Annotated in this window: 679 protein-coding genes, 11 tRNA genes, 2 other RNA genes, 5 pseudogenes and 1 riboswitch (1 of these 698 cut by a window edge); of the genes and pseudogenes, 389 read left to right on the top strand and 308 right to left on the bottom strand. The window is 54.4% G+C overall.

The genetic code is table 11. The features are described 5' to 3' along the window. From E6C51_RS00290 to E6C51_RS00320, 7 genes are all read left to right on the top strand, one after another. A protein-coding gene (locus E6C51_RS00290) for a hypothetical protein (RefSeq protein ID WP_190234642.1) crosses the window boundary here: on the top strand, positions 1-169 show its 3' portion. The gene continues 146 nt to the left of window position 1, outside the view; 169 of the gene's 315 nt are visible here — the last part of the coding sequence; its start codon lies beyond the left edge, outside the window; it ends in the stop codon at positions 167-169. Between the two features lie 152 nt (positions 170-321). Beyond that, complete coding sequence (locus tag E6C51_RS00295; protein ID WP_190234643.1) at positions 322-1,500, top strand: phosphoserine transaminase; 1,179 nt, start codon at positions 322-324, stop codon at positions 1,498-1,500. Between the two features lie 81 nt (positions 1,501-1,581). After that, positions 1,582-3,177 (top strand): phosphoglycerate dehydrogenase, encoded by a 1,596-nt coding sequence (serA, locus tag E6C51_RS00300; protein WP_190234644.1) that lies wholly within the window; start codon positions 1,582-1,584, stop codon positions 3,175-3,177. Positions 3,178-3,559: 382 nt separating this feature from the next. Further along, a complete protein-coding gene (locus E6C51_RS00305; protein WP_190234645.1) occupies positions 3,560-4,975 on the top strand; it encodes a cytochrome ubiquinol oxidase subunit I in 1,416 nt (471 codons plus the stop codon). Next, positions 4,965-5,969, top strand: a complete 1,005-nt coding sequence (gene cydB / locus E6C51_RS00310) for a cytochrome d ubiquinol oxidase subunit II (RefSeq protein ID WP_146932898.1) — start codon at positions 4,965-4,967, stop codon at positions 5,967-5,969. The genes E6C51_RS00305 and cydB overlap by 11 nt, the downstream gene beginning before the upstream one ends. Then, positions 5,969-6,088, top strand: coding sequence for a DUF2474 domain-containing protein (locus E6C51_RS00315; protein WP_146932900.1), 120 nt, complete (start codon positions 5,969-5,971; stop codon positions 6,086-6,088). The genes cydB and E6C51_RS00315 overlap by 1 nt, the downstream gene beginning before the upstream one ends. Positions 6,089-6,193: 105 nt before the next feature. Further along, positions 6,194-7,171, top strand: a complete 978-nt coding sequence (locus E6C51_RS00320) for a Tim44 domain-containing protein (protein WP_190234646.1) — start codon at positions 6,194-6,196, stop codon at positions 7,169-7,171. Between the two features lie 64 nt (positions 7,172-7,235). Here E6C51_RS00320 and E6C51_RS00325 read toward each other — a convergent pair whose 3' ends face one another. Next, entirely contained in the window at positions 7,236-8,189 is a 954-nt protein-coding gene (locus E6C51_RS00325; RefSeq protein ID WP_146933816.1) for a sugar-binding transcriptional regulator, read from the bottom strand. 135 nt (positions 8,190-8,324) lie between these two features. Between E6C51_RS00325 and ung the strand changes: the two genes are divergently transcribed. From ung to E6C51_RS00345, 4 genes are all read left to right on the top strand, one after another. Further along, positions 8,325-9,026: a uracil-DNA glycosylase gene (gene ung / locus E6C51_RS00330; protein ID WP_190234647.1), complete on the top strand. Its 702-nt coding sequence runs from the start codon at positions 8,325-8,327 to the stop codon at positions 9,024-9,026. A 60-nt stretch (positions 9,027-9,086) separates the two neighbouring features. After that, positions 9,087-10,514, top strand: a complete 1,428-nt coding sequence (locus E6C51_RS00335; protein ID WP_190234648.1) for an aldehyde dehydrogenase family protein — start codon at positions 9,087-9,089, stop codon at positions 10,512-10,514. Positions 10,515-10,519: 5 nt separating this feature from the next. Beyond that, a complete protein-coding gene (locus tag E6C51_RS00340) occupies positions 10,520-10,909 on the top strand; it encodes a RidA family protein (protein WP_190234649.1) in 390 nt (129 codons plus the stop codon). A gap of 233 nt (positions 10,910-11,142) precedes the next feature. Then, a complete protein-coding gene (locus E6C51_RS00345) occupies positions 11,143-11,634 on the top strand; it encodes a histidine kinase (RefSeq protein WP_146932910.1) in 492 nt (163 codons plus the stop codon). A gap of 9 nt (positions 11,635-11,643) precedes the next feature. On the opposite strand, the gene E6C51_RS00350 is transcribed toward E6C51_RS00345, so the two are convergent. From E6C51_RS00350 to E6C51_RS00375, 6 genes are all read right to left on the bottom strand, one after another. Beyond that, a complete protein-coding gene (locus tag E6C51_RS00350) occupies positions 11,644-12,225 on the bottom strand; it encodes an NAD(P)H-dependent oxidoreductase (RefSeq protein WP_190234650.1) in 582 nt (193 codons plus the stop codon). Between the two features lie 180 nt (positions 12,226-12,405). Beyond that, positions 12,406-13,812 carry an FAD-binding oxidoreductase gene (locus E6C51_RS00355; RefSeq protein ID WP_190234651.1) on the bottom strand — a complete coding sequence of 469 codons (1,407 nt, stop codon included), beginning with the start codon at positions 13,810-13,812 and terminating at the stop codon, positions 12,406-12,408. Positions 13,813-13,815: 3 nt separating this feature from the next. Beyond that, complete coding sequence (locus E6C51_RS00360; RefSeq protein WP_190234652.1) at positions 13,816-15,126, bottom strand: cytosine deaminase; 1,311 nt, start codon at positions 15,124-15,126, stop codon at positions 13,816-13,818. After that, positions 15,126-15,929, bottom strand: coding sequence for an ABC transporter permease (locus E6C51_RS00365; protein ID WP_190234653.1), 804 nt, complete (start codon positions 15,927-15,929; stop codon positions 15,126-15,128). Before E6C51_RS00365 ends, E6C51_RS00360 begins: the two co-directional genes overlap by 1 nt. Continuing rightward, positions 15,929-16,744, bottom strand: coding sequence for an ABC transporter ATP-binding protein (locus E6C51_RS00370; RefSeq protein WP_407920757.1), 816 nt, complete (start codon positions 16,742-16,744; stop codon positions 15,929-15,931). The genes E6C51_RS00365 and E6C51_RS00370 overlap by 1 nt, the downstream gene beginning before the upstream one ends. A 232-nt stretch (positions 16,745-16,976) precedes the next feature. After that, on the bottom strand, positions 16,977-17,981 hold the full coding sequence (locus tag E6C51_RS00375; RefSeq protein WP_190234655.1) for an ABC transporter substrate-binding protein: 1,005 nt from the start codon (positions 17,979-17,981) through the stop codon (positions 16,977-16,979). Positions 17,982-18,163: 182 nt separating this feature from the next. Here E6C51_RS00375 and E6C51_RS00380 point away from each other — a divergent pair, with 182 nt between their 5' ends. Continuing rightward, entirely contained in the window at positions 18,164-19,135 is a 972-nt protein-coding gene (locus tag E6C51_RS00380; protein WP_146932925.1) for a LysR family transcriptional regulator, read from the top strand. Here E6C51_RS00380 and E6C51_RS00385 read toward each other — a convergent pair. Then, on the bottom strand, positions 19,120-19,920 hold the full coding sequence (locus tag E6C51_RS00385) for a creatininase family protein (protein ID WP_190234656.1): 801 nt from the start codon (positions 19,918-19,920) through the stop codon (positions 19,120-19,122). The two genes, E6C51_RS00380 and E6C51_RS00385, sit on opposite strands and share 16 nt — an antisense overlap. A gap of 310 nt (positions 19,921-20,230) precedes the next feature. Here E6C51_RS00385 and E6C51_RS00390 point away from each other — a divergent pair, with 310 nt between their 5' ends. Continuing rightward, complete coding sequence (locus E6C51_RS00390; RefSeq protein WP_190234657.1) at positions 20,231-21,010, top strand: metallophosphoesterase family protein; 780 nt, start codon at positions 20,231-20,233, stop codon at positions 21,008-21,010. A gap of 12 nt (positions 21,011-21,022) precedes the next feature. On the opposite strand, the gene E6C51_RS00395 is transcribed toward E6C51_RS00390, so the two are convergent. Further along, on the bottom strand, positions 21,023-21,919 hold the full coding sequence (locus E6C51_RS00395; RefSeq protein ID WP_190234658.1) for a DMT family transporter: 897 nt from the start codon (positions 21,917-21,919) through the stop codon (positions 21,023-21,025). Here E6C51_RS00395 and E6C51_RS00400 point away from each other — a divergent pair. The 3 genes from E6C51_RS00400 to E6C51_RS00410 all read left to right on the top strand — a co-directional run bounded on the left by E6C51_RS00400 (position 21,918) and on the right by E6C51_RS00410 (position 25,794). After that, the gene (locus E6C51_RS00400; protein ID WP_190234659.1) at positions 21,918-22,172 is read left to right on the top strand and encodes a hypothetical protein; all 255 of its coding nucleotides are present in this window, start codon (positions 21,918-21,920) and stop codon (positions 22,170-22,172) included. The genes E6C51_RS00395 and E6C51_RS00400 overlap by 2 nt on opposite strands. Before the next feature lie 58 nt (positions 22,173-22,230). Further along, a complete protein-coding gene (locus tag E6C51_RS00405; RefSeq protein ID WP_146932933.1) occupies positions 22,231-23,529 on the top strand; it encodes an adenylosuccinate synthase in 1,299 nt (432 codons plus the stop codon). A 171-nt stretch (positions 23,530-23,700) separates the two neighbouring features. Continuing rightward, the gene (locus E6C51_RS00410; RefSeq protein ID WP_190234660.1) at positions 23,701-25,794 is read left to right on the top strand and encodes a hypothetical protein; all 2,094 of its coding nucleotides are present in this window, start codon (positions 23,701-23,703) and stop codon (positions 25,792-25,794) included. A gap of 265 nt (positions 25,795-26,059) precedes the next feature. Here the strand turns inward: E6C51_RS00410 and E6C51_RS00415 are convergent, their stop codons facing one another. Continuing rightward, a complete protein-coding gene (locus E6C51_RS00415) occupies positions 26,060-27,286 on the bottom strand; it encodes an MFS transporter (RefSeq protein ID WP_230987002.1) in 1,227 nt (408 codons plus the stop codon). Between the two features lie 182 nt (positions 27,287-27,468). Here E6C51_RS00415 and E6C51_RS00420 point away from each other — a divergent pair, with 182 nt between their 5' ends. Beyond that, positions 27,469-28,731 (top strand): arsenic transporter, encoded by a 1,263-nt coding sequence (locus E6C51_RS00420; RefSeq protein ID WP_190234661.1) that lies wholly within the window; start codon positions 27,469-27,471, stop codon positions 28,729-28,731. Positions 28,732-28,783: 52 nt separating this feature from the next. On the opposite strand, the gene rpoH is transcribed toward E6C51_RS00420, so the two are convergent. Both rpoH and E6C51_RS20105 read right to left on the bottom strand, forming a co-directional pair. Continuing rightward, a complete protein-coding gene (gene rpoH, locus E6C51_RS00425; RefSeq protein ID WP_146932939.1) occupies positions 28,784-29,686 on the bottom strand; it encodes an RNA polymerase sigma factor RpoH in 903 nt (300 codons plus the stop codon). A 378-nt stretch (positions 29,687-30,064) separates the two neighbouring features. Next, a complete protein-coding gene (locus E6C51_RS20105) occupies positions 30,065-30,316 on the bottom strand; it encodes a hypothetical protein (RefSeq protein ID WP_230987003.1) in 252 nt (83 codons plus the stop codon). Between E6C51_RS20105 and E6C51_RS00430 the strand changes: the two genes are divergently transcribed. After that, positions 30,315-31,937 carry a putative bifunctional diguanylate cyclase/phosphodiesterase gene (locus tag E6C51_RS00430; RefSeq protein ID WP_230987004.1) on the top strand — a complete coding sequence of 541 codons (1,623 nt, stop codon included), beginning with the start codon at positions 30,315-30,317 and terminating at the stop codon, positions 31,935-31,937. The genes E6C51_RS20105 and E6C51_RS00430 overlap by 2 nt on opposite strands. Before the next feature lie 98 nt (positions 31,938-32,035). Here E6C51_RS00430 and E6C51_RS00435 read toward each other — a convergent pair whose 3' ends face one another. Further along, complete coding sequence (locus E6C51_RS00435) at positions 32,036-33,061, bottom strand: RluA family pseudouridine synthase (RefSeq protein WP_190234663.1); 1,026 nt, start codon at positions 33,059-33,061, stop codon at positions 32,036-32,038. 87 nt (positions 33,062-33,148) lie between these two features. Between E6C51_RS00435 and E6C51_RS00440 the strand changes: the two genes are divergently transcribed. Further along, positions 33,149-33,529, top strand: a complete 381-nt coding sequence (locus E6C51_RS00440; protein ID WP_146932946.1) for a hypothetical protein — start codon at positions 33,149-33,151, stop codon at positions 33,527-33,529. Positions 33,530-33,866: 337 nt separating this feature from the next. On the opposite strand, the gene E6C51_RS00445 is transcribed toward E6C51_RS00440, so the two are convergent. After that, positions 33,867-35,699 carry a methyl-accepting chemotaxis protein gene (locus E6C51_RS00445; protein ID WP_230987005.1) on the bottom strand — a complete coding sequence of 611 codons (1,833 nt, stop codon included), beginning with the start codon at positions 35,697-35,699 and terminating at the stop codon, positions 33,867-33,869. 396 nt (positions 35,700-36,095) lie between these two features. On the opposite strand from E6C51_RS00445, the gene E6C51_RS00450 reads away from it, so the two are divergent. Continuing rightward, a complete protein-coding gene (locus E6C51_RS00450) occupies positions 36,096-36,935 on the top strand; it encodes a TrmH family RNA methyltransferase (RefSeq protein ID WP_190234665.1) in 840 nt (279 codons plus the stop codon). Here E6C51_RS00450 and E6C51_RS00455 read toward each other — a convergent pair. The 3 genes from E6C51_RS00455 to E6C51_RS00465 all read right to left on the bottom strand — a co-directional run bounded on the left by E6C51_RS00455 (position 36,932) and on the right by E6C51_RS00465 (position 38,856). After that, positions 36,932-37,267, bottom strand: coding sequence for a hypothetical protein (locus E6C51_RS00455; RefSeq protein ID WP_190234666.1), 336 nt, complete (start codon positions 37,265-37,267; stop codon positions 36,932-36,934). The two genes, E6C51_RS00450 and E6C51_RS00455, sit on opposite strands and share 4 nt — an antisense overlap. Next, positions 37,264-38,004, bottom strand: a complete 741-nt coding sequence (locus E6C51_RS00460) for a hypothetical protein (RefSeq protein ID WP_146932954.1) — start codon at positions 38,002-38,004, stop codon at positions 37,264-37,266. Before E6C51_RS00460 ends, E6C51_RS00455 begins: the two co-directional genes overlap by 4 nt. Before the next feature lie 261 nt (positions 38,005-38,265). Then, entirely contained in the window at positions 38,266-38,856 is a 591-nt protein-coding gene (locus tag E6C51_RS00465; protein WP_190234667.1) for a DUF1134 domain-containing protein, read from the bottom strand. A gap of 282 nt (positions 38,857-39,138) precedes the next feature. On the opposite strand from E6C51_RS00465, the gene chpT reads away from it, so the two are divergent. Together chpT and E6C51_RS00475 are read left to right on the top strand one after the other, a co-directional pair. Beyond that, positions 39,139-39,816 (top strand): histidine phosphotransferase ChpT, encoded by a 678-nt coding sequence (gene chpT / locus E6C51_RS00470; RefSeq protein WP_146932958.1) that lies wholly within the window; start codon positions 39,139-39,141, stop codon positions 39,814-39,816. A gap of 382 nt (positions 39,817-40,198) precedes the next feature. Next, a complete protein-coding gene (locus E6C51_RS00475; protein WP_146932960.1) occupies positions 40,199-40,558 on the top strand; it encodes a response regulator in 360 nt (119 codons plus the stop codon). Between the two features lie 268 nt (positions 40,559-40,826). Here E6C51_RS00475 and ctrA read toward each other — a convergent pair whose 3' ends face one another. After that, positions 40,827-41,528: a response regulator transcription factor CtrA gene (gene ctrA / locus E6C51_RS00480; protein WP_146932962.1), complete on the bottom strand. Its 702-nt coding sequence runs from the start codon at positions 41,526-41,528 to the stop codon at positions 40,827-40,829. Positions 41,529-41,971: 443 nt separating this feature from the next. Here ctrA and E6C51_RS00485 point away from each other — a divergent pair, with 443 nt between their 5' ends. Then, complete coding sequence (locus E6C51_RS00485; protein WP_146932964.1) at positions 41,972-42,322, top strand: flagellar export protein FliJ; 351 nt, start codon at positions 41,972-41,974, stop codon at positions 42,320-42,322. A gap of 636 nt (positions 42,323-42,958) precedes the next feature. On the opposite strand, the gene sciP is transcribed toward E6C51_RS00485, so the two are convergent. From sciP to cysC, 4 genes and pseudogenes are all read right to left on the bottom strand, one after another. Then, entirely contained in the window at positions 42,959-43,234 is a 276-nt protein-coding gene (gene sciP, locus E6C51_RS00490) for a CtrA inhibitor SciP (RefSeq protein WP_075639715.1), read from the bottom strand. Between the two features lie 580 nt (positions 43,235-43,814). Further along, positions 43,815-44,852 carry a DUF2793 domain-containing protein gene (locus E6C51_RS00495; protein ID WP_190234668.1) on the bottom strand — a complete coding sequence of 346 codons (1,038 nt, stop codon included), beginning with the start codon at positions 44,850-44,852 and terminating at the stop codon, positions 43,815-43,817. 132 nt (positions 44,853-44,984) lie between these two features. Next, positions 44,985-45,767, bottom strand: coding sequence for a 3'(2'),5'-bisphosphate nucleotidase CysQ (gene cysQ, locus E6C51_RS00500; protein WP_190234669.1), 783 nt, complete (start codon positions 45,765-45,767; stop codon positions 44,985-44,987). A 95-nt stretch (positions 45,768-45,862) separates the two neighbouring features. Next, a pseudogene (gene cysC / locus E6C51_RS00505) lies at positions 45,863-46,396 on the bottom strand (adenylyl-sulfate kinase); the annotation flags it as partial. Positions 46,397-47,131: 735 nt separating this feature from the next. On the opposite strand from cysC, the gene E6C51_RS00510 reads away from it, so the two are divergent. From E6C51_RS00510 to E6C51_RS00560, 11 genes and pseudogenes are all read left to right on the top strand, one after another. Next, positions 47,132-48,034, top strand: coding sequence for a branched-chain amino acid ABC transporter permease (locus E6C51_RS00510; protein WP_146932972.1), 903 nt, complete (start codon positions 47,132-47,134; stop codon positions 48,032-48,034). Between the two features lie 63 nt (positions 48,035-48,097). Further along, positions 48,098-49,426 (top strand): annotated as a pseudogene (livM, locus tag E6C51_RS00515) (high-affinity branched-chain amino acid ABC transporter permease LivM); the annotation flags it as partial. Next, a complete protein-coding gene (locus E6C51_RS00520) occupies positions 49,426-50,301 on the top strand; it encodes an ABC transporter ATP-binding protein (protein ID WP_146932976.1) in 876 nt (291 codons plus the stop codon). The pseudogene livM and the gene E6C51_RS00520, both read left to right, overlap by 1 nt. After that, positions 50,301-51,029 carry an ABC transporter ATP-binding protein gene (locus E6C51_RS00525; protein ID WP_146932978.1) on the top strand — a complete coding sequence of 243 codons (729 nt, stop codon included), beginning with the start codon at positions 50,301-50,303 and terminating at the stop codon, positions 51,027-51,029. Before E6C51_RS00520 ends, E6C51_RS00525 begins: the two co-directional genes overlap by 1 nt. A 21-nt stretch (positions 51,030-51,050) precedes the next feature. After that, positions 51,051-51,407, top strand: coding sequence for a DUF6867 family protein (locus E6C51_RS00530; RefSeq protein WP_190234671.1), 357 nt, complete (start codon positions 51,051-51,053; stop codon positions 51,405-51,407). A 241-nt stretch (positions 51,408-51,648) separates the two neighbouring features. Then, the gene (locus E6C51_RS00535) at positions 51,649-52,767 is read left to right on the top strand and encodes a branched-chain amino acid ABC transporter substrate-binding protein (RefSeq protein WP_146932983.1); all 1,119 of its coding nucleotides are present in this window, start codon (positions 51,649-51,651) and stop codon (positions 52,765-52,767) included. Positions 52,768-53,027: 260 nt separating this feature from the next. Then, positions 53,028-53,792, top strand: coding sequence for a septum site-determining protein MinC (minC, locus tag E6C51_RS00540; protein ID WP_190234672.1), 765 nt, complete (start codon positions 53,028-53,030; stop codon positions 53,790-53,792). A gap of 133 nt (positions 53,793-53,925) precedes the next feature. Next, the gene (gene minD / locus E6C51_RS00545) at positions 53,926-54,741 is read left to right on the top strand and encodes a septum site-determining protein MinD (protein WP_146932987.1); all 816 of its coding nucleotides are present in this window, start codon (positions 53,926-53,928) and stop codon (positions 54,739-54,741) included. Continuing rightward, positions 54,738-54,998 (top strand): cell division topological specificity factor MinE, encoded by a 261-nt coding sequence (gene minE / locus E6C51_RS00550; RefSeq protein WP_190234673.1) that lies wholly within the window; start codon positions 54,738-54,740, stop codon positions 54,996-54,998. Before minD ends, minE begins: the two co-directional genes overlap by 4 nt. Positions 54,999-55,194: 196 nt before the next feature. Then, positions 55,195-56,574 carry a hypothetical protein gene (locus E6C51_RS00555; protein ID WP_190234674.1) on the top strand — a complete coding sequence of 460 codons (1,380 nt, stop codon included), beginning with the start codon at positions 55,195-55,197 and terminating at the stop codon, positions 56,572-56,574. Beyond that, positions 56,561-56,752 (top strand): type II toxin-antitoxin system PemK/MazF family toxin, encoded by a 192-nt coding sequence (locus E6C51_RS00560; RefSeq protein ID WP_407920758.1) that lies wholly within the window; start codon positions 56,561-56,563, stop codon positions 56,750-56,752. The genes E6C51_RS00555 and E6C51_RS00560 overlap by 14 nt, the downstream gene beginning before the upstream one ends. 228 nt (positions 56,753-56,980) lie before the next feature. Here E6C51_RS00560 and E6C51_RS00565 read toward each other — a convergent pair whose 3' ends face one another. Together E6C51_RS00565 and E6C51_RS00570 are read right to left on the bottom strand one after the other, a co-directional pair. Further along, complete coding sequence (locus E6C51_RS00565; RefSeq protein ID WP_190234675.1) at positions 56,981-57,913, bottom strand: response regulator; 933 nt, start codon at positions 57,911-57,913, stop codon at positions 56,981-56,983. After that, positions 57,906-61,286 carry a hybrid sensor histidine kinase/response regulator gene (locus E6C51_RS00570; RefSeq protein WP_190234676.1) on the bottom strand — a complete coding sequence of 1,127 codons (3,381 nt, stop codon included), beginning with the start codon at positions 61,284-61,286 and terminating at the stop codon, positions 57,906-57,908. Before E6C51_RS00570 ends, E6C51_RS00565 begins: the two co-directional genes overlap by 8 nt. Between E6C51_RS00570 and E6C51_RS00575 the strand changes: the two genes are divergently transcribed. After that, a complete protein-coding gene (locus E6C51_RS00575; protein WP_190234677.1) occupies positions 61,285-61,542 on the top strand; it encodes a hypothetical protein in 258 nt (85 codons plus the stop codon). The genes E6C51_RS00570 and E6C51_RS00575 overlap by 2 nt on opposite strands. Positions 61,543-61,576: 34 nt before the next feature. After that, positions 61,577-62,401, top strand: a complete 825-nt coding sequence (locus E6C51_RS00580) for an aspartyl/asparaginyl beta-hydroxylase domain-containing protein (RefSeq protein ID WP_146933001.1) — start codon at positions 61,577-61,579, stop codon at positions 62,399-62,401. A 342-nt stretch (positions 62,402-62,743) separates the two neighbouring features. On the opposite strand, the gene E6C51_RS00585 is transcribed toward E6C51_RS00580, so the two are convergent. The 3 genes from E6C51_RS00585 to E6C51_RS00595 all read right to left on the bottom strand — a co-directional run bounded on the left by E6C51_RS00585 (position 62,744) and on the right by E6C51_RS00595 (position 66,408). Next, complete coding sequence (locus tag E6C51_RS00585) at positions 62,744-65,284, bottom strand: HWE histidine kinase domain-containing protein (protein WP_190234678.1); 2,541 nt, start codon at positions 65,282-65,284, stop codon at positions 62,744-62,746. Further along, positions 65,271-65,858 (bottom strand): biliverdin-producing heme oxygenase, encoded by a 588-nt coding sequence (locus E6C51_RS00590; RefSeq protein WP_190234679.1) that lies wholly within the window; start codon positions 65,856-65,858, stop codon positions 65,271-65,273. Before E6C51_RS00590 ends, E6C51_RS00585 begins: the two co-directional genes overlap by 14 nt. Positions 65,859-65,949: 91 nt before the next feature. Then, positions 65,950-66,408, bottom strand: a complete 459-nt coding sequence (locus E6C51_RS00595) for a DUF5680 domain-containing protein (protein ID WP_190234680.1) — start codon at positions 66,406-66,408, stop codon at positions 65,950-65,952. 207 nt (positions 66,409-66,615) lie between these two features. Between E6C51_RS00595 and urtA the strand changes: the two genes are divergently transcribed. The 13 genes and pseudogenes from urtA (at position 66,616) to ureC (ending at position 78,584) form a co-directional block, all read left to right on the top strand. After that, positions 66,616-67,905, top strand: a complete 1,290-nt coding sequence (gene urtA / locus E6C51_RS00600) for an urea ABC transporter substrate-binding protein (protein ID WP_190234681.1) — start codon at positions 66,616-66,618, stop codon at positions 67,903-67,905. A 364-nt stretch (positions 67,906-68,269) separates the two neighbouring features. After that, positions 68,270-69,868, top strand: coding sequence for an urea ABC transporter permease subunit UrtB (gene urtB, locus E6C51_RS00605; RefSeq protein WP_407920765.1), 1,599 nt, complete (start codon positions 68,270-68,272; stop codon positions 69,866-69,868). Further along, positions 69,865-71,016 (top strand): urea ABC transporter permease subunit UrtC, encoded by a 1,152-nt coding sequence (gene urtC / locus E6C51_RS00610; RefSeq protein WP_146933009.1) that lies wholly within the window; start codon positions 69,865-69,867, stop codon positions 71,014-71,016. The genes urtB and urtC overlap by 4 nt, the downstream gene beginning before the upstream one ends. Further along, entirely contained in the window at positions 71,013-71,768 is a 756-nt protein-coding gene (gene urtD, locus E6C51_RS00615) for an urea ABC transporter ATP-binding protein UrtD (protein ID WP_146933011.1), read from the top strand. Before urtC ends, urtD begins: the two co-directional genes overlap by 4 nt. Before the next feature lie 186 nt (positions 71,769-71,954). Continuing rightward, complete coding sequence (gene urtE / locus E6C51_RS00620; RefSeq protein ID WP_190234682.1) at positions 71,955-72,650, top strand: urea ABC transporter ATP-binding subunit UrtE; 696 nt, start codon at positions 71,955-71,957, stop codon at positions 72,648-72,650. Positions 72,651-72,826: 176 nt separating this feature from the next. After that, complete coding sequence (locus E6C51_RS00625) at positions 72,827-74,005, top strand: alpha/beta hydrolase family esterase (protein ID WP_190234683.1); 1,179 nt, start codon at positions 72,827-72,829, stop codon at positions 74,003-74,005. A 78-nt stretch (positions 74,006-74,083) separates the two neighbouring features. Then, positions 74,084-74,851 (top strand): urease accessory protein UreD, encoded by a 768-nt coding sequence (locus E6C51_RS00630; RefSeq protein ID WP_190235060.1) that lies wholly within the window; start codon positions 74,084-74,086, stop codon positions 74,849-74,851. 39 nt (positions 74,852-74,890) lie between these two features. Beyond that, positions 74,891-75,193, top strand: coding sequence for an urease subunit gamma (locus E6C51_RS00635; RefSeq protein ID WP_146933017.1), 303 nt, complete (start codon positions 74,891-74,893; stop codon positions 75,191-75,193). A gap of 4 nt (positions 75,194-75,197) precedes the next feature. Further along, positions 75,198-75,452: a DUF1272 domain-containing protein gene (locus tag E6C51_RS00640; RefSeq protein ID WP_190234684.1), complete on the top strand. Its 255-nt coding sequence runs from the start codon at positions 75,198-75,200 to the stop codon at positions 75,450-75,452. 18 nt (positions 75,453-75,470) lie between these two features. Next, positions 75,471-75,776 carry an urease subunit beta gene (locus E6C51_RS00645; protein WP_146933021.1) on the top strand — a complete coding sequence of 102 codons (306 nt, stop codon included), beginning with the start codon at positions 75,471-75,473 and terminating at the stop codon, positions 75,774-75,776. Beyond that, positions 75,773-76,177 carry a lysozyme inhibitor LprI family protein gene (locus tag E6C51_RS00650; RefSeq protein WP_190234685.1) on the top strand — a complete coding sequence of 135 codons (405 nt, stop codon included), beginning with the start codon at positions 75,773-75,775 and terminating at the stop codon, positions 76,175-76,177. The genes E6C51_RS00645 and E6C51_RS00650 overlap by 4 nt, the downstream gene beginning before the upstream one ends. A 10-nt stretch (positions 76,178-76,187) precedes the next feature. Then, positions 76,188-76,823 (top strand): annotated as a pseudogene (locus E6C51_RS00655) (glycosyltransferase family 29 protein); the annotation flags it as partial. Between the two features lie 48 nt (positions 76,824-76,871). Next, positions 76,872-78,584, top strand: a complete 1,713-nt coding sequence (gene ureC / locus E6C51_RS00660; protein ID WP_190234687.1) for an urease subunit alpha — start codon at positions 76,872-76,874, stop codon at positions 78,582-78,584. Positions 78,585-78,696: 112 nt separating this feature from the next. Here the strand turns inward: ureC and E6C51_RS00665 are convergent, their stop codons facing one another. Next, complete coding sequence (locus E6C51_RS00665; protein WP_190234688.1) at positions 78,697-79,983, bottom strand: glycosyltransferase family 4 protein; 1,287 nt, start codon at positions 79,981-79,983, stop codon at positions 78,697-78,699. Between the two features lie 608 nt (positions 79,984-80,591). Here E6C51_RS00665 and E6C51_RS00670 point away from each other — a divergent pair. The 4 genes from E6C51_RS00670 to ureG all read left to right on the top strand — a co-directional run bounded on the left by E6C51_RS00670 (position 80,592) and on the right by ureG (position 83,098). Beyond that, the gene (locus E6C51_RS00670) at positions 80,592-81,128 is read left to right on the top strand and encodes a peroxiredoxin (RefSeq protein WP_146933825.1); all 537 of its coding nucleotides are present in this window, start codon (positions 80,592-80,594) and stop codon (positions 81,126-81,128) included. Between the two features lie 158 nt (positions 81,129-81,286). After that, entirely contained in the window at positions 81,287-81,739 is a 453-nt protein-coding gene (gene ureE / locus E6C51_RS00675) for an urease accessory protein UreE (RefSeq protein ID WP_190234689.1), read from the top strand. A 6-nt stretch (positions 81,740-81,745) separates the two neighbouring features. Then, positions 81,746-82,417 (top strand): urease accessory protein UreF, encoded by a 672-nt coding sequence (locus E6C51_RS00680; protein WP_190234690.1) that lies wholly within the window; start codon positions 81,746-81,748, stop codon positions 82,415-82,417. 69 nt (positions 82,418-82,486) lie between these two features. After that, positions 82,487-83,098 (top strand): urease accessory protein UreG, encoded by a 612-nt coding sequence (gene ureG, locus E6C51_RS00685; RefSeq protein WP_146933035.1) that lies wholly within the window; start codon positions 82,487-82,489, stop codon positions 83,096-83,098. Between the two features lie 166 nt (positions 83,099-83,264). Here the strand turns inward: ureG and E6C51_RS00690 are convergent, their stop codons facing one another. From E6C51_RS00690 to E6C51_RS00745, 12 genes are all read right to left on the bottom strand, one after another. Then, positions 83,265-83,954: a Crp/Fnr family transcriptional regulator gene (locus E6C51_RS00690; RefSeq protein ID WP_230987036.1), complete on the bottom strand. Its 690-nt coding sequence runs from the start codon at positions 83,952-83,954 to the stop codon at positions 83,265-83,267. A 489-nt stretch (positions 83,955-84,443) separates the two neighbouring features. Further along, complete coding sequence (locus E6C51_RS00695; RefSeq protein ID WP_190234691.1) at positions 84,444-87,731, bottom strand: efflux RND transporter permease subunit; 3,288 nt, start codon at positions 87,729-87,731, stop codon at positions 84,444-84,446. 12 nt (positions 87,732-87,743) lie between these two features. Further along, positions 87,744-88,940: an efflux RND transporter periplasmic adaptor subunit gene (locus tag E6C51_RS00700; RefSeq protein ID WP_230987007.1), complete on the bottom strand. Its 1,197-nt coding sequence runs from the start codon at positions 88,938-88,940 to the stop codon at positions 87,744-87,746. 312 nt (positions 88,941-89,252) lie between these two features. Further along, positions 89,253-90,245: an ABC transporter substrate-binding protein gene (locus E6C51_RS00705; protein ID WP_190234692.1), complete on the bottom strand. Its 993-nt coding sequence runs from the start codon at positions 90,243-90,245 to the stop codon at positions 89,253-89,255. Between the two features lie 45 nt (positions 90,246-90,290). After that, positions 90,291-91,160, bottom strand: coding sequence for an ABC transporter permease (locus E6C51_RS00710; RefSeq protein WP_190234693.1), 870 nt, complete (start codon positions 91,158-91,160; stop codon positions 90,291-90,293). After that, positions 91,157-92,032, bottom strand: coding sequence for an ABC transporter permease (locus E6C51_RS00715; protein ID WP_190234694.1), 876 nt, complete (start codon positions 92,030-92,032; stop codon positions 91,157-91,159). Before E6C51_RS00715 ends, E6C51_RS00710 begins: the two co-directional genes overlap by 4 nt. After that, positions 92,029-92,499 carry an endonuclease domain-containing protein gene (locus tag E6C51_RS00720; RefSeq protein ID WP_230987008.1) on the bottom strand — a complete coding sequence of 157 codons (471 nt, stop codon included), beginning with the start codon at positions 92,497-92,499 and terminating at the stop codon, positions 92,029-92,031. Before E6C51_RS00720 ends, E6C51_RS00715 begins: the two co-directional genes overlap by 4 nt. A 151-nt stretch (positions 92,500-92,650) precedes the next feature. After that, positions 92,651-93,439 (bottom strand): ABC transporter ATP-binding protein, encoded by a 789-nt coding sequence (locus E6C51_RS00725; RefSeq protein WP_190234695.1) that lies wholly within the window; start codon positions 93,437-93,439, stop codon positions 92,651-92,653. Between the two features lie 103 nt (positions 93,440-93,542). Beyond that, complete coding sequence (locus E6C51_RS00730) at positions 93,543-94,013, bottom strand: hypothetical protein (protein ID WP_190234696.1); 471 nt, start codon at positions 94,011-94,013, stop codon at positions 93,543-93,545. A 1-nt stretch (position 94,014) separates the two neighbouring features. After that, positions 94,015-95,469, bottom strand: a complete 1,455-nt coding sequence (gene hydA / locus E6C51_RS00735) for a dihydropyrimidinase (RefSeq protein WP_190234697.1) — start codon at positions 95,467-95,469, stop codon at positions 94,015-94,017. 223 nt (positions 95,470-95,692) lie between these two features. Further along, positions 95,693-96,097 carry an endonuclease domain-containing protein gene (locus tag E6C51_RS00740; RefSeq protein ID WP_230987009.1) on the bottom strand — a complete coding sequence of 135 codons (405 nt, stop codon included), beginning with the start codon at positions 96,095-96,097 and terminating at the stop codon, positions 95,693-95,695. Between the two features lie 185 nt (positions 96,098-96,282). Further along, complete coding sequence (locus E6C51_RS00745) at positions 96,283-97,536, bottom strand: Zn-dependent hydrolase (protein WP_190234698.1); 1,254 nt, start codon at positions 97,534-97,536, stop codon at positions 96,283-96,285. Positions 97,537-97,825: 289 nt separating this feature from the next. Between E6C51_RS00745 and E6C51_RS00750 the strand changes: the two genes are divergently transcribed. Then, positions 97,826-98,464: a TetR family transcriptional regulator C-terminal domain-containing protein gene (locus E6C51_RS00750; RefSeq protein WP_146933057.1), complete on the top strand. Its 639-nt coding sequence runs from the start codon at positions 97,826-97,828 to the stop codon at positions 98,462-98,464. Here the strand turns inward: E6C51_RS00750 and E6C51_RS00755 are convergent, their stop codons facing one another. Continuing rightward, on the bottom strand, positions 98,465-99,400 hold the full coding sequence (locus tag E6C51_RS00755; RefSeq protein ID WP_190234699.1) for a DMT family transporter: 936 nt from the start codon (positions 99,398-99,400) through the stop codon (positions 98,465-98,467). Between E6C51_RS00755 and E6C51_RS20205 the strand changes: the two genes are divergently transcribed. Continuing rightward, complete coding sequence (locus E6C51_RS20205; protein WP_269141795.1) at positions 99,399-99,521, top strand: hypothetical protein; 123 nt, start codon at positions 99,399-99,401, stop codon at positions 99,519-99,521. The two genes, E6C51_RS00755 and E6C51_RS20205, sit on opposite strands and share 2 nt — an antisense overlap. Here the strand turns inward: E6C51_RS20205 and E6C51_RS00760 are convergent, their stop codons facing one another. From E6C51_RS00760 to E6C51_RS00770, 3 genes are all read right to left on the bottom strand, one after another. After that, positions 99,522-102,233: a putative bifunctional diguanylate cyclase/phosphodiesterase gene (locus E6C51_RS00760; protein ID WP_190234700.1), complete on the bottom strand. Its 2,712-nt coding sequence runs from the start codon at positions 102,231-102,233 to the stop codon at positions 99,522-99,524. It lies immediately after the preceding gene. 413 nt (positions 102,234-102,646) lie between these two features. Next, the gene (gene preA / locus E6C51_RS00765; RefSeq protein ID WP_190234701.1) at positions 102,647-103,960 is read right to left on the bottom strand and encodes an NAD-dependent dihydropyrimidine dehydrogenase subunit PreA; all 1,314 of its coding nucleotides are present in this window, start codon (positions 103,958-103,960) and stop codon (positions 102,647-102,649) included. Positions 103,961-103,973: 13 nt separating this feature from the next. Then, the gene (locus E6C51_RS00770; protein ID WP_190234702.1) at positions 103,974-105,335 is read right to left on the bottom strand and encodes an NAD(P)-dependent oxidoreductase; all 1,362 of its coding nucleotides are present in this window, start codon (positions 105,333-105,335) and stop codon (positions 103,974-103,976) included. A gap of 345 nt (positions 105,336-105,680) precedes the next feature. Here E6C51_RS00770 and E6C51_RS00775 point away from each other — a divergent pair, with 345 nt between their 5' ends. Together E6C51_RS00775 and E6C51_RS00780 are read left to right on the top strand one after the other, a co-directional pair. Next, the gene (locus E6C51_RS00775; RefSeq protein ID WP_230987037.1) at positions 105,681-106,031 is read left to right on the top strand and encodes a DUF2325 domain-containing protein; all 351 of its coding nucleotides are present in this window, start codon (positions 105,681-105,683) and stop codon (positions 106,029-106,031) included. A 13-nt stretch (positions 106,032-106,044) separates the two neighbouring features. After that, a complete protein-coding gene (locus tag E6C51_RS00780) occupies positions 106,045-106,299 on the top strand; it encodes a hypothetical protein (RefSeq protein WP_190234703.1) in 255 nt (84 codons plus the stop codon). 53 nt (positions 106,300-106,352) lie between these two features. On the opposite strand, the gene E6C51_RS00785 is transcribed toward E6C51_RS00780, so the two are convergent. The 4 genes from E6C51_RS00785 to E6C51_RS00800 form a co-directional block, all read right to left on the bottom strand. Beyond that, positions 106,353-106,727, bottom strand: a complete 375-nt coding sequence (locus E6C51_RS00785; RefSeq protein WP_190234704.1) for a DUF423 domain-containing protein — start codon at positions 106,725-106,727, stop codon at positions 106,353-106,355. 5 nt (positions 106,728-106,732) lie between these two features. Then, positions 106,733-107,125 carry a group II truncated hemoglobin gene (locus E6C51_RS00790; protein ID WP_146933074.1) on the bottom strand — a complete coding sequence of 131 codons (393 nt, stop codon included), beginning with the start codon at positions 107,123-107,125 and terminating at the stop codon, positions 106,733-106,735. 167 nt (positions 107,126-107,292) lie between these two features. Continuing rightward, positions 107,293-109,380: a glycogen debranching protein GlgX gene (glgX, locus tag E6C51_RS00795; RefSeq protein WP_190234705.1), complete on the bottom strand. Its 2,088-nt coding sequence runs from the start codon at positions 109,378-109,380 to the stop codon at positions 107,293-107,295. Between the two features lie 263 nt (positions 109,381-109,643). Next, positions 109,644-110,567, bottom strand: coding sequence for an alpha/beta hydrolase family protein (locus E6C51_RS00800; protein ID WP_146933078.1), 924 nt, complete (start codon positions 110,565-110,567; stop codon positions 109,644-109,646). A 414-nt stretch (positions 110,568-110,981) separates the two neighbouring features. Here E6C51_RS00800 and E6C51_RS00805 point away from each other — a divergent pair, with 414 nt between their 5' ends. The 3 genes from E6C51_RS00805 to E6C51_RS00815 are packed head-to-tail and all read left to right on the top strand — an operon-like array spanning position 110,982 to position 114,221. Next, entirely contained in the window at positions 110,982-112,391 is a 1,410-nt protein-coding gene (locus E6C51_RS00805; RefSeq protein ID WP_190234706.1) for a circularly permuted type 2 ATP-grasp protein, read from the top strand. 5 nt (positions 112,392-112,396) lie between these two features. Then, complete coding sequence (locus E6C51_RS00810; protein WP_146933832.1) at positions 112,397-113,338, top strand: alpha-E domain-containing protein; 942 nt, start codon at positions 112,397-112,399, stop codon at positions 113,336-113,338. 10 nt (positions 113,339-113,348) lie between these two features. Further along, complete coding sequence (locus tag E6C51_RS00815) at positions 113,349-114,221, top strand: transglutaminase family protein (RefSeq protein WP_190234707.1); 873 nt, start codon at positions 113,349-113,351, stop codon at positions 114,219-114,221. Here E6C51_RS00815 and E6C51_RS00820 read toward each other — a convergent pair. Beyond that, positions 114,204-115,043, bottom strand: coding sequence for a LysR family transcriptional regulator (locus E6C51_RS00820; RefSeq protein WP_146933085.1), 840 nt, complete (start codon positions 115,041-115,043; stop codon positions 114,204-114,206). The two genes, E6C51_RS00815 and E6C51_RS00820, sit on opposite strands and share 18 nt — an antisense overlap. A 101-nt stretch (positions 115,044-115,144) precedes the next feature. On the opposite strand from E6C51_RS00820, the gene E6C51_RS00825 reads away from it, so the two are divergent. Together E6C51_RS00825 and E6C51_RS00830 are read left to right on the top strand one after the other, a co-directional pair. Next, positions 115,145-116,116: a quinone oxidoreductase family protein gene (locus E6C51_RS00825; protein ID WP_190234708.1), complete on the top strand. Its 972-nt coding sequence runs from the start codon at positions 115,145-115,147 to the stop codon at positions 116,114-116,116. Positions 116,117-116,188: 72 nt separating this feature from the next. After that, positions 116,189-116,650: a hypothetical protein gene (locus tag E6C51_RS00830; protein WP_146933089.1), complete on the top strand. Its 462-nt coding sequence runs from the start codon at positions 116,189-116,191 to the stop codon at positions 116,648-116,650. A 106-nt stretch (positions 116,651-116,756) separates the two neighbouring features. Here E6C51_RS00830 and E6C51_RS00835 read toward each other — a convergent pair whose 3' ends face one another. Next, positions 116,757-117,215 (bottom strand): MarR family winged helix-turn-helix transcriptional regulator, encoded by a 459-nt coding sequence (locus E6C51_RS00835; protein WP_230987010.1) that lies wholly within the window; start codon positions 117,213-117,215, stop codon positions 116,757-116,759. 319 nt (positions 117,216-117,534) lie between these two features. On the opposite strand from E6C51_RS00835, the gene E6C51_RS00840 reads away from it, so the two are divergent. Beyond that, positions 117,535-117,611: transfer RNA gene (locus E6C51_RS00840), tRNA-Arg, on the top strand. Positions 117,612-117,867: 256 nt separating this feature from the next. On the opposite strand, the gene E6C51_RS00845 is transcribed toward E6C51_RS00840, so the two are convergent. The 4 genes from E6C51_RS00845 to E6C51_RS00860 form a co-directional block, all read right to left on the bottom strand. Beyond that, a complete protein-coding gene (locus E6C51_RS00845; RefSeq protein WP_190234709.1) occupies positions 117,868-118,188 on the bottom strand; it encodes a hypothetical protein in 321 nt (106 codons plus the stop codon). 332 nt (positions 118,189-118,520) lie between these two features. Next, positions 118,521-119,123, bottom strand: coding sequence for a DUF2026 family protein (locus tag E6C51_RS00850; RefSeq protein ID WP_190234710.1), 603 nt, complete (start codon positions 119,121-119,123; stop codon positions 118,521-118,523). An 84-nt stretch (positions 119,124-119,207) separates the two neighbouring features. Beyond that, the gene (locus E6C51_RS00855) at positions 119,208-120,587 is read right to left on the bottom strand and encodes a DEAD/DEAH box helicase (protein ID WP_186827714.1); all 1,380 of its coding nucleotides are present in this window, start codon (positions 120,585-120,587) and stop codon (positions 119,208-119,210) included. 421 nt (positions 120,588-121,008) lie between these two features. Next, entirely contained in the window at positions 121,009-121,332 is a 324-nt protein-coding gene (locus E6C51_RS00860; RefSeq protein WP_146933101.1) for a hypothetical protein, read from the bottom strand. A 274-nt stretch (positions 121,333-121,606) separates the two neighbouring features. On the opposite strand from E6C51_RS00860, the gene E6C51_RS00865 reads away from it, so the two are divergent. Further along, positions 121,607-125,248, top strand: coding sequence for a PAS-domain containing protein (locus E6C51_RS00865; protein WP_230987039.1), 3,642 nt, complete (start codon positions 121,607-121,609; stop codon positions 125,246-125,248). Here the strand turns inward: E6C51_RS00865 and mnmD are convergent. Beyond that, positions 125,240-125,962: a tRNA (5-methylaminomethyl-2-thiouridine)(34)-methyltransferase MnmD gene (mnmD, locus tag E6C51_RS00870; RefSeq protein WP_190234712.1), complete on the bottom strand. Its 723-nt coding sequence runs from the start codon at positions 125,960-125,962 to the stop codon at positions 125,240-125,242. The two genes, E6C51_RS00865 and mnmD, sit on opposite strands and share 9 nt — an antisense overlap. On the opposite strand from mnmD, the gene E6C51_RS00875 reads away from it, so the two are divergent. The 4 genes from E6C51_RS00875 (at position 125,961) to E6C51_RS00890 (ending at position 131,157) form a co-directional block, all read left to right on the top strand. Further along, a complete protein-coding gene (locus E6C51_RS00875) occupies positions 125,961-127,160 on the top strand; it encodes an NAD(P)/FAD-dependent oxidoreductase (protein ID WP_190234713.1) in 1,200 nt (399 codons plus the stop codon). The genes mnmD and E6C51_RS00875 overlap by 2 nt on opposite strands. Positions 127,161-127,267: 107 nt before the next feature. After that, positions 127,268-127,975 (top strand): DUF1045 domain-containing protein, encoded by a 708-nt coding sequence (locus E6C51_RS00880; RefSeq protein WP_146933109.1) that lies wholly within the window; start codon positions 127,268-127,270, stop codon positions 127,973-127,975. A gap of 129 nt (positions 127,976-128,104) precedes the next feature. Then, complete coding sequence (gene puuE / locus E6C51_RS00885) at positions 128,105-129,025, top strand: allantoinase PuuE (RefSeq protein ID WP_190234714.1); 921 nt, start codon at positions 128,105-128,107, stop codon at positions 129,023-129,025. Positions 129,026-129,354: 329 nt separating this feature from the next. Beyond that, a complete protein-coding gene (locus E6C51_RS00890) occupies positions 129,355-131,157 on the top strand; it encodes a sensor domain-containing diguanylate cyclase (protein ID WP_190234715.1) in 1,803 nt (600 codons plus the stop codon). Between the two features lie 85 nt (positions 131,158-131,242). On the opposite strand, the gene E6C51_RS00895 is transcribed toward E6C51_RS00890, so the two are convergent. Both E6C51_RS00895 and E6C51_RS00900 read right to left on the bottom strand, forming a co-directional pair. Then, entirely contained in the window at positions 131,243-132,289 is a 1,047-nt protein-coding gene (locus E6C51_RS00895; RefSeq protein WP_190234716.1) for an NAD(P)-dependent alcohol dehydrogenase, read from the bottom strand. A 333-nt stretch (positions 132,290-132,622) separates the two neighbouring features. Beyond that, positions 132,623-134,446, bottom strand: coding sequence for a methyl-accepting chemotaxis protein (locus E6C51_RS00900; protein WP_190234717.1), 1,824 nt, complete (start codon positions 134,444-134,446; stop codon positions 132,623-132,625). 227 nt (positions 134,447-134,673) lie between these two features. Here E6C51_RS00900 and uraD point away from each other — a divergent pair, with 227 nt between their 5' ends. Continuing rightward, positions 134,674-135,168: a 2-oxo-4-hydroxy-4-carboxy-5-ureidoimidazoline decarboxylase gene (uraD, locus tag E6C51_RS00905; RefSeq protein ID WP_146933119.1), complete on the top strand. Its 495-nt coding sequence runs from the start codon at positions 134,674-134,676 to the stop codon at positions 135,166-135,168. A gap of 97 nt (positions 135,169-135,265) precedes the next feature. Here the strand turns inward: uraD and E6C51_RS00910 are convergent, their stop codons facing one another. Continuing rightward, a complete protein-coding gene (locus E6C51_RS00910; RefSeq protein ID WP_146933121.1) occupies positions 135,266-135,445 on the bottom strand; it encodes a DUF2735 domain-containing protein in 180 nt (59 codons plus the stop codon). Between the two features lie 402 nt (positions 135,446-135,847). On the opposite strand from E6C51_RS00910, the gene E6C51_RS00915 reads away from it, so the two are divergent. From E6C51_RS00915 to E6C51_RS00930, 4 genes are all read left to right on the top strand, one after another. Next, entirely contained in the window at positions 135,848-136,882 is a 1,035-nt protein-coding gene (locus E6C51_RS00915) for a glutamine synthetase beta-grasp domain-containing protein (RefSeq protein ID WP_146933123.1), read from the top strand. A 264-nt stretch (positions 136,883-137,146) separates the two neighbouring features. Beyond that, complete coding sequence (locus tag E6C51_RS00920) at positions 137,147-137,647, top strand: ureidoglycolate lyase (protein WP_190234718.1); 501 nt, start codon at positions 137,147-137,149, stop codon at positions 137,645-137,647. Then, positions 137,644-138,000 (top strand): hydroxyisourate hydrolase, encoded by a 357-nt coding sequence (uraH, locus tag E6C51_RS00925; RefSeq protein WP_146933127.1) that lies wholly within the window; start codon positions 137,644-137,646, stop codon positions 137,998-138,000. Before E6C51_RS00920 ends, uraH begins: the two co-directional genes overlap by 4 nt. Before the next feature lie 2 nt (positions 138,001-138,002). Then, on the top strand, positions 138,003-138,752 hold the full coding sequence (locus E6C51_RS00930) for a metallophosphoesterase family protein (RefSeq protein ID WP_190234719.1): 750 nt from the start codon (positions 138,003-138,005) through the stop codon (positions 138,750-138,752). Between the two features lies 1 nt (position 138,753). Here E6C51_RS00930 and guaD read toward each other — a convergent pair whose 3' ends face one another. From guaD to E6C51_RS00965, 7 genes are all read right to left on the bottom strand, one after another. After that, positions 138,754-140,058 carry a guanine deaminase gene (gene guaD / locus E6C51_RS00935; RefSeq protein WP_190234720.1) on the bottom strand — a complete coding sequence of 435 codons (1,305 nt, stop codon included), beginning with the start codon at positions 140,056-140,058 and terminating at the stop codon, positions 138,754-138,756. Further along, positions 140,058-141,290, bottom strand: a complete 1,233-nt coding sequence (puuD, locus tag E6C51_RS00940; RefSeq protein WP_190234721.1) for a urate hydroxylase PuuD — start codon at positions 141,288-141,290, stop codon at positions 140,058-140,060. Before puuD ends, guaD begins: the two co-directional genes overlap by 1 nt. 104 nt (positions 141,291-141,394) lie before the next feature. Next, positions 141,395-142,300 (bottom strand): LysR substrate-binding domain-containing protein, encoded by a 906-nt coding sequence (locus E6C51_RS00945; protein ID WP_190234722.1) that lies wholly within the window; start codon positions 142,298-142,300, stop codon positions 141,395-141,397. 383 nt (positions 142,301-142,683) lie between these two features. After that, a complete protein-coding gene (gene xdhC / locus E6C51_RS00950) occupies positions 142,684-143,478 on the bottom strand; it encodes a xanthine dehydrogenase accessory protein XdhC (RefSeq protein WP_190234723.1) in 795 nt (264 codons plus the stop codon). Continuing rightward, entirely contained in the window at positions 143,478-145,814 is a 2,337-nt protein-coding gene (gene xdhB, locus E6C51_RS00955; RefSeq protein ID WP_190234724.1) for a xanthine dehydrogenase molybdopterin binding subunit, read from the bottom strand. Before xdhB ends, xdhC begins: the two co-directional genes overlap by 1 nt. A 282-nt stretch (positions 145,815-146,096) precedes the next feature. Beyond that, a complete protein-coding gene (gene xdhA, locus E6C51_RS00960; RefSeq protein WP_190234725.1) occupies positions 146,097-147,563 on the bottom strand; it encodes a xanthine dehydrogenase small subunit in 1,467 nt (488 codons plus the stop codon). Between the two features lie 49 nt (positions 147,564-147,612). Then, positions 147,613-148,383, bottom strand: a complete 771-nt coding sequence (locus E6C51_RS00965) for a 3-hydroxybutyrate dehydrogenase (protein WP_190234726.1) — start codon at positions 148,381-148,383, stop codon at positions 147,613-147,615. Between the two features lie 311 nt (positions 148,384-148,694). Here E6C51_RS00965 and glpK point away from each other — a divergent pair, with 311 nt between their 5' ends. The 8 genes from glpK (at position 148,695) to der (ending at position 158,021) form a co-directional block, all read left to right on the top strand. Continuing rightward, on the top strand, positions 148,695-150,188 hold the full coding sequence (gene glpK, locus E6C51_RS00970; protein WP_190234727.1) for a glycerol kinase GlpK: 1,494 nt from the start codon (positions 148,695-148,697) through the stop codon (positions 150,186-150,188). 177 nt (positions 150,189-150,365) lie between these two features. Continuing rightward, positions 150,366-151,412, top strand: coding sequence for an LLM class flavin-dependent oxidoreductase (locus E6C51_RS00975; protein ID WP_190234728.1), 1,047 nt, complete (start codon positions 150,366-150,368; stop codon positions 151,410-151,412). A gap of 33 nt (positions 151,413-151,445) precedes the next feature. Beyond that, the gene (gene map, locus E6C51_RS00980) at positions 151,446-152,201 is read left to right on the top strand and encodes a type I methionyl aminopeptidase (protein ID WP_146933151.1); all 756 of its coding nucleotides are present in this window, start codon (positions 151,446-151,448) and stop codon (positions 152,199-152,201) included. Positions 152,202-152,317: 116 nt separating this feature from the next. Then, a complete protein-coding gene (locus E6C51_RS00985) occupies positions 152,318-153,523 on the top strand; it encodes a YbfB/YjiJ family MFS transporter (protein ID WP_190234729.1) in 1,206 nt (401 codons plus the stop codon). 96 nt (positions 153,524-153,619) lie between these two features. Next, on the top strand, positions 153,620-154,870 hold the full coding sequence (gene sbmA / locus E6C51_RS00990) for a peptide antibiotic transporter SbmA (protein WP_190234730.1): 1,251 nt from the start codon (positions 153,620-153,622) through the stop codon (positions 154,868-154,870). 166 nt (positions 154,871-155,036) lie between these two features. Beyond that, positions 155,037-155,615, top strand: a complete 579-nt coding sequence (locus E6C51_RS00995; RefSeq protein ID WP_190234731.1) for an NnrU family protein — start codon at positions 155,037-155,039, stop codon at positions 155,613-155,615. Positions 155,616-155,866: 251 nt separating this feature from the next. Beyond that, a complete protein-coding gene (locus E6C51_RS01000) occupies positions 155,867-156,538 on the top strand; it encodes a tetratricopeptide repeat protein (RefSeq protein ID WP_146933159.1) in 672 nt (223 codons plus the stop codon). 49 nt (positions 156,539-156,587) lie between these two features. Next, positions 156,588-158,021 carry a ribosome biogenesis GTPase Der gene (gene der / locus E6C51_RS01005; RefSeq protein WP_190234732.1) on the top strand — a complete coding sequence of 478 codons (1,434 nt, stop codon included), beginning with the start codon at positions 156,588-156,590 and terminating at the stop codon, positions 158,019-158,021. 45 nt (positions 158,022-158,066) lie between these two features. Here der and E6C51_RS01010 read toward each other — a convergent pair whose 3' ends face one another. After that, positions 158,067-159,134 carry a glycosyltransferase family 4 protein gene (locus E6C51_RS01010; protein WP_190234733.1) on the bottom strand — a complete coding sequence of 356 codons (1,068 nt, stop codon included), beginning with the start codon at positions 159,132-159,134 and terminating at the stop codon, positions 158,067-158,069. A 246-nt stretch (positions 159,135-159,380) separates the two neighbouring features. On the opposite strand from E6C51_RS01010, the gene bglA reads away from it, so the two are divergent. Both bglA and E6C51_RS01020 read left to right on the top strand, forming a co-directional pair. Beyond that, positions 159,381-161,045 (top strand): beta-galactosidase BglA, encoded by a 1,665-nt coding sequence (gene bglA / locus E6C51_RS01015; protein WP_190234734.1) that lies wholly within the window; start codon positions 159,381-159,383, stop codon positions 161,043-161,045. A gap of 132 nt (positions 161,046-161,177) precedes the next feature. Next, on the top strand, positions 161,178-163,004 hold the full coding sequence (locus E6C51_RS01020) for a M23 family metallopeptidase (RefSeq protein WP_190234735.1): 1,827 nt from the start codon (positions 161,178-161,180) through the stop codon (positions 163,002-163,004). A gap of 64 nt (positions 163,005-163,068) precedes the next feature. Here E6C51_RS01020 and E6C51_RS01025 read toward each other — a convergent pair whose 3' ends face one another. From E6C51_RS01025 to E6C51_RS01070, 10 genes and pseudogenes are all read right to left on the bottom strand, one after another. After that, positions 163,069-163,842: a potassium channel family protein gene (locus E6C51_RS01025; protein WP_407920759.1), complete on the bottom strand. Its 774-nt coding sequence runs from the start codon at positions 163,840-163,842 to the stop codon at positions 163,069-163,071. Next, positions 163,829-164,077 (bottom strand): DUF2442 domain-containing protein, encoded by a 249-nt coding sequence (locus E6C51_RS01030; RefSeq protein WP_190234736.1) that lies wholly within the window; start codon positions 164,075-164,077, stop codon positions 163,829-163,831. Before E6C51_RS01030 ends, E6C51_RS01025 begins: the two co-directional genes overlap by 14 nt. After that, positions 164,058-164,303: a DUF4160 domain-containing protein gene (locus E6C51_RS01035; RefSeq protein WP_190234737.1), complete on the bottom strand. Its 246-nt coding sequence runs from the start codon at positions 164,301-164,303 to the stop codon at positions 164,058-164,060. Before E6C51_RS01035 ends, E6C51_RS01030 begins: the two co-directional genes overlap by 20 nt. Positions 164,304-164,380: 77 nt before the next feature. Continuing rightward, a complete protein-coding gene (gene ade / locus E6C51_RS01040; protein ID WP_190234738.1) occupies positions 164,381-166,075 on the bottom strand; it encodes an adenine deaminase in 1,695 nt (564 codons plus the stop codon). Between the two features lie 114 nt (positions 166,076-166,189). After that, on the bottom strand, positions 166,190-167,065 hold the full coding sequence (locus E6C51_RS01045; RefSeq protein ID WP_190234739.1) for an aldose 1-epimerase family protein: 876 nt from the start codon (positions 167,063-167,065) through the stop codon (positions 166,190-166,192). A gap of 951 nt (positions 167,066-168,016) precedes the next feature. Then, a complete protein-coding gene (locus tag E6C51_RS01050; RefSeq protein WP_146933181.1) occupies positions 168,017-168,334 on the bottom strand; it encodes an ArsR/SmtB family transcription factor in 318 nt (105 codons plus the stop codon). 372 nt (positions 168,335-168,706) lie between these two features. Next, positions 168,707-169,189, bottom strand: a pseudogene (locus tag E6C51_RS01055) (HugZ family pyridoxamine 5'-phosphate oxidase); the annotation flags it as partial. 290 nt (positions 169,190-169,479) lie between these two features. After that, a complete protein-coding gene (choV, locus tag E6C51_RS01060) occupies positions 169,480-170,529 on the bottom strand; it encodes a choline ABC transporter ATP-binding protein (protein WP_146933185.1) in 1,050 nt (349 codons plus the stop codon). Further along, a complete protein-coding gene (gene choW, locus E6C51_RS01065) occupies positions 170,526-171,371 on the bottom strand; it encodes a choline ABC transporter permease subunit (protein ID WP_146933187.1) in 846 nt (281 codons plus the stop codon). The genes choV and choW overlap by 4 nt, the downstream gene beginning before the upstream one ends. 80 nt (positions 171,372-171,451) lie before the next feature. Continuing rightward, a complete protein-coding gene (locus tag E6C51_RS01070; protein WP_146933189.1) occupies positions 171,452-172,420 on the bottom strand; it encodes a choline ABC transporter substrate-binding protein in 969 nt (322 codons plus the stop codon). 301 nt (positions 172,421-172,721) lie between these two features. Between E6C51_RS01070 and E6C51_RS01075 the strand changes: the two genes are divergently transcribed. Together E6C51_RS01075 and E6C51_RS01080 are read left to right on the top strand one after the other, a co-directional pair. Continuing rightward, a complete protein-coding gene (locus E6C51_RS01075) occupies positions 172,722-173,303 on the top strand; it encodes a thymidine kinase (protein ID WP_190235065.1) in 582 nt (193 codons plus the stop codon). A 128-nt stretch (positions 173,304-173,431) separates the two neighbouring features. Beyond that, on the top strand, positions 173,432-174,541 hold the full coding sequence (locus E6C51_RS01080) for a DUF2333 family protein (protein WP_146933191.1): 1,110 nt from the start codon (positions 173,432-173,434) through the stop codon (positions 174,539-174,541). Between the two features lie 172 nt (positions 174,542-174,713). Here the strand turns inward: E6C51_RS01080 and E6C51_RS01085 are convergent, their stop codons facing one another. Further along, a complete protein-coding gene (locus E6C51_RS01085) occupies positions 174,714-175,247 on the bottom strand; it encodes a PAS domain-containing protein (RefSeq protein WP_190234741.1) in 534 nt (177 codons plus the stop codon). A 17-nt stretch (positions 175,248-175,264) separates the two neighbouring features. Then, positions 175,265-175,942, bottom strand: coding sequence for a helix-turn-helix transcriptional regulator (locus tag E6C51_RS01090; RefSeq protein WP_230987011.1), 678 nt, complete (start codon positions 175,940-175,942; stop codon positions 175,265-175,267). Positions 175,943-176,503: 561 nt separating this feature from the next. Between E6C51_RS01090 and E6C51_RS01095 the strand changes: the two genes are divergently transcribed. Next, a complete protein-coding gene (locus tag E6C51_RS01095; protein ID WP_190234742.1) occupies positions 176,504-178,171 on the top strand; it encodes a formate--tetrahydrofolate ligase in 1,668 nt (555 codons plus the stop codon). A 58-nt stretch (positions 178,172-178,229) separates the two neighbouring features. Here the strand turns inward: E6C51_RS01095 and E6C51_RS01100 are convergent, their stop codons facing one another. Then, a complete protein-coding gene (locus E6C51_RS01100) occupies positions 178,230-179,150 on the bottom strand; it encodes an extensin-like domain-containing protein (RefSeq protein WP_190234743.1) in 921 nt (306 codons plus the stop codon). 80 nt (positions 179,151-179,230) lie between these two features. Then, positions 179,231-181,102 (bottom strand): methyl-accepting chemotaxis protein, encoded by a 1,872-nt coding sequence (locus tag E6C51_RS01105; protein ID WP_190234744.1) that lies wholly within the window; start codon positions 181,100-181,102, stop codon positions 179,231-179,233. A gap of 343 nt (positions 181,103-181,445) precedes the next feature. Between E6C51_RS01105 and E6C51_RS01110 the strand changes: the two genes are divergently transcribed. The 4 genes from E6C51_RS01110 to queF all read left to right on the top strand — a co-directional run bounded on the left by E6C51_RS01110 (position 181,446) and on the right by queF (position 185,705). Then, a complete protein-coding gene (locus E6C51_RS01110; RefSeq protein ID WP_190234745.1) occupies positions 181,446-183,635 on the top strand; it encodes an anthranilate synthase in 2,190 nt (729 codons plus the stop codon). Further along, complete coding sequence (locus E6C51_RS01115) at positions 183,632-184,150, top strand: GNAT family N-acetyltransferase (RefSeq protein ID WP_330999735.1); 519 nt, start codon at positions 183,632-183,634, stop codon at positions 184,148-184,150. The genes E6C51_RS01110 and E6C51_RS01115 overlap by 4 nt, the downstream gene beginning before the upstream one ends. Positions 184,151-184,329: 179 nt before the next feature. Further along, the gene (locus E6C51_RS01120) at positions 184,330-185,244 is read left to right on the top strand and encodes a cation diffusion facilitator family transporter (RefSeq protein ID WP_146933205.1); all 915 of its coding nucleotides are present in this window, start codon (positions 184,330-184,332) and stop codon (positions 185,242-185,244) included. Then, positions 185,241-185,705, top strand: coding sequence for a preQ(1) synthase (gene queF / locus E6C51_RS01125; RefSeq protein WP_190234746.1), 465 nt, complete (start codon positions 185,241-185,243; stop codon positions 185,703-185,705). Before E6C51_RS01120 ends, queF begins: the two co-directional genes overlap by 4 nt. A gap of 180 nt (positions 185,706-185,885) precedes the next feature. Here queF and E6C51_RS01130 read toward each other — a convergent pair whose 3' ends face one another. Beyond that, positions 185,886-186,686 (bottom strand): DUF2076 domain-containing protein, encoded by an 801-nt coding sequence (locus E6C51_RS01130; protein ID WP_190234747.1) that lies wholly within the window; start codon positions 186,684-186,686, stop codon positions 185,886-185,888. Between the two features lie 155 nt (positions 186,687-186,841). Continuing rightward, entirely contained in the window at positions 186,842-187,414 is a 573-nt protein-coding gene (locus tag E6C51_RS01135; RefSeq protein WP_146933211.1) for a HupE/UreJ family protein, read from the bottom strand. 186 nt (positions 187,415-187,600) lie between these two features. Between E6C51_RS01135 and E6C51_RS01140 the strand changes: the two genes are divergently transcribed. Together E6C51_RS01140 and E6C51_RS01145 are read left to right on the top strand one after the other, a co-directional pair. Then, the gene (locus tag E6C51_RS01140) at positions 187,601-189,052 is read left to right on the top strand and encodes a protein adenylyltransferase SelO (protein WP_190235067.1); all 1,452 of its coding nucleotides are present in this window, start codon (positions 187,601-187,603) and stop codon (positions 189,050-189,052) included. A gap of 436 nt (positions 189,053-189,488) precedes the next feature. Continuing rightward, positions 189,489-190,934: a methyl-accepting chemotaxis protein gene (locus E6C51_RS01145; RefSeq protein WP_146933214.1), complete on the top strand. Its 1,446-nt coding sequence runs from the start codon at positions 189,489-189,491 to the stop codon at positions 190,932-190,934. A 94-nt stretch (positions 190,935-191,028) separates the two neighbouring features. Here E6C51_RS01145 and leuA read toward each other — a convergent pair whose 3' ends face one another. The 7 genes from leuA to E6C51_RS01180 form a co-directional block, all read right to left on the bottom strand. Then, entirely contained in the window at positions 191,029-192,732 is a 1,704-nt protein-coding gene (leuA, locus tag E6C51_RS01150) for a 2-isopropylmalate synthase (protein ID WP_190234748.1), read from the bottom strand. A 329-nt stretch (positions 192,733-193,061) separates the two neighbouring features. Then, positions 193,062-194,246, bottom strand: coding sequence for a benzoate/H(+) symporter BenE family transporter (locus E6C51_RS01155; protein ID WP_190234749.1), 1,185 nt, complete (start codon positions 194,244-194,246; stop codon positions 193,062-193,064). Between the two features lie 103 nt (positions 194,247-194,349). Next, on the bottom strand, positions 194,350-194,787 hold the full coding sequence (locus E6C51_RS01160; protein ID WP_190234750.1) for a DoxX family protein: 438 nt from the start codon (positions 194,785-194,787) through the stop codon (positions 194,350-194,352). An 11-nt stretch (positions 194,788-194,798) separates the two neighbouring features. Then, complete coding sequence (locus tag E6C51_RS01165; protein ID WP_190234751.1) at positions 194,799-195,554, bottom strand: HvfC/BufC N-terminal domain-containing protein; 756 nt, start codon at positions 195,552-195,554, stop codon at positions 194,799-194,801. Between the two features lie 7 nt (positions 195,555-195,561). Beyond that, a complete protein-coding gene (gene bufB / locus E6C51_RS01170) occupies positions 195,562-196,416 on the bottom strand; it encodes an MNIO family bufferin maturase (protein WP_190234752.1) in 855 nt (284 codons plus the stop codon). Between the two features lie 90 nt (positions 196,417-196,506). After that, a complete protein-coding gene (locus E6C51_RS01175; RefSeq protein ID WP_190234753.1) occupies positions 196,507-196,785 on the bottom strand; it encodes a BufA1 family periplasmic bufferin-type metallophore in 279 nt (92 codons plus the stop codon). 27 nt (positions 196,786-196,812) lie between these two features. Then, positions 196,813-197,088, bottom strand: coding sequence for a BufA1 family periplasmic bufferin-type metallophore (locus tag E6C51_RS01180; protein WP_190234754.1), 276 nt, complete (start codon positions 197,086-197,088; stop codon positions 196,813-196,815). Positions 197,089-197,283: 195 nt separating this feature from the next. Between E6C51_RS01180 and E6C51_RS01185 the strand changes: the two genes are divergently transcribed. Next, the gene (locus E6C51_RS01185; RefSeq protein ID WP_190234755.1) at positions 197,284-197,841 is read left to right on the top strand and encodes a sigma-70 family RNA polymerase sigma factor; all 558 of its coding nucleotides are present in this window, start codon (positions 197,284-197,286) and stop codon (positions 197,839-197,841) included. Next, positions 197,838-198,473, top strand: coding sequence for an NrsF family protein (locus E6C51_RS01190; RefSeq protein ID WP_190234756.1), 636 nt, complete (start codon positions 197,838-197,840; stop codon positions 198,471-198,473). The genes E6C51_RS01185 and E6C51_RS01190 overlap by 4 nt, the downstream gene beginning before the upstream one ends. A 72-nt stretch (positions 198,474-198,545) precedes the next feature. Here E6C51_RS01190 and E6C51_RS01195 read toward each other — a convergent pair whose 3' ends face one another. The 3 genes from E6C51_RS01195 to E6C51_RS01205 all read right to left on the bottom strand — a co-directional run bounded on the left by E6C51_RS01195 (position 198,546) and on the right by E6C51_RS01205 (position 200,925). Continuing rightward, positions 198,546-199,130 (bottom strand): ATP-dependent Clp protease proteolytic subunit, encoded by a 585-nt coding sequence (locus E6C51_RS01195; RefSeq protein WP_190234757.1) that lies wholly within the window; start codon positions 199,128-199,130, stop codon positions 198,546-198,548. A gap of 364 nt (positions 199,131-199,494) precedes the next feature. Continuing rightward, positions 199,495-200,448, bottom strand: coding sequence for a flagellin N-terminal helical domain-containing protein (locus E6C51_RS01200; protein ID WP_230987012.1), 954 nt, complete (start codon positions 200,446-200,448; stop codon positions 199,495-199,497). A 216-nt stretch (positions 200,449-200,664) separates the two neighbouring features. Continuing rightward, positions 200,665-200,925, bottom strand: coding sequence for a hypothetical protein (locus E6C51_RS01205; protein WP_146933237.1), 261 nt, complete (start codon positions 200,923-200,925; stop codon positions 200,665-200,667). 164 nt (positions 200,926-201,089) lie between these two features. On the opposite strand from E6C51_RS01205, the gene hemF reads away from it, so the two are divergent. From hemF to E6C51_RS01220, 3 genes are all read left to right on the top strand, one after another. Continuing rightward, positions 201,090-202,004 (top strand): oxygen-dependent coproporphyrinogen oxidase, encoded by a 915-nt coding sequence (gene hemF / locus E6C51_RS01210; protein WP_190234758.1) that lies wholly within the window; start codon positions 201,090-201,092, stop codon positions 202,002-202,004. Between the two features lie 195 nt (positions 202,005-202,199). Beyond that, entirely contained in the window at positions 202,200-202,472 is a 273-nt protein-coding gene (locus E6C51_RS01215) for a hypothetical protein (RefSeq protein ID WP_190234759.1), read from the top strand. A 174-nt stretch (positions 202,473-202,646) separates the two neighbouring features. Further along, entirely contained in the window at positions 202,647-202,838 is a 192-nt protein-coding gene (locus E6C51_RS01220) for a DUF1059 domain-containing protein (RefSeq protein WP_190234760.1), read from the top strand. Positions 202,839-202,898: 60 nt separating this feature from the next. Here E6C51_RS01220 and E6C51_RS01225 read toward each other — a convergent pair whose 3' ends face one another. Genes E6C51_RS01225 through E6C51_RS01235 form a run of 3 tightly spaced genes read right to left on the bottom strand, consistent with a single transcriptional unit; the run spans position 202,899 to position 205,416 of the window. Continuing rightward, positions 202,899-204,161, bottom strand: a complete 1,263-nt coding sequence (locus tag E6C51_RS01225; protein ID WP_190234761.1) for a CCA tRNA nucleotidyltransferase — start codon at positions 204,159-204,161, stop codon at positions 202,899-202,901. Further along, positions 204,158-204,802, bottom strand: coding sequence for a CoA pyrophosphatase (locus E6C51_RS01230; protein WP_190234762.1), 645 nt, complete (start codon positions 204,800-204,802; stop codon positions 204,158-204,160). The genes E6C51_RS01225 and E6C51_RS01230 overlap by 4 nt, the downstream gene beginning before the upstream one ends. After that, positions 204,799-205,416 carry a DUF1285 domain-containing protein gene (locus E6C51_RS01235; protein WP_190234763.1) on the bottom strand — a complete coding sequence of 206 codons (618 nt, stop codon included), beginning with the start codon at positions 205,414-205,416 and terminating at the stop codon, positions 204,799-204,801. Before E6C51_RS01235 ends, E6C51_RS01230 begins: the two co-directional genes overlap by 4 nt. A 156-nt stretch (positions 205,417-205,572) precedes the next feature. On the opposite strand from E6C51_RS01235, the gene E6C51_RS01240 reads away from it, so the two are divergent. Genes E6C51_RS01240 through E6C51_RS01260 form a run of 5 tightly spaced genes read left to right on the top strand, consistent with a single transcriptional unit; the run spans position 205,573 to position 213,387 of the window. Next, positions 205,573-206,586, top strand: a complete 1,014-nt coding sequence (locus tag E6C51_RS01240; protein WP_190234764.1) for an AAA family ATPase — start codon at positions 205,573-205,575, stop codon at positions 206,584-206,586. A gap of 16 nt (positions 206,587-206,602) precedes the next feature. Beyond that, positions 206,603-207,559, top strand: coding sequence for a DUF58 domain-containing protein (locus E6C51_RS01245; RefSeq protein ID WP_190234765.1), 957 nt, complete (start codon positions 206,603-206,605; stop codon positions 207,557-207,559). Beyond that, positions 207,559-210,372, top strand: a complete 2,814-nt coding sequence (locus tag E6C51_RS01250) for a DUF4159 domain-containing protein (protein WP_190234766.1) — start codon at positions 207,559-207,561, stop codon at positions 210,370-210,372. The genes E6C51_RS01245 and E6C51_RS01250 overlap by 1 nt, the downstream gene beginning before the upstream one ends. Before the next feature lie 31 nt (positions 210,373-210,403). Beyond that, positions 210,404-212,476: a hypothetical protein gene (locus E6C51_RS01255; RefSeq protein ID WP_190234767.1), complete on the top strand. Its 2,073-nt coding sequence runs from the start codon at positions 210,404-210,406 to the stop codon at positions 212,474-212,476. Positions 212,477-212,517: 41 nt separating this feature from the next. Then, positions 212,518-213,387 (top strand): MBL fold metallo-hydrolase, encoded by an 870-nt coding sequence (locus tag E6C51_RS01260; RefSeq protein ID WP_190234768.1) that lies wholly within the window; start codon positions 212,518-212,520, stop codon positions 213,385-213,387. Here the strand turns inward: E6C51_RS01260 and E6C51_RS01265 are convergent. After that, complete coding sequence (locus E6C51_RS01265) at positions 213,384-213,953, bottom strand: GNAT family N-acetyltransferase (protein WP_190235069.1); 570 nt, start codon at positions 213,951-213,953, stop codon at positions 213,384-213,386. The genes E6C51_RS01260 and E6C51_RS01265 overlap by 4 nt on opposite strands. Positions 213,954-214,202: 249 nt before the next feature. On the opposite strand from E6C51_RS01265, the gene E6C51_RS01270 reads away from it, so the two are divergent. Continuing rightward, positions 214,203-215,162, top strand: a complete 960-nt coding sequence (locus E6C51_RS01270; RefSeq protein WP_190234769.1) for a glutathione S-transferase family protein — start codon at positions 214,203-214,205, stop codon at positions 215,160-215,162. Here the strand turns inward: E6C51_RS01270 and E6C51_RS01275 are convergent. Continuing rightward, entirely contained in the window at positions 215,154-215,648 is a 495-nt protein-coding gene (locus E6C51_RS01275; RefSeq protein WP_230987013.1) for an NUDIX domain-containing protein, read from the bottom strand. The genes E6C51_RS01270 and E6C51_RS01275 overlap by 9 nt on opposite strands. A 36-nt stretch (positions 215,649-215,684) precedes the next feature. On the opposite strand from E6C51_RS01275, the gene E6C51_RS01280 reads away from it, so the two are divergent. Then, entirely contained in the window at positions 215,685-216,596 is a 912-nt protein-coding gene (locus E6C51_RS01280) for a metallophosphoesterase family protein (RefSeq protein ID WP_190234770.1), read from the top strand. A gap of 1 nt (position 216,597) precedes the next feature. Here E6C51_RS01280 and E6C51_RS01285 read toward each other — a convergent pair whose 3' ends face one another. From E6C51_RS01285 to E6C51_RS01295, 3 genes are all read right to left on the bottom strand, one after another. Next, complete coding sequence (locus tag E6C51_RS01285; RefSeq protein ID WP_190234771.1) at positions 216,598-217,944, bottom strand: HD-GYP domain-containing protein; 1,347 nt, start codon at positions 217,942-217,944, stop codon at positions 216,598-216,600. A 223-nt stretch (positions 217,945-218,167) separates the two neighbouring features. Then, positions 218,168-219,562 carry a cell envelope biogenesis protein OmpA gene (locus E6C51_RS01290; RefSeq protein ID WP_190234772.1) on the bottom strand — a complete coding sequence of 465 codons (1,395 nt, stop codon included), beginning with the start codon at positions 219,560-219,562 and terminating at the stop codon, positions 218,168-218,170. A 282-nt stretch (positions 219,563-219,844) separates the two neighbouring features. After that, positions 219,845-220,306 carry a tRNA (cytidine(34)-2'-O)-methyltransferase gene (locus E6C51_RS01295; RefSeq protein WP_146933267.1) on the bottom strand — a complete coding sequence of 154 codons (462 nt, stop codon included), beginning with the start codon at positions 220,304-220,306 and terminating at the stop codon, positions 219,845-219,847. A 359-nt stretch (positions 220,307-220,665) separates the two neighbouring features. Between E6C51_RS01295 and E6C51_RS01300 the strand changes: the two genes are divergently transcribed. Together E6C51_RS01300 and E6C51_RS01305 are read left to right on the top strand one after the other, a co-directional pair. Further along, positions 220,666-222,522: an ABC transporter ATP-binding protein gene (locus tag E6C51_RS01300; RefSeq protein WP_190234773.1), complete on the top strand. Its 1,857-nt coding sequence runs from the start codon at positions 220,666-220,668 to the stop codon at positions 222,520-222,522. A 290-nt stretch (positions 222,523-222,812) separates the two neighbouring features. Then, complete coding sequence (locus E6C51_RS01305; RefSeq protein ID WP_407920760.1) at positions 222,813-224,684, top strand: ABC transporter ATP-binding protein; 1,872 nt, start codon at positions 222,813-222,815, stop codon at positions 224,682-224,684. A gap of 13 nt (positions 224,685-224,697) precedes the next feature. On the opposite strand, the gene E6C51_RS01310 is transcribed toward E6C51_RS01305, so the two are convergent. Further along, positions 224,698-225,675: an endonuclease/exonuclease/phosphatase family protein gene (locus tag E6C51_RS01310; protein ID WP_190234774.1), complete on the bottom strand. Its 978-nt coding sequence runs from the start codon at positions 225,673-225,675 to the stop codon at positions 224,698-224,700. Between the two features lie 648 nt (positions 225,676-226,323). On the opposite strand from E6C51_RS01310, the gene petA reads away from it, so the two are divergent. From petA to E6C51_RS01330, 4 genes are all read left to right on the top strand, one after another. After that, entirely contained in the window at positions 226,324-226,926 is a 603-nt protein-coding gene (gene petA, locus E6C51_RS01315; RefSeq protein WP_407920761.1) for a ubiquinol-cytochrome c reductase iron-sulfur subunit, read from the top strand. A 13-nt stretch (positions 226,927-226,939) separates the two neighbouring features. After that, positions 226,940-228,208 (top strand): cytochrome b, encoded by a 1,269-nt coding sequence (locus tag E6C51_RS01320; protein ID WP_190234775.1) that lies wholly within the window; start codon positions 226,940-226,942, stop codon positions 228,206-228,208. A 26-nt stretch (positions 228,209-228,234) separates the two neighbouring features. Beyond that, entirely contained in the window at positions 228,235-229,089 is an 855-nt protein-coding gene (locus tag E6C51_RS01325; RefSeq protein WP_146933277.1) for a cytochrome c1, read from the top strand. Positions 229,090-229,310: 221 nt separating this feature from the next. Next, on the top strand, positions 229,311-229,853 hold the full coding sequence (locus E6C51_RS01330) for an adenine phosphoribosyltransferase (protein WP_190234776.1): 543 nt from the start codon (positions 229,311-229,313) through the stop codon (positions 229,851-229,853). Between the two features lie 51 nt (positions 229,854-229,904). Here the strand turns inward: E6C51_RS01330 and E6C51_RS01335 are convergent, their stop codons facing one another. The 5 genes from E6C51_RS01335 to ychF form a co-directional block, all read right to left on the bottom strand. After that, a complete protein-coding gene (locus E6C51_RS01335; RefSeq protein ID WP_146933281.1) occupies positions 229,905-230,384 on the bottom strand; it encodes a glutathione peroxidase in 480 nt (159 codons plus the stop codon). Position 230,385: 1 nt separating this feature from the next. After that, positions 230,386-230,865 carry a MaoC family dehydratase gene (locus E6C51_RS01340; RefSeq protein ID WP_190234777.1) on the bottom strand — a complete coding sequence of 160 codons (480 nt, stop codon included), beginning with the start codon at positions 230,863-230,865 and terminating at the stop codon, positions 230,386-230,388. Beyond that, on the bottom strand, positions 230,862-231,326 hold the full coding sequence (locus tag E6C51_RS01345; protein WP_190234778.1) for a MaoC family dehydratase: 465 nt from the start codon (positions 231,324-231,326) through the stop codon (positions 230,862-230,864). The genes E6C51_RS01340 and E6C51_RS01345 overlap by 4 nt, the downstream gene beginning before the upstream one ends. A gap of 137 nt (positions 231,327-231,463) precedes the next feature. Then, on the bottom strand, positions 231,464-232,957 hold the full coding sequence (locus tag E6C51_RS01350; protein ID WP_190234779.1) for a hypothetical protein: 1,494 nt from the start codon (positions 232,955-232,957) through the stop codon (positions 231,464-231,466). A 180-nt stretch (positions 232,958-233,137) separates the two neighbouring features. Then, positions 233,138-234,241 carry a redox-regulated ATPase YchF gene (ychF, locus tag E6C51_RS01355; protein WP_146933290.1) on the bottom strand — a complete coding sequence of 368 codons (1,104 nt, stop codon included), beginning with the start codon at positions 234,239-234,241 and terminating at the stop codon, positions 233,138-233,140. Positions 234,242-234,381: 140 nt separating this feature from the next. Here ychF and clpS (E6C51_RS01360) point away from each other — a divergent pair, with 140 nt between their 5' ends. After that, positions 234,382-234,693, top strand: a complete 312-nt coding sequence (gene clpS, locus E6C51_RS01360; RefSeq protein WP_146933292.1) for an ATP-dependent Clp protease adapter ClpS — start codon at positions 234,382-234,384, stop codon at positions 234,691-234,693. 18 nt (positions 234,694-234,711) lie between these two features. Here the strand turns inward: clpS (E6C51_RS01360) and E6C51_RS01365 are convergent, their stop codons facing one another. The 6 genes from E6C51_RS01365 to E6C51_RS01390 form a co-directional block, all read right to left on the bottom strand. Then, complete coding sequence (locus tag E6C51_RS01365) at positions 234,712-235,140, bottom strand: PACE efflux transporter (RefSeq protein ID WP_190234780.1); 429 nt, start codon at positions 235,138-235,140, stop codon at positions 234,712-234,714. A 149-nt stretch (positions 235,141-235,289) separates the two neighbouring features. After that, positions 235,290-235,745, bottom strand: a complete 456-nt coding sequence (locus E6C51_RS01370; RefSeq protein WP_190234781.1) for a GNAT family N-acetyltransferase — start codon at positions 235,743-235,745, stop codon at positions 235,290-235,292. A gap of 1 nt (position 235,746) precedes the next feature. Next, positions 235,747-236,472: an aminoacyl-tRNA hydrolase gene (gene pth, locus E6C51_RS01375; protein ID WP_190234782.1), complete on the bottom strand. Its 726-nt coding sequence runs from the start codon at positions 236,470-236,472 to the stop codon at positions 235,747-235,749. Between the two features lie 65 nt (positions 236,473-236,537). Then, positions 236,538-237,296, bottom strand: coding sequence for a substrate-binding periplasmic protein (locus E6C51_RS01380; protein ID WP_190234783.1), 759 nt, complete (start codon positions 237,294-237,296; stop codon positions 236,538-236,540). Between the two features lie 50 nt (positions 237,297-237,346). Beyond that, positions 237,347-239,719: a putative bifunctional diguanylate cyclase/phosphodiesterase gene (locus E6C51_RS01385; RefSeq protein WP_190234784.1), complete on the bottom strand. Its 2,373-nt coding sequence runs from the start codon at positions 239,717-239,719 to the stop codon at positions 237,347-237,349. A gap of 247 nt (positions 239,720-239,966) precedes the next feature. After that, positions 239,967-240,566, bottom strand: coding sequence for a 50S ribosomal protein L25/general stress protein Ctc (locus tag E6C51_RS01390; protein ID WP_146933302.1), 600 nt, complete (start codon positions 240,564-240,566; stop codon positions 239,967-239,969). Between the two features lie 292 nt (positions 240,567-240,858). Here E6C51_RS01390 and E6C51_RS01395 point away from each other — a divergent pair, with 292 nt between their 5' ends. The 3 genes from E6C51_RS01395 (at position 240,859) to E6C51_RS01405 (ending at position 243,923) form a co-directional block, all read left to right on the top strand. Next, positions 240,859-241,815 (top strand): GAF domain-containing protein, encoded by a 957-nt coding sequence (locus tag E6C51_RS01395; protein WP_146933849.1) that lies wholly within the window; start codon positions 240,859-240,861, stop codon positions 241,813-241,815. Between the two features lie 135 nt (positions 241,816-241,950). Beyond that, positions 241,951-243,465 carry an aldehyde dehydrogenase gene (gene adh / locus E6C51_RS01400; RefSeq protein ID WP_146933304.1) on the top strand — a complete coding sequence of 505 codons (1,515 nt, stop codon included), beginning with the start codon at positions 241,951-241,953 and terminating at the stop codon, positions 243,463-243,465. 86 nt (positions 243,466-243,551) lie between these two features. Further along, positions 243,552-243,923 (top strand): DUF779 domain-containing protein, encoded by a 372-nt coding sequence (locus tag E6C51_RS01405; protein ID WP_146933306.1) that lies wholly within the window; start codon positions 243,552-243,554, stop codon positions 243,921-243,923. A 143-nt stretch (positions 243,924-244,066) separates the two neighbouring features. Here the strand turns inward: E6C51_RS01405 and E6C51_RS01410 are convergent, their stop codons facing one another. The 7 genes from E6C51_RS01410 to lgt form a co-directional block, all read right to left on the bottom strand. Then, complete coding sequence (locus E6C51_RS01410; protein WP_190234785.1) at positions 244,067-244,900, bottom strand: hypothetical protein; 834 nt, start codon at positions 244,898-244,900, stop codon at positions 244,067-244,069. A 424-nt stretch (positions 244,901-245,324) separates the two neighbouring features. Further along, positions 245,325-246,260 carry a ribose-phosphate pyrophosphokinase gene (locus tag E6C51_RS01415; protein ID WP_190234786.1) on the bottom strand — a complete coding sequence of 312 codons (936 nt, stop codon included), beginning with the start codon at positions 246,258-246,260 and terminating at the stop codon, positions 245,325-245,327. A 215-nt stretch (positions 246,261-246,475) separates the two neighbouring features. Continuing rightward, the gene (locus E6C51_RS01420) at positions 246,476-247,408 is read right to left on the bottom strand and encodes a hypothetical protein (protein ID WP_190234787.1); all 933 of its coding nucleotides are present in this window, start codon (positions 247,406-247,408) and stop codon (positions 246,476-246,478) included. 181 nt (positions 247,409-247,589) lie between these two features. After that, a complete protein-coding gene (locus tag E6C51_RS01425; protein ID WP_190234788.1) occupies positions 247,590-248,741 on the bottom strand; it encodes a M24 family metallopeptidase in 1,152 nt (383 codons plus the stop codon). Beyond that, positions 248,738-249,535 carry a peptidoglycan editing factor PgeF gene (pgeF, locus tag E6C51_RS01430; RefSeq protein WP_190234789.1) on the bottom strand — a complete coding sequence of 266 codons (798 nt, stop codon included), beginning with the start codon at positions 249,533-249,535 and terminating at the stop codon, positions 248,738-248,740. The genes E6C51_RS01425 and pgeF overlap by 4 nt, the downstream gene beginning before the upstream one ends. Before the next feature lie 13 nt (positions 249,536-249,548). After that, positions 249,549-250,649: a class I SAM-dependent methyltransferase gene (locus tag E6C51_RS01435; RefSeq protein ID WP_146933318.1), complete on the bottom strand. Its 1,101-nt coding sequence runs from the start codon at positions 250,647-250,649 to the stop codon at positions 249,549-249,551. Between the two features lie 126 nt (positions 250,650-250,775). Continuing rightward, positions 250,776-251,615 (bottom strand): prolipoprotein diacylglyceryl transferase, encoded by an 840-nt coding sequence (lgt, locus tag E6C51_RS01440; RefSeq protein ID WP_186827721.1) that lies wholly within the window; start codon positions 251,613-251,615, stop codon positions 250,776-250,778. A 199-nt stretch (positions 251,616-251,814) separates the two neighbouring features. On the opposite strand from lgt, the gene E6C51_RS01445 reads away from it, so the two are divergent. From E6C51_RS01445 to E6C51_RS01460, 4 genes are all read left to right on the top strand, one after another. Beyond that, a complete protein-coding gene (locus E6C51_RS01445) occupies positions 251,815-252,075 on the top strand; it encodes an accessory factor UbiK family protein (protein WP_190234790.1) in 261 nt (86 codons plus the stop codon). 482 nt (positions 252,076-252,557) lie between these two features. Then, a complete protein-coding gene (locus tag E6C51_RS01450; protein WP_075639890.1) occupies positions 252,558-253,058 on the top strand; it encodes a type III secretion system chaperone family protein in 501 nt (166 codons plus the stop codon). A 2-nt stretch (positions 253,059-253,060) separates the two neighbouring features. Next, positions 253,061-253,867, top strand: a complete 807-nt coding sequence (gene proC / locus E6C51_RS01455; protein ID WP_190234791.1) for a pyrroline-5-carboxylate reductase — start codon at positions 253,061-253,063, stop codon at positions 253,865-253,867. Positions 253,868-253,881: 14 nt separating this feature from the next. Next, the gene (locus E6C51_RS01460; RefSeq protein ID WP_146933851.1) at positions 253,882-254,223 is read left to right on the top strand and encodes a tRNA-binding protein; all 342 of its coding nucleotides are present in this window, start codon (positions 253,882-253,884) and stop codon (positions 254,221-254,223) included. 110 nt (positions 254,224-254,333) lie between these two features. Here the strand turns inward: E6C51_RS01460 and E6C51_RS01465 are convergent, their stop codons facing one another. The 4 genes from E6C51_RS01465 to E6C51_RS01480 all read right to left on the bottom strand — a co-directional run bounded on the left by E6C51_RS01465 (position 254,334) and on the right by E6C51_RS01480 (position 257,534). Then, a complete protein-coding gene (locus E6C51_RS01465) occupies positions 254,334-254,915 on the bottom strand; it encodes a DUF1349 domain-containing protein (protein WP_190234792.1) in 582 nt (193 codons plus the stop codon). Between the two features lie 64 nt (positions 254,916-254,979). Continuing rightward, entirely contained in the window at positions 254,980-256,359 is a 1,380-nt protein-coding gene (locus E6C51_RS01470; protein ID WP_190234793.1) for an ATP-binding protein, read from the bottom strand. A 4-nt stretch (positions 256,360-256,363) separates the two neighbouring features. Continuing rightward, positions 256,364-257,065: a response regulator gene (locus tag E6C51_RS01475; protein WP_146933329.1), complete on the bottom strand. Its 702-nt coding sequence runs from the start codon at positions 257,063-257,065 to the stop codon at positions 256,364-256,366. A 4-nt stretch (positions 257,066-257,069) separates the two neighbouring features. Beyond that, positions 257,070-257,534 (bottom strand): MarR family winged helix-turn-helix transcriptional regulator, encoded by a 465-nt coding sequence (locus E6C51_RS01480; RefSeq protein WP_146933853.1) that lies wholly within the window; start codon positions 257,532-257,534, stop codon positions 257,070-257,072. 385 nt (positions 257,535-257,919) lie between these two features. On the opposite strand from E6C51_RS01480, the gene E6C51_RS01485 reads away from it, so the two are divergent. Then, positions 257,920-258,105 carry a hypothetical protein gene (locus tag E6C51_RS01485; protein WP_146933331.1) on the top strand — a complete coding sequence of 62 codons (186 nt, stop codon included), beginning with the start codon at positions 257,920-257,922 and terminating at the stop codon, positions 258,103-258,105. 85 nt (positions 258,106-258,190) lie between these two features. Continuing rightward, positions 258,191-258,838 carry an MBL fold metallo-hydrolase gene (locus E6C51_RS01490; protein WP_146933333.1) on the top strand — a complete coding sequence of 216 codons (648 nt, stop codon included), beginning with the start codon at positions 258,191-258,193 and terminating at the stop codon, positions 258,836-258,838. A 74-nt stretch (positions 258,839-258,912) separates the two neighbouring features. On the opposite strand, the gene E6C51_RS01495 is transcribed toward E6C51_RS01490, so the two are convergent. The 3 genes from E6C51_RS01495 to E6C51_RS01505 all read right to left on the bottom strand — a co-directional run bounded on the left by E6C51_RS01495 (position 258,913) and on the right by E6C51_RS01505 (position 261,020). Beyond that, on the bottom strand, positions 258,913-259,128 hold the full coding sequence (locus tag E6C51_RS01495) for a cold-shock protein (protein ID WP_075639898.1): 216 nt from the start codon (positions 259,126-259,128) through the stop codon (positions 258,913-258,915). A gap of 444 nt (positions 259,129-259,572) precedes the next feature. Beyond that, positions 259,573-260,463, bottom strand: a complete 891-nt coding sequence (locus tag E6C51_RS01500) for a DMT family transporter (protein ID WP_190234794.1) — start codon at positions 260,461-260,463, stop codon at positions 259,573-259,575. A gap of 146 nt (positions 260,464-260,609) precedes the next feature. Beyond that, positions 260,610-261,020, bottom strand: a complete 411-nt coding sequence (locus E6C51_RS01505; protein ID WP_190234795.1) for a hypothetical protein — start codon at positions 261,018-261,020, stop codon at positions 260,610-260,612. Between the two features lie 344 nt (positions 261,021-261,364). Between E6C51_RS01505 and E6C51_RS01510 the strand changes: the two genes are divergently transcribed. Further along, complete coding sequence (locus tag E6C51_RS01510) at positions 261,365-262,567, top strand: pyridoxal phosphate-dependent aminotransferase (protein ID WP_190234796.1); 1,203 nt, start codon at positions 261,365-261,367, stop codon at positions 262,565-262,567. A gap of 186 nt (positions 262,568-262,753) precedes the next feature. On the opposite strand, the gene E6C51_RS01515 is transcribed toward E6C51_RS01510, so the two are convergent. Next, positions 262,754-263,980: an OpgC family protein gene (locus tag E6C51_RS01515; RefSeq protein ID WP_190234797.1), complete on the bottom strand. Its 1,227-nt coding sequence runs from the start codon at positions 263,978-263,980 to the stop codon at positions 262,754-262,756. Positions 263,981-264,166: 186 nt separating this feature from the next. Continuing rightward, on the bottom strand, positions 264,167-265,258 hold the full coding sequence (locus E6C51_RS01520; protein ID WP_146933341.1) for a calcium:proton antiporter: 1,092 nt from the start codon (positions 265,256-265,258) through the stop codon (positions 264,167-264,169). 254 nt (positions 265,259-265,512) lie between these two features. Here E6C51_RS01520 and E6C51_RS01525 point away from each other — a divergent pair, with 254 nt between their 5' ends. Next, a complete protein-coding gene (locus tag E6C51_RS01525) occupies positions 265,513-265,785 on the top strand; it encodes a DUF2188 domain-containing protein (RefSeq protein ID WP_146933343.1) in 273 nt (90 codons plus the stop codon). Here E6C51_RS01525 and E6C51_RS01530 read toward each other — a convergent pair. Then, positions 265,773-266,666: a LysR family transcriptional regulator gene (locus tag E6C51_RS01530; RefSeq protein ID WP_190234798.1), complete on the bottom strand. Its 894-nt coding sequence runs from the start codon at positions 266,664-266,666 to the stop codon at positions 265,773-265,775. The genes E6C51_RS01525 and E6C51_RS01530 overlap by 13 nt on opposite strands. A 115-nt stretch (positions 266,667-266,781) precedes the next feature. Between E6C51_RS01530 and E6C51_RS01535 the strand changes: the two genes are divergently transcribed. After that, on the top strand, positions 266,782-267,750 hold the full coding sequence (locus E6C51_RS01535; RefSeq protein WP_210234980.1) for an NAD-dependent epimerase/dehydratase family protein: 969 nt from the start codon (positions 266,782-266,784) through the stop codon (positions 267,748-267,750). Positions 267,751-267,802: 52 nt separating this feature from the next. Here the strand turns inward: E6C51_RS01535 and E6C51_RS01540 are convergent, their stop codons facing one another. The 4 genes from E6C51_RS01540 to trxB form a co-directional block, all read right to left on the bottom strand. Further along, entirely contained in the window at positions 267,803-268,918 is a 1,116-nt protein-coding gene (locus tag E6C51_RS01540; RefSeq protein ID WP_146933347.1) for an alkene reductase, read from the bottom strand. A gap of 47 nt (positions 268,919-268,965) precedes the next feature. Beyond that, positions 268,966-269,208, bottom strand: coding sequence for an ArsR/SmtB family transcription factor (locus E6C51_RS01545; protein WP_407920766.1), 243 nt, complete (start codon positions 269,206-269,208; stop codon positions 268,966-268,968). A gap of 668 nt (positions 269,209-269,876) precedes the next feature. After that, a complete protein-coding gene (locus E6C51_RS01550; RefSeq protein ID WP_075640336.1) occupies positions 269,877-270,773 on the bottom strand; it encodes a LysR family transcriptional regulator VtlR in 897 nt (298 codons plus the stop codon). A gap of 25 nt (positions 270,774-270,798) precedes the next feature. After that, the gene (trxB, locus tag E6C51_RS01555) at positions 270,799-271,773 is read right to left on the bottom strand and encodes a thioredoxin-disulfide reductase (protein ID WP_146933351.1); all 975 of its coding nucleotides are present in this window, start codon (positions 271,771-271,773) and stop codon (positions 270,799-270,801) included. Between the two features lie 235 nt (positions 271,774-272,008). Here trxB and E6C51_RS01560 point away from each other — a divergent pair, with 235 nt between their 5' ends. Further along, entirely contained in the window at positions 272,009-272,476 is a 468-nt protein-coding gene (locus E6C51_RS01560) for an Lrp/AsnC family transcriptional regulator (protein ID WP_075639908.1), read from the top strand. Positions 272,477-272,567: 91 nt separating this feature from the next. Here E6C51_RS01560 and E6C51_RS01565 read toward each other — a convergent pair whose 3' ends face one another. From E6C51_RS01565 to carB, 5 genes are all read right to left on the bottom strand, one after another. Beyond that, positions 272,568-273,371, bottom strand: coding sequence for a glycosyltransferase family 25 protein (locus E6C51_RS01565; protein ID WP_190234800.1), 804 nt, complete (start codon positions 273,369-273,371; stop codon positions 272,568-272,570). A 22-nt stretch (positions 273,372-273,393) separates the two neighbouring features. Beyond that, the gene (locus tag E6C51_RS01570) at positions 273,394-274,476 is read right to left on the bottom strand and encodes a glycosyltransferase family 4 protein (RefSeq protein WP_190234801.1); all 1,083 of its coding nucleotides are present in this window, start codon (positions 274,474-274,476) and stop codon (positions 273,394-273,396) included. A gap of 16 nt (positions 274,477-274,492) precedes the next feature. Then, positions 274,493-274,969, bottom strand: coding sequence for a transcription elongation factor GreA (gene greA, locus E6C51_RS01575; protein WP_146933358.1), 477 nt, complete (start codon positions 274,967-274,969; stop codon positions 274,493-274,495). 198 nt (positions 274,970-275,167) lie between these two features. Further along, positions 275,168-276,334, bottom strand: a complete 1,167-nt coding sequence (locus E6C51_RS01580) for a permease (RefSeq protein WP_190234802.1) — start codon at positions 276,332-276,334, stop codon at positions 275,168-275,170. A 175-nt stretch (positions 276,335-276,509) separates the two neighbouring features. Continuing rightward, a complete protein-coding gene (gene carB, locus E6C51_RS01585) occupies positions 276,510-279,992 on the bottom strand; it encodes a carbamoyl-phosphate synthase large subunit (RefSeq protein ID WP_146933362.1) in 3,483 nt (1,160 codons plus the stop codon). 286 nt (positions 279,993-280,278) lie between these two features. Here carB and E6C51_RS01590 point away from each other — a divergent pair, with 286 nt between their 5' ends. Then, a complete protein-coding gene (locus E6C51_RS01590) occupies positions 280,279-280,992 on the top strand; it encodes a DUF1868 domain-containing protein (protein ID WP_190234803.1) in 714 nt (237 codons plus the stop codon). A 40-nt stretch (positions 280,993-281,032) separates the two neighbouring features. Here the strand turns inward: E6C51_RS01590 and E6C51_RS20110 are convergent. Next, positions 281,033-281,884, bottom strand: a pseudogene (locus tag E6C51_RS20110) (phosphatase PAP2 family protein); the annotation flags it as partial. Between the two features lie 222 nt (positions 281,885-282,106). Here E6C51_RS20110 and E6C51_RS01595 point away from each other — a divergent pair. The 4 genes from E6C51_RS01595 to E6C51_RS01610 all read left to right on the top strand — a co-directional run bounded on the left by E6C51_RS01595 (position 282,107) and on the right by E6C51_RS01610 (position 286,102). Beyond that, positions 282,107-282,778, top strand: coding sequence for a glutathione S-transferase (locus E6C51_RS01595; protein ID WP_190234804.1), 672 nt, complete (start codon positions 282,107-282,109; stop codon positions 282,776-282,778). 116 nt (positions 282,779-282,894) lie between these two features. Continuing rightward, positions 282,895-283,803 (top strand): KPN_02809 family neutral zinc metallopeptidase, encoded by a 909-nt coding sequence (gene ypfJ / locus E6C51_RS01600; protein ID WP_190234805.1) that lies wholly within the window; start codon positions 282,895-282,897, stop codon positions 283,801-283,803. A gap of 307 nt (positions 283,804-284,110) precedes the next feature. Further along, positions 284,111-285,508, top strand: coding sequence for an MATE family efflux transporter (locus E6C51_RS01605; protein ID WP_146933372.1), 1,398 nt, complete (start codon positions 284,111-284,113; stop codon positions 285,506-285,508). 12 nt (positions 285,509-285,520) lie between these two features. Continuing rightward, positions 285,521-286,102 carry a VC0807 family protein gene (locus E6C51_RS01610; protein ID WP_190234806.1) on the top strand — a complete coding sequence of 194 codons (582 nt, stop codon included), beginning with the start codon at positions 285,521-285,523 and terminating at the stop codon, positions 286,100-286,102. Positions 286,103-286,185: 83 nt separating this feature from the next. Here E6C51_RS01610 and carA read toward each other — a convergent pair whose 3' ends face one another. Continuing rightward, the gene (carA, locus tag E6C51_RS01615; RefSeq protein ID WP_190234807.1) at positions 286,186-287,406 is read right to left on the bottom strand and encodes a glutamine-hydrolyzing carbamoyl-phosphate synthase small subunit; all 1,221 of its coding nucleotides are present in this window, start codon (positions 287,404-287,406) and stop codon (positions 286,186-286,188) included. A 311-nt stretch (positions 287,407-287,717) separates the two neighbouring features. Here carA and E6C51_RS01620 point away from each other — a divergent pair, with 311 nt between their 5' ends. Then, a complete protein-coding gene (locus E6C51_RS01620) occupies positions 287,718-288,173 on the top strand; it encodes a GatB/YqeY domain-containing protein (protein WP_190234808.1) in 456 nt (151 codons plus the stop codon). A gap of 36 nt (positions 288,174-288,209) precedes the next feature. On the opposite strand, the gene E6C51_RS01625 is transcribed toward E6C51_RS01620, so the two are convergent. Together E6C51_RS01625 and E6C51_RS01630 are read right to left on the bottom strand one after the other, a co-directional pair. Next, positions 288,210-288,545, bottom strand: coding sequence for a BrnA antitoxin family protein (locus tag E6C51_RS01625; protein WP_146933380.1), 336 nt, complete (start codon positions 288,543-288,545; stop codon positions 288,210-288,212). Positions 288,546-288,564: 19 nt separating this feature from the next. Beyond that, on the bottom strand, positions 288,565-288,798 hold the full coding sequence (locus E6C51_RS01630) for a BrnT family toxin (protein WP_146933382.1): 234 nt from the start codon (positions 288,796-288,798) through the stop codon (positions 288,565-288,567). Positions 288,799-288,944: 146 nt separating this feature from the next. Between E6C51_RS01630 and dnaG the strand changes: the two genes are divergently transcribed. The 4 genes from dnaG to E6C51_RS01650 all read left to right on the top strand — a co-directional run bounded on the left by dnaG (position 288,945) and on the right by E6C51_RS01650 (position 295,269). After that, positions 288,945-290,954, top strand: coding sequence for a DNA primase (gene dnaG / locus E6C51_RS01635; protein WP_190234809.1), 2,010 nt, complete (start codon positions 288,945-288,947; stop codon positions 290,952-290,954). Between the two features lie 595 nt (positions 290,955-291,549). Further along, positions 291,550-293,595: an RNA polymerase sigma factor RpoD gene (gene rpoD, locus E6C51_RS01640; protein WP_146933387.1), complete on the top strand. Its 2,046-nt coding sequence runs from the start codon at positions 291,550-291,552 to the stop codon at positions 293,593-293,595. Between the two features lie 163 nt (positions 293,596-293,758). Then, the gene (locus E6C51_RS01645) at positions 293,759-293,992 is read left to right on the top strand and encodes a methionyl-tRNA formyltransferase (RefSeq protein ID WP_230987014.1); all 234 of its coding nucleotides are present in this window, start codon (positions 293,759-293,761) and stop codon (positions 293,990-293,992) included. 161 nt (positions 293,993-294,153) lie between these two features. Beyond that, entirely contained in the window at positions 294,154-295,269 is a 1,116-nt protein-coding gene (locus E6C51_RS01650) for a DUF930 domain-containing protein (protein ID WP_190234810.1), read from the top strand. A gap of 109 nt (positions 295,270-295,378) precedes the next feature. On the opposite strand, the gene E6C51_RS01655 is transcribed toward E6C51_RS01650, so the two are convergent. Further along, entirely contained in the window at positions 295,379-295,984 is a 606-nt protein-coding gene (locus E6C51_RS01655; protein WP_190234811.1) for a LysE/ArgO family amino acid transporter, read from the bottom strand. Between the two features lie 85 nt (positions 295,985-296,069). Here E6C51_RS01655 and E6C51_RS01660 point away from each other — a divergent pair, with 85 nt between their 5' ends. From E6C51_RS01660 to E6C51_RS01680, 5 genes are all read left to right on the top strand, one after another. After that, a complete protein-coding gene (locus E6C51_RS01660) occupies positions 296,070-296,948 on the top strand; it encodes a LysR family transcriptional regulator ArgP (protein ID WP_190234812.1) in 879 nt (292 codons plus the stop codon). Between the two features lie 206 nt (positions 296,949-297,154). Then, positions 297,155-297,694, top strand: a complete 540-nt coding sequence (locus E6C51_RS01665) for a heme NO-binding domain-containing protein (RefSeq protein WP_190234813.1) — start codon at positions 297,155-297,157, stop codon at positions 297,692-297,694. Continuing rightward, positions 297,691-299,283, top strand: a complete 1,593-nt coding sequence (locus E6C51_RS01670) for a putative bifunctional diguanylate cyclase/phosphodiesterase (protein ID WP_190234814.1) — start codon at positions 297,691-297,693, stop codon at positions 299,281-299,283. The genes E6C51_RS01665 and E6C51_RS01670 overlap by 4 nt, the downstream gene beginning before the upstream one ends. Before the next feature lie 12 nt (positions 299,284-299,295). Beyond that, a complete protein-coding gene (locus E6C51_RS01675; RefSeq protein ID WP_190234815.1) occupies positions 299,296-299,721 on the top strand; it encodes a secondary thiamine-phosphate synthase enzyme YjbQ in 426 nt (141 codons plus the stop codon). A 199-nt stretch (positions 299,722-299,920) separates the two neighbouring features. Next, positions 299,921-300,403: a hypothetical protein gene (locus tag E6C51_RS01680; RefSeq protein ID WP_190234816.1), complete on the top strand. Its 483-nt coding sequence runs from the start codon at positions 299,921-299,923 to the stop codon at positions 300,401-300,403. Positions 300,404-300,730: 327 nt separating this feature from the next. Here E6C51_RS01680 and E6C51_RS01685 read toward each other — a convergent pair. Beyond that, positions 300,731-300,806: transfer RNA gene (locus tag E6C51_RS01685), tRNA-Ile, on the bottom strand. Positions 300,807-300,967: 161 nt separating this feature from the next. On the opposite strand from E6C51_RS01685, the gene E6C51_RS01690 reads away from it, so the two are divergent. Beyond that, entirely contained in the window at positions 300,968-301,714 is a 747-nt protein-coding gene (locus E6C51_RS01690) for an SIMPL domain-containing protein (RefSeq protein WP_146933634.1), read from the top strand. A gap of 146 nt (positions 301,715-301,860) precedes the next feature. Here E6C51_RS01690 and E6C51_RS01695 read toward each other — a convergent pair whose 3' ends face one another. From E6C51_RS01695 to E6C51_RS01705, 3 genes are all read right to left on the bottom strand, one after another. Then, on the bottom strand, positions 301,861-302,505 hold the full coding sequence (locus E6C51_RS01695; protein ID WP_146933636.1) for an outer membrane protein: 645 nt from the start codon (positions 302,503-302,505) through the stop codon (positions 301,861-301,863). A 398-nt stretch (positions 302,506-302,903) separates the two neighbouring features. After that, positions 302,904-303,554: an outer membrane protein gene (locus tag E6C51_RS01700; RefSeq protein WP_146933638.1), complete on the bottom strand. Its 651-nt coding sequence runs from the start codon at positions 303,552-303,554 to the stop codon at positions 302,904-302,906. A 222-nt stretch (positions 303,555-303,776) separates the two neighbouring features. Next, positions 303,777-304,673: a DMT family transporter gene (locus E6C51_RS01705; protein ID WP_190234817.1), complete on the bottom strand. Its 897-nt coding sequence runs from the start codon at positions 304,671-304,673 to the stop codon at positions 303,777-303,779. Positions 304,674-304,794: 121 nt separating this feature from the next. On the opposite strand from E6C51_RS01705, the gene E6C51_RS01710 reads away from it, so the two are divergent. Together E6C51_RS01710 and E6C51_RS01715 are read left to right on the top strand one after the other, a co-directional pair. Further along, positions 304,795-306,204, top strand: coding sequence for an aminotransferase-like domain-containing protein (locus E6C51_RS01710; protein ID WP_407920762.1), 1,410 nt, complete (start codon positions 304,795-304,797; stop codon positions 306,202-306,204). Positions 306,205-306,351: 147 nt separating this feature from the next. Beyond that, on the top strand, positions 306,352-307,161 hold the full coding sequence (locus E6C51_RS01715) for a thermonuclease family protein (protein WP_186827734.1): 810 nt from the start codon (positions 306,352-306,354) through the stop codon (positions 307,159-307,161). Between the two features lie 24 nt (positions 307,162-307,185). Here E6C51_RS01715 and E6C51_RS01720 read toward each other — a convergent pair whose 3' ends face one another. Together E6C51_RS01720 and E6C51_RS01725 are read right to left on the bottom strand one after the other, a co-directional pair. Continuing rightward, positions 307,186-307,710 carry an FUSC family protein gene (locus E6C51_RS01720; protein WP_210234981.1) on the bottom strand — a complete coding sequence of 175 codons (525 nt, stop codon included), beginning with the start codon at positions 307,708-307,710 and terminating at the stop codon, positions 307,186-307,188. 116 nt (positions 307,711-307,826) lie between these two features. After that, the gene (locus E6C51_RS01725) at positions 307,827-307,964 is read right to left on the bottom strand and encodes a hypothetical protein (RefSeq protein WP_186827735.1); all 138 of its coding nucleotides are present in this window, start codon (positions 307,962-307,964) and stop codon (positions 307,827-307,829) included. 76 nt (positions 307,965-308,040) lie between these two features. On the opposite strand from E6C51_RS01725, the gene E6C51_RS01730 reads away from it, so the two are divergent. Then, positions 308,041-308,265 carry a hypothetical protein gene (locus tag E6C51_RS01730; protein WP_146933644.1) on the top strand — a complete coding sequence of 75 codons (225 nt, stop codon included), beginning with the start codon at positions 308,041-308,043 and terminating at the stop codon, positions 308,263-308,265. Between the two features lie 202 nt (positions 308,266-308,467). Continuing rightward, on the top strand, positions 308,468-308,938 hold the full coding sequence (locus tag E6C51_RS01735) for a hypothetical protein (protein ID WP_146933646.1): 471 nt from the start codon (positions 308,468-308,470) through the stop codon (positions 308,936-308,938). 170 nt (positions 308,939-309,108) lie between these two features. Here E6C51_RS01735 and E6C51_RS01740 read toward each other — a convergent pair whose 3' ends face one another. Next, positions 309,109-310,365: an AGE family epimerase/isomerase gene (locus E6C51_RS01740; RefSeq protein WP_146933648.1), complete on the bottom strand. Its 1,257-nt coding sequence runs from the start codon at positions 310,363-310,365 to the stop codon at positions 309,109-309,111. A gap of 154 nt (positions 310,366-310,519) precedes the next feature. Here E6C51_RS01740 and metH point away from each other — a divergent pair, with 154 nt between their 5' ends. Then, the gene (gene metH, locus E6C51_RS01745) at positions 310,520-314,293 is read left to right on the top strand and encodes a methionine synthase (protein WP_190234818.1); all 3,774 of its coding nucleotides are present in this window, start codon (positions 310,520-310,522) and stop codon (positions 314,291-314,293) included. A 105-nt stretch (positions 314,294-314,398) separates the two neighbouring features. On the opposite strand, the gene E6C51_RS01750 is transcribed toward metH, so the two are convergent. Then, complete coding sequence (locus E6C51_RS01750; protein WP_190234819.1) at positions 314,399-315,409, bottom strand: ATP-binding protein; 1,011 nt, start codon at positions 315,407-315,409, stop codon at positions 314,399-314,401. A 143-nt stretch (positions 315,410-315,552) separates the two neighbouring features. Between E6C51_RS01750 and E6C51_RS01755 the strand changes: the two genes are divergently transcribed. Further along, on the top strand, positions 315,553-315,885 hold the full coding sequence (locus E6C51_RS01755) for a type II toxin-antitoxin system PrlF family antitoxin (protein WP_190234820.1): 333 nt from the start codon (positions 315,553-315,555) through the stop codon (positions 315,883-315,885). Positions 315,886-315,888: 3 nt separating this feature from the next. Continuing rightward, the gene (locus E6C51_RS01760) at positions 315,889-316,392 is read left to right on the top strand and encodes a type II toxin-antitoxin system YhaV family toxin (protein ID WP_190234821.1); all 504 of its coding nucleotides are present in this window, start codon (positions 315,889-315,891) and stop codon (positions 316,390-316,392) included. 9 nt (positions 316,393-316,401) lie between these two features. On the opposite strand, the gene E6C51_RS01765 is transcribed toward E6C51_RS01760, so the two are convergent. Next, on the bottom strand, positions 316,402-317,565 hold the full coding sequence (locus E6C51_RS01765; RefSeq protein WP_190234822.1) for an acyltransferase family protein: 1,164 nt from the start codon (positions 317,563-317,565) through the stop codon (positions 316,402-316,404). 162 nt (positions 317,566-317,727) lie between these two features. On the opposite strand from E6C51_RS01765, the gene hisC reads away from it, so the two are divergent. After that, on the top strand, positions 317,728-318,780 hold the full coding sequence (hisC, locus tag E6C51_RS01770; RefSeq protein WP_190234823.1) for a histidinol-phosphate transaminase: 1,053 nt from the start codon (positions 317,728-317,730) through the stop codon (positions 318,778-318,780). 6 nt (positions 318,781-318,786) lie between these two features. Here hisC and E6C51_RS01775 read toward each other — a convergent pair whose 3' ends face one another. The 7 genes from E6C51_RS01775 to E6C51_RS01805 all read right to left on the bottom strand — a co-directional run bounded on the left by E6C51_RS01775 (position 318,787) and on the right by E6C51_RS01805 (position 327,570). After that, positions 318,787-320,616 carry a heavy metal translocating P-type ATPase gene (locus E6C51_RS01775; protein WP_190234824.1) on the bottom strand — a complete coding sequence of 610 codons (1,830 nt, stop codon included), beginning with the start codon at positions 320,614-320,616 and terminating at the stop codon, positions 318,787-318,789. Between the two features lie 94 nt (positions 320,617-320,710). Further along, positions 320,711-321,580: a protein phosphatase 2C domain-containing protein gene (locus E6C51_RS01780; protein WP_146933659.1), complete on the bottom strand. Its 870-nt coding sequence runs from the start codon at positions 321,578-321,580 to the stop codon at positions 320,711-320,713. 235 nt (positions 321,581-321,815) lie between these two features. Then, on the bottom strand, positions 321,816-323,558 hold the full coding sequence (locus E6C51_RS01785) for a methyl-accepting chemotaxis protein (RefSeq protein ID WP_190234825.1): 1,743 nt from the start codon (positions 323,556-323,558) through the stop codon (positions 321,816-321,818). A gap of 149 nt (positions 323,559-323,707) precedes the next feature. Beyond that, positions 323,708-324,766, bottom strand: a complete 1,059-nt coding sequence (locus tag E6C51_RS01790; protein WP_190234826.1) for an ABC transporter ATP-binding protein — start codon at positions 324,764-324,766, stop codon at positions 323,708-323,710. Positions 324,767-324,772: 6 nt separating this feature from the next. Beyond that, positions 324,773-325,561, bottom strand: a complete 789-nt coding sequence (locus E6C51_RS01795; RefSeq protein WP_190234827.1) for an ABC transporter permease — start codon at positions 325,559-325,561, stop codon at positions 324,773-324,775. Further along, positions 325,558-326,427, bottom strand: coding sequence for an ABC transporter permease (locus tag E6C51_RS01800; RefSeq protein WP_190234828.1), 870 nt, complete (start codon positions 326,425-326,427; stop codon positions 325,558-325,560). The genes E6C51_RS01795 and E6C51_RS01800 overlap by 4 nt, the downstream gene beginning before the upstream one ends. An 81-nt stretch (positions 326,428-326,508) precedes the next feature. Next, on the bottom strand, positions 326,509-327,570 hold the full coding sequence (locus E6C51_RS01805) for an ABC transporter substrate-binding protein (protein ID WP_407920767.1): 1,062 nt from the start codon (positions 327,568-327,570) through the stop codon (positions 326,509-326,511). A gap of 849 nt (positions 327,571-328,419) precedes the next feature. On the opposite strand from E6C51_RS01805, the gene E6C51_RS01810 reads away from it, so the two are divergent. From E6C51_RS01810 to E6C51_RS01820, 3 genes are all read left to right on the top strand, one after another. After that, on the top strand, positions 328,420-329,991 hold the full coding sequence (locus E6C51_RS01810) for an amino acid permease (protein ID WP_190234829.1): 1,572 nt from the start codon (positions 328,420-328,422) through the stop codon (positions 329,989-329,991). Between the two features lie 224 nt (positions 329,992-330,215). Then, positions 330,216-331,361 (top strand): iron-containing alcohol dehydrogenase, encoded by a 1,146-nt coding sequence (locus E6C51_RS01815; protein ID WP_190234830.1) that lies wholly within the window; start codon positions 330,216-330,218, stop codon positions 331,359-331,361. A gap of 165 nt (positions 331,362-331,526) precedes the next feature. Further along, positions 331,527-332,243, top strand: a complete 717-nt coding sequence (locus E6C51_RS01820; RefSeq protein ID WP_146933676.1) for a ParA family protein — start codon at positions 331,527-331,529, stop codon at positions 332,241-332,243. 69 nt (positions 332,244-332,312) lie between these two features. Here the strand turns inward: E6C51_RS01820 and E6C51_RS01825 are convergent, their stop codons facing one another. Beyond that, entirely contained in the window at positions 332,313-333,719 is a 1,407-nt protein-coding gene (locus tag E6C51_RS01825; RefSeq protein ID WP_230987015.1) for a L,D-transpeptidase family protein, read from the bottom strand. A 171-nt stretch (positions 333,720-333,890) separates the two neighbouring features. Between E6C51_RS01825 and E6C51_RS01830 the strand changes: the two genes are divergently transcribed. From E6C51_RS01830 to E6C51_RS01845, 4 genes are all read left to right on the top strand, one after another. Further along, positions 333,891-334,724 carry a DUF4432 family protein gene (locus tag E6C51_RS01830; protein ID WP_190234831.1) on the top strand — a complete coding sequence of 278 codons (834 nt, stop codon included), beginning with the start codon at positions 333,891-333,893 and terminating at the stop codon, positions 334,722-334,724. A 61-nt stretch (positions 334,725-334,785) separates the two neighbouring features. Further along, on the top strand, positions 334,786-335,121 hold the full coding sequence (locus tag E6C51_RS01835) for a TIGR01244 family sulfur transferase (RefSeq protein ID WP_146933680.1): 336 nt from the start codon (positions 334,786-334,788) through the stop codon (positions 335,119-335,121). A 35-nt stretch (positions 335,122-335,156) separates the two neighbouring features. Further along, positions 335,157-335,498 (top strand): RidA family protein, encoded by a 342-nt coding sequence (locus tag E6C51_RS01840; RefSeq protein ID WP_190234832.1) that lies wholly within the window; start codon positions 335,157-335,159, stop codon positions 335,496-335,498. A 194-nt stretch (positions 335,499-335,692) separates the two neighbouring features. After that, the gene (locus E6C51_RS01845; RefSeq protein ID WP_190234833.1) at positions 335,693-336,574 is read left to right on the top strand and encodes an AraC family transcriptional regulator; all 882 of its coding nucleotides are present in this window, start codon (positions 335,693-335,695) and stop codon (positions 336,572-336,574) included. A gap of 268 nt (positions 336,575-336,842) precedes the next feature. On the opposite strand, the gene E6C51_RS01850 is transcribed toward E6C51_RS01845, so the two are convergent. The 3 genes from E6C51_RS01850 to E6C51_RS01860 all read right to left on the bottom strand — a co-directional run bounded on the left by E6C51_RS01850 (position 336,843) and on the right by E6C51_RS01860 (position 340,527). Beyond that, entirely contained in the window at positions 336,843-338,495 is a 1,653-nt protein-coding gene (locus tag E6C51_RS01850; RefSeq protein WP_190234834.1) for a thiamine pyrophosphate-binding protein, read from the bottom strand. Between the two features lie 35 nt (positions 338,496-338,530). Further along, on the bottom strand, positions 338,531-339,502 hold the full coding sequence (locus tag E6C51_RS01855; RefSeq protein WP_190234835.1) for a DMT family transporter: 972 nt from the start codon (positions 339,500-339,502) through the stop codon (positions 338,531-338,533). Between the two features lie 101 nt (positions 339,503-339,603). Continuing rightward, complete coding sequence (locus tag E6C51_RS01860; protein WP_190234836.1) at positions 339,604-340,527, bottom strand: alpha/beta hydrolase; 924 nt, start codon at positions 340,525-340,527, stop codon at positions 339,604-339,606. Positions 340,528-340,607: 80 nt separating this feature from the next. Here E6C51_RS01860 and E6C51_RS01865 point away from each other — a divergent pair, with 80 nt between their 5' ends. The 5 genes from E6C51_RS01865 to metF all read left to right on the top strand — a co-directional run bounded on the left by E6C51_RS01865 (position 340,608) and on the right by metF (position 347,734). Further along, a complete protein-coding gene (locus tag E6C51_RS01865; RefSeq protein ID WP_190234837.1) occupies positions 340,608-341,348 on the top strand; it encodes a ribonuclease T2 family protein in 741 nt (246 codons plus the stop codon). A 129-nt stretch (positions 341,349-341,477) separates the two neighbouring features. Beyond that, entirely contained in the window at positions 341,478-343,127 is a 1,650-nt protein-coding gene (gene ettA / locus E6C51_RS01870) for an energy-dependent translational throttle protein EttA (RefSeq protein ID WP_146933694.1), read from the top strand. 181 nt (positions 343,128-343,308) lie between these two features. After that, positions 343,309-345,648 (top strand): methyl-accepting chemotaxis protein, encoded by a 2,340-nt coding sequence (locus E6C51_RS01875; protein ID WP_190234838.1) that lies wholly within the window; start codon positions 343,309-343,311, stop codon positions 345,646-345,648. A 155-nt stretch (positions 345,649-345,803) separates the two neighbouring features. Beyond that, positions 345,804-346,805, top strand: a complete 1,002-nt coding sequence (locus tag E6C51_RS01880) for an ArsR/SmtB family transcription factor (RefSeq protein WP_146933698.1) — start codon at positions 345,804-345,806, stop codon at positions 346,803-346,805. Continuing rightward, positions 346,805-347,734, top strand: a complete 930-nt coding sequence (gene metF / locus E6C51_RS01885; RefSeq protein WP_190234839.1) for a methylenetetrahydrofolate reductase [NAD(P)H] — start codon at positions 346,805-346,807, stop codon at positions 347,732-347,734. The genes E6C51_RS01880 and metF overlap by 1 nt, the downstream gene beginning before the upstream one ends. Positions 347,735-348,326: 592 nt before the next feature. On the opposite strand, the gene E6C51_RS01890 is transcribed toward metF, so the two are convergent. The 6 genes from E6C51_RS01890 to E6C51_RS01915 all read right to left on the bottom strand — a co-directional run bounded on the left by E6C51_RS01890 (position 348,327) and on the right by E6C51_RS01915 (position 354,724). After that, positions 348,327-349,343 (bottom strand): GlxA family transcriptional regulator, encoded by a 1,017-nt coding sequence (locus E6C51_RS01890; RefSeq protein WP_190234840.1) that lies wholly within the window; start codon positions 349,341-349,343, stop codon positions 348,327-348,329. Next, positions 349,340-349,906 (bottom strand): isochorismatase family protein, encoded by a 567-nt coding sequence (locus E6C51_RS01895; RefSeq protein WP_190234841.1) that lies wholly within the window; start codon positions 349,904-349,906, stop codon positions 349,340-349,342. Before E6C51_RS01895 ends, E6C51_RS01890 begins: the two co-directional genes overlap by 4 nt. Positions 349,907-350,499: 593 nt before the next feature. Then, complete coding sequence (locus E6C51_RS01900; protein WP_146933706.1) at positions 350,500-351,690, bottom strand: lytic murein transglycosylase; 1,191 nt, start codon at positions 351,688-351,690, stop codon at positions 350,500-350,502. A 179-nt stretch (positions 351,691-351,869) separates the two neighbouring features. Further along, positions 351,870-352,688 (bottom strand): glycoside hydrolase family 25 protein, encoded by an 819-nt coding sequence (locus tag E6C51_RS01905; protein ID WP_146933708.1) that lies wholly within the window; start codon positions 352,686-352,688, stop codon positions 351,870-351,872. A 111-nt stretch (positions 352,689-352,799) separates the two neighbouring features. Continuing rightward, positions 352,800-353,480: a class I SAM-dependent methyltransferase gene (locus tag E6C51_RS01910; RefSeq protein ID WP_230987016.1), complete on the bottom strand. Its 681-nt coding sequence runs from the start codon at positions 353,478-353,480 to the stop codon at positions 352,800-352,802. Continuing rightward, positions 353,477-354,724, bottom strand: a complete 1,248-nt coding sequence (locus tag E6C51_RS01915) for a DUF3419 family protein (RefSeq protein WP_190234842.1) — start codon at positions 354,722-354,724, stop codon at positions 353,477-353,479. Before E6C51_RS01915 ends, E6C51_RS01910 begins: the two co-directional genes overlap by 4 nt. Before the next feature lie 165 nt (positions 354,725-354,889). On the opposite strand from E6C51_RS01915, the gene E6C51_RS01920 reads away from it, so the two are divergent. Further along, positions 354,890-356,269 carry a serine hydrolase domain-containing protein gene (locus E6C51_RS01920; protein ID WP_190235078.1) on the top strand — a complete coding sequence of 460 codons (1,380 nt, stop codon included), beginning with the start codon at positions 354,890-354,892 and terminating at the stop codon, positions 356,267-356,269. 31 nt (positions 356,270-356,300) lie between these two features. On the opposite strand, the gene E6C51_RS01925 is transcribed toward E6C51_RS01920, so the two are convergent. The 3 genes from E6C51_RS01925 to E6C51_RS01935 form a co-directional block, all read right to left on the bottom strand. Then, positions 356,301-357,269 carry a transglycosylase SLT domain-containing protein gene (locus tag E6C51_RS01925; protein ID WP_190234843.1) on the bottom strand — a complete coding sequence of 323 codons (969 nt, stop codon included), beginning with the start codon at positions 357,267-357,269 and terminating at the stop codon, positions 356,301-356,303. Between the two features lie 115 nt (positions 357,270-357,384). Then, positions 357,385-358,020 carry a hypothetical protein gene (locus E6C51_RS01930; RefSeq protein WP_190234844.1) on the bottom strand — a complete coding sequence of 212 codons (636 nt, stop codon included), beginning with the start codon at positions 358,018-358,020 and terminating at the stop codon, positions 357,385-357,387. Positions 358,021-358,074: 54 nt separating this feature from the next. After that, positions 358,075-359,289, bottom strand: coding sequence for a pyrophosphate--fructose-6-phosphate 1-phosphotransferase (locus E6C51_RS01935; RefSeq protein ID WP_146933716.1), 1,215 nt, complete (start codon positions 359,287-359,289; stop codon positions 358,075-358,077). Between the two features lie 460 nt (positions 359,290-359,749). Here E6C51_RS01935 and E6C51_RS01940 point away from each other — a divergent pair, with 460 nt between their 5' ends. The 17 genes from E6C51_RS01940 (at position 359,750) to murB (ending at position 378,034) form a co-directional block, all read left to right on the top strand. Beyond that, positions 359,750-360,487 carry a J domain-containing protein gene (locus E6C51_RS01940; protein ID WP_146933718.1) on the top strand — a complete coding sequence of 246 codons (738 nt, stop codon included), beginning with the start codon at positions 359,750-359,752 and terminating at the stop codon, positions 360,485-360,487. Further along, positions 360,484-361,242: an N-acetylmuramoyl-L-alanine amidase gene (locus E6C51_RS01945; RefSeq protein WP_190234845.1), complete on the top strand. Its 759-nt coding sequence runs from the start codon at positions 360,484-360,486 to the stop codon at positions 361,240-361,242. The genes E6C51_RS01940 and E6C51_RS01945 overlap by 4 nt, the downstream gene beginning before the upstream one ends. A 261-nt stretch (positions 361,243-361,503) precedes the next feature. Beyond that, on the top strand, positions 361,504-362,061 hold the full coding sequence (locus tag E6C51_RS01950) for a lytic transglycosylase domain-containing protein (protein WP_190234846.1): 558 nt from the start codon (positions 361,504-361,506) through the stop codon (positions 362,059-362,061). Between the two features lie 110 nt (positions 362,062-362,171). Beyond that, positions 362,172-363,365, top strand: a complete 1,194-nt coding sequence (locus tag E6C51_RS01955) for an NAD(P)/FAD-dependent oxidoreductase (RefSeq protein ID WP_190234847.1) — start codon at positions 362,172-362,174, stop codon at positions 363,363-363,365. Positions 363,366-363,415: 50 nt separating this feature from the next. Next, an RNA gene (rnpB, locus tag E6C51_RS01960) (RNase P RNA component class A) lies at positions 363,416-363,815 on the top strand. 406 nt (positions 363,816-364,221) lie between these two features. Next, positions 364,222-364,662 (top strand): division/cell wall cluster transcriptional repressor MraZ, encoded by a 441-nt coding sequence (gene mraZ / locus E6C51_RS01965; RefSeq protein ID WP_190234848.1) that lies wholly within the window; start codon positions 364,222-364,224, stop codon positions 364,660-364,662. A 14-nt stretch (positions 364,663-364,676) separates the two neighbouring features. After that, positions 364,677-365,702 (top strand): 16S rRNA (cytosine(1402)-N(4))-methyltransferase RsmH, encoded by a 1,026-nt coding sequence (gene rsmH, locus E6C51_RS01970; RefSeq protein WP_190234849.1) that lies wholly within the window; start codon positions 364,677-364,679, stop codon positions 365,700-365,702. A gap of 3 nt (positions 365,703-365,705) precedes the next feature. Next, positions 365,706-366,077 (top strand): cell division protein FtsL, encoded by a 372-nt coding sequence (ftsL, locus tag E6C51_RS01975; RefSeq protein ID WP_190234850.1) that lies wholly within the window; start codon positions 365,706-365,708, stop codon positions 366,075-366,077. Further along, a complete protein-coding gene (locus E6C51_RS01980; protein WP_146933732.1) occupies positions 366,077-367,825 on the top strand; it encodes a peptidoglycan D,D-transpeptidase FtsI family protein in 1,749 nt (582 codons plus the stop codon). The genes ftsL and E6C51_RS01980 overlap by 1 nt, the downstream gene beginning before the upstream one ends. Before the next feature lie 63 nt (positions 367,826-367,888). Then, positions 367,889-369,349: a UDP-N-acetylmuramoyl-L-alanyl-D-glutamate--2,6-diaminopimelate ligase gene (locus tag E6C51_RS01985; RefSeq protein ID WP_190234851.1), complete on the top strand. Its 1,461-nt coding sequence runs from the start codon at positions 367,889-367,891 to the stop codon at positions 369,347-369,349. Next, entirely contained in the window at positions 369,346-370,791 is a 1,446-nt protein-coding gene (locus tag E6C51_RS01990; RefSeq protein WP_269141802.1) for a UDP-N-acetylmuramoylalanyl-D-glutamyl-2,6-diaminopimelate--D-alanyl-D-alanine ligase, read from the top strand. The genes E6C51_RS01985 and E6C51_RS01990 overlap by 4 nt, the downstream gene beginning before the upstream one ends. Positions 370,792-370,851: 60 nt before the next feature. Continuing rightward, a complete protein-coding gene (mraY, locus tag E6C51_RS01995) occupies positions 370,852-371,952 on the top strand; it encodes a phospho-N-acetylmuramoyl-pentapeptide-transferase (protein ID WP_146933736.1) in 1,101 nt (366 codons plus the stop codon). A gap of 7 nt (positions 371,953-371,959) precedes the next feature. Further along, positions 371,960-373,369: a UDP-N-acetylmuramoyl-L-alanine--D-glutamate ligase gene (gene murD, locus E6C51_RS02000; RefSeq protein ID WP_190234852.1), complete on the top strand. Its 1,410-nt coding sequence runs from the start codon at positions 371,960-371,962 to the stop codon at positions 373,367-373,369. A gap of 1 nt (position 373,370) precedes the next feature. Beyond that, positions 373,371-374,525 (top strand): putative lipid II flippase FtsW, encoded by a 1,155-nt coding sequence (gene ftsW / locus E6C51_RS02005; protein ID WP_146933740.1) that lies wholly within the window; start codon positions 373,371-373,373, stop codon positions 374,523-374,525. Positions 374,526-374,528: 3 nt separating this feature from the next. Further along, complete coding sequence (murG, locus tag E6C51_RS02010; RefSeq protein WP_190234853.1) at positions 374,529-375,617, top strand: undecaprenyldiphospho-muramoylpentapeptide beta-N-acetylglucosaminyltransferase; 1,089 nt, start codon at positions 374,529-374,531, stop codon at positions 375,615-375,617. A gap of 30 nt (positions 375,618-375,647) precedes the next feature. Then, positions 375,648-377,063, top strand: a complete 1,416-nt coding sequence (gene murC, locus E6C51_RS02015; RefSeq protein WP_190234854.1) for a UDP-N-acetylmuramate--L-alanine ligase — start codon at positions 375,648-375,650, stop codon at positions 377,061-377,063. After that, on the top strand, positions 377,060-378,034 hold the full coding sequence (murB, locus tag E6C51_RS02020) for a UDP-N-acetylmuramate dehydrogenase (RefSeq protein ID WP_190234855.1): 975 nt from the start codon (positions 377,060-377,062) through the stop codon (positions 378,032-378,034). Before murC ends, murB begins: the two co-directional genes overlap by 4 nt. A gap of 92 nt (positions 378,035-378,126) precedes the next feature. Here murB and E6C51_RS02025 read toward each other — a convergent pair whose 3' ends face one another. After that, entirely contained in the window at positions 378,127-379,431 is a 1,305-nt protein-coding gene (locus E6C51_RS02025) for an MFS transporter (protein WP_190234856.1), read from the bottom strand. 272 nt (positions 379,432-379,703) lie between these two features. On the opposite strand from E6C51_RS02025, the gene E6C51_RS02030 reads away from it, so the two are divergent. The 10 genes from E6C51_RS02030 to ligA all read left to right on the top strand — a co-directional run bounded on the left by E6C51_RS02030 (position 379,704) and on the right by ligA (position 393,718). Then, positions 379,704-380,630 (top strand): D-alanine--D-alanine ligase, encoded by a 927-nt coding sequence (locus E6C51_RS02030; RefSeq protein ID WP_190234857.1) that lies wholly within the window; start codon positions 379,704-379,706, stop codon positions 380,628-380,630. After that, complete coding sequence (locus tag E6C51_RS02035; RefSeq protein ID WP_230987017.1) at positions 380,618-381,571, top strand: cell division protein FtsQ/DivIB; 954 nt, start codon at positions 380,618-380,620, stop codon at positions 381,569-381,571. The genes E6C51_RS02030 and E6C51_RS02035 overlap by 13 nt, the downstream gene beginning before the upstream one ends. Then, a complete protein-coding gene (gene ftsA, locus E6C51_RS02040; protein ID WP_146933754.1) occupies positions 381,568-382,896 on the top strand; it encodes a cell division protein FtsA in 1,329 nt (442 codons plus the stop codon). The genes E6C51_RS02035 and ftsA overlap by 4 nt, the downstream gene beginning before the upstream one ends. Positions 382,897-383,003: 107 nt before the next feature. Then, on the top strand, positions 383,004-384,770 hold the full coding sequence (ftsZ, locus tag E6C51_RS02045) for a cell division protein FtsZ (protein WP_146933756.1): 1,767 nt from the start codon (positions 383,004-383,006) through the stop codon (positions 384,768-384,770). 560 nt (positions 384,771-385,330) lie between these two features. After that, the gene (gene lpxC / locus E6C51_RS02050) at positions 385,331-386,287 is read left to right on the top strand and encodes a UDP-3-O-acyl-N-acetylglucosamine deacetylase (protein WP_190234859.1); all 957 of its coding nucleotides are present in this window, start codon (positions 385,331-385,333) and stop codon (positions 386,285-386,287) included. Positions 386,288-386,518: 231 nt separating this feature from the next. After that, the gene (locus E6C51_RS02055) at positions 386,519-387,391 is read left to right on the top strand and encodes an outer membrane protein assembly factor BamD (protein ID WP_146933760.1); all 873 of its coding nucleotides are present in this window, start codon (positions 386,519-386,521) and stop codon (positions 387,389-387,391) included. A 40-nt stretch (positions 387,392-387,431) separates the two neighbouring features. Further along, on the top strand, positions 387,432-389,105 hold the full coding sequence (recN, locus tag E6C51_RS02060; RefSeq protein WP_190234860.1) for a DNA repair protein RecN: 1,674 nt from the start codon (positions 387,432-387,434) through the stop codon (positions 389,103-389,105). Positions 389,106-389,199: 94 nt separating this feature from the next. After that, entirely contained in the window at positions 389,200-390,648 is a 1,449-nt protein-coding gene (locus E6C51_RS02065) for a phospholipase D-like domain-containing protein (RefSeq protein WP_190234861.1), read from the top strand. A 26-nt stretch (positions 390,649-390,674) separates the two neighbouring features. Next, positions 390,675-391,499 carry an endonuclease/exonuclease/phosphatase family protein gene (locus E6C51_RS02070; protein ID WP_146933766.1) on the top strand — a complete coding sequence of 275 codons (825 nt, stop codon included), beginning with the start codon at positions 390,675-390,677 and terminating at the stop codon, positions 391,497-391,499. Positions 391,500-391,561: 62 nt separating this feature from the next. Beyond that, positions 391,562-393,718 carry an NAD-dependent DNA ligase LigA gene (gene ligA / locus E6C51_RS02075; RefSeq protein ID WP_190234862.1) on the top strand — a complete coding sequence of 719 codons (2,157 nt, stop codon included), beginning with the start codon at positions 391,562-391,564 and terminating at the stop codon, positions 393,716-393,718. A 119-nt stretch (positions 393,719-393,837) separates the two neighbouring features. Here ligA and E6C51_RS02080 read toward each other — a convergent pair whose 3' ends face one another. Continuing rightward, positions 393,838-394,245 (bottom strand): tautomerase family protein, encoded by a 408-nt coding sequence (locus E6C51_RS02080; protein WP_190234863.1) that lies wholly within the window; start codon positions 394,243-394,245, stop codon positions 393,838-393,840. A 95-nt stretch (positions 394,246-394,340) separates the two neighbouring features. Here E6C51_RS02080 and E6C51_RS02085 point away from each other — a divergent pair, with 95 nt between their 5' ends. After that, positions 394,341-395,231, top strand: a complete 891-nt coding sequence (locus E6C51_RS02085) for a LysR substrate-binding domain-containing protein (RefSeq protein WP_190234864.1) — start codon at positions 394,341-394,343, stop codon at positions 395,229-395,231. A gap of 31 nt (positions 395,232-395,262) precedes the next feature. On the opposite strand, the gene E6C51_RS02090 is transcribed toward E6C51_RS02085, so the two are convergent. Continuing rightward, entirely contained in the window at positions 395,263-395,706 is a 444-nt protein-coding gene (locus E6C51_RS02090) for a YkgJ family cysteine cluster protein (protein ID WP_230987018.1), read from the bottom strand. A 331-nt stretch (positions 395,707-396,037) separates the two neighbouring features. Here E6C51_RS02090 and E6C51_RS02095 point away from each other — a divergent pair, with 331 nt between their 5' ends. Beyond that, positions 396,038-397,699, top strand: a complete 1,662-nt coding sequence (locus E6C51_RS02095; protein ID WP_190234865.1) for a BCCT family transporter — start codon at positions 396,038-396,040, stop codon at positions 397,697-397,699. A gap of 265 nt (positions 397,700-397,964) precedes the next feature. Here E6C51_RS02095 and E6C51_RS02100 read toward each other — a convergent pair whose 3' ends face one another. Then, on the bottom strand, positions 397,965-399,959 hold the full coding sequence (locus tag E6C51_RS02100; protein WP_190234866.1) for a DEAD/DEAH box helicase: 1,995 nt from the start codon (positions 399,957-399,959) through the stop codon (positions 397,965-397,967). A gap of 192 nt (positions 399,960-400,151) precedes the next feature. Continuing rightward, positions 400,152-400,691 (bottom strand): GNAT family N-acetyltransferase, encoded by a 540-nt coding sequence (locus tag E6C51_RS02105; RefSeq protein ID WP_146933772.1) that lies wholly within the window; start codon positions 400,689-400,691, stop codon positions 400,152-400,154. Between the two features lie 252 nt (positions 400,692-400,943). Here E6C51_RS02105 and E6C51_RS02110 point away from each other — a divergent pair, with 252 nt between their 5' ends. Then, positions 400,944-401,591 carry a 3'-5' exonuclease gene (locus E6C51_RS02110; protein ID WP_190234867.1) on the top strand — a complete coding sequence of 216 codons (648 nt, stop codon included), beginning with the start codon at positions 400,944-400,946 and terminating at the stop codon, positions 401,589-401,591. Between the two features lie 68 nt (positions 401,592-401,659). Next, positions 401,660-402,151 carry a CreA family protein gene (locus tag E6C51_RS02115; RefSeq protein WP_190234868.1) on the top strand — a complete coding sequence of 164 codons (492 nt, stop codon included), beginning with the start codon at positions 401,660-401,662 and terminating at the stop codon, positions 402,149-402,151. A gap of 498 nt (positions 402,152-402,649) precedes the next feature. On the opposite strand, the gene E6C51_RS02120 is transcribed toward E6C51_RS02115, so the two are convergent. From E6C51_RS02120 to E6C51_RS02130, 3 genes are all read right to left on the bottom strand, one after another. Next, positions 402,650-402,991 carry a hypothetical protein gene (locus E6C51_RS02120; protein ID WP_190234869.1) on the bottom strand — a complete coding sequence of 114 codons (342 nt, stop codon included), beginning with the start codon at positions 402,989-402,991 and terminating at the stop codon, positions 402,650-402,652. A gap of 353 nt (positions 402,992-403,344) precedes the next feature. Next, positions 403,345-403,812 carry a chemotaxis protein CheW gene (locus E6C51_RS02125; RefSeq protein WP_146933780.1) on the bottom strand — a complete coding sequence of 156 codons (468 nt, stop codon included), beginning with the start codon at positions 403,810-403,812 and terminating at the stop codon, positions 403,345-403,347. 2 nt (positions 403,813-403,814) lie between these two features. Further along, positions 403,815-405,803, bottom strand: a complete 1,989-nt coding sequence (locus tag E6C51_RS02130; protein ID WP_190234870.1) for a methyl-accepting chemotaxis protein — start codon at positions 405,801-405,803, stop codon at positions 403,815-403,817. A 341-nt stretch (positions 405,804-406,144) separates the two neighbouring features. Between E6C51_RS02130 and E6C51_RS02135 the strand changes: the two genes are divergently transcribed. Both E6C51_RS02135 and E6C51_RS02140 read left to right on the top strand, forming a co-directional pair. Further along, complete coding sequence (locus E6C51_RS02135; RefSeq protein WP_146933784.1) at positions 406,145-406,744, top strand: SCO family protein; 600 nt, start codon at positions 406,145-406,147, stop codon at positions 406,742-406,744. Between the two features lie 184 nt (positions 406,745-406,928). Continuing rightward, complete coding sequence (locus tag E6C51_RS02140; protein ID WP_146933786.1) at positions 406,929-407,801, top strand: 50S ribosomal protein L11 methyltransferase; 873 nt, start codon at positions 406,929-406,931, stop codon at positions 407,799-407,801. Between the two features lie 211 nt (positions 407,802-408,012). On the opposite strand, the gene E6C51_RS02145 is transcribed toward E6C51_RS02140, so the two are convergent. Beyond that, the gene (locus E6C51_RS02145; protein WP_186827737.1) at positions 408,013-408,168 is read right to left on the bottom strand and encodes a hypothetical protein; all 156 of its coding nucleotides are present in this window, start codon (positions 408,166-408,168) and stop codon (positions 408,013-408,015) included. 384 nt (positions 408,169-408,552) lie between these two features. Here E6C51_RS02145 and E6C51_RS02150 point away from each other — a divergent pair, with 384 nt between their 5' ends. Then, positions 408,553-410,391, top strand: a complete 1,839-nt coding sequence (locus E6C51_RS02150) for an aminopeptidase P family protein (RefSeq protein ID WP_190234871.1) — start codon at positions 408,553-408,555, stop codon at positions 410,389-410,391. A gap of 128 nt (positions 410,392-410,519) precedes the next feature. Here the strand turns inward: E6C51_RS02150 and E6C51_RS02155 are convergent, their stop codons facing one another. From E6C51_RS02155 to E6C51_RS02165, 3 genes are all read right to left on the bottom strand, one after another. After that, entirely contained in the window at positions 410,520-410,729 is a 210-nt protein-coding gene (locus E6C51_RS02155) for a hypothetical protein (protein WP_146933791.1), read from the bottom strand. 342 nt (positions 410,730-411,071) lie between these two features. Beyond that, positions 411,072-411,377 (bottom strand): AzlD family protein, encoded by a 306-nt coding sequence (locus E6C51_RS02160; protein ID WP_190235081.1) that lies wholly within the window; start codon positions 411,375-411,377, stop codon positions 411,072-411,074. Positions 411,378-411,379: 2 nt separating this feature from the next. After that, positions 411,380-412,090, bottom strand: a complete 711-nt coding sequence (locus E6C51_RS02165) for an AzlC family ABC transporter permease (protein ID WP_190234872.1) — start codon at positions 412,088-412,090, stop codon at positions 411,380-411,382. Between the two features lie 164 nt (positions 412,091-412,254). On the opposite strand from E6C51_RS02165, the gene E6C51_RS02170 reads away from it, so the two are divergent. Further along, complete coding sequence (locus tag E6C51_RS02170; protein ID WP_190234873.1) at positions 412,255-412,503, top strand: DUF2164 domain-containing protein; 249 nt, start codon at positions 412,255-412,257, stop codon at positions 412,501-412,503. 26 nt (positions 412,504-412,529) lie between these two features. Here E6C51_RS02170 and panB read toward each other — a convergent pair whose 3' ends face one another. The 3 genes from panB to pncA form a co-directional block, all read right to left on the bottom strand. Next, on the bottom strand, positions 412,530-413,357 hold the full coding sequence (gene panB, locus E6C51_RS02175; RefSeq protein WP_190234874.1) for a 3-methyl-2-oxobutanoate hydroxymethyltransferase: 828 nt from the start codon (positions 413,355-413,357) through the stop codon (positions 412,530-412,532). A 24-nt stretch (positions 413,358-413,381) separates the two neighbouring features. After that, positions 413,382-414,242, bottom strand: coding sequence for a pantoate--beta-alanine ligase (gene panC, locus E6C51_RS02180; RefSeq protein WP_190234875.1), 861 nt, complete (start codon positions 414,240-414,242; stop codon positions 413,382-413,384). An 84-nt stretch (positions 414,243-414,326) separates the two neighbouring features. Further along, positions 414,327-414,971: a bifunctional nicotinamidase/pyrazinamidase gene (pncA, locus tag E6C51_RS02185; RefSeq protein WP_190234876.1), complete on the bottom strand. Its 645-nt coding sequence runs from the start codon at positions 414,969-414,971 to the stop codon at positions 414,327-414,329. 308 nt (positions 414,972-415,279) lie between these two features. Between pncA and E6C51_RS02190 the strand changes: the two genes are divergently transcribed. Continuing rightward, entirely contained in the window at positions 415,280-417,613 is a 2,334-nt protein-coding gene (locus tag E6C51_RS02190; protein WP_190234877.1) for a glucose/quinate/shikimate family membrane-bound PQQ-dependent dehydrogenase, read from the top strand. A gap of 160 nt (positions 417,614-417,773) precedes the next feature. Next, positions 417,774-418,055 (top strand): DUF6074 family protein, encoded by a 282-nt coding sequence (locus E6C51_RS02195; protein ID WP_230987019.1) that lies wholly within the window; start codon positions 417,774-417,776, stop codon positions 418,053-418,055. Between the two features lie 21 nt (positions 418,056-418,076). On the opposite strand, the gene E6C51_RS02200 is transcribed toward E6C51_RS02195, so the two are convergent. From E6C51_RS02200 to E6C51_RS02210, 3 genes are all read right to left on the bottom strand, one after another. Then, entirely contained in the window at positions 418,077-418,505 is a 429-nt protein-coding gene (locus E6C51_RS02200) for a type II toxin-antitoxin system VapC family toxin (protein ID WP_190234878.1), read from the bottom strand. Next, entirely contained in the window at positions 418,502-418,750 is a 249-nt protein-coding gene (locus tag E6C51_RS02205) for a type II toxin-antitoxin system Phd/YefM family antitoxin (protein WP_190234879.1), read from the bottom strand. The genes E6C51_RS02200 and E6C51_RS02205 overlap by 4 nt, the downstream gene beginning before the upstream one ends. A gap of 70 nt (positions 418,751-418,820) precedes the next feature. Continuing rightward, positions 418,821-421,487 (bottom strand): ATP-dependent helicase, encoded by a 2,667-nt coding sequence (locus E6C51_RS02210; protein ID WP_190234880.1) that lies wholly within the window; start codon positions 421,485-421,487, stop codon positions 418,821-418,823. A gap of 293 nt (positions 421,488-421,780) precedes the next feature. Between E6C51_RS02210 and pstS the strand changes: the two genes are divergently transcribed. The 6 genes from pstS (at position 421,781) to E6C51_RS02240 (ending at position 430,858) form a co-directional block, all read left to right on the top strand. Next, positions 421,781-422,833 carry a phosphate ABC transporter substrate-binding protein PstS gene (pstS, locus tag E6C51_RS02215; RefSeq protein WP_190234881.1) on the top strand — a complete coding sequence of 351 codons (1,053 nt, stop codon included), beginning with the start codon at positions 421,781-421,783 and terminating at the stop codon, positions 422,831-422,833. A gap of 90 nt (positions 422,834-422,923) precedes the next feature. Continuing rightward, positions 422,924-423,889: a phosphate ABC transporter permease subunit PstC gene (pstC, locus tag E6C51_RS02220; RefSeq protein ID WP_190234882.1), complete on the top strand. Its 966-nt coding sequence runs from the start codon at positions 422,924-422,926 to the stop codon at positions 423,887-423,889. Positions 423,890-423,899: 10 nt separating this feature from the next. Beyond that, positions 423,900-424,748 (top strand): phosphate ABC transporter permease PstA, encoded by an 849-nt coding sequence (gene pstA / locus E6C51_RS02225; protein ID WP_146931050.1) that lies wholly within the window; start codon positions 423,900-423,902, stop codon positions 424,746-424,748. Between the two features lie 28 nt (positions 424,749-424,776). Next, the gene (gene pstB / locus E6C51_RS02230) at positions 424,777-425,586 is read left to right on the top strand and encodes a phosphate ABC transporter ATP-binding protein PstB (protein ID WP_146931305.1); all 810 of its coding nucleotides are present in this window, start codon (positions 424,777-424,779) and stop codon (positions 425,584-425,586) included. Between the two features lie 158 nt (positions 425,587-425,744). Continuing rightward, positions 425,745-427,154 carry an FAD-binding oxidoreductase gene (locus E6C51_RS02235; protein WP_190234883.1) on the top strand — a complete coding sequence of 470 codons (1,410 nt, stop codon included), beginning with the start codon at positions 425,745-425,747 and terminating at the stop codon, positions 427,152-427,154. An 80-nt stretch (positions 427,155-427,234) separates the two neighbouring features. Further along, on the top strand, positions 427,235-430,858 hold the full coding sequence (locus tag E6C51_RS02240) for an AsmA family protein (protein WP_190234884.1): 3,624 nt from the start codon (positions 427,235-427,237) through the stop codon (positions 430,856-430,858). 34 nt (positions 430,859-430,892) lie between these two features. Here E6C51_RS02240 and E6C51_RS02245 read toward each other — a convergent pair whose 3' ends face one another. The 4 genes from E6C51_RS02245 to ssrA form a co-directional block, all read right to left on the bottom strand. Beyond that, positions 430,893-431,111: a ribbon-helix-helix domain-containing protein gene (locus E6C51_RS02245; RefSeq protein ID WP_146931041.1), complete on the bottom strand. Its 219-nt coding sequence runs from the start codon at positions 431,109-431,111 to the stop codon at positions 430,893-430,895. A gap of 72 nt (positions 431,112-431,183) precedes the next feature. Then, positions 431,184-431,396, bottom strand: coding sequence for a DUF4169 family protein (locus E6C51_RS02250; protein ID WP_146931039.1), 213 nt, complete (start codon positions 431,394-431,396; stop codon positions 431,184-431,186). A gap of 11 nt (positions 431,397-431,407) precedes the next feature. Further along, positions 431,408-431,914, bottom strand: coding sequence for an SspB family protein (locus E6C51_RS02255; protein ID WP_190234885.1), 507 nt, complete (start codon positions 431,912-431,914; stop codon positions 431,408-431,410). Between the two features lie 161 nt (positions 431,915-432,075). After that, positions 432,076-432,466, bottom strand: a transfer-messenger RNA (tmRNA) gene (gene ssrA, locus E6C51_RS02260). A gap of 175 nt (positions 432,467-432,641) precedes the next feature. Between ssrA and E6C51_RS02265 the strand changes: the two genes are divergently transcribed. The 6 genes from E6C51_RS02265 to E6C51_RS02290 all read left to right on the top strand — a co-directional run bounded on the left by E6C51_RS02265 (position 432,642) and on the right by E6C51_RS02290 (position 438,902). Beyond that, positions 432,642-433,436, top strand: coding sequence for a thymidylate synthase (locus tag E6C51_RS02265; RefSeq protein ID WP_146931033.1), 795 nt, complete (start codon positions 432,642-432,644; stop codon positions 433,434-433,436). Between the two features lie 147 nt (positions 433,437-433,583). Beyond that, positions 433,584-433,940, top strand: coding sequence for a DoxX family protein (locus E6C51_RS02270; RefSeq protein ID WP_230987020.1), 357 nt, complete (start codon positions 433,584-433,586; stop codon positions 433,938-433,940). Positions 433,941-434,110: 170 nt separating this feature from the next. Continuing rightward, complete coding sequence (locus E6C51_RS02275) at positions 434,111-434,815, top strand: dihydrofolate reductase (protein WP_190234886.1); 705 nt, start codon at positions 434,111-434,113, stop codon at positions 434,813-434,815. A gap of 343 nt (positions 434,816-435,158) precedes the next feature. Then, the gene (gene hflK, locus E6C51_RS02280; RefSeq protein WP_146931024.1) at positions 435,159-436,277 is read left to right on the top strand and encodes an FtsH protease activity modulator HflK; all 1,119 of its coding nucleotides are present in this window, start codon (positions 435,159-435,161) and stop codon (positions 436,275-436,277) included. A 1-nt stretch (position 436,278) separates the two neighbouring features. Next, positions 436,279-437,199, top strand: coding sequence for a protease modulator HflC (gene hflC / locus E6C51_RS02285; protein WP_146931021.1), 921 nt, complete (start codon positions 436,279-436,281; stop codon positions 437,197-437,199). A 194-nt stretch (positions 437,200-437,393) separates the two neighbouring features. Continuing rightward, positions 437,394-438,902 carry a Do family serine endopeptidase gene (locus tag E6C51_RS02290; RefSeq protein WP_146931018.1) on the top strand — a complete coding sequence of 503 codons (1,509 nt, stop codon included), beginning with the start codon at positions 437,394-437,396 and terminating at the stop codon, positions 438,900-438,902. A gap of 65 nt (positions 438,903-438,967) precedes the next feature. On the opposite strand, the gene E6C51_RS02295 is transcribed toward E6C51_RS02290, so the two are convergent. Beyond that, on the bottom strand, positions 438,968-439,534 hold the full coding sequence (locus E6C51_RS02295) for a GNAT family N-acetyltransferase (protein WP_190234887.1): 567 nt from the start codon (positions 439,532-439,534) through the stop codon (positions 438,968-438,970). A gap of 7 nt (positions 439,535-439,541) precedes the next feature. Further along, positions 439,542-440,432: a phosphoserine phosphatase SerB gene (gene serB / locus E6C51_RS02300; RefSeq protein WP_190234888.1), complete on the bottom strand. Its 891-nt coding sequence runs from the start codon at positions 440,430-440,432 to the stop codon at positions 439,542-439,544. Between serB and miaA the strand changes: the two genes are divergently transcribed. The 4 genes from miaA (at position 440,431) to E6C51_RS02320 (ending at position 443,068) form a co-directional block, all read left to right on the top strand. After that, a complete protein-coding gene (gene miaA, locus E6C51_RS02305) occupies positions 440,431-441,324 on the top strand; it encodes a tRNA (adenosine(37)-N6)-dimethylallyltransferase MiaA (RefSeq protein WP_190235082.1) in 894 nt (297 codons plus the stop codon). The two genes, serB and miaA, sit on opposite strands and share 2 nt — an antisense overlap. Positions 441,325-441,428: 104 nt before the next feature. Next, entirely contained in the window at positions 441,429-441,689 is a 261-nt protein-coding gene (locus E6C51_RS02310; RefSeq protein ID WP_146931006.1) for a hypothetical protein, read from the top strand. Between the two features lie 142 nt (positions 441,690-441,831). Next, on the top strand, positions 441,832-442,266 hold the full coding sequence (locus tag E6C51_RS02315) for a MarR family winged helix-turn-helix transcriptional regulator (RefSeq protein WP_146931003.1): 435 nt from the start codon (positions 441,832-441,834) through the stop codon (positions 442,264-442,266). Between the two features lie 55 nt (positions 442,267-442,321). Next, entirely contained in the window at positions 442,322-443,068 is a 747-nt protein-coding gene (locus E6C51_RS02320; protein WP_190234889.1) for an SDR family NAD(P)-dependent oxidoreductase, read from the top strand. Positions 443,069-443,144: 76 nt separating this feature from the next. Here E6C51_RS02320 and E6C51_RS02325 read toward each other — a convergent pair whose 3' ends face one another. Then, on the bottom strand, positions 443,145-445,082 hold the full coding sequence (locus E6C51_RS02325) for an ATP-binding protein (protein ID WP_230987021.1): 1,938 nt from the start codon (positions 445,080-445,082) through the stop codon (positions 443,145-443,147). A gap of 341 nt (positions 445,083-445,423) precedes the next feature. Here E6C51_RS02325 and E6C51_RS02330 point away from each other — a divergent pair, with 341 nt between their 5' ends. Both E6C51_RS02330 and ilvN read left to right on the top strand, forming a co-directional pair. Continuing rightward, on the top strand, positions 445,424-447,226 hold the full coding sequence (locus E6C51_RS02330; protein ID WP_190234891.1) for an acetolactate synthase 3 large subunit: 1,803 nt from the start codon (positions 445,424-445,426) through the stop codon (positions 447,224-447,226). Positions 447,227-447,241: 15 nt separating this feature from the next. Next, on the top strand, positions 447,242-447,814 hold the full coding sequence (gene ilvN, locus E6C51_RS02335; RefSeq protein ID WP_146930993.1) for an acetolactate synthase small subunit: 573 nt from the start codon (positions 447,242-447,244) through the stop codon (positions 447,812-447,814). Positions 447,815-447,887: 73 nt separating this feature from the next. Here the strand turns inward: ilvN and E6C51_RS02340 are convergent, their stop codons facing one another. Both E6C51_RS02340 and E6C51_RS02345 read right to left on the bottom strand, forming a co-directional pair. Further along, entirely contained in the window at positions 447,888-448,646 is a 759-nt protein-coding gene (locus E6C51_RS02340) for an SDR family NAD(P)-dependent oxidoreductase (protein ID WP_190234892.1), read from the bottom strand. Positions 448,647-448,648: 2 nt separating this feature from the next. Next, positions 448,649-449,272, bottom strand: coding sequence for a DUF4334 domain-containing protein (locus E6C51_RS02345; protein ID WP_210234982.1), 624 nt, complete (start codon positions 449,270-449,272; stop codon positions 448,649-448,651). 192 nt (positions 449,273-449,464) lie between these two features. On the opposite strand from E6C51_RS02345, the gene E6C51_RS02350 reads away from it, so the two are divergent. Next, the gene (locus E6C51_RS02350; protein WP_146930987.1) at positions 449,465-449,737 is read left to right on the top strand and encodes a hypothetical protein; all 273 of its coding nucleotides are present in this window, start codon (positions 449,465-449,467) and stop codon (positions 449,735-449,737) included. 370 nt (positions 449,738-450,107) lie between these two features. Beyond that, positions 450,108-450,500, top strand: coding sequence for a hypothetical protein (locus E6C51_RS02355; protein WP_190234893.1), 393 nt, complete (start codon positions 450,108-450,110; stop codon positions 450,498-450,500). A gap of 22 nt (positions 450,501-450,522) precedes the next feature. Here the strand turns inward: E6C51_RS02355 and E6C51_RS02360 are convergent, their stop codons facing one another. Further along, on the bottom strand, positions 450,523-451,368 hold the full coding sequence (locus tag E6C51_RS02360; RefSeq protein WP_190234894.1) for an aldo/keto reductase: 846 nt from the start codon (positions 451,366-451,368) through the stop codon (positions 450,523-450,525). A 170-nt stretch (positions 451,369-451,538) separates the two neighbouring features. On the opposite strand from E6C51_RS02360, the gene E6C51_RS02365 reads away from it, so the two are divergent. The 5 genes from E6C51_RS02365 to E6C51_RS02385 are packed head-to-tail and all read left to right on the top strand — an operon-like array spanning position 451,539 to position 454,989. Then, positions 451,539-452,132, top strand: coding sequence for a LysE family translocator (locus E6C51_RS02365; protein ID WP_190234895.1), 594 nt, complete (start codon positions 451,539-451,541; stop codon positions 452,130-452,132). 14 nt (positions 452,133-452,146) lie between these two features. After that, entirely contained in the window at positions 452,147-452,779 is a 633-nt protein-coding gene (nthA, locus tag E6C51_RS02370) for a nitrile hydratase subunit alpha (protein WP_230987022.1), read from the top strand. Then, on the top strand, positions 452,776-453,435 hold the full coding sequence (gene nthB / locus E6C51_RS02375; protein WP_190234896.1) for a nitrile hydratase subunit beta: 660 nt from the start codon (positions 452,776-452,778) through the stop codon (positions 453,433-453,435). The genes nthA and nthB overlap by 4 nt, the downstream gene beginning before the upstream one ends. Beyond that, the gene (locus E6C51_RS02380; RefSeq protein ID WP_190234897.1) at positions 453,422-453,799 is read left to right on the top strand and encodes a nitrile hydratase accessory protein; all 378 of its coding nucleotides are present in this window, start codon (positions 453,422-453,424) and stop codon (positions 453,797-453,799) included. Before nthB ends, E6C51_RS02380 begins: the two co-directional genes overlap by 14 nt. A gap of 59 nt (positions 453,800-453,858) precedes the next feature. Next, a complete protein-coding gene (locus tag E6C51_RS02385; protein ID WP_190234898.1) occupies positions 453,859-454,989 on the top strand; it encodes an ATP-dependent DNA helicase in 1,131 nt (376 codons plus the stop codon). On the opposite strand, the gene E6C51_RS02390 is transcribed toward E6C51_RS02385, so the two are convergent. Then, positions 454,986-455,678 carry a MerR family transcriptional regulator gene (locus E6C51_RS02390; protein ID WP_190234899.1) on the bottom strand — a complete coding sequence of 231 codons (693 nt, stop codon included), beginning with the start codon at positions 455,676-455,678 and terminating at the stop codon, positions 454,986-454,988. The genes E6C51_RS02385 and E6C51_RS02390 overlap by 4 nt on opposite strands. Before the next feature lie 122 nt (positions 455,679-455,800). Between E6C51_RS02390 and E6C51_RS02395 the strand changes: the two genes are divergently transcribed. Further along, positions 455,801-456,394 (top strand): hypothetical protein, encoded by a 594-nt coding sequence (locus tag E6C51_RS02395; RefSeq protein ID WP_190234900.1) that lies wholly within the window; start codon positions 455,801-455,803, stop codon positions 456,392-456,394. Between the two features lie 52 nt (positions 456,395-456,446). Beyond that, complete coding sequence (locus E6C51_RS02400; protein ID WP_190234901.1) at positions 456,447-457,199, top strand: pyridoxine 5'-phosphate synthase; 753 nt, start codon at positions 456,447-456,449, stop codon at positions 457,197-457,199. Between the two features lie 9 nt (positions 457,200-457,208). Here E6C51_RS02400 and E6C51_RS02405 read toward each other — a convergent pair whose 3' ends face one another. Continuing rightward, the gene (locus E6C51_RS02405) at positions 457,209-458,084 is read right to left on the bottom strand and encodes an SDR family oxidoreductase (protein WP_190234902.1); all 876 of its coding nucleotides are present in this window, start codon (positions 458,082-458,084) and stop codon (positions 457,209-457,211) included. Positions 458,085-458,219: 135 nt separating this feature from the next. On the opposite strand from E6C51_RS02405, the gene E6C51_RS02410 reads away from it, so the two are divergent. After that, a complete protein-coding gene (locus tag E6C51_RS02410) occupies positions 458,220-458,630 on the top strand; it encodes a winged helix-turn-helix transcriptional regulator (protein WP_146930957.1) in 411 nt (136 codons plus the stop codon). A gap of 49 nt (positions 458,631-458,679) precedes the next feature. Here the strand turns inward: E6C51_RS02410 and E6C51_RS02415 are convergent, their stop codons facing one another. From E6C51_RS02415 to E6C51_RS02425, 3 genes are all read right to left on the bottom strand, one after another. Next, entirely contained in the window at positions 458,680-459,900 is a 1,221-nt protein-coding gene (locus E6C51_RS02415) for an MFS transporter (protein WP_190234903.1), read from the bottom strand. A gap of 58 nt (positions 459,901-459,958) precedes the next feature. After that, positions 459,959-460,579: a TetR/AcrR family transcriptional regulator gene (locus E6C51_RS02420; protein ID WP_146931290.1), complete on the bottom strand. Its 621-nt coding sequence runs from the start codon at positions 460,577-460,579 to the stop codon at positions 459,959-459,961. Positions 460,580-460,654: 75 nt separating this feature from the next. After that, positions 460,655-461,368, bottom strand: a complete 714-nt coding sequence (locus E6C51_RS02425; protein WP_190234904.1) for an aspartate/glutamate racemase family protein — start codon at positions 461,366-461,368, stop codon at positions 460,655-460,657. A 172-nt stretch (positions 461,369-461,540) separates the two neighbouring features. Between E6C51_RS02425 and E6C51_RS02430 the strand changes: the two genes are divergently transcribed. Next, a complete protein-coding gene (locus E6C51_RS02430; protein ID WP_186827662.1) occupies positions 461,541-462,005 on the top strand; it encodes an Lrp/AsnC family transcriptional regulator in 465 nt (154 codons plus the stop codon). Between the two features lie 66 nt (positions 462,006-462,071). Here the strand turns inward: E6C51_RS02430 and E6C51_RS02435 are convergent, their stop codons facing one another. Continuing rightward, positions 462,072-462,269 (bottom strand): hypothetical protein, encoded by a 198-nt coding sequence (locus E6C51_RS02435; protein WP_190234905.1) that lies wholly within the window; start codon positions 462,267-462,269, stop codon positions 462,072-462,074. A gap of 377 nt (positions 462,270-462,646) precedes the next feature. Between E6C51_RS02435 and E6C51_RS02440 the strand changes: the two genes are divergently transcribed. Both E6C51_RS02440 and ilvC read left to right on the top strand, forming a co-directional pair. Next, positions 462,647-463,270 carry a TetR/AcrR family transcriptional regulator gene (locus E6C51_RS02440; RefSeq protein WP_186827673.1) on the top strand — a complete coding sequence of 208 codons (624 nt, stop codon included), beginning with the start codon at positions 462,647-462,649 and terminating at the stop codon, positions 463,268-463,270. 61 nt (positions 463,271-463,331) lie between these two features. Continuing rightward, positions 463,332-464,351 (top strand): ketol-acid reductoisomerase, encoded by a 1,020-nt coding sequence (ilvC, locus tag E6C51_RS02445; RefSeq protein ID WP_190234906.1) that lies wholly within the window; start codon positions 463,332-463,334, stop codon positions 464,349-464,351. Between the two features lie 264 nt (positions 464,352-464,615). On the opposite strand, the gene E6C51_RS02450 is transcribed toward ilvC, so the two are convergent. Then, on the bottom strand, positions 464,616-465,620 hold the full coding sequence (locus E6C51_RS02450) for a MerR family transcriptional regulator (RefSeq protein WP_190234907.1): 1,005 nt from the start codon (positions 465,618-465,620) through the stop codon (positions 464,616-464,618). A 328-nt stretch (positions 465,621-465,948) separates the two neighbouring features. Here E6C51_RS02450 and E6C51_RS02455 point away from each other — a divergent pair, with 328 nt between their 5' ends. From E6C51_RS02455 to E6C51_RS02485, 7 genes are all read left to right on the top strand, one after another. Then, the gene (locus E6C51_RS02455) at positions 465,949-467,625 is read left to right on the top strand and encodes a methyl-accepting chemotaxis protein (protein WP_190234908.1); all 1,677 of its coding nucleotides are present in this window, start codon (positions 465,949-465,951) and stop codon (positions 467,623-467,625) included. 127 nt (positions 467,626-467,752) lie between these two features. Then, positions 467,753-468,979 (top strand): aminotransferase-like domain-containing protein, encoded by a 1,227-nt coding sequence (locus tag E6C51_RS02460; RefSeq protein ID WP_190234909.1) that lies wholly within the window; start codon positions 467,753-467,755, stop codon positions 468,977-468,979. Positions 468,980-469,098: 119 nt separating this feature from the next. Further along, positions 469,099-469,854: an NUDIX hydrolase gene (locus tag E6C51_RS02465; protein WP_190234910.1), complete on the top strand. Its 756-nt coding sequence runs from the start codon at positions 469,099-469,101 to the stop codon at positions 469,852-469,854. 76 nt (positions 469,855-469,930) lie between these two features. Further along, positions 469,931-470,848 (top strand): PhzF family phenazine biosynthesis protein, encoded by a 918-nt coding sequence (locus E6C51_RS02470; RefSeq protein WP_190234911.1) that lies wholly within the window; start codon positions 469,931-469,933, stop codon positions 470,846-470,848. 136 nt (positions 470,849-470,984) lie between these two features. Then, positions 470,985-471,060: transfer RNA gene (locus E6C51_RS02475), tRNA-Lys, on the top strand. A 13-nt stretch (positions 471,061-471,073) separates the two neighbouring features. Further along, positions 471,074-471,149: transfer RNA gene (locus E6C51_RS02480), tRNA-Lys, on the top strand. A 449-nt stretch (positions 471,150-471,598) separates the two neighbouring features. Next, a complete protein-coding gene (locus tag E6C51_RS02485; RefSeq protein WP_190234912.1) occupies positions 471,599-474,034 on the top strand; it encodes a mechanosensitive ion channel family protein in 2,436 nt (811 codons plus the stop codon). Between the two features lie 60 nt (positions 474,035-474,094). Here E6C51_RS02485 and E6C51_RS02490 read toward each other — a convergent pair whose 3' ends face one another. Next, positions 474,095-474,889, bottom strand: a complete 795-nt coding sequence (locus E6C51_RS02490) for a class I SAM-dependent methyltransferase (protein WP_190234913.1) — start codon at positions 474,887-474,889, stop codon at positions 474,095-474,097. 87 nt (positions 474,890-474,976) lie between these two features. On the opposite strand from E6C51_RS02490, the gene E6C51_RS02495 reads away from it, so the two are divergent. The 6 genes from E6C51_RS02495 (at position 474,977) to E6C51_RS02520 (ending at position 482,969) form a co-directional block, all read left to right on the top strand. Further along, positions 474,977-475,747, top strand: coding sequence for a helix-turn-helix transcriptional regulator (locus E6C51_RS02495; protein ID WP_146930915.1), 771 nt, complete (start codon positions 474,977-474,979; stop codon positions 475,745-475,747). 199 nt (positions 475,748-475,946) lie between these two features. Further along, entirely contained in the window at positions 475,947-478,460 is a 2,514-nt protein-coding gene (locus E6C51_RS02500) for a GcvT family protein (protein WP_146931287.1), read from the top strand. Between the two features lie 156 nt (positions 478,461-478,616). Beyond that, positions 478,617-479,450 carry a response regulator gene (locus E6C51_RS02505; protein ID WP_146930912.1) on the top strand — a complete coding sequence of 278 codons (834 nt, stop codon included), beginning with the start codon at positions 478,617-478,619 and terminating at the stop codon, positions 479,448-479,450. A 386-nt stretch (positions 479,451-479,836) separates the two neighbouring features. Further along, entirely contained in the window at positions 479,837-481,189 is a 1,353-nt protein-coding gene (locus E6C51_RS02510) for a diguanylate cyclase (protein ID WP_230987024.1), read from the top strand. 95 nt (positions 481,190-481,284) lie between these two features. Beyond that, positions 481,285-482,211 (top strand): ABC transporter ATP-binding protein, encoded by a 927-nt coding sequence (locus E6C51_RS02515; protein WP_146930909.1) that lies wholly within the window; start codon positions 481,285-481,287, stop codon positions 482,209-482,211. After that, entirely contained in the window at positions 482,208-482,969 is a 762-nt protein-coding gene (locus E6C51_RS02520) for an ABC transporter permease (protein WP_190234914.1), read from the top strand. Before E6C51_RS02515 ends, E6C51_RS02520 begins: the two co-directional genes overlap by 4 nt. Here E6C51_RS02520 and E6C51_RS02525 read toward each other — a convergent pair. The 3 genes from E6C51_RS02525 to E6C51_RS02535 form a co-directional block, all read right to left on the bottom strand. Beyond that, positions 482,966-483,673 carry a retropepsin-like aspartic protease family protein gene (locus tag E6C51_RS02525; RefSeq protein ID WP_190234915.1) on the bottom strand — a complete coding sequence of 236 codons (708 nt, stop codon included), beginning with the start codon at positions 483,671-483,673 and terminating at the stop codon, positions 482,966-482,968. The genes E6C51_RS02520 and E6C51_RS02525 overlap by 4 nt on opposite strands. Beyond that, positions 483,670-483,876 carry a DUF1289 domain-containing protein gene (locus E6C51_RS02530; protein WP_190234916.1) on the bottom strand — a complete coding sequence of 69 codons (207 nt, stop codon included), beginning with the start codon at positions 483,874-483,876 and terminating at the stop codon, positions 483,670-483,672. Before E6C51_RS02530 ends, E6C51_RS02525 begins: the two co-directional genes overlap by 4 nt. Before the next feature lie 108 nt (positions 483,877-483,984). After that, complete coding sequence (locus E6C51_RS02535; RefSeq protein ID WP_190234917.1) at positions 483,985-484,770, bottom strand: adenosylcobinamide-GDP ribazoletransferase; 786 nt, start codon at positions 484,768-484,770, stop codon at positions 483,985-483,987. Positions 484,771-485,015: 245 nt separating this feature from the next. Here E6C51_RS02535 and cobT point away from each other — a divergent pair, with 245 nt between their 5' ends. From cobT to exoR, 11 genes are all read left to right on the top strand, one after another. Then, positions 485,016-486,038 carry a nicotinate-nucleotide--dimethylbenzimidazole phosphoribosyltransferase gene (cobT, locus tag E6C51_RS02540; protein WP_190234918.1) on the top strand — a complete coding sequence of 341 codons (1,023 nt, stop codon included), beginning with the start codon at positions 485,016-485,018 and terminating at the stop codon, positions 486,036-486,038. Positions 486,039-486,056: 18 nt separating this feature from the next. Then, complete coding sequence (locus E6C51_RS02545) at positions 486,057-486,443, top strand: diacylglycerol kinase (RefSeq protein ID WP_146930891.1); 387 nt, start codon at positions 486,057-486,059, stop codon at positions 486,441-486,443. A gap of 18 nt (positions 486,444-486,461) precedes the next feature. Further along, the gene (locus E6C51_RS02550) at positions 486,462-486,704 is read left to right on the top strand and encodes a hypothetical protein (protein WP_146930888.1); all 243 of its coding nucleotides are present in this window, start codon (positions 486,462-486,464) and stop codon (positions 486,702-486,704) included. Positions 486,705-486,976: 272 nt separating this feature from the next. Next, the gene (locus E6C51_RS02555; protein WP_190234919.1) at positions 486,977-489,976 is read left to right on the top strand and encodes a glycoside hydrolase family 99-like domain-containing protein; all 3,000 of its coding nucleotides are present in this window, start codon (positions 486,977-486,979) and stop codon (positions 489,974-489,976) included. A 241-nt stretch (positions 489,977-490,217) separates the two neighbouring features. Beyond that, positions 490,218-490,291, top strand: a tRNA-Cys gene (locus tag E6C51_RS02560). Positions 490,292-491,105: 814 nt separating this feature from the next. Further along, the gene (locus E6C51_RS02565) at positions 491,106-493,430 is read left to right on the top strand and encodes a methyl-accepting chemotaxis protein (protein ID WP_210234983.1); all 2,325 of its coding nucleotides are present in this window, start codon (positions 491,106-491,108) and stop codon (positions 493,428-493,430) included. Between the two features lie 362 nt (positions 493,431-493,792). Continuing rightward, positions 493,793-494,446, top strand: a complete 654-nt coding sequence (locus tag E6C51_RS02570) for a protein-L-isoaspartate O-methyltransferase family protein (RefSeq protein ID WP_146930880.1) — start codon at positions 493,793-493,795, stop codon at positions 494,444-494,446. 150 nt (positions 494,447-494,596) lie between these two features. After that, positions 494,597-495,373 carry a PopZ family protein gene (locus E6C51_RS02575; protein WP_190234920.1) on the top strand — a complete coding sequence of 259 codons (777 nt, stop codon included), beginning with the start codon at positions 494,597-494,599 and terminating at the stop codon, positions 495,371-495,373. 125 nt (positions 495,374-495,498) lie between these two features. Then, positions 495,499-498,342: a valine--tRNA ligase gene (locus tag E6C51_RS02580; protein WP_190234921.1), complete on the top strand. Its 2,844-nt coding sequence runs from the start codon at positions 495,499-495,501 to the stop codon at positions 498,340-498,342. Positions 498,343-498,906: 564 nt separating this feature from the next. Further along, the gene (locus tag E6C51_RS02585) at positions 498,907-500,139 is read left to right on the top strand and encodes an OmpP1/FadL family transporter (protein ID WP_146930871.1); all 1,233 of its coding nucleotides are present in this window, start codon (positions 498,907-498,909) and stop codon (positions 500,137-500,139) included. Positions 500,140-500,733: 594 nt separating this feature from the next. Next, the gene (gene exoR / locus E6C51_RS02590) at positions 500,734-501,510 is read left to right on the top strand and encodes an exopolysaccharide production regulator ExoR (protein ID WP_190234922.1); all 777 of its coding nucleotides are present in this window, start codon (positions 500,734-500,736) and stop codon (positions 501,508-501,510) included. Positions 501,511-501,521: 11 nt separating this feature from the next. Here the strand turns inward: exoR and xth are convergent, their stop codons facing one another. Further along, positions 501,522-502,319 carry an exodeoxyribonuclease III gene (gene xth / locus E6C51_RS02595; RefSeq protein WP_146930865.1) on the bottom strand — a complete coding sequence of 266 codons (798 nt, stop codon included), beginning with the start codon at positions 502,317-502,319 and terminating at the stop codon, positions 501,522-501,524. Between the two features lie 178 nt (positions 502,320-502,497). Between xth and E6C51_RS02600 the strand changes: the two genes are divergently transcribed. Further along, the gene (locus E6C51_RS02600) at positions 502,498-503,994 is read left to right on the top strand and encodes a nucleobase:cation symporter-2 family protein (protein ID WP_190234923.1); all 1,497 of its coding nucleotides are present in this window, start codon (positions 502,498-502,500) and stop codon (positions 503,992-503,994) included. Positions 503,995-504,038: 44 nt separating this feature from the next. Here the strand turns inward: E6C51_RS02600 and erpA are convergent, their stop codons facing one another. Beyond that, on the bottom strand, positions 504,039-504,371 hold the full coding sequence (gene erpA / locus E6C51_RS02605; RefSeq protein ID WP_146930859.1) for an iron-sulfur cluster insertion protein ErpA: 333 nt from the start codon (positions 504,369-504,371) through the stop codon (positions 504,039-504,041). A gap of 204 nt (positions 504,372-504,575) precedes the next feature. Between erpA and E6C51_RS02610 the strand changes: the two genes are divergently transcribed. From E6C51_RS02610 to E6C51_RS02670, 13 genes are all read left to right on the top strand, one after another. Continuing rightward, on the top strand, positions 504,576-505,793 hold the full coding sequence (locus tag E6C51_RS02610) for a deoxyguanosinetriphosphate triphosphohydrolase (protein WP_146930856.1): 1,218 nt from the start codon (positions 504,576-504,578) through the stop codon (positions 505,791-505,793). A gap of 63 nt (positions 505,794-505,856) precedes the next feature. Beyond that, the gene (argS, locus tag E6C51_RS02615; RefSeq protein ID WP_190234924.1) at positions 505,857-507,614 is read left to right on the top strand and encodes an arginine--tRNA ligase; all 1,758 of its coding nucleotides are present in this window, start codon (positions 505,857-505,859) and stop codon (positions 507,612-507,614) included. Positions 507,615-507,680: 66 nt separating this feature from the next. Beyond that, entirely contained in the window at positions 507,681-510,326 is a 2,646-nt protein-coding gene (locus E6C51_RS02620) for an SPOR domain-containing protein (RefSeq protein ID WP_190234925.1), read from the top strand. 232 nt (positions 510,327-510,558) lie between these two features. Then, positions 510,559-511,575 (top strand): beta-N-acetylhexosaminidase, encoded by a 1,017-nt coding sequence (gene nagZ / locus E6C51_RS02625; RefSeq protein WP_190234926.1) that lies wholly within the window; start codon positions 510,559-510,561, stop codon positions 511,573-511,575. Next, complete coding sequence (locus E6C51_RS02630) at positions 511,575-512,444, top strand: segregation and condensation protein A (RefSeq protein WP_146931278.1); 870 nt, start codon at positions 511,575-511,577, stop codon at positions 512,442-512,444. Before nagZ ends, E6C51_RS02630 begins: the two co-directional genes overlap by 1 nt. Positions 512,445-512,448: 4 nt before the next feature. Further along, positions 512,449-513,165 (top strand): SMC-Scp complex subunit ScpB, encoded by a 717-nt coding sequence (gene scpB, locus E6C51_RS02635; protein WP_190234927.1) that lies wholly within the window; start codon positions 512,449-512,451, stop codon positions 513,163-513,165. Positions 513,166-513,323: 158 nt separating this feature from the next. Then, entirely contained in the window at positions 513,324-513,518 is a 195-nt protein-coding gene (locus E6C51_RS02640; protein WP_146930842.1) for a twin-arginine translocase TatA/TatE family subunit, read from the top strand. Positions 513,519-513,612: 94 nt separating this feature from the next. Beyond that, positions 513,613-514,212, top strand: coding sequence for a Sec-independent protein translocase protein TatB (tatB, locus tag E6C51_RS02645; RefSeq protein ID WP_146930840.1), 600 nt, complete (start codon positions 513,613-513,615; stop codon positions 514,210-514,212). A gap of 36 nt (positions 514,213-514,248) precedes the next feature. Beyond that, the gene (gene tatC / locus E6C51_RS02650) at positions 514,249-515,067 is read left to right on the top strand and encodes a twin-arginine translocase subunit TatC (protein ID WP_190234928.1); all 819 of its coding nucleotides are present in this window, start codon (positions 514,249-514,251) and stop codon (positions 515,065-515,067) included. 106 nt (positions 515,068-515,173) lie between these two features. Then, the gene (gene serS / locus E6C51_RS02655) at positions 515,174-516,457 is read left to right on the top strand and encodes a serine--tRNA ligase (protein WP_190234929.1); all 1,284 of its coding nucleotides are present in this window, start codon (positions 515,174-515,176) and stop codon (positions 516,455-516,457) included. 78 nt (positions 516,458-516,535) lie between these two features. Next, complete coding sequence (gene surE / locus E6C51_RS02660) at positions 516,536-517,306, top strand: 5'/3'-nucleotidase SurE (RefSeq protein ID WP_190234930.1); 771 nt, start codon at positions 516,536-516,538, stop codon at positions 517,304-517,306. Next, the gene (locus E6C51_RS02665) at positions 517,303-517,956 is read left to right on the top strand and encodes a protein-L-isoaspartate(D-aspartate) O-methyltransferase (protein ID WP_146930827.1); all 654 of its coding nucleotides are present in this window, start codon (positions 517,303-517,305) and stop codon (positions 517,954-517,956) included. The genes surE and E6C51_RS02665 overlap by 4 nt, the downstream gene beginning before the upstream one ends. Positions 517,957-518,140: 184 nt before the next feature. Further along, positions 518,141-519,718 carry a LysM peptidoglycan-binding domain-containing M23 family metallopeptidase gene (locus E6C51_RS02670; protein WP_190234931.1) on the top strand — a complete coding sequence of 526 codons (1,578 nt, stop codon included), beginning with the start codon at positions 518,141-518,143 and terminating at the stop codon, positions 519,716-519,718. Between the two features lie 111 nt (positions 519,719-519,829). On the opposite strand, the gene E6C51_RS02675 is transcribed toward E6C51_RS02670, so the two are convergent. Beyond that, entirely contained in the window at positions 519,830-520,699 is an 870-nt protein-coding gene (locus E6C51_RS02675; protein WP_190234932.1) for an ATP-binding protein, read from the bottom strand. A gap of 207 nt (positions 520,700-520,906) precedes the next feature. Here E6C51_RS02675 and yajC point away from each other — a divergent pair, with 207 nt between their 5' ends. The 5 genes from yajC (at position 520,907) to E6C51_RS02700 (ending at position 526,025) form a co-directional block, all read left to right on the top strand. Continuing rightward, positions 520,907-521,248, top strand: coding sequence for a preprotein translocase subunit YajC (yajC, locus tag E6C51_RS02680; RefSeq protein ID WP_146930818.1), 342 nt, complete (start codon positions 520,907-520,909; stop codon positions 521,246-521,248). A 169-nt stretch (positions 521,249-521,417) separates the two neighbouring features. After that, positions 521,418-523,976, top strand: a complete 2,559-nt coding sequence (secDF, locus tag E6C51_RS02685; RefSeq protein WP_146930815.1) for a protein translocase subunit SecDF — start codon at positions 521,418-521,420, stop codon at positions 523,974-523,976. 3 nt (positions 523,977-523,979) lie between these two features. After that, positions 523,980-524,366, top strand: coding sequence for an Mth938-like domain-containing protein (locus E6C51_RS02690; RefSeq protein WP_190234933.1), 387 nt, complete (start codon positions 523,980-523,982; stop codon positions 524,364-524,366). A 4-nt stretch (positions 524,367-524,370) separates the two neighbouring features. Further along, positions 524,371-525,237 carry a phytoene/squalene synthase family protein gene (locus tag E6C51_RS02695; protein ID WP_190234934.1) on the top strand — a complete coding sequence of 289 codons (867 nt, stop codon included), beginning with the start codon at positions 524,371-524,373 and terminating at the stop codon, positions 525,235-525,237. 329 nt (positions 525,238-525,566) lie between these two features. After that, a complete protein-coding gene (locus E6C51_RS02700; protein ID WP_407920763.1) occupies positions 525,567-526,025 on the top strand; it encodes a hypothetical protein in 459 nt (152 codons plus the stop codon). 45 nt (positions 526,026-526,070) lie between these two features. On the opposite strand, the gene trmFO is transcribed toward E6C51_RS02700, so the two are convergent. The 3 genes from trmFO to E6C51_RS02715 all read right to left on the bottom strand — a co-directional run bounded on the left by trmFO (position 526,071) and on the right by E6C51_RS02715 (position 528,435). After that, positions 526,071-527,537 carry a methylenetetrahydrofolate--tRNA-(uracil(54)-C(5))-methyltransferase (FADH(2)-oxidizing) TrmFO gene (trmFO, locus tag E6C51_RS02705; protein ID WP_146930806.1) on the bottom strand — a complete coding sequence of 489 codons (1,467 nt, stop codon included), beginning with the start codon at positions 527,535-527,537 and terminating at the stop codon, positions 526,071-526,073. A gap of 201 nt (positions 527,538-527,738) precedes the next feature. Continuing rightward, on the bottom strand, positions 527,739-527,882 hold the full coding sequence (locus E6C51_RS02710) for a DUF1127 domain-containing protein (RefSeq protein WP_146930803.1): 144 nt from the start codon (positions 527,880-527,882) through the stop codon (positions 527,739-527,741). A gap of 403 nt (positions 527,883-528,285) precedes the next feature. Beyond that, entirely contained in the window at positions 528,286-528,435 is a 150-nt protein-coding gene (locus E6C51_RS02715; RefSeq protein ID WP_075640204.1) for a DUF1127 domain-containing protein, read from the bottom strand. A 691-nt stretch (positions 528,436-529,126) separates the two neighbouring features. Here E6C51_RS02715 and E6C51_RS02720 point away from each other — a divergent pair. From E6C51_RS02720 to tig, 4 genes are all read left to right on the top strand, one after another. Beyond that, a complete protein-coding gene (locus E6C51_RS02720) occupies positions 529,127-530,233 on the top strand; it encodes a DUF2157 domain-containing protein (RefSeq protein ID WP_269141803.1) in 1,107 nt (368 codons plus the stop codon). Next, positions 530,223-530,801 (top strand): GDYXXLXY domain-containing protein, encoded by a 579-nt coding sequence (locus tag E6C51_RS02725; RefSeq protein WP_190234936.1) that lies wholly within the window; start codon positions 530,223-530,225, stop codon positions 530,799-530,801. The genes E6C51_RS02720 and E6C51_RS02725 overlap by 11 nt, the downstream gene beginning before the upstream one ends. Before the next feature lie 193 nt (positions 530,802-530,994). Further along, positions 530,995-531,079: transfer RNA gene (locus E6C51_RS02730), tRNA-Leu, on the top strand. A gap of 263 nt (positions 531,080-531,342) precedes the next feature. Continuing rightward, a complete protein-coding gene (tig, locus tag E6C51_RS02735) occupies positions 531,343-532,803 on the top strand; it encodes a trigger factor (RefSeq protein ID WP_190234937.1) in 1,461 nt (486 codons plus the stop codon). 293 nt (positions 532,804-533,096) lie between these two features. Here the strand turns inward: tig and E6C51_RS02740 are convergent, their stop codons facing one another. Beyond that, entirely contained in the window at positions 533,097-534,410 is a 1,314-nt protein-coding gene (locus tag E6C51_RS02740; protein ID WP_330999741.1) for a voltage-gated chloride channel family protein, read from the bottom strand. A gap of 86 nt (positions 534,411-534,496) precedes the next feature. Then, positions 534,497-534,573: riboswitch (Fluoride riboswitch) on the bottom strand. 249 nt (positions 534,574-534,822) lie between these two features. Between E6C51_RS02740 and E6C51_RS02745 the strand changes: the two genes are divergently transcribed. Together E6C51_RS02745 and E6C51_RS02750 are read left to right on the top strand one after the other, a co-directional pair. Then, positions 534,823-536,556: an ABC transporter permease gene (locus E6C51_RS02745; RefSeq protein WP_146930787.1), complete on the top strand. Its 1,734-nt coding sequence runs from the start codon at positions 534,823-534,825 to the stop codon at positions 536,554-536,556. A 68-nt stretch (positions 536,557-536,624) separates the two neighbouring features. After that, on the top strand, positions 536,625-537,935 hold the full coding sequence (locus E6C51_RS02750; protein ID WP_146930784.1) for an ABC transporter ATP-binding protein: 1,311 nt from the start codon (positions 536,625-536,627) through the stop codon (positions 537,933-537,935). A gap of 20 nt (positions 537,936-537,955) precedes the next feature. Here the strand turns inward: E6C51_RS02750 and E6C51_RS02755 are convergent, their stop codons facing one another. The 4 genes from E6C51_RS02755 to E6C51_RS02770 all read right to left on the bottom strand — a co-directional run bounded on the left by E6C51_RS02755 (position 537,956) and on the right by E6C51_RS02770 (position 542,268). Next, on the bottom strand, positions 537,956-538,165 hold the full coding sequence (locus E6C51_RS02755) for a hypothetical protein (RefSeq protein WP_146930781.1): 210 nt from the start codon (positions 538,163-538,165) through the stop codon (positions 537,956-537,958). Between the two features lie 230 nt (positions 538,166-538,395). Then, on the bottom strand, positions 538,396-538,605 hold the full coding sequence (locus E6C51_RS02760) for a cold-shock protein (RefSeq protein ID WP_146930777.1): 210 nt from the start codon (positions 538,603-538,605) through the stop codon (positions 538,396-538,398). A gap of 376 nt (positions 538,606-538,981) precedes the next feature. After that, positions 538,982-540,385, bottom strand: coding sequence for a Si-specific NAD(P)(+) transhydrogenase (gene sthA / locus E6C51_RS02765; protein WP_146930774.1), 1,404 nt, complete (start codon positions 540,383-540,385; stop codon positions 538,982-538,984). 263 nt (positions 540,386-540,648) lie between these two features. Next, positions 540,649-542,268: an ABC transporter substrate-binding protein gene (locus E6C51_RS02770; RefSeq protein WP_230987025.1), complete on the bottom strand. Its 1,620-nt coding sequence runs from the start codon at positions 542,266-542,268 to the stop codon at positions 540,649-540,651. 420 nt (positions 542,269-542,688) lie between these two features. Here E6C51_RS02770 and E6C51_RS02775 point away from each other — a divergent pair, with 420 nt between their 5' ends. Then, the gene (locus E6C51_RS02775) at positions 542,689-543,867 is read left to right on the top strand and encodes an aminotransferase (protein WP_190234938.1); all 1,179 of its coding nucleotides are present in this window, start codon (positions 542,689-542,691) and stop codon (positions 543,865-543,867) included. Positions 543,868-544,019: 152 nt separating this feature from the next. Here E6C51_RS02775 and E6C51_RS02780 read toward each other — a convergent pair whose 3' ends face one another. The 4 genes from E6C51_RS02780 to E6C51_RS02795 form a co-directional block, all read right to left on the bottom strand. Next, on the bottom strand, positions 544,020-544,286 hold the full coding sequence (locus tag E6C51_RS02780; RefSeq protein ID WP_190234939.1) for a hypothetical protein: 267 nt from the start codon (positions 544,284-544,286) through the stop codon (positions 544,020-544,022). 102 nt (positions 544,287-544,388) lie between these two features. Continuing rightward, positions 544,389-545,246 carry a RadC family protein gene (gene radC / locus E6C51_RS02785; protein ID WP_190234940.1) on the bottom strand — a complete coding sequence of 286 codons (858 nt, stop codon included), beginning with the start codon at positions 545,244-545,246 and terminating at the stop codon, positions 544,389-544,391. 3 nt (positions 545,247-545,249) lie between these two features. Next, a complete protein-coding gene (gene map, locus E6C51_RS02790; protein ID WP_146930759.1) occupies positions 545,250-546,086 on the bottom strand; it encodes a type I methionyl aminopeptidase in 837 nt (278 codons plus the stop codon). 89 nt (positions 546,087-546,175) lie between these two features. Further along, on the bottom strand, positions 546,176-547,069 hold the full coding sequence (locus E6C51_RS02795; protein ID WP_190234941.1) for a LysR family transcriptional regulator: 894 nt from the start codon (positions 547,067-547,069) through the stop codon (positions 546,176-546,178). Positions 547,070-547,176: 107 nt separating this feature from the next. Between E6C51_RS02795 and E6C51_RS02800 the strand changes: the two genes are divergently transcribed. Continuing rightward, entirely contained in the window at positions 547,177-548,175 is a 999-nt protein-coding gene (locus E6C51_RS02800; protein ID WP_190234942.1) for a YeiH family protein, read from the top strand. Here E6C51_RS02800 and sfsA read toward each other — a convergent pair. Beyond that, the gene (sfsA, locus tag E6C51_RS02805; protein WP_190234943.1) at positions 548,165-548,887 is read right to left on the bottom strand and encodes a DNA/RNA nuclease SfsA; all 723 of its coding nucleotides are present in this window, start codon (positions 548,885-548,887) and stop codon (positions 548,165-548,167) included. The genes E6C51_RS02800 and sfsA overlap by 11 nt on opposite strands. A gap of 5 nt (positions 548,888-548,892) precedes the next feature. After that, positions 548,893-550,725, bottom strand: coding sequence for a PHA/PHB synthase family protein (locus tag E6C51_RS02810; protein ID WP_230987045.1), 1,833 nt, complete (start codon positions 550,723-550,725; stop codon positions 548,893-548,895). Between the two features lie 367 nt (positions 550,726-551,092). Between E6C51_RS02810 and E6C51_RS02815 the strand changes: the two genes are divergently transcribed. From E6C51_RS02815 to recJ, 4 genes are all read left to right on the top strand, one after another. Then, complete coding sequence (locus E6C51_RS02815) at positions 551,093-551,476, top strand: hypothetical protein (RefSeq protein ID WP_190234945.1); 384 nt, start codon at positions 551,093-551,095, stop codon at positions 551,474-551,476. A 252-nt stretch (positions 551,477-551,728) separates the two neighbouring features. Further along, positions 551,729-552,946: an LL-diaminopimelate aminotransferase gene (locus tag E6C51_RS02820; protein WP_146930741.1), complete on the top strand. Its 1,218-nt coding sequence runs from the start codon at positions 551,729-551,731 to the stop codon at positions 552,944-552,946. Between the two features lie 75 nt (positions 552,947-553,021). Then, on the top strand, positions 553,022-554,344 hold the full coding sequence (locus E6C51_RS02825) for a homoserine dehydrogenase (protein ID WP_190234946.1): 1,323 nt from the start codon (positions 553,022-553,024) through the stop codon (positions 554,342-554,344). 89 nt (positions 554,345-554,433) lie between these two features. Further along, positions 554,434-556,236 (top strand): single-stranded-DNA-specific exonuclease RecJ, encoded by a 1,803-nt coding sequence (gene recJ, locus E6C51_RS02830; RefSeq protein ID WP_190234947.1) that lies wholly within the window; start codon positions 554,434-554,436, stop codon positions 556,234-556,236. Between the two features lie 105 nt (positions 556,237-556,341). Here the strand turns inward: recJ and E6C51_RS02835 are convergent, their stop codons facing one another. The 6 genes from E6C51_RS02835 to gloA form a co-directional block, all read right to left on the bottom strand. Further along, positions 556,342-556,731, bottom strand: a complete 390-nt coding sequence (locus E6C51_RS02835; RefSeq protein WP_190234948.1) for a hypothetical protein — start codon at positions 556,729-556,731, stop codon at positions 556,342-556,344. 119 nt (positions 556,732-556,850) lie between these two features. Next, positions 556,851-556,925 (bottom strand) — tRNA-Glu (locus E6C51_RS02840). A gap of 185 nt (positions 556,926-557,110) precedes the next feature. Continuing rightward, a tRNA-Glu gene (locus tag E6C51_RS02845) sits at positions 557,111-557,185 on the bottom strand. Positions 557,186-557,441: 256 nt separating this feature from the next. Then, a tRNA-Glu gene (locus E6C51_RS02850) sits at positions 557,442-557,516 on the bottom strand. A gap of 238 nt (positions 557,517-557,754) precedes the next feature. Next, the gene (locus tag E6C51_RS02855) at positions 557,755-558,582 is read right to left on the bottom strand and encodes a hypothetical protein (protein ID WP_190234949.1); all 828 of its coding nucleotides are present in this window, start codon (positions 558,580-558,582) and stop codon (positions 557,755-557,757) included. Positions 558,583-558,773: 191 nt separating this feature from the next. Further along, positions 558,774-559,214, bottom strand: a complete 441-nt coding sequence (gene gloA / locus E6C51_RS02860) for a lactoylglutathione lyase (RefSeq protein ID WP_146931269.1) — start codon at positions 559,212-559,214, stop codon at positions 558,774-558,776. 387 nt (positions 559,215-559,601) lie between these two features. Here gloA and E6C51_RS02865 point away from each other — a divergent pair, with 387 nt between their 5' ends. From E6C51_RS02865 to E6C51_RS02890, 6 genes are all read left to right on the top strand, one after another. Next, positions 559,602-560,180 (top strand): cold-shock protein, encoded by a 579-nt coding sequence (locus E6C51_RS02865; protein WP_146930726.1) that lies wholly within the window; start codon positions 559,602-559,604, stop codon positions 560,178-560,180. 11 nt (positions 560,181-560,191) lie between these two features. Then, on the top strand, positions 560,192-560,659 hold the full coding sequence (locus E6C51_RS02870; protein ID WP_190234950.1) for a DUF192 domain-containing protein: 468 nt from the start codon (positions 560,192-560,194) through the stop codon (positions 560,657-560,659). A gap of 217 nt (positions 560,660-560,876) precedes the next feature. After that, positions 560,877-560,953 (top strand) — tRNA-Pro (locus E6C51_RS02875). An 87-nt stretch (positions 560,954-561,040) separates the two neighbouring features. Next, a complete protein-coding gene (locus E6C51_RS02880) occupies positions 561,041-561,346 on the top strand; it encodes an ETC complex I subunit (protein WP_075640229.1) in 306 nt (101 codons plus the stop codon). 43 nt (positions 561,347-561,389) lie between these two features. Next, positions 561,390-561,466: transfer RNA gene (locus E6C51_RS02885), tRNA-Arg, on the top strand. Positions 561,467-561,627: 161 nt separating this feature from the next. Beyond that, positions 561,628-562,086, top strand: a complete 459-nt coding sequence (locus tag E6C51_RS02890) for an RrF2 family transcriptional regulator (RefSeq protein ID WP_146930488.1) — start codon at positions 561,628-561,630, stop codon at positions 562,084-562,086. A gap of 162 nt (positions 562,087-562,248) precedes the next feature. Here E6C51_RS02890 and E6C51_RS02895 read toward each other — a convergent pair whose 3' ends face one another. Further along, positions 562,249-563,451, bottom strand: coding sequence for an acyl-CoA dehydrogenase family protein (locus E6C51_RS02895; protein ID WP_190234951.1), 1,203 nt, complete (start codon positions 563,449-563,451; stop codon positions 562,249-562,251). Between the two features lie 449 nt (positions 563,452-563,900). On the opposite strand from E6C51_RS02895, the gene E6C51_RS02900 reads away from it, so the two are divergent. The 11 genes from E6C51_RS02900 (at position 563,901) to E6C51_RS02950 (ending at position 576,927) form a co-directional block, all read left to right on the top strand. Then, a complete protein-coding gene (locus E6C51_RS02900) occupies positions 563,901-564,107 on the top strand; it encodes a hypothetical protein (protein WP_190234952.1) in 207 nt (68 codons plus the stop codon). Between the two features lie 151 nt (positions 564,108-564,258). Further along, positions 564,259-565,698, top strand: coding sequence for an FAD/NAD(P)-binding protein (locus E6C51_RS02905; protein ID WP_190234953.1), 1,440 nt, complete (start codon positions 564,259-564,261; stop codon positions 565,696-565,698). 271 nt (positions 565,699-565,969) lie between these two features. After that, complete coding sequence (ssuD, locus tag E6C51_RS02910; protein ID WP_146930476.1) at positions 565,970-567,139, top strand: FMNH2-dependent alkanesulfonate monooxygenase; 1,170 nt, start codon at positions 565,970-565,972, stop codon at positions 567,137-567,139. Between the two features lie 37 nt (positions 567,140-567,176). Beyond that, entirely contained in the window at positions 567,177-567,719 is a 543-nt protein-coding gene (locus E6C51_RS02915; protein WP_190234954.1) for a flavin reductase family protein, read from the top strand. Between the two features lie 466 nt (positions 567,720-568,185). Further along, positions 568,186-569,589 (top strand): LLM class flavin-dependent oxidoreductase, encoded by a 1,404-nt coding sequence (locus E6C51_RS02920; protein WP_190234955.1) that lies wholly within the window; start codon positions 568,186-568,188, stop codon positions 569,587-569,589. 89 nt (positions 569,590-569,678) lie between these two features. After that, a complete protein-coding gene (locus E6C51_RS02925) occupies positions 569,679-570,947 on the top strand; it encodes an SfnB family sulfur acquisition oxidoreductase (protein ID WP_190234956.1) in 1,269 nt (422 codons plus the stop codon). 3 nt (positions 570,948-570,950) lie between these two features. Further along, the gene (locus E6C51_RS02930) at positions 570,951-572,213 is read left to right on the top strand and encodes an SfnB family sulfur acquisition oxidoreductase (protein ID WP_190234957.1); all 1,263 of its coding nucleotides are present in this window, start codon (positions 570,951-570,953) and stop codon (positions 572,211-572,213) included. A gap of 67 nt (positions 572,214-572,280) precedes the next feature. Continuing rightward, positions 572,281-573,294, top strand: coding sequence for a sugar ABC transporter substrate-binding protein (locus E6C51_RS02935; RefSeq protein ID WP_190234958.1), 1,014 nt, complete (start codon positions 572,281-572,283; stop codon positions 573,292-573,294). An 85-nt stretch (positions 573,295-573,379) separates the two neighbouring features. After that, positions 573,380-574,915 carry a sugar ABC transporter ATP-binding protein gene (locus tag E6C51_RS02940; protein WP_190234959.1) on the top strand — a complete coding sequence of 512 codons (1,536 nt, stop codon included), beginning with the start codon at positions 573,380-573,382 and terminating at the stop codon, positions 574,913-574,915. Next, entirely contained in the window at positions 574,905-575,930 is a 1,026-nt protein-coding gene (locus tag E6C51_RS02945) for an ABC transporter permease (protein WP_190234960.1), read from the top strand. Before E6C51_RS02940 ends, E6C51_RS02945 begins: the two co-directional genes overlap by 11 nt. A 4-nt stretch (positions 575,931-575,934) precedes the next feature. Beyond that, entirely contained in the window at positions 575,935-576,927 is a 993-nt protein-coding gene (locus E6C51_RS02950) for an ABC transporter permease (RefSeq protein WP_190234961.1), read from the top strand. A 26-nt stretch (positions 576,928-576,953) separates the two neighbouring features. Here E6C51_RS02950 and E6C51_RS02955 read toward each other — a convergent pair whose 3' ends face one another. Further along, a complete protein-coding gene (locus E6C51_RS02955; RefSeq protein WP_190234962.1) occupies positions 576,954-577,649 on the bottom strand; it encodes a GntR family transcriptional regulator in 696 nt (231 codons plus the stop codon). Positions 577,650-578,055: 406 nt separating this feature from the next. Here E6C51_RS02955 and E6C51_RS02960 point away from each other — a divergent pair, with 406 nt between their 5' ends. The 4 genes from E6C51_RS02960 to E6C51_RS02975 all read left to right on the top strand — a co-directional run bounded on the left by E6C51_RS02960 (position 578,056) and on the right by E6C51_RS02975 (position 583,640). Then, positions 578,056-579,498 (top strand): aldehyde dehydrogenase family protein, encoded by a 1,443-nt coding sequence (locus tag E6C51_RS02960; protein WP_146930446.1) that lies wholly within the window; start codon positions 578,056-578,058, stop codon positions 579,496-579,498. Positions 579,499-580,329: 831 nt separating this feature from the next. Then, entirely contained in the window at positions 580,330-581,712 is a 1,383-nt protein-coding gene (locus E6C51_RS02965) for an aspartate aminotransferase family protein (protein WP_190234963.1), read from the top strand. Positions 581,713-581,748: 36 nt separating this feature from the next. After that, entirely contained in the window at positions 581,749-583,161 is a 1,413-nt protein-coding gene (locus E6C51_RS02970) for a glutamine synthetase family protein (RefSeq protein WP_190234964.1), read from the top strand. Next, the gene (locus E6C51_RS02975; protein WP_210234984.1) at positions 583,161-583,640 is read left to right on the top strand and encodes a DUF3237 domain-containing protein; all 480 of its coding nucleotides are present in this window, start codon (positions 583,161-583,163) and stop codon (positions 583,638-583,640) included. The genes E6C51_RS02970 and E6C51_RS02975 overlap by 1 nt, the downstream gene beginning before the upstream one ends. Positions 583,641-583,826: 186 nt before the next feature. On the opposite strand, the gene E6C51_RS02980 is transcribed toward E6C51_RS02975, so the two are convergent. After that, entirely contained in the window at positions 583,827-584,516 is a 690-nt protein-coding gene (locus E6C51_RS02980; RefSeq protein ID WP_190234965.1) for a GntR family transcriptional regulator, read from the bottom strand. A gap of 179 nt (positions 584,517-584,695) precedes the next feature. Between E6C51_RS02980 and E6C51_RS02985 the strand changes: the two genes are divergently transcribed. The 5 genes from E6C51_RS02985 (at position 584,696) to E6C51_RS03005 (ending at position 590,636) form a co-directional block, all read left to right on the top strand. Further along, positions 584,696-585,790: an ABC transporter ATP-binding protein gene (locus E6C51_RS02985; RefSeq protein WP_146930433.1), complete on the top strand. Its 1,095-nt coding sequence runs from the start codon at positions 584,696-584,698 to the stop codon at positions 585,788-585,790. 3 nt (positions 585,791-585,793) lie between these two features. Continuing rightward, positions 585,794-586,714: an ABC transporter permease gene (locus E6C51_RS02990; RefSeq protein WP_146930430.1), complete on the top strand. Its 921-nt coding sequence runs from the start codon at positions 585,794-585,796 to the stop codon at positions 586,712-586,714. Continuing rightward, positions 586,707-587,513, top strand: coding sequence for an ABC transporter permease (locus E6C51_RS02995; RefSeq protein ID WP_190234966.1), 807 nt, complete (start codon positions 586,707-586,709; stop codon positions 587,511-587,513). The genes E6C51_RS02990 and E6C51_RS02995 overlap by 8 nt, the downstream gene beginning before the upstream one ends. A gap of 289 nt (positions 587,514-587,802) precedes the next feature. Beyond that, positions 587,803-588,843: an extracellular solute-binding protein gene (locus tag E6C51_RS03000; protein ID WP_230987026.1), complete on the top strand. Its 1,041-nt coding sequence runs from the start codon at positions 587,803-587,805 to the stop codon at positions 588,841-588,843. Positions 588,844-588,968: 125 nt separating this feature from the next. Continuing rightward, positions 588,969-590,636: an amidohydrolase gene (locus tag E6C51_RS03005; protein WP_190234967.1), complete on the top strand. Its 1,668-nt coding sequence runs from the start codon at positions 588,969-588,971 to the stop codon at positions 590,634-590,636. Between the two features lie 130 nt (positions 590,637-590,766). Here E6C51_RS03005 and E6C51_RS03010 read toward each other — a convergent pair whose 3' ends face one another. From E6C51_RS03010 to E6C51_RS03035, 6 genes are all read right to left on the bottom strand, one after another. Further along, a complete protein-coding gene (locus E6C51_RS03010; protein ID WP_190234968.1) occupies positions 590,767-590,931 on the bottom strand; it encodes a DUF1328 family protein in 165 nt (54 codons plus the stop codon). 144 nt (positions 590,932-591,075) lie between these two features. Further along, a complete protein-coding gene (locus E6C51_RS03015) occupies positions 591,076-592,587 on the bottom strand; it encodes a malonate--CoA ligase (protein WP_190234969.1) in 1,512 nt (503 codons plus the stop codon). Further along, positions 592,584-594,017, bottom strand: coding sequence for a malonyl-CoA decarboxylase (locus E6C51_RS03020; RefSeq protein WP_190234970.1), 1,434 nt, complete (start codon positions 594,015-594,017; stop codon positions 592,584-592,586). Before E6C51_RS03020 ends, E6C51_RS03015 begins: the two co-directional genes overlap by 4 nt. Continuing rightward, positions 594,017-595,330, bottom strand: a complete 1,314-nt coding sequence (locus E6C51_RS03025) for a TRAP transporter large permease (RefSeq protein ID WP_190234971.1) — start codon at positions 595,328-595,330, stop codon at positions 594,017-594,019. Before E6C51_RS03025 ends, E6C51_RS03020 begins: the two co-directional genes overlap by 1 nt. Further along, on the bottom strand, positions 595,327-595,872 hold the full coding sequence (locus tag E6C51_RS03030; protein WP_146930411.1) for a TRAP transporter small permease subunit: 546 nt from the start codon (positions 595,870-595,872) through the stop codon (positions 595,327-595,329). The genes E6C51_RS03025 and E6C51_RS03030 overlap by 4 nt, the downstream gene beginning before the upstream one ends. A gap of 68 nt (positions 595,873-595,940) precedes the next feature. Then, entirely contained in the window at positions 595,941-596,945 is a 1,005-nt protein-coding gene (locus tag E6C51_RS03035) for a TRAP transporter substrate-binding protein (protein WP_190234972.1), read from the bottom strand. Between the two features lie 117 nt (positions 596,946-597,062). Here E6C51_RS03035 and E6C51_RS03040 point away from each other — a divergent pair, with 117 nt between their 5' ends. After that, positions 597,063-597,734: a GntR family transcriptional regulator gene (locus E6C51_RS03040; RefSeq protein ID WP_146930405.1), complete on the top strand. Its 672-nt coding sequence runs from the start codon at positions 597,063-597,065 to the stop codon at positions 597,732-597,734. A 78-nt stretch (positions 597,735-597,812) separates the two neighbouring features. Here E6C51_RS03040 and zigA read toward each other — a convergent pair whose 3' ends face one another. Continuing rightward, positions 597,813-599,027: a zinc metallochaperone GTPase ZigA gene (gene zigA, locus E6C51_RS03045; RefSeq protein WP_190234973.1), complete on the bottom strand. Its 1,215-nt coding sequence runs from the start codon at positions 599,025-599,027 to the stop codon at positions 597,813-597,815. Positions 599,028-599,109: 82 nt separating this feature from the next. Further along, positions 599,110-600,129, bottom strand: coding sequence for a zinc ABC transporter substrate-binding protein ZnuA (gene znuA / locus E6C51_RS03050; RefSeq protein ID WP_190234974.1), 1,020 nt, complete (start codon positions 600,127-600,129; stop codon positions 599,110-599,112). 117 nt (positions 600,130-600,246) lie between these two features. Between znuA and E6C51_RS03055 the strand changes: the two genes are divergently transcribed. Genes E6C51_RS03055 through E6C51_RS03065 form a run of 3 tightly spaced genes read left to right on the top strand, consistent with a single transcriptional unit; the run spans position 600,247 to position 602,343 of the window. Then, positions 600,247-601,137, top strand: coding sequence for an ATP-binding cassette domain-containing protein (locus tag E6C51_RS03055; protein ID WP_190234975.1), 891 nt, complete (start codon positions 600,247-600,249; stop codon positions 601,135-601,137). Continuing rightward, positions 601,127-601,936, top strand: coding sequence for an iron chelate uptake ABC transporter family permease subunit (locus E6C51_RS03060; protein ID WP_190234976.1), 810 nt, complete (start codon positions 601,127-601,129; stop codon positions 601,934-601,936). The genes E6C51_RS03055 and E6C51_RS03060 overlap by 11 nt, the downstream gene beginning before the upstream one ends. 5 nt (positions 601,937-601,941) lie before the next feature. Beyond that, entirely contained in the window at positions 601,942-602,343 is a 402-nt protein-coding gene (locus E6C51_RS03065; protein ID WP_190234977.1) for a Fur family transcriptional regulator, read from the top strand. Here the strand turns inward: E6C51_RS03065 and E6C51_RS03070 are convergent. The 7 genes from E6C51_RS03070 to E6C51_RS03100 form a co-directional block, all read right to left on the bottom strand. Next, complete coding sequence (locus E6C51_RS03070) at positions 602,338-602,865, bottom strand: gamma carbonic anhydrase family protein (RefSeq protein ID WP_190234978.1); 528 nt, start codon at positions 602,863-602,865, stop codon at positions 602,338-602,340. The two genes, E6C51_RS03065 and E6C51_RS03070, sit on opposite strands and share 6 nt — an antisense overlap. Before the next feature lie 36 nt (positions 602,866-602,901). Then, positions 602,902-603,171 carry a hypothetical protein gene (locus E6C51_RS03075; protein WP_146930387.1) on the bottom strand — a complete coding sequence of 90 codons (270 nt, stop codon included), beginning with the start codon at positions 603,169-603,171 and terminating at the stop codon, positions 602,902-602,904. Between the two features lie 45 nt (positions 603,172-603,216). After that, positions 603,217-604,587 (bottom strand): D-alanyl-D-alanine carboxypeptidase, encoded by a 1,371-nt coding sequence (locus E6C51_RS03080; RefSeq protein ID WP_230987027.1) that lies wholly within the window; start codon positions 604,585-604,587, stop codon positions 603,217-603,219. Between the two features lie 292 nt (positions 604,588-604,879). Then, positions 604,880-605,626: a hypothetical protein gene (locus tag E6C51_RS03085; protein WP_190234979.1), complete on the bottom strand. Its 747-nt coding sequence runs from the start codon at positions 605,624-605,626 to the stop codon at positions 604,880-604,882. Positions 605,627-605,820: 194 nt separating this feature from the next. Next, complete coding sequence (locus E6C51_RS03090; RefSeq protein ID WP_190234980.1) at positions 605,821-606,432, bottom strand: transglutaminase-like cysteine peptidase; 612 nt, start codon at positions 606,430-606,432, stop codon at positions 605,821-605,823. 971 nt (positions 606,433-607,403) lie between these two features. After that, on the bottom strand, positions 607,404-608,015 hold the full coding sequence (locus E6C51_RS03095) for a PilZ domain-containing protein (protein ID WP_146930381.1): 612 nt from the start codon (positions 608,013-608,015) through the stop codon (positions 607,404-607,406). A gap of 276 nt (positions 608,016-608,291) precedes the next feature. Further along, positions 608,292-610,220, bottom strand: a complete 1,929-nt coding sequence (locus E6C51_RS03100; protein ID WP_190234981.1) for an acid phosphatase — start codon at positions 610,218-610,220, stop codon at positions 608,292-608,294. 272 nt (positions 610,221-610,492) lie between these two features. On the opposite strand from E6C51_RS03100, the gene E6C51_RS03105 reads away from it, so the two are divergent. Both E6C51_RS03105 and E6C51_RS03110 read left to right on the top strand, forming a co-directional pair. Beyond that, the gene (locus E6C51_RS03105) at positions 610,493-611,275 is read left to right on the top strand and encodes a rhomboid family intramembrane serine protease (protein ID WP_190234982.1); all 783 of its coding nucleotides are present in this window, start codon (positions 610,493-610,495) and stop codon (positions 611,273-611,275) included. A 142-nt stretch (positions 611,276-611,417) separates the two neighbouring features. Continuing rightward, a complete protein-coding gene (locus E6C51_RS03110) occupies positions 611,418-611,852 on the top strand; it encodes a CBS domain-containing protein (RefSeq protein ID WP_146930372.1) in 435 nt (144 codons plus the stop codon). A gap of 57 nt (positions 611,853-611,909) precedes the next feature. Here the strand turns inward: E6C51_RS03110 and E6C51_RS03115 are convergent, their stop codons facing one another. The 3 genes from E6C51_RS03115 to folE all read right to left on the bottom strand — a co-directional run bounded on the left by E6C51_RS03115 (position 611,910) and on the right by folE (position 614,182). Further along, the gene (locus tag E6C51_RS03115) at positions 611,910-612,851 is read right to left on the bottom strand and encodes a patatin-like phospholipase family protein (protein ID WP_190234983.1); all 942 of its coding nucleotides are present in this window, start codon (positions 612,849-612,851) and stop codon (positions 611,910-611,912) included. A gap of 193 nt (positions 612,852-613,044) precedes the next feature. Continuing rightward, a complete protein-coding gene (gene hisI / locus E6C51_RS03120; protein ID WP_146930366.1) occupies positions 613,045-613,494 on the bottom strand; it encodes a phosphoribosyl-AMP cyclohydrolase in 450 nt (149 codons plus the stop codon). Positions 613,495-613,576: 82 nt separating this feature from the next. Continuing rightward, positions 613,577-614,182: a GTP cyclohydrolase I FolE gene (folE, locus tag E6C51_RS03125; RefSeq protein WP_190234984.1), complete on the bottom strand. Its 606-nt coding sequence runs from the start codon at positions 614,180-614,182 to the stop codon at positions 613,577-613,579. 269 nt (positions 614,183-614,451) lie between these two features. On the opposite strand from folE, the gene E6C51_RS03130 reads away from it, so the two are divergent. From E6C51_RS03130 to thrS, 4 genes are all read left to right on the top strand, one after another. Continuing rightward, positions 614,452-614,895 (top strand): iron-sulfur cluster assembly scaffold protein, encoded by a 444-nt coding sequence (locus E6C51_RS03130; protein WP_190235088.1) that lies wholly within the window; start codon positions 614,452-614,454, stop codon positions 614,893-614,895. A gap of 3 nt (positions 614,896-614,898) precedes the next feature. Continuing rightward, entirely contained in the window at positions 614,899-615,273 is a 375-nt protein-coding gene (gene yidD / locus E6C51_RS03135) for a membrane protein insertion efficiency factor YidD (RefSeq protein WP_190234985.1), read from the top strand. Positions 615,274-615,276: 3 nt separating this feature from the next. Beyond that, entirely contained in the window at positions 615,277-615,696 is a 420-nt protein-coding gene (locus tag E6C51_RS03140; protein WP_190234986.1) for a DUF2267 domain-containing protein, read from the top strand. A 127-nt stretch (positions 615,697-615,823) separates the two neighbouring features. Then, entirely contained in the window at positions 615,824-617,821 is a 1,998-nt protein-coding gene (gene thrS, locus E6C51_RS03145) for a threonine--tRNA ligase (protein WP_190234987.1), read from the top strand. Positions 617,822-617,954: 133 nt separating this feature from the next. On the opposite strand, the gene E6C51_RS03150 is transcribed toward thrS, so the two are convergent. Next, a complete protein-coding gene (locus E6C51_RS03150) occupies positions 617,955-618,941 on the bottom strand; it encodes a hypothetical protein (RefSeq protein WP_190234988.1) in 987 nt (328 codons plus the stop codon). Between the two features lie 213 nt (positions 618,942-619,154). Here E6C51_RS03150 and E6C51_RS03155 point away from each other — a divergent pair, with 213 nt between their 5' ends. Together E6C51_RS03155 and E6C51_RS03160 are read left to right on the top strand one after the other, a co-directional pair. Continuing rightward, the gene (locus tag E6C51_RS03155; protein ID WP_146930349.1) at positions 619,155-619,739 is read left to right on the top strand and encodes a nitroreductase family protein; all 585 of its coding nucleotides are present in this window, start codon (positions 619,155-619,157) and stop codon (positions 619,737-619,739) included. Next, positions 619,739-620,344 carry a flavin reductase family protein gene (locus E6C51_RS03160; RefSeq protein WP_190234989.1) on the top strand — a complete coding sequence of 202 codons (606 nt, stop codon included), beginning with the start codon at positions 619,739-619,741 and terminating at the stop codon, positions 620,342-620,344. Before E6C51_RS03155 ends, E6C51_RS03160 begins: the two co-directional genes overlap by 1 nt. Here the strand turns inward: E6C51_RS03160 and E6C51_RS03165 are convergent. Beyond that, positions 620,333-621,076, bottom strand: coding sequence for a hypothetical protein (locus E6C51_RS03165; protein WP_190234990.1), 744 nt, complete (start codon positions 621,074-621,076; stop codon positions 620,333-620,335). The genes E6C51_RS03160 and E6C51_RS03165 overlap by 12 nt on opposite strands. A gap of 76 nt (positions 621,077-621,152) precedes the next feature. On the opposite strand from E6C51_RS03165, the gene E6C51_RS03170 reads away from it, so the two are divergent. After that, entirely contained in the window at positions 621,153-622,289 is a 1,137-nt protein-coding gene (locus E6C51_RS03170; RefSeq protein WP_190234991.1) for a DUF2336 domain-containing protein, read from the top strand. A 44-nt stretch (positions 622,290-622,333) separates the two neighbouring features. Here E6C51_RS03170 and E6C51_RS03175 read toward each other — a convergent pair whose 3' ends face one another. Then, positions 622,334-622,708 carry a hypothetical protein gene (locus E6C51_RS03175; RefSeq protein WP_230987028.1) on the bottom strand — a complete coding sequence of 125 codons (375 nt, stop codon included), beginning with the start codon at positions 622,706-622,708 and terminating at the stop codon, positions 622,334-622,336. Between the two features lie 118 nt (positions 622,709-622,826). Here E6C51_RS03175 and E6C51_RS03180 point away from each other — a divergent pair, with 118 nt between their 5' ends. Continuing rightward, positions 622,827-623,291, top strand: a complete 465-nt coding sequence (locus tag E6C51_RS03180; protein WP_190234993.1) for a GNAT family N-acetyltransferase — start codon at positions 622,827-622,829, stop codon at positions 623,289-623,291. A gap of 303 nt (positions 623,292-623,594) precedes the next feature. On the opposite strand, the gene parE is transcribed toward E6C51_RS03180, so the two are convergent. Beyond that, positions 623,595-625,649 (bottom strand): DNA topoisomerase IV subunit B, encoded by a 2,055-nt coding sequence (gene parE, locus E6C51_RS03185; RefSeq protein ID WP_190234994.1) that lies wholly within the window; start codon positions 625,647-625,649, stop codon positions 623,595-623,597. Positions 625,650-625,945: 296 nt separating this feature from the next. On the opposite strand from parE, the gene E6C51_RS03190 reads away from it, so the two are divergent. The 4 genes from E6C51_RS03190 to E6C51_RS03205 all read left to right on the top strand — a co-directional run bounded on the left by E6C51_RS03190 (position 625,946) and on the right by E6C51_RS03205 (position 630,043). Beyond that, the gene (locus tag E6C51_RS03190) at positions 625,946-626,824 is read left to right on the top strand and encodes an alpha/beta hydrolase (RefSeq protein WP_190234995.1); all 879 of its coding nucleotides are present in this window, start codon (positions 625,946-625,948) and stop codon (positions 626,822-626,824) included. 162 nt (positions 626,825-626,986) lie between these two features. Continuing rightward, positions 626,987-627,757 carry a triose-phosphate isomerase gene (gene tpiA / locus E6C51_RS03195; protein ID WP_146930323.1) on the top strand — a complete coding sequence of 257 codons (771 nt, stop codon included), beginning with the start codon at positions 626,987-626,989 and terminating at the stop codon, positions 627,755-627,757. Between the two features lie 137 nt (positions 627,758-627,894). Continuing rightward, positions 627,895-628,284, top strand: a complete 390-nt coding sequence (gene secG / locus E6C51_RS03200; RefSeq protein ID WP_190234996.1) for a preprotein translocase subunit SecG — start codon at positions 627,895-627,897, stop codon at positions 628,282-628,284. A 130-nt stretch (positions 628,285-628,414) separates the two neighbouring features. Beyond that, positions 628,415-630,043, top strand: coding sequence for a CTP synthase (locus E6C51_RS03205; protein WP_146930316.1), 1,629 nt, complete (start codon positions 628,415-628,417; stop codon positions 630,041-630,043). Positions 630,044-630,142: 99 nt separating this feature from the next. Here E6C51_RS03205 and E6C51_RS03210 read toward each other — a convergent pair whose 3' ends face one another. Next, on the bottom strand, positions 630,143-630,661 hold the full coding sequence (locus E6C51_RS03210) for an acyl-CoA thioesterase (protein ID WP_330999744.1): 519 nt from the start codon (positions 630,659-630,661) through the stop codon (positions 630,143-630,145). A gap of 168 nt (positions 630,662-630,829) precedes the next feature. Here E6C51_RS03210 and E6C51_RS03215 point away from each other — a divergent pair, with 168 nt between their 5' ends. Next, entirely contained in the window at positions 630,830-631,039 is a 210-nt protein-coding gene (locus tag E6C51_RS03215) for a cold-shock protein (protein WP_075641019.1), read from the top strand. A gap of 340 nt (positions 631,040-631,379) precedes the next feature. Next, positions 631,380-631,760 (top strand): DUF6481 family protein, encoded by a 381-nt coding sequence (locus tag E6C51_RS03220; protein WP_146930313.1) that lies wholly within the window; start codon positions 631,380-631,382, stop codon positions 631,758-631,760. A gap of 113 nt (positions 631,761-631,873) precedes the next feature. Here E6C51_RS03220 and E6C51_RS03225 read toward each other — a convergent pair whose 3' ends face one another. Beyond that, entirely contained in the window at positions 631,874-633,163 is a 1,290-nt protein-coding gene (locus E6C51_RS03225; protein WP_230987029.1) for an MFS transporter, read from the bottom strand. A gap of 14 nt (positions 633,164-633,177) precedes the next feature. Between E6C51_RS03225 and E6C51_RS03230 the strand changes: the two genes are divergently transcribed. After that, the gene (locus E6C51_RS03230; RefSeq protein WP_190234998.1) at positions 633,178-634,083 is read left to right on the top strand and encodes a LysR family transcriptional regulator; all 906 of its coding nucleotides are present in this window, start codon (positions 633,178-633,180) and stop codon (positions 634,081-634,083) included. 265 nt (positions 634,084-634,348) lie between these two features. Here E6C51_RS03230 and E6C51_RS03235 read toward each other — a convergent pair whose 3' ends face one another. Then, positions 634,349-641,707: an apolipoprotein A-IV repeat region-like domain-containing protein gene (locus E6C51_RS03235; protein WP_190234999.1), complete on the bottom strand. Its 7,359-nt coding sequence runs from the start codon at positions 641,705-641,707 to the stop codon at positions 634,349-634,351. Between the two features lie 464 nt (positions 641,708-642,171). On the opposite strand from E6C51_RS03235, the gene E6C51_RS03240 reads away from it, so the two are divergent. Continuing rightward, positions 642,172-642,540, top strand: a complete 369-nt coding sequence (locus tag E6C51_RS03240; protein ID WP_146930304.1) for an Hpt domain-containing protein — start codon at positions 642,172-642,174, stop codon at positions 642,538-642,540. 247 nt (positions 642,541-642,787) lie between these two features. Then, positions 642,788-643,108, top strand: coding sequence for a 2Fe-2S iron-sulfur cluster-binding protein (locus tag E6C51_RS03245; RefSeq protein WP_146930301.1), 321 nt, complete (start codon positions 642,788-642,790; stop codon positions 643,106-643,108). A gap of 562 nt (positions 643,109-643,670) precedes the next feature. Here E6C51_RS03245 and E6C51_RS03250 read toward each other — a convergent pair. Further along, positions 643,671-644,297 (bottom strand): DUF922 domain-containing Zn-dependent protease, encoded by a 627-nt coding sequence (locus E6C51_RS03250; protein ID WP_190235090.1) that lies wholly within the window; start codon positions 644,295-644,297, stop codon positions 643,671-643,673. 187 nt (positions 644,298-644,484) lie between these two features. Here E6C51_RS03250 and folP point away from each other — a divergent pair, with 187 nt between their 5' ends. The 3 genes from folP (at position 644,485) to folK (ending at position 646,326) form a co-directional block, all read left to right on the top strand. Further along, complete coding sequence (gene folP / locus E6C51_RS03255; protein WP_230987050.1) at positions 644,485-645,288, top strand: dihydropteroate synthase; 804 nt, start codon at positions 644,485-644,487, stop codon at positions 645,286-645,288. A 152-nt stretch (positions 645,289-645,440) separates the two neighbouring features. Beyond that, complete coding sequence (folB, locus tag E6C51_RS03260) at positions 645,441-645,809, top strand: dihydroneopterin aldolase (protein ID WP_146930294.1); 369 nt, start codon at positions 645,441-645,443, stop codon at positions 645,807-645,809. Beyond that, a complete protein-coding gene (gene folK / locus E6C51_RS03265; RefSeq protein ID WP_230987031.1) occupies positions 645,793-646,326 on the top strand; it encodes a 2-amino-4-hydroxy-6-hydroxymethyldihydropteridine diphosphokinase in 534 nt (177 codons plus the stop codon). The genes folB and folK overlap by 17 nt, the downstream gene beginning before the upstream one ends. A 56-nt stretch (positions 646,327-646,382) precedes the next feature. On the opposite strand, the gene E6C51_RS03270 is transcribed toward folK, so the two are convergent. The 4 genes from E6C51_RS03270 to E6C51_RS03285 form a co-directional block, all read right to left on the bottom strand. After that, positions 646,383-646,931 carry a hypothetical protein gene (locus E6C51_RS03270; protein WP_190235002.1) on the bottom strand — a complete coding sequence of 183 codons (549 nt, stop codon included), beginning with the start codon at positions 646,929-646,931 and terminating at the stop codon, positions 646,383-646,385. Positions 646,932-647,081: 150 nt separating this feature from the next. Next, entirely contained in the window at positions 647,082-648,182 is a 1,101-nt protein-coding gene (locus E6C51_RS03275) for a YcjF family protein (RefSeq protein WP_190235003.1), read from the bottom strand. Further along, the gene (locus tag E6C51_RS03280) at positions 648,179-649,660 is read right to left on the bottom strand and encodes a YcjX family GTP-binding protein (RefSeq protein WP_190235004.1); all 1,482 of its coding nucleotides are present in this window, start codon (positions 649,658-649,660) and stop codon (positions 648,179-648,181) included. The genes E6C51_RS03275 and E6C51_RS03280 overlap by 4 nt, the downstream gene beginning before the upstream one ends. Positions 649,661-649,726: 66 nt before the next feature. Beyond that, entirely contained in the window at positions 649,727-650,239 is a 513-nt protein-coding gene (locus E6C51_RS03285; protein WP_190235005.1) for a SixA phosphatase family protein, read from the bottom strand. 280 nt (positions 650,240-650,519) lie between these two features. Between E6C51_RS03285 and dksA the strand changes: the two genes are divergently transcribed. Continuing rightward, positions 650,520-650,939: an RNA polymerase-binding protein DksA gene (gene dksA / locus E6C51_RS03290; RefSeq protein ID WP_075641006.1), complete on the top strand. Its 420-nt coding sequence runs from the start codon at positions 650,520-650,522 to the stop codon at positions 650,937-650,939. 801 nt (positions 650,940-651,740) lie between these two features. On the opposite strand, the gene E6C51_RS03295 is transcribed toward dksA, so the two are convergent. Further along, positions 651,741-652,973, bottom strand: a complete 1,233-nt coding sequence (locus E6C51_RS03295; protein ID WP_190235006.1) for a flagellar biosynthetic protein FliO — start codon at positions 652,971-652,973, stop codon at positions 651,741-651,743. Between the two features lie 411 nt (positions 652,974-653,384). Between E6C51_RS03295 and cckA the strand changes: the two genes are divergently transcribed. Beyond that, positions 653,385-655,997, top strand: a complete 2,613-nt coding sequence (cckA, locus tag E6C51_RS03300) for a cell cycle histidine kinase CckA (protein ID WP_190235007.1) — start codon at positions 653,385-653,387, stop codon at positions 655,995-655,997. A gap of 50 nt (positions 655,998-656,047) precedes the next feature. Here the strand turns inward: cckA and E6C51_RS03305 are convergent, their stop codons facing one another. Next, entirely contained in the window at positions 656,048-656,722 is a 675-nt protein-coding gene (locus E6C51_RS03305; protein WP_190235008.1) for an HAD family hydrolase, read from the bottom strand. Between the two features lie 248 nt (positions 656,723-656,970). Between E6C51_RS03305 and rpiA the strand changes: the two genes are divergently transcribed. From rpiA to E6C51_RS03325, 4 genes are all read left to right on the top strand, one after another. Next, positions 656,971-657,669 (top strand): ribose-5-phosphate isomerase RpiA, encoded by a 699-nt coding sequence (gene rpiA, locus E6C51_RS03310; RefSeq protein WP_146930265.1) that lies wholly within the window; start codon positions 656,971-656,973, stop codon positions 657,667-657,669. Positions 657,670-657,770: 101 nt separating this feature from the next. Then, positions 657,771-658,343 carry a DUF2059 domain-containing protein gene (locus E6C51_RS03315; RefSeq protein WP_146930262.1) on the top strand — a complete coding sequence of 191 codons (573 nt, stop codon included), beginning with the start codon at positions 657,771-657,773 and terminating at the stop codon, positions 658,341-658,343. Between the two features lie 210 nt (positions 658,344-658,553). After that, positions 658,554-659,942: a glutathione-disulfide reductase gene (gene gor, locus E6C51_RS03320; RefSeq protein WP_146930259.1), complete on the top strand. Its 1,389-nt coding sequence runs from the start codon at positions 658,554-658,556 to the stop codon at positions 659,940-659,942. A 192-nt stretch (positions 659,943-660,134) separates the two neighbouring features. Further along, positions 660,135-661,511, top strand: coding sequence for a class II 3-deoxy-7-phosphoheptulonate synthase (locus tag E6C51_RS03325; RefSeq protein WP_146930256.1), 1,377 nt, complete (start codon positions 660,135-660,137; stop codon positions 661,509-661,511). A 142-nt stretch (positions 661,512-661,653) separates the two neighbouring features. Here E6C51_RS03325 and E6C51_RS03330 read toward each other — a convergent pair whose 3' ends face one another. Further along, a complete protein-coding gene (locus E6C51_RS03330) occupies positions 661,654-662,139 on the bottom strand; it encodes a hemerythrin domain-containing protein (protein ID WP_230987032.1) in 486 nt (161 codons plus the stop codon). Between the two features lie 326 nt (positions 662,140-662,465). On the opposite strand from E6C51_RS03330, the gene ccoN reads away from it, so the two are divergent. From ccoN to ccoP, 4 genes are read left to right on the top strand one after another with little or no spacing between them, the layout of a single operon-like run. Next, positions 662,466-664,100 carry a cytochrome-c oxidase, cbb3-type subunit I gene (ccoN, locus tag E6C51_RS03335; RefSeq protein WP_190235009.1) on the top strand — a complete coding sequence of 545 codons (1,635 nt, stop codon included), beginning with the start codon at positions 662,466-662,468 and terminating at the stop codon, positions 664,098-664,100. Between the two features lie 11 nt (positions 664,101-664,111). After that, positions 664,112-664,843, top strand: coding sequence for a cytochrome-c oxidase, cbb3-type subunit II (gene ccoO / locus E6C51_RS03340; RefSeq protein ID WP_190235010.1), 732 nt, complete (start codon positions 664,112-664,114; stop codon positions 664,841-664,843). Positions 664,844-664,853: 10 nt separating this feature from the next. Beyond that, positions 664,854-665,015 carry a cbb3-type cytochrome c oxidase subunit 3 gene (locus E6C51_RS03345; RefSeq protein ID WP_190235011.1) on the top strand — a complete coding sequence of 54 codons (162 nt, stop codon included), beginning with the start codon at positions 664,854-664,856 and terminating at the stop codon, positions 665,013-665,015. Positions 665,016-665,017: 2 nt separating this feature from the next. Further along, positions 665,018-665,881, top strand: coding sequence for a cytochrome-c oxidase, cbb3-type subunit III (gene ccoP, locus E6C51_RS03350; protein WP_146930245.1), 864 nt, complete (start codon positions 665,018-665,020; stop codon positions 665,879-665,881). 60 nt (positions 665,882-665,941) lie between these two features. On the opposite strand, the gene E6C51_RS03355 is transcribed toward ccoP, so the two are convergent. From E6C51_RS03355 to E6C51_RS03375, 5 genes are all read right to left on the bottom strand, one after another. Then, complete coding sequence (locus E6C51_RS03355; RefSeq protein ID WP_190235012.1) at positions 665,942-666,292, bottom strand: VOC family protein; 351 nt, start codon at positions 666,290-666,292, stop codon at positions 665,942-665,944. Positions 666,293-666,565: 273 nt separating this feature from the next. Then, the gene (locus E6C51_RS03360) at positions 666,566-667,336 is read right to left on the bottom strand and encodes an amino acid ABC transporter ATP-binding protein (RefSeq protein ID WP_146930240.1); all 771 of its coding nucleotides are present in this window, start codon (positions 667,334-667,336) and stop codon (positions 666,566-666,568) included. Positions 667,337-667,355: 19 nt separating this feature from the next. Then, positions 667,356-668,510: an amino acid ABC transporter permease gene (locus tag E6C51_RS03365; RefSeq protein WP_190235013.1), complete on the bottom strand. Its 1,155-nt coding sequence runs from the start codon at positions 668,508-668,510 to the stop codon at positions 667,356-667,358. A gap of 4 nt (positions 668,511-668,514) precedes the next feature. After that, positions 668,515-669,711: an amino acid ABC transporter permease gene (locus E6C51_RS03370; protein WP_146930234.1), complete on the bottom strand. Its 1,197-nt coding sequence runs from the start codon at positions 669,709-669,711 to the stop codon at positions 668,515-668,517. Positions 669,712-669,829: 118 nt separating this feature from the next. Next, on the bottom strand, positions 669,830-670,855 hold the full coding sequence (locus tag E6C51_RS03375; RefSeq protein ID WP_146930231.1) for an amino acid ABC transporter substrate-binding protein: 1,026 nt from the start codon (positions 670,853-670,855) through the stop codon (positions 669,830-669,832). Positions 670,856-671,209: 354 nt separating this feature from the next. Between E6C51_RS03375 and E6C51_RS03380 the strand changes: the two genes are divergently transcribed. After that, positions 671,210-672,403 (top strand): cystathionine beta-lyase, encoded by a 1,194-nt coding sequence (locus tag E6C51_RS03380; protein ID WP_146930228.1) that lies wholly within the window; start codon positions 671,210-671,212, stop codon positions 672,401-672,403. A gap of 74 nt (positions 672,404-672,477) precedes the next feature. On the opposite strand, the gene E6C51_RS03385 is transcribed toward E6C51_RS03380, so the two are convergent. Continuing rightward, positions 672,478-673,644 carry an FAD-dependent monooxygenase gene (locus tag E6C51_RS03385; protein ID WP_190235014.1) on the bottom strand — a complete coding sequence of 389 codons (1,167 nt, stop codon included), beginning with the start codon at positions 673,642-673,644 and terminating at the stop codon, positions 672,478-672,480. Positions 673,645-673,669: 25 nt separating this feature from the next. After that, positions 673,670-673,915, bottom strand: a complete 246-nt coding sequence (locus E6C51_RS03390) for a zinc-finger domain-containing protein (protein WP_146930222.1) — start codon at positions 673,913-673,915, stop codon at positions 673,670-673,672. Positions 673,916-674,216: 301 nt separating this feature from the next. Between E6C51_RS03390 and E6C51_RS03395 the strand changes: the two genes are divergently transcribed. Beyond that, positions 674,217-675,014 (top strand): alpha/beta fold hydrolase, encoded by a 798-nt coding sequence (locus tag E6C51_RS03395; protein ID WP_190235091.1) that lies wholly within the window; start codon positions 674,217-674,219, stop codon positions 675,012-675,014. Positions 675,015-675,020: 6 nt separating this feature from the next. Here the strand turns inward: E6C51_RS03395 and E6C51_RS03400 are convergent, their stop codons facing one another. Further along, complete coding sequence (locus E6C51_RS03400) at positions 675,021-675,824, bottom strand: enoyl-CoA hydratase-related protein (RefSeq protein ID WP_190235015.1); 804 nt, start codon at positions 675,822-675,824, stop codon at positions 675,021-675,023. A 73-nt stretch (positions 675,825-675,897) separates the two neighbouring features. Between E6C51_RS03400 and cysE the strand changes: the two genes are divergently transcribed. From cysE to E6C51_RS03415, 3 genes are all read left to right on the top strand, one after another. Further along, complete coding sequence (cysE, locus tag E6C51_RS03405; protein ID WP_146930216.1) at positions 675,898-676,719, top strand: serine O-acetyltransferase; 822 nt, start codon at positions 675,898-675,900, stop codon at positions 676,717-676,719. 459 nt (positions 676,720-677,178) lie between these two features. Next, the gene (locus tag E6C51_RS03410) at positions 677,179-677,382 is read left to right on the top strand and encodes a DUF3126 family protein (RefSeq protein ID WP_075641160.1); all 204 of its coding nucleotides are present in this window, start codon (positions 677,179-677,181) and stop codon (positions 677,380-677,382) included. 188 nt (positions 677,383-677,570) lie between these two features. Continuing rightward, entirely contained in the window at positions 677,571-677,924 is a 354-nt protein-coding gene (locus tag E6C51_RS03415) for a phasin family protein (protein WP_190235016.1), read from the top strand. A 342-nt stretch (positions 677,925-678,266) separates the two neighbouring features. Here the strand turns inward: E6C51_RS03415 and E6C51_RS03420 are convergent, their stop codons facing one another. Continuing rightward, on the bottom strand, positions 678,267-679,532 hold the full coding sequence (locus E6C51_RS03420) for a DUF2254 domain-containing protein (protein WP_190235017.1): 1,266 nt from the start codon (positions 679,530-679,532) through the stop codon (positions 678,267-678,269). A gap of 482 nt (positions 679,533-680,014) precedes the next feature. Here E6C51_RS03420 and clpS (E6C51_RS03425) point away from each other — a divergent pair, with 482 nt between their 5' ends. The 4 genes from clpS (E6C51_RS03425) (at position 680,015) to E6C51_RS03440 (ending at position 684,022) form a co-directional block, all read left to right on the top strand. Beyond that, on the top strand, positions 680,015-680,365 hold the full coding sequence (gene clpS / locus E6C51_RS03425; RefSeq protein ID WP_146931224.1) for an ATP-dependent Clp protease adapter ClpS: 351 nt from the start codon (positions 680,015-680,017) through the stop codon (positions 680,363-680,365). A 10-nt stretch (positions 680,366-680,375) separates the two neighbouring features. After that, positions 680,376-682,862 carry an ATP-dependent Clp protease ATP-binding subunit ClpA gene (gene clpA, locus E6C51_RS03430; RefSeq protein WP_146930208.1) on the top strand — a complete coding sequence of 829 codons (2,487 nt, stop codon included), beginning with the start codon at positions 680,376-680,378 and terminating at the stop codon, positions 682,860-682,862. Positions 682,863-682,934: 72 nt separating this feature from the next. Beyond that, the gene (locus tag E6C51_RS03435; protein ID WP_230987033.1) at positions 682,935-683,693 is read left to right on the top strand and encodes an AzlC family ABC transporter permease; all 759 of its coding nucleotides are present in this window, start codon (positions 682,935-682,937) and stop codon (positions 683,691-683,693) included. Further along, positions 683,690-684,022 (top strand): AzlD domain-containing protein, encoded by a 333-nt coding sequence (locus tag E6C51_RS03440; protein WP_190235018.1) that lies wholly within the window; start codon positions 683,690-683,692, stop codon positions 684,020-684,022. Before E6C51_RS03435 ends, E6C51_RS03440 begins: the two co-directional genes overlap by 4 nt. Here the strand turns inward: E6C51_RS03440 and E6C51_RS03445 are convergent. Genes E6C51_RS03445 through E6C51_RS03460 form a run of 4 tightly spaced genes read right to left on the bottom strand, consistent with a single transcriptional unit; the run spans position 684,017 to position 686,914 of the window. After that, positions 684,017-684,442, bottom strand: coding sequence for an HIT family protein (locus E6C51_RS03445; protein WP_190235019.1), 426 nt, complete (start codon positions 684,440-684,442; stop codon positions 684,017-684,019). The two genes, E6C51_RS03440 and E6C51_RS03445, sit on opposite strands and share 6 nt — an antisense overlap. Before the next feature lie 56 nt (positions 684,443-684,498). Continuing rightward, on the bottom strand, positions 684,499-685,707 hold the full coding sequence (locus E6C51_RS03450; RefSeq protein ID WP_190235020.1) for a GNAT family N-acetyltransferase: 1,209 nt from the start codon (positions 685,705-685,707) through the stop codon (positions 684,499-684,501). Between the two features lie 11 nt (positions 685,708-685,718). Then, a complete protein-coding gene (locus E6C51_RS03455; RefSeq protein ID WP_190235021.1) occupies positions 685,719-686,447 on the bottom strand; it encodes a glycerophosphodiester phosphodiesterase in 729 nt (242 codons plus the stop codon). Next, positions 686,444-686,914, bottom strand: coding sequence for a RidA family protein (locus E6C51_RS03460; protein WP_190235022.1), 471 nt, complete (start codon positions 686,912-686,914; stop codon positions 686,444-686,446). The genes E6C51_RS03455 and E6C51_RS03460 overlap by 4 nt, the downstream gene beginning before the upstream one ends. A 118-nt stretch (positions 686,915-687,032) precedes the next feature. Between E6C51_RS03460 and E6C51_RS03465 the strand changes: the two genes are divergently transcribed. From E6C51_RS03465 to lpxB, 14 genes are all read left to right on the top strand, one after another. After that, positions 687,033-687,851, top strand: a complete 819-nt coding sequence (locus tag E6C51_RS03465; RefSeq protein WP_190235023.1) for a cell envelope integrity EipB family protein — start codon at positions 687,033-687,035, stop codon at positions 687,849-687,851. A gap of 183 nt (positions 687,852-688,034) precedes the next feature. Further along, complete coding sequence (gene rpsB, locus E6C51_RS03470) at positions 688,035-688,802, top strand: 30S ribosomal protein S2 (RefSeq protein WP_146930183.1); 768 nt, start codon at positions 688,035-688,037, stop codon at positions 688,800-688,802. Between the two features lie 311 nt (positions 688,803-689,113). Beyond that, a complete protein-coding gene (gene tsf, locus E6C51_RS03475) occupies positions 689,114-690,040 on the top strand; it encodes a translation elongation factor Ts (RefSeq protein ID WP_146930180.1) in 927 nt (308 codons plus the stop codon). A 206-nt stretch (positions 690,041-690,246) separates the two neighbouring features. After that, on the top strand, positions 690,247-690,969 hold the full coding sequence (gene pyrH, locus E6C51_RS03480; RefSeq protein WP_146930177.1) for a UMP kinase: 723 nt from the start codon (positions 690,247-690,249) through the stop codon (positions 690,967-690,969). A 114-nt stretch (positions 690,970-691,083) separates the two neighbouring features. Continuing rightward, positions 691,084-691,644, top strand: coding sequence for a ribosome recycling factor (gene frr / locus E6C51_RS03485; protein ID WP_146930174.1), 561 nt, complete (start codon positions 691,084-691,086; stop codon positions 691,642-691,644). Positions 691,645-691,791: 147 nt separating this feature from the next. Beyond that, positions 691,792-692,535, top strand: coding sequence for an isoprenyl transferase (locus tag E6C51_RS03490; RefSeq protein WP_190235024.1), 744 nt, complete (start codon positions 691,792-691,794; stop codon positions 692,533-692,535). Positions 692,536-692,541: 6 nt separating this feature from the next. After that, positions 692,542-693,384 (top strand): phosphatidate cytidylyltransferase, encoded by an 843-nt coding sequence (locus E6C51_RS03495; protein ID WP_146930168.1) that lies wholly within the window; start codon positions 692,542-692,544, stop codon positions 693,382-693,384. Positions 693,385-693,532: 148 nt separating this feature from the next. Continuing rightward, a complete protein-coding gene (gene rseP / locus E6C51_RS03500) occupies positions 693,533-694,654 on the top strand; it encodes an RIP metalloprotease RseP (RefSeq protein WP_146930165.1) in 1,122 nt (373 codons plus the stop codon). A gap of 195 nt (positions 694,655-694,849) precedes the next feature. Then, positions 694,850-697,210: an outer membrane protein assembly factor BamA gene (bamA, locus tag E6C51_RS03505; protein WP_146930162.1), complete on the top strand. Its 2,361-nt coding sequence runs from the start codon at positions 694,850-694,852 to the stop codon at positions 697,208-697,210. A gap of 48 nt (positions 697,211-697,258) precedes the next feature. Continuing rightward, positions 697,259-698,326 (top strand): UDP-3-O-(3-hydroxymyristoyl)glucosamine N-acyltransferase, encoded by a 1,068-nt coding sequence (gene lpxD, locus E6C51_RS03510; RefSeq protein ID WP_190235025.1) that lies wholly within the window; start codon positions 697,259-697,261, stop codon positions 698,324-698,326. Then, positions 698,323-698,787, top strand: a complete 465-nt coding sequence (gene fabZ / locus E6C51_RS03515; RefSeq protein WP_146930155.1) for a 3-hydroxyacyl-ACP dehydratase FabZ — start codon at positions 698,323-698,325, stop codon at positions 698,785-698,787. The genes lpxD and fabZ overlap by 4 nt, the downstream gene beginning before the upstream one ends. Further along, the gene (gene lpxA, locus E6C51_RS03520; RefSeq protein WP_190235026.1) at positions 698,784-699,599 is read left to right on the top strand and encodes an acyl-ACP--UDP-N-acetylglucosamine O-acyltransferase; all 816 of its coding nucleotides are present in this window, start codon (positions 698,784-698,786) and stop codon (positions 699,597-699,599) included. The genes fabZ and lpxA overlap by 4 nt, the downstream gene beginning before the upstream one ends. Before the next feature lie 3 nt (positions 699,600-699,602). Further along, the gene (locus E6C51_RS03525) at positions 699,603-700,454 is read left to right on the top strand and encodes an LpxI family protein (RefSeq protein ID WP_190235027.1); all 852 of its coding nucleotides are present in this window, start codon (positions 699,603-699,605) and stop codon (positions 700,452-700,454) included. 2 nt (positions 700,455-700,456) lie between these two features. Then, a complete protein-coding gene (lpxB, locus tag E6C51_RS03530; protein WP_190235028.1) occupies positions 700,457-701,665 on the top strand; it encodes a lipid-A-disaccharide synthase in 1,209 nt (402 codons plus the stop codon). On the opposite strand, the gene fghA is transcribed toward lpxB, so the two are convergent. From fghA to ilvA, 9 genes are all read right to left on the bottom strand, one after another. Continuing rightward, on the bottom strand, positions 701,625-702,455 hold the full coding sequence (gene fghA, locus E6C51_RS03535; protein ID WP_146930143.1) for an S-formylglutathione hydrolase: 831 nt from the start codon (positions 702,453-702,455) through the stop codon (positions 701,625-701,627). The two genes, lpxB and fghA, sit on opposite strands and share 41 nt — an antisense overlap. Before the next feature lie 55 nt (positions 702,456-702,510). Further along, the gene (locus E6C51_RS03540; RefSeq protein WP_190235029.1) at positions 702,511-703,185 is read right to left on the bottom strand and encodes a DUF1345 domain-containing protein; all 675 of its coding nucleotides are present in this window, start codon (positions 703,183-703,185) and stop codon (positions 702,511-702,513) included. Further along, positions 703,182-703,631 carry a YaiI/YqxD family protein gene (locus E6C51_RS03545; protein WP_146931221.1) on the bottom strand — a complete coding sequence of 150 codons (450 nt, stop codon included), beginning with the start codon at positions 703,629-703,631 and terminating at the stop codon, positions 703,182-703,184. The genes E6C51_RS03540 and E6C51_RS03545 overlap by 4 nt, the downstream gene beginning before the upstream one ends. Positions 703,632-703,636: 5 nt before the next feature. Next, positions 703,637-704,110, bottom strand: coding sequence for a GNAT family N-acetyltransferase (locus tag E6C51_RS03550; RefSeq protein WP_190235030.1), 474 nt, complete (start codon positions 704,108-704,110; stop codon positions 703,637-703,639). Continuing rightward, a complete protein-coding gene (locus E6C51_RS03555) occupies positions 704,110-705,237 on the bottom strand; it encodes an S-(hydroxymethyl)glutathione dehydrogenase/class III alcohol dehydrogenase (protein ID WP_146930135.1) in 1,128 nt (375 codons plus the stop codon). Before E6C51_RS03555 ends, E6C51_RS03550 begins: the two co-directional genes overlap by 1 nt. 206 nt (positions 705,238-705,443) lie before the next feature. Continuing rightward, positions 705,444-705,890 carry a hypothetical protein gene (locus E6C51_RS03560; protein ID WP_190235031.1) on the bottom strand — a complete coding sequence of 149 codons (447 nt, stop codon included), beginning with the start codon at positions 705,888-705,890 and terminating at the stop codon, positions 705,444-705,446. Positions 705,891-706,126: 236 nt separating this feature from the next. After that, a complete protein-coding gene (locus E6C51_RS03565) occupies positions 706,127-707,071 on the bottom strand; it encodes a DMT family transporter (RefSeq protein ID WP_230987034.1) in 945 nt (314 codons plus the stop codon). 84 nt (positions 707,072-707,155) lie between these two features. Then, positions 707,156-708,277 carry a pectinesterase family protein gene (locus E6C51_RS03570; protein WP_190235032.1) on the bottom strand — a complete coding sequence of 374 codons (1,122 nt, stop codon included), beginning with the start codon at positions 708,275-708,277 and terminating at the stop codon, positions 707,156-707,158. 56 nt (positions 708,278-708,333) lie between these two features. Next, positions 708,334-709,584: a threonine ammonia-lyase gene (gene ilvA / locus E6C51_RS03575; protein ID WP_190235033.1), complete on the bottom strand. Its 1,251-nt coding sequence runs from the start codon at positions 709,582-709,584 to the stop codon at positions 708,334-708,336. Between the two features lie 523 nt (positions 709,585-710,107). On the opposite strand from ilvA, the gene E6C51_RS03580 reads away from it, so the two are divergent. Together E6C51_RS03580 and E6C51_RS03585 are read left to right on the top strand one after the other, a co-directional pair. Beyond that, complete coding sequence (locus E6C51_RS03580; protein WP_190235034.1) at positions 710,108-711,145, top strand: glycosyltransferase family A protein; 1,038 nt, start codon at positions 710,108-710,110, stop codon at positions 711,143-711,145. A gap of 231 nt (positions 711,146-711,376) precedes the next feature. Beyond that, the gene (locus E6C51_RS03585) at positions 711,377-711,703 is read left to right on the top strand and encodes an HlyU family transcriptional regulator (protein ID WP_190235035.1); all 327 of its coding nucleotides are present in this window, start codon (positions 711,377-711,379) and stop codon (positions 711,701-711,703) included. Between the two features lie 53 nt (positions 711,704-711,756). On the opposite strand, the gene E6C51_RS03590 is transcribed toward E6C51_RS03585, so the two are convergent. Genes E6C51_RS03590 through E6C51_RS03600 form a run of 3 tightly spaced genes read right to left on the bottom strand, consistent with a single transcriptional unit; the run spans position 711,757 to position 715,280 of the window. Continuing rightward, the gene (locus tag E6C51_RS03590) at positions 711,757-712,689 is read right to left on the bottom strand and encodes a DMT family transporter (protein ID WP_146930112.1); all 933 of its coding nucleotides are present in this window, start codon (positions 712,687-712,689) and stop codon (positions 711,757-711,759) included. A 60-nt stretch (positions 712,690-712,749) separates the two neighbouring features. Further along, positions 712,750-713,421, bottom strand: coding sequence for a DsbA family oxidoreductase (locus E6C51_RS03595; protein WP_146930110.1), 672 nt, complete (start codon positions 713,419-713,421; stop codon positions 712,750-712,752). Between the two features lie 53 nt (positions 713,422-713,474). Continuing rightward, positions 713,475-715,280, bottom strand: coding sequence for an extracellular solute-binding protein (locus tag E6C51_RS03600; RefSeq protein WP_230987052.1), 1,806 nt, complete (start codon positions 715,278-715,280; stop codon positions 713,475-713,477). 280 nt (positions 715,281-715,560) lie between these two features. Here E6C51_RS03600 and E6C51_RS03605 point away from each other — a divergent pair, with 280 nt between their 5' ends. Continuing rightward, a complete protein-coding gene (locus E6C51_RS03605) occupies positions 715,561-716,196 on the top strand; it encodes an invasion associated locus B family protein (RefSeq protein WP_146930107.1) in 636 nt (211 codons plus the stop codon). An 86-nt stretch (positions 716,197-716,282) separates the two neighbouring features. Here the strand turns inward: E6C51_RS03605 and hspQ are convergent, their stop codons facing one another. From hspQ to E6C51_RS03625, 4 genes are all read right to left on the bottom strand, one after another. Then, on the bottom strand, positions 716,283-716,612 hold the full coding sequence (gene hspQ, locus E6C51_RS03610) for a heat shock protein HspQ (protein WP_146931215.1): 330 nt from the start codon (positions 716,610-716,612) through the stop codon (positions 716,283-716,285). Positions 716,613-716,683: 71 nt separating this feature from the next. Then, positions 716,684-717,616: a DMT family transporter gene (locus E6C51_RS03615; protein WP_190235036.1), complete on the bottom strand. Its 933-nt coding sequence runs from the start codon at positions 717,614-717,616 to the stop codon at positions 716,684-716,686. Between the two features lie 146 nt (positions 717,617-717,762). Beyond that, positions 717,763-719,172, bottom strand: coding sequence for a type I glutamate--ammonia ligase (glnA, locus tag E6C51_RS03620; protein WP_146930102.1), 1,410 nt, complete (start codon positions 719,170-719,172; stop codon positions 717,763-717,765). Between the two features lie 60 nt (positions 719,173-719,232). After that, positions 719,233-719,571, bottom strand: a complete 339-nt coding sequence (locus E6C51_RS03625; protein ID WP_075640947.1) for a P-II family nitrogen regulator — start codon at positions 719,569-719,571, stop codon at positions 719,233-719,235. A 336-nt stretch (positions 719,572-719,907) separates the two neighbouring features. Between E6C51_RS03625 and E6C51_RS03630 the strand changes: the two genes are divergently transcribed. After that, a complete protein-coding gene (locus E6C51_RS03630) occupies positions 719,908-721,401 on the top strand; it encodes an NAD(P)H-hydrate dehydratase (RefSeq protein ID WP_190235037.1) in 1,494 nt (497 codons plus the stop codon). Here the strand turns inward: E6C51_RS03630 and E6C51_RS03635 are convergent. Both E6C51_RS03635 and uvrA read right to left on the bottom strand, forming a co-directional pair. After that, entirely contained in the window at positions 721,380-722,183 is an 804-nt protein-coding gene (locus E6C51_RS03635; RefSeq protein WP_190235038.1) for a DUF72 domain-containing protein, read from the bottom strand. The genes E6C51_RS03630 and E6C51_RS03635 overlap by 22 nt on opposite strands. Positions 722,184-722,327: 144 nt before the next feature. Then, positions 722,328-725,249 carry an excinuclease ABC subunit UvrA gene (gene uvrA / locus E6C51_RS03640; protein ID WP_190235039.1) on the bottom strand — a complete coding sequence of 974 codons (2,922 nt, stop codon included), beginning with the start codon at positions 725,247-725,249 and terminating at the stop codon, positions 722,328-722,330. A gap of 265 nt (positions 725,250-725,514) precedes the next feature. On the opposite strand from uvrA, the gene E6C51_RS03645 reads away from it, so the two are divergent. Next, entirely contained in the window at positions 725,515-726,039 is a 525-nt protein-coding gene (locus tag E6C51_RS03645; protein ID WP_146930090.1) for a single-stranded DNA-binding protein, read from the top strand. A gap of 91 nt (positions 726,040-726,130) precedes the next feature. Here the strand turns inward: E6C51_RS03645 and E6C51_RS03650 are convergent, their stop codons facing one another. Next, positions 726,131-726,760 carry a MarC family protein gene (locus E6C51_RS03650; protein ID WP_146930087.1) on the bottom strand — a complete coding sequence of 210 codons (630 nt, stop codon included), beginning with the start codon at positions 726,758-726,760 and terminating at the stop codon, positions 726,131-726,133. A gap of 185 nt (positions 726,761-726,945) precedes the next feature. Here E6C51_RS03650 and gyrA point away from each other — a divergent pair, with 185 nt between their 5' ends. Next, the gene (gene gyrA / locus E6C51_RS03655) at positions 726,946-729,726 is read left to right on the top strand and encodes a DNA gyrase subunit A (protein WP_190235040.1); all 2,781 of its coding nucleotides are present in this window, start codon (positions 726,946-726,948) and stop codon (positions 729,724-729,726) included. 98 nt (positions 729,727-729,824) lie between these two features. Continuing rightward, positions 729,825-730,355 (top strand): Lcl C-terminal domain-containing protein, encoded by a 531-nt coding sequence (locus tag E6C51_RS03660; protein WP_190235041.1) that lies wholly within the window; start codon positions 729,825-729,827, stop codon positions 730,353-730,355. Positions 730,356-730,646: 291 nt separating this feature from the next. On the opposite strand, the gene E6C51_RS03665 is transcribed toward E6C51_RS03660, so the two are convergent. Continuing rightward, complete coding sequence (locus E6C51_RS03665) at positions 730,647-730,799, bottom strand: hypothetical protein (RefSeq protein WP_186827649.1); 153 nt, start codon at positions 730,797-730,799, stop codon at positions 730,647-730,649. A 451-nt stretch (positions 730,800-731,250) separates the two neighbouring features. Here E6C51_RS03665 and coaD point away from each other — a divergent pair, with 451 nt between their 5' ends. From coaD to E6C51_RS03695, 6 genes are all read left to right on the top strand, one after another. Continuing rightward, entirely contained in the window at positions 731,251-731,745 is a 495-nt protein-coding gene (coaD, locus tag E6C51_RS03670) for a pantetheine-phosphate adenylyltransferase (RefSeq protein WP_190235042.1), read from the top strand. 27 nt (positions 731,746-731,772) lie between these two features. Then, on the top strand, positions 731,773-732,339 hold the full coding sequence (locus E6C51_RS03675; protein ID WP_146930075.1) for a peptidylprolyl isomerase: 567 nt from the start codon (positions 731,773-731,775) through the stop codon (positions 732,337-732,339). Between the two features lie 122 nt (positions 732,340-732,461). Continuing rightward, on the top strand, positions 732,462-732,971 hold the full coding sequence (locus E6C51_RS03680; protein WP_146930072.1) for a peptidylprolyl isomerase: 510 nt from the start codon (positions 732,462-732,464) through the stop codon (positions 732,969-732,971). Positions 732,972-733,051: 80 nt separating this feature from the next. Further along, positions 733,052-734,110: a tRNA preQ1(34) S-adenosylmethionine ribosyltransferase-isomerase QueA gene (queA, locus tag E6C51_RS03685; RefSeq protein ID WP_190235094.1), complete on the top strand. Its 1,059-nt coding sequence runs from the start codon at positions 733,052-733,054 to the stop codon at positions 734,108-734,110. A 3-nt stretch (positions 734,111-734,113) separates the two neighbouring features. Then, complete coding sequence (gene tgt, locus E6C51_RS03690) at positions 734,114-735,244, top strand: tRNA guanosine(34) transglycosylase Tgt (protein ID WP_146930068.1); 1,131 nt, start codon at positions 734,114-734,116, stop codon at positions 735,242-735,244. Positions 735,245-735,432: 188 nt separating this feature from the next. Continuing rightward, a complete protein-coding gene (locus E6C51_RS03695) occupies positions 735,433-736,188 on the top strand; it encodes a metallophosphoesterase (RefSeq protein WP_190235043.1) in 756 nt (251 codons plus the stop codon). Between the two features lie 106 nt (positions 736,189-736,294). Here the strand turns inward: E6C51_RS03695 and uvrB are convergent, their stop codons facing one another. The 3 genes from uvrB to E6C51_RS03710 all read right to left on the bottom strand — a co-directional run bounded on the left by uvrB (position 736,295) and on the right by E6C51_RS03710 (position 742,143). Continuing rightward, on the bottom strand, positions 736,295-739,201 hold the full coding sequence (gene uvrB / locus E6C51_RS03700; protein WP_190235044.1) for an excinuclease ABC subunit UvrB: 2,907 nt from the start codon (positions 739,199-739,201) through the stop codon (positions 736,295-736,297). A 78-nt stretch (positions 739,202-739,279) separates the two neighbouring features. Further along, on the bottom strand, positions 739,280-741,283 hold the full coding sequence (locus E6C51_RS03705) for a putative bifunctional diguanylate cyclase/phosphodiesterase (RefSeq protein WP_190235045.1): 2,004 nt from the start codon (positions 741,281-741,283) through the stop codon (positions 739,280-739,282). Positions 741,284-741,549: 266 nt separating this feature from the next. Continuing rightward, entirely contained in the window at positions 741,550-742,143 is a 594-nt protein-coding gene (locus E6C51_RS03710; RefSeq protein WP_269141807.1) for a cytochrome b, read from the bottom strand. A gap of 382 nt (positions 742,144-742,525) precedes the next feature. Here E6C51_RS03710 and E6C51_RS03715 point away from each other — a divergent pair, with 382 nt between their 5' ends. The 7 genes from E6C51_RS03715 (at position 742,526) to E6C51_RS03745 (ending at position 751,563) form a co-directional block, all read left to right on the top strand. Continuing rightward, on the top strand, positions 742,526-744,061 hold the full coding sequence (locus E6C51_RS03715; protein WP_190235047.1) for a DUF1800 domain-containing protein: 1,536 nt from the start codon (positions 742,526-742,528) through the stop codon (positions 744,059-744,061). Between the two features lie 13 nt (positions 744,062-744,074). After that, positions 744,075-745,238, top strand: coding sequence for a DUF1501 domain-containing protein (locus tag E6C51_RS03720; protein WP_190235048.1), 1,164 nt, complete (start codon positions 744,075-744,077; stop codon positions 745,236-745,238). An 80-nt stretch (positions 745,239-745,318) separates the two neighbouring features. Beyond that, positions 745,319-746,680, top strand: a complete 1,362-nt coding sequence (glmU, locus tag E6C51_RS03725; RefSeq protein ID WP_190235049.1) for a bifunctional UDP-N-acetylglucosamine diphosphorylase/glucosamine-1-phosphate N-acetyltransferase GlmU — start codon at positions 745,319-745,321, stop codon at positions 746,678-746,680. A 206-nt stretch (positions 746,681-746,886) separates the two neighbouring features. Then, a complete protein-coding gene (gene glmS / locus E6C51_RS03730) occupies positions 746,887-748,713 on the top strand; it encodes a glutamine--fructose-6-phosphate transaminase (isomerizing) (RefSeq protein WP_190235050.1) in 1,827 nt (608 codons plus the stop codon). Beyond that, the gene (locus E6C51_RS03735) at positions 748,710-749,207 is read left to right on the top strand and encodes a GNAT family N-acetyltransferase (RefSeq protein ID WP_190235051.1); all 498 of its coding nucleotides are present in this window, start codon (positions 748,710-748,712) and stop codon (positions 749,205-749,207) included. The genes glmS and E6C51_RS03735 overlap by 4 nt, the downstream gene beginning before the upstream one ends. A gap of 18 nt (positions 749,208-749,225) precedes the next feature. Further along, positions 749,226-749,933 carry a DUF502 domain-containing protein gene (locus E6C51_RS03740; protein WP_146930038.1) on the top strand — a complete coding sequence of 236 codons (708 nt, stop codon included), beginning with the start codon at positions 749,226-749,228 and terminating at the stop codon, positions 749,931-749,933. 151 nt (positions 749,934-750,084) lie between these two features. Next, positions 750,085-751,563: an esterase-like activity of phytase family protein gene (locus tag E6C51_RS03745; protein ID WP_190235052.1), complete on the top strand. Its 1,479-nt coding sequence runs from the start codon at positions 750,085-750,087 to the stop codon at positions 751,561-751,563. A gap of 65 nt (positions 751,564-751,628) precedes the next feature. Here E6C51_RS03745 and E6C51_RS03750 read toward each other — a convergent pair whose 3' ends face one another. Together E6C51_RS03750 and recG are read right to left on the bottom strand one after the other, a co-directional pair. Continuing rightward, complete coding sequence (locus tag E6C51_RS03750; RefSeq protein ID WP_190235053.1) at positions 751,629-752,363, bottom strand: hypothetical protein; 735 nt, start codon at positions 752,361-752,363, stop codon at positions 751,629-751,631. A gap of 77 nt (positions 752,364-752,440) precedes the next feature. Continuing rightward, positions 752,441-754,546 (bottom strand): ATP-dependent DNA helicase RecG, encoded by a 2,106-nt coding sequence (recG, locus tag E6C51_RS03755; RefSeq protein ID WP_190235054.1) that lies wholly within the window; start codon positions 754,544-754,546, stop codon positions 752,441-752,443. Positions 754,547-754,836: the final 290 nt, after the last annotated feature.

Below are 754,836 nucleotides of genomic sequence, written 5' to 3' on the forward strand. Positions count from 1 at the left end.
TCGCCCTTGTAGCGTAAAATGGTTTGGCGGAAGTCAAGATTTGTTGAATTTTATAACTGACGTTACAATATTGAGCAAGATGGGCAATGTTATACTAGAAAAATCTATATGCACAATTACACATGCACCACGTAATATTAACGGTGGTGTAGAGTTTGAACTATTTTGATCAGTGTGACGTTTTGATTTTTTTCGTGAATTTGTGCAAGAAATGACAGGGCGTTAAATTTCTCTATTGCGCTGCCAACGGGTTTTCATTATAGACAGCGGCGGGACACCTCTCCCCAACGAGAGGCCATATACCTGGAAGGGTAGTTTGCTATGGTTGATTTGACTGCACCCGCCGCACGTCCGGCGAATTCGCATTTTTCGTCTGGCCCTTGCTCGAAGCGCCCCGGTTGGGCTCTTGAAGCACTCAGCGATGCCCCGCTCGGTCGTTCGCACCGCGCCAAGGTTGGCAAAGATAAGCTGAAGCTGGCCATTGATCTCACAAGAGAAATTCTCAACGTTCCTGCCGATTACCGTATTGGTATCGTTCCCGCATCTGACACCGGCGCTGTTGAAATGGCGCTCTGGTCTTTGCTGGGTGAGCGCGGCGTGGACATGCTGTCCTGGGAAAGTTTTGGCGCTGGCTGGGTGACCGATGTGGTCAAGCAGCTCAAGCTTGCTGATGTGCGCAAGTTCAATGCCGATTACGGCTTGCTGCCAAACCTTGCCGATGTGGATTTCGACCGCGATGTGGTCTTTACCTGGAATGGTACCACGTCCGGTGTTCGCGTTCCCAATGCGGATTTCATTCCCGCAGACCGCAAGGGTCTGACCATCTGCGATGCAACCTCGGCAGCATTCGCGCAAAATATGGACTTTTCCAAGCTCGACGTTGTCACCTTCTCCTGGCAGAAGGTTCTGGGCGGCGAGGGTGGTCACGGCATGTTGATCCTCAGCCCCCGTGCGGTTGCCCGTCTGGAATCTTACGCTCCGGCTTGGCCGCTGCCAAAAATTTTCCGCCTGACCTCTGGCGGTAAACTGATTGAAGGCATCTTCAAGGGTGAAACCATCAACACACCGTCGATGCTCTGCGTTGAAGACTATATTGATGCGCTGAACTGGGCCAAGTCGATTGGTGGTCTGGATGCGCTGATTGCCCGCGCTGACGCAAACGCCAAGGTGATTTTCGATTTCGTCGCTGCCAATGACTGGATTGCCAATCTGGCCAAGGTTGACGAGACACGTTCGAACACTTCCGTGTGCCTGACCATTGCCGATCCTGACGTGCTGGCTCTGCCTGCTGAAGAGCAGGCCGCTTTTGCCAAGGGCATTGCAACATTGCTGGAAAAGCAAGGCGTTGCCTATGACATCGGTGCTTACCGCGATGCGCCGGCTGGCCTGCGCATCTGGGCTGGTGCCACCATCGAGACTGCCGACATGCAGGCTCTGATGCCTTGGTTGACCTGGGCTTATCAGACGCAGAAGGCAGCGCTTGCCAAGGCTGCGGCCTAAAGCTCATTTGGCCTCGCGATGATGCGAGGCCCACTTCCCATTCATGCTCGTTCAAAACGAACTCTTTTAGGAGGCCTCGTCATGGCACCTCGCGTTCTCGTCTCTGATGAATTGTCTGAAACCGCCGTCCAGATTTTCCGCGATCGCGGCGTAGACGTGGATTTCCAGCCGCAACTCGGCAAGGATAAAGACAAACTGGCTGAAATCATCGGCAATTACGATGGTCTGGCCATCCGCTCGGCCACCAAGGCCACGGAAAAGCTGATTGCTGCCGCCACCAATCTGAAAGTGATTGGCCGCGCCGGTATCGGCGTCGACAATGTTGATATTCCAGCCGCTTCGCGCCGTGGTATCATTGTGATGAACACGCCGTTCGGCAACTCCATCACCACGGCTGAACACGCCATTGCGCTTATGTTTGCTGTTGCCCGTCAGCTTCCTGCCGCCGATGCCTCCACACAGGCTGGCAAGTGGGAAAAGTCGAAGTTCATGGGTGTTGAAATCACCGGAAAAGTGCTGGGTGTGATCGGTGCCGGCAACATTGGCGGCATCGTTTGCAAGAAGGCCATTGGCCTTGGTATGCATGTCCTCGCCTATGACCCCTTCCTGTCGAACGAGCGCGCCCAGGAAATGGGTGTGAAGAAGGTTGAGCTCGACGAGCTGCTGGCTCAGGCTGATTTCATCACCCTGCACGTGCCAATGACCGACAAGACCCGCGGCATTCTGGGCAAGGAAAACCTCGCCAAGACCAAGCCCGGCGTTCGCATCATCAACTGCGCCCGTGGTGGTCTGGTGGATGAGGCAGCTCTCGCCGAAGCCATCAAGTCTGGCCATGTGGCCGGTGCCGGTTTCGACGTGTTTGAGGTTGAGCCTGCCAAGGAAAGCCCGCTGTTTGGCCTGCCAAACGTGGTTTGCACCCCGCATCTGGGCGCATCCACCACCGAAGCGCAGGAAAATGTGGCCCTTCAGGTTGCCGAGCAGATGTCGGATTATCTGGTCAAGGGTGCCGTTTCCAACGCCATCAACATGCCATCGATCACGGCGGAAGAAGCACCAATCCTGAAGCCATTCATCAAGCTGGCTGACGTGTTGGGTGCCTTTGTTGGTCAGGTCACGGAAGGTCCGATCAAGCAGATCGAAATTCTCTATGATGGCCAGACAGCGACCATGAACACCAAGGCGCTCAGCTCGGCTCTGCTGGCTGGCCTGATCCGCTCGCAGGTATCGGACGTCAACATGGTTTCGGCTCCGATCATGATCAAGGAAAAGGGCATTGTCCTTTCCGAGGTCAAGCGCGACAAGACCGGCGTTTATGATGGTTACATCAAGCTGACCGTAACGACTGAGAAGCAGACCCGCTCAATTGCAGGCACCGTGTTCTCGGATGGCAAGCCACGCTTCATCCAGATCAAGGGCATCAACATGGATGCCGATGTGGGTCCGCACATGATCTACATCTCCAACACCGACGTTCCTGGCATGATCGGCTTCATGGGCACCACGCTCGGCAACGCTGGCGTCAACATCGCCAACTTCCAGCTCGGTCGTGAAAAGGAATCGGGTGACGCGATTGCGCTGCTTTATGTCGATGGTCCGGTGGAGCAAGCCGTGCTGGATCAGCTCACCGCCAATCCTGCCATCAAGCAGGCCAAGCTTTTGACCTTTGCGGTTGAATAAGACCTGTTTCACCCGATGGTGACACTCAAACCCGGCGAGCGAAAGCTCCGCCGGGTTTTTGTTTGATGGCAAGGCTTCCAAACTCTCTGCCGTCATGCTCGGCTTTGTGCCGAGCATCTGCCAAGGCTGAATGTCATAATGGACGAGGGTGGCTCGGGCTCCGGCGGCAGACCCTTGAGACAGGCCCGAGGGTGACGACATGTTGAGAGCGTGATTTTTTGCCTCCTTCACAGTTTGATAACTGTCAAATTGACGCATGGCGGCATGTCGCATTGTTTCTTGGCGGTCGCGCGCTAGGTTATGCTAATATGTCTTTTCTGCGGCGCGATTTTGCTACAGGACAGGACGTGTAATGCTCCCTTTGGGCGGAGGAGACGCTGCCATGTTTGACAATTTTGATGCTGTGTTACTGGCGAGGGCGCAATTTGCCTTCACCGTTTCATTTCACATCATTTTCCCAGCATTTTCCATTGGTTTGGCCAGCTATCTGGCCGTACTGAACGGTCTGTACCTGTGGACGAAGAAAGAAGTCTATTACGAGCTGTTCAACTTCTGGAAGACAATCTTTGCTGTGGCGTTCGGCATGGGCGTGGTGTCGGGCATTGTCATGGCCTATCAGTTTGGCACCAACTGGAGCGTCTTTTCCGATAAAGCCGGACCGGTGATCGGCCCACTGATGGGCTATGAAGTCATGACGGCCTTTTTCCTTGAAGCGGGCTTTTTGGGCGTCATGCTGTTTGGTCGCAAGCGTGTTGGCCCATTGCTGCATTTCTTTGCCACCTTCATGGTCGCTGTCGGCACGCTGATTTCCGCCACATGGATTTTGGCTGTGAACTCATGGATGCAGACGCCTGCGGGCTTCGGTATGAATGACAAGGGCCAGTTCATTCCGCTGGATTGGTGGGCGGTGGTGTTCAATCCCTCTTTCCCCTATCGTCTGGTGCATATGGTGCTGGCCGCTTACCTCACCACCGCTCTGGTGGTGGGCGGCGTGGGTGCATGGCATCTGCTGCGCAAGACGGCTCCGCGCCGGGCGGGCAAAATGTTCTCCATGGCGATGGGCATGGTGGCTGTTGTGGCTCCCATCCAGATTTTTGCAGGCGATGCCCACGGGCTCAACACGCTGGAACACCAGCCGGTGAAAATCATGGCCATGGAAGGCCATTTTGACAGCCACCCCGACGGCGCGCCGCTGATCCTGTTTGGTATTCCTGATCAGCAAAACCAGCGGGTTGACTATGCGGTGCAGATTCCCAAGCTCTCCAGCCTGATCTTGAAACATGATTTGAATGCCCCGCTGGCCGGGCTGGATACGGTGCCGCGTGAGTTGCAGCCGCCGGTGGCTGTGGTGTTCTGGTCGTTCCGCATCATGGTCGCCCTTGGGTTTGCCATGCTGGGGCTGGGGCTGTTTAGCCTGTGGACCCGCTATAGGGGCACGCTGACCACCAATGTCTGGCTGCATCGGTGTGCTGTTGCCATGGGGCCTGCAGGCTTTGTGGCGGTGCTGGCCGGTTGGGTGACCACAGAGGTCGGCCGTCAGCCCTATACGGTCTATGGTCATCTGCTCACAGCGCAGTCGCATTCGGCCATTGAAGCGCCTGCGGTGGCAACCTCGCTGATCCTGTTCATCATCGTCTATTTCTTCGTGTTTGGCTCCGGCACCTTTTATCTGCTGAGGCTGATGGCCCGCCTGCCGCGCGACCCAACACCGGAAATTGGCGACGCGCCGATCCGCACTGCGGGGATTGTGCCGGGTACCGCAACCCATAGTGTTGATGGAGGTCATCATGGTCATTGATTATGCATTCATCTGGGCTGCCATCATTGCCTTTGCGATTTTAGCCTATGTGATTATGGACGGCTTTGATCTCGGCGTTGGTATTCTGTTTCCTGCTTTCAAGGATAAGCATGACCGCGACCAGATGATGAACTCGGTTGCTCCCGTGTGGGATGGCAACGAGACATGGCTGGTGCTTGGCGGCGGCGGGTTGCTGGCGGTGTTTCCGCTGGCCTATGCCACTATTCTCCCGGCGCTGTATATGCCCATCACCCTGATGCTGATCGGGCTGATTTTCCGCGGCGTTGCCTTTGAATATCGCTGGCGTACGCAGCGCTGGCGGGGTGTGTGGGATGTGGCCTTTGCCGGTGGCTCGGTGCTGGCGGCGCTGATGCAGGGCATTGCGCTTGGCGCTTTGGTGCAGGGCATTCCGGTGGTCAATCGGGCCTATGCCGGCGGCTGGTGGGATTGGTTGACGCCCTTTTCCATCGGCACGGGCGTGGCGCTGGTGATTGGCTATGGGCTTTTGGGGGCCACATGGCTGGTGTTTAAAACGGTGGGGCCTTTGCGCCTTCGCGCCCAGCAATTTGCCATGTCGGCAGCCGTTTTAACCGTGATGGCCATGGGGGTTTTCAGCCTGTGGACGCCCTGGTTGAAGCCGCATTATCTGGGTCGCTGGTTCGGCTTTCCCACCTTGATTTTCAGCGTGATCGTGCCGGTTCTGGTGCTGGTTTGCCTCTATCTGATCTTCAAGGGCCTGCGCGATAATCAGGACTGGTTGCCCTTTGTGGCCTCGCTTGCCCTCTTTACGCTGGGTTTTGCTGGCATTGGTATCAGCTTCTATCCCTATATGGTGCCAACAGCCTTGACGATCTGGGATGCGGCAGCGCCGGATAGCAGCCTGAAATTTCTACTTGTGGGCGCAGTTGTTCTTGTGCCGATCATTTTGTTGTACACGGGCTATGCCTACTGGGTATTCAGAGGCAAGATTAATCCGGAAGAGGGCTATCATTGATGACAGAGCAGCGGAGTTTGGCGCAAAAACTGGTTTGGTTTGCGATTTTCTGGTTGGTGGGTGTGGGCATTGTTGGTGCCATTGCAGCATCAATCCGGCTGGTTTTGATGACACATTGAACGGCACATCAAAATAATTTGATGGATGCTCTAAAAATTCGCCATGAGCATAGCCATATGGGAAACGGAGGCCAATTTCGGGCCGGGATGAACACAGAGGGTGGTATGCAGAGAGCTTTAAAAGCGTTGGGCATTGTGATGATCGGCTTGGCGGTGACAGTGACATCGGCCGATTTCGCCGAGGCACGCAAAGCCGGAGGCTTCAGCAGCTTTGGCAGTCGGGGCAGCAAAACCTATAGCGCGCCTGCAACCACCAACACCGCCCCCACAACGGCGGCTCCCATTCAGCGCAGCATGACACCCAATACAGCCCAACCCGGTGCCATGGGTCAGGCTGCGCAGGCGGCACCCAAGCGCGGCCTGTTTGGCGGCATGGCCGGTGGTCTCATGGGCGGCCTGTTGATGGGTGGTCTGTTTGGCATGTTGCTTGGTGGCGGTTTTGGCGGCATGGCTGGCATGTTCGGCATGCTGTTCCAGATCCTGCTTATTGGCGGCGCGATCATGTTGGCCATGCGTTTCTTTGGCCGCAATCGCACAGCGCAGGCCTATTCCGGGTCTGACAATCGCACCGCCCATTCCGGTGATGGGCCGCAGACAAATGCCAGCCAGGGCTTTGGCGGTTTCGCAATCCCCAAGATTGGCGGTTCTGCACAGCCAGCAGCCGTCTCTGGAAGCGACGAGGTTGGCATCACCCAGAAAGATCTGGAAACCTTTGAGGAACTGCTCAAAGAGATGCAGCAGGCCTATTCCGCTGAGGACTATTCGGCCCTTCGCCGCATTACCACACCGGAAGCCATGTCCTATCTGGCGGAAGAGCTGGGCGAAAATGCCACCAAGGGCGTCAAGAACGACGTTCGCGATGTAAAACTCTTGCAGGGTGATCTGTCGGAGGCATGGCGTGAAGGCAATGTGGATTATGCGACCGTTGCCATGCGCTATGAAGCCATCGATGTGATGCGCGACCGCACCACCGGCAAGGTGGTTGATGGTGATCCGGACCACGCGGGTGAATCGGTTGAAGTCTGGACCTTCATTCGCAGACCCGCAACCGGCTGGAGCATTTCGGCCATTCAGTCGGCTTGATCTGCGTAAGTTATTGCCGATAAAGATGAAAACCTCCGGTCTTTGGCCGGAGGTTTTTTCGTTTTTAAAGGCTCAACAGAAATTTCGCCGCATCTTCATCGGTGATCAGCGCGTTGATATGGCCGCCAATCACAGCGGCGCGAATGGCGGCATGTTTGCGTTTGCCGCGCGCCATGCCAATCACGGTGGAGGTTTGGCGGGAGGGAATGTCCATACTGGCGACGCGCTGATTAACCGGGTCATCCAGCAATTGGCCCTTTTCATCAAAAATCCAGCCGCAGATTTCGCCAGTGGCACCACGATCAAGCAGCGCCTGCATTTCTGTCTGTTTCAAAAAACCGTCTTGAAGCAGCGGTGCGTTCAGCGTCATTTCACCAATACCAACGAAAGTCACGTTGGATTGCTGCCCCAATGCAATGGTTGGGGCCACCAGTGGTTGGCGGCGCAAAAGATCGCGCTCTTCTTTTGATGAAACAATGACCGGCAAGGGCATGGGAAAATGCGGTGCCTTCACCGCATCGGCCATGGAAAAGATAACATTGAAATAGGCGGCCGAACCATCGGGGCTGATATTGCCGGTCAGCGACACGATTTTATGCTGTGGGCATTCCATGGCAGACAATTGATCAATCATGGCGCGCAGGGTGCGCCCCGTTCCCATGGCAATGATCAATGGATCGGGCTGTTTCAGCCAGCGTTCCAGCTCGGCGGCTCCAGCCTCGGCAATGCCGGTGGTGGTGGTGTCCGAGCCGGGGTCGGTGGGCACCACCTCAACCTGCTTGAGGCCGAATTTTTTCTGCACGGCGTCGGCCAGTTCCAGACAGACGGCAATCGGGTGATCGAGCCGCACTTTGACCAGCTTTTCGGCAATCGCCAGCGACACAAGCCTTTGAGCACTCTGCCGGGAGATGTTCATGGCAGCCGCGATTTCATCCTGTGTGCGGCCAGCCACGTAATAGAGCCAGCCCGCCCGGGCGGCATCATCCAGTCTTGCGTTTGAGCTTGCTTTTCGTGCCATCATCATCTTCTCCCGGTCATGAGGTAGACCCGAAGTTTCCTCTCTGTCAATTGGGTCATAGGTTTGTCAGGCTCTTGAGTTTTGCCACCTTCGCCCGCTATGCATGACGCAACACATATGCAGTGGGAGATGAACATGGCACAATCGACACCTCAGCTCGACGAAAGCTGGAAAGCGGTGGTGGGTGGTGAGTTTGACCAACCCTATATGCAAAGCCTGAAAGCATTTCTGCTGGACCAAAAACAGGCTGGAAAGCATATCTTCCCCAAGGGTTCTCAGTATTTCCGGGCGCTGGATCTGACCCCTATCGATCAGGTGCGGGTGGTGATTTTGGGGCAAGACCCTTACCACGGGGCAGGGCAGGCCCATGGTCTGTGCTTTTCTGTCCAGCCCGGCGTGCGTATTCCGCCATCATTGGTCAATATCTACAAGGAAATGGAAAGCGATCTCGGCATCCCGCGCGCCAACCACGGTTTTCTGGAGCATTGGGCGCGTCAGGGCGTGTTGCTGCTCAACAGCGTGCTGACCGTGGAAGAAGGCCGCGCCGGGGCGCATCAGGGAAAAGGCTGGGAGCGCTTTACCGACCGCATTATTCACGCTGTGGCTGAAGAGCGCGAGCATGTGGTGTTTATCCTCTGGGGTGCTTATGCGCAGAAAAAGGCGGCTTTTGTCGATCAAAGCCGCCATCTTGTGTTAAAATCGGTGCATCCGTCGCCGCTTTCCGCTCACAATGGCTTCTTTGGCTCCAAGCCATTTTCCAAGACCAATGCTTATTTGCAAAGCCATGGGCTGGAGCCAATTGATTGGCAATTGCCGATCACGCCGGATGCAGGTTAGCGCTTGCAGTGTCCCGGCCTTTGCCGATAGTCTCCTCTGAAACAAACCTTCGGAGGGACTATGAGCAATCACTTGAAATTCTTCATTGACGGCGAATGGGTTGATCCGGCAGTTCCTGCCACGCTGGAGGTCATCGACCCTTCCACCGAAGAGGCTTACACCCGCATCTCTCTCGGCTCCAAGGCCGATGTGGATAAGGCGGTTGCTGCTGCCAAACGGGCTTTTTCGACCTTTTCGCAATGGTCGGTGGAAGAGCGCCTGGCACTGCTGAAGCGCATGTTGGAGGAATATAACAAGCGTTTTGACGATATTGCCAAGGCCGTGAGCTTTGAAATGGGCGCGCCCATGTCTTTTGCGCTGGAGGCGCAGGCCTGGGCGGGCCGCGCCCATATGGAAGCCACCATTGCCGGTCTGGAAGGGTTCAAATTTTCTGAAAAGCGTGGTGCGACCACGGTGGTCAAAGAGCCGATTGGTGTTTGCGCGCTGATCACGCCCTGGAATTGGCCGCTGAACCAGATTGTCTGCAAGGTGGCCCCTGCCATTGCTGCGGGCTGCACCGTGGTGCTCAAACCCTCGGAAATTGCCCCAATCAGCGGCATTATCTTCTCTGAAGTCATGGAAGCCGCGGGCGTGCCCAAGGGCGTCTACAACATGGTCAACGGCAATGGCCCGGATGTGGGGCAGGTCATGGCGGGCCATCCCGATGTCGATATGGTGTCGTTTACCGGCTCCACCCGCGCAGGCATTATCGTCGCCAAGACGGCGGCCGATACCGTCAAGCGTGTGGCGCAGGAATTGGGCGGAAAATCGGCCAACATTATCCTGCCCGATGCGGATTTCGAGGAGGCCATCCGCAAGGGGGTGCAGGGCTGCTTTGGCAATTCCGGCCAGTCTTGCGATGCGCCAACCCGCATGTTGGTGCCTGCCGATCGCCATGACGAAGCGTTGACTTACGCCAAATCGGAAGCCGAGACATTTGTGGTCGGTGATCCCCGTGCAGAGGATACCGTGCTGGGTCCGGTGGTCAGTCAGGTGCAGTTTGACAAGATCCAGCGCCTGATTGAGGCCGGGATCAAGGAGGGTGCAACCTTGGTGACCGGCGGTCTCGGCCGTCCCGAACATCTGAACCGTGGCTATTATGTGCGCCCCACCATTTTTGGCAATGTGCGCAATGACATGACCATTGCCCGTGAAGAAATCTTTGGTCCTGTGCTGTCGATTTTGCCCTACAAGGACGAGGATGAAGCGGTCGAGATTGCCAATGATACAGTCTATGGTCTGGCGGCTTATGTGCAGTCAGTCAATATTGACCATGCCCGTGATGTGGCCAAGAAAATGCGGGCCGGTTCGGTGTTTCTGAACTATCCCGAGTGGGATACATTTGCGCCCTTTGGTGGTTACAAGCAATCCGGTAATGGCCGCGAATATGCCGATTGGGCCATTCATGATTTTCTTGAAATCAAGGGCATTGTTGGCTGGGGAGACTGAAACGCATGAAGCAGGTCTTCAATCCGCCGTCGGTGCGAAAGCCCTTTGGTCAATATAACCACGGCCTGCTTGTGCCACCGGGGGCCAGCCTGCTGGTGACCTCCGGCCAGCTCGGAATCGGCGCGGATGATGTGATTCCGCCCGATGTTGAAGGGCAGGCAGCCCTTTGCTTTCAAGCCATCGGTGCCATTCTGGAAGAAGCGGGCATGAGCTTTGCCGACGTAATCCGCATCGCGGGCTTTGTCACCAGACGGGAGGATTTCGCACCCTATATGGCCGTGCGCGACCGCTTTACGCTGGAGCCAAAGCCGGTTTCCACACTCATTGTTGTCGGTGGTTTTACCCGCCCGGAATTTCTGGTTGAGGTGGAGGTCACAGCGGCGAAATGTGTTTGACCTGTCGTTCTTGAAAATGGTGTTCTACTCCCGAAAATAGTAGATAGAGAGAGAAAATCTCCCCGCGACAAATCTGCAATTATCTCTATTTTCCCCTCTTTACGGCGCCGTGCGCCATATGTGGCGCACAAAGGACGCTGTAACACTTTTAATCTGCTGCATAATTTTCTCCTTAAATCGATTCCGATTTAAGGAATTATGCAGTAAATCATTTGGGCCTGAGGGGAAATCTCATGAGAATCGTTCTTGCTGCCGCCATTCTGGCGGCCTTTTTGCCATCTGTGTCTTTCGCCGATACTTTGCTGTTTCCCAGCGAAGAACCGATTGCGCAGATCACCATTCCTGCCGATTGGGAGCCAAAAGAAACCGAAAGCGGCATTGATGCCACCTCGGCTGATGCGGCAATCTATCTTGCCGTTGATGTTGCCAATGCAAAAACCAGTGACAAGGTGATTGATGACGCGATTGCGTTTTTGAAAAAGAACGGCGTTAAAATCGACGGCTCGACGCAGAAACAGTCGGATGAAGTCATCAACGGCATGGACATGACGAATTTTGACTGGACCGGCACCGATGAAGAAGGCCCGGTCAATGTCAGCCTGTCGGTTGTTTCGCCAAAGCCCGGCAAGCTGCTGGTGATCACCTATTGGGGATCAAAGGGCAAACAGGAAAAGCATTTTGGCGAGCTTCAGGAAATTATCGGCTCCTTGAAACCTTCCAAATAAGCTTTCTTGTCAAAACCGCTCCATCTCGCGCCGCACCTTGTTCATAAAGGCGGCGCGGGTTTCTTCCGTGCAATTGTTCATGTCGTAATGGGCCATGAATTTCACCGGTGCGCCGATTTTTATCTGAGCGCGGATCACCCGTTTGATGGTCTTTTTGGGCGGGTTGCCGGCCAGAAAAGCCCGCATGGGCGTGGCACCATAGGTGAGCACCGCTGCCAACTTGCGAATATGCCGAAGCGTTGGTGTTAGCTTGCCGTCTTCAAGCGCAAAGCTGACACCGGGCAGCCAGACCCGATCAAAATAGCCTTTCAACATTGCCGGAAAGCCGAAATTCCACACCGGGGTGACAATCACCAAGCCTTCAGCCGCGTTGAGCCGCTCAACATAGGATGAGACCGCCCGGGTGTTTTCAGGATAATCATGATAGATCTGCCGGTCATGGGCGGAAAGTATGGGGTCAAACCCCTCGTCGTAGAGATTACAGCCATCCACCTCATGGCCCGCTTTGGTCAGGCTTTCAACCGTGAGGTGATAGAGTGCCCTTCCATAGCTCTCTGCAACAGGATGAGAGTGAAGAACGAGAACGCGCATGGCAATGCTCCAATTCTTTGCCTGCACGTGTCGCAGGCTCAAAGTGAAAACGTCCGCGCCGTTTGTCCTAATGGGTCATGATCCGCCGCCTCAGTCGGATCACAACACACCATGTTTGTAACATGAACAAGAAAACCCTGTCAGGAGTACCTTCGGAATGAATGTCGTCTGGCGGTAAAATCAGCCCTCCGCGAAAGCTTGCAGGCCGGGGAAAAGGTAGTTCTTGCCCGCCTTGAAGTCAAAATCGGGGTTCTCCCAGGCAATCATCTTGCCGGGGTTGAGCAGGCCCTTGGGGTCGGTTTCCTTCTTGAAAGCCAGCTGGATTTCATCCGTCTGCTTCATGCCGCCTTCTTCCAGCGTGTAGCGATGCGGGTTGAAGATCGGGCAGCCGTTTTCCTCATGGATGCGGATGATCTCTTCCAGCCGCTCTTTGCTGGTGTAGCGCACCAGTGGCAGGCCAGAGCATTGGATTCGTCCATCAAAACGCAGGAATTCCAGATGGCCGACCACTTCGTCGCCAAAAATTTCGGTCATCTTTGCCACTTTGGCGACATGATCCGGCCCCGGATATTGCACCTGCAAATAGGTAATTGAGGGGTCAACCTTCAGTGCGCGCAAGGTTGTGTGGTTCCATGCCAGCTCATAGGCGTGGGGAATGCCCTTCATGCTTTCCACAGTGTCGGAGCGAAAACGCACATCGCCCTTCATTTTTTCTGCATAGGCCAGCGTCGGCAGCAGCGAATGGGGAGCAACCATCAGCACCACAACCGATTGACCATCTTTCAGCCAGGGCTTGTGGCGGGTGAAATAGCTAAAAGGAATAGGTGCTGCAATCGGGGCCACTTCTTTCAGCAGAATGCCGTTGCGATGGCAAAGGCTGTCGGCAAAGCGCACAGCGTCCATGTAATCATCATAACCGATAATCACATCCACCCAGTCGTAAGCCGGAGCCAGCGGCATTTCCACTTCGGTGATAATGCCATTGGTGCCATAGGCATGGCTGACCTTTTGCAAATCCCAAGCCGAAAGTTCCAGCACGCGCGGCTCGGCCTCCATGGTCACCACGCGCAGCCGCAAAATATTGCCCAGATCGCGCAGGCCTCCCCAGGTGATCGAGCCAACACCGCCTGAGCCACCGGCGATAAAGCCGCCAATGGTGGCGGTTTGGGCGGTTGAGGGGTGAAAGCGCAGCTCTTGCCCGGAATGGGCCTTGGTCTGCTTGTCCAGCTCCGCAATGACGATACCGGGCTCACAAATCACTCGACCGGGGTGTATCTCTTTGACCTTGTTCATGTTGATCAGGTTGAGCACAATGCCACCCGACAGCGGCATGGCCTGACCATAATTGCCGGTGCCTGCACCGCGCGGTGTGACCGGCACACCGTGGGCGTAGGCCACCTTTAATGTGCGGATCACCTCTTCTTCCGATGTCGGCGAGACAATCAGATCGGCAGTGACGTGATCCAGTTCGTCTTTCAAAATCGGCGAATACCAATAGAAATCGCGGCTTTTTTGCTTCACCAGCGCCGGATGGTCTTCCACGGCAATGCCGTCCAGCTCCTGTTTGATCTTTGCATAATCCGGCATGGTTCAGCCTTCCATAAGTTCATCTAGGGCACGATAATCGGGCAGGTGGGCATCAATGGCCTTGCCAGCTCTCATCACGATGCGGTTGCTTTGCGGGCGCGAGAGAAACTCGCTCCAGCGGCGGGCAGAGAACAACACCAGATCGGCTTTGCCGCCCGCTTTGATGCGGCCATGGTCCGCGCGGCCCAAAATGTCGGCAGGGGTGCGGGTGACAACGCGGGCGGTGGTGTCGAGCGGGTGGTCGAGATGGATGATCCGAACCGCCTCGCGCAGCACTTCCACGGGGTCGAGGTCGCCATAGGCGTAGAAAGGATCGCGGGTGTTGTCGGAGGCGACAGCCGTTTGCACGCCAGCGGCGGTGAGTTCATGAAACAGTGTTACGCCGCGCTGACGCGGGGTGCGGCCCGCATATCGATCCTGCAAATACATATTGCACATTGGCAGGGAAACCACGGCCAGTCCCGCTTTGGCCACCAGATCGATGGTGGCTTTGGCCACATCGTCGTTCTGCTGGGTCAGCGAGCAGCAATGGCCGACCACAACCGAGCCTTCAAAGCCATTGCGCAGCTTGGCCTCGGCCACCGCTTTCAGCGCCAGCACCGATGCATCCTGGGTTTCATCGACATGCAGGTCTATATCGAGGCCATGCTTGCTTGCTGCCTGAAACAGCAGATCCAGCCGTGCATCCAGATCGGGCACCATTTGCGTCACACCGCCGAGAATACCGTTGTGGGATTTGACCACATCAATCAGATCGGTGAAGAAGGCTGTATTGGTGATCTCTTCAAACGGAAAAAGCGCTGCCGCTTGCAGATCAATTTTGCCTTTCCAGGCGGCGCGCACCTGCGAGAAAACCTCATAGGAAATGCGGTGCTGGGGTGCCAAACTATCCAGATGGGTGCGGATCAGGCTGGTGCCATGGGCATAGGCGCATTGGAGCGAAAACTCCATTCGCGCCCAAACGTCATCTGCTGACCAATTGGCCTCGCGGTCTTCTTTGACAGCGCTCAGCGCACCCATGAAATCGCCGGTAACATTGGGTTTGCGCGGCCAGATATGGCCTTTGTCGAGATGGGTGTGCATATCGACAAAGGTGGGAAAGATCATGCCCTGATCCATATCGGCAAAGGCCATGTCAGGGGCAGTGCCGGGTGGCAGAATGGCCTCGATGTTGCCGTCTGCAATGATCAGGTCGGCGGCCACCAGCCCTTCACGGTTGGGGGCTGAGAAACCATCCACGGCAACGGCGGGCATCGTTGCATTTTTCAGCGCGAAACGATCCGTATCCGGTAGGCTTACAAAAGCTCTGGTCATCAATTTTCTCGCTTGATGCTGCTCTCGTGCCAGCGATGCAGCGCCAGCCAGGAGATGAAGGATGTCATGGCAAAAATCATAACGCCGAGGCATGACAGGAGAATAAGGGCGGCGAACAGCCTCGGAATATTCAGCCGGTATTGTGCTTCCAGCAGGCGAAAAGCGAGGCCGGAGCCAGCGCCGGCAGAGCCCGCCGCAAACTCGGCCACCACTGCGGCAATCAAGGCCAAGCCACCACCGATACGAAGGCCGGTCATGAAGTAGGGCAGGGATGCGGGCAATTTTAGATAGATCAGCGTTTGCCAGCGCGATGCGCCGTAAAGATCAAACAGGTTGAGCAGGTTATGATCGACGCTTTTCAAGCCCTGCACCATATTCGACAGGATGGGGAAAAACGCCACCAGAAAGGCGCAGATCAGCAAAGCAACCTGCGTGGTCGGCGCATAAATCAGGATCAGCGGTGAGATGGCGACAATTGGTGTGACCTGCAAAATCACCGCAATCGGATAGAAGGCCAGCTCGATCCACTTTCCCTGCACCAGAAAAATGGCCATGCCAACCCCGCCAATCAGTGCCAAAGCCAATGAGATCAGGGTGATCTTGGTGGTGACCCACAGGGCGGGGCCAAGGGTTGGCCAATCATTGTACAGCGCATTGGCCACAGCCAGCGGACTTGGCAAAATATATTGGGGCACGCCTGAAACCACGACGCCGATGTGCCAGACCAGAACCAGCACCACCACGACCGCGATGGGAACGATGATTTGCAGGGCCGTTTCGAATGCACGATTGCGGTTGGCCATCAATGATCCTCCCCGCCCATGGCGCTAAGGAGCGCGTTGGATGTTTTTTCGCAGGCCTGACGATATTCCTCCGAGGTGCGATAATGGGCATCCCGATTGAGGCTGGTTTCAAGCGGAAAATCCGCTGCCACCCGTCCGGGCCGCGCCTGCATCACCACAATGCGGTTGGAGAGATAGGCGGCCTCAAACACCGAGTGGGTGACAAAAATTACGGTGATGCCTTTATCCTGCCATAGCGCCAGCACGTCATCATTCAGCTTTTGCCGGGTGATTTCATCGAGTGCTGCAAAGGGTTCATCCATCAGCAGCAGTTTTGGTCGGGTGACCAAAGCTCTCGCAATGGACACCCGCATTTTCATGCCGCCAGACAGTTCGCGCGGATAGGCACCGGCAAAATCCTTGAGGCCCACCGTCTCCAGCGCTTCCATGATCTGCGGCTTTGCCTCTGATTTTGACACGCCGCGCAGCCGCAATGGCAGATAGACATTGCCAAGCACCGTCTGCCAGGGCAGCAGGGTGGGTTCCTGAAAGACAAAGCTGATGTCACCATCGGGCAGGCCCTTGGCATTGATGCGTGAGCTGGGCCAGTCAATGGTGCCGCTGGTGGTATCGCCAAGGCCGGCAATGATGCGCAGCGCCGTGGATTTGCCACAGCCGGAGGGGCCAAGCAGGCTGACAAATTCGCCCGGCTCGACGGTGAGCGACATGTTGGACAGCGCCACGGTGCCGGAGGAGAATGTTTTGGACACGCCGGATAGCGTGACAAGCGGACGCTTTTTACTCTCGCTCGAAATGGGCAATGGTGTGTCAGTCACGATCATGCAATGCCTGTTGTTGATGGTCTTTGCTGCTTATGCGAACGTTGTCTGAAAACGGTATAGGGATTGAAAACCCCTCCCCAACCCTCCCCACAAGGGGGAGGGAGTCTGTTGGTATTCCGCGTTAACCTTAGCATTCCACCAAAAGGCATCTTGTGCCAGGCCGGTGGCGACCCCACTCAACCTGCTCCCTCCCCCTTGTGGGGAGGGTTGGGGAGGGGTGTTAACCTCACTTCTTGAGCTTCAACCCAACGCCCTTGCACACAAATTTGGTGGTGAAGGCCTTTTGATAATCCAGCTTGGCATCCACCACGCCAATCGAGACCATTTCATCGAAGAATTTTTTGTAATGGTCATCGGTCATGCAGCCGATGCCCTTTTCAAGGGTCGGGCCGGAATCGACGATGCCATATTCTTTCATCTTCTCAATCGAGAAGGCGATTTGTGCATCGGTCATTTCCGGATTGTCTTTTTTGATCAAATCATTGGCGGCTTTGTTGTCACCGTAGAGATAGTTATACCAGCCCTCCGCAGAGGCATCGACAAAGCGTTGCACCACATCCGGCTTTGCATCAATCATTGCCTGAGTGGTGGTGATCATGGTGGAATAGGGGCTGTAGCCATTGTCAGCCAGCAAAAACAGCTTGGGCTTGAAACCACCCTGCTTTTCGACTTCAAAAGGCTCAGAGGTGATATAGCCCTGCTGGGCCGATTTTTTATTGGCGATGAACGGAGCGGGATTGAAGGTGTAGGGCTTATATTGCTCGTCTTTAAAGCCGGGGTAATTCTTCTTCATCCACTCGAAATAGGTCAGGTAGCCATCCTTGCCCATATAGATGGTGTCGAGCTTGGCGAGATCGGCAAACTTCTCCACGCCCTGATCGGGATGGGCCATCAACACCTGCGGGTCTTTTTGGAAAATAGCAGCGACATCCACCAGCGGAATGCCCTGCTTGACGGCATCCATTTCCGCCTGCGGGCTGCCCATGTAAAAATCCACCTTGCCAGCAATCAACAAAGCCTGATTGGCGGCATTGGGGCCGCCCTGCACGATTTTCACATCGAGCCCATATTTTTTATAGGTGCCATCGGCCACGGCCTGATAAAATCCACCATGCTCGGCCTGCGCCAACCAATTGGTGCCGTAGCTGACCTTATCCAAAGCGAGGGCCGGGCAGGCTGCGCCCAGCGCCAGAGCGGCTGCGGCAAGATAATGTGCAAATCTGTTCGTCATGCTGATCTTTCCCCTCACGCCCCTTGGGGGCCACGCTCGTTGACGCATTTTTCACATTTGAGCGCTTGCTTTGCGCTTTGAAAAGCATCAAATTTCGTTCGCATTGATGCCTTTAAAGCAGCGCTTGCATCTTTTGATCTATTGCTGTTCAGCCTGATTAAAAAATAGACTGGTGATCACCCATGTTGCATTCCAGAAAGCTGTATTACATTGATGAGATTGCCAGATGTGGCTCGATCCGCAAGGCAGCAAATCGTCTTAACGTTGCATCCTCGGCGGTGAATCGCCAAATTCTGGCGCTGGAGGAAGAGCTGGGCGCACCGATTTTCGAGCGCCTGCCGCGCGGCTTGCGCCTGACGGCGGCGGGTGAGCTGTGCGTGGAGCATATTCGGGAGGTTTTGAAAGGCTATGAGCGCTTGGAAGCGCGCATACGTAGCCTGAAAACCCCGCAGGCGGGCAGGGTCTCTCTGGTCACAACGGTGGGGCTGGCAGCCGGTCCTTTGCCCGATATCATTGCGCGCTTTTTGGAAGCACACCCTCGCATCAAGGTGCATGTGCGCAATGACAGTGGCACAACGACACTCAATCCGGTGCTGACGGGCGAGGTGGATATCGGCCTTGGCTTTAACATTGTTGCCACGCCGGGTATTCGCACCCTGGCCAATTTTGATATTCCGGTGGGGGCGGTGATGCCGCCGGGGCATCATCTGGCGCAGGCGGTGGGGCCGGTGGATCTGGTCGACGTGGTGCAGGAAAAACTGGTGCTGGCCGAGCCGGGCACCAGCCTGCGCAATGTCATCAATCTGGCGCTGGCGCCGCTGCCCTTGCCGATTGAGCCTTTGCTGGAAACCAATGCCTCGGAGCTTCTGAAGCAATTGGTTAAATGCGGCTCTGCTTTGACCTTGCTGAACCCGCTGGATGTTGTGGCCGAATGCCGCCGGGGCGAGCTGGTGTTTCGGCCCTTGAGCGAGCCGCATGTGCGCCACCAACCGATGAAACTGTTTGCCCGCGCGCGTGCCCCTTTGGATGCCGCCACCAGCCTGTTTGTGGAATATTTGATGCAGGAGATTGTGGCGCTGGTGGAGGATTTGCAAGGGAAAGGCTTTTTGCCCTTAACCCGCATCAACCCCGACCGTGTTCAGGATGGCGAGTAAAGCTCTGACAGCGGATAATCGCGCACATCCCGCAGCAATTGCACAAAGCTCGCAACCTGATGCTGGCAGATCGCCGCACCCTTTTCAGCCGTACCCTTGGAGGCATCACCCACCACGCCATGGGGGTTCAGGTCATGAGCAATCCATGCCAGCGTATGGGGTGGCGTTGGCCCCAGAAATTCAGAGCGCTCGCGCATCCATTCGGCCTTGGAGATAAAATTCTCGGCATTATTCATCCGCACCAGATCAGGCCTAAAATGCAACATCAGCGAGGTTTCAACTTCGCCGCCATGAATGCCATATTTGGCCTCGTGCTCGGAAATCATGCCATCCGGATGGCCAAACCGCGCCCATTGGGTGGCCACCACCATCATCTGAAAGCGCACACGCAACTCGCGCGCCACAATATTCATCACATCCAGATTGCCACCGTGGGAATTGACAATCACCAGCTTGCGAAGCCCCGCCTCAGCCACCTTACCACCAATGGCGGTCCAGGCCGGAATGAGAATCTCAGCCCCCAGGGAGAGCGTGCCGGGACCATAAATATGCTCATTGGCCTTGCCAATTTCCTGCGTAGGCAGCACCAGAAAATCCAGATCATCGGGGCGCTGTACTTTCAGCTCATTCAACATGCCGTTGGCAATGGCAACATCGGTGGCAATCGGCAGGTGCGGGCCGTGCTGCTCGGTGGAGGCAATTGGCAGAATGGCAATGGTTTTATCGGCGGACAGGTGTTTGAAGTCGTGGGTGTTCAACTCGTTCCAGTAAAAAGGTCTTGCCATCACTCTGTTCCCTGATCTGTGTTGCGGCAACCGTAGAGCCGCAACCATCCTCGGAAAAGCATCAATTTGTGTGCGCAGTGCTGCCAAAAAGGCGACGGCTTCACGGGCTGGCACCGTTAAGCTTAATTTTTGGTAAGCGGATACTGCCCGTCTGTGCTGTTGAGAAACGCATGTAACCGGCGTAGAACAAAATCTACTGCATAATTCCTTAAATCGGAGTGGATTTAAGGAATTATGCAGTAGATTAAAAATGTTACAGCGTCCTTTGTGCGCCATATATGGCGCACGGCGCTGTAAGGCTGGGTCATGCATGAAGAAACTACTGCGTAAAATTCTTGATACGGGGTCAAAAGGCCATGGTGCGTCTGTGCGGCCACGGCTGGCGTTTGATGGGCAAGAGTTTTCAACAATCTACGCGGTCGGCGATGTGCATGGTTGCTATGTCGAGCTGCTTGAGGCGGAGTGTCGAATTTTGCAAGACGCCAGCCTGCGCGATGGGCGCAAGCTGGTTGTTATGCTGGGGGACTATGTTGATCGCGGGCCATCGTCAAAGCGGGTGATTGAGCATTTGATGAAGCCGCTGCCGCCGCAATTTGAGCGCGTCAGCCTTTGCGGCAATCACGATGATGCCTTTTGTGATTTTATCGAAAATCCCTCGCTCGGGCGCGGTTGGCTGGATTTTGGCGCAGCCGCGACACTCTATTCCTATGGTCTGGATATTGATCAGGCGCTGCAAAAGGCTGGCGGCTTTGAAGGCCTGCGCCCCCAACTTTCCGCCGCCATTCCCTCCAGCCATTATTATTGGCTGAAAGCGCTGCCGGTCATGCTGACCGTTGGCCCGATTGTCTTTGTGCATGCCGGTGTCAAGCCCGGTCTGGTGCTGGATGAGCAGACGGATCAGGATCTGATGTGGATCCGGGAGCCGTTTTTAAGCCGTGGCCCTGAATTGCCCTATACCGTTGTGCATGGCCACACGCCCACCGATGCGGTCAGTTTTGGCAAGAATCGCATTGGTGTTGATACCGCCGCCTATGCGTCCGGTCATCTCAGTGTTGTGTGCATTGCCAATGGTCAGGCGCAGGTGATCTGAACCTGACAGATTCTAAGGCGCTATGGCGGTCTTTGGCTTGCCCCACTCAGCAAGGGCAATGCCACCCAGCACCAATGCCAGCGCCATCATGTGAAAGCCTTCCAGATGTTCACCCACAACGATGACCGAGAGCACGGTGCCGAAGATGGGCACGAGATTGATAAACAATCCGGCCCGGTTCGCTCCGATAATGCTGACGCCTTTGATATAGAGTGTTTGCGAGACCAGTGAGGGCAGCAATCCGCAAAACAGAATCAGCAAAACTCCGGTGGTGTCGGGCAGAATCAGACTGCCATTGGCCTCTTCCCACATCACCAGAGGAATCGTTGCCAGCATTGCACCAAAGGACAACGAGGCCATCAGGCTTTTCCAGTGCAACTCCGGCTTCCAGCGCAGCGCGATGGTGAACAGCGAATAGCACAGCACCGCCAGCATCATCAGCCCGTCACCAAAATTGAGGCGCAGGGACAGCAAAGCGGTCAGATCGCCATGGCCTGCGGTGAGGGCCACGCCGATAAAGCTGATGATGAAGCCCAGAATCTGCACCTTGGATGCGGCTATGCGAAACAGCAGAAAATTGAGAACAAAAATCAGCACCGGAATGGCACCTTGCTCAATGGCACCGTTGACGGCTGAAGTGTATTTCAAAGCCGAATAGAGAAAGCCGTTAAAGCCGGTATAGCCAACCGCGCCAAAGGCCAAAAGCAGCGGAATGTTGCGCCGGATCACCGGCCAGTCGGATTTGATCTGATCAATGGAAATCGACAGAAGTAGGCAGAAAGCCAATGTCCAGCGTCCGGCATTGAGCACCATGGGGCTGATGTGTCCCACGGCCAGCTTGCCGGCCACAGCATTGCCGCCCCAAAGCAGCGTGGTGAGCATCAGATAGGCATAGGCGCGGATTTGCATGGGCATTCCTTACGATCGTCATGGTTCGGCATTTTTTTATCAGCGGCGCACCTTCCTAAGGTTTTACCTTACAAAAAGCCAGATTGCTGACGACAAACGGGTCGCTTTCCGCAAAACAAAGCATTATAGATGCGCGGGTTTGGCACGCCGTGAAAAGCGGTGTTGTCCTGAGCTTGCCTTCTGCGTGCAGATGTTGCACTTCGCGCAGGGGCATGCTTTGCTTCAAGGGGCGCGCGTCAGCGCATTTTTTTGAGTTTGCGCGTCAGCGCATTTTGGGAATTTGCGCGCGAGCGCAAGAACAGGATTGAAAAATGACGAATGTCGTGGTGGTTGGCTCCCAATGGGGCGACGAAGGCAAAGGCAAGATTGTCGATTGGCTCTCTGAGCGTGCGGACGTGGTTGTGCGCTTTCAGGGTGGCCATAATGCTGGCCATACGCTCGTCATTGATGGAATTTCCTATAAGCTGTCATTGCTGCCCTCGGGCGTTGCCCGTCCCGGCAAAATGGCCGTGATCGGCAATGGCGTGGTGGTTGATCCCCATGCGCTGATTGCTGAAATTGGCCGTCTGGACGCTCAAGGCGTGAAAGTTTCGCCGGAAAACCTGCGCATTGCCGACAATGCCACGCTGATTTTGTCGCTGCACCGCGAGCTGGATGGCCTGCGTGAAGATGCGGCCTCCAACAGCGGCACAAAAATTGGCACCACCCGCCGCGGCATTGGCCCTGCCTATGAAGACAAGGTTGGCCGCCGTGCGATTCGCGTGATGGATCTGGCCGATCCTGAAGGTCTGGCTGAAAAAGTCGCCCGCATTCTGCCCCATCACAATGCGCTGCGTCGCGGCTTTGGTGCGCCGGAAGTGGAGCATTCGACCATTATGGAAGAATTGCTGTCGGTGGCCGACAAGGTGCTGCCCTTCCGCGAAACCGTTTGGCTGATGCTGGATAAAGAGCGTCGTCGTGGTGCGCGCATTCTGTTTGAAGGGGCACAAGGCTCGTTGCTCGATATCGATCACGGCACCTATCCCTTTGTGACCTCGTCCAACACGGTTGCAGGCCAGGCGGCGGCAGGCTCGGGCATGGGTCCGGGATCTCTGGGCTATATCCTCGGTATTACAAAGGCTTACACCACCCGCGTTGGTGAAGGTCCTTTCCCGACCGAGTTGAAAGACGAGATCGGCCAGTTTCTGGGCGAAAAAGGCCATGAGTTTGGCACCGTGACGGGCCGCAAGCGCCGTTGCGGCTGGTTTGATGCGGCTTTGGTGCGTCAGTCGGTTGCCACCAATGGCATCACCGGCATTGCGCTGACCAAGCTGGATGTGCTGGACGGCCTTGATGAGTTGAAAATTTGCGTTGGCTACAAGCTGGATGGCGAAGAGATTGATCATCTTCCCGCAAGCCAGGCGGCGCAAGCTCGCGTCGAGCCGATTTACATCACGCTCGAAGGCTGGAAAGAATCAACGGTTGGTGCGCGCAAATGGGCTGATTTGCCAGCGCAGGCAATCAAATATGTGCGTCAGGTGGAAGAATTGATCGGCGCGCCTGTGGCTTTGCTCTCAACCAGCCCGGAACGCGACGACACCATACTTGTGACAGATCCATTTGAGGATTAAGGTCATATTCGATAAATTGTCTTGCCTCCCGAATCCGACCAGCGGTTTTGGGGGGCATAAAACAGCGTAACAAAACTTCCCGGAAGTCGGGTTGCCCTGAAAACAGGGGTGCCAAGTGGACTGGGGCTATATCGTCTTTCGGCCAGAGCCGATGACCACGAGAAAGTACGGATGGCAGATTTCGTAGCAGTTATTCGACGTGCCGTAGACGGCCTGTCGAACAATACCCCGGAAATGCGCGTTAAGGTGTATGAAAAAGCTCGCGGTGCCGTTATGCGGCAGCTGGAGAATATGACACCTAAGCCGTCAGAGGACATGTTGCGCCGTCAGCTGGACAAGCTTGAGCTGGCCATCAAGGATGTCGAGTCGGAATATGCCGAAGCGCTCCCGGCTGAAGACGAGACTGTTGATGCGGCTCCTGCTTATGAACCTGAACAGGTCCATGCGCCAGAGCCTTATCACGCTGAGCCTGAACCATACGAAGAGCCTGCGCCCTACGAAGAGCCTGTGAGTGCCGCCGAGCCTGAGGGTGTTGAAACGGCTTATGAGCCCGAAGTGGCCGAGCCGGTTTATGATGATCATCACGTTGAGCCATGGCAGGCACCGGATTATTCCCAACCGGCGCATGAAACGCCCGAGCATGACCACCATGTGGACGCGCCAAAGCAAATGCCTGTGGCGGAATATCCGCAATGGGCGTCTGAGCCTGAGCCTGCTGCCCCAGCCATCACCCATGCTTCAGAAACCCACGCAGCAGACAAACATGGGCTGGACAGTCATGAAATGGCTCCATGGGACGTCGCGGATCATGACAACAATGCGACCCAACGATCGACGGATGATGATCATTGGGCTCCTCCTGTTGCGCCTGCTGTTGGCACGACCCGTGCTGAAACCCCGGCCGAGGTTGCGCCGCCTTATCAGAGCCCGCAGCGTCAGACGGATCATGCGGATGCGCTTGGTGCCTTTGATGAATTTGTGCGAAGCCAGACGGTTGTTGATCCCAAGAAAGACGCCACAGATACTGCCGATCTTTTGAACTGGGGCGAGACGGACAAAGCTGCCAGCAGTGATAAGCCCGCGCGCGCTGTCGATGTCGGCACCGATCCGGCCTGGTTTGATGATTTTGTTACCGCGACCAAGCCTGCGGCGCAGGTTGACCCCGCTCTGCAAAATCTGACCAATGACAGTGGCAAACGCCAAGGCACCTCCAAGGATGAGCTGTTGGCCACCCTGAAAAAGGGTCAGAACAAGGGCAAGAAAAAAGCCAAGACCGGCAGCAAATCGAAATCAGGGGGAATGAAGCCCTATATTTTGACCGGCGCGCTGATTTTGATTTTGGCGGGCGGCGGCTATGCAGCCTATGTCAATCGCGAGTATTTGGCCTCGCTTGCCAATGGCTTGACACCTCCGGCACCCCAAACGGCTTCAGAGTCTGGCAAAACGGATGGTGCGAAAACGGATGGGGATGGCGTGAAAGCGGCAACCTCGGGCGGTGATGCGCAAGCCGGTGCTGCGGGCCAGAAATTTACCCAGCAGCTTCTGCCGGATGGCACAGAGGTTGATCGTGGCCCATCTGAGGCTGAGGCCAGCGCCAACGAAGGCCGCTCGGTTGCACAGCAAAATGTTGCGGCCAACACACCACCAGCCAATGCTGCAACGGCTGCTGGCGCGCCCGCAAGCAAAGCGTTTACAGTGCCAGCCAATGGTCAGAAGGCCTATCTCTATGAAGAGCGCCTAGGCGAAACCACGCCTGCAACCATGCAGGGCTATGTGGTGTGGGAAGAAAAGAACGAGACTGACGATAATGGCAAGCCGCAACCTGTTATTCAGGGGCAATTGGCTATCCCTGAGCAGGGCCTGACCGCGCTGATCACCTTCAAGCGCAACACCGATCCTTCGCTTCCGGCCAGCCATCTTGCTGAAATCGTGTTCTCGGTTCCCAAAAACTTCCCCGGTGGCGGTATCGACAGTGTTCAGCGCGTTGCCATGAAGCAAACCGAGCAAGATCGCGGCGATCCGATTGTCGCGGTTCCGGCCAAAATCATTGATGACAGCTTCATGATTGCCTTCAATGATTTCCCTGAGGTGGTGACCCGCAACATCAGTTTGCTGCGTGATCGCGAATGGATCGACATTCCGGTCACCTACCGCAACGGTCGGCGCGCCTTGCTCACGCTTGACAAGGGCAGCGTTGGCAAAAAAGTCTTCGACGATGTGATCAAGGAATGGATTGCGCGCGGCAGCGCCAAAAGCGGTGGTTAAGCTTACGCCTTATAGAGCGTGGTAAAAGTCTGAGTAACAAAAGGGAGGTGACAGCGTCCCTTAGACTGCTGACAAACCCTAAATTTATCCTCGACGTCATGCTCGGCCCTGTGTCGAGCATCCAACCACGCTAATTTCATAAGCAAAGTCAATTGCTTATCCAGCCACGGCAGACCCTCGGGACAGGCCCGAGGGTGACGAAATGTCGAACGAGAGGTTTGTCAATAAGCTGAGGGAGGTGACAGCCTCCCTTTTTCCATTCAGCTCACCTCTCCGGGTTTTCCGGTGCAACCTGATGGCGGTTGAACAGAAAGAGCAAAAGCGCAATCGCGGCAATGCCGCCATGGAAGAGATAGGCCAGCGAATAGCCGCCTTTTTCGGTGAGCCAGCCAGCCACGATATTGCTCGAAGAGGCACCAATGCCTTGCACTGTCATCACAGCGGCAAGGCCGACATTGAAGCGCCCTGAGCCGAGCAAAATCCGCTCCACGGCAATCGGTGTGGCAATGCCGATCAATCCTGCCCCGACGCCATCGAGAACCTGTACGGGATAGATGGCTGTGAAGCTGGTGAAATAGCCAGCAATCATGCCGCGCACGGGCAGGGCCAGCAGGGCAATCAGGAAGATTGAACGCAAACCGAAACGGTTGATCAGGAAGGGTGCGCTTGCGGCCACAACAATCATGGACAGTTGCGAGATGCCGGTGGTGATGGCGGTTGTTTGAAACGGGCTGTCCATTTGAATGGAAAAGTCCTGCGCAATCAGGCGGCTAATGGGCGCGTTGCCGAAGTGAAAAATCATCATGATGATGGCCAGCACAATCAGTCCGCGACTTTGCGCCAACACGCGAAATCCTGCCGGTTTTAAAGCATTGTCATCATCTGCCGCAAAGCCGCGCGCCACTTTTTGATCAATCTCCGTGGGGCGAATGGCCAATGTGGCGACAATCGCGGCGAAAGCGGAGGCCAGCATCAGCCAGACAATGCCGTTTTGGCCAAAATGCTCGGCAATGAGATAGACACACACCAGTGAAAAGACGTTGCCTGTGTGATTCCACACCTCGTTGCGCGAAATTTGCTGTGAAAACGCTTTTTGGCCAACAAGACCAAGCGTTAACCCCATCAAGGCAGGGCCGATCACCGCGCCCACCAGCGCCGTTGCCGATTGCCCGCCGAACACCGAGAAATTATCGGGGCTGGCCAGTGTCCACAGGGCGGCGGCGGTGACAACAACGACGGGGGCAATGATCAGGCTGCGTTTATAGGGGCTGGCGTCAACGAGCGCGCCGAAAAAAGGCGTGGCGACCATGCCGATAATGCCGCCGATTGTTGCAATAATTCCCAGCGTCATGGGTTGCCACCCATGGGTTGCCAAAAAGCCGTCAAGAAAAGGGCCTAACCCATCACGGGCATCTGCAAGAAAGAAATTGAGCGTGGCCAGCGCCACCAGTGAGCGGTGGCTCGCCGTGGTGATCTTGGGTTGTGAAGGCACGAGACACACCTTTATCCTGTTGATTTCCCTAGACGTTACATGGCGTTCATGACAAAGAGGGGAAGGGGTCTTGTGCAAAACAACAAAATTATCTTTTGGCAATTGCTCTCGTGAGCGGACGCTCTAAATGTGCAATGTCTTGTGTCGGGTGATTCCCTTTTCCACCAATGTTCGGATGACGTATGGCGACGATCTATGTGACTTGGGGCATTTCAGCCCTTGCCGTTCTTGGTGTGATTGTGCGGCCCTTTGGCTGGCCTGAGGCGGTTTGGGCGGTTGCCGGTGCTTTGGCCTTGCTGGCTTTGGGCCAGATTGGTCCGCTGGATGCATGGGCTGGCGTGGCCAAGGGCTTTGATGTCTATCTGTTTTTGATCGGCATGATGCTGTTGTCGGAGCTGGCGCGGCGCGAAGGCCTGTTTGACTGGCTGGCAGCGCTGGCAACCCAAAAGGCCAAAGGCTCACCGATCCGGCTGTTTGTCTTGATTTATGGGGTTGGCATTCTCGTCACCGCATTTTTGTCCAATGATGCGACGGCGGTGGTGCTGACACCCGCGGTTTATGCGGCAACAAAGGCGGCAAAGCTCAAGAACCCCATGCCGTACCTTTTGATTTGCGCCTTTATTGCCAATGCCGCCAGCTTTGTCCTGCCCATTTCCAATCCCGCCAATCTGGTGATTTTCGGGGGCGGCACCATGCCACCTTTGTCGAAATGGCTGGCAACTTTTGCCCTGCCGTCGCTGGTGGCGATTATCGCGACATTCGCCATGCTCTATTGGAGCCAGCGGCGCGAGATTTTGACCGAAACGCTGGAGCGGCAGATCGATGCGCCCGCCTTGTCCCATAGCGCGCGGTTGGCAGGTTATGGCTTGCTGTTCACAGCCATCATCCTGATCGTCGCCTCTGCTATGGGCGTAGACCTCGGCTGGCCCACCTTTCTTGCAGGCGTGCTGACTACCGTTCTGGTGCTGGCGCTGACTCGCCAAAGTCCTGTCGAGACCGTAAAAGGTATGTCATGGAGCGTCCTGCCTTTGGTGGGTGGGCTGTTTGTGTTGGTGGAAGCCTTGGACAAAACGGGCTTGACTGGCATGCTGGCGCAAGAGTTATCGCGTCAGGCACAGGCCAACGGAGCTACGGCCGCTATGGGCGCTGGCTTGCTGGTGGGCTTCATGTCCAACCTTGTCAATAATCTGCCAGCCGGATTGGTGGCCGGTGCCACAGTGCAAGCCGCTCATGTCAGCGATACCGTATCGGCCGCTGTGCTGATCGGTGTCGATCTTGGTCCCAATCTTTCGGTGACCGGTTCGCTTGCCACCATTCTCTGGCTCTCGGCGCTTCGCCGCGAGGGGCTTTCTATCGGCACTTTCGCCTTTTTAAAAATTGGCGCTGTGGTGATGATACCGGCTTTGGTGTTGTCGCTTCTGGCTTTGATCCTCACGGCCGCTTAAAAAAAGCCCCGATCGCCTCGGGGCCCATACTTGCAACATGACAGAGTGGAATTTAGGCGTCCACCACGCGCAATGCCTTGGCCTGATCCAGCGCATCTTTTTGCACGGCTTCTTGCACCTTTTCAAAGGCCCGCACTTCAATCTGGCGCACGCGCTCACGGCTGATGTCAAACTCTGCTGACAGCTCTTCCAGTGTCACTGGCTCCTCTGCCAAACGACGGGCAGCAAAAATGCGACGTTCACGTTCATTCAGCACGGCCATGGCGCGTGAGAGCATGTTGCGACGGGTTTCCAACTCGTCTTGCTCGATCAGCACCGCTTCCTGGCTTTCGTGATCATCCACCAGCCAATCCTGCCACTGGCCGGACTCGCCCTCGCTGGCCCGCATGGGCGCGTTCAGCGATGCATCGCCGGAAAGGCGGCGGTTCATCGACACCACTTCTTCTTCTGACACGTTCAGCTTTGTGGCAATCTCTGTCACATGTTCGTGGCGCAAATCACCGTCTTCAATGGCCTGGATCTTGCCCTTGAGACGACGCAGGTTGAAGAACAGCCGCTTTTGGTTGGCGGTTGTGCCCATTTTGACCAAAGACCATGAGCGCAGGATATATTCCTGAATAGACGCCTTGATCCACCACATGGCATAGGTTGCCAGACGAAAGCCGCGTTCCGGGTCGAATTTTTTCACAGCCTGCATCAGGCCAACATTGCCCTCAGACACAACTTCGCCAATCGGCAGGCCATAGCCGCGATAGCCCATGGCAATTTTGGCCACCAGACGCAAATGGCTTGTTACCAAACGATGCGCGGCATCGCGGTCTGCGTGTTCGGCATAACGCTTTGCCAGCATATATTCTTCTTGCGGTTCCAGCATTGGAAACTTGCGGATCTCGTCAAGATAGCGATTTAAACCGCCTTCGCCGGCGGTGATAGAAGGCAAACTGTTCCGGGCCATAGAGCACCCCTTTCTTCTTGCAGCCTCCCGATTTATGCGGGCAGGCCTTGATTGCGTGGATGCATGATCCCACGCAACTCCTCTTGGAAGATAGGTATCCATAAGCGGCAATTCAAGAACAGTTTGCTCTGATCCGCCGCTTGGTTTGGGGCAAATTGACGCGCTATCACTCTTCTTTTCATCATCTGCCTGGTCGAAATTGAGCCTATCAGCAGCGTTACAATTATTTTAGTAATTTTTGATAATGTCGAAGTTCTGAAAAAAAATCCTGGATTGAAGAATGTCGATTTCCAAAATACTAAAATTTGCTATCGAGTTATTCAAGGTCAGATCTGACAATCCGGATTTGTTAAAAGCACAATACCGCGCTTTTTCCAGTCAAATGCCGATGATGTATTTCATCTTGCTGTCCAGCAGCTGGGCTTTGTCGATCACCCATATCCATTCTGCACCCTTGCTATTGACCGTATGCGTACCACTATTGTTTACGTTTTTATGCGGTGTGCGGATGATATTCTGGTTGCGAAATCGCGGCGTTTCGCCCACCACAGAAATCGCCCATGCTGCAATGACCCGCACCAATCGCCTTGCAGTTTTTATAGCAATTGCCTTCACGGGCTGGTCTTTCATGTTGGTGCCGTATGGCGATGCTTATCAGCAGTCCTATGTGGCTTTTTACATGGCCATTACTGTCATATCATGCATTTTTTGCCTGATGTATCTCCGCTCCGCCGCAGTCATTGTGACCACGATTGTGAATGGGGCATTTTTTGTCTTTTTTATCTCGGTCGGCCAACCAATTTTTATTGCCGTTGCGGTCAATGTCGCGCTGGTTTGTGCGGGCATGATATCGGTTTTGCTGACGAATTATCGCAATTTTGAGCAGATGATCATGTCGCAGCTTCGCTCAAAAGCACTGAGCGATGAAAATTTGCGACTGGCAAATCTTGATAGTCTGACCGATCTTCCAAACCGGCGGGCGTTCTTTTCAGATCTTGAATTGGCGCTTCATGAAGCAAAAACTGCCGGCTCCAGAGTGGCCCTTGGTCTGATCGATCTGGATGGGTTTAAGCCGATTAACGATCTCTATGGCCATTCGGCCGGGGATCGGCTCTTGGTTGAAGTGGCAAAACGTCTGTTGGTCCTTCCTGATGGCCTCAAAGCCTATCGCTTGGGTGGCGACGAATTTGCCATCATCTCAGCGCATTCGGTGGATGATGCAGAATTTTTGGGCGCTGCAAATGTCTTGATTGATCAGCTCCATCACCCTTTTGATATGGCGGAGGCGACCGTTCGGGTTTCTGCATCCATGGGCATTGCCATCTATCCGGATCTCGCGTCCACGCCTGAGCGATTGTTTGATCAGGCGGATTATGCCCTTTATCACGCAAAAAGCACAAGGCGTGGAAGCGCGGTCTTGTTCAACGCTACCCATGAGAGCAAGATCAACATTGACGCCCGCATCGAGCAGGCGCTCAAACAGGCCGATCTGACAAAAGAGCTTTCCCTGACGTTTCAGCCGATCATTGATATCCGATGGGGCAAGCCCATTGGCTTTGAAGCGCTGGCGCGCTGGGAAAGCCCAACACTGGGCAATGTGCAGCCAGCCCAGTTTTTTCCCATCGCCGAGCGGGCCGGTATCGTCGGTCTTTTAACAAGGCCCCTTCTCAAAAAGGCGCTTGAGGCGGCAAGTCATTGGGATAAAAATATCCGGCTCTCGTTCAATCTCTCGGCTCATGATCTCAACTCGAACGAAAGTGTTCTGCTTTTGATTGGCATCATCAAAAGTTCGAACCTGGATGCTGATCGTATTGATCTTGAAATTACCGAAACAGCCTTCACCCATGATTTTGAACAGGTGAAGCGGTCAATTGAAATGCTGCGCTTACTTGGCTGTGGTATTTCTCTCGATGATTTCGGGATTGGCTATTCGTCTCTCACACGATTGCACTCTCTTCCCTTCACGAAAATCAAGATTGACCGCAGCTTTATTGTCGATCTCGACAAAACACCCGCCAGTTATAAAATTGTCAAATCCGTACTCGCTCTCAGCCGCGATATGGGTCTGCAATGTGTTGTTGAGGGTGTGGAAACGGAAGGTGAATTGGCCGCTCTACAGAAACTCGGCGGAACCTTTGTTCAAGGCTATGTCTATTCTCCGCCGCTTCTGGACAAAGAGGTTGCTGAATTTATTGCCAGATCTTCGGGCGGGGTTGGGCCAGAAGAGCTTCCAGAGGTCGCACGAAATTAGAGCGGCTCACTGTTTTCGTGAAAAAATGAACCGCTCTCACTCTTTGTTTTCCCGTAGACCCTGACGGAAAACTGCGAAACACTTTTCTGGGAAATGCTCTAAATTGCCTCAAAGGCCTCGATGACCGCAGCCATATCATCGGGCACGGGCGCTTCGAAATGCATCACTTCGCCGGTTCTGGGGTGTTCAAACGCCAGCAAAAAGGCGTGCAGGGCCTGGCGATGGAAGCCATTCACGACGGCTTTGGCAGCATCAGGCAAAAGATTGGCCTTGGTTTTAAACGCCGCGCCATATTCCGGATCACCCACCAGCGGATGGCCAATATGAGCCATATGCACGCGGATCTGGTGGGTTCGGCCCGTTTCCAAACGGCATTCCACCAAAGAGGCGAGGCAGGTGGAATCCGGCTTTTCGCCATAGCGTTCAATCACTTCATAATGGGTGATCGCCTCGCGGGCATCATCGCTGTTTTCGTTCTTTACTGTGCGCTTGGTGCGGTCACCGGCGCGCCCCAAGGCCGCATCAATTGTGCCACGTAGCCCCTTGGGGCGGCCCCAGACGATGGCCTGATAGGCGCGTTCCAGCGGGCCATTGCGGCCGTGGTCGGCAAATTGATCGGCCAGATGCCGATGGGCAATATCGTTTTTGGCTACCACCATGACGCCGGAGGTTTCCTTATCCAGCCGATGGACGATGCCGGGGCGCTTGACGCCGCCAATGCCAGACAGGCTATCGCCACAATGATGGATCAGTGCATTGACCAGCGTCCCGGTCCAATTGCCCGCACCGGGATGCACCACCAGCCCGGCAGGCTTGGACAGAACAATCAGATCATCGTCTTCATAGAGCACGTCCAACGGGATATCTTCACCCTTTGGCTCGGGATCTTCCGGCTCTGGCATCTCAATCACCAGCGCATCGCCCGGCTTTATTTTTCGCTTGGGTTCCGTCACCACCGTGCCATTGATGGAAATCGCCCCTTGCTCGATCAGCGCCTTGACCCGATTGCGGGATAAATCGCCCCCAAGCTCTGCCGCCAGCCATGCATCCAGACGACCTTGGGCGTCTTCATTGGCAATCAGCTCTTTCCTTGGCGCTTCTGCTTGTTTAAAGGGGTCTGTCATTGTGTAATCCTGTTTTGCGGTCTTTTAACGAGACCATCCGCCCTTTTGGGGCGGCAAAATAGCCCCTCAGGAAAAGGTTGTAGGTTTATGAGCAATTTCGATACCGACGAACAGGACGAAAAGCCGCTCGATCCGGTGCTCGAAAAAGTTCGCCGCAAGATGGTGCGTTTGCAGATCGTCTCGGCGGGCGTCATGTTTATCAGCCTTATGGCGGTGTTGACCGCTGTTGTCTATAAGGTGCGCCATAGCCCGACGCCGGAAAAAGCGCAAACAGAGGGTTTTTCAATCCCGTCTGATCAACCGCGCGCGGCTACCGTGCGCCTTCCCGCAGGCTTTAAGGTCACGTCTACAGCACTGTCGGGCACGCAGATTTTGTTTTACGGCACCACGGCTGAAGGTCAGAACAAGGCCTATGTTTTTGACCTCGCCATTGGCCGGGTTGTTGCTGACGTGACGGTTGCGCAATAAAGCAGAACCGCATCTCGCGTGTGGGACCAAAGCTTAAAAACCCCGTGGTGTTTTACCTACACCACGGGGTCAGCTTATTGACAAACCTCTCGCTCGACGTTTCGTCACCCTCGGGCCTGTCCCGAGGGTCTGCCGTGGCTGGATAAGAAATTGACTTTGCTTATGAAATTAGCGTGGTTAGATGCTCGGCACAGGGCCGAGCATGACGTCGAGGATAAATTTAGGGTTTGTCAGCAGTCTGACCCCGTAGTGTTTTACCTACACCACGGGGTTTTTGCTTAGAGTTTGTCAGGTTTAGATTGAACCTGACAAACTCTAGACGGAGAGGGTGAAAACTTCAGGCTGCGTGACGAGAAGCGTCCGCACCGTTGGTCCATTCACGATCGCTGCGCAGTTTGAAATGGTTGACCAGATCGCGCAGGCGCTCGGCTTCCTGTGCAAGGTTGCTGGCGGCGGCGGTCGATTGTTCGACCATGGCCGCATTTTGCTGGGTGGTTTGGTCCATTTCATTCATGGCCGAATTCACCTCGGACAGGCCGGTGGACTGTTCGCGTGATGAGGTGGCAATTTCGCCCATAAGCAGGTTGATCTGGGCCACCTGCTCGCCAATGGCTTTCAGCGCCACGCCGGTGTCGCGCACCAGTTTCACGCCGCTGTCCACTTCCTGCGAGGAGTTATGGATCAAGCCCTTGATTTCCTTGGCAGCGTTGGCAGAGCGCTGCGCCAGTTCGCGCACTTCCTGCGCTACAACGGCAAAGCCCTTGCCAGCTTCACCGGCGCGGGCCGCTTCAACCCCTGCATTCAGCGCCAGGAGATTGGTCTGGAAGGCGATCTCATCAATGACGCCAATGATATTGGAGATCTGCTGAGAACTGTCCTCAATGCGACGCATGGCATTTTCCGCATTGGTGACGACGCTTGCTGATACACTTGCATTTTCGTTGGCGCTTTGGGCCACCGTGCGCGCTTCGTCTGTGCGCTTGGCGGCATTTCCGACGTTGCTGGTGATCTGATCCAGAGCGGCTGCGGTTTCTTCGAGAGAAGCAGCTTGCTGCTCCGTGCGGCGTGACAAATCATTGGTACCATCGGCAATTTCGCGCGTACCATTGTCCATGGCCTGCACAATATCGCTGATTTGGCGAATGGTTTGGCCAAGCTGCTGGATGGATGAATTGAAATCAATCCGCAAGCTGTCATATTCCTGCGCAAAAGGCTGAGAAATCGTCACAGACAGGTCACCTGCGGCCAAACGCTGCAAACCTTCACCCAAGGTCTGGGTCGCAAACCGAAGTTTGTGGGCTTCTTCTGCGGCTCGGCGGCTGCCGGATTCTGTTGCTTCCTCCTGCTGGCGGCGCGTTTCAGCGGCTTCTGCTTCAAGACGCTGGTTCTCAACGCCAGCATGGCGGAAAACCTCAACCGCGGCTGCCATGTTGCCAAGCTCGTCCTGTCGGCCAGCGAATGGGATCTGGCTTTTCAAGTCCCCGTCAGCTAGACGACGCATGGCATCAGCCAATTTGCCAATCGGGTTGGCAACGCCAAAAATGACGTACCACATGCCTGCCAGCGCAAACATGATGCTGAAAGCCGACATGATCATCATCAACAAAGTCATGTTGTCTTTTGTTGTGGCGCTGGATGCTACGGTGTCATTGATCCGTGTCTCGATATATTTCAGCAGCGCATCGACACTCGCCGCTGCGGCGGCTGAGGTAGAGGCAATCTTTTGGTCAGAAATGGCCTGTGCCTCAGCATTTTTGCCATCAAGCCACAGGTTGGCCAATGTCTTGCTGACCTCCTCATAGGCGGCAATGGATGATGCTATCTTGTCAACAAGCTCTTTGCCTTTCCCTGTGCGGGCCATGGACTGGTATTGCGATACAAGGCCTGCCAATTTATCGGCCTGAGCATTAGATATCTCGATAGCCTGACGCATAGCATTTGGATCGGGCTTAGCGAGGGACACTTTGGCGACTGTTAGACGCAATCCCATGAATTCGGTTTTGAGCGCAGCTGCCATGGCCTGGCGTTTGGATAGCGGCCCACCAATATCCTCCAGATTGGCATAGACGGTTGACATGCCATAAAATGAGGTGGCGGACAGTATTATAATACCAGTGGTGATAATGGAAAGCGCTAATGTTAGCGCTGTCTTGATCGTGACACGACGCACGTGCTGTCTCCTGTATCTTGCGCAAGCGAGAGTTTGTCTGGAATGAGGTCTTGGGAAGAAAACACTGGCCTGGAAAAGCACAATCGATTTGCGCGCTTTGGTCTCTGTGCTCCCATGAGCAGCAGTGAGATCAAAGCGCGTCCCAAAGGGGTCGACGTTTAATCCATGAGTGTTTTTTAAAAGAATTTCTCTTATGTGGTATCGTTCATCATGACGATACCGTGAAATCATCGATTAATTCTGCTAAAAATCCGTAAAATTTTATTTCTTTTTAAATATAGCCATATATTTTGAATTTTAGATTATCGTTCGAGCGTGGTCTTCCACACAACACAGAGGCTATGGCTTCGGTTTTGGACGATCCCTCATTGTATTTTGGGATATTCGATCAAATTGATGGCAAACATAGTTTCGATATCCGAGGCGGATGATCCGCGCATTGCTGCCTTTCACAAGATTCGCGAGCGCGATCTGACCGGTCGCGATGGACGGTTTATTGCGGAAGGCACAGTGGTGCTGCGCATGTTGCTGGCCGCCCACCGCGCCGGGCGTGGCATTGAGGCCGAGGCGCTGCTGGTTTTGGAAAACCGCCTTGCCGGTCTTGCACCGCTTCTGAAAGATTGGCCGCAAGACAAGCCTGTCTATGTTGCCAATGGCGCGACCATTGATGCCATTGCGGGCTTTCATCTGCATCGCGGTGTGCTGGCGCTGGGAAATCGGCTGACAGCACCGGATTTTTCGACCCTTGTTGCCAGCTTGCCAGAGCAGTCTCTGGTGCTGGTGGGGTGCGGCATTTCCAACCACGACAATATTGGCTCGATGTTTCGCAATGCTGCTGGCTTTTCAGCGGATGCGGTGCTTTTGGATGAAACCAGTTGCGATCCGCTCTATCGCAAAGCGCTCAGGGTGTCGGTTGGCTCGGTGCTGACCACGCCCTATAGCCGACAGGGGCAGGCGGTGTCTTTGCTGTCCGCACTGGATGCCACGGGCTTCCTGATTGCGGCATTGAGCCCTTCGGGAAAGCTGGAAATTGGCGATATCGGATCTGCGCTTTCTGGCCGTGGGCGTCTGGCTCTGGTGGTGGGCACGGAAGGTGAGGGGCTACCTGCCGAGGTGCTGGAGCGCTTTTTAACCGTCCGCATTGCGCAATCACCGTTGCTGGATAGCCTCAACCTTGGCACAGCCAGCGGCATTGCCCTGCACAGTGCAGCGCGCGCTATGGGCAGGCTTGGCTAAAGTTTGATCAACTCTGGTGCCATTGCCTGCACCTTCTCAATCAGTTTGCCTTTGGCAGGGGCTGCGGTGTCATCACGTTTTTCCAACAGTGCCGGTTTCAACAGTGCCGGAATGGGGGAAGCTGCACCTTCGCGCGTGGCTGTCAGCACCAGCATGCTGGCAGCAATGTCGGCAATGTCCTGCCGCAAGGCGTCGTCGTGCTCTTGCCCATGCGCGGTTACCAGTTTGGCACAAAGAGCGCGGCTTTGCGCCCGCAAGTCCTGTTCCAGCGCCTGCGTATCCATGGTGGAGCTGTTGAGTTTTTGCACCATCTTGGATTTCTCTTTCATCATACGCGCTGCTCGGCGGGTCTTTCAGCGTGCTTGGCTTTATCGGCGCTGTCTTCAAGCTTTTGCAGGCGATCTTCCAGCCGCAAAACCTTATCCTCTTCTTGCAAAAGCCGCTGCTCTGCCTTTTGGGTGCGCTCCAGTGCCGATTTTTTTTCTTCCAGCAAGGTTTCGCGCTCCGCACGGAGGTCTTTTATGCGCAACTGTAAATCTTCCACCTGTTGTTGATGGTTGGTGGCTTGCTGATTGCGCCCGTTCATTTTTGTTTCAAGACGGCTCACCGTGGCCTTCAGCGCTTCAATGTCGTCGATGCGGCTGGAGACATTGGCTTCGCTGCGTTCCAACGCCGCTTTCAATTTTTCGATCTTTGCGCCGCTGTCGCGCAATTCGGCTCTCAATTCGGCCGCTTCAATGCTCATGGAGTTGACTTGCTCTTTCAGCAAGGCTTCTTCGCGCAAGGCCCGTTCCATTTCGGCAACAGCGCTGTCGGAGACGATTTTCAGCGACACAGACCGCTCACGCTCGCGTTTTAACTCATTTGCAATTCGGGCATTTTCGGCAGCATAGACAGCGCGCACCATATCCTTTTGGGCGCGCACCTCTTGAGCCCCCAAAGGGGCCGTGGCGCGCAAGCGTCTTTCGGTGTAGGCGACAATTCGGCCATGGATAGCCGGACTGATCAGGGCCATTAACAGCGCCGCTGTGGTAAAACCCAGCGCGAACAGGAGGGCGTATTCAATCACAGCGAAGCCACTTCTTCGGGGGCAATGCCCAAAACATGATGCAGTCGGTGCAAAAGCGAAGAGCCTATCTCTTTTGCACCGCAGAGGGCACATGCCACTGGTGATTTGCGAAAAGGCACCCTCATGCTGCGCATTTCTGGTCTTCTCCTGACGCCCCGTCTAAAAAAGCGGTCATGTGTAAAGCGGTTATCCTTGCCTGATTCTAGCATAGATTTAGACGGTATTGTGAGGCTGTTGCACGGATTTTGCGCAATTTCCTGTTCAGAAAGGGTTCCAGGTGGATTGGGGTGTCAATTTGAGATAGCCGACATTGACACCAAGGCGTGCACCCAGACCCGTGCGGATCGGCACCAGAACCATATTGTCGCTCTTGAGCGCTGTCATGCCAACGCCCGCAATGACATAGGCCGAGCCACTGACGCCGCCAAAGCGGGTGTACAGGCTGTTGATCGAGGGCAGATTGTAGACCAGCATCATGGTGCGGCTGCCGTTGCCACCGTAATCAAATCCCAGCGATGGGCCTTGCCAGAACACCGGGTGCTGGCCAGCATTCTTGGTGTTAAGGGTGCCTTCGCCATAAGTCAGGCCCGCAATAAACGCGCCTGAGCCTTCCTGGCCGAGAATGTAACCATTTGGCAAGCCGTATTGCGCAAACGCTTTTTCGATGACCTTGGCAAGGGCACCGCTGGTTTCGCCAAAAAACGAGTGACCGGCGTTGACCACTTCGTCCATCGTATATTGGTCGCTGTTTTGCGCCATAACATTGATGGGCATGGCAACAAAGGCCGCCAAAACCACGGCAGCGGGTAGAATCCAGGTCCGTACCACGTCCCGAATGATGGAAAAGCGCATTGCTTCCTCCTCGGATGAAAATAGAATCGGCCTTATTCAGGCTTTATCTCATCTTGATGCTTTCGTCTTAACAATGGGTTTACCAAATATGGTGTCATTATGGCGCATAGAATGTGCGGTTAAGCTGGCGCGACCAAAACACACGCCTCCGGTACCATGCGTCTCAATAAACGCATGATATCGACCTATTTTATTGGCTGCATAATCTCCCCGTTAAATCCGGCCCGATTTAAAGGAAGAATGCAGGAGGCTTATGATGACGTTGCCGTCGAGGAGAATTCGATGATCAAGAACCCAAATCTTACACTCGCCGGTGCCGATCTGGCAGCCCTGCTGTGCAGTCGTGTTTGCCATGATGTTATTTCGCCGGTGGGCGCAATCAACAATGGTCTGGAACTGCTGGACGAAGGCGGTGCCGATGAAGATGCCATGGACCTTATTCGTGCAAGTGCTCTCAATGCGTCGGTGCGGCTCAAATTTGCTCGCCTGGCTTTTGGCGCTTCCGGATCCGTTGGTGCTTCGATCGACACAGGCGAGGCGGAAAAGGCCGTCAAGGATTTTGCCGACGCTGAGAAAAAGACAGTTGTGAGCTGGAACGGTCCGCGCGCCATCATCGCTAAAAACCGGGTCAAGCTGTTGATGAACCTGTTTTTGGTGGCCTATGGCTCGATTCCACGCGGCGGTTCGTTGGATGTCACGCTTGAAAGCCCGGATTCGGATGCGAAATTCAGCATTGTCGCCAAGGGTCGGATGTTGCGCGTACCGCCAAAATTCGCCGAAATTTGCGACGGGATTTTGGAAGAATCGATCGATGCCCACACGATCCAGCCTTATTATACGGTTCTTCTGGCTGATGAATCGGGCATGGAGCTGAAATATTCGATTGGCGAAGGCGAAATCATCTTCACTGCGCAGAGCGTTGCAGTGGACGCTCCAGACGCCGAAGCGTCTGCCGAGTAAATGGCTGTTTTCCTGCCTGCTGCCATGTCGGGGCAGGCAGGAAATATTGGCACGGCCGAAAGGGCATAAAAAGGGATTTCACGTCTCTCTGACAAATTATGCCGTAGCCGCGTCATATGCCAAAAACGATAGCACTTCGAAGGGGGAGATGGCTGGCAAGCCAGAGGGAGAAGCCACAAACGAAAACGATGTGTGGTGTACTATGGCGCCATAGATGGCAAACAGTGCTGTACCAGCCTCTTTGGTTGATGTGACCAGAGTTGTGCGGTGATGGCTCAAAATTTACAACCGCAGATTTCTATTTTCTTTTAACAATGTTTCTGTATTATTCTTTCCGAATGTAATGGGGATTCTTGCGATGGGAACGGGCCAGGGCACTGAGATGAAGCGATTGATGATTGCTGATTCGTCAGATGTCGTACGCAAGGTGGCCCATAAAATCCTGTCCGAGCTTGGCTATACGGTCAGCGAGGCGTCAACGGCCAGAGAGGCTCTGGTCACTTGTGATGCACAATTGCCCGATGTGATCATTGTTGATTCCGGCATCGATGGTGCGCTGGATCTGATCACCAACATTCGCTCCATGCCGGGTGGAGCAGAAATCAGGATTTTCTATTGCGTTATCGAGGCAGATTTAAAGACGATGATGCGCGGAAAGCGGGCAGGGGCCAGCGATTTTCTGCTCAAGCCGTTTGATCGGCAAATTTTGACAAAGATTTTTGATCAGCGCGCCGCAGCCTAATGCATAATTCCTTAAATCGGAATCGATTTAAGGAATTATGCAGCAGATTAAAAATGTTACAGTGTCCTTTGTGCGCCATATATGGCGCACAAAGGACACTGTAATGCATGTCGTGTTTTAGTGTGCTCAATAAAACGACAAAGTACATGCAGCAACGCCCTATAGCGCCGCGCACAGATGGGGTGCACGGCGCTATAAGGAATGGTGCAGTAAAATTTCGGGGCGTCATGCGTTGAAATCAGATTATTTCAACGCATTTCATCGAGATTTATGCCGTTTCCATATATTCGGCGCTGTCAGGCTCACGCAGCACGTAGCCGCGGCCCCAAACAGTTTCGATATAGTTTTCACCGCCAGCCGCATTTGCCAGTTTCTTGCGAAGCTTGCAGATGAAAACGTCGATGATCTTCAGTTCAGGCTCATCCATGCCACCATAGAGGTGGTTGAGGAACATTTCCTTGGTCAAGGTTGTTCCCTTGCGGAGCGAAAGCAGCTCCAGCATCTGGTATTCCTTGCCGGTCAGATGAACGCGCTGGCCGCCAACTTCAACTGTCTTGGCGTCAAGGTTAACAATCAGTTCACCTGTTACGATGATGGACTGTGCATGACCCTTGGAGCGGCGAACAATTGCGTGAATACGCGCAACCAGCTCATCCTTGTGGAATGGCTTTGTCATGTAGTCGTCGGCACCAAAGCCCAGACCGCGGACCTTATCCTCAATTCCGGCCATGCCGGACAGGATGAGAATTGGCGTCTTCACTTTCGAGAGACGCAGAGTCCGAAGGACCTCGTAACCCGACATATCGGGAAGATTGAGGTCGAGCAGAATGATGTCGTAGTCATATAGTTTGCCGAGATCGACGCCCTCTTCACCAAGATCTGTGGTGTAGACGTTGAAGCTCTCGGACTTAAGCATCAGTTCGATGCTCTGCGCTGTGGCGCTGTCGTCTTCGATGAGTAGAACCCGCATAAATATCCCCTTTACCGCCGCCGAAAGGTTTTGAATGGTCCCAACGCAAAACGGATCCAGTCGTTGCCTGATTTGAAGGCTGCCACCAAATGGTTAACAAATTCTGATTCACTCTGGCAAGAGTAACGAATTTATTAAGTTTTTTAGTTAGCCCAATGATTCATTGTCACTTTCTCATCGCCACAGATGAATCATTTTAGCAGGCAACCCGCTTAAGCGATTCAATTGACTTATCATTGTCATTGTCCTGTATTTTGGACCTTGGCATTTACCGACCCTTAAATGATCTCCCTTATCATTAACGATGCCCGTAAACGAAAGGTTACCAAAGGTAGTTTTTTTGTTAACGCCGCGAGATTTTTCGGGGTGATTCGTTTTAATGTCCGCGGGCGATGGGAAATTTGAGTGAAAGCGGGGGACCTCGCATCACGGGAGTATTGCGTATGAAGTCGCGTGACAGTCTAACACGCCTGAAGGCATTTCAGGTCGCGGAGAAGCGTCGGCAGTTGCAACAGTTGCAGCTGATGATGTCAGAATTTGAGCGAATGGCTGGTGAATTGGAAAACCAGATCTCTGTTGAAGAGAAAAAGGCCGGCATCACCGACCCGACCCATTTCGCTTATCCAACCTTTGCAAAAGCCGCACGCCAGCGGGCTGATAATTTGCAAAATTCGATCCGCGAACTGAAAGTGCAGCAGGACGCTGCCGAACTGGCATTGGAAGAGGCTGTGGCAGATCATGCCAAAGCGGCAGCGCTTGAAGAGCGTGATGGGCAAAATCGGGCCCGTGCTTAACGCATCGGTTCTGAAACCTTATTAAATCTTTCCGCATAATTCCTGCAATCCGTCGCGATTGCTGGAGTTATGTGGAATTTTTAATATCGTGCCCGCGATATAGAGCACGTTTGGGCAAGAGCTGAATGCTCACTCCTATCCTGGGTGGAAAAGCCGTCCGCCTTCTGAAGACAGGCGAGATTGTGCAGGCGGGCCGAAATGTGGAAACAGGTTTTCCGCAGGAGCGGATGGCGCGAAATCCGACCAATTTTTATGGGATGCGCCCAAATTTTCCTTTGACCCAAGCCTTTTCGAGCGCTGTTTATGATTTTTTACAAAGCCGTTCGTCGTACTTGGGCACAGCGACACTGTGGCGCTTTAAATGTAGCCCATAATTCCCTTCAGCGTCATTTGTGCGCCATATATGGCGCACGACGCTGTAAAGCCGCGAATTTTTCTTTGCTGTTGGACAATTTCACCGGACAGCGGTTCCATTTGCCGATGCCGGAGGCTGGGGCCACAAACCGGGGCCAGAAGCCGGAAATCTGAAACAAGAGGCTCAGGCAGTATTCTTTGGCCAATATTCTTGCAGCTCGGAAAAATATCTAAAACAAACAATGCGGCGCGCCTGTGGTGGCGCACCTGTAAAAGCCTGACTTAGTGGCGATATTGCTGAATGCGCGTTGTGCGCAGGCCTGGAAGGCCGTGGTCAGAGATAGAGGACTGCCAGGAGAGAAACTCCTCTACAGTCAATGTATAGCGTTCACAGGCCTCCTCCAGGCTCAGCAATCCACCACGAACAGCGGCAACGACCTCTGCTTTGCGGCGGATAACCCAGCGACGGGTATTGGCTGGCGGCAAGTCAGCAATTGTTAGCGGGCTGCCGTCGGGGCCGATAACATATTTTACACGCGGGCGTATCGTTTCGGTCATTGGACTCTCTACTACAAACTCAAGACCACAGACCCGAAATCTAGCGCGGCACCTTTAAAAAATACCTAAGCCCGAGGTAATAATTTGATAATAATTTGAGTGGGTTGGTTGCCTGTGCTGATGTCACACACAAACTGTGATTTTGTGAAAAGACGTGAGAGAAGACATGCGGATCAAAGATAAAACGTACCATTCTGGCCATGCCTATGTATGTTTATGGTGTAATTTCATTTTATCGCGGATTGTTTTCTGATGAATACAATATTTTAACCGAAAATTTCAGAAAACAGGATTTATATATTTTTATATTTGATGCAGGGCCGATATGTAGTGTGTTTGTATTGCGATTTGTGCCAATGCAGTCGAGAGAATTGCCATAATAGAGGCAATATTTGCCGCTGTCCTGACGATCTGCCATCGCGATTCTGTATAATTTTGGAACGTTTTTCACAGAGAAATTGTCAGCAGTGATATTTTTTATCCATGAGAAGACATTTTTTCCGCCAACGCAGTGTTTATTGCGCCGTGCGCCATATTCTGCGCACAGCGCCGTAGCGCGCCCTTGCAATCCGCCTTCAGCTCACAGCAGGACAACTGCGATTTTAACGCCGGTGGAACTGGCACCCAGCGTGGCGGTTCCGCTGTGCGATAGGCTCAGTTCGGTATTTTGATTGAGCAGAAGGCAGGTAGTCTGGCAGGATTGAACAACGCCCGAGACCGTGCCAATCGCGAGTTCGAAAAGCCGTGCCTGGTTTTGGTCGACAATGGCCACGGAATAGTCTGTCGTGGCAGATGCCAAGAGGGTCAGCGACACGAGATAAATGCCGGTGGTTGGTATTTTCAGGCTTTTACCAGCATTGGTGCCAAGGGTGGTTTGCAGCGCGATCCCCCCTTGACCCAAGGTGAGAAGATCGAAGCCGGTGATCTGTCCGGTGCTGATGTTGATTGCCGAGGGGGCGAAGCGTGCCGTTGCCGCGGGTTTTGCGGGTTGCCTGACATATCCTTCCGGGCTTATTGCCAGTGCCGTTGTCCATCGGCCGCCGTCATCACACACTTTGATGCTCAAGTCATCCGAGCCTGCCAGCCCGATCTCCGCTTTTCCCTGCCAGTTGGATTGGTAGAGCAGCGAGGCCGTATTGCCAGATGCGGCTTTGTTCAATTTGACCCGTTGGTCGCTGCCATTGTGATTGAACAGCACAGCATCAGAAGCAACAGTGAATTTGTTGGTGTCATCAGCGCTGGCGTTAACGCCAAGGCGGCTAAATTGCGGGGTCGATGACAGGGGAAGTTCACTCCAGCCAGAACCATTATAGGTGAGCAGCTTGCCGCTTGAGCGAAAAAATGCCAGCCAGCCGATTTGGGGGGTGATAAACATCCATGCATCATCCTGCCAGACAGCAATCATACCATCATGGTTGGCCCATGCATCACTTGCATTGGGCAGCAGCCAAAAGCACTGGCCATTGGCCGGGGTGGCAGGCGGTGTTGTCAGGCTATCGGCAATAACCAGTTGCGTGACCGCATCCAGAATGGCCAGGGCCTCGTTGTGGGTAACATGTTTCTGGGCTTGGGAAGGCAGAATATAGGGCAGGGCCAATCGCGGCGTTGTGTCGGTCATCATTATCTCCATCCGTATCGTTGCAGGCATTATCCGCCATGCGCGAAGGGGGTGAAGAAACAGGATGCATTCTCTTTGATTGGTCTGCGAAAACCGCGCGCCGCCTTCACGGCGCGGTCAGCGAGAGGGGTGTCAGATCTGGTGACCACCCCAGGCGATGAATGATGGATTGGCAAAATCGCTGTCATGGACCTGATTGCGTTTGCCGTAGGGCAGGGGGAGCCCATCCAGCCCAAGCGTTATGCCGCCTGCCGCCCGCAGCACCGCATCGCCTGCGGCCGTGTCCCATTCCATTGTGCGGCCAAAGCGCGGGTAAACATCGGCACCACCCTCGGCGATGAGGCAGAATTTTAAGGATGAGCCGACCGATTTCGTCTCGCTAATGCCTTTGCTTTTCAAAAAAACATCCGTTTCCGGGCTGTTGTGAGAGCGACTGGCGAGTGCAACAAAATTGCTCTGAGAGGCGCGCACCCGAATAGCGTGGCGCGCGACGGGTATGAAATTTTCATCAATTTCGACTTTGACCGCGCCGCTTTTATCGCCCAGATAAGCAACGCCGCGCGCAGGCGCGTAAACAACGCCCATGATGGGAATGCCAGCGTCGATCAGCGCTATATTGACGGTAAAATCTGAACTTTTGCGGATAAATTCCTTGGTTCCATCCAAAGGATCCACCAAAATGAAGGACTTGCTCCCAGTCTCGGGAATATTGCCCGCCGCCGCTGCTTCTTCTGCAACAACGGGTATGTGAGGAAAGGCGGCACTGAGAGCTGACAAAATCACAGCCTCGGCCCGCTCATCGGCCTCGGTTACGGGAGAGGAGTCGCTCTTGATGTGAATTGTCGGGCCAGCATGAAAGACCTGCATGATTTCGCGACCTGCCGCAATGGCTGCACGCTCAAAGAGATCAATCACAGTTAAACCCTTCTTCTATCGATAGAATGGCGCAATGCGCTGTAAAAGCATACAGAAATAGCCTGAACGCTTTATTACTGTTTCTTGTCGCAGCTTCAGGCGGGGGTGGTTTTATCCAAATAATCAATGACACGCATGGCCAGTTCATCTGGTCCTGCTTCCATTGTTTTCAACGTGATCTCGGCGTTCAGGGGCGGCTCGTAGGTTGAGTTCACGCCGGTAAAATGCGCAATGCCGCCCGTCAGCGCTTTGCGATAAAGGCCTTTGGGGTCGCGGCGTATACATTCCTGCAAAGGCGTGTCGATAAACACCTCCACAAACTCGTCATCGCTCATCAGATTTCGAGCCAGATCACGGTCAACCCTGAAAGGCGATATGAAAGCAACAATGACGATCAGACCCGCATCGGCCATGAGCCTGGCCACCTCGGCAACGCGGCGGATGTTTTCTACCCGGTCCTGATCGGAGAAGCCAAGGTCTTTGTTGAGGCCATGGCGAACATTATCGCCATCCAGAATATAGGTGTGATTGCCTCTGGCGTGCAGCCGTGTTTCAATCGCATTGGCAATCGTGGATTTTCCGGCACCGGATAAGCCCGTTAACCAGATCACCCGAGGGCTCTGCTTTTTTATGGTCGCGCGGGATTCGCGTCTCACCTGAAGGCTTTGCATCACAATATCCTGCGGCGCAGACTGGATTTTTGATGTCCCGTGGTCGATCAACATTCCCCCTCTGCCGCGTGCAGAGTGCACAAATGGCGCTTTGGTTTTGTCACCTGCAAACTTCATGAAAAACGATTATATCCTGATATTGTAATTTTATGGAATAACGATTTTAGGTGTAGGCACGCCTAATGTGCAACTTTAATCACCGTTCGTATACTCCAAGGAATTAAAAAATTCCACTTTGAGGTGTGTATATGGCCACTAAAAAACTAAGAAAATTGCAATTATGCAGCAGAGTAAGAGTGTTGCAGCGTCCTTTGTGCGCCATATATGGTGAGATGCGCTGGAATGCACTTTATGTGCAAAGCGAATGCTAAACCGGCCTGCTGGTTTGAAGAATGCACCCGCTCCTGCACCCCTTGAAAATTTCCTGCTTTTTGTTGTGATGTATTTTCACTTTAGTCACTTGTAAGAGATTTTTTCCACAACACATGCGCGTTTTTTGTGCGCAGATTTGAGTTTTCTGCCAAGATTCTTTCAGATATGCACTGAAAATGAGCAATTGGCAGAAAAAAGCGCTTTCTTTTTCATTTGGGCTTCACATTTGGCTCGAAAGCGATAACAAATTGCACCAACACGAAGAACCCGAACGGGACAAACAAGGAATGCCGCTTTACATGGGCATTCAGGGGATAATGTATGGATTACTTCATCCAGCAGCTCATTAATGGGCTTACGCTTGGGTCCATCTATGGACTCGTGGCAATTGGCTACACCATGGTCTATGGCATCATCGGTATGATCAACTTCGCCCATGGCGATATTTTCATGCTCGGTGGTTTTGCAGCATTGATCGTTTTTCTGGTTTTGACATCATTTTTTGCAGGCATCCCGGTGGCGCTTGCATTGTTGATCATGCTGGTTGTCTCGATGCTGATGACCGGTCTGTGGAACTGGACAATCGAGCGCGTTGCCTATCGCCCTTTGCGCGGTTCGTTTCGCCTGGCTCCGCTGATCACGGCGATCGGCATGTCCATCGCTTTGTCCAACTTTATTCAGGTTGCCCAAGGTCCGCGCAACAAGCCCATTCCGGCTCTGGTCAATGATGTCTATCATTTTGGCGGCATTACCATTGCCCTGAAGCAGTTGATCATTGTTGCGGTCACAGCCGTTTTGCTGGCAGCGTTTTGGTATATCGTCAACAAAACCCCGCTTGGCCGCGCCCAGCGCGCCACCGAGCAGGATCGTAAGATGGCGGCTCTGCTGGGTGTGGATGTTGACAAGACGATTTCCGTGACCTTCGTGATGGGGGCTGCGCTGGCTGCCGTGGCAGGCACCATGTATCTGATGTATTATGGTGTTGCGTCGTTTACCGATGGCTTCATTCCGGGTGTCAAGGCGTTTACGGCTGCGGTGCTCGGCGGCATTGGCTCGCTTCCCGGCGCGGTTCTGGGTGGTTTGTTGATCGGTCTGATTGAATCGCTATGGTCTGCCTATTTCACCATCGCCTACAAGGACGTTGCCACGTTTGGCATTCTGGCTTTTGTGCTGATTTTCAAACCAACCGGCATTTTGGGCCGTCCCGAAGTGGAGAAGGTCTGATCCATGTCCTCAACTGATACTGCTGTGACCAAAACCGATGGCCTGATGGTGCGGGCCATCAAAGAGGCTGTGTTTGCTGGCGTAATTGCGCTGGGCATGTTCATCCTCTATATCGGCGTCAAGACCGATCAGAATATCAACAACGAGTTGATCTGGTATACGCGCCCCGGATTGCTGGCGATTTTCGTTGCCATTGCCGCCATTGGCCGGTTTGCCATTGTTGCTTTTTTTGCGCCATGGGCCAAGGCACGCAAAATGCGGGCCTCGACAAAGCCGGTGTCGCTGGAAGTGGCCAAGCCTTCCTATTTCAAGACGCATTTTCTCAAAATCGCGCTCGTTGCCCTGATTTTGTACCCGCCGGTCATTCTGTTTCTGGTCGGCACTCAAGGCTCGTTGAAATATATCGATAACTTCGGCATCCAGATCCTGATCTACGTCATGCTGGCCTGGGGGCTCAACATCGTTGTTGGCCTCGCCGGTCTGCTCGACCTCGGCTATGTGGCCTTCTATGCGGTGGGTGCCTATTCCTACGCACTTTTGTCCCAGCATTTTGGCCTGTCATTTTGGCTTCTTCTGCCGCTGTCGGGCATTTTCGCAGCCCTGTGGGGGATCATCCTCGGCTTTCCGGTGCTGCGCCTGCGCGGCGATTATCTGGCCATTGTCACGCTGGCGTTTGGCGAAATCATCCGTCTGGTGCTGATCAACTGGACAGATGTGACGCAAGGCACCTTCGGCGTGTCGAGCATTCCAAAGGCAACCCTGTTTGGCATGCCGTTTGACGCTTCAGCCCATGGATTTGCCAAGACGTTTGGCCTGTCGATGTCCTCGGCCTATTACAAGATCTTCCTGTTCTATCTGGCATTGGCACTGTGCATGCTGACAGCCTATGTCACCATTCGTCTGCGCCGCATGCCGATTGGCCGGGCCTGGGAAGCCTTGCGTGAGGACGAAATTGCCTGCCGTTCGCTCGGCATCAACACCGTCACCACCAAGCTGACCGCCTTTGCAACGGGGGCCATGTTTGGCGGGTTTGCAGGCTCATTCTTTGCCGCACGTCAGGGCTTTGTTTCACCGGAAAGCTTTGTGTTCCTCGAATCCGCGGTCATTCTCGCCATTGTGGTTCTGGGTGGTATGGGCTCTCTCACCGGTATTGCGGTTGCTGCTGTTGTCATGATTGGCGGCACCGAACTGCTGCGCGATATGGACTTCCTCAAGCATGTGTTTGGGCCGGACTTCACGCCTGAGCTTTATCGCATGTTGCTGTTCGGGCTTGCCATGGTGGTGGTCATGCTGTTCAAGCCACGCGGTTTTGTTGGAACACGAGAGCCGACGGCCTTCCTCAAGGAACGAAAAGCCGTCTCTGGTAGCTTCACCAAGGAGGGGCATGGCTGATGACCTCCGGAAACAAGAATATGAGCAAAGACGCAATTCTAAAGGTCGAACATCTGTCGATGAAATTTGGTGGCCTTATGGCCATCAATGACCTGTCGTTTGAAGCAAAGCGCGGTGAAATCACGGCTCTGATTGGCCCCAACGGTGCTGGCAAAACCACGGTGTTCAACTGCATCACCGGGTTCTACAAACCCACCATGGGCATGATCACCTTGAAGCAGAAGTCCGGCAAGGAATTCCTGCTCGAACGGTTGTCGGATTTTGAAATTCCCAAAAAGGCCAAGGTCGCCCGCACGTTCCAGAATATCCGCCTGTTCTCCGGTCTGACTGTTTTGGAAAACCTGTTGGTGGCCCAGCATAACACGCTGATGAAGGCGTCGGGCTATACGATTTTAGGCCTGCTTGGGCTTCCGGCCTATAAAAAGGCCGAGGAAAAATCGATCGAGACCGCTCGATATTGGCTGGAAAAGGCCGAGTTGATTGATCGTGCCGATGATCCGGCGGGCGATCTGCCCTATGGCGCGCAGCGCCGGTTGGAAATCGCCCGTGCCATGTGCACCGGACCAGAGCTTTTGTGTCTCGATGAACCGGCAGCGGGTCTCAATCCGCGCGAGTCTCTGGCGTTGAACACTTTGCTCAATGGTATTCGCGATGACGTCGGCACATCAATCATGCTGATCGAGCACGATATGTCGGTGGTGATGGAAATTTCCGATCATGTCGTGGTGCTGGAATATGGCCAAAAGATTTCCGATGGTACGCCTGAGCATGTGCAAAATGACCCCAAGGTGATTGCGGCCTATCTGGGGGTTGAGGATGAAGAATTGGATGAAGCGATTTCGGATGTGGAAGCGATTGCCGGAGGCAATGTCTGATGGCCGGTGATGCACTTTTGAAAGTACAGTCTGTTGAGACTTTTTACGGCAATATCCGTGCATTGGATGGCGTGAGCGTAGAGGTCAACAGAGGCGAAATCGTCAGTCTGATTGGGGCCAACGGCGCGGGTAAATCCACGCTGATGATGACCATCTGCGGCAGCCCGCAGGCGCGCGCTGGCAAGATCATCTTTGATGGTGTGGACATTACCAAAATGCCCACCCATCTGATTGCCCGCGAGCGTATCGCGCAATCGCCCGAAGGGCGGCGGATTTTTCCGCGCATGACGGTGATGGAAAATCTGCAAATGGGCGCAGGTCTCGATAATCTCAAATATTTCCATGAGGATATCGAGAAGATTTTCACACTGTTTCCACGCCTCAAAGAGCGTCAAAGCCAGCGTGGCGGCACGCTCTCGGGTGGTGAACAGCAGATGTTGTCCATTGGTCGCGCGCTGATGGCGCGCCCGAAACTGCTTTTGCTGGATGAACCGTCACTTGGTCTCGCGCCACTGATCGTCAAGGGGATTTTCGAGGCGATCAAAAAGCTCAATCAGGAAGAGGGGCTCACCGTGTTCCTGGTCGAGCAGAATGCCTTTGCGGCGCTAAAACTCTCGGATCGCGCCTATGTGATGGTCAATGGTCGTGTGACCATGAGCGGATCGGGCAAGGAATTGCTGGCCGATCCACAGGTGCGGGCGGCCTATCTCGAAGGCGGTCGCCATTGATAGGCGGGAAGGGAAACTGAGATGCAGGGACTTTTTTTTGACGCTGAGCCAGATCCGGTTCGCATCGTTTTGCGCGTTTTGGTGGTGTTGCTCGGGTTCTGGACCGCTTGGCGGACCGGCAAGGCGGTGGCAGAAAGTTGGGAAGGCTATGGTCGCATCGTTGTCTACTCGCTGCTTCTGGCATTGGTGATGCGTTTCTTGCATCATGCACTGTTTGACGGTGGTATGCTGGACGCACCGCTTTACCTGATCGATTTTGTTGTTTTGCTGGCTTTTGCGGTGGTTGGCTTCCGCTTGCGCCGCACAGATCAGATGACCAACAATTACTATTGGCTGTATGATCGCACTTCTTCATTATCTTGGAAGAAGAAAGATTGACATGCTGGTTTTTCTCGCCTTTGATGGTGAAAAGAACACAGAGAAGACGACTGGATAATTCAAGAAGTCTAAATTGCGTTAGGTCAAAAATTATCCAGAAGATTTAAAGTGTTACACTGTCCGTCGGATGAATTTTCAAACACGGAACGGTGGAAAGAGTGGAGCAGTTTACCGGCGCAATCCTGGTGGGTGTTGTGTTGGAATTCGAAACAAACCCGCCTCAAAAACTGGGAGTCTCAGAATGAAGAAGTCGCTTCTTTCGGCCGTAGCTTTGACGGCTATGGTCGCCTTCAGTGGTGCCGCCAAGGCCGATATCCTTGTCGGCGTGGCTGGTCCTCTGACAGGCCCGAACGCTGCGTTTGGCGCACAGCTGCAAAAGGGTGCAGAGCAGGCTGCTGCTGACATCAATGCAGCAGGTGGCATCAACGGCGAGAAGATCAAGATCGATCTGGGTGATGACGTGTCTGACCCGAAGCAGGGTATTTCGGTTGCCAACAAGTTTGTGGCTGACGGCGTGAAATTCGTCATCGGTAACTTCAACTCGGGCGTGTCGATTCCGTCTTCAGAAGTCTATGCCGAAAACGGCATTTTGCAGATCACACCGGCCTCGACCAACCCGAAGTTCACCGAACGCGGCATGTGGAACACCTTCCGCACCTGCGGCCGTGACGACCAGCAGGGCGCTGTTGCTGGCCAGTATATCTTTGATCATTTCAAGGATGCCAAGGTTGCCTTCGTGCACGACAAGACCCCTTACGGTCAGGGCCTTGCTGATGAAACCAAGAAGGCCTTGAACAAGCTTGGCGGCAAGGAAGTGATGTATGAAGGCATCACTCCGGGCGAGAAGGACTATTCGGCCCTGATCGCCAAGATGAAGGAAGCCGGTGTTACCGTGCTTTACTACGGTGGCCTTCACACAGAAGCAGGCCTTATTCTGCGTCAGATGGCTGACCAGGGTCTGAAGGCAACGATGATTTCGGGCGACGGTATCACGTCGAACGAGTTGGCCTCTATCGCTGGTGATGCTGTTAACGGTACGCTGATGACCTTCCCACCAGATCCACGCAAAAACCCAGACGCTCAGGACGTGGTCAAGAAGTTCCGCGCTGCTGGTTTCGAGCCTGAAGCCTACACGCTCTATTCTTATGCTGCCCTTCAGATCATTGCCGAAGCCGCCAAGGCAGGCAACACGATTGATCCTGAAAAGGTGGCTGAAGCCATGAAGGCAAAGGGTCCGTTCAAGACCGTTATCGGTCCGATCGGCTTCGACGCCAAGGGCGACATCACCCGTCCCGACTACGTGATGTACACCTGGAAGAAGGGCCCAGACGGCAAATACTCTTATTTCCAGAACGAATAGTTCGCTCATGTGTTAACGCACCAGAAAAGCCCGGCACTGTGCCGGGCTTTTTTGTTTTGGTGTTATTGTCTGATTGAATTTTTTTGCCTTAACCTTTTATGGTGTAAGAATAAAATCTGTTTTTGCGAAGGGAGCGAAAATGTCGCTTTCTGCCTCAGAATTTCCAGTTCTCTTGCTTACTTCGACCTGTCCTTCCTCTTCTCGTTAACCTTTTGTTAACCAAATCAGCCGTAAAACTCGGCAATGATTTGTTTACGAAGATGACCAAAGTGCTAACAGAACCACGTTCCATCAGAATAAAAGGCCGGTCATTTTTGGCGGTTGTGCTCTCGCCGGATCTGCCGGTGGATCAGTGGCTTGAGCGGCTGGATGATCTCGCCTCGCGTTCGGCTGGCTTCTTTTTGGGCCGCCCGGTGGTGCTTGATGTGGCAGATCTGGCGATTGACCGCGAACAGTTGAAAGACCTGATTGCCAAGCTTGCCAGCCGCAATGTCAGCATTATGGGGCTGGAAGGTGCCAAGCCATCGATGGTGGAACGCGGCATGCCGCCAATCCTGAAAGGTGGCCGTCCGGTTTCTGATGTCGAAGTGCCCAAGCCCGCGCCAGACCCTGCGGCCGAGCAGATTGAAAAAGACGAGCCGCAGCCAGCGCCCGAGACCGCCACGCAGGAACGTGCGCCAGAGGTGCGAAGTGCTGTGCAGTCGCTGATGATCCCTGAGGCGGTTCGCTCTGGCCAATCGGTGATTTTTACCGAGGGCGATGTCACGGTGTTGGGTGCGGTGTCATCGGGTGCCGAAATTATCGCGGGCGGCTCTATCCATATTTACGGTGCCTTGCGGGGCAGGGCCATGGCAGGCTCGGTTGGCAATTCTACGGCGCGGATTTTTTGCCGCAAGATGGAGGCCGAGTTGGTGGCCATCGACGGCATTTACAAAATGGCCGAGGATCTGCCGCCAGAATTGTTGGGCAAGCCGGTGCAGCTTTGGCTGGAAGGCGACGCGATAAAAGCAGCGAAAATGGCCTGAGGTCAGTTTGACGCCGCCTTTGTTGCCTATGACAATTGATGAATTTGATTCGGCATCCGCCGGATTTAAAAAAAATACCAGCAGCTTGGCCGCAGACTGTGAAACACAGCACGGCGAAAGACAGGAGAGCAAGATGGGGAAGGTCATTGTTGTGACATCAGGCAAGGGTGGGGTTGGCAAAACCACATCGACTGCCGCCCTTGGTGCCGCACTCGCCCAGCGCGGCGAAAAAGTTGTCGTTGTGGATTTTGATGTCGGCTTGCGCAATCTCGATCTGGTGATGGGTGCCGAGCGCCGGGTGGTTTACGATCTGGTCAATGTGATTCAGGGCGATGCCAAGCTGACGCAGGCGCTGATCCGCGATAAGCGGCTGGACACGCTGTTTTTGCTGCCCGCCTCGCAGACCCGCGATAAGGACAATCTCACGCCGGAAGGTGTTGAATGGGTGATCACCGAGCTGAAGCAGCATTTTGACTGGGTGGTCTGCGATAGCCCCGCTGGTATTGAGCGCGGCGCAACGCTGGCCATGCGCCATGCCGATGTGGCTGTGGTTGTCACCAACCCGGAAGTGTCTTCGGTGCGCGACTCGGACCGCATCATTGGTCTTCTGGACAGCAAAACCGTCAAGGCCGAGCGCGGCGAGCGCATGGAAAAGCACCTGCTGCTGACCCGCTACGATGCCGCCCGCGCCCAGCGCGGCGATATGCTGAAGGTGGAAGACGTGCTGGAAATCCTGTCCATCCCGCTTCTTGGCATCATTCCTGAAAGCTCTGACGTGCTGAAGGCCTCGAACATGGGCTCTCCCGTCACGCTGGCCGACACCAAGAGTGCGGCTGCCACCGCCTATTTCGAAGCCGTCCGCCGTTTGGCCGGTGAAGATCTGCCTGTTACTCTGCCCGAGGAGAAGCGAGGTCTGCTCGGCAAGATTTTCTCCCGGAGGGCCGCATGAGCATTTTCAACCTCTTTCGCAAACCCCAAACCGCGCCGATGGCGCGAGAGCGCCTGCAAGTGCTACTCGCCCACGAGCGCGCCTCCCAAGGCTCCGACCTCGTCGCCATCCTGCGCGAGGAAATTCTGGCCGTGATTTCCAAACACGTCCAAGTGGATGCGGACAAAGTGCGCATCAAGGTGGACCGCGATGAGCATGTGTCGATTTTGGAGATTGACGTCGAAATTCCACGGGATGCGACGCCGCTTGCGGCGTGATACTAAGGCTGTCATTTTTAGAGAAGTTTCGGCGCAAAGGCTCTGCTTTTGCGCCTTTTTGTATCGGGTCATGAGCGCAATATTCGTGAAGGTGCCTCTTGAGTTGTTTTCTGTTTTAATGGGTGGATTGTTGCTGGTGCCATGAGGAAATTATTTTTTTAACTAATAGACACTGCATCCGCAATTCGGAGGGAAAATGGATTTAAATGACTCAGTCGACGCATTCTTCGCGTCAATCAGAGATTGGGGAGATGGCATTAAGCATCCCAGTTTTTGCTACGTGGCATTGGAAACGGCTACAGGATTTGAACTGCTACAGGCCAGACTTATTTTCGGCGCGACAACGCCGTTTGCACCGCTCGGCTCGTTTTCTTTTAAACGGGTAAGGGCAGGCCATTTCCGGTTGAGTGAAATTGATATTAGTCCCGAGGATTTCCTAGCGGAAGCACTGAGGGGTGTAATCCGCACTCCCCAAGGTGACATCCAGTTTAGCGGTTCTTCTGGTCGATATGGCGGGCATTATCAGCCATTCCACAGTGACGGAATGCCGAACGAGCGCATCGGAGTGCTGACGGTTCTAGGAGGTCAAGCGGAACTCCAACAACTACAGCCAGAACTGGATTGGGAATTAAAGGGCGCGACTATTCCATATGATGGTCTTCAAGAGCTGATGAACCATTATCGCGTGGGAACTTTGCGGTCAGACGTTATAGCAATTGAGGCCGTTGCTCTCGGAATTATAGCAATAGACCTTTCGACTTTGGTAACAGGCACGGAGTGTGAAATCGCAGTGAGAATGTCGCCCGCCTGTGATCCTGCCAAGGCAGGTGTAACCTACAGAGTTATGGGCGGCGGAAATCTTGTCGAACGAGGCGTTGTTTCTGGCGAGGTCATGGATTGGATAGTCGGAACAGATGGTGTGCGTCGGGGGAGCACAAAAATTCAAGTTCCGAGAGCTGCCGTCGTCCAAGCTTACGCATCATATTCCGGTATAGTCTATCATCAAGGATGGATTGCGGATCCGAGTATGGCGCAAAATCCACGCCGTGCTTCATACGAAGCGTTTGATCATAAATTAGCTAGTCTGGCCGACTTTCTGGCGAAACAGCCCGGAAAAGGTAATGCTCGTGATTTGGAATCAGGTGTGGCATGGCTACTGTGGATGTTGGGATTCAGCGTTACCAACCTAGGTCAAACCCCAAAATTGCAAGAGGCTCCGGACCTAATCGCGACGACGCCTCAAGGTCATTTTGCGGTCATCGAATGTACCACTGGCCCGCTGAAGACTGACAATAAACTTCCACTTTTGATTGAGCGGTCAGAAATTGTCCGCAGCAGACTCGAGGCGTCAAACAATAAACACTTAAAAGTCTTGCCGGTAATTGTAACATCCAAGAAACGATCAGAGATACGAGGAGATATCGAGCAGGCAGAGCGTCTTGGGGTTCTTATAATAACTGCTGAGACGCTGACGGCGGCCCTCCAACGGACACTCGTGCGTCGGGATGCAGACGAGGTATTTCTAGAAGGTGAGCAAGCGGTGGCAAATGCATTGGCAAAATATGAGACGCACTGAATCACGGCTCCTGGTTTTCAAGACGCATAGCGGGATTGGTTTGCGCACCACGGGTGTTGTGCGTTGCGATCAGCCACGTGCGCTCGATTTGGCGGCGCGTAAGGGCAAAAAGCTTGAATCCGTGCCGAGCGAGATTGTGGATGAGGTGTTGGCACGGTTGGCGACGATTCTTGAGTGAGGGGATGGTGGACCTCGGTGCAAGGATGCCCCCCTCTGGCTTGCCAGCCATCTCCCCCACAGGTGGGGAGATCGGATAGACGTTGTCGCTTGTTTCAACTGAAACGGTGGTGAGTTTCGATGTGGTGAAGGCTGGATGTGGAGCGGGAAGTCTGCTCCTTGTCGATCTCCCTCCTTGTGGGGGAGATGCCCGGCAGGGCAGAGGGGGGTATCCTTGCGCAAACGCCCCTCACTCCACCCGAAGCACCGCCGCCGCCTTCACCGCCGCAGACGCCCGGTTTTCCACGCCAAGCTTCACGTAAATCTGCTCCAAGTGTTTGTTCACAGTGCGGGCGGCGAGGCCCAAAATTTCGCCGATGTCGCGGTTGGGTTTGCCGCGGGCAATCCACAGCAGCACTTCAGATTCGCGCACGGTGAGGCCAAAGGCCTGGCGGAGTTGTTCGTCTTCGCGCTGGGTGTTGGTCTGGGTGAGGCGAAAGAGAAATTCGTCGGCCCCCATGGAGCCGAGATAGGTGATCTGAAGGCTGGCGGCCTCCGCTTGCGGCAGGGTAAAGGCCTTGTCGCGGGCAAGGGTGCCTTTGCCTTTCATGGTGTCAGCAATCGAGCGGGTCACGGTTTCCAATCCGTCATCAAACCCGGTGGCATCGCTCACCAATCGGCTGGCCTGAGGCGTGGACCATAGCAGGCTGCCATCGCCGCGCAGCGCAATCAGGTGGCGGCCTGCGGCGTCCAGTGCCACGCGCGCACTTTGGGCCGAGCGGGCGTTGGACAGATGCACGCGGATGCGGGCGCGCAGTTCATCAATATTGATCGGCTTGGTGAGGTAATCGACCCCGCCGGAATCCAGCGCGTGCACCACATGTTCTGTCTCGGTCAGGCCGGTCATGAAAATCACCGGCACTTGCGAAACAGAAGGGTTCGCCTTGATCTGGCGGCAGGTTTCAAAGCCGTCCATGCCGGGCATGATGGCATCCAGCAGGATCAAATCGGGGCTGATGCGCTCGACAATGCCAAGGGCGGCCTGGCCGGAGGTGGCAATCAGCACCGAAAAGCCGGATTGCTCCAAAGCGTCGGTGAGAAAGCCCAGCGTTTCCGGGCTGTCATCCACCAGCAGCACAATATCGCGCGGAGAGGAGGCGGGGGGAGAGGAGGTCTCAGCCACGGGGTTTCTCTTTCTCGATTGTATCCAGACGGGCGATCAATCCGGCCATGTCAAACGCTTGCACAAAGGCGCGCAGCTCTTCGACAAAGGTCTGATAATCCGGGTTGGTTGCCAGCTCTTGCAGCTTGCCGTCCAGCCCGCGTTTATAACCAATCTGGGCCAATTGGCGCAAATCTTCAATGGCGCTGGCATCGGGCAAAACCAGAGGCGGCTTGGCCTTAGGTGTGTCTGGCGTGATGTCATCGGCGTAGAGCCAAGTCAGTTTCAAATGGTGGGCCAGCTTGTCGCGCAGCATTTTCACATCCACCGGCTTGGGGATGGCATCATTATGGCCGCTGGAGCCGGGTTCGCGCACCGCACCATCGCCTATGTTGGCCGACAGCATCAGGATAGGCGCGGTTTGGCCCGCATCGCGCAACCTTTCCACCAATTGCCAGCCGTTCATGCCCGGCATGGAAATATCCACCAAAAACAGATCGGGTTTGACGCCTTCAATCAGCGCCAAACAATCTGGCCCGCTGTTGGCGGTGAGCACAATAAAGCCCAAGGGGGCCAGCGCCTCGCGCATCAGGTCGCGGTGGTCCTCGTTGTCATCCACCACCACGAGGGTGCGGCGCGGGCCATCGTAAGAATGGATTTTTCGCTCGGCTTTCGGGGCGGTGCTGGGCCGCACCACGGCAGACAGCATCAGCCGCACCCGAAATGTTGTGCCAGTGTCACGCTGGCTTTGCACGGTGATTTCGCCGCCCAAGGTGTTGGTCAGCAATTTGGTGATGGTCAGGCCAAGGCCAAGCCCCGGCATGGGGCGGGTGCTATCGGCCTCGCCGCGCTGGAAGGGTTCAAAAATCCGCTCAATGTCTTTTTCCGCAATGCCGCGTCCGGTGTCGGCAATGGTGAAGCTGGCCACCTGGCTTCGGTAATCGACATCAAAACGCACGGTGCCCGTATCGGTGAATTTGATGGCATTGGAGAGCAGATTGACCAGAATTTGCCGCAGGCGGCGCTCGTCGGTGCGCACATATTGCGAGAGGTTCTTGCTGCGGGTGTGGGCAAAAATCAGCCCCTTGGCTTCTGCCTGTGGGCGGATCATATCGACAATCTGGTCGAGAAAATCGTGAATATTCAGCTCCGCAGGTGTGACTTGCAGCCGCCCCGCCTCGATTTTGGAAATATCCAGCAAACCATCAATCAGGCCGGAGAGATGATCGGCCGAGCGGCGGATGACCTTGATGGCCGGTTGGCGCGGGGCAGGGATCGTGTCGTCCTGCTCCAGCAATTGCGCATAGCCAAGGACTGCGTTGAGCGGGGTGCGCAACTCGTGGGACAGGCCGACCACGTAGCGGCTCTTGGCGCGGTTGGCGGCTTCTGCGGTTTCCTTGGCGCTTTGCAAGGCGGCATCGGTTTTTTTGTGGGCGGAGATTTCTTTCAAAAGCAGGCTGTTTTGGCGATAGGATTCCTCTTCGGCCACCACCCGGCTATCGTGCGCCAGCACGTAAAACCATGTGGCAATTCCGGCGATGACGGAAAAGACAAAGAAAACAATCAGAATGGTGCCATTGACCACCAGCGCCGTCTCTGGCGAGGCGGCGGAGACCTGATGGGCAATCAGCGCCAAAATGGCTCCGATCAGCGAAATCGCGCCCACGCTGGTTAGCGCGTAGCGGCCAAGGCGGGTCATCAGCCGGTCAATCACCGTGTCCGGCAGCAGTTTGCGGGCGACCGTGCCGACTTGCGTGTTCAGGCGGGCGTTGGGCTTGCACATATCATGGCAGCGACTATCGAGCGAGCAACAGAGCGAACAGATGGGGGCGGCATAGGCGGGGCACCACGCCATATCCTCCGGCTCAAACGGATGCTCGCAGATGGAGCAGGTGATCTGGTGCAGCGTCTTCCAGCTTTGGCGCGGCTTGCGGGCCAGATAATATTTGCCCTTCGTCGACCATGCGATTAGCGGCGAAATCACAAAGGCGAGCAGGGTGATAAAGGTGGAAAGCGAGGCCAGAAGCGCCCCGAACAGGCCAAAGTGGGCCGCGAGTGCAAGGCTTGCTGAAATGAGCAATGTGCCGCAGCCGACGGGGTTGATGTCATAGAGATGGGCGCGTTTGAATTCGATGCCCTTTGGTGCCAGCCCCAAGCGCTTGTTGATGAACAGATCGGCGGAAATGGTGCACAGCCACGCCATGGCGATGATGGAGAAAATGCCAAGCGTTGCTTCCAAAAGCCGATAGATGCCAAGCTCCATCAGCAAAAGGGCGATGCCGACATTGAACACCAGCCACACCACCCGGCCCGGATGGCTATGGGTGAGGCGCGAGAAGAAATTGGACCATGCCAGCGAGCCCGCATAGGCATTCATCACATTGATCTTGAGTTGTGACACCACCACGAAGGCCACCATCAGTAACAGGGCAATGGTGTGGTTGGGGGCGATATAGCCAAAGGCGGTAAGATACATATGGGCCGGATCGGCGGCATTTTGCAGAGAAACACCATTGGAGAGGGTTAGAACCGCCAGAAACGAGCCGGCCAACAGCTTTGGCACGCCCACCACCACCCAGCCAGCACCGGCCAGAAACACGGCGAGCCGATGCCGCAATTTGCGCCCACCTTCGGGCGGTAGAAAGCGCAGGAAGTCCACCTGTTCGCCAATTTGCGGCATCAGTGCCAGAATAACGGCAGAGGCTGCGCCAAAATCCGCCAGGCGAAAGGGGGAAGTTGGCTCAATGCCCGCATTGGAATGGCTGATCCCGGCAAAAGCCTGCCAGAGGTCAAACTTGCTCCAATCCTGAAAGGCAATGAACACGAAGGGCGCGATGTTCAGCACAATCCAGATTGGCTGGGTGAGCAATTGAAAGCGCGAAATCAACTGGATACCGTAGGTCACCAGCGGAATGACCACAATCGCCGAGATGACATAGCCTATGGAGGGTGGAATGCCGAAGGCGAGGTTTAGTGCGCCGGTCATGATGGATGCCTCAATGGCAAACAGCATGAAGGTAAAGCCCGCATAGATCAGCGAGGTGATGGTGGAACCGATATAGCCAAAGCCCGCGCCACGGGTCAGTAGATCAATATCCACGCCTTCGCGGATGGCGTAACGGCTGATCGGCAGGCCCACCAGCAGCATGAGAAAGGCAGCCACCAGAATGGCGAAAAACGCATTGGTGGTGCCGTAAGACAAGGTGATGGTGCCGCCGATGGCCTCCAGCGCCAGAAAGGAAATGGCCCCGATGGCGGTTTGCGAAATGCGGCTGGAGGAAAAGCGGCGCGCGCTTTTGGCGGTAAACCGCAGGGCATAATCTTCCAGCGTCTGGTCGGCCACCCAGCGATTATACTGACGTCGAACCGGGATAATGCGTTGGCGTGCGGCCATGCGAAATTTTACGATCCTGTGTGGCTATGGTTTTGTTTTCAATGAATTGTTGGAGGGATTATCGGGCTTTGGCAAGCGCTGGCTGATTGATTCTGCGCAAAAGCCTGTTGTTTTCGTCTCTTGTATTCGTATTCTGAGCGTGTATGTCGCAATTTATCCGTATTTTGCTGGCCAATCGAAATACCAGATCAATTTTGTCGTGTTTTGTTTTGCGCCGGTTCGAAAACTGAAACACGAAAAGCCACACGCCCGTTAACCGATTGGTCTTTCTAGGAAGAAAGTGTCATCCGATGGATATGCCCGCCTCTAAATCCTCCGCCCCGCACGAACAAAGTTTCGGCACCAGTGGCATTGCGCCGATGGAGCGGCCCAGCCGCGTTACCCGGTTTTTTATGAGCATTGTTGGTTGGGCAGAGCGCTTGAATTTTAAATATGCCAAGCTTGGCAATCCGCCGGTCTATGACAATGCCACCTTTCCCTGGGCAAAAGAGGTTGAAAAAGCCTATCCGGCCATTCGCGCCGAACTGGACAAGATCTTGTTGCGCCAGAGCGAGCTGCCAAGCTTTCAGGATATTTCCACCGATGTGAAGACCATTTCCACCGACAACCATTGGAAGACCTTCTTTCTTCTGGGTTTCGGTTTGAAATCGCAGCAGAATATTGATGCCTGCCCGGAAACATGGAAGGCCATGCAAAATATTCCCGGTCTGACCACCGTGATGTTTTCAATCTTTGAGCCGGGCAAGCATCTGCCAGCCCATCGCGGCCCTTACAATGGCGTGCTGCGCCTGCATCTTGGCATGATTGTGCCGGAGCAGAGTGATCGCATTGCCATTCGGGTCAAGGATCAGATTTGCCATTGGGAAGAGGGCAAGGTGCTGATTTTTGACGATGCCTATGAGCATGAAGCCTGGAACCACACCGACAAGACCCGCGTGGTGCTGTTTGTTGATTTTACCAAGCCTTTGAAATTCCCGGCAAAGCTGGTCAACTGGATGCTGATGCATCTGGCAATCTTCACGCCCTTTATTCGTGAAGGTCTCGACAACCACAATGAGTGGGAAAAGAAATTTTACGCTGAAGCAGAAAGACTGCGCAATCAGCCGACGGCATAATTCCTTTAATCGGAATGGCACAGTCTCGACGCAGAGGTTTTCATGTGCCGTTTACCCCCTCTGGCTTGCCAGCCATCTCCCCCACAAGGAGGGAGATCGGATAGGCGTTCCCGCTCGTTTCAACTGAAACGGTGGTGCGTTTCGACGTGGTGAAGGCTGGATTTGGAGCGGGAAGTCTGCTCCTTGTCGATCTCCGTCCTTGTGGGGGAGATGCCCGGCAGGGCAGAGGGGGGTGAGCTATACGGTAAAACCTATGCGTCGTGTATTGTGCATATCTGGTGAGAAGCGCTGTAGAATGGAAAACCGGCTCTCTTCATGGTGATGAGGAGAGCCGATTTTTTTTCAAGACAGTGATGGTGTGTTGAGCCGTGCGGTGATGGCGGCCAATAATCTATCGCTCTCATAGGGCTTGTTGACCACTGGCACGTCATTGAACGATTCCGGCACCACCGATCCTTCCGCATAGCCTGTGGCAAAGATGAAGGGGATGCCAAGGCGACGAAGCTCTTCTGCCACGGCCACAGAAGTGTGATTGCCAAGGTTGATATCGAGCACAGCAAAGGCTGGTTTGGTGTTTTTCAACTGGGCCAGAGCACTCGGGGCAGAGCCTGCCGTCATTATTTTTTCAAAACCTGCATCGCTGAGCATCATCTCAACGTCCATGGCGATCAACATTTGATCTTCGACCAAAAGGAGTGGCAGGGTTTTATCAATGACTGACATGGGAGAGGCGTCCGTAGAAAATGCGTTGTTGTTCGCTTTCGAATCCGCCTGCCGAAAGCCACTGAGAAATTGTGAGGGTATAACCAGTTCGGCAACCAGGCCGGTCGGCTCAAATCGCACCGAGCTTTGGCCGCCAAGGTCATAGGGGATGCTGCGGTCAATCAAGGCCGAGCCGAAGCCTCGGCGGTATGGCTGCTCAACGAAGGGGCCGCCAGTCTCCTGCCAAACAAGCGTGCAATCGCCCTGATCTGTCCACGTCCAGCTCACACGCAAGGTTCCGCCAGGGCGCGACAGCGCACCATATTTTGCCGCATTGGTGGACAGCTCGTGGATCACCAGTGCCATAACGGCATAGGCGCGGCTATCGAGAATGACCATTGGACCATCCATATGGATGGCGGTCGTGTCGTGATGGTAGGGGCCAAGCTCTGCCTTGAGCAAATCCTGCAATTGGCCGGTGCCGCTGCCGCGGATCACCTGATCATGGGCATGGGACAGCGCCTGGATGCGCCCTTTGAGCGTCGCCACATAGTCGCTCAAGCTCTGTTCAAGCCGGGCTGGTGCGCCGACCAGAGACTTGATAACCGCCAGAATATTTTTGACCCGGTGATTGAGCTCTTCGTTCAGGATGCGCTGACGAACATCGGACTTCTGACGTTCATCCTGCATGATTTCGTTATGGCGCAGGACGGTTTCGACCGTCACGGAGCGAATGCCAGCGGCAATCTCACGATGAATGTCGCTCCAGGCGTTGGATTGCCGGTGCACGGTTTCTTTCCAGATCGCAAAGCTCTTGCGCGGCGTCAGCCTGTCGCCCAACGGACCGGTCGTATAGGATTTATCCGGGTTGCCAGCCCAGTTGAGGGTCTGCAATCTCTCTTTGCGGAAAAAGACCAGATAATCCCTTGGAATTTGGCTGAACGGGATGGCCAGCACACCGGACACGGCCTGATGATAGGCATCGGCCGGAGGAAAGGCGCTGGATAGAGTGTGGCTTGCCCAGATTTGCCCTTCCGACACACTGCTTAGAAAATGCATCAAGGGCTCAATATCCGCCGCAGGCGGGGTGGTGCCAATCGACGACCACTGACCGTTCATCCACAGGCCAATGCCATCGCATTCAATCAGGTCTTTAAAATCGGCCAGACTTTCACGAAACAGCTCTTCCACATCGGTGTGATGGGAGGCGAGATGCAAAAACCGATCCAGCGATTGGCGTGTCTGGTTTGACAGATTCAGTCTCAGGCTTTGCCGAAGGGCCAAAAGCTCCAGCGACAGGAACTCGCCAAAAATCTCGGCGGCAATGCGCTGCGAGAGCCCCAAAGTTTTGGGGCTGTAATGATGGCAGGCAATCAATCCCCACAACTCACCATTCATCATCAGGGAAATCGACATGGACGCGCCAACGCCCATATTGCGCAAATATTCCAGATGGATGGGAGAAACGCTGCGCAAATGCGCAAATGACAGATCCAGCGGCTCGCCGGAAGCATCCAGTTCGGGCACAAGCCGCACGCGCTCGCCACTGGCATCTGAAATGATGCGAATGGGGTTTTGCATGTAAAGCTTGCGGGCTTGCTGGGGAATGTCTGATGCCGGGAAATATTGGCCGAGAAAGCTCTCCAGATCGGCCCTTTTGGCCTCACTGATCACCTTGCCGGACCCGTCCGCGTCAAAGCGGTAGATCATCACCCGGTCATAGCCGAGCACGCCACGCACCAGGCGCGCCGAGGCTTTGATGAGGCTATTGATATCCTTGATATCTTTGATCCGGCCAATCAGCTCGCGTGCCAGCTGAAGTGGCTCGCTGATGCCCATGGAACGTTCAAATTCGAGAATGACATGGCCGCGAAAGCTATGGGCGCAAATATCGAAATAGGCACCATTGATCTGCACATGGGTCAGCACAGCGGGCCGTGACGCTTCGGGTGCCATGGAAAGGGCATTGCGCAGATCGTGGGTGATTTGATCGCCCACCAGTTCCTCAAGCCGCTGGCCATTTATTGGATCCGTCAGGCCCAGAAACGCTGCCGCATTGGCCGAATGCCGCAGCACACTGGATGCTTGCGCGTCGCAGGCCAAAAGGCAACCATGCGGCTGAATGCTGCCGGGAATATGGATGGGTTCGCGGTCGCAATTGGTCAGGTCAGTGGTCTGCAAGGCTGTCTTCCATCACGGTTTCAAACGCCTGATGGGCGAATGAAAAAGTTGCATTGGCCCAATGGATCATGCGTGCTTCATCCACATCCGGGATGGTGTCAAGCAGTGCCAAAAAGGCGCTCCAATTGGAAGAGTCTTTGGCCAGTGTCGCTAAGTGGGCACCGCCATTGGTGTGATTGATGTTCAGGGCGTCCAAACGCCTGACAAGCAGCTTTGCGCCCAGCGAAGAGCCTTCGAGCACGTAAAAGACGCCCAGCCAATCATCGATTGTTTCCGGCTGTGGCACTGCGACCTTATGGGCTTTGGTGCGCAATGGCTCGTCCGTGGGCAAACCAAGCGCAGACATATCCGCCCGTATGGCATCGCCAATCAAAGACGGCTGCCACCCGCTGAGCAGTTCAAAGGGGGCGCAGTTTTTTATCGTGCTCTCCAGAGGCAAGCGAAAACGGGCTGTGCCCAGAACATAGGCTTCATAAGCGCGATGGGAGGAGAACGCGCCGATCATGGCATCCAGCGCATTGTGCATCTGTGCCGTGCCACGCCTCAGCATCTGGCGCCGATGGGATACGGCCATCTAATTTTTCTCTCCCTAAACAAGAGCTCGTGTTAGCACTATAAATTGCGCACAAGCAATATATTACAAGGGGGGCTGTGACTGTTTCGTTTCAAGGTCGGATCATTCCGCCATGATAATCAAGTTGATACACGCACAGCTTATCGCGGCTTATGGTTTCTATACCAGTAAAGCGCCGGTATGAACCCTCAGTCTGATCTCGATATCGGTAGCCTTCAATCTCATGAGAGAATCCGCCTAAAAAACGGCCCTGCATGTAAAGATTTTGTAGAGATGTGGTGATGATACGTCCTGCGGTTTCAGCATCTAACAGTTCATCATGCAGGATTTTACCAAAGTAGTTCATTCCCCAGATTGGGATGCCATGATGCCAAACAATTTCCTGTCCCATGAAATCGGTGCCTCCGAAATAGCTGTCGAGATAGGAGAAATCTGCTTTTTTAAAACTGAGGTCATGGCTGCCGTCGCGGCATGACAGATCGTTTTTCGGTGCGCGTCCAATGTAGCAATTGGCTTTCGCTTCAACAATAAAGGCTTCTAGCTCGGTCATACCGTTTACCTTTTCTCGGAACAAAAAGAGAACATATTTCAGATTTCGTTTTTGGTCAACAGAGCTACTCAAGCTCTTTTCTCTCTCCATGCCGCCGTCTACGTCATTCGACGTATACGTTTTTGCACCGCAGCGATGGATACTCTCTTCAGCAACACGAAGACCTGCAATTCAACAGGTTGCCTAAGCAAAAGAGGGGAATATCAGATGAACTTCAAAGCACAGCTCAAGGGCGCGCTTCTGGGTACCATGCTGGCCAGCACCGCTTTCCACGGCGCATTTGCGGCAGATGACACGATTAAAGTTGGTATTTTGCATTCGCTCTCTGGCACCATGGCGATTTCCGAAACGACGCTCAAGGATGCCATGTTGATGCTCATTGACGAGCAGAACAAGAAGGGTGGCGTCCTTGGCAAAAAGCTGGAAGCCGTGGTGGTCGATCCCGCTTCCAACTGGCCGCTGTTTGCCGAAAAGGCGCGTGAGCTGATTTCCAAGGACAAGGTGTCTGCCGTGTTCGGTTGCTGGACATCGGTGTCGCGTAAATCGGTGCTGCCGGTGTTCAAGGAGCTGGATTCGGTTCTGTTCTACCCCGTGCAGTTTGAAGGTGAAGAAAGCGAGCGCAACGTTTTCTACACGGGTGCCGCACCTAACCAGCAGGCTATTCCGGCTGTTGACTATCTGATGAAGAATGAAGGCGTCGAACGCTGGGTGCTGGAAGGCACGGACTATGTGTATCCTCGCACCACCAACAAGATTTTGGAAGCCTACCTGAAGTCCAAGGGCGTGAAGGCCGAAGACATCAAGGTCAATTACACCCCATTCGGCTTCTCTGACTGGCAGACCGAAGTGGCGGCCATCAAGAAATTCGGCTCTGCTGGCAAGAAAACTGCTGTGATATCCACCGTCAATGGTGATGCCAACGTGCCGTTCTACAAGGAACTGGGCAATCAGGGCGTCAAGGCGGAAGACATTCCGGTGATGGCCTTCTCCGTTGGTGAAGAAGAACTGGCCGGTATCGACACCAAGCCACTGGTTGGCCATCTGGCCGCGTGGAACTACTTTGAATCGGTCGATACGCCTGCCAATGCCGAATTCATCAAGGAATGGCACGCCTTTACCAAAAACGACAAGCGCGTGACCAATGACCCGATGGAAGCCGCCTATATTGGCTTTAACATGTGGGTGAAGGCGGTTGAAAAGGCAGGCTCTGCTGATCCGGACAAGGTGATCGAGGCTCTGCCGGGTGTGACCGTGCCAAACCTGTCGGGTGGCTATGCATCGATGATGCCAAACCACTACATCACCAAGCCGGTACTGATTGGCGAAGTTCAGGAAAATGGCCAGTTCGACATCGTTTCGCAGACCCCGGAAGTGGTGGGCGATGCCTGGTCGGATTACCTGCCAGACAGCAAAGACCTGATTGCCGATTGGCGCATGCCAATGAACTGCGGCAATTTCAACGTCACCACCGGAAAATGCGGCGGCAAAGGCTCGTAATTATTCCCAGCCTGAAACTTGCTGCGGGTGCGTGGGCATCCGCAGTTTTTTCTCGTGGGGTATCTCTTTATCGTTTTGATATGAGGCCCACCCCCCTCTGTCCTGCCGGACATCTCCCCCACAAGGAGGGAGATCGACGCGGAATTGGCCTTTTGCTCCTAGTCGACTCCTGCGCAGAATTGACGGTTCAAGAGAGAAACTGGGCAGAAACTACTATCCGATCTCCCTCCTTGTGGGGGAGATGGCTGGCAAGCCAGAGGGGGGTAGGCGGCATATCAAAACGGAAATGGCATTCACAGCGAACGATGCTATCGAATAAAAAAGGGCCGAAACATTGCGATCCTGTTTGAACCATCTGTCATCTGTGCTGGCTGCCGGGCTTTTGTTGATCCTGGCTTTTGGCCTTTCCGTGGCCCGTGCTGATGATGACCCGGCCAGCCTGATCAAATCGCTGGGCATAGCTGATTTTGCGCAGGCCGAAAAAATTATCGAAGCTTTGGGCAAGAGCGGCGATATCAAAACTGTGCCAGCTCTTGAAGCGTTAAGCGGTGGTGATCTTTATGCGCGCAAATCTGATGGTGCTGTTTTTATTGTCAAATCGGCAGGCAGCAAGCTGAATTTGAAAGACCCGATGACGGGTGCAGACGCCGGGCAGGAAGCCAAATCGGCGATGACCCGGATCAGGATCAACAACAATTTGCGCCGCGCCATTCGCTCTGCCCAAGGCGGTTTGACATTGCTGAGCCCTGACCGTGCAGTTCGGCTGAGTGCTGCCGATGCGCTGTTGAAGGCTCCAAGCGAAGAAAATCTGGAATTGCTGGATACGGCGCTTTCCAAGGAAAAAGACAGCGAAGTCAAAAAGCTTTTGGTGCAGGCGCAGGCCGTGTCTCTTCTTACCTCCAACCGTCCGGTTGATGAAAAGCGTGCCGCCATCAAGGTCATTCGCGGTCTTGGCGGACAAGATGCCCTTTCCATCTTGGGCAATGCGGCGCAAACCGCTGATCCCGCCTTGAAGGGCGATATTGATGCGGCCATTGCCTCGCTCCAGCATGAGGCCGCGTTGTGGAATTCGGCCCAGAATATCACCTATGGAATTTCGCTTGGCTCGGTTTTGCTGTTGGCCGCCATTGGCCTGGCCATCACCTTTGGTGTGATGGGCATTATCAATATGGCCCATGGCGAAATGGTGATGCTGGGAGCCTATTCGACCTTTGTGGTGCAGCAGGTGCTGAAAGCTCATGCACCCGGCCTGTTTGAGTGGTCTCTCGCCATCGCTCTTCCTGTGGCGTTTTTGGTCACAGCAGCCTTTGGCTTGATGATCGAGCGTTTCGTCATCCGCTTTCTCTATGGTCGCCCGCTGGAAACCCTGCTGGCCACCTGGGGTATTTCCCTGATGCTGCAACAATTGGTGCGCTCCATTTTTGGCCCCACCAATCAGGAAGTGTCCAACCCTGTCTGGATGTCTGGCTCTTTCCCATTGGGTGGCCTGACGATTACCTGGAACCGGCTTTGGATTCTGGTGTTTTCGCTCTCAGTGTTCTTTGCACTTCTCATGTTGCTCAAGCGCTCGGCCTTTGGCTTGCAAATGCGGGCCGTCACCCAAAACCGCCGCATGGCGTCTTCCATGGGCATTCGCACCCCTTGGGTGGATGCGTTTACCTTTGCGCTCGGCTCCGGCATTGCCGGCATGGCGGGTGTTGCGCTCTCGCAAATTGATAACGTCTCGCCCAACCTTGGCCAGAGCTACATTATCGACAGTTTCATGGTGGTGGTGTTTGGCGGCGTTGGCAATCTTTGGGGCACGCTTGTAGGGGCGTTTTCGCTCGGCATTCTCAACAAGTTTCTTGAACCCTATGCCGGTGCCGTGCTTGGCAAAATCCTCGTGCTGGTTCTCATCATCCTGTTTATCCAGAAGCGGCCACGTGGTCTCTTCGCACTCAAGGGAAGGGCGGTGGAGGCATGATCACCTCGTTTTTATTGCGCTCGCTGGATCGTAAAATCCTGATTGCCATTGGCCTGTTGCTGGCTTTGGCCATCGTGGTGCCAGCGCTCAATCTGCTCACATCAGAGACAAGTGCCCTGCATATTCCCACCTATATGGTGGCGCTGTTTGGCAAATACCTCACCTATGCCATGCTGGCCTTGGCGCTGGATCTGGTCTGGGGCTTTTGTGGCATTCTCTCGCTGGGCCATGGCGCATTCTTTGCGCTCGGTGGCTATGCCATGGGCATGTATCTGATGCGCCAGATTGGCCCGCGCGGTGTCTATGGCGACCCGATCCTGCCGGACTTCATGGTGTTCTTGAACTGGAAAGAGCTGCCATGGTTCTGGCATGGCTTTGATATGTTCTGGTTTGCCGCTCTTATGGTGTTTGTCGCACCTGGTCTGCTGGCCTTTGTGTTTGGCTGGTTTGCCTTTCGCTCGCGCGTCAATGGCGTCTATCTGTCGATCATCACCCAGGCCATGACCTATGCGCTGCTGCTGGCCTTCTTCCGCAACGATATGGGCTTTGGCGGCAACAACGGCCTGACGGATTTTAAGGACATTCTCGGCTTTAATATTCAGGCCGATGGCACCCGCGCCGCCCTGTTTGCCATTACTGCCGTGACACTGGCACTCTCTCTGATGCTGGCGTCTGCCATTGTGCGCTCAAAGTACGGCAAGGTGCTGGTGGGTATTCGCGATGCCGAAAGCCGCACGCGCTTTCTGGGCTACCGCGTGGAGCACATGAAGCTGTTCACCTTCGTGGTGTCGGCGATGATGGCCGGTGTTGCCGGTGCGCTCTATGTGCCGCAGATCGGTATTATCAATCCCGGCGAATTTGCACCTGCAAACTCTATCGAAGTGGTGATCTGGACGGCGGTGGGTGGCCGCGCCACGCTGATTGGCCCCATCATCGGTGCCATCCTCGTCAACGGTGGCAAGACCATCTTTACCGGCCTGTTCCCCAATGCCTGGCTGTTTGCGCTGGGTGGCTTGTTTGTGCTGGTGACGCTGTTTTTGCCCAAAGGCATTGTGGGCACCGCCTCGCAACTCTGGGGCCGCCGCAAGGAATATCGGGATGCGGCAGACGCCGAGATTGCCCATAAAACTGTGGAGGCCAAGCCATGAGCGATAAAACCACCAGCAGCCTTTTGTATCTCGATGGTGTCTGCGTCTCGTTTGATGGGTTCAAGGCGCTGAATTCTCTGTCCTTTGTGGTGGAGCCAGGGGAATTGCGCGCCATCATCGGCCCGAATGGCGCTGGCAAAACCACGATGATGGACATCATCACCGGCAAAACCCGGCCCGATAGCGGCGAGGTGTTTTTTGATGGCGGCAAGATTGATCTGACCAAGCGTGATGAGGCCGAAATTGCCCAGCTCGGCATTGGCCGCAAATTCCAAAAGCCCACGGTGTTTGAAAGCCATACCGTGTGGGACAATCTGGAACTGGCGCTGAACAAGCCACGCGGGGTTTTCTCCACGCTGTTTTACCGCATGAGTGCGCAGGACCGTGAGCGGATCGACAATATTTTAGAGACCGTTCGCCTGAGCCACCGCAAGAATGATCTCGCGGCCAATCTTTCTCACGGCCAAAAGCAATGGCTGGAAATTGGCATGTTGCTGGCGCAGGAGCCAAAACTGCTGCTGGTGGATGAGCCTGTGGCGGGCATGACCGATGCTGAAACGGCCGAAACCGCCATTCTGCTGCGTGAAATTGCCAAAACCCGCTCCGTGGTGGTGGTGGAGCACGACATGGGTTTTATCCGCGATCTCGGCGTGAAAGTGACCTGTTTGGCCGAAGGTGCGGTTTTGGCCGAAGGCTCGATTGATTTTGTCTCCAACGATCAGCGCGTGATCGAAAATTATCTGGGGCGGTGAAGAACCCCTCCCAAACCCTCCCCACAAGGGGGAGGGCTTAAGCCTGGGCTGCCCTGTTTATATCACAGGGAGCTTTGCGTCTGTTTGAGGCGATTTTGAAAGAATGCAAGGTGTCGGCCTTCTAGCCCCTCCCCCTTGTGGGGAGGGGTTGGGGAGGGGAAACCTTAAACGATACGGGAACGACCAATGCTGACAGTTGAAAACGTCAATCTCCATTACGGTGCCGCGCAAGCGCTGCGCTCGGTCAGCTTGAACGCGCCGATGGGCAAGATCACCTGTGTTCTGGGCCGCAATGGCGTGGGTAAAAGCTCGCTATTGCGCGCCGTCACAGGACAACATCCGGTGTCAGGGGGAACCATTGCTTTTGATGGCAAGACATTGAACGGCATGGCCCCCTTCAACCGGGCCAAACAGGGCATTGGCTATGTGCCGCAGGGGCGCGAGATTTTTCCGCTGTTGTCCGTCAAGGAAAATCTGGAAACCGGCTTTGCGCCCTTGAAACGCAAGGATCGAACCATTCCCGACGATATTTTCAGCCTGTTTCCGGTGCTTGAAAGCATGTTGGCGCGGCGCGGCGGCGATTTGTCGGGCGGCCAGCAACAGCAATTGGCCATTGGCCGGGCCATGGTCACAAGGCCGAAAATTCTGGTGCTGGATGAGCCGACTGAAGGCATTCAGCCGTCGATCATCAAAGACATTGGCCGAGCTATTCGATACTTGCGCGATTCAACCGGCATGGCGATTTTGCTGGTCGAGCAATATCTGGACTTCTGCCGTGAGCTTGCCGACCATGTTTACATCATGGATCGCGGCGAGATTGTGCATCAAGGCCCGGCTGAAACTCTGGATACCCAGGAGGCTCGCCGCCATTTGACTGTTTAAGGATGTATTTGTGGTTTTCCTTGATGCTGCAATTCTATGTGATATTTTCTGCCATCGGTAACGAAGCCTGTTTGCGCGAATAGGGTCACGCTAACAGGCTTCGTTCTTATTTTGTCGCATGTGCGGTATCGTTTAATTGAGGACAATTAAACGCGACATGCTTTAGGGAAAACTTGATGACAAGCAGTGGCGTTTCTGGTTTGCGGTGGCCGGGTTTGGTGGCGAGTGCGTGTGCAGCATTGTTTGTAGGCTTCAGTGGTTTTGTCGGTCATGCCATGGCCGCATCCGGTTGCGGCTTAACGGCCCGCGCTGGCTTGCAGGAGCTGTCGTTTGAATCCGATGGTGTGAAGCGCCGGGTTATGGTGTTTGTACCGCAAAGCTATACTGCCAAAACCAAAGTGCCTGTGGTGTTTGATCTGCATGGCTCCAACAGTTTTCCCAAAGCCCAGATGGAGCGCAGCGCCTGGCCGGATGTGGCCCGCGAAAACGGCTTTATCGTTGCAGCCCCCGAAGGCGGGCTGGTGGGCAAAATGCCGGGCACCCATGCCTGGAATGTGCCGGGTGTGACGCCCGGACATGGGCCGGATGATGCCGAGTTCCTGAGCGAGGCTGTTGAGCAGGTGAAGGCGCGCTTTTGCGTGGATGACACGCGGGTGTTTGCGTCTGGCTATTCCGGCGGTGGCCGAATGCTGTCGCAATATATCTGCAATGGCAATCGTGATTTCTCGGCAGCCGGTTTCGTCATGAGCCTGCGGGCAGGCTATCCCACCCAGATGCAGGAGGGACAGTCCAAAGGCAAATGGCTGCCGGATCCTAAAACCTGCAATCCCGCCCAACCGATATCGATTATCGCCTTTTGGGGGCTGAAAGATAACACAAATCCTTATGTCGGCGGCGGCAAGCCCTATTGGCAATATGGCGGGCAAACGGCATTGAGCCGCTGGGCCGAGCTTGACGGCTGTGAAGGGTCTGAAACGGTCATCAAGGGTAACAAGATTTCATCGGCCACCTACGAGCGCTGCAAGGGCGGGGCCAAAATCCTGTCCTATACAATTGCAGGCCAGACCCATGACTGGCCGGGGCGCGACATTGGCTTTTCGCTGGCATCCATAAGCGGTAAGGCCGTGAACGAGAAGGGGCAAGAGCCGGTCTATGCCGCAAAGCGCATGTGGGCGTTTTTTAACGCGCGCAGTGGCGATCTGATGGCCAAGGCCGGAACCAAGGATATTTGCGCGGATGGCGCGAAAAAGGGAACCGGCGCTGTCAGCACAGCCTGCACAACCGTGCTGAAAACCAATGCCCAAGCGGGCGAGGATGCGGATTCTTTGGCCATGGGTGCGCGTTTGTCGCGATGATGTGAAGGAGCAGGCGTGCAATCAGCCGAAATCAGCAGGCCGCAACGGGCTTTTGGGCGCGGGCGGCTTGATAGCAAAATGCTGGATGGAAAGACGCGGCTTGCCACTTTCTTTCAGGAAGGCTGCGCCAAAATTCGTATCCCGGAGAGTTTTGATGGCCGCATGGAAGCCGTGCTGATCAATTCCTCTGGTGGCTTGACCGGCGGCGATCGGCTGGAATGGGCGTTTCAGGCTGGCACTGGCACGCATTTGACCCTGACCACGCAAGCCTGCGAGAAAATTTATAAGGCATCCAGCGACACGGCGGAGGTGAAAAGCCACATCGCGGTTGGTGCTGACGCGGTGGTGCATTGGCTGCCGCAGGAATCGATTGTGTTTGATCAGGCATCCCTGAGCCGCAAGCTGGATGTGGATCTGCATGAAACTGCTGAGTTTTTGGCCGTGGAGGCGATCTTGCTGGGGCGCAAGGCCATGGGCGAGGTGATGCGAAACGGTTTGGTGCGCGATCAATGGCGCATTCGCCGCGCTGGCAAGCTTATTCATGCCGAAGAGCTGGCGCTTTCGGGACCGGTACAGGACATCTCGGCAGAAAAGGCGGTGCTCGATGGTCATGTGGCCTTTGCCACTTTGCTCTATGTTGGACCAAAAGCGGAATCGCATCATGCAACGGTGCGCAGCGTGCTGGATGCGCAGAGCGGACAGGGTTTTGCAGGCACAAGCCTATGGAATGACAAGCTGATTGCCCGTTTTATGAGCAGTGACGGGTTTTCCTTGAGAAAAATGCTGATCCCGGTCATTTCGGCCTTGCGCGCGGGCGCGTCTGTGCCGAAAGTCTGGACTTTGTAATCACACGATTTGAAACACAGGATTTGTTGGGGACCACGCATGAATCTGTCGCCAAGAGAAAAAGACAAGCTGCTGATTTCCATGGCTGCCATGGTGGCGCGGCGCAGGCTGGAGCGTGGCGTCAAGCTCAACTATCCCGAGGCGATTGCGCTGATTTCTGATTTTGTCGTGGAAGGCGCGCGTGATGGTCGGGCGGTGTCGGAACTGATGGAGGCGGGTGCCCATGTTCTGACCCGCGATCAGGTGATGGATGGCATTGCCGAAATGATCCACGATGTGCAGGTGGAAGCCACATTCCCCGATGGCACCAAACTGGTCACTGTTCACGAACCGATAAGGTGAGCCGATGCTGGCGCTTCGACCCAATTGCGAATGCTGCGATATTGATCTTCCGCCAGACAGTCGGGATGCGCTGATATGCAGTTTTGAATGCACCTTTTGCACCGATTGCGCTAACGGCATCTTGGGCGGCTTTTGCCCCAATTGTGGTGGAGAGCTGGTGCGCAGACCCATTCGCCCGGCACAAAAGCTGATCAACAATCCACCATCAACGGTTCGCGTGCTGAAAGCTGAAGGCTGTGCGCCGTTCATTGCCGCGTGAACCACGGGAGAGACAAAAATGAAACCCGGTGAAATTATTGCCGCAAGCGGCGAGATCGAGTTGAATGCTGGCCTGCCAACCGTGACGATTGAGGTGGAAAATTCCGGCAATCGCCCGGTGCAGGTGGGCAGCCATTATCATTTTTATGAGAGCAATGCGGGCCTGTTGTTTGATCGCGAACAGGTGCGCGGCATGCGACTGGATATTCCGGCAGGCACCGCTGTGCGCTTTGAGCCGGGGCAAAAGCGCGAAGTGACGCTGGTGCCGCTTGCTGGCAGCCGCGAGGTCTATGGTTTTCGCCAGAAGGTGATGGGCAAGCTATGAGATTGGCATTTGCGGCTTTGACCTGTCTCGTGATGAGCGCTGGCTCTGCCTATGCTGTGGGGCCGAAGCTGAATTGCAGTGACCCGCAAACGCAAGCTGAGATGACCGATTGCGCTGCCAATGAATTTGACAGGGCTGATAAGGCGTTGAACGCCCAGTGGAAACTGACGCGTGCTGTCATGCAGGAAACCGATGCCAATCTGGAGGATGACCAAAAGGGAGCCGAGAAGGCACTTCTGAACGCGCAACGGGCCTGGATTGCCTATCGCGACGGACAGTGCGAAGCCGAGGGCTTTTCTGTGCGCGGCGGCACAATGGAGCCGATGATTGTTGATGATTGCAAGGCGCGATTGACGGATGCGCGTACCAAGGAGCTGAAAGCTCTGGCCGCACCACAGTGATCAGGTCGAGGCAGAAAATACGATGACGCGAACGATCATGATTGTCGGCAATGGCGATATTGAATCTTTGGTCGCCCAGCGCATTGATGACGCTGATATGGTGATCCGCTTCAATGGGTCGCGCAATTTTGAGCGCGCTGGCAGCCGCACCGATGTGGTGGCTGTGTGCAACACCGGCCGCCCCGCCAAGGCCATGGTGCACAACGCCGCGTGGCGCGACAGCGTGCCGGTGCAGGATTGCCGGGCCATCTGGTCGGTGCGCGATGCGCAAAAGTTTCAGCACATCAAGCCGGATGTGCTGGCATCCTTTCCGGAGCTTGAGGATTTTTTTGATGATTATACCGAGGCATTCGGAGCGTTTGCGAGAGAGGAGGGCAAGGAGCATGTTGTGCTGCCCGCCGCGCTGCATGACGCGGTGGATGCCGAGCTCGCCGCGTATCAGCCCGGGCGCTATGTTGTGCCATCCTCCGGTTTGATGGTGATGGCACATGTGTTGAATGACCCGGCTTTTGTCGGTGATGAAATTGCCTTTGCCGGATTTTCGCATCAGGGATGGGATGGTCATCCCTTTGAGGCGGAGCGGCAATGGGTGAATACCCATGTTATGTCAGGGCGTTTGACGCGCCTTGGCACTCTTCTTGCTTGATGTCCATATCGTTTGAAGTCTCTACTGCCGTATTGAAGGAGTCTGACCGTGTCCTATAAGATGTCCCGCGCTGCCTATGCCAGCATGTTTGGTCCGACCACCGGCGATAAGGTGCGGCTGGCCGATACCGAACTGTTTATCGAGGTCGAGAAAGACTTCACCCATTACGGCGACGAAGTGAAATTTGGTGGCGGCAAGGTGATCCGTGATGGCATGGGCCAATCTCAGGTCACGCGGGCCAAAGGTGCGGTTGATACCGTCATCACCAATGCGCTGATTGTTGATCACTGGGGCATTGTCAAAGCCGATATCGGATTGAAAGATGGGCGCATTGTGGCGATTGGCAAGGCGGGCAATCCCGATACCCAGCCGGGCGTGGATATTATCGTTGGTCCGGGCACCGAAGCCATTGCCGGTGAGGGCAAGATCGTCACGGCTGGCGGCATGGACAGCCACATCCACTTCATCTGCCCGCAGCAGATTGAAGAAGCGCTGATGAGCGGCATTACCTGCATGTTGGGCGGCGGCACGGGGCCTGCGCACGGCACGCTGGCCACCACCTGCACGCCCGGTCCATGGCATATCGCAAGGATGATCGAGGCCGCCGATGCCTTCCCGATGAATCTGGCCTTCGCAGGCAAGGGCAATGCCTCGCTGCCGGGCGCGTTGGAAGAGATGGTGCTGGGCGGCGCATCCTCGCTGAAACTGCATGAAGATTGGGGCACCACGCCCGCCGCCATTGATTGCTGCCTGAGTGTGGCCGATCAATTTGATGTGCAGGTGATGATCCACACCGATACGCTGAACGAGAGCGGCTTTGTGGAAGATTCGGTGGGGGCCATCAAGGGCCGCACCATCCACGCTTTCCACACGGAAGGGGCGGGCGGTGGCCATGCGCCGGATATTATCAAAATCTGCGGCCAGCCAAATGTGATCCCATCGTCTACCAATCCAACCCGGCCTTACACCATCAATACGCTGGCCGAGCATCTGGATATGTTGATGGTCTGCCATCACCTCAGCCCGTCGATTCCGGAAGATATTGCCTTTGCTGAAAGCCGTATCCGCAAGGAAACCATTGCGGCGGAAGATATTTTGCACGACATCGGCGCGTTTTCGATCATCTCTTCCGACAGTCAAGCCATGGGCCGTGTCGGCGAAGTGGCGATCCGCACCTGGCAGACGGCCGATAAGATGAAGCGCCAGCGCGGGCGTTTGCCGTCTGAAACCGGCGAAAATGACAATATGCGGGTGAAGCGCTATATTGCCAAATACACCATCAATCCGGCCATTGCCCATGGTTTGAGCCACGAAATCGGCTCTATCGAAATTGGCAAGCGCGCCGATCTGGTGATCTGGAACCCAGCCTTCTTCGGCGTCAAGCCGGATATGGTGCTGATGGGCGGCTCGATTGCCGCAGCCCCGATGGGCGATCCGAATGCCTCCATCCCAACCCCGCAGCCGGTGCATTATCGCCCGATGTTTGGCGCTTACGGCAAGGCGCGCACCAATTCATCGGTGACCTTTGTGTCTCAGGCCTCACTGGATGCAGGCCTTGCGCAAAAGCTGGGCGTTGCCAAGCAATTGCTGGCGGTGAAAAACACCCGTGGCGGTATTTCCAAGCGCTCGATGATCCATAACGATCTCTTGCCCGAGATCGAGGTGGACCCGGAAACCTATGAAGTGCGAGCGGATGGCGAATTGCTGACCTGCGAGCCAGCCACCGTGCTGCCGATGGCACAGCGCTATTTTTTGTTTTAGAGCTGCCAGAGCAACACATCGTTTCGGAAAAGTGGAATCCGGTTTTTCTGATCAGACAAACGAAAACAAGGGAATCTAGAGTCTGTCAGGCTCAATTTGAACCTGACAGACTCTAGGCTCGGTTTTGGGCGCGGGCCATCGGTCGGTAGCTACCGCCTTTTCTGAACCTGTTCAGCGCATCCACATAATAGTCGTCCCAAAATGCCGAGGCCTCCAGGGAGGAAAACATCGACTTTGCTGTCTCATAAGCCGCCTGTCGCATCGCTTTGTAGCGGTTTTGGTCGCCCATGACGGAGACAATTTCGGTTAAGGCTTGCTCTGCCATGCGCTCGACTTCGCGGGCGTGTACCTCCGCAAATTCGGCCGTGCTGCGGTCATCGGCAATATGTTTCCATTCGCCAATTTCATTAGTGTCCATAGGCAGCAGAATGCCGTTTTTCTGATGCTGGATGAATTCCGGCAAAGCCCCTTGCGCAGTGCCGATCACCGGCACGTAATTGGCCTCGGATTCAATCACGCTATAGCCAAATGTGTCGCAGAAGGTGGTGAGCAGCGAAAAATGGGCATTGCGCAGGATTTTCAAAACCTCACTATTGGGAAGGTTTTGCACATGGCGCACATTGGGTAGCGCTAGCAATTTGCGGTAACGGTCAAAATAGCCAGGCTCAAGCGGGTCGGTCCAGGAGGCTGAGCCCACCTCCATTGTGGAGACGATATCCACCTCCAGCGGAATGCTTTGCTCCAGCGCCAGCTCCGCCATGCGCACACCAACGCAGCCACCTTTTCTGGCAAAGTGATTGCCCACAAAAACAACGCGAATGGGGTATTGCTCATCTTCGCTATAATGATCGACCCGATCGTCAATGACCATATTGGGATAGCGCAAGAAGAGTTTGCGCTTCAAATGATCAAAAGACGGATGATCCTTGTGGGAGGTGAGAAAAATACGGCGGGCGTGTTCTGAAATGGCACCGATGCCAAGGCAGCGCTCACTCAGCAGTTGACGCATCATGAAGCGATAGAAGCGTGACTGTTCTATGCCGAAACCTCGAGGCATATGGGATTCAAACGACATGACAAAGGGTGTTTTACCCAAGGGTATGCGATTGAAGGCATGCACAAGATCAAATTTGCGCGGTGGCATCGGTGACAGCACAGTCACGCCTTCCAACTTCGGCGAGATATAGTTCATCGGCACGAAGTTGCGGGTTTCAATCCTGTGTCTGGTGTGGCGAGGCGAGTTGAAACGCCATGGATAGCGGGTGGGCGCAAGCACCGAAAGAGTGGGCTTTGGGCTATGTCCTTTGGCAGCAGGCACCACGTCTTGGCTGCCTGAGGGCGAATTTTTAAGCGCCGAGGGCTGTGGCCTCAGGAGCACGTCTTTCAAAACCTTGGTCATGGCCAGTTCCTCTGACTTTACAGGGGCGCTCAACCTGTCTTGGGGGTCGTGAGCATCCAGAAGTGAGTTTCAACCTAAACTGTGGTTAAAAGATTGATAACGGAGCCTTTGAGTTATGTATATTAAAGCATGTATCAATATTGCTTTGCAATGAATTCGTTTATTTTTAAATGTCATATAATTTTCACTCTATGCTCTGTACCAAATAGGGAGTGCAGGAAACACAACGTCTTCTTTCAGGGTATTGTTCCGAAAATATTGTTTTTTACTGCTTAATTCCTTAAGTCGGGATCGATTTAAGAAGAAAAATATCCAGCAGATTTAAGACGTTACAGCCTCCTTTGTGCGCCATATTTGGTGAAAGGCGCTGTAATGTGTGGAATGATCTCTATATTTTCATCGGTGGCAATATAGCCGCTCCCAGTGGCCGGTTAAGCCAAGTCGGCTGGCTTTGTCTCCATATGCTTAACGCGCATGGCTGCCATGCAAACGCATGGAATGAGGCGTTTTATGCTGCGTTGCACGCTGTTTTGCGCTATTGCGAAATAGGAATGCTGTGGCTGCCGATTGGCAGTGGCAGCCTATTTGCGGTTAAGGAGATCATGATGATTATTGGCAGAAAAGTGCCCAATGTGACATTTCGCACCCGCGTTCGTGATGAAGCTGTTGGCGGTCCAAATCCATTTCGCTGGCAGGATCTGACCTCGGACGATTACTTCAAGGGTAAGAAGGTTGTGCTGTTTTCGCTGCCCGGCGCGTTCACACCCACATGCTCGACCTACCAATTGCCTGATTTTGAAAAGCTTTACAGCGAATTTAAGGCTGAAGGCATTGATGAGATCTATTGCATCTCGGTCAACGATGCTTTCGTCATGAATGCCTGGGGCAAGAGCCAGGGTCTGGAAAACGTCAAGCTGATCCCGGATGGCTCCGGCGAATTTACCCGCAAGATGGGCATGCTGGTGTCCAAGGATAATCTTGGCTTTGGCATGCGCTCTTGGCGCTACGGTGCCGTGATCAACGACGGCGTTGTTGAACAGTGGTTTGAAGAAGAAGGCTATTCGGACAATTGCGATAGCGACCCTTACGGCGTGTCGTCTCCGCAGAACATTCTGGAAAAGCTGAAGGAAAAGAAAGCCGCCTGATTTCAGGATCGGATGCTTTTGGCAGGCCGCGTATCGACAAGGATACGCGGCCTTTTTATTGAGATGATCTGGCGCTGTGATCGATCGTCTACGGCATTTGCCGGTTGCGTGATGCTGTTATTTTATGCAAAGTCGGTTTCTGCTTATTTGGAGTGCCTATGCTGCGCGTCACCTCATTCATTCCCGCCCAAGAGGCGTTTGATAACCCCACTTCCACGGTTGTTTTGCCCCATGCTGATCGGCATTTGCGGCGCAAATTGCTGCATCTCACCGATGGTGAAATGGTGATGCTGGATTTGAAAGAAGCGGTTCTGTTTGCCGATGGCGACCGACTGGTGCTCGACAATGGCGATCAGGTTGAGGTCAAGGCGGCAGAAGAGCGGCTCTATCAAGTTACACCAAAAGACAGCCAGCATTTGCTGGAACTGGCTTGGCATATGGGCAATCGGCATTTGCCGGCCCAGATCGAGCTTAACCGTATTCTCATTGCTCGCGATCCGGTGATCCGTGCGATGCTGGAAGGCTTGGGCGCAGAGGTTAGCGAGGTGGTGGAGGCATTTCAGCCAGTGCGCGGGGCCTATCACAGCCATGGTGGCCACGGACATTCCTGATTGGCCATGGCCCATTCTTTAACAACGCAGAGCCTTTTGCGGCTTGTCACCTGGTTGTCGCCGGCCTTTCCGGTCGGCGGTTTTGCCTATTCATCCGGGCTGGAAAAAGCCGTTGAAGATGGATTGGTGCGCGACCAGCCGGGCCTCTCTCGCTGGCTGACCTCGCTTTTGCATCATGGCGCAATCTGGAATGATGCCGTGCTGCTGGCGGAAGCGTGGCGCAGTGACCAAGAGCGTTCGAGGCTGGAGACTGTCGCTGAACTGGCTTTGGCACTGGCAGGCTCAAAAGAGCGCTATCTGGAAACGGTTGCCCTTGGCTCTGCCTTTCGCGAGACGGCTCAAGTGTGGCCAAGCCCGGTTTTGGAGTGGCTTTCCGGTCCTGTGGCCTATCCGGTGGCCGTTGGGGCGATTTCGGCCTCGCATAGTATTGAATGTGAGGCAACACTTGCCGCTTATCTGCATGCCGCAGTCTCTCAACAGGTTTCAGCGGGTATTCGCCTTGGGTTGATGGGGCAAAGCCAGGGTGTTGCCCTGTTGGCAGGCTTGGAAAGCACCATTGAACAGGTGGCGGCACAGGCGGCTTTGAGCACGCTGTATGATTTGGGCAGTGCCACCGTTGCCGCTGAGATTGTCTCTGCCCGGCATGAGATGCAGGTGAGCCGGTTGTTTCGCTCATAGAGTTTGTCAGGGAAAAGTGGAACCCGGTTTTCCCGGAAAGACAAACTCTAAATAAAAAAAGGGAAAAACATGAAATCCGCGAATGGTCCATTGCGTGTTGGAATTGGTGGTCCCGTTGGTTCGGGCAAAACGGCGCTGACAGAAAAGCTGTGCAAAGCCATGCGCGAGCACTATTCGGTGGCCGTTGTCACCAACGATATTTACACCCGCGAAGATGCCGATGCGTTGATCCGCATGCAGGCGCTGTCGTCTGATCGGGTGGTGGGTGTGGAAACGGGCGGCTGTCCGCACACGGCGATTCGTGAAGATGCATCGATCAATCTTCAGGCGATTGCAAACCTCAATGAGCGCATTCCCGATCTTGATGTGATCTTTATTGAATCGGGTGGCGATAATCTGGCCGCAACCTTTTCGCCCGATCTGGCCGATGTGACGATTTACGTGATTTCGGTCTGTCAGGGTGAGGAAATTCCACGCAAAGGCGGTCCCGCCATCACCCGTTCCGATCTTCTGGTGATCAACAAGAAAGATCTGGCCCCCTATGTTGAGGTGGATCTGGATGTGATGGATCGCGATGCGCGGCGTATGCGCGATGCCAGACCGCATGTCTTTTCAGATCTGAAGCGCGGCGAGGGCGTTGCTGAAATTGTTGATTTTCTCAAAAATGTCGGCGGGCTGTAGACGGCCTGTAGATGGGTTGTAGGCAGAACGGCTGCAACGTGTTGCAGCCGTTCTGCCTATCCTCGCGCCGCTTTATAACCTTTCAGGTTCCGATAGAACCAGACAGCCTTCTCTTCTTTTGCTTTGTTTTGTCAGGGAAAATTGAGTTCTATTTTCCCTGACCACTCTAGATTTGCCGAAGGGCGTTGACGTCTGCAATCTGGATCATCCGTCCGCGCACCGTCACACCGGAATGGCGCAAGGAAGAGAAGGCGCGAGAGAGGGCTTCCGGGGCAAGGCCCAGTTTTCCGGCCAGAAGGCTCTTTTGAAAAGGCAGGCGAATGGAGGCAGAGCCCATGGCCGATTGGCAATTTTCCAGCAAATATTGCGCCACGCGCTGCGGCGCGGTCTGCAACCGATCATTGGCAATGCAAGCCATGGTGCGGCGCAGATCGTTGGACAGGCAATGAATGATGGCGCAGGCGATATCATGCTCCTGCTGGGCCAATTGGCGCACCTTTTGCAGGTTGAAGCGGGCGATTGTGATGTTTTCGGCAGCCTGCGCATTATAATCATAGCTGTCGCCGGTGGTGAGCAGGCATTCGCCAAAGGTGTCGCCAGCACCACAAACGCGGATGTCGGCCTCGCGGCCATCCTTGTTCAAACGATAAAGGCGCACATAGCCCGACAACACGCTGTAAAAGCAATCGGCCGGATCGCCCTCGCGAAAGAGAATATCGCGCGATTCGAAACTTAAAACGGTTGCTGAAGCGAGCATTTTAACCAGCGAAGGCGGTGTCAGGTCTGCCATGAGCGGCGACCTGACCAAAATGTTCCGATCACGATTGTTCAAATTCAAAACCTTGTTCACGGCCAGATGGCTCCTCTTGATACAGTGCTGCTGGCTGGTTCTGTCTCTCCAACTGCTCTGTAAGCCCTTAAATCTCGTGCAATTTACAGCCCCAATTCGAGCGCTGAGAACGCATTTTGCGTGGGGTAAAACGCAAAAAGGTGCTTCAGCTTTTGCTTGTTTGAGCAGAAAAGCTGGCGATGCCTTTTCCTGACAAACTTTTCTCTATCGGGGTTCGTTGCTTGATGGCTAATGTATGGTGTTTGCAAAAAATTGGTTTGATTTCGATCAAATAATAAAAAATTGCGTGACGACAGCACCTCTCACCAAATATGGCGCACAAAGGACGCTGTAGCACTTTTAAGCTGCTGCATAATTTTCACCTTAAATCGATCCCGATTTAAGGAATTATGCAGTAGAGTTTATCAGGGAAAAGTCAAATCCGACTTTTCCGAATAGATAAATAAAAACACGGGAATCGAGAGGCTGTCAGGTTCAGTATGAACCAGAAAGACGCTAACTCGAGCGCCATTTCGATGGGGAGTTTGCGCCATTTTCCAACCTGTCAACGCGGGTTTCCAGCCCGCTCACCTGCGTCGATAATCCCTGCTGGCGCGCGGTGAGGCTGGCATTGTCCAAGGTTTCCGGCTCCACCTCTTTGGGGCCAATGAAGCGGCTGAACAGCCTGCCGAGAAGACGTGACAGGTCATCCATGATCAGAAAGAACGACGGCACCACTACAAGGCTCATGATGGTGGAGGTGATGATACCGCCAATCACGGCAATGGCCATGGGCGAGCGGAAGGAGCCGCCTTCGCCAACACCCAGCGCCGATGGCAGCATGCCAGCTGACATGGCAATGGAGGTCATGATAATCGGGCGTGCGCGTTTACGTCCCGCATCAATCATGGCGGATATGCGATCCAGACCTTGATGGCGCATCTCCACGGCAAAATCCACCAGCAGAATGGCGTTTTTGGTCACAATGCCCATCAGCATCAAAATCCCGATCAACACCGGCATGGACAGAGAATTGCCGGTGAAAATCAGCGCCAGTGCCACGCCGCCGATGGCCAGCGGCAGCGAGAACAGAATGGTAAAGGGCTGAATCACATCCTTGAACAGCAGGATCAGCACGGTCAGCACCAGCAATAGGCCCAAAAGCATGGCGTTGATAAAGCTGGCAGTCATTTCATTTTGCACTTTGGTATCGCCGGTCTCTACCAGCCGCACACTCGCCGGTATCTTGGCCTCTGCGACCGCCTGTTTGAAGGCTGTGGTTGCCGTATCCAGCGCCACACCCTGCGGCAGATCGGCCCCGATGGAAACCACCCGGTTGCGATGGTTGCGTTTGATTGAGCTGACACCTTGGGTGTAATCTATCCGGGCGACGCTGGACAGCGGCACCATGGAGCCATCGGCAGTCGAGATCTTGATGGCGCGGATGGCCGATAAGTTGCGGCGCATGGCAAGATCGGTCTGCACGCGAATGGGAATCTGGCGATCATCCAGCGAGATTTTCGGCAATCGCGCATCAATATCGCCAATGGTGGCAACGCGAATGGTTTCGGAAATCTGCTGGGCGGTGATGCCAAGACGCGCCATCTCATCGCCCTTGGGCTGCACCTGCAACTCGGGGCGGGGCAGGGAGCCATCGGCGCTGACATTGGCCAGGACCGGCACGGTGCGCAATTTAGCTTCGAGAATGGCGATTGCGTCTTGCAGATCGGCTTCATTGTTGGACAGGAAGTAGAAGGCCATGTCGCGCTGGCCACGGTCATTCAGCTTTTGCACCCGAATGTCCGGGATTGATCGCAGCTTGGCAAACACCAGTTTTTCCACATCCCATTGCGGGATTGTCCGCCCATTCATTTGCATTTTTGGAAGATAAGGACCAACCAAGGGCAGACTGCCAAACAGCTTGTTGACCACTGTTTTAACCAGAGAATGCTCGATCTTGTACAATTGCAGCGAAACAGCAGCGCGCCGCAATTCCAGATCGCCGGTGGGCGAGGTGCCGCCTTGCACAAAAACGCTTTCAACCCCATCCACGTCTTTCAGAGCCGTATAAATCGCACGCGCACGGCGCTCTGTATCCTGCAAGGTCGCACTGGGCGGCAGCTCCACCGACAAGGAGATGAGGCCTGAGTCGTCGGGCGGAATGAAGCTGCTGGGCACCCGCAGCAACATGACAACCGAGCCAACCAGAAAAATCAGCGCCACCAAAAGCGTTGCATAGCGATAATACCAGGTGCTGGTGGTGAAGCGGACCAATCGCGTATAAAACCGCATGATGCGGCCCTCAACGGCGTGATCATCATCGTGCCCGTCTTCAGCCCGCATCAGATAGGCGGCCATCATAGGCGTGATCAAGCGCGCCACCAGCAGCGAAAACAACACGGAAAAGGCCACCGTGAGGCCAAACTGAATGAAATACTGGCCGGGAATGCCCGGCATGAACGACACCGGCACGAAAACGGCAATGATGGTGAAGGTGGTGGCAATCACGGCAAGGCCGATTTCATCGGCGGCCTCAATGGCAGCGCGATAGGGTGTTTTGCCCATTTTGATATGGCGGGCGATATTTTCGATCTCGACAATCGCGTCATCCACCAGAATGCCGGTTGCCAATGTCAGGGCCAGGAAGCTGATCAGATTGAGCGAAAAGCCCATCATGTCCATCACCCAGAAGGTGGGGATGGCAGAAAGCGGCAGGGCAATGGCCGAAATCAGCGTTGCGCGCCAATTGCGCAAAAACAAAAACACCACGATAACGGCCAAAAGCGCGCCTTCGAGCAAAGTGTCGATGGCTGCCGTGTAATTACCGAGGGTGAAATAGACGAAATCGCTGATCAGCGTGATCGAAACACCGGGATTGCGGGCGCGCACCTCATCCAGGCTTTTGGCCACGGTCTCGGCCACCGACACTTCGGAGGCGCCCTTGGCGCGATACACCGAAAAACTCACGACCTGCTGGTTATCAAACAAGGCAAACGACACGGGCTCTTTATAGGTGTCGGTGATGGTGCCGAGGTCGGACAATTTCACAAAACGATTGTTGGGCAGGGCAATGGTGGTGCTGGCAAGGGCTGCCACGCTGCGGCTATCGCCCATAACGCGAATGGCTTGCTCTGTTCCGGCCACTTGCCCGCGCCCGGAACCCAGATCGACATTGGTGCTGCGCAACTGGTTGTTGACACTGGCAGCCGTTATGCCCAAGGCATTCAGCCTGTCGGGGTCCAGCTCAATGTGAACTTCGCGGTCGGCACCGCCGACGCGGTCAACCCGGCCAATACCGCGCTGGCCTTGCAAGGCGCGCTTGACGGTGTCATCAACAAACCACGACAGTTCTTCCAGCGTCATATTGGGGGCGGAGACGGCAAACGTCTGAATAGCCTGCCCCTCGACATCAATTTTTGCCACGATCGGCTCATCCACCGTGGCCGGCAGGTCGCTCCGGATTTTATCAATCGCGTCCTTGACGTCTTGCACCGCCTGATTGGTGGGCACTTCCAGCCGGAAAACCACAGAGGTCACCGACATGCCATCGGTGACCCGCGATGATAGTTCATCCACGCCATTGATCGAGGCCACCGCATCCTCGATCTCCTTGGTTACCTGCATTTCCAGCTCGGCGGGGGATGCCCCGCTCTGGGTCACGGTAATGGAAACAATGGGCACATCAATATTGGGAAAGCGGGTGATCGGCAGCGTTTTAAACGCCTGAACCCCCAGAACCATCAACAGGAAGAAGCCGAGCAAAGGGGCGATGGGGTTGCGGATGGACCAGGCAGAGAAGTTCATGATCTTGCCCTATCAGTTTGAAACGGCAGCGGTTTCACGAACCGGTCTGATATGGTCCCCGTCACGCACAAAGGCACCCGCTTTGGCCACCACCAGATCACCAGCGGTCACGCCTTTTGTCACCAGCACTTCGCCGTTTTCAATGATACTGGTCTCAATCGCGATCTTGTGGACGATATTATCGCGCACAACATGGGTGATGCTGCCGCTTTTATTGGTTTCAACCGCAGAAAGAGGCAGCACAACGCCTTCGCCTGTCCTGATGGTAATGACGGCGCTGGCATACATGCCCTGCTTGGCCAGATTGCTGTCACTGAGAGCGATATGCACCGAGCCCAGCCGGGACGCGGCCTTGACCACGGGCGAGATCAGCCTGATTTTACCATCAATCGGCTTTGCAAGACCTGTCACGGTGATTTCGGCGGATTGTCCGACGCGCGTTTTCAAAATGTCATCTTCCGAGACATCGGCCACCAGTTCCAGCTCGCCATCGCGCAGGATGGTGAAAAGCGGAGAGCCGGAGCCAACCGCAATGGCACCCACACGGGCATTGCGCGCCGTGATCAGGCCGCCAAACGGGGCCTTGATTTCGGTGCGGCTCAATTTCAGCTCGACATCGGCAATCTGGCTGTTGACGGATTTCAACTCAGCCTCGGCAATGGCAATGGCCTGTTCGGCATTGGCCACGCTGTTGCTGGCATTGGTGGCTGCGGTTTCGAGCTTTTGCAGCTCGGATGTCGACATGGAACCGCCACTGGACAGCGATTGGCCACGTGCCAATTGCCGCTTGGCTTCGGCCTCATTGGTTTTGGCATCGCGCAATTGAATCTTGAATTGGGCCACCGAGGCATTGGCCTTGGCCTGATTGGCCAGCAATTGCGCCTTTTGCAGCGTCAGGCTGCTGTCATCAATGGTTGCCAGAACCTGTCCGGCTTTCACGCTATCGCCAACATCGGCTTTCAGCGTATTGATGGCCAACCCCTCCACCTGCGGCTGGACATAGATTTCTTCCACGGCTTCAATCGTGCCATTGGTCAGGATCTTGTCGGTCAGGCGGCCCTGCCTGGCTTCAATCACCACAATAGCGGGATATTGTTTTTCACCCGCTTGATGTTCAGACGGCGAATTTTCAGATTGGGCAAAAGCGGGATGGGCAATTGCGATGCCGAGCAAAATGCCCAACAGACTGGCCGTCTTGAAAATATTCACCCGCCTCGTCCCTCGAATAGCAATTGCGCCAGAGCCAATCGTCAAAGCAACATGATTTGTCGATTATTGATGTCCCTGTCTCCCTCTATATCATTATATAATGTCAGTCTTATCAAATTCAAACAGGATTCGTGTCGCGGGCGAAATAGCGCAGGCACAGCCTTGCGCCAGCTTTTCGAGACCCGCAGGATTGCGCAAAAATGCCAGGATTGCTTTCGCAAACCCCGGCATTATGGGATGGCGATGGGCCAGAGCCGACATTTGGAGCATCCCTCCTTAAATCCTGAGCGATTTAAGGAGGGGTTCTATCGCTTATTTCAGCGCAGCATCGGTGATCTCGTGGGTGTAAGCGCCAACCGGCTCCTTGCTGATGACCGGATCAGAGCCGCCGCCGAGCAAGGTGGCAACCGTGCGCTTGTAATCGGCATCATCCAGGGCGCCGTTTGAGCCTGCGGTGAGTTTTGCCACTTCGCTCATCATGCGCTTTTGGTGCTTTTCGGTTTGAGCGCCAGAGGCGTCATTTTCGAGCACAATCTCGGCGGCGGCGTCGGTGTTCTTTTCAGCCCACTTCCAGCCCTTCATCGAGGCGCGCACGAATTTGACCATTTTCTCCTTGAAAGCCGGGTCTTTCAGCTTTGGTTCCAGCACATACAGGCCATCTTCCAGCGTTGCCACGCCTTCTTTTTCATAAGGGAAGGTGATCAATTCGTCTGGCTTGATGCCAGCATCAATCACCTGCCAATATTCATTATAGGTCATGGTGGAAATGCAGGCGGCCTGCTTTTGCAACAGCGGATCGACGTTAAAGCCCTGTTTCAGCACTTTCACGCCATCCGGTCCGCCATCGGTCTTGATGCCCAGATGCGCCATCCATGACAGGAAGGGATATTCATTGCCGAAGAACCACACGCCCAGCGTCTTGCCCTTGAAATCGGCAGGGGTTTTTACACCGCTTTCCTTGAGACAGGTCAGCATCATGCCGGAATGCTTGAACGGCTGGGCGATATTGACCAGTGGCACGCCTTTTTCGCGGGTGGCAAGGGCAGACGGCATCCAATCGACAATCACGTCAGCGCCGCCACCGGCCAGCACTTGCGCTGGCGCAATATCGGGGCCGCCGGGCTTGATATCAACGTCGAGGCCTTCTTCCTTATAAAAGCCCTTGTCTTTGGCGACGTAATAACCGGCAAACTGGGCTTGGGTCACCCATTTCAATTGCAGGGTCAGCTTATCTGCTGCATGGGCCTGCATGGCCAGCATGGAAATGCTGGCCGCCATCAGCAGGGTGGTGATTTTGGTTTTCATGATCGTTCCCCTTTTTTGTTGATCATTGCGTTTATCGAGTCAGTTTTATCGAATCTGGCCACTGCGGACAGACGGATGCCAGAAGGTGACGGCTTTCTCCGCCAGCGCCACCAAACCATAGAAAACCGAGCCAGCCAGAGCCGCGACTGCAATTTCGGCCCAGACCATATCGACATTGCTGCGGCCAACCTCGGTTGAAATGCGAAAGCCCATGCCGACAATCGGTGTGCCAAAAAACTCCGCCACAATGGCCCCAATCAGCGCCAGCGTGGAATTGATTTTCAGCGCATTGAAAATAAACGGCCATGCGGCGGGCAGGCGCAGTTTGATCAACGTCTGCCACGGGCTTGCGGCATAGGTGTGCATCAAATCGCGCTCCATGCTGCTTGCCGCAGACAATCCCTGCACAGTGTTTACCAGCATGGGGAAGAAGGTCATGATCACCACCACCGCCACTTTGGATGGCCAGTCAAAGCCAAACCACATCACCATGATCGGTGCGATGCCCACCACGGGCAGGGCGGAAACAAAATTGCCAATCGGCAGCAAGCCGCTTTTGAGAAAGGGCGAGCGATCAATTAGCACCGCCACGATAAAGCCCAGCCCGCAGCCTGCGACATAGCCGGTGAGCACGGATTTCAGGAAGGTCTGTTGAAAATCGGCCCAGAGGACGGGCGTGGAATGGATCAGCCGTGTCCAGATCATGCTGGGGGCAGGCAGCAGAATGGAGGGAATATCAAAGCCGCGCACCACGCATTCCCAGATCACCAAAAGTGTGATGCCAAACAGCAGCGGCACGGCAATATTGGCGGCGCGTTGGGCGGGCAGGGCCGCAAAGCGCTGGCGCACCAGCCATTCATTGACGCCCCATGCAACAAGCCAGAACATCAGGGCAAAGATCAGATAACCCCTCATGCTTTGATCCCCATCCGTTTCAGCACAGCTGTGTGGGCGAGGCCCACAATGGCCACCAGAATGGCGGCAAGCCCTGCCGCCATGAAAAGCGCGGCCCAGATTTGCACCGTCTGACCATAGTAGGAGCCGGACAACAGCCGCGCACCAAGACCCGCAACCGCCCCGGTTGGCAATTCGCCAACAATCGCCCCCACCAGCGAAATTGCAATGGCCACTTTCAGCGAGGTGAACAGATAAGGCATGGCGGCAGGCATGCGCAATTTCCAGAATGTCTGGGTATTGCTGGCGTAATAGGTGCGCATCAGATCAATCAAAATGGCATCGGGGCTGCGCAAGCCTTTGACCATGCCCACCACCACCGGGAAAAACGACAGATAGGTGGAAATCAGCGCTTTGGGCAAAAGGCCGGAAATGCCAATGGCGTTGAGCACCACAATGATCATGGGTGCGATGGCAATAATCGGGATGGTCTGGCTGGCAATCACCCACGGCATCAGCGATTTATCAATGGCGCGGTTATGCACAATGGCAATGGCCAGCAAGATGCCAAGCAAGGTGCCCATGCCAAAGCCCATCAGTGTCGCCGAGAGGGTGATCCAGGTGTGATAGACCAGACTGCGCTTGGAGGTGATGGGCTTATCAATGGTGGTCGCCCATAGCTCGGCTATGATTTGGTGCGGTGCCGGCAGCACCGGGCGCTCCTGATTAAAGGTGCGCTCTATCAATTGCGTCGTGGAAACACTCTCGCCTGCGCGCGCCGCCTGATCGCGCACAAAGGACGCGTTGAGAATGACCACGAAGATGTGCCAGACGATCAGAATGGCGAGAATGACGGTGAGGACGGGGAGGACGTGGGTGCGGAAACGGGTCATGGTGTCACCGCCTGTGGTTTTAGAAATCTGCTTAAGACAGCCTCGAGAGTGACAAACAGATAATCGGGATTGTCGAGCACCTGATCATTATCGAACCGAAGCACGTTGAAACCTTGGCTTTGCAACCATGCATCTCTTTGTTCGTCGTGACGCTTGCCATCATCGGTTTCGTGGCTATGGCCATCAACTTCAATGATGATCTTCGCGGATAGCCAAGCGAAATCAGCGATATAGGGACCAATTGGTGTTTCCCGGCGGAACCTTGCGCCTCTTGGTCTGAAATCCCGCAGCAGATTCCACATTTCCTGTTCGGCTTTGGTCAACTCGCAACGGAGTGCTTTTGCACGGGTGCGGGTCTTGGGTTCGATGTTGGAGTGGGCCATATTTTGTGGTTTGGTTGATGTTGAATTTGGGGCTTTTTCCCCTCCCCAACCCCTCCCCACAAGGGGGAGGGGCTTTGGTGCCATGATCCACTTTTGTGCTTGGGGTAGGTGAGTTGCTCGATTTTGAGTTGCTGCGAATTCGAGCCTATTTCTTTCATGGAATAGGGTTGCGACATCGTAGCCCCTCCCCCTTGTGGGGAGGGGTTGGGGAGGGGTTTTCGTTCTTGCGCCAAGACTACTCATCATAACTATGCCCCGCCCGCAAACCTTCCCGCACCCGATGAGCAATCTCCAGAAACTCCGGGCTTTCGCGAATATCCAGCGGCCGCTCTCTCGGCAGGGTCGATTCAATCACATCGGTAACGCGACCGGGCCTTGGGCTCATCACCACGATTTTGGTGGATAGATAGACGGCCTCTGGAATCGAATGGGTGACAAAACAGATGGTCTTGTTGGTGCGATCCCAGAGTTTCAGCAATTGCTCGTTCAAATGGTCGCGGACAATTTCATCCAGCGCGCCAAACGGCTCGTCCATCAACAAAAGATCGGCATCAAAAGCCAGCGCGCGGGCAATGGAGGCGCGCTGCTGCATGCCGCCGGAGAGCTGCCAGGGGAATTTCTTGCCAAAGCCAGAGAGATTGACCAGTTCCAGCGTTTGCTCGATCCGCTTTTTCTTCTCCTCCGGGCTATAGGCCATGATTTCCAGCGGCAGGGCAATGTTTTGCTCAATCGTGCGCCATGGATAGAGTGCGGCGGCCTGAAAAACATAGCCGTAGGAACGTTCCTTGCGGGCATTCTCCGGCGTCATGCCATTGACGGTGATGGTGCCGGATGTGTGCTTTTCCAGATCGGCAATCACCCGCAAAAACGTGGTTTTGCCACAGCCGGAGGGGCCGATGAAGGAAACGAAATCGCCTTTTTTCACCTCCAGATCGACGTTGGACAGTGCATGCACCGGCCCATCATTGGTCTGGAAGGTGAGACAGAGATCTTTGGCGGAGACGACGGAGTAGGGGGTGTTCATTTTAAGATCGCCAGTTGTTTTGCAGCGGCTTTCAGGCTCTTGCTGATGGGTTGAAGAGACTCGCCTGAGCGATGCGGAAGCTGAATGACATGCGGGTGCTCTCTCATTTTAAAATCGCTTCTTGCCGATAAAAGCCGATGAGCCAATAAATCCAGGCTGCCAAAATGCCTGTCGGCATCAGGCCAAAGGCAAGCGGGGTGACATCGTGGTGAAAAAACCGGCCCAATGTCAGCAGTTGCACACAAAGAATTCCGGCCAGCGGTGAGGCCGCACCGGCCAAAGAAAAATGCCACCACCGGCGCAGACGCAGTTTTATCAGGCATGCGGTTGCCAGGAGCGTGAAAGGGGCGGCAATCAGCATTGCCGCCGGCAGCGTTTGGACGGATAATTTTGCAATCCGCAAAATACGGCCGGGATAGAGGGCAAACAGGGGTGGGCGGCCATAGGTGATTGCATCGGCAATCTCCAAGGACGCCCAAGTGCCCATCATGCCGAAGAAAACCGCTGCTATATAGCCGAGGCCAATGCGGCCCCAGCCAATACTGCGTGTTTTCAGCGGCCCGATGTTTTTCACATTACACTCCCGTTGCCGGAATGCCGGTGCGCTCGACTTTACGTGGCGATACCAGCTCTTTCCACGTGGATAGCGCCTTGCTCACCGCCGGATAAGGCTCGCGCTTGACAAATTTGCCGTGGCCTTCTTGTGTCTTCACGGTGCTTTCCTCAATCGCTACCACACCACGGGTCACGGTAAAGCGCGGCAGACCGGTGACGGTTTTGCCCTCAAACACATTGTAATCAATGGCTGATTGCTGGTTGGAGGCGGAAATTGTCTTGGAGCGCTTCGGGTCCCACACCACAATATCGGCATCGGCCCCCACAAGGATGGCACCCTTCTTCGGGTAGATATTGAGGATTTTGGCGATGTTGGTGGAGGTGACTGCCACGAACTCGTTCATGGTCAGGCGGCCTGTGGCCACGCCATAGGTCCACAGCATCGGCAGGCGATCTTCCAAGCCGCCGGTGCCGTTGGGAATTTTGGTGAAATTGCCGACGCCAAACCGCTTCTGCTCGGTGGTAAAGGCGCAGTGGTCGGTGGCAACGCAAGACAGCGAGCCGGATTGCAGACCGGCCCAGAGGCTATCCTGATGCTGCTTGTTGCGGAACGGTGGCGACATCACCCGGCGGGCGGCGTGGTCCCAATCCTTGTCGAAATATTCGCTCTCATCCAACGTCAGATGTTGAATCAGCGGCTCGCCATAGACCCGCATGCCCTTTTGCCGGGCGCGGCGGATGGCTTCATGCGCCTGCTCGCAAGACGTATGCACCACATAGAGCGGCACACCTGCCATATCGGCCAGCATGATGGCGCGGTTGGTGGCTTCACCTTCCACCTCGGCTGGACGGGAATAGGCATGCGCTTCCGGCCCATTGTTGCCCTCGGCCAGCAGTTTGGCCGACATGGCGGCGACCACATCACCATTTTCGGCATGAACCAGCGGTAGCGCGCCCAGCTCGGCACAGCGCGAGAAGGAGGCGAACATCTCGTCATCATTCACCATCAACGCGCCCTTATAGGCCATGAAATGTTTGAAGGTGTTGATGCCTTTGTCTTGCACGATGGTCTGCATTTCGTTGAAAATGCGCTCATCCCATGAGGTGATGGCCATGTGGAACGAGTAATCGCAATTGGCGCGGGTGGATTTATTATCCCAACGGGTCAGCGCTTCCAACAGCGACTGGCCGGGGTCGGGCAGACAGAAATCCACCACCATCGTGGTGCCGCCCGCCAGACCCGCACGGGTGCCACTTTCGAAATCATCGGCGGAATAGGTGCCCATAAACGGCATTTCCAGATGCACATGCGGATCGATGCCGCCGGGCATGATATAACAGCCGGAGGCATCCAGCACTGTCTCGCCGGAAAGATTGGGGCCGATTTCGGTGATGATCCCGCCGTCGATTTTCACATCGGCCTTGTAGGTGAGATCGGCTGTGACGACGGTGCCGCCTTTGATGACTGTGCTCATGTGTGTTCACCCGTGTTTGTTTTCGTTGTCGTTTGGCGGCCTTCGGCCCCTCATCCGCCTGCCGGCACCTTCTCCCCGCCGGGGAGAAGAGACCCGGACGCAGCCGCTTCGTCTATTGGAAAGCACAACGGGTACGGTGCACTCCCTCTTCTCCCCAGCGGGGAGAAGGTGGCTCGAAGAGCCGGATGAGGGGGTGGCCGAAGGCCCCTGTGCTTGCTCATTCCTATCCTCGTTTTCCTGGATAGAACCGCAATGTATTACAGCGTTCGGTGATCTCTCCTTCCAGAACTGCGAGGATTGTCGCAAGAACCTCGTGTCTTCCCGTTCGAACCTCGTCATTCCAAAACCGGAGCACATCATAACCCTGGTCATTCAACCAAGCAGTTCGTATTTCGTCTGAAGCGCTTTCGGCATGTTGGCTGCCATCCAGTTCAACGACCAAGTACCGTTCACGGCAAACGAAATCCGCAATATAGGGCCCCAGAGGCACCTGCCGCGTGAATTTATGGCTGTTGAGCAACCTGTTGCGAAGATCGCCCCAAAGTCGATATTCAGCATCGGTTTCATTCTGGCGAAGCTGTCTTGCTTGTTCAGTTTTGCCGGGGCGGCGTTTGGTGATGTCGGTCATGCCTTCGGCCCCCTCATCCGCCTGCCGGCACCTTCTCCCCGCGGGGGAGAAGAGACCATGGCGTAGCCGATTCGTCTTCATCTGCTGTCGTCGTGCAGTGCAAACCATGCGGCACACTCCCTCTTCTCCCCAGCGGGGAGAAGGTGGCTCGAAGAGCCGGATGAGGGGGTGCCGAAGGTTCATGATCACCCCACAACCTCCGCCGTCTCCAGCATCGCGTGGAGCAAAACATCGCAGCCCGCTGTTGCCCACTCCTTGGAAATCTCCTCGGCTTCGTTGTGGGAAAGCCCACCCACGCAAGGGCACATGATCATGGTGGCAGGCGCGACCTTTGCGGCCCAACATGCATCGTGGCCAGCGCCGGAAATGATGTTCATATGGCTATAACCCAGCCGTTCAGCCGCATCACGCACGCGGCCGACCAGTGTGGGATCAAACGTCACGGGATCGAAATGGCCGACGGCTTCGACCGAGCAGCCAACGCCCAGCGCTTCGCAAATCGTTGCGGCTTCGGCTTCAATCTTGGCCCGCATCCGGTCGAGTTTGTCTTGAGACGGTGTGCGAATATCCACCGTGAACACCACCTTGCCCGGCAGCACATTGCGCGAGTTGGGCGAGAAGAACACCTGACCAACGCCGCCAACCGCGCCCGGCTGTTCGCTCATGGCTACGTCCTGCACCATCTCAAGGATGCGGCCCATGGCGAGGCCAGCGTTAACGCGAAGGTTCATCGGTGTCGAGCCGGTATGGGCTTCGCGGCCGGTCAGCGTAAATTCCAGCCACCACAGGCCCTGACAGTGGGTGACAACGCCGATCTGCTTGTTTTCGGCCTCTAGAATCGGCCCTTGCTCGATGTGATATTCGAAATAGGCGTGCATTTTGCGCGCACCAACCTCTTCCTCACCCAGCCAGCCAATGCGTTTCAGCTCATCGCCGTAAGATTTGCCATCCGGGTCTTTGCGGGAATAGGCGTAATCCAGCGAATGAACGCCCGCGAAAACGCCAGAGGCCAGCATGGCAGGCGCAAAGCGCGCGCCTTCTTCATTGGCCCAATTGGTTACAACAATCGGATGCTTGGTTTTGACGCCAAGGTCGTTCATTGAACGCACGACTTCCAGAGCGGCCAGCACACCCAGCACGCCATCATATTTGCCGCCGGTGGGCTGGGTGTCGAGGTGCGAGCCAACATAAACGGGCAGCGCATCCGGGTCGGTGCCGGGGCGGGTGGCAAACATGGTGCCCATCTGGTCCACGCCCATGGTCATGCCCGCCGCCTCGCACCAGCTCTGGAACAAGGCGCGTCCTTCGGCGTCTTCATCGGTCAGGGTCTGGCGGTTGTTGCCGCCCGCAATGCCGGGGCCAATCTTGGCCATGTCCATCAGGCTGTCCCACAGCCGGTCACCATTCACGCGCAAGTTCACGCCGGGTTGAGCCGTCATTTTATCGTTCCTAATTTTTGCAGGGATTCCGATGCTGATCGAAAACCGCTGTTCCCTTTGTCTGACCCTTATTGTTGTTTTTGGGCCTTTGTGGTCTCTCACCATTGCCTTTTTAGAGGCACTGATTGATATTTGACCGATTGGTAAACATTACAACTTCCACTGCTGTACTCAAGCCGTAAAATGGGAAAAATTCTGCAAAAATGACAGGCGGTTGCTTAAAAACTGGGCCTGTTTTTTGGGCGGTTCTCTGCTTGGTATGGTGGGTTGACAGATGACAGGGCAAATGATGGCGATACCGAGAGCGGCCAAGACCCAGCGGCGCACCCGTATTCAGCAGGAGAAGGAAGAGCTTATCCTTCAGGCCGCACTGGATGTCTTTTCGCAACAGGGGTTTCGCGGCTCGACCATTGACCAGATTTCTGATGTCGCTGGCATGTCCAAGCCCAATCTGCTCTATTATTTTCGCACCAAAGAGGCCATGCATCGGGTGCTGATGGATCGGCTTTTGACCAATTGGCTGGAGCCTTTGCGCGCTTTTGATGCCGAGGGCGACCCGGCTGAGGAGATTTGCGCCTATATTCGCCGCAAGCTGGAAATGGCGCGGGATTTTCCGCGCGAAAGCCGGTTGTTTGCCAATGAGATCTTGCAGGGTGCGCCCAATATTGAAGATGTGCTCAAGGGATCACTGAAAGATCTGGTGGATGAAAAAGCCGAGGTGATTCGCAGCTGGATTGCGGCGGGCAAACTGGCACCTTGCGATCCTTATCATCTGATTTTTTCCATCTGGTCGACAACCCAGCATTACGCCGATTTTGATGTGCAGGTGCGCGCCGTGTTGGGTGAGGGGCCTGCCACGGACACCCGCTTTGACGATGCCGTGCGCTTTCTGGAGGGCCTGTTTGTGACTGGGCTAAAGCTGGGCTGATCAATCCGGCAGGGTTGCCATGGCCAAAAGCCCGGCGGCGGTAATGATTGCCCCTGCAAACACCCCAAAGGGTGCCCAGCCATGGCCCAAAGCGCCTTCAAGCAGAATGATGAACGTGGGAGTGAGATAACTATAGGCCAGCACCTTGGGGGCGGGCAGGCGTTGGGCGGCATATTGCAGCAACAAGAAGGTGATCAGGGTCATGACGATGGCCAGATAGGCCACCATAAACCACGCCAAAGGGGGCACACTGCCATAGTCCAGCGCCAGCAATTTGGGCGTGCCGGGAATGAGAATAAAGCCAAGCGTCGCCACTGCCGTCCAGAACATGAAAATCAGCGGCGGTTCATTCTCGTTGAATTTGCGCAGCAAAGGCACATAGATGGCATGGGCTGTGACGCCGACCAGATAGATCATCTCGCCCTTGCCGAGATCAAAACTCAGCAGCGCTTGAATATCGCCGCGAAAGATAACCCAAATCGCCCCAATGGCGGCAATGCTAAGGCTGACCAGCACCCGCCCGCGGGTGCGCTGGCGCATCAACAGCCAGGCGAAGCCCGCACTCATCAGCGGCATGATGGTGAAAATTGCCCCTGTCGCAACGGGAGCCGTGAACTGCAAGGCAATGAACATGCTGAGCATGTAGGTGGACATCAACGCACCAATCGCCAAAAACCGCCCCGGCCGCTTTGGCAAGGCGAAAGGATAGCGCTTGATCTTGAAGCAGATAACGCCGGTAACCAAAACAGTCAGCAAATAGCGCAGCGCCGTGAGCGCAATCGGATCAATCACCTTGGTTGCCATGCCGCCAAAGGAAAAGGAGGTGGCCAGCAACATGGCAAACAGCAGCACAGCCAGATGCGCTTTCAGCTTTTCCCGGCCACGGGCGTGCATATTGTGGCGGTCAACAGGAGAGGCGATGGAGGGAGATGTCATGGATTACTTCTTTATGGCGCTGTGGGAGGCTATAGAAGAAATTGCCTCACCCTTCCACCCTGATTGCACCGTACACGCGAAATTTATGGCGCTACCGGATCGTGTGAGACTTTCGCGCTGATCAGCCAGTGGCGCTGATTTTTCTGCTCGCATGGGTCTGGGTCATCAGCGCGAAAAGATCGTCTTCGCTCATCGGCTTGGCCAAAGCATAGCCTTGCAGAATGTGACAGCCCAGATCGCGCAGAATTTCGGCGTGTTGCATGGTTTCCACCCCCTCGGCGATGATGTCGATGCCCAAGGATTTGCCAATATCGACAATCGAGCCAATCAACCGGCGCTGCGGCTTGCTCTCCAAAATCGGCAGGGTCAATTGCCGGTCGATCTTGAGACGGCGCGGCGACAATTTCAAAAGGCTGAGAATTGAGGAATAGCCGGTGCCGAAATCGTCGATTTCGATCTCAATGCCGAGCGCCTTGATCTGATCAATCGCGGTTGATGCGGCTGCATCCTTGTCGTCAAAGGCAATCGATTCCAGCAGTTCAAACGAAAGCCCGCCAGCAGGCAGCGGTATGCTTGCCAGGCGCTCCATCAAGCCGTCATCAAACAGGCGCTGGGCCGAGATGTTGACCGAAACATGCAGCGTGTCGAGATGATTTTCCTCCCACCGTTTGGCGGCCTTGAGGGTTTGTTTCAAAATTGCCTTATCGATTTCGGCCACCACATTGAGGCTTTCGGCAACCGTGAGGAAGGAGGCAGGCGAGAGCAGCCCATGCTCGGGATGTTGCCAACGGGCCAGCGCTTCGACCCCGATGATTTTCAGGCTATGGGCGTCAAATTGCGGCTGGAAATAAGGAATGAATTCGTCGTTTTCGAGGGAGCGCAGAATGGCATCTGCGGTGCGCTTGGTGGCAAATGTGGCTTCCTTCAATGTGTCGGAGAAGAACTCCAGCCGGTTCTTGCCGCGGCGCTTGGCTTCATAGAGCGCGATGTCGGCGTTGATCAGCGCCAGTTCCATGCTGTCGAGGCTTGGCGGGATAAGAGCTATGCCAACGCTGGCTCCCACGCGACATTCCTGCCCCTCCCACGGGATCGGTTGGTTGATGGCGGTGATCAGTGCTTCGCCCATGGCTTTGGCCTGCTCTTCTGCCATGCCCGTGGGGCTTTGGCAGACCACGACAAATTCATCACCGCCGATGCGGGCGGCGAAATCATCCTCGTTGGTGAGCGCGTTGATCTGATTGGCAACATGGCGCAGCATGGTGTCGCCAGCGGCGTGCCCCAGCGTATCGTTAATGTCCTTGAAGCGGTCGAGATCGATATGCAACACCGCTGCCATCCCGTCGGAGGCATGGGCTGGCTGTATTTTGGCCAGATGTTTATCGAGATAGCGGCGGTTGGCAAGGCCTGTCAGTGGATCATGCAAAGAGCTGTACTCCATGGCACGGCGGGCATCTTCCAGTGCATGATTTTGCAGCTCCAGTGCCGTTTTTGCCTTTTGCAGATCTTCTTGCATTTTCACATCGGCGGTGATGCTCCAGTTGACGCCGACAATCTTCTTGCGGAAATGCGCATCGCGATAAACCGCGCCAAATGCCCGCAAATGTCGGACCTCGCCGGTGTCGGTGATGATCCGAAACTGGGTGGAATAATCGGAGTTGGTGCGAATGGCATTGTCAAAGCGCTTTGATGTTGCCTCGCGATCTTCCGGGTGAATCCGGTCTCTCCATACTTCGATATCTGTTTCAGAAATGTCCGGGTTCATGGCATAGAGCTGGCGCATGCGCGCATCCCAATGGAGGCGCCCTGAGGCGATATCCAGCTCCCAAACGCCAATTTGCGACGCATCCAGCGCCAGTTGCAAGCGTTGGGAAACGCTGCGCAATTCGCGTTTTTGTTCGTTTAGCTCGGCAATATTGGTTTGGCGTTCTTCCAGCAGTTTCGCCACCCACAAGATTGGGCCGAGAATCATGAATGCCAAGCAGAACATCAGCAAACGGCGTGTTGATGCATCTTTAGCGGCCGCATTTGAAACATTCTTCGGACTGGCCGCCAAAACCCAGCTCTGGGCACCGATGTTGACGGTCACGGTCAGTAACGCCGCTTGCGTTAATGGGCCATTGTCGAAGATCGGTGCGCCTTTTCGGTCGATATTGTCGTATAAGGCGATGTTGAGATCAAGCGAGGGGTCCGTCAGGCCGCTTTCCCGAAAGAGCCGGTCCACTTCAATGGTACCCACCAAAAGCCTGCGGATATTGGCGGCTGCTGGCAGCTTGTTGTCCACGCCCGCAAGACCCTCTCCATAATTGAAGGGATAAAAGATCTTCATGCTGCGTTTGTTGAGCGACGATATATGGGGGCGGGCCACCACAAAGGTGTTGTTTTTCTCAGCCGAGCTGGCGGCTTTTATGTCCTCTGGGTCAGAGGAAAAAACGTCTCCCACCAAAGGTTGATTGGGCAGGTAGGGGTAAATAAACGTCGTTGTCGTACTATCGACAATACTGATATCCGTGAGGCGCATCGGGCGCGAAAACAGCCGTCTGCCAATTTCGGCAAACCGTGTCTGATTGATGTTTGGCTCCGTCTCCATCACGGCGGCCAGACCTTGCAGAAGCTTGATATCGGATTTTATATTGCCTTCCAACTGGGCGCGAATGGGCCCGAGCTTGTCGGCCACGGCTACTCGACGATCTTCAATATGCGATTTTTCTGCCTGGGAATCGAAGATATAAACCGCAACAAACACAGCGATGCTGACAATAAGGGTTGGCCAATAAAATGTGGCGTACCGGCTTATTTTTTCCAACATATCGGGTCTGTGTTGTGCGTCTGTCATGCGTGCGCTTTATTCATGTAAAGAATGACCCTGCGATAGCGGGCAATTCAGGCCATGAAAGCCTTTATAAACTCTGAATACATTGCGGACAAATGATTGCAATCACGATTAATTCGCCAGATGAGGGCGCTCTGTTGCATTTGTGGTACTGTGGTATTTTTAATTTAGATATGCGTTAAAAATTAAAAGCTTCCGCCTGTGGAATCCGCCTAAACACCACGTCCTCGCTTGCCGAATTTCAGAGCCTTGGCAGGAGAGATGAACGCTTCGCCGAAGCTTTCAAACATGTTCTGTCGAGCAGATTTAAGGCGTCGCAGCGTCCTTTGCCATATAGGGCGCACGGCGCTGTATCATACAACTGCGGGACGCCCATGAAAAGGCGTCCCGCACTGTTGTTTTAGGCTTTTTACATATTATTCGGCAGCAACAACCGCCATGGGGTTGTTCGGGTGGGTTGTCCAGTTGGCATACTGGGCATCCACTGGCTTGCCGGTGCGCTGGTCCAGTTTGCCCGGTTCAAGACCAACCATGGTGATGCAGTTCTCGACAGGACAGACATTGACGCAGAGATTGCAGCCAACGCACTCGTCTTCCATCACCTCGAATTTGCGAAGACCATCGACCATGTTGGTAATGGCCTGATGTGACGTGTCTTCGCAGGCGATGTGACAGCGACCACATTTGATGCAGGCATCCTGATCAATATGGGCTTTGGCCACATAATTGAGGTTGAGATATTGCCAGTCGGTGACGTTTGGCACAGCCCGGCCACAGATGTCGTCAAGGGTTTGATGACCCTTGGAATCCATCCAGTCGGACAGGCCGGAGATCATTTCTTCGACAATCTTGAAGCCATAGGTCATGGCGGCGGTGCAGACCTGCACATTGCCAGCGCCCAGCGCCAGAAACTCGGCTGCATCGCGCCAGGTGGTGACGCCGCCAATGCCGGAAATCGGCAGGCCATAGGTTTCCGGATCGCGGGCAATTTCGGCCACCATGTTCAGCGCAATCGGCTTCACCGCCGGGCCGCAATAGCCGCCGTGGCTGCCCTTGCCGCCAACGGTTGGATTGGGCGCGAAATTATCGAGATCGACCGAGACGATGGAATTGATGGTGTTGATCAGCGACACTGCATCGGTGCCAGCCTCTTTTGCGGCGCGGGCTGGCTTGCGGATATCGGTGATGTTCGGGGTGAGCTTGGTGATCACCGGCATACGGGTATATTGTTTGCACCAGCGCACCACCATGGCAATATATTCCGGCACCTGACCAACGGCGGCCCCCATGCCGCGCTCGGACATGCCGTGCGGACAGCCGAAGTTCAGCTCAATGCCATCGGCTCCGGTCTCTTCCACCAGCGGCAGAATGGCTTTCCACTCTTCTTCCACGCAGGGCACCATGATGGAAGCAATCAGGGCGCGGTCGGGCCAGTTCATCTTGACCTGCTTCATTTCCTGCAAATTGACCTGAAGCGGGCGGTCGGTGATCAGTTCGATGTTGTTGAGGCCCAGCAGGCGGCGATCGGCCCCCCAGATGGCCCCGTAGCGCGGGCCATTGACATTGACCACCGGCGGGCCTTCCGAGCCAAGCGTTTTCCACACCACGCCGCCCCAGCCCGCCTTGAAGGCGCGCTCGACATTGTAAGCCTTGTCGGTTGGTGGCGCAGAGGCCAGCCAAAAGGGGTTGGGCGATTTGATGCCAACGAAATTATTGCGAAGATCAGCCATGATACACTCTCCCTCAAGCCACAGCAGTTGTGCCCGCAGCGGCGGCTGCGAGAGACAGGTTGATGCTTTCAGCCGCATCGCGGCCCATGGCAACGGCAGACACGGTGAGGTCTTGTCCGCCAAAGGCGCAGTCGCCACCGGCCCAGACACCGGGAATGGAGGTGCGGCCTTCCGCGTCAATGGCGATCTTGCCGCCTTGCATTTTCAGCCCGTCTTGCCCTTGCGGGTCAAGCTTTTGGCCAATGGCAACGAGGATTTGATCGGCCTTGATCTCTGTGATGTGGCCGGTGCCTTTCATCAGGCCGTTTTCCAGATGGGTATATTCAAAGCTGATGGATGCGACATGGCCATGATGATGGGCCACTTCCTTGGGCTGGAGCCAATGGCGAATGTGCACGCCCTTTGATGCTGCCAAGTCCTGCTCGAATTGCGAGGCATTCATATGCTCTTGCCCACGGCGATAGCAGATGGTGACATTTTCCGCCCCCAAAAGCTTGGCCTGCACACCGGCATCAATGGCGGTCATGCCGCCGCCAATCACCACGACATCGCGGCCAACCGGCACATCACCTTTGCTGTCGGCCTGGCGCAAATGGTCAATGAAGTCAACGGCATCCATCACACCATTGGTGTGGGCACCCGGAATGTTGAGTGCATTGACATTGCCAAGGCCGGTGCCGAGAAACACCGCGTCGAATTTTTCCTGAAGCTCCGCAAGCGTAAAATCACGGCCCAGCATTTGACCATGCAAGACATCGATATTGCCGATGGAGAGGATGTAATCCACCTCGGTTTGCGCGAAATCATTGGTGGTCTTGTAGGCGGCAATACCATATTCGTTAAGGCCGCCAGCCTTGTCGCGGGTGTCGAAAATGGTGACGAAATGGCCATGCATGGCCAGCCGGTGCGCGCAAGCCAAACCCGCCGGACCTGCGCCAACAACGGCGATGCGCTTGCCGGTTTCCGCTCCGGCTGTGTAAAACTGCCGACCCTGTTCAATGGCCAGATCGGTGGCGTAGCGCTGCAAGCGGCCAATTTCCACCGGGCGTTCTTCGGCGGTGTTGCGCACACAGGCCTGTTCGCACAGGGTTTCGGTTGGACAGACGCGGGCGCACATGCCACCCAGAATATTCTGGTCGAAAATGGTCTTTGCTGATCCGGTGGGATTGCCAGTCGATATTTGCCGAATGAACATCGGAATATCGATGGCGGTGGGACAGGCCGTCATGCACGGCGCGTCATAGCAGAAATAGCAGCGATCCGAGGCCACCAGCGCCTCATGGTCGCTTAAGCGCGGGTGCAGATCAGAAAAGTTTTTTGCATAATCGGCAGCGTCAAGCCGCCCGGCCTTCAGGCCCGGTTCCAGTCTTCGCATCGCAGTTCCCTCTTTTTTGTTCGAAGCGATTGGAAAAATGGTAACGCAGGTTCAAAATTTTATCAAACGGTAAAAATAAATTTTCTTGCACTGCAACGACACGGCTAAAACTATGATTATAAAGGATTAAATTCAGAAAATACGCTGGAGCGGTTGTCGGGGCAGGGTTGCAAATTTTTACGTTAAAACATGACAAAAATAATCATCTATATACTTTACTCTTTTTATCATGTTTTGTAATGTCTGTTCCATCAGGATGGCTGAACCGCCTCCCACTCGAACGGAGACGATACAATGGCAAAGCGTGACATGGTCAAAAAGAAGAAGGCCGACAAGCGCCCGGTGATGGCTGCGCCCGTGGATGACAAGGGCAATCAATCGGACATCAAAAGCTTTCTCTATGTTGGCGGGCGAGATTGTCAGGTGGCGCATTTGCGACAGATTGCCACCAATTATGGAGCCGAATTGATCCATCACGATGGTGGTTTGCGTGAAGCCGTTTCGCGTATTGATACCGTACTGCCGTCCGTTGATTGCGTGTTTTGCCCCATCGACTGCATCAGCCACGATGCCTGTCTGCGGGTGAAAACGGGTTGCAAGAAATTTGGCAAGACCTTCATTCCGCTGCGCAATGGCTCGAAATCCAGCCTGGAGCGGGCCTTGCAGACGTTGAACGAGCGATCTGATCCAGCTTGAAGGAAGGCGTCCGATGATGGACACACGTGATAAAAGCGCAATGATTGAGCTGCACAAGCTGATGGATCAGCCCTGCGATGGGCTGGTCAACGAGCTTTATGAACGCATGAGTGACCGCAGCGCGCAGATTATCAAACTGCCGGGGCTGCATGAGCGCAATGTGTCGCGCTCGGAGCATTTGGCCAATGGCCTTCGCCAACACCCAGAACAGGCAGTGGTGCTCGACTTTCCAAGGCCGCAATGGCTGCGTAACGCCGATCGGCGCTAGAGTTTGTCAGGAAAAAGTGGAATCCGGTTTTTCTGATCAGACAAACTCAAACATTAGGACGATGGGGCTTTTTTGAAAAATGCGGCCAGCGCCAGCAGCAACCAGCCGACCATCATCATAATACCGCCGGTGGGAGCGGCCATGGGAAACAGGCTGTTGCCGGTGAATTGTTTTAGCACGAGATCGGCGCAAAATAAAAGCGCGCCAAGGGCAATGACCAGACCCGACAGGGTTGCTGTTTTCACCCGATCATGGGCCAGATAAAGCACTAGCACGGCAGGCGCATGGGCAAGAGCGATGCTGGAGGCCGGGGCCAAGAGATTGCTGGCACCTGTGACATGGGCAGCGGCGGCGGCAAGTCCCACGCCACTTGCCCCGAACAGTCCTGAGAAAATCAGCAACAAAGGGCGAAAGCCTGACAGGTTCATGGCGGCTATTCCTTGTTTTGCATATGATATGCCAGCTTCTCGATGGGTGCCCAGATGATCTCGCGCAGCTTTTCATGGGCGATGGTGTCTTCCATGGCCCGACGAAAACACAAGAGCCATTCATCGCGTTCCTGCGGGCCAATCTCGGCAACAAAATGCCTGCGTCGCAGCATGGGGTGACCACGCTTTTCCATATAGATCGGCGGACCACCCAGATAGCCGGTGATGTAATCGTAAAACTTCTCTTCGCTTTCCGTCAAATCCTCAGGATGAATGGCGCGGCAACGGGCGGCCTCGGGCAACGTGTCCATCAACTGGTAAAAGCGCTGGCACAGCGCCTTGACGGTCGCGTCACCACCAATGGCTTCATAAAGTGTAATGGTTTTTTCGTCGCTCACGGCCTGCCCTCAAGGATATTTCTCCCCCATATTGCCGGTTTGAGGCGCTCAATCAACCGATGATGGTTGGATGTGGCAAGCGGGCACAGGCATGCAAGGGTTAAAAGCCCTCGTATCAGAGCTTTCAACGCGGCAAAGTGTGTTCGAGGCCGTGTATTATATTGCCCTCAGTTGGCCTTTTCAGGCACAAAAACGGCAATGCTGGTTTCGCTCAAAGTGAACCGATTGTCGTCTTCAGCGTCTTCGCGTTCGCGGGTGTCAAAAATCCGCGTCCAGCCTTCAATTCCCGGCAGAGCGGGCAGGGTGATGGTGTCATCACCACCTGCGTTAAAGACGCAAAAAACCGCATCTTCTTCGACCTCAAACTGCACAACATCGCGAATATTGGACAGATAGCAGCCAAACAACCGGCGTTCGCCATCTTGCCAATCACCATCTTCCATCGGTTGTCCGTCCTGTCGGAACCAGGCAATGTCCTTTTTGCCTTCGAGAAGTTCCTCGCCGGTCAAAAACTGCTCCTGCCGCAAGGCCGGATGGGCTTTGCGCAAAGTGATGATGGCCCGAGTGAAATCAATCAGTGCCGTATTGGCCTGATCCCAATTGATCCAGCTGATCTCATTGTCCTGACAATAGGCATTGTTATTGCCGTTCTGGCTGTTGCCCAGCTCATCGCCGCCGAGCAGCATGGGCACGCCCTGGCTGAGAAACAGGCTGGCAATCATGTTTTTGACGCGCAAGATGCGTCGGGCATTGATGGCCGCGTCATCAGTCTCGCCTTCAGCGCCCATGTTATAGGAATGGTTGTTGGAATGGCCGTCGCGATTGTCCTCGCCATTGGCCTCGTTGTGTTTTTCGTTGTAGGACACAACATCATGCAGGGTGAAGCCGTCATGGGCGCTGAGCAAATTGACCGAGGACGAGGCGGTGCGGCCGGAGTGGTTGAACTGCACCGAGGATCCGGCGACGCGGGCGGCCATATCGGCGGCCTGTCCGCCATCCTGCTTCCAGAAGCAACGGGTGGTGTCGCGATATTTATCGTTCCATTCGCGAAACGGCGGCGGGAAACCGCCCACCTGATAGCCGCCGGAGCCGATATCCCAAGGCTCGGCAATCAGTTTTACGCCGGACAGGATAGGATCCTGCCGGATGGCATTGAAAAACGTGCCTTCACGGTCGAAATCCGGGTTTTCTCGGCCCAGCGTACTGGCCAGATCAAAGCGAAATCCGTCGATATGCATGGTGCCAACCCAATAGCGCAGGCTATCCAGCACCATGCGCAACACCATGGGGTGCGAGGCATTCAGCGTGTTGCCGGTGCCAGTGGTATCAAAGGTGTGGCGCGGATTTTCTGGTGAGGCGCGGTAGTAAGACAGATTGTCGAGGCCGCGATAGCTGAGCGTTGGCCCAAGCTCGGAGCCTTCAGCGGTATGGTTGTAAACCACATCCATAATCACTTCTATGCCAGCGGCGTGGAAGCGGCGCACCATGGTTTTGAACTCGGTGATATGGGCCGATGACATGAAGCGCGGTTGCGGCGCAAAAAAGCCGATGGGTTGATAACCCCAATAGTTGCGCAAGCCCTTTTCAATCAGATAGCGATCATCAACAAAGCTTTGCACCGGCAAAAGCTCAATGGCCGTAATACCAAGCCTGGTGAGATGATCCAGGATCGGCTGGCTGCACATGCCCAGAAAGGTGCCGCGCAAATGCTCCGGCACATGCGGGTTCAGCATGGTCATGCCACGCACATGGGCTTCATAAATAATCGTATCGGTCCATGGCCGCCTTATCGCCTCATCACCGTCCCAGTCAAAGGCCGGGTCTTGTACCACGCCTTTCATCATGAAGGGCGCGCTGTCGCGCTCATCGAACGAGAGATCGCCGTTGTCATCACCAACGGTATAGCCGTAAAGCGCATCATCCCAGATCAGGTCGCCGTGAAGCTGTTTGGCGTAAGGATCGAGCAAAAGCTTGTTGGGGTTAAAGCGCAACCCTTCTTCCGGGCGGTAAGCGCCGTGGGCGCGGTAGCCATAGATGGTGCCCGGACGCAGGCCCTCAATATAGCCCGACCAAATATCGCCTTCTCTGTGGGGCAGGGCCAAGCGGGCAATCTCACTTTTTCCATCCTCGGAAAAAAGACAGAGCTCTATCTTCTCAGCATGGGCGGAAAATACCGCGAAATGAGTGCCTTCGCCGGTAAATTCAGCGCCGAGCTCTGGTTTCATAAACGCGAGAGGAGAGAAGGAAAAAGTCATAAAAGTCGGCTCCTGAAAAGGGCGGCAATGCGCAATCATAGCGTGTTGTCATGCGAGATATCATCTGTCACACCATGTGGGGCGTGGTGTTTGACAGGGCCGGGTTTCCACAGTCTCTGGCTTGTCCTACAAGCCATGAGCGCGCGAAAGGTTCCTGTGAGAGGCGACAATATTTTAGGAAGAGCGGTTTTATAGCACAAAAAGCCCAGCCGATCTTTTGAACCGACTGGGCCTTTTGGTGATATGCCTTTTAAAAGATGGCTCTAAGCCGCAACGCTGCGGAAAAATTGCATGCTGGCGTCAATGGCACCGGGAATCTGGGTGGTATGATTGCCAAGGATCACGTCTGATTTGATGGCAACCTTGGCAGCCTTTGCCCGCTTCATCAAAAGTTCCTGACCGTCATCAAAATGGGTTTCTTCTGAGGCATGCAGCAAAAGCGTCGGGCATTTGAAACTATGGGCGTAGCAAACCGCGCTGCGCACTTCAAATTCATGCGGATTGCTGTCGTCAAAGCGAATATCGTCGGGATAGCGATTGAAAAAGCGAAACGCATTGGGATTGCCGGAAATCGGCACGCTGGCGCGAAAACGATGAGTACTCATGGATGCCAGCATGGCAAGGGCACCGCCCACGCTGTGGCCAGCCAAAAACACCCGCTTGCGATCGACACCGGGCAAATGCGCCAGGCGCTCGGCGGCGGCCAGCACATCGCTCACCTCATCATAAAAGCCGGAAAAAATACCCATCTGGCCATTTTCTCCACGCAATGATGGCATCATCACCACATAACCTGCATCAACATATGCTTTAAGTGGTTGCCACTGGCCAATGCCCATGGCGTTGCCACCGTGAAGAAAGAGCACCGCAGGCTTGAGTTTTTTCTCACGCTTGTATTTTGAAACCCAGGCTGTCAATGAGAGCTGTCCGCCGCGACCGGATCGATAAAATATCCGCTCTGCATCCGGAGGTGTTTCAAGCGGTTCGTATTTATCGGGGGCAGGGCCTTTTTCGAGCAGGTGCGTGCGAAAATGCTCGCGCGCTTTCATATAGTCATGGCTCAGCAGCCGCGGCTCTGCCGGAATGTCAAAGGCCCGTGCCATGGAGGGGGCTGCGCAGGCCGCAGCCATTCCCGCCAATACGCTTCTGCGTGTGAGTTTCATGCTGCTCTCAAATTTTAATACCATTCGCAAAAATACTCCATGAAATACTTGCTATGGTGCATTGCTTTGCCGGGTACGCCAAGACACTTTTTTTTGAGCGTTTCTGGCGAGGGCGTGTTCGCGCCTGTTTTCATGTCCATTTTATGACACGAGTCGTTCCATAAGCATATTGCCGCCCAATATCCCGCATCAGAAAAAGGTGACCGGAGGTCGTTGCCTTGGAAATTCGATGCATTATTTTATGCATTTGCTAATATTTTCAGCAATGATGAAACGCGCTGTTTCAGCAAGCTGTGCCTGCCTGGCCAAAAACGCTTAGTTTTCAGGCGTTTTTTGTCAATTTGGGTCACTCCAAAATATTATGGGCAAATTGTGCACGCTTCTTGCATTGCTGGTGAGGTTGTATTCATATGGATAAAAAAAAGGGGGATAGCGCCATTGGCATTTGATGAAATGATCAAGGCGGACGGCAGTCCGCGCGGGCCGTATGACAAGTTTTTCGAGTGGTATTCCAGTCAGGATCCCAAGCATCTGATTGCAAAATCACGCGATGCAGAAACAATTTTTAGGCGAACCGGCATTACATTTGCCGTTTATGGTCATGAGGATTCGTCTGAGAAACTGATCCCTTTTGACCTCATCCCGCGCATTATTTCGGCGCAGGAATGGCGCAAGCTGGCGCAAGGCATAGAGCAGCGGGTTTTGGCGCTGAACGCTTTTCTGGATGACATTTACCACAAGCAGGAAATCATCAAGGCAGGTCGTATTCCCCGCGAGCTGATTGAAAACAATGATGCCTTTCTGCCGGAAATGATCGGCTTTCGCCCACCCGGTGGGGTTTATACCCACATTGTCGGCACCGATATTGTCCGCACTGGCGAGGGTGAATTTTACGTGCTGGAGGACAACGCCCGCACGCCATCCGGTGTCAGCTATATGCTGGAAAACCGCGAAACCATGATGCAGATGTTTCCTGAGCTGTTTCAGGCCAACAAAGTGCAGCGTGTTGAAGATTACCCCTATCTTCTGCGCCAATCGCTGGCATCTCTGGCTCCTCCCGGCTGCAAGGGCAAGCCGCGTGTGGCGGTGCTGACCCCCGGCATTTATAATTCGGCCTATTACGAGCATTCCTTCCTTGCCGATATGATGGGTGTTGAACTGGTGGAAGGCTCAGACCTGCGCGTCATTGATGGTAAGGTGAAAATGCGCACCACGCGCGGCTATGAGGCCATTGATGTGCTCTATCGCCGCGTCGATGATGATTATCTGGATCCGCTGACCTTCCGGCCAGATAGCTGCCTTGGCATTCCCGGCATTATGGATGTCTATCGCGCTGGCAACATCACCATCGCCAATGCGCCAGGCACCGGTATTTCCGATGACAAGGCGATCTATTCCTACATGCCTGAAATCGTTGAATTTTACACCGGCCGCAAGGCGATTTTGGAAAACGTGCCCACCTGGCGCTGTTCTGAAGCTGATAGCCTGAAATATGTGCTGGAGCATCTGGAAGAGCTGGTGGTCAAGGAAGTGCATGGCTCTGGCGGCTATGGCATGTTGGTGGGGCCAACGGCCTCGAAAAAAGAGCGCGCTGCCTTTGCTGAAAAGCTGAAGGCGCGTCCCAGCAATTACATTGCCCAGCCCACGCTGTCGCTCTCGACCGTGCCGATTTTGGTCAACAAGGGTATCGCGCCCCGGCATGTCGATTTGCGCCCCTATGTGCTGGTTTCTGACAAGGTGAAGATTATTCCCGGTGGCTTGACCCGCGTGGCGCTCAAGCAAGGATCACTGGTGGTGAATTCCAGCCAGGGTGGTGGCACCAAAGACACCTGGGTATTGGAGGACTGATGGTTATGCTCGGAAGAACGGCGAACGGGCTCTACTGGATGTTCCGTTATATTGAGCGCGCGGAAAATATCGCGCGTCTGGTGGATGCGGGCTTGCGGGTGTCGCTGACCCGCTCAGGTGCCACGGATGAAGACTGGAATGGCGTTTTGCAAAGCGCCGACGTGCTGGATATTTTTCTGCAAAAATACGACACGGTTACGGCGGCGGATGCCATTGATTTTCTGCTGCGCGATCAAACCAACCCATCCAGCGTCATGTCCTGTGTGGATTCAGCGCGCAACAATGCCCGCATGGTGCGCACCGCGCTGACGCGCGAAACATGGGAAGCCACCAATGAGTGCTGGATTACCATGAAGCAATTGCTGGCCCGTAAGATGAAGTCGGCCGATCTGCCCGAAGCCATTGATACGGTCAAGCGCAGTGCCGGTCTCATTCGCGGGGCGTTCCATGGCTCGATGCTGCGCAACGAGATCTATAATTTTGCGCGGATCGGCACATTTATGGAGCGGGCGGATAACACCAGCCGCATTCTGGATGTGAAATATTATGTGCTTCTGCCAGCAGTCACGCAAGTGGGCTCGTCGCTGGACAACATCCAGTGGGAGTCGATCCTGCGGTCTGTTTCGGCTCATCGCTCCTATCGCTGGGTCTATGATGGCGAGTATCTGCCTTCCAATATTGCCGATTTTCTGATTTTGAATGGGCAGATGCCCCGCTCGCTGGCCTATTCCTATGAGAAGATTGTCAGCAATCTTGGCTATATTGCCAAGGAATATGGAGAGCGGCTTCCCGCCCATAAAACGGCGGATGATATTCGCGCATCCTTAAACTCCACCAACATTGCTCAGATCATGGATTTGGGCCTTCACGAGTTTCTCGATAATTTCATCGCTCTCAACAACAAGTTGGGGCAGGAAGTTACCGAGGGCTACCGGTTCTACAGCTGAGGTGGGCACAATGCGTTTGAAAATCAAACATGTGACGGAATACCGCTATGACGAGCCGGTTCAGTTTTCTCTGCAACGGCTGCGCCTGACGCCTGTTGAAGGGCCGGGCCTTCGTGTCTTGTCGTGGAATATTGCCGTGGATGGTGCCAAGGTTGAGGCTGGCTTTAATGACCAGTTTGGCAATCACACCCATCTGGTGTCCTATGAGGGCGAAAGCAGCTCGGTGCGGATTGTGGCCTCCGGCGAGGTAGAAACCGAGGATCGGGCTGGCGTCTATGGCCCGCATGTTGGCTATGTTCCGCTCTGGCTCTATCTTCGCGATACGCCGTTCACCAAAGCCGGAAAGCTGACAAAGGAACTGGTCAAAAGTCTCGAAGGCGACACCGATCTGGCCAAAATGCACGATTTGATGGGCAAGCTGCATCAGCAGGTGCGCTATGTGCCGGGCACCACCAGCACCGAAACCACCGCCGAGCAGGCGCTGGAGGCTGGCTCCGGTGTGTGTCAGGATCACAGCCATATTTTCATAGCAGTAGCCCGGTTTATGCAGTTTCCAGCGCGCTACGTGTCTGGCTATCTGAAGATGGATGAGGTGGAGGAGCAGGTGGCAACCCACGCCTGGGCCGAAGTCAATCTGCCGGGTCTCGGCTGGGTTGGATTTGACGCCGCCAACAACGTCTGCCCCGATGACCGCTACGTGCGTTTGGCATCGGGCCTTTGCTATACCGACGCCGCGCCAATTTCCGGCATGCGCATTGGCATTGCGGATGAAGAAATGAGCGTGGTGGTGACGGTGACGGATCAGAACCAAAGTCAATCGCAAAGCCAGTCACAAGGTGAGTCCAAGGGTCAATCCCAAGGTCAATCATCTGGCCAGAGTTGAGATCAGAAAATCCATCACGGCCCTAACGCGCGGTGCACGGCGAATATCGTCGTGCACCAGCATCCACAATTCGCGCGGCGGCGGGGTGAGGGCGCTGGTCAGCTTTTTCAAACGCGGATCGCCATCGCCAAGATAATCGGGCAGGAGCGCGACGCCCAAGCCTGAGGCTGCCGCTTGTGCCTGCGCCTGTGCATCACTGCTGCGCAGCACCACCCGTCTTGCTCCAAGCTGTGCCAGCAACCACGTTTGCTGCGGCATGGAATTGTCTTCTTCGTGATAGGTGATGAACTCCCAGTGGTCTTCCGCTGCCTGATAGGTGTGGTTTGCAAAAAAGAAGAACGGAATATCGCGCAGCTTGCGCGCAATCAGCCCCGGCGTGTTGGGCCGCGAAAGACGCAGCGCAATATCTGCTTCTCCCTTGTTGAGATTGGCGAAGTCTTTTTCTCCCGTCAGCCGGATATCGATGTCGGGATAGCGTTGGCGCAGTGCGAGAAGGCGCGGGGCCAGCGCCATTGTGGCAAGGCTTGGGGGTGCGGAAATATGCACCACCCCCGCTAAGCTGTTGCCAGCCCCATGGGCGGCCCGCTCAACGCTTGCCATCGCTTCTTCCACCGGCGTGCCAAGGGCCGCCAGCCTTTTTCCCACAGGCGTCAGCTTCACCTCGCGTGCAAGCCGCTCGACCAGTTTGACGCCCAGATCCTGCTCCAGCGTGGAGATGCGGCGTGCAACCGTGGTGTGATCGACATGCAGCGTGCGCGCTGCCGCCGAAAAGCTGCCCGCTTGCGCCACAGCCAGAAAGGTGCGGTAATCATCCCAGTTCATCGGGGCATTTTTCCATAGGTACTGTGCAGTTTTCTGCAATTTCACCCATGTTAATCCAGCGCTATGTCATTTGCATGCGAATTTACACAAGGATGCTGATGATGAATGAGGTGATGGAATTTGACATGCCCGGTGACGCACAGGTGCTGACGCTCGCCAATCGCCCGCTTGCAGCGCTTGAACCCGGCGAAATTCGCCTGCGCCAGACGCAGATTGGCGTGAATTTCGTGGATATTTATCATCGGCAGGGCCTTTATCCCTTGCCACTGCCTGCCGTTCCGGGTGTTGAAGCCGTGGGTATTGTCGAGGCGGTGGCCGATGATGTTCGTAACCTTCACCCCGGAGATCGCGTGGCCTATGCCTGTCTTCCGGCTGGCAGCTATGCAAGTTTTCGCAACCTTCCGGCATCCATGGCGATTCCGCTTCCCGATACTCTGGATGATCGGGCGATTGCGGGTTCTTTCCTGCGCGGGCTAACGGCCCATATGTTGCTGGAAACGGTCACATCGGTCAAACCGGGACAGACAGTGTTGATCCACGCCGCAGCCGGTGGCCTGGGGCTGATCTTGACCCAATGGGCCAAGCAAAAGGGTGCCACCACCATTGGCACGGTCAGCACCACGGCCAAGGCTGATCTGGCCGTTGCCCATGGTCTGGACCATGCCATTGTCTACACTGAAAGCGATTTCGTGGCGCAAACGCTGCACCTGACGGACGGCAAGGGTGTTGATTATGTCATTGATGGCATTGGCGCAGATGTGTTGCTGGCGAGTTTTGCAGCGCTCAAACCGTTTGGCATGGTTGCCTCAATCGGCCAGACGGCAGGGCCTGTTGCGGCGATTGATCCCAAACTTCTGACAAACCGCGGCTTCATGCGCCCAAGCATTCTGGCTCTGACCGCGGATAAGCAGGCCTATCGGATAGCAGCAGAGGCCTGGCTTACCATGCTTGCCGCCGGCATGCGCCTTGAAGACGGCCATACCTATCCTTTGGCTGAGGCGGCAAAGGCCCATCAGGATATGGAGCAAAGACGCACAACCGGGCCGGTGCGGCTATCAACCGGCAATGCTTGAGCCAACGGTACAAAATCGATTCCGCTTTGCGAAAAGATAGGATAGATTCTGTCGCAAATCAGGGCAGACGCAATGTTGTTTGGGCAATCCATCTTTCAATCCGTTGTGGAGCGGCTTTCTCTCGAAGAGGAGGAAAAGCCCGACGATGCTTCCGTGGCGAGGGCCTATCGGGTTTCCGGCTTGAGCACGGGCTTTGTGCAAGACAATGGTTTGATGCAGCAGGCAGCAGCGGATTGGGCGCAAGATCAGTATCTTGATCTGATGAGCGATGACATCTTGCAGCCTGCTCCGCCCGCGATACCTGAGATGCCTGCGCATCTTGGTCGCTTGGGTGCGTCTGAGATTGCCGATGATCTGGGGCTGAAAGACGCCGACGATGTGGCCGCGCTGCAAGCCAAGCGACGGGCGTTTGCCATGACCAATCACCCGGACCGGGTTCATGCGGCCTTTGCAGAGGCTGCCCACACCCGCATGACAATTGCCAACCAACTGGTGGACGAGGCGCTGCAAAGGCGTGCCTTGCGCCATGGGTGAAAGTCTCGGCCTACTGCATAATTCCTTAAATCGGAATCGATTGAAGGAATTATGCAGCAAATTAAAACTGTTACAGCGCCGAGATCAGGAACAGGCGATGACAGGCTTAATCAGAAATGCATCGCAGCATTTCAATCAGTTGATCGCGCTTTTCATGGCCGCCAAGCCGACCTATGAATCTGTCTTCATGCTCGCGCCATTTGGGCATGAGCGATTGCAGAAAAGCCGTGCCCGCATCCGTCATATGCAGAAAATAGACGCGCCGGTCGGTTGCTGATTTTCGGCGCTCAATCAGGCCTTTTTCCTCAAGACCATCGACAATTGCCACAAAATTCGCCCGTTGAATGGAAAGAATTGCAGCAACATCGCTTTGCCTCAGGCCCGAATTGGCAGCAATGATCGATAAAACCGAAAAATCGGCGGGGCGAATGCCTTGATCGCCCAGAACATCCTGAAAATCTTGCGCTATTGCAAGTTGCGCCCGTCTCACGCGAAAACCAAGAGATATTTCCAAAACTGACTGATCGACAACCCCTTGCCGATCCGCAAGTCTCTCTGCGGACATATTTAAATTGCTCATAACCTTTTAATCAAAACCTCCCCCACATAAATGCAGCGTCCCACAACGCCACACGCCAGAATTTTTCCTCAGCCACCAATTCTCGCATCTTCTTCTGTACTATTCTCGATAGAGCGAGGCAACATGCTTCTCTTTCTCGATAGTTGTTTAATATATCTAATTTAAGCTATAGCTGCGCTGCGCACAGCCTGTTTGGGAATGTTGAAAACAGAGCACCTTCTGTGGAGCAAATGCAAATTCACCATTGAAGAGACGAGAAGACTAGGCTATTAACCGCTTCGCACCGTAGCGTGAAACGCTGAACGCACCCGTAGCTCAGCTGGATAGAGTGTTGGATTCCGATTCCAAAGGTCACAGGTTCGAATCCTGTCGGGTGCGCCATTTTTTCTAGTGCATTGAAACGCCAAAAAATTAAGGTTTCTGTAGCGCGGCGCGACCTTTGGCACAAATTTGTAATAGCTTTGTGACACGACAACACAAAACGCCGCGACCTTTTTAAGCTGCGTCTGATTGCTTTCGGGTGATCAGGCGGAAGTCCATACTCAAACCGTTCACAACGCCGCGAATGATCTCAGACCACTTTCACGGTATAAACAATCACGACGCTGATCCAGTACCCCTCCAGATGTATCTTAATTCAAAGATCTTTATAGTTTTTGTAGCAGATAAGTTGCATGCGGTTTGAAAAACGTGAGATGGCTTGCCGCTGCATCTTCGGTGTGTCATAGACAGGCTCACCGTAAGCTTGAAGAACCATGCTTACGTATATTTTACGATGTGTTTCGTCTTGGGCAATATCAGCTGCAAGTTTCATAGTGTCTGTTAGATCTACTTCGTGTTGACGAAGCTCCATGAACTTGGCTGCAAATTTCCCCATATAAGCACAAGTTGAATCTTCTGCGGCGTTAACCGGAAATGCGAAAGCTATCAATATTATATGAAGTAAATATATCCGCATGACTACTCGCTAGCTTATGAGTTTGAAAAAACAGGGCAACAACTAATTTTTGCGATTGCTAGGGAGTCTAATCATTAAATACCTTCAAAAAAGCAACCTAGTTTTCGTCTAATTTGTGGTGTGGCTCGACCTTCTGGACAGAATGGCGTTAGCTTCTGGACGTGAAAACGAATTGGGAAGCCTTGAAATCTTCTACTGCATAATTCCTTAAATCGGAATCGATTTAAGGTGAAAATTATGCCGCAGATTTAAAACGTTACAGCATCCTTTGTGCACCATGTATGGCGCACGGTGCTGTAGGGTTTATCGAAACGACATTGGAGCGAGGAGGCTTACCAGCTACCGGCCAGGGCTTTGCCTGTGAGTTGCACCTGCCTTTGGTTCCCGTATTCATCCGCCACCGTCATAAACGGCATCATTTTCTTAGGCGCTTTGCGAAACCAGATTTCGGCGAGGCGGGCGAGGTCGCCGATGGCGTTTGCGTCTTTCCAGCCAGCAAAGCGGCGGGCGGTGGCGTTTGGGGTGGAGGCGTAGAAGAAGTCGCCGGAGGTTTTGAGGTCGTTGACGCTGGCAGTCATGGCGCTCAGGGGTTTTTGGAACATTTTGGCCGGAAGGGTGACGCCATCGGCGCTTAACGTTGGGGCCATGAAATCGAGCGCCCAGCCGTCTGCCTCAATCCAGCAATGGAAGTTCTCGCCATCGCCCGTCACATAGCCGTCGTCCTTATGATCGGCAAACAGCAGGACGTGATTGTCGAGGCGGTAGGCTGCAAGGCCGCTTTTGGGGGTGGCGTTGATTTTAAAATGCTGTTTCAAAAGATAAGAGCCGAAGACGCTGAAATACATGCTGGCCGTGGCTGGATTGGCTTTTTCGCTCAAAAGCAGCGAATTGATCACGCTATAGATACGGTGATAGTCGGTTTGCTTGATCAGCATGTCTGGCAGGCCTTTTTGGGAATTGTAAACGCCGAAAAGGCCGGATCTACCGGCCTTTCCTGATATTATCGTGATCGCTGAATTTTAGCGCTCGCGGCGCTGACCACCGGCACCAGCGCGGGCTGGGCCGTCCTGGCGAGGGCGGTCTGGGCGGCGGGCCGGGCGGTTGCCGGGCTTGCGGTTGCCGCCGGGACGGGCCGAGCGGTTCTCGCCTTCGCCGCCGTCTTCGCGGGGACCACGGTTTTGTGGGCGGCCGTGGTTGCGGTTGCCCGCACCGGCGTTGCCACCACCGCCGCCGCGACGGGCAGGACGGGCAGGGCGGCCACGATCCGCCGGGGCTTCGCCGCTGGCTACGGCAATTTCAATGCCCATCAGGCGCTCGATGTCGCGCAGCAAGCGGATTTCATCGGGTGCGCAAAAGGCAATGGCAATACCATCACGGCCAGCACGGGCGGTACGGCCAATGCGGTGCACGTAAGCGTCTGGCACTTCCGGCAGGTCATAGTTGAACACGTGACTGACGGCTGGGATGTCGATGCCGCGGGCGGCAACGTCGGTAGCCACCAGAATCTTGATCGAGCCATCACGGAAGCCTTTAAGGGCGCGTTCGCGCTGGCCCTGGCTCTTGTTGCCATGGATGGAGGCAACCGAATGGCCGGTCAGTTCCAGATGCTTGGTCAGCTTTTCAGCGCCATGCTTGGTGCGCAAAAACACGATGGAACGGCCATCTGGGTTCTCGGCAAAGGATTTTTTGACCAGCTCGGTCTTGTGGTTCTGACCATTGACGAAGTGAACATATTGCTCAACCTTGTCGGCAGCCTTGCCCGGAGGGCTGACTTCAACCTTGGCCGGGTCTTTGAGGAAGCTGGCAGCCAGATCGGCAATCGCCTTTGGCATGGTGGCCGAAAACAGCAGAGTCTGGCGCTTTGGCGGTACCATTTTGGCAATCTTGCGCAGATCGTGGATAAAGCCGAGGTCCAGCATCTGGTCGGCTTCGTCAAGCACAAGATATTTTACTGCGCGCAGCGAAATGGCGTTGCGCGAAATCAGGTCCAGCAGACGGCCCGGTGTTGCCACCAGAATGTCGGTACCTTTTTCCAGCTGAAGCTGCTGCTTGTTGATGGATGCGCCGCCAACCACCTGATTGATCTTCAGCGGTGTTCTGCGAATGAAGCTGCGCAGATTGTCGCCAATCTGGTTGACCAGCTCGCGGGTAGGAGCCAGAATCAGCGTGCGGGTGGTGCGGTTTTCAGGACGGCTTTGGTCCTTGAGCAGCATTTCAATCAAGGGCAGGCCGAAGGCGGCGGTTTTGCCGGTGCCGGTCTGGGCCAGACCAATCAGGTCGCGGCCTGACAGAACAACGGGAATACCCTGTTCTTGAATTGGTGTTGGTGTATCGAAATTCATGGCGGTCAGCGTGGCAACAATATTTGCCGAGAGGCCAAGTTCGTTAAAACTGGTCAATTCATTTACCTTTTCGGGGCGCCAAAACAAAACTCCACCATCGCCTCATTGCGATCGCGGTTGTTTTAGCGTCAAGAACCCCGCGTGATTTGGGAACTTGTCAGTTGGAAGACTGCTTTCAGGCGCGTTTGGCTGCCGTTGCAGCCATATATAGGGCGCCTCAAGACCTTCTTTGACTACTGGGAGGAGTAGCAGGGCGCGCTCACGCGGCGGCCGGAAGGTTTAAAGCTGACGTGCATTTGCTCTTTTCGTCAGCCGTTGTCAAGTGCCCGCCGGTTTTTAGAGTTTGTCAGGGAAAAGTGGAATCCGGTTTTCCCGAACAGACAAACGAACAAAAGGATAGCGAGAGTCTGGCTGGTTCAATTTGAATCTGACAGACTCTCGCCTCGGGCACCGATATTTTCGATGTCATGGAGCGGCGTTAGCGAGGGCAGACCTGCACGCGATAGGCATCACCCCATTCATTGTGACGCCATTCATAATGGCAGGCGGGCACATAGACCGGACGATAGTAGGTTCTATAGACTGGTGGCGGTGGTGGTGGTGCTTCATACACCGGATAGGCATAGGCGGGGCGGCGCGCTTCATTGATCAAGGCACCGCCGATAATGCCGCCGACGGCACCTGCGGCAACACCACCCCAAAAATGGTCATGGGCCTGCGCCGCTGGCGCAGTTGCAACGAGAGAAAGCCCAACCATAGATGTGGCCAGACCCGCAGACATAAATGTACGAAATATGGACATGACCTTGTTCCTTTCAAAGCCCTACTTCGAAGATATGGGCATAATCTGATCTCGAAACACGGCAGATTAATGATCAATCTGTGGCAGAGAATTTTAAATCTATGTCATGTTTTTCGCACTTACAGTTGTTTTCACAAAGTAATTCGCTCGTTGGGGGGAATGAAACGGATGGTTAATAAGGTGTTGTTTTTCGAAGGTTACTCTGTTTAGGTCTTTGTGGGGTGACGGGTTGGTGTTCTTGCAAACTCAAACGTAAAAGGGGGGCGCATTGCCGGTGGAAGGAGGACTTCTCGCCATTGCGTGCGAAAAAATCGCAAAACTGGACGTTCCTGCCTTTATCAAGGACAGCGAGTTGCGGTTTGTTGCGGTTAATCCGGCGTTTGAGGCATTTTCGGGCTATGATCGGGCTTCTCTTTTAGGTCATGACATGGGCACATTGACCGGAAGGCCAGAAGATTGCGCCTGGGAAGATATGGAGCGCCGCGCGCTGGTGTTTGCCGATGAGCAATTGGCGCTGTGTTTCGATGGGAGTGGGCAGGAACATTGCCGGGTACAAATTGAGCGTTTTGTGACCGAAGATGAAAAGCTCTTCGTGTTTGGTGTGTTTCGCGAGCGCCCCAGACAATCAAAAGGACGGCTGTTAAAGCGTAGCCGCCACGCGCCACCTGTTGATACTGTGCCGGCAAAACTGCTTGCCGCCAATGATACCATGCAGCCGACCGCAGATTTTCCGGCCTTGCTGGATGCTCTTGCCACCGGCGTGTTGCTGCTGGATGGCGACCTTCGGATCGCGTATTTTAACCATGTCATAGTCGATATGTTTGCCGCCATTGGCCATAGGCCAAGGGCAGGGGACGGGTATCTGACCTTGGTGGATGCCATTCTTGCCGAGAAAGGGCAAGGCGCACAGATCGATCGTCAGGGTCTCGTCGACCTGGTCATGACACGTGACGTGGCTGATAAAGAAAGTTTGGCTGCGCGTCGGATTCCTTTGGGCAAAAGGATTGTTGATATCAGCCGCAAGACTTTGCCCTGTGGCAATATTCTGTTGCAAATCAGCGATGTCACGGATTTGCAGGCTTTTGAGCACGAAAGTCTGCTGTATCGCAGCGTGTTGGAAAATGTGCCAGAGCCGGTTTTTCTGCGCGATAGCGCGCGGCGGCTGATTTTTGCCAATGCGGCCTATGAGCAAATGTTGGGTGAAGACCGAACCCGCTTTTACGGCATGACCGAAGACGAAATGTTTTTGGAAAATGGCGCGCAATTGCGCAGCGAAAACGACAGTGTTCTTGAAACGGGTATGCAGATTGAGCGCGAGCAGGTTATTACCATGCCCAATGGTGTGGCCGTGCCGTTGCTCACCAGTCTGCACCGCATTGAGGATGGCGATGGTGCGCGCTATATCGTGGGGACACTTGCCGATATTTCGATCCTGAAAGTCAGCGAGCGCGCTCTTGTGGAAGCGCGGGCGCAGGCGGAAGCGCTTTACCAGCAATTTGAACGGATTTTGCGCACCATGCCCATCGGCGTGGTTATCTGGGATCAGGATCTCACCATCAGTTTTGCCAATTCAAAGGCGCGCGAAATTGTCAATTGGCCTGATGACCGGCCCATCAATGGTGTGTCTGGAGCGGATTATATCCGTCACGCCTATGACAATGGCTGGCCTTTGATCGCTGAAGGTGAGGATCTGGATGCGCGGATTGCAGCGCGATGTGCTGAAATCAAACAGCTTAACGGCACCCAGCAATATGAGAGAACGCTGGACAATGGCTGCCATGTGCTGGTGAGCATGACATCTCTGGAGCATGGCCAGATTTTGGTAACCTACACCGATTACACCGAAAAGCATTTGCGTGAGCGGGAAATCCGGGAAGCCAGAGCCCGCCTTGAAGATGTTGGCACTTTGCTGAAAGAGGCCTCACAGGTGATGACGCAAGGCCTTTGCGTGGTGGCAAAACATAAAATTCTCTATGCCAACGACAAGTTTGCCGAAATACTGGATCTTCCCGCCCCAATGGTTGCCCAAGGGGCTGATTGGCAAGCGCTTTATGACGCTTCCATGCACAATGGCGCGTTCGAGACTGAGTTGGCAGAGCTTCTTGCTGACATGACATCGCGCCTTGCCAATGAGAAAAGCGCAAGCGGTGTGCTGAAGCGGCATGATGGTGTCTGGGTGAATTTGGAAGTGTTGGTCAGTGGTGAAGGCCGTTGGCTGTTCGTGGTGCGCGACATTTCCGATGCAAAAAATCGCGAAGCGGAGCTAACCGCGCTGGCATCGCAGGCGGAGGCGGCTGACAAAGCCAAATCGCGCTTTCTGGCCAGCATGGGGCAGGAAATTCGCACCCCGATGAGCGGTGTGCTGGGCATGGCCGAATTGCTGATATCATCGGATCTCGATGCCCGCCAAAAGACATTTGTTGATGTTATCTTGAAATCTGGTCGATCTCTTTTGACCATTATCAATGATATTCTGGACTTCGCCAAGATTGATGATCGAAGCCTGTCCTTGCGCAAAGCCCCTTTTGATCCGATGGCGGCGGTGGAAGACGTGATCCTGCTGATGGCCGGTCGGGCTGCGGAGAAGGACATAGAGCTGCTGGTGCGCGGTCATGGTGGCATCAAGCATCTGGTATCGGCGGATGCGGGGCGTTTTCGGCAGATTTTGACCAAGCTTGTTGATGAGGCCATCAAGGCAACGGACAAAGGCCATGTGCTGGTGGAGCTGTCCGAGCAAAAGGAAAGTGATGACCTGCTGTGGCTGACCCTTCAAGTTGAAGATACCGGCCGCGGATTCACGCCAGAGCAGCGCAGCCTTGCCTTTTCCAAGTTTTCGCAATTCGAAGAGCCGCCTGTGTTTCATAAGGGCGGTGCCGGTCTGGCGCTGTCCATCGTTGGTGGATTGGTGGAGTTGTTTGGTGGCACCATTGGCATTCTGAGTGAACCGGGTGAGGGGGCCGTGATCACGGTGCGCTTGCCGCTGGCCATTGCCGGTGAGAAAATATCGGAGCGTTCAGCCTTGCATTTGCAAGGCAGCAGGGTTTTGGCATTGGCAGAAAATGCGCTGTCTTGCAGCATCCTCAACGATCAATTGGCCCAATGGGGTTTTGATGGCGTAGCACTTACCGAGCCGGAAATTGCCTTTGGCGTATTGCGCGAAGCGATTGTGGTTGATCAGGTCATTGAGGTGCTGGTGGTGGATGTTCAAAAGGCCGGAGATGCAGCGATAGATTTCATCCGGCGCGTGCGACGTGATGGCCTGTTTAACCGCCTCGCCATTCTTGCTCTGATGCCGGGGAACCTGTCAGGCTTGCATGACGAGCTTGGGGACATGAATGTTCAGGCGCAATTGCACAAGCCCGTCGCCGATACTCTGCTGCGCAACGCAATTTCGGATGTGTTGAAGGCGGCAAGGCGGGCCTTGCGTCATGAAACGCCGCAAGAAGAAATCGTGAGGGTGAAGGGCCCACTGCATCAGATGGCCAGCAGGCTCTTGCCGTCGCAGCCCAGCCAGACCGTGATGATCGTCAATGCAAGTGACGTGGAAGGTGATTTTTTCCGCCACACCTTGTCGGAGGCCGGAATTGGCTTTCAGCTTTTTGCAAGCCAGGAGCAGGCGTTCAGCCTTTGGCAGCAACAGCGTCCGCGCGTGATGCTGATTGATTTGACGCAGGACGATGCGGGTGCTTTCGAGTTTCTAAGCTTTGTGCGGGCGGAAGAAGGCCGCACACCACATTTGCCGCCGACCGCTTTGATCGGACTTGCAAGCCGTGCAGTTGAGAATGATAGCGCGGTCTATCTCACCGCAGGCCTTGATGATCTGCTGGTCTTGCCGCTCAGTCCTGCCAAGCTTCTGGCGTGTCTTCAGCACTGGTCGGCAGAGCATCATCCACAGCCACAGATGGCGCTATCGTGAAATGCTGCCGCACAGCATTTCACGCTTTCCCGCAAAACCTTTGCGGCGCTCCACCTGAAAGCCTGCCGCCGCCAGATTGCGCCGCACGAAACCGGCTGCGGCATAGGTGGCAAAGCGACCACCATCGCGGGTGAGCTGGCAAAGGCGGGTCATCAGCTCAATCGACCACATGTCGGCATTGCGCGATGGCGCAAACCCATCCAGATACCAGGCATCGAACGGCTCTTGCCAGCTTTTGAGCGAGGTCAGCGCATCACCACAAACCACCACCAGCCGTGTCTGGTCATCCAGATCGAGCTGAACCTGACCGCTGGGAGCCTCAGGCCAAAGCGATACGAGTTTCTGTCGCTCAACATCAATTTCCGGCCAATGGGAGAGGGCGCGGTCAATATCCTGCCCCTGCATGGGATAGAGCTCAAATGAGGTAAAGGTGAGTTTTTGCCCGGGCTGGCGGTAGAGTTTCCACTGCCGCCATGTTTCCATGGCATTCAGGCCAGTGCCGAAACCAAGCTCGCCGATGCGGAAATCCTGCGCGCCGTGCCAGCGCTGTGGCAGATCATTGCCCGCCAAAAACACATGGCCGCATTCCAGCCTGCCATCGGTCTGGCAGTAAAAATGGTCGCCAAAAGCGGTGGAATAGGGCATATCGCCCTCTTGCCAGGTCAAGCTCTGGTGCGTTGCGGCAATTTCGGATTCTGAAGTGGAGTGTGTCATGACAAATGGCGATAAGATGGCTTTGCGCTTTGGTCAACTCTCTACCGATCTTCTTATTGTTGGCGGCGGCATTATGGGCCTTTGGGCGGCGCGTTTCGCGCTGGAAGCGGGGTTGCGCGTCACATTGGTGGATGCAGAGCGCATTGCCAGCGGGGCCAGCGGTGGTTTGCTTGGCTCGCTCATGCCCTATATGCCCGATAGATGGTGCGAGAAAAAGCAATTCCAGTTTGATGCGCTGCTATCGCTGGAAGATGAAGTGGCGCGGCTGGAGGCGGAAACCGGGCTCTCCGTTGGCTACCTGCGCGCAGGCCGGTTGATCATGCTGCCCAAACCGCATTTGCGCACCATTGCGCTTCGCCACGAAAAAGATGCGCAAACCGCCTGGCAGACGCCCACCCGCAGCTTTGCCTGGCAGGTGCTGGATCAATCACCCTTTGGAGCGGATTGGCCAGACCCCAGCTATACGGAGGGCGGATTGGTGCATGATACGCTGGCGGCGCGCGTGTCACCGAGAGGCCTGACGCAGGCCTTGCGGCAGGTTTTGATGGCATCACCCCGCTGCAAGATTATCGAGGGCGCAGCAGTGAAAGGCTTTGATATCGCGCAGCAGCAGGCCTTGTTGCAAGATGGCCGCAAGATTGCCTATGGTCATGTGATGATTGCGGCGGGCACCGGCTCATTTCCGCTGCTGGAGGCCTTGGTGCCACCGCAGCCGCAGCCTTTGGGCATGGCCGTGAAAGGACAATCGGCGCTGTTGCAGGCCAAAATTGATCCAACCCTGCCGCTGTTGTTTCTCGATGGCGTCTACATCGTGCCCCATGATGACGGACGGGTGGCGATTGGCAGCACCAGCGAGAACCATTTTGAGGCCCCCTTCAGCACCGATGAGCAGTTGGAGAGGTTGATCGAGCGGGTTGGCATCATGGTGCCCGCCTTGCGCGATGCACCGGTTGTCGAGCGCTGGGCGGGTCTGCGTCCCAAGGCCATTGACCGCGACCCCATGATTGGCCCGCACCCGGAGCATCCAACAGTGCTTGCGCTTACAGGCGGATTTAAAATCAGCTTCGGTCTGGCCCATCGGCTTGCGCAAGCGGCGCTTGCTCCGCTGCTGGGGGCTTCGCTTTCGGCACAATCATTCGGCCTGCCTGCCGGGTTTACGCTCCGGCATCATCTTGAGGTTGCTTCACGCAAAAAGTGAAATCCGGTTCTTGCCGTTTTCGTCATAGTGTCATGCAAATCGCCTATCTCGAAGAGAAAGCGGGTCTTTGACCCTTGCTGATTCGATGAGCCGAGGAGGCAAACTGCATGCGTTACTCGATTTGTTATACACCTTCAGCGCGTGATCCCCTGACGCTGGCCGCAAGCAGCTGGCTGGGGCGCAGCGTCTATTCCGGCGAAGCGGTAGAACACCCTGAGGGCATCGGTTTGAGCCAAAGTGAGATTGCCTTTCACACCGCTTTGCCGCGCCGCAATGGTTTTCATGCCTGCCTGAAGGCTCCTTTTCGCCTGCATCCTGATGTGAGTGAGGCGATGTTGCTGCGCGAACTGATGCATTTTTCCGGCGTTGTCGAACCCTTTGCCCTGCCTGCGCTGGAAGTCGGGCGGCTGGGGGATTGTTGCGGCTTGATGCTCAGCCATCAATCGGTGCAGCTTGATCAATTGGCCTCTCTGGTGATGCAGAATTTTGATCAGTTTCGCGCGCCCCTCACAGAAGCCGAAATTGACCGCATGGCACCGGAACGCTTGAGCGCGCCGCAATTTGCCAATCTCTACCGCTGGGGTGATCCGCATGTGCTGGATGAATATCGCTTCTACCTCCCCTTGACCGGCCCACTCTCGACCCACGACAGGGAGCGGGTGCAAAAGGCCACCAGCAACTATTTTTCCACCTATCTCGTTCAGCCGCCAGTGTTTTCCAATCTGGCGCTGTTTGTGGAGCGTGAGCAGGGCGCGCCATTGGTGGTGCATTCGCTGCATCCCATGGGGCGGGTTTCGGCACGCAAGATTGCCTAGTGGTTTGTCAGGGAAAAGTGGTCACCGGTTTTCTGATCAGGCAAACTCAAACAAAGAAGTTCATAGTCTCTCGACAAGGTTCTATCGCAGTGCTTAACCTTTGATCTCCCGAGATATAAAGGTGACGTGATGCAGGATAAAGCCTACCCCCGCGATCTCATTGGTTATGGTCGCCACACGCCCGATCCCAAATGGCCGGGCGGGGCCAATGTGGCGGTGCAATTTGTGATCAATTACGAAGAAGGCGGAGAAAGCTGTATTCTGGATGGCGATCCCGGTTCGGAAAATCTTCTGTCCGAAATTGTTGGTGCGGCAAGCTGGCCTGGCCAGCGCAATCTTAATATGGAATCGATTTATGAATATGGCTCTCGTGCCGGTTTCTGGCGCTTGCACCGGATGTTCACAAAGCTGAATCTGCCTGTCACCGTTTATGGTGTCACACAGGCCATGGTGCGCAATCCGGACGCAGTGGCTGCCATGAACGAGGCAGGCTGGGAAATTGCCAGCCATGGATTGCGTTGGCTGGAATATAAGGATTTTCCAGAAGACGTAGAGCGCCAGCATATTCAGGATGCCGTCAGGCTGCACACGCAGGTGGCTGGCGAGCGGCCCTATGGAATGTATCAGGGCAAGCCATCAGACAACACGCTCAAGCTGGTGATGGAAGAGGGCGGTTTTCTCTATTCCTCCGATAATTATTCGGATGATTTGCCGTTCTGGGTGCCGGATCATCATGGCAAGCCATTTTTGATCATTCCCTATACGCTGGAAACCAACGACATGCGCTTTGCCACCCCGCAAGGCTTCAATTCCGGCGATCAGTTTTTCACCTATCTCAAGGATGCGTTTGATACGCTCTATCAGGAGGGAGAAGAGGGGGCACCGAAAATGATGTCCGTGGGTCTGCATTGCCGTCTCGTCGGGCGTCCCGGACGGGCCGCCGCTCTCAAGCGATTTTTGGATTACGTGCTGTCGCATGACAAGGTCTGGGTGCCGACGCGGTTGGATATTGCCAAACACTGGCATGAACATCACAAGCCAAACTGGTAAGTGGTGCAACAGGGTTGCTTTTGAGTGTAGCGCGTCAAACACGCGCTACAGAGAACCTTTGTGCAGCATATAGAGCCACGCCTCTGTAAAATTTGCTTCAAAAGTGTGTGCATTTCCTGCAAAAAAATGTTTTTTGAGAGGATTATTTAATTCTCAAACGCTACCGCATAATTCCTTAAGTCGGAATCGATTTAAGGAATTATGCGGCAGATACGCTCTGCTGCAAGACGGAGCCGTTATTTACTGCCAGAGAACCGTTTTCAATGAACGAGCATGCCGCGGGATCTATACATTCGAGGCCATTTTTAATTGCGACCATTTGTGCTGCCATGTTTGTTGGTCTTGCGGCCTGGACTGAGCTTTCCAACTGGCAAACTCAGGTGTCGCGCATCAATTCCTATCTGGAGCAAACCGCTAAGGCGATTGCTCAGCACACCGATGATGTTATCGAAGTGGCAAAGCAGCCTTTGGTGGGGTTGGTGCTTCAGGTTCGCAACAACAATGATACGATGTTGCAAAAGCTCGAACTGATGCGAACGATGCGTGAGGTGACCCGGAACTCACCTTACTTGCGCAGCCTGGCTTATCTGGGTGCGGATGGCCGATTGATTGAATCCACGACAAATGTCTTTTCTGCGGGTGTCGATTTATCCGACCGGGCCTATTTCATCCATCACCAACATTCCGAGGATCTGAGCCCACGCGCCGATGGGCCTTTTAAAGGCCCGGTGACCAATGAATGGTTTATGACCCTGTCCCAGCGCTTGAATGACCGCGAGGGACATTTTGCAGGCGTCATGGTTGCCACCATTGATATCAGAATGTTTGTCAATTTTTTCAAGGGCTTCAGTTTTCCGGGAGAGGCGACGCTCGCCATGATTGATGGTGATGGCCGTCTGCTTGTTCGCTCGCCGATGGATGAGAGTGCGTTAGGCACGAATCTGAGCCAAACGCCATTCTATCGAGATGCACTGCTGGCAAAAGGCAGCGGAAACTATCCTTATCGGTCTCCATTTGACGGTGTGTTCAAACAATCCGGCTATTATACCAGTCAGGCAACCCACATTGCCGTGCTTGTTGCGATCCCTCAAAAAGATATTTTATGGTATTGGGTCACGGTTTCCAAAACCAGATGGCTGTTTTCCTTGGCGGCCATCTGCGCGGCATTGGCCATGGCCCTGCGGTTGAGGCACAATATGGCCATGGCGCGCCGCAACCAGCTGATGATTGCGGCACGAGATGCCGAATTTCAGCTGATAGCCAATGCATCGTCTGACCTGATCGAAAAGCTGGATGATAACGGCCTTCGGGAATATGTGTCGGCGGCCTCCCGATCGGTTCTGGAAGTTGATCCGGGCGATATTGTCGGCAAAAGTGTGCTTGACGGTTATGATGCCGAGGTAAAGCAATATTGGTCCGAGGCGCTGGCCAATATTGCTGCCGGGTCTTCCATCGAGAGGCTGGTTTTCCGACGAACCAGAAAGAGTGGCGAAACAGCGTGGTTGGAAACGGTGATAACCCGTGTGCGCCATTTTGATGTTGGCGGCGGCATGGTTGCCATCACCCGCGATGTCACCAGTCAGCGTTTGCTGCAAGAAGAGCTGGACCGACTGGCCAATACGGATGAATTGACCCAATTGTCAAACAAGCGCCATTTTAATGCACAGTTGAGGCTGCGAACGGCAGAAGCAAGAGCAAATGGCCAGCCGTTTTCCCTTTTGCTCATGGATGTTGATCGCTTCAAACTGTTCAATGACACCTATGGACATTTGCCCGGCGACACCTGTTTACGGCGCATTGCGGCTGAAATTTCGACAAGCATTCGCCCCGGCATGGATCTCGCGGCCCGATATGGTGGTGAAGAAATTGCGGTGTTGCTGCCTGGCCTTGGCGAGGATGAGGCCTGGGATAGGGCCGATATGATCCGCCAGCGCATCGCCGCTCTCGAGATCGAGCACGCAAAAAACCTGCCTTGGGCCTGTGTCACGGTGAGCATCGGTGTCGCGACGCTTGCGGTTGAGCAGAATGAAAGCGATGAGGCTCTGATCGTGCGGGCTGATCAGGCTCTCTATCAGGCCAAAAATTCCGGGCGCAACACGGTTCTTGGCGGTCAAGGCCGCGTCACTGAATAATTGCTTAAATCGATTCCGATTTAAGCAATTATGCAGAAAGCTTTCCCCGGCTGGCCGGGGAAAGCTGTGCAAGACGTATGCGTGATCAGGCGTCAAGCGTTGCCATATCGATCACAAAGCGGTAGCGGACATCGCTTTTCAGCACACGGTCATAGGCTTTGTTGATATCTTTGATATCAATAATCTCAATGTCCGAGGTAATGTTGTGCTTGCCGCAGAAATCGAGCATTTCCTGCGTTTCCTTGATTGAGCCAATCATGGAGCCAGACAGGTTGCGGCGCGCAGGAATGAGCGAGAAAGCGTGCACCGGCACTGGCTTTTCCGGAACGCCCAGCAGCACCATGGTGCCATCCACCTTGAGCAGGTTGAGATAGGCATTCCAATCAATATCGGCACTGACGGTGCAGATAATCAGGTCAAACGTACCTGCCAGTTTTATAAAGGTCTCGGCATCGCTTGTGGCGTAATAGTGCTTTGCACCCAGCCGCAGGCCATCTTCTTTCTTGGAAAGTGTCTGGCTCAAAACTGTAATCTCGGCACCCATGGCGGCACCAAGCTTGACGCCCATGTGGCCAAGGCCACCCATGCCAACGATGGCCACCTTTTTGCCAGGGCCTGCCTGCCAGTGGGCAAGCGGCGAATAGAGCGTAATGCCAGCGCACAGCAAAGGTGCCGCAGCATCAAGTGGCAGATTGTCGGGGATGGACAGCACATAGCCTTCCTTGACCACGATGCTGTCAGAATAACCGCCCTGGGTCACGGTTTTGCCATCGGCTTCATAGCTGCTGTAGGTTTGCACCAGACCGGGCTGATATTGTTCGGTGTCAACATCACGGGTCTGGCAGTGGACGCAGGAATCCACAAAACAGCCAACACCAACGTGATCACCAACCTTGAATTTGCTGACCTTTGAGCCAACCGCCGTCACAACGCCCGCGATTTCATGGCCGGGGACCATCGGGAAAATCGAGATGCCCCATTCATTGCGCGTCTGGTGAATATCTGAATGGCATACACCGCAATATTTGATGGCGATGACCACGTCATCATCATTCGGCTCACGACGCTCAAAGGTGAAGGGTTCAAGCGGCTTGGTGGCATCGGTGGCAGCATAGCCTTTTGCAATAGGCATGGGAAATCCTCTCGGAAGATGAGGTAAAGAAGAGTGAATGGTGTTGCGTAGCAAGGATGCTACAAAATTCACTTGCCGCATATAGGGCGCACAAAACTCGCAACAAGGGGCGAGGGGATGAGTAGCACAAATTATGCGCTATTGTAGGACGCTGCCTCGTTCACATTGAAAATGAAATGTTATATCGTTTAAGAAGAAGATTATGACTTTAAAAGTACCTGCTGTTTACAGCGCCGTGCACCATTGACGGCGCGCGGCACTGTATCGCTTTAATTTGTATCGCTTTAAATTTGCTGCATGATTTTTTCCTTAAATCGATTCCGATTTGCGGAATCATGCAGCAGATCTCGCCGCGCGCTGTGTGGACGCCATACGCCTGTCCTCGATTTTGAACATCGAGAGAAGATGCGCAAGGTTTTCTGCTTCTGCCTTGAGCTGGCTGGTTGCTGCTGTGGTCTCTTCCACCATGGCAGCATTTTGCTGGGTCATGCGGTCTATCTCGTTGATCGAACTGTTGATTTCGGAAATGCCGGTGGATTGCTCGCGCGATAGAGTGGCAATGTCGCCAATGCTGGCATTGATGGTCAGCACACGACCGTCAATGCCCTGAAGAGCGGCACCCGTTGCCTCAACCAGTTGCACACCGGTCTGCACTTGCGCACCAGAGGCCTGAATATGGGTTTTGATTTCCTTGGCAGCGTTGGCCGATCTTTGGGCCAGTTCGCGCACCTCTTGCGCCACCACAGCAAAGCCCTTGCCCGCTTCGCCAGCGCGGGCGGCCTCAACGCCTGCGTTCAGGGCCAGTAGATTGGTCTGAAAGGCAATTTCGTCAATCACGCTGATAATATCGTTGATTCTGGTCGAGGATTGTTCAATCAGGCCCATGGCGCTGATGGCCTCAGTCACTACGCTGCTGGATTTCGCCGCATCCTCTTTGGCTGAAAGCGCCATGGCTCTGGCTCTTTCAATGCTGCTCTCCGACGATTTGATCTTGTGGCTGATATCGTCAATTGCCGCAGCCGTTTCTTCCAGATTGGCGGCCTGTCCTTCCGTTCGTCTGGAAAGATTGGTCACGGCCCCATTGATCTCATCGACGGAGCGGCCAACACTCATTGTGCTCTCGGCAATTTTTTGAAGCGTTTCCGCCAGCGCCGAGACGGCTTTGTTGAAATCGGTTTCAAGCTTGAGATAGTCGCTCGGAAGATTGGTGAGCCGCACCGTGAGATCGCCTGTTGAGAGTGCCTCAAAGGCTTGGGCAAAACTGGCCACCACGCCAGCCTGTCTGTCGCTGTTTTGTTTTTCAATTTCGGCACGTTCCTGCCGCCTTTGGTCCATGGCCAATTGGCTGGCGGCCCGATTGTCTTCCAGCCTGTTGCGCTCGACAACGGAATTTTTAATCTCAACCAGCGCATTGGCCATTTGACCAATCTCGTCTCGGCGACTGATATGCGCAATCTCGCCGGATGTATCGTTGGCGGCAATTTTGATCATGGTGGCTTTGAGCGCGTTGAGCGGTTTTGAGATCGAACGTCCGATGAGGATAGAGCCGAGAATGGTGGCGATGGCGGCAAAGATCATGATAATGCCGGTGGAAAGCGTCTGCTTTTGGCTCATTGCCACAATATCATCATTGTACACGCCGGTGCCGACAATCCAGCCCCAAGGTGCAAACAGCACAATGTGAGAATTCTTGCCAACCGGCTGATCAGAGCCGGGCTTGGGCCACATATAGTCAAGATAACCTTCGCCGCTGGCCTTGGCGATCTTGATAAACTCCTGAAAAATGAAAACGCCGTTCGGGTCTTTCATGCCCAGAACACTGGTGTTGTTCAAGGCCGGTTTGGCGGCATGGGCCACCATCACACCGTTCAGATCGTTGATCCAGAAATAGCCATCAGGGCTATATCGCATCGCCATGATCTGCGCGATTGCATCTTTCTGCGCCGCCTCGCGGGTCATTTTACCTTCAGCTTCGAGGCTCTGGTAGCGCTTGAAGATGGAAATGGCATTTTGATCCATTTTCATCAGCATCGCTTTCCGCTCGCTCACAATATTCTGGTAGGATTGCTGCCCGCTATAAAACAGCGCACCGGCCATGATGACGAGGCTGAGGCCCATCAGCAAAAAAATTCTCTTCAGCACAGACAAATTAGACATATCTTAATAGACTCCCCCATCCTCTCTTTAGAGAGTGAGCCGCAAGCGTTTACAAATGTCTAATTTTGAACGTTTAAATGGTTGCAGGTGGCTCGGTATCGCGCATCTTGTGTCTTTTTTTGTCACAAGTTCCGCCCTGACTGCATAATTCCTGAAATCGATTCCGATTTCAGGAATTATGCAGTATGCAACAGAGTCAGCGTGAGTGATGTGAGGTGAGGGCGGCTATGGATCGGCACTTGTTTGTTTCGCAGTTTGGTGGCGTGTTTGAGCATTCGCCCTTCATCGCAGAGCGCGCGTTTGATCAAGGTTTGGTTGAAGAGCCAATGACCTTGGCCGGTGTCCATGGTGGATTGTGCTTGGTTTTTCGCCAGGCAAGTCATATTGAGCGGCTTGGTGTGTTGCGCGCTCATCCGGATTTGGCAGGCAAGCTGGCAATTGCCGGTGAATTGACGCAAGACAGCAAGAATGAACAGGCCGGTGCGGGTCTTGATCGGCTGTCAGCCGAAGAACATGCGCGTTTTACAGCCCTCAACAGCACTTATACCGAAAAGTTCGGCTTTCCCTTCATTGTTGCCGTCAAAGGTCTGACCAAGAATGATATTCTGGAGGCGTTTGAGGCTCGCATAAATAATGGCTCTGATGCGGAATTTGCCACCGCATGCAGCCAAGTCGAGAAAATTGCCCGTCTGCGTATCGAAGCAATCCTGACGAAGGATTAGCAGCTTTTATCTGGCGCACCGAAAGCGCAGAGGCAGGGGCTTACAGCCTCTTGCGCTTATGGTGGCGTTGCAGTGTCCAGCGCAAAAAAAACGTGCATTATTGCTTGCGCGTCTCTTCTGCTTCGCGGATAGCGTCCTCGTGATACCAGCTCGCCGAGCCGCTTTCATAAATCACTGGTGCGGGCTTGTTGCGTTCACGCATTTCGCGCAGCCTTTGCGCATTCCGAATGGGAAATTCGTAGATTTTTGCCGATTCACGACCAAGGCTCGTTGTCATTGCACTGCCTCTCAAAGTTCCTCGGGCTCCTCCGCCCTGAGCATTACCGTAGCATGTTCTCTCATGATCTGCACATCAAAAGTGCAATTTGCTCAAAAAAAGATCATTTTTATTCTGATCTTTTGCATGTTTTTTCGGCGCTCCGCTTGGCTGCGTTATATTTATGCGCCAAAATTTTTCTAAATCAGAATATTCTAAATATCAGTTTGAGCGGAAAACATTAAGAAAACCTGTTGTTTTTCAAGGCAGGGTTTCAAAGTTTCGTTTTTTTTGCTGTTTGCGAGCGTTGGCTTTGGAAAATTGGCACGCTTCCTGCTTCTTAATATTCGACTCGCCGGACTGCCGGAGAATCAATCCTAGGGTGCGCTCGGTGTAGAGCGCTGGACTTATGAGAGATCGACAATGACGAAGTACAAGCTCGAGTACATCTGGTTGGATGGCTATACGCCGGTTCCGAATTTGCGCGGCAAGACGCAGATTAAGGAATTCGCTGAATTCCCAACTTTGGAACAGCTCCCTCTCTGGGGCTTCGATGGTAGCTCCACCCAGCAGGCCGAAGGCCATAGCTCGGATTGCGTGCTGAAGCCTGTTGCTGTTTACCCAGACCCAGCCCGTACCAATGGTGCGCTGGTTATGTGCGAAGTGATGATGCCAGATGGCGTAACACCGCACCCTTCCAACAGCCGCGCCACCATTCTGGATGACGAAGGCACATGGTTTGGCTTTGAGCAGGAATACTTCCTGTATCAGGATGGCCGTCCTCTCGGCTTCCCTGAAAACGGCTTCCCAGCACCACAGGGCCCTTATTACACCGGCGTTGGCTATAAGAACGTTGGCGATATCGCTCGTGAAATCGTTGAAGAGCACCTCGACCTTTGCCTCGAAGCAGGCATCAACCACGAAGGCATCAATGCTGAAGTGGCGAAGGGTCAGTGGGAATTCCAGGTTTTCGGCAAGGGCTCCAAGAAGGCTGCTGACGAAATCTGGCTGGCTCGTTACCTGCTCGTTCGCCTGTGCGAAAAATATGGCGTTGACGTTGAATTCCATTGCAAGCCACTCGGCGACACCGACTGGAACGGCTCTGGTATGCACTGCAACTTCTCCACGCAGTTCATGCGCGAAGTTGGCGGCAAGGACTATTTCGAAGCTCTTATGGCTGCTTTCGCCAAGAACTGGAAAGAGCATATCGACGTCTACGGCCCAGACAACCATCTGCGCCTGACCGGCAAGCACGAAACTGCGCCTTGGAACAAGTTCTCCTACGGCGTTGCTGACCGTGGTGCATCGATCCGCGTTCCGCATTCCTTCGTTGCCAACGGCTACCGCGGCTACCTCGAAGACCGTCGCCCGAACAGCCAAGGCTGCCCATACCAGATCGCTTCTCAGGTTCTGAAGACGATTTCTGAAGTGCCAGTCGCAAAGTCTGCTGCTGCCTAATTCAGAAGCGCCGATGCTTAGGCATCGGCGCTTTTCCCCCTGCTTTGGTCCATTGCGGCGGTTGGATTTTCAGGGTGTTTTTGCCCGCTCGATCTCCATAGGTGGGCTGGCAGAAGCCACTCACGCCACATCATTCACGACAGCGATCATTCGTTTTTCATCATGCCTTGCAAAAGAGTGGGTGTGATGGCCCATTTGGCTTCAATTCGCTGTTCCCATACATTTTTCAATGCGTTACCTTTGAGAAAACCATTGGATATGTTTATGCCTCACCCTCTTTTCATCCGCCCGCTTACCCCTGAAGCCTTTGCCCCGTTCGGCGAGGTGATAGAGGCTAATCCCGACACCATGCGCCTGATCAACGGTGGCACCACGGAGCGCTTTCATGCGCTGGCAAGCCCCGATGTGGTGGGTGAAGGGGCGCGGGTTATTCTCAATATCTTTCGGGGTCAGCCGCGCAGTTTTCCCTACCAAATCACCATGATGGAGCGGCATCCGCTGGGCAGCCAGAGTTTTACGCCGCTCTCCGGGCGTCCGTTTCTGGTGGCCGTATCGCTGGATGAGGGGGGCAGGCCGGGCGCGCCGCAGGTGTTTTTGGCCAAAGCTCATCAGGGCGTGAACTATCATCGCAATGTCTGGCATCATCCTTTGATGGCCCTCGGCGAGATCAGTGATTTTCTGGTTGCAGATCGCGATGGGCCGGGCAACAATCTCGAAGAGTTCTTCTTCGAAGAGCCTTATCATCTTGAGGAGCCAGCGCTATGACCGGTTTGACCACCCATGTTCTTGATACCGCCCTTGGCCGTCCGGCTTCCGGTTTGCGCATTCAATTGATGCGCATGAAGGGCGAGGAAGCGGAGCTGATCCGCACCGTGTTTACCAATGATGATGGTCGCGTTGATGGTGGTCCCATTCTCGCGGGTGACGAATTTCAGATTGGCCATTACCAGTTGCTGTTTCACGCTGGCGATTATTTGCAAGCCACCGGCGCGCCGCTGAGCGATCCGCCGTTTCTCGACGTGATCCCGATCCGCTTTGGTGTTTCAGACACTGCGGCCCATTATCATGTGCCGCTTTTGCTGTCTCCCTATGGCTATTCGACCTATCGGGGAAGCTAAACATGCGCTTTGCCGCGATTGCGGACATTCACGGAAATTGTCTGGCGTTGGAAGCGGTGCTGGCTGACATTGCGGCGCAAGGCATTGATTATGCCGATGTTGTCAATCTCGGCGATTGCTTTTCCGGTCCTCTCGAAGCGGGCCGCACGGGTGATTTATTGCTGTTGCTGGATCTTGTCACGGTGCGCGGCAATCATGATCGCTATCTGATCGAGCGTGCGCGGGCGGACATGGAAGCGACTGATGCGGTGGCCTTTGATCAATTGGCAGAACGCCATTTCAATTGGCTGAAAGCGCTGCCTTTTTCAAAGATTTGGCGTGATGAGATCTACCTTTGCCATGCCACGCCTACGGACGACAATACCTATTGGCTGGAATCGGTGACATCGGATGGCAAGGTGCATCTGAAGCCACGGGCAGAGATCGAGGTCTTGGCGCAAGGCATTGAACAAGAGCTGATCCTGTGTGGCCATTCGCATATTCCTAGGGCTGTAAAGCTTTCCGACGGTCGTTTGATCGTCAATCCCGGCAGTGTCGGCTGCCCGGCCTATAATGATGACCTGCCATTTTACCACAAGGTGGAGGCGGGCACGCCGCTGGCCTCCTATGCCATCCTGGAAAAGACACCGGCTGGCTGGACGGTCGCATTCCGCCAAGTACCCTATAACAATCTTGCCATGGCGCGGCTGGCCGCCGACCATGGCCGCAAGGATTGGGCCAGCGGGCTGGAAAGCGGCTGGCTGTCCTCTTGAACTATTGCGGCTTGCTGGCCACGCCTGCCACATAGGTTTCCACCACAACGCGGTCATCGCCGAGCGTTTGCATCAAAAACAGCTCTTCGATCAGCGTAGTCACGGCTTCCATTTTCAGCGCCATGGCTGGTGTGGCTGATGCATTGAGCACCACCAGATCGGCTTCAGTGCCGGGCTCTAAAGTTCCGATTTTATCAGCCAGTGACAGCGCCTCAGCGTTGCCAAGCGTCATATGGTAATAGCTTTCCAGCGGGTTCAGCCGTTCGCCCAGCAATTGCTGAATCTTATAGGCTTCGTCCATGGTTTTGAACATGGAATAGCTGGTGCCGCCGCCGATATCTGTGGCAACGGCCACACGCACGGGCTTTTTGCGCCGTTGAATGGCTTTCAGCGGAAACAGGCCAGAGCCAAGGAAGAGATTGGACGTGGGGCAATGTACGGCAACCGAGCCGGAGTCTGATAGCGCATCCGCCTCGCGATCGGACAGATGGATGGCGTGGCCAAACAGGGTCTTTTTGCCCAAAAGGCCATAGCGGGCGTAGATATCCGTATAGTCGATGGCGTCCGGATATAGGCTGGCTGTAAACTCGATTTCCTCACGGTTTTCAGAGAGATGGGTCTGAATATGCAGATCGGGAAATTCATAGGCCAGCGCCTGTGTGCGCTCCATCTGCTCGGGCGTGGAGGTGATGGCAAAGCGCGGGGTGATGGCCACCATGTTGCGGCCACGGCCGTGCCAGCTTTCAATCAGCTCACGCGTTTCATCATAGCCGCTTTGCGGCGTATCCAGCAGGCCTTGCGGGGCATTGCGGTCCATCATCACCTTGCCGGCAATCATGCGGGTGCCGCGTCGCGCACTCTCGGCAAAAAAAGCATCCGCTGAGGTTTTGTGCACCGAGCAATAGGCCACCGCTGTTGTGGTGCCCTGGCGCAAAAACTGATCAAAGAAATGGGTGGCAATGCGCTGGGCGTGGGCCGTTTCCACAAAGCGGCATTCCTCAGGGAATGTATAGGTGTTGAGCCATTCCAGCAGGTTGGCGGCATAGGAGCCAATCACCTGCATTTGCGGAAAATGCACGTGGCAATCAATAAAGCCGGGCATGATCAGATGGGGGCGATGATCGATTTCCGATGCCGTCTCGGATGCTTGCGCCTTGACCTGATCGTAAGCGCCGGAGGCAATAATCAGCCCGTCGGCCACCAGCACGGCACCATCACTCTCATAGAGATAGCTGTCGGTATCTGCGATGTGCTGGGGTGCTGCCTTGAAGGAGAGCAGACGGCCACGGATCAGAAGTTCACTCATTACTCTGTTTTGCCTTTCACAGCGCTTTCATACCAGGCCACCAGCATGGCCCGCTCTTGCGGGGTAACGCTGGTGACGTTTCCCGGCGGCATAGCGTGGCTGCGGCCTGCCTGCAAATAAATCTCGCGTGCGTGGGCCGCAATCTCGTTATCGGTCTCGAATTTCACGTTTTTGGGCGCAAATGTCAGCCCGTCCCACGATGGCTCCTGCGCATGGCACATGGAACATCGGGCTTCAACAATGTCGCGGGCTTTGGTGAAATGAGCATCTGCCAGAAACTGCGTTTGCATGGGCGACAGGCTTGCATGTTCGCCAGCCCCCAGTTTTGGCTGGGTTGAGAGCCACATGATGATGATGAAAATCACCGTGGTGATCATCCATGTCCAGATGGGCTTGCCCTTGCGCGCATGGCCGGTGTTGAACCAATGGCGGATGGTGACACCCATGAGAAACACCAGCGCTGCAATAATCCAGTTATAGGCCGTGGCAAAGGCCAGCGGATAGTGGTTGGACAGCATGAAGAACACGACGGGCAGCGTCAGATAATTGTTATGCAACGAGCGCTGCTTGGCGATCACGCCATATTTTGGGTCTGGCTTGCGTCCGGCAATCAGGTCTGCGACCACCACGCGCTGATTGGGCATGATGATAAAAAACACATTCGCCGTCATGATGGTGGCGGTAAACGCACCCAGATGCAGGAAAGCTGCACGGCCGGTAAACACCTGCGTATAGCCCCAGGCCATGATCACCAGCAGAATATAGAGCAGGATCATCAAGCCCCATGTGCTTTTGCCAATGGGCGATTTGCACAGCAGATCATAACAGATCCAGCCAATGGCCAGCGAGCCGGCAGACAGGGCAATGGCCTGAACATGGCTGAGGTCCAGCAGGCTGCGATCAATCAAAAACAGGTCTGCCCCGCCATAATAAACCACGCAGAGCATGGCAAAGCCCGAGAGCCATGTGGCGTAGCTCTCCCATTTGAACCACGTTAAATGCTTGGGCATGGAGGCGGGCGCGACCAGATATTTCTGGATGTGGTAAAAACCACCGCCATGCACCTGCCATTCCTCACCATAGACACCTTCGGGCATGCCGGGACGTTTGGTGAGGCCAAGGTCCAGCGCGATAAAATAGAAGGAAGAGCCGATCCAGGCGATGGCGGTGACCACATGCAGCCAGCGCACAGCAAAGGTCAGCCATTCCCAGGCAATGGCGTATTCATACATAAGGCACCCCGTTTTCTCTCCCGACTCGTAACTGTGCAAAATGTTAAGGTCTAAGGGAAGGGGCGAGGGCGGTGAATGTGTAAAAAATTGTGCATGGCTTCAATTTAGGCAGTGTCGGGGGTAAGGGGCGGCAGTGCCTCTGTCAGCCATTGGTGGAATGCTTTGATTTTAGGGCTATTGCGTTTGTGCGGCGGGTAAACCAGCCAGTAGATATTCTGGTCGCGATAGGAGAGGTCGAAAGGCTGGATAAGTCTGCCAGCCGTAAGATCATCTTCCACATAAAACCGACTGAGCATGGCGGCTCCGTGACCGGCAATGGCAGCACCCGCTTCGAGGTCGAGTACGCCAAATGCCGTGAACTTGATTGCCTTTTTGTCTGGCGAAGGAATGCCTGCGGCCTGAAACCAATCCGCCCACCAGCATTCGCCTGTGCTGATCCACGGCAATTTAAGAAGATCTTCCGGCTTATTTACGCCGCCAATGCTTGCCGCCAGTGCTGGGCTCACCATCGGCGTGTAATCAAGCTCCAGAATCGGATGGCAAATCATGCCGGGTAAGGGGCTTTTGTCAATGTGAATGATGACATCCGCATTTTCGCGATTGGGATCATTTTTACCGTCAGACCGCAGCAGTCGCACGGCGATATTGGGATGTTGAAGCTGAAATTTGCCCAGATGCCGCGCCAGCCATTGTGACGCAAAGGTGGGCGTGGAGTGAATTTCCAGCACTTCATCTGCGGCTTGGCGAGCCAGAGCAACAGCTTCGCGCAACAGTTCAAACCCTTCGCGTGTCTTCGGCAATAACCGTTCACCTGTTCCGGTTAAGGTAATCTGCCGGGTTTGTCGCAAAAACAGCGCCTCGCCAATATTATCTTCCAAAATCTTGATCTGATAGCTCACTGCCGTTTGCGTCATGCCAAGCTCATCCCCGGCACGGGTAAAACTGTTGTGGCGGGCCACCGCTTCAAACACACGGAGCGCATTGACCGGAAACTGCTTCGACATTTTCATGGATAAGCTCTCTTTATGCGTTGTCATTGTAATTGAATTGGAACCGGCGCGCAATTCAATCCATAATGTTGCTCAAGAACAGCAAGGCTTGGTGTTTTAACGACGCTCCTTTTGGCTATTCATTCATTGAAATCATAAGAATAACGGATGCAATGGCGCATGCCTGCTGGCTGTGCGCGAGCCATGCCGTTTGCACGCAGGGTACGGGTCATGGAAAAGGGATTGAGGTTTTTACAATGGATTTTTCGATGGATGAATCGGCCGAATGGATGGCGCACGGATATGTCTGAGGGGTTGCGTCGTGATCTTGGATTGCAGGATCAAGACAGTATCAACAACCGCATTGAGGCCTTCTGGGTCTGGTACATCCGCAAGAGATAAGCTTATCGTTGCAACAATTCCGCTGCCACCAGAGCCGCAATCACGGCTGGCCGTTTGTCTTTGCGTTCACTTTTGCCAATCGGCAGGATCAGGCGGTTAAGGCAGGCGGGATCAGTCCCCTCGCGGGCCAGCCAATGGGCAAAAGTGGCGCGTTTGCTGCTCGATCCAATCATGCCAATGTAAGAAAGATCGTCTCGCAAAAGCGCTTCGCGGGCAATGAGAAAATCCAGCGCGTGGTCGTGGGTGACGATGACGCAAGCGCCGCCGGGGGGAATCGCCGACACCTGCGTTTCCGGCATGGCGCTTCGGTGAAAAATTATGCCGGGGGCAATGTCGCCATCGATGTGCTCACGGGTATCAATCAGGGTAACGCGAAACGGCAGTGGGGCGAGGGCGACGGCCAGCGCCAGACCCACATGGCCTGCGCCGAAAATAAAAACGGGTGGGAGGCTGTCATAGGCTGCGGCCTGTTGTTGCAGAAAGATTGCACGTCTCTCAAGCGTGAGACGGCTTAAGCGCAGCCCCACACGCCCGCCGCAGCATTGGCCGATCTCCGGGCCAAGTGGCACATCCATCTCGGCGTCATCATCGCCATTCATCAGCATGGAACGGGCTTTGTCTATGGCCAGATATTCCAGCTGGCCGCCGCCAATCGTGCCGGTCGTGGCGTGAGCGGCGACAATCATAAAGGCCCCCGCCTCGCGCGGGGTCGAGCCTTTGGCCTCCGATACCGTTACCAGCACGGCATCGGGGTGATTGGCCAGAAAATCGCTGCTCAGGCGTGGCTGGCTCGTCATCACAGCCTCTTCAGCCGCTCCACGGCCATCAGCACCCGCTCAGGGGTCGCGGGCGCATCCAGCCGCGGGCAGTGGCGATAATCAGCCACCGATGCCACGGCCATGGACAGCGCTTCCAGTGCTGAGATCGCCAGCATGAACGGCGGCTCGCCCACGGCTTTGGATCGGCCAATGGTCAACTCGGCGTTTTCAGCCCAATCGGCCAGTTTGACGTTGAAGATTTTCGGGCGGTCAGAAGCCAGCGGGATTTTGTAGGTCGAGGGCGCATGGGTACGCAGGCGGCCCTTGCCATCCCACCACAGTTCTTCCGTGGTCAGCCAGCCCATGCCCTGCACAAACCCGCCTTCGATCTGCCCAATATCAATGGCCGGATTGAGGGATTTGCCAACATCGTGGAGAATATCAGTGCGATCCATCAGATATTCGCCGGTCAGCGTATCAATCGACGCTTCCGTGCAGGCTGCACCATAGGCGTAATAATAAAACGGTGTGCCGCGTCCGGTTTCACGATTCCAGTGGATTTTCGGCGTCTTGTAGAAGCCAGCGGCTGAGAGCTGCACGCGGGCAAAATAGGCCTGTTTGATAAAGTCCGGGAAGGGGATTTCCTGTGCGCCAACCATCACCCGGTTGGGCAAAAAGCGCACGTCGGAGGCGTCCACGCCCCATTTTTCAGCGGCAAAGGCCACCAACCGTTCCTTGATCTGGCGGGCGGCATCATAGGCGGCCATGCCGTTCAGGTCGGTGCCGGAAGATGCGGCGGTGGCAGAGGTGTTGGGCACTTTGCCGGTGGTGGTGGCGGTGATTTTTACCACATCAATATCCACCTGAAAGGCGTCGGCCACCACCTGCGCCACTTTGGTGTAAAGGCCCTGACCCATTTCCGTGCCACCATGATTGAGGTGGATGGAGCCGTCCTGATAGATATGCACCAGCGCCCCGGCCTGATTAAAGGCGGTCATGGTGAAGGAAATGCCGAATTTGACCGGGGTGAGGGCAATGCCCTTTTTGATCACGGGACTTGCCTTGTTGAAATCAACAATCGCCTTGCGCCGCGCCTGATAATCGCATGAGCTTTCCAGCTCACTCACCACGCGGGCAATGATATTGTCCTCCACCGTCTGGTGATAGGGCGTCACGTCGCGGCCTGAGCCTGTCTCGCCATAGAAATTGGCCTTTCGCACCTCCAGCGGGTCTTTGCCAAGTGCATAGGCGATTTCCTCAATCACCCGTTCTGCCCCCAACATGCCCTGTGGGCCACCAAAACCGCGATAGGCGGTGTTGGAAACGGTATGGGTTTTGAGTGGTTGTGAGGTCAGTTTCACATGCGGGTAGAAATAGCTGCTGTCGGCATGAAACAGGGCGCGGTCTGTGACCGGACCAGAGAGATCCGACGAATAGCCACAGCGGGCGGCAAAATTGGCCTCAACCGCATGGATGCGGCCATCGCTGTTGAAAGCGACGTCGAAATCCATCTTGAAATCATGGCGCTTGCCGGTGATCGCCATGTCTTCATCCCGGTCGGGGCGAAATTTCACCGCACGGTTCAGCTTTTTGGCCGCAACAGCGGCGAGTGCCGCAAATTGATTGCCTTGGGTTTCCTTGCCGCCAAAACCCCCGCCCATGCGCCTTGTGTTCACCGTGATGGCATGGGACGGAATGTTGAGCACATGGCCAACAATATGCTGGATTTCAGAGGGATGCTGGGTGGATGACCACACGGTCACATCATCATCCTCACCCGGAATGGCCATGGCAATCTGGCTTTCCAGATAGAAATGCTCCTGTCCGCCAATGCGCATGGTGGATTGAAGGCGATGCTCGGCCTTATCCAGCTCACTTTCGGGCGTACCGCGCTTCAGCACCATGCCGGGGGTCACCAGCGGTGCACCATTTTCCAGCGCGCCATCAATATCGGTCCAAAACGGCAGGTCGCGGTATTCCACCTTGGCAAGCCGCGCTGCCTTGCGGGCCGCATCGCGGGTCTCGGCAATGACGGCAAAGATGATCTGGCCGTGGAATTCCACTTTGGTGGTGGCAATCAGCGGCTCGTCATGGCGTCCGCCGGAGGACACATCATTGGTGCCGGGAATGTCATCGGCAGTAAGTACCGCCACCACGCCGGGGTAGGCTTTGACTTGCGCAAGATCGAGAGAGACAATCTCGGCATGGGCGCGGTCCGCTAGTCCGAGACCGCCATGCAGCAGCCCTGCTGGTTCTGGAATATCGTCAATATAGTCTGCGCTGCCCGCCACATGCTTGTGGGCGGAATCATGGCGCAAGGATTGGTGCATAGGGCCTTTGATGGCGGCGGATTTTTCGAATGTTGCCTTATCCATGGGCTAGGCTCCTGTTTTGGTCCTCATGATAAAGCACACACATTTGTGTGTGTCGTTCACCCCCCTCTGTCCTGCCGGACATCTCCCCCACAAGGGGGGAGATCGATCTTTTGTTGGCTGCTCGCTTCACATCACCCCTCCAAAGTGTCGCAAATTGTGACCTTATTTGAAGGCATGGGACGCTTCGTCTATCCAATCTCCCTCCTTGTGGGGGAGATGGCTGGCAAGCCAGAGGGGGGTGAACCGCAAATGAAAACGATAATGTCGTATCCTGTGCGCTCATCACACCACCTCCATCGCAAACCGCTGCAATTCCTGGCCGTTGCCCGATGTTTCCAGAAAGAAACGGGTTGCCAGGTTCTTGGCCGTCAATTGCCGATAGTCTGCTGTTGCCCGCCAATCGGAGAGTGGCTGATAATCCACGTCAAAGGCATCTCGTGCCGCCTGAATTGTTGCCTCATTCCATGGCTTACCCATCAGTGCCGCTTCCACCGCATGGGCGCGCTTTGGGGTGCCTGCCATGCCACCAAAGGCAATGCGTAGCGTCGAGACTTTGCCTTCATCGGTTTCCAGATAAAACGCGCCGCACAGCGCCGAAATATCCTCATCGCGACGCTTGGAGATTTTGTAGACGGCAAAATGGCTGGCAGGTTTGGGCCGCGGTACAAAAATGCGCTCGACGAATTCATCGGGCTTTCTGTCCTGCTTGCCATAGTCAATGAAGAAATCTTCCAAGGGCAAGGTGCGGGTGCCAGCGGTGGAGCGCAGAGTAACCGTTGCGCCAAGCGCAATCAGTGCCGGTGGCGTGTCGCCAATCGGAGAGCCATTGGCAATATTGCCGCCGATCGTTCCCATATTGCGCACCTGCTGACCGCCAATGCGCTCAATCAAGCGGCCAAAGGCAGGGATTTCGGACCGAAGACAGTCAAAGGCCGCAGCATAGCTGACACCCGCTCCAAGGGTGATGCCAGCATCGCCCATCGAAATGTCTTGCAATTCGCTCAGGTGGTTGATGAACACCACAGGGTCCAGAACCCGCATTTGCTTTGTCACCCACAGGCCCACGTCGGTTGCTCCCGCAACAATCGTGGCCTTGGGGTGGGCCGTCAGCGTGTTGGCCAGCGCCTCAACACTGTTTGGCACAATCAGGTTTCTACCATCGCCTTCCAGCACAATGGTATCAGTGCTGGTCATGCTTTGTAGCGTGGTAATGATGGTTTCGCGCTCGCGCGAAAGCGCGTCAAACACGGCAGAGGGGCGGATGCGCCCCATTTGTTCAGCTGCTTTCACAATCGGCTCATAGCCGGTGCAGCGACAGAGATTGCCTTGCAGGGCACGCTCAATCTCGGCGCGGCTTGGGGCCTCATTGGTCAGCCACAAGCCATAGAGTGACATGACAAAGCCAGGGGTGCAAAAACCGCATTGCGAGCCATGGCAATCCACCATGGCCTGCTGCACGGGATGGAGGGTTCCATCCTTGGCGGCCAGATGCTCGACTGTCACCACATGGGTGGCATTGAGCGAGCCAACAAAGCGAATGCAGGCGTTGACCGCTTCATACATAAGCTGGCCTTTGATCAGCCGCCCCACCAGCACGGTGCAGGCGCCGCAATCACCTTCTGCACAACCTTCCTTGCTTCCGGTCAAACGGCGGTTCAGCCGCAAATAGTCCAGAAGCGTTGTTGTGGGGTCTATGCTGGACAGCGAGACCTCTTGATCATTGAGCAGAAAGCGAATGCGGTTTGTCATGGGTGCCTTTCAGAAGCGATATGCAACTGACAAGACTATTACGACAGTATTACGCCGTCCAGCCGCCATCGATGGATATATGCGTCCCGGTGATTTGCTGGGCCGCCTCACTGGCCAGATAGATAGCGCAAGCGGCCACCTGTTCGACAGTCACAAACTCCTTGGTGGCTTGCGAGGCCAGAATGACGTCCTTCTTGACCTGTTCTTCGGTCATGCCACGGGCTTTGGCCGTATCGGGGATCTGCTTTTCCACCAGCGGGGTCAGCACATAGCCGGGGCAAATGGCGTTGACGGTCACACCATGTTCGGCAAGCTCAAGCGCTGCGGTCTTGGTCAGACCCATGATCCCGTGTTTGGCGGTGACATAGGCTGATTTGAATGGCGAGGCCACCAGGCCATGGGCTGACGCGATGTTGATGATGCGGCCAGATTTTTTGCCCTTCATGTTTGGAATGGCGGCGCGCATGGTGTGAAAGGCGCTCGACATATTGATGGCAATGATCTGATCCCATTTTTCAATCGGGAATTCCTCAATCGGAGCCACATGCTGGATGCCAGCATTGTTGACCAGCACGTCAATACCGCCAAACTGCGAAATGGCGGTTTCAATCATATCAGTAATTTCAGCCGGTTTGGTCATGTCGGCAGCGTGATAAATCACCTTGCCGCCTTTGGCTTCCAGCTCTTTGCGGATTTTTTCAATCTCGTCAGCAGGGCCAAAGCCGTTGATCAGCAGGTTGGCACCTTCTTGTGCAAAAGCGCGCGCAATTCCAAGGCCGATACCACTGGTGGAACCGGTTACAACAACATTTCTTTTCATCGCTTCTTCCTTTTCGGTGAGGGCATGTGACAGGTGTTGCAAAGTGGTTTGCCTGCTTTTGAGAGTTGCAGCCAGACCCGATTCAATTTCCCCGATTATATTTATATGGGTAGCCTATGCCCAAAAGCCAGCGCTTGGCAATTCGGCTTTTGGTTGGCGGCTTTCATCTGTAAAGATGGGTTGAAGGGTATAAATGCCCTGTTGAATAACAGGAAATCTTCGTTTACGTTTCTTTTTCAAGGTTGTATGCGGCTAAAAACTTCATTTTGCGCGCATTTCGAAAATAAAACGAAAGCTCTGGGAGGAGTGTCATGGCTAGGTTTGTGCTGGCAATTGATCAGGGAACAACATCCAGTCGCGCGATTGTGTTTGATGAGGCCATGCGCATTGTTGGTCGCGGCCAAAAAGAATTTCCGCAAATTTTTCCGCAATCCGGTTGGGTTGAGCATGAGCCCGAAGCGATCTGGGAGAGCGTAACCCAGTGCATTCGCGAGGCCTTGGCGCGGGCGCGCATCACCCTCGCTGATATTGCCGCCATTGGCATTACCAACCAGCGCGAAACCGTGGTGGTCTGGGAGCGCGACACCGGCAAAGCCATCCATAACGCCATTGTCTGGCAGGATCGTCGCACGGCTGCTTTTTGCGAAAAGCTCAAAGGCGATGGGCTGGAAGCACTGTTTACCGAAAAAACCGGCCTGCTGCTCGATCCGTATTTTTCCGGCACCAAGCTGTCGTGGCTATTGGACCATGTGGAGGGTGCACGCGAAAAGGCCGAGAAGGGCGCACTCTGCTTTGGTACCATTGATACCTATCTGATCTGGCGGCTCACCGGTCGCAAGAGCTTTGTCACCGATGCCACCAATGCCTCGCGCACCCTGCTTTATAATATCGCTGATAACCAGTGGGATGAGGAGCTGTTGAAACTCCTGAACATCCCCGCCGTGATGTTGCCGCAGGTGATGGATTGCGCCGCCGATTTTGGCGTCACAGACGTGGCCGTGCTGGGGGCAGAGGTGCCGATTTTGGGTGTGGCTGGCGATCAGCAGGCAGCCACCATTGGCCAGGCCTGTTTTGCGCCGGGCATGGTTAAATCCACCTATGGCACGGGTTGTTTTGCGTTGCTCAACACCGGCACAGATCGGGTGGTGTCGAAAAACCGATTGCTCACCACCATTGCCTATCGCATGGATGGCAAAACCACCTACGCGCTGGAAGGCTCCATCTTCATTGCCGGTGCGGCCGTGCAATGGCTGCGTGATGGGCTGAAGGTGATTGGTGATGCGGCAGAAGCCGGCAATCTGGCAGCATCAGCTGATCCAAACCAGCAGGTCTATCTGGTGCCGGCCTTCACCGGCATGGGTGCACCGTGGTGGGATCCCGACGCCCGTGGCGCTATGTTTGGCCTGACGCGCAACAGCGGCCCTGCCGAATTTGCCTGTGCGGCGCTGGAGGCTGTTTGCTTCCAGACCCGCGATCTTCTGGATGCGATGCATAAGGATTGGCAAAACGGCCATGACGAGATGGTGTTGCGGGTGGATGGCGGCATGGCGGCCTCAGACTGGACCATGCAGCGTCTGGCGGATTTGCTGAATGCGCCCGTGGATCGCCCCGCGATTATTGAAACCACCGCTTTGGGGGCCGCTTTTCTGGCCGCCAGCCGCGCGGGTCTGTGGCCCGGCATGGATGAATTTGCCAAGGCCTGGGCGCGCGATTATCGGTTTGAGCCGGTGATGAAGGAAGATTTGCGTTTGGCCAAGCACACAGGCTGGCAAGATGCTGTGCGTCGCACCTTGACCCATTTTTGATGTTTTGAATCAACAGTGTGAAAAGTTGAGTCAGCTACCGGCTTTACCCCTTTGAATATAGGGGTAAATTCGCATGTATTCATGGGATCGTCTTTTTTCTGAACAATGCGTTTTCAACCCGGCGTTTGCGCTCGCGCCCGCTGGTCGCTATCTCTGTGTCAATGATAGGAGATAGTGATGGAACTCGGACTTTATACCTTTGCGGATGTCGATCCCAATGCCGCCAACAAAGGCTTGGAGGCCAAGCGCCGGGTGGATGAGCTGCTGGAGGAAATTCAGCTGGCTGATGAGGTCGGTTTGGATGTCTTTGGTCTTGGTGAGCATCACCGCCCCGATTATATGGCGTCTTCGCCCGCTACCATTCTGGCGGCGGCGGCGGTGAAAACCAAAAACATCCGGCTCACCAGTGCCGTCAGCGTGCTCAGCTCAGACGATCCGGTGCGGGTGTTTCAGCAATTTGCCACTGTGGATCTGCTCTCAGGTGGGCGGGTGGAAATGATGGCCGGGCGCGGCTCCTTCATTGAGAGCTTTCCTTTGTTCGGCTATGATCTTGAAGATTATGATCTTTTGTTTGCTGAAAAACTTCAGCTCTTGATGGAAATCCGCGAAAACGAAGTGGTGTCCTGGCAGGGAGAAACCCGCAAACCCATTCAGGGAAGAGGGGTTTATCCGCGCCCGCTGCAAGACCCTCTGCCTTTGTGGATTGCGGTGGGTGGTACGCCACAATCGGTGGCACGGGCAGGCGCACTTGGCCTGCCTTTGGCGCTGGCCATCATTGGTGGGGAGCCGCATCGGTTTGCGCCTTTGTTTAATCTCTACCGCCAGAGCGCCGAGCGCACCGGAACGGATCCCTCCCTGTTGAAGACCTCCATCAATGTGCATGGATTCATTCATGAAACCGACCAATCGGCGGCCGATATTTTCTATGAACCGCAGGCCGTGGTGATGAATCGCATTGGCCGAGAACGCGGCTGGGGGCCGACCAACCGCGCCCATTTTGATGCCAGCCGTGGGCCGCAGGGCGCTTTGTTTGTGGGCAGCCCCGAAACCGTGGCCGAGAAGATCATTGCGCATCACAAGATCTTCAAGAACGATCGCTTCTTGCTGCAAATGGCCATTGGCCCCATGCCGCATAAAGAGATCATGAAGGGCATCGAGCTTTATGGTTCGAAAGTGGCCCCTCTGGTGCGCGAGGCATTGACCGCAAACACGTTGGGGGCGTAAGCCAGCCAAAAACCAAACTTTGAAAGCGTGCCAATGATTATTGCCAATGATGATGAATTGCAGGGCCTGAAGGAAATTGGCCGTCTGTGCGGTCTTGCAGTCAAAACCATGGCAGCCTCGCTTGAGCCCGGCATCACCACCCGTGAGCTGGATTTGATTGGCCGTAAAGTGCTGGAGGATGCCGGTGCGCAATCGGCACCGGAGCTATGCTACAAATTTCCGGGTGCCACCTGCATCAGTGTTAATGAAGAGGTGGCACATGGCATTCCCGGTGATCGGGTGATCAAGCCCGGCGATCTGGTCAATATCGATGTCTCGGCCGAGAAAAACGGTTTCTTCGGCGATACCGGAGCCTCTTTTCTGGTACCGCCCGGCAAGCCGAAGACTGAGCGCCTGCTGCGCGATGGCAAGCGGGCGCTGTTTTTGGGTATTCAGCAGGTCAAAGCCGGATTTCCCTTTGCAGGCATTGGCCGCGCCATTGGTGCCTTTGCCGATAGCCACCGCTATACGCTGATTGAAAATCTGGCCAGCCATGGCGTGGGTCGCTCACTGCATGAAGAGCCGCGCGAGCTCTCGACCTGGGCGGACCCGGATGAAACCCGGATCATGGCCGAGGGGCAGGTGTTTACCATCGAGCCGTTTTTGTCGCTGGGTGGCCAATGGGCCGAAGATGGCGGCGGCGATGATCAATGGACGCTCTATAGTGAGCCACGGGCGCTCACCGTGCAATTTGAGCACACTGTGGTGGCCACCAAAAGCGGACCGCTGATTTTGACTCTTGTGGAGTAACGGGCGTGGAGTAACGGCGGATTGAAACACGGATTTGTGACCCGATCCGCCGGCTCGCTTCGCTCCCATCAAAAATTATGAATTGTCAGGTTTTGCCTGTGGTGCGATAGCAGGTCATGAGCACCGTACAATCTCGCCGATCTCTCGTTCTTGCCGCCATAGCCGGTGCCTTGGCCATGGCATCGGCCATGGGCTTTGGCCGTTTTTCCTTCACGCCGATTTTGCCCGGCATGATGACCGATCTGGGGCTTTCGGCCAGCGATGCGGGCTTGATTGCGTCTGGCAATTTTGCAGGCTATCTGGTGGGGGCCGTGCTGGCGGGCAATAGTTTTGCCAGCGGACGAGAGCGCGGGCTGGCGATTTTATCACTTTTGCTCAATGCTGTTTTGCTGGCGGCGATGGCCCTGACCAGTGACGTTGACGTCTTCGTGTTTGTGCGGTTTTTATCCGGTGTTGCCAGCGCGTTTTCACTGATTTTCTCAAGCTCCGTTGTGTTGTCCTTTGCTGCTGGCAGTGAGCACGCGCAATCCACCCATTTTGGCGGTGTGGGCTTTGGCATCGCGCTGTCCTCTTTGCTGGTCTTTGTGATTGGTCAGATGCACGGCCTGTTTGGCCTCGCTGGCTGGCGGCTGGATTGGCTGGTTGGTGCAGCTGTCAGCTTTGCAGCCACCATTTTGGTGGCCGCGATGTTGCCTCGTGTGGATAGTGCCCGCGCCCGGCAAGCCCCGGAGGGCAAGCTGATCTGGACACGCAAATTTCTGCTGTTGCTGTCGTCCTACGGCCTGTTTGGCTTTGGCTATGTCATCACCGCCACCTTTATCGTCACCATGGCCCGGATGGCTCACACAGGTGCGGTGATCGAGTATCTCTCATGGTTTTTGGCCGGTCTTGCCGCGGCCATTGCCCTGTTTGTCTGGCACCCGCTGATGCTGCGACTGGACCTGGTTGGGGCCTATTGCGTGGCGCTGCTGCTGGAAGCGATCGGGGTGTTTTGCTCCGTTGCTTTGCCCGGCGTGGCAGCGCCTTTGGTGGGCGGCGTGGCGCTGGGCGCAACGTTCATGACCATTACGGCCTATGGTTTGCGACTGGGGCGGGTGCTGGCCCCCAAAAGCCCACGCAAGGCGCTCTCGATGATGACGGCAGCGTTTGGCGTTGGCCAGATCATCGGCCCGCTGGTGGCCGGTGCCGTCGCCCAGCGTAGCGGCAGTTTCACCCTCCCAAGCCTGATCGCAGCTTTTGTGCTGCTGCTCAGCCTTGTTTTGGCCTCATCCCTGTGGACAAGCATGCAAAAGGCAAAAAGTCAGGCCATTACAAATGCGTAAGGATAGTTCTGCGCTCTTGTCGCATTGCAGTAACTGACTTAGTTTGCGGCTAAGGTAAGCCGCCAATATCGAATACTGTCAGGAAAGTCAGTCCCCGTGTTTCACTCATTCTTCCCCAAACCTAAAGTGTTCTTTATATCCGCCATTGTGTGGACATTGGTGTGTATATTTGGTTGGTACCTTTATGTGGCAGGGCTGGGTGACAGTCTTGGATTTGCCGCGCCAGCGGATGGGAAAGAGCCGTTTGACCTGACGTATTTTCTGATGCCGAGTAATGTTTGGTTTTATGGCTATTTTGCTTTGTGTCTGGTAGTGTTTGGTATTGTTTGGCACATCAAAGCCAAAGATAACCCATGGAAAGTCTGGTCTATCTGGGGTTCGATATTGATCATCTGCGTCACCTATTTTGGCGTGCAGATTTCGGTTGTCATCAATAACTTTCGTCGGCCGTTTGGTGATCTGCTTCAAAATGCACTTGCGCAAAAGCCGGGTATTACCGTCTGGAATTTTTATGATCTCCAGATTGTTTTTGTGAAAATCGCGTTTCTCAGTATGGCTGTGTCTATTCTGACAGACTTTTTCACCAGCCACTATATTTTCCGCTGGCGCACGGCGATGAACGACTTTTACATGTCGAAATGGGAAAAGCTGCGCCACATTGAAGGTGCTTCCCAGCGTGTGCAGGAAGACACAATGCGCTTTTCCAGCACGCTGGAAGGTCTTGGCATCACCTTGATCAATTCGGTCATGACGTTGGTTGTGTTCTTGCCAATCCTGTTTTCTTTGTCTTCTTACGTCACGGATTTGCCAATTATTGGCGAAATTCCGCATTCATTGTTTTGGCTGGCACTGTTTTGGTCTGCATTTGGCACGATCCTTCTGGCGACGGTTGGCATCAAACTGCCTGGTCTCAACTTTCGCAATCAGCGCGTTGAAGCGGCCTATCGTAAAGAACTGGTGTATGGCGAAGACCATGCAGACCGGGCCGAGCCAGCAACAGTGAAAGAATTGTTTGCAAACGTTCGCAAAAATTATTTCCGGATGTATTTCCACTATCTCTACTTTAACGTTGCCCGTTACTTCTACATACAAGCTGATGCAGTGTTCTTGTTAACAATGCTGGTTCCCACAATTGTTGCAGGTAAAATCACCTATGGCATATATCAGCAAATCGCGACTGCCTTTGGGCAAGTGAGTAGTTCTTTCCAATATTTGGTTAGTTCCTGGACAACAATTATCGAGCTGCTTTCGATCCATAAGCGTCTTAAAGCTTTTGAGGCCGCCATTGATGACGAGCCGTTGCCGGAGATTGATCAGCGCTACATGGCGCGGCAAGAGCAGGATTAACATCCTTCACGGGTTTTGATGCAGCAATGAAAACGGTCGGGATTTCCCGGCCGTTTTGCGTTTCGCGGCAAAGGACTTGATAGCAGGCAAAGTGGGTGGGCTATAGTCACAGGCGCTGTCCTGCGCTATCACTCTTTGCATCGTGGTTTAGAGGGAACCTTTCTGTATGCTTATTCTCATTCTTGGCCTCGTTCTGTTTTTGGGCCTGCATTTGATCCGCACCGTGCTACCCGGCGTGCGCGCGGCCATGGTGGAGCGATTGGGGCTAAACGGCTGGAAGGTTGTGCACGCCACTCTGGCCATTTTATCCATGATGATTATCATTTACGGCTATAGCATTGCGCCCGTGGTCAATGTCTGGTTTCCGCCCATGGGCATGAACCACCTGACCATTACCCTGATGCTGATTGCCACCATCTGTCTGGTGGCGGGTCTTTTGCCCGCAGGCCGCATCGTGGTTTTGACCAAGCACCCGATGGTGCTGGCCATCAAAATCTGGGCGCTGTCGCATCTTTTGTCCAATGGCGATGAGCGCTCGATCATTCTGTTTGCTGCGTTTTTGGCCTGGGGCGTGATTTTGCGTATTTCTATGAAGCGCCGCCTGCGCGCCGCTGAGATTGTGCCAAAAGCATTTGTATCGGCAAAATATGACCTCTATGCCGTGGTGCTAGGCGTTGCGATATGGGCGGCAATCACCTTCAAACTGCACGAATTGCTGATTGGTGTGGCTCCGCTTGCGATGTAATACGAAGATTCATTGAAAATGACTCTTCGTATCCTTTTTGCAAATATCTCAAGCCCGTGATGCATTTGAGATATTTGCAATTTCTTCAAGGCGAGGATGCGTGAGCATCTTCGAGACTTGGCATAAAATGACGATTTACGGGGGGCTTGAGCCATGAATTGCCATCCGCCCCCTTACAATAGTGTAAAAATCGGGTAGAAGGCGCAGCATCAGTTGATCGATTGAAACATGGCTTGAGCCCGGAATTTGTTATGGCAGACCAAAACGACAGCTTTATTCGCGAAGTGAATGATGAACTCCGCTCGGAGCAGATGCAGCGCGCCTGGCGCAGGCTTGGGCCGATCATCATAACGCTTGCCGTTCTGGTTGTTCTGGGCACGGCGGGCTATCGCGTTTATGATTACTGGACCGATGACCGTTCATCGCAGTCTGGCGATCAATTTCTGGCAGCGCAAAAGCTGGCAGCCGATGGCAAGACAGATGAAGCTTTGAAGGCGTTTGAGGCGCTGGAAAAAACCGGCTTCGGCAGCTATCCTGTTTTGGCAGAGTTTCGCTCGGCCAGTCTGCTGGCGCAAAAGGGTGATGCGAAGGGTGCTATTGCCGCTTTTCAGGCGCTTGGCAAAGACAATGCCGTGCCGGAAGCGCTTCGCGATGTGGCCCATATTCGCGCTGGCTGGTTGCTGATCGACAATGGCACCTATGAGCAGGTGTCGGCGGAAGTGGAAGCTTTGGCAACACCCGCAAACGGCATGCGCAGCTCTGCCCGCGAGGCTTTGGGCCTTGCCGCCTACAAGGCTGGCCAGCTGGACCGCGCCCGCGAATGGTTTGAGCAGATTGTGGAAGACACGCAGGCACCGCGCAATGTCAGCAACCGCGCCCAAATTATGCTGGACAATATCGCTGCCGCAACAAAGACTTCTTAATTTGACACGTGCCCGGAAACGGGTGGCAACAACCGGATACTAAAATTTCATGAGCTTTACCGTCGCCATCGTCGGACGTCCCAATGTGGGCAAATCCACGCTTTTCAACCGTCTGGTTGGCAAGAAGCTGGCGCTTGTCGATGACATGCCCGGCGTGACCCGTGATCGGCGCCCCGGCGACGCCAAGCTGGTGGACCTGCGTTTTCGCATTATCGATACCGCAGGTCTGGAAGATGCAGGCCCGGAGACGCTGGAAGGCCGCATGCGCGCCCAGACGGAAGCGGCAATTGACGAGGCCGATCTGTCGCTGTTTGTGGTCGATGCCAAAATGGGCCTGACCCATGTGGATAAGACGCTTGCCAATATGCTGCGCAAGCGCGGCAAGCCCGTGGTGCTGGTGGCCAACAAGTCTGAGGCCAAGGGCTCGGACGGCGGCTTTTACGATGCCTTCACGTTGGGGCTCGGCGAACCTGTGCCGATTTCTGCCGAGCACGGCCAAGGCATGATCGATCTGCGCGATGCGATTGTCGAAGCCCTCGGCGAAGACCGTGCCTTCCCGGACGAGGATTATGACGATGTCGCCGAAACCGACATTGCCCTTGCACCAACCGGCGATGATGATGAAGAAGACGAAGATGCGCTGTCGCTCTACGATGAGAGCAAGCCGCTGCGCGTCGCCATTGTTGGCCGTCCAAATGCTGGCAAGTCAACACTGATCAACCGCTTTCTCGGTGAAGATCGTTTGTTGACCGGGCCGGAAGCGGGTATTACCCGTGACTCGATTTCGGTGGAATGGGATTGGCGCGGCCGCACCATCAAGATGTTTGATACCGCCGGTATGCGCCGCAAGGCCCGCGTGACAGAAAAGCTGGAAAAGCTGTCGGTTGCCGATGCGCTGCGCGCCATCCGCTTTGCGGAGACGGTGGTAATTGTGTTTGACGCCACCATTCCCTTTGAAAAGCAGGACATTCAGATTGTTGATCTGGTGTTGCGTGAGGGCCGGGCTGCGGTCTTGGCCTTCAATAAGTGGGATCTGGTCGAAGATCCGCAGGCTCTGTTGGCAGAGCTGCGCGAAAAGACCGAGCGCTTGTTGCCGCAGGCGCGTGGCATTCGCGCCGTTCCCATTGCCGGGCAGACCGGCTATGGCCTTGAAAAGCTGATGCAATCGATCACCGACACGGATCGGGTGTGGAACAAGCGTATCTCGACTGCCAGGCTGAACCGCTGGCTGGATAGCCAGACGACGCAGCACCCGCCACCAGCCGTGTCTGGCCGCCGCCTGAAGCTGAAATACATGACACAAGTGAAGGCGCGTCCGCCTGCCTTCATGATTTCCTGCACACGGCCCGATTCCGTGCCGGAAAGCTATCTTCGCTATCTCACCAATGGTTTGCGCGTTGATTTTGATATGCCCGGCGTGCCAATCCGCATCCACCTGAGGGCGGCAGACAACCCGTTTGAGGGGCGCAAGCGCAGGCGTTAAGCTGTTTTGTCAGGGAAAGCGTTTTTCACGTTTCCCTGAAAGGGCCTAGCTGCCCAAGGCTTGTCTCATCGCTTTTCGCCGCCGCAAGCGCAGGCGGCGTCTTCCTTGGGCTTTTGCTTCAATAACATTATCCAGAAACTGTCTGGTGGCGGCAGTCCACGAATAGTTCTCTGCCAGCGCGCGAGCGGCAGTGCGCGATGCATCCAGCGATTTGACGCAGGCGAGTTTCAAGTCGTCATCCAGCGCACCTGCTTCGGGGTCGGACAGAATATCGATAGGCCCGGTCACCGGATAGGCGGCGACGGGAACGCCAGAGGCCAGCGCCTCGAGAATGGTATTGCCAAATGTGTCGGTTTTCGACGGAAAAACAAAGACATCGGCCTGAGAATAGGCATAAGCGAGATCTTTGCCATGCTTGACGCCGGTAAACAGCACATCGGGATAGCGCGCAGCCAGCTCATTGCGGGCAGGGCCATCGCCGATCACCACCTTTGAGCCCGGCAGATCAAGATCGAGAAAAGCGGGCAGGTTTTTTTCCACCGCAATGCGTCCGACAGTCATGAAAATCGGGCGTTTGAGGCCAAATGGCTCATCTTCCAAAGGCTGAGGATGAAAGAGCTGGGTGTCGATGCCGCGACTCCAAAGCCGTAAATTACCAAGTTTTTTGGCTTCCAATTCCCGTTTCAGGCTCTCAGTTGCCACCATGCAGGCACCACCGGCGCGGTGAAACCAGCGCACATAGGCATAGAGCCAAGTCAAAGGAATGGGCAGGCGGGCTGCGACATATTCGGGAAAGCGGGTATGATAGCTGGTGGAAAAAGCCACCTGATTTTTAACGCACCAGCGCCGCGCCAAAAGGCCAAGCGGGCCTTCTGTGGCAATGTGAATAAGGTCCGGCTTGCTGTCTCGAATGGCTTTGGCGATGCTGGCAGGCCCGGTGAGGGACAGTCTTATTTCGGGATAGGTGGGCATGGGCACGCTTTTAAAGGCGGCAGGCGTGATCATCGAGACACTCACGCCCATTTTCGCCAATTCCGCATTGGTGTTTTCAATGGAGCGCACCACGCCATTGACCTGCGGATGCCAGGCATCTGTCACGATTGTCAGCCTCATCGCGCGCTCCCTTGAGTTTGTCAGGAAAAAATGGAATCCGGCTTTTCCGAAAAGACAAACCAAAACAAAACAATGCAGAGTGGATTACGCAACGCGACTCATAGACGCGCCGCCACTGTCTATGCGCTTATGAGCCAGATTTGTAACAGGTGAATGAAACACACTTTTCTGTGACGGCCACTGGTTTTTACACCCTTGCCTCTATAGCTTTCCTTTTATGATCGATGTTCAAGACGGGAAAGACGCATGACAAAAAGCACGCAGGCCGCTCAAAAAGACACACACAAAAATGCTGACTGGTGGCGTGGTGCGGTGATTTATCAGGTCTATCCACGCTCGTTTCAAGACAGCAATGGCGATGGCATTGGCGATATCAAGGGCATCACCGAGCGCTTGCCTTACATTGCCTCGCTGGGGGTGGATGCCATCTGGCTTGCGCCGTTTTTTACCTCGCCCATGGCCGATATGGGCTATGATGTTTCTGACTATTGCGATGTTGATCCGATGTTTGGCACGTTGCGCGATTTTGATGACATGATGGCCAAAGCCCATGAGCTTGGCCTTAAAGTGATTATTGATCAGGTCATTTCACACTCCTCCGATCAGCATCCATGGTTCAAGGAAAGCCGCACGAGCCGCGATAATGACAAGGCGGACTGGTATGTCTGGGCGGATGCCAAGCCCGATGGCACGGCACCCAACAATTGGATGTCGATTTTCGGCGGTCCCGGTTGGGAATGGGACGGCGTGCGCAAGCAATATTACATGCATAATTTTCTGGCGTCCCAACCGGATCTGAATTTTCACAATCCGCAGGTGCAGCAAGCGGCGCTGGATGCTGTGCGCTTCTGGCTGGAGCGTGGGGTGGATGGTTTTCGCCTCGATACGGTAAACTATTACTTCCATGATAAATTGCTGCGCGATAATCCGCCCCACACGGCTGACAGCAATGAAGCAGGGCTGGATGCGCCCGATGTGAACCCCTATGGCATGCAAAAGCATCTCTATGACAAGACGCAGCCTGAAAATGTTGGCTTTCTGCATAAATTGCGGTCGCTGCTGGATGAATATGGCGGGCGCACCACAGTGGGCGAGGTGGGCGATGGCGCGCGTTCCTTGCAGACCGTTGCGGCCTACACCAACGGCGGCGACAAGCTGCACATGTGCTACACGTTTGATCTTCTTGGGCCGGAGTTCAATGCTGCCCATATCCGCAACTGCGTGACATCGTTTCAATCGATGGTGCAGGATGGCTGGGTTTGCTGGGCCTTTTCCAATCACGATGTGATCCGCCATGTTAGCCGGTTTGCGCCGACGGTGCAGGATCGAGTGGCGATTGCAAAACTGGCAATCACGGTGCTGGCCTCCCTGCGTGGCTCGGTCTGCCTTTATCAAGGGGAAGAACTGGGCTTGACGGAAGCAGAACTTGCCTTTGAAGATCTGCGTGACCCTTATGGCATTCGCTTTTGGCCAGCCTTCAAAGGCCGTGATGGATGCCGCACGCCCATGGTGTGGGAGGGACACTCCGCCAACGCGGGATTTTCCGAAGGTAAGCCATGGCTGCCGGTGCCAGCTGCGCATCAGGCACGTGCGGTGGACATTCAAGATGGCGATGGAAGCTCGGTGCTTACACACTATCGGGCCGTTCTGGCATGGCGAAAGGCCCAGCCGGAAATGATCGATGGTGACATGTCCTTTATCGATCTCAACGAAGATGTGCTGGCATTTGTGCGCGAGAAAGACGGCAAGAGGCTGCTGTTTGTCATCAATATGACCATGGAGCCGAATCAGGTGACGTTACCTGCGGAATTTGTGCCCCAGGCGGTGCTGCCGCTTCCCGGCATGAATGCTACTTTCGCGTCAGGTGTGGTTCGGCTTGCTGCTCTGGATGGCTTTTGCGCCCGACTTTGATGTGCGATTGTGGACAAGTTTTCAAATCCGTGTGAGCCTTGCCATGTGGGGGTGATCGCGCAATGCGCGGTCACATTTTCGCCATCTGCTGCGGCACAAGTCGGCGCATAATTTTGAGGGAGATGTGTGCCTATGGTGGGCGTTGAACCGTGTAGAGCTGGCGAACTGGAACTCGAATTTTTCGGTACCATTCGTCCTCATCAGACGGTGCGCCCATTTTCGCTGCACAATCATTGGCGCACTGTTGCGGTCCTGGTGCTTTTGGCAGCGGTGCCTGCCGGTGTGCTGGTGAAATTCATGGATGGCAATTTTGTAAAAGCGCCTGTGCGGCCCGCGGTGGTTTTGCTTGCCAAACGCCATCGTCAGGTTGCGCGCAAACAGCCGCGGTTGCGCGTGCCGGTTGGGGCCATAAAAACCGCCAAAATGAACATGATTGAGGCCCGCATGGATGGGTCTCTGGCCAATAACACCTATTTTTCGACCTCTATTGACCTGTCCGATGCCTCGCCTGCCGAATCCCAGGATGATCAAGGCGCTGTTGCCTCGCTTGCCGCCTATGGCAATCAGAATGCGACCAAGCCTGATCCGTTTAACCTGATCTTGCACCATGAAAAAGAACCGGGCGAAAGAGGAGAGGGTGAAGAGGGAGAGGGGCATGCGTTGCTGCACCCCGGACCACGTCTTGTCAGCCAGCCTGTGCGTGGTGTGCCCATCAATGTCAGCGTTGCCACGGAAAGCCCGGCACCTTCGGTGCGGCGGCTGGTGGCCATGCCCGCCAAGCCACAGGATTTGAGCGATATCGGCGGCACATTGAACGTTTCCGATGACGAGTGGGCGGCCCTTGGCGAAAAACTGGGTATTCAAAGTCTACAGCCGGGTGAACGTCTGGAGATTATCTACAGCGAGGCCGATGAGGTGACCGGCGACTCTCATATCATTCTTGCCCGCTATGTCAGCAAAAGGGGCCATGAGGAGCTGGTTGCCCGGCAGCACAACGGGCAATGCGAAGAGATCCGGGATCGTGCGATTTATGAACGGCTCCTGGCAGAAGCTCTTGCCCATCATGACGATGAGGCCGTGGTGCAAGACACCGCCCTTTCTGTCAAGAAATCAGCTATTGCCGCTGCAAAATCACAATACCCCTCTGTGATGGCCCATATGAAGCGCGAAAAAGTGCCCATGACGGTGGCGCTTCAGGTGGTGGAACTGCTCAAGCTCAATGATGTGCACGTGTCCGACACGGATGACGCCTTGTCAAAACTGCATGTGGTGTTTCGCAAGGTCGAGAGTGGCGAGGTTGAGCTAGTTTTCCTTGGCATCGATGAGGGCGGACACGAGCGACGCTTTTACCGCTATCCCGGTCGCCTGGGCCATGATGCAGAGTTTCTCGATGAAAGCGGCCGGTCCGTCTCGAAACCTCTGATTGCTAATCCCGTGCCCGGCAGCCGGAGAAACGATGGCTTTGGCTGGCGCATTCACCCGATTTTGCATCGGCCGGAGTTTCACAATGGCGTTGATTTTGATGCGCCCATGGGCTCGCCCATTGTGGCCGGTGGCGATGGTGTGGTGATCAAAATCTCCTCCGAGAAAGGCTATGGCAAATATGTGCGGGTGAAGCATGATTTCGGCTATACCACCACATACGCCCATATTTCGGGTACAGCCAAAGGCCTGAAGGTGGGTGATCGCGTTTATCAGGGACAGGTCATCGCGTTTATTGGCTCCACCGGCCTGTCAACGGGACCGCATCTTTACTACGAATTGCGCTTGGGCAATAAATATGCCGATCCAACCAAGACAAAAATTCAGGCAGGCACGGTGCTGACAGGCGATGCGCTGTCAGAATATCATCGTGAAGTTGTTCGCGTGAATGACATCGCCAAATTTGTCGTCGCCTCGGCCAAATCGGTTGCCGATGCGGTGGGTGATGGCATTGAAAAAGTCGTGCAGCCCCATTGAGGCGAAGCTCTCAGTTTTGTTTGCGCATCGAATTTATCTGAAAACCCACTTTTCAGCCGATGCTTTAAATGCCTTCATCCGGGATGTTTAAAAGCCGCCCGCAGGCTTTGCAATGTACAGCATCCGTGTCATGGCGGTTCAGGCCGCAATCCGGGCAGGAATAGGTGACCTTGAAGGGCCGCACCACTGCCTGCGCCAGCCGCACAAACAGCGAAATTCCGATAATCATCGCCACGACAGAGGTCAGCTTGCCCAAAGGACCGGGCAGGGTGATGTCGCCAAAGCCTGTGGTGGTGACGGTCGCGACCGTGAAATACAGCGCATCGACAAAACCTTCGATGCCGGGCAGATGGTTGAAAAAGAACGTATAGACAAAGCCAGTCAGCATGAACAAAAAGACAAGCAGATTGATGGCCGCTTTGACGATATCCACCTTGTCCATCAGATGCAGGCGTTTCAACATCAAGGTAAAAATAGGTCTTTGCACCACGGCCCAGATGCGCATCACCCGCAAAAACGCGAAATTGAACAGCAAATCTGGAAACAGCAACGTTCCGAGTACAAAGATGTCGATCCAGGTCATGGGCCGCAGAATCCAGCGCCGTGTGCTGGATGAGGCCGAGAGCTGGGCAATCAGCTCCAGCGCCATCCAGGCGGCGATGCCATAGTCCATCACCAGATAGCTTGGCCTATCCCGCAGGTAAGGCCCAGCCAGAAAAAACAGGATGATGACGAGATCAATCACCATCAAGGCATATTGAAAGCGGATGGCTGAGGTGCTGTGGCCGAAATAAAGGCGGTTGAGCGTCAGGCGGATCGGTTTGCTATTCTGCGGCAAGCGGGGCTCTCGTCTGGTCACCGCGTCCGGCGATAAGGCCCGCCACAGAAATGTCTTCGTCCAAGTCTTCCCAGTGGATACCGTAGGGGCTTAACTCGAAATGGTTTCGTTGCTCGGGAGATGCAATCAATAATTTCGGGAACCAAGCCAGTGGAATGCCCAAAATCCGACCGTCACTCAAAGACACCCACATGCTGTCTTCATCAAATTTGACATCAGTTGCCGAAATGGTCACGCCAAGCCCTCTCGAAAGCTACGCGGTTGTCTATAACAATCTTGATAATAGCATGTAATTCCCTGCTGTTGAACCCGAAGCTGTCAGCCAATCCAATTGTCGGCTCCAGCCAAATTTTTGCTTCACCCTTGCTGCTGCGCACGTGCACGTGGATGGGCTCACGGGGATTGCCTTCATTGGAATAGAAAAAGAATTTGTATGGGCCGTGGCGTAGCAGGAGGGGCATTCTATTTCTTCTGCGTCAACATATGGCCCACCTATAGCTCTCGAATGGGTGCCTATACTAATCTGCGCTTATTAAATTCACCCGATCAGCATAAATTTATCCACATCCACCATGCCCTTATCTGAAATCTTCAAGTGTGGAATGACGGGCAGGGGAAGGAAGGCCACTTGCAGGAAGGGTTCTTGCAAGGTGGTGCCGAGGGCATAGGCGGCTTTGCGCAAATCATGCAGAGTGTCACGCACGCTTTCAAATGGCTCAAGGCTCATCAGGCCCGCAACCGGCAGCGGAATCTCGCCGGTCACCTTGCCGTCTTCCACCACCACAAAGCCGCCCTTGATTTCAGAGAGGCGGTTGGCGGCCAGCGCCATATCGTCTTCCGAGACGCCGACGACGCAAATGTTGTGGCTGTCATGGCCGACGGTAGAAGCAATGGCTCCTTTTTTCAGACCAAAGCCCTGTACAAAGCCATTGGCATGATTGCCATTTTTGCCATGCCGCTCAATGACGGCGACCTTGATGATGTCGCGGTCGAGATCAAGGCTGGTCTGATTGCCCGAAGAGGGCAATCGATAGCGGCGATGTTCGGTGATGATTTTACCGGGCAGAACGCCCATCACCGGCACTTCGCCTTCGCTGACCGGCACGGCAAAATCGGCGGCTTTGATGGTACGGGCCTTGACGCTATCGAGGCCGACAGGGCCAACTGTTTTTCGGGCGGCAAACAGGGCGTCGGTGACAAGGCGACCAGCGGCAAACACGCTCGACGCTTTGCAATTTTCCAGACTGTCCACCACCACCAGATCGGCGCGGTAGCCGGGAGCGACAAGGCCACGATCGCGCAGGCCAAAAGCACGGGCTGCCGAAATGGAGGCGGCGCGATAGATGGCCAGCGGCTCAACACCATGGGCAATCGCGGTGCGGATCATATAATCAAGATGGCCTTCCTCGGCGATGTCGAGCGGATTACGGTCATCGGTGCAAAGGGCGAGGTGAGGAGAGAGACGCTCGGTGATGATTGACATCAAGGCATGCAAATCCTTGGAGACCGAGCCTTCGCGCACCAGAATATGCATGCCCTTGCGAATTTTCTCCATCGCCTCTTCTGCTGTGGTGCACTCGTGCTCAGTGCGGATACCAGCCGCGAGATAGCCGTTGAGATCATTGCCGCGCAAAAGCGGGGCGTGGCCATCAATATGCCCGCCCTGAAAGGCTTCCAGCTTGGCCATGCAGATCGGGTCTTTATGGATCACGCCCGGAAAATTCATGAATTCTGCAAGGCCGATCACCTTGGGATGATCACGAAATGGCAAGAGCCGCTCAATGGGCAAATCAGCGCCGGAGGTTTCCAGATGGGTGGCGGGTACGCAGGACGAGAGCTGCACGCGGATATCCATGATGGTTTCCTGAGCGGAATCCAGAAAAAACTGGATCCCTTCGGTGCCCAGCACATTGGCGATTTCATGCGGATCGCAAATGACGGTGGTGACACCATAGGGCAGCACGCAGCGGTCAAACTCATGGGGCGTCACCAGTGAGCTTTCAATATGCAAATGCGTATCGATAAAGCCCGGCACGACAATTTTACCGGAAATATCAATCTCTTCGCGGCCCTGATAGTCGCCGCAAGTGCCCACAATTGTGTCACCGCAGATGGCAATGTCGCTGGCAATCAGCTCTCCGGTGACCAGATCAAAGAAGCGTCCGCCCTTCAGCACAATATCAGCAGGTTCGCGGCCAACGCCTTGATCGATGCGGCTTTCCAATGTGCTCATGATGGTTGCTCCAGTTTAAAAATATTTTGATCTGGCCAGTTTCCGTCGACGGGAATTGGCGCAATGGCACGGGCCGTAAAGTCTATGGCGTCACAAGTCTATCTTGCGATGCTTCTATTTCTGATTTTTCACCGTGACGGAAAATCCGTAGTCAGCCATTTTTCCGGCTGGCAGAAGTGCGGTATAGGGGCGATCCTTCAGCTCTGAGCCTTTGCCGTGCTGGGCGGCCATGCCGTGCCATGGTTCGATGCAAATGAAGGGTGCGCCGGGTTTTTGCCACAGCGCCAGATTGGGCAGGTTTTCAAAGGTAAAGTGTAAAGACGGCCCACCTTCCGCTTCATAGGTCAGGCCCGTGCCTGCGCCTTGCGGAAAAATCATGGCGTCTTCCACATATTGGCTGGCATCCAGTGTCAGGTGTCCGGCACGGAAAGGTGAGGGCTGTGTTGCCTGATCCAGCAGGCCGCCGCTGAGGCGCAGCAATTCAGGTTCTGCGCCATTGTCGAGCATAATGTGATGGGCTTTGCCTTCTGCACCCGGAAAGGGCCAGAGAAAGGCCGGATGAAAGCCAATGCCGTAGGGCATGGCATCGTCACTGGTATTGGTGACGCGGGCCGTGACGCTCAGCGTGTTTTGCGCGAGTTGGTACGTGAGGGATAAAGAAAAATCAAAGGGATAGACGGATTTTGTCTCATCGTTTGAGGTCAGCGTAAAACAACAGCTTTGCGCACTTGCGGCCGTCAGCGCAAATTCTCTGCGTCTGGCAAGACCGTGTTGCGCCATTGGGTAGGGTTTGCCGTCAATCAGGACGGTGTCGTCTGGTGCTTTTCCAACGATTGGAAACAAAATAGGAGAGCGCCCGTTCCAAAAGGCGGCGTCGCCATTCCACAAAAAACAACGACCATCCTTGGTAGCAAGCGATTGCAATTCGGCACCCAATGATGAAATTTCGATGGTCAATTGCTCGTTTTCTAAGCGGGTGAGGCTTGGCATCGAATCTCCTTCACGTGCATCTTGAGCGCATGTTATTGCATAATTCTCTAAACCGGAATCGGTTTAAAGATAAAATTATGCAACAAAAATAAAGAGCTATAGCGAAGGCCTGTTCGTCATATATGGGGCAAGGCGCTGTCGCGTATAATTGTGTAACCAGAATGCAAATTGAGAACGAAATTCTCAAGCCAGTTTACGGCGCAATCTTCTTTTTTGAAGTGGTGCTGTGTCTCTTTAGATTCGCTGCGTAATTCCTTAAATCGATTCCGATTTAAGGAATTACGCCGTAGGGTGGATTGAGTAAGGCTGGCGCAAGCAGGCCCTGATTGTATTACGCCATGATCACATAGGGTAATCGAAAGGCAGTTCGATTACCCCCCCATATCCTTGAGCCCGATCGGCTCCGCCAACATTGTGCTCAATGCAGGCTGCACTGCGCACAAGACAGTGCATCAAGGATGGATCTATGCATGACCATGATAGCAGGCCGTGAGCTCTAACAGGCTCTGGCCTGCTGGCATGGACACTGTCCATGTCAAATTATGCGGCAGATATAAAGAGTTTCAGCGAATCTTTGGGTGCCATATTTGGCCAGAGGCGCTTTAAAGCGCGGCACGCAAAATCTGTAGGTTCGCATCGGGTTTTACTGCGCCTCTCACCATATATGGCGCACTAAGGCTGAAAGTAACACCTCTAGAGCAAATACGAAAAGACAACAAAGCGGATTTGACTGGGTTTAACCCCGTCTTCGGCTTTACTGCATAATTCCTTAAATCGGAATCGATTTAAGGTGAAAATTATGCAGCAGCTTAAAAGTGTTACAGCGTCCTTTGTGCGCCATAAATGGCGCACGGCGCTGTAGGGTGCTTGGCGTTTTGCCAGTGAAATGACGGCGTAGTTGTTGAAACCACGCCGTCATTTCATGGTATGCAGCTATGACAGCGATATCATTTACGCGGCATTGCGTGTGGCTTCCTGGCCGCAAAAAATGTCCTCAAGTGTTCCGAGAACCTTCATCACAGCTTCAGACGTGCTTGAGTAATAGATTGTCTGTGCGTCGCGGCGTGTCTTTACAAGCTTCTGGGCACGGAGCTTGGAAAGGTGCTGTGACAATGCGGATTGGCTCAATCCAACCTGCGAGGCAAGTACGCCGACTGGCACCTCACCCTGAACCAGACTGCATAGAATCATCAGTCTCTTTGGATTTGCCATTGCGGTCAAAAGGCCGGCTGCGGCATTGGAGTGATCACTCAACTCGTTGGCTTTCATCTCTCAGTCTCTCTTTTTAATCGAATGAACCTGCTATCAGGTTCTTTTGCGACCCCGTAAAAAACCCTACTTCTAAACTCTAGCAACATAAGGAAATTTGTATATTCCTAAATTTAAGGTATCGACTACCCTTTATTAGCGCCTCTCGAACATGTGATCCATACTCCAGATTTTTTCGGTCTGTCATGCAAAAAAGCAAGGTATTCACCCAAAAAAAGTCGTTTCTGGCATGATCGGGAACAAATCTAACTCTTAATCGGTTCGGTAAGAGTGAAAGTTTGTCGAGAATTTGGGTAATTTTGTGAAGGGAATACCCTAAATTTAGTATGGTTCGCGGGCCTAGTTTTCGCATTGCGCGGAGGAGGGGGAGCGCAAAAGGTCATCCTTCGTCAGTAAAAATGCTTTTCCGAATCCCCCGTTCAAGCTTGCACTCTGGGGTGTGAGTCGAAAAAACAGGAAATCAGGAAAATCGATGTAGAGTTTCGCCTTCGGGTGGAGGGTCAAAAATGCGCTGCGTATCGTGGCATGGTCTTGGCTATCACGCGCAATTTTTTCACCGATGCACTGCATTGTTACCCGCGGATGCGCCAAGGGATCGCCTTTGCCGGGCTCTCCAACCAGCAGTGATGCCCGCGGATCAGCCAGCAGCGCTTTGGTGTGGGTTGCAAGTTGCGAGACAAGAAGCGAAAGCGTGCCATCTGGCATGGCCGCCATCAGCACGCGACTGACGAAGGGCGCGCCCGTATCCGGCTCCAACACTGCGAGTGCGACATGTTTGGCTTTGTGCAGCAGATCTTGCACCAGTTGCCTTGCTTCATCTGTTGTGGGGCGAATTGGAGAAGGTTTTTCCGACATGGCTGATCTCGAGGGCTGCTGTTATAGAAATGCGACCAGCTACTGCATCATTCCTTAAATCCGAGTGGATTTCAGGTGAAAATTATGCAGCAGATTACTGCATCATTCCTTAAATCGGAATCGATTTAAGGAGAAAATTATGCAGCAGATTAAAAGTGTTACAGCACCGTGCGCCATGTACGGCGCACGGTGCTGTAAAGTGTGACAACGCCGCGCACCAGATATGGCGCACGGCGTTGTAAGGAAGCAAGAACGGGGATCGAGAAAAGCAACAATAAAAGTGTTGCGCTTTATGTCTGCCGGTGGCGTGTCAACGCGCTGACCACATCCTGGGCGCTGATCGCACCGATGACGGACCCGTTTTCCACCACGCCCACCACACCGGGCTGTGACGTCATCGCGTCCAGAACATCGATCAAAGGCGTATCGGGTGCCGTTGTGGCTGACACGCCAAGGGCCGTACCGCTGCTGTTATGGGTGCCTCTTTGCATGACGTCTTTCGCCGTCAGCATGGCAATCGGGTTCATGTTGCGCACGAAATCGGCTACATATTGGTCGGCCGGATTTTGAACGATCTCCTGTGGCGTGCCACACTGAATGATCCGGCCGCTTTCCATGATGACAATGCGGTTGCCGATGCGGAAGGCTTCGTCCAGATCGTGGCTGACGAACAGGATGGTTTTTTTCAAGCGCCGCTGAAACTCCAGCAACTCGTCTTGCAGACGGGTGCGGATCAGCGGATCAAGGGCCGAAAACGGCTCATCCATCAGCAGGATAGGCGCGCCAGTGGCGAAGGCGCGGGCAAGGCCCACGCGCTGCTGCATGCCGCCAGACAGCTCATCCACCTTGCGATCGGCCCATTGCGAAAGATTGACCAGTTCAAGCTGTTCGCCAACAATTTTCGAGCGCTCACGCTCACCGACGCCGGCGAGTTCAAGGCCAAACCCGACATTATCGGCCACAGTGCGCCACGGCAGAAGTCCAAATTGCTGAAACACCATGGAAACGCTGTGCATGCGCAAATCGCGCAGCGTTTTGGCGCTGGCGGTGTAAGGGTCGACAAAGCCATTACGGGATTTGACAGACACCGTGCCGCGCACCACGGGAGCCAAGCCATTGACCGCCCGCAGCAGCGTGGATTTGCCCGAACCGGACAGGCCCATCAACACCAGGATTTCGCCTTCTTTCATCGTCAGGGATGCCCCGGCAACGCCAAGGATCAGGCCGGTTTCCTTATTGATCTGATCGCGGGTCAGGCCCTTGTCCACCAGAGGCAAGGCCTTTTCCGGTCGATCACCAAAGACAATGTCAACATTGCCAAAAATCACTGCATCGCTCATTTGTCATCTCCCGCAGCGGAAATCCGGAACATGCGATCCAGAATAATGGCCAGAATGACGATACACAGTCCTGCCTCAAACCCCTTGGCGATATTGACGGTGTTGAGCGCACGTACCACCGGCACGCCAAGGCCCGCGGCTCCCACAAGGGCTGCAATCACCACCATGGACAGCGACAGCATGATCGTCTGGGTCAGACCCGCCATGATTTGCGGCAAAGCGTAGGGCAGCTCCACTTTGCGCAAGACCTGTGAGGGCGTTGCGCCAAACGCGACAGCCGCTTCAACCAGCGAGGATGGCGTGGAGACAATGCCAAGCCGTGTCAGACGGATGGGCGATGGCACGGCAAAAATCACGGTCGCGATCAGGCCGGGCACCATGCCAAGACCAAACAGGATCAAGGCGGGAATGAGGTAAACAAAGGTTGGAATGGTTTGCATCAGATCGAGCACTGGACGCATGAGCGCATAAATCCAGCTGCGGCGGGCCGCCAGAACACCCAAGGGCACCCCGACGATCATGCACACGGCAGTGGAGGCAAGCACAAGGGCCAATGTCTCGGTGGTTTCTTTAAAATAGCCTTGGTTGATAATGAACAGCAGGCCAAGAAAAGTGAAGAGAGCAACGGTGAGGGAGCGGCGCAAGAGCCATGCAATGATGCTGATCACCAAAGCGACAATCAAAGGGTTTGGATATTGAAGGAGAAACAGCACACCATCAATGCTGCTGGATATCATATGAGAGAGCCAGTCGAAAAACCAGCTGCCATTTGCCGTTAGCCAGTCCACAAAAACTTTGGCTGTGGGCCCAACGGGAATCTTGAAATCAGTAAGCCAATCCACTGAAACGCGTCCTTTAAAAAGAGGTGTGAGGAGCGGTATCGGGGCGACTGGGTCGCCCCGAGGCGATCATTCAGTGAGACTTAGAGCCCCAACCCCTTTTTAACGGCGGCCAGACCATCCTTGCCGTCCTTGGTGGTCACGCCAGCCAGCCAAGGTTCGACCACAGCGGGATGTGCCTTCAGCCATGCCTTGGCAGCCTTTGAGGGGTCTTCACCATCATCGAGAATTTTGCCCATGATGGCATTTTCCATATCCAGCGAGAACGACATGTTTTTCAAAAGCTTGCCGATGTTTGGGCAATCGGTCGTGTAGCCGCCGCGCACAACGGTATACACGGTTGCACCACCGTAATTGGGGCCAAACACAGTATCGTCACCACCAGCCAGATAGGTGATCTCGTGAGCAACGTTCATAGGATGCGGCGCCCATGCGAGGAAAATGATCGGCTTCTTTTCCTTGTCGGCGCGGGTCACCTGGCTCAACATGCCTTGCTCAGAGGATTCGACCACATCAAAGCCCTTGAGGCCAAAGGTATCGGCCTTGATCAGGGAGGTGATCATCTCGTTGCCTTCATTGCCGGGCTCGATACCATAGATCTTGCCATCCAGATCGGCCTTGTGGGCGGCGATGTCCTTGAAATCCTTAATGCCAAGCTTGGCACCGGCAGCATTGGTGGCAAGCGTGTATTTTGCGCCTTCAAGATTGGCTCTTACACTTTCAATCGACTTATCATCGATATAAGGCTGAATTGCACCTTTTTGAGCGGGCATCCAATTACCAAGGAAAACGTCGATCTCCTTGTTTTTCATGGAAGAATAGGTGACCGGGACGCCAACTGTCTTGACGTCAGCCTTATAGCCCAGCGCTTCAAGAACGGCAATAAACGAAGCATTGGTGGAGGCGAGATCGGTCCAGCCGACATCGGAAATGCGGACGGTGCCACAGCTCGCTGCATCTGCGGCCAAGGCCGTCTGACCAAAGGCGGTCAGACAGCCCGTCAAAGCGAGGGCGATCTTAACGGACATCTTAGCAGACTTGGAAATTTGCATATTATCTTCCCTTTTTTATGTTCCCGGCATTATGAATACATAAACCGATGAGGCAAGCCTTCGTGTTCACGCCGGAGGATAGGGGCCATTTGCGACATTTTGACATATTTTATGTCGACCAATGGTCCATCCGGGATGTAGGGCGGACAGAATTTCTTTCTAGCCCTTTCTATCTGCTGACGAATTTCGCCTTAAACTGGTGTCGGTTCAAGCAATCACGCAGCAGCGACTTGACGCGAAAAACTGTGGTTATCGCAATGGCCGACTTTTCATGGGCCGTGCATCCGGGCAAAAGGTGGCCATGGCCAAGCTCTATTTTAACTACGCCGCTATGAACGCGGGCAAATCCACCATGCTGCTGCAAGCCTCCTATAATTATCAGGAGCGTGGCATGCGAACTGTCATTTTGGTGGCAGCGCTGGATGATCGCGCAGGCCGTGGCAAAGTGGCGTCTCGCATCGGGCTTTCCAGTGATGCCCATACATTTGAGGCGGACACCAATCTGTTCGAAACCGTCAAGGCCATGCATGAGCAGGAGGCGATTGCCTGTGTGTTTGTGGATGAGGCCAATTTTTTGTCGGCCCCGCATGTCTGGCAATTGGCGCGCATTGCAGACCGGCTGCATATTCCGGTGATGACTTATGGATTGCGCACGGATTTTCAGGGCAATCTTTTTCCGGCATCGGAATTGCTGCTCGGCATTGCCGATGAATTACGCGAGATCCGTACCATTTGCCACTGCGGCCGCAAGGCGACGATGAATGCCCGCTTTGACGCCAACGGCGAGGTGATCCGTGAAGGCGCGCAGATTGATGTTGGCGGCAACGAAAAATACGAGTCTTTTTGCCGGCTGCATTGGGATGAGCTTTTTAACGGCCTGTAAGTTTTCAGGGACCATACCGTCACAAGTTTACGCGAGCGTTTCACAAAATTTCACCCATCAGGCTGGTGCTTGTTGTTATCACGCGCGCGTGAGCCTATCTGTTGAATGGACAACAGGAGGCAAGACGGATGCTGGATGCGGTGAAGCGAACATTTATGGGCTTGTGGTCTGCGCTACGTCGAAGTGCAGGGCTTCTCTACATCGCGGTATCATGGCCTTTTCGGGCGCGCCATTCGGCAACAGGCAAGCGTGGCCTGATCTTTCGCGCGACAGTCGCTTTGCTGGTGCTGGTGTTGATTGCCGCCTATGGCCAATTCTTATGGCGCACGCAGGTCTGGAACGGCTTTAATCCCGAATTTGCCAAGGCATACGGCTTTGCCGATCGAAAGGTTGCAGCCGGCCAGTCTTTGCCCGACAAGCCGGGAGCCTGCCAAAATTCTGGTATCGTGACCACGGTTGCCGATTTGACCGATAGCAATGTCAACCAGAATGACTGGGTGTCCTCGACTTTGCTTTACAAGCTTGGTCTGTTTGGTCTCGATTGGGATGATACACCGTTTTTTGACAACAAGGCGTCTTTCCAGCGCGGTGTGAATCAGGTGGCCAGGCGCGTGGCCATTGAACTTGCTGATAATATGGGCCGCGTGCGCGGCACATCCGGCATCAATGCCGACTTGCAGGATGCGCGGGGCAATATTCAGTTCGATGAGAGCACCTGGTACTTTGGCCTTAGCCCTTTTGGGTTTAAAACCCCGTCGCCGGGCTATTACCGTTCCGCGATCAAAAGCTGGCGCAAATTCAATTCTGACCTGGAAACCTGTAAGGCGGTGTTTGATGCACGCGCCGACAATCTGGTTCAATTGCTGGATCGCTCCGCCAATGATCTGGGCAACACATCGGATATTTTGCGCCGTCGCTCGGAAGAGCACAGTGCGGGCTGGTTTGATATGCGCGCCGATGACCGCTTCTGGTTTGCTTACGGTCAGCTTTATGCGCAATATGCCATTTTTCAGGCTGCCAGAGCCGATTTTTCAGATGTGATCCGCGAGCGTAATCTCACGGCAATCTGGACCGAAATGGAAAAACAAATGGCCGCAGCCCTGCGCATTCAGCCATGGATTATCTCCAACGGCAGCGAAGATGGTATTTTCATGCCCAATCACCTGTCGACAATGGGGTTCTACATTTTGCGGGTGCGCGCCAATATGGTTGAATTGCGCGGTGTGTTGGAGAGATAAAAGCTGATCGCAAGGGAGATTATGCAGCAGATTTAAAGTGTTACAGCGACGTGCGCCATATTTGGCGCACGTCGCTGCATTGACTGCGGCAGGCTTAGAGATCAGCAAAAATTGCTTCCGTTACCTGTTCGTCAGGCCGCTCGAAACGGTGCACATCGGCAGTTTCGAGAGATCATTCTTTGGACTGTGATCCATCTGGGGACTGTGATGGAGCTGGAGATGATGCGTGGTCTGGTTTTATCAAAAATGCCGCTGAAGGAACGTGCTGAAACAACTCATGTGTCATTCCTCGGACTTCAGGGATGCCGGTGGCATTGATGTTGTGATAACCAACACTGCGAACCCATTTCACGGATTTGCTTTTGGTAATCACCCGGTAGATACAGTGATAGGTCTGTCTGGTTTCCATGCTAACCTGAAACGTGTCCAACACCATGGTATGGTCGTCAGGATGGATCACTCGCAACATGGACGCAAAATTAATGGGCCCTTCATGGGGCGTCATCTCAAAAAGTTTGAACATGTGTTCTGTGAAGTAGAACAATCCGTCATCAAGGGCGACGCGCCAAAAGCCACAGGTGAGAAAAGCTTCTAATAGCGTCGTGACATCATTTTCATTCATGCCGATGGCATGTAAATCCTGTATCGGTTGTGCGACGGATTCGTCAAAGCGCCAAGCCAAACCTATGTCTCCTGTCACAGCCATCACCGAAGCAATCCAGATTATTGGATCAATTTCAGCCTTATTGCTTTCGCTACCAATTGTGTACGATTCACGCAATCCAGCTTTTTCATGGCGGTGTTCATGTAGGCATTAATTGTGTGGTCGGAGAGGGTCAGAATACTGCCAATCTCGACGGAGGTTTTTCCCTGCGCAGTCCAGCGCAAAACTTCCAGTTCCCTTGCCGATAGTGCGTTGATGGTGCTCATTTCGGCGCGCAACAGGCTATTGTATCGGTCAAACAACTCCATGGCGATCATATTGAGTTCATTCAGTTCGCCGCGGGATATGGGTGGCCTGTCTCCCTCGAAACGCATGTAATATTTGCGGTGGTCTTGCGCGTTGAAAACGAAGAAAACACCAACAATCAAGCCAAAGCGCAACATCAGATCGCGGGTCAGGGGCAACCATTCCAGGTCATCGCCGTCATGCGAACTTGCCATCAAATCCCATGTATGCGGACGGATCGAGTCTGCGAATTTGGTGATCATCGGGCAGTGTCGAACCATCTGATGCCGATCGTATTCCTGAATGAATTCGATTGGCAACGTGGATTCCAGCACGAGCGGGGCCGCATGCACATCAGCAGGTGTTGGTGCCACAAAAAGAGTGCCGTGCGACAGGCCGAAGGCGTTCACGATATTCTTTATAACTGCCAGGCATTGGCTGCGGTGGGTCACAGCAGAAATCTCGGTACTTAACAGTGCTTGTCGGGGGGCAGCTATCATTGATGCGCAACTGACTTTATGAGTTAAAAAATAACAATACCAAACATGAGCCCCCCTTGGAAGCAATCACACGGGGTAAATCATTTTTTGGTGTACTTATTTAGTTAATGATGAGATGTCGACATAAAACTGAAATCAATCACATAGGCAAGCATTTTGCGGTTTTTCAAACAAACGAGCCAAAGACGGCTGTTTTTGAAAGCGCGTTTTATACATCTCGCTTTCTTATCAAATGACATAGCCAGATAAAATAAGACTTTTTGTTAATACCCCACATTTTCAAGGGTGCATTATGTGGGGTCGTTTATCCGTTCATGCTCACAGCTTTTGGGCTTGAAACCTTGTGTTCTGGCAGTTTTTCTCTCGATAGATGGTTGTTGAAGGGGTGCGCGTCTATTATAGCGCCGAGCGTGCTTTATGATGCGTGAGGGGTCGCTTGAACCGTCTGGCAGGAGATGACGGTTTGCGTATCGTTCTCGGTGGTGGCAATGGCAAACAAAAGGTAGAATGCGGATGTCAGATATTGAAATCGCCAGAGCGGCCAGCAAGTTGCCGATCCAGGAAATTGGCACAAAGCTTGGTATCGGTTATGAAGACCTCGTTCCCTATGGTCACGACAAAGCAAAGATCAGCGCCTCTTTTCTTGCTTCACTCAAAGACCGGCCCGATGGTCGTTTGATTTTGGTCACGGCCATCAATCCAACGCCAGCGGGCGAGGGCAAGACCACAACCACAGTGGGTCTGGTTGATGGCCTCAACCGCATTGGCCGACGCGCCCTTGTGTGCGTGCGCGAGCCATCGCTGGGGCCATGCTTTGGCATCAAGGGCGGGGCGGCAGGCGGTGGCCACGCGCAAGTTGTGCCAATGGAAGATATTAATTTGCATTTCACCGGCGATTTCCACGCCATCACCTCAGCGCACAATCTGCTGGCCGCGATGATTGATAATCATATCTATTGGGGCAATGACGAGGATATTGATACACGCCGTGTGACATGGCGGCGTGTGGTGGATATGAATGACCGCGCCTTGCGACAGGTGGTGGGTGCGCTCGGCGGTGCGCGCAACGGTTTTCCGCGCGAAACCGGTTTTGATATTACTGTCGCCTCCGAAGTCATGGCCATCTTGTGTCTGGCCAGCGACCCGGCGGATCTTGAACTGCGCCTCGGCGGCATCGTTGTTGGCTATCGTCGCGATAAAAGTCCGGTGTTTGCTCGCGATATCAAGGCCGATGGTGCCATGGCCGTGCTTTTGAAAGATGCGATGCAGCCAAATTTGGTGCAGACGCTGGAGAACAATCCGGCCTTGGTGCATGGCGGGCCTTTTGCCAATATTGCCCATGGCTGCAACTCGGTTGTTGCCACCAAGGCGGCCTTGAAGCTGTCCGATTATGTGGTGACAGAAGCGGGCTTTGGTGCCGATCTTGGCGCTGAAAAGTTCTTCAATATCAAATGTCGCAAAGCGGGTCTGAAACCCGCAGCGGCTGTGGTTGTTGCCACCGTGCGGGCGCTGAAAATGAACGGCGGTGTGGCCAAGAGTGATCTTGGGCAGGAGGATGTGGCCGCTGTGGTAAGGGGAGCCGTCAATCTGGGTCGCCATGTCGAGAATATTCGCAAGTTTGGTGTGCCGGTGATTGTGGCCATCAATCATTTCACCAGTGATACGGCGCAAGAGGTTGCTGCTGTGCAGGCCTTTGCCAAAGAGCTGGGTGTCGAGGCCATCCTGTGCCGTCACTGGGCCGAAGGTGGCGCCGGCATTGAGGAGCTGGCGCAGAAAGTGGCAACCCTTGCCGACAGTGGCGTGGCTGATTTCCAACCGCTCTATCCTGATGACATGCCGTTGCTGGAGAAGATCGAGGCGGTGGCCAAGGGCATTTATCGCGCATCATCTGTCACGGTGGATCGTCTTGCTGGCGAGCAATTGGCGCAATTTGAGGCCATGGGCTATGGCGCTTTGCCGGTTTGCATTGCCAAAACGCAATATTCTTTCTCCACCGATCCCACTTTGCTCGGTGCGCCTGAAAATCATACGGTGCATGTGCGCGAGGTGCGCCTTTCGGCCGGTGCCGGTTTTGTTGTGGCTGTGACCGGAGATATCATGACCATGCCCGGGCTGCCGCGCGCGCCTGCGGCTGAAAGCATTCGGCTTCGCCAGGATGGCATGATTGAAGGGCTGTTTTAAGCCCTCTGTGTTGATTGAAAAGGCATGAGCGAGATGGGCGGCAGGTATGCCGCTTATTTCACTCCTTTGGATCCCGGCAATAACGGGCATCATTGTTGCGCCTGATCAGGTCCAGATGCATGTGATCCATGTGGGTCTCGTCGCTGCCGGGGGCCAGAACGGTGGTGAAATACAGGCAGGCTGAGGCATTGAGCGTGCGCTGAAAGGCACCACTCATGGTCGGATTTTTCTCTTCGGCAATGGTCATATCCACTGTGCCTTTTTCAAAGCCTAGCGAGGCAATATCAATGGCGTTGCCGCGCGCATGTTCAGAAATCTTGCCCGTGGTTTTGCTGTTGCGTTTACGGCATATATAGCTCGATGCCTGATTGACCGAGGTGAGCTTGCCTTTGTCCTGCAGGGCCTGTTCTGCGGCGGGAAGCACCGACGTTTGCACCCATTTGGACAGTTCAAGCGCCGCCTCACATCTCAATGTGGCTTTGGGAGACAGTGCGACACCGGGCAAGATACTGCTGACTTCCACCGGCTTATCGATGCCACAGCCATCACCATCGTCAATTCGGGGCTTTTCAACAAAGGTCACGCCCGCCGCCGTCAGATCCTTGAGGCATTGGCTATAGGCGGCAGGATCTTCCGTCATGATGGGTGGTGGCGGCGCTTCGGCTGGCTCTGATGGTGTCTGTTCCGGTTGCTTGCCATTGACAGGGCTTTCGGCTGGTGACGGCAAGGGGGTGGGAGCGACGGGCGGAATGGGTGGCTGCTCGGACGAAGGGGTGGTCTTGCTTTGCTCAGGGCCATTGGGGGCCGTCGAAGGCTTCTCAGGCTTCTCAGGCTTGTCAGGCTTGTCGTTGGCTTGCGTTGCTGCACCACCACTCTTGTTTTCTTCGGGACGCTGATCAGGTACGGGGCCTGTTGGCGGCAATGCGGCCCCCGTCAACAGGAAAACGCTCAAAGCCATCGTCGTGATTGTGCGGTTCATACGCCCAGTTCCATTGTCTACAATGGGTCTGTAACGCACGACCTACCAATTGGTTGCCTTTCGGGCGAGATGTTTTGATCTCACGCCGCATTCGCGCTGGTGTGGGCCGGGCTTCCGTGCAGGGACCGCGTCTTATCAGCGTCTTCCGGTCTGTCGCGGACGCGCGAGCGACGGTTGAACACGAATTGCCCCACCAGACGCACCAGTTCAGAGGTCTCTGATGCCAGAGAGTGGGTGGCCGCTGAGGTCTCTTCAACCATGGCTGCGTTTTGCTGGGTCAACTGGTCCATCTGGTTGACGGCAATGTTGATTTCACTGAGGCCCGAGGCTTGCTCCTGTGCGGATTGAGCAATGGATTCAATATCATCAGCAATGCCGGAAATATTGTATTCAATCTGCGCAAGTGCCTCGCCTGTGTTGTTGACCAGATCGACGCCGACAGAGACTTCAGCCCCGGACTGGGCGATCAATGTGCTGATTTCCTTGGCAGCCGCAGCAGAGCGTTGCGCCAGATCGCGCACTTCCTGGGCGACAACTGCAAAGCCTTTGCCTGCCTCGCCTGCGCGTGCCGCTTCGACCCCGGCGTTGAGCGCCAGCAAATTGGTTTGAAAGGCAATCTGGTCAATAACATTGGTAATATTGCCAATGCGGCTTGAGGCTTCTTCAATCCGATGCATGGCATCCACCGCGCTTTTGACCACCGTTGCCGATTTTTCGACATTGGCTTTTGCGGTCCGTGCCTTGTCGCGGGTCTGGCTGGTGCGGGTCGCCGCTGTGGAGACATTGCTGGTGACCTGTTGCAGGGCAGCGGCGGTTTGCTCAAGCGTGGCGGCTTGCTGTTCGGTTCGTTTGGCAAGGTTGTCCGAGGATTCTTTCAGGTTGTCAGAATTGCCTTGAATCTCTCGCGCCTTTTCCAGAACTTTGCTCATGGTTTCCTGAAACACCGCAAGAGACTTGTTGAAATCATGGCGCAGGACTTCGAATTCGGGAGAAAATGGCTGGTCCAATGTCATGCGGATGTTGAATTTTGACAACCGGTCGAGACCTGCACCAAGCTCGGAAATAACCTTTTGCAGATTGTGTGCTTCCTGTTCCTGCGCTTGCAGCCTTGCCGTGCGTTCAGCGTCAATCTGAAGCTGCTGTTTTCGCGCGTCTTCCTCCATGGTGCGCTTGTCACGTCCGGCCTGACGGAAAACGGCCACGGCAGATGCCATGTCGCCAATTTCGTCTTTACGGTTCAGATAGGGAACACCAGTTTCAAGATCGCCTGCGGCGAGGTTGCGCATGTAGTCGCCGAATTTTGTCAGAGGCACGATTGCCCGCAAGCGGAAAACATAGAGACCCGCTGCAAGCAAAGCGAAGGCCAGGGCGGATATGACCCCAATGAAAATGGTCAGCATCTTGACGTTTCGGCGCGCCTCTTCCTCTCGTGCAACAGAGAGTTTGTCGATCAACGGCAGAAGCGTTGCGATGGCCGCGCGTTCATTTTCAAAATGGGTGCCCAGCTTTTTCAGGCTTTTGGACAACATGATCTTGTTGCCAGCTTTAAGGGCAGGCAGGTAGCCGTCATTGATTTCCTGCCAGAAAGCATCAGAGGCTGGTTTGACCTTGGTGTTGAGTTGATCGAGAATCGGTTGCGGCAGGGCGGAGTTGGACCAACGTTTCATCGCCGCCCCATATTGCTGCCGGAGCTTCAAAATTCGCCCAATGCTTTTGCCGGTGTCCAATCCTCCTGCCAAGGTCTCATTGGCAACCAGATAAGGCTCCATCACAAAAAGCGGTGGCGGCATAATGTCGGCTCTGAACGCATCGCTGATGGTCAGATCTCGATATTCTGGCCCATTGATACGCAAGCGCTCAAAAGTATAGAGAAAGCCCCCTAACGCAACGCCAAATCCGATGGCGACGAGCAGGCCAAACACAATCAGGCTTCGGGAGATGTTCAGGCTCATATATCTCTCCAGTCAGTATTTCAATTTTTCTCTATCTGAAATTGCTTACGTAAATGCTAAAATTGAAACATCTAATTTTTACATCCCTCAGATTTCATCTCTGGCGGGTGCGCGTTACGCCTCTTGTCTTGTTAAATGCGCTCTTGCACATTGGTTCTGCTCAGGCTATGAATTTGCCATGAAGATCGCTTTGTCCATGAATGCTTGGTGGTGGGTTCGCTAAACGCGGCCTTGACCTGTCATGTCTAAAGACGATTGACCACAAAGCCGCCCGGAAATCCTGAGGCGGCTTTTTTGTGTTCAAGCCCCTCAAGCCGGGTCTTGATTGAGGAGAGACTGCAAGATGGTAAGCGTTGTTCAAAATGACGAGGGTGAAACCTACCAGACCCGCGGCGGTATTCGGGTAACACGGCAGCGCCGCGCCACCCCTTACGCTGATGCGGTGTCGAGCTATGTTGACAAGCTCGATGAGCGCCGAGGTGCTGTGTTTTCCTCCAATTATGAATATCCCGGCCGCTATACCCGCTGGGATACTGCCATTGTTGATCCGCCTTTGGGCGTTTCCTGCCGGGGCCGCACCGTCTGGATCGAGGCTTATAATGGCCGTGGCGAAGTGCTTTTGTCTTTCATCGCTGCCAAGCTTGCGACCATTGCTGATCTCACTTTGGGTGCCTCCACCGCAACGCGGCTGGATCTGACTGTCAACCAGCCCGATCGGGCCTTTACCGAGGAAGAGCGCTCCAAGGCTCCCACGGTCTTTACCGTTTTGCGCGCCATTACCGATCTGTTTTATTCGACGGTGGATAGCAGCATTGGCCTGTTCGGGGCATTTGGCTATGACCTGACCTTCCAGTTTGATGCCATCGACATGAAACTGGAACGCCCAGCGGATCAGCGCGATATGGTGCTGTTTTTGCCCGATGAAATTCTGGTGGTGGATCACTATTCGGCCAAGGCATGGATTGACCGCTACGATTTCGAGAAAGACGGCCTGACCACGGAAGGCAAGGCGCAGGACATCGCACCGGAGCCTTTCGAGAAAACCGATCGTATTCCGCCGCGCTGTGACCACAACCCCGGCGAATATGCGCAATTGGTGGTGAAAGCCAAGGAAAGCTTCCGCAAGGGCGACCTGTTTGAAGTGGTGCCGGGCCAGAAATTCATGGAGCGCTGCGACAGCAAGCCTTCCGAAATTTCCAAGCGGCTGAAACAGATCAACCCGTCGCCCTATTCTTTCTTCATCAATCTCGGCCATCAGGAATATCTGGTCGGGGCCTCGCCAGAAATGTTCGTGCGCGTCAATGGGCGGCGCATTGAAACCTGCCCGATTTCCGGCACCATCAAGCGCGGCGATGACCCGATTGCCGATAGTGAACAGATTCTCAAGCTGCTCAATTCCAAAAAGGAAGAATCTGAGCTGACCATGTGCTCGGATGTGGACCGCAATGACAAATCCCGCGTCTGCGAGCCGGGCTCGGTCAAGGTCATTGGCCGTCGTCAGATTGAGATGTATTCGCGCCTGATCCACACCGTGGACCATATTGAAGGCCGTTTGCGCGACGATATGGACGCCTTTGACGGCTTCCTCAGCCATGCGTGGGCTGTGACAGTGACGGGTGCGCCAAAGCTGTGGGCCATGCGCTTTATTGAAAACCATGAAAAGAGCGCGCGCGCCTGGTATGGTGGAGCCGTGGGCATGGTTGGCTTCAATGGTGATATGAACACGGGGCTGACGCTGCGCACCGTGCGCATCAAGGATGGAATTGCTGAGGTGCGGGCAGGGGCGACGTTGCTCAATGACAGCGTGCCCGAAGATGAAGAAGCGGAAACCGAATTGAAGGCATCGGCGATGATTTCTGCGATTTTGGATGCAAAGACCGGCCACAACGCCAAAGCCAAGCGCGATGTGGCAAGCGTCGGGCAGGGGGTGAAAATCCTGCTGGTCGATCACGAAGACAGCTTTGTGCACACGCTGGCCAATTATTTCCGCCAGACGGGTGCCACTGTCAGCACCGTGCGCTCGCCGGTGGCCGATGAAGTGTTTGACCGCATGAACCCGGATCTGGTGGTGCTGTCACCCGGTCCCGGCTCGCCATCGGATTTCGATTGCAAGGCCACCATCAAGAAAGCGCGAGACCGCAATCTGCCGATCTTCGGCGTTTGCCTTGGCCTGCAAGCCTTGGCGGAAGCCTATGGCGGCCAGCTTCGCCAATTGGCGGTGCCGATGCATGGCAAGCCATCGCGCATTCGCGTGCTGGAAGCAGGCACCGTGTTCGCGGGTCTCAACAAGGAAGTGACCGTGGGCCGCTACCACTCGATCTTTGCCGATCCCGCAACTTTGAACCGTGATTTCATCATCACCGCTGAGAGCGAAGATGGCACCATCATGGGCATTGAGCACACAAAAGAGCCGGTGGCCGCCGTGCAATTCCACCCGGAATCGATCATGACACTCGGCGGTGATGCCGGTATGCGGATGATTGAAAACGTGGTGGAAAAGCTGGCAAAGCGGGCAAAGGTGAAGGCGGCGTGAGCGAGATCACCATTGAGCCCATGCGGCCTGAATATATCGAGAGCTTCTGGGAAGCTCTCGATCGTGTGTCGCGTGAGCGTCGGTATTTGAGCTTTTTGGAAGCGCCGCCGCTTGAGCGGTTGCGGACGTTTGTGCTCGATATGATTGAGAATGGCAGCCAATTCGTTGCCCTGGATGGTGGCAAAGTTGTTGGTTGGTGTGATATTCGCAGATTTGATCGCGAGACAAGTTCCCACCGTGCCGTGTTGGGCATGGGCATTATTGATGGGTATCGCGAACAGGGATTAGGATTGCGCTTGATCACAACCACACTGGATGCGGCGCGCAACATGGGGCTGCATCGGGTTGAGCTGGATGTTCATGCGGATAATACCCGCGCGGCTCGTCTTTATGAGAAGGTTGGCTTTGAGCGTGAAGGCGTGGCGCGGGATGCCGTGCTGATTGACGGGCATTACATCGACCTGATCAAGATGGCGATTATATTTCCGACATCACATCGAAATTCAGTAAATTAGTAAAATCTACCATTCATTAACAACGCTTGGGATTATGTGTCGCTTTGGTTTGACACGTTAGTAATTTTGAACGATACCACGCGCATCATGAAACCGTCCGGCCTTGTCAGGCTTGGGCGGTTTTGCCGTCTTAAGGGGCCAGTTTCTGCAATTGGTTCGCAAATGCAATGAGGTCAATCATGTCTGACAGCAATCCATTGGTAAAGACCCTGGCCTTTTGGGGTATTCCGCTGGCCATCGGCGTGCTTGGCCTCAAAATGCTGGCCTGGTGGGTTACGGGCTCGGTCGCGCTGTTGTCCGACGGGTTGGAATCCACCGTCAATGTGGTTGCTGCCTGCATTGCCTATTTTGTGATTGGCTATGCGCAAAAGCCTGCCGATGATGACCACCCTTATGGTCACCACAAGGCCGAATATATTTCGGCGGTTATTGAAGGCGTGCTGATTGTGGTGGCCGCCGTGCTGATCATGAAGGAAGCGATTGCGGCCTTGGAAGCGCCTGCCATGCTGGATGCGCCAGCGCTGGGCCTTGCCATCAATTTCGTGGCTGGCGTGATCAATGCGGTTTGGGCCACCATTTTGATCCGGGTGGGCAAGCGTCATCGCTCGCCAGCCTTGACGGCGGATGGCCAGCATATCATGTCGGATGTGGTCACATCGGTGGGTGTGTTGGTGGCTTTGGTGTTGGTGGTGTTTACGGGGTACGCCATTCTGGACCCGATCATTGCCATTCTGGTGGCCTGTAATATCATTTATCAGGGCTTTAAAGTCATCACCCATTCGGTGGACGGCCTGATGGACAAAGCCGTTGAGCCAAACGAGGAAGCCGCGATCAAAAAAGCCATTGCCGATAATGCTGCGGGGTCGCTGGGTGCGCATTATCTGCGCACACGCCGGGCAGGGGCTGCCACCTTTGTCGGTTTTGATCTGGTGGTTCCGGCCGATATGACCGTGTGTGAAGCCCATGAAATTTGCGACCGGCTGGAAGCTGCGATAAAGACTGCACAGCCCGGCGCGCGCGTAACAATCCACGTGGAGCCGGAAGATGAAGTGGCCCATGGCGTGGACGTGAAGGTTGAAGGAGTAAGTGTATGAGCAAGACCGATGTTTCCGGCCTGTCGCAGCTGGGCCAGCAGGTAGAGGCCCCCACCAGCCCGGAAACGGCTGTGCTGGAGCGTGTGCCCAATGGCAATGCCGGAACCGATTATGTGGTGCGCTTTACCGCACCGGAGTTTACCTCGCTGTGCCCGATGACCGGCCAGCCGGATTTTGCCCATATTGTGATTGATTATATTCCGGGCGAGTTTCTGGTGGAGTCGAAATCCCTGAAACTCTTCCTGTTCTCGTTCCGTAACCACGGTGCGTTTCACGAGGATTGCTCGGTCTATATCGCCAAGCGGCTGGTGGACCTTTTGAATCCGAAATGGCTGCGCATTGGTGCCTATTGGTATCCGCGCGGCGGTATTCCGATTGATGTGTTCTGGCAGACCGGCGAAGCGCCAAAAGGTGTTTGGCTGCCAGACCAAGGGGTTCCGACCTATCGCGGACGTGGGTAATACGAAGAGTCGTTGAAAACGACTCTTCGTATTCCACTTTCGAATATCTCAGGCCATTGATGCATTTGAGATATTCGAAACTCTTTCAAGGCGAGGATGCGTCAGCATCTTCGAGCCTTGGTATAAAACGCAAAAGAGCGCCGATCCATTCGGCGCTCTTTCTTTGTATGCCATATCTGGTCAGGCGTTCATGCTGTCGTCGCCGCCGAAATCGCCACTGTCATCGTAGCCGCCGTCGTCATTATTGTCATAGTCCGCCTGCTGATAACCGTTGTCGCTATTGTCGTTAAAGCTGTTGCCAGCATCATTGTTTGGTTCGGTGATGTTGTAGGTGTTGTTGTTGATGATGGTTTCTTCAACAGGGGCAGCACCCATGCCAGCCATTCCGCCGCCCATGCCCAGCATATTGCCAAAGCCACCGCCATGGGTGGTAAAAATGTCGCGCACCGCATCGGCCATCAGCACGCCGCCAGCCACACCTGCGGCGGTGGTGAGTGCGCCGCGCAAGAAGCCACCACCGGCAGATGGGGCAGCCTGCTGCTGAAATCCGCTTGCTTGTGGTGCGCTTGTTTGGGGGTAGCCGGTGTTTTGCGCATAATTGTCGTAGAGGCGGCCTTGCGACGGGGCGGCTTGCGGGCTTCTGCCCCAAGGGCCGCTGGCGGGTTGAGGGGTTGTGTTGCCGCCGCCAAAAATAGAGCTGAGACCGCCAAGAAAGCTGCCTTGCTGGGCAGGCGTGTTGGCTTGGCCGATATGGCTTTCCAGCTCTTGTATATGGGCTTCAAGGTCGCGGATTTTCGCGGTTGCGGCCTCAAGCCCTTTTTCCTGAATAATCACGGCTTGCGCCATGTAATAGGCGGCGTGGGGCTGGCGTTGCAGCTCAGCGGCAATCAAGCTTTCGGCCTCGCTGTCACGCGGGTTTGAGCCAGCTTGGGCAAGGCGATCAAACAATTGGGTCAGTAATTGGCGTTCTTCCGGTGACATGGTCCATTCTCCAAGGACTGTTTATAGCCATGATGTAGAGCCGCAATCATGGCGCTTCCATGCCATTTTGAATTACAAATGTGTAATCTCGTGCGGCATCCATAAAAAAAACGGCGGGATTTCGCCCGCCGTTCTTCTTTTAATGGATGATTTTATCAGCCCAGCATCAAAGCGGCACCGCCCACAGCGGTTGCAACGCCCAGCAGCCGTGTGACCTTCGGGCCGAAGCGATTGAGCGCAACTCCAAGGCCAATGCCCACAGCGTGCAAAAATGCCGTTGCAATCATAAAACCAAGGCCAAATTCCAGCGCGCCTGCACCGGCCATCTCGGTGCCATGGGCATAGCCGTGAAACAGCGCAAACAGCGCCACAACGGCAGATGCACCCGCAGCCGGAATGCGAACAGCCATGGCCACCAGCAGGCCAAGCCCCATGACAGAGGCCAGAATGGCAGGCTCAACAAAAGGCAGATGGAAGCCTGCCAGCGCCAGCAAAAAGCCAACAGCCATGGTGCCAACAAAAGCGGCAGGCACGGCATAAAGCGCCTTGCCGCCCTGCTGCGAGGCCCACAGGCCAACCGCCACCATGGCCATGATATGGTCAGGGCCGGTGAGTGGATGGGAAAGACCTGCCATGACTGAGCCATGCTCGGCGGGGTTCAGGTGGGCAAAAGCAGGCGCTGTGGCCGCTGCAAAAAATGCGGCAGAAATTGATAAACGTTTGAACATGATAAGTCCCTCAAATTGGTCAACCTGGCGTCCGGGATTCGGTCCCGCCGGTTTCTTTCTTATGTCAGGGATCAGTTTACGTTAAGGGCTTTTCGCCTGTCCATGCGGAATTTACCGGGGGTGATGGTTGTTCTTGCGTAAAGCCATAAAAACCCCACATAAGAAGAATGCTTCCGGAGATTGATGATGTTGCCCTTTGATAATTCCTATGCTCGCCTGCCGTCGCATTTTCATGCATCTGTTTTGCCAGCACCAGCAGCAAAGCCAAAACTGATCCGCTATAATGCAGCGCTGGCCGAGGAATTGGGCATCACGCTGGATGCCGAGGATGACGATCTGCTGGCGGCGATTTTCTCTGGCAACACGCTGCCTGAGGGCGCAAGCCCACTGGCCATGGCCTATGCCGGGCATCAATTTGGCGGATTTAACCCGCAATTGGGCGATGGCCGGGCAATTTTGCTGGGCGAAGTGGTGGATCGAACCGGCAAGCGGCGCGATATTCAGCTGAAAGGTGCAGGCCCGACACCCTTTTCGCGCAACGGCGATGGCCGCGCGGCCCTTGGTCCGGTGCTGCGCGAATATATTGTCTCCGAAGCCATGCACGCCCTTGGCATTCCCACCACCCGCGCCTTGGCGGCGGTTGCTACCGGGCAGGCGGTGCGACGCGAAACACCCTTGCCGGGCGCGGTGTTTACCCGCGTCGCGGCAAGCCATATCCGGGTTGGGACATTTCAATTTTTCGCAGCCCGTGGCGATACCGATGGCCTGCGCACATTGGCCGATTATGTGATTGCGCGGCATTATCCAGAGTTGAACGGGGTGGAAAACCCCTATCTGGCGCTGCTGCATGCCATTGTGGATGCGCAAAGCGCGCTGATTGCGCGCTGGATGGCGGTGGGCTTTATCCATGGAGTGATGAACACCGATAACGTGACGGTGTCGGGAGAAACCATCGATTTTGGCCCTTGCGCCTTTTTGGATGAATACGACCCGAAAAAGAAATTCTCTTCCATCGATCAGCGCGGTCGCTATGCCTACGCCAACCAACCTGGCATTGGCCAATGGAACATGGCACGGCTTGCCGAATGCCTGCTGCCACTGTTTGAGGGTGGCGAAGAGAAGGCGGTGGAAGATGCCAATGCTGCCCTGGTGCGCTTTGGTGAGAGCTTTCAGCGCCATTGGCTGAACAATTTCCGTGCAAAATTCGGAATCGAAGGCGAGGATGACGACGATCTGGCGCTGATCAATGATTTTTTGGGTCTGATGCATCAGTCGGAGGCCGATTTTACCGTGACCTTCCGCAGACTTGGCCATGTTGTGGGTGGAGAAAGCTCGACCTCGCTAAACCTTTTGCCGGATGAGCTTGCGCAATGGCTGCCCCGCTGGCAAGCCCGCCTTGGAACTGGTCGTGACCCTGCTCACATCGAAGCTGTCATGCACGCCACCAACCCGGCGCTCATTCCGCGCAATCACCGCATTGAAGAGGCGATTGCCGCAGCCATTTATGATGATTATTCGTATTTTGAACGGCTGACAGGGGCGCTGCAAAAGCCGTTTGATGAAGCGGATGCAACAGCAGATTTAAGGGTGCCGCCGACTGTTGAGGAAAGAGTGGCGCGTACGTTTTGCGGGACGTGACAGACAGCTTTAAAATGTCATGCAGATCACGATGCCGTGTTTTGCCAACAAGCCCTTGGGCGGTCAGTTTCTATCAGAAGCTTGGGTTCGTTGAGATCGCAATTGAAGACTTTGCGGTGCTTGGGGGCACGCTGAAATCGCTGATCATGTCTGTAAAAGTCGAAGCACTGAAGGCGCTGCCGGTCGGCAGGTGAGTCCGGAAGTCGATTTGCTGATTGTCAATTAAACGCAGATCGTTGGCGAAAATGTGACTGCTTATCGGCTCTTCTCCGGGGTTTGACTGTCTAAATTAAAGTATTGAATTTCCTATGCTTGCGACTTTTTATAGTTGTGACGCCAAAATTTTGTTTAGAAAAGGATATGTTGTTTTAGTGTTTTTTAACTCTCCTAATGATTGTATTTCTGCATTGCAATATCAACGGAACGGTTGGCTGCCATGTCGATTTTCAATGGATTATCTTCGCGCAAGGTGCTCGAAGCTCAAAAAGAGTTTCGCGATGTAAAGGAACGGTCGGACCTTCTGGACGATGCCAGTGGCATTGGTCTTTGGGAGGCGGTGCTGCATCAGGGCGATGCGATGCATCCGCAAAGTCGGTGGACATGGTCGCCGGAGTTCCGCCGTCTTGTTGGCTTTCAGACCGTTGAGGAATATCCGAATGTCGTACAATCTTGGTCGGATCGCCTGCATCCCGATGATGTTGCGCCGACATTTGCTGCCTTTGGCAAGCATTTGGAGGATAAAAGCGGCAAGTCACGCTATCGGGTTGAATATCGTCTGAAGTGCAAGGATGGCACCTATCGCTGGTTCCGCGCCACGGGTGGTTGCAAGTATTTGCCTGATGGGGTCACGGTGCGCGCTTGCGGTTCGCTCACGGATATTCATGAGCAGGTGATGTTGCAGGAAGCTATAAAGCAGAAGGAGGAGGAGGAATATCGTTCCGTTCTCACCGTGTTGTTCAGTGCTTTGGGAGGCCTTGCCGATGGTGATCTGACCCGCCAGATCCGCGAACAGATGCCGGAAAAATATGAACAGTTGAAGGTCAATTTCAACAAGGCGACAGTGAGCTTGCAAGAGTTGGTGTCGGAAGTTGCAGCGACAGTTTCAACTTTTGGTTCAGATGCGCGCAATATCAGCCAGGCCACGGATGATCTTGCCAAACGCACCGAGCATCAAGCCAGCTCACTTGAGGAAACGGCTTCGGCCATGGAGGAAATTGGCGTCGCTGTTCAAAATACGGCCCAGCGTGCCCGAGAGTTGAGCAGCCTTGCCACCAAGACCCGCGCTGCGGCTGAAGAATCGGGTGTCGTGGTCAACAATGCGGTGCATGCGATGTCTGAGATTGAGAATTCGTCCGAGCAGATCGGCCAGATCATTGGCGTCATCGATGAGATTGCCTTCCAGACCAACCTTCTGGCGCTGAATGCCGGTGTCGAGGCGGCGCGTGCAGGTGAAGCGGGCAAGGGCTTTGCGGTGGTGGCGCAGGAAGTGCGCGAACTGGCGCAACGATCTGCCAAGGCCGCCAAGGAGATCAAGGCGCTGATTTCCACCTCTTCCAATCAGGTCAGCGAGGGTGTCACCCTGGTTGGGCGCACGGGCGAGGCATTGCAGGGCATTGTGGTTGCCATTGGCGATATTACGCAGTTGATTGCCGATATTGACAATTCGACCCGCGAACAATCCAGCAGCGTCAAGGAGATCAATGCGGCGATTTCGCAGATGGACCGCATGACCCAGCAAAATGCCGGCATGGTGGAAGAAACCGCCGGTGCCAGCCGCCAACTCTTCGAGCAATCGGAACGCCTGTCGCATCTGATCGCCCGCTTCAAACTGCACGACGGCTATTCCTCTGCCGCAAACAGCTGGTCATCACGCGCCGCTTGATTTTCATTCAAACAACAGCAGGACCGATGGTTTCGATCCTGCTGCTTTTCTGTCAAAGCACCTTCGTTTTTGGGAAAACTGAAGGTGCTGGTCTTTACTTCGAAGCTCTTGCCTCCAGCACTCGATTGGCTGCCGAGATAATCGCTTCCAGCGAGGCCGTCACGATATTCTTGTTAATGCCTGCGCCAAACAGTTTGCCACCGGGATGGTTCAACTCGACATAGGCAATGGCTGCGGCGTTGGAGCCGTGTTGCAGGGAGTGTTCAGAGTAATCCTGCACCGAAATCTCAAAGCCGAGGTAGGTTGAGAGGGCATCGACAAAACCGTCGATGGGGCCGGTGCCTTTGCCTTCGATCCGTTTCGTTTCACCGCCATCGGTGATTTCGGCGGCAACCACCCGCAGGCCCTTCACGGCTGTGTCGGGGTAGGTGTGGTGATCAACGAATTTCAGGCGCGCTTTGGGCTGCTCCACATAGCGCTCAATGAAGCTGTCGTAGATGCGCTTGGCGGGTAGCTCCACGCCTTCTTCATCGGTAATACGCTGAATTTCCTCGCGGAATTCCACCTGCAAATTGCGCGGCAGGTTAATGCCGTAATCCTCTTGCAGAATGTAAGCGATGCCGCCCTTGCCCGATTGCGAGTTGATGCGGATGATGGCCTCGTAAGAACGGCCCACATCCTGCGGGTCAATTGGCAGATATGGCACTTCCCACACGGGGGAATTGGCCTTCTTGATGGCCTTCATGCCCTTGTTGATCGCATCCTGATGGGAGCCGGAAAAGGCGGTGTAAACCAGTTCGCCCACATAAGGATGGCGCTCAGGAATGGTCATCTCGTTGGAATATTCATAGACGGCCTTGATGCGCTCGATCTGCGAGCAATCCAGCTCAGGATCAATGCCTTGTGTGTACATGTTCAGCGCCATGGTGACGACATCGACATTGCCGGTGCGCTCGCCATTGCCAAACAACGTGCCTTCCACGCGGTCGGCACCGGCCATCAAGCCCAGCTCAGTAGCCGCAATGCCGGTGCCACGGTCGTTGTGCGGATGCAGCGAGATGATGACGCTGTCGCGCTTGTCGATGTTGCGGCACATCCACTCGATCTGGTCGGCGTAGATATTGGGCGTGGCCATTTCAACGGTCGAGGGCAGGTTGAGGATCAACTTGTTATCGGGCGTCGGCTTGATCTCGGCAATCACGGCGTTGCAGATGTCGAGCGCCACGTCCAGCTCGGTGCCGGTGAAGCTTTCCGGCGAATATTCAAAACGATAGCCGCCGCCCGCCTTGGTGGCCATGTCGATGATCATCTTGGCGGCATCCACGGCGATTTGCTTGATGCCATGCACATCCTTGCCAAACACCACGCGGCGCTGCAATTCAGAGGTCGAATTGTAGAAATGGATGATCGGCTTGTTCGCGCCTTCCAAGGCTTCAAACGTGCGGGTGATCAACTCGGGGCGGCATTGCACCAGCACCTGCAAGGACACGTCATCCGGCACATTGCCTTGCTCGACACACCAGCGGGCAAAGTCAAAATCGGTCTGGGAGGCAGACGGAAAGCCAATTTCGATTTCCTTGAAACCCATTTCCAGCAACAGCTGGAACATGCGGGCTTTGCGATCATGCCCCATGGGGTTGACCAGCGATTGATTGCCATCACGCAAATCGACCGAGCACCAGATGGGGGCCTTGGTGATGGTTTTCGATGGCCAGGTGCGATCCGGAATATTGATCTGCGGGTAAGGGCGATATTTTTCTGAGGCGTCTGGCATGCCTTTTTGGGTGGATTTCAACATGGTTCTTCTCTTCTCATCCCGAATATGCCCGGCTTATAGCGGCTTGATCGCTGTTTGCGAATGACAAATTCGGCCCCTTAGTGGGTCAATCTTCAAATTTATGGATTTGGTGAGGAGCAATCGCCTGAAACGGCTAACCCGGCCGCCGGGCGCTCCTCAATGGACCCGGCAACCGCGGATAAGGTCGAGAAGAAGAAGCGAGGATAGGGCGCGCGAAGACGCGACGTGGCTGAAATTGCCCCGCGCTACAGTCTTCATCATGGAAAAGCCCGATCTGTTCATGGCAAAATGTATACGCAGGCGCATTTGTGCTGGCAAGGGGGCTTTTTTCATTTTGCAAATTTTACGGTGAGCTTGTTAAGCCCCAGCATGACGATACCGCCAACAAGACCCCAAAATGCGCCCGAAATTCCCAAAAATGAAATGCCCGATGCGGTAACAAGAAAGGTGATGGCGGCTGCATTGCGGCTTTCCGGCTCTTTAAACGCCGCGAAAGCCGAGCCGGAAAACGCACTGATCAGCGCGAGCCCCGCCACCGATTTGATCAGAATATCGGGCGCGAGTGCGACAAAGGCGGTGACAACGCCGGTTAAAAGACCAAGCACAATATAGGCCATGCCTGCAATGATGGCGGCCCAATAGCGGCGGCTTTCATCCGTGTGGGCATCTTTGCCCGCGGCCATGGCGGCGGTGACGGCTGCAAGGCAAATGGAGCTGCCACCAAACGGGGCAACAAAGGCTGAAAACAGGCCGGTCACGGCAAAAAGCGGGCCTGGGGCCGGGCGATAATCATAAACCTTCAAGATCGCAATGCCGGGAATATTTTGCGAGGCCATGGTGACAATAAACAGCGGCAGGGAGATGGAAATCACGGCGGGCAAGGTGAAGTGCGGCACCACAAAATCTACCGGAGGGGCCAGCGAAGCGCCCAGATTGGCAAAAGCCGATTCGGGCACATGCACACCAAAAATCAACACCAGAACAAAGGCCGCAAGGGCTGCTGGCACCGCAAAAAGGCGGTTGAATGCGCCGACAATGGCCCAGGTCAGCAGGATGGGCAGGCCAAACAGCGGATTGAAGGAAATTGCTTGAAAAGGCGCAAAGCACAGACCAATGATGATGCCTGATAGCAATGCATTGGCCAACGCCGAAGGAATGGTGGCAATCACTTTACCAAGCGGTTTGAACAGGCCCGCGATGATGATCAGCAATGCACAGACCAAAAATGCACCAACGGCTGCGGAAAACCCGCCCTCAGGCGCGCCAGTGTTGATCAACAGCGCCGCTCCCGGCGTGGACCACGCCACCGAAATTGGCATTTTTGTTTTAAGGCTCACCAAAATGCCGCAGACACCCATGGCAATGGACAGCGCCATCAAGCCGGCTGCCGCCTGCATGTCGGAGGCCCCCACGCCTTTCAATCCTTGCAGCACAATGGCAAACGAACTGGCAAAGCCCACGAAAGCAACCAGCAGGCCCATAAGCAGGCTTTGTAGGGAAAGATCTTTATGCATGAGGTGGTCCAGCATGGAGGGTTGTGATGCTGGAACAACAGATTTTTAGGATAGGTGCAAGGTCAGTTGTACTGAAAACCGGTACGCTTTGCCTGTTGCTTCATCAATTTGATCGTTTCCGCAGCAGGTGATCGATGGAGAAAATCCCCGGACCATGAGCCATGATGATCAAAAGACAGGCAGCCCATGTACCGTGGGTGGGCCATGCATCGGGATAGACGAAGATTTCGATCACCAGCGTCATGCCCAAAAGAGCAAGGGCTGAGAGGCGGCTGGCAAGGCCAATCACCAGCAGAATCGGGAATAAATGCTCGGCAATGGCAGCCAGATGGGCGGCAAGCCAAGGGTCAACCAGCGGTACTTTGTATTCATTTTCAAAGAGGTAAACGGCGGTGTCGGTGACGTGAAAGCCATCGACTTTGGTTTGGCCAGAGCGCCAGAAGGTACCCGCGATCGACAGGCGGGCAATCAGCGAGACAAGATCAAGCGGAATGCGGCTGAAAAGGCCAGTGAAACGGTTGGCCAGTGAGGGTGACTGCATGACACGCTTCCTTATAGAATGGTCGTAAAGGCACCGCTTTGCAGCGCGCCGGTGAGATTGGCGGTGAGATCGAAGGCCTCTGTCTCGGCCATGGCGATATTGACAGCCTCGCCAAGGGCGGCACCTTGCGCCAGCGCCAGCAGAAAACCTGCACCGCCGGGGGGAAGCCGATGCACCTCAACCGTCATCTGCGGGCGCAAGATCAGTGCATCTTCGCCCTGCCAGTCATCAATCGGGCAAAGTTCTGCTTCGCCGGCGTTCATGGCCCAGATGGTCACAACCGGGTGGATGGAGCGGATCACGGCAAAGGATGGATGCGGTGAAAACCGCACATCCGCCAATGTCTCCGGGGCAATGGCGGCAAGAGAGCCGGGGTCCAGCGGGGCCTGATCGGCAGCGTGGTAGGCGCGGCTGCGGGCCGCCTCCAGCCGCATCACGTCTGGCAGATAGCTGAGTTCTTTGGCGGGTTCAAAACCCGCGACAAAATCGGGAAAATCATCACCATAGGTGAGCAGCAAGGGCGAGCGCGGCGGATGAGCATCGATGAACGCCTGCGCCATGGCAGCAAAAAAGTCTCTGCCCACAATGGCCTCACAGGCTGGAAAGCGTGATGCCAACGCGCCGCGCAGGCTGGCGGAGACATTGTTGCGATAGACTTTGAAGCGGCGTTCGGGTGCTGCGCTGTTCCATGCCGCCACGCCATCTGGCACGGGCAGGGAGATGTCGTTCAGGGCGGCGGCGAAGTTGTTTTGGGTGATGTGGGACATGGCAACCTCACGCAGCCCGGCTTTGAGCCGCTTGGTTCAGAAGCGCCTGAGCGGATTGCGCTTCAAGGCGCAAGGTTGGCCAGTCCGGCACGTCATTGTCCCACTCAATCAGGGTGGCAACCGGGCCGGTGCGGGCCAAAACCTCTTCATAAAGCGCCCAGACCGGGTCTTTCACCGGCGTGTCGTGGCTGTCGATCAACAAGGGGGCACCGTGATCATCGACGGTTTCGGAATGGCCGCTCAGGTGAATTTCGCGCACATGACCGAGCGGAAACCGTGCCAGATAGCTGCGCGGATCAAGCTGGTGATTGGTGGAGGCGACAAACACATTGTTGACATCCAAAAGCAGTCCGCAGCCGGTGCGTGCCACCAGTTCAGTCAGAAAATCCACTTCCTCCAGCGTGCTCTCGGTGAAGGTGATGTAGGTTGCCGGATTTTCCAGCAGCATTTGCCGCTTTAAGCTGTTTTGCACCTGATCGATGTGGCTGGCCACATGGTTCAGCGTTTCTGGCGTATAGGGCAGGGGCAGAAGATCGTTGAGAAACACCGTGTCGTGCGAGGACCATGCCAAGTGCTCGGAAAAGCTTTCCGGTTCATAGCGATCACACAGGTTTTTCAGGCGGGCGAGGTGGTCTTGATCCAGCGGCTGCATGGAGCCAATGGAAAGGCCTACACCGTGAATGGAGAGCGCATAATCCTCGCGCAGTTTGGAGAGTTGTGCATGCGGCGGGCCACCGGCCCCCATATAGTTTTCGGCATGGACCTCGAAAAAGCCCAGTGGCTGCGGCGCATCAATGATGCTGCGAAAATGCTCCGGCTTGAAGCCGACGCCTGCATGTTTGGGAAGCTGGCTTGGTTTCATGGTGTCTTACACCTTATGTTGCGGGCGTTGTCTGATGTTTTTCGAAAACAGAGTGGCGGAAGGCGTTCCGCCACTCTGTTTTCTGTGGGGTTAAGCGGGGGCGGGGCCTTGGGTGAGCGAGCCATGACCGTTCGGCGTCTTCATGGTTTCGCAAGAGCCCGCAGGCACCAGCTTCCATGCATTCTGCTGATAGTCGATCTTGGATGTTCCGGCGCAGGTGGTGCCAGGGCCTGCGGCGCAATCATTCTGGCCTTTCATGGCAATGCCGTAGCATTTTTCTTTCGTGTCAGCGGCTTGTGCTGGCAGCGTGCCAACCACTGCGAGAGCGGCACCGAGCGAGGCGGCAAGAAGGGCGTGGTTTTTTGTCATGGGTCGTCTCCGTGTTGGGCTTAAGCGTTACATGGACTTCAACATGCCATGGCCATGCGGCGTCTTCATTGAGACGCAAGAGCCGGTGGGTACCAGCTTGAACGAAGACTTGTCGTAATCCATGGTGGATTTGCCAGCGCAGTCGTGCTTGCCAGCGGCGCAATCATTCTGGCCTTTGAGGGCAACGCCATAGCATTTTTCTTTGCCAGTCATGTCGGCGGCATTGGCGGCGGGCACAGACACAGTGGCGAGGGCAGATGCAAGCGAGCTGGCAAGAGCAAGGGTTTTGATAGAAGTGTTCATGGTGGTCTCCTCAGATGGTTGCCATGATTGGCTGACATGAGAGGCTACGGATGCGCTTTGGGTAATGTTACAGAGCGGGAGAAATTTTTTATCGAATCTGTGCAAATATGATGAAGCGGCATGCCAATACATTTTATTGATAGAATTGCAGACCGTCTGTAACAAATCCCCTCCAGCCAACGTATAGGGTGCGTGGTGAAGCAGTCAGAACGCGAAGATGAATGGGCAGAATGGATGCGCGCGGCCATTGCAGGCGACGCTCAAGCCTATCATCGTTTCCTGATGTCCGTAACGCCCCATTTACGCGCCATGGCAAGGCGACGCTGTGATCAGTTTGGCGCGCCAAAGGGCGATGCGGAAGATGTGGTGCAGGAAGTGCTGCTGGCCATTCACCTCAAGCGTGGCACGTGGGATTCCAAACGGCCCATTGGCCCTTGGCTCACGGTGATTGTGCGCAACAAGCTGATTGACAGTTTGCGCAAGCGCGGTCGCCACGTGCATGTGCCGATTGAGGATGTGATTGCAACGCTGGAAGCAGACGAGCAAACCGATGCCACCGAGCGAATGGATACGGAAGCCCTGCTGGAGCGGCTGAAAGACCCGCAGCGGGATATTGTTCGCTCCATCTCTTTGCATGGTGCTGGCATTCGCGAAACAGCGGAAAGATTGAAGATGAGCGAAGGATCTGTGCGGGTGGCGCTGCACAGGGCGCTGAAGGCCCTGGCGGCGATGTATCGGAGTGAAGCACAATGAAGACAGATGAGCTGATCAGCCTTTTGGCACAGGATGCCCCGGTGCGCTTTTCATTGAGCAAGCGGATGGCATGGGCGCTTGTGGTGGGCGTTGTTGTGTCTGGTGTTCTGTTGATCTCCACCGTGGGGTTGCGGCATAATCTGGAAAGTGCTGTGGAAACGGCGCGGGTGGCCTTCAAAATTGTTGAGACCTTTCTTTTGGCGCTGACGGCAAGCTGCCTTGTGTTTCGCATTGGCAAGCCCGATCTCGGCCTTCGTCCCTTGGCGCTGTGCCTGCTGATGCCGCTGTTTTTGCTGGTGGCGGCTGTTGCAATTGAGCTGACCGTGCTGCCAAAGCCGCTTTGGGCACCCAGTTTAATCGGCTCTCACGCCGCGTTTTGCGTGTTTTTCATTCCGGTTTTGTCACTTGTGCCACTGATTGGTTTTTTGAAAGCCTTGCAAAGTGGCGCGCCCGAAAATCCGGGTCTGGCCGGGGCATCGGCTGGCCTTGCAGCCAGCGGCATTGCGGCCGCGCTCTATGCATGGCATTGCCCGGATGATAGCCCGCTGTTTTTGGCCACATGGTATGGGCTGGCGATTGTGCTGGTCACCGCGGTTGGCTTTTTTGCGGGTCGGAAAATCTTGCGCTGGTAGTGAAAAAGCCCGCCTGTTTCGCAACAGGCGGGCTTTTAAAATATGTTCTCAGCCTCAGCCTCAGCCTCAGCCTCAGCCGATGTCAGACTGGCTTTCAACAATGCGAGACACCAGACCATAATCCTTGGCTTCTTCAGCCGAGAGCCAATAATCGCGGTCAATGTCCTTGCCGATCTTTTCTTCCGACTGGCCGGTGGCCTTGGAGAAGATCTTGATCAGGCGCTTGTTCATCTTGATGATTTCATTGGCCTGGATTTCGATATCGGAAGCCATGCCGCGTGTGCCGCCCGAGGGTTGGTGCAGCAAAAAGCGGGTGTTGGGCAGGCAAAGGCGCTGCTCTTTTGGCACGGAGACGTAAATCAATGCGCCAGCAGACGCTACCCAGCCGGTACCGATGATCCACACCTTCGGCTTGATGAACTTGATCATGTCATGAATCGAATCGCCCGATTCAACGTGACCGCCGGGGGAATTCACGTAAACGCGAATGTCCTCGTCGCTGGCAGCCGCCAAGGCCACCAATTGGGTGCAGACCTTTTGCGCCAGTTCCATGGTGATGCCACCATAGATGAAGATCGAACGCGACTTGAAAAGATTCGCTTCCGTTTCCTTGCCGAGAGGCAGTTCCTTGCTCTTGTCGTCGTCTTCTTCGTTCATTCGGCAATTCCTCATTTGCGTTTTTCTTAACCGCGCATTGTGCGCCGTGACCAATATATGGTGCAGAAGGCTCCGCTATACCACCTATGTCTTTTGCATAATTTTTTCCTTAACCGGTTTCTATGCCGATCATGGAAAAGCATTATGCATTTATGCTTCTCAAGGCTTAAAACAATGTGTGAAAAAGACAAGCACATTACCGGATTCTTTAAACCGGAATCGGCTTACTGCATAATTCCTTAAATCGGAGTGGCTTTAAGGAATTATGCAGTAAGCCGTGCAGCGTTCGCCTTTTCACAGCAAAACGGACGCCGCATCTGTCGCAACGTCCGTGTGATTTTCACCTGCAATTTCAGCAATATGCCTACATGAACAGCTGGGTTACGCTGCGTTGCTGGCTGTTGGCAATGTTCAGGCCAATGGTTTGCAACTGACTTTGAACCTTTTGCGAAGACAGCTTGGTGGCTTCTTCTTCCATATTGGCATCCGTCAGACGACCAATGCTGATGGTGTTGACGTCCTGAAGGTCTTTCAGGAAATCGGTGTTGGCGGAAATGGTTTTCTGGGTGGCCCCAATCTCTGCCCCGGCATTGGCCAGGCCATAAAGCATGGTGTTGGTCGCCGAAATCATTCCGTCAATGTCAGCGTTGGGCGTGCTGTTGGAAATGGTAATTTCCTGAGCCGTTGGCGAGGCTGGCGTCTGCGAATTGGCATTGAGAAGATAATAATCGCTTGTCGAGCCATCCGGCGCAATCGTGGTATAGGCGCGGGTCAAAATGCCGTCATTGGCATCATTGGCGCTGGTCAGCACACTTTTGGCCGTGTCGAAATTGGTGACGTTGACGGCCAGATTGCCATTGCTGTCGGTGCCAACCGAAGACACCATGGAGGTCACCTTCGGGCTTTCCGAGGCACCAAGCTTGAGCCAGTTCTGGCCGTTGAAGCTCGACGATTCGGCAACCGTCGACAATTGTGATTTGAGCTGGGTGATTTCGGTGTTGATGGCGTCCTTATTGGCACCCACAGCCTTGGCGAGAATCAGCTTGGATTGAATATCGGAGACAATGCTGGTGGCCTGCTCCACACCCAGAGCCGCCGTATCGGCCACGGCGGCCGACAGGCCGGTGGCATCCTCTGCGCTTGACAGCGAGAGGTTGGACGATTTCATCGTGGTGGCAATAGACCAGTATGCGGCGTTATCGGCTGCTTTATCAACACTTTTGCCAGTGGCAACCCGTACCTGTGTGCTTTCATAGGCTCTGGATGTGCCGGTGAGCAATGACAGAGCCGAACTCGATGTTGCGTTTACAGAAGCCATGCTAATCTCCACCCACGGTACGATACACAATACAGACCCGCCGCCGGACCCGGAAATTCCTGATGATGATTGCAGAGGCAGCCGCCAAAAGCAATCATGTGAGTTATCTATAATGTACGAACTATTACAACCTGCTTGATACAATAATTAACAGTTTAACGATCCGGGCGAAAATACCCATATTTCTGCCGAGGCCCATGAATCGGCGGAGGCCTCTCAATCCGCAGAAGAAAGACGGCGCATGGTAAATTCAATGCGGTCATCCTCAAGGCGTCTCCAGCTTTCAATCTCGGTCCAATAGGCGGCACGGGGAAAGGCATCAAACCACTCGCGTGCTTTTATGCGGGCATCTTCCCGATTCAGGCAAAAGGTTTCGCGGATAAAGGCAGGGTTATGCGCGCCTTTTTGCCCCTGGCGATAGCGATCAATCTGACGTTTCAACCCGTCGAGCGGAGGACGAGGAATTTTTGCAGCCATGACGGTATATCCTGTTCCGACCTCATCATAAAACAACTGCGGGTATTTTTCCAGCACTCTAAATTGAGAGATTCTAAATCAGTTTTGATGTTCTGGCGCATCAAAGTCAGACCTGCTATCTGCTGCGATCAAAATTCGCCGAGATGACGACAGGGAGAATGCATATGGAACGTCCTGTTTTGCCAAAGGGCCTGCCCGCCGATATCGAGCATAAAAAGGCAACGGCACGGGCGTGGTTTGAAAATCTGCGGGATCAGATTTGTGCGTCTTTTGAAGCGTTGGAAGACGAATTATCCGGCCCGCTCAGTGACCGTGAGCCCGGCCGTTTTGTGCCCAAGGACTGGCTGCGCGAAGAGGGCAAGGGCGGCGGTGGCCGCATGTCGATGATGCATGGCCGGGTGTTTGAAAAGGTTGGCGTGCACACATCCACCGTCTACGGCGAGTTTTCGCCCGAATTCCGCAAGCAAATGCCCGGTGCCGAAGAAGACCCCAGCTTTTGGGCCTCCGGCATTTCGCTGATTGCCCATCCGTGCAATCCCAATGTGCCAGCTGTGCATATGAACACCCGCATGGTGGTGACCACCAGCCAATGGTTTGGCGGCGGTGCTGATTTGACGCCAGTGCTGGATCGCCGCCGCACCCAGGACGATGCGGATACGGTTGCCTTTCATGCCGCCATGCAGGCCGCCTGTGATGCTCACCCGGATGTTGCGGATTATCCGCGCTATAAAACATGGTGCGATGAGTATTTCTTTTTGCCCCACCGCAATGAGGCGCGCGGCATCGGCGGCATTTTCTTTGACTGGCTGCATGCTGGCGAAAAGCTGGACCGCTGGGATGCGAATTTCGCCTTTGAGCAGGAGGTCGGTCGTCAGTTTCGTGATGTCTATCCGCAGCTGGTGCGGCGCAATTTCAACACGCCATGGACAGAGGCGGACCGCGAGGAGCAATTGGTGCGCCGGGGCCGCTATGTCGAGTTTAACCTGCTTTATGACCGCGGAACGATTTTTGGCTTGAAGACGGGCGGCAATGTCGAATCAATTTTGTCATCCATGCCGCCGCTGGTGCGTTGGCCTTGATGGCTCATTTGCGCCATTTTACGACATCTGTGGGGTAGTACCCCTCGAATTGAGGGGGATATGGATTGATGCGGCATCATTGTGTGCTGTTTTAGTTAAGGAGAAGCTGTTTTATTGGCACTCACAAAAGATTTAACATTGGTTTAATTCTCTTCTGTGTTACACTTAAGACACAGATCAAGGAGGAGGATTGCAATGGTTGCCATGAACAGCATGCCCATCCCCACACAGCCCAATAGCGGCGAGAGATCGCTTGATACTGTTGAGTTGATCGATCGTATGGCGCATGATTTGAAAGCGTCCAGCGATGCAGATCTGCCCCACTGCTACTTTGTGGAGCAGGCAAAGCTTCGTTTGGCGGGTGTTCACACCCGTGAGCGCGCAGCGAATGATACGGTCAAGACGGTGAGCAAAAACATCGTCAACGGACCAAGCTCGGTGTTTTATGCTTGGGCCATGCCTGAGTAACTTTGCCTGCGTAACTTGGGCCATGCCTTAGTAAAAAGCCGAATAAAGACCTGCTTAAAAGCAGACCAAACCATAAAGAACCTTCTGCGCCGGAATGATCTCTGGTGCAGCATTGAACCGCAACTTCGAGAGGTGAAGTGCGCGGTATCACGCATGACATGGAGGAGTTTTATCATGAAACAGTTTGAGTGTGGCTCACTTGTGCCAGGTTGCGAATGGCATACCCGTTCCAATGAGTCCGCAGAGGTCGTTCACCGTGCGGTCGAGCATATGCGTCTGGCGCATGGAGAAACATTTATTCGCGAAAACCTTGTCTACAATATCAAATTGCGGGTTGTTGATACCGCTGACGCAAAAGCGGCTTGATGGCGATTGTGCCTGAGGACGAATACGCCGTCAGGCACAGGTCTTGGTTCAAGGCTGTGATCAAGAGTGTGATGCCAGTCTTTCTGTCAGCCGCGAAAGCAGCGTGTCGCGGCTGAGGGTGAAATTGGCCTGCACCCACATGGCCTCCATTTGACTGAGCAGGTCTCCAACCTCTGGCCCGGCGGCTATTCCCTTGGCTATGACATCTGCGCCATTGAGGGGAAAAACCGGCTTTTCGAAATTCTCCGCTCTTTGCAACAGGCGCGAAAAACGCCCGCTCTGTGCCATGGCCTCGGTGTCACCTTCGGCCTTGCTGCGGGCATTGGCAAGCGACAGGCGAAGCTGGGCGATGATACCAGCTTTGCCGTGGGTGTAGAGCAGGCGGTCCAGTGCGAGCTCGCTCGTGCTATCGGCAATTTTGGGAGCACTGACGAAGTCCTGCAAGAACTGCGCTTCGACTTTGGAGAGTTTCAGGCGGGCGCTTAAAGCCTTCATGCGCTCCGCATCATTGGGCACCATGGCTGCCAATCTTAACAGAGGTTCAGGCTCCCATCCCAGTGCATTTTGCGTGGCGATCAGGCCGGGCATGGCGTCAATGCCCCATTTTTCGGTTTCCGGCAGGATGGCGGTGAGCACACCTGCCTGACGCATCCACAAAAGCGCGCGGCTCGGATCCTTGGCCGACAGCAATTTCTTGATTTCGCTCCACACCCGCTCCACTGAGAGCTGGCTGAGGTTATCGCGCGCGCCTGCACAGGCGCGAAGGCCAGCGGCATCAGGCCGTCCCCGGCCGTACCAGGCAAAGAAGCGAAAAAAGCGCAGAACCCGCAGATAATCCTCGGCAATGCGCAGGTTTGCATCACCAATAAAGCGAATGGTCGCCGTTTCAATGTCGGCCTTTCCCCCCACCAGATCAATGATTGTGCCGATCTGATCGGCATAAAGCGCATTGATGGTAAAATCGCGCCGTTCGGCATCTGCCTGCCAATCGGTGCCAAAGGCAACCTCGGCATGGCGGCCATTGGTGGCAACATCGCGCCGCAGGGTGGTAACTTCAAAGGGTTTGCCATCGACAACCAAAGTCACGGTGCCGTGGTCAATGCCGGTTGGCACGGCTTTGATTTTGGCATTCTCTGCCCGTGCCATGACCTCAGCGGGCAAAAGCGTGGTGGCCAGATCAATATCACCAACCGGTTCGTCTAAGAGGCTGTTGCGCACCGCTCCACCAACCACACGGGTTTCTGCGCCATCCGCATTGAGAAGATCAAGAACGCGGGTAAGCGATGGGTCTCGAAACCATGGCTGATCGGCAACAGAGATCATGAGTAAAGCCTTTCATACAGCGTGCGTAAAATGCCTGCGGTAATGCCCCATATATGGTGTTCGCCATAGGGCATTTCATAAAAATGCCGATAAACGCCATCGCGAAACAGTTTGCTGCCGCGTTGGTGATTGGCAGGGTCCATCAAAAAGGCCAGCGGCACATCAAACACCTCGGCCACTTCATCGGGGTTTGGCGTGAGTGTGAAGCCGGGCTGCACCACAGCCAGAACGGGCGTGATGCGAAAGCCGGTGGCGGCCAAATAATGGGGCAGGCGGCCAACGGTTTCCACAAACTGCGGCTCTAGGCCGATTTCCTCATGGGCTTCGCGCAGGGCTGCGGCTTCCGGGCTTTCATCTTCGTCATCAATGCCGCCGCCGGGAAAGGCGATCTGGCCGGAATGCTTGCGCAATTTATCGGTGCGCTGGGTGAGGATAATCCGCGGCGCATTGCCATCATTGACCACCGGCACCAGAACTGCGGCATCTTTCAGCCGCATGGTTTCCAGAAATGGCAGAAGGTCTGTGTTCAGCGCATGGTCACCGTGATTGCGCCATGCTTCCGCCAAGGGCGCGCCGCTCTGGCGCTGGGCGCGCGCTCTGAAATCTTCGGCGGTAAATTCCATCTCAACAAGGTTATTCATGGGGCTGTGTTCTCAAGCAATGCGGCTTCCATGACCGGAAAGGTAGCGCCCCCGGAGCGGATGGCAAACATCTCTCGCCCGTCAATCTCCATGACCTCACCTTGCGCCAGAAGATCATAGGTCACAGCGCGAGATACCAGCGCTTGCAGCCTCCCGCGCACATTGAGATAGGGTTTGAGCTGGTCATTGTCATTGGTAAAACTCAGCGGATGGTCTGGACCGGCTGCAATCACATCGCCAACATTGGTGCGAAAGGTCAGCAAGGGGTCGCCCTTATCTTCGCTGACTGTCATCTCGACAGCCAGAAAATGGGCGTCCTGCACCCGGATACCAACTTTTTCCACAGGTGTGACGAGATAGGTTTTGCCATCATCGTCTTTGCGCAGAACGGTGGAAAACAGCCGCACCAGGGGGGCGCGGCCAATGGGGGTGCCCATGTAAAACCACGTGCCATCGGCTTTGATTTCCATGTCAATATCGCCGCAAAACGGCGGATTCCAGCGATCAACAGGGGGAAGTCCCGCCTTGCCGCCCGTGGTTTGCTCGCTTGCCCGCGCTATCATGGCGGCCAGATCGGCGCTGAGTTCGGCTTTATTCTCTTTATCGCCTGCCATGTTTATGTCCCGGTTTTCAACGTAATAGCTGTATGACACGAGATAGTGGTTTGAAACGCGCTTGTCAGCCGCCATACGGGTAATAAGTTATAGAAAGATTGTGTTGCAAAGCGGCGTGATCGATTCGATTTGTTTTGTGAGCCAACGGAGAACGCCATGGGCATGATCACCACCACGGACACCGCGCTCGATGAAAAGGCGATGATTGCCAGCGCCGAACGAGCCTTGAGCGAGATTGCCGATGTGCGCCGCGAGGTCTCCAAGGTGATTTTCGGACAAGAGCAGGTGGTGGAAAGCACGCTTCTGGCCATTCTCTCCGGTGGCCACGCGCTGCTGGTGGGTGTGCCGGGCCTTGCCAAGACCAAGCTGGTTACCACGCTTGGTACGGCGCTGGGGCTGGATGCGAGCCGCATTCAGTTTACGCCCGATCTGATGCCCTCGGATATTCTTGGCTCTGAAGTGATGGATCAGGACGAGCACGGTCGTCGCTCATTTCGCTTTGTCAAAGGCCCGGTGTTTGCGCAATTGCTGATGGCCGATGAAATCAACCGCGCCAGCCCGCGCACCCAATCGGCGCTTTTGCAGTCGATGCAGGAATATCACATCACCATTGCAGGCCAGCGCTATGACCTGCCAGCACCTTTCCACGTGCTGGCCACGCAAAACCCGCTGGAGCAGGAAGGCACCTATCCGCTGCCAGAAGCCCAGCTTGACCGCTTTTTGCTGCAAGTGGATGTCGGCTACCCTGAGCTTGCTGCCGAGCGGCAGATTTTGCTCGACACCACGGGCATCAGTCATGCCCACGCCAATGCGGTGCTGGATGCCGAGCGCCTGCGTGCTATTCAACACCTGATCCGGCAAATGCCGGTGTCGGAAGTGGTGGTGGATGCGATTTTGTCGCTGGTGCGATCGGCCCGTCCGGGGCAGGGCAATGCCGAGACCGACAAGCATGTGGCATGGGGGCCGGGTCCACGCGCAGGGCAGGCTCTGATGCTGTGCGCCCGCGCCCGTGCGCTCTATGAAGGGCGTTTGGCACCCTCGATTGATGATGTCCATGCGCTGGCAGAACCCGTTTTGCAGCACCGTATGGCGCTGACCTTTGCGGCGCGCGCCGAAGGCATGGCGGTGCGCGACGTGATTGCCGCCCTCATCAAGCAGAACAAGGCGTAAAGGAGAGCGTGGCAGCGTGGCAGCAATAGGACAGATCGTCGAGAAAACCCCGACCGGGGACGGTCTGGCCCGTGCACGTCAGCGCGCAAGCCTGATCCCCGATTGCATGGTGGAAGCCAAGCGCATCGCCAACACCGTGATTGCCGGGTGGCATGGCCGCCGCAAACGCGGCATTGGCGAAAACTTCTGGCAGTTTCGCCCCTATGCGGAGGGCGAAAGCATGGCGGCCATTGATTGGCGGCGCTCGGCCCGCGATGATCAACTCTACATCCGCGACCGCGAGTGGGAGGCCGCCCACACCGTATGGCTCTGGGCCGATTTTTCACCATCGATGATGTTTAAATCCAGGCTTGGCACAGTCTCCAAGGAAAGCCGCGCTCTGGTGCTGATGCTGGCGCTGGCCGAGATTTTGGCGCGCTCCGGTGAGCGCATTGGCTGCCCCGGCATTCTGGAGCCGATTGCGGCGCGCAATGCCGCCGAGCGGCTGGCAACCGCCTTGATGCATGCCGAGAACAATGCCGCGTTTTTATCGGGAATACCGCAGACGGGCATGATCCGAGGGGCCAGTGATATTGTGCTGATTGGTGATTTTCTCGATGATGCGAACCGGATTTTGGATAGCATTACGCCCTTGTCGCGTCGCGGCTTGCGCGGCCATATGATTGAAATTGCCGATCCGGCGGAAGAGCTGTTTCCCTACGCGGGTCGCACCGAATTTACCGATCCTGAAACCGGCGAAAAGCTGGTGTCAGGTCGCGCCGAAGCAATTGGTGATGCCTATCGACAGGCCTATCTGGCCCGTCGAGAAGCTTTGGGGCAGGGGATGCGGCGTCTTGGATGGAGTTTTACCCATCATCTGACGGATCGTCTGGCCTCTGAAGCCTTGGCGGCGGTGCATATGCATCTGTCGGGTGCCCCACAAAATACCCGTCAAAACACGCAGAAAAACGCGCATAGAGGGGGAGGGCTGTGATGTTTTCCTCCTTTGCATTTGCCAGCCCCGCTTTGCTGGGCGCGCTCGTTGTGCTTCCTGCCATCTGGTGGCTGTTAAAACTCACACCGCCGCGCCCGCAGGCAGAAGTGTTTCCGCCGCTGAAAATTCTGGCAACGGTCTTGAAGCGCGAGGAAACGCCAGCCCGCAGCCCGTGGTGGCTGACACTGCTTCGCATGCTGATGGCAACATTGGTGATTTTTGCGCTGGCCGAGCCGGTGCTGAACCCAAGGGTTGGCACGATTGCCGGTGGCGGGCCGCTGGTGCTGGTGATGGACAATGGCTGGGCAAGCGCAACCGATTGGGACCGCCGCGTGGAAACTGCCAGCGGCTTGATTGATGAGGCCGAAAGTGAGGGTGTAGCCATCTCCACCGTGTTTACCGCCGAGCCAAGCCAAGATGCCGTGCCGACTGATCCGGCCACAGCACGCGAGCATTTGCGCGCCGCCAAGCCGCGCCCGCTGGTGCCAGACCGCGAGCGCGCCGTGACGGCTTTACAAGCGGCGTTGAATGGCACCCATCCGGGCACTTTGGCCTTTATAACCGATGGGCTGGCTGCAAAGGATGATGAAAAGATCGGTGCACAGCTATCTGCCCTTCAGCCTGCCGAGATGCGGGTGATTGCTGATGATGGCAAATCGGCGCTGGCGGTTACCTCTGCCACCAACGGAGTTGAGCGCCTGAATGCCAAGGTGACACGGCTTGCAAGCGCCAATCCGCAACAGGTGATTGTCGATGCGCAAGACCAGCAAGGTCGCGCCATTGCCACTGGCACGGCAACATTTGCGGCTGGCCAAAGCGTGGCAACCGCCGAGATCACCGCGCCCTATGAGCTGCGCAATGATTTTGCCCGTCTGAGCATTTCGGGGCTCTCTACTGCGGGTTCCGTGCATTTGCTCGATGATGGCTTTCGCCGTCGCAAGGTGGCTTTGCTGTCGGGCGATTCCAATGATGAGTTTCAGCCGCTTTTGTCGCCGCTCTATTATATTGAACGGGCCTTGCAGCCTTATGCCGATCTGATCAAGGCGCAAGACAAAGACCTGCCCACAGCGGTTACCCAAGTGTTGCAGCAAAACCCGTCGGTGGTGGTGATGGCCGATATTGGCCGCATGCCGCCAGAGGTGCAGCAGGCCTTGCAGCGCTGGCTGCAAAAAGGCGGCACCTTGATCCGTTTTGCCGGTCCGCGTCTTGCCGCAGCCCCTGCCGATGATCCACTGGTGCCGGTGATGCTTCGCCAAGGCGAGCGGCAATTGGGTGGTGCACTGTCTTGGGCAGAGCCGCAAGCCTTGGCACCCTTTCCGGCCAATGGCCCGTTTGCCGGTCTTGCCCCGCCCAAGGGTGTGTTGGTGAAACGACAGGTTTTGGCCGAACCGACCCCGGATCTGGCGGAGCGCACATGGGCAAGCCTTGCCGATGGCACGCCGCTGGTGACCACCAGAGAGCTCGGCGCTGGCCGTATCGTGCTGTTTCATGTCAGCGCCGAGGCCAGCTGGTCCAACCTGCCAATTTCTGGCGAATTTGTGGAAATGTTGCGCCGGATTGTGCAGCTTTCTCATGCTGGTGTGGGCGTGAGTGGCACAACAGGGGCCGCAGCGGCCAGCCTGCCACCCTATCGGCTGCTGACCGAGCGAGGGGCGCTAACATCTGAGGCAGGCAATGCCAAACCGCTGGAGCTTGGCGCAAACCGCCCGAAAGCCGCCAATTTTGACAATCCGCCCGGTCTTTATGGCTCGGAAGATGGGTTTACGGCGCTCAACCTTTTGCCCAATGGCGCAGAGCTGAAGCCGGTGGATCTCAGCGGGGTGAGCGTACCTGTGGTGCGTGAAGCATTGGTTGGGGCAACGGCCAAACCGCTGAAGCCGATTTTGCTGGGTATTGCCTTGGTGCTGTTTATTCTCGATAGCCTCGTTGTGCTGTTTATGGGTGGGGCTTTTGCCAAACTGCCAAAGCGCAAAGCGGCGGCCGTTCTGGCTATGGTTTCTCTGGGTAGCGCTTTATCTTTCGCACCGATGGATCGGGTTTATGCCGATGACAGCAAGCCCGGCGATGAGATTTTGTTGCAGCATTTGGACAATACCCATCTGGCCTATGTCAAAACCGGCGAAAGCGATGTGGACGAGTTGTCAGAGCGCGGCTTGAGCGGTTTGAGCGAATATATGACCTATCGCACCACGTTGGAGCCGGGCGCGCCGGTGGGCCTCGATATCGCCAAGGATGAATTGTCGATTTACCCGATCATCTTCTGGCCGATTTCGGCCACAGCCCCCATGCCCAGTGCAGAGGCCATCAGCCGCATTGATGCCTATATGCGCTCTGGCGGTACCGTGCTGTTTGATACCCGCGACCAGATCAACAATCTCGGCATTGATGGCGCGCCCAGCCCCAATGCCGAGCGGCTGCGGGCCATTTTGGCCAATATTGACATTCCGCCGCTGGAGCCGGTGCCAAAAGACCATGTTTTGACCCGGTCTTTCTATCTGCTGCATGATTTTCCCGGTCGCTACAGCGGCAGCCCGCTGTGGGTGGAAGCGCGGCAGGAGGCAAAATCAAAGGGCAAAGAGCTGACCTCTGGCGGTGATGGCGTGTCGCCCATCATGATCACCGGCAATGATTTTCTGGGGGCCTGGGCCATTGATGCCAATGGTGTGCCGCTGTTGCCAACCGTGCCCGCCGATGAGCGCCAGCGCGAAATCTCCTACCGGGTTGGGGTCAATATTATGATGTATATGCTGACCGGCAATTACAAAGCCGATCAGGTGCATGTGCCTGCTCTGTTGGAAAGATTAGGCCAATGAGACAGGCCGCAACACAGATAAGGAGGCCGCAATGAGCCTTTCCTTCTCGCCGTTTTTGCCATGGTGGGTGCTGGGTGTGCTTGGCGCTTTGGCGCTGGTGGTGGCTTTCATTGGCTTTTACAAGGGCATTCGTGGCAGCACCATTCGCCTCATTGCCTTTGCGGCCCTGATTGCGGCGCTGGCCAACCCATTGCTGTTATCGGAAGACCGCGATGCGCTGAGCACCGTGGTGCCGGTGGTGGTGGACCGCAGCCAGAGCCAGACGGATATTCCTTCCCGCAAAGCGATGACCGATGAAGCCTTGCAGGGCATCAAGCAGCGCTTGGCGCAATTTTCCGGCATAGAGCCGCGCATTGTTGAGGCATCAACCCCGGAGACGTCCGATACACCCTCGACGCGACTGTTTGAGGCGCTGTCATCGGCCGTGTCTGATGTGCCGCCTGCGCGCATTGGCGGGGCAATTTTCATCACCGATGGGCAGGTGCATGATGTGCCGTCCAACCTGAAAACGCTCGGCATGAACGCGCCGATCAGCACGCTTTTGACCGGCAAGGCCAATGAGTTTGACCGCCGCATCGAAGTGGTGCGCGCACCGCGCTTTGGCATTGTTGGCCAGAGCCAGGATATGGTGTTGCGGGTGATTGATGAAGGCACCAAGGTGAGCCAACCTGCGACTGTGAACGTGCGCATCAATGGTGTGGAAAGCGGTTCCTTCTCCGCGGTGCCCGGCAAAAATACGCCCTATAGCTTCACGGTGCCGCGCGGCGGCAGCAATGTGCTGGAATTTACCGTCTCAAGCCTGCCCGGCGAGGTGACGGAAACCAACAACAAAGCCGTGCATCTGATTGATGGTATTCGTCAAAACCTGCGGGTTCTTTTGGTGTCGGGCGAGCCACATGCGGGCGAGCGGGCATGGCGCAACCTTTTGAAATCCGATCCTTCAGTCGATCTGGTGCATTTCACCATCTTGCGCCCGCCAGAAAAGCAGGATGGCACGCCGATCAACGAGCTGTCGCTGATTGCCTTTCCCACCCGTGAGCTGTTTGTCGAAAAAATCCATGATTTCGATCTGATCATTCTCGATCGCTACCAGCATCGCGGCGTGCTGCCTTTGCTCTATTACGACAACATTGCCCAATATGTGCAAAATGGCGGCGCACTGCTGATTGCAGCAGGGCCGGAACATGCAGGGCCGGATTCGATTGCCAATACGCCGCTTGCCAACGTCTTGCCAGCCGCACCCACCGGCCAGATGGATGATGGCGGCTTTTATCCGCGTCTCTCGGATATTGGTAAAAAACATCCGGTGACCCGCGATCTGGAGGGTTCAAATTTTGAGCCGCCCCATTGGGGCCGCTGGTTTCGCAGCGTGGATGTCACCAAGCCCTTGGGCGAAACCGTGATGACCGCCGCCAATGGCAAACCGCTTCTGGTGCTCAACCGCGCAGGCAAGGGCCGGGTCGCCATGCTGCTGTCGGATCAAGGCTGGCTGTGGGCGCGTGGTTTTGAAGGCGGTGGGCCGCATGTGGCGCTTTATCGGCGGATTGCCCATTGGCTGATGAAAGAGCCGGAACTGGAAGAAGAAGCCCTGACGGCGCGCGCCAGTGGCCGGATGCTGACCATCACCCGCCAGACCATCGGCAATAATCCGGGTCCAGCCACCATTCTCTCGCCGTCTGGCAAGCGTGAAGAAGTGGCGCTATCGCAAACCGAGCCGGGCCGCTTTACCGCAGAAAAGCGCATGAGCGAAACCGGCTTGTTCACCATCACCAATGGAGATTTTTCGACCCTTGTGCATATCGGCACGGTGGACGCGCCAGAGTTCAAGGCGATGATCTCAACGCCCGATATTTTGCAGCCGGTGGTCGATGAAACCCATGGCTTGATGAAGCGGCTGGATAACGGCAAGGGCGGCATTTCCATTCCCGACATCATTCCGGTGCGGGGGCAAGTGCGCAGCAACGACGGCCAGCGCATCGCCATTCGCATGACCGATGAAACCGTGCTGAAGGGCATCAACACTCTGCCGCTGTTTGCCGGTTTTGGCGGTTTGGCGATGTTGCTGTTTGCCGTATCGGCCATGTGGTGGCGCGAGGGGCGGTGAGGAAATTTTTGTAAAATTCAGGCGCAATAGGGACAAAGCCCATGAATGATACTGGCGCAGTTGATCGTCTTAATCCGGTGCGGTTTTCGCTCGGTAAAGCGGACATCATCGCTTTTTGTGATGGTGTTTTGAGCGCCCCTATTGCCAATCTCTACCGTCGCGGCTCTTATCAGCCAACGCCGGAGGCTTTTGCGCAAGCACCCACCCAGCTTTCGGTCAATGCGTTTCTGGTTAAAACCGATGGCAAACTGGTGCTGATCGATACCGGCTCAGGTCAGCTTTTTGGCCCTGATCATGGCAAGCTCGCTGCGGGCCTTGCGCAACTTGGCCATTCTGCCGATGAGATTGATGATATTATTCTCACCCATATCCATGCCGATCATGCGGGCGGCCTGATTTTGGATGGTGAACCGGTTTTCAAGCACGCAAAGCTGCATATTGGCAAAACGGAAGCCGACTTCTGGCTGTCACCAGGGGCTGCCGATGGCGCAAACGTGACAGAGCGCGTGAAGGGGCAGATCGGGCGCGCTCATGCCTGTATCGATCCCTATCAGCAGCAGGGTCGCGTCCATATTTTTGCCGATGAGGCTGTGATTATGCCCGGTTTCAGCGCCATTTTGCGCGCAGGCCATACGCCGGGGCATTTAACCATTCGCTTTGAGAGCGATGGACAGGTCATCGCTTTTGTTGGCGATATTGTCCATGGCGATGCCGTGCAATTTGCCGATCCATCCGTGACCATCGATTTCGATTATGACCAGAAAAACGCGGCCATTGCTCGCAATGCTGCGTTTCAACAGGCGGCGGATGAGGGATATCTCATTGCTGCCACCCATATTCCGTTTCCGGGTGTTGGGTCTGTACGCCGTGAAGGCGACCACTACCGCTTTGAGCCGCTCAAACGGTCTTAACCGTTGGCCACCATCAACTGCGGCTCATAAAAATCCTCAGCCGCAGTTGGCTCCATGACATCGGCTGGATCACGCCAGCTAATTGTGCCGACAAGCCGGGCGTGAACATCCTCTTTCAGCGGCACCACCAGAACCCGGCTTGCGTCCACTGGGCCGGGAAATTCCAGCGCTTTATAGCTGACTTTTTCAAAACCGAGCGGCATGTAATAGGGCGGATCGCCAACCAGAATGACGGCTTCCGAGCCTGCGCGTCTGGCGGCTTCAATGGCAATCCGCACCAGTTCGCGGCCAATGCCGAGGCATTTATGGGAAGGGCGCACAGCAAGGGGGCCAAGCATATGGCCTTTGACGTCGCCTGCCAGCACCGGGGTCATCCGCACGGAGGCAATGGTTTCGCCAGCATCGGCACACACGAAGGAGAGTGCGCGCTCATGCGGGCCTTGCTCGCGAATACGGGCTGCGGCTTTCACGAAACGGCCGGGGCCAAAAGCTTCTGCGTTGATGAGTTCGATGATGGCGTCGTGAGACGCATCCTCAGTGAGGTAGACCAGATCGTGCTTGTGCATGAAAACCAGAACCGTAGTGCGAATTGCATAAATGTGTACCACCATCCATCAGATGGTTGATCAGCATCAGCGTCGTCGCAGGTTCCGGGTGGTCATAGGGTGCTATCCTCGTTGGTGGAAAATTGCATAACAGCATTTTTTTGTCTCGTCTATCGCAAAAACGCACTGTTCAGCATTTGCAACCTCGCCTTTTCTGTTTCGACCCTTATGTATTAATGCAAGAAAATAACAGCAGTGAGGCAATGTCAGATGGGTATGCTTGTAGACGGTGTTTGGAAAGACGTGTGGTATGATACCAAATCCACCAAAGGCCATTTCAAGCGCACCACCACCAGTTTTCGCAATTGGGTCACCAAAGATGGCGCGCCCGGACCATCGGGTGACGGCGGCTTCAAGGCCGAAGCGGGCCGCTATCATCTCTATGTCTCGCTGGCCTGTCCGTGGGCGCATCGCACGCTGATTTTTCGCAAGCTGAAAAAGCTGGACGACCTGATCTCGGTCTCCGTTGTGCATCCGCTGATGCTGGAAAATGGTTGGACATTCAAAACCGATGCCGCCGCCACGGGAGATGATCTGTTCGGGCTGGATTATCTGTGGCAGGTCTATGTGAAGGCCGATCCCGCTTACAACGGGCGTGTGACGGTGCCGGTGTTGTGGGACAAGATCCAAAACACCATTGTGTCGAATGAATCCGCCGAGATTATCCGCATGTTTAACACAGCCTTCAATGGGTTGACCGGCGATGATCAGGATTTTTATCCGCAAGCATTACATGACGATATCGAAGCGCTGAATAATCGCATTTACGACACCGTCAATAATGGCGTCTACAAGGCCGGTTTTGCCACCACGCAGGACGCCTATGAAGAAGCGCTGACACCCTTGTTCGAATCACTGGACTGGTTGGAAGAGCTGCTGACAAACCGCCGCTATCTCTGTGGTGATGTGCTGACAGAAGCGGATTGGCGGCTGTTTACCACGTTGGTGCGCTTTGATGCGGTCTATGTCGGTCATTTCAAATGCAACATCCGCCGCATTGCCGATTATCCGGCCTTGAGCGCCTATCTGAAAACGCTCTACAGCGTGCCGGGCGTGGCCGAAACTGTGAACATCGATCACATCAAGCGTCATTACTACGGCAGCCACAAGACCATCAACCCAACCGGGATTATCCCCGTGGGGCCGGAGTTGGACTTTCTCTTACCATAGGTCGGCATAAGGACCGCCGCGCTCCAATTCGTCCAAGCGGCGGCGGGTGGCGGGTGTTACCCCATCCGGCAGGGCGGTGAGCGGAAAAAAGCCGCTCTCGGCAATTTCATGGTCGGGCGCGCGCGGTGCTGTCTGGCGCACCATGACGCGATAAAACAGCACATGGTCGCGGCGGCTGGCGGTGAGATTGAGATAGCACTGTAGGAGTGTGGGTGAGCCTGTCATTTGCAGGTTACCCTCTTCACGTAATTCTTTTTCCAGAGCCTGAGCTGCGGTTTCGCCCCGCTCCACACCGCCGCCAGGCAGATACCAACCGGGAAGATAGGTGTGACGAACCAGGAAAATGCGGCCTTTGTCATCATAACAGGCGGCGCGCACGCCCAAGGTCATGCCGCGTGAAAGGGCGAAATAGAGATGTAAAACTCTGACAATTGCTTTTTTAAACGGGTTGATCCGCTCATCATTGCGGTGTTTGCCACGCATCATTCTTGCTCCTGACCCAAGATGGTATAAACAGGTCTTATGTTTAAGCTCGCTCATATTTCCGATATCCACCTTGGACCCCTGCCGCATCTGACCTTTCGGGAGCTGGCATCCAAGCGAATCACAGGATATCTCAATTGGCACCGCAACCGCGCAAAGCATATGGTGTCTGGCACGCTGGATGCTTTGGTGGAAGATTTGCGTAGCAAAAGCCCGGATCATTTGGCGGTGACCGGTGATCTTGTCAATCTGGCAACCGGCATTGAGATCAACCGAGCGGCAGACTGGCTGCGGGAGCTTGGCCCTGCTGATGAGATTTCCGTTGTGCCCGGCAATCACGACGCCTATGTGCCCAAAGCCCATGATAGGGCCATGCAGGCCTGGTATGATTACGTGCGCGGCGATGATGATCCTGAAATCTGGCGCAAGGACTTCAAGCTCTGGCCAACGATGCGCCGACGTGGGCCTGTGGCGCTGATTGGCTGCTCCACATCAATTGCAACACCGATGTTTTCCGCCACGGGCTATTTCGGCTCGCGGCAAGCGCGGGAGGTTGCGCAATTGCTGCAAGAGGCAGGCGAAGAGGGCCTGTTTCGTGTCGTCATGATCCATCATCCACCCATTCGCGGCGCAACGTCTCAGCATAAGCGCATGATCGGGATTCGCCGCTTTGCAGCCGCTATCGCGGTTGGCGGGGCTGATCTTGTCCTGCATGGCCACACCCATCTCAACACCTTGAACTGGCTTCATAATCGTCGTGGTCGTGTGCCGGTCGTGGGCATTGCCTCGGCCTCGCAAGGGCCGGGCGGCAAAAAGCCACCGGCGGCCTATAATCTGTTTTCCATTGCAGGGCAGATGGGGGCGTGGGAGCTGGGCTGGCAGCGCCATGCGCTCAATCATGAAGGCGATGCAGTAGTTTTATCCCATCAAGAAATGCTGCTGAAACCTTGAGCTACGCAGCCAGCAGATCGGCTTTTACAAGAGCGTCCTGCAAGGCCTGAATGCAGATGGGATCGTGACTGGCATTGGCTCCTTGCCATAGAATGTCGATGGCATTTTGCATCGGCATGGCCGGTCGGTAAGGTCGGTTTGCGGTCAGGGCGTCAAAGACGTCGGCGGTGGAGACGATGCGGGTTTCCATATTGATGTCGTCACCAGCCAGCCCGTGCGGATAGCCCTTGCCATCCAGCCGTTCATGATGGGCACCGCCGATGACGGCCAGATCAGCAAAGGCCTGGATGCGCGATAGAATGTCATAGGAAAATTCGGGATGACGGCGCATCAGCAGCCATTCATCCTTGTTGAGGCTGTGGGGCTTGTCCAAAACGCTGTTGGAAACACCCAATTTGCCAATGTCGTGCAAAAGCGCGCCGCGCCTCAGCTTGCGTCGCGTTGTGGTATCAATCTGCATCTCTTCGGCAATGAGGTCCGTATAGAGGGCCACCCGCTCGCTATGACCCGAGGTGTAAGGACTTTTGGCATCGATCACACGGGCAAAGCCCGCAGCAATATCATCCAGATAGTCTTCATCGGCCATAATCACATGCAGGCCCGGCTCGGTGCCGAGCACAATGCGCTCGAGATCGGAGGAGGCCAGATCGTGCCAAAAGCTTGGACGATAAGCAATGCTGATGAAAGCATCCACGATGGCAGGATCAAACCAGGTGCCGGAGCGGCTCTCGATTTCTCGCACGGCACCATCAGCACCGCCGACTTGAAAAAACACATCCACCACCTGCGCCAGCAGGGCAATGCGGGCAAACACATGGATATTGTCGCCAGCAATGCGCGCGGGCAGGCCGCCACCATCATAATGCTCATCCAGATCGCGAATGCCCATCGCGACATCCTCTGAAAAGCGCATTTGGCGGGCAATATCGGCCCCGCGCTCACAGCGGGTCTGCATCAATTCCACCGCATTCCTGCTGCCATGCTTCATCACATTCAACAACGTGCGCAGCCTCTCGGCAAGATTGGTCTGCACGCCCGTATGGGTCAGCAAAAATCGGATCATCTGCGGCATGCTGCCATTGACCAGTTTGAAATCGCGCTTAAAGGCCAGATCGTCGCTGACATATAATTCGCAAATCCGCGCCGCATTGCTGGAGCAGCCGAGATCCTTGAGCATCAGCGTGTAATAAAGGTCATGCAATTTTTCGTCGGAAAGGTGGATGGCGCGGCCAATGGCCATGCCAATGTGGCAGCAACGCACACAATGGCCGGGCAATTGCCCCTCCGTCAGGTCAAGCGCATGACTGAGTGCCTTGATAATTTCTGCCAACCGTATGCGTAATGCCATAAATACCCCTTGCCCGTCGATCTGGGCCACCAGACAGGTCTCTCAAGCCAGCACAAAAGCATAGGGATACTTTGCGCCGGTTTGGTAAGTCCTGAAAATGCCTCAAAAGGACATGTCTTCTTGAGGCATAGCAGAGCAATCTAGGGCAAGTTGGTTAACATGAGGTAGTTTCTTATTCATCTTGACATCAGGATGAATGAAATACCCCTTTTTACTTAGGAATTTAAGGTTTCTGATTGTTGCGCTGGCTGGAGCGTGACTGTCTTCTTGTCTTCATCGGTGCCGAGGGCTTTTTTTGTGCACTTTGCGGCGCGGCACTCTTTGCATCAGCTTTTTGCTCAGCAACAACAGTTTCCGTGGCTTCAGCAACGGCCTGTTCAACGGATTCAGTCAGGGGTTCAGTCGGGGGTGCCGTCACAGCCGGGGCTGTCTTCTCCGCCTCCGGCTCCTTCACAGGTTCCGCCTCTGTGGTGACTGCTGGCATCTCATCCGGCGCGGCTACTTTGACGTCTGCGGCTTCAACAACAGCCTCATCGGCTAGGCTGACCTCTGGCATTTTGGAAGCCACGTCAGTGGAGTCAGGTTCTGGTGTCGGCGTTTCCACCAGATGCAAGCCTGATGCCTGGTCCTGCGGTGGCACTTTGCTGGTGGGCTCTGTCTCTGCTTTTTGCGTCTGTGTCTCGTTCAACACATCCCGCAACAGGCTTGTGACTTTCAGAGCACCAGGCATGTCACTGTTGGTGGAATGACTGCTGCGCGGAACGCGAATGATATTTGTGGCCGGTGCGGTGGCATTCAACTCGCCATACCAGTCCATCTCGCCCATGATGGCAAGAGGCGGCTCTATGGCTGCGGGCACCGAAATGCGGGTGGAAAAAGAGATCAGCTTGAGGCTCTTGCTCAATGCTTGCAGCCGTTCCGGCGCATTGGTTTCCAGCGCGCGCAGGGCTTCCGCGATGATAAGATTGCCCTTGGAATGGCCGGTGACGAGCTGGAAGTCGAGTTTGTCATTCGCCAGCAATGCCTCTACCGTGTCGGTATCAAGGCTGCTTTTGCGTGGCGCACCATCGGCGGTGCCATTGCGCTTAAAGGCACCCAGTTTGGGGCGTCCAACAAGATCATCAATCATTTCAAAGTTATGGCGCAAAAATCCGAGCGGGCCGAACAGGAAGTTGCTGCCCAATGCCTCGGAGATCATATCACCAAGCCCATAGCCGGACACAACGGCCGCCACGGGCGCGTCCACCGCATCGGCAATATTGCGGGCAAAGGCCGCAGCACCCGTGGCCGAGCCGCCAATGCCTGCCACCGCCATAACGTGAACATCACGGCCACCGCGCAGAATATATTCATCAATGCTGTCACACATGATCAACATGCCTTGGCCGCTGGGCGGCACAATCATCAACATGCCTTCAGCTGCAATCGAATCGCTGATGTAAAAAGCCTCATCCGAGGTCACGGTCTTGATGTCATAAAACATCGCATCAAGGCTTGCGTTTCGAAACCGCCATGGTTCAAGCGCTGCATTGCGCAACGGTCTTTTCTGGAGCCGTTCGGGCAGGGAGAGGGATCGAGCGAATTGCGTCAGGCCGAAGGTGAATGCCGTGTTGAACATCGTGCTTATCCTCGTTCATCTTGCTGCGGTGCAGCATAAAATTACAGGATCGAATTGGCAATGATTGTTTTAAATTTTTCTCATGCACGTATAGGCTGCCATCTACGGCACCATGCGCCATAGGTGGCGCACACAGGACGCTGTAGCACTTTTGATCTGCTGCATTTATTCTCCTGAAACCCACTCGGATTTGAGGAATTATGCAGTAGCAGCCAATTATAACGCAGTGTTGACGGTTTGGCTTTGATGAAATGCAGACATGCTGCGATTTGTGATTGGCGTTTACGCAATCCGGGTCTGGCGCATGGCCTCGCCTGCAATCATGGCGACAGACATGGCGATGTTGAGAGAGCGTTGACCCTCGACCATGGGAATGAGAATGCGTCCATCGGCCATGTCATGCACGCTATCGGGCACGCCCGCACTTTCGCGGCCAAACAGCAGGATGTCGTTGGGCTGAAAGGCAAAGTCAAAATAGACATCGGCGGCTTTGGTGGATGCCAGCACAAGCCTGCGCCCGGTGGTTGCGCGCCATTCCTCGAAATGCGCCCAGCTGATGTGGCGGGTCAGCACAACGCTTGCCAGATAATCCATGCCAGCGCGCTTTAAATTGCGATCGGACAGATCAAAACCGGCAGGCTCGATAATATCGACGCCCAAGCCAAGGCAGGCCGCCAGCCGCAAGATTGTGCCGGTGTTGCCGGGAATATCGGGTTGGTAAAGGGCGATGCGCAAATCAGACATGGGTAAATCAGACATGGGTGATGCATAGCGCCAAGCGCATCGTCTGTCTGTGGTGTCCGGGCAACACTCTTGGACCAAATCAGCTTTCGATGATAATGCGACTTTGCAATTTTTTTAATCATTTGTACAAAGAACGCATCTTCAACTCGAGACAAGGGAGGCGTGTATGAATAACACTGATTGGATGCGCGCTTCTGCTGTGCCGGCTTTCAAGCTGCGCTGACCCCTCTCGTTTTCCCTGAATTTTAAAATTGAGAGTGTTTTCCGGCTCCGTCATGGGTCGGTATCAATCCTTGGCTCAAGGTGGGCTGTGCACGTGTGCCGCTTTGCGCCCTTTTGTGACGAAATGGAGTTTTTCCATGTTTTCGTGGTTTGAAAACCGTATCAATCCCTATCCCGAAGTGCAGCCCTCACGGCCGCCCAAGGGGTTGCTGCCCTTTGTGTGGCATTATACCAGACCGGTTTCGGGCTGGCTGGCGCTGATGACCTTTCTGGTCATGCTGATTGCGGTTGGCGAAGTCATGCTGTTTCAGTTTCTGGGCGATATCGTCAATTGGTTGTCCCACGCTGATCGCGCCACGTTTATGCAAACCCAGGGCTTTCAACTGTTGGGCATGGGGCTTTTGGTCATGGTGATCCTGCCGGGCCTTGGCACCATCAACTCGCTGATTGTGCATCAAACCCTGCTTGGCAATTTCCCGATGATTGCGCGCTGGCAGATGCATCGCTTCTTGCTGAACCATTCAATGACCTTCTTTGCCAATGAGTTTTCGGGCCGGGTGTCCACCAAGGTCATGCAAACCTCGCTGGCCGTGCGCGAAACCGTGGTCAAGATTCTCGATGTCTTCGTGTTTGTTGCCACTTATTTTGTCTCGATGCTGGTGATTATCGGCAATGCCGATCTGCGCTTGCTGGTGCCGATGCTGCTGTGGCTGGCGGTTTACGTTGCCATTGTTGCCTATTACGTCCCACGGCTGCAAAAAATTGCCGCAGCCCAGGCGGATGCGCGCTCGTCCATGACGGGCCGCATTGTTGATAGCTATACCAATATTGCCACCGTGAAGCTGTTTTCGCACAGCAGCCGCGAGGAAGCCTATGCCAAGGGCGCAATGGATGAATTCCTGCAAACGGTCTATGCGCAAATGCGCAAAGTCACGATGTTTCAGGTTTTGGTCTATCTCAACAATTGCACCGTTGTTTTTGTGATCGGTGCTCTGTCGATCTGGCTGTGGTTGAATGCATCCATTGAAATTGGCGCAATCGCCATTGCCATTGGCCTTGCCATGCGGGTCAACAGCATGTCGCAATGGATCATGTGGGAAGTCTCGGCGCTGTTTGAAAACATTGGCACAGTCTATGACGGCATGGAGATGATGACCAAGCCCCATGATATCGTTGATGCGGCCGATGCCAAGGTGCTGCGCGCCGATAAGGGCGAGATTGTCTATGACAAGGTGCGTTTCCACTACGGCAAGACCAAGGGCATCATTGAAGATTTTTCATTGACCATCAAGGCAGGTGAAAAAATCGGTCTGGTGGGGCGCTCCGGGGCTGGCAAAACCACGTTGATGAATCTGCTCTTGCGTTTCTATGAAGTGGAAGCAGGTGCCATCAGCATTGATGGGCAGGATATTTCCAAGGTCAAACAGGAAAGCCTGCGCGCCAAGGTGGGTGTGGTGACGCAAGATACATCCTTGCTGCATCGCTCCATTCGCGACAACATCGCCTATGGTCGCCCGGATGCCAGCGATGCCGAGGTGATTGAAGCGGCCAAGCGCGCCAATGCCTGGGATTTCATCGAAAACCTGGTGGACTTGCAGGGCCGCAAAGGGCTGGATGCGCAGGTGGGTGAGCGCGGTGTGAAGCTCTCTGGCGGTCAGCGCCAGCGGATTGCCATCGCGCGGGTGTTTTTGAAAAATGCCCCCATTCTCATTCTGGATGAGGCAACCTCTGCGCTTGACTCAGAGGTCGAGGCCGCCATTCAGGAGAGCCTGTTTGCCTTGATGGAGGGCAAAACGGTGATTGCTATTGCCCATCGCCTCTCCACGCTGACCCAGATGGATCAATTGGTGGTGCTGGACAAGGGCAAGATTGTCGAGATGGGCAACCATCCGCAGTTGGTGGCCAGAGGCGGAATCTACGCTGATCTGTGGAATCGCCAATCAGGCGGCTTTCTGGCGGATGAGGGGGATGGGCAGGAGGATGCGGCGGAGTAATTCGCCGCACAGGTTTTTGACAAACCTCTCGCTCGACGTTTCGTCACCCTCGGGCCTGTCCCGAGGGTCTGCCGTGGCTAAATAAGAAATTGACTTTGCTTATGAAATTAACGTGGTTAGATGCTCGGCACAGGGCCGAGCATGACGTCGAGAATAAATTTAGGGTTTGTTAGCAGTCTGGGCGGCGGAGTAATCAGCCGTATTCCCATTACGCAATCGTGACCGCTGTTTAAGCATCCGCTGGTTCTTAGCCCTTTGTTGTGATGCGGAATCGCCTTACGCTGAAACCCATGATCATACGCGCTGTACTCCGCCTTTTTGAAAACTGGACCAATCCGTTTGCGGAGCCGCAAGAACTGCGCCCTCCCGCCAGTGCCTGGGCCTTTGTGTGGTTTTACGTGCGTCAGGCAAAGCTGGCGTTTGTGGCCATGGCGGTGTTTGGCGGTGCCGTGGCCGCCATGGAAGCCAGCATGTTCTGGTTTGTCGGGCGGCTGGTGGATCTGTTGGAGACCGTTCCCAAAGGCGAGGGCTGGCAGGGTCTGTTTGCCATGCATGGCGCAGAGCTGGCGGGCATTGCACTGGTGGTGGTGGCTGTGCGCTTTCTGGTGATCACCATAAGCGCTTTGGTGGAAGAGCAGGTGGTGGTGCTCAACTTTTCCAATCTGGTGCGCTGGCAAAGCCATGTGCACATCAGCCGTCAGGCCATGAGCTTTTTTCAAAATGATTTCGCCGGTCGCATTGTCACCAAAGTGTGGTCGGGCGGTCTGGCGGTGGGCGATCTGCTGACCTCGCTGTTGCAGGTTGGCTGGTTTATGGTGATCTATACCCTCTCAACCATTGGCCTTCTGGCGCAGCTCGATTGGCGCCTCTCGGCAGTGATTGCCCTTTGGGTGGTGATGTTTGCCTTCATGGCGCGCTATTTTGTGCCCCGTATCCGCTTTCACGCCAAAGAAACCGCAGAAAGTGCATCAGCACTCAGCGGCAGGCTGGTGGATAGCTATGCCAATATCCAGACGCTGAAGCTGTTTGCCCGCGAGCGCCAGAACGACCACTATATTCGCGAGGGATTTGAGCGTTATCAGGCGTCGCTCAAGCCCTTCACCCGGCTGATCACCGGAGTTCGCGCCAGCCATGCCCTGCTGTCTGGCTTTATGGTGCTGGTGATTGCCATGCTGTGCATTGATCGCTGGTTTCAAGGGGCAATGACCCCCGGCGGCGTGGCCTTCACATTGGGTCTGGTGCTGCGCCTGAGCATGTTGCTCAACCGCATGATGACCCAGCTCAACAGCATGATGCGCAATCTGGGTACGATCCAGAATTCGGCCGAGCTGATTTCGCAACCGATTGGCCTTCACGATCAGCCGGATGCAAAAATCTTGAGCGTTTCCGGCCCTTTGATCCGTTTTGAGGATGTCAGCTTTCACTATGGCAAGGATAAGGGGGCGATTGATCATCTGTCGCTGACCATTCATCCCGGTGAAAAGGTCGGGATTGTCGGTCGCTCCGGTGCGGGCAAAACCACGCTGGTCAATCTGTTGCTGCGGTTTTACGATGTGGAAGACGGTGCCATCTCCGTCGACGGGCAGGATTTGCGCACAGTGACGCAGGAAAGCCTGCGGGCAAAAATTGGCATGGTGACGCAGGATACCTCATTGCTGCATCGCTCCATTCGCGACAACATCATGTTTGGCCGCGATGATGCCACCGAAGAGCATTTGCGCAAAGCAGCCGAGCAGGCCGAGGCGCTGGAGTTTATTGAAAAATTGGTCGATCAACGCGGCCGCCTTGGCTTTGATGCCCATGTGGGCGAGCGTGGGGTGAAGCTCTCAGGCGGCCAGCGCCAGCGCATTGCCATCGCGCGGGTGATGCTGAAAGACGCGCCGATTTTGGTGTTGGACGAGGCAACGTCTGCGCTGGATTCGGAAGTGGAAGCCGCCATTCAATCCAATCTGGAACAGTTGATGCGTGGCAAAACCGTGCTGGCCATTGCCCATCGGCTTTCCACCATTGCCAGCCTTGATCGGCTGGTGGTGATAGACAAAGGTCGGGTCATCGAAGAAGGCACCCATGTCGAACTGGTGGCGCGCGGCGGGCTCTATGCCGAGCTATGGGCGCGGCAATCGGGCGGCTTTCTGGGCGATGAGCTGCTGGAAGAAGTTTAAATCTTGCCGCCGTTCAATTCGAGCCAGGCTGGCTATCAGATTTTGCAATCATAAGATCAGCAATCAACCCATAATGGTTAGAGCCAAAATTGGATGGAATACGGCTGAGTTTTTGTGCCATCAGCGGAGTACGAATATAAATATGGTCGATGGGAATACCAAAACGCCCCAAGCGAACCGGCCATGTGGCTGGCTCCCAGCCGGTGGTTGTCAGGCCGGTGTGCTTCAACAGCGCCTGCATGTCCGGGGCAATGGTTGCGGCATTAAAATCACCAGCCAGCAGCAAGGGGCCATTGGTTGTGCTCAGAACCTGGCTTAAAATATCAAGCTCTTCTGCATGGTAATCGTCGAAATAAGGCTTGCTGAGATGCGCGGCAGCCAGCTGCAGGGCAGTGCCTGCGATATGGACTCTCGCCATCGCAAACCGGTCTTTACGTAAATCGCTCAAATTGCCCACATAAATCATATCCAGCGGGTATTTTGACAGCAGCATCAAATCGCAGGTCGCGGTGTGTTCGCCGCAGCCAATTCGATAGGGATAGAGTTTGGACAATCGCTCAAGATGCAGGGCAACCGGGGCGGCCTCCATAATATAGGCAATGTCTGCGTCGGTCTTTTCGATGAAATCCGCAATCTTCGTGCTGTTTTTAATATTGTCACCCAACACGTTGAAGGAGAGCACCCGAAGCTTTTGCATGCTGGCCAGATTGCCAGAGCGCAGGTTGTCTGGGATGGGCGGCGGAAGCGATTGCCACATCATCCACACAGCATGAAAGAAAATGAACAATGTCATCATCAGCATAAACAAGGTGAAGCTGCTGGGCCTGATGATGACACATGCAAGGGCCAGCACTATAAGGGCAAGGCCAGCTTGCAGCTGCAAGCTGAAGACCACGCTGACGCCCCAGAAATTTGTCGTGTAGCGCAAGGCGAAGACAGCAAGGCCCAGGCAGAGCAGTGTTGCTAAAATATGCAGGAACATTGCTCTCATGGATCTCTTCATTGACGGTTGCGACTGCGGCTGCATCCTTGTGGCATTTGATAAAGCGTGGGGCGCTCAAATGCGTATCACGTGATTCGCGCCTCCCACTATAGCCAATTATGTCGGCATATCTCTCTTTCGAAGTCCGGGTAAGGTTTGAGCAGCTTTCTGTGGTGTGAACTGCTCAGGTGCTGGTCACGAAATTTTGCGACGCAATAGTCGTATATGCAGTGCGGCATACTTGACAATTTTCAAACTGCCTTGGCAGAAAAATGCCGCCAAAATGGGTGATTTGCAAAGCGTGCCGTCTTGATAATGCGCAAACCCCTGCATTTAAAAGGGAAATTTTATATCCTAAAACTCTAACTTTTTCCGCGACATGTTGCCTCCTTTGCGGTTGAAGACTGGACAGATTTCACCGGTGTGCTTAGAAATTGTCTTATGGGCGGTGAATCTATGGCGGCTTTGTGGCACATTGATTTTTCGCTGGGGGGCGCTGCTGCTTCTCACTGCATTGTGAACGCTTTCGAAAGAGAGATTTCCCGGCGCAGGCGATGGGCAGCAGATGGTACGTGAATGAGCGTTTTTTGCGGGTCGGTCTTGGCGCGCGGCGCTCAAACGGTTTGTCGCAAGTGTTGCGAAGAGGATGGTTTGACCGTGAGCGAACACAATACACAGAGTGAGAGCATGGCCGGGGTTGGTGGCGAAGGCGGGCACGAACCCACGCGCCGGGATTTCCTTTACCTCACAACTGGCATGGCAGGTGCGGTGGGTGCCGTTGCTGTTGCCTGGCCTTTTATTGATCAGATGCGGCCTGATGCCTCAACCTTGGCGCTTGCCTCGATTGAGGTTGATGTGTCGGCGCTTCAGCCCGGCATGTCTTTGACGGTCAAGTGGCGGGGCAAGCCGGTGTTCATCCGCAACCGCACCGACAAGGAAGTGGAGGAGGCCAAGGGCGTGCCCATGGCCGAGCTGAAAGATCCGCTATCGCGCAATGCCAATCTGGCCGCCGATGCAACCGCAAGCGATGTTGATCGCTCGGCCGGGAAGGGCAAGGAAAACTGGATCGTTATGATCGGCTCCTGCACCCATCTGGGTTGCGTGCCTTTGGGGCAGGCGGGGGAATATGGCGGGTGGTTCTGTCCCTGCCACGGCTCGGTTTATGATACCGCAGGCCGTATTCGCAAAGGCCCGGCACCGGAAAACCTGCATATTCCAAATTATGCATTCGTGACCGATTCTGTTATCAAAATCGGCTGAGGGGGAGATATTTATGAGTGGGCATTCCAGTTACCAGCCTCAATCCGGGCTGACACGGTGGATCGATCAGCGCTTGCCATTGCCGCGCCTCGTTTACGATAGTTTTGTTGCTTTTCCTGTGCCGCGCAACCTCAACTACGCCTATACATTCGGGGCGATGTTGTCGGTCATGCTGGTGGTGCAGATTTTGACCGGTGTGGTCTTGGCCATGCATTATGCAGCCGATACGACGGTTGCGTTCAACTCGGTTGAAAAAATTGCCCGTGATGTCAATCACGGCTGGCTGTTGCGCTATATGCACGCCAATGGCGCATCTTTTTTCTTCATTGCTGTTTATCTGCATATTGGTCGCGGCCTCTATTATGGCTCCTACAAGGCCCCACGCGAAATTCTCTGGATGCTCGGCGTGGTCATCTTCCTTCTGATGATGGCAACGGCTTTCATGGGCTATGTTCTGCCCTGGGGTCAGATGTCGTTCTGGGGGGCGACCGTTATCACCGGCTTCTTCTCAGCCTTTCCCTGGGTTGGCGAGTGGATTCAAACCTTCCTTCTCGGCGGCTTTGCGGTGGATCAGCCAACCCTCAACCGCTTCTTCTCGCTGCATTACCTGCTGCCCTTCATGATCGCCGGTGTGGTGATCCTCCATATCTGGGCCTTGCATGTGACCGGCCAGACCAACCCGACCGGTGTTGAAATCAAGCACAAGACCGATACGGTGCCGTTTACACCCTATGCGACGCTCAAGGATGCGTTCGGTGTATCGATCTTCCTGATCGCCTATGCGTGGTTTGTGTTCTATATGCCAAACTTCCTGGGCCATCCTGATAACTACATCATGGCGGACCCTTTGAAGACACCAGCGCATATCGTGCCTGAATGGTACTTCCTGCCGTTCTACGCCATGCTGCGCGCCATCACCTTCAACATCCTGTTCATCGATTCCAAACTCGGTGGCGTGTTGGTGATGTTTGGTGCCATTATCGTGCTGTTCTTCCTGCCCTGGCTGGATACATCCAAGGTGCGCTCGGCTGTGTATCGCCCATGGTACAAGCTGTTCTTCTGGCTGTTTGCAGCCGATTGCATTCTGCTGGGCTGGCTTGGCTCGCGCCAACCCACCGACACCTACACTTTGATGGCGCAGTTTGGCACGCTCTACTATTTCGGCTTCTTCCTGGTGATCATGCCATTGCTGGGTCTGTTTGAAACGCCGCGTCGCGTGCCAAACTCGATCACCGAGGCCGTTTTGGAAAAGAATGCGAAATCGGCAAAGGCAGCCGTTTGATACGGGCTCAGGAGAGGATTAATTTTATGAAAAAGCTTGTTTCAAGCCTCCTGTGTCTGGTCTTTGCAACAGGTCTTGGCCTGTCGGCAGCCATCGCACAGGAACATGCGGAAGGCGAAACCCCGCATTATCCGCTGCATAAGCCACGCAATCAGGAATGGAGCTTTGCCGGACCTTTTGGCAAATATGACAAGGGCCAGCTCCAGCGCGGATTGAAGGTCTATAAGGAAGTGTGCTCGGCTTGCCACTCCATGAATCTGGTGGCGTTTAGAACGCTGGGAGAGCTTGGCTATTCGGAAGCACAGGTGAAAGCCTTTGCTGCCGAATATGAAGTGCAGGATGGCCCGAACGCCTCAGGCGATATGTATACCCGCAAGGCGGTGCCTTCGGATTACTTCCCCTCGCCATTCCCGAACCATGAAGCGGCGGCGGCCGCCAATAATGGTGCAGCACCGCCAGATATGTCTTTGCTGGCCAAGGCACGTGGTATTGAGCGCGGGTTCCCGACTTTCCTGTTTGATATTTTCACCCAATATCAAGAGGGTGGACCGGATTACATCTATTCGCTGTTGACCGGCTATCAAGAGCCACCAGCCGGTGTCGAAGTGGCGCAAGGCACTCATTACAACCCTTACTTCGCCAACGCATCGGCGCTGGCTATGGCACCACCGCTCAGCGATGGACAAGTGACCTATGATGATGGCGCACCGCAAACCCTGGATCAATATGCCAAGGACGTTTCCGCATTCCTGATGTGGGCCGCAGAGCCGCATCTGGAAGAGCGCAAGCGCACCGGCTTTATGGTTTTGGTGTTTCTGCTGATCTTCTCGGGTTTGATTTATCTGACCAAGAAGTCGGTTTATTCAAACAAGCCACACTGATGGATTGTGCCTCACAAAAGCTTTTGGAAAGGCGGCTCTTGGGCCGCCTTTTTTGTTGGGGCTTATCGCTAATCTTGATAGAGTCAGTTGCAAATAAAGCCTGTCGCCGTGAATAGGATTCACGGCGACAGGCTTTAGATTTTATTGTGCCGCATGTCGCGTTTTATTGAGGACAATAAAACGCGACATGCTTTAGAAAATCCGCAGACCCGGAACTGACAATGACAAAATTCTCCCAGGAGCTTTCCGACACCATCCGCTCCATTCCTGATTATCCCAAGCCGGGCATTATCTTTCGCGACATCACCACGCTGCTGGGCAATCCGCGCGCTTTTCGCCGCGCTGTTGATGAGCTGGTGCAGCCCTATGCTGGCATGAAGATCGACAAGATTGCCGGCATGGAGGCGCGTGGCTTTATTCTTGGTGGTGCAGTTGCTCATCAGCTGTCAGCGGGCTTTGTGCCGATCCGCAAAAAGGGCAAGCTGCCCCATGATACGGTCAGCATTGCCTATAGTCTTGAATATGGTCTGGACGAGATGGAAATGCATGTCGACGCCGTGCAGCCCGGAGAAAAGGTCATTCTTGTTGACGACCTGATCGCCACCGGCGGCACGGCCGTGGGTGCCGTGCAGCTTTTGCGCCAGATTGGTGCGGATGTGGTGTCCGCCTGCTTCGTGATTGATTTGCCCGATCTCGGTGGCCGCAAAAAGCTCGAAGCGCTGGACGTGGATGTACGCACGCTGGTAGAATTTTCCGGCCATTGACCGGGTTCATCTCAGCGCCATAGTCTTGATTACGGCGCTGAGATAGAATCGTTAGCCCTTCACGGCCTTGGCAATATCGTCCTCAATCTCTTCCGGCTTGGTCAGAGGGGCAAACCGGGACAGTGGTGTACCATCGCGGCCAATCAGGAATTTGGTGAAATTCCATTTGATCGCCTCGGTGCCGAGAATGCCCGGCACTTCGTGGGTGAGGTATTTGTAGAGCGGGTGCGCGCCTTCGCCGTTGACCTCAATCTTGGAAAACATCGGGAAGGACACTTTGAAATTGATGTCGCAAAAGCTGGCGATTTCGGCTTCGCTGCCCGGCTCTTGTGCGCCAAACTGATTGCAGGGAAAACCAAGCACGACGAGATCATCCTTGAAGCGCTGTTGCAGCGCTTCCAGCCCGGCATATTGCGGCGTCAGCCCGCAGGCGCTGGCTGTGTTGACAATCAGCAGCAGTTTTCCTGAAAATTCGGCGAGTTTGCGTTCCTGGCCGGTAATATCCTTGGCTGAAAAATCATGCACATTCATGTCATTCTCCCGCATTCGTAAACTCGAGAACGTTGCTGGTAAAACGCAGCACGGGCTCACCCTTCTGGTTAAAGCCTTCGGCGGTGCTGCTGTTCAGCCGCCAGCCGGGGCGCGATTTCAGCGCGCGGCCGCCAGAGGCTGTCAGACTATAGGTGATGTCATCCCCCGCATAGACCGGCTTGAGCCAGACCAGATCCTGAAATCCGGGTGAGGGGCCGAGCGTGGGCGGGTTTTTGCCGTCTTTGCTCAAAGCTGTGACGGTTTCATTCCAATAATCGTAAAAGGTGCGCATCCAGCCAGCGCAAGTATGCCAACCTGAGGCACAAAGCCCGCCAAACACAAAATCTTTTGCCGCTTCTGCATCAACGTGAAAGGGTTGCGGGTCGAACTTTTTGGCAAAGCGCATGATGTCTTCGGCGGAAAAATGCCGTGTGCCAAGGATGACCTTTTGCTCCGGTGGAAAAATGTCGAGCATCATCATTGGGCGACTCCTGGCACCTGGCGCATGCGGACCATGGCGGCATTGCGGGCATTGAGAACATTATCGCCATGCTGGTTTACCAAGCGATGGCGGGTGGTGATCACACCAATGCCCGGACGCGAGCGCAAGGGCCGCATTTCTTCCACGGTGGTGTGTCCGCTAAGGGTATCGCCAGCCATCACAGGCTTTTTCCATTCGACAAATTCAATGCCGGGTGCCCCTTCGCCATGGCATTTGAGCACGTAGGCATCAATCATCATCCGCATCAGCAGGGCAGAGGTGTGCCAGCCAGAGGCAGCCAACCCGCCCAGCAGGCTGGCCTTGCCAGCCTCTTCGCTCAAATGCATGGGCTGAGGATCAAATTCTGCGGCAAATTCGATGATCTCTTCCGCAGTCACCGTGATGGGACCAAGCTGGATCTCCTGTCCGACCGCAAAATCCTCATAAAAGAGTTTATCCATAGTGTCGCGTTTCCTCCCGCTTCCCTGTGGCGCGCAACAGGCATTGCTCTTTGGTTGCTGCGCACCATTCCATCTTCTTGTATCCGAGTTTTTGCACCTGCGTACAGGGCGCAGGTGCAAAGATTTTTCTCACGCCCTCATTGTTGCGGGGCAGGGGGCGCGATGGATTGCTTTGGGGCGGAGGGAAGCTGAAATTCGTGGCCATTGATTTTGATTTGCCCGGCACTGTCGCTTTCAACGTGCCAGAGGTTATCTCCATTGCTGTCCGTCTTGGCAAAGCCTTTGGCCATCATCATAAAGAAGGCCGCCTGCCCCAGCTTGGGCTCTTGTTTGGCGTGGGACGAGAGATATTCGATTGTCTTGTCCAAGCCCTTGGCGCGGATGGTGACATCGGCCTGCGGCTTATCTGGTCCGCTCATCGCGATAATGGTCTTGCCGGTGACTGTCACGTCATAGAGTGAAGATGCGGCATGGCTGCCGTCAAAGGTCAGTGTCAGAGTGTTGTCGGGGAAAAACTGACGGCGAATTTCGGCAGTCTCTGGCGGTGTCATCTGACGCCCCGGCGTGAAATCCACATTGTCCATCATGTAAACAACGCCATTTTGCGTATTGATGCCGCTGGCGGCGACATTGATGTGAAGATCATCCGGGATGAGGGAGGTGAACGTTGGAGGCAGCATGCCGGGTGGCAGTTTCAGGCCCGCAAGGTCCAGCCCGATCGCATAGCGGGCATCATTTCGAATGCCATTGGCATTGAGGTTCAGCCCGTAGTTTTTGACGCCAAATGTGGCACCGTTCGTACTGACCTGAACATCGTGATAGACAATGTTTTGCGAGGCGTTTTGAAACAATGGGAAACTGCTGCGAAACAGCGTTTTCAAGCGTTCCTTGTCATCCAGTCTGATGTGCTTGTTGGGCACATTCTGAAGCAGAATGGACACCATTTCCTGCAAAGCTTGCATGGAAAGACCGGTTATGTTGCCTTCTCCTGCACCGGAGGCGGCCTGAAACAACGTGCCTGGCTTGTTCGCCGGGTTCATTGTCTGAGAGTAATCCTTGATCGTCATGGTATTTTTGACGTTGAGCGTGTTGTTATCACCCTTTTCGCTGCTCAAGCTATAATCCAACGAGCCAAGGCCGATATCGAAAGATTGAGCCGGATTTTTCGAGGTGACGCGCAAGTTCTGCGCTTTTAACGTCGCGGATTTGGCATAGCGCAGGGCTGGATCAAAAATGCCATTATATTGAGAGGACGCAATGGCATATTCGACATCTGTCGGGCCCTGCGGCGACTGGAATTGCGCTTTGACATCCAGATTGGATTGTTGGTCCAGCTGCCACAGCCCGTCATCCGTTGGTCGCAGGCGATAGACCCACGGCGTCAACCCTGAAATCTTGATGTCCTTCTTCTTGTCGAGAGAAAACAATTCCATGGGATCCACGGTTACCTGATAGGCGTCGCCTTTTGCCTGCACGGTAATTGCGCCCGCCGGGATCATGCCCTTGGGCAGGATGGATGTGAGATTGGTTTCAATCTCTTTTGCCTGTTCCGGCGTAATCTCGCTGGCGTGGGCGGCTCCGCTCATCAGAGCGGCGACAATAAACATGGACCGTATCGGCAGTGGGGACATGGTGTGCCTCTTTATTGTTGGATTGGCAAAATCGATTGAAATGTCGCAGTGATATTGGGCGCTTGTTGCCATTTTTAAAGGCGAGGCGACGGCTTATTTCTCCCCTGTTTCCTGCATTTCGCCACAAAAAAGGAGGCTGTTGCCAGCCTCCTTTGGTAAACCATGCCTTTGGTGGCCTGATCAGGTGTTGAAACGGAAATGGATGACGTCGCCGTCATGCACCACATATTCCTTGCCTTCATCACGTGCTTTGCCAGCTTCCTTGGCGGGCACTTCACCGCCCAGAGTGACGTAATCATCATAGGCAATGGTGAAGGCACGGATAAAGCCGCGCTCGAAATCGGTGTGGATTACGCCAGCGGCTGCCGGTGCCTTGGTGCCGCGACGAATGGTCCAGGCGCGGGTTTCCTTGGGGCCAACCGTGAAATAGGTGATCAGGTCAAGCAGGTGATAGCCAGCACGGATCAGGCGGTCGAGGCCAGCTTCTTCAAGGCCCAGCGCGGAGAGGAATTCCTTGGCTTCTTCGTCAGGCAATTGCGCCACTTCGGCTTCAATCGCGGCCGAGATGATCACGGTTTCCGCGCCTTGCGCATCGGCCATGGCCTGTACGGCCTTGGTATGCTCATTGCCGTTCACGGCATCAGATTCGGCCACGTTGCACACGTAAAGGACGGGGTGCGAGGTCAGCAGATTGAGACCCTTGAGGATTTCGCGCTCCTCGGCATCCACGGTTTTCAGCAGCAGACGGGCTGGCTTGCCGTCTTGCAACAACTTCAGGGCGGCTTCCATCATTGGCAATTGTGCCACTGAATCCTTATCCTTGGAGGTGGCACGCTTGCGGGTCTGTTCGGTGCGACGCTCAAGGCTTTCCAAATCGGCCAGCATCAGCTCGGTTTCAATGGTTTCGGCATCGCCAACCGGATTGATGCGCCCTTCTACATGGGTGATGTCGTCATCTTCAAAGCAGCGCAAAACATGCACTACTGCATCGACTTCGCGGATATTGGCCAGAAACTTGTTGCCCAGACCTTCGCCCTTGGAGGCACCACGCACCAGACCAGCAATGTCAACGAAGGAAATCCGGGTCGGGATGATTTCCTTGGAACCGGCAACGGCGGCCAGCTTGTCCATGCGCGGATCAGGCACGGCCACTTCGCCAGTGTTGGGCTCAATGGTGCAGAAGGGATAGTTGGCAGCCTGTGCCGCCGCTGTTTTGGTGAGTGCGTTGAAGAGGGTGGACTTGCCAACATTCGGCAGGCCAACGATACCGCATTTAAAGCCCATGGGTGTTTTCCGTGGTTCAATTGAAATCTGTTGCCTTGCGTATGGGGGAACGGATGCTTGTGGTCAAGGCTTTGGTGCCTGTTGAAGCAATCTCCAATTCGCATTATGCTGTTTTTATTCTTCGCTGACGGGAGTTGCCAGTGCCTCGTAAAGACATTGCCCTACAGCCAAAACTGCAATCCAGATTGCAGTTGCAAAAGCCGAAGCTTTACAAAGTCATTCTCAACAATGACGACTATACCCCGCGCGAATTCGTGACCATCGTTTTGAAGGCGGTGTTTCGCATGAGCTCGGAGACCAGCAACCGGGTGATGATGACTGCTCACCGGTTCGGCAAGGCCGTGGTGGTGGTCTGCACCAAGGATATTGCCGAAACCAAATCCATCGAAGCCAATGACCTCGCCAAAGAGGCGAATTTTCCGCTGCTGTTTACCACAGAGCCGGAAGAGTAAAGCATGGTGCGGTCCACCTCAGCCGTTTTGTCGAGACTGCGAAAAGGGGAAAAGGCGGTCGTAGATGAGGTTGAAAAGGAACGCATAAACCACATAGAACAGTGACAGTGACACATCCAAAATCAGCGCCTCCACCAAGGTTATGCCAAGATAGAGTGCAACCAGCGGCGCAAGAATGGCCAATAATCCGGCCTCAAACAGGATGGCATGAAAAACGCGGATCGGTATCGTCTTGTTCAGATCGCCTTTCACCCGCTTCATGCCGATGTCGAAGAGCAGGTTATAGATATAATTCCACCCGGTCGCCACCACAGCGCTGCCAATGGTGATCAGCCCAATGTCGTTCGCGGGCATGTGAAAGAACAGAATACCAAGTGGAATAATGATGAGAAGGGCGATGACTTCAAACACGATGGCGTGTTGTACTCGGTCTCTGACGGTTTTCATGGAAAATGCTCCCTGATTTGGTTGCATAATTCCTTAAACCAATGTTGTTTCAAGGATTTATGCAGCAGGGTCGTCCCCAATGAAGCAGATGGCACGAAGTCGTCTTCGTTGCTGGGCTATTTAGGATACGGATGGCACCATTTCAAGTCTTATCCGTCTCGGCGCACCTGAAAGCCGGTTTTGTTTTGCACAAAGCCGCAGGCTTCATAGAACTTATGAATGCTTGGGTCGGTGCGGCCCGTCAGCAGCATGGCTTTGTAGCAACCTGCCTGCCATGCGGCCTCAATGGCGTGGCAAACCACCGCCTTGCCAAAGCCTTGGCCGCGATGACTGACGGCGCTGACCACATTTTCAATCAGGGCATAGGGCCTGCCGCCACGGGTGAGATTGGGAATCACCACAAGTGATGCGGTTGCCACGGGCATGTCTGCATCAAGGGCCAGAAATATCGTCAGACCGGGGTGGTTCAGAATGGCCGCATATTTCTCGCGCACGAGGTCAGGCTTCAAGAGATCGTCATCACTGTTCAATTCCTGATATAGCGACAGAATGCTTTCAAGATCATCAGCTCGGGCGCTACGAATGGTGATGGGGCGCGTGCTCATCTCAATCCTTCTTGGCACCAAACATCTTCTTCAGCATTTCTGCCATCGGGCCAGTTTCCGGCAGTTTTTTCGGCTGTGCGCTGTTGCGGGCTTGATGGATATGCGATTTCGCTGGCTTATTCGGCGGTTTGGGGGCTTTCTGCTTTTCCTCTTCCGCCTTTGCCCCTGTGGCCAAGGCCAGCTTGTTGAGCAATTGGCTGTCTTCGCCGCGCACCAGCATATCGGCATTGTCAGCCAGTGCTTCCAGCAGCGGCTCCAGCCATTCCGCATCAAGCTTGCCAAAATCGCCCAACACATGGCCTTGCACGCGGGATTTATCGCCCGGATGGCCAATGCCGAGCCGCAGGCGGCGATAGTTCAAACCGCAATGGGCGTCGAGGGATTTGATACCATTGTGACCGCCATGGCCGCCGCCCAGCTTGATGCGGGCCTTGCCGGGCATCAGATCCAGCTCATCATAAATCGCCACCAACTGCTCTGGCCCAAGCTTGTAAAAGCGCAGTGCCTCGCCAACCGATTCGCCAGACAGGTTCATAAACGTCTGCGGTTTCATCAGCAGCACTTTTTCGCCAGCCAAAGTGCCGTCGGCAATCTCGGCCTTGAACTTCTTGCTCCAGGGCGAAAATCCGTGGCGGCGATGAATGGCATCAAGCGCCATGAAGCCAATGTTATGGCGGTTTCCAGCATATTGGGAGCCTGGGTTTCCCAGTCCGGCAAGAACGATCATGGTGTGGTCCTGAAGCTGTTTTTTAAGGGTCGCCACCAATGCGACGCGGTGGCTGTACCACGAATTCAGGGGGAGATCATCAGGCCGTAGCGTTTAAAAATCTCCTGCTGCTGGCCACTGGCAATCAACCTGTTCAGGCTCGCCTGCATTTTGGCAATCTGTGCATCGGGAACGGATTTGCTGCACGCCAGCGCAAAAGTTTGCTGGGTCATGACAAACTGTTGCTCCAATGGATAGCCACGCCCGACCAGATCGTGAAAGAATTTCTCCGACAAGGGGACAAGATCGATGCGTCCGATTTCCAGCTTTTTCAATGTCAGATCGAGGCTCGAGGCAAGGTCAATCTCCGTGAAGCCGTGTTTCTCCAGAAAGGCCTGAGTATAATCATCACGTTGCGTGCCAACGCGATAGCGGCGAGCCTGTTCGAGATTATCGACATGAACACCGGAGCCTTTCCTGGCCGTCATGATGCTGCGATCCAGCGACAATGGTTCAACCCATTTGAACATCGGATCGCGCTCTGGCGTATGGGCTGTGGAGAAAACACAGGTTGGCGTGTTCAATTGCGCCATCGCATAGGCCCGCGCCCATGGCATGAGCTCGACCGAATAGGGGATACCTGTGTCTTTCAGGATCAGCACCATTTGATCATAGCCAGCCCCTTTGTAAACGCCGTCTTCGACATAATTATAGGGCGGATAATCCTCGGTGGTGAAGGTGATGCGGTCCTCGGCGCGGGCGGTCGTCGTCAAGGCCGACAATAGCCATACACTGCCCAAGGCGAGATTTCTGGTGGCTTTGATCAAGACAGATGCTCGTTTCATGGCTCAGTCTTTGTTCGAGCGAGAAGATAATAGGGCCGTCACAGTGCTGGTCACACGACCTTCAGCGCCGGAATGTCCTTGTGGAGAATGCGGTCGCGCAATTGTTCAAACGAAAGCGGACGATCAAAAAGATAGCCTTGGCCGTAATCGACACCAATGGCTTGTAGCAGATACCGCTGCTCTTCGGTCTCTATCCCCTCAGCCACCACAGTGCATTTCATCTTGTGGGAGATTGCGGTGATGCCTTCAATCAGCATGCGGCTGCGATCGCGTGTTTCTTGAACATCGCCTGTCATGGAGCGAATGAAGGACTGGTCGATCTTGACGATATTGACCATAAACCGGCTGAGATAACTGAGCGATGAATAGCCGGTGCCAAAATCATCCAGGGCAATCCGGCACCCAAAATCGGCAATTTTGCGCAAAATTGTCTGGATGCCTGGATTGTCATGCAGCATGGTTGCTTCGGTGATTTCAATCACAATCCGCGAGGGATCAATATTAAACAGATGGACAATGCTGGCCAGCCAAACGGGTAGGCTCGGCTCGATCTGCAAAGGCGACAAATTGACGGCCAGATAGGATGTATTGTCGCCGCTCAGCGCGGAAAGAGCGGTAAAATGCTCGAATGCTTTGCCAAAAACCTGCTTGCCAATATCGTGAATGGCACCGGTTTCCTCGGCGGTTGCGATAATATCAAAAGGAGCCATAACGCCGTGCTCGGGGTGATGCAGACGCATAAGCGCTTCATAGCCGATAATACGATTGGTTTTCAGATCAATGATCGGCTGTAAATATGCGTCAAACCACTCGTTTTCCAAGGCTTTTTCAATGGTTTGCTCAATTTCGGCGCGCTTGCGGGTGTTGCGTCCGATGGTGTCGTCAAACACCTGAAGACCATTCTTGCCGTCGCGCTTGCGATCATACATGGCCATGTCGGCCTTTTGCAGCAGCTCAGACGCGTTGTCGGCGTGTTGCGGATAAAGTGCTATGCCGATGCTGGCGCTGAGGCGAGTTGATGTGCCCTTGATGATAAAGGGTGCCTCAAACAGCTTGCAAATGTCTGCGGCCAAATTGGTTGCCGCCGTTTCGCAATCATTGGCGCGCAGCAAAATGGCAAATTCGTCGCCGCCAATGCGCGCGGCAATGGAGTTTTGCGGCAAAAGATTGACAATCATGCTGACAATCAGTTGCAGGGTTTTATCGCCGGCATGATGGCCCAGATTGTCATTGATCCATTTAAAGCGATCCAGATCCACAAACAGACAGGCAAGAGAGCCGCCATATTTGTCGGTCTCGGCAATCTCGCTGTCCAGCGCCATCTCAAAGCCCTGGCGGTTTATCAGTCCGGTCAGATGATCGGTGAGGGCCTGGCGACGATTGCGCGCTTCCGCTTGCTTGAGCGCGGTAATATCCGTCATCACGCTCAGAGACATCCGCTTTTGCATGGGGGAGATCTTGGGGCTGGATTCAACGATCAAAACATCCATGATGCTGCCGTCGGCACAGACGAATTTGGTGGTGTGTTCCCACCTTGCGGCAGCGTTAGCGTTGTCTTTACGGGTTTCGTAGGCCTGACGACCGCTTTCACTCAGCAGTTCGGCGAAGAACAGGCCAATGACGTTCTCGCGTCTATATCCCGTTGCCAACACCCAATGATCACTGACGCCGATGATGCGATCATATTGATCCAGCGAATATAACATGGCCGGGGTGGCATTATAGGTCTCAGTCGCCAGCCTGTGGGCGTTTTTCAGTTCGTTCTCTTCTTGTTGCAGCTTGAGCTGCATGGTGTTGAAACTGTCGGCCAACTGGCCCATTTCGTCATTTGAGGCCCAGTCAACGCTGTGTCGTGAGCCAAGCTGCTGGGTTGCCTCAATGGCGGCGGTCAATTTGGCAAGGGGCCGCATGACCATCATCCGGTTGCCGAACACGGTGGTGCCGATGACAATCAGCAAAGCGCCGGAGAAAATGGCGACAAGAATTCTCTCATTACTATCCACGCTCGAGAAAAAGCCGGTGGGCTGAAAGAACAGCGTGATGGTGCCGACCTGTTTGGGGCCATCAATATGTTGATAGATGATGTTCTCGGACAAGGATGTTATGTTCAATGCTGGCGAGAGCGGCGCTGAAGGCAAGGTGATATCGATGTCGCCCGTCTGATCCTTGACCGTGACGCGCATGACGCTGGCATCCGATACAACGGCCGCTGCAATCTGCCTGACGCTCTCGGCATCAAAATCCCACAAGGGCTTTGCCATCGCCTTTGCATTTGCGGTGAGTAACACGGAGATATTGTGTCTTTGCTCGGTTGATGCGTTAGAAGATGCAAGCCAAAGGAACAGTGTGAAGAGCGGAACGATGCAGACAAACACCGTGCAGGCCACCAGTGCTAGAAAACGGCGCTCCACCGAGCTCTTCATCGGTACACGCAACAAACATTGGTTGATATATTTGAATACAATTTCTGGTCCCCGTTCTTTTGATTTTTGGGGATGATAATTCACTTCATTTGTTAATGTTAGCTAAAAATGTCGCGTGTAGCGCGAAAATATAAAGGCGTTCGCCATGAAAAAACCCGCCAGAAGGCGGGTTTAAACGATTTAGAAGAATGTTGCGTAGGACTATGCTTGAAACTTTTCAGTTTCATGCATTGAAACGCTGTGCTGATTAAGCAGTTGGTTCTTCTTCTTCGGTAACGCCAGCAGCCGGAGCAACAATGGTTGCAACGGTGAAGTCACGGTCAGTGATAACCGGGCTTGTGCCAGAAGGAAGCTTGATGGCGGAGATGTGAATGCTGTCGCCAACCTTCAGACCGGTCAGGTCGAATGTCAGAGCTTCTGGAATGGCGTTAGCCAAAGCGTGCAGTTCAACTTCGTGACGAACGATGTTCAGCACGCCGCCGGTCTTGATTGCAGACTTTTCTTCGTTGATGAAGTGCACTGGAACCGAAACCACAACGTGGCTGTTTGCGGTAACGCGCAGGAAGTCAACGTGCATGGTGAAGTCGCGAACCGGGTCCAGCTGGTAGTCCTTCGGCAGAACGCTGATCTTTTCGCCATTGACGTCAATGGTGGCAACCGTGGTCATGAAACCGCCAGCGTGAATACGCTTGGTGACTTCATTGGTGTTCAGGGTAATAGCAATAGGGGCCTGCTTGTCACCGTAGATGACAGCGGGAATCAAGCCGTTGCGACGAAGTTCACGGGAGGACCCCTTACCAACCCGTTCGCGCGTTTCGGCCTTGAGCTCATAAGTTGCGTTGCTCATGGCAATACCTTTCAAAGTTACTGGAGAGCTCCAGCCGTTGGCATCTGCCAAAGACATGGAACCTGAAGCGATGATGACGATACCGATATCAGGGCTTCATCCGTGTTGCCTCCAAGGGTGTCTACACGGACGGGGGCGCTATAATACGAAAGTGCCGTGCTTGCAAGGCTTGTTAGGGGTTTGATGGCCCTAAAACGCATGATGCGGTGTGCCTGTTGTGTCTTTGCCATTGCCTTTGGCGGTTTGGCGGTTCATCTTGATGGCAGATAAACGTTTGCTTTGGGAGGAGCATATGAATGTCGGATGCAAACACTCGGATACGGTTTATTCCACAGCATTGAAAGGCTCCACGGCGGCGCGCTCGCCGATTGCGGCATCCTGGCGGCGCTGCCTTGATGTGTATGGCTTAAGCCCCGATCAGGCGGCAAAGCCGCGAACGCTGGATCAAGCCGCCTTCCGTCAGGCCCGCGAGCGCATGGATGCTTTGATTGCAGCAAGCTCTGACGAGCTGGACCGCCTGTTTCAAACCGTGGGCCGATCAGGCTGCTGCCTTGTGCTGGCCGATGCGCAGGGCGTGGTGCTGGAGCGGCGCAGTGCCTCTGGCGATGATGCCGATTTTCACCGCTTGGGCCTTTGGGAGCAGGCGGAATGGAGCGAGCAAAGCGTGGGCACCAATGGCATTGGAACGGCCCTTGCCGATGAACGCCCGGTGATCATTCACCGTGATCAGCATTTTCTCAGCGCCAACATTGCCCTCAGTTGCGCAACGGTGCCGGTGCGCGATCATCGGGGTCAGTTGGCCGCAGCCCTTGATATTTCCACCTGCCGACATGATGTGACGGACCTGTCCATGAATATTCTCGCGCAAGCCCTGCGCGATGCGGCGGTGCGGGTGGAAACCAACCTGTTTCGCATGGCCTTTCCCATGGCGCGAATCATCATGCTGCCCAACACCGCGACACCTGCGGCACTGTTGGCCGTGGATGGCGATGATCTGGTGCTGGGCGCAACCCGCGCCGCCAGAATGGCTTTGCAGATTGACGATCAACTGATCGCTGCCGGACTTCCCGCCGCAGACGCTTTGCGGGAAAAACATCATGATGCCGGCGATGATCTGATAGAGGCCGAGCGCTCGGCGCTGAAACGGGTGTTGTCACGCGCCAAAGGCAATGTATCACGCGCCGCCCAGCTTTTGGGTATCAGCCGTGCAACCTTGCATCGAAAAATGAAGCGATTTGATATTCATTGAGGGCTGGGCGCTTCACTGTCTCACGGATGCGACACTGTGCACTGCGGCATTGGTTTTGTGCTCTTTCATCTTGCGCAATCCGGTTGCATCTTTTTCTCACGGTTCCAAACGAACCTTCATCAGGGAGGATGAGACATGAACATTCAGACACAGACCAAAGCCAGCACGCCGTTTAAATTGAAGTACGGCAATTTTATTGGTGGCGAATGGCGTGAGCCGGTGGGCGGCCGGTATTTTGAAAACACCACGCCCGTAACGGGCGGCAAGCTTTGCGATGTAGCGCGCTCCGACGAGAAGGACATCAATCTCGCACTTGATGCCGCCCATGCCGCCAAGGACAAATGGGGCCGCACCTCGGTTGCCGAGCGCGCCAATATACTCAACAAGATTGCCGACCGGATGGAAAGCAATCTTGAGCTTCTGGCGCGGGCGGAAACCTGGGACAATGGCAAGCCTTTGCGCGAAACCATGGCCGCCGACATTCCGCTGGCTATCGACCATTTCCGCTATTTCGCCGCCTGCGTTCGCGCTCAGGAAGGCTCGATTGGCGAAGTGGACCACGACACCGTTGCCTATCATTTCCATGAGCCATTGGGCGTGGTTGGCCAGATCATTCCGTGGAACTTCCCGATTCTGATGGCAGCTTGGAAGCTTGCTCCTGCCTTGGCGGCTGGCAACTGCGTGGTGTTGAAACCTGCCGAACAGACGCCTGCCTCCATTCTGGTGTGGATTGATCTGGTGGGTGATCTCCTGCCAGCCGGTGTGCTCAATATCGTCAATGGTTTTGGCCTTGAAGCGGGCAAGCCTTTGGCATCCAGCCCACGCATTGCCAAGATCGCCTTTACCGGCGAGACCTCGACTGGTCGCTTGATCATGCAATACGCCAGCCAGAACCTCATTCCAGTGACACTGGAACTGGGTGGTAAATCGCCGAACATCTTCTTTGAAGATGTGATGCGTGAAGATGATGATTATCTGGATAAGGCTCTTGAAGGCTTTGCCATGTTTGCCCTCAATCAGGGTGAGGTGTGCACCTGCCCAAGCCGCGCGCTGGTGCACGAAAAGATCTACGATCGGTTCATGGAAAAGGCCGTGAAGCGGGTTGAGGCCATTGTGCAGGGCGACCCGCTCGATATGTCAACCATGATCGGTGCGCAGGCGTCTAACGAGCAATTGGAGAAAATTCTCTCCTATCTCGATATTGGCAAACAGGAAGGTGCCGAAGTGCTGACCGGTGGGTCGCGCAATATGCTGTCTGGCGATTTGGCCGGTGGTTATTACGTGAAGCCGACCGTGTTCAAGGGCCATAACAAGATGCGGGTTTTCCAGGAGGAAATCTTCGGTCCTGTTGTGTCTGTGACCACCTTCAAGGACGAGGCTGAGGCGCTGGAAATTGCCAACGACACGCTCTACGGTCTGGGTGCAGGCGTGTGGAGCCGTGAGGCCAATACATGCTACCGCTTTGGCCGCAACATCCAGGCTGGTCGTGTGTGGACCAATTGCTACCATGCCTATCCAGCCCATGCCGCCTTCGGTGGTTACAAGCAATCGGGCATTGGCCGCGAAACCCACAAAATGATGCTTGATCATTATCAGCAGACCAAGAACATGCTGGTAAGCTACAGCACCAAGGCTCTGGGCTTCTTCTAAGGCTTGAGTGACGTGAAAGCGTGAGACAACATGCTGGCGGAGGCATACCTCCGCCAGTCATTTGGCATTGATGGGAGGCAAGCGGCATGGATCAGCAAATTCCAGAGCAAAGGGTGGTTGCAACGGATGCAGCGCTTGAGCTGATCCGTGAGATCAAGCGCGATTATCCCGAAATTCTGTTTCACCAATCCGGCGGCTGTTGTGATGGCTCGTCGCCGATGTGTTATCCCGCCGATGATTATATCGTTGGCGACACCGATGTGAAGCTGGGTGAGATTGATGGTGTGCCGTTTTACATTCACCAAAGCCAGTATGAGGTGTGGAAACACACGCAATTGATCATCGATGTCGTGAAAGGCCGTGGCGGGATGTTTTCGCTCGATAATGGCCGCGAAAAGCGCTTTTTGACCCGCTCAAAACTGTTTAATGGTGAGGCCTGTCCGCTGCCTCAGCGCTGACAGGCCTGTTGCACAGTTCCTTAGAGTTTGTCAGGGAAAAGTGGAATCCGGTTTTCCCGAAAAGACAAACTCAAACAAAGAAGTTTAGAGTCTGTCTGGTTCAATCTGAACCTGACAGACTCTAAATCTGAACCGGGCAAAGTTTAAAGAAACCCGCAGCGCGCGCAGGCGCGATCAATGATGGCAAGCTTGATGCATTGAGCGCGGGCATATTCTGCGCGAAACTCGTTGGAAATCCAAAGCTCGGAACGGCCGCGCGGGCCCAGCCAGCCAATAGTGCCAACTTTCGCAGCATCAAGCAATTTACGGGTGAGATGGGTTCGCGACAGATGGAAGATCTCAGACATGGTCTGAATGGAGACGATACCGACTGGTATGCGTTTGGCGTCTGCATCAACTGGCTGAGAATTGGCAATCAACCAGTCAATGATGATATTACCATTGTTCAGCCATATAAAGGGATCGAACACTTTCGGCTGGTCACGCAGTTCTGCGGTCTGCATGAAATCCGCTGTGATGAGCGGATGGATCTTGCCCATGTCTCGACCCGAGGCATGAAATTTTTGAACCCGGTTTCCGTTATCAAAACGGTCGAGTGTCTCGAGATGGAGCTCCAACCAATTCAGGGCTGCATTGATGCTCATGTCTGATGGCACAATTGGGCGGCTGCGCCGGTCTTGCGCTGTAATCGGGGAGACGATGCCGTAGACTTCCATTTCCTTGAGGAAAGCATCTGCTGTGTTGCGGCTGGCGACATCATTGTCTTCGATTCGATCAAAAAACCGCGCCGGTAAAATCTGTCCGGTCTCGAAATATTGTACCAGCGCAATATGCGCCAGCAGCCAGCGCTGATGGCTGGCAAAAATCCGCGCAACAAGAGGAATTTCTTTAAAACGTGACAAAAAGCCCGCCGCCTGCTGGCGTATGAAATCATGGGCATGAGGATGGGCCAGCATGATATCGCTTGTTAACGCCATGGGCGGTTCTAGCTTGTCACCGGGAGGAGTGTGATCGCTGGCGATATGGGCGTGCATGGTAGGGTTAGGGTCCTCAATCCCGATGTATGGTCAATAAAAGCGTTTTGCGTTCAGCAGCGCGCGCGCCCGACAGTGTAATGCTATCAGATTACTTTTCCATCAAATTTAAAGAGGGTTTGCCGCGATGATCGCAATTCATGGAACCGCACCAGCATGATTGATAAGGGCGGCTCGTGTCACGGCGCTGTAATACCCCATCCCCGGCGTGCAGCGCCTCTCACCATATATGGCGCAGAAAGGGCGCTGTAACATTTTTAATCTACTGTAATTCCATAAATCGATTGCCGGCGCGGCAATTATGCATGAGATGCAAAGCATCGGACCAAAAAGCGGAAAACGGTTTTCGGTCCGATGTTTTATCTGCTCAATCGTCGAACAGGCTGGAAACCGAGGCCTCCGCGCTGGTGCGGTCAATGGCTTCACCCAAAAGCGTTGCTGCACTGACAACACGGATATTGGGGGCTGACAGCACAGCCGTTGTGGGCTGGATGGAATCGGTGATCACCAATTCGCGCAATTTGGATGAGGAAACGCGGGCAACCGCGCCGCCAGACAATACGCCATGGGTGATATAGGCGGTGACGCTGTTGGCACTCTGCTTCAAAAGCGCTTCGGCTGCGTTGCACAAAGTGCCGCCGGAATCGATGATGTCGTCGATCAGGATGCAATCCTTGCCGGTCACATCGCCAATCACATTCATGACTTCAGATTCGCCTGGGCGGTCGCGGCGCTTGTCAACAATGGCCAAGAGACAGTCGAGCCGCTTGGCAAGTGAGCGGGCACGGGCAACGCCGCCAACGTCTGGCGAGACCACCATCAGGTTTTTCAGGTCGTAATGCTGTTTAATGTCGCGGGTCAAAAGCGGTGCGGCATAGAGATTGTCGGTGGGAATATCGAAAAAGCCCTGAATCTGGGCTGCATGGAGATCCATGGTCATCACGCGGTCGGCACCGGCCTCGGTGATGAGATTGGCCACCAGCTTGGCCGAAATGGGCGTACGAGAGCCCGATTTACGATCCTGACGGGCATAGCCGAAATAAGGAATAACGGCTGTGATGCGCTTGGCCGAAGACCGGCGGAAGGCATCAATCATGATCAGCAGTTCCATCAGGTGGTCATTGGTGGGAAAAGAGGTGGGCTGGATGACAAATACATCCTCGCCGCGCACGTTTTCCTGAATTTCCACGAAGATTTCCTGGTCAGCAAAGCGCCGAACGCTGGCCTTTCCAAGCGGAAGATTGAGATATTTACAGATTGCTTCTGCAAGTTGCCGGTTTGAATTACCTGCGAAGACCTTCATGTATGTCCGCCTGTTTGCAAGCTGGCGCTAAAGCTGCGGGACCGTTATTGATCGGGCTTAGCCTTACGCGGCAGATCTAAAACTGTTAGCACGAAGCGAGCGTATTTTCAGTGATACGCGGCGCTCTCTTGCGGGCTTTTTAGCGCCCTTCGCCTTGAATGCAAGAGGTTTACGCGCTCTTCTGCTGAATTTCGTAAATGGACATGGTTTACGTCCTATCCGGCGCTTTTGGTGCGCCACTCCTGGTAGTCATCCATGGTTTTGGTTGCAATGTTTTGCATGGTCGATGCGGGCACCGATGCCCATGGATCTTTGGCCTTGCCGGGCACGGTTTCCTGCCCTTGAATACGGTGCAGGCGATTGCCGCTGGCGTCCAGAACATCCCACACATAGACAACCACGGTGCGGCCGCCATCATTATAGGCCGAGAAATAACCTTTCAGGATATGTTGGGCCGGTTCGGTGCTTGAGTCCCGTAAAACAAGGCCTTTTTCCCGCGCTTCCATGCCAAGCTGACGCGACAGCGGCATGACCACTTGCGATGGCGCGCCAATGATGGGCAAAAACCGAATGGCGTTAGCGGAGGCTGGATCGGGCGCAAGGGCGGCTTGCTGCGCGCTTTCCGGGGCAGGGTTTGCTGCCTGCGAAGAGGCTGGGGCCTGCGCCTCCTGACCACCATAAACCGGCGCTTGGCGGGGTTGTGATTGCTCGTTTAAGATGCGGTGGTTTTCCACAGGCTGGCGAGTGCCACCATGGTGCTGTGAGTGTTCTTGCCAGCCAGGATTGTCGCCCAAGGGTTTGGACGCCACGGGATTGTAGCCGTTTTGCAAAGCCTGTGCCTGGGCTTCCAGTGAATTTTGGGGCGAAGGTTGCCCATCTTCAATGGGCTGTTGCGGATAGGAATAGCTCGCTTCGGTTTGCCCGCCCATGGCGCTTGACGAAACGCCCTGATTTTGGACGCCCTGATTTTGGGCGCCCTGATTTTGGGCGATTGCCGTTTGCATGTCGGTTTGGTTCAAAGGGGCGCTATTGCTGATCGAGCCGCTGGTGCCAACATCCAGCGGTGGCGTCAAGGTATCCGAGACCGTGCAGCCTTGAACCATGCTGAGGGCCGCGATCATGGCAGGCCCGGAAACGGAATATCTCATGGCGGCCTCCTGATCGTATTTCCGATTGAAACCAGTGTCCCGCCCGGAAATACGCAAAAACAAACAGCCAGAGATTTTCCATCATCAAACGAAAGACAGAAATGCTCGGGCAAACAGGGTATCGCGCTTCAGCATCTCGTTATTGTCTTCCGAAATCGTTAAATTCTATCTTAAATCGTCATTATTTTACGATCATCTCAAGTGGATGTCGTGATAAGGCCCGTGGTGCGTCCTCAGTGGTGAGGTAGGTGTGGCCAAGGGTCATGGCGATATTGTGCTCTGAATCCATAATGATCATATGGATGAACAGAGACATATCGGGCAAAATCGGCTGCGGATTGCCGGTGTGGAACATCTGGTGCTCCATCCACGATGGCGAAAAACGTGCACCAAGCGAGTAGCCGCAGGCATTGAGCCGATGGCGCGTCAGGCCGCGCGCATCCAGCACCCTTGAGTGCGCCTCAAACACATCGCCAAAGGTATGGCCGGGGCGCATGACCTTTTCAATTTCCTGAATGGCATCATAGCAGGCATCAAACAGCTCAAGGTGGCGGGCCGTTGGCTCACCAATCACCACCGTGCGCATCATGGCGGCGTGGTAGTGGGCGAAAGCACCGGCCCATTCCAGTGTCAATTGATCATTGACATCCAGCGTGCGACGACCGGCCTTGTAGCGGCACAACAGCGCATCCTGGCCGGAGCCAATGATAAATTCATTGGCGGGATAATCGCCGCCACCGGCAAAGACGGCTCCCTGCATTGCGGCCAGAATGGCGGCCTCATCGGCACCTGGGCCGGTCAGTTGCAAGGCCGCATCCAGTGCGTCGTCGGCAAGCTGTGCTGCTTTCTCAATATAGGCAATTTCCTCAGCGCTTTTGATCAGCCGCAATTCGCTTACCAGATAGGAGGCATCGACCATCTGGCAAAAGCTCATCAACTGATTGTCGAGCAGGCGGGCGACCCGGCCGGTCATGCCGTGGGTGTCATATTCCACCCCAATCCGCGCGCCCAAAAGATCGAGATCATTCAGCAGATCTTTCAGATCAATGGTTGGGTCGGCATTGGTGCGGTCCACCCAGATGTTGATGTTTTGAATATTGGAGGTATGGCGCGCCTGACGCAGATCGGCGGAGCGCGTCAAAAGCGTCATCTCGCCATCGGCCTTGACCACCAGTGTCTGAAAAAAGCAATAGCCGAAAGTGTCATACCCTGTCAGCCAGTACATGCTCTCCTGCGCGAACAGCAGGACAGCATCCAGCTTTTCAGTGGCCATTCGAACCTTCAATTGATCCAGGCGCGATGCATATTCTGTTTCAGAAAAGTGTAGCGTCATGGGGATATCTCCCTGAGGTAAATTGCGGATACCTGACGACCATAATCCGGCTCACCAGCATGGGTTGTGCGGCGATAGGAGAAAAAGGACTCCGAATCGCCATAGGTGCAAATCCCTAGCATGTCGGCATGGATTCCGGCACCCTGCAATCTTTTCACCGTCAGTCCCGGCAGATCAAACATGGCATGGCCGGGCTTGGGCGAGGGGGTGAAAAACGCGCTGTAAGACGCATCATGTGCAAGAAAGCGCTCCACGAACTCCGGCCCGACCTCGTAGGCTTTGGCGCTGATGGAGGGGCCAAGGGTGGCGACAATGCTATCGCGTTTGGCCCCAAGGGCAATCATGGCATTGATGGTGTTTTCCAACACGCCGGTCAAAGCACCTTTCCATCCGGCGTGGGCGGCACCAATCACCCGATGGGCTGGATCGGCAAACAGGATCGGCCCGCAATCGGCCGATAAAACGCCGAGTGCCAGACCCGGCGTCGCTGTTACCATGGCATCCACCTGCGGGCGATTGTCGCCAAGCGGCGCTGTCACCGTGATAACATCGGGCGAATGCACCTGATGTACTGTGGCCAGATGCGATGCATCAATATCAAACCAGCGCGCAACGCGGTTGCGGTTTTCAAGCACATGCTCTCGATTGTCATGAGAGCCAAGGCCAACGTTCAGACCCTGATAAATACCTTTTGAGACCCCGCCTGCGCGGGTGAAAAAGCCATGAGCAATGCCAGCACTCACACCTTTGGCAAGCAGGGGGCTTTGCAGCGGCTGAGGAACGGAGTTGGACATGGCTGCAACCTTATCAATGGAGGGGACGAAAGGGGGGCAAAGACAGGGCCGGGGTGGAGACGGCCAAAACCTTGAACAACTCGCCCATTCTGCCTTCGCCGTCACCCGCCAATCGGGTGACGGCTTCTGTCAGCATCAATTGGGTGGCGGCGTCCTTGCCACGTCCCAGCACGCCAGCGCGATCGGCAATGCCGAGGCCGAGCAAAAAATCACCCTGACGCATACAGCCGGTGACCGAGACGCCGTTGCTCATCGCGGTGCGGGCCAGATCTTCAAAATCGACATGGCTGGTCAGATCGGCAATGCCCGGATGGGCCAGTGGCGGATCGTAATCATGGGCGCGCACCGCCTGCAATGTGTCGCCAAAGCCGGTTGCCATATGGCCATAATCAATAATCAGGGCGGTGCCGCCTTCCTGACCAAGGCGGTGGCAAAGGCCTTCCATCACGGCACGACGCGCAGGTGAGAATTCATAGATCGTACCGTCCGGCGCGCGTTCGGCTCCTTCCGGCAGGAAGGATGGATCGAGAACGGCGGTGCCAAGGGCGAAAACCAATTCATCGTCATGGTCGAGGCCGATAACCCGCTCGACAAAATGCGGGCCTGCCTTGACGAACTGCCGGATGGGAATGGCATCAAACAGCTCATTGGCAACCACCAGCGTGAAGCCTGCGGGTGCATCTTCCAGCGTGTCATGCCAGGAGATTTTTTCAATATGGGCGGCAAGGGTGTTTTGTTGCACCTGCCGCAGGCGTTCGCTGGTTTCAATCATGTGCACGCTGGTGTCGCGGTACATATCGGGGGCGAGTTTCGCAATCACCCGCAACATATCACTCATCATCGTGCCGCGTCCGGGGCCAAATTCAACCAGCCGCACCGGGTTGGGCAGGCCGTGGCATTTCCATGTGTGCACCATAAAGGCGGCAATCATCTCACCAAAAATCTGGCTGATTTCAGGTGCGGTGGTGAAATCTCCCTTCGCGCCAAAAGGCTCGCGGGTTTTATAATAGCCAAATTCCGGATCGGCCAGACAGAGCGCAAAATAATCACTGACGCTCATGGGACCATTCAGGTGGATCAGCCTTTTGATCTTGTCACCGAGTGGAGTACTCATACGTGATAGGCCCCTGTTCATTGTTGGGGTCTACGGCACTGCGCGTTTTAAACCTCGCGCAAAGGAGGCCGTAGCACTCTAAATATGATGCATAATCTTTCCTCAAACCCTTCAGGGTTTCAGGCTTTATGCCGGTGTCGCGGTTTGCGCGCGCCATATTGCCCACAAGCCAAGCGCAAACATTGGCATGGACAAAACCATGCCCATGGTGAGCCAACCGCCCGCCAGATAGCCCAGTTGCACATCTGGCTCGCGGAAAAACTCAACGAAAATTCTGGCCAGAGAATAGCCACAGATGAAAACGCCGCTGATGGTGCCCGATTTCTTCAGTGCCGATGTTGTGCGACCCAGAACTTGCACGAGGATGAACAGCACAATTCCTTCAAGCGCTGCTTCATAAAGCTGGCTGGGGTGACGGGTAAAAGGCCCGCCGGTTGGAAATTGCATGGCCCAGGCCACATCGCTGACGCGGCCCCAAAGCTCGCCATTGATGAAGTTGGCGATGCGGCCAAAGAACAGGCCGATGGGAGCAACGCAGGCCACCACATCAAACAGCATCCACACAGGCAGGCCGTTTCGGCGCGCAAATATGATCATGGCAAGGGTGGCACCGGTGAGGCCGCCATGGAAAGACATGCCGCCGCGCCAGATCTCAAGGGCGACCATGGGATTGGCCAGTACCGGATCGAGATCGTAAAACAGAATATAGCCAATGCGGCCACCCAGCACGATGCCAAGCGCTGCCCAGACCAGAAAGTCATCAAGGTGCTTTTCGGTGATCGGCGTGTAATTGTTTGGCCAAAGCCGTGGCGTGTTGATCATGCGCCGCGCCAGCCACCAGCCGAGCAGAATGCCGGTGACATAGGCAAGACCATACCAGCGGATCGCCAGCGGCCCGATGCTGATCGCAATCGGGTCAATTTGAGGATAAGGTAGCTCGGTGAAAAGGCTTAGCGCTGTATTCAAGGACATTCTCTCACTGTTTGCCCGGAAAATGGCGGGCGGCCTTTGCACCGTCAAGGTGATTCTGGGGTTAATGATGGCAGAAGCCACGTTTGTCAGGGGAATTTTGTCTTGCAAGCCGCGTTGCGAATGCCTACCTGCATAAATATCGAGTTTGGATGCCCAGGACGGGCATAACCCTATGGCCAGATGGAGCGCGATAATGAGCACCGGAACCAATCGTATCATGGACGAATTTGCAAAGCTGATGACCGATGCGGCTGGCGCTGCCCAAGGTGTGCGCCGCGAGGCCGAGACCGCCTTTCATGCGCAGGCCGAGCGCTGGCTCAACAGTCTGGATGTGGTGCGCCGCGAAGAGTTTGATGTGGTGCGCGAGATGGCGCTGAAGGCGTTGGACGAAAACGAGGCTCTGCGCGCCAAAATCGAAGCGCTGGAAGCCAAGCTGTCGGGTGATGGCAAGTAACGAGTTACGGAAGATTGGATTAGATTCCTGTTTTTCCGTAGTATTTCGTGCAAATCATTAATGACGCAATAGAGCGGCTGCGCGGGAGTGCAGCCGTTTTTTTTATGCTCTAAGCTTTCGATTTTACAGCGGCTTTTGGCTTATGCTTAATGATTGGTTACGTTTTTTTTCCACATGTGGATAGTGCCAAAAAACACAATGGCCAGAGTCAGTTAAGCCCCGGTTCTGAGAGATGAAAACAAGCGCTGTCCACAGCAACGGTTGTGAAAAGCGCTCGGTGGGGCTGGTTTGAGACTCCCGCCGTTATACACTGATTTTAAATGATGATTCGAAACGACCCGGCAAGTTTCGGGCAGGGTGCCACAAGCACTCTGGGGGTATTGGGTATCATTCGAAATGTGTTTCCGGTGGATGCGTGGCGTTTTGACGAGGGGGTATCCTTTTGTCTGCGGTTCAAGCGTTCCCGGCTGAAAAGGTGCGGCATGACCCTTATGGAATTGCAAATGGAACGTCAGTCCAACCCGGTTGATATGATCGAGTTTGTGGCTTCAAATAATGACTGGTCGTTCGAGCGGTCATGTGAAGATGAAATTGCCATGACGGTAAACGGCCGTTGGGCAGCCTATCAGGTATCGTTTTCCTGGATGGAAGAATGCGAGTCCCTGCATCTCGCCTGCGCGTTTGATCTGCGCGTGCCTGATGCCAAGGTCAATGAGATCATCCGTCTGCTGTCGCGCATCAACGGGCAGGTGATGATGGGCCATTTTGATTTGTGGAAGCAGGAAGATGTGGTGATTTTCCGCCAGTCCCTGCTGTTGGCCGGTGGCGCAGAACCCACCAATCAGCAAGTTGAAGTGCTGCTCTCCAGCGCGGTTGAAGCGTGTGAAGCTTATTATGAGGCTTTCCAATACGTCATCTGGTCTGGGCTGGATGCAAAAGCTGCCATGGACGTTGTGCTGTTTACCACGGTTGGGGAAGCCTGAGAATGAGCGGTTTGATTGCTTTGGTGGGTGCGGGCAATATGGGCGGTGCCATGCTGTCCGGCTGGCTCAAGAATGGTGTTGATCCATCCTCTATTCTTGTCATCGATCCCGGTGCCAATGATGCCGCCAAAGCGCGCTTTCAAGAGGCAGGCGTGCAGCATGTGACTGAGGCACCTGTAAACACAACAGTGTCACTGTTGTTTCTGGCCGTCAAACCTCAGATCATGGCAGCGGCGCTGCCATCGCTGAAAAATCTGGTGGGCAGCGATACCGTTGTGGTCTCGGTTGCTGCTGGCAAGACGCTTGCCTTTATGGAAAGCCATCTGGGAGCTGTGGCCATGGTGCGGGCCATGCCCAACACGCCAGCTATGGTGGGGCGCGGCATTACCGGTGCTTACGCCAACGGGCTTGTCAGCGAGGCGCAGCGCGCCACTGTGCACGACCTTTTGAAAGTCAGCGGCCCGGTGGAATGGGTTGCCAGTGAGAGCGATATTGATGCTGTCACGGCTGTTTCCGGCAGTGGACCTGCCTATGTGTTCTATCTGGTTGAATGCATGGCGGAAGCGGGTCGCAAGGCCGGTTTGCCTGCGGATCTTGCCATGCGGCTTGCGCGTGAAACGGTTGCCGGTGCGGGTGAGCTCTTGCATCAATCCTCTGACGATGCCGCGACGTTGCGCAAAAACGTCACCTCGCCGGGTGGCACAACAGCAGCAGCACTTTCGGTATTGATGGCGGATGATGCGATGCAGCCTCTGTTTGATGCGGCGATTGCGGCGGCAAAGACCCGCGCAGAGGAGCTGGCATCGTGAGTGGTGATGAGAAAATCTCTGCCGAGATCACCTATGGTGACTTTGAAAAGGTCGATATTCGTGTCGGTACGATCATCGAGGCAGAGGATTTTCCACAGGCGCGCAAACCAGCCTATAAGCTCAAAATCGATTTTGGTGCCGAGATCGGCATCAAGCGTTCATCGGCGCAGATTACCGTCCATTACACGCCGGAAAGCCTGATTGGCCGCCAAGTGCTGGGCGTGGTGAATTTTCCGCCGCGCCAGATTGGCCCGGTGCGCTCCGAAGTTCTCACCCTCGGCTTTGAGGATGAGAATGGAGCGATTGTTCTGGCCTCGGTTGAGCAGGGTGTTCCGAACGGCAAAAAGATGATGTGAGCCTACAGCGCCTCTCACCAAATATGGCGACAAAGGACGCTGTAACACTCTAAATCTGCTGCATAATTTTCACCTTAAATCCACTCCGATTTAAGGAATTATGCAGTCGTTCAGTGAATCTCGCGTGAGACGGGATCGCCAAGTTTGAAATCAAAGAACTCAACGCGAAAGCCGGCGCGCTTCGGCGAGCAGGCCATAAGCCCCACCTGCACTTTCTCTGGTTTTGGTGAAAACCACGCCAGTCGGGCCATGGCCCAATTTTTCCCTTCATCAATGCTGTATTGAATGAAAAGCGCATCGCCCAGCCGGGTGATCCGTGCTGAAACCACCTTTGGCTCTCCCGGCAGCACAACAACCGACCAGTCCGAGTGATCATTGGTAACAACCGTGCTGAAATGCATGTGCCCGTCGGTATATTCCACACCGCATTTGACCCAATGGGTTTCATCCACGCGCAGCATCAAACCGGCCTGATCGTAGAGGGTTTCATACTGGCCGGAAAAGCTGACTTCGACGGTAAAATCGCCGCTCCGGGTGGTGGAGAGAAAGTGGCCATTATCCGGCGTGAAGCCATAATAGGTCTTTTGCCAGAAATCGCTGGCGTCTTTTGTTTCAACGACCACGCCGCGCTCGGTCCATGTCGCGTTTTCTGGCGGGTTAAACCATTGCATGGTCTTGATATCAAAGCTCATTTCTCTCTCCCAAATTCTTAAAAAAACGGTTCTTAGGCACCAGTCATATCTTAAAAGTCACATCTTAAACGGGGATGCGAATCTTGGCGCGCAAGCCGCCCATGGGGCTGTCTGACAAGGTCACATTGCCGCCGTGGCTGCGGGCAATATCGCGGGCAATTGCCAGGCCTAAGCCGGTGCCGGACGAATCGAGATTGCGCGCTTCATCCAGCCGATAGAATGGTTTGAACACGTCTTCGCGTGATGCTTCGGGAATGCCGGGGCCGTTATCATCAAACACGATGGTCAGCCATTTGCTGCCGTGCCTTGCCTCCACATGGACTTTTTGCGCATAGCGGCGGCCATTGGCGGCCAGATTGCCGACAAGGCGCCAAAAGGCATTTGGGCGCACACGCACATTGTCATCGCCGGTAATGTGGAAGCTGAAATCCTTGCCGTGCAGCGTGTAATCGCTGCTGATCTTCTCGAACATCTCGCTCAAATTGCAGGGGCCGAAATTCTCTTCGGCTTCGCCTTTGGCAAACGCCATATAGCCCTCCAGCATGGATTGCATGGCATCGACATCTTCGTTTAACGGCTCAAGATCGGGATTGTCTCCGGCCAAGGCCAGTTGCAGCTTGAAGCGGGTGAGAATGGTGCGCAAATCATGGCTCACCCCGGTCAGCATGGCTGTGCGCTGCTCCAATTGGCGCTCAATGCGCTCGCGCATCAAAATGAAGGCGCGGCCAGCGCGGCGAATTTCATCAGCCCCGCGCGGCACGAAATCCTTCTCAGGCTTTTGGCCCTTGCCAAAGCTCTCGGCAGCGGCGGCCAGCGACAGAATGGGGCGGATCTGGCCACGCAAAAACAGGGTTGAGATAATGATCAGCACCAGTGAGGTACCAAACATCCAGATGATGAAAATATGGGTGTTGGACGCATAGGCCTGACTGCGCCGGGTAAAAATGCGCAACACCTCGCCATCCAGCTTGATGCGAATTTCAATCAGCGGTGAATCGCCCACCGTATCGATCCAGAAGGGCCGGTTGATCTGGCGGCGCAATTCATCACTGAGCAATTGATCAAGAATCGAGAAAAACGGTTTTGGGCGCGGGGCAGGCAATTCGCCATTTTTTTCCAATGTCGCCGTAAGCGCCATTTTCTCGCGCGCAACTGCGAGGATCTCTGCGCTGTCATTGGGGTATTTTTCCAACAGCACAATGATGGCCGAAATATCGCGGGTTACGGCGGCAGAAAGCCGCTGCGTCACCATTTGCCAATGCCGTTCCATAAACACAAACAGCAGCACCGTTTGCAAAATCAGCATGGGCAAAATGATGATCAGCAGGGAGCGGGCAAACAGACCTGTCGGCAATTGCCTGCGCAGCCATCGGCTGAACCAGCGCAGGTTGACCCACGAAATACGCCGGTGTTTGAGGTGGCCGATCGCCTCGAGCAGGGTCATAGGATCAGTCCCGGCTCAGGCGATAGCCAATGCCGCGCACGGTTTGCAGCCAGACCGGATTGGCCGGGTCGTCTTCAATCTTGCGCCGCAAACGGTTGATCTGCACATCGATGGTGCGTTCGCCCACATCGGCGTCCTCGCCCACCAGTTCATAGCGCGGGATAGTTTCGCCAGCCTTGTTGGCAAACAGCATCATGATGTCCTGCTCGCGATCGGTGAGGTGGATAACGTCGGCACCTTTCTTCAATTCCTTGCGCAACAGCGAAAAACTATAGGGGCCAAACATCACCTGCTCGATTTTGGGGCCATCGCCGCTGCTGTTGCGCTTGAGAATATTGTTGATGCGCAGCACCAGTTCGCGCGGATCAAACGGCTTGGCCAGATAATCGTCAGCACCTGCCTCCAGCCCGGCAATGCGCGAATCCGCCTCGGAGCGGGCGGTGAGCATGATGATGGGGGCCTGGTTTTTTTGTTCCGACAGCGATTTCGTCAGTGACAGGCCGTTCTCACCGGGCATCATCACATCGACAATCAAAAGATCAAAGCTCAGGCCATTCAGCCTGCGTCGCGCCTCTTGCGCGTCGGCGGCAACGCTGACACGAAAGCCCTGTTCGCTCAAATACCGATGCAGCAGATCACGAATACGGGTGTCGTCATCCACAACGAGCAGGTGAGGGGCATCGTCCAGCAGATCTATCTGTTTCATATGGTCAGGACTCCTCGATTTGCGCGGTGCTTTCCACCGCTTCGCTGCGCATGGCTTTCAGGAAAACCCGAACTGCCTGCATTTGATCCGGTGTCAGGCCTTTAAAAGCATTGGCAATGCGGCGCGATTGTGGATCCGAGAGCGCCAAAGCCAGCTCGCGCCCGGCAAGGGTTGGATAAAGCCTGCGCTGGCGGCGATCAGCGGGGCCGGTCATCTGGCGAATATAGCCTTGCTCGATCAGCTCTTTCAGTACCCGTGCCAGACTTTGCTTGGTGATGCGCAAGATTGACAACAGATCGGCAACGGTCATGCCGGGTTGGCGGCTGACAAAATAAACCACACGATGGTGGGCGCGGCCATAGCCGAATTTCTCCAAAATTTCATCCGGGTCGGACACAAAGTCACGATAGGCGAAAAAGAACAGCTCGATGGTTTCGAAATCAATGCTCTTGTCGTCTATATGCGGCATTTCCGGCAGCTGTTTCTTGGCTGTTTTGGCCGTCGGCGATCTTTGCACGTTTCAAATTCCTCATCTATTCCAATGCGTCTAGACGCTTCACATTGCCTTGCGGCAACCGCTGCTGCTCTTTGCGGTCCAAATTCAAGCAAAACTATGCCGAGTAGGGCGGAATTGCCATAAAAAACTGTGCTTTTCCCATGGGATGAGCGCGCACAATGCCCTGCATGCGGCAAAGGGCGTGGCAATGGCTGCCGGACAGTCTGATTATGGCGTAATTTTGCGCAAAATCTGTTCTGTTTTCCGAAAAATGACATCGTAAAAAATATTTTAATTCTCATGCAACCAAATCGCGCCTCGCGACTTATTAGGGTAAATCATTAGCAGAGAGGCGCCCATGACCCCGACACCTGAGCTGACAGATCAAGATGTTGCAGATGATAAGTTGCGCCCTCTGATGATTTTGGTTTTTAGCTTGAAAACGGCTACCGCTGCGCTGTTGCTTGCCAATCTTCTCCTGTCCGGCGCGCCGCAGAGCGACCATCAGGTTATGGCGTCACTTGGTTCACAGCCTGTTCAATAATCCGAGACTGGCATTCCACCCTTGGAAAGGCTATCCACATACCGTTTTATAGTCATGCCTAACGCATGGTGATGAAGAGGGTATTATGGGTCAGTTGCAGGCAGGGATTATTCCGGTCACGCCGTTTCAGCAAAATTGCACGGTGTTTTTCGACAGCGAAACCAAAGAGGGTGTTGTGGTCGATCCGGGCGGTGATGTGGAACACATTCTGGAGATGGTCGCCAAAAACGGCATCACCCTGAAAGAAATCTGGTTGACGCATGGCCATCTCGATCACGCTGGCGGCGCAGAAGATGTGAAGGATGCGCTTGGCATTCAGATCATTGGTCCCCATGAAGATGACAAATTCCTGCTCGAAAGCATCGAGGAGAAGGCGCTTGCCTACAAAATGCCCGGCAAAATGCGCAATGCCACGCCGGATCGCTTTTTGAAAGAAGGCGATGTCGTTGGCTTTTCAGGCCATAGTTTTGAGGTGTTTCATTGCCCCGGCCATGCGCCTGGCCATGTGATTTTTTACAATCGGGCGCAAAATTTTGCCCATCTTGGCGATGTGCTGTTTAACGGCTCCATTGGCCGCACGGATTTGCCCGGTGGCAATCATCAGCAATTGCTCGATAGCATTCGCGACAAGGTTTTGCCGCTGGGTGATGATGTTGGCTTCATCTGTGGTCACGGCCCCGGCAGCCGCATTGGCGATGAGCGCCGCACGAATCCTTATCTCAAGGGATTGTAAAATTTCAGTTTTTCAAAAAAAACCCGGCAAAACTTGCCGGGCCGCTGCGCGAATAAAAAATGTGAACGAGGTAATCAGCCTGCGATTTGCAGATTGACAGCCTTTGGTCCCTTGCCGCGGCGGTCCGGTTCCGTATCAAAGCTCACCTTCTGGTTTTCACTAAGACCAGAAAGGCCAGATGCCTGAACGGCTGAGATATGCACAAAAATGTCGGCAGCACCATTGTCCGGCTTGATAAAGCCGAAGCCCTTGTCAACGTTGAAGAATTTTACAATGCCAGTTTCGGCCATGCGTCAGGTCCTTTTGTCTCTGTCCGGGATCGGCGGACAGCTATGCTCCATCCCCTAAGGGTCTAGCCGGCCAATCAAATGGTGAGGAAAGGTCCCTGCCACCGCAGCCACAAGCAAATCACACGACGCAACGCCGCTTTTCCCCTGTGGTTGCCCGGAACTTCTGCGTCTCCGGTGCCATAAATTATAGGTCTTTCCGTGCATTGAAATTGCCCGAACGTGCGAAGATTGCTTCGTTTATGGAGAATTGGCAAGCAAAAGTTTCTTTACCAATCTGTGTTTTGTCATGGTGTGAGAATCGCAAATGAGCCGAATTTGGGGCGCCTTGGGCGAAAATTTGCGAAAAACCGGCTTGTCGGCGCTGACTGCCAATAAAATCAACTCAAATTGATCAAACTTGTGGTAAACTTTTTCACAGTGGTAAAATGCTGCGTGATTTAAAATTTATGCCGTTTGGCGCGATGTTTTGTGCCATTCAGGCACAACTTCCACCGCCAGCATGGCCAAAAATAACAATCCGCACCCCATGTAACCAATCGGCGGTAGTGTTTCATGCAGGAAATATGCACCCAGCATTGCACCAAACAGCGCTTCTGACGACATGAAGATCGCGGCCTGAGACGAGGTTGTGTAGCGCTGGCCGATAATTTGCAGGCTGAACGCCAAGCCGCTCGACAACAGGCCGCCATAGAGGATTTGCGGCATGCCACTGACAATATCGCTGATGGTGATGGGCTCAAGCGAGGCAGCAGCCCCCGTGCAGAGCAGGGTGGTGACGGCAAATTGCGCGGCGGCCAAGGTTAAAGGGCGCGATACGGTTTGCATGATCCGGCCTGTCATCAGAATCTGGATGGCGAAAAAGCCAGCGCAGAGGATTGTCAGGCTATCGCCGGGCGAAATGGTCTCAAGACTTGCCCCGTTCAGCAAAAAGATCCCGGTGAGGGAGGCAAGCGATGCGGGCCAGATGACCCAATGGGGGCGATATTTTAAAAACAGCACCGAGACCACAGGGACGATGATGACGTAAAGACCCGTTAAAAAACTGGCATTGGTGACGGTGGTGGTCTTGAGACCAAATTGCTGGGCGGTCTGCGCCAGAAACAGAAAAGTGCCGACAATGACAAAACTGGCGATTTCGCCTCGAGTGAGCTTCCGTGTTGCTTTGCGGCTTTCCATCCACGCAAATGGCAGCACGGCCAGTGTGGCAAGCCCAAACCGCAGCGCATTAAACCAATTGGCTTCCACATGGTTCATGGCGGTTGATTGGGCCACAAACCCACCGCCCCAGATGGCGGCGGCCAGAAGAAGTGCGAGATTGGCTTGAATGCGTGTCATTCCGGACCTTGTTTATTTATACGTCAAACAATAGGTCCTCATAATCCATAAATCCCGAAACCGGAATCAAATTCGGGAAAATAATGGCAAAGGGAACTGACGGATAAGATCCAGCCCGGAAGTGCTCGCAAGCGTGATATGGTGTTTCAGCTTCTCTTGTCCTCACGACTGGGTGGGGTGCGATTGATCCACACCACAAACAGGCCAATCAGGCTGAGCATAACCAGAATGCGGCGGTCGGCCAGCATGGAGAGATAGGACGGGATTTGCACCGACGACACGCTGTTGGCAACGGCGCGATCAATGTGGGTGTTATCCAGAGTGTTGCGGGCCTGATTTGCTGTGGTGCCGATGCTGCCCGTTGAGAGCAGGTCGAGCGCTGTTTGACTGGCTGGCTGGGTTACCGCATCCGCTATCTGGACGACGGATTGCGGCTCAACGGCGGCGGCAGCGCTTGCAATCGGGCCAAACATCGACACGCCAACCACTGTGAGTGATGCGAAAACTGCGCGGATACGCAGCCGTCTTCCAAGTTGATTTTCAGTCTTCTGTGTCATCGTGTCACCGCTTTATTGCACCCAAACCGCAGGGTGATAAAAGCCGCTCGAAATGGTTCGTAAAGGGACAGAATTGTGGCACTGCACCGCAAAAAATAAGGCGATATTGTGGCGCGTTAACATTTGGCCCTGAAGCGGGTTAATAGCTTCCCTTTTTGGGATGGTTTGCGCCAATGTCTGCCCCAATGTCTGCCCCAATGACTGCCTTTGTCACCGTGACAAGAAAAGCAGCGCCGCGCAGCGTTTATGCTTGAAACAGGGCTTGAGAATTGTCATAGAGCTGTAACCTGAAGCCTTGGAAAATCCGAGGCCCGTGATCGTTCATTAGCTTCAGGATATGTTACATGGCTTTTCTTGCCGACGCTCTTTCCCGTGTTAAGCCCTCAGCCACCATCGCAGTGTCGCAGAAAGCGCGCGAACTGAAGGCGAAAGGCCGCGATGTGATTGGCCTTGGAGCCGGTGAACCGGATTTCGACACACCAGACAATATCAAGCAGGCGGCGATTGACGCAATCAACCGTGGCGAAACCAAGTATACGCCCATTTCTGGCATTCCAGAATTGCGCAAGGCCATTGCTGAAAAGTTCAAGCGCGAGAACGGCCTCGATTACAAGCCGGAGCAGACCATTGTCGGCACCGGCGGCAAGCAGATTCTGTTCAATGCCTTCATGGCAACCATGAACCCTGGCGATGAAGTGATCATCCCGACCCCTTACTGGGTTTCTTATCCGGAAATGGTGGCGCTGTGCGGCGGCACACCTGTGTTTGTTGCCACGACACAGGAAAATAACTTCAAGCTGACGGCTGCCGATCTTGAAAAGGCAATTACGCCCAAGACCAAGTGGTTCCTGTTCAACTCGCCCTCCAACCCATCGGGTGCGGCCTATACCCATGACGAGCTGAAGGCGCTGACCGATGTGCTGGTCAAGCATGAGCAAGTCTGGGTGTTGACCGATGACATGTATGAGCACCTGACCTACGGCGATTTCAAATTCGCAACGCCTGCTGAAGTGGAGCCAAAGCTCTATGACCGCACTTTGACCATGAACGGTGTGTCCAAGGCCTATGCCATGACCGGCTGGCGTATTGGCTATGCCGCAGGTCCGCTGCCGTTGATCAAGGCCATGGACATGATTCAGGGCCAGCAGACATCCGGTGCCTGCTCGGTTGCTCAATGGGCGGCTGTGGAAGCTTTGAATGGCACGCAAGCCTTTATTCCAGAAAACAAGAAGATCTTTGAAGGTCGTCGTGATCTGGTGGTGTCGATGCTCAACCAGGCCAAGGGCATTATTTGCCCATCGCCGGAAGGTGCGTTCTACGTTTATCCGTCTTGCGCTGGCCTGATGGGTAAGACCGCGCCATCGGGCAAGGTGATGGAAACCGACGAGGATTTCGTCACAGAACTGCTGGAAACCGAAGGCGTTGCCGTGGTTCATGGCTCTGCCTTTGGCCTTGGCCCCAACTTCCGTATTTCCTACGCCACGTCGGAAGAGCTGCTGGAAGAGGCCTGCAAGCGCATTCAGCGCTTCTGCGCGGCTTGCAAGTAAGAGTTTACCGCATAATTCCTTAGGTCGGAGTGGATTTAGGGAGAAAATTATGCAGCAGATCAAATGTGTTACATCGCCGTGCCCATATATGGCGCATGGCGATGTAAGTGATGACGAAAAAGGCGGGATGGTCAAACCATCCCGCCTTTTTTTCCTGCCTTTTTATGTGTCGCAGTTTTTCTCTGCTTATGCCGTTTTTGTATATTTCATCTGCGATGAGGTTGCGCCTTTGGGATCAAGCTCTTTGGGCTGTTGAAAAAACAGCTCTCTCTCGCGGTAGAGGGCAGGGATGGCCAGCAGTGAGACGCAGAAGACGGCAATGATCGTCTTTGTGAATTCCGTAAAGGGACCAGCAAGGCCGTCGATGTAGCGCACCGCAAAGACCACCAGCACATGCCAGACATAAACGTGCAGCGAATGGCGGCCAATGAGGCGCAGGAAGCTGAGCGTAAACAGGCTGTGAAGCACGTTTGCAGCTTTGCGCACAAATGCGTTCTCATGCTTGTGACCAGCAATCAGCAGCCATGCCACCAGACTGGCGAGCGCAATAAAATTGAGCAGGTAAACCGGCCCGAAATCTGCCCGCACTTCCATGGTGCCGAATTTCTGCAACACAGAACCCGGCATCCAGCCATTGGCCGTCAGGATGCGAAGCGGCGCAAAGAACACCAGAATTGCCAGCGCAAATTTTGGAATCAGGGTCTTTTCCGGCGCGAACACCTTTGTCCAGTCAATGGCACGATTGGCTGTCATGCTGCCAGCAATCACCCCAGAGAAGAACACAATCTGCCAGCCAAGCAGGTTGAAGCTGGCACGAATGCCCTCCTTGTCTGTGGCGCTCAACCAATCATTCAACGGATAAGTGAGGAGGCGATGCAGGCCAAGCTGCCCCGCCATCCACACCAGCAGTGAGCCGATTGCCACCTGCACCCAGCGGCCCGTGACACACAGCCAGATCAGCATCGGCGCAAAAATCATGTAAATGATATATTGCGGCAAAATATCCATAAAGGTCGGCTGGAACAGAAATGTTGCAATCGAGCCAAGACGAAGCGGATCATTCAGGCTGGTTTCACCCAACCAGTCACGCCAGATCTGGGTGGATTGGGGCAAAACCAGACGCGCCGCCAGAATCACCAGCACAATGCCCATGGCATAGCGATACAACTCAAAGGCGCGAGCCCAGATCCGGTCTCGGGCGGCATCGTAGCCGCTTTTCAGCATTTTTCGCCCGTATACCATGCCCACCAGAAGGCCCGACATGAACACGAAACCCTGTGCATCTTCAACAAATGTCAGCTGGTTATGATTGATTTTCACCAGCAGATAACCACCCGTGAAAATCAGGTGATTCAGCATCATGAACACAAGGAAATACCCTCGCATCCCGTCGAGAACATCTAATCGCTTCAAGGCCGTAGCTCCCGATTCAAAAACCATGCGTGTAGCATGTTCGGTTTGTTGTCCTTCATCTTGGTGATAATGCGGCAACTATGTTGGTTTTGTCGCCGTATCTCCATGGGACGTCAACGAACGTGTGTGTGATTCGTTCCCCATTGACGCAAATGTGACAAAGGTTCCTAGGTTTGTAAGGTTAGTTTAGAGCCCCAAAGCTGAAAGCATGATGAACGTTGCAAAAAGAACAAAGTGAGTCATACCTTCAATTGCATTTGTCTCGCCATCGTTGAGATTTATGGCTGCAGCAATCAGCGTTATTGTGACCATCACCGTCTGCACCGGGCTCATGGCCATGATGAAAGGCTGGCCGGTGTAAAGCGCTATGCCCTCCATAACCGGCACCGTAAGGATGACGGTGGAGAGCGAAGCCCCCATGGCGATGTTGACGGTTGCCTGCATGCGATTGTGCAAGGCCGCTTTCAACGCGGTGATAATTTCGGGTGCTGCCGAAATCGAGGCCACCAAAATCGCCATAATGGCCGGAGGTGCGCCGGTGCCGCGCAGTCCTTCTCCCATCAACGCCGACATGAATTCGGCGAGGATACCAATAACCACCACGCCGATGATGATGATGGCGATGGAGGTGGCAACGGAATGCTCTTCTTCAGCGGGGGCTTCCTCTTTTGCGCTTGATGCGGCACGGCGCGGATAGCTGTAGCTGAAAAAATAGCTGTGCTGGCCAACCTGCATGCGCAAAAACACCGCATAAAGCGCCAGCATGGCAAAAATGGTGAAGGCTGAATAATAGGTCCATTTGGCGTCGGGCACAAATTCCGGCACAATCATGGAAATGCCCATGGCGGTGAGAATCATCACACCGTAGGTTTTGCCACTATCGTCATTATAGGGTTGCTCGCCATGCTTCAGGCCGCCCAGCAGTGCCGCCAGACCTAAAATGCCGTTGATGTCGAGCATCACGGCTGAATAGATGGTGTCACGCACCAGGGTGGGTGATTCCTCGCCGCGCATCATGATGGCCAGGATCAACACTTCCACGGCCACCGCAGACAGGGTGAGAATCATGGTGCCATAGGGATCGCCAACTTTATGCGCCAGAATTTCGGCGTGGTGGGCAACGCGCATTGAGGCCACCAGAATGCCACCCACCAGTACGGCAGCGCCCAACAACGACACGATACGCCCTGCTTCAAGCAGGCTATGCTCTGCAAAATAGGCAATGAGCGCCAAAAGAACCGGTAACACCAGGAATTTTTCTTGTTTTAAATCGCTCACCTGCTGTCATCCTTTTCTCTGCCGCTTTTGGGAAGATGGCGAATCTTTCCTGACGTAGACCGTAACGGTTGAGTGCTATTTGCAGTTCCGCGCCCAAGATGCAATAATATAACCTGTACAGGAAATCGTATGATTTTATCCTTGACCCCGGCTTATTCCGGCATAGGTTTAATGATAAAATGATGTGGCAGATCAAAGCTCTATATTGTTTATCATCTGTCAAAATCCGAGCTATTCCTGGGAGAGGAACCACGATGGTCAAAGTTACCTATGAGATCGTACCCCATGATGAAGGCTGGGCTTATCGTTTAAACGGAGCCTATTCCGAGCGATTCGACAATCACGATCAGGCGCTGGAGGCGGCGCGGATTGTGGTGCGCGAGTTGTCGCTGAACGATGAGCCAGTGCGCATCGTCTATCAGGACGAGAATGGCAAGTGGCGTGCAGAGATGAGCAGCGGCGATGATCGTCCTGAGGTCGAGATCGTGGACGACTATCAGCCCTCACAGGGTCGTCACTCCGCCTGATAGGCTTTCAATCCGTTGACTATCGCGTCAAAAGTGACCCGACAGCGGGGGCTATGCTTGAGATCTTCATGCATCACCACATAGGTGTCGAGATCGATGTTGAGTTGGTTCGGTAAAACCTCGACCAGATCATCATGGCGCTTTGCCAAGGTGGTTTGGCACATGCCAATGCCTGCTCCGGAACGAATGGCGGCAAATTGCGCTGCATTGCTATCGCAGCGAAAGGCAAAGTGGATTTGCGCAAGATCGGGCCGCATCTTCAAAATATCGCGAATATAGGCCAAATGCCGATCAAATCCGATCAAGCGGTGCTGATGTAAATCCTCCAGCGTTACGGGCGTGCCGTGTTTGGCGAGATAGCTTTTGTGGGCGTGAAAACCAATGCGGATCGTGCCGATGCGCTGGCTGAGAAGATTGCCTTGCTGCGGTGCTACCATGCGCACGGCAATATCGGCCTGATGGCGCAACAAATCCTCTACCTTATCCGAGAGCGACAGTTCGATTTCCAGCTTCGGGTGACTTTCCTGCAAGCTTGCCAGAACGGGCGGCAGAATCTCGATGGCGACAATTTCACTGGCGCTGATGCGCACCGTACCTTGGGCGTTCTGATGCGCGCCTGAAGCAATGCGGGCCAGCGTGGCGCTGCTGGCCGCCATGACTTCTGCCTGCGGCCGCATGGCCAGGGCTGTGTCCGTTGGCAGCAATCCTTGCGGAATCCGCAAAAACAGCGCGGTGCCAAACATGGCTTCCAGCGCTTCGATATGCCGTCCCACTGTGGGTTGGGTCAGCCCAAGCGTTCTGGCGGCGGCGGAAAGCGAACCTTCATCCAGCACGGCCAGAAAGCTGCGAAAGTGATCCCAACTGGTGACGTCTTTTACCATGCAAAAATGTATAGCATAGCTACAGAAATATACAATTTTGAAAGTCCTGTTTCAGATGCACTCTCTGCCCATCAGCCTCACCCGTGAAGCAGAGAGACGATGATGGAGACAGATGATGACAGAGATGGACAATAGAAAACTGATTTTGGTTATGGGAGCCACCGGCGGCATTGGGGGCGCACTCGCCAAAGTGCTACAATTGCGCGGCTATCGCATTCGGGCACTGCATCGGCGTGCAAGCGAGATGGCAAAGTGCAACCCCGCCTTCGAGTGGGTGCAGGGCGATGCCATGAATGCGAAGGATGTGTTGGATGCGGCAGCGGGGGCTTTTGCGCTTGTACATGGCGTCAACCCGCCGGGCTATCAACGCTGGGGTGAATTGGTGTTGCCGATGATTGACAACAGCATTGCCGCAGCCAAGGCCCATGGTGCTCTTATTCTGATGCCGGGAACCATCTATAACTTTGGGCCGGATGCCTTTCCCCTGTTGAAAGAGGATAGCCCGCAGCATCCCCTGACCGTAAAGGGAGCCATTCGGGTGAATTTGGAGCAACGGCTGCAAGCGGCGGCACAGGATGGCGTTCGAACGATTCTGGTGCGGGCAGGGGATTTTTTTGGCCCGGAGGCAGGCAACAACTGGTTTGCGCAAGGCCTGGTGAAGCCGGGAAAGCCGATCACATCGGTTGCCTTGCCGGGCAAGCCGGGGCTTGGACATGCATGGGCCTATCTGCCTGATGTGGCCGAGACATTTGCGCAATTGTTGGAAAAAGCGCAAGAGTTACCCACCTTTGCACGATTTCATATGGCGGGCCATTATGATGCCGATGGCCTTGGCATGGTGCAGGCAATTGCCAAAAGTCTTGGCAGGACGTCGATCAAAACCCGCCGCTTTCCGTGGTGGATTGTGCCTGTGCTGGCTCCCTTTATGCCCTTGTTCAAAGAGTTGCGGGAGATGCGTTATCTCTGGCAGGAGCCATTGCGGCTGGACAATCAGCATTTGGTGGAGGTGCTGGGTGCCGAGCCACATACGCCGCTGGATGAGGCGGTGCTGACGACACTTGAAAACCTGAAGTGCGTGGCCTGAGATAATCTTCGACCTGCCCCAACCCATGAGCGAGGGCAGGTCGATGGCGAGATCAGGCGTTCAGGGTAGGGTAGTCCGTGTAACCCTTTTCGCCGCCACCATACATGGTGGCCTGATCCAGCTCGTTCAAAGGCGCGTCGGTCTTCAGGCGTTCCACCAGATCGGGGTTGGAAATGAATGGCTTGCCAAATGCCACCATGTCGGCCCTGCCGGATGCAATCGCGTCCGTTGCGGTTTTCTTGTCATAACCATTGTTGACCATCCACACGCCCTTACCACCAGCATTGATGTAGGCGTCTTTGAAAGCTGCCCAATCGAATGGCGTATCGCCTTGGCTAAAGTCACGTGCACCGCCGGTTGCACCTTCGATAACGTGAATATAGGCCAGATCAAACGGTGCGAGCTTTTCGATCAAGGCGGTGTAAAGCGCTTGTGGTTCTGGGTCGAACACATCATTGGCGGGCGTGACCGGTGAGAGGCGAATACCGGTGCGGCTGCTGCCGATTTCGCGGGTAATGGCCTGCACCACTTCCAGCGTCAGGCGGATGCGGTTCTCAATAGAACCACCGTAAGCATCGCTGCGCTGGTTGCTGTTGGAGCGCATGAACTGCTCCAGCAGATAGCCGTTGGCGGCGTGGATCTCCACGCCATCAAATCCGGCATCAATCGCGGCGCGGGCGGCCTTGCGGTAATCTTCAATCAGGCCCGGAATTTCCGACAGCTCCAGCGCCCTTGGCTCGGATGTATCGGCAAAATGGCCCTTGCCTTCGCCGTCCATAATATAGGTCTTGGACTTTGCCGCGATGGCAGAAGGGGCAACCGGCTTGCCGCCATTAGGTTGCAGGCTGGTGTGCGAGATGCGGCCAACATGCCAGAGTTGCGTGACAATCTTGCCGCCCGCGTCATGTACGGCTTTGGTCACGGCCTTCCAGCCTTCGATGGATTCTGGCGTATAGAGGCCGGGCACGTCGGCATAGCCCTGTCCCTGATGAGAAATGGCGGTGGCTTCGGTGATCAGCAGACCGGCCGTTGCACGCTGGCTGTAATAGGTGGCCGTCATGGCGCGTGGCACAGCGTTTGGTGAACGATTGCGCGTCAGCGGTGCCATGGCAATCCGGTTGGAGGCGGCGATGTCGCCGATCTGGATGGGATCGAACAGAGTGGTCATTGAATCGTCCTTTCTGAGGAGGCGATGGGATAGGGGAGGAGATGGGGTCAGAGGTGGGTTTTAAGCTTTGTAAGAAAAGCTTTGATCGCCTCTTCATCCCGTTTGTAGAAAATCCATTGGCCCACTTTTTTGGAGGTCACGAGGCCTGCTTTTTGCAAGCTTGCGAGATGGGCCGAAACCGTGGACTGAGACAGACCACACCGCTCGAACTGACTGGCACAAACCCCCATTTCCAGCGGATGGGCTTGATCGCTAAAATGCAGCTCCGGCTCTTTCAGCCATTGCAGCATGGATAGCCGGACAGGACTGGAAAGCGCCTTCAGGGCGTCATCAAGATTGTCTGGCAGATCGCCATGGCTCAAAGCCTGGTTCGGTGGTGAGGTTATATCGTCCATAACCGATATATGGATCGATAAAATACGATATCAAGAGCTGAATTTTGAATATTGCAAAAAAAAGCACCCGTCGCCGGGTGCTGAAGGTGTGGAGATATTCATCCTCCAGAGGGGAACAGCTGAAAAGGGAGGCCACCCAAAGGTAGCTGCTTTGCTCAGCTAAACTCTATTTAGGGTGCAAAGATTGCGTTTCAATGGCATGCGAACAAAATTCATCAAGCGCATAGGCAAATGGCGCATGGCGTATTTCGGATGGGGGATTTAGCCAAAAAAAAGGGGCCACCGGATTGCTCCAGGGCCCTAAAGTGTGAAGGTTAATCTAACCTCCAGAGGGGAACAGCTGGTGCGGTGGAACTGGGAGGAAACCACCGTGTGCATCAGCTGTGTGCTATATGATGGTTTTTTGTGCAGTGAACAATGCTTTTTTGTGCATGGGAGGCATGCAAGTGTCGCAAGTCTCTCAATTTGTCGCTATTGAGAGATTGTTCAACAATATAACGCCCATGAAAAATCCCTTATTTTTCATGGGCGTTATCGATCAGATGCATCGCGGTTGTAAAAAATCAGAAACTCCAGTTTCTGGCTTTTGCGACGATAAAATCACGAAAAACTTTTAGCTTGGCCGCGTTTTTCATCTCATCCGGATAGCAGAAGTAGGTATCGAACGACGGAACATCGGCATTGATCGGCAACTGAATCAGGCCCGGATCACGCCCAACGATATAATCTGGCATACAGGCAACGCCGATTCCCAACAGGCAGGCGCGCTTGATGGAGGTTTGGCTGTTGATCTGCAAATGCGGAATACGGCGGTTATCGGAAGAGCGGCCCGCCACTTCCAGCCAGTTCACATCCAGCAAATAGTTCGGCGCAGGTTCACCAAAGGAAATGATGCGGTGATTGTCCAGATCTTCAATGGTCTGCGGTTCGCCATAGCGGTTGATATAGGATGGTGCCGCATAAACATGCATATGCACGGTAAACAGCTTGCGCTGGATCAGGTCTGATTGCTGCGGCTGACGCAGGCGAATGGCGCAATCGGCATGGCGCATGTTCACGTCCAGCTCTTCATTGTCGAGGATGAGCTGAATCGACATGTCGGGATAGAGTTGCAGAAACTCCTGCACCTTATCGGTCAACCAGCCTTGGCCAAGGCCGACGGTGGTGGTGACGCGCAATTTGCCGGTGGGCTTGTCGGTGGTTTCCGTCAGCTGCATTTTCACTGTTTCCAGCTTCAGCAGCACATCATGGGCGGTGCGATAGAGCAACTCGCCTTGCTCGGTGAGAATCAGGCCACGGGCGTGGCGGTGAAACAATTTCACCCCCACGTCTTGCTCCAGCGCGCTGACCTGTCGGCTGATGGCCGATTGCGAAAGGTGCAGCTTATCGGCCGCATGGGTAAAGGACCCAGCCTCGGCTGCGGCATGGAAAATCCGCAACTTGTCCCAATCCAGCGGTATATTGCTGCCCCCTCGCATCATGCTCTTACTCCGCAGCCAGGGCCGGGGCGTCTGCCACAGCCAAAAAACGTTCCGCTTCCAAAGCCGCCATACAGCCCATGCCAGCAGCCGTAATGGCCTGACGATAGACATCATCGGTCACATCGCCTGCGGCAAACACGCCGGGCACATCAGTGGCGGTCGAATCAGGAGCCGTCCACAGATAGCCATTGGGCTTCAATTTCAGCTTGCCCTTGAACAGCTCTACTGCGGGCGCATGGCCAATGGCCACAAACACGCCGTCAATCGGCATTTCGGTGATAGCATCGGTTTGAATATTCTTCAGCTTCACGCCGGTCACCGATGGCGGCATGGGGTGCTTGGCCGGAATGCCCGTCACTTCATCGACAACACTGTTCCAGATGATCTTGACGTTTTCCTTGGCAAACAGACGTTCTTGCAGGATCTTTTCCGAGCGGAAGCTGTCGCGGCGATGCACGACGGTGACGGTTTTCGCGATATGCGAAAGGTAAAGCGCTTCCTCGACCGCCGAATTGCCGCCGCCAACCACAATCACATCCTTGTTGCGATAGAAAAAGCCATCGCAGGTGGCGCAGGCCGATACGCCAAAGCCCTGAAAATGCTGCTCGCTTTCAATGCCAAGCCACTTGGCCTTGGCACCGGTGCAGATAATCAGCGTGTCAGCCGTCCAGATCGTGCCGCTATCGGTTTTGACGGTGAAGGGCCTGTGCGAGGTATCCACCTCGGTTACCACATCATTGACAATTTCGGTGCCAACATGGGTTGCCTGCTTGAGCATTTGCTCCATCAGCCAGGGGCCTTGAATCGGATCGCCAAAGCCGGGATAGTTTTCAACATCGGTGGTGATCATCAACTGGCCACCTTGCTCCATGCCAGCAATCAGCACCGGCTTCAGCATGGCGCGTGCGGCATAAATGGCGGCAGTGTAACCGGCAGGGCCAGAGCCGATGATCAGCACTTTGGTGTGACGGGCAGACATGTCAGTTCCTTTCAAGGGCGAGGGACGTGTTGAAAGACCGCATATAGGAAGCCTTCCTCGCCTTTTCTTCATTTCATTTATGAAGGCTCTATGCATTTATTCAAGGGCAGCATTGCTTTAACAACAAGGCAATTCAATCCACCGCAATTTTTATGCGCGCTGGCGACATATTCTTGCGCAGTTGCGCGGCTGGCGTCATAACCTTGAGCGACAAAGGATAAAAGGGTGATCGCTGGTGTTTCGCGCAGAACTGGATGCTATCGACATAAAAATTTTAAGAGAGTTGCAGCGCGATGGCCGCATGACCAATGTGGAGCTGTCCGAGCGGGTCGGCATTTCGGCACCACCCTGCCTGCGCCGGGTGCGCAAGCTGGAAGAGGGCGGCATTATCCAGGGCTATCATGCGCTTTTGAACGGTCCCAAGCTTGGTTTTGACCTTGTGGCCTTTTGCATGGTGGGCTTGAAGCACCAGTCGGATGCCAATCTCAAGGCGTTTGCCGCCACCACCAATCAATGGCCGCTGGTGCGTCAGGCGTGGATGGTCAATGGTGAAAGCGATTTTCTGCTGCAATGCGTGGCGGAGAATCTGACTGTCTTTCAGGATTTTGTCATTGAGGTGCTGACCAGCAATGAGCATGTGGATACGGTGCGCACCATGCTGACCATTCGGCAGATAAAGCGTTTGGGGGCGCTGGAGATTTAAAGCATCGGCTGAAAAGTGGGAACCGGTTTTCAGATCAATCCGATGCGAAAACAAAAACTGACAGCTCCCGATCGAAGCATCCAGCGCTCAATTACACGGCGAGCTTGGTGGTCGCCGATAGATTAAGCTGGCCGATATAGGCAAAATCGGCAGGATTGAGGGTGGCGTGACGATGCGCGGCAATGCCAAAGTGCGTGAGCTGGCGAACCCCTTGGCGCATTTGCGCAATCACACGGCGCAGCATAAAGGCGCTGCTCGATTTCGGTCTGCTTTCATTGATGGATGTTGCGGTGTGTAGTGGTACTGCGACCCCGTAATGGGCGCAGAAGTCCAGTTGCACAGCCAACGCGGGCTCTGCCTGAAAGGAGCGCAGGTTATAAGTTGCGCAAATGGCCGCGTCGGCAATGGCGGCCTGCCGTGCTGTCCTGGCCAGCAGCTTTTTGGCTCCCGCTGGCCACAAAACATAGGCCGCCGCCCCAGATCGGTCTTGATAAAGCCTTGTGATAATGGAATCAGACCTTGGCTTTCGCGCCATCAGCTTTTTACGGCCACGGGTTTCAAGGGTCAGATGATCAATATCCTGACGCTTGCCCACCTGCGCAAGCAGGGCCGGGACTGTGGTTGCGAGAACCGCGTCATCCTCCAACACCAGAGCGGGTTTATCGCTCAGCGAAATTTGGGTCCAAACCGCGCGATGGCTGAGAAAACACGCCTTCTCGGAAAGACGCATTGGCCGTTCCCAACGGTTCCAATAGGGATCGGCCTCGTCAATGGTCAGATCCTGCGCGTTGACTGCCGGGATGCGGGTGTAGCTTAATCCGAGTGCTGCCATTTGCGCGTGCTGAAACGCAAGGCGATCCGTGGATCGGTCGAGATTGATGATCAGCACTTGCATAATAATGGTGTCCTTGAAAGGTTTAAAATACGCAGGTCGTGCCCAAGTCGGTCCTGAGCAAGGCAGCGTATTCCTTTTCAAGCGATTTTGCCTCGTTTTTCAACGCAAAATGTTCTGACACATGCGTGATCGCGGCCAGCCCGTGCTGATGCGCCATGTGTGGATCGGCCAGATAAGGGTCGATGGCATTGCGCAAGGCGTCATAATCGCCAGCCGCCACCACCGAGCCGGTTTTGCCCTCATCGATCAATTCTGCATAGGCCCCGGCATCGGATGCAACAACGGCGGTTTGTGAGGCCATGGCCTCCAACGGCGTGAGGCCAAACCCTTCATTGCGCGAAGGAGCAACGTAAAGGCTCAGGCGGCGATACCACGGTTTGATATCGGCAACTTCGCCCAGAAAAACAATGCGATCCGACAGGTTGGCCTGTGCGACATCGGCCTTGAGCTGATCGGCAAAGGCGGCATGTTCCGGGGTCACCCGGCCCGAGATCACGGCAGTCCAATCCGGATGATGCGGCAAAAGCTCAATCATGGCGCGGACAAAGAGGTCCGTGCCTTTCTGGTGGCGCACGCGACCAAAACAGCCGACAAGATAGCGACCGGGCAGATGGGTGGCCGAGATTGTATCATCCTGGCCGGTTGGCGGATGAAACAGTGCGGTATCAATACCATGACGAATAACGGTATGCGGCACTTTCAAATAGGAGCCGGAGCGACCGCTTGTGGCAACCACGGCATTCATCTTTGAGATCAGCCAGCGGGTATAGCTGCTGTGATGACGCTGGGCGGCTGAGGTAAACAGCAGCTTGAGCGGCATGCGCAACACATCACGCAGGATCAGGCCCGCCAACATTTCATTGTTGCGCCGCGCGTGCCAGACCCGGTGCGATGCGCTTTGCGGGCGCTTCCACAACAGCGGCAACTGCCAGTAGGACATGGCGGGCATGTCATCTGGCAGGCCGGGACCGAGCGTCGCAATACCCAATCCGCGCCGCCTGTGCTCTGGAATCAATTGAACCAGAGTGGAGGTGACACCAGACAGGCGCTTTTTGAAATTGGGCGCGATGATCAGGATATTGCGAAGCTGCACTTTGCTCGACATTGGGGTGGAAATTGGCTTAACCCCAATTGACCGCAATAACTTCGTAAGCCTTGGAGCCGCCGGGTGCGACAACTTCAATGCTATCGCCCACTTCCTTGCCAATCATGGCGCGGGCAATGGGAGAGGAGATCGAGATACGGCCAGCCTTGACGTCGGCTTCCTGATCGCCAACGATCTGGTAGCTCTTTTCTTCCTCGGTATCTTCGTCCACCAGCTTGACGGTTGCGCCAAACTTGATCTTGCTGCCAGACATTTTCGACAGATCAATCACCTCGGCGCGGGCAATCAGGTCTTCCAGCTCGGAGATACGGCCTTCATTATGGCTCTGGGCCTCTTTGGCAGCATGATATTCGGCATTTTCCGAAAGGTCGCCATGGGCGCGCGCTTCAGAAATCGCCTCAATAATCCGAGGACGTTCTTCTTGTTGACGCCAGCGCAATTCCTCCTGAAGCTTGGAGAATCCACTCTGTGTCATTGGTACCTTTTCAACCATGTCCTCTTCCTTCACCTTTCATGCCCAAATAGGTGGACATGAAAATAAAACAGGTCCCGAAGCAAAGCCACGGAACCAGCCACAAATCAAACTGCCGGTATTATAGCAGATTGTCACAGGCAATTTCCAGATATTTCGAAACCAGCCAGAGTTGGTCACAAACCTCTTCGTGTGTGTATCGATAAGGTTCTGATTTTTCTAATGATTGTGGTTATCCGAGTGGTCTTCTGAGCCATGGTGATGGCTATGATGTGCACTATGGCCATGATGCATGGGGTTTTTATAGTTCAACCAAAAGAGCCAGATGGCACCAGCACCAAACATCAGATTGAGCCAAAATGTGTAGTCGATACTAAACTGTGTGAGTTGAGCGCGTATATCACCTGAGGGTTGTGGCACGAGATTCAGAGATGAGAACACCAACTCCATCAGCAGGGAGCTGACAGCCATTGCCGAAAACAAGGCTGCGGCCATATAGAGCGCCATTTTCCAGCCAAAATACCGCCTGTAGGCATCAATCAACGGCAAAATTAACAGGTCGGCATAGATGAAGGCCAGAACGCCGCCAAAGGATGCGCCACCGGCAAACAGCACGGCGGCCAGCGGAATATTGCCGATCGAGCAGACAAAGGTCAGCATTGCCACAACCGGTCCAATCAGGGCGTTGGTCCCCACCTGTACCCAGCCGGGCTCTTGCGTCAGAAACAGCGCCTGCCAAATGCTATCAGGCACGAACACGGCAATGAAACCACCAATCAAAAAGCCTGCGACCAGGTCTTTCCAGAGCATGGACCATTCCATTGCAAAATTTTGAGCAACCCGAACCGGTGTTTGCTGGTTCTTCAGCCGGTCTTTCCATGTCTCACCTTCAACCACCATGGAGCCATGTTCATGGCCCTTGCCGGATTCCTCGTGCTGTCTTGCTTCTTCGATCAGCTTGGTTGGGCGGGTTAGTTTCACCAGAAGCGTCATGAGGGCGATCATAACGAGGCCGCCGACCCATTCTGCCACCATAAACTGCCACCCCATCAGGATCAGTAGGATAATGCCAAGTTCGAGAACGAGATTGGTGGAGGCCACCAGAAAGGCGAGAGCGTTGACCAGATCAGCTCCTTTTTTGAAAAGCGTGCGCATGATGGCGGCAGACGCATAGGAGCATGACGAGCTGGCCGCACCTGCGGCACTGGCCAAGGCCACCTCTTTTGCACTGCCCTTGCCAAGGTAACGTTGCATTTTGGCGGCGGGTACAATGGTTTGTAAAACGGATGAGATCACAAAACCAAGACAGAGTGTCCAGCCGGTTTTCCAGGCCATGCCTAAGGCCATCAACAGCGCTTGCCCAACGCGCATGATCATATCGTGCATGTCGCCCCCATTTCCTGTGTCTTCTCGGAAAGGCGGAATTGACGTTTTCCGTAAAAGCTCTGGGAAGCCAATGATGGAGACGGCTGAATGTTCCCACAAAAAAGCCTGCGATCATGGTTTTGATCGCAGGCTGCTGTTTTAGCACATGTGAGGCCGCCGTTCAGCGATGGCTATCTCAAAAATAGCTCTGCAGCGGACGCACTTCCAGCTGACCGTTTTTGAGAGCCTGAATGGCTTCGGCCGCCGCCAAGGCACCGGCCATTGTGGTGTAGTATGGCACCTTCTGCATCAGAGCTGCGCGGCGCAGCGATTTGCTGTCCGAGATCGCCTTGTTTGAGTCGGTGGTGTTGATCACCAGTTGGACCTGACGGTTGCGGATGGCGTCCTCAATGTGTGGTCGGCCTTCGAGCACCTTGTTGATCTTGATGGCTTCAATGCCTTGCTCGGCGAGGAAGCGCTGCGTGCCGCCCGTTGCCAGAACCTTGAAGCCGATGCTGACCAGCAGCTTGATAGCGGGCAGAACGCGGGTCTTGTCGTCATCGCGCACTGAGACAAACACGGTGCCGTCGCGCGGCAGTTCCACATTGGCACCCAGCTGGCTCTTGGCAAAGGCCAGTGCAAAATTGCTATCCAGACCAATGACTTCGCCGGTGGAGCGCATTTCCGGACCCAGCAGCGTATCAACGCCGGGGAAGCGAGCAAACGGGAACACGGCTTCCTTGACGGCAATATGGTTCAGGTTGCGTGGGTCCGGCTTTTTGCCATAGGCGGCAATCGCGGCATCCAGCTTTTCACCAGCCATGATGCGGGCGGCGATCTTGGCAATCGGCGCGCCGATGGTCTTGGCGACAAACGGCACGGTGCGCGAAGCGCGCGGGTTGACTTCAAGAACGTAGATCACGCCATCCTTGATGGCATATTGTACGTTCATCAAGCCGCCAACGTTCAGCGCCTTGGCCATGGCGGCGGTCTGGCGTTCCAGCTCGTCCAGGGTTTCCTTGCTCAAGGAGCGCGATGGCAGCGAGCAGGCCGAGTCACCGGAGTGAATACCGGCTTCTTCGATATGCTCCATGATGCCCGATACGAAGACATTTTCGCCGTCGCACAGTGCATCCACGTCCACTTCGATGGCGTTGGTGAGGTAGCTATCGAACAGCAGCGGGTTCTTGCTGAGAAGCGTGTTGATCTGGCCGGTCTTGTCGTTCGGATACCGCTGCTTGATGGCTTCCGGCACCAGGCCGGGAACCGTATCGAGCAGATAGGTTTGCAACATGCTCTCATCGTGGATGATCTGCATGGCGCGGCCACCCAGCACGTAGGATGGGCGCACCACCAGCGGATAGCCGATTTCGCCAGCAATGACGCGGGCCTGCTCAACCGAGTAAGCAATGCCGTTGTTGGGCTGGGTCAGGTCCAGCTTCATCAGCAGCTTCTGGAAGCGGTCGCGGTCTTCGGCAAGGTCAATCATGTCCGGTGCTGTGCCGAGGATCGGAATGCCGTTCTTTTCCAGCGCTTCGGCCAGTTTCAGCGGCGTCTGGCCACCAAACTGCACGATCACGCCAACAACTTCACCCTTTTCCTGCTCGGCGCGCAGGATTTCGATCACGTCTTCAGCCGTCAGCGGCTCAAAATAGAGACGGTCTGAGGTGTCGTAGTCGGTGGAGACGGTTTCCGGGTTACAGTTGATCATGATGGCTTCGAAGCCAGCATCCTTCAACGCGAAGGCGGCATGGCAGCAGCAATAGTCAAACTCAATGCCCTGACCAATCCGGTTTGGACCACCGCCGAGAATAACCACCTTCTTACGATCCGAGATTTGCGCCTCTGATCGGGCTGCACCCACAAACGGGGTCTCATAGGTCGAATACATGTAAGCAGTGGGCGAGGCAAATTCGGCAGCGCAGGTATCAATGCGCTTGAAGACTGGGCGCACGTCCAGACCGTTGCGCAGCTCTGCCACTTCTTTGGGGCGCTTGCCCGACAGGCTGGCGAGGCGGGCATCGGAAAAGCCCATGGCCTTGATCTTGCGCAGGTTTTCAGCATCGGTTGGCAGGCCATGTTCGCGAATGCGGGCTTCAAGATCGGTAATCGCCTTCAACTGGGCGATGAACCAAGGGTCGATCTTGCAGCCTTCATGCACTTCTTCTTCCGACATGCCGAGGCGAAGCGCCTGCGCCACCATGCGCAGACGATCTGGCGTTGGTGTGCCGATGGCAGCGCGAATGGCGTTCTTGTCATCACCCTGACCGAGGCCGGGGATTTCAATTTCGTCCAAGCCGGTCAGGTTGGTTTCCAGACCGCGAAGGGCCTTCTGGAGCGATTCTGCAAAGGTACGGCCAATGGCCATGACTTCGCCCACCGACTTCATCGCTGTGGTCAGGGTTGGCTCGGCACCGGGGAATTTTTCAAAGGCAAAGCGCGGAATTTTGGTGACAACATAGTCAATCGATGGCTCGAACGACGCAGGTGTTGCACCGCCGGTGATGTCATTGTCCAGCTCATCCAGCGTGTAGCCAACTGCCAGCTTGGCCGCGACCTTGGCAATCGGGAAACCCGTGGCCTTGGAAGCCAGCGCCGACGAGCGCGATACGCGCGGGTTCATTTCAATCACCACCAGACGGCCATCCTTGGGATTGACCGCGAACTGCACGTTGGAGCCGCCGGTTTCAACACCAATTTCGCGCAGCACCGCAATCGAGGCATTGCGCATGATCTGGTATTCTTTGTCGGTCAAAGTCAGGGCAGGGGCAACGGTGATGCTGTCGCCGGTATGCACGCCCATTGGGTCGATGTTTTCAATCGAGCAGATGATGATGCAATTGTCCGCCTTGTCGCGGACCACTTCCATTTCATATTCCTTCCAGCCGAGAACCGATTCTTCAATCAGCACTTCGGTGGTGGGGGAAGCGTCGAGACCGCCGTTGATGATCTCGAAAAACTCCGAGCGGTTGTAAGCAATACCGCCGCCGGTGCCGCCCATGGTAAAGGAGGGGCGGATAATCGCAGGCAGACCAACAACATCCAGCGCTTGAGCGGCAATCGCCATGGCATGGGCCATGTAGCGCTGCTTGCGGTCGGTTTCGCCAAGGTTCCACTGGTTTTCCAGCTCATCCAAAGCCTTGTCCAGCGCATCGCCAGACAGAGAAGCCTTCAGCTTTTCGCGCTCAGCTTCATGGGTCTTGCGGTCAGCATCCTTGATTTCGGTGGCGTTGGCCAAAAGCGACTTTGGCGTTTCAAGGCCAATGCGGGCCATGGCCTCGCGGAAAAGAGCGCGGTCTTCGGCCATGTCGATAGCGGCAGGCTTTGCGCCAATCATTTCAACATTGTAGCGATCCAGCACGCCCATGCGCTTCAAGGAAAGCGCAGTGTTCAGCGCCGTCTGGCCGCCCATGGTGGGCAAGAGCGCGTCAGGCCGTTCCTTGGCAATGATCTTGGCAACCACTTCCGGCGTGATCGGCTCAACATAGGTGGCGTCAGCAAGGCCCGGATCGGTCATGATCGTGGCGGGGTTGGAGTTGACCAGAATAACCCGGTAGCCCTCTTCCTTCAGCGCCTTGACGGCCTGAGTGCCGGAATAGTCAAATTCGCATGCCTGTCCGATGACAATCGGACCTGCGCCGATGATCAGGATGGATTTTATGTCTTGGCGCTTTGGCATGGTCTCTATCCGTTCTCTTCATCCTGCGCAAAAAGCGGCCAAGGTGATGGGCTCACCGGCCGGGCGCAGATCAATGGTCATTTCAGGCTAGAAGCGGCTTATAGGGAATTCTTGGCCAAAGCGGAACCCCCGATTTCATCTTTTCATAAGGATAAGTGAACAGTTTTTCAGGTGATGCGAAATCCCCACTTTTGAGGGGGGATTTTTTGAAATTCAGCAGGTGTTGTCACGAAACTGTTGCGAGGCACAGCGTTAACTCTGCGACATTCTGACCGGAGATCTGCCTATGCCCCACACCCAATTGTTGCCTGCTCTTGTTCCTTTTTCCGAAACGGAGGGCGCTGGCCCATCTCGTCATCTCGGTATTCGCTTCAATCAGGACGGAAAGTTTCTACCAGAACCGGGCAATACGATTGTGTGCCATTTGACGAATGGGTCGCCAAGCTGCCAGGCAATCCGCAATGCCCGCAGTCGCTATATGACTATGCCGGAGGCTGATCGACTGGCTTTTACCGCAGAATCCAGCCTGCACATGACCTTGTTTCAGGGCATTATCGAATATCGGCGCGAACTTCCCTTTTGGCCATCCGATATTCCGCTGGAAACACCGATTGATGACATGACCGAAATTCTGGCTCAAAGGCTTGAGCATTTCCGAAAAGGCCCAGGCTTTCGGGTGCATGTTACCCATATGCTGCCCACCGGCCTGCAAATGGATGGTGTCACCGCAGCGGATCGTGCCGCCATGGCGGAATGGCGCAATCGGCTGGCCGATCTGTTTGGCTATCGCCATCCCGATCACGACAGCTATGAATTTCACATCACCTTTGCCTATGTCATCCGGCCTTTGAGTGAGCAGGCGCTGTTTCAATGGCAATCAATGCTGGCTGAAGTTCGGGATGACTTGCGCGCCCGGTTTGATCACATTGAGCTTGATCCGCCCGCCTTTTGCGCCTTTGAAGATATGCATCATTTTGAAGAGCTGGTTGTGCTGGATTGAGGCTGCTGGCGGTTGCCGCAGAAACAAAGGCAATCACACAGGCTGCGAGCATAAAACCGGCCGGAATATCGATAAAATAGTGACTGCCATGGGACATGGCAGACACGGCCATCATCATATTAAGACCAAGAATGGGGTAGCGCGCTGGCTTGATAGACCACGCACCCCAAGAATAGAGCACGGCACAGGCGGCATGAACCGATGGAAAGGTCAGAATGCCCGCCGCTTTGCTGGTTTCCAGCATGAAAGTGGATTGGCTGCGTACGGCATGAAACTGCTCGAGAAAGCCGTAGCCCAACGATGTGTTTATGTGCAGCGGCGGATGGTTTGCCAGTTGATAAGTGACATACGCACTTTGGGCGGGAAACCATATGGCAATAATACTTGCACAATAGCCGATAACCCCAAAGCAGAGGATCATCGTGTAGCCGCGATCTTTTTGCCCAACGGCGCAAAGAACCATTGCAATCCCCATCAATTGAAACCCGAAACTCTGATAGGCAATGCCAAGGCTCCAGGCGAGGAGAGAGTGGTGATCAACCATGCGGATAAAGCCCCACCAGTCCAGCCCCACGGCCTGATCGATCTGGTGCAACCAGGCATCGGCGAGCGGCCTGTCCAGCTTCATGGCGGCATAGGTGGAAAACAGAATGGGCAAGCCCAGCAGCACGCCAAAGAGAAAGCACTCTGCAATCGATGAAATGCGCAGATAGCGCTTGTGGCGTGCAAAGGCTGCAAGTGTGAGGCACGAAAGCAAAAACGGCGAAAGGCTTAAGAGCCACTGATAGACATCGATTGTCACCGCGGTTGCCAGCGACAGCGGCACCATCAAGGCATAGGAGGTCGCAATGAGAGCTATCAGTAAAAATCTTGGTTTATCGCGAAATATCATCAAGGTGCTGGCGATTTAAATCTGGCTTTGGATCCGTCTATGCGCTCTGGTCTGTCTGTCAGGTGGAGATTGAGCATGACAGACAAGAGAATTCTTGTTTTGTTTGTCTGCTCAGAAAGACCGCGAGCACTTTTTCTTGACAAATTGTAGCACTGAAAGATTGATGATGTGTTCGTGTTAAAATAGAGCCGAAAGATCAATTCCATTGAAGGTGTGCCTGATTTGATTACCGTTCATTATCTCGAAAATTCCAGAGCGCATCGTATTCTCTGGCTGTTGGAGGAGTTGGGGCTTGAGTATGATATCAAGACCTATAAGCGCGGTGCCGATATGCGCGCGCCTTCGACGCTGAAGGCGATTCATCCCCTCGGCAAATCTCCGGTGATTGAGGATAAGGGCAGGGTGATTGCCGAAAGCGGTGCGATTATCGAATATTTGATTGGCATGTATGATAAAGAGCACAAGCTTCGTCCGCCGGGCGGCACCGATGAGCGTCTGCGCTATATTTACTGGCTGCATTATGCCGAAGGCTCGGCCATGCCGCTGTTGCTGTTAAAGCTGATTTTTCTGCGCCTGCCCAGCCAGATGCCGATCTTCCTGCGCTCGGTGGGCAAGGTCATTTCCGACAGCGTGCAGCGCAAGCTGATTGATCCACAACTGGCTGACCATCTCGCCTTTTGGAACAGCGAACTCTCTCGCGATGGCTGGTTTGCCGGAAGTGCGTTTTCAGCCGCCGATATTGCCATGAGTTTTCCGGTGGAAGCGGGCATGACCCGCATGGATCAGACTGGCGATGTTCAAGCCGTTCGGCGCTATATGGACACGATCCGTGCGCGTCCAGCCTATCAGAGGGCGCTGACGCGAGGCGGAGCCTATGTCTACGCCGACAGTTAACGTCGGTGCTGAAACAAGGCCGGGAACTTATCTGTCTGGCAATGTGTTTCTGTCCGGATAATCGTAAAGGTGTCTGACAGCGCCGCTTTTATGCGGCTCTGTCGGTGGGGGCGGCCATGGAACTGGATGGACATCGAAAATCTGACAATGTTGAAGATGTGCGTGGCAGTGCCAGAGGCGGCTTTGGCCGAGGTGGTTTTAGACAGCGCGGAATTCGCTTTCCCAGCGGCGGTGGCGGGCGCGGTTTAAGCCTTTCGACCATCGTTATTCTCGCACTGATCTATTTTGGCCTTCGTGCTATGGGCATCGATTTGGCGCAAGTGTTGGATGACGGCAGCGGCGGAGCATCGCCATCCTATCAGCAGCAGTCCAATGTGTCTGGCTCTGAGCAGGAGATGAAAGTCTTCGTGCAGCGCGTGCTGGCCTCCACAGAAGACGTCTGGACGGATATTTTCGAGGCCCATGGTGGCCAATATGACATGCCCAAGCTGCGCCTCTATTCCGGGCAATATCCGTCTGCCTGTGGCACGGCATCGTCTGCGACCGGGCCTTTTTATTGCCCCGGAGATCGAAGGGTCTATCTCGATACGGCGTTTTTCACCGAGCTTTCGCGCCGCTTCAAAGCCTCTGGCGATTTCGCCCAAGCCTATGTGATTGCCCATGAAGTGGGCCATCACGTGCAAAACCTCACGGGCGTTTTGCCAAAATTCAACCAGATGCGTCAAACGATGACCCCGGTACAGGCCAATAAAATGTCGGTGCGTGTGGAGTTGCAGGCCGATTGCTTCGCAGGGATTTGGGGCCGTAAGGCGGATGAAAAGGGTTTGCTGTCAGCAGGCGATTTGCAGGAAGCCCTGAATGCTGCCCAGCAGATCGGCGATGACGCGCTGCAAAAGCGCGCCCAAGGCTATGTCGTGCCCGAAAGCTTCAATCACGGCACATCGGCCCAGCGGATGAAATGGTTCAAGCGCGGCTTTGACCAAGGCCGGATGGAGGCATGTGATACTTTTTCCGGCCCCGTTTGAGATGCGGCACTTGATGAGCGGGACGGGCAAACGGGTGCTTACTACACGATTCCTTAAATCGGAATCGATTTCAGGCGAAAATTATGCCGCAGATTTATAGTGTTATTGCGTCCTTTATGCGCCATACATGGTGAGAGGTGCCATAAGTCTGTTCGTCGGTTTTATCCATCAATAAATGTGATGCGATTGCGAAAACATCTGACCTGAGTTGGCTTGTGGTTGAAACATCCCACTTGATGGCGTATCGCTGCATAAATAGCCGTTTGCCTTGTTTTTGAGCGCGGCATTTTTCGTTTTGGAAGCAATCATGAACCAGGTTTCACTTGCAAAAGCCGGCGGCAACGCTGCTGGTTGGGGCAGCCATTTTCGCGCAACGCTGGCGTTGGGGATTCCATTGGTAGGCGCGCAGCTCGCCCAATTGGCAATCCACACCACTGATGTGGTGATTGTGGGTCGTCTGGGGGCCGAAGCGCTGGCGGCTCTGGTTTTGGCCGGGCAGTTTTACTTCACGGTGTTTATTTTTGGCTCCGGCTTTGCCATCGCCGTTATGCCCATGGTGGCCAATGCTTATGGCAAAGGCGATGTGCGTCTGGCCCGCCGCTCGATCCGCATGGGCTTGTGGGTGTCGCTGGCCTATAGCGTTTTGATGTGGCCGCTGTTCCATTATTCGCACGCGGTGCTGTTGGCCCTGGGGCAGGTGCCGCATGTCGCCGAACTGGCGTCAAGCTATATCCGCATCATGTGGATCAGTCTGCCTGCGGCCCTTGTGGTGGCAGTGATGCGGGCGCTGGTGAGTGCCATCGGACGGGCGCAGATTGTGCTCTACATCACCATTGCGACGCTGCTGCTCAATGCCGCTTTGGCCTATTGCGTGGTGCTGGGGCATTTTGGCTTCCCGGCCTTTGGCATTCTGGGGGCTGCATGGGTTGCCGTCACGGTCAATATATTTGCCATGCTGGCCATGGCTGCCTACTTGCACTTTAACAGCATGACCCGCAAATATGAGCTGTTCGTACGTTTTTGGCGACCCGATTGGGATGCGCTGCATGATGTTATCCACCTTGGTCTGCCGATTGGCGTGACGGTGCTTGCCGAGGCGGGTCTGTTTACCGCGGCCTCCCTGCTGATGGGCTCAATTGGCACCATTGAGCTGGCCGCCCATGGCATTGCGCTGCAATTGGCCTCCATTGCTTTCATGGTTCCGCTTGGGCTTGCGCAGGCGGCCACCGTGCGGGTCGGCGTGGCCCATGGGCGCGGCGATTATGCCGATGTGGTGCGGGCCTCTATTGCCGTGGTGTGCATTGCAGCCGCGCTTTCGATTTGCGGCGGGCTTTTGTTCTTTTTCTTTTCCAACGAGTTGAGTGGTCTCTTTCTGGACCGCGGCCGGGGCGATGCCGCTGCTGTCTTGGACTATGCCGCTCCGTTGGTGGTCGTTGCCGGTATTTTTCAGCTGGTGGACGGCATGCAAGCTATTGCGGCGGGCTTGTTGCGGGGCCTGAAGGATGCCAGAGTACCGATGATCCTGGCGCTGATTTCCTATTGGCCCATTGGCTTTGTGCTGGCCTGGATCATGGCTTTTCCGCTGGGGCTTGGCGGACTTGGTGTGTGGTTTGGCTTTTTGATCGGCTTGTCTAGTGCTGCGATCATGCTCGGCCTTCGTTTTATTCTGCGGCTTCGCCATGAAATGCGGGTGGCCGCCATTTAAAGGATAGCTTTCATGTGGAAAGATATTCTGGTGAGTGCGGGTCTACCCTATCTCACCTTTCTGTATTTAACGTCGCAGGGCGTTCCAACGGTTACAGCGCTTGCCGTCGGAGCAATTTTCCCCATAGGCTCCATTGTGATTGCGTTTGTGCGCAGTCGCCGCATTCAGGCCATTGGCATTTTGACCCTCTCGGCCACATTGGCTTCGCTCATCGCCAGCCTTTATTTCAACAGCGCCTATCTGGCATTGGCGAAGGGGTCGTTAATCACTGGCTGTATTGGGCTGGTGTTCGGGCTGTCACTGTTTGCCAAGCGCCCCCTGATCTTCTATCTCGAATCCAGTTATGCGGAAGGACGCGCCCGCGCCGAAACCCTCTGGCAAACCACACCGCAATTTCGAAAAGCCATGCGCATGATCACGGCAGTGTGGTGCATCGGCTTGATGAGTGAGGCGATTGCGCGCCTTGTGCTCATTCCTCTGATGCCTGTGGATGTGTTTCTGCCCGTCAGCGAAGTGATGTGGATAGCCTGCTTTGGCTTGCTGATGGTGTGGAGCTATCGCTATGGCCGCAGCAAAATGGCAAAAGCCACGTAAGCGTCTTCATATTTTGATTCAGAATCAAATAAGCCGACCAAGTGATTGGTCGGCTTATGTTTTTTATCAAACTAAATGCTGTCTCAGCGCTCAGCCAAAGCCGCTTCGCCCTTGTTTTCACGCACCATGTTAATGAAGCGGCGGAACAGGTAGTGGCTGTCTTGCGGGCCGGGCGATGCTTCCGGGTGATGCTGGACCGAAAATACATTCTTGCCGGTCAGACGCAGGCCGCAGTTGGTGTTGTCGAACAGCGAAATGTGAGTCTCTTCAACACCTTCTGGCAGAGACTTGGAATCCACCGCGAAGCCGTGGTTCATCGACACGATCTCCACCTTGCCGGTGGTGAAATCCTTGACCGGATGGTTTGCGCCATGATGGCCCTGATGCATCTTCTCGGTCTTGGCACCCAGCGCAAGACCCAGCATCTGGTGACCAAGGCAGATGCCAAACATTGGAATATCGGTCTTGATCAGCTCCTGAATCACTGGAACCGCATATTCGCCGGTCGCGGCTGGATCGCCAGGGCCGTTCGAGAGGAAAATGCCATCGGGCTTGAGCGCAATAATATCAGCCGCACTGGTATTGGCAGGCACAACCGTGACCTTGCAGTTCAGGCCGGTGAACAGGCGCAGGATGTTACGCTTGACGCCAAAGTCCATGCAAACGATGTGATAGACCGCATCGGCAGCCGCCAATTCACTTGTGCCCTCATTCCACACCCATGGCTTTTCATTCCACACCGACGACTGGCCGGAGCTTGCTACCTTGGCAAGGTCAAGACCTTCCAAGCCGCTCCATGCTTTTGCCTTGGCCTTCAAATCATCAAGGTCGAAATTGCCATTGGGATCATGAGCGATCACAGCATTTGGCGCACCATTTTCTCGGATCCATGCGGTCAGGGCGCGAGTGTCCACGCCTGACAGGCCGATGATGCCACGGGCTTTCAGCCATGCATCGAGATGTTTGGATGCACGGAAATTGGATGGCTCGGTTATATCGGCTTTGAAGATGGTGCCAACTGCACCGTGACGGGCAGCGGGTGTCAGGTCTTCAATGTCTTCTTCATTGGTGCCGACATTGCCGATATGGGGGAAAGTGAAGGTAACGATCTGGCCGAGATAGGAAGGATCGGTGAGGATTTCCTCATAACCGGTCAGGGCAGTGTTGAACACGACTTCGGCCTGAACGGTGCCGGTGGCACCCACGCCCTGACCTTCAATCACAGTTCCGTCGGCCAGAACAAGAAGGGCTGTGGGCTTGGCTGTTGTCCATGGGGCGGTGGTTGATGAGGATGTTTCGGTCATATCCGTTCCTTTTCCAGCCGCTTGCCCCGGCGGATCAAAACCGGCGGCGCGAGGCCTTATATGTGTGCCAAGTGTCGTCGCGCAGCCAATGCTTGCGCGTTACGGAACCTGATCTCAATGTCTGTGCAGGCGATGGTTCATAGACGACAAGTATGGGGCAGGTCAATTGTTCCTCTGCTAAAAGCGCGCTTTTCCCGCATATGTTCAAGCCCGCCCGCATTGCGCAAAAGAGCGGACGGGGGTATCACCACCGTCAAATTCGATCGATCTGGCGCTTTGGTCTTTAGGGCCGCCCAACAAGGAGAAAAGACATGTTACGTGAGGATCTGACCGCCGCTCTCAAGGAAGCCATGAAGGCCAAGGACACCCGCAAACTCTCCACCATTCGCCTGGTGCAGGCCGCCATCAAGGATCGCGATATTGCCAACCGTGGCGAGGGCAAGGGCGAATTGAGCGATGAAGATGTTTTGCAGTTGATGGCCAAGCTGGTCAAACAGCGCGAAGAATCAGCCAAAATTTATGAAGACAACGCCCGCCCTGAGCTGGCCGCGCGAGAGCGCGAGGAAGTGGCCATCATCAAGACCTTCATGCCGGAGCAGATGAGCGACGAGAAGGTACGTGAAGCGGTGGCTAGCGTGATTGCAGAGATCAACGCTGAAGGCATGCGCGACATGGGCAAGGTGGTTGCTGCCTTGAAAGAACGCTACGCTGGCCAGATGGATTTTGCCAAGGCGTCTGGTGTGGTGAAAGCGCTTTTGACGAAATGATCGTGTAGAAATGCGCAACGCCGCCCACGGGCGGCGTTAGCTTTTATCCTTCCCCGCCGTTTGCTCCCGCACAAAATGGCGCAAAACGGCATTGATCCGGGTCTGATAGCCTTTGCCGGTTGACTGGAAATATTCGATAATATCGTCATCCAGCCGAATGGAGATGGCCTTTTTCCTGTGCGGAATGACCAGTTCGGCCTTTGACCAATCCACATCGATAAAATCACACCAGTCAGGATCGTCGCGCATGTCGCGCTCGATCTCTTCATCGGTTTTGGCGTTGACGCGCGCCCAGTCGGTGAGGCTTTCGCCGCGTGCAATTTTCTGGTTGATCTCTTCAGCCGTATATCTGACGATATGCTCTTTGCTCATTTTTCCTTGCAGCCCGTGCTTATATAATCCGACACACATCACCTCTCATGGTGTACACCACAGCAATAAGCTTCAGTGTGTCGGGGCAGATTGCCAACGTTCGGGCTTCTCCATCTCTGTCAGAGGTTGTCTTTACATGCGGTCTTTGTAATGCCCCCGCAGCACTTATAAAACTTATTCCATGTTTTAGTATGTTGGTTTTATTTTTTGTCTCGTCCCATTCGAACGCCTTAAATTCATTTTCGATCGTCATTGTTTATTTCCGATGGGGTAAAGTAATTTGTATATACAGATGTATGTCTTTGTCAATCCGCTGTGAATAACGGGCACATCTCCACAAGCCCATGGCGTTCAATGCCGCCTGCGCCTATATAGGCTGATCATCCTAAAAGGTAGCTCATGCGCTTTTCGAACGATTTTCTTGATGAAATCCGTGACCGCGTGCCGATTTCGGCCGTGATAGGCTCGCGCGTGTCTTGGGATCGCAAGAAGACCAATGTGTCGCGCGGCGATTATTGGGCCTGCTGCCCGTTTCATGGCGAAAAAAGCCCAAGTTTTCACTGCGAAGACCGCAAAGGCCGCTATCATTGCTTTGGTTGTGGCGTGTCTGGCGATCATTTTCGCTTTCTGACCGATCTCGAAGGGCTGAATTTTCCAGAGGCTGTTGAGCGCATTGCCGATATGGCGGGCGTTGCCATGCCGAAAGCCGATGTGCGCGAGGTGGAGCGCGAGCGCGAACGCACCAGCCTGCAAGATGTGATGGAGCTGGCAACCCAATATTTCCAGGATCAGCTACAATCAGCAAGCGGCGCGAAAGCGCGGGCTTACCTGCGCGAGCGTGGGCTTTCTGGCCGCACCATTGAGACTTTTCGGCTGGGCTATGCCACGGAAAGCCGCAATGCGCTGAAGGAATATCTGGCCTCCAAAGGCGTGCCGAAGGAGCAGATTGAAGCCTGCGGACTGGTGGTGCATGGGCCGGACATTCCGGTGTCTTACGATCGCTTTCGCGACCGCATCATGTTTCCGATTCTGTCATCGCGCGACAAGGTGATTGCCTTTGGCGGTCGTGCCATGTCGCCGGATGCGCCCGCCAAATACCTCAATTCCAACGAGACGGAGCTGTTTCACAAAGGCAGCGTGCTTTATAATTTTTCCCGCGCTCGGCGATCTTTGCAGGGAGCCGATGGGGCAGGCACCATTATTGCCGTGGAAGGCTATATGGATGTGATTGCGCTCTATCAGGCGGGCGTTGAAAATGCGGTCGCCCCGCTTGGCACCGCACTGACGGAAAATCAGCTTGAACTGATGTGGAAAATGACGCCGCAGCCGGTGCTGTGTTTTGATGGTGATGGCGCGGGCCAGCGGGCGGCCTTTCGCGCTGTTGATCTGGCGCTGCCGCATCTTAAGCCCGGCAAGAGCGTGCGCTTTGCCATGCTGCCGGATGGCAAAGACCCTGATGATCTGGTGAAACACGAAGGCCGCGCTCCGTTTGATCGGGTGCTGTCAGAGGCGCGATCGCTGGATGATATGGTTTGGACCAAGGAGGTTGGGCAGGGCCGGTTTGAAACCCCTGAGCAGCGGGCCGAGCTGGAAGCGCGTCTGAAGCAGATTGTCACCGTGATTGCCGATGAAAATGTGCGCAAGCATTATCAGCAAAATGTGAGAGATCGTCTGTACGCCTTCTTTCAGGGCCAGAGCGGCGCGCGCGGCGGGCGTGGCAATTATGAACGCGGTGGCCCGGCTGCACGCGGCGGGCCGCGCAATGGTTCAGGCGCGGGGCAGGGTGGTTTCCGCGGATCTGCCCCACGCGGTTCCATGCAGCCATCGGATCGCCTGACGCGCTCTGGCATTGTCAGCCGCAATCATGATCAACCGACCTTGCGAGAAAGCGTTTTGGCGCTCACCATCGTCAATCATCCGCAATTGTTGCAGGAAGATTACGATGAAATTTCTGTGATCGATTTTGATAGCCGCGATTTGCAACGGCTGTGGCCGGCTGTTTTGACGGCGGTGGCCGATACCGGCGCATGGTTGAGCCGGGAGGCTTTGTTCGAGAGGTTGGCCGCCGAGGGATTTGACTCCCTTCTTACCGCGCTGGATCAACAAATCCGCAATGCGCGCCTGTGGACGGCAACCACAGTTGCTGCGCTGGAAGACGCGCGCGAATGCTATATTCAGGCTTTGTCATTGTATAAGCGCTCAAAAGCGCTCAGGCGTCAGCGCATTGAGCTGGAGCGAGAAATTGCCGAGGCGACCGAAGCGGGTGATGATAACGGCATCGGCACCTTGCTGGCTGCCTTGCAGGAAGTGCAGCTGGAAATCGTGCGGATGGAAAATCAGGAAGCGATTATTGATGGCTTCGGGGTCATGTCCGGCCGGGTCAAGGGGCCAGCTTACGGCAACAAATAATGGCTGAGTTTGCGCATTGTTATCATCAATATCGATCGCCCCTCTTGCAACGGCGCGATTATTGCCTAACTTTTAGCAAACGGTACAAGAAGTTTAAAACGATGCTGGAGTCGTTTTTTTACGGTTTCAACAGGCTGGTGAACGTTAAAGGGCTTGACGTGGCGCTAATTTGTGGGAATCACCTCGGGAAGATAAAAGGTGACGCAAGTCACGCTGGGTTTGAGTCCGGCGGGCTTCGTTGCCTATTTGTGTAATCGTATCACATTTGGCTGCGGCCACTGTGGTTAATCGGGAATTAAGGATCACTTCGTAAAGCAATCTCAGGAAAAGTGTTAGGCGGTTTTCCGTCCGAGATTGCGAAATGAAAAAGCAATCTCAGGAAAAGTGTTAGGCGGTTTTCCGTCCGAGGTTGCGGAATGAAAAAGCAATTTCGGGAAACGCGCTAATCAGTTTTCCGCTTGAAATTGCGAAGAGCGGTTTTCGATGATTTAAGAAAAACGCGGTAGGTCATCAGCAGTGATCTGCGACAGGCTGGGCGATAAAGGGTCTGGCATTGTTGCAGAAAATTGAAGCGTCAGGGAAAGCGACGAGATACATGGCAACTAAGGTCAAGGAAAACGAAGAAGCCGACAACGAGCGCGATGGCGCAACCGATGGCCCGCTTCTCGATCTTTCGGACGACGCTGTCAAAAAGATGATCAAGGTCGCCAAAAAGCGCGGCTATGTCACCATGGACGAGCTGAATTCGGTGCTGCCCTCTGAGGAAGTAACCTCGGAGCAGATCGAAGACACCATGTCCATGCTGTCCGACATGGGCATCAACGTCGTTGAAGACGAAGACGTGGAAGACCCGGCTGCGGAAGACAGCGACGGCGACGACGCTGCTGACGGCGAAGGCGGTGAGCTGGCAACCACCAGCGGCAATGCCGTGGCCACCACCAAGAAAAAAGAGCCAACGGACCGTACCGACGATCCGGTGCGTATGTACCTGCGCGAAATGGGCTCGGTGGAGCTTTTGTCGCGTGAAGGCGAAATCGCCATTGCCAAGCGCATCGAGGCCGGCCGCGAAACGATGATTTCGGGCCTGTGCGAAAGCCCGTTGACCTTTCAGGCCCTGATTATCTGGCGCGATGAGCTGAACGAAGGCACAACGCTGCTGCGCGAAATCATTGACCTTGAGACCACCTATTCCGGTCCTGAGGCCAAGGCGGCTCCGCAGTTCCAGAGCCCCGAAAAGATTGAGGCCGACCGCAAGGCTGCCGAGGAAAAAGAAAAGAACCGCCGCCCACGCGGTGGCGACGACGACATTACCAATGTCGGCGGCGATATGCCTATGCCGGAAGAAGAGGAAGAGGACGAAGACGAGTCCAACCTCTCGCTGGCCGCCATGGAAGCCGAGCTGCGCCCGCAGGTGATGGAAACGCTCGACCTGATCGCCGATACCTATCGCAAGCTGCGCAAGCTTCAGGATCAGCAGGTTGAAGCCCGTCTGGCCTGCACCGGCACGCTGTCCACCGGGCAGGAGCGCCGCTATAAGGAGCTGAAAGATCAGCTGATCACGGCGGTTAAATCGCTGTCTTTGAACCAGAACCGTATCGATAGCCTTGTTGAACAGCTTTACGATATTTCCAAGCGCCTGATGCAGAACGAAGGCCGCCTGCTGCGCCTTGCTGAAAGCTATGGCGTGAAGCGCGACAGCTTCCTGGAGCAATATCAGGGCGCCGAACTTGATCCGAACTGGATGAAGTCGATTGCCAATCTTTCTGCCCGTGGCTGGAAGGATTTCGCCCGCGAAGAAAACAACACGATCCGGGAAATCCGTCAGGAAATCCAGAATCTGGCCACAGAAACCGGCATTTCGGTTGCCGAATTCCGCCGCATCGTTTCCATGGTGCAGAAGGGCGAACGCGAAGCCCGCATTGCCAAGAAGGAAATGGTCGAGGCCAACCTGCGTCTGGTTATTTCGATTGCCAAGAAATATACCAACCGCGGTTTGCAGTTCCTCGATCTTATTCAGGAAGGCAACATCGGCCTGATGAAGGCGGTGGACAAGTTCGAATATCGGCGCGGCTACAAGTTCTCTACCTATGCCACATGGTGGATCAGACAGGCCATTACCCGCTCGATTGCCGATCAGGCGCGCACCATCCGTATTCCGGTGCATATGATTGAAACGATCAACAAGATCGTTCGCACATCGCGCCAGATGCTGCACGAAATTGGCCGCGAACCAACGCCGGAAGAATTGGCCGAAAAGCTGGCCATGCCTTTGGAAAAGGTGCGCAAGGTTCTGAAAATCGCAAAAGAGCCAATCTCGCTCGAAACCCCTGTGGGCGACGAGGAAGATTCACATCTTGGCGATTTCATCGAAGACAAGAACGCCCTTCTGCCCATCGATGCCGCCATTCAGGCCAACTTGCGCGAAACCACCACCCGCGTGCTGGCCTCGCTGACACCGCGCGAAGAGCGCGTGCTGCGTATGCGCTTCGGCATTGGCATGAACACCGACCACACGCTGGAAGAAGTCGGCCAGCAGTTCTCGGTGACGCGCGAACGTATCCGCCAGATCGAAGCCAAGGCGCTTCGCAAGCTGAAGCACCCAAGCCGCTCGCGCAAACTGCGTAGTTTCTTGGACAGCTAAGATTTTTGGCGATGTGAGATTTGAAAGCCCGGCGGAAACGCCGGGTTTTTTGTTGGCCCCCTTATTCTTTTTCGGGGTAAATATGATTTTGAGATGTGGGATACAGAGCTGTTCGCCATATTAGTGGCACTGTGCTGTGATGTAGATTTGATCGAGGTGGGAAATGGTTTTCGTAAAAGAATTAGAACGTATCTACATGGAGCGTAACGCGCTTCACGGCGAGGTGTCCGGGACGTACTCAGTATTTGGTCAAGATGAGAGGTTGGTTTTGCAAATTGACACCTACGGAAGTCTGGAAAGAAAAATTCCTGGGAAGAAGAGTCAAACCGTTCAATTTGATCGAAAATCTGCTGAGCAGCTTTTTAGAATTTTAAAAGACGAGTTTGGTTTCCGATAAATCACAATTGCAAATAAAAAGGCGTGTAAGCACCGGCTAAGCATCGTTTGTATCCCTCCTGGTGTCATTTTTTCGGTCAATTGGGAAGTCGCTGGTATGATTGCTGCCTTTGATGATTTGGGCATTTGCGAGTTGCGGTTTCGCCGTGTATTGCTGCGGCAATGAAAGACAGAGACAAGCCTGTGCCGAAGCGTTTGATCTGGGGTGTTAGTGCCTCGGTGCTTTTGCATGTCTTTTTGCTTCTGAGTTTTTTGTGGAATTGGCCGATAACCGCTCCTGAGGTTCCCAAGGAGGAGGTGGTCAATGTTTCGATTGAGCCGCCGCCAGAAGAAAAGCCCCCAGAAAAACCTGAGGAAAAACAGAAGGATGAGCCAAAGCCTGAGGAAAAACCCGCGCCCAAACCTGAACCTAAGCCAGAGCCTAAATCTGAGCCCAAGCCGGAGGAAAAGCCGCAGCCCAAGCCTGTGCCTGCGCCGGAGTTGAGGCCAACGGAAACTTTGCCGCCGCCACCACCGCCCGAATCAGTGCCGAATGCCTTTGAATCGGCTCCCAAGGACGAGACCGCGCCGAAAGAGGAGGATGCGCCCGCGCCGCCGCCATCAGAGCAGCCAGCAGAGGAAGAGGCAAAGACCAATACGGCGGAAAAGCAGGGTGAGGATAAAGCCGTGGCGGGCGATCCCAACAAACAAGAGCCTGCAAAAGAGGCAAGTGTGTTGAAGGATATTGCCCCGCCGGAGCTTGGTCCTGATGCGCGCCCAAAGGTGGCTGACAAAGCCGAAGAAGCGGGCGGCGGCATTGTAACCGAGCAGCGCGCCCCTGTCAGCGAAGGTGCGAACGTTGGCGTGCCGACCGCTTCTGTGCCAACGCCTGCGCCAAAGCCAAAGCAGCTTACCACCATTGCCAGCCTGAAACCGGCCAAGCGGATTTATTCCAAGGACACGCTGTCTGATCCGCGTATCAAGGAGGCCTTGGGCAAGCTGCCGCCAAAGCGGCGTGTGGTGCAGATGTGCAGCATCGAAATGTTGGAGCAAATTCGCCGTAATGTGCCCGGAGCCGTACCCGATATTATTGCGCCGACCGCCGAAACAGTTGAAAATATTGATGAAAAGCTGATGGATGTGACGGATGCCGCCTATCACAGCCGTGGCCAATGGTTTGATGTCAGCTATCATTGCGAAACCGATGCCAAAACCACAACAATCACGTCATTTCGCTTCAATATTGGCAGTGTGATTCCCAAAAGCCAGTGGGAGGCCCGCAGGCTTCCAGCCCGTTGATTGTCTTGCAGCGTCTCTCACCATACATTGCGCACAAATGACGCTGTAACACCTTTAGTCTGCTGCATCATTTTCGCCTTTAATCCACTCCGATTTAAGGGCTTATGCTTTATGCCATCCACACCAGTTTGATGGCAATCCATGCCATGACCAAGGCAATCACCCCATCCAGCACCCGCCAGGCTTGCGGCTTTGCAAACAGCGGAGCCAAGAGCCGTGCGCCATAGCCAAGCGAGAAGAAAAACAGATAGGAGGCCGTTACCGCGCCGAGGCCAAAAGCGAGGCGGTGGTCGGGAAAGCGGCTGGATACCGAGCCGATCAGCAAGACCGTATCCAGATAGACATGCGGGTTTAAAAACGTCAGCGCCAGGCAAGTGGCAAGGGCCTTGGCCAACGCAGTTTTGGGCTGCTTGGCGGGTGTCAGGCTATCGGTGTGATAGATAGCGGAATAGGCATGGCGCAAGCTGTAGAGCAGCAGAAAGCCAGCGCCGCCATAGCGCAATACCAATGCAAAGGCCGGAAAAATCGCACTCGCTTGCGCAAGGGCTGAGATGCCAAGGGCAATCAGCAGGGCATCGGCGGTTGCGCACGTGAGGCATAAAACCAAGACATGTTCTTTACGCAAACCCTGCCTGAGCACAAAAGCGTTTTGCGCGCCAATGGCCAAGATGAGGCTGAGGCCCAGTGAAAGGCCGGAAATAAAGGCATTCTGCATGGTGATCTCCGCATGAGGTGCTTTGACTACCATCACAGCCATCATTAGCATAACGACAAAATCTAATTTTCCATAAGGTATTCTAATGAAAATGGATGGTGACCACCTGCGCGCGCTGGCTGCGATTATCCGCACCGGCAGTTTTGAAAAGGCGGCGCATATGTTGGGCGTCACCCAATCGGCGGTGTCACAACGCATTCGCCAGCTTGAAGATCGGGTAGGGGCGGTTTTGATTGTGCGCGGGCAACCGTGCCGGACCACCGCTGCTGGCGAGAGGCTGTTTCGCCACGCCGAAGAGGTGGCCCTGCTGGAGCGGCAGTTGCAAGTGGATCTTGCACTGCCGCAGGATGATAACTCAACCGTGGTGCGTCTGGCGGTGAATGCCGATAGTTTGGCAACGTGGTTTTTACCTGTCATGGCCGCAAGCGACGGCCTGCTGTTTGATATTGTGCTGGATGATCAGGATCATAGCGCCGAATGGTTGCAGCGGGGCGAGGTGAGGGCGGCAGTCAGCAGCGCGCCAGAGGCCGTTCAGGGCTGCGATTGCCAGGCTTTAGGCGCTCTCACTTATCGCGCCACAGCAAGCCCCGCTTTTATGAGGCGCTGGTTTGCCAATGGTGTCACGCGCGAAGCGTTCGCGGTCGCCCCATGCCTGACTTTTAATGCCAAGGATCGGTTGCAGAGCAAGTGGCTCTCTCAGGCTTTTGGTATCAGCACGGCTTCCCCCACCCATTGGCTCCCCTCCAGCCATGCCTTTGTGGATGCTGCAAAACTGGGAATAGGCTGGGGCATGAATCCCGATTGCCTGGTCGCGCCCTTGCTGGCCTCAGGTGCTCTGGTGGAGCTTGTGCCGGGGCAGGTGTTGCGGGTGCCGCTGTATTGGCATTGGAGTAGATCTTTGGCAAAGCCCCTGCAAAGCCTGACCAAAAATGTGCTCGCCGCCGCCGCACTTGGGCTTTCTTGACAATAAATAGCTTGATATTCTTATGTTTAAATAAAGGAATATAATATATTATTGCACGGTTGCGGGGAATATCATGTTCCCGAAAACAGTATGCTGCGTTTGTGAGGCGCAAACAAATGGCTGTAACGCTTTGAATGCAGCTGAATCCTTCCCGAAATCGGTTCGGTCTGAAGGAATGGCTCAGTGAAATTGCAGTTGGAGTATCCATGAAAGGTGTAGTTTTTACAGAGTTTCTGGCATTTGTTTCTGAAAGCTGGGATGAGGATCTGGTGGATGATATTATCGAAGCCAGCGCCCTTGAAAGCGGCGGCGCATACACCAGTGTGGGAACCTATGATCATCGTGAAATTGTAAGCTTGCTGGAAGCGCTGTCATTTCGGACCGAACAGCCGAAAGATGCTTTGATGCGGCAATTTGGCTTTTATCTGGCAGGTCGATTTTCTGTTTTTTTCCCGCAATTTTTCACCCGCTGCGACACCCTTTTTGCCTTTTTGGCCAGCATTGATGATTACATCCACGTAGAGGTCAAAAAGCTCTACCCCGATGCAGAGTTGCCGTCTTTTGATGTGTTGCAGAGTGATGAGACACAGATGTCCATGCGCTATCGCTCTTCACGCAAAATGGAGGCTTTGGCGCAAGGGCTGATTTATGGAGCTGCCCATCATTTTGGCTGCACCATCCATGTGGCTGCAAGCGATGGTGGTGATGGCTCCGTTATTTTTGCGATCAATGAGGCGGGCTCATGAACGCGCCAATCTCACCTTCAGGTGCTCTTGATGACCGTGTGGAGCGGCTGATGCGCCGGCTTGAGCGAGAAAAGTCCGCCCGCCAGCAGGCCGAGGCCTTGCTGGAAGAGCGCTCCCGCGAGCTTTATTACGCCAACACGGCACTGGCGCAATTGGCACAGGATCTTGAAAAGCGCGTTGTTGCGCGCACATCGGAACTGTCTGTGGAGCGTGAACACGCCATGGCGCTGGCACAGCAAGATCAATTGACGACATTGCTCAATCGCCGTTTCTTTACCAGCAGCCTCGGCGACTTATGCCAGAAAGCGCGCCTTCGCGGCGGGCGCGTTGTTGTTGTTCTGGTTGATATGGATGATTTCAAGGCGATAAATGACACGCAGGGCCATGAAGGTGGTGATATTGTGCTGCGGGAGGTTGCCCAACGGCTTTCATCACTGGTGGGCTATGGCATTGCGGCACGCCTCGGTGGCGATGAATTTGCTTTGGCTTTATCGGATTTGCCAAATGACATGGCGGATGCCGTTTTCGCCCAACGCCTTATCGCGGCGCTGAACGTGCCTGTCGATTTTAACGGACGCAAATTGCAAATCTCGGCATCGGTTGGCTACGCCAGCATGCCGGATCATGCAACATCGTCGTCGCAATTGCTTCGGCATGCCGATATGGCGCTCTATACCTCCAAAAAAGCGGGAAAAGGTCGCGCCACCGGGTTTACCGATGATTTGCGCGCCGAAGCCGATGAGCGCCGCTTGCTGGAACTGGAGTTGGTTCTGGCCATTGAAAAGCAGGAAATTGTGCCCTGGTATCAGACAATTGTGGATGGCTTCACCGGACGTACTCTGGGTGTTGAGGTGTTGGCGCGGTGGCATCATCCCTATCGTGGGTTGGTTTTACCGGGCATTTTTCTGCCGCTTGCGGAAGAGAGAAACCTGCTTGAGGCGATATTTGTTCAGGTTGCCACAAAGGCTTGCGCTGAAATGGCCCCCTTTGTTGCGATGGGCAAGCTGAATTATGTATCGCTCAATGTTTCTCCCAGCCAGTTCAAGACAGGCAATATTACCTCGACCATCGCCAAAATTTTGAACAACACCGGTTTTCCCGCAACAGCACTGGTGGTGGAAATTACCGAGGATCTGATCATGTCAGATCTGGGGCGTGCCGCCAGCGAGCTTGAGGAATTGTCGCGGCTGGGTATTCGCATTGCTCTCGATGATTTTGGGACCGGCTATTCCAACATCGCATCGCTCAGTGCTCTGCCCATTCAATGGATCAAGCTGGATCGCAGCCTTGTGCGAAAGCTGGGCGAAAACAGGGTGGGGCAGGCCATTGTTGAAGCTGTGCTGCAAATGGCGGCGGCTTTGCACATTGATGTGGTTGCAGAGGGCATTGAGACCGAGATACAATCGCAATGGCTTGTTGCCGCCGGTTGCCGCAAACATCAGGGCTTTCTCTATGGCCGGCCTGGCCCCTACCACGAGCTTCCTTGTTTTGCAGATCCGACAGGCCATAAGCAATTTCGACGCGGAAACAGGAATTGGGAGCATCATGCGCGTCAGACAACCTCGCATGATTCCCTCCCACAAGAATGAGTGCAAGGGCGCATGACACAGCAAACAGTGCTTTCCATTTCAACGCGGGGGCAGGGGCTTTATGAATTTACCCGCCAAGCGCAGGATTTTGTCAAAGCCAGCGGTGTGGATCTGGGTTTGCTTACCGTGTTTGTACGGCACACCTCCTGCTCATTGATTGTTCAGGAAAATGCCGACCCTGACGTGCGGCGCGATCTCTTGAGTTTTTTCCAACGCCTTGTGCCGCCAAGCACAGATCCTTCCATGGGCTGGATTGTGCACCGGCAGGAGGGACCAGACGATATGCCCGCCCATATAAAGGCTGCGCTGACGCAAACATCCATCGGCATTCCCGTGTCTGACGGACGGATGGTGCTTGGGACTTGGCAGGGCCTCTACCTTTTCGAACATCGCGATATCCCACACCGCAGGCAAGTGGTTTTGCACTTATCCTCTTAAAATAGCTTTATATTTTGTAAGTTGCACAATTGGGCAGCCATAAATGTGTGCCATTACTTTTCCGCCTCAGAGCGAAAAACAATGAACTGCATGTGAACGCGGCTTTCGGATCGCGTTCACCCATGCCGGATTATTCTCTCCTTAATCGCAGAAGGGCCGGGCTGGTCAAAAGCGAGACGTTGGTTTCAGGAGAACGAGAATGTCCATGACTTTTGCAAAAGCCGCTCTGATTGGCCTCGTTGCCATGGGTGCTGTAACAAGTTCGATAAGCCCGGCAGCGGCCCAATCCAATGTAGGGTTTAGCCTATTTATCGGCCAGGATGATGGCCCGGATGACGATGACGTGGTGGTGGCACCACCTCGTGTTGTGAGAGTATGGGGTGATGATGAGCGCTATGCGCCACCGCCTCCGCCACCACCATTTTGGGATCGCCCACAACGCTGGGATGGCCCACGCTACGCCCCTCCGCCACCAGCACCACGCTGGGATCGCGGCCCAGGGCCACGGTTTAGCGGCGTTTGTGCCCCTGGCGATGCCATTCGCCAAGCGTTACGCGACGGTTTGCGCCGCCCATCAATCGACCGCGTAACACCCCGCGTCGTGGTTGTGAGCGGGCGTCGCTACGGCGATTTCGACCGTGTCGTTTTGAGAAATCTTCCCGGTTGTCCCTATGCAGACTAACTTTCTTCGCTTTCGCGCGTGAAATAAGGACGAAAAAATGGAGGCCCGGTTTGGGGGAACCGGTTTCCACTTCTTCCTGACACGCTATATCGCTCGTAAAATCCTTCAAAAAGCCTCGGAATTGAAAATAGCAACGGTTCTGCTGCTTAATTCCTTAAATCGGAATCGATTTAAGGAGAAAATTATGCAGCAGATTAAAAATGTTACAGTGTCCTTTGTGCGCCATATATGGCGCACAAAGGACACTGTAAGTGCATGAATCAGTAAGGGCGATGCCAAGCCGCAGCATTTCTGTGCTGCTGCATAATTCATATCTTATGCGACAAATGGTGGGCCCGGAGGGACTCGAACCCCCAACCAAGCGGTTATGAGCCGCCGGCTCTAACCATTGAGCTACAGGCCCGTTTGGCGTGAGGCCAAAGGTGAGTGCTGGCAATGGCACCAGCGCTTCGCGTTGATGCTCTAGCGGAAAACCTTTTCCTCGACAAGCCTTTGCCGCATTACCTTCACAATAGGTTGCGCATTATCCAAGATCTTATAGTGGGTCGTATGGGAGAAAGTAGTATGGCTGGTTTTTTGAAGACGCAACAGGCGTTGATGGCCGGGGTTTTGTTGATGGGCGTCGGAATGGCTTTGCCTGCCTGGGCGCAGGAGGCGAGCCGGGCGGAGGCTGTGATCAATGTGGAGGGGCAGGGGGAGGCCAGTCTGGCACCCAATATGGCCATTATGCAATTGGGCGTCGTCACTGAAGATGAGGCGGCAGAGCAGGCGTTGAAATCCAACACACTCGCGATGGCGGGCGTGATGAAAATGTTGAACGGCCAAGGTGTTGCGGATCGTGATATCCAAACATCCGGTTTTGAAATCACCCCCCGCTATCAGCATGTTGCCGACGATAAGCAGGATGGCAAAGCGCCCAAGATCGATGGTTACAGCGTCAGCAACGGATTGAGCGTCCGCGTTCGCGATCTGGCTAAATTGGGTGGCATTATTGATGGGGCTGTTCAGCTTGGCGTCAATCAGGCTGGGGCCATCCGCTTTACCAATGATAAGCCGGAGCTGGCGATCAACGATGCGCGTAAGCAAGCCATGGAAGATGCAATGACCAAAGCCAAAACACTGGCAGAGGCGGCAGGCGTCAAGCTTGGTCGGATTGTTTCCATCAATGAAAACGCCTCTCGGCCCTTTGAGCAAACCATGATGATGAAAACCAGCATGGCAAGGGATATGCCCATGGCACCCACTCCGATTGCAGCGGGCGAAAACACCTATCGTGTCACTGTGAATGTCACGTTTGCGCTGGCGCAATAGCCTTTAAAAAAAGCCCTGATTTTGCAATCAGGGCTGTCGTGCAATATCTGAAGCTGAAATTGTTTTCAGATGAAAATTTTTCATTGTATTCAATTATATGCAGCGCCACGCATTGTGTAAATTGCGCGGCGCTGCACCGTTCTAAATTAGAACTTTACGCCCACGCCAACGTTGATAACGTGCTGCTTTAGGTCAAATTTCGCGTCCCTCAGAGTCTTGGAGCCAAAATCGTTGTAACGATATTCACCACGAGCGAAGATGCGGTCGGTCACGGCATAGTCAACGCCACCGCCAATGGTCCAGCCGCTGAATGTCTTCTTGCTGGTGGCATTAATGTCAGACTCGTAAAATTTACCCTTCGTTGCGGTCCAGCCACCGGCTACAAAGAGCAATGCTCTGTCTACAGCGTAGCCGGCGCGGGCGCGGGCTGAGCCGGAAAGATCCGTTTTGAAGTTATTAATTCCGACTGTTTTTTTGTTCCAGTCGTAGTTCAGGTCGCCTTCGGCACCGAGAATGACATTGTTGCCAACATCAAAGTTCCAACCGGCAAAAGTGCCAATACGTCCGCCTTTGAATGTTGCTTTCGCGGAGTCGCCCAAATCGTCGGTCGTCTTGGCCTTCAGGGAGCCATAGCCGCCCAACGCACCGACGTAACCGCCAGCCCAGGAGAATGTTGCAGGTGCTTCAACCGCCGCAGGTGCAGACGGAACTTCGTCCACGGCATCTGCCGCTATGGCAACGCTTGAAAATACAACAGAAGCAATGGTTGCAAACAGAATCGATTTTGTCATTTTTAAACTCCACACAATCGGAATGCGCGCCTAGATAGTGGGAGTGCAGCCGAATGTATGTAGCGGATTTGCAACACTTCTCCATAAGGTTGTTTCTATTTTAGATGTGCCTATTTTAACGGGTTTTACCCCCTATATTCTTTGGGAGGTAATTCGCCGTTGGGCGGCACCTAGGCAAGGATGGTGTGGGGATGATGGAAAAGAGTTTCCGCTGGAGCGTTTAGAAAATTATCTAACAGATTTAAAGTGTTGCAGCTTTCTTTGTGTGTCATGCATGGCGCACAAAGAACGCTGTAGAGAGGTCAGATTCGAATGGTGAATCGACAGCAGATTTTTTGTGCTGCGCATAAAAAAAGCCCCGGTTTCATCAACCGGGGCTTCTTGTCTGCTGGGGCAGATTAGAACTTCATACCCACGCCAACGTTGATGACGTTTTGCGACAGATCGCGAACGTTGTTGCCACCAAAGAAGTTCTTGGAGCCGTAATCGTTGTAGCGATATTCAGCGCGGGTGAAGATTTTGTCGGTCACAGCGTAGTCAACGCCAGCACCAACGGTCCAGCCATTCACCATTTCACCGGTGTTTACGCCAGTGGCGCTATCCTTGAACTTGGCACCAGCGCCAGTCCAACCACCTGCAACGTAGAGCAGGGCCTTATCCATTGCATAACCAGCGCGGGCACGGACCGAACCAGAAAGCTCTGTTCCAAAGTTCTGGCTGCCGAAGCTGCTCTTGTTCCAGTCGTAGTTCAGGTCGCCTTCGGCACCGAGAATGACATTGTTGCCCATGTCAAAGTTCCAGCCAGCGAAGCCGCCCATACGGCCGCCATCAAAATCCTGCTTGGAAGAGCCAGAAGGGCCGCTAACCCGACCGTCAGCCCAGCCATAGCCGCCATGAACACCGGCGTAGCCGCCAGCCCATGAAAACACAGGAGCAGGTGTGTCGACTGCTGCCGGTGGTGCTGGGATGGTTTCAACAGCGTCAGCCGCGAATGCCGCACCAGACATAAACAAGGATGCTACACCAGCAGCAAGAATGATCTTCTTCATTTTCAATTCTCCAAAGTTGCCCTAACGCTTGAAATAGGTCCTTACCCCAATTTAACGAGAGCCATTTTCAACTTTTCTCGCAGATCTTGGCTTTTTTCAGTCAAAAACCGGTCTGTTTTGCAAAGTTTATTTTTTCTTTGGGTGGGAACTTTTATGTCGGTTGCGTATTCGCCAGCTCCTGCAAAAGGTATTGAAAGTGGGCATTGAGAACGTCATCGGGTATCAGGCCGCGCTCTTGTCATCCCTCATAGGCAAATTGTTTGCGAATTTGCGGGCACCAACCACGCAGGCCACAACGGCAAGGGCTGTTGCTAGCATGGCAGGGCTGACGGTCTCATGTAAAAATGCGGCAGCCAGCGCGAGGCCAAAAAACGGCTGAAGCAATTGCAATTGGCCAACAGCGGCAATGCCGCCCATTGCCAAACCGCGATACCAGAAAATAAATCCTATCAGCATGCTGAAGACGGAGACATAGGCCAAGCCCAGCCAGGCAGGTGTCTGCACCTGTGCAAAGGCGGATGGCATGGTCATGATGCTCAGGGTGATGCTGGCGGGCAGGGCAAGCGTGAGCGCCCAGCAAATAACCTGCCAGCCGCCAAGATGGCGCGACAGCCTCGCGCCCTCGGCATAGCCAAGGCCACAGATTAAAATCGCCAAAAGCATCAAAAGATCACCAAACGAAGCCGAAGCCGCCCCTTGTGTCAGGGCAAAACTTGCCACCAACAGGCCGCCAGCGACGGAAAAAAGCCAGAAAATCGGGTGAGGGCGGTCGCCGCCGCGCAAAACCCCAAAAAGGGCGGTAGAGAGCGGCAACAGGCCAATAAACACCAGCGAATGGGCGGAGGTGATGTGCTGGAGCGCCAAAGCGGTCAGCAGTGGAAAGCCGATGACCACGCAAAGCGACACAACGGCAAGCGCCAGCGCTTCGCGCCCGGTCGGTCGTGCCTGACGATTTGCCAGCAGCAGAAGGCAGCCCAGCACGCCCGCAATTGTTGCTCGCGCAACAGTGAGAAAGGCGGGATCAAAGCCCTCAACGGCTGCGCGGGTGGCAGGCAAAGAACCGCTGAAAATGACCATGCCGATAAAGCCGTTGATCCATCCGCTTGTTGTTGTGTTCATTTTAAAAGCCCCTTGGCAGACCTTGTGCTTGTCTGTGGCTGTTTTGGCTTGATGCGTCGCAAATACCAGATACGGTGCAGTACAATTTTTAAAAACTGTTATGCTTACGGGAGCAATACAGATGACCTTGATGCAGACAGCCATGCGGCCAGGAAGCACACGAATTGAGGCTGTCATGGCGGCCATCTCTGAGCGGATTGCAGCCCGCAGCCTGCCGCCGGGTGCAAAATTGCCCTCGGTGCGGGGCTTTGCAAAAACAATGCATGTGTCTGTATCGACCGTGGTGGAAGCCTATGAGAGGTTGGCGGCGCAAGGTTTGGTGCGCGCCAGGCCGGGATCCGGCTTTTATGTGGCAGCACCGCTGGCCCCTTTGTCGCTGGCGCAGATCGAGCCGAGGCTGGATCGGGAAATGGACCCGCTTTGGGTGTCGCGCCAATCGCTGGAATCGGGCTTGGCGGTGTTGAAACCGGGTTGCGGTTGGCTGCCGCCATCATGGATGCCAGAGGCGGCATTGCGCCGGGCGATGCGGCATTTGGCGCGTGCTGACACTTCCGTTTTGACAGACTATGGCATGCCGCTGGGCCTCTTGGCTTTGCGGCAAGTGCTTTCGCGGCGCATGGCAGAGCACGGCATGGGTGTTGCTCCAGACCAGATCATGCTGACAGAATCGGGCACCCATGCGCTGGACCTGATCTGCCGTTTTTTGCTGGAGCCGGGAGATTGCGTACTGGTCGATGATCCTTGCTACTTTAATTTCAATGCGTTGCTGCGGGCGCATCGGGTCAAGATTGTCGGGGTTGCCTATCGCCATGATGGCCCGGATATTGAGCAATTTTCCAAATTGGTCGCGGAGCACCGTCCTCGGCTTTATCTGACCAATTCCGGCGTGCATAACCCCACGGGGGCCAGCCTCTCGCCCGTCAATGCCCATCGGGTACTGACCCTTGCTGATCAGGCGGGATTGGTCATTGTTGAGGATGATATTTTTGCCGATTTTGAAGAGGTGGCATCGGCGCGCCTCTCAGCCTTTGATGGCTTGAACCGGGTTGTTCAGATTGGCAGCTTTTCCAAAACGCTGTCGGCCTCCGTGCGCTGCGGATATATTGCCGCCAAACCAGACTGGATTGACGGGCTGGTGGATTTAAAAATCGCCACCAGCTTTGGTGGCGGGCGGATGGCGGCGGAACTGGTGCTGGCCATGCTCACCGATGGCAGTTATCGCAAATATCTGGAAGGGCTTCGCGCCCGCCTTGCCTCGGCGCGTGATGAGGTGACGGCGCGCCTGGCATCGCTTGGCATCAAACCCGTTCTTCGGCCACGCGCTGGCATGGTGCTCTGGTGCCAGCTTCCAAGCGGTGTTGATTCTGCCGTTTTGGCCCGCCATTGCCTGCAAGATGATGTGGTTCTGGCACCCGGCAATGTGTTCAGCCAATCGCAAACAGCCGGTCAGTTCATGCGGTTCAATGTGTCGCAAATGGATGATCCGCGGATTTATCAGTCTCTGGCGCGCGGATTGGACGCCATAGGATAGGCCGATGGATCGAGATTTTTGTGGTGAAGGTGTCCGCCGCCTTTTTCTCTGTGGAAAGATTATGGTTTCATTTATCGTCAGGGGAACGCCAACCATTTAGAAACTCTTAAGCACGATAATGCCGCGCAAGACAGCGAGGAATCGATCATGGCGGCTAGAAAAGCAGGTGGACGAAAGCCAAGCGGCAGCGCAAGGCGCAAGCCCGCGCGCCGAGCGGCAAGCTCCAGCGGCGGCTTGTGGCTTTGGGTTGGTGCGTTGGTATTGGTGGTTGGCGGCGTATCTGCCTATGATCACCGGGCAAATTTGCCGGGCTGGGTGGATAAGACCTTTGGTTTTGGCGGAAAAGAAATCGCAAAGCTTGAGGGTAAAAAGACGTCTGAGCCAGCGATACCCCTATCGTCTGTGCCAACGCCCGCCGCACGTCGGCTGGACACTGCTCCTTTGCCGCCTGCGACAACCATGACACCGACGGAATCGATGACACCGCGCGAGCGTGCTCAATTGCCGTTGCCGCCGGCAACAACCTTGGTGCCTGAAGTCTCTGGCCAGACGGTTGCGTCCATTGCGCCCGGAAACATCGACCGCAAGATCGACCGCAAGCAGGTTTCGGCCCGCTTTTATTACTGTGGCACCAGCGGGCTCAACAATTGCGTGGTCGATGGTGATACATTCTGGCTGAACAAGGAAAAAATTCGCGTCGCAGACATTGATGCGCCGGAAACAGAACAGGCCAAATGCAAATCGGAGCGCGATCGGGGCTTTGCGGCCAAGGTGCGTTTGCGTGAGCTGCTCAATGCCGGTGGGTTCGAGGTCGAATCCTTTGGCACCCGTGATGTCGATCAATATGGTCGCAAGCTGCGTGTGGTGACCCGTGATGGCCGCTCGCTTGGTGGCATCCTGGTGCAGGAAGGGTTGGCACGGCCATGGACCGGCCATCGTATGCCCTGGTGCAATTGATCGAAAATGGGGGAAGGGCGAAAATTAATCGCGCCTTTGCTCATTTTTTTCTGCGTCTGGTGGAACAATCTGATTGATGAGGAGTTCGGCCAGCGCATGGAGAATAGCCCCTACCATGCCGCCGACCATCACTTCGGTTGCGCGATAGAGTCCTGCTGTCCAAACCGGCACGGCAGGATGACCGTGGGCTGTGAGAAAAACAATGGGTGTGGTCCACATGCACACCCGTAAAAGGGGGGAGAAGCGCGCGATGACAGCGCAAATTGCAACGGCAATGGCCAGTTGGACTGTGATGCTTGCACCAAAAGGATCTGTGGCAAGTGAAACAGCAACGGCTGCCGAGATGCCGATGAGTGTCCCACCAAACCGCCCCACCATAGCGTCTTTTGTTTCATTGATCTTCTCTTGAGAGACAATGATGGCTGACATGGAAGCCCAGACCGGATGCGGCAGCGCCAAGGCTGATGCTAAACCATAAGACAGACTGGCCGCAGCGGAGCAGCGAAGGACAAAGGCGAGGTGACGGATAAAGTCGTGACGGCTCATCATTTTCTTTCGTGTCGTCGCTCCCACGTTAGTTAACAACGGCCTCAAAAACGATGCAATGACAAAGTAAGTTGTACCAGGATTGGAAACGAAATTGAAATATTTAGATATTTCTAATTTTATCTTTTCCAGTTGCGTTTTATCAATGAAAACTGCGCATTCTCATCATCGGGGCCTAAGTTTTTCTCAATAGTTTCAATGATGGCAATGAGAAGATTTGAAATTCGCCTGCCATGAAAGCTTTCCGGTTTTGCCACGTTTTTGCCTTCTGCACGACACTTGCCTGTTACAGGATTGATGCATGATCTAACGATATAAAAGGAGAACAGAAACATGACCTACGATTTTCAGGATATGACAATGTCCGAGATGCTGAGAGATCCTTTGATCCGTCTGATGCTGCGCGCAGATGGTATTTCGCTCAGTGATTTTGCCTCCATGCTGGATGATGCCGCACGCCAGAGCGGCAAGTCCCGCCGCGATGCAAAGCTTGCGATTCCGGCTCCCCATATTATTTGCCAGAATGCTTCGCAAATGTGCTCATCTCGGACTGTTTGAGACAGATGTGATGCGAATGATAAATATGCCAATCATGATGCGGACCAAACGGCCAACAAGCGCTTATCTGGTTCGCATCATCTTGATTGTCTGTTGCGCTCGGTGTTTTATAAACGCCAAATATGCTGCATGATTTTTTGAAGCGATTTTTATGCCTCGAATTGTGCAGTCCGTTTTGGATTCGACAGCGCAAGGCTATTTTATGAGTATTTTCCGGCTTTTCTGCTCAATTGTTCTCATCGCCTTTGCCCCTTCCGCTTTCGCTGAGGAGAGCGCTCAGCCGCAATTTGGCACCGTCGGCGGCCGCTGTCTGACACTTTTCATCGGTACACAGGATTTTTCCAAGCTGTGTGAAGAGCAACTGGGGCGCAGCCTGCAACCGGACGGGCGAACCGGGGTCTATTTTTTCGTCGGATCGACGCATATCATTACCTTCAGCGGCCGATCGAAAGAGGATCGAACCCGCGACCAAACCAAGCTGGATTCGATTGCGGTTGACGAGCTTGTTCTCAATGATGGGCAAGGTGGCAAAGCAGGGCCGCAGCATATTTCCGCGAAAGGCACCTGCGACACGGCACAGGAAACCGACAAGCTCTATCTGGTCAGTTGTCGCGGCACTTTGGAAAAGGGAACGACATTTTCGGCCAGCTTCCAGATTGATACGTCGCTCTAAAGCATCGGACCGAAAAGTGGGAACCGGTTTTCGGATGTTTCCGATGCGCAAAACAAGCATCGGACCGAAAAGTGGGAACCGGTTTTCGGATAACTCCGATGCGAGAAACAATCATCGGACCGAAAAGTGGGAGCCGGTTTTCGGTCCGATCAGAAGGTGTATTGGATACCTTAAAGAACGAGCGGGTGTTCCTTGATCATCTTGGTCAGGCTGCCTTCAGCCGGAAACAGCGGAATGAGGCAGGCTTGCAGGGCATGATAAATATCGCCCTTGCCGGGGAACAGGCTATTGGCGGGTTGCAAATCCTCGGTCATTTCCTCATGCCAGCCGCCAAATTGCCGATCAATGGTGTTGTTGGCAATGAAATTCCAGATCTTGCGATATTGGTCTTCATTGAGGATCGTGCCCTGATGATGGTTGAGGAAGTGGCCAGCCGCCGCTGCCTCGCACAAGGGCCACCAGAGCTTGAAGGTCTTGGCCGGTACATTGTCCCAATCCAGCGTGTAGAAAAAGCCGCCGAGCTTGCGATCCCAACCCAGCAGCATGGATTGATAGAACAGACCACGGGCCGCTTCGGGCATCCATTCATATTTTTTGCCGCTCAAGGCCCAGAGCTGCAAAACAAGGCGGGTCCATTCCAGCCAATGGCCGGGCGTGGTGCCAGCCGGGCGGAACATTTCATTGGGGTGATAGTAATTGCGATCCACCACCCAATCTTCATTGAAATGCTCAGGGACGCGGAAGGCTTCTTCACGGGCGCGGCGGTTGATGATCAGATCGGCAATGCGCACGGCCTTGTCGAGATAGTGCTTTTCGCCGGTGACTTCAAAAGCCGCCATCAGCGATTCCGTCAGGTGCATGTTGGAGTTTTGGCCGCGATAGCCAGCCACAGGCTGCCAGTCTTCAGAAAATTCTTCTGCAATCGCACCATGGCGCTGTTCCCAGAATTTGGTTTCCAGCACTTCAGTAATGTCTTCCAGCAGGCGATCGGCCAGCGGGTGGCCAATGGCTTTGGCAGAGGAGGCGGCCAGCAGCACAAAGGCATGGCCATAGCCCTGCTTGGAGCCGTCAGCGACGCCATCATCATTGAGCTGCCAGAAATAACCGCCGTTTTTCTCATCGCGATGCTTGCGCCACAGATAGCGCATACCGTGATCCACCACATCTGCAGCCCCCGGACGCCCAAGCATGTCGCCAATGGCATAGCAATGCACCATGCGCGCGCTGGTATGGATGCCGCGCACCGGATTGTCGGTGGAGAGAGGCTTGCCGTCGCGGGTCAGATCGTAAAACCCGCCTTTAGGGTTGATGGTTGCGGTCTGGAAAAAGTCGAACAGGCCGTTGGCCTGATCCAGCAACCATTTGCGGTGATAGGGGCGCTTGCTCCAGTTTGCTGGTAATGTGTTGGTGTCAGCAATGTTCGACATTATTCCCTCCGGCGACGAATATTTGTCAACTTCTATAAAGGCTTCGTGGCATATTGTCACCGCGCTCGGTGATTTGAATTTGCTGCGCCGTATATTGACATAAACATATCTTTATGTGATTTGGTTGTGATGTTGGGAACGGAAGGATACCGCAATGCTTGATCAATTGTTTGGACGCGAAGGCGCGAACCGTGATGGTGCGGAGATCCTGAAAGCCCTGCAACAGGCAGCGCGCGAACGTATTCTGATCCTTGACGGTGCGATGGGCACGGAAATTCAAGGCCTTGGTCTGGATGAAGATGATTTTCGCGGTGAGCGTTTCATCGGCTGCGCCTGCCACCAGAAAGGTAATAACGATCTTCTGATCCTGACCCAACCGGCTGCCATTGAAGATATCCACTTCCGTTATGCCATGGCGGGTGCCGATATTATTGAAACCAACACCTTCTCCTCCACCCGAATCGCACAGGCCGATTACGAGATGGAAGGGGCGGTTTATGACCTCAACAAGCATGGTGCCGAAGTGGTGCGCCGCGCCATTGCCCGCGCCGAGCGTGAAGACGGCAAGCGCCGCTTTGTGGCCGGAGCCATTGGCCCCACCAACCGCACGGCCTCGATTTCGCCAGACGTTAACAATCCCGGCTATCGCGCTGTGTCCTTTGATGATCTGCGCGGTGCCTATGGCGAGCAGATCGATGGTTTGATTGATGGCGGTGCCGACATCATCCTGATCGAGACGATTTTCGATACGCTGAATGCCAAGGCGGCGATTTTCGCCTGTGAAGAGCGCTTTCTCGCCAAGGGCATTCGTTTGCCGGTGATGATTTCCGGCACGATCACCGACCTTTCCGGCCGCACCCTGTCTGGCCAGACGCCATCGGCTTTTTGGAACTCTGTGCGCCACGCAAAGCCGTTCACTATCGGCCTGAACTGTGCGCTGGGTGCCGACGCCATGCGTCCGCATTTGCAGGAATTGTCAGGCATTGCTGATACGTTCGTTTCTGCTTACCCCAACGCTGGTCTTCCCAATGAATTTGGCCAGTATGACCAAAGCCCGGAATTTATGGCCAAGCTGGTGGGCAGCTTTGCCGATGAGGGCATTGTCAATGTGGTGGGTGGCTGCTGCGGCTCCACGCCTGCGCATATTGCGGCCATTGCTGAGGCCGTGAAGGGCAAAAAGCCACGCCAGCCGGTCGAGCATCGCCCGTTTATGTCGCTCTCTGGCCTTGAGCCGTTTGAGCTGACCAAGGATATTCCTTTCGTCAACGTGGGTGAGCGCACCAACGTGACTGGTTCGGCCAAGTTCCGCAAGCTGATCACTGCTGGCGATTACAATGCGGCCCTCGTGGTGGCCCGTGATCAGGTGGAAAACGGCGCGCAGATCATCGACATCAATATGGATGAAGGCCTGATCGATTCGGAAAAGGCCATGGTTGAATTCCTCAACCTGATTGCCGCCGAGCCGGACATTGCCCGTGTTCCGGTGATGATTGACTCATCCAAATTCCAGATCATCGAATCCGGACTGAAATGCGTTCAGGGCAAGCCGATCGTCAACTCCATCTCGCTGAAAGAAGGCGAGGAGAGCTTTGTCGCCCACGCCAAGCTGATCCGCAATTACGGTGCCGCTGTTGTCGTCATGGCCTTTGACGAGCAGGGACAGGCGGATACCTATGAGCGCAAGGTGGAAATCTGTTCCCGCGCTTACAAGATCCTCACCGAAGAAGCTGGCTTTGCGCCGGAAGACATCATCTTCGACCCGAATGTCTTTGCTGTCGCCACGGGTATCGAAGAGCACAACAACTACGGTGTCGATTTCATCGAGGCCACCCGCACCATCCGTCAGAACATGCCGCTGGTGCATATTTCCGGCGGCGTTTCCAACCTGTCCTTCTCGTTCCGCGGCAATGAGCCGGTGCGCGAGGCGATGCACGCCGTGTTCCTCTACCACGCCATTCAGGCCGGCATGGACATGGGCATTGTCAACGCCGGTCAGTTGGCTGTCTATGAAAGCATTGATCCAGAACTGCGCGAAGCCTGCGAAGATGTGGTGCTGAACCGCCGTGCCGATGGCACCGAACGCCTGCTGGAAATTGCCGAGCGCTATCGCGGCACAGGCGAGGCGAAAGCCCGTGTGCAGGATATGTCCTGGCGTGAACTGCCGGTGGAAAAGCGGCTGGAGCATGCTTTGGTTAACGGCATTACCGAATTTATCGATGCCGATACCGAGGAGGCGCGTCAGGCTGCCGAACGCCCGTTGCACGTCATTGAAGGTCCGCTGATGGCGGGCATGAATGTGGTGGGCGATCTGTTTGGTGCGGGCAAAATGTTCCTGCCGCAGGTGGTGAAATCTGCCCGCGTGATGAAACAGGCCGTGGCCGTGCTTCTGCCTTACATGGAAGAGGAAAAGCGCCAGAACGGCGGCTCTGGTGAGCGCGAAGCCGCTGGCAAGGTGCTGATGGCCACCGTGAAGGGCGACGTTCACGATATCGGCAAGAACATTGTTGGCGTGGTTCTGGCCTGCAACAACTATGAGATCATCGACCTTGGCGTGATGGTGCCTGCCTCCAAGATTCTGGAAGTGGCAAAGCAGGAAAATGTCGATATCATCGGCCTTTCCGGCCTGATCACCCCATCGCTGGATGAAATGGTGCATGTGGCATCTGAAATGCAGCGTCAGGGCTTTAACGTGCCGCTGCTGATTGGTGGAGCCACCACCAGCCGCGTGCATACGGCGGTGAAAATTCATCCGCAATATCAGGCAGGGCAGGCCGTTTACGTGCTGGATGCCAGCCGCGCCGTGGGCGTTGTGTCATCCTTGCTGTCGCCCGATACCCGCGATAGCACCATTGAAACCTTGCGGGCCGAATATGCCAAGGTGGCGGACGCCCATGCCCGCGCGGAGCTTGAAAAGCAGCGCCTGCCGATTGCCCGCGCCCGCGCCAATGCTGCCAAGGTGGATTGGACCAGCTACAAGCCCAAAAAGCCAAGCTTTACCGGCATCAAGGTATTTGAGGATTATGATCTCAAGGAATTGGCTCATTACATCGACTGGACGCCGTTCTTCCAGACCTGGGAGCTGAAAGGACGTTACCCGGCCATTCTCGAAGATGAAAAGCAGGGCGAAGCCGCTCGCTCGCTATTTAACGATGCACAGGCCATGCTTACCAAAATCATTGACGAGACATGGTTCCGCCCCCGCGCGGTGGTTGGCTTCTGGCCTGCCAACAGCGTTGGTGATGATATTCGCCTGTTTACGGACGAGAGCCGCAAAGAAGACCTCGCCACCTTCTTCACGCTGCGTCAGCAGCTCTCCAAGCGCGATGGCCGCCCGAATGTGGCTTTGAGCGATTTTGTGGCACCGGCTGACAGCGGCGTGGAAGATTACGTCGGCGGCTTTGTGGTGACAGCAGGCATCGAAGAAGTGGCGATTGCCGAGCGCTTTGAGCGCGCCAACGACGACTACTCGTCGATCATGGTCAAGGCATTGGCTGATCGTTTCGCCGAAGCCTTTGCCGAGCGCATGCATGAGCGGGTGCGCAAGGAATTCTGGGGTTATGCGGCGGATGAAAACCTGACCCCGGAAGAACTGATTTCGGAAACCTATGGCGGCATCCGCCCAGCGCCCGGTTATCCAGCCCAGCCAGACCACACCGAAAAGGTCACGCTGTTCAACCTGCTCAAGGCCACCGAGACCACCGGCGTGACGCTGACGGAAAGCTACGCCATGTGGCCCGGCTCCTCCGTCTCCGGCCTCTATATCGGCCACCCGGAAAGCTATTATTTTGGCGTGGCCAAAGTGGAGCGCGACCAGGTGGAAGACTATGCCGCTCGTAAAGGCATGGAGGTCCGCGAAATCGAGCGCTGGCTTGGGCCGGTGCTGAATTATGTGCCGAAGGCGGCGGTGAATGAGGATGCTGCGGCGTAAAAGCGTACAAAGCTTTTGTGTACAGTCGTGAGACTATACCGACATTTGTATCCTATAGCTCTAGGATTTTACGAATGTCGGTGTATCATTTTAGCGCATTAGTTGCTACTGAAAGTCACGAGTAAGCATTTGAGAGGCTGCTGATGCGTAAGATTTGTTTGCACCCTTAATCTCTTTTGCCGCCCGGATTCCATCTTTATGAAATCCTGCTAAACGGTCTTTGAGATCCGAAAGCTTTGAAGTATCCAGATGAAGTCTAACCGCGGTCCCTTTCAAATTTGAGTGGATGTCGAGCTTTCGATTTTTCTCAAGCCATACTCCTGCATTTCCGCTACATATAAAAAAACAACCGCCCGCCCGGCAAATTCTATTTGTCATGTATAGCCCATATCCGGTATTCATCCACGGATTGCTACCTTTTCCTGCTGAGATGTTTCCTGACACTCCGGGCATTAGTGCTGTATTAATACTTTCTCTGTCGGTTTCAAATCGGAAGTTTGGATTTTGGCCAAGGCCTGCTTTGATTCCGATTCCTGCATCAATGATACCGACCTCAACTTCGTTTTTGGATGGCCAATGTTGTGCGCATATTAAAACTTCATCCGCACAACTATGCTCGAATGCATTGCGTAAAATTTCTCTGATCGAATAGGTTAGTGTATCATGAACTATTCCTGCATTTGTTTGTGTTAGTATTGTGGATAACGATGCCGCCTTCCGCTCTATTATTTCACCTTTTTCTACATACTCTTGCGAAGCTTTTTCTGATATTTCGCGCTTTTTTATTGACTGGATGGGAATATATCTCTCACTGCCTTTCGCTTCCCCCGGTTCATTGCCATGATCCAGCCCAAAGGTTTTAAAAAAGCCCATGTGTGCTGCATATTGATGATTCTCATGATTTGTTACGTAAAGTTCAGAGTTTGGATGTAAATCTCCAAACTGCCTTAGATGCATGGCAAGCAAAATCATTGAAAAAGGAGGAAACCATCGCGTCTGTCCAAAGTCAAAATCAAATCCATCCGCACTTTCTAACTTGCTTAATTCATAGCCGAATTTACATATTGAGGCGGGTGTAAGTTTCTGAGGCAAAATAATTTTTTTTATGTTTGACAAATGAATCTCCCTATTTAAATCTTGATGGACGTGGTGCATGTCAATAAGCTTCAACCCTTACGATTAAGTTGATATTTAAACCTCAAGACTGTTGAATATGTAAGGAATTTCCCTTACCTTTTGTGATGGATAGGGAGACATCGATGCCAGCTCTTATGCGCAAAATAAGCACCATCACGGAAAAGGGTCAGGTCACGATTCCCAAGACTGTTCGGGATGCGCTTGGGCTGGGCTATGGCGGTCGGATTGCTTTCAACATTGACGAAAGCCGTCATGTTTCCATTGAACGCGTCGATGATGAAGACGAGGCTGATCCGGTGATTGATCACTTCCTGACCTTTCTGGCCAAGGATATGCAGGAAAACCCTCAGCATATTGCCGAGTTTCCCGAGGCTTTGCGGGGTCGGATGCAGGCTTTGGTCAAGGGCATGGAAGTGAACCTTGATGATGCCATTGATGGCGAAGTCGATCTTTGATCCATGCCTGTCATTTACGGCTGGACCGTTCTCGCACATCCTCTTCTTGTCGATCAATTGGAAAAACTGACGGCTTCTGTGGAAGCCTTGGCGCTCAAAAAGCCTAATGACTACCAAAATAGTGCCAATGCCAAGCTGTTGGCGGCTTTGCTGACGCTCATTTGTGACAAGGTTCCGCAAGACCCTACATTAAGCGCCTATGTTCAGGGAAAGACCTTGGGGCCCAAGCGTCGACATTGGTTCCGTGCCAAATTCGGTCGCGGGCGTTTTCGCTTGTTTTTTCGTTATAGCACCCAAGCGAAGGTGATTATTTTCGCTTGGGTTAATGATGAAAATTCCTTGCGAACCTATGGTTCAAAGACGGATGCTTATGCCGTCTTTAAAGACATGTTGGACAGCGATAATCCGCCCGACAATTGGGAGGAATTGCTTAAAGCCATCTCCGCGAGTTCATCTGAAAGTCGTTTTGATACGGCCTATCAGAAAGCAAAAATTTCCGACAGATAGGAGCCTCCATCATCTTGTCACGACCGCCGCCTGCGGCAAGACCTCGTTTTGCTCTCCCTTTTGTGCCGTAAAGCTGAACTTTTTGCGCAGTCGCAATATTGGCTTCTCAATAAAATGCCATGAACCCATGGCCACCAGCGTTGCGATGGGCAGGGATATGGCAAAATGCAGCCATGGTGATGTCAGCTTTGGAAATAGCGTGACGAGGCCTTGCTGAAAAGGATAGCCGTAAAGGTAGATCCCGTAGGAATAGTCGCCGCGATGATAGAGCGGAATGCGGGGAATGGGCGTCATGCCGATAAAGACGGTGAGGTAGACCAGCATCGGCGCGAAGATGATGCAGAGCGTGCTTCCGCTGACATCGGGCAACAGGAAGGATGCAGCCAAAGGGCAGGCAACGCAGATCAGGGCCAGAATCCCATGTTTGGGAATGAAGCGGCGAAAGAGAAAGAAAATCGCTCCCAGCATGAAGTTGACGTAAAGCATCAAACCACTTGGCCCGATGAAGTGATTCAGCAGTGTGAAGCCCGCGCTTTGCGGCTTGAAAAGCCCGCCCAGTGTTGCCGGATTGATCTTGTAGATCGTAAGCCCGATGATGATGACAGTGACCACAAGTGTCGCCATCAGAGCTGCAAAGGGTCGTTTTAAAAAGCCAAAAACAATCAGGGCTGACATAATGGCGTAGCAGCCGATCTCATAGGGAACTGTCCACAGGGAGCCATTCACGGTGGCCGGAAAAGGATTGTGCTCAAACACGCCGGGCAGAACAAAATGGATCACGCCAAAGATATTGGCGAAATAGGCCCAAAATTCATAGGAACTGAAATAGGTTTGCAGGCTCACGGTTGTAAAAATCGGCCCCAGAATGAGAGCGGCAAAGACGATGTCAACCGCAAGCGCTGGCACAATACGAATGCCGCGGTTGAGCAGGAAATCTTTCAGGCGAAGGCGCATGGCGCTGCCGGTGATCAAAAAGCCGCTGAGGGCAAAAAACATCGGCAGGATTGCGGCTTGCAGCACGGTGATGCCGGGCTTGGAAAATTGAAACTTCTCACCCTCGGCAATCAGGAAAGAGTGGGTAAAAAGCACCATGATGGCGAGGAAAATTCTGAGGAAGTCAAACCCCGGGCCAATACCCCGGTGCTCATCCAGTACAGATCCAATTGTCTTCATTGAAATACCTCTATGTGCAAGTTTAGCGATCTCTATGTTAGAGAAACGATAGGTGAATGCTCATTGGCGGGTCGTTCAATGCTCAGGCTTTAGATGGAACTTGTGTTTATTTTTAGGGCGCTTAATGTTTGAAAATATTGACAATACAACTGGGAAGTCAGCATGAGCCAGTTCTGGAGCCCCATCGTTCGCACACTGACACCCTATGTTGCTGGCGAGCAGCCCGCTATCAGCACGTTGATAAAGCTGAACACCAATGAAAACCCCTATGGTCCATCACCCCATGCGTTGGCCGCAATGCGCGAGGCGGTGGAGGATGGACTGCGGCTCTATCCCGATCCCAGCGGTTTGCCCTTGCGCACGGTGATTGCCGAAACCCACGGTCTTGAGCCTGATCAGGTATTTGTTGGCAATGGGTCCGATGAGGTGCTGGCCCACACCTTTCAGGCGCTTTTGAACCACGATAAGCCGCTGTTGTTTCCCGATATCAGCTATAGTTTTTACCCCACCTATTGCCGCCTCTATGGCATTGCCTATCGCAACGTGCCGCTGGATGAGGTCATGCGGGTGAACATTGCAGATTATCGGCAGGATTGCGGGGCGATTATTCTGCCCAACCCCAACGCCCCCACCGGGATTGCTTTGCCTCTAGGCGAGATTGAAACTCTTGTGCGGGATCATCCCGATCAGGTGGTGGTGATTGATGAGGCCTATGTGGACTTTGGCGCAGAAAGTGCTGTGTCGCTGATCAAGACCTGTCCGAACCTGCTGGTGGTTCAGACATTTTCAAAGTCGCGCGGGCTGGCCGGTTTGCGGGTTGGTTTTGCCATGGGCCAGCGTCATTTGATTGAGGCCTTGGAGCGGGTTAAGGACAGTTTCAATTCCTATCCGCTGGATCGGCTGGCGCTGGCGGGAGCCGTTGCGTCTTGGCAAGATCGAGATTGGTTTGAGCGCCATCGGGATTTGTTGATGAACAGCCGCGAGCGGTTGGCGATTGGCCTTCGCGATCTTGGTTTTCAGGTGTTGCCATCATCTGCCAACTTTGTCTTCGCTCGCCACCCTGACAAATCGGGGATGGAGCTTCTTCACGCTCTACGCGAAAGGTCAATTTTGGTCCGGCGCTTTGCTGGTGAGCGCATAGAAAATTACCTGCGGATCAGTATAGGCACTGATGCCGAGTGCGATAAACTTTTGGCGGCCTTGGCAGAGATATAAACGTTGTTATCTCAGCGCCCGCAGAGCGTTCAAAATAACCGTGATGTCGATGAGTTCTTGCAGCAAGGCTCCTTGCACCGGAGGCAGATAGCCGAAGGCGGCGGCGACCATGGCGCTTAGCGAAAGGCCAAGGCCTACGCTGACGCTTTGAAAGGCAATGGTGCGACTGCGCTGGGCAATTGTCATGGCTTTGGACAGTGCAGAAAGCTGGTCCACCAACAGCACAACGCCTGCCACTTCTGAGGATGAGGCGGTGCCGTGGGCTCCCATGGCAACACCAATATCGGCGGCAGCAAGGGCCGGGGCGTCGTTGACGCCATCTCCCACCATCATCACAGGGCCGTTGCGGTGCTCGGCGCTGACTGTTGCCACTTTTCCGTCTGGGGTCAGGTCGCCCAAAATCACATCAATACCAAGCGTCGCGCCAATGTTATCGGCAATGTCTTGCCGATCACCGGAGGCGAGAATGATTTTGGCAACGCCCGCATCGCGCAGCGCTTGAAGAGCATTTGCGGCGTCGGAGCGGATGCGATCGGCAAGAATGATAACGCCCGCCACAGCGCCATCCACACCCACAGCCACTGTCATCGCGGTTTTATCAATGGTTGACAGCAGGACAAGATCATCGCCCTTCTTGCAGCGATTGCGCACAAAGCTGTTGCCGCCAACAACGATATTGTGACCATCAACCACGCCCTCAAGACCGGCACCTGGAACCTCGATAACCTCTTGCGGTGCCGAGAGCGTCAGTCCACGCCTTTGTGCTTCGCCAATCAGGGCGGCGGCCACCACATGCCCGGAGGCCTGATCAAGGCTGGCTGCCAGCCGCAATACGGTATCGGCATCATAGGCGAGCGATGTTTTGATCTCTGTTACCTCCGCCTGCCCATGGGTGAGGGTGCCGGTTTTGTCGAGAATAACGGTGCGCACCTTGGCAAGCGTTTCCAGCACCCCACCGCCTTTCACCAGCACGCCCATGGACGCTGCGCGCGACATGCCCGCCATCAGCGCAACGGGAACCGCGAGAATGAGCGGGCAGGGTGTGGCGGATACCAGAACGGCGAGCACCCGGTCTGTATCTGAACTCAAAAGCCATGCGCCACCGGCAATCACCAGCGTGAGGGCCAGAAAGCCCAAAGCATATTGATCGGCCATGCGCGCCAGCGGCGCTTTGCTGGCTTGTGCTGCTGCCACAAGCCGAACAATGCCCGCATAGGTGCTCTCGGTTGCCGGGCGCGTCGCAATCATGTCAAAAGGTGGGCCAGCGCATGTTGAGCCGCTCAAGGCCTCACCGCCCCTCTCGCGTTTGACCGGCAAAGATTCGCCAGTAAGCGATGAGAGATCGAGCAGGGCAACATCGCTGGCAATGCATCCATCCACCGGAAGCACTTCACCTTGGCGGATCAGCAGACGATCGGCGGGTTTGATTACGGCAATCGCCACCTCTTGCAGAGCGTTTCCCTCATAGCGCATGGCGGTGTGGGCAACGCGGCTCATCAAGGCGGTCATTTCGCGCTTGGCTCGGCCTTGGGCAAAGCGCTCCAGCAATTGGCCGCTGGAATACATCATGGCCACAACATTGCCCGCCAGAGGCTCACCAAAGGCAAGCGCTGCCGACATGGACAAGGCCGCCACGACATCAAGGCCGATATCACCGGCCCGAAGTGCATTTACGATCTGCACCAGCAAGGTGATCAGAATGGGCACCGTGGCCACCGACCACACAAGATCGGCATAGGAAACAGCATCCACCCACCACAAAGCAGTGCCAACGAGCAGGCCAAGACCTGCTATGGTGATCAAACTATTGGCGATGTGCTGCCTGAAAATATCCATAGGCTCTTCCATGTGGGCGCAAAGGCATTTTTCACCCTCTACCCGTGCCACAGAAGAAGCAAGCTATCCAACAGTCCAATGGCCTCGCCCGCCGTTAGACCTCAATGCGGCATAAAATCGCGGTGGTGTCATCGCATTGTTTAAAGCGTGGAAACTGGACGCCATCGGGGTCCACCTCCCGTTCCAAATGGCGCAGCTCTGCCACCAGGGCTTTTAGCCCGGCTGTGGCTGCGCGCTTGATCAGGCTGGCGGGGTCATAGGCGTGGTAAAGGCTGACAAGGTCGGCGAGGCCATCAGAGGCAATGATTGCGGTTGCGCCGCCTGTGAGAACAATGTCTGTGCGGCTCAAGTGATCGGCGGCATCGGGAACAAGACCCAGTGACCAGATCCAGCCATCGGGCGTATTTTGCTTCTCGCGTGCGTGGCGCAGCTCACTCAACGTTTGCGGATCATGGGCGGCAACACCACTTTCACCAATGCTACCGACGCGTTCAACATGGGCGCGCGCTGCCATTTGCTCACGCTCGAAGGCTTCGGGAAGCGCCGTCAAGCTTTCCACTCTTCCATCGTCATGCAGAATATAAACCACGCTATCGCCAAGGCCGATAAATTCAGCGCCATCCGGGGTGAGCCGAAGAGCGGCGAGGGCGCACAGCGGCCAGGCATAACGCGGCTGTTCGCCCGCAGTTGCGGTGAAAAGCTCGTGGGCATCGAAAGCGATGGCGCGGATAAGCTCGGTGACAAGCGTGTCCACCGAGAGTTCGTTGATCAGCCGCTTCGCGGCAAACTGGGCCATCCATGCGGCGTCGGAGCCAAAACCTTCCATATATTGCTGATCGCCAAGGCCGGTTGCGCCGTCCAGCACAAAGGCACAATCGGCATTATGGCCAAGCCGATCCTCATTGGCGCGATCGTCCTTGCCGGGGTCGGTGATGGTGTCGATGATGGTGAGTTGGGCGGTCATGGTGGCTCATAGTGTGGTGGGCGCGCCCGACTGTTTGCGAATGAAACAGGCAGACGAGCACTTTTTCTTTTCGTTTATCTGCTGGCAAATTATTTTGCCGTTTGGTCTGACAAACTGCGCGGAACGTTATGCTGGTACTGTTCCACACTGCATCGACGTTGCAAAAGAAAAATGTCAAAAATAAAAAACGCCAAGGAGATTATCCTTGGCGCTGTTGCATGAACATGGCGCAAGTTCAGGCGGCGCTTCGCCTTTGATTGGTGTCTGGGCCTCGGCGGTCCTGTGCCCCGCGCATGGCCGCAGCACTTCCCGGTTCGCGGATGCTTGAGCGCCGGTTGAGCTGGAAGCGGTTGGCCAGTTCAGTGAGTTTTGCCGCCCCGCTGGAAAGTGCTGCGCTGATGGCATTCATACCGCTGACCATGGAGGCGTTTTCTTGGGTCATTTGATCCAGTGCGTTGACGGATGAGCTGACTTCCGTAAGGCTGCTGGCTTGTTCAGCTGCGGCTCTGGCAATGGCTTCAACATTGTTGTCGATTGATTCCACGAAAGTGGAAATATGGTTGAGCGCGCTACCTGTTTCGCCCACCAGCCGCACACCCTCGGTCACTTCCTCGCTGGACTTGGCAATCAGTGCCGAAATCTCACGCGCGGCCTTGGCAGAGCGCTGCGCCAGTTCGCGCACTTCCTGTGCAACCACCGCAAAGCCCTTGCCGCTTTCGCCAGCACGCGCCGCTTCAACGCCCGCATTCAGGGCGAGAAGATTGGTCTGGAAGGCAATTTCATCAATCACGCTGATGATGCTGCCGATCTCTTTCGAGGCGCTTTCGATGCGGCTCATGGCGTCGACGGTGGAGCCCACCACTTTGGTGGATTCGGTGGCCGCTTTGCGGGCATCGCGCACCAGATTGCGGGTTTCGCTGGCGCGGGCACTTGATTCCTTGACGGTAACGGTAATCTCTTCAAGCGCCGTGGAGGTCTTCTCCAACGCTTCAGCCTGCTGCTCGGAGCGCTGCGCGAGGCTGGACGATCCATCCAGCATGGCATCACTGTGCTGCGAGACGGATGCTGTCTCGGAGAGTACCTGCGCGAGTGTTTCCTGAAACTTGCCAATCGACATATTGAAATTCTGGCGCAAATATTCAAAGGCCGGAATGAACGGTTCATCAATGGTCATGCGAATATTGCATTGTGCCAGGCGCTCAAGGCCTGCGCCAATGGCGTCAACGGCGTTGACGCGGCCTGTGACATCGGTTGCAAACTTGACGATTTTGAAGACTTTGCCTTTTTCATCGACAATCGGATTATAGGTTGCCTGGATAAAGACCTTTTTGCCACCCTTGCCGATACGCATGAATTCATTGCTCTGAAATCCGCCAACGTTCAATTTGTGCCAAAACTCTTTGTATTCTGGCGAAGATGCGTAGGTGTTGTCGCAGAACATCGAATGGTGCTTGCCGACGATCTCTTTCAAATCATAGCCAAGTGTTTTGCAAAAGGCGTCATTGGCGGTGAGAATTTCACCTGAAGGCGTAAACTCGATCACGGCTTGAGAGCGCGACAAGGCATCAAGCTTGCCATCGCTGTCCATGGATTTGAGTTTCGCAGCGGTAATGTCAGTGGCAATTTTGATGATTTTATAGGGTTTTTTACCCCGAAAAACTGGATTGTAGGAGGCTTCAATCCAGATTGGCTGTCCTGATTTGGTAAAGCGTTTGTATTGGCGCTGATCAAACTCACCACGGCCAAGCTTGGCCCAGAAGTCGCGATAGGCTTGCGAGTCCGCGTCTTGCGGGTCAACAAAAATCCGGTGATGTTTGCCAACAATTTCTGAGCGATTATAGCCGAGCGCTTTACAAAAATTATCATTGGCACTCAGAATATTGCCTTGAAGGTCGAATTCAATAATCGCTTGCGAGCGGTTCAAGGCATTTAGGATTGCTTTAGCGTCGCCACCCTGACCGAATGATAGTAAACCCATGTAACGTGACTCCAGTGTTGCAGCACATTATACGGGCTTGTATTTTCGGAATCGTTAACTTGTTGAAGTCTTCATGGTGTTAGTGCGTTGAAATTTCTTTATTTTTCCCGCTGACGTGGCCGAAGAAGCGTGCGCACGCGCATAGCGGGTTAATCCGGAATGATCATCAGGTCATCGCCCGCGAATTTGAGGGTCACGTTATCGCCAGCCAAGGGGGGCTTCTGGGCGGGATCATTGAATGTATCAAAGCAGATGGTGGTGCCGCCGACATTGAGACGGGTGCGAATGACAGAGCCAAGGAAGTGGCTGGAGGAGACTGTGCCACTTAACTGCACATCGCCCTTGGCACCTTCTGCCATGGAGCCCGCCTCAGGTCGTAGCGCGATTGTCACGGTTTCGCCTTTGGCCTTGTTCACTGCCCGCTTGACCTTCACCTGCTGGTCGCCAATTTGCAGCGTGTTGGACGCGCTATCAACAACTTTGGCTTCAATCAGGTTCAGTGTGCCAACGAAGGACGCGACAAAGCGGGTTTGCGGATTGTTGTAAATCTCGAACGGTGTGCCGATCTGGTCGGCGCGGCCTGCGTTCATGACCACGATACGATCAGAGATCGATAGTGCTTCTTCCTGATCATGGGTAACGAAGACGGTGGTTATGCCCAGTTGCATCTGGATTTGACGGATTTCCTCGCGCAAGGAGACGCGAATCTTGGCATCCAGCGCCGACAGCGGTTCATCCAGCAAAAGCACTTGCGGTTTGGGCGCGAGTGCGCGCGCCAGCGCCACGCGCTGCTGCTGACCGCCGGAGAGCTGATAGGGGTAGCGGCTGGCCAGATGCTCCAGATGGATCAGCTTCAGCATTTCCATGACGCGCGGTTCAATCTCGGCCTTGGGCAGCTTGGCGATTTTGAGACCAAACGCCACGTTGTCAAACACAGTCATATTGGGAAACAGGGCATAGGCCTGAAACACCATGCCGATGTTGCGCTGGTTTGGCTTCAGATCATTCTGGTTTTTACCGGCAACGGAAATGGTACCATCTGTGATGGTTTCAAAACCGGCAATCATGCGCAAAATCGTGGTCTTGCCGCAGCCTGATGGGCCGAGAAAGGAGATGAACTCTCCCTTGTTGATCGACATATTGAAATCATGCACGACCTGAACGGTGCCGTAGCTTTTCTTGAGGTTGGTGAGGGTCAAAAAGGACATGGGCAATCAGGCCTTTGCGGGCATATGTTTGGAAAAGCGGGCGACGAGGTTGAGCAGCGCAATGCTGGCCCAGGTCATGGCGAAAGCAATGATGGCCAACGCCGGAGGCTCATAGGCCTTGTTGGCACCAATCAATTGCAGATAGGGGCCAAACGCCGGGCGGTTGAGCAGCGACGGAATGGTAAATTCACCAATGACAATGGCAAAGGCGATAAACGCGCCGGACAAAATGCCCGACAACACATTGGGGAAAATGCAGCGCAACAGGATGGTGGCCCAGCCAGCGCCAAGGCTTTGAGCAGCCTCTGTCAGGGTGCGCACATCAATGGTGCGCATGGCGGCATCAATGGAGCGATAGGTATAGGGCAGCGACAACATCATCAGGCCGAGCAGAAACAGCAGGTTGGTGCCAGATGTGGTGGCGGTGAGCGGCAGGAAAGAGGAAGAATTATAGAGCCGCAAATAGCCAAAAATCACCACGATGGACGGAATGACCAACGGCAGCATGGTGATAAATTCCACCACAGGCCGCATTTGCGGCAGGCGCAGGCGTATCCAATAGGCGGTGGGCACAATGAGCACAGTGATGAAGATGATGGTCAAAACCGCCATCAGCAGCGAATAGCTGAAGGAATCGCGAAAGGTGGTGTCAGAAAACACCGAGCGATAGGCATCGAAGGAATATTCACCACGGCGCATGCGCAGTGAAAATTCAAAGGTCGCAATCAGCGGTACGAGAAAGTAAAACGAGCCAATGGCAATGGCCAGCCAGGCGAAGAGTTTTTGCATCTTCATTTCTGCCACCGTTCTGCGCGCACCCGCAGCGTGATGTAAATGATGTTGGAAATGCCGGTGACGACAATCATGCCAAACGCCAGCGCATAGCCAAGGTTGGCATTATGCAGCACGTCGCCACGAATCTGAGCGTAGAGCTGAATGGGCACGATGTTGAGCGAGCTGCCGGTGAGCGAGAAGGCGGTTGCAATCGCCCCGAAGGAATTGGCAAACAACAGCACAAAGGCACCCGCCAAGCTGGGCAGAAGAATGGGCAAGGCCACCTTCATCCAATATTGGGCATGGGTTGCGCCAAGGCTCTCAGCCGCTTCGCGCCACTCCTTGCGCAGGCCCTCAATGGCCGGGGTAATGATCAGAACCATCAGCGGAATCTGGAAATACATATAGGTCAGGGTCAGGCCGGTGAAGCTCAAGAGGTTAAAGCCGGTGGCATAGAGATTAATGCCAAACCAGTCCCGCAGCAGCACGGTGATCAGGCCAAGACGCCCCAGTGTGGACAAAAATGCGAAAGCCAGTGGCACGCCCGCGAAATTGGAGGCAACACCGCAAAATGTCATCACCGCCGAGCGAATAAAGGGCGGCAGGCCGCCCAGCACCAGCGCCCAGGCAATGTAAAAACCCAGCAAAACCCCGCCAATGGCCGAGGCGATACTGATGCGGATACTGATGGAAAAGGACGACATGATCTTGTCGGTAAAAAGATCGACAATATTGGCGAGTGTAAAATGGCCGTTGGCATCCTGAAATGCGCCCGTGACCAGATAAAGAGTTGGAACAATCAAAAACATAAGGGCGAAAAGCATGAAGGGTGCAACACCCAACCAATCGAAGAGCTTTCGGTTTCGCTCCGCCTTACTCACTTGCATATGGAAAATCCCTGCCGGATAAAACGTCTGAATGCAAATGTGCCTCCCCGAAGAGTCGAGGAGGCACACCAGTTTTATAGATTACTTCACAGACGCGCCGACAACCTTGTCCCAGCCTTCGGTGATCACCTTCTTATACTCGTCCTGCTGGGCGAGTGTTGGGAATACGGCCTGTTCATAGGCCTTCGGGTCAGGCAGCTTGGCCAGCACGTCGGCTGGAATCTTGCCGTTCTTGGCAAGATCGTTGAAGCGGATTGGGTGGCAATAGCCCTTCAACCAGCCAATCTGGCCTTCGTCAGAATAGAGATATTCCATCCACAGCTTGGCAGCGTTTGGATGCGGTGCGTAAGCCGAAATGGCCTGTACATACACACCGGCAACTACGCCAGAGGCAGGAACGATAACGTCAACCGGAGGGTTGCCCTTCAGCGAGTCACGGCCAGCCAATGCATTATAGTCCCAACGCAGCATGATCGGGGTTGTGCCTTGTGCAAGCGTTGCAGGCTTGCCAACTACAGGAACGAAATTGCCCTTGGCATTCAACTCTTTAAAGAAGTTAAGACCAGCTTCGCCAGCCTTGGCGGCATCACCTTTCGCAGCAGACAGACCGGCTGCAAACACGGCAGAAATCGCCTGATTGGCTGTGCGCGGGTCACCGCCCAGAGCAACCATATTGGCATATTCTGGCTTCAACAGATCGGCCCAATCCTTTGGCGGATTCTTGACCAGATCCTTGTTCACTTCAAAGGCCATAACGCCGTAGTAGTCGCCATACCAATAGCCGTCAGCATCCTTGGCGGCGTCTGGAATGCTATCCCATGTGGAAACCTTGTAAGGCTGGATCAGTTTGTCGGCCTTGGCGGTTGGGCCAAAGGACAGGCCAACGTCAATCACGTCAGGAGCCTGATCGCCAGTGTTGCCTTTGTTGGCCTTGATGGCTTCAATTTCGTCGCCAGAGCCAGCGTCAGGGTTCAATTCATTGACCTTCAGGCCATATTTGGCCTTGAAGCCTTCGATCACACCACCATAGCCGCACCAGTCGTGGGGCAGGGCGATGGTTGTCAAGGTGCCTTCCTTTTTGGCAGCGGCGATCAACTCGGCGCTCGGCTCGGCGGCCGCAAAAGTGCTCGAAGCAATGACCATGGCGGTCGAGAGAGAAAGAATGCGGCGCAAACGGGTGTTCACTGGTGTTCTCCTTGGTTGTCTGCTGATAGCCGAGCAAGTCAATATGAGGCTGACATGATAGTTGTGTGACAGATGCCCGCGGTTTCCACATGTGGAACACCCGGGATCACGTTTCTCAATTCCCCTCAGCCGTACGGGCATCAATGCGCGATGATCGAGCCCGGAATTAAACTCTGCTGTTCCCTTATCCGGTCTTTGCCGGTTCGCCCTTGCGGGTTTGTGACAGCAAATAAGACGCCAGAGGGTGCGAGAGTCAATCTACCGCCATTCAAAAAGTGTCATATATCGCCAATTTAAAGCGCAATTCCCTGAAATTTATTTTTTAAATGTATGAAATTTATAAGGAATTTTTTTGATAGAGTGTTCTGGGCATTTGTCATAATTGCACCATGCGGCTGGGATTCGCGCTTTGCATCGATTTTTATCATGTGGCGCGCCGTTTTTGGTCATCTGCCAAAAAACAGCGCAACGGCGCTATAGGTGCTCAATCATTTTATCGTGTTTTCCATAGAGATTGACAAAATCTCCGTGCAGGATTTCCATTCGGCATGTGAATTGCTTTCCAAGCAATGTGAGCAGCAGATATTTAAATTTATAGAGCTTCTGACCGAAAAGTGAGCACTGGTTTTCGGTGCAATACGCAGGCCCCGCACCATAGGATCGTGGTTCGGGTTTTTAGCGAAAAGCGGCGTTTCGCGCATTTGATCCGGGGAAACAGCGAGAGCGGGCACAGCGCTTATAACGGCAAAAGCCGATGAGCGCACAGGCAGAAGCTGCCGGGTTTATCCCGGCTAACAGGGGGTCACAATGGCCGATTACTCAGACGTTGATAAACAGGACGATCTGCATATTCTGCATTCCATGGGCTATGCTCAGGAACTTGAGCGGCGCATGAGTTCGTTCTCCAATTTCGCAATTTCATTTTCAATCATCTGCATTTTATCTGGCGGCATCAATTCGCTGGCGCAGGCAACGTCTGGTGCGGGCGGGGCGGCTATTGGCATTGGCTGGCCGTTGGGCTGCGCCATTTCAGGCGTGTTTGCGCTGGGCATGGCGCAAATTGCCTCCGCCTACCCAACAGCAGGCGGGCTTTATCACTGGGGCTCGATTTTAGGCAATCGCTTTACCGGCTGGGTGACCGCCTGGTTCAATCTGATTGGTCTGGTGACCGTGCTGGGGGCAATCAACGTTGGTACCTGGGGGTTCTTTGCAGGTTCGATTGCGCCCTGGTTTGGCATGAATGTTGATACCACAACGGCGGCTGGCTTTGCCAATCAGATCATTTTTGTCGGCGTCATCACAGCGCTGCAAGCATTGGTCAATCACCTTGGCATCAAGCTGACGGCGAAGCTGACCGATATGTCAGGCTATCTGATTTTCATCACTGCGATTGTGCTGACGGTGGTGTGCCTGTTTGGGGCCAAGTCCTGGGATTTCAGCCGCATCTGGACCTTTACCAATTATTCCGGCACCCCGGAGGGCGATGCATCCGTGTGGCCGCACACCGGCAGCATGTGGTATATTTTTGCTCTCAGCCTGCTTTTGCCGATTTACACGATCACCGGTTATGATGCTTCCGCCCACACATCTGAAGAAACTATCAAGGCGTCTGAATCCGTGCCAAAGGGCATGATTTCATCGGTGTTCTGGGCCTCCTTGTTTGGCTATATCATGCTTTTGGCTTTCCTTTTGGCCATTCCAGATATGGATGAAGCCGCCAAGCAGGGCTGGAACGTGTTTTTCTGGACGCTCAACAGCGTGGCCAATCCGGTTATCGCCAATATCTTGTACCTTGCCATTTTCATCGCACAGTTGATTTGTGGTTTGGCGACGGTGACTTCTGTGTCGCGCATGATTTTTGCCTTCTCGCGGGATGGCGGCCTGCCCATGTCCAAGGCGCTCTCAAGCGTCAGTGCCAAGTTCCGCACACCGGCCATCGCCATTTGGGTTGGCTCCGTGGCTTCGGTGCTGTTTGTCTGGGGTGCCTCGCTGGTCACCATTGGTGGCGCGTCGGCCTATACCATTGTGGTGTCCTGCACCGTCATTTTCCTGTTCCTGTCCTTTGCCATTCCGATTGTGCTCGGCATGAAGGCAATCGGCACCGCAAAATGGCCGAAAATGGGTCCATGGAACATGGGTATCGGCACTTACAAGCTGGTGGGTTGCCTGGTTATTCTGGCCATGGTTGCTATTTTCATCATTGGTGTGCAGCCGCCAAACCAATGGGCGATGTATATCACGGTTGGTTTTCTGGGGCTGACAGCGGTGATCTGGGTGTTGTTTGAGCAGCGCCGTTTTAAAGGCCCACCGATTGGTGATGAAGTCATCAAGCGCCAGAGAGAAATTGCCGCCGCAGAAAAAGCGATTGGCGATGTCTGACAGATTGTCGGCAAGATGATGAGAGGCCGCGCAAATGTGCGGCTTTTCAGTTTTTTGGGTGAAGCGCCCGATTTTCATCAATTCATTAGCATTTATTTATTCTGCACCAACTAACTTTATGATTGCAGGCTTGGAGGAGGCTGCACAATTGTGAGGTTGGTTGCGCCTTGAGTGGCCTGCCTCTCGATTGCGTTTTTCATCGCCGGACGTGAGGAGTGACCGCCATGAAGATCGTTGCCAATTGGAACTACCCCACAGACATTCGGGTTGGACGCGGGCGGGTTGAAGAGCTTGCCGATGCTTGCCGATCGCTTGGAATATCCAATCCGCTGTTGGTCACAGATCGCGGCCTCGCGAATATGGCCATCACCCGAGCCGCGCGCGAAACCTTGAGCGATGGCGGCCTGAGCCACGTGTTGTTCGCCGATGTTGATCCAAACCCGAATGAGCTTAATCTGGAAGCAGGCATAGCGGCTTTTCGCAATGGTGACCATGATGGTGTGATCGCCTTTGGCGGTGGCTCCGGCATTGATCTTGGCAAGTGCATTGCGCTGATGGTGGGGCAGACCCGTCCGGTCTGGGATTTTACCGAGAGTGACGATGGCTGGAAACAAGCCGATGCGGATGCGATCGTGCCGATCATATCGGTGCCGACCACGGCGGGAACCGGCGCAGAAGTTCGGCGCTCAAGCATGATCACCAACAGCGTCACCCATGGAAAAACCGCTATTTTTCATCCCAAACTTATGCCGTCTGTGGTGATCTGCGATCCGGAATTGACCGTGGGCATGCCCAAATCCATCACGGCCGGCACCGGCATGGTGGCCTTCTCCCATTGCCTTGAGGCCTATTGCTCGCCGGTTTATCACCCCATGGGGCAGGGCATTGCCATTGAAGGCATGCGGCTGGTGAAGGAATATTTGCCAAGGGCCTATCGTGATTCCATGGATCTGGAAGCGCGTCTCAACATGATGTCAGCAGGCATTATGGGAGCCATTGCCATTCAGAAGGGCCTGGGGGCCATTCACGTCCTGTCGCACCAAATTGGGGCAATGTATAACACCCATCACGGTACCACAAATGCGGTGCTGATGCCGATGGTGCTGCGCTTTAATCAAAAAGCGGTGGAGCGCAAAATCGAAAAACTCGCCGGTTATCTTGAAATCCCCGGCGGCTTCGAAGGGTTTCACGGGTTTTTGCTGGCGTTTCGTGCTGACCTCGCCATTCCGCAAAGCTTAAGTGAAATGAGCATTTCCAACGACCACCTCGAAGACATCGCCGCACAAGCCATGGCAAACCCGATGGCGGCGGGCAATCCGGTCAAGCTCACATTGGACAATACGATTGAACTGCTGGAGAGCTGCTTCTGAGCAGCTTTGCACCGCCGCTTTCAACTTTGCACGAAGTGTCTGTTTTTCTGCGCCTATATAGTGTGTTTCCGATTTATTAACCAATTTTAGTAATGATGCATTAACACCATGCAAACGGGTGCCAGAACGAGCGATGAGTGGCTCAGACATTGCATCGAGGATATTATGCCAGTCATCTCATTTGCCAACGCCAAAGGCGGAGCCGGAAAAACCACAGCGGCTCTTCTCTTGTCGACTGAACTCGCCCAGCAGGGCTATCGCGTCTGTGTTTTGGATGCCGATCCGCAGCGCTGGATTACCCAATGGGCCGAATGCGCAGGCCAACATCCCAATATCGAGGTTATTTCAGAAGTTTCCATCGGCTCGCTGCATTGTCATATCCGCGAAGGCCGCAAAAGTGCAGATTACGTCATTATTGATCTGGCCGGTGCGCGTGACGCATTGGTCACCATGGCCATTGGCCTTTCAGATCACGTGATGATTCCGGTGCAAGGCTGCGCCATGGATGCCAAGGGTGCGGCGCAAATTCTGGATTTGATTGAGCAGATGCGGATTGCTGGCAATCTGGTTATTCCGCATTCAGTGGTGCTGACGCGGGTGGCCTCCATGGTTACCACCAAAACATTGCTGGCCATCAAGGGCATTCTCGCCCAGCGCGGGGTCAATATCGTCAACACACCCATTGCCGAGCGCACGGCGTTTCGCGATATTTTCGAAACCGGCGCGTCGCTTTACACGATGGATCCACAGAAAGTGAGCAATCTCGATAAGGCCAGAGAGAACTCCAAGGCGTTTACCGCCGAGGTTCTGCGGCTTATGCCAGCACGGGTGGTGCGCTCCGCCCGGCCAAGGCTTTTGCGCATGGTAAGCAACGCGGCCTGAGCCGCAAACAGGCGAGTATTTGGGTGAGCCTGTTAAACAACCGGCTCACCTCCTTAACCTAAAAAGCCATCAATCAACAAATTCCACTGTCACGCCGGGCTGCACCATTTTGGCAAGCTCTGTTGCATCCCAATTGGTCAAGCGCACGCAGCCATGGCTTTGGGTGCGGCCAATCTTGGAGGGATCGGGCGTGCCGTGGATGCCATAGGTTGGCTTGGACAGTGCAATCCACACTGTTCCAACCGGACCATTGGGCCCCGGCGGAATATTCAGCACTTTATCATTACCGCCCTGCTGAAAATTGATCTTGGGATTATAGGTATAGCCCGGATTGAACGCGACGCGCTGCACTGTCACGGTTCCCGACGGAGACGGCGTATCGCTGGAGCCAATGCTGGCGGGGTAGGCGGCAATCAACTGGCCATCCTGCCCATAGGCAAACACCTGTTTGCGGCCCTTGTCGGCCACAATGCGGGCAACCTTGCCGCTTTGCCCCGATCCGACATTGACCACTTTAACGGTGCTGCCCGGCACGGTGAAATCCACACCGGGATTGATGGCCTTGAGATAATCCTCATCCATATGGAATTTCTCGGCCAGCATTTCGGTGGTTGAGGTGTAGCCCAAGGATTGCATGGCAGCCTTTTGGCTGTAATCGGTCGGAATCTCTGCCACATAGGGGCCAGCAGCATCGGCTGCTGTGATGGTATAGGTCTTGAACGGCAGGCCGCCGTCGAGCTGAAGACGATCCATGATCGCCTCAGTGTTTTTAGGATCAAGCTTTTCGCCGGTTTTCTGCTCCCAGGCTTGTAGTGCCTTTTCGACATTTTGGCCCATGCGACCGTCAATGGCACCCGGCGAAAAGCCCTCGCGATCCAGAAAAACCTGAAGCGCGGTTATCTCTGGTGTTGCCTTGCTGCTGCCAGAAAATGACGGTGCAGAATAAGACGGCTTGCGCGGCATATTGCCATTCATGGTGCCCATGGATGGGTCGTTGTTGCCGTTTTGCGGATAGGGTTGATCGAGCGAGCCGCGCTCGACGTATCCTTCATCAGGAATGCCGCCAGTTACGAAATTATCATCATCCGAGCCGCCACCGGACGGGGCTGGCGGATAATAATCATTAGGATAACGCGCCCGGTTTGGCCGTCCATACACCACATCGGCAGGCATTTCCGTGGCAACCACATTGCCGAAACTGTCGATCAAAACCGTGCGGCCCATGCGGTCGCGGCTGATCATCACCGAGCCGCGCTCAGGCACATATTGCAGCACTTCACCCGACGGGGTGATCAGCACGGTTTCCGGGCGCTGGTTATAATAGGGGCTGCGGGCCAACGCAGATCCGCTGGCGCTGGCAAGCAGCGCCGCGATGATAAAACCAGTTTTCCAAAACGATTGCACAGGCCAAAACGATTGCACAGGGTGGTCTTTCCGGTTGAAGTCAGGGTGTTTCATGGCGTCAAGAATGGGCATGACTTGTTCGGTGCATGTCTCACCCTTTTATAGGTAGTGCTATGACAAGCAAATTTTGACCCTAATGTGGAAAAATTTATATTTGGTGAAAAAATAGTTAAAATGCCGAATTTCAAGGGTTTTTATGCGCTGGATCTATGGCTTTGTCTGGCATAAAAACGACGAAACTCGATGGAGGAGCGAATCGTGAAACTGTTTGCCAAAACTGGACCTGTTGTTGAGCTTGACGAGGGCTCGGTTCTTGATATTCGCAGCCTCACCGTGAACGGTGTCGATCTGGCACCGGGCCGGGCCATTCCTGATGATGGTGATCCACGCATCGATCATTCGCTTGAAGGGTTTATGTTCACCTGTGGACCAGATCACATTCGCCATCCAGAGCCGCTTGCCGATGGTTCGGGTCGCTACCCGTTGCATGGTTCATTCTCGTCCCATCCGGCCAAAATGATCGAGGCCAGCGAGACGGAATGCACCGCTGAGATTGCAGTTTTTCACGCTGATGGTGGTCAATCGCGGCTGACGCGCAACTGGCGGATTGATGCCGAGACCGGCACGGTTTTTCTGTCTGATCGGCTGACCAATACCGGCGATGCTGCGTTTCCCGCGATGCTGATGTATCACATGAACATTGCCGCCAAGCTGTTTGACGATGCCGTGCGGCTGGAAGGCGACATGCTGGCGGGCGGCGGCTTTGGCTGGCGCTTTGGCGAGGAGCCGGGTGGGGTGTTCTGTGTGTCCGCAACGGCGGGCGGTGATGGCTGGGCCGAGATGCGGCTGGGGCCAATCGCTTCGATTGGTGGGTTGACGCTGACCGTGCGGTTTGACACGCAAACCCTGCCGCATCTGCAGATCTGGCGAAACCAGCAGGCACCCGCAAATGTCTTGGGCATTGAGCCGGTGTCGCATCGGTGGATTGGCCGGCAAGAGCTGGCAGATGCGGGCGAGCTGGATATGCTGGCGCCGGGCGAAAGTCGGCAGTATCAGCTGTCATTTTCCTTTGCGTAACGTTGACGCAATCACGCCTGCGTCGTAGATGTTTGCGCGAAATTGATGAGAGGATATGCTGATGAACATCAGACCAATCAATGAGGAATATTCGGTCAGCGGCCAGATTCAGGTTGCTGATCTGGATGAGATCAAGGCACTCGGGTTTAAATCCATTGTCTGCCACCGCCCTGATGGCGAAGAGGCCGGACAGCCATCCTTTGCTGCCATTGCAGCCCGCGCCAGCGAGCTTGGTCTGGCCATCAAGCATATTCCGGTTGGTCCCATGGGCGTGACACCCGATGCCGTCGCGGCCATGGTGGACGCACTCGACGATTTTGAACGTCCAATGCTCGGCTATTGTCGCTCAGGTGCGCGCTCGACGGCCACCTATGAGCACAGCCTGCGTCAGCGTTAAGCAACTTTTTCCATTTCAAACCCTAGGAGATTTCCATGTCCATCAAGCGTATCGAGCCCGGCAAGCGTATGAGCGGTGCTGTTGTTCACGGCAACACTGTTTACCTGGCCGGTCAGGTTGGCGAAGGCGGCAGCGTCACCGAGCAATCCAAGTCGGCTCTGGCTGAAGTTGATCGTCTGCTGGCTGCTGCTGGTTCCGACAAGTCGAAGATCCTGCAAACCATCATCTACCTCTCTGACATGTCGACCTTTGGCGAAATGAACGCTGTTTGGGAAAGCTGGATCGACCCTGCCAACCCTCCAGCCCGCGCCACCAGCGAAGCCGCTTTGGCAACACCAGATTACAAGGTTGAGTTTATCGTGACGGCTGCGATCTAAGCCTTTGCGATCTTGAATCGGAAAGCTGTCCTATCTTGTTGATAGGGCAGCTTTTTTGTTTTGATATGTTGCGTCTTCTGTTCACTCCAAAGGGGAGTGCGTGGCAGTGACACGCGAAAGCACGAAATAGCGCAAGATCGGTCGAGCGCTTTGCTCCGATCCATAGCAAACTGTTGCTGTTACGGAGAAAAACGATGACGGCAGCATTGAAAAACTACCATGCCCGCATGCAACGTGTGCTGGAGCATATTGACCAGCATCTTGATGGAGAGCTCAATCTTGAGGCGCTCAGTGATGTGGCTGCTTTCTCGAAATATCATTTCCACCGGCAGTTCACCGCTCTGTTTGGGCTGTCTCTGCATCGCTACATCCAGCTTGCCCGCATGAAGCGGGCTTCCTATCAATTGGCCTTCAGAGACGCCATCAGCGTGACTGAAATAGCGATGGATGCCGGTTATGAAGCACCGGATGCCTTTGCGCGTGCCTTTCGCCAAAGGTTCGGGCAATCGCCTCAGGTGTTTCGGAAATCTCCTGATTGGGAGCCGTGGCTTGCCGCCTTCGGGCCTTTCGATAACGCTAGGAGAAAACGCATGCAGAAGACTTATACTGCCCAGGATGTGACCATTCGAGAGCTTCCCCCCACGACCGTTGCGATCATGCAGCATCAGGGCGATCCGGCGACCCTTGGCACCACGATTCAGCGCTTTATTGCCTGGCGCAAATCCGTTGGGCTAAACCCCAAGATCAGCGCCACCTTCAACATTTTCCACTCTGATCCACGCATGACTCCGCCTGCGGAGTTTCGGCTTGATCTTTGCGCAAGGACAGATCGTCCCGTCGAGCCGAATGTGGAGGGCGTCAGGTCGGGAACAATTCCCGGTGGACGTTGCGCCGTGCTGCGTGTTGTGGGCGAGGTTGATGATCTGGAACCGGCGGCCCTTTACCTCTACCGCGATTGGTTGCCATCCAGCGGAGAAGAATTGGGTGATTTTCCGCTCTATTGCCAACACATCACACTATTTCCAGACGCTTCCGCCCATGAGGTGGTCAAGGAGCTCTTTCTGCCTCTGAAATAGGGTGGCAGCTGACGCTTTCAGATGTTGATTTTGAGGCCGGGTTGCCCCGGCCTCAGCTTATTGACGAACCTCTCGCTCGACGTTTCGTCACCCTCGGGCCTGTCCCGAGGGTCTGCCGTGGCTGGATAAGCAATTGACTTTGATTGTGAAATTAGCGTGGTTAGATGCTCGGCACAGGGCCGAGCATGACGTCGAGGATAAATTTAGGGTTTGTCAGCAGTCTGAGGCCGGGTTGCCCCGGCCTTTTTCATCAGCGTTAAACCACGTGTCAGCTTTTCTCTCGAATCTGCGTCAGTGTCCGCGTTGGCGTAATCGCCTCTGCATCCAGCTTGATTTCAATGATGGATGGCTTAGCCGATGCGCGCGCACGCTCAAAGGCGGCTTCGAATTCCTCGGTCTTTTCCACCAATTCGCCATGACCGCCATAGGCCACAGCAAAGGCCTTGAAATCGGGGTTGACCAGATCGGTGGCGCTGACCCGGCCGGGATATTCGCGCTCCTGATGCATGCGGATGGTGCCATAGGTGCCGTTGTTGATCAAAAGCACGATGATGGGCAGATTGTAGCGCACGGCGGTGATGAATTCCTGCCCGTGCATCATGAAGCAGCCGTCACCGGCAAAGCAGATCACTTCGCGCTCGGGAAACAGCGCCTTGGCAGCGACTGCGGCGGGTAGGCCATAGCCCATGGAGCCGGATGTGGGAGCGGCTTGGGTGTTAAAGCCCTGAAAGCGGTGAAAGCGGTGCAGCCATGTGGCGTAATTGCCCGCACCATTGGTGAAAATTGTGTCTTTGGCGGTGTTGGCTTCGATCCATTGCATGATCGGTCCCATCTGCACGGCACCGGGGCCGGTCATGGGTGGGGTGGACCAGTTGAGATAGCGGGCGTGCATCTCCTCGGTTCTTGCGGCCCAGACGGGTGATGTTGGCGCTTCAAGAGTGGCGAGGCTCGCGACAAAATCCTTGGGGCTTGCGCAAATTGCCAGATCGGGGCGATAGACCCGGCCAAGCTCGGATGGGTCGGGATAGACATGCACCAGCGTTTGCTTAGGGCAGGGGATGTCCATCAACGTGTAGGATGAGGATGGCATTTCAGAAAAACGCCCGCCCAGCAGCACAATCAGATCAGCCTCTTTGATCTCTTTTGCCAGTGCGGGGTTGATGCCAATGCCCACGTCACCGGCGTAAGCGGGGTGCAGATGGTCAAACAGCATCTGGCGGCGGAAAGAGCAGCCGACCGGCAATTTCCACTGGGTCGCAAAATCCTCAAAGGATTTGACCGAGGTCTCATCCCAGCGGGTGCCGCCGAGAATAACCATGGGGCGTTTGGCACTCTCTAGCATCTCGCCAAAGGCTTTGATCTGGCTGACACCGGGGTGCGCTTCCACTGGCGTGTAGGGGCGGGCGTCTGGCAGCTCGACCTCTTCTACCAGCACATCTTCAGGCAGGGTCAGCACCACAGGGCCGGGGCGGCCGGAGGTGGCAATGGCAAAGGCGCGGCTGATAAATTCGGGAATGCGGGCAACATCATCAATCTCGCCAACCCATTTGGCAAATTCGGTAAAGGCGCGGCGATATTCCACCTCTTGAAAGGCTTCCCGCTCGCGCGCATCCCGCTGCACCTGCCCAATGAACAGAATCATCGGCACCGAATCCTGTTTGGCAATGTGCAGACCGGCAGAGGCATTGGTGGCACCGGGGCCGCGGGTGACCATGCAAATGCCCGGCTCGCCGGTCAATCGGCCCCAGCAATCGGCCATCATGGCAGCGCCGCCTTCCTGACGGCAGACCACGGTTTCGATGTTGGTATCAACCAGCGCATCCAGAACCGCCAGATAGCTCTCTCCGGGCACACATGCCACGCGCGTGACGCCATTGGCTTTGAGGGAATCGACAATCAATTGTCCGCCGGTCTTTTTCATTAGGCATGTCCTCTCATGATCTGCGTTTCGGCCCGTTATGGTTGAGGCGGTCCGCTGGTGTTGGAAACAGGCTTGTTGGCGTGGCGGCGCTCTCGCCAGATGATGTAGAGGCCGGAGCCAATGATGATGGCAATGCCCAGCCATTTCAGGGCATTTGGCAGGGCACCAAACACCAGCCAGCCAAACAGCGTGGCGGTGACAATTTCGAGATATTGCAGCGGTGCCAAGGTCGATGCCGGTGCGGCGCGATAGGCGAAAACGCCCAAGAGGCCGCCAATTGCGGCTGTGAACCCCGTGCCAAGCAGCCAGACAAAGCCCTCACTATCCGGCCAGACCACGGCAAATCTTTCTGGATCAATACCATAACCGATGGCGATGATCAGTGCGGAGTAGAGCGCTGCCCAGCAGCCGGTTTCAACCTGAATGACAAAGGGGTCTTGGTGGCGCGTCAGCACGCGGGTTAGAATCGCGAAAATCGCCACGCAAAGCGCGGTGATCAGTGGGAGAAAGGCAACGCCGCCGACTTCTTGAAAACTCGGCTGAACCACCAGCATGGCTCCCAAAAAGCCAACGGCACAGGCTGTATACCGTCGCCAGCCAATGGTTTCTTTGAGGAAAATGCTGCTGAGAATTGTCAGCATAATTGGTTCTACGAAAAATATCGCCACCGCATCGGCCACTTCCATGTAGCGCAGGGTGGTGACGAAGCTCAGCATGGACAGGCAGAGCACACCGCCGCGCAGCATGTGCATGCGGGTGTTGTGCCATGTCAACCGTGGCCATGTCTGGCGCATGATCAGCACCGGCAGCATGAACAGCACTTGAAACACAAAGCGGGCAAAGCTGATCTCTGATGACGGCATGGTCTGGGTCGCCAGCTTGGAAAACACGTCGACCAACGGCGTGATCAACACCGACAGCACCATCAGGCCAAGCCCAAGGGTGACGCCTGAGAACCGCGCGGTTTGATTGGAAAGCTCCAGACTGTTGCGGGATGGCGTGGACATGCGGCGGTTCTCGCTTTCTATCGTTATTCTATAATCGCTTGTCGGCGCGCCGGCACGTGAATTTCCCGCATAGGTTCATTCAAAAACGGAATGAGTTTTGTTCACACCGCCGCCGTTGCCCACGCGATAAAATCGTCAATGGCCTTTTCGCGCCCGATCTCGTTTAAAGTTTCGTGGCGCATATCGGGATAGATTTTCAAACGCACATGGCGAAGGCCAGATTGCGCCATGCGTCCTGAAAGCCAGCGGGTTGCTTCCGCTTTCGCTGTCGCCGGGTCCTGACCGCCACCCACCAGATGGACAGGCAGGGTTTTGGGCAGGGCAGAGAGCCGCTCATGCGTTGCAGTGTTCAGTGTCAGTTCCATCAGGTCCAGCCAGAGCGAAACACTGACCGGAAAGCCACAAAGCGGATCGGCGATATAGAGATCAACCTCCTGCGCATCGCGGCTTAACCAGTCAAAGGCGGTGCGGTGGTTGCGGATGGATTTTCCCCACGCCTCAAAGGTCGATTTGGCCATAATCAGGCTTGGCACATCAGAGCCTTTCAAAGCGCGCTCGATTTTGAGCACAATGCGGGCGATGTGGCCCGCAATGCCTGCGTTGAAATTGGAATTCCAAACCGCAAGCGCGTTGAAGCTCTCGGGATATTCCGTGGCGGCGCGAAGCGCAATCAACCCGCCCATGGAGTGACCAAACAGGACAATTGGCAAATCGGGATGGGCAGCACTTGCGAAATCACGCATGGCTTTCACATCGGCGATCACCTTGGCCACGCCATCTCTTCGGGCAAAACGCCCAAGGCTTGCGTCTGGCGCTGTTGTCTGACCATGGCCGCGATGATCATGGGCATAGACATGAAAGCCCGCCGCACTCATGGCCTTGGCAAAGGCGTTGTAGCGCAAGGAGTGCTCCGTCAGCCCATGGCAGATCAACAGGATGCCACGTGCGCTCAAAGCAGCGGGCTCAAGATGATAGGCCAAGCGCGTGCCATCTGGCATGTCCAGATAAAGTGTCTTTTCGAACATCGAAAGCCTCCCCTTGCTGTCAGGAAAAGGTTATGTCTTGCCATGATGTTTTTGTCGATATTGGTTTGGGAGGTGTTTCCATGAAGAGGCGTAATAACTGCTTTGCTTTCGCGTTGTCTTTGGTGGCCGGAATGGCCTTATGCGCCCCGATACAGGCGCAAGAGAATGGTCGCGGCAAGACAACCAGCATTTTGGCCGCTAGTTGGCAGCCGGCCTTTTGCGAGACAAAACCGGGCAAGCCGGAGTGCAAAAGCCAGACGGCCGATCGTTATGATGCCAACCATTTTGCCTTGCACGGTCTTTGGCCGATGCGCAAAAATTATTGCGGCGTTGATCAGGCCGATATTGATGCCGACAAAAAGGGGCGCTGGACGGATTTGCCCGAGGTGAAATTGTCTGCGGCTACCCGCGACGCGCTGGACAAGCTGATGCCGGGCACGCAATCGGCCTTGGAGCGTCACGAGTGGATCAAGCACGGGACCTGCACCAATCTCAGCCAGGAGGCGTATTTTTCTGAAGCGATTGCGCTGATGGATGCGCTCAATACCTCAAAGGTCAGCGCTCTGTTTGCCGCAAACGTGGGCAAGGCCGTCACGCAAGATCAGGTGCAATCGGCCTTTGATGAAAGCTTTGGTGCGGGCGCGGGGCGGCGCGTCAAAATGCGCTGTGAGCAGGACGGTGATCGCCGCATTGTGACGGAATTGACCATTGGTCTTGGCGATGGTGACGCGAAAACATCGCTTGCCGATCGTATTCAGGCCGCAGGCGGCACCAAGTTTGATTGCAATCAGGGTATTGTCGATCCGGTTGGCCTGCAATGACACCTGTGTGAAGACAATTGGCAGGCAGGGAGCCACAAAAGCGTGGTTTTCCTGCCGCCTAGCATTGCCCCGGCGCAGGCTTTCCCTTACATAGCGGGCAATTCCATTTACCGTGCGGAGTATTTACCGATGGCACGTCAGTTCATCTATCACATGTCCGGGCTTAACAAGTCCTATGGCGCCAAGAAGATCCTTGAGAACGTCAACCTGTCTTTCTATCCCGACGCAAAGATCGGTATTCTCGGCCCCAACGGTGCCGGTAAATCGACGGTTCTGCGCATTATTGCCGGTCTCGACAAGGAATATACCGGTGAAGCATGGCTCGCCGAAGGTGCGACCATGGGCTATCTGGAGCAGGAGCCCAAGCTCGACCCGAACAAGACCGTGTTTGAAAATGTCATGGAAGGCGTTGCCTCCAAGACAGCGATCATCGACCGTTATAACGAGTTGATGATGAACTATTCGGATGAGACCGCCGAAGAGGGCGCAAAGCTTCAGGACATTATTGATAGCCAGAATCTGTGGGATCTGGAAAATCAGGTTGAAATGGCCATGGATGCCCTGCGCTGCCCTCCGGGCGATGCCGATGTCACCAGCCTCTCCGGTGGTGAGCGTCGCCGCGTGGCCCTGTGCAAGCTTTTGCTGACGCAGCCTGATCTGCTGCTGCTCGACGAGCCAACCAACCACCTTGATGCCGAAACCATTGGCTGGCTGGAAAACCACCTGCGGGAATATCCCGGCTCCGTGCTGATGATTACCCACGATCGCTACTTCCTCGACAACGTCACCGGCTGGATTCTCGAACTCGACCGTGGTCGCGGCATTCCTTATGAAGGTAATTACTCGGCTTATCTGCAAGCCAAGGCCAAGCGCCTGATGCAGGAAGCCCGTGAAGACGCATCGCGCCAGAAGGCGCTGTCGCGCGAACAGGAATGGATTGCATCCAGCCCCAAGGCCCGTCAGGCCAAGTCCAAGGCGCGTATCAAGTCCTATGAGCAACTGGTGGAAGCGGCTGAAAAGCAGCGTCCCGGCGATGCGCAGATCATCATTCCGGTCAGCGAACGTCTTGGTCAGGTGGTTATCGAGCTGGATGGTATTTCCAAATCCTATGGTGATCGTTTGCTGATCGATAACCTCAGCCTCAAGCTGCCACCGGGCGGTATCGTTGGTGTTATCGGCCCGAACGGTGCGGGTAAAACCACACTGTTCCGCATGATCACCGGGCAGGAAACGCCTGATACGGGTAGCGTCAAGATCGGTGACACCGTGCATCTTGGTTATGTTGACCAGAGCCGCGATGCGTTGGATGCCGACAAGACAGTCTGGGAAGAAATTTCCGGCGGTGCCGAAATCATCAAGCTCGGCAAGTTCGATATGAACTCGCGCGCTTATTGCGGAGCGTTTAACTTCAAGGGCGGCGACCAGCAGCAGAAGGTTGGCAATCTCTCGGGTGGTCAGCGCAACCGCGTGCATCTGGCCAAGATGCTGAAGGCTGGTGGCAACGTTCTTCTCCTCGACGAACCGACCAACGACCTTGATACGGAAACGCTGGGTGCTTTGGAAACGGCGCTCGAAAACTTCGCCGGTTGCGCCATCATCATCAGCCATGATCGCATGTTCCTCGACCGTCTGGCCACGCATATTCTGGCCTTTGAAGGTGACAGCCATGTGGAATGGTTTGAAGGCAACTTTGAAGACTATGAGAAGGACAAGATTCGTCGCCTTGGTGCAGACGCTGTGAACCCGAAGCGGGTGAGCTACAAGCGCCTGACTCGCTAAGCTTCTTGTCTCTTCTTCATCGTGATCAATCCGCCGTTTCCACGGCGGATTTTTTTTGGCAAAATCCTTGCTAAGGTATTGTAAATTCAACTCATGATTATGTTCGTATTCGGTAACCTACAATTATTGTTTTTGTGATTTCATCCAGACATACATCTATGTTTGAGATGGGGGAGTTAGCGTGTTTTCAATTCGGAATATTCTGATCAGCGTTTTTTCACTGATCAGCCTCATACTGAGTGTGCTGGTTGCCAATTCATTGGCGGGGGCCTACCGCAATTACGTGGTTTTTGATGAGGTTGCACAGTTGACGCAGCTGGATAAAGCTATGTTCAAGGCTTTGCTGGCTTTCAGAAACGAGCGCGGCGATAGCGCGACCGCGCTGGCATTGTCGACCAAGGATAACGTCAAGACGCTTGAGGTTGTGAAAACTGGTCGTGCGCAGGTGGTGGCAGGTATGGACGATGCCAAAGCCGTCAAAGCGCAGTTGGCGACCAAGGACCTTGATGGCCCGATTGGCACGCTCATGCAGGCCTATGACAAGGTTGTCAGCCTGCGAACGAAAATTGATAGTGAAGCTGCCAAACCGCAGGAACAGCGTGAAGCAGGCCTGAGTGAAGTTTGGATGGCCGCTGGTGGCGATTTCCTTGTGGCGCTCGAAAAGGCCGCTGATGCGACAGAAGGACGTATCCGCACACTCGATCCGTCGATGGTGTCGTTGATTCAGATGCGCTCTGGCGCATGGTCTGCCCGCGCTGTGGGGGGCAATAGCGCTCTTGTTCTCAATGCTGTCATTGCGGGTGGCAAAACCCTGACGCCGGCAGAGCAGGGTAAGCTTGCCGTTACAGATGCAACAATGGCCTATGCCTGGAAGGGCGTGCAGATTCTTGCTGAGCATCCCAGCACCGCGCAAGAAATCAAGGATGCTGTTGCCAAGGCAAACAGCTCTTATTACAGCGGTGATTTTGCAGCGCTGCGCAAAGGCATCCTCGATAAATTGAATGCTGGTGAGAAGTCCCCTGTGAACATTGATGATTGGCGAGTGCCGGTCACGGCTGCACTGAAGACAATTGCCGATGTTGCCGCTATTGCCATGACGCAGCTTGATAAAATGGCTGCAGATGCAAAGGCTGATGCTCTTCACTCCGCTATTCTCAGCCTCGCCTTGTTTGTTGTCGTGTTGACCTTGGCCGTTGCCGGAATTGCGGTGATTATTCTGCGAGTCGTGCGCCCGATCGGCGCGTTGACGCGGTGCATGGATGCGCTCGCGCAGGGCGACCGGAATGTTCAGGTGCCGGGCGAAAGCCGAACCGACGAAATCGGTGGCATGGCGCGCTCAGTAGAAGTTTTCCGTCAGGCTGCCATTCGCAATGCGCAGCTTGAGGCGGAGGCGGAAGAAAACCGCAAGCGCAATGAGAATGAACGTGCTGAGCTGCAACGCCGCGCCGAAGCCGAGGCCGAAGAGCGTCTGACCAAGGCCACAGGGGCGTTGGCGGGCGGGTTGAAACGTCTGGCCGATGGCGACATGCTGTGCGAAATCCATGAGGAGTTTGCCCCGCAGTTCGAAGCCCTGCGCCATGACTTTAACCGTTCTGTCGAGCAATTGCGCACAGCCTTGCTGGATGTTGGCACTGCGGCGCATGCGGTGCGCAATGGCAGCGGTGAAATCTCGCAGGCGTCCGATAATCTCGCCAAGCGTACAGAGCAGCAGGCAGCCTCTCTGGAGCAGACCGCAGCTGCTTTGGAAGAAATCACGGCCAATGTGAAAGCAACATCGCAGCGCACGGGCGATGCCCGTGATCTGGTGCGCAACACCCGCGCTAAGGCAGAGCAGTCCGGCTCTGTTGTCAGCAATGCAGTCACAGCCATGGGCCGGATTGAAGAGGCATCTTCCAAGATCACCCAGATTATTAGTGTGATCGATGAGATTGCCTTCCAGACCAATCTGCTGGCTTTGAACGCCGGTGTTGAAGCAGCCCGTGCGGGCGAGGCGGGCAAGGGCTTTGCGGTTGTTGCGCAGGAAGTGCGTGAACTGGCCCAGCGGTCTGCCAATGCGGCCAAGGAAATCAAGGCACTGATTGCCAATTCGGAAGTGGCTGTTGGCGATGGCGTCAAGCTTGTGAACGACACGGGCAAGGGCTTGAGCGAAATTGCCGAGCTGGTGCAGGCGATCAATGCGCATATGGATGCGATTGCCACCGCAGCACAGGAGCAGTCTGTGGGCCTTGGCGAAGTGAACACGGCTGTGAACCACATGGATCAGGCCACGCAGCAGAATGCTGCGATGGTGGAAGAGATGAATGCGGCGGGCGCTGGTCTCAATCAGGAAGCCGTCAAGCTGGGCGATCTTCTGGCAAGGTTCAGAACAGGCAATGCCGCGGCACCGCAAGCCTATGCTGGAAACGCCAGGGCACAGGAAAGCCGCTTCAGCGCCCGTCCTGCTCCTTCCGCCAGCCGGCCACTGGCAACACGGGGCGGTGCGGCCGCTGCCGTCAAGCCGCAGGCGTGGGAAGACTTTTAAAGACAGGTTCCGTAATACTGCGGATATCGGAATGGCTTAAACGCAAGGCGGTGCAGAAATGCACCGCCTTTTGTGTGTGAGTTGCATTTCGGACTTGCGAGAATATGGCGCCTGATATAAAGATATCTTTATATCTTGATTGATGGAATTTGGCGATGGCGTTTACCCTCGATGGTCTGGTGGATTTGCTGAAGGCGGCGGGTGAGCCCACGCGGCTGAGGCTGCTTGCGTTGTTGGGTGCTGGCGATTTGACGGTTTCTGACCTCACGGACATTCTGGGCCAATCGCAACCGCGCATTTCGCGCCATTTGAAGCTGCTGGCCGAGGCTGATTTGGTCGATCGTTACCAGGAAGGCGCATGGGCTTACTTTCGCTTGAAGCAGGATGGCCCGGCGGCGCGGGTTGCGCGCCTGTTGCTGGAGGAAGCGTCTGGCTCCGATGCGGTGTTGCTGCGCGATGGGGATCGGTTGGGTGCTGTGAAGCGCGCGCGGGCTGAAAAAGCCCAAGCCTATTTCAGCCGCAATGCAGCAGAGTGGGATGAATTGCGCCGTCTGCATGTGAATGATGCCGAAGTCGAGGTGGCTCTGGTGTCGCTGATCGGTGATCAGCCGGTTGATGCGCTGCTGGATCTCGGCACCGGCACGGGCCGGATTTTGCAATTGCTGGAAAGCCGCTATCAGCGCGCGGTCGGCATTGATGCGAGCCGGGATATGCTGGCCGTGGCGCGGGCCAATCTGGACAAGGCGGGCGTGATCAAAGCATCCGTGCGTCAGGGCGATATTTTGAATCTGCCGCTGGACGGTGGAGAATTTGATGTCGTGATTATCCATCAGGTTCTGCATTTTCTGGTGGAGCCTGAATTGGCGTTGCAGGAAGCGGCCCGGATGCTGAAGCCCGGCGGACGATTGGTGATTATTGATCTCGCTCCGCACAAGCTGGAGCATTTGCGAGAAGATCACGCCCATGTGCGGCTTGGTTTTTCCCATCAATTGATGGGCGATTGGCTGATAAAAGCGGGTTTTGATGTGGAGCGTGCGGTGGATGTCTCGCCGCGCCAGCAAGCCGGCGAAGCATTAACGGCAACACTCTGGCTGGCAACCTATAAGGCCGCCGAGACTTATGTTGCGCAACAACCAAAATTGGTGGGAGGCTATTGATGGCTGATAATTTGCAAACCCAGGCGCTGAAGCGTCCTTTCAAGCTGTCGTTTGAGTTCTTCCCGCCCAAGTCCGAGGATATGGAAGCCCAGCTTTGGGAAACGGTTGATGATCTCGCGGGGTGGGAGCCGGAATTTGTATCCGTCACCTATGGCGCTGGCGGCACAACCAAAGCGCCAACGCTTGCGGTTGTGCGCCGCCTGATTGCGCAAACGCCGCTTGCCACGGCATCTCACCTGACCTGCGTGGGCGCAACGCGCGAAGAGGTGGCCAATGTGGTGGAAGAGTTTCGGGCCGTGGGCGTCAAGCACTTTGTGGCTTTGCGCGGCGATCCGCCAACCGGCGTTGGCTCTGCCTATCAGCCCCATCCCGGCGGCTATGAAAATGCGGCCGCGCTGGTGGCAGGTCTGAAGGATCTGGGCGATTTTGAAATTTCAGTCTCGGCCTATCCTGAAAAGCACCCGGAAAGTGCCGATCTTGCCATGGATATCGATATGCTGAAGCGCAAGGTGGACAATGGTGCCACGCGGGCGCTCACCCAGTTTTTCTTTGATAATGACCTGTTCGAGCAATATCTGAATCGGGTGCGCGCCGCAGGCATCACCATTCCGATTGTGCCCGGCATCATGCCAATTCTGAACCTCACCCAGTTGAAGCGCTTTGCCTCGATGTGCGGCACCTCTGTGCCAGCATGGCTGGATGAGCGCTTTTCAGGGTTGGAAGACAGGCCTGTGGTGCGCGCGCAGGTGGCCGCGGAGATCGCCGCTGAACAGATTGCTGATTTGCAGCGCCGGGGCGTGGATGAATTCCATCTTTACACGATGAACCGTGCACCATTGGTCAACGCAACATTGCAGCAGCTTGGATTGAACAAGCCGCAACAGCAGGTGAAAACGACTGCACCATTTGCCGAGAGTGCCACTGCCTGACGTCTGTTTCGAACATGGGGTTCGGTGGTCATTCAATCACCAGAAACGTATTAATCCGGACCCTCTGTTAAGTGGGCCCGGATAGCGGTTCCAGACCGCGTTCGCGCGATTAAGACAGTTTCTTCTGGTGTGCCTTGCAATTTGCCTCATGATTGCAAATTGCGTATATTTTTATTGTACCCTGTTCAGCTAGAGATTTTTTCAATCCTCTCAAAGCCAATTGTCATGGTTCATGTCATATGAACAGCATGACCGCTACAAAAACAAATGCTGCACTTACTGCCAGGATGTTGAATGAACGTGTTAGTTCCATCTCTGCCTCCTTGCGTTAACGTTTAGAGAATATGACCGTTTTGTGTCTTTTGGAAAGCGAAAACTGTGCTGCATTGCAGCGGAAGTGTGGAAGCGCCCGGAATGCCAATTGGTAACGCTCGGAAACAACAGGTGAAATTGGCGTGATAACGAAATATTTCAAGGTTAATCTGCTCTTCACCATAAGCCGGTCATGGCGGCGTTATGAGACGTTTTCACCTGTTTTGGCGTCAAAAGTGTCTTCGCATTTTGAGCGCGAGCTGAAAATGACAGGCAGGAATCATCCCATTTTTTCATCAACCCGGCGGAGTAGATGCGGCGGGCTCTGGTAGAGCCGGTTCCATGCCCGCCGAAACTGCCGTGCCGAGGCAAAGCCGCAGCGCTCGGCAATGGCTTCCATGTCCAGCCGGGAATTGATCACCAGCTCGCGCGCCAGCGCCATGCGCATGCGGTTGACATAATCGGTGACACTGATGCCGGTGTGTTCATTAAACAGGCGAGACAGCGTGCGGCGGCTGGTCATGGCAATATCGGCCATGGCATCCACGCTCCAGGAATGGGTTGGATCTGCCGTCACGGCATCCTGCACACGGTGAATGGCGGGGTGAATGTGATTGCGGCCTTCAAGCCATGGCGAGAGTTGAGGATCACCACCAGCGCGGCGCAGGTAAACCACGAGATAGCGGGCGACGGTCAGGGCGGTGACGTGACCCACTTCTTTGGCGATCAGCGACAACATCAGATCGACACTGGTGGTAATGCCAGCGCTGGTCAGCCGATTTTTATCCTCCACGAACAATCGGTTTTCCAAAACGGTTGCGGTCGGTGCCAGTTTTCTCAGGTCTGCAATATTGGCATGGTGCGTTGTGCAGCTATAGCCCTCCAGCAAACCCGCCTTTGCGGCAAACAGCGCACCGGAGCAAATGGTGATGAGCTTTGTGCCCGGCTGAACCGTATCACGCAGCCACGCGATGATCTCGGCTTCCGCTTTGCTATCGCGCGGCGAGGGCGGTGAACCATCGACCACAAGCGGCTCATCGGCACAGCCGGAGATGACCACCATTGCGCCCAGTGGCAAAGTATGGGGCAAGGGCGCGATGTCGCAGAGAGCGAGACCGATAGAGCTGATGACATTCGCTGACGCACCGACATAGCGCACACTGAAATGCACCGCCTGCTGCACAAGATTGGCCTTGCGCAGCACTTCCATAGGCCCTGCCAGATCCAGCAGCAGCGCATTGGGCGGCACAACCACAATCATCGGAACTATGCGTGGTTGGCCAGCCTCGTCTGTCATGCGGCTTTCTTCTCTCTCTTGCCTTCCAGCGCCTGTTCCACAGAGGCAATCCGGGCAAAGCGGTCTGCCAACACCAGTTCGGTGCGGGCGCGGATTTCCTGTGCACTCCATTCCCGTCCGCTGGCATCGGTCATTGGGAAGGTCAGGGTCGCTTCTGCCACGAAATCGACAGTGTAGCCAAGGTCCGAGGCATTGCGGGTGGTGGTTTCGCAACACTGCTCGGTGCGAATGCCAGAGACAATCACATTGCGAATGCCATTGGCAATCAACCACACATCCAGACCGCTGCCAATCAGGGCGCTATGGCGGGTTTTGCGAAAAATGACGGCGGGCGTGAAGTCAAGCTGCGGCAGGGTTTTGACAAAGCCGGAGCTTTCCGAAAAGACGCCGGTTTTTTCCACATGGAAAATCTGCACCACGGGAATACCTGCGGCCTTGGCACCATCAATCAACGCCTGTTGACGCGCGATATAGGCATCAAACCCATCCTCGCGAAAATAGGGACGGTGGAGAAAGGATTGCTGGGCATCGATAACAAGCAGGGCAGTGTTTGAGTGTGGCATGGTAAATCTTTCAGCGGTGATTGAACATGCGCACAGTTTACTGCCCCGGTAAATTGCCGAAATACAGGTCCGGGACGTTGATGGGACAAAACGCGCCATTCGTTTTGCACTAGAGTCTGGCAGCTTCAGATTGAACCTGCCAGACTCTACAGCGCCGTGCGCCATATATGGCGCACATAGTACACGACACAAACGCCTTTATGTGCCGTTTACCCCCCCTCTGGCTTGCCAGCCATCTCCCCCACAAGGAGGGAGATCGGATAGGAGCTCCCGCTCGTTTTTAACAATGAACCTGTGATTTCCGACACATAGGACTTATGCTGTTGAGCAATAGGGTTGCTTTTTGTCGATCTCCCTCCTTGTGGGGGAGATGCCCGGCAGGGCAGAGGGGGGTGAGCTATACGGTAAAACCTATGCGTCGTGTACTGTGAGATTGAACCATACAGACTCTAGATTCCTTTGTTTTCGTTTGTCTTTTAGGGAAAACCGGGTTCCACTTTTTCCTGACAAACTCTATGCCCAAAGAAAATGCCACGCATCAGGGAGATGCGTGGCATTTAAAAAATATCTTACGTGGCTACAGAGCGGTCAGCTCAGAGAGCGGCCAAAAGAGCAGGGGTCGGCCAGCCATCGGCGGGCATATTGTGCTTCAACTGTTCTTTTTGCACGGCATCGCGTGTGCCGCCGCCCAAAATACCGTCGATGTCGCCAACGTCATAGCCTTTGGCTTTCAGCTTGGTCTGCAATTCCTTCATTTGCACATCGTTTAGGCCGGGTTCTGGATCGCCCTTCAGGTAAGGCTCGGCCCCTTCCAGACGGGTGGCAAAATAGGCCGCCGACGTCGTGTAGATAAACGACTTGTTCCATTCCAGATAAATGCCAAAATTGGGGTAAGTGATAAAGGCTGGGCCTTTGCGGCCCTGCGGCAGAACCAGCTCACCCTCAAGATTGGCAAATTTGGTGTTGCCGTCACGTGGCTTGACGCCCAGCTTGAACCAGTCACCGGCGGTCATGCCGCTGTCAAAGCCGCTTTTTTCCCAAGGCAGATTGTCTGGCACGGTGACTTCCTGAATCCACGGCTCGCCGCGCTTGAAGCCAAGGTGCTGGATGAATCTTCCAGCCGTCATGATGGCGTCTGGAGCGCTGGTTTTGAGCGCCACATGGCCATCGCCGTCGCCATCCACGCCAAAGGCAACGATGTCCTTGGGCAGCATTTGCACCTGGCCAATTTCGCCAGCCCACGCGCCGGTGTTGGTGGCGGGGTCGAGGTCGCCATGCTGCACCATGGTAATCAGCGCCAGCAATTGCGGACGAAACAGCTCTGGGCGGCGGCAATCATGCGCCAGCGTTACAAGTGCGTTGCGAGTGTTGAAATCGCCCTGAAACGCGCCAAAATCGGTTTCCATTGCCCAGAAGGCGGCAATCACGCCGGGGGCGACGCCATAGTCTTTTTCCGCACGGGCAAAGACGTTGGCATATTCCTGCAACTTCTTCTTGCCCTGATCAAGACGCCCCTTGGAGACAGTGCGAGAGGAAAACTCGGTAAAGGTCTGCTTGAACACACCTTGGGCGCGGTCGCGGGCCAGAACCTTCTGATCGATTTGCGCGCCTGCCAAAGCCTTGTCGGCTGCCTCAACCGACGCGCCGTTTTTAACGGCCTCTGCTTTGACGCCTTGCAGGAATGTATTCAGGTCACCACCGCATGGGGGTGTTTGCGCGAAAGCGGAACCGGCCATGAGACCGCTCAGCAGAGCTGCTGCGGTAAGACGGGAGGCAATTGACATGTTGCAGTATCCTCGAATTGAAAGATGGCTTCATTTGCACAAGCTTTGTGACCTTAACATGGACATAAGGCACGCAGCGCCGCAAGTGGCTTGGAAATCGCGCAACAACTGGTGAAAGTGTTACATCGCCCTCGGCCATATAGGACGGACGGCGCTGTAAAGCCACACTCTGTGGGCGGTCAATTTGCCGCTTCCTGCACCTGGCGCTCTTGCTGCGATGGAGTAGAGACGGCAGCGACCCACTTGTTCCAGAATTTTCTGGTGCCAGCAAACACATTGATATCGGTATTGCCCTTGATGCCGGGGATCACGCCGGTCGAGGTATACTGCCAAAACGCCCATTTGCGATCCGGGTAGATCTCGGATGGGTGCTTGGCCACCGAGCGGACCCAGAAATAATAATCCTTGAAGGCACCTTCGAGATTGTCGCGGTGGAAATCGACAGACGTATAGATGATCGGCCGTTTGCCATAATAGGCTTCCAGCCGGTCCATGAACCGCTTCATCTGGGCGCGCACAACCTCAGGCGAGGGGCGGGTGGTGCAGGTTTTAGAGGTATGGTTCCACTCAACGTCGATCACCGGCGGCAGAGCCATGGAGTCGCGTGGAACATTGGCAATGAACCAATTGGCCTGATCGTCGGCGGTGGAGCAGAAATAATAGAAATGGTAGGGCGCATGCGGCATGCCAGCGGCGCGCGCTTCCTGCCAGTATTCGGCAAAGCGTGGATCGACAACATCCTTGCCTTCGGTTGCCTTGATGAAGACAAAGGAAACGCCGGACTGTTTGACCTGCGCCCAGTTGATGTCACCATTCCACTTGGACACATCAATGCCATGCACCTGATGGCGGTGTGGCGAGTTGATGCCGAAATCCTGCGGGTCTTTATCCTTGAAGCGTGGCTGAATCGACGCAGTCTCCATGAAGTCGTAGCTCGTGGAGGTGCAAGAGGCCAGAATAAGGGATAGTGGCATCAGTGCTAAAATCAGCGACCGCATCGGAGACCCGTTCAATCAAAGAGTGAAGCCACTGATGCCCGGCGCGCACACGCAAGAACAAAAGAGGCGCTATCCATCTTCTGCTCTATCATCGTTAAAAAAAAGTTATTTTCAACTCAGGATGCAATGCCTTTTTTGCAAAACCGCATGCCACGCATATCCCCTGTAGAGAGGAGTGAAGGTCAGTCGCGCGTTGCTGATCTCGGCCTGACGGGCCAGCGCCACGCGCATGTTGGCGCGCGGTGTGACATGAAAACGGGCCAGCCAGCGATGAAGGCCTTGTCGAAAACGCTGCGGCAATTCTTCCTGCTGACCAAAATCGACAATATGCAAGGAGCCACCGGGGTTGAGCGCGTTGAGCGCACACGCCACGGCTTTTTCCCATTCGGGGATCATCGAGAGCGCATAGGAAATCAGGATGCGATCAAACCCGCCTTCCCCAAATTCGGCGGGGGTAAAGGCCGAGGCATCGGCAATGCGCAAAACTGGTGGGTGGGCGCTTTTTTTAAAATTGCGTCCGGCCTGCGCCAGCATTTCCTCTGAAATATCCAGCCCGAACAGATTGGCGGTCGGATAGAGCTTTTGCGCGCAGCGCAGATTGCGGCCCGTGCCGCAGGCCACTTCCAAAAGGCTGCCATTTTCGGGCACGTCAAGTTTCAAAATCGCCCGATCACGGCCAAGAAGATAATATTTGCGTGTCAGATCATAGATATAGCGCTGATAGCGATAGACCTGATCCATCTTTTTCGCGTGGCCATGGTTCATGTTTTCGCTGGTCGCTGCACTGCTCATGGCTTTTTCTCATAGATATGGAAACCGCCGTAAATGGCCGAACGATCCAGCGTGTTGAGCTGTTCCGAGCGCTCTTTGAGATAGGTCCACTGGTCTGCTATTGCATCCGAAATGCGGCCCTCAATAACGCTTTTTTCGGCGGCGGTACGGAAAATAACGCGTGCGCCTTGGTCTGCCGTGCGGGTGATTTCCGTCCAAAGATCATTCAGCTGATCATTGGTCATCCAGTCTTGTGCATCCAGCAGAATAAAGCGGTCAACCGAGCTTGCGGGCTTGGTGGATAAAAGCTCGGTGTAGCTGGCGTGGTGCACCGTGACATTATCGGTATGGGCACGGATGGTGCTGTAATAATCGGCGCGCAGATAATCAGGCAGGCTGCCCTCATGAGCCTTGGGATAGCGACGGGCAAAGGCCTGCCAGGCAAAATAATTATCCTTGATCGAAAAGTGGCAGGCGAGCTTTTCCAGCCGTTGTTTGAGAACCGGGGCGATTGTGCCAGTTTCGGACACCGAGGCCAGTTCGTCATATTGCTGTGGCGGAATGCCAAGACCAAACAGCGAGCTTTTGCGGTTGGTCAGCCAGCGCACCAATGGGCGCTCAAAAATCGGGGCGATGCGGGTGTCGAAGAAATGCCGCTGTTCCTCTATGGAGCGGCAACGGGTGATCTCTTCCAGCTTCACGCCATGCAGGCGGGCGAGAGCATGACCGGCGGCAATGAAACGGCCCAACAGCCCGGTGCGATAGAAATTGCCATTGAAAACACTGATGCGGCGGCGACCAAGCGGGCTGCGCTGGTTCCAGTAGCGAAGGGTGCTGCTATCCAGATGCGGGGCAACGTAGCGATCAAACATGGTGGCATTGGTGCGGGCATTGTCCGAGCCCAGCAGCCGCACGACCGCCATATGGTCTGGCAGATGCCGAAAGGCGGCAAGCTTCATGCGGTTGAGCGCAATATGGTGGGGGTTGAGATCGACCACATCAATGCTTTCCGGTGCGCGGGAAAGATAGGCCAGCATGTTGCAGCCGCCAGAACCGATGGTGACGATGCGATGGCCGGGGGCAAGCGCCATGGCCTGCATATCCACATCCGGGTCTTCCCAGATTTGCGGATAGACAAGGCCGGAAAACAGGATGCCAAACAGCCGCTCCGACAGGCCCTTGGCAGAAAGAGCGCTGTGCTGGAGAAGGGCTGATTTCAGCTTTTCATTTTTGCGAAAACCCGCATCAGGAACAAATTCGGTCATGGTCTTTGGGCCCTGTGTCACGTTCCGGTTTGGATAGTGGGTCTCTAATACAGTTTGATGACGGGGGCTGTTGACGAGCTGGAAGAGGAAAATTCTGATGGATTTTTCTATCAAATCGCCGCGTTGCTTTGTAACCATGGCGAGATGAGGGATGGAGTGAGCGAAATGTCGGTGGTGATTCGAAGATTGAAACTGGCGTCCATAGGCATTGCTGCACTGGTGATGGGTGGTGCTGGCTGGCTGGCTGTTGCGCCGCCCGAGATCTTGCGCGTTGGAACTGGCTATGCGGCCAAGATTGTCTGCTCCAATGTGTTTATCGCCGATCGCGATCCCAACGCGGTTTTGCAGGAGGATGTTCAAGCCGCGCAAAACCCGGCCCTGAAGCTCTTGCACCAGACTGTGGATCGAAAGGCCAATACCGTAACCACCTACTTTCTGGGTGTGTTCGCACCCAGCATCGCGCTCTATCGCCCCGGTCTTGGCTGCGCCAATGTGGTAGACGGGCACGTGGATGAGGCCCAAAAGATTACCTTGCCTGCGGCAGACATTGCCCCCGCCAAAGCTGTGGCCAGCACAGCACCATGGCCAGAGGGCATGGGGGCCGCACAATCTGATCCGGCGTTAAAGGCCATTTTTGCCGATCCTGCCTTGATGGGGCAGGGCATGCGCGCCGTGCTGGTGATGCGGGGTGGCAAACTGATTGGTGAGGCTTATGGCAAGGGTTTTGGCCCTGCCACGCCGCTTCTGGGTTGGTCGATGACCAAAACAGTCACCGCCGTTCTGGTTGGACTACGGGTTCAGGCCGGGGCGATGAGGCTAGATCAGGATCACCTTTTTCCCCAATGGAACAATGATGGCCGTTCCGCCATCAAGCTTTCGGATTTGATGGCGATGCAAAGCGGCCTGTTGTTCAATGAGGATTATAGCGATCTCGCCGATGTGACCCGCATGTTGTATCTGGAGCGTGATCAGGTTGGCTTTGTCGCCAGCCGCCCGTTGATCGCCAAGCCGGGGACGACATTCAGCTATTCGACCGGCTCGGCGGTTCTGGTGTCGCGCTTGTGGATGAACAGCTTGCCAACGCAGGCGGATGCGCTTCGCTATCCCAAGGACGCCTTGTTCAGTCCGCTTGGCATGACCAGTGCCGTGCTGGAGGCAGATGAGAACGGCACGTTTGGTGGCGGCTCTTATCTCTACGCCACGGCGCGCGACTGGGGCAAATTTGCGCAAATGCTGTTGCAGGATGGTGTGTGGAACGGCAAGCGCGTACTGCCCATTGGCTATCTGGGCATGATGCAGCAGCCAACCAAAGCCTCAGACGGGATCTATACTAGAGGATTCATGTGGCGTGTGGGGCCTCAGCCCAGCGCGCAATCAGAAGCAGGGCTGCCAGCCGATACCGTTTGGTTGCAGGGTCATGATGGCCAAACAATTGCGATCATACCGTCTGCCAGCCTGATCGTCTTGCGCATGGGCTTAACGCCACTCAGCGTGGGTTATAAGCCACAGAATCTATTAAGGGCGGTGATCGCCGCCCTTCAATAAGAATAGGATGGGGGAGGGGTGACCAAATCGTCTATTGAAGATAATTGGTCATGCCCTTGCGCTTGGCATCGTTATAATAGCCTCGGGCATAGAGGCGCACGGCATTGTCATTGTTGTTCTCTGCAACCATCCAAGCACCACGAAGATATTTGATCGCATATTTCAGGTTGGTTTCAGGATCAAACAGACCTTCCGGCTTGCCTTCATAGCCAAGGCCACGGGCCGTATTATAGCGAATTTGCATCAGGCCATAATTGCCACGGTGGTAAGCAGATGGGTTATAGCGGCTTTCACGGCGAATGACGCGGTGAATCAGCTCTGATGGCATGTTGTAAATTGCAGCATATTTATTGACGAGACCATTGATAACAGTCGGTCCCTTACTTTCCGAACCCGATGCGGACCCCAAAGGCTGCGTGGTGGGTTCGCTTGTGTCAAATTGTGCGTCCAGCGTGGCAAAGGACACCAGAACCGGCTTTGCTGTTGCAGTTGCAGCAGCCAGACGCGGAGACGCATCCCCTAGCGATGCTGGCCGTGGCATCGGAATGGCTGATTGCAAGGCAATCACATCCGGCTGTAGCGCTTCGCTCTCAAGACCAATTGGCTGGTCCTCACTGACACTGGCGGGTGCATTGGCGCTGGTGACGGAAGCAACCGTAGGGCCAAGAGATCCCAGATTTGATTCATGCGGGTTGGCCTGCGGAATTGGGCCTTGCCCTGCTGCCAGATCAATCGCCGCCGAGGCGGCATTGCCCTGCTTTGTCGAAGCCAATGCTGCAACAGCAGATTGGGATGCATTGGCTGGAGACGCTGTGTCTCCTGTTGCCGATGCAGTTTGTGCGGTCGTATTTGCGGATGCAGCGGCAGCAACCTGACTGGTCATCGGTTTGGGTGCCAGGTTTGCCTTGGCACTCTCATTTGCGCCTGTGCAACTCGAAAGGGCAGCAACGATTGCAGCAGTAAAACTGAGTGTAATCGCGCGGTCCGTTTTCGCTGTCATACGTCTGTCCGTCGGCTATTGAAACGAGCGAGGATTTGACCCCTCTGACGGACTATTAACATCTGATTCACAAATTTGACAGCCCCTTTAATGCCGAAGTTTTGATTAGCTGTGGTCAGGCGGCAATTTTTCTAAATCCGGCACTGACGGAGCGGGCCGAAATCAGCATGGTTTTGCCGTTTGGCGGGGCCAATTTGCGCACGGAGCGTTTGCGGATGATACGGTCGATCACTTTTGCAAAAATGGCCTGATAGAGGCAGGTCACCGTGGCAATTGCGGCAAAAATGCCCGCCAAATTCAAGAAATCTCGGCCTTGTGGCAAAAAGACAACTCCCAACTGGGTGGCCATGGCCAGCAGAAAAATCACCGTGCGAGCATCCAATGCGCAGGCAGCGACGCCCTGCGACACAATGACCGCAAAGGATTTGTTTGCTATATTGTCATTATCTGCAACTGGGCCGATATGAAGAGGAGCTTTCCACAGCCTGAGAGCAACAAGCATAAGGGCCGCCATGCCCAGCCATTGCAGATGTTGCACCGCAATTGCCCCGGCATTCACCAGGCTTTGCACAGCCGCAAACACCGCCGTCGCGGCGATGCCATAGCCCGCTACGCAGCCCAGCACGCAAAAGCCCGCAAGTTTTGCTCCGCCTGCGCGCCTGCACTCGACAATGCGTTTCGCCGCCCGTCCGGGCACAGCCAGAAAGGCGGCGGATGTGACGGCATAGAGCAGCCAGTCCTGAAGTTGCATGGGCTTCTCCTCTCCTCTTCACAGGACAAGAGACGTCACCGCATGGCTGAGGCATCAAGCTGCCGGGCGAAACTTTTGTCCTAGGTGATCCATAACATCTTTAAACCACGGTGTGTTCAAATCAAATGCCTTGCCGCCCTTTATCCGAGGAAATTCGATGGCGCGAAGCTTGCCGCCCTGATCTTCATCATGGCCGGTCACGCCAGATACACCGTTCAGACCACTTTCAACGGCCAGATCCACCATGCTTTGAATGAGGCGCAGATCCTCGTGATTGGCGGGGGCAGAGCGGGCATAATAGCCAGATTTTTGCACCATCGAACGCTCGGCCTGCAAAAGCTTGGCAAAATGCTGCTGGAACCAGCCGCCGACATTGATTTTGTCGAGCTGGACGTGGCCAAAGGCATCACGCTTGATTTCTTCTCCAGCCGCTTCACGATCTGCAATGATCTCGTCCATGCAGGCCCCTTCCGACACAAACAGTGTCACAAAGCCGGTCTTGTCCATCATCTCCTTGAGGCGTTCCGCTTCGCTCTCCATATCGAAATGGGTTTCGGGCAGATACAATCCATCGATATTCTTCAGCGCCTCATTCATCATGAAGCCTTCGACATATTCATTGTGCTTGATACGCTGAATATAGGCACGGGCGGTTGCTGCTGTCAGCCATCCACAATGGCGGCCCATGACTTCATGAATAACCAATGTGCGCGGAGCAGCGCTTTGTTCGTTGGAGACATTGTCAAAAAAGCGCGCGCCAACCTCTGCCGCTGTCCAGGCACCCAGTGATTGCTTGATGGGCACCACATCATTGTCCACCGTTTTGGGCAGGCCCACAACGGTGAGGTCATAGCCATTCGCGCCAAGATAGGCGGCGAGATCGGCCGCCGTGGTATTGGTGTCGTCGCCGCCAATGGTGTGCAGAATGGTGATGCCGTCGGCAGCCAGCCGCTCGGCCGCCACCTGAAGCGGGTTTTGACCTTCCTTGATCAAACCGCGCTTGACGCAATCGGCAACATTGGTGAGCTTGACGCGGCTGTTGCCAATCGGCGATCCACCGTAGCGGTGCAGAACATGGGCCTGCTCGCGCATATGCTGGTTGATCTCGATCTTGTAATCCATCAGCAAGCCGCGATAGCCGGATTTATAGGCAATGATGTCGGCGTCAGGCGCAATATCGGTGTAGCGTTCGATCAATCCGCCAACAGCAGACGAAAGGCAGGGTGCGAGCCCGCCTGCGGTGAGAAGCGCAACTTTGGTCTTGGCCATGTATTCTCCTTCAAGCGATCAATCATTGCCGCCGCAGAGCGTTGTGCGCAAATGTCTTTTGCGGATTTGCGAGCAGGCACATGTGTTGCAGCGGGCAAGTGTGTTACAAAAGATAGAGCATTGCAGTGTCCCGGCGAGATGCCACTTTGCTCAAAGATGGTTATGCTGGGCCATGGATGCGATAGCGCAGGCAGCCTGTAAAGGAAAAAATCGTTTAAAATCCGAAGTTTCGCTGAAATTTCATAAAGCGATGCGTTTCAATCGTTTCAAATATCACCCATCATTTGTGGGTGATTGTGGATAAGTCACCAGCAGCCTGTCTTGCAAAATAATCCTGCGTATTGCCAGTTTTGTTCATGGAGTATTCAGATAATGCTTCTTTGATTGTGAACAAAGTTTAATCAAAATCCTGAGTGTGCCGGTCTTGCTTTTCGGCTGCTAATTTGGTCAAGCTGTCAACATGATGTTTGATTTTAGCTGCCTGCAATTATCGTCTTTATGGGAACGGCTGGTGAGCGCGGTGAGCGACGCGGCTGGCACTGCCCTGTCGTCGCTTGTCGATGCGATCCGCACGATGTTTGAGGGCGATCCCGAAACGCGCAGGCGCGTGTCCTTTTCTGTTGCCATCATTGCCCTGTCCGCCAAGATGGCTAAGGCCGATGGTATTGTCTCGCAGGCCGAGGTCAATGCCTTTCGCAGCATTTTCGAATTTCCACCTGAAGAAGCGCGCAATGTGGCAAGGCTCTATAACCTCGCCAAGCAGGATATTGCTGGCTATGAGGCCTATGCTGAAAAGCTCGCCAATCTGTGCGGTTCACGCACCAAGGGCTGCCCGATCCTGGAAGAGATTGTCGATGCGCTGTTTCACATTGCCACGGCCGATGGACTGATTCACGAAAAGGAAATGGCCTTCCTGAGTCGGATTGCCGAGATTTTCGAAATCGGTGAAGATCGGTTTGAGGCCATTGCTGCACGGCATCTGACATTGGATCACGATCCTTATGGCATTCTGGGCGTGTCACGCAGCGATGATTTCAGCACCATCCGCAAGCGCTATCGCACTTTGGCTTCCGAACATCATCCTGATATGCTTTATGCGCGTGGCTTGCCCGTGGAAATGCATGCGGCAGCGCATCAGCGTATGGCCGCCTTCAACGCCGCCTATGCTGCGATTGAAAAGGAACGTCGGGCTGCATGACTGATTTGAAGGCTGATTATTCGGGCGCGGAGGTCATTGCATCTCCGAACCACGGGGAGCGCGTAGACATTGCGGCCCCTGATACCATCATTTTACATTATACCGGCATGCCGAGTGAAGAAGCGGCGATTTCCTGGCTTTGCAATCCTGAAAGCCAGGTGTCCAGCCACTATCTTGTGCGCGAAAACGGTGATGTGGTGCAAATGGTGTCTGAGAGTCGCCGCGCCTGGCACGCCGGTAAAAGCTTCTGGGCGGGCGCCACCGATATCAATTCGCGCTCCATCGGCATTGAAATTGCTAATGCCGGACATCCGGACCTGCCAGATTATCCGCAAAAACAGATTGAAGCCGTTGCGCAATTGTGTCTGGATTGTGCAAAACGGTGGTCTATCACTCCCGATCGGGTGCTGGCGCACTCCGATATTGCCCCTGTTCGCAAGGTTGATCCGGGCGAACATTTCCCTTGGGATCGGCTGCATCAAATGGGGGTTGGACATTGGGTTGAGCCAGCGCCTATGGGCGGTGGGCGCTTCTTTAGTCAAGGCGATCGTGGTCAGCCGATTGAGGCTTTGCAGTCCATGCTGTCATTCTATGGCTATAATATTGAAATAAATGGCGAATTTAACGAAGAGACTGTTGGCGTCGTCAAAAGTTTTCAGCTGCATTTTCGGCAAGCAAGAGTTGATGGCGTCGCCGATTCCTCGACCATCGATACCTTGCATCGCTTGCTGGTATCACTGCCGCGTTTTGCCTGATTGCTGAAACATGGGCCGCGCGGATGCGGCCCTGTTTGCAAGCCAAAAATCATAAAATTTTGCTCGGCCATAGGATTTCCTTATTGCGGCTGTTTAACAAACTCGCTGAACGGCGGGTTTGACTTCACCAGATGATGTCTTCCGCAATTATCAACGATGAGGGTGATGTAAATCTTCGCTTTTACAAAAGCGGCGACATGGAGAAGCTTTGACTATGCTTGTCTTTATTTCGAACCCTTTGACTGGAGACTGAACCTTTTCATGAAAACGCATCTTTTTGCTGCTGCGGCATGCCTCGCTATCACTTTGCCTGCTGGCTCCTATGCTCATGCGAATGAGACCGCAAAAATCCCATCTTTGATGGACATGCTGGGCGGAGACAAGGATCAATCAAGCGAGAAGGAGATTGACAGCAATTCGGGTGCAGAGCGCACCAGCGGCACGGTGCCGTATCACGCGCTGATTTCATCCTACTCCAAGCAATATGGCGTCTCGCCACAACTGGCGAAAGCTGTGATCAAGATCGAGAGCAATTTTAACGCCAAGGCCAGAGGGCGTCATGGAGAAGTTGGCCTGATGCAGATCAAGCCCGCCACGGCCCGCGCCATGGGCTATACCGGCAGCACGGCAGGCCTCTACGACCCGGCCACAAACCTGAAATACGGGATCAAGTATCTGGCCATGGCCAACCAGCTGGGTGGCGGCGATATGTGCAGCGCAATTTTACGCTACAATGCCGGTCATGGTGCGACCCGTATGAACCCGACCTCCAAACGCTATTGCGGCCAGGTTCAGGCGATGCTTGGCGACAAGGCCTGATTCAATCCGCGCCAATACCGCCTGCGCCAACACCGCCTGCGGCAATGTTGCTGATGCGAAATCTGAACCGCCATGCTAGTTCTGCGCCATTGAATCGTTTGGGTGTTGAAATGGCGGATCAGATTTTCAAATATATCATTATTGGACGCGGCATGATGGGGGCGGCAGCGGCGCGCCATCTTGGGGCGCACACCGATGGCGTGGTGCTTATCGGGCCAGATGAGCCTGCTGATAAGGTCAATCATGATGGCGTATTTGCCAGCCATTATGATGAGGCCCGCATCACCCGCACCATTGATGGCAATCCAGTTTGGGCAAAGCTGGCCAATGTTTCGATTGCCCGCTACCGCGCAATGGAGCAGGAAAGCGGCATTCCCTTCTATCACGAGGTGGGGTGCCTGATTGTTGCGCCGAAGCCCGGTGGAAAATCCACCTATATCGCCAATGTGCAAAAGGCCGTATCGCAGCTTGGTGTTGCCACAGAGGCGCTGGATGATGCGGCTCTTGGACGGGAATTTCCATATTTTCAGTTTGAAACAGGCTGCCTTGGCATTCATGAGCGCCATAATGCGGGCTATGTGAACCCGCGCGCTTTGGTGGCCGCTCAAACGGCTCTCGCTGAAAAGGCTGGTGTCACTCTTATCAATGCCGTTGCAACAGGCCTTCGTGATGAGGGGGCTTATGTGTCGGTGACAACTGCTGATGGGCAGGTGGTCAAGGGTGAAAAGATACTGGTGGCGGCTGGAGGTTTTTCCATTGCGCCTGATCTCTTGCCGCAAAAGCTTGATCTTTCGGTCTATGCGCGCACCGTTGCTTTTTTCGAGATCCCGGATGAGCATTTGTCGCATTATAGCGGCATGCCGTCGCTGATTTATGAGCCATCGGAACCGCTGGATCACATCTATCTCCTGCCGCCGGTGCGCTACCCGGATGGCAAGACGTACCTGAAAATTGGCGGCGACCCGGATGATCTCAAGCTTTTGAGTGAACCGGACATTCGTGCCTGGTTTAGAAGCGGTGGGCGTGAAAGTACGCGCAATCACCTTAAGCGCATTGTAGACGGGCTGGTGCCAACGCTTGCCCATGCGCCGGTTTCCATGGCCGCTTGCGTCACCTCGTTCATGCCCAGCGGCTATCCGGCGATTGGTATGAGCGCCAGCCCCCGCATTGGTGTTTTGACCGGCGGCTGCGGTGCCGCTGCCAAAAGCTCGGATGAAATCGGCCGTCTTGGGGCTGTGCTCATGCAGCAAGGCTCGCTTGAGGGCGAGGATTATCCGGCAGTTTTTTCGCCCAGCTTCGCTTGAGGCGATTATAGGGGTGGTGTTTCGCAGCCTTCTCGTTTAATCACCCCACACCAGTCGGCCGGGCAGCCGCGCTTTACCAATGTCGAAAGACGGTAGGGTGAGGAAAGTCCGGGCTCCACGGAAACACGGTGCCGGATAACGTCCGGCGAGGGCGACCTCAGGGAAAGTGCCACAGAAAGCAGACCGCCTCGTTTAGCGAGGTCAGGGTGAAAGGGTGGGGTAAGAGCCCACCGCGTCGCTGGTGACAGGGACGGCATGGTAAACCCCACCGGGAGCAAGACCGAATAGGGATGACGTGGGGGCTGCGAAAGCGGCCCTACAGCCGGTTTTCGGGCCAGTCATCCGGGTGGGTTGCGAGAGGCGGCGCGCAAGCGTCGTCCCAGATGAATGGCTGCCACGTTCCGGGAAACCGGGGCCATACAGAACCCGGCTTACAGGCCGACTGGTGTTTGTTTCTAAACGATTTTTACAGATCCGCTGTGAAATTCAATTTTCCGAAAATTAGAAAAATATTATTTACATCAATGGTTTGCAGGTGCGGCCATGGCTTTGTCGCGTCCAGTGCGGCCATTGACGTAATAACTATTCATTAATCTTAACGGGTTATAAATTTCCGATGCTGTGGTCCGTGTTTGGCGGGCCCATTCCCATTGACGCCCATATGGTCCCATGTTATCCCATAAGTGCACTGCCGAGGGGCGATTTGATGCCCCGATATGTGAAGCAAAGATGCGGACCTTTCGGGGTTTGCTCGACTGTTTTTGCTGCCAGGCAATGAGCATTTCTGCGCACGTGCATTCTTGGAGTTGCGGGTGTTTGATCCGCATGAAAGGACAGGAGGCGGCGGTAAAGCGTTATGAACCGCTTCTTATCCAATGCGACAAACCGGATCGATGCGAAGGGGCGGGTTTCCGTGCCGGCGGCGTTCCGTGCTGTCTTGGCTGTTCGGGAAATTCAGGAGCTGTATTGCTTTCAGGATTTCACGTTTCCGGCGATCAGCGTCGGTGGTCCGGATCTGCTCGAGCGGTACGAGCGCCAGATCAGCGAGGTCGATCCGTTTTCGCCGGTCGCAAACGAGATGTCGCTCTTGATTCACGGGGGCGGCGTGTTTATGCGTCTCGATTCCGAGGGGCGTTTGATGGTCACGGATTTTATTCGCGACTTTACGGGCATTACATCCGAAGTGACCTTTGTGGGCCGCTCGGATCATTTTCAGGTGTGGCAGCCGCAAGCGTTTCACGAGGCGCAAGCGGCAGCCAGAAAAGGGCTTGGACTGAGAGGTTCGGGCTCATCTTAAGGCGGAGAAGCGGAATGGTGACGGATCTTGGCGGAGGGAATACTGAAGCCGAAGGCGGACCGGTTCGTCACATTCCGGTTCTTCTCAAGGAAGTTCTGGATTCGCTTGAGCCAAAGGCCGGGAAAGTGATTCTCGATGGTACGTTTGGCGCTGGCGGCTATACCTCTGCCATTTTGCGCGCTGGTGCCGATGTTGTCGCGCTTGATCGTGATCCCACGGCCATTGCCGCAGGCCAGGCGATGGTTGCGGCCCATGCAGGTCATCTCACGCTTAATCACACGCAGTTTTCCGCGCTGGATCGCTTTGCGCCCGAAGGTGGGCTGGACGGTATCGTGCTCGATATCGGCGTGTCGTCGATGCAGATTGATGAGGCCGAGCGCGGGTTTTCGTTTCAGAAAAATGGACCACTTGATATGCGCATGTCGGGTGCTGGCGTATCGGCGGCTGATGTTGTCAACCGGGCCAAGGTGTCGGACTTGATCCGGATTTTTGGTTTTCTCGGTGAGGAAAAACAGGCTGGCCGCATTGCGCGCGCCATTGAAAAACGCCGTGCGACCCATCCGTTTGAAACCACCCGTGACCTGGCGGGCATGATCGAGATTGTCACACCGCGCAAGGCCAAGGATAAGATTCATCCGGCAACGCGCGTGTTTCAGGCGCTTCGTGTGTTTGTCAATGATGAGTTGGGCGAGCTGGCGCAGGCGTTGTTTGCGGCTGAACGGGCGCTTAAGCCGGGTGGTCGGCTGGTGGTGGTCACGTTTCACTCGCTGGAAGACCGTATCGTCAAAAAGTTCTTTTCCGATCGTTCGGGCAAAGCGACAGGCTCGCGCCATCTCCCCATGGTAGTTGAGCGTTTGGCAAGTTTTGAGCCGGTGGGCAAGGGTTTGCTTGCTGCCACCGACGAAGAAGCCGAAATGAACCCGCGCGCCCGTTCCGCCAAGCTTCGCGCTGCTATCAGGACAGTGCATCCCGCCATGAAGGCCGATTTCTCGATTTTCGATCTGCCCGATCTCGCCGAGATCGAACGACTGGGAGGTTGATCCATGATTCGCACCTTTGACGTTATTTTGATCGGGGTCATGGCGGCTGCGGCAACTGTGACCTATCAAATCAAGCACAATACTGACGAAAAATTTCAGAACGTGCGGCGCGTTGAGGCGCAGATCAAGCTGGAGAAAGACACGATTGAGTTGCTGGAGGCCGACTGGGCCTTGCTGACGCAGCCCAACCGGCTGGAAAAACTTGCCAATGTCTATCACGATGAGCTGCAACTTCAGCAGACCGACCCCAATCAACTTGCAAGGGCCAATGAATTGCCCATGCTGAAGTCGCAGGTTCCTGTTCCACAGATCGCTGAAGGTCGTCCCAAGACGAAGCCGACAGACCAGATCACAACAGGATCGGTGGGGCGCTGATGTCGTTTTTGTCTCGCATGATGTTGTTGAAAAGCAAGGCGCATCTTTCGGCAGATGTCCGTCGCGCCAGTTCATCGCGCAATCGCTCGCGCGTCAGCGATAACGCCGCCAAACGCAAGGCCGATATGGCCCGTCGGCGCGTGGGCTTGCTGATGTTTGGTTTTGCGGCAGTTTATCTCGTCATTGGCGGGCGGCTGATGCAATATGGCTATGCCCATCCTGAAAACACATCCAGCATTATCCCGCCAGATCGGTTGATGGCCGCACGTCCAGACATTTTGGATCGCAATGGGCAGGTGCTGGCCACGGATATTCGCACCGTCTCGCTGTTTGCCGAGCCGCATAAAATTGTTGATGCCGATGAAGCGGTGGAAAAACTGGCAACGGTTTTGCCCGATGTTGATGCGCGGGACATGTATCGCAAGCTGTCGTCCAAGTCGCATTTCCAGTGGCTGCGCCGTCAGTTGACACCCAAGCAGCAGAGCCAGATCCTGGCTTTGGGCATTCCCGGTATCGGTTTTCGTCCCGAAATTCGCAGGTTTTACCCCGGTGGTTCCACGGCGGCCCATATTGTCGGTTTCGTGAATATCGACAATCGCGGCATGGCCGGAATGGAAAAATATATCGACAATCAAGGCTTGGCCGAACTGGCCGATCTGGGCATGACCAGCAATGCTCGCCTTGAGCCGGTCAAGCTTTCGATTGATCTGCGGGTGCAGAATATCGTGCATGATGTGGTGGCGAATGCGCAGGTGAACTTCAAGGGCAAATCCGCAGGGGCCGTGGTGCTGGATGTTGAAACCGGCGAAGTGCTGGGCATGGCATCCTACCCGGATTTCGATCCGAACAAGCCAGAAGAAGGGGCAAAGGACGGCTGGTTGAACCGCATGTCGAATGGTACGTTCGAAATGGGATCGACCTTTAAATCCTTCACCCTGGCCATGGGTCTGGATACCGGCCGCATCAAGCTCAGCGATAGTTTTGATGCACGTTACCCGATTAAGATCGGCGGTTTCACCATCAAGGACTTCCACGGCCAGAGCCGGTTTTTGACCGTGCCCGATATTTTCAAATATTCCTCCAACATCGGCACGGCAAAAATCATCGACGTTGTCGGCATTCCCGAACAAAAGGAATATCTGACCCGTCTTGGCCTGTTGACCAAGATGAAGACAGAATTGCCGGAAGTGAAAATGCCATCGCAGCCCCGTGAATGGAAAAAGATCAACTCCATCACCATTTCCTTCGGCCATGGCGTTGCCACCACCCCGTTGCAGACGGCGGTTGCTGGTGCGGCTTTGGTGAACGGTGGCCGCTTGATCGAGCCGACATTCCTGCCGCGCACTATTGAGCAGGCTGATGAAGTTGCCGAAGCTGTGTTGAAACCGACAACCAGTGCCGATATGCGCTACCTTTTTGATTATAATGGCAAGTTTGGTTCTGGCCGTGGCGCGCGCATTCCCGGTTTCGACGTGGGTGGCAAAACCGGTACTGCCGACAAGGTGGTCAACGGTCGTTATGACAGCAAGCTGAACTTCAATGCCTTTCTGGGTGCATTTCCCATGGGCAAGCCGCGCTATGTGGTGTTGAGCTTTATTGATGAGCCGTTGACCGGCGAACAGGGCGGAACCATCTCTGCTTACACGGCATTGCCGATTGTTCGCGACATTATTCGCAGAACCGCCCCAATTCTCGGTGTAGAACCAGACTTCGGTTCGCTCGGAAAAGACATGCTCGTGTCATATTGAGGTTTCAATGCAGGACTGGTGGGTGGAATCAGTGCCGCCCAGCCAGTAGGGGACGAAGAAAAGATGAAACTGCGAGAACTGACGGATGGTGCGCTGCAAGAGCTGATCGGCCCGCTGGACAGTGGATTGGCAGAGCTGGAGATTTCCGGCCTCACCGCCGATAGTCGAAAAGTGCAGCCCGGCATGATGTTTGTGGCGCTCAGCGGTGTGAAAGCCGATGGCGCGCAGTTTATTACTGACGCTGTGGCGCGTGGTGCGGCTGTTGTAGTGGCATCATCCTCTGTAGAAACTGAGGTTCCCGTGTTGGTCACAGATCAGCCGCGCCGCGCCTTGGCGCTGGCGGCGGCCCGCTTCTATGGTGCCCAGCCGCAAACCATGGTTGCCGTCACCGGCACCGCTGGCAAAACCTCGGTGGCGTCGTTTGTGCGCCAGATCTGGGCTTATGCCGGTTTGGACAGCGCGCAGATTGGCACCACGGGTATCATTTCCTCCAAGCGCAATGATTATGGGTCGTTGACCACGCCTGATCCGGTTGAGCTGCACAGGATGCTGGCGGAACTGGCGGGTGAGGGTGTCACCCATGCTGCAATGGAAGCATCCAGCCATGGTCTGGACCAAAGCCGTCTGGACGGTGTGGTTTTAAAGGCTGCGGCCTTCACCAATCTTGGCCGCGACCATATGGATTACCATCCAACCATTGAGCATTACATGGCCGCCAAGATGCGGCTGTTTCAGGTGCTTTTGCCCAAAGGTGCGCCAGCCGTTATCTTTGCCGATGATGAATGGTCGGCGGAGGCTGTGCGGGTGGCGACAGAAGCGGGCCATGATGTGCGCACCGTTGGTCGTGCCGGTAATTTTCTGACGCTCAAGCGCGTTGAGCATTTCCGCCACAAGCAAACCGCCGAAATTCATCATAATGGCGCGATTTACGAGGTTGATCTGCCGCTGGCGGGCGATTTCCAGATCGCTAATGCGCTGGTGGCGGCGGGTCTCGCCATTTCCACCGGCGTGTCCGTTGAAACCACCATGAAAGCGCTGGAAAAGCTGCAAGGTGCCGCCGGGCGGCTGGAGCTTGTGGCGCAGGCCAAGGGTGGCGCGCTGGCCTATGTCGATTACGCCCATAAGCCGGATGCCTTGGAAAACGTGCTGAAATCGGTTCGTCCTTTCACCAGTGGCCGCATTATTGCGGTGTTTGGCTGTGGTGGCGACCGCGATAAGGGCAAGCGTCCGATTATGGGTGAGATTGCCAATCGCCTGGCTGATATTGTGATTGTCACCGATGACAATCCGCGCTCGGAAGTGGCGGCCACTATCCGATCCGAGGTTATGGCAGCCACCCCAAGGGGTATCGAAATTGCCGACCGCAAGCAGGCCATTCGCGCCGCTGTTGCCATGCTGGCAACGGGGGACACGTTGATTGTGGCTGGCAAAGGCCATGAACAGGGCCAGATTGTTGGCAGCGTCACCTTGCCATTTTCGGACCATGCCGAAATCCTGAACGCCATGGAGGAATTTCACCCTTGAATTCACCCTCGAGTTTCCTTTGGACCATTGATGAAATGGTGGCGGCCATGCACGGGCGGCCATTGGGTGCCATGCCGGAAGGCATTACCGGCATTTCAATTGACAGCCGCACCGTGCAGCCCGGCGAAGCCTTTTTTGCCATCAAGGGCGATCGGGTTGATGGCCATAATTACGCATCTATTGCGGCCGCCAATGGCGCATCCTTGATGGTGGTCAACGAGTCCAAATTGCCAGCGCTTGGTCGGCTGACCGTGCCGATGATTGTGGTTGAAGATGTGCTTCAGGCGCTTGGGCTTTTGGCCTTGGCGGCGCGGGCGCGCTCCAAGGCCCACATTGTTGCCGTTACCGGCTCGGTTGGCAAAACCACCACCAAGGAAATGCTGCGGCAGGTGCTGGCCCCGTCTGGCGAAGTTCATGCCGCCGTTGCCTCGTTCAACAACCATTGGGGCGTGCCACTGACGTTGGCGCGTATGCCGGCCAGCGCCGAATTTGGCATCTTTGAAATCGGCATGAACCATAGTGGCGAGATTACCCCGCTGGTGCAAATGGTGCGTCCGCATGTGGCGGTGATTACCACCATTGCGCCGGCCCATCTGGGCAATTTCAAGAGTGTGGATGAGATTGCCGATGCCAAGGCCGAGATTTTCTCAGGTGTTGCTCTTGGCGGTGTCGCGCTGCTCAATCACGACAATCCCTATTTCGAATATCTGGCCCGCAAGGCCTATGATGCCGGTGTGACGCATATTCATTCCTTTGGTCAGCACACCAAGGCCGAGTTCCGCCTCGCAGAATTTGATGGCGGTGCGGAAAGCTCGACCGTCTGGGCGGTGATTGATGGCGAAACCCGCGAAGTGGTCATCGGCGCTCCGGGGCGTCATATCGCGGAAAATGCCATGGCAGCTTTGGGCGTCGTGCGTCTTTTGGGTGCCAATATGGATGCCGCCGTGCAGGCTTTGGCAGACCTTGCTGCGGTCAAGGGCCGCGGCCAGCGCCACCGGCTGCGCACGGAGAGCGGCATTCTCACTGTTATTGATGAGAGCTATAACGCCAATCCGGCATCGATGCGGGCCGCCATCGCCGTTTTGGCGGCAGCCCAGCCCTATGCCGATGGCCGCCGCATTGCCATTTTGGGCGACATGCTGGAAATGGGCGAGTTGTCCGGTGAGCTTCATGCAGAGTTGAGCGGCCCTCTGTTGGCCGCAGGCATTGAGCATGTCTGGTTGGCAGGCGCTGATATGGCCAATTTGAAGGCGCATCTGCCCGAGACCGTTTCAACCATCTGGTTTGAAACTACCGATGAACTGGCGGCTTATGCCACCTCTGCCGTTCATGGTGGTGACGTGGTGATGGTTAAATCCTCGCTTGGTCTTGGTTTTGGCAAGATTGTAGCGGCCCTGCTTGACAAGTATCCCTCATTGGACGACACCCGCCGCCCAGAATAGACCTAAACGTTCGGCCAAAGATTCGATCTTTGGCCGAAGCGACTCTTGGAAAGTGCTTTCATGCTGATCTGGCTTGTTGACTTCGCGAACCATGTGCAATTTTTCAACCTGTTCCGTTACATCACGTTTCGGACCGGGGCTGCGATGTTCACCGCCGCGCTGATTGTCTTTTTGTTTGGTCCTGCGATTATTGCCTCTCTTCGGGTGCGCCAAGGCAAGGGCCAGCCCATTCGTGCCGATGGCCCGCAGACGCATTTTAAAAAGGCGGGGACGCCAACCATGGGCGGCCTGATGATTCTGGCAGGCATTGTGGGTGCCTCACTGCTCTGGGCCGATTTGTCCAATGTCTATGTGGTGGCAACGCTGCTGGTGACGCTGGGCTTTGGTGCCATTGGCTTTTATGATGATTATTTGAAAGTCACCAAACAGTCGGACAAGGGGTTTTCGGGGAAAGCCCGTCTGGGCATCGAGTTTCTGATTGCCGGTGTTGCCGTGTTTTTCATGATGGAAGCGGCCAAGGTTTCGGCACCCCAGGGTCCGCATGTGGCAACCTCCGTGGCCTTTCCATTCTTCAAGGATGTTTTGCTCAATCTGGGCTATTTTTTCATTGTCTTTGGCGGGTTTGTGATTGTTGCCGCTGGCAATGCCGTCAACCTCACCGATGGTCTTGATGGTCTGGCCATCGTTCCGGTGATGATTGCCTCTGCCGCCTTCGGCCTGATTGCCTATCTGGCTGGTAACGCGGTATTTGCAGGCTATTTGCAGATCAATTTTGTGCCGGGCACCGGCGAGCTTGCGGTTATTTTGGGCGCGGTGATCGGCGCTGGCCTTGGCTTTTTGTGGTTCAATGCGCCGCCTGCTGCTATTTTCATGGGCGACACCGGCTCGCTGGCGCTGGGCGGTTTGATTGGCACAGTTGCCGTTGCCACCAAGCACGAAATTGTCATGATCATCATCGGTGGTCTGTTTGTGATGGAAACCCTCTCGGTGATCATTCAGGTTGGTTATTACAAGATGACCAAGCGGCGGGTGTTTTTGATGGCCCCCATCCATCACCATTTTGAAAAGAAGGGCTGGACTGAAAGCCAGGTGGTAATCCGCTTCTGGATCATTGCCGTGGGTCTTGCCATTCTTGGCCTCTCCACTCTGAAGCTTCGGTGAGGCCATCATGATTCCGGTCACCAGTTTTAAAAATCAAAAGCTTGCTCTGTTTGGCTTAGGCGGCTCCGGCTTTGCCACGGCGCGAGCACTGATTGCAGGTGGCGCGGATGTAACCGTTTGGGATGATAATCCCGACAGCGTGGAAAAAGCCCGCACAGAGGGCTTGAAGGCCGAGGATCTGCGTGAGCTTGACTGGTCCGCTCTCGCTGCATTTGTGTTGTCGCCGGGTGTGCCGCTGACCCATCCCAAGCCGCATTGGACTGTGGAGCTGGCCCATGCCGCCAATGTGGCGATTATTGGTGATGTGGAGTTGTTTGTGCGTGAGCGCCGTCTGCGCGCGCCCGACTGCCCGTTTATTGCCATCACCGGCACCAATGGCAAATCGACCACCACGGCATTGATCGCCCACATCTTGCGCGCCAGCGGCCGCGATGTGCAGATGGGTGGCAATATTGGCACGGCAGTGCTGACCCTTGAACCACCCCAAGCCAAGCACTTTTATGTGGTCGAATGCTCGTCTTATCAGATTGATCTCACCCCAACCATCAACCCCTCGGTTGGGATCGTGCTCAACCTTACACCTGACCATCTCGATCGCCATGGCGATATGCAGCGTTACGCCGACATCAAGAACAGACTTGTTGAGGGCAGCGATATTGCCATTGTCGGCGTGGATGACAGCTACACCCGGCGCATTGCCGAACGGTTGGAAAATGCCAACCGTCAGGTCATTCGCATTTCTCAGCATGAGCCGGTTGCGCAAGGCTTTTACAATCAGGATCACAGGATTTATCTGGGAACAGAGCAGGGCGGTGATCTTGTTGCTGATCTAAACGGCATTCCCACGCTGCGCGGCAGCCACAATGCCCAGAATGCGGCAGCCGCCATTGCGGCCTGCCTTGCTGTTGGCTTGTCGGAAGATGAAGTGCGCTCTGGTCTTGCCTCGTTTGGCGGGCTGAAACATCGGATGCAGCCGGTTGGGCGGCGCGGCAAGGTGGTTTTTGTCAATGACAGCAAGGCAACCAATGCGGAAGCCGCTGCTCCTGCGCTGTCGAGCTATGATCGCATCTACTGGATTGCCGGTGGCGTGCCGAAAGCGGGCGGCATTGCCAGTCTTTCGCCTTTGTTTTCGCGCATTGCCAAAGCCTATCTGATTGGTCAGGCCGCACCCGATTTTGCGGCAACGCTGGGCAATGATGTGCCGTTTGAAATGTCCGAAACATTGGAGCAGGCCGTTCGCCATGCGGCCGTTGATGCCGAGGCCGATGGGGCGGAGGTGGCCGTGATGCTATCCCCGGCTTGCGCAAGCTTCGATCAGTATAAGAATTTTGAAGTGCGTGGCGATGCCTTTGTGACGCTGGTCGCCGGGCTGCAAGACGTGACAATGCTGGTGCAACAGGTCTCAGGAGAGCAATGACATGGTAAGCCGCGCACAACGAGGCGCTTTGGCCGACTGGTTCTGGACCATAGACCGCGTTTTTCTGGTGATATTCATTGTGCTTTTGGGCATTGGCTTCATGCTGTCTTTTGCGGCATCGCCAGCGGTGGCCGAGCGCATCGGGCTTGACAGCTTTCACTTTGTGCGCAGACAGGCAGCCTTTACCGTGCCGTGTCTGATCACCATGATCGGCATTTCATTTCTCACGCCCCGGCAGGTTCGCCGCGCCGCACTGCTGATCTTGCTTGCCTCCATCGCCATGATGATTTTGGCGCTGTTCTTTGGCCCTGAGGTCAAGGGTGCGCACCGCTGGATCAATTTTGGCAGCCTCTCCATTCAGCCATCTGAGTTTATGAAACCCGCCTTTGTGGTGGTCTGCGCCTGGCTGTTTGCCGAGCATGCGCGCCAGCCTGATATTCCGGGCAATTTCTTCGCCATCCTGCTGTTCATGGTCGTGGTGGCACTGTTGATGGTGCAGCCAGACTTTGGTCAGACGGTTTTGACGTCGGTGGTCTGGGGCGGCATGTTTTTCATGGCCGGTGTGCCGTGGATTTTCATTGTGCTTTTGGCCGTGGGCGGCGGCGTTGGCTCAACCCTTGCCTATTATACCATGCCGCACGTTGCCGGTCGTATTGACCGCTTTTTGACTGGCGATGGCGATACCTTTCAGGTGGACACGGCGCGTGAGGCGATTATTCGCGGCAACTGGTTTGGTGTTGGCCCCGGCGAAGGCATTGTGAAACGTATCATTCCCGATGCGCACACCGACTTCATCTTCTCGGTGGCGGCCGAAGAGTTCGGCATCATCTTTTGCATGGTTCTGGTGGCCATCTTTGCCTTTCTCGTCATCCGTGGCCTGCGCCATGCGTTTCGTGAGAAAAACGACTTCAACCGTTTTGCTGTCGCCGGTCTGGTGTTGCAGATTGGTGTGCAGTCGATGATCAATATCGGCGTTAATCTCGAGCTTCTGCCAGCAAAGGGCATGACCTTGCCGCTGATTTCCTATGGTGGTTCTTCCATGGTGGCCATTGGCATTACCGCCGGTTTCATTCTGGCATTGACCCGCCATCGTCCTGAACAGAGATCTCAAGAGCGGCGGTTGTTCCGCTCGGTCCAAAGCGTTGCTGCGGAGTAAGCCATGTCCAAAGGTTTGATCCTTCTTGCCGCCGGTGGTACCGGCGGCCACGTTTTTCCAGCCGAAGCGCTGGCCCATGAATTGCGGGCGCGCGGATATAGCGTGCATCTGGTCACCGATAGTCGGGCCGAACGTTATGCGGGCAAGTTTCCGGCCGATGCCATTCATGTCGTGCCATCGGCAACCATCGGCTCGAAGAGCCCAATCAAAGTGTCACGCGCTTTGCTGACGCTGTGGCGGGGCTATCGCACCGCGCGCACGTTACTTGCAAAGCTCAAGCCCAATGCGGTCATTGGCTTTGGTGGCTATCCCACCATTCCGCCGTTGATGGCGGCTTGCGCACTGAAAGTGCCGACCCTTATTCACGAGCAAAATGCGGTGATGGGCAGGGCCAATAAATTTCTGGCCTCACGGGTCAACAAGATTGCCGGTGGCTTTTTGCCAGCCGGTGGCGCTTATGCCGACAAAACTGTGGTGACGGGTAATCCTGTGCGGCCAGCGGTGCTGGCGGCCTCCGAGATGGAGTATGTGTCCTCTGGCGATGGCGATCCATTCCAACTGGTGGTGTTTGGCGGCAGCCAGGGCGCACAGCATTTTTCCAACACAGTTCCCGGTGCCATTTGCCTGCTGGATGATGTGTTGCGGGCGCGCCTTGTGGTGACCCAACAGGCGCGGCCGGAGGATGTGGCGCAGGTGCAAGGCTGTTATGCCAAGCTTAAGATCCCCGCTGAAGTATCGCCGTTTTTTGGCGATATGGCCGATCGTATCGGCAAAGCCAATCTGGTGATCTCGCGGTCGGGTGCATCAACGGTATCGGAGCTTGCGGTGATTGGCAGGCCCGCCATTCTGGTGCCTTATCCTTTTGCGCTCGACCATGATCAGGCGGCCAATGCCGCCACTATGGCAGGCCTTGGTGGTGCTGTGGTGGTGCCACAATCGCAAATGACACCGGAGAAGCTGGCGGCGAAATTGAAAGCGTGGATGACCAGCCCGGAAAAAATGAGCGAAATGGCGGCAGCCGCCGCCAAGGCAGGGCAACCACAGGCAGCAGGCTTGCTTGCTGACGTGGTTGAGTCTATTGCCAGACAATGAATTGACGTCGATTTTGAGGGGAATGAACAGATGAAAATGCCGCAAAGCATCGGCCTGGTCCACTTTATCGGGATCGGCGGGATCGGCATGAGCGGCATTGCCGAAGTGCTGCATAACCTTGGCCATCGCGTGCAAGGCTCGGATCAGGCCGAGAGCGCCAATGTGCAGCGCCTTCGCGAGAAGGGCATTGAGGTTTTTGTAGGCCACAAGCCGGAAAACCTTGGCGATGCCGAGGTGATTGTGGTGTCCACCGCCATCAAGCCAAACAATCGGGAGTTGATTGCAGCGCGCGAAAAGCTGCTGCCCATTGTGCGCCGGGCCGAAATGCTGGCCGAGTTGATGCGTTTTCGCAATGCTATTGCCATTGGCGGCACCCACGGCAAAACCACCACGACCTCCATGGTGGCAGCCCTTCTTGATGCTGGCCAGATGGACCCGACTGTTATCAACGGCGGTATCATCAATGCTTACGGCACAAATGCCCGCATGGGTGAGGGCGACTGGATGGTGGTCGAAGCCGACGAATCAGACGGCACCTTCCTGAAGCTGCCAGCCGATGTCGCGGTGGTCACCAATATCGACCCCGAGCATCTCGATCATTACGGCACGTTTGATGCAGCGCGCGCGGCCTTTCGGCAATTTGTTGAAAACGTGCCGTTCTACGGGTTTGGTGTGCTGTGCCTTGACCATCCCGAAGTGCAAGCATTGGTCAGCCGGATTGAAGACCGCAAGGTCGTGACTTACGGCGAAAACCCGCAGGCCGATGTGCGCTTTTCCAATGTGCGCATTGATGGCACCAAATCGATGTTTGATGTCGAAATCCGCCGTCGCCGCACAGGTCGAGTGTTCAACTTCAAGGATCTGGTGGTGCCTATGCCGGGCCGCCACAATATTTCCAACGCCTGCGCGGCGATTGCTGTTGCCAACCGGCTTGGCATTTCTGAAGAGGCAATCCGCAAGGGGCTTTCGTCTTTCGGTGGCGTCAAACGGCGCTTCACACTGACCGGCACCTGGAACGGCGTGCAGATTTTCGATGATTACGGTCACCACCCGGTTGAAATCAAGGCGGTGCTGAAAGCTGCGCGTGAGGCATGCTCTGGCCGAATCATTGCAGTGCATCAGCCGCACCGTTATTCGCGTCTTTCCAGCCTGTTCGATGATTTTGCCAATTGTTTTAACGATGCCAACAGCATTTTTATTTCGCCGGTCTATGCGGCGGGCGAGGATCCAATCGAAGGTTTTGACTCGGAAGCCCTTGTTTCCCGCATTAAATCGGGCGGCCACCGCGATGCGCGCACTTTAGCGTCACCTGATCAGTTGGCTCAGGCAATATCAGCCATTGCGCAACCGGGTGATTTTGTGGTCCTGTTGGGGGCAGGAAATATCACGCATTGGGCAGCAGCACTGCCCAAGGAATTGGAAGCGCTTTCGGGAAAATCGGAATGAAACAGGTCGATGGGGAAAAGTTGCTGGCTCGCTTGGGGCCGGGGGTCAGTGAGTTGCGGGGGCGCTTGACGCCGGACGCGCCAATGGATCGCGTTACATGGTTTCAGGCCGGCGGTCTGGCCGAGTTGATGTTCCAGCCGCATGACAAGGAAGACCTGATTACATTTCTGGCGCTGCTGCCAGAAGACGTGCCTTTGACTGTGGTGGGCGTTGGCTCTAACCTTTTGGTGCGCGATGGCGGCATTCCGGGTGTGGTTGTGCGCCTGTCGGCCAAGGGCTTTGGCGGTCTTGATCTGGAAGGCGAAAACCGCATTCGTGCCGGTGCCATTTGCCCGGACAAGCACATTGCCGCAATGGCCATGGACAATAACATCGGCGGCTTTGCCTTTTACTACGGCATTCCCGGATCGATTGGCGGCGCTTTGAAAATGAACGCCGGTGCCAATGGCGGAGAAACCGCAGCACGTCTCGTTGAGGTTGAAGCGGTTGATCGTCAGGGCAATATCCATGTGCTGTCCAATGCCGATATGGGCTACAGCTATCGCCATTCCTCTGCACCGGACGGTTTGATTTTCGTCAGCGGCCTGTTTGAGGGGTATGCTGATGAAAAGGCAAAGATTCGCACCGAAATGGATGCCGTGCGCCAGCATCGCGAAACCGTTCAGCCGGTGAAGGAAAAGACAGGCGGCTCCACCTTCAAAAATCCTGAAGGCCATTCGGCCTGGGAATTGATTGATGAAGCCGGTGGTCGTGGCTTGATGATTGGTGGCGCGCAAATGTCGTCGCTGCATTGCAACTTCATGATCAACACCGGGCAGGCGACAGCCTATGAGCTGGAATATCTGGGCGAGACCATTCGCCGTCAGGTGTTTGAGAATTCCGGCATCAAGCTGCAATGGGAAATCAAGCGTCTCGGCTTGTTTATGCCAGAGCGTGAGGTTGAGCCCTTCCTCGGTGTCACCACCGAGTAATCGCGATGCAAATACATAAAAAGCCCGCCAAGTCATGGACTTGGCGGGCTTTTTTGTTGTTCTGAATCTGATTCAACGTGTTCAGAAGGAGCTTAAACTTCGTCTTTGCCAGAGGCCAGAATGCACACCAGCGTGATCAGCGCGGCAAGGCCCATGTAATAGCCAACATAGTCAATGCCATAGTTGGAAAACAGCCATGTGGCGATGTAAGGCGCAAGGGATGCTCCAAAAATACCAGCCAGATTGAAGGTGATGGACGAGCCGGTATAGCGCACCGATGTGGGGAAGGGTGCTGCCAGCGCCGTACCGATCAAGCCATAGGTCATGCCCATCAGGGCCATGGAAAGGCCGGAGAACAGGAAAATCCCCACCGCACCACCCGTCATCAGGCTTGGCAGCAAGAATGAGAACAGGCCGATCAGCACCGTTGTTCCAATCAGCATTTCGCGACGGCCAAAACGATCGCCGAGTTTGCCAATCAGAGGGATGAAAATGCCAAAGACCACAGAGCCGAGGATCTGAACTTCCAAGGCTTCCACAAAGGGCATGCCCAGCACTTTGATATTGTAAGACAGCAGGTAGGCAGAGCCGATATAGAATAATACAAAGGTTGCCAGCGCCACAAAGGTGCCAAGGAAAATGCTGCGCTTATGGCTGCGAAACAGCTCGACCACGGGAACAGCAACACGCTCATGGGCATCAATGGCTTTTTGAAAGGCTGGTGTTTCGGTGATGGAAAAACGCACCCACAGGCCAATGACGATCAGCACGGTTGAGGCCAGGAACGGCACGCGCCAGCCCCAGCTGAGCAAGGCATCCTTGGAGATGAAATGCAGCAAAATCCAAAACAGGCCAGAGGACAAGAACAGTCCAACGGGCGCACCCAACTGCGGGAACATGCCATACCAGCTGCGCTTGCCTTCGGGTGCATTTTCGGTGGCCAGCAGCACTGCGCCGCCCCATTCGCCGCCAAGGCCAAAGCCCTGACCAAAGCGGCACAAAGCCAGCAGAAGCGGCGCAAACACGCCAATCTTCTCATAGGTTGGCAAAAGGCCAATCACTACTGTGGAAATGCCCATGGTCAAAAGGGCAGCCACCAATGTGGTTTTGCGGCCAATGCGGTCGCCAAAATGGCCAAAAACCACAGCGCCCATGGGCCTTGCAAAGAAGGCGATGGAGAAGGTAGCAAAGGAGGCCAGAAGCGCTGTTGTTGCATCACTGTTTGGGAAGAACAGGGTTGGGAAAACCAGCACGGCGGCCGTTGCATAAACATAAAAATCGAAAAATTCGATGGTGGTGCCAACCAGACTGGCCAGAAGCACGCGTGCAGGGGAATTTAATGCAGCAGATGCTTGAGGCACAGAGGAGGGCGACACATTGCGTATCGCTTCATTCATATTCTGTGTCCATTGCGGGGTTACGTCAAAGATGGGAGGCGCTGTAGCGCAACTTTCTATCGCAAGAAAGCCAATTCCGGTAATTCTCCTAAAATCCCGACAGTTTCAGCCACCAAGAGCGAAGTGCTCTGCGTCAGGAAGTTAATCAAAGTAAACGGTTCATTAACCTTAATCAGTCTTTATCTAGGCATGTGACGGAACCTGCGCGAATCAAGCCGCAACTCTGGCGCAAGATAGAACGGGTTCTTTGTTGTTTCTCTTCGGGTGCGTGAATGTCTAAGAAGCATGTTGCTGTATTGATGGGTGGATTTTCCTCTGAAAGGCCTGTGAGCCTTGCCAGCGGTACCCCTTGTGCCGCAGCGCTTGAAGAAGAGGGTTACCGCGTCACCCGTGTAGACGTGTCGCGTAATGTGGCAAGTGTGTTGCAAGAGCTGCGGCCTGATGTCGCTTTCAACGCGCTGCATGGACCGTTTGGTGAAGATGGCACCATTCAAGGTGTGCTGGAATATCTCGAAATTCCCTATACCCATTCAGGCGTTTTGGCGTCGGCATTGGCTATGGACAAGGTTCAGGCCAAAAAGGTTGCGGCAGCTGCGGGCATTCCCGTTGCATTCAGCCGCAGCATGTCGCGCTTTGAGGTTGGCAATATTCACCCCATCGAGCCGCCCTATGTGGTGAAGCCGGTGCGCGAAGGCTCCAGCTTTGGTGTGGTGATTGTCAAGGAAGATCAATCGCATCCACCGCAGGTGATTGGCTCCAGTGATTGGCGCTATGGCGATACTGTGATGGTGGAAAAATATGTTGCGGGTCGTGAACTGACCTGCGGCGTGATGGATGGCAAGGCGCTGGCTGTGACCGAAATCATCGCCAAAGCCAATACATTCTATGATTATGACTCGAAGTACGCTGCTGGCGGTTCGGCTCATATCATTCCGGCACAAATTTCACCAAAAATTTACCAAAAAATACAAGAATTGGCCGTTAAGGCGCATGAGGCAATTGGTTGTCGCGGCGTGAGTCGTTCGGACTTTCGCTACGATGATCGGTTCTCTGAAGATGGTGAGCTGATCTGGATGGAAATCAACACCCAGCCGGGCATGACTCCTACCTCGCTTCTGCCCGAAATGGCCATTCAATCTGGCCTTACCTTTGGTGAATTTGTCAGTTGGATCGTGGAGGACGCTTCGTGCTCACGTTAAGCGCCAAAAAATCTAGGCCGAGAAAGCCCCGGACGGATCGGCTTGCCAGCACCAGCCGTATCGCTGTGGGCGCAGAAGACGGCTCGTTTGTTCTGCCACGGCCTGCCCGCCGCTTGGTGCGTTTCATTGTGTCGCTTTGCACCGGCAAGGTCGAATTGCCACGGCATATCGGCAAGGTGTCGCTTGCGGCTTACGTGTTTGCGGTGGGCGGCTATGGCGTTGTGCATGGCGGCTATTGGCCGCAATTTTCCGAGACCATGACCTCCAGCGCAGGCTTTGCCGTTGATAACGTCAAGCTGTCGGGCAATGTGCATATTTCGGAAATCGACGTCTTGCAGTCGCTGGGTCTCGATGGCGCAACGTCGCTGGTGTCGCTTGACGTTGATGATGCGCGCCGTCGGGTGGCTGCCCTGCCGTGGGTCGCATCCGTTGATATTCGCAAGGTTTACCCCAAGACAATCCTTTTGAACATCAAGGAGCGCCAGCCCTTTGGTATCTGGCAGCATGGCAGTGATCTGTCGTTGATCGAAGAGAATGGCAATATCATTGCCCCGCTGCGCGACAATAAATTTGCAAGCCTGCCGCTGTTTGTTGGCCGCGATGCCGATACCGATGCAAAAGAGGTGATGGCCGAGTTTGCCGCATTTCCGCAGATCGCTGCCCGGGTGAAGGCCTATGTGCGGATTTCAAGCCGGCGTTGGGATCTTTATCTGGACAATGGCGTGACCGTGAAATTGCCGGAAGATGATGTGGGCCTTGCCCTCAAGCGGCTGACTCGCATGGAAACTGAACAGCAATTGCTGGAGCGCGATATTGCTGCCGTTGATCTACGTCTTGCAGACCGCATGACGGTTGAACTGACGCCTGATGCTTTGGCCCGTCGCAATGCCGCCGTTGCGGCCCGCACAAAAGCCATGGCGAAACTGGAGAAGGAAACATGAGTATTTTTGGCTCCTCCTCTCATGGTCTGCCCCGTATGAAGCCTTTGTCGTCCAAGCGGCATCATGTTGTATCGGTGCTGGATATTGGCTCTACCAAGGTTGTCTGCATGATTGGCCGGCTGACGCCGCGCAAGGAAAGCGATGTGCTGCCGGGCCGTACCCATCATGTGGACATTATCGGCATTGGCCATCAGCGTTCGCGCGGCATGAAATCTGGTGTTATTTCGGATGTGGATGCGGTGGAAAGCGTTGTGCGCCTCGCCGTTGATGCTGCCGAGCGTATGGCTGGCCTTACCGTTGACAGCCTGATCGTCAATGTGTCTGCCGGTCGTATTGGCTCAGATGTTTACACCGCCACCATCGATCTGGGTGGTCAGGAAGTGCAGCGCGGTGATTTGAAACGGGTGTTGTCGGCTGCAAGCCAGCAATCCCAACGCCGCGAGCGGGTGATTTTGCATGCCGTGCCAACCGGTTTTTCGCTGGATGGCGAGCGCGGCATTCTCGACCCACTTGGCATGTATGGCGATGCATTGGGTGTTGACATTCACGTGGTGACGGCTGAACGCGCAGCGATGAAAAACCTCGAATTGTGCATCAACCGCGCTCATTTGACGGTGGAAGGTCTGGTTGCAACTCCTTACGCCAGCGGTTTGGCCGCCTTGGTGGATGACGAGGTAGAGCTGGGCTGTGCTGCCATTGATATGGGTGGCGGCACCACGACAATTTCGGTGTTTGCCCAAGGAAAATTGATCCATACGGACGCAATTGGCATTGGCGGTCATCATGTTACGACGGATCTGGCCCGTGGCCTGTCCACCCGCATTGAAGATGCAGAACGGCTGAAAGTGGTGCATGGATCGGCCTTTGCCAACGGCACGGAAGAGCGCGAAGTTGTTGCAATTCCGCCAATCGGCGAAGATGATCGCGATTTACCGACCCAAGTTCCACGTTCTTTGCTGACGCGAATCATTCAAGCGCGTATTGAAGAAATCCTGGAGATGATTCGCGACCGCATCCATGCTTCGGGCTTTAGCCCTGTGGTCGGTAAGCGGGTCGTTCTGACCGGAGGCGCAAGCCAGCTGACTGGCCTGCCGGAAGTGGCGCGGCGTATTCTCGCCCGTAACGTTCGGATTGGTCGGCCAATGGGGGTTTCGGGTCTGCCTGTGGCAGCCAAGGGACCGGCGTTTTCCACGGCGGTGGGTCTGATGATCTATCCGCAGGTGGCCGATCAGGAAATCGCTGTGGGCCATGGAGGTTTGTTCTCCTCTGGCACCGGCAACAGCCGCATGATGCGGGTTGGACAATGGCTAAAAGAGAGTTTTTGAGACCCCGCGCCTTGACGGGACGAGAGCAGATTCAAGGCGCGTGATCTGAAGATAGAGACGACATGGCTGGCGTGGCGATGCGGCCAGGGAAAGAAGGAACGGGTACAATGACCATTAATCTGAATAAGCCAGACATCACCGAGCTTAAGCCGCGCATCACCGTTTTCGGCGTCGGCGGCGGCGGCGGTAATGCCGTAAACAACATGATCACCGCAGGTCTGCAGGGCGTGGACTTCGTGGTGGCCAACACCGACGCTCAGGCCCTGAGCATGACCAAGGCAGACCGGATCATTCAGCTCGGTGCCAGCGTCACGGAAGGCCTTGGTGCCGGTTCCCAGCCTGAAGTTGGTCGCGCCGCTGCCGAAGAATGCATCGATGAAATCATCGAGCACCTGCATGGCACCCACATGTGCTTTGTCACCGCCGGTATGGGCGGCGGCACCGGCACGGGTGCGGCTCCCGTTGTGGCGCAGGCAGCCCGCAACAAGGGCATTCTGACGGTTGGCGTTGTCACCAAGCCTTTCCATTTTGAAGGCGGTCGCCGCATGCGTCTGGCGGAAGCAGGCATTGATGCCTTGCAGAAGTCGGTTGATACGCTGATCGTGATCCCCAACCAGAACCTGTTCCGCATTGCCAACGACAAGACCACCTTTGCCGATGCTTTTGCCATGGCAGACCAGGTGCTCTACTCGGGTGTTGCCTGCATCACCGACCTGATGGTCAAGGAAGGCCTGATCAACCTCGACTTCGCCGACGTTCGCTCGGTGATGCGTGAGATGGGTCGCGCCATGATGGGCACCGGCGAAGCATCCGGCCCAGGCCGTGCATTGCAGGCGGCCGAAGCAGCGATTGCCAACCCGCTGTTGGACGAAACCTCGATGAAGGGCGCACAGGGCCTGCTGATCTCCATCACCGGTGGTCGCGACCTGACCCTGTTCGAAGTGGACGAAGCTGCAACCCGTATCCGCGAAGAAGTCGATGCCGACGCCAACATCATTCTTGGCGCTACCTTCGACGAAGCGCTGGAAGGCCTGATTCGCGTGTCTGTTGTGGCAACTGGTATTGACCGTGCTGCCAACGCTTTGGAAGCCCGCGGCGCTGAAATGCGCTCCATGGCGGCCAAGCCTGCGGTTCGTCCAACGATCGCTGCTGCACCTGCGGCTCCCGCACCGGCTCCTCAGCCTCAGCCAGCACCGGTTGCTGCGTCTGTTGCTCCAGCCCCAGCTGCCCAGCCTGCCCGTGACGCGATTGCCGAGCAGATCCGTGCAGCAGAAGCCGCGCTGGAACGTGAGCTTGGTCTTGCCATGACCCGTCAGGAAGCACCTGCTCCTGTTGTTGAACCACAGCCAGTGGCTTCGGCACCTGTTGATGATTTCCGTCCGCAGAGCAAGCTGTTCTCGTCCTTCGCAGCGCCTGAGCAGCCTGTTGCCCGCGCTCCTGCGCCGCAGCCAGTTCAGCAGCCAGCACCGGCTCCGCAGCCAGCTCCAGCCGCTTTTCGTCAGGAGCCAGTCGCCCCTGTGATGCGTCAGCCTGAGCCTGTTCGCATGCCAAAGGTTGAGGACTTCTCTCCTGTTGTTCAGGCTGAGATGGAGCATCGCGCTCATGGTCAGGCTGCACAAGCGGCAGATGAACGTGGTCCTATGGGTCTGCTGCGTCGCATCACCAGCTCGCTGGGTCGTCAGGATGAAGCGGCTGATGTGGCACCTGCTGCGCCAGCACAGCCACAGCGCCGTCCATTGACACCAGAGGCAAGCGTGTATGCACCACGTCGCGGCAATCTCGACGATCAGGGTCGTCAGGTGCCACAGGCTCGCGCATCGCATGACGACGATCAGCTGGAGATCCCAGCCTTCCTGCGTCGCCAGTCCAACTAAAGTTTGTCAGGGAAAAGTGGAATCCGGTTTTCCCGAATAGACAAACGAAAACACAGGAATCCAGAGTGTGTCTGGTTCACTTCTAACCTGACAGACTCTAAGACTTCCGAACTGATATTTGCCGCAGTGCACAAGCGTTGAAAAAGCCCGGGTTGAAAAGCCCGGGCTTTTTCTTCGTTCTGATTCCGTGAAGTGAAAATCATCCAATTGACTGAAGCCGTAGCAGCGCCACATCACGCCCTCAATGTTGCGTGATGCTGTTATATGAAATTCTTCATAAGATTGAATGGGTTATAGTGAATTTTATGCGCCAGCCAGGCGGAAAGTGCCGATTGTCATAAAACGTTCTCATCCACAGATTTTTTGAGGTTTTTCAGATGGATGTTTCGTAACAATCCGAAAGAAACATTGATTTGGAAAGTGAGGATTCGAACCGTATATCCCTTTCAAATGATCGAGGCTGCAACATATCTCGAAACGATACGTTGCTGTTTCGCACAATAGGTGCTCCGGGTGTTTTGTGTTTGCGGGCGCCACGTGTTTTGAAAGGTAGAATGTCCATGGCAATCGGTTTGTTGAGCTTCCAGACGACCATCGCTCAACCCGCGACCCTCAAGGGTATCGGGGTGCACTCCGGTCAGCCTGTGACCATGAGCTTTCTGCCCGCCGATGCCGATACGGGCATTGTGTTTCATCGCCTTCATGCCAATGGCACTGTGACAGAGCTTCGGGCTGTGTCCTCGCAGGTGGGTAACACTGATCTCAGCACAGTGCTCGGCTTTTCGCCTGCCAATTGGGTGGCAACGGTTGAGCATGTGATGGCAGCGATTTACGCGCTGGGCCTCGATAATCTGATTGTTGAAGTGGATGGGCCGGAAACGCCTGTGATGGATGGCAGTTCTGCCGTCTATATCGACGCAATCGAGCATGCTGGCATTGTCAGCCTTGATGTGAAGCGCCGCTACATTCGGGTGGTCAAGCCTGTGCGCGTTGAAAACGGTGCGTCCTGGGCCGAATTTCGTCCCTATGACGGCACACGGTTTGACGTCGAAATTGATTTTGACTGCCCGTTGATTGGTCGTCAGTCCTGGCAGGGCGATTTGACCGCTGAAAACTTCAAGCGTGAATTGTCCCGCGCACGGACATTCGGTTTCATGCGCGATGTCGAGCGGCTGTGGGCTGCCGGTCTGGCGCTTGGTTCTTCGCTGGAAAACTCTGTTGTGATCTCGGATGACGACAAGGTGGTCAATGTTGAAGGCTTGCGGTATCCGGACGAATTCGCGCGTCACAAGACATTGGATGCTGTGGGCGATCTGGCCTTGGCCGGTGCACAGTTTATCGGGTCTTACCGCTCTTATCGTGGCGGTCATAAAATGAACTCGATGGCGCTTAAGGCCTTGTTGTCGGATGCCAGCGCCTATGAAGTGGTGGAAGCACCCGGTGCGCGGGGCGGTCAGGCACGGGCGCGGGAATTTGTGGCTGTGAATGCGCCGGGCTTTGCCCCTTGGACAGCCTGATCCGAATCATCGGCAGTTTTAAGTGGCACCGGAAGGTGCCATTTTTATTTTGCGGCTCAAAATCGGGGTGAGCTTGGGCTTAAACATTGAATAAAACGTGGCAATTCGTTACCACGCCATAAAAATGCGTTAAATCATCAGCATTGCGTTGCCCTTATCTAGTCTTTATGGCTAAAAACGCCTGGCGGACGTGATGGCTTGTGAAGCGCCGCTGCAATTGGGATCTGTCGTATGAGTGAAGTGAAGTCTTCCATGGTTCATCAAACTGCACGTGTTGCGGCCATTTGCCTGTCTATTTTTGGAACTGCCGCGCTGCTCTCAGCCTGCGGCACAGATAAAGACATTGATATTACCAAGCTGGGCATGGAGACAGACCCACCGGAAATGCTTTATAATCAGGGTCTTGCCAATATCAAGGCAGGCAACCTTGCTGAAGCTGGCCGCAAGTTTGACGCCGTGGACAGGCAAAACCCGTTCTCGGACTGGTCGCAAAAGGCGCTCGTCATGAGCACCTTTGTGAAATACCGGCAGAATAATTATTCGGAAGCAATTGCCACCGGCAATCGCTACATGACGCTTTATCCTTCCACGAAGGATTCGGCCTATGTGCAGTATTTGATTGGTCTTTCAAACTGGCGGCAGATTGCCAGTGTAACGCAGGACCAGAAATTCTCGACCCGCACCATCGAAGCGATGACCAAGGTGGTGAAGAACTACCCGAAATCGGAATATGTCGAGGATGCGCAGGCTAAAATCCGTTACGCGCGCGACCAGTTGGCCGGTAAGGAAATGCAGGTCGGCCGTTATTATCTGGAGCGTAAGGAATATCTGGCCGCCATTCAGCGCTTCCGCGTGGTTGTTGAGCAATATTCCAACACCAATCAGATCGAAGAAGCTTTGGCGCGTCTGGTCGAAGCCTATTACGCCATGGGCGTGGTGGAAGAAGCGCAAACTGCTGCCGCCGTTCTGGGGCATAACTATCCCGATAGCAAATGGTACAAGGATAGCTATGATTTGCTGAAAAAGGGCGGCGTTTCGCCAAATGAATCCAAGGAATCGTGGATTTCCAAGGCGGGCAAAAAGCTGTTTGGCTCAGATACCTAATCACCAGTTCATCATCGTTCCACGAGAGATGTAAACACTTATGCTTGTCCAGCTTGCGATCCGGGACATTGTGTTGATCGAGCGGCTCGACCTTGATTTTTCCGCCGGTCTCTCTGTGCTGACGGGAGAGACGGGCGCGGGCAAGTCCATTTTGCTTGACAGTCTGTCGCTGGCCCTTGGCGGGCGCGGCGACGGCGGTCTTGTGCGCCATGGCGAAGACAAAGGGCAGGTCACGGCAGTGTTTGATGTGCCGATGGTGCATCCGGCCCGCGCACTTTTGCGCGACAACAATATTGATGATGACGGTGATCTGATTTTCCGCCGGGTGCAATCGGCGGATGGCCGTACCCGCGCCTATATCAACGATCAAACGGTCAGCGTGCAGTTGATGCGTCAGGTGGGTCAGCATCTGGTCGAAATCCACGGCCAGCATGATGATCGAGCACTTGTGGATACGGCTGCCCATCGCATGTTGCTGGATGCCTTTGCCGGGCTGACAGAAGAAGCATTGACGCTGGGCGACACCTATCGCCGCTGGCGGGAGGCCGAGCGCAGCTACAAGACCCATAAAGCCAAAGTGGAGGCTGCTGCCCGTGAGGCCGATTATTTGCGCGCCTCCGTTGAAGAACTCGAAAGCTTGAACCCGCAGGATGGCGAGGAAGAAGACCTTGCCGAGCGCCGCTCACGGATGCAGAAATCCGAGCGTATCGCCGGTGATATTTCCGAAGCGAGTGATTTTCTAAACGGCCATGGCTCACCTGTGCCGCTGCTTGCATCCATGATGCGCAGGCTGGAGCGCAAGAGCGCAGAAGCCCCCGGCCTTTTGGAGGAAACTGTGAGCCTGCTTGGGGCTGCTTTGGACACGCTGTCCAGCGCCCAGATGGAAGTGGAGGCAGCCCTTCGGCGCACCGAGTTTGACCCGCGTGAATTGGAGCGGGTGGAAGAGCGGCTGTTTGCCCTTCGCGCGGCCGGGCGCAAATATTCCGTGTCTGTTGCCGATCTCCCGGCTTTGGCCGAAAAAATGATTGCCGATCTTGCCGATCTGGATGCGGGCGAGGACAAGCTGGGCAAGCTGGAAAAGGCGGTTGGCGAAGCCAAAGCCATGTATTTTGCCGCGGCCCAATCGCTCTCGACAAAGCGCCAGAATGCGGCCTCGGCCCTTGCGGATGTGGTGATGGCGGAGCTGCCAGCATTGAAGCTGGAGCGCGCGCGTTTCATGGTGCAGGTCACCGCCGATGCTGGCAATGCCTCGGCTGATGGCATTGATGTGGTGGAATTCCATGTGCAGACCAACCCCGGCACGCGCCCCGGACCGATTATGAAAGTGGCCTCGGGCGGCGAGCTTTCGCGCTTTTTGCTGGCGTTGAAAGTGGCGCTTGCTGATCGCGGTTCGGCTCCGACCCTTGTGTTTGACGAAATTGATACGGGCGTTGGTGGAGCCGTGGCTGATGCCATTGGCCAACGCCTCAAGCGGCTGTCCGATACGGTGCAGGTTCTGTCGGTAACCCACGCACCGCAGGTGGCGGCACGGGCCGCGACCCATCTGCTGATCTCCAAGGGACCGGCCAGTGACGGCAGCGACAAAATTGCCACCGCCGTGGCCACCATTGGCCCTGATCATCGTGTGGAAGAAATTGCCCGCATGTTGGCTGGGGCATCGGTCACTGATGAAGCGCGCGCGGCGGCGGCCAAGCTTTTGGCGGGAAGCCATTGACCATTCGCGTTTTTGCCCCATCTCTTGGCAAAATAGGCTTGATGGCATTCGAATAGTCGACGTGCATATCACTGGGTGGGGGGTGCCGTGCCGAATGTTTGATGTGGTTTATGCCTACTGGCCGCATATTTTACTGGTTCTCTCCACGGTTTTGAGCGTGATTGCCTCTGTGCATGTGGCGATGACCAAGCGCGATGTGCGCTCTGCCAATGCCTGGGTGGGCGTCATCCTTCTCTCGCCCATCATCGGGCCATTGGCCTATGCGGTTGCTGGCATCAATCGCATGCGTCGCACATCTTATATTGCCCGGCGCTCCCGCAGACAGCGCCGTTTAAGCGCGGCACTTGCCCATTATACTGTGCCTGATGGAGCGGTCGAAAGCCAGTTTGGCGGGCGGATGGAAGCGCTGCGGCGGTTGGGAGACCGTGTCTCAGTCCATGCCTTGAGTTCCGGCAATCAACTGCTGCCGCTTGAAACCGGCGATGCAGCCTATGAGGCCATGGGACAGGCGGTGGATGCGGCGCGCCACAGTATTCTGATGGAAACCTATATTTTCGACCGTGACGGCGCTGGTCTGACGCTGGCGGATAAGCTGATTGCCGCCCATAAGCGCGGCGTGACGGTGCGCGTGCTGATTGATGCTGTTGGAGCGCGTTACAGCGTCCCAAGCATTGTGCAATATCTCGAAGAAGGTGGCGTTACGGTTGCCTGTTTCAACGGCAAGGTCATCATGGGCCTGCGGCTTCCTTACGCCAACCTGCGCACTCACCGCAAAATTCTGGTGGTGGATGGCGCGACGGCCTTCATGGGCGGTATGAATATTCGCGATGCCTTTGTTGGGCCGAATGCGGCCCATGATACGCATTTTAAAGTGTCTGGCCCGGTGGTGGCCGATATTTTTGCTGTTGCTGCCGATGACTGGCATTTTGAAACCGGCGAAGTGCTGGATTCGGATGCGTGGCAGATTCGTTTGCGTCAGACAGCACCATCTTCCGCTGGCTTTGCCCGTGTTGTGGTGACGGGGCCGGATTCCAATCTGGAATGCAATCACAAGGTTTTAACCGGGGCGTTTTCCATTGCTAAACGCTCGATCCGCATCATGTCCCCATATTTTTTGCCGGATGCGGTGTTTCTGGCATCTCTGGCCACGGCGGCGCGGCGTGGGGTTGAGGTTGAGATTGTGGTGCCATCGAAAAACAATCTTGCCATTGTCAGCCACGCCATGAACGGGCAGTTTGAGCAGATTATCAAAAATGGTTGCCGTATTTTCCGATCCAACGGCCCGTTTGATCATTCAAAACTCTTGGTGGTGGATGGCCGCTGGGCCTTTGTTGGCTCGTCCAATATGGACTCGCGCTCGCTTCGGCTGAATTTCGAAGTGGATCTGGAAGTCTTCGATCACAGCTTTGCCGCGTTTGTGGAAGATCGGATCGCAAAAAGCAAAGAGGGCGCGCAAGCGGTGAGTTTGACCGAGTTGCAAAACCAGCCATTCCCGCTCAGGCTGTTGCAGCGGGTGTTGTGGCTCGGTTCGCCTTATCTGTAACGATGATGGCTCATGGTTAGGTCAGCATGAAAAAACAAACTCCCACGCTTCGTTCGCAAATGCTGACATCATGGCGCAATCACCGCAGCCGCACACAGGAGATAACGGCTGATGAGCGCAGAGCGGGGCTTCTGGTGGCCTCCTACAATGTGCATAAATGCGTGGGCAATGATGGCCAGTTTGACCCCGAACGGGTGCTGCATGTGATCCGCGAAATTGGCCCCGATGTGATTGCCCTGCAAGAGGCGGATGAACGTTTTGGCGAGCGCAATGGTCTTTTGGATCTGGCCCGCCTGCATGGCGAAACCGGCCTGACATTGGTGCCTGTGGAGGGGCTGCCGAAAAGCCACGGCTGGCGCGGCAATGTGCTGTTGTTTCGCGAAGGCGTGGTGCGCGAGGTGCGGCCTTTCAAGTTACCGGGGCTGGAGCCGCGCGGCGCTGTGGTGGCCGAGATCAATCTGGGCGAGGGGCGCGAACTGCGCATCATTGCCGCCCATCTTGGTCTGTTGCGCTGGGCGCGGCGCAGGCAGGCCGATTTCATTCTCGACCTCATGCGCGACTGTGCAGATTGCCCTACGGTGCTGATGGGTGATTTCAACGAATGGCGGGTCGGCCGCGGCTCGGCGCTTGATCGGTTTGAGCCAGTGTTTGGGCCGCTGCCAGCCCCCATGCCCAGCTTTCCGGCACGCTTGCCGGTGCTGGCTCTGGACCGGATCATGACCAATCGCCCCGGATTGATCGCCGACATGCGGGTGCATGACACGCCCCTTTCGCGCATGGCCTCCGACCATTTGCCACTGAAGGCGTGGATTGATCTTGAGCAAACTGTTGAGGATGCCGTGCAGGCGTGATCTCATCTTTCCATTCAGCGAAATTCGGGTAAGACCGGAGTGGATCAAAGCAGGAGTGTGTGATGGCGTATGCATCAATAGCCGTGAGCGAGCTGAGTGAAGACCAGGCAAAAGCCGAGCTGGCCAGGCTGGCGAGCGAGATTGCTCATCACGATGCACTCTATCATGCCAAGGATGCGCCAGAAATTTCGGATGCTGATTATGATGCACTCAAGCGTCGGAATGATGCAATTGAAGCGCAATTTCCGCAATTGTTGCGCACCGACAGTCCATCGCAACGGGTGGGGGCGGCACCTGCGGGCATTTTCTCGCAAGTCACCCATGCGCGGCCCATGCTGTCGCTGGACAATACGTTTTCGGATGAAGATGTCAGCGATTTTGTTGCGTCCGTCTATCGCTTTTTGGGTGTCATCCCGGACAATTCCATTGCCTTTACCGCCGAGCCGAAGATCGACGGGCTTTCCATGTCGATCCGCTATGAGAACCGAAAACTGGTCACAGCCGCCACCCGTGGCGATGGCACAACCGGCGAAAATGTCACCGCCAATATTCTGACCATCAAGGAAATCCCCACCGAACTGCCATCGGACGCCCCCGATGTGGTGGAGGTGCGCGGCGAGGTCTATATGGCCAAAAGCGATTTTCTGGCGCTGAACGCTGAAATGGAAGCGCAAGGCAAGCAGACCTATGTGAACCCGCGCAATACGGCGGCGGGATCGTTGCGCCAGCTTGACCCAAAAGTCACCGCCAGCCGCAAGCTGAAGTTTTTTGCCTATGCCTGGGGCGAAATGGCCGACATGCCTGCTGACAGCCAATGGGGCATGGTCGAGGTGTTCAAGCGCTGGGGCTTTCCCGTCAATCCGCTGACCCGCCGTCTGACCTCGGTGGAGGACATCATCAGCCATTATCGCGAGATCGGTCTGCAACGGGCCGATCTGGATTATGATATTGACGGCGTGGTCTATAAGGTTGACCGGCTGGATTTGCAGGCGCGTCTTGGCTTTCGTTCCCGCTCGCCGCGCTGGGCCACGGCCCATAAATTCCCGGCAGAACAGGCCTTTACCAAGGTCGAGGCCATCGACATTCAGGTAGGCCGGACCGGAGCCTTGACGCCAGTGGCCCGCTTGGAGCCGATTACCGTCGGCGGCGTGGTGGTGACCAATGCGACGCTGCACAATGCCGATTACATTGAGGGCATTGGCAATGGCGGCGAGCGCATCCGGCCAGAGGGCCATGACATCCGCATTGGCGACACGGTGATTGTACAGCGGGCAGGCGATGTGATCCCGCAGGTTTTGGATGTAGTGCTGGAAAAACGGCCTGAAGGTGCGGTGAAATATGAATTTCCCAAAGCCTGCCCGGTCTGCGGCAGCCATGCGGTGCGCGAAAAGAACGAAAAAACCGGCAAGCTGGATTCGGTCACCCGCTGCACCGGCGGCTTTGTCTGCTCGGCACAGGCCAAGGAGCACATCAAGCATTTTGTCTCGCGCAATGCCTTTGACATTGAAGGGCTCGGCACCAAGCAGGTGGATTTCTTCTTTGAAAGCACGGACGAGCTGATGAACATCCGCACGGCCCCCGATATTTTCACGTTGAAACAGCGGCAGGAGCGCTCCCTTGCCAAGCTCGAAAATATCGATGGCTTTGGCCGCGTCAGCGTACGCAAACTGTTTGATGCCATTGATGCTCGGCGCGAGATTGCGCTGAACCGCTTTATCTTCGCCCTTGGCATTCGCCATGTGGGCGAAACCACCGCCAAGCTTTTGGCCCGCTCTTATGGCTCCTACAACGCCTTTGCTACAGCCATGCAGGAAGCCGCCCCCAAATTTGGCGAGGCATGGAACGAGCTGAACAGCATCGACGGCATTGGCGAAGTGGTGGCGGCATCCATCGTGGAATTCTTCAATGAGCCGCGCAACATGGATGTTGTCTCTCGTCTTTTGCAAGAGGTAACGCCACTGGATGCAGAAGCGCTCGCCGCCAGCAATAGCCCTGTGGCTGGCAAAACCGTGGTATTCACCGGCTCGTTGGAACGTTTTACCCGCGATGAAGCCAAAGCCCGTGCCGAGAGCCTTGGCGCAAAAGTGGCGGGGTCGGTGTCAAAGAAGACCGACTACCTGGTGGCAGGGCCGGGGGCAGGCTCCAAGCTGGATAAGGCCCGCGAAGTGGGTGTGACGGTGATGACGGAAGATGAATGGCTGGCGCTGATTGAGGGGTGATGTCTGTTTGATCTTTGGGCAATGTCGCCGAAACTCTGACGGCGACATTGCGAATTTCGCAGCCAAAACTGCTGTTTTTGAAGCCTAAGTTGCAACACAACAGTCAGCCTGGCATGGGATCATCCGTCTGTGCCACGTTGTTGCGCAATAGCCATGGCGAACACGCCATTTCCAACGCTCCAGTCCGAATAATCATTCTCGTGCATGAAAATAAAGACATCCTTCGGGGATACGCCAGCCTGTGTTTCAAGGTTTTGACCTATCGCTGCGTAGAGGGCGCGCTTCATGGCGTCGCTTCGTCCCCGGCGCATGGTGATTTCAACAACAATCAACTTGTCTGAGCGCGCGATGCCGTTGAACGTACGGGAAAAGAAAAAATCGCCCTCGTGATATTCACTGACGAGATTAAACAGCTCGTCTTGCGGCATGCCAATGCTTTCGACTAAAGCATCGTGAATTCCTTGGACAATTTTTTGCTTGTGTGCGGGGTCCGTTCCCTGGGGCAGGGCCGTTCTGACAAATGGCATCGGTCAACCTTTCATAAGAGGAATGTCCCGATTTATCACACTGAATCTATTGTATATATTGACATATTATCCTCATTTATGTGAGTTTAAGTCACATGATATCTCGCAAAAACTTACCCGTTGCGGCATTGCGTGCCTTCGAGGCCGCAGCCCGGCACGGCACCATAACGAGCGCTGCGGAAGAGCTTGGTGTTACCCATGGGGCGATCAGTCGCCATGTCAGCCATCTTGAGGCTGTTATTGGCGCGCCTCTGTTTGAAGGGCCTCGAAACCGCCCAAAGCTCACAGCCGAGGGGCGGGTGTTTGGCTTTGCGCTCACGGCGGCTTTTGATCAGATGGAAGATGCGCTTCGGCTTGTGGCGAGGGGCAGCGATAATATTCTCGATGTGGCCTGTCTCAGCACCTTCGCCATGCGTTGGCTTATCCCTCGGCTCCATCACTTTACCGCTGAATACCCGCACTATGATGTGCGTCTTGCCACCGATGATCGCCAGCCCAGCACACGGGTCGATGTGCGGATTCTGGTTCTGTCTTCAGATGTCGGGACCCCGGAAAATGGCAGACTGTTGTTTCGCGAAGAATTGGGAGTGATCGCAAGCCCGGCGTTGGTCAATGCGCCTCTGCGCGATGATGGGGGTGATATACTTACGCGCCCTCGTTTGGAAACCCGAACCCGGCCGCATGTGTGGCAGGAATGGTCACGCTTTGCTGGGCAGGATGAAAAGCACGTCGCTACCACATCAAGAACGTTTGATCATTACCATCTGACGATAGAGGCGGCTTTGAATGGCCTCGGTGTTGCCGTTGTGCCCCGGCATCTGGTGGCTGACGATCTCGCTTGCGGGCGCTTGGTGGCACCTTACGGTTTTGTGCTCAGTGATTATCGTTATGTGGTGAAAACAGAGCGGCAGGGAAAACGCAAGGCAGAGCATTTTGCAAATTGGCTGATCGCTGCCATTGCCGAACCTGATGGGCCTGCGCGGTGATAACCTCATGCACGGGCACAAACGTTTTTGCCTAAACCTTAAACACATCATCCCCTACAAAAACGATGACATAGCCGCCACGCCCCTCGGCCTCTTTGGCCCAATCGTGAAGCTGTGTGCTGTAAGGCTCAAGCTTCCACATGGCTGGATAGGCCGGGTCCACCAGCACGGTCATCTGTGGGCCTTGGGTGTAAACCATCATATGGGCTTTGGCGGGTTCCCACTCGTCGCCGAGCGTCGCGTCCGTCATCCAAAGACAGAGAAAATCGCGACAGGTTTGCGGGCGGTTTTGATAGATTTGACAGCCCATGCCATCCACGCAGTGGGTGCACCACGCATTGGCGGGTTTTGACAGTTCATCAATGTCAGGCAAGCGACAGCAAAGAGTGCAGGTGCCGCAGGTGCGGGTGTTTGAAGATGATTGGCTGTGAGCTGTCAATGGATCTGCTTTTTCTGAAGGAGCATGAGAAGTCATCAATGACTTCTGATAATGCGTGGTTTGGGCAACGGCAATTTTGTCAGAAATGTGGTTGACCGATGCGTGTTCGGCCCTACATCATTTAAATGCTTCTCAAAAGGCGTATTTTCCGGCTCGATCCGACAATTTTTGAGAGCAAGGAACATGTTTATCAGCGCAAAGCGTCAGCACACCGCTTTGTGTCATTTCAGAGAGGGGTGCCCGTTGAGCGCGCACTATTTCGACGCGCGTTAAGTGATGATTGTGTGGCATCGATTTTGGTGCTCCGCCTCCGGCTCATCGTCGTGCGGCCCTCGGCATTTGTGCGCAGAGAAAGGGAACAAGACCTTTGAGCGATCCAACGAGCAATGTGTCTGCGAACTCGGATGTTGAAGCTATTCCGGCACCGGAAGGCCAGACCGAGATTATCGAGACCTCCTATCAGATAGGCCAGGACAATTATAACTACAAAAAGCGTTTTGTCTTTGAGCTGGATATTCACAACGTGGTTTTCAGTGTGTCGGCTCTGACAATTGTTGCCTTCACCTTTGTAACGCTTGCGTTTCAATCAACGCTTGAGCCCGCATTTACCGGGCTTCGCAACTTTTTGACGACCAATCTTGACTGGTTTTTTCTGCTCACAGGCAATGTTTTTGTTGTGGTCAGCGTCGGCCTGATCTTGTCGCCTCTGGGCCGTATCCGTCTGGGCGGACCTGATGCGCGACCGGATTATACCAATATCTCGTGGTTTGCGATGTTGTTTGCCGCAGGCATGGGCATTGGGTTGATGTTCTATGGTGTTTCCGAACCGCTGGGGCATTTCACGGCTGCACTGAAGGGACCAATTTTTGAAAACGGTGTTCGCACCGATTGGGCACCTCTCAACGGTGCTGTTGGTGATGTTGAGGGTTCACGTCGGCTGGCCATGGCGGCCACGATTTTCCATTGGGGCCTGCACCCTTGGGCAATCTATGCTGTTGTTGCGCTGGCGCTGGCTTTGTTTTCCTTCAACAAAGGTTTGCCGCTGACCTTGCGCTCCGTTTTTTATCCGATTTTTGGTGAGAGGATTTGGGGGTGGCCGGGCCATATTATTGATATTCTGGCCGTGTTCGCCACCATCTTTGGCCTCTCCACCTCACTTGGCATTGGCGCGCAACAAGCCAGTGCTGGCCTTGACTTCCTGTTTGGCATTCCCAAAACAGACACGACCATGATCCTGCTGGTGATTGGCATCACGGCCATTGCCACCGCTTCCGTCGTGGCTGGCATGGATAAGGGCGTGAAAATTCTGTCTGAGGTCAATATGGGCCTTGCAGCGCTGCTGCTGCTTTTCATTATTGCCGTTGGTCCCACTGTGCAGATTGCCAAGGGCTTCTTCCTCAATCTCGGGGCCTATATCGAATACCTGCCGCGGCTTGCCAATCCGTTTGGCCGTACGGATGCGAATTTCTCGCAAGGCTGGACGGCATTTTACTGGGCATGGTGGATCAGTTGGTCGCCATTTGTCGGCATGTTCATTGCGCGCGTCAGCCGTGGCCGCACGGTGCGAGAATTTCTCACTGCCGTGTTGCTGATCCCGTCCTTGGTTTCGGTTTTATGGATGACGGCTCTCGGCGGCACAGCCATCAGTCAGGTGACCACTGAAGGTCTCACGTCGGTGAAAGATGCCGTGCTGGAACTTCAGTTGTTCGAAATGCTGGCGCATCTGCCTTTGACCGCCATCACCTCATTTATCGGCATTATTCTGGTGATCGTGTTCTTCGTCACCTCATCCGACTCAGGTTCGCTGGTGATTGATACCATCTCTGCCGGTGGCAAGGTCAATGCACCGGTGCCGCAACGGGTGTTTTGGGCCAGCTTTGAAGGTCTGGTTGCCATTGCGCTGTTGCTGGGCGGCGGCTTGGTGGCCTTGCAGGCCATGGCGGTATCCACCGGCTTACCCTTTGCGGTGGTGTTGCTGGGGGCGGCTTATGCGCTCGTCAAAGGTTTGATGACGGAACCTACTTCATAATTCCTTAAATCGGAATCGATTTAAGGAGAAAATTATGCAGCAGATTAAAAATGTTACGGCGTCCTTTGTGCGCCATATATGGCGCACGGCGCTGTAGGTAAAGGCTTGATCTGAAATGCAAAAGGGGCGGTCAATGGCCGCCCCTTTTTTGTCTCTGCTACGTCTTAGAGTCTGTCAGGTTCAGATTGAACCAGACAGACTCTAGATTCCTTTGTTTTCGTTTGTCTATTCGGGAAAACCGGATTCCACTTTTCCCTGACAAACTCTAGCCCTTGGGCTTGAAGCTTTTCTTCTTTGCACCACCGGCTGGGCCGTCAAACTTGCCTTTTGCCTTGCCTGCATAGGCGGGCTTGTCACCCTTACTGTGGGCTGGCTTTGCGGGCTTGTCCCAACTGCGGGTTTCACCTGCATTATAGGGCTTTTTCTTTGGCTTTTCGCCCCACACGTCGTCATCGACCTTGGACAATTCGTCCTTGTAAACGCGGCGCTCACCTGCTTCTGCCTTTTTGGCATAAGGCTTCTTATCGCCGTAGGGCTTGGTTTCGCCGCGTGGCTTGCGGTCTGCAAAATCCGAATCGTCGCGCGGTGGGCGGGCTGCGCGTTCCTTTGGCGGCGCGTTAAAGTCGGGCATGCCCGGCAATTGCTTGACGGTAATGCCGCGCTCCAGCGACTTGTTCGGACCAAGGGCTGTCAGGAACTTGTCCAGATGCGTCTGCGAGATCTCCACAAAGGTCTCTTCCGGCTGCATCTTGATAGCGCCGATTTCATTCTTGGTGATATTGCCGTTGCGGCACAGCATTGGGATCAGCCAACGTGGCTCGGCGCTCTGGCGGCGGCCAACCGAGAGTGAGAACCACACGCTCGGGCCAAACTCGCTGCGCGGGCGCGATGGTGTGTTCGGCTCATAAGAGTCACCGTCGCGGCGTTCGCGGGCGGGTGTTACCTTGACTTCCATTAGGTCTTCCGGTGCCGAGCGCGTGCTGCGGTAGCCGCGCAGGAAAGCAGCAGCGACCTTTTCAGCGCCATGGGCTTCCAAAAGGCGCTTCACAGTGTCGGCTTCGTCTTCGGTGATCTTTTCCTGGAAGACCGGATCGGCCATCAGGCGCTCGTCATCGCGCGCCAGAACTTCGTCAGCAGAGGGCGGCTTAACCCAGGCAGGCTGCACATTGGCACCGCCCAGAATGCGCTCGGCCTTGCGACGCTGGCTCATCGGCACAATCAGGGCCGAAACGCCCTTGTTGCCAGCGCGGCCTGTGCGGCCAGAGCGGTGCAGCAGGGTTTCGGAATTGGTCGGCAGATCGGCATGAATCACCAGCTCAAGGCCGGGAAGGTCGATGCCGCGGGCAGCAACGTCGGTTGCCACGCAGACACGGGCGCGGCCATCACGCATGGCTTGCAGGGCGTGGGTGCGCTCGTTTTGCGACAATTCGCCAGACAAAGCCACCACCGAGAAGCCGCGATTGTGCAAACGGGCGGTCAGGTGGTTGACGTTGGCGCGGGTGGAGCAAAACACAATCGCATTGCGCGCTTCATAGAAGCGCAGCACGTTGATGATGGCGTTTTCCTTGTCTGACGGCGTGGTCAGCATGGCGCGATATTCAATATCCACGTGCTGCTTGCGCTCAGAGATCGTCTCAATACGCTTGGCATTGCGCTGATAGCTCTTGGCAAGGTCCGCAATCGAGCGCGGCACAGTGGCCGAGAACATCAACGTGCGGCGATCATCCGGTGAGGCTTCGAGGATAAATTCAAGATCTTCGCGGAAGCCGAGGTCTAGCATTTCGTCGGCTTCGTCCATCACCACGGCCTTCAGGCCGGAGAGATCGAGAGCGCGGCGGGTGATGTGGTCACGCAGGCGGCCCGGTGTGCCAACAATGATATGTGCACCGCGCTCCAGCGCACGGCGCTCGTTGCGAATGTCCATGCCGCCAACGCAGGTGGCAAACACCGCACCAGTGTTTTCATAGAGCCATTCCAGCTCGCGCTGAACCTGCAAGGCCAATTCGCGGGTGGGGGCAATGCACAGTGCCACAGGCTGGGTGGTGGCGCGCTCAAAGCGGTTTTCGCCGCCAAGCAATGTGGGAGCCAGGGCAAGGCCAAAGGCAACCGTTTTACCAGAACCCGTCTGGGCCGAAACCAGCGCATCCCGGCCTTCGAGATCTTCATCGATCATCGCTTGTTGCACAGGGGTGAGGGTGGCGTAACCACGTTTGCGCAAGGCCTCGGCAATCGCCGGGACGATGCCGTCATAAATAGTCATGGGGTCATCTCTCGAAATATCTGTCATCAGGTCATGCGCCAAGCAGCTATCTCAGGACAGACACGAAGGCACGACGCCCGCCGATTGCGGGTATGGTTGCGCCGTTCCTAACCGGGAAAGCTTCGAAAGTACAGAGGGGAGCCGCAAAAAGCCACCAAGATGGTGAAGAGGGGCGCGAAACCCCTCTGTTTTTCAAGCGGGCATGCGGGCCATGGCGTAAGCATCCACAAAGCGGCCTTCACGAAAGGCAAAGGCCCGGTGCAGGCCTTCGCGCTCAAAACCGAAGCTTTCATAAAGCGCTATGGCTCCAGCGTTGTCAGTATAAACAGTCAGTTCCAGCCGCTTGATGTTCAGCCAGTCATCAGCAATCGCCACCAGCTCGCCCATAAGGGCGCGGCCAATGCCCCGGCGTTGATAATCATCGTGCACGCCCATGCCAATCGTGGCCACGTGGCTGCGGCGGCCTGCCAATTGGGTCATTCCGGCGTGACCAACAATTTTACCGTCTAATACAGCAACCAGTGAGGTGACGTTGGGCGGAAGGGTCTCGATATATTTGCGGGCACCTTGAACGGTTGGATAGGGTGGACGAAGCGTGCCGAACCGAAAACCGGGCAGGTTTTGCATGGCTGTCAGCCCTTCGGCATCATCGGAGCCAATGACACGAATTATCAAGCCCTCCGGCCAGCGAGCGTTTTGGGCAACGGGTATAATGGGTGGATTATCTGACATATCTGCTCTCTTTTATCGGCGAAGGAGCAGGAGCTTTGATCAACCCTGCTGACGATCGCAGGGTTGGTGGGGTTTGAAGGTCGTTACACTAAAGCCAAGCGACGCCATCCCCACGTTCCCGCGGAACGTTGGTAAGAAGGGTCATCACGTGGGTTGAGCGAATTGCGTTCATGGATGATTTTTTCAACAGGCACCTGCCAAAGTCAAGAGGCTTATCTTGCCCAAATTCTCCATGGCGCTTATGCAATAGCGATGTCGTTATCATCAAAAAGCATCGCGCCCAAAACCATCGCCCCAAAAACCATCGCCATCGATTTTGAAACCGCCAATGAGGGGCGCGATAGTGCGTGCTCGGTTGGCTTGGCATGGATTGCAGATGGGCAGGTGGTACGGGTGGAAGAGCGGCTGATTCGCCCACGCACCATGCGGTTTTCATCGTTCAACATCGCCATTCACGGCATTCGGCCTGAACATGTTGAGGATGCGCCTGAATTTCCTGAAGTGATGGATGAATTTGCCGACGATTTTGCGGGTGCGATGATGATTGCCCACAATGCCGCCTTTGATTTTTCGGTCTGGCGTGGCGCACTGGATGCCTACCGGCTGCCCTATCCGAGCTTTGATTATGTGTGCAGCGTCAAGCTTGCGCAAAAAATCTGGCCGCAACTGCCCTCCCATAAGCTCAATATTCTGGCGGCTCATCTGGATCTGTCGTTTCGCCATCATAATGCCGCTGAAGATGCCAACATTTGCGCACAAGCCGTGGTGGAGATGATGGATCGCAAAGGGGCTGCGGATGTGGTGGAGCTGGCGGGCATGGTTGGCCTGTCTGTGGGCAAGCTGTTTCCCGGTGGTTATCAGGCCTGTTCTGTGCGCAAACCGGCAAGGGCGTTGCGCTGATCAGGTTTCACTCTTGTAACGGTGGCGTGAAGCCATATCTCTTCTTCAGATGTTCTTTGGAGATTGATATGTCGAGCGTTGTGAAAACCCTGACCATGGCTGCGGCTGCCCTATCGGTGTCCAGTGGATTGGCGTTTGCGGATGTCATTGGCAAAGTCGGAGTAGACTGGACCGGCAATGACATTGTGGTTGAGGCCATTGCTGATCCGCAGGTCAAAGGGGTGACCTGCCATGTCACCTATTTCGACCGCTCGCTGATTGACCGATTGCACAAGGGAAACTGGTTTGAGGATCCCTCCAATGGGGCCATTGCCTGCCGCCAGACCGGCCCGATCGAGATTGGCGATATCAATCTCTCCAAGTCAGGCGAAGAGGTGTTTCGTCAGGGACGTTCGTTGATCTGGAAATCGCTGGTGGTGAATCGAATTTACGATAAGGCCAATGATACGCTGGTCTATCTGATCCATTCCCGCCAGGTTGTGGATGGGTCGGCGAAAATGGGAATTTCCACGGTGCCGCTGTTCAATCAGAATCCGGTCTGGAAAAATGGCAAGCCGTAAGCCCAAGATATGATCCCAAAAAAGGTCATTTTATCACCTGTCATTCTGACCATTCATGAGAATTCAGGGGTTTATCCTTGGGGCGTGATAGTGCAAATTAACGCTGCGTGGGGGCTGGGTTAAGAGCTTCACCACTGAGCGTCTGCGCATGTCAAACGACTGGGCTGGGTTGTCGTCTCTGGTGCATTGCGTCCTAGGCTGGAATTGTTTGGGGAAATATGCAGCGGATTTAAAGCTTACAACCTCTTTTGTGCGATCTATGATGCACAGAATGCTGGATGCTTTTAAGGCGAACATGAGCGCAGGATACGAATGCTCTAGCGGTTTTGGCTGGTTTTGAGGCTGCCGCTTTTGCACAAAGACCTTTACCTGTGGGTCACGAAGACCATCCTTAAGCCACCGGGGTGGTCTTCATTGCGCAAGCATTCATTGACATGTTGAAAAATAAGGCCTGCCTGTTTTTATTGAAAGCAGGCAGGCCTTTTTGATGCACTTAACTTATTTTATGTAAACGATTTTTCCGCCGTTGAGCGCGGTTTGCACCCACACAATGTTATGGATGCGAATGCCGCGCTTTTGCATGGCTTCGCGTAAGGAAGGGCTGCTTCTCACTTCAGCTTGTGCGTTTTGCATCCGATCCTTCGATGGGTAGATAGCCGTGAGCGGCAGGTCGTTTTCGCGCCCATGCATGTGGTTCGCCACATTCACCACGGAAACGTTGTCATTGTAGATCGTGCCAAACAGGATTTTGGAAATCTCGCTTTGCGCAGCATTGGCCGGAAGCACCATTGTGCCAGCCAAAAAAGCGGCTGCAAGTGTTGAGGTGATCAGGGTTTTCATGGTTGGTCTCCATTCTCCGTCAGGGCGCAATTGCAAAGAGGCTCAATGCAGATGTCTCTCTTATAAATTATGTAAGAGCCCGATTGGCGAATGCCATGGGGGATGATGAAAAAAGCCCCTGTCGCGCTGTTCTACAGCGCCTCTCACCACATATGGTGCACAAAGAACGCTGTAGCACTTTTAATCTACTGCATAATTTTCTCCTTGAATCGATTCCGATTTGAGGAAGCATGCAGCAGGATGCTACGGTCCACACTCAACGCAAAAACCACCGGTTCGGTGCCATCACGTCCGAACCAGTGGATATCATGATAAAATCCATCATGCGCTTTCGCCCATGATGAAGCCTGTTGTCAGGCTGCGTTTGCCAGCAACTCGTCGGCAATGACCGTATCGAGGTTGAGGAAGCAGACCATGGATTTTTCGAGAGCCACAATGCCGCGGCAGAAATCGCGTTGCATTTCCGGGATAATTTCCGGAGCTGGCTGCAAGTCTTCACCGCGAATGGTCATCATGTCGGAGACCTGCTCAACCAGCAGACCAACCAGCTTGCCGCCAATGTCGGTGACGATAATGGCAGAGCGCTCGGACGGCTCAGTCATGCTCATGCCGAGACGGCAGGCCATGTCGATAACCGGAATAACGGCGCCGCGCAGGTTGATCAGACCCAGCACGTAAGGAGGTGTGTGGGGCATCGGCGTCACGGGGGCCCAACCACGAATTTCGCGGATGGCCATGATGTCGATACAAAACTCTTGCTCGCCCAAATGGAACGAGACAATTTCGAGATATGCTCCAGACTGTTTGATGGCATTAGACATGGTTAGAACTCTTCCCACTGATCGGTTGCTGTCGCGGTTGCCGCTGCCTTTGCTTTGGCGGGCGGCGCATTGCTGCTTTTACTAAATGCACCCGCAACCTTGCCTATAAGCTGCCTTGCGGGCGATGGTGTTGGTGTTGATGTCGATTTTACCGGCATCGGTTTGCTGATCGGCTCTCCAGGCTTCGCACCTTGAACCTTGAACTGGCCCACAAGCCGTCCCAGGTTCTCAGCGTCGCTGGCCAGCGTGTGGCTCGCGGCATTGGTTTGTTCGACCATGGCCGCATTTTGTTGCGTCACGTGGTCCATTTGTCCAACCGCAGAGTTTATCTCGCTCAGTCCAATTGATTGTTCGCGCGCGGAAGTTACGATCGACTTAACATGCCCGTTAATTTTGAGAACATCCTCACCTATTTTGTGCAAAGCCTCGCCAGTGGCCGTCACAAGCTCCACGCCTGTGCGTACTTCATCGTTGGATTTGCCCACCAGAGACTTGATGGTTTGGGCGGCAGTGGCCGCGCGGCCAGCCAAAGCGCGCACTTCCTGGGCGACAACGGCAAAGCCTTTGCCAGCCTCACCGGCGCGCGCTGCCTCAACACCGGCGTTCAACGCCAGCAAATTGGTCTGGAAGGCGATTTCCTCAACCACATTAATGATTTTGCCAATTTCGGCGGTGGCGTCTTCAATCCGCTCCATGGCGGCCATGGCATCGGCCACAACGGCCACCGAGCGCTCGGCGAATGAATTGGTGTTGGCAACCATTGTGCCTGCATCTTCAGCGCGCTGGGTGCTGGTGCGCACGGTCTCGGTGATTTCGGCAAGGGCTGCCGATGTTTGTTCCAGCGATGCGGCCTGCTGTTCGGTGCGCTTGGCCAGATCATCGGCGGCAGAGCGCATCTGGTTGGCATTTGCCTGAATGGAGGAGGAATTGACCGAGATTTCTTGCATGACATTGTAAAGGCGTGCAGCGACCTGATTGAAATCGATGCGCAAGCGGTCGATTTCCTGCGGGAATTCCTGATCAATCACGGCGCGCAAATTGCCTTCCGCAAGCTGGTTCAATCCCTTGCCCAGAGCGTCAACAGCCACGTTGAGGCGGTCGCGCTCTTTGGCTGCGGCATTGGCGCGCTCATGCAACTGGCTTTCATTGATTTTGCGGGTTTCTTCAGTTTGCACTTCAAGAGCCAACTTTTCCATGGCTGATTGACGAAAAACCTCGGCTGCGCGGGCAATTTCGCCAATCTCGTCGGAACGGTGCAGGTTTTCGATTTGCGCGTTATAATTTCCGCTGACAATGTCTTGCAGGCTGGTGCGCGCACTGCGGATACCGGACAGAATAAACCGGGTGTTGATGATTTGCAGGGCAAGAACCACCAGAAAGGCGACAATGCCGATGGAAAGCTGCATGACAATCGAGCTTCTGGAGGCCGTGGTTGCCTCGTTCACGCGCTGTTCAACCAGTTTGTTGCCGGTCGAATAGAGTGTTGCCAGCATCTTGCCCAGATTTGCGCCAGCCTGGTCAATCACATCATCAATGCGTGCATAGGCGTCTTCGTCCGCGCCCGATTCCACCAGTGTTTTCAGCTCAAGACCGGTTTCCTGAATGAAGCTTTTGACGTCCGAGTCGTAAGTGCTCACCGCACTTTCAACCCCGAGATCTTTGGCGACTTCTTTGACAATCGCAGCACCGCTCAGAAGCGTTTTGCTGCCTCTATCAAAAATTTCCTGGCGCTCGGGATGAATTTTACGGTCGGCGCGGTCAATAATGGTATCCATGGCCGCCAAGGTTATTTCATCATTGGCGCGCCGCAGGTCATTAATGGTCTCGACCTTACCTTTGATGTCAATGGCGCGGATGAGGGATGCATCCAACTGGCTGCTTTTATAATACCCCACCGCGAGCATGGCGACGATTGCGCATGTGGTTGCCACTCCCAATGTCATCAAGCGTTGACTGATGGAAAGTCCGCGCCCAGAACTTTTGTCGCTCATAAATGTCACCGCCCCGCTGGATAGATCTCTCAAAAATTGCTGCGGACGAGCCGCAATGAAATTTGCGCGCGCCTTGTGTGATATGGCACAGATGTTGCTGCACCATTTCCATAAGTGCAGATTTTACCGACAACAGTTAAGCTTCCGCTAATTTTGCGAAAGATTGTTTTTTATCTTTATATGTATAGTGGTGCGCAATCTTTCAGAGCGGGGCGATAACGTGTTGTTGTGGCCAGTATGATGATAAAAGTTGCAGAGCATTGCCGAGTTGATTTGCATTTGAACAACCAAGCAGCGTATTCAGAATGGCGGCAGGTTTTGAAACAGGGCAGTGCGGTGGAATGAAGAGATTACGGATTGCATTATGGGGACTGGCAGCAGTTTGCGCTGCATTTCTGGGCTATATGACATTTCAGATTTCCGGAGCAAAGCAGCAGCTTGTCGAGAGTGCGTTTGGCGCACCGTTTCAGCTTGTTGACCAGCACGGCAAAGCCATTTCCGAGCAGGCGATGCGCGGCAAGCCGAGTGCGGTGTTTTTTGGCTTCACCCATTGCCCCGAAGTATGCCCCACAACGCTTTTCGAGCTGGATGGCTGGTTGAAAAAAGTGGATCCGAAAGGCGACAAGCTCAACGCATTCTTCGTGACCGTTGATCCTGAGCGCGACACACCGGACATTATGAACCGCTACGTCTCCAACGTGTCAGATCGCATCACCGGCATTGCAGGCGCACCGGACAAGGTGATGGAGATGGTGAAGAGCTTTCGGGTTTATGCCAAGAAAGTACCGGTCGATGACAAAAATCCGAATGGTGATTACACCATGGATCACACGGCGTCGGTTTTTCTGCTCGACAGCGCTGGCCGCTTCAAGGGCACGATTGCCTATGGCGAAAACCCGGATGTTGCGGTCAAAAAGCTGGAAAATTTGGCGAAGGGCTGAATTTCTCCCCTGGTCGGGCTTTTTCTTGCAACCGGCGCTCAGGCATTGTACCGAAAAACATGGCTGTATCCCTGAACCGGACACCGGTTCAGGGATGCAGTCAATATAAGCGCTACAGTGGAACCTTGTGTCTCATGGATCACGTTCCCTGTAGAGAAGAGACCTTCAGCAGGACATGTCCATCGTGAGCGAAATTCGTTTTTTTGTCAGCGCCACCGAACAGCAGACCAATCGTATTCTGGATCTGATGAGCTTTGAATTTGGTGAAGAGGATTTCGCCATCGCCACCACGGAAGTGGATGAGAAAAACGATGTCTGGGAGGCATCCATTTATCTCATGATCGAAGATGAAGGTGATGTGCTGGCGCGCGTGCAGTCGGCGCTTGCTGAAGAGTTTCCGGATCTGCCGGTGCAGCGCGAAGTGATTCCTGATATCGATTGGATTGCCAAATCGCTCGAAGGTTTGACGCCAGTGCGGGCAGGGCGCTTTCTGGTGCATGGTTCGCACGATAGGGACAAGGTGCAGGTCAATGATCTGGCCATCGAGATTGATGCGGGGCAGGCTTTTGGCACCGGCCATCATGGCACCACGGCTGGTTGTCTTGAAATGATCGACAGCGTGGTGCGCTCACGCAAGATCCGCAATGCTCTGGATCTGGGCACCGGCAGCGGCGTGCTGGCCATTGCCGTGCGCAAGCTTTTGCCTGTGCCGGTTCTGGCCACGGATATTGATCCGATCGCAGTGCGCGTTGCTGCTGAAAATGGCGTTCGCAACGGTGTTCCGAATGGAATCGAATTTCGCACCGCGCCCGGATTCCATTCGACAGCCTTTTCTAAATATGGCCCGTTTGATTTGATTATCGCCAATATTCTGGCGCGCCCTTTGATGAAAATGGCACCGCAACTGGTCAATCATCTGGCACCGGGCGGTTCCGTGATTCTCTCTGGCATTTTGGCAGCGCAGCGCTGGAAGGTGATTGCGGCCTATAATGGCGCTGGCCTCAAACATGTCCGCACCATCTGGCGCAATGGCTGGGTAACGATTCACCTGCAATAAGCGGGGCTTTGGCCGTGGGTGCGCCAGCACGGCGGCGCGCCTCTATATTGTTGCAGCAGATTAAAAGTGTTGCAGCGCCGTGCAGAACGCAAAAAAGGCGACATCAATGATGTCGCCTTTTTTCTTCGATCAGGTTTCCCTGATCACCCGCGAGCCTTGGGAGGATAGCTCAAGCAGGTCTCGTATTTTTAAAACTGGAATTGTCGTGCTATCAGATCGCAGCGCGAACGGATGTGTTGCGCACGGTGCCTGGGCGGCCTGCGCCAGCAAGAATATCACGAGACAGCGACGACGCACCGTTCAGCCCAATCTGGCGGCCGTGCGGCATAGCGCGGGTCGGAGAGGTTGTGCGGATCGGGCTGGTCATCGTTTTTCTCTTGATTTCATTTGAAGTGATATGTTGCGGTGCTTCTAACGTGTTGCGCTGCATTATCCTAGAGATTTGATGGAATGGTAGCTATGCGTTTGATGCATACTTAAATGCCAGTTCAGCCTGTTTTTGGTCAAAAATCTGTCACAATCTGTCATGGCGTCTGACGTGAGCCCATATGTTATGCAAAATCCTCAAACGCCGCTTGCAGCCGATGCGCCAATGCCCCAGCCGATGCAGTAATGCCATTGGCGAGCGGATATTTGGCATGATGCGCTATGGTATCTTTCAGTTTATGGGGCGCATGGCGCTGTAATCGATTCCGATTCAAGGAATTATGCAGTAGGCTGTTTTTAGTTTTGATTGTGTCGAGCAGGTCTTATGTTTCAATCTTTTGACGTCACCTCCACCCCTCAATTTGGCAAGGCGCGAGTCGAGGCCTTGCGTGAGCGGTTCGCAGCCCTCGGTATTGACGGGTTTCTTGTACCACGCGCTGACGAATATCAGGGCGAATACGTGCCTGCCTGTGCCGAGCGCATATCGTGGCTGACAGGGTTTACCGGCTCTGCGGGCGAGGTTTTGGTCACCGCGCAGCAGGCGGTGGTTTTTGTGGATGGCCGCTATGTGACGCAGGTGCGCCAACAGGTGGATCTGGAGGTGTTTACGCCGGGCGATCTGATTGATGAACCACCGGCAAAATGGATTCCCGCCCACGCCCCGAAGGGTTTTCGTCTTGGCATTGATCCATGGATGCACACCGTTTCGCAGGTGACACGGCTTGAAAAGGCCGTTGCGTCTATTGGTGGTACATTGGTTATGGTGGCGGAAAACCCGCTGGATGCCGTGTGGACAGACCAGCCAGAGCCGCCTCTGGGAGCCGTCAGTATCCAGCCTCTGTCGGCGGCAGGCGTCGAAGCCTCGGATAAAATTGCAAAAATTGCGCAGGATTTGCGAAACAGCCAACACGATGCCGTGCTGATTACCGATCCATCGTCGGTGGCGTGGATTTTCAATATCCGTGGCGCGGACGTGCCGCATACGCCCCATCCTCTGGCGCGGGCGATCATTTATGCAAACAGTAAGGCCGATCTGTTTCTGGATAAGCGCAAGACCAATCTGGAGGTTTCGGCCTATCTGGCACCTCTGGCCACCCAGCAAGACCCCAAGGACTTCATTGCTATTCTGGGTAACTTTGCCAAGAGCGGGGCGTCGATTGTGATCGACCCGGACTTGGCACCATCCGCGCTTCATCTTCTGGTGTCGAGCCAGGGCGGCAAGGTGGTGGATGGCAGCGACCCCGCCAAGCTGGGCAGGGCTGTCAAAAACATGGTGGAGCTGAACGGCTCGGCGGCTGCCCATCTGCAAGATGGCGTGGCCGTGGTGGAGTTTCTCAGCTGGCTCGATCAGCAGCCAGCGGGCAGCGTGACGGAAATTGGTGCCACCAAGGCGCTGGAAGCGGCGCGCACGCGGGTGGGGGAGCGCATGCAAAATCCCTTGCGCGATATCTCGTTTGATACCATTGCCGGTGCCGGTGAGCATGCCGCTATCATGCATTATCGGGTGACAACCGACACTGATCGGCCGCTCAACGCTGGCGAAATGTTTCTGATTGATTCCGGCGCGCAATATGTCAACGGCACCACGGATATCACCCGCACCGTGGCCGTGGGCGCAATTGGGCCGGAAGAGAAGCGCTTCTTCACGCTTGTTTTGAAGGGCATGATTGCCATTAGCACGGCAAAATTCCCGAAGGGTGCGCGCGGATGCGATCTTGATCCCCTGGCGCGCATTGCCTTGTGGAAGGCCGGTGCCGATTTTGCCCATGGTACGGGGCACGGTGTCGGCTCCTTCCTGTCAGTGCATGAAGGACCGCAGCGGATTTCACGCTTGTCGACACAAGAACTGTTGCCCGGCATGATTCTGTCGAATGAACCCGGTTATTACCGCCCCGGCTTTTTTGGCATCCGCATTGAAAATCTGGTGTATGTGCGTGATCTGGAACCTGTTGAGGGCGGAGATCAGGACATGATGAGTTTTGAAACGCTCACCTTTGTGCCAATTGATCGTCAATTGATTATCGAGTCCTTGCTGACCCGCGAGGAAGTGCGTTGGCTGGATGACTATCACGCCCGCACGCGCGAAGAACTGATGCCGCTGTTGGTTGATGAAGACGCCCGCCAATGGCTGATCAAGGCAACCGAGCCGCTTAACCGCGTGTGAATGGTGTTGCGCAACGTCAGGCCGATGTTGCGCAACGTCAGGCATTGTCTGGCGTTGCGAACTTACACCTTCATCTGCTGCATAATGTGAGCCTTAAATCGATTCCGATTTAAGCAATTATGCCGCCATCAGCGTGGATGCAGGCTACGGTCTTTGCTTTCACGCATGGCTTCATCAAGAGCAATTTCCAGCAGATAGCTCAGCATCTCATAGCGTCCCTGGGTGGATGCTTTGATCAGCATTTGCAGATCCTCGGCGATCTGGTGAATGGGATCAGGTGCATTCTCCTGATCCTTTCCGCCTTGGATAATCGCTAGTTTATGGCTCTGATGATTCATCGTGCACGTCCCTTCCAACAGTCTCAAACAGCAAAGTTCCCGCTATATGATTCTACTTTAGGTTTTTAATATTATGTGTAGCTGATGAACAATGTAACCCTGTAAATGGAGGGTTCCGGCACTTTTATGTGTCAATTGAGTGTTTTGTCTCGCTGTGTTGCAACGATAATGCGTCAAAAAGACACGTAATACGAGAATATCTTCAAGGTTTCTCAGAGCAATGCGGTTTTCGGACCAACGTCTAGAGTCTGTCAGGTTCAGATTGAACCAGACAGACTCTAATATTCTTCATTTTCGTTTGTCTATTCGGGAAAACTGGATTCCAATTTTCCCTGACAAACTCTAAAGAAACAGGTGGCGTAGCAGCACGGCCGTGCCCCAACCACACAACAGCATGGGAATGAACGAGAACCGCAACCCCACCAGAAGTCCAACCACCATGGCGATTTTGACTTCCAGACCGCCTGCATAAAAGGCGGGAGCCACCAAGGTGGTGAGAACAGCGGCAGGCACGGCATTCAGGGCCGCATCAACCCGCGGCGGAATGGATTTAAGGCGGCTGATGATCAGGTGGCCGCCTGCGCGCGTGGCATAGGTGGCAACGGCGGCAGCCAGAATGATCATCATCATATGGGTGTCGATGTTCAACATTATTCGACAATCTCCGCTGCGGTCGGAATGCCTGTGGTCTTTGGAGGTGGCAGCAGGGCGGCGGTGATAATACCTGCCAGTGCGCCGAGGCTGACATGCCACGGGGAGCCGACAATCTGGATGGCAACAATCGAAGCGACAGCGCTAACCGCTACAGTGATGACAAAATTGGGCCTGCGGCGAAAGCCGAGTACGCTGCCCATGAAGTAAACCGGCAGCAACACATCAAGGCCCAGATTTTTAGGATCGCCCACCATGCTGCTGAACACGGCCCCAATGGCGCTGAAAGCGACCCATGGAACGTAGATTGCCAGTGCGAAACCCATATACCAGCCAAATGAAACGGTATTGCCTTTTTCGCTATGCTTGATGGTTTCGGCAAATTGCGGGTCGGTCATAAAGAAGAAGGCGATGGCTTTTTGTGTGCCGCTCAGCGCTTTGAAATAAGGCCCGATCGCTGCCGAATAGAGGATGTGGCGAAAATTGACGGCAAAGACCGACAGCACAATCAACCATGCGGGCACGTTATGACCAAACAGCTCAATGCCCACCAATTGGCTGGCACCTGCGAAAATGGTGGCGCTGGTGAGGGCGGCCTCCAGCACGGTTTGGCCGTTGGCCGCTGCCACCGCGCCAAACAGGGCCGCAAACGGCAAGGATGAAAGTGTCACGGGCAAGCTCTGGCGTGCGCCGCTGAAAAAGTCTGACATGGCGTGGTCCTGAAGTATTTTCGTGGTGGCTTATGACACCTGACGTTGATAGGCAAACCAATTAAGATGATGTTTCGGCTGAATTTCGCTGAACGGCATGCAGCCTTTCAACGTCAGATTATCCGGAGGCTTCACGCAGCGCTTGAACAAAAGGAACGCCGTTTATGACAAAGCCGATGTTTTCCAAAGAGGAACTGGCCACCATGGTTGCCCGTGTTCAGCACCATTTGCTTGCTGAGCATGATGTGCAACTCGGTCGCTTTGAAGCGGAAAGCCTGATTGATTTCATGGCAAGCACCGTTGGGGTGCAATGCTACAATCGCGGTCTGCATGATGCACAGGCGCTGATGGCGGAGCAAATGGAACGTTTTAACGACGGCATCTTCCAGCTTGAACGGGTGATGCCGAAATAGGTGACCCGACGCCCGCGCTTGCCGTTTCAGTTCTTCGAGCGCGGCTTAAACGTATGTTCTGGTCCGGGAAAGTGTCGAGCCTTGACCTCTGCGGCATAGGTTTCCACAGCGGTTGAGATCACGCCTGCCAATTCGGCATAGTGTTTGACAAAGCGCGGCTTGAAGTCGTTGAAAAGCCCCAGCATGTCATCGGAGACGAGGATCTGACCATCGCAGGCTGGCGACGCGCCAATGCCAATGGTGGGAACCGTGAGGCTTTCAGAAATTGCGCGCGCCAAAGGCTCAACCGTGCCTTCAACGACAATGGCAAACGCGCCCGCGTCAGCAATGGCTTTCGCATCTCGGCGGATGGCGTCTGCTTCCGCATCGCTATGACCCTTGGAGCGATAGCCGCCAGAGGTGTTGACCTGCTGCGGCATGAGACCAACATGGCCGAGAACCGGCACACCGCGCTGGCTGAGAAAATGCACGGTTTCTGCCATTTCCACCCCGCCTTCCAGCTTGATGCCATCGCAACCTGTTTCCTTCATCAGGCGGGCAGCATTGCGAAAGGCCTGTTCCTTGGATTCCTGATAGGAGCCAAACGGCATATCAACAATGACGCAGGCGCGGCTGACTCCGCGTAAAACCGCTTGCCCATGGGCAATCATCATCTCCATGGTCACGCCCACGGTGCTGTCCAGACCATACAGCACCATGCCGAGGCTATCGCCCACCAAAAGCAGATCGCAATGGCTATCGAGCAGCCGCGCCATCGGCGTTGTATAGGCGGTCAGAGACACAATCGGCTGCTGACCTTTGAGGGCAGCAACGTCGCTGGGTGTCAGGCGCTTTTGGCGGGTTGGCGTGCTCATGGGGCGTTGTCTTTCTGAAGGTCGTCAAGCGTGGGGATGCGATGGGGTGATGACGCGATTGTCCAGCAGTTTTGTTGTGCCAAGCCGCACATAGAGCAGCACCAGAAACGGTTGATCCAGCCTGTCCAGCTTTTCCAGCGTGTGTGGATGGCGCACCGCCACCACCTCTGCATGAGCCAGAGGCTCGCGACCAATAAAGGCGGTGAGGGCGGCTTCCATTGCGTAAGGGTCGGTTATACCGCTGTGCGCAAGTTTTGCGGCCTCGTTCAACGCTTCGGGTACGATAACAGCGGCGGCGCGCTCAGCGGGGCTGAGATAGACGTTGCGCGATGAGCAGGCCAGCCCATCGGCCTCGCGTACAGTAGCAACCGGAACAATGCGCACATCTTGCGCCAAGTCCTCAACCATGCGGCGGATAATGGCCACTTGCTGATAGTCTTTTTCGCCAAAATAAGCGCTATCCGGCTGCACAATGTTGAAAAGCTTGGTTACCACAGTGGCAACGCCAGCAAAATGGCCGGGGCGTGCCTCGCCTTCCAGTTTGCTGCCCAGCTTTGGCAGGTCCACCACGGTGTCCATGGGCCGAGGATACATATCCTCAACGCCCGGCGCGAACAGATAATCGACGCCAACAGCCTCCAGCATGGCGCTATCGCGGGCCAAATCGCGTGGATAGGCGGCCAGATCTTCGTTTTTGCCAAATTGCAGCGGGTTTACAAAGATGGAAACAACCGTGATTGCATTCTCAGCGCGGGCCTTCGCCACCAGCGTCAGATGGCCTTCGTGCAGATAGCCCATGGTGGGCACAAAGCCGATGGTGCTTCCTTCACGCCGGTGGGGCGCAAGCCTTTGCCGCAGTTCGGCAATGCTGGTGATGGTTTGCATATCGGCTCCTCCGATCCGTCTCACGCGCTGACATAATCGTTGAGGAACCGTAAATCAATGTCCTTGGGGTTGATGCATTTCCTATCAAGCTTTGGGCGAATCTTGGCCGAGAACTGTGCTGCTGGTGATAACGTGCACGCCATGGGATTGCATGTCGGCAATGGCAGCTTCCACCGTTTGTGGATCGATGCCGAGACTGGCATCCTGAATGAACCGCGTCGTGACACCCGGCAGCATCTCCACGGCATCAAGGGCCGAAAACTTAACGCAAAAATCAGTCGCCAAGCCCGCAATATCCAGTTGAGTTACGCCTTTTTCCTGAAGATAGGTGTGAAGGCCGGTGGTGCTGGTTTGGTCATTGTCGCGAAAGGCCGAGTAGCTATCCACGTCAGGATTTTCGCCTTTTTTCTGAATATAATTAATGCGGCTGATGTTGAGGTCGGGGTGAAACTCGGCATCCTGTGTGCCTTGCACACAATGATCCGGCCACATCACTTGCTGCTTGCCGGAAAGCATGCCCATTTCAAAAGGCTGTTTGCCGGGATGCATGGAGGCAAAGCTGCCGTGGTTGGCGGGGTGCCAATCCTGTGAGGCCACAATCAGGTCGTAATGGCCGCTTGCCATCAGCGCATTGACGACTGGCACAATGGTGTCGCCAGCCGGGACGGGCAGGTTTCCGCCAGGGCAAAAGCCGTTTTGAATATCAATCAGCAAGAGGGCTTTCGTCATGCAATCTGTCTCCTTTGTCATGCTCTCAACATGGCAATGAAGACTGATGCGGGCAAGGGCAAAGCGTAAAAACCACCGTTTGGACCTCTTACAAGAACCTTTTTATTTTTATGGAACCTTTGCGCCGCCGCTGCGTTGGCAGAACACTATGCTTTATTTTTGAGGCATGATTTTCAGTCTGCATGACATCTGAAACGGGCTTGCCCTGCTTCGGCGGTTGTGCGGAAAATTTGCGCGTTGCGGTAAAGCTCAAGGGCATTTTTATGGCCGTATGCTTCGCTCGCAGCGCATGTCATGGGATGTTATCAATGGTTCTTATCCTCACAGCGATTGTTTTCGCCGCGATGGGGCTGGTGCTAGGCGGTGGCGGTGTATATCTGCTTTCGTTGGGCGGCAGTCCATTTTTTCTGGTTGCGGGTCTGGTCTTTTTGCTCACGGCGCTGCTTTTGGTGATGCGCAAGGCAAGCGCGCTCACCGTGTATGGCCTTTTTATTCTCGGTTGCCTTGGCTGGGCTATCTGGGAAGTCGGGTTTGATTGGTGGCAGTTGGCATCGCGCGGCGGCCTTGTGATCGTTCTTGGCTTCTTGCTGCTTTTGCCCGCCGTGCGCCGCAAGCTTGGGCCATTGCATCGCCGCGAAGGCGGCATTGCGGCCAGCATGTGGCCGGTGGCGCTGCCAGTTCTGGTGTCGCTTTGCGTGGCTGGCTATTCCATGACCCACGACCCTTACGGAAAATCCGGCACGCTGCCGATGGAGGTAACCGACGCCAACCCCGCCTATGGCAGCACAATCAAGGATGGCGAGTGGCACCAATATGGCCGCACACCCTTTGGTCAGCGCTATTCGCCGCTCACCCAGATTACCCCTGATAATGTCAAAACCCTCAAAACCGCTTGGACCTTTGAGACTGGCGATGTGAAACAACCGGGTGACGTGGGCGAAACCACTTATCAGGTAACGCCCCTTAAGGTTGGCGATACGCTTTATCTCTGCACCCCGCACAATTGGGCCATTGCCATTGATGCTGCAACCGGCAAGCAAAAATGGAAATATGACCCCAATGTGGGTCTCAACCCCGATCGCCAACACCAGACCTGCCGCGGCGTGACCTATTATGCCGACGCACAGGCAACAGCCGGTGCACCCTGCGCCACCCGTGTTTATCTGCCCACATCAGACGCACGCCTGATTGCGCTGGATGCGGCAAGCGGCAAGGTGTGCGAGAGCTTTGCCGACAAGGGCACGCTGCACCTTGAGCAGGGCATGAAATACAATCCGGCTGGCTATTATTATTCCACCTCGCCGCCGGTGATTGCGGCTGGCAAGATCATCATTGGCGGTGCCGTCAATGATAACTATTCCACCATGGAGCAATCCGGCGTAATCCGCGCCTTTGATGTGCACACCGGTGCCCTGATCTGGAACTGGGATAGTGGCAACCCAACAGAAACCACACCAATCCCTGCGGGTCAGACCTATACGGTCAATTCACCCAATAGCTGGTCGGTATTTTCAGCAGATGAACAGCTCGGTCTTGTGTATTTGCCGATGGGCAATCAGGTGCCCGACCAATTGGGCATGAACCGCAGCGCCAATGTGGAGAAATACTCGTCTTCTGTTGTGGCTTTGGATATCAACACCGGGCAGGTGCGCTGGGTAAAGCAATTTGTGCACCATGACCTGTGGGACATGGATGTGCCTGCCCAGCCCGTGCTGCTGGATTTGAAGCGTGACGGCGCAACCATTCCAGCGCTGGTGGCTCCGACAAAGCAGGGCGATATCTATGTGCTGGACCGTCGCACCGGCCAGCCGATTATTCCGGTGAAAGAACTGCCGGCGCCGGGCGGCACCATTCCTGAAGATCATGCCTCGCCAACCCAGCCGATTTCGGAGCTGACCTTCCGCCCGGAAAAGCTGCAAGAGCGCAACATGTGGGGCATCACCCTGCTGGATCAGCTGGCCTGCCGCATCCGGTTTCATGAGTTGCGCTATGACGGCCAATATACGCCGCCATCCTTGCAAGGCTCTATCATCTATCCCGGCAATTTCGGCACCTTCAATTGGGGCTCTGTTGCGGTCGATCCAGAGCGCGGCCTGATGTTCGGTATGCCGACCTATCTGGCGTTTACCTCGCAACTGGTGCCGCGCGATCAGGTGCCACCGAAAAAGCAGGATGAAAAGGGATCGGAACAGGGCCTGAACCGCAATGACGGCGCACCCTATGCCGTGAAAATGGGTCCGTTCCTGTCGCCCCTTGGCATCCCATGCCAGGCTCCACCATGGGGCACTGTTGCGGGCGTCGATCTCAACACTGGCAAGATCGCCTATCAGCATCGCAACGGCACGGTCCGGGATATGACCCCGCTGCCACTGCCTTTTGCTGTGGGTGTGCCGGGCATTGGTGGTCCGATGATTACCAAATCCGGCGTGGTTTTCCTCGGTGCTGCCGTTGATAACTACGTTAGGGCCTATGATCTCGCCACCGGCAAAGTGCTCTGGAAAGGCCGTCTGCCAGCGGGCGGACAGGCAACGCCTATGAGCTACGAGCTGAACGGTAAGCAATATGTGGTGCAGGTCGCCGGTGGCCATGGCTCGATTGGCACCAAGCCGGGCGATTATGTTATTGCCTATACGCTGCCATAGTAAAATATCGACAAGATATTGAAATCAAATGAGAACCCTCGAGGATAGACCTCGGGGGTTCTTTTTTTGATACAGGTCGATAAAATCCAACATCAGTGAAGCAACCAAACCTTAACCATGATGGGGTTAAAACGAATCACTCACGTAAAGGATGGTTCGAATGCCCAACACTGCCGCCCAACTTCAGCCCACCCCATCATCGCTCGCGTTTTTTCCGCTCGCAAGCCGTCGTGATCTGGTGCGCAGCGCAGCAGTAACCCTCGACCGCCTGCACGGCGATAACGCCACCGTCTTCTGGCGCACCACCTGCCGCCAGCTCGGAGCCGAACTGCTCGACCTCGGCTGCCCCGAAGAAGACATGCGCGCTGAAATCATGGAATTTCAAGACGCCGTGCAAATGGAACTGATGTGGTTGCATCAGGGGGATGAAGCCAAGGCGTGAGGTTGGTGCTGTGATGAAGGCTTAAGATAACGCCTGCCACGGGTTGATCAGGATAACGCCGGTTCCCTCGAAATCTGCAGAATTTCTGGTGACCACAGTCATGCCGTGAACAAGGGCCGTCGCCGCGATTAGCGCATCACTCTCATTGCGGCGGTCTGGGACGTGAAGATGGGCGCAACGCGTTGCCACATCATCGTCGATGACAAGAATGCGTCCCGAGAATTCTGGTCGAACGCGGCCATCCATCCAGTCGCGCAGGCGAGACGCCTGAACTTTATCGCGACGCTGGAGGCTCAAGATGCCACGCTCCAACTCAAGAATTGTAATCGCAGAAATGAACAGCTGGTCCGGGTTCTGGGCAGCAACCCAAGCCGTGACGTTCCTGTCCGCTTTACCGTCTCCGGCTTTGCGCAGTTCGGAGACGACATTGGTATCCAGCAGATAGTTCAAGATAAATCAACCTCACGGACCGAAATCACGGCGCGTGGTGGATCGAACTCAATCGACGACAGGCCGGGCATCGATAGTGCATCGACAAGATTGCGACGCTTGCCGCTCAACCGCTCGAACTCTTCATACGTCATCAACACATGCGAAGGCCGACCACGATCGGTAATGATGACGGGGCCAGTCTCGGCAGCGCGTTTTGCACGGCTGACATCTTGATTAAGTTCTCGGCTTGTGAAGTGGGGCATAGCTATCAATCTTAATGTAGTTATGTGCCTACATATAATCTATTTGAGCTTATTCGGCAAGCTGGAACGCTCAAGCCCGCTCCACAAACCCATCCAGCACCCGCTTTTGCCCGGCTCTGTCAAAATCGATGGTCAGCTTATTCCCCTCAACGCTGGCCACATTGCCATTGCCGAATTTGATGTGGAACACACGGTCGCCCACCGCAAATTTTGATGGCTCAGAGGCTGTGGATTTGGCCACCAGATGGCCGTCGATGGTTTTGCCGCGGGGGCCGCTTTCGCCGTAGCCGATGCGCTCGACCGAGTGGCCGGAGCGGCTGCCCCAGTTTTCGCGGGTGGCGTCGGTTTTGTTGGCCTGGGCGCGTTTCCAGCCGGGGGTGGAGTAGGAGCTTTGGAAAGGCTCCTGCTTGTCAAAGCGCGATTGGCCGTAGCCGCCGCCGCGGCCATAGCCGCCGTAACTGGTCTCGGCTTCCGCTACCTCCACATGGGCGGGTGGCAGTTCATCCAAAAAGCGCGATGGCATGGTGGATTGCCAAAGCCCATGAATGCGGCGGTTGGAGACAAACCACAGATGGCAGCGGCGCTTGGCGCGGGTGATCCCGACATAGGCAAGGCGACGTTCTTCTTCCAAGCCAGCACGGCCGCTTTCATCCAGCGCGCGCTGGTGCGGAAACAGGCCTTCTTCCCAACCGGGCAGAAACACGGTTTCAAACTCCAGCCCCTTGGCCGAATGCAGCGTCATGATCGAGATGGCGTCCATATTCTCGTTTTGCTCGGCATCCATCACCAAGGAGACGTGCTCGAGAAAGCCGCGCATACTGTCAAAACCTTCCATCGAGCGGATCAGTTCTTTCAGGTTCTCAAGCCTGCCCGGAGCTTCCGCCGATTTGTCGTTCTGCCACATGGCGGTGTAGCCGCTCTCATCGAGGATTTTTTCGGCCAATTCCGTGTGTGGGGTGGTGTCGAGCATATCCTGCCAGCGGGTGAAATCCGCCACCACATCCAAAAGCGATTTGCGCGCCTTGGGTTTTAGCTCATCGGTCAGCACAATGTCGCTTGCCGCCTGCAACATCGGAATATCGCGGGCGCGGGCATAGTCATGCAAGTTGCGAATGGTGGTGTCGCCAAGGCCGCGCTTGGGCGTGTTGACGATACGCTCAAAGGCCAAATCATCGGCAGGCTGGCAGACCAGTCGGAAATAGGCCATGGCATCGCGGATTTCGAGCCGCTCATAAAAGCGCGGGCCGCCAATGACCCGATAGTTCAGGCCCAGTGTGACAAACCGATCTTCAAACTCGCGCATCTGAAAGGATGCGCGCACCAGAATGGCCATGTCATTCAAAAGATGCTGATTGCGTTGCAGCTGCTCGATTTCCTCGCCAACGGCGCGGGCCTCTTCTTCCGAATCCCAGGCGGCGTGCACCACCACTTTTTCATCATTCGGGTCGACGCGATCGGTAAACAGCGTTTTGCCAAGACGGCCTTCATTATGGGCAATCAAATGGCCCGCCGCACCAAGGATATGCTCGGTTGATCGATAATTGCGCTCGAGCTTGATGACTTTTGCGCCCGGAAAATCCTTCTCAAACCGCAGGATGTTATCAACTTCAGCGCCGCGCCAGCCATAGATCGACTGGTCATCATCGCCAACGCAGCAGATATTAATCTGCTGCGATTTGTTTTCGTTCACGCTGTCGCCGCTTTGCGGCTCGCTCCACGGGGGCGCACCATCAGGTGCGACGGCCGCTTGGCCTTGCCGCCCGTTGGGCGGATTGGTGCCCCGCTTTGACGCAGAGGGCCTTTGTGCCAGCAAACGCAGCCACATATATTGTGCGGTGTTGGTGTCCTGATACTCATCCACCAGAATATAGCGAAAGCGCTGGTGATAATCGCGCAGCACATCGGGATTGGCCCGGAACATGCGGATGGGGTGCAACAAAAGATCGCCAAAATCGCAGGCGTTCAGGCTTTTCAGCCGGTTTTGATAGGCGGCGTAAAGCTCGCGGCCACGGCCATTGGCAAAGGCGCGGGCATCGCCTTCCGGAATTTGCGATGGGTCCAGCCCCTTGTTTTTCCAGCCATCAATCATGGCGGCAAATTGTTTGGCAGGCCAGCGCTTGTCGTCCAGCCCTTCGGCTTGAATGATCTGTTTGATCAGCCGCACCACGTCATCGGTATCGAGAATGGTGAAATCGGATGACAGCCCCACAAGCTCGGCGTGGCGGCGCAAAAGCTTCACCCCAATGGAGTGGAAGGTGCCAAGCCATGGCATGCCCTCAACGGCACCGCCAACAAGAACGCCAATGCGTTCCTTCATTTCGCGGGCGGCTTTGTTGGTAAAGGTCACCGCCAGAATCTGGCTGGGAAAGGCGCGGCCTGTGGCCAGCACATGGGCAATGCGGGTGGTGAGCACGCGGGTCTTTCCGGTTCCGGCACCGGCCAGCACCAGGACCGGTCCGTCCAGCGTTTCCACCGCTTCGCGCTGCTCGGGGTTTAACCCTGAGAGATAATCGGGCGTGCGGGCCTGATCGCGCGCAGCAATGGCGCGGGCGGCAATACCCAAACTCCCGCCAGACGGATTAGCGCCCGAATGTGCGCCCGTCTCGCTGTCAAAGACAGACGGGCGGGCAGGGGAAGGCGCACCCATATCAGCGTCTCTGGGGGTGGTGCCAGACGCGGGTTTTCTAGGCGTGGGTTCTTCATCGAAGAAGGGAAAATCATCAAAACCGGTGCTCATGCCCCTCAATGTAGTGATTCTACCCCGAAAGGCTAGTCAGATGTTCCGGTTTTATTCCCGTTTTTGACAGAAGTTGTGTGTTCTTGGCTGCATAAGGCGTATTTTTCGCCACCAGTGCCTGATTGAAGAGGGGGCGAGAACAAGAGATTGCTTATTCACACATGCGGTCAGATGTTGTCTTCACAGATTTGTTACTGGGGCGCGCAAGTATTAAACTGTCACAAAACCTTTGTGAAAGAGGCGTAGGTCGATCCCGGACAATAAAACTTGTGACGACAACAGGGATTGCTTCAATGACTTTGATCAGAAAAATCACCATGGGTGCTACAGTTGCAGCACTGAGCCTGACATTTGCCAGCGCAACATTTGCGGCTGACATTGCAGGCGCTGGCTCCAGCTTTATCTACCCTGTTTTCGCCAAGTGGGGTGAGGCCTACAAAGCGAAAACCGGTATCAACCTGAACTATCAGTCGATTGGTTCCGGCGGCGGCATCAAGCAGGTTGAAGCCAAGACTGTTACCTTTGGCGCAACTGACAAGCCTTTGAGCGATGAAGAGCTTGAAAAGAACGGCCTGACCCAGTTTCCGATGATCATGGGCGGCATTGTGCCTATGTATAACGTGGAAGGTGTCAAGCCCGGCGAACTGGTGCTGGATGGCAAGACGCTTGAAGAAATCTACATGGGCAAGATCACCAAGTGGAATGATCCTGCCATTGCAGCCCTCAACAAGGGTACAAAGCTTCCCGATCAGGCCATTGTTGTTGTTCACCGCGCGGACGGCTCCGGCACCACCTTTAACTTCACTGACTACCTCAGCAAGATCTCGCCGGAATGGAAGAGCAAGATCGGCTCCGACACCGCTGTTGAATGGCCGGTTGGCGTGGGTGCCAAGGGCTCTGAAGGCGTTGCCAACACCGTGAAGCAGACCGCTGGTGCCATCGGCTACAATGAATATGCCTATGTGATCCAGAACCACCTCGGCTATGCCAAGATGGTCAATGCGGCTGGCAAGACAGTTGAGCCATCGCTGGACAGCTTTGCTTCTGCTGCTGCAAACGCCGATTGGGCAAAGGCCAAGAACTTCCACGTTGTGATCACCAATCAGCCTGGCGACAAGAGCTGGCCAATTGCTGCTTCCACATGGGTTCTGATCCACAAGACCCCTGTTGATAAGGCTGCAACCGAAGCTGCCTTGAAGTTCTTCGCCTGGGCTTACAAGGACGGCACCTCAGAAGCCAAGTCTTTGCAATATGTTGCTATTCCAAAGTCGGTTGTAACCCTGATTGAAAAGTCCTGGGAAGAAAACATCAAGGCTGACGGCAAGCCTGTCTTTAAGGCCATGTAATCTTTTGGCCTCCTGTTGAACGTATTGTGGCAGCGGGTGTGTATGCGCCCGCTGCTTCTTGCTTGAATATTCTCTGTTCTGGGGTGTCAGATGTTGATTGAGGGCCAATCGCCGTTAAGCGATGGAGGTGCAGGGGCAAAAAGCCAGCGCATTCAGGACATTATTTTCATCAAAACAACGTGGCTCTGTGCCATGCTGGTGATGGTGGTTCTGCTTGGCGTCTTTCTTTCACTGTTCATCGATTCCATGCCAACGTGGCGCGAATTCGGTCTCAGTTTTATCTGGAATGAGCGCTGGAGCCCGGCCAAAGACATTTACGGGGCCGCAGCACCAATTTTTGGCACGCTGGTGACGTCGGTGATTGCCTTGGTGATTGGGGTGCCGATCAGCTTTGGCATCGCCATTTTCCTCAATGAAATTTGCCCCATGCCACTGCGCCGGCCCATTGGCGTTGCCATTGAGCTTCTGGCTGGCATTCCCAGCATCATTTACGGTTTGTGGGGCTTTTTTGTTCTGGCTCCGATCATGCAAACCACCGTTCAGCCCTTTTTGCTCGACACGCTGGGCCATGTGCCGGGGCTGGATATCTTGTTCAGTGGTGCGCCCTACGGCATCGGCCTGCTGACGGCAGGCATTGTGCTGGCCATCATGATCTTGCCCTTCATCACGTCGATTACCCGCGATGTGTTCAGCACGGTGCCGGTGCTGCTGCGTGAATCGGCCTATGGCATGGGCATGACCACGTGGGAAGTGGTGTTCAACATCATCATTCCCTACACCCGCCGCGGCCTGATTGGCGGTATTATGTTGGGTCTTGGCCGCGCCCTTGGCGAGACCATGGCTGTGACCTTTGTGATCGGCAATTCCCACCGCATCGCCGCATCATTGCTGGCACCCGCCACGACAATTTCGGCGTCTATTGCCAATGAATTCAGCGAGGCGACGTCGGATCTCTATTCATCCAGCCTGATTGCGCTGGGTCTGATCCTGTTCTTCATCACGTTTGGGGTGTTGGCGATTGCAAAGTGGCTCATTGGCCGCAGCGAAACCTATTGAGGAGCATGATATGTCGATTATTGCACGGCGTTATCTTGTTAATCGCATTGCCATGACCCTATCCGTCATCTCGGCGGTGATTGGTCTGGGCTTTCTGGCGTCCATTTTGTGGACCTTGCTCTATAATGGTCTGACGGCCATCAACCTTGATATCTTTACCCAGATGACACCGCCGCCCGGCTCCAGCGGCGGTTTGGCCAATGCCATCTATGGCTCGTTCATGATGACATTGATTGCCACCGTGATTGCCACGCCGGTGGGCATTCTGGCAGGCACCTATCTTGCCGAATATGGTCGCGGCTCAAAGATTGCCGCGGTTGCCATTTTCATCAACGATATTTTGCTGGCCGCGCCATCCATCATTGTCGGTCTGTTTATCTATGCGCTGCTGGTTGTGCCGTTCAAACATTTCTCCGGCTATTCGGGCGCCATTGCTTTGGCGGTGATTGCCATTCCGGTGATCAACCGCACCACGCAGGATATGCTGGCGCTGGTGCCGGACGCGATGCGCGAGGCGGCAGCCGCCCTTGGTGCACCGCGCTGGAAGGTGATGACGGCGGTTGTCTGGCGCAGCGCCCGCAGCGGCATTTTGACCGGGGTTTTGTTGGCGGTTGCCCGCATCAGCGGCGAGACGGCCCCCTTGCTGTTTACCGCACTCAACAATCAATTCTGGACGGCTGATCTCAGCCAGCCAATTGCCAATCTGCCGGTGGTGATTTTCCAATTCGCCATGAGCCCTTACGATGATTGGCAGCGTCTGGCCTGGGGTGGTGCCTTGATTATCACGGTCACGATTTTGCTGCTGAATATTGTCGCACGAAGCCTGGCTTCCGGATCACTCTTTTCGAAGGAGAATTAAAATGAGCACATACAGTGCGGGAATAGAGATGGCGTCTGCGAAAACCCACTCTGAGGCGTTCAATCCTTCTGATATTGGCCGCAAGATCAAGCTGGAAGCCAAGGGCGTTTCCTTCTCCTATAAGCCTGGCCATCAGGTTTTAAAAAACGTCAACCTTCCCTTGCGTGACAATACCGTCACCGCTTTCATTGGCCCGTCGGGTTGCGGAAAATCGACGCTTTTGCGGGTGTTTAACCGCATGTATGACCTTTACCCCGGCCAGAAGGCCACGGGCGAAGTGTTGTTGGATGGTCGCAACATCTTGAAGCCCTCCGAGGATCTCAACCGCTTGCGCTCCAAGATCGGCATGGTGTTTCAAAAGCCAACACCCTTTCCCATGACGATTTATGAAAACATCGCTTTTGGGATTCGCCTGTCGGAAAAAATCTCCAAGGCCGAGATGAATGATCGGGTTGAATCGGCCCTGCAAGAGGCGGCATTGTGGAGCGAAGTGAAAGACAAGCTGCACCAGAGCGGTCTTGGGCTTTCCGGCGGTCAGCAACAGCGCTTGTGCATTGCCCGCGCCATTGCAGTGAAGCCTTCCGTGCTGCTGTTGGATGAGCCAACCTCGGCGCTTGATCCGATTTCGACCAGCAAGCTGGAAGAATTGATCGAAGTGCTGCGTGCCAATTATTGCATTGCCATTGTCACCCACAATCTGCATCAGGCCGCGCGCATTTCGCAATACACGGCCTTTATGTATCTTGGCGAAATGGTGGAGTTTGACACCACCGAGAAGATTTTCAGCGCCCCCAAAGAGCAAAAGACCAGCGATTATGTCACCGGTCGCTTCGGCTGAAACATGTGTTTTTGAGAAGACGGCATCACCTGAGCCAATGGGTGATGCCGCTGCTGGAATGGATGATCTGCCGTGGCTTGCAGTGCACTGGACAAGTTCAAGCTGCGGGGGCATACCTGCGCGTTAAAACCACAGGCTTTTAACAGGCAGGAATTGACATGAGCAGGAAGGATGTAGTGGCAGGCCCGCGCAACGAAGAAGGCATTGCGACGGTGATTGGCCTTCTCAAGCAGCGCTTTGGCGAGAGGTTTCAGACCGGCCAGTCCTTTCGTGAGCAGCACGCCCACACCACCACCTATATTCCGGCGCAATTGCCCGATGGCGTGGTGTTTGTCGAAAACAGTGACGATGTGCAGGCCGTGGTCAGACTCTGCGCCGCTCATAAGGTGCCGATGATTGCCTTTGGAGTTGGCTCTTCGCTGGAAGGGCAGGTCAATGCCGCATCGGGCGGTATTTCCATCGATTGCAGCCGGATGGACAAGGTGCTTGAGGTCAATGCCGAAGACCTTGATTGCACCGTGCAACCGGGTGTGACGCGCGAGGCGCTGAACACCTATTTGCGCGACACCGGCCTGTTTTTTCCGATTGATCCGGGTGCCAATGCATCTCTTGGCGGCATGGCGGCTACGCGGGCGTCTGGCACCAATGCAGTGCGCTATGGCACCATGAAAGATAATGTGCTGGCGCTGACGGTTGTCACGGCCAATGGTGAGGAAATCCGCACCGCCCATCGCGCCCGCAAATCCTCGGCTGGTTATGATCTGACCCGGTTGTTTGTCGGCTCTGAAGGCACGCTTGGGATCATTACATCGATTACCTTGAAGTTGCAGGGCATCCCTGAGAGCATTGGCGGTGGCATCTGCACCTTTGCGGATGTGAAATCGGCCTGTGATGCGGTAATCATGACCATTCAAATGGGCATTCCTGTTGCCCGTATCGAGCTTCTGGATGCCATGCAGGTGCGGGCCTGCAATGCCTATTCCAACCTCAGTCTGCCGGAAAAACCAACGCTGTTTCTGGAATTCCATGGCTCCGAGCAGACGGTGGCTTTGCAAACACAGCAATTTGCCGAGATCGCCTCGGAATTTGGAGCCGATGGCATGCGCTTTACCTCTGATCCGCAAGAGCGCAATCAGATTTGGAAAGCGCGTCACAATGCCTATTGGGCTGGCCGGGCGCTGGCCCCGCATTTGAACGGCTTATCGACTGACGTGTGTGTGCCGATCTCCAGACTTGCCGATTGTGTGGAGGCAACGCAAGCCGATATTGCTGAAACCGGCATTCTGGCACCCATTGTCGGTCATGTGGGCGATGGCAATTTCCATCTGCTGATCCTGTTTGACGACAAGGATGAGGCGGACGTGGAAAAAGTTGAAGCCTTTATGGCGCGGCTGACCGAACGGGCACTGGCCATGGATGGAACCTGCACCGGCGAACATGGCGTGGGGCAGGGCAAGATGTCCTATATGCAAGCCGAGCTGGGCGGCGCGCTGGAGCTGATGCGGCAGGTCAAGCGCGGGCTTGATCCTGATAACCTGTTCAATCCGGGCAAGATTTTCCGTATGTAGCGTCAAGCAGGGCACGAACTGCTTGTTCCAGATGGCGAACTGGTTAGTGTAGTGCCTTGATCATACTGGAGTTGGATTACGTGCTCAGCAGGCTTTTTATTGCTTTTGGCGGGTTGGTTGTCGTGGCGCTGTTTGCAGCGCTTCTGGCTCCGCTCTTCGTCAACTGGACAGATTTTCGTCATCAATTCGAAGATCAGGCCAGCCGCATTCTGGGCAAGAAAGTTGTTGTGCATGGCAGTCTGGAAGCGCGCCTTCTGCCGTTTCCCTCCGTGACCATGAATGATGTGACGGTTGGCCCCGGTGAAGATGGCAAGACACTGGCTCATGTGGCTCGCTTTTCCATGGATGTGGAGCTGGCTCCGTTTCTGTCCGGCGAAGCGCGCATTTTTGCCATGCGGATTGAAAAGCCCAGAGTGCGCTTGCGGGTCTTGCCCAATGGCTCGCTGGATTGGCTGCTGGGCAGCCGCCCCAGTTTGCCGGCCCGCAATGTGGTGTTGGAAAATGTCACTGTGAGCGATGGTGTCATTGATGTGATCGATGAGCAGACCGGTCGCAACCGTATTGTTCAAAACCTCAATGCGAATTTGAAAGCCGGATCGCTGGCAGGGCCGTGGACCGTATCCGGCAGCGCTGCGCTGGATGGCCAGATGGGGCGTTTTTCCCTGTCAACCCTTCAGCCCGAAGCGGGGCGGGCGGTCATTCCACTCAAAATTCATCTCGTGCCCGCAACAACGCCGGTTGATATCGATTTGTCAGGCGATCTGGACATGGCCGATCAGCACCCGACGCTGAAAGGCACATTTGTTGCCAGCATCCGCTCGGCCCAGCTCAGCGGGGAGGCGGGCAAAAAGAGCCGCAATGAGGCCATCCTGCCAGAGCCGAGAGTGCGGGGTAAATTCGAGCTTGCCAATGATCGTCTCCGGGTGCCGGAATACCGGCTTGAGGTTGGCGCGCTGGATCAGCCCTATGTGATTACCGGCGAGGCAACGCTGGATAGCGGCAAAGCCCCGGAATTTTTGCTGACGGCCGAGGGGCAGCAGATTGATGTTGATCGGCTGACCATGCCTGTCACCGCTGGCAAAACCGCTCGCATGGTGGAAAGCTCTGCGCGTCAGCGTATCCGAGCGCTGATTGCGCTGGCCGACCAGATTCCGATCCCAGATGTGCCGGGGCGGGCCAGCGTCAAGCTGCCTGCCATTGTTGCAGGCGATACGGTGTTGCGCGATATCACCTTGAATTTGCGCCCGGCGGGCAGGGGATGGACCGTGGAAAAGGCTGTTGCGACCTTGCCGGGGCGCACGCAAGTGGAGGCATCGGGACGGCTTCAGCTAAAAGGGGCCGCCTCCTTTGCTGGTTCGTTGTTGATTGCTTCCAACCAGCCTTCGGGTCTGGCCTCATGGCTTTCAGGCAATGTAGACCCTGCCATTCGCACTTTGCGCGCGGTCGGCCTATCCGCCAATGTCAATCTCACGGCGGATGTGCAGCAATTTGACAAGCTGGAACTGGCCATCGGCTCCGCCAGCCTGCGCGGGCGGCTGGAGCGCCATTCCGGTGATAATGTTGAGCCAAGCCTGTCTTTTGATGTGGCTGGCGATGCCTTTGATTACGATGCCGTCAAGGCTTTGGCCTCGCTGGTGTCTGGCGATGCCAGCGGCGATTCTCTGCTCAATCAGCAGATTTCCGGCAAGATCAAAGTGGGTGCTTTTTCGGCGCTGGGCGTCACCGCGCAGGATGTGGATGGCCTGTTTACCTATGATAATGGCGGATTTTCCATTCGCAAACTGGATATCGGCAATCTTGCCGGTGCCAGCATCAAGGCAACGGGTGAGGCCTCCGGCTCGCTTGCCGATTATAACGGCAAAGCGCAGGTTGTTTTGAATGCCAGCAATATGGCGCGTTTCCTGGCAATGTTGCAGCAGCAATTGCCGGTTCATCCGCTGTTGAACCGGCTTGCCAATAGCGGTGACTGGTATGGCAACAGCAACCTCGTGCTGGATGCGCGCTTCGGTGATGCGCAATATGGCGGCGTGCAACTGGATCTGCATGGCCAATCCAACGGCACAAAACTTAGTGTAGCACTGCGGCAAAGCAGCCTGTTTGACGTGTTTGGTGATGCGCAAAAGACGCTGTCGGTGCACGCCGATAATGCCGATCCATCCATTCTTCTCGGTCAGCTCGGATTCCAACCCCTGTCGATCCCCATGGATGGTGCGGCAAGCCTCAATCTTGAGCTCAAAGAAGAGGGCGATGCTCCGGCGACAGGGAAACTGAACCTGAACGCGGGCGCTACCCATCTGGTCGCTGACGGCACGGTCAATCTTGACTCGGCAATTTTCCTTGAAGGGAAGGGCAATGTCACGCTGACCAGTGATGACATTGCGCCATTGATGATGATGAATGCCGTGAGCCTGCCCGGCATTGTCGATGGATTGCCGCTGTCTCTATCTGCAAAGGTCGAGCACAAAGGGCAAAAGACGATGCTATCTGCACTGACGGGACAGATTGCCGGCGATGCCATTGGCGCAAACCTGACATTGGAGCCGACCAATGACGCCTTCAAACTTGCGGGCGATGTGAAACTGGAACGTGCCAATCTGAACTGGTTGGCCTCCAGCATGATTGGTCCGGTTCATGATCCGCTTAAGGGCGGTTTTTCGACGGAAAATCTATCAAGCCCGATTTGGGGGCAGATGCAGATGGCGCTTGATGTCCATGCTGATAGCCTTGGTCTCGCTTCTTTGCCCGATGCGCGCAATTTCGCAGCAAAGTTGACATTGCTCGATGGCGGTATGACGTTGGAAAACGCATCCGCCGACTGGTTGGGCGGTAAAGCCGATATGCGTCTTTTGCTGTCAAACAATCAGGACACGGCATTTTTGCGCAGTAAATTGACGCTGAAAGGCAGCCAGCTTGCAGCAATCTGGCCCGATAGCGGCTTGCGCGGCAATGCCGATGTGGACTTTACGGCGGAGGGCAGCGGCAAAAATGCCAAGGAGTTGATGTCTTCTGTCAATGGATCGGGTCGGATTGCGCTCTCATCACTGGTTTTACCAAAGCTCGATCTGAACAGTCTTCCGGCGCTGAGTGCAGCGTTTGAAAGCGCCAAAGGCGAGGTCACGGCGGCGCAGGTGGCCGATGTGCTCAAGCCGCTCCTGGCCCGCGCTCCGGCTGATCTTGGCGAGGTCGCTTCTGCCTTCACGCTGACCGAGGGCAAGATGCGGGTCCAGGGTCTCAAGGCGCAAACACCAAAAGCTGATCTGAGTGCGGAGGCAGTGGTGGATGTGCCTGATGCAACACTGAATGGGGCGTTGACGGTGGCGTTCCATGCCGATGACGCTGTAGGCGCTGGCAGCACGCCGACCGTTCGGGTTCTTGCTGATGGGCCGGTGAGTTCGCCCGCCACAACACTCGATGCCAACGAGATGGCGAGCTATTTGTCTATGCAGGCCTTTGAGCGTGAGCGCCGCCGCGTGGAGACCCTGCAATCCAATGTCTTGGAAAAACAGCGCCTGCGGCGCGAAGTGGCCTATTACACGGCCCTAGCCGAAGCCAGGCAGGCGGCTAAAGACAAAGCTGAGATGGAGCGTCGGAAGGCCGCAGAGGCGTCAAGACCCAAGCTTAATCTTGACGGCGCGCTTCCGCCCGCACCGCATGATCCTGTTGGTAACCTTATTCAGCAGCAGAGCGGATCGGGCGCAAATTAAAACGAGGGCGGTCCACCTCCCGCTGCGTCATTGCTTAAGCTGCCGGCCCGTTCTTCAGCCAGTCCAGCACATAAAGCCTGAGGGCCGAGGAGAGGTTGCAATCGGGTCGGCGATTGCTGTCGATTTCGGCAATCAAACTGGCGATCGCCATTTGGCGATGGTCGGCAATGGTGCGTATTTCATGCCAGAAGGCATCTTCCAGTGAAAAACTGGTGCGATGACCATGCAGCGAAATCGAATGCTTCCTGATCATCGGCTTCAGTTCCAGGTGAGATTGGAAGAATCAATCAGATTTTGTGTGCAAGCGATTGATGCTTCACAGATGTCACGCATCTGTCTGGTCGGTAGGCTTGTTTGAGGACCGCTCAAGACGCGATTGATCCAGCGCTTTTTCCGCCTTTTTATTCAATGCCGATGTGAGATTTTTTTCAGCCTTGGTGCGCCCGAAGGTCAGGCGGTTTTGATCCGCCGCCTTTTCCTTCTCAACGCGCGCCTTGGCTTTTTTAAATTGACGCAGGTTAACAACGTCACCGGACATTGGCGATCAACCTAATGCTTCTTGCGGAAGGCATCGAGAGAAACCACGGAGCCTTCCTTCTTTTCGCCATCAACCTTTTCCTCATCCGAGCCATCGGCTTTTTCAGCTGTGCTCACGGGATAAGCGGTGATTTCGGCCGACACGTCGGATTCTTCCACCAGAGGAACATCAAACTCCAGCTCGAAATTGACCGAAGGATCGTAGAAACCGCGAATGGCATTGAAAGGAATAACCAGCTTTTCCGGGGTGTCGGAAAAGGAAAGGCCGACTTCAAACTGACTTTCCGTGACCTTCAAATCCCAGAACTGGTGCTGCACGACGATGGTCATCTGCTCGGCATATTTTGCCTTCAGCGCCTGAGAGATACGTACGCCCGGCGCGCCTGTGAGAAAGGTGATGAAAAAGTGATGGTCACCCGGCAACCGGCCCGTCGCAGCCACTTCTGTCAGCACTTTACGGATGACACCGCGCAGCGCATCTTGAGCCAGAATATCGTAACGGATGTGGTCCTGCCCCATATGGTCCTGTCTTTCTTCTTCGTCCGGTCATGGCGCATCAAGATGCGCGCGTCTTATGGTTATAAGCTATGCTTGCGTTCGGGCAAAGGCCGAATCTCGCATCTAGCTATAACAGTATAAACCAATTTTGAAGAGGCGGGGGAATTTTGAAACAGGAAGTAGGTGAAGGCTTCTGTTGCCAGGTGCCTTCGGACCCCGCCATACGGGGCTAACCGTATGGACTTAAGTTTGGGTTTCCGGAACCGCCATTAGGCAGCTACAGCATAACCCTGAGCATTGTTGTCATTTGCAACTACTCTTTTGACCCGATAACGGTGGTATCATGCCGAGCAAAAGTTCGATCTTTACGCCCTTGTCGATCCTATTTCACCCCCATCAAAAGCCGGTCATAACGACAATCTAGCTTTTAGGCCAGTTTTGGCCGGTTTTTGGTGGAGGCGCCGGGTACCGCCCCCGGGTCCAATAGGTTTATTACACCGACAGTTTATTGCCATAGCCGGTGCAAGCACCGGCAAGCGGTATATAGGTGCTTTAAGCTGTAATGAAAAGAGTTTCCTGCGCTGTTTTTACAATTCTGTTCAATGGCCGGGTTCGAATCACAGAAAACCGTTTAAAACAGGCGAGGCGGATGTGTTGGCGCTTTGCGGGAAGGCATTTCCTCATTAGATCTGTGGCCCATCATTGGCTGTGCGATGGCGTGTGAACTGGAACGAAGAGGTGCAATCTCATGAAGCAATATCACGATCTTTTGCAGCATGTGATGGAGAAGGGCAGCGACCGCGGTGATCGCACCGGTACCGGCACACGCTCGGTTTTTGGCTATCAGATGCGCTTTGATCTGACTGAAGGCTTTCCGGTTTTGACCACGAAGAAACTGCATTTGCGCTCGATCATCCATGAGTTGCTGTGGTTTTTGAGAGGCGACACCAATATTGCCTATCTCAAGGACAATGGGGTCAGCATCTGGGATGAATGGGCTGATGAAAATGGCGATCTTGGCCCGGTGTATGGATCGCAATGGCGCTCCTGGCCCACCGCCGATGGTCAGCAGATCGATCAGATTGCCAATCTCATCACCAGCATCAAGACCAATCCCAACTCGCGCCGCCATATCGTCACGGCATGGAACCCGGCAGAAGTGGACAATATGGCGCTGCCGCCCTGTCATTGTCTGTTTCAATTTTATGTGGCCGATGGCAAACTGTCCTGCCAGCTTTATCAGCGGTCTGCGGATATTTTCTTAGGGGTGCCATTCAATATTGCATCTTATGCGCTGCTGACCATGATGGTGGCGCAAGTGACAGGGCTGAAGCCGGGTGATTTTATCCACACGCTGGGCGATGCGCATCTTTATGCAAATCATTTCGAGCAAGCAAAATTGCAGCTTTCGCGAAAGCCCAAGGCATTGCCGGTCATGAACATCAACCCGGATGTTACTGATATCTTTGGCTTTACCTTTGATGATTTCAGCCTTGAGGGGTATGATGCTGACCCGAGCATCAAGGCTCCGATCGCGGTGTAATTCATTTTCTGTAAACGGAGTGTTCACGCCGATTTTATGAAAGTTGGGGTGACATTGTGTCGCAGCTATGCTGAAAGCGTTTTCATAACAATCTTTGAGAAGGTTTCTCCCAATATGTTTATTAAATTGTCCAAGTGGTCGCCTATCATGTTGAGCGTTCTGCGCATCATTGTTGGCTTGATGTTCCTGGAGCACGGCATGGGCAAGCTGCTCGGCTGGCCAGCATCCGACATGCATCCTGCCGCTATGTCTCTGCCATGGATTGCTGGCTGCATTGAGCTGGTGGGCGGTGTGCTGATCACCATTGGTCTGTTTACGCGCCCTGCCGCTTTCATTGCGTCCGGCATGTGTGCTGTTGGCTACTTCCTTGTTCATGCTCCCATGAACTTCTTCCCGATGAACAACCACGGCGAAGCCATCATGGCGTATTGCTTTATCTTTTTGTACATCGTTTTTGCAGGCCCCGGCCCGCTGAGCGTCGATTCGGCAATGGGCAAAGAATAAAGTTTTGTATTGATAGCGAATTTATCTCTTAGGCCAACGAGGCATTGCCTTGGTGGCCTTTTTTAAAGAGTTGAAATGCGCTTGCTCTTACGCTAGGTGAACTCTCGTAGCAGGCTCATCGCTGATAGATGTGCTTATTTCTAGGTTTCGAGTATAAAGCGAGTGAAAAAATGGCTGATCGGGTACGGATGCCTTCGGCTGCATCTATCGTCGCTCGAAGCTATCCTGATAAAATTATTGGGATCGAAAACACACTACCCTGGCATCTTAGAACCGACTTGCAGCTCTTCAAGAAACGGACTTTGGGTCATGCCGTTATCATGGGTAGAAAGACGTTTGAATCTATTGGTAAACCTCTTCCAAATCGTGTGAATATTATTTTGTCTAGATCAAAGCTCGATATTCTTGATGAATATCCATCAGTTAAATGGGCCGCTGATCCTGAAACTGCTCTATATTTTGCTGATGTTGACTCCATAATATCTGGCAATAAGGAGTTTTTCATTATTGGCGGAGAGCAAATTTACAATCTTTTCAATAAGTTTATGAATCGCGTCTTCGTCACGGATGTCTTTTGTGGAAATATCAATGGTGATGCAAAGTTTGATGTAGATTTTGCGGCGGGTGACGTTGGTAAACGTTCTGAATGGATTATAAAGCGTGAAGAAGAGTATCCTAAAACAGTTTCGGATGACTATCCTTTTAGAGTAACGGAATATCGCAGACGTATGCCGTTGCACAGGTACCGGGTGAAGGAAGAGGCGATGGGGCGCGTTCCAGATGTTGAAGCATTCTGGCTGTCCAAAGACATGCATTTGACGCATGTTGATCAAAATGATGCTCAATTGAATTTTTGGGAATCCTTAGATCAATAGTCGGTTAAAATTTTATCGAACCGTTGTGCCTGCCGGTGAGCGCGACAGTTTTGCCACCCGCTATGTGGTTTATTGTCGCAAAAATCCGGTTTAATTTGTTTATTTGCCATGGATTTGAAAGAAGTTGACGCTTTGCGTTGAAAGCGCGGCACGCGATACCTATAACTGTCTTAATCCTTGTGCCTGCCTTTATCGGCGGCGTTGAGGGCCTCTTCATAATTCCTTAAACCGCAGGCGGGTTAAAAGGAGTCTTATGCGGGGAGTAGCGGTTTTACAGCCACCTGTTTGCGTTTGAAAAAGCCTGCGGTGCTGTAGGGGAGAGTTCTCAAATAAAGAGGTTTTGATGCCTTGGAGTAATCAGAACGGCGGCGGCCCGACGGGCGGCGGCGGTGGAAATAATCAAGGCCCATGGGGTCAGGGGCCTAATAAGCCGCGTGGCAATGGCGGCGGTGGTGGAAAACAACCACCGGATCTGGAGGATATGATCAGGCGCGGTCAGGATCAGTTTAAAAACCTGATGCCCGGCGGCTTGAACATCGGCATGGGGCTGGTTCTGGCGCTGGTGGCTGGCGGCTTCTGGCTGACGCAGGCGGTTTACACCGTGCAGCCCGATGAGCGCGGCGTGGAAATGCGCTTTGGCAAGCCGAAAGATGAGATTGCCGGTCCCGGTTTGCATTTTCATTTTTGGCCGCTGGAAACGGTTGAAAAGGTCAAGGTCACGGAACAGCAGCAGAATATTGGTGCCAAGGTTGCCAGCAATTCGACCGCTGGCTTGATGCTGACGGGTGATCAGAACATCGTCAACGTGCAATTCTCGGTGTTGTTCACCGTGAGCGATCCGAAGGCCTATCTGTTCAATCTCGAATCACCACCGCAGACGTTGCAGCAGGTTGCTGAAAGCGCCATGCGTGAAGTGGTTGGCCGACGGCCCGCGCAGGATATTTTCCGTGATGCCCGTCAGGAAATTGCCAATGATGTGCGCAACATCATCCAAGGCACCATGGATAAATATGGCGCTGGCATTTCCATCAATTCGGTTGCGATCGAAGACGCGGCACCGCCGCGTGAAGTGGCTGATGCGTTCGATGAAGTGCAGCGTGCTGAACAGGACGAAGACCGTTTTGTTGAGGAAGCCAACCAGTATGCCAACAAGGTTCTCGGCTCTGCCCGTGGTCAATCGGCCCAGATCAGAGAAGAAGCCGCAGCTTACAAAGACCGTGTGGTGAAGGAAGCTGAAGGTGAAGCGCAACGCTTTATCTCGATTTATGACCAATATGTGCTTGCACCGGATGTGACACGCAAGCGGCTCTATCTCGAAACCATGGAGCAGGTTCTGAAGAAGTCGAACAAGGTTATCATGGATAGCAATGGCCAGCCTGCTGTGCCTTATCTTCCCTTGAACGAGATTGGTCGCATGGGTGCGCAATCTGGCTCTGCTCAATCCAACCAGGGAGGCAAGTAAGATGTCAAATCGTATGCTTTCCCTGTTGATCGGCTTTGCCGTTGTGCTGCTGCTGGCCTATTCATCGATGTTTGTGGTCAACCAGCGTCAGCAGGCGGTGGTGATCCGCTTTGGTCAGATCAAGGAGGTTTACAGCGAGCCGGGCCTTTACTTCAAAATGCCCTTTGCATTTGCTGGAGCAGATCGGGTCCAGTTCGTATCTGATCAGGCTTTGCGCTTTGATCTCGACAACATCCGTGTTCAGGTTAAGGGCGGTAAATTCTACGAGGTCGACGCCTTCCTGATCTATAAGATCACCGATGCACGGCGCTTTATCGGTATCATTGCCGGTGGTAACCGTGACGATGCTGAAGCGCGGTTGAGAACCCGTCTTGATTCGTCCTTGCGTCGTGTCTACGGTTTGCGCGGCTTTGAATCGGCGCTTTCAGAAGCACGTTCTGCGATGATGCAGGAAGTGGCGGCTGATCTGAAAACGGATGCCGAAAATCTCGGTATTACCATTGAAGATGTTCGTATTCGCCGCACTGATCTGACCCAGGAAGTGTCGCGCGAAACCTATGCCCGCATGCGGTCTGAACGCCTGGCAGAAGCCGAATTGATCCGTGCCCGTGGTAACGAGCAAGGTCAGCGCCGCCGCGCGATTGCCGATCGTCAGGTGGTCGAGTTGAAGGCCGATGCGCAGCGTGATTCTGAAATCCTGCGTGGTCAGGGCGATGCAGAGCGCAACAAGGTGTTTGCGGATGCTTACAAGCGCGATCCAGCCTTCTTCGAGTTCTATCGCTCGATGGCGGCCTATGAGGATGCGCTTGGCAACAAGGGAACCTCTATGGTGCTGTCGCCGAATTCGGAGTTCTTCAAATTCTTCGAACAGTCGAAGGGCGCGCCCGATGCAAAGCTTGCGGCACCTGCTGCCAGCAATTGATCATCACTGCGTTGAAAATTAAGCGAGAGGGCCGGTTTATGCCGGCCCTTTTTCGTTTCCCGTTGTTTTTTTCAAGCCTGATCATGCCTTGGCCACAACCACAATATAACGTGAACAAGTGTTGGAAGGGCGTTTCGGTTTTTGCCATTGCGCCCTATGATGTTGTGAAAATTTTGCTGAATGCGAGGATGCCCATGATCAAGCGCCGCGGAACAACCACGCGCCTTCTGATGTCTGCCGTTGTCGGAAGTGCCGTGTGCTTTGGCGGGCTGATTGCTGAAGGTACGGGTGCCTATGCACAAATGCCCGGTCCGGCCCCTGTGGCTGATATTGCGCAAGGGCTTCTGGGTGCTGTGGTGAACATTGCCACGTCGCAAAATGTCGATGATGACGAAGCAGGCCCGCTGCCGCAGGTGCCAAAGGGCTCGCCCTTTGAAGATCTGTTCGAGGATTTTTATAAGCAGCGTAAAGGCAAGGCGGGTAACCACAAGGTCAATTCGCTTGGTTCCGGCTTTGTCATCGATCCGGCTGGCTACATTGTCACCAACAATCACGTCATCGAAAATGCCGATGATATCGAGGTGATTTTTTCGGATGGCTCGAAGCTTAAAGCCAAGCTGGTTGGCACTGACACCAAGACCGACCTGTCGTTGCTGAAAGTAGAGCCGACCGAGCCGCTGACGGCGGTGAAGTTTGGCGACTCGCGAAAAATGCGGATTGGCGATTGGGTGATGGCCATTGGCAATCCCTTTGGCCTTGGCGGTTCTGTGACGCTTGGGATCATCTCGGCGCGTGGCCGCAATATCAATGCCGGGCCCTACGATAATTTTATCCAGACCGATGCCGCCATCAACAAGGGCAATTCCGGCGGTCCGCTGTTCAATATGGCGGGTGAGGTGATTGGTATCAACACCGCGATTATTTCGCCCAGCGGCGGCTCGATTGGCATTGGCTTTGCGGTGCCGACGGAGCTTGCGGAAAATGTCATTGCCCAGCTCAGACAATACGGCGAGACCCGGCGCGGCTGGCTGGGTGTGCGCATTCAGCCGGTGCCGGATGAGCTCGCAAAACAGGCAGGCATCAAGACCGGGCGTGGCGCTTTGGTAAGCAGCGTGATTGATGGTGGTCCTGTGGCCAAAGGCCCGGTGAAAATGGGCGATGTGATCATCAGCTTCAACGGTAAAGAGATTTTAGAGAGCCGGGATCTGGTGCGCACCGTGGCTGAAAGCCCGATTGATCAGGATCTGGACGTTGTGGTGTTTCGGGATGGCCAGCGCCAAACCTTGAAGGTGAAGCTTGCAAGGCTGCCGATCGAGAAGGCGGCGGAAGCCAAGGACACCGGTGCCAAGGAAACCGAGCAGGCCGATCCGCAAGGCCAAGATGGAACCGCCGATGACGATTCCACCACAGCGGTTTTGGGCATGAGCGTGACCAATCTTGACGATGACAAGCGGGCTGCCAACAGCATTGCGGAAAGTGTCGAAGGTCTGCTGATCACCAATGTTGAGAAAGGCTCACCGGCCGATCTGAAAGGCATGAAGGTCGGTGAAGTGATTGTTGAAGTGGCGCAGGAATTTGTCGATACGCCAGACGCACTTTTGGAAAAAATCCTGAAGCTGAAATCCGATGGCCGCCGCAGCGCTTACTTCATGGTGGCGACGCCCAGAGGTGATCTGCGGTTTGTATCGGTGCCGCTGGAGTAGCGCGCCAGATTGTTGAGTCAATTCAGTTGGCTATATCGTGATGCTTAAAAAATGAATCCGGTGCTTCAAGTGGTTTCTCGGCCGATAAATTCCTCTGCCGTCAACCTGTAAAGCACATGGCGCTGCAAATGTGGATGGCTGGTTGGCACGCGCGGATGGATGAAGCTGCCCGATATATCCTGTGTCATGCCAAGCCGTTTCATAACAGCTGTTGAGCGATGATTCTCCTCGACCGCAAAGGAAACAATCTCGTCCAAGCCTTTGATGCGGAATCCATAATCCAGCAGAGCGCTGGCGGCTTCGGTGACATAGCCATTGCCCCAGAAGCGTGTCGCCAGCCGCCAGCCTATTTCAATGGTGCCTTCCGGCAATACGCCTGGCAGCATGGCATCGGTCAGACCGCAGAAGCCCATGGGCTCTTCGGTTTCTTTCAGCTCAAGCGCAAAAAAGCAAAGCCCGGTGTCGTGGATCAGTCCATTGATCTTATCCATCATCGCATCGGCTTCTTCATGAGAGCGCTGATAGGGAAAAAACTCCATGACCTTCGCATCGCGGTTGATTTCCCGAAACAGATCGCGGTCGCTGTCTTTCCAGCTCCGCAAAATGAGCCGATCTGTTTCGAGAAACATCATGATGACCTCATGCGGCGACGAAATCGGTTTTGCGATAGCCTTGCAGATAGAGAAGGGCGGTGAGATCGCCGTGATCGATTCTGATCTTGGCCTGCGCCGCAACCGATGGCTTGGCGTGTAGCGCAACGCCTGAGCCGGCAATGCCCAACATGCCGAGGTCGTTTGCGCCATCACCCACCGCAATCACGTCATCATTGGTGATGCCCAGCTTGGCGACAATGTCTTCCAGTGCATCCACCTTGGCCTGTTTGCCCAGAATGGGCTCGGCCACTTCGCCGCTCAACACCCCATCCTGTTCCAGCAAGATGTTGGCGCGATTTTCATCAAAGCCAAGCGTTTTTGCAATTTTTGAGGTGAAGACGGTGAAGCCGCCGGAGACGAGAGCGGTATAATAGCCCTTGGCTTTCATGGTGGCGATCAGCTCAAGCCCGCCGGGGGTGAGGGTGATGCGCTTGGCAATCACCTCATCCACCACGCTTGCGGGCAGGCCTTTCAGCAGCGCCACGCGCTCGCGAAGGGCGGGCTCAAAGGCTATTTCACCGTTCATGGCGCGGGCGGTGATTTTGGAGACCTGCTCTTTCAGCCCGACTTCGGCAGCGAGCTCGTCAATGCATTCTTGGCCGATCATGGTCGAATCCATATCAGCGATCAGAAATTTTTTGCGGCGTTGATCAGAATTTTGAATAGCAAGGTCAATGGGCAAGTCGCCAATGATCCTGCGCAGATGGTGTTCGGCATCCGCGAGATTTGTGCCATCTTTCAAGGCGATATCGCAGGCCACGCCATCGGCCAGCCAGTAGAGGCCGGAAGCGTTCAGCTCCTCCGCCGCCTTTTCTGCGAGGTCTGGTGTGAGAACAGGATTTGACGGATTGGCGATAAGCGTGGCAACGAAAGCCATGATGAAAAACCTTGAAGACAATTGCGACGCCATCCTGATAACCGGCCCGACCGCCAGCGGCAAGTCCGCGCTTGCGCTGAAGCTTGCCAAAGAGTCGGGCGGTGTGGTGATCAATGCCGATAGTATGCAGGTCTACGACACGTTGAGGGTGGTCACGGCGCGGCCCAGCGATGAAGAAATAGGCGATGTGCCGCATTATCTCTACGGTCATGTGCCCGCTAGCAAAACCTACTCCACCGGCGATTGGCTGCGCGAGGTAACAGTGCTGCTTGCGACATTGAAAGCTGAAAGTCGTCTTCCGGTGATTATTGGTGGAACGGGGCTCTATTTCAAAGCGCTGACCGGTGGCCTCTCCGAAATGCCCATGATCCCCGATGCTATTCGAAACGAGCTGCGGGAGCGGGAAAAGCGGGAAGGGGCAGAAGCGCTGCATCTAGAGCTCGCATTGCGCGATCCTGTTGTGGCCGAAAAACTGAACCCGCAAGATGGGCAGCGCATTGTGCGGGCGTTGGAAGTGCTGGAGGCGACGGGCGAATCCATTGCTCAATGGCAGGCGCGCACCGGGCCTATGATCGTTGATCCAGAACGGGCGCGCAAAATTGTGGTGCTGCCGGAGCGCTCTTTGCTGCACGACCGGATCAACCGCCGCTTCGCCTTGATGATGGAGCAAGGCGCGGTGGAAGAGGTTGAGGCACTGCTGGCGCAAAACCTCGCCCCAGATATGCCCGCCATGAAAGCCATTGGCGTCTCACAAATCGCCGCCATGCTACGCGGAGAGATGAGCTTTGATGAGGCCATTGAAAAAGCCTCTGCTGCGACCCGGCAATATGCCAAGCGGCAAATGACCTGGTTTCGCAACCAGATGGATGAAAGCTGGGAGCGGCTGGGGTGAGGCAATAAGGATGCTTGCACCTTCACTCTCTCAGAGACCCTGAAGGCTTGTGATCGGCGCTGATCCGTGATTTTTTAGCCAAAACACACCTTTACGGAGCCTCCATGAACCGCTTTCTGGCCAGAACACTTTCCACGCTCAACGCTGTTTTTGCCCTGCTGATCATTGTTATCGCAACGGCATCCGGGGCCACGGGCGGCGGATATTATTTTACCGGCAGCCTCTCACTCTCCGGCGCAATCTTTGGCGGTTTGGGCGGCGTACTTGTGGCGGCCCTCATCTGCGGCACCATCGCATTTTTAACCCTGATTGAGCGGCATTTAAGCGTGCTGGCCGAGGCGGCAAAGCGTAACGTGGGTGGGTGAGCTGTATCGCTTTTCGGCGTACCAATGCGCGTTGGGTGGAGGTTTGCCTGTTTTTATGTTGCAGGAGAAACATGGGCCTGTGCAGATCCTGATTTTATTGAGATAGCTTACACTGATCGATGAGAGATGTTTAATTTCCCACATGACAGCACCTACACCAGAACAAGTTGAAAAACTCGCGATCGCTTTTGAGCGATTTACCCGCCGTTTCAAGGTGGCAGAAGCTGCGGCAGCTTTGAAAAATTCGCTTAATGCCCTGGATATCCAAGCCCTTCTGTTCATCAATGACCACCCAGAGTGCACTTTGGGCGATGTCGCACGCCACCTTGAGGTGGCGCTGACAACAATGTCGTCTTCTGTCGATAGATTGGTGCGCAAACAGATGATCGAGCGGCAGCGGCCACAGGAGAACCGTCGATCGGTTTCCCTGAAGATCACCAAGCAGGGCGAAGAGGCTGTTTTGGGCTATGTTGATGGCTATCGTGCGTCGTGCAAAGCCATGTTGGAGGCTCTCGATCCGGCAGAGCGGCTCGATTTTCTAGACCTGACACAGAAAATCTCTCAATCCGAAGGTTGAATAATACGAAGTTCGTAGTATTTGTATGACGTCGCAAATCTTAAGGGACGTCATCATGAGTCATACATCATCCATCGCACTCATCACCGGAGCCAACAAGGGAATCGGGTTTGCTATCGCGCGGCAGCTCGGCGCACGTGGTCACATGGTTTGGCTCGGTTGCCGGGATATGTCGCGTGGTGAAGTGGCAGCTTTGAGCCTCAGGGGCGAGGGAATTGATGCCCGCGCCGTAGAGCTGAATGTGACGCAGGATGCCAGCGTGACCAATGCTGCAAAGACCATTGAGCGCGCGGTGGGGTGCCTTGACGTGCTGGTCAATAATGCGGGGCTTATGTTGGGAGAGCCAACGTCGCTTGCACGTGAGTCAATCGATGAGATGAAGCAGATGTTCGACACCAATGTGTTCGGCGTCTTACGGGTCACTCAAGCATTTCTGCCTTTGCTGCGCAAATCGGGTGCTGCTCGTATTGTGATGATGAGCAGCGGTCTGAGCTCGCTCACCGACGCGCTTGATATGAGAAGCGAAACATGGGGCGTGGGGTTTGGTGGCTATTGCGCCTCTAAAACAGCGCTCAACATGCTGACGGTCAAACTTGCCAAAGAACTTGACCGCGAGGGGATCAAAGTGAATGCTGTTGATCCAGGTTTGACATCAACCGATATGACAGGAAACGGACCGGGACATTCAGCCGATGACGGGGCCAGACCCGCCGTCGCATTGGCGACAATGCACGCATTTGGTCCTTCGGCAGGACTTTTTGCCTGCTCGAGCGCAGGCGAACTTGTCCCAAGAAATTGGTGAAAATTTCGCCGCAGATTGAACGTGTTACAGCACTGTCTGCCCGGTTTGGCGGAGAGTGCTTTCGACGCAATCGCGTTTAGTCTTTTCCCCCACCCAATGGCTTTTTCAAAATACTCTCCCGCAAGCTCATGCCATGTTCGCGCCGGGGCGGAACAGCGGGAGATGCGGCGGTCGCAAAAAGGCCGGGGGCATCGGGTGCGCGCAGACCCGCGTAAGCGCTGGCGGGGCGAAAGCCTGAAGCTGTGGATGTCGGCTCAGGGGCCATACTTGGCAACATATCTGGCCGATAGGGCTCAATCGGTGCGTCTGCAGAAGGGTTTGGCGGGGTGCTCACGTTAAAGCTCGCCAAATCGGGATCGGCCGTCGATCTCATTCTTGAGATCACATCGCGCAGGTCGATGTTGTCCGGCTTTTCGTCGGATTGGCGCACCGTCGTTCCGCTGGCTTTGGGCAGGTAGCGCTGCTCGACGCGCGAAAAGCGCATTCTCATCGGAACGGCAATGGCCTCACCAAAGGCTATCGCCTCGCCATTGCCAATCGATGAGATAAAGCTGGTGGCCGAGATGGAGCCATCGGGCAGGGCAGAGCGGATGATGTCCTGATCGCGATCATTGGCCAGTCGCATGGCAAACACCGTCGAGCATTGTGACAGGATTGTCTGGTCCAGCTCGCCCGGTCTCTGGGTGATAATGCCGAGCGATACGCCGTATTTGCGGCCTTCCTTGGCAATGCGGGCAATGGCCTGGCGCGTTGGGAAAAAGCCGAGGCTTGGATCGGATGGCACATAGCGGTGGGCTTCTTCGCAGACAACCAGCATGTGAATGGCACCGTTTGACCACATCGCAAGCTCAAACGCCATGCGGCACAGCACCGAGGCCACCGAATTGACGATCTCGGAGGGGATACCAGCCAGCTGAAACGTGGAAATCGGGCGGCCGTGGCCCGGCACACGGAAAATATGCGCAACCGTTTCCATAATCGTATCGCTGATCGTGTTGCTGGAAAACATGAAGCGATAGCGCGGATCATTGACCGCCGAGAGAATGCGAATTTTTACGGCACGCAAGAATGGCTTTTCTTCCCGGCCTTCCAGCTTGCCGATGCGCTCATCGATACCAGCCAGCAAATCGGCCAGCCGGTAGGGCACCGGCGTATCGGCGGTGAAGCTGGCGCGGTCGCTGCGGCGAACAAGACTTGCATCGCCGCCTTTGAAGGCGCGTTTGGCCTCTGGAATCAGCTCGCGCAGGATGTCTACTTCTTCCGGCACTGCAGGGCGACCGCGATAGAGCACCTCGGTAAATTCTTCCAGCCGCATCAGCCAAAACGGCAGGTCCAGCGTGTCGGTATCCACCACCACCGCATGATCGGGAAAAGCTGCGGCAAATTCATTGTGTGGATCAAGGATCAGCACGCGCAGTCTGGGATCGCTCTCAATGGCTTTGTGCAGCAGCAATGAGACGGCGGTGGATTTGCCAACACCGGTTGAGCCAACCACGGCGAAATGCTTGGATAGCATCGCAGGGATGTTGATGGTGGCGTCAATCTCTTCATCCTGAGAGAGCTTGCCAATGACGCAGCTGCCGCCTTCCTTGGACTCATAAATACGCTTGAGGTCGGCCACGCGAATGCGGTGGGCAACTGCCCCAAGATAAGGATATTGCGTAATACCGGTGGAGAAGGTTTCAAACCCATCCGCACCACGGCGCACTTCGCCCATCAACTCAACGTCGATGATGAAGCCGTTATTTTCGTTTTCGGTCCAAAGGCCGCTTGCGGTGCGCATGGCATAGACGAGGGCGACCACGCGATTTTGATCGACGGTGATGGAAATCAACCGCCCGACCGACCACAGGGAGGTGAGGTTGGTTTCGCCATGTTCGGCGGTGGCGGCGATGGTGGCCTGTGCGCCATTGCAGGCAACCACCCGACCCAAGAAGCGGTTTCCCGGAGCCAGCAGATTGCGTCGATCGTCTTCGGGCTGCGAAGATGGGGGGAAGGTGTCTTGATTTCGCAATGGATGCTCCATGGGCCTTGCGATATTTTAAGGCTGGCTCTGTTAATAAGCCGTATACTGATTTCAGCGGGCCGCTCAGCCGTGCGGAATGCCTGATAAATTTGCGTTTGCTGCCGCATTTGCAGGCTTTTTGGCGTTGACGCTTATCAAGATAGGGGCTAATACTTCGCCTATGACAAATTTTGCTATTATTCTTGTGGTGGGATCGCGCGTGGGCATGACGGTGTAACCGTCAGGCATTAGCCTCCCATGCGCGACAAACAGGCTCCTCTCAGGGGCCTTTTTTTATGCCCAAAATCACGCTAACAGCACATAACTTCGGGAAACTGGCGGGAGCAGACATGACTGGAACAGAAAAAAACGCAAATGAGCAGCCAAACACCAAGATGACCGGTGCGGAAATTGTCTTGCAGGCTTTGAAAGACAATGGCGTCGAGCACATCTTTGGCTATCCGGGCGGCTCGGTTTTGCCGATCTATGACGAGATCTTTCAGCAGGACGATATTCAGCACGTTCTGGTGCGTCACGAGCAGGGCGCTGGCCATGCGGCAGAGGGCTATGCACGCTCGACCGGCAAGGTCGGGGTTGTTCTCGTCACCTCTGGTCCAGGGGTCACCAACACGATTACGCCTTTGCAGGATGCGTTGATGGACAGCATCCCTATGGTGTGTCTGTCTGGTCAGGTGCCCACCACGCTGATTGGCTCCGATGCGTTTCAGGAATGCGACACCGTTGGCATTACCCGCCCTTGCACCAAGCACAATTGGCTGGTGAAGGATGTCAATGATCTTTCGCGCATCATTCACGAAGCTTTCCGTATTGCCCAGACGGGGCGTCCCGGCCCGGTTGTGGTTGATATTCCAAAAGATGTGCAGTTTGCCACCGGCACCTATACGCCGCCGCAGCAACACGCCATTCAGCGAAGCTATCAGCCCAAGCTGCAAGGCGATGCCAAGGCTATTGAAGCCGCTGTTCAATTGATGGCAAGTGCCCGCCGTCCGGTGATCTATTCCGGCGGTGGCGTTGTAAACTCCGGTCCCGAAGCCTCCAAATTGTTGCGTGAACTGGTGCAGTTGACGGATTTCCCGATCACCTCGACCTTGATGGGCTTGGGCAGCTATCCGGCTTCCGGTGCAAATTGGCTCGGCATGTTGGGCATGCACGGTTCCTATGAGGCCAATATGGCCATGCATGATTGCGACGTGATGGTCTGCATCGGCGCGCGTTTTGATGACCGTATCACCGGCCGTTTGAATGCGTTTTCGCCCAATTCCAAGAAAATCCACATCGATATTGATCCATCGTCGATCAACAAGACGGTACGGGTCGATATTCCAATCACCGGCGATGTTGGCCATGTGCTGGAAGATATGGTCCGTATTTGGCGCGCTTTGCCCAATAAGCCACAGGCCGATCAGACCGCCGAGTGGAAGGCAAGCATTGCCAAGTGGAAGGCGCGCAAGTCCTTCTCTTATACGCCGTCCAGGGATGTTATCATGCCGCAATACGCCATTGAGCGTTTGTCGGCCCTGAGCCAGGGGCGTGATACCTATATCACCACCGAAGTTGGCCAGCACCAGATGTGGGCCGCGCAATTCTTCGGCTTTGAGCAGCCAAACCATTGGATGACCTCTGGCGGACTTGGCACTATGGGCTATGGCTTCCCGGCCGCCATTGGTGTGCAGATCGCCCATCCCGATGCTTTGGTCATCGATATTGCTGGCGATGCATCTATCCAGATGTGCATTCAGGAAATGTCTTGCGCCGTGCAGTATAATGCGCCGGTCAAGATCTTCATCCTGAACAACCAATATATGGGCATGGTGCGTCAGTGGCAGCAATTGCTGCATGGCAACCGCCTGTCCAACTCCTACACCGAAGCCATGCCGGACTTTGTCAAGCTGGCCGAGGCTTATGGTGCGGTTGGTATGCGTTGCGACAAGCCTGATGATCTGGATGATGCGATCATGGAGATGATCAACGTCAAGCGTCCGGTGATTTTTGATTGCCGCGTGGCCAATCTGGCCAATTGCTTCCCGATGATCCCATCGGGCAAGGCCCATAATGAAATGCTGCTGCCGGATGAGGCGACGGATGATGCTGTTGCAACTGCGATTGACGCCAAAGGTCGCCAACTCGTTTAACTTAGGGGGAACATTATGAACGCACATCTACAGCCAACCGGTTCTGCCTATTTCATCTCGCCAGAAACCGAACTTGCCGAAAACCACACGCTTTCCGTTCTGGTCGATAACGAGCCGGGCGTTCTTGCCCGCGTCATCGGTCTGTTCTCTGGTCGGGGCTATAATATCGAAAGCCTCACAGTGTCCGAGACCGAGCACGAGGCGCATCTGTCGCGTATCACCATTGTCACCCGTGGCACGCCGCTGGTGCTGGAGCAGATCAAGGCACAGCTGGAGCGGATTATTCCGGTGCACCGGGTGCTGGACCTCACCGTGCGGGCGCGTCAACTGGGGCAGGAGCGGCCAATCGAGCGCGAAGTAGCGCTGGTGAAGGTTGTCAGCACTGGCGAAATGCGGGCGGAAACCCTGCGTTTGGCCGACGCTTTCCACGCCAAAGTCGTGGATGCCACCGTGGATCACTTCATTTTTGAGCTGACCGGTAAATCCTCCAAGATTGACCAGTTCGTTTCGATCATGAAGCCACTGGGCCTCAATGAAGTTTGCCGCACCGGCATTGCCGCCATGAACCGTGGCGCGCAGGGCATGTAAGCATGATACCGCCGCGCGCTGGCAGAGGATCAGCGGCGGCGGTTGCCTGGGCCTATTATGACACGCGACAAATTCAATATTTATTGGAAACGGCCTGAATGAGTTTGGGAAACAGCCGGTAGGATATTTCAATCAGCTTGCCACGGCCCGGATAGTTGATTTCCTTTCCAGCCTCCAGAGCTTGCTCGACAGAGTTCACAACCTCTTCGGGTGTTACCATTTGTGAAATAGCCGTGCGGCCCTTCTTCAGGAAGTCCGGGCCGTCCGAGGCTTGCGCAATCAGTGGCGTGTCAACAGCTGGTGGGCAGACCAGTTGAAAGCGCAGGCCTTTGCCGCGATTTTCACTGATCAGCACTTTTGCATAGTGGTTTACGGCCGCTTTTGTCGCCCCATAGGCACCGAAGCGATTGATGGGAACGATACCTGCTGTCGAGCCATAGATAATCACATCACCCTGTTCACGATGTAGCAGTTTGGGTACAATGATACTGGTGATGTTGACCATGCCGCCATAATTGATCTGCATGATTTTATTGATCTTGGCGGCATCGGTTTTGGCCAATTCACCACCCGGCATGATGGCGGCACAAACAATAAGCCCGTCGATTTCACCAAGGTCACGCTCAATCTGAGCAACAGTGTTTGCAAGGGCCGAAAAATCAGTGACGTCGCAGGAATAAGCACGGATAAGCGCGTTCTCCGCGCTGACGGTCTTCAAGCCATCCTCATTGAGATCAACGATTGCGACAGTCTTGCCTTTTTCGGCTAAGCGGAGTGCGTGCAAGCGGCCAATACCGCTGGCACCTCCGGTTATGAGTGTAACGCCTGTCATGTTCAAAGCCTTATTTTGATGGGTTTTTCATCTCGCTCCAGGCAAAAGGCATAGGGGCCGGGAACACCTTTAAGGTCCATAATGCCCAGCACGCGTCTGTCATCAATGCGTGCAAAATGGTCAAAGATGGGTTTGCTGTCATAAGCCATCGTGGCTGTGGCGCGTCCGCGAAACTCGATCATTCTTAAGCGGGCCTTGGAGGATTTTGTTTGCACAAATGGTCTGGCCAAGGCCATCATGACCCCAAGTGCGGATGATCTGGGAAAGGGAGCCGTTAAGGGAACCAGGGTCGGATCAACGGCATAGAGGCTGTCTTTGCTTCGAGTATAGAATAGCAAAGGGTGAACGCAGTCTTTGTCCTCAAACAATTTGCCATACCATCCGGTTGGCTCAAGCAGTCCATCCAGTGGATGACCCGTTCGTATTTCAAAGCCACTCCAGCGGCCCAGCATGAAATCAATGTCAGCGGTGGGCAAGCTATCGAAACATTGCAGAACAGCCTCAGACGAGGCCGCTTTTTTTGAAATAATGTCTTCGATCATGCTTCTTCTTTTCTCTCTTTCCACAATCTTTAACTGTATTGGCTTCAACCGTATTGGATCTAGTGTGTACGTTGCCTGTTTCAAGCTGCGCTCATGATAAGCGCCGTTGGAGCTTGGTGAAATTTGAAATGGCAATAGACCTGATTACGTCTTGCTGTTCGGTTTTTACGTCGTCATTCCTGTTGTGTAAAAAAACTTGCGTAAAAATTATCCGTCGAAATTTGAACAAAAGTGCTAATGGCGCGTTAATGGCTCAGAGAAACACAGGAGCCTGCCATGAAAGCAGCAACAGTATTCATTCTTATCGCATCTTTGTCGGTCCCGGCTGGTCTTGCGGCAAAGGGATTTGTTGAGCATCAAGGCCAATCTTCTTTTACGAAAACGGAGCCTTTTGTTGATGTAACTGTGAAAAAGGGCCCTCGTTTGCAAAAAGAGAACGAGCAGAGCGCTTTGACAGATGACTATGCTTCAGAATGGGTGTCGGATTGTTACGATGCCTATGGTGATCCGGGCAATACTGCCAATTTGAGAGCGTGTCTCAAGGGTTAAGTTTGTCAGTGACCTTACTTAGTTTTTCAGACCCGTCTTTGCGAATATCGCGCCATAGATCGCAGTATTGAAGATCCCGCACAATTTTAAAGATGCGGGATTTTTTATGAATAGGCCGCGCTTTTTTTAAAATATTTTTAATAATTGAAATTCACATTTTTTTGTTAATGACACTATTTATATTTGATCAAACATCCATTTTCGTTTTTTTTATTTGACTATAAGCTGTCTATCAACCTCTCAATCGGCATTTTTAATAAAGTATATTCATTGCCGGTTTTCATGACTGGATAAAACAGGGAGGGTTCCAGTTTCTGTGTGCTCGAGACCCCTCATCAAAGAGGAGGCGGCGCAATGACGGGGGATTGGCATGACAAACGCTGGCTATATTCGTTTGGGGACGGTGGCTGTTTCTCTCTGCCTGGCTTTGTCGGGTAGTGCTTACGCCAAGTCCACAGGTTGGTTGAATGCAAATCGATTGCAGGATTTTGGCAGGGAGCATCTACATGCCAATGCATTGCCAACATCGATAAGCTGTAAGGACTCCGATGTTGTTGCCGGGATGGATCGCCGCAACACCATGGTCAAGATTGAATATTCTTCGAACCCGGAGCACATCAAATGGAAATGGGCGTGGGGTGGCCTGGTGGGCAAGATTGACCGTGATTATGCGGCCAAGGGCTACAAGATGGTTTCGCAAGACAGTTTCCGCCGACCTTCAGGCTTGTTGATGCGGTGTGCCATCTGGCAAAAGCGGAACTGACAAACTCCGGACAACCGACGCTCTACAACATTTCAAGTGGTTGTTTGCGCTGCGGTGGCGCAAACAGCGTATCAAGGCGCTGCAAATCCTCATCCGTGAGGTCCAGCTCCACCGCCGCTCTGTTTTCCTCCACGCGATGCACATTGGCCGATTTTGGAATGGGAAGCACGCCTTCGCGCTCCAGCAAAAAGGCAAGTGCCACTTGCGCGGGCGTGGCCTGATAGGCCTTTGCCATATGAATCAAATCTGCATTGTTCAGCAGACGGCCTTGCTCAATCGGCGAATAGGCCATAACCGCAATATTGCGCTGCTGGCACCAGGGCAGAAGGTCAAATTCAATGCCGCGACGGGTAAGATTGTAGAGCACCTGATTGGCCGCACAGTTGTGACCATGCTCAACGCTGAACAGCTCTTCCATATCTTCGACATCGAAATTGGAAACACCCCATTCGCGGATTTTTCCTTCCCGTCTCAAGCGTTCAAAAGCGGCAACCGTCTCTTCCAGCGGATGGTCTCCACGCCAGTGGAGAAGGTAAAGATCGAGATGGTCGGTGCCCAATCGCTTCAGGCTGTCCTCGCAGGCCTGAATGGTGCCTTTGAGACTGGCGTTCCAGGGTAAAACCTTGGACACCAGAAAGGCTTCATCGCGGCGGCCTTGCAAAGCCGCACCGGTGATCTTTTCAGCGCCGCCATTGCCATACATTTCGGCGGTATCAATCACGGTCATACCAAGGTCGAGCGCTTTGCCAATTGCTGCAATTTCGTCTTTGGCCTTTGCGCCATCTTCGCCCATGTTCCATGTGCCGAAACCAAGGGCGGGCAGGGTGATGCCTGATGGAAGGCTCACGGTTGGCAGAGTGTCGTCCATTGTCGCATCCTCCGAGATTGCCGCAACTTCAAGATACCAACGCAGTGCAGCTTGGCAAGTTGCATCGCGGTCTGAATATCGTGTCACCGTGACAATCAAAGGGCTGTGGAGCGCTGGAATATTTCGATAGGTCAGCTATACTGACCTATCGGACTTGCGGGAGGAGTGTTGTGACATTTGAAACATTGGGGGCGCTGGTGCTTTTCGCATTCACCACGTCGATCACACCGGGGCCAAACAATATGATGCTGTTTGCATCGGGGGTGAATTTTGGCTTTCAGCGAACGCTTCCGCACATGCTCGGCATTGGTGCCGGATTTTTCTCGCTGCTGGTTGGTGTGGGCTTTGGCCTTGGAGCGTTGCTGACAGCTCTGCCTGCGGCCTATCTTGCGCTTAAAATAGCGGGCGGGCTCTATCTTCTCTATATTGCCTGGAAAATTGGCACCTCACGCACATTGGGTGAGGGCAAGAGTACAGACAAGCCCATGAGCTTTCTATCGGCTGCCGCATTTCAATGGGTCAATCCAAAGGCCTGGGTGATGGCGGTGACGGCCATGGCGACATACACAAATGTCGAAAATTACTGGTTGACGGTGATGATTGTCGGCCTCGCCTTTGCGGCGGTCAATGTGCCTTGCGTGTCCACTTGGGCAGGTTTTGGCTCGGTCTTGCGCGATTGGCTGTCGGTGCCGGTGCGGCTAAAATGGTTCAATATCACCATGGCGGTCTTGCTCGTGCTCAGTTTATGGCCAATGCTGCGGTAAAAAAGGGGAATCTTGTGAGCGGACATCACCACCACGATCATGAACATCATCATGACAATCATTATTCCGACATACAGGCCCGCGTTAAGGCGCTGGAGACCTTGCTGACGGAAAAGGGCCTGATTGATCCCAAGGCCATTGATGCGATTGTCGAGACCTATGAAACCAAAGTCGGGCCGCGCAATGGTGCCAAGGTTGTCGCCAAGGCGTGGGTGGATGCAGAGTTTGCGCAATGGCTGGAAAGAGACGCGACTGCGGCCATTGCCAGCCTGGGTTATACGGGGCGTCAGGGCGAGCATATGCGCGCTGTGTTCAACAGCGAAGACACCCACAATATGGTGGTTTGCACATTATGCTCCTGTTACCCGTGGTCGGTGCTTGGCTTGCCGCCGGTGTGGTACAAAGCGCCGGCCTATCGCTCACGGGCAGTGATGGACCCACGCGGCGTCTTGGCCGAGTTTGGCGTGACCTTGCCTGAGCACACAAAGCTGCGCGTGTGGGATTCCACCGCAGAGCTGCGCTATCTCGTCATCCCCATGCGTCCATCGGGCACCGAAAACCTGAATGAGGCGCAATTGGCCGATCTGGTCACGCGCGATTCCATGATAGGTACCGGCCTTGCACGTTCATCAAAGGTGACCGCATGAACGGCCCGCATGATCTGGGTGGGCAAATGGGTTTCGGCCCTGTCGCACCTGAAAAGGATGAACCGATATTTCATGCCGAGTGGGAAAAGCGGGCCTTGGGCATTACGCTTTCTTGCGGCGCGTTTGGCGCGTGGAATATTGATGAAAGCCGCCACGCGCGTGAAAACATCCCGCCTGCCCATTATCTTGCGGCCAGCTATTACGAAATCTGGATCAGGGGCATTGATATGCTGCTGGAGCGCCATGGCTTTGCCACTCGTGAGGAGCTTTTTTCGGGCCAGCATAAGCAGCAAGGGGCAATCCCTAAGCGGATATTGAGCGCCGATCGGGTGGCGGAGGTGCTGGCAAAAGGTGGCCCCTGCGATCGCCCGGTTCAATCAGCACCGGCTTTTACGGTGGGGCAACGGGTGAGAACGCGCAATTTTAACCCGACAACGCATACGCGCTTGCCGCGTTATGCTCGTGCCAAAACCGGGGTAGTTGAGGCTGTGCAGGGCAGTTTTGTTTTTGCCGATGACAATGCTCATGGGCGCGGCGAGAACCCGCAGTGGCTTTACACAGTGGTGTTTGACGGAGTGGATATCTGGGGCGAAGGCGCTGATCCCACCTTGAGTGTTTCGATTGATGCATGGGAGAGCTATCTTGAGCCAGTGTGAAACGCCCTCTGCGCTTGTTCAATCACAAGGCCTGCCAAAATCAGCAGAAGGTGATCCGGTGTTTGCCGAGCCATGGCAGGCCGATGCCTTTGCGCTGACAGTGCATTTGCATGCAGGCGGCGTGTTTACGTGGACAGAATGGGCAGAAGCGCTTTCAGTGGAGGTCCACAAACCCGGCCGTGCAGAGGATGGCTCGGATTATTTCGAGGCATGGGTTGCGGCTTTGAGCACGGTTTTGTGCAGCAAGGGTATTGTGGATGCGAAGGGGCTGGAGGCGCTGCAACAGGGCTGGCAAAGGGCTGCCATGGCAACGCCCCACGGCCAACCAATCCTGCTGGAAAATGACCCGGAATATGCGGCATAAGGTGAGCAAAAGCCGGTTTGCGCTTGCAATTGGAGTGCGAATCCGCGCATGTCCTCACCATGGAATTTGCACCTCAACAGGATGAAGCCCTCAAGGCCGTTGCCAAATGGCTGAAGGAGGGAAAGAGCCCGGTTTTCCGGCTGTTCGGCTATGCCGGAACCGGCAAGACAACACTTGCGCGGCATTTTGCCGAAAACGTGGATGGGGATGTGCTGTTTGCGGCCTTCACCGGCAAGGCAGCGCAGGTGTTGCGCTCCAAGGGGGCGACCACGGCCCGCACCATTCATTCGCTGATCTATCGCCCGCGTGGTGAAGAAGAAGTGTCGGACGAGGAAACCGGCAAGACCTCCATCGCACCGATGTTTTCGGTCAATCGCCAAAGTCCGGTGGCCAAGGCATCGCTGATTGTCATCGATGAATGCTCGATGGTCGATGAGCAACTGGGCCGCGATTTGATGAGCTTTGGCACGCCCATTCTCGTGCTGGGCGATCCCGGACAGTTGCCGCCCGTCTCGGGTGGTGGCTTTTTTACCGAGCAGGAACCGGATTATCTGCTGACCGACATCCACCGTCAGGCGCGTGATAACCCGATTATCCAGCTGGCCATGCAAATCCGCGAAGGCCGCGAAATCACCCATGGTGATTACGGCTCAACCGCGCGGGTGATTTCCAAGAATGAGGTAACACAGGATCTGGTGCTCAATTGCGATCAGGTTCTGGTGGGCACCAACAAAACCCGTCGCCGCTATAACAAGCGCCTACGCGAGCTGAAGGGCTTTACCGCCGATTATCCGCAATCCGGCGACAAGCTGGTGTGCCTGCGCAATGATCAGGTCAAAGGTCTGTTGAATGGCTCGCTGTGGCAGGTGATGACATCATCGCGCGAAACGGTGAAGCCGGGCATGAACCTGCTGATTAAGCCAGAAGACGATGATATGGATCGCGGTGCCGCCAAGATCAAATTGTTGAAAGCGGCCTTTGAAGATGTGGAGACGGAAATTCCGTGGTCTACGCGCAAGCGCTATGACGAGTTTGATTACGGCTATGCTTTGACCGTCCACAAGGCCCAAGGTTCGCAATGGAACAATGTGGTGCTGTTTGACGAGAGCTGGGCGTTTCGCGATACGCGCGAGCGCTGGCTTTACACGGCAGTGACCCGCGCGGCTGAAACCCTGACGATTGTGCGTTAAGAGGCTATAAGTCCCAAAAGCACGGCTTTTGCCACGGCTTGAAAACGGTTGGTCGCCGAAATTTTGCGCATGATTCCGGCTTCCAAAGCCAGCACGGCTTCCGGTGTCATTTGCAGCGTGCGCGCCAGGCGAATTTGGGTGTAGCCCTCGGCCATGAGCGTCAGGCAATGATGCTCCAGATCGGACAGAGATACGCCGGGCGAAGGTTGCGCCTCTTGCTCCATCTGCTCGTCATCATCCCCTTCAATCAAGGCGTTGATCTGCTGCATCTGTCGGAAAAGAGTGGACTGCGCACCGAAAAGCTCACGCTTTCGATATTCAAGCGCCGTTCGCAGCAGCGTATTGGCCTCACTTTGACTGGTGACATCGCTGAGTTCTGCCAGAAGATCCTGAATGGCAACAATGGGCATGCCGATTTCGCGGCAGGTGTTGATCAAGGCCATCAACCGGATGTCGCGATGATAATAGACCCGCATCAACCCCACCCGACTGGCGGACAGGAGTTTTTTCTCCTCATAGAAATGCAGGGTTCGGTGCGTTACGCCAAAAAGATTCGCCATGTCGGAGATGGCAATCGGCTCGGCTGGCAAATTCACCGGCATTGGTACATGCGGCAAAAATGGCAAGGCGGCGTAAGAAACACCATCGGTTTGAGTGGTGGAATTTGAATGTTCAGCATGAAGCCACATAGGATTTTCTCTGCCTCCCTCATGTCACGTTCGGTTTAACGCGCTTGACACCATTCCGACTCATGATTTTCTTATAGAAAATCACTTATCATTGTTAATTCGAAAATACAAATACACGTATTGTGTCCCATTTTGTATTTTGTGATGGTGACTTTGTCTTCTCGGTAGAGATCGGCTCAATTCCCCAACATAATGGACTGTTTCATTGCACAACTCCATTCAAAGCCTTCGATCGAAGGCGGGGATTCTCTGCAAGCTTCCCTCTTTTGTATATATCTCATGGTGCTTCTTTATTCATTGCTTTGCAAGCAAAAGCTGTGCCATTCTTCAATAAACACCTCTGCCTTGCCATGCTCCAAGCGCAGGTGCCAGAAAGAGGTGTGCGCGCTAAAGCTTGTCGCAACGCATGGGATTCACGACGGCAGGCGTTCCAGCACTGTGCAGAAAATCGAAACCAGCCGATGCTCCAGATTTTGTTTTTGCATCGGATGGATCTGAAAGCCGGTTTCCACTTTGCAGCCGATGCCCAAAACACAATAAATTCCGAATTTCCATCGATTGATCACATAATCTCATTGGCGTTTGATGCGCCAAAGTTTTACAGACAAAGACGGGATGGTCCGCAAGGCTTTGTGGCGATCCGACAATCTAGAGCATCGTGCAGAAAATTTGAATCAGCCCGATGCTCTCAGTTTTTTGTTTCCGCATCGGATTGATCTGAAAACCGGTTCTCACTTTTCAGCCGATGCTTTAAATGGATTTTGATCAATGGCAGCCAAGCTTTCCGTCAATCTCAATGCTATCGCCATGTTGCGCAACCGGCGTGATCTTCCCTGGCCAGATGTGGCCCATTTTGGCCGCTTGGCGTTGAAGGCCGGTGCCTATGGTCTGACCGTGCATCCACGGCCGGATCAGCGTCACATTCGCTTTTCTGATCTGCCAACGCTTCGGGCGTTGATTGACGATGAGTTTCCCAAGGCAGAGTTTAATATTGAAGGCTATCCGACCGAGGAGTTTATGGCGCTTTGCGAAGATGCTGCGCCGGAGCAGGTGACATTGGTGCCCGATCATCCTTCGCAGGCAACCTCGGACCATGGCTGGGATTTTGTAAGCCATCAGGAGCTTTTGAAAAGGGTTGTGGGCCGCCTGAAGGCCAAGGGCATGCGTGTTTCGCTGTTTGCCGATGGGGACGGCAAGGAAGAGGCCGTGCTGGCTGCAAAAGCCACCGGTGCCGACCGTATCGAACTTTACACCGGCCCTTACGGCGGATGTTACGATGCGCCTGAGCGGCGTGACGTGGAACTGGACCTTTTGGGCAAAACCGCAGATGCCGCCCAAGCGCTGGGCCTTGGGGTCAATGGTGGGCATGATCTGACCGTTGCCAATCTGCCTGCCCTTGTGGGCCGCATTCCCTATCTGGCTGAGGTATCCATTGGCCATGGTTTGACGGCAGATGCATTGGAATTTGGCATGGCGGAAACCGTGCGACGTTTTCGCCATGCCTGCGGAGAGTCCGTTTAAACGGAGGGGTCAACCCACCAATTTGGCAGCGTTGTCTGTCAAAAATGCCTTGAGTGACACCAAAGGTATGTTGGCCAGGGTGGCGGCGTCGTTTGATGCGATGTCGAGATCGCCTGCACGGGTGCCGGTATCAAACGATACCAGCAAAGGAGCCACGTCTGCGGCAATGCCCACGGCCAACAAGCCGTTGAGCAATTGCTCATCGGTGAGGTTGATCACCTCAATCGGCTTGTCAATCACCTCTGACACCAGCGCGGCAATCTCGCCGTTGGTATAGCTGGCATCGCCGTTCAGGCTGTAGGTTACGTTGTCGGCCACCGGATTGGCAAGGCCAGCGGCAATGGCGCGGGCAATGTCTTCTCGGGCAATATAGGCGGTTTTGCCGTCTCCTGCCGATGTGTACCATTGACCATTGCCCACCGCTGGCGGCACAGCCATGAACAGGTTTTCCATGTACCAGCCATTGCGGAAAATGGTGTATGCAAGGCAGGATGCTTTGATATTGGCTTCGGTGGCTGCATGTTCCGGCGCAAACAAGACTTTCGATGTGTCGGCATTAAGCATGGATGTGTAGAAAATGCGCCCAACGGAAGCTTGTTTGGCCGCATCAATGGCTGCCTTGTGCTGCTCAATGCGCGCGCCAATGGCATCACTGGAAATCAACAAAAGCCGGTCCACACCCTGAAAGGCGCTTGCAAGTGTTGCGGGGTTTGCAAAATCGACCGTGCGCAGCTCAACACCTTTGGCGGCAAAGGCTGCCAGTTTGGAGGTATCGCGACTTGCGGCAATGATGTCTTGTGCAGCAATGCCCTGGCTTTCCAGAAGATGCTTGATGACAAGCCCGCCAAGATTGCCCGAAGCGCCGCTGATTAAAATTTTTGACATGCTCTTTTCCACTTCGTCGATGGGGAGTCTGATAAATATATTGCTCTCAATTTGAGACTAAGGCTAAAATGAGCATTCAAAGTCATTTGTAAAGAAGGCAGTTTTTGTGCTGCTCGTTACCAAAAGGGAACCACCATGCTGCAAGAGGTTAAGCCGGACACTGCGATAAATGGAGGCGCAAAGCCTCTTTCTGCAAAGGATATTGAGGATGCCTGCCCGGTTCGCTCGGTGATTTCCCACGTCGGCGACAAATGGTCGACACTGGTGCTGGCTGAATTGGCGCAAAAGCCCTATCGCTTTGGTGAGCTTCGGCGCTCGATTTCCGATATTTCTCAACGCATGTTGACCCAGACATTGCGAGATTTGCAACGCGATGGCTACGTCAATCGGGAGGTCTTTCCCACCAAGCCGCCGAGTGTGGAATATAGCCTCACGGAGCTTGGGCAATCGCTGGTGTTTTCTCTAAAGCAATTGATTGATTTTGCGCTTGAAAACCATCCAAAGGTGGTCGATGCGCGCCGAAAGTTTGATGCTGAAAACGTGTGATAAAAAAGTGCAGGCGGGGCATAGGCCCCACCTGTCGTGATAGAAGTGGTTATTTCTGTTGTCCGGAGTTTTTCTCCGTCAAAATCAACAGAAGGGCAGCGGTTGGAAATACAAAGCCAAGCCAGCTTGCGCGCTCCCATCCGCCTGTTGCATAGGCCCATCCGCCTGCCGCCGAGCCAATGGCTCCGCCGAGGAAAAAGGTGGCCATGTAGATGCCATTGAGGCGGCTTCTGTGTTCAGGGCTCATGGAGTAGATAATACGCTGGCCACTGACCAGATTGGCCTGCACCCCGAAATCCAGAATGATGGCCGAGAGCGTCAGCAAGGCCAACCCAAGTGCCGGGTTCAGTTCAATGCTGGTTCGGCCCAGTAAAAAGGCAGCCATTCCCATGATCATGGCAGCGATAGACACGGCGCGCGTCAAGCCCTTGTCGGCCATGCGCCCGGCAATGGGCGAGGCAATGGCACCGGCGGCACCGGCCAGCGCAAAAAGCGCAATGCCATTTTGGCTAAGACCAAAGTGAGGGCTTGAGAGCAAAAGCGGCGTTGTGGTCCAAAACAGGCTGAACGCGCCAAACATGCCAGCTTGATACAGCGCCCGGCGCTGCAAAATGCGGTTTGTGGTTGCCAGATGCAGCATGGAGGACAAAAGTGCGCCATAGCTGATCTGGCCATGAGGTTTGCGCTGGGGCAAAGACACACGAAGTACCGCCAGAAGCGCAATCATGGCAATGGCTGAGACAATGTAAACAATATGCCAGGATGAAGCTTCGGCAATAACACTGGCTACGGGTCTTGCCAGCATGATGCCGGTGAGCAATCCGCTCATTACATTGCCAACCACCCGGCCACGATAGGCATCCGGGGCCATGCTGGCGGCGAAGGGCACCAGCACCTGCGCCGCTGTTGAGGCCAGCCCAATGGCAAAACAGGCCAGCAGAAACAGACCGGGGTTGGAAGAGAGGGCAGCGGCCAGCAGGGCAAAGGCTGCCAAGGCCAGAAGCACAAGAATGAGCTTGCGGTTTTCGACCAGATCACCCAGCGGCACCAGCAGAATGAGACCAAGGCAATAGCCGAGCTGACAGAGCGTGACAATCAAGCCGGTTGCCTGCGGTGAAAAGCCAAGGTCGGCGCTGATCAGACCCGCAAGCGGTTGACCATAATAGAGATTGGCAGCCACCAGCCCGCAGGCCAGCGCGAAGATAAAGGTTAGCAATGGCGACAGCGCTTTATCCGCGCCATGCGTGAGCAGGGTTCGTGAAAGAGTCATTGGATTTCACTTTTCAAAGGTTGGCTCGTCCCGAGGGAGACAGGCGAGAAAACAGTCTCTAGTCCAGAAGTTTCATGGCCATATCAGCCACGTCTTGCATGTCGGATTCCGTGGTTTGGCCGGTTTTGCCCACCACCCGCATACCCATGGACAGGCAAAGCAGGCTGCGAGCGGCTGCATTGGCTTCGAGATCGGCGCGTATCGACCCATCGCGCTGTCCCGCCACAATCTGTTCTTTCAAGCGCAGATGGTTGGCGGAAAAGGCCTTGCTGACATGCGCGGCCGCTTCCGCATCCAGCAAGGACAAATCATTGGCACCGCCCACCACCAGGCAGCCGCGCCGCCCAATTGCGCCGTGTGAGCTTTCGGCATAATGGGCCAAAATGGCCCGCAATTTCTCTCGCCCGGTGGCAAGTGGGGCAAGCCGCTGCTGGATAAGCCCATTGCGCACCGACCAATAGCGATCAAAGGCGCGCAGGAAAAGGCCGCGCTTATCGCCAAAGGCCTTGTATATGCTGCCAGCCGTCAGCCCCGTTGCTGCCGTGAGGTCGCTGATTGAGGTTGCCTGATAGCCTCGCTCGGAAAACACGATCAATGCAGCATCAAGCGCTGCATCCATGTCAAATTCACGGGGCCGGCCGGCTGCACGGGCCGATTTTTCTGTCTGTTGTTCTGTCATGACTGAATAATAGGAAACGATCATTTCCAAATCAAGTAAAAAAATGCCCGCCGTGGTGTTTGGCGGGCATTTTGTTCAAGCCGACATTTTGAGCCGCTGTTGCGAAAGGGAATAATCAACCGCAGACTGGCAATGGATTGTGGTGGAATCAAAGCCGGGCAGCACCAGGTCGTCAGGGTTCAACAGCAGGCAGATTTCGGTGCAGCCGAGAATAACGCAATCGGCACCCTCTGCCTTGGCTTTGTCAATAATGGCCAGATAGGCCTCGCGGGATTGGTCTTTAACGCTGCCGCAGCAAAGCTCGTCAAAAATAACGTTATGCACGGTTTGGCGATCATCGGCGGCTGGCACCATGGGCTGCAAGCCAAGGCTGGTCATGCGATCAGTGTAAAAGCCGTGCTCCATGGTATAGCGCGTGGCCAAAAGCAGCGGACGCTTGAAGCCTGCGGCTTTGATGGCAGCGGCTGTTTCATCAACAATATGGATCAGCGGCACATTCACACGAGCGGCGACCGCATCCGCAATCAGGTGCATGGTATTGGTGCAGATCAGCACGCATTCGGCTCCGGCGCGCTCCAGTGCGGCTGCGGCATCGCCCAGCGCTTTTTCGGCCAGATCCCAGCGGCCTGCTTTTTGAAAGCTGACGATTTCGGCAAAATTGACAGAGCGCATGACAATTTCAGCAGAGGCAAGGCCGCCAAGTTCCGCCCGCACCGCTTCGTTGATCAGCCGATAATAGACTGCTGAACTTTCGAAACTCATCCCACCAATCAGGCCAATCATCCGCATTGCTCAAATTCCTGTGCTGCATTTTGAAGATGCGATTATCATGCAGCCATTCGGGTGAATGCGGTTTGCAAAGTTTGGAAAAAATCCCCCGTGCGATGCAAATAAAATGCGCTATAATCCATCAAGGCGCGCCAGATTTGCGCAGTGGTTTTGAATGGCAGGAGGTTTAAGCGTGCTGGACGATAGAGACCGGAAAATATTGGATGTGCTACAACGTGACGCTGCCATTGCCGTAAGTGACCTTGCGGATCAGGTTTCTCTCTCCATCTCGGCCTGTTCGCGGCGCATTCAGCGATTGGAAGAGGGAGGCTATATCGAGCGGCGCATTGCTGTGCTGAATCGTGAGAAAGTCGGCGTACCCACGACGGTCTACGCCTTGGTCAAGACCGCGCATCACACCGATGAATGGACGGAGGAATTTCGCCGCGCTATTGGTGATATTGCCGAGATTGTTGAGGCGCACCGCCTGACGGGGCATCACGACTATATCTTGAAAATCGTGCTGCCACGGGTGGAGCATTATGATGTCGTCTATCGCCGACTTGTGCGCCGAATTGAGCTTTTTGATGTGTCCGCCTCTATTTCCATGGAAACCATGAAGAGCGGCAGTGCTGTGCCTGTTGATTATGCGGTTTAGGGGCTCGGCCCAGCCCGGAACGCCTGAAAGGAGCGTTCCGGATCGGGGGATGGTTGAGCCATGGGATCAGCCGGTGAATTCATTGCGATGATGCTCATGAGGATACATCTGGTCGCTGTTGTTCTGAGCTGTTTTATCGGTTGTGGAGGTGGTTTGGGTCACGGTTGCCTGCGGCGGGGTGTGCTTATCCTGCACAGGGGCGGCATAAGAGGCCGATGCACCGGCAAGAGTTGCGATCACGGCGGAGATCAGAAGCGTTTTCATGATAAACTCCATATGTTTAATATGTATGTTTTTTAATCAAACCATTCGGTTCGATGAATTTAAATTGGGCTTTTCATTTCGAGAATTCAAGCGCGGTTCGTTTCATTCCGCTGCATCGCAGCATTGCGTTTTTGCGACTTGTCAAAAAAAGACGAGTTTAAAAAATTGAAAACACTGACCATTTTCGTTTTTTTTGTTTGGTTTTGTTGGCTGGAGGCCTGCCCTTGCGGCAATCTCACGTCTTTTTGACAGCTGGGCAGGTTTGATAAAATCATGAGCATGACAAAAGCCGCTTGACGTCCTCATTTAATCATCTTAATAGGAACCGTACCGTACGGTACCTTTTTTGGAGGAGTGTTCTCGTGTCAGTCGATACCATGCCAGCAGCGGAGTTTTCCCCGCGCCAGAGCGCCGTTCTGGCAGAAGCTCTGCGGCTTTTGGTGGACGGAGGCGATAAAGCCCTGACAACGGCGGGGCTTGCCCGCGCTGCCAATTGCTCCAAGGAAAGCCTCTATAAATGGTTTGGTGATCGCGACGGCTTGTTGTCGGCGATGATTTCCTATCAGGCCAGCAAGGTGCGCACCTTTGAGCGCTCCGGCGAGCGCCTTTCTCCCCAAACCCTGATCGAACATCTTGAGCTTTTTGCCCGCGATTTGCTGGATGTCTTGTCCGGCGATATTTCGCTGGCGCTCAATCGGCTTGCCATTGGCCAAACCAGCCGTGATGGCTCCAAGCTTGGCGAGATGCTGCTTTTGCGCGGTCGCCGCCAGATTGACCGGCGCGCGCGGGCTTTGCTCGATTCTGGTCGGCGTGACGGCCTTCTGCGCTTCGATGACGGCGACGAAGCCTACCACACCTTATACGGGCTGATCGTTTCCGATTTGCACGTTCGCCTTTTGCTGGGCGAAAAGCCTGAGCCAAAAACATTCGACACCCGTGCACGCAAGGCCATCACAGCCTTTCTTGTGCTGCATGGCACCGATAAGACATCGCCAGCGTAAGCATCGCTGGTGCGAAGAAAACCGTTCTAACACCTGACAGAGCATAGGGAAGGATTATACAATGCGCGTCTATTATGATCGTGATGCCGATTTGAACCTCATCAAGGCCAAGAAAGTTGCCATCATTGGCTACGGTTCTCAAGGCCGCGCCCACGCGCTGAACCTCAAGGATTCCGGCGCTCAGAATCTGGTTATTGCCCTCAAGTCTGGCTCCAAGACCATTGCCAAGGCTGAAGCTGATGGCTTCAAGGTCATGACCGTTGCTGAAGCTGCTGCCTGGGCTGACCTGATGATGATGGCAACCCCTGACGAATTGCAGGCCGACATCTACAACGCTGATATCGCTGGCAACATCCGCGATGGCGCAGCAATTGCATTCGCTCACGGTCTGAACGTTCATTTTGGCCTGATTGAGCCAAAGAGCACCGTTGACGTTGTGATGATTGCGCCAAAGGGCCCTGGCCATACCGTGCGTGGCGAATACCAGAAGGGCGGCGGCGTACCTTGCCTCGTTGCTATTCACCAGAACGGTTCCGGCAATGCGCTTGAACTGGCTCTGTCCTACGCTTGTGGCGTTGGCGGCGGCCGTTCGGGCATTATCGAAACCACCTTCAAGGAAGAGTGCGAAACCGACCTGTTCGGCGAGCAGGTTGTTCTGTGCGGCGGTCTGGTCGAGCTGATCCGCGCTGGCTTTGAAACGCTGGTTGAAGGCGGCTATGCGCCTGAAATGGCCTATTTCGAATGCTTGCACGAAGTGAAGCTGATCGTGGACCTGATCTATGAAGGCGGTATCGCCAACATGAACTACTCGATCTCCAACACCGCTGAGTGGGGCGAATACGTTACCGGTCCACGCATCATCACCGCTGAAACCAAGGCTGAAATGAAGCGCGTTCTGCACGACATTCAGACCGGCAAGTTCACCTCGGACTGGATGCAGGAATACAAGGCCGGTGCCGCCCGCTTCAAGGGCATTCGCCGCATGAACGACAGCCACCAGATCGAAGAAGTTGGTGCAAAGCTGCGCGGCATGATGCCTTGGATCGCCAAGAACCAGCTGGTCGACAAGACCCGCAACTAATCCAGACAGAAGGTTCTTGGCGCTCCAAGTTTTCCTGTTTGCGTGCCTATGGCATCGCGGGGGATCGCCAAGAACGAGCTGGTTGACAAGGCCCGCAATTAATCTTGACTTGAAGGGTTCTTGCGCCGCCACGCGTTGTTAGAACCGGAATAAGACAGTCAAAAATGGCAGCGGAGATCGTCTTCGCTGCCATTTTTGTATCAGGTCGTTCTTTCTTGTTATCCACTTTCGATGGCGTTTGCCGCTTTGCGGCGCTGATAAGCTTTATGCTTGGCTATTTGCTGTGGGCTGCTTGCCCTCTAATGTGCAGGCAACCGCCGCCTCGAAATCCGCCATGGTTTTCAGGTAGCGCGTTCCGGCCACACAATCGGCGTCAGAAAAGCCGCGGCCGCCCAGCCATAGTTCAACATGTTCCGGCAATGCCTGCCGGATTTTGTTGATTTCGCGTAGTCCCTTGTGGGAGCGGGCATTTTGCGAGCCGAGGCAAACAATAGACGCGCCAATGTTTTGTGCTGCTATGGCAATGTCTTTTGCGGGCAGTTGTGCGCCAAGGTAATGGCTTTGTAAGCCGTGGCCCTGTGCCAATAGGGCGGCAATGAGCGTACCGAGTTCATGTAATTCACCCTCTGGCGTGGTGAAAATGATGTGGAGGGGAGTGTTGCCCGGTGCCAGCATTTTCATGCCATTGCCCAGCAGGGAGCGAATGATAGCGGATACCATATGTTCTGCTGCCACGCTAAGGTCACCGCTGGCCCAGCGCTGCCCCACCTCATGCATCAGTGGAATCACCACATCCTTCGAAAAGTCAATCGGTCCCAGCGCGAAATAGCGGCTGCTGAGCAGGCGCTCAAGCTCGCGACTATCAAGCGTAGCCAATGCGGCAAATATCGGGCTTAGACCATCCAGCGTTTTCCGCGCGCTCACAATCGCCTGTAGATCCTGTATGGATAAAGAGGCAATTTTGCCGACCCGATACCCAAGATCCACGCAGGATTTCATCAGGCAAAGCTTGGTGAGATGTTCACGATTGTATGTTCTTCGGCCTGTTTCGCTCTGTTGCGGTAAAACCGCACCGTAGCGTCGCTCCCATGCGTGCAGAACCAGCTTCGAGATGCCAGTCACCTCCATGACTTCCCGCAGACTGAACGAATCCTTTTGTTCTTGGTTCCGGTCATCAAGCATGTCTGATCTCGTCGATATACAGAACGAACCTATCGGGAGGAATTGTGTTTTCTTGTATATTCCTGTTCCCTTAAATTTCCGTATCAATCCCGATGTAGATCTTTCATCGGTCGATTATTAAATTTAAGCGCAATATATAATAGATCATTTGTATTTTTAAATTTGACACTTGCTAATTTTCTTTGTTATTTTGAAATATTTACTTTCTGTTTCGGCTTCTTTTCGAGTTTATATATAAAATTTTAATGAAAAAATCAGAATACATTTCAGCATATTTGTAAAATCAGAAAGATATACAATATTTCCTTGAATTAAATATTAGTAAGAAATTGTATATATATGTATGACAGGATTTGGAACAGTGCAGCCAATGAGTGCAATCATCACTTAACAGATCAGCTTTGGAGATTTGGCTATGAGCCTATTTGGAATGACAGGCGGTGCAAAAGCTGAAGTTGAGGCTTTACGCAAATCTCAGGCCGTCATCGAGTTTGATCTTGACGGTAACATTCTGGATGCAAACGACAATTTTTGTCGTGCCATGGGATATACTCTTTCCGAGATCAAGGGAAAGCATCATCGCATGTTTATTGATCCGCGAGAGGCGGACACCCCTGAATACAAAGCCTTCTGGGAGAATTTGCGGGCGGGCAAATTTGATCGCAAACAATATCGACGCATCGCCAACGGTGGTCGGGAGGTCTGGATTGAGGCATCCTACAATCCGATTCTGAAAGGTGACAAGCCGTTTAAAGTGGTAAAATACGCCACGGACATTACCGAAACAAAGATTCGTGCTCTGGAGGATGATGCCAAGCTGAAAGCGATTTCCGTGTCGCAGGCGGTGATTGAGTTTACGCCGGATGGCACGATCATCACCGCCAATGAGAATTTTTGCAATGGACTGGGCTATTCTCTCTCCGAGATCGTGGGCAAGCATCACAGCATGTTTTGCGAAAAGGCCTATGCGCAATCGGCGGAGTATGTTGAGTTCTGGAGAAATCTTGCGGCGGGCAAGACATCCTCCAATGAGTTTCGCCGCATTGGCAAGCGCGGTAACGACGTGTGGATTCAGGCCTCCTATAATCCGGTGTTCGACAGCCATGGCAATGTCTATAAAGTGGTGAAGTTCGCCACAGATGTGTCGGTGCGTATGAACGCTATCTCAGACGTCGCAATGGCCTTGAAGGCGCTGGCTGAAGGTGATTTGACGCAAAGGCTGAACAAGGCCTTTGTCCCCACGATGGAGAAATTACGCCTTGATTTCAACGATGCGGTCTCAATCCTGTGCGACACGATGAACGGGGTTATGGAAAGCTCGCAAGCCATCTCAAGCAGCACCGCTGAAATTAAAGAGGCGGCCATTGATCTTTCTCAGCGCACCGAAAAGCAGGCTGCTTCTGTGGAAGAGGCTGCGGCGGCGCTTGAAGAAATTACCGGCACCGTGACCGATTCCGCCAGACGTGCCACAGAGGTTGGGCAGCTCGCCACCAATACCCGGGCACACGCAGAAAAATCCGGCGTGGTGGTGCGTGATGCCGTGGTTGCCATGAATGAAATTGAGCAATCGTCCAAGCAAATTTCCAGCATTCTCGGGGTCATTGACGAAATTGCTTTTCAGACCAATCTCCTGGCACTCAATGCCGGTGTGGAAGCAGCCCGCGCCGGAGAAGCAGGCAAAGGCTTTGCCGTTGTGGCGCAGGAGGTGCGTGAACTGGCGCAGCGCTCTGCCACGGCTGCCAAGGAAATCCGGCAATTGATTATTACCTCGGCGGCGCAGGTTGAAAGAGGCGTGTCACTGGTGGCCAACACCGGCACCGCTCTTGAGCAGATTGTTCAGCAAGTTGCCGAGGTGAGCAGCACAATAGCCACCATCATTCACAGCTCTGGTGAACAATCCGGCGCTTTAAAAGAAATCAACAGTTCGGTGAACGTGATTGATCAATCCACGCAGAAAAATGCCGCTATGGTGGAAGAGACAACAGCGGCGACATTCTCGCTCGCCAACGAGATCGAAAACCTTTTCCAACTTGTTCGACGCTTCAATACGGGGCGGGGGCAGCAGCAGCATAAAACGCGATTGGCGGCGTGATTGAAGGCGGTTTTGCCAACGCCAAGACATGTCTGAATTGCAATCATTATGTGATAGGTCAGCATTGTTGACACATCATTGCTTTCATGGTCCTCTGAAGTATCAAAAGACCTCTGAGGAAACTCCCGTGCTCAATTGGGACCATATGTTTGCAACGCGCTCATCCAAAATGCGCGCGTCTGAAATCCGCGAATTGCTGAAATTGCTGGATCAGCCTGATATCATCTCCTTTGCCGGCGGCATTCCTGATCCCGCCCTGTTTCCCGCAGAGGCATTTCAAGCTGCCTACACGGATATTTTTGCTGGCAATCAGGTGAATTCCGCCCTGCAATATTCGGTGTCGGAAGGCTATAAGCCCTTGCGTGAATGGCTGGTTGGCGAGATGGCTAAGATCGGCATTCCTTGCGATGTCGACAATGTTTTCATTACCTCTGGCTCACAGCAGGCGCTGGATTATCTCGGCAAACTGTTTTTATCGCCCAAAGATACCGCGCTGGTGACCTGGCCAACATATCTTGGTGCCCTTCAGGCGTTCAATGCCTATGAGCCAAATTATGATCAACTGTCGGTGACAGGCAATCGCACACCCGGCAGTTACGAGGCAACGGCCATAAACATGGGCGGGCGGGTGAAATTTGCTTATCTCTCCACCGATTTCTCTAATCCGACCGGCGAAACGGTGGATTTGGCGGCACGCCAGCATTTGATCGATATGGCCGATGAAATGGACATCGCCCTTATTGAAGACGGCGCTTACCAATCCTTGCGCTATGAAGGCGAAGCGGTTTCACCGATTCTGGCGCTGGAAATTGCCCGCAAAGGCTCGATAGAAGAAACCCGAACCATCTATTGTGGCTCCTTTTCCAAAACCTTGGCACCGGGGTTGCGGGTCGGGTTTGTGGTGGCCAATACAACGGTAATCCGCAAGCTGGTATTGATGAAACAGGCGGCGGATTTGCATTCGTCCACCATCAACCAGATCGCCATTGCCCATGTTGCAGAGCGTCATTTTGAGGCGCAGGTGGCCAAGATCAAGGCGGCTTATAACGCGCGGCGTCTGGCCATGCTGGCAGCGCTGGATCAGTATATGCCAGCAGGCACGGTGTGGACGAGGCCGGAAGGCGGCATGTTTATCTGGGTGACATTGCCGGAAGGCATGGATGGTGCCGATCTGCTCAGCCACTCCATCAAGACGGAAAAAGTGGCCTTTGTGCCGGGGCAGGCGTTCTTTGCGGACCGTTCCGGTGCCAATACGTTGCGGCTCTCCTTCTCCTGCGCCAATGAGCAGATGATTGATGAAGGCATCAAGCGCCTTGGTCGGCTGATTGCCGGGGCTATCGCTGAAGCGATCTGATATTATGATGTGATTGTTGAAAAGCCGCCGGTTATCTGGCGGCTTTGTCATTTTATGGCGCAGAATGCCGTGTAGAAGCGACGAGAATAGCTGGTTTTCATATCTTGAAGTGAGTTTTCATGCCGCAATCTGCCAATGTTGTAACGACTGAGACAATCGAAGATCATCTGCATTGGCCGCCGGATGGACAGGTTTTCGAAATTGATGACGTGCAATTGGCGGTTCTTGGTGGAGATCATCCATTTCATCTTGCCAATGCAGAAGGGGCCAAGGCCCATTGGCAGAAGGCTGTTGCCGAAACGCCTGCGCTGTTTGATGGAAAGATGCTATTGTTCAATCGCTTGTCTTTGCAGGGCAGGCGGGTGTTGGGCGATTGTTATGTGATTCCCTATTCCACCTTTTTGCTGTGGCGCAGACAGGCAGATCCCGGTCTTGGCTATCATCTCTTCGCTTTTGCTGTGATCATGTCATCCGATGGCGCGTTGATTGCCGTTGAAATGGCTGCCCATACCGCCAATGCCGGATTGGTCTATTGTGCGGCGGGTTCGCTGGATATGTCCGATATTATCGACGGCCAGGTGGATGTTGAAGCGAATATACGCCGCGAGGTGATGGAGGAAACAGGCCTTTCCCTGGAGAGCGCCAAGGTGGATGCGCAATTGAGGGGCTATCGACGTGGGCGCATTGTTACCCTGTTTCGCTGCTTTCATCTGGATATGACGGCAGAGGAGATTTTTGCGCGCATTGAAGCGCATATGACTGTAGATCACGAGAAGGAAATTGCACGGCCTGTGGCGATACGGTCAGCGGATCGCAGTGCCTATCGTTTTAGCGAAGCCATGTACCCTTTGCTGGATTGGGTATTTCCCGGATAAACTTCAGAGATCGCCTTGCATGGGTGGCTGAGGTCGTGCAGTCTGCACCCAAATTCAATCGGCACTGGAGGCGCGTTTGGCTCGGCCATATTGCATCTATGACGTTTTCACCGACAAGAAACTCTGCGGCAATCCGCTGGCGATTGTGTTTGATGCAGACGGGCTTGATGATGAAGCCATGCAGGCCATTGCGGGCGAATTCAACCTGTCTGAAACAGTGTTTGTTTTCCCATCCTTAAACCCGGCGCATCTGGCGCGTATCCGTATCTTTACGCCCACACGAGAGCTTCCCTTTGCCGGTCATCCCACCGTCGGCACGGCGGTGGCTCTGGCGGAACGGGCGCATGAGGGCAGGGATCGTCCACTGGATATTGTCTCCGTGCTGGATGAAAAAATCGGACCGGTGCGCTGTGCCGTCAGCCTTCGGGAGGGCGAGGTTGGCTTTGCCGAATTTGATCTTCCCAAAACCTCCACGCAAATCCATTTTTCAGTCGAGCGTGAGGCCATTGCCGAGGCGCTGGGCTTGCAACTCAGTGATCTGTGCTTTGGCAATCACGTGCCTTCCATCTGGAGCGCAGGCGTTCCGTATTTACTGATCCCGGTCAATAATCTTGCAGCCGTTGAAGGCGTGGAGTTTGATCCGCAGCTTTGGGAGCGCACGGTGCCGTTTTGCGAAGGCGCTTTAAGCTCCGCCTATGTTTATTGCCGTGGTGGCGTGCATCATGCGTCTCATTTTCACGCGCGGATGTTCTCGCCCGATATGGGGATGAACGAAGACCCTGCCACAGGGTCGGCGGCGGCGGCGCTTTCGGGGGCCATCAAGCATTTCGATGGCCTGGCTGACGGACACCATCCCATTCTGATCGAGCAGGGGGTAGAGATGGGCCGCCCGTCCTTTATTCACCTGCATATTGATTGCAAGGAAGACAAGGTGTTTCGGGCGCGGATTGGCGGTCGTGCCGTTCGATTTGCCTCTGGCTTTCTCGACTATTGATATTGCTTGGTTTTTTGTAATTTTTATTTTTTCCACACTTTCTGGCTTTTTTTTTAAAAGGACGCTGGACAAGGTGAGAGAAGCCCTTTATATCCCCGCTCACGCCAGCAGTGAGGCAAACAAACTGCAAACGTACGGGTGATTAGCTCAGTTGGTAGAGCAGCTGACTCTTAATCAGCGGGTCGTAGGTTCGAACCCTACATCACCCACCATAACACCATAGACGGGTGATTAGCTCAGTTGGTAGAGCAGCTGACTCTTAATCAGCGGGTCGTAGGTTCGAACCCTACATCACCCACCATGGTGCAAAAGCGGCGTCACTTCACTCTCAGAATGACAAAAATATTAAAAAAAGTTTGCAAAATCCCCCTGTTGTTGATTTGTTCCGCATGTTTTTCTCGCGTTCTTTTTTTGTTCGTGAAATTTGCCTTTTTGCAACCCGAAAAGGCTGTGGATAACTGTGGATAACTTGTTGTGAGCCCTGTTGAGTGATTCTTTGCAGAGCCGTGCACGACTGCACAATTCCTTAAACCGGAATCGATTTAAGGATAAAATTATGCAGGAGATTAAAAGTGTTACTTTGAGCCTTTGTGCGTCATGTATGGTGAGAGGCGCTGTAAAATGGCGTACGACGCTGTAAAACGCCAATCCGTACAGTAAAAATCAACAAATACCCAGATTTAGGGCTTTGCGTCATTTATCTTGCCGCAATGGCACGATAAATACCGCCAAATCGACGTGAAAAGGGACATGGGTTTGCAAAGCGTTAAGACATTTCTGGCGGCATTTTCCATTTTGGTTTTGATGGCGTGGGCAACTGTTCCCGGCAGCGATATTCTTTTGCCGGGCGTGGCCATGGCGCAAGACGGCCCGTTTGCCGATGATGATGCGGTGAGCAAGGCGTCCGCGACGCTTGATGTTGCGCAAAAGCAACTGGATACGATCAACGCCGAACTTGCCGATCACACCAGCAGTGATCGCGATCTTATGGCTGAAAAATCGAAGGTCGATGATGTTCTCGCAACCCTGCTGGGTATGAAATCGCAAATTTCTCCGCGTCTTGATGAAGTCACGGCGCGTTTGGCGGATCTCGGCGCACCACCAAAGGAAGGGGCACCGGTAGAGGCGCTTGAGGTTAGCACGCAGCGCGGCAAATTGACGGCGCAAAAAGCGAGCATCGTCAACATACTTGCACGCATTGATGATACGACCAAAGTTGCCAATGATGTCTCCTCCAGAATTTCGACTGCGCGGCGCGATCTTTTCACCAAAGAGCTTTTTGCCCATGCCGATGTATCGCTTGATGCCATGAGCATCGCGGTCAGTTCGATCGGGCCGGAGGTATCGCGTTTTGTCGATACCATGAGCAACTGGCTCAGCTTCGTTGTTCGTTTGAAGCTGGTGTCTTTGGCCTCGGCACTGGTGCTGTCGCTGATCATGATGTTGGGTTTGCGCACGATTCTGCATCGTATTTTTGGACCCGTTGTGGCCCGCGGCAAGCAGGAGCAAAATCCATCTTACATGAGTCGGTTTTCTCTGGCTTTCTGGTCAACGATTCTGCCGTCTCTGGCTTTCAGCTTTTTCCTTGCCTCCAGCTTCTTCTTTCTCGACATGTTCAATGTCCTGCGGCCCGATATTCGGCATATGGTGGGGGCTTTCTTCGGCTTTTGTGGTTTTGTTTTCTTTTCCACACGGTTGGCTCTGGCAGTGTTTAATCCGGTGTCGCCCAAATGGCGCCTGCTGCACATCACCGATAGAGGTGGCTATCAGTTGGCGGCAGCCTTTATTTCCATGTCGGTGCTCAACAGTCTGGATTTTGTGCTTGCCGCGATTTCGCAAGTCCAGAGCTGGCCGATCGAGATGACTGTGCTCAAAGGATTGGTGCTCGCCATTCTGGTGGGCGCGATTCTGCTTGGGGTTTCCTTTATCAAGCCAATGCTTCCGAAGAATGGCGAGGACGACACCAACGGTCGCCCTTGGTCGGTCATAACGGCCAGCCTGATGCGCATTATCGGTGCCGTCATCATTGTCCTCGGTCTTTTTGGTTATGTCGGGCTGGCGCGCTTTATCGCCACCCAGATCGTCCTGACAGGCGGCTTGATCTGCACCATGTATATTGGCATCCGCTCGGGTCGGGCGGTGTCAGAGCGGGACCGTTTCGCCGAAACCATGGTGGGGCGCTATTTTCAGCGCCGATTTTCCATTGGTCCGGTTGCTCTCGACCAAATGGGCATTGTGGCCGGTTTGCTGATCTATTGCATTGCTGTGGTGCTGGGCCTGCCATTGATCATGTTGTCATGGGGGTTCCAGCTCCCCGATATTCGTCTTTGGGTTTACAACCTCTTCACCGAAATCAAGATTGGCAGCATCAGCATTTCCGTGGTCGGAATTATGGGCGGTGCCTTGCTGTTTGCCATCGGCATTGTGGTGACGCGCTGGTTCGAAAAATGGCTCGACGGCACAATCATGGTGCGTGCCCATGTTGATACGGGGGTGCGCAACTCCATCAAGACGGTGGTGGGCTATGTGGGGGCGGTGCTTGCGGCGGTGATTGGTCTTTCTGCTGCGGGCATTAACCTCTCAAACCTCGCGCTGGTTGCTGGTGCTCTGTCTGTTGGTATCGGTTTTGGCTTGCAAAACATTGTGTCCAACTTCGTCTCAGGTTTGATTTTGCTGGTCGAGCGGCCGTTCAAGGTGGGGGATTGGGTGCTGACCGGCACCACAGAAGGTTTTGTGCGGCGTATCAATGTCCGTGCAACGGAGATCGAGACCTTCCAGCGCCAAACCATCATCGTGCCAAATTCCGAGCTGATCAACGCCGCCGTTGGTAACTGGACCCATCGCAACACGCTTGGCCGTGTCGATGTGCCGATTGGCGTGAGCTATAACAGCGATCCGCAAAAGGTCATGGACGTGCTGAAAGAAGTCGCCATGGCTCAGGAAGGTGTGCTGCGCAATCCGGAACCGTTCGTGGTTTTCCTCAGCTTTGGCGCATCCTCGCTCGATTTTCAGCTCAGTTTCTTCATTGGCGATGTCTTGAACGGACTTGCCATCAAAAACGGTGTGCGCGTCAAGCTTTACCATCGGTTTCGTGAGGAAGGGATCGAAATCCCATATCCGCATCAGGATCTCAAAGTGGTGCTGGAACGGCAATCACCCAAGGGGCCGGGTCAGCCTGCCGTGTAGGCCACCCCGATCCAGACACGATTGCAAAGACCACCACAGCACGGCTGCGGTGGTCTTTTCTCAAGCACTTGCGGTTTCAAACATCACCATGTCGAGCATGAAAGAGCCATCCGGCTCAATCGCAAAGTGCGATTTGACTTCGCGACTTGCCTTTTCCTGCAACATTGAAATTGCCGCGCACAATGGCTCAGGCGTGCCAATCCGCTTGGTCCAGCTTTTAAACTCCATGCGCAGACGAAATGGCCGAAGGCCTGTCACCTCAAAGCCAGCGCGCCCCAGCATCTCCGTCCATTCCGCCACCGTGTAATTGCGCACATGCGATGTATCACGCAAAAGTTCGATGGCTTGCAGATGGGTGTTCAGCAGTGGAGCCGCCGGGGCCACCACATCAATAAAGATTGCGTTTGCGCCTTTTGACAGCACGCGCCGCGCTTCTCGCAAGCCGGCATTCACATCATGCCAGTGATGGGCGCTGTAGCGACAGGCCAGAAAATCAAATGTGGCATCGGCAAAGGGCAGGTGTTCGGCAGAGGCCTCGGTTGTTTGCACATTGGTCAGGCCTTTTGACGTTGCTGTCTGATCGACGGCGGCCAACATGCTGGCCGATAAATCAACGGCGGTAACCGCGCCCACATGCGGTGCGATGGTGTAGGACACATGCCCGCCGCCAGCCCCCAGATCGAGCGCATTTCGGGGTGTCAAATCCTGCACAATCTTTGCGAGCCGGTTCAAATCCTCACCTTGGGAATGAACGGTACTTTCCACATAGGCGTTTGCGCGCGGGCCAAAATTATCCTGCACGTGGCGGTCGTGACCGGGGGTGGCTTTTACTGTGCCGCTGGTTGGTGTCTGCATGACTGTTCTCCTGTTAAAATGTTTTTGTAGCATTGCACAAAAATATGCTGTTACAAGATGATCAGTTATCCTATTATAAGTGCTTCCATGCTCGATATTGATCAACGAAAATCTCTTGGCGAATTTGTGCGCGCCCACCGTGAAAAGCTCGCGACGGATCGTGTTGGTAGACGACGCACACCCGGCCTTCGGCGTGAGGAACTGGCCGAGCGCGCCGGAATAAGCCCCACATGGTGCGCATGGATAGAGCAGGGCAGGCAGGTGCAGGCGTCGCCCCACGCGCTGGCGCGGCTGGCAAGAGCACTGGAATTGACGCGGGCCGAGCGCGCCTATTTGTTTGAGCTGGCAGCACGGCGTGATCCCGATGATGAGGCGGGTACGCCGATGGATGATGCGCCAGCCTCGCTTCTGGCTGCGGTGACATCGGTGCAACACCCCGCTTACGGGCTTGATCGTTACTGGAATGCCTGCTGCTGGAATTCGGCGGCGGTTTCGCTGTTTCCAGGCTGGCTGGATGAAGAGGTGCAGGAGCGTAACCTGCTGCGCTATGTGTTTTTAAATGCGCGCGCTCAGGAGCATATTGTTGACTGGCAGGTGCGGGCCTTGCGGCTGTTGGCCGAGTTTCGCGCCGATTACAGTCACGCCTTGAGAGATCCCGCCATTCGCAATCTTGTTGAAACGCTGCAAAAGGAAAGCGCTTTGTTTGATCAGGGCTGGCAGGAGCAGATGGTGCTGGAGCGCGAAGGCGGCGAGCGTGAATTTCTCTTGCCCGGCCGCGGCTTGCTGCGGTTTCGCCAGTTCAATTTCCGACCAAGCGACCGGCCCGATTGCAAACTGGTGTTTCTGATTCCCCAGTGACGGCAAAAATCAGATCTTTTCATCAATGTCCTGCACGTTGTCCTCAGAGAATTTGGAGTGAGGTCGCGGCCTTCCATGCTCATGTCGCAAACGGGCGGCAAAGCTGGCGTGGTCTTTATCATAGTCCCATCATCAACATCTGCTGCGGCATTTATGATTTGCGCTGTGGCGAGAGCAGAAACAGGGGAATTCCATGTCGATCAAATCTCATGCGCGCGCCGTGGTGATTGGCGGAGGCGTCGTTGGCGTTTCCACACTCTATCATCTGGCCAAGAAGGGCTGGAGCGATAGCGTTCTGATTGAACGCAAGGAACTGACATCCGGCTCGACATGGCACGCCGCCGGTCTGTTGCCATTGTTCAACATGAGCTATTCGGTGGGCCAGATCCACAAATATTCCGTGAAATTCTATCAGGAACTTCAGGAAGAAACCGGCATGAATGTCGGCTTCAGCAAAGTGTCCAACATTCGTCTCGCCCGCACCAAGGATCGCTGGGATGAATATATGTATTACGCAGGCATTGCCGAAACCATTGGCGTCAAGGTCAATATTCTGACCCCTGAACAGGTCAAGGAAATCTGGCCTTTGTGCGAAACAGAAGGCCTGCTGGGCGCAATCCAGCACCCTGATGATGGCTATATTCAGCCTGCCGATCTGACGCAGGCGCTGGCCAAGGGCGCGCGTGATCGCGGTGCAACCATCTACCGCAACACCACGGTCACGGCGATTGAGCAACTACCGGACGGTCTTTGGAAGATCACCACCGACCAGGGTGAAATCACCGCCGAACACGTTATTTCCTGTACCGGCAATTTCGCCCGCAAGACCGGCGAAATGGTGGGTATCAACATTCCGGTTATTCCGGTTGAGCATCAATATATCGTCACCGAGCCGCATCCGGCCATTCTGGAGCGTAAGGCGCAAGGCCTGCCGGAAATGGGTGTTCTGCGCGAATCGGACAGCGCCTGGTACATGCGCGAAGAAAACGGCGGCCTGTTGCTGGGACCATACGAGCATGGTGCGCCTGTCTGCTACGTTGATGGTCCATCGGATGAGAGTGAATACGAGCTTTTCCAGGAAGAGCTGGATCGCTTGATGCCGCATATCGAAACCGCCATGGTGCGCGTGCCAGCCTTTGGCGAAGTGGGCATCAAGAAGGTTTACAATGGTGCGATTGCCTATACGCCGGATGGCAACCCCATCATCGGTCCTGCACCTGGCCTGAAGAATTTCTGGCTCAATGAAGGTCACTCATTTGGCATCACCGCCGCTGGCGGTGCTGGCTGGCAATTGGCAGAATGGATTGTCGATGGCGAATCCACTCTGGATATGATGGGTGCAGATCCACGCCGTTTTGGCCCTTACGCCACTGAAGGCTATCTGATTGCCAAGAATGAAGAGGCCTATGCCAACGTCTTCACCATGCACTATCCTGATGAAGAGCGTGCAGCAGCCCGTCCCTTGAAGACCACTCCGGTCTATGATCGCCTCAAGAAAATGGGTGCGGTTTTTGGCTCGGTGTATGGCTGGGAGCGCGCCAACTGGTTTGCGCCGGAAGGCTACGAGGTTCCCAAGGAAGAGCTTGGCGTTGGCGCAGATGTTTTGACCAATCATAATTATGCAGAGCCAACTGAAGACGGCCGCATTGTCGAAAAATGGTCTTTCCGTCGCTCGAACTATTTTGAGCATGTTGGCAATGAAGTCAAAAACGTTACGGAAAATGTCGGCGTGCTGGATATGTCAGCATTTGCCAAGATGGAAGTGTCGGGACCGGGAGCTCGCGCTTGGCTGGAAAGCATTTTTGCCAACGCTATTCCGAAAAAGCGCGGCCGCATTGCGCTCTGCCACATGTTGACCAAGCACGGCGGCGTACGGGCTGAATTCACGGTCTATGAATGGGCTCCAAACCGCTTCTATCTGGTATCGGCGGGTGCCTATGAAGCGCATGACCACGATTACCTGCGTAAGCTGGCTCCAACCGACGGTTCGGTGAAATTGCAGCACATCACCCAGAAATTGGGCGTTCTGGTTCTAGCGGGTCCAAAGTCGCGGCAGGTGTTGCAAAAGCTCACCCGCACCAGCCTTGCCAATAAGGATTTCCCATGGCTGTCCGGCAAGGAAATTGCGGTGGGCGTTGCCTCGGCTCACGCTTTGCGCGTCAACTTTGTTGGTGAACTCGGTTGGGAGCTGCATCACCCGATTGAGATGCAGAACTACATCTTTGACCAGCTGATGGAAGCCGGTGCAGAGTTTGGCATCAAGCCATTTGGTATTCGCGCCATGCTGTCCATGTCGGTGGAGAAATCCTATCGTCTGATCCCGCGTGAAATGTCGATCGAGTATAACGCCTATGAGTCGGCGCTGGACCGCTTTATCAAGCTCGATAAGGAGTTCCTCGGCAAGGAAGGGTTGCTCGCCTATAAGGAAAAAGGCCTGCAATGGAACTTTGCGACGCTGGTTCTGGAAGGCGTCAAGGATGTTGATGCGCGCGGATCGGAAGCCATCTACAACGAAGCGGGCGAGCTGGTTGGACGTGCAACCAATGGCACCTATGGCTGGCGCCTTGGCAAGTCTATTGCCCTTGCTATGCTCAAGCCCGGTTATGCTGCAATTGGCACCAAGGTGAAAATCAAAATCCTTGGCGATATTTACGATGCAACGGTGGTGGGTGAAAGCCCGTTTGACCCGGACAATACCTTGCTGCGCGCTTAACGTGTGGTGTCACTGATCGAAACACAGGGGGCGGCTGTCAAAGCCGCCCTTCATTTTTTGTTTAGAACTTCAACAACAAGCTCCGGTTTATATTAATATTTCAGCAATCGGTGACGTCTATAATCGCGCAAAATCACTTCTTTTCAAAGGCGCGTCATGACCTATCTTGGTGTATCTGGAATGCAATATTCTGGCGAAAAGTTTCCGGATGCACGTATTATCGTCGCGGAAGATTCGAACGTATTCACGTCGATGATCAGGCAGCGCCTTAAAGAAATATTCGATATTGATGTCGAGATTTGCCGCACCTATGAAGATTTGATGGCTGCGAACGAACTATCCGATGAAGATGTTACGCTCGCCATTTCAAATATAAATTTGCCGGGTGCTGAAAATGGTGAGGCGCTCGAGTATCTGACCGATTTGAGTATTCCAACAATTGTTTTCACCAGTACATTTCATGAAAAGACCCGTGAAAAACTATTGGCAAAAGACATTGTCGACTATGTCTTGAAGGACAATATATTCGCTGTCGAAATGCTGGTTGAGTCTGTTTGCCGCTTTTTGACCAATCATGATCATCACGTGCTGATTGTAGATGATAGTCCAACGGCGCGGGCGCTTCTGTCCAGCCGTTTGAAGCGCTACAATTTCCGCGTTAGCATGGCGGATAGTGGCGCAAAGGCTCTGGAGATTCTCAAGGCCAATTCCGATATCGGTCTTGTGGTAACCGATTATAACATGCCGGATATTGATGGTTTTGAGCTCACACGTCGCATTCGCGCTGTTCGTGGTTCGCACGAGCTTCGCATCATTGGCGTCTCTTCATCGTCTGACCGGCTGTTGTCGGCACGCTTCCTCAAAATTGGCGGCAATGACTTTATGCTGCGGCCATTTATTGATGAGGAATTTTACTGCCGCGTGAATCAGAATCTGGATACGCTGGTGCAAATTCGCGCCGGTCGCAAGCGGGCGCAAGTGGCCGCTTAATCAGACCTGCCTGCTGCGAAGCGATATTGACTGCATAATTCCTTAGATCGGAGTGGATTTAAGGTGAAAATTATGCAGCAGATTTACTGCATAATTCCTTAAATCTGAATGGATTTGAGGAGAAAATTATGCTGCAAATTAAAAGTGTTACAGCGTCCTTTGTGCGCCATACACGGCGCACGGCGCTGGAAATGCGGGTGTCCTCGGTTTTGGATTGTCCACCGCTATGACGGAGCTTGTCTAGCACATCTCTGATTCCTGTCATGGGAGTCAGATCTTTCGCTTATGCCGAAATTTCTTTTCAGGTGTTAATAATTTAACAAGGCCGAATTTGGCAAAAGGCAAGGCTGGATAAAACTCAGCTCCGATGTGGTGTAACTGAAAGTATGAACGAGAAGATTATGTCAGCAAGTGCGGGAGCGCCCGTTGAAGACGCACGTGGGTCTGCTGAGGGCAGGGCGCGCCAACCCTCTGTTCTTCTGATCGAAGATTCCCGTTCCATATCATTTGTGCTGAAGGAGCGGTTGGAGAAGAGCACCGGAGGGCGGATTACGTCTTGCTTTACCGCCGATGAATGCCGCACTGTGCTGGAAAACGCCTCCGACGAATTTGACGCCGCGATTGTCGATCTCAATCTGCCGGGTGCGGCGAATGGGGAGTTGCTGGATCTTGTGGTGGCAGCCGGCATTCCGGCTGTGGTGTTCACTGCAACGTTTGATGCCGCTGTGCGCGATACCATTCTGGCCAAGGGTGGGGCCGATTATATCATCAAAGATCACGATAGCGCGCTGGATATGGTGCAAGCTGCCGTTGAGCGCCTGATTGGCAATCGATATTTCAAGTTGTTGGTTGTCGAAGATGGGTCTTCGGCGCGCCATAGTCTGGTCAGCGTACTCAAGCGCCAAAGATTTCAGGTGGTGGAAGCCAAAACCGGCAAAGAGGCGCTTGAGCTTCTGGAACGGCAAACGGATATCTCTCTGGTGCTGACTGACCATTATATGCCCGACATGGACGGGTATGAGCTGACACGGCGTATCCGGCGTACCTTTAAGAGCGAAGATGTTTGCGTGATTGGCATTTCATCGTCAGCAGATCGGTTGCTTTCCGCCCGTTTTCTCAAGGCCGGTGCCAGCGATTTTGTCTATCGCCCCTATGTGGTGGAAGAGCTTCAATGCCGAATTGATCTTCATATTCAGGCGCTTGCAAAAGTACGTCAATTGCGGATGGCAGCCTTTCATGATTACCTGACGGGGATTCCTAACCGCCGCTATTTTTATGATGAAGGTCCAAATCTGGTTGAAAAGTGTTTGCTAAAGGGGCAGGACTGCTCTGTCGCCATGGTTGATATTGACCATTTCAAGCGGATTAATGACACCTATGGCCACAATGCCGGTGATGAGGTTCTCAAACACGTTGCCAAGCGAATGATGGCCAGAATGGACCAACAGTCTGGCCTGATCGGGCGCGTGGGTGGTGAGGAATTTGGTATTTTATTGCCCGGCATGGACGATGAGAAGGCTTTGGAGTTTTGCGAAGCACTGCGGCAGGACGTGTCAAACGATGCGTTGGTTTTAGGTGGCCAGGAAATTTCCATCACCATCTCCATCGGTCTGGTGGATGTGGGTGGTCGCGAGTATTTCCACAATTACATGAATGCAGCAGATCAATGCCTGTATATGGCCAAATACGCTGGTCGCAACCGTGTTTACTCTGAAAAGCACATCGGTTCAGGCTTGTAGCAGGGGTATAGAGGCCAAGGAAATCCACAACAGGCGGTGGTCGCATGCGTTTGTCATGCTATAAGAGCCTCCTGTTTGTCAGGATTCGGTAAAGAATGACCCCAATTATTTCCATCCGCGACCTTACCAAAACCTATGCCAATGGCTTTTCTGCTCTCAAAGGCGTCTCTCTGGATATTGAAGAGGGAGAGATTTTGGCATTGCTGGGGCCAAATGGCGCTGGCAAGACCACGATGATCTCCATCATCTGCGGCATTGTGAACCCAACATCCGGTGTGGTGACCGTGGGCGGCCATGACGTAGTGAAGGATTTTCGCCAGACCCGCTCGATGATCGGTCTGGTGCCGCAGGAATTGACGACGGATCAGTTTGAGAGCGTTTTGAACACCGTCAGCTTTTCGCGGGGCATCCATGGCTGCAAAGCCAATCCGGCCCATATCGAAAAGGTGTTGAAGTCACTTTCCTTGTGGGACAAGCGCAACAGCGCCCTTCGTGAACTGTCTGGCGGCATGAAGCGGCGTGTGCTGATTGCCAAAGCCCTCTCCCATGAGCCCAAAGTGCTGTTTCTGGATGAGCCAACAGCCGGCGTGGATGTGGCGCTGCGACGTGATATGTGGAGCCTGGTTTCCGATCTGCGCCGCGAAGGTGTGACGATCATTCTCACCACCCATTACATCGAGGAAGCCGAGGAAATTGCGGACCGCGTTGGCATTGTCAACAAGGGAGAACTGCTTTTGGTCGAGGATAAAGCCAAGCTGATGGGTAAGCTTGGTCGCAAGCAGATGGTTCTCGATCTAGTGGAGCCGCTGAAGAGCATTCCGGGGCGGCTGGATGAATGGGATTTGAAGCTTACCTCTGACGGTATGCAGATTGTGTATGATTATCAACCTGATGCCACGCCCGGTTCGCTTATGGCATTGTTGGCGGCATTGGAACTCTCCAGCATTGCCGTGTCCGACATGGCCAGCCGCCAGACCTCACTTGAGGATATTTTTGTATCGATGACGGGAGAGAAGGCATGAACACGTTCGCCATTCTGGCCATTTACCGCTACGAGATGAACCGGCTTGGTCGCACACTTATGCAAAGCGTTATTTCGCCCGTGGTGTCCACTTCGCTCTATTTCATTGTGTTTGGGGCCGCCATTGGCGCGCGGATGGATACGGGCACCGGCATTCCGTATGGTGGATTTATCACGCCGGGACTGATCATGCTGGCGTTGATTACGCAATGCATTCAATCTGGTCAGACAGCGATCTATTTTCCCAAATTCACCGGCACGATCTATGAAATTCTCTCGGCTCCTGTTGCTTTGACCGAGATCCTGATTGGTTATGTGGGGGCAGCAGCCACCAAGGGCATGATTGTCGGGTTGATCATTTTGGCAACCTCGGCATTTTTCGTTGATGTGCGGGTGGATCATCCGGTGATGATGGTCTTTTTCATGATGCTTACGGCGGTGACTTTTTCTCTCGCCGGATTTCTGATTGGCATCTGGGCCAAGAACTTTGAGCAACTGAGCCTCGTGCCCATGCTGGTGGTGCCACCTTTGACCTTTTTGGGCGGCACATTCTATTCCATCAAAGCCCTGCCGCCGTTCTGGCAGCTCGTGAGCCATTTCAACCCGGTATTTTATCTGGTGAGCGGCTTTCGCTGGAGCTTTTTCTCGCAAGCCGATGTCAATCCCATGATCAGTCTGGCCATGGTGGCTCTGTTCCTGGGGCTCTGTCTGTTGATTGCGGCATGGATTTTCCGCACGGGTTACAAGCTCAAGTCTTAATCCGTAAGCCGTAACTCGTCGCCGCGCATTTGCACGCTATCGAGTGTGGACAAAAAGCTCATGCCGAGCAGGCCGCTTTGCAGTCGTCCCGGTTGGGTCACAAGGGCGCGTACATCCTTGCGCACAATTGGTCCAATAGACACTTCATCCAGACGCACAGGTGCCGCCAATGCATCCCCATTTGCGGTGCTGACGGTGACACCATAATTGAGCTTTTCGACATCAATGCCAAGCTTTGCGGCATCTTCGGCGCGCAGCACCACGCTGCTTGCGCCCGTATCCACCATCATCGGCACGGTAACGCCATTGATAGAGACTTTGGTGGAGAAATGGCCATTGTTGCCGCGCTGAAGAATTATCTGGTTCTGGCCGCCCCCGGTGGTGGTGACAACAGCATGACCGGGCACCAGTCCCGCGAAAACACGATCGGCCACGCCCATCGCATCATTGCGGTAGAGGTAGCCAATGACCAACACCAGCGCAATCATCAGCCACCACGCGGCAAAGCGCAGGTTTTGCCCAAGATTGGTACGGCTTGCAACAATGCCCGCCGAGAGAAGCAGCGCAAACGGCACAAGCATCACCATGCGGGCAAAGCTGTCATTATCAATACCAAAGCTTTGGCCACTATCGCGGTTGATGAAAAGCACAACGAGGCCTGCAATGATGAGGCCAATGACCACGCCAAACATGCTGAATTTCATGATCGTGTCCTTTCAAATGCCGATGGAGCTTGTGCGGCTTGAAGCGTTGCCATGATGGCCCGGCGCGTTGCCGGAGCATAGCTTGACCACGCGGCAATCTGGGCAAGGCTTCGACCGCAGCCAAGGCAAAGCGCTGTTTGCGGCTCAATGGTGCAAATGCCTGTGCAGGGGGATTCGATCGGAGGTGCTGGCTTGTTTTTCATTAAAATCCTGGAGTTTGTCAGAGAAAAGTGGAAGCCTGTTTTCCTGATCAGACAAACGAAAACAAAGAATTTTAGGAACTGTCAGGTTCAATCTGAACCTGACAGTTCCTAAAGTGAAACAGAGAGAGCGGCCAGCGCGATCATTTCAACAATCTGCTGGGTTGCGCCAATGGTGTCGCCTGTCTGCCCGCCCAATTTCTTGTGCACGTAGATTTGAAAACCATAGGCCGCTGCGCCACTGATGAGCAAGCTGACGATCAGCGGATGAAAGCCCGCAAAGGGAACAATGGTCACCGCGGCAATGCCAATCCCCAAAAAGAGCGCGGTATAAAGCGCTTGATCATTGGGCGCACCAAGCGATGCTGCCACGCCATCAGCTTTTGCGGCGGGCAGGGCATGCCAATGCCACACCATCATCGCACGGCTCAGCGCGGCAATCCCGATCAGGCACAGTGCGACATTCATTGGCTCCACCGTATTGACCATAGATGCGATGGCTGAAACCTTGATGCCAATCGACAGGACCAGCGCCAGCACACCATAGGAGCCTACCCGGCTATCCTTCATGATCAACAGCGCTTTTTCCCGATCTTTTCCGCCGCCAAGTCCGTCGGCACAATCAGCCAAACCATCTTCATGCAGGGCACCAGAGAGCAATATTTGCAGCGCCACAGCCGCAAATGCGCTGAGCATGGCACTTGCACCAAAGCCCAGCAGAAGGGCCAGAAACAATCCTGCTGGGGCTGCAATCACGGCACCTGCCAAAGGAAAGGCACGCGGTGTGCGGCTCATTTCGCCAGAATGCCCCTCGAAAAAACGAGAGGACACGGGAAAGCGGCTCAGAAAGCCGAGAGATCGTGCCAAATCTGTGATGAGCGCGCTTAACTCTTTCACCTATCATTCCTTTGTTTCTATCATGATCGAGCATCGGACCGAAACATGGACTCCGGTTTTCGGCAAAATCTGATGCTGTAGATAGGGTGTTTTGCGGTGTTTTCCAATTCCCCTGAAAGCCCATTTGCTGGTCCATTGTGACGTGATGCCCCAAGCATTGCTTTTTCAGTTGTTGGAATGCGGCGCACTGTTTAAGAAGGGGCACCAAAGCGTGATTTGTGCAAAAATACAAGAAAGCCTGCCTGATGAGTGTTACCGGCCTGCCTTTTGATGACTTCCGTGTGCTGCTGCGTGATTTGCCGGGGCCTGACACGCAAGCGCTGAGCGCTGCGCGTGCGCGCGATAGGCAATTGACCAAGCCACCCGGCTCGCTGGGCCGCCTGGAGGAAATCGCCATGTGGCTTGCCGCATGGAGCGGACGGGCACCGGCTGTTAATCGGCCATTGGTGGCTATTTTTGCTGGCAATCACGGCGTGACCAAGCACGGTATTACCCCTTATCCCTCATCTGTGACGCAGCAGATGGTGGAGAATTTTGCAGCCGGTGGTGCGGCCATCAACCAGATTTGTGTGACCCATGATCTTGGCCTGAAGATCTTCGATCTGGCTCTGGATTATCCAACAGGCGATATCACCTGTGAGCCAGCCTTGTCCGAGCGCGATTGTGCCGCAACAATGGCCTTTGGCATGGAGGCTATTGCTGGCGGAACCGACCTGCTTTGCCTTGGCGAAATGGGCATTGGCAACACCACCATTGCCGCCGCCATCAATCTGGCGCTCTATGGCGGCACGGCTGAGGACTGGGTTGGGCCGGGCACGGGGTCTGAGGGAGAAGTGCTGGAGCGGAAAATCGCCGCCGTGAATCAGGCGGTGGCCTTCCATCGCGATCATTTGTCCGATCCGCTTGAAGTGATGCGTCGCCTGGGCGGGCGCGAAATTGCCGCCATGGCCGGTGCGATTCTGGCAGCCCGCGTTGAGCGCATCCCGGTGTTGATTGATGGTTATGTGGCAACGTCTGCCGCGGCAATCTTGAAAGCGGCCAATCCTTCGGCGCTTGATCATTGCCTGATCGGCCACGTCTCTGCCGAGCCCGGGCATCTCAAGGCCATCGACAAACTGGGCAAAACGCCGCTTTTGGCGCTTGGCATGCGGCTGGGCGAGGGCACGGGGGCTGCACTGGCTGCTGGCATCGTGAAATCTGCCGCAGCCTGCCATGCAGGCATGGCGACCTTTGAACAAGCCGGCGTTTCCAACGCTGCAAACCATTAATATCAAGGCGGTGCAGGCATGAATGAACAAAAGCCTGCACCGTTTTCGAAACAAACCGGGTTTGCGCACCTGTGGGCGGCAACTCGCTATTCGGTTCAAGGTTTTCGGCGCTTGCTGGGTGAGGCGGCCTTCAGGCACGAACTTCTGTTGTTTGCGGCGTCACTGGCTTTGTTCGTCATTCGCGGCGCATCGCCATTGCACTATCTGGGCCTGATTTTGCTGATGGTGACGTTGTTTGCTATCGAAGCGTTGAACACCGCAATTGAAGAGATTGTCGATCGGATTTCGCCCGAGTTTTCAAAAGTCGGACGCAATGCCAAGGATCTTGGCTCATTCGCCGTGTCCTGCCTTTTGTTCGCCAATCTTGTTTATATTGGTTGGGTGGTGTTTTTCGCCACTGCATAATTCAAACTAGGACAGAATATGAAGCGCATTCTACGGCTTATCGTTGTGATGGCAATCACGGCCTTGGTGATCTTTGGATCTCGCTGGTACACCTATGTCACCAACACGGACACACCGTATCAGGAAGTCGGAATTGACATCAACAGCCGTCTGCCCGGCCCGCTGAACAAATGGGGCTGCGACCAACTACACAAAACCTTCGGCACCATGCTCCCTCCTGCGGGCTGCCAAAGTGAAGCAGACAGCAGGCAATGGCGCTAAGAGCGGTGGTTTCGTTTTTTTGAGGTTAAAAGAGATTACCTAAATAATGGTTTAGTTACAGGAGCATACATCGCATCTGCGGATACTTGAGGCTGCCATCGTAATTTAGCTCAATTGGAAACGTGAAAATGTCTCATATTTTAACGCGACTTTCAGCCTGTCAACGCTTTGCTATAGACAACTCTTCTTGACAAAATAAGTAAGCTGTTAAACTACATCCTAATAAACATAATAATCAACAGATATCCCTTCAATACGAGAGATGAGTCGATATGAATAAAAATGGTCTGAAGCCTGATGGTGAGCGCTTTCTCCCGGAGTTCAGTGGAACGATCGAATTCGAGCACTATCACCGTTATTTAATCGCTTTAGATTTAGTAAAAAACAAGCATGTTTTGGATATTGCAAGCGGCGAAGGTTTCGGTTCAGAAATTTTGGCGCGCCACGCAAAAAACGTCATTGGAGTAGATGTATCTCAAGATGCAGTCGACCACGCCAACGAGAAATATGCTCGAGATACTTTAAGTTTTATATGTGGTAGTGCTACTAATATTCCAATCGAATCCAAATCGGTTGATGTTGTCATTTCATTCGAAACAATTGAACATCTTAGTGATCATGCGTTGATGATAAGTGAGATCAAGCGTGTTCTTAAGCCTGATGGTCTTTTTTTGATATCAAGCCCAAATAAGCTCGTTTATTCCGATCAACCAAAATACAAAAATCCTTTTCACGTAAGAGAGCTGTACACAAGTGACTTTAATACACTTGTGTCACGATATTTCCAGAACGTGAAGCACTTCGGTCAACGGGTCGTGACTGCGTCAGTTGTCGTTGGTACTGGTCAATCATCGGAATTTAAAACATACACTCGAGCAGGTTCGACTCCGGATCTGTTTGGGCAGATGTACGATATAATTCTAGCGTCTGACCAATCGCTACCTGATACGTTTCATTCTATCTATGAAGAGCCTGATAGCAAGCTTCAACCTCAAAAAATCGAAGCATTGCTCGTTGAATATAACCGCTTGTCTGACGAACTGCGTCGATTGCAAGAAAAGGAAAAAAATAACGCACAAGCGCAAAGCTCCGAAGTGCAATGCGATGAGCAACATCAAAAATTGGCCGAAATTTCAGCGCAAAAGCAAAATATCGAAGCGAGTCTGCAAAGCTTAGAATTGAGCCATGCAAAATTGCTCGAAAGGTTGGGGCAACGGGAAGCTGCACTTGAGGCGATCGTAAACGATGCTAACAGGGTTCTTGCAGACAAGTGGTGGCGTCGTACACGGTCGCTTAGGCGTTGGTCGAACTCTATTAGGAAAATCAAGGGTAAAACCAAGAAGTATTTCCCTGTAGAATTTAACGCATCTGACTACCTGAACGATACAGACTGTTCAGCGCAAAAGGATGATGTTACGCCAGTAAGTCCGACGCTCACAATACCGACTGTGCAATATTCCTCCGTGAAAGAGGATTACGTTGCGTATGAAGCTCACCCATCCATAAATACATCCCCGAAGCTAATCGCTTTTTATTTACCGCAATTTCATCCGTTCAAAGAGAACGACATTTGGTGGGGCAAGGGCTTTACAGAATGGACGAATGTGGGGAAGGCTAAACCTCTTTTTGAAGGGCATCACCAACCACATTGCCCAATTCATCTTGGCTATTATGATCTCCGGTTGCAAGAGGTTATGGAGGAGCAGGCTCGGTTGGCTGTCTCATATGGTGTATCTGGATTTGCCTGTTACTTTTACTGGTTTGCAGGCAAAGTTTTGATGGAGACTCCGCTTAAAAATATGCTGAATAATGATCGAGTGGATATTCCCTTTTGCATGATCTGGGCAAATGAGAATTGGACGAGACGTTGGGATGGTGCTGAGCATGACGTTTTAATTGCTCAGGATCATTCGTTAGATGATTCTCGAGCAATGCTTGAATATCTCCGACCCTTTTTGGAAAGTCCACGCTACATAAAGATAGACGGAAAGCCGCTGTTTATAATTTATCGTGCCGATATTATTCCTGATATGGCCGAGACTCTGAAACTTTGGCGTAGTCAATCTATCGAATACGGTTTCCCCGGGTTATATATTGTCTGTGCACAAACATTTGGACACAAAGACCCGCGTGAGTTCGGGTTTGATGCGGCGATGGAATTTCCACCCCACACTGTCCAGTCGACAGATATTGCGCATGAGAAAGAAAAATTGGAGCCTGAATTCTTCGGGAGTATCTTCGATTACGATCAAGTTGTTTTAAATGCGGTTCAAGCTGAAGCTGAAGAATACAAGGTGTTTCCTACGACCATGTTGTCTTGGGACAACACTGCGCGTAAAGGCAAAAAGTCAACTATTTTCTCCAATTTTTCGCTGACTAGATATAGTCAATGGTTGTCGAGCAACGCTGAACGAGTTTCAAAAAATAATATTTTCTCACCAGAGGAGAAAATTATGTTCGTTAATGCCTGGAACGAATGGGCGGAGGGCACTCATTTGGAGCCGGATCAAAAGCATGGGTTCGGATATCTCGCAGCAACGCGTTCGGTGATGGAAAATTATGAGAGCTTCGGGTTGGCATATCAAACGCCAATTTATCCAAGCGTTGCTAAGTCTAAATATGCCATAATCATACATCTACACTACGAATCAACTTGGAAAGACCTATTTGAGGCGGTGTCTAGAGTATCCAATCTATCGCCTGATATTTACGTGACCGTGACATCGATTCATTTGGCTGATATCGTAAGACGAGATTTATCAGATGCTGTGATTGAACTCGTTGATAATAGAGGACGGGATATAAGGCCGTTTCTGCACGTATTTCGTAAGATTGAAGCTTTAGGCTATTCGGCGATTTGTAAAATCCATGGTAAAGCATCTACGTATCGAACTGACGGAGATGAACTCCGAACAAATTCCCTTCGTGCTTTGTTAACAGAGCATTGTATGAATAAAATGATATCGACTAATGAGCTTGGCTTGTTGGCACCATCTGCATCACTTATTGATCATAATGATAAAAACATGCTTTGGAACGGCCATCATACTCCTCTCTTAATTGAGGAGCTGGGACTCGAAAATTGGCGTGGAAAGTTTCCTGCTGGTTCAATGTTTTGGTTCAGGCCGCAGGCGTTGTCACCGCTTCTTATGATCAGTGAAAACAGATTTGACGTTGAGAGGGGGCTCGCCGATGGAACGATATCTCATGCAATCGAGAGGTTGTTCGGCTCAGTTTGTATCTCTCAAGGTTTTAAAATAGAGGGTATTTAACTTTACTTTTGGTAATGAGATAGAGTTTGACGCATGTGTTTTCCGAAGGGGCAGCGTAGTCCTGCCCCTTCTGTAAATGGTGAAATTCCAATCTCCGCGAAGGGCCAGACCTCCTAACAAAGAATTTTTGGGGGAAGCCTCCTCTTCAGGATAAAAAGCGATATTTATTCGGAAATGCCTCTTGCGCTCGCGATCAATCCGTTCTAAATGCCCGTCACCACACGCTTTTAAGTATTGGAATGGCCTCGTGGCGGAGTGGTTACGCAGAGGACTGCAAATCCTTGCACCCCGGTTCGATTCCGGGCGAGGCCTCCATTCCCTTCTTTCTCCCCCAGCAAGATATTGATGTTAAATCGGTATTTGCGGGTTCGGAACTTGGTTTCTTAATTATTCAATTTCATCTTTGCTTAAGGCGTGTTGCGTTTCATCGTCCGCGTTGAAACTCATAACGTCTATGCGACACGTCCTCGGACGGTCCTTGGTCGCGCGTTACCGTGTCCTGCGTTTATGAAACCCGCCAAAGACACTGTAACACTTTCAATCTGCTGCATAATTTCGTCTTAAGTCGATTCTGATTGAAGGAATGATGCAGTAGTCCTTTCCCCGTATGACAATCGATTTATAAACCTTACCTGAATATCTTCTAAATGAGAATTTATTTACTTAGTATCTGCTTAATATTTGCATCCTATAATTGAGATTAATGATGTCGGGTTGAGGTGTTTGCTGAGAAGGGTGCAACAGGAAATCACATTGGAGACTGAGTGCAGTCGCTGCTCCAAGGAGCATTAGAGTTTGTCAGGGAAAAGTGGAATCCGGTTTTCCCGAATAGACAAACGAAAACAAGGGAATCTAGAGTCTGTCTGGTTCAATTTGAACCTGACAGACTCTCGTGTCAGGCATGTAGGCGTGCATTCTCAACTTTGATGGCGGCGTATTGTCCATAGCTTTCATCAAAACTGAATCTGCCGTTTCCTTAAGGGGGCAGCACCCACTCGAGAGACTTCTGATGAACGGCTTCGGCTTCAGGAAACGTCTGGCAAATTCTTCTTCACATGGCGGTCGCCATCGGCATCACAACGAATGAGCTTCAGTAACGGCCAAGAAAGCTTCCGATAGGGGAAATACAATGTCTTTCTACATGCAAATGAAAAAGTCGTCCAAATCTCATGTGGCTGTGGCCGAGATACAGCGCGTGTCCAGCCGTGTCGGCGATGGAAATCTTTCCGAGCGTGCCAATCTTGATGCGGCAACGGGGGAAGCGCGAGAGATTCTGATTGCTGTCAATGGATTGCTTGAAGCCAGTCTAGCGCCGATGCAGAAATTCATGGCGGCGATTGCACATATGTCAGGCGAACATGACAAGGGTGACATTGATGTCACGCTCCGCGCGGAAGATTTCAGGGGCGATTTTGCCCTCATGGCCAAGGGCGTCAACGATATGGTCGGCAGCCATATTGCTGTGAAAAAGAAGGCGATGGCCTGTGTGAAAGAGTTCGGTGAGGGCAATTTTGAGGCACTTCTTGAGCAATTCCCCGGTAAAAAGGCCTTCATCAATGAGACAATCGAAACCCTGCGCGGCAATCTCAGGGGCCTGATCTCGGAAATGAACAGGATGTCTGCTGAGCACGACAAGGGCGATATTGATGTCTTCGTGCCTGTCGAGAAGTTCAAGGGCGATTTTGCCCTCATGGCCAAGGGCGTCAACGATATGGTCGGCAGCCATATTGCTGTGAAGAAGAAGGCGATGGCCTGTGTGAAAGAGTTCGGTGAGGGCAATTTCGAAGCACCTCTTGAGCAATTCCCCGGCAAAAAGGCCTTCATCAATGAGACAATCGAAACCCTGCGCGGCAATCTCAGGGGCCTGATTTCGGAAATGAACAGGATGTCTGCTGAGCACGACAAGGGCGATATTGATGTCTTCGTGCCTGTCGAGAAATTCAAGGGCGATTTTGCCCTCATGGCCAAGGGCGTCAACGATATGGTTGGCAGCCATATTGCTGTGAAGAAGAAGGCGATGGCCTGCATTAAAGAGTTCGGTGAGGGCAATTTCGAAGCGGCTCTTGAGCAATTCCCCGGTAAAAAGGCCTTCATCAATCAGACTGTTGAGACATTGCGTGGAAATTTGCGAGCCATTACCGCTGAACTTCAGCGTTTGATTGTGGCATCGACCGCTGGCAAGCTCTCTGAGCGGGGTGCTGCTGATCGCTTTGTTGGGGATTTTGCCAAGCTGGTTTCTGGAATCAACGGCATGTTGGATGCAATCATCCTGCCGATTTCTGAGGGAAATCGCGTTCTTCGCCAGGTGAGCGTTGGCGATCTTACCCAGCGTGTCGAAATTGAATGTGAAGGCGATCATGAGCGCATGAAGAATGCGATCAACACGATGATCGAAAACTTGCGCAACACAGCATCCATTGCAGATCTGATCGCCAGCGGCGACTTGACCGTTGAGCCAGCGCCGCTTTCCGACAAGGATATGCTGGGCCTTTCTCTTGCCTCAATGGTTCAACGACTTCGTGGTGTTGTGGCTGACGCACTTGAGGCAAGTCAAAATGTTTCAGCGGGTTCCGTGCAGCTTTCTTCCGGGGCCGAGCAGCTTTCGCAAGGTGCGACCGAACAGGCATCCGCGGCCGAAGAGGCGTCCGCATCGATGGAAGAGATGGCTGCCAACATCAAGCAGAATGCGGACAACGCCTCCCAGACCGAAAAGATCGCTCGTCAATCATCGAAGGATGCAGAAGCGTCTGGCGAAGCCGTCAACCGGGCTGTGGCTGCAATGCGCACGATTGCCGAAAAAATTTCGATCGTGCAGGAAATCGCGCGTCAGACTGACCTTCTGGCTCTGAACGCGGCGGTGGAAGCCGCCCGTGCCGGAGAGCATGGCAAGGGGTTTGCCGTTGTTGCCTCTGAAGTACGAAAACTTGCCGAACGTAGTCAGGCGGCCGCTGGAGAGATCAGTGGCCTTTCCGGACAGACTGTGCAGGTTGCCACTGAAGCAGGAGCGATGCTCGCGCGTCTTGTGCCGGATATTCGCAAAACGTCCGAATTGGTATCTGAAATCTCGGCGGCTTGCCGCGAGCAGGATATTGGTGCCGAACAAATCAATGAGGCAATCCAGCAGTTGGACAAGGTGATTCAGCAAAATGCTGGAGCATCGGAGGAAATGTCGGCAACCTCTGAAGAACTTGCAGCGCAAGCAGAGGAACTTCAGACCTCAATTTCCTTCTTCAAAGTTGACAATGCCGGAGACGCGAAAAATCAAGGTTTGCGGACTCCGGTGGCCAGAACCCGGTCCGTGAGCAATACTCCACCAAAACCGCAGGCAATGGCCTCCAAGTCCAAAGCGGGGCATTCCGTTGCCAGCCAGCAGGCTCGCGTGAAGGGCTGGGTGCTCGATATGTCCATGGGCGGCCCAGACGCCGAGGATTTAGAGTTTCAAGAAGGAGCATAACCATTTGGCGCACCATGGCCGAATGCGGGTGTAAGTTGGTTCTCTAAAGTGTTGATGGATCTATAGTGTCGTGAAGATGCTATAGATCAACTTCCGAGAGAGCATCTGCGTCACCACCGCTACAGCCCCGTGCAGCAAAATTTGCGACCGCCTCGAAACAGCAGCGGCTATGGGACTGAGGCGAAGCCTTGGTCAGATCAAACTCCCTGTTGGAGAGAGCCTTGCAAATGGCCCGCTTTGATGCTTGTCTTTTGTGCATTCTGAGAGATTCTGCACCGCACACAACGTCACGGCTTGAAAGCTGGCTTCTGGCCGATTAAACACGGATAGAAATTTAACCCAGTGTGAGATGGGCAAAGACTATGATCGATTTCGAAGCAGCGCGCGCAAAGATGGTGGATGGCCAGATTCGCACGACGGATGTAACTTCCCATTCTATTCTGTCGGCTTTTCTGTCGGTGCCGCGCGAAGCTTTCGTGCCGGACCATTTGAAGCCTCTGGCCTATATTGACGAAGACCTGCAAATAGCGCCCGGTCGCTATCTGATGGATCCGTCGCCATTGGCCAAGCTGTTGCAGCTCGCAGCCATCAGCGCCGATGATCTGGTTTTGGAAGTTGGTGCGGGCACTGGTTATGTCTCGGCCTTGCTCGGTCGGCTTGCCGGTGCCGTGGTTGCACTCGAAAGTGATCAGGATATGGTCGCAAAAGCCAAGACTTTGCTGGCCGGTGCTGATGCGCAAAATGTCACGGTGGTGGCTGGCGCTTTGGAAGCCGGTTGGGCGGCTGAAGCCCCTTATGATCTGATTTTCATCAATGGTGCCGTGGAAGAGGTTCCTGCTGCGCTGTTTGGCCAATTGCGTGAAGGTGGTCGTCTGGTGACCGTTGTCGGGCAGGGCCTTTCGGCACGCGCAACGCTGTTCGTGAAGGCCGCTGGCACCATTTCGGCAACCTCGTTCTTCAATGCGTCCATTCGCCAGCTTCCAGGCTTTCAGAAAGCGCGTGAATTCGTTTTCTAAGCAGTCGTTTGGTTTTTTGAGCAGACCCACAAAGCTGTGCATTGTGGGTCTTTCGTTTTTTTATGCAATTTCTTCCTGCACTGGCTTATCCTAAGGTGAAACGAATCAGATGGCATAAGCCGATGAGGTAAAACGCCAACGGGGAGTTTCATGGCCCAGCCGAATGTATCGCGTGAACCGTCGATGGAAGAGATTCTTGCATCTATCCGTCGTATTATTGAAAGCAACGAACCCGTTGCTGCCAATTCCTATGACGCTTCTTACGGTTATGAGAGCGATTTGGACCAAGTGGATGTGGGCAGTGGAAACGATAGTTTCGGCTCCGCTGCGACCTCTATGGATCTTCCGACGCCTGCCAATCAATCTGGTTCTTCCAGTGTTACGCGCTTGAGTGATCGTGAGCCCGCAGGCGGACCGGCAAAAACCGTTTCGCTGGCTGATCTCGCCGCGCGTGTGCGTGCAACAACTGAGCGGGTTGAAACCGCGGGTGCAGAGCCCTCTGTGCTTGAGGAGGTGCCGGCCTCGGTTGCGCCTCAATATCCGGCTGACCGTTTTAGCGCTCATCAGGACAGACCTTTGCAGAAGGCGCGGATCGCCGATATTCATCATCTGGACTCGCTGGAAGAAAACCGACGTCAAATGGACGCCATGGAGCATCCGCGCTCTTCCGTGATGGAAGAGCCTGAGGATATCCCTCAAGATGAGCCTCGCGGTTTGTTGTCCAGCCAAGCCGGTGCAGAGGTTGCCCGCTCTTTTGAAGAGTTGGCGGCGGCTGTTGATGGTCAACAGCGCCGCTCCTTGGATGAAATTGCGCAAGACATGCTGCGGCCCATGTTGCAAGACTGGTTGGACGATAATTTACCCACACTGGTTGAGCGTCTGGTGCGCGAAGAGATTGAGCGCATTGCGCGCGGTCCTCGCCGCTAAATCACCTTTAAGCGGTATTATGGTCAAGCCGCCTCGACAACGGGGCGGCTTTATTATTGACTCAGCCTCACGGCTCCGCTTTACACAAACCTATCTCTTTCAAAGTATCAAAGTCTGGTCAGAACATGCTCGATAAGACCTACGATTCCGCATCGGTCGAACCTAAAATTGCCAAATCCTGGGAAGAGGCGGATGCTTTCCGCGCTGGCGCGAACGCCAAACCGGGCGCTGAAACCTTCACCATCGTGATTCCGCCGCCAAACGTGACAGGCTCTCTGCATATGGGCCATGCGCTCAACAACACCTTGCAGGACATCATGGTGCGGTTTGAACGTATGCGCGGCAAGGACGTGCTGTGGCAGCCGGGCATGGACCATGCGGGCATTGCCACCCAAATGGTGGTTGAGCGCCAGTTGATGGAAAAGCAGTTGCCGGGCCGTCGTGAGATGGGTCGCGATGCGTTTATCGATAAGGTTTGGGAGTGGAAGGAAGAATCAGGCGGTCTGATCTTCAATCAGCTCAAGCGGCTTGGTGCGTCTTGCGATTGGTCGCGTGAGCGCTTCACCATGGACGAGGGTCTGTCCAAGGCCGTTTTGGAAGTGTTTGTGACGCTCTACAAGCAGGGCCTGATCTATAAGGACAAGCGCCTTGTGAATTGGGATCCGAAGCTGTTGACGGCGATTTCCGATCTGGAAGTCGAGCAGCATGAGGTCAACGGCAATCTCTGGCACCTGCGCTATCCGCTGGAAGAGGGCGTGACCTATCAGCACCCGATTTCTTTCGATGAAGAGGGCAAGGCGACAGAGTGGGAAACCCGCGACTATCTGGTGGTGGCCACAACCCGCCCCGAAACCCTGCTGGGCGATACCGGTGTTGCTGTGCATCCATCCGATGAGCGCTATCAGTCGATCATCGGCAAGCATGTGATCTTGCCGATCGTTGGCCGCAAAATTCCGATCGTTGCTGATGAATATCCTGATCCGACAGCCGGAACCGGTGCCGTGAAGATGACGCCTGCCCATGACTTCAACGACTTTGAAGTGGGCAAACGTGCTGGTCTTCGCATGATCAACATCCTGAATGTTGATGCGACGGTGACGATTGTCGACAATGACGATTTCCTTGAAGGTTTGACACCGACCCGCGAACAGCAGATGGTTTGGGCCGAGCTGGAAGGCCAGGACCGCGCGTTTGCCCGCAAGAAGATTGTTGAAATCCTCGAAGCCGAAGGCCTGCTGGACAAGATCGAGCCGCACAAGCACATGGTGCCTCATGGCGACCGCGGTGGCGTGCCGATTGAGCCGCGTTTGACCGAACAATGGTATGTGGATGCCAAGACGCTTGCCGAGCCCGCGATAGCCAGCGTGCGCGAAGGCCGCACCAATTTCGTGCCCAAGAATTGGGAAAAGACCTACTATGAGTGGATGGAAAACATCCAGCCATGGTGTGTGTCGCGCCAATTGTGGTGGGGTCATCAGATTCCGGCATGGTATGGCCCGGATGGTCAGGTTTTCGTTGAGAAGTCTGAGGAAGAGGCGCTGGATGCGGCTGTTCAGCATTATCTCGCTCACGAAGGCCCATGGAAGGCCTGGGTGCAGGAAAAGCTGGAAAACTTTCAGCCCGGCGAGATTTTGACCCGCGATGAAGATGTGCTGGACACGTGGTTCTCGTCGGCTCTGTGGCCCTTCTCGACGCTGGGTTGGCCGGACAAGACACCGGAACTGGCGCGTTATTATCCAACAAACGTTCTGGTGACGGGCTTTGACATTATCTTCTTCTGGGTTGCCCGGATGATGATGATGGGCCTGCATTTCATGAAGGACGAGGATGGCAATCCGGTTGAGCCCTTCAGCACCGTTTATGTGCACGCGCTGGTGCGCGACAAGAATGGGCAGAAAATGTCCAAGTCCAAGGGCAATGTTATCAATCCGCTGGAGCTGATTGATGAATATGGTGCCGATGCGCTGCGCTTCACCCTGACCATTATGGCCGCACAGGGTCGCGATGTGAAGCTGGATACGGCGCGTGTTGCGGGCTATCGCAACTTTGGCACCAAGCTGTGGAATGCCACGCGCTTTGCCGAGATGAACGGTGTTAAGAGCGATCCGGGCTTTATCCCGGAGGCAACGACGCTTGCCATCAATCGCTGGATTTTGACCGAGCTGACCCGTGCACAGCGCGAGGTCACAGAATCGATCGAAAACCATCGCTTCAATGATGCGGCGACAGCACTCTATCGCTTCGTGTGGAATAATTTCTGCGATTGGTATCTCGAATTGCTGAAGCCAGTGTTTTCTGGCGAAGACGAGATGGCGAAGATAGAAGCGCAGGCTTGCGCCGCTTATGTGCTGGAAGAAACCTATAAGCTGTTGCATCCGTTCATGCCATTCATGACGGAAGAGCTGTGGGCGCACACAGCAGGCGAGGGGCTTTCACGCGAGACGCTGCTCTGCCATGCGGATTGGCCCGCTCAGGACTTTATTGATGAGCTGGCGGCAACCGATATCAACTGGCTGGTGGATCTGGTCACGGGCATTCGCTCTGCCCGTGCGGAAATGAACGTGCCACCAAGCGCCATTGCGCCTTTGGTTGTGGTCGGTGCCAATGTGGTGACGCAAGAGCGCATCAAGCGTCACGAGGCGTCTATCAAGCGCTTGGCGCGCGTTGGTGAGATTAGCCTTGCCCAGGAAGCGCCAAAGGGTGCCGCACAGGTTATCGTTGGCGAAGCCACCGCCTGCCTGCCACTGGGAAGCTTGATTGATGTTGCGGCCGAGCGGGCGCGGATTGAAAAGGCGATTGGCAAGACCGATGTGGATATCGACAAGACCCAGAAAAAGCTTGGCAATGAACGTTTTGTTGCCAATGCCGATCCTGAAATTGTTGCCACAGAGCGTCAGCGTCTGGCTGAGCTTGAGGGGCAGCGTGCGGTTCTGGCTGTTGCGCTTCAGCGGATCAATGACGCCGTCTGATCGGATCCGAATCTTTTAGAAATAGCCCGGAGCATTCGTGCTCCGGGCTTTTTTATGCAGCAGATTCAAAATGTTACAGGGCCATTTGCGCGCCATATATGGTGAGAGGCTCTGTAAAGCCTGTTGCGTTGAATGGGAGCTACTTCGACCGGTCTTAGCGCTTTCTTTTTTCGCATGGACGTTCTCGTTTATTGAGGAGAATAAAACGCGACATGTTCTATGAGCGAATCGCGAGACTCCTGATTTTATAAGTGTTCGCATCTTTTAATTGCATAGCGATGTTGCGATGCATTATGTGTTGCGTATTTTTCCAGCAGGCCATAATGTTAAATCTGTGGCATCTTTACAACGCATTATTTGCTCTTGGAAATATTTTTCTAAATTTTGACTTAAATCCAAGCTCTGTAAAAAAATATTCTTTATAAAATGTCAACTTTATGGCACTTAGAAATTCCTACGTAAAAACCTGAAGGTTATGCTGCACCGCAATCAAATACAGTAAAGTTGTCATTTACTTTGAATAGGTTAGGGTGTGACTTAAATGAAGAGTGGGTGGAGTGACACATGGTAACCAAGACATTTTCGGCGGGGCTTTTGGCTGTTATTGCGGCGGGACTGTGGCAGACGACAGCATTTGCGGGCGGACTTGAACGGGGTGGATATTACATTGATCTGCTGTTCGATCCTTCAACGGTGACAGCAGAAGGCAATACAGTTTATGTCATGCCGAACCGTAAGCTGAAGGATGTCAAAGACATCAATCGCAGCAATGGTTTGGGTTCCAATGGTATCGGCGGCGGCACAAGCACTGCGGATGACTCAGAAGCTTACGCTAATTCACGCTTTGGTATTAAAGCAGCGCTGGGAAGCGGCTTTGATTGTATGGTCGATTATTCCCAGCCTTGGGGTGCTCACACAAAGCCCGGTGCCAATTGGGCAGGTGCCAACGAAAATATTGAAACCAAAATCAACAGCGACAATTATGCTGCAACGTGTTCCTACCGTTTTGATGCCGGTCCGGGCCAGTTGCGCGTAATCGGTGGTGCTTTCTATCAGGAAGTCAGCGGTTTCAAGGATCGGCTGGTTTTGTCTCCGATTGCTGGTGCTCTCGCGGGTGTCAGGGTTCCGGGAAATGGTATAGGTCATCTGCAGCTTGAGGGCGATGGCTGGGGCTGGCGCGCCGGCCTTGCCTACGAAATTCCAGAATACGCTTTCCGCGCAAGCCTGGTTTATAACAGCCAGGTGAAGCTGGATAATATTGGCGGTAAGCTGGATCTTAGTCAGGTCAACGGTCGTACCTTCGACGTTTATGGCTCTCAGGCCATGCCTGATGTGCTTGAACTGAAGGTGCAGAGCGGTATCGCGCCCGATTGGCTCGCATTTGGTTCGGTGAAATGGGCGAACTGGAGTCTGCTCCAAAAAGTCAATCTATATTACACCACCACGAAAACCTTTGCGACTTCGCTGGACCTCGGCTACCGCGACGGCGTGACCCTGAATGGCGGTATTGGTCACAAGTTTAATGATCAATGGAGTGTTGCAGGTAGCCTGTCATGGGATCGTGGCACATCGCAAGGCTACGGCACTCAGACCGACACCTGGGCAGTGGGCGCAGCTGTTGCTTACGCACCGACCAAAAATGTCGAGTTGAGGCTTGCAGGTTTGATGGGCGTGATGACCAGCGGCAAGTCTGGCCCTGTGACCATCAACAATGAAGCTTATGGCACAGACGCAAGCTACAGCTTTGGCAATGACTTTTTGAGTGCCGTATCTGCCAATCTCAAGGTCAAATTCTAAGCTTCTCTTCGAACAAAAAAGCGCAGCGGATTTTTCGCTGCGCTTTTTTGTATTTGAGATATTTTTTACTCTAATTTTTATGAGTTCTTTTAAAGAGGACCGACTATGACCTGTGTGGGTTATCGTCTGGCTTTCAAATTCATCTGTGTCTGTTGTGCTACTCTGTGTCGATTTTGCAACATCGAATATATCCTCGTTCCATTGGCCTTGGGCGGTCAAAAATGTCTATTTCCCGCCACAAATGGAGCGCAGCACAACTACAAGGCAAAGGTGGACCTTTGAAAGAGCATCCTGGTAGATTGCAGGTTTTTAGGTGGGTTTGGCACATTTTGGACTTGTGTTTTCTCGCCTGGATGCTGCATTTAATCAGATGTTGTTTTAGGTCGCAGTGTTGCCCGAAATGCAGTCTAGGGTGGGAGAAATGGAACTGATGCGTAAAGTTGTTTACCAGAAATCACTTCGGTTGGACGCTTATCGTTATCTTCCTTCGGTCAAAGTTGATCGTTGCCACCATGGCATCTTTGCACACGTGGATATGGGCCTGTAATCGTGGATACATTAAAGCTGTACAGAGCTGGAATGGGAAATGGCTGGATGTCTTCAGCCATCGTTGTACTGTCGTTGGCCGTCGTCAATTTGATTGCCGCACAATCTTGCCATGCCTTCGATATCAAGGCGGGGGTTTCCAAGGAATCCGGTCCATTCGATCTTTTTAAATTTGGTTTTAATGCCCAGAAAAATGGCCAGACTCAGGATGCCGTCGAAGCCTATCGCTATGCGGCTGAAAAAGGCCACACGGGTTCGCGTTGGGCTTTGGCCAACATGTATGCTGATGGCGATGGCGTGGTCAAAAACGACTACGAGGCTTTCAAAATCTATTCTGAAATTGCCAATCAGGGCGTCGAGCCGGGTTCGGAAGATACGGTTTACTTTGTCAACGCGCTGGTTTCGCTTGCAGGCTATTATCGCACCGGCATTCCCGGCAGCCCGGTAAAAGCCGATCTCGTTCAGGCACGCCAGCTATATTTTCAGGCCGCATCTGCATTCGGCTATCCCGACGCGCAGTTTGATCTCGCCAAGATGATGCTGTCGGGCGAGGGCGGCAGACGCAATGTGCAGCAGGCCAAGAAATGGCTCAATGTAGCCCGTAAAAATGGCCACCCCGGTGCCATGGCGTTGTTTGGACATGTGATCTTTGATGAAGGCCAAACCGCACGTGGCCTTGCCTTCATGACTGCGGCCATGGACAAATGCGCGCCGAAGGACTGCAAGTGGATTGAGGATATGCAGGAAAAGGCATTTTCTCTGGCCGACGAAAAAGAGCGCCGGGTGGCCGTCGCTCTGGTGCCACAGGTGCAGCAGCAGCCTTAAGGGTTGAGATTTCAGCTTGCGAGGCTGAAGTTAAAATGACCGATCACCGGAACATGGTCGGATGGTTTTTCCGCTCCACGCACATGCTTTTCGATATCTGTTGAAATCAGCTTGTCTGCCGCTTCTGGTGATAGCAGCAGGTGATCAATGCGGATGCCGTTGTTTTTCTGCCAGGCACCGGCCTGATAATCCCAGAAAGAATAATGTTTTTGCGCATCTGTTGTGGCACGCACGGCTTCTGTCAGGCCCAGATTTTCCAAATTTCGAAACGCGGCCCTTGTTTTGGGCAGGAACAAAGCATCGGTGGCCCAAACGGCGGGATCATAGCAATCATGCGGCTCGGGAATCACATTGTAGTCGCCAGCCAGAATCAGCGGCTCTTCCAAAGCCAGACGTGATTCTGCAAATTTTTGCAGCCGGGCCATCCACGCCAGTTTATAGGGGTATTTTACCGGATCATCGGATGGATTGCCGTTTGGCAGATAAAGCGAGCAAACGCGCAAAACGCCGTCTTTGACCGAGAACACGCCTTCGATAAAACGCGCCTGCTCGTCAGAATCGTCGCCGGGAAGGCCACGGTTGATCTCATCAGGCTTGATTTTGGACAGCAGTGCCACGCCGTTGAAACCCTTTTGACCGTGGGTTTCCACGTGATAGCCAAGCGCTTCAATCTCTGCGCGCGGAAAGCCTTCATCAACGGATTTGATTTCCTGCAAGCAGGCAATGTCAGGAGACGAGCTTTCCAGCCATTGGCATAGCTCTGAAATGCGCGCTTTCACACCGTTGATGTTCCAGGTCGCAATTTTCATCAGAATTCTCCGTCATCGTTCAACGGTCTTTTTAGCGCAATTGCGACAGTTTACCACTGCGATTTACTGAAAAACATATTTAAGATTTTGCAAATTTTCACTGTTGCGGCATTCTGTTTTGGTTGTGATGCGACGTTTGGGAGGAGCGGGCGTATTCTAGATAAAAATGGGGAACATAATGTCTGACATAGTAGAAAAGACAGAGCCTGTGGATGAAGTCCTGCCTATGCCGCGATTGGCGGTTCTGGGTATTCAACATGTTCTGGTGATGTATGCCGGGGCGGTGGCAGTGCCGTTGATTATCGGACGCGCGCTCAAGCTGCCGCCCGAGGATGTCGCGTTTCTGATCTCGGCTGATCTGTTTGCTTGCGGCTTGGTGACATTGATCCAATCTTTCGGAGTGACCCAGTGGTTTGGCATCAAGCTGCCGGTGATGATGGGCGTCACCTTTGCATCCGTTGGCCCCATGCTCGCCATGGCATCCAGCCTGCCGGGTGTGGAAGGGGCACGTTTGATTTTCGGCTCCATCATCGGAGCAGGGCTGGTCTCGTTGTTGATCGCGCCTTTGGTCAGCCGGTTGTTACGCTTTTTTCCGCCGGTGGTGACAGGCACGATCATTTTGGTGATTGGCGTGACATTGATGCGCATTGGCATCAACTGGATTTTTGGCAATCCTTTCGGTCCCACCGCGCCCAGCATTGTTGATCCCGCGGCAGTGAAGTGGTTGGCCGATGTGAAGGCGCTGGCGGCCAGCGGCGTGGCTATTCCGGAAATGCCTGCAAAGCTGGCATTTGCGCCGACGGTCGCCAACCCGGCTTATGCGCCATTGAGTGGTGTTGCGATTTCAGCCGTGGTGCTTGTGTCGATTTTGCTCATCGCACGCTTTGGCAAAGGCTTTGTTGCCAATATCGCTGTGCTGATGGGCATTGTCATCGGCGGTATTTTAACCGCACTGTTGGGCATGATGCATTTTGATAAGGTGGCCAATGCGGCGTGGTTTGCCCCGATCATGCCTTTCCACTTCGGTTTTCCGATTTTCGATCCGATCGCCATTGTCACCATGTCGGTGGTGATGATTGTGGTGATGATTGAATCCACCGGGATGTTTCTGGCTCTGGGCGAATTGACGGGCAAAACCATAACGCGACCAATGCTGGCGGCAGGGCTGCGAACCGATGGGGTTGGTACGCTGATTGGCGGGATTTTTAACACATTTCCCTATACCAGTTTTTCGCAAAATGTCGGGCTGGTTGGGGTAACCGGCGTGCGCTCGCGCTTCGTGTGTGTGGCGGGCGGCCTTATTCTTGTTGTCCTTGGCTTTTTACCAAAAATGGCCGCTTTGGTGGAGGCTTTGCCGACCGTGGTTCTGGGTGGGGCGGGGCTGGTGATGTTTGGCATGGTGGCTGCAACCGGCATTCGCATTCTCGCCAATGTCGATTTCAAGCAAAGCCGCAACAATCTCTTCGTTGTTGCCATTTCCTTGGGTTTTGGGATGATCCCCCTGATTGCGCCGAATTTCAAACAATGGATGCCCCATGAAGTGCACACCCTGATTGATTCCGGCATTTTGCTGGCGTCATTCGCGGCGGTTGTTCTCAATGCCTTTTTCAACGGCGTGGGGGAAGCATCCGTGGAAAATGTGACGAAAGCGGCCAAATTGGCCGATGCCCACTAACAAGGAGAAAGCCGCCGGTGCAAACCGGCGGCGCATCAAAGGCGTCAAACCGCAAAGCTGGTGCCGCAGCCGCAACTGGCGACCGCGTTGGGATTGTTGATCTGGAAAGACTGGCCCAGCAGATTGTCGACAAAATCAATCTCGGAGCCTGCCATATAGACCAGTGACATTTCATCGATCAAAAGGGTGGCACCATCACGCTCAATCACCAGATCGCCTTCTTGAGCATCCTTATCGAGATCAAACTTATAGGAAAAGCCGGAACAGCCGCCGCCCTCGACGGACACGCGGAGCGCCTTTTTATCGGCCTCGGACGCCACGATTTTGGCAATGCGCCGGGCCGCAGCCTCGGAAACGGTCACAGTCTGATTCGTCATAGTCGCCTCCTGACGGGTTCAAGGCCCGTAGAAATTCGGTGGTTTCGATTTCAGTTTAATCTGAAATCCGAAGGTTTGATACAAAAATGCATTCAAAACACGGCATGGTGAGAGGCAAGGCCGTGCCTTGTGCTGGCATTTCCTATAGGTATGAAGTCGAGACGTGCGCGTCAATGGTGGCAGAGCGGGGCGGGTATAGCAGGCATGACGATTGATAAAAATGCATTGGGATTTGGCTTTGGCGAGCGGGCGGTTTTTGCCGCCGATCCATGGACCTCGCGCGGCAGGCTCTATCCTGAAACCAACAGCCTGACACGGTCTGATTTTCAGCGCGATCGCGACCGTATCGTTCACACCACAGCGTTTCGTCGCCTCAAGCACAAAACGCAGGTGTTTATTGGGCCTGATGGCGACCATTATCGTACCCGCCTGACCCACACCATTGAAGTGGCACAAATTGCCCGGGCGCTGGCGCGCGCCTTTCACATCGATGAGGATTTGGCCGAGGGCGTGGCGCTGGTGCATGATTTTGGCCACACCCCTTTTGGCCACACCGGCGAAGACGCGCTGCATGAGCTGCTGCTGCCGTACGGCGGATTTGATCATAACGCGCAATCGCTTAGAATTGTCACCAAGCTGGAGCGTCGCTACGCCGAATTTGACGGGTTGAACCTGACGTGGGAAACGCTGGAAGGCTTGGTCAAGCACAATGGCCCACTGACAAACGCCAATGGCGAAGGCATTAAAGGCCCTGTTCCTTTGCCGATTGTGGAATATTGCCAGCTCCAGGATCTAGATATCGCCAGCTATGCCAGCCTGGAGGCGCAAGCGGCGGCGGTTGCCGATGATATTGCCTATAACACCCATGATATTGATGACGGGCTGCGTTCCGGTTTTCTGACCTTTGATATGCTGGAAGAGGTGCCGTTTCTGGCAGGTTTGATGCAGGAAGTGCGCGACCGCTATCCCAATCTGGAGGCTGAGCGCTTTACCCATGAAATCATGCGCCGCCAGATCACCCGGATGGTGGAAGATGTGATTGCAGTGGCCCAAAGCCGCCTCAGCCGTATCAAGCCCATGTCGGCCGATGATATTCGCAAGGCTGGCGAAACCATCATCACCTTTTCCGATGCCATGGCGGAGACGGATCGGCAGATCAAGAAAATGCTGTTTTCGAAAATCTATCGCCATCCAGACATCATGCGCATCCGGGCAGGTGCGGCACAGATCGTGACCGACCTGTTCAATGCCTATATGGCAGACCCGACCCTGATGCGCAGTGACTATTGGGTTGAGCATACCGCAGGGCTGGAAATTCCTGCCAAAGCCCGCCATGTCGGCGATTTTCTGGCTGGTATGACGGATACTTATGCTGTGCGCGTTCACCGTCAGCTGTTTGACCACACACCCGATTTGCGTTAGGCAGCGGGCGAAAGTGCCGCCGCCTCAAGCGTCGTCTGTTTGCATTTGTCTGGATTGATCGTCATGAACCTCTTCGCCGATTTCGAAAATCGAATCAAAACCGCTCTCGAAAGCCTTGATATTGTAAAGGAAAAGCGAAGCGAGCTGTCATTCGACAGAATCGTTGTCGAGCCGCCGCGCGATGCAAGCCACGGCGATGCCGCAACCAATGCCGCCATGGTGCTGGCCAAGCCGCTGGGCACAAATCCGCGCGCGCTTGCCGATCTTCTGGGTGAAAAGCTCAAAGAAGATGCCGATATCGCTGAGGTTTCCGTTGCCGGGCCAGGTTTCTTGAATATTCGTCTGTCTGTTGCATACTGGCAACGCCTGCTGGCCTCGGTGATTACCGAGAGCGAGGCCTATGGCCGCTCACAGGTGGGCGGGGGCCGTAAGGTCAACGTAGAATATGTTTCCGCCAACCCGACTGGGCCGATGCATGTTGGCCATTGCCGCGGTGCTGTGGTGGGCGATGCGCTGGCCAATCTGCTGTCGTTTGCGGGCTTTGACGTTACCAAGGAATATTACATCAATGATGCCGGTTCGCAGATTGATGTGCTGGCGCGCTCCGCCTTTATTCGTTATCGCGAAGCGCTGGGCGAGAGTGTGGGCGAAATTCCCGCAGGTCTTTATCCGGGCGATTATCTCATTCCGGTCGGTGAGGCGCTGGCCAAGGAATTTGGTGTGCGTCTGCACAATATGCCGGAAGAGCAGTGGATGGCGATTGTCAAGGATCGCGCCATCGATGCGATGATGGCGATGATCCGCGATGATCTGGCCGCCCTGAATGTGCACCATGATCTGTTTTACTCCGAGCGCAAATTGCATGAAAATGGTGCGACGCCCATTCGCACTGCCATCAATGATCTGACCTTCAAGGGGCATGTCTATCGTGGCACGCTGCCGCCACCAAAGGGGCAGTTGCCGGAGGATTGGGAAGACCGCGAACAGACCCTGTTCCGCTCCACTGAGGTGGGCGACGACATGGACCGTCCGTTGATCAAATCGGATGGCAGCTACACCTATTTTGCCGCTGACGTTGCTTATTTCAAAGACAAGTATGATCGCGGTTTTGACCAGATGATCTATGTGCTGGGCGCTGACCACGGCGGCTACGTGAAGCGGTTAGAGGCGGTTGCGCGCGCGGTATCGGATGGCAAGGCCAAGCTGACAGTATTGCTGTGCCAAATGGTGAAACTGCTGCGCGATGGCGAACCGGTGAAGATGTCCAAACGCTCCGGTGACTTCGTGACGCTTCGTGATGTGGTGGAAGAAGTTGGACGTGATTCGGTGCGTTTTATGATGTTGTATCGTAAAAGCAGCGAAACATTGGACTTTGATTTTGCCAAAGTTACCGAACAGTCCAAGGACAATCCGGTGTTTTACGTGCAGTATGCTCATGCCCGTTGCATGTCCATTTTCCGTCAGGCTTTTGAAGCGTTTGGCGAGATGGATTTGTCGGCGAAAACCCTTGCAGAATCAGTGGCTGAGATCACTGATCCGGCAGAAATGCAGTTGATCGCCAAGCTTGCGGAATATCCGCGAATCGTTGAATCTGCGGCCCTGTCCATGGAACCGCATCGCATCGCATTTTACCTGTATGATCTTGCCAGTTCTTTCCATGCGCATTGGAATAAAGGTAAGGATCGTCCGGAATTACGATTTGTTAACGATAAAAATAGACAATCGACCCTTGCCAGACTTGGGCTGGTGCATGCTGTCGCTGCTGTATTGAAGTCTGGTCTCGGTATTACCGGCACAGATGCTCCTTCGGAAATGCGATAGTCTTGACACCAATAACCCACATTGCTCTGGCAAGCCGATTGTCGCGTAGCGAGTGGAAATAAAGTGATGGTGCAAAAACCGGCCTCGTACAATAGGGACCCAGCAAGCGATGCTTTTGCGGATGATGATCCGCTGGCAGAGCTTGCTCGCCTTGTGGGGTATGATGCACCCCGCTCCGATCGCGTGCCGCAGCCTCGGGTGGAGCCGGAAATGTCGGCCTCCCGTCCAGCGATGAGCCATGCAGGTATCAGCCAGGCTGGCGCGGGCTACCCAGCACCGCGCCAGGCGGCTGATCAGTTTGAGGATTCGGCGCATCTGCGTTCGGCTTACAACGACGAGCGGCAGCACCTGTCTGCATTTGAGCCTGTTTCGTTTGGGGCAAACCCGGCGAGAGCAGCGCCGCAGGATGACAGCGTCAGCAGCGAGAATGATCTGGCGGATGAACTGCTGTGGTCGATGGGTGAGGTGGCCGCCGAGCCGCAACGTTCACCATCGGGCGGCGCGAATGCATCTGAGGGCTATAACCGTTATCGCCTGCCTCTTGCCAATTTTAATCCTGTTCAAGCAGCACCCGTCCAGCGTGATGAGCCGCCGATGCAGCGGGCTGAGCCTGTGTTTCAGCCAGCGCCAGAGCCGGAGCCTTGGGCAGTGGCACCCGAGCCTGCACCTGTTTCGCGCGCGGCCCCAAGCTATGCTGAGCCGAGCTTTGCAGCAACAGCCTATTCTGAACCCGTCGCGCCACGCGCGCGGGAGCCAGATTTTGACAGCCATTATCCTTCGGATCAGGCGGAACCAGAACGGTCCTTCTCGATAGAAGCCGATCGCCGTCCGGCACCTGCTGCTTTTCAGGAGCCGGTGTTCGAAGCGCCAGCGCCAGCAAAGCCGACGGTGCCCAACTTTTTCGACGAGCCTCGTTTCCAACGCGAAGAGCCTGTTGTTGCGCAAGTTCCACGAAACGAACCGCAAAAGGCCGAGCCCGCAGCAGTTGAGGACGATTTTTTTGCAGGTGATCTTGAGTTGGATCTCGCCGAGATCGAACTGGATTTGGCTGACATGGAGCCAGAACCCGTGGTCGCACGTCCGGCTCCGCAGCCTGCGCCTGTGCAGGTGCCAATGCACGCCAGTGAGCAAGCGCCAGTTTATCACGCATCAGAGCCTGTTTATCACGCTCCAAAGCCAGTCCAGGCTGATTATTCTGCACCTTCTCATGAGGAGCCGCAGGATTTGCCTGTTCCGCCATTGCCTTTTGATGCGTCGGCCATTTCCGATCAGGATGAGCATTTGGAGGTTATTGCCCATCTGGATGTTCCCGATCTGCCGCCGCCAGAAGAGCAGAAGCCGGTTAATTATGTCAGCGAATACGATTTTGATATTGATGCCGAGTTGGCAAGCTTGCTCGACAAAACGGCCGAGCAGCAGGCACAGGCGCAGCAGCCCGCACCGGTAGCGCATCAGGCACCCGCTGCGGTTGCCGCACCGGTGAGCGCCCCGCAGCCCAAGAACAGTCTGAGTGAGGACTTCGACGTGTTTGAAAAAGCACTCGAAGAGGATTTTCGGCGCACGCTGGATACGCAATATAGTTTCGGTGCCAAAAAAGCGGGTGCTTTGCCCGAGGTGCCAGAGATTGAAGACGAGGAATTTGACGAAGAAGAGCCATCAACTTCACGCCGTTGGATTGCGATTGCTGCGGCAGCCGCGATTGTGCTTGTTGGTGGAGGCGGTGTCTTTGCCTGGATGAAGAGCGGTGGCGGTGAAATTATTGGCGGTGGCGAACCCAAAATCGTTATGGCCGATAAAGATCCGGTGAAGGTGGTTCCCGCCAATCCAGGTGGAAAATCCGTACCGAACCAGAACAAGGCGGTCTATGATCGTGTGTCTGGTGCAACGACAGATCAGCCTTCGCAGAAAAGCCTGATCTCGCAGGACGAAGAGCCAATGGACGTTGCCCAGCGGACATTGGGGCCGGACAATATGCCCCTTGATGACGAAGGTGGCGGTGCCAATGCAGAGGCGGGGGCAAATCCTGCGAATGGCGGTGCGACGAATGCCGCCAATAGTGGTGATGAAAACCTGTCACCCCGTCGGGTAAAAACCATGATCGTACGGCCGGATGGAACCTTGGTGGCACAGGATGATCTGGCCAATGCTGGCGCTCAGACCGCCAATGGTGCTCAGACCGCCAATGCCGCACCTACTGCGACACCGGCGTCGACAACAGCATCAACGACCGGCCAATCTGTTGGAGATTTGCTGGCATCGGGTGATGCGCAGCCAGATGCCGCATCGGCGACCTCCGATGATTTTGCGGGTGCGCCTGCCCCCAATATGCCCGTGCCTATGGCAAGGCCAACGCAGACGGCGTCTGCCCAAACAGCGGCCGAAAAGCCAGCCGCTGAAAAGCTTGTGGCACCGTCTGGCGCAGCGCAAGCTTCTGTCACCACGCCCGTGGCCTCAACCTCGACAGCACCGGGAGACTATCTGATACAGATTTCATCCTTGCCGACCGAGGCAGATGCCCAGAAGAGCTATAAAAACCTGTCGAGCAAATACAGCAGCGTGATTGGTGGTCGCGGCATGAACATCAAGGCGGCAGAAATTGCGGGCAAGGGCACCTATTATCGGGTGCGGATTCCTGCGGGCAGCAAGGATGCAGCAGTTTCGCTGTGCGAACGCTATCGGGCGGCTGGCGGAAGCTGCATGGTGGTCCGCTAGAGTTTGTCAGGGAAAAGTGGAATCCGGTTTTCCCGAATAGACAAACTAAAAGAAGGGAATCGAGAGTCTGTCTGGTTCAATTTGAACCTGACAGACTCTAAGATCATTCCGGGACGATTGAAAAGGGGCTGTTTCGCTGGAAACGGCCCCTTTTTGTTGTTTTTGAGCTGTTTTCTGTGCATGATCACAGCTTGCCTCTCGGCTTTTGCCAAAGCTTCATTATTGTCAAAGCATGACCCACGCAAAAGCAATGATTTTGGGCTGCTCAGGCCCCGTTCTCACCCCGGATGAAAAAGCCTTTTATGGCGATCATCAGCCGTGGGGTTTTATTCTGTTCGGTAGAAACTGTGTTGACGCCTCCCAGATCAGTGACCTGGTGGCTTCCATGCGCGAAACCGTGGGCGGACGCAATGCGCCCGTGCTGATCGATCAGGAAGGCGGGCGTGTGCAGCGCATTCGCGAGCCCATGTGCCAACGCTACCCATCGGGTGCAGACATTGGCGCGCTTTACCGGCAGGATCGCGAGAAGGGTTTGCGGGCCGCATGGGTCATGTCGCGTCTGCATGCTTTTGATCTGCTGCGCTTCGGCATCAATGTGGATTGCCTGCCGGTGCTGGATGTGCCGGTGGAAGGGGCCAGTAACGTTATTGGCAATCGCGCCTATGGCACAGACCCGCACACCGTGGGTGAAATTGGCGAGGCCGCAGCCGCAGGCCTCACAGCGGGCGGTGTTTTGCCGGTTATGAAACATATTCCCGGTCACGGCAGGGGCATGGCCGATTCGCATCATGAATTGCCGGTGGTGAATGCCAGTCGGGCCGAGCTTGAGGCCCATGACTTTCCACCCTTCCAACGGTTGAAGGGGGAACTGATGGCGATGACCGCCCATGTGGTCTATTCCGCCTATGATCCGATCTATACGGCTTCGACCTCCGCCACGGTGATCAATGACGTTATTCGCGGAACGCTTGGCTTTCAGGGTCTGCTGATGAATGACGATATCTCCATGAACGCACTGAAGGGCACAATTGCAGAGCGCGCCGCCGCTGTGATCGCGGCTGGCAATGATGTTTTGCTCCATTGCCATGGCATCATGGAGGAAATGGTGCAGGTGGCGGATCATGCTCCGGTTCTGGCTGGCGCATCTTTGCTGAGGGCGCAAGCGGTTGAAGCGGCTTTTGGCACCGGTGACGGCGCTGACGAGCAAGCCTTGCGCGACGAGTTTAACGCCATGATCGCGGTGTCGTGATGGTTGATTCTGGTGCGCCAGCAGCGACGGTGACCGCGTCCGACGTGCCGATGGAAAAGTTGTGGCAAGAAGGCAATGCCGTTGAGCGGGTCAGCGAAGACGAGGCCTTGCTGATCGATGTTGCCGGTTTTGAAGGCCCGCTCGATCTTTTGCTGTTTCTGGCGCGCAATCAAAAGGTCGATCTTTCGCGTATTTCTGTTTTGGCGCTGGCCGAGCAATATTTGATCTTTGTGGAAAAGGCTCGCAGCATCCGGCTGGAGCTTGCGGCAGATTATCTGGTGATGGCGGCGTGGCTGGCCTATCTGAAATCGCGGCTGCTGATTCCGCAACAGGCCAAGGATGATGAGCCATCGGGCGAGGAAATGGCCGCAGCCCTGTCATTCCGCCTGAAACGGCTGGAAGCGATGCGCGATGCGGCAGGGCGGCTGGTCAACCGTAATCGGCTGGGGCGGGATGTCTTTGTGCGCGGAGCACCTGAGCATGTGCCTGATAAAATGCACTCCTCCTATGATGCCAGCCTTTATGATCTTTTATCGGCCTATGCCAATTTGCGTCAGCGACAGGCATTTACGCAGGTAACAATCGAGCGCAGGCGTGTGTGGTCCTTGGTGGATGCCCGCACCATGCTTAACCGCATGATCGGAGAGATCAGTGATTGGACGGCGCTCAACCACTATCTATTGCAATATCTGACGGACCCGGCGGAGCGTATCACGGCCATGGCCAGCGCATTTGCGGCGTCGCTGGAACTGGTGCGCGAGGGCAAACTGGAAATTCGTCAAGACGGTGCCTTTCAGCCGATTTTCATGCGCGGCGGCAATGGCCGGATAGTAGACGGCAGCCGTGCCGCAGCCGGACAACAGGGCTGAGACAATGACAACGGACGAGCAAGACACCGGGCAAAATCTGCAACAGCCAGCGGCGGAGTTAAGCGAGATTCGCCAGCGTGAAGCTGTCCGTATTGCCGAAGCGCTGGTTTTTGCCTCCGCAGAGCCCGTGTCCGAGAGCTTTTTGGCAGAGCGCTTGCCGCGAGGCACCGACGTAGGAGCTTTGATGCGCAGCTTGCAGGCCGATTACGCGCCGCGTGGTGTTAACTTGCTGCGCATTGACGGGCATTGGGCGTTTCGCACCGCGGCTGATCTGGCCTTTGCGATTCGCAAAGAGGAGAGTGAGGTCAAAAAACTCTCGCGCGCGGCATTGGAAGTCCTTGCCATCATTGCCTATCACCAGCCGGTTACGCGCGCCGAGATTGAGGATGTTCGCGGCGTGCAAACCTCCAAAGGCACGATCGATGTGCTGCTGGAAGCGGGCTGGGTGCGGTTTCGGGGTCGCAGGCGCACGCCGGGCCGGCCTGTGACGTTTGGCACGACGCGGGATTTTCTCGATCACTTCGGCCTGGAGGAAATCCGAGACCTGCCGGGCATGGAGGAGTTGAAGGGAGCAGGGCTGTTGACGGGCCGTATCCCGGCCAATTTTCACGTGCCCATGCCAAGCGATGGTGCGGATTTGAACGAAGACGAAGATCCCATCACGCAACTTGATCTGGAAGAGCTTGGCTTGCTGGCACCCGGCGATGAAAGAAACGACTGATTTTGCCTGACAATTGCGTGAAAAGTGCCGTGCATGTTGATGGTGTGGTCTTGGCGTCTTGCCTCTGTCGTTTTACCATGCCAAGCATGCATCTAATTGTTTGAAAAAGACGTGCAGAGATCTTACATGCGTAAGATCATGGAAACAGGAGCGGGATCATGGGATCTTTTAGTATGTGGCATTGGCTGATCGTTCTTGCGATCGTGCTGTTGTTGTTTGGTCGCGGCAAGATTCCGGATCTGATGGGTGACGTTGCCAAGGGCATCAAGAGCTTCAAAAAGGGCATGGCAGATGATGATGATGCCCCGGAAAAGTCGTCAAAGACGGTGGACCACAAGGCTGACGATAAGTAATCGTTGCATAAATCTGCACACAGGCGAGATTGTTCGCCTGTGATTATGACGTGAATAGGTCGCCGCTTGGCCGACGGCTTCAGGAGCCTGAAGAATGCTGGACATTGGCTGGAGCGAATTGCTGGTCATTGCGGTTATTTTGATCGTGGTGGTGGGGCCAAAAGACTTGCCTCCGATGCTGCGCGCATTCGGGAAAATGACAACGCGATTGCGCAAGACAGCGGGCGAATTTCGCGCGCAGTTCGATGATGCTTTGCGCGAAGCCGATATGGATGATTTGCGCAAAACCATTGGCGATGCGCAAAGGCTCAATCCGGCCAATGCCCTTCGCGACGCCATGAACCCGCTGCGGCAGATGGGGGCCGATATAAAGGCCGATTTGCAGCGCGCAACCCAGGTCGATCATTTTCCGCTTGCTGATGTGAGTGGAATTGCGGCGAGCGACCAGCCGCTTGTGCCGATGTCGGATGCGGATTTCCCGCCTCTTGGCCCGATTGACAATCCGGGTGCATCGCAGTTTTCCCTCAGCGGATCGGCGGCGGGAAATAACAAGCGCGGCGGCAGCGGTGTGGGAAAATCCGTACGCTCAAGACGTGAATTGATTGTCACGCCGTCATCCGTTGCTCATGCAAGCGCCAAAGCTGCCTCGCGGTCTGCTGTTCGGCGAGCTTTCCGCAAAAGTGACCGTTCGTAATACCTGACCGTGTACCTGAGAAGTCAAGGATGAAGCATGAGTGACATTGACGATAAACCGCAGCCACTTGTGGAGCATCTGGTTGAGCTGCGCTCTCGGCTGATCTGGTCGCTTGGGGCTTTCTTTGTTGCCTTCATCGTGTGTTTTTTCTTTGCGAAACACCTGTTTAATCTGCTGGTGATTCCGTACAAATGGGCGGTGATCTGGGCGCATCTCGATGTTACCAAGGCAGAGTTGATCTACACCGCTCCGCAGGAGTTTTTCTTCACGCAGGTGAAGGTCTCCATGTTCTGTGCCATGGTGGTCTCCTTTCCGGTGATCGCGGCGCAGGTTTACAAATTTGTGGCTCCGGGCCTTTACAAGAATGAGCGCGCGGCGTTTCTGCCGTTTTTGATTGCTTCACCCGTGTTGTTCCTGATGGGGGCAGCGCTGGTGTATTTCTTCTTCACACCCATGGTGATGTGGTTCTTCCTGGCCATGCAGCAAGCGCCGGGACAGGGGGATGTGGCGATTTCGCTGATGCCGAAAGTGTCGGAATACCTGAGCCTGATCATGTCTTTGGTGTTTGCTTTTGGCCTGGTGTTTCAGTTGCCGGTGGTCACGACTCTTTTGGCGCGGGTGGGCATTCTGGAATCGAAATGGCTGGCCGAGAAGCGCAAGTATTTCATCGTCATCGCCTTTATTGCGGCTGCGATTCTGACCCCGCCTGATCCCATGTCCCAGATCGGTCTTGCACTGCCCACAATCCTTCTTTACGAAGTGTCCATCTACGCGGCAAAGCTGGTGGAACGTGGGCGGGCGAAGGCAGCAGCTTCCGAAGGCTCATCGTTAACCGATGTGGATGCGCGCGATTAAGCCGCGCGCGTCTCTTGTCGCTATAACCCCTGATGGGATCGGATGAAATTGGACCCCTATTGGTCAGCATAACGATCCCAGTCTGAATTGAAGATCTGGAACGACGATGCTCGATATTAAATGGATCCGTGAGAACCCCGAAGCTCTTGATCAGGCGCTGGCCAAGCGCAGTGCCGAGCCTTTGTCTGCCGGTTTGATTGCGCTGGACGAAAAGCGTCGCGCCGTTGTGCAGTCGATGCAGGATATGCAGTCGCGCCGCAATTCGGTTTCCAAGGAGATTGGCGCTGCCATGGCCGCCAAGAATATGGAGCTGGCCGAAAAGCTGAAAGCCGAAGTGGCATCCCTGAAGGACAGCCTGCCTGCTGCCGAAGAAGAAGAACGCAGGCTGACCGCCGAGCTGAATGATACCTTGTCGCGCATTCCCAACATTCCGCATGATGATGTGCCGGTTGGCAAGGATGAGCATGACAATGTGGTGACCCGCGTGGTTGGCCAAAAGCCCGGCTGGAATCATCCGGCACAAGAGCATCCCGAAATCGGCGAAGCGCTGGGCTATATGGATTTCGAGCGCGCCGCCAAGCTCTCCGGCGCACGTTTCACGGTGTTGACCGGGCCGCTGGCCCGGCTGGAGCGTGCCATTGGCCAATTCATGATTGATCTGCACACCAGCGAGCATGGCTACACCGAAGTGTCGTCGCCGTTGATGGTGCGCGACGAGGCCATGTACGGCACCGGGCAATTGCCAAAGTTTGAAGAGGATTTGTTCAAGACCACCGATGGTCGCTGGCTTATTCCAACTGCCGAAGTGACACTGACCAATCTTGTGGCCGGTGAAATTCTGGATCAGGAAAAACTGCCGCTGCGCTTTACCGCATTGACCCCTTCGTTCCGTTCTGAAGCGGGCTCGGCTGGTCGTGATACGCGCGGCATGTTGCGCCAGCACCAGTTCTGGAAATGCGAACTGGTGTCGATTACCGATGCCGAGAGCGCCATGGCCGAGCATGAACGCATGACGGCTTGTGCGGAAGAAGTGTTGAAGCGCCTTGGTCTGCATTTCCGCACCATGACGCTCTGCTCGGGCGATATGGGCTTTGGCGCGATCAAGACCTATGATCTTGAGGTCTGGTTGCCGGGGCAAAACACCTTCCGCGAAATCTCGTCCTGCTCGGTCTGCGGTGATTTTCAGGGCCGCCGCATGAATGCGCGTTACCGCAACAAGGATGGCAAGGGCACCAGCTTTGTCCACACCCTGAACGGTTCCGGCACGGCTGTTGGCCGTTGCCTGATTGCCGTTATGGAAAATTATCTCAACGAAGATGGCTCCATCACTGTTCCTGACGTTCTTCTGCCATATATGGGTGGCTTGAAGAAGATCGAGAAGGCTTCTTGATCAAACGTTATTTGTTCTCGTTTGTCTGATCAGAAAAACCGGGTTCCACTTTTTCTTGACAAACTCTAGGATCATGTGATGCGCATTTTGCTCACCAACGACGACGGCATTCATGCTGATGGACTTGCCGTTCTGGAGCGGATTGCGCACACGCTCAGCGATGATGTCTGGGTGGTTGCCCCCGAAACCGATCAGAGCGGGCTTGCGCATTCTCTCACCCTGTCGGAGCCATTGCGGTTGCGACAGGTCGGAGAAAAGCGCTTTGCCTTGCGTGGCACGCCGACCGATTGTGTGATTATGGCGGTGCGCAAGGTGATGGACCGCAAGCCCGATCTGGTGCTGTCTGGTGTAAATGCCGGAGCCAATCTGGCTGATGATGTGACCTATTCGGGCACTGTTGCCGGTGCCATTGAGGGCACGGTGCATGGCATTCGCTCGTTTGCGCTCAGTCAGGCCTATAGCTATGAGGCGGGCGCACCCATTCCCTGGCACGTGGCCGAAACCTTGGCCCCGGAGCTGATTGCCAAATTGGTAAGCGTTGATTTGCCGCCGGGCACATTGCTCAATCTGAATTTTCCCAATTGCGAACCACACGAGGTTCAGGGTGTGGAAGTGACCGCGCAGGGCAAGCTGGAATTTGGGTTGAGCGTTGAAGAGCGCACTGACGGCCGTGGCTTTCCCTATTATTGGCTGCGGTTTGGCGATCGTAAAGGAAATTTCCGCTCAGGAACTGATATTCGGGCGATTCGCGAGGGCCAGATTTCGGTAACCCCTTTGAAATTGGATATGACGGATTATTCTGTTCAGGATAATATTGCGCAAGCGCTGGCGACCGGAGTCGTATCTTGAAGTCTGCAATGATGGAACGAGAGGGCTTTGCCGCACTGGTGTTGCGGCTGAGGTCCGAAGGCATCTCCGATATCAATCTGCTGACGGCGGTTGAGCAAACCCCGCGCTCAAGATTTGTTGCGCACCATCTGGCTGAGCACGCTTATTCCAGCCGAACCATCCCGATTGAATGTGGCTCATTTCTGGAGGGGGCTGATCTTGCCGTGCGATTGTTGCACCGGCTGCGCATCGGGGCCGGGCAGCGTGTGCTTGAAATTGGCACAGGCAGCGGCTTCATGACGGCGGTTCTTGGGCGAATCGTTGAGCGGGTGATTTCTGTTGAGCGCTATAAGACGCTGGTGGACGAAGCCCAGACGCGACTGGATCAGTTTTCGATTCGCAATGTGATTCTGCGCCAGGGTGATGGCAGCAATGGATTGCCGGGCGAGGGGACGTTTGATCGCATTATCGCAACGGCCGCTTTTCCAGCGATTCCCAAGAGCTTTACCGAGCAATTGGTGCACAATGGCATTTTGATGTGCCCGGTCATGATTGATGATGACCGCTGCATCATGGTGCGGTTAACCCGAACCGGCAGCCGGTTTGAGCGTGAAGACCTGTTTGAAGTGCCTTACCTGCCGCTGACGCCGCATATTGCCGCTTATTTGTAAGGGGTTTATGTGTGAGACGGGCGGATTTGCCGGGATTTCACGTCCTGCACATTCTGCCGAAAAATGCGCCATTTACCAATGATTCACCAAAAAGCTTCCCAAGAAGTGATCCCGGTTAACCAGCCGGTAACACTAACGCGCTTTAATATATTCCAAGTTAGTTGCGTCGTTAGTGGATTGTATCATGCGTCAGAGTCACTCTCCAAAATCCGGCATCCCCTTTGCCAAATTGCTGTGGGTCGCTCTTATGGCGAGTGCGGCAACTGGCTGTAGTTCCGATTCATCTCGTTTTGCCGGCTTGTTCTCAAGCAAGGATACGATGTCGACGGCATCCGTCGGCCAGCGACCGAGCGTTATGAACAATGCGCCTGTGCCGATGGCGGATGTTACCAATGCGGGCGGCACTTACGCTGCGCAAACTTCACCAGCGGGTGGCGATTATAACAATCGTAGCCAAGCGATGGCGCAGCCTTATCCCGGCCAGCAGACCTATTCGCCAGCGCGTCGCGCATCCTCGGCTGTGCAGGTGCAAAAATCCGATCTCGCCCCACCTCCGGGGTCTAGCGCATCAACCGGGCCGATTTCCGAGCACCGGCAAACGGCATCTGCTCAACCATTCCCGTCTGCCAATGGGCATAATGATGACCATGATGGTTTGAACACCGCCACGGTTCCGCATGCGGCAAATCCAGAAAGCATCAATCGCAGCAGCAATGGCTGGAGCACGGAAAACGCACCTCGCGTTGTGTTGAAGCCCGGCGAAACTGTTGCGGCGCTATCCAGACGTTACGGCGTTCCTGAAAAGGAAATTGTCAAGGCAAATGGCCTGTCCAGCGCCAGCGCCGCCCGCCCGGGTCAATCCATCGTGATCCCGACCTTTGGTGCGCGCAGCACCGCCGCGCGCACCGCCGCAGCTGAAGGATCGTTGCTGCCGCCGGGCCAAAACCCGACACCTATGCCGCGCGGCGAGGAAAAGGTTGCGGTCTTGCCCACCAACCCGAAACTGCGGGATAAGGCAAAGTCCGAGATTGCATCTGCGAACGCCAGCAATGCTGAGGGCAATGGCAATACACCCCCGTCGGCGGGCACTTATGTGGTCAAGCCGGGCGATTCGCTCAACAAGATCGCCCAACGCAATGGGATATCAGTGGCCGCTCTCAAGCAGGCCAATGGCTTGAACGCACAAGGTGTGCGCGTGGGGCAGACATTGAATTTGCCTGCCGCCAGCGACAAGCCTGTCGTAACGCAGGTCAGCACAGGTACGCTATCGCCAAAAGCCGAAGCGCCCAAGGTGGCGGATGCGCCGAAGGCCGCCACCGCACCCACCAAATCGGTCACAGAAGTTGCCTCGACCGATCCCGGTGCCACAGCACCCGAAGCAACGGGCATTGGCAAATATCGCTGGCCGGTGCGCGGCGCAGTTGTTGCTGCTTTCGGGGCCAATGTTGGTGGCAAGCGCAACGATGGCATTGATATTTCAGTGCCCAATGGCACCCCCATCAAAGCCGCTGAAAATGGCGTGGTCATCTATGCTGGCAACGGCTTGAAAGAATTGGGCAACACTGTGCTGGTGCGCCACGATGATGGCACCGTGACCGTTTACGGCCATGCCAGCAACCTTTCGGTGCAGCGCGGCCAAAAGGTGCAGCGAGGCCAGCAGGTTGCCACATCGGGCATGAGCGGCAACGCCACACAGCCGACATTGCATTTCGAGGTGCGCAAGGATGCCACCCCGGTCAACCCAATGACATACCTCGAATAGAGCATGTCGCGTTTCATTGCCCTCAATGAAACGATAACGTAAATGCAAAAATAAGGATAAGGCCTGTCGCTGTGGACTCTATTCACTGCGACAGGCCTTATCTTATGCGTTTCAGGCGTTGGAAATATCCACCCGCAGGCGGCCTGCCAGATCCTGAATATATTGCCAGGCCACGCGGCCAGAGCGTGCGCCGCGTGTTGTGGCCCATTCCAGCGCTTCGGCGTGTAACTTCTCGGTGGGCAGTGGCAGATTGAAATGGCTGGCGTAGCCATCAATCATGGTGAGGTAATCGTCCTGGCTGCATTTGTGAAAGCCCAGCCATAGGCCAAAACGGTCCGACAGCGATACCTTTTCTTCAACCGCTTCTGATGGATTGATGGCGGTCGACTGTTCATTTTCCATCATATTGCGTGGCAAGAGGTGGCGGCGATTGGATGTGGCGTAGAACAGAACATTGTCTGGCCGTCCCTCAATGCCGCCATCGAGTGCCGCTTTCAAAGATTTATAGGCGGTGTCGTCGTGATCAAAGGACAGATCATCACAAAAGACGATGACGCGCTGGCCGCTGGTTTTCAAAAGATCCAGCAGGGCAGGGAGCGAGGCAATATCTTCGCGGTGAACCTCGATCAGCTTCATGGCAACGCCAGATGTTTTGCACACGTCGGCATGTACGGCTTTGACCAGAGATGATTTGCCCATGCCGCGCGCGCCCCACAGCAGCACATTGTTGGCGGCAAAGCCTTGTGCAAAGCGCTCGGTGTTTTCGTGCAGAATGTCGCGCACCCGATCAACGCCGCGAATGAGGGTGAGGGCGACCCGGTTGGGTCGCGCCACCGGCTGAAGTCTGGCACCCGTTGGATGCCACACAAAACACTCTGCCGCCGACCAGTCATTGATGGCATTTGGTGGTCCTGCCACACGCTCGATTGCGTCTGCCAGACGTTTGACTTCCGTTAAGAGCTGGGTGAGCGTGTCGGTCATGGTCCGCCTCATTCTTTCAGGAAAAGGGTAAATTGGGTGTCTCTTCATGCCGCTACCATGGCGAAATGGGGCTCGAAAGTGTATTAGCCTTGGATTCGGTACGCAAAGCCGCTGTTTCTGTTGCATTTGTGGCATGTCTTACTATATTCCGGCGGCAAAACAGGGGGCATTGGCCTCTTTGCGACCCCGGTTCCGAAGGAGTTTTTGATGTTTATTACCCAGGCATTCGCTCAGGATGCAGCACCAGCCGCTGGCGGCTTTGGCTCCGGCATGGAGATGCTGTTTCTTTTCGCGCCTCTCATGGTGATCTGGTATTTTCTGCTGATCCGTCCGCAGCGCAACCAGATGAAGAAGCGCAATGAGACCTTGGCCGCCATTCGCCGTGGCGATCAGGTGGTCTTGGGTGGTGGTCTCATCGGTAAGGTGAGCAAGGTCATTGATGACAGCGAACTCGAAGTTGAGATCGCTGATGGCGTCAAGGTTCGCGCATTGCGCAGCCTGATTGCAGATGTGCGGGTTAAGGGCGAGCCGGTGAAAGCCGACGCCTGATAGCCTGCTGTTCAGGCCGCTCTTTCTGAAGGGCGGCCACTTTTTTGGCTTTAGAGTTCTGTCAGGTCCAGATTGTGCCCGGCAGACTCTAAAATTCGTTGTTTGAGTTTGTCTGATCGGAAAAGCCGGCTCCCACGTTTCCCTGACAAACTCTAGATCCGAGATTTCGATGCTGTATTTCGCCCGCTGGAAAACAATTCTGCTTTGGCTTGCTGTCGTTGCAAGCGTATTGGTCGCGCTGCCCAATCTTTTCAGCAAGGAACAGCTGAAGAATTTCCCATCCTGGATTCCCTCCAAGCAGATCACCCTCGGGCTCGATTTGCAGGGTGGCTCGCATATCATGCTCCAGATGGAGCGCAACGATATCGTGAAAGAACGGCTGGATGCCACCGTTTCGGATATTCGCTCCAGCCTGCGTGATGCCAATATTCGTTACACCGGCCTCAATGGCACCGGACAGGCAATTCAGGTTCGCATCACTGATCCAGCTCAGGTTGAAGCCGCCAAGAAGGCTTTGCAGAACCTGACAGCGCCTGTCAGCGCTGGTGGTTTGACTGGCGGTACCATTCAGGAAGCAACGCTTGATGATGCTGGCGACGGCTTGCTGAAGATCAATTTGACCGATTCCGGTATTGATTATCGCATGTCCTCGGCGCTGACCCAATCGATTGAGGTTGTGCGCCGCCGTGTGGACGAGTTGGGCAATACGGAACCTCTGATCCAGCGTCAGGGCAGTGATCGCATTATCGTACAGGTGCCGGGTCTGAATGATCCGCAGCGCCTGAAGGCATTGTTGAACCAGACAGCCAAGCTGACTTTCCGCATGGTGGATACCAGCATGCCGGTGTCTGAGGCGATCAGCGGCCGTCCTCCGGCGACTTCCGAGGTCCTTTACGGCGAAGGCGAAGCGGCTGAACCCTATCTGGTTGAAAAGCGCGTTATCATCTCCGGTGAAGATCTGGTGGATGCACAAGCCAGCTTCAATCAGCAAAATAACGAGCCTGTTGTTACATTCCGTTTTGATAGCCGTGGCGCACAGCGTTTTGCGCAAGCCACTCAGCAGAACGTCGGCAAGCCTTTCGCAATCATTCTCGACAATCGCGTCATTTCCGCGCCTGTCATTCGTGAACCGATTATTGGTGGTTCGGGTCAGATCTCGGGTAATTTCACAGTGCAGGGGGCCAATGATCTGGCTGTGCTGCTGCGCGCCGGTGCGCTGCCTGCGACGTTGACTGTGGTGGAAGAGCGCACAGTTGGCCCAAGCCTCGGTGCAGATTCTATCCGCGCCGGTGTGTCGGCGGGCTTCATTGGTGCTGGTTTGGTTGTCTTGCTGATGATCGGCCTCTACGGCTTCTTCGGTGTTCTGGCCGTTGTGGCGCTGGTGGCCAACGTCATCATGATCATGGCGGTGCTGACGCTCCTTGGCTCAACGCTGACCTTGCCAGGCATTGCTGGTATCGTGTTGACCATTGGTATGGCGGTTGACTCCAACGTTCTGATTTATGAACGTATCCGTGAAGAGTTCAACGGTGGTCGATCTCTCATTCAATCCATCGATACCGGGTTCTCCAAGGCGCTGGCGACCATTGTCGATGCCAATTTCACCACGCTGATTGCGGCGGCTGTTCTGTTCTTCCTTGGCTCCGGTCCGGTTCGCGGCTTCTCGGTGACGCTGGCCATTGGTATCATCACCACAGTGTTCACCGCCTTTGCCCTGACACGCTGGATGTTTGCGCTGTGGGTTAACCGTCGTCGTCCGAAGCACATGCCAAAGGGTGTGCGCACTGGCATTTTCGATGGCACCAATATCCCGTTCATGGGTATTCGTCGCTACACCTTCGCAATTTCGGTGGCGCTGTCATTGGCCGCTTTGGGTGGTTTTGGCACCGTTGGCATGAAGCTCGGTATCGACTTCACTGGCGGCTCGATCATTGAGCTCAAAGCCAAGCAGGGCGACGCTGATATTGCCGCCATTCGTCAGGAATTGAGCACGTTGAATGTCGGTGATGTTCAGGTGCAGAGTTTTGGCGACAAGAGCAGCGTGCTTGTGCGTTTGCAGGCCCAGGACGAAGGCGAGAATGGCGAGCAATCTGCTGTGGCCAAGGTGCGCGATGGGTTGCAGGACAAGTATGAGTTCCGCCGCACCGAAGTGGTTGGTCCTTCTGTTTCCGGCGAGTTGACCAAGTCCGCCACAATCGGCGTTCTCGTCTCGCTTCTGGCAATCCTGGTTTACATCTGGATCCGCTTTGAATGGCAGTTTGCCGCTGGCGCGATTATTGCGACCTTGCATGACGTGATTTTGACGCTTGGTCTCTACGTCGTCACCGGGGTAGAATTTGATCTCAGCAGTATCGCGGCGATTTTGACAATCGTTGGTTACTCCCTCAATGACACCGTGGTGGTCTATGACCGTATGCGAGAAAACCTGCGGCGCTATAAGAAAATGCCGCTGGATGTGTTGATTGATACGTCGATCAATCAAACGCTGTCGCGCACGATCCTGACCTCGGTAACAACGCTCCTTGCTCTGTTGGCGCTGTTCCTGTTCGGTGGCGAGGTCATCCGTTCGTTCACCTTTGCCATGCTGTTCGGTGTTCTTGTTGGCACATTCTCGTCTATCTATATCGCGGCACCTGTGTTGATCGCCTTCCGCTTGCGCCCCGAAGGCGTCAACCGGGGCGACGACGAAAAAGAAGACAAGAAGAGCACAAGCGGCGCGAGGGCATAAGGTTTGGCAAAAGGAATCATCATCCGCGACGCCCATTTTCCGGGTCGTGCCCAGATTGACACCTACGGCAATGGCGGTTTTCGCTTTGCCGATATGTCTCACAAGGGCTCCCTGATGCTTTTGCCGTCAGGGATTCACGGTTGGGATATCAATGAAGGTGATGTGCTGACGGTGGCGTCCTTGCAGCGGGTGCTGGATCAAGCGGCAGAGATTGAATTTCTGCTGGTTGGTACGGGCAAGGATCTGGTGCGTATTCCCAGCGACGTCAAGGACGCGTTGCGGGCGGCAGGCATTGGCTCAGACCCGATGAACACCGGCGCTGCCGTTCGGACCTATAATGTGATGTTGGCCGAAGAGCGCGCCGTGGCTGCTGTGCTGATGGCGGTTTGATGTCATGAGCATTAGCCAAAATGATGCCGTGACCCAGGGCGCAGACGCCTGCCTTTCGGCTTTGCGTGAAACAGACCGGGATCGCTATCTCGCGTGCCTTTTATCTCCGCCTGAAAAACAGGCAGGTTTGGCCGCACTCTATGCCTTTAGTGCAGAATTGGCGCGGGTGCGCGAACTGGTGAGGGAACCGTTGCCGGGTGAAATTCGCCTACAATATTGGCGTGATTTTCTCTCAGGGCAGGGCCATGGTGATGCGCAGGCTAACCCGCTTGCTGTTGGCTTAATGGAGGCGATAGAGCGCTATCATCTGCCCATCAAGCCGCTGCTTGATATGATCGACGCACGGGTAAGTGACCTTTACGATGATCCTATTGGGCCAAAATCCGCGTTGGAAGGCTATGCTGGTGAAACCGCATCGGCTTTGATTCAATTGGCAAGCCTTGTGCTGGACGAGAAGGCGGCGCTTGGCTGCGCTGATATGGCCGGGCATGCGGGGGTAGCGCAGGCCGTTGCCGGATTGCTGCTGCTGATGCCGCAGCATAGCGCGCGTGGTCAGCTCTATATTCCCGATGAAATTCTCACCGCCACCGGTCTTACCCGCGACAGTTTTCTGGAAGGTCAGGATACTGCCCGTATTCACGCGGCCATTGAGGCCTTCGCAGGGTTTGGGCTGGACCATCTGACCAAGGCGAGAAGCTTGGGCAAAGTACCCGACAGTATTTTCAACGCCTATGTGCCGGTGGCATTGGCGCGGCCGGTTTTGGTGGCAGCTCGACGTAATCCAGCCCGCGTTTATGCGAACAGGCTTCGCCCTGCCCAGTGGCGGCGACAATTGACGATGCTGACGTCAAGTTTGTTTCGCCGGTTTTAGAGGGATGTGTGCACCCATAGCGCACAAAACTTTATCGCTCTACAGCGCCGTGCGCCAGATATGGCGCATAAAGGACGCTGTAACACATTTAAGTTGCTGCATAATTTTCACCTTAAATCGATTTCGATTTAAGGTGAAAATTATGCAGTATAGTTCAAATTCGCACAAGCTCAGAAACTTAAGTAAGTGATTGTTGACTGTCTTCTCTGTTCGGTCAGAATTGGTTTGACAGAGTGTTGATGTGATACATGTTAAGTATCGGGATAAAGCGCGCATTAAGCAGCGCGTGACGCTACGGTGAGATGCAAGCGTCACCGGGAGGTTGTTCAGTGGGCATGGCGTTTGGAATATTGGTGTTCGGCACAATTATCGGTATTTCCTGGTATTTTTCACGCATGTCAGAGCGTGAAAAAGACCCGGATCTCAGCGATGTCGGGCTTGCTATTGTGGAATTTGGCCGGGCTTTTCCGAATGAAGCGCTGCGCAGCCTGCACGCCACTGCTGACGGTAAGGCGGTTTTTGCGCGGCTGCATGATAATCGTGCAGGATTCATGCGCAATATGCGCGGTCACTATGCCTGCCATGTGATCGAAAAAGGCCGCCTTCAGGCGCAAATTTTGCAGCAAGGGACAGGGCTTCACGTTCGCTTTGCCGATTATCCACAATACGACGGCGATTATCTGTTTGCCTCGGCCGAGGAAGCCGCAGAAGTGTCGCTGTGGATGCTGAGCAATTATCTCTCTGATGGCGCATTGGATGATGCGGCTGTGCCGCCAAAGCAAGACTGAAACGGCGAGGGCAACACATATTGTTGTGCTGCCCTCAGGCGTTGCTTATTCGACGTTCATCGTCTCATCCAGCTCATCTGCTGGTGTCTCAAGTGTTGCAGGCGGCAAACCAAGCCAGTTTCTGCAATCCGACAATGCGCGGGCGCACATCAATTGCCGTTTCATCACGGTTTTGTCTTTGCCGCGAAAGCGCTTCACACCCTCCGGCTTGACAATCGAGCCCGGCTCCAGCTCTGGAAACAGGCCAAAATTGATGTTCATTGGCTGAAATGAACGCTTGCCCGGCTCGTCATCGGAGGTGATATGACCACCAGTGATGTGCGAGAGTAGGGCACCAAGCGCGGTTGTAGCAGGCGGTGGACTGATCGATTCGCCCTTGCGCTCGGATGCTGCGAAACGTCCGGCCAAAAGACCAATCGATGCGCTTTCGACATAGCCTTCGCAGCCGGTGATCTGGCCGGCAAAACGCAGGCCTTTTCGGCTTTTCAAGGTGAGGGTCGAATCAAGCAGAATGGGCGAGTTGATATAGGTGTTGCGATGCAGCCCACCGAGACGCGCAAATTCAGCATTTTCCAAGCCGGGAATCATGCGAAAAATCTCGGCCTGCGCGCCATAGCGCAGCTTTGTTTGAAAGCCCACCATGTTGTAGAGCGTGCCCAGCGCATTGTCCTGGCGCAATTGCACAACTGCATAGGCTTTTACCGTTGGGTTATGGGCATTGGTCAAGCCCATCGGCTTCATGGGGCCGTGGCGGAGCGTTTCGCGCCCGCGTTCGGCCATCACTTCGATTGGCAGGCAGCCGTCGAAATAGGGGGTACCTTCCCATTCCTTGAAGCCAACGGCGTCACCAGCAATCAATGCATCGATAAAGGCATTGTATTGGGTCTCATCCAATGGGCAGTTGATGTAATCCTTGCCCGTGCCGCCCGGACCAACCTTGTCATAGCGGGATTGATACCAGCAAATGTCCATATTGATGCTGTCGCGATGAACAATCGGCGCAATGGCATCAAAAAACGCCAGTGCGTCAGCTCCGGTCTCTTCCCGGATCGCCTCGGCGAGCGCAGGTGATGTCAGCGGGCCGGAGGCAATGATGGCGAGATCCCATTCCTTTGGCGGCAAGCCCTCCACCTCTTCGCGCACAACGGTGATCAATGGATGATCATGCAGTGCTTGCGTGACGGCATTGGAAAAACCATCGCGGTCAACAGCCAGTGCACCACCGGCAGGCACTTGATGCTTATCCGCGCAAGCCATGATCAGTGAGCCAGCCAGGCGCATTTCTGCATGGATAACGCCAACGGCGTTGGCGGTGGCATCATCCGAGCGGAAAGAGTTGGAGCAAACCAGTTCGGCGAGGCCATCGGTCTGGTGCGCATCCGTGCCACGCACGCCGCGCATTTCGTGAAGGATAACCGGCACACCAGCCTGGGCAATCTGCCAGGCGGCTTCTGAGCCTGCGAGGCCGCCGCCGATGATATGAATGGGGGAGAAAGAGCTATCTTGGGTCATGGCGCGCTCTTTATCATGCCTGCTTGCGGCTTCCAATCGTCTCGCGTTGGATATTTGCGAAGGAGCTACGACCTTTTAAAGAAGCAGGCTTTCCGCGCGGTCTGTAAAGATCCGATCCTGCATTCTAAATGGAACCAAAGCCGTAGAATCAAAAACGGCACCGCGTGGTGCCGTTAAGACAGACAAATCAGTCGGTTCCGATTAACGGAAAGAGCGATTTGCAATATTGCGGATTTCGTAACGGCTGATGCCGATATCAGACAATGTCTGGTTGGACAGGTTGCCCAGTTCAGAAACGGTGCGGCGGTAGCTGATCCAGTTCTTTGCAATGCGGATCGGGTTCATGGTCTTTTCCTCTAGGTCATTTGCTTGCTGATCTCGCGGTCTCTTCCGCCTCAGCTGTTGGACACGTTATACGCCTGAGGATTATTTTATGACAGTGCAATATTTAGGCGACTGCTATGCATTTGTGCAGGTAGTTGCTGCATATTTGAGCCATGATGGCTATTTGGGCAGATGTGCCTGTGTAACGGGCGTAGCGGCTCTGGACGCTAAATATTGAGTCTGTCTTGATTTTTGGGCTATATATGGTGTCAGTGCTATGAGCACCGATCTGGCCTATCGCGAAACGAAAAAAGCCTCCGGTTAGGGAGGCTTTTAAATATGCAAAGATATTGATCAGATAGGGCGTTGCAGCAAACTGTTGTGCACCTCTAAAGGCGCAGAGCTGCAAGCCTGTATATCGATCTTAGCGCTCGTTGACTGCGTGGCGGGCAACGCTGCGGATTTCGCTGCGGCCAATGCCAAGGTCGTGCAATTCGCGGTCCGACATGCGGCCAAGTTCAGATACGGTCTGACGATATTTGCGCCAGTTGGTGAGTGTGCGGGTCAGGTTCATGGTATGCCTCGTTTCAGCGTGTTTGCTGGCACATCAGCCAGCCCTCATTTGATGAGTTGAATATATGCTGCACAGCAAAACATATGAAGAGCCAATGTCGCGCGGCACCTATGCTCTGAATGCATGACGCAGTTAAAATTTTTAACCATCTGTCTATTTTGAAGGCAAGATTGTGGATCAAAGGTGGTCAGCAACATTCGTGCTGCGCGAATGGGCCAAAATGTCGATGGCAAAGCCCGCCGGGTGCTCTTAATCCTTAACGGGGACCAGGGGTGCCGGTGTTAACCAATGGGTGTGAAGCGGGGCGTTTGGTCTTGTCTTATGGGCTTGTTCGGGCGCTGGAATCAATAACGCCCACCGGGGGAGGAGGTCCGGCGGGCGTCATTTGAGGTGACTGACAATTGGGAGGAGCTTGTCAGTCCGATCGACGCGCATCAGGGAGGAGGAGGACGCAGCGTCGAAACTTATTGGCGGTTACCGCCGTTAGCGCACATCGGGCTTATTTGCCTGTCGTTTGCCGTTGCAGTACTACTATCAGAATTTACGGTTTTGTGCAGTGCGATATTATCATGGAAGATATGCATCAAGCGCATGACCCATTTTATTCGTCAGCGGCGTTCATTGGCAGCGGGATGGGGCTTCCGTTCTGGATGTGATTGGATCAATGTGAGACGGCCAGTCAGGAGATGCCATGTATCGCGCAAGGCTAAAAAGAGATTTGGACCGGTGGGTTGCAAACGGGCTCGTGAACGAGCGCGATGCGCAAGCCATGCTGGCTGATTATGATGCGCAAGCGTCAAGTTTCAGTGTTGGGTCTGTTTTGTTGGTGCTGTCTGCTGTTTTGCTGTCGGCGTCGATTTTGCTCGTCATTGCCGCCAATTGGCAGGCGATTCCGCGGCTGATGAAGGTGTCTGTGGTTATTGCCCTGATTTGGGGTTTTCATTGTGGCGGTGCCATCTTGATTGCCTTGGGCCGAAAAGCCTTGGGGCAGGGATTGCTGGTGTTGGGGGCTGCAAGCTTTGGCGGGGGTATGGCGCTGGTTGGGCAGCTTTATCATCTCTCTGGCGATGAGCTTGATTTGTTTTATGTCTGGCTCACGGCTGCCGTGTTGTCATGCATCTTTTTCCGCTCAGGTGTGATGCTGGGCTTTGTCGCTGCGCTGTGCATGGTTACGGTTGCGGTTGGGTTTGATCGATATAACTTCGATTGGACAATGCAGACCGTGCTTTTGCCGCCAGCGCTGAGTTGCGTCATAATTCTCCTGTCGTTTTGGGCGGGAAACCTGCGGGTTCGTCATGTTGCTGGCGTCTTGTTGCTCGCTTGGTTGGTCTGGCTCTATGCGCACACCACAGATGTTCGGATTGCAATTGCTTTTGTGGCTGGTGGTTTCGGGGTGTTTGCGGCTCTTGCGCTAACAAAGTTCTATGAGTGGCATCTGGCGCGCCTTTTGGCGACCTATGCGCTGGCACTTAGCGCAATTGGTTTGGCGCTGGTCAATATCGAATATAGCACTGGCCTGTCTTTGGCCTTTGTCTCGATTGTCTCTCTGGTCATCTCCGTTGCAGCCCTTGTCATGAAAGGCCGCGATGACGGCATGGTCCGGGCAATGGCGTATATGATCTTCGCAGGCGAGACATTGTATCTTTCCTTTCAGACCATTGATTCTCTTTTGGACACCTCCAGTTTCTTTTTGATCAGTGGGCTGCTTGTGGCGCTCCTGGCTTTTGGCGTCAGTCGTCTGGAAAAGCTGCTGTCCCAAAACCGTGGTTTGAAGAAAGAGAGCGCCGATGCTTCGTAATCATCTGTTTCGATTGGTCTGTGCTGCTATTTTGCTGGCGTGCTTTCAAACTGCTGTAATCGGCTACCAGATCGGCGAGAGGACTTACATTCTGCGCACCGGTGTTGAGATCAGGCTCAAGACAGAAGCCGTCGACCCGCGTGATCTTTTGCGAGGCGATTATGTGGTGCTGAACTATGCTATTTCCCGCCTGCGCAATGATCAGATTGTTGGCGAGCGACCAGATCACCGCGAGGATGTGCGGTTTCATGTGCGGGTCGCGCCCGGTACGGATGGCTTTGCGGTGGTGCAGGAGGCATCTATCGCAAAGCTGCCACCAAAGCCGGGCAGCGTTGTCCTGCTGACGGAGCCGCTCGTTTATGATCCTTCCTTCGGCAAGGATGCCAGCTTTGCCGTAAAATATGGTATCGAGCGCTTTTATGTTCCTGAGGGGGAGGGAAAAGAGATCGAGGCTGAGCGCAACAAGGGCGCGGTCAGTGTGGCGGTGCGGGTGTCTTCGGGTGGAAAAGCGCAATTGAAGCAGCTTTTCATTGGAAATGATCCGGTTTACGCACAGCCTGATTTTTGATTTCCCCTTATTTTTCTCAATTCAGTTTTGTTGTAATCTATTGTATTTGTGGGTATTTTGTTGAGTGTGCATGTTTGAGGCGCTCGAATTGCGTCTTCAGTGTCATTTTTCCTTTGCGTGGCGAAAAACGGGTGCTATAGAGACCCGCGCTCCGGCGGTTTCATGCAAATGTCGCATGAAGTTCTGATGGATCGCGGGTATGGTGAAATTGGTAGACACGCCAGATTTAGGTTCTGGTGCCGCAAGGCGTGGGAGTTCAAGTCTCTCTACCCGCACCAGAATGTAACGCAAGAGGGCTGTCGGGCGGGAATGGTATCATTCCGGCCCTACACCTGTTAGCGCCATTTTGCCCGGAAAATGTTCACGGGGCAAAATGCCAAAGATTTGCTAAGAGGCCGCGTCTTGGAATGATCCGGCGTCGCGCTGAGACAAAGTCACCGACCGATCGATCACGGTCGTCATGAAACCAAGGTTGTCCGAGGAGGGCGACCAAGAAACCAACGGCGGCCGTGCACGGTCGCCGCGACACGAAGGTTACAACATGCAGGTTATCGAAACGCTCGCTGAAGGGCTGAAGCGCGAACTGAAGATCATCATTCCGGCCGCTGACATGGAAGCTCAAATGAATGAGCGCCTTGCCGACGTGAAGGACAAGGTTCGTATCAATGGTTTCCGTCCTGGCAAGGTGCCTGCTGGTCATCTCAAGAAGATGTACGGCAAGTCTGTTATGGCCGAACTGGTCAACGAAATCGTTCGTGAGCGTCCTTCGACCATTCTTTCCGAGCGTGGCGAAAAGTCTGCGACACAGCCTGAAGTGGCGATGACGGAAGACGAAGCGCAGGCTGAAAAGATCCTGAACGCTGAAGCCGATTTCGAATTCACACTGAGCTATGAAGTCATTCCTGCAATCGAATTGAAGCCAGTGGACGGCATCAAGGTTGAGCGCGAAGTTGTCGAAGTGTCGGAAGACGAAGTCAACGAGCAGATCATGAAGATCGCTGAAAGCGCTCGTTCGTTTGCCACCAAGGACGGCGTTGCTGAAGATGGCGACCGCGTGACCATGGACTACCTCGGCAAGGTTGACGGCGTTGCTTTCGACGGCGGCAAGGATGAAGATGCAGAGCTGGTGATCGGCTCGAACCGCTTTATCCCTGGCTTTGAAGAGCAGCTCAAGGGCTTGAAGGCTGGCGATGAGAAGGTGATCAACGTCACGTTCCCAACCGAATATCCAGCTGCAAACCTGGCTGGCAAGGACGCAACCTTTGACATCACTGTCAAGGAAGTTGCAGCACCGGCCGCTCAGGAAATCAACGACGAACTGGCCACCAAGCTTGGTCTTGAATCGGTTGACAAGCTGAAGGAAATCGTTCGCGGCCAGATCGAAAGCCAGTACGGCAACGTGACACGCCAGAAGGTGAAGCGTCAGATTCTCGACCAACTGGACGAGATGTACAAGTTCGAAGCGCCTTCGCGTCTGGTTGAAGCCGAGTTTGAAAACATCTGGCGCCAGATCAACACCGATCTTGCTCAGTCCGGCAAGACCTTTGAAGACGAAGACACAACGGAAGAAGCTGCTCGCGAAGAATATCGCACGCTGGCTGAACGCCGCGTTCGTCTCGGCCTCGTTCTCTCCGAAATCGGCGAAAAGGCCGAAATCGAAGTGACCGAAGAAGAAATGCAGCGCGCGCTTTACGCTCAGTTGCAGCAGTTCCCAGGTCAGGAAAAGCAGATCATCGACTTCTTCCGCAACACTCCCGGCGCTTCTGCATCGCTGCGCGCTCCGATCTTTGAAGAAAAGGTCATGGACAAGCTGATTGCTGAAGTGAACGTGACGGACAAGACCGTGACGAAGGAAGAGTTGCTGGCTGAAGACGAAGACGGCGACGACGCAAAGCCTGCCAAGAAGAAGGCAAAGAAGGCGACTGCGGAAGGCGAAGAAGCCGCTCCAAAGAAGAAGGCAGCACCTAAGAAGAAGGCTGCTGCTGAAGGCGACGCTGAATAATCTGCTTTACAGATAAAACCGAAAAGGCCGTCCATTGGGCGGCCTTTTTGTTTGTGCTGGAGAAGGCGGTATCTGCGGACAAGTGCACATTGAGGGGTAAAGCCTGCCAATTGCTCTGCTGTAAACCGTTCAAGCTCGGCCTCTTGGCCGAGCTGTTGCGCCACGGTTTGTCTGCTGGCTGGTGACCATTAAAGCCTGCTGCTGTGAATAGGACGCATTGCGAAAGGCTTTTATCTCTTGTTGTGTTGCATGTACGCTGTCGTTTTATTGAGGACAATAAAACGCGATATGCATTAGGATTTAGGCGCAGGCATCTCCGGCTCCAGTTTCAAAGCCAGTTTCGCCACACCCAATTTTTGCGCTTTGTAAATGCCAACATGTCCGCTGCACAGATAGGCGACAAAACAGGCGACGGCGAGATAGGCGGCATGGGTGGCACCAAACAGCTCAATCCCCATGATCAGGCAGGCCAAGGGCGTGTTGGTTGCGCCAGCAAACACGGCCACGAACCCAAGGCCTGCGAAAAGATCCAGAGGCGCGCCGAGCACACCTGCAACGGCGCTGCCAAGGCCAGCACCGATGAAAAACAGTGGCGTGACCTCACCGCCTTTGAAGCCTGCGCTGAGGGTGATTACTGTGAAAATCAGCTTCCATGCCCAGCTCCAGTAATCCGCGTGGGCAGCATTAAAGAAGGTGGTGATGGTGATGTCATCCGGGTTGGGCGACCATACACCGAGGCCGAGATAGCTGCGTGTGCCGAGAAGATACACCAGCGAGAGCAGGATGAGGCTGGCCAGCACCGGCCGCAGCGGCGCATAGGGCAATATTTTCTTATAGAGCGAAGATGCTGTATGCGCTGAGGTGGCAAAAAGGCGTGCTGCAAGACCAAAGGCAACACCAGCAATAGCGGTTTTGATCAGCAAACTGGCATCAAGATTGAAGCTTGCAGGTGCAGCACCTGCACCGAAGGATATCGCGTAATGCACATGGCCAATGCCCCAGGCATGGCAGGTCCAGTCTGCAACCAGTGCAGCGACAAGGGCGGGCAGCAAGGCGTCATATTGCATACGCCCAATGGTCAGCACTTCCAAGGCGAAAACGGCACCGGCAATCGGGGTGCCAAACACCGCACCAAAGCCCGCAGCAATCCCCGCCATCAACAGGATGCGGGTGTTTGCGTAAGTGAGCTTGAAGGTGCGGGCAAAGGCGCTGGCCAAGCTGCCACCCATTTGCACCGCCGTGCCCTCACGCCCCGCAGAGCCGCCAACCAGGTGGGTCAGCACGGTCGTAACCAGAATAAAAGGGGCCATGCGGGCCGGCACGCCACCGCCCGGCTGATGGATCTGATCAATAATCAGATTGTTGCCAGCCTCCACCGACGCGCCAAACTTCTGATAGGCATAAACCATCAGAAAGCCTGCCACCGGCATGCAGTAGATGAGCCAGGGATATTCAAAGCGCGTGCGCGTTGCTTGATCCAGCCCCCAGAGAAATGCAGCCACAAGGCTGCCAACGGTGATGGACATGGCCAGAAGAATGGCGTTCCATTTTATTATCTCGGGAATGCGTTTGAGGTGAGGGGCGATAGATTGCGTTAACGCCATCATAGGATGCGCTCCGAACTGCGATAGATAAGATTTGGGGATATAAGAGGTCTGGATTTTTGGCACACGTCTACTCCTACGCTTATGCGTGTTGAGTAGGAGTCATCAGCTTTATCGAGAAAGCGGTTTAGCGTTATGCCCGGCAGAATCCATTACCGTTTGTATCGCATACTTGGTTGCGATCATGTCTGTCAATACAGTTTATAGCGCTCCCAATGACCAGAGGTTTTGTTGTGTTAAGCAGATCAATTCCGCCTCGTATTTACAGCGGTACACGCAAATTTGATTGATGTGGGCCCGGTTTCTGTCACGATGATGTCACGCTCTTGACGTTATGCACGCCACGTGACTGACAGAATTTCGCCTGCTTTTTTCCTGCCGCCGTCTCCCTTCTTCTCCCTTGGTGGACTTCACTATGGCTTCTCATAAACATGCGCCGCTCGCGGTTCGCCAGTCGCTGCTTCTTAGCCTTTGGAACGTAATGGCGCTGCTGCTGGTCATTGGGGTAGTCGTTCTCATTGCCTATGGTGCTGACGTTTCGACAGAACCATTGACAGCGCTTGATGTTGCGCCCTTGTCGCTTGATCCGGCAAATTTGCCGCTTTATGCGGTGCGCACCATGCTGCGCATGTTGCTGGCCATTGTGTTTTCGCTCATCTTCACCTTTATCTTCGCCACCATTGCCGCCAGAAGCCGTCGGGCTGAAATGGTGATGATTCCCATTCTGGATATTTTGCAGTCAGTGCCCATTCTGGGCTTTCTGACATTCACCGTCACATTCTTTCTCAATCTCTTTCCCGGTCGGGTGCTGGGCGCGGAACTGGCATCAGTCTTTGCCATTTTCACCAGCCAAGCCTGGAACATGACATTCAGCATGTATCAATCCATGCGCAGTCAGCCTCGCGATCTGGAAGAGGTTTCAAGCAGCTTCCATCTCAGTGGCTGGCAGCGGTTTTGGCGGCTTGATGTGCCGTTTGCCATGCCGGGATTGGTGTGGAATGCCATGATGTCCATGTCGGGCGGATGGTTTTTCGTGGTTGCTTCCGAGGCAATCACGGTGGGCGATACGACCGTGACATTGCCCGGTGTTGGCTCCTACGTGGCACTTGCCATTAAACAACAGGATATTTGGGCCATTGGCTACGCCATTGCGGCAATGCTGGCTGTGATTGTCATCTATGACCAGTTTCTGTTTCGCCCGCTGGTGGCCTGGGCCGACAAATTCCGGTTTGAAACGACGTCTTCTGGTCCGGGGCCGAGATCATGGATGCTGGATCTTTTGCGCCGCGCGCGGATTATTCGTGTGCTGACAGCACCGATTGGCTGGATCAGCCACCTGATCTGGAACCTTCGTTTTCCATCTTTTTCGGTGTTCAAGTCACCAAGCGTGCAAGCCAAGCCATCGGTGGTGGTTGATCGCTTGTGGGTGACGCTGATTTTCATCGGCGCAATGTTTGCAGCCTATCTCAGCTATAATTATCTGCGTGGCACGATCGGCTGGGGTGAGGTGGGTGTTGCGGTTTTCGATGGCTTTATCACGCTGCTACGGGTGATTGTGCTGATTGTGCTTGCCACCGTGGTCTGGGTGCCCATTGGCGTGTGGATTGGCCTGCGGCCAAAGCTGGCAGAACGGGTGCAGCCCTTGGCGCAGTTTTTGGCGGCTTTCCCGGCCAATCTGGCCTTTCCGGTCTTTGTGGTGGTGATTGTCCGCTATGGTTTGAATGCCGATATCTGGCTCAGCCCGCTGATGATCCTTGGTACGCAATGGTACATCCTGTTCAATGTCATTGCGGGAGCCTCGGCCTTTCCGGGCGATTTGAAAGAGGCGGCGCGCAGCTTCCATATCAAGGGTTGGCGCTGGTGGTTCAAGGTCGTGCTGCCGGGCGTGTTTCCCTATTATGTCACGGGCGGCATTACCGCATCGGGCGGATCATGGAATGCTTCCATTGTAGCTGAGGTGGCAAGCTGGGGCACCACGCAGCTCTCAACGCCTGGGCTTGGCTCTTACATCGCCAATGCCACCACGCAAGGCGATTTTCCGCGGGTTGTGCTTGGTATCATCGTGATGTGCACGTTTGTCACGCTGTTCAATCGCCTGTTTTGGCGTCCACTCTATGAGCTTGGCGAGCGTCGCCTTCGTGTCAATTGATCATGGTGAGGCGCTTGCCATGATCAGATTCGTTGTTTTGAACACTCTTATCCTGAAAGATCGCGCCCATGTCTGATCTGTCCACCAAGGCTCCGCTCGTTCACATCCATCAGGTCAGCCGCTCTTTTCCCAAGGGCAGTGGTACAGATGTGGTTGTGTTGGAAAATGTTGATCTGACCATCAAGGAAGGCGAAATTGTTGGCCTTCTGGGGCGGTCCGGCTCTGGCAAGTCCACGCTTTTGCGCATCATTGCCGGTCTTATTCCGCCGTCCTCGGGCAAGGCCCAGAGCCGAGGCAAGGATATTGTTGGCCCGCCCGATGGCATTGCCATGGTTTTTCAGTCGTTCGCGCTGTTTCCATGGCTCACCGTGTTGCAAAACGTGGAGCTGGGGCTGGAAGCGCAAGGGGTGAATAGCACAGAGCGCCGCGCGCGTGCGCTGGCCGCCATCGACTTGATTGGCCTTGACGGCTTTGAAAATGCTTACCCTAAGGAATTGTCGGGCGGCATGCGTCAGCGCGTTGGCTTTGCGCGGGCGTTGGTGGTGCATCCTGATCTGATGTTGATGGATGAGCCTTTCTCGGCTCTTGATGTGCTCACCGCCGAAACACTGCGTACAGACATGATCGATCTCTGGATCGAAGGTCGCCTGCCGATTAAATCCGTGCTGATCGTCACCCATAACATCGAAGAAGCGGTGTTGATGTGCGACCGCATTCTGGTGTTTTCCTCCAATCCGGGTCGTGTGGCATCGGAGTTGAAGGTCGATCTGCCGCATCCGCGTAACCGGCTTGATCCGCTCTTTCGGCAATTGGTTGACAGCATTTACGCACAGATGACCAATCGGGCCGAACCACGCCAACCTGCCATGGACGGCATTCATGGCACAGGTGTCGGCATGGTTTTGGAGCACGTCTCCACCAACGTGCTTTCAGGCTTGATTGAGGCTGTTGCCGGGCCGCATTACAATGGCAAAGCCGATCTGCCGGTGCTGGCCAGTGCCCTGCAATTGGGCACGGAAGAGATATTTCACCTCGGTGAGGCGCTGCAACTGCTGCGGTTTGCGCAGATGAGTGAAGGGGATCTGGTGCTAACCGAGATTGGCAAGCGCTTTGCCCATATGGATACGGACGCGCGCAAAAAGCTCTTTGCCGAGCATCTGGTGGCCTATGTGCCAATTGTCGGGCTCATTCGCCGCGTATTGGACGAGCGGCCATCGCACACAGCACCGGCCATGCGCTTTCGAACAGAGCTGGAAGATTACATGCAGGAAGATCAGGCAGCGGAAACGCTGAAAACGGTGGTGTCCTGGTCGCGTTATGCCGAGCTGTTTGCCTATGACGAACATTCAGAAATGTTCAGTTTGGAAAATCCAAGCTGACACCTGATTCTAGACGTTCGTCAGTCCTTGTCTGATTTTGCTGCGACTTGAGCGAGGATCATTGCATCTTGCTCAAGGCGCAAAGCCCGCAAGCGCGCCGTCTTTTCATTGCGCGCTATTGTAACGGCGTCTATTTCCGAAACAACGCGATTGCGTGACAGGTGCTGGGTCTGTGTGAGGCTGAAGGCGGCTTCGGCGCGTTCACGGTTCTTGCTGATGTGGTCAGTCATGGGTGTTTCCTGTGTTGGAAAAAAGACAGCGCCTTGCCGCAGAGTTCTTAAGTCGGAATCGATTCAAGGAGAAAATTATGCAGCAGATTAAAAGCGCAACAGCGTCTTTTGCGCGCCATATCTGGTGGTCGGCGCAGTAAAAAAAAGGCCAGGCAAGATGCCTGACCTCATGATTCATTCTTGTCGCGTTGATGCCAGTACATCCGTGGTCACCGGCAACAAAAATCGTATTAGGCAGCCTGAAGCTGACCTGCGGACATCTTGCCCGACTTGCGATCACGCTCCAGCTCGAAGCCAATCTTTTGGCCTTCGGTGAGTTCGCGCATGCCAGCGCGCTCTACGGCCGAGATGTGCACGAAAACGTCGGCGCTGCCGTCGTCTGGCTGAATGAAGCCGAAGCCTTTTGTGGAATTAAACCATTTTACTGTGCCAGTGGTCATAACGAACCCTTTCAATAGCAAGATTATAGGAAAGGCCGCGCAATACGCGGACCTCATTCGCTTCGATTTTTGAAGGGTAATTTCGTCAGAGTTGCACAGAGTGCCAGCAACAACAATATCAAACAAACAATTATCGACAAGCTACTTATATCAGCCTTATTGCTGCCTGTCCAATTTATATTTTCGCCTCACAATACAGCGCCTCTCACCACATATGGCGCACGGCGCTGTAGAACTTTTAATCTGCTGCATAATTTTCACCTTAAATCCACTCCGATTTAAGCAATTATGCAGTAGAACTGGCAAACCTGCGTTTTGTGAGGCGCACAATTCTGTCTTCAATTTTGAGGTCGAGGCAAAATTTTGGATTGAAAATTCAAGCCTTTTTCACCAGTTCACCCATTCTGTTCCAGGCGTCCAGACCTGCAATCTTATAGGCTTCAGCCAAGGTTGGGTAATTGAAGGTATTTTCGACAAAATATTCGACTGTGCCTTTGAGATTTAGAACGGCCTGGCCGATATGCACCAATTCTGTGGCACCCTCGCCAACAATATGCACGCCCAGCAGGCGGCGGGTTTTGAGCGAAAAGATCATTTTCAGCATGCCGCTATCCAGCCCCATGATATGGCCGCGCGAGGTCTCGCGAAAATGGGCAATGCCGCATTCATAGGGGATGTTGCGTTGCTGCACTTCTTCTTCAGTCAGGCCACAGGTGGAAATTTCCGGCACGGCATAAATGCCATAGGGAAAATATTGCGGTGGCTCGCTGGAATGGGCACCCACGGCATGACGGGCGGCAATGCGACCCTGCTCCATGGAGGTCGAGGCAAGGCTTGGAAAGCCGACCACGTCACCGGCAGCGTAGATATTGGGCACAGCAGTTTGGAAAGTCTCCGGGTTGACTTTGAGGCGGCCGCGGTTGTCTGCTTCCAACCCGCAGGCTGCCAGATTGAGTGTATCGGTTGCGCCAACGCGACCGGCCGCAAACAGCACCATTTCGGCATTGAGCACGCGGCCGCTTTTCAAAGTTACACGGCACTTGCCATCGTCTTTTTCCACCTTGTCGGCAGATTGGCCAAAAATCAGCTTCATGTTGCGATCGCGAAGCTGATAGGTGAAGTCCTCGACAATTTCCTTGTCGATAAAGTCCAACATGCTGTCGCGTGGTTCAACCACCGTCACCTGCGTATCCAGCGCGCTGAAAATCGTCGCATATTCGATGCCAATGACACCCGCACCAATCACAATCATGGAGCGCGGAACATCCTTGATATTCAAAATATCATCGCTGTCGAGAATGGTTTCGCCATCAAACGGAATATGCTCTGGCCGATGGGGCCGCGTGCCCACAGCCAGCAGAATGGCGGCGGCGGTGACCTGAGCAATTTCTCCATCGTCTTTTTTGATTTCAAGCGTGTTCGCATCAAGGAATCTCGCCGTGCCACGCATTTGCTGGACGCGATTGCGCGAGAACTGGTGCTCAAGCACATCCACTTCATGATCAAGTGTAATCAGCAGGCGGCGGCGTAGGTCAGCGGCGCTAATTTCCTGCTTCACCCGGTAGGAGCGACCATAAAAGCCGCGCTCACGCCAGCCGGTGAGGTTGAGCGCCGTTTCACGCAATGTTTTTGACGGAATAGTACCTGTGTGAACAGAGACGCCGCCAACCCGGCCTCCGCGCTCAATAACCAGAACTGACTTCGACAGCTTTGCGGCTTGAATGGCGGCCCTGCGGCCGGCGGGGCCGCTGCCGATGACAACGAGATCATACTGGTACATGGTTTATCCTGTCTGGCGCTGTTTCAGCTTGGGGCTGATGATCCTCATATTACCCGAGGATTCTAACTGAATCGTTATTTTACATTGCGCTGCACATAAGACCAGAATTTAACGGGCATGCATTTTCAGGAGCAGAAAAAGGTAATTGCCAATTTACGCTGATGGTCGCAGTTCATAAAATGATTCAAGTCCTGTGCAATCTGATTCAATATTTTGAATTAATCTCTTGATTTTAATTTTAAATATCTGGTTTCGGGTTGGGGTTAATCGTCGAAGCGAACGTGAGAAAGGGGAATTGAGGGCATGGGCTCATTTTCCCACATGCCTTTGAGTTTTGCGTTCCACACGCCAATTTTAGGCAGCGCGAACAGAAACAGCGCGGGTAAATCTTTTGCCAGCATGGTTTGTGCTTCGCCATAGAGCCAGTCTTGCTCTTTCGCATCGGTGGTTTGCTCTATTGCATCGAGAACGGCGTTGAAGGCGGGGTTGTGGTAGTTGAAATAGTTTTTCTGCTGGGCAAATATTCCGATATCCATGGGTTCAGCATGGGCCATAATGGTCATGTCATAGTCGGCATTATCAAACACCTCGCGGGTCCAAACCTCTGGAAACAATGCGGTCTTGATTTTCATTGTCACGCCCACTTCCGCGAAAGAGGCTTGCAGGATCTGCGCACATTGCACCGCGTAAGGCATTTGCGGGATTTTTGCGGTAAAGCTGAAACCGTTCGGATAGCCAGCCGACGCCAGAAGTCCCTTGGATTTGACCGGATCGTAAGGATAGATCCCTGTAAGGTCGCGGTAGGCACGATCATTCGGCGTGTAATGACTGCCTATTTCGGTGCCAAGGCCATCCCAACCGCCATCAATAATCGCTGAACGGTCAACGGCCATCATCAGCGCCTGACGCACCCGCAAGTCATTGAAGGGTTTGCGCGCGTTGTTCAGGCCTGCAATCACTTTCATTTCTGTGACGCCGATTGCCACTTTCAAGGACGTATCCCGTTGCAACTGAGCGACCGGATCAGGCGAATTGAACTCCGGAACAGCATCAATCGTGCCCGATTTGATGCCGCTGGCCAAAAGATCCGGATCGTCAATAAAATGAAATGTCACTGCTTTCAGGGCAATTTCGGAGCGATTCCAATATTGCTCATTAACAACCAGATCGATTGTCTTGCCCTTGCTCCAATTTGAAAACCGAAAAGGTCCGGTTCCAATAGGCCTGGTGGCATTGGTTTGCGCACTATCCGGTGCGATAATGACGCTGGCGGGCCAGCCAAGCCAATAAAGCAGGCTGCTGTTTCGGCGCTTCATATGGATGATCAGTGTCAGCGGGCCGTGTGCTTCGACCCAATCGAACTGCGCAAAAAAATGCTTCTGGGGATTTTCAGAGTCGGGTGCTCGTGCGCGATTGAGCGAAAATTTTGCCACACTGGCCGTGAGCGGCGTTCCGTTGTGGAATACAACGCCTTTGCGGAGCTGGAATGTGTAGATTAATCCATCGGGCGAAATGGTCCATTCAGTGGCCAGTTGCGGCTGTATCTTGCCATGGCGATCAATGGTCACCAGTCCTTCGAAAATATTGCTCCATGTGACTTTGCCGACAGAAACAGGGGCGGATGCAGTGGGATCAAGCGCCGGAGGTTCGAGCGACATGGCGATATTGAGCGATGTTCGGCGCAATGATGTTTGAGCCAATGATGTCTCGGGCGATGTTGCCGGGTTGGCGCAAGCACGAGTGACCATTGCACCGGCAACAACGCTCTGCATCATGCCGTTGAGCACAGCTCTACGGGTTACAAATCTCAAATTCATTGCCTCAGCCCCCTCATACCAATAGTCAATCGAAATGCGCAATGACTGATCATTGGTATGAGGCACATCTATTTCCTGGGGTTCAGGTTATAGTGTGAGATGTAAAAAAACTTGAGATAACTGTTTATGTTATAAACAGGAGATTGCAAAATCTATCTAGTTTTGTGAATGTTATTCATGTTTATACTATGAATTGAATAGAACGAAAAGCGTTGAGACCAAATTGAAGTGCGCTAGATTTTAGAAATCCATATATTTTGATTTTGTGGTTAAGTTTCTGTTTTTGGCGAAATTCTGCTTTTGTCCTCACCGGAATTTTGTAAATTACTGTGCTGCTTCCTTGGCGCACCAAGGATGCTGAAGAAATTTTAACTTATTGCGTAATTGCTTAAATCGATTCCGATTTAAGCAATTATGCATTAGATAAATACTATGATTTAAAATTCCCAATTCTATTGTTGGGTCAGAAAATTGGGCGGTGCATTGATGTCCTGTTGTTTCAATCCGCGCGTGGCAAGTCTCTCTCTGCCGCCGATTCCGGCTGTTTTTGCGTGGGGCCGCAGCTATGACGGGGCGCATGGCTCTCTTATTGATCTTTCGCAGGCGGCCCCCGGTCATCCGCCTCATGACAATCTTTTGCGATGGTTGGCAGAGGCGGCGGGATCGCCTGAGGCCTGCGGCTATGGTGCCATTGAAGGCGAATTGTCCCTCAGGCAAGCCTATTGCCATCATCTCCAAGGGGTTTATGGTCAGGCCTTCGGGCCGGAGCAAATTCACATTACCTCGGGTGCCAATCAGGCTTTTGTTTGCACTGTAATGGCCTTAGCAGGCAGAGGCGATAAGGTCGCGCTGACAAATCCGTTTTATTTCAACCACGAAACCACGCTCTCCATGCTGGGTATTGAGGTCGTGCCTGTGCAGTGCGATGCGGATGATGGTTTTTTACCCTCCATATCGTCTGTCACTGCGGCCTTACAGTCAGGTGTAAAGGTTCTGGCGCTGGTCACACCCAACAATCCAACCGGTGCGGTCTATCCAAAGGCCTTGCTGCAACAGATTTTCGACCTGTGCCAAGCCCATGACGCATGGCTGATTGTTGATGAAACCTATCGTGATTTTCTCGATCCTGCGTTTGGTAAACCGCATGATTTGTTTGCCAATGCCAGCTGGCCGGAAGGCTTGATTCAAATCTACAGTTTTTCCAAATCTTTTGCCATTCCGGGCCATCGCCTTGCGGCGGTCACTGCGGGGCAAGACACCATTGCCCAAATTGTGAAGGTGATGGACAACGTGCAAATCTGCGCGCCAAGGGCAGCGCAGATTGCCTTGGCAAAGGCTTTGCCGGTGCTGGACGGTTGGCGGGCTGACAATGCATCCGAAATTGCCCGACGCACTATTGCGATGCAGCAAGCTTTCAACGCCCTGCCAGATTGGCATTTGGCGTCAATGGGGGCCTATTTTGCCTTCGTGCGACATCCCTACGGGGGCAAAAGCTCTGTGGAGGTCGCAGAGCATTTGGCAAAACGGGCCGGTATCCTCACGGTGCCGGGCGGCTTTTTTGGAACAGCTCTGGATGGCTACCTTCGCCTGGCCTTTGCCAATGTCGATTGCAACACGATTGTAACCTTACCAGAACGGCTGAGAACCTTTGAAATGAAAGCGTGACAGTCTGTCCAATAATCGCCGCTGACCGGCTGCAAATGGTAATTTCTGCGCTTCCGGTGCTCACGTACCTTAAGTACGCTCCGCTCCGGTTTTCGAAATCACCATTTTCGCCAGGTCAACAGCAATTCTTGAACAGACTGTGAGGAAATCCCTCACTTTTTCAAAGGCACACAAGGGGTCTTCTTGCCCATCGAGCAGGTGGTGATGGGGTCGATATTTTTGCCCCGATGTTTAACGTGTTTGGGCTGAACGTGTTCGGAATGCTTGATGGGCTGTTGCGCCGGTTTGGCAGCGTCGCAACGGGCGACGACGCCCTCTTTTGCACATACGCCCTCAGGTGTTGTGGATGCGGCATGTCCAGGCTGCACGGCCAGGATCATCGCGGCGGTTATCACCAAGGCTGATATAATGGTCTTCATCGTCTGTCCTGTTCGATAGCGGCAAACTGTGTGCCGCAGCCGCATACATCATTCTTTTGAGCATTTACCAATGCAAAACCCCGATTTTTGGGGCTGGAAATGTTAGATCAACCGCAAGCCCTTCAAGCTGGCATGGCCTTGTTTGCCAATGATCACATGATCATGAACGGTGATGCCAAGTGGTTTGGCTGTATCTATGATGGTTTTTGTCATCTCAATATCGGCCCGCGATGGTGTTGGGTCGCCGCTGGGATGGTTGTGTACCAGAATAATGGCCGTGGCCGAAAGCTCCAGGGCGCGCTTGACCACCTCGCGCGGATAAACGGGTGTGTGGTCCACCGTGCCGCGCCCTTGTATCTCATCGGCAATCATGGCGTTGCGCTTGTCGAGAAACAGAATGCGGAATTGCTCGGTTGTCTCATAGGCCATGGCCGCATGACAGTAATCAATGACGCTTGACCACGATGACAGCACCGGCTTTCCCTTGATGTCGCTTTTCAACATCCTTTGAGCCGCAGAGGAAATGAGTTTGAGGTCGAGAGCAACAGCCTCGCCAACCCCCTTGACCTCTTGCAGCAGGCTCAGTTGGGCACCAAACACACCGGCCAGAGAGCCAAAACGATCAATCAGCGCTTTGGCAATCGGCTTGGTATCGCGCCTTGGAATGAGGCGAAACAGCAGGAGCTCCAGCACTTCATAATCGGCCAGCGCATCATCGCCCTTGTCCTTGAACCGCATCCGCAAGCGGTCGCGATGGCCGTGGTAATGCTCCACTGGTTTGCTATCAACGGGCTTGGTCGCGACGGGCGAGGTTCTTTTTGACGCTTTTGGCTTTTGTGCAAGCTCGGCAAAAAAGCCGCGCTCGTCTTCTTCGAAGTTAAAAGAAACGCCGTCTGGATCGCTTTGGAACTGCTCTGAGTCCATCTCGTTCAGGCCTTGGGTCCGTGGCGTTTTGGTCATTGCTCAGCCTTGCAATGGAGGAAGGCCGGGGCGATCAAGACCGGCAGGCGAGAGCGTGAAAATTTCGCAGCCGGTGGCGGTGACACCAACAGCGTGCTCATATTGCGCGGTCAAGGAGCGGTCGCGGGTCACAGCTGTCCAGCCATCCGCCAGCACTTTCACATGTGGTTTGCCGAGATTGATCATCGGCTCAATGGTGAAAATCATGCCTTCGCGGATTTCCGGTCCTTCGTTGACCTCGCCATAGTGCAAAATATTCGGCACATCGTGAAACAACTGGCCAACGCCATGGCCACAAAAATCACGCACCACCGAGCAACGCTGGGCTTCGGCGTAAGACTGAATGGCCGCACCAATGGCACCCGTGCGCGCACCGGGCCGCACAGCGGCAATGCCGCGCATCAGGCACTCATGCGTCACTTCTAGCAGACGCTCAGCGGCGCGCTTGATTTCGCCCACCGGATACATGCGGCTGGAATCGCCATGCCAGCCATCAACCACATAGGTCACATCAATGTTGACGATATCGCCCTCGCGCAGAGGCTTGTCATCGGGAATACCGTGGCAGACAACATGGTTGATCGAGGTGCAGACCGAATGGCGGTAGCCGCGATAGTTCAAGGTGGCGGGAAGGGCATTGTTGTCCATGCCAAATTCAAACACGAAGCGGTCAATCTCATTGGTGGTCACGCCCGGCTTGACCATGGGGGCCAGGGCATCCAGACAACGGGCTGTGACATTGCAAGCCTTGCGCATGCCCTCAAACGCCTCCGGGCCATAAAGGCGGATAGCACCTGTGTTTTTCAGCGGCGCTGTTGCGGCCTCGATATAATTCACCATTTGCTCTGTGTCCCGCTTCCAATTTCAGCGCTTACATACCGCAGCCGAAGGGAGTTCGTCCATGGTGAACCGGAGATTGTGATGAATTCTTAACCGAAAGCGGCGTTTTGCCCGGATAATTTTAGAAATTGCCGTGCCACTTCGCTCAAGCGACGCTCGCGGTGGCGAAGTGCTGAAAAGTGACGCGAGGTGAGGCGAATCGGTGCCGCTTGCAGGCTGCCGTTATCAATCAGCGGTGCTGCGGTGGAGTGCGAAACGGCTGCCGCGCAATGGCCCTGCAAAACAGCCGAAAGCACTGCTTCATTGGAGGGTAATGTCAAAGCAATTTTGAGCATTTCGGATGCAATGCCAAATGCGCGCATCGTTTCCTCAAAATAAGCGCGCGTACCTGAGCCGTGTTCCCGCATGATCCATGTCGTCGCAACCAATGCTGCGGGCCAATCATCCTGCGGCGTCAAAATCGGATGGCCGGGGGCTGCAACAATAACCATGATGTCTTCCGCAACCCGTGTGCGGGCCAGTTTGTCTGAAGACACATCGGCCTCAACAAAACCCAGTTCGGCAATGCCGGATATCACGGCATCCGCCACCGAGGTGGAATTGCCAATGGTCAGCGCCAGTTCGATGTCTGGATACAGAGCGTGAAAACGCATCAATTGCTGCGGCAGCCAATGGCTGGCCACGGTCTGGCTGGCCTGCACATTCAGCTTGCCGCGCTTCAAGCCGCCAAGCTCGGCCAGCATTTGCGCCGCACGATTGGCACGGGCCACGGTGGCCTTGGCTTCCTCCAAAAACAGGCGACCGGCCCCCGTCAATTCTATGCCCCGGCCAACCCGATCAAACAACAGCACGTCATGATTGGTTTCCAGCAATCGAATGGCGGAGCTTACCGCCGATGGCGTCAGACCAACGGCTTCGGCTGCGCGGGTGATATGCTGCCGCTCGGCAACGGCAATGAAAATGGTCAATTGTTCAAGGGTCATGGGTTCCGATCATGTAATTTTATCGCATAAATTATCGCATATTATGCGATGGAATCAAACGAATTGCGAGAGCACATTGGGCGCACGCTTCAAGAAAGGTTTTGGTCATGCGCCCGATTCATCGTTTTATCTCTCTCTTTCCTGGAATTGGCTTTTCAGCCGCTGTCGCGCTTGGCGGCTACGGTATTGCCGCCATTGTGGAGCGTTTGACCGGGCAAACGCTGGTGGATGCGCTGGTATGGTGCATTCTCTTGGGTACACTGATCAACAGCCTGTTCAGGCTATCGCCCAAGATGCACGACGGCATTCACTTTTGTGCAAAAATCGTGCTGGAAGTGGCGATTGTGCTGCTGGGGGCCTCCATCAGCCTCAGCCAGATTGCCAGCAACGGGCTGTCATTGATCGCGGCTGTTGTTCTCGTTGTCTGTTGCGCCATCAGTTGCAGTTATCTGATCGGCAGGGCCTTGGGTTTGGCCCATCCTCTGGCGCTGCTGGTGGCTTGCGGTAACTCCATTTGTGGCAATTCCGCAATCATGGCGGCGGCTCCGGTTATCAGCGCCGATTCCGATGATGTGGCCTCATCCATCGCCTTTACTGCCGTGCTTGGCATTGTCGTGGTGTTGCTCTTGCCCTTTATTGCCTTGCAAACCGGCCTGAGTGATCGTCAATACGGCATGCTGGCTGGCATGACGGTCTATGCGGTGCCGCAAGTCTTGGCGGCAACAGCATCTTTCGGCACCATGAGCTTGCAGATGGGCACGGTGGTCAAATTGGTTCGCGTGATGATGCTGGGGCCGGTTCTGTTGCTGTTGGGCATGCAAACGGGGCAGGGCAGCAAAGTGCGTCTCTCGCACGTTGCGCCCTGGTTCATTCTTGGCTTTTTGGCAATGCTGCTGGCGCGCTCTGCTGATCTTCTGCCCCATGCGGTGTTGGCACCATCGCAGCAATTGTCGGGCTTTTTCACCACCCTGTCCATGGCGGCGCTGGGCCTTCAGGTCAATGTCCGCAGCGTGCTGGCATCGGGGGGAAGGGTGCTGGCCACGGGCAGCCTGTCGATTGTGGCGCTGGCGTTGATTGCTGGAGCCGCCATTCACGTCATATCATGAGTGCACTATAGCTCAGATCAATGACAACATTCTTGTGCGGTGCAATAAAATACGGGGTAATCGCACATTTTACCGCATAAGCTTCAACCCCTTGCGCAATGGCTGCCTGAAAAGCCCGGCCATAGCCGGGATCCAGATCGCCACAGATTGCCAAGCCATCGCAATCATCGCGCTGAATGATGTAGAGCATGACGGCGCGCTTGCCGCTTTGCACCAGTTTGCCCAATTCATTCAGATGCTTGGCACCGCGCGTGGTGACGCTATCGGGAAACTCGGCCAGACCTTTTGTGCGGATGAAATGGACGTTCTTGACCTCAACATAGCAATCTTCCCGGTTCGGGGTCGAGAGCAGCAGGTCTATGCGGGAATTTTCGCCGTAGCGCTGTTCGGTACGCAGGCTGCTGTATTGTGCGAGATCACTGACCAACCCGGCTTGAATGGCTTCAATCGCCAGCTTGTTTGGTAAGGCTGTGTTGACGCCGACCAGCGTGTTTTCAGCCTCAATCAACTCAAATCCATAGCGATATTTGCGGCTTGGGCTATCATGTATGGATAACCAGATGCGAGAACCGGGCGCGGTGAGGCCGCGCATGGAGCCAGTGTTAGGGCAAAAGCCGGTGATCTCTTCGCCGCTGTCCAGCGTCGCATCAAACAGAAAACGCTTGTAGCGGCGAATGAGTGTCGCCGGTACAAGCTCTGGATCAAATTTCATCGCGGCTAAACACGCTCCAGCACATAGGTTCCGGGCGCATCGGCAATTGCGTTCATTGTTGTTCCGCCCGGTTTGCGCGCGGCGGTGCGCCGCTTGTCGAGGCTTTCAATCCAGCCCTGCCAATGGGGCCACCACGAGCCGGGGCTTTCCTCTGCGGTTGCCACCCAGTTTTCAAAGTTTACTGCTGCAAAATCGCCGTTTGGCTGACCGCCCGTCCAATATTGATATTTCATTTTGTCGGGCGGATTGACGACACCGGCAATATGGCCTGAACCGCTCATCACATAGGTGACGGGGCCACCAAAGCAGCCGGAGCCAACAAACACCGACTTGGCCGGCGCAATATGGTCTTCCTTGGTGGCCAGATTGTAGATCGGCACTTTCACGTCTTTCAGCGACAGGGTTTTGCCATCCAGCTCCATCCGGTCTTTCGCCAGATTGTTTTCGAGATAGCAATTGCGCAAATAAAACGAATGATTGGCAGCCCCCATGCGAGTCGAATCGGCATTCCAGAACAACAGGTCAAAGGCGCTCGGGTCTTGGCCTTTCAGGTAATTGTTGACGAAATAGGGCCAGATCAATTCCGATGAGCGCAGCATATTGAAAGCTGTCGCCATTTTGGAGCCATCCAGATAGCCCTTGATGCGCATGCGCTCTTCCAGATTACGCACCTGCTCTTCATCGACAAACACCTTGAGATCGCCTGCAAAGGTGAAATCCACCTGCGTGGTAAACAGGGTGGCGCTGGCAATGCGCGTATCACCCTCCTTGGCGTGCAGCGCCATGGCCGCAGACAAAAGTGTGCCACCAACACAATAGCCAATGGCGTTGACCTTTTTCTCACCCGTCGATTTTTCAACCGCGTCCAACGCAAAATCTACGCCTTCGCGGATGTAGGACAGCCAGTCCTTATTGGCGTGGCGTTCATCCGGGTTGACCCAGGAGATGACAAAGACGGTATGCCCCTGATCAACACACCATTTGATAAAGCTCTTTTGCGGATTGAGATCGAGAATGTAGAATTTGTTGATCCACGGCGGGCAAATCAGCAGCGGCCTTTTCAACACCTTCTCGGTGCTTGGTTCGTATTGGATTACCTCGCATACGTCGCTGCGGGCAATCACCTTGCCGGGTGTCAGGGCCATGTTCTCACCCAGCGCGAATTTGCTGGTGTCGGTCTGGCGCAGTTTCAAATCACCTTTGCCAGCGGCCACATCTTCGGCAAACATCTTCATGCCCTTGGCGAGATTTGCGCCATGGGTGGCAATCGTTTCGCGGTAGAGCTGCGGATTGGTCATGATGAAATTGGCAGGCGACAGCGCCGCCGTCATCTGCCGCATGTAAAAAGCGGCTTTGTGGCGGGTGTGCTCATCCAGACCTTCGGTATTCTCCACCAGTTTTTCAGCCCAGTCGGACACCACCAGATAGGCCTGACGGAGAAAATCGAAAAAGGGATTGCGTTGCCAATCGGCATCAGCGAAGCGCTTGTCCTTGATCGGTTCCGGCGGTGTGTCAGCCTGAGTGGGTGCGTTGACGCTGGCAGAAAGCTTGTTCAAGCTTTTCATCCACACGCCAAACAGTGATGACATCAACTGCGTTTGTGCTTCAAGATTGCGCTTCGGATCACCCATCCAGTATTCGCTGACACTGGAGAGCGTCTTGATCATCTCCACCGCCGGTTCAGAACCGGTCTCGGTGATTTCACCCCTTTCGCGTGGCGCAATCCATGTGGAGGCCGCTTTTCCAAGGTTTTCCAAGGCTCTGGCAAAGTTGACCGCCAAGGCTTCCGGGTCTTTGACAATGTAGGGATCGACCAGAGTGGGATCAAAGCCCGGAATTTCAAAACTGCCGCGCTCTTGCTCGGTCTGGCCACCACCTGTCTTGCCTTCGCTGTTTGATGCTGTGGTCAATGCCGTCTCCCCTCGGTCGCGAATGTTTTTTATAATTGCTTATCCTGCCTGATAATGACTACAAGTTCCAGACAGACGATAATATGACGCTATGACTGGCTTGCATATTTTACAAGACTTTCATGTGTGGGTTGTGTCTGTTTACAGCGCCGTGCACCATAGATGGTGCACAAAGGACGCTGTAAAACTTTTAATCTACTGCATAATTCCTTACATCGATTCCGGTGTAAGGAATTATGCAGTAGGTGGTAAGCTTGGCGCTCAAGGCTGCCGTATCAGTGGGTTGGATTTGAATATGACTGCAATCGTCTCCGGGGCGGCTTATCGCCGCATATGTGCCAAGATGTGTGCCAATGTGCTGGTTATGGCCGCAGTGGTTACTGTCGCGGGCTGCGCTGCCAGCAACACAACAAGCGTAAAGCCATCGACCATGACGGCACCCAAGAGCGTGGTGGTGACAGGACAGGCGGAGCCCGCCGACAATTATAAAACGCCGGATGGTTATCCTGATCTGTCCCGGCCTTTGACTGCGGCCAACAAGCAGATGTCGAATGACGATGCGAAAAAGCAGGAAGATACGCTCTCCAGCCTGGCGGCAAAGCGCAAAAAAGGCCTGATCAGCGAAACCGAATACAACAAGCGGGTGGAAGAATTCCGCAAGCTTGGCCAAACGCAGTGACGTAAATTTTAGCGTTTGAGGCGCTTTCGAAAGTGGGAAGGCCTTGCATTCCTGAAATTGTCATTGCAAATCGCAAGACGGCGTCATCGTTCCTGCCGTTCGGGTTGCAATTTGCAAATAAAAGCCGCGAATCGGTGTTGAATACGCTAAAATATCATCGCCTCGAGTTGATTGGTCCGTTTTCGGGGCGGCTGAATGGGTAACGGGTCATCCGCAGGGTTTTGAAGTGCCCGCGGTTCAACGAGGTCTGAGATGGAAGAGTTTCATAAAGTCCGGCGCTTGCCGCCCTATGTTTTCGAACAGGTCAATCGTTTGAAAGCAAGCGCGCGAGCCGGTGGCGCGGACATTATCGATCTCGGCATGGGCAATCCAGACCTTCCGACTCCCCAAAGCGTTGTTGATAAACTGTGTGAAGCCGTGCAGGATCCGCGCACCCACCGTTATTCTTCCTCCAAGGGCATCCCCGGCCTGCGCAAGGCGCAAGCCGCCTATTACGCCCGCCGTTTCAACGTGAAGCTCAATCCCGACACGCAGGTGGTGGCAACGCTGGGCTCCAAAGAAGGTTTCGCCAATATGGCGCAGGCCATTACGGCACCGGGCGATGTGATTCTGTGTCCCGATCCAACCTATCCAATCCACGCCTTTGGATTCCTGATGACCGGTGGGGTTATTCGCTCTATTCCGGTGGAGCCGGATGAGACATTCTTTCCGCCGCTGGAGCGGGCTGTGCGCCACTCCATCCCCAAGCCTTTGGCGCTGATCATCAACTATCCATCCAATCCGACGGCGCGGGTGGCATCGCTGGATTTCTACAAGGACGTGATTGCCTTTGCCAAAAAGCATGACCTGATTGTGCTCTCGGATCTGGCCTATTCGGAAATCTATTTTGATGGCAATCCGCCTCCATCGGTGCTTGAAGTGCCGGGTGCGATGGATGTGGCCGTCGAGTTTACCTCTATGTCGAAAACCTTCTCCATGCCCGGCTGGCGCATGGGCTTTGCCGTTGGCAATGAGCGCCTGATCGCAGCACTTGCGCGCGTCAAATCCTATCTCGATTATGGTGCGTTTACGCCTATTCAGGTGGCAGCAACCCACGCTCTGAACGGTGATGGTTCTGACGTTGCTGAGGTGCGCAATATCTACAAGCGCCGCCGTGATGTGCTGGTGGAAAGCTTTGGCAAGGCTGGCTTCGACGTGCCGCCGCCAGCGGCCACCATGTTTGCCTGGGCAAAAATTCCGGAAAAATTCCGCCATCTTGGCTCGCTGGAGTTCTCCAAGCTGTTGGTCGAAAAAGCTGACATTGCCGTTGCGCCCGGCATTGGCTTTGGTGAGCAGGGCGATGATTATGTCCGCATCGCGCTGGTGGAAAACGAGCATCGCATCCGTCAGGCTGCCCGCAGCCTCAAGCGTTTCATGTCAAGCGCCGATGAAACACTGCATAATGTGATCTCGCTCAACGCTCATCGTTGATCTCAGGCTCCCAAAGGGCGGTCTGTTCTGGGCCGCTCTCTTCCCAAACGTCCAAAAGCATAGCAGGTATATTTCATGACTGACGCCCTTAAGATCGGCATAGCGGGTCTCGGTACTGTTGGTGCGTCTCTGGCGCGGATTGTTCAAACACGTGCAAATGCTCTGGCCATCGCCTGCGGCAGGCCATTGACCATCACCGCAGTCTCTGCCCGCAGCAAGGGCAAGGATCGCGGGTTCGATCTTGATGGTATTGCGTGGTTTGATAACCCGGTTGAAATGGCCGAAACCGCTGATATCGACGTTTTGGTCGAGTTGATTGGCGGGGCAGAAGGGGCGGCGGACCAATCGGTGCGGGCCGCGCTTGCGCGCGGTTTGCATGTGGTGACTGCCAACAAGGCCCTGCTGGCCAAGCATGGCGTGGCGCTTGCCAAAATGGCCGAGGAAAAAGGCCTGCTGCTCAATTACGAAGCGGCTGTTGCGGGCGGCATTCCCGTCATCAAGACCTTGCGTGAATCGCTGACCGGCAATCATTTTTCGCGCCTTTACGGCATCATGAACGGCACCTGCAATTACATCCTGACCCGGATGGAAAAAGAGGGCCTGAGCTTTGCCGATTGTCTGAAAGAAGCGCAGCGCCTTGGCTATGCGGAGGCCGACCCAACCTTTGATATTGAGGGCAACGACACCGCCCACAAGCTGGCGATCTTGACCACGCTTGCCTTTGGCAGCCAGATTGCCGCAGACGAGATTTATCTCGAAGGCATCAGCAATATCTCGATTGACGACATTCAGGCCGCCCATGATCTCGGCTATCGCATCAAGCTTCTGGGCGTGGCCCTCAAAACCGCAACCGGCATTGAGCAACGCGTGCACCCCACCATGGTGCCGCTGGATTCGGTGATTGCTCAGGTGGATGGCGTAACCAATGCGGTGGCGCTGGAATCGGATATTCTGGGCGAGCTTTTGATGGTTGGTCCCGGTGCCGGTGGCAATGCCACGGCTTCTGCCGTGCTGGGTGACATTACCGATATTGCCAAGAGCCGCCCCGGCGCGCAGCAGGTGCCAATCCTGGGCCGTCCGGCGCATCTGCTGGAGCCTTATGCCAAGGCGGAAATGACCCTCCACGAGGGCGGTTATTTCATTCGTCTCAGCGTGGTCGATCGGGCTGGCGTGTTTGCCAGCATTGCAACGCGCATGGCCGAGAACAATATCTCGCTCGAATCCATTGTTCAGCACGCCAAATCGGCGGCGTCTGGCGATGAGAGTAAAAACATCATTCTCGTTACCCACGCAACCATGGAGCATTCCGTGCGTCAGGCCGTTGCCGCCATCAAGGGCGAGGGCTATCTGCTGGGTGAACCGCAGGTGATCCGTATTGAGCGCACCAAGTCTGCCTGACAATTTTATCGTCATCTTCTCGATGATGACGGGTTGTCGATCTCTCTTTACGCCTTATACAGGGATGTAAAGAGAGATGCAGGATACCCATGTTTGAACCCGTTGATCCGATTGAGCGCGCCTTTTTAAACGTTGAGTCGTCTGCCAGTGGTCAGCGCTGGGTATCGCGTCTGGATCAGGCCGGATTAAACCGTTCTCTTGCGATTACGCAGAGCCACGGCATTCCCGAGCTGGTTGCTCGCGTGCTGGCGGGCCGTGGCGTGCCGGTGTCTGAGGCCAAAACCTTTCTTGATCCCACCATTCGCGGGCTGATGCCCGATCCATCCAGCCTGACCGATTGTGATACGGCGGCGCAGCGCTTGATGACGGCAGTAAATCGCGGCGAAAAGGTTGCGATTTTTGGCGATTACGATGTGGATGGTGCGGCGTCGTCGGCGCTGCTATGGCGATTTCTTCATCACTTTGGCGTGGATGCCGAAATCTATATTCCAGACCGTATTTTTGAAGGCTATGGGCCGAATGCCGCCGCCATTGGCCAATTGATCGAGCGCGGTGCGCAATTGATTGTCACTGTCGACTGCGGCTCCACCAGCTTTGAAGCTCTGGAAGAGGCCAAGCGCCGCAATATCGATGTGGTGGTGATCGACCACCACCAGATGGGCCATGAACTGCCAGCCTGTATGGCGCTGGTCAATCCCAACCGGGGCGATGATCTTTCAGGGCAGGGGCATTTATGTGCCGCTGGCGTGGTGTTCATGGTGCTGGTGGCCACGCTTCGGCAATTGCGCGATTCTGGCCACGCCAATGCCCGTTCGCTGGATTTGCTGTCGTGGCTGGATCTGGTGGCGCTGGCGACCGTATGCGATGTGGTGCCGCTGAAAGGCCTTAACCGTGCCTATGTCGTCAAGGGCCTGATCGCCGCCCGCCATCAGCAAAATGCAGGCCTTGCCTCGCTTTTGAAAGTGGCAGGCATTGGTGGACCGGTCACACCCTATCATTTCGGCTTTCTGGTGGGGCCACGCATCAATGCCGGTGGGCGCATTGGTGATGCGGCCTTGGGCAGCCGCCTGCTGACGCTGGATGATGCGGCAGAGGCCGAGGAAATTGCCGCCCAGCTGGATGACCTCAACCGTCAGCGTCAGGCCATGGAAGCGCAGATGCTGGCTGAGGCCGAGGCCGAAGCCATGGCCGAATATGGTGATGGTGAGCGGGCCTCGGTGATCATTACAGCCCGTGAAGGCTGGCATCCCGGCATTGTGGGCCTTCTGGCAGCACGCTTGAAAGAACGCTTCCAGCGCCCTGCCTTTGCCATTGCTTTTGACGGATCAGGCAAGGGGTCGGGGTCCGGGCGCTCCATTCCCGGCTTTGATCTGGGTAAAATGGTGCGAGCCGCTGTTGATAACGGTCTTTTGGTGAAGGGCGGTGGTCATGCCATGGCGGCGGGCCTGACGGTTGAGCGCGGCAATCTCGGAAAACTGCGGAGTTTCTTTGAAGAGCAATCCCAGAAAACGGTGATGGAGCTGGCCGCCAACCGCGCCTTGAAAATTGATGGAGCGGTGAGCGCATCGGGTGCCAATCTGGCACTGATTGACCTGCTGGAAACCGCTGGCCCCTATGGCTCCGGCCATTCTCAGCCAATTTTTGCCATTCCGGCCCATCGCATTCGTGATTCACGCCTGATCGGCACCAATCACGTCAAAGTCACGCTGGAAGCTCCTGACGGCAGCCGTCTTGATGGCATTGCCTTTCGCGCCAAAGAAACGCCGGTTGGTGATCTGCTACTTGGTAAACGCGGTGATTCTGTGCATGTGGCAGGAACCCTGAGCGCCGAAGTGTGGCAAGGCTCCCGCCGCATTCAGATTCGCATAATCGATGCAGCTCCGGCGTTTTAGAGCATCGTACAGAAAATTGGAATCAGTCCGATGCTCTAAGTTTTTGTTTCCGCATCGGATTTATCTGAAAACCGGTTCCCACTTTTCAGCCGATGCTATAATCGGTCATTCTGCAATAACCCGAAGCGAGCGACCTACCGTGCCTCGACCATAGATCATCACGTGGATCGTGGTGTCGCCCCGCATAATACGCTTGCCATCGGCGCGTGAAATTTCGCCCTGCGCCAGCATGGCTTCTGCTGTGGCGCGGTTCGCTTCCGATGCGAAATAGCTGTCATTCTCATCGCCGACCTGGCGAATGCCGAATTTATGATAGTTGGCGCGATCTTGCCGGATAACCTGCCAAGGCTGCGTCAAACGCTCACCTTTGGAATTGTAGAGATCATCTTGGGCAATATAGGCGCTATAGCCATCAATGACCTCATCAGACTTCGCGCTTCCTGTCGATAGCGCGAGAGCTATTGTTGCAAACAGCAAAATTGAATGGCTTTTCATGGCGTCCCCCGTGATCAATAGGGGCAAATTAACGCATACGTTCAGCAACATAAATCGATATTCATCGATGCGCTGCCATGATACTGAGCATTTTTTGGGTGCAATTTCAGGAAAGGCAGTGGCACGCCCTAGGGGAGTCGAACCCCTCTTTTCAGAATGAAAATCTGACGTCCTAACCGATAGACGAAGGGCGCGTGCTGTGAGGCCGCTTATAGGCATCGACTTGATTCATGGCAAGCGGAAAAATGATCTTTTTCCACAGGCTTGCATTTTTTTTCTAACGCAGGACATGAGGAAAAAATAACGGCATGAGCCCAGTATCACGCAGCGTGAGCGACGTTGTTTTTTGAATTTCCGAACAATTTGGAGAGAGAAACAGTGGCACGCCCTAGGGGAGTCGAACCCCTCTTTTCAGAATGAAAATCTGACGTCCTAACCGATAGACGAAGGGCGCGTGCTGTGTGGCGCTCTCTTAATCGGAAGTGATTGTCGCCGCAAGAGGAAATTTCAATTTTCTGCTACAAAATTGAAAAATCTTCGATGAAAATTCTCTTTGGCTCATGGCATGTTTGATCTTGGCAATCGAATGATCTCTTGGTGCCTACTGCATGATGTGCAGATGCATGACCGACGCCAGTATTCGCCGGGCTCGAATGCTGCGGGCGATGAAAAAGGCATAGGAAGGAGGAGAAGAATAAGGAGAGAAGCAGTGGCACGCCCTAGGGGAGTCGAACCCCTCTTTTCAGAATGAAAATCTGACGTCCTAACCGATAGACGAAGGGCGCGTGCTGTGGGGCCTTATAAGCAGAGGCGGTGAAACTGGCAAGCGGCGAGTGTGGATTTTTGTCAGGAAAATGACAGGCGATTGAAAATAATAAATTTATTTCTGCGTTTCACATCATGCCCTACAGCAGCGTGCCCTATGGCACCGTGCATGACACACGGCGCTGGGGCGCTTTTCATCGGCTGTATGATTTTTGCCTCAAATCGGTTCCGATGTTAGGAACTATGCAGCAGCCTCGGTTATTTGCGCAATTTCGCCAGGAATTTTTTGATAAAGCTGTCCCGTGTCATACCCTTTGCCTCCGGCGCGCCTTGAATCTGTTCCATCTGGCTAGCGGCCGTGGAGTTCGCAGAAGCTGGGGTGGCTGTTGGTATGCTGGCTTGCAACTGCGCGGTTTCAGCAGCAGTCAATTGCGTGGCCATTGCCGGTGCGTTTTGTGCCGGCGCGGTTTGGGTGGTTATGCTTTGTCCTGGTGCGTCGCTTTCGCGGATTTTCTGCATGTTCTGTCGCTTGCTTGGATCGGGAGCCAGTCCGGCAAGGATCTCCGCCTTTGTTGGACGCCGAGACTGTTGCTCGATCGGCATCACGGGTGCGGGTTCCGTGGGCTGGATTGAAGCGTCCTGCTCCAAAGGCGTTTGCAGGCTGTAAACACTGGCGACAGTGGCCTGAATTGACCGGCTCGGCATGCGCGAAGGCACAATGCTGTTATTGCCTTCTGTCTGCACGGCGGGCTGCGCTTGGGCTGTGAAAAGGCCGCCGCGATTGGCTGAAACGTTCTGGCGCGCTGGCGCAGGCTCGGCTTGAGCCTCGTTGATATTGGCTGTGTGGCCCGGTGTCACCTGGCTTTGCGTCTGAGGCTCACTGTGCTGGGTGGTAACCAGCGGGTCTTTATAGGGCCCTTTATTGCGATACACCACTTGCGGGGCATCAGCATCGCCAATGGAGCCTTGGTCGGCAATTGGGGGCGGTGTTTTTGTCGTTGCGCAGCTGCCAAGCAATGAGAACGCAATCAAAGCTGTCGCAGTTTTCAAGGGGTGCGCGCGGGTCAAGATGTTGCCTGACGTCATGTCATTCTCCAATTCAGACTGAGCGCACGGCTTGTTTAAAGCAGCATGCGGCGGATCTTATTTGAGAAGGACTGTCTCACGCTTAGCTTGCGTCAGGCGGGACGCCGCCCCACACCTGCGGGGCAGCTTTCACAAAAACCCAGTAACTGTAACGGGTTCAAGGGGCATAAGACGTGTAAAATGCGGTGCTTTTACCAGCTACCGGTATTGGGCATGGATACCCAAGGCTCGGCGGGTTCAAGCGCACCATTCTTTTGAAGAATCTCGATGGAAATACCGTCTGGAGAGCGAACAAAGGCCATGTGTCCGTCTCGCGGCGGTCGGTTAATGGTGATGCCATTGTCCATCAATTTTTGGCAAGTGGCGTAAATGTCGTCAACTTCATACGCAAGGTGGCCAAAATTGCGCCCGCCCGTATATTCCTCGGCATCCCAATTGTAGGTCAGCTCCAGGCAGGGGGCCATATCTTGCTTGGCCTTTTCCAAGTCATCGCTGGCGGCGAGGAAGATAAGTGTGAAGCGACCTTTTTCGTTTTCGATTCGGCGCACTTCGGACATGCCGAAATGCTCACAGTAAAATTTCAGAGATGCATCAACATCTTTTACTCTGACCATTGTGTGAAGGTAGCGCATATTCAAATCTCCCAGTGCATCGATCCAAACGGCAGCTTCAGCAGAGTTTGGGTAAATCGATGCATAAACAAAAGGCGAGTGCACGAAAGCATCAACGAAGTGAATGCTTTCGTGCACGATGTGCCTGATGGATATGTCGCTTTATCACCGTTGCTTCAAGCATTGCATAGGCTTGCATCGTAAAAATAACGCCCGACGACAATTCCGATTGGAGAGCATACGAAGGGCGCACAATGCCCGTCAGCCTCGAACAAGCTTTGAACGGCAAAAACGATATGCAAATAAGTGAAACTAGGGCTTGCGCAAAGCCGTTAGCAAAATGTTAATCTAGTTTCAGGGAATCAGTTTACAATAGTCATGTTTGGCGTGGTTGAGGGACGAATTGAGATGGCGGAGAGAATTTCAGCGAAAAGCTTCGTGGAATTCAGCGGGCTCTCGGACGAGGCCCTGGATCTTGTTGAAATCACAGGCGTTGTAAAATGGTTTGATGTCGCCAAAGGCTTTGGTTTTATTGTGCCAGACAATGGCATGCAGGATGTTCTGTTGCATGTCACCTGCCTGCGCCGTGATGGCTTCCAAACCATTCTGGAAGGTACGCGCATTGTCGCGCTTATTCAAAAGCGTGACCGCGGCTATCAGGCCTTTCGTGTTCTTTCCATGGATCAGTCCACCGCAGTTCATCCATCGCAAATGCCGCCCATGCGCACCCATTCTCAGGTCACGCCATCAAGCGGCCTTGAGCGGGTTATTGTGAAGTGGTTTAACCGCACCAAAGGCTTTGGCTTTTTGTCGCGCGGCGAGGGCACTGAAGATATCTTCATTCATATGGAAACACTGCGCCGTTTCGGCTTGACAGAACTTCGTCCTGGACAGACTGTGCTTGTGCGTTTTGGTGATGGAGATAAGGGGCTTATGGCTGCCGAAATCCACCCGGATAACCCAGTATCGCTCGTGCGGGCTCACTAGAGATTATCACAATGACAGTTTTTGTCAGAAGCGCCTCAATGGCGCTTTTTTTTATCATTCTTTCAGCCTTGCCCAGCCTGGCTGTGGATGCCTTCCGAAAAGGTGAGGCGATCGTTGAGACCGTGACGGGCCAAAGGCACGTCTTGCAGGTCGAATACGCCACCACAGCCGAAGAGCGCGAGCAGGGCTTGATGGGGCGCACAGTGCTTGGGCCAAACGAGGGGATGATTTTTGATTTTTCCCGGCCGCAGCTGGCAATTATGTGGATGAAAAACACCCCTCTGTCTTTGGATATGCTGTTTGTCGATGAAAAAGGTGTTGTGATCCGTGTTGCTGAAAAGACGACGCCTTATTCTGAAGATTTAATCCCGTCTGAGGGGGTGGTCCGCTATGTGATCGAACTGAACGGTGGGCGAGCCGAGACACTTGGCATTCAAAAAGGGAGTCGGGTAGTGCAGGGACTCCATCCCGCAAAATAGCCAGCTTGAAGCTTTGTCTGCGCCAGCCCACAATCTTTTGTCGACGCCTCGGTGTTTTTCTCTGATATTTTCTATGAAAATTATGAAGAGAAAATAATCTGTTAAGTCATTGTTGATTTTGTATTTTTTGGTGTTTAAGTGTGCGTCCGAAGAAAAGCGATTTTTCCTGTTGCGCACCGGGAATGAACCGTGTAGACACACTTCCAGTCGCCGGTCACGGAGTGTAGCGCAGTCTGGTAGCGCATCTGGTTTGGGACCAGAGGGTCGGGAGTTCGAATCTCTCCACTCCGACCATTCTTTCAGCGATTTTTCGTTGAGGGGTGATGGTGATGAGGTGGCCGCTTTATGCGGCTTTCTTCATTTTTATGGGGAATGGAAAACATGTCTGCAAAGATCTATCGGCCAGCCAAAACTGCAATGCAATCTGGAAAAGCCAAGACGCATTTGTGGGTTCTTGAGTTTGATGCGACCGAGCCGCGTTCCATTGATCCGATGATGGGCTACACCAGCTCTGGTGATATGCTCCAACAGGTCAAGCTGACATTTGAAACACTTGAACTTGCTGAAGCTTACGCAAAGCGCAACGGAATTGAATATCGTATTATTCATCCCAAAGAGGCGCACCGCCAGGCGGTTTCCTACTCCGACAATTTCCGTTTCAGCCGCACCCAGCCTTGGACGCATTGATCGTTCAGTAAAATGCTGAACGGCTTGATTAACAGACCAATCCGGCCCCTTAGCTCAGCTGGATAGAGCACCTGCCTTCTAAGCAGGTTGTCGCAGGTTCGAATCCTGCAGGGGTCGCCATCGCCTTGTTTTTCGTCTTGCAGTTTTACGATTGCTGCTGAGGATGACAAAATCTCAACTGAAAGATTTGATGCAGGCTTGCTCTTTCCCAAGGCTTGCCCTCAATCGGTAATAGCGCCTATATACGAGCTTGATCAGATATAGATGGCAAGCAGCGGGATATGTTGACAAAAAAGGGGAAATACGGGCTCAAGGCGTTGGTTTATCTGGCGCAACTGTCTCCGAATGAGACTGCGTTCGTTGCCGATATTGCATCCAAAAATAATATTTCCAAGAAATTTCTTGATACTATTTTGCTGGAATTGAGGAATGGAGGCATTCTACGTTCCAAGAAAGGGCCGGGTGGGGGGTATGCGCTCTCAAAGCCTGCGTCAGAGATTTTTGTTGGGCAGGCTGTTCGTATTCTGGATGGGCCTTTGGCACCGATCCGCTGTGCCAGCAAGACAGCGTTTGAAGCTTGTGACGATTGCGATCACCCGCAAGACTGTCAAATTCGATTTGCCATGACAGAAGTGCGTGATGCCATCGCCAGCATTCTTGATGGAATGACCCTGGAGGCTCTGGTAAGCAAGACCTCTTCGACGGCGAAAACATTGGATGTGCTGACGCACTCTGCTTAAAGCATGTTGCGCTTTATTGTCTCACTGCATGATTTTCACCTTAAATCGGAATCGGTTTAATGGGAAAATTATGCTGGAGATTGAAAGCGTTGCAGCCTCCTTTGTACGCGCTATATGGTGCACAGTGCTATAACGACAGCCAATCTCGGTATGTTCACACCATCAACGCGACCCGAAGGGCCATGCTGACGGTGGTTTTTCATCGATATGAAATCCGCCGAGTTCAACGCTGTTCAGTTGGTGTATCTCGTCATTTAAAGGATAGGTTTCGGCTTGTGTTTGGGTGGTGTGGCGTGATGTGAGATCACCACCGCGGCTTTTCGAGATGCCGGCAAGAGTGGTTTTTGCGGCAATCGCTGCGTCTTTTGCCAATATCGCAGCGGTATTGGCTGATAAGGATGCTTGAAGCGCAGAGTCGGCTGATGCACTGACCTGAGCTATGTCGAGTTTTTGGCCCGCCCGTTCCAACATAGCAGAGGCACCCTCTATTCGTGCGGCCAGCTGGCCAACAATGACACGGGCGGACATGTCTTCACCCTTGGCCTTGCGATGATGCTCACAAACATCAGCAAATGCGGATTTGGCAATTCCCAAATCGATGCTGCTGTTGAGAAGATGGGAGAGCGACGCCCATATGGATAGCTCAAGTGAACCGATCGTCAACGGAATCAGGTTGTCGGCAGGGATATGAATGTCTGCGATATCCATCCACACGTCTGGTTGCTGATCCTGCGGCAACGAGTCGACAACGGGTCTGAATGCCAGACCTTCCGTGTCGCGCGCCAGAAGGGTAAGCACATGTTGTCCTTTGGGATCAATCGCAGGCACGGCAATCCAATCCCAAAAGCCTCCTGCGATTGACACCGTCGATGGTGGTAAACGAAAGCCTGTGCGATCTGCCGTCAGGTGGGGCCATGTAGATGGTTCATGATGCTCAGGCTCCCCGTAAGATGCGAGTGCGAATTGTTCGCCCGCCAAAGCATGGGAGAAGTAAACGCTGTGTTGTCCCTGTGATGCGAACAGGCGAAGGGCCTCAATAACCTGAAAGTGGCTTTTCAAACACTCACCCAGTTCAACTGCGCTTTCAGCCACCAGCGCGATCACCTCAGCCAAAATGGCATTGGCGATATCCGCGCCGCAATGGTCCGATGGCACAGAAATACCTAGCAACCCCGATCTCGATACAGAAGAGAGCACCTTGAACAGTTGTCTCTTATCCCCGTCGGCGTCATTCAGAGTTGCCCTGATCCTGCCCACGATGTCGCGGGCCGCATTCAGCGCTTCGACCTCTGTGGAAAGCTGCGCTGCGGATTGCTGCCTTTGGTCAGGCAGCCTTTGATCCGACAATCGGAATACGTTGTGCATAAGCCACCTCCAGATCCGATCGCCAATGCTGCCATGCATTTTGCCGCCCGAAAAGGGCAAAAATACCCGGCTGCGGCAATCATCGGGATATATTTTTTCACACTCCGGTAGGCAGCTCACAGCGCCGTGCGCCATATATGACAAAGGCTCAAAGTAACACTTTTAATCTCTTGCAAAATTTTCATGGGCTTTGGCATCCTGAAACATGCGCTTCTATAATGGTGTCGCGCCGTTTTTTTGCCGCCACCCGCTTACGCAGCACAGGTGTTCCTACCGGGCGAGGAATAATAGAATACTAATTCTGTAGACTATATTGACGATTAGCGTCATTGCGGCGACACTGAGGCATGTCGCGTCTCGTTGTGCTTGATCCCGCGGCAGAGTGGGCGTGCCGTCGGCACGTTGCTCCTATCACCCAAGTTGCTTATGTCACCTGAGGAGATCATGCTATGCCCCTGAGCTTTCACGGATTTTCTTTTGACTTGTTTGGTTTTTCCTGGCGTCGCAGCCTTGTCGACGATCCTGTCTTTTCAGAAAGAAAGAACAGTGCCAACGCGCAGAGCGTGCCTGCCAAAACCGGGTGCATGCGAGAGCGAGAGGTGGAAGATGCGCCTGAAGTGTCCTTCCGGACGCTGTGCATTTTCCCAATTCTCTAACGAGAGGAGCGAGCCCCATGGCCTATCCACCCACACAGAATGCTCGTGGCCGATTATCAGCAAGCCGGTTTGCTGTAAGCGTTGATGGCATTCTTGGTATCGCCGCTCTCGTTTTGTCCATGCTCTTCATCACAGGGGTAATTGTGGCGCTATGATCTCTTCCAGGCCTGTTGTCGTCCCCGTTATCGTCATTGTGGGTGGGGGCTTTACCGGCGCGGTTCTGGCTATCCATTTGGCAAAACGTCATGGCGGCGGCGGGGCTGTGCGGATTATTGTGTTTGAGCCGAGGGAACGGCTGGGGGCGGGGTTGGCCTACAGCACCTCTGAGCCAACACATCGCATTAATGTGCCAGCGGGAAAAATGACGGTCTATCCCGAGGATCCGGAAAGCTTTCTTCGTTTCGCAACGGATGCGGGCGTTTTCGAGCAAGATCCCGAAGCGTTTGCTGAAAGTGGTCTTCCTTATCCGCGCCGTTCTGCATTTGGTGATTATGTCGCAGCCGAGATCACACCTCATCTTCAGGCCGGTGTTATCGAGCATCGTAGAGCCAGCGTTTCAGCCATAGAGAAGGCCACAAATGGCTGGCTGCTGCATGGCAGCGATGGCAGTGCAGTGTCGGCGAATGTTGTTGTTATTGCTGTCAGCCATCCCGCGCCCACGGTTCCAGCGGCCTTTGCCGCGATCGCGGATCATCCGAAATTCATTGCAGATGCAACGCGTGACAATGCCCTTGCTTCCATAGAGGCAAACGACCGTGTATTGCTGGTGGGCAATGGATTGACCTCTGCCGATGTCATTGCCACCCTGAATGCAAAGGGGCATCGTGGTTCCATTCTGGCAATTTCCAGACGCGGGCTTCGATCGCGTGGGCATGCTGTGTCCGATCAGGAACCGTTCGGAGATTTTCTCTCAAAGCCCTGTGTCCGTGCTTCAGACCTGCTGCATCGCGTTCGCCTGACACTGCGACAAGCGCAAAATGCGGGCTTAAGCTGGCACGCCGTCATTGATGCTGTGCGCGCGCAAGGACAGCAGATATGGCAAGCGCTGCCTGTTGCAGAGCGCAGGCGGCTGGCGCGGTTCGTTCGCCCTTTCTGGGATGTTCACAGGTTTCGTATTGCCCCACAAGTGGAGCAAGTGTTGGATGCGGCAATCCAGACAGGACAGCTTTCAGTTCGTGCCGGTTCTGTCCAAGCGGCCACTTTGGCGGGGCAGGGCTTTGATGTGCGCTTGCGGGATAAGCAAAACCGCGCGCCGTTGCCCATCCATGTGGATGCCATCATTGTCACGACCGGTCCGGCCCATGGCGGGATTCTCACGTCGCAACCGTTTTTGGAGGGCTTACACAATTCCGGGGTGTTGAGCGCTTGCGAAACGGGGCTTGGAATTGCCTGTGACCTGAACGCGGTTGCCCGCGATCCGCGCGGCATTGCGGTGCCTGGACTGTTCATTGCCGGGCCTCTTGCGCGCGGCACATTTGGTGAGCTGATGGGATTGCCTCAGGTGACCGAGCACGCCATTTTCGTGGCCGATCAGGTCGAGGACTCCATCGGTCTGGCGGCTACGCCGCATGGCAACAGGCAGGCAAGTTAAGATTATGCCGCGCATCGTCTGTTGGGTGTGCCTTTTTTAAACGTCGATGGATGTGCGTATAAACTTCCTGAGAGGACCGATTTTTGGAATATTATTTCTATAAAATCTATGGAAATTATACACAAATAGACAAGCGAAAACGTCTATGACCCCTCGCGGTGTCAACAATGCCTCATGATGGGAGATGTCGATCAGACGTCTCTCATGAACAGAAAAGAAGCACGGATTTGATCGCATGATGATGGTCAAATTTACAAACAGGATTTGCACGATGGCCAAGACAGATCAGCCTCTCGACTTTCTCTGGTTTATCCCAACCTCTGGTGATGGCACCTATCTCGGCTCCGACGATTTGAGCCGGCCAGCCGATCCGGGGTATTTTCGCGAGATTGCCCAGGCCGTGGACCGGCTTGGCTATTCCGGTGTGCTGATTCCGACAGGGGTTGCCTGCGAAGAATCCTTCATTCTGGCCGCTGATCTTGCCGCTCACACGCAACAGCTCAAGTTTCTGGTGGCCATTCGTCCGGGCACCGCATCCCCGGCCTATTATGCCCGTCTTGCATCAACGCTGGATCGCGTATCAAACGGCAGGCTTTTGCTGAACATTGTTGTGGGCGGCAGTGCGCAGGAGTTGGCGGGCGATGGCATCTTTCTTCCCCATGATGAGCGCTATGATCACGCTGATGAGTTTTTTCAGGTGTTCAACAGCCTGATCGAAACAGGCCACGCTCATCTGGACGGCAAGTATATTCAGGCCCATCATGCGCGCCTTGGCTTGCCGCCGGTGCAAACGCCACGCCCGCCCATTTACTTCGGCGGCTCATCCGATGCGGCCATTGATTTTTCTGGCGGAATTATCGACAAATACCTGACATGGGGCGAGCCACCGCATCTGGTGGCCGAAAAAATCGCCAATGTGCGCAAGGCGGCTGCCAAACATGGCCGCGAGGTCACCTTCGGCATTCGTCTGCATTTCATCGTTCGTGAAACCGATGACGAGGCATGGCAGGCGGCAGATAAGCTGATTTCCAGGCTGTCCGACGAAACTATTGCCGCAGCACAGGAAGTGTTTGCCAAGAATTCTGATTCCGTTGGCCAAGCCCGCATGGTAGCTCTTCACAATGGTCGGCGTGACAAATTGGAGGTTTCTCCCAATTTGTGGGCAGGAATTGGTCTGGTGCGCTCAGGGGCCGGTACGGCACTGGTGGGGTCGCCCAAAACCATCGCGGCGCGCCTCAAGGAATATCAGGATATTGGCATAGATACTGTGATCGCCTCCGGCTATCCGCATCTGGAAGAGGCTTATCGCGTGTCAGAGCTGCTGTTCCCGGAGCTTGGCATTGCAGGGCCACGCAATCAGATCCGCTCCTCATTTGGCGCAAAGCAGGTGTTTGGCGGCGGCGGCCATGGCGGCAACGTCAAGATCGCATCCGGGTCGTAAATCTCAAAATGTGGCACAAAGATACGGTGGGTTTTCGATGACACAACAGTTTAAAGCGCAGAATTTTGATCTGGAAAGCAGCTCTTCGGTTTTGGAGCATCACACCGCTGATGCGGATACCCTCAAATTGGCCCTGAGAACTCTCGGGGGTGGGGTTAGTATCATCACCACAGGAGATGGAGATAGCCGCACAGGTGCAACGGTCACGAGTGCAACAGCATTGTCTGTTGAGCCGCCGCGCATGCTGGTGTCACTCAACCGGTCGTCGTCCACCTGGCCAGTGCTGGAAAAATCCGGATCATTCGCCATCAATATTGTTGGCGGCGCGCATGAAGCGCTGGCCAATCAATTTGCCGGATTGGGTGGCCTCAAAGGGCCGGACCGGTACAAAGGGGCAGATTGGATCAAGCTGGCCAGTGGTGCACTTGTGCTCAAAGATGCCGTTGCTGCCATCGACTGCGTGATCGAAGAAGCCATCGAGCGTCACAGCCATGTGATTGTCATTGGCAAAGTTGTTGCCATCCGGCTGGGTCAAGGCAAGTCTCTGCTCTATCAAAGTGGGCGTTATCACAATCTTTAATGCACCAAACGATCTATGGGTATTGGCACCAGTCTTGCCAATACCCGGATCAACCAGAGCCTGCCTGCGTGAGGCCAACAGATTGACGGCATGGGCCAGCTCAAAGGGGCTCTATTATGGGCGCATGACGCGGCGAGAGGCATTTTCGAACTCTTTGCAATGACTGTGTCATAAGGTGTGACTGTCCATTTTATCGTTGTAGATAAAAATTGTATTGATAGGTTTTTCGGTTCGCAGGTAAGTTCAACGTCATATTTATCTGAATTTATTGATTATTTTGTAATATATTTCGTTCGGATGTGAGTTTTTCCAAGCATAGGCAGGTGGTGGAATTTTTCGCAATATTTACAGATTATGGAAAATATCACCTCAATAAAGTCTATAAAAAATATAGATTAACTTTATAAATTGATGTGACCTGCGATGCTGATTTTGGCTGAGAATTATCGAACGAGGAGCGGTGTGCATGACCAAAACAATCCATTTCAACGCTTTCGACATGAATTGCGTGGGGCATCAATCACCGGGTTTATGGGCGCATCCAGAAGATAAGTCCTACACCTACAAAGATCTGGATTATTGGCAGAACCTGGCGCGCACTTTGGAGCGCGGCATTTTTGATGGCATCTTCATTGCTGACGTTGTTGGCTATTACGACGTCTACAAAGGCTCCAACTTCCACGCCATTCAGCAGGCCGCGCAAATTCCGGTCAATGATCCGTTGCAACTGGCGGCTCCCATTGCCTTGGCCACCGAGCATCTGGGCATTGGTATCACGGCATCAACGTCGTTTGAGCATCCTTACACTTTTGCCAGACGCCTCGCGACGGCGGACCACCATACGAAGGGCCGGGTAGGGTGGAACATTGTCACCTCCTATCTGGAAAGTGGTGCCAAAAATGTTGGTCAGGCTGGCCTGAAGCGCCACGACAACCGCTATGAAATTGCCAATGAATATATCGAGGTGATTTACAAGCTGCTGGAAGGCAGTTGGGAAGAGGGCGCGGTAATCCGCGATGCGAAAGGACGGGTTTTTACCAATCCATCCAAGGTTCACGAAATCGGCCATAAGGGCAAATATTTCGATGTGCCCGGCTATGGCTTGACCGAGCCTTCGCCTCAGCGCACCCCGGTGCTCTATCAGGCCGGGGCATCTGGCCCGGGTAAGAAATTTGCCGCTGAACATGCCGAATGCGTTTTTGTGGCAGCGCCCACCAAAGCGGTGCTGAAAGCCTATGTCACTGAAATCCGCCAAAAGGCGGCAGCAGCAGGGCGCAATCCCGACTCCGTAAAAATTTACACGCTTATCACCATCATCACCGATGAGACCGAGGCAAAGGCCAAGGCCAAATTCGAAGATTACACGCAATATGTGTCTTACGATGGTTCGCTGGTGTTCATGTCGGGCTGGAGCGGCATCGATTTTGGCCAATATGCCCCAACAGATGTGATTGAGAAGGTAGAAACAAACGCCATTCACTCCTTCGTGGAGCATATCGCCGGTGGCGATAAAAACTGGACCATTGAAGAGCTGGCAAAATTCGGTGGTATCGGCGGCATGGGGCCGTTTTTTGTCGGCGCACCCGATCAGATCGCAGATATTTTACAAGAGTGGGTGGCAGATACCGACGTGGATGGGTTCAACATCGCCTATGCCGTCACGCCCGGCAGCTTTGAGGATATTGTCACCTATATCGTGCCAGAGCTGCAAAAGCGCGGAGCCTATCCCACGGCTTACAAGCCGGGCACGTTGCGCGAAAAGCTGTTCGGCCAAGGGCCTTACTTGCCGCGAAACCATCCCGCCGAGCAATACCGCGATATCGAAGCATTCAAGCGCGCCCAAAAGGCTCCGCTGGCCAATGCCAGCTAAAGCATGTCGCGCAAAAGTGTGATGCGGTTTTGCGATAACGACATGCGTTAAAGAACCCCCTTCTCAATTTCAAGCAACGAGGCACGATTATGGGTACCGTTACCGACACCAGGATCGACTACACCGTTCACCCGCGCGTCAATTCCAATGATCCGGTTGCACCGCGCCCGCGCCCGGCCACGCCTGCGCATGTCATTCAATCCGACGCTGAAGCCATCGAGATTGCCGAGCGACTGGCAGAGCGTTTCAAGGTCAATGCTGCCCTGCGTGACCGGGAAGGGCTTCTACCCATCACCGAACTGGATGAATATTCCCAAAGCGGGTTGTGGAGCATCAACGTGCCAAAGGCCTATGGCGGGCCTGAGGTTTCCTATGCCACCGTTGCCAAAGTGATTTCCACCATTGCCAGTGCCGACCCCGCCATTGCACAGGTGACGCAGAACCATTTGGCGATTATCGCAACCGTTGATCTGGATGGCACGGAAGAGCAGAAGCAACTGTTTTTTGGTTGGGCATTGCAAGGCCTGCGCTACGGCAATGCCTTTTCCGAATTGAAAAGCAAAACGGTGGCCGATTTTGAAACCAGGGTCATCCATGACGGTGACGACATCATCATCAATGGCGAGAAATTCTACGCCACCGGAGCGCTTCTTTCGCATGTGGTACCCATTGTTGGGGTCGATGAAAGCGGCCAAGGCTATCTGGTGTTTGCCGATCGCGAGGCACCCGGCCTGACCGTCACCAACAATTGGTCCAGCTTTGGTCAGCGCACCACGGCGTCCGGTGCGGTCAAGATCGAAAATCTGCGGGTGCCGAAGGTGCGGGCTTTGAAAGTCACCTCGTTTGATCATCCCACCGTGGGAGGTCCGGTATCGCAAATCATTCAATCGGCCATTGATGCGGGCATTGCCCGTGGCGCGATTGATGACACCATCAGTTTTGTCAAAACCCTGAGCCGTCCGTGGATTGATAGTGGCAAGCAAAAGGCCAGCGAAGACCTGTTCACCATTGCCGCCATTGGTGATCTGAAAATCAAGCTGCACGCCGCAGAAGCCCTGCTGGAGATTGCCGGCCGTACCATTGATGCCGCGCGGGCCAATAGCACGCTGGAGACCGTATCCGAAGCAACCATCAAAACGGCGGAATCCAAGGTGCTGACCACCGAGATTGCCATTCTGGCTACCAACAAGCTGTTTGAGCTGGCAGGAACCCGCTCGACCTTGGCAGAACACGGGCTGGATCGCCATTGGCGCAATGCACGGGTGCATACATTGCATGATCCGGTGCGCTGGAAATTCTACCACGTCGGCAATTACTACCTGAACGGCGAGCATCCGCCGCGCCATGCGTGGAATTGAGCCATGAGCAGCACAGATCGCACATTACACCGTCAGGCCGCCCTCACGGTTGGGCGTCCTGCTCCGCATATCCCGCCACGTCGTAGCACGGCGCATGTAATTAAGGACGATGCGGAAGCCATCGCGATCGCCAAGGAATTGGCGCGTGACTTTGCCTTGGGTGCGGCGGAGCGGGATCGGCAACGGCATTTGCCAGTCGCCGAGATTGAGCGTTATTCCCAAAGTGGACTTTGGGCCATCACTGTGCCCAAAGCTTATGGCGGGACTGGCGTCTCAGCAGCAACACTGGCCGAGGTGACGGCGACCATCTCGGCAGCCGACTCTTCCATTGGGCAGATTCCGCAAAACCATTTCTACATGGTGGAAGCTTTGCGGCTTTCAGGTTCTGATGAGCAAAAGGCCCATTACTTCCAGAGGGTTCTGGAGGGGGATCGGCTGGGCAATGCCTTTACCGAAATCGGCACCAAAACCCCGGTGGATTACAAGACCCATTTTGCTGATCGCGATGGTAAGCTGTTGCTGAACGGGCAAAAATTCTACGCCACCGGATCGCTGTTTGCCCATATCATCGTCGCCGTTGCCAAAGGCCCAAACGGGCGTGTGCATCTGGTGTTTCTGGACCGCGCCACCCCCGGCCTTGATCTGGTGGATGACTGGACCTCCTTTGGCCAGCGGTCCACCGGCAGCGGCACCGTGACCTTTGATGATGTCGAAATCACCCCGTTTCAGGTGGTAGATCATGATGTGGTGTTTGATCAGCCAACACCGATGGGGCCTTTTGCCCAGATCATCCACTCGGCCGTGCAGGTTGGCATAGCAAGGGGTGCGCTGAAAGAAACCATCTCTTATGTCCGCGCCCACGCAAGGCCATTTTTCGAGCTGACCATTGAGCACGGCTATGAAGACCCGCACACCATCCATGCGGTGGGTGATGTCTCCATCCGTGTTCACGGTGCCGATGCGTTGCTGGCGCGGGCGGGACGTCTTCTCGACATTGCCACTGCCAATCCCAATGCGCAAACTGTGGCTGAGGCCTCGATTGCTGTGGCCGAAGCGAAGGCATTGGGCACCGAAGTGGCGCAACTGGCCGCCACCAAGCTGATCGAGCTGGGCGGTGCGCGCTCAACGTTGGAAGCTTATGGGCTGGATCGCTACTGGCGCAATGCTCGCACCCATTCGCTGCACGATCCGGTGCGCTGGAAATATCACCACATCGGCAATTTCTATCTGAATGACCAACTGCCGCCACGCCACGGAGCGCTCTGACTCTCCGGATTTTACATATCGGGTGCAGCCTCCTGAAATATCAATCTATCGAAAAGGACTTGGGACCATGGCAGATCACATCATCAACACCGGCATTGGTCGGCGTGAGCTTATCAAGTTTTCAGCTTTGGCAGGGGCAACAGCCGCAGGGGCAAGCCTGCTTGGCACCGTTGCTGCCCACGCCGCAGACGATGGCTTGAGCCTGAAGGGCAAGCGCATCGGTATCAGCACGGCGGGCACAGATCACTTTTTTGATCTGCACGCCTATAACGCCCAGATCGCCGAGGTGAAACGGCTGGGTGGTGAGCCGATTGCCGTGGATGCAGGCCGCAATGATGGCAAGCTGGTGGCGCAACTGCAAACCCTGATTGCGCAAAAGCCGGATGCCATTGTGCAATTGCTGGGCACGCTGACAGTCATTGATCCGTGGCTGAAAAAGGCTCGTGATGCCGGTATTCCGGTGCTTACCATCGATGTCGGCTCCAACAATTCGCTGAACAATTCCACCTCGGACAATTGGGGCATTGGCAAGGATCTGGCCCTGCAACTGGTGTCGGATATCGGTGGCGAGGGCAATATTGTGGTCTTCAACGGCTTCTATGGTGTCACGCCCTGCGCCATACGCTACGACCAGCTTGTCAATGTGGTGAAATATTTCCCTAAGGTGAAGATTATCCAGCCGGAACTGCGGGATGTGATCCCCAACACGGTGCAGGATGCCTTTTCCCAAGTCACCGCCATCCTCAATAAATATCCGCAGAAGGGCTCTATCAAGGCCATCTGGTCGGCGTGGGATATTCCGCAATTGGGGGCCACGCAGGCCCTGACGGCAGCAGGCCGCACTGAAATCAAGACCTATGGCGTTGATGGCAGCCCCGAAGTGTTGCAGCTGGTGGCTGATCCTGCGTCACCTGCTGCCGCTGATGTGGCGCAACAACCCGCAGAACTTGGCCGTCAGGCCATTCGTAATGTCGCGCTTTTGCTGTCTGGCAAGACGTTGCCAAGGGAAAGCTATGTGCCAGCGCTGCTGGCCAACAAACACAACGTCAGCGAAGTCAGCAAAAAGCTCGGGATTGGCTGATCAACAACCTTAAAAAGCGGCCGATGCATGAGGCCTCGGCCCCCTTTTTTATTCCGTAACTGTGCGCTTTCCGAGGTGATGATCCATGACGAACAGCTTTGACGCTGATAAAGCGGCCATCCGCTTTCATGCCATTACAAAACAGTTTGGCGGCGCGAAGGCGCTTGCCGATGTGTCATTTGCCGTGCGTGCTGGCTCTGTCCACGGCCTTGTCGGCCAGAATGGTGCTGGCAAATCGACGCTGATCAAGATTCTTGCGGGCTTGCAACATCAAGATAGCGGCACAATAGAAATTGATGGGGTTGCCGCAACAGACCTGACGCCGCATCACGTTGAAAAGCTCGGCCTGCATTTTATTCATCAGGACCGTTTGCTGGTCCCGTCTTTCACGGTGGGTGAGGCCCTGTTTCTGGGCCGTGAACCCCGGATTGCGGGCACGCCATTTCTTGATCGTCGCACCATGCAACGGCAGGCGGACTCCATATTGCAGGATTATTTCGGCCTGCGTTTGCCCACCAGCACGCTGATTTCGCAACTGACAACGGCGCAAAAGCAGATTGTGCAAATGACCCGCGCGCTGCTCTCCAAGCCAAAGGTGTTGGTGTTTGATGAACCCACCGCTGCCCTGGTGCGGCGCGAAGCCGATATTCTGTTTTCGCTGATCCGCCGCCTGCGCGATGATGGCGTAACCATCATCTACATTTCCCACTATCTTGGCGAAATTGAAGACCTCTGCGACGACATTACCGTGCTGCGCAATGGTCAGGTTGTGGTCAGCCGGTCGATGGAGGGCTTATCGGCGAAGAAGATCGCAACGCTGATGGTTGAGCGTGACATTGCCGAGATGTTTCCAAAGCCCAATGTGGTCAAGGGTGAGTGCCTGTTGGATGTTCGCAATCTGACGGCTGCCGGAAAATACCGGGATGTGTCCTTAAGCCTGCACAAAGGCGAGGTGTTGGGCCTTACCGGCTTGCTTGGCTCAGGTGCCAAAGAAGTGCTGCGCACGCTTTTTGGCCTGGAAAGGGCAGACACGGGCGAAATTCGCAGCCATGCGCAGGCGGTGTCCTTCTCGACACCGCATCAAGCGGTATCCCGCAATCTGGCGCTGGTGCCGGAAGATCGCAGGCGCGATGGAGTGGCGCTGGAGTTGACGGTTGCCGAAAACATCACATTGGCCAGTCTTGAGCGTTTCTCAAAGGCAGGTTTTCTCAACCGCCGCCGCGAACAATCGGCGGTGGATCGGCTGATTGCACAATTACAGATCAAGACAGCCGGGGGCAATGCGCCCGTGCGCACCCTGTCTGGCGGCAATCAGCAAAAGGTGGCGCTTGCAAAATGGCTCAGCCGCCAATCGGAAATCTATCTGCTGGATGAACCGACTGTGGGGGTGGATATTGCTGCCAAGGTGGAGATCTATCAGTTGATCGGTGCCTTGGTAGAGCGCGGGGCGGGCGTCATCATTCTGTCGTCCGACCTTGCGGAACTGGTGGGGATTACTGACCGTATAGCGGTGTTTTTCCGAGGCCAGATTGCCGCAGAACTGACATCAGGCGAGACAACGGCAGACGCTGTTTTTGCCGTCGCCACAGGTTCCCATGAAAGGTATCAGCATGTCGGCTGACATTACGTCTCCATCCGTTGGTTTCGATGCGGCCCGTCCGCAGACGAACCGTGTCAACCATAAAGCCCGATCTTTCGGCCCCTTGCTGTTGCGCACCGGGTCGCTGCTGGGCATTGCCAGTGTTTTCGCATTTTTTGCGCTGACGGCTCCCTTCTTTTTCAGCTTTGGCAATCTCGGCAACGTTCTCGGTCAGTCGGCTATTTTGGGTGTGCTGGCTTTTGGGTTGACGGTTGTCATCATCACGGGCGGCTCCAATGTTGTCACCGGTGGGATAGATCTGTCGCTTGCGGCCAATATGGGCCTGAGCGCTGCTGTCTATGCCAGCCTTATTCAAGGGGGGTGGGGTGACGGTGCCGCTATCTTCGGGGCATTGTCGACCGGGCTGGCCATCGGCCTTGTCAATGCGCTGGCCATTGTGGTGGTCGGCGTTGTTCCGCTTCTGGCAACCCTTGCGGTGATGAATGTTGTTGCAGGGCTTGAACTGGTGTTGACGCAAAATACGGTGGTGCCAGCCTCCACCGACTTTCTCTCAATCCTGTCGTCCACTGGCCCACTGGGCTTGCCGGTGTTGGCCTATGTGCTGCTGGGACTGGCGGTGGTGACAACGGCGCTCGTGCAATACACGCCCCTCGGCCTTCGGCTTTATGCGGTTGGCGAATTTCCAGATGCGGCAAGAGCTGCCGGATTGAAGGTCAAGCGGCTGACAGCAGGTGCCTTCGTTTTTGCGGGACTGACGGGTGGCGTTGCCGGAATTCTCAATGTTTCCTATCTCAGCGGCAGTTCCACCGGCGCTGGCGACATGCTGCTGCCCGTGGTGGTGACAACATTGCTGGGGTCTGTTTTCTCAAGGCGGCTGCTGCCGACCATTCCCGGCACGCTGTTATCTGCGGTGTTTGTGGGCATTTTGATCAACGGTTTTCAACTGCTCAATCTGTCGAGCACTTTGGTTGCAGGCGTGCAAGGGGTGCTTATCCTTTTGGTCGTGTCTGCCACCACATTGCTGCGCAAGGGATAAGATCATGACATCTCCTGTTCAAATCAGTGCTCCGTTGTTCTCAAGCCTGCGCAGAAAAGCACGTTACGCGATTATCTTTGCAATCATTGGCGTGGTCACGATATTTGCCAATCTGGCACCAGGCTTTCTCACCGGTGCCAACCTGTTGAGCGTTCTTGTCAACAATGTTGCTTTGCTTGCCATCGTCTCAATCGCCATGACCTTTGCCGTTGCATCCGGTGGCATTGATCTTTCTGTTGGCACGGCGGTGGATTTCGCAAGCTTTGCCTTTATCAGCCTTGTGCTCGCAGGGGTGCCCGTCAGCGTGGCTGTGGTGTTTGCGCTTTTGGCGGGCGGCACTGTGGGTGTGCTGAATGGTGTTTTGATCTCGATTATTGGAATCTCTCCGTTTCTGGCAACGCTTGGCACGCTGTTCATTGGTCGCAGCGTTCAGCAATTGTTGACCAATGGCGGCAATCCAGTCTATCTGCCGCAAACGAGCATTCCTGAGGCCTTTTCGTTCATCGGTCATGGCCGGTTGGCTGGTGTGCCTGTGCCGCTCATTGTCACTCTGCTGCTGGTTCTTGTCACGGCCACGCTCCTGGCAAAAAGCCGCTTCGGTCGGGTTTTGACAGCAACCGGCATTCAGGCAAGCGTGGTTCGCTATTCAGGCCTCTCGGTATCAAAGACGGTGGCTGCCGCCTATGTCATTGCGGGCTTGATTGCAGCAGTGGCCGGGATTGTGCTGACCGCAACAGTGAATGTCTACATTCCCTCTTCCGGCAATGCCTTTATGCTGAATGCCATTGGCGCGACATTTATCGGCACAACCATCCATCCGCTGCGACGGCCGAATGTGACGGGAACCGTGCTGGGTGTGCTTTTGCTTGGGCTCGTATCCAATGGGTTGCTGCTTTCAGGATTGAACTTCTATTGGCAGCAGGTTGCCACGGGCGCTCTGATTTTCTCCGTCCTCGCCTTCAGTTTCAAAACAAAGAGCGACGGCGTAATTCCTTGAAATTGAAAGAGATAAAGCGAGGTACCTCAGACATCTTCTGCAAATTTGCCATGCTTGAGCAAGAACACCATGCCAGCATGAACATCGCGGGCAATTTCCGCCCCGGCGTCTTCCGCCCTGTTTTCAATCAGGGCCGCAATCGCGCCATCGTGAAAGTTCGCATAGGTCATCTGGCTGAGATCTTTATTGAGATGCCTCAGGAATGGCGCTGCCAACAGCCACAGCAATCGAATGTGAAGAAACAGAATCTCCGAGTCACAATGCTTGTAAATCGAGAATTTGAGCCTTTGATTGTAGTCCAGATAAAGGTCAATATCATTTTTTTCGATCGCCTCTTCCAGACCTTTGCCAAAGGTTTTCAAATCGCGCAGACTTTTCTGGCTTATCTTGCCGCAGGCTGCTGTGGTGGCGCGCCCTTCCAGCAAGGCGCGAAGCTCCATGACATCCTGGAATTTTTTGCGGCTGATCAGCGGGATGGTAAAGGTGCCGTTGGCATTCTGGGTCACAGCCCCTTCCGCCACCAGACGTCCCAGGGCTGCCCTGACCGGCATATCGCTGGTGCCCAGGGATGCTGCCAATTTGCGAGAACTCAGCTTTTGTCCGGGCTGAAAGCCGCCCCTCATTAAAACGTCGGTAATTCGCTCATAGACCTTCTCCTGCACAGACTGGTGGTCAATCGGTTGCATGGAAAGAACAGAGGAACTCACATCATCGCTTTTCATTCGATACCTTGATCACCGCATAAAGCAGTGGGCTATATTCCAAAACGCTGCGTGGATAAGATGTGCGCAGTGTTGGATTGATCATAAAAGGGTTCCAGCTATCTGGCTACGGTATAACTCCTTAAATCGGCGTGGATTTCAGGACAAAATTATGCAGTAGGGGCCATAACGTTTGGTGAACTGCTCTGAGAAGGGGCGGGATGCAAAGCAGGGTCGGGCTCTGCTTATATCTTTTGGCCGTGAAAAAACGTAGCTCTGAGCTTGATGAATGGTCTTTAAGCCGAAAGCGAAATTAAACCGCCGTTCTATTGCGCGATCGCAGATCGCATACTATACCCTCTCCACCGTCTGAAATCGCGATCTGCGCCGCCATTGGCGCCTTACCTTCGAAGCATTAACGAGGTGCATGATGACAACTGAGCAGTTCTATATCAATGGGCGCTGGGTCGCTCCGCTTTCAAGCGATGTCATGGATATTGTCTCTCCGGGAAACGGTGCCGTTTGTGGTCGCGTGGCCTTGGGATCTGTGGCAGACGTGGATCTTGCTGTAGCGGCTGCCAAACGGGCGTTTGAAAGCTGGAGCCAGACTGCGCCTGCCGAACGCCGTGCTGTTTTGGAGCGGATCGTTGAAATCTATGCACGCCGGAGCAATGACATTGCAGACGCTATGATGCTGGAGATGGGCGCGCCAAAGACCCTTGCCCGCGGTGCTCAGGCTGGTGTGGGTCTTGGCCATCTCAAGGATTTTGTTCGGGCCATGGATCAAATTCACTGGGAAAGGCCGCTGTTTCAAGGCGATACGGAAAACCATATCGTGATGGAGGCGAAAGGGGTGGCCGCCTTGATTACCCCTTGGAACTGGCCGATGAACCAGGTGACGTTGAAGGTGGGGGCGGCGCTTGCTGCTGGTTGCACCATGGTGTTGAAACCGTCGGAACTCTCGCCGCTTTCTGCTGTCGTTTTTGCTGAAATTCTCGATGAAGCCGGGGTGCCAGCCGGTGTGTTCAATCTGGTGCAGGGTACCGGCCCTGTTGTCGGCGAAAGGCTTGCCGGACACCCGGATGTTGCGGTAATTTCACTCACCGGATCCACCCGTGCTGGCATTGCCGTCACCAAGACGGGGGCCGACACCATCAAGCGCGTCGGTCTTGAGCTGGGCGGCAAGGGTGCCAATATCATATTTGCTGATACGGATGTGGAAGCTGCGGCAACGCAGACGGCGCAACACATGTTCCGCAACAGCGGGCAGTCTTGCAACGCGCCATCACGGATGCTGGTCGAGCGCTCGGTTTACGACCGCGCTGTGGCCGCAGCGGCGGCTGTTGCTGATCAGGTCAAGGTTGGGCGTCCGGAGGCCGAAGATACCCAGATGGGGCCTGTGGTCAGTGCTGCGCAGCATCAGCGCATTCAATCGCTCATCCGTAAAGGCATCAGCGAAGGGGCGGTGATTGTTGCGGGAGGTCCAGACAATCCAGAGGGGCTTAATGACGGGTTCTACGTCAAGCCGACCGTCTTTTCAGGTGCCAACAATGAGATGACGATTGCACGAGAAGAGATTTTTGGCCCGGTTCTGACCATTATCCCCTTCGATGATGAAGCAGAAGCGGTGGCAATTGCCAACGATAGTGTCTATGGGCTTGCAGCCTATATCTGGACGGGTGATTCCGAGCGCGCGCGCCGCGTGTCACGCAAGTTGCGCAGTGGCATGGTCCGTCTCAATGGTTCTGACCTTCCTTATGGTGCGCCGTTCGGTGGCTTTGGCCAGTCCGGCATTGGCCGTGAAGGGGGAGTCTGGGGTATCGAAGAATATCTCGAGGTTAAAGCCATCAGCGGCTGGATCGCAGCATAAGCTTCTGAACCAGATGTTATTTTGGTAAAGCCCGCGCAGTTGAACTTGCGCGCAGCAAAGGCGTAATTCCCTGTTGTATTGGATCTGGATCAGGCGGCTTTCAGTCAGAAAGCCGCCTTTTTTCATGCCGCCCATACAGCGCCTCTCATCATTCATGGCGCACAAAGGGCACTGTAACACCTTTAATCTCCTGCATAATTTCTCCTTAAGTCGATTCGGATTTAGGGAGTTATGCAGCAGAGCAAGTCGCGCGCCTGCATGGCCCGAGCCATGTTCGTAACATGCATCTTCTCCTGTCACTCTTTTTTCCGAATGCTTTTTTATCTCCCTTGATTTTTGCGATCGCAGATCGTAGAAATAATTTGATCAAATTATGGTCGCGATCTGGAGATCTGCTCATGTCGCTGGCGAATAAAGGTTGTATTGTCACGGGTGTCACGTCCGGTATCACGTTTGCCATCACGAGAGAATTGTCATTGCCAAGCTTACTGTGTTTCGGGTCTCCGATTATGCCAGCGTCATGACTGGCTCACTGGTGCCGATTGGTGGCGGAACGGCCGCGCAGTAGACCGACCTCATGTCAGAAAATGCCTGACCGTTGTGATGGCAGTTGCCGTTTAGAGTTTGTCAGGGAAAAGTGGAATCCGGTTTTCCCGAAAAGACAAACGAAAACAAGGGAATCTAGAGTCTGTCTGGTTCAATTTGAACCTGACAGACTCTAGAAAATTTCAGTCCTTCTGCCTGTGAATTCCATGCAGTGGTCGTAAGGTTATAAGTATTTGTATTTTGATAAAAAACTTCGGCAAAGCCGAGCGTATTCGAGGGGGTTCAATGACGATTTTAAACAGCACTCGGGAATTGCAAAAAACGGATGCGGCCCATCACTTGCACCCTTTCACAAATACCCGCGAGCTGAATGCTCGTGGCACCCGTGTCATCACAACAGGCAAGGGTGTCTATCTGTATGACTCTGAGGGCAACAAAATCCTCGATGGGATGAGCGGCCTTTGGTGCGTCAATGTCGGTCATGGTCGCAAGGATATCGTGGATGCCGTGGCCAGGCAGATGGAAGAGCTGGCCTACTACAATACGTTTTTCAACACCACTCATCCGCCCGTCGTTGCGCTTTCAAAGCTGCTCTCGGATCTGACACCCAAGCAATTCAACTACTTCCACTTTACGGGTTCTGGCTCGGAATCCAATGACACGATTTTCCGGCTGGCGCGTTATTATTGGCAATTGATGGACAAACCAGAGAAGACGATCTTCATCTCTCGCAGGGGCGGCTATCATGGCTCCACCGTTGCCTCGGCATCGCTGGGCGGCTTCGGGTCGATGCATGCGCAGGGCGGCCTGCCTATTCCGGGCATATTTCATGCGCCGCCGCCATCATGGTGGGCCAATGGCGGCGATTTGACCCCTGACGAGTTTGGCTTGAAAGTTGCCAATCAAACACTGGAACTGATTGACTCCATTGGCGCACACAAGATTGCAGCCATGATTGGAGAGCCGATCATGGGGGCAGGCGGGGTCATTGTTCCGCCCAAGACCTATTGGCCCGCTGTGGCCAAAGGGCTGAAAGAGCGCGACATCCTGTTCATCTCCGACGAAGTGATCTGCGGCTTTGGCCGCACAGGGCAATGGTTCGGCTGCGAATTGATGGGTACCGAACCTGATTTCATGACCATGGCCAAGGGCATTACATCCGGATATGTGCCAATGGGCTGCGTTGGCGTTTCAGACCGCATTGCCCATGTGCTGCTTGAAAAAGGCGACGAGTTTGCCCACGGCTATACCTATTCCGGTCATCCGGCGGCCTGTGCTGCGGCCCTCGTCAATCTGGAAATTATCCGGTCAGAAAAGCTGATTGAGCGGGTTCGTGACGATATTGGTCCTTATCTTCAAGCCAAATGGAAAGCGCTTGCTGACCATCCAATGGTTGGCGAAGCGGTGATGGAAGGCCTGATTGGCGCTTTTCAGTTTACATCAGACAAAAAAGCCCGCGCCAGCTTTGCCGAAGAGGCCAAAATTGGTTTGACCGCCCGTGATTTCTCATTTGAAAATGGTCTGGTCATGCGCGCGGTGGGCGACCGCATGGTCATTGCACCACCTTTGACGATCACCCATGCCGAAGTGGATGAGCTGATGGAAAAGACCATCAAGGTTATTGATCTGACCTATGCTCATGCCCGAAAAAATGGGCTGATCGGCTAAGTTGAAATGCGAAGAGAGGTTGAACGGGTGGCAAACATGACGACAATATCGCCGACCGGCACCAATCTTGATGAAGCCAATGAGTTTCTCGCAAAATACCCTGAGGTTGAGGGTATCGATATTGTCATGACGGATTGCCACGGCATTGGTCGTGGCAAGATCATTCGCCGCCATGAACTGATTTCGCTCTATAAATCGGGCCGTGCCATGCCAAGTTCTCTCTTTGGGCAGGATGTGGCCGGTGACGACGTGGACGCGTCGGGGCAGGTGCTGGATGGCGGTGGTGACAAGCGATGCTGGCCATTGTCCGGCACACTTGGCATGATGCCGCACACCAAGCGTGGTCAGGTGCTGGTGAGCATGTATGATGCAAACGGAACCGGCTATCCGGCTGAGCCACGACATGCGCTTGTAAAGCAGATTGATAATGCCAAGGCAGCAGGCTTTACCCCCATGGGGGCGTTTGAGCTGGAATTTTATCTGGTGGACCGCAAGCCTGACCAAAATGGCCGGTATCAACCAGCGGGCTATGTGATGACGGGGCGACGTGCGCTCAATCGCAACACCATGGCCGTCGACGAACTGGACGAAATGTCCCCGCTGTTCGATGCCATTTATGAAGGGGCGGCCCATCTCGGCTTGACGCTGGAATCGTTGATCTCAGAATATGCGGTTGGACAATTTGAGTTGACCATTCGGTATCGGGATCTGTTGCGGGCCGCAGATGATGTGATCATCGCGAAGCGGTTGATCAGGTCTTGCGCGAGACGTTTCGGCATCGAGGCCTGCTTTATGGCAAAACCCTTCGGGCACGACGCTGGCTCGGGTATGCATCTCCATTTGTCGCTGGCCGACACATCAGGCAACAATCTCTATGCTGACCAAGCTGATGGCGCACTCAGCCCTTTGATGCTCCACTCCATCGCCGGCATCCGCCATACGGTTGGTGATACAATGCTGGTGCTGGCCCCTTTTCTCAATTCGTGGCGGCGTTTTGCATCGGCATCCTATTCGCCCGCATCCGATGATTGGGGCATTGAAAACCGCACGGTGGCGCTGCGCGTACCGGGCACGCCGGGCAACACACGCCACTTTGAACACCGAGTTGCGGGTGTTGACGCCAATCCTTACATGGTTGCCGCAGTCACACTTGCAGGCGCTTTACGCGGGATTGCCGCAAAGCAGGATCCTGGCCCCGCCGTGGAGGGCCATAGCTACGCCCAACAGCGCCTCAACAGCTTGCCTAAAAGCTGGCCCCAAAGTTGGCCCCAAAGTTGGCCCCAAAGCTGGCTTGAGGCAATTCACAGAATGGAGCAATCCGAATTTGTAAAGGAGGTTTTGGGTGCAAGTCTGCACCAGGCGTTCACCGCCGTAAAACATGCAGAGTATCAACGCCTTGCGCTTGAGGTCTCTCAAGCCGAATGGGATCTATATGGGTTTGTTGTATAATGATAGATAAGACGTATGCGCCGATTTCTCCCGGTCTCGAATTTGTCTTCGACATAAACGCGGAGATCGGGCAACCGCTGGATGGCGGTCCGGGTCGTAATGGCCATCGACGGATTATTCCGATTCTTGGTGGAGTGGTGCGTGGTCCACGGCTCAACGGTCGCGTATTGATGGGCGGAGCCGATTATGAGCTGATCCGCAGCGACGGTTGTTCGGTGGTGACGGCCCATTACACTCTTGAAGCTGACGATGGTACGCCGATTTACATCCGCAATCAGGGTCTGTTCATCGCGCCGCGAGAAACTGTTGCGCGGGTCGATGCCGGTGATTTGGTCTCACCGGACCAATATTATTTCCGGGCCGCACCGGTGTTTGATGCCCCCATCGGTCCCCATTGCTGGCTATCCGATACGTTGTTCGTTTCCTCCTGCGCTTTCAAGACCACAGATGTCACGATTTCTGTTTATAAAGTCACTTAACGCGCATTGCGGTTGATACCAGAATATTTCCCTCTGATCGCGTTTGCAAATATCTCAAACCGCTGAGGCATTTGAGATATTTGCAACGCCTCCACGGCGGGAATGCGGCGATATTTCTGCTGCCGGACCTTATACAACGCCGCGCTTGCAGCAGGTCGTGCCGCAAAGCGCCGGCCTAACCAGAGGTCATTGTTTTTCAGGTGACGCGGCCCGTGCTTTGTCCAAGAAGAAATGCCGACCGAGATGGCCAATGCCATCTTGAATATCCGCCGTGATTGCAATTTTCAGCGCTTCACTGTCTTTTTCGCGAATTGCGGCGATGGCCTCAGCGTGGCGGTCAATCCGGTAACTTTCAGCGAGATTGATTGTTGCTGCACGCATGAACGGTCCCAGCCGAAGCCAGATGGAATCAAGCAGGCTTAGCAGCACAAGACCGGAGTTTACCTCAAAGATGCAGCGGTGAAACGCGATGTTGAGCCGTGTTGCTCCCTGAAAATCGCCAGAACCATAGGCATCCTCAAGCTCTTTATCGATTGCCTGAAGCATATCAATGCGGGAGGATTCAATGTGCGGCAGCGCCCGCTCTGCCGCCAATGTCTCCAGCGCAATTCTGGTCGCAATAATCTCATCAAACTTCGCAGGCGTCATGTCTGGAACGCGCACCCGCCTGTTGTCCATATATTCCAGCGCGCCATCGGCAACCAAACGGTGCAGGGCCTCGCGCACGGGCATGGCGCTGACCTTCAGGCTTTCGGCCACACCATGAATGGTAATGGGCAAGCCGGGTGGAACCGCTCCATACATCACTTGGTCGCGCAGGGTTCTGTAGACCCATTGCTTGGCCGATTCTGCGGCTCTTTTTTTTTCCTTGATCATTGCTCACTCTGCTTTGTTGCAACACGGACCATGCCTTTCACCTATCATAGGCGCGATATCTGCGGAGAGTAACGAGAATGTTTTGTCGAAAACGCAATTAATTCTTGCAATTTGATCACATTGGGTTTGATATGATCAAAACAATGCGATCGCAGATCACATGAATGGGGAACAAATGCATGACGTTGAGTGCTGAAGCGGGGCGCGGCGATGCCGTGGCTTTGGATGGTGTGACGAGAGATTTTGGTATCTATCGTGCTGTCAATGAAATCTCGCTTTCTATTGCGAATAATGAATTTTTTACGTTGCTCGGCCCGTCAGGTTGCGGAAAGACAACTCTCTTGCGGATGATTGCTGGTTTCGACTGGCCAACCAGCGGTCGAATTTTTGTAGCTGGCGATGAAATGACACATCTGCCTCCCAACCGCAGACCAATCAACACTGTTTTCCAGAGTTACGCGCTGTTTCCACATATGACTGTCGCCGAAAATATCGGCTTTGGCTTGCGAATGCTCAAACGGCCGCGCGAAGAGGTCACCGCCACGGTCAATAAAATGTTGGATCTCATTCATTTGAGCGGTCGCGGTGATCAGTCAGTGACGCGGCTTTCCGGGGGGCAGCAGCAGCGCGTTGCGCTGGCACGGGCATTGGCCCCGCGTCCTAAAGTTCTCCTGCTGGATGAACCGCTCTCGGCGTTGGATCTAAAACTGCGCAAGGCCATGCAAATTGAATTGAAACGCTTGCAGGCCGACACTGGCATTACCTTTATCTTCGTCACCCATGATCAGGAAGAAGCGCTGTCCATGTCAGACCGCATCGCGGTGTTGAGTGAAGGGTCGGTGCGGCAGCTTGGTGCGCCCAGTGAGCTTTATGATCATCCTGCCGACAGGTTTGTGGCGGATTTCATTGGCGAGACAAATTTCCTGACCGTTGATGTGAGCGATATTTCCGCAGGGGTAGGGCGGGTGACATTGGCGTCTGGCGCAGTGGTGGCCGCCAAATGCCCCCAAGGGCTTGCCGCTGGAAAAGCAACAGCTGTGGTGCGGCCGGAGCATGCCCAACTGGTTGCGAATGACGCTGATGCCTTGCTGCGGGGAAATGTTCGCGATGTCATCTATCTGGGCACAGATACGCATTTTCACGTTACCCTGTCTGATGGCAGTCATTTCATCGTGCGTCAGCAAAACCTTACAGCAGGTGGCTGTGGCGTCGAGCCCGGTCAGCCGGTTGCGATCGGTTTTGCCGAAGGCACCCTTCAGCTTTTGAAGGATTAGGCCATGAACAGTTTGTCTATGCATGAACGCGCACGCCAAAAGGCTGACATCCGCGGGCGTTGGCTGAGATCCGCGCCAGCGCTGGTTCTTGTCACCTTGGGCGCTGTTGCCCCGCTGCTTGTTGTGTTTGTCTATTCATTTCTGAGCGCTGGTGATTACGGGGATGTGAAATTTGAACTTTCGGGGCAGGGTTGGTTCAACGTTCTGTTCGAGGTGGATTTTCTGGATGGTGCCGTGTCATTTGCCCAGACGAATCTGGATGTTTTGGTGCGAAGCATCAAACTTGCATTGCTGACGACGCTCATCTGCGCCGTTGTCGGTTTTCCGACCGCCTTTTTTATCGCAACGCGAAAGAGACAGGTGCGGTCTGTGTGGCTGTTTTTGATCACCATTCCATTTTGGACCAATATGCTGATCCGTACTTTTGCGATCCAGGATTTGTTGCGCACAGAAGGTATTGTCAATTCCCAGCTCTTGCGCTTTGGCATCATCGATAAGCCTATTCAGTTTTTATACACGGATACTGCCGTGCTTTTAGGTATGCTCTATATCTTTTTGCCGCTGATGGTTCTTCCGCTCTATTCCAGTCTTGAGAAATTTGATTTCCGGCTGGTTGAGGCGGCTTATGATCTCTATGCATCGCGCTGGGCGATGTTGACCAAAGTGATCATGCCACTTGCGGCACCCGGTTTGTTAGCGGGGTCTGTGCTGGTGTTTATTCCGGCTGTTTCCAATTACATCGTTCCCCAGCTTATGGGCGGCGGCAAAAACATGATGATTGGCAATCTGATCGATCTTCAATTTGGCCAGGGGCGAAATTGGCCTTTGGGTTCTGCCCTTGCGGTTACGCTTGTTGTGATCGTTTCCGTGGTTCTGATTGTTGTCATGCGACGGGCAAAGGGTGCGGAGGTATCCCATGGCTAAAATGAAAAGTACTTCATATCTGCCGGGGGTGGCCACGGTCGCGACTTTGGTGTTTTTCTTCCTGTATGCACCAATCGCCGTGCTTGTCTTATACGCCTTCAACTCAGGCACATCGGTAACGGGCTGGGAAGGGTTCTCTCTGCGCTGGTTCGAGGCGGCCTGGAACGATCCGCATGTGTTTGAGGCTGCCAGCCGGTCGCTTTTCATTGCCGCCTGTGCGTCGATTATTGCCACGGTCGTTGCAACGCCCACGGCGCTGGCAACCACAAGAGTTGCCGAATACCGTGGCAAGGGATTGAAAATATCGATCATCAATCTGCCTCTGATGGTGCCGGAAATCGTTACCGCTGTGGGCCTGTTGATTGTCTTCTCGCGTATCAAGGTTTGGACCGGTTATACGGGAATTGGATATATCGTCCTTGCACACGCTGCATTCTGTGTTCCGTTTGCTTATATGCCGCTGCGGGCGCGTTTGTCGGACATGAATCGCTCCTTGGAAAATGCCGCTTCAGACCTGTATGCATCGAGCTGGCAAACCTTCAGATTCGTGACCTTGCCGATGATTTGGCCCGCTATTATCGCCGGCGGCATGCTGTCTTTTGTGATTTCCCTCGATGACGTTGTGATCACCGAATTCATCAAAAGTGGCGGCCAGGAAACCATCCCCACCTACATGTTGGGCCAGATCCGGCGCGGTGTGACACCCCAAATCAACGCGATCGCAACCGCCTTTTTAGCGATTTCGATTGCGATTGTGACGGTGTTCTACTTCGTAAACCGTACCGAAAATCAGGAATAGGGCGTTTAAGCATTCACCTTGTTCATGCCTACTGCATAATTCCTTAAATCGGAATCAATTGAAGGAATTATGCAGCAACTTTAAAGCGTTACTGCATGCCTTGTGCGCCATATATGGTGCATGCTGCTGTCGGTGATTTATGTTTATGCAGCAATTATTCCAGCTTGGTTGAACTCTCGCTTGGATCTCCAACCTTGCCTGTCCGGGAGCCTTGGTCAGCGGCTTTCCTGCACCGACAAAACTACATCTTGGCCAACAACAAACAGCTAAAAAATAGAGGAGAACGATTATGGTCCGCAAATTTGCTTTGGTGTCGACAGCGGTCATTGGGTTGATGACCGCATCCATGGGGACGGCTGCGGCTGAAGGTGCCCTGAACATCTTCACCTTCGGAAATTACACAAGCCCTGAACTGATCAAGAAATTCGAGGACACTTACAAGGTGAAAGTATCCATCACCGAATATGATTCGAATGATGCGGCCTTGGCAAAGGTGCGCCAGGGCGGAGCAGGCTACGATATCGTTGTTCCGAGTTCTTCTGTGATGCCAATCTGGATCAAGGAGGGCTTGCTGCTGGAAACCCGGCCCGACCAGATGGAAAACTTCAAAAATGTCGACCCGAAGTGGGTGAATGTCGATTTTGACAAGGGGCGGCATTACAGCGTTCCCTGGGTTTGGGGTGCTACCGGCGTTACCGTCAATACCAAGGTTTACAAAGGCGATATCAACACCTCGGCTATCTTCATGGACCCACCCAAGGAGCTTGCTGGCAAGGTCAATGTCCTGCCAGACATGTCTGACGTGATGCCGCTTGCGCTTTTTTATGTCGGCGGCAAACAGTGCACGGATGACAAAGCGGTTTTGCGTAAGCTGCGTGACACATTAATTGCGGCAAAAAAGAAATGGGTTTCCATCAGCTATGGCAATGAAAACCTGTATGCGGGCGGTGAATTTCTGGCGGGCGTGAACTGGTCGGGTGCGTCCTATCGTTCGCGCCTGCTCGACGATGCCATCAAGTTTGGCTATCCGAAAGAAGGTTTTCCACTCTGGACTGACAGCGTTGCCGTTTTGAAAGATGCGAAGAACGTCGAGAACGCCAAGCTTTTTCAGAATTTCATTATGGACCCGAAAAATGCGGCCCTGATCTCCAACTTCAACCGCTACAATAACGGCATTATGGGATCTGCTGAATATATGGATCCAAGCCTGAAAAACGCACCGGAGTTGTTCCCATCAGCGGAATTGTTGTCTCATGGCATTTTCATCACGCCGTGCTCTCAAGACGTACAAACCATCTACAACAAGATCTGGGCTGAAGTGATGCGGTAATTTCCGGTCTGGCTGATACCGAGAGGGTATCAGCCAGATATCCAGATTTCGGTGCAAGACATGTCAGCTTCCGGCGCTGCATACCAGCCTTGCGCTTTCTTCATGTAAATTCCAGGATGTTCGTAATGACCGAAGCAGCTTCGATTGTAATTAAAAATGGCCGCGTCTTGACGATGGATGCCGACACACCAAAGGCCAGCGCGCTGGCAATACGTGATAACCGTATTGTCGCTGTGGGGGACTGGGATGATGTCTCTGGCTATGTTGGTGACACGACGCGCATCATTGATGCAGGTGAGGGCACGGTTATGCCGGGCTTCAACGAAGGGCATATGCATATTTTTGGTGGATCGGTGTCGCTGGTGCGGCTCGATGTATATGGCCTCAAGGGATTTGAGGTGCTGAAGGCCGCAGTTCGCGATTATGCAAATGCTAATCCGGATCTTAAAATGTTGATCGGCAATGGCGCTGATTACGGCGTTATGGAAACAAAGCGCCTCGACCGGCATGATCTGGATGCGATCATCTCTGACCGCCCGTTAATCTTGTTCTCCTTCGACCACCATATTGCCTGGGCCAACACGCTGGCGCTGGAGCAGGCGGGTCTGTTGCAGGGGCGTGATGTTGGGTTGGGCAATGAAGTGGTGATGGGCCCGGATGGGCTGGCCACCGGCGAATTGCGCGAAGCAAACGCATTTGGTCCGGTTGTTGCCCTGTCGGATAGCGGCGGTCGTGACATGCTGGGCGTCGCAACAGGTGGTGACCCGGAAAACGTCTCGGATGAGGAGCGTAAAACCGATATCGCGCTGATCAAGCGGGGCTTGGCCTATTGTGCTTCGCTCGGTATCACATCTATCCAGAATATGGATGGCAGCCTCTACCAACTCGAAATTCTCGAGGAAATCAAAAACACCGATGGCCTGCCCTGCCGTGTTCGCATGCCATTTCACATGAAGAATTTTATGCCGCTTAGCGATGTTCAAGACAAAGCTGTGGCATGGCGCGCGCGCTTTAATGATGATCAGTTGCGGTCCGATTTCATCAAACTCTTCATGGATGGTGTCATCGAAGGTGAAACCGCCCACATGTCTGGTGGTTATGCGCACAAGCCGGGCCTCAACTGCGATCCGCTGTTTTCGCAAGAGGCGTTTGATGCAATTGCCATTGAGGCCACCAAGGAAGGTCTCCCCATTGCCGTCCATGCCATTGGTGATGGTGCCGTCAATATGGTGCTGAACGGTTACGAGGCGGGTATAAAAGCCACGGGAAATACGGCGATCCGTCACCGGATAGAGCATATTGAAGTGGTGTTGCCGACGGATATTCCGCGTTTTAAAGAGCTGGGTGTTGTCGCATCCATGCAGCCTCCACACCCACCAGGCACAGGCTTGTTGCCGCTGCGCCCTTGCATCGATTATATTGGCCGCGAACGTTGGCCCTATTCTTACGCATGGCGAACATTGGTGGATGCAGGTGCCAAAATGGTGTTTGCAACCGACTGGCCGGTTTCTCCGCTGGATCCGATGTTGTCGATCGAGCAGGCCATGACCCGTCAGAAATGGGCAGATGATCTTCAGGATCAACGGTTAAGCTTGCAAGAAACGCTGGAAGCCTACACGATCAACGGTGCCTATGTGGAAAGCATGGAAGACCGCAAGGGCATTTTGAAGACAGGCTATCTGGCGGATGTTGTCGTGCTGAACGGCGACGTTGAAGCTGTGCCGTTTGACGCTTTATCGCAGGTGCGGCCGGTGGTTACCATCTGCGACGGTCAGGTGACATTCGAGGCCTGATACTTGATGACGTGAATATTCCGGCGCATCCAATATGCGCCGGAATATTGCATGGGAGTTTGTGAGGGAAGAGTGGAATCCGGTTTTCCCGAACGGAAAAACGGACACCCCTTACAGCACTGTGCATCGATCAGGCGACGACCACGACGCCGGTCACAAATGCGATGATGAAGATCACCAGCACGATGAAGATCAGGATTTTGGCAATTCCTGCCGAGGCACCTGCAACGCCGCGAAAGCCCAGAAGACTGGCGGCTGCGGCAATCAATAGAAAAATCAATATCCAATGAAGCATGGTCCGATCCTTTCTTTTGCTTGGGACCATAACGACCAGAGGGATGTCTTTGTTCCTACATCTTTGATGTTTCTGAAATAAACGTGCTTTGCCATCATGCATAAGCGCCGTGCGGCAGATGAGCCGCACGGCGCAAAGCTGTTTTTAGGATTGATACAAATCGGCATAGGTGGTGCGAAGAATGTTTTTCTGCACCTTGCCCATCGTGTTGCGCGGCAAGTCGTCGATAAATATGACGCGCTTGGGTTGTTTGTAGCGGGCTAAACGGTCTTGAAGGGCGTTTAACACGCCTTTTTCATCCAAGGATGCGCCGGGCTTGAGCACGACAACGGCTGTGACACCTTCGCCGAAATCTGGATGGGCAACGCCGATGACGGCGCTCTCGACCACCTCGGGCAACATGTCGATCTCGCTCTCCACTTCCTTTGGATAGATGTTATAGCCGCCTGAAATCACCAGATCCTTGCCGCGGCCGACGATGTGGACGTAGCCATTCTCATCCACTTTGCCAAGATCGCCAGTGATGAAAAAGCCGTCGGTTCGAAACTCGCTTTGGGTTTTTTCCGGCATGCGCCAATAGCCCTGAAATACATTTGGGCCTTTCACTTCGATCATCCCGGTTTCGCCGTCTGCCAATGGCCTGCCGCTTTCAGGGTCGGTGACGCGCAATGCGACGCCGGGTAAGGGGAAACCAACAGTCCCGGCCACCCGTTCACCGTCATAGGGATTGGAGGTGTTCATATTGGTTTCCGTCATGCCGTAGCGCTCAAGGATACGATGGCCGGTCATGGCTTCAAACTGGCGATGGGTTTCGGCCAGCAGCGGCGCAGAGCCAGAGATGAACAACCGCATATGGGCGGTGGATTGTGGCGTGAGATCCGGGCTTTGCACCAAGCGGACATAGAAGGTGGGAACGCCCATCATGACTGTCGATGTCGGCATCAGGCGCAGCGCTGTGTCGGCATCGAATTTCGGCAGGAAATACATGGACGCGCCCGAGAGCAGGATGACATTGGATGCCACAAACAGTCCGTGGGTGTGAAAGATCGGCAGTGCGTGGATAAGCCGATCTGCGCTGGAGAATTTCCAATAATCGCGCAGGGTGGCGGCGTTGGACAGCAGATTGTCGTGGCTTAACATCGCACCCTTTGAGCGGCCTGTGGTGCCGGAGGTGTAGAGTATCGCCGCAAGATCATTGGCTGCGCGCTCAACGTCTGTGAATGCATCGGGCTGCTGCGCTGCCAGTTCCATCAGGCTGCCACCACCTTTTTCATCCAGCGTTTCAACGGCAGCATTTTTGGCTGTGGCAATTGGCAAAAGTCCGGACTTGGCGGCTGGAGCACAGACAACCAGGCTTGGTTCGGCATCGCCAATGAAATACTCGAGTTCCGCCAGTGTATAGGCAGTGTTGAGTGGCAAATAGACCGCACCGGCCCGCACGCAGGCGAGATAGAGCATCAAGGCTTCCGGGCTTTTCTCAACCTGCACCGCCACGCGATCGCCGGGCTTTACGCCGCTTTTGACAAGGGCAGAGGCCAGGCGGGCGGAGAGGGTGAGCATATCACCATAGGTCCAGCACTTACCCTCTAAAGTCTCGATAAAGGGCGCGTCTGAACGGATGCCGGCGCAGATGGCATCAAAAAGGTGGTTGCTCATGCATGAAACTCCTTGCTGCTATTGGTTTTTTGCTCGTCTTTGGCCTGCGTGGCAATCAAGGCTTGCGGCAGAGCAATCAGATTTTTCGGTGCTTTATCGGTTGGCACCAGCTTACGAATGGTTTGCGCTGCAACAACCTCGTTGCGGGCTGCAAATGCCTCGTGGTTTGTCTCGATATCATCCAGTTTATAGAGATAATTGACCATCAAACCAAAGGATTGCTTTAATGCGCGGGGTGAGCGGTCTGCAAGAAAATTGATGCGCTCAAGGCGCGCACCATTGCCCAAATGGAAGCGGGCCACAGGGTCGATGACCTTTGCTTCGCTGTTGCGGGCTTTCAAGAAATACCAGGCGGCAGCCATGGTGATGATGGGGCGAATTTGCTCGCACAAAGCGTCATCATTCCACCATTCCGGCTGGTCCAGCGCTGCCAGTTTGGCTTTGTCGGTGGCGCTGAGGACGTCCGATGCGTCATTGTCGCGCTCTTTTGCAAGCCATGCGGCAAAGGCGGGTACCGGCGAAAGTGTTACAAACGTTTCAAGCTTGGGCAGATCCCGCCGCAGGTCTTGCACAACCTGCTTGATCAGAAAATTGCCAAAGGAAATGCCGCGTAGGCCATCCTGACAATTGGAGATCGAGTAAAACACAGCAGTTGTTGCCTCCTTGGCGTGGATTTCAGCCCGTTCCTCCCGCAACAGACCGGCGATATTGGCGGGGATTTCCTGCGTCAGTGCCACTTCAACAAAGATCAGCGGATCATCCACCAGTTGCGGGTGGAAAAAGGCAAAGCAGCGGCGGTCATCTGGCGCAAGTCGCAGGCGCAGTTCATCCCAGCTGCCAATGTGGTGCACAGCTTCATAGCGGATGATTTTTTCGAGGATATTGGCGGGCGTCGACCAATTGATGGACCGCAGCATGAGAAAGCCGCGGTTGAACCATGACCCGAACAGATGGGCGAAATCGGCATCCACGGCTTCAAGATCGCGGTCGCTGGCCTTGATGCCAAGAAGGGCTTCGCGCATACGCACCAGGGATGCCACGCCATTGGGAGCTAGGTTAAATCGCCGGATCAACTCCTGACGGCGTGGCTCGGAGGCAAAGTGAAGTTCCAGCAAGGCTTTGGGGCTGGGGTTGCTGCGGTAATTGTCAATCGCCTTTTCAAGGCGGTCTGTTTTTGGGCCGAAGCGTGTGAGCAGCATATGCATGAAGGCTTTTTGCTGGGCGGCATCCAGCCGCTGCCAGCCGGCCAGAATGTCGGTGGCCAGCGCCATGCCCGAGGCCTCACCCCGGCTGGAAAGCAAGGTCTCGCAGAGCATTTCCATGGTGCTCAACGGGTTTTCATCTTCATTGCGTGGGCCAAAGGACAGCAGCCGACGGCCCCTATCGGTAATGGCTTGCAGCATGTCGCCAAAGAAGGATGTGGTGTTCATCACATTGCTCCGAGCATATGATTGGGTAGCCATGTCACAATATCGGGAAAGACGCACAAAATGAGGATGGCAATGAACATCACGATCACATAGGGCAGAGCACCCCACAAAATATCGCGCGTGGGTATTTTGGGCGCAATGGCATTGATGACGAACAAATTGAGCCCGATGGGTGGCGTAATCAGCCCGACTTCCATGTTGATCGTGAGAATAATGGCAAACCAATAGGGATCAAAACCTGCTTGCGTCACAATCGGGAACAGCATGGGCGCTGTCATGACAATGACGGCAACGGGCGGCAGGAACATGCCGCAGATCAGCAGGAAGACGTTGATGATCAGCATCAAAACCCAGCGGTTTACTTCAAGATCGGCGATAAAGGTTGCCACCGACTGAGTGATGTAAAGCGATGATAGTGCAAAGGCGAACAATTCTGCAGACGCCATGATCATCATGATCATCACGCTCTCGCGCATGGCCGAGGAAAAAATCTGGGCAACGGGTTTGATGCGAAACAGCCGATAGGCAATGATAACGACAGCGAGCGTGAGAAAGGCACCAGCACCTGCCGCCTCCGATGGCGTTGCCACGCCGCCGTAGAGCACATAGAGCGTTCCGGCAATGATCAGCAAAAAGGGCAGAATGCGCGGCAGAGACGCCATTCGTTGTTTTAACGTGTAGCGAATGCCACCGGCATCAAACACATAGCCTTTGCGCTTGCAGTCAATCACGGCCCAGATCATGAACATGATTGTCAGCATGATACCGGGAATGACGCCTGCCATAAACAGGCGGCCAATGGAGGATTCGGTGGCGATGCCATAGACAATCAGCGTCACCGATGGCGGTATCAAAATACCAAGCGTGCCGCCTGCGGCGATGGAGCCGGTGGCAACCGAATTGGGGTAACCCCGATTGAGCATTTCGGGAATGCCCATTTTGCCAATGGCGGCGCAGGTGGCGGGGGAAGAGCCGGTCATGCCGGAAAAAATCGCACAGGCACCGATATTGGAGAGAACCAGACCGCCCGGCACCCGGTTTAACCAACGATCCAGCGCGGTATAGAGATCCGATCCCGCAGGTGATGAGGCAACGGCGGCCCCCATGAGCACAAACATCGGAATAGAAACATAGGCCAGATTGGCAATGCCGGAGAACATGGTGTCGCCCAGCACATAGAAAATATCAAAACCGCTTTGGAAAAACAGCGCAGAAACAGCGGCAAGGCCAAGCGCAAACGCAATGGGCATGCCCGTGCCCAGCAGCACAAACAACGCAAAGATCATCAGCAATCCGGCAGCAGTTGGGCTCATTGCGGCATCTCCTTCAGAGCGGAATGTGGATCTTCGGACGCATTGGAGGTGTCTTGCGGCTGATGGGTGAGAAGCGACAGGATTTGTGCGGTATATTGCAGGCTCAAAAGGCCAAAGCCGATGGGCAAAGAAAGCAGGGGAATCCAGAGCGGCGGTGCCCAGACGCTGGAGTGTTTCCAATTACCGGCCCAGGCATCGTGAAACTGAAACCAGCCCGCCAGCAGCATGATCACACAAAACAACAAACCCAAAAGGCTGCCAATCAGTTTCAGCCCGCGTCGGGTCGATGCGCTGACCATCAATTCAACCACATCGACACCAACATGGCCGCCTTTGAGCAGCACATAGGGTGCGCCGAGAAACATGGCGGCGGTGGCTGCGAACACCACAAAATCGGTTTGCCAGATCGTGGGAAGATTGAACGCATAGCGCAGTAAAATCATCTGACAGACGACCAGCATGGACGCAATCAAAAGTGCTGTTGCAATGAAAGCAAACAGGCGGGATATTTGGCTGATTGTCCAAATATAGGCCTTTACCATCTTGATATTCCCCAATTTTTGCCGTGAGGGTGCGGCATTGCCTCCGCAGCCCTCGATGCTTTGGTCGATCATTTTACGGCGAGTGCTTCATCAATCAGCTTGGCACCGCCTGGCACTTTCTCGGCGAAGTTTTTGTAAGAGGTTTTCTTGGCAATCTCGAGCCAGGCATCATAATCGGCCTTGGTCATTTCAACGACCTCCACGCCTGCCTTCTTATAGGCATCAATCATCACCTGATCGCCTTTGCGCACTTCCTTGTCGAAGAATTCTTCAGCCTTTTTGCCCGCAGCCAGAATGGCTTTTTGCTGGTCCGGTGTCAGCTTGTCGAAGGTCTTCTTGGAAACCAGAACGGGCTCATACATGAACCACAGCGCGTTCTCTCCGGGTGCTGTGAGGCACTTGGCCTGTTCAAACAGCCGGTAAGAGACGAAGCTGGCAGAGGATGTGTTGGCCGCATCCAGTACGCCGGTTTGCATGCCGGTGTAAATTTCTGAAGACGGCATGGACGAAATGGAGGCACCAGCACCCACCAGCATCTCTTCAAAAGCAGGGCCTGCTGCGCGTATGGTTTGTCCCTTTATGGTTTCAGGCGAGGTGATGCAGCCCTTTTTGGAGGCAAAAGCCCCCGAAAGCCAGGCGTCAGAGATCACGATAGCCCCTTGCTTTTCAATGATCTTCTTGATGTCTGTCATAAAGGGCGAGGTGTTGAGGCGTTTGGCACGGTCAAAATTGCCGACAAGGCCGGGCATCAAGGTTGCCGAAAACTCGGGATTGCGGCCCGAGGCGTAATCCAGTGGAAAAGAGGTCATATCCAGAAGGCCACGGGTGAGGGCGTTCCATTGGTCGTTGGGTTTGTAAAGCGAAGACCCCGGAAACACCTGAATGGTCAGCCCGACATTGGCGGCCGCAACATCGCGGGCGATAAGTTGAACCATCTCATCGCGGATGTCGCCTTTTCCCCCCGGAAATTGGTGGGACGCTTTCAACACTGTGTCCGCATGGGCGCTCCACGCTGCAACGGTGCTTATGGCGGTCAGCGCGCCGACTTTCAGTATCTGTCTGATTTTTTTCATGTTTTCCTCCCTTTGTTCCAGCCTCCCCGCCGGATTTTTATCATGATGCCCCTGTCTTGCACGCAATGTCAATAATGTTGTATACAAGATTTTTGATATTGTACGCAGAGATCCGCCATGTCTTCAAACACTTTCCACAAGCTCCGGGATGAAATTGAAAACGGTATCGTGGCGGGGGAATTTGTGCCGGGCGAGCGGTTGGATGAAGTGCAGCTTGCGTCTCGCTTTGGCGTTTCGCGCACGCCGATCCGTGAAGCATTAATGCAGTTAAGTGCGATTGGCATGGTAGAGATCCGGCCCCGGCGCGGGGCAGTGGTGGTTGATCTTGGACCGCAATATGTCTTTGAAATGTTTGATGTGATGGCCGAGCTTGAGGGTATGGCAGGCGCACACGCCGCACGCCGCCACACCAGCGCAGATCGGATCGCGCTTCTGGACGCGCATGCGCGGTGTGAGCGGGCTTGCCTACAGGAAGACACCGACGATTATTACTATGAAAACGAGGTGTTTCACCATGCGATTTATGAGGCTTGCCATAGCGGTTTTTTGAAAGATCAATGCGTGCTGTTGCATCGGCGTCTTCGGCCTTATCGCCGTTTGCAACTGCGTGTTCGCAATCGCATGAAAACGTCCTTGCGGGAGCATGGTGAAATTGTTGCCGCCATTCTTGATGGCGACGCCGAAAAAGCCCGTCACGTGTTGCGTGACCATATCGCGGTGCAGGGAGATCGGTTTGGCGATCTGGTGTCCAATATAAAGCGGATGAAGCGTGCGGATCGCGATGCTTGAACCTGGCTCTGCTGCCGCCTGATCTTTGAAAGATAAGGCGGCGGCCTTGGTAAAGCGTGTGTCGCTTGGTCCCCTTGATCAGGCTGTTGCCATCTGCGGTGCTGCCCATTCCGCGAAGGGGTCTTTCATATTGCGCCAGGCAGCGGGCGTGAAGCTCGATTCGGGCACCAGACATACATCCAATTTTGCACGGATCTCGGCTTCATTCATCGGGTCGGCACCAATAAACACCAGTTCCTGGCGACGATCTCCCCAGATCGGATCGAGATAAGGGGCCATGGCCCGCATGAAGCCGGGATCTTGTGGCCATTGCTGCTTTGGCACCGAGGCCCACCACAGACCCATGCGGCCTGTGCGCACCAAGGGGCCAGCCTGGCTCATTTCGCCAACATGGTGGGGGCGGGTGGCCAGCCAGAAAAAGCCCTTTGCACGGATAACGCCCGGCCATGCGCTATCAATAAACGCCTGAAACTTCATGGGATCAAAAGGACGGCGGGCTCTATAGACAAAGGAGCGAATGCCGTATTCTTCGGTTTCCGGCACGTGATCTTTAAAGCCGTGCAGTTCTTTAAACCACAGCGGATGGGTTTCGGCGCGGGCAAAGTCAAAGCGGTTGGTGCCAAGCACCTGCCTTGGTTCAACATGGCCGAAATCCGTTTCGATAATATGGGCATCGGGGTTAAGGCCAACGACAATCTTGCGGGCGGCATCGAGCTTTTCAGCGCCGGCGATGCTGGCTTTGTTGAGCACAACGACATCGGCAAATTCGATTTGCTCGACCAGCAGATCCACCAGCGTGCGGTTGTCTTCATCGCCCGCCGTTTCACCGCGGTCTGCCAGAAAATCGGTGGAGCTGTAATCATTGAGAAGATTGGCGGCGTCCACCACCGTCACCATCGTATCCAGACGGGCAATATCGTTGAGGCTTTGGCCATCTTCATCGCGAAAATCAAAGGTGGTGGCAATCGGCAGCGGCTCGGCAATGCCGGTGGCCTCAATCAAAAGGTAGTCGAATTTGTTGGAAGCGGCCAGCTGGCGCACTTCTGTCAGCAAATCCTCGCGCAGCGTGCAGCAAATGCAGCCATTGCTCATTTCCACCAATTGCTCATCGGTACGCGATAGGTTTGCGCCGCCATCGCGCACGAGGGCCGCATCAATATTCACCTCGCTCATGTCATTGACAATCACCGCCACGCGCAAGCCATCGCGATTGCCAAGAATGTGGTTGAGCAGGGTGGTTTTACCGGCACCCAGAAAGCCGGAAAGAACGGTGACTGGAAGTCTCTGCGTCATTTCTCACTCCTTAATGTAATAACATTACATTTGTCGACCTTAAAAAGGCGGATGTCTGCATCCGCCGTTTTTGAACTTGGTATCAGCCCTTGAGGCAGGTGCTGATGGCGTTTGCCATATTGGTCATCAGAGCCGGATATAGGTCTGGCCCATCCTTCAAATCGGTGCCGAGGGGATCAAGCACGCCGGTGCGGGCCTTGGTGCCTTCTGCCACCACAGAAATCAGCTTTGGGGTAAACTGCGGTTCGGCAAACACGCAGGTGGCTCCCAACTCTTTGACCTTGGCGTGAATTTCGGCCACACGCTTGGCACCGGGGGCGGTTTCCGGGCTGACGGTAATGGAGCCCGCAACGGTGATCTTATAGTGATGCTCAAAATACTGATAACCATCATGAAAGACGATGAACGGTTTGCCGCGCACCGGAGCCAGTTGGGCTGCAAGCTTCTTGTCCAGTGCATCAACGCTGGCGTCGAAGGCCGCCAGATTTTTGGCATATAGGGCCGCATTGGCAGCATCTTGCTGGCTTAATGTGTCGGCGACCGTTTTCGCCATGGCTTTCGCATTGTTCGGATCAAGCCAGATATGCATGTCAAAGGCTTCGTCATGCTCGTGATGCTCGTCATGTGCCTGCTCATCATGTGCCTGCGCGTCATGGGCATGTTCATCATGGGCGTGGTCTGCATCGTGGTGCTCGCCGCCCTCGGCGGCATCATGATCTTCATCATGCATATGTGGCTCAAATGTTCCGCCTTGACGTGTTGGCAGAAGTTTTACGCCCTTGGCATGTTCCATCTCGACCACTTTGGCTTTGCCCGCCAAAGCATCCAAAGGCTTATCCAGAAACGCTTCCAACCCCGGTCCAATCCAGAAAACCACATCTGCGTGTTGCAATGCTTCGGCTTTCGATGGTTTGAGGCTATAATTATGGGGAGAACCAGCACCCTCCACCAGCAATTCAGGTGTACCCGCACCTTGCATGATGGCGGCTACAATCGAGTTGAGAGGTTTGATCGAGGTCACGACATTGGGGGAAGCAAAGGCAGAGCCACACGCCAAAAAACTGCTCATAAAACCGAGGTAAGCAAGGTGCTTTGCGCGCATGATGATCTCCTGTATGTCATGTCCCGTGATGCCCATGTAATGTTATTACATAGATTGCGTAACGCTATAACGTGTGGCATAGCGTGATGCAACAGACAAATTTAAGGTCATGCTTGCGTGCTGAATATCTCTGGTGAAGCTCCGCTGGTCACTCTTCGCAATGCTGGTATTCAGCGCGGTGGGCGCTGGCTGGTGCGTGGTGTCGAGCTTGAGTTGCGTAAAGGCGAGATTGTTACCCTGATCGGCCCAAATGGATCAGGAAAATCCACCACGGCCAAAATGGCCATCGGTGTTCTGAAGCCTGATGAGGGCAGCGTCGAGCGGTTGCGCGATTTTACCGTGGGTTACGTTCCGCAAAAGCTCGCCGTTGATTGGACCATGCCGCTCAGTGTCGAGCGTTTGATGACGCTGACCGTGAAGCTGAGCAAGCGCGAGGTGGACGCCGCCCTTGATGCTGTAGGCATTGCCCATTTGGCCCGCGCACAGGTGCAAAATCTGTCGGGTGGTGAGTTTCAGCGCGCACTTCTGGCCCGTGCCATGGCGCGCAAACCTGATTTGCTGGTGCTGGACGAGCCTGTGCAGGGTGTCGATTTTGCAGGTGAAATCGCGCTTTACGATTTGATTTCTGACATTCGGCGCAAAACCGGCTGCGGTATTTTGCTGATTTCACACGATTTGCATGTGGTGATGGCCGAGACCGATACGGTGGTGTGCCTGAACGGCCATGTGTGTTGCCGGGGCACGCCCGATATTGTCAGCCAAAGCCCGGAATATCAGCGCTTGTTTGGTGTGGCCGCTGCACGCACGCTGGCGGTTTATAATCATCGCCATGATCACACCCACCTGCCGGATGGGCGGGTGCAGCATCAGGATGGCTCGATTACCGACAATTGCCACCCGGGTGACGGCCATCATCATGATCATGATCATGGGGAAAAACACCACCATCAGCACCATGGCGAAGGCACGGCCTCGACCGCATTGAACGGAGGTCGCCATGATGGATGATTTCTTCCTGCGTGCGCTTCTTGCCGGTGTTGGGCTGGCGTTTACCGTTGGTCCTCTGGGATGTTTTGTGATCTGGCGGCGTATGGCCTATTTTGGCGATACCATGGCCCATTCGGCGTTGTTGGGCGTGGCGCTGTCCTTGCTGTTTTCGATCAATTTGACCTTGAGTGTGTTTTTGGTGGCAGCAATGGTGTCGTTGTTGTTGCTGGGCTTGCAGAAAAAACAGGGGCTGTCATCTGATGCGCTGCTGGGTATTTTGAGCCATTCCACGCTGGCAATTGGCCTTGTGCTGGTGGCGTTCATGACCTGGGTGCGGCTGGATCTGATGGCCTATCTGTTTGGTGATATTCTGGCGGTGACCAGTACCGATATCGTCACCGTCTGGTTGGGCGGCTTTTTCGTCATTGCTTGTCTGTGCCTGCTGTGGCGTCCGCTGCTGGCGGCAACGGTGAATGAGGATGTGGCGGAAGCCGAAGGCTTGAAACCCGCACGCGCCAGACTTATTTTCATGCTGTTGATGGCGGTTGTCATTGCCATTGCCATGAAGATTGTGGGTATTTTGTTGATCACGGCTTTGCTGATCATTCCGGCGGCAACAGCAAGGCGCTTTGCTCCCACGCCCGAGATCATGGCCGTTATGGCCTCGGTGATTGGCGGGCTTGCCGTTGTCGGTGGGCTGTTTGGTTCACTGACCTATGACACGCCGTCGGGGCCTTCCATTGTGGTGGCGGCTCTCGTGTTGTTTCTTTTAAGTCTGCTGCCCGTGCGCGGTCCTCGCGCCTCCAACGGGAAAGGATGATGTCTATGGCCACGCCGCAACTAACCCGCAATCAGGCTCTTGTGTTTCAAGCTCTCGAGAGCGCTGATGGGCCTCTTTCCGCCTATACCATTCTTGATAAATTGCGCGATCACGGTTTTCGCGCACCGCTTCAGGTCTATCGCGCTTTGGAAAAGCTGTTGGAATTTGGGCTTGTGCATCGGCTGGAAAGCCTGAACGCTTTTGTTGTCTGCTCCCATCCAAAGCATGATTGTTGCAGCCACGGCACGGTTGCCTTTGCCATTTGTGAACGCTGCGGTCTGGTGCAGGAGTTTCACGACCACGCCATTGAGCATCAGCTTCAGGACTGGACCAAGGGCAGGGGGTTCAAGGCCGAGAAAACCACCATTGAGATCAAGGGCGTTTGCGCCAATTGCGCAGGCTTATAATGGACGCAGATCGCGGGCAAAACGCTGCCAGTTGGCAATGTAATTGAGCGCCGATTTTCGCAATCCCTCGACGGCTTGATCATCCAGTATGCGCACAACACGGGCCGGCGCGCCAACAATCAGGGAATTGTCGGGAAATTCTTTGCCTTCGGTAATCAGCGCATTGGCTCCGACCAGGCAATTCTTGCCAATTTTTGCGCCGTTGAGAACGGTCGCTCCCATGCCGATCAGGGAGTTATCACCAATGGTGCAGCCATGAATAATGGCATGGTGGCCAATGGTGCAGCCTTGGCCGATTGTTGCGGGAAAGCCCATGTCGGTGTGGATCATGGTGCCTTCTTGCACATTGGTGCCAGCACCCAGCGTAATGGCTTCATTATCACCGCGCAGCACGGCACCAAACCAGATGCCAACGTCTTCACCGAGAATGACATTGCCAATCACATGCGCATCTGGCGCAATCCAGAACCGGTTGGCTTCTGGCAAGGCTGGTGACAGATCACCCAAAGCGTAAAGTGGCATGATGTTATCCCCCCGACAATCAAGCTAATATCTATATTATCTCAGGCGCATTGTCAGCGGAATCCGGCCCGATTGCATGCCGATATGGATGTGAATATGGGCTTCTGGCTGTGAGTAGCGCCAGGCGCGCGCACCATGGCACATCAGCAGATTCATCAACTCGCGGGTCTTTGAACGCGGCTTGTTTGTACCAAATTCCGCCAGCTTGAAAGCTGCATCGTGCAATGGGTTCAACACGCTGCGCGGGTTGTACGGCATGGCCGCATCTTCAGAGATGATGTTTTCAATATTTTCGTTGTTTGCCATTTTGGTTTCCTCGCACGCATGACATTTCGAGGTGGGGTGTTGTGGTTATTGCATCGCGGCCCAGCAACTCACGCCAGATTTTTTCAGCGAATTACATGCATTTAAAGCGGCTTGCTGGTCCTCAAACCCGATAAAGCGGGCGCGGTAGACTTTTGAAGAACCTTCGCCATAGGCAACAGCCAGAGGGCGAGCCTGTTTCAATCCGGCGTGGCCCTTCGCTTTTGCCCGCTGTAACAGGTCCATGGCATCGCTATGGCTGTTGGCAACGCCAATCTGAACCGTCCAGCCCGATTCGGCTTTTGCCTCGGACTTTGTGGAGAAGGTCATCGTGTTATCAACGTTGGCAGGTGGTACAGGGTGATGGCCAGTCATCTTGCGACGTTTCGGGGTCGGCGCAATTGTCGAGATTGCCTTTGACGCACTGCTGTCGTCTTCATCATTTGCGTAAGCCGTTTCGCCCAAAGCCGGAGCGCTGCCGTAGCGGGCACCGGGAACAGGTACGTCTGCCATCGGCAAGCTGGGCACGGGTTCGGAGCCGCGCGAAGCGTTGGCAACGGGCTCAGGTATCGATTTCTGGCTGGCAACAAGGGCGCGGGTGTTGCCGCGGCTTGAGGCTTGCGGCAAATAGGTGGCAATCAACTGGCGCATGCGATTGTCGCGGGCAGGGGTTGAAACACCTCCGAGCACGACCGCAACCAATGACTTGCCATCAATATGGACCGAGCTGACAAGATTGAAACCAGACGCATTTGTGAAGCCGGTTTTGATGCCGTCTACACCGCGTACGCTGCCAATCAAGCGGTTATGGCTGCCGATAACCTGCTTGCCATAAACAAAACGTCTGGCCGAAAAATAATGGTAGTACTGCGGAAAATGCGTATACAGCGCCATGCCCAGACGCGCCTGATCGCGTGCTGTGGTTTTTTGTTGTGAATTTGGCAGGCCATTGGCATTGCGATAGGTGGTGCGCGTCATGCCAAGGGAGCGCGCCTTTGCGGTCATCATTTCGGCAAAGTGGCTTTCACTGCCGCCCAATGCTTCACCAAGGGCCGTTGCCACATCGTTGGCGGAGCGGGTGACCACGGCCAAAATGCCTTGCTCGACCGTGAAGGTCTGTCCGGCTTTAACGCCGAGCTTTGATGGCTTTTGCGATGCCGCATGCGCCGATACCCGAATAGGGGTGTTGAGGCGGATCTTGCCCTTTTGCAATTCTTCGAACACCAGATAAAGGGTCATCATCTTGGTGAGCGATGCAGGATAGCGCAGCGCGTCGGGATCAGAAGATTTCAACACTTTGCCAGTGTTGGCGTCGACCACTATATCGGCATAGGGCGGCGAGTAGGCGGCCTGGGCCGTGGCGGTGCTGCTGAGGCTGGCGGCACATGCAATGAGGGCAGCGACAGACAGACGGGTCATATACCGGATCATCATACTCCGGCCAAGGAGGCTCGCGACTTGCTTCTTCACCACTATGCTCTTTTTTCCAGAATCCACGATTTTGCCGCCCCCTACTGCATAATTCCTTAAATCGGAATCGATTTAAGGCGAAAATTATGCAGCAGACTTAAACTGTTACAGCGTTCTTCGTGCGTTTTTTTAAAACGCACGACGCTGTAGCGACACTGGTCCCACTTTAGAACGACAGCGTTACCAAGTGGTTTATGATGAACAACTCCTTGCCAAAGACTGGGCGATTTTCACTAATTTTTTATGGATTGGCATTTGCTGTTATGCGTTTGCTCACATAGGCGGTCACGGCATCGTCAATTTTTTGCCAATCCGCCAGATTTTGAGCGGAAAAACGATAAAGAACACTCAAGTCTTTGCCGAGGTGAATATCGCGCTGGCAATCGTCTATCGCTTGATCTTCCAGTTTTGGGGCATCCATGCAGCGTATGGCGTAATCTGCATTACCGGGCCGATGTGCAGTGTAAAGGATCTCGCCATCATAACCGCTGCCCGGTTTGAGGCGGTGAATGGTCAGGCCATAAGGCCCTTGCTGTGGTGCACCGTCAAAAAGTTGCGTGTAAATCGGTGCGACCCGCCCGGACATATCTTGCGACATGGTGCTTTGGCTGATCTGAATAAAAATCAAACGGTTGGTCTGGCTGGCATCATCAAAGCGCAGCCGATCGGCAACGTCATAGCCGCGCATTTCCGGCCACATGAGCGCAAGATCAATACGCATCGCTTTGCCATCGTGCCGCTGGCGCTCAAACCGAATGGCGTTTTCTTCGACCTGCAATTGATCAAGGCCGATGGTGATGCTGCGAACTGTCTGGCGATCGCTGTGATCGCCCAGCAAAAGAAAATGGCCAAGTGTTGGGCTGAAATAGGTGAGCGTCAGCGAAAACAAAGCCATAAATCCCAAGACCGCGGCGAGGGCGATCTTTTGGCGCAAGGATAAAAGCGGCTTTTCCTGATTCAGGCTATTGTCGTCTTGCGCATGTGCCACGCTGAAACGCTGCTCCGCTTGAAGAATCTCTCTATCGGTCGATAGGGTTGCGCCATTATGGTTAATTGACGGTTAATAAAATCGAGCCGGTTCCGTGGCAGCGGAACCGGCTCTTGGTCTCGGCCGGGATAGGTGTGCGGGGAAGACCGGACCAATTCGATAGGGGTGTGCGTTCATCCAATGTCGGTTATGGATTATTTTGTTTGCAGAGCCGCCATCGCCGAGTTGCGGCTATCGATAATCTTGATCCATTGGCCGGGATTGTCGCCAGCCTGACGCTTCAGGTAGGTGTATTCGGTATCGGACCACAGCATCACCTTGTTGCGCATATTGTCCAAAATGAAATCGCCGCGATCGGTTCTGACCGTTAGAACGGCATGGCCCTCGCCATTGGGCTGCAACACCACGGTGATCAGAAGGTCTGACGCCGACACGCCTTTTTCCATCAGTTCGCGGCGTTTCAGCAGCGCGTAATCTTCGCAGTCGCCAGCCGTGACAGGATAGGCCCAAAATTCTTCGACGCCATATTGCTCCAGATCCGTCTCAGGTCTGATGGTGGTGTTTACGGTGTAATTGACATCCAGAATGGTTTTCCAAAGCTCAGGTGTCAGTTTTGCCGGGCCAAAATCTCGCTCAAGAGGCTTGCACTCGATCGCATGGGTTTTGCAAAATTCGTAATGGCCAATGGGCTGGCTGGTTTTTCCAGCGAGTGTCATGGCGGCTTGTCCTGCATTGGCGCTGCTCGCAGATGCGAAGGCAAGCATGGCAGCGATAAAGGCGAAACCGATTGTGTTTTTCTTTGTCATTGGATGTCTCCCCGTTCTGGGAGTACAATGACGCTGATGTTTTTATCTCTCGCAAAATTCAGAACTCAAAATAAGTATAGTTTTGAATAGAATAAGTATTAAATTTATCGAAAATTCTAACGAATTTGGTAGGCTAAAAGATAGAAATCAGCTTAAGTGGTTGTGTATACGTTGTCCTGCTCGTTCTGAGATTTTCAATTTAATACGTTGAAATTTATGATGGAAAACGATTTTTTGCCGATGTGCAGTTTCAGTGTTTTGGTCTGAGTTTGATCGAGTTCCCGTTTTGGGAGAGTGCGATATTCCCAATTTGGAACGAAAAATCCGCCTATTTCGCCCGAATGCGCTGTTGCTGAGGTGATTATTTATTTTACTAAGCGTTCGGATGGTGAATGCTTAATGAACGGAATATGTTGATACTATATTTATGCCAAAAACGCCCCTTTATACCTTTCGTAAAGCATTTGTACGCAAGCGGAGTGCGCCGTCGTCGTTACGGGTAGCGAGCTGGATCATGCGGGAGGTGGGGGTGAAAAGAAGGATGAAGCACACCGCACTCTCCTGCATAAGTTTTTAAATCGGAGTGGATTTAAGAACTTATGCAGCAGTTCTGTGTGCTCTGGTTCAATCTGAACCATAGTACACGACGCATACGTTTTACCGTGTAGCTCACCCCCCTCTGCCCTGCCGGGCATCTCCCCCACAAGGAGGGAGATCGACAAAAGCAACCCTATTGCTCAACAGCATACGTCCTATGTGTCGGAAATCAGGATTTCATTGTGAGAAACGAGCGGGAACGCCTATCCGATCTCCCTCCTTGTGGGGGAGATGGCTGGCAAGCCAGAGGGGGGTAAACGGCACATAAAGGCGTTTGTGTCGTGTACTCTGAATCTGAACCTGACAGACTCTAAATTCCCTTGTTTTCGTTTGTCTTTTCGGGAAAACCGGATTCCATTTTTCCTTGACAAACTCTAGAGAAAATCTTTCAAGGAATCACGCGACTGAAGCGTGGTAAACTCAATGGCGACGCCTTCAAGAAAGTGGCGGACCACGCGGCCGCGGGTGTTGCCCAGACGGACAGCCGTACCCATGGCGGGACGATATTCCATTTCCACGGCGGCACCCGACAATGAAAGGTCGATAATCCGGCAGCTGAATTTCTGACCGTCGTCCAGTGTCAGTTCAGCGCGTGCCTTGCGCGGGGTGAGGCGATCGTGACGACGATCTTCCGGCAGGCCCAATTCGTGTTTATTGGCAATCCAGGTCAGTTGCGCCGCCAGTTTTTCGCGTTTGCGATCGGTGGCAACGATGCTGATGACAAAGCCATCATCGGTGGTTTTAACCACACTGCCTTCGATGCGGCCAATATTGTCGATGTAAGCGATGATACGATCACCGGCCACCGGGCGGGCAGCGCAAATAAAGCGGACGTCACCGGGCGACATATCCACGGTCAGGCAAACATATTCGTCCTGGCTGGGCACCATCAAGCGCCCTTCAAGACTAACGGACACACGCTGAAAGGCGCGTTGAACCTGACGCCTCTCTGTCTCGCTTTTTTGTGTCTGTTGAAAGGAATACATTGCCGGGTCTCGCAGCCGTGGATAGGCGTTAATATTAGTTGGTAGCTATTAATAGAGTCTTCACCCACGGCACCGAAAGCGCGTTCGTGACACCATGCATCCTCTGTTGCTTGCTTCCTTATACCGATTCTGGTTTGCGAAAATATCCAGCAGGGCGTTCGCCCAAAAAATTTATATAGCCCCATATTTTCATCCCGCGCCGGGTGCTGAAATGCAAAACGCCCGACGAAAAGCCGGGCGTTTTGTTTCAACTTAAATCCGCAGTCAAAAGGTGCGTTATTTTACGATTCGAGCGGAGATGTTGTTTTTGCTGTAACTCACCTTGAGCGTGTGACCTGCAAGTGAAACAGAATCAAACTTTCCCTGAACCGTGCTGGCATTCACCAGTTGCAATGTATCGCCAACCTTAAATGTTTGTGAGGGCGCTGCGGTCAACACCAGCTTGCCACCCTCAATCGACATGGATTTGTTGATCTGGAGGCGAACATTGTTTCTGTCTTGCAGTTTGATTTCAACATTGGCCTGTTTGCGCACGGTGACATTGCCGCGCACTTTCAATTCCCGTGTATCGATCACGGCTTTGCCGCCGCTTAAGTAAAGGTCGCCATTGCCAAATGCTGTGTCGGATGCAGCAATCAATGTGCCATCCTCAATCATTGTGCCGCCGGTCCAGTTGTTTTTGCCGGTGAGGGTGAGGCTGCCAGTGCCTTGCTTGCTCAACATACCCTTGCCGTTGATGGCGTTCTTCCAGGTATCCGCTGCATTGAAGCCGCCCTTGCTGGCGTCCATAACCAGCGTGACATCGCCGTCAAATGCGCCGTAGCCGTCAGCGGCCCGAAACAGGTCAAGACGGCCCCAACCCTCAGGATCGCTGATAATCGGATAGCCCGAAGCGATTTCCGTGGTTTTGAGCACCACACGGCGCTGCTCTGCACTGAGGTAAGGCAGGCGGGTTTCGAGTAGAACTTCTGCACCCTTTGGCACTGTGGGGGCCAGGTTTGGATCGCTGATCTGTGGATAGCCATAGGTCAGGCGTTCTTCAACGAAAGCCTTGTTCCAGGCGTAATCGGCCAAAGCATCCTTCGGCTTGGGCTCGGAATGGGCAAAGGCCATCAGCGCCTGAAAGTTAGACGAATCGGTTGCCTTCATCAGCCATGTCTGGCTTTGCTCATAGGCTTCCTGACGCAGAGGCGCGTTTTTGGGCAGATTGAGATTGTAGGCGACAATCGCGGTGGCCAGAACGCGGCCACCCAGAACGTCAAATGTTTGGTGCATACCGGCGCGGATACGATTTTCGCCAAGAACAGCGGCGCGGGTTACCATTTCCTGATAGCGCTGTGGCACCAGATAGGCCATCACCAGCGCATCGCGCCAGGCTTCGGCGGTGTGGCCACTTGGGAAGCCGCCATCAGAAACCGGCTTGGAGCTTTCGGCTGGCACGAGCTGCGGCACAACGCGCACCTTGTCGCTTTGGCGATAGGGGCGGGCAAATTTATAATAGCGCTTGGCAGGCTCGGTGGAGCCATCGGCGCTGCCGGCTTCAATCAGATCAACCGCCTTGCCGAGATCGGGATTGTCTTTTGCGCCAACGCCGCGGTTGTTGCCTTTATCGTCGTATTTCACCGTTGTGGCGTCGGCAGGCATGTCCGTGATGGTGGTGGTCTGCTTTGCGCCCTTGCGCCAGGCGTCGGTCAATGGGCCAAGGCCGTCGGTGATGCTGACATTTTTGCCGCGACGGTCATCGAGATAAGCGGCAAGATCGCGCTCCGGCGTATGCTCACCCGTCACCTTGATGGAATAGGCAATATTTTTTCTGTGCAGATCCGGGCGCTTCGGCACCCCGTCGGTGGTGCTGCCCGGAATGCCATCCCAATCGCTCTTTTTAACTGCCGGGCAACCATCCTTGGCAGGTGCATCCTGATCGGCATCGACAAAGGGCGTGCGGGGAGTCCACAGAGCGAGAAAGCCGGAAAGAACCCGCACACCGGCGTTGGTTTCCACTGTGGCGTGGCAGGCATCACCACGCTGATTGGTGGCTCCCGTGTCGACATAGGCCAGCACATTGGCCGGTGGTGGCGCTGTATCGGCGTGGCCCACGCCGGTGGGCGCGGGCGGCAACGAAAGGCCCTCGGCGAAGGCCGGGGTCAGGGCGGTAGCAAACAAAAGTGCGGCTGAGGCAGCGGCAATGGACTGAAAACGGGTCATGAAGGGCCTTTTCTGCGAACATAAGCGAGAGGAAAAGCGCAGGGCTTCGGTGTTTATTCGTCAACATGACGAAATAAATCGCGTTGTAACAGGAGTGTCAACTCTTGATAGGTGTGCTGTCGTCTTGATTGACGAAATTCAGGCTCGTCTATAGGGTTGTCCGGTAACAGTTTTCTGACAGGTTTTGGGGTTTCCATTTCCTTTTGAAGGTGCATCGCTATATGCTCAATCTGGTGTATTGCAGGGGCCGCGCATCATAGGGAATCGAGTGCATGGACGATAAATCGAATGGGCCTTGGGATCAGGACCCCGACGATGTTGACGATGTGGCGGACGAAAGTCTTGTGAGAAGTGGCCGCAAGCATGAACCGGTGTTTAATCTGCCGGGCGGGGTGCTGTTATCATTGCTTCTTGTGGCTTTGATCTTTGCGATAACCAATTGGATTGTCTCCACTGAGCTGTCTGACTGGATTATGCGTGAATTCGGCTTTTCCCCGATACGCTACGTCACGCCGTTTTCCGATCAGGATATGGCGTGGATCTGGACGCCGTTCACCTATTCGTTGTTGCATGGCAGTGTTGAGCATCTGGCCTTCAATGGTCTTTGGCTTGCGGCTTTTGGCACGCCGGTCTGGCGGCGCATTGGTGCGTCCCGCTTTGTCCTGTTCTGGTTGGTGACGGCGGCTGCCTCGGCCTTTGCGCATGCGGCACTGAATTGGGGCTCGGAAGACTTGCTGATTGGTGCCTCCGGCGTCATCTCCGGCTTGATGGGAGCTGCCTGCCGTTTTGCCTTTGGCTCTGGTCGCGCTGGCTTCAGTTTTGATGAGGAGGATGCCTGGGTGCCACGTCTGAGCGTGTTTGAAGCCCTTGCCCAGCGCACCGTTCTCGTGTTCGTTTTGATGTTCTTTGCAGGCAATCTGATTATTGCCTTTGGTATTCCATTGATTGGTGATCCTGGTGGTGCCATTGCTTGGGATGCCCATATTGGCGGCTTCGTGGTAGGCTTCTTTGGCTTTGCGCTGTTTGACCGCAAACCTGTGCGCAAATCAAATTAGGAAAAATAAATATTCGGGGCGGCCCTCTCGGTTGCGTTCTTCTAAAAATGCAGGCAGCATAGGCGTTCAGGCTTCTTATCTTGGGGAGGGGGAAGAAGTCTGAATCCTATGCCCGGAGATCTGCAATTGAGGAGGAAAGCAAATGTCTGTGACAGTCAGGAATATTCTCGGTGAAAAAGGCCGCGACGTTGTTACCGTTGGGCCAACCGTCAGCGTGGCAGATGCTGCCCGCGTTCTCTATCACAATAAAATTGGTGCTGTTGTCGTGGTCGGCATGGAAGGCCGGATTGTTGGCATTTTCACTGAGCGTGATCTTGCCTCGGCCATTGGTCGTCTTGGCGTGGAGGCCATGGATCTTCCCGTTTCCAAACTGATGACCGCCAATGTGTTTCGCTGCACCGAAGACACCACGGTCAACGAATTGATGGGGATGATGAGCAACAAGCGCTTTCGTCACGTTCCCGTTGAAAGCGGCGGAAAACTGATCGGCATCGTATCCATTGGTGACGTGGTCAAACAGCGCATCCGTGAGGTTGAGCTGGAGGCCGAGCATATCAAGGCCTATATTGCCGGTTGATCAGGCAACTGCAGCGTCCTGATTGAAAGGGACGCTGTAAACACGTCACACACAGTTTCAGCGCGCGTAGCTCTGCTGCATGCGCTGAATGGCTGAAATATTGGCCCGTGTTTCCTCATAGCCTCTGTCGATCGATTCGCCTGCGCGATGAAACTCGGACAGGCCAATTTCGTTGACGCGGGGATGCAAGGCCAGATCGGGCGGATCACCTGCGAGGCGGGCGCGCGAAATGCGATCTTGAATAATGTTGAAAGATTGCACCATCACGCCGGTGACGCCAATGCGGTTCTGTGTTCGCCGTGCGCCTGTATCCGGGCCGATAGGCCCAACCTTGTGTTTCACCACAGCCGAGCGACCATAAAGATCGTAATGAAGATTGACGGCCACCACCAACGGTTGTTCATAGGCGCGGCATACGGAAACCGGAACCGGGTTTACCAGTGCGCCATCAACAAGAGTTCTGTTTTCACTGCGAACGGGCTCAAAAATACCGGGCAGGGCATAGGAGGCACGCAGCGCGGTAATCAGGCTGCCACCATCAATCCAAACTTCATGGCCTGTGTGCAATTCGGCCGCCACTGCCACAAAGGGTTTTGGCAGCGATTCAATGGAAAGCCCTTGCAAATGTTCCTGCATCCGCTTGGTAAGGCGCATGCCTCCCAGCAGGCCGCTGCCGCCAATGGTCAGATCCAGCAAGGCTGCAATGCGGCGCACGGTGAGGGAGCGCGCAAAGGTTTCAAGCTCATCAAGCTTGCCCGCCAGATAGCAGCCGCCCACCAGCGCACCAATCGATGTTCCGGCAATCATGCCAACTTCAATGCCAGCCTCGTCCAGCGCTCTTAAAACACCGATATGTGCCCAGCCACGAGCAGCACCGCCACCAAGCGCCAGCGCGATTTTGGGCTTCGGCTGTGGCGGTCGCTCTACAGAGGCGGGTTCAGTGGGGCCACTGGCAATCGCATTTTTTGCCCCTTGGCCTTTTAAATTCCAGTTCAGCATATGTATCGACCCTCCTCGGTTGAACATATATCAAGAACAGTGTGGACCCGCGAGATTACCAAAGCCTTGATGATCGAGTTTTACGGCATAATTCTTTAAACCGGAATCGGTTTAAAGAGAAAATTATGCCGCAGATATAAAGTATTACAGCGTTCATTGTGCGACATATACGGCGCACAATGAACGCTGTAATTTATTTTTTGCCATAGACAGAATTGGGATCAAAATGCCGGTGATCATCTGTGATCACTGTTTTTGCTACGCCATTGTCCAGCTCGACGCGGCGATAAAAGCAGGAGCGGCGTCCAGTGTGGCAAGTGGCGTCATGGCCCGCCACCTCCACTTTCAGCCAAATAGCGTCCTGATCGCAATCAACCCGGATTTCCTTCACGCTTTGCATATTGCCAGAGCTTTCGCCCTTTTTCCAAAGCGCCTTGCGTGAGCGGCTGTAATAATGGGCAAGGCCGGTTTCAATCGTTAGCGCCAGCGCCTCGGCATTCATATGGGCCACCATGAGCAGCTCGCCATCGCGGTGATCGGTGACAATTGCCGTCACCAATCCGTGAGCGTCAAACTTGGGGGTCAACAAGCCGCTGTCTTCAAGAATGGCTTTATCGGTGGAGGGAGAGGCAAATTCGATCATATGTTTTATCCGCAAAAAGAAACACGCGCTTTTGCAAGCGCGCGTTATTGTATTACACCACCAGATGAAATCGGCAACCGGCTTATCGGCCGCGCACCATGGTCATGAAGCGCACCTGCTCACTGGCATTATCCTTGAACTCACCGGTGAAGGTGGTGGTCAGCGTGGTGGAGCCGGATTTTTGAATGCCGCGCATGGCCATGCACATGTGCTCTGCATCGACCATGACGGCCACGCCGCGCGGCTTGAGGTTGGTGTCAATGGCTTCGGCAATCTGTGCCGTCATGGTTTCCTGTGTTTGCAGGCGGCGGGCGAAAATATCCACCACGCGGGCAATTTTCGAAAGGCCCAACACACGACCTGCTGGCAGATAGGCCACATGGGCCTTGCCAATCACCGGCAGCATATGATGTTCGCAATGGGAGAAAAACGGAATATCTCGCACCAGCACGATGTCGTTATAGCCGCCAACCTCTTCAAAGGTTGTGCCAAGCGCATCTTCAACACTGGTCTGATAACCGGAAAAAAGCTCCGCATAGGCCTTGGCTACGCGCTTGGGCGTATCCAGCAGTCCTTCACGGTCCACATCTTCGCCAGCCCAGCGCAGCAGCGTTCTTACAGCATCTTCGGCTTCCGCCCGGCTGGGGCGGGCCGCTTCTGGTGTCAATTTTTTCACGATGGCGTCCATGCCGTTGTTCTCCGCTCAGGTGCCCTGGAGGAAACCCTTCTTCGCTCGTGAGCTCTAAATGGGTAATTCTTGCCATTTTGGCAAGTCCAATCCGTGGCGATCACTCATACTACGCGAGGTTTGATATTCTGGATCACGTTCATCCATGCTATATAGGCAAAAACCATTGATCTGGTTAGGCCGTTGAAGTGACGCAGTGTCGCGTAATTAAAGGTCTCCTGAAAGGTCTGGTTTTGCGTGACTGTGCATTTCAGGAGTAAACTGTGGCGATGGATGATGTTTATAACGGCAAAATTCTCGAATTCGCTGGCAATATTGCACGCATCGGGGTGCTGGGCGATTTCGATGCCAAAGCTGAAAAACACTCCAAGCTGTGCGGCTCACGCCTGACCGTTTATCTCAAGACCGAAAACGGTTTGGTGACAGATTTTTCCCACGAATTGCGCGCCTGTGCATTGGGTCAGGCCTCGGCCTCCATCATGGCCCGCCATGTGGTGGGTGCCAGCTTTGATGAACTGCGGAAGGCGCGGGCGGATATGCTGGCCATGCTGCAAGAGAATGGCGAAGGGCCATCCGGTCGCTTTGATGATATGCGATATCTGCTTCCGGTACGCGATTATAAAGCCCGCCATGCCTCCACGATGCTGACCTTTGACGCTGTTTGCGATTGTCTGGACCAAATTGAAGCCCGCAATCAGGCTTTGGCAGGTTGATTCATGTGCCAGTTTTGCGAGGTGGATGACGAGGATGAAAAGCCGCGCCACCGTGGCCGTAATTATCATGGACCTTTTCGAAAAACGCCGGATCGTCTGCTGGGCATGGGGTTGATCCGCCTTTATCAACTGACGCTCTCCAGCCTCGTCGGCAGCCATTGTCGCCATATGCCCACCTGCTCGGAATATGGCTATGAAGCCATTGCCCGCCATGGCTTGTGGGTGGGGGGCTGGCTCACGCTGTTTCGCGTCAGCCGTTGCGGCCCCGGCGGCACCTGGGGCGTGGATACCGTGCCAGAGGTGCTGGAAAAGCGCTATAAATGGTGGGCACCGTGGCGCTATTTTGCCGTAGGTCGTCAGCATCAAACTGGAGTTTGAAACATGCCGATGCCGATGGAATATCGCCATGCATCTGAACAGTTTGATGCCTTTATGGAGGCTGTGCAGGAGCGCTCCGGCCTCGCCACCCGCAACCAAACCTATACAATGGTGCAGGGTGTTTTGCAGGTGTTTCGCGCCCGCCTGGCTGTGGCTGAGGCTATTTCCTTTGCTCAAGTGCTGCCAGCGGTGTTGCGGGCCATTTTCGTGTCTGAATGGGATGTGTCTCGCTCCATCAAGCTGTTTGGCAGTCGGGAAGAAATGACGCAAGAGGTCAAGGGCCTGCGCCGCGACCATAATTTTTCGCCAGACACTGCCATTGCCGATGTGGCTTTCGTGTTGCGCCAATCGGTAGATCCGGTGGCTTTTCAACGGGTGCTGAACGAGCTCTCGCCGGAGGCTTCTGCCTATTGGGCAGTTTAGAGAATTTCGAAGAATTTCTTTACTCTGTAACACTTTCGGCTTATTCAGCCCACGTTTGTTGCCGGTCAGGAATCGGCCTTTTTGCACCACCCGCATTGGTTGGCGGGACTGGATCAGGAGATTTTGCATGTCAAACCCCATTTCCCTTACATTTCCAGATGGTTCTGTGCGCACCTATGATGCTGGCGCAACCGGCCGTGATGTGGCCGAATCCATCTCCAAATCGCTGGTCAAGAAAGCGGTTGCCATTGCCATTGATGGCGAGTTGCGCGACCTTTCCGACCCGGTGACTGACGGCAAGATCGAGATCGTGACCCGCGCCGATCCACGGGCGCTTGAGCTGATCCGTCACGATGCCGCCCACGTCATGGCCGAAGCCGTGCAGGAATTGTGGCCCGGCACACAGGTGACGATTGGTCCGGTGATCGAAAACGGGTTTTACTACGATTTTGCCAAGGCTGAACCCTTTACGCCGGAAGATCTGCCGAAGATTGAAAAGCGGATGAAGGAAATCATCCAGCGCAACAAGCCTTTCACCAAAGAGGTTTGGCCGCGCAACAAGGCCAAGGAGGTTTTTGAAGCCAAGGGTGAGAAGTATAAGGTTGAGCTGGTCGATGCGATCCCGGAAGGTCAGGATCTCAAGATCTATTATCAGGGCGATTGGTTTGACCTCTGCCGTGGTCCGCATATGGCCTCCACGGGCCAAATTGGTACCGCTTTCAAGCTGATGAAGGTGGCCGGTGCCTATTGGCGTGGCGACAGCAATAACCCGATGCTGACACGTATTTACGGCACGGCCTTTGCCGAGCAGGAGCAGTTGGACAATTACCTGCATATCCTCGCGGAAGCCGAAAAGCGTGACCACCGCAAGCTGGGCCGCGAAATGGATCTGTTCCATTTTCAGGAAGAAGGTCCGGGGGTGGTGTTCTGGCATGGCAAGGGTTGGAAGATGTTCCAGACTTTGACGGCCTACATGCGCCGCCGGCTGGCTGGCACCTATCAGGAAGTCAATGCGCCGCAGGTGCTGGATTCTTCGCTGTGGGAAACCTCCGGTCACTGGGGTTGGTATCAGGAAAACATGTTTGCCGTAAAATCGGCCTATGCCTTCACTCATCCTGAAGACAAGGAAGCCGACAACCGCGTTTTTGCACTCAAGCCCATGAATTGCCCCGGTCACGTGCAGATCTTCAAGCATGGGTTGAAGTCTTACCGCGAATTGCCTGTTCGCCTTGCGGAATTTGGCCTTGTGCATCGCTATGAAGCGTCTGGCGCTTTGCATGGGTTGATGCGTGTGCGCGGCTTTACGCAGGACGATGCGCATGTGTTCTGCACCGAAGAGCAGATGGCGGCGGAATGCCTGCGGATCAACGATCTGATCCTGTCGGTTTACGAAGACTTCGGCTTTAAGGAAGTGGTGGTGAAGCTCTCCACCCGTCCTGAAAAGCGCGTTGGCTCTGATGATCTTTGGGATCGCGCTGAAAGCGTGATGTCGGAGGTGTTGAAGACCATCGAACAACAATCCGGCGGTCGTATCAAGACCGGCATTTTGCCGGGCGAGGGCGCGTTCTACGGTCCAAAGTTCGAATACACCTTGAAGGATGCCATTGGCCGTGACTGGCAGTGCGGCACCACGCAGGTGGACTTCAATCTGCCGGAACGGTTTGGTGCGTTCTACATCGACCAGAACTCGGAAAAGACCCAGCCAGTGATGATCCACCGCGCCATTTGCGGCTCGATGGAACGCTTCCTGGGCATTCTGATCGAGAACTTTGCTGGTCATATGCCGCTGTGGTTTGCACCTTTGCAGGTGGTTGTCGCCACCATCACCTCCGAGGCTGACGATTACGGTCGCGAAGTTGCCGAACTGCTGCGTGATGCTGGTCTGGAAGTGGAAACCGATTTCCGCAACGAGAAGATCAACTACAAGATCCGCGAGCATTCGGTTGGCAAGGTGCCTGCCATTATCGTCTGCGGCAAGCGCGAAGCCGAAGAACGCACGGTCAATATCCGCCGTCTCGGCAGTCAGGATCAGGTGTCGATGACGCTGGAAGAGGTGATTGCATCTTTGGTGGATGAGGCAACGCCACCGGATGTGAAGCGCAAACTGGCTGCGCGCAAGGTTTGATTTATGCTGACATCGGAGCCGTATATTGCAAAATATACGGCTCTGTTCCGTGTCTGCTGAAATGCACTTCACGCAGCAAAAGTGCTCCCGCTTCAAAGCAGGAACAAAGCACAGCCTCACATGAGCCGTTGACTCAATTTGTGTCGTAAGCCGTGTCTTTTTGCAGGCTTTGCATGCTGTCTTTCATCACCAGCTCGACATCTGCGTTTACGCCAGCTTTGACGGTGAAGTCTTTCTGGTAGATGTTGTCCTTGTTGCGGGCAATTGCCGTATAATTTCCCTCTGAAAGCACCAGCACCGGAAAAGCGCTCACGCTTTCGGCCACGGCGTCGCCAGAGGATGTCAGAATCGACCAAGCGGTATCTGCAATGGCTTCCCCGCCGGGATTGGAGACAAGCTTGAAGTTCATTTGCGCGGCGCGATGTTGCAAGGTGGCTTCTGTTATCTTGTTGGCTTCGACCTTGATATCAGCGCGCACCACGGCGTTCACAGAACCGTACTCTGATACGACATGATAGGTGCCGGAGTTCAGGCTGATTAAGGTGTTGGGCTCCACATCATCCATAATCAAATTGTGTCCGGCATCGTCCTGTCCGTCGCCGGCATAAATTTTGAATTTCAGTTTGTTGGATTTGATTCGTGCGTTTTCGCCGGTTACCGCATTCAGCACCATGCCGCCCGCATCAAGCACCATCACTTGCGTGGCCACGTCGCCCTCAGTGGGTACGGTCAATTTGCGGGTGATACCGGCGCGGCCAAAGGAGACATTGACGAAATAATCGCCGGGGGCCAGTTGAAGATCGGCAGTTCCGCCCTGGCTGCTGGCAATCATGGGCAATTTGCCATCGCTGCCAGCAATGGGGCTATAAACGCGCCATTGCAGACCTTGCTGCATGGGTTGGGCATCTTTGTCCAGCTTGGCTTCAAACTTTACCAGCCGTGCATTGGAATGAACCGGGTTGACGGCTGGATTGGAAAAAGCGTTGAGCTTTGGCATCTTTGTGGTGCCATCCAACTGCTTGAATGTCTTGAATGCGTCTTCCGCCCGCGCGCCTTGCAGGCCTGCTGCCATCAGCATCACGGTCATGATCGCAGGAAGACGGCAGGAAAAAGATGTCATAACAGTATCCGACCGTTTCATTGCCTTGGTGAGCAATTACTACAATCTTGCTACAATGGCAAATTCAAGGTTTTCACTGGTTCAAGGTTTTCATGGGCGCGCCCATGCGAAAAGGCCTATTCAAATGCTGTGTTGCGCTTCCCATTGCGATCGGTTTGCTGCAAAACTCGGCTTGATTGATTCCAGTTGCTTTGCCCGTGAGAGACATTCGATATGTATGAGCAGATAAAACTTCTAGATTATCTCGCAACGCGCCGGTCTGTGCCTGCTTTTCAGATGTGTGAGCCCGGTCCATCCAAAAGCGAGCTTGAAGACATATTGAAACTGGCTGTGCGAGTGCCCGATCATGGCAAATTGGCTCCGTGGCGTTTCATCGTCTATCGCGGTGCGCGACGCGCTGAAATCGGTGAGGCATTGTTGAGCATGGCGCTGGTCAAGCGGCCCGATTTGAGCGAAGAGATGATTGCGGTGGAACGGGCACGCTTTACCCGTGCGCCCGTGGTGATTGGCGTGATCAGCACGGCCAGTGCCCATGCCAAGGTGCCAGAGTGGGAACAGGTCATGTCGGCGGGGGCTGTTTGCCTCAATCTGCTGATGGCGGCCAATGCCCATGGCTATGTGGCCAATTGGCTATCAGAGTGGTTTGCGTTTGATGAAGAGGCCTTTCCTCTGCTTGGCATTCAGCCGGGCGAGCGGGTCGCAGGCTTTATCCACATGGGTTCGACCACATTTCCGATCACCGAGCGTCCCCGCCCGGCACTGGACGATGTTGTCACATGGGTCGGGGGCGATGAGTGATGTTTTACGACACTGAAAACAACAGTCATGGCATGGCGCATGATCCCTTCAAGGCCATCGTGTCGCCGCGCCCGATTGGCTGGATTGGCTCGAAGGGGGCAGATGGTTCGCTCAATCTGGCACCCTATTCCTTTTTCAATGCCATTTCAGATTCGCCCAAAATGGTAATGTTTTCGTCGGCCGGTCGGAAAGACAGTTTGCGCAACATTGAAGAGACCGGCTGCTTTACGGCCAATTTCGTCAGCCACGATTTGGGCAATGCAATGAATGTTTCATCCGCTCCGGCTGGCTATGGCGAGAGCGAGTTTGAGCTGGCCGGATTGACGCCTGTTGGCGGAAAGCTGGTGGATGCACCCTATGTGGACGAGGCCTATGCGGTGCTGGAATGCAAAGTAACTGAGGTGATTTCGCCAAAAACGCTTTCAGGCAAACCATCCTCCAACTTTGTGGTGTTTGGTGAGGTGGTTGGCATTCACATTGCCGAAAGTGCCATGCGCAATGGCCGTTTTGATGTCACGCTGGTGCAGCCGTTGGCGCGGCTTGGCTATATGGATTATGCCGCAGTGACAGAGGTGTTTCAGATGAAGCGCCCCTCACAGGCCTGATGCTTTTTCAAAGGCGGCGTTGATCACGGCTATCTTGTACGGATCGTCCGTGATCAATGTCTGGAAACCCTGATGAACAAGGGTTTCTACCTGCTTTTCAATGGGATTCGAACTCGCACCCAGAATTTCGCTCACAAGAATTTCGCACGCCGGAATTTTTGCACTGGCAGCGGCAAGTTGAAGATGGCTGCGGCACGTCTGCAAAACCGGCTCTGCCGCATCCGTTGTCTTTGCTCCAATCGCCATTGCAACCGCCCGGCTGTCTTGCCCGATGGCGATGAGGCGGGCCGAGCTTTGCGCCAGCGCAATCGCCCCGGCAAAACCTTGGGTTTCTAAGCCCAAAATGGCGAGAAACTGGGTTTGCCCATCTGGTAATCCCACCAAAGCCTCTTCCACGCGCAGCATGGCATCCAGCCGCTCCCCATCTGATCTATCTCTTGCATCCATGAGAATAAGACCGTCCGGCTTGAGCGTCATCAGATCGCGGAGCCTGTCTGCGAAGGCGTCGTTATCCAGTCTGGCAGAAATGCACAGCAAAAAGGGCAGGGTTCCCATCGCGCTTTGACGGAGTTCTGCCACCCGCGCTTTGAGGTTGTCTCCACAAAGCGCCAGCGCATCGGCCGTACACGGCAAAGCCTCTCCGTCATTCTCCATCAGCAAAATACTGCGGCACCGGTGCGAACCAAGATAAAAATGCTGATGCAACGGGATTTCGCTATGGTTAATGGACATGGTGAACCAATCTTAAACTTTTTACTTATAGCATCGTCATCATAACTGTTATCTGTTGTTTTGATCGGGGTTCTCGGTGCTTGTAAAGGCTTTCTTTCGCTGGTCGGAAACTGCAAAGGCCGGGGATCGTGCCAAGGCCGCCAATGCGCTTGGGCGAGCCTATCTGCAATCTTCCCTGTCCGATGATGACCGCCGCTCAACCTACGTGGCTATGACCTATTTGCTCGATGATCCATCGCCCAAAGTGCGGTTGGCGCTGGCCGAAACCCTTGCCTATGCCGCAGATGCGCCACGCGCTTTGATTCTGTCTTTGGCCGAAGATCAGCCTGAGATCGCCTCGCGGGTCATTCTGTGCTCGCCCGTGCTGGATGATCGCGATCTGGTCGATCTGGCGGGGCGTGGGTCCAATTTTACCCGCGCCTTGATTGCGGCAAGACCGGGGCTTTCCTTTGCCGTTGCTGCTGCGCTGGTTGAAATCGGCGAGATGGCGGAATGTCTGATTCTGCTGGAGAATGCCAGCGCCAACCTCTCACCGTTCAGCTTGATCAGGCTGACAGAGCGCCATAGCCGCCATGAGGCCATTCGCGGTGCGCTTTTGGATCGGCCTGATTTGCCGGGGCAGGCGCGCCATCTGCTGGTGCGCTCGGTGGGAGATGCGTTTGCCGCCTCGTCATTGGTGCGGTCCGCGTTAGGTGAGACCAAACTGTCACGCATCAATTGCGAGGCTGGTGTTTCAGCCGCGGCTGTGATTGCGGGGGATGTGGCATTTGAAGAAATTCCGGGACTGGTTGAGCAGATGTGTGCAAACGGCCATCTGACCCCGGCTCTGTTGATGGAAATTCTCTGCCGTGGCAAAGCGGATTTCTTTGCGGCCGCTATTGAAGCGCTGAGCGGTGTGCATGAGCGCCGGGTGCGCTCCATCCTCGCCACCGGGCGTATGCATGCAGTGCGCGCCCTGCTGGAATCCGCAGGGCTAAACCGCTCGGTTGCGCCGCTTTTTGTTGAGGCGGTGATGTTGTGGCGCAATGCGGTACAAACCGCCCGCCATAGTGAAATGGGCAATATTTGTCAGGCATTGCTGCACAAAGGTCGCAGTCTAACCTGTGATGATTTTGCCCAAAAACTGCTCGATCTGGTGGAAAGCCTGATGCGGGATGATGAACGGCGGCAAGCGCGCCGCTATGCTGCGCATCTGGTGGTGGACGCAGCGTAGCATCGTGCGGAAAATCGGAAAAGACCCGATTCTCTCAATTCTGGTTATTGCCCGACCATTTTGACGGCCCATGCGTAAGTGTCGGTGACAACATGCACCGGGGCGGTGAAGACCATCTTGATATCCGCCTTGCCGGGCAACACCTCCTGGATTGTCGCGATGGCGCGTCCAGCCAAAGAACGCTTTTCCTGCTCCGGAACCACCGGCGGCGGCGCATCCGGCTTTGGTGCGGCCATCTCCGGTTGGCTGATATTCTGCTTTTGGCAAAAGGCAACAACGCTTGGAAATTTTGCGTTTGAGTACTCAGCTAGTGCCTTTTCGCTGTCAGCATTGCAGCGCTCAACTGTCACCCATCTTTGCTCTGGCGTGGCAATATATTGGCATTGACTGACGCTATCATTGCATCCCAGAATGGTCATTATTACAAGAGAAGCCTGCATAGGTCTTTCCTTTAATGGAATCGGCTTTTACTTTGTAAAGAGTGAGAGCGGCAGGACCAAGATTGATCTTATGATCTCACGTATTTTTGGAAGAAACATGACCGTCACCATAACCAGAGAAGCTCCTCGCCAGCCCGAAGTGATAAGACTTTTAACTTTGTCTGATGCCTATATGGCCTCGCTCTATCCGGCCGAAAGCAATCATTTGTTGGATGTGTCGGCGCTGGAAAAGCCGGGCGTGCATTTTTTCGTGGCACGCAACGAAGGGCGGGTGGTTGGATGCGCTGCTCTTGTCGAGGCAGGTGATGACACGGCCGAAATCAAACGCATGTTTGTTGATCCCGAAGCAAGAGGTCTATCGCTTGGCAAAAAGCTGATGGCGGCTTTGGAAGAACAGGCGCAAAGCCTCGCCCTGAGAGCCATACGCCTTGAAACTGGTATCAGCCAGCCAGAAGCCATTGGGCTGTACCGTAAAGCCGGCTTTGTCGAGATCGCTCCCTTCGAGCCGTATAAGCCGGACCCGTTGAGCATGTTTATGGAGAAAGAGTTGGTTGCGGCATGATTCATGAAACCGGGCCTACAGCACCATAAATGGCGCTGTAATCTCAGGTTGATGACAAAACCCTCACTAGACGTTTCGTCATACTTGGGCTCATCCTGAGGATCTGGTGTTTTTTGGTCAAATAATTGATATTATTGATTAAAATTGACGTGTTTAGATGCCCGGCACAGGGCCGAGCATGACGTCGCGAGACTGAAAAGCTTCTTCAACAGTCTCGCCTTATAGCGCCATATATGGCGCTATAAGGTTCTTGGTTTTCGTTAATCGGATCAGAAAGCCAGAATCTCTTTTTCCTGACAGATTCTAAATATCCAGATTTTCCGCAAACGCGGCCCGGTCCTGAATAAACCGGAAGCGGGCTTCCGGCTTGGTGCCCATCAGCGCATCCACGGCATCGCGGGTACCTTCGAAATCCACCTCATCAATGGCGACCCTGAGCAGGGTGCGCTTGGCCGGGTCCATGGTGGTTTCTTTCAATTGCGCTGGCATCATTTCACCAAGGCCTTTGAAGCGGCCGATTTCGACCTTCTTGCCCTTGAACACCGTGTCCATCAACTCAGCGCGATGCGCGTCGTCGCGAGCATAAACGGTTTTTGCGCCTTGGCGGATCACGTAAAGCGGTGGCACAGCCAGATAGAGGTGGTTGCCGCGGATCAGTTCCGGCATTTCCTGATAGAAAAAGGTGATCAGCAGGGATGCGATATGCGCGCCGTCCACGTCGGCATCGGTCATCACCACAATGCGCTCGTAGCGCAGATCTTCTTCACGGTATTTGCCACGGGTGCCGCAGCCCAGTGCCTGAATAAGATCGGCAATCTGTTGGTTGGCCATCAGCTTTTCGCGGCTGGCACTGCCGACGTTGAGGATTTTACCCCGAAGCGGTAAAATGGCCTGATTGGCACGGTTGCGCGCCTGCTTGGCGGAGCCGCCAGCCGAATCACCTTCGACGATAAACAGTTCAGCGCCTTCAGCGGTGTTTTGGGCACAATCGGCCAGCTTGCCAGGCAGGCGCAGCTTGCGCACGGCGGTTTTGCGGTTGACTTCCTTTTCCTTGCGGCGGCGCAGGCGCTCTTCGGCGCGCTCAATCACCCAATCCAGCAGCTTTGCCGCTTCATTGGGGTTGTCGGCAAGATAATGGTCGAAGGGATCGCGCAGCGCATTTTCCACCAGACGCTGGGCTTCAACTGTCGCCAGCCTGTCCTTGGTCTGGCCGACAAATTCCGGCTCGCGAATAAACACAGACAGCATGCCAACGGCAGAGATCATCACATCTTCTGTGCTGATCTGCTGGGCGCGCTTGTTTTGCGTCAGTTCGGCGTAATTTTTCAGGCCTTTGGTCAGGGCGATGCGAAGGCCCGCTTCGTGCGTGCCGCCTTCTGGCGTGGGGATGGTGTTACAATAGGAATGCAGCACCGGATCACCACCATACCAGGTGATGGCCCATTCCATGGCACCGTGCCCGCCGGTTTTTTCTGTTTTGCCCGCAAAAATCTCGCGCGTAACAGTGAAATCCTTGCCCAGGGTGGCTGCCAGATAATCCTTCAAACCGCCGGGGAAGTGAAACACCGCCTTTTCCGGAATTTCGCCACCGGCAGGCAGAATGGATGGATCGCAAGCCCAGCGAATTTCCACGCCACCAAACAAATAGGCTTTTGAGCGCGCCATGCGGAAAATGCGGCCCGCATCAAACTTGGCATGGTCACCAAAAATCTGCGCATCGGGATGAAACCGCACCCGTGTGCCGCGGCGGTTATGCACATCGCCCAATTCTTCCAGAGGGCCAAGCGGCACACCACGGGAAAAGCGCTGGCGATAGAGCTTGCGGTTGCGCGCCACTTCCACTTCCAGCAGATCAGACAGCGCATTGACCACCGATACGCCAACGCCATGCAGACCACCGGAGGTTTCATAGGCCTTGCCATCAAATTTGCCGCCGGCGTGTAGCTTGGTCATAATCACTTCAAGCGTGGATTTGCCCGGCACCTGCGGATGCAGTTCCACCGGAATACCGCGCCCATTGTCGGAAACGGTCAAAAAGCCTTCTGCATCAAGGTACACCTCGATGAAATTGGCGTGTCCCGCCACGGCTTCGTCCATCGAATTGTCGAGCACTTCGGCAAACAGATGGTGCAGGGCCTTTTCATCGGTTCCGCCAATGTACATGCCGGGACGCATGCGCACCGGCTCAAGACCTTCCAGAACACGGATGGAAGATGCGCCATAGTCATCCTCACCCGAAGCCTTCAAGGCGGGTTTGGAGGGGGCAACAGAGGCTTTTGTCTTTTCGGTTTGCACGGGCTCTGGCGCGGCGGGCGTCGTCAGGGGCAGGGCAGCGAAAAGATCTTTATTCTCGTCCATGTCTCTATTCTGTCGTTTTTTCAGTGATCTTGTGACGCTATCGCATAACGTCGGATGACTGCGTGCACCCGAAAATCCATTTACCACCCTGATCGTTTCCAGGTTGGTTTCTGGTTTGTTCGCCTTGTAGCGCGGCTTACCTTTGCTGCGCAACACCTCAATTCAAACAGGATAAAATTTCCAGCTCAAAAAGGAGTTCACTGTTGATAGCCAAAAGATCGGTTTCCGTTCACAGAAATCTTTGCGTTTGTCGCACAGGCATGGCAAGGCTGCGATATGCAGGAGATCGATTCTGGATGCGGATGTCCACAGTTCATTTGACTTTCACCTCTTTATTGCTTGGGCTTTGCCTTGTTCAGGGCGCGGCGTCGGCTGCCAATCTGAAACCCTTTAAAGATGAGCTTTTTTCATCGCAGGCCGTTTTGGAGACGCGCGATAAAGGGGATTTCCAGACGATTGATTATCAGGAAATGCGCGACATCAACGGTCGCGATGAAATTCCTGAGCGTAAAGTCAAATCTGCCTATGTATCGCTGGGCGTGCGCCATCAGCAGCACGATGAGACGCTTGATCTGGGCGACGGTGGCATGCTGGACGTGACCCGCACAGGTGTCAGCGATGGCGCGAAATTTACCGTTATCTTTATCCATGGCCGGGGTGGTGATCGCCGTCTGGGCGCGGATGATTATAAATTCGGCGGAAATTTCAATCGATTGAAAAATCTTGCTGTTGAGAATGGCGGCACCTATTATGCGCCCACAGTGCGGTCGTTTGATCAGGCGGGTGTGGCCCAGATTGCCGGATTGATCAATTATGCCTCGACCCATTCGGGTGGGCGGCCGGTGGTGTTATCCTGCGCCTCCATGGGTAGTTTCATTTGCTGGGGCATAACCCGCAATGCCAAGGCGGTTGCACAATTATCGGGCATTGCAATCCTCGGTGGTGCATCGGATCCTGCCTTTATTGGCAGTGTTGCCTTCAAGCGGAAACTGCCGATCTGGTTTACCCATGGTAGCCGCGACAGCGTTTATGCCGCAGGAGATCAAATCGGCCTCTATGATCGCTTGCATCGCGCGGGCTACCCTTGCCGCTTCACGCTGTTTTTGACGGGTTCTCACGGAACACCCGTTCGTATGACGGATTGGCGCGCCGCGCTGAACTGGCTGATACGGTAAGCTCAGGGCAGGGTTCTGCTACATTAAGCGTAGCTAAATTTATGCTCTATTTAATGGCATATTGCATTGCAACTTGCCTTTTTTACGCGCACGTTCTTTTATGTAGGCTACGCTCTTTATAGGGTGAATGTTAGAATTTCAGGTCTGGGGTTTGGAGACGATATGACACCGAATGTGCGCCCACTGGTTGCTGGCAACTGGAAAATGAATGGTACGCGGGATTCTCTGGATCAAATCAAGGCGATATCGGAGGGTGTGAAGGGTGACTTGTCGGAAAAAGTTGAAAGCCTGATCTGCCCACCCGCAACCTTGCTTTACGTGGCGACGGCTCTTTGCGAGGACAGCCCGCTTTGGATTGGTGCGCAGGATTGCCATCAAAATGCATCGGGTGCGCATACCGGTGAAATTTCAGCAGACATGATTGCTGATTGCTTTGGTACTCATGTGATCGTTGGCCATTCAGAGCGCCGCACAGATCACGCTGAAACGGACCATCTGGTGCGCGCCAAGGCCATTGCCGCCAATGCCGCCGAGCTCACGGCCATTATCTGCATTGGCGAAACCGCAGATGAGCGCAAAAGCGGCCAGACGCTCGATATTCTCAAGCGTCAGTTGGCGGGTTCCGTGCCGGATGACGCGAATGCCGAAAATACGGTTATTGCCTATGAGCCTGTCTGGGCTATTGGCACGGGTTTGACGCCGACATCTGAAAATGTGGCCGAGGCCCACGCCTTTATGCGCGCAGAGCTGACACGTCGATTCGGTGATGAAGGTGCGAAGATGCGTATTCTTTACGGTGGTTCGGTCAAGCCATCGAATGCGAAAGAATTGATGAGCGTTGACAATGTGGATGGCGCGCTGATTGGCGGCGCAAGCTTGAAAGCCAGCGATTTTCTCGCCATATACAATGCCTATTCGGAAATCCTCGCCTGATGGAATTTGCGTGATAGAACTTGCCGTATAAAATCGGATAAGGGCTTTCTTTGCGGCGGCTCCTGTTGTAAAGAGCCGCCGAACGTTGTTTTGACTTCGCCGAAATTGGCCCAACCTGGGCAGGATGGATTGTACCCATGCAGACCGTATTAATCGTCATTCACCTCATGATCGTGCTGGCTCTTGTTGGCGTGGTGCTGATTCAGCGGTCCGAAGGCGGCGGTCTGGGCATTGGTGGTGGTTCAGGCTTCATGTCGGCGCGCGGCGCGGCCAACGCATTGACCCGCACAACGGCCATTCTGGCAGCGCTTTTCTTCATCACCTCGCTTGGTCTTGGTATCATGACGCGGTTTGAAGCCAAGCCAACGGATATCCTTAACCGGATTCCCGCAGGCCAGCAGGCTCCAGCCGGCAATGTGCTTGATCAGCTTCCTGGTGCGGCTCCAGCCACAACTGCACCTGCTGCGGGTGCAGCTGCGCCTGCCGCTCCAGCCAAGCAGCCAGACAGCGTTCCAACCGGCAACTGATCGGTTTTAATCGTCTTCGCTCCGGCGAGCTTTGCAGCTCGCCGGTTTTTGTTTGTTTGTGTGTATTTCGTCAGTTCTTTGCATTTTAGGGCTGGCGGAATCGAATTTGAAACGGTATCCGGTGAATCCCATGGCGCGATATGTTTTCATCACAGGCGGCGTGGTTTCCTCTCTTGGTAAGGGAATAGCGGCTGCGGCTCTCGGGGCATTGTTACAGGCACGTGGTTATCGCGTGCGTCTGCGCAAACTGGACCCCTATCTCAACGTTGACCCGGGCACCATGAGCCCGACTCAACACGGCGAAGTTTTTGTGACCGACGACGGCGCAGAAACTGACCTTGACCTTGGACACTACGAGCGTTTCACAGGTCGATCGGCTACCAAGACCGATAACATTACTACAGGTCGAATTTACAAGAATATCATCGACAAGGAACGGCGTGGAGATTATCTCGGCGCAACTGTTCAGGTGATTCCGCATGTCACCAATGAGATCAAAGATTTCGTTGTTGAGGGCAATAGTGAATATGATTTCGTGATTTGCGAAATTGGCGGCACGGTTGGCGATATCGAAGCCATGCCTTTTGTGGAAGCCATTCGCCAGCTTGGCAATGAATTGCCCAGAGGCACAGCCATCTATCTCCATCTTACCCTGATGCCTTACATTCCGGCAGCAGGCGAATTGAAGACCAAGCCAACCCAGCATTCCGTCAAGGAATTGCAGGCGCTGGGTATTCATCCTGATATTCTGCTGGTGCGTGCGGATCGGGAAATTCCGGAGCCAGAACGCCGCAAGCTGTCGCTGTTTTGCAATGTGCGTCCGTCTGCGGTCATTCAGGCTCTCGATGTTGCCAATATCTATGACGTGCCCATGGCCTACCACAAGGAAGGTCTGGACAGTGAGGTTTTGGCGGCCTTCGGCATCGAGCCAGCACCAAAGCCACGTCTTGATGCCTGGGAAGAAGTGTCCAACCGCATTCATACGCCGGAGGGCGAGGTTACTATTGCCATCGTTGGCAAATACACCGGCCTTAAGGATGCCTATAAATCGCTGATCGAAGCGCTTCACCATGGCGGCATTGCCAATCATGTGAAGGTCAAGCTGGAGTGGATCGAATCCGAGGTGTTTGAGAAGGAAGATCCTGCTCCTTACCTTGAGAAGGTTCATGGCATTCTGGTGCCCGGTGGCTTTGGCGAGCGCGGCTCGGAAGGCAAGATTCTGGCAGCCCAATTTGCGCGTGAGCGCAAGGTTCCTTACTTCGGCATTTGCTTTGGTATGCAGATGGCGGTGGTGGAAGCTGCTCGTCATCTGGCTGGCATTGAAGATGCATCCTCGACCGAGTTTGGTCAAACCTCTGAGCCTGTTGTGGGCTTGATGACCGAATGGATGAAGGGCAATGAGCTTGAAAAGCGCTCAAGCGCTGGCGATCTTGGCGGAACCATGCGTCTTGGTGCCTATAAAGCGGCGTTGAAGAAAAATTCTCGTATTGCCGATATTTATGGCTCTACCGAGATTTCCGAACGTCACCGCCATCGCTATGAAGTGAACGTGGACTACAAGGAACGTCTGGAAAACTGTGGCCTCGTTTTTGCGGGCATGTCTCCAGATGGTCTTCTGCCGGAAACGGTGGAATATCCGGATCATCCGTGGTTTGTGGGTGTGCAATATCATCCAGAGCTGAAGTCCCGTCCGCTTGATCCACATCCTTTGTTCAAGAGCTTTGTGGAAGCGGCCCTTGAGCAGAGCAGGCTGGTTTAAGTCCGTCAGGTTTATAGGAAGAATTAAAAACCCGCCGTTCTGGCGGGTTTTTTCGTCTCAATTTCAGGGTAGCGGGGTGCCTGCAACGGCCCGGAGGCTCTATTGAGGCAAGAATATATTGGCGATATCGGGCGAGATGCGACGCGGCCGCCGCGTCGTGACATCGACACAGCACCAGGAACTGCGAACCTCTGTTGCAAGATCATCGCCACGCTTGAACAGGGTGGTAAAGGATGCCCTTGAACCGTGGGTGCCTGTGGCCGTCACCTGTGCCTCAACGTGGTCATTGAGAAAAACCGGCATTCGGTAGGATATTTCATGCTTCAGAGCGACCCAGAGCATTTGCTCACGTGCCTCAAGGGTTGAGCCGTGCTCCCAATAGCTCACAACAGCTTCCTGCACCCACTGAAGGTATACGGCATTATTGACATGGCCCATGTGGTCGATGTCACCGGGTGAGATCGATATAAGGTGGTGATAGGTGGGTATCGGTGCTTGGGTCATTGTTAGAAAATAGGTTGACCACTTGGATGATTCAATGCCGACGATGTGGCGATATTGCTGCGCAAAACAACTGAAAATCGTATTTCTGCTTTGAGGAAAATTAAAAGTTGACATGTCTGTGCACAGGCTCTATTGATAGCACATCGATATTTTCTTGCTGAGCTTTGGTTGTTGCGCGATTAGCACCGCGCCCTTAACGAACCCTCCCTTTAAAACAATCGTTACCTTGATCTGCAGCGCATCCGCGCTGTGGGCACTTATATTGCTATGAAAGGGTTCATCATGACCACTGGCACAGTTAAATGGTTTAATTCCACAAAAGGCTTCGGCTTCATTCAGCCTGACAACGGCGGCGAGGATGCATTCGTGCATATTTCTGCTGTAGAGCGCGCTGGCATGCGCGAAATCGTTGAAGGCCAGAAGGTTTCCTACGATCTCGAGCGTGACAACAAGTCCGGCAAGATGTCGGCTTGCAACCTTCAGGCTGCTTAATTCGGTCTCGGCTTTCCTTTGACCACGGATGTACTGGCATTGTTGAAGGCATGAAACCATCTGAGGTCAGGCGACTAGCCTGGCCTTTTTTTATATGTGCGACTGCGCGTTCACATGTTCTGTGGCGCGCCACATATGGCGCATGCGCTGTAAGTTTATGTTTTCCCATCGGATTTATCCGAAAACCGGTTCCCGCTTTTCGGCCCGATGCTTCAGGTTAAGTGCAGTGTGCCTTGCCAAAGAGTTGCGAGACAAAAATTTGTCTATCGGCTCGCCACTTTCAAAATATGTCAGATACCGCGAAATTTATTCGGAATGACATTTCAACTGGAATAGAGATTTGAAAAACGTCAAAAATAACGAACTTCACGACAGACGCGTTACTGCGACCGATGCAAAGGCTGCTCAGTTAGCTGCTTTTCGGGCCGCCCAGTCTGCTGCTGATCCAGCCCGCGAAGCAAAGCGTGCTGAGCGAGTTGCAATTGCCGAAGCGCGCGACGCCCGGCAAGCAGAACGCAAACAGGCGAAGATTGATGAGAAAATCCGCCTTGAAGCTGAGGCCGTGGAGCGCGAAGCCGCTCTGGAAGCCGAAGCGAATGCGGAAAGTCTTGCTCGTGAACTGGCCGACAAGAATCGTATTGCTCGTGTCTTGGATGACGAAGCAGCACGGAAGGCCGAGCGTGACAAACGTTATGCCAATCGCAAGGCGCGCCAAGCGTAAATCAAGCGGTTGAGAACGCTGTGCGCCATTTCTGGCGCACAAAGGCTTTTTTCGGTCTTTCTATTTGCTGTTCGCCTCAGATCGCTTCCGATTGAACGAATACTTTAATAATCCTAGGTCGCGATATGGGGTTTCAGCCTTGCGACATACACCGATATGAGAATTGCGACCAAGGCAATTGCTGCGGCGACATAGCCAAGGTGAGACAGACTCCAGCGCTGAATGACGGCCCCGCCGATGAGCGCGCCCAGGCCAATGCCAGCATTGGCCATGGACACATTGAGTGTACCAGCAAGAGCTTGGGCGTGGGATGCGGCTTTCATCACCCGTATCTGGCAAATTGGATAGAGCGCTGTATTGGCGATGCCCCAGACTGCAAGTGCTGGAATGAGGAAAATATGAGACGATGAAAAGGCTGTCGCGGCGATCATTCCGCCCGCGAGAACCATCGTGGCAACGCCTGTCGCCATAACGGGCCCGCGCTCCACCATATTGCCTCCCAGCCAATTTCCGATCAGGCCAAATAAACCAAATCCCATCAGCCACCAACCCACTTGGGCTGAAGGAACGCCTGCCACCGTTTCGAGGATATCGGCAAGATAGGTGTAGGCTGTGAACATAGCCGTAAAAACCACCACGGACAGTATGATATTTCCTCGAAAAAATGGGTCTTTCAGGATTTGCGCTTGTGCCAGCGCACTCATTTTTTCTGGTTTCGTCATGGTTGGCATGAAGAATCCCAGGAGAATTGCCATTAAGAGCGAGAGCGCGGCAAGGCTCCAGAACGTTCCGCGCCAGCCCAAGGCATCAGCAATCAGCGTGCCTAAGGGAATGCCCAGGACCATGGCTGCAGCAATGCCCATATAAACCTGCGCGATGGCTTTGCTGGCGCGCTTTGATCCCGCCAGCTGCCCTGCGGTTTCGCTGGCGGTGCCCCAAAACACGGGCAAAGCCAAGGCCGGTACAAACCTTCCAATGCCCAGCACCCAGATATTGGGTGCCAACGCCGCGATGGCATTGGATAGGGCAAAAAGAGCCAAGATCGACACAAAGAGCCGCTTGCGCTCAAAATGCGACACCATCGCCGTGAGAAAGGGTCCGGCAAGCATGACCGTGAAGGCAAAGAGCGTCACGAGTTGTCCCGCCGCTGAGACGGAAATGCCCAAATCACGGGCAAGGCCTGGCAACATGCCGACAATGATGAATTCCGTCGTGACGATTAGAAAAGCAGAGACGGCTAGAAAAATGACGGACATGCCGCCGCTGGATCTTTGTCCTGTTGCTGATTGACACGAAAGGTTGATTGACATGTTTTCTCTCCAAATGCTTGGAGCGATCAATAATATGGATCCTAGATCTCGTCTTGCGGCCATTTTTCCATTATCTATGGACTTAAATTCCACAATAGCGAGATTGCATGTTTGAGACGGAGCGGTTGAAGGGTATCGAGGCCTTTGTGCAAGCGGCGCAGACTGGGAGTTTTACAGCTGCTGCGCATCGTCTCAATTTAACCAACTCGGCCATTGGCAAGAGTGTCGCGCGCTTGGAGGCGCGGCTCGGGCGGCGACTGTTTGAGCGCACCACCCGGCGCTTGACACTGACCGATGCTGGCGAGGCCTTTTATGCCATATGCTCGCGCGCACTCGCTGACTTGGCCGAAGCAGAAGCGGTGATGGTGGCTCATGATCGAGAGCCTGTGGGCAGATTGAAGATTAACGTTCCCGTCGCATTTGGTCATATGCGGGTTATGCCGATTATTCTTGCGCTTGCTGAAATGCATCCGGGATTAAGGCCGGAGGTTCATTTTACCGATCGCTTTGTTGATGTGGTAGAGGAAAGTGTAGATGTTGCAGTCCGCATCACAGCGTCGGAGGTCTGGCCGGAGGCGTTGGGCAGGCGGTATTTGGGCCGGGAAAAGCTCATCATCTGTGCTGCACCCTCGTTTCTGGCACGTTGCGGTACTCCTCATTCATTTGATGATCTGAATGGCATGGCCATTTTATATGGTCGGCCAGATGGCACGACCATGCCTTGGCGCATTGTGACTGAGCATGGCTTGGTTGAGAGCAAGTCGTTTGAAGGCCGGCTTGCATTGGGCAGTGCCGAGGCCCAAGTTGCCGCCGTCAAGGCAGGTTTGGGCGTTGCGCAGCTGGCGACGTGGTTGATCGAGGATGCGTTGGAAACCGGTGAGCTTGTCGAGATTATGCCGGAGATGGCCGCAGACGGTTTGCCGCTCTATCTGGTTTGGCCACGCGCGCGCCAACTGAGCCCTAAAATTGACGCGGCAATCGAGATGCTGTCGCATTCCCTCCGGATCAGGTAGCGGATTGCAACTTCCACCAATCCCGACGACTGGAGCGTTACACAATCGGTCTAGAGCCTGTCAGGTTCAGATTGAACCAGACAGGCTCTAAACTTGTCTGTGTGAGTTTGCCTTTTCGGGAAAACCGGATTCCACTTTTCCCTGACAAACTCTAGTAAATGATGCCACGGATATTCAGTGTCGATGCGACCCCTTTTATGGGCAACTACGTGCAACAAAAAACCGGAGCGAAAGCCCCGGTTTTGAGTGTTTTGCAATTCGGTGATCAGGTGAACCGGCCTGCCGCATGCGCCAGCATGGTGTAGACCTTGCCGGTGTCCGAGGTGAGGTAGGATTGCGTGATCGACTTGTCGCGATCAGTTTTGGCAACATCCGACAGCAGCTTTTCAAAATCAGCGATATAGCGGTCAACGGCGGTACGGAATTCCGGTTCGCGATCATATTTGCGCTGAATTTCATCAAAGGTCTGCTGACCCTTCAGCGTGTAGAGACGACGGGTAAAGACGTCTCGCTCGCCACGCTGATACCGACGCCACAAGTCTACAGAGGCGTCGTGGTCAATGGCGCGGGCAATATCCACCGACAACGAGTTGAGGGACTCGACCATATGGCGTGGATTGCGGGCGTCATTGCTGCGTGGAGCCTCTGCAGCCGGGCGTGCCCGGTTTGTGGAAGTGCCTGTCTGCTCTTCCAAAGATGCACCGCGCAGAAGATCGCTGATCCAGCCGCCAGACTGCTCACCGGTGCCTGATGGGGCTGGTGCTTGATCGATTGGCAGGTTGCCCCGCAGGCCAAGCTGTTGCGCAGGTGTCTGGCGCGGCGGTGCAACAGGTGTCGCTCTCGTCTGCTGCGCCGGTGCTGCCGCTCTAGGAGCAGGTGCCGCTGGCTTGACAGGCGTTGCGCGTGGGGCAGGCTGGGAAATTTCCATCTGCTGCGCACTGCGACCGACGAGCTGCGAAATGTCCTGCAAGGCCTTGATTTGCTCGGCAACAGCCCTGCGCATGGCGCTGGCGCTTTCTTTCGCCTCTTCTGGCAGATCGAAGGCACCACGCTTCAGTTCGTTGCGGGTCAAATCCAGCTCGTTGCGAATTTCCTGCGCGGAGCGGCGGATTTCGTTGGTTGCGCCAGAGAAACGACCAAGCGCATCTTCCACCGACGAGCGGATGGCTTCGCGCATGTGCTTTGCGGTGCCATCGGACTTTTGACCGGCCTCCGTCAAGATGCGATCAACATCACTGAGCGAAGACGAAAGGCCATCACGCAGACGATTGGCGAGGTCTGTCGAGCGTTTCTCGGCAGTGCCAAGCGTCTGCTCGATCGAACGTGTCGCTTCTTCACCGGCAGACAACAGCGCATCGCGCATGGAATCGGCCGTCGTCTTTGCCTTCTGCTCGGTTTCACCGAGAATCTGGCCAATGTCCGCAAAGGATGTTTCGATGCCGTGGCGAAGATTGCCCGCGACCTGATTTGAGCGGTGCTCAACCTGATCAAACGCGCCATCCACCATGCCAGCCAGAGACTTCATGGTGTTTTCGATTTCTTCGGAGCGCTTTACGATGCCGATCGACAAATCGCGCAGAGCCTGTTGGCGCTCCTCCAGCGTGCCGGCAAGATTGGATTGCGCCGCAGCCAGAAGATCTGATGCCTGACCCAGCACCTTGGCGTGATCGCCAAACCGGCCAACAATGCCGGTGACCTGTGACAAGGCCTGCTCTGAGGCATTGGTGAGGCGTTCCAGATTGCTTTCCAGCAAACGACCAGAGCTGCCCAGAACATCGGCTGCCTTGTTGGCTGTGGCCGCCAGACGATCTGTTGTCGCGCCAAACTGCCGGTCGGCTTCGGCCATAGACTGCGATGCCTGTGAAACAACGGCATGAAGCGTCTCGTTGGTTTCTGTGAGACGATTGATCATGTGGCCCGCCGTGTTGGCCAATGTCTGTTCGGTCGCATTCATTTGCTCGGCGGCCTTGGCGGCGCGCGCGGTGAGGGCGTCCGTCAGCTGGGTATTTTCCTGACGCAGACGATTGGCGCTTTGCTCTGCCGCCTGAGCGATGCGTGCCGCAGCATCAAGACCAATTTGCGAGAATTGCTCAACAGTCGGCTTGGCATTTTCTTCAATCAGGCGGGCGAGTTCGGAAGAGCGACCGGCGAGCATGGAGTTCAACTCGCGGGTGCGTTCATCCAGCGTCGTGCGGATGGCGCTGCTGCGGACTTCCAGAGCTTTATCGGCACTGTCAAGCGCGGAGGAGAACTCTGCCGTTGTGCTGGAGAGGCTGGCTTTAAGAGCTCCGCCGCGGGCCTCAAGTGCTTTTTCAGCTTCGCTCAAGGCGCTGGCAATGCTGCCAGCCTGCGTTGACATGGTTGTTTGTGCATCGGCAACCTTGCGAACAATGGCGTCGCCAGCTTCCGAGAAGCTTTGAGCAAGCTGCGCACCCTGACCGGCGAGGCGGTTTTGGGTTTCACTGATGCGGCGCGCCAGATTGTCGGATTGCTCCAGCACAGAGCGCGAAAACTCTTCGTTTTTGGCGCTGACAGTGTTTGTGAATTGCTCGCCCGTGCGGCTGAGCAATTCGGCAGATTTTTGCGCTTCGGCATCAATCTCGCGGGTGGCACCAATCACGGCTTCGCGCAAGGAGGTTGCCAGCCCGGCAGCCTTGCCCTCAATCGTGTTGTTCACATTTTGCAGGCCAACATTCAGTGCGCGGTCCATGGTGGAGAGACGCTCATCAATGATCGAGGTGCGGCTATCCAGCGTTTCAGCAACCCGTTGGGTGGCATCACCAAGGGTCTGTTCAATCTTTTGCGTTGCATCGGCGCTGACGCGCTCAAGATCCGAAACTTTTTCGGACAATTTGGCCGCGACAGTCTCTCCCGCAGTGGACACCTTGAGGTCAACGGTCTCGATGCTGCTGCTGATGCGGCTTTCCAGACTGTTGAGGCTGGTTTCCATCCGGTTGCCGGTTTCGCTCAAGCGATCGGTCACACCGGTGAGAGTGTTTTCCACACGGGCCGAGAATTCGTCGGCCGTGCGGGTGATTTCCCGCGCGGTCTCTCCAAACTCGGACGCGATTGCACCGGCAGAACCGCGCAGGCGGTCCTGCAACTCGCGACCGCTGGCATCGATGGTGTCGCGCAGATTTTTCTGCTGCTCTTCCAGAGTCATTTCCAACATGCCAGCGCTGGCGGCGATGGATGTGCCAATTGCCATGCCCTGGTCGGCGAGAATATCTTCGAGCTTCGTGCTGGCACCCTGAATTGCCGTTATAATCTCACCGCCGCGCTCATTGAGCGTCTGGCTGATACGGTTGTGGTTGTCGTCCAGCGTGGTTGCAAGGCGCGATACACTGCTGTGCAAGCCATCCTCAATGCGCGACACGCCGGAACCGAGCAGGCTGTCGACGCGGTCGGTGGATGTGTTGAGAGTTTCGGCCAGACGATTGGAATGAGCTTCCAGAGACTGGTCGAGACGACCCTGATTTTCCTGATAGGCCGCACGGATCTCGTCAGCTCTGCCGCCAAAGGCAAGTGCGAGGCGCAGATCCGCCTCCGAGGCGGTATCCATAAGCTGCTCGACGCGCCCATCGAGCAGGGAGGTCAGGCGCTCGTGATTTGTCTCATAGGCTGCGCGCAATTCCTCAGCCTTGGAGCCAAGCGCCTTCTCCAGACGGCTATCTGCCTGCCCAACGGTTTCAACCAGCGTGTTGACCTTGGAGTCGATCGTGCTGGCAAGGCGAGCTTCACTGTCTTCGTAGACAGAACGGATGGCGTCGACCTTGCTGCCCAGCGCAAATTCAATCCGCATGTCCGCTTCGGTTGCAGCATCGGTCAACTGCTCAATCTTGCTGTTGAGCGTTTTATCCAGCTCGGCCTGACCTGAGGCATAAGCGGTACTGATTGCATCAACCTTGCTGCCAAGGGCGATTTCAATGCGCATATCGGCCTCTGTCGCTACATCGGCCAATTGCTCGATTTTGGTATCGAGCGTTTTGTTGAGTGCGGCCTGGCCGGTCTGATAGGCGGCGCTGATCTGCTCTGCCTTCGAGCCCAATGCCTCGGTGATTTGAGCATCGGCATTGCCGACGGTTTCAACCAGCGTGTTGACCTTGGAATCGATCGTGCTGGCAAGACGAGCTTCACTGTCTTCGTAGACAGAACGGATGGCATCGACCTTGCTGCCCAGCGCAAATTCAATCCGCATATCGGCTTCGGTGGCCGCATCGGCCAATTGCTCGATTTTGCTGTCGAGCGCCTTGTTTAGAGCCGTCTGGCCTGTTTCATAGGCGGCGCTGATCTGCTCAGCTTTTGATCCAAACGCTTTTTCGATCTGGGCATCGGCACTTCCCAGCGTCTCGGTCAGTTCACCCAGCTTGGCATTAATGGTGCCAGCAAGGCGGCCTTCGCTTTCTTCATAAACTGCACGAATGGCGTCCATTTTTGTGCCAAGGGCCAGTTCAATCCGCATATCCGCTTCGGTCGCGGCATCCGTGATCTGCTCAACCTTGGCATCAAGTGTCTTGTTCAGCCGCGCTTCGCTCTCTTCATAGGCTGTACGAATAGAATCCGCTTTCGCACCAATGGCTTGCTCAAGGCGGCTGCCAGCGGTGTCCACAGTCTCGGAGAGCAGGTTGACCTTGGCATCAATGGTGCCAGCAAGGCGTGCTTCGCTGTCTTCATAAACAGAGCGGATAGCATCGACCTTGCTGCCAAGAGCAAGCTCGATCCGCATATCGGCTTCTGTTGCAACATCGCTGAGTTGCTCGATCTTGGTATCAAGCGTTTCACCCAGACGCGCCTGACCTTCTTCATAGGCTGCACGAATGTTGTCAGCCTTGGAACCAATGGCCAGCTCGATCCGCATATCGGCTTCTGTTGCAACATCGCTGAGCTGCTCGATCTTGGTATCAAGCGTCTCGCCCAGACGCGCCTGACCTTCTTCATAGGCTGCTCGAATGTGGTCAGCCTTGGAGCCAATGGCCAGCTCGATACGCATATCGGCTTCGGTGGCAGCATCCTTGATCTGTTCAACCTTGGCATCAAGCGTCTTGTTCAGTCGTGCTTCGCTCTCCTCATAGGCGGCGCGAATGCTGTCGGCCTTATTGCCTATGGCCTGCTCGAGGCGATTGCCTGCATTGTCCACCGTCTCGGAGAGCAGATTGACCTTGGCATCAATGGTGCCAGCAAGGCGGGCCTCACTGTCTTCATAAACCGAGCGAATGGCATCGACCTTGCTGCCAAGGGCCAGTTCGATGCGCATGTCGGCCTCAGCCGCCACATCGCTCAACTGCTCGATCTTGGTATCAAGCGTCTCGCCCAGACGCGCCTGACCGGCCTCATAAGCGGAACGGATGTCATCAGCCTTGGAACCGATTGCCAACTCAATGCGCAGATCGGCGTCGGTGGCAGCGTCGGTGATCTGCTCAACCTTGGCGTCAAGGGTCTTGGTGAGGCGGGCTTCGCTTTCTTCGTAAGCGGCGCGGATAATCTCTGCCTTGCCAGTCAGAGAGGCTTCAATACGAGAATCTGCACCATTTGCGGCGTCGATAATCGTCTGCGCTTTGCGATCCAGAGTTTCGGCAAGCCGTCCTTCTGACGAGGACACCGCTTCAATAATACCGGAAGAGGCATTCTGTAGCAGGTCAGAGATCCGGTCGTGGCTGCCCGTGAGCTGGCTAATGACCGCCTCTGAGCGGCTGCCCAGCGTATCATCAAACCGCTTTTGCGATTCATTGAGAGATTCTGTCAGAGCGCCAGCACGCTCTGCCATGATTTGATCAATGCGCAATTGCGCTTGCGAAATTGTCTCATCCAGTTCCTGACGGCGACGCTCCAGCGCTTCTGCCAACTCGCGGGAGTGGCTGGAAAGCGCCTCGTTCATCATATCCTGACCGTTGCCAAGCGTCATGGCAATCGCCAGAGACTGGTCGTTCATGGTGTTGCCAAGGCGCTCGATCGAGCTGTTCATTGCACCATCAATGGCATTTGTGCCGTGGGCAATCGTTTCATTGATACGAGAGAGGCTGCCTGTCAGCTTCTCATCCAGCGTTCCAGCCCGCTGATCGAATGCTTCGGTGAACTGGGTCATGCGCTGGTCGAAGCTTGCGTTGACTTGACCAATTGTCGACTGCATCCGGTCTTCAAACAGACCTGCGCGCAGATCGATATCAACCAGCGCATCCTCGGCGTTGGATTGCAGGCTGCGGGTAAAGGCTTGAGACTTCTCATCCAGAGACGTATTCAAACGCTCCAATGCAGAATCCAGACTGCTCGAAATAATGGTTTCGCCCTGGGTAAAGCCCTGAGCAATTTCCTTGGTGCGCGCCACAAGGGTTTCGTTGAGCTGCTTTGCACGTTCGCTCAAGGCGCTGTTGAGCTTCTCAGCGCTGGCGTCGAGCGTTGATGCGCGGGTTTCAAACTGGCGCAAAATCTCTTCGCCGTGGCCCGACATCGAGTTCGTCAAATCCTGGAGACGACCATCAAGCTCTGTTGACAGCGAGAACCCGGCTGCGCTCACGGTCTGAACCATATCATCCGTTTTGGCAGACAGCAGCGAACCCAGCGAATCTGCGGCTGTTGCTGATTTTTCAACAATCGCAGTCATGCGCGAGTCCATCATCGTCGCAAAAGCTTCGCCCGATGTGGAAAGACGGATACCGATTTCCTCGGTGGTCAGCGACAGATCTTCCTTGAGCTGATCATGGGCACCGAGAATGGAGGAGCGTACACGGTCGGCGTGGCTGACAATGGCATCGCGCTCGGCAGACAGCTCTTTTACCAGATTGCGAACGCGGGTTTCGTTGTCCGAGTAGCTGCGCTCCAGCGCGCTGACTTCGTTTTGCACCAGTGCTTCCAGCTCGGTGGCACGGGCGATCGTGCGCTCGATACCTTCGTTCATGGCAGAAACTTCACGGCGCACGGCCTGGCTGATCGACAGCATGCGGTCGGATGATGCCGTCTCAGGCTCGGAAAGTCGCAAGGCGACCTCGGCCATCGAGCGCGCAGCATTGCGCATGTCTTGCGCGCGCGACATCATGATGGCGAAGGAGAAAAACACGAAAATCGGCAACACTGTGCCAACGAGAATGGCAATGATGCCCGGATTGGCAAACAGCCCGGCCAGCCCGCCACTCCACATTGTCGAACTGTAAAGCAGTTGGGTGAGGGTGAAGCCGCCTATGCCCCAGATCACTGATACGATGCTGGCGTTGCGCATGGCACTCTTCATGGAGCCACCATCCAGTGACTTCAAAAGTGTCGATGGTGTGCGGCGTGTGGTGTCATTGGCCGGGGCCAGCAAAGGTGATTTTGGTGCGGGCTCCGCCGGTGCCATGGCCGGGTGTTTTGCAGCTTTGGCCTGGGGGCGAGGGGGCGCAGTCTTTGCGGTTGGCGTCTGAGCCGCAGCCGCAGCGGCGCGCCGGGCGGCCTGCTCTTTTTCACGAAGAGCGGCATCGGCGCGTTGCACAGATTTGCTCTGTTTCAGGCTCTCGGACACTTTCGCCTCCGTGGCTTCTGACTGGGCGCTATACGCTACCGTATCGTCTTCGTTCTCGAAGTCGATCCTCAGGGCTGCCTCGAGGGCCTGGAAAGCGCTATCGTCAATCGACTCGCTTGTCTTTTTGTTCGCCATAGGTACGCCTCGTTTACGCCTACTCAGGCCGCTTTGCCCGACCGGACAGCTTATCAGGCCCGGCAAACACGGCTAACACCATGATCATTCAGCCATTGCCACCTGGCTTGAATTTTAGCAGATCACGCATCACTCGTCTTTTACGCGTGTGATGCAACGGATATCCATAGCATCACAGAGGCGTCATCGCAAAGCTTGGGCGCGTTCTGCCATTCTAACCGTTCCGTAGTGACACATTCCCTATTATGATACAATTAACGCCAAGCCTTATCCTAAGGGGATAGTTGGCTTATTAACACAATTTAAAGCACGAAAGCGGGCAAAAATGCAGATTTATATGGCAATTGGAGAAAATTAACCATATGAGCATTTTTTGCCGAGGCCCAGCCAAAATTTAACCGTAATCCCACGATTGACCGCAATGCTGAAGTGAGCAAAGTCGAACAATAAGGATCGTGCGGATCATGGTGGCCAAAAACATCGCCTTCGAGGCACCAGAAGTTGAAAACGGATATGGTCCGTGCAAGGCAAGTCCGATCGATTTGAACCACCTTGCGACCCAGACCATGGGTGACAAGGAACTGGAGATCGAGGTGCTGCAATTGTTTGCCAAGCAGGCACGCAAGTGTTTGCAGGCTCTTTCGGAAACGGATGCCGATCAAAAGGCGATTGCCCATCGCCTCAAGGGTGCTGCCAGCGCCATTGGTGCATTTCATGTGGTCACGGCTGCGGGTGCGATAGAAGAGCATGGCGGAGATGCCGCGCGCATTGCCGCAGTCACCTTGGCGGTGGTTGAAACCGAGCACTTTATCCTGAAGCTTTGCCGCGTTTGATCTGGCCCAATTTTTTCCGCAAATACAAGCGCGTCCGCATTATCCGGGCGCGTTTTTGTATTACAGCGACCTTTGTGCGCCCTATATGGCGCAAAAAGGTCGCTGTAACACTCTAAATCTGTTGCATAATTTCCACCTTAAATCGATTCCGATTTAAGGAATTATGCAGTAGGCTTTCGGTTGACTGATGTGTGGATTTGTTGGAAGACGGATGCGTTTGAATGAATCTAACCTGCGGACAGCGAATATGACAAAACTGACCATTATCGCCTTTGACGGCACCCGTTACGATTTCGATGCCGCTGATGGTTCGACGGTCATGGAAAATGCAGTGCGCAACTCGGTTCCGGGTATCGATGCTGAATGTGGCGGTGCCTGTGCCTGTGCCACCTGTCATGTCTATGTTGATGAGACGTGGGTGGAGAAGGTTGGCGGCCCTGCGCCGATGGAAGAGGATATGCTGGATTTCGCAGCCGATGTGCGCCCCAATTCCCGTCTCTCCTGCCAAATCAAAATTGCGCCGGCTTTAGACGGTCTGGTTGTGCATGTGCCGGAGCGTCAGGCTTAATCCCGCTGTAACGCTTTTAATCTGCTGCATAATTTTCACCTTAAATCGATTCCGATTTAAGGAATTATGCAGTAAAAAAAAGCGCCTCGCTTCCCGTCACGGGAGCGAGGCGAATTTGGTGCGATTTTGGTGTGCAATGGGAGGGATTCTTGCAAGCCTTGCACGCACCGGGGAAACGGTTGAAACGCAACACAGATGAAACTGAACGCTGAATACACCACAGCGACTCTCACCCTAAATGGTGCACAAATGTTCGCTGTAACACTCTAAATCTGCTGCATAATTTTCACCTTGAATCGATTCCGATTTAAGGAATTATGCAGTAAATCTGCTGCATTATTTCCACCTTAAATCGATGGCGATCCAAGGAACTATTCAGTATGCAATGCGATTGATTGCAATGTATATTAGATTATCTTAAAATCATACTGCAAGAAATAATGGGTTATTTCCCACCATGGGAAGCCTCGCGCTGATCTCTTTGGGGGGCGCTTTTTCAGGCTGGAAATGCGGCCTACTGGCGGCCCATTCTTTCATGAAACAGGCGATGATGGATGGCTGTTTAATGCTTCGGCATGTGATAGCGAAGCAGGCGCAAAATTCGGGCGTTGAAATTGATGGCCTCAATGCGGTCAAACCGCAATTGGTCTGCGTCATGCTCGTTTGTCACCTCATCGGTTAACTCCGATACTCTTTGGGCCAGGATCTGACAGCTTTTGGCGGATGGCAGCGCCTTGAGGCGTCGGTCGAGATCCCGTGCATGTTGCACCGCAATTTCCGCGTGACGCTCTTCGTGACGTTTGATGTCCGAGGATAAAGTGTCCCATATCAGCGCAAGTTCTGAATTGGCCCTGTGCCGATTTGTCCATTTTGGCAGAATAATGGTGATGTTAACTCGGACCTTTATGTCACCAATCTTGCAGCGTCCGCCTTGCTGAATGTAGTCCATTGTGCCGCCGAATTTGATTTTGGTGGCTCCGGGATGGCGGCTGTCAGTGGTGTTGGTATGCGGCCCTTTGGTCTCCAATTGGCGGTCAAGATCTGCTGCCGTCTTGCCACCAATGGAGAAATAGCGAATGGATTTATGCACGATTGTCCGGGCATTTGCTTGCTGCGTAACAAGAGCAGGTGCCGCACCGAGGGCTAAAAGGGCAAGCGCCAAGGAAATTGCGTGACCGCTTGCTTTCATCATAGACCAGATCCATCACATTGAAACACCATCCACTTTGGTGCATAGAGCGCAGCAGGTCAAACAAGAACGCGCCTGGATTTGGTAAAACTTTATATCCATGGCGAGGTTTGCTTCATCGGTTGTTGGTAAGGAAGAGACTGTGGAGATTACAGATCGTGAGTGGCTGCTGGCGCATGAGCGCGCAATGGTGCTTGGCGGGCAGGCGCGGCTGATGGCCATCGTCAATGTCACGCCCGATTCCTTCTCGGATGGCGGTCATCATGCGGCAGTTGAAGATGCGGTCAGCTATAGCTTGCGCTGCCTCGAAGAGGGCGCTGACATTCTCGACATTGGTGGAGAATCCACCCGTCCGGGGGCGGAACCTGTCTCGGCTGCACAAGAACAGGATCGAGTGTTGCCCGTTATCGAGGCCCTTTCCAGACAGACTGATGCGCTAATTTCAATCGATACCTACCGGGCGGAAACAGCCAGATTGGCCCTTATGGCGGGTGCGCATATCATCAATGATGTCTATGGCTTGCAGCGGGAGCCTGAAATCGCTGCTGTTGCCGCCAGTTTTCGCGCTGGTGTTTGCATGATGCACACCGGGCGAGGTCGGGAGGTTCTTGCCGACCCGATTGCCGATCAGACGCTTTTCTTTCAACAATCGCTGGCCATTGCCGCAGCCGCTCAGGTGTTGCCGGCCACTATTGTGCTTGATCCGGGCTTTGGCTTTGCCAAGGAAACGGTTGAGGTAAACATGGACCTCATGGCGCGCTTTGATGAGTTGCATGGCTTGGGGTTTCCGCTGCTGGTAGGCACATCGCGCAAGCGGTTTTTGGGCACACTGAGCGGGCGCGAGGCGACTGAGCGCGATCATGCAACGGCCACCACCTCTGTTTTGCTGCGCATGCAGGGCGCAAGTGTGTTTCGGGTGCATAATGTGAAGGTCAATCGGGATGCTTTGGCGGTTGCCGATGCGATGTTGGCGGCGAAAACCCGGATCTAGATGTATCAGCAGTGTGGCATCACCTGTTTTTTTAGAAAAACCAAGTGAAAATGAAAGAATTGAGGTTTTGTCCGGTTTAATCTGAACTTGATAAAGCTTAAACGAGGCGGTGGATTGTGCGTTGATACGCGACGCTGCGGAAGGATGACTCAATGGCGGATGTTTATAAAATCACCTTGAAGAATTGCGGATTTTTTGCCCGCCACGGTTTTCATGAGCAGGAAGAGTTTCTTGGTCAGCGGTTTTTTGTCGATGCCGAATTGGAAGTGTTGTTTTCTGAGGCATTGGAGACCGATGAGCTGTCTGGTACGGTGGATTACGGCGTCGCCTTTAACGTGATTGAGGAAATTGTTACAGGCAAGCGCCGCTATTTGATTGAGGCTTTAGCGCTGGATATTGCCAAGTCGCTCTGCGCGCGGTTTGAACCCATCGTGCGTGCTAAGATTACGGTTCGCAAACCAAGCGCGCCGATTACCGGCATGCTGGATTATGTTGAGGTTTCCGTTGATCACCATCGATAAAGACCGCGCAGTTACCGCGGCGCTCGGGCTGGGCGGCAATATCGGTGATCCAGCCTTGACGATGGCGATGGCACTGATGGCGCTCCATGAGCGCAGCGATAGCAAGGTTCTTGCTGTATCCAGCCTTTATCGCACGCCGCCCTGGGGCAAGCTGGATCAGGCCGATTTTTACAATTGCTGCGCGCTGGTGAAAACCACATTGCCGCCTGTGCAATTGCTGGAAGCCTGTCTGGATCTCGAGCGCTCAATGAAGCGGGTGCGCATGGAACGTTGGGGGCCGCGCACGCTGGATATTGATATTTTGCTCTACGGCGATCAGGCGGTGGCCGAGCCGCATTTGGCTGTTCCACATCCGCGTATGTTGGAGCGGGCATTTGTGTTGCAGCCCTTGGCCGATATTGCAGCAGAGTGGATTGTCGGCGGCCAATCGGTGGGGCAATGGCTGGAGGGTGTTGATTCAACGGCTATTACCCAAGTCAATGCCAAGGCCGACTGGTGGAAAAATGCTGACGCATAAAAAATCCCGCCGGTCACATCTGAACGGCGGGATATTTAAAATTCTATAGCGACAGTTTATTTCTTGATAGAGCCAACCGCAACTTGATCAACCTGACGGTTGAGGCGAAGACCGATGACCGGGATCATCCGCTCTTCAACTTTCACGGAGATGGTCACATTGATCGCTTTGTTGTCCTGCATGGAGGCAACCATGGCGCCATTCAACTTGGCGCGGTTGATGCCCATAACGGCTTTGTTGCCAGTTACTTCGCCCGAAATGATGTCGAGACCCTTGCCGCTGGCGCCGTCGAGGAACTGGCCTGTGTAAGTCCCGCCTTTCATGGAGATCACGGCATTCATTGGCTGAGAGAACACGCCAACGCGGCAAGTGCCGCCAAGCTTGATGCCGGTATCGCCACCTTCAACGGGCTCGCCCGTGAGGTTGCAGCTAAATTTTGTTCCCTTGTACTTGCCAGCGACGATTTCGCCGGGACCGCTCCACACGCCAGATGCGGATTCGAAAAACTCACGATCTTTCTGGGCAGCGGTTGCGGATGAAAGCGGCAAAGCAATCACGCATGCAACGGACAGGCTTCCGAGGATCGAAATAAAACGGTGCGACATCGGCTTTTCCTTGGCGCGAACAGCTAAACTCATGAGCTAGCTATAGCGCAAAGATGGTTAATATTTCCTTTCTTTTTCGATCACCAGCCCCAAGCTTTCTTAACCAAAGCCCACATTCCCTCTATGGTAACCACGGGGAAAGCTATTTCATTACAGAGGTTTATCCTCTTTTCCCATGGAAGGGCGCAGATCGCCAACGAAATCACTGACCCCCGGTCGCTTTAACGCTTTGAATGTCAGCGGGCGGCAAAGGTCCATGGCAGCGATGCCGATTCTTGCTGTCATCAGCCCGTTAATGACACCTTCACCGAGTCGCGCCGACAGCCGTGATGCTAAACCATGGCCAAGAACCTGCTGAGCCAATCCGTCGCCGATAGCAATGGAGCCGGTAACGGCAAGGTGGGCAAAAACATCGCGCAGCAATCGCATCATGCCAAACGAGCCGGGGCGACCGCCGTAAAGCTCGGCCATGCCGCGCACCAGGCGCACCACTTCAAACAACACATAGGCCAGATCCATCAGCGCGCGCGGGCTGACGGCAGTGACCACAGACACGCGCTTGGATGACTGCACAATCATGGCACGGGCCTTGGCATCCAGAGGACCGAGCAATTCGCGCTCCGCCAGAGTGATGATGTGGGGTGCATCAATAATATCGTCCTCAGCCGCATCCAGCACGGCGCGGCCACGCGCGGTCTCTGGCCTGTGGCGGGTGAGGGCTGCCACTTCCTTGACAAGCTGCCGCGCTTCACTGGCCGTGCCTTGCAGGGCAAGTGCTACGCCGCGCTCTTTAATCGTCTGCACGGCGTTCAAGCGGTATATGCCGGCCACTTCCCGCGCAATCACCACAAACAGCGCAAAGAGACCGAGAGAAAGCAATGTCAGCGCTGTGTATCCCAGCCAATCCGCCCGGGTGAAAAGATTGCGGATCAGGTCGTCAATCCAGATGCCCACCGCGAGGGACAGCAACGTGCCAAAGGCCGCCATTGCCAGCTTGCCAAAGGAAAAGCCACGCTTGCGCGGTGTGGCAATTGGCACAATGGCATCATCGGTTACGTCGCGCAAAAACGGATCTTCTGCATCCGGCGTAATCGAAATGTCTGGTGCAAAAGTCCGGGGTGGACGTTTGGCCGCCTCCGATGCACGGTTTGTTGCTGCTTCGGTTCGAGCCGCTGTTGGTGCCTCCTCGTCAAGTGTGAATGCAGCCGGGCGGCGGGGTGTTGGGCGCTCATCTTGCGGTAATTTGCTCATGCGAGACGGTCTCCCAGCAGAAATTGCAAGGCCCTGTCCAGCCGGATATGCGGAATGGACAGACGAATGCCGTCGCCGGTCTCAATCAACTCTGGCGGACGAAAGCGAATGATATTGAGGTCTGGTAAGGCACCATCGCTCATGTCCGAGGCAAGTGGTTTTGTGCGAAACAGTGGCTCGATATTCTGAGGCAAATCGCCAGGGAACACTGCCGTTTTGCGCAGGCCATCAAACCGTTCAGATCCGATGGTTTCCCCGTCCATCGGGGTTCCCACCACCACGGGCAACACATGGCCGTCTTGCTTCACCGTGGCTTCGCGGGTTGCGCGCACCGATGCCAAGGCCAGCACTTCTATGCCTGCACCGGCCATGCCAATTGAGGTGATGGCTCTGTCAACCAGCCGCCGGGTGATGGCCTGCAATTGCTCGTGGCTTTCATGGTGCAAGTGATCGGCCTTGGTGGCGGCCACCAGCACCTTGTCGATGCGGCGACCAACCAGACTTGCCAGCCAACTGGAATTTCCGGGGCGAAAACAGGCCAGTACGTCAGCTAGCGCCCGTTCCAGATCTTGCACGGCTTCTGGGCCGCGATTGATGGCCTGCAACGCATCGACCAGCACAATCTGCCGATCAAGCCTCGCAAAGTGCTCGCGAAAAAACGGTTTGACCACCACAGACTTATAGGCCTCATAACGCCGCTCCATCATGGCGCGCAAGGAGCCGCGAACCACTTTGCTCTCGGCATTGAGCGGCAGGGGCGAAAAGGTGAGGGCGGGCGAACCATCAAGATCGCCCGGCATCAAAAAGCGTCCGGGCGGCAGGGTGGAGAGGGAGCGCTCATCGGCCTTGCAGGCTTTAAGGTAATCGGCGAATGTGGAGGCAAGTTGGCGGGCGGTTGTTTCATCGGCGGGTGCGTCTGGATCAACCCGAAGCGCCAATTGCATCCACTTTGCGGCCAGTTCCTGCCGAACGCCAGTTTTGGCCAGCACCACCGTATTGGCACTGAAGGTGGCATAATCCTGATTGAGAAGTGGCAAATCCAGCAGCCATTCGCCGGGGTAATCGACAATATCGATGGCAAGCTTGCCGGACGAAAACATCCGGTTCCAGCCGCTTGCACTTTTATAGTCAATCACCAGCCTTAATTCTGAGATAGCGCGGGTTGAATCTGGCCAGATTCGGTCGCGCACCAGCGCATTGATGTGATCTTCATATTGAAAGCGCGGCACCGCATCATCTGGCTGAGGCTCAAGGTTCACACGGGCGACGCGACCGGATTGCAAGGGTTCAAACAGCGGCAAGCGCCCGCCGTTGAGCAGATTATGCACCAGCGATGAGATGAAAACGGTTTTTCCTGCCCGTGAAAGGCCCGTCACGCCCAAACGTATGGTGGGATAGAGCAGATTGGTTGCCCGGTCGGTCAGGTTATCAAGCGCAATCCGGGTTTCATCTGCAAAGCGGGTCAGAGATGGCGGCACGTTCAGCTATCCTCTTCTTCTCCATCCCATATAGGGGTGGCAAGCATCAGATTGAAGAGGACGCATTCAGGCCTGAAGAAAATCAATCACGCGCCACTCAAGCTTGTTTGTTGCGCCATCCATGTTGCGATCCAGAACGGCAAGGCCGCAGGGCGGATAGCCTTGAGCGATCACCGCTGCCACTTGATCGGCCCCCACCAGCGTTTCCAGTGTTTCGCTGATCGTGGGGTTATGGCCAATCAGCATCACAGAACTGGCCGTGTCTGTTGCGGACAGGATTTCCAGATAGACTTCCAAAGAGCCATTGTAGAGCTGATCAATATAACGCAACGGGATATCTTCTGCGCAAAGTGTGCGGCGTACAGCCTCTGCGGTTTGACGACAGCGCACGGCAGTTGAGCATAAAACCAGATCAGGCCGATAATTTCGGTCTGCGGCTTGGTCCATAACCACTTCTGCCTGTGCATATCCCGCACCGCTTAAGGTGCGGTCAAAGTCCTTCTGCCCATTTTCTGGCCAGCCGGATTCGGCGTGACGTAAAAGATAGATACGCGACAGAGAGGACGAAACAACGATCATGCGAGAGGTTTCCGTTGAAGCTGATTATGCCTATCCTGAGGGCTTGCACGGCGTCAACTGCTATATGCGCAAAGGGTTGTATCCTAGCCCGAGAGCCCGGCAAAATGCTGTCAAGCCCCCATGCTCTCGTCTCGCTGTTCACTTTAAAATGATGAAAATATAGTCCTTTAGACGATTTTTGTGACAAATTTAAAAATCACACAAAGGCAATAGTAAGGCTTGAACGAGACAATTTTCAAGGCTATACGTCCGCCAAGAGATGTTCTTCAGGAGAATCGCGTTGAGTGAGAAGATCGATCTTATTGAGCCAGTGCTCTCGGATGACGATGAGTTTATGAATGCTAACCAGCGTGCATATTTTCGTGCAAAATTACTTGCCTGGAAAAATGACATTCTGAGAGAAGCAAAAGAAACCCTTGGCCATCTTGCTGAGGAAAGTGCAAATCACCCAGACCTAGCAGACCGCGCTTCGTCAGAGACTGACCGGGCGATTGAGCTTCGTGCGCGTGACAGGCAACGCAAGTTGATCGCCAAGATCGATGCAGCGATGCAGCGTATCGATGAAGGCACCTATGGTTACTGCGAAGAAACCGGCGAGCCTATCAGCTTGAAGCGTCTTGACGCCCGGCCAATTGCCACCCTCTCGATTGAGGCGCAAGAACGGCACGAGCGTCGCGAAAAAGTCTACCGCGACGAGTGACTATAGATTTATTGTGGCGCGTGCGGCAGGTTCTTGCCGGTGCGCTGCAATGTTTATGCTGTTCGCGCCGTTCTATCTTCAGTCTGATCTTCCGGTCAGGCTGGGTATGTAGGTTTACAGCGATAAACTGTCGAAGCATAAGCTTGCAGAAGCATATTGGCTGACGATCCGCTCTGGTGCCGTTTGCCATAGTGGCGCATGGCAGCGTAGCTTTTTATTATGATGCGCAATTGCATAAGTCGATTTCGATTTATTCAATTATGAATCCGAGGGCAGGGTGGCGAGCTTCTACCCGCTGCCGATTGCTGGCACCGCAGTCAGCCTGCTGGAAAAGTAGGCTCTCATCCTCGACATCATAGTCGCATCTATGCCGAGCGCAGAATTACATTTATTTTTAAAAAACATCTCATTGCTTATTCAATAGCAGAATGCTCTCGGAATAAACCTTGGGGTGGCAAAATGCCTGCTGCATAATGTCTTCAAGGCGAGGATGCTCTCGCATCTTCGAGCCTTGGTATAAAAGTGTTACGCCGTCCTTTGTGTGTTTGATCACTGTACACGACCCAACTTTTCCGGGGCTTCGTCGCCCTCACCCGGCTGCCGCAACCTGCTGCCCGGAGGGGAGATGTTCCCGGCAGAGGAATGAGGAGGGAAACGGCACAGCAAAACCATAGAGTCGTGTACTCAGGCGTTTGATAAAGCACAGGGCGCTGTCGTGAGAGGTTTGTCAGAAAATAGCGGCGGGCTTTTGTCCGCCATTTTGATGCGATAAACATTCGGCCCTGCAAATGAAGCAGGCGATCAGTTTTTACGCGGCTCGCCCATTTCGCCAAAGATACGGGCAATTTCGTCTTGCAAATTGCCTTCTTTTCCATGCGCTGGCTGGTTGGCATCCACGCTGGGCACCATTTGCGGGCTGTTCGTCACCGGGATGGCATGGACGGGGATGGAATGTGTCACAGGCGGCTCTACAGTTGGGCGCGGGCGCTGTGGCGGTTCTGAGACCACGTCAGAGTCCAGAATTTTCTCAAACTCGCTCTTGATGCTTTCCATGTCGGGATCAATGCGCGGGGTGGGCTCACTCGGTGCAGAAATATCAAAATCCTCGACCGGTGGCTTAATCCGATCAGCAGCAAAGGGCTCGACTTTGGGAGCTTCGACCTTTTGCGCGAGAACCCGCGCGCGGGCCGTCTCCAGTGCCAGGCCAGCATCTTCGGCGCGCACCTCTGGCGGTGTTTGCGGTGTTGCAGGTGCAAGCTCCACGCGCGGAACGTCTTCTTTTGCTGTCTCCGCCGGTTTGGGTGGCATAGGTGCCGATGGCTCAATTTTAGAAGGTGCAATTGGCGTTTCTGGCCCGGCCGGAGGGCGCGGCGCGGGCTGAGTGTTCGCCGAAGGGGCGGCTGGCGCCGATGGGCGCATCTGCGGCCTGCTCATCTCAGGGGCTGCTTCCGGCGGGCGGGCAGGTTTAATGATGGGTGGTTCCGGTCTTTTTGCTCTTTCCACCGCCGGCGGTGCTGAAGGCATGACCAACTCAACCGGTTCTGCTTTTGGAGGCATCTCTCTTGGCGGTTGCGGACGGGCTTCTTTTTGCTGCGGACGTTCTGGGCGAGGGGCTGGCTCCTCTCGTGGCAGTGCCCTCTCTGGCATGTGCAGGGCGGCCTTATCGTGCTGCGCAATACGGGTCTCTGGGGCTTGTTGTTCGCTCAGGGCGGCATTTGCGGCCAACTCGCCAGCAAGGTAAGTCTTTGGCTCGCCAATTCCGCTCTCAATCACGATATCGCTTGGTCCGCCAATCAAAATCAGATGTTCAATATTGTCGCGACGCACAAGCACAAGGCGACGACGTGCATCCACGGCTGCGGCATCCAGCACCTGCAGGCGCGGCTGGCGGCTGCGTCCACCACGCACAAAAGGGGATGGCGCTTTGTTTCGAATAATCCACAATACGGCAACCAGCACAACAAGCGCTAAAGCCACGCCGCCAATTGCTATGACAAAGCGTGCTCCATAGGCGTTGAGGATTTCGTCTATCATGGTCACTGTCTCCGTCTTAATCTCGAGGCTACTTCAACGTTGTTTCCGCAACGGAGGCAAGAAGCCAACGCTTCGTGTTCGTCTATTTCTGGTGATAAGGATGGAATCCGCGCGGTTTCTTCCATAACATTGCGGCAACCGTGTGAGATTGCCTGTGAATGATGGAAAATCACAAGCCAGTTGTGCTTTTTGCACACCTTACAAATTGTTAGAGTTTATATACACAGCGATTCTTTCTTTTGCTGCCGCGACAGGGGCCTGCAACGCCATTCTTTCGATGTGGCGCGCAAAGGTTTGCTGTAGCATTCTATATATGTTGTATCAGGTTCACCTTAAATCGATTCGGATTTAAAGAACTCTGCTGCAAGACATGCTACCAAAGGGCGAATTGCCTTTCAGAACGAGGAACGAATGACAAACCAGCCGCAGACGGAGCATAGCGTGGGGCCGCTGGTTGATCGCAGACCCAATAGCGGAGCAGCGCTTCGCATTGTTATTCTTGCCATAGTGTTGCTGGCCGCGGCCGGTGCCTTTGTGGTGTTCAGACACGCACTCGACAATCAAATCGTGCTCGGTGTTCTCGGCGTGCTTGCGATTGTCGGCATCTTTTTTCTGGTGTCGGCCTTCATCGGTTTCATCGAGGTCATGCCGCAAACCCCGTCCGACGGGCTTGGTCGTGCGTTTCTCGACAATCAAAGCGAAGGCACGCTGATCACCGATCAACGCGGGCACATCATCTATGCGAATGCTGCCTATGGCCGCATGACCGGTGTGCGGCGGGCAACCGAGGTGCAAACGCTTGAGGCCCTGTTGTCGCGCCACCGCGAGGCGGGCGAGGCCTTGTATCGGCTTATCAATGGTTTGCGCGACGGTCGCGATGGCTATGAAGAGTTTCGTTTGCTCAAGCCGCTGGGTCCACTTTCGGAAAATGGATCGGGAGCCCATTGGTATCGCTTGCGCGCCCGCCGTCTGCTGGGCCATGGGGACCGCAAAGACCTGCAAATCTGGCAGATTGCTGACATCACCACCGAGCGCGATGAGCAGGAGCGTTTCTTCAAAGAATTGCAAAATGCCATCGATTACCTCGATCACGCCCCCGCCGGATTTTTCTCCGCTGGCCGAAAGGGCGAAATTTTCTATCTGAATGCGACCCTGTCAGAATGGCTGGGCATTGATCTCACACAGTTTTCGCCCGGCTCCATCTATCTGAAAGATCTGGTGGCGGGTGAGGGCATGGCTCTTATCCAGTCGGTTCAGGCGGAACCGGGCCTGTCAAAAACGGCGACACTTGAACTGGATTTGCGCCGCGCCGATGGCCGCAGCTTTCCGGCTCGCCTCGTGCATCGGGTGCGCTCCGCGCGCGATGGAGCGCCGGGCGAAAGCCGTACAATCGTGCTCGCACGTCAGGAGGCCAGCGCTGGCGATCGTTCCGATTCATCGGCATCCATGCGCTTTACCCGTTTTTTCAACAATACGCCGATGGCGATTGCCTCTGTCGACGGGCAAGGGCGGATTTTGCGCACCAATGCGCCGTTTTTGAAGTTTTTCTCAAGCGTCGTCTCGCGTGATGATATCGATCGCAAAGTCAAGCTCGAAGCCGTGTTGCACGAGAATGAGCGCGCCCGGTTTGAAGATGCGCTTTCCGATGCGCGTGACCGGCAGGTGGATATCGCGCCGATCGATTCGCGCCACCCGCTCGACGATACCCGGCACTTCCGCTTCTACGTCAATGCGGTGATTGATCAGAGTGACGAAGCGCCGGAAGAGGCGGCAATTGTCTATGCTGTGGATGTGACTGACCAAAAAGCCCTGGAAACCCAGATGGCTCAGACGCAGAAGATGAATGCGGTTGGAACCCTGGCTGGTGGTATCGCTCATGATTTTAACAATGTTCTGACCGCGATTTTGCTCTCATCCGACCATTTGCTCCTGCAAGCACGTCCGTCAGATTCGAGCTTTGCTGATCTTATGGAAATCAAGCGCAATGCCAATCGCGCCGCCGTTCTCGTGCGCCAGCTTTTGGCCTTCTCGCGCAAGCAGACTATGCGACCAACCGTGCTGAACCTCACCGATGTGATTGGTGATCTCAGAATGCTGGTGGACCGGCTGATCTCCGGCACCAACGTGAAATTGTTCGTGGATTATGGTCGTGATCTCTGGGCGGTAAAGGCGGATCTGTCGCAATTCGAGCAGGTGCTGATCAATCTGTGCGTTAACGCCCGTGATGCCATGCCGCAGGGTGGGCGTATCACGATCAGCACCCGTAATGTGTCGGGTGCCGAAGCATCGACCTTCAATTATCGCGGTCTTCCTGCCGAAGAATTTGTGCTGATTGAGGTCGCGGATACCGGCACCGGCATTGAACCCGAGATTATTGACAAGATTTTCGAGCCTTTCTTTACCACCAAGGATGTGGGGAAAGGCACCGGGCTTGGCCTTGCCATGGTTTATGGCATTATCAAACAGTCCGGTGGTTATATCTATCTTGACTCCGAGGTTGGCGAAGGCACGATTTTCCGTATCTTCCTGCCGCGCCATGTAATGGAAACGCCCGCCATTTCAGCCCTCGATGCCGAGGCCAAAGCCGGTGCGGTGAAACAGGCGCTGGAGGCACCGCCGGCCGAGAAGGAAAAAGAGCCAGAAGACCTGACCGGCAATTCTGCCGTTGTTCTGCTCGTTGAAGATGAAGATGCGGTGCGTCGCGGCGGCAAGCGCATGCTGGAAACCCGTGGTTACACGGTGCATGAGGCATGTTCGGGCGTTGAGGCTCTCGACATCATGGAGGAGTTGGAAGGCAAGGTGGATATCGTCGTTTCCGACGTCGTGATGCCGGAAATGGATGGTCCTTCGCTGTTGAGGGAATTGCGGAAAAATTATCCTGATCTCAAGTTTATCTTCGTGTCTGGTTATGCTGAAGACGCTTTTGCCCGCAACCTTCCCGCTGATGCCAAATTCGGCTTCCTGCCCAAGCCGTTCTCGCTCAAGCAATTGGCCATTGCGGTGCGGGAAATGCTGGATGCTTAAAGGCCTCTCGGAGGGCCGCTGCTTGCCCTCCGTGCCGAAGACCATAAGCTCTATTGAATCAATAGGTTTTCAACCATTTCTAATGTCATTTCATCAAAGTGGTTGATGACAATCGTGGGGTTGAGCGTTACCACTGCCACGTCGGAATAGCCGAACGGCACAGCGATAGAGGGGATGTTGGCGTTTTGCGCGACAAGAATGTCGTTGCGGCTATCACCCACCATAATAGCGCGTTGCGGATCGCCACCGGCCTTTTCAATTGTACCCAGCAGGTGCTGGGCATCAGGCTTGCGCACAGCAAATGTGTCGCCGCCGGTGATGGCTGCGAAATAGCGGGTCAAACCGAGGCCGTCGAGCAAGGGACGCGCTAAGCCTTCCATTTTATTGGTGCAAACCGCAAGCCTGTATCCGGCGGCTTCAAACCTGTCCAAAGTATCGATCAGTCCGGGGTAGGGTTGGCTTTCGCCCGGCATGTTGGCTTGATAATGCGCAATGAAACGATCGAGAAGCGGTGATAATTCGTCTTCAGTCAGAGGTCTGTCGCGCAGGGCAAAGGCGCGTTCAATCATGACGCGCGCACCGTGTCCGACCAGATGGTTGAGGTCATCTGTTCCCACGGGATCAAGTCCGGCAGCTGCGATGGTGTAATTCAGGCTTGCGACAAGATCTGCCGCGGTATCGATGAGAGTGCCATCGAGGTCGAAGACAATTGTGGGTTTTGACACGCGCGTTCTCTTTCAAACAGGGAAGACGGTGAAAACGGGTAAGCATTTCGGCCCACAAATGCAACGTGGGACGGATGGTAAAAGGGGCTTTCGTTTGCAGGGCGAGCCGTGTAAACAGCGTTAGCTTGGTCAATTTATGAAGATGTGGCCAGACTGGCCTTAAAGCCGGGCGCATGAATTCAGTATTGCGGCACCCCAGTTCGTTTGATCACGCCGGGGCGACGCATTCTTAAAGGAGCGGTTGGCGCATGGACGTTCGCCAGATGAAGATCAAAGCGGCCGAAGTGGCCTTGTCCTATGTCGAAGACGGGATGCGGCTTGGCATTGGCACAGGTTCCACGGCCGAAGAATTCGTGCGTTTGCTGGCCGAAAAGGTCGCAAATGGTTTCAAGGTGCAAGGCGTTCCCACATCCGAGCGCACAGCCCGGCTGTGTGTTGAGCTTGGTGTACCGTTGAAATCGCTGGATGAATTGCCGGAACTCGATCTCACCATTGATGGTGCAGATGAGCTGGACAGCCGCTTGAGCCTCATCAAGGGCGGCGGCGGTGCGCTTTTAAGAGAGAAGATTGTGGCGGCGGCATCATCGCGCATGATTGTCATTGCTGATGAAACCAAAGTGGTTGACACCTTGGGTGCGTTTGCGCTGCCGATTGAGATCAATCCCTTTGGCGCAGTGTCGACCCGTATCGCCATTGAAAAGGCAGCATCCCGTCTGGGCCTGTCTGGAGATTTGTCCGTTCGCCGCTGGGGCGATGAAATTTTTATGACGGATGGTGGACATCAGATTCTGGATGCTTCTTTTGGCCGCATTCCTGATGCAGTGGCGCTGTCAGAAGCATTGTTTGCGATTCCAGGTGTTGTAGAGCACGGGTTGTTCATCGGCCTTGCCTCGCTTGCTGTTGTGGCGGGTCCAGATGGTGCACGAGTGATGGAACCGTCGGCCTGATGGCCAGACATGATTGATGCAGTGAATTATGAAATGAGTTTGCCAGCGCGGCACCAATGTGAACGCGCGGCGCTTTTGAAGCTAACAGGAGCATGAAATTTATGGGCAAATATCAAGGTATCGGTCGTCTTGCAGCAGGTGTGGTTATCGCTGCTTCGCTTCTGGCGGCGCCTGTGACGCGCGCGCAAGAGGTGAGCGATGCTCAGATCGATGTTGCTCGGTCGGCAATCGCATCTTTGGGTGTTACGAATATTTTCGACAACATTTTGCCCAATATCGCAGCCCGTCTGAAGGCTCAACTGATCGAAGCCTATCCGAACCTGGAAGAGCAGATTAACACCACCGTTGACAAGCAGGCCATTGCTTTGGCGGCCCGCCGTGGCGATCTCGAAAAAGAGGCTGCTATTGTTTACGCAAAGGCGTTCACCCAGGACGAGTTGAAGCAGATTGCCACTTTCTTCAATAGCCCGGCTGGCAAAAAACTGATCAAGGATCAGCCAATCGCCAACCGCGAACTTGGCAAGGCTGCCGATATCTGGGCGTCTGGCATTGCGCGTGATCTCGAAAAGAGCACCAATGACGCGCTGATGAAGGCCGCTGGAAAAGAACTGAAGTCGCAGGCTCCTGCGGAAGAGCCTGCAACGGAGCCAGCAAAAGAACCTGCGAAACCCTGATTTTAAGGGCAGGTGAATTTCAAAAGCCCGGACATTCCGGGCTTTTATTTTGTCTTTGTCATCTCCATATGTGAAGAACTTTGTTGGCTTCCTTTAGAGCCTGTTGCAGTGAATAGGATTGATTGCGACAGGCTTTAGATCTTGTTTTGCCGCATCTCCGTTATCGTTTTATTGAGAGTAATAAAACGCGACCTGCTTTAGGAGTTTACCATGTCATCTTTCGATTATGATCTGTTTGTCATCGGCGGCGGTTCCGGTGGTGTGCGCAGTGCGCGCCTTGCTGCATCGATGGGAAAAAAGGTTGCGATCGCGGAAGAGTACCGCTTTGGTGGCACATGCGTTATTCGCGGTTGCGTGCCCAAGAAACTGTTTGTCTATGCATCGCAATTTCATGAGCATTTTGAAGATGCTGCGGGATTTGGTTGGAGTGTTGGTGAAAGTAGTTTCGATTGGAAAAAGCTGATTGCGGCCAAGGATCAGGAAATCGCAAGGCTTGAAGGTCTGTACCGCAAAGGCCTGACCAATGCCGGTGCGGAGCAGATTGAAAGCCGCGCGGAAATTGCCGGACCAAACAGTGTGCGCATCGTCAAGACTGGCAAGATCGTGACTGCGGAACGCATCATCATTGCCGTGGGTGGCGAGGCCAACTACCACAAGTCGCTTCCGGGCCATGAGCTGTGCATTTCCTCCAATGAGGCTTTCCATCTCGAAGAGCTGCCCCGCAAGATCGTGATTGCCGGTGGTGGCTATATCGCCGTTGAATTTGCCAATATCTTCCATGGCCTTGGCGTTGAAACCACGTTGATTTATCGCGGCAAGGAAATTCTGTCACGCTTTGATCAGGATGTCCGCCGTGGTCTGCATCAGGCCATGGAAGCCAAGGGCATCCGCATTCTCTGCACCGACGTGATTGAGGAGGTTTCCAAAAGCGATACGGGTGCGTTGAATGTGCGCACGCTGAACAATGGCGTGTTGGAAGCGGATCAGGTGATGTTGGCGCTTGGGCGCGATCCCTATACAAAGTCACTGGGACTGGAAACGGCGGGTGTTGCCGTGAACGCGCGTGGTGCCATTATTGTCGATCAATATTCACGCACCAATGTGCCGAGCATTTTTGCCCTTGGTGATGTGACCGACCGCGTTCAATTGACGCCGGTGGCCATCCATGAGGCGATGTGCTTTATCGAGACCGAGTATAAGAACAATCCGACATCGCCCGATCACGACATGATCGCAACAGCCGTATTTTCGCAGCCGGAAATTGGCACCGTTGGCATGTCGGAAGAAGAAGCGGCCAAGGCCTTTGCGGAAATCGAAATTTATAAGGCCGAATTCCGTCCGATGAAGGCAACCCTGTCGGGCCGGGCGGAAAAGATGATCATGAAGCTGATTGTCAATGCGGCCGATCGCAAGGTGGTGGGTGCGCATATCCTTGGCCATGACGCGGGCGAGATGGCCCAGCTTTTGGGCATTACCTTGAAGGCGGGATGCACCAAGGATGATTTCGACCGCACAATGGCGGTGCACCCCACCGCTGCGGAAGAGCTGGTCACCATGTATAGCCCGAGCTATCGGGTGCGCGGCGGTGAGCGCGTTTAAGCGCATTTGCTGGGCATGCATTGGGCATAAAGACAGGGCGGGCCGTTTATCGGCCCGTTTCCGCTTTGCCTGACAGGCTTCAGAAAGTGCTTTTGCGCTCAAGAAGAGCTTTCCAAGCTATGAGCAACAGTTTATAAGCCGCCGATCAAAGCTGGGCGTAAGGGCGGCCAGGATTATATGTAGGTGAAGACTATGGCGCAGAATTGGACCCCGACGAGCTGGAGGCAGAAGCCAATCAAGCAGGTTCCGGCCTATCCAGATCAAGATGCATTGAAGGCAGTCGAGCAGCAGCTCGCCTCCTATCCGCCGCTGGTTTTTGCTGGAGAAGCGCGCAGATTGAAAAAGGCGCTTGGCAATGTGGCGGAAGGCAATGGCTTTTTGCTTCAGGGCGGCGATTGCGCTGAAAGCTTCGCCGAGCATGGTGCCGATACAATTCGCGACTTTTTCCGCGCCTTCTTGCAAATGGCCGTTGTTTTGACCTTCGGTGCCCAGCTTCCTGTTGTGAAGATTGGCCGAATTGCTGGCCAGTTTGCCAAGCCGCGCTCTTCCGATATGGAACGGCAGGGCGATGTGGAGCTGCCGAGCTACCGTGGCGACATTATCAACGGCATCGAGTTCACCGAAGAGTCTCGCATTCCTGATCCGCAGCGTCAGTTGATGGCCTATCGCCAGTCGGCTGCAACGCTCAATCTTCTGCGCGCTTTTTCCATGGGTGGCTATGCCAATCTGGAAAACGTGCATCAGTGGATGCTGGGCTTCGTCAAGGATAGCCCGCAGGCCGAGCGCTACCGCAAGCTGGCTGACCGTATCAGCGAAACCATGGACTTCATGAAGGCTGTGGGCATTACGGCTGAAACCAATCCGTCTTTGCGCGAAACAGATTTCTTCACCAGCCATGAGGCTCTGTTGCTTGGCTATGAAGAAGCACTGACCCGCGTTGATTCGACCTCTGGCGATGTCTATGCCACGTCTGGCCACATGATCTGGATCGGCGACCGTACCCGTCAGGCTGACCACGCCCATGTGGAATATTGCCGTGGCATCAAAAACCCAATCGGTTTGAAGTGTGGTCCGTCATTGCAGGCCGATGATCTGCTCAACCTGATTGATATTCTCAATCCGCAAAATGAAGCCGGGCGTCTGACGCTGATTTGCCGCTTTGGCCACGATAAGGTTGCAGATCATCTGCCACGCCTGATCAGGGCTGTTGAGCGCGAAGGTCGCAAGGTGGTTTGGTCCTGCGACCCAATGCACGGCAACACGATTACACTCAACAATTACAAGACCCGCCCATTTGAGCGTGTTCTGTCGGAAGTGGAAAGCTTCTTCCAGATCCATCGCTCCGAAGGCTCGCATCCCGGCGGCATCCATATTGAGATGACCGGCAATGACGTGACGGAATGCACCGGTGGTGCGCGCGCGGTCTCTGCCGAAAACTTGCAGGATCGCTACCACACCCATTGCGACCCACGCCTCAATGCCGATCAGGCGCTGGAACTGGCCTTCCTCTTGGCTGAGCGCATGAAGGGTGGCCGCGATGAAAAGCGTTTGAAGGCTGCAAACGGCTGATTTCAAAACTGTTCATCGGCATCAAAAGAGAAAAATCCGCTGTCATTTGGCAGCGGATTTTTTTTGGCAATCAAGTTGGGTGATAGTTGACTTGTCCCTTCAAACTTCGCGCCGTCTGTCAATCACACCGAGCTGTAACCAATTATGCCGGAAGATTGGACATGATATGCTCGCGCTCAAAGGCGATGTGGCGACGCAAGGCCTCAAAGAAACCGCGCAACATGTAGCCTGTCGCCTCTACATTGACGGACTGGCCGCTGCCCAGCCGCAGCAATGTGTCTGTTAATTCTTCCGCGAAGCAGGCGTCTTCACAATGCTCAAATTTCAACCGATTCAAGGTCTCGCGCAGCGCGGGCTGAATGTCTGGTGTGCTCTCCAGCCATGGAAATAAAATGGTTTCCTCATACGTGTGCACGCCCTTGATCAATGGGCCGAGCGCTTTGGCGGCGTAGAGACATTTTTGGCGATCGACATTGGCTGGAAGCGAATCAGCAATTTCTTCAAGGCGGTCGCAAAGTGCCAATTGTTCGGCATGGGCGCGCTGCAACCATTCGAGGCTGGTGCCGCATGGCGCAAGGCTTGAGAGATGATTCTGTGCTGAGGGGGTTGGCTCAATTGTGCGCCGCATATCCATCTCCATTGATGCCTCCCGTTTTTACGCCAATCGCCACAACCAAGGGTTAGGTTGCAAGTTATGGCTGTCGATAAGGTATTATCTATCTGTAATCGGTGGCTGCTTTGCCTTGATTTGAATCAAGGCCGCTTGGACCTCTTGATGGCACAAAGGCAGGCAACGCAGAGGTTGCACGGCAACGCCGCCAACTTCATGCGCACAACACCTGAGGATGTCTGGAGAAACATCCAAGATGGGGTTGTGAGATTGCACATTGGAGTGGCCGGTATTCCCTTGGAGAACGGTTGCTCTGGACGCCAAGCCGTTGGGGGACTCCAACAATGAATTATACGTTCGAGACGATGGGGTTGGTCCTTTTGACCTTCGCCGCGCTGCTCGGGGCGGGCTTCGCCTACGACAGTCTGTTTGCTGCCCACATGTGGGTTGCCTTTATTGTGCTGCTGATCAGCACCGTTTTTATGCTCCGGCATATCAAATTTGCACCGGCCGCCGTGAGCGCCACATCATCGGCCAATAGCCAATCCGAATATTTTGACGAGGTTGTGCGCTATGGCGTGATTGCCACAGTGTTTTGGGGTGTGGTTGGCTTTCTTGTTGGGGTGATTGTTGCACTGCAATTGGCCTGGCCGGAGCTGAATTTCGGCCCCTGGTTTAATTTTGGTCGTTTGCGCCCTGTGCATACCTCTGGCGTTATCTTCGCCTTTGGCGGCAATGCGCTAATTGCAACCTCGCTGTATGTGGTTCAGCGCACCTGTCGTGCACGCCTGTTTGGCGGCTCGCTCGGCTGGTTCGTGTTCTGGGGCTATAATTTCTTCATCGTCATGGCCGCCAGCGGTTATGTGCTGGGTATCACCCAGGCGCGCGAATATGCGGAACCAGAGTGGTATGTCGATATCTGGCTGACGATTGTCTGGGTGGCCTATCTGGTGGTGTTTCTGGGCACGATCCTGAAGCGCAAGGAGCCGCATATCTATGTGGCCAATTGGTTCTACCTCGCGTTCATCGTCACCATTGCCATGCTGCATATCGTCAACAATCTGGCGATCCCGGTATCGTTCCTCGGCGTCAAAAGCTATTCGGCCTTCTCAGGCGTGCAGGATGCGCTGACGCAATGGTGGTATGGCCACAACGCGGTTGGCTTCTTCCTGACAGCCGGCTTCCTCGGGATGATGTATTATTTCGTGCCCAAACAGGCCAATCGCCCGGTCTATTCCTACCGGCTGTCGATCATCCACTTCTGGGCGCTGATCTTCATGTATATCTGGGCCGGTCCGCACCATCTGCACTATACGGCTCTGCCGGATTGGGCACAGACTTTGGGCATGGTGTTTTCCATCATGCTGTGGATGCCCTCATGGGGTGGTATGATCAATGGTCTGATGACGCTGTCAGGCGCATGGGACAAGCTGCGGACAGATCCGATCATCCGCATGATGGTGATGGCCATCGCATTCTACGGCATGTCGACCTTTGAAGGTCCGATGATGTCCATCAAGACTGTGAACTCTCTGAGCCATTATACCGAATGGACCATTGGGCACGTGCATTCCGGCGCACTTGGCTGGGTGGGCATGATCACCTTCGGTGCGATCTACTATCTCACACCAAAGCTGTGGCATCGGGATCGTCTCTATTCGATGCGTCTGGTCAATTGGCACTTCTGGCTGGCAACGCTCGGTATCGTCGTCTATGCGGCCGTGCTTTGGGTGGCTGGCATTCAGCAGGGCTTGATGTGGCGCGAGTATGACTCGCAAGGCTTCCTGGTCTATTCCTTTGCTGAAACTGTGAAGGCCATGTTCCCTTACTATGTCATGCGCGCAATCGGCGGTGGGCTTTACCTCGCAGGTGGTCTGATCATGGCTTACAACGTCTGGATGACAATTCTCGGCCATGAGCGTGAAGAAGCGCCCATTGGTGGAGCCACCTTGCCCCCAACCCTGCAACCGGCTGAATAAGGAGGGCAACCATGTCTATTCTTGATAAACACAAGGTTATCGAAAAGAACGCCAGCCTGTTGCTCGTCGGCTCGCTTCTTGTTGTATCCATCGGCGGCATCGTTGAAATCGCTCCGCTGTTTTATCTGCAAAACACTATCGAAAAGGTGGAGGGCATGCGGCCCTATAGCCCGCTGGAGCTGGCTGGCCGCGACATTTACCTGAGGGAGGGATGCTATCTCTGCCACAGCCAGATGATCCGCCCGTTCCGCGACGAGGTGGAACGCTATGGCCATTATTCGCTGGCGGCAGAATCCATGTACGATCACCCCTTCCAGTGGGGATCGAAGCGCACCGGGCCAGATTTGGCCCGTGTCGGGGATCGCTACTCCAACGAATGGCATGTTCAGCATCTGAGCAGCCCGCGGGATGTGGTGCCGGAATCAATCATGCCGCGCTACGCGTTCTTGAAGGATACGCCGCTCAAGATCACCGATATCTCGCGTGATTTGACCGTCAACAGTCAGGTCGGCGTGCCTTATACGCAAGACATGATTGTGAATGCCAAAGCCGATCTGGCCGCGCAAGCCGATCCGAACGCCGACACCACGGGGCTTTTGGCGCGCTACCCCAAGGCCAAGGTGAGCGATTTTGATGGAGACCCCACCAAGCTCACCGAAATGGACGCCCTGGTGGCCTACCTGCAAATGCTGGGCACGCTGGTGGACTTCACGAAATACGATGACGCAACTGGATATCGATAAGGAGGGGATCATGGAAGGAACTGAAATTTACACCGCCATGCGCCACTTTGCCGATAGCTGGGGCATGCTTGGCATGGCTCTGTTTTTCCTGGGCGTTGTTCTGTTTGTCTTGCGGCCCGGAGCCAAGAAACTTGCAGACGAGGCCGCCTCTATCCCTTTGCGGGAGGATTGATCATGGCAGAAAAAGACATTGATGAGGTCAGCGGCGTTGAAACCACTGGCCACGAGTGGGACGGCATCCGCGAACTGAACAACCCCATGCCGCGTTGGTGGGTCTATACATTCTATGTCACCATCGTTTGGGCTATAGCCTATACAATCTTCTATCCCGCATGGCCGATGTTGAGCACCAACACCAAGGGCTGGTTTGGTTACACCAACCGTGCGGCGGTGACACAGGAGATGGCCGCTGCCAAAACGGCGCAATCTGTCTTCCTTGATAAAATTGCAGCACTGCCTGTGCAGGATATTCTGGCTGACAAAGAGTTGACGGAATTTGCGACCGCTGGCGGGGCCGCAGCCTTCAAAGTCAATTGCACTCCCTGTCACGGATCGGGGGCTGCTGGTGGACAAGGCTATCCAAACCTGAACGATGATGATTGGCTGTGGGGCGGCAGCATTGATGCGATCTACACCACGCTACAGCATGGTATTCGCTATGCGAGTGATCCAGAAACCCGCACATCGGAAATGCCAGCTTTTGCCGATATCTTGAAACCTGAAGAAATTCGCCAGGTTGCCGCTTATGTCGTCAGTCTGACGGACAAGCCCCTCAATCCAGCCCTCGTTGAGCCAGGCAAGCAAGTGTTTGCCAATAATTGTGCAGCTTGCCACGGAGAGAAGGCTGAAGGGAACCGCGATATGGGTGCTCCTAATTTGTCTGATGCCATTTGGCTGAAGGTGAAGGGCGAACAGCAGATTGCCCAGCAAGTGGCGCATCCCAAGCATGGCGTCATGCCCGGTTGGACCGCCCGTCTGGGAGATACCACGGTGAAGGAACTGGCCATCTATGTTCACTCGTTGGGTGGTGGCGAGTAATCACGGCACAGATAAAGCCCATGAGGTGCAGGTTTGAAAGGGCGCTCGAAGCGCCCTTTTTTATCGATCAGACCAGACTGCTAACTCATAACCATCCGGATCGTTGAAATGAAACCGACGACCACCCGGAAACGAAAAAATCGGGTTGGTAATCTTGCCACCCGCGGCTTCAACTTTTTGCTGGCACGCTTCTAACTCTGCGGTAAAAAGAATGATGAGCGGGCCGCCTTTTGCGGAAACCGGAGCTGTGGTGGTAAAACCACCTTTCAGCCTGCCGTCACTGAACTCACAATATTCAGGCCCATAGTCTATAAAGCTCCAGCCAAAAGCCTTGCCATAGAAGCTCTTCGAAGTCTCGATGTTTGCGACATTCAACTCGATGTAATCAATACGATTGAGATCCCCAGTCATGTCTCTCTCCCAAATTCTATGCAATTCAATAGGATGATAAAGTGCAAAGGCCGTGCTGGCGATAGGCATATTGCATTGATCGTCCCTAGAACCCGTTCCCACTGTTTGCGCCAAAGCTGTCTTCGAGTGGGCAACACACCACTGCGAGGGGCGAGCATGCAAAACGCCCCGGCGCATGGCACCGGGGCGTTCTGCAAATCATCAACAGACCCTATTCTGGCTCTGTAGGCGTTTGTGCCGGGGGAAACCCGAGTGGATTTTCCCGGAACAATGTTAATGCAAAATTTGGCTCAGGAAGAGTTTTGTGCGCTCGTGCTGAGGATTATCGAAGAATTCAGCGGGTGCATTTTCTTCGACAATCTGCCCTTGGTCCATGAAAATAACCCGGTCGGCGACCTGGCGGGCAAAGCCCATTTCATGGGTTACGCAGAGCATGGTCATGCCTTCTTCAGCAAGGCTCACCATTGTGTCCAGCACTTCTTTCACCATTTCCGGGTCAAGGGCCGAGGTGGGCTCATCGAACAGCATGATCTTTGGCTTCATGCAAAGCGCACGTGCAATGGCCACGCGCTGCTGCTGGCCACCTGAAAGCTGGCCCGGGTATTTATGGGCCTGCTCAGGGATCTTCACCCGCTTCAGAAAATGCATTGCAATCTCTTCTGCCTCTTTCTTGGGCATTTTACGAACCCAAATCGGTGCCAGAGTGCAATTTTCCAAAATCGTGAGGTGAGGGAAGAGATTGAAGTGCTGAAACACCATTCCAACTTCACGGCGAATTTCGTCGATCTTTTTCAAGTCGTTGGTCAACTCGATGTCTTCGACAATGATATTGCCCGACTGATGTTCTTCCAAACGATTGATGCAGCGGATCATGGTGGATTTGCCAGAGCCAGACGGCCCGGCAATGACGATCCGCTCGCCAGTCTTCACTTTCAGATTGATATCGCGAAGCACATGGAACTCACCGTACCACTTGTTCATCTTGATGATTTCAATCGCGGTCTTTTGGTCTGACTTGGTCAGAGAATTTTGAGCGACAGCCATATCGTCGTTTCCTTAGAATTTAATGTTTGTGGCCAGTGTCGAGGTGCTTTTCCATGAAATGGGAATAGCGGGACATACCGAAGCAGAAGATCCAATACACAAAGCCTGCAAATATCAGGCCAGTTACAGCCGTTACAGGGGTCGCCCAATTCGAGTCGGACAGGTTGAGTGTCACGATGCCAAGAAGATCAAACATGCCGATGATGGACACAAGCGACGTATCCTTGAAGAGACCGATAAACGTATTCACGATGCCGGGAATGACCAGCTTTATCGTCTGAGGCAAAATGATCAACCGCATTTTCTGAGCGTAGCTCAGGCCCAGAGAGTCTGCGCCTTCGAACTGGCCTTTCGGGATGGACTGCAAGCCACCGCGAATAACCTCAGCCATATAGGCAGACGAGAAGATCGAAACACCGACCAGTGCACGGAGCAATTTGTCGAAGGTCCAGCCGTCGGGCAGAAACAATGGCAGCATGACGCTGGCCATGAAAAGCACGGTGATCAGAGGAATGCCGCGAATAACTTCAATGAAGATCACGCATAGCATTTTGATGACTGGCATGGAGGAGCGCCGCCCCAATGCCAGCAGAATGCCGACCGGCAAGGATACCGCGATGCCGAAGAATGACAGGATGAGTGTCACCATCAAGCCGCCCCAGCGGGATGTTTCAACATGCGGCAGGCCAAATCCGCCGGTCAGCAAGAAGAAAGCAACGACCGGGAGGACCACAAACAGCAAAAGCGCATTCAGGCCTTTAAATGGTGCCTTTGGCATGAGCATCGGCACCATCAGCACCACGAACATGATCATGACAAGCATTGGACGCCATTGCTCCTCTAAAGGATAGCGGCCAAATATGAACTGTTGGAATTTTGCTCCCACAAACGCCCAGCATGCGCCCACATGCCCGTCTGCAATAGCGCCGCCCTGCGCTGCACTCAGGCAGGCGGTACGGTCACTGCCGGTCCAGACGGCATCAATGAAGAGCCATTGAAAAATGCCGGGCAAGACATAGGCCAGCACGGCGAGGGAGATAATCGTCAGCAGAACATCTTTCGGCGTGGCAATCAGGTTTTTTCTGATCCATGCCGTTGCTCCAACCTGTCCTGCAGGCGCAGGTGAGGGGCCGATGAGCTGTTGACTGACAAAAGCTGTTTTCTGGTTTGCCATCCTATTACCTCTCTACCAGCGCCATTTTGGCATTGAACCAGTTCATGAACATCGCTGTGGTAACGCTGATTGAAAGATAAACAGCAAGCCAGATTGCCACAACTTCAACAGACTGACCGGTCTGATTGAGAATTGTGCCGCCCACAGAAACGATATCCGAAAAGCCGATCGCGACCGCCAAAGATGAATTCTTCGTCAGGTTGAGATATTGGCTGGTCAATGGCGGAATAATAAGACGCATGGCCTGCGGCACCACCACGAGACGAGAGGTTTGGCCACTGCTCAAGCCAAGCGCACTGGCGGCCTCGGTCTGACCCTTGGCAACAGCCATGATACCACCGCGCACGATTTCTGCGATGAAGGATGCCGTGTAAAATGACAGTGCCAAAAACAGCGATGTAAACTCAGGACCGACAACAGAGCCGCCCTGCATGCTGAAGCGTCCAACCTCCGGCAGCTCGAATGTCAAAGGCTGACCGAGCGCAAAATAGGCGATCACTGGCAAACCAACGATGAGCCCAAGGGCCAGCCAGCGGGTTGGAAACGGTTGTCCCGTTGCCATTTGGCGGCGCTTGGCCCATGAGGCTGTGAAGAAACTGGCGACAATGCCGAGCACAAAAACGAGAAGCACAAGCTCCAGACCGTCGCCGTAGATTGCCTTTGGATAGGTCACGCCGCGATTGTTGATATAGATATCGAACGGCAGCTTGATCGAGTCTCTGGGCTGGGGCAGAACAGAGATAACACCCTTGTACCAGAAGAAAATCACCAGCAGTGGCGGGATGTTTCTGAAAATCTCGACATAGACCTGACAGATCTTGGCGATCAGCCAGTTTTTGGACAAACGGCCGATACCTACGAGAAAGCCAAGAATGGATGCGGTGATAATGCCTGCGATGGCAACCTGCAAGGTGTTGAGCAGGCCAACAATAATTGCCTGACTGTAGGTCGAATCGCTGCTGTAAGCGATGAGGTGCTGGCCGATGTCAAATCCGGCGCGCCCCTGAAGAAAGCCAAATCCCGAGGAAATATTAGCCTTTTGCAGATTGTGGCTGGTATTGCTGATGACGGTTCCGATAAACAGAACGACGAGTGCAAGAGTGACGATCTGGTAGAAAATACCACGGACTTTTGGGTCGTACATCAGAGACGAAGAGCCGGTTTTTCCGGCTTGAGACGAGCTTGTCGCGTTGTCTGCCATTGAGGCCTTTTTCCCCTTATTCGCCCTATTTTGGGCGTGCTTTCCCTTAACGGGTTTTCAAAGGGGAGGGTGCCTGAGCAACCTCCCCCGGAGTGTGATCTTTTTTAAGATCAGATGATTAGCGGATCGGAGGACCGTACTGCAAACCACCCTTTGTCCACAAAGCGTTGATGCCGCGTGCGATCTTCAGCGGGCTGCCCGTACCGACGTTGCGGTCAAACACTTCGCCGTAGTTACCAACCTGCTTGATAATGTTGTAAGCCCAATCTTCGGATACACCGAGATCTGCGCCGATCTTGCTGCCCTGTTCAGCGCCCAGCATACGCTTGATGTCCGGACCGCCGTTTGTCTTCATTTCGTCGACATTCTTGGAGGTGATGCCAGCTTCTTCCGCGTTCACCATGGCATACTGGACCCAGCTGACAATATCGAACCACTTGTCGTCGCCCTGGCGAACAGCCGGTCCAAGAGGTTCCTTGGAGATGACTTCTGGCAGAATGACGTTGTTGTCTGGCTCTTTAAGCTTCAAACGCATGGAGTAAAGACCGGACTGGTCGGTGGTGTAAACGTCGCAACGGCCTGCATCGTAAGCGGATGTCGCGTCGGCTTCTTTTTCAAACACAACGGGATTGTACTTGAGACCATTTGACTTGAAATAATCGGCAAGGTTCAATTCTGTGGTTGTGCCAGCCTGTACGCACACGGCAGCACCCGACAGTTCAAGCGCCGACTTCACGTTCAGAGCCTTCTTCACCATGAAGCCCTGGCCGTCGTAGTAGTTGATCGGACGGAAGTTGAAGCCCAGCGATGTGTCGCGGCTGATGGTCCAGGTGGTGTTGCGCGTCAGCACATCGACTTCACCAGACTGAAGGGCAGGGAAGCGCTCCTTTGCAGAAAGGGGCGTGAACTTCACCTTGGTCGCGTCGCCAAACACGGCAGCTGCGATACCACGGCAATAATCGACATCCAGACCGCTCCAATTGCCCTTGTCGTCAGGGCTGGAGAACCCAGGAACACCTTGGCTCACGCCGCATTGTACGAAACCTTTTGCTTTAACGTCACTCAGCGTATCCGCAGAAGCGCCATAAGCGCTCATACCGAATGCTGCAGCGCCCAGCGCAACTGACAGAAGCGTCTTTTTCATGTTTCCCAACCTTATGTTATCTTGTGTCATTCGTTCGGCAGCAACTTGGGCGAGATCTCCCCCTCTCCACTGACGGCACGCTTCCGCGAGGGGCGTGCAGATGCATCACATTCATAAATGGGTTCATGGTCAAGAGTTTATGGATGGAAATTGCGTTGAAAAGCGGCATTTTTGTGAAAATGCCTAATAAATAGCCACAAATAATCGTTTTCACCACGGTTTTGATGAAAAAATAGACGAAAAATAAGGCGATAATTTCATGCGTCTTGTTTAGCGACATCGCTCTTGACCGATATGGCCGTGCTGGGCCAAAACCGAACGGATAGGCCATGCAGCGAGAAGGCGATAATTCAGATGTCAGATGAACAAAAGTGGTTGTCCGATTCCGGCGTTAATACGCGTCTTTGCCATATCGGTCATGATCCATCGAGTTATCACGGTTTCGTCAATCCACCCGTGGTGCGCGCTTCGACTGTGCTGTTTCCTCAGGCATCTGGCATGGAGACGGTAACGCAGAAATACACCTATGGAACCCGTGGCACACCGACGACTGATGCGCTCTGCGAAGCGATTGATTCGCTCGAAGGTTCGGCCGGTACAATTTTGCTGCCCTCTGGTCTGGCGGCCATTACGGTTCCGTTTCTGGCATTTCTATCACCCGGCGATCATGCCTTGATTGTTGATTCGGTTTACGGTCCCTGCCGGCAATTCTGCGATACAATGCTCAAGCGCCTTGGTGTTGAGGTGGAATATTATGATCCGTTGCTTGGCGCGGGGATTGAAGCGTTGATGCGACCCAACACCCGGTTGGTTCACACGGAATCACCCGGATCGAACACCTTTGAAATGCAGGATATTCGCGCAATCTCCGATGTTGCGCACCGTCATGGTGCGGTTGTGAGCATGGATAACACCTGGGCTACTCCGCTGTATTTCCGTCCTCTGGATTTCGGCGTCGATATTTCCATGCATGCCGCGACAAAATACCCGGCTGGTCATTCAGATATTCTGATGGGCACGGTTTCAGCCAATGCTGAACATTGGCCGCGACTTAAAGAAGCCAATGGTCTTATGGGGCTGTGTGGCGCGCCAGAGGATTCATATCTTGTCTTGCGCGGTTTGCGCACCATGGGTGTGCGCCTTGCCCATCATGATCGTAGCGCAAGGGCTGTGGCAGAATGGCTGGAGCAGCGGGCTGATGTCAGCGCGGTGCTGCATCCTGCCTTGCCGAGCTTTCCCGGTCACGACATCTGGAAGCGTGATTTCAAGGGTGCAAGCGGTATATTCTCGTTTGTGCTGGCGGTGGATGACCCTGCGAAATTCAAGGCCAAAAGCCATGCTTTCCTCGATGCTTTGCGGCTGTTTGGCCTGGGGTGGTCATGGGGCGGTTATGAATGCCTTGCCGTGCCAGTCAATCTCAATGATCGCAAAATCCGCAAAGCTCCTGCGGGTGGTCCGGTTATCCGCCTGCAGATTGGCCTTGAAGACGTTGCTGATATTATGGCGGACCTGGAGCGCGGCTTTGCGGCCGCTGCCCTTGTGAGCTAAGTTTTTTGATGTGCGCAACGTCTGAGCAATTGGGCGTTGCGCCGCAAAAGTACCTGAACGAAATCAGGAGAGTTTTAGTTCGGGGCGCGGTATCCGTAGAGCCAATCCAGATCCCGTGCGAAGCTGGCGGGCGGGCGCATGGATAAGAGTATATCACGACCAATCCTGAGCGGACCCGAGGCGTGATAGGCGAATTTGTTCAAGGCACCCCGCTTGCGTACCATGGCGACGCGCGCAGAGCGCTGCTGCTCAAACTGCGAAAGTGCTTGCTCAACCGGCAGGGCCGCGACAAGATTGGCCAGTTCATAGGCATCCTCTATGGCCATGCCTGCGCCTTGAGCTGAAAATGGCATCATGGCGTGGGCGGCGTCACCGATAAGCACAAGATCCTTGTCATTGTGCCAGCGGCCAAGGCCAGCTTCGAACAATGGCCAAAACGTCGGATTTTGCGCGTTGAACAGCATATCGCGTACCGCCGTGTGCCATCCGCGAAACGATCGCTCCAATAGTGCTTTTTGTGCAGCGCTTGCCTGTGTGCCCCACCCCTCAGAAGCATCGACACCCCCACCAATGGCAACGATGTTGATACTTGCGGTTTCTCGCAAGGGATAGGTGACCAGATGCGCCTTGGGCGCGAGATAGGCCGTGACGGTTTCGCGATCAAGAAAGGCTGGTGCCGCCTTTTGAGGAATGGTCAATCGCCAGGCGATATTGCCGGAAAAGCTGAGGTCTGGGCCGCCGGCCACGAAATTGCGCAGGCGTGACCATACGCCGTCGGCAGCAATCAAGAGGTCAGGTTTCTTGCCCGAACAGGGGTCGCGTAGCACTTGTGCGTCGGGGCTCTCGACCGGTTGATCCAAGGTGAGCGCGCAAAGCGGGTTTTGCATGACGGCATTGGCCAGCACCCGTTGCAGGCTGGCACGATGCAGTACCGCGTAGGGCGCGCCCCAGCGGCTCTTTGCATTGTCGCGCACCGGCACGGTGCCCAATCGTTTCAAACTCATGCCTGACGCGAGTGCCACCACTTCCGGCTCAGACCAGTACTCCTTCAAGGCTGGCAAAAGACCAAGTTCATCCAGAATGCAGGTGACGTTGGGCGTCAGTTGCAGGCCAGCGCCAACCTCTTCAAGGCTGGCACTTTTTTCAAAGATGCGTGTCGAAATACCCTTTCGGGCAAAGCAAAGAGCAGCGGCAAGACCAGCTATGCCACCGCCAACAATTGCCACGGTTTTCGTGGACATGGAAAATCCGTCTGCCTGCGTGAGATCAGGCTGCTTTAACGTGGAATACGCAACCAGCCGGAACAGTCTCGGTTGCCTTCAAGGTGCTGTTGTAGCGGTACAGGGTGGAGCAGTAAGGACATACTTTCTCGTTGTCCTGCCCAAGGTCCATGAAAATATGCGGATGGTCAAAGGGAACAGAAGCGCCTGTGCACATGAATTCCTTCACGCCAATTTCAATAAGCTGGTGTCCGCCATCATTTTGGAAATGGGGAATGTGATGACCGGCCATGTCTATGCTCCGAATGCCTTGAATTGCAAAAACCCCCAACACGGTTCAGCGCCGGGGTTTGCAGAAGATGAAAACGGTTGCGGCAGTGCCGGGCGGTCATATTCTCTCATACAGCCCCAACAATCCGCCTCAACGGGTTGGTCAGACATTAGCCCTCTTTTTCGCAAAAGTGTAGTGGCAATGCAGCAAGCGGCCCACAGTTTTTCAAGGTGTTGGGCTTGCGAGTGGCGGTAGGTACACTATCGTTGCGGAAAGATTTTCTCTTGTGCCTGATGATGGCCTGACTGACGGACTGATGATTATGAACTTGAATGTGCCTGCTTTTTCCCGCTTTACCCATGATGGGCTGTCGCTTGCCTATTTTGATGAGGGCGATCCATCGGCTCCGGCAGTTTTGCTGATTCACGGCTTTGCCTCCTCTGCGATGGTCAATTGGGTTCATCCCGGCTGGCTAAAGACACTGGTAGATGCAGGCTACCGGGTGATTGCGCTGGACAATCGCGGCCATGGCCAAAGCGATAAACCGCACGAGGCAGAGGTTTACCATCCCGAAAACATGGCTTCAGATGCGGCGGCTTTGCTGGATCACCTTGGCATCGAGCAGGCCCATGTCATGGGTTATTCCATGGGCGCGCGTATATCTGCCTTTATGGCGCTGGATTTTCCAACACGCATTCGATCCTTGGTGTTTGGCGGTCTGGGGATTGGCATGTGCGACGGCGTTGGTGATTGGGATCCGATTGCCGATGCGCTCATGGCTCCATCACTTGATGTGGTGACCCATGAGCGTGGCCGGATGTTTCGCGCGTTTGCCGAGCAGACCCGCAGTGATCGTCTGGCCCTTGCCGCCTGCATCAGCACGTCGCGCGATCTTGTGACGCGCGAAGAACTTGGACGCCTCACCGTTCCGACTCTGATTGGTGTGGGCACAAAGGATGATATTGCCGGATCAGCGCAGGAACTGGCCGACTTGATGCCCAATGCCCGCGCTCTCGATATTCCCAATCGCGATCATATGCTGGCTGTGGGCGACCGAGTGTTCAAGGCCGCCGTGCTCGAATTTTATCGCGAACTTGATCAGCCTGGCGACCAGCCTTGAGTTATTCTACTCTCCTTTGAAAACCGGAGGCCGCTTTTCGAGAAATGCGGTGCGGCCTTCGAGATAATCGGCGCTTTCAAAGGTGGCCGCTCCCAGCACCGCCGCTTCGGTCAGCAGGTTTTCATCTTCACTCTCGCTGGCCCGTAAAGCAAGCTTGGCCGCAGAGACGGAAAGCGGCGCATTGGCGGCTATGGTCTGCGCCAGAGAAAAGGCGGCACCCTCAAGAGCCGTTGGTGCCACAACCTGACTGAGAAAGCCGCAGGCCAAAAGCTCTTTGGCGGGCAGGGCGGCACCGGTAAACAATAAGTGCCGGGCCATTTGGCTTCCCAAGCCGCGCTGCAAATCGGCAACCGCATCCGCCGGATAAGCGAGACCCAGACGGGCGGAGGGAATGGCAAACACGGCGGTGTCGTCGGCAATGCGAAGGTCTGCGGCGGCTGCCAGCCCAAAGGCACCGCCGTAGCAAGCCCCCCGGATAGAGGCAATCACCGGAATGCGAACCTCGCGAAGGGCGGTGAATGCGGTGCTGTTTTCCGCCTCATACATGCGGGCCTGAACGGCGGTGGCGCGTTCGGTGGCAAACTCGGAAATATCGGCACCGGCGCTGAAATCCTTTTGGCCGCCGCCTGTCATGACAATGCAGTGGATCTGTCCGTCTTCCAAAAGCCAATCGAGAGCATCGGGAATAGCGCGCCACATGGCTTTGGTGATCGCATTTTTTCGGGCTGGATTATCAAAAATCAAAGCGCCGATGCCATTTTGTCCGGCAGCACGGATACCGCCACCACCAAATATGCGCGCTTGTTTCATTTTTCAGCTCCCATCTGGTCTCAGAGACATATGATCTATATATTGGAGCGCGAACGTCAATGAGGAGATTGCCATGGCGGCCAAGACCGATCTTGCGAAGCGGGAGATGATCAAGCCAATGGACCCGATATGGGATACGCTGAAGCAAGAGGCACGGTGTGCCGCAGATCAAGATCCCTTGTTGGCGGCTTTTCTGTACTCCACCGTGCTGAACCATCGGTCGCTGGAAGATTGCGTCATCCATCGCATTTGCGAAAGGCTGGACCATCCCGATTTGCAGTCCGCACTGCTGCGTCAGACCTTTGATGAGATGCTTCAGGATTGGCCGGAGTGGGGCTCGATCCTTCGCGTTGATATTCAGGCCTATTATGATCGCGATGCAGCCTGCTCTCGGTTTATCGAGCCGGTACTTTATTTCAAGGGCTTTCACGCCATTCAAACGCATCGGCTGGCCCATTGGCTTTGGACCAACAACCGGCGTGATTTTGCCCTCTATCTGCAAAGCCGGTCAAGCAGCGTTTTCCAGACAGACATTAATCCCGCGGCTTTCATGGGGCGCGGAATATTTCTGGATCATGCGACAGGTCTGGTTGTAGGCGAGACGGCGCGCGTTGGCGACAATGTTTCCATCCTTCACGGTGTCACTCTGGGTGGCACCGGAAAAGAAGGGGCAGATCGTCACCCGAAGATTGGCAATGGTGTGCTGATTGGTGCGGGCGCGAAAGTGCTGGGCAATATCGACATCGGCTGCTGTTCGCGCATTGCCGCAGGCTCCGTTGTGTTAAAGCCTGTGCCGCCGGGCAAGACTGTGGCAGGCGTGCCTGCCAAGGTGGTTGGCGAGGCCGGTTGTGCAGAGCCTGCACGCTCCATGGACCAGATGGTCGCAGGCGTGTGATGGAATGCTGCGGCGCGTTTCGCTTAAGCAAGTGTTTCGCTTAAATCAGGGCAGATAGATTTGGGTAATGCTGCTGATGTGTGCAATCGCGGCTTTACATGGCAGTTTGGCCCGTGCAACAAGCGGCTGGCTTGAGGTGTTTCGCATTGGCTTTCATGCCAATGGCTGCCCCAAGCGACGGCATGACATCCTGCATCAAAGTGGATTGCAGGAGAAAATGGTGCAGCATGCATAAATGTTGCAGCGTGTTTTATGTGATTTGCGAAATGCATAACGCTGCAATGTGATTTTCTGTGTGATTTTTGCCTTGGCGCTGCCTTGGTTGAAGGCTTATGAAGTCATGGCGTAACTTTGCTGATCGTCCCGATTGGTGATGATTGTGCTGGAATTTTAAAAACCACAGCGCCGCCCCAAGGCTGTTGCAAGCCGTTGCGCTGTGGAAGACCGATGGAGACATGTGTGAAAGCAGACGAAATCAAGAAGCTGGACGCCTATTTCAAGCGTACCTTCAATCCAACAATGGTTGTCAAGGCTCGTCCACGCAAGGATGACTCGGCAGAGGTTTATGTCGGCGAAGAGTTTCTCGGCGTCGTTTTCAAAGACGATGAAGATGGCGATCTTTCCTACAATTTTTCGATGGCCATTCTCGACGTGGATCTGTAATCGCGCGTTGCGTTACTGATTGAAATATCTCGTTATATCGCATTCAGAAGGGTGCTCACAGGCGTGGGCACCCTTTTTGTTTTTGATGATTGCAACTTTTGAGGGATGGTGCATTGCACAAATTAACTTGACCTTTTTTAGGGCAATGTTCTATTGTGCCCGGAGCAAGAGGAAAAAGGAGTGCTCGCATGATCAATATCGAAGAAGCCAGCAAGAAGAGCAAGGAAGCTATGGACGCTGCCGTAAAAAATTATGCGGAAGTAACGAAGAGCTTTCAGTCTATCGCGGCCGAAGCGACTGAATATTCCAAGAAGTCGGTTCAGGAATTGACCAGTTTTGTCGAGCAGCTCACCGCTGCACGCAGCATCGAAACCGTCGTTGAATTGCAGACCAAATTCGCCAAAAACTCCTATGAATCCTTTGTTGCCGAAGCAACAAAGATTGGCGAAATGTATGCCAATTTGGCCAAGACAGCTTACAAGTCTTATGAAGCGCCTGTGGCAAAAGCAACGAAGCCTGCCTCTGTCGCGCCAACGGCATAATTATCAGCACTGATTGAGAGAGTTTGTCGAAAAAAAGTTGAGTCCTGTTTTTTGACACAGCCTGATATACTCTGAACAAAGCGGCCGCCTCCCTGGGCGGCCGTCAGCTTATTGACAAACCTCTCGCTCGACGTTTCGTCACCCTCGGGCCTGTCCCGAGGGTCTGCCGTGGCTGGATAAGCAATTGACTCTGCTTATGAAATTAGCGTGGTTAGATGCTCGGCACAGGGCCGAGCATGACGTCGAGGATAAATTTAGGGTTTGTCGCCAGTCTGGCGGCCGCCTTCCCGGGCGGCCGCTTTTGTTTTGCAGCTTACGCCTCTTTGCCGTCGAAAAGGTTCGTTAAATATCGGTTCGAATGTCGCTCAGCCTGTCAAAGTCTTCCGCTAATACCAAAGCCTTTTTTGCATGTTGCATTGCCCGACGCGACTGTGTTCTGGCAGCCAGTGTGAAGTCGTCACCGTATGATGAGAGGTCTGCCAATGCTTTTTGCAGGCAGATTTGCACTTCAATCATCGCTGCCCCATCGCGACCGATTGGCGCAAAGACGTCGGCAAACAGATCTTGAATGTCGAGCGCGGGAACGCGAACGTGAGGAAAGGCAACGTCAGATGTTTTTCGTTCAGGATCGGTTTTTTCGTCTTCGCCGGGCTGCATCATGGCCAAAAGACGAACTGCGCGCCCAATGACATCAATGGCCGTGCCGGGATCATTCACCGCAGGTGATAGGGCCCGTGAGGCGATTTCCGACAAAACGCAAAAACCAAAACGCGGATCCTGCTCATAGGAGCGGGTGTCGGCAATGGTGAATGCAGCCTGGATAGAGGCTTTGGTTTTGTCATCAACAGCCACACCAAGCTTGGCAATGGGCCGGTTGGGGCCTGCAAAACTCCCAGAGACGGCCATCAGGTCGAGAACGGTCTTGTGCTCTTTTGCAATCGTATTCAAGGCTCCGACGTCGACATGCTGAATATAGCCTATCGCTTGTGCGTGGATGATAAAGCCGGAGAGGTCGCTTTCTGGGCTTTTGGGCAGCGGCAGGCCTCCGAGATAGGGATTACCCTGCCGTGCTTGCATGGCGTTGGCTGTAGCGGCTTCGACCCTGCCAATCGTATCTATCATCTGGCCAAGGCGCGAAAGGTGATCCACCCAGCGCAGCAAAGTCAGCACGATGACGGCAATGACAATCAAGGTTGCAACAAACAGAATAACGCGCCCTTGGTCTCCATAGGCTCCGGTGCTGAGGCTGACGATGCCGACAAGGCTGAACAGAAAGGCACCGATGAAGGTGGCCACCACATTCTGCGTTGTGGAATCCTCGACCACAAGGCGTGTTGCTCTTGGCGTGGCGTTGCTTGCGGCGGAGCCATAGGCGGTGACCATGGAGGTTAGGGAAAATGTGGTAACCGTCAACATGCTGGTGGCCAGAATGTTGAGTATTCCATCCACGGCGTCAGCCCCGATTTTGCCCGCCAGTGAAGGTGGCAATTGCGGTGAGAAGAAAACCGAAAACAGGGCCGTTGCCAGGCCGATGAGCGCGAAGATTGCCGGGCGAAACCAGAGCCTTTTTACAAATCGCAGTACAATCCATCGCCATTTTGAAATCATGTTTTTTGTCCTGCATTGCTCATTTAATGTTTCGCGCCCTTCGCGTCATCCCGCGACGTCGGGTGCGCTCAATGTAGCGCTCCAGCGCTCGACGACCAGAACAATCGCGCGCAGCCGCACTGCTTATTGGTCAGCTTCGGGCAGTGAAGGTCTGCGACATTTCGCTTCGCAAGATTGTTTTGCGTTTGCCATGATTGCGATTGGGGCTTTCGCTTGAAGGATGTAAATTAAGACCTATCTTGCGAGAGGACATTGCCGCAGATTGGGTGAAGCACCAATAGCGGGAATGGGTGAAAAACTGAAATTTAGACGATGAAGTTGCAGTGTCTTAAGGGTTTTCGGAATGAGACTGCGCAATTCTGTTTGAAGTGATGGGCAATGGGCTTAAAATCGTCGAGAAATGAACTACCTTATGGACAGGTTAACGTCCTGCAGATTCGGATTCTGCCAAAAAGACCGGGTGTCGGGAGACTATATTGAACATGATCGCGCAACCGATCGTCATGCAACGGCAGGGAAATGGTGGAGACGGACCCAATCGGGGCACGTCTGTCATCACGCGCACGAAGCCGAAGACCAAAAAACCGAACTTGTATCGTGTTCTCATTCTGAATGACGATTACACGCCGATGGAGTTCGTGATACATATACTTGAGCGTTTTTTTCAAAAGGACCGGGAAGCAGCAACCCGCATCATGCTGCACGTGCATAACCACGGGGTAGGGGAATGCGGCGTCTTCACCTATGAGGTCGCCGAAACCAAGGTAAGCCAAGTCATGGACTTCGCACGACAGCACGAACACCCGCTGCAGTGCGTCATGGAAAAGAAATGAGGATCTGACCGTGCCAACATTTTCTCCAAGCCTGGAAAAGGCGCTGCATCAGGCTCTCACTTTTGCCAATGAGCGTCATCACGAATACGCAACTCTCGAGCATTTGCTGCTGGCGTTGATAGAAGATGCCGATGCTGCCGCTGTTATGGGGGCGTGCAATGTGGATCTTGACGTCTTGCGAAAGACAGTGAGCGAATACGTCGATAACGAACTGGCCAATCTGGTGACTGGCTATGACGAAGATTCCAAACCCACATCCGGATTTCAACGCGTTATTCAGCGCGCGGTCATCCATGTGCAATCGTCCGGCCGTGAAGAGGTGACTGGCGCGAATGTGCTGGTGGCGATCTTTGCCGAGCGCGAAAGCCATGCGGCCTATTTTCTGCAAGAGCAGGAAATGACCCGTTATGATGCGGTGAACTACATCTCCCACGGCATTGGCAAGCGCCCCGGCACCTCGCAATCACGCCCGCCACGCGGCGTTGAAGAAGAAAGCGAAGCCAGCAGCAAGGCCAATCGCGACCACGAAGAAGGCCCGGCCAAGAAACAGCCGGATGCCTTGAAGGCCTATTGCGTCAACCTCAATGAAAAGGCCAAGAAGGGTCGGATTGATCCGCTGATCGGTCGTCATGATGAGGTGAACCGCACCATTCAGGTGCTTTGCCGTCGCTCCAAGAACAACCCGCTGTATGTGGGTGATCCCGGCGTGGGTAAAACCGCGATTGCCGAAGGTCTGGCCAAGCGCATTGTTGAAGGCAAGGTGCCGGAAGCTTTGGCCGATGCCACCATTTTCTCGCTCGACATGGGCACGCTGCTGGCTGGCACCCGCTATCGTGGCGATTTTGAAGAGCGCTTGAAGCAGGTCGTCAAGGAGTTGGAAGATTATCCCGGTGCCGTGCTGTTTATCGATGAGATTCACACGGTGATTGGTGCGGGTGCTACATCGGGTGGTGCGATGGATGCATCAAACCTGCTGAAGCCCGCTTTGTCCTCTGGTGCGATTCGCTGCATCGGTTCGACAACCTACAAGGAATATCGGCAGTTTTTTGAGAAAGATCGCGCTCTGGTGCGTCGTTTCCAGAAGATTGATGTCAATGAACCATCGATTGATGATGCCATTGAGATCATGAAGGGCTTGAAGCCCTACTTCGAGGACTATCACAAGCTGCGTTACACCAACGAAGCCATTAAAAGTGCTGTGGAGCTATCGGCCCGCTATATCAGCGATCGCAAGCTGCCCGACAAAGCCATTGATGTGATTGATGAAACTGGCGCGGCCCAAATGTTGTTGCCAACGTCGCGTCGACGCAAATTGATCACCGAGAAGGAAATCGAAGTGACCATTGCCACCATGGCCCGTATTCCGGCCAAGACGGTGTCAAAGGACGATGAGATGGTTCTGGCCAATCTTGAGCAGGAACTGCGCTCGGTGGTTTATGGTCAGGATGATGCAATTGAAGCCCTGTCAACCGCCATCAAACTGGCGCGGGCTGGCTTGCGTGAGCCAAACAAGCCGATTGGCTCTTACGTCTTCTCAGGCCCCACCGGGGTTGGCAAAACAGAAGTTGCCAAGCAACTCGCCTCGTCTCTGGGCGTGGAATTGCAGCGCTTTGACATGTCGGAATATATGGAGCGCCATACGGTGTCGCGCCTGCTTGGAGCGCCTCCCGGCTATGTCGGCTTCGATCAGGGCGGCCTGTTGACCGATGGTGTCGATCAGCATCCACATTCCGTGGTGCTGCTGGACGAAATCGAAAAGGCCCATCCGGATATCTACAACATTCTGTTGCAGGTTATGGACCACGGTTCACTGACTGATCATAACGGCAAGAAGATCGATTTCCGCAATGTCATTCTGATCATGACGACCAATGCGGGCGCATCTGAAATGGCGAAATCGGCGATTGGGTTTGGCTCTTCCAAGCGCAGCGGTGAGGATGAGGAGGCCATCAACCGCCTGTTCACGCCGGAATTCCGCAACCGTCTGGACGCGATCATTCCGTTCACGCCGCTGCCCAGTGAAGTCATTCACAAGGTGGTCCAGAAGTTCGTCATGCAGTTGGAAGCGCAATTGTCTGACCGTGGCGTTACCTTTGAGCTGTCGCCTGAAGCCGTGGCATGGCTGGCAACCAAGGGCTATGACGAAAAAATGGGTGCACGGCCACTTGGTCGGGTCATTCAGGAGCATATCAAGAAGCCGCTGGCCAATGAGATTCTGTTTGGCAAACTCAAGAAGGGCGGTCTGGTCAAGGTTGGTGTTGCCACCAAGGATGATGGAACAGATGGCCTCACTCTCGATTGCGTTTCTGACGCAACGCCTGTCGAGCCGAAGCCGGAAGCCGAGCAGATCGAAGCCATGCATGATGATGGTGAGGTTGTGACCAAGCCATTGCCGAAAGCCAAAAAGGCAAAGGCAGAACCAGAAGTGCAGTCCTTGAATGACAGCAAGCCTGCGGTAAAGAAAAGTTCTGTGCCAAAGGTTCCAAAGAAGAAATAAGCGTCCATCGCGCGATGGAAAATCAACAATGCCGGGCACGCTGCCCGGCATTGTGTTTTGATAGGTTTGTTGATGTTATCGTCGTTTTTTCAGACCCGCCCGCAGCTCCGCTGGTTTTTGATTGGCATGCGTGGTCTCTTCAGTATCCCGGCCATGATCCTCATGGTGTCGTTTGTTGGTTTTAGCGCATTTGCGGTTGAGAGCGGCATTGGTCGCGGCGAAGCCATGTTTATGACGGCGATCATCTGGGCGCTGCCAGCCAAGATGATTCTGATTGGCATGATGAGCAGTGGTGCCAGTCTGCTGGCCTGCTTTTTGGCCGTTTCGCTCTCATCAATACGGATGATGCCGATGGTCGCATCACTGGTGCCGGAAATGCGTGGTAGCAAGACACCAACCTGGCTGTTGCTGATCCTGTCTCATTTTGTTGCCATCACCGCCTGGGTGTTTGCCATGGCCAATCTGAAAACCATCCCGCGCGAAGGCCGCATTGCTTACTTTGCTGGATTTGGTCTGACACTGGTGGCGGTCAACACGATATTGGTGGGCGTTTGCTACAGTCTGGTGTCAACATTTCCGCCCCTTGTTGCAGGCGTGCTGTTTTTTCTCACACCGGTCTATTTTGTCGCTTCAATCTGGGCAACTGGCCGCCAAACGGTGGTGAAGGTTGCGTTTGTGATCGGAATCGTATCCGGCCCGCTCCTTGCCCTCATCGTTCCCGGTTTTGATATTTTGATTGCCGGGATTGGTGGTGGAACCCTGGCCTATCTGATTGATCGCTTTTTCATTCGTGGGCGCGCCAAAGCGGCCCTTGCTGAGGAGGCTGCGTGATGGCGGAGTATTGGCCCTATGTGGTAATTATCGTTGCCGGTTGGCTGGCAACCGATCTATGGCGCTGGCTGGGGGTGATTGCCGGAAACCGCCTGCAAGAAGGCTCGGAGCCTCTGTATTGGGTGAGGGCGGTGGCCACATCGCTGGTGATGGCCGTGACCGCCAAACTTATCGTTTTTCCAACCGGGGCATTGGCCGCCTCACCTTTGTGGTTGCGGCTTGCGGCCACCGGTCTCGGTTTTGTGGCCTTCCTAGTGGCAGGGCAGCGCATCATCGTTGGTGTGACTGTCTCGCTTGCCCTGCTGGCGCTTGGATTGGCGTTTTTATAGAGCCGCAATGATCTTTGCGGCATTGGCCTTTAACACTTCAATATTTTCCATGCCGCCAACATGCGGTTTCAAGGGCTGGCCTTCGTGGCGGGGAATGACGTGGAAATGCAGGTGAAACACGGTCTGGCCCGCAGCTGGCTCGTTGAATTGCGCCACATAGACGCCATCAGCGTCAAAGGCCTCTTGCGCGGCCACAGCCATTTTTTGCACCACAGGGATCAGCTTCGCCAAAACGGAGGGATCGGCATCCAGCAGGTTGCGTGATCCTTGCTTTGGGATGACCAGCAAATGGCCGGGCGCTTGTGGCATGACGTCCATAAAAGCCAGCGTGTCATCGTCCTCATAGAGTTTGACCGATGGAATCTCGCCCTTGATGATTTTTGCAAAGATGTTGTCCGGATCATAGGCCGAAATGCTCATGGAGGTCTCCTCAATATCGAATCGTAATTTTTGTTTTTAGCGCAAGGCAACCGGCGCTAACCATCAAATTCTTCGCCATCACGCATCTGTCGCTCACCCTTTCGAAACGGGGTATGCTCGCCCAGATATTCCTGCGCATGGGCCACCTCGCGACGCTCATGCTCGAGATAATCGGCAATGGCCCGTCGCAAGCCGGGATGCGAAATATAATGGGCTGAATGGGTGGTGACGGGCTGATAGCCGCGCGCCAGCTTATGCTCGCCTTGTGCGCCTGCCTCGACTTTTTTCAAGCCTTTGGCCAAAGCGAAATCAATGGCCTGATGGTAGCACACTTCAAAATGTAAAAAGGGGTGGTCTTCGATACAGCCCCAATGGCGACCAAACAGCACCTCGGAGCCAATGAAATTGATCGCACCGGCAATGTAGCGCCCATTGCGTTTGGCCATGACCAGCAAAATATCGTCGGCCATGCGCTCGCCAATCAGCGCGTAAAACTGCCGTGTCAGATAGGGCCTGCCCCATTTGCGGCTGCCTGTGTCCATATAAAAAGCAAAGAACTGATCCCAGATGTCTTCAGTGAGATCTTTGCCGGTCAGCCAGTCAATGGTAATGCCGTTGTCAAGGGCTGCGCGACGTTCCTTGCGCAAGGTTTTGCGCTTGCGCGAGGCCAGTGTTTCCAAAAAGGCGTCGTGATCGGCATAGCCTTCATTGATAAAGTGAAACTGCTGATCGGTGCGCGGCAGAAAACCTGCCGCTTCAAAGCTCGTGCACTCATTGTCTGGCAAAAAGGTCACGTGGGCGGAGGATACGCCCAGTTGCTTTGCCACCTCCGCCAATCCGCTCGACAGCGCTTTATGAGCGCTTTGTGCATCAACGCCGGGTGCCACCATCAGCCGAGGGCCGGTTGCAGGTGTGAATGGAATCGATGCCTGAAGCTTGGGGTAATATCGTCCGCCGGCGCGCTCAAAGGCATCGGCCCAGCCATGGTCAAACACATATTCGCCTTGGCTGTTGTTTTTCAAATAGCAGGGCATGGCCGCCAAAAGCTGACCTGATGCACTTTCCATCAAGAGATGATGGCCCATCCAGCCGGTTTTTGCGGTGGCCGAGCCTGATTCTTCCAGGGATGAAAGATAGGCCCAGCTGTTGAACGGGTTATAGGCGGCATTTTCCGATGCCTTGCTGGCACCGGAAAGCCTGTCCCACGCAGACTGTGCAATGTCCTTGAACGACTGCTCAACCCTGATTGTGACTTCCTCGGTCATGCGGCTCCAACTTACGCAGTGACGACCGGGTCTCTGGGATCAAACCCTTCAAACGTCATCTGATCTGCATATTTATAGGTCTGCGCCCGCATGATTTCATCCCTGACAGTCCAGGTAATCACGGGAATGTTTTTCTGCCGCTGGGCTTCAATGAAGCTGTTGGGCAGATGCGCCACGCAATAGGAAATGAAATCCAATCCCAGCTGCATGGCTTCATCATGAGCAAAGAAGCTCTCGGGCTTTGTGCCTTCAGCTGTGAGGCCAACAGGATAGGGGCAGTTTTGCGCCTTTAACTCTTTGAGCAGATGGACGTCAAAGCTCATCAGGGCAACTTTTCCCTGATAGCCGTTGAGAACCTCGAGCACGTCTTCGACAAAGCCCTCGTCGTTCCCCAGCCGACCCTTGAGTTCGATGATCAGCGGCACCTGACCCTTGACCAGATCCAGCAGCTGTTTCAGCGTTGGCACCTTGTCTTTGGTGCCGCCAATCGACATCAGCTTCAACTCGGCTGCGGTGCGGTCGCGCACATCGCCAGTCATATTGCAAAGGCGCTGCATGTCGTCGTCATGAAACACCACGGGCACACTGTCGGTGGTGTATTGCAGGTCGCACTCAATGGCAAAACCAGCTTCCACGGCACGCGCTGCCGCCGAAAGCGTGTTTTCCCAAATCAGTTTATTCTGGTCGTGAAAGCCACGGTGGGCGACAGGAAGATCCTTGATCCAGCTGGCATCGATCACAGGCTGATCTCCATGATGGCATCAACTTCAACAGCAGCGTTCAGGGGCAGGGCGGCCATGCCGACGGCGGCGCGCGCGTGTTTGCCCGCCTCACCCAACACATTGGCAATCAGATTGGAGGCACCATTCATCACAAGATGCTGATCGGTAAAGCCCGGTGCAGAAGCAATAAAGCCATTGAGCTTGATGACCTTGACGATTCGCGAAAGATCACCATCCAATGCGGCTTTGGCCTGTGCCAGAATATTGATGGCGCAAAGCTCCGCTGCGCGCTGGCCGTCTGCCAGTTCAACATCCGCACCCAGAAGACCTGTGACAGCAATTTTGCCATTCTCCATGGGCAGTTGGCCGGAGAGATAAAGGAGATTGCCGCTGATGACGAAAGAAACATAGTTTGCGGCAGGCGTGGCCGCAACAGGCAGGGTGATGCCAAGGGTGGCGAGGCGGCTGTCAATGGTTTCGGACATGATCAAATCCCGTATTCGACTGAAACGTGGTGATAAACGTGTATGGGAGGCGGAACTGCCTCGCTTTTGACAACTCAGTTCTTATAGCATTGTAACAGACTGCAACAGGAGATTATGCATGCCGCAGGCGACCTTGGCCCTTGTTCTGGCACTTTCAGCTAACACGGCAATGACACCTGTGAAGGTTGATCCGCACACGCAGACGATTCTTGCCCCTCACCGGGCCACCTATGATATCAGCCTGAAGAAGGCCACGGATCAATCGGGCGTCGATGATATGAGCGGGCGCATGGTCTATGAGTTTAACGGTTCGACCTGTACCGGCTATAAAACCAATTTTCGTTTTGTCACCAAGATTGAAACGGGCGATCAGGTCAGCGTCACCGATCAGCAGATCAGAACATTTGAAAATGTCGGGGCCAGCCGTTTTGATTTTGAAAGCAAATCCTTCACCGATGACAAGCTGGACAAGGATGTCAAAGGCTTTGCCATGGGCAAGGCCAGTGGCCTGCAAGTGGAGCTGAAAGAGCCGCAGCAGCGTGAACTGCAATTGGCCAAGGCGCTTTTTCCAAGCCAGCATGTGCTTGAGATGATTGATCATGCCCGCAAGGGCAATCGGTTTTTTGAAACACGCATCTTTGATGGCACGGAAGATGGCGACAAAAGCTATCTGACAACCACGGTGTTGGGCAAAACCGAAACTCTTGCCAAGGATAACAAAGACCCTCTGTCTGGCCATAGCTATTGGCCTGTTTCCATTGCTTATTATGAAGACAAGTCGTCTGGCGATCAGTTGCCAATTTATACCCAGTCCTTCAATCTCTATGACAATGGCATCACTCGCGATCTTACGCTGGATTACGGCGATGTGATTTTGACCGGAAACCTCACGAAGCTGGAAATGCTGCCAGCCGAAACCTGCAATGCGGAAAAATAGCGTCATGCGTGGGTTTTTAGTGTCCTAGCCTTGATTTGCTGGTCAAATCGCTATATGGCGACCGGCATTCCACACGTGAAGCATGGGATTGTTCGGGAGAAATCCGAATGGTTCCGCCCGGTGGCGTATCTGCAAAGAGCGCTGTTTGCTTCATGGGGGTTAAACCGGAAAAGGAGAAAAGGCATGGCATTGCCTGATTTTAGCATGCGTCAGCTTCTGGAAGCTGGCGTTCACTTTGGTCACCAGACTCATCGCTGGAACCCAAAGATGAAGCCGTACATCTTCGGCGATCGTAACAACATCCACATCATCGATTTGGCTCAGACAGTTCCTATGCTGTCGCGCGCCCTTCAGGTCGTTTCCGACACTGTTGCTCGTGGTGGTCGCGTTCTGTTCGTTGGCACCAAGCGTCAGGCTTCTGATCTGATTGCTGATGCTGCCAAGCGTTCGGCTCAGTACTACGTCAACTCCCGCTGGCTCGGCGGCATGATGACCAACTGGAAGACCATTTCCAATTCGATCCAGCGTCTGCGCAAGCTCGACGAGATCCTGAATTCGGAAGCACAGGGCTATTCCAAGAAGGAGCGCCTGAACCTTGAGCGCGAACGCGAAAAGCTTGAAAAGGCTCTTGGCGGTATCCGCGATATGGGCGGCACCCCTGACCTGATGGTAATCGTAGACACCAACAAGGAAAAGATCGCCATCGACGAAGCAAAGCGTCTGGGCATTCCAGTCGTTGCTATCATCGACTCGAACTGCGATCCTGACCTGATCGACTTCCCGATCCCAGGCAATGACGACGCATCGCGCGCCATCGCTCTGTATTGCGACCTGATTTCGCGCGCTGCCATCGATGGTATCGCTCGCCAGCAGGGCGCTTCGGGCCGTGACATCGGCGCTTCTTTCGAAGCGCCTGTTGAGCCTGCGCTCGACGGTTCTGCCGAAGCTTAATGAGAAGGAGAGCGGGCTGTCACCAGCCCGCGCTCTTTTATCCATTATGGTAAGAATATAGAACATATCCTTGATTTTATAGAGATATGATAGGTTCTACGGATTGATGGGCCGCCACCTCAGCGAAACACTGTGTGGCGGCCCGCTCCTTTCGCTCAATGAGCGGATCGGCAGAGTGCATCTGCCTGATCCTTGTGATGACAGGGTTTCATCACGGTGTAACATTTCCGGGTACAAGTCGTGCCCAGTCCGGGTGCTGGTGACAGATTCTGTTGGCTGGCCCGCCCATGAACAGACACAAGAGGCAAACAATGACCGAGATCACTGCTGCAATGGTGAAGCAACTGCGCGAAATGACGGGCGCAGGCATGATGGATTGCAAAAAGGCTTTGGCTGAAAACAATGGCGACATGGAAGCCTCCATTGACTGGCTCCGCGCCAAGGGCATTTCCAAGGCCGACAAGAAGTCTGGCCGTACCGCAGCCGAAGGTCTGATCGGTATTGCTGGCGCTGGCCACAAGGCTGTTGTGGTTGAAGTGAACTCCGAAACCGACTTCGTTGCCCGCAATGATTCCTTCCAGGAACTCGTTCGCGGCGTTGCCAATGTTGCGTTGACCACAGACGGTTCTGTAGACGCAATTGCTGCTGCAACCTACCCAGCAACTGGCAAGTCTGTCACCGACACCATCAAGGACGCAATTGCCACCATCGGCGAGAACATGGCTCTGCGCCGCGCCGCCCTGCTCGAAGTTGAGCACGGCGTTGTTGCCACCTACATCCACAACGCGGCTGGCGACGGCATCGGCAAGCTCGGCGTTCTCGTGGCTCTGAAGTCTGTTGGCGACAAGGCTGTTCTGACCTCCATCGGTCGTCAGGTTGCCATGCACGTTGCTGCAACCAACCCGCTGGCAATCCGCGCCGAAGAAGTCGATCAGGCTGTTGCTGATCGCGAACGCGCAATCTTCATTGAACAGGCTCGTGAATCCGGCAAGCCAGATGCAATCATCGAAAAGATGGTTGATGGCCGTATGCGCAAGTTCTTTGAAGAAGTTGCTCTTCTGTCGCAGGCTTTCGTGGTCAACCCAGACCTGACAGTTGGTGCCGCCATCAAGGAAGCTGAAAAAGAAGCTGGCGCTGCGATCGAAGTTGTCGGCATGGCTCGTCTTCTGCTCGGCGAAGGCATCGAGAAGGAAGAAAGCGATTTCGCAGCAGAAGTTGCTGCTGTCGCCAAGGGCTGATCGGTCTTTACCGTAAGACGCTCCTATCATGGGAAAACTCAGGGCATCGCGTGACAACGCGGTGCCCTTCGTGTATCCGGCATTTAGAGTTTGTCAGGGAAAAGCGGTCACTGGTTTTCCCGACAGACAAACGGCCACACAAGAATCGCGAGGCTGTCAGGTTCAATGTGCACCTGACAGCCTCAAGTTCACTTTCAGGAGAGACCATGACCTCCAAACCCCTTTACACACGGGTTCTTCTCAAAGCCTCTGGAGAAGCTCTGATGGGCTCCCAGGGATTCGGCATTGATGTTGCTGTTGCAGATCGAATCGCCTCCGACATCGCAGAGGCGCGCGCCATGGGCGTTGAAGTGGGCGTCGTGGTTGGCGGCGGCAATATCTTCCGCGGTGTCGCTGTGGCCTCCAAGGGCGGTGACCGCGTCACCGGCGACCATATGGGCATGTTGGGCACCGTGATCAACGCTTTGGCGCTGGCCACATCTTTGCGCAAGCAAGACGTTGAAACGGTTGTCTTGTCGGCCATTGCCATGCCGGAGATCTGCGAGAGCTTTTCGCAGCGCGCCGCCATTCATCATTTGTCGCAAGGCCGCGTGGTAATTTTTGCGGGCGGCACCGGCAATCCGTTCTTCACCACCGATTCGGCAGCCACCCTGCGTGGTGCCGAGATTGGCGCTCAGGCAATCTTCAAAGGCACGCAGGTTGACGGGATCTATTCCGCCGACCCCAAAAAAGATCCAAACGCCACACGTTTCGACACTTTGACCCATAGCGAAGTGCTTGAAAAAGGCCTGGCAGTGATGGACGTGACGGCGGTTGCGCTCGCCCGTGAGAATAATATTCCAATTATCGTGTTCTCAATTCACGAAAAGGGCGAGTTTGGTAAAATTCTGGCCGGCGGTGGATTGAAGACGGTTGTCAGCGACGATTGACACAGGCCCGATTTAACGTTTTCAAGACGCGATGAAAGTTTGCGAGGAACGGCGGTTCGCTGCATTCCCGACAAGACGAACAAAAAGCTCTCAAGAGTTTACGGAGACTTCGACATGACAGTTGGTATTGACCTCAATGATGTGAAGCGTCGTATGGATGGCGCAATCAATGCATTCAAGAACGACCTTGCGTCATTGCGCACCGGCCGTGCTTCGGCAAACATTCTCGATCCCGTCATGGTCGAGGCTTATGGTTCGCGTGTGGCGCTCAACACTGTTGCGAATATCACTGTGCCGGAGCCACGCATGTTGGGCGTTTCGATCTGGGATAAAAGCATGGTCAGCGCTGTTGATCGCGCCATTCGCGAATCCAATCTCGGATTGAACCCGATTGTTGATGGTCAGAATCTTCGTATTCCTTTGCCGGAACTCAACGAAGAGCGCCGCAAGTCTTTGGTCAAGGTTGGTCATGGCTATGCCGAAAGTGCAAAGGTGGCCGCGCGTCACGTTCGCCGTGATGCGATGGATGACCTGAAAAAGGCAGAAAAAGACGGCGATATCGGCAAGGACGATGCCCGCTCTCTGTCTGAAAAGGTGCAAAAGATGACTGATGATACGATTTCCGAGATCGACCGCTTGCTTGTCGAAAAGGAAAAGGAAATCATGCACGTCTAAAGCGGGGCGCGTTTTATTGGATAAAGTGCAGCCGTGCTTTATCCTTCTTTTTGGGCATGAACATTATTGTTCAACTCAGACCAGTCGAACACGACATGCAAAAGCAGCCATTGGTGCCCGATTTGAGACGTCAATGCAGGACCTGATATGACGAGTTTTATGTCTCCCGCCTTACCCGAACACGTTGCTATCATCATGGATGGCAACGGACGTTGGGCGAATGCGCGCAATATGCCGCGTGCCTATGGCCACAGGCAGGGTATGGAAGCGCTTCATACCGTTGTGCGCACGGCGGGAGATGTTGGCATTAAATATCTGACGCTCTTTGCCTTCTCTTCGGAAAACTGGCGCCGACCCGAAACGGAAATCATCGATCTCTTCGGGTTGCTGAAAACATTCGTTCGTCGTGATCTTGCCGAATTGCATGCGCGCGATGTCCGGGTGAGGGTGATTGGTGACAGAGCCAATCTCAAAAGCGACATCCTCAACCTTTTGATCGAGGCCGAGCAAAAAACCCGCGACAATGCGGGAATGACGCTGGTGATTGCCTTCAATTACGGCGCGCGTGACGAGATCACCCGCGCTGTGACCGCTCTTGTGCGCGATATAGGCTCAGGGGACGTGGCCGCCGATGGCGTGACAGAAGAAGCGATTTCCGCACGTCTGGACACGGCAGGCATTCCTGACCCCGATCTGATCATTCGCACAAGTGGCGAAGAGCGCTTGTCCAATTTTCTCTTGTGGCAGTCTGCCTATTCGGAACTGATGTTCGTGCCAGAGTATTGGCCGGATTTTGGCAAGGATAATTTCCTGGCAGCTCTCGCGCAATATTCCTCCCGCAACAGGCGGTTTGGTGGCCTTAATCCACCTGTTTCCGTCGTAGGCTCGTGAGTTTCAATGACGCGTGAACTTCGGCTTCGTACTCTATCCGCTATTGTCATGCTGATTGTCGTTCTGTCAGCCACATGGCTTGGCGGTTTTTATTTTTCTTGCCTTGCTGCCGTCATTGGTCTGACAGTATTTTGGGAGTGGTCGCACATGACCGGCCTCGCAGCAAACAGCATTCGCGGGGTTGCAGCCGGCTGGTTCTCGGTGGCGGTGATCGCGCTAAACGTTGTTTTCGGTGATATGACCCTTAGTCTCCCATTGCTGGGCGGATTTACCGTGACGCTGATATTGGCAACCTTTATATGGCGATGGTCCTGGTGGCTTTCGGCTGGTGTCCTTTATTCCGGTGCCTGTATCGTCGCTCTTGCCTCCATTCGCGACGATGATGCCCTAGGCTTTGTTGCCATGCTGTTTGTGTTCGTGATCGTCTGGAGCACCGATATACTCGCCTATTTCGTTGGACGGACATTGGGCGGACCAAAGCTTGCGCCGCGCATCTCTCCCGGCAAAACCTGGTCAGGGGCAATTGGCGGCACGATTGCTGGCGTGATCGGCGGCTATATCGTCGCTTTCAGCTACTTCTCAGTCTCTGGTCTGTGGATCCCGATTCTCGCTTTGGCTCTGTCTGTACTCAGCCAAATGGGCGATCTTTTCGAATCCTTCATCAAGCGCCGGTTTGGTGCCAAGGATTCGAGCCATCTCATTCCCGGCCATGGCGGTGTCATGGATCGCGTCGATGGCTTGGCGACGGCCAGTTTTGGTGCATTTATAATCGCCATGTCGCTAGCGGCCAGCAGCAACGGTTCAACTGATTCGATTGGCGGTTTGCTTTTTGGTTTTGTCGGGAAGTGAACCGAAGCCGAAGCCCTTGCTTTTTTATCCGCGGTATCAGTTGCATAGCGCCTTTGCGCTTTGATCTGGCGCGAAGCCTCCAGCTGTGCTTTAACACTGCCACGATAAGATTTTTTGGTGCGGGGGCTGTGGAAGAGTGAGCGGGCTTATGGCTATTTTCGGTTTCCTGACTGGGTACATTATCCCTTTCGTCCTGGTTCTTTCGCTCATCGTGTTTGTGCACGAGATGGGGCATTACCTGGTCGGCCGCTGGTCTGGCATTCGCGTTCTTGCGTTCTCGCTCGGTTTTGGCCCCGAAATTGTCGGCTTCAATGACCGCCATGGCACACGCTGGAAATTGAGCTTGATCCCCCTCGGCGGCTATGTTCGTTTCTTCGGCGATGCTGATGCGTCCAGCAAGGGCAATGCGGCCGAGCTGAACGCCATGTCGAGCGAAGAGCGCGCCAGAACATTGAACGGTGCGAAGCTTTGGAAGCGTGCGGCAACTGTTGCCGCCGGACCAATTGCTAATTTCCTGCTGGCAATTTTAATTTTTTCGGTCACCTTCAGCCTCTATGGCAAAGCGGTTTCAGATCCGGTTGTCGCGGAGGTGAAGCCTGCAAGTGCAGCTGCCGAGGCAGGCGTGGAGCCAGGCGATGTGCTTTTTGCACTCGATGGAAGCCGCGTGAAAACCTTTGACGACGTTGTGCGCTATGTCAGTGTTCGGCCAGAAGTGCCGATTGTTGTGACCGTCAAACGTGGAGATCAGCATATCGATATGACGCTGACACCACGCCGCACCGAAACGACCGATCGCTTTGGCAATAAAATGGAAGTTGGCCAGATTGGCATTATGACCACGGCGAAAAGCGGTAATTTTCGTGTGGAAAAACTTGGTGTGGCCGAATCAATAAAAGAGGGTGTTCAGCAGACATGGAACATCGTGTCCGGCACATACGATTACATTCATAACATGTTGGCAGGGCACATGAATGCCGATCAGCTGGGTGGTCCTATCCGTGTTGCGCAGGCTTCTGGCCAGGTTGCGACCCTGGGTGTGGCAGCATTGCTGCAGTTGGCCGCTGTTCTGTCGGTTTCCATAGGTTTACTTAACCTCATGCCCATTCCGGTGCTTGATGGCGGACACTTATTCCTTTATGCGATTGAAGCAGTTCGGGGTAAGCCGGTAAGTGCCTATGCGCAAGAGATCGCGTTCAGAGTTGGAATGGTCATGATTCTTTCGCTCATGGTGTTTGCGACCTGGAATGATATTAGTCGATTGATTGGCTAGGTTACGGCTTGCATTGATCGAAAGGATTTGTTTACGATGTTTCAAATTGGGTGCAATGAAACTGCCGCAAATTGAAACGAAGTAAATGGAAATTAACCTGCTATCTTGCTTGTAGAGCAAAAGCGGTTAAAACCACCAAAGTACCGGAGTCGGTTTTTTGACCGAGGGACAACGGAAAAAAGGTTAGAAGTTCACATGAAGGCTGGTTCAAAATTTTTGAACGCGGTGTCGGCGGTAGCGCTGTCTGCTGGTGTAGTTTCCCTGAGTGCGGGGATCGGTATTATCGCGTCTACTTCTGTGGCAAATGCTGCAGTCATCCAGCGTATCGATGTTCGCGGGGCAACTCGCGTTGGTTCGGATGCTGTGCGCTCGAACTTGACGATCCAGCCGGGAAAAGCATTCACGAATTCCGATATCGATGATTCTGTGAAGCGCCTTTATGGAACCGGATATTTTTCGGACGTGAAGATCTCTGTTTCCGGAAGCTCCCTCGTTGTTAACGTCAGCGAAAATCAGTTGATCAATCAGGTTGTCTTCAACGGCAACCGGAAGATCAAGGATGACAAGCTGAAGACCGTTGTTCAGACTCAGCCGCTCGGACCCTATAGCAAGGAATTGGTGGATGCGGATATCAGCCGTATCAAGGCCGCCTATGCTGCAATTGGTCGTAGCGATGTTCAGGTGACAACCCAGACAGCCGTTGTCGGTGCGGGCCGCATCAATCTTGCTTTCGTCATCAATGAAGGTGACAGAACCAAGATCGCCGCGATTAATTTTTCCGGCAATCATGCTTATGGCGACAGCCGCCTTGCTGCGGTGTTGAGTACCAAGCGATCGAACCCGTTGTCTTTCTTGACCCGCAAGGATGTTTACAACGAAGACAAGCTGAAGGCTGACGAAGAGCAGTTGCGTCAGTTCTACTACAATCATGGTTATGCGGACTTCAGAATTGTATCGTCTGACGCGTCGCTCAACGAGCAGACCAACGAATATACGATCAATATCGCGGTCGACGAAGGTCAGCGTTACAAGTTTGGCGATATCAGCGTTGACAGCTCTGTTGCCGGTGTTGATGCTGCCGAGTTGAAGGGTCTTGTTACGACTTCGACAGGAAGCATTTACAGCGCTCGCGAAATTCAGAAGTCGATGGAAGCCATTTCCAAGCGCGTTTCTGCAATGGGCTATCCTTTTGCTCGTATCGTGCCTCGTGGCAATCGCGATATGCAGACGGGCACAATTGGTGTTACCTACATGGTGGACCAGGGTGAGCGCGCTTACGTCGAGCGTATTGAAATCAGAGGTAATACGCGTACGCGCGATTACGTTATTCGCCGCGAATTCGATATCAGCGAAGGTGATGCTTTCAATCAGGAAGTTATTTCCCGTGCGAAGCGTCGGCTTGAAGCGCTGGGCTATTTCAGCTCTGTCAATATTACGACAGCGCAAGGTAGTGCTCCTGACCGTGTGATCATTGTCGTGAATGTTGAGGATCAGTCCACTGGTTCGTTCGGCATTGGTGCAGGTTATGCTGTTGGTGGCGGCGGCCTCGTGCTTGAGGCATCCGTGGAAGAAAAGAACTTCCTTGGTCGCGGCCAGTATATTCGTGTTGCTGCGGGCGCTGGCACAGATAACAGCCAGACCTACAACCTTTCGTTCACCGAGCCTTATTTCCTCGGTTATCGGCTTGCTGTCGGTTTTGATATTTTCAAGAGCACAACCAGCAGCAACGATTACTATAAGTATGATGAGCAAGGGGGCACGATCCGTGTAACCGCGCCGATTACCGAAGATTTGGCGACGACATTCCGTTATACTTATAAGCAAATCAAGTATCGTAATAATGGTGCTTATGGTGCCAACGGTGTGCGTGGTGGTGGTGACGACGTGATGTCTGAACCCTATCTCGATTTGATTGCTGGCAGCCCTTGGGTTCAGTCGTCGGTTTCGCAGAGCTTTGTTTATAACACGCTCGATGATCGCACGTTGCCGCATGAAGGTATCTACGCCAGCTTCACGCATGAATTTGCCGGTCTTGGCGGTGATTCCGAGTTCTACAAAATCTACGGTAAGGCGAAATACTATAAGACGCTTTCCGACGAGCTTGATGTTATCGGATCGCTTTCTGTTGGTGGCGGTCACGTTATGGCAACGGGTAGCAACCTGAATGTGTTCGACCAGTTCCAGATCGGTGGCAAGGAAATCCGTGGTTTCAAGAACAACGGCATCGGTCCTCGTATGCCAACCAACGAAGATCCGCTTGGCGGCACAACCTATTTCACAGCCTCTGCTGAAGCCAGCATGCCAGTGCCGGGTGTTCCGCAGGACGCTGGTTTGAGACTTGCGGTGTTCAGTGATGCCGGAACGCTCTATGGTAATGATGTCAAAAACAGCGGTGGTGTGCAGGGTTCTGATATGGAATGGCGCGCGTCTGTTGGTGCCGGTATCATCTGGGCGTCGCCATTTGGTCCATTGCGGTTCGATTTTGCACAGCCTGTTGTCAAGCAGAGCTACGACAAAGTGCAACAGTTCCGATTCTCCATTGCGAACCAGTTCTGATTTCTATAGTCGGAACCTCAGACGAATTCAGAGGTCTGGGATTGTATAATGGAGCATGAACATTTTTACCCGCCCCATGCGGGAGTTGGCTTGAAAGAGTTGGCTGAGAAGCTTGGGGCGGAATTGGTGACAAGTGACGGCGCAGAGGATCGGGTTATTCGATCCGTTGCGCCGGTCTACCGGGCCAAGAAAAGCGAGCTTTGCTACATTCTTTCGAGAAGAAATCGCGATGAGCTTGAGACTTGCGATGCGGGGGCTGTTTTATGTGATCCCGCGCTTCGTTCACTGGTGCCATCCCATATTCCTGTTCTCCTGATCAAGAATGCACACGCTGCGTTTGCAACTGCCGGGCAGATTTTGCACCCGGAGGCGCAGCTTCCTTTGCACATTTCCCGTTCACAAACAGCGGCTATTTCTCCTGCGGCCTTCGTTGATCCATCAGCACGGCTTGAAGACGGCGTGACCATTGAGCCGATGGCGGTGGTTGGTGCAGATGTCGAGATCGGCGAGGGATGTCATATCGGCGCGGGGGCCATTATCGGTCGTGGTGTCAAGATCGGGCGCAACTGTTCAATTGCTGCCGGAGCCAGTGTGCTTGCTGCCTATCTTGGCAACGGGGTGATTATTCATAATGGCGCGCGCATTGGTCAGGATGGCTTCGGTTACGCACCGGGAGCCCGTGGCATGGTCAAGATCGTGCAAATCGGTCGCGTGATCATTCAAGACAATGTTGAAATTGGCGCAAATACCACCATTGATCGCGGCACGATGGATGACACCGTGATCGGTGAGGGCACCAAGATCGACAATCAGGTTCAGATTGGTCACAACGTTCGCATCGGTCGCCATTGCGGTATTGTTGCGCAGGTTGGCATTGCGGGAAGTACCGTGATTGGTGACGGCGTGCTGATTGGTGGCGGTGCGGGTCTGAATGGCCATATCAAGATCGGCGATGGCGTTCAAATCGCCGCGATGAGTGGCGTGGTCAGTGATGTTCCTGCTGGCGAGAAGTTCGGCGGAGTACCAGCGCGTCCACTTGGGGAATTTCTGCGAGATTGTGCTGAGATCATGGCTCGATCTGAAAACAGAGCTAAAGCGAGAAAGGGGCAGAAATGACTATTGAGCAGAACGAATTGGGGCAGGCGGATATTCTGGAGATCATGAAACTCCTTCCGCATCGCTATCCTTTTCTGATGGTTGATCGCATTATTGATATTGATGGTGACAGTTCTGCGATCGGCATCAAGAATGTGACGGCAAATGAGCCGCATTTTACCGGCCATTTCCCAACTCAACCCATTATGCCCGGTGTTTTGCTGGTTGAAGGCATGGCGCAGACGGCTGGCGCAATTTGCGCGCGTAAATCGGGAAATGGTGGGGATCTTGTCTACTTTATGACGATTGATAACGCCCGTTTCCGCAAGCCTGTGGTACCTGGAGATCGTGTGGAATATCACGTTGCCAAGCAGAAGCAGCGTGGAAATATCTGGAAATTCCATTGCGATGCCAAAGTTGATGGCGCTCTCGTGGCGGAAGCCGATATCGGAGCGATGATCGTACGTAAGGAAGAACAATGACATCCATTTCGGCCAGCGCGCGCATTCATCCCTCAAGTGTCATAGAAGATGGCGCAGTGATTGGGGACAATGTCACCATCGGACCATTTTGCTATGTTGGTCCCAAGGTGGTGCTGGGCGAAGGCACTGTATTGCTGGCGCATGCGGTTGTCACCGGGCGCACGACAATTGGCGCTCACGGCAAGATATTCTCCAATGCGGTGATTGGCGGCGATCCGCAAAGCGTGCATCACACGGGCGAGGAAACGACCTTGGACGTGGGCGATCATTGCACGATGCGCGAAGGTGTGACGATCAATTGCGGCACTGTCGATGGCGGTGGCCGCACCGTTGTGGGCAATCACAACCTTTTTCTGGCCAATTCGCATGTCGCTCATGATTGCCAGCTTGGCAGCCATATCATTCTCTCGAACAACGTGATGTTGGCAGGGCATGTCAAGATTGGGGATCGGGCGATTTTGGGTGGCGGATGTGCCGTGCATCAGTTTACGCGCATTGGGCGGCAAGCGTTCATTGGCGGCCTTTCTGCCTGTAGCTATGATCTCATCCCTTACGGCATGTTGAACGGCAATCCGGGCCTGCTTGGCGGTCTGAATGTCGTTGGCATGACGCGGGCTGGCATTGATCGTGCCACCATCCATCGTGTGCGCAAGGCCTACAAGGCGTTGTTCGATGAGGAAGGTGCGATCCGTGAAAAAGCATCGGCCATTCGGGATGAGTTTGCTGACTGCAAAGAAGCGATGGAAGTGCTTGATTTCATTGCGGCAGACAGTGATCGAGCCTTGTCTTCGCCATTTCGTGGCAAGAGCTGAGCCATGACCGGCGAGGCCGGACGGCTTGGAATTATCGCCGGCAGCGGCATGCTGCCGGTTTACGTGGCCGATGCGGCGCGCGCAGCGGGTGAAAATCCCTTCATATTTTCTCTCAAAAACGAAGCAGATCAGCGCTGGAGTGGTTTTGATCACGCGGTGATCAGCGTTGGCGACTTGCGCCAATTGGCCGGTCTGGTCAAAAAACATGGCATCAAACGTGTCGTGATGTCTGGTGCCGTCAAAAGACGGCCGAATTTCAATGAGATACATGTTAATCTTCGCTTTTTGGTAAAGCTTCCCTTTGCGGTCAAAACGCTGCTTTCTGGTGGTGATGACGCTGTGCTCAAAATGGTCATTCAGTTGATCGAGGCGCAAGGTTGCCGTGTTGTCGGAGCCCATGAGATTGCACCGCAACTGCTGGCTCAGACTGGACCATTAGGGCAACATGCGCCCAATGAGGATGACAGACGCGATATAGCAGCGGCGATGGCGGCTGCCGAGGCGCTGGGGCGTCTTGATGTCGGGCAGGGCGCTGTCAGCGTCGGCGGGCGCATTGTCGCGCTGGAGGGCGTTGAAGGCACAGACAAAATGCTGGAAAGAGTGGCGGAGCTTCGGGCGGAAGGACGCATTTCGGACAAGCGCCGAGGCGTTCTGGTAAAACTTTGCAAGCCGCAGCAGGATATTCGCGCAGACCTGCCCACTATTGGCCAATCCACCATCGATCGGGTGGCGGCAGCGGGCCTTTCTGGCGTTGCCGTGCAGGCGGGGCGAGCACTGCTGTTGCAACGGGAAGAGACATTGAAGCGCGCCGATGCTGCGGGTATCTTCGTTTTTGGCCTGGATCTGGAGATGTGACTATGGGTGCAAAACGGCTCAAGATCGCGATTATTGCCGGTGAAGTGTCTGGTGATCTGCTGGGGGCGGACTTGATTGCCGCGTTGAAAGGTCAATACAGCGGTGAGATCGAACTGATCGGCGTGGGTGGCCCGGCGCTGGAGGCGCAGGGTCTTACATCGCTTTTCGATTTTTCCGAGCTGTCGGTGATGGGCATCACTCAGGTCTTGGCCCGACTGCCACGGTTCATTTCATTGATCGGTAAAACTGCCAAGGCTTTGATCGCGGCCAAGCCTGATCTTTTGCTGATTGTCGATAGTCCTGATTTCACCCACCGAGTGGCCAAAAAAATCCGCGCCGCATTGCCTGCGCTGCCAGTGGTGAATTATGTGTGCCCCAGCGTGTGGGCCTGGAAGGAATATCGCGCTCAAGCCATGTTGGGTTACGTCGATGCGGTCTTGGCCGTTTTGCCGTTTGAGCCCGCTGTGATGCAGCGTTTGGGAGGGCCGAAAACCTATTTCATTGGTCACCGTCTTGCGTCCAACCCAGCGGTTCTTGCTTGTCGCGCAGCACGGGCGCAGCGAGCTGCTTCCACTCTTGATGCGCCAAAAACAATTATGTTGCTGCCTGGCTCGCGCGGTGCAGAAATTTCGGGGCTAACGCCCGTCTTTGGCGATGCAGCCCGCATTTACGTGGAGCGAAACGGCCCCACACGGTTTTTGCTGCCAACATTGGCGCGGCGCGAACAGATGGTGCGCGATGCCGTGAAGGATTGGGCCATTCAGCCCGAAATTTTGGTTGGTGAAGATGAGAAGTGGCAGGCGTTTGCCCTGGCCGATGCGGCCATTGCCGCGTCTGGTACGGTGTTGCTGGAGCTTGCGCTGGCGGGCGTGCCGGTGGTTTCGACCTATAAGACCGATTGGTTGATCAAGCTGCTGCACAAACGCATTAAGATCTGGACCGGGGCGCTGCCCAGCGTGATTGCTGATTACGTCGTTTTGCCGGAATATTTGAATGAGCAGTTGCGCGGTGCGTCACTGGCGCGCTGGATGGAGCGTCTTTCCGGCGACACACCCGAACATCATGCCATGATGCAGGCTTTTGATCTGGTGTGGCATAAGATGCAAACAGAAACCCCCGCCGGTGAGGCAGGGGCGAAGGTTGTGCTGGATCTTTTGCGAGAGCGAAAGATTATAGCCGATCCGCATGCCAGCGCAGATGATCATCCATAAACGTTGAGATGAAATAGTAGGAGTGGTCGTAGCGCTCATGCTGGCGCAAGGTCAGGCCAATGTCTGTCCCCTTGACGGCTTCTTCCAACAGCCATGGCTGCAAGCCCGTTTCCAGAAAGCTGTCGGCCTTGCCCTGATCAACCAGAAACTCAGGGAAGCGTGCGCCGTCTTCAATCAGGGCGCAGGCATCATAGAGCCGCCACTTGGCGCGGTCTGGGCCGATGTATTTCTCAAAAGCATCCTGTGTCCAATCTGCCTTCAACGGGCTGACAATAGGCGCAAATGCGGAGCAACTTTTGAAGCGATCCGGATTTTTCAGGGCAATTGTCAATGCGCCGTGGCCGCCCATGGAATGGCCGAATATGCCCTGCCGTGTCATATCGGCGCGAAACTGGGATGCGATCAGCGCAGGCAGTTCTTCGGTGATGTAGCTATACATCTGGAAGTTTTCCGCCCAGGGCATTTCTGTGGCATTGAGATACATGCCTGCACCTTTGCCCATCTTCCAGTTGGTTAGTTCATCCGGCACGTCATTGCCGCGCGGGCTGGTATCGGGGCAAACGATGATCAGCCCCAGTTCAGCCGCCAGACGGCGGTATTCGCCTTTTTCCATGACATTGGCGTGGGTGCAGGTGAGACCTGACAGATACCACAGCACCGGACGCGGCTGGGAAATGGCCTGTGGTGGCACAAAGACCGCGAAGGTCATTTCGGTTTTGCAGACATCTGAATCATGACTGAACACGCCCTGCATGCCGCCAAACGCGGTGTTTTGGGAAAGGATTTTCATGCTGCTCTCCTGAGAATGCTTATGCTGTGGATTGAAAGTTATACAGCGCAATGCCCTATGCGGCCATGGATACAACAGCGTTGACGGCTGCGGCGACCAACACCGTATTGAAGAAGAATGACACAATGGCATGGGCAAGATTGATGCAGCGCATGTCTGTTGTGGTCACGGCAACGTCAGATGTTTGAGCGGTCATGCCGATAACGAAGGAAAAATAGAGAAAATCGTAGCCGCCGGGTTCTTCCGTTTGCGGGAAGTCCAGTCCACGGCGCGGCCCTTCGCCTTGGTCATTTGTGTGGTATTGCCAGTAGCGATGCGCGTAATGCATGGCAAACATGGTGTGAATGGTAAACCAGCCACTGATTACCGAGAGGAATGCCAGCGACACTTTCAACAGATCCGGCGAGCCGGATTGGTTGAGCGCATTGAACAAAGCGATCACGGCTGCCGCGATTGCCAAAAGGCATACAACGGGAATGAGAACTGCTGGACCATCGTCGCGCTCAGGGCTGGTTTTTAGTCGCTCAGCTGTGGCGGTCGGAACGCGCTTGACCATAAAGCCAATATAGACCAGAAAAAACACAATCGCCGCGGATTCAATGGAGAGAGCGGGCCTGACATACAGCAGGAACGCAAGGGCGAGTAACCCCATAATGCTTGCGGCATAAAAAGGACTGCGGCGATGGGAGCGCAGGCGATGCGCAAACCGGGACTTTCCGGGCACCTTCATGATATGATGGCCTTGCTGCGACGGCAGAGCTTTTCCATGGTTTCGAGGAATTGAGAACGATCTCGCGGGCTAAAGGCGGCATTGTAGCCTTTGCTTTCGCCTGTTTCGCGTAAATGCGCGCCAAGATCGCGCATGGCCGTGGCCATGCCGATGTTGGTGTCATCAAACACCCGGCCCGTCGGCCCGGTGACCAGCGCGCCATTGGCAACACAGCGTCCGGCCAGAGGCACGTCGGCGGTGATGACAATGTCGGCAGGGCCGCAGCGCTCGGCAATCCAGTCATCCGCGGCATCGAAGCCGTTGGACACGATGACATTGGTGACCATCGGGTCGCGGGAAGGGCGCAGGCCAGAATTGGCCACAAATGTCACCGGAAAATTGTGGCGTTCTGCAACTTTCAAGATCTCGGCTTTAACCGGACAGGCATCGGCATCGACATAAATCATAATGCTCAAGCCCTTCCAATCGAGACGGGCCTGACCATATCGATATGCGGTATTCCATCTTCGAGATATTCCGCCGATGTGGGCGCAAAATCGAAGGACTGATAGAAAAGCTGAAGATGGCTCTGGGCCGACAGCGCAATGGTATGGCCGATAAAATGCTGTTCGCATACAGCAATTGCCTCACGCATCAGCGCGTCCCCGAGATGTTTTCCACGGTGGTTGGGCGACACCACAACACGACCGATTTTCACAGGGTCTTGCGCTTGCGATGGCGGCAAAATGCGGGCGCAAGCCAAGAGTTCATCGCCATCCAGAAGAGTAACGTGCAAAGCGTTCACGTCTTTGCCGTCCAATTCTGGATAGGGGCATTTCTGCTCCACCACAAAGACGTCGATACGCATCTTGAGCAGGGCATAAAGCTCAAGCACGGAGAAGTCTTTCATTCTCCGCACCTGCACTTGATAAGGCGTGGACGCCATTAATACAGCACCACGCTTCTGATGCTTTCACCCTTGTGCATCAGCTCAAAGCCCTTGTTGATGTCTTCCAGTGGCATGGTGTGGGTGATCATCGGGTCGATAATGATCTTGCCGTCCATATACCAGTCAACAATCTTTGGTACATCGGTCCGGCCGCGTGCGCCACCAAAGGCGGTGCCCATCCAGTTGCGTCCGGTGACGAGCTGGAATGGACGGGTTGAGATTTCCTGACCAGCGCCAGCAACGCCGATGACCACAGATTTGCCCCAGCCACGGTGAGAGGATTCCAGCGCCTGCCGCATAACAGTGGTGTTGCCGGTGCAATCGAACGTGTAGTCCGCGCCGCCGATTGTGTCGCCGTTGCGTTTGGTCATATTGACCAGATAAGGCACGATATCGCCTTCAACCTCTTTCGGATTGACGAAATGCGTCATACCGAATTTTTCGCCCCAAGCCTTGCGGTCGTTGTTGATATCAACGCCAATAATCATATCTGCACCTGCAAGGCGCAGGCCCTGAAGCACGTTGAGGCCAATACCACCAAGGCCAAAGACAATCGCTGTTGCACCAATCTCGACCTTGGCCGTATTGATTACGGCACCAATGCCAGTGGTCACGCCGCAGCCGATGTAGCAAATCTTGTCAAAAGGCGCATCGGGATTGACTTTCGCCAGCGCAATTTCCGGCAGAACCGTGAAATTGGCAAATGTCGAGCAGCCCATGTAATGATGGATCTTGTCCTTGCCGATGGAAAAGCGTGAGGTGCCATCGGGCATCACGCCTTGGCCCTGGGTGGAGCGGATGGCGGTGCAAAGATTGGTTTTGCGCGACAGGCACGAGTAGCACTCGCGGCATTCCGGGGTGTAGAGCGGGATAACGTGATCGCCCTTTTTCACGGAGGTGACGCCGGGGCCAACATCAACAACAATGCCCGCACCTTCATGGCCCAGAATGGCAGGGAACAGACCTTCGGGATCTGCACCCGACAGCGTGAAATCATCGGTATGACAAATGCCGGTGGCCTTGACCTCAATAAGAACTTCTCCGGCTCTGGGGCCATCCAGTTGCACGGTCATAATCTCAAGTGGTTTGCCAGCTTGTGTGGCAACGGCGGCGCGAACATCCATTTTCGTCTTCCCTTTCACATCTTCCGGGCGAGTTTTGCACCTTCAGGCAAAAAGCCTCAAGATGCGATTTCGCTTTTATTGGTTTTATTTCATTTTTCGCATGCTTTGAAATGCCGCGCAAAGTGACATTATTATCAATGTCCGGCATGAGGCTTTTTCAAACCGCAAGCTGGTTTGCGATTTGCGACATGCTGCATGGCGTCGTGTCAGTGCATCAGGTTGTGCGGCGGCACCTGCGGGAATGGCCTGTCCTGGTTTGACAATTGCCGATTTCGAGTTCTCGGTTGTGACCGCTTGCCGGGGTGAACCAACAAATCCATGACATTCAGGAGCACTTCGCCATCAATAGGCGAATTTGCCAGGCCGTCCGTCATGAATACCTCGGTCATCCAATTCAGTTTTGTTTGATCAATACGGTTTTTGGGCTCCAACGTTTCAACAATGTATGACGCCATGGCATCGACGAAAAAACTGTGCCATTCAGCACATTTCTCGGGACAGCAAGAATTGAGAACCAAAAGTGTCATGGCATCGCCTCGGTTGCGAACGCCATTTGGCAGACTGTATGTTTTGAGAAGGACAACGTCATGTAAGTCCAATCTCGTCTTTCCAGCAATGACACATGCTGGAAATGAGAGCCGAAAATCGCTCATGCTCAGAACCTCGTTTCTTCATGAAACCGCAGATTGCTGTAGTTTGCATCCGTTGCTCTTAAGCTAATAGCTATGGTTTGTGATCTGTTAATATGTATTGAATTGATGCGGATTTATGGAGGTTTGGTGGAAAAATCCAAAGAATTCAGCAGGGTTTTCAAATGTTGTCTCATGCACATACATTTTTGTGTATGTACCTTTTTAGGGAGCTCGTTTTTTTGTGTGCCAGCATGATGTCATGGGCTGGCGATGGCGTTTCCAGACATGTTGCGGTTACGCTTGTGTTCACGCCATAGAATAAACAGGCCGGAGCCGACAATAATGCCGATACCAAGCCACTTGGATGGGGTCGGAAAATCACCGAACAGGCTATAGCCAAGCACCGTTGCGGCGATGATTTCGAAATATTGAAATGGAGCCAGCACCGACAAAGGTGCCATGCGAAAGGCTTTGACCACGAGAAGATGAAGATAGCCTGACAACACGCCAAGCAGAACCAGAAGGGCAAAACCAAGGGTGTTGATGGGCAGAGAAGGGGTGAAATCTGGGCTGTCTGCTGCATGACCGAGCAGCATGGCGGCACCCATGAACACTGTGCCACCCACACCTGACATGATTTGCATGGTCATGGGCGAATCCGCGTTGCCAATGGCGCGGTTGAGAAACATGTAGAGCGCAAACAGGAAGGCGCACAGAACCGGCAGCAAAGCCGTTGTGCCAAAAACTTCCCAGCTTGGTTGTATGACAATCATTGCCCCGCCAAACCCGACGAGAATGGCGAGCCAACGCCTCCAGCCGACTGTTTCACCCAGAAATAAAGCGGAAAGAGCCGTGAGAATAAAGGGTTCGACGAAATAAATGGCAAAGACGTCGGCAAGCGGCATATATTTCACTGCCGCAAAAAAGCACAAACTGGCCGCACCATGCAATGCGCCGCGCAGAAGATTCAGAAATGGGCGTTTAGCCCTAAATGCGTTGCGGCCTTGCAGCAGCATCAGAAAGGGAAGCGTGCAGGCCAACTGAAAGAAGAAGCGGTAAAACGTCACCTGCCCGGGTGACATGCCCTGCATATTGGCCATGTATTTGGCAATTGCGTCCATGCCCGGCAACAGCAGCATGCAGCCTGCCATCAAGGCCATGCCTTGCAAATTGCCGGAATATGTATCGGAGACAGAAGCCATCGGAGTTCCCATTTTTTCCGATGATGAACACGCACATGGGCAAGATGCAAGCGCTGCGCGCTCCTGTCTGCGCTTTCTCCCGCGTTATAAATTCAAGTGGTTGCGTGCGCGTTTCCAGTCACCCAAAATATGGTCCGGGTTATAGGTCAAAGCCTCTGCATCGGACAATTGCGGGCGGTTTGCATTGATGTCGGCACCGGGGCCAGTGCTTTTATACTCGAAGAATCGCGCATCGGCTAAAGGTTGGAACCATTTTCTCTGGCCATCTTTTGCGAGACCAGACATCGAGGTCCAGCCGTCCTTGGCGATATGGTCTTCCATGTGGCAATTTAAAAACACGGCTTGGCCAACGGCATCGGGGTCGGCATAGCGCCCGTCTTCAAAGTCGCGGGTCGGATGCCATGGACGGCCGAGGTAGTGACTGCCAGCGGGTTGATCGACATTTTCTTTTTTCAGGAGGCAATGGCGAAAGATCAGGCCGAAGGAATTTTCTTTGGCGGTGCTGGGCGCGCTTACGAAACCAGCGGGCAGGGTTGTTTTGTTGGCACGCCCACGGCTGATAATGTCGCAATGATCAAACAATGCGGCACCGCCGCCAAAGATGAAATCCACATTGCCGCTGATGAAGCAATGGGAGAACAGGCTACGGCCGCGATCTGCAAACAGGGTATCTTGATAGCCCGTCATAGCCACATCGTAAAACAGGCTCTTGTCGGCACCGTTTCCCAAAAAGATGGCAACAGCCTGACTGGCACCAATGCGGTCGGCTCCATGTGGATCGCGACGATCATTGTCGAGAAAGTCGAAGCCATTGGCTATGGTCAGGTGGCAAGCTTTGAAATCGGCAGCGTTGATGGTCAGCGTGGCCGAGCCGGGCGTGCCCCATTGGCCGGTTCCATCGGGCTTTTCCGCACCGGCAAAGGCATCAAAAACAATGCATGTTTCGTCACGTCCGCTGCCAACGAGACATATATTAGGCTTGGTAATTGTCAGCTTTTCACGATAGTGACCCGGCATGAGCACAATCGTCCAGGGAGTGGTGTTCTGGTCTGGAGCGGCGGCAATGGCGTCTGCAACCGTAGCATAGGTCGGTGTGCTGTTGTGGAGGTTTTGGCCCCCGTGGTTTTGATCAACGATGGCGTCAGGCCTGTTCCGGTTTATAGCAAGCGCCAGCTTGGGAGATGCACCATAAATCAAGGCAGCCATGAAACACCCTTCCGTAAATACGCGGCGAGACAGGTGAGGCATGATGCCCTCCGCGGTCAAATAATCAAATTGGCAAGAATCTCGTTATCGGTGATGTCTTCGAAGCCTAATCCATTTTGCTCCAGCCGATCAAACAATCCTGCAAAATTTTCTTTTTGGGTTGTTTCAATGCCGATCAGGATGGAACCGAAATTTCGGGCGGATTTTTTCAGATACTCAAACCGGGCAATGTCATCCTCGGGCCCAAGCAGATTGAGAAAATCACGCAAGGCACCGGGGCGCTGCGGCAGGCGAAGGATGAAATATTTTTTCAATCCCGCATAGCGCATGGCGCGCTCTTTAACATCTGGCAGGCGCTCAAAATCGAAATTGCCGCCGGATACCACCAAGACAATGGTTTTGCCCTCAAGATGTTTCGCATCCAGAAGACCAAGCGTTGCGATGGATAGCGCACCGGCTGGCTCCAAAACGACGCCTTCGACATTGAGCATATCGATGATGGTGCCGCAAATTGCGTTCTCAGGTATCAACATGACCTGATCTGGAGAAAAATGTTTCAACGCCTCAAAATTGGTATCGCCAATGCGGGCAACGGCGGCGCCATCAACAAAATTGTCAACCTTGGAAAGGGTAACGACATGTCCGGCCTCAAGTGAGCGCTTGAGGCTGGGTGCGCCGACTGGCTCGGCAAAGATAAAAGAAGAGGGGGGCAACCTGTCACGCAGATAGCTGGTAACACCAGCGCTCAGACCGCCGCCACCAACAGGCAAAATGATGAGGTCCGGCGTGACGCCTTCCGGCAATTGCGCAACAATTTCAGCGGCAACAGTGGCTTGACCTTCAATAATATCAGCGTGATCGAAGGGAGGAACCATATAGCCATCAGCTTCGGCGACGTAATCGCGCGCTGCCTTGTAGCACTGGTCGAAAATATCGCCGACCAGCCGAATGGAAATAAACTCGGCACCAAATTTCCGGGTTTTGTCAATTTTCTGCTGTGGTGTGGTGATGGGCATGAAAACAACGCCTTTGACACCAAAATGGCGGCAGGCAAAGGCGAAACCTTGCGCATGATTGCCCGCAGACGCGCAGACAAACACCTTGTCGGTGTCGCCCTTGGCAATCACTTTCTGAAAGAAATTATAGGCACCGCGTACCTTATAGGAGCGCACCGGCGTTAAATCCTCGCGCTTCAGATAAATATCGGCATTAAACAGCGTGCTGAGGTGCTCGTTCAGTTGCAGAGGCGTTGCCGCAAACAATTCCCGAACTGCATTCACCGCGTGATCAACACCAGATTTCATCATCGTCGTCATTCCCATACTGCGAGAGTGCTTCGATAAGACATGCCTGTGTGAAATGCACGGAAAATTGCGAAATGCACGGAAAATTTGCCCTCGTCTTTGAGTACGGCTGCGCCATGTCGTCGTGCCTGATAAGCTGTTGTCTTTCCCGCCATTGGTTATCGGTTTGCGGTGAATATTTTAATCGAGGTGCAGAGTTGCGCGATTATAAATGGTTGTGTGTCTATTTTTTTGTGTAATTTAAGGTGATAGCTATTGTTTCAAATTGAGATTCTAATTGTGATACGGATGTATCAAGGTGAGACTAATATCGCTAATCTCAATATTATTTCATGATGTCGAACGAATAATTGTCTATTTAAATCATTGCTACGATATTCATTGTTGTTTATGGTTAGAATTCCATTAAATTAAGTATTCAATGGGCTACAACCATATCACAGCGTCAAATCTGAGCTGAGCAGATCACATCTGTATTCTTCTCGGACAGATTTTCTGTGCCTTGCAGGCAACATGAGGTGTGTCGATGAATATCAAGGTTGCCGTCATCATTCCGTTCTTTCAAAAAGAACTTGGCATTCTTTGCCGAGCACTTGAGTCCGTGAAGGTGCAAAAAATTGGCCGCGCCTTGGATTTGCGCGTGATTGTTGTCGATGATAGCTCGCCGATCCCGGCAAAGCAGGAGCTTGCGGATTTCGACCCCGGCGTGGCATTTTCTCTCACGATCTTGGAAAAACCCAATGGCGGCCCCGGCGAAGCGCGCAACATGGCGCTGGATTTTCTTGAATCAAGCCCGGTTGACTATGTTGCTTTTCTCGATTCCGACGATGTTTGGCATGACGATCATCTGGAGCGGGCGCTCAATGGACTGGAACTCGGTGACTTCTTCTTTTGTAACCATGTGCGCGGCAAATATTACCCCGATTACTTCGTGGGTTTGCCGCTGACACGTCGAGCGCTGGCAGACAATAGCAGCGCGATTGCCGAGAGCGGCTATCACGCTGTCCGTAAAGGCGAGATGGCTGAGGTAATGATCAGGGAGTGCCCGCCGCAGACATCCACGGTGGTTTATCGCTACCGGAAAAATGCAGATTTACGCTTTAATGGCCAATTGCGAAGCGCTGGCGAAGACCATGTTTTCTGGATCGAGCTTTGCCTGTTCAACGACACGGTGATTGATCCAAGGATTAATGTCAGCTGCCTTGAAGGCGTTAATCTCTACTGGTCGAATGTGTCATGGGACAGCCCCAAGTCGGTGGCTATTCAGGGCTGCCTGGCGCTGCAATATAATTATCTGAAGGATACGCCGATTATTCTGATGGCCGACAAGCCAACGGTTTTGTTTCGCCAAAAGCTTTATGAAGGTGCTTACATCTATGCATTGCTGCGTGGTCTGGCCAAAGGGTTTCTGCCGGATTTGAAGGTCTTGGCGCGTCTTGGTTTTAGCTATCCCGGTTTTTTCATGCGCATCCCCAAGAGTCTGAGCTTCTTTTTGCGTAATCGCCGTTTGATGACCGATGAGACGGCCGTAAAGTCTCTCGATGCTGAAAATGCCGCGGCATAATTCCCAAATGCGGTATGGTATCGTCCAGAGCTGGTGCCGTTCTTCAACAAACAGTGGTTTTGCTCTTGATTTATCGTGCATGTCTGGCCAAAACCAAGTCTGGTTTGGATATTGCACGATCAGTGGAGCCGCCCGTGGTGAAATGACGTGCGATTGGCGTAACGTCACGGCAGATTGCAGGCGCTGAACTGGCGTTGAAAATTGCGCCCTGACAGGCATGAGGCTTATCGAATGGCTGCATTTCTTAAAAAGATTCTCTCGGCATTTTCGGGAGCATCATCCAGCTCTGGCGAAAAACAGGCGGAGTCCTCTGAGCCGGTTTTGCACGGCGACTGCCGCATCTACGTTGAGCCTTTGCGCGAGGGCAACCAGTTGCGACTGGCGGGGCGCATCGAAAAAGACGTGAATGGCGAAACCTTGACCCGCACATTTATTCGCGCCGATCTGTTTACCTCAAAAGAAGATGCGCAGGATTGCACGTTGCGCAAGGCCAAGATGATCATCGATCAAAACGGTCCCGCTCTGTTCGCCGATGGCGAGAAAACACGCAGCGCGTAAAAATGCCGTCCCTTGAAAAAAGGGACGGTTTTTTGTTGAGGGCAGGGCGCAGCCTAATCCAGATTTTCTTCCGTCGTTGACAGGCTGGCTTGTGGCCCCGAGGCCACTGATGGCGGCAATGGCACACCACGGGTTTTTTCGCGTGACAGGGTTATCAGGCCAGAGCCGATAATCAGCAGGCTGCCCAAAATGATCGGCAGATCAACATGATCGCCGAACACGAGATAGCCGAGCAGGATTGCCCACAGCATCTGGCTATATTGCGTGGGGCCAAGCACGGCAACGGGCGCGGATTTTGTGGCAAACATCATCAATACGGTTGCCAGCGCCGCAAGCAGACCATAGCTCATGAGCAGCAGCCAATCTGTGCCTTGCGGCCAGGTAAAATCATGCAGCATGCAGATTCCCGATATGGTGATGGTGCCAAGCGCACCAGCGCCATAGAGCGAAACGCCTTTTTCGCGAGGGCCAACGGCCCGATAGATGACGATGCTGACCGCGCCGCCCAAGCCGCCAATAACGGCACCGAGATGGCCGATGGATAACTCGCGAAATCCGGGGCGAAGCACAATCAGCACACCAATGAAGCCAATGATAACCGCACTCCAGCGGCGGATACCAACCTGTTCTTTCAGGAATAGCACCGACATGATGGTGACGAAGGATGGCAGCAGGAAGATGAGGCAGAAAGCTTCTGCCATCGAGAGATGGGTGAAGGCGGTGACCGCGCCAATGGCGCTGGTACCAGAGGCAACAAACCGCATCAGCCACAATCCCCGTGCGGTTGTTTTGACGATATCGGTAATTTTGTCGCCTTTTTTGAGCAGAAATGGCAGGGCCAACATGCCAAAAAGCGAGCCAAAGAAGGCTGACTCAAAGGGGCTGACCCGGCCTTCAACGAGCTTCACAGAAGCGTCGCTGAAGGCATAGGCGGCAAATGCCGCGAAAGCGAGAAAAATCCCGCGCGTTGTTTTATCAGATGTCACGATTCGGCTTGTCCTGGGGGGAGGGAGACGAACAGTGATTATGGCTGATCTTGCCTTAGGTCAATTCAGTTTGCTTTGTTCCGCCGCTTTCTCGGCGGCGATTTCCCGAAACGCATTGGCCAGCACATCCTGCGGCTGCGCGCCGCTCACGGCATATTTCTGGTCGATAATGAAAAATGGCACGCCGTTGACACCCATGTCTTTGGCAGCTTCAATTTCGCTCAACACCATTTCCCTGTCCGAATCAGTGGCCAGCAGGCGTGCAATCAGCGCACCATCCAGACCCGCCTCTTTGGCAATTTCGACCAGAACGGCATGATCGCCAACGTTGCGCCCCTGCTCAAAATTGGCCTTGAACAGAGCTGCAACGACCTTATCCTGCATTTCGCGGCTTTCAACACCGGCCCAATGGATCAGACGGTGAGCATCAAGTGTATTGGGGCCGACTTTGATGGCGTCGAAATCGAAATGAATGCCAATCTCCTTGCCCATGGCCGAAAGTTGCGCATGGGCGCGATCCATATTCTCTTTGCCGCCAAGTTTTTTCGCCAGCTCCTCCTGATGGTCGACGCCTTCTGGCGGGTAATCGGGATTGAGCTGATAGGGACGCCAATTGATATCAATGCCGACTTCGTCCTGCACTTCGGCAATGGCCAGTTCCAGACGTGCCTTTCCGACGTAGCACCATGGGCACACGACGTCAGATACGAGATCAATGGTAATACGTTGCATAGATTACGCTCCAATTGGGAGTGGGGCTTTGCCCCTTTTAAATTTGGCTCGGATTATTGAGCGCGCGCATCCCACCATGTGGGAAGTTGGTAGCCCATCAGCGGTACCTGATCGGGCCTGTTGATCCGCTTCCAGCGGGCTAGCCGCTGTTCATTGCTGTAGTAGAGCGGCACCACATAATGCCCCGCCACCAACAATCGATCAAGGGCGCGAACCGAAGCCTGAAAATCTTCAAGGCTTTTGGCTTCGACGATATCTTTCAGAATCCGGTCAATATCAGCATTGGCAACCCCCGCATAATTGAAACTGCCCTGCGCATCACGCGATGCAGAGCCCCAGCGGTAAAACTGCTCAACACCCGGTGACAGTGAGGACGGGTAGGATTTGACAATCATGTCATAGTCAAAGCTGTTGGAGCGCGCCTGATATTGCGCATCATCCACAGTGCGGATGGTCATGCTGATGCCAATCAGCCGCAACGTGCGTTGATAGGCCAAGGCCATTTTTTCCTGCCCGTCATTTTGGGTCATGACTTCGAAGGACAGTGGCTTGCCCGACGCATCCACCATTCTGCCATCATTGATGGAGTAGCCCGCTTGGCTAAGCAGAGCAACAGCCTGACGCAGCACGTTGCGGTCTGCACCAGAACCATCGGAAATTGGCAAAGTGTAGGTTCCAGCCAGAATCTCGGGCGCAATTTTATCTTTTGCAGCGCCTAGAATGGCTAATTCGCGATCGTCGGCTGCATGGCCATAAGCGCCAAGGGCCGAGTTCTGCCAATAGCTCTCTATTCTCTTAAAAGCGTTGCCGTAGAGATTCTTGTTCACCCATTCAAAATCGAAGGCCAAGGTCAGCGCTTCGCGCACCTTCACATCCGCAAAGATATGACGGCGGGTGTTGAACACAAATCCAAGCATTCCGGTGGGCTGCTGCGATGTAAATGTTTCTCGCTGGACGTCGCCTGAATTGGCCGCTGGAAAATTGTAGGCCCGCGTCCAGTGACTGGTATCGCCATCGGGATAGATGTCCACCTCACCCTTTTTGAAGGCCTCGAACAGGGTGCTGTCCTGCAAGAAATAGGTGACGCTGATCTCGTCGTAATTATCAAAGCCAACCTTGGAGGGAATGTCTTTGCCCCAATAATTCGGATCCCGCTCGTAGGTGATTCGCTCACCGGGGCGAATCTCCTTGATTTTGTACGGCCCGGAGCCAACCGGTATCGAAAGCGAGCTCTCTTCGAATTTGTCGGGGTCGATGGCGTGTTTCGGCAGAATCGGCGTCGATGCGGCAATGATCAGCGGTGTTTCGCGATCTGCCTTGTTGTTGAAGGTAAAGCGCACGCTGTGCTCGCCCACCTTTTCCATTTTGGAAACAGTATCGAGGCGCCTGTTAAAAGGCGGCCGTCCTTTCTGCTGCAAAATCTGAAAGGAAAAAATGACATCTTCCGGTGTCACCGGCTGGCCGTCCTGCCATTTGGCCTTCGGATTGAGATTGAATTGAATGAAGCTGCGCGCGTCATCCCACTCAACGCTTTCTGCCAGCAGGCCATAAAGTGAGAAAGGCTCGGAGGCCGAGCGCGTCATCAGCGTTTCATAGAAGAGATTGCCGTATTCCGGATCCCATATGCCGCGCGCTGTGGTGCGCATGCCCTTGATCACAAAGGGGTTAAGGCTATCAAACGTTCCCACCACGCCATAGGCAATTTTGCCACCCTTTTTGACAGTGGGGTTCACATAGGGAAAGTGCTGATAATCGGCGGGCAGGGCTGGTTGGCCATGCATGGAAATGCCGTAGACCGGTGACGCTTTCACAACTGAGGGCGTGAAAATACCGCAAAACGGCAGGACCAGTAGGGTCAACAAAAGGTGCCGCACACCATTTCCTCTCAAATCAATATTCTGGAATTTGCGGCAAAATATCACGAACTCGTGGAAATCCAATCGCTATTGCGAGAATTCGGGCATATGTCATTTAATGGCTAAGAAGCACTGGAAATTTGTAGCAATGCGCGCTAACAGAATGGCCGGAAAGCACAGGTCATCTATTTGCCTCATTTCAAACTCAGGTGATGCGTAAATGGACCGAGCTAATCGGGTCTGAGCTGCGGTTCGACAAAGATTTCAGGAGACGGATCTCGTTATGATGTTTAAAGCAACCAAGACTGCACGTGCGGTCATCGCCGCGTCCGTATTCACAGCAGGCTTTGCAGGCGTATCCTACGCGCAAGAGGCAGCAGCTGGTGATGGTGGCTTGCCGCCGCAGGGCTGGTTCAAGACCTGCTCCAAGCAGGAAGACAATGATATTTGCTCTGTGCAAAACATCCAGTTGGCCCAGAACCGCCAGATGGTGATCGCTGTGGGTCTTATCACCGTTGAAGGCAAGGTCAGCCGCAAGTTGATGCAGGTTTCCGTGCCGTCTGCACGTTTGATTCCTCCGGGCGTGATGATGCAGATCGATGGTGGCAAGGGCCAGAAGCTGGATTACGCTGTTTGCTTCGCAGACCGTTGCACGGCTGAAGTGCCAATGACGGATGCGATGATTGCATCCCTCAAGAAGGGCCACGAAGTTGTCTTCACGTCGATCAACTTCCGCCGCGTACCAAACCCAATCAAGATCTCGCTTGAAGGCTTCACCGGCGCTTACGATGGCAAGGCAATCACGCAGTCCCAGGCGCAAGAGCGTCAGCGGTTGCTCGAAGAAGCAATGCAGAAGAAGAATGCTGAAGCTCAGAAGGCTTTGGAAGATGCTCAAAAGGCCGCAAAGCAGAGCAAATAATCAATTATTCTACAGAAAAGGCCCGGTTTTTCCGGGCCTTTTTATATTTATTACAGTCCAAATATCAGCCGATTCACTACGCTGCGTTAATGAGCGAAATTTGCTCTCGGCTTGAAATGCCCAGATTGTTCCTGGACGAAAATCGCCTGAATGTGGGGATTTCGAAGCGGCTTACCGCTTTCATCCTGCACCAGATTTTGTTCTGAGACATAAGCAACATACTCTGTTTCATCATTTTCAGCCAAAAGATGGTAGAACGGCTGGTCTTTCACAGGCCGAATTTCAGCCGGAATTGACTCCCACCATTCGTCGGTGTTGGAAAACTCTGGGTCGACATCAAAAACAACGCCGCGAAACGGAAAAATCTTGTGGCGGACGATGTCACCGATGCCAAATTTAGCGCTACGTTCTTTCATGGCTTGGTTTCCTTTCCCTTCAATATTTGGGAGAGAAGATGGCAAACATCAAGACCTTTGATCAACGTTTGTCATAAAACTGTTTTTTTCAATTTGAAAACAGTGCCCGGTGCAGTTGCCAGGATAACGCCTGCCATGACTAAGGCAATCCCGACTGCGTGATAGGGTTCAAATCTCTCGCCGAGAAACAGCACGGCCATGATGATAGAGACCGGCGGCATGAGATATAGGGTTGTTCCTGCCATGGCCGGACTAAATACCCGGACTGAATGCTGGAAGCTGTAAAATGCCAGAATGGAGGCAAAGACGATGATGCCTGCAAGCTTGACATAGGCAATCCCTGTGGTTGGGAGTAGCCCGCCGTGGGCGACCTCAATAAGGGCAGGCGGCAGCAGGACCAGCGCTCCGGAGAGAGCCAGCAAGCCGAAAAGTGAGAAGGGCGCAACGGTTGCGACAGCGGGATGTCGCAGCAGCATTGAATAGACGGCAAAGGCAATAGCCGCGGCCAACATGCCAAAATCGCCAAGGTTGAAGTGCAAATGACGAAGGGTCCACACATCCCCTTTGAGAACGATGACCGCCACGCCTATGAACGCGATCATCATTCCCAAAATCTCGCGCAAAATCAGTCGGCGGCCTTGAAACAGCCATTGAAACAGAATGATGAACAACGACGATGTTGTGTAAATTAGGGTTGCGTTCGACGCTGTGGTTACCGTCAGCGCCCAATAAACGAAGCCGCCGCAAATGCCCATGCCAAGAAGGCCAAGCATGAGCCACAGCAATGTATGGTTGCGAATGAATGTCAGACAGGCACCCAGGTCTCGGTAGATCAACGGCGCAATCAGCAGCAGCGCCCCGGCCCAGCGAATAAAGGCGGTGAGAAATGGCCCAATCTCACCCTGAATACCACGACCAAAAATGATGTTGGAGGAGAACAGGCATGGTACTGCGAAAAACAGAATCCAGTCGATTGTGATGGCTCTTTTTTTCTTATCCTGCATCTTAAGTTGGTCCGTTAATTAACTGATTTCCCGAATAATTTTATAAATCGAAATCGGCCTTCGGGGGCATCCAGCGGATCAAAAGTGCTATTAATAAAAAACCGGCGGTGAGACCGCCGGTTGATTGTGTTTGAATGTCTGCCCACTCAAATCGAGTAATACATATCGAATTCAACAGGATGCGGCGTCATTTCATAACGCATGACTTCCTGCATCTTCAGGTCGATGAACGCATCGATCTGGTCGTCGTCGAACACGCCGCCCGCTGTCAGGAACTTGCGATCCTTGTCGAGGCTCTCCAGCGCTTCACGCAGCGATGCGCAAACGGTTGGGATTTTCTTGAGTTCCTTTGGCGGCAGATCATAGAGATCCTTATCCATGGCCTTGCCGGGATGGATCTTGTTCTTGATGCCATCGAGACCAGCCATCAGCATGGCTGCAAAGGCGAGATATGGATTGGCCGTTGCATCCGGGAAGCGCACTTCAACGCGCTTTGCCTTTGGATTGTTACCATAAGGAATGCGGCAAGAGGCCGAGCGGTTGCGCGCCGAATAAGCCAGCAACACAGGTGCTTCATAACCCGGAACCAAACGCTTGTAGGAGTTTGTGGAAGGGTTGGTGAAAGCGTTCAGCGCCTTGGCATGCTTGATAATGCCGCCGATGTAATAGAGGCAGCTTTCCGACAGGCCAGCATATTCATCGCCTGCGAAGGTTGGCTTGCCATCTTTCCAGATCGACTGATGAACGTGCATGCCCGAGCCGTTATCGCCAAAAATTGGCTTCGGCATGAAGGTGGCCGTTTTGCCATAGGCATTGGCAACCTGATGCACCACATACTTATAGATCTGCATCTTGTCGGCATTGCGCACCAGAGTATCAAACTTGATGCCAAGTTCGTGCTGGGCGGCAGCCACTTCATGGTGATGCTTTTCAACCGTTACGCCCATTTCGGACAGCACGGTCAGCATTTCCGAGCGCATGTCCTGGCAGCTGTCGATGGGCGGAACCGGGAAATAGCCACCCTTGACGCGTGGACGGTGGCCAAGATTGCCGGTTTCGTAGTCGGTGTCATCGTTGGATGGCAGTTCGGTCGAATCCAGCTTGAAGCCTGTGTTGTAAGGATCGGCTTTGTACTTCACATCGTCAAAAATGAAGAATTCAGCTTCAGGGCCAACAAAAACGGTGTCGCCAATGCCAGATGCCTTGAGGTAGGCTTCGGCCTTCTTGGCTGTACCGCGCGGATCGCGGCTGTAGGCTTCGCCCGAAACCGGATCGAGAATATCGCAGAGAATAACCATGGTGGACTGCGCGAAAAACGGGTCCATGTGAACCGTATCGACGTCTGGCATCAACACCATGTCTGATTCGTTGATCGCCTTCCATCCGCCGATGGATGAGCCATCAAACATCACGCCATCGGCGAACATGTCTTCGTCAACGCAGACAACATCCATGGTGACGTGCTGGAGTTTACCCTTTGGGTCGGTAAAGCGAAGATCAACGAACTTGACGTCATTGTCTTTGATTTGCTTCAAAATGTCTTGTGCGGTCGTCATTTATTATAGTCCTCGATTGGATGACGATTTACGGCGGGGCCTCCCTGTGCCCAGCCGCCGTTATATAGCGTCGATGCCGGTTTCGCCTGTACGAATCCGGACGACCTCCTCGATATTGGATACGAAAATTTTGCCATCGCCAATGCGGCCTGTTTGCGCAGCGTTGCGAATTGCTTCGATCACCGCGTCCACATTTTCGTCGGCCAAAACAACTTCGACCTTTACCTTCGGCAGGAAGTCCACGACGTATTCAGCGCCTCTATAGAGCTCGGTATGGCCTTTTTGGCGTCCAAACCCTTTGGCTTCGGTGACCGTTATTCCTTGCAGGCCGACTTCCTGAAGGGCTTCCTTCACTTCGTCCAGCTTGAAAGGCTTTATGATCGCTTCGATCTTTTTCATGAGAAAATGTATCTCCGCTTCCCTCATTGATGCAGGTTTACCCTGTTTGCCCTGCGTTGATGCACTTTCCGTGCCAATTTTATTCACTTATTGCGAAGAAAACAGAAAACCACGCGCATTGCAGGCACAGTCTTGCCTAAAGCACGGCAAAACACCAGAGGTAAGTCTCTAAAATTTGTGACTATTAAAAAGATCGTTCTTTTCGATTAGGAAGCAGGATGCGCAAAAATAATGCACAATAAATAGCCCACTAAAAATGCAAATGCATAAAATTTGACCTAACATCGATTTTTTTATGGCTTGCTTTGCGTCGTCGCTTTGCCCTCTAATGGGGGCATGAAACAGCGCTCTTTTTATCATCTGATCACCCCTGCGGCCATGGCAGCCGTGGATAGAGATGCCGCGCGTTCTGGCATTGACAGTTTGGGGCTGATGCAAAAGGCGGGGCAGGCTGTGAGTGCTGCCGCACTGCGGCTTTTTCCCGACGCTATGCGAATGGCCGTGCTGTGTGGACCCGGCAATAACGGTGGCGATGGCTACATTGCCGCAGAGGCGTTGCGCATGTCCGGCGTGGATGTCCAGGTGTTTCATCTGGGCGATCCGGCTCTTTTGAAAAGTGATGCCAGTTCTGCCTTTTTGGCTTATCGCGGCAAGCTGCGCCCCTTGGCCGAATATGTGCCGTGCTCCGGTGATCTGGTGATTGATGCCCTGTTTGGCGCGGGCCTCGGGCGATCTCTGGAGCCGCCTGTTGTGGAGATTATAGAGGCGATCAATGCGGCCTCTGTGCCGGTCGTCGCGGTCGATTTACCCTCTGGTTTGGACGGGTTGACAGGTCACCCTAGACCCGTGGCGTTTCAGGCCTGCCACACGGTGACCTTCATGGCGCGAAAGCCCGGCCATGTGCTGATGCCAGGGCGGGCGCTGTGCGGGTCTGTGGAGGTTTTCGGTATCGGAATTCCGCACCGCATCCTTGATGCTCACAGAGGCGAGGTCGCCGTGAATACGCCCTCGGTCTGGGAGGGTTCTTTGCCCAAATTGACGGGGTCGGCCTATAAATTTACACGCGGCCATCTCACCGTCTTTTCCGGGCCGATGAGTGCGACGGGTGCCGCCCGTCTCTCCGCCATGGCGGGATTGAAAGCGGGAGCGGGCTTGGTCACACTTGCTGCGCCTGCTGAGGCATTGGCCGTCAACTCTGCCCAAACCACGGCGGTGATGGTCAAAGAGGTTGATGATCTTTCTACCTTGCGTGACTATTTGCAAGACACGCGAATGAGCGCTTTTGTGCTTGGGCCGGGATTTGGCGTTGGTGAGAAGGCGCGCGCGTTTGCTCTCGCCTTGCGGGATCGCAAATTGGTGCTGGATGCGGACGGCATTTCCTCTTTCAAGGATAAATCCCAGGATCTGTTTGCGTATTTTGCAAAAAATGTCCCGACACAGCTGGTTATGACCCCGCATGAGGGCGAGTTTGCCCGGCTTTTTCCCGAGATTGCCAAAGACCAAACCCTTGGCAAAGTGCAAAAAGCCCAAGCTGCCGCCAAATGCTCCAACGCGATAGTAGTTTACAAAGGTGCCGACACCGTCATTGCCAGTCCGGATGGGGCTGCGTTGATCAATGAAAATGCCCCGCCATGGCTGGCAACGGCAGGCTCAGGCGATGTTTTGGCAGGCATTATTGGCGGCTTGCTGGCGCAAGGTATGCCAGCTTTTGAGGCGGCCGCCGCAGGCGTTTATATGCACGGCGAGGCGGCTTTGCGCGTTGGCGAAGGGCTGACGGCTGAAGATCTGGCCGCAGCCGTGCGCCCACTTCAGATCGAAACGGCTTTTTGAAGTCTTCTCGCACCTTCCGGCGCATTCACTTTACCGCCGGTGATAAAGAAGGCAAAAACGTCTCTCGGCTCTTTTGCCGCTTTTCTCTCACTGGCAATCAATGGCAAATCCTCAGGCATATCGCCCGCCGCATAGGCCTTGAATCGTTTTGCCCAATCATCGATTTGGTCTTCCGGATAGCAAGTCGCTCTTTCGTCTTCGCCTTTTTGCAGCCGTGCGTAGACAAAATCAGCCGTCACGTCGGCAAACATCGGGTAATCGTGATGATCGGCGCAAACGGCAGCGATGTTATGGCGGGCCAACATGTCTATAAATTCAGGCACCTGAAAACTGACGTGACGTGGCTCCACCACGTGACGAAGAGGTAGACCATCCAGCGTCTTTGGCAGCTGCGCTAAAAATGCTTCGAAATCATCAGGCTCAAATTTCTTGGTCCCCATGAATTGCCAGAGAATCGGCCCAAGATGCGGACCAAGCTCGGCAATGCCCTGACCCAGAAACTTTTCAATTGAAGGTCCAGCCTCGGCCAGCACTTTGCGATTGGTGCAGTAACGACTGGCCTTTAAGGAAAACACGAAATCCTTGGGCACTTCAGAAGCCCATTTTGCAAAGGTTGCGGGCTTCTGGCTGGAGTAATAGGTGCCGTTGACTTCAATTGCCGTCAATTGGCGGCTGGCATGTTCCAACTGCCGCTTCTTTGCCAGTTTTTCAGGGTAAAACGTGCCTTCCCATGGCTCGAAGGTCCAGCCGCCAATTCCTGTTCGTATTTTGCCAGCGCTCATGGTTGTTAGCCCTTCTCACATCCTGCCCCATTCAAATGAGGCACAGGGAAGAGTGCCGACCACGAATGGTGGCACGGTTATACATGTTTGACTGTCCTCACGGTGATCACCCATAAGCGGCTCTCACACTCTACAGTCCAAGCTCTATTCCGCAGCTTCAGTCTTCTTCATAGGACGGCGCTCCAGCAGCTCTTTGAGGAATTGGCCGGTATAAGACGCATCGATTTTGACAATCTCCTCCGGCGTGCCTTGGGCGACGATTTGCCCGCCGCCGTCACCGCCTTCGGGGCCAAAATCGATGATGTAATCGGCTGTCTTGATGACTTCGAGATTGTGCTCGATAACCACCACGGAATTACCCTGATTGACCAACTCCTGTAGCATTTCCAGCAGTTTTGCGACGTCGTGGAAGTGCAGGCCGGTGGTTGGTTCATCGAGAATATAGAGGGTGCGGCCGGTCGATTTTTTCGAAAGCTCCTTGGCCAGTTTTACGCGCTGGGCTTCACCACCCGAGAGCGTATTGGCCTGCTGGCCCACCTTGATATAGCCAAGCCCCACATCGAAAAGGCCCTTCAATTTATCCCGCACAGCCGGAACGGCATCAAAGAAGGCAACGCCTTCTTCCACGGTCATATCCAGCACATCCGCGATGGATTTGCCCTTGAAGGTCACATCCAGTGTTTCGCGGTTATAGCGTTTGCCGTGGCACACATCGCAGGTCACATAGACATCCGGCAGGAAGTGCATCTCGATCTTGATAACGCCATCGCCCTGACACGCCTCGCACCGCCCACCCTTGACGTTGAATGAGAAACGTCCTGGCTGATAGCCGCGCGCCTTCGCCTCCGGCAGGCCAGAAAACCAATCACGGATCGGTGTGAATGCACCGGTATAGGTGGCAGGATTGGAGCGCGGCGTGCGGCCAATCGGCGATTGGTCGATATCAATCACCTTGTCCACAAATTCCAGACCCTCAATGCGGTCATGTTCAGCTGGGTTTTCCCGCGCGCCCATCACTCGGCGGGCCGCAGACTTATACAGCGTCTCGATCAGGAAGGTGGATTTTCCCCCGCCAGATACGCCCGTGACGGCTGTGAACACGCCAAGCGGAATGGCGGCGGTGACGTTTTTCAGGTTATTGCCGCGCGCGCCCACCACTTTGATCTGTTGGCCTTTTTTGGGCTTGCGTCGACTGTTGGGCACATGCACACCGAGCTCGCCGGTCAGATATTTGCCGGTCAGCGATTTTGGATGCGCCATAATGTCTTGAGGCGTTCCTTTGGCGATCACCTCGCCACCATGAATACCGGCAGCAGGCCCGATATCAACCACATAATCGGCGGCCAGAATGGCATCTTCGTCATGCTCAACGACGATTACGGTATTACCAATGTCGCGCAGATGTTTGAGCGTTTCCAAAAGACGGGCATTGTCTCTCTGGTGCAGACCAATCGAAGGCTCATCCAGCACGTAAAGAACGCCGGTCAAGCCGGAGCCGATTTGCGATGCAAGGCGGATTCTTTGGCTCTCGCCACCCGATAGGGTGCCGGAATTACGCGACAGGCTCAAATAATCGAGCCCCACGTCATTAAGGAAGGTCAGACGCTCTCGAATTTCCTTCAAAATCCGCTGCGCGATTTCATTTTGCTTGTCGCTCAGCAAAGCAGGCAAAGCTTCAAACCAGCTCCCAGCCACGCGGATCGACATTTCAGTAACCTGACCAATGTGCAATCCATTGATCTTGACGGCCAAAGCCTCGGGCTTCAAGCGAAAGCCATGGCAGGCCGGGCAGGGAGCTGCGGCCATGTAGCGCTCAATCTCTTCGCGTGCCCAGGCGCTGTCTGTTTCCTTCCAGCGCCGCTCCAGATTGGGAATGATCCCTTCAAACGTCTTGGTGGCTGTGTAGGACTTTTCGCCATCGGCATAGGTGAAGGTAATTTTCTCGTCTGTGCCGTGCAGAATGACTTTCTGCGCGCTTGCGCTCAAATCCGACCATTTGCTGGTGAGTTTGAAATTATAGACCTTGCCCAGCCCTTCCAGCGTTTGCTCGTAATAGGGCGAGGTTGACTTGGCCCAAGGGGCAATCGCGCCTTCCTTCAAACGCTTGTCGACTTCTGGGATGATCAGGGATTCATCAATTTTCTGCTGAAAACCCAGTCCGTCGCAAGAAGGGCAGGCACCGAAAGGATTGTTGAACGAAAACAGGCGCGGCTCGATTTCCGAAATGGTAAAACCGGACACTGGGCAGGCGAATTTCTCTGAAAACAAAACACGCTCATGGGTTTCGTTCAGCGATTTGTTGGCAGAGCCCCCTGCCGCCGTTTCTTCCGGCGGCAATGGTTTGTCGGCGAATTCGGCAACAGCCAGGCCATCTGCCAGTCGAAGGCAGGTCTCAAGACTATCGGCCAGACGCGCGGCCATATCGGGCCGCACCACCACGCGGTCCACCACAACATCGATGTCATGCTTGTATTTTTTGTCCAAAGCCGGAGCCTCGGCAATTTCATAGAACTGGCCATCGATCTTGACGCGCTGAAAGCCTTTTTTCATCAATTCGGTGAGTTCTTTTTTATACTCACCTTTGCGGCCGCGGATCATCGGTGCCAGCACATAAAGGCGAGTACCTTCTTCCAAAGCCAAAACCCGATCCACCATCTGGCTCACAGTCTGGCTCTCAATGGGCAGGCCTGTGGCTGGCGAATAAGGAACGCCCACGCGCGCAAACAGCAAGCGCATGTAGTCATAAATTTCGGTGACTGTGCCGACTGTCGAGCGCGGATTACGCGATGTGGTTTTTTGCTCAATGGAAATGGCTGGCGAGAGGCCCTCGATCAAATCCACATCGGGCTTTTGCATCATTTCCAGAAACTGGCGGGCGTAGGCCGAGAGGCTTTCCACGTAGCGCCGCTGTCCTTCTGCATAAATCGTGTCAAAGGCGAGCGACGATTTACCGGAGCCGGAAAGGCCGGTCATAACGATGAGGCTGTTGCGAGGCAAATCAAGGTCGACGCCCTTGAGATTATGTTCGCGCGCGCCGCGGATGGAAATCGTTTTCAATTCGCTCATAACAAAACTCGACTTGGGAGGGCGTCAGCAGGAAGATTGCTGCCCTTATGTAGATCACAATGGCATTCTGTCGAGACAGGCAGCGTCATTATCGACCCAATTTTGATTCACTTGACAGGATCATAGCGATTATCTAGAACAAATAAAGAACATTTTTCGTTGTGGATTACATTCCTTCGCCCTGCCATTGTTGGGGCTGTATGGGGTAAGGTTAACTTTGATTAGGTTTTGTAAGTCGCCCCGTGGCGGCAGTTAGGTGAGTATCATGGCTGGAAGCGTCAACAAGGTTATTCTGATCGGCAATCTCGGGGCAGACCCTGAAATTCGTCGCACGCAGGATGGCAGGCCGATTGCAAACCTGCGTATTGCCACATCAGAGACCTGGCGCGACCGTAACAGCGGTGAGCGCAAAGAAAAGACCGAATGGCACAGTGTGGTAATCTTTAACGAGGGTCTCTGCAAAGTTGCCGAGCAATATCTCAAAAAAGGCGCAACGGTTTATATTGAGGGTCAGCTCCAGACTCGCAAGTGGCAGGACCAGACCGGCAACGACCGTTATTCCACGGAAATCGTGCTGCAGGGCTTCAATTCAACGCTGACCATGCTCGGCGGTCGTGGCGAAGGCGGCGGTGCAAGCCGTGGCGGCAATGATTTTGGCGGTGGTGGCTATGATGATTATGGTTCAGCGCCTTCAGCCCCTAGCCGTAGCGGCGGTGCATCATCGGGTCGTGGTGCCAGCGCGCCGTCTGGCGGCTTCTCGCGCGACCTGGATGACGATATCCCGTTCTGATAAAGCGACGGGTTGAAGCTGATGGTTATTGCATCACCGTGCACCATAGATGGCGCACGGTGCTGCAAAACTTTTAATGTGCTGCATAATTTTAGAGGCCGAATGTCGCCTTGATACCGTCCAGCACGAATTGCACGGACAAGGCGGCCAGAATGACCCCCAGCAGGCGTGTCAGGATGGCGCGGCCTGTAACCCCCAAAAACCGGTCCAGGCGATCGGCAATAATCATGGCCATCAGCACCACACCAACGCTGAGGGCGATAACAGCGAGAAGCCCCATGCGCTCCACCGGCCCAGGAAGTGCACCTGCGAGCAGAATGGTTGCCGAAATGGCTCCGGGGCCTGCAATCAGCGGCAGGGCGAGGGGAAAAGCGGCGATATTCTGCATGTGGTCGCGGGTGATGGCGTCTTCTGATGTTTTTTCTTTGCGTTCCTGCCGTTTCTCGAAGATCATTTCAAAAGCGATGGCAAAGAGCATCAGACCGCCAGCAATGCGGAATGCGCCGATTGAAATTCCCAAAGCGCCAAGAATGCCTGCACCAAAAATCGCGAACACCGACAGAATGCAAAGCGCAATCAGAGATCCACGAAAGGCAACCTGCTTGCGCTGTTGCCGTGTCATGCCGCGTGTCAGGCCCAGAAACAGCGGCGCAAGGCCGGGCGGATCGAGCGTTACCAGCAACGTGGTAAAGGCATTGAGGAGAATTTCTGTGGTGGCCATGGATTTTCTCCTTTTTGAACATTTATTTAGACCGGGATATAGCCCATTTCGCAAGATAGCGCGATGAGGCTTAAGAAATGCCTTGTCATAGCCGCAAAAGCCTGTTCAAAACCATGGAGAAAAATGGCGCGGGAAGGGGCTTTCCGCTATAAAAAGCTGAGTGATTCTAACAGGCGTGACCCGTTTTGACTGAACAAACCACCCCCGGCGGTAAAACGCCGTCCGATATCGAACCCATCTCGATTATGACGGAGATGCAGCGTTCCTACCTCGATTACGCCATGAGCGTGATCGTGAGCCGTGCGCTGCCCGACGTAAGAGACGGATTGAAGCCCGTCCATCGCCGTATTCTTTTCGGCATGTCCGAGCTTGGTATTGACTGGAATAAGAAATACGTCAAATGCGCCCGTGTTACCGGTGACGTGATGGGTAAATACCATCCGCACGGCAATATGGCGATTTATGATGCGCTGGCGCGTATGGCGCAGGACTGGTCCTTGCGTTTGCCGCTGATCGACGGGCAGGGCAATTTCGGCTCCGTCGATGGTGATCCGCCAGCGGCCGAGCGCTACACTGAGTGCCGGTTGCAGAAAGCTGCTCATTCGCTTCTGGATGATCTGGACAAGGAAACGGTTGATTTTCGCGACAATTATGACGGCACTCTTTCTGAGCCTGTCGTTGTGCCCGCAAAGTTTCCAAATCTTCTCGTCAATGGTGCTGGCGGTATTGCTGTCGGCATGGCGACCAATATTCCGCCGCACAATCTGAGCGAAGTCATCGACGGCTGCGTGGCATTGATGGATAACCCGGCTATCGAATTGCCGGAATTGATGCAGATTATTCCCGGACCGGATTTTCCAACCGGCGCGTTGATCCTTGGCCGCAGTGGCATCAAGCAGGCCTATGAAACCGGGCGCGGCTCTGTGATCATGCGCGGCGTTGCCCGCGTTGAGCCTATGCGTGGCGACCGTGAGCAGATTATCATCACCGAAATCCCCTATCAGGTGAACAAGTCGACGATGATCGAGAAAATGGCCGAATTGGTGCGCGACAAGCGTATCGAAGGCATTTCCGATTTGCGCGATGAGTCCGACCGTCAGGGCTATCGCGTCGTGATCGAGCTTAAGCGTGATGCCAATGCCGATGTAATTCTCAATCAGCTTTATCGTTATACGCCGCTGCAAACCTCGTTTGGCTGCAACATGGTGGCGTTGAACGGTGGCAAGCCAGAGCAGCTTGCGCTGCTGGACATGCTGCGTGCCTTTGTCAACTTCCGTGAGGAGGTTGTTAGCCGGAGAACGAAGTATCTGTTGCGCAAGGTGCGTGACCGCGCGCATGTGCTGGTTGGCTTGGCAATTGCCGTTGCCAATATTGATGAAGTCATCAAACTGATCCGCAACGCTCCTGATCCGCAGACGGCGCGCGAACAGTTGATGGAGCGCCGTTGGCCTGCGTCCGATGTCGATAGCTTGATCAAATTGATTGATGATCCGCGTCATCGAATCAATGAGGATTATACGTATAACCTGTCTGAAGAGCAGGCCCGTGCGATTTTGGAATTGCGCCTTGCCCGTTTAACGGCTCTGGGTCGCGACGAAATTGACGAAGAACTGAATAAGATCGGCGCGGAAATCTCTGATTACCTTGATATTTTGTCGTCGCGTAAGCGTATTCAGGATATCGTCAAGGCAGAGATGATTGCCGTTCGTGACGAGTTTGGCACCCCGCGCCGCAGCCAGATCATGGAAGGCGGTCCGGACATGGACGATGAGGATCTCATCGCCCGCGAAGACATGGTCGTCACTGTTTCCCATCTGGGCTATATCAAGCGTGTTCCTCTGACCACCTACCGTGCGCAGCGTCGCGGCGGTAAAGGCCGTTCGGGCATGGCAACGCGGGATGAAGATTTTGTTACCCGGCTATTTGTTGCCAATACCCACACGCCGGTGCTGTTCTTCTCGTCGCGTGGTATTGTCTATAAGGAAAAGGTATGGCGCCTGCCAATCGGCACCCCGCAATCTCGCGGCAAGGCATTGATCAACATGCTGCCGCTGGAGGCGGGTGAACGCATCACCACCATCATGCCGCTGCCTGAGGATGAGGCAAGCTGGGAAAACCTCGATGTGATGTTCTCCACGACCCGAGGAACGGTGCGTCGTAACAAGCTGTCGGATTTTGTGCAGGTCAATCGTAATGGCAAGATCGCCATGAAACTGGATGAAGAGGGTGATGAAATCCTCTCCGTCGAGACATGTACGGTTGATGATGATGTGCTGCTGACCACAGCGCTTGGCCAGGCGATCCGCTTCCCGGTCGATGAAGTGCGCGTCTTTGCTGGCCGTAACTCGGTTGGCGTTCGTGGTGTCACCTTGCAGCCGGGTGATCGTATTATCTCGATGACCATTGTTGGGCATGTGAATGCCGAGCCTTGGGAGCGCGCAGCTTACCTGAAGCGGTCTGCTGCCGAGCGTCGCGCCAGCGGCATCGAAGAAGATGATATTGCGCTTGTGGGTGAAGAAGTCGGTGAAATCGGCGACCTGTCCGAAGAGCGTTATCAGGAATTGAAGGCACGCGAACAGTTCGTGTTGACGATTTCCGAGCGCGGTATCGGCAAGCGGTCTTCCTCTTACGATTTCCGCACATCCGGTCGTGGGGGTAAGGGCATTCGCGCCACGGATACGTCCAAAACTGCTGAAATTGGTCAGTTGGTTGCTGCCTTCCCTGTGGAAGACAAGGATCAGATCATGCTGGTTTCGGATAAGGGCCAGTTGATCCGGGTGCCGGTGGATGGCATTCGCATCGCCAGCCGCGCGACGAAGGGCGTGACGATCTTCAACACCGCCAAGGATGAGAAAGTCGTGTCGGTTGAGCGGATCAGTGAGCCGGAAGGTGAAGAAGACGAGCTTGAGGCTGGTGTCGAAACCGTCGTTGCGGCCGCTGACGAACCTCCAGCAGACGACATTTAACTTCTGCATTAAAATTTATAAAAAGCGGCCGGTTTGGCCGCTTTTTTGTTGGCTGCGAGTTTTTGTTTCAAGCCGGGTGTACATCTGGATTTGGCATCATGGATCTTTCTCATTTTTTCACGTTCATCATTGCGGTTGTGGTTATTCATCCCGGCTTGGCGGTGGCTGCCGAAAAAGGCAATTGCCAAGGCGCTGCTGGCACACGCTTTCACATAAGCGATGGTCTTGCGACAGACATGAAAACGGGATTGATTTGGCAAAGATGTGCTGTCGGAATGAAGTTTGAAAGCGGAACATGTCAGGGAGAGGCTGGCGTTTTTTCTCTCAAGAGTGCCGCGGCCGCGGCCAAATCGATGGAGGGGGCGTGGAGAGTTCCAAGCGGAGAAGAGCTGCAAACCCTGTTGGACCGGCGCATTTGCAAGGGCTATGCTATTGATGTGCGTGTTTTTCCGGATGTGCCGCAGGTGGACAATGGCGAGGGCGCAAAATACCTGACAAAAACGCCTTTTCTTCCGGGCATGTATTATTATTTCGAGTTCAAGGAAGGCTATGCCGATATGCATACTGAGGGCTACGGCCTGACGCTGCGGCTGGTGAAAGGCAAGGCCAGACCAGGCACAATGCGATAATCGGCTGTGGCCGTTCTTTTCTTACGGCATAATTCCTTAAATCGGAATCGATTTAAGGAATTATGCAGTAACTTGAATGTGTTACAGCGCCGTGCGCCATATTTGGTGAGAGGCGCTGTAATGTGACATTGCATAAAAAAACCAGCAGCCGATGGCCTGCTGGTTTTTATTGTTATTCAGGTTTGGCATCAGAATGATTGGACGCCAAACATAAAACCTGTGAACCAGTTAGGGTCAACACGAGAGGTTATCGTCGTGATTGTGCTCGAACCCGACCGTCAAATTTGACGATCAACGGTTGAAGCTGTCGTAGCTCGCTGTGATCTGTGGGCCATACATGGAGGCCATTTTCTGATCCTTCATGTGAAAGGTGATGCTGGTTGCAAGCATTGCGCCGATCATTGCGGTCCAAACCAAGTTAATCATCGTCACTTTATCAAGCATTGAATCAATCCTTTTTGAAACGTGAAGTCTCAAGCCGAACTAGCGAGACCCACATCATGTTCCGTTGTGCATTGCACCCTTTTTACAAGTGTGCTGCTGAAGCTGTCCTTAACACTCCGTTCATCTCGCGTTCATCTAATGCGCCTTGTGAAAGAGTGTCTCCTTGCGATGGTCGTCCAGGCAATCCACAAACACTTCGATAAAAAGTGCCGAGATGGCCGCGAAAATCAAAAATACTGCAAGCATTTCAATCTCTCTTGGCTGTCTGGTTGAACATGATGCTGTTATAGCTGCTCTGTTTTGAAGCCCGCCTGAATGCGTCGTTCAGGTGGCGTTCATGGGGCGGGCGCCGAGGAGCGCGCCATAAATATGAACAAACCTGTTCAGACAAAGCCTTGCAGTGCATGGGCTTCCATGACAAAAGGCATGCATAAAGCAGCAGGGCCTCATCATGACCACAGCCTTTTATCCGGGTTCTTTTGATCCGATGACCAATGGTCATCTCGATGTTTTGGTTCAGGCTCTGAACGTGGCATCCCATGTTGTTGTCGGGGTTGGCATTCATCCCGGAAAAGCCCCGATGTTCAGCTTCGATGAACGCGCCGATCTGATCCGGCAATGTCTCGCTGATGCCTTGCCTAAGCGAGAAGCTGATGTTTCTGTGGTTTCATTCGATTGTCTGGCGGTCGATGCGGCGCGAAAGTTCGGAGCAAATTTGCTGGTGCGTGGACTGCGGGATGGTTCAGATTTTGATTATGAAATGCAGCTTGCCGGTATGAATCGCCAATTGGCGCAGGATGTTCAAACGGTTTTTATTCCCGCAGGCACGGCATCTCGGCCCATAACGGCCACATTGGTCCGGCAAATCGCGGCAATGGGCGGCGATGTGAGCGCTTTTGTGCCTAAGCCCGTTTTAAAGGCGCTGACGTCCAGGCGCAGTGCCTGAGATATTTTACACACTTACGGAGCCATCATGAAAATTCTGTCTTTTGCATTTGCCGGTCTTCTTGCTCTGTCGACATTGACCACGGCAGCCAAGGCGGCTGATCATTATATGACAATTCAGCTGAAAGATGGCCCTGTGGTCATTCAGCTCATGCCCGAAGTCGCACCCAAGCATGTTGCCCAGATTGAAACACTGGTGAAAGAAGGGCAATATGACAATGTTGCCTTCCATCGCGTTATCGACGGCTTCATGGCCCAGACTGGTGATGTGCAGTATGGCAATATGAAAAACGGCTTTGACAAGAGCCGTGCTGGCACTGGCAGTTCCAAACTGCCCAATATTCCTGCCGAGTTTTCAAAGGTGCCGTTTGAACGCGGCACGGTGGGCATGGCGCGTTCGCAAGATCCAAATTCTGCCAACTCGCAGTTCTTTATCATGTTTGCCCCCGGCAGCTTCCTGAACGGACAGTATACTGTAGTTGGCAAAGTGGTGTCGGGCATGGAGTTTGTTGACAAGATCAAGCGTGGCGAGGGCGGCAATGGCGAAGTGAGCAGCCCGGATCGCATGATCAAGGTGACTTTGGGGCGTAAATAATTGCGGCCTTTGGGCAGCATGACAATATTTCCACTGCCTTTGTCTTGCTTTTCGGTATGACGAAATGGCAAGGAGAGGCAGCAAAAACCGGGTGATCAGCCCGAAAAGCCAAGGAGAGAAACATGGCCGAGATCAAAGATCCGGAAAACACCATCATCATGGAAACCACCAAGGGTAAGGTGGTTATCGCCCTTTTCCCCGATCTGGCTCCGGGCCACGTTGCGCGCATCAAGGAATTGTCGCGCGAAGGTGCTTATGACGGCGTTGTGTTCCACCGCGTTATTGCTGACTTTATGGCCCAGACCGGCGACGTGAAGTTTGGCAAGAAGGGTGGCGAGAGCTTCAACCCCGGTCGCGCTGGCATGGGCGGCTCCGACAAGCCAGACCTCAAGGCTGAATTTTCGGCAACACCACACGTTCGCGGCACATGCTCCATGGCCCGTTCGCAAAGCCCGAACTCTGCCAACTCGCAGTTCTTTATCTGCTTCACCGATGCACCTTGGCTGAACAAGCAATACTCCGTTTGGGGTCAGGTCATTGAAGGCATGGACGTGATTGATGCTGTCAAGAAGGGCGAACCTGTCGCCGATCCTGACTCGATTGTGTCGATGAAAGTTGCTGCCGACGCCTGAGTTGGGGCCTATTCATGAACCCGCCCCGGCGTGATCACGCCGGGGCGGGTTTTTCGCGTTTCAAATTCAGTTGCGGTATCATGCGTGTAGACCTGTTTGATTTTGATCTCCCTGAAGAGAATATTGCGCTGCGGCCCGCCAGCCCGCGCGATCATGCGCGTTTTCTCGTGGTGCGGCCCGATGGGCAGCCGATGCTGGAAGATCGGCAGGTGTTTGACCTGCCTTCATTCTTAAAAGCGGGGGATGCTCTGGTGTTCAACGACACCAAGGTCATTCCGGCGCAACTTGAAGGTGTGCGATTGCGCGAAGGCGCGGAGCGCACGCCCGTGTCCTGCACCTTGCATATGCGCGTGGCGGCCAATAGCTGGAAGGCTTTTGCGCGTCCCGGCAAGCGCATCAAGCAGGGCGATTCTATCGATTTCAACGGATTGCTGGCCACGGTCGCTTTGAAGGGTGAGGCTGGCGAAATAGATCTGGTGTTCGAGGCCTCCGGTCCGGAACTGGATCAGGCGATTGCGTCTGTTGGCCACATTCCACTTCCGCCCTATATCGCGGCCAAGCGACCTGAAGACGGGCAGGACAGACAGGACTATCAAACCATCTACGCCCGCGAAGAAGGCGCCGTTGCCGCCCCCACTGCGGGCTTGCATTTTACGCCTGGGCTGTTTGATGCCTTGGACAAAGCCGGTATTGAGCGTCATTTTGTGACCCTGCATGTTGGTGCAGGCACATTCTTGCCGGTCAAAGCCGATGATACCAATGACCACAAAATGCATCAGGAAATTGGCCATGTTTCCAAGGCCACAGCCGATGCGTTGAACGCTGTCAGAGCGCGTGGCGGGCGGATCGTCAGCGTTGGCACCACCTCGCTTCGCTTGCTGGAGAGTGCATCCAGCGACGATGGGCAGGTTTTGCCTTGGTCGGGGGCGACAGGCATTTTCATCACGCCCGGCTATCGTTTCAAGGCGGTCGATATGCTGATGACCAATTTTCACCTGCCGAAATCCACGCTATTCATGCTGGTGTCGGCCTTTGCGGGGATGGACACCATGCGCGCCGCCTATGAGCACGCTATCCAATCCGGTTACCGCTTCTACTCATACGGCGATTCCAGCCTTCTCTTCCGGAAAGACGACTGACCCATGTCCGAGAAATTTACCTTCACCCTCAAAGCCACCAGCGGCAAGGCGCGCCTTGGCGAAATCTCGATGCCGCGCGGCACGATTCGCACCCCGGCTTTCATGCCGGTTGGCACTGTTGGCACGGTTAAAGCCATGTATCTTGATCAGGTGCGCGAGGGCGGGGCGGATATTATTCTTGGCAACACCTATCATTTGATGCTGCGCCCCGGCCCTGAGCGCGTTGCGCGCCTTGGCGGCCTGCATGAGCTGATCCGTTGGCCTCAGCCAATTTTGACCGACTCGGGTGGTTTTCAGGTGATGTCGCTCTCGGGCCTGCGAAAGCTGGATGAGCAGGGCGTGACCTTTAAAAGCCATATCGACGGCTCTTATCATCACATGTCGCCGGAACGCTCCATTGAAATTCAGGGCCTGCTCGATAGTGACATCCAGATGCAGTTGGATGAATGCGTGGCCCTGCCTGCCGAGCCGCGCGAAATTGAGCGTGCCATGGAAATGTCGTTGCGCTGGGCAGAGCGTTGCCGCGTTGCCTTTGGCGAGCAGCCAGGCAAAGCAATGTTTGGTATTGTGCAAGGTGGCGATCAGCCCGCGTTGCGCATTCGCTCTGCGGAAGGCCTTAAGCAGCTTGATCTCAAGGGGTATGCCGTGGGTGGTCTGGCGGTGGGTGAGCCGCAGGATGTGATGTTGAGCATGCTGGATATCACTTTGCCGGCTTTGCCATCAGAAAAGCCGCGCTATCTGATGGGCGTTGGCACGCCGGATGACATGTTGAAGTCTGTAGCGCTGGGTGTTGACATGTTTGACTGCGTCATGCCAACGCGCTCTGGCCGTCATGGTCTGGCATTCACACGTCGCGGCAAAGTCAATATTCGCAATGCCCGCCACGCCGAGGATATGCGGCCGCTGGATGAGCAATCTTCTTGCCCGGCTGCGCGCGATTACTCCCGCGCTTATCTGCATCACTTGGTTCGCTCCAATGAAGCATTGGGTGGCATGTTGTTGTCCTGGAACAATCTTTCCTATTATCAGGAGTTGATGCAGGGTATCCGCAAATCCATCGCCGAGGGCCGGTTTGAAGACTTCAAGGCGGAGACCATGGAGATGTGGGCGAGGGGTGATATCGACCCGCGCTAACCGGATTGTCTGAACGCGGCGTGGGCTTCAAAACAGCCCGCGATCCTCAATTTGGTTCTACTCTATAAACAGGGCCTCCGCACACATATCGCCGTTAACCTGCGATCATAATTGGAAAACTCCATGCTCGATTGTGTTGAAATGCGATGTTGGGTGCTTTGAAGGGATAGGCTGAATTTGAGGCATTTATGCGTATTTTTGTAGGTTCAGATTTCCACGTTGATTACCGTGAGAACCTTCTCTGGTTTGAACAACTCTCCGAACAGGACTATCAACACGACATCCTGCTGGTCGTTGGGGATGTTGCCAATGATATGCCGCTGTTTTCCTATGTCATGAGCCTGCTTGCGGACCGATTTTCGAAAGTTTTGTATGTGCCCGGCAATCATGATGTGTGGATCAAACGCAGCAATGGCGGCACATCCTTCGAAAAATTGCAGGCCATCAAATCCCTCTGCGCTGATCTGAACATTGGCATGGAGGCCTATTCCTGCGGCGATACGCTGATTATGCCGCTTATGGGTTGGTACGATTATTCCTTTGGGACACCGGGCCAAATGCTGCGCAATGCATGGATGGATTATCGCCGGTGTGACTGGGAAGGCCTATCTGATGCCGAGGTCAGTGCCCTTTTTGATGCGGAAAACCGCCTGCCCGATACGACTGGATTCAAGTCCATTTTATCTTTTTCGCATTTTTTACCGCGTATCGATCTCATGCCTGCAAGGATGCCGGAGAAATACCACTTCCTTTATCCCGTTCTTGGCACCAGCAGGCTGGAAGCTCATATTCGCGCTTTGGGGTCGCACACCCATTTTTATGGCCACAGTCATCTGAACAGGCAGGTGGTCAAGGATGGCGTTACCTATATCAATAACGCTTTTGGCTACCCCTCCGAGCGCGATATTGCGGCTCGAATGCTGATGCATGTGGGTGATATTTGAGGATTGGCTTGGCCGTCATCACTGATCAGGTCGGGTGATAGAACCCGACCTGCGTTGAAGTGTTTAAGCACATTCATTCGCCAAGACCGTAACATGCTTTCGAGGCTTAACGTCCAGGTTTGCCCGTTTTGGCTTTGCCGCGAGCCTGCCGCTTTTGCTCGCTCTCGTCCTCGTAAGATCCTGCCCCTGATTTGGCGCGGATGATCGGGCGAGGATCGTCATGATCACGCCGGGAGCCGGATAGGGCGGAATCCGGCTTCTGGGGGATTTTGCCCGGCATTGGCTTTTCGGTGCGCCCTACTGTCATTTCATCGAGCGTGTTTTTTCGAAACAGTGGTTTTGCTGCGCCCGTTTCGTTATCTGGCCCGTCGGACACCGTGTTGCCAGCGAGGGAGGCGTTGCGCTCTTCATTGCGGGCTGATTCCTTTTCGCCCGGATCACCCATGCTGGCCAGTTCGACCTCGCGCAGACGTTTGATTTCATCGCGCAGGCGTGCGGCGGTTTCGAAATCAAGGTCGGTGGCAGCGTCGCGCATCTGCTTTTCAAGGGCTGCAAGGTGCGCTTGCAGATTATTGCCAACAAGATGACCGCCGGATGCAAAGCCTTTGCCGCTGGCCCCTGAAATATCGGCCCGCACGTGATCGCGCTCATAGACTGAATCGAGAATGTCGGAAATTTTGGATTTCACCGATTCAGGCGTAATGCCATTTGCCGCATTGTACGCCATCTGCTTTTCGCGGCGGCGGGTGGTTTCATCCATCGCCCGCTGCATTGAGCCGGTGATCTTGTCGGCATAGAGCACAACTTTGCCGTCAACGTTACGCGCTGCACGGCCAATGGTCTGAATGAGAGAGGTTTCAGATCGCAGGAAGCCTTCCTTGTCTGCATCCAGAATGGCAACAAAGCCGCACTCCGGAATATCCAGACCTTCGCGCAACAGGTTGATGCCCACCAGCACATCAAACGCGCCGAGGCGTAGATCACGCAGGATCTCAATACGTTCCAGCGTATCGATGTCGGAGTGCATGTAGCGCACACGCACGCCATGCTCATGCAGATATTCCGTCAGGTCTTCGGCCATGCGCTTGGTCAGCACAGTCACAAGAGTTCGATAGCCCTTGAGCGTGGTATCCTTGATCTCGCCCAGCACGTCATCGACTTGGGTTTTCGCGGAGCGCACCTCGACAGGCGGATCGATCAGGCCAGTGGGGCGAATAACCTGCTCGGCAAACACGCCGCCAGACTGCTCCATTTCCCAATTGCCGGGCGTTGCCGATACCGCGATTGTGGGCGGGCGCATGGCATCCCACTCTTCAAAGCGCAATGGGCGGTTGTCCATGCAGGACGGCAGACGAAAGCCGTATTCGGCAAGGGTTGCCTTACGCCGGAAGTCGCCGCGATACATGCCGCCGATCTGGCTGACGGAGACGTGGCTTTCATCGATAAACAGCAGGGCGTTATCGGGGATATATTCAAACAAGGTCGGTGGCGGCTCCCCCGGCGCACGCCCGGTCAGATAGCGAGAATAGTTTTCGATACCAGCACAAACGCCCGTCGCTTCCAACATCTCAATGTCATAGCGCGTGCGTTGCTCAAGACGTTGCGCCTCCAGCAGGCGACCGCCTTTTTCCAATTCAGCAAGTCGCTCCTTCAATTCGGCTTTGATGGCTTTTATGGCACCGTTCAAAGCCGGCCGCGGGGTGACATAGTGGGAGTTGGCGTAGATTTTGACCGACTTCATATCGCCAGTCTTTTGTCCGGTGAGCGGGTCAAACTCGGTAATGGCATCAATCTCGTCACCGAACATCGAGATGCGCCAGGCCGCGTCTTCCAAGTGAGCCGGGAAAATTTCAATGGTATCGCCGCGCACGCGGAAAGAGCCACGGATAAAGTTGATGTCCTGACGGCGATATTGTTGCGCCACAAGGTCGGCCAGCAATTGGCGCTGATCAATGCGGTCACCAACCGACATTTCAAAGGTCATGGCGGTGTAGGTTTCCACCGAGCCGATACCATAAATACAGGACACCGAGGCCACGATAATGCAGTCGTCACGCTCAAGAATGGCGCGGGTGGCAGCGTGGCGCATTCGGTCAATCTGCTCATTGATCGAGCTGTCTTTCTCAATGAAAGTATCCGAGCGCGGCACATAGGCTTCGGGCTGATAATAATCATAGTACGAGACAAAATATTCCACCGCATTGTCCGGGAAGAATTTTTTGAACTCGGAATAAAGCTGGGCTGCCAGTGTTTTGTTTGGAGCCAAAATCACCGCTGGTCTCTGGGTTGCTTCAATCACCTTCGCCATGGTGAAGGTCTTGCCGGAGCCGGTGACCCCCAGCAACACTTGCGTGCGGTCATTGTTATTGATGCCTTCCACCAAATCGCGAATGGCGGTTGGCTGGTCGCCTGCTGGCTCAAAATCCGAGGCCATGCGGATTGGAATGCCGCCTTCGGATTTGGCGGGACGGTGAGGGCGGTGCGGCGTCCAGATCTTGCCGTCCTTGAACAGCGGATTCCCGCTTTCAATCAGCGCCGACAAGGCCTCAACGGTTGCCGTCACGCCGCCTGCGGCAAGGCTCTCCGCCTCTTCCAGAGATGTATCCATGCCCGAGATGGCGTGAAGACCTGCGGCTGCCCGCGCCGCCGGGTCCGACGTGGCACCCATGGATACACCGCGCGCCGTTTTGGTGTTGCCAGCACTCCGGGCTTTGGTTGCTTTTTCAAGGGCAACCTTTTCGCTGTGCTTGCGGGCCTCGATTTCAATTTTCTTGCGGTGCTTGCCCGCTTTAGAGGCAATGTCGCGCTGGGTTTCTATGCCCGATACTTCCGCCTCTGCTTCCAGCTGCTTCACCCAATCAGACACGCTCCCTGACAGAGGTGACGTCATGGGTGCACCTTCAAAGCTCGCTTGCGGCGATTCTTCAAAGCCATTGTAAGTCTGTGATGGACTCTCAATTGACGCTTTGGTGTCTGTATTGGGAGCGGGTGTTTTGCGCGTTGATTTTGCCATAAGCCGAATATGGATAATCTCGCCCGCAAATGGAAGTGTGAGATGCAAAAATCAGAACAAAAAAGCAACTTTGCATGGTCACGCTGATACACGTTGGCTGATATCGCTTTGTTCCGGATTGCTGGCGCGCTGGAGCCACGTCATTAATGCATCAATCGGCATTGGCCGTGCATAATAAAACCCCTGTGCTACGTCGCAGCCCATTGCTTCCAACGCCCGCACATCATCGGAGGTTTCGACACCCTCCACCACAATTTCAACATCGAGCGCACGACCAAAGCCAACCATGGCCGCGACCAAGGCCTGATTGACGCTCGATGCGCTGATGTTGGTTATAATGCTTCGGTCGATTTTCAGACGTCCGATGTTCAGACTGATCAGATAGGCCAGCGACGAATAGCCAATGCCAAAATCATCAAGTGCCAATCTGTAGCCGCTGGTTTCCATCTGCCGCAGTTGTTCGCCTGCAATGTCTGGATCAAGGATTGCTTCTTCGGTGATTTCCACCTCTACACTGTGACGGCTGACGCCGTAAGTCGCGGTGACATCATCCAGCATTTCTGCGACGTTGTAGATTGCAAATTCCCGCGGCGATATGTTCAACGCGACGGTGGCTGCTGCCAAATCGTGACTTGGCAATTCCTGGAGCAAGGCGCAGACATTGCGCGCAATCAGGCCCGTTAAGGCCTTGCTCAGGTTTGTGGCCTGTGCCGCATTGATGATTTCAGGAGGCGAGATAAATCCAAAGTGTGGATGCAGCCAGCGAACCAGCGCTTCAAAGCTGACAACCGCCCCGGTCTTGAGGTCGATCTGCGGCTGGAACCACGCGGTGATAACCTCGTTTTGAATGGCATCCTTCAGGTCTTGTTCGATCTGACGTTGACGGTCGGTGATTTGCTTGAATTTTGGATCAAACTCCCGCCATTGCTTCCGCCCCGTCTGTTTGGCATGCAACAGAGCCAGGCTGGCTGAAGAGAAAATTTCATCAGCGGTTATGCCGCCAGATGGAAATAGAACCAGTCCTGCGCTGAGGTTTGGCACAATGGATGTGCCGTTTATGGTGACGGGTGGCAGATCGCACTCCACCATGGCCTGCGCCAGGGCAACGCTTTTTTGGTACACGTCACCTGTGGTGATGAGCACGGCAAATTCATCGCCGCTGATGCGTGCGGTTGTGGCATCCGAGCCAGCCGCCGTCTTGAGGCGTTGTCCAATAATGGTCAGAAACTGATCGCCGCCGTGATGGCCAAACGCATCGTTGATTCGTTTAAAACGATCGACATCAAACAGCAAAAGCGCAACCTTCTGGCCAGAGACAGTGGCTGCGGCCAGTGCGCCAGAGATTTTTCCGTTCAGATAGATGCGATTGAACAGGCCTGTGACCGGATCACAATTGGCAAGGATTTCCAGCCGCATGTTGTTCTGACGGATATCTTCATTGGCAATGATCAGAGATTGGGTCGCGCGATCGCGCGTGAATTTTGCCATTTCTCCTTCGACGGTTCGCTGCTCTGCCTTGGCCATCAGATAGAGCAGGAAGCTGGCCAATAAAATCAAATTGAGTGTTGAGATAATCGCAACAACACCACCGTGCTGTAAGAAATTCCAACCGCAGGCAAGCAGGACAGGTGCTGCAAAACTGAAGGCCGTCTGGCTGCACAATGACTGCCGCAGCATGGCAGCACCTGCCAGCCCAACCAGAATAAGCATCACCGGGGCATCATTGCCCAGCATCTCCATATGAAAAAAGACATTGGGAAGCAGGCTCCACGATAAGCCCTGCAAAAGCGCCGCCAATGACATGAGTTTCATCACGTGTTCGGGCCGGCTGGATGCAAGTTGCTTCTTGATAAGGGCCTTGGCGAGTAAAAATCGAAAAGCTGTAAAAAAGGAAAGTACGGCCATCCAGGCCAGCAGGCGGCCTCGATCGTCATGCAAAGGGATGATCAATTCAGCCGCCGAGAGCATGGTTACGAGATTGACAATCAGAATTGTCCTGGAAGACGCAAGCGTGCCGTTAGCTTGCGCGTGGCGCACCGCCTGGGCAACGTCCTGAGAATGATTTGACGGTGCAGAAATCAAAATAATCTCGTTCGTAAATACAAATCTATTTGGTTGTATGGCACCTGATTTAAGGTACCGTTACAGAGCGTTATTAATAACTCTTAAACGAGTTTTATAAAGTTGTATATTTGAATTATCTTTTATAAACAATAATTTATCAGTCTGTTTTTCAACGCTTTTTTATGTTCGATTGCGATCTTTGATGTCGAGCAGATGATGTTGAAACGCGACACCCCTGAGATAAGTCAAGTGCCGCGTTTTGAATTGATGCAATCACAGGTCTTTTAACGGCTTGTGCTTTGAGCCGCTTTGGCGTGGGCAGGCATCATTTTCAGCAGCGTGCCATCCTTGATAACGAAATGATGAAAGAGCGCTGCTACCGCATGCAGTGTTGAAACGACGATGATGATCCAGGCGATGGCAGAATGGAGGTCTCCCAACAGGTGGCGGTATTCTGATGAAACCGGCAAAAGCGGAGGGATTGAAAAGAAATTGAAGAAATCGACAGCGCGACCTTGGGACCAGCGCCATGAAAATCCAAGGGCAATTTGAACAATCAGGCCGAGATAAAGGCCATAATGGGCGCATTTTGCAACTGCGCCCATCAGGCCTTTTTCAGCCGCCGGAATGGATTTGGCGCTCACTATGCGCCAGATGATCCGACAGATAAAAACGGCGGTGAGGATGATACCCGCTGCATAGTGCACCAGTTTCAAATCAGCTCGAACAGCGCCGCCGCGCTCGGCAAAATCCCACGCTTCTGCCGAGAGGAAAAGCGTCAGGACCAGCGCGGCTGTTGCCCAATGCAACAGGATCATTCCTCTGTTATATCGCTCGGGACTCTGGGTGTTTGCGTTTATTGAGTAGACGGAGGTCATGGTGTGGGTTCCATTCTCAAAAATATATCGATGGCAGTATTCCGGCCGATGATGGGGGAAAAGAACGGCAGGGCAAGCGGTATCAAGCTTTTCAACCTGACGGGAACCTGAACAATTGTTCGAAATCCATTTTGGCTCGTGTTTGTATTTCAGTTATTGTTAATATTTACCAAACTGTAAGATTTCAGCCATGTTTTTACCGCAATAGCGGCAGTTCATAGGGGTGAGCGACAGGTTCGCGGTGGATAGGAGAGGTCTGTGTCGAAAGGCTTTCAAGGAAGTCTTTGGAGTTGGGTCTCTCACGCTGATTTTTCACGGCATAATTTTCTCCTTAAATCCACGCCGATTTAAGGGATTATACAGTAACCCGGAGGTGATCCCGTTGCTTTCTCACTCAACGACAGCCGCTATACGCTACGGCTATGGCTTGCGGCCAGGTGATACAGAGCCACAAGACGCAGATGCCATGGTGAAGCAATTGGCTGATGCTGCGCAACAAACGCCTTTATTCCCATTGGAGGGCGTGGAGGCGCGCAGACAGGCCGTTGCAGATTATTTTGCTGTTCGCAAAACAATCGAAGACAGGAAAAAGGCCGGTTTTGCGGATGGCGAGGTCAACAAGGCACTGAACAAGGATGTCGCTAATCGCTTTAACGCCGATGTATCTGCAAGGATTGCGCAAGCGACCCTTTCGCCTTTCGGCTTTCATGAGCGCTTGGCGACATTCTGGCTCAACCATTTCACAGTCAGCGCTGATAAAAATATAGAAAGCAAGCTGCTTGTGCCCCTGTTTGAGGCTGAGGCCATCCGGCCGCATCTTGGTGGGCATTTTTCAACGCTGTTGAAGGAAGTGTCTCTGCATCCGGCAATGATTGTCTTTTTGGATCAGGCCCAGTCGATCGGCCCCAATTCCAAAGCTGGTTTGAAGCGCAAGGACGGAGGCTCCAATGAAAATTTTGCCCGTGAAGTCATGGAGCTTCACACGCTTGGTGTTGGCACGGGCTATACGCAGACCGATGTGCGCCAGCTCTCACTGCTGTTGACCGGTATAACGTTTGATCGCACCGCTGTTGCGGCTGGCTATGATGCAAATCGGGCAGAGCCGGGTCGTTTTAATGTGCTGGGCAAAACCTATACCCGCAGCGTGGAGCCTTTTCTGAATGCTGTTGCCGTGCTGGAAGATCTGGCCAAAGACGAGCGAACGATGCGTCACATCAGCCGCCAGCTTTATGCTCATTTCATTGCTGAAACAGTGGACGACAGCGCGGTGAATGCCATGGTCGCAGCCTGGAAGCAGGGAGATGGCTATCTGCCAGATGTTTACCGCGTTATGCTGCAAAGCCGTGAAGCGTGGAGCCAGCCCGGCCAAAAATATAAGCTGCCATTTGATTACGTCGTTTCAACCTTGCGAGCTGTGGGCGCGACCAAAGACGACATCATGGGCGAGGATGCCACACCGCACGGACGAATTGTCATGCCGGTGGTCGATTTGGTCCCAGACAAAAACCCAGAGAAAAACAATAACAGCCCCATGATGCAGCCGCAAATGGCGGATGCTGCCAAACCCGCCCAGCTACCCAACCAGGCACCCAAACAGCCGCTTGGGCGGCAGGCTGCCAATGTAATCTCGTCGCTGGGGCAACCGATCTGGCGTCCAAGCGATGCCGCAGGTTTTTCTGACAAGTCCGATCATTGGTTCAGTGCCAGCCAGATGAGTCAGCGCATTCAATGGGTGCGCAGACTTACCAATCAAATGACTGGGCAAGCAGGCGGAGCAACGGAAGACCCGCGCCAATTTGTGAAGCTTGTTCTGGCTGATTATGCCCGCGATGACACCATTCGCGTTGTGACCCAGGCACCCAATCGAAAATCTGGTTTGATGATGACGCTGGTTTCCCCCGAGTTCAACAGACGGTGAAGAGGATTTCAGGATGGAAATGCCAAACACTCTCTCACGGCGTGGTTTTTTGGGCGCTGCCTGCTGTGCCGCAGCCGCCCCCATTTTCACTCCTTTGGCCTTTGCAGAAATGCCGGGTGATAACCGCTTTATCGCGATTATTTTGCGAGGTGCCATGGATGGGCTGGATCTGGTGCAGCCCTATGGTGATCCGGCTTTGAAACTCGCCAGACCGGATTTGGCGCTCTCGGGTGATCAGGGATTGATTGATCTGGATGGCTTCTTTGGTCTCAATCCGGTTGCGGCACCGCTCATGCCCTTGTGGAAGGCGGGCGAACTGGGCTTTGTCCATGCCGTTTCCACGCCCTATCGCAACCAACGCAGCCATTTTGACGGACAGGATATTCTGGAAGCAGGCGGCATGAGCCTGACATCCAAGGATAGTGGCTGGCTTAATCGTGCGTTGTCGCTTACCAATACGCCGGTGCAGGCCATCGATATTTCCAGCGGCAAGGAGATTATCCTTTCCGGGCCGAACCGTGCGGATGTGTGGTCTCCACAGGCCGATCTGGCCATGGGCGGCGATGAGTTGGGCTTTCTGGCGCGGCTCTATCAGGGCGACCCACAATTTGCCGCGACCTTTAAAGAGGCGATCGGCATCGATGCCTATACGGATTTGCTCTACAAGCAGCAAAAGCGCGGCGGCGGCGTGAAAGACATGGCCAAGATGGCGGCGTCGCTGTTGAATGAGCGTTATCGGATCGCCAGCTTTTCGGTGACGGGATGGGACACGCATGTGCAGCAGAAAGACAATTTTGCCAGTGCTGTCCGCAACCTCACGACGGCTATTTTGACCCTGCGTGACGAGCTTGGCCCCAACGCATGGCGCAAAACTGCCGTTGTGGCCATGACGGAATTTGGCCGCACGGTGCGACAAAACGCTAATGCCGGAACCGATCATGGCACAGGCGGTTGTTGCATCATCGCGGGCGGTGCCGTCAGGGGAGGTCGGGTTTATGGCAAATGGCCGGGTTTGAAAGATGAAAACCTGCTGGACAACCGCGACCTTAACCCGACCGGCGACGTGCGTGCTGTCGCTGCTGCTCTCTTGAGCAAGCAGTTTGGTTTATCGGCCAATGCTTTGACATCGACAGTGTTTCCCGGCCTCGGACTGGATGATCATCCGCAATATATCTGACGTATATTTGGCAGGCGCTTGCTGAAGATGGCGTGCTCATGATAGCTCACGCATAACTATGATTTGCATTCGGAGATATCATGAGCCGCACCTGTCTTGCCGTTATTCTTGCCGCAGGCGATAGCACACGGATGAAATCTTCCATGTCGAAAGTGCTGCATCCGGTGGCGGGTCGTCCAATGATTGCCCATGTCATGGCTGCGGTTCAGGCGGCTGATATTGAAGATGTCGCCCTCGTGGTGGGCCGCGATGCTGAAAATGTCACCAAGGCGGCCAGCATCGATGGTTTGAGTGTGACCTCATTCTTGCAGACGGAGCGCTTGGGCACCGGCCATGCGGTGCTTTCCGCCAAAGAGGCGATTGCCCGTGGCTATGACGAGATTCTGGTTGCCTATGGCGATGTACCGCTGATTACCCCAGAAACATTGACGTCTGCCCGTAAGGCGCTTGGTGAGGGCAATGATGTTGTGGTTATTGGCTTTCATACCGAAAGGCCAACGGGTTACGGCCGCCTGCTGGTGGAAAACGGTCAGCTGATTGCCATCCGCGAAGAAAAAGACGCAAGCGATGAAGAGCGCAAGATTACCTGGTGCAACAGTGGCCTGATGGTCATCAATGGTGCAAAGGCGCTTGAGCTGCTTTCCCATATTGGCAATGCCAATGCCAAGGGCGAATATTATCTGACCGATGTGGTTGAAATTGTCCGCTCCAAGGGCGGCAGGGCGGTGGCGGTGGATGCCTCTGAGGCCGAACTGTCCGGCTGCAACAATCGGGCGGAACTGGCCGCAATCGAAAAGTTATGGCAGGAGCGCCGCCGCCATGACATCATGCTGTCTGGTGTTTCCATGATTGCGCCGGAAACCGTGTTTCTCAGCCACGATACGGTGATTGGTCAGGATGTGTTGATTGAGCCAAATGTGGTGTTTGGCCCCGGCGTCACGGTGGAAAGCGGTGCCGTGATTCACTCATTTTCGCATCTTGAAGGTGCGCATGTGGCAAAGGGTGCGACGGTCGGCCCCTATGCGCGGTTGCGCCCCGGTGCCCATTTGGGCGAAGGCTCCAAGGTTGGCAATTTCTGCGAGGTCAAAAAGGCCGAAATCGGAGCTGGAGCCAAGGTCAACCACCTCAGTTATATCGGTGACGCGTTTGTCGGGGCGGATACCAATATCGGTGCCGGCACCATTACCTGTAACTATGATGGTGTGAACAAGCATGAGACCCGTATCGGGGCCAATGCCTTTATTGGCTCCAACAGTGCGCTTGTCGCACCTGTTACGATTGGCGATGGTGCTTTGATCGCATCGGGCAGTGTGATCACCGAGGATGTGCCGGATGATGCGCTGGCCTTTGGCCGCGCCCGTCAGGAGATGAAGCCGGACCGCGCCAAAGCCATTCGTGAGCGTAATCTGGCCATCAAGGCAATGAAAAAATCCAAGCCATAAAGGCTGATATTTTCGTAACGCAGCGAAACCCAAAGTGACCGCGGCGTTGATTGCCAATTTCAGTAAAATCATTAGGAAAGACCTCGCAGCGCTGGAGTTTGTCAGGAAAAATTCGAAACCAGTTTTTCCGAAAAGACAAACGAGAACAGAAGACTCTCGTCTTTCGGGATTCGAAAGCCCTGTTGTTTTGCGAGAAGGAGAAGTGCATGTGCGGAATCGTAGGAATTGTCGGTAACCAGCCGGTAGCAGAGCGCCTTGTGGACGCGCTAAAACGGCTTGAATACCGGGGATATGATTCTGCGGGCGTCGCCACGTTGAACAATGGTGTGATGGATCGCCGCCGTGCAGAAGGCAAGCTTTTCAATCTGGAAAAAAAGCTGTCTGAACAGCCGCTGCCCGGCCATATCGGTATTGCCCACACCCGTTGGGCCACCCATGGTGTGCCGAATGAAACCAATGCCCATCCCCATTTTGTCGATGGCGTGGCGGTCGTGCACAACGGCATTATCGAGAATTTTTCTGAGCTTCGTGATGAGCTTTTGGCGGAAGGTGCGGTTTTCACCAGCCAGACGGATACCGAGGTGGTGGCCCATCTTGCCTCGACATATCGCAAAAGCGGGCTCGATCCCAAGGCCGCCATGCTGGCCACTTTGAACCGCATCACGGGAGCCTATGCGCTGGTGGTGATGTTTGCCGATGATCCAAACACCATTTTTGCCGCCCGCTTCGGGCCGCCGCTGGCTATTGGCTATGGCCGTGGCGAAATGTTCCTCGGCTCCGATGCCATTGCCCTTTCGCCGTTTACCAATGAGATCACCTATCTCGTCGATGGCGATTTTGCGGTGGTGCACAATGATAGCGCCGAGATTTTTGACTACAGCGGCAACCCCGTCAGCCGTCCGCGCCAGATTTCGCAAGCCAGCGCCTATGTGGTGGATAAGGGCAATCACCGGCATTTCATGGAAAAGGAGATCTATGAACAGCCGGAAGTGATCTCCCACGCGCTGTCCCATTATGTCGATCTGGCGGACCACACGGTAAGACCGGCCGATGTCGCGATTGATTTTAAAGCCTTGCGCGGCCTTGCCATTTCAGCTTGCGGCACCGCTTATCTGGCGGGCCTGGTGGGCAAATACTGGTTTGAGCGTTACGCGCGCTTGCCGGTCGAAATCGATGTTGCCTCAGAATTTCGCTATCGCGAAATGCCGCTCTCAGTGGATCAGGCAGCACTGTTTATTTCGCAATCGGGCGAAACCGCTGATACGCTGGCTTCCTTGCGCTATTGCAAGGACGCGGGTTTGAAAATCGGCGCTATCGTCAATGTCAAGGAATCCACCATTGCCCGTGAGGCCGATGCTGTGTTCCCAATTCTTGCGGGGCCGGAAATTGGCGTGGCCTCCACCAAGGCCTTTACCTGCCAGTTGGCGGTCATGGCCTCTCTCGCCGTCGCGGCGGGCAAGGCGCGTGGCTTGATCAGCGCAGAAGACGAAAAGGATCTGGTGCGGCATCTGGCTGAAATGCCGCGGATCATGAGCAAGGTTCTGAACCTTATTCAGCCGCAGATGGAAAGCCTGTCTCGCGAATTGTCGCGGTTCAAGGACGTATTGTATCTTGGGCGTGGCACCAGCTATCCGCTGGCGCTGGAAGGCGCACTCAAGCTCAAGGAAATTTCCTATATCCACGCCGAAGGCTATGCTGCGGGCGAGCTCAAGCATGGGCCGATTGCGCTGATTGATGAAAACATGCCGGTGATTGTCATCGCTCCGCATGACCGTTTCTTTGACAAGACGGTATCCAACATGCAGGAAGTGGCAGCGCGTGGCGGCAAGATCATTTTCATCACTGATGAAAAGGGTGCTGCCAGCTCGAAGCTGGAAACAATGGCGACAATCGTGCTGCCCAATGTTGCTGAAATCATTGCGCCAATGGTGTTCTCGCTTCCCATTCAGCTCTTGGCTTATCACACAGCCGTTTTCATGGGCACCGATGTGGATCAGCCGCGCAATCTGGCAAAATCGGTGACGGTTGAATGATGATTCGACCAGAAAAGGCGGGCGATGAGGCAGCCATTGCTGCCGTCACGCAGGCCGCCTTTGCTGGCAAGAGCTATAGTGATCAGACAGAACATCTGATCGTGGATCGGCTGCGCCGGGCAGGGGCTTTGAGCCTCTCGCTGGTTGCGGTGGAAGGCGAAGCCGTTGTTGGCCACATTGCGTTTTCACCGCTTACACTATCAGGTGGAGAGGCCGGCTGGTTTGGCCTTGGTCCGTTGTCGGTTTTGCCGCAATGGCAACAACAAGGAATTGGGCGCAGCCTCGTGAAAGCAGGTCTTGAACGCTTGAAAACAATGGGAGCCAGCGGCTGCTGCCTTTTGGGATCGCCGCAATATTATCGTCCTTTCGGCTTCGTGAACGCTCCCCATCTTGTTTTACCTGAGGTTCCGCCCCAATATTTTCAAGCAATCGCTTTTACAGGCGTGATTCCCAACGGCACAGTCGCTTTCCATCGTGGATTTTATGGCGAATAATCAACTGAAACGGACCTTATGACCGAAAAACCCGAGATTATTTCAATTGCCGCCCGCTTGCGGACAAATTTTCTCACGGGCATGATTATTTGTGCGCCGCTTGCCATTACCATCTGGCTGACATTTGCCTTCATTGACTGGGCCGATAGCTGGGTCACACCCTATATTCCCGAGCGTTATAATCCGTCTTACTATTTCAATATCACCATTCCGGGGACCGGACTGCTGATTGCCGTGGTTTTTATCACCATTGTCGGCTTTCTGGGGCGTAATCTGGTCGGGCGATCAGTGGTGAATTTTGGCGAATCGCTGCTCAACCGCATGCCGTTGATCCGCACGCTGCACAAAAGCCTCAAGCAGATCTTTGAGACGGCTCTGAAGGAAAAGTCCAATTCCTATAAAACGGTCGGATTGATTGAATTCCCAAGCCCCGGCATGTGGGCTTTAGTGTTTGTGGCAACGGAAGCCACGGGCGAAATTGCAGCCAAGCTGAATGCTGATGGCGAAGAGATGGTGGCGGTGTTTATGCCGCCAACGCCCGTGCCGACGGCAGGCTTTTTGATGTTTGTGCCAAAGAGCAAGCTGAAGATTTTGGACATGACACCCGAAGAAGGTGCGAAGCTGCTTATTTCCGGCGGGCTGGTCATGCCCGATTGGCGGTCCGTTGACGGTGCGCTGCTTGCCACGGGTAGCAATGCAACGGTTTCAAATAAAAAAGCAAGCTGAGCGATTTCAACGTCGTTGATCTTGTCTGCGCTTGTCACGTGCCTGTCATTTCCAAGCTCTAAGTGCAGATGAGGGGTGCGGAATTTCGTGATGCTTTGCAAAGTTATGCATGAGTGCTCAACGCATCCTCCGCTATTCTTGGAGGTTTGGGATGAATTTGTTTTCCTGTAAGTCGGCATTTCTTGCCGCTGGTGTTGTACTGTGCTCAACGTCTGGTGTTTTGGCTGAAAGTTCAGCGACTGCCGCAGGCGTGACCATTGTTAATCACGGTCTCGTCGCCGTTGGTCGTATTCCGGCCAATCAGAAAGATCGCTTCGGCGAAACATTTGGCTCTGGTTCTGGCATGGCGATGGACCTGAGCAGCTGGAAAAAGGATGGCGATGGCTATTCTGGTTCGCTGCTTTTGCTGCCCGATCGTGGGTATAATGTCGAGGGAACGACGGACTATAACGATCGCATCAACCGGATTGATTTTCACCTGATGCCAGCAGGCGCAAACGCCACCCTGGCGCCGGAGCAGCAGCAGACCGGCTTGAAACTGAAACTCGCTGACACGATCATTCTCACCGACGATCAAGGCAAGCCAACCACCGGTCTCGACCCGGAAACAGGTGTGCGGGCGGCGAAAGGCAAAATGCCTGTTCTTCCAGAATCAAGAAATGGAAAAGTGGCGCTCGACCCTGAAGCCGTGGTACGCCTCAAAGACGGCTCCATGCTGATCAGCGATGAATATGGCCCTTACATCTATCATTTTGGCGCAGATGGCAAAATGATCTCGGCAACCCAGCCGCCAAAGGCATTTTTGCCAATGCGCAAGGGCGAGATCAATTTCTCGTCCAACAATGTCGGCGAGGGCGGCACAGTGCCAGACCCGAAAGACCCAGACACCGGCCGCCAGAACAATCAGGGCCTTGAGGGCATGTCGCTCACGCCTGATGGCAAATTCTTGATTGCGGTGTTGCAGTCTGCAACCCGTCAGGATGGCGGCGACAAGAAATCCACCCGCATGAACACCCGTGCGCTGGTCTATGATGCAGCGGATGTCGATAATCTCAAGCTGGTGCACGAATATGTGGTGCCACTGCCAACTTTTGAAGAAAAGGGCAAAGTTGCCGTTGCCGCTCAAAGCGAAATACTGGCCCTGTCCGACAAGACATTTTTGATGTTGGCGCGTGACAGCAACAATGGTCAGGGCCTGAAGGGCGACACCTCCGTTTATCGCAAGATCGATCTGGTGGATGTATCGGGCGCAACCGATATTGCCAATACCGAGTTTGATGGCCTCAAACCTGTCGCGCCCAAGGGCGTGGTCGATGCATCGGTGAAGGTGGCAACCGTGACCCCGTTCATTGACCTCAACGACGCCAAGGATCTCGCCCGCTTCGGCCTGCACAATGGTGCACCGAACGACAAGAACAATCTGTCGGAAAAGTGGGAAGCAATCTCGATTGCGCCCGTGCTTGATCCCGCGGCTCCCGATGATTTCTTCATGTTCGTCGCCAATGACAACGACTTCCTGACGCAGGATGGCTATCAGGTTGGCGCTGCCTATAAGGCAGAAGGTGGTGCCGAAGTGGACACCATGTTCCAGGTGTTTCGTGTGACGCTGCCGGGTGTGGCGAAGAAGTAAATCCAATTTATAGGAAAGGCGAAAAAATCGCCTTTCCTTTTTTTGCTATTTTCTATTTCATGAAATTATCGAAAATATTTGATGCTTATAATTTGGCTGTTCATGACTACGATCATTCTACCAGTATTTTCCTGCATGAAATAAGTAGCGTCAGAGAGCCTTGAAATTGTCCTGCCGTTCCAGCATTCGTTGCTTACGCATATGTTCTCATTATAATTATATTTTTTATTTAATATTTTATCTATACTTAACGAGTATGATGATGTAGTTATTATTAATAATATATTAATCAATAATATTAAAATATTTTCAATTTTAAATCTATTTTTTCCGCTTGCGGAGCACAAGAAGAAAAAAATTATAATTATAATTAAGATTAAAGGTATGGATGTGTATTGATTTATTATGTATTTTTCCTTTGGATTTTCTGTCATGTATAGTGAGAAAATGACGCCAAAATTTGAAAAGAGTACGCAAAACAGGAAATATTTTATTTTTGTTGAATTTTTAAAATAAAATCTTGAAATCTTTATATTAATTGATGTGTAATGGTATTTTCTTGCTTTTTTGATTGGTGGCGAAAAAATAAACACAGGAAGAACCATTATTGCATTTAAAATTGCAGCAAGCGGGACCGATATGATGGATGCCCTAATGATGTCCATCACCGATAAATATCCAAAAGAGTCAGGTCCAAGAGCCCAACAATTTCCAATAAGCCAAAAAAGCCCCCCGAGTAGGCTCGCAGACAAAATTGGTTTATCGAGCTCAGTAAATGGCATCAAAATTTTTGTTATCATGGCTTGTTTTAAAAACTATAGGTTGTTTTGGTTGTCAAATAGAGACACATTTTAAAATGTCCACTTTATAAGGTATCCTACCCCGCCCGCAAGAACCGCACGGCTTCATCCCGCCGCAGCATATATAGCAACGTCCGTACCGCTTCGCCGCGCTCTGATGTCAGGTCCGGGTCGCGGTCCAGCAGATAGGCGGCGTCTTTGCGGGCGATTTCCAGCAGGTCGGCGTGAAACTCCATACTGGCAATGCGAAAGCCCGGGGTGCCGGATTGGCGGGTGCCAAGAAGCTCGCCTTCGCCGCGCAATTTCAAATCTTCTTCGGCAATCAAAAAGCCGTCTTCGCTGTCGCGCAGGATAGAAAGGCGCGCCGTGCCGGTTTCGCTAAGTGGGCCTTTATAGAGCAAGATGCAGGAGGAGGCCTCTGCGCCCCGGCCAACCCGGCCGCGCAGCTGGTGCAATTGGGCCAGACCAAAGCGCTCGGCATGTTCGATGACCATAATGGTGGCGTCTGGCACGTCCACACCCACTTCCACCACGGTGGTGGCAACCAGCAGGCGGGTTTCACCATTTTTAAAGGCCAGCATGGCGGCGTCTTTTTCAGCCCCGGTCATGCGGCCATGGACGAGGCCGACAGGGGCTTTGATGGAGCGGGCGAGGGTATCGTGGCGTTCTTCTGCCGACATCAGCTCGGATTCTTCAGACTCTTCCACCAGTGGGCAAATCCAATAGGCCTTTTTGCCGTCCGCAATGGCGCTTTTCAAGCGACCCACCACATCGCCAATGCGCTCCACCGGCACGGTAACGGTTTGAATGGGTTTGCGGCCCGCTGGCTTTTCGGTGAGTTTGGAGACGTCCATATCGCCAAAAGCAGCCAGCACCAGCGTGCGCGGAATGGGGGTGGCGGTCATCACCAGCATATGGGGCGAGATGCCTTTGGAGGTCAGGCGCAAGCGCTGATGCACGCCAAAACGGTGCTGCTCATCGACGACGGCCAGCATCAGGTTTTTATAGGTGACAGTATCTTGAAACAGCGCATGGGTGCCGATGATGATTTGCGCCTCTCCGGATGCAATGCGCTCAACAATCGCCTCGCGCTCCTTGCCCTTGGTGCGGCCTGTCAGCACATCCACGGTGATGCCAGCGCTTGCAACCATTTTCGCAATGGTCGCATGGTGCTGGCGTGCCAGAATTTCGGTTGGGGCCATCAGCACGGCCTGGCCGCCGTTTTCCACAACGGCTGCCATGGCCAGCAGCGCCACCAGCGTTTTTCCGGCCCCAACATCACCCTGCACAAGGCGCAACATGCGCTCATCGCTTTGCATGTCTTTGAGGATATCGGCCACCGCCTGTGTCTGGCTGTTGGTGGGCGTAAAGGGCAGGGAAGCCAGAATTTTATCGCTGAGCTGTCCCGTCGGTTTTACCGGCGTGCCCGCCACTTTGCGCAGACGTTGACGCACCAGCGCCAGCGACACTTGCCCGGCCAGAAATTCATCATAGGCCAGACGTCTGCGGGCAGGAGCCTGTGGGTCCACGTCCTTTTCATCGCGTGGGCTGTGCAGTCGTTCAAAGCTGGCTTTGGCGCTATCAAAGCCTTGCTTGGCCAAAAGCGTGGGGTCAATCCACTCTGGCAGGTCCGGTACCCGTTCTACCGCGTGGTCTATGGCCTTGCGCAGCACTTTCGGCGAAAGGCCAGCCGTGAGCGGATAAACCGGCTCGACCAGCGGCATATTGGCCGCCTCACTGGCTTTGACCATAAAATCCGGATGCACCATCGATGGGCGGCCGTTAAACCAGTCGACCTTGCCGGACACGGTGACAATTTCATCAACGGGCAGAGCTTTTTCCAGCCAATTGCCTTTGGCACGGAAGAAGGTCAGTGCCAGCTCGCCGGTTTCATCGTGCAAAAACACGCGATAGGGCGCGTTTTTATTCTCACGCGGCGGCGGCGTGTGGCGATCGACCCGGCCCGTCACCGTGACAATGGCCCCTTGCGGAGTGCGGGCAATGCCGGGCTGGTTGCGCCGATCAATTAGCCGGTGCGGAGCGAGATAGAGCAGATCCACCACACGGGCGTCATCAGCATCATCGGCACCGAGCAAGGTTGCCAGCAATTGCGCAAGCTTTGGCCCCACGCCGGAAAGCGTTGAAACGGATGCAAAAAGTGGATCAAGTATGGTTGGGCGCATGATGGTGTGGAAAATGGAACGACTTAGAGCATATTGCAAGGCTGACAAGCGGGATTGCAGGCGCTATAGAGCATTTCCAGCAAAAGTGCGCAGCGGTTTTGCGTCCGGAAATGCGTAGAACAAAGAACTTAGAGCCTTTCCGTCTTCAACGGAAAAGCTCTATAGCATTTCCAGCAAAAGTGCGCAGCGGTTTTGCGTCCGGAAATGCGTAGAACAAAGAACTTAGAGCCTTTCCGTCTTCAACGGAAAAGCTCTATAGCATTTCCAGCAAAAGTGCGCAGCGGTTTTGC

Origin of the sequence: Gillisella terrae, assembly GCF_004801395.1 — a bacterium.
GTDB lineage: Bacteria > Pseudomonadota > Alphaproteobacteria > Rhizobiales > Rhizobiaceae > Allorhizobium > Allorhizobium terrae.

Coding starts and splice junctions, on each gene's coding strand:
- E6C51_RS00465 (WP_190234667.1), bottom strand. CDS start 38,856: ATGCGCTTTTCCATCATTCGGGACGTGGTACGGACCTGGATTCTACCC.
- E6C51_RS00320 (WP_190234646.1), top strand. CDS start 6,194: ATGCAGAGAGCTTTAAAAGCGTTGGGCATTGTGATGATCGGCTTGGCG.
- E6C51_RS01130 (WP_190234747.1), bottom strand. CDS start 186,686: ATGTCACCGGAAGAACGCCAATTACTGACCCAATTGTTTGATCGCCTT.
- recN (WP_190234860.1), top strand. CDS start 387,432: ATGCTTGTCCAGCTTGCGATCCGGGACATTGTGTTGATCGAGCGGCTC.
- E6C51_RS03680 (WP_146930072.1), top strand. CDS start 732,462: ATGGCCGAGATCAAAGATCCGGAAAACACCATCATCATGGAAACCACC.
- E6C51_RS02865 (WP_146930726.1), top strand. CDS start 559,602: ATGGCGGAGAGAATTTCAGCGAAAAGCTTCGTGGAATTCAGCGGGCTC.
- cobT (WP_190234918.1), top strand. CDS start 485,016: ATGAGTGTTACCGGCCTGCCTTTTGATGACTTCCGTGTGCTGCTGCGT.
- E6C51_RS02330 (WP_190234891.1), top strand. CDS start 445,424: ATGACTGGAACAGAAAAAAACGCAAATGAGCAGCCAAACACCAAGATG.
- E6C51_RS01240 (WP_190234764.1), top strand. CDS start 205,573: ATGGGCATGATCACCACCACGGACACCGCGCTCGATGAAAAGGCGATG.
- E6C51_RS02900 (WP_190234952.1), top strand. CDS start 563,901: ATGCCCCTGAGCTTTCACGGATTTTCTTTTGACTTGTTTGGTTTTTCC.
- E6C51_RS00740 (WP_230987009.1), bottom strand. CDS start 96,097: ATGACCGACATCACCAAACGCCGCCCCGGCAAAACTGAACAAGCAAGA.
- E6C51_RS01450 (WP_075639890.1), top strand. CDS start 252,558: ATGACCCTTATGGAATTGCAAATGGAACGTCAGTCCAACCCGGTTGAT.
- E6C51_RS00350 (WP_190234650.1), bottom strand. CDS start 12,225: ATGCGCGTTCTCGTTCTTCACTCTCATCCTGTTGCAGAGAGCTATGGA.
- E6C51_RS01390 (WP_146933302.1), bottom strand. CDS start 240,566: ATGAGCAACGCAACTTATGAGCTCAAGGCCGAAACGCGCGAACGGGTT.
- E6C51_RS02290 (WP_146931018.1), top strand. CDS start 437,394: ATGATCAAGCGCCGCGGAACAACCACGCGCCTTCTGATGTCTGCCGTT.
- E6C51_RS01105 (WP_190234744.1), bottom strand. CDS start 181,102: ATGAGCCTGAACATCTCCCGAAGCCTGATTGTGTTTGGCCTGCTCGTC.
- recJ (WP_190234947.1), top strand. CDS start 554,434: ATGTTTGAACCCGTTGATCCGATTGAGCGCGCCTTTTTAAACGTTGAG.
- E6C51_RS03435 (WP_230987033.1), top strand. CDS start 682,935: ATGTTATCGTCGTTTTTTCAGACCCGCCCGCAGCTCCGCTGGTTTTTG.
- E6C51_RS03395 (WP_190235091.1), top strand. CDS start 674,217: ATGAACTTGAATGTGCCTGCTTTTTCCCGCTTTACCCATGATGGGCTG.
- E6C51_RS02440 (WP_186827673.1), top strand. CDS start 462,647: ATGCCAGCAGCGGAGTTTTCCCCGCGCCAGAGCGCCGTTCTGGCAGAA.
- E6C51_RS00325 (WP_146933816.1), bottom strand. CDS start 8,189: ATGGCACGAAAAGCAAGCTCAAACGCAAGACTGGATGATGCCGCCCGG.
- E6C51_RS03165 (WP_190234990.1), bottom strand. CDS start 621,076: ATGTCCATTAACCATAGCGAAATCCCGTTGCATCAGCATTTTTATCTT.
- E6C51_RS03035 (WP_190234972.1), bottom strand. CDS start 596,945: ATGAAAAAAATCAGACAGATACTGAAAGTCGGCGCGCTGACCGCCATA.
- E6C51_RS02760 (WP_146930777.1), bottom strand. CDS start 538,605: ATGACCACTGGCACAGTAAAATGGTTTAATTCCACAAAAGGCTTCGGC.
- E6C51_RS01160 (WP_190234750.1), bottom strand. CDS start 194,787: ATGCAGTCACCCTCACTGGCCAACCGTTTCACTGGCCTTTTCAGCCGC.
- E6C51_RS00815 (WP_190234707.1), top strand. CDS start 113,349: ATGCGTTTGAAAATCAAACATGTGACGGAATACCGCTATGACGAGCCG.
- E6C51_RS00975 (WP_190234728.1), top strand. CDS start 150,366: ATGGAACTCGGACTTTATACCTTTGCGGATGTCGATCCCAATGCCGCC.
- E6C51_RS02400 (WP_190234901.1), top strand. CDS start 456,447: ATGGCAGCCAAGCTTTCCGTCAATCTCAATGCTATCGCCATGTTGCGC.
- E6C51_RS02310 (WP_146931006.1), top strand. CDS start 441,429: ATGAACCGCTTTCTGGCCAGAACACTTTCCACGCTCAACGCTGTTTTT.
- E6C51_RS00335 (WP_190234648.1), top strand. CDS start 9,087: ATGAGCAATCACTTGAAATTCTTCATTGACGGCGAATGGGTTGATCCG.
- E6C51_RS03460 (WP_190235022.1), bottom strand. CDS start 686,914: ATGTCCGAAACCATTGACAGCCGCCTCGCCACCCTTGGCATCACCCTG.
- E6C51_RS01580 (WP_190234802.1), bottom strand. CDS start 276,334: ATGCACGATATGATCATGCGCGTTGGGCAAGCGCTGTTGATGGCCTTA.
- E6C51_RS00400 (WP_190234659.1), top strand. CDS start 21,918: ATGGGCATTCCTTACGATCGTCATGGTTCGGCATTTTTTTATCAGCGG.
- murC (WP_190234854.1), top strand. CDS start 375,648: ATGAAAATGCCGCAAAGCATCGGCCTGGTCCACTTTATCGGGATCGGC.
- E6C51_RS02755 (WP_146930781.1), bottom strand. CDS start 538,165: ATGACTGACCACATCAGCAAGAACCGTGAACGCGCCGAAGCCGCCTTC.
- E6C51_RS01940 (WP_146933718.1), top strand. CDS start 359,750: ATGATGTTTGATTTTAGCTGCCTGCAATTATCGTCTTTATGGGAACGG.
- recG (WP_190235054.1), bottom strand. CDS start 754,546: ATGCGCCCAACCATACTTGATCCACTTTTTGCATCCGTTTCAACGCTT.
- surE (WP_190234930.1), top strand. CDS start 516,536: ATGCGCATTTTGCTCACCAACGACGACGGCATTCATGCTGATGGACTT.
- E6C51_RS01910 (WP_230987016.1), bottom strand. CDS start 353,480: ATGAGCAGTGCAGCGACCAGCGAAAACATGAACCATGGCCACGCGAAA.
- E6C51_RS02720 (WP_269141803.1), top strand. CDS start 529,127: ATGTATCGCGCAAGGCTAAAAAGAGATTTGGACCGGTGGGTTGCAAAC.
- E6C51_RS00380 (WP_146932925.1), top strand. CDS start 18,164: ATGTTGCATTCCAGAAAGCTGTATTACATTGATGAGATTGCCAGATGT.
- E6C51_RS02780 (WP_190234939.1), bottom strand. CDS start 544,286: ATGAAGACCATTATATCAGCCTTGGTGATAACCGCCGCGATGATCCTG.
- E6C51_RS01880 (WP_146933698.1), top strand. CDS start 345,804: ATGGCGTTTACCCTCGATGGTCTGGTGGATTTGCTGAAGGCGGCGGGT.
- E6C51_RS02090 (WP_230987018.1), bottom strand. CDS start 395,706: ATGACTTCTCATGCTCCTTCAGAAAAAGCAGATCCATTGACAGCTCAC.
- E6C51_RS02745 (WP_146930787.1), top strand. CDS start 534,823: ATGGCTTCTCATAAACATGCGCCGCTCGCGGTTCGCCAGTCGCTGCTT.
- E6C51_RS03630 (WP_190235037.1), top strand. CDS start 719,908: ATGAAACAGCGCTCTTTTTATCATCTGATCACCCCTGCGGCCATGGCA.
- E6C51_RS00745 (WP_190234698.1), bottom strand. CDS start 97,536: ATGACGGCTCAACCCGGCGTGAACTTGCGCGTGAATGGTGACCGGCTG.
- E6C51_RS00410 (WP_190234660.1), top strand. CDS start 23,701: ATGGCAGATTTCGTAGCAGTTATTCGACGTGCCGTAGACGGCCTGTCG.
- ctrA (WP_146932962.1), bottom strand. CDS start 41,528: ATGCGGGTTCTACTCATCGAAGACGACAGCGCCACAGCGCAGAGCATC.
- lpxC (WP_190234859.1), top strand. CDS start 385,331: ATGGCAATCGGTTTGTTGAGCTTCCAGACGACCATCGCTCAACCCGCG.
- E6C51_RS01955 (WP_190234847.1), top strand. CDS start 362,172: ATGGCGGATCAGATTTTCAAATATATCATTATTGGACGCGGCATGATG.
- E6C51_RS03745 (WP_190235052.1), top strand. CDS start 750,085: ATGAATTTGTTTTCCTGTAAGTCGGCATTTCTTGCCGCTGGTGTTGTA.
- tsf (WP_146930180.1), top strand. CDS start 689,114: ATGACCGAGATCACTGCTGCAATGGTGAAGCAACTGCGCGAAATGACG.
- pstS (WP_190234881.1), top strand. CDS start 421,781: ATGACTTTGATCAGAAAAATCACCATGGGTGCTACAGTTGCAGCACTG.
- E6C51_RS01775 (WP_190234824.1), bottom strand. CDS start 320,616: ATGGATATTTTCAGGCAGCACATCGCCAATAGTTTGATCACCATAGCA.
- E6C51_RS01700 (WP_146933638.1), bottom strand. CDS start 303,554: ATGAAGAAGATCATTCTTGCTGCTGGTGTAGCATCCTTGTTTATGTCT.
- E6C51_RS02820 (WP_146930741.1), top strand. CDS start 551,729: ATGGAAGAGTTTCATAAAGTCCGGCGCTTGCCGCCCTATGTTTTCGAA.
- E6C51_RS03015 (WP_190234969.1), bottom strand. CDS start 592,587: ATGAGCAACCACCTTTTTGATGCCATCTGCGCCGGCATCCGTTCAGAC.
- xth (WP_146930865.1), bottom strand. CDS start 502,319: ATGAAAATTGCGACCTGGAACATCAACGGTGTGAAAGCGCGCATTTCA.
- E6C51_RS02955 (WP_190234962.1), bottom strand. CDS start 577,649: ATGAAAAGCGATGATGTGAGTTCCTCTGTTCTTTCCATGCAACCGATT.
- E6C51_RS01200 (WP_230987012.1), bottom strand. CDS start 200,448: ATGGCTTCTGTAAACGCAACATCGAGTTCGGCTCTGTCATTGCTCACC.
- E6C51_RS02995 (WP_190234966.1), top strand. CDS start 586,707: ATGGCTAAAATGAAAAGTACTTCATATCTGCCGGGGGTGGCCACGGTC.
- E6C51_RS02510 (WP_230987024.1), top strand. CDS start 479,837: ATGAACGAGAAGATTATGTCAGCAAGTGCGGGAGCGCCCGTTGAAGAC.
- lpxB (WP_190235028.1), top strand. CDS start 700,457: ATGGGTGCAAAACGGCTCAAGATCGCGATTATTGCCGGTGAAGTGTCT.
- tgt (WP_146930068.1), top strand. CDS start 734,114: ATGTCCGAGAAATTTACCTTCACCCTCAAAGCCACCAGCGGCAAGGCG.
- E6C51_RS03315 (WP_146930262.1), top strand. CDS start 657,771: ATGGGCAAATATCAAGGTATCGGTCGTCTTGCAGCAGGTGTGGTTATC.
- E6C51_RS03695 (WP_190235043.1), top strand. CDS start 735,433: ATGCGTATTTTTGTAGGTTCAGATTTCCACGTTGATTACCGTGAGAAC.
- E6C51_RS02580 (WP_190234921.1), top strand. CDS start 495,499: ATGCTCGATAAGACCTACGATTCCGCATCGGTCGAACCTAAAATTGCC.
- E6C51_RS02710 (WP_146930803.1), bottom strand. CDS start 527,882: ATGAACCCGATCCGCATTGCAAAGAACTGGATCAGCTACCGCCGCACC.
- E6C51_RS00305 (WP_190234645.1), top strand. CDS start 3,560: ATGTTTGACAATTTTGATGCTGTGTTACTGGCGAGGGCGCAATTTGCC.
- puuD (WP_190234721.1), bottom strand. CDS start 141,290: ATGTATGAATACGCCATTGCCTGGGAATGGCTGACCTTTGCTGTGCGC.
- E6C51_RS03540 (WP_190235029.1), bottom strand. CDS start 703,185: ATGAAGGTGCCCGGAAAGTCCCGGTTTGCGCATCGCCTGCGCTCCCAT.
- E6C51_RS03030 (WP_146930411.1), bottom strand. CDS start 595,872: ATGGTAAAGGCCTATATTTGGACAATCAGCCAAATATCCCGCCTGTTT.
- E6C51_RS03090 (WP_190234980.1), bottom strand. CDS start 606,432: ATGACAAAGAAAAACACAATCGGTTTCGCCTTTATCGCTGCCATGCTT.
- E6C51_RS02915 (WP_190234954.1), top strand. CDS start 567,177: ATGACACAACAGTTTAAAGCGCAGAATTTTGATCTGGAAAGCAGCTCT.
- E6C51_RS00825 (WP_190234708.1), top strand. CDS start 115,145: ATGAATGAGGTGATGGAATTTGACATGCCCGGTGACGCACAGGTGCTG.
- E6C51_RS00495 (WP_190234668.1), bottom strand. CDS start 44,852: ATGACCGACACAACGCCGCGATTGGCCCTGCCCTATATTCTGCCTTCC.
- E6C51_RS03375 (WP_146930231.1), bottom strand. CDS start 670,855: ATGAAAAAGACGCTTCTGTCAGTTGCGCTGGGCGCTGCAGCATTCGGT.
- greA (WP_146933358.1), bottom strand. CDS start 274,969: ATGGTTGAAAAGGTACCAATGACACAGAGTGGATTCTCCAAGCTTCAG.
- serB (WP_190234888.1), bottom strand. CDS start 440,432: ATGGCTTTCGTTGCCACGCTTATCGCCAATCCGTCAAATCCTGTTCTC.
- E6C51_RS03390 (WP_146930222.1), bottom strand. CDS start 673,915: ATGGCCGGTCATCACATTCCCCATTTCCAAAATGATGGCGGACACCAG.
- E6C51_RS03215 (WP_075641019.1), top strand. CDS start 630,830: ATGACCACTGGCACAGTTAAATGGTTTAATTCCACAAAAGGCTTCGGC.
- E6C51_RS03380 (WP_146930228.1), top strand. CDS start 671,210: ATGTCAGATGAACAAAAGTGGTTGTCCGATTCCGGCGTTAATACGCGT.
- E6C51_RS01070 (WP_146933189.1), bottom strand. CDS start 172,420: ATGCAAATTTCCAAGTCTGCTAAGATGTCCGTTAAGATCGCCCTCGCT.
- E6C51_RS03565 (WP_230987034.1), bottom strand. CDS start 707,071: ATGGCTTCTGTCTCCGATACATATTCCGGCAATTTGCAAGGCATGGCC.
- E6C51_RS01610 (WP_190234806.1), top strand. CDS start 285,521: ATGTGGAAAGATATTCTGGTGAGTGCGGGTCTACCCTATCTCACCTTT.
- E6C51_RS00625 (WP_190234683.1), top strand. CDS start 72,827: ATGACAAGCAGTGGCGTTTCTGGTTTGCGGTGGCCGGGTTTGGTGGCG.
- E6C51_RS01260 (WP_190234768.1), top strand. CDS start 212,518: ATGAATGATACTGGCGCAGTTGATCGTCTTAATCCGGTGCGGTTTTCG.
- E6C51_RS01755 (WP_190234820.1), top strand. CDS start 315,553: ATGCCAGCTCTTATGCGCAAAATAAGCACCATCACGGAAAAGGGTCAG.
- E6C51_RS01810 (WP_190234829.1), top strand. CDS start 328,420: ATGGCCGATTACTCAGACGTTGATAAACAGGACGATCTGCATATTCTG.
- E6C51_RS00520 (WP_146932976.1), top strand. CDS start 49,426: ATGACCTCCGGAAACAAGAATATGAGCAAAGACGCAATTCTAAAGGTC.
- E6C51_RS02250 (WP_146931039.1), bottom strand. CDS start 431,396: ATGTCCGGTGACGTTGTTAACCTGCGTCAATTTAAAAAAGCCAAGGCG.
- E6C51_RS02880 (WP_075640229.1), top strand. CDS start 561,041: ATGTCTGCAAAGATCTATCGGCCAGCCAAAACTGCAATGCAATCTGGA.
- E6C51_RS00715 (WP_190234694.1), bottom strand. CDS start 92,032: ATGACCCGTTTCCGCACCCACGTCCTCCCCGTCCTCACCGTCATTCTC.
- E6C51_RS03010 (WP_190234968.1), bottom strand. CDS start 590,931: ATGCTTCATTGGATATTGATTTTTCTATTGATTGCCGCAGCCGCCAGT.
- trmFO (WP_146930806.1), bottom strand. CDS start 527,537: ATGACCCAAGATAGCTCTTTCTCCCCCATTCATATCATCGGCGGCGGC.
- E6C51_RS00385 (WP_190234656.1), bottom strand. CDS start 19,920: ATGGCAAGACCTTTTTACTGGAACGAGTTGAACACCCACGACTTCAAA.
- E6C51_RS00645 (WP_146933021.1), top strand. CDS start 75,471: ATGAAACCCGGTGAAATTATTGCCGCAAGCGGCGAGATCGAGTTGAAT.
- E6C51_RS02695 (WP_190234934.1), top strand. CDS start 524,371: ATGAGCATTAGCCAAAATGATGCCGTGACCCAGGGCGCAGACGCCTGC.
- E6C51_RS01305 (WP_407920760.1), top strand. CDS start 222,813: ATGATCATACGCGCTGTACTCCGCCTTTTTGAAAACTGGACCAATCCG.
- E6C51_RS02030 (WP_190234857.1), top strand. CDS start 379,704: ATGTCTAAGAAGCATGTTGCTGTATTGATGGGTGGATTTTCCTCTGAA.
- E6C51_RS03240 (WP_146930304.1), top strand. CDS start 642,172: ATGGTGGCCAAAAACATCGCCTTCGAGGCACCAGAAGTTGAAAACGGA.
- E6C51_RS02980 (WP_190234965.1), bottom strand. CDS start 584,516: ATGATCAAGGAAAAAAAAAGAGCCGCAGAATCGGCCAAGCAATGGGTC.
- E6C51_RS02525 (WP_190234915.1), bottom strand. CDS start 483,673: ATGAAATTCAGCATGTTTGGCGTGGTCATTGGCCTCATCATTGCAGGC.
- choV (WP_146933185.1), bottom strand. CDS start 170,529: ATGAGCGATGCAGTGATTTTTGGCAATGTTGACATTGTCTTTGGTGAT.
- E6C51_RS01425 (WP_190234788.1), bottom strand. CDS start 248,741: ATGACGCTACACTTTTCTGAAACAGAATATGCATCGCGCCTGGATCAA.
- E6C51_RS03605 (WP_146930107.1), top strand. CDS start 715,561: ATGATGTTTAAAGCAACCAAGACTGCACGTGCGGTCATCGCCGCGTCC.
- metH (WP_190234818.1), top strand. CDS start 310,520: ATGCTTGATCAATTGTTTGGACGCGAAGGCGCGAACCGTGATGGTGCG.
- E6C51_RS03365 (WP_190235013.1), bottom strand. CDS start 668,510: ATGGCAAACCAGAAAACAGCTTTTGTCAGTCAACAGCTCATCGGCCCC.
- uvrB (WP_190235044.1), bottom strand. CDS start 739,201: ATGGCAAAATCAACGCGCAAAACACCCGCTCCCAATACAGACACCAAA.
- E6C51_RS01655 (WP_190234811.1), bottom strand. CDS start 295,984: ATGCAGAATGCCTTTATTTCCGGCCTTTCACTGGGCCTCAGCCTCATC.
- E6C51_RS01215 (WP_190234759.1), top strand. CDS start 202,200: ATGGTTGCCATGAACAGCATGCCCATCCCCACACAGCCCAATAGCGGC.
- sfsA (WP_190234943.1), bottom strand. CDS start 548,887: ATGAAATTTGATCCAGAGCTTGTACCGGCGACACTCATTCGCCGCTAC.
- E6C51_RS00635 (WP_146933017.1), top strand. CDS start 74,891: ATGAATCTGTCGCCAAGAGAAAAAGACAAGCTGCTGATTTCCATGGCT.
- E6C51_RS02965 (WP_190234963.1), top strand. CDS start 580,330: ATGACGATTTTAAACAGCACTCGGGAATTGCAAAAAACGGATGCGGCC.
- ychF (WP_146933290.1), bottom strand. CDS start 234,241: ATGGGCTTTAAATGCGGTATCGTTGGCCTGCCGAATGTTGGCAAGTCC.
- E6C51_RS00835 (WP_230987010.1), bottom strand. CDS start 117,215: ATGTCCGCAGAGAGACTTGCGGATCGGCAAGGGGTTGTCGATCAGTCA.
- E6C51_RS00845 (WP_190234709.1), bottom strand. CDS start 118,188: ATGCGGATATATTTACTTCATATAATATTGATAGCTTTCGCATTTCCG.
- E6C51_RS03345 (WP_190235011.1), top strand. CDS start 664,854: ATGGAAGGAACTGAAATTTACACCGCCATGCGCCACTTTGCCGATAGC.
- E6C51_RS00820 (WP_146933085.1), bottom strand. CDS start 115,043: ATGAACTGGGATGATTACCGCACCTTTCTGGCTGTGGCGCAAGCGGGC.
- E6C51_RS01370 (WP_190234781.1), bottom strand. CDS start 235,745: ATGAGCACGCGCCCCATCACCATTCGTAGCGCCCGAGCTGATGATCTT.
- gor (WP_146930259.1), top strand. CDS start 658,554: ATGTCATCTTTCGATTATGATCTGTTTGTCATCGGCGGCGGTTCCGGT.
- E6C51_RS03370 (WP_146930234.1), bottom strand. CDS start 669,711: ATGGCAGACAACGCGACAAGCTCGTCTCAAGCCGGAAAAACCGGCTCT.
- E6C51_RS02855 (WP_190234949.1), bottom strand. CDS start 558,582: ATGACGTCAGGCAACATCTTGACCCGCGCGCACCCCTTGAAAACTGCG.
- E6C51_RS02585 (WP_146930871.1), top strand. CDS start 498,907: ATGGTAACCAAGACATTTTCGGCGGGGCTTTTGGCTGTTATTGCGGCG.
- frr (WP_146930174.1), top strand. CDS start 691,084: ATGACAGTTGGTATTGACCTCAATGATGTGAAGCGTCGTATGGATGGC.
- E6C51_RS03635 (WP_190235038.1), bottom strand. CDS start 722,183: ATGAGCGCTGGCAAAATACGAACAGGAATTGGCGGCTGGACCTTCGAG.
- E6C51_RS01075 (WP_190235065.1), top strand. CDS start 172,722: ATGGCCAAGCTCTATTTTAACTACGCCGCTATGAACGCGGGCAAATCC.
- E6C51_RS02515 (WP_146930909.1), top strand. CDS start 481,285: ATGACCCCAATTATTTCCATCCGCGACCTTACCAAAACCTATGCCAAT.
- rpiA (WP_146930265.1), top strand. CDS start 656,971: ATGGACGTTCGCCAGATGAAGATCAAAGCGGCCGAAGTGGCCTTGTCC.
- E6C51_RS01205 (WP_146933237.1), bottom strand. CDS start 200,925: ATGGCTGCAAAAATTCCTCGTCCTCCGCTCGACGGGTTGAAACGTCAG.
- E6C51_RS02410 (WP_146930957.1), top strand. CDS start 458,220: ATGCTGCAAGAGGTTAAGCCGGACACTGCGATAAATGGAGGCGCAAAG.
- sthA (WP_146930774.1), bottom strand. CDS start 540,385: ATGTACCAGTATGATCTCGTTGTCATCGGCAGCGGCCCCGCCGGCCGC.
- E6C51_RS02085 (WP_190234864.1), top strand. CDS start 394,341: ATGATATCTCGCAAAAACTTACCCGTTGCGGCATTGCGTGCCTTCGAG.
- E6C51_RS00770 (WP_190234702.1), bottom strand. CDS start 105,335: ATGCGAAGACTGGAACCGGGCCTGAAGGCCGGGCGGCTTGACGCTGCC.
- E6C51_RS02340 (WP_190234892.1), bottom strand. CDS start 448,646: ATGACAGGCGTTACACTCATAACCGGAGGTGCCAGCGGTATTGGCCGC.
- E6C51_RS01420 (WP_190234787.1), bottom strand. CDS start 247,408: ATGAGATATTCCGTTTCCGGGCCTGCCATGATCGCGGCCCTCAGCATG.
- E6C51_RS03100 (WP_190234981.1), bottom strand. CDS start 610,220: ATGACCCGTTTTCAGTCCATTGCCGCTGCCTCAGCCGCACTTTTGTTT.
- queA (WP_190235094.1), top strand. CDS start 733,052: ATGCGTGTAGACCTGTTTGATTTTGATCTCCCTGAAGAGAATATTGCG.
- folB (WP_146930294.1), top strand. CDS start 645,441: ATGGCGGATGTTTATAAAATCACCTTGAAGAATTGCGGATTTTTTGCC.
- E6C51_RS03060 (WP_190234976.1), top strand. CDS start 601,127: ATGATGGATGATTTCTTCCTGCGTGCGCTTCTTGCCGGTGTTGGGCTG.
- E6C51_RS00920 (WP_190234718.1), top strand. CDS start 137,147: ATGCCTCACCCTCTTTTCATCCGCCCGCTTACCCCTGAAGCCTTTGCC.
- E6C51_RS01935 (WP_146933716.1), bottom strand. CDS start 359,289: ATGGCCAAGACCAAAGTTGCGCTTCTCACCGCAGGCGGGCTCGCACCC.
- E6C51_RS00965 (WP_190234726.1), bottom strand. CDS start 148,383: ATGAAAAGAAATGTTGTTGTAACCGGTTCCACCAGTGGTATCGGCCTT.
- E6C51_RS02990 (WP_146930430.1), top strand. CDS start 585,794: ATGAACAGTTTGTCTATGCATGAACGCGCACGCCAAAAGGCTGACATC.
- ettA (WP_146933694.1), top strand. CDS start 341,478: ATGGCACGTCAGTTCATCTATCACATGTCCGGGCTTAACAAGTCCTAT.
- cckA (WP_190235007.1), top strand. CDS start 653,385: ATGACAAACCAGCCGCAGACGGAGCATAGCGTGGGGCCGCTGGTTGAT.
- E6C51_RS01295 (WP_146933267.1), bottom strand. CDS start 220,306: ATGTCTGATTTGCGCATCGCCCTTTACCAACCCGATATTCCCGGCAAC.
- E6C51_RS01145 (WP_146933214.1), top strand. CDS start 189,489: ATGTCGATTTTCAATGGATTATCTTCGCGCAAGGTGCTCGAAGCTCAA.
- ccoO (WP_190235010.1), top strand. CDS start 664,112: ATGTCTATTCTTGATAAACACAAGGTTATCGAAAAGAACGCCAGCCTG.
- E6C51_RS00995 (WP_190234731.1), top strand. CDS start 155,037: ATGCTTATTCTCATTCTTGGCCTCGTTCTGTTTTTGGGCCTGCATTTG.
- E6C51_RS02265 (WP_146931033.1), top strand. CDS start 432,642: ATGAAGCAATATCACGATCTTTTGCAGCATGTGATGGAGAAGGGCAGC.
- glmU (WP_190235049.1), top strand. CDS start 745,319: ATGAGCCGCACCTGTCTTGCCGTTATTCTTGCCGCAGGCGATAGCACA.
- E6C51_RS01350 (WP_190234779.1), bottom strand. CDS start 232,957: ATGTCCCCACTGCCGATACGGTCCATGTTTATTGTCGCCGCTCTGATG.
- E6C51_RS02315 (WP_146931003.1), top strand. CDS start 441,832: ATGACAGCACCTACACCAGAACAAGTTGAAAAACTCGCGATCGCTTTT.
- E6C51_RS00710 (WP_190234693.1), bottom strand. CDS start 91,160: ATGAGGGGTTATCTGATCTTTGCCCTGATGTTCTGGCTTGTTGCATGG.
- E6C51_RS02495 (WP_146930915.1), top strand. CDS start 474,977: ATGCTCGATATTGATCAACGAAAATCTCTTGGCGAATTTGTGCGCGCC.
- E6C51_RS00665 (WP_190234688.1), bottom strand. CDS start 79,983: ATGACCAAGGTTTTGAAAGACGTGCTCCTGAGGCCACAGCCCTCGGCG.
- E6C51_RS01230 (WP_190234762.1), bottom strand. CDS start 204,802: ATGAATAACCTTGTTGAGATGGAATTTACCGCCGAAGATTTCAGAGCG.
- guaD (WP_190234720.1), bottom strand. CDS start 140,058: ATGAGTGAACTTCTGATCCGTGGCCGTCTGCTCTCCTTCAAGGCAGCA.
- trxB (WP_146933351.1), bottom strand. CDS start 271,773: ATGTCTGCCCGTCACACCAAAGTGCTGATCATCGGCTCTGGCCCTGCC.
- E6C51_RS02145 (WP_186827737.1), bottom strand. CDS start 408,168: ATGACCAGCCCGATCCGCACAACCTCTCCGACCCGCGCTATGCCGCAC.
- metF (WP_190234839.1), top strand. CDS start 346,805: ATGGCTGATAATTTGCAAACCCAGGCGCTGAAGCGTCCTTTCAAGCTG.
- E6C51_RS02125 (WP_146933780.1), bottom strand. CDS start 403,812: ATGTCTAATGCCATCAAACAGTCTGGAGCATATCTCGAAATTGTCTCG.
- E6C51_RS03465 (WP_190235023.1), top strand. CDS start 687,033: ATGCCGCAGGCGACCTTGGCCCTTGTTCTGGCACTTTCAGCTAACACG.
- E6C51_RS01505 (WP_190234795.1), bottom strand. CDS start 261,020: ATGACACAGAAGACTGAAAATCAACTTGGAAGACGGCTGCGTATCCGC.
- hspQ (WP_146931215.1), bottom strand. CDS start 716,612: ATGAAAGAACGTAGCGCTAAATTTGGCATCGGTGACATCGTCCGCCAC.
- E6C51_RS00375 (WP_190234655.1), bottom strand. CDS start 17,981: ATGACGAACAGATTTGCACATTATCTTGCCGCAGCCGCTCTGGCGCTG.
- E6C51_RS02935 (WP_190234958.1), top strand. CDS start 572,281: ATGGCAGATCACATCATCAACACCGGCATTGGTCGGCGTGAGCTTATC.
- E6C51_RS03385 (WP_190235014.1), bottom strand. CDS start 673,644: ATGTCCACGAAAACCGTGGCAATTGTTGGCGGTGGCATAGCTGGTCTT.
- panC (WP_190234875.1), bottom strand. CDS start 414,242: ATGCAAACCATCACCAGCATTGCCGAACTGCGGCAAAGGCTTGCGCCC.
- E6C51_RS01310 (WP_190234774.1), bottom strand. CDS start 225,675: ATGAGAGCAATGTTCCTGCATATTTTAGCAACACTGCTCTGCCTGGGC.
- E6C51_RS00525 (WP_146932978.1), top strand. CDS start 50,301: ATGGCCGGTGATGCACTTTTGAAAGTACAGTCTGTTGAGACTTTTTAC.
- E6C51_RS02455 (WP_190234908.1), top strand. CDS start 465,949: ATGAGCCTATTTGGAATGACAGGCGGTGCAAAAGCTGAAGTTGAGGCT.
- cysE (WP_146930216.1), top strand. CDS start 675,898: ATGGCGGCCAAGACCGATCTTGCGAAGCGGGAGATGATCAAGCCAATG.
- E6C51_RS01255 (WP_190234767.1), top strand. CDS start 210,404: ATGAGCCTTTCCTTCTCGCCGTTTTTGCCATGGTGGGTGCTGGGTGTG.
- E6C51_RS00440 (WP_146932946.1), top strand. CDS start 33,149: ATGAGCAATTTCGATACCGACGAACAGGACGAAAAGCCGCTCGATCCG.
- E6C51_RS02065 (WP_190234861.1), top strand. CDS start 389,200: ATGTTTGATGTGGTTTATGCCTACTGGCCGCATATTTTACTGGTTCTC.
- E6C51_RS01900 (WP_146933706.1), bottom strand. CDS start 351,690: ATGTCAATTGCCTCCCGTCTTACCGCAGCAGCTCTGCTGAGCGGTCTC.
- E6C51_RS02725 (WP_190234936.1), top strand. CDS start 530,223: ATGCTTCGTAATCATCTGTTTCGATTGGTCTGTGCTGCTATTTTGCTG.
- E6C51_RS02670 (WP_190234931.1), top strand. CDS start 518,141: ATGCGTCAGAGTCACTCTCCAAAATCCGGCATCCCCTTTGCCAAATTG.
- E6C51_RS01415 (WP_190234786.1), bottom strand. CDS start 246,260: ATGAAGGTCTTCGCAGGTAATTCAAACCGGCAACTTGCAGAAGCAATC.
- E6C51_RS00395 (WP_190234658.1), bottom strand. CDS start 21,919: ATGCAAATCCGCGCCTATGCCTATCTGATGCTCACCACGCTGCTTTGG.
- E6C51_RS02940 (WP_190234959.1), top strand. CDS start 573,380: ATGACGAACAGCTTTGACGCTGATAAAGCGGCCATCCGCTTTCATGCC.
- E6C51_RS02600 (WP_190234923.1), top strand. CDS start 502,498: ATGTCTGACATAGTAGAAAAGACAGAGCCTGTGGATGAAGTCCTGCCT.
- E6C51_RS01365 (WP_190234780.1), bottom strand. CDS start 235,140: ATGAAAACCGTCAGAGACCGAGTACAACACGCCATCGTGTTTGAAGTC.
- E6C51_RS03330 (WP_230987032.1), bottom strand. CDS start 662,139: ATGCGGCGCACAATTGAGCCAACCCCCTCAGCACAGAATCATCTCTCA.
- E6C51_RS00945 (WP_190234722.1), bottom strand. CDS start 142,300: ATGAAAATGTCGAAGCAGTTTCCGGTCAATGCGCTCCGTGTGTTTGAA.
- E6C51_RS20105 (WP_230987003.1), bottom strand. CDS start 30,316: ATGAAAGACCAGCCCGTGAAGGCAATTGCTATAAAAACTGCAAGGCGA.
- E6C51_RS02425 (WP_190234904.1), bottom strand. CDS start 461,368: ATGCGGATGATTGGCCTGATTGGTGGGATGAGTTTCGAAAGTTCAGCA.
- E6C51_RS01335 (WP_146933281.1), bottom strand. CDS start 230,384: ATGAATGTGCATGATTTTTCAGCCAAGGATATTACCGGCCAGGAACGC.
- E6C51_RS02390 (WP_190234899.1), bottom strand. CDS start 455,678: ATGTGGCTTCATGCTGAACATTCAAATTCCACCACTCAAACCGATGGT.
- E6C51_RS03570 (WP_190235032.1), bottom strand. CDS start 708,277: ATGGCTGCCTTGATTTATGGTGCATCTCCCAAGCTGGCGCTTGCTATA.
- E6C51_RS00910 (WP_146933121.1), bottom strand. CDS start 135,445: ATGACAACGAGCCTTGGTCGTGAATCGGCAAAAATCTACGAATTTCCC.
- E6C51_RS01050 (WP_146933181.1), bottom strand. CDS start 168,334: ATGAAAGCCAACGAGTTGAGTGATCACTCCAATGCCGCAGCCGGCCTT.
- fghA (WP_146930143.1), bottom strand. CDS start 702,455: ATGAAAATCCTTTCCCAAAACACCGCGTTTGGCGGCATGCAGGGCGTG.
- E6C51_RS00575 (WP_190234677.1), top strand. CDS start 61,285: ATGCGAAATTTTACGATCCTGTGTGGCTATGGTTTTGTTTTCAATGAA.
- E6C51_RS01155 (WP_190234749.1), bottom strand. CDS start 194,246: ATGCATAAAGATCTTTCCCTACAAAGCCTGCTTATGGGCCTGCTGGTT.
- tpiA (WP_146930323.1), top strand. CDS start 626,987: ATGACACCGAATGTGCGCCCACTGGTTGCTGGCAACTGGAAAATGAAT.
- E6C51_RS00455 (WP_190234666.1), bottom strand. CDS start 37,267: ATGATGAAAGAGAAATCCAAGATGGTGCAAAAACTCAACAGCTCCACC.
- E6C51_RS00750 (WP_146933057.1), top strand. CDS start 97,826: ATGGCGATACCGAGAGCGGCCAAGACCCAGCGGCGCACCCGTATTCAG.
- E6C51_RS02235 (WP_190234883.1), top strand. CDS start 425,745: ATGAGCAGGAAGGATGTAGTGGCAGGCCCGCGCAACGAAGAAGGCATT.
- E6C51_RS01540 (WP_146933347.1), bottom strand. CDS start 268,918: ATGACCACTCTGTTCGATCCCATCCAGATCGGCGACATCGCCGCCTCC.
- miaA (WP_190235082.1), top strand. CDS start 440,431: ATGATGAAAAACCTTGAAGACAATTGCGACGCCATCCTGATAACCGGC.
- E6C51_RS01280 (WP_190234770.1), top strand. CDS start 215,685: ATGTTTAAGCTCGCTCATATTTCCGATATCCACCTTGGACCCCTGCCG.
- glmS (WP_190235050.1), top strand. CDS start 746,887: ATGTGCGGAATCGTAGGAATTGTCGGTAACCAGCCGGTAGCAGAGCGC.
- E6C51_RS03625 (WP_075640947.1), bottom strand. CDS start 719,571: ATGAAAAAGATCGAAGCGATCATAAAGCCTTTCAAGCTGGACGAAGTG.
- E6C51_RS01625 (WP_146933380.1), bottom strand. CDS start 288,545: ATGAGCAAAGAGCATATCGTCAGATATACGGCTGAAGAGATCAACCAG.
- E6C51_RS01570 (WP_190234801.1), bottom strand. CDS start 274,476: ATGTCGAGCAAAGTGCAGCTTCGCAATATCCTGATCATCGCGCCCAAT.
- E6C51_RS01860 (WP_190234836.1), bottom strand. CDS start 340,527: ATGTTCGAAAAGACACTTTATCTGGACATGCCAGATGGCACGCGCTTG.
- secDF (WP_146930815.1), top strand. CDS start 521,418: ATGCTGTATTTCGCCCGCTGGAAAACAATTCTGCTTTGGCTTGCTGTC.
- E6C51_RS00720 (WP_230987008.1), bottom strand. CDS start 92,499: ATGGCACCAAAGCCCCTCCCCCTTGTGGGGAGGGGTTGGGGAGGGGAA.
- E6C51_RS03275 (WP_190235003.1), bottom strand. CDS start 648,182: ATGAGCAAATTACCGCAAGATGAGCGCCCAACACCCCGCCGCCCGGCT.
- E6C51_RS00895 (WP_190234716.1), bottom strand. CDS start 132,289: ATGCCTATTGCAAAAGGCTATGCTGCCACCGATGCCACCAAGCCGCTT.
- E6C51_RS03325 (WP_146930256.1), top strand. CDS start 660,135: ATGGCGCAGAATTGGACCCCGACGAGCTGGAGGCAGAAGCCAATCAAG.
- E6C51_RS03615 (WP_190235036.1), bottom strand. CDS start 717,616: ATGCAGGATAAGAAAAAAAGAGCCATCACAATCGACTGGATTCTGTTT.
- E6C51_RS03740 (WP_146930038.1), top strand. CDS start 749,226: ATGACCGAAAAACCCGAGATTATTTCAATTGCCGCCCGCTTGCGGACA.
- E6C51_RS02110 (WP_190234867.1), top strand. CDS start 400,944: ATGTCGTTATCATCAAAAAGCATCGCGCCCAAAACCATCGCCCCAAAA.
- E6C51_RS03115 (WP_190234983.1), bottom strand. CDS start 612,851: ATGCTGAACTGGAATTTAAAAGGCCAAGGGGCAAAAAATGCGATTGCC.
- bufB (WP_190234752.1), bottom strand. CDS start 196,416: ATGAAACCAAGCCAGCTTCCCAAACATGCAGGCGTCGGCTTCAAGCCG.
- E6C51_RS00510 (WP_146932972.1), top strand. CDS start 47,132: ATGGATTACTTCATCCAGCAGCTCATTAATGGGCTTACGCTTGGGTCC.
- E6C51_RS01395 (WP_146933849.1), top strand. CDS start 240,859: ATGAATGTCGGATGCAAACACTCGGATACGGTTTATTCCACAGCATTG.
- E6C51_RS00705 (WP_190234692.1), bottom strand. CDS start 90,245: ATGAAAACCAAAATCACCACCCTGCTGATGGCGGCCAGCATTTCCATG.
- E6C51_RS00760 (WP_190234700.1), bottom strand. CDS start 102,233: ATGACAGACGCACAACACAGACCCGATATGTTGGAAAAAATAAGCCGG.
- folE (WP_190234984.1), bottom strand. CDS start 614,182: ATGGACGCCATCGTGAAAAAATTGACACCAGAAGCGGCCCGCCCCAGC.
- E6C51_RS01740 (WP_146933648.1), bottom strand. CDS start 310,365: ATGTCGAACATTGCTGACACCAACACATTACCAGCAAACTGGAGCAAG.
- E6C51_RS00650 (WP_190234685.1), top strand. CDS start 75,773: ATGAGATTGGCATTTGCGGCTTTGACCTGTCTCGTGATGAGCGCTGGC.
- E6C51_RS01110 (WP_190234745.1), top strand. CDS start 181,446: ATGGTAAGCGTTGTTCAAAATGACGAGGGTGAAACCTACCAGACCCGC.
- E6C51_RS01175 (WP_190234753.1), bottom strand. CDS start 196,785: ATGACAAAAAACCACGCCCTTCTTGCCGCCTCGCTCGGTGCCGCTCTC.
- E6C51_RS00860 (WP_146933101.1), bottom strand. CDS start 121,332: ATGTCCATATTTCGTACATTTATGTCTGCGGGTCTGGCCACATCTATG.
- E6C51_RS02350 (WP_146930987.1), top strand. CDS start 449,465: ATGAAAGCAGCAACAGTATTCATTCTTATCGCATCTTTGTCGGTCCCG.
- thrS (WP_190234987.1), top strand. CDS start 615,824: ATGTCAAACCCCATTTCCCTTACATTTCCAGATGGTTCTGTGCGCACC.
- E6C51_RS01500 (WP_190234794.1), bottom strand. CDS start 260,463: ATGACACGCATTCAAGCCAATCTCGCACTTCTTCTGGCCGCCGCCATC.
- E6C51_RS03020 (WP_190234970.1), bottom strand. CDS start 594,017: ATGAACACCACATCCTTCTTTGGCGACATGCTGCAAGCCATTACCGAT.
- pstB (WP_146931305.1), top strand. CDS start 424,777: ATGGCGTCTGCGAAAACCCACTCTGAGGCGTTCAATCCTTCTGATATT.
- E6C51_RS00580 (WP_146933001.1), top strand. CDS start 61,577: ATGGATATGCCCGCCTCTAAATCCTCCGCCCCGCACGAACAAAGTTTC.
- map (WP_146933151.1), top strand. CDS start 151,446: ATGATTATTGCCAATGATGATGAATTGCAGGGCCTGAAGGAAATTGGC.
- uraH (WP_146933127.1), top strand. CDS start 137,644: ATGACCGGTTTGACCACCCATGTTCTTGATACCGCCCTTGGCCGTCCG.
- rseP (WP_146930165.1), top strand. CDS start 693,533: ATGGCTATTTTCGGTTTCCTGACTGGGTACATTATCCCTTTCGTCCTG.
- E6C51_RS03160 (WP_190234989.1), top strand. CDS start 619,739: ATGTTTTACGACACTGAAAACAACAGTCATGGCATGGCGCATGATCCC.
- E6C51_RS03075 (WP_146930387.1), bottom strand. CDS start 603,171: ATGGCAAACAACGAAAATATTGAAAACATCATCTCTGAAGATGCGGCC.
- E6C51_RS00390 (WP_190234657.1), top strand. CDS start 20,231: ATGAAGAAACTACTGCGTAAAATTCTTGATACGGGGTCAAAAGGCCAT.
- E6C51_RS01275 (WP_230987013.1), bottom strand. CDS start 215,648: ATGATGCGTGGCAAACACCGCAATGATGAGCGGATCAACCCGTTTAAA.
- E6C51_RS02195 (WP_230987019.1), top strand. CDS start 417,774: ATGCCCAACACTGCCGCCCAACTTCAGCCCACCCCATCATCGCTCGCG.
- tatB (WP_146930840.1), top strand. CDS start 513,613: ATGCTGGACATTGGCTGGAGCGAATTGCTGGTCATTGCGGTTATTTTG.
- E6C51_RS02530 (WP_190234916.1), bottom strand. CDS start 483,876: ATGAAAAACAAGCCAGCACCTCCGATCGAATCCCCCTGCACAGGCATT.
- E6C51_RS02565 (WP_210234983.1), top strand. CDS start 491,106: ATGTCTTTCTACATGCAAATGAAAAAGTCGTCCAAATCTCATGTGGCT.
- E6C51_RS00780 (WP_190234703.1), top strand. CDS start 106,045: ATGATGGACACACGTGATAAAAGCGCAATGATTGAGCTGCACAAGCTG.
- E6C51_RS03420 (WP_190235017.1), bottom strand. CDS start 679,532: ATGATTTCAAAATGGCGATGGATTGTACTGCGATTTGTAAAAAGGCTC.
- E6C51_RS01845 (WP_190234833.1), top strand. CDS start 335,693: ATGACGGCAGCATTGAAAAACTACCATGCCCGCATGCAACGTGTGCTG.
- E6C51_RS02255 (WP_190234885.1), bottom strand. CDS start 431,914: ATGGGGCAGGACCACATCCGTTACGATATTCTGGCTCAAGATGCGCTG.
- E6C51_RS01300 (WP_190234773.1), top strand. CDS start 220,666: ATGTTTTCGTGGTTTGAAAACCGTATCAATCCCTATCCCGAAGTGCAG.
- E6C51_RS00530 (WP_190234671.1), top strand. CDS start 51,051: ATGCAGGGACTTTTTTTTGACGCTGAGCCAGATCCGGTTCGCATCGTT.
- E6C51_RS01435 (WP_146933318.1), bottom strand. CDS start 250,649: ATGAGTACTCCACTCGGTGACAAGATCAAAAGGCTGATCCACCTGAAT.
- rpoH (WP_146932939.1), bottom strand. CDS start 29,686: ATGGCCCGGAACAGTTTGCCTTCTATCACCGCCGGCGAAGGCGGTTTA.
- ftsZ (WP_146933756.1), top strand. CDS start 383,004: ATGACCATTAATCTGAATAAGCCAGACATCACCGAGCTTAAGCCGCGC.
- E6C51_RS03000 (WP_230987026.1), top strand. CDS start 587,803: ATGGTCCGCAAATTTGCTTTGGTGTCGACAGCGGTCATTGGGTTGATG.
- E6C51_RS01795 (WP_190234827.1), bottom strand. CDS start 325,561: ATGAAGATGCAAAAACTCTTCGCCTGGCTGGCCATTGCCATTGGCTCG.
- hflC (WP_146931021.1), top strand. CDS start 436,279: ATGTCAAATCGTATGCTTTCCCTGTTGATCGGCTTTGCCGTTGTGCTG.
- E6C51_RS01035 (WP_190234737.1), bottom strand. CDS start 164,303: ATGCCCCTCCTGCTACGCCACGGCCCATACAAATTCTTTTTCTATTCC.
- E6C51_RS01490 (WP_146933333.1), top strand. CDS start 258,191: ATGGGTCAGTTGCAGGCAGGGATTATTCCGGTCACGCCGTTTCAGCAA.
- queF (WP_190234746.1), top strand. CDS start 185,241: ATGAGCAAGACCGATGTTTCCGGCCTGTCGCAGCTGGGCCAGCAGGTA.
- E6C51_RS00755 (WP_190234699.1), bottom strand. CDS start 99,400: ATGACATCTCCCTCCATCGCCTCTCCTGTTGACCGCCACAATATGCAC.
- glpK (WP_190234727.1), top strand. CDS start 148,695: ATGGCTAGGTTTGTGCTGGCAATTGATCAGGGAACAACATCCAGTCGC.
- E6C51_RS02490 (WP_190234913.1), bottom strand. CDS start 474,889: ATGCAGACACCAACCAGCGGCACAGTAAAAGCCACCCCCGGTCACGAC.
- E6C51_RS01985 (WP_190234851.1), top strand. CDS start 367,889: ATGAAACTGCGAGAACTGACGGATGGTGCGCTGCAAGAGCTGATCGGC.
- E6C51_RS00340 (WP_190234649.1), top strand. CDS start 10,520: ATGAAGCAGGTCTTCAATCCGCCGTCGGTGCGAAAGCCCTTTGGTCAA.
- ccoN (WP_190235009.1), top strand. CDS start 662,466: ATGAATTATACGTTCGAGACGATGGGGTTGGTCCTTTTGACCTTCGCC.
- murD (WP_190234852.1), top strand. CDS start 371,960: ATGATTCCGGTCACCAGTTTTAAAAATCAAAAGCTTGCTCTGTTTGGC.
- hisC (WP_190234823.1), top strand. CDS start 317,728: ATGAGCCAGTTCTGGAGCCCCATCGTTCGCACACTGACACCCTATGTT.
- E6C51_RS01100 (WP_190234743.1), bottom strand. CDS start 179,150: ATGAACCGCACAATCACGACGATGGCTTTGAGCGTTTTCCTGTTGACG.
- E6C51_RS02815 (WP_190234945.1), top strand. CDS start 551,093: ATGACTGCAATCGTCTCCGGGGCGGCTTATCGCCGCATATGTGCCAAG.
- E6C51_RS01000 (WP_146933159.1), top strand. CDS start 155,867: ATGGCAGACCAAAACGACAGCTTTATTCGCGAAGTGAATGATGAACTC.
- E6C51_RS01330 (WP_190234776.1), top strand. CDS start 229,311: ATGACAAAATTCTCCCAGGAGCTTTCCGACACCATCCGCTCCATTCCT.
- secG (WP_190234996.1), top strand. CDS start 627,895: ATGCAGACCGTATTAATCGTCATTCACCTCATGATCGTGCTGGCTCTT.
- xdhB (WP_190234724.1), bottom strand. CDS start 145,814: ATGGATAAGGCAACATTCGAAAAATCCGCCGCCATCAAAGGCCCTATG.
- uvrA (WP_190235039.1), bottom strand. CDS start 725,249: ATGAGCGAATTGAAAACGATTTCCATCCGCGGCGCGCGCGAACATAAT.
- E6C51_RS01920 (WP_190235078.1), top strand. CDS start 354,890: ATGTCGGTGGTGATTCGAAGATTGAAACTGGCGTCCATAGGCATTGCT.
- E6C51_RS02975 (WP_210234984.1), top strand. CDS start 583,161: ATGATAGATAAGACGTATGCGCCGATTTCTCCCGGTCTCGAATTTGTC.
- E6C51_RS02630 (WP_146931278.1), top strand. CDS start 511,575: ATGGTTGATTCTGGTGCGCCAGCAGCGACGGTGACCGCGTCCGACGTG.
- E6C51_RS01850 (WP_190234834.1), bottom strand. CDS start 338,495: ATGAAAAAGACCGGCGGACAATTGATTGTCGATTCCCTCAAAGCCAAT.
- E6C51_RS03400 (WP_190235015.1), bottom strand. CDS start 675,824: ATGAAACAAGCGCGCATATTTGGTGGTGGCGGTATCCGTGCTGCCGGA.
- xdhC (WP_190234723.1), bottom strand. CDS start 143,478: ATGACGAGCCAGCCACGCCTGAGCAGCGATTTTCTGGCCAATCACCCC.
- E6C51_RS02105 (WP_146933772.1), bottom strand. CDS start 400,691: ATGTCAGATAATCCACCCATTATACCCGTTGCCCAAAACGCTCGCTGG.
- E6C51_RS00430 (WP_230987004.1), top strand. CDS start 30,315: ATGTTGGTGCCGTATGGCGATGCTTATCAGCAGTCCTATGTGGCTTTT.
- E6C51_RS03205 (WP_146930316.1), top strand. CDS start 628,415: ATGGCGCGATATGTTTTCATCACAGGCGGCGTGGTTTCCTCTCTTGGT.
- E6C51_RS02435 (WP_190234905.1), bottom strand. CDS start 462,269: ATGAAAACGCTTCTGATCTCCGCCGTGATCGCAACTCTTGCCGGTGCA.
- ilvN (WP_146930993.1), top strand. CDS start 447,242: ATGAACGCACATCTACAGCCAACCGGTTCTGCCTATTTCATCTCGCCA.
- E6C51_RS03190 (WP_190234995.1), top strand. CDS start 625,946: ATGCGGATGTCCACAGTTCATTTGACTTTCACCTCTTTATTGCTTGGG.
- E6C51_RS03130 (WP_190235088.1), top strand. CDS start 614,452: ATGGATGATGTTTATAACGGCAAAATTCTCGAATTCGCTGGCAATATT.
- E6C51_RS00775 (WP_230987037.1), top strand. CDS start 105,681: ATGGCTGCGCCCGTGGATGACAAGGGCAATCAATCGGACATCAAAAGC.
- urtE (WP_190234682.1), top strand. CDS start 71,955: ATGCTGACAGTTGAAAACGTCAATCTCCATTACGGTGCCGCGCAAGCG.
- E6C51_RS01905 (WP_146933708.1), bottom strand. CDS start 352,688: ATGCGGTCGCTGATTTTAGCACTGATGCCACTATCCCTTATTCTGGCC.
- E6C51_RS01630 (WP_146933382.1), bottom strand. CDS start 288,798: ATGACGATCGAAAATGAATTTAAGGCGTTCGAATGGGACGAGACAAAA.
- E6C51_RS01225 (WP_190234761.1), bottom strand. CDS start 204,161: ATGATCTCTGTTGCCGATCAGCCATGGTTTCGAGACCCATCGCTTACC.
- yidD (WP_190234985.1), top strand. CDS start 614,899: ATGTGCCAGTTTTGCGAGGTGGATGACGAGGATGAAAAGCCGCGCCAC.
- argS (WP_190234924.1), top strand. CDS start 505,857: ATGAACCTCTTCGCCGATTTCGAAAATCGAATCAAAACCGCTCTCGAA.
- E6C51_RS01385 (WP_190234784.1), bottom strand. CDS start 239,719: ATGAAGAGCTCGGTGGAGCGCCGTTTTCTAGCACTGGTGGCCTGCACG.
- E6C51_RS01840 (WP_190234832.1), top strand. CDS start 335,157: ATGTCCATCAAGCGTATCGAGCCCGGCAAGCGTATGAGCGGTGCTGTT.
- E6C51_RS03555 (WP_146930135.1), bottom strand. CDS start 705,237: ATGGATGTTCGCGCCGCCGTTGCCACACAAGCTGGCAAACCACTTGAG.
- carA (WP_190234807.1), bottom strand. CDS start 287,406: ATGACCGAAACATCCTCATCAACCACCGCCCCATGGACAACAGCCAAG.
- E6C51_RS01165 (WP_190234751.1), bottom strand. CDS start 195,554: ATGTCCCACATCACCCAAAACAACTTCGCCGCCGCCCTGAACGACATC.
- E6C51_RS02155 (WP_146933791.1), bottom strand. CDS start 410,729: ATGAATCATCAGAGCCATAAACTAGCGATTATCCAAGGCGGAAAGGAT.
- E6C51_RS01890 (WP_190234840.1), bottom strand. CDS start 349,343: ATGACAGACGAGGCTGGCCAACCACGCATAGTTCCGATGATTGTGGTT.
- proC (WP_190234791.1), top strand. CDS start 253,061: ATGAGCGGTTTGATTGCTTTGGTGGGTGCGGGCAATATGGGCGGTGCC.
- E6C51_RS00680 (WP_190234690.1), top strand. CDS start 81,746: ATGGCCCATTCTTTAACAACGCAGAGCCTTTTGCGGCTTGTCACCTGG.
- minC (WP_190234672.1), top strand. CDS start 53,028: ATGACCAAAGTGCTAACAGAACCACGTTCCATCAGAATAAAAGGCCGG.
- E6C51_RS00830 (WP_146933089.1), top strand. CDS start 116,189: ATGTTGTTTGGGCAATCCATCTTTCAATCCGTTGTGGAGCGGCTTTCT.
- serS (WP_190234929.1), top strand. CDS start 515,174: ATGCTCGATATTAAATGGATCCGTGAGAACCCCGAAGCTCTTGATCAG.
- E6C51_RS00915 (WP_146933123.1), top strand. CDS start 135,848: ATGACGAAGTACAAGCTCGAGTACATCTGGTTGGATGGCTATACGCCG.
- mnmD (WP_190234712.1), bottom strand. CDS start 125,962: ATGACACACTCCACTTCAGAATCCGAAATTGCCGCAACGCACCAGAGC.
- E6C51_RS02800 (WP_190234942.1), top strand. CDS start 547,177: ATGCGCCCGATTCATCGTTTTATCTCTCTCTTTCCTGGAATTGGCTTT.
- xdhA (WP_190234725.1), bottom strand. CDS start 147,563: ATGACAAACCGCATTCGCTTTCTGCTCAATGATCAAGAGGTCTCGCTG.
- E6C51_RS01565 (WP_190234800.1), bottom strand. CDS start 273,371: ATGCAAGTGCTGATCATCAATCTCGACCGATCCACGGATCGCCTTGCG.
- E6C51_RS01855 (WP_190234835.1), bottom strand. CDS start 339,502: ATGTCCACGCCATCCCGCAACAGTCTGGAGCTTTCCAATCAAACCGCG.
- E6C51_RS02465 (WP_190234910.1), top strand. CDS start 469,099: ATGCCGCAATCTGCCAATGTTGTAACGACTGAGACAATCGAAGATCAT.
- E6C51_RS01800 (WP_190234828.1), bottom strand. CDS start 326,427: ATGCAAGTGAGTAAGGCGGAGCGAAACCGAAAGCTCTTCGATTGGTTG.
- E6C51_RS01915 (WP_190234842.1), bottom strand. CDS start 354,724: ATGACCGAATTTGTTCCTGATGCGGGTTTTCGCAAAAATGAAAAGCTG.
- E6C51_RS01485 (WP_146933331.1), top strand. CDS start 257,920: ATGACCCCGACACCTGAGCTGACAGATCAAGATGTTGCAGATGATAAG.
- hydA (WP_190234697.1), bottom strand. CDS start 95,469: ATGAGCACAGTCATCAAAGGCGGCACCGTCGTCACAGCCGATCTCACC.
- E6C51_RS02170 (WP_190234873.1), top strand. CDS start 412,255: ATGACAAAGCCGATGTTTTCCAAAGAGGAACTGGCCACCATGGTTGCC.
- E6C51_RS02750 (WP_146930784.1), top strand. CDS start 536,625: ATGTCTGATCTGTCCACCAAGGCTCCGCTCGTTCACATCCATCAGGTC.
- coaD (WP_190235042.1), top strand. CDS start 731,251: ATGACCACAGCCTTTTATCCGGGTTCTTTTGATCCGATGACCAATGGT.
- E6C51_RS00725 (WP_190234695.1), bottom strand. CDS start 93,439: ATGAACACCCCCTACTCCGTCGTCTCCGCCAAAGATCTCTGTCTCACC.
- E6C51_RS03065 (WP_190234977.1), top strand. CDS start 601,942: ATGGCCACGCCGCAACTAACCCGCAATCAGGCTCTTGTGTTTCAAGCT.
- ureG (WP_146933035.1), top strand. CDS start 82,487: ATGAAATCCGCGAATGGTCCATTGCGTGTTGGAATTGGTGGTCCCGTT.
- E6C51_RS03140 (WP_190234986.1), top strand. CDS start 615,277: ATGCCGATGCCGATGGAATATCGCCATGCATCTGAACAGTTTGATGCC.
- E6C51_RS03230 (WP_190234998.1), top strand. CDS start 633,178: ATGTTTGAGACGGAGCGGTTGAAGGGTATCGAGGCCTTTGTGCAAGCG.
- E6C51_RS01805 (WP_407920767.1), bottom strand. CDS start 327,570: ATGGTCATTGCTTCGAGCACTTTTGCGGCCGCCGAGCCGAGCGCCGAG.
- E6C51_RS00590 (WP_190234679.1), bottom strand. CDS start 65,858: ATGGCCGTATCCCATCGGCGCCAGATGCTGAGGCGTGGCACGGCACAG.
- pth (WP_190234782.1), bottom strand. CDS start 236,472: ATGATCGTTCTTGCCGGACTGGGAAACCCAGGCTCCCAATATGCTGGA.
- E6C51_RS02405 (WP_190234902.1), bottom strand. CDS start 458,084: ATGTCAAAAATTTTAATCAGCGGCGCTTCGGGCAATCTTGGCGGGCTT.
- E6C51_RS01650 (WP_190234810.1), top strand. CDS start 294,154: ATGAAAGACAGAGACAAGCCTGTGCCGAAGCGTTTGATCTGGGGTGTT.
- erpA (WP_146930859.1), bottom strand. CDS start 504,371: ATGACGAATCAGACTGTGACCGTTTCCGAGGCTGCGGCCCGGCGCATT.
- E6C51_RS00890 (WP_190234715.1), top strand. CDS start 129,355: ATGTTTGTTGGTCTTGCGGCCTGGACTGAGCTTTCCAACTGGCAAACT.
- E6C51_RS03595 (WP_146930110.1), bottom strand. CDS start 713,421: ATGCAACGTATTACCATTGATCTCGTATCTGACGTCGTGTGCCCATGG.
- carB (WP_146933362.1), bottom strand. CDS start 279,992: ATGCCAAAGCGCCAAGACATAAAATCCATCCTGATCATCGGCGCAGGT.
- hflK (WP_146931024.1), top strand. CDS start 435,159: ATGCCTTGGAGTAATCAGAACGGCGGCGGCCCGACGGGCGGCGGCGGT.
- E6C51_RS01735 (WP_146933646.1), top strand. CDS start 308,468: ATGAGTATTTTCCGGCTTTTCTGCTCAATTGTTCTCATCGCCTTTGCC.
- E6C51_RS02130 (WP_190234870.1), bottom strand. CDS start 405,803: ATGAGCGACAAAAGTTCTGGGCGCGGACTTTCCATCAGTCAACGCTTG.
- E6C51_RS01465 (WP_190234792.1), bottom strand. CDS start 254,915: ATGAGCTTTGATATCAAGACCATGCAATGGTTTAACCCGCCAGAAAAC.
- urtA (WP_190234681.1), top strand. CDS start 66,616: ATGAACTTCAAAGCACAGCTCAAGGGCGCGCTTCTGGGTACCATGCTG.
- E6C51_RS00560 (WP_407920758.1), top strand. CDS start 56,561: ATGAGACGCACTGAATCACGGCTCCTGGTTTTCAAGACGCATAGCGGG.
- E6C51_RS03495 (WP_146930168.1), top strand. CDS start 692,542: ATGACGCGTGAACTTCGGCTTCGTACTCTATCCGCTATTGTCATGCTG.
- pncA (WP_190234876.1), bottom strand. CDS start 414,971: ATGACGAAAGCCCTCTTGCTGATTGATATTCAAAACGGCTTTTGCCCT.
- rpoD (WP_146933387.1), top strand. CDS start 291,550: ATGGCAACTAAGGTCAAGGAAAACGAAGAAGCCGACAACGAGCGCGAT.
- tig (WP_190234937.1), top strand. CDS start 531,343: ATGCAGGTTATCGAAACGCTCGCTGAAGGGCTGAAGCGCGAACTGAAG.
- bamA (WP_146930162.1), top strand. CDS start 694,850: ATGAAGGCTGGTTCAAAATTTTTGAACGCGGTGTCGGCGGTAGCGCTG.
- cydB (WP_146932898.1), top strand. CDS start 4,965: ATGGTCATTGATTATGCATTCATCTGGGCTGCCATCATTGCCTTTGCG.
- E6C51_RS03005 (WP_190234967.1), top strand. CDS start 588,969: ATGACCGAAGCAGCTTCGATTGTAATTAAAAATGGCCGCGTCTTGACG.
- E6C51_RS00315 (WP_146932900.1), top strand. CDS start 5,969: ATGACAGAGCAGCGGAGTTTGGCGCAAAAACTGGTTTGGTTTGCGATT.
- E6C51_RS03110 (WP_146930372.1), top strand. CDS start 611,418: ATGTCTGTGACAGTCAGGAATATTCTCGGTGAAAAAGGCCGCGACGTT.
- exoR (WP_190234922.1), top strand. CDS start 500,734: ATGTCTTCAGCCATCGTTGTACTGTCGTTGGCCGTCGTCAATTTGATT.
- E6C51_RS02970 (WP_190234964.1), top strand. CDS start 581,749: ATGACGACAATATCGCCGACCGGCACCAATCTTGATGAAGCCAATGAG.
- E6C51_RS02520 (WP_190234914.1), top strand. CDS start 482,208: ATGAACACGTTCGCCATTCTGGCCATTTACCGCTACGAGATGAACCGG.
- ade (WP_190234738.1), bottom strand. CDS start 166,075: ATGAGCACATTGGAAAGCCGCATCGATCAAGGCGTTGGCCGCGAACCT.
- E6C51_RS03105 (WP_190234982.1), top strand. CDS start 610,493: ATGGACGATAAATCGAATGGGCCTTGGGATCAGGACCCCGACGATGTT.
- murG (WP_190234853.1), top strand. CDS start 374,529: ATGTCCAAAGGTTTGATCCTTCTTGCCGCCGGTGGTACCGGCGGCCAC.
- E6C51_RS03095 (WP_146930381.1), bottom strand. CDS start 608,015: ATGTATTCCTTTCAACAGACACAAAAAAGCGAGACAGAGAGGCGTCAG.
- E6C51_RS00365 (WP_190234653.1), bottom strand. CDS start 15,929: ATGGCCAACCGCAATCGTGCATTCGAAACGGCCCTGCAAATCATCGTT.
- E6C51_RS01790 (WP_190234826.1), bottom strand. CDS start 324,766: ATGTCCTTTTTGACCCTCACCAACCTCAAGAAAAGCTACGGCACCGTT.
- E6C51_RS03080 (WP_230987027.1), bottom strand. CDS start 604,587: ATGACCCGTCTGTCTGTCGCTGCCCTCATTGCATGTGCCGCCAGCCTC.
- E6C51_RS01180 (WP_190234754.1), bottom strand. CDS start 197,088: ATGAACACTTCTATCAAAACCCTTGCTCTTGCCAGCTCGCTTGCATCT.
- E6C51_RS00535 (WP_146932983.1), top strand. CDS start 51,649: ATGAAGAAGTCGCTTCTTTCGGCCGTAGCTTTGACGGCTATGGTCGCC.
- E6C51_RS03710 (WP_269141807.1), bottom strand. CDS start 742,143: ATGACCTCCGTCTACTCAATAAACGCAAACACCCAGAGTCCCGAGCGA.
- E6C51_RS02895 (WP_190234951.1), bottom strand. CDS start 563,451: ATGCACAACGTATTCCGATTGTCGGATCAAAGGCTGCCTGACCAAAGG.
- E6C51_RS02055 (WP_146933760.1), top strand. CDS start 386,519: ATGAGTGAAGTGAAGTCTTCCATGGTTCATCAAACTGCACGTGTTGCG.
- E6C51_RS01760 (WP_190234821.1), top strand. CDS start 315,889: ATGCCTGTCATTTACGGCTGGACCGTTCTCGCACATCCTCTTCTTGTC.
- E6C51_RS01220 (WP_190234760.1), top strand. CDS start 202,647: ATGAAACAGTTTGAGTGTGGCTCACTTGTGCCAGGTTGCGAATGGCAT.
- E6C51_RS01530 (WP_190234798.1), bottom strand. CDS start 266,666: ATGGTAAAAGACGTCACCAGTTGGGATCACTTTCGCAGCTTTCTGGCC.
- E6C51_RS02920 (WP_190234955.1), top strand. CDS start 568,186: ATGACCAAAACAATCCATTTCAACGCTTTCGACATGAATTGCGTGGGG.
- E6C51_RS02150 (WP_190234871.1), top strand. CDS start 408,553: ATGTTTCAATCTTTTGACGTCACCTCCACCCCTCAATTTGGCAAGGCG.
- E6C51_RS00295 (WP_190234643.1), top strand. CDS start 322: ATGGTTGATTTGACTGCACCCGCCGCACGTCCGGCGAATTCGCATTTT.
- lpxA (WP_190235026.1), top strand. CDS start 698,784: ATGACATCCATTTCGGCCAGCGCGCGCATTCATCCCTCAAGTGTCATA.
- E6C51_RS00355 (WP_190234651.1), bottom strand. CDS start 13,812: ATGCCGGATTATGCAAAGATCAAACAGGAGCTGGACGGCATTGCCGTG.
- E6C51_RS03155 (WP_146930349.1), top strand. CDS start 619,155: ATGTATGAGCAGATAAAACTTCTAGATTATCTCGCAACGCGCCGGTCT.
- E6C51_RS02210 (WP_190234880.1), bottom strand. CDS start 421,487: ATGAGCACCGGTTTTGATGATTTTCCCTTCTTCGATGAAGAACCCACG.
- rpsB (WP_146930183.1), top strand. CDS start 688,035: ATGGCATTGCCTGATTTTAGCATGCGTCAGCTTCTGGAAGCTGGCGTT.
- E6C51_RS02610 (WP_146930856.1), top strand. CDS start 504,576: ATGACGATTGATAAAAATGCATTGGGATTTGGCTTTGGCGAGCGGGCG.
- E6C51_RS02025 (WP_190234856.1), bottom strand. CDS start 379,431: ATGAATGAAGCGATACGCAATGTGTCGCCCTCCTCTGTGCCTCAAGCA.
- E6C51_RS01690 (WP_146933634.1), top strand. CDS start 300,968: ATGGCTGGTTTTTTGAAGACGCAACAGGCGTTGATGGCCGGGGTTTTG.
- E6C51_RS02385 (WP_190234898.1), top strand. CDS start 453,859: ATGGAATTTGCACCTCAACAGGATGAAGCCCTCAAGGCCGTTGCCAAA.
- E6C51_RS02640 (WP_146930842.1), top strand. CDS start 513,324: ATGGGATCTTTTAGTATGTGGCATTGGCTGATCGTTCTTGCGATCGTG.
- E6C51_RS01410 (WP_190234785.1), bottom strand. CDS start 244,900: ATGGCGTTAACAAGCGATATCATGCTGGCCCATCCTCATGCCCATGAT.
- lpxD (WP_190235025.1), top strand. CDS start 697,259: ATGGAGCATGAACATTTTTACCCGCCCCATGCGGGAGTTGGCTTGAAA.
- E6C51_RS02320 (WP_190234889.1), top strand. CDS start 442,322: ATGAGTCATACATCATCCATCGCACTCATCACCGGAGCCAACAAGGGA.
- E6C51_RS01710 (WP_407920762.1), top strand. CDS start 304,795: ATGACCTTGATGCAGACAGCCATGCGGCCAGGAAGCACACGAATTGAG.
- E6C51_RS02295 (WP_190234887.1), bottom strand. CDS start 439,534: ATGATGTTTCTCGAAACAGATCGGCTCATTTTGCGGAGCTGGAAAGAC.
- ureE (WP_190234689.1), top strand. CDS start 81,287: ATGCTGCGCGTCACCTCATTCATTCCCGCCCAAGAGGCGTTTGATAAC.
- E6C51_RS20205 (WP_269141795.1), top strand. CDS start 99,399: ATGGATTACTTCTTTATGGCGCTGTGGGAGGCTATAGAAGAAATTGCC.
- E6C51_RS02355 (WP_190234893.1), top strand. CDS start 450,108: ATGACAAACGCTGGCTATATTCGTTTGGGGACGGTGGCTGTTTCTCTC.
- urtD (WP_146933011.1), top strand. CDS start 71,013: ATGAGCGATAAAACCACCAGCAGCCTTTTGTATCTCGATGGTGTCTGC.
- gloA (WP_146931269.1), bottom strand. CDS start 559,214: ATGCGCTACCTTCACACAATGGTCAGAGTAAAAGATGTTGATGCATCT.
- minE (WP_190234673.1), top strand. CDS start 54,738: ATGAGCATTTTCAACCTCTTTCGCAAACCCCAAACCGCGCCGATGGCG.
- ilvC (WP_190234906.1), top strand. CDS start 463,332: ATGCGCGTCTATTATGATCGTGATGCCGATTTGAACCTCATCAAGGCC.
- bglA (WP_190234734.1), top strand. CDS start 159,381: ATGACAAAAAGCACGCAGGCCGCTCAAAAAGACACACACAAAAATGCT.
- E6C51_RS01320 (WP_190234775.1), top strand. CDS start 226,940: ATGAGTGGGCATTCCAGTTACCAGCCTCAATCCGGGCTGACACGGTGG.
- ung (WP_190234647.1), top strand. CDS start 8,325: ATGGCACAATCGACACCTCAGCTCGACGAAAGCTGGAAAGCGGTGGTG.
- E6C51_RS00450 (WP_190234665.1), top strand. CDS start 36,096: ATGGCAAACATAGTTTCGATATCCGAGGCGGATGATCCGCGCATTGCT.
- rsmH (WP_190234849.1), top strand. CDS start 364,677: ATGGTGACGGATCTTGGCGGAGGGAATACTGAAGCCGAAGGCGGACCG.
- E6C51_RS01945 (WP_190234845.1), top strand. CDS start 360,484: ATGACTGATTTGAAGGCTGATTATTCGGGCGCGGAGGTCATTGCATCT.
- dnaG (WP_190234809.1), top strand. CDS start 288,945: ATGCGCTTTTCGAACGATTTTCTTGATGAAATCCGTGACCGCGTGCCG.
- scpB (WP_190234927.1), top strand. CDS start 512,449: ATGACAACGGACGAGCAAGACACCGGGCAAAATCTGCAACAGCCAGCG.
- E6C51_RS01980 (WP_146933732.1), top strand. CDS start 366,077: ATGTCGTTTTTGTCTCGCATGATGTTGTTGAAAAGCAAGGCGCATCTT.
- E6C51_RS02190 (WP_190234877.1), top strand. CDS start 415,280: ATGGTTCTTATCCTCACAGCGATTGTTTTCGCCGCGATGGGGCTGGTG.
- E6C51_RS02570 (WP_146930880.1), top strand. CDS start 493,793: ATGATCGATTTCGAAGCAGCGCGCGCAAAGATGGTGGATGGCCAGATT.
- nthB (WP_190234896.1), top strand. CDS start 452,776: ATGAACGGCCCGCATGATCTGGGTGGGCAAATGGGTTTCGGCCCTGTC.
- E6C51_RS03070 (WP_190234978.1), bottom strand. CDS start 602,865: ATGCCACTTTACGCTTTGGGTGATCTGTCACCAGCCTTGCCAGAAGCC.
- E6C51_RS01120 (WP_146933205.1), top strand. CDS start 184,330: ATGTCTGACAGCAATCCATTGGTAAAGACCCTGGCCTTTTGGGGTATT.
- der (WP_190234732.1), top strand. CDS start 156,588: ATGAGCTTTACCGTCGCCATCGTCGGACGTCCCAATGTGGGCAAATCC.
- E6C51_RS01780 (WP_146933659.1), bottom strand. CDS start 321,580: ATGACCGCCCAACTCACCATCATCGACACCATCACCGACCCCGGCAAG.
- E6C51_RS00435 (WP_190234663.1), bottom strand. CDS start 33,061: ATGACAGACCCCTTTAAACAAGCAGAAGCGCCAAGGAAAGAGCTGATT.
- E6C51_RS02165 (WP_190234872.1), bottom strand. CDS start 412,090: ATGTCAGACTTTTTCAGCGGCGCACGCCAGAGCTTGCCCGTGACACTT.
- E6C51_RS03560 (WP_190235031.1), bottom strand. CDS start 705,890: ATGAGCGATTTTCGGCTCTCATTTCCAGCATGTGTCATTGCTGGAAAG.
- E6C51_RS02245 (WP_146931041.1), bottom strand. CDS start 431,111: ATGATCAGGAAGCATTCGATTTCGCTGCATGGTCATCGCACCAGTTTT.
- E6C51_RS00420 (WP_190234661.1), top strand. CDS start 27,469: ATGGCGACGATCTATGTGACTTGGGGCATTTCAGCCCTTGCCGTTCTT.
- E6C51_RS03295 (WP_190235006.1), bottom strand. CDS start 652,973: ATGATAGACGAAATCCTCAACGCCTATGGAGCACGCTTTGTCATAGCA.
- pgeF (WP_190234789.1), bottom strand. CDS start 249,535: ATGTCCAACTCCGTTCCTCAGCCGCTGCAAAGCCCCCTGCTTGCCAAA.
- fabZ (WP_146930155.1), top strand. CDS start 698,323: ATGACTATTGAGCAGAACGAATTGGGGCAGGCGGATATTCTGGAGATC.
- E6C51_RS02080 (WP_190234863.1), bottom strand. CDS start 394,245: ATGCCATTTGTCAGAACGGCCCTGCCCCAGGGAACGGACCCCGCACAC.
- mraZ (WP_190234848.1), top strand. CDS start 364,222: ATGAACCGCTTCTTATCCAATGCGACAAACCGGATCGATGCGAAGGGG.
- E6C51_RS03270 (WP_190235002.1), bottom strand. CDS start 646,931: ATGTCGCACCGTTTTATTTCGATCCTCGGAAGCCTGTCCGTTGCATGC.
- E6C51_RS03245 (WP_146930301.1), top strand. CDS start 642,788: ATGACAAAACTGACCATTATCGCCTTTGACGGCACCCGTTACGATTTC.
- E6C51_RS02070 (WP_146933766.1), top strand. CDS start 390,675: ATGAAAAAACAAACTCCCACGCTTCGTTCGCAAATGCTGACATCATGG.
- E6C51_RS00360 (WP_190234652.1), bottom strand. CDS start 15,126: ATGACCAGAGCTTTTGTAAGCCTACCGGATACGGATCGTTTCGCGCTG.
- ftsW (WP_146933740.1), top strand. CDS start 373,371: ATGGTAAGCCGCGCACAACGAGGCGCTTTGGCCGACTGGTTCTGGACC.
- E6C51_RS03665 (WP_186827649.1), bottom strand. CDS start 730,799: ATGCTTGATAAAGTGACGATGATTAACTTGGTTTGGACCGCAATGATC.
- ssuD (WP_146930476.1), top strand. CDS start 565,970: ATGGCCAAGACAGATCAGCCTCTCGACTTTCTCTGGTTTATCCCAACC.
- E6C51_RS02100 (WP_190234866.1), bottom strand. CDS start 399,959: ATGACTATTTATGACGGCATCGTCCCGGCGATTGCCGAGGCCTTGCGC.
- E6C51_RS01080 (WP_146933191.1), top strand. CDS start 173,432: ATGCTGGATGCGGTGAAGCGAACATTTATGGGCTTGTGGTCTGCGCTA.
- E6C51_RS00785 (WP_190234704.1), bottom strand. CDS start 106,727: ATGAACCTGTCAGGCTTTCGCCCTTTGTTGCTGATTTTCTCAGGACTG.
- pstA (WP_146931050.1), top strand. CDS start 423,900: ATGTCGATTATTGCACGGCGTTATCTTGTTAATCGCATTGCCATGACC.
- nagZ (WP_190234926.1), top strand. CDS start 510,559: ATGACCCACGCAAAAGCAATGATTTTGGGCTGCTCAGGCCCCGTTCTC.
- E6C51_RS03735 (WP_190235051.1), top strand. CDS start 748,710: ATGATGATTCGACCAGAAAAGGCGGGCGATGAGGCAGCCATTGCTGCC.
- E6C51_RS02275 (WP_190234886.1), top strand. CDS start 434,111: ATGGCTGATCGGGTACGGATGCCTTCGGCTGCATCTATCGTCGCTCGA.
- E6C51_RS01665 (WP_190234813.1), top strand. CDS start 297,155: ATGAAAGGTGTAGTTTTTACAGAGTTTCTGGCATTTGTTTCTGAAAGC.
- E6C51_RS01045 (WP_190234739.1), bottom strand. CDS start 167,065: ATGCCAAGCCTCACCCGCTTAGAAAACGAGCAATTGACCATCGAAATT.
- E6C51_RS01290 (WP_190234772.1), bottom strand. CDS start 219,562: ATGTTCAACACGGCATTCACCTTCGGCCTGACGCAATTCGCTCGATCC.
- parE (WP_190234994.1), bottom strand. CDS start 625,649: ATGGACGAGAATAAAGATCTTTTCGCTGCCCTGCCCCTGACGACGCCC.
- E6C51_RS03450 (WP_190235020.1), bottom strand. CDS start 685,707: ATGACCGAGGAAGTCACAATCAGGGTTGAGCAGTCGTTCAAGGACATT.
- ypfJ (WP_190234805.1), top strand. CDS start 282,895: ATGGAACTGGATGGACATCGAAAATCTGACAATGTTGAAGATGTGCGT.
- E6C51_RS02960 (WP_146930446.1), top strand. CDS start 578,056: ATGATGACAACTGAGCAGTTCTATATCAATGGGCGCTGGGTCGCTCCG.
- E6C51_RS00345 (WP_146932910.1), top strand. CDS start 11,143: ATGAGAATCGTTCTTGCTGCCGCCATTCTGGCGGCCTTTTTGCCATCT.
- E6C51_RS01820 (WP_146933676.1), top strand. CDS start 331,527: ATGCCAGTCATCTCATTTGCCAACGCCAAAGGCGGAGCCGGAAAAACC.
- E6C51_RS02675 (WP_190234932.1), bottom strand. CDS start 520,699: ATGACCGACACGCTCACCCAGCTCTTAACGGAAGTCAAACGTCTGGCA.
- panB (WP_190234874.1), bottom strand. CDS start 413,357: ATGAGCACGCCAACCCGCCAAAAGCGCCTGACACCCAGCGACGTTGCT.
- E6C51_RS02205 (WP_190234879.1), bottom strand. CDS start 418,750: ATGCCCCACTTCACAAGCCGAGAACTTAATCAAGATGTCAGCCGTGCA.
- E6C51_RS00485 (WP_146932964.1), top strand. CDS start 41,972: ATGAAGTCGCGTGACAGTCTAACACGCCTGAAGGCATTTCAGGTCGCG.
- urtC (WP_146933009.1), top strand. CDS start 69,865: ATGATCACCTCGTTTTTATTGCGCTCGCTGGATCGTAAAATCCTGATT.
- E6C51_RS02835 (WP_190234948.1), bottom strand. CDS start 556,731: ATGAAAAGCCATTCAATTTTGCTGTTTGCAACAATAGCTCTCGCGCTA.
- E6C51_RS03580 (WP_190235034.1), top strand. CDS start 710,108: ATGAATATCAAGGTTGCCGTCATCATTCCGTTCTTTCAAAAAGAACTT.
- E6C51_RS03210 (WP_330999744.1), bottom strand. CDS start 630,661: ATGTCAACTTTTAATTTTCCTCAAAGCAGAAATACGATTTTCAGTTGT.
- E6C51_RS00695 (WP_190234691.1), bottom strand. CDS start 87,731: ATGAACTTCTCTGCCTGGTCCATCCGCAACCCCATCGCCCCTTTGCTC.
- E6C51_RS01250 (WP_190234766.1), top strand. CDS start 207,559: ATGTTTTCCTCCTTTGCATTTGCCAGCCCCGCTTTGCTGGGCGCGCTC.
- E6C51_RS01720 (WP_210234981.1), bottom strand. CDS start 307,710: ATGATGAGCCGTCACGACTTTATCCGTCACCTCGCCTTTGTCCTTCGC.
- E6C51_RS02270 (WP_230987020.1), top strand. CDS start 433,584: ATGTTGAGCGTTCTGCGCATCATTGTTGGCTTGATGTTCCTGGAGCAC.
- E6C51_RS03360 (WP_146930240.1), bottom strand. CDS start 667,336: ATGGCTGTCGCTCAAAATTCTCTGACCAAGTCAGACCAAAAGACCGCG.
- E6C51_RS00630 (WP_190235060.1), top strand. CDS start 74,084: ATGCTGGATGGAAAGACGCGGCTTGCCACTTTCTTTCAGGAAGGCTGC.
- E6C51_RS01195 (WP_190234757.1), bottom strand. CDS start 199,130: ATGAACGAAGAAGACGACGACAAGAGCAAGGAACTGCCTCTCGGCAAG.
- E6C51_RS03415 (WP_190235016.1), top strand. CDS start 677,571: ATGATCAATATCGAAGAAGCCAGCAAGAAGAGCAAGGAAGCTATGGAC.
- ilvA (WP_190235033.1), bottom strand. CDS start 709,584: ATGATGAAATCTGGTGTTGATCACGCGGTGAATGCAGTTCGGGAATTG.
- serA (WP_190234644.1), top strand. CDS start 1,582: ATGGCACCTCGCGTTCTCGTCTCTGATGAATTGTCTGAAACCGCCGTC.
- yajC (WP_146930818.1), top strand. CDS start 520,907: ATGTTTATTACCCAGGCATTCGCTCAGGATGCAGCACCAGCCGCTGGC.
- E6C51_RS00570 (WP_190234676.1), bottom strand. CDS start 61,286: ATGGCCGCACGCCAACGCATTATCCCGGTTCGACGTCAGTATAATCGC.
- E6C51_RS00875 (WP_190234713.1), top strand. CDS start 125,961: ATGACAAATGGCGATAAGATGGCTTTGCGCTTTGGTCAACTCTCTACC.
- E6C51_RS02890 (WP_146930488.1), top strand. CDS start 561,628: ATGTTGACAAAAAAGGGGAAATACGGGCTCAAGGCGTTGGTTTATCTG.
- E6C51_RS00810 (WP_146933832.1), top strand. CDS start 112,397: ATGCTCGGAAGAACGGCGAACGGGCTCTACTGGATGTTCCGTTATATT.
- E6C51_RS01135 (WP_146933211.1), bottom strand. CDS start 187,414: ATGTTCAAACGTTTATCAATTTCTGCCGCATTTTTTGCAGCGGCCACA.
- E6C51_RS03545 (WP_146931221.1), bottom strand. CDS start 703,631: ATGATTTATGTCGATGCCGATGCCTGTCCGGTTAAAGCCGAGATCTTG.
- E6C51_RS01270 (WP_190234769.1), top strand. CDS start 214,203: ATGGGTATGCTTGTAGACGGTGTTTGGAAAGACGTGTGGTATGATACC.
- map (WP_146930759.1), bottom strand. CDS start 546,086: ATGGTGAATTATATCGAGGCCGCAACAGCGCCGCTGAAAAACACAGGT.
- E6C51_RS01590 (WP_190234803.1), top strand. CDS start 280,279: ATGCCCCACACCCAATTGTTGCCTGCTCTTGTTCCTTTTTCCGAAACG.
- E6C51_RS01475 (WP_146933329.1), bottom strand. CDS start 257,065: ATGAAACAGATAGATCTGCTGGACGATGCCCCTCACCTGCTCGTTGTG.
- ftsL (WP_190234850.1), top strand. CDS start 365,706: ATGATTCGCACCTTTGACGTTATTTTGATCGGGGTCATGGCGGCTGCG.
- mraY (WP_146933736.1), top strand. CDS start 370,852: ATGCTGATCTGGCTTGTTGACTTCGCGAACCATGTGCAATTTTTCAAC.
- tatC (WP_190234928.1), top strand. CDS start 514,249: ATGAGTGACATTGACGATAAACCGCAGCCACTTGTGGAGCATCTGGTT.
- E6C51_RS00405 (WP_146932933.1), top strand. CDS start 22,231: ATGACGAATGTCGTGGTGGTTGGCTCCCAATGGGGCGACGAAGGCAAA.
- E6C51_RS01925 (WP_190234843.1), bottom strand. CDS start 357,269: ATGACAGCGAAAACGGACCGCGCGATTACACTCAGTTTTACTGCTGCA.
- E6C51_RS01525 (WP_146933343.1), top strand. CDS start 265,513: ATGGTCAAAGTTACCTATGAGATCGTACCCCATGATGAAGGCTGGGCT.
- E6C51_RS00595 (WP_190234680.1), bottom strand. CDS start 66,408: ATGACCGAGCTAGAAGCCTTTATTGTTGAAGCGAAAGCCAATTGCTAC.
- E6C51_RS01950 (WP_190234846.1), top strand. CDS start 361,504: ATGAAAACGCATCTTTTTGCTGCTGCGGCATGCCTCGCTATCACTTTG.
- E6C51_RS01235 (WP_190234763.1), bottom strand. CDS start 205,416: ATGGCAGGCGATAAAGAGAATAAAGCCGAACTCAGCGCCGATCTGGCC.
- E6C51_RS00900 (WP_190234717.1), bottom strand. CDS start 134,446: ATGTCTAATTTGTCTGTGCTGAAGAGAATTTTTTTGCTGATGGGCCTC.
- E6C51_RS03490 (WP_190235024.1), top strand. CDS start 691,792: ATGACGAGTTTTATGTCTCCCGCCTTACCCGAACACGTTGCTATCATC.
- chpT (WP_146932958.1), top strand. CDS start 39,139: ATGATCAAGAACCCAAATCTTACACTCGCCGGTGCCGATCTGGCAGCC.
- E6C51_RS01010 (WP_190234733.1), bottom strand. CDS start 159,134: ATGAGGCTGACAATCGTGACAGATGCCTGGCATCCGCAGGTCAATGGC.
- E6C51_RS03720 (WP_190235048.1), top strand. CDS start 744,075: ATGGAAATGCCAAACACTCTCTCACGGCGTGGTTTTTTGGGCGCTGCC.
- E6C51_RS02135 (WP_146933784.1), top strand. CDS start 406,145: ATGAAGAGATTACGGATTGCATTATGGGGACTGGCAGCAGTTTGCGCT.
- folP (WP_230987050.1), top strand. CDS start 644,485: ATGGTGCTTGGCGGGCAGGCGCGGCTGATGGCCATCGTCAATGTCACG.
- E6C51_RS03040 (WP_146930405.1), top strand. CDS start 597,063: ATGTCTTCAAACACTTTCCACAAGCTCCGGGATGAAATTGAAAACGGT.
- E6C51_RS00555 (WP_190234674.1), top strand. CDS start 55,195: ATGGATTTAAATGACTCAGTCGACGCATTCTTCGCGTCAATCAGAGAT.
- E6C51_RS02505 (WP_146930912.1), top strand. CDS start 478,617: ATGACCTATCTTGGTGTATCTGGAATGCAATATTCTGGCGAAAAGTTT.
- E6C51_RS01480 (WP_146933853.1), bottom strand. CDS start 257,534: ATGCCGCATATAGACGACAAGAGCATTGATTTCGAAACCATCGAGCTG.
- E6C51_RS01495 (WP_075639898.1), bottom strand. CDS start 259,128: ATGGCCGAAACTGGCATTGTAAAATTCTTCAACGTTGACAAGGGCTTC.
- E6C51_RS01765 (WP_190234822.1), bottom strand. CDS start 317,565: ATGAAGACAATTGGATCTGTACTGGATGAGCACCGGGGTATTGGCCCG.
- E6C51_RS03285 (WP_190235005.1), bottom strand. CDS start 650,239: ATGATCGTTGTTTCGTCCTCTCTGTCGCGTATCTATCTTTTACGTCAC.
- E6C51_RS01660 (WP_190234812.1), top strand. CDS start 296,070: ATGAAAATGGATGGTGACCACCTGCGCGCGCTGGCTGCGATTATCCGC.
- E6C51_RS01470 (WP_190234793.1), bottom strand. CDS start 256,359: ATGACCCTGCTCGAGGCGATCGGCCACCTCAAACACCGGCGTATTTCG.
- clpS (WP_146931224.1), top strand. CDS start 680,015: ATGATCGCGCAACCGATCGTCATGCAACGGCAGGGAAATGGTGGAGAC.
- E6C51_RS01345 (WP_190234778.1), bottom strand. CDS start 231,326: ATGGATAAACTCTTTTATGAGGATTTTGCGGTCGGACAGGAGATCCAG.
- E6C51_RS02545 (WP_146930891.1), top strand. CDS start 486,057: ATGAATGAACAAAAGCCTGCACCGTTTTCGAAACAAACCGGGTTTGCG.
- E6C51_RS01190 (WP_190234756.1), top strand. CDS start 197,838: ATGAAGACAGATGAGCTGATCAGCCTTTTGGCACAGGATGCCCCGGTG.
- leuA (WP_190234748.1), bottom strand. CDS start 192,732: ATGTTGAAATCCACCCAAAAAGGCATGCCAGACGCCTCAGAAAAATAT.
- uraD (WP_146933119.1), top strand. CDS start 134,674: ATGGATCGGCACTTGTTTGTTTCGCAGTTTGGTGGCGTGTTTGAGCAT.
- E6C51_RS02420 (WP_146931290.1), bottom strand. CDS start 460,579: ATGACAGAACAACAGACAGAAAAATCGGCCCGTGCAGCCGGCCGGCCC.
- znuA (WP_190234974.1), bottom strand. CDS start 600,129: ATGCGCGCAAAGCACCTTGCTTACCTCGGTTTTATGAGCAGTTTTTTG.
- E6C51_RS02795 (WP_190234941.1), bottom strand. CDS start 547,069: ATGACCCTTGAACAATTGACCATTTTCATTGCCGTTGCCGAGCGGCAG.
- radC (WP_190234940.1), bottom strand. CDS start 545,246: ATGACCAAAACGCCACGGACCCAAGGCCTGAACGAGATGGACTCAGAG.
- E6C51_RS01670 (WP_190234814.1), top strand. CDS start 297,691: ATGAACGCGCCAATCTCACCTTCAGGTGCTCTTGATGACCGTGTGGAG.
- E6C51_RS00985 (WP_190234729.1), top strand. CDS start 152,318: ATGAGCACCGTACAATCTCGCCGATCTCTCGTTCTTGCCGCCATAGCC.
- ligA (WP_190234862.1), top strand. CDS start 391,562: ATGGCGTATGCATCAATAGCCGTGAGCGAGCTGAGTGAAGACCAGGCA.
- hisI (WP_146930366.1), bottom strand. CDS start 613,494: ATGATCGAATTTGCCTCTCCCTCCACCGATAAAGCCATTCTTGAAGAC.
- E6C51_RS00850 (WP_190234710.1), bottom strand. CDS start 119,123: ATGCTGATCAAGCAAACCGACTATCACCGTATCTATAGCGTGATCAAT.
- E6C51_RS02950 (WP_190234961.1), top strand. CDS start 575,935: ATGACATCTCCTGTTCAAATCAGTGCTCCGTTGTTCTCAAGCCTGCGC.
- E6C51_RS01285 (WP_190234771.1), bottom strand. CDS start 217,944: ATGGCATTACGCATACGGTTGGCAGAAATTATCAAGGCACTCAGTCAT.
- E6C51_RS01340 (WP_190234777.1), bottom strand. CDS start 230,865: ATGATGATGCTCGACATTTTTCCACCGGAGCAAAAGGTCATCCTTGGC.
- E6C51_RS02870 (WP_190234950.1), top strand. CDS start 560,192: ATGACAGTTTTTGTCAGAAGCGCCTCAATGGCGCTTTTTTTTATCATT.
- E6C51_RS02120 (WP_190234869.1), bottom strand. CDS start 402,991: ATGAAAACCCTGATCACCTCAACACTTGCAGCCGCTTTTTTGGCTGGC.
- E6C51_RS03180 (WP_190234993.1), top strand. CDS start 622,827: ATGACCGTCACCATAACCAGAGAAGCTCCTCGCCAGCCCGAAGTGATA.
- E6C51_RS01895 (WP_190234841.1), bottom strand. CDS start 349,906: ATGCCACACTCAAACACTGCCCTGCTTGTTATCGATGCCCAGCAATCC.
- E6C51_RS02740 (WP_330999741.1), bottom strand. CDS start 534,410: ATGATGGCGTTAACGCAATCTATCGCCCCTCACCTCAAACGCATTCCC.
- E6C51_RS03250 (WP_190235090.1), bottom strand. CDS start 644,297: ATGAAAGCAAGCGGTCACGCAATTTCCTTGGCGCTTGCCCTTTTAGCC.
- E6C51_RS03675 (WP_146930075.1), top strand. CDS start 731,773: ATGAAAATTCTGTCTTTTGCATTTGCCGGTCTTCTTGCTCTGTCGACA.
- E6C51_RS02415 (WP_190234903.1), bottom strand. CDS start 459,900: ATGACTCTTTCACGAACCCTGCTCACGCATGGCGCGGATAAAGCGCTG.
- E6C51_RS02575 (WP_190234920.1), top strand. CDS start 494,597: ATGGCCCAGCCGAATGTATCGCGTGAACCGTCGATGGAAGAGATTCTT.
- E6C51_RS01605 (WP_146933372.1), top strand. CDS start 284,111: ATGAACCAGGTTTCACTTGCAAAAGCCGGCGGCAACGCTGCTGGTTGG.
- E6C51_RS01085 (WP_190234741.1), bottom strand. CDS start 175,247: ATGGCTGTGACAGGAGACATAGGTTTGGCTTGGCGCTTTGACGAATCC.
- E6C51_RS00930 (WP_190234719.1), top strand. CDS start 138,003: ATGCGCTTTGCCGCGATTGCGGACATTCACGGAAATTGTCTGGCGTTG.
- E6C51_RS00880 (WP_146933109.1), top strand. CDS start 127,268: ATGCGTTACTCGATTTGTTATACACCTTCAGCGCGTGATCCCCTGACG.
- E6C51_RS01535 (WP_210234980.1), top strand. CDS start 266,782: ATGACAGAGATGGACAATAGAAAACTGATTTTGGTTATGGGAGCCACC.
- sciP (WP_075639715.1), bottom strand. CDS start 43,234: ATGACCGAAACGATACGCCCGCGTGTAAAATATGTTATCGGCCCCGAC.
- E6C51_RS01825 (WP_230987015.1), bottom strand. CDS start 333,719: ATGCCCATTCTTGACGCCATGAAACACCCTGACTTCAACCGGAAAGAC.
- E6C51_RS01695 (WP_146933636.1), bottom strand. CDS start 302,505: ATGACAAAATCGATTCTGTTTGCAACCATTGCTTCTGTTGTATTTTCA.
- E6C51_RS01785 (WP_190234825.1), bottom strand. CDS start 323,558: ATGGGTTTACTATCATTCGGTCAGGGTGGCGACGCTAAAGCAATCCTA.
- E6C51_RS02360 (WP_190234894.1), bottom strand. CDS start 451,368: ATGGACGACACTCTGCCAACCGTGAGCCTTCCATCAGGCATCACCCTG.
- E6C51_RS02485 (WP_190234912.1), top strand. CDS start 471,599: ATGGGTTTGCAAAGCGTTAAGACATTTCTGGCGGCATTTTCCATTTTG.
- E6C51_RS00640 (WP_190234684.1), top strand. CDS start 75,198: ATGCTGGCGCTTCGACCCAATTGCGAATGCTGCGATATTGATCTTCCG.
- pyrH (WP_146930177.1), top strand. CDS start 690,247: ATGACCTCCAAACCCCTTTACACACGGGTTCTTCTCAAAGCCTCTGGA.
- E6C51_RS02905 (WP_190234953.1), top strand. CDS start 564,259: ATGATCTCTTCCAGGCCTGTTGTCGTCCCCGTTATCGTCATTGTGGGT.
- glgX (WP_190234705.1), bottom strand. CDS start 109,380: ATGACTTTTTCCTTCTCTCCTCTCGCGTTTATGAAACCAGAGCTCGGC.
- E6C51_RS01620 (WP_190234808.1), top strand. CDS start 287,718: ATGTTACGTGAGGATCTGACCGCCGCTCTCAAGGAAGCCATGAAGGCC.
- ccoP (WP_146930245.1), top strand. CDS start 665,018: ATGGCAGAAAAAGACATTGATGAGGTCAGCGGCGTTGAAACCACTGGC.
- E6C51_RS01835 (WP_146933680.1), top strand. CDS start 334,786: ATGAACATCAGACCAATCAATGAGGAATATTCGGTCAGCGGCCAGATT.
- E6C51_RS01715 (WP_186827734.1), top strand. CDS start 306,352: ATGGCGGCTAGAAAAGCAGGTGGACGAAAGCCAAGCGGCAGCGCAAGG.
- E6C51_RS01815 (WP_190234830.1), top strand. CDS start 330,216: ATGAAGATCGTTGCCAATTGGAACTACCCCACAGACATTCGGGTTGGA.
- E6C51_RS02945 (WP_190234960.1), top strand. CDS start 574,905: ATGTCGGCTGACATTACGTCTCCATCCGTTGGTTTCGATGCGGCCCGT.
- E6C51_RS02825 (WP_190234946.1), top strand. CDS start 553,022: ATGACTGACGCCCTTAAGATCGGCATAGCGGGTCTCGGTACTGTTGGT.
- ftsA (WP_146933754.1), top strand. CDS start 381,568: ATGAGTATTTTTGGCTCCTCCTCTCATGGTCTGCCCCGTATGAAGCCT.
- E6C51_RS00800 (WP_146933078.1), bottom strand. CDS start 110,567: ATGGTATTAAAATTTGAGAGCAGCATGAAACTCACACGCAGAAGCGTA.
- E6C51_RS00475 (WP_146932960.1), top strand. CDS start 40,199: ATGAAGCGATTGATGATTGCTGATTCGTCAGATGTCGTACGCAAGGTG.
- E6C51_RS03235 (WP_190234999.1), bottom strand. CDS start 641,707: ATGGCGAACAAAAAGACAAGCGAGTCGATTGACGATAGCGCTTTCCAG.
- E6C51_RS03025 (WP_190234971.1), bottom strand. CDS start 595,330: ATGAGCCCAACTGCTGCCGGATTGCTGATGATCTTTGCGTTGTTTGTG.
- E6C51_RS01730 (WP_146933644.1), top strand. CDS start 308,041: ATGACCTACGATTTTCAGGATATGACAATGTCCGAGATGCTGAGAGAT.
- E6C51_RS01380 (WP_190234783.1), bottom strand. CDS start 237,296: ATGAAACGAGCATCTGTCTTGATCAAAGCCACCAGAAATCTCGCCTTG.
- E6C51_RS02115 (WP_190234868.1), top strand. CDS start 401,660: ATGTCGAGCGTTGTGAAAACCCTGACCATGGCTGCGGCTGCCCTATCG.
- E6C51_RS01645 (WP_230987014.1), top strand. CDS start 293,759: ATGGTTTTCGTAAAAGAATTAGAACGTATCTACATGGAGCGTAACGCG.
- E6C51_RS02715 (WP_075640204.1), bottom strand. CDS start 528,435: ATGAACCTGACCCGCACACTCACCAACTGGCGCAAATATCGTCAGACC.
- E6C51_RS02775 (WP_190234938.1), top strand. CDS start 542,689: ATGTCCTGTTGTTTCAATCCGCGCGTGGCAAGTCTCTCTCTGCCGCCG.
- E6C51_RS01865 (WP_190234837.1), top strand. CDS start 340,608: ATGAAGAGGCGTAATAACTGCTTTGCTTTCGCGTTGTCTTTGGTGGCC.
- E6C51_RS03750 (WP_190235053.1), bottom strand. CDS start 752,363: ATGATAACAAAAATTTTGATGCCATTTACTGAGCTCGATAAACCAATT.
- E6C51_RS03660 (WP_190235041.1), top strand. CDS start 729,825: ATGGATCTTTCTCATTTTTTCACGTTCATCATTGCGGTTGTGGTTATT.
- E6C51_RS03650 (WP_146930087.1), bottom strand. CDS start 726,760: ATGGCCACCACAGAAATTCTCCTCAATGCCTTTACCACGTTGCTGGTA.
- E6C51_RS01020 (WP_190234735.1), top strand. CDS start 161,178: ATGGTGGGCGTTGAACCGTGTAGAGCTGGCGAACTGGAACTCGAATTT.
- E6C51_RS03525 (WP_190235027.1), top strand. CDS start 699,603: ATGACCGGCGAGGCCGGACGGCTTGGAATTATCGCCGGCAGCGGCATG.
- E6C51_RS01510 (WP_190234796.1), top strand. CDS start 261,365: ATGGCTTTTCTTGCCGACGCTCTTTCCCGTGTTAAGCCCTCAGCCACC.
- E6C51_RS02925 (WP_190234956.1), top strand. CDS start 569,679: ATGGGTACCGTTACCGACACCAGGATCGACTACACCGTTCACCCGCGC.
- E6C51_RS03645 (WP_146930090.1), top strand. CDS start 725,515: ATGGCTGGAAGCGTCAACAAGGTTATTCTGATCGGCAATCTCGGGGCA.
- E6C51_RS01265 (WP_190235069.1), bottom strand. CDS start 213,953: ATGCACAAGCACGATCTGGTCTACCTCACTGAGGATGCGTCTCACGAC.
- hemF (WP_190234758.1), top strand. CDS start 201,090: ATGGAACGTCCTGTTTTGCCAAAGGGCCTGCCCGCCGATATCGAGCAT.
- E6C51_RS01405 (WP_146933306.1), top strand. CDS start 243,552: ATGGATCAGCAAATTCCAGAGCAAAGGGTGGTTGCAACGGATGCAGCG.
- E6C51_RS01095 (WP_190234742.1), top strand. CDS start 176,504: ATGTCAGATATTGAAATCGCCAGAGCGGCCAGCAAGTTGCCGATCCAG.
- glnA (WP_146930102.1), bottom strand. CDS start 719,172: ATGACGACCGCACAAGACATTTTGAAGCAAATCAAAGACAATGACGTC.
- E6C51_RS02620 (WP_190234925.1), top strand. CDS start 507,681: ATGGTGCAAAAACCGGCCTCGTACAATAGGGACCCAGCAAGCGATGCT.
- E6C51_RS01680 (WP_190234816.1), top strand. CDS start 299,921: ATGTCCATGACTTTTGCAAAAGCCGCTCTGATTGGCCTCGTTGCCATG.
- adh (WP_146933304.1), top strand. CDS start 241,951: ATGAACATTCAGACACAGACCAAAGCCAGCACGCCGTTTAAATTGAAG.
- E6C51_RS01545 (WP_407920766.1), bottom strand. CDS start 269,208: ATGCTGCAATGGCTGAAAGAGCCGGAGCTGCATTTTAGCGATCAAGCC.
- E6C51_RS03150 (WP_190234988.1), bottom strand. CDS start 618,941: ATGACATCTTTTTCCTGCCGTCTTCCTGCGATCATGACCGTGATGCTG.
- E6C51_RS03585 (WP_190235035.1), top strand. CDS start 711,377: ATGGCTGCATTTCTTAAAAAGATTCTCTCGGCATTTTCGGGAGCATCA.
- preA (WP_190234701.1), bottom strand. CDS start 103,960: ATGGCTGATCTTCGCAATAATTTCGTTGGCATCAAATCGCCCAACCCC.
- zigA (WP_190234973.1), bottom strand. CDS start 599,027: ATGACGCAGAGACTTCCAGTCACCGTTCTTTCCGGCTTTCTGGGTGCC.
- E6C51_RS01140 (WP_190235067.1), top strand. CDS start 187,601: ATGTTGCCCTTTGATAATTCCTATGCTCGCCTGCCGTCGCATTTTCAT.
- E6C51_RS01705 (WP_190234817.1), bottom strand. CDS start 304,673: ATGAACACAACAACAAGCGGATGGATCAACGGCTTTATCGGCATGGTC.
- E6C51_RS02930 (WP_190234957.1), top strand. CDS start 570,951: ATGAGCAGCACAGATCGCACATTACACCGTCAGGCCGCCCTCACGGTT.
- pstC (WP_190234882.1), top strand. CDS start 422,924: ATGTTGATTGAGGGCCAATCGCCGTTAAGCGATGGAGGTGCAGGGGCA.
- E6C51_RS02555 (WP_190234919.1), top strand. CDS start 486,977: ATGAATAAAAATGGTCTGAAGCCTGATGGTGAGCGCTTTCTCCCGGAG.
- E6C51_RS02985 (WP_146930433.1), top strand. CDS start 584,696: ATGACGTTGAGTGCTGAAGCGGGGCGCGGCGATGCCGTGGCTTTGGAT.
- E6C51_RS01325 (WP_146933277.1), top strand. CDS start 228,235: ATGAAAAAGCTTGTTTCAAGCCTCCTGTGTCTGGTCTTTGCAACAGGT.
- minD (WP_146932987.1), top strand. CDS start 53,926: ATGGGGAAGGTCATTGTTGTGACATCAGGCAAGGGTGGGGTTGGCAAA.
- E6C51_RS03550 (WP_190235030.1), bottom strand. CDS start 704,110: ATGGCGTCCACGCCTTATCAAGTGCAGGTGCGGAGAATGAAAGACTTC.
- E6C51_RS01675 (WP_190234815.1), top strand. CDS start 299,296: ATGACACAGCAAACAGTGCTTTCCATTTCAACGCGGGGGCAGGGGCTT.
- E6C51_RS01930 (WP_190234844.1), bottom strand. CDS start 358,020: ATGCAACTTCAGGACTGGCTGCTCTATGCCGTCACATCCGCCGCCTTT.
- E6C51_RS01830 (WP_190234831.1), top strand. CDS start 333,891: ATGGAGGAGCGAATCGTGAAACTGTTTGCCAAAACTGGACCTGTTGTT.
- E6C51_RS03445 (WP_190235019.1), bottom strand. CDS start 684,442: ATGAGCATTTCGGCCTATGATCCGGACAACATCTTTGCAAAAATCATC.
- E6C51_RS03355 (WP_190235012.1), bottom strand. CDS start 666,292: ATGACTGGGGATCTCAATCGTATTGATTACATCGAGTTGAATGTCGCA.
- E6C51_RS01445 (WP_190234790.1), top strand. CDS start 251,815: ATGAGCACCGGAACCAATCGTATCATGGACGAATTTGCAAAGCTGATG.
- E6C51_RS02550 (WP_146930888.1), top strand. CDS start 486,462: ATGAAGCGCATTCTACGGCTTATCGTTGTGATGGCAATCACGGCCTTG.
- puuE (WP_190234714.1), top strand. CDS start 128,105: ATGCAGGATAAAGCCTACCCCCGCGATCTCATTGGTTATGGTCGCCAC.
- murB (WP_190234855.1), top strand. CDS start 377,060: ATGAAACAGGTCGATGGGGAAAAGTTGCTGGCTCGCTTGGGGCCGGGG.
- E6C51_RS03175 (WP_230987028.1), bottom strand. CDS start 622,708: ATGACCATTCTGGGATGCAATGATAGCGTCAGTCAATGCCAATATATT.